At 35.2% G+C, this 653,973-nt stretch carries 566 protein-coding genes, 10 tRNA genes, 2 rRNA genes, 2 other RNA genes, 3 pseudogenes, 2 riboswitches and 5 other annotated features (2 of these 590 running past the window's edge); of the genes and pseudogenes, 343 read left to right on the top strand and 240 right to left on the bottom strand.

Annotation, left to right across the window (positions count from 1 at the left end; all coding sequences use genetic code 11):
• The 5 genes from DKL58_RS06435 to DKL58_RS09525 all read left to right on the top strand — a co-directional run.
• Positions 1–2,669: ribosomal RNA gene (locus DKL58_RS06435) — 23S ribosomal RNA — on the top strand (it extends 240 nt beyond the left edge of the window).
• Positions 2,670–2,745: 76 nt separating this feature from the next.
• Positions 2,746–2,862 (top strand): 5S ribosomal RNA (gene rrf, locus DKL58_RS06430).
• Between the two features lie 10 nt (positions 2,863–2,872).
• A tRNA-Asn gene (locus DKL58_RS06425) sits at positions 2,873–2,945 on the top strand.
• A gap of 8 nt (positions 2,946–2,953) precedes the next feature.
• Positions 2,954–3,043, top strand: a tRNA-Ser gene (locus tag DKL58_RS06420).
• Between the two features lie 1,088 nt (positions 3,044–4,131).
• Positions 4,132–4,287 carry a hypothetical protein gene (locus tag DKL58_RS09525; RefSeq protein WP_158595203.1) on the top strand — a complete coding sequence of 52 codons (156 nt, stop codon included), beginning with the start codon at positions 4,132–4,134 and terminating at the stop codon, positions 4,285–4,287.
• 483 nt (positions 4,288–4,770) lie between these two features.
• Here DKL58_RS09525 and DKL58_RS06415 read toward each other — a convergent pair whose 3' ends face one another.
• The gene (locus DKL58_RS06415) at positions 4,771–5,439 is read right to left on the bottom strand and encodes a hypothetical protein (RefSeq protein ID WP_109586523.1); all 669 of its coding nucleotides are present in this window, start codon (positions 5,437–5,439) and stop codon (positions 4,771–4,773) included.
• Positions 5,440–6,106: 667 nt separating this feature from the next.
• Between DKL58_RS06415 and DKL58_RS06410 the strand changes: the two genes are divergently transcribed.
• The 7 genes from DKL58_RS06410 (at position 6,107) to DKL58_RS06380 (ending at position 10,922) form a co-directional block, all read left to right on the top strand.
• A tRNA-Val gene (locus DKL58_RS06410) sits at positions 6,107–6,179 on the top strand.
• Positions 6,180–6,302: 123 nt separating this feature from the next.
• A tRNA-Glu gene (locus tag DKL58_RS06405) sits at positions 6,303–6,374 on the top strand.
• 4 nt (positions 6,375–6,378) lie between these two features.
• Positions 6,379–6,451 (top strand) — tRNA-Val (locus tag DKL58_RS06400).
• 79 nt (positions 6,452–6,530) lie between these two features.
• Positions 6,531–6,611, top strand: a riboswitch (SMK box riboswitch).
• The gene (gene metK, locus DKL58_RS06395; RefSeq protein WP_045928362.1) at positions 6,609–7,808 is read left to right on the top strand and encodes a methionine adenosyltransferase; all 1,200 of its coding nucleotides are present in this window, start codon (positions 6,609–6,611) and stop codon (positions 7,806–7,808) included. It overlaps the preceding riboswitch by 3 nt.
• Positions 7,809–7,837: 29 nt before the next feature.
• Positions 7,838–9,292 carry an MDR family MFS transporter gene (locus DKL58_RS06390; RefSeq protein WP_109586522.1) on the top strand — a complete coding sequence of 485 codons (1,455 nt, stop codon included), beginning with the start codon at positions 7,838–7,840 and terminating at the stop codon, positions 9,290–9,292.
• Between the two features lie 139 nt (positions 9,293–9,431).
• Positions 9,432–10,178, top strand: coding sequence for a tyrosine-protein phosphatase (locus DKL58_RS06385; RefSeq protein WP_109586521.1), 747 nt, complete (start codon positions 9,432–9,434; stop codon positions 10,176–10,178).
• 255 nt (positions 10,179–10,433) lie between these two features.
• Complete coding sequence (locus DKL58_RS06380) at positions 10,434–10,922, top strand: cupin domain-containing protein (protein WP_045928359.1); 489 nt, start codon at positions 10,434–10,436, stop codon at positions 10,920–10,922.
• Between the two features lie 70 nt (positions 10,923–10,992).
• On the opposite strand, the gene DKL58_RS06375 is transcribed toward DKL58_RS06380, so the two are convergent.
• Complete coding sequence (locus DKL58_RS06375) at positions 10,993–11,655, bottom strand: phosphatase PAP2 family protein (protein ID WP_109586520.1); 663 nt, start codon at positions 11,653–11,655, stop codon at positions 10,993–10,995.
• Positions 11,656–11,711: 56 nt separating this feature from the next.
• Positions 11,712–11,901 (top strand) — a binding site (T-box leader).
• A gap of 38 nt (positions 11,902–11,939) precedes the next feature.
• Here DKL58_RS06375 and leuS point away from each other — a divergent pair.
• Together leuS and DKL58_RS06365 are read left to right on the top strand one after the other, a co-directional pair.
• Complete coding sequence (gene leuS, locus DKL58_RS06370) at positions 11,940–14,354, top strand: leucine--tRNA ligase (protein WP_109586519.1); 2,415 nt, start codon at positions 11,940–11,942, stop codon at positions 14,352–14,354.
• A gap of 95 nt (positions 14,355–14,449) precedes the next feature.
• A complete protein-coding gene (locus DKL58_RS06365; protein ID WP_109586518.1) occupies positions 14,450–16,093 on the top strand; it encodes a putative polysaccharide biosynthesis protein in 1,644 nt (547 codons plus the stop codon).
• 225 nt (positions 16,094–16,318) lie between these two features.
• On the opposite strand, the gene DKL58_RS06360 is transcribed toward DKL58_RS06365, so the two are convergent.
• The 3 genes from DKL58_RS06360 to DKL58_RS06350 all read right to left on the bottom strand — a co-directional run bounded on the left by DKL58_RS06360 (position 16,319) and on the right by DKL58_RS06350 (position 18,314).
• Positions 16,319–17,422 (bottom strand): pyridoxal phosphate-dependent aminotransferase, encoded by a 1,104-nt coding sequence (locus DKL58_RS06360; RefSeq protein ID WP_109586517.1) that lies wholly within the window; start codon positions 17,420–17,422, stop codon positions 16,319–16,321.
• Between the two features lie 175 nt (positions 17,423–17,597).
• A complete protein-coding gene (locus tag DKL58_RS06355) occupies positions 17,598–17,822 on the bottom strand; it encodes a PspC domain-containing protein (protein WP_045928355.1) in 225 nt (74 codons plus the stop codon).
• A gap of 408 nt (positions 17,823–18,230) precedes the next feature.
• Positions 18,231–18,314: transfer RNA gene (locus DKL58_RS06350), tRNA-Leu, on the bottom strand.
• 101 nt (positions 18,315–18,415) lie between these two features.
• Here DKL58_RS06350 and DKL58_RS06345 point away from each other — a divergent pair.
• The 5 genes from DKL58_RS06345 to fba all read left to right on the top strand — a co-directional run bounded on the left by DKL58_RS06345 (position 18,416) and on the right by fba (position 24,182).
• A complete protein-coding gene (locus tag DKL58_RS06345; RefSeq protein ID WP_109586516.1) occupies positions 18,416–19,696 on the top strand; it encodes a serine hydrolase in 1,281 nt (426 codons plus the stop codon).
• Between the two features lies 1 nt (position 19,697).
• Positions 19,698–20,540: an NAD(P)H-hydrate dehydratase gene (locus DKL58_RS06340; protein WP_109586515.1), complete on the top strand. Its 843-nt coding sequence runs from the start codon at positions 19,698–19,700 to the stop codon at positions 20,538–20,540.
• 41 nt (positions 20,541–20,581) lie between these two features.
• Positions 20,582–21,229, top strand: coding sequence for a L,D-transpeptidase (locus DKL58_RS06335; protein ID WP_109586514.1), 648 nt, complete (start codon positions 20,582–20,584; stop codon positions 21,227–21,229).
• 255 nt (positions 21,230–21,484) lie between these two features.
• Positions 21,485–23,170, top strand: coding sequence for an arginine--tRNA ligase (argS, locus tag DKL58_RS06330; RefSeq protein WP_109586513.1), 1,686 nt, complete (start codon positions 21,485–21,487; stop codon positions 23,168–23,170).
• 97 nt (positions 23,171–23,267) lie between these two features.
• Positions 23,268–24,182: a class II fructose-1,6-bisphosphate aldolase gene (gene fba, locus DKL58_RS06325; RefSeq protein ID WP_109586512.1), complete on the top strand. Its 915-nt coding sequence runs from the start codon at positions 23,268–23,270 to the stop codon at positions 24,180–24,182.
• Between the two features lie 54 nt (positions 24,183–24,236).
• On the opposite strand, the gene DKL58_RS06320 is transcribed toward fba, so the two are convergent.
• A complete protein-coding gene (locus DKL58_RS06320) occupies positions 24,237–24,806 on the bottom strand; it encodes a histidine phosphatase family protein (RefSeq protein WP_109586511.1) in 570 nt (189 codons plus the stop codon).
• A 127-nt stretch (positions 24,807–24,933) separates the two neighbouring features.
• On the opposite strand from DKL58_RS06320, the gene DKL58_RS06315 reads away from it, so the two are divergent.
• From DKL58_RS06315 to DKL58_RS06280, 8 genes are all read left to right on the top strand, one after another.
• A complete protein-coding gene (locus DKL58_RS06315) occupies positions 24,934–25,797 on the top strand; it encodes an aldo/keto reductase (RefSeq protein ID WP_109586510.1) in 864 nt (287 codons plus the stop codon).
• A 328-nt stretch (positions 25,798–26,125) separates the two neighbouring features.
• Positions 26,126–27,616, top strand: coding sequence for a BglG family transcription antiterminator (locus DKL58_RS06310; protein ID WP_109586509.1), 1,491 nt, complete (start codon positions 26,126–26,128; stop codon positions 27,614–27,616).
• The gene (locus DKL58_RS06305; RefSeq protein ID WP_109586508.1) at positions 27,597–28,034 is read left to right on the top strand and encodes a PTS sugar transporter subunit IIA; all 438 of its coding nucleotides are present in this window, start codon (positions 27,597–27,599) and stop codon (positions 28,032–28,034) included. The genes DKL58_RS06310 and DKL58_RS06305 overlap by 20 nt, the downstream gene beginning before the upstream one ends.
• 13 nt (positions 28,035–28,047) lie before the next feature.
• Positions 28,048–28,524 (top strand): PTS sugar transporter subunit IIA, encoded by a 477-nt coding sequence (locus DKL58_RS06300; RefSeq protein WP_034980067.1) that lies wholly within the window; start codon positions 28,048–28,050, stop codon positions 28,522–28,524.
• 6 nt (positions 28,525–28,530) lie between these two features.
• Complete coding sequence (locus DKL58_RS06295) at positions 28,531–28,860, top strand: PTS fructose transporter subunit IIB (RefSeq protein WP_109586507.1); 330 nt, start codon at positions 28,531–28,533, stop codon at positions 28,858–28,860.
• 5 nt (positions 28,861–28,865) lie between these two features.
• Positions 28,866–29,975, top strand: a complete 1,110-nt coding sequence (locus DKL58_RS06290; RefSeq protein WP_109586506.1) for a PTS fructose transporter subunit IIC — start codon at positions 28,866–28,868, stop codon at positions 29,973–29,975.
• 84 nt (positions 29,976–30,059) lie between these two features.
• Positions 30,060–30,959, top strand: a complete 900-nt coding sequence (locus DKL58_RS06285; RefSeq protein WP_045928345.1) for a ketose-bisphosphate aldolase — start codon at positions 30,060–30,062, stop codon at positions 30,957–30,959.
• Between the two features lie 171 nt (positions 30,960–31,130).
• The gene (locus tag DKL58_RS06280) at positions 31,131–31,931 is read left to right on the top strand and encodes an alpha/beta hydrolase (protein ID WP_162542337.1); all 801 of its coding nucleotides are present in this window, start codon (positions 31,131–31,133) and stop codon (positions 31,929–31,931) included.
• A 59-nt stretch (positions 31,932–31,990) separates the two neighbouring features.
• Here DKL58_RS06280 and DKL58_RS06275 read toward each other — a convergent pair whose 3' ends face one another.
• On the bottom strand, positions 31,991–33,358 hold the full coding sequence (locus DKL58_RS06275; RefSeq protein ID WP_109586504.1) for a serine hydrolase domain-containing protein: 1,368 nt from the start codon (positions 33,356–33,358) through the stop codon (positions 31,991–31,993).
• Positions 33,359–33,541: 183 nt separating this feature from the next.
• On the opposite strand from DKL58_RS06275, the gene DKL58_RS06270 reads away from it, so the two are divergent.
• Together DKL58_RS06270 and DKL58_RS06265 are read left to right on the top strand one after the other, a co-directional pair.
• On the top strand, positions 33,542–35,308 hold the full coding sequence (locus DKL58_RS06270) for an oligopeptide ABC transporter substrate-binding protein (protein WP_109586503.1): 1,767 nt from the start codon (positions 33,542–33,544) through the stop codon (positions 35,306–35,308).
• A 19-nt stretch (positions 35,309–35,327) separates the two neighbouring features.
• Positions 35,328–36,242, top strand: a complete 915-nt coding sequence (locus DKL58_RS06265) for a proline-specific peptidase family protein (RefSeq protein ID WP_109586502.1) — start codon at positions 35,328–35,330, stop codon at positions 36,240–36,242.
• Positions 36,243–36,422: 180 nt separating this feature from the next.
• Here the strand turns inward: DKL58_RS06265 and DKL58_RS06260 are convergent, their stop codons facing one another.
• Positions 36,423–37,292 (bottom strand): RluA family pseudouridine synthase, encoded by an 870-nt coding sequence (locus tag DKL58_RS06260; RefSeq protein ID WP_109586501.1) that lies wholly within the window; start codon positions 37,290–37,292, stop codon positions 36,423–36,425.
• Positions 37,293–37,376: 84 nt separating this feature from the next.
• On the opposite strand from DKL58_RS06260, the gene DKL58_RS06255 reads away from it, so the two are divergent.
• From DKL58_RS06255 to DKL58_RS06230, 6 genes are all read left to right on the top strand, one after another.
• A complete protein-coding gene (locus DKL58_RS06255) occupies positions 37,377–39,434 on the top strand; it encodes a PBP1A family penicillin-binding protein (RefSeq protein WP_109586500.1) in 2,058 nt (685 codons plus the stop codon).
• Between the two features lie 14 nt (positions 39,435–39,448).
• A complete protein-coding gene (locus tag DKL58_RS06250; RefSeq protein WP_034980093.1) occupies positions 39,449–39,802 on the top strand; it encodes a YlbF family regulator in 354 nt (117 codons plus the stop codon).
• Between the two features lie 2 nt (positions 39,803–39,804).
• Positions 39,805–41,016, top strand: a complete 1,212-nt coding sequence (locus DKL58_RS06245; protein ID WP_109586499.1) for a metallophosphoesterase family protein — start codon at positions 39,805–39,807, stop codon at positions 41,014–41,016.
• Positions 41,000–43,501: an AAA family ATPase gene (locus tag DKL58_RS06240; RefSeq protein ID WP_109586498.1), complete on the top strand. Its 2,502-nt coding sequence runs from the start codon at positions 41,000–41,002 to the stop codon at positions 43,499–43,501. Before DKL58_RS06245 ends, DKL58_RS06240 begins: the two co-directional genes overlap by 17 nt.
• Complete coding sequence (locus DKL58_RS06235) at positions 43,494–44,471, top strand: 3'-5' exoribonuclease YhaM family protein (RefSeq protein ID WP_034980102.1); 978 nt, start codon at positions 43,494–43,496, stop codon at positions 44,469–44,471. Before DKL58_RS06240 ends, DKL58_RS06235 begins: the two co-directional genes overlap by 8 nt.
• Positions 44,472–44,532: 61 nt before the next feature.
• Entirely contained in the window at positions 44,533–45,927 is a 1,395-nt protein-coding gene (locus DKL58_RS06230; RefSeq protein ID WP_338034133.1) for an IS3 family transposase, read from the top strand.
• 64 nt (positions 45,928–45,991) lie between these two features.
• Here the strand turns inward: DKL58_RS06230 and DKL58_RS06225 are convergent, their stop codons facing one another.
• The 3 genes from DKL58_RS06225 to DKL58_RS06215 form a co-directional block, all read right to left on the bottom strand.
• On the bottom strand, positions 45,992–46,891 hold the full coding sequence (locus tag DKL58_RS06225) for a peptidylprolyl isomerase PrsA (protein WP_109586497.1): 900 nt from the start codon (positions 46,889–46,891) through the stop codon (positions 45,992–45,994).
• A gap of 114 nt (positions 46,892–47,005) precedes the next feature.
• The gene (locus DKL58_RS06220) at positions 47,006–47,350 is read right to left on the bottom strand and encodes a hypothetical protein (protein ID WP_162542336.1); all 345 of its coding nucleotides are present in this window, start codon (positions 47,348–47,350) and stop codon (positions 47,006–47,008) included.
• Between the two features lie 6 nt (positions 47,351–47,356).
• Complete coding sequence (locus tag DKL58_RS06215) at positions 47,357–47,788, bottom strand: HIT family protein (RefSeq protein WP_109586495.1); 432 nt, start codon at positions 47,786–47,788, stop codon at positions 47,357–47,359.
• Positions 47,789–47,878: 90 nt separating this feature from the next.
• On the opposite strand from DKL58_RS06215, the gene DKL58_RS06210 reads away from it, so the two are divergent.
• The 32 genes from DKL58_RS06210 to DKL58_RS06055 all read left to right on the top strand — a co-directional run bounded on the left by DKL58_RS06210 (position 47,879) and on the right by DKL58_RS06055 (position 77,579).
• The gene (locus DKL58_RS06210; RefSeq protein WP_109586494.1) at positions 47,879–48,619 is read left to right on the top strand and encodes an ABC transporter ATP-binding protein; all 741 of its coding nucleotides are present in this window, start codon (positions 47,879–47,881) and stop codon (positions 48,617–48,619) included.
• Positions 48,612–49,808 carry an ABC transporter permease gene (locus DKL58_RS06205; RefSeq protein WP_109586493.1) on the top strand — a complete coding sequence of 399 codons (1,197 nt, stop codon included), beginning with the start codon at positions 48,612–48,614 and terminating at the stop codon, positions 49,806–49,808. Before DKL58_RS06210 ends, DKL58_RS06205 begins: the two co-directional genes overlap by 8 nt.
• Before the next feature lie 8 nt (positions 49,809–49,816).
• A complete protein-coding gene (gene trmB, locus DKL58_RS06200; RefSeq protein WP_109586492.1) occupies positions 49,817–50,476 on the top strand; it encodes a tRNA (guanosine(46)-N7)-methyltransferase TrmB in 660 nt (219 codons plus the stop codon).
• Between the two features lie 35 nt (positions 50,477–50,511).
• Positions 50,512–50,832 (top strand): thioredoxin family protein, encoded by a 321-nt coding sequence (locus DKL58_RS06195; protein WP_109586491.1) that lies wholly within the window; start codon positions 50,512–50,514, stop codon positions 50,830–50,832.
• A 21-nt stretch (positions 50,833–50,853) separates the two neighbouring features.
• Positions 50,854–51,501, top strand: coding sequence for a YtpR family tRNA-binding protein (gene ytpR, locus DKL58_RS06190; protein ID WP_109586490.1), 648 nt, complete (start codon positions 50,854–50,856; stop codon positions 51,499–51,501).
• A gap of 175 nt (positions 51,502–51,676) precedes the next feature.
• Positions 51,677–52,987 carry a UDP-N-acetylmuramate--L-alanine ligase gene (gene murC, locus DKL58_RS06185; protein ID WP_109586489.1) on the top strand — a complete coding sequence of 437 codons (1,311 nt, stop codon included), beginning with the start codon at positions 51,677–51,679 and terminating at the stop codon, positions 52,985–52,987.
• 187 nt (positions 52,988–53,174) lie between these two features.
• Positions 53,175–54,104, top strand: a complete 930-nt coding sequence (locus DKL58_RS06180) for a sugar phosphate isomerase/epimerase family protein (protein WP_109587015.1) — start codon at positions 53,175–53,177, stop codon at positions 54,102–54,104.
• Between the two features lie 39 nt (positions 54,105–54,143).
• Positions 54,144–55,517 (top strand): PTS transporter subunit EIIC, encoded by a 1,374-nt coding sequence (locus DKL58_RS06175; protein WP_109586488.1) that lies wholly within the window; start codon positions 54,144–54,146, stop codon positions 55,515–55,517.
• A gap of 66 nt (positions 55,518–55,583) precedes the next feature.
• Positions 55,584–56,321 carry a DeoR/GlpR family DNA-binding transcription regulator gene (locus DKL58_RS06170; RefSeq protein ID WP_109586487.1) on the top strand — a complete coding sequence of 246 codons (738 nt, stop codon included), beginning with the start codon at positions 55,584–55,586 and terminating at the stop codon, positions 56,319–56,321.
• A gap of 244 nt (positions 56,322–56,565) precedes the next feature.
• Positions 56,566–59,244, top strand: coding sequence for a DNA polymerase I (gene polA / locus DKL58_RS06165; protein ID WP_109586486.1), 2,679 nt, complete (start codon positions 56,566–56,568; stop codon positions 59,242–59,244).
• Positions 59,245–59,256: 12 nt separating this feature from the next.
• Positions 59,257–60,087, top strand: coding sequence for a DNA-formamidopyrimidine glycosylase (gene mutM, locus DKL58_RS06160; RefSeq protein ID WP_109586485.1), 831 nt, complete (start codon positions 59,257–59,259; stop codon positions 60,085–60,087).
• Positions 60,084–60,701 (top strand): dephospho-CoA kinase, encoded by a 618-nt coding sequence (gene coaE / locus DKL58_RS06155; RefSeq protein ID WP_109586484.1) that lies wholly within the window; start codon positions 60,084–60,086, stop codon positions 60,699–60,701. Before mutM ends, coaE begins: the two co-directional genes overlap by 4 nt.
• Positions 60,688–61,155, top strand: a complete 468-nt coding sequence (gene nrdR / locus DKL58_RS06150) for a transcriptional regulator NrdR (RefSeq protein WP_045928320.1) — start codon at positions 60,688–60,690, stop codon at positions 61,153–61,155. Before coaE ends, nrdR begins: the two co-directional genes overlap by 14 nt.
• Before the next feature lie 2 nt (positions 61,156–61,157).
• On the top strand, positions 61,158–62,543 hold the full coding sequence (locus DKL58_RS06145) for a DnaD domain protein (RefSeq protein WP_109586483.1): 1,386 nt from the start codon (positions 61,158–61,160) through the stop codon (positions 62,541–62,543).
• A 10-nt stretch (positions 62,544–62,553) separates the two neighbouring features.
• Positions 62,554–63,447, top strand: a complete 894-nt coding sequence (dnaI, locus tag DKL58_RS06140; protein ID WP_109586482.1) for a primosomal protein DnaI — start codon at positions 62,554–62,556, stop codon at positions 63,445–63,447.
• Between the two features lie 304 nt (positions 63,448–63,751).
• The gene (gene thrS / locus DKL58_RS06135) at positions 63,752–65,686 is read left to right on the top strand and encodes a threonine--tRNA ligase (RefSeq protein ID WP_109586481.1); all 1,935 of its coding nucleotides are present in this window, start codon (positions 63,752–63,754) and stop codon (positions 65,684–65,686) included.
• Between the two features lie 204 nt (positions 65,687–65,890).
• Positions 65,891–66,628 carry an amino acid ABC transporter ATP-binding protein gene (locus tag DKL58_RS06130; protein WP_045928316.1) on the top strand — a complete coding sequence of 246 codons (738 nt, stop codon included), beginning with the start codon at positions 65,891–65,893 and terminating at the stop codon, positions 66,626–66,628.
• A gap of 14 nt (positions 66,629–66,642) precedes the next feature.
• On the top strand, positions 66,643–67,461 hold the full coding sequence (locus tag DKL58_RS06125) for a transporter substrate-binding domain-containing protein (protein WP_109586480.1): 819 nt from the start codon (positions 66,643–66,645) through the stop codon (positions 67,459–67,461).
• The gene (locus tag DKL58_RS06120) at positions 67,458–68,096 is read left to right on the top strand and encodes an amino acid ABC transporter permease (protein WP_109586479.1); all 639 of its coding nucleotides are present in this window, start codon (positions 67,458–67,460) and stop codon (positions 68,094–68,096) included. The genes DKL58_RS06125 and DKL58_RS06120 overlap by 4 nt, the downstream gene beginning before the upstream one ends.
• A gap of 13 nt (positions 68,097–68,109) precedes the next feature.
• Entirely contained in the window at positions 68,110–68,763 is a 654-nt protein-coding gene (locus DKL58_RS06115; RefSeq protein ID WP_109586478.1) for an amino acid ABC transporter permease, read from the top strand.
• 63 nt (positions 68,764–68,826) lie between these two features.
• Positions 68,827–68,938: a sequence feature (ribosomal protein L20 leader region), on the top strand.
• Between the two features lie 37 nt (positions 68,939–68,975).
• A complete protein-coding gene (infC, locus tag DKL58_RS06110) occupies positions 68,976–69,488 on the top strand; it encodes a translation initiation factor IF-3 (protein WP_045928312.1) in 513 nt (170 codons plus the stop codon).
• A gap of 22 nt (positions 69,489–69,510) precedes the next feature.
• Positions 69,511–69,711, top strand: a complete 201-nt coding sequence (rpmI, locus tag DKL58_RS06105; protein WP_034980158.1) for a 50S ribosomal protein L35 — start codon at positions 69,511–69,513, stop codon at positions 69,709–69,711.
• A gap of 36 nt (positions 69,712–69,747) precedes the next feature.
• Positions 69,748–70,104: a 50S ribosomal protein L20 gene (rplT, locus tag DKL58_RS06100; protein ID WP_034980161.1), complete on the top strand. Its 357-nt coding sequence runs from the start codon at positions 69,748–69,750 to the stop codon at positions 70,102–70,104.
• Between the two features lie 106 nt (positions 70,105–70,210).
• Positions 70,211–70,735 (top strand): YqeG family HAD IIIA-type phosphatase, encoded by a 525-nt coding sequence (locus tag DKL58_RS06095; RefSeq protein WP_045928311.1) that lies wholly within the window; start codon positions 70,211–70,213, stop codon positions 70,733–70,735.
• Positions 70,728–71,843, top strand: a complete 1,116-nt coding sequence (gene yqeH, locus DKL58_RS06090; protein ID WP_109586477.1) for a ribosome biogenesis GTPase YqeH — start codon at positions 70,728–70,730, stop codon at positions 71,841–71,843. Before DKL58_RS06095 ends, yqeH begins: the two co-directional genes overlap by 8 nt.
• A gap of 8 nt (positions 71,844–71,851) precedes the next feature.
• Positions 71,852–72,493, top strand: coding sequence for a nicotinate-nucleotide adenylyltransferase (locus DKL58_RS06085; RefSeq protein WP_109586476.1), 642 nt, complete (start codon positions 71,852–71,854; stop codon positions 72,491–72,493).
• A complete protein-coding gene (yqeK, locus tag DKL58_RS06080) occupies positions 72,486–73,082 on the top strand; it encodes a bis(5'-nucleosyl)-tetraphosphatase (symmetrical) YqeK (RefSeq protein WP_109586475.1) in 597 nt (198 codons plus the stop codon). The genes DKL58_RS06085 and yqeK overlap by 8 nt, the downstream gene beginning before the upstream one ends.
• Positions 73,083–73,091: 9 nt before the next feature.
• Entirely contained in the window at positions 73,092–73,439 is a 348-nt protein-coding gene (rsfS, locus tag DKL58_RS06075; protein ID WP_045928307.1) for a ribosome silencing factor, read from the top strand.
• A gap of 6 nt (positions 73,440–73,445) precedes the next feature.
• Positions 73,446–74,600: a nucleotidyltransferase gene (locus DKL58_RS06070; RefSeq protein ID WP_109586474.1), complete on the top strand. Its 1,155-nt coding sequence runs from the start codon at positions 73,446–73,448 to the stop codon at positions 74,598–74,600.
• Positions 74,601–75,155, top strand: coding sequence for a DUF177 domain-containing protein (locus DKL58_RS06065; protein WP_109586473.1), 555 nt, complete (start codon positions 74,601–74,603; stop codon positions 75,153–75,155).
• A gap of 152 nt (positions 75,156–75,307) precedes the next feature.
• Positions 75,308–76,021, top strand: a complete 714-nt coding sequence (locus DKL58_RS06060; RefSeq protein ID WP_109586472.1) for a response regulator transcription factor — start codon at positions 75,308–75,310, stop codon at positions 76,019–76,021.
• Positions 75,999–77,579: a HAMP domain-containing sensor histidine kinase gene (locus tag DKL58_RS06055; RefSeq protein ID WP_109586471.1), complete on the top strand. Its 1,581-nt coding sequence runs from the start codon at positions 75,999–76,001 to the stop codon at positions 77,577–77,579. Before DKL58_RS06060 ends, DKL58_RS06055 begins: the two co-directional genes overlap by 23 nt.
• Before the next feature lie 127 nt (positions 77,580–77,706).
• Here the strand turns inward: DKL58_RS06055 and yidC are convergent, their stop codons facing one another.
• Positions 77,707–78,672: a membrane protein insertase YidC gene (gene yidC / locus DKL58_RS06050; RefSeq protein ID WP_045928302.1), complete on the bottom strand. Its 966-nt coding sequence runs from the start codon at positions 78,670–78,672 to the stop codon at positions 77,707–77,709.
• Positions 78,673–78,705: 33 nt separating this feature from the next.
• Entirely contained in the window at positions 78,706–79,038 is a 333-nt protein-coding gene (locus DKL58_RS06045; RefSeq protein WP_109586470.1) for an acylphosphatase, read from the bottom strand.
• A gap of 92 nt (positions 79,039–79,130) precedes the next feature.
• Here DKL58_RS06045 and DKL58_RS06040 point away from each other — a divergent pair, with 92 nt between their 5' ends.
• The 5 genes from DKL58_RS06040 to greA all read left to right on the top strand — a co-directional run bounded on the left by DKL58_RS06040 (position 79,131) and on the right by greA (position 84,640).
• Entirely contained in the window at positions 79,131–79,901 is a 771-nt protein-coding gene (locus tag DKL58_RS06040; RefSeq protein WP_109586469.1) for a TrmH family RNA methyltransferase, read from the top strand.
• 78 nt (positions 79,902–79,979) lie between these two features.
• Entirely contained in the window at positions 79,980–80,330 is a 351-nt protein-coding gene (locus tag DKL58_RS06035; protein WP_045928299.1) for a winged helix-turn-helix transcriptional regulator, read from the top strand.
• 48 nt (positions 80,331–80,378) lie between these two features.
• Positions 80,379–80,581 (top strand) — a binding site (T-box leader).
• A 40-nt stretch (positions 80,582–80,621) separates the two neighbouring features.
• The gene (pheS, locus tag DKL58_RS06030) at positions 80,622–81,671 is read left to right on the top strand and encodes a phenylalanine--tRNA ligase subunit alpha (RefSeq protein ID WP_109586468.1); all 1,050 of its coding nucleotides are present in this window, start codon (positions 80,622–80,624) and stop codon (positions 81,669–81,671) included.
• A complete protein-coding gene (gene pheT / locus DKL58_RS06025) occupies positions 81,671–84,088 on the top strand; it encodes a phenylalanine--tRNA ligase subunit beta (RefSeq protein WP_109586467.1) in 2,418 nt (805 codons plus the stop codon). Before pheS ends, pheT begins: the two co-directional genes overlap by 1 nt.
• Positions 84,089–84,163: 75 nt before the next feature.
• Positions 84,164–84,640 carry a transcription elongation factor GreA gene (greA, locus tag DKL58_RS06020; RefSeq protein WP_034980198.1) on the top strand — a complete coding sequence of 159 codons (477 nt, stop codon included), beginning with the start codon at positions 84,164–84,166 and terminating at the stop codon, positions 84,638–84,640.
• 100 nt (positions 84,641–84,740) lie between these two features.
• Here the strand turns inward: greA and DKL58_RS06015 are convergent, their stop codons facing one another.
• The gene (locus DKL58_RS06015) at positions 84,741–85,655 is read right to left on the bottom strand and encodes an N-acetylglucosamine kinase (protein WP_109586466.1); all 915 of its coding nucleotides are present in this window, start codon (positions 85,653–85,655) and stop codon (positions 84,741–84,743) included.
• A gap of 283 nt (positions 85,656–85,938) precedes the next feature.
• Here DKL58_RS06015 and DKL58_RS06010 point away from each other — a divergent pair, with 283 nt between their 5' ends.
• From DKL58_RS06010 to DKL58_RS05965, 10 genes are all read left to right on the top strand, one after another.
• Positions 85,939–87,966 carry a peptidoglycan D,D-transpeptidase FtsI family protein gene (locus tag DKL58_RS06010; protein ID WP_420812278.1) on the top strand — a complete coding sequence of 676 codons (2,028 nt, stop codon included), beginning with the start codon at positions 85,939–85,941 and terminating at the stop codon, positions 87,964–87,966.
• Positions 87,967–88,048: 82 nt separating this feature from the next.
• On the top strand, positions 88,049–88,198 hold the full coding sequence (gene rpmG / locus DKL58_RS06005) for a 50S ribosomal protein L33 (RefSeq protein ID WP_081945351.1): 150 nt from the start codon (positions 88,049–88,051) through the stop codon (positions 88,196–88,198).
• 53 nt (positions 88,199–88,251) lie between these two features.
• Positions 88,252–88,830 (top strand): 5-formyltetrahydrofolate cyclo-ligase, encoded by a 579-nt coding sequence (locus DKL58_RS06000; RefSeq protein WP_109586464.1) that lies wholly within the window; start codon positions 88,252–88,254, stop codon positions 88,828–88,830.
• 11 nt (positions 88,831–88,841) lie between these two features.
• Complete coding sequence (locus DKL58_RS05995) at positions 88,842–89,522, top strand: rhomboid family intramembrane serine protease (RefSeq protein WP_109586463.1); 681 nt, start codon at positions 88,842–88,844, stop codon at positions 89,520–89,522.
• On the top strand, positions 89,522–89,740 hold the full coding sequence (locus DKL58_RS05990) for a YqgQ family protein (RefSeq protein WP_034980203.1): 219 nt from the start codon (positions 89,522–89,524) through the stop codon (positions 89,738–89,740). The genes DKL58_RS05995 and DKL58_RS05990 overlap by 1 nt, the downstream gene beginning before the upstream one ends.
• Before the next feature lie 55 nt (positions 89,741–89,795).
• The gene (locus tag DKL58_RS05985; protein WP_034980205.1) at positions 89,796–90,200 is read left to right on the top strand and encodes a rhodanese-like domain-containing protein; all 405 of its coding nucleotides are present in this window, start codon (positions 89,796–89,798) and stop codon (positions 90,198–90,200) included.
• 68 nt (positions 90,201–90,268) lie between these two features.
• Positions 90,269–91,189 (top strand): tRNA (adenosine(37)-N6)-dimethylallyltransferase MiaA, encoded by a 921-nt coding sequence (gene miaA / locus DKL58_RS05980; protein WP_045928292.1) that lies wholly within the window; start codon positions 90,269–90,271, stop codon positions 91,187–91,189.
• Positions 91,182–92,432 (top strand): methionine gamma-lyase family protein, encoded by a 1,251-nt coding sequence (locus DKL58_RS05975; protein ID WP_109586462.1) that lies wholly within the window; start codon positions 91,182–91,184, stop codon positions 92,430–92,432. The genes miaA and DKL58_RS05975 overlap by 8 nt, the downstream gene beginning before the upstream one ends.
• 171 nt (positions 92,433–92,603) lie before the next feature.
• On the top strand, positions 92,604–93,941 hold the full coding sequence (glnA, locus tag DKL58_RS05970; RefSeq protein WP_109586461.1) for a type I glutamate--ammonia ligase: 1,338 nt from the start codon (positions 92,604–92,606) through the stop codon (positions 93,939–93,941).
• A 1,726-nt stretch (positions 93,942–95,667) separates the two neighbouring features.
• On the top strand, positions 95,668–96,852 hold the full coding sequence (locus tag DKL58_RS05965; RefSeq protein WP_109586460.1) for an MFS transporter: 1,185 nt from the start codon (positions 95,668–95,670) through the stop codon (positions 96,850–96,852).
• 92 nt (positions 96,853–96,944) lie between these two features.
• On the opposite strand, the gene pyrE is transcribed toward DKL58_RS05965, so the two are convergent.
• On the bottom strand, positions 96,945–97,580 hold the full coding sequence (gene pyrE / locus DKL58_RS05960) for an orotate phosphoribosyltransferase (protein ID WP_045928288.1): 636 nt from the start codon (positions 97,578–97,580) through the stop codon (positions 96,945–96,947).
• Positions 97,558–98,289, bottom strand: a complete 732-nt coding sequence (gene pyrF, locus DKL58_RS05955; RefSeq protein ID WP_109586459.1) for an orotidine-5'-phosphate decarboxylase — start codon at positions 98,287–98,289, stop codon at positions 97,558–97,560. The genes pyrE and pyrF overlap by 23 nt, the downstream gene beginning before the upstream one ends.
• A gap of 242 nt (positions 98,290–98,531) precedes the next feature.
• Here pyrF and DKL58_RS05950 point away from each other — a divergent pair, with 242 nt between their 5' ends.
• From DKL58_RS05950 to carB, 6 genes are all read left to right on the top strand, one after another.
• The gene (locus DKL58_RS05950; protein ID WP_109586458.1) at positions 98,532–99,455 is read left to right on the top strand and encodes a dihydroorotate dehydrogenase; all 924 of its coding nucleotides are present in this window, start codon (positions 98,532–98,534) and stop codon (positions 99,453–99,455) included.
• A 195-nt stretch (positions 99,456–99,650) separates the two neighbouring features.
• Positions 99,651–100,193 carry a bifunctional pyr operon transcriptional regulator/uracil phosphoribosyltransferase PyrR gene (gene pyrR, locus DKL58_RS05945; RefSeq protein WP_109586457.1) on the top strand — a complete coding sequence of 181 codons (543 nt, stop codon included), beginning with the start codon at positions 99,651–99,653 and terminating at the stop codon, positions 100,191–100,193.
• 145 nt (positions 100,194–100,338) lie between these two features.
• A complete protein-coding gene (locus tag DKL58_RS05940) occupies positions 100,339–101,295 on the top strand; it encodes an aspartate carbamoyltransferase catalytic subunit (RefSeq protein ID WP_109586456.1) in 957 nt (318 codons plus the stop codon).
• Positions 101,295–102,572, top strand: coding sequence for a dihydroorotase (locus tag DKL58_RS05935; RefSeq protein WP_109586455.1), 1,278 nt, complete (start codon positions 101,295–101,297; stop codon positions 102,570–102,572). Before DKL58_RS05940 ends, DKL58_RS05935 begins: the two co-directional genes overlap by 1 nt.
• Positions 102,569–103,654 (top strand): carbamoyl phosphate synthase small subunit, encoded by a 1,086-nt coding sequence (locus tag DKL58_RS05930; RefSeq protein WP_109586454.1) that lies wholly within the window; start codon positions 102,569–102,571, stop codon positions 103,652–103,654. Before DKL58_RS05935 ends, DKL58_RS05930 begins: the two co-directional genes overlap by 4 nt.
• Positions 103,647–106,829 (top strand): carbamoyl-phosphate synthase large subunit, encoded by a 3,183-nt coding sequence (gene carB / locus DKL58_RS05925; RefSeq protein ID WP_109587014.1) that lies wholly within the window; start codon positions 103,647–103,649, stop codon positions 106,827–106,829. Before DKL58_RS05930 ends, carB begins: the two co-directional genes overlap by 8 nt.
• Before the next feature lie 89 nt (positions 106,830–106,918).
• Here the strand turns inward: carB and DKL58_RS05920 are convergent, their stop codons facing one another.
• The 3 genes from DKL58_RS05920 to DKL58_RS05910 form a co-directional block, all read right to left on the bottom strand.
• A complete protein-coding gene (locus DKL58_RS05920; RefSeq protein WP_109586453.1) occupies positions 106,919–109,318 on the bottom strand; it encodes a Xaa-Pro dipeptidyl-peptidase in 2,400 nt (799 codons plus the stop codon).
• A gap of 99 nt (positions 109,319–109,417) precedes the next feature.
• Complete coding sequence (locus DKL58_RS05915; protein ID WP_109586452.1) at positions 109,418–109,774, bottom strand: arsenate reductase family protein; 357 nt, start codon at positions 109,772–109,774, stop codon at positions 109,418–109,420.
• Positions 109,775–109,842: 68 nt separating this feature from the next.
• Entirely contained in the window at positions 109,843–110,880 is a 1,038-nt protein-coding gene (locus tag DKL58_RS05910) for a PTS sugar transporter subunit IIC (protein ID WP_109586451.1), read from the bottom strand.
• 555 nt (positions 110,881–111,435) lie between these two features.
• Here DKL58_RS05910 and DKL58_RS05905 point away from each other — a divergent pair.
• Positions 111,436–111,867, top strand: coding sequence for a hypothetical protein (locus DKL58_RS05905; RefSeq protein WP_052697083.1), 432 nt, complete (start codon positions 111,436–111,438; stop codon positions 111,865–111,867).
• An 833-nt stretch (positions 111,868–112,700) separates the two neighbouring features.
• A complete protein-coding gene (locus DKL58_RS05900) occupies positions 112,701–112,892 on the top strand; it encodes a hypothetical protein (RefSeq protein ID WP_109586450.1) in 192 nt (63 codons plus the stop codon).
• 193 nt (positions 112,893–113,085) lie between these two features.
• On the opposite strand, the gene DKL58_RS05895 is transcribed toward DKL58_RS05900, so the two are convergent.
• Positions 113,086–113,159 (bottom strand) — tRNA-Arg (locus tag DKL58_RS05895).
• A gap of 200 nt (positions 113,160–113,359) precedes the next feature.
• Between DKL58_RS05895 and DKL58_RS05890 the strand changes: the two genes are divergently transcribed.
• The 16 genes from DKL58_RS05890 (at position 113,360) to DKL58_RS05815 (ending at position 127,830) form a co-directional block, all read left to right on the top strand.
• On the top strand, positions 113,360–115,123 hold the full coding sequence (locus DKL58_RS05890) for a DUF2207 domain-containing protein (RefSeq protein WP_109586449.1): 1,764 nt from the start codon (positions 113,360–113,362) through the stop codon (positions 115,121–115,123).
• Between the two features lie 89 nt (positions 115,124–115,212).
• Entirely contained in the window at positions 115,213–116,544 is a 1,332-nt protein-coding gene (locus DKL58_RS05885; RefSeq protein ID WP_109586448.1) for a DUF2325 domain-containing protein, read from the top strand.
• A 156-nt stretch (positions 116,545–116,700) separates the two neighbouring features.
• A complete protein-coding gene (locus tag DKL58_RS05880) occupies positions 116,701–117,540 on the top strand; it encodes a YitT family protein (protein ID WP_109586447.1) in 840 nt (279 codons plus the stop codon).
• An 87-nt stretch (positions 117,541–117,627) separates the two neighbouring features.
• Positions 117,628–117,702: a sequence feature (ribosomal protein L21 leader region), on the top strand.
• Between the two features lie 13 nt (positions 117,703–117,715).
• On the top strand, positions 117,716–118,030 hold the full coding sequence (rplU, locus tag DKL58_RS05875; protein WP_034981345.1) for a 50S ribosomal protein L21: 315 nt from the start codon (positions 117,716–117,718) through the stop codon (positions 118,028–118,030).
• Positions 118,031–118,043: 13 nt separating this feature from the next.
• Positions 118,044–118,337 (top strand): 50S ribosomal protein L27, encoded by a 294-nt coding sequence (gene rpmA, locus DKL58_RS05870; RefSeq protein ID WP_034981396.1) that lies wholly within the window; start codon positions 118,044–118,046, stop codon positions 118,335–118,337.
• A gap of 138 nt (positions 118,338–118,475) precedes the next feature.
• Complete coding sequence (locus tag DKL58_RS05865) at positions 118,476–119,585, top strand: aminopeptidase P family protein (protein ID WP_109586446.1); 1,110 nt, start codon at positions 118,476–118,478, stop codon at positions 119,583–119,585.
• A 72-nt stretch (positions 119,586–119,657) separates the two neighbouring features.
• Complete coding sequence (gene efp, locus DKL58_RS05860; RefSeq protein WP_045928273.1) at positions 119,658–120,227, top strand: elongation factor P; 570 nt, start codon at positions 119,658–119,660, stop codon at positions 120,225–120,227.
• A 17-nt stretch (positions 120,228–120,244) separates the two neighbouring features.
• Positions 120,245–120,703, top strand: coding sequence for an Asp23/Gls24 family envelope stress response protein (locus DKL58_RS05855; protein WP_034981337.1), 459 nt, complete (start codon positions 120,245–120,247; stop codon positions 120,701–120,703).
• Positions 120,681–121,073 (top strand): transcription antitermination factor NusB, encoded by a 393-nt coding sequence (nusB, locus tag DKL58_RS05850; protein WP_034981334.1) that lies wholly within the window; start codon positions 120,681–120,683, stop codon positions 121,071–121,073. Before DKL58_RS05855 ends, nusB begins: the two co-directional genes overlap by 23 nt.
• A 54-nt stretch (positions 121,074–121,127) precedes the next feature.
• Positions 121,128–121,976, top strand: coding sequence for a tetrahydrofolate dehydrogenase/cyclohydrolase catalytic domain-containing protein (locus DKL58_RS05845; protein ID WP_109586445.1), 849 nt, complete (start codon positions 121,128–121,130; stop codon positions 121,974–121,976).
• Positions 121,966–123,333 (top strand): exodeoxyribonuclease VII large subunit, encoded by a 1,368-nt coding sequence (gene xseA / locus DKL58_RS05840; RefSeq protein ID WP_109586444.1) that lies wholly within the window; start codon positions 121,966–121,968, stop codon positions 123,331–123,333. Before DKL58_RS05845 ends, xseA begins: the two co-directional genes overlap by 11 nt.
• Entirely contained in the window at positions 123,314–123,556 is a 243-nt protein-coding gene (locus DKL58_RS05835; RefSeq protein ID WP_109586443.1) for an exodeoxyribonuclease VII small subunit, read from the top strand. The genes xseA and DKL58_RS05835 overlap by 20 nt, the downstream gene beginning before the upstream one ends.
• A gap of 12 nt (positions 123,557–123,568) precedes the next feature.
• Complete coding sequence (locus DKL58_RS05830) at positions 123,569–124,435, top strand: polyprenyl synthetase family protein (RefSeq protein WP_109586442.1); 867 nt, start codon at positions 123,569–123,571, stop codon at positions 124,433–124,435.
• Positions 124,436–125,248 (top strand): TlyA family RNA methyltransferase, encoded by an 813-nt coding sequence (locus tag DKL58_RS05825; protein ID WP_109586441.1) that lies wholly within the window; start codon positions 124,436–124,438, stop codon positions 125,246–125,248.
• Positions 125,249–125,257: 9 nt separating this feature from the next.
• On the top strand, positions 125,258–126,946 hold the full coding sequence (gene recN, locus DKL58_RS05820) for a DNA repair protein RecN (protein ID WP_109586440.1): 1,689 nt from the start codon (positions 125,258–125,260) through the stop codon (positions 126,944–126,946).
• The gene (locus DKL58_RS05815; RefSeq protein WP_109586439.1) at positions 126,943–127,830 is read left to right on the top strand and encodes a GNAT family N-acetyltransferase; all 888 of its coding nucleotides are present in this window, start codon (positions 126,943–126,945) and stop codon (positions 127,828–127,830) included. The genes recN and DKL58_RS05815 overlap by 4 nt, the downstream gene beginning before the upstream one ends.
• A gap of 28 nt (positions 127,831–127,858) precedes the next feature.
• Here the strand turns inward: DKL58_RS05815 and DKL58_RS05810 are convergent, their stop codons facing one another.
• A complete protein-coding gene (locus DKL58_RS05810; RefSeq protein ID WP_109586438.1) occupies positions 127,859–128,134 on the bottom strand; it encodes a hypothetical protein in 276 nt (91 codons plus the stop codon).
• 188 nt (positions 128,135–128,322) lie between these two features.
• Between DKL58_RS05810 and gmk the strand changes: the two genes are divergently transcribed.
• The 10 genes from gmk to DKL58_RS05760 all read left to right on the top strand — a co-directional run bounded on the left by gmk (position 128,323) and on the right by DKL58_RS05760 (position 138,856).
• A complete protein-coding gene (gene gmk / locus DKL58_RS05805; protein WP_109586437.1) occupies positions 128,323–128,937 on the top strand; it encodes a guanylate kinase in 615 nt (204 codons plus the stop codon).
• A gap of 1 nt (position 128,938) precedes the next feature.
• Positions 128,939–129,157, top strand: coding sequence for a DNA-directed RNA polymerase subunit omega (gene rpoZ / locus DKL58_RS05800; protein ID WP_034981312.1), 219 nt, complete (start codon positions 128,939–128,941; stop codon positions 129,155–129,157).
• A 62-nt stretch (positions 129,158–129,219) separates the two neighbouring features.
• Positions 129,220–131,619 (top strand): primosomal protein N', encoded by a 2,400-nt coding sequence (priA, locus tag DKL58_RS05795; RefSeq protein ID WP_109586436.1) that lies wholly within the window; start codon positions 129,220–129,222, stop codon positions 131,617–131,619.
• A gap of 14 nt (positions 131,620–131,633) precedes the next feature.
• The gene (fmt, locus tag DKL58_RS05790; RefSeq protein ID WP_109586435.1) at positions 131,634–132,578 is read left to right on the top strand and encodes a methionyl-tRNA formyltransferase; all 945 of its coding nucleotides are present in this window, start codon (positions 131,634–131,636) and stop codon (positions 132,576–132,578) included.
• Complete coding sequence (gene rsmB, locus DKL58_RS05785; RefSeq protein WP_109586434.1) at positions 132,565–133,890, top strand: 16S rRNA (cytosine(967)-C(5))-methyltransferase RsmB; 1,326 nt, start codon at positions 132,565–132,567, stop codon at positions 133,888–133,890. Before fmt ends, rsmB begins: the two co-directional genes overlap by 14 nt.
• A gap of 4 nt (positions 133,891–133,894) precedes the next feature.
• Positions 133,895–134,644: a Stp1/IreP family PP2C-type Ser/Thr phosphatase gene (locus tag DKL58_RS05780; RefSeq protein ID WP_045928960.1), complete on the top strand. Its 750-nt coding sequence runs from the start codon at positions 133,895–133,897 to the stop codon at positions 134,642–134,644.
• Complete coding sequence (pknB, locus tag DKL58_RS05775; RefSeq protein WP_045928258.1) at positions 134,641–136,626, top strand: Stk1 family PASTA domain-containing Ser/Thr kinase; 1,986 nt, start codon at positions 134,641–134,643, stop codon at positions 136,624–136,626. Before DKL58_RS05780 ends, pknB begins: the two co-directional genes overlap by 4 nt.
• On the top strand, positions 136,622–137,512 hold the full coding sequence (gene rsgA / locus DKL58_RS05770; protein WP_084600381.1) for a ribosome small subunit-dependent GTPase A: 891 nt from the start codon (positions 136,622–136,624) through the stop codon (positions 137,510–137,512). The genes pknB and rsgA overlap by 5 nt, the downstream gene beginning before the upstream one ends.
• 10 nt (positions 137,513–137,522) lie before the next feature.
• The gene (rpe, locus tag DKL58_RS05765) at positions 137,523–138,170 is read left to right on the top strand and encodes a ribulose-phosphate 3-epimerase (protein WP_109586433.1); all 648 of its coding nucleotides are present in this window, start codon (positions 137,523–137,525) and stop codon (positions 138,168–138,170) included.
• Positions 138,167–138,856, top strand: a complete 690-nt coding sequence (locus DKL58_RS05760; protein ID WP_109586432.1) for a thiamine diphosphokinase — start codon at positions 138,167–138,169, stop codon at positions 138,854–138,856. The genes rpe and DKL58_RS05760 overlap by 4 nt, the downstream gene beginning before the upstream one ends.
• Positions 138,857–139,392: 536 nt before the next feature.
• On the opposite strand, the gene rpmB is transcribed toward DKL58_RS05760, so the two are convergent.
• Entirely contained in the window at positions 139,393–139,578 is a 186-nt protein-coding gene (gene rpmB / locus DKL58_RS05755; RefSeq protein ID WP_034981532.1) for a 50S ribosomal protein L28, read from the bottom strand.
• Between the two features lie 163 nt (positions 139,579–139,741).
• Between rpmB and DKL58_RS05750 the strand changes: the two genes are divergently transcribed.
• From DKL58_RS05750 to DKL58_RS05700, 11 genes are all read left to right on the top strand, one after another.
• On the top strand, positions 139,742–140,104 hold the full coding sequence (locus DKL58_RS05750) for an Asp23/Gls24 family envelope stress response protein (protein ID WP_109586431.1): 363 nt from the start codon (positions 139,742–139,744) through the stop codon (positions 140,102–140,104).
• Between the two features lie 21 nt (positions 140,105–140,125).
• A complete protein-coding gene (locus tag DKL58_RS05745) occupies positions 140,126–141,784 on the top strand; it encodes a DAK2 domain-containing protein (RefSeq protein ID WP_109586430.1) in 1,659 nt (552 codons plus the stop codon).
• Positions 141,785–141,786: 2 nt separating this feature from the next.
• Complete coding sequence (gene recG / locus DKL58_RS05740; protein WP_109586429.1) at positions 141,787–143,823, top strand: ATP-dependent DNA helicase RecG; 2,037 nt, start codon at positions 141,787–141,789, stop codon at positions 143,821–143,823.
• Positions 143,824–143,840: 17 nt separating this feature from the next.
• On the top strand, positions 143,841–144,845 hold the full coding sequence (gene plsX, locus DKL58_RS05735; RefSeq protein WP_109586428.1) for a phosphate acyltransferase PlsX: 1,005 nt from the start codon (positions 143,841–143,843) through the stop codon (positions 144,843–144,845).
• A gap of 4 nt (positions 144,846–144,849) precedes the next feature.
• Positions 144,850–145,092, top strand: a complete 243-nt coding sequence (gene acpP, locus DKL58_RS05730; RefSeq protein WP_109586427.1) for an acyl carrier protein — start codon at positions 144,850–144,852, stop codon at positions 145,090–145,092.
• 119 nt (positions 145,093–145,211) lie between these two features.
• The gene (locus DKL58_RS05725) at positions 145,212–146,222 is read left to right on the top strand and encodes an ABC transporter ATP-binding protein (RefSeq protein ID WP_045928249.1); all 1,011 of its coding nucleotides are present in this window, start codon (positions 145,212–145,214) and stop codon (positions 146,220–146,222) included.
• A 3-nt stretch (positions 146,223–146,225) separates the two neighbouring features.
• The gene (locus tag DKL58_RS05720) at positions 146,226–147,203 is read left to right on the top strand and encodes an ATP-binding cassette domain-containing protein (protein WP_045928248.1); all 978 of its coding nucleotides are present in this window, start codon (positions 146,226–146,228) and stop codon (positions 147,201–147,203) included.
• A gap of 2 nt (positions 147,204–147,205) precedes the next feature.
• Positions 147,206–148,165: an oligopeptide ABC transporter permease gene (gene opp4B / locus DKL58_RS05715; protein ID WP_045928247.1), complete on the top strand. Its 960-nt coding sequence runs from the start codon at positions 147,206–147,208 to the stop codon at positions 148,163–148,165.
• A gap of 13 nt (positions 148,166–148,178) precedes the next feature.
• Positions 148,179–149,099 (top strand): ABC transporter permease, encoded by a 921-nt coding sequence (locus DKL58_RS05710; protein WP_109586426.1) that lies wholly within the window; start codon positions 148,179–148,181, stop codon positions 149,097–149,099.
• Positions 149,100–149,395: 296 nt separating this feature from the next.
• Entirely contained in the window at positions 149,396–151,159 is a 1,764-nt protein-coding gene (locus tag DKL58_RS05705; protein WP_109586425.1) for an oligopeptide ABC transporter substrate-binding protein, read from the top strand.
• A 244-nt stretch (positions 151,160–151,403) separates the two neighbouring features.
• Positions 151,404–153,173 carry an oligopeptide ABC transporter substrate-binding protein gene (locus DKL58_RS05700; RefSeq protein WP_109586424.1) on the top strand — a complete coding sequence of 590 codons (1,770 nt, stop codon included), beginning with the start codon at positions 151,404–151,406 and terminating at the stop codon, positions 153,171–153,173.
• 74 nt (positions 153,174–153,247) lie between these two features.
• Here the strand turns inward: DKL58_RS05700 and DKL58_RS05695 are convergent.
• Positions 153,248–153,469 (bottom strand): annotated as a pseudogene (locus tag DKL58_RS05695) (transposase); the annotation flags it as partial.
• Positions 153,470–153,831: 362 nt separating this feature from the next.
• Here DKL58_RS05695 and DKL58_RS05690 point away from each other — a divergent pair.
• The 5 genes from DKL58_RS05690 to DKL58_RS05670 all read left to right on the top strand — a co-directional run bounded on the left by DKL58_RS05690 (position 153,832) and on the right by DKL58_RS05670 (position 162,619).
• Entirely contained in the window at positions 153,832–155,604 is a 1,773-nt protein-coding gene (locus DKL58_RS05690) for an oligopeptide ABC transporter substrate-binding protein (RefSeq protein ID WP_109586422.1), read from the top strand.
• Between the two features lie 106 nt (positions 155,605–155,710).
• A complete protein-coding gene (gene rnc, locus DKL58_RS05685; RefSeq protein ID WP_045928242.1) occupies positions 155,711–156,397 on the top strand; it encodes a ribonuclease III in 687 nt (228 codons plus the stop codon).
• Between the two features lie 12 nt (positions 156,398–156,409).
• Positions 156,410–159,973, top strand: a complete 3,564-nt coding sequence (gene smc, locus DKL58_RS05680) for a chromosome segregation protein SMC (protein WP_109586421.1) — start codon at positions 156,410–156,412, stop codon at positions 159,971–159,973.
• Positions 159,974–159,975: 2 nt separating this feature from the next.
• Positions 159,976–161,160 (top strand): signal recognition particle-docking protein FtsY, encoded by a 1,185-nt coding sequence (ftsY, locus tag DKL58_RS05675; RefSeq protein WP_109586420.1) that lies wholly within the window; start codon positions 159,976–159,978, stop codon positions 161,158–161,160.
• Between the two features lie 34 nt (positions 161,161–161,194).
• Positions 161,195–162,619, top strand: coding sequence for a C69 family dipeptidase (locus tag DKL58_RS05670; RefSeq protein ID WP_045928240.1), 1,425 nt, complete (start codon positions 161,195–161,197; stop codon positions 162,617–162,619).
• 58 nt (positions 162,620–162,677) lie between these two features.
• Here the strand turns inward: DKL58_RS05670 and DKL58_RS05665 are convergent, their stop codons facing one another.
• A complete protein-coding gene (locus DKL58_RS05665; RefSeq protein WP_162542334.1) occupies positions 162,678–164,111 on the bottom strand; it encodes an APC family permease in 1,434 nt (477 codons plus the stop codon).
• Between the two features lie 408 nt (positions 164,112–164,519).
• On the opposite strand from DKL58_RS05665, the gene ylxM reads away from it, so the two are divergent.
• The 7 genes from ylxM to DKL58_RS05630 all read left to right on the top strand — a co-directional run bounded on the left by ylxM (position 164,520) and on the right by DKL58_RS05630 (position 169,276).
• Positions 164,520–164,861 (top strand): YlxM family DNA-binding protein, encoded by a 342-nt coding sequence (gene ylxM, locus DKL58_RS05660; RefSeq protein WP_034981574.1) that lies wholly within the window; start codon positions 164,520–164,522, stop codon positions 164,859–164,861.
• 4 nt (positions 164,862–164,865) lie between these two features.
• Positions 164,866–166,293, top strand: a complete 1,428-nt coding sequence (gene ffh, locus DKL58_RS05655; protein ID WP_109586419.1) for a signal recognition particle protein — start codon at positions 164,866–164,868, stop codon at positions 166,291–166,293.
• Between the two features lie 85 nt (positions 166,294–166,378).
• Entirely contained in the window at positions 166,379–166,651 is a 273-nt protein-coding gene (gene rpsP, locus DKL58_RS05650; RefSeq protein ID WP_045928236.1) for a 30S ribosomal protein S16, read from the top strand.
• A 64-nt stretch (positions 166,652–166,715) separates the two neighbouring features.
• A complete protein-coding gene (gene rimM, locus DKL58_RS05645; protein WP_109586418.1) occupies positions 166,716–167,231 on the top strand; it encodes a ribosome maturation factor RimM in 516 nt (171 codons plus the stop codon).
• Positions 167,221–167,946 (top strand): tRNA (guanosine(37)-N1)-methyltransferase TrmD, encoded by a 726-nt coding sequence (gene trmD, locus DKL58_RS05640; protein WP_109586417.1) that lies wholly within the window; start codon positions 167,221–167,223, stop codon positions 167,944–167,946. The genes rimM and trmD overlap by 11 nt, the downstream gene beginning before the upstream one ends.
• 117 nt (positions 167,947–168,063) lie before the next feature.
• Positions 168,064–168,411 (top strand): 50S ribosomal protein L19, encoded by a 348-nt coding sequence (rplS, locus tag DKL58_RS05635; RefSeq protein ID WP_034981588.1) that lies wholly within the window; start codon positions 168,064–168,066, stop codon positions 168,409–168,411.
• A gap of 97 nt (positions 168,412–168,508) precedes the next feature.
• The gene (locus DKL58_RS05630; RefSeq protein ID WP_109587012.1) at positions 168,509–169,276 is read left to right on the top strand and encodes a nucleoside phosphorylase; all 768 of its coding nucleotides are present in this window, start codon (positions 168,509–168,511) and stop codon (positions 169,274–169,276) included.
• 225 nt (positions 169,277–169,501) lie between these two features.
• Here the strand turns inward: DKL58_RS05630 and DKL58_RS05625 are convergent, their stop codons facing one another.
• Positions 169,502–169,801 (bottom strand): hypothetical protein, encoded by a 300-nt coding sequence (locus DKL58_RS05625; RefSeq protein WP_045928232.1) that lies wholly within the window; start codon positions 169,799–169,801, stop codon positions 169,502–169,504.
• Positions 169,802–169,861: 60 nt separating this feature from the next.
• Here DKL58_RS05625 and DKL58_RS05620 point away from each other — a divergent pair, with 60 nt between their 5' ends.
• Entirely contained in the window at positions 169,862–170,107 is a 246-nt protein-coding gene (locus tag DKL58_RS05620; RefSeq protein ID WP_109586416.1) for a MerR family transcriptional regulator, read from the top strand.
• A 172-nt stretch (positions 170,108–170,279) separates the two neighbouring features.
• On the opposite strand, the gene lexA is transcribed toward DKL58_RS05620, so the two are convergent.
• The gene (lexA, locus tag DKL58_RS05615) at positions 170,280–170,903 is read right to left on the bottom strand and encodes a transcriptional repressor LexA (RefSeq protein ID WP_045928230.1); all 624 of its coding nucleotides are present in this window, start codon (positions 170,901–170,903) and stop codon (positions 170,280–170,282) included.
• 141 nt (positions 170,904–171,044) lie between these two features.
• On the opposite strand from lexA, the gene DKL58_RS05610 reads away from it, so the two are divergent.
• The 5 genes from DKL58_RS05610 (at position 171,045) to DKL58_RS05590 (ending at position 176,721) form a co-directional block, all read left to right on the top strand.
• Entirely contained in the window at positions 171,045–171,293 is a 249-nt protein-coding gene (locus DKL58_RS05610) for a DUF896 domain-containing protein (protein ID WP_109586415.1), read from the top strand.
• Between the two features lie 69 nt (positions 171,294–171,362).
• Positions 171,363–171,578 carry a YneF family protein gene (locus DKL58_RS05605; protein WP_034981600.1) on the top strand — a complete coding sequence of 72 codons (216 nt, stop codon included), beginning with the start codon at positions 171,363–171,365 and terminating at the stop codon, positions 171,576–171,578.
• Between the two features lie 71 nt (positions 171,579–171,649).
• Positions 171,650–173,413, top strand: a complete 1,764-nt coding sequence (locus DKL58_RS05600) for an ABC transporter ATP-binding protein (RefSeq protein ID WP_109586414.1) — start codon at positions 171,650–171,652, stop codon at positions 173,411–173,413.
• The gene (locus DKL58_RS05595) at positions 173,406–175,196 is read left to right on the top strand and encodes an ABC transporter ATP-binding protein (RefSeq protein WP_109586413.1); all 1,791 of its coding nucleotides are present in this window, start codon (positions 173,406–173,408) and stop codon (positions 175,194–175,196) included. The genes DKL58_RS05600 and DKL58_RS05595 overlap by 8 nt, the downstream gene beginning before the upstream one ends.
• Before the next feature lie 124 nt (positions 175,197–175,320).
• Positions 175,321–176,721 carry an FAD-binding oxidoreductase gene (locus tag DKL58_RS05590; RefSeq protein WP_034981609.1) on the top strand — a complete coding sequence of 467 codons (1,401 nt, stop codon included), beginning with the start codon at positions 175,321–175,323 and terminating at the stop codon, positions 176,719–176,721.
• Between the two features lie 97 nt (positions 176,722–176,818).
• On the opposite strand, the gene DKL58_RS05585 is transcribed toward DKL58_RS05590, so the two are convergent.
• Complete coding sequence (locus DKL58_RS05585) at positions 176,819–177,994, bottom strand: SAM-dependent methyltransferase (protein ID WP_109586412.1); 1,176 nt, start codon at positions 177,992–177,994, stop codon at positions 176,819–176,821.
• 79 nt (positions 177,995–178,073) lie between these two features.
• Entirely contained in the window at positions 178,074–178,688 is a 615-nt protein-coding gene (locus DKL58_RS05580; RefSeq protein WP_109586411.1) for a lysophospholipid acyltransferase family protein, read from the bottom strand.
• Between the two features lie 58 nt (positions 178,689–178,746).
• Between DKL58_RS05580 and DKL58_RS05575 the strand changes: the two genes are divergently transcribed.
• From DKL58_RS05575 to DKL58_RS05550, 6 genes are all read left to right on the top strand, one after another.
• Positions 178,747–179,778 carry a GIY-YIG nuclease family protein gene (locus tag DKL58_RS05575; RefSeq protein ID WP_109586410.1) on the top strand — a complete coding sequence of 344 codons (1,032 nt, stop codon included), beginning with the start codon at positions 178,747–178,749 and terminating at the stop codon, positions 179,776–179,778.
• Positions 179,779–179,934: 156 nt separating this feature from the next.
• The gene (rpsB, locus tag DKL58_RS05570) at positions 179,935–180,738 is read left to right on the top strand and encodes a 30S ribosomal protein S2 (protein WP_109586409.1); all 804 of its coding nucleotides are present in this window, start codon (positions 179,935–179,937) and stop codon (positions 180,736–180,738) included.
• 39 nt (positions 180,739–180,777) lie between these two features.
• The gene (tsf, locus tag DKL58_RS05565; RefSeq protein WP_034981620.1) at positions 180,778–181,653 is read left to right on the top strand and encodes a translation elongation factor Ts; all 876 of its coding nucleotides are present in this window, start codon (positions 180,778–180,780) and stop codon (positions 181,651–181,653) included.
• A gap of 167 nt (positions 181,654–181,820) precedes the next feature.
• Entirely contained in the window at positions 181,821–183,077 is a 1,257-nt protein-coding gene (locus tag DKL58_RS05560) for a protein NO VEIN domain-containing protein (protein ID WP_109586408.1), read from the top strand.
• Positions 183,078–183,187: 110 nt separating this feature from the next.
• Positions 183,188–183,370: a hypothetical protein gene (locus DKL58_RS05555; RefSeq protein WP_109586407.1), complete on the top strand. Its 183-nt coding sequence runs from the start codon at positions 183,188–183,190 to the stop codon at positions 183,368–183,370.
• 102 nt (positions 183,371–183,472) lie between these two features.
• Positions 183,473–184,099 carry a hypothetical protein gene (locus DKL58_RS05550; protein ID WP_109586406.1) on the top strand — a complete coding sequence of 209 codons (627 nt, stop codon included), beginning with the start codon at positions 183,473–183,475 and terminating at the stop codon, positions 184,097–184,099.
• Positions 184,100–184,156: 57 nt separating this feature from the next.
• On the opposite strand, the gene DKL58_RS05545 is transcribed toward DKL58_RS05550, so the two are convergent.
• Positions 184,157–185,278, bottom strand: a complete 1,122-nt coding sequence (locus DKL58_RS05545) for an acyltransferase family protein (RefSeq protein ID WP_109586405.1) — start codon at positions 185,276–185,278, stop codon at positions 184,157–184,159.
• A gap of 355 nt (positions 185,279–185,633) precedes the next feature.
• Between DKL58_RS05545 and DKL58_RS05540 the strand changes: the two genes are divergently transcribed.
• The 24 genes from DKL58_RS05540 to DKL58_RS05425 all read left to right on the top strand — a co-directional run bounded on the left by DKL58_RS05540 (position 185,634) and on the right by DKL58_RS05425 (position 215,085).
• Positions 185,634–186,545: an ROK family protein gene (locus tag DKL58_RS05540; RefSeq protein WP_109586404.1), complete on the top strand. Its 912-nt coding sequence runs from the start codon at positions 185,634–185,636 to the stop codon at positions 186,543–186,545.
• 164 nt (positions 186,546–186,709) lie between these two features.
• Positions 186,710–187,441: a UMP kinase gene (gene pyrH, locus DKL58_RS05535; RefSeq protein WP_045928215.1), complete on the top strand. Its 732-nt coding sequence runs from the start codon at positions 186,710–186,712 to the stop codon at positions 187,439–187,441.
• Entirely contained in the window at positions 187,434–187,991 is a 558-nt protein-coding gene (gene frr, locus DKL58_RS05530; RefSeq protein WP_109586403.1) for a ribosome recycling factor, read from the top strand. Before pyrH ends, frr begins: the two co-directional genes overlap by 8 nt.
• Positions 187,992–187,995: 4 nt before the next feature.
• Positions 187,996–188,730 (top strand): isoprenyl transferase, encoded by a 735-nt coding sequence (locus DKL58_RS05525; RefSeq protein WP_109586402.1) that lies wholly within the window; start codon positions 187,996–187,998, stop codon positions 188,728–188,730.
• 8 nt (positions 188,731–188,738) lie between these two features.
• Positions 188,739–189,536 (top strand): phosphatidate cytidylyltransferase, encoded by a 798-nt coding sequence (locus tag DKL58_RS05520; RefSeq protein ID WP_109586401.1) that lies wholly within the window; start codon positions 188,739–188,741, stop codon positions 189,534–189,536.
• A gap of 10 nt (positions 189,537–189,546) precedes the next feature.
• Positions 189,547–190,803, top strand: coding sequence for an RIP metalloprotease RseP (rseP, locus tag DKL58_RS05515; protein ID WP_109586400.1), 1,257 nt, complete (start codon positions 189,547–189,549; stop codon positions 190,801–190,803).
• A 25-nt stretch (positions 190,804–190,828) separates the two neighbouring features.
• On the top strand, positions 190,829–192,529 hold the full coding sequence (locus DKL58_RS05510; RefSeq protein WP_109586399.1) for a proline--tRNA ligase: 1,701 nt from the start codon (positions 190,829–190,831) through the stop codon (positions 192,527–192,529).
• A 5-nt stretch (positions 192,530–192,534) separates the two neighbouring features.
• The gene (locus tag DKL58_RS05505) at positions 192,535–196,842 is read left to right on the top strand and encodes a PolC-type DNA polymerase III (protein ID WP_109586398.1); all 4,308 of its coding nucleotides are present in this window, start codon (positions 192,535–192,537) and stop codon (positions 196,840–196,842) included.
• Positions 196,843–196,947: 105 nt separating this feature from the next.
• Positions 196,948–197,421: a ribosome maturation factor RimP gene (rimP, locus tag DKL58_RS05500; RefSeq protein ID WP_109586397.1), complete on the top strand. Its 474-nt coding sequence runs from the start codon at positions 196,948–196,950 to the stop codon at positions 197,419–197,421.
• 18 nt (positions 197,422–197,439) lie between these two features.
• Entirely contained in the window at positions 197,440–198,693 is a 1,254-nt protein-coding gene (gene nusA / locus DKL58_RS05495; RefSeq protein WP_109586396.1) for a transcription termination factor NusA, read from the top strand.
• A 17-nt stretch (positions 198,694–198,710) separates the two neighbouring features.
• Positions 198,711–199,007, top strand: a complete 297-nt coding sequence (gene rnpM, locus DKL58_RS05490) for an RNase P modulator RnpM (protein ID WP_109586395.1) — start codon at positions 198,711–198,713, stop codon at positions 199,005–199,007.
• Between the two features lie 2 nt (positions 199,008–199,009).
• Entirely contained in the window at positions 199,010–199,321 is a 312-nt protein-coding gene (locus DKL58_RS05485) for a L7Ae/L30e/S12e/Gadd45 family ribosomal protein (RefSeq protein ID WP_109586394.1), read from the top strand.
• Positions 199,322–199,325: 4 nt separating this feature from the next.
• Positions 199,326–201,968, top strand: a complete 2,643-nt coding sequence (infB, locus tag DKL58_RS05480) for a translation initiation factor IF-2 (RefSeq protein ID WP_109586393.1) — start codon at positions 199,326–199,328, stop codon at positions 201,966–201,968.
• Between the two features lie 17 nt (positions 201,969–201,985).
• Positions 201,986–202,348, top strand: a complete 363-nt coding sequence (locus tag DKL58_RS05475) for a ribosome-binding factor A (RefSeq protein WP_045928204.1) — start codon at positions 201,986–201,988, stop codon at positions 202,346–202,348.
• Positions 202,349–202,392: 44 nt separating this feature from the next.
• The gene (gene truB / locus DKL58_RS05470; RefSeq protein ID WP_109586392.1) at positions 202,393–203,286 is read left to right on the top strand and encodes a tRNA pseudouridine(55) synthase TruB; all 894 of its coding nucleotides are present in this window, start codon (positions 202,393–202,395) and stop codon (positions 203,284–203,286) included.
• 18 nt (positions 203,287–203,304) lie between these two features.
• A complete protein-coding gene (gene ribF / locus DKL58_RS05465) occupies positions 203,305–204,237 on the top strand; it encodes a riboflavin biosynthesis protein RibF (RefSeq protein ID WP_109586391.1) in 933 nt (310 codons plus the stop codon).
• Positions 204,238–204,369: 132 nt separating this feature from the next.
• Positions 204,370–205,419 (top strand): heat-inducible transcriptional repressor HrcA, encoded by a 1,050-nt coding sequence (gene hrcA / locus DKL58_RS05460; RefSeq protein WP_109586390.1) that lies wholly within the window; start codon positions 204,370–204,372, stop codon positions 205,417–205,419.
• A gap of 12 nt (positions 205,420–205,431) precedes the next feature.
• The gene (gene grpE, locus DKL58_RS05455; RefSeq protein ID WP_045928200.1) at positions 205,432–206,019 is read left to right on the top strand and encodes a nucleotide exchange factor GrpE; all 588 of its coding nucleotides are present in this window, start codon (positions 205,432–205,434) and stop codon (positions 206,017–206,019) included.
• 18 nt (positions 206,020–206,037) lie between these two features.
• The gene (gene dnaK, locus DKL58_RS05450) at positions 206,038–207,900 is read left to right on the top strand and encodes a molecular chaperone DnaK (protein WP_109586389.1); all 1,863 of its coding nucleotides are present in this window, start codon (positions 206,038–206,040) and stop codon (positions 207,898–207,900) included.
• Between the two features lie 78 nt (positions 207,901–207,978).
• Positions 207,979–209,121 (top strand): molecular chaperone DnaJ, encoded by a 1,143-nt coding sequence (gene dnaJ / locus DKL58_RS05445; RefSeq protein ID WP_109586388.1) that lies wholly within the window; start codon positions 207,979–207,981, stop codon positions 209,119–209,121.
• Between the two features lie 370 nt (positions 209,122–209,491).
• Positions 209,492–211,330 carry a translation elongation factor 4 gene (gene lepA / locus DKL58_RS05440; protein WP_109586387.1) on the top strand — a complete coding sequence of 613 codons (1,839 nt, stop codon included), beginning with the start codon at positions 209,492–209,494 and terminating at the stop codon, positions 211,328–211,330.
• 34 nt (positions 211,331–211,364) lie between these two features.
• Positions 211,365–213,641 carry a single-stranded-DNA-specific exonuclease RecJ gene (gene recJ / locus DKL58_RS05435; protein WP_109587011.1) on the top strand — a complete coding sequence of 759 codons (2,277 nt, stop codon included), beginning with the start codon at positions 211,365–211,367 and terminating at the stop codon, positions 213,639–213,641.
• 100 nt (positions 213,642–213,741) lie between these two features.
• Positions 213,742–214,269 (top strand): adenine phosphoribosyltransferase, encoded by a 528-nt coding sequence (locus tag DKL58_RS05430; protein ID WP_034979564.1) that lies wholly within the window; start codon positions 213,742–213,744, stop codon positions 214,267–214,269.
• A 297-nt stretch (positions 214,270–214,566) separates the two neighbouring features.
• Positions 214,567–215,085, top strand: a complete 519-nt coding sequence (locus DKL58_RS05425; RefSeq protein ID WP_109586386.1) for a GNAT family N-acetyltransferase — start codon at positions 214,567–214,569, stop codon at positions 215,083–215,085.
• A 397-nt stretch (positions 215,086–215,482) separates the two neighbouring features.
• Here DKL58_RS05425 and DKL58_RS05420 read toward each other — a convergent pair whose 3' ends face one another.
• Complete coding sequence (locus tag DKL58_RS05420) at positions 215,483–217,756, bottom strand: HAD-IC family P-type ATPase (protein WP_109586385.1); 2,274 nt, start codon at positions 217,754–217,756, stop codon at positions 215,483–215,485.
• A gap of 224 nt (positions 217,757–217,980) precedes the next feature.
• Here DKL58_RS05420 and DKL58_RS05415 point away from each other — a divergent pair, with 224 nt between their 5' ends.
• Together DKL58_RS05415 and DKL58_RS05410 are read left to right on the top strand one after the other, a co-directional pair.
• Positions 217,981–218,310 carry a YxeA family protein gene (locus DKL58_RS05415; RefSeq protein ID WP_109586384.1) on the top strand — a complete coding sequence of 110 codons (330 nt, stop codon included), beginning with the start codon at positions 217,981–217,983 and terminating at the stop codon, positions 218,308–218,310.
• Between the two features lie 22 nt (positions 218,311–218,332).
• A complete protein-coding gene (locus tag DKL58_RS05410) occupies positions 218,333–218,668 on the top strand; it encodes a YxeA family protein (protein WP_109586383.1) in 336 nt (111 codons plus the stop codon).
• A gap of 56 nt (positions 218,669–218,724) precedes the next feature.
• Here the strand turns inward: DKL58_RS05410 and eno are convergent, their stop codons facing one another.
• Positions 218,725–220,011 carry a phosphopyruvate hydratase gene (gene eno, locus DKL58_RS05405; protein ID WP_109586382.1) on the bottom strand — a complete coding sequence of 429 codons (1,287 nt, stop codon included), beginning with the start codon at positions 220,009–220,011 and terminating at the stop codon, positions 218,725–218,727.
• A gap of 244 nt (positions 220,012–220,255) precedes the next feature.
• On the opposite strand from eno, the gene DKL58_RS05400 reads away from it, so the two are divergent.
• Together DKL58_RS05400 and DKL58_RS05395 are read left to right on the top strand one after the other, a co-directional pair.
• Positions 220,256–221,086 carry a DegV family protein gene (locus DKL58_RS05400; RefSeq protein WP_045928190.1) on the top strand — a complete coding sequence of 277 codons (831 nt, stop codon included), beginning with the start codon at positions 220,256–220,258 and terminating at the stop codon, positions 221,084–221,086.
• Between the two features lie 312 nt (positions 221,087–221,398).
• Positions 221,399–222,952 carry an L-lactate permease gene (locus DKL58_RS05395; protein ID WP_222711193.1) on the top strand — a complete coding sequence of 518 codons (1,554 nt, stop codon included), beginning with the start codon at positions 221,399–221,401 and terminating at the stop codon, positions 222,950–222,952.
• 65 nt (positions 222,953–223,017) lie between these two features.
• Here the strand turns inward: DKL58_RS05395 and DKL58_RS05390 are convergent, their stop codons facing one another.
• On the bottom strand, positions 223,018–223,593 hold the full coding sequence (locus tag DKL58_RS05390) for a phosphatase PAP2 family protein (RefSeq protein WP_370448902.1): 576 nt from the start codon (positions 223,591–223,593) through the stop codon (positions 223,018–223,020).
• Between the two features lie 254 nt (positions 223,594–223,847).
• Here DKL58_RS05390 and DKL58_RS05385 point away from each other — a divergent pair, with 254 nt between their 5' ends.
• Both DKL58_RS05385 and DKL58_RS05380 read left to right on the top strand, forming a co-directional pair.
• Entirely contained in the window at positions 223,848–224,768 is a 921-nt protein-coding gene (locus DKL58_RS05385) for a hypothetical protein (protein ID WP_109586381.1), read from the top strand.
• Positions 224,769–225,979: 1,211 nt separating this feature from the next.
• Positions 225,980–226,510, top strand: a complete 531-nt coding sequence (locus DKL58_RS05380) for a hypothetical protein (RefSeq protein ID WP_162542333.1) — start codon at positions 225,980–225,982, stop codon at positions 226,508–226,510.
• Positions 226,511–227,403: 893 nt separating this feature from the next.
• Here the strand turns inward: DKL58_RS05380 and DKL58_RS05375 are convergent.
• Positions 227,404–227,769: a hypothetical protein gene (locus tag DKL58_RS05375; RefSeq protein WP_109586379.1), complete on the bottom strand. Its 366-nt coding sequence runs from the start codon at positions 227,767–227,769 to the stop codon at positions 227,404–227,406.
• 718 nt (positions 227,770–228,487) lie between these two features.
• Here DKL58_RS05375 and DKL58_RS05370 point away from each other — a divergent pair.
• Positions 228,488–228,673 (top strand): hypothetical protein, encoded by a 186-nt coding sequence (locus tag DKL58_RS05370; RefSeq protein WP_045928186.1) that lies wholly within the window; start codon positions 228,488–228,490, stop codon positions 228,671–228,673.
• A gap of 4 nt (positions 228,674–228,677) precedes the next feature.
• Here the strand turns inward: DKL58_RS05370 and DKL58_RS05365 are convergent, their stop codons facing one another.
• Entirely contained in the window at positions 228,678–229,217 is a 540-nt protein-coding gene (locus tag DKL58_RS05365; protein ID WP_109586378.1) for a DUF4231 domain-containing protein, read from the bottom strand.
• A gap of 259 nt (positions 229,218–229,476) precedes the next feature.
• Here DKL58_RS05365 and DKL58_RS05360 point away from each other — a divergent pair, with 259 nt between their 5' ends.
• Together DKL58_RS05360 and DKL58_RS05355 are read left to right on the top strand one after the other, a co-directional pair.
• Complete coding sequence (locus DKL58_RS05360; protein WP_109586377.1) at positions 229,477–230,184, top strand: AzlC family ABC transporter permease; 708 nt, start codon at positions 229,477–229,479, stop codon at positions 230,182–230,184.
• Positions 230,171–230,494 (top strand): AzlD domain-containing protein, encoded by a 324-nt coding sequence (locus tag DKL58_RS05355; protein WP_109586376.1) that lies wholly within the window; start codon positions 230,171–230,173, stop codon positions 230,492–230,494. The genes DKL58_RS05360 and DKL58_RS05355 overlap by 14 nt, the downstream gene beginning before the upstream one ends.
• A 537-nt stretch (positions 230,495–231,031) precedes the next feature.
• Here DKL58_RS05355 and DKL58_RS05350 read toward each other — a convergent pair.
• On the bottom strand, positions 231,032–231,862 hold the full coding sequence (locus DKL58_RS05350; protein ID WP_109586375.1) for a hypothetical protein: 831 nt from the start codon (positions 231,860–231,862) through the stop codon (positions 231,032–231,034).
• A 634-nt stretch (positions 231,863–232,496) separates the two neighbouring features.
• Between DKL58_RS05350 and DKL58_RS05345 the strand changes: the two are divergent.
• From DKL58_RS05345 to DKL58_RS05330, 4 genes and pseudogenes are all read left to right on the top strand, one after another.
• Positions 232,497–233,740 (top strand): annotated as a pseudogene (locus tag DKL58_RS05345) (ISL3 family transposase).
• A gap of 223 nt (positions 233,741–233,963) precedes the next feature.
• The gene (locus tag DKL58_RS05340; protein ID WP_109586374.1) at positions 233,964–234,785 is read left to right on the top strand and encodes an LpxL/LpxP family acyltransferase; all 822 of its coding nucleotides are present in this window, start codon (positions 233,964–233,966) and stop codon (positions 234,783–234,785) included.
• A gap of 37 nt (positions 234,786–234,822) precedes the next feature.
• The gene (locus DKL58_RS05335) at positions 234,823–236,436 is read left to right on the top strand and encodes an ATP-binding cassette domain-containing protein (protein WP_109586373.1); all 1,614 of its coding nucleotides are present in this window, start codon (positions 234,823–234,825) and stop codon (positions 236,434–236,436) included.
• A 135-nt stretch (positions 236,437–236,571) separates the two neighbouring features.
• Positions 236,572–237,799 (top strand): annotated as a pseudogene (locus DKL58_RS05330) (ISL3 family transposase).
• Between the two features lie 355 nt (positions 237,800–238,154).
• Here DKL58_RS05330 and DKL58_RS05325 read toward each other — a convergent pair.
• The 3 genes from DKL58_RS05325 to DKL58_RS05315 all read right to left on the bottom strand — a co-directional run bounded on the left by DKL58_RS05325 (position 238,155) and on the right by DKL58_RS05315 (position 239,616).
• On the bottom strand, positions 238,155–238,892 hold the full coding sequence (locus DKL58_RS05325; RefSeq protein WP_109586372.1) for a hypothetical protein: 738 nt from the start codon (positions 238,890–238,892) through the stop codon (positions 238,155–238,157).
• Between the two features lie 121 nt (positions 238,893–239,013).
• Positions 239,014–239,103, bottom strand: a tRNA-Ser gene (locus DKL58_RS05320).
• Positions 239,104–239,247: 144 nt separating this feature from the next.
• A complete protein-coding gene (locus DKL58_RS05315; protein WP_109586371.1) occupies positions 239,248–239,616 on the bottom strand; it encodes a MerR family transcriptional regulator in 369 nt (122 codons plus the stop codon).
• A gap of 157 nt (positions 239,617–239,773) precedes the next feature.
• Between DKL58_RS05315 and DKL58_RS05310 the strand changes: the two genes are divergently transcribed.
• The 5 genes from DKL58_RS05310 (at position 239,774) to pnuC (ending at position 243,567) form a co-directional block, all read left to right on the top strand.
• Entirely contained in the window at positions 239,774–240,181 is a 408-nt protein-coding gene (locus tag DKL58_RS05310) for a carboxymuconolactone decarboxylase family protein (protein ID WP_045928178.1), read from the top strand.
• Between the two features lie 139 nt (positions 240,182–240,320).
• The gene (locus DKL58_RS05305; RefSeq protein WP_034979604.1) at positions 240,321–241,028 is read left to right on the top strand and encodes an AzlC family ABC transporter permease; all 708 of its coding nucleotides are present in this window, start codon (positions 240,321–240,323) and stop codon (positions 241,026–241,028) included.
• Positions 241,015–241,341, top strand: a complete 327-nt coding sequence (locus DKL58_RS05300) for an AzlD domain-containing protein (RefSeq protein WP_109586370.1) — start codon at positions 241,015–241,017, stop codon at positions 241,339–241,341. Before DKL58_RS05305 ends, DKL58_RS05300 begins: the two co-directional genes overlap by 14 nt.
• A 210-nt stretch (positions 241,342–241,551) precedes the next feature.
• Positions 241,552–242,715, top strand: coding sequence for a cation:proton antiporter (locus DKL58_RS05295; protein WP_109586369.1), 1,164 nt, complete (start codon positions 241,552–241,554; stop codon positions 242,713–242,715).
• A gap of 138 nt (positions 242,716–242,853) precedes the next feature.
• Positions 242,854–243,567 carry a nicotinamide riboside transporter PnuC gene (gene pnuC / locus DKL58_RS05290; protein WP_109586368.1) on the top strand — a complete coding sequence of 238 codons (714 nt, stop codon included), beginning with the start codon at positions 242,854–242,856 and terminating at the stop codon, positions 243,565–243,567.
• Positions 243,568–243,598: 31 nt separating this feature from the next.
• Here the strand turns inward: pnuC and DKL58_RS05285 are convergent, their stop codons facing one another.
• The gene (locus DKL58_RS05285) at positions 243,599–243,907 is read right to left on the bottom strand and encodes a TipAS antibiotic-recognition domain-containing protein (protein WP_109586367.1); all 309 of its coding nucleotides are present in this window, start codon (positions 243,905–243,907) and stop codon (positions 243,599–243,601) included.
• A gap of 182 nt (positions 243,908–244,089) precedes the next feature.
• On the opposite strand from DKL58_RS05285, the gene DKL58_RS05280 reads away from it, so the two are divergent.
• The 5 genes from DKL58_RS05280 to DKL58_RS05260 all read left to right on the top strand — a co-directional run bounded on the left by DKL58_RS05280 (position 244,090) and on the right by DKL58_RS05260 (position 247,771).
• On the top strand, positions 244,090–244,599 hold the full coding sequence (locus tag DKL58_RS05280; RefSeq protein WP_109586366.1) for a dihydrofolate reductase: 510 nt from the start codon (positions 244,090–244,092) through the stop codon (positions 244,597–244,599).
• Position 244,600: 1 nt separating this feature from the next.
• Positions 244,601–244,789: a hypothetical protein gene (locus DKL58_RS05275; RefSeq protein ID WP_109586365.1), complete on the top strand. Its 189-nt coding sequence runs from the start codon at positions 244,601–244,603 to the stop codon at positions 244,787–244,789.
• Between the two features lie 59 nt (positions 244,790–244,848).
• Positions 244,849–245,088 (top strand) — a binding site (T-box leader).
• Positions 245,089–245,133: 45 nt separating this feature from the next.
• Positions 245,134–245,985 (top strand): MetQ/NlpA family ABC transporter substrate-binding protein, encoded by an 852-nt coding sequence (locus DKL58_RS05270; RefSeq protein WP_109586364.1) that lies wholly within the window; start codon positions 245,134–245,136, stop codon positions 245,983–245,985.
• A gap of 27 nt (positions 245,986–246,012) precedes the next feature.
• Positions 246,013–247,077, top strand: coding sequence for a methionine ABC transporter ATP-binding protein (locus DKL58_RS05265; RefSeq protein WP_109586363.1), 1,065 nt, complete (start codon positions 246,013–246,015; stop codon positions 247,075–247,077).
• Complete coding sequence (locus DKL58_RS05260; RefSeq protein ID WP_109586362.1) at positions 247,070–247,771, top strand: methionine ABC transporter permease; 702 nt, start codon at positions 247,070–247,072, stop codon at positions 247,769–247,771. The genes DKL58_RS05265 and DKL58_RS05260 overlap by 8 nt, the downstream gene beginning before the upstream one ends.
• A 65-nt stretch (positions 247,772–247,836) precedes the next feature.
• Here DKL58_RS05260 and DKL58_RS05255 read toward each other — a convergent pair whose 3' ends face one another.
• Positions 247,837–248,118 carry an HU family DNA-binding protein gene (locus tag DKL58_RS05255; RefSeq protein WP_034979630.1) on the bottom strand — a complete coding sequence of 94 codons (282 nt, stop codon included), beginning with the start codon at positions 248,116–248,118 and terminating at the stop codon, positions 247,837–247,839.
• Between the two features lie 161 nt (positions 248,119–248,279).
• Positions 248,280–249,140 (bottom strand): glycosyltransferase family 8 protein, encoded by an 861-nt coding sequence (locus tag DKL58_RS05250; RefSeq protein WP_109586361.1) that lies wholly within the window; start codon positions 249,138–249,140, stop codon positions 248,280–248,282.
• 210 nt (positions 249,141–249,350) lie between these two features.
• On the opposite strand from DKL58_RS05250, the gene DKL58_RS05245 reads away from it, so the two are divergent.
• The 6 genes from DKL58_RS05245 to DKL58_RS05220 all read left to right on the top strand — a co-directional run bounded on the left by DKL58_RS05245 (position 249,351) and on the right by DKL58_RS05220 (position 253,713).
• Complete coding sequence (locus tag DKL58_RS05245; protein WP_109586360.1) at positions 249,351–250,076, top strand: SLAP domain-containing protein; 726 nt, start codon at positions 249,351–249,353, stop codon at positions 250,074–250,076.
• A 31-nt stretch (positions 250,077–250,107) separates the two neighbouring features.
• Positions 250,108–250,590 carry a nitroreductase family protein gene (locus DKL58_RS05240; RefSeq protein WP_109586359.1) on the top strand — a complete coding sequence of 161 codons (483 nt, stop codon included), beginning with the start codon at positions 250,108–250,110 and terminating at the stop codon, positions 250,588–250,590.
• 176 nt (positions 250,591–250,766) lie between these two features.
• The gene (gene dhaK / locus DKL58_RS05235) at positions 250,767–251,762 is read left to right on the top strand and encodes a dihydroxyacetone kinase subunit DhaK (RefSeq protein WP_109586358.1); all 996 of its coding nucleotides are present in this window, start codon (positions 250,767–250,769) and stop codon (positions 251,760–251,762) included.
• A 17-nt stretch (positions 251,763–251,779) separates the two neighbouring features.
• Positions 251,780–252,364: a dihydroxyacetone kinase subunit DhaL gene (gene dhaL, locus DKL58_RS05230; RefSeq protein ID WP_109586357.1), complete on the top strand. Its 585-nt coding sequence runs from the start codon at positions 251,780–251,782 to the stop codon at positions 252,362–252,364.
• Entirely contained in the window at positions 252,361–252,732 is a 372-nt protein-coding gene (gene dhaM / locus DKL58_RS05225) for a dihydroxyacetone kinase phosphoryl donor subunit DhaM (RefSeq protein WP_109586356.1), read from the top strand. The genes dhaL and dhaM overlap by 4 nt, the downstream gene beginning before the upstream one ends.
• Positions 252,733–252,993: 261 nt before the next feature.
• Positions 252,994–253,713, top strand: a complete 720-nt coding sequence (locus DKL58_RS05220) for an MIP/aquaporin family protein (protein WP_109586355.1) — start codon at positions 252,994–252,996, stop codon at positions 253,711–253,713.
• Positions 253,714–253,771: 58 nt separating this feature from the next.
• Here the strand turns inward: DKL58_RS05220 and DKL58_RS05215 are convergent, their stop codons facing one another.
• Positions 253,772–254,653: a LysR family transcriptional regulator gene (locus DKL58_RS05215; protein ID WP_109586354.1), complete on the bottom strand. Its 882-nt coding sequence runs from the start codon at positions 254,651–254,653 to the stop codon at positions 253,772–253,774.
• A gap of 205 nt (positions 254,654–254,858) precedes the next feature.
• Here DKL58_RS05215 and DKL58_RS05210 point away from each other — a divergent pair, with 205 nt between their 5' ends.
• The 4 genes from DKL58_RS05210 (at position 254,859) to DKL58_RS05195 (ending at position 260,008) form a co-directional block, all read left to right on the top strand.
• Positions 254,859–256,643, top strand: coding sequence for an FAD-binding protein (locus DKL58_RS05210; protein WP_109587009.1), 1,785 nt, complete (start codon positions 254,859–254,861; stop codon positions 256,641–256,643).
• Positions 256,644–256,838: 195 nt separating this feature from the next.
• Positions 256,839–258,254 carry a DASS family sodium-coupled anion symporter gene (locus DKL58_RS05205; RefSeq protein ID WP_109586353.1) on the top strand — a complete coding sequence of 472 codons (1,416 nt, stop codon included), beginning with the start codon at positions 256,839–256,841 and terminating at the stop codon, positions 258,252–258,254.
• A gap of 132 nt (positions 258,255–258,386) precedes the next feature.
• Entirely contained in the window at positions 258,387–259,343 is a 957-nt protein-coding gene (locus tag DKL58_RS05200; RefSeq protein WP_109586352.1) for a glycosylasparaginase, read from the top strand.
• Positions 259,344–259,369: 26 nt separating this feature from the next.
• Positions 259,370–260,008 carry a copper homeostasis protein CutC gene (locus tag DKL58_RS05195; RefSeq protein WP_109586351.1) on the top strand — a complete coding sequence of 213 codons (639 nt, stop codon included), beginning with the start codon at positions 259,370–259,372 and terminating at the stop codon, positions 260,006–260,008.
• Positions 260,009–260,057: 49 nt separating this feature from the next.
• On the opposite strand, the gene DKL58_RS05190 is transcribed toward DKL58_RS05195, so the two are convergent.
• Complete coding sequence (locus DKL58_RS05190) at positions 260,058–261,869, bottom strand: FAD-dependent oxidoreductase (protein ID WP_239386358.1); 1,812 nt, start codon at positions 261,867–261,869, stop codon at positions 260,058–260,060.
• Between the two features lie 244 nt (positions 261,870–262,113).
• On the opposite strand from DKL58_RS05190, the gene DKL58_RS05185 reads away from it, so the two are divergent.
• The 15 genes from DKL58_RS05185 to citX all read left to right on the top strand — a co-directional run bounded on the left by DKL58_RS05185 (position 262,114) and on the right by citX (position 279,014).
• Positions 262,114–262,896, top strand: coding sequence for a LysR family transcriptional regulator (locus DKL58_RS05185; RefSeq protein ID WP_109586350.1), 783 nt, complete (start codon positions 262,114–262,116; stop codon positions 262,894–262,896).
• A 57-nt stretch (positions 262,897–262,953) separates the two neighbouring features.
• On the top strand, positions 262,954–263,130 hold the full coding sequence (locus DKL58_RS09520) for a hypothetical protein (RefSeq protein ID WP_156962759.1): 177 nt from the start codon (positions 262,954–262,956) through the stop codon (positions 263,128–263,130).
• A 790-nt stretch (positions 263,131–263,920) separates the two neighbouring features.
• A complete protein-coding gene (brnQ, locus tag DKL58_RS05180; protein ID WP_109586349.1) occupies positions 263,921–265,294 on the top strand; it encodes a branched-chain amino acid transport system II carrier protein in 1,374 nt (457 codons plus the stop codon).
• 120 nt (positions 265,295–265,414) lie between these two features.
• Positions 265,415–267,448: a copper-translocating P-type ATPase gene (locus DKL58_RS05175; RefSeq protein ID WP_109587007.1), complete on the top strand. Its 2,034-nt coding sequence runs from the start codon at positions 265,415–265,417 to the stop codon at positions 267,446–267,448.
• 183 nt (positions 267,449–267,631) lie between these two features.
• A complete protein-coding gene (locus DKL58_RS05170) occupies positions 267,632–269,035 on the top strand; it encodes a class II fumarate hydratase (RefSeq protein ID WP_109586348.1) in 1,404 nt (467 codons plus the stop codon).
• Positions 269,036–269,066: 31 nt separating this feature from the next.
• Complete coding sequence (locus DKL58_RS05165) at positions 269,067–270,464, top strand: flavocytochrome c (RefSeq protein WP_109586347.1); 1,398 nt, start codon at positions 269,067–269,069, stop codon at positions 270,462–270,464.
• A gap of 182 nt (positions 270,465–270,646) precedes the next feature.
• Positions 270,647–271,576 (top strand): L-lactate dehydrogenase, encoded by a 930-nt coding sequence (locus tag DKL58_RS05160; RefSeq protein WP_034979673.1) that lies wholly within the window; start codon positions 270,647–270,649, stop codon positions 271,574–271,576.
• A gap of 19 nt (positions 271,577–271,595) precedes the next feature.
• A complete protein-coding gene (locus tag DKL58_RS05155) occupies positions 271,596–272,306 on the top strand; it encodes an RraA family protein (RefSeq protein ID WP_109586346.1) in 711 nt (236 codons plus the stop codon).
• Between the two features lie 5 nt (positions 272,307–272,311).
• A complete protein-coding gene (locus DKL58_RS05150) occupies positions 272,312–273,778 on the top strand; it encodes a DASS family sodium-coupled anion symporter (RefSeq protein ID WP_109586345.1) in 1,467 nt (488 codons plus the stop codon).
• Positions 273,779–274,573, top strand: coding sequence for an alpha/beta fold hydrolase (locus DKL58_RS05145; protein WP_109586344.1), 795 nt, complete (start codon positions 273,779–273,781; stop codon positions 274,571–274,573). It abuts the gene before it with no gap.
• Between the two features lie 21 nt (positions 274,574–274,594).
• Positions 274,595–275,650 (top strand): [citrate (pro-3S)-lyase] ligase, encoded by a 1,056-nt coding sequence (gene citC, locus DKL58_RS05140; protein WP_109586343.1) that lies wholly within the window; start codon positions 274,595–274,597, stop codon positions 275,648–275,650.
• Positions 275,640–275,936: a citrate lyase acyl carrier protein gene (citD, locus tag DKL58_RS05135; RefSeq protein WP_109586342.1), complete on the top strand. Its 297-nt coding sequence runs from the start codon at positions 275,640–275,642 to the stop codon at positions 275,934–275,936. Before citC ends, citD begins: the two co-directional genes overlap by 11 nt.
• Positions 275,937–276,851, top strand: a complete 915-nt coding sequence (locus tag DKL58_RS05130; protein WP_109586341.1) for an aldolase/citrate lyase family protein — start codon at positions 275,937–275,939, stop codon at positions 276,849–276,851.
• On the top strand, positions 276,841–278,379 hold the full coding sequence (citF, locus tag DKL58_RS05125) for a citrate lyase subunit alpha (RefSeq protein WP_109586340.1): 1,539 nt from the start codon (positions 276,841–276,843) through the stop codon (positions 278,377–278,379). Before DKL58_RS05130 ends, citF begins: the two co-directional genes overlap by 11 nt.
• 86 nt (positions 278,380–278,465) lie before the next feature.
• On the top strand, positions 278,466–279,014 hold the full coding sequence (gene citX / locus DKL58_RS05120; protein ID WP_109586339.1) for a citrate lyase holo-[acyl-carrier protein] synthase: 549 nt from the start codon (positions 278,466–278,468) through the stop codon (positions 279,012–279,014).
• Positions 279,015–279,016: 2 nt separating this feature from the next.
• Here citX and DKL58_RS05115 read toward each other — a convergent pair whose 3' ends face one another.
• Positions 279,017–279,961: a sugar-binding transcriptional regulator gene (locus DKL58_RS05115; protein ID WP_109586338.1), complete on the bottom strand. Its 945-nt coding sequence runs from the start codon at positions 279,959–279,961 to the stop codon at positions 279,017–279,019.
• Between the two features lie 125 nt (positions 279,962–280,086).
• The gene (gene ybaK / locus DKL58_RS05110; protein WP_109586337.1) at positions 280,087–280,587 is read right to left on the bottom strand and encodes a Cys-tRNA(Pro) deacylase; all 501 of its coding nucleotides are present in this window, start codon (positions 280,585–280,587) and stop codon (positions 280,087–280,089) included.
• A 62-nt stretch (positions 280,588–280,649) separates the two neighbouring features.
• Between ybaK and prmA the strand changes: the two genes are divergently transcribed.
• The 15 genes from prmA to DKL58_RS05030 all read left to right on the top strand — a co-directional run bounded on the left by prmA (position 280,650) and on the right by DKL58_RS05030 (position 296,880).
• Entirely contained in the window at positions 280,650–281,594 is a 945-nt protein-coding gene (gene prmA / locus DKL58_RS05105) for a 50S ribosomal protein L11 methyltransferase (RefSeq protein WP_109586336.1), read from the top strand.
• 418 nt (positions 281,595–282,012) lie between these two features.
• On the top strand, positions 282,013–284,253 hold the full coding sequence (locus DKL58_RS05095) for a RelA/SpoT family protein (protein ID WP_109586334.1): 2,241 nt from the start codon (positions 282,013–282,015) through the stop codon (positions 284,251–284,253).
• On the top strand, positions 284,253–284,690 hold the full coding sequence (gene dtd, locus DKL58_RS05090; protein ID WP_109586333.1) for a D-aminoacyl-tRNA deacylase: 438 nt from the start codon (positions 284,253–284,255) through the stop codon (positions 284,688–284,690). Before DKL58_RS05095 ends, dtd begins: the two co-directional genes overlap by 1 nt.
• A gap of 270 nt (positions 284,691–284,960) precedes the next feature.
• Positions 284,961–286,247, top strand: a complete 1,287-nt coding sequence (gene hisS / locus DKL58_RS05085; protein ID WP_109586332.1) for a histidine--tRNA ligase — start codon at positions 284,961–284,963, stop codon at positions 286,245–286,247.
• Positions 286,248–286,249: 2 nt separating this feature from the next.
• Complete coding sequence (gene aspS, locus DKL58_RS05080) at positions 286,250–288,100, top strand: aspartate--tRNA ligase (protein ID WP_162542332.1); 1,851 nt, start codon at positions 286,250–286,252, stop codon at positions 288,098–288,100.
• 163 nt (positions 288,101–288,263) lie between these two features.
• On the top strand, positions 288,264–289,748 hold the full coding sequence (locus tag DKL58_RS05075) for a BglG family transcription antiterminator (RefSeq protein ID WP_109586331.1): 1,485 nt from the start codon (positions 288,264–288,266) through the stop codon (positions 289,746–289,748).
• Complete coding sequence (locus DKL58_RS05070; RefSeq protein WP_162542331.1) at positions 289,708–290,172, top strand: PTS sugar transporter subunit IIA; 465 nt, start codon at positions 289,708–289,710, stop codon at positions 290,170–290,172. Before DKL58_RS05075 ends, DKL58_RS05070 begins: the two co-directional genes overlap by 41 nt.
• Before the next feature lie 78 nt (positions 290,173–290,250).
• The gene (locus tag DKL58_RS05065; protein WP_109586329.1) at positions 290,251–291,195 is read left to right on the top strand and encodes a ketose-bisphosphate aldolase; all 945 of its coding nucleotides are present in this window, start codon (positions 290,251–290,253) and stop codon (positions 291,193–291,195) included.
• Positions 291,196–291,213: 18 nt separating this feature from the next.
• Entirely contained in the window at positions 291,214–291,669 is a 456-nt protein-coding gene (locus DKL58_RS05060; protein WP_109586328.1) for a PTS sugar transporter subunit IIA, read from the top strand.
• A gap of 15 nt (positions 291,670–291,684) precedes the next feature.
• Positions 291,685–291,999: a PTS fructose transporter subunit IIB gene (locus DKL58_RS05055; RefSeq protein ID WP_045928133.1), complete on the top strand. Its 315-nt coding sequence runs from the start codon at positions 291,685–291,687 to the stop codon at positions 291,997–291,999.
• Between the two features lie 10 nt (positions 292,000–292,009).
• Positions 292,010–293,098: a PTS fructose transporter subunit IIC gene (locus DKL58_RS05050; protein ID WP_045928132.1), complete on the top strand. Its 1,089-nt coding sequence runs from the start codon at positions 292,010–292,012 to the stop codon at positions 293,096–293,098.
• Entirely contained in the window at positions 293,099–294,088 is a 990-nt protein-coding gene (locus DKL58_RS05045; RefSeq protein ID WP_109586327.1) for an aldose 1-epimerase family protein, read from the top strand.
• Positions 294,066–294,791: a D-lyxose/D-mannose family sugar isomerase gene (locus tag DKL58_RS05040; protein ID WP_109586326.1), complete on the top strand. Its 726-nt coding sequence runs from the start codon at positions 294,066–294,068 to the stop codon at positions 294,789–294,791. Before DKL58_RS05045 ends, DKL58_RS05040 begins: the two co-directional genes overlap by 23 nt.
• Positions 294,791–296,281 (top strand): xylulokinase, encoded by a 1,491-nt coding sequence (xylB, locus tag DKL58_RS05035; protein WP_109586325.1) that lies wholly within the window; start codon positions 294,791–294,793, stop codon positions 296,279–296,281. Before DKL58_RS05040 ends, xylB begins: the two co-directional genes overlap by 1 nt.
• A 98-nt stretch (positions 296,282–296,379) precedes the next feature.
• Entirely contained in the window at positions 296,380–296,880 is a 501-nt protein-coding gene (locus tag DKL58_RS05030; protein WP_109586324.1) for an NUDIX hydrolase, read from the top strand.
• Positions 296,881–296,930: 50 nt separating this feature from the next.
• Here the strand turns inward: DKL58_RS05030 and tpx are convergent, their stop codons facing one another.
• Both tpx and DKL58_RS05020 read right to left on the bottom strand, forming a co-directional pair.
• The gene (tpx, locus tag DKL58_RS05025) at positions 296,931–297,425 is read right to left on the bottom strand and encodes a thiol peroxidase (RefSeq protein WP_109586323.1); all 495 of its coding nucleotides are present in this window, start codon (positions 297,423–297,425) and stop codon (positions 296,931–296,933) included.
• 89 nt (positions 297,426–297,514) lie between these two features.
• On the bottom strand, positions 297,515–298,699 hold the full coding sequence (locus DKL58_RS05020) for a pyridoxal phosphate-dependent aminotransferase (RefSeq protein WP_109586322.1): 1,185 nt from the start codon (positions 298,697–298,699) through the stop codon (positions 297,515–297,517).
• A gap of 159 nt (positions 298,700–298,858) precedes the next feature.
• On the opposite strand from DKL58_RS05020, the gene msrB reads away from it, so the two are divergent.
• Positions 298,859–299,290 (top strand): peptide-methionine (R)-S-oxide reductase MsrB, encoded by a 432-nt coding sequence (gene msrB / locus DKL58_RS05015; protein ID WP_109586321.1) that lies wholly within the window; start codon positions 298,859–298,861, stop codon positions 299,288–299,290.
• Positions 299,291–299,348: 58 nt separating this feature from the next.
• Here msrB and DKL58_RS05010 read toward each other — a convergent pair whose 3' ends face one another.
• The 4 genes from DKL58_RS05010 to DKL58_RS04995 all read right to left on the bottom strand — a co-directional run bounded on the left by DKL58_RS05010 (position 299,349) and on the right by DKL58_RS04995 (position 303,555).
• The gene (locus tag DKL58_RS05010; protein ID WP_109586320.1) at positions 299,349–300,227 is read right to left on the bottom strand and encodes a YitT family protein; all 879 of its coding nucleotides are present in this window, start codon (positions 300,225–300,227) and stop codon (positions 299,349–299,351) included.
• 139 nt (positions 300,228–300,366) lie between these two features.
• Positions 300,367–300,903, bottom strand: a complete 537-nt coding sequence (gene msrA / locus DKL58_RS05005; RefSeq protein ID WP_109586319.1) for a peptide-methionine (S)-S-oxide reductase MsrA — start codon at positions 300,901–300,903, stop codon at positions 300,367–300,369.
• Positions 300,904–301,036: 133 nt separating this feature from the next.
• Entirely contained in the window at positions 301,037–302,632 is a 1,596-nt protein-coding gene (locus DKL58_RS05000; protein WP_109586318.1) for an ATP-binding cassette domain-containing protein, read from the bottom strand.
• 95 nt (positions 302,633–302,727) lie between these two features.
• On the bottom strand, positions 302,728–303,555 hold the full coding sequence (locus DKL58_RS04995) for a pyruvate, water dikinase regulatory protein (RefSeq protein ID WP_034979765.1): 828 nt from the start codon (positions 303,553–303,555) through the stop codon (positions 302,728–302,730).
• Positions 303,556–303,730: 175 nt separating this feature from the next.
• On the opposite strand from DKL58_RS04995, the gene rpsU reads away from it, so the two are divergent.
• The 10 genes from rpsU to rpoD all read left to right on the top strand — a co-directional run bounded on the left by rpsU (position 303,731) and on the right by rpoD (position 313,831).
• Entirely contained in the window at positions 303,731–303,907 is a 177-nt protein-coding gene (gene rpsU, locus DKL58_RS04990; RefSeq protein ID WP_009560161.1) for a 30S ribosomal protein S21, read from the top strand.
• A 138-nt stretch (positions 303,908–304,045) separates the two neighbouring features.
• Complete coding sequence (locus DKL58_RS04985) at positions 304,046–304,489, top strand: GatB/YqeY domain-containing protein (RefSeq protein ID WP_109586317.1); 444 nt, start codon at positions 304,046–304,048, stop codon at positions 304,487–304,489.
• A gap of 24 nt (positions 304,490–304,513) precedes the next feature.
• Positions 304,514–305,464 carry a PhoH family protein gene (locus DKL58_RS04980; protein ID WP_109586316.1) on the top strand — a complete coding sequence of 317 codons (951 nt, stop codon included), beginning with the start codon at positions 304,514–304,516 and terminating at the stop codon, positions 305,462–305,464.
• Positions 305,465–305,469: 5 nt separating this feature from the next.
• A complete protein-coding gene (ybeY, locus tag DKL58_RS04975; protein WP_109586315.1) occupies positions 305,470–305,991 on the top strand; it encodes an rRNA maturation RNase YbeY in 522 nt (173 codons plus the stop codon).
• Positions 305,991–306,899, top strand: coding sequence for a GTPase Era (era, locus tag DKL58_RS04970; protein ID WP_109586314.1), 909 nt, complete (start codon positions 305,991–305,993; stop codon positions 306,897–306,899). The genes ybeY and era overlap by 1 nt, the downstream gene beginning before the upstream one ends.
• A 1-nt stretch (position 306,900) precedes the next feature.
• The gene (gene recO, locus DKL58_RS04965) at positions 306,901–307,656 is read left to right on the top strand and encodes a DNA repair protein RecO (RefSeq protein ID WP_109586313.1); all 756 of its coding nucleotides are present in this window, start codon (positions 306,901–306,903) and stop codon (positions 307,654–307,656) included.
• A 243-nt stretch (positions 307,657–307,899) separates the two neighbouring features.
• Complete coding sequence (gene glyQ, locus DKL58_RS04960) at positions 307,900–308,817, top strand: glycine--tRNA ligase subunit alpha (protein WP_034979786.1); 918 nt, start codon at positions 307,900–307,902, stop codon at positions 308,815–308,817.
• A complete protein-coding gene (glyS, locus tag DKL58_RS04955) occupies positions 308,810–310,876 on the top strand; it encodes a glycine--tRNA ligase subunit beta (RefSeq protein WP_109587005.1) in 2,067 nt (688 codons plus the stop codon). Before glyQ ends, glyS begins: the two co-directional genes overlap by 8 nt.
• A gap of 14 nt (positions 310,877–310,890) precedes the next feature.
• Positions 310,891–312,696, top strand: coding sequence for a DNA primase (gene dnaG / locus DKL58_RS04950; protein ID WP_109586312.1), 1,806 nt, complete (start codon positions 310,891–310,893; stop codon positions 312,694–312,696).
• 13 nt (positions 312,697–312,709) lie between these two features.
• Positions 312,710–313,831 carry an RNA polymerase sigma factor RpoD gene (gene rpoD, locus DKL58_RS04945; protein WP_034979792.1) on the top strand — a complete coding sequence of 374 codons (1,122 nt, stop codon included), beginning with the start codon at positions 312,710–312,712 and terminating at the stop codon, positions 313,829–313,831.
• A 45-nt stretch (positions 313,832–313,876) separates the two neighbouring features.
• On the opposite strand, the gene DKL58_RS04940 is transcribed toward rpoD, so the two are convergent.
• Both DKL58_RS04940 and DKL58_RS04935 read right to left on the bottom strand, forming a co-directional pair.
• Positions 313,877–315,106 (bottom strand): CPBP family intramembrane glutamic endopeptidase, encoded by a 1,230-nt coding sequence (locus DKL58_RS04940; protein ID WP_109586311.1) that lies wholly within the window; start codon positions 315,104–315,106, stop codon positions 313,877–313,879.
• Between the two features lie 11 nt (positions 315,107–315,117).
• Positions 315,118–315,558, bottom strand: a complete 441-nt coding sequence (locus DKL58_RS04935) for an 8-oxo-dGTP diphosphatase (protein WP_109586310.1) — start codon at positions 315,556–315,558, stop codon at positions 315,118–315,120.
• A gap of 180 nt (positions 315,559–315,738) precedes the next feature.
• On the opposite strand from DKL58_RS04935, the gene DKL58_RS04930 reads away from it, so the two are divergent.
• From DKL58_RS04930 to DKL58_RS04825, 22 genes are all read left to right on the top strand, one after another.
• Positions 315,739–317,379 carry an ATP-binding cassette domain-containing protein gene (locus tag DKL58_RS04930; protein ID WP_109586309.1) on the top strand — a complete coding sequence of 547 codons (1,641 nt, stop codon included), beginning with the start codon at positions 315,739–315,741 and terminating at the stop codon, positions 317,377–317,379.
• A gap of 16 nt (positions 317,380–317,395) precedes the next feature.
• A complete protein-coding gene (locus DKL58_RS04925; RefSeq protein ID WP_109586308.1) occupies positions 317,396–318,079 on the top strand; it encodes a tRNA (adenine(22)-N(1))-methyltransferase in 684 nt (227 codons plus the stop codon).
• Positions 318,072–318,869 (top strand): Nif3-like dinuclear metal center hexameric protein, encoded by a 798-nt coding sequence (locus tag DKL58_RS04920; RefSeq protein ID WP_109586307.1) that lies wholly within the window; start codon positions 318,072–318,074, stop codon positions 318,867–318,869. Before DKL58_RS04925 ends, DKL58_RS04920 begins: the two co-directional genes overlap by 8 nt.
• A 13-nt stretch (positions 318,870–318,882) precedes the next feature.
• On the top strand, positions 318,883–320,124 hold the full coding sequence (gene pepT, locus DKL58_RS04915; protein ID WP_109586306.1) for a peptidase T: 1,242 nt from the start codon (positions 318,883–318,885) through the stop codon (positions 320,122–320,124).
• 330 nt (positions 320,125–320,454) lie between these two features.
• Entirely contained in the window at positions 320,455–321,342 is an 888-nt protein-coding gene (locus tag DKL58_RS04910; RefSeq protein WP_109586305.1) for an ABC transporter ATP-binding protein, read from the top strand.
• A 5-nt stretch (positions 321,343–321,347) separates the two neighbouring features.
• A complete protein-coding gene (locus tag DKL58_RS04905) occupies positions 321,348–322,103 on the top strand; it encodes an ABC transporter permease (RefSeq protein WP_109586304.1) in 756 nt (251 codons plus the stop codon).
• A gap of 18 nt (positions 322,104–322,121) precedes the next feature.
• Positions 322,122–322,886: an ABC transporter permease gene (locus tag DKL58_RS04900; protein WP_109586303.1), complete on the top strand. Its 765-nt coding sequence runs from the start codon at positions 322,122–322,124 to the stop codon at positions 322,884–322,886.
• 76 nt (positions 322,887–322,962) lie between these two features.
• On the top strand, positions 322,963–323,316 hold the full coding sequence (locus DKL58_RS04895) for a GntR family transcriptional regulator (protein ID WP_045928105.1): 354 nt from the start codon (positions 322,963–322,965) through the stop codon (positions 323,314–323,316).
• A gap of 11 nt (positions 323,317–323,327) precedes the next feature.
• Positions 323,328–324,032 (top strand): ABC transporter ATP-binding protein, encoded by a 705-nt coding sequence (locus DKL58_RS04890; protein WP_109586302.1) that lies wholly within the window; start codon positions 323,328–323,330, stop codon positions 324,030–324,032.
• Positions 324,033–324,037: 5 nt separating this feature from the next.
• Complete coding sequence (locus tag DKL58_RS04885) at positions 324,038–324,841, top strand: hypothetical protein (protein WP_162542330.1); 804 nt, start codon at positions 324,038–324,040, stop codon at positions 324,839–324,841.
• A 45-nt stretch (positions 324,842–324,886) separates the two neighbouring features.
• Positions 324,887–325,723 carry a hypothetical protein gene (locus tag DKL58_RS04880; protein ID WP_045928102.1) on the top strand — a complete coding sequence of 279 codons (837 nt, stop codon included), beginning with the start codon at positions 324,887–324,889 and terminating at the stop codon, positions 325,721–325,723.
• A gap of 51 nt (positions 325,724–325,774) precedes the next feature.
• On the top strand, positions 325,775–326,614 hold the full coding sequence (locus tag DKL58_RS04875; RefSeq protein ID WP_045928101.1) for a hypothetical protein: 840 nt from the start codon (positions 325,775–325,777) through the stop codon (positions 326,612–326,614).
• 150 nt (positions 326,615–326,764) lie between these two features.
• Positions 326,765–327,130, top strand: coding sequence for a GntR family transcriptional regulator (locus tag DKL58_RS04870; protein ID WP_109586300.1), 366 nt, complete (start codon positions 326,765–326,767; stop codon positions 327,128–327,130).
• A complete protein-coding gene (locus tag DKL58_RS04865; protein WP_109586299.1) occupies positions 327,130–327,837 on the top strand; it encodes an ABC transporter ATP-binding protein in 708 nt (235 codons plus the stop codon). Before DKL58_RS04870 ends, DKL58_RS04865 begins: the two co-directional genes overlap by 1 nt.
• Complete coding sequence (locus DKL58_RS04860; protein WP_109586298.1) at positions 327,837–328,676, top strand: hypothetical protein; 840 nt, start codon at positions 327,837–327,839, stop codon at positions 328,674–328,676. The genes DKL58_RS04865 and DKL58_RS04860 overlap by 1 nt, the downstream gene beginning before the upstream one ends.
• A gap of 259 nt (positions 328,677–328,935) precedes the next feature.
• The gene (locus DKL58_RS04855; RefSeq protein WP_109586297.1) at positions 328,936–330,990 is read left to right on the top strand and encodes a BglG family transcription antiterminator; all 2,055 of its coding nucleotides are present in this window, start codon (positions 328,936–328,938) and stop codon (positions 330,988–330,990) included.
• Positions 330,977–331,594 carry a bifunctional 4-hydroxy-2-oxoglutarate aldolase/2-dehydro-3-deoxy-phosphogluconate aldolase gene (locus tag DKL58_RS04850; protein WP_109586296.1) on the top strand — a complete coding sequence of 206 codons (618 nt, stop codon included), beginning with the start codon at positions 330,977–330,979 and terminating at the stop codon, positions 331,592–331,594. The genes DKL58_RS04855 and DKL58_RS04850 overlap by 14 nt, the downstream gene beginning before the upstream one ends.
• A gap of 13 nt (positions 331,595–331,607) precedes the next feature.
• Positions 331,608–332,066 carry a PTS sugar transporter subunit IIA gene (locus DKL58_RS04845; RefSeq protein ID WP_109586295.1) on the top strand — a complete coding sequence of 153 codons (459 nt, stop codon included), beginning with the start codon at positions 331,608–331,610 and terminating at the stop codon, positions 332,064–332,066.
• 1 nt (position 332,067) lies between these two features.
• Positions 332,068–332,367 carry a PTS sugar transporter subunit IIB gene (locus DKL58_RS04840; RefSeq protein WP_046332128.1) on the top strand — a complete coding sequence of 100 codons (300 nt, stop codon included), beginning with the start codon at positions 332,068–332,070 and terminating at the stop codon, positions 332,365–332,367.
• An 18-nt stretch (positions 332,368–332,385) separates the two neighbouring features.
• Positions 332,386–333,660, top strand: coding sequence for a PTS galactitol transporter subunit IIC (locus DKL58_RS04835; protein ID WP_109586294.1), 1,275 nt, complete (start codon positions 332,386–332,388; stop codon positions 333,658–333,660).
• A gap of 15 nt (positions 333,661–333,675) precedes the next feature.
• Positions 333,676–334,821, top strand: coding sequence for a galactonate dehydratase (gene dgoD / locus DKL58_RS04830; protein ID WP_109586293.1), 1,146 nt, complete (start codon positions 333,676–333,678; stop codon positions 334,819–334,821).
• A gap of 5 nt (positions 334,822–334,826) precedes the next feature.
• A complete protein-coding gene (locus tag DKL58_RS04825; protein ID WP_109587004.1) occupies positions 334,827–335,732 on the top strand; it encodes a phosphotriesterase family protein in 906 nt (301 codons plus the stop codon).
• Between the two features lie 333 nt (positions 335,733–336,065).
• Here DKL58_RS04825 and DKL58_RS04820 read toward each other — a convergent pair whose 3' ends face one another.
• Positions 336,066–336,257 (bottom strand): LBP_cg2779 family protein, encoded by a 192-nt coding sequence (locus DKL58_RS04820; RefSeq protein WP_034979071.1) that lies wholly within the window; start codon positions 336,255–336,257, stop codon positions 336,066–336,068.
• Positions 336,258–336,313: 56 nt separating this feature from the next.
• Positions 336,314–336,892: a signal peptidase I gene (gene lepB / locus DKL58_RS04815; protein ID WP_034979074.1), complete on the bottom strand. Its 579-nt coding sequence runs from the start codon at positions 336,890–336,892 to the stop codon at positions 336,314–336,316.
• Positions 336,893–336,977: 85 nt separating this feature from the next.
• Between lepB and DKL58_RS04810 the strand changes: the two genes are divergently transcribed.
• The 4 genes from DKL58_RS04810 to DKL58_RS04795 are packed head-to-tail and all read left to right on the top strand — an operon-like array spanning position 336,978 to position 340,860.
• Positions 336,978–337,730: an SAM-dependent methyltransferase gene (locus tag DKL58_RS04810; RefSeq protein ID WP_109586292.1), complete on the top strand. Its 753-nt coding sequence runs from the start codon at positions 336,978–336,980 to the stop codon at positions 337,728–337,730.
• The gene (locus DKL58_RS04805; protein ID WP_109586291.1) at positions 337,720–338,694 is read left to right on the top strand and encodes a hypothetical protein; all 975 of its coding nucleotides are present in this window, start codon (positions 337,720–337,722) and stop codon (positions 338,692–338,694) included. The genes DKL58_RS04810 and DKL58_RS04805 overlap by 11 nt, the downstream gene beginning before the upstream one ends.
• Positions 338,678–340,060 carry an RsmF rRNA methyltransferase first C-terminal domain-containing protein gene (locus tag DKL58_RS04800; protein WP_109586290.1) on the top strand — a complete coding sequence of 461 codons (1,383 nt, stop codon included), beginning with the start codon at positions 338,678–338,680 and terminating at the stop codon, positions 340,058–340,060. Before DKL58_RS04805 ends, DKL58_RS04800 begins: the two co-directional genes overlap by 17 nt.
• Positions 340,061–340,074: 14 nt before the next feature.
• Complete coding sequence (locus DKL58_RS04795) at positions 340,075–340,860, top strand: Cof-type HAD-IIB family hydrolase (protein ID WP_034979098.1); 786 nt, start codon at positions 340,075–340,077, stop codon at positions 340,858–340,860.
• A gap of 58 nt (positions 340,861–340,918) precedes the next feature.
• Here the strand turns inward: DKL58_RS04795 and fni are convergent, their stop codons facing one another.
• The 4 genes from fni to mvk are packed head-to-tail and all read right to left on the bottom strand — an operon-like array spanning position 340,919 to position 344,938.
• Positions 340,919–341,935, bottom strand: a complete 1,017-nt coding sequence (gene fni, locus DKL58_RS04790) for a type 2 isopentenyl-diphosphate Delta-isomerase (RefSeq protein ID WP_109586289.1) — start codon at positions 341,933–341,935, stop codon at positions 340,919–340,921.
• Positions 341,936–341,944: 9 nt separating this feature from the next.
• On the bottom strand, positions 341,945–343,027 hold the full coding sequence (locus tag DKL58_RS04785) for a phosphomevalonate kinase (RefSeq protein WP_109586288.1): 1,083 nt from the start codon (positions 343,025–343,027) through the stop codon (positions 341,945–341,947).
• 36 nt (positions 343,028–343,063) lie between these two features.
• Positions 343,064–344,023 carry a diphosphomevalonate decarboxylase gene (gene mvaD, locus DKL58_RS04780; protein WP_109586287.1) on the bottom strand — a complete coding sequence of 320 codons (960 nt, stop codon included), beginning with the start codon at positions 344,021–344,023 and terminating at the stop codon, positions 343,064–343,066.
• A 6-nt stretch (positions 344,024–344,029) separates the two neighbouring features.
• Positions 344,030–344,938, bottom strand: coding sequence for a mevalonate kinase (gene mvk, locus DKL58_RS04775; protein ID WP_109586286.1), 909 nt, complete (start codon positions 344,936–344,938; stop codon positions 344,030–344,032).
• Positions 344,939–345,013: 75 nt separating this feature from the next.
• On the opposite strand from mvk, the gene DKL58_RS04770 reads away from it, so the two are divergent.
• The 8 genes from DKL58_RS04770 to DKL58_RS04735 all read left to right on the top strand — a co-directional run bounded on the left by DKL58_RS04770 (position 345,014) and on the right by DKL58_RS04735 (position 358,400).
• Complete coding sequence (locus DKL58_RS04770) at positions 345,014–348,487, top strand: PD-(D/E)XK nuclease family protein (protein ID WP_109586285.1); 3,474 nt, start codon at positions 345,014–345,016, stop codon at positions 348,485–348,487.
• Positions 348,488–348,489: 2 nt separating this feature from the next.
• A complete protein-coding gene (gene addA / locus DKL58_RS04765) occupies positions 348,490–352,134 on the top strand; it encodes a helicase-exonuclease AddAB subunit AddA (protein ID WP_109586284.1) in 3,645 nt (1,214 codons plus the stop codon).
• Between the two features lie 22 nt (positions 352,135–352,156).
• Positions 352,157–354,946, top strand: coding sequence for a helicase C-terminal domain-containing protein (locus tag DKL58_RS04760; protein ID WP_109586283.1), 2,790 nt, complete (start codon positions 352,157–352,159; stop codon positions 354,944–354,946).
• Positions 354,933–355,415 carry a hypothetical protein gene (locus tag DKL58_RS04755; protein ID WP_109586282.1) on the top strand — a complete coding sequence of 161 codons (483 nt, stop codon included), beginning with the start codon at positions 354,933–354,935 and terminating at the stop codon, positions 355,413–355,415. Before DKL58_RS04760 ends, DKL58_RS04755 begins: the two co-directional genes overlap by 14 nt.
• Before the next feature lie 67 nt (positions 355,416–355,482).
• The gene (asnS, locus tag DKL58_RS04750; RefSeq protein ID WP_109586281.1) at positions 355,483–356,781 is read left to right on the top strand and encodes an asparagine--tRNA ligase; all 1,299 of its coding nucleotides are present in this window, start codon (positions 355,483–355,485) and stop codon (positions 356,779–356,781) included.
• Between the two features lie 74 nt (positions 356,782–356,855).
• Positions 356,856–357,497, top strand: coding sequence for a DnaD domain protein (locus DKL58_RS04745; protein ID WP_109586280.1), 642 nt, complete (start codon positions 356,856–356,858; stop codon positions 357,495–357,497).
• The gene (nth, locus tag DKL58_RS04740) at positions 357,498–358,127 is read left to right on the top strand and encodes an endonuclease III (protein ID WP_109586279.1); all 630 of its coding nucleotides are present in this window, start codon (positions 357,498–357,500) and stop codon (positions 358,125–358,127) included.
• A gap of 63 nt (positions 358,128–358,190) precedes the next feature.
• Positions 358,191–358,400: a DUF3923 family protein gene (locus DKL58_RS04735; protein WP_045928083.1), complete on the top strand. Its 210-nt coding sequence runs from the start codon at positions 358,191–358,193 to the stop codon at positions 358,398–358,400.
• Between the two features lie 33 nt (positions 358,401–358,433).
• Here the strand turns inward: DKL58_RS04735 and DKL58_RS04730 are convergent, their stop codons facing one another.
• Entirely contained in the window at positions 358,434–360,800 is a 2,367-nt protein-coding gene (locus DKL58_RS04730) for a transglycosylase domain-containing protein (RefSeq protein WP_109586278.1), read from the bottom strand.
• The gene (gene recU / locus DKL58_RS04725; RefSeq protein WP_109586277.1) at positions 360,790–361,422 is read right to left on the bottom strand and encodes a Holliday junction resolvase RecU; all 633 of its coding nucleotides are present in this window, start codon (positions 361,420–361,422) and stop codon (positions 360,790–360,792) included. Before recU ends, DKL58_RS04730 begins: the two co-directional genes overlap by 11 nt.
• A 69-nt stretch (positions 361,423–361,491) precedes the next feature.
• Here recU and DKL58_RS04720 point away from each other — a divergent pair, with 69 nt between their 5' ends.
• From DKL58_RS04720 to DKL58_RS04670, 11 genes are all read left to right on the top strand, one after another.
• Positions 361,492–362,058, top strand: a complete 567-nt coding sequence (locus DKL58_RS04720) for an SLOG family protein (RefSeq protein ID WP_109586276.1) — start codon at positions 361,492–361,494, stop codon at positions 362,056–362,058.
• A gap of 91 nt (positions 362,059–362,149) precedes the next feature.
• Entirely contained in the window at positions 362,150–362,590 is a 441-nt protein-coding gene (locus DKL58_RS04715; protein WP_045928079.1) for a DivIVA domain-containing protein, read from the top strand.
• Positions 362,591–362,616: 26 nt separating this feature from the next.
• Positions 362,617–362,986: RNase P RNA component class B (rnpB, locus tag DKL58_RS04710), an RNA gene on the top strand.
• A gap of 68 nt (positions 362,987–363,054) precedes the next feature.
• The gene (locus tag DKL58_RS04705) at positions 363,055–364,179 is read left to right on the top strand and encodes a THUMP domain-containing class I SAM-dependent RNA methyltransferase (RefSeq protein ID WP_109586275.1); all 1,125 of its coding nucleotides are present in this window, start codon (positions 363,055–363,057) and stop codon (positions 364,177–364,179) included.
• Positions 364,176–365,405, top strand: coding sequence for a metallophosphoesterase family protein (locus tag DKL58_RS04700; RefSeq protein ID WP_109587003.1), 1,230 nt, complete (start codon positions 364,176–364,178; stop codon positions 365,403–365,405). The genes DKL58_RS04705 and DKL58_RS04700 overlap by 4 nt, the downstream gene beginning before the upstream one ends.
• Before the next feature lie 12 nt (positions 365,406–365,417).
• On the top strand, positions 365,418–365,759 hold the full coding sequence (locus tag DKL58_RS04695; protein WP_045928077.1) for a hypothetical protein: 342 nt from the start codon (positions 365,418–365,420) through the stop codon (positions 365,757–365,759).
• Between the two features lie 252 nt (positions 365,760–366,011).
• Entirely contained in the window at positions 366,012–367,688 is a 1,677-nt protein-coding gene (locus tag DKL58_RS04690) for a formate--tetrahydrofolate ligase (protein WP_109586274.1), read from the top strand.
• A gap of 8 nt (positions 367,689–367,696) precedes the next feature.
• On the top strand, positions 367,697–368,161 hold the full coding sequence (gene lspA, locus DKL58_RS04685; RefSeq protein ID WP_109586273.1) for a signal peptidase II: 465 nt from the start codon (positions 367,697–367,699) through the stop codon (positions 368,159–368,161).
• The gene (locus DKL58_RS04680; protein ID WP_109586272.1) at positions 368,154–369,065 is read left to right on the top strand and encodes an RluA family pseudouridine synthase; all 912 of its coding nucleotides are present in this window, start codon (positions 368,154–368,156) and stop codon (positions 369,063–369,065) included. The genes lspA and DKL58_RS04680 overlap by 8 nt, the downstream gene beginning before the upstream one ends.
• Entirely contained in the window at positions 369,066–370,121 is a 1,056-nt protein-coding gene (locus DKL58_RS04675; RefSeq protein WP_109586271.1) for a carbamoyl phosphate synthase small subunit, read from the top strand.
• 3 nt (positions 370,122–370,124) lie between these two features.
• Complete coding sequence (locus tag DKL58_RS04670; RefSeq protein WP_109586270.1) at positions 370,125–373,301, top strand: carbamoyl phosphate synthase large subunit; 3,177 nt, start codon at positions 370,125–370,127, stop codon at positions 373,299–373,301.
• Between the two features lie 46 nt (positions 373,302–373,347).
• Here the strand turns inward: DKL58_RS04670 and DKL58_RS04665 are convergent, their stop codons facing one another.
• Positions 373,348–375,036, bottom strand: coding sequence for an Rqc2 family fibronectin-binding protein (locus tag DKL58_RS04665; protein ID WP_109586269.1), 1,689 nt, complete (start codon positions 375,034–375,036; stop codon positions 373,348–373,350).
• A gap of 356 nt (positions 375,037–375,392) precedes the next feature.
• On the opposite strand from DKL58_RS04665, the gene DKL58_RS04660 reads away from it, so the two are divergent.
• The 3 genes from DKL58_RS04660 to DKL58_RS04650 all read left to right on the top strand — a co-directional run bounded on the left by DKL58_RS04660 (position 375,393) and on the right by DKL58_RS04650 (position 377,451).
• Positions 375,393–375,806 carry a MarR family winged helix-turn-helix transcriptional regulator gene (locus DKL58_RS04660; protein WP_045928070.1) on the top strand — a complete coding sequence of 138 codons (414 nt, stop codon included), beginning with the start codon at positions 375,393–375,395 and terminating at the stop codon, positions 375,804–375,806.
• 75 nt (positions 375,807–375,881) lie between these two features.
• Positions 375,882–376,760 (top strand): DegV family protein, encoded by an 879-nt coding sequence (locus DKL58_RS04655; protein WP_045928069.1) that lies wholly within the window; start codon positions 375,882–375,884, stop codon positions 376,758–376,760.
• Between the two features lie 52 nt (positions 376,761–376,812).
• Positions 376,813–377,451, top strand: a complete 639-nt coding sequence (locus DKL58_RS04650) for an NUDIX hydrolase (protein ID WP_109586268.1) — start codon at positions 376,813–376,815, stop codon at positions 377,449–377,451.
• A 13-nt stretch (positions 377,452–377,464) separates the two neighbouring features.
• Here the strand turns inward: DKL58_RS04650 and xerS are convergent, their stop codons facing one another.
• A complete protein-coding gene (xerS, locus tag DKL58_RS04645) occupies positions 377,465–378,553 on the bottom strand; it encodes a tyrosine recombinase XerS (protein WP_109586267.1) in 1,089 nt (362 codons plus the stop codon).
• Positions 378,554–379,943: 1,390 nt separating this feature from the next.
• Here xerS and DKL58_RS04640 point away from each other — a divergent pair.
• On the top strand, positions 379,944–380,303 hold the full coding sequence (locus DKL58_RS04640; protein ID WP_034979176.1) for a helix-turn-helix domain-containing protein: 360 nt from the start codon (positions 379,944–379,946) through the stop codon (positions 380,301–380,303).
• Between the two features lie 41 nt (positions 380,304–380,344).
• On the opposite strand, the gene DKL58_RS04635 is transcribed toward DKL58_RS04640, so the two are convergent.
• The 4 genes from DKL58_RS04635 to parE form a co-directional block, all read right to left on the bottom strand.
• Positions 380,345–381,274 (bottom strand): manganese-dependent inorganic pyrophosphatase, encoded by a 930-nt coding sequence (locus DKL58_RS04635; RefSeq protein ID WP_109586266.1) that lies wholly within the window; start codon positions 381,272–381,274, stop codon positions 380,345–380,347.
• A 129-nt stretch (positions 381,275–381,403) separates the two neighbouring features.
• Positions 381,404–382,339, bottom strand: coding sequence for a LysR family transcriptional regulator (locus tag DKL58_RS04630; RefSeq protein WP_109586265.1), 936 nt, complete (start codon positions 382,337–382,339; stop codon positions 381,404–381,406).
• A gap of 140 nt (positions 382,340–382,479) precedes the next feature.
• Positions 382,480–384,933: a DNA topoisomerase IV subunit A gene (parC, locus tag DKL58_RS04625; RefSeq protein ID WP_109586264.1), complete on the bottom strand. Its 2,454-nt coding sequence runs from the start codon at positions 384,931–384,933 to the stop codon at positions 382,480–382,482.
• Positions 384,934–384,948: 15 nt separating this feature from the next.
• Complete coding sequence (gene parE, locus DKL58_RS04620; protein ID WP_109586263.1) at positions 384,949–386,907, bottom strand: DNA topoisomerase IV subunit B; 1,959 nt, start codon at positions 386,905–386,907, stop codon at positions 384,949–384,951.
• 96 nt (positions 386,908–387,003) lie between these two features.
• Here parE and plsY point away from each other — a divergent pair, with 96 nt between their 5' ends.
• Positions 387,004–387,639, top strand: coding sequence for a glycerol-3-phosphate 1-O-acyltransferase PlsY (gene plsY / locus DKL58_RS04615; protein ID WP_109586262.1), 636 nt, complete (start codon positions 387,004–387,006; stop codon positions 387,637–387,639).
• A gap of 160 nt (positions 387,640–387,799) precedes the next feature.
• Here plsY and DKL58_RS04610 read toward each other — a convergent pair whose 3' ends face one another.
• The 11 genes from DKL58_RS04610 to DKL58_RS04560 all read right to left on the bottom strand — a co-directional run bounded on the left by DKL58_RS04610 (position 387,800) and on the right by DKL58_RS04560 (position 398,800).
• Positions 387,800–388,690: an aldose 1-epimerase family protein gene (locus tag DKL58_RS04610; protein WP_109586261.1), complete on the bottom strand. Its 891-nt coding sequence runs from the start codon at positions 388,688–388,690 to the stop codon at positions 387,800–387,802.
• 18 nt (positions 388,691–388,708) lie between these two features.
• Entirely contained in the window at positions 388,709–390,118 is a 1,410-nt protein-coding gene (hslU, locus tag DKL58_RS04605; RefSeq protein WP_109586260.1) for an ATP-dependent protease ATPase subunit HslU, read from the bottom strand.
• 21 nt (positions 390,119–390,139) lie between these two features.
• Positions 390,140–390,664: an HslVU peptidase proteolytic subunit gene (gene hslV / locus DKL58_RS04600; protein ID WP_045928061.1), complete on the bottom strand. Its 525-nt coding sequence runs from the start codon at positions 390,662–390,664 to the stop codon at positions 390,140–390,142.
• Positions 390,661–391,590 carry a tyrosine recombinase XerC gene (gene xerC / locus DKL58_RS04595; protein ID WP_109586259.1) on the bottom strand — a complete coding sequence of 310 codons (930 nt, stop codon included), beginning with the start codon at positions 391,588–391,590 and terminating at the stop codon, positions 390,661–390,663. Before xerC ends, hslV begins: the two co-directional genes overlap by 4 nt.
• 1 nt (position 391,591) lies before the next feature.
• The gene (gene trmFO, locus DKL58_RS04590) at positions 391,592–392,908 is read right to left on the bottom strand and encodes a methylenetetrahydrofolate--tRNA-(uracil(54)-C(5))-methyltransferase (FADH(2)-oxidizing) TrmFO (RefSeq protein WP_109586258.1); all 1,317 of its coding nucleotides are present in this window, start codon (positions 392,906–392,908) and stop codon (positions 391,592–391,594) included.
• An 87-nt stretch (positions 392,909–392,995) separates the two neighbouring features.
• Complete coding sequence (gene topA, locus DKL58_RS04585; protein ID WP_045928058.1) at positions 392,996–395,107, bottom strand: type I DNA topoisomerase; 2,112 nt, start codon at positions 395,105–395,107, stop codon at positions 392,996–392,998.
• A 59-nt stretch (positions 395,108–395,166) separates the two neighbouring features.
• The gene (gene dprA, locus DKL58_RS04580; protein ID WP_109586257.1) at positions 395,167–396,018 is read right to left on the bottom strand and encodes a DNA-processing protein DprA; all 852 of its coding nucleotides are present in this window, start codon (positions 396,016–396,018) and stop codon (positions 395,167–395,169) included.
• Between the two features lie 44 nt (positions 396,019–396,062).
• Positions 396,063–396,818, bottom strand: coding sequence for a ribonuclease HII (locus DKL58_RS04575; protein ID WP_045928056.1), 756 nt, complete (start codon positions 396,816–396,818; stop codon positions 396,063–396,065).
• Entirely contained in the window at positions 396,815–397,654 is an 840-nt protein-coding gene (ylqF, locus tag DKL58_RS04570; protein WP_045928055.1) for a ribosome biogenesis GTPase YlqF, read from the bottom strand. The genes DKL58_RS04575 and ylqF overlap by 4 nt, the downstream gene beginning before the upstream one ends.
• 51 nt (positions 397,655–397,705) lie before the next feature.
• The gene (locus tag DKL58_RS04565; protein WP_034979215.1) at positions 397,706–397,936 is read right to left on the bottom strand and encodes a YozE family protein; all 231 of its coding nucleotides are present in this window, start codon (positions 397,934–397,936) and stop codon (positions 397,706–397,708) included.
• Between the two features lie 3 nt (positions 397,937–397,939).
• Complete coding sequence (locus DKL58_RS04560) at positions 397,940–398,800, bottom strand: DegV family protein (RefSeq protein ID WP_034979218.1); 861 nt, start codon at positions 398,798–398,800, stop codon at positions 397,940–397,942.
• Between the two features lie 120 nt (positions 398,801–398,920).
• On the opposite strand from DKL58_RS04560, the gene trhA reads away from it, so the two are divergent.
• Positions 398,921–399,586: a PAQR family membrane homeostasis protein TrhA gene (trhA, locus tag DKL58_RS04555; protein WP_109586256.1), complete on the top strand. Its 666-nt coding sequence runs from the start codon at positions 398,921–398,923 to the stop codon at positions 399,584–399,586.
• 1 nt (position 399,587) lies between these two features.
• Here the strand turns inward: trhA and DKL58_RS04550 are convergent, their stop codons facing one another.
• Positions 399,588–400,787, bottom strand: coding sequence for a CCA tRNA nucleotidyltransferase (locus DKL58_RS04550; RefSeq protein ID WP_109586255.1), 1,200 nt, complete (start codon positions 400,785–400,787; stop codon positions 399,588–399,590).
• An 87-nt stretch (positions 400,788–400,874) separates the two neighbouring features.
• On the opposite strand from DKL58_RS04550, the gene DKL58_RS04545 reads away from it, so the two are divergent.
• Positions 400,875–401,762, top strand: a complete 888-nt coding sequence (locus DKL58_RS04545; protein ID WP_109586254.1) for a YitT family protein — start codon at positions 400,875–400,877, stop codon at positions 401,760–401,762.
• Between the two features lie 147 nt (positions 401,763–401,909).
• Here DKL58_RS04545 and DKL58_RS04540 read toward each other — a convergent pair whose 3' ends face one another.
• The 16 genes from DKL58_RS04540 to DKL58_RS04465 form a co-directional block, all read right to left on the bottom strand.
• Entirely contained in the window at positions 401,910–403,163 is a 1,254-nt protein-coding gene (locus tag DKL58_RS04540) for a tetratricopeptide repeat protein (RefSeq protein ID WP_109586253.1), read from the bottom strand.
• A 112-nt stretch (positions 403,164–403,275) separates the two neighbouring features.
• Complete coding sequence (locus tag DKL58_RS04535; RefSeq protein ID WP_034979230.1) at positions 403,276–403,551, bottom strand: HU family DNA-binding protein; 276 nt, start codon at positions 403,549–403,551, stop codon at positions 403,276–403,278.
• Between the two features lie 184 nt (positions 403,552–403,735).
• On the bottom strand, positions 403,736–405,046 hold the full coding sequence (gene der, locus DKL58_RS04530) for a ribosome biogenesis GTPase Der (RefSeq protein WP_109586252.1): 1,311 nt from the start codon (positions 405,044–405,046) through the stop codon (positions 403,736–403,738).
• A gap of 59 nt (positions 405,047–405,105) precedes the next feature.
• Entirely contained in the window at positions 405,106–406,311 is a 1,206-nt protein-coding gene (rpsA, locus tag DKL58_RS04525; RefSeq protein WP_045928051.1) for a 30S ribosomal protein S1, read from the bottom strand.
• A 72-nt stretch (positions 406,312–406,383) separates the two neighbouring features.
• A complete protein-coding gene (cmk, locus tag DKL58_RS04520; protein ID WP_045928050.1) occupies positions 406,384–407,058 on the bottom strand; it encodes a (d)CMP kinase in 675 nt (224 codons plus the stop codon).
• A gap of 39 nt (positions 407,059–407,097) precedes the next feature.
• Complete coding sequence (locus DKL58_RS04515; RefSeq protein WP_162542329.1) at positions 407,098–407,589, bottom strand: LysM peptidoglycan-binding domain-containing protein; 492 nt, start codon at positions 407,587–407,589, stop codon at positions 407,098–407,100.
• A 104-nt stretch (positions 407,590–407,693) separates the two neighbouring features.
• Complete coding sequence (locus DKL58_RS04510; RefSeq protein WP_109587002.1) at positions 407,694–408,380, bottom strand: ECF transporter S component; 687 nt, start codon at positions 408,378–408,380, stop codon at positions 407,694–407,696.
• A gap of 82 nt (positions 408,381–408,462) precedes the next feature.
• A riboswitch (FMN riboswitch) is annotated at positions 408,463–408,577 on the bottom strand.
• A gap of 29 nt (positions 408,578–408,606) precedes the next feature.
• The gene (locus DKL58_RS04505; protein WP_109586250.1) at positions 408,607–409,326 is read right to left on the bottom strand and encodes a pseudouridine synthase; all 720 of its coding nucleotides are present in this window, start codon (positions 409,324–409,326) and stop codon (positions 408,607–408,609) included.
• A complete protein-coding gene (scpB, locus tag DKL58_RS04500; protein WP_045928047.1) occupies positions 409,326–409,934 on the bottom strand; it encodes an SMC-Scp complex subunit ScpB in 609 nt (202 codons plus the stop codon). The genes DKL58_RS04505 and scpB overlap by 1 nt, the downstream gene beginning before the upstream one ends.
• Positions 409,924–410,661 carry a segregation and condensation protein A gene (locus tag DKL58_RS04495; RefSeq protein ID WP_045928046.1) on the bottom strand — a complete coding sequence of 246 codons (738 nt, stop codon included), beginning with the start codon at positions 410,659–410,661 and terminating at the stop codon, positions 409,924–409,926. Before DKL58_RS04495 ends, scpB begins: the two co-directional genes overlap by 11 nt.
• Positions 410,658–411,017 (bottom strand): reductase, encoded by a 360-nt coding sequence (locus tag DKL58_RS04490; RefSeq protein WP_109586249.1) that lies wholly within the window; start codon positions 411,015–411,017, stop codon positions 410,658–410,660. Before DKL58_RS04490 ends, DKL58_RS04495 begins: the two co-directional genes overlap by 4 nt.
• 9 nt (positions 411,018–411,026) lie before the next feature.
• Positions 411,027–411,926, bottom strand: a complete 900-nt coding sequence (gene xerD, locus DKL58_RS04485; RefSeq protein ID WP_045928044.1) for a site-specific tyrosine recombinase XerD — start codon at positions 411,924–411,926, stop codon at positions 411,027–411,029.
• A complete protein-coding gene (locus DKL58_RS04480; RefSeq protein WP_109586248.1) occupies positions 411,919–412,806 on the bottom strand; it encodes a CvfB family protein in 888 nt (295 codons plus the stop codon). Before DKL58_RS04480 ends, xerD begins: the two co-directional genes overlap by 8 nt.
• Before the next feature lie 162 nt (positions 412,807–412,968).
• Positions 412,969–414,738 (bottom strand): pyruvate kinase, encoded by a 1,770-nt coding sequence (gene pyk, locus DKL58_RS04475; RefSeq protein WP_109586247.1) that lies wholly within the window; start codon positions 414,736–414,738, stop codon positions 412,969–412,971.
• Between the two features lie 29 nt (positions 414,739–414,767).
• Positions 414,768–415,727 (bottom strand): 6-phosphofructokinase, encoded by a 960-nt coding sequence (gene pfkA / locus DKL58_RS04470; protein WP_045928041.1) that lies wholly within the window; start codon positions 415,725–415,727, stop codon positions 414,768–414,770.
• A gap of 164 nt (positions 415,728–415,891) precedes the next feature.
• A complete protein-coding gene (locus DKL58_RS04465) occupies positions 415,892–419,032 on the bottom strand; it encodes a DNA polymerase III subunit alpha (protein ID WP_109586246.1) in 3,141 nt (1,046 codons plus the stop codon).
• Positions 419,033–419,138: 106 nt separating this feature from the next.
• On the opposite strand from DKL58_RS04465, the gene DKL58_RS04460 reads away from it, so the two are divergent.
• Positions 419,139–419,345: a YjzD family protein gene (locus tag DKL58_RS04460; protein ID WP_034979269.1), complete on the top strand. Its 207-nt coding sequence runs from the start codon at positions 419,139–419,141 to the stop codon at positions 419,343–419,345.
• Between the two features lie 39 nt (positions 419,346–419,384).
• Here the strand turns inward: DKL58_RS04460 and DKL58_RS04455 are convergent, their stop codons facing one another.
• From DKL58_RS04455 to uvrC, 8 genes are all read right to left on the bottom strand, one after another.
• Positions 419,385–420,932: a bifunctional metallophosphatase/5'-nucleotidase gene (locus DKL58_RS04455; protein WP_109586245.1), complete on the bottom strand. Its 1,548-nt coding sequence runs from the start codon at positions 420,930–420,932 to the stop codon at positions 419,385–419,387.
• A gap of 80 nt (positions 420,933–421,012) precedes the next feature.
• Entirely contained in the window at positions 421,013–421,204 is a 192-nt protein-coding gene (rpmF, locus tag DKL58_RS04450; RefSeq protein ID WP_034979275.1) for a 50S ribosomal protein L32, read from the bottom strand.
• A gap of 109 nt (positions 421,205–421,313) precedes the next feature.
• Positions 421,314–421,535 (bottom strand): lipopolysaccharide assembly protein LapA domain-containing protein, encoded by a 222-nt coding sequence (locus DKL58_RS04445; RefSeq protein WP_034979276.1) that lies wholly within the window; start codon positions 421,533–421,535, stop codon positions 421,314–421,316.
• An 8-nt stretch (positions 421,536–421,543) separates the two neighbouring features.
• Complete coding sequence (locus DKL58_RS04440) at positions 421,544–422,338, bottom strand: SDR family NAD(P)-dependent oxidoreductase (RefSeq protein WP_045928038.1); 795 nt, start codon at positions 422,336–422,338, stop codon at positions 421,544–421,546.
• On the bottom strand, positions 422,331–423,272 hold the full coding sequence (rnz, locus tag DKL58_RS04435) for a ribonuclease Z (RefSeq protein ID WP_109586244.1): 942 nt from the start codon (positions 423,270–423,272) through the stop codon (positions 422,331–422,333). The genes DKL58_RS04440 and rnz overlap by 8 nt, the downstream gene beginning before the upstream one ends.
• Positions 423,273–423,283: 11 nt before the next feature.
• Positions 423,284–425,203 (bottom strand): acyltransferase family protein, encoded by a 1,920-nt coding sequence (locus DKL58_RS04430; protein WP_109586243.1) that lies wholly within the window; start codon positions 425,201–425,203, stop codon positions 423,284–423,286.
• Positions 425,204–425,224: 21 nt separating this feature from the next.
• Positions 425,225–426,529 (bottom strand): GTPase ObgE, encoded by a 1,305-nt coding sequence (gene obgE, locus DKL58_RS04425; RefSeq protein WP_109586242.1) that lies wholly within the window; start codon positions 426,527–426,529, stop codon positions 425,225–425,227.
• A gap of 76 nt (positions 426,530–426,605) precedes the next feature.
• Positions 426,606–428,408, bottom strand: coding sequence for an excinuclease ABC subunit UvrC (gene uvrC, locus DKL58_RS04420; RefSeq protein ID WP_109586241.1), 1,803 nt, complete (start codon positions 428,406–428,408; stop codon positions 426,606–426,608).
• A 205-nt stretch (positions 428,409–428,613) separates the two neighbouring features.
• Here uvrC and DKL58_RS09675 point away from each other — a divergent pair, with 205 nt between their 5' ends.
• Positions 428,614–428,742 carry an SPJ_0845 family protein gene (locus tag DKL58_RS09675; RefSeq protein ID WP_255358038.1) on the top strand — a complete coding sequence of 43 codons (129 nt, stop codon included), beginning with the start codon at positions 428,614–428,616 and terminating at the stop codon, positions 428,740–428,742.
• A 39-nt stretch (positions 428,743–428,781) separates the two neighbouring features.
• Here DKL58_RS09675 and yihA read toward each other — a convergent pair whose 3' ends face one another.
• The 7 genes from yihA to rpsO all read right to left on the bottom strand — a co-directional run bounded on the left by yihA (position 428,782) and on the right by rpsO (position 436,647).
• Positions 428,782–429,366 (bottom strand): ribosome biogenesis GTP-binding protein YihA/YsxC, encoded by a 585-nt coding sequence (gene yihA / locus DKL58_RS04415; RefSeq protein WP_109586240.1) that lies wholly within the window; start codon positions 429,364–429,366, stop codon positions 428,782–428,784.
• Positions 429,356–430,633, bottom strand: a complete 1,278-nt coding sequence (gene clpX / locus DKL58_RS04410) for an ATP-dependent Clp protease ATP-binding subunit ClpX (protein WP_045928032.1) — start codon at positions 430,631–430,633, stop codon at positions 429,356–429,358. Before clpX ends, yihA begins: the two co-directional genes overlap by 11 nt.
• Before the next feature lie 122 nt (positions 430,634–430,755).
• Positions 430,756–432,081, bottom strand: coding sequence for a trigger factor (gene tig / locus DKL58_RS04405; RefSeq protein WP_109586239.1), 1,326 nt, complete (start codon positions 432,079–432,081; stop codon positions 430,756–430,758).
• Positions 432,082–432,224: 143 nt separating this feature from the next.
• Positions 432,225–433,415, bottom strand: coding sequence for an elongation factor Tu (gene tuf / locus DKL58_RS04400; RefSeq protein WP_045928030.1), 1,191 nt, complete (start codon positions 433,413–433,415; stop codon positions 432,225–432,227).
• A gap of 185 nt (positions 433,416–433,600) precedes the next feature.
• A complete protein-coding gene (locus DKL58_RS04395) occupies positions 433,601–434,434 on the bottom strand; it encodes a tetratricopeptide repeat protein (protein ID WP_109586238.1) in 834 nt (277 codons plus the stop codon).
• Positions 434,435–434,436: 2 nt separating this feature from the next.
• The gene (locus DKL58_RS04390; RefSeq protein WP_081945342.1) at positions 434,437–436,218 is read right to left on the bottom strand and encodes a ribonuclease J; all 1,782 of its coding nucleotides are present in this window, start codon (positions 436,216–436,218) and stop codon (positions 434,437–434,439) included.
• Positions 436,219–436,377: 159 nt separating this feature from the next.
• Positions 436,378–436,647: a 30S ribosomal protein S15 gene (rpsO, locus tag DKL58_RS04385; RefSeq protein WP_034979304.1), complete on the bottom strand. Its 270-nt coding sequence runs from the start codon at positions 436,645–436,647 to the stop codon at positions 436,378–436,380.
• A 200-nt stretch (positions 436,648–436,847) separates the two neighbouring features.
• Here rpsO and rpsT point away from each other — a divergent pair, with 200 nt between their 5' ends.
• Positions 436,848–437,099, top strand: a complete 252-nt coding sequence (gene rpsT / locus DKL58_RS04380) for a 30S ribosomal protein S20 (protein WP_034979307.1) — start codon at positions 436,848–436,850, stop codon at positions 437,097–437,099.
• Positions 437,100–437,169: 70 nt separating this feature from the next.
• Here the strand turns inward: rpsT and holA are convergent, their stop codons facing one another.
• From holA to typA, 9 genes are all read right to left on the bottom strand, one after another.
• Positions 437,170–438,156 carry a DNA polymerase III subunit delta gene (gene holA, locus DKL58_RS04375; RefSeq protein ID WP_109586237.1) on the bottom strand — a complete coding sequence of 329 codons (987 nt, stop codon included), beginning with the start codon at positions 438,154–438,156 and terminating at the stop codon, positions 437,170–437,172.
• Positions 438,153–440,444 (bottom strand): DNA internalization-related competence protein ComEC/Rec2, encoded by a 2,292-nt coding sequence (locus DKL58_RS04370; protein ID WP_109586236.1) that lies wholly within the window; start codon positions 440,442–440,444, stop codon positions 438,153–438,155. Before DKL58_RS04370 ends, holA begins: the two co-directional genes overlap by 4 nt.
• On the bottom strand, positions 440,413–441,138 hold the full coding sequence (locus DKL58_RS04365; protein ID WP_109586235.1) for a ComEA family DNA-binding protein: 726 nt from the start codon (positions 441,136–441,138) through the stop codon (positions 440,413–440,415). The genes DKL58_RS04370 and DKL58_RS04365 overlap by 32 nt, the downstream gene beginning before the upstream one ends.
• Before the next feature lie 66 nt (positions 441,139–441,204).
• Positions 441,205–442,251, bottom strand: a complete 1,047-nt coding sequence (locus DKL58_RS04360) for a SepM family pheromone-processing serine protease (protein ID WP_109586234.1) — start codon at positions 442,249–442,251, stop codon at positions 441,205–441,207.
• Complete coding sequence (coaD, locus tag DKL58_RS04355; RefSeq protein WP_045928024.1) at positions 442,244–442,738, bottom strand: pantetheine-phosphate adenylyltransferase; 495 nt, start codon at positions 442,736–442,738, stop codon at positions 442,244–442,246. Before coaD ends, DKL58_RS04360 begins: the two co-directional genes overlap by 8 nt.
• A complete protein-coding gene (gene rsmD, locus DKL58_RS04350) occupies positions 442,738–443,289 on the bottom strand; it encodes a 16S rRNA (guanine(966)-N(2))-methyltransferase RsmD (protein ID WP_109586233.1) in 552 nt (183 codons plus the stop codon). The genes coaD and rsmD overlap by 1 nt, the downstream gene beginning before the upstream one ends.
• On the bottom strand, positions 443,286–443,627 hold the full coding sequence (locus DKL58_RS04345; protein WP_045928022.1) for a DUF2129 domain-containing protein: 342 nt from the start codon (positions 443,625–443,627) through the stop codon (positions 443,286–443,288). The genes rsmD and DKL58_RS04345 overlap by 4 nt, the downstream gene beginning before the upstream one ends.
• Positions 443,617–444,804 carry an FtsW/RodA/SpoVE family cell cycle protein gene (locus DKL58_RS04340; protein WP_045928021.1) on the bottom strand — a complete coding sequence of 396 codons (1,188 nt, stop codon included), beginning with the start codon at positions 444,802–444,804 and terminating at the stop codon, positions 443,617–443,619. Before DKL58_RS04340 ends, DKL58_RS04345 begins: the two co-directional genes overlap by 11 nt.
• A gap of 101 nt (positions 444,805–444,905) precedes the next feature.
• The gene (typA, locus tag DKL58_RS04335; RefSeq protein WP_109586232.1) at positions 444,906–446,747 is read right to left on the bottom strand and encodes a translational GTPase TypA; all 1,842 of its coding nucleotides are present in this window, start codon (positions 446,745–446,747) and stop codon (positions 444,906–444,908) included.
• 254 nt (positions 446,748–447,001) lie between these two features.
• Between typA and def the strand changes: the two genes are divergently transcribed.
• The 5 genes from def to DKL58_RS04310 all read left to right on the top strand — a co-directional run bounded on the left by def (position 447,002) and on the right by DKL58_RS04310 (position 452,576).
• The gene (gene def, locus DKL58_RS04330; protein ID WP_109586231.1) at positions 447,002–447,556 is read left to right on the top strand and encodes a peptide deformylase; all 555 of its coding nucleotides are present in this window, start codon (positions 447,002–447,004) and stop codon (positions 447,554–447,556) included.
• A 177-nt stretch (positions 447,557–447,733) separates the two neighbouring features.
• Positions 447,734–447,958, top strand: coding sequence for a DNA-dependent RNA polymerase subunit epsilon (locus DKL58_RS04325; RefSeq protein ID WP_034979341.1), 225 nt, complete (start codon positions 447,734–447,736; stop codon positions 447,956–447,958).
• 5 nt (positions 447,959–447,963) lie between these two features.
• On the top strand, positions 447,964–449,643 hold the full coding sequence (gene rnjA, locus DKL58_RS04320; protein ID WP_045928018.1) for a ribonuclease J1: 1,680 nt from the start codon (positions 447,964–447,966) through the stop codon (positions 449,641–449,643).
• A gap of 46 nt (positions 449,644–449,689) precedes the next feature.
• The gene (locus tag DKL58_RS04315) at positions 449,690–450,640 is read left to right on the top strand and encodes a diacylglycerol/lipid kinase family protein (protein WP_109586230.1); all 951 of its coding nucleotides are present in this window, start codon (positions 449,690–449,692) and stop codon (positions 450,638–450,640) included.
• 166 nt (positions 450,641–450,806) lie between these two features.
• The gene (locus tag DKL58_RS04310) at positions 450,807–452,576 is read left to right on the top strand and encodes an oligopeptide ABC transporter substrate-binding protein (RefSeq protein WP_109586229.1); all 1,770 of its coding nucleotides are present in this window, start codon (positions 450,807–450,809) and stop codon (positions 452,574–452,576) included.
• A 122-nt stretch (positions 452,577–452,698) separates the two neighbouring features.
• Here the strand turns inward: DKL58_RS04310 and DKL58_RS04305 are convergent, their stop codons facing one another.
• The 30 genes from DKL58_RS04305 to DKL58_RS04160 form a co-directional block, all read right to left on the bottom strand.
• Positions 452,699–453,121, bottom strand: a complete 423-nt coding sequence (locus tag DKL58_RS04305; RefSeq protein WP_162542328.1) for a GNAT family N-acetyltransferase — start codon at positions 453,119–453,121, stop codon at positions 452,699–452,701.
• 134 nt (positions 453,122–453,255) lie between these two features.
• On the bottom strand, positions 453,256–454,047 hold the full coding sequence (locus DKL58_RS04300; protein ID WP_109586227.1) for a hypothetical protein: 792 nt from the start codon (positions 454,045–454,047) through the stop codon (positions 453,256–453,258).
• An 8-nt stretch (positions 454,048–454,055) separates the two neighbouring features.
• Complete coding sequence (locus DKL58_RS04295) at positions 454,056–454,769, bottom strand: ATP-binding cassette domain-containing protein (protein ID WP_109586226.1); 714 nt, start codon at positions 454,767–454,769, stop codon at positions 454,056–454,058.
• 92 nt (positions 454,770–454,861) lie between these two features.
• Positions 454,862–455,257, bottom strand: coding sequence for a DUF1828 domain-containing protein (locus tag DKL58_RS04290; protein ID WP_109586225.1), 396 nt, complete (start codon positions 455,255–455,257; stop codon positions 454,862–454,864).
• 15 nt (positions 455,258–455,272) lie between these two features.
• The gene (gene recD2 / locus DKL58_RS04285; protein ID WP_109587001.1) at positions 455,273–457,651 is read right to left on the bottom strand and encodes an SF1B family DNA helicase RecD2; all 2,379 of its coding nucleotides are present in this window, start codon (positions 457,649–457,651) and stop codon (positions 455,273–455,275) included.
• Positions 457,644–458,291: a tetratricopeptide repeat protein gene (locus DKL58_RS04280; protein ID WP_109586224.1), complete on the bottom strand. Its 648-nt coding sequence runs from the start codon at positions 458,289–458,291 to the stop codon at positions 457,644–457,646. The genes recD2 and DKL58_RS04280 overlap by 8 nt, the downstream gene beginning before the upstream one ends.
• On the bottom strand, positions 458,288–458,944 hold the full coding sequence (locus tag DKL58_RS04275; protein ID WP_109586223.1) for a histidine phosphatase family protein: 657 nt from the start codon (positions 458,942–458,944) through the stop codon (positions 458,288–458,290). The genes DKL58_RS04280 and DKL58_RS04275 overlap by 4 nt, the downstream gene beginning before the upstream one ends.
• 118 nt (positions 458,945–459,062) lie before the next feature.
• Positions 459,063–460,187 carry a tRNA 2-thiouridine(34) synthase MnmA gene (mnmA, locus tag DKL58_RS04270; RefSeq protein WP_109587000.1) on the bottom strand — a complete coding sequence of 375 codons (1,125 nt, stop codon included), beginning with the start codon at positions 460,185–460,187 and terminating at the stop codon, positions 459,063–459,065.
• Between the two features lie 5 nt (positions 460,188–460,192).
• A complete protein-coding gene (locus DKL58_RS04265; RefSeq protein WP_034979365.1) occupies positions 460,193–460,534 on the bottom strand; it encodes a DUF1831 domain-containing protein in 342 nt (113 codons plus the stop codon).
• 54 nt (positions 460,535–460,588) lie between these two features.
• Positions 460,589–461,740 (bottom strand): cysteine desulfurase family protein, encoded by a 1,152-nt coding sequence (locus DKL58_RS04260; protein WP_109586222.1) that lies wholly within the window; start codon positions 461,738–461,740, stop codon positions 460,589–460,591.
• Between the two features lie 3 nt (positions 461,741–461,743).
• Positions 461,744–462,439: a 5'-methylthioadenosine/adenosylhomocysteine nucleosidase gene (locus tag DKL58_RS04255; protein WP_109586221.1), complete on the bottom strand. Its 696-nt coding sequence runs from the start codon at positions 462,437–462,439 to the stop codon at positions 461,744–461,746.
• A gap of 19 nt (positions 462,440–462,458) precedes the next feature.
• Positions 462,459–462,797: a hypothetical protein gene (locus DKL58_RS04250; protein WP_045928005.1), complete on the bottom strand. Its 339-nt coding sequence runs from the start codon at positions 462,795–462,797 to the stop codon at positions 462,459–462,461.
• A 1-nt stretch (position 462,798) separates the two neighbouring features.
• Complete coding sequence (locus DKL58_RS04245; protein WP_045928004.1) at positions 462,799–463,362, bottom strand: NUDIX hydrolase; 564 nt, start codon at positions 463,360–463,362, stop codon at positions 462,799–462,801.
• A 14-nt stretch (positions 463,363–463,376) separates the two neighbouring features.
• A complete protein-coding gene (locus tag DKL58_RS04240) occupies positions 463,377–463,583 on the bottom strand; it encodes a cold-shock protein (protein WP_045928003.1) in 207 nt (68 codons plus the stop codon).
• Positions 463,583–466,372 carry an isoleucine--tRNA ligase gene (gene ileS / locus DKL58_RS04235; protein ID WP_109586220.1) on the bottom strand — a complete coding sequence of 930 codons (2,790 nt, stop codon included), beginning with the start codon at positions 466,370–466,372 and terminating at the stop codon, positions 463,583–463,585. The genes DKL58_RS04240 and ileS overlap by 1 nt, the downstream gene beginning before the upstream one ends.
• Before the next feature lie 223 nt (positions 466,373–466,595).
• A complete protein-coding gene (locus DKL58_RS04230; protein ID WP_045928001.1) occupies positions 466,596–467,396 on the bottom strand; it encodes a DivIVA domain-containing protein in 801 nt (266 codons plus the stop codon).
• Complete coding sequence (locus DKL58_RS04225) at positions 467,363–468,178, bottom strand: YlmH family RNA-binding protein (RefSeq protein ID WP_045928936.1); 816 nt, start codon at positions 468,176–468,178, stop codon at positions 467,363–467,365. Before DKL58_RS04225 ends, DKL58_RS04230 begins: the two co-directional genes overlap by 34 nt.
• A gap of 177 nt (positions 468,179–468,355) precedes the next feature.
• Positions 468,356–468,661: a YggT family protein gene (locus tag DKL58_RS04220; protein WP_109586219.1), complete on the bottom strand. Its 306-nt coding sequence runs from the start codon at positions 468,659–468,661 to the stop codon at positions 468,356–468,358.
• Positions 468,661–469,101 carry a cell division protein SepF gene (locus tag DKL58_RS04215; protein WP_045927999.1) on the bottom strand — a complete coding sequence of 147 codons (441 nt, stop codon included), beginning with the start codon at positions 469,099–469,101 and terminating at the stop codon, positions 468,661–468,663. The genes DKL58_RS04220 and DKL58_RS04215 overlap by 1 nt, the downstream gene beginning before the upstream one ends.
• A gap of 15 nt (positions 469,102–469,116) precedes the next feature.
• Positions 469,117–470,451: a cell division protein FtsZ gene (gene ftsZ / locus DKL58_RS04210; RefSeq protein WP_109586218.1), complete on the bottom strand. Its 1,335-nt coding sequence runs from the start codon at positions 470,449–470,451 to the stop codon at positions 469,117–469,119.
• Positions 470,452–470,465: 14 nt separating this feature from the next.
• Positions 470,466–471,824, bottom strand: a complete 1,359-nt coding sequence (gene ftsA, locus DKL58_RS04205) for a cell division protein FtsA (protein ID WP_109586217.1) — start codon at positions 471,822–471,824, stop codon at positions 470,466–470,468.
• A 61-nt stretch (positions 471,825–471,885) separates the two neighbouring features.
• A complete protein-coding gene (locus DKL58_RS04200) occupies positions 471,886–472,740 on the bottom strand; it encodes a cell division protein FtsQ/DivIB (protein ID WP_109586216.1) in 855 nt (284 codons plus the stop codon).
• A 16-nt stretch (positions 472,741–472,756) separates the two neighbouring features.
• A complete protein-coding gene (gene murG, locus DKL58_RS04195) occupies positions 472,757–473,863 on the bottom strand; it encodes an undecaprenyldiphospho-muramoylpentapeptide beta-N-acetylglucosaminyltransferase (RefSeq protein ID WP_109586215.1) in 1,107 nt (368 codons plus the stop codon).
• A gap of 1 nt (position 473,864) precedes the next feature.
• Positions 473,865–475,244: a UDP-N-acetylmuramoyl-L-alanine--D-glutamate ligase gene (gene murD, locus DKL58_RS04190; protein WP_109586214.1), complete on the bottom strand. Its 1,380-nt coding sequence runs from the start codon at positions 475,242–475,244 to the stop codon at positions 473,865–473,867.
• Between the two features lie 10 nt (positions 475,245–475,254).
• Positions 475,255–476,217: a phospho-N-acetylmuramoyl-pentapeptide-transferase gene (gene mraY / locus DKL58_RS04185; protein WP_370448893.1), complete on the bottom strand. Its 963-nt coding sequence runs from the start codon at positions 476,215–476,217 to the stop codon at positions 475,255–475,257.
• Between the two features lie 7 nt (positions 476,218–476,224).
• Positions 476,225–478,390: a penicillin-binding protein gene (locus DKL58_RS04180; protein WP_109586213.1), complete on the bottom strand. Its 2,166-nt coding sequence runs from the start codon at positions 478,388–478,390 to the stop codon at positions 476,225–476,227.
• Entirely contained in the window at positions 478,390–478,752 is a 363-nt protein-coding gene (gene ftsL, locus DKL58_RS04175) for a cell division protein FtsL (protein ID WP_109586212.1), read from the bottom strand. The genes DKL58_RS04180 and ftsL overlap by 1 nt, the downstream gene beginning before the upstream one ends.
• A 13-nt stretch (positions 478,753–478,765) precedes the next feature.
• Positions 478,766–479,713 (bottom strand): 16S rRNA (cytosine(1402)-N(4))-methyltransferase RsmH, encoded by a 948-nt coding sequence (rsmH, locus tag DKL58_RS04170; protein ID WP_045927990.1) that lies wholly within the window; start codon positions 479,711–479,713, stop codon positions 478,766–478,768.
• Positions 479,714–479,715: 2 nt separating this feature from the next.
• Entirely contained in the window at positions 479,716–480,147 is a 432-nt protein-coding gene (gene mraZ, locus DKL58_RS04165; protein WP_045927989.1) for a division/cell wall cluster transcriptional repressor MraZ, read from the bottom strand.
• A 166-nt stretch (positions 480,148–480,313) separates the two neighbouring features.
• Positions 480,314–480,640 carry a DUF3397 domain-containing protein gene (locus DKL58_RS04160; RefSeq protein WP_109586211.1) on the bottom strand — a complete coding sequence of 109 codons (327 nt, stop codon included), beginning with the start codon at positions 480,638–480,640 and terminating at the stop codon, positions 480,314–480,316.
• A gap of 100 nt (positions 480,641–480,740) precedes the next feature.
• Here DKL58_RS04160 and DKL58_RS04155 point away from each other — a divergent pair, with 100 nt between their 5' ends.
• Positions 480,741–480,881, top strand: a complete 141-nt coding sequence (locus DKL58_RS04155; RefSeq protein ID WP_109586210.1) for a DUF4044 domain-containing protein — start codon at positions 480,741–480,743, stop codon at positions 480,879–480,881.
• A 28-nt stretch (positions 480,882–480,909) separates the two neighbouring features.
• On the opposite strand, the gene mreD is transcribed toward DKL58_RS04155, so the two are convergent.
• From mreD to ezrA, 10 genes are all read right to left on the bottom strand, one after another.
• Positions 480,910–481,443: a rod shape-determining protein MreD gene (gene mreD, locus DKL58_RS04150; RefSeq protein WP_109586209.1), complete on the bottom strand. Its 534-nt coding sequence runs from the start codon at positions 481,441–481,443 to the stop codon at positions 480,910–480,912.
• The gene (gene mreC / locus DKL58_RS04145; RefSeq protein ID WP_045927986.1) at positions 481,443–482,294 is read right to left on the bottom strand and encodes a rod shape-determining protein MreC; all 852 of its coding nucleotides are present in this window, start codon (positions 482,292–482,294) and stop codon (positions 481,443–481,445) included. Before mreC ends, mreD begins: the two co-directional genes overlap by 1 nt.
• A gap of 50 nt (positions 482,295–482,344) precedes the next feature.
• Positions 482,345–483,349, bottom strand: coding sequence for a rod shape-determining protein (locus DKL58_RS04140; RefSeq protein WP_034979431.1), 1,005 nt, complete (start codon positions 483,347–483,349; stop codon positions 482,345–482,347).
• Positions 483,350–483,447: 98 nt separating this feature from the next.
• Complete coding sequence (locus tag DKL58_RS04135) at positions 483,448–484,071, bottom strand: JAB domain-containing protein (protein ID WP_045927985.1); 624 nt, start codon at positions 484,069–484,071, stop codon at positions 483,448–483,450.
• A 35-nt stretch (positions 484,072–484,106) separates the two neighbouring features.
• Positions 484,107–484,787 (bottom strand): HAD family hydrolase, encoded by a 681-nt coding sequence (locus tag DKL58_RS04130; RefSeq protein ID WP_109586208.1) that lies wholly within the window; start codon positions 484,785–484,787, stop codon positions 484,107–484,109.
• Positions 484,768–486,045 carry a bifunctional folylpolyglutamate synthase/dihydrofolate synthase gene (locus tag DKL58_RS04125; RefSeq protein ID WP_109586207.1) on the bottom strand — a complete coding sequence of 426 codons (1,278 nt, stop codon included), beginning with the start codon at positions 486,043–486,045 and terminating at the stop codon, positions 484,768–484,770. Before DKL58_RS04125 ends, DKL58_RS04130 begins: the two co-directional genes overlap by 20 nt.
• A gap of 1 nt (position 486,046) precedes the next feature.
• Entirely contained in the window at positions 486,047–488,686 is a 2,640-nt protein-coding gene (locus tag DKL58_RS04120; RefSeq protein ID WP_109586206.1) for a valine--tRNA ligase, read from the bottom strand.
• Between the two features lie 269 nt (positions 488,687–488,955).
• On the bottom strand, positions 488,956–490,173 hold the full coding sequence (gene thiI, locus DKL58_RS04115) for a tRNA uracil 4-sulfurtransferase ThiI (RefSeq protein ID WP_109586205.1): 1,218 nt from the start codon (positions 490,171–490,173) through the stop codon (positions 488,956–488,958).
• Positions 490,174–490,180: 7 nt separating this feature from the next.
• Positions 490,181–491,338 carry a cysteine desulfurase family protein gene (locus DKL58_RS04110; RefSeq protein ID WP_109586204.1) on the bottom strand — a complete coding sequence of 386 codons (1,158 nt, stop codon included), beginning with the start codon at positions 491,336–491,338 and terminating at the stop codon, positions 490,181–490,183.
• 161 nt (positions 491,339–491,499) lie between these two features.
• Positions 491,500–493,218: a septation ring formation regulator EzrA gene (gene ezrA / locus DKL58_RS04105; protein WP_109586203.1), complete on the bottom strand. Its 1,719-nt coding sequence runs from the start codon at positions 493,216–493,218 to the stop codon at positions 491,500–491,502.
• Between the two features lie 422 nt (positions 493,219–493,640).
• Here ezrA and rpsD point away from each other — a divergent pair, with 422 nt between their 5' ends.
• From rpsD to DKL58_RS04090, 3 genes are all read left to right on the top strand, one after another.
• Positions 493,641–494,252, top strand: a complete 612-nt coding sequence (rpsD, locus tag DKL58_RS04100) for a 30S ribosomal protein S4 (protein ID WP_109586202.1) — start codon at positions 493,641–493,643, stop codon at positions 494,250–494,252.
• 71 nt (positions 494,253–494,323) lie between these two features.
• Positions 494,324–494,791: a YueI family protein gene (locus DKL58_RS04095; protein ID WP_109586201.1), complete on the top strand. Its 468-nt coding sequence runs from the start codon at positions 494,324–494,326 to the stop codon at positions 494,789–494,791.
• Entirely contained in the window at positions 494,792–496,093 is a 1,302-nt protein-coding gene (locus DKL58_RS04090) for a replication-associated recombination protein A (RefSeq protein WP_034979454.1), read from the top strand. It abuts the gene before it with no gap.
• A gap of 68 nt (positions 496,094–496,161) precedes the next feature.
• On the opposite strand, the gene DKL58_RS04085 is transcribed toward DKL58_RS04090, so the two are convergent.
• The 5 genes from DKL58_RS04085 to DKL58_RS04065 form a co-directional block, all read right to left on the bottom strand.
• A complete protein-coding gene (locus tag DKL58_RS04085) occupies positions 496,162–500,412 on the bottom strand; it encodes an SLAP domain-containing protein (protein ID WP_109586200.1) in 4,251 nt (1,416 codons plus the stop codon).
• A 270-nt stretch (positions 500,413–500,682) separates the two neighbouring features.
• Positions 500,683–514,674 carry an SLAP domain-containing protein gene (locus DKL58_RS04080; RefSeq protein WP_109586199.1) on the bottom strand — a complete coding sequence of 4,664 codons (13,992 nt, stop codon included), beginning with the start codon at positions 514,672–514,674 and terminating at the stop codon, positions 500,683–500,685.
• A 695-nt stretch (positions 514,675–515,369) separates the two neighbouring features.
• Positions 515,370–525,551: an SLAP domain-containing protein gene (locus DKL58_RS04075; protein ID WP_109586198.1), complete on the bottom strand. Its 10,182-nt coding sequence runs from the start codon at positions 525,549–525,551 to the stop codon at positions 515,370–515,372.
• A gap of 551 nt (positions 525,552–526,102) precedes the next feature.
• Positions 526,103–536,278: an SLAP domain-containing protein gene (locus DKL58_RS04070; protein ID WP_109586197.1), complete on the bottom strand. Its 10,176-nt coding sequence runs from the start codon at positions 536,276–536,278 to the stop codon at positions 526,103–526,105.
• 499 nt (positions 536,279–536,777) lie between these two features.
• Positions 536,778–547,232, bottom strand: coding sequence for an SLAP domain-containing protein (locus DKL58_RS04065; RefSeq protein WP_109586196.1), 10,455 nt, complete (start codon positions 547,230–547,232; stop codon positions 536,778–536,780).
• Between the two features lie 907 nt (positions 547,233–548,139).
• On the opposite strand from DKL58_RS04065, the gene DKL58_RS04060 reads away from it, so the two are divergent.
• Complete coding sequence (locus DKL58_RS04060) at positions 548,140–548,421, top strand: hypothetical protein (protein ID WP_109586195.1); 282 nt, start codon at positions 548,140–548,142, stop codon at positions 548,419–548,421.
• Between the two features lie 44 nt (positions 548,422–548,465).
• Positions 548,466–548,921: a universal stress protein gene (locus DKL58_RS04055; RefSeq protein WP_109586194.1), complete on the top strand. Its 456-nt coding sequence runs from the start codon at positions 548,466–548,468 to the stop codon at positions 548,919–548,921.
• A gap of 48 nt (positions 548,922–548,969) precedes the next feature.
• On the opposite strand, the gene DKL58_RS04050 is transcribed toward DKL58_RS04055, so the two are convergent.
• From DKL58_RS04050 to DKL58_RS03965, 18 genes are all read right to left on the bottom strand, one after another.
• On the bottom strand, positions 548,970–550,163 hold the full coding sequence (locus tag DKL58_RS04050) for an FtsW/RodA/SpoVE family cell cycle protein (RefSeq protein ID WP_109586193.1): 1,194 nt from the start codon (positions 550,161–550,163) through the stop codon (positions 548,970–548,972).
• A gap of 16 nt (positions 550,164–550,179) precedes the next feature.
• Positions 550,180–550,407 (bottom strand): DUF2969 domain-containing protein, encoded by a 228-nt coding sequence (locus tag DKL58_RS04045; protein WP_034981177.1) that lies wholly within the window; start codon positions 550,405–550,407, stop codon positions 550,180–550,182.
• An 8-nt stretch (positions 550,408–550,415) separates the two neighbouring features.
• Positions 550,416–550,709, bottom strand: a complete 294-nt coding sequence (yidD, locus tag DKL58_RS04040) for a membrane protein insertion efficiency factor YidD (RefSeq protein WP_034981179.1) — start codon at positions 550,707–550,709, stop codon at positions 550,416–550,418.
• Positions 550,710–550,725: 16 nt separating this feature from the next.
• Positions 550,726–551,715 (bottom strand): rod shape-determining protein, encoded by a 990-nt coding sequence (gene mreB, locus DKL58_RS04035; protein ID WP_109586192.1) that lies wholly within the window; start codon positions 551,713–551,715, stop codon positions 550,726–550,728.
• A gap of 81 nt (positions 551,716–551,796) precedes the next feature.
• Positions 551,797–552,027 (bottom strand): DUF1146 family protein, encoded by a 231-nt coding sequence (locus DKL58_RS04030; protein ID WP_034981184.1) that lies wholly within the window; start codon positions 552,025–552,027, stop codon positions 551,797–551,799.
• 73 nt (positions 552,028–552,100) lie between these two features.
• A complete protein-coding gene (locus tag DKL58_RS04025; RefSeq protein ID WP_034981186.1) occupies positions 552,101–552,538 on the bottom strand; it encodes a F0F1 ATP synthase subunit epsilon in 438 nt (145 codons plus the stop codon).
• 11 nt (positions 552,539–552,549) lie between these two features.
• Positions 552,550–553,989, bottom strand: a complete 1,440-nt coding sequence (gene atpD, locus DKL58_RS04020; RefSeq protein WP_109586191.1) for a F0F1 ATP synthase subunit beta — start codon at positions 553,987–553,989, stop codon at positions 552,550–552,552.
• Positions 553,990–554,011: 22 nt separating this feature from the next.
• Positions 554,012–554,974, bottom strand: a complete 963-nt coding sequence (locus tag DKL58_RS04015) for a F0F1 ATP synthase subunit gamma (protein WP_034981191.1) — start codon at positions 554,972–554,974, stop codon at positions 554,012–554,014.
• Positions 554,975–554,985: 11 nt separating this feature from the next.
• Positions 554,986–556,497 (bottom strand): F0F1 ATP synthase subunit alpha, encoded by a 1,512-nt coding sequence (gene atpA, locus DKL58_RS04010; protein ID WP_109586190.1) that lies wholly within the window; start codon positions 556,495–556,497, stop codon positions 554,986–554,988.
• A 14-nt stretch (positions 556,498–556,511) separates the two neighbouring features.
• On the bottom strand, positions 556,512–557,060 hold the full coding sequence (atpH, locus tag DKL58_RS04005) for an ATP synthase F1 subunit delta (protein WP_109586189.1): 549 nt from the start codon (positions 557,058–557,060) through the stop codon (positions 556,512–556,514).
• Positions 557,060–557,572, bottom strand: a complete 513-nt coding sequence (atpF, locus tag DKL58_RS04000) for a F0F1 ATP synthase subunit B (RefSeq protein ID WP_034981197.1) — start codon at positions 557,570–557,572, stop codon at positions 557,060–557,062. Before atpF ends, atpH begins: the two co-directional genes overlap by 1 nt.
• Positions 557,573–557,614: 42 nt before the next feature.
• The gene (gene atpE, locus DKL58_RS03995) at positions 557,615–557,839 is read right to left on the bottom strand and encodes a F0F1 ATP synthase subunit C (RefSeq protein ID WP_034981200.1); all 225 of its coding nucleotides are present in this window, start codon (positions 557,837–557,839) and stop codon (positions 557,615–557,617) included.
• An 18-nt stretch (positions 557,840–557,857) separates the two neighbouring features.
• Positions 557,858–558,571, bottom strand: a complete 714-nt coding sequence (gene atpB, locus DKL58_RS03990) for a F0F1 ATP synthase subunit A (protein WP_034981202.1) — start codon at positions 558,569–558,571, stop codon at positions 557,858–557,860.
• Positions 558,572–558,688: 117 nt separating this feature from the next.
• Positions 558,689–559,318 (bottom strand): uracil phosphoribosyltransferase, encoded by a 630-nt coding sequence (gene upp / locus DKL58_RS03985; protein WP_109586188.1) that lies wholly within the window; start codon positions 559,316–559,318, stop codon positions 558,689–558,691.
• 84 nt (positions 559,319–559,402) lie between these two features.
• On the bottom strand, positions 559,403–560,407 hold the full coding sequence (locus tag DKL58_RS03980) for an L-threonylcarbamoyladenylate synthase (RefSeq protein WP_162542364.1): 1,005 nt from the start codon (positions 560,405–560,407) through the stop codon (positions 559,403–559,405).
• Positions 560,407–561,255 (bottom strand): peptide chain release factor N(5)-glutamine methyltransferase, encoded by an 849-nt coding sequence (prmC, locus tag DKL58_RS03975; protein WP_109586186.1) that lies wholly within the window; start codon positions 561,253–561,255, stop codon positions 560,407–560,409. The genes DKL58_RS03980 and prmC overlap by 1 nt, the downstream gene beginning before the upstream one ends.
• The gene (prfA, locus tag DKL58_RS03970) at positions 561,248–562,336 is read right to left on the bottom strand and encodes a peptide chain release factor 1 (RefSeq protein WP_109586185.1); all 1,089 of its coding nucleotides are present in this window, start codon (positions 562,334–562,336) and stop codon (positions 561,248–561,250) included. The genes prmC and prfA overlap by 8 nt, the downstream gene beginning before the upstream one ends.
• Positions 562,337–562,353: 17 nt before the next feature.
• On the bottom strand, positions 562,354–562,953 hold the full coding sequence (locus DKL58_RS03965) for a thymidine kinase (protein WP_109586184.1): 600 nt from the start codon (positions 562,951–562,953) through the stop codon (positions 562,354–562,356).
• Positions 562,954–563,096: 143 nt separating this feature from the next.
• Between DKL58_RS03965 and DKL58_RS03960 the strand changes: the two genes are divergently transcribed.
• Positions 563,097–564,449 (top strand): Mur ligase family protein, encoded by a 1,353-nt coding sequence (locus DKL58_RS03960; protein ID WP_109586183.1) that lies wholly within the window; start codon positions 563,097–563,099, stop codon positions 564,447–564,449.
• Positions 564,450–564,513: 64 nt separating this feature from the next.
• On the opposite strand, the gene DKL58_RS03955 is transcribed toward DKL58_RS03960, so the two are convergent.
• Positions 564,514–566,115, bottom strand: a complete 1,602-nt coding sequence (locus DKL58_RS03955) for an ATP-binding cassette domain-containing protein (protein ID WP_109586182.1) — start codon at positions 566,113–566,115, stop codon at positions 564,514–564,516.
• Between the two features lie 503 nt (positions 566,116–566,618).
• Between DKL58_RS03955 and DKL58_RS03950 the strand changes: the two genes are divergently transcribed.
• From DKL58_RS03950 to DKL58_RS03935, 4 genes are all read left to right on the top strand, one after another.
• Positions 566,619–566,798, top strand: coding sequence for a hypothetical protein (locus tag DKL58_RS03950; protein ID WP_109586181.1), 180 nt, complete (start codon positions 566,619–566,621; stop codon positions 566,796–566,798).
• A gap of 451 nt (positions 566,799–567,249) precedes the next feature.
• Positions 567,250–567,441 (top strand): DUF2628 domain-containing protein, encoded by a 192-nt coding sequence (locus DKL58_RS03945; protein WP_109586180.1) that lies wholly within the window; start codon positions 567,250–567,252, stop codon positions 567,439–567,441.
• 293 nt (positions 567,442–567,734) lie between these two features.
• Entirely contained in the window at positions 567,735–569,090 is a 1,356-nt protein-coding gene (locus tag DKL58_RS03940) for an SNIPE associated domain-containing protein (protein WP_239386433.1), read from the top strand.
• A gap of 240 nt (positions 569,091–569,330) precedes the next feature.
• The gene (locus DKL58_RS03935; RefSeq protein WP_109586179.1) at positions 569,331–569,696 is read left to right on the top strand and encodes a PTS sugar transporter subunit IIA; all 366 of its coding nucleotides are present in this window, start codon (positions 569,331–569,333) and stop codon (positions 569,694–569,696) included.
• Positions 569,697–569,760: 64 nt separating this feature from the next.
• Here DKL58_RS03935 and DKL58_RS03930 read toward each other — a convergent pair whose 3' ends face one another.
• Entirely contained in the window at positions 569,761–571,521 is a 1,761-nt protein-coding gene (locus DKL58_RS03930) for a BspA family leucine-rich repeat surface protein (RefSeq protein ID WP_109586178.1), read from the bottom strand.
• Positions 571,522–572,034: 513 nt separating this feature from the next.
• Between DKL58_RS03930 and DKL58_RS03925 the strand changes: the two genes are divergently transcribed.
• The 4 genes from DKL58_RS03925 (at position 572,035) to DKL58_RS09665 (ending at position 574,566) form a co-directional block, all read left to right on the top strand.
• Positions 572,035–572,454 (top strand): hypothetical protein, encoded by a 420-nt coding sequence (locus DKL58_RS03925; protein ID WP_109586177.1) that lies wholly within the window; start codon positions 572,035–572,037, stop codon positions 572,452–572,454.
• Between the two features lie 238 nt (positions 572,455–572,692).
• Positions 572,693–573,145, top strand: coding sequence for a DUF3862 domain-containing protein (locus DKL58_RS03915; protein ID WP_275425097.1), 453 nt, complete (start codon positions 572,693–572,695; stop codon positions 573,143–573,145).
• A gap of 432 nt (positions 573,146–573,577) precedes the next feature.
• Positions 573,578–573,985 carry an Abi family protein gene (locus tag DKL58_RS09670; RefSeq protein WP_109586174.1) on the top strand — a complete coding sequence of 136 codons (408 nt, stop codon included), beginning with the start codon at positions 573,578–573,580 and terminating at the stop codon, positions 573,983–573,985.
• A gap of 17 nt (positions 573,986–574,002) precedes the next feature.
• Positions 574,003–574,566: an Abi family protein gene (locus tag DKL58_RS09665; RefSeq protein WP_162542326.1), complete on the top strand. Its 564-nt coding sequence runs from the start codon at positions 574,003–574,005 to the stop codon at positions 574,564–574,566.
• Positions 574,567–575,041: 475 nt separating this feature from the next.
• Here DKL58_RS09665 and DKL58_RS03900 read toward each other — a convergent pair.
• From DKL58_RS03900 to DKL58_RS03880, 5 genes are all read right to left on the bottom strand, one after another.
• Positions 575,042–575,113 (bottom strand) — tRNA-Gln (locus tag DKL58_RS03900).
• A gap of 8 nt (positions 575,114–575,121) precedes the next feature.
• A tRNA-Glu gene (locus tag DKL58_RS03895) sits at positions 575,122–575,193 on the bottom strand.
• 158 nt (positions 575,194–575,351) lie between these two features.
• Complete coding sequence (locus DKL58_RS03890; RefSeq protein ID WP_109586172.1) at positions 575,352–576,203, bottom strand: PRD domain-containing protein; 852 nt, start codon at positions 576,201–576,203, stop codon at positions 575,352–575,354.
• Between the two features lie 29 nt (positions 576,204–576,232).
• Complete coding sequence (locus DKL58_RS03885; RefSeq protein ID WP_109586171.1) at positions 576,233–577,639, bottom strand: glycoside hydrolase family 1 protein; 1,407 nt, start codon at positions 577,637–577,639, stop codon at positions 576,233–576,235.
• Positions 577,640–577,676: 37 nt separating this feature from the next.
• Positions 577,677–579,602, bottom strand: coding sequence for a beta-glucoside-specific PTS transporter subunit IIABC (locus DKL58_RS03880; RefSeq protein ID WP_109586170.1), 1,926 nt, complete (start codon positions 579,600–579,602; stop codon positions 577,677–577,679).
• A gap of 299 nt (positions 579,603–579,901) precedes the next feature.
• Between DKL58_RS03880 and DKL58_RS03875 the strand changes: the two genes are divergently transcribed.
• The gene (locus tag DKL58_RS03875) at positions 579,902–580,912 is read left to right on the top strand and encodes a serine hydrolase domain-containing protein (RefSeq protein ID WP_109586169.1); all 1,011 of its coding nucleotides are present in this window, start codon (positions 579,902–579,904) and stop codon (positions 580,910–580,912) included.
• 137 nt (positions 580,913–581,049) lie between these two features.
• On the opposite strand, the gene DKL58_RS09565 is transcribed toward DKL58_RS03875, so the two are convergent.
• The 5 genes from DKL58_RS09565 to DKL58_RS03855 form a co-directional block, all read right to left on the bottom strand.
• Positions 581,050–581,226, bottom strand: a complete 177-nt coding sequence (locus DKL58_RS09565) for a hypothetical protein (protein WP_167594934.1) — start codon at positions 581,224–581,226, stop codon at positions 581,050–581,052.
• 283 nt (positions 581,227–581,509) lie between these two features.
• The gene (locus DKL58_RS03870) at positions 581,510–582,979 is read right to left on the bottom strand and encodes a GH39 family glycosyl hydrolase (protein ID WP_109586168.1); all 1,470 of its coding nucleotides are present in this window, start codon (positions 582,977–582,979) and stop codon (positions 581,510–581,512) included.
• A gap of 23 nt (positions 582,980–583,002) precedes the next feature.
• On the bottom strand, positions 583,003–584,418 hold the full coding sequence (locus tag DKL58_RS03865; protein ID WP_109586167.1) for a glycoside hydrolase family 1 protein: 1,416 nt from the start codon (positions 584,416–584,418) through the stop codon (positions 583,003–583,005).
• 2 nt (positions 584,419–584,420) lie between these two features.
• On the bottom strand, positions 584,421–585,695 hold the full coding sequence (locus DKL58_RS03860) for a PTS sugar transporter subunit IIC (RefSeq protein ID WP_109586166.1): 1,275 nt from the start codon (positions 585,693–585,695) through the stop codon (positions 584,421–584,423).
• Positions 585,696–585,836: 141 nt separating this feature from the next.
• Positions 585,837–586,847, bottom strand: coding sequence for an AraC family transcriptional regulator (locus DKL58_RS03855; RefSeq protein WP_109586165.1), 1,011 nt, complete (start codon positions 586,845–586,847; stop codon positions 585,837–585,839).
• A 135-nt stretch (positions 586,848–586,982) separates the two neighbouring features.
• Between DKL58_RS03855 and DKL58_RS03850 the strand changes: the two genes are divergently transcribed.
• The 3 genes from DKL58_RS03850 to pgmB are packed head-to-tail and all read left to right on the top strand — an operon-like array spanning position 586,983 to position 592,077.
• The gene (locus DKL58_RS03850) at positions 586,983–588,686 is read left to right on the top strand and encodes a glycoside hydrolase family 3 protein (RefSeq protein WP_109586164.1); all 1,704 of its coding nucleotides are present in this window, start codon (positions 586,983–586,985) and stop codon (positions 588,684–588,686) included.
• A 12-nt stretch (positions 588,687–588,698) separates the two neighbouring features.
• The gene (locus tag DKL58_RS03845; RefSeq protein WP_109586163.1) at positions 588,699–591,518 is read left to right on the top strand and encodes an alpha-L-rhamnosidase; all 2,820 of its coding nucleotides are present in this window, start codon (positions 588,699–588,701) and stop codon (positions 591,516–591,518) included.
• Complete coding sequence (gene pgmB / locus DKL58_RS03840; RefSeq protein ID WP_239386432.1) at positions 591,499–592,077, top strand: beta-phosphoglucomutase; 579 nt, start codon at positions 591,499–591,501, stop codon at positions 592,075–592,077. Before DKL58_RS03845 ends, pgmB begins: the two co-directional genes overlap by 20 nt.
• Before the next feature lie 200 nt (positions 592,078–592,277).
• Here the strand turns inward: pgmB and DKL58_RS03835 are convergent, their stop codons facing one another.
• From DKL58_RS03835 to DKL58_RS03765, 15 genes are all read right to left on the bottom strand, one after another.
• Entirely contained in the window at positions 592,278–593,366 is a 1,089-nt protein-coding gene (locus DKL58_RS03835) for a PTS sugar transporter subunit IIC (RefSeq protein ID WP_109586162.1), read from the bottom strand.
• 268 nt (positions 593,367–593,634) lie between these two features.
• The gene (locus tag DKL58_RS03830; protein ID WP_109586161.1) at positions 593,635–595,011 is read right to left on the bottom strand and encodes a family 43 glycosylhydrolase; all 1,377 of its coding nucleotides are present in this window, start codon (positions 595,009–595,011) and stop codon (positions 593,635–593,637) included.
• Positions 595,012–595,028: 17 nt separating this feature from the next.
• A complete protein-coding gene (locus DKL58_RS03825) occupies positions 595,029–595,859 on the bottom strand; it encodes a PTS system mannose/fructose/sorbose family transporter subunit IID (protein WP_109586160.1) in 831 nt (276 codons plus the stop codon).
• Entirely contained in the window at positions 595,852–596,670 is an 819-nt protein-coding gene (locus DKL58_RS03820) for a PTS mannose/fructose/sorbose/N-acetylgalactosamine transporter subunit IIC (RefSeq protein ID WP_109586159.1), read from the bottom strand. The genes DKL58_RS03825 and DKL58_RS03820 overlap by 8 nt, the downstream gene beginning before the upstream one ends.
• A gap of 15 nt (positions 596,671–596,685) precedes the next feature.
• Positions 596,686–597,171 (bottom strand): PTS sugar transporter subunit IIB, encoded by a 486-nt coding sequence (locus DKL58_RS03815; protein WP_045928933.1) that lies wholly within the window; start codon positions 597,169–597,171, stop codon positions 596,686–596,688.
• On the bottom strand, positions 597,164–597,577 hold the full coding sequence (locus DKL58_RS03810; RefSeq protein WP_046331951.1) for a PTS sugar transporter subunit IIA: 414 nt from the start codon (positions 597,575–597,577) through the stop codon (positions 597,164–597,166). Before DKL58_RS03810 ends, DKL58_RS03815 begins: the two co-directional genes overlap by 8 nt.
• 135 nt (positions 597,578–597,712) lie before the next feature.
• Positions 597,713–600,304 carry a sigma 54-interacting transcriptional regulator gene (locus DKL58_RS03805; RefSeq protein WP_109586158.1) on the bottom strand — a complete coding sequence of 864 codons (2,592 nt, stop codon included), beginning with the start codon at positions 600,302–600,304 and terminating at the stop codon, positions 597,713–597,715.
• 147 nt (positions 600,305–600,451) lie between these two features.
• The gene (locus tag DKL58_RS03800; protein ID WP_109586157.1) at positions 600,452–602,338 is read right to left on the bottom strand and encodes a BglG family transcription antiterminator; all 1,887 of its coding nucleotides are present in this window, start codon (positions 602,336–602,338) and stop codon (positions 600,452–600,454) included.
• A gap of 21 nt (positions 602,339–602,359) precedes the next feature.
• Positions 602,360–603,817, bottom strand: a complete 1,458-nt coding sequence (locus tag DKL58_RS03795) for a glycoside hydrolase family 1 protein (RefSeq protein WP_109586156.1) — start codon at positions 603,815–603,817, stop codon at positions 602,360–602,362.
• Positions 603,804–604,166 (bottom strand): PTS lactose/cellobiose transporter subunit IIA, encoded by a 363-nt coding sequence (locus DKL58_RS03790; protein ID WP_239386431.1) that lies wholly within the window; start codon positions 604,164–604,166, stop codon positions 603,804–603,806. The genes DKL58_RS03795 and DKL58_RS03790 overlap by 14 nt, the downstream gene beginning before the upstream one ends.
• Before the next feature lie 2 nt (positions 604,167–604,168).
• On the bottom strand, positions 604,169–605,407 hold the full coding sequence (locus DKL58_RS03785; protein ID WP_109586155.1) for a PTS sugar transporter subunit IIC: 1,239 nt from the start codon (positions 605,405–605,407) through the stop codon (positions 604,169–604,171).
• Positions 605,408–605,428: 21 nt separating this feature from the next.
• Complete coding sequence (locus tag DKL58_RS03780; RefSeq protein ID WP_109586997.1) at positions 605,429–605,737, bottom strand: PTS sugar transporter subunit IIB; 309 nt, start codon at positions 605,735–605,737, stop codon at positions 605,429–605,431.
• 249 nt (positions 605,738–605,986) lie between these two features.
• Entirely contained in the window at positions 605,987–607,375 is a 1,389-nt protein-coding gene (locus DKL58_RS03775; RefSeq protein WP_109586154.1) for an MFS transporter, read from the bottom strand.
• A 190-nt stretch (positions 607,376–607,565) separates the two neighbouring features.
• Entirely contained in the window at positions 607,566–608,915 is a 1,350-nt protein-coding gene (locus DKL58_RS03770; protein ID WP_109586153.1) for a glucose-6-phosphate isomerase, read from the bottom strand.
• Positions 608,916–608,994: 79 nt separating this feature from the next.
• The gene (locus DKL58_RS03765; RefSeq protein WP_046331943.1) at positions 608,995–609,621 is read right to left on the bottom strand and encodes a VanZ family protein; all 627 of its coding nucleotides are present in this window, start codon (positions 609,619–609,621) and stop codon (positions 608,995–608,997) included.
• 142 nt (positions 609,622–609,763) lie between these two features.
• On the opposite strand from DKL58_RS03765, the gene DKL58_RS03760 reads away from it, so the two are divergent.
• Both DKL58_RS03760 and DKL58_RS03755 read left to right on the top strand, forming a co-directional pair.
• Complete coding sequence (locus tag DKL58_RS03760; RefSeq protein WP_109586152.1) at positions 609,764–611,956, top strand: LTA synthase family protein; 2,193 nt, start codon at positions 609,764–609,766, stop codon at positions 611,954–611,956.
• 34 nt (positions 611,957–611,990) lie between these two features.
• On the top strand, positions 611,991–612,857 hold the full coding sequence (locus DKL58_RS03755) for an SPFH domain-containing protein (RefSeq protein WP_109586151.1): 867 nt from the start codon (positions 611,991–611,993) through the stop codon (positions 612,855–612,857).
• 45 nt (positions 612,858–612,902) lie between these two features.
• Here DKL58_RS03755 and DKL58_RS03750 read toward each other — a convergent pair whose 3' ends face one another.
• From DKL58_RS03750 to glpK, 6 genes are all read right to left on the bottom strand, one after another.
• Positions 612,903–614,354, bottom strand: a complete 1,452-nt coding sequence (locus tag DKL58_RS03750) for a sensor histidine kinase (RefSeq protein ID WP_109586150.1) — start codon at positions 614,352–614,354, stop codon at positions 612,903–612,905.
• A gap of 8 nt (positions 614,355–614,362) precedes the next feature.
• The gene (locus DKL58_RS03745; RefSeq protein ID WP_034977691.1) at positions 614,363–615,082 is read right to left on the bottom strand and encodes a response regulator transcription factor; all 720 of its coding nucleotides are present in this window, start codon (positions 615,080–615,082) and stop codon (positions 614,363–614,365) included.
• A complete protein-coding gene (locus DKL58_RS03740) occupies positions 615,079–615,474 on the bottom strand; it encodes an SdpI family protein (RefSeq protein WP_109586149.1) in 396 nt (131 codons plus the stop codon). Before DKL58_RS03740 ends, DKL58_RS03745 begins: the two co-directional genes overlap by 4 nt.
• A gap of 32 nt (positions 615,475–615,506) precedes the next feature.
• Complete coding sequence (gene manA, locus DKL58_RS03735) at positions 615,507–616,475, bottom strand: mannose-6-phosphate isomerase, class I (protein ID WP_109586148.1); 969 nt, start codon at positions 616,473–616,475, stop codon at positions 615,507–615,509.
• A 234-nt stretch (positions 616,476–616,709) separates the two neighbouring features.
• Positions 616,710–618,455: an FAD-dependent oxidoreductase gene (locus tag DKL58_RS03730; protein WP_109586147.1), complete on the bottom strand. Its 1,746-nt coding sequence runs from the start codon at positions 618,453–618,455 to the stop codon at positions 616,710–616,712.
• Positions 618,456–618,486: 31 nt separating this feature from the next.
• Positions 618,487–620,004, bottom strand: coding sequence for a glycerol kinase GlpK (gene glpK / locus DKL58_RS03725; RefSeq protein ID WP_109586146.1), 1,518 nt, complete (start codon positions 620,002–620,004; stop codon positions 618,487–618,489).
• Positions 620,005–620,149: 145 nt separating this feature from the next.
• On the opposite strand from glpK, the gene DKL58_RS03720 reads away from it, so the two are divergent.
• Positions 620,150–621,028, top strand: a complete 879-nt coding sequence (locus tag DKL58_RS03720) for a LysR family transcriptional regulator (RefSeq protein ID WP_109586145.1) — start codon at positions 620,150–620,152, stop codon at positions 621,026–621,028.
• A gap of 21 nt (positions 621,029–621,049) precedes the next feature.
• Here the strand turns inward: DKL58_RS03720 and DKL58_RS03715 are convergent, their stop codons facing one another.
• On the bottom strand, positions 621,050–622,252 hold the full coding sequence (locus DKL58_RS03715; protein WP_109586144.1) for an MFS transporter: 1,203 nt from the start codon (positions 622,250–622,252) through the stop codon (positions 621,050–621,052).
• A gap of 251 nt (positions 622,253–622,503) precedes the next feature.
• Here DKL58_RS03715 and DKL58_RS03710 point away from each other — a divergent pair, with 251 nt between their 5' ends.
• From DKL58_RS03710 to DKL58_RS03700, 3 genes are all read left to right on the top strand, one after another.
• On the top strand, positions 622,504–622,731 hold the full coding sequence (locus DKL58_RS03710) for a hypothetical protein (RefSeq protein ID WP_109586143.1): 228 nt from the start codon (positions 622,504–622,506) through the stop codon (positions 622,729–622,731).
• Between the two features lie 17 nt (positions 622,732–622,748).
• Positions 622,749–623,258, top strand: a complete 510-nt coding sequence (locus DKL58_RS03705) for an Abi-alpha family protein (RefSeq protein ID WP_109586142.1) — start codon at positions 622,749–622,751, stop codon at positions 623,256–623,258.
• Between the two features lie 790 nt (positions 623,259–624,048).
• Complete coding sequence (locus DKL58_RS03700) at positions 624,049–624,870, top strand: DUF6414 family protein (protein ID WP_109586141.1); 822 nt, start codon at positions 624,049–624,051, stop codon at positions 624,868–624,870.
• 470 nt (positions 624,871–625,340) lie between these two features.
• Here the strand turns inward: DKL58_RS03700 and ssrA are convergent.
• The 16 genes from ssrA to DKL58_RS03620 form a co-directional block, all read right to left on the bottom strand.
• Positions 625,341–625,706: a transfer-messenger RNA gene (ssrA, locus tag DKL58_RS03695) on the bottom strand.
• Between the two features lie 99 nt (positions 625,707–625,805).
• On the bottom strand, positions 625,806–626,174 hold the full coding sequence (locus DKL58_RS09685) for an HAD-IIB family hydrolase (protein ID WP_338034163.1): 369 nt from the start codon (positions 626,172–626,174) through the stop codon (positions 625,806–625,808).
• On the bottom strand, positions 626,171–626,581 hold the full coding sequence (locus DKL58_RS09680; protein WP_338034162.1) for an HAD-IIB family hydrolase: 411 nt from the start codon (positions 626,579–626,581) through the stop codon (positions 626,171–626,173). The genes DKL58_RS09685 and DKL58_RS09680 overlap by 4 nt, the downstream gene beginning before the upstream one ends.
• 261 nt (positions 626,582–626,842) lie before the next feature.
• Positions 626,843–628,027 carry an acetate/propionate family kinase gene (locus DKL58_RS03685; protein ID WP_109586140.1) on the bottom strand — a complete coding sequence of 395 codons (1,185 nt, stop codon included), beginning with the start codon at positions 628,025–628,027 and terminating at the stop codon, positions 626,843–626,845.
• 43 nt (positions 628,028–628,070) lie between these two features.
• The gene (locus tag DKL58_RS03680) at positions 628,071–629,072 is read right to left on the bottom strand and encodes a class I SAM-dependent methyltransferase (protein WP_109586139.1); all 1,002 of its coding nucleotides are present in this window, start codon (positions 629,070–629,072) and stop codon (positions 628,071–628,073) included.
• Between the two features lie 184 nt (positions 629,073–629,256).
• Positions 629,257–629,745 (bottom strand): ComGF family competence protein, encoded by a 489-nt coding sequence (locus tag DKL58_RS03675; protein ID WP_158595194.1) that lies wholly within the window; start codon positions 629,743–629,745, stop codon positions 629,257–629,259.
• 10 nt (positions 629,746–629,755) lie between these two features.
• Positions 629,756–630,001: a hypothetical protein gene (locus tag DKL58_RS03670; RefSeq protein WP_109586137.1), complete on the bottom strand. Its 246-nt coding sequence runs from the start codon at positions 629,999–630,001 to the stop codon at positions 629,756–629,758.
• 19 nt (positions 630,002–630,020) lie between these two features.
• Positions 630,021–630,443 carry a pilus assembly FimT family protein gene (locus DKL58_RS03665; RefSeq protein WP_162542325.1) on the bottom strand — a complete coding sequence of 141 codons (423 nt, stop codon included), beginning with the start codon at positions 630,441–630,443 and terminating at the stop codon, positions 630,021–630,023.
• Positions 630,433–630,771 (bottom strand): competence type IV pilus major pilin ComGC, encoded by a 339-nt coding sequence (comGC, locus tag DKL58_RS03660; protein ID WP_239386430.1) that lies wholly within the window; start codon positions 630,769–630,771, stop codon positions 630,433–630,435. The genes DKL58_RS03665 and comGC overlap by 11 nt, the downstream gene beginning before the upstream one ends.
• Positions 630,772–630,780: 9 nt before the next feature.
• Positions 630,781–631,785: a type II secretion system F family protein gene (locus DKL58_RS03655; protein ID WP_109586135.1), complete on the bottom strand. Its 1,005-nt coding sequence runs from the start codon at positions 631,783–631,785 to the stop codon at positions 630,781–630,783.
• Positions 631,751–632,725: a competence type IV pilus ATPase ComGA gene (gene comGA / locus DKL58_RS03650; RefSeq protein ID WP_045927861.1), complete on the bottom strand. Its 975-nt coding sequence runs from the start codon at positions 632,723–632,725 to the stop codon at positions 631,751–631,753. Before comGA ends, DKL58_RS03655 begins: the two co-directional genes overlap by 35 nt.
• Before the next feature lie 120 nt (positions 632,726–632,845).
• The gene (locus DKL58_RS03645) at positions 632,846–633,379 is read right to left on the bottom strand and encodes an NAD(P)H-dependent oxidoreductase (protein ID WP_109586134.1); all 534 of its coding nucleotides are present in this window, start codon (positions 633,377–633,379) and stop codon (positions 632,846–632,848) included.
• Between the two features lie 22 nt (positions 633,380–633,401).
• A complete protein-coding gene (locus DKL58_RS03640; protein ID WP_109586133.1) occupies positions 633,402–634,079 on the bottom strand; it encodes a flavodoxin in 678 nt (225 codons plus the stop codon).
• A gap of 286 nt (positions 634,080–634,365) precedes the next feature.
• Entirely contained in the window at positions 634,366–634,746 is a 381-nt protein-coding gene (locus DKL58_RS03635; RefSeq protein WP_109586132.1) for a VOC family protein, read from the bottom strand.
• A 260-nt stretch (positions 634,747–635,006) separates the two neighbouring features.
• Positions 635,007–635,297, bottom strand: coding sequence for an LPXTG cell wall anchor domain-containing protein (locus tag DKL58_RS03630; RefSeq protein ID WP_109586131.1), 291 nt, complete (start codon positions 635,295–635,297; stop codon positions 635,007–635,009).
• A 172-nt stretch (positions 635,298–635,469) separates the two neighbouring features.
• Positions 635,470–635,736, bottom strand: a complete 267-nt coding sequence (locus DKL58_RS03620) for a hypothetical protein (RefSeq protein WP_109586130.1) — start codon at positions 635,734–635,736, stop codon at positions 635,470–635,472.
• Between the two features lie 646 nt (positions 635,737–636,382).
• On the opposite strand from DKL58_RS03620, the gene DKL58_RS03615 reads away from it, so the two are divergent.
• The gene (locus DKL58_RS03615; protein ID WP_045927860.1) at positions 636,383–636,724 is read left to right on the top strand and encodes a helix-turn-helix domain-containing protein; all 342 of its coding nucleotides are present in this window, start codon (positions 636,383–636,385) and stop codon (positions 636,722–636,724) included.
• Positions 636,725–636,785: 61 nt separating this feature from the next.
• Here DKL58_RS03615 and DKL58_RS03610 read toward each other — a convergent pair whose 3' ends face one another.
• Positions 636,786–637,514 (bottom strand): YebC/PmpR family DNA-binding transcriptional regulator, encoded by a 729-nt coding sequence (locus DKL58_RS03610; RefSeq protein WP_034977621.1) that lies wholly within the window; start codon positions 637,512–637,514, stop codon positions 636,786–636,788.
• A 261-nt stretch (positions 637,515–637,775) separates the two neighbouring features.
• Between DKL58_RS03610 and DKL58_RS03605 the strand changes: the two genes are divergently transcribed.
• The 7 genes from DKL58_RS03605 (at position 637,776) to DKL58_RS03575 (ending at position 646,287) form a co-directional block, all read left to right on the top strand.
• Positions 637,776–639,380 (top strand): APC family permease, encoded by a 1,605-nt coding sequence (locus DKL58_RS03605; RefSeq protein ID WP_420812277.1) that lies wholly within the window; start codon positions 637,776–637,778, stop codon positions 639,378–639,380.
• A 129-nt stretch (positions 639,381–639,509) separates the two neighbouring features.
• Entirely contained in the window at positions 639,510–640,322 is an 813-nt protein-coding gene (locus tag DKL58_RS03600; protein WP_109586128.1) for a Cof-type HAD-IIB family hydrolase, read from the top strand.
• 47 nt (positions 640,323–640,369) lie between these two features.
• Positions 640,370–641,071, top strand: a complete 702-nt coding sequence (locus tag DKL58_RS03595) for an ABC transporter ATP-binding protein (protein WP_109586127.1) — start codon at positions 640,370–640,372, stop codon at positions 641,069–641,071.
• A 12-nt stretch (positions 641,072–641,083) separates the two neighbouring features.
• Positions 641,084–643,876 carry an ABC transporter permease gene (locus DKL58_RS03590; RefSeq protein ID WP_109586126.1) on the top strand — a complete coding sequence of 931 codons (2,793 nt, stop codon included), beginning with the start codon at positions 641,084–641,086 and terminating at the stop codon, positions 643,874–643,876.
• A 193-nt stretch (positions 643,877–644,069) separates the two neighbouring features.
• Positions 644,070–644,834 (top strand): ABC transporter ATP-binding protein, encoded by a 765-nt coding sequence (locus tag DKL58_RS03585; RefSeq protein ID WP_045927854.1) that lies wholly within the window; start codon positions 644,070–644,072, stop codon positions 644,832–644,834.
• A 2-nt stretch (positions 644,835–644,836) separates the two neighbouring features.
• The gene (locus DKL58_RS03580; RefSeq protein ID WP_109586125.1) at positions 644,837–645,568 is read left to right on the top strand and encodes a multidrug ABC transporter permease; all 732 of its coding nucleotides are present in this window, start codon (positions 644,837–644,839) and stop codon (positions 645,566–645,568) included.
• Positions 645,568–646,287 (top strand): antibiotic transporter permease, encoded by a 720-nt coding sequence (locus tag DKL58_RS03575; protein ID WP_109586124.1) that lies wholly within the window; start codon positions 645,568–645,570, stop codon positions 646,285–646,287. Before DKL58_RS03580 ends, DKL58_RS03575 begins: the two co-directional genes overlap by 1 nt.
• A gap of 53 nt (positions 646,288–646,340) precedes the next feature.
• Here DKL58_RS03575 and DKL58_RS03570 read toward each other — a convergent pair whose 3' ends face one another.
• The 7 genes from DKL58_RS03570 to add form a co-directional block, all read right to left on the bottom strand.
• The gene (locus DKL58_RS03570; RefSeq protein ID WP_109586123.1) at positions 646,341–648,248 is read right to left on the bottom strand and encodes a copper-translocating P-type ATPase; all 1,908 of its coding nucleotides are present in this window, start codon (positions 648,246–648,248) and stop codon (positions 646,341–646,343) included.
• Positions 648,249–648,261: 13 nt separating this feature from the next.
• Entirely contained in the window at positions 648,262–648,633 is a 372-nt protein-coding gene (locus DKL58_RS03565; protein ID WP_109586122.1) for a cupredoxin domain-containing protein, read from the bottom strand.
• A 135-nt stretch (positions 648,634–648,768) separates the two neighbouring features.
• The gene (locus DKL58_RS03560) at positions 648,769–648,972 is read right to left on the bottom strand and encodes a hypothetical protein (protein ID WP_109586121.1); all 204 of its coding nucleotides are present in this window, start codon (positions 648,970–648,972) and stop codon (positions 648,769–648,771) included.
• 99 nt (positions 648,973–649,071) lie between these two features.
• Positions 649,072–649,854: an ABC transporter permease gene (locus DKL58_RS03555; protein ID WP_109586120.1), complete on the bottom strand. Its 783-nt coding sequence runs from the start codon at positions 649,852–649,854 to the stop codon at positions 649,072–649,074.
• Positions 649,855–649,856: 2 nt separating this feature from the next.
• Positions 649,857–650,654: an ABC transporter permease gene (locus tag DKL58_RS03550; protein WP_235191477.1), complete on the bottom strand. Its 798-nt coding sequence runs from the start codon at positions 650,652–650,654 to the stop codon at positions 649,857–649,859.
• Positions 650,651–651,634 carry an ABC transporter ATP-binding protein gene (locus DKL58_RS03545; protein ID WP_162542324.1) on the bottom strand — a complete coding sequence of 328 codons (984 nt, stop codon included), beginning with the start codon at positions 651,632–651,634 and terminating at the stop codon, positions 650,651–650,653. The genes DKL58_RS03550 and DKL58_RS03545 overlap by 4 nt, the downstream gene beginning before the upstream one ends.
• A 242-nt stretch (positions 651,635–651,876) precedes the next feature.
• Positions 651,877–652,902: an adenosine deaminase gene (gene add, locus DKL58_RS03540; protein ID WP_109586118.1), complete on the bottom strand. Its 1,026-nt coding sequence runs from the start codon at positions 652,900–652,902 to the stop codon at positions 651,877–651,879.
• Positions 652,903–653,202: 300 nt separating this feature from the next.
• Here add and guaB point away from each other — a divergent pair, with 300 nt between their 5' ends.
• Positions 653,203–653,973, top strand: partial view of an IMP dehydrogenase gene (guaB, locus tag DKL58_RS03535; protein ID WP_109586117.1) — the 5' portion only. It continues 375 nt past the right edge of the window; only the first 771 of its 1,146 coding nucleotides appear in the window; it begins with the start codon at positions 653,203–653,205; its stop codon lies beyond the right edge, outside the window.

Below are 653,973 nucleotides of genomic sequence, written 5' to 3'. Positions count from 1 at the left end.
AGTAGCGGCGAGCGAAGAGGAAAGAGCCCAAACCAGATGATTTATCATTTGGGGTTGTAGGACTGCAATAAGGCAGCGCAAAGGATAGCAGAATTATCTGGGAAGGTAAGCCAGAGAGGGTGAGAGCCCCGTAAGCGAAATCCGGAGCGCGCCGAGCAGGATCCTGAGTAGGTCGGGACACGAGGAATCCCGATTGAAGCAGCGAGGACCATCTCGCAAGGCTAAATACTACATTGTGACCGATAGTGAACCAGTACCGTGAGGGAAAGGTGAAAAGAACCCCGGGAGGGGAGTGAAAGAGAACCTGAAACCGTGTGCCTACAAATAGTCAAAGCCCATTAAAGGGTGATGGCGTGCCTTTTGTAGAATGAACCGGCGAGTTACGTTAGCTAGCGAGGTTAAGTCAGAAAAGACGGAGCCGGAGCGAAAGCGAGTCTGAAGAGGGCGGAGCAGTTAGCTGACGTAGACCCGAAACCAAGTGACCTACCCATGACCAGGTTGAAGGTGCGGTAAAGCGCACTGGAGGACCGAACCCACGTAAGTTAAAAATTGCGGGGATGAGTTGTGGGTAGCGGTGAAATTCCAAACGAACTTGGAGATAGCTGGTTCTCTCCGAAATAGCTTTAGGGCTAGCCTGGTGCCAGGACGATCATGGAGGTAGAGCACTGTTTGGACGAAGGGCCCGTCAGGGGTTACTGAATTCAGATAAACTGCGAATTCCAGAGATCGAGGCACTGGAGTCAGACTGCGAGTGATAAGATCCGTAGTCGAAAGGGAAACAGCCCAGATCACCAGTTAAGGTCCCCAAATCTATGCTAAGTGGAAAAGGATGTGGAGTTGCGTAGACAACTAGGATGTTGGCTCAGAAGCAGCCATCATTAAAAGAGTGCGTAATAGCTCACTAGTCGAGTGACGCTGCGCCGAAAATTTACCGGGGCTAAGCATAGTACCGAAACTGTGGATGTGCAGGAATGCACGTGGTAGGAGAGCGTTCTAAATGCGGCGAAGCTTAACTGAGAAGATAAGTGGAGCGTTTAGAAGTGAGAATGCCGGTATGAGTAGCGCAAGACAGGTGAGAATCCTGTCCGCCGAAAGACTAAGGTTTCCTGGGGCAGGCTCGTCCGCCCAGGGTAAGTCGGGACCTAAGGCAAGGCCGAAAGGCGTAGTCGATGGACAACAGGTAGAAATTCCTGTACTGCGCAGCTTCGTTAACAGCGAAGGAGGGACGCAGGAGGCAAAGAACGCATGGCGCTGGAAGCCATGTTCAAGCGTTAAGTGTAGTAATGAGTCAAATGCTTGTTACTGTTAAGCACAAGGCGTGATGAGGAGCGAAATCAAAGTAGCGAAGGTTCAAGCGTCACACTGCCAAGAAAAGCTTCTAGCGAGAAGCTGCGTACCCGTACCGCAAACCGACACAGGTAGTCGAGTGGAGAACACTCAGGTGAGCGAGAGAACTCTCGTTAAGGAACTCGGCAAAATCGCCCCGTAACTTCGGGAGAAGGGGTGCTGGTATAAAAGCCAGCCGCAGTGAATAGGCCCAAACAACTGTTTATCAAAAACACAGGTCTCTGCCAAGTCGTAAGACGACGTATAGGGGCTGACACCTGCCCGGTGCTGGAAGGTTAAGGAGAGCTGTTAGCGCAAGCGAAGCAGCGAACTGAAGCCCCAGTAAACGGCGGCCGTAACTATAACGGTCCTAAGGTAGCGAAATTCCTTGTCGGGTAAGTTCCGACCTGCACGAAAGGTGTAATGATTTGGGCACTGTCTCAACGAGAGACTCGGTGAAATTATAATACCCGTGAAGATGCGGGTTACCCGCGACAGGACGGAAAGACCCCATGGAGCTTTACTGCAATTTGATATTGGGCAGCTGTTAAACATGTACAGGATAGGTAGGAGCCGGAGAAGATAGCACGCCAGTGTTATCAGAGGCAATGTTGGGATACTACCCTTGTTTGATGGCTGCTCTAACCAGGGCCTCTAAGCGAGGCATGGGACAGTGTCAGACGGGCAGTTTGACTGGGGCGGTCGCCTCCTAAAGCGTAACGGAGGCGCCCAAAGGTTCCCTCAGAATGGTTGGAAATCATTCACAGAGTGCAAAGGTATAAGGGAGCTTGACTGCGAGAGCGACAACTCGAGCAGGGACGAAAGTCGGGCTTAGTGATCTGGTGGCACCGCGTGGAAGGGCCATCACTCAACGGATAAAAGCTACCCTGGGGATAACAGGCTTATCTCCCCCAAGAGTTCACATCGACGGGGAGGTTTGGCACCTCGATGTCGGCTCGTCGCATCCTGGGGCTGAAGTCGGTCCCAAGGGTTGGGCTGTTCGCCCATTAAAGCGGCACGCGAGCTGGGTTCAGAACGTCGTGAGACAGTTCGGTCCCTATCCGTCGTGGGCGTAGGAAATTTGCGAGGAGCTGTCCTTAGTACGAGAGGACCGGGATGGACATACCGCTGGTGTACCAGTTGTCTTGCCAAAGGCATCGCTGGGTAGCTAAGTATGGCCGGGATAAGCGCTGAAAGCATCTAAGTGCGAAGCCCCCCTCAAGATGAGATTTCCCATACGCAAGTAGTAAGACACCTCAAAGACTAAGAGGTAGATAGGCTGGGAGTGGAAGAGCCGCGAGGCTTGGAGCGGACCAGTACTAATCAGTCGAGGACTTGACCAGAGCTTGAAGGCAATCAAGGTTTTTTTAAAGGATTATATTTAGTTTTGAGCGTAGAAGCTCAAAGAGAGAGAAAAAGTACGGTGGCAAGAGCAAGAAGGAAACACCTGTAACCATGCCGAACACAGCAGTTAAGCTTCTTCACGCCGAGAGTAGTTGGTGGGAGACTGCCTGCGAGGGTAGGACGCTGCCGTGCTTTTTAGCAATCCGGCTTAGCTCAGTTGGTAGAGCGCTTGACTGTTAATCAAGATGTCGTCAGTTCGAGTCTGACAGCCGGAGTTTAAATTGGAGTGTTGTCCGAGTGGCTTAAGGAGCATGATTGGAAATCATGTATATGGGTTAATCCTGTATCGAGAGTTCAAATCTCTCACACTCCGTTAATAGTAATAAGAAGCTTGTAATATCAACTGTTACAAGCTTTTATTATGCTTTCGCACGGCATAAAAGTATAAAAAAACGGCTCGACGTTCTGTTTTATTTCATCCGGTACTTTTGCAATTTCTTAGAATTTTGAATTAATTTATCTAGCATTCAGTCAACCCATGGCGCAATAGTGTGCTAATTTGTCGCTCTTAAATTATAGGAGAACCTCATGTGTAGAACTTAAACTTTCGAAATGAAATTCTTTTTCATTTATTCCAAAATTTTTAAAATTTTAGAGTAAAATTTTATTTACAACATTTGTGGAAGAGAAATAAATGTGAGGTTTAATGAAACTTGGTATGGTTCGTGAGATCTTGTTTCTTTTAAAATTATAATAAAACACAAATTTAGATAAATTGTGTTACAAACTTATGTGTCCTACATCAGATTACGAAGCCAAATTATCTTTTGTCGTGGCGGGAAAACCTTATTTTAAATCAAGCAACAAAATCAGCTATTCATTTTATGACGATGTAAAGAAGAAAACAGTTAGTTTCATTAGATGAAAATAGCGTTTATTCTAAGCTTCATGGATTTAAAGATTATTTTTATACTGATTTAAAGACCAAGACTAATTAGCTAAAATTTAATAACAAACGCATTCAAAAGACTAAAAATAGTGTTCAAAATTCCAAGCCTCAAGGTATTGTTAGTGCTAATAGTGTTGTTTCACCTAGAGTCAGTATAAACGTTTAAATGACTTCATATTAAGTGATCAAGTTAGTTTTTTCAAGTAGCTGCAAAATTAAGAAAAATAAACAAATATAACACCAACAAGTATATCTTTAAAATTGAAGATAGAGTAGGATTGCCTTGCAGTTAATTAAAGATGGCTGGCCAGCTAATGTTAAAGTGGTCAGAAGAAATATGAACGAACTGGGCTTAGGGTTTAAAAGCCAATAAATGAAATTGGTGTATGTGTTCTTGTTTTTGCCATATAGTTGGTAAGATTTCACTTAATTTAATTAAACTCAGCTGCTTTTACTTAAGACCAAATAAGAAATAGTACGCGGATATTACTGAATTTCATCTTAGGGGACAAATGATTTATTTGTCAACCATTTTGGATGGCTATGTTGGCGATATAGATTCCTACTCAATTTCAGGGCATCTTAATATGGAACTGGTAGTGTCAATGTTGGATAAAATTTTTCCTAAACATCAGGCTTTAAATGCTTGTGATTTCCATACAGTGTAATATCAAAAATTCGATTTATCAGAGTGTATTGAATTTACATGGCATTATTCAAAACGTGTAGCGCAAATGAAATACAATGCACGAGCGGATAGTGGAGAACTTCTTGGCTTGATTAAAACGAAAATGTTTTACATCCAGGAATATAAGTACCATAATCTGCAAGAACTAACTAAAGAAATTGCGTAATAACACTGAAAGAAATAAAGACAGACCAAAAAGCCTGACTCCGAATGAATATCGGACTCAAGCTTTAAAGAAATTATATAATTTTTATCAAAATTTTTGGACTCGAAACGTAATATAAATTTAAATTAGTCTTTTTTCATTAATAATAAGATCAATTGAATTGTCTTTTCTTTTTAAAATGTTTTTCATCAATCAGATTAATGGAATAAAACCCCTAAAGTTATGCTTTATAAACGAATTAAATGAATTAATAAAATTAAATAAGTTTGGCTTCTATAATGCTTGTAATTTTAGTAGTTAGTCTTCTACTAATTTTATTTTAGGAACATCAGAAGTTATTATTTCACCTTTATTTAATTCAACATGAATTTTTGATACCTGGCCGTAGTCCTTATCAGGGTGCTTTGCTAAAATTTCATTAATGTCATCTTCGCCATTGTCAGAGAATATGTTTCCAGTTCCTCGTACAGCTTTAATAGTATAATCGCCAGGTTTGATATCTTTACCTACTGTCCAACTACCAGGGGTCAGTATCTTTCTAAAAATACGCTTGTCTGGAGTTGGGATTAGTTTTGTTGATTCAATTCCATCAATCTTTATCTTTTCTCCTGCTTTTAAGTCAGTGGTGTACGAAGAAAGTTTCATCCATGTATCATCCTCAGTTGGCCCTAAAATGACATTTATATTACGATCATTAGGACTGTTTCGTGAAAATAGATTGCCACTACCTGAGACGGCCTTAATTACATAACGTCCGGGTTTAATTTCTTTACCGACTTTATGAGTACCAGCCGACAGTGTTACTGCTTTAGCAGTATTTTTCTCTATTTCTACTTCTTTACTTTGTCGATTATTACTTCCACCTTTATCACCTGATTTGTTCGTATCATCAGCTGAACATCCTATCAAAGAAAAGATGAATAAGCTTGTTATTAAAAATGATAAGGTTTTTTTTAGATTACCCATTACTTCCTCCCAAAGATTTACTACCATAGGTTTAATGTCGCTGGTGTTATGGACAAAATATGAACCTTAATTCTGTATTGACATTTAATAAAAATAAATATTTCTTTCTTAATATTTAAGATTTTTTTGTGTTACAAAAACTTTATATAATTAAATTAAAAAATTTCATGTGATGCTTTTATCTTTTTAATTCTAGTATAAATAATTATTATAGCAGATACAAGAATAGATTATTTTAAGTGACAATTTTTCAATATCAAAAATATATTGTACTTTTTAAAATAAAAGTTGAAGTAGGATAAAATCTAACAAGTGAATAAGAAAACTCTTTTATCAGAAAATAAAAATTTTTAATGGAATGTGAGAGATTTAAACTTTCGATATAAAATTTTCAATCATACTCCCCAAAATTCAGATGAAAAATACATAGAAATTAAACTCCGATTGTCATACTTGATCCGACAACTTCTTGAATAGTAGTCAAGCATTCTTCACCCGATCTAGTTATATCCTTAATCTTTAATATAAAAAAGAATTGAAAAAAGTTTAGTTAATTCATAGAAATTAATATTAATGAACAGAATCCTACAAAAATTTCAAAAAAATGTAGACATAAATAGAAACTTATGCTAAATTATTAAGAGTGGTCGAGAGATGACAACAAAATGGAGGATTAGCTCAGCTGGGAGAGCATCTGCCTTACAAGCAGGAGGTCACAGGTTCGAGCCCTGTATCCTCCATAATGATGGTGGTGTGAAGGGAAGTTCGCGCCGCCATTATTTATTGATTTAATTAATAAATGGAATCCTTGCATTTTCTCTCAGAATAGGTATACTATTGAATGTGCTTTGATTCAGAACAATGACCCGTTGGTCAAGTGGTTAAGACATCGCCCTTTCACGGCGGTAACATGGGTTCAAATCCCGTACGGGTCACTTTGGAGGATTAGCTCAGCTGGGAGAGCATCTGCCTTACAAGCAGGAGGTCACAGGTTCGAGCCCTGTATCCTCCATCGTTCTATGGCTACCGAACATGCGGTAGCTTTTTTTATTATCAATGTATATATAAGAACATAGAACGAAAATTTTAAAAATCGGTTCAAGTCCTGAGAGGATCCTTAAGTGGAGATGCCTTGTAACCGAATAGCTATTGTCTATAGGGGGACTAATATGGAAAAACGTTTGTTTACTTCAGAATCTGTTTCTGAAGGTCATCCAGACAAGATTGCTGATCAGATTTCTGATGCAATTTTGGATGCTATTATTGCCAAAGACCCTCAAGCTCATGTAGCTTGTGAGACCATCGTCAATACTGGTATTGTCTATGTCTTTGGTGAAATATCAACTAGTGCTTATGTTGATATTCAAGGAATTGTTCGCAAGACAGTTTTGAGAATTGGCTATGATAAACCAGAACTTGGCTTTGATGGCAATAATTGCGCTGTCTTAATTGATATTGATGAACAATCACCTGATATTGCTCAAGGCGTTGATCATTCTCTTGAAACGCGTGAAAATCAATCTGACGAAGATCAGCTTGATCAAATCGGGGCAGGGGATCAAGGCTTAATGTTTGGTTTTGCAATCAATGAAACGCCTGAATTAATGCCTCTGCCTATTTCGCTTGCTCATCGCTTGATGAGACAGGTTGCTAAGCTGCGCAAAGATGGTACTTTAACTTGGCTTAGACCTGATGCTAAGGCAGAAGTGACTGTTGAATACGATGAAAAACAAAAACCAATACGTGTAGATACCGTTGTTATTTCAACACAGACCGATGATAAGGTTTCAAACGAAGAGATTCGCCAAGCTATGATAGATTTGGCAATTAAAAAGGTAATACCTGCTAAATACCTTGATGAAAAGACCAAGTTTCTGATTAACCCATCAGGTCGCTTTGTTATTGGTGGACCTAAGGGTGATTCAGGACTGACTGGACGTAAAATTATTGTTGATACTTACGGTGGCTATGCTCGCCACGGTGGTGGCGCTTTTTCTGGAAAGGATCCGACAAAGGTTGACCGCAGTGCCAGTTATGCTGCCAGATATGTGGCTAAAAATATTGTTGCTTCAGGTTTGGCTGATCGCTGTGAAGTTCAATTAGCTTACGCAATTGGTGTTGCTCATCCCGTTTCAGTTATGGTTGATACAGCCGGAACCGGTAAAGTAAGTGATGACCTTTTAACAAAAGCAGTACGTAAGGTCTTTGACTTGCGCCCAGCTGGAATAATTAAAATGCTTAATTTAAGGCGGCCGATTTATGAGCAAACGGCAGCTTACGGACACTTTGGCAGAACAGATATTGATTTACCATGGGAGAAAACCGATAAAGTTCAAGACCTTTTAAATTTTGTTAACGAAAATAAGTAAAGCTTTTCATTAATAAGGGAGTTGTAATTTTGAAAAAGACAAATGTACGAGTAGTAATGATTGCAATTTTTATGACGACATTTATGACCGCCATTGAAGGTACAATCGTTTCTACTGCAATGCCGACAATTGTTTCCGATCTGAATGGATTAGAAATTATGAATTGGGTTGTTTCCATATTTTTGTTTATGACTGCTGTGTCAACTCCTTTATATGGCAAATTAGCAGACAGCTTTGGTCGTAAACCAATTTTTCTATTTGGAATAGCTCTTTTTGTGATTGGGTCTGCTCTTTGTGGTCAGGCTCAGAATATGGTTGAACTAATTTTATTCCGTGTTATTCAGGGACTGGGTTCTGGAGCTATTCAACCAGTTGCGATGACCATAATTGCAGATTTATATAGTCTGGAAAAAAGAACAAAAATGCTGGGTCTCAACTCTGGTTTTTGGGGCGTAGCTTCAGTCATTGCTCCATTACTTGGTGGCTTTATTGTGCAAAATCTTTCTTGGCACTGGGTTTTCTACATTAATGTGCCAATTGGTATCATTGCACTTTTATTAATTGTCTTTTTCTTAAATGAACCAAGGAATAAGCAAAAGACTAAACTTGACGTTAAAGGAACATTTTGGCTTGTTGTTTTGCTTTTAACCTTAATGTTTACATTACAAGATCTTGGCACCATTAAACCGCTTATTTTAGCTGCTTTGGTTGCTTTAATCATTGTTAGTGCAGTAATTTTCTATCATGAAGAAAAGCGCGCAGATGATCCGATAATGCCACTGTCAATGCTCAAGGGCAAAGAGTTCTTGGCTGTTAATATGATTACCCTGCTTGTTGCCGGAGTAGTTATTGGCTTTGAATTTTATATTCCAACCTGGATGCAGGGGATTAATGGTACTTCTGCTACTATTGCAGGTTTTGCCGTAACTCCAAGCTCTGTTATGTGGGTTGTGGGTTCATTTTTGATCGGTGGCATGTTGAGTCGCTGGGGTGTAAGAAAAACTTTCTTTGGATTGCTTACAATCCTGCTAATTGCTGACTGTATGTTATTGCTTGTTCCTATTCATACTCCGTTTTGGGTCTTTTGTGTCATAGCAACACTTAATGGCTTTTCCTTTGGTGGAGTTCTAACCGCTTCGCAAGTCAGGTCACAGGTTTTAGTTTCAAAAGAAAATATTGGTGTTGCTACTTCCTTTAACACATTAATGAGGTATTTAGGTCAAACAATGATGGTTTCCATTTTTGGTATTACCTTCAATACTGTCGTGGCACATCAACTTGCAAAACATCCGAATTTGACACAAGGCATGATGAACAAAATAGTTTCATCAGCTAAAGCCCAAGAACTATCTGCGAACTTAATTCCACAATTAAGGCAAGTACTTTTTAGTGCTTTAAAAGGGGTTTACTTCGTTTCGCTTGTTGCTATAGTAATATCTGTTATTTTTAATTGTATTTATAAAAGCAAAGAGAAAGCTAATTAGTCGTTAGATTTATAACAGACCTGCTGGTTTATTTACCAACAGGTTTTTTATTTTAAAATTTTTTCATTAGTAGAAATAATTTGCCTGAAAAATTATAATAAATAATATTAAACTTAATAAGTAATTGGAGTATTAAAAAATGGCAAGGGAAATTACTAATTGGCGTTCCTTAGTTGGTTACACTGGATTTGAAGGAAGAAAAGTAAAAGACGGGATACTTTTTAGATGTGGGCAATTGTATAACTTGACTCCTTATCAAAAAGAACAAGTACAAGATAAATATCAAATTAAGAGAGTTTTTGATTTTAGGGGCGAGGAAGAAAGAAAACAATTTCCGGATTATTTGTGGTCCGGATTAGATTATGTTGTAATTGATGTTTTAAAAGATGCTCAGGTTAATCAAGCCAGTGTTGATGAAATTGTTTCTGGTAATAATCAGGCTGAAGAAGATATGCTTACCACCTATGAAGAATTAGCTTTACAGAAATCTGCTCAAAATGGCTACCATCAATTTTTAATGACTCTCATAAATGATCCTGTTCCGACAGCATTTCATTGCTTTGCTGGCAAAGATCGCACAGGAGTAGCAGCTGCTTTAATTTTGAAAAGCTTGGGAGTAAGTGACGATCAAATCTTTGCCGATTATCTAAAAACTATCGCGGCGCGCAAGCAGGAAAATCAGGAAATTTTAGACTACCTAAGAGACCAATTAACAAGTTCACAATTAAAAGATGTTGCTGTAGCTTTAACGGTACAAAAGTCATATTTAGAACGGTATTTTTCTGCCATTAGGCAAAATTATGGGGATTTTGATAATTACCTGATTAAAGGACTGAATTTACCGAGTGATTTTAAGAGCAAAATGAGGCAAATATATTTAGTCTAAAATTTAATTGAAAATAAAAAAAGATATGTCTCTTAAATTTTGAAACCATACCATTTTTTAAGTTTTTGACTTGCTTCATAATTGATTTCAAATAATAGTACCTACCAATATAAAGTATTTACAATATTAGTTTTATTTTTAAACTATAGTAACTATTTACTTTATGAAATTAATTTTTAGATGACATTCTGACAAAAATAGGCTAGATTTGAAGAAAGTAGTTTTAATTATTCAAATTTTTACAAGGGAGAAAAAATGCAACGCAACGATTATATTAAAAGTTTAAAACTTGAACCCCATCAGGAAGGTGGCTGGTTCAGGCAAGTTTATACTAGTGACAAAGAATTTTATGATGAAGACAGCAATGGAAATCGATTTTATTACACTTCAATTTACTTTTTGCTTGATGATACCAGTTGTTCTCACTTTCACCGACTGAACCATGATGAAATGTGGTATTACCACGATGGAGAAGCGATTACTATTCATTGTATTTCTCCAGAAGGTAAATACACTGCTGTAAAGTTAGGCAAAAATGTTTCAGCTGGAGAATATATGCAGTTTAAAGTTCCCAAACACACCATTTTTGCATCTGAAGTTACTAAACCAAACAGTTTTTGTTTAGTAAGCTGTGTTGTTTCACCAGGATTTGATTATCATGACTTTGAGATGCTTAAAAAGTCAGATTTATTAAAACAGTGCCCTGGATATCAAGATGTCATTAATCGCTTAGCAATTGACTGAGCTAAAATTCTAAATTAAGGTAGCAAAAAAGAGTTCGAATTATCACTAATTGATAAGAACTCTTTTTTAGTTAATAAATAGTACTTTGTGCTCTTTGATTTTCTAAGTAATAATGGTAAAGGAAGGAATATCCGATTAAAAGAAATGCGATTCCTTCTAAAAACCCGCCAACTACGTCAGAAGGGTAGTGAACGTGGTTGAAAATCCTTGTATAACCAATTAATATTGGAAAACAGACCCAAATGATGCACAATACAGTTTTAGTGGCTTTATATTTTATTAATAAAATTGTTAAAACAATCAAAATTCCAAATAAAGTGGCACTGCCAACAGAGTGACCAGATGGGAAACTATATCCGTGAGCTGCCACAAGGTGGTGGGTAAGCGGTCTGTGACGAGCTATTGCGTGTTTGATGATCCAGTTGTAACCATTAGCCGCAATCATTGTTCCGGCGGAAAAAAACGCATAAGCAAATTTTCTGCAAAATGCTAAAACAATTACCAAGATGATTGTTTCAATCATAATTACATTGGTATTGCCTAAATTGGTAAATGTTGTAGCAAATTTGATTACTGCAGGATTGTTATTGCAGATAATACTAATAACTGTTTGATCAAATTCACGAATAAATTGATTTTCAGAAGCAACCAGTATTGCCCAGATAGCATATAAAATCAAAAATATTGTCGCAGGTATTATGGTGTCTTTCTTTGTTTGAATTGTTTTGTTCAAAAACTTTCTCCCCTTGTTTTTTTTTTCATTTGTGGTAAATTATAATCATTATTGATCAAAAAATAAAGATCAGGAACTAGTAGCATTTTTGTTTTTCTATAGAGAAGAGTCGGAAGGTGCAAGACTTGAAAAGCAAATTGTGAACTGAGCCTGGAAAAGTCTAACGTTTGCTTTCCGCGTTAAGGGGCATGAGTGTCGCGCTTTTAGCGCGGAACTTAGGTGGTACCGCGATTATTCGTCCTATGAAAAAATATTTCATAGGACTTTTTTTATGAGGTAAAAATATGTATAATCACAAAGTTGTAGAAAAGAAATGGCAGGATTACTGGGAAAAAAATCAAACATTTAAAACCGGTAATGACCCGAAAAAGAAAAATTATTATGTTTTAGATATGTTCCCTTTTCCATCTGGTAAGGGACTGCATGTAGGACACCCAGAAGGATACACAGCAACCGATATTGTCGCACGAATGAAACGTAGTCAAGGCTATAACGTCCTTCACCCAATGGGTTGGGATGCTTTCGGTCTTCCGACTGAACAGTATGCTCTCCAAACTGGACAAGATCCGGCCGTTGTTACTACTGAAAATATTGCCAATTTTAAAAGACAGTTGAATACTTTGGGCTTTTCTTACGATTGGAACAGGGAACTTGCAACTTGTGATCCAAAATATTACAAGTGGACCCAATGGACATTTGAACAAATGTATAAAAATGGTCTAGCCTATGAGGCTGAAGCCCCTGTTAACTGGTCGCCAGATTTGGGTACAGTTGTTGCCAACGAAGATATTGTTGATGGTAAGACTGAACGTGGTGGTTACCCAATCTATCGCCGTAACATGAAGCAATGGATGCTTAGAATTACTAAATATGCTGACCGTTTGCTTGCTGGTTTAGACAATCTTGATTGGCCAGAAAACATTAAGGAAATGCAACGTAACTGGATTGGTCGTTCAGTAGGTGCCCAAATTACTTTTAAGGTCAAAAATTCTAATGAAACATTTGATGTCTTTAGTACACGTCCGGACACTTTATTTGGTGCAACTTACGCTGTATTAGCTCCAGAAAATGAATTAGTTCAAAAAATTATGACTGATGGTCATAAAGATGAAGTCAATGCCTATATTAAACAAATTGAATCTAAGTCCGACCTTGAAAGAACAGATCTAAATAAAACCAAGACAGGTGTCTTTACAGGTGCTTATGCAATTAATCCTGTAAATAATGAAGAAATTCCTATCTGGATTGCTGACTACGTACTTGGCAGTTATGGTACTGGTGCAGTTATGGCAGTTCCTGCACACGATACACGTGATTATGAGTTCGCTCAGAAATTCAATTTGCCTATTAAGGCCGTTATCAAAGGTGGAGATATTGCACAAGAAGCCTATACTGGTGATGGTCCACACATAGATTCTGAGTTCCTAAACGGGCTCAACAATGCAGAAGCTAAAGAGAAAATTGTGGCCTGGCTCACTGAACACCATGCTGGAGAGAAAAAGGTTAATTACAAGTTACGTGACTGGGAATTTAGTCGTCAGCGTTATTGGGGCGAGCCAATTCCAGTAATTCACTGGGAAGATGGAGAAACAACGCTGGTTCCAGAAGATGAATTACCGCTCGTTTTACCTCATGCTACTGACATCAAGCCCTCAGGAACACCTGAGAGTCCATTAGTTAATCTTAAAGACTGGGTTAATGTAGTTGATAAAAACGGCCGCAAGGGTAAGCGTGAAACTAATACTATGCCTAATTGGGCTGGTTCATCGTGGTACTTCTTACGTTTTGTTGACCCACACAATGATAATAAATTAGCTGATTACGAATTGCTCAAGAAGTGGATGCCGGTTGACCTCTATATCGGTGGTGCAGAACATGCTGTACGACACCTGCTCTATGCAAGATTTTGGAACATGGTTTTATATGATCTGGGAGTTATTCCGAATGAAGAGCCGTTCCAAAAATTATTTAATCAAGGATTAATTCTTAAAGATCATGATAAAATGTCCAAGTCAAAAGGCAATGTTGTTAACCCAGATGACGTGATCGATGAGTACGGTGCAGACAGTCTGAGAATGTACGAAATGTTCATGGGCCCACTAGATGCTTCAATTGATTGGGATGATAATGGTCCTGCTTCTACCAAGAAGTTCTTGGACAGAGTTTGGCGTTTATTTGTTAACGATTTAGACCTTAAAGCTATTCCTCAAGAAAATATCGTGGAGGACAACGATGGCACCTTAGATAAAATATATAACGAAACTGTTAAGAAAGTTACCGAGGACTTCGATAATTTACATTTCAACACCGCAATTTCTCAATTAATGGTCTTCATTAACGCAGCACAAAAAGCTAAAACTATTCCAAGGAAATATGCGGAAGGCTTTATTACCCTCTTGGCGCCTATTGCTCCTCATATGATGGAAGAAATTTGGCAAATATTTGGTCATGATGTATCTGTGACGTTTGCAAAATGGCCAACCTATGACCCGGCTAAATTAGTTGAGTCAACGGTTGAGATTATGGTACAAGTTAATGGTAAACTGCGTGGGAATTTTACAGCTGCTGTTGGTTTGGATAAAGATGAAGTTCAGAAGCAGGCACTGGCTCTACCACATGTACAGAAGTTTTTACAAGGCAAAGACGTAAAAAAGGTCATTGTTGTACCGAATAAAATTGTCAATATTGTAGCTAAATAAAGTTAATTTTTCCTAAAATGCAAAGTATATTTGTTGTTAATTGACTTTTTTCATTCACAATAATATAGTTAGTAAACTAGATTTAGGGAATATTAATGAGAGAAAATAATTTATCTGAAAAAAATACACAAAATACCTTCATTAAGGGCAGTGCATGGATGACTTTTGGCTCTATTACGTCACGTATTTTAGGAGCACTCTATATTATTCCATGGTTTTATTGGATGTCACCTTACGGCAATATTGCCAATGCATTAACTGCTAGAAGTTATAATATCTATAGTATTTTTATTTTAATATCTACAGCAGGTATTCCTGGCGCCGTTGCGAAACAGGTGGCAAAATATAATGCGCTTAATGAGTACGGTGTCGGACGTAAGCTTTTTCATCGTGGTCTGATTTTAATGGTAATTTTGGGTATTATTTCTGCTACAATAATGTACTTTGCTTCGCCTTTTTTGGCTTCTAATGGTTCGCAGATTGATCCCAGACAAGTAAAAGTCATGCGTAGTCTGTCATATGCCATCTTGATAATCCCTGTTTTAAGCATTATGAGGGGATATTTTCAGGGCTATGAGGATATGATGCCATCAGCCATGTCTCAGTTTGTAGAGCAATTGGCACGAGTTATCTGGATGTTATTAACTGCCTATATAATTATGCAGGTGCAACGCGGTAACTTTGTTGACGCTGTTGTGCAATCAAATTTAGCTGCAGCAATCGGAGCAATTTTTGGAATTGCCGTACTATCTTGGTTTTTGCTTTCGCGGCGTAACAAGCTTAATGAATTAGTTGAAAATTCTAATAATGAAATCCAAGTTTCAACCTCTGCTCTTTTTGCAGAAATTATTGCTCAGGCAGTTCCGTTTATTATTATTGATGCAGGAATACAGCTTTTTTATCTGGTAGATCAGTATTCTTTTCATCCAATGATTGCCAGTTTAATCAATGCATCCAATAATACAATTGAGACTTGGTATGCGTTATTTGCTCTAAATGCTAATAAGCTGATTATGATTATTGTGTCTCTTGCCAGTGCAATGGCAGTGACAACAATTCCTTTGTTGTCTGCAGCACACACAAAGCATGACTTTCACGGAATTTCAAATCAAATAGGTAACACTTTAGATTTATTTCTATTTGTCATGATTCCGGCCTCTTTTGGTATGGCAGCAATTTCTACACCGGTTTATACAATTTTTTATGGTTATGACAAGTTAGGTTCAAATGTTTTATATCTTTCATCATTTACAGCAATAAGTTTAGGTTTATTCACTGTATTGATGGCAATTTTGCAAGGCCTGTCAGAAAATGGTCTTGCAATTAAATATTTAGTATTAGGACTAATTATTAAAATTTTAATGCAGTATCCAATGATCTATTTGTTTAAGGTTTTTGGTCCACTGATTGCCACTAACTTAGGGATGCTCGTTATTATCTTTATGGCCTTAAAACACCTTAAAGTTGGCTATAATTTCAACCAAGATCGAACAAGAAGGCGTTTTATAGGAATTACTGTATTTTCTGTAACCATGTTTTTAATTGTTTTGGCAGTAGAAAAGGGACTTGAATTGTTCTTGAACCCTGCAAGTAGTTTGCAGTCATTAATCATTGTAGTTATATCCATTTTAGTGGGCTGCGTATTTTACGGATTTGCGGCAATTAAGTCTGATTTGGCACAAAAAATTTTGGGAGATAAAATTATTCCTATATTAGAAAAATTGCATATTCATGCATAAGTGTGAAGCTAATATTAAAACTTGGTACCGTAATAAAAACGGCATCAAGTTTTTTGCTTTGAGCTAAATATATTTAGAACTACTTTGTTAATCGACTTATATTAGCTTTTTAAAGTTAAATGAAAAACTCTTTGCTAACTGAATTAAAACTCGGTAAGCAAAGAGTTTATTAATTTAAACCGAAATGTAATATTTATTTTATTGACCTACTTTTTAAGCATGCAATTATTTATAATTCAAAGTATAGTCTACACAGTCAATAATCTTCTGCATACCTTTAAACAAAGCATCTTTTTCGGTAGATAAAGAAATCCTAAAGTATCTGTCAGAATACTCGAAATCACTACCTTTGGCGACAATTACATGAAAGTGGTCTTCTAATTGTTTATAGTACAAATCAACATCTTTGATTTCGTCAGGAATTTTAATAAACATATATAGGCCTCCTAGATACTTTGAGGAAGCAAAATATTTACTTGTAGAAAGCAAATTAGTTAGTTTTTTACCTCTTTGTCCAATCTCTTCAATATGATGGGTATATTGATCTGGTTCTTCTAAAATTATTTCACCAATGAATTGACTAATAGTTGGGGCACTAAAAGTGATCCCCTCATTATAATAACCGTCCCGTTCAATAATACCGGCAGGAGCAATCACATAGCCTAGACGTATTCCTGGGATAGCAAAAGTCTTGGAAAAACTGCTGACTAATATTTGATGAGAAATGTCAGTTGAGACTGGTTGATACTTATAGGTGCTCGGATAGTCACTATAAACATGATCATCAACTATAAAAATATTGTTTTCCTCACAAAGTTTGTTCAAGAAGTTACGGTCTGTTTTTGAAATAGTTGCACCAGTAGGGTTATTAGGATAGTTAATGATAATAGCCTTGGTATTTCGATTTACTGCGTTTTTGATTTGGTCTTTTGGTAATGCAAAATCGGGAGCCTCTGATTCGACAATCACTGGCTTTGCTCCTACTCCTGCAATTAAATTTAAGTACGAAGGGAAAAAGGGAGCAATAACTATAATTTCATCACTTTGAGATTTGATGATTGACTTTAAGGATAAAAATGCACCATGTAAGCATGACACTGTGATTTGGATGTTATCTACATCAATATCTTTTATGCCATATTTTTCTTTGTAATATGTCACAATTTCTTTTCTGAGTTTTGGCAGACCCATACCTGGAGTGTATCCGTTGCCTTCTTTTTCAACTCGTTTCACAAGTTTGTCAATTATTCTTTTGTTTATTCCAGAACGAAAATCCCCAATAGATAAGTCAATGTAATCTGATGGGAGTATATTAACGTCTAAGCTCATAATATATTAACCTTTCTTTAAGTAAATTATTGTATAAATCATATTATTTAATTCGAAAAAGGTCAAATTGCACAAAAATAAATTCAGGTCTAATTTTTCATATAATCGAACTTGAATTAAACTTGAATTAAACTTGAATTTTTGAGTAAGACGAATAAATTTATTTTTTAAGAATTTAGTACTTATGAAATTCACCGTCAGGAGTGTCATTACCGTGATCCTTTTCAGGCATAACAATTGCAGCAATAATATATAAAAGCAATCCTGTAAAGAATGAAAACAATATTAATGCTCCGCCTCCAATCCTGGTCCATGCTTTATCCCAGCCAAAGTATTCTGCGACTCCGCCAAAGACACCGGAGACAATCTTATCCTCAGATTTTGTTAAACGTTTTTGCATGACAATACCTCCTTTTACTATAATTTTAATACAAAAAAATCATTTAAGTACAATTGAAAACATATTTTTAAAAATAAAAGTAGCCAAGTCTAAGTTTTTGAAAAATCACTTGCGAAATATTAAAGTGCCTAGCAGAAACTCCGCGAAATACCATTGATACTATTTACAGGTATAGCAATTTTTATACTAATATAAGCATTTATCTTTTGCTTATTTTTAGTTAAATCGTTGTTGCTTCAAGTAACTATTGTGACTGTCAATTAGCAAGTTCTGAATAATACGCTAGAAATAAGGAAAAATAGAAAACAAAAATCGTAAAATAATTGAACAAGAGGAATTAAATAAATATTTAGGAAAAAACAAAAGAGCTAGTTCCACAATGGACCAGCTCTTACTAGCTTAACGTGATGCCCCGAAAAAGATTCGAACTTTCACTTAGTTACCTAAACAGCGACCTGAACGCTGCGCGTCTGCCAATTCCGCCATCGGGGCTTATTATTTTTAGCACAGTAATAATCATACCAAAAATTTGGTAAAATGTAAGCATAAAACGTAAAATAATCCAAAAAATATCAGGGAAGGGAGAATCACACTTGAAAAAGAAAGCAAAAGCCATCATTCTATTTTTTATCAGCTTTTTATTACTGGCATTTCCAGTTGACGTGTATGCTGCTTCAAAATTGCCTGATAATTATGATCAAGATAAAGTAGCTATCGATGCTAAAGCAGCTATAGCAATTGACAGTATGACTGGACAATTATTGTATGGCAAAAATATTAATCAGCCATTGCCCATAGCTTCAATGACAAAACTGGTAACCGCATATTTAACCCTAAAGGCAATTGATCAGGAAAAAATCAATTGGAACACTAAGGTTACGCCTACTCGGCAAATTTTTGCCGTTGCCAGTAACAGAGAGTATTCAAACGTTCCCTTGCGTATGAAGCACACGTATACGATTAGACAATTGTATCAAGCAACCTTAATTGAATCCGCTAACGGAGCCGCAATGATGTTAGCAGAAGCAATTAGTGGTTCTCAGGTTGCGTTCGTTAAGCAAATGAGACAGCAGCTGCAAAAATGGGGCATTAAAGATGCTCGTATTTATACAACCTGCGGATTGCCCAACAAAAGCGTTGGTAATGATGCTTATCCTGGGGCAGGTAAAAATGATGAGAACATGTTGTCTGCCAAGGATATGGCTATTGTAGGTCAGAAATTAATACAGGATTATCCTGAAGTACTTAAGACTACTAAAATTGCTAAAATGGACTTTATTGACCAAAATATGGCAACGCCAATGAGCAATTTTAACTGGATGCTAAAAGGGATGCCGCAATATCATAAAAATCTAAAAATAGATGGTTTGAAAACAGGAACTACTGATGCTGCAGGTGCTTGTTTCATTGCGACTGCACCTCATCGTGGTGGGCGAATAATTACTGTAATAATGGGAGCAAAACATGTTACCAACACTGATCCTGCCCGTTTTATTCAAACAGCTAAACTGCTCAATTACGTTTATCAAAAATACGAGCCCTTGATTTTTCAGCGTAATGAAGTAATTATTGGTCACACGAATATGGCAGTTCACAATGGACAAGCCAGACAGATAAATATTGGTATCAAAAATAAAACACTGATCTGGATACCACAAAATGGCTCTAAATTTCAGGTGGGTTTAACAGCTAAAACTGTTGAAGCTCCTGTAGAAAAAGGGCAAAAAATTAACTCTTATTACTTTAAGAATGGCAAAAACAAAATTATTTCACTGCAAAGTCCTAATGGACTATTGTTGCCCGCCCATGCTTTAGAATCAACTAATAGAGTAAACATTTTTGTAAGGTTTTGGCGCTGGCTATTTGGAGGCTAATATGGCAGTAATTACAGAAGATATTTTGACCAAAGTAATAAAAAAAAGACCAAGTGACTCTCATAAGGGCAATTACGGTCGGATTTTATTAATAGGTGGCAGTGAAAACTATGGTGGTGCAATTATCATGGCCGCTGAGGCTGCACTTAATAGTGGTGCGGGACTCATTTCTGTGGCCACCCATGCGATGAATCTTGATGCACTGCATGCACGTAATCCTGAGGTCATGTTTATTGACTGGCGTGATCGGAATTTGGTAAATTTAATGAAAAAAATGGATGTTATTGTTTGTGGACCAGGTTTAGGATCCAACACTTTTACTCGGCAATTAATGTCAAAGATATGTCAAAATGTTTCTCAAAATCAAATATTGATTTTGGATGCGAGTGCTTTGGACATGATTGGCCAGGATCCAAAGTTAATTCCAACTCAAATCGGTTTAGTGGTCATAACACCACATCAGATGGAATGGCAAAGATTGAGTCAAATAAGAATCCCATATCAGACTGACAGTGCAAATTTAAATGCTTTGAAAAAGATTTTTCCTACCCAAAATGCTATTTTGGTTTTAAAATCAAATCACACTCACATTTATACCAAAGCCGATCAGATTTTTGTAAATCCATTAGGCAATCCTGGCATGGCTACAGGTGGAATGGGAGATACCTTAGCTGGTATAATAGGTGGCTTTACAGCTCAATTTGGCAATAGTTTGGATTCTATTCTGGCCGCAGTTTTTATTCACTCTTTGGCAGGCGATAAAATTGCTGAAAATAATTATGTAGTGCGACCGACCGAAATAAGCGCGATGTTGCCACAGCTAATGAATCAATATGCTAATTAGATATTTTACGTTGAAAATTTGGTTGGGAGAAAGGTTATAACATGAAGAAAAGTCTTTTAAAAGTTCTTACTGCTTTTTGTGTTCTATTAATATGTGCTATTAGTCTGGCACGAATTTCAATGCCATCTCAGCCAGAAAAGAAAAATTCAGCTATGGAAGCAAAGAAAACAACTGTTATTAAAACAGCATCATCATATCGTCCATACCGGGATCCAAAAGATTTACGTTCCCCCTTTAATTGGAAAAAGCCAAGTGAGATAAAGCCCTATCCTAAAATTAAGCATCTCGAAAATGACTTAACAATTAGAGTCTCCCTCAAGGGTAATCGAGTTTACATCTTGCGGGGTAATAAACGAGTGTACACCATGCTGGCAAGTGCTGGTTTGTTTAAAAAAGGCAAGTCATTGACACCAACAGGAAATTATAAAATTAAAAATGGTCGTGGAGACTCTTTTTATAATCCTGAATTAAATGAAGGTGCTAATAACTGGACTAGTTGGGACAAAGAAAATGTTTATCTTTTCCATTCCGTTCCTACGAAAGGCAACGGCAAATACAATATTAAAGAGGCTGAAAAGCTAGGTGTCAAGCCTGCCTCTCATGGCTGTATCAGATTAAGCGTTCCTGATTCACGCTGGTTGGCTGAAAATATTCCAGTAGGTACCAAAGTAATTATCAAAAATAACTAAAAAATTTGGCTCAGCTTTCATTTCCTGTTATAATCTTTTGGTGAAAGTGGTTAGGAGTAGTAGGCATTTTTTTAGAAAAGCGAGCTTGAGTTGGTGAAAGTCAAGCTGGAAGAATGACTGAAGGCGTGTCTAACTAATAATTTAGCAAATTTAATAAGCGGATACTTTGTATCAAATAGAGTGGTACCGCGGGTTATAACTCGTCTCTTCTTCAAATAATGAGGAAGAGACTTTTTTTGGCATTTAGGAGGAAAAATGGATTTTAAAGATAAGGTAGTTGACTTAATCGCTAGTCAGGTTGACCTTCCCAAAGATCAAATCAATTCATTAATTGAAAGACCAAAAAATGAAAAAATGGGTGACTATGCTTTTCCAGCCTTTGCATTGGCAAAAGTGCTGCATCAAAATCCGGTAGTTATTGCGCAAAATATTGCAGACAAACTAAAAAGCGGTGATTTTGCTTCAATTAAAGCTGTTGGACCCTACGTTAATTTTTCTATCAATCACAGCAAGTTGATTTCACAAACTCTCACAGAAATCTTGCAGCAAAAAGAACATTATGGTGACCAAAAATTGGGAAAGGGGAATGTTCCTATTGATATGTCTAGCCCCAACATTGCAAAACCAATGTCGATGGGGCACTTAAGGTCAACAGTAATTGGCAATTCAATTTCCAAGACCCTGCAAAAAGTTGGTTACACACCAATTAAAATCAACTATTTAGGTGATTACGGCACACAATTTGGTAAATTAATAGCGGCCTACAAGCACTGGGGTGTGGAAGAAGACGTTAAAAAAGACCCGATCATGAATTTATTTAAATATTACGTCAAGTTCCATAAAGAAGCTGAAAAGCACCCTGAGCTTGAAGATGAAGGTCGGGCGTGGTTTAAGAAACTAGAAGAGGGTGATCCAGAAGCAGTTAAATTATGGCAATGGTTCCGGGATGTTTCCTTAGCCGATTTCAACCGTATTTACAAAGAATTGGGAGTCACTTTTGATTCGTATAAAGGTGAGGCTTTCTTTAACGATAAAATGCAACCTGTGATTGATGAACTGAAAGAAAAAGGACTTTTGCATGAATCTCGTGGTGCACAAGTGGTTGACATGGGTAAAGATGAAAATCCAGCTTTGATTGTTAAATCAGATGGTACTAGCATCTACTTAACACGTGATCTGGCAGCTGCGATTTATCGTATGAAAAATTATCATTTTGTTAAAATGCTTTATGTGGTCGGCAACGAACAGGCTCAACATTTTGTAGAACTAAAATCTGTTTTGAAAAAAATGGGTTATGATTGGGCTGATGAAATTTACCATGTTCCTTTTGGCTTGATTACTCAAAATGGTAAAAAGTTATCTACTAGAAAAGGCAATGTGGTTTTTCTTGATCAAGTGTTACAAGACGCCGTTAAACTAGCTCAAAAACAAATTGAGCAGAAAAATCCTGATTTGACCAATAAAGATCAAGTAGCTCATGATGTTGGAGTTGGCGCAGTTATTTTTCATGATTTAAAGAATGAAAGAACTGAAAACTTTGACTTTGACCTTGATGAAGTTGTTCGTTTTGAAGGTGACACAGGTCCATATGTGCAGTATACAAATGCTCGTGCACAAAGTGTTTTGCGCAAGGCAGCCGTTCAAGGTCACGAACCGCAATTAACAGATATACAAATTGTTGATGACTGGTCTTTTGGAGTTGCTAAGTCCCTTGCTGATTTTCCTCGTATCATTGCTCGCAGCAGTGATAAGTTTGAGCCGTCAGTTATTGCTAAGTTTGCTCTTGATTTAGCTAAGAAATTTAACAAGTATTATGCAAATGTTAAAGTTTTAGTAGATGATGATCAAATTAGTGCTCGATTGGCACTAGTTCAGGCAACTTCAATTGTTTTAACTGAATCTTTGCGTCTATTAGGTGTGAATGCTCCTAAAGAAATGTAAAAGTTTAAAATAATAACGTTTACATCAAATAAAAGATTGTTCAACGATTAATTAATACGATACAATATGACTGTAAGTTTAATAGGAGGTATATTTAATGGCATATTTAGATAATGGTAATCAAATCTTTAAAGATGCTCGTAAAAACCATTATGCAGTAGGTGCTTATAACACTAACAACTTGGAATGGACACGTGCAATTTTACAGGCAGCTGAGGAAACAAGAACCCCAGTTTTAATTCAGGTGTCAATGGGTGCAGCTAAGTACATGGGTGGCTATAAAGTTGCTAAGGACTTAGTTGAAGACGAAATTGATGCAATGAATATTTCTGTTCCAGTTGTATTGAACTTAGATCACGGTAGCTTTGAAGCTGCTAAAGAATGTATTGCTCTTGGTTACTCATCAGTTATGTTTGATGGTCATGCATTACCAACTGAAGAGAACTTAGCTAAAACTAAAGAAATTGTTAAGTTGGCGCATGAACGTGGCATTTCAGTTGAGGCCGAAATCGGTAAAATTGGTGAGAATCAAGGTGCCGATGGTGGTGAACTTGCTTCTGTTGAAGACGCAAAAACTTTCGTAGCTGCAGGTGTTGACAAACTTGCTTGTGGTATTGGCAATATACATGGTGTTTATCCAGAAGGCTGGAAAGGTTTAAACTTTGATCGTTTGAAGGAAATTGCGGATGCAGTTTCTGTTCCATTGGTATTACATGGTGGTTCAGGTATTCCTGAAGACCAAGTTAAGAAAGCTATTTCTCTCGGAATTTCTAAAGTTAACATTAACACAGAATTCCAATTAGCTTTCCAAGCTGCTACACGTAAGTACTTTGAAGCACATAAGGATGAAGATAAGGACAACAAGGGTTACGATCCTCGTAAGCTTCTTCTTCCAGGTACAGAAGCAATTACAGCTTCAATGAAGGAAATGATCACATGGCTTGGTACTCCATCAATTGATGACAAGATTAAGTCAGCAGGTTTTGACAAGAGTTCATTGAACTTGGAATAATTTAATAATTATAATATATGAGAGATCAATCTGAATGATTGATCTCTCTTTGCTTTAACAGCTGGGGTTAAAAATCGACTGCAAACGGAAAACACCATTTTCATAGTCGTATTTTAAGACTGAACAGTTTTTAAAGTGATATTTGCGTTCAAAAGTATTATATTTTTCCCACTTTCTGTAAAAATTTGCTATAGCACCGGCGTGCGATACAATCAGAATATGTTGACAAGGAGATGATTCTGCAATACTGATAATCGCTTTATTGATTCTTGCGACTACCTGTTTTTGGGATTCACCACCAAATTGAACAAAAAAGTCGTTATAAGGTAGTGGCGGATTTAAGTGTTCACCTTCTCCTTCGTATGCGCCGAAATTCCACTCACGTAAATCTTTATGCGTTTCAAAAGGTAGATCGGTCACTATTTTTAAAGTATCTATTGCCCTTTCAGAAGTTGAACAATGCGCCTCTTCTAGATTGATTTTCTCATGTTCAAAATAATCTTTTTTCGTTGCTTTTGCTTGTTTAATTCCTAATGAAGTTAAAGGTGAATCACAAAATCCCTGGATCTTATGTTGGACATTAAACAAAGTTTGTCCGTGACGCATTAGATAAACATATTTCATATTTTTACCTTCTTTGATATATACATTTAATTGTAAACAAAAAGATCATAAAAATCTAAATGAAATATATTGACTTAAAGTCCAATTTAAGCGTTATACTCAAGAAAAGAAGTATGGAGGGATAAACATGATTTTTGAAGAAACATTTACACTTAATAATGGGGTAAAGATCCCTAAACTAGCATTAGGAACCTGGAAAATCCCAGATAACGAGGTAGCTTCGCCCGTGCAAACTGCCTTAAAAATGGGTTATCGGCATATTGATACTGCTCAGGCATATCATAACGAAAAAGGAGTTGGTCAGGGTATCAAAGATTCAGGTATTAGCCGTGATCAAATCTTTGTTAATTCTAAAGTAGAGGCTGAAATCAAAAATTATCAAGAAGCTAAAAAGTCAATTGATGAAACCCTTGATCGTATGAATCTTGACTATTTAGATATGATGATTATTCACAATCCTCAACCTTGGAAGGAAGTTAACCAGTCAGATGATCGTCATTTTGAAGGAAATATAGAGACTTGGCGAGCATTAACAGATGCTATGAAAGAAGGAAAATTACGCGCAATTGGCGTTTCCAGTTTTCAGCCGGAGGATTTGCAGAATTTAATTGACAACAGTGATGTTAAACCAATGGTAAATCAAATTTTGTGTCATATTGGAGCAACACCAAAAAAGTTGATTGATTTTTGTCAAGAACATGACATTGTTGTGGAGTCATTTTCGCCAGTTGCTCACGGTGAAGCTCTGACGAATACTACTATTAAGACTATGGCAGAAAAATATCAAGTTTCAGTTGCCCAGTTATGTATTCGATATGATTGGCAGCTCAATACAGTAGTTTTGCCAAAGTCTGTTAATCCAGAGCATATGAAGCAAAATGCAGAATTGAATTTTGACATAAGTGAAGATGACATGACTACTTTGGAAAAAATTAATAGTTTTAATTATGGTTCTTCTAGTCATTTTCCTGTATTTGGTGGAAAAAAATAAAAAAGAGTACTTCAAATCTTTTAAAGTGGTCTTGATTTTAAATCTTTCGAATAAGTTATCAGAATATAAAGTTAATTTATTGATTTAATTTGATAATAAAAGCAGTCAAATACTAACTTACCTTCTAAGCTGATTTCTCAGTTTAGAAGGTTTTTTGTTTAAAAAATTTAAATTAAGTCAATTTATAACTAATAAAGTAACTTCTTGATAAGCTTATTTTTACTTACAATTAATATAAATGTCCGTTGTAGAAACAAACAACGGACACTTTTTAATTATTTAAGCGTTTACATGAATGGCAAAATAAAAATATCAGGAGGTATGACCAGTGCATAAAGAAATTAGTCAAGAAATTATTGATTATCTCAAGCTTCACAATAAGTTCATTACTTCTGAGGAACTATCAAATGGTTTAAATGTTTCGAAAAAAACAATTGCTCGCCATATCAATAGTATCAATAAAAAATATTCTCAACCAATAATTGTTTCCCAAAGGGGGCGGGGCTATGAGCTAAACTATTCAAATTATCTAAATGTGGCAAATAACAATGTCCATAATGATTCATCAACACAACTAAGACAGGAGAACATGCTGGCAAAATTGCTTTTTGCATCCCCAAATGATGTTAAAATTTATGACTTAGTTAACAGTTTGTATATCAGCGAACCTGTCTTGAGAAATGATGAAAAGCAAATCAGTAAAAGAATAAGTAAGTGGAATTTAAAACTTGAAAGCAAACAAAGATCTGTAAAGATTACTGGCAATGAAAAAGACATCAGAAGTGCTTTGATGGAGGTAGTTCTTCACATTAATAAATCTACGGACATTGAAACTTTGCGAAAAAATACTTCTCAATTAGATCAAAAGGATTTTAATTTTGCTTTGAGCCAGGTCGAAATGGCACTGCGAGTTTTAAATGGCTCTTTACCTTATCCGTATAATATAAATTTTTTCGCGCATATTTATGTTCTTTTGATTAGGGCAAAAAAATTTAAGGCAATGGATAAGTCAATTTCTTTAGATACGAGTTTGCAAACAGAAATTAAAATGAATCCTGAAATTTTTAGCATTTGCAAAAGTATTGTATCAAACGTGAAAAAGTATCTGGGCTTTAAAGGAGAAGAATTAGATTCCGAAGTTTATTACTTGTTTAAGTATCTGCTAACTTCTCGTTTTAATTCATTTGATGGCATTGTTCTTGATGATCGCGATTTGGCAGATCAGGTTACCGACTTTTTTATTTCAAAAGTTTCCGCTTATTTGCATTGTAGCTTTTCACCTTCTATAAAAGATGAAATCAGAAATCATGTTTTGGCCATGATCAGCAGGTTAAAAATGAAGATATCTTTACCAAACGCTCTTTTAAAAGACATCAAACTAGAATATCCGCAAGTTTTCACCGCTACCAAAAAAGCTGCAACCTTAGCATGTCAAAAATTTAATTTACCGGTAATCTCGGATGATGAAACTGGATTTATCTGTTTGTACTTTGCTAAATATTATGAAGAAAATAATAAATCAAATAAGAAGATTAAGGCCTATGTTATTTGCACAACAGGTATTGGGACTTCCGGAATTATTTCTACCAAGATAAAAAACTCAATCCCTGAGATTGAAATTGTTGGGTTAGCTTCTAATTACAATATTGAAAATATTATCAAAAATAAGCCTGAAATTGAATTGCTAATTAGTACAGTTCCTATTAATTATCACGGAAAAATTCCTGTCGAATTAGTGAGTGCCTTTTTTACGAAAAAGGATGAGCAGAAAGTCAGAAATGTAGTAAGGAATATCATTAATGAACGAAGTTTTGCTTAAAAGCTGTGATATTGATGTAACAGATCAAAAAGCGGCTTTTCAAATTATAGTTGATATAGTCGCTTCAAAAATGGATGTGAGCAAAGTAACAGTTTTAAGAAGTTTGTCAACGAGAGAAAAAACTGCTAACACGGCTTTGGTAAAGGGAATTGCCATTCCTCACGTAATTTTAGAATCTGATTTTACGCCTTGGCTATTAATTCTAAAATCAAAAACTTTAATAGCTGATTGGGATTGTCTTGATGATTCCAAGGTTAATACGCTTATCTGTTTAGTAGTTCCAAAAATAATAAAAAAATCCAACAAAAGCTTTAAAAAAATAATTCAGATCATAGACAAGTTGGCTAACGACAATGTCATTGCAGAAATAAACAAAGCTGAAAGTGCAACTGAAATTGTTCAGATTTTAAAAAGATAGGAGGTCAAAAAATTTGGCTGATAAAGAAATTAATATTGCGAAAGTCATTAATTTAAACTTGATTGACCTTCATTTAAATGGAAAAACTAAAAAAGATGTAATTAAAGAGCTCAGTACTCTTTTGAAAGAGGATGACGATATTACAAATACCCAGGACTTCATTGATGACGTATTTCTACGTGAAGAAGAAGGGGAAACTGGAATTGGTCAAGGGGTGGCAATTCCACACGGCAAATCAAAAGCCGTCAAAAATACTATGATAGCGATTGGTCTAAGTGATCATCCTATACCTTGGGAAACTTTAGATGATAAACCAGTTACAGCCGTAATTTTATTTGCAGTCAGGGATCAAGATGCGGATACGTTGCACCTAAAGCTTTTACAAAGAGTGGCAATTTTACTGTCTGATGATGATTTCATTGATAAGCTACATGCCGCCAAAAATAAGAAAAATGTTATTGATCTTTTGTGTGGGAACAAAGGGAGATGATTAATTATGAAAATAGTTTGTGTTTGTGCTTGCACATCTGGTATTGCCCATACTTATCTAGCAAAGGCAAAGTTGGAAAAGGCAGCCAAAGAATTGGGGGATGAAATTCACGTTGAAACCCAAGGAACAATCGGTACTGAAAGTGCATTAACTCCTGAGCAAATCGCTGAGGCAGATGTAGCATTGCTGGCTGTTGATATTGCAACTACTGGCAATGAGCGTTTTAAAAATATTCCTACAGTAAAAGTAGGTACTTCTCTGGTTGTAAAGGCTCCCAAACAATTGCTGGAAAAAATTGAAGAAGAAGTGAAAGAAAGAAAGAGTCAAAAGGAGTGATTTAAATGAATACATTTGTCACAGGTGCTAAAAAAGCTGGATCAGCTGTCAAAAAGCATCTATTAACTTCCATTTCATACATGTTGCCATTAGTTGTGGCTTCGGGATTATTGATAGCCATAGGTAATCTGATGGGCGGTAAGCAGGTAACAAGCCTTGCACAAATGAACTTTCCCAATAGTATGACCACTTTAGGTGTTCTGGGAATGGGATTATTACCATCGTTCATTGCTGGCTATATTGGTTATTCAATAGCCGATAGACCGGGTATTGCGCCTGGATTTCTTGCAGGACAGATAGCTTCTTTTTTGGGAGCAGGTTTTCTTGGCGGTATCATTGGAGGATTTATTGCTGGTTATATTGCACTAGGTATTAGAAAAATTAAAGTCCCTCGTTGGGCTAACGGACTGATGCCTATGTTAATAGTACCAACTGTTACTGCAATTTTTACAGCTCTGATTATGTTTTTCCTATTAGGTCAACCATTAACAGCTGCCACGACCGCTCTTAATCACTTCATTACTAATTTGGATAGATCCCAAAGAGCTTTATATGGATTCTTAATTGGTTGGATTGGATGTCTGGATTATGGTGGAGCAATTAGTAAAATCCCAAATTTGATTTGTGATGGTTTATTGCTTGATGGTATTAAAGGGCCTGAAGGTATAAAGGTATTAGCTTCTATGGTTCCTCCATTTGGAGTTACAATGTCTTACTTTTTGGCTAAGTTGTTCCATAAAAATATTTATACCAGAAAAGAAATTGAAAATATTGAAGTAGCCTTTCCTATGGGATGCTGCATGATAACCGAAGGCGTCATTCCTATAGCTATGAATGATTTGTTTAGAACTTTACCTTGTACTTGGATTGGTTGTGGAGTAACAGGAATGATTAGCTACGCTTTGGGCAATGAGAGTCCTGTTCCATCAGGTGGAATTTTCGTTATTCCAGCTATGTCAAAACCAGTCATTGCAATAATTGCTTTACTGGTTGGATCGTTAATAACTGGTATTTTGCTGGCAATTATTAAAAAACCATTAACTGAAAAGCAGGTTGATAAAGTTCAAGAAGACGATGAGAAAAATATTGATTTATCTAATATCAACATACAATAAAAATACTTTCAAGGAAGTGATGCCTCGTTTATTAATAAAAAATTGCTGGAAATAAAAAATAGATTTAGACAAAAGGAGAAAAATATGACATTAGTAAATATGAATCAGTTGTTGGCAAAAACGAGAAAAAATAATTTTGCAGTAGGAGCATATAATGTTTCAAACCTTGAACTGGTAAGAACAGTGATTGAGCAATGTGAAGAGGACTACGCTCCAGCAATTATAATGATTCACCCAACTGAGCTTAGGTATTGTAAAGATGACTTTATTAGTTATGTTTTAACCAGAATTCGTGATAGTAAAATTCCAGTGGCACTGCATCTTGACCATGGTGATTCTGTGGATAGTGCAGCTAGAGCAATTCATGATGGCTTTAGTTCAGTAATGATTGATATGTCGGCTGAGGACTGGGAAACAAATGTTGCTCTAACTAGAGAAACAGTTATTATGGCTCACAGAGTTGGCGTTTCTGTTGAAGGTGAAGTAGGAACAATAGGTAAAACTGGGGTCCATATTGAGGGACACAAAAAAGAAGGTATTTATACCACACCAGAAGAAGCTCAAAAATTTGTAGAGGAAACGGGTGTAGATACTTTGGCTGTTGGTATTGGAACTAGTCATGGTATTTATCCACCTGATGTAACTCCTAAAATAAGAATTGACATTTTACAGAAAATAGTTCAAGCAGTTCCAGATACCCCTTTGGTTATGCACGGAGGCTCATCAAATCCGGATGAGCAAGTTGCAGATGCTGTTAAAAATGGAATAAGTAAGGTGAATTTAGCTTCAGATTACAAAAATGCATTTTTCCAAAAAGCTCGTGAAATATTGGCAAAAAACGATGGATGGGATCCAAATAATTTATTCCCTGAAGCCATTGAAGCAGGTAAAAAAGTAGTACATCATAAAAATAAGGTATTTAATTCAATTGGAAAAGCTAAATTATATGAAGGCATTGATCCTTGGAGATCAGATAAAATTTAAGTATTAATCATTATAGAAGGTCTACAACATTGGAATTTTGTTTCAAAAGTTTGTAGACCTTTTTTATGTGTAGTCGCAAAGCCATATATTATTTTGATATTTACCTGGAAAATAGCAGTATAATATATCTTATATTATTAAATTAAAAATATATTTAAGGAGATAATTGCAGTGCGCGAAGAACTAAGATTTTTGAGTTGCATCGACCATGAGGTGCCAATGCAAATTGATATTCCGGATGAAAGTAGTAAATTTCCTGCTGTATTGATGATCCATGGTTTCATGTCTTCCAGGAATAATGATAATCATATGTTAGCAAGAATTAGCAAAAAAATTGTAGAAGCCGGAATTGTTGCAGCAAGAATTGACTTGTGCAGCATGGGGGAGAACCTTTATTCAAGAGAAAATTATGGCATGAAAGTGATGACCGATGAGGTTAAAGCGAGTTTTAAATATTTGCAGTCTTTACCATATGTTGAAGAAAATAATGTTGGACTTTTAGGTCATAGCCTTGGTGGTCGCTTAGTATTTACTTGTTCGACGTTACCAGCAAAAATTATAGTTTCTCTAAATGGCGCTATCAATACTTCTGAGCCTCTTGAAATGGCATATGATAAATTTCAAATGGATAATTTAGGTTACTGCATTGTTCATACCAGTAGCGGTGGTGTTGAACTGGTATACCGCAGGTTCTTTGATGAGTTGAAGACAACTTTGAATGACAACATTAAAAATTTTAAAAATCCAATTTTAGTTGAAGTATGTATCAGCGATCCTACTTTGGATCCAAATATCAGTTTAAATTTTATTAAAAACTGTCACATGGATAACGTAGATTCCTTTACAGTTGAAAATGCGAACCATACTTACAATGTTGAAACTGGTGATTTTACCAAACTTAATGAAGTTATTGGTAAGGTCGTGCCTTGGATTAGTTCGCATATAAAATTAAAAAACCAGTCTTTTGTATGACTGGTCTGTTAAAAACAATTTTGAGCTAAACTTTAATTATTAAAGTTTAGCTTTTTTAATTATAACTTTGTGAAAGTAGTTGGTTCTTTAAGTGCGCGCTCTGTCCAAAGCAAAACTTGATTTTGATGAATTTCAATTGGTAAAAGCTCATGCTGATACAGTCTTTCTTCCACATACATTTTACCTTTTTCATTAACAATAACAGGATAATCCCACTTGCCAATTGTAACTGTTAAATTACCATCTTTTTCATTTAGAGTGATTAAACCGTAGCCTGGGTTTTCATAATCTCCTAAAAGATTATCTTTAGCCGCAAAATTTTTGGGTGATTTTCCTTTAAGAATGGCAATGTTTTCTTCACGCGTTGCTAATTTTTGATCAACAATCTGTTTAATTTTGCTAGTCCAATCCGTATCCGAAATACCTAAGGTATCATCTATTGTTTGATATGCCAATGCAAAAATTGCATCTGTTGAATCCATATTTGTGGTCGAAACAAAAGCTAAATCAAGATCAGGAACAAAGCCCATGAAAGAGCAGTAACCAATGTATGAACCACTGTGGTAGAAGTATTTGTGTCCGCGGTAATCTTCCATCATCATACCTAAACCGTAAGCACCAAAATTAGCACCACCGTAGGCACGGCTTGGAGCCATAATAGATTGAGGCAAAAAGTGTTCAGCTATTGCGTTGTTTTTGTTTTCTTTTTGCAATTTTAATTGATACTCAGCCCAGGTAAGCAAATCCGAAATAGATGAGAGCATACTGCTGGCACCACCAACTTTACCAGGTGCAATAAAAGGAACCTCTTCTGTAATTCCATTGTCTCTAATATATGGTTTAACTATATCTTCTCTTGGTGCTTCATGATGGTTAATATAAGTTCTAGTTAACTTAAGGGGTTCGAGTAAATGCTGGTGCTCATAGGTACCGTAATCTTCACCAATTACTTGTTCAAAAGCATGGGTGGCTAAAGCAAAGACCAGGTTGCTGTATTGCATTTTATAACGTAATTCATGGTTAGGCTTTAAATGACCAACGTGTTCAGCTTTTTCTTTTAAAGAAAGGTCATGCTTGTTCATATTAGTAAAACGCATCAGATCGTGAGCTGGTAAGCCACTTTGGTGACTAAGGGCGTCCCTCCATGTTAAATGATCTTCAGCATATTTATCTTCTAGCTTAAGCTCAGGCCAAGATTTTTTTAAAGGATCATCTAAATTTATCTTACCTTCATCAGCCAATTGACAAACTGCAGTAGCAAAAAATGTTTTGGAAATTGAAGCTAAAGGATAAAGATTGTCTTGCTCAGCTTGACCATATACATGACTAAAGCTTTCACCTTTGTGATAAACACCAATTCCTAAACTGGGTAAATTAAAAGTATTAATAGCTTTTTGAGCTAAATCGGCAATTTTTTGCTTGTTCATATTTACTTTCTAACTCTTTCTATATTTATTTTTTCCATATTAAAATTATACAGAAGCATTTGTTATTTTACACTAAATAAAAATCCTTTTAAATACTCCTTTAAAATATATGATTATACAATTTGACATAAATGAAAAATTTATTAATAATATTAGTAAAATATAATGAAATGAGTGATTTTTATGAAAAAAAGAAGTAAGCTTGCTTCTGCTGGCATTTTGAGTCTAGCTTCCATAACACTGGCAGCCTGTGCTAAAAGTGCTAACAATAGTGATGACACTAAGACAGTGAAAAAATTTCCTGTTGAAGCTCCTAAAAAGAATGTTAAAGATGGTGGAACTGTGAAAGTTGCAGTTGTTACAGATACACCTTTTTCAGGTATTTTTTCACAAGAACTTTCCTCTGAAGACCTAGACTCAATGGTTGCAGCTCCCGGTCAAGAAACTTTATTCGATAGTGATGATCAATATGGTGTCACTGATAAAGGTCCAGCTACACGTAAATTAGATCCTAAAAATAAGACGATCACAATCAATATTAAAAAGGGCGTTAAATGGTCTGACGGTAAGCAAGTAGTAGCCAAAGATTTCGAATATGCGTATGAGATTTTGGCTAACAAAGATACAGCTTGTCCGCGGTATAGCAGTCAGTTTGAAGTCTTAAAGGGCTTAAAAGAATATCACGAAGGCAAAGCTAAAACTATTTCTGGAATTGAAATGCCTGATGGAGAAAATGGCCGTAAAGTTGTTTTACACTGCTCAGCTTTAAATCCAAGTATGTCAAATGCAGGAAGTCGTTCGCTTTGGGAAGCAGTTGAACCTTATCATTATTTAAAAGATATTCCTTTTTCTAAATTAAAGTCTTCAGATAGGATCAGGAAGAATCCCTTATTTTTCGGACCGTTTAAGATTGAAAAACTAGTTAGAGGGCAATCTGCAACCTGGGTACCGAACAAATATTACTGGAGAGGGAAACCAAAATTAGATAAAGTTGTTATATCAGTGGTATCTCCTAATTCTGCTTCTCAAGCAATTAAAAGTCATAAATTTGATATTATTCCTGTAATTAATACCCAGTGGCCACAAGTTAAAAATACCAAAAACGTGAACTTCATTGCCCAAATCCCAATTGCTTATCATTATTTAGGCTTTAAAGTAGGAAAATGGGATGCTGAAAAGAGCAAGAATGTCATGAATCCTAAAGCCAAGATGAATAATAAGGCCTTAAGGCAGGCAATAGGTTATGCCATGAATGTTGATGCGGTTAATAAGCGTTATACATATGGTTTAACGTTTAGAGTAAAAACTTTGGTTCCAGAAAAATTTGGTGACTACTTTGATAAAACTGAGAAAGGATATAATTACGACTTAAAAAAGGCAAATCAGATTTTGGATAAAGCGGGTTACAAGAAGAAAGGAAAGTGGCGCGTTCAGCCAAATGGCAAGCCTTTGGTAATTCATTTTGCAGCTATGAGTGGGGATACTACTCAGGAGCCAATAGTTCAAAACTACTTGCAGCAGTGGCATAAAGTTGGACTGAATGTACAATTGTCCACGGGTCGTTTAATTGAACACAATTCTTTCTATGATAAATTACAACATGATAATAAAGGAGTCGACATGTATCTGGCTGGTTGGTCAACGCCTACTGAACCTTCGCCACATCCATATTATAGTGAATCAGCACCTTTTAACATGACCAGATTTGTAACTGCAAAAAACAATAAACTTTTGGATGAGATAAATTCTCAAAAGGCTTTTAATCATGATTATCGGGTTAAAAAATTTCATGAATGGCAAAGATATATGAATGATGAAGCCTATGTTATCCCAGTTGATAATTCCTATCAGATCTTTGCAGTTAATGACAAGATTTCCGGCTATTCGCTTAAGCCGTCAAAACAAAACAATAATCATCCTTTGTGGAATGAAGTAGGTTTTACTAAATAGAAAGAAGCTGTAAATTTCAATGAGAACTGGAACAAAAATTATAACTTTAGATAATGGCTATCATTTGTGGACAAGTACCCAAGGTGAAGGCGATATTCATTTATTAGCTCTTCACGGTGGACCAGGAGGAAATCATGAATATTGGGAAGACGCTGCTGACCAATTAGCAAAGCAGGGACTACATGTTCAAGTTACTATGTATGATCAGTTAGGCTCTCTTTATTCAGATCAACCGGATTATGATAATCCTGAAATTGCAGCCAAATACTTAACTTATGAATACTTCCTTGATGAAGTTGATGAAGTTCGTGCCAAACTTGGTCTTGATAATTGCTACTTGATTGGACAAAGTTGGGGTGGCCTGCTGGCACAAGAATATGCGGTGAAATATGGTCAACACTTAAAAGGGACGATTATTTCTTCCATGGTTGATGATACTGATGACTATATTGAGTCAATTAACCGTCGTAGACAAGAAATTTTCCCGCAATCAGAAATTGACTTTATGCGTGAATGTGAAGAAAACAATGACTATGACAATAAACGCTACCAAGAGGATATTCAAATATTAAATATTAACTTTCTTGATCGGCGACAGCCATGCAAGCTATATCATATTAAGCGTATCGGTGGTTTGACTGTTTACCATGCCTTTCAAGGTGATAATGAATTTGTAGTAACAGGTAAATTAAAAGATTGGCATTTTAGAAAGTACTTAAAGCAAATAAAAATGCCGACCCTTTTGACTTTTGGTGAAGAAGATACTATGCCTTTAGAGACTGCAAAGATTATGCAACGTGAAATTCCTAATTCACGCTTAGTTACTACACCGAATGCAGGACATCATCACATGGTTGATAATCCTGATGTTTACTATAAGCATGTAGCAGATTTTATCCGTGAAGTTGAGGATGGCACTTTTGTGGGTGATTAAATTATCAGAAATCTTAGCAAATAGATTTTGTTTAATTAGAATTTATTAAAAATTGTTGGATAAATAGTTAACAGTTTTATTATTTATTAGCAAAATTACTTGATTTGAATCTTTAAGTACTACATTATAGAAATTTTAATTAAATAAAGAAGACCGTAAGTCATTTGACAAACGGTCTTTTTAATTTTGCAGTAAAGGAATATTTTTATCTGGTAATTTTACTTTCAGTTTGTCTAATGTAAAAGGCTTTTGTAGTGCTATTTGGTAAGCAGTTAGGTGCAAAAATTGTTCATTTTTAAAGTTGGGGTTATACAGTGGATCTCCTACAATTGGGCAGTCAATCGCAGCCAAATGAACCCGAATTTGGTGCGTTCTTCCTGTTTCCAGTTCTAATTTAACTAAAGCAGTATTATTGTCTAAATGCTTTAAAATCTGATAATGTGTGATTGACTTTTGACCGTTACTTATTATCTTGCGTTTGCGCTGATCAAGTGGGTCATGGCCAATTGGCAAATAGATTGTTCCTCTGTTAGCTATCGGTTCATTAATATTAATCACAGCTAAATACTCGCGCTGAAAAAGTTTACTGGTTAATTCGCGATTCAAAATAGGAACAACAGCTGGGTTTTTGGCAACCAGTAGCAGACCACTGGTTAACATATCTAGCCGATGTACGATAAAAGGGGAAAATCCTAAATAGGTGGCACAATCATTCAAAGCTGTGTTAGTTTCATTTGAATTAGGATGCGTCTTTTGTCCCGCAGGTTTATTTATAATTAAGAGATTCTCATCTTCGTAAATAACCTCCGGAATTTTACCACTTGCTGGATAAATATGTTGCTTAGTTTCAACGTGATCGAGCCAGAGTTCAACTTTATCATTCGGGCTTACTTTTTGATTAAAATGATAATAACTACCATTAATCAGTACTTTTTGTTCAACTCGCAAAAAATGACGCCATTTTCTCGGAATGAGTAATTGACGTAATAAATCATTGACAGAACACGGATTGAGATTTTCAGGGAAGTTAAAGGTAAAATAATAGCTCATAAATATTTGTTAAATCTTTTTGAAAATAAAGGTAATTTCCTTTAATATGATACAATTTTAGTTGTTTCTAAAGGAGCAGATAAAATGGAAAACAATGAACCAAAGAAAAACGGGATAGGTGGCCTATGGCACCGTTTTGATAACCGTTTTTTCATCGGTCGCTGGATCATTTTGATTTTGCTTACCGTGATGTTATTGGTTTGTACTTATTATACCGTTAAAGTTAAGACTTCAAATATATCAAATTTAAAAGCATCATTATCAGCTACAACCGGTATTTACGATTATAGAAGCCAAAAATCTGGTTCACTATACTCACAAAAAGGCACGTATGTTGGCTATAATAAAATTTCCCCTAATGTAAAAAATGCAGTTATATCAACAGAAGATCGTACTTTCTGGAAGAACCCGGGCTTTAGTATCAAAGGCATGGGCAGAGCTGCTTTAGGCTTGGTTCTTAACCGTGGTCAAATATCTGGTGGTGGTTCAACTATCACACAACAATTGGCTAAAAATGCTTTATTGACGCAAAAGCAAACCTTCTCTCGTAAAGTTGAGGAACTTTTCTTTGCTGTCGAGATAAATCACGTTTATTCTAAAAAAGACATATTGACTATGTACCTTAATAAAGCTTATTTTGGCAATGGTGTATGGGGTGTTGAAGATGCCAGTCAAAAGTATTTTGGCAAGAATGCCAGTCAGTTGACAATCGGAGAAGGAGCAACTTTAGCCGGTATTTTACGTAATCCAAGTAAATATAACCCAATTGACCATATGTCCTATGCTTTGTCTCGGAGAAATCTGATTTTAAATCTAATGGTTGATAATAAAAAATTATCAAGTTCCAGGGCGAAAAGTGAGCAAAAAATTGGTTTAACTTTACATGATACTTATCATAATAAAGATGGATATCGTTACCCTTATTTCTTTGACGCAGTAGTTGATGAGGCAATTAATCGCTATGGCCTAAAAGAAGAAGACGTAATGAATAAGGGATTGAAGATATATACAACTCTTAATCAAAATTATCAAAGTCAGCTGCAGCAAAAATTTGAACAGGGTTATCTGTTCCCGCAAAATGCCACTGATGGTACTAAACCTCAAGGCGCATCAGTGGTAATGGATCCTGCAACGGGTGCAGTTCGAGCTGTAGTAGGTGGTCGAGGCAAACATGTTTTCCGTGGCTATAACCGTGCGACTCAAATGAAAAGACAGCCAGGCTCTTCAATTAAGCCGCTAGTTTCTTATGCTCCAGCACTTCAACAGGGTTATCACTATGATTCACAGCTTTCTAACAAACTGCAGCGTTTTGGTAAAAATGGTTATCAACCGCATAACGTTGACAATGGTTATTCTGATAAAATCCCGATGTACTCTGCCTTAGCACAGAGTAAGAATGTTCCCGCGGTTTGGCTATTAGATCGAATTGGGGTATCTAAGGGAGTTCAATCAGCCAATAATTTTGGTATCAAGGTACCAAAAGAAGATCAAAATCTTGCTTTAGCTCTAGGTGGACTATCAACAGGTGTTTCACCAATTCAAATGGCGCGTGCATATTCAGCTTTTGCCAATAAGGGAAATTTGCCTAATAATTCTTATTTCATCACTAAGATTACTGATGCTAGTGGGAATGTGATTGCTGAAAATCATGATACTGGCACGCACCGCATCATTTCAGAAAATACTGCTAAAGAAATGACTACTATGCTATTGGGAGTTTTTGCTGGAGGCACTGGAACATCCGCTCAACCAGCCGGTTATCGAGTTGCAGGTAAAACTGGGTCAACTGAAGTACCAAACTCTTATGGTTTTGGTACTAAGGACCAGTGGATCGTTGGTTATACGCCTGACGTTGTGGTAGCCACTTGGGTTGGCTTTGACCGTACTAATCAGCAGCACTTCATGCATGGCGTTTCGGAAACTGGTATTACCAGGTTATATAAAGCTGAAATGGAAAGTATTTTGCCATATACAGCTCAAAATCAATTTAAAGAACAGGCTCCAAAGCAAATTATTCAAAACAACGGTGCTGGTTCTGATTGGACAAAGGGCTTTGGTGATAAAATCGAAAAAGGCTTAGGTTCAGCAGGAGAAAAAATTAATGAATGGTATAATGACATTAAAGGACTTTTAGGTCATTAATTAGGAGGAAAAATATGATTAATATTTATGATTCAGCAAATCAAGTAGCAACTGATTTGCAAAAGCTTGACGAATTTAAAGCTTTAAGTGAGGCTGTTGCTGCTGTTAAAAGCAATGAGGAAAGTGCTGCTTTGTTCAAACAGATGGATGAGATGCAAACAAAAATTATTAATTCACAGTCTGAGGGAAGAGATTTTCCTAAGGATCTCGAAGAGGATTATAAAAAATTAAATGAAAAAGTGCAAAAAGATGCACAAATATTAAAACTCTTGCAGGCTGAACAAAGTATGTATAAAACAATTGACGACGTTCAAAAAGCAATTACTAAGCCAATTAATGACCTTTATGATGGTCTTAGGAATAAATAATAATGAAATTTATCCATTTTGCTGACGCACATTTAGATAGTCCATTTTTGGGGCTATCTTTTTTACCATCTGAGAGTTTTAAGCAGATTCAAAAAGCTCCAATGCAATCTTTAACTAAAATTGTAGATCTGGCTCTAAAAGAAAAGGTAGATTTAGTATTAATTGCTGGGGATACTTTTGATAGTTTCAAGCCAACTCCCAGTGTACAAATTTTTTTCGCCCATGAAATTGAGCGACTAGTCAATGCGCAGATTCAGGTAATTATGATTTTTGGTAATCATGATCATATGGCAAAGGAAGACTTATTGGTTGCTGAAAGTCCTTATTTCAAATTATTGGGTAATGGTGAAAAAGTAGAAACTGTCTCTTATAAAACAAAAAATGGTTTTGAGTATGACGTGAGCGGTTTTTCATATTTGGCCAATCATATTAATGATGATATGGCGGCGCAATTTCCTGCTAAAAGCAATCGTTATACTTTTGGCATCATGCACGCACAGGAAAGAGCTGGTACAAGTTCACAAAATGTTTATGCTCCTTTTAGTTTGAGTGAGTTACAAAATCTCAATTACAATTATTTTGCATTGGGTCATATTCATTTAAGACAAGTCTTGTCCGAAACTCCTTTAATTGTATACCCGGGAAACATCCAAGGGCGTCATATTAATGAAACCGGTCCAAAAGGTTGCTATTTAGGAACTATTGATGAGCAAACAAAACAAACTAAGATTAATTTTGTGCAGACTAATTCTATTACATGGAGTAAAAAAGAAATTGAATTAACACAACCAATGACAAAAACAGAACTGGAAAATATGATTATTAATTGTTTGTCCGCGATATCAACTACTTATTTTTGTCTGCAAATTAAGGGTGCTGATTTTTTGAATGAAAAAGAAAAAGAATTGGTTCAAGACAGTGATTTTTGTCAAATGATTTCCAGAAAACTGACTCACGACTCACAATTAGTAGATGTCCGTTTTATTAATGGGAGCAATTTAGAGATCGCCTTTAATGATCAAAAATACTTTAAACAGGCTGAAAAAGAAGTTTTTAGTCCTGATCAATTTGCTCAAATCAGTAAAAGCTGGGCTTTAAAAACTGATTATACTGATAGTTTGGCCCAAGACCCTGAATTTGCTCAGGAAGTAAAGCAACTCGCGGAAGTCAAGTTGAATAGTAAATTGAAAGGAGTTAATGGTGAAATTAATTAAACTTCAAATAGTTAATTTTGGTCAATTTTCAAACTTTACTTTTGATTTATCAAATTCAAATATTGATGTTTTTTACGGAGCTAATGAAGCGGGAAAGAGTACCATCGTTGCCTTTATTAAACAGATTTTATTTGGCTTTCACCTTGCTAACCAAAGTTCAGAGTTTTTTGAGGACTACACTCCTTTGGCACAAGTAAGTCCAATGGGCGGGTCTTTATTTTTTGAAAATGAAAATGGTCAGCATTATCAATTGGAAAGACTTTATGCAAAGGGTAAAGGTTCAAAAGCTGGCACTCTGACTGTTAAATGTGATAATCAGGTTATACCAGAAAATGTTTTTTTTGATCAAATTAAAAATATTGATGGTAAATTTTATACTGACAGTTTTATTTTTAATCAGGATATGCTGGCAAAAGTTGATCAGATTAAGCAGAAAGACTTAATGGAACGTATCTATTATTTGGGTGCGGCTAATAGCGACAGCCTAATAACTTTACGTGATGATTTTGCTAAAAGTGCTGATGCCTTGTTCAAAAAAACTGGTAAAAAGCCGCCTATTAACCAATTGTTGTTAGAAATTAAAGAACAAGAAAATGAAGTCAGTAATTCTGAAAATGAATTTTCGGTTTACCAAGAACTTAATGACAATTTTAAGAAGCAAAGAGGTTTGCAACATCAAGAAGAGCAAAAAGAACTTGAATTACAAAAAGAGTATGACAGTTTAGATAAGATTCAAAAACTTTTTCCGAGTTACGAAAAATTGCAAGATTTGCAAAATCAAGTTAGAACAATTAATTTTGATTCAAAGCAATTTCAGTCAGCTCAAACTCTAACCATACAAGCTGAATCTTTGCATAAAAAGCAACAAAAAATAACTGCAAAGTTAAATGAATATTCTGATGATCCGGAAGAAAATACAGCAGTTTCAAAGCTGTTACAAAAAAAGCCGGAAGTATTGCAATGGCAATCAGAATATCGCAACTGCTTACAAAAAGATGAACAAATAAAAGATGAGCAAAATCAACTTATTGCACTTGATTCAAATTTAAATAAAATTGTGAAAATGAATCAAGAGCAAATAATTAAGTTGCAAGAAGATTATCAAAAGTTGCCTCAAAAGGAATTGAAGATTGAGCAGAGTAAGAGTGATAATTCTAAGCAATTCCTTCTTTTTGGTGGCATTATTTTTGTTGTCGGTTTAATTTTATTGTTTATTGCACGAGTTTTTGGCTTTTTAGCTAGCGGTGTTGGACTGGCATTAATAGTATTTGGTTCTTATCGGCAAAAACAAACACAAAAAACAGTAGAAACTGCTGCAGAACAGAACGAAAAATTAAGGCAACAAAGGCAGTCTTTTGAAAAACGGTATGGTATTAATCCAATCAATTTAGATATAAATAATTTAATTAATGAGTGGAGACAATATAAAGTATTAATTCAAAACTTAAAAAGAAATAATCAGCGAAAAAATGAGTTAATAGGATTAGTCACACCGATAGCAGTCCAATTAGGTGATGAACTGAATCAAACTGTAAGTACTTTTGAAGATGTATTGAATGCACTAGACCAACTAACTGAGAAAATAAATTTAGAGAAATTACGCCGTGAAAAGCAAACTAGTTTAAAAAATAGTTTGGTTGAAAATAAAGATGAACTCAATGAAATTACCACTAAACTAAAAATAATCTTAGCAAAAGCGCAAGTTTCGAGTTTAGCTGAATATGAGCAAGTCCAAAAGCAAAAGTTAAAACAGGATAAGATACAAAACCAAATTGATGCTCTTAAGTCAAATTTGCAGAATGATTTAAGTGAGTTGAAAAGTTATGCAAAAAATAAAACCAAAAATCAAAATGATCTCGCAAATTTAAGGTTAAAGATCTCTTCTGTTCATGAAAATATTAATCATTTACAAGAAAAAACAGCTGAAATAAAAGTAAAAATGGAAAATTTAGCAAACTCCACAGCTGTTTTCGAAGAAAAACAAAAACTGGCTAATTTAAAGGCAAAATTAAAAAATTTGAGTATTGAATATCTGGCTAACTTATTTACAGCTAAATGGATTGGTCGAGCTCTTGATTTGGCATCGAATGAACGATTTCCTAAAATGTTGGTTACTGCTAAAGAATATTTGCGACTATTAACGAATAATCGGTATAATAATATTGAATTTGGTAAAAAAATAACGGTTACTCGTTTTGATAGTAAAAAGATAGAAGTGCAATATCTTTCTAGAGGAACTTCTGAACAATTATACTTTGCTTTAAAACTGGCTTTTGTTCAACAGATACAAGATGAAATAAACTTACCTATATTAATAGACGATTCTTTTGTTAACTTTGATGATCAGAGAGTTAATGAAATTGAAAAGTTGCTTCAAGCTATTGCTGGAAGCAATCAGGTATTAATTTTTACTGCACAAACAAGTCTAGTTGATAAATTGCAAATACAACCGCTAACTTTTAAGAGAGGAACTAAAAATGTATAAACGTTTGCTGGATTATAATGATGGCGAAGAACTAGAGTTGGTTGTACTGATTAAGAATTCTCAATTAAGACATACAAAAAAGGGTAAACTATATTTAGCAATGTCATTTAGTGACTCATCTGGTGAAATTCGTGGCAACTTTTGGGATGCAAATGATCAAGATGCTGCAACATTTAATGCAGGGACTATTGTTGAGCTTGATGGTAAGCGCGAAGAATATCAGGGACAGCCACAAATAAAGATTTACAGCTTGCGTGTTGTTGGTCCAGAGGAAGGTTATGACCTCAGGCAATTTATTAAATCAGCTCCCGAAAAAATTGCTGATATGAAAGAAGAGATAAACCAATATGTCTTTGAGATACTGAATCCTACTTGGAACAGAATTGTACGATTCTTATTAAAAAAATGGGATAAACGTTTTTTTGATTTTCCAGCGGGAAAGAGTAACCACCATGCAGTGCGTGGTGGTTTAGCATACCATACTGTATCAATGCTGCGTGATGCAAAAGGCCTTGCGGACAATTATTCTCAAGTTAACCGTTCTTTGTTATATGCCGGCTGTATTCTTCATGATATGGGTAAAGTGCTTGAATTAACCGGTCCAGCAGCGACCCAATATACTACTGAAGGTAATTTGATTGGACATCTGGTTTTAATTGATGAACAAATTATGCTGGCGGCTCAACAGCTTAAAATTGATTTAGAATCTGAAGACTTGTTGCTGCTAAGGCACATGGTTTTATCTCACCATGGTAAATTTGAGTATGGTTCACCTAAGTTACCTGCTTTGCTTGAAGCCGAGTTACTGCATCGTATTGATGATTTGGACGCATCTGTTTATGCTATTACTAATGCTTTACAGCACACTCGTCCAGGAGACTTTACAGATAATATAATGAGTCAAGGTGGTCGAAAATTTTATAGGCCCAAAATAGATGAATCATTAGGAAAAGCTCATAAATTAGAATAAAAAAAGAGTTCAAGCTTGTGATATGACCCCCAAATTTAGGACAAATTTGGGGGTCATTTTTATGTCCAAATTATCTAAACAAGATAAAGTTGAAATCTATCATCTTTGGCACGATTATCAAATCAGCCCTGCTGAGCTAAGTCAGCGTTATCGTGTTGGCAAGACTAATATTAATTACTTGTTAGCTTTAATTGGCCGTCACGGTCTAGCTATTTTAGATCAGCCTTTCACTGCTTATACAAGTAATTTTAAGGAGCAAGCTCTTAGGCGAATCATAGTTGAACATGAGCCTGCCCGTCGAGTATCTATTGACTTGGGCTTAAAAAGTAGTGGCATGTTGTCTAATTGGCTGCGCGAATATCGTAAAAATGGGTATAATATCGTTAACAAGCAGAGAGGACGACCGCCCCATGACCAAAAGAGAACAGCTGATCAAACAGGAAAATCATCGGCTCAAGCAAGAGAACGACCGCTTACGCCAGCAGAACTTAAAGCTGAAAATCGAGAACGAATTCGTAAAAAAATTGAGCGTCTTAGTCGACCAGCGGACCAAGAACCGCAAGCCGCGGAAATAGCCCAGGCAGTTACCCAACTAAGGCGCGAGCTTAAAGTCAGCGTAACTTTTATTCTTGATGCCATTAATGCCAATCCCAATCTGCCGCACTTATCCCGTAGTAATTACTACTACACTTTAAAGAAGAAGGACAAAGAGCGGGATAATCGAGAAATAATGGCAGAAATCAAAACTATCTATGAAGAACACAAGCACCGCTATGGCTATCGCCGCATTACTGCAGAACTTAGGCGTCGCGGTTTATTAGTCAACCATAAAAAGGTGCAGCGCTTAATGAACAAGCTGAAACTGTTTGGCATAGTCAGTAAACGCTGGCACAAATACAGCAGCTATCGCGGCACTCAGGGTCCGATTAAGCCTGACCTGATTAAACGCAGCTTCAGTGCGGTTTATCCCAATCACAAATGGTATTCAGATGTGACGGAGTTTAAGCTCAAGGGGCAAAAGACCTATTTATCACCGATCATTGATGGCTGCACTCAAGAGATTGTTTCCTATACCATTTCCCGCAGCCCTAATCTTAAGCAGACCATGGATATGTTAAGAAAGGCCTGGGACAAGCATCCGGCACTGAATGGCTTGATCTTTCACACTGATCAAGGCTGGCAATACCAAAACGGCCAGTTTCAAGCATGGCTCAAAAATCGTGGCATTAGCCAATCAATGTCACGCAAGGGCAATTCGCTTGATGATGGGTTAATGGAAGGCTTCTTCGGCATACTCAAACGAGAAATGTTTTATGGCTTTGAAAAACAGTTTAAAAATCTCACTGAACTGGAAGATGCGATTAGAGACTACATTGAGTATTACAATCAGAATAGAATCAAAATCAAACTAAAAGGACTAACTCCGCTTGAATATCGGAAGCTAGTCCTCAGTTAGCAGCTAATATAAAGTGTCCTAAATTTAGGGTTCACATCATTGATTGAACTCTTTTTAATATCTATTATTTTTTACTAGTTGAAGTAGAAACATAAGAAGCTAAAACATCTTTTAGATCTTTGTCTTTTATGTCAACTCCAGCTTTTTTAATAACCTTAGCTAGTACATCGTGCATAGTTTGTTGATCCTGTGACATTGTCTGATATATCTGGTCATCAATCTCTTTTTTGTGTGAAGCAAAGGATCCTTTAGCAGGGTGCTTAATCATTCTGATTACGTGATAACCTGATTGAGATTTAATTGGACTCTTTGTAGTTTCACCTGTCTTTAATTTAAAAGCGGCTTTCTTAAACGCAGGATCCAAACTTGAATCGGTAGAATCAAAAGTCGGCAGTTTTCCTTCATTATTCTTTGTTCCGGTATCTAAAGAATATTTCTTTACTAAACTCTTAAAGCTTTTACCATTCTTTAATTCATTAGTAATTTCTTCAGCTTTAGATTTTTTGGAAACTAAAATATGTTGCACTTTAACCTTAGGTTGATATGCTTTCCAAGCTTTTTCTTCTTGACTCTTTGAAATCTTCTTGATGTCTTTTAAGGCGACTTCAGTAAGCAAGTTTGTTTTCAAGTTTTGCTTGAAGCTTGAAGCAGTCATGCCATTTTGTTGCAAAACGGCATCAAATTGACTGCCGTACTGTTTTTTGTAGTTGTTATACTGTTTATCAACTTGCTTTTTTGAAACCTTGTTGCCATACTGTTGCTCTAAAACACGATTGATAATCATATTTGCCAATGCGGATTTACCTGACTGAGACTTTTTCATTTCATCATAGTATTCTTGTTGAGTAATCTTACCGCCTTTGTAAGAAGCAACGGTTTTACCACCATTGGAACAAGCTGCTGTCGATAAAGCCATACTTGCTACGGCAATGACAGCTGCTGCTTTTCTGATATATTTTTTCATAAAATAAATTCTCCACATCCTTAATAAATTAAGTCACCGACAACTAATATAACATAAACTGACAAATCTAGTTTTTATTTTTAAGTTTTTTGCCAAAAATTCGCAGTTTCTTTACTAATTTTTAGAACTATCTATTCCATTATCAATTTTACTATTAATTTTTGTGGTTTTGGCTTTTAGCTTGGCGATAATCCGATTAATGCCTATTTGATAATATTCTACTTCATTTTGTAATTCAGAAATTGTATTTTTAGCCTGTGGCAATGACTCTTTTAATTTTTGCTTGGCAATCTTTAAATTATTGCTAGATGCGGAAAGATCACTAAAGTCTTCTTTTACTGAATTAATTTGTTTTTGCGCTGATGGAAATAAACGATTACCGTTTTTATCTTTAAATAGTGAAAGAACAACGCCAAAACCAGCACCCACAGCTAGACCTAAACTAAAATGTTTCATCATATCACCTTAGAATTCAGCTCTAATTGCAGCAGCAATTTTTTGATAATCTTCTTCACTATATTTTTCAGCGTTATTGCGCGTTGCAATCTTTAATCCGTCTCCTTCAAAGCGTGGAACAAAATGAATATGTGAATGCATTACCACTTGGCTTGCACTTGCACCATTATTGCTACTGATATTCATACCAGTAATTCTAGGGTCAAACTTTTTAATTGCATTGGCAATTGTTGGAATATACTGCAAATATCTTTGAGCGTCTTCAGGTGTATAATCAAAAAAGTTAGTGATGTGTTTTTTAGGTACCATTAAAGTGTGACCTGGGTTGACTTGAGATAAGTCTAAAAAGGCTTTGACGTCATCATTTTCGAAAACAGTGTAGCTGTTTGCTTCACCTGTGATAATTTTACAAAATAAGCAATCTTTATCTAATTCTTCCATTTTAAAACCTCTTCATTTCAAAATTTAGTTTCTTTTAATATCATGCTATCATATTAAATGAGTAAATTCATTAAAAGAAAGATAGGAATTATGACTTTAAAAATTAAGCATCTGACCGGTGGCTACACGGGTGTACCGGTAATTAAAGATATTAATCTGGAGATCACTCCAGGCGAAGTTTTAGGGCTAATTGGACTAAATGGTGCAGGCAAATCGACAACAATTAAACATATCTTGGGATTGTTACGACCACAAAAAGGAAAAATTACTCTAAATGGCATTGATTTAGCGGCACAACCTACTAAATTTAAAAGACAAGTCGCATATATACCAGAGACACCAGTTTTATATTCAGAATTGACTTTGAAGGAACATCTGCAATTAACGATTCTCAGTTATCAGCTGAATGAAAAGCAGGCATGGGCAAAAGCCCATGAGTTGCTGCAGATGTTTAGGCTTGATGACAAGCTCGATTGGTTGCCAATTCACTTTTCTAAGGGTATGAAGCAAAAAGTGATGATCGTGACGGCTTTTTTAGCAAATACAGAACTGCTTGTAATTGACGAGCCTTTCACCGGACTAGATCCTTTGGCAGTGGCCAATCTAGTACAATTAATCAAAAGTGCTGCTGGTCAGGGCAAAATGGTATTGATGTCAACACATATTTTGGCTAACAGTGTTCAGGCAGTTTCACGTTATGCGGTCTTAAACAACGGTAAAATTGCTTCTACTGGCACTTTGGCTGAAATTCGAAAGCACTATGACTTAAAGGAAACAGATTCATTTGACCAAATCTATCAAATTTTAAGTCAGGAGCAACAAAATGCGTGACTTGGCTAAAAAAAGGCTGCAGGAAAATATACGCCAGTCTTTAAAATATCTAGTATTGGTTTTTAATGATTTCTTTATCTTGGCTCTGATTTTCCTTTTTGGAGCACTCATGTTCTGGTATGCACAGGCAATGAAGACCATGCCTGAAAGTCTGTGGTATTATCGTCCGCTAGTTGGTATTTTGTTGTGGCTGCCACTTTTAGTAGGAAAACTGGTAACATTGCTAAAACCAGCTGATTTACAATTTTTACTGCCTGAAGATGAAAATTTAGCATCATATTTGAAACCAATGTTAAATTACAGCTTAATTGTACCGACAATTTGCTTGGCTTTAATGGCAGGAATTATATTTCCTTTTGCAACGATTAAGGCAAAGATTGAACCGTTAAATTATATTTTTGCTGTTTTTGCTGTTTTTTTGACCAAAATATTGCAGCTTAAAGTTATGGAATGTAATTTATATTTTAACCGTAAATTTCCCATCTTAATTTTAAATATCATTTTCCTGCTTTTGTTTGGCTTGGGAATGTTTAAACCGCAAAGCATGATCTTAATTGCAATCTTGCTAGCGGCTGCTGTCTTTATTTTTGTTGTGAAGCCGCAACATGCTGCTCTTTTTGACTGGCAATATGCTGTGGAGCAAGAAGAAAAGCGCAAAAATGTTGTTTATAGCGCTTTTAGCATGTTCACAGACGTTAAAGAAAGACAAACTAATATTAAAAGACGAAAATATTTGGACTTTTTATTGCCTAAAAATTTATCGTCAGAAAATCCGCATAAATTTTTGTATCGTCGTTCAGTGCTTAGAAACCCAGAAAATATTAATTTAGTTTTCCGAATGACTGCTTTTGCAGTTTTAATCTCATGGTTAGTACAAAATTGGGTTTGGGCATTATGTTTATCATGTTTAGTAGTCTTTTTGACTATTTACCAGTTGGTACCGATGGTTGATGAATTCGATAACAATATCATGTATCGTGTTTATCCAATTGAGCGTACCGATCGGGGATTAGATTTAGTATCCGCATTAGCAGGAATATTATTAGCTCAATGGCTTATAATCAGTATTTCCTGGCTGATCACTTTACCAATTAATCTACACTTGTTTGCAGCAATGGGATGCTTAGTTGTTTTCAGTTGGGGCATGTTAAGGTTATACTTACCTGCAAAAGTAAAGAAAAGGAAGTAGCAGAAAAGATGAGATTACGTAACAAGCCGTGGGCTGTAAAGCTGGTTCAAGAGCATCCAGAAAGTGTGATTGATCGACCAGATCCAAGTCAAAGAATTGATTGGTCAAAACGGTTTGCTGATATTTCAAAACCATTAGAGATAGAAGTAGGGCCCGGCAAAGGAAAGTTTATTACTACGATGGCAGAAGAGCACCCCGAAAAGAATTTTGTTGCTCTGGAATTGCAAATGACCGCGGCAGGCATGATTTTGCGAACCAAACTTGCTAAAAAATTGTCTAACATCCAAATTCTTTGCGCAGATGCTGCTAATATCGCTTCTTTTTTTGATAGTCACAGTGCAAGTAAAATATATTTGAATTTTAGTGATCCCTGGCCAAAAACTAGGCATGAGAAAAGGCGGTTAACTTATAAGTCTTTTTTACAAAAATATCAAACCGTCTTGCAGGAAAATGGTCAAATAGAGTTTAAAACTGATAATGCAGGTCTTTTTGCCTATTCTGTGCAGAGCATGAATAATTTTGGGATGCATTTTGATTTTGTGTCAGTTGATCTTCATAATGAAAAAGATGAAATTGTAGCTGCCAATATTGAAACTGAATATGAACACAAATTTGCAGCTCAGGGCAATCCAATTTATGCTTTGCATGCTGATTTTGGGGTAAAATAATAAAATAAGAGTAAGGATTGAGAGGTTTTTTCAAAATGGAACAAATAAAAGAATTGAATAAAGATAAATTAGACTCGATTACCAAAAATGGACGAGTAGTTTTAGAATTTTCAGCAGGCTGGTGCCCAGACTGTCGCTTTTTAGACCCCTTCATGCCAGAAATCGAAAAAGATTTTGCCGATAGCAAATTTTATCAAATTGATCGTGATGGCTCAGTTGACCTAGCTAAGGAAATGAATATCATGGGTATTCCTTCCTTTGTGGTCTACCAAGATGGTCAAGAAATTGGTAGACTAGTTAATAAGGATCGTAAAACTAAAGATGAGGTTGAAAGCTTTTTACGGTCACTTGACTAAGTGAAAGAGGATTATTGATTCATGATTACTAGTATTAATAAAAGAAGTTATCCTAATACCTTGATTGTAATTTTAGGTCAAGACAAGGGTAAAAGTGCATATGACGAAAAAGGTGATGTTACACGCATTACTGATGAAAAGGGTAATGTTACCGGTTATAACTTTTTTAACGTTGATCAACTAATTGACTACGATAAGTTACCAGATGGACAAGTTAAGCTGTCAAATGATGATTTAACTGCTTTAAATGAAAAACTGGCAGAAGTTGGTTTTACTGATAAACTTGCCTATGGCAAGCCAACACTTGTTTATGGCTATGTCAAAAGCTGTGAGAAACATCCCGATTCTGATCATTTACATGTTACACAAGTTGATGTGGGCAATGGTGAAGAACATCAAATTGTTTGTGGTGCTCCTAATATTGCTCAAGGACAAAAAGTAGTTGTTGCTTTGCCAGGAACTTTGATGCCTAATGGTCAAGCGATTTGGCCAGGTCAACTGCGTCATGTGGACTCTTATGGCATGATTTGTTCAGCACGCGAATTGGGTCTAGCCCATGCACCGCAAAAGCGCGGAATTATGGTGGTTCCTAATGAATTTACTGTTGGAGAGGCTTTTGATCCCGAAAAGTGCGATGAACTTTTAGCAAGCGGTCAGATTACTTTATAAAAGCAAGGACTTTATCAAGCTTTGGTAAGGTCTTTTTTGTTACCAAAAATGTCAATTGCAGTAGTAGTTTTCTCATCATACTGCTAAAATTTGATTGCAGCTCTTTGATGATCCTGCTTTTTTGACACAGTAATGGTAAAATAAAATGCAATAATAAAATTTTGGAGTTCAGCAAATGTTAGATAAAAATAAGCAAATTTGGTTTATCGGAATTAAAGGAACTGGCATGGCCTCTTTAGCTTTAGTGCTAAATGATCTAGGCTTTAATGTAGCTGGCAGCGATATTAAAAAGTATACTTTTACCCAAGAACCGCTAAAAAAAGCAGGTATTGAAGTTAAAGAATTTAGTGCGAATAATATTAAAAATTCAGGACAAATTATCGTTAAAGGAAATGCGTTTAAAGATGACAACGTAGAAGTAAAAACTTGTGAAAATAAGAACATTACCTGGCAAAGCTATCCTGATACAGTAGAAGAAATTATTAAAATGCATACCAGCATTGGCGTTTCAGGAACCCATGGCAAAACTTCTACTACCGGTCTTTTAGCTCATGTATTAGGTGAAGCTGCACCCACGTCCTATTTAATAGGTGACGGAGAGGGCAACGGTGTTAAGGATTCTCGCTTCTTCGTCTATGAAGCAGATGAATACCGGCGTCACTTCTTAGCTTATCATCCAGATTATCAAATTATGACCAACATTGATTTTGATCATCCGGATTATTTTAAGGATCAGGCTGATTACACTTCGGCTTTTCAAACAGCAGCGGATCAGACTCGAAAGGGACTTTTTGTGTGGGGTGGAAATGAAAGACTAAGGAAATTGCATTCTGATATTCCTAAATATACTTATGGTTTTGAAGACAATGATGATTTTCAAGCTGTCAATATTAAGAGAACAATTAAAGGTTCAAGCTTCACGGTCGTAAATCATGGCAAAAAAGTTGGTGAGTTTGAAATACATCTTTTTGGTGATCACAATATTTTAAACACAACAGCTGTGATTGCTGTTGCATACACCGAAAAGATTCCTGTAGCAGATATTAAAAAAGGATTGCTTACATATCAAGGTGCAAAACGTCGTTTTTCTGAAAAAGATTTCGGTGATATTAACATTATTGATGATTATGCTCATCATCCAACTGAAATGAAAGCAACAATTCAGGCTGCACGACAAAAGTTCCCACAAAAGAAATTAGTTGTCGTCTTCCAACCACATACTTTTTCCAGAACGAAGAAATATGCGCAAGATTTTGAAAAAATATTGCGTGATGTAGACAAGGCTTATGTTACCCCGATTTATGCTTCAGCAAGAGAGGCCAATGGAGATATTTCGAGTAGTGATTTAGTTGGTAAAATTCCTGGTTCTGAAGTAATTGATCTTGATAACATTGCAGATCTTGCTCAAAATCGCAATAGTGTAATTGTCTTTATGGGCGCAGGCGACATTCAGAAATATGAAGATGCTTTAGAAAAGTTACTGTAATTTAACTTTATAGCTTTACTAGAACCCTAGTAAGGCTATTTTTTTGCGCAAAATTTATGATATTTTGTGAAAAATAATGAAATATAATTAAATTAAATGAAAAATAATGATTGATAAATGAAATCAAATGAAATATAATAAAAATGTAAACGATAACAAATGAAAAGAGGACGAATTGATGAAAGAAATAAAAACTGCAACAAGGTTAAATGCTTACTTGCCACATTATGACAATAAGATTGATAAGGTTTTTGGTGAACTGAAAAAAGTTGGAATTAATTATGTAGATATTAATTTCCCTCAACAGACTATTGGGATTCCGGCACGAGACATGAAGAAAATGTTAGACGAAAACGGTTTGCGTCCTAACGGAATGGAAATGAGATTTGAAGGTCATTACCTTAACGGTGATCTCGGGAATTTAAACGATAAGATCTATCAGGATGCTATTGAAATGTGTAAGCAGGCAGTGGATTATTGCCGAGAGATTGGCGGTTCAATGATTAATATCTGGAGTGCTCATGATGGTTTTGACTACAGCTTTCAAATTGATTATTTAAAAGTTTGGCATAGAATTGTCAAAGCTTGTCAAGAAATCGCAGATTATGCTCCTGATATTAAATTTAGTATTGAATATAAACCCTATGAGCCTCGTGCCTATGCTTTCGTAGACAGTATGGGAACCTTAGGAATGATTTTAAAAGATATCAACCGTAAAAACTTCGGTGTGCTTTTAGATTATTGTCATATGCTAATGAAACATGAAAATCCGGCCATGGGATCTGAAATTTTTGCTAGTCGTGGCGAGTTATTTGGGGTTCATATTAATGACGGCTATGGCGTCCATGATGACGGTTTAATGGTCGGCACTGTCACTCCATTTAAAACCTTAGAATTTCTTTATTATATGAAAAAATATCACTTTGATGGCATGTATTATTTTGATACAGCACCGGTAATAGAAGATCCTAGTCAAGAAACCCGTAAGAATATCGAGATGTTGAAATACCTTTTAAATCTCCTTGACCGAGTAGGCATGGAGAAAATAGACAAAGTGATTAATGAGAATGATGCAATTAAAGCAAGAGATCTATTGTTAGATTTTATAAAAAAATAACTACTTTAATTTAGAAATTGTTTTTTTGGAGGCAAAAAAATGGATTACAGAGAAACAGCACGAGGTATTTTGGATGCCGTTGGCGGACCAAGTAATATTTCTAATATGACACATTGTGCAACTAGGTTAAGATTAAATTTAAAAAATGAAAATATTGATGATGCCAAAGTGAAGGCAGTAGATGGCGTAATTAATGTTTCAAAGGGCGGTGGTCAATATCAGGTATTAATTGGACTTGAAGTACCGAAAGTTTTTGATGAATTTGAAAAGCTTGTCAATGGAAGTACTGATAATGAAGTTAGTACGCAAATCAAACCTCATGGGTTTAAAGGATATGTCAATGCCTTATTTGCGGCAATTGCTGGTATTTTTTCACCACTGCTTCCAGCCCTTGCAGGATCGGGAATTTTATATGGCTTACTTTTGTTTTGCAGTCAAATAGGATGGATCAGTCAGAAAAGTGGTACTTTTGTCATTTTAACTGCAGCCTCAAAAGCCGTATTTTATTTTTTGCCAATTCTGTTAGCTTTTTCGGCTGCGAGAAGATTTAAAGTCAGCCCTTACATTGCTGCACTAATCGCTGGCGCACTTTTATATCCAGATTTCATTCAATTAATGGGTACCCATGGAAATGGTGCAATGACTTCATTCTTGGGTATTCCAGTTGTTTTAATGAATTACAATTCAACAGTAGTTCCAATTCTAATTTCTATTTGGGCTTATTCATATTTGTATAAGTGGTTAGATAAACACGTCAGCAAAGATTTGGAGCTTGTGGTTGTGCCACTTGTTTGTCTTTTAGTTATGGTGCCACTGACTGTAATTGTTATTGGTCCACTCGGTGTATATGGTGGTCAATTTGTTGCAGATTTAGTTAATTGGTTAATTAAAAATGTACCACTGCTTGCTGGAGTAGTCGTTGGTGGTGGATGGAGTTTCCTTGTATCTTTTGGAATTCACTGGGCTGTAAATCCAATAATGATTAATAACATTGCTACACAAGGCTTTGATTTTATTTGTCCATTAACCTTTGCCTGCAATTTTGGTGTTATTGGAGCTGCTATAGGAGTTTGGCTTAAAACACGAAATAAAGAGCTAAAGAGTTTTTCTTTAACTGGAGTAATAACGATTTGGCTTTCCGCAATAATAGAACCAACATTATTTGGTTTACTGGTAAAGAACAGAAAAATATGGGCAGCACAAATGATTGCTGGTGCAGTTGGCGGAGCTTATTTAGGACTAACAAAGGTATTTACAAATGCATTCGTTTTTGGTTCAGTAACAACTTTTCCAGCTTTTGTAGCTAAAAATAGCAATAACTTCTTAAATGCGATGATAGGATTGGGGATTTCTGTAATTGTCGGAATCATTCTTGGTTTTATTGTCACCAAAAAAGATGAGCGTCTTGCTTAAAATAAAGTTAGATGGGGTATAATTAAGGAAGCAAAACACTTATGTATATAAGGAGAAGAGAATAAATTGCTTCCGATTGAAAGACAAAACCAAATCTTAAAAATTTTAGAAAACAAAAATTTAAGTAAACTGGATGAACTTCATAAACAAATACCCAATGTATCTATTTCTACATTAAGAAGAGATATCAAAACGTTAGAAGATGAAGGAAAAATTGAATATTTATTTGGCGGGGCAGTCAGGCTAAGTGACGGTTCCGGAGAAGTCGAATTCACTAAAAAGGAACATAAGTACCAAAAAGAAAAAAAACAAATTGCTGCTTTAGCTGCCCAAGAGATTCACGATAGCAATGCAATATATGTGGATTCAGGTACAACATGTACTCTGTTGCTTGATAAAATAAAAAATAAACGGATCACAATTTATACTACGAATACACAAGTATGCCATATTGTTGGTAATTTTAAAGCTGAAATAGTTTTAATTGGTGGCAATTATAACGGTGTCACTTCTTCACTTACTGGCGCATTGACTAACGATTTACTATCCAGGCTTCGTTTTGATAAAGCGTTTTTTGGAATGAATGGTGTTGACATTAATAATGGATACACAACACCACAATTTGATGAAGCAATAAAGAAGCAGTTGATTGCAAAAAGAACTTCACAATCTTTTATATTAGCTGATTCTAGCAAATTTGGCGTATCTTCAAATGTTCAGGCTCTAGAATTAAAAGATGCAATCCTAATTTCTAATGATAATAATTCGCAGATTGCTAAAGAAACAAAGATTATTTGTCCGTAACTAAAATATAAAAGTTATTTAATATAAAAACATCAAACTTAACAAGAGTTTGATGTTTTTGTTTAAAGAAAGTTCTAAAAATTCTATACATAAAGAGTAATAAGCAAAAACTAAATTATTAATCTAAAGTAGATAAATGATGTTTAACCTGTTTGTTATAAAAACAGTATTGTGCAAGATCCGTGCAAAAACTGTTAAAATGGTAGTTAAATAAAGAAACTTGGTTTAATTGTAAGGAGATCTAATGGCTGATAAAAAATTACTTTTAATTGATGGTAATTCAGTTGCTTTTCGTGCTTTTTATGCACTATATCGCCAACTTGAAAATTTCAGAAATCCTGAAGGATTGCATACTAATGCCATTTACACATTTAAAAATATGCTTGATGTCGTGCTAAATGATGTCGAACCCGATCATGTTTTGGTTGCTTTTGATGCAGGTAAAACTACCTTTAGAAATAAGATGTACGCAGACTACAAAGGTGGCAGACAAAAGACTCCCTCAGAATTATCAGAACAACTGCCATACATTCAGGAGCTCTTGCATGACTTGGGTTTGTCTACATATGAGCTCGATAACTATGAAGCCGATGACATCATAGGAACTTTCGTAACTATTGGTGAAAAAGAAGGCTTTAAAGTTACGGTAGTTACAGGTGATAAAGATTTGACTCAGCTGGCATCGCCGCAAACAACAGTTATGGTCACTAAATCAGGGGTACTAAACTTAGAAGCTTATACACCTGAACATATGAAAAAAGTTAATGGTGTTACTCCAACTGAATTTATTGATATGAAAGCCCTTATGGGAGATAATTCTGATAATTATCCTGGAGTAACTAAAATTGGGCCAAAAAAAGCTTCACAACTTATTCAGGAATATGGTACGGTTGAAAATCTTTATGATCATGTAGATGATATGAAGCCATCTAAAATGAAAGAAAACCTTATCAATGATAAGGATAAGGCTCTTTTAGGCAAAAAATTAGCTACTATTGATCGTCATGCTCCTTTAACCATTGGGATCGATGATGTTAAAAGACGTCCTATTGACTATCAGAAATTGCGCAGATTCTATGAAAAGATGAACTTTCGTAAATTTTTGAGTGAACTAAATCCGGATGGAGAAAGTCAACCACAAGATCAGTCTGAAAAGGCAAATGCTAAAGCAGTTGCTTTTACCGAACTTAAAGAAAATGATATCAATAATTTTGCTATTACTGATGGTCAAACTATTACTTTTTATCTGGGAATGCTTGGTGCTAACTATCATTTAGCCAAGTTTGTTGGCTTTGCTTTAAAAATTGATCAAAAAATATTTGTTAGCCGCAATGTCGATCTGTTAAAAGAAGCTAAACTTAAAAGTATGCTTGAAGATAAGCAAATTACTAAAAATGTGTTTGATCTAAAGCGAACAACAGTTGGGTTAAATCGTTTGGGTATTCACGCCCGTGGCATTGACTATGACATGCTTCTTGCTTCATATTTGATTAATAATGAAAACAATTCTGACGATATGGGTGAAATCTGTCGTATGTATGGCGATAATTCGGTTAAAAGCGATTATGATGTTTATGGCAAAGGTAAGAGCGTTCATATTCCGGAAGATGATCAAGTTTTGTTTAACCATTTAGCTGGTAAAATAGCAGCTATTGAAAATCTAAAAGAGACATTACTGGCAAAATTAAAAGAGCATGAGCAGGATGATCTTTATGCCAATATTGAAATACCAGTTGCAAGAGTTTTATCTGTCATGGAAATAAATGGTATTAAGGTCCAAGCTAATACTTTAACTGAGCTGCAAGATGAATTTGCGGTTGACCTCAAGAAAATGGAACAACAAATTTATCATGAAGCTGGTGAAGAATTTAATATTAATTCTCCTAAGCAATTGGGTCATATTTTGTTTGAAAAGATGGGCTTGAAGCCAATTAAAAAGACCAAAACTGGCTATTCAACTTCTGTTGATGTTTTAAACCAGTTAAAGGATGAGAATCCTATCATTGAACAAATTTTGACTTACAGACAAATAGCTAAAATTCAATCTACCTATGTTAATGGCTTGCTAGATGTTATCCAAAAAGACGGTCGGGTTCACACCAGATATTTACAAACCTTGACCGCTACTGGTCGCTTGTCCTCAGTTGACCCTAATTTACAAAATATTCCTACCAGAACGGAAGAAGGAAAGCAAATTAGAAAAGCTTTTGTGCCTAGTGAACCAGACGGTTATATTTTCTCATGTGATTATTCTCAAATTGAATTGCGAGTCTTGGCACAAGTTTCCGGTGATGAACAGATGCAGGAGGCTTTTAGAACGGGTTATGATATCCACGCTCATACGGCCATGCGCATTTTTCATCTCAAATCAACCGATGATGTGACTCCGCTAATGCGGCGTAGAGCTAAAGCAGTTAATTTCGGTATAGTTTATGGCATTTCTGATTATGGCTTGTCTAAGAATCTTAATATTGGCCGTAAAAAGGCTAAGGAGTTTATTGATAATTACTTTGAGCAGTATCCGCAAGTTAAAGAATATATGAATAAAGCTGTGCAAGTGGCACGTGAAAAAGGCTATGCGGAAACAATTATGCATAGAAGACGTTATTTACCAGATATTCATGCCAAAAATTACAATGTTCGTTCTTTTGCAGAAAGAACAGCCATCAATTCCCCTATTCAAGGTTCAGCTGCAGATATTATTAAAATAGCAATGATTAACATGCAGAAAAAATTGGATGACATGCATCTCAAGACAAAAATGGTAGTCCAGGTTCATGATGAATTGATTTTTGATGTACCAAAAGATGAATTAGAAACAATCAAAAAAATTGTGCCTGAAGTTATGCAATCCGCTGTAAGACTTGATATACCTCTTGTAGCTGACTCTGGATATGGCCACAACTGGTTTGATGCGAAGTAAGGAGTAATTTTAATGCCTGAAATGCCGGAAGTTGAAACTGTTAGGCGAACACTTCTTCCTCTTATCAAAGGAAAAACAATAAAAGAAGTAACTGTATGGTACCCCAAGATTATCACAGGAGATGCTAAAGAATTTGCAAAACAGCTAACTGGAAAAAAGATAGAAAATATAGATCGTTACGCTAAATATTTGCTTATTCGTCTCAGTGACAATTTAACAATAGTGTCTCATTTACGCATGGAAGGTAAATATCGTTTAGTCAAAATAAATACTAAAAAGGACAAACACGACCACGTGCAAATTGTTTTTAAAGATAATTCAGCATTGCGCTATAATGATGTGCGTAAGTTTGGCCGAATGCAGCTGATTAAGACGGGGACTGAAAGGGAAAAAACTGGTATTGGCAAATTAGGTGTTGAACCTAATTCAGCAGCTTTTACCGTTTCGTATCTACAAAATGGTTTAGCGCGTAAAAAGAAAAATATTAAAAACACACTCCTTGACCAATCTATTGTTGCAGGTTTGGGCAATATCTACGTTGACGAGGTTTTGTGGGAAACAAAAATTCACCCGTTAAGTCAAGCCAATGCCATTCCAGCAGAAAAGATAGCGCAATTGCACGACAATATTAATTCGTTAATAGAATTGGCAATTGCTGAAAGAGGTACTACAGTTCATACCTATCTGGATGCGAACGGGAAGACAGGAGGTTTTCAAAAAATGTTGCAAGTATATGGACATAAAGGCGAGCCTTGTGTGCGTTGTGGCACACCTCTTGAGAAAATTAAGGTAAATGGACGAGGAACTACTTTTTGCCCTAAGTGTCAGGTGATTTATAAATGACAAAGATTTTAGGCTTAACCGGTGGGATAGCAAGTGGTAAAAGTACTGCAGATGTTTTTTTTAGAGATAAACAAATACCGGTTATAGACTGCGATCAAATTGCTCACGATATTTTAAATAGGGACGAAAAGGGCTATGAACTGGTTTTAAAACATTTTGGTACAAGCATTCTTAAGTCAGATAGATCAATTAATCGTTCAGAGTTAGGACAGATTGTTTTTAACGATAAAAAACAACTTGAAACTTTAAATGGAATTACCCATCCATTGATTTTTCAAGAAATACAAGCTAAAATTGCGCTAAACAACATGAACAAAAATTCTTTGGTTGTTGTGGATGCACCGGTTTTGTTTGAATCAAATGGTCAAAAATATTGCGATTTTACCTTATTAATTGCAATACCGGAATCACTGCAAATGAAAAGGCTAATGTTAAGGGATCATTTGAGTGAGCGTGCTGCCTTGAAGCGTATTCGCAGTCAAATGCCTTTGTCCCAGAAAGAAAAATTGGCTGATTTTGTAATTAATAATACTGGTACAAAACAAGATTTGAAATCGAAATTAGAAAAATTGCTTCTTAACATAAAAGGGGAGGACTTATATGGAATGTCCTAATTGTCATAAAAATGCTTCAAAAGTCATTGATTCACGACCCAGTGATGAAAATCGCGCAATCAGACGTCGGCGTGAATGCGAAAACTGCGGCTTTCGTTTTACCACATTTGAACGAGTTGAAACTACTCCTTTACTAGTGATTAAGAATGATGGTACTCGCGAACCTTTTAATCGTAAAAAAATTTTACATGGTGTGATGGCGGCTGGTCAAAAACGGCCGATATCAAGTACACAATTTGAAGAACTAGTCGATCATGTAGAAAACAAAGTCAGACAACAGGGGGTTAGCGAGATTTCTTCGAAAAAAATTGGTCAACTAGTAATGGATGAGCTGGCAACAATTGATGATGTTGCTTATATTCGTTTTGCTTCTATTTATCGTGAATTTAAAGATATGTCTAGCTTCATGAAAACAATGGAAGATATGATTGCAAAAAGGGAAAAGGGTAATTAATTATGTTTGAGACAAATAATCCCAAACAGCCTTTTTTCATTACCAACAGGGTGGATATTTTTCCCAAAGATTTGCGCATATTAATTAAACTATATCAACCTCTTATTGGCTCTCTTCCTTTAGCACTCTATTTAAGTTTGAATGAAGATTATAATGCACAGGCAATGCTTTCTGATGCTAAGGGAATTTATACTCTTCAAGAACAGACAGATTGTGATATAAAAAAATTATTTGGTGCGTTGCATAAGCTTGAAGCTGTTGGTCTGATTCAAACGAGATTGCTTGACAACCAGATCATGGGTCATGTTTTGTGTTTCGAAATTAAAAATGTTCCAGCAAGCAGTGAATTTTTTTCAACTGCTCTTTTAGCTAGTTTATTAAAAGAAAAAGTTGGTATAACTGCTTTTAATAAATTAAGTCACGAGTTTGCAAGAGAGGCTAAACAAAACCGGAGCGAATTAAGTGGCATCAAGGGAGCACCCAATATTTCTGCTTCCTTTATGGATGTTTTCCATTTATCCGATCAAGAAGCAATAGATCCTTCAATTGAGGTTAAGGAAGCAGCTCGAGAGAATAATTATTCTGCAAGCGATTATGCTACTGTCAATGATCAAGATAATATTGACTGGGATTTTATGAAACAGCAATTTGAAATTTATCAAATTGCTGGTAGCGAAATTGATCAGAATAAAGAAGCTATTCGAGCTGTTATGCGTATATATGGGCTTTCAGAACAGGAATTTGTCGACGAGGCAATACCTTGTTTGCATGGTGACTATCAATTAAATATGAGAGAAATAAAGCAAACTATTGCAAACAGCATTCATGGAAGCGATACTCGCAGGCATTTGCAAGACAAGGCAAAAATACCTGAAAAATTTAATAAAAGTGATAGCCAATTAAATCAAAAAGAACAAAAATTATTGCAAAAAGCTCAGACTGATACTCCAGCGCAGTTTTTGTATCACTTAAAAACTGAACGAAATGATTATGTTGATGCAAGTGAGTATCAAGTGTTAGACAGTTTATATAATGATAAGGGAATATCAGCTGAATTGCTCAATGTTCTGACATATGCTTGTTTAAAAAGTAGCCCAAACATTTCTTTTCGATTAGCAAACAAAATTTTGCATGATTGGTTGCAACATGGAATCAAAACTGGTGCTCAGGCTTTAGATTACATGGAAAAGAGAAAAAGGACCCAAGAACAAAGGCGAGAGAACAGGTTAAATCAATTTAAGCAGCGATCTAGAAACAAAAAAAAGATCGAAAAAAATATTGATTGGGATAGTAGAAAATCAAAAGCTATTTCAAATGAATCTAATCTTTCTTCGAATGAATTGGAAAAATTTTTTAAAAAGTTAGAAGATAGGAATGGCATGAAGTAGGTGTAGTGATATGCAACCCATTAAAAAAATTATTGATAAAACCAAAAATGCGGAAGAAGAAAGTACCGACTCAATTAAAAAGAAGGTATTAGCTGATCCCAAGGTAAATCAATTTATTAAACAACATCAAGAACAACTTAATGACAGTATAATTGATAAAAGTCTGCCCAGCCTGTTCGAATTTTATCTCAGTCAATATAAAAAAGATCCAGTGACTAAGGGATATTATCCAGATTTGATAATGAATAAAAATGCCATTAGCCTTAAATTTGTTCCTGAAGATAGTAAACTGATTCATGACCAGGAAATTAATATCAAAAAGCACTTGCGTTTAATTAATTTACCTGAAAAATTGCATGATGTACGATTAAGTCGGATAGATATGACATCTGAAAGAGTTGAAGTAATGACAGCTATTCAGCAGTTTTTATATCAGTATTCGCGTGATATCCACCAAAAGGGCTTATATTTAGCTGGAAATTTTGGCGTTGGTAAGACATATATTTTGGCAGGACTGGCGAATCAAGTAGCTGCGATGGAAAAATATGTTGTTTTTCTGCATGTTCCTACATTCATTGCCAGTTTATCCAGTCATTTTAATGACAATAGTTTACAAACTGAAGTACAAAAGATTGCTAACGCTGATTTTTTAGTATTAGATGATATTGGTGCGGAAAATTTGAGCCAATGGTCGCGGGATGAAGTTTTAGCAGTAATTTTACAAGCAAGAATGGATAATGTTTTGCCAACCTTCTTTTCGTCCAATTTTGCTATGAATGACTTAGAAGATCATTTTAAGGAAACTAAAAATGCAATTGAACCTGTAAAGGCTGCTCGCTTGATGGAACGAATTCGTGCTTTAGCTAAAGAGGTAATTATTTCTGGGCCTAATAGGCGAACATAAATTTTTACTTTTCAAATTTAATGAAAATATGCTTGCATTAAAAAATTATTGGGTTATAATTAACACCAATGAATGAACATGTTGCAATGCAACTCAGAGAGAAAAGCGGTATTCTGGAAGCTTTCATCAGCGTTTGCAATCCAATCATTCATACCTAAATTTTGATAATGGGTTAGATTCCGTTAACAATCTATAACGAGATAGTTCATTTTCTTGAACTAAATTTTGGGTGGAACCACGTTAATTAACGTCCCAGTGCTTAATTGCACTGGGATTTTTTGTTATAAAAATTTTGGAGGAAATAATGAGTTTTTCGATTACTTTGCCTGACGGCTCAAAAAAAGATTTTACAGATGCTGTTTCGATATCTGATTTAGCACATGGTATTGGGACATCTTTAGGTAAAGCTGCTCTTGGTGCAAAAGTAGATGGTCAAATTGTTGCTTTAGACTATAAGTTGAACAAAAATGCGGAAGTTGCAATTATAACCGACAGAGATAAAGAGGGTCTAACAATTTTGCGTGATACCGTTGTATTTGTTCTTGAAGCCGTGGCCAAGAAAGCTTATCCTGAAATTCATTTTGGTGAACATGGATCTGACGATGAGGGCTTTTACGTTGATACTGATAAAGAAAATCAAATAAAAGTCAATGAATTACCAGACTTGGAAAAAGCAATCAAAAAAGCAATTAAAGCAGGAGAAAAGATTGAATCCAACTTAATGTCTAAAGACGAGCTTTCTGATCTTTTTAAGGATGATCCTTATAAGAGTGAAATGCTTAAAGCTGAAAAAAATGACCAAGTACAAGTTCATAAGTTAGGCAATTTTGTCGATTTTGGTTTTAACGCATTGTTACCAAACACCGGTAAAATTATGCAATTTAAATTGTTATCTGTTGCCGGTGCCTACTGGAAAGGGCAATCCTCTAATCCTATGCTTCAAAGAATTTCTGGTACAGCATTCTTTAAAAAGGCAGATTTGGATGCGGACATTAAACGGCGTGAAGAAATTAAAGAACGTGATCACAGAACAATTGGTCGTGATCTTGATTTATTCTTTGTTGATCCAAAAGTTGGTGCTGGATTGCCCTACTGGATGCCAAAAGGTGCCACAATTCGCCGCGTTGTTGAACGATACATTATCGACAAGGAAGTCGCTGACGGATACCAACACGTTTATACCCCAGTTTTAATGAACGTTGATGCTTATAAGACTTCTGGACATTGGGCACACTATCGTGACGACATGTTCCCACCAATGGATATGGGTGACGGTGAAATGCTTGAACTGCGACCAATGAATTGTCCTTCACATATTCAAATTTACAAGCATCACATTCGTTCATACCGTGAATTGCCAATTCGAATTGCCGAATTGGGCATGATGCACAGATATGAAAAATCTGGTGCTCTGTCAGGACTGCAACGTGTACGAGAAATGACTTTAAATGACGGTCATACATTTGTGACTTTAGATCAAGTTCAAAGTGAGTTCTCAAAAATCTTGACTCTAATTTTAGATGTTTACAAAGACTTTGACATCACTGATTACTACTTCAGACTTTCCTATCGTGATCCAAAGAATACTAAAAAGTATTTTGCAAATGATGAAATGTGGGAAAGAAGTCAGTCAATGCTGAAAAAGGCTATGGACGATATGGGACTTGACTATGTTGAAGCTGAAGGTGAAGCTGCATTTTACGGTCCAAAACTAGATATTCAAACTAAAACTGCTTTGGGTGCAGATGAAACAATGTCCACAATTCAACTAGATTTCATGCTTCCTGAGAGATTTAATTTAACTTACGTTGGTCAAGATGGTGAAGAGCATCGTCCAGTTATGATTCACCGCGGTATTGTTGGTACTATGGAGCGTTTCATTGCTTACCTGATTGAGATATACAAGGGCGCCTTTCCAACATGGCTAGCTCCAGTTCAAGTAGAAGTGATCCCGGTTAACCTTGATGCTCATTCTGATTATGCTAAGAAAGTTCGCGATGAACTTAATAAACGTGGTTTTCGAGCCGAAGCAGATCTGCGTAATGAAAAATTAGGTTACAAGATTCGTGAGTCACAAACACAAAAAGTACCATATACTCTTGTTTTAGGTGACAAGGAATTAAAGGACAATGGTGTTAATGTTCGTCGCTACGGCACTGAAGAAGAAGTAGCCATGAGCTTTGATGAATTTATTCGTGAAATTGAACAGGATGTTAAATCATATTCACGTGAAAAATAATCGAGTAAAAAATAGTAAAGATAAGTTTAATTTAATAGATTGCAGGAATAATTTGATAACTTAGACCTTAAATATAAAAACCGCTAAAATTTGCACGTCGAGTAACAAAATGTAGTGTTGACGGGATGCACTTTTGATTAATTAATCAATTGCTAAAAATTGAGTTGGATAGTTAAATTACGACTGCTAAAAAGGAGCAATATTATGTCAATGGTAGAATTTCATGACGTGCAGAAATTTTATGGCAAATTTCACGCGTTGCATAGTATTAATTTACAAATCGATAAAGGCGAAACTGTTGTTTTAATCGGACCTTCCGGTTCCGGTAAGAGTACGCTTATTAGAACAATAAACCGCTTAGAGTCAATCCAGGGTGGAAAGCTGATAGTTAATAACCAGGATTTGTCCAATCCAAAGACTGACTCAAATAGGTTGCGCCAGGATGTCGGTATGGTTTTCCAACACTTTAATCTTTATAAGAACAAAAATGTTTTGGAAAATGTGATGCTGGCACCACGAATTGTCAGTCATATGCCTGAAGCTGAAAATAAAAAGCAGGCAATGCATTTACTTGATATGGTTGGAGTGGCTGATAAAGCCCAAAATATGCCAGCCCAAATATCTGGTGGTCAAAAACAGCGAGTGGCGATTGCTCGATCTTTAGCGATGCATCCCAAATTACTGCTTTTTGATGAACCAACTTCAGCGCTTGATCCGGAGATGATTGATGAAGTTTTACAAGTAATTAAAAAGATTACTTCGTCTAGCGATATGACCTCTTTGATCGTGACCCACGAAATGGGCTTTGCTAAGGAAGTAGCTAACCGTGTCATCTTTATGGATCAGGGTCAAATTGTTGAAGATGATGACAGTTCTTCCTTCTTTAAACAGCCGAAAACAGAACGGGCGCAGCAATTTTTAAGCAAAATAATAGCGCATTAAGAGGGGGCAATATCATGAAAAAATTAATTTGCTCAATCTCGCTATTTTTGGGAATGTTCCTTTTATCTGGTTGTGGCAATAGTGTCACTGACCAGTCAGCTTTGAAAAATGTGCGCTCGTCCAATACCATTACTTGGGCAGTTGAAGGTGACAAAAAACTATTTAGTTTAATTGATATTAGAGATGATAGAGAAAAAGGCTTTGATATTGATATGGCTAAAGCCATTACCAGAGAAATTTTAGGTCCTAAAGGGCAGGCTCGCTTTACGCTTGCCACTTCACAGTCGAGAATACCTTTATTGAAAAATGGTAACGTTGATGCGGTAATTGCCACTCTGACAATTACTCCTGAAAGAGCACAAGTAATTAGTTTTTCCAAATCGTATTTTCAGGCTGGTAAATCATTTCTTGTCCCTAAAGGATCAAAAATTAAAAAGCCAAGTGATCTTAATGGCAAAACTGTAATTGGTATTGTTGGAGACAACTCTGTTGAGGCAGTAAAGAAAGTTGCGCCCAGAGCTAAAGTTGTCGCAATGCAGGACTATGGTCAGGCTGTATCAGCTTTGAAATCGCATCAAGGTGATGCTTTGACTAGTGATAATGGTATTTTATATGGTTTAGCCGCACAGAGTCCCGGGAGCCTTGAAGTAACTGGAGGAACTTATACTAAAGAACCTTATGGTATCGCAGTAAATAAAAATCAAGAACCTTTTCACAGAGCTATTAATCGAGCGATTGATAAAATTCAAAAGAGTGGAGAATACAATCGCTTAATTAAAAAGTGGTTCGGCCAAGTTCCTGGTTTTAACTATAAGGAGATGTATATAAAATGATTCGTATCTTCAATAATTTTAGTAGTCAACTATTTTCAGGATTTGGCTGGACTATTTTATCAAGCCTGTTAACGTTAGTATTTAGCCTGATTTTTGGAGTTTTATTAGCTCTTTTAGAGGTTATCCCAAATAAAGTGGCAAACAAAATCGGTAGGACTTACGTAGAGATTTTTCGTAATATACCATTATTAATTATCGTAATGTTCTTTTACTTAATAGTACCGAAATATTTTGTCAAAATAGACGGCTTTACTGCAGGTACAATTGGTTTGTTTTTGTATACTTCAGCTTTTATTGCTGAAATAATCCGTTCAGGCATTCAGTCTGTCTCCCAAGGCCAAATGGAAGGTGCCAGATCTACGGGGATGACTTATAAGCAAGCTATGCGTTATGTGATTTTGCCTCAGGCTTTTAAAATTGTTATTCCACCATTAGGCAATCAATTTGTCAATTTAATCAAAGATTCGTCAATTTTGGCTTTTGTGGCTGGTTTTGATTTAATGTATCAGGCTAATGCAATCGCCTCTGTGACTTTTGATACATTTAACAGCTATTTTGTAATCGGCGTGCTGTATTTAATAATTACTATGCCTTTAAGTTATTATATGCAACATCTAGAAAAGAAAATGGCATAGGGAGGCGACAAAAATGCAAACATGGATTAATGCCCTATCATGGTTAAACTTCGGTTTTCTATTAAAGGGGTTAGCAGTCACATTATTTATTTCAGTTTTTGCAATTGTACTAAGTTTCATTTTAGGATCGATATTGGGAATAATTCGCTATGCAAAAATTAGATTTATTTCAGCAATTGTCGGCTTCATTATTGACATTGTTAGAAACTTACCTTTATTATTAATTATCTTTTTTACTTATTTTGGCCTGCCCAATATTGGTTTGAGACCAGGAGCAATTTTGTCAGCTATTATTGCAATGACAATCTTTGAATCCAGCATGATTGCTGAGATTGTGCGCTCTGGTATTCAGTCGGTTGCTATAGGTCAAATTGAGGGAGCGAGATCTACAGGAATGACCTTTGTGCAGGCACTATGGCATGTAGTTTTACCGCAGGCGTATCGGCACATGATTCCTACCATCATTGGTCAGTTTGTGTCCTTAATAAAGGACACGTCTTTAGCTACTATCATTGTTGTACCTGAACTAATGCAACACGCACAGGTTATTTATGGTCAAAATGCAAACTATATTGTGCCAATGTTTGCGGCCTTAACGCTTTTGTACTTTATTGTTTGCTTTTCCCTATCCGTTATCGGTAATAGACTCAATAAACGTTTAGCATAAAGCAAAGTATGAAAACTTATCTTATTGACACATTCGCAAAAGACGAGTATAATTACGAAAGTTGAGAACAAGAAGAAGCTTCCCGCTTCTCGCCTAAGTTAAGTTGACCTCTAGGCTGATCGATATTTTCTGTTGATTAAGGGCGGGTAAAGTTTACCCGTCTTTTTCTTGTCCTCAGATTAACATGGAGGTGAAGAATTATTCCAAGGAATTTGATATTGAACGATCAAATTCGCGCTCGCGAAGTTCGTTTAATTAATGAAGATGGTGAACAAGTTGGTGTTGTTACTAAAACTGAGGCTTTACGCCAAGCAAATGTTGCAAATTTAGATTTAGTTCTAATTTCGCCTAATGCCAAGCCACCTGTTGCTCGTATCATGGACTATGGTAAATACCGTTTCCAGCAACAAAAGAAGGTTAAAGAATCCCGGAAAAAGTCTAAAACGGTTAGCGTAAAAGAAATCCGTTTAAGTCCAACGATTGAAGGTAACGATTTTAACACCAAGTTAAAACATGCGCGTAAGTTTATCACCAAGGAAGGTGCTAAAGTCCGCGTTTCGATCAGGTTCAGAGGTCGAGCAATCACTCATAAGGAACTAGGTCGTGAAGTATTGGAAAAAATGGCTGAAGCCACATCTGATATTGCTACTGTAATTAGCAAACCCAAGATGGAAGGCCGTTCAATGTTCTTAATGCTCGCTCCGAAGAGTGACAAAAATAATTAGTTAATTTGGAGGAATTAGAAAAATGCCAAAAATGAAAACCCACCGCGCTTCTGCTAAGCGTTTTAAGAGAACTGCTTCTGGTCAATTAAAGCGTCATCACGCTTTTACCGGCCACCGTTTCCACGGCAAGACTAAGAAACAACGTCGTCATTTGAGAAAGGCTGCAATGGTTTCACGCAGTGACTTGAAGCGCATCAAACAGATGCTCTCTCAAATGCGTTAATCAAATATATAAAACGATATTTAGGAGGAATTTTAGATGCCAAGAGTTAAGGGTGGAACAGTTACACGTAAACGTCGTAAAAAGATTATGAAGCTTGCCAAGGGTTACCGTGGCGCAAAGCATATGCAATTTAAGGCTGCAAGTACACAGTTGTTTGTATCTTACAGATATGCATTTCGTGACAGAAGAAGACGCAAGAGCGACTTCAGAAAGTTATGGATTGCCAGAATCAATGCTGCAGCAAGACAAAATGATATTTCATATTCTAAGTTAATGCACGGCTTGAAATTAGCTGGTGTTGATATTAACCGTAAGATGTTAGCTGATATTGCTTATAACGATTCAAAGACTTTTGCAAAATTAGCAGAAACTGCTAAAAAGGCTTTAAATTAACCAAAAATGGCGCTTATGGCGCCGTTTTTTTATGTCGAAATTTAGCACTTGCAGTAGATAATTTGGTATATTAAACTAGTGCAATGATAGATAAGAAGGAAATTGAATGTTATTCAGACCACACTATACAATTGACACGATTTATCATTTAGATATTAAAGTGCTAAAGCAAATAGGTATCAAAGCTGTTTTTTCAGATTTAGACAATACTCTTTTAGCTTGGAATGAGTTCGAAACTGCTGCAAAAATGAATAATCTCAATAAAAAATTAGCTCAAGCTAGTATTAAGTTAGTTGTGATTTCTAATAATAATGCTGAAAGAGTAGGCAAAGTTTTAAATCCTTATCACATTGACTTTGTAGCCAAGTCTAAAAAGCCGTTGCCCTTTGCCATAACTAAAAAAAGAAAGAGTATGGGGTTAAAAAAAGACCAGGTTATGATGGTTGGTGATCAGTTAATCACAGATATACAAGCAGGAAATTTGGCTGGTGTAGAATCCGTATTAGTAAAACCGCTTATTCAAACTGATAAGTGGAATACACGTATTAATCGCTTTTTTGAGAAAATTATTTTTTTCTTTTTAAATCTTTCACACCCAGTTACATTTAAGGAGACATTAAAAAATGGATGACCAAATTATTTGTATTGGTTGCGGAGCAGTTCTTCAAGCTGATAATGCAGAAGAAGCAGGCTATTTGCCTGCCTCGCGTTTAAAACAGGCGCAAGAAAGTGAAGCTGACGGCAACGATATTTATTGTCAGCGTTGTTTTCGGCTACGCCATTATAATGAAATTATGCCAGTCGAATTTGACAATGATGATTTTTTAAAATTATTAAATTCCTTGTCAGAGAAGAAAGCCTTAATTGTAAATGTTGTAGACCTATTTGATTTCACCAACTCCTTGCTTTCAGCAATTAAACGCTTTATTGGAAAGAATGATTTTATTCTTGTTGGCAATAAATTCGATCTTTTCCCGCAAAATTCGCGTCAAAGCAAAATAAAGGATTGGATGCGGCAAGAAGCCAATCGAATTGGGTTATATCCTAAGAAAATATTTCTGGTAAGTGCAAAAAGCAAGACTAATTTGCCAGAACTGATAGCGTATTTAGATCAAAATTCACATGATCAAGATGTTTATTTTGTAGGAACGACTAATGTAGGCAAATCCACCCTTCTTAATGCAGTTATTGACCAGATGGGTGATATCCAAAATTTAATCACCACTTCCCGCTTTCCGGGTACAACACTTGATAAGATTGAAATTCCTCTGGCAAATGGTCATTTTTTAGTTGACACACCGGGTATAATAACGGAAAATCAACTGGCTACGCGTTTGAATGCTCAGGAATTGAGCTTGATTTCACCGCAAAAGCAGCTTAAGCCTGTAACTTTTCAGCTTAATCCAGGTAACACTTTATTTTTAGCTGGATTGGGCAGAGTAGACTTTTTAAAAGGTGGGAAAGCAAGTTTTACGGTTTATGCGGCACGGGGATTATATATTCACAGGACTAAAACGGAAAATGCTGATAGTTTCTTTGCCAAACACCTTGGCGAATTACTTGCTCCACCATCACAAAGTGATGAGTTGCCGCCTTTAAAAGGACAGGAATATCATACTAAAGAAAAAAGTGATTTGCTCTTTGGTGGAATAGGTTTTGTTACCGTCCCGGCAAATTGCTTGGTTAGAATATACACACCAGATAAAATTGGTTTAGGTATTAGACGTGCATTAATTTAGAGGATATAATGATTGCTATTGCTAAAAATTATCAAAAAACGCCAACTGTTGAAGTAGCCGAAGAAAAAATAGGGCCTAAAAAAGGGCGTCAAATCGGTATTTTGGGTGGAACATTTAATCCAATTCATTTAGGTCATTTAATAGTAGCGGAGCAAGTATTGACTAAACTCCATCTTGATGAAATTTGGTTTATTCCGACCAATATTCCTCCATTAAAGGATCAGCCAGTCGTTTCTGCACAAGACCGTGCAAATATGCTTGAGTTGGGTACTCAAGATAATCCTCGGTTCCAAGTAAAATTATTTGAACTATATCGTGGTGGAGTTTCATATACTGTTGATACCTTAAGATATTTACGTGAATCTCAACCTGAAAATCATTATTACTTGATTATGGGCAGCGATCAAGTTAATAATTTAGGTGAATGGAAAGAGCCTACTAAATTGGCTCAACTGGCAACGCTTGTCGGAGTTCAAAGGGCCGGATACCCCCAAAAAGCTAAATTACCAATGATTTGGGTTGATGTTCCTGCCATCGCAATTAGTTCCAGCCTTGTTAGACAAACTATTGCGATTGGTGGATCAATCAGATACTTAGTACCTGACACAGTCAGAAATTATATTCAGAAAAAAGGCATATATCATGAATAATTTGTTTTTCAAAAAGACTTATTCGGTTCTATCTAGTGCTGAAATTGTGTCTAAAGAAAAAAGTAATATGACTGAAGATCGTTTTGAGCATTGTATTGGAGTTAGCAAAACAGCTAAAAAATTAGCAGAGTTAAACCAATATGATGAAGATAAAGCCGCATTAGCTGGATTTATACATGATTATGCAAAACAAGTTTCAGTTGAGGAATATCGTGAAGTTATTAAAACCAAGGGCTTTGATCAGGACCTGTTAAATTGGAATCGAAGCATTTGGCATGGTATTGTGGGTACATATTTTATTCAGAGAGATCTGAAAATTAATGATACAGAAATTTTAACGGCAGTACGCAGGCATACAACAGCTGACGTTGAAATGACAACTTTAGATAAAATTGTATTTATGGCTGATTATATTGAACCTGGCAGGTCGTTTCCAGGAGTTGAAGAAGCGCGTAAAATAACTTATGCTAATATTGACAGGGGAGTCGGCTATCAATTAGCACATACTCTTGAATTTTTAATTGAGAAAAGAAATAAAATTTATCCACGTACTTTAGACGCTTATAATGTTTGGGGTATTAAAGAATAAGGAGAAAAATTGACTAGTAAAGAAATATTGGCTTTTACTCTAAAGGCAATTAGTGATCGGCATGGAGAAGATACTGCAGCTTACGATATGCAAGGACATAGTATTTTAGCTGATTATTATGTTGTGACCAGTGCTGGTTCAAACAGACAATTACATGCTATAGCTAATGCTATCATTGATGAAGCTCATAAGGTTAATTATTATGATTATCGCGTTGAAGGCACGAGTGAATCAAATTGGCTTCTGCTCGATTTAGGCGACGTTGTTGTAAATGTTTTTACTGAAGATGCACGTGATTTTTACAATGTTGAAAAACTGTGGGTTAACGGCAAAAAATTAGAATTAAAGGAAGATTAGCTAACAATGAGTGTAGTAGGGATCATTGCGGAATACAATCCCTTCCATAGTGGGCATGAATTTTTAATGAATCAGGCTCGCTATATTGCAGGCAGTAAAGACCCGATCATTGTTGTCATGTCAGGCAATTATGTTCAGCGTGGAGAAATGGCAATTATGGATAAATGGTCTCGTGCGCAGGCAGCGCTTGAAAGTGGTGCTGATGTAGTACTTGAACTGCCATTTTCCACTTCGGTTGAACCAGCTGATTTGTTTGCACTTGGCAGTATTGACCAATTAGTCAAAGTCGGCGTCACTGACTTAATTTTTGGTGTTGAAGACGCTACACAAAATTATGCCTATTTAGGTAGTAAGATTGCTGAAATTCCACAAAGTCACATGGACTTTAATGATTACAGTCAAACTTATTCAACCCAATATAATCAAATGGTAGCAAGAGAAGTTGGTCATGAAGTTAGTGAGCCCAATGCGATTCTTGCTTTGGCGTATGCTGTTGCTAATCATAATTTGGGTACGCCCATAGTTTTGCATCCAGTTAATCGGATTGGTGCCGGTCATGATGATGTCTTGCAGAGCAATAAAGTTGTTCAAAGCGCCAGTGCAATTCGAAATATGATTCTCCATAATGAAACTAATTATACTTTAGAACAATGGCTGCCTAAAAAAGAGGTACAGCTTTTATTTCAGCAGAAAAATTATCCAAATTGGAATCTGTTGTTTCCATTCTTGAAGTATAAGTTGGAATCTTCTTCAGTTTCAGAATTGAGAAAAATATACCAAATGAGTGAAGGCCTTGAGTATAAAATGAAACATGAAATTCATGCAGCACAAACTTTTACGGAATTTTTGCGAAGAGTTAAGTCAAAGCGTTATACGTATTCTCGCTTGCGCCGTCTAAGCCTGTATACGCTTTTAAATGTAACTCAGGAAGACATGATTAACAGTTTTAACCATGAATCGCTTTTACTTCTAGGCTACAGCAGACTCGGGAGAAAATATCTTAAAGAAATCAGGAAAAAACCATTCGCAGACATCATATCGAAGGTTGATCAAAAAAATACTAAAAATGGTTCGATGAAATTACAATTACGTGTTGATCGCTTTTTTGAACAACTTATGGGAGTTGATCAAAACTTTGGACAACGTCCGCTGGAGGTCTAAATGTTAACTTTAAATTTTACTCAAATAAAAAATAGTAATGAACCTCTGACTCATATTGAATGCGAGCTTGAATTAACAGAGGAATTTATTAAGCGAAGTCACGGTTTAGTTTATCAAGTAAATAACGTGACCGTTTCAGGTGATGCGTTTTACAATCAACCATATGTTACCGGAGACTTTCAAGTGCAAGCCAGTTTGATTGTTCCTTCTAGTCGCAGCTTGAATCCCGTTGAATATACAGAAAATTTTCACTTTAGTGAAAATTATACTGATATAGATGTGGCTAAAGAAGAAATTGATGAAAGTGACATTCCGATCGTAAAAGTGAAAAATGAAGTTATTAACTTGCAAAAAGCAATTGAAGACAATATTTTACTACATATCCCAACTACAATTTTGACTGCAGAAGAAAGAGAACAAAATATTTATCCCGAAGGAAAAGGTTGGGCTGTGATCTCAGAAGATGAATTTGATAAGAAAGAAAAGGAACAAATAAACCCTGCCTTTGCTAAATTAAAAGATTTATTTAAAGAAAATAATGAGAACCACAATTAGTTAAATAAGAATAATTAAATATAATTAGAAATCAGTATTGTTGAAATGCTGGTTTTTAATCTTGTTTTAAAAGCATTTTTAAAGTATGCTTTACTTGTTGACAAGAATTAAATTAAATTAATCAAAATTAAGTTTTAAAAGGATGACGAAAAATGGCAAGAATATTAATTGTTGAAGATGAAAAAAATTTGGCGCGCTTTGTTGAATTGGAATTAAAACATGAAAAATATGATACTGTTGTCGAAAGTAATGGTCGCAAGGCCTTAGATTTAGCTTTGAAAGAAGATTTTGATGCTATTCTGCTAGATCTTATGCTTCCTGATCTTAATGGTTTAGAAATTGCCCGAAGAGTTCGTCAAGTTAAGAGTACACCGATCATTATGATGACTGCACGTGATTCTGTTATTGACCGCGTTTCTGGTCTTGATCATGGAGCTGATGATTATATTGTTAAGCCATTTGCAATTGAAGAGCTTTTGGCGCGCTTGCGTGCAGTTTTACGAAGAGTAAAAATTGAAAAAGACGCATCAGATGATTCTGTTGAAAAGAAAGTAGTAAAATTCAAGGATCTTATTATTGAGACAGCAAATAGAATTGTTCGCCGTGGAGATGGTAAAGCAGTTGACTTAACTAAACGTGAGTATAACCTGCTCATGACTTTGATTAAGAATAAAAACAACGTGGTTAGCCGTGATCAGTTGCTGGCAAAAATTTGGGGACCTGGTTCAAATATCGAAACAAACGTTGTCGAAGTCTATGTGCGTTATTTACGCAATAAAATTGACGTGCCTGGTAAACAATCATATATCAAAACGGTTCGTGGAACTGGCTACATGGTAAGAGATGAGGATGATGAAAAGAAGTAAAAAAAGATCCCAAAAAGAGACCAAACATTCATCGTTGGTATTGCGATGGGTTAGTATCGTTGCTCTGACGATTATGGTCTCTTTTATTGTATTTTCAGTAATAATATATTCGTTTGTAGGTCAGCAATCGATGGTCCAGCAAAAAGAAACATCGAATGAGATGGTAAGCAAGCTCAATAGTAGCCTGAAAAGAATACCCAAAGAATTAGAAATTGCAAATGTTGTTCCGGCTTTAACACCATCTGCTAGAGAAGTATTAAAAGGCAATGCCCCGATCAGCTCTGACCAACATAACAGTGCATTTAACGATGATTTATTGTCTTCGTTAACAAATCCAGATTTGAGTGTAGTTGTTTATAATCTTAGAAAAGAAGATGTTTTTGATAATGGTGGCAAAATTATTCCTTTTAAGAATATAAAAGGTGACTATGAGATGACTCGTATTTTTAAGAATCATAAACAAGAACTGATTACTTATCAAAAAGTTAGAGCTGCTCATTCAGAAAAAGTTACAGGTTATATAGTTGTTGCTAATAAAATGACATATTACAACGGTTTAATGAAAGACCTGTTAAAGTGGATGGTAAGAATTTCTTTAATAGCTATAGTACTTTTTACACTGGTAGCTTATATAATTGTTCGTGACATTGTAAAGCCTGTGAAAGAAATGTCACGAGTTGCTTTAGAAGTTAATGATGATCCAAATAGTACTGCAAGAATCAGGGATTTCCATCGTCATGATGAATTGCAAGAATTAGCAGTTTCTTTTAATCAAATGTTAGATCGAATGCAACGCTATATTGATCAGCAAAAGGAATTCGTGGGTGATGTTTCTCATGAACTTCGCACTCCTGTTGCGGTAATTGAAGGTCATTTAAACATGCTTAAACGCTGGGGCAAGGATGAGCCAGAGATTTTGGAAGAATCAATTGATGCTTCTTTACAAGAAGCTAAAAGAATGCAGCATTTAATTCAAGAAATGCTTGATTTAACGCGTGCGGAACAAATTAATGTACAGTACCCTAATGCTGTGACCAAAGTTTCTGAAGTTCTTAAACGGGTCGTTGGTGATATGTCACTCGTTCATAAGGATTTTGTTATCAGACTGGATATGGACGATTTACCTAGCGATACTGAAATTCAAATTTATCAAGGCCATTTGGAACAATTACTTGTTATTCTAATTGATAACGGTATTAAATATTCCACCGACCGCAAGGAAATGAATGTTTCAGCAGGATTGTCGCAATATGATGTGCATATTATAGTCCAGGATTTTGGTGAAGGTATTTCTGAAAAAGAACAAAGCAAAATTTTCAATAGGTTTTACAGAGTTGATAAAGCTAGAACTAGAGAAAAGGGTGGCAACGGTTTAGGTTTATCAATTGCTCAAAAGTTAGTTACCAGTTATCATGGGAAAATCGGTGTCGAATCTGTAGAAGGACAAGGAAGTCAGTTTATAATAGAATTCCCAGCACTTACAAAAGCTCAATCCCAAAAATTGCATAAACGTGAGGAAGCTGAAAAAGCAAAGAAAAATAAAAAAGAAACAAATTAAAAAGGACCCTAAGAAGCCTATTGATTATCTGTTTAATGTAATCAAATTTAGACTTAAAGGGTCTTTTTAATTATCAACTTGTATGTGAGCCAGAAAGTTGGACCACTTTTGGGACTTAATAAAACAACTAAGGTCGTCTTTGTTGCTTACCTTTGTTGCGATTACGTAAGTTTTCGTGCAACTGTTTTGTTTGTTGGGACTGAGCAGGAGAAGCCTTCTTAACGTTAAGAAGCTCATCTACTTTTTCCTTTGTTACAACTTCTGTAATAGGTTCACGTTTTAATTCTTCGTCTACTTCTTTTTTAACTTTAGGCATAATGATATATGTTACTATCAACTGTTGAATAACGGAGAAAAAGTTTCCGGCAGCCCAGTATAAAGCAACTGAACCAGATACAGAGAGGCAGATGAAGAGCGTCATAATGGGATTCATGAGCATCATAGATTGCATTTGCTTCTTTTGCTCTTTGGGAATTCCTACTAATGAAAGATAGCCTTGAGCAAAAGCAAAAATAGTGGCAAACACCGTTACTGATATAGACCTGCTGCTTAGTGAAATACCAAAAAATGACGAACTTGCCAAACTCTTTGAATACATTACAGCATCATAGATTCCGATCATAATCGGGAACTGGATGATTAACGGTAAGCAGCCCATTCCCCCAGTTAATGATAAATGATTTTTAGAATATAGTTCACGCTGCCAGCCGGCTAAAGTCATTTGCTGATCTTGATTTAGATCTTTGCGTTTCATAGTATCCTGAATTAGCTTCATCTGCGGTTGCAGACGTGCCATTTTTTCTTGCTGATTAGTTGATTTCTTTTGTTGATTAAGCATTAACGGCAAAAGAATCATTCTAACTACAAAAGTCATTATGATAATGGCCCAGCCAGCTCCATTAGCTCCACCTATGAGGTTAGAAAAATAGAGCATTATATTTTGCATGGGTTTACCGATAAATTTATAGATTGACCCGTATATAAAGCCTGTTGGCGGTTTATTAACCCCACCATTTTGTGCACAAGCAGTAACAAATAACATGACTGTTAAACAAACAGTAATTAATCCGATATATTTGCGAAATTTTTTCATTCAATTCACCCAATTATTATTTTTTGCCAATAACTAATATAATACATGAAAACCAGTCATTTTGCTTACTTTTGTTAGTTTTTCTTTTTTAATATTTGAAATGCGAGCAAATTGAGAAATATTTTTGGGTAATTCAGCACAAAATTGATTGACTCGGCTTAATTCTGCCTGTAAAGTAATTGTGACTGCCCCGTCACTGTTATTACGAACACTGCCAGTCATCCCCATTTTTTGAGCCAGGTTTAATACGCTCCAGCGAAAACCTACACCCTGGACAATGCCTGAAATGGTTAATTGCCAAGTTTCTCTTGAATTATCAGTTGGATCGCTTTTTCTTTCGCTCTTGTGTTTGTTAAAAAATCCCATAATAATCCTTCCTAGTCCTACTTTCTTGATTTTAACATTTTATCAGCTTGAAATTAAAAATAATATTGATAAATACGAAAGAAGATACCTTAATGTCTAAAAAAATAAGTTCATTAAAAAATAAATTGGTAAAAGAATTAAGTAAACTGAAGCAAAAAAGATATCGCCAAGAAAATGGATTATACGTAATCGAAGGCTTTCACCTAGTCACTGAAGCTCTCAATGCAAACGAAAAGTACAAGTATCTTTTAGGCACTGAAGAAGCTTTAGCTAAGATTCAAGATATTTTTCCTCACTTATTGACAAGTATGAATACTTTCGTAATTAACTCTACTGTTGCCCATCATCTTGCCAGCACTAAAAATTCACAAGATATATTTATGGTTTTAAAAATTACTCAACCGCAAAACTACCATTTTAATTTTGGTAAATGGGTTTTGTTAGACCATCTGGCAGATCCTGGGAATGTCGGTACAATTATTAGGACAGCAGATGCGGCGGGATTTGATGGTGTTGTTTTATCACCTGAAAGTGTTGATATCTATAATCCTAAGACTCAGCGCGCAATGCAAGGAAGTCAATTTCATATCAAGTTAGTTGTTCAAGATTTGATTGATGTAATAAAAGAAATGCAGGATAATGCAATACCAGTATATTCAAGCATGCTGGATCAAAATGCTAGGAAATTACAAGAGCTTGTAAAAGCGCCACAAGTAGGGATTGTTATTGGCAATGAAGCACATGGTGTTACTTCAGAAATAGAAAAAATATGTGATCAGAAACTATATATTCCTATAAAAGGCGAAGCTGAATCATTGAATGCTGCAGTAGCAGCTGGAATCATCATCTACTATTTCTCCTGACTATTAATACTTGTTTTTAGTAAGTATATTTAATATAATAAACACAAAGTAGACACTTTCTTGTGGGAGGACTGTATCATGGCTCAAGGTATTAAGGACAAAAACTGTGCGGGTTGTGGCGCTTCAAATTATGAATACTGCAAACATTTTATTAACGCATTTAAAATCATTGGTAAGAAGTGGAATGGTTTAATCATTAGTTCACTGTGTGCCGGTGATTATATGCGCTTTAAAGATCTGGCACAGTGTGTACTGCCTTGCTCTGACCGTGTTTTGGTCGAAAGATTGAAAGAATTAGAAAAAGAAAATATTGTCAATCGTTCAGTCGACAGCAGAACAAAAATCATTTCTTATAGCCTGACACAAAAAGGTGAGGAATTAAAACCTGTTTTTGACCAAATTCATGGCTGGGCAGATAAGTGGGTTTAAATTTATACATCCACTTGCAAGTTTTTTAAAAAAGATATATTCTATTAACTAATTACAAAGAGTAAGACTAGTAGCAGCATTCATTTAATCAGAGAGACTTTTTTATTGAGCTGAAAGAAAAGTCTAAACAGAACTGTGAATTTCATCTTACTAGTAGAATCTAATCCATTCCGGTATTCACCGTTATCGAAACATGAGTGTGGGCATTTGGTGTCCAAACTAGGGTGGTACCGCGAAGCTTCGTCCCTTTTGGGATGAAGCTTTTTTGTTTGATTTGAAAGGAAAAATTTTATGGACTTATTTGACAGGTTAAAAGAACTGCGTGAAAAAGGTCTTGATGAGATCGATAAGGCTAAAAATGAAGAAAAGTTAAATGATGTTCGTGTTAAATTAACTGGTCGTAAAAGCGAATTGACAACTATTCTTCATTCAATGAAAGATATTGATCCAAGTGATAGACGTGAAGTTGGGCAACGAGTAAATAAATTGCGGGATCTGTTCAATGCTAAGCTGGATGATGCTAAAAATGAAATAGTAGCAACTTTAGTTGAGGAACAACTGGCAAAAGAAAAAATCGATGTTACTTTACCTGGTCGCGAAATGCATCTTGGTACAAAGCATCCAATCAATATCATTTTGGATGATCTCGAAAAATATTTTATTGGCATGGGTTATAGAGTTGTGCAAGGACCAGAGATTGAAACTGATCATTATTGTTTTGAAATGATGAATTTGCCAAAAGACCACCCGGCAAGAGACATGCAAGAAACCTTTTATATAGATTCTGAAGACTTATTACGTTCTCAGACTTCTGGTGACCAGGCACGAGTATTAGAAAAACATGATTTTGCCAAGGGTCCTTTAAAGATGGTAGGACCAGGTAAAGTATATCGTCGTGATGATGATGATGCTACTCACTCACATCAGTTTATGCAAATGGAGGGTCTGGTAGTTGATAAAAACATTACGATGGGTGATTTAAAGGGAACCTTGGAATTAATGGCAAAGCATATTTTTGGTCAAGACCGCGAAACCCGTCTGCGTCCTAGTTACTTTCCTTTTACTGAACCTTCTGTTGAAATGGATGTTTCCTGCTTTAACTGCAATGGCAAGGGTTGCTCAATTTGTAAATATACTGGCTGGATCGAAGTTTTAGGTGCTGGAATGGTTCATCCTAATGTTCTTGAAAATGCTGGAGTTGATGCCAATGTTTATGGTGGTTTTGCCTTTGGCGTGGGATTAGACCGTTTTGCCATTCTTAAATATGGTATTGATGATATTCGTGATTTCTATACTAACGATGTTCGCTTCTTAGAGCAATTCAGTAAGGAGGAAAGATAATGCTGGTTTCATATAGTTGGTTGAAGGATTTTATTGATTTAGACCAAGATCCAAAGGAGTTAGCTGAAAAAATAACACGTACAGGTATCGAAGTAGCCGGTGTCAAGCATCCTGAAGAGGGTATGAAACAGATAGTTGTTGGTCATATTATTGACTGTGAACCAATTGCTGGCACACACCTGAATCTTACTCATGTTGATGTGGGAGAAGATGAATCTCATCAAATTGTCTGTGGTGCACCTAATGTTGCTGCTGGAGAAGATGTAGTGGTGGCTTTACCTGGTGCTCGGATTGCTGGTAATGTAAAAATTAAAAAAAGCAAATTACGTGGAAATGAATCAAATGGTATGATTTGTGGCTTACAAGAAATAGGATTTCCAGATAATTTGGTACCTGAAAAATATGCGAAGGGTATATATGTTTTTCCTAAAGATGCCGATATCAAACCAGGACAGTCCGCATTTGCTCCGTTAGGAATGGATGACTATATTTTTGACTTTGACATTACTCCGAATCGCGCTGATACCTTATCAATGGAAGGCTCAGCTTATGAAGTCGGTGCTATTACTGACACACCTGTCAGAGTTGAAGATATAACCCTTAAGGAAGACGGTCCAGATTGGACAAAAGACTTCACTTTAGATGTTGATCCTGAGCTTGCACCTAAGTTCTATTTACGCAAAATCAGTAATGTGAAAATAGGGGACAGCCCGCTTTGGCTTCAAAGGCGGCTTTGGAATGCCGGCATTAGACCCATTAATAATGTTGTTGACGTGACAAATTATATTATGCTTTTAACCGGCCAGCCAATGCACAGCTACGATGCTCGTGCTTTTAAAACAAATAAGTTAGTGGTTAGAAAAGCTAATAAGAACGAGAAATTGACACTTTTAAACAATAAAGAAGTTGATCTTGATCCTAATGACATTGTTATAACAAATGGTGAAGAAGTTGTGATGATGGCCGGAGTTATGGGCGGTCTTAATTCTGAAATTGAAGCTGATACTACTGATGTTTTGTTAGAGTCTGCTATTTTTGATCCAACCTTAATTAGAAAAGCTGCTCTGCGTCACGCTAATCGGACAGAAGCTTCTAGTCGTTATGAAAAAGGTGTTAATTGGGATGCAACAACCCGGGCATTAGATATGGCTGCTCTGTTACTGCGTAATGATGCTTCTGGAAAAATAAATGAAGGTGTGATTACGGGAAGTAGTGAAGAAAAGCAAGCAGTTCGAATTAAAACAACGATTTCTTACATAAATAAAGTTTTGGGTACTGATATTTCTTCATCAGAAATTGCTACAATTTTTTCCCGCTTGAATTTCAAGGCAGAAATTAATAATGATGAACTAATTGTTGATGTGCCAGCGCGGCGCTGGGATGTAGCTATTCCTGCTGATCTTGTTGAAGAAGTTGGACGTTTATATGGATATGATAATATCAAATCTACACAGCCAGTTTTAGCAGAAACACATGGTGGCTATTCTAAAAAAGAAGAAGCCATTAGACGTATTAAGAATATTGTTCAAGGTCAAGGTTTAATAGAAGCTATTTCTTATTCACTAACTTCACTTGAAAAAGCAATTGGCTTTTCCCAAGAACCTAAGAGGCCAGTTGAGGTCCAGATGCCATTGAATTCAAACCGTTCAACTCTGAGACAAAACCTTATGACAGGTCTTGTAGATGCTGCAGCCTATAATATGGCTCGCAAGCAAAATCAACTGGCAATTTTTGAGCAAGGACGTGTCTATGACTTCGAAAATAATACTTATAATGAACATGAACATTTAGCTGCACTATATAGTGGTAATGTTTATTTTGAAAATTGGCAAAACAATAATGAAAAAATTGATTTCTTTTATGTTAAAGGACAACTTACCAACTTGTTTTTAGCTTTGGGGATTGACACAGATAATGTTGAATACAAGGCTGAAGTAATTATGTATATGCATCCCACCAGAACTGCCGGTATATACATTAAGAACAAATATGTTGGCATGATTGGTATGTTAGACCGCACTGTCACACAATCTAATAAAGCTATGAAGGATAGCGAAATTTATGGTTACGAGTTAAATCTCGATGATATTATTCCACTAATTCTTAACCCACATACTACAGCACAAACTGCGCCGAAATTCCCTGCAGTTGAACGTGACCTTTCAATCTTAGTAGACCAGGAAATTACTAACCAAGCTGTTGAAGATGTCATCAAAGAAAATGGTGGCAAGTACCTCCATGATTTACGCATTATCGATGTATATCGTGGGTCTCACATTGCCGAAGATAAAAAGAGTTTTGCTTATCGTTTAACTTTCCTAAATGAAAATGATACTTTAACCGATGCAATTGTTAACGAAGCAATAAATTCTATTGACTCAAGTCTCGAAAAGCAGCTTAAAGCAGATATACGTTAATGGTTGACTTTAATCGTTAAAGTAATATCATAGATCTTTGCAAAAAGAAATTTAACTTTAAGGAGTGGAAATTTAATGCCTGAAAAATCTTATCCGATGACTGCTGAAGGAAAAGAAAAACTGGAAGCAGAATTAAAAAATCTAAAAGTCGTGAAGCGCCCTGAAGTGATTGAAAGAATTAAAGTTGCTCGTTCTTATGGTGACTTGTCCGAAAACTCTGAATATGACGCTGCCAAAGACGAACAGAGCCATTTAGAAGATCGTATTAGCGTTGTTGAAGAAATGCTTAAGTATGCTCATGTGGTTGACGCTAACTCTAGTGATCCAGATGAAGTTGCAGTGGGTAAAACAGTAACTTATACTGAAGTTGGTGAAGATGAACCAGAAACATATACCATCGTTGGTAGTGATGAATCTGATCCGATGAATGGTAAGATTTCTAACGATTCGCCAATAGCCCAAGCAATTCTAGGCAAAAAAAAGGGTGAAACAGTAACTATATCAACACCTGGTGGTAAATTTGATGTAGTGATCAATAAAGTAGAGGAATAGTTAGCAGTCTTTACAAAAGTGTTTTACTATTTTAGATAAAAAAAGACCAGAGCATATACGTTTTCTTAAATGAATATGTTCTGGCTTTTTTATGCTTTTTCTAGTGACTGGTAAAGTAGCGGTAATCTTTGCTTTTATCAAAGACCACACCTCGAGCATTCTCACCGTTAGAAATTGAAAATTGTGCGTCTGGATATTTTTCCCTGACTTTATCTTCAAGAAAATCTCGTAGCATGTGGTTATTAGCAAGCACAGAACCAGTTAATGCAATTTTCATTGGTTTAGGATCTTCGTAACGATTCATGCCAATAATAATATCACGTGCAAGAAGTTCTGCCTGTTCCTTGATTACTGCTAATGCAAAAGGATTACCTTTATCAGCTAGTTGTGCTACATTAACGGCCATTGACGCAAAGTCAGCGTTTGCTGTCTTATAAAATTTAGCTGTTGCATCATTTAGGTTGTCAACTTTGAACAATTTATTGAACATTGAAATTAGTTCATTTTCTTCTCGTTTGTCCCAACTAAGTAGGGCAGATTTTAAAGCTGACAAAGCAATCGCGTACCCGGAACCTTCATCACCTAAAATGGCGCCATATCCTCCGGTTGTGATAATTCTGCCATTCTGTAAACCATTATAAACTGAACCAGTACCGGCGATCACTAAGCCACCATCTTCACCTTCAAGACCATTATAAAGAGCTAAAAGTGAATCAGTAATTGCTCTGGTTGGTAAGTTATTAGCTTTAGCTGAAATCTCAGCTGCTACTTCAGGTGCATGGCCAACAACAGATAAGCCAGCTATTCCACATAAGATACGTTGGCAGTCACCATCGATTTCATCAATTAACTTGTTTATAGCATTTGTAATATTGGTTATTGCACTGGCGTAGTTAGTGTTTACCTGACCTGGCCCAGCTTGTGAACGTGCAAGTTCATGACCTTTTAAGTCATAAGCAATCGCCATAGTATGGGTTCCGCCTGCGTCAACTCCAATTTGAAATTTAAGTGTCATAGTTTGATCTTCTTTCTAAATTTTTTTATCCCATCAATATTTTATTACAAATAAATAATTTACAGAAGATTTTTTATGAAGTGTCTATAACTAGTTTATTACTTGTCATTTGCAACTTATCTATTAAAGTTTTTTCAAAACGTTAACATCTCAATAGATTTGTCATCTAGTTTTTGCTAAAATTACACTAGTTTAGTGAGGTTGAGTCTAATTGAATTTTTTTAAGAAAAAGCTAAAGACTAAAAATAATAATTCCAAAAAACAAGCTTCAACTCCAATTAGGATGAAAATAATTTTGGGGATTATTTTTGTCCTTTTTGCTACGTTAATTGGACAACTGGCATATTTGCAAATAGGCTATGGTTCTCGTTTTAAGGCTGAAGTGCAAAAATCTAATTCTGCTGTAGTTTCAAGTCAAGTTCCTCGTGGGGTTATGTATGACAGCAAAGGGCGCGTATTGGTAGGAAATAGAGCTAAGAATGCTATTACCTATACCAAAAGTGTTTCTACTACAAGTGAAGATATTTATTCAATTTCAAATTCTCTTAGCCAATATATTTCAATTAAAGACGAAAAACCGACACAGCAGCAAGTAATTGATTATTATTTGGCTAATAAAAATAATAGTGCTAAGGAAGCCGCTAAAGTTCCTAAATCAGTGAGAGCAACACAGGATGATAATTTAATTAATAAAAGAATCCAAGAGCAAGTTAATGCTGAACATGTTAAATTAAGTGCACGTGAAAAAACAGCGGCTTTAATTTACAATAAGATTTCAGGGGCGTACACTCTTTCTACCATTTATATTAAAAATAATCACTTAACAGATAAAGAAATTGCGGAAGTAGGCGAACATCTTTCTGATTTGCCCGGTGTAGGCATTGGTACTGATTGGCAACGTTCTTATCCTAATGGTTCATCGATTCGCAGCATTATTGGTTCTGTATCAACTGAAAAAGCCGGCTTGCCTAGTGATAATTTACAATATTATTTAACTAACGGCTATTCCAGGAATGATCGAGTTGGTACATCATATTTAGAAGAAAAATATGAGCCACTGCTTAAAGGAACGAAAGCCACAAGTAAAGTTTGGACTAAAAATTCAGGCGATATTGAACAATCGAAATCGGTTTATACTGGTCAAGCTGGTGCAAGTTTGGTTTTAACGCTTGATGCTAAATATCAAAAAGAGGTTCAAAGTTCATTAGAAAATATCTATGCGTCAGCTGTTGGTTCAGGAGCGGCTCGCTATTCAAATGGAGCTTATGCTGTTGCCATGAATCCCAAAACTGGTGCGATTTTGGCTATTGCTGGTATTAGTCGTGACCCAAAGAAGAATAAAACTACTAATAACGCATTAGGGGTAATTAATCAGTCTTTTGTAATGGGGTCAGCTGTTAAAGGCGCAATGGTAGGTGGAGGATTGATTAATAAGGTAATCACTCCCACAAATAATGTAATGCCTGATACACCGGTTTACTTGCCCAGTACTCCTGTTAAAAAGTCTGTTTATCCAATAGGTACTTTTGGAGCCCTTGATGCAGAAACGGCACTTGAAGTTTCAAGTAATATTTACATGATGCATTTAGCAATGAAATGGGTTAAAGCTTCATATGTTCCTAAAACAAAAATTTATATGCCACAAACGGCGTTTGAACCTTTACGACATAATTTTAATATGTTTGGATTAGGTCAAAAAACTGGCATTGACTTACCGGGAGAAATTTCCGGAATTCAGGGCAAATCATTTAATGATCAAGGATTGGTTCTTTCAGGTTCTGTGTTAGACCTGTCTTATGGTAACTATGATGCTTATACTTTAATTCAAATGGTTCAGTACGTTTCTACGATTGCAAATGGTGGCTATAGAATGCAGCCTTATGTGGTGCAGTCAATTGGACGAACTTCAAATAACGGCAAAAAAGTTTATGTAGATTATAATAAAAAACCAGAAGTTCAGTTACGTATACCCTGGACATCAGATGAGCTGAATATTGTCAAACAAGGTTTTTGGCGTGTTGTTCATGGTACAAATTCTTGGGGTACAGCGCATAAACTAAAAAATGTAAAGCCTTCTATTTCCGGCAAATCGGGAACTGCTCAAACATTTTATTACGATCCTGATAATCCTAACCAAAAAAATCCACCTGAGCTGGTTAATGCTACTTTTGTTGGCTATGCGCCATCCAATAATCCTGAAATAGCAACAGCGGTAATATTTCCAGGACTTGATCCTGAACATGAAGGTTCATATACACTACAAATGACTAAAGCAATGGTACAGGATTACTTTAAATTACATAAAAAATAGAATTTTGTGAATATTACTGGTAATAATAAAGGAAAAATGCTAAGATAATACAGTCAGAATAAAAGCGTAGGTGGTGAAAGAAATGGCAGATAACATCATTTTGGAATGCACCGAATGTGGCGATAGAAGTTACTTATCTAAGAAAAACAAGCGTAAGCATCCGGAACGTTTAAGTTTGAAGAAGTATTGCCCAGTCGAAAGACATACTACTCTTCATCGTGAAACTAAGTAATTAACCAATATGGCAGGAGCCTATGCTCCTGCTATTTTTTATATGGAAGAATCATGACAAAATCAAAAAAAGAAATTAGAAAACAACAAGTAGAAAAACTAAGCAATTTTGCGGAAACACCTCTAAAAAGCACTGAAGATCAGACTCTGCTTAAAAATATTATGAATTCTGATTTGCTTAGCAACTGCCAGAGCGTAGGGATAACATCTTCTCTAACTTATGAGGTTGATACTTCAGGACTAATTGCACAGTTATGGGATCTAGGAAAGGATGTTTATTTAGCTCGCGCTAACGATAACAGTGAACGTTCCCAAGATTTTATTTATTATAGTTACATGACTAAGTTAACTAAGTCGAAATTTGGTGTTGAAGAAGTAAGTGAACCGGATGCTCAGATTAATAATGATCTCGACTTAATTATTGTGCCCGGATTGGCTTTTGCTTTGGATTCACATCAACGTTTAGGATTTGGCGGTGGTTATTATGATCGCTTTTTGGCAAAACATCCTGGTTCAAAGACGGTAGCTTTGGTCAATTCAAAGATGATTTTTAAAACTGCAGCGTGGAAAATAGAAGCAACTGATGTTCCAATTCAAACAATTATCACTCCTGAATCAATTTTATCGAAATAACTGAGGCTATTATGAACCAGCGACAAAACCTGAAAAATTGTTATATAACTATCAGTATTCTAGTTATTCTTTTTTTAGTCTTTTTAATTGAAACTGCAATAGGCGGCTCCGAAAATATCTACGTTCTAATGAAATTGGGAGCTATGAAAAATGATGCTATTGTTATAGGTAACCAGTGGTGGCGTTTGTTTACCGCACAATTCCTTCATATTGGAATTATGCACTTAATATCAAATGCAGTGATGATCTATTATCTGGGAGTTTATATGGAAACAATAATAGGTCATTGGCGTTTTTTAGCTATTTATTTGCTTTCAGGCATTGGCGGAAATCTCTTAAGCTTGGCTTGGGGAAACGATAACGCTATTAGTGCTGGTGCTTCAACTGCTTTGTTTGGACTTTTTGGTGCAATGACTGCTGTTGCATTGCAAAATCGTGCTAATCCGATTCTTGTTTATTTAGGTAGGCAATCTTTTTGGCTGGCACTGATTAATATTGTGCTTGATCTTTTTGCTCCTAATATCGATATCCCAGGACATATTGGCGGTTTTATAACCGGATTTTTAATTGCTGTGATTTTGGGTGAAAGAAACTTAAGAAAGTATTCAATGAAAATGCGTGTTGTTGCAGTATGTGCTCTAATAATTTATTGTGTGGCAGCTGTCAGAATGGGTATGGTAATCAGTTTATAATGAAAACTTTGTATGATGTACAACAGCTTTTGGAAAAATACGGCATTTTTGTCCATGTAGGAAAAAGAATTTGGGACATTGAGCTAATGGCTCTTGAACTAGATAATATCAACCGTTCACATTTAATCGATAAGCATGATTATTTAGTTGCAAAAATAATACTGCGCCGTGAATATGAATATGAAGAACGCAGAAATAAAAATAAGCATGGCTCTTAAGCTACATTAAGAGTATATTGTTTTTAGAAACTTTTAAGTAGGAGAAATACAATTTATGTCAACTTTTTTAGTTATTCTAGATGCGGTTTTAATTATAATAATTTTAGCCTTTGTTGCAGTTTGGTTATGGAATAAAATACAGACTAAGCGCTTGGGCGGTGGAGACTTGTCCAATGATGAATTTAATAAGGGAATGCGTAAAGCACAGGTTGTAGATTTACGTGAAAAAGAACCTTTCAAAAGAAAACATATTGATGGTGCCAGAAACTTACCTTATACAATGCTTAAATATCAATATACTGAATTAAGGTCCGATCTTCCGGTTTACCTATACTCTGATTCTTTATCAGTTACCCTGCGAGCTGCCAGATTTCTACAGAAAAAGAACTTTTCATCTATTAAGTGGTTAAAAAATGGTTTTGATGAATGGAATGGTCGTACTAAGAAGTCCAAATATTAAATAGAAAACATGTTTGTTAATTTTTCAAACGTGTTTTTTCTATATTATTTATTGAATGAGGGAAAAAGATGCAGAAAGTTTTGGCAATAGTGGGACCAACGGCAATTGGAAAAACCTCTTTGGCAATTCAGCTTGCTCAAAAAGTAAATGCTGAAATAATTTCGGGTGATTCAATGCAGGTTTATAAAGAGGTGGCTATTGGAACAGCGAAAGCAACTCCAACAGAGCAAACCGCTATTCGGCATTATCTTGTTGATACTCAATCAGTTTTTGAGCCTTATTCTGTGATAGATTTTATTGAGCAGGCGGAAAAAGCTATTGAGAAAATCAGTGCCCAAAGTAAGCTGCCACTTTTAGTAGGTGGTACTGGTTTTTATGTTAATGCACTTTTAAACAAAATGAAATTAGGAGAACCGTCTCGCCAAGAATCAGTGACAACGAAAAAATGGGAAAACTTTTTGCAGGAACATGGTAAAAATGAATTGTGGGCAGAGTTAGACAAGCGAGATCCAGAAGCCGCTCAAAAAATTCCATCAAATAACTCTCGCCGTGTTTTACGGGCGCTGACAGTAATTGAACGTACAGGAAAAAAGTTTTCACAACAGCAGAAAAAAATAAAGGCAAGATATGATTACCTCATTATTGGTCTCAATTCAGATCGTGCTAAAATCTACCGTAGAATTGATTTGCGTGTTGATCAGATGATGGAACAAGGCTTGCTTGAAGAAGCAAAATTTGTTTATCAAAATCGTGCTCAAGAATATACAATCCTGCAGGCTATTGGTTATAAAGAGTTGTTTCCTTATTTTGCAAAACAAGATAACCTTGAAAATTGCGTTTCAAATTTAAAAACAGCTTCAAGAAGATATGCTAAGAGGCAGCTGACGTATTTTCGTCATCAATTACCTGTCACTTGGTTTGATCCGCTTAAAGATCCGAATTGTTTAAATAAAATTACACAGAAAGTTGAGGTTTGGTTAAATGAATAACTGGCCAAATGAATTAAATGAAATAGTAGCAGAAACTGACAAACAGATAGCGCCGCAATTAGCAAAAATTGATCAAAATATTCTATTTAATCAAAATAAAGTTTTACAAGCTTTTAAAGACAAAGCTGTTGCTGAATCTGATTTAATTGGCAGTACTGGGTACGGGTCAGATGACAGCGGGCGAGATAAGCTAGATCGTATTTACGCACAGATATTTAACACTGAGGATGCCTTAGTCCGTTCACAGTTTGTTTCTGGTACTCATACTTTGGCTACTGCAATGGCAGGAAATTTGCTGCCAGGTGATGAACTAATCTATTTAACTGGTATGCCTTATGATACATTGCAACAAGTTATTGGAATTGCCGGTAATGGTCGTGGTAGCTTGAAACAATATGGTGTTAAGTTTTCTCACGTTAATTTGTTATCTGATGGCAGTGTTGATTTTGCTTCTGCACGAAAGCTGTTAAAAGAACATCAACCTAAAATGGTTGTCATTCAGCGTTCACGAGGCTACAATACCAGACCAAGTTTTACAGTGGCAAAAATCAAGCTAATGATTAAAATGATCAGGGAAGTTTCGCCGAAAAGTATAGTTTTTGTTGATAACTGTTACGGAGAATTTTCTGAGCAACATGAACCTACTGAATATGGTGCTGATATAATGGCTGGCTCATTAATTAAGAATGCTGGTGGTGGACTGGCAAAAATAGGTGGTTATGTTGTTGGTAAGCACGAATTGATTGAAAACACTGCGGCAAGACTTACGGCCGGTGGTATTGGTCGCGAAGAAGGAGCCAGCTTAAATAATAATCTTGATTATTTTGAGGGCCTTTTTGTGTCACCGAGTGTTACCGGCAATGCTATTAAAGGTGCAATTTACTCATCAGCTTTATTAGAAAAGATGGGATTAGAGGTTTCACCTAAATGGAATGATGAAAGAACTGACTTAATTCAAACAGTGATTTTTCATGATAAAGACAAAATGATCAGATTTGCTAAAACTTTACAGGAAAACTCACCAATTAATTCATTTGTTGATCCTATTCCGAGTAATGATACTGGATATGAAGATCAAGTGATTATGGCTGATGGTTCATTTATTGAAGGTGCAAGTATTGAGTTTTCTGGAGATGGTCCAATTAGACCGCCTTATGCTCTATATATGCAAGGTGGATTAACCTATGCTCATGTGAAAATAGCGATCACAAATGCAGTTAATGAATTATTTTTTCAAAATTAATCAAGGATATTTATAAAAGTAAAGTAAAAGTTTGGTAAAGTTTTAATATTTTTTGTTAGACCACTTTACAAGTTTTTAAACATTTGCTAATCTAAAATCTAGTTTTAAACGAGAAACAAATTTCTAGTTTAGACTGTACCAATTATTGTGTGATTTTTTAGGTGGAGAAGCATGACAAAGAAAATTTCAGCAGATGACATAAGAAAAAGTGTCAAAGAAGAAGATGTCAGATTTATTAGATTGGCTTTCACAGATATCAATGGAACGCTAAAAGCAGTTGAAGTTCCAAATAGTCAGTTAGACAAGGTTTTAGAAAATGACGTACGCTTTGATGGTTCTTCAATTGATGGATTTGTTCGTTTGGAAGAAAGTGATATGATATTATATCCAGATTTTTCCACCTGGTCCGTTTTGCCTTGGAGTGACAGCACAGGTGGTAAAATTGGTTGCTTAACTTGTTCCGTTCATACTACTGATGGTGAGCCTTTCGCAGGTGATCCACGGAATAATCTTAAAAGAGTTATAGGTCAAATGAAAGAATTGGGCTTTACCGCTTTTGACATTGGTTTTGAAGCCGAGTTTCATTTACTTAAACTTGATGAAAATGGTAATTGGACTACTCAAGTTCCAGACCATGCATCATATTTTGATTTGACTTCAAACGATGAAAGTGCAAGTTGTCGCCGAGATATTGTTGAAACTTTGGAAAGCATTGGATTTGAAGTGGAAGCTGCTCACCATGAAGTAGGAGATGGCCAGCAGGAAATTGATTTCAGATTCGATGATGCGTTGACAACTGCTGATCGTGTGCAAACTTTTAAAATGATTGTGCGTGAGATAGCTAAAAGACATGGCTTATTTGCTACATTTATGGCTAAGCCCTTGCAAGGTCAAGCTGGCAACGGTATGCATACCAACATGTCTTTATTCAAAGGCAGTAAAAATGCATTTTATGATAAAAATAATAAATATCATTTATCCAAGACTGCCTTGTACTTTTTAAATGGCATTTTGGAGCATGCACGTGCCATTACAGCAGTTGGCAACCCGACTGTTAACTCATACAAGCGTTTAATTCCCGGTTTTGAAGCTCCAGTATATATTTCTTGGGCTTCAAAGAATCGTTCTCCTATGGTTAGAGTACCTTCTGCAGGGGAATTAAATACTCGTCTTGAAATGCGTTCCGCTGATCCTACAGCTAACCCGTACTTGCTTTTAGCCGCATGTTTAAGTGCAGGAATGGCTGGAATTAAGGAAGAAAAGATGCCTATGGATCCAGTAACCTGCAACTTATTTGATTTAAGTGAAGAACAACTTAATGAAATGGGAATCAAACCTCTTCCTTCTACATTGCACAATGCATTAAAAGCTTTTAAGAAAGATAAATTAATTCAAAATGCTTTAGGAAAACATTTAACTCAGAGCTTTATTGATTCTAAAGAGTTAGAATGGTCGCAATACACTCAAACTGTTTCTGATTGGGAAAGAAATCGTTATATGGGCTACTAAACCAATCTGGATGATAGTAGTATTTTTAAATCTGTATATTTTTGTTTTGAAGAAATAACTTTTAAGAAAATAAAAAACACGTTGATTACTTTCCTTTAAAAGTTTTTAATAGATTTTTAAAATAGTTTTGATGTCAAGCTGTAAATCGGCTTGACATTTTAATTTTAGAAACGTTTTTAACATAGCCCAATTCGTCTTTAGTTACTTTTAACTCAGATAAAAATAATTAATCTTCTCCTGAAACAAATCTAATAATATTTTTAAACGGATTACCAGAAAGTTGCTGGTAAAAAATTTCAACTTAATGCACAGACCTATTGGTAAATCTAATGTAAAGAAAGCTGTTACCGCTGCCAATGACCTAGGTACTGAAGGAGATATAGTCGTGATAAGGATATCTCTTTACAATACTAAAATAGTTACATTTTTGTAAAAATACATTAATTTAATCAAAAACTATCTTTTCTAATTGCATAGCAACTATAATATGTTGTATTTCTAGGTATTAGTGATATTGAAAGAAAAATTAAATTAAAATCTATCTGTTTTTAGTCCAAATGCCAAGCATATGAGTAAAAAGAAGCTTTGCTCTATTAATAAACTTAAGCAGTGTTTCAAGGTGGGCAGTTTTATGCCATATTTAAGAAAGATTAATTACAAATATTTTTGAATTTGATAATTTCAAGAGTTAATTTTTAAAATTTTAAAAGTGCTAACTAAATTCTGAATTAATAACAAATTATCAATTCTGGTAAACCATTGCTAAGTAATTATTTTCAAAATGTTATTTCTAAATTAATATAAATAAAATAAAAGTTAATAAGATATAAAGCCAGATGGCTACGCTTTCAAAAAAATAAATAATATTTAAATTTTTTTATTTAAATATAATATTATTACTGTTATTTGTAATAAAATACTTTTTTAATAATCATCATTAAAAAAGTATTTTTTATTTTATAGATGCTTCACAATCATTATGAACTGTGTTATTTAAATATTATACAGATACTTTTATACTGTTTTATAATAAAAACATATTTTTTAAAATTAAATAATTTATTGACAATTTTAACCACATTTATTAGGATTATATTATCTAATCATGTCAACTATATATTAGATAAATTTTTGGGAGAGGTAGTGTTATTTAAAATAAGTCAGGAAACTTGTTTGAAAAGATATTTTTTATCAATGCTTAAAGAAAGGAAATGTTAAGAAATAAAAAAGCAGCTTCAATATAATTATCAATTGAAGTTGCTTACAATATTGTTAAGGATGAATTTTAAAGTGTCTCACTATGCTAAAGATAAAATTAGCCCTTAACGTAGAAAATTAGAAGTGAGAGAAATTAATTAAGGTCAATTAAACTCACTACTAGATTTAATGATACCACAGAAAGAAGTTTATAGTTGTTTAAATTTATGTTTTAGATAAACTAAAAAAATAATTATAAGCAATTAGATTTAATTTTAAAATTTTCTATGGATAAATATCTTAAAATCACATATACACTAACTTAAAGGTTGTACGGAAATTTCATACAACCTTTTTTGGCCGAATTGTATAACTTTAAAAGGAATGTCTAGCATTATATATAGCTCTCAGTCAAATACTATCGCATGTTTGACAGCTAAAATTGTTTTTCAGTTCATTTTATTATTCTAATATGCCAACTTTTAAGTGATATGATAGATAAGTTAGGTTTTAAGTAAGTGAGGTAAAAATGACAAAAGAAAAAGCAATTTATACTAAAGATGTGATACTAGTTATGGCAGCTTCATTCTTTTTTATGTTTAGTACCATGTTTGTTAACCCTTTGATTAATGGCTACGCTAAAAGTTTGGGAGCTAGTAGTGGCTTTGCTGGCTTGATTGTTGGAATTATGAGTATAGCAGCAATGTTTTTGCGGCCAATTGCAGGTAATTTGACGGATAAATTTTCGAAATACCGTTTATCTTTTATCGGCGGAATTCTCATAGTGGTCGGTGTAACCGGCTACGTAATAGCACCGGCAAGCAATTGGCTGCTCCTTTTTCGTTTAATTAACGGTTCAGGTTATGTTCTTTGCACCGTTTGCATGACCACTTGGCTTGCCTTTTTGGTACCACGTGCTCACGTTGGTCAGGCAATGGGATTTTACGGTCTGATGAATGCACTGGCGATGGCTGTTGCTCCGGCACTGGCCATTAGTACTTATCAAAAAACAGGATACAGAACTGCCATCATTGCTTCTGCTGTTTCAGCCTTTTTAATGGTCATTATAATTCAATTTGTTGGCAATAAGGCAAAGCCAAAAGAAATTAGGTATAGCGAAAAGAAGAAATCATTTTTACATATCAAAATTATTCAGAAAAATGTATTGCCTATAGCAATGCTCACCACTTTATTTGCTTTTCCTTATTTTGCTACACAAGCCGATCTGGTTACTTACGTTGAAGAGCGTCATTTGAGTGTAAATGTAGGCTCCTATTTTTTGATTTATGCTGTTGTACTATTGCTTATTCGAATAGTTTTAAAAAATCTCTTTGATACTGTTAAATTTGGCACTTGGTTTTGGGTTAGTGTTGCTGCCACCCTTATTTACCTAATTTTGCTGGCAACAATGAAAAATAACTGGATAATGGCTCTCGCAGCTGCTTTTATGGCTATTGGCTATGGTTTAATGTATTCAGTTTTACAGTCAACTGCAATGCTATTGGCTCCCATAAGCGAACAAGGTTTAGCCAGTAGCACGTTTTACTTAGGACTTGACATTGGTATGGCGTTTGGTCCAATAATCATGGGATTTATAAATGACTTATTACCAGTCAAATACTTTTATTTAGTGCAGTTAATTTTAATACCTTTCATGATATTGATTTATTTCCATTATCGTGTTCGTCTGAATGGTGCAATTAGACATCATTAACCTTTTTTCAAATAAAAGAAAAACTGACTAATCTTGTTTTAGTGAAAGATTAGTCAGTTTTTAATAACTAATAAAATAATCGGCTTTGTTTTTTATTGGAATTTTTTACCCCATTCCCAAGGATCTTCGTGCCATGTCTTTAAAGCCTCATATTCTGTTGAAGTTATATATTTCATCTCTTTTTCTTTTTGCAGTAGTTCAGGATATGTTAACAAAGGACTGTAGTCAACTTTAGCTTGAGCAAAGTTAGCTTTAGTATCTTTTAAATAATAGGTAAATATTGAGCTCACGCCGATTACATTGCCGCCTTCTTTTTCAGTTGCTTTCACTGCATTAATAACTGAGCCACCAGTGGTAATTAAATCGTCGATTAGTACAATTTGATCGTTGTTATTAAAAAGACCTTCAATTTGTTTACCCTTACCATGATCTTTTGGCTTTGGGCGTACATAAATCATTGGCAAATTCAGTTTGTCAGCCACCCATGCTGCATGGGGAATACCCGCCGTAGCAACTCCCCCAATCACGCTTACATCTGGATACTTTTCTTTAATAAGACCTGCTAAATCTGAAGCAATCCAGTCACGCAAGTCTGGATAAGAAACAGTTAATCTTAAATCAGTATAAATGGGAGATAACATTCCACTTGCATAAGTGAATGGTTTGTCAGGGGATATTGTAATAATTTTTTTATCAACTAACTTATTAATAATTTGATCTTGATGCATTTTGCTCAAACTCCTTTTTAATTTCTCGATAAACTAGAGCGGGATCTTCAGCCTGCGTAATTGGTCGACCCACTACAAGCGCACTAGAACCAAATTTTTTTGCTTTTTGTGGCGTTGCAATACGTATCTGATCATCAGTAATACTGTCTACTAACCTAATTCCGGGTGTGACATATAAAAAATCAGATCCTACTTTTGCTTTAAGATTTTTCACTTCAAGTGGTGAGCATATCACACCATCTGCACCTGCTTTTTTTGCAGTTTGTGCCAGACTAACTACTTGCTCTGCCATTGATAATGAACAGTTTTGTTCATTTGCCAAAATTTTTTCTGAAATTGAGGTCAATTCTGTAACTGCTAGTAATTTGGGAGTATTGTTTCCAGTTGGTGTGCCATCTATCAAGCCTTTTTTTGCGGCGGAAATCATTTCACTGCCACCTAGAGCATGAATAGTCGTGCAAAAAATACCTAAATGAGCAATTTGCCTAGCAGCTCGATAAACTGTATTGGGAATATCGTGTAATTTAAGATCTAAAAAAATATGATAGCCTTGATTTACTAATTTTTCTACAAAATCGGATCCATAATGATAATAAAGTTCCATACCAATCTTTAAGTATGTTTCTTGGGGATGACCTAGTTTTGTTAGTAATTCAAGAACATCATTTTGGTTGTCAAAGTCCAAAGCTACAAATACTGCTTTTTCCATTAAAACCTCCACAAAAAAGCCTATTCTGGTACGAGAGTGCATCAAAATAGACCTTTTGTTTAATTTAAGTCTTGTTTTTAACTTGCGGTCTCTCTGTACCGTTTAAAGTTTATCATTAATGAGATTACCATTTTTGTTTATAAAATACAATAAAAATTTTGTTTTTAAAAAGTAAAGAAATTGTGTAAAATATATCCAAAAATAATTGTATTGACAGTGAGCTTACATTTTTGGAGGGTAAAATGACAAACATCAGTGTAAAATTGCCTGGATTTACTTTAAAAAACCCGGTGATGCCGGCTAGTGGTACTTTCGGCTTCGGGGATGTACCAGCAGCAAAAAAATTTGACTTGAATGAACTGGGAGCACTAGTTATTAAAACTACTACAGCTAAGCCAAGTTTAGGAAATCCGCAACCCCAAATTGCAGTTTTAGATAATGGCGTATTAAATTCAGTTGGGTTGACCAATCCAGGGGTTGATAAAGTTATTAGCGATAAGTTGCCTGCTATTAAAAAGCAATATCCAGCTCTACCAATAATTGCCAGTGTTGGTGGTGAAAGTGAAGATGGCTATCTTGAAGTTGCCCAAAAACTGTCAGATTCAAAAATGGTTACTGCTCTTGAAATTAATGTTTCTTGCCCCAATGTGGCTAAAGGTGGAATGTCATTTGGTGTTCACCCAAGAGTGGTGGAGAAGCTAACTGCTGCAATAAAAAATACAGTTGATTTGCCCGTTTTTGTAAAGTTGACACCTAATGTAACTGATATAGTTGCATTAGCGCAGGCTGCTGAAACAGGTGGTGCTGATGGCTTATCTTTAATAAATACTGTAACTGGTATGAGGATTAACATAAAGACTCGCAAACCTCTGCTTGGAAATAATTTTGGTGGATACTCTGGTTCTGCAGTGAAGCCCATTGCCTTATATCAGATTAATCAGGTAAGACGGGTTACTAATTTACCAATTATCGGTATGGGTGGAATTGCATCTGCTGAAGATGTGGTCGAATTTATGCTTGCTGGTGCTAACGCTGTTGCAGTAGGTAGTGCACATTTTAAAGATCCTTTAGCTTGCCTTCATATTGTCCATGACTTACCGCAGGTTTTGAATAATTTAGGAGTCAATGATATTAAAGATTTAGTTGGTCAAGTTGAATATAATTAAAAAGCTAACATCAGCAATATCCAACTTTACTATTGACAATTTGAATTTGAAACAGTATATTTAAACAGATGTCCTTTAAAATTAGTCCCGTGAGGCTAGCAAGGAAAGCTCAATTAAGTATTGACTTTTACAAAGCATTTAGTCTCAAATAGATTAAGTGCTTTTTTCATGGGCAATGTACTACAGGAGAAAAAAATGACTAAAGAAATTTGGGACGCTTCAGCAATGAAAAGAGCGTTGACAAGAATCACTTATGAAATTATTGAACGAAATAAGGGCACAGAGGACCTGGTTCTGATAGGAATAAAAACTCGTGGCGTCTATTTAGCTCAACGCATTCATGATCGGATTCAGAAGCTTGAAGGTGTTGATGTTCCACTTGGTCAGCTTGATATTACTTTATATCGTGATGATCGTCATGATGCATCATTAAAACTAGACCCCGTTGTTAATTCAAAAGATTTGGGTATTGAAATTAGCAATAAGCATGTGATTTTAGTTGATGATGTCATTTTTACTGGTCGGACAATCAGAGCGGCAATGGATGCTTTAATGGATAAAGGCAGACCAAGTTCAATTGCCGTTGCTGCTTTGGTTGATCGTGGTCATCGCGAACTACCAATTCGAGCAGATTTTGTTGGTAAAAATATCCCAACTTCATCACATGAAGAGATAGCTGTTCATGTAGAGGAAATTGATAATAAAGACAATGTGGAATTAAAACCATTGCCACAATAAAAAATTAATTCAACCGTTTAATTGGCTCCAGAGAGGGTCAGAAGGGTTTGAGTTCTTTTATTGAGTCTCTAACTATACTAAAAACCCTTTTGCTAAACCTGGAGCTGAAAAAGCTTTAGGTTTATTTTTTTGGAAAAGAGTAAAAATGAAAAATATTAATCTTGTTACCCTAAAATCATTTGTAAGTGTTGAAAACTTAAGACTTGAGCAAGTAATGGCACTTATTGAACGAGCAGAATACTTTAAAAATGGTGGAGCTCGTCCACATTTAACACAGCCGGTTTTTGTCACAAACATGTTTTTTGAAAATTCCAGCAGAACTCACACGAGTTTTGAAATGGCAGAAAGAAAATTGGGCTTAAGCGTAATACCATTTGACCCTGCACACAGTTCAACTAAAAAAGGGGAAACGCTTTATGACACTTCCCTTATTATGGCAGCTCTTGGGATTGATCTTGAAGTTATTAGACATTCTGAAAATGAATACTATAATCAATTGATACATCCCAAACTAAACCAACATCTTAATATTGGTGTCATCAATGCAGGAGACGGCAGTGGGCAGCACCCATCACAATGTATGCTTGATATGATGACAATTCACGAACATTTTGGACATTTTAAGGGTCTTAAAGTAGCTATTATAGGAGATATTACAAATTCTCGAGTTGCTAAAAGTAATATGGAACTTTTGACCAGACTAGGAGCTAAGGTTTATTTCTCTGGCCCTGAATATTGGTATGACAAACAATACGATAAGTATGGTGAATATAAACCAATTGATGATTTAATTAATCAAATGGATGTGATGATGCTATTACGTGTGCAACACGAAAGACACGCGGATGATCCTAACGAAGCAAAATTTGACGCCAAAAGCTACCATGAAAAATTTGGTATTAATCAAAAAAGGTATGAACAAATGAAAGATGATGCTATTATCATGCACCCGGGTCCGATTAACCATGATGTTGAACTTAGCGGTGATTTAGTTGAAGCTCCAAAGTGTCGGTTTGTAAGGCAAATGGAAAATGGTGTTTTTATGAGAATGGCAATGATTGAAGCAGTTATGCGTGGTCGCAAATTAGGGGGATTGTCTTGATGACAACTGTGATTAAAAACGGCTATATTTATGCTGATGGAGAAATAGTACATGGTGACCTTTTAATTAAAAATGGTGTAATTTCTGCAATTGGTATTGGTTTAAAAGCAGAAAATATAATTGATGCCAAAAATCAATTAGTAAGCCCAGGACTTGTTGATGTACATGTTCATTACAGAGATCCTGGACAAACTGATAAAGAAAATGTCAGAACCGGTTCGCTGGCAGCAGCACATGGTGGTTTCACTACTGTTTGTGCAATGCCGAATGTAGTACCGGTACCCAACACGCCAGAACTGTTGCGTAAAATGGTCAAAAACAATTGTGAAAATGGTGTAATTCATGTTTTGCAATATGCACCAATTACTGTTAATGAAGATACTAACGAAATTCCTGATTATGCAGCTCTAAAAAAAGCCGGCTGTGTTGCATTAAGCAATGATGGCAAAGGTGTGCAAAATGCTCGCACAATGTATCTAGCAATGCTAAAAGCTCAGGCTAATAATTTAATTATTGCCGAACATGCTCAAGATGATTCATTGTTCAATCATGGCGTTATAAATGGTGGCCAAAAAGCTAGTGAATTTAATTTAGCTCCAATTACTGAATTAGCTGAAACTACTCAAATTGCTCGAGATTTATTATTAGCGCAAAAGACTGGCGTTCATTACCATGTTTGCCATGTTTCTACTAAGAAAGGCGTTGAGTTGATCAGAATTGCTAAAAGTAAAGGCATTAATGTTACTTGTGAAGTTACTCCTCATCATCTTCTATTAGAAGAAGAAAATATTATCAGTGATAATGCTAATTTTAAAATGAATCCGCCTTTGAGAACCAAAGGAGATCAAGAAGCACTTATAGCTGGATTGCTTGATGGCACAATTGACATGATAGCTACTGATCATGCTCCTCATACTGCAAGTGATAAGCAAAATGGTTTTGCCACGGCTGCATTTGGTATTGTTGGCAGCGAAACGGCTTTTAGTGAGCTCTACACTAAATTTGTTAAAACTGGTATTTTTACTTTGGAGCAGTTATTAAATTGGCTCACTTTGGCTCCCGCTAAAACTTTTGGTTTGGAAAAAGCTGGAAAAATAGCTTTAGGTCAACCGGCAGATATTGCAATTTTCGATCTTCACAAAAAAGAAGCTATTAATGCAGCTAATTTTAAGTCTAAGGGAAGGAATACTCCTTTTAATAGTGATGCAGTTTATGGCCAAACTGTTTTAACAATGGTCGACGGCCAGATTGTTTTTCAAAGTGAGGAAAGTAAATGAGATATTTAATTTTAGAAGATGGCAGTATATTTGCAGGCGAAGGCTTTGGTGGAAGTCAAGAGACTAAAGGTGAAGTCGTGTTTACAACCGGAATGACAGGTTATCAAGAGGCAATTACCGATCAATCGTATGCTGATCAAATTTTAGTTTTTACTAATCCGTTAATTGGCAATTATGGGATCACGCTGGCAGATTATGAATCACTTGAGCCGGGCATAAAAGGAGTGATTTGCCATGAAGTGGCACGACACCCTGATAATTGGCGCATGCAAACTACTTTACCAGATTTTTTAAAGAGTCTAGATGTACCTGGTATTCAAGGAATAGATACCAGAAAATTGGTTAAAAAATTACGTGCCTACGGTACAATGAAGGGTCAAATTTGTGATTCTAAGGAGAATGCTGCTGCGATTGCAGAGCAATTAAAAGCAAGTCAACTTTCAAAGGACGTAGTTAAAAGAGTTGCGACTACAAAAGCTTATCCTGTGCCAGGCTCAAAGCGCAATATCGTTGTAGTAGATTTTGGACTAAAAAATAGTATTTTGCGTGAATTAAGCAAACGAGATTGCAACTGTATAGTTTTGCCTTATATTACTTCAGCTGAAAAAATATTATCTCTTCATCCGGATGGCGTTTTGCTGTCTAATGGACCTGGAGATCCTTTAGAAATGCGGGGTGCCGTCAAAATGGTTCAAGAAGTAGAAAAGCAGGTACCATTAATGGGAATCTGCATGGGTCACCAGGTTTTTGCTCTGGCTAATGGTGCAAAAACTTATAAAATGAAATTTGGTCATCGGGGATTTAATCATCCTGTACGTGAAATAGCTACTGGAAATATTGGCTTTACCTCACAGAATCATGGCTATGCTGTTAACCAAGATTCAATTGATCCTGATATTTTAATGGTTACTCATGTTGAAGTTAATGACGGTACTATCGAAGGTTTGCGGCACAAGAAATATCCTGCTTTTTCCGTCCAATTTCACCCTGATAGTACGCCTGGCCCTCACGATGAAGAAGGCATCTTTGATTACTTTATGCAAATGATTGACCAAAGAAAGGATGTTGAAAATCATGCCTAAAAGAACTGATATTAAAAAAATAATGGTAATTGGTTCAGGACCAATTATTATTGGTCAGGCTGCAGAATTTGATTATTCCGGTACACAAGCATGCCTTGCTTTGCGTGAAGAAGGTTATGAAGTGGTTCTGGTTAATTCTAATCCGGCCACAATTATGACCGATACTACAATAGCCGATAAAGTTTATATAGAACCATTAACTTTAGAATCAGTATCACGTATTATCCGCAAGGAGTTTCCTGATGCTATTTTACCGACTTTAGGTGGTCAAGTTGGTTTAAATATGGCTTTATCATTAGCAAAAAGTGGTATTTTAGATGAACTAAACATTGAATTATTGGGAACAAAGCTCAATTCAATTGAACAAGCCGAAGACAGAGAAAAATTTAAAGAATTGTGCCAAAAATTAGGAGAGCCAGTGCCACCTTCAACTAGTGTCAAGACAGTGCAAGAAGCATTAGATTTTGGAGACAAAATTGGTTATCCCATCATTGTTCGCCCGGCATTCACTATGGGTGGAACTGGTGGCGGTATTTGCAATGACAGGGATGAACTCGCTAAAATAGCCAAAAATGGCTTGGAATTATCTCCAGTTACAGAATGTTTAATTGAACGGTCAATTGCTGGGTATAAAGAGATTGAGTTTGAAGTAATGAGAGATCATGACGATAATGCCATGATTGTCTGCTGTATGGAGAACTTTGATCCTGTCGGTATCCATACGGGAGATTCAATTGTTTTTTCACCGTCTCAGACATTATCTGATAAAGAATATCAGATGTTGCGCGACTGTTCTTTAAAACTTATTCGGGCGTTAAAAATTGAAGGTGGCTGCAACGTTCAGTTAGCCCTAGATCCGAATAGTTTTAATTACGATGTCATTGAGGTTAATCCGCGTGTTTCCCGTTCTTCTGCCTTGGCTTCAAAGGCCACGGGTTACCCCATTGCTAAGATGGCTGCTAAAATCGCAGTGGGTCTTACTTTAGATGAAATAAAGAATCCAGTAACGGGTACTACTTTTGCAGAATTTGAACCAGCCCTGGATTATGTTGTTTGCAAAATACCGCGCTGGCCCTTTGATAAATTTGCCAAAGCGAATCGTGAACTTGGCACACAAATGAAAGCGACTGGAGAAGTCATGGCTATAGGCAGAACAGCTGAAGAAGCCTTTCAAAAAGCTGTTCGCTCTTTGGAAATTGACCAAAAAGACTTTTATTCAGCTGAAGCTCATGATGCAAGTGATGAAGAACTGGAAAATAAACTTGTTAAAGCTCAAGATGATCGTCTCTTTTATTTAGCGGAGGCTTTTCGCAGAGACTATGCAATGTCAGACTTACATGAATTAACCAAAATTAATTTCTATTTTCTTGATATTGTTAAGCATATTGTTGATTTAGAAAAAACTATTGCGGCTAATCCAGATGATCTGGCTGTGCTCAAAAATGCTAAGAAATACGGCTTTAGTGACCATACTATCGCCAATTTATGGCATGAGGATGAAGACCAAGTGCGAGATCTGCGCAAGCAGAACCATTTAGTGCCGGTTTATAAAATGGTAGATACTTGTGCTGGAGAATTTATCTCACAAACTCCTTATTTCTATTCTACTTACGATACCGAAAATGAGAGTCGGAAGAATAGTAAAAAATCAGTTTTAGTTGTTGGTTCAGGACCTATCAGGATTGGTCAGGGTGTAGAATTTGACTATGCCACTGTTCATTGTGTCAAAGCATTACAAAAAATGGGTTATGAAGCCATTGTAATTAATTCAAATCCAGAAACCGTTTCAACCGACTTTTCTGTTTCTGATAAATTATATTTTGAGCCACTCACTTTAGAAGATGTCTTAAATGTCTGTGATCTTGAGCAGCCTGAAGGTGTAATTATCCAGTTTGGTGGTCAAACTTCAATTAATTTGGCAGCTGGGCTAGAAAAGCATGGTGTTAAAATCTTGGGTACCAGTGTGGAAGACCTGAACAGAGCTGAAGATCGCGAATTATTTGATCAAGTAGTAAAAGAATTGGGCTTAAAGCAACCGCAAGGAATTACGACTACTACACATGATGGTGTTATCAAAGCAGCAGACAAGTTGGGGTATCCGGTTTTAGTCAGACCAAGTTATGTTTTGGGTGGAAAAGCAATGGAAATTGTTTATAATCAGCCAGAACTTGAAGACTATTTGCAAAATCATGTGGATATTGCAAGCAGTCATCCAATCTTAGTTGATGATTATCTTGATGGGCGCGAGTGTGATGTCGATGCAATTTGCGATGGCGAAAGGGTCCTTATTCCCGGAATAATGGAACATATTGAACATGCTGGAGTTCACTCCGGAGATTCCATGGCTGTTTATCCCGCTCAAGCATTTTCTCCCGCAATTAAACAAAAAATAGCGGACATTACTAAGAAGTTAGCGTTAAAGCTTAATTGTCGCGGAATAATGAATTTGCAGTTAATTGAGCGCAATGGTGAAATTTATATTATTGAGGTCAATCCTCGTGCTAGTCGTACTGTACCTTTTTTAAGTAAGATTACTTCTATTGAAATGGCGCAGGTGGCAACAAGAGTAATTATGGGTGAAAGCTTACAGGAGCAAGGTTATGATGATGGCCTGGCACCAGAAACCAAAATGATTAGTGTTAAAGCCCCAGTATTCTCATTTAGCAAGCTTTCTGATGTTGACAGCTACTTAGGACCGGAAATGAAGTCAACTGGTGAGGTCATGGGTAGTGATTTTAGTTTTCCTAAGGCACTTTACAAAGCCTTCTCAGGTGCAAACATGCATATTCCGGACAGTGGCAATATTTTATTAACAATCGAAGATCGTGATAAACAAGAAATTTTGCCTATTGCCAAAAGATTTGCCCAAATCGGTTACCGTATTTTTGCTACCAGTGGTACAGCAACATTTTTAAAACAAAATCATTTACATGTTGCTTTGGTAGATAAAATTCATGAAGACACTGACACAAATATCCTAAATGAATTGAAAAATGGCAAAATCGATTTGGTAATTAATACTATGGGCCATGATCTTGCTAAAACATCTGATGGCTTTGTCATTCGTCAGACTGCTATTCAGCAAAATATTCCGTTAATTACAAGCCTGGATACTGCACGTGCATTGCTAACTGCTTTAGAAAACAGGTCGTTTGCTACAATAAACATAAAATAGAATTTTGAAATTTAAAAAGCAGCTGTGTTTTTAACACAGCTGCTTTTTATGTTTAACTTTGAAAGGTACTGGCATAAATAAAATTTAATTTATTTAGTACTAAATTTAATGGCTGTTTCTGACAAATCGATTGTGTAGTCTGTATTTTCAAGAGGCCTTTTCGTCATTCCCTGGTCAGTTGAATAAATAATTAAACAAAGTTTGCTGCCTACCGGCAATGTGTAATAAGTTGGCTGTAATTTAAACTGCAAGTCATAAAACTCACCTGCTTTAATACTACGTGGCTTTTTCATATCTGCATAATTCTGCAGATTCATGTGAGCCTTGGTAATTAATTTAGCATGAGTTAACTTGTCAGGCATGAACTCTTGCAAAGAGTCAAGTTGAAAATGAAAACCCAATTCTTGACCACCTGACATTAAAATTTTCGGGGTAGCAGTCAACCGTTTGCGATCAGCAATTTCTACCAGAGCAACGGAAATTTGTCCTTTAGTAAGACTTGATGAAACACTCATTCTTATTTCTGGTCGACCAACTATGGTTACGGGATGAATAAATTCATCGGTGGTAAAACCTAAACTGGCTTTTGCCCATTTTTCTTCACCACAAATAAATTGGTATTGCCAGTCATTCTCAGAAATTTTTGCCTTCTTAAATTCAGTTCCGCCTGTATCAGTAAAGGAAAGTTTTTGCTTGCTGCTAGTATCTTTGGTTAACTCATTATCGGAATTAGGGAAATAAACAGTTTCGCTTCCAATGTCATTACTCCAATCCTTTTCTTTGTGCCACTGATCTGCTTTTAGGTTATCTTGAATAAGCACAGTTGGCCACTGATTATAGGCGTTATTTTCAATGCCCAAGAGTTCATGAACCAGCCATAAGTTCATTAGGTCAGTAAAATCAATTGAAACCAAATTATTCATATTATAATGGGGTCCCTGATGCAAGAAAAGGTGATGTGCAATAGGAAGGTCTTTGACCTTTTGCCAAACTTTATAGACGTTCTTAGGCTTAACGTTCCAATCATTTAAGCCATGGACGCTAATCCAGGAACATTTAATATTATCAGTATGGTGGCGATAATTGCGCTTTTCCCAGAAATCAGAATACTGACCAGTTTTGCGATCAGACTTTTCTAATAAAATCTTCTGCATTTCGTCAAACTTAGGTTTAATTTTTAAATAATCTCCAGCATCCCACAAGTTCGATTGACAAGTTTCTGCAAGCATATCCAAATCTTCACCTTGGCAATCTTCTGGTGCAATTACCAAGCCATGTTCACGGTAATAATCATACCAGGAAGAAATGGCAGCCTCAGAAATAACTGTTTTTAGGCCAGGTACACCCGTAGTAGCAATGGCTATTTGCAAAGTGCCTAAATATGAACGACCAGTCATCCCAATTTTTTTGTTACACCAAGTTGCTTTGGTTTCGTGTTGACGTGTTCTATCAGTATAAGCAATGCGATCACCATGTAACCATTCAATTATTTCCTTGGCACTTTCGGTTTCTTCCGGAGCACCAGTAATTCTGAGACCATCGCTGCCTCGTGTTCCGATAGCGCCAGCAAATACGCTGGCAAAGCCACGAGCCAGCATATATTCATTCAGACCGTATGAAGATTTGCCGACAGCTTGTTCTACCGGCTTGTAGGAGTTTTCACTATCCAATGGTTTTTTGGCTTTAACAAATGCAGAAGCCTGATATTGTGGATTAGTCCACTCAGTCGCATCACTCAAATTTTCATCTACGTTGTGGTTACGCTTTTCGTTATCAATGATACCGCCAAAATAGGGGCTAGCAGTGTAAAGAGCAGGAACCGGTAAAGTTTCACTTTCAATTGGACGAAAAATTGTTGTTTGTAAAAGGTCACTCTTCCCATCACCGTCTGTATCCAAATCACTTTCAACATAAACGACTTCTCGGATCACCTTGCTGGTATCAAAAACAGGCAAGCTTTTACCGTTAAAGAAGAGGAACTCATTGGATGCAATTTCTGTTTTTCTGTTGTAAAAATAGCCTTGACCAGCCATGACATCTATTAGCAGTTGTCCATTTTTGGCACGAGTGTTAAGCAAACGATAAAAAGCTTGAACAAGAGATTTCTTGTCGTTAATTTTCTCAATGTAAGGTAGTGCCTGCTTTTTCATAAAAGCCAAAGGGTCATTTAGTTGATAATCGTAGCCAACATGATAACCAAGAAGCTGCAATGCAACATTATAAAATTGGCTAGAAGTAATTTCTTCTGGATTGGTATCTAAAAAAGCACTAAGGGGTTGGACTTCTGAAACTGCAAACTCAGCTAATTTTGCTTTACGAGCACTTTCGTCGCGGGGGCTAATCACTGCCACTGCATTTGCGATCAGCTCTCCTAAAAGATTGGAAAAAGAGCGTTTTTCATAATCTATTGGCAAAAATTTAATTTGCAATAATTCTTTAACTTCTGTTTTGTAATCAGTTTCCACATAAGCGTATTGGTTATACTTCATAAAATTCTCCTTTTTGTATTATTTTACCTGTTAACAATGATATTAGAAAGCTGATTAATAAAAAAGAAGGTACTGTTTTCAATACCTCCTTTTTAAATTTTATAGCCAAATTTTTTCGTAAATTTTTTCATTAAAGCCACAGGTCAATTTTTTACCTTCAACAACCAGAGGCCTTTTTATTAGTTTTCCGTTTTTGGACATCATATCTGCAGCTTCTGCAATTGTCATATCTGCAATTTGATCTTTAATGTGTAATTTACGATAATCTTGACCATGAGTGTTAAAAAAATATTTTAAGCCGCGATCTTTATGTTGAGTAAGCCAGTTAATTAAATCAGATTTCTTAGGCGGTTCTTCGACCAAATCTTGAAAATCGAACTCAACATTGTGCTCCGTCAGCCATTTTTGAGCAGCCCTTGAAGTAGAGCAACGTTTGTAACCATAGAATTTTATCATCTTCATACTCTCCTTTACTTCAATTATAGCAATAAGACTGATAAACCAGAAGAGTAGAGTATTTTAAACTAACTGAAATCCAGTTCAAAGTCTTTACTAGTGAAAAGATGAACTTTGTTATTAAAAAGGTAATTCATTGCGATGCCTAATGCAATAGGTAACACGAAGAAAAGAACAGCAATTAATATAATATTAACCAAATTCGCTGGGCGATTTGCCATGGCGGCAATAGGGCCAATTAAGCCCGAAAAGCCAAATCCCGCACTCATTGGTGTACCTTGAATTTGAAATACTGCACCTAGAGCGCCCATGATACCTGCGTTAATTAAAAGTGGAATGAGTAATTTGGGATTAGTCATTAGGTTTGCCATTTGCATTTTAGGGGAACCCAAAAAGTGGGCAATTGATGTACCAAAACTATTTGCTTTCCAACCGAAAACAGCTAAGGAGAAAGCAACGGCTGTAATACCTAAATTGGCAGAGCCGGAAGCTATGCCAGAAATGCTTATCGCAGTAGCGATACCGACTGAAGAAATAGGGGAAACGATAAGTAACCCAAATACTATTCCCATCAGCATACCCATAATAATTGGTTGCAATGCCGTCAATTTTTCAACTCCGACACCGATCAAACTAGTTAATTGGCCAACAGGGATGCGGGTAAGACAGCCAATTCCTCCAGCTATAAGCAGAACAAGTGATGGAACTAATAGAATTGTGTATGCTTTCAATTTCTTACCAAAAAACAAAACTAAGCCGTAAGCTATCATAATAGTGATGGCAGTATTAATAACGTCACCACTGCCCATAACCGCAACCTTGCCTTTGTTCATCACAAAGTTACCAGCTCCAGCTGTTGCCGCTAAGGCAATAGACGAGGTTTGGATGGGTGTTAATTTACCAGTCATACCGACACAGACGGCACTGATTGCCGGCAACAATGCCGAAGCAAAGGTGGTCAAAGCTAAAATAAAGCTTAATTGCGGCATGCTTGGCAAGAGTGCTTTTACCAACTGATTAATTAAGGCTCCAGGAATTAAAGCTACAACTATACCTGTTGATAAGCCATTTAGTGTATCTAACGTAATCTTTTTTAAAGTATTCATTTTACTCTCCCAATAAAAAACTCACACAGATGACGACAACTGTGTGAGTCTTCAGAGAAGAAAGTACTTAAGTCTTTAAAACACACAATTGTCATGAAGATTGAACTGTGTGTCTAAGACAATGACAAACTAGGCACTCAGATCAAATAGCTGAAGTACCAGAAATAATATTTAACTTGCGGTTGATTAATTTTTTTAATTGCCGTCATAATCTTTACCTCTCATAAATATTTAAGGAATATCATAACTTATTAGTAAAAAAAAAGCAAGAGAATTTTAAAGAAAAAATTTCATTGGTATATCAAGCTTTAAGTATCTAATAGTCTTTTTGTTGAGAAAGAAAAAGTTAGTTAATTATTAAAAAAATATTTTTTCTTTTTCAATTAGCAAAATAGCTTGCAAAAATTTGAATAACTTTTTTGAATAACTGGTTGGTAACGACTAAAATAATGACAAGTAAAAATAATAATTCAGTTTTATAATAAAAAGATATAGAAAGAAGTGTTTATTATCTCACTGTTTATTAATTGCATCAGTTTCTTAGGAGATTGGTTGTTGTTTGCCTTCCCTCTTTATCAGGGATTAATGGAGCTTTATGATTATGAATGGTTTTTGAAGGAATTTAACCAATCAAGTAAAGCACAACCAAAAATTTCTCCTTTGTACTGGATTATACCTATTGTAAAAATTTATCTTGAAAAACGGCGTGCAGTCAAGATTTTAGGTAGTATTATCAAAAATGAATCTGATTTGCGTACAGCTATGAGTTTTATTGATAAGGCTACTGCCTGGTATTTTGTCTCTCTTGGTGGTTGGTTGAAGATGGTATCTTCTCTATATGAATTTATCGGAGAACTTCATGAAGACAGCATTTTATTGCTAATTCTCGGAACAGTTGTTTTAACCTTTTTGGGAATTTTCTCAGGCTATTACCGGTTAAATCCTAAACGGCAAAGGGTTCTGATATCAAAAATCAAGAAGAATTAATGGCAAGCTGGTTAAATTATAGAAGAGATTATGTTTTTGATTAAAATGGCTAATTATTTAAAAGAGTCTGGGAAAAAACTAGTTCTCAGACCACGAAAAAAGAACGATGATTTCATCGTTCTTTTTTATACTTTTAGCTTCTGCCTTGATATTATTAAATCGCCATAAAATAAGAACAAAAAGAAGGTGTAAAAACGCACAACTGGGTAACACATAATTTGGGGAATACAGACCACAGCGATCCTTACGACTATTTGTCGAGTTTTGCTGGCTACGGCAGCTTGGGCAGCTGTCTCCTCTTAGGTCTCTACAATAAAAATATCCAAAAGCTTGAAAAAGAAAAAATGAAATTTGATCATTATAATTATTTTTAATTTTTTAAATAAAAAAACTCCCAAATGGGAGCTGTAAAGAAAAAGAAGTTTGAAAGTAACTTCTAAATTAATATTAACTTTTTTAGAAAAAATTGCAAAACATTATTTGCGTTGTACCCTAAAGAATGTATTACATAATATGTAAGGAAGTAAGGAGATGAAGAAAAAAAGAGAAAATAAAAAGCTACGATCGAGCTTCACTTCAAAATAAATCTCGAGATAATAGCTTTTGAAATCATCTATAAAAGATAAAAAACAGGGAAAAGGTTTCTCTTCTTTGCTGTTTATAAAAACATTATATTATAGAAAAGTATCTGTTACAATGAATAAAATTTATAACTTTGAAACTAAAAAAGGAAATTTGACAATTAAAACAAAGATTGACTTAAGACTCAAAACATTCTGTAAAACAATATTAGTTACAGTTATGGTAATTGTTTTAATTTTAGAAGTGATCAAATGGCTAAACTAACTGAGGCTCAAAAGCGAGCAAATAAAAAGTGGAATGATGCGCATAAAAAAAGAATGAATTATATTAGGAGAAGATCAGATTCTAAAAATTTCATTCTTAAATATGCAGATGAAGAAGATTTAGACAAAACATTAGAATACATCAAGATAAGAAGAGAAGAGCTAAAACAAAATAATTGATCACTTTTTTAACATTTGGAGATCTTAAAAATGCCATAATATATTTATAAAATAAATAGAAAAATAGCTCTAGCTTAATTGCTAGGGCTATTTCTATGTTAGTCAACTTTAAACTTAACAATAACCAATAAAAATAAAATTGTTGATATAACGGGATTTATAATTAGTAAAAATCGATAAAAACCATTTAAAATGATCCGGGTGAGATTCGAACCCACGACCCACGGTTTAGAAGACCGTTGCTCTATCCAGCTGAGCTACCAGACCGACAGTTTTGCGTATTCCTGCGCAAGAACATTAACTATTATAGAGAAAAGTTTTTGTAATTGCAACCGGAAATTTCTTTTTTATCCAACTTATTTTTAAAGTCAAACAGATAATAAAGAAAGGAGTACAAATTGATTTGTTAATTGTATTTCATAATCTGTATAATAAAGAAAAGTGAAGAACGAAAGACAGGAAAATACATGAAACATAAAATTATAAAATTGATATCTCTACTGGGAGTTCTATTATTTTGTTTTGTTTCTGGACAAGAAGTAAAAGCCGAAGTTGATTATGATATTGCTAAAAACATCACTACAGCTAAAGTTAATTCAGACGGCTCGTTGTCGCTGAAAAGGGCAATTACGTATAAATTCAACAGTTCTGCACATGGAGTTTTTTATCGCCAAAATCTACAATCGAATCAGAAAATCGCTGATGCTTCAGTAAAAGTGGCAGATAACAACGACAAGGGTCGCAAAACAAATGATTATGATCTCAAAAGAAATAAAAAGGGATACCGTTTTAAAGTATTTCATAATATAAAGAGTAATAGTCGCTTTACTGTTACTTATTTTTATCGTATCACTAATGCCATTACCAATTACCGTGATGTAGCCGAACTTAATTTTAAAATTATTGGCGACGGTTGGGACACCGACTTAGACTATGTTAAAGCAAGCGTGATTTTTCCAGGACCTGTTAAAGGTTTAAAAGCATGGGCACACGGGCCACTCGATGGACATCTACAAGTTAATCCTCAAAAAGGGAAAATAATCATGACAGCTGAAAATCTTGCTGGCGATACCGGTATTGAAGTGCATACTATTTTTCCTCCTAAAATCACTGCCAATAATCAAAATGTCAAAAATAAGAATCACCGCCAAGCAGTGATAAAACAGGAGAAAAAATTAACACAGGATACTTTATTAAATCAACAAAAAAGGACAAAAAGAAGTCTTTTGCTAATTGCTTTGAGTTTAATTGCAGGACTTTTAGGTATCATAAAGGGTTTTAGGGCCAAAAAAATTGGTTTCATGCCCCGCAAGAGTCGTGAATTGGCTCATAACTATGAAATACCTGACGTGGATCCAATATTAGCTCAAATTTTGGATACTGCAAAGCAACCGGATAATCGGGCGTTTACTGCCTATTTGATGGAACTGGCAGCGCAGAAAAAAATTAAGATTGAAGATTATAAAGCCCATCTTAAAACTTATTATCGGATAACCGCGATAGACGAAAGCATAATTGACGAGAGCCGTTTAATGAAAACTCTTTTTAACAAAATTGGGGACGGAACTAGTTTTACCACTCAAGCCCTAAAAAAATATCATGGTAAGAAACTAGGAAGCGACTTTGATTTTTGGGCAGGAGATTATTTTGACAGCAAGGAAAAGCAAGTTTATTTACCTGATTCATTAATAAATCGAAAAAATAAAAATATTGCTATCATAATTTTAATGATGGTCATCAGTTTCGCAGCTTCTGTTGTAGCTCTAATGAGCTCACTTAAGTTTATTTTAGTGATAGTTTTTGGAGAAGCATTTATCCTAATTTTGAGTTTACTGGCGCTGATTTTCAGTATCAGGCAGACAGGTATTTATTCAGAAAAAGGAAAGATTGAAACCGAAAAGATACGTGGTTTCAAGAAAATGTTGAAAGATATCGGTAAGTTTAAGATGAAGGATGTTGGTGACATCATTTTATGGGAAGATATCATGCCTTATGCTGTTGCTTTTGGTCTAGCTAATAAAGTGATGAAACAGCTAAAAATTGAATTTAGTCAAGAAGAATTGGCAAAGAGTGATTACTTTTACTATGGTTTTGCCTCTAATACTGGCAAAGATAGCTTTTCTGCCAACTTTGATTCTTGCTTTAACGACAGTATATCTACCGGGTCAAGCAGCTTTTCCAGTGGTTCGTCCGGTGGCTTCGGTGGAGGTTCCGGTGGTGGAGCTTTCTAGTAAAAATTTTTGACTTTAAGCCTAGCACTACGCTGGGCTTTTTTGCATTTGCTATACTAAAGTAAATCACAAAAGAGATAGGTATAAACATGTTCGATTATCGTAATAATTTAAAAAGAATTCTTAATCAGACGGCTGGAGATGAAAAGAGCCTTAAGAATGGATTGGCTGCAATAAAACTGATCTTAGGTATGACTGACAGTGAAGAACAGACTAATTCAACCCTAAAAGATAAAAATATCATTGAAGTCGATTTACAGCAGCTTAATTTATTACTAACAGGTCTAATGCATCTAATTAAAGATCCGGCAAACATTTCTGCCAAAAATACAGCTCTCTCGGCTGTACAAAAATTAACGCTTGCTCAAGGCATCAATACAGAGTACCGTCAAAATTTAGTTGATTTAAAAGAAGCAATTAAATCTATTCAGGCTCCAAAAGATTTAATCGATAAAAAATTTTTTGAACAGGCACTTGAAACTCCAAAAGCTCCTAAGAGAGATTACCGTAAAGGAAAGCGGTATACAGTTGTTCGATTACTGTCAGGCTGTGATTTGATTAATGACAGTAATAGAACCGTTTATACGTTAAAAGAATCACAGATTCATTCCTTAAATTTGAAAAGCGGGGATATTGTTGAAGCTGTGCCAGAAGAAAAAAGTTCTCATTATGAGGCGACTATTTTAAGGATTGTTGGTTATCGTGATCTCCCTAGTATGGATGTTGATTCCATTTCAACTTTTAAGTATGCAGTGGTGCAAGGGAGAACAGGACATCTGGCTATTTCTCGTAATGCTCAAGGCAAGAAACTACGAGTTCATGGTAAAGCAGTTCTTTTACCAGTTGATTCAAGTAAATATTGGGACGAAAATATTAAGTTAGTTGATGGTTCAATAGTAGACTTAGCTTGGTATGATGGGGATGTGCGTCTGAAAAAGAATCCGGCTGAGGCAATTCAAATTCGCTGGGTTTATCAAATTGAACAGCCCCAGAAATCTATTGGCACAAAAAAGAAAAAAAGTACTGCTGAATCAAAGAAAGTTGATTTACCTAAATTAGCAATGAACCTGCACTATCAAAGAGTTGGAATTGCCATTGGTAATAATCAAAATGAGGCTATGCTTGAAGGAATAGTTAATCGTTATGGCGGCATTCCAATTCCTATTGATGCTTTTCAGGGCAAGAAAAAAGTAATTGAAAACCAAATCAAAGATCTGGATATCGTGATTTTGGTGACAGCTTATGCTGCCCATGACAGTACTTGGAATATAAGCGAATTTGCCAGCAAATACCACATCAAATTTGCTGTTAGTTCAAGTAAAGGCTATCAAGCGTTTGAGCGAGCATTGTACCGAGCTGAAAAAGGATTACCAGCATATGAGGGCAATCAAGCAGTTAGTTACGACATTGCCAAGGAGTAATATTTATAATTTCTTAATAATTTAAGATAACTTCATTTGAGTTGTAGTTTATGCGTTTTTAAGAGTGTTCGAACATATCAAAAACCCATATTCCTTGCATAATCTAGCTGCTTTCCTGTAAAATGTAAAATAACAATTTTATGGAAGGAAGATGAGATGGACTCACAAAAGCAAACCCATACCTGGCAATACTGGTTCTTTTTCTTGGCTGGTCTGGAAATAATCACAATATCAATTAACTTCTTTTATGCTCCAATAAATGTTGCTGCTGGTGGCTCAACTGGGATCTCAATATTGATTGATGCCGTTTGGGGGATTAATCGCTCAATTTCGGTATTTGTGGTTAATGGTTTAATGTTAATTTTAGCTGCCGTCTTTTTAGGCAAACAAACTTTAAAAAAAGTTGCATTGGGCAGTATTTTAGTACCTGTCTTAATGGCAATAACCCCGAGCTTTAAACTGACTTCAAATAATATGCTGGCGGTAATTTATGGCGGAGTTTTAATGGGCATTGGCGTTACGATGCTCTACCGAATTAACGCTTCATCTGGCGGTACCACAATTCCCCCACTAATTATTAAAAAATATTTTTATGTTGACCCAGCTATATCACTCATGGTTATTGATATGTCGGTCATTGTACTGAATATTTTTGTTGATGGAACTGAAGCATTTTTACTGGCAGCTTTTTCTCAGGTCATTACTACAATTACCATGCGTTATACTGAAACTGGTTTTGATAAAAAATATCAAGTGCGCATAATGAGTAACAATAAACTTGATAAAATTAGGCAAATGTTGCAACAGGATTATGACGGCCTGACTGTTTATAACGTTGTAGGTGGTTACAGTGACCAAGACAAGCAACAATTAGTTATAATTGTTGATACTAATGAGTATGGTCAATTAGTTGCCAAAGCCCGCGAAATTGACAGTGAAGCATTTATTGTCACAGAAAATATTGCTAAAGTTCACGGTGGCAAATGGCAGATTTAATGTCAATTTGTCCAATAAAAAGGGCATTTTTTATTGCCAACTAGACTTAAGAGTAGTATTATGTAGTAGTTGTATTTGTGGATTCCTCTACATCTGCAACCGCACATTTCGGGGTAATAAGTCTTTCACGGAGCACCTCGATTGGCGAGTCTAAGTAAATTTTGGAGGGTAGTAAATGTACGCAATTATTAAAACCGGTGGCAAGCAATATAAAGTTGCTGAAGGCGATAGTGTTTTTGTTGAAAAGCTTGATGCTGAAGAAGGCAAAGAAGTTACTTTTGATGAAGTAGTTCTTACTTCCGATGGCAAAGATGTTAAAGTTGGTACACCGTTAGTTAAAGGTGCTAAAGTTGTTGCTAAAGTTGAAAAGCAAGGCAAGGAAAAGAAAGTAGTTACTTTCAAGTACAAGCCTAAGAAGCACTCACATTCAAAATATGGTCACCGTCAACCTTATACTAAGGTTACAGTTGAAAAAATTGAATTAAACTAGAGGTGAAGTAATGATGAATATTTTAAATCTTAAATTATTAGCCCACCACAAGGGTGGAGGTTCTACTGCCAATGGCCGTAATTCAGCTGGTCGTCGTTTAGGTGCTAAAGCTGCAGATGGCCAAACCATTCATGCTGGTTCAATTATTTATCGTCAACGTGGTACAAAGATTCACCCTGGTAAAAACGTTGGTCAAGGTGGAGACGATACTTTATTTGCCTTAGTAAATGGAGTAGTTAAATTTGAGCGGAAAGATAAATACAGAAAACAAGTTTCTGTTATTCCGGTTGAAGAAGAAGCTAAGTAATTTAGTTCTTAAACAAGAAGACGAAAAGCATATGCTTCTCGTCTTTTTTCTGCTTTAATTTAGTAAAAATAAGTTAGTATTGTATCTCTTTTTAGGGTTAAAATTAAGTTAAAGATTGATATACAGGAGATTATGGGTATGACTGAGAAGGAAGAACTATTAACGCTGCTTAACAGGCGAATAAATAAGGTTACTGAACTAATTAAAAAACGTAATGCCGATGGACTGTTAATTTTTAACCAAGCAAATTATCGTTACCTGACTAATTTTACTGGTGAAGAAGCTCAATTGATTTTAACTTCAAAAGGAGATCGAATTTTACTTTCTGACTCACGGTTTGACGATCAGATTAAAGCCGAGGCTCCAGGCGAAATTAAGGTGGTAATGAAAAAAGAAGGTCAAGACCTTGAAATTTCTAAACAATTAAAAGAGGCAAATTTAAAAAAAGTTTTAATCGAAGGTGAATTCGTTTCTGCAGTTGAGTTTGCAAACTTGCAAAGATTAAACCCTGGTATCGATTTCGAAATATGCGAGGAATTAGTCGAACAAGTCCGTAATGTTAAAGACTCACTTGAATTAGAAACGTTGCGTAAAGCGATTAATATCTCAATGGATAGCTTTAATGAAATATTGCCTTTGATTAAGCCAGGTGCTGTTGAGCGAAAAATCGGAGCAAAATTAGATTACTACTTTAAAATTAATGGCGGTGATGGTCCTAGCTTTGATACTATTATTGCCTCAGGGGTGCGTTCTGCATGGGCTCATGGTGTTGCCAGCGATAAAATGATTGAAGATGGTGATATGGTTGTAATTGATTTTGGCGCGTTTTACCATGGTTATGCTGCTGATATTACCAGAACTGTTGCTGTTGGCAAAGTTGACCAGGAAATGCACAAAATTTATGAAATTGTGCATGAAGCACAAAGGCGTGGTATTGAAGCTGCTATTGCAGGCAATCATGGCAGTGATGTTGATCGAGCAGCCAGAAGTTACATTACAGAACAAGGATATGGAGAGTATTTTGGTCATGGGATTGGTCATGGCATCGGATTAGAAATACATGAATTATGTCAACCTGCCTTACCTTTTGGCAAACAAGAACTTGTTAATAAGATGGTTCATACAGTTGAGCCAGGAATTTATTTGCCAAATAAAGGCGGTGTCAGAATTGAAGATGACATTTTAATTCATAATCAAACCCCTGAGACACTTTCTACTTTACCTAAAGACAACTTAATTTCTTTGTAAAAGATAAATAATAATTATAGTAAAATCGCTTACTAATTGGTAAGATAATATTATGGAGATGAGGTACTCAATATGACAATGATTTCAGTAAATGAATTTAAAAATGGTTTGACTATCAAGTATAATAATGACTTATGGCGGATTGTTGAATTTCAACATGTTAAACCAGGTAAGGGTAGTGCATTTGTTCGCTCAAAGCTAAAGAGTTTGAACACAGGTGCTGTACAGGAATATACTTTCCGCTCTACTGCAAAAGTTGAAACTGCAGAAATAGAAACAAAATCTATGCAGTACCTATATAATGATGGCGCCAGTTACGTTTTTATGGACACTAACACTTATGACCAGTTGGCAATTCCTAATGAACAAGTAAAAGATGAAGCCAAGTTTTTAAAGGAAAATATGAATGTAAGTGTAATTATGCATGATGGCAAAACCTTAGGAATTCAATTACCGAATACTGTTGAATTGACGGTTGCCAAAACTGAGCCTAATATTAAAGGTGATACTTCATCAGGTGGTGGAAAGCCTGCAACTATGGAAACGGGTCTTGTAGTAAACGTACCTTTCTTTATTAATGAGGGAGACGTTTTAGTAATTAATACTGTCGATGGTACATACGTATCTCGCGCAAATAAATAAATTTTCGAGGTAAAAAAATGGCAGATAGTTCAAAAATTGTCTTAGATGATAAAAATAACGGCGAAGAAATTGAAATTGATCCTAGTGTTCTTGAAGTTATTATGGGCATCGCTGCCGAAAAAGTAGATGGAGTTGCCGAAATGCACGGTGACGTCAAGTCCGGAATTAACCGTGTTTTAGGAAGAGAAGATCGTGGCAGAGGCGTGTCTGTTAATATTGACGATGAGCATAACTTGATTGCAGATGTTTATGTCAGTATTGAAGCCGGTAAAAATGTGCCTGAAATAGCAATAGATTTGCAAAAGACTTTAAAGCAACAGGTTTTGCAGATGACCGATTTAACTCTTAGTGAAATTAATGTGCACGTTACAGGACTGGAATTTCCAGACGATGATAATGAGGATGGCAGCGGAACTTCTAAGTTATTTTCTGACATAGATGAAAAGGGTAAAAATGAATCAACACGAGAGTCGTAGAGTTGCAATGCAAGCTGTTTATTTGTCTAATCAGGACTTAAAATATACGGCTAATGAAGTTGAAGCTAAAACTGTCGCAATGCTTGATTTAAAAGTGCTTTCTGCCTATTCAAAGGAATTAATTGAAGGTGTAATAGATAAACGAGACGAATTAAAGGGTGAACTTGCCAGCTATCTGAAAAAGAACTGGCGAATTAATCGTATTAATCAAATTTCGTTGGCCATTTTGGAAGTTGCTTTGTATGAAATTAAATACAGTAAAGAAATTGAGCCAAAAGCTGCGGTAAATGAAGCTTTGAACTTATGTGATGAGTTTGCTGATCCTAAAGATAAGCCATTTATTAATGGTATGTTGGCAAATTTTATCTAAAAATAACTTATAGTCGGCTTTATGCCGACTATTTTTTTAGAAAAGGGTATAAAAATGGGTCAACTTTTAGACGGTAAGCAGTTAGCTAATATTCGCGCTGACGTTCTTCAAAAACAAGTTTTAAATTTGAAGAAGGCAGGCATACAACCTCAATTTTGCGTAATTAATATTGGTAATGATCCAAGTAGCAAAATCTACTTAAAAACTAAAAAAAGAAGAGCAGATCAAATTGGAATTAAGCAAAAATTATTTCAATTACCGTCTACTGTGACACAAAAAGATTTGTTAGAGTTAATTGATCGCCTAAATAATGAAAAGGATGTCAATGGTATTATGATTCAGTTGCCAGTACCGAAACAAATCATTTTAAATGAAGCTTTAGCTGCTATTGATCCAGATAAGGATGTTGATTGTCTTACTCCAGCAAATGTAGGTCGCTTGTGGCAAGGAGATCATTTTGTTGAACCCGCAACTGCACACGGTATTTTGGCTTTATTAGATTACTATCATATTAACTTAAAAGGAAAAAATGCAGTTATTATAGGAAGAAGCAGCATTGTTGGGAAACCTTTAGCTGCATTATTGCTTGAGAAAGATGCGACTGTTTCAATATTGCATTTAAAAACAAAGAATTTGACCGAGTATACCAAAAAAGCAGATATCTTGGTTTCAGCAACAGGAGAACATAATTTAGTAACTGCTGATATGATTAAGAAAAATGCAGTTATTATAGATGTAGGGATAAGTCGATTTAATGGCAAAACAGTTGGAGACGTTGATTTTGAGCATGTTGCTCCAATTGCGAGTTTCATAACTCCAGTTCCAGGTGGAATAGGTCCTCTTACGGTTGAGTCTCTTATGGAGCAAGTTGTTCAGTTGACGAGGAGAAATAATGGAAAGTAGTAAGTACCTAACAGTTTCGGATTTAAATTACTATATAACCCAAAAATTTAAAAACGATCCTTATTTACATAAAGTTTTTCTTCAAGGTGAATTGTCTAATTTTCGTTATCGACGTAATTCACATCAGTATTTTTCACTAAAAGATGAAAAATCGAAGATAAATGTTGTCATGTTTCGGTCATATTTTGATAAAGTGAAATTTAAGCCTGAAGAAGGCATGAAAGTATATGTAACTGGCTACGTTAGCGTATATGGGCCACAAGGCTCTTACCAATTTTATGCCGAATCTATGGAGCCTGCAGGATTAGGGGCATTATATGAACAATTACAGCAACTGCAAAAAAAGCTGGCTGGTGAGGGGCTTTTTGATCAGAGATTTAAAAAACCACTTCCCCATTATCCAGATTACATTGCTGTTGTAACAAGTGCTTCTGGTGCAGTAATCCATGATATTTTAGTAACTGTTAATAGGAGATTTCCTCATGCAGAAGTAGATTTGTTTCCTGCTCAAGTTCAGGGAGATTCTGCTGCTGATTCATTAATAGCGTCAATGAAGCAAATAGCTCAGTTTAAAGACAAATATGACGTTATGATCATTGGTAGAGGCGGTGGATCGCTTGAAGATTTATGGCCTTTTAATGAGGAAAGCGTAGTACGACAAGTATTTGATATGAAAATGCCGGTTATTTCCTCTGTCGGCCACGAAACTGACACTACACTATGTGATTTAGTTGCTGATGTAAGAGCAGCAACTCCAACTGCTGCAGCCGAATACGCCACTCCTAATTTACCCGATGAATTGATAAATATTCGCCAAATGCAAAACAGCCTTGTTTCAAGTATACAAAACATTATTAGGGTTCGTCGTGATGCTTTAAATCGCATTAATAATTCTGTTATCATGAGAGAACCCGCAAGACTATATGATGAGCAGGCACAAACTATAGATCTTTTACGAGACAGACTTCATAATAATATGGTTCGTCAGCTAGAACGCAAAAGGCAAAATTATCAGTTGGCAAAACAAAGCCTTGTTGCAGTCAGTCCTAATAAAAAAATTTTGTCATTTTTGCAGCAAACAGATTTTTATTATCAGAGATTAGTTGCTAATACAGAGCATTTTATACAAGCAAAACGTAATATTTTAGGTCAAACAGGACAACAGCTTAATGATTACAGTCCTCTTAAAACTTTAGATAGAGGGTATGCATATGTAAAAGACCAGAATAATAGAACTGTCAGTTCTGTAAGTCAAATTAAAGTAAAAGATGAAATTAGTATCCATTTTAAAGATGGTCTGACAAAAGCAATTATCAGTTCAATAAGGAGAGAAAAAAATGGTAACCAAGAAAAATAATTTTGAAGAGGAATTGACTGAATTACAAACAATTGTGAATAACTTGGAAAATGGAGATATTCCTTTGGAAGACGCTCTTGAACAATTTCAAGCTGGAGTCAAATTAAGTCGTAATTTAAATAAAAAATTAACTGAAGCTGAAGAAACAGTAGCTAAATTAATTGATAGTGACGGAACGGAACATAAGCTTGATCCTAATGATGCTGCTGCCCCAGAAAAGTAGAGAAGATTTGAAATGAATTTTAAAGAATTTAAAGAAAAATGGACTCCGGTAGTAGATAATTACTTAAAAGAGCATTTAACAAGCGAAGTTTCTGACAAGAAAATAAGTCAGATTATGTCTTATTCAGTAATGGCTGGAGGCAAAAGGCTACGTCCTTTACTTTTTTTGGCAACGCTTGACACACTAAAAGTAAAAATAAATGACGAAGAAGTCAGGATTGCAAGTGGAATTGAGCTGATTCACACTTATTCGTTAATTCATGATGACTTGCCGGCTATGGATAATGACGACTATCGGAGAGGAAAATTAACAAGTCACAAAAAATGGGGTGAAGCTGAAGCTATCCTTGCTGGAGATGCTTTATTACCAATGGGTATTGAATGGATTTCTGATGGCAGTGATTCAGTCAAATTAGTTAAAATAATTACCCAAGCTGTTGGCCCTAACGGCATGGTTGGTGGACAATATTTAGATATTGATTCTACTAATAATGACAGCGTTGCAAATAATTCCGCATTTATTAATAAAATGGAATGGTTAAAAACAGGTTGCTTAATTAAAGCCTGTGTCGCAATGGCAGTTGAATACGGTAATGCTGATTCTTCTCAAAAAAAGACACTAATTCAGTTTGCTGAAGATTTTGGACGATCATATCAAATTTATGATGATTTAGTAGATGTGGTTGAAACTTCTGCAGAGGCTGGGAAAAAAACCCATAAAGATTTAGAGAGCGGCAAAAATAATACTTTGACTTTGCTTGGTATTTCAAAAAGTCGTAAAGAGCTGACTGACTTAATGATTGATGCTCAAAAGTGCTTAAAATCTGTTGATGCGAATGTTTTAGCTGGATTTCTTGATTTATATAAAAAGGTATTGTAAATGGTCAAAGAAAGAGCGGATGTATTATTAGTCAGACGAGGCATGTTTCATTCTCGAACTCAAGCTCAACGGGCGATCATGGCAGGTTTAGTATCAGATCATAATCATCAGAGAATTGATAAAAGTGGTACTAACTTACCGGTTGATGAAAAGTTTTTTGTAAAAAAATCGGATAAGAAGTATGTATCAAGGGGTGGTTTTAAACTGGCAAAGGCCTTAAAATCTTTTCAAATTGATTTGACCAGTAAAATTTGTCTTGATATAGGTGCTTCTACTGGAGGCTTTACTGATGTTGCTTTACAAAACAAGGCTAAGATGGTGTATGCTCTTGATGTAGGCTACAATCAACTTGCCTGGCAATTGCGTGATGATCCTCGCGTTGTAGTAATGGAAAAACAAAATTTTCGTTATAGCAAACCTGAAGATTTTACTCATGGTCAACCTGATTTTGCAATGACTGATGTTTCCTTTATTTCTTTAGATTTAATTATGCCGCCAATGTTTCAGATTCTAAAAGATAAATGTGAAGCTGTTTGTCTGATAAAGCCTCAATTTGAAGCTGGTCCGGAACATGTCGGTAAACATGGTATAGTACATGATCATGATGTCCATTGTGCCGTTATCAGACATACCATTGATCAGGCAAGGGCTGATGGCTTTAACGTTCTAAACCTTGATTATTCACCAATAAAAGGTGGTAAAGGCAATATTGAGTTTTTGATACATTTACAGAAGGACGAAAAAGATGGTGGTAAATTAATATGGTCTGGGAACCAAGAAGATTTAGTTGCTCAGGCTGTTGCCAATCTTTAGGAGAAAGAAATGTTAGTTGAACTGGATATTAAAAATTTTGCAATTATTAAAGCATTGAAGGTTCGCTTTCAAGAAAATATGACTGTGCTAATAGGTGAAACTGGTGCGGGTAAATCAATTATTATCGATGCAGTTTCATTATTAATGGGAAGTCGCAGTCAAAAAGAAATGATCCGTAGCGGTGAGAAAAAGGCTGTCATTACAGGCTTATTTGATATTGATCATGAATCTAAAAAAATTGATGCAATTTGCGAAAAGTACGGTATACCTGATGCAGATAAGCAATTAATTATCAGCCGGGAAATAGCTGCTAAGGGAAGAAATATTGTTCGAATAAATGGACAATTAACTACAATTAATGTATTGAAAGAATTAGGTAATTTTCTGGTTGATATTCATGGTCAAAATGATCAACAAATATTGATGGATCAAGATCGACAAATCGATCTGGTCGATAATTATGCTCCTATAGAATTTAAAGAGGAACTTAATCTTTATCAGGATAATTTTAAAAAATGGCAAAAATTAACTTCTCAAATTAATCATTTGCATAAAGATGCCCAGGAATTAGCTCAAAAGCAAGATATATTATCTTTTCAGAATGATGAATTGTCTAAAGCAGATCTGCAAGATCCTCATGAAGATGATCAGCTAGAAGAAGAATATAACGAACTAACTAATTATCAAAAAATTGTCGATACAGCCAACTATTTAATGCAATTATATGACGATGAAGACCATGGCATTGAAACTTTATTGGGTAATGCCCAAAGTGCAGCAAATGAGTTAACAGAATATGGTGCTAAATTCAAAGATATTGCTAAAACTATAGATGATGGAGTTTTTGCATTAAGTGACGCCCGAAGCGAATTATCAAATGTACTCGATGAAATGGACTTCGATGAGGAAAGATTTCAGTACGTTTCAAACAGGTTAGATTTACTTAATTCATTAAAGAAAAAATATGGTCCTTCTTTAGAAGATGTTTTCACATTTTATGCCAAAATTCAAAAAGAATTGAGTCAGTATGAGACAGGCGGACTTGATGAAGAAAAATTGCAAAAGCAGCTTAAAGTTCTGGAAGATAAACTGAAGACTGAAGCACAAAATCTCCATGAGACAAGAAAAAAAGTAGCTGCAACACTTGAAAGTAAAATCAAGCAGGAACTATCAGATTTATACATGGCAAAAGCCCGTTTTAGTATTGATTTTTCGACTACGAAAACTTTTAGTAATAAAGGCACTGATAATATTGTCTTCTTAATAGCACCAAATCCCGGCGAAGAACTAATGCCTCTGGTCAAGATCGTATCTGGTGGTGAACAGTCACGGCTGATACTGGCATTGAAAGCAATTTTTAGCAAAGTTGAACCTGTAGGAACAATGATTTTTGATGAAATTGATACTGGCGTTTCCGGTCGCGTTTCTGCAGCAATAGGTCAAAAATTACATTCAATCGGTGAAAATAAACAAGTAATCGCTATAACACACTCACCACAGGTTGCTGCAGCCAGTGATCAAAAATACCTAGTTGCCAAAAAAGTTGAAGATGGTGCTACATACACACAAATAGGTCCATTAACTCAAGAAGAAACTGTAACTGCAATTGCCGAAATGATGGCAGGTAGTGATGTAACACAAGCAGCTAAACAAAATGCCAAGGATCTAATGAAAAGTTTTAAAAGGAAGAAGAAATGATAATCGTTGAAAAAGTAAACTTAAATGAAAAAGAACAAAGGCAGGCGAATGAATTAACAGAAAGAGTCAAAAAAGCTGATAAAACATATTCAGATTTTTATTTGAGCAATCAATTTAATTATTTTCAAGATATGCCAACTTTTATTTTGGCTTATGATGGAAATAAGTTAGTTGGATTAACTATGCTATACGCAGATGAGGAACCTGAAGAAGAAGTGGAAGTCAACTTAGAAGTTGATCCTGAATTTCGCAAACAAGGAATTGCTACAAGAATGTTTGAGCATGCAAAAAAAATCATGGTGCAGTATGGTTATTACAAATGGGAGTTTGTGTCAGAAAAAGTTTTTTTAGAAAAAAATCCAGGCTTTTTGAAAAAAGTAGGTTTAAAGATTGTTCCAGAAGATTCTGATTATTACATGCGAACTGCAGAACTAGCACTAATTGAAAAGACTGACAAATTAAACCAAGTTTTAGTAGTTAAGCCTCTATCAATGGACTATGTTGATCAAGTTGCTGCGGCACACAGTAATGCTTTTGGAGATGCCATTGCCACATCTACTAAATACATTAAAAATTCCCTGTTGGATAAAGATACCAAAAGCTTTATCTTATTAAAAGGTAATGAAGTTCTCGGCTATTGTGCTGTGGATCATGGTGAAAATGAGGATTATTTCTTCGGATTGTTTATTGACAAGCCATTTCGCGGAAAAGGCTTTGGTACTTTTTTCATCAAAAAGATGATGGTAATTTTGCAAAAAGAAGGTAGCAAAGCTTTTGCCCTGAATGCTGATGTATCAAATAGAGCAGCTATCAATGTTTATTTGGATGCTGGATTCAAGATCCTGAGTGAAACTGTTTATTTAAAAAACCAAGAATCAATTTGATTCTTGGTTATGATTTTTATGAGACTAATTAGGCAAAATCGACTCTAAAAATAGTATCAATATCAACTATTTTAATTAGTTTTTTATTTTCTAAACGCAAAATAAAACGACCTGCAGAAATACGTTTTATGATTTGTCCGATTTCACTCGTTCCATCCTGATAACTTATCAATACATAGGAGCGGTGAAGTAGGGCACTATTAAGATCAGTTAATATTTCATAGTAATATTGGCTGTAAATACTTAATTTATCTTCATCATAATCGAAGAAATAGTGATAAATTTTCTTAAGCGAGTTTTTCATCAAACCACCCCTTTAGAGCTGACCGAACATTTGTTTGACAAATAATATTATAAGAACATTTGTTCCAAAAAACAAGTATTTAATCAAAATTTTTTAGGAGAATTTTGATTTATTAAAAAGACATAACTTGAAAATATTTTCATTTTAGTGCAAACTAAATACAATAGCTTTTATTAAGGGAGTATGGCATGACAGAAAAAGGTTTGTTACTTGTCCTTTCTGGTCCCTCGGGAGTTGGTAAGGGAACCGTTAAAAGTGCAATAGTGAAAAATAAAGTTTTTCCGTTTGAATATTCAGTATCAATGACTACAAGAAAGCCCAGGCCAGGCGAAGTAAACGGCAAGGATTATTATTTTGTTAGTCAAGAGCGATTTAAACAGGCGATCAATCAAAATGAACTTTTGGAGTATAATCAATATGTAAATAATTTTTATGGCACTCCTATGGCTCCTGTTGAAAAGATGCTGGAAGCAGGTAAAGACGTCTTGCTGGAAATTGATGTCAATGGTGCTAAGAAAGTTAGAAAACAAATGCCTGATGGCGTCTTTATATTTTTAACGCCACCTGATTTACATACTTTGCATACCAGGCTGGAAAATCGGGGTACTGAATCCGAGGATGTAATTATGGGTCGAATAAAACAGGCTCGTCAAGAAATTCTGGTCATGCAGGATTATGATTATGCGGTGGTTAATGATACTGTAGCAAATGCAGTTGATCATATAAAAGCGATTGTTGAAGCTGAACACGTGAGTGTTAAACGTGTCATTAATACTTATCGCAAAATGGTTAAGGAGGATTAAATTGAGAGTTACATATCCATCTATTGATAAATTGTTGGCTCAGGTTGATTCTAGATATTCTTTATCGGTTCTTGCAGCGAAAAGAGCACATGAACTTGAAGACGGTGAACCTGAAGCTTTAAAAAGTTATAAATCACAAAAACCAGTGGGCAAAGCTTTAGAAGAAATTGAAGCTGGCAAAGTTACCGTTGATCCCAAACATCGTGAGGTTAATCAGTAATTAATAAAGTTTTATGGCCTCCATCCATAGAGAGATGGAGGTCATTTTTTAAAGGTGATTAAATGATTGCACAGGTTATTGTTGATGTTGCAGCCAAGCAAACGGATCGCATTTTTGAATATCATATTCCTGATGAATTGGGAGAAGTAGAAATTGGTTCTAGAGTTTTTGTGCCTTTTGGCCCACGCAAGTTACAAGGTTTCGTTGTTGGTTTAAGTAACCAAAGTCAATATCAGGGTAAATTAAAAGACTTGCTTTTGGTAGTTGATGAAATGCCACCTCTGACTTCGGAATTAATTAAATTATCAAAAAATTTGGCTGATCATGTTTATTCTTATCGAATCACTATTCTGAAAACTATGCTTCCTAGAGTCATGCGTGCTAATTATCGTAAAATTTTGGTACCAGAATCTTCAACAGCTAAAAAAATGAGCATTTTCCAAGGTGAACCGTTAGATTTAAATAAAATTACGGATAATAAACAAATTGCGGAAATTCGCAAATTATTACGAACAAATGTTGCCAAAATTGAATATGTTGTTGAAAATAGAGCTCGGATCAAAACTGAAAACGAATATTCATTATCGAATACTAAAAAAGGCTATATAAATATTTATGAAACTTTGAGAAAAAATGCTGTTAAACAAAAGCAGCTCATAATGTATATAATTGAAAATTACGATAAATTTCCCCAAATGCAAAAAGAAATTGAAAACAATGCGCATGTTAATACTGTTTCATTAACAAATGCTGTTAAAAGTGGCTGGCTTAAAAAAAGGGAGTCAGAAATTTATCGTAATCCACTCACAATATATGATAAAGAGAAAAAAGCAGATAAAAAAATCAAACTTAACCCTGAACAAAAGGAAGCATTAGCTGAAATAGAGCAAGCAATCATTGCAAAAAAGTCACGTACGTTTTTATTAGAAGGTGTTACTGGCAGTGGTAAGACAGAAGTTTACCTAAATGCTATAAGTACTACCTTAAAGGCTGGAAAAAATGCTTTAATGATGGTTCCAGAAATATCCTTAACTCCGCAAATGGTAGGCCAAGTAAAAAATCGTTTTGGCCAGCAAGTAGCTGTTTTACATAGTGGGCTTTCTGAAGGAGAAATGTATGACGAATGGCGTCGCATACGCCGTGGCGAAGTTCGCGTTGTTGTTGGCGCACGAAGCGCAGTCTTCGCACCTTTAAAAAATATTGGTTTAATAGTAATCGATGAAGAGCATGAAAGTTCTTATAAACAAGAAGATAATCCACGTTATCACGCAAGAGATGTCGCAATTTGGCGCAGCAACTATAATTCCTGCCCACTTGTGTTGGGCAGTGCAACACCTTCACTAGGGAGCAGAGCCAGAGCACAAAAAGGTGTATACCAGCTGTTACAATTACCACATCGTGCTAACCAGCAAAGTTTGCCAGAAGTTAATTTAATTGATTTAAAAAAAGCGCATTTTAGTGGTGGACAATTTGACCTTTCCATTCAACTCGTTGAGGCAATAAAAAAAAGAATTGCGAAAAAAGAGCAAGTTATTTTAATGTTAAATAGGAGAGGTTTTGCTAACTTTATGTTGTGTCGTGATTGCGGTTACGTCATGAAATGTCCAAATTGCGACCTCTCTTTGACAATGCATAAAGATACAAATAAAATGCAGTGTCATTATTGTGGCTTTTCTACTGCCATTCCTAAAAAATGTCCTAATTGTCAAAGCACAAAAATCCGCTTTTTAGGTACTGGTACACAAAAAGTTATGACAGAATTAGAAAAAATAATACCTGGTTGCCGTATTTTGCGTATGGATGTTGATACTACAAGAAGAAAAGGAGCATTTAAAAGAATTTTAGACAGCTTTGGCAATCATGAGGCAGATATCCTGCTTGGTACGCAAATGATTGCAAAAGGACTGGATTTTCCCAATGTGACTTTAGTAGGTGTTGTTAATGCTGACACGGGTCTGTGGTTACCAGATTATAACGCCTCTGAAAGAACGTTTGAGTTGTTAACACAGGTTGCAGGCCGGGCTGGACGGGCCCAAAAGAAAGGAGAAGTAATTATTCAAACTTTTAATCCTGATCATTATGCCATTAAGTTAGCTGAAACTCAGGATTATGAACAGTTTTATCAATATGAGATGCGTGTTCGACATACCGGTAATTATCCGCCTTATTTTTATACAGTGTTAATTTCTGTTGCGGCAAAAAAAGAACAAAATGCTGCTAGAGAAGCTTTTAAAATCAAAAAATGGTTACAACCAAAATTACACAAGTCAACAATAATTTTAGGTCCAACTCCTAGTGCAATTTCTCGTTTAAAAAATCAATATTATTATCAAATACTGGTAAAATATAAAAAAGAAGATAATTTAAACAAGTTATTACACCAAATTCAAGACTCAGCGCAAAAGATTAAAAAATATGGTTTATCTGTTTATATTGATAATGAACCAGAGCGCATAATGTAAAGGGGAAATGATTAATGACATCAATAATTTTTTTAGGAACGCCTAAATTTGCTGTACCAATCTTAGAGGCTCTTTCAGAGAATGATTATGAAATAAAAGCCGTGGTTACACAACCTGATAAAAAAGTTGGACGAAAACAAAAAGTCACTGAAACGCCGGTAAAACTATTAGCTAAAAAATTGAATTTACCCGTTTTTCAGCCTGAGCATTTGGGAAAGTCTGATGAATTGATTGATTTGATAAAAATGCATGCTGATTTAATTATTACTGCTGCGTATGGTCAGTTTTTACCAAGTAAGTTTCTGCAATCGGCAAAAATTGCTGCTGTTAACGTTCATGGTTCTCTATTACCAAAATATCGTGGCGGTGCTCCTATTCAATATGCTCTTATTAACGGTGATAAACAAACCGGAGTAACCATTATGGAAATGGTTAAGCAAATGGATGCAGGTGACATTTACTCTCAAAAAACAATAGATATTCAAAAAGAAGATAATGCGGGAACCTTATTTGAAAAACTATCTCTTTTAGGTCGTGACTTGTTACTCCAAACTTTACCTCAAATTATTGCTAATCCGCAAAAAAAGGTTTCCCAGGATGAAGATAAAGTTGTATTTTCACCGAATATTAACAAGGGGCAGGAACAAATAAAATTAAATATGACCGCGACTGAAGCCAATAATTTAATTCGAGGCCTTAATCCTGACCCAGGAGCTTATTTGCTCATTGATGGTAAAAGATTTAAAATATGGCAAGCTGAAGTTGCTGCCGACACGACTAGCTTTCCTGCTGGAGTTGTCGTTGATAATAAAAAACGATTTGCAATTAGTTTTACTAATCATACCGTTTTGAATTTACTTGAAGTTCAGCCTTCTGGAAAGAAAAAAATGGCAATTAAAAGTTTTTTGAACGGTCAGGGTAAAAACTTCAGTAAAGGTGATAAGATTGTCAGTTCATAAAAGTGCACGTTCTGTAGCACTTGCAACCTTGATTCGAGTATTTCGTGATGGCTCTTATTCAAATATTAGTTTTAGCAATAATTTGCAGGGAACGAAGCTGTCACAAGCTGACCAAAAGTTGGCAACAAGAATTGTATATGGCACTATTCAGGAAAAGATATATTTGGAGTATCAGTTTCGCGGTCTATTAAAGACTGAACTTAAAGAAGATTACCTTTTGCCATTGTTATTAATGTCCGCCTATCAAATTTTATTTATGAACAGTATTCCAGATCGAGCCGTTCTAAATGAAGCTAATAATCTGGCAAAAGAATTTGGTAGAAAACATTCAGCTGGATTTAAGATTGTTAATGGTATTTTACGTGCTTTCTTAAGAAGGGGACAGATTTTACCTGATGATAAAAATAAAGTGCTTTTTTTAAGAGTTAAAGAAAGTACTCCCCAGTGGCTAGTTCAGTACCTTATTAATAATTGGGGTGAAAGCAGAACAGCTTCTATCTTGTCAAGTATCAATAAACCAGCAAAAAATACTGTTAGAGTTTCAGGTTTAACTGATTATAATTTGATCAAAGAAGAATTAACAAAATTAGGATTTTTTCCTAATGAATCTCAAATTGCTGAAGATGAATTGGTTTTAACACATGGTGGAGTTTTTAAAACTTCTTTATTCAAAGAAGGGAAATTGACAATCCAGGACGAAGCTGCTAGTTTGGCAGTAAGTGCTTTCACTTTTACTGGCAATGAAGAAGTTCTTGATGCCTGTAGTGCACCAGGTGGAAAAACTGTTCAAATTGCTGAAAAGCTAAAACAAGGTCATGTTACTGCTCTTGATATTCACAAAAATAAATTGGGTTTGGTTAAGCAAAATGGTAAAAGAATGAATGTGGCATCAAGAATAAATGTTAAAACGATGGATGCCAGAAAAGCTGATCAAACATTTAAAAAAGGACAGTTTGACAAGATCTTGGTGGATGCTCCATGTTCTGGATTAGGTCTTATTAGAAGAAAACCGGAAATCCGCTATACTAAAACTTTACACGATTTAAGTAAATTACGAGAAATACAATTAGATATTTTAGACCATGTGAGTACCTTGTTAAGTCGGGATGGCGAATTGGTTTATTCTACTTGTACTATTACACGAGAAGAAGATGAAGACGTTGTTAAGGCTTTTTTAAAAAGTCATACTCAGTTTGAATTACAACCTTTCACTGCGGGTAAGCTTAAAGCAACAAAAGGGATGTTGAAAATTTTACCTGATAGTTATGGCAGTGACGGTTTTTTTATTGCTAAGTTTAAAATGCGAGGTTAAAGTTTTGATTAGAACAGCATTTGCATCTAGTATTGGACGAATACGCAAAAGTAATCAGGATTCTGTCCAGGTTTTCAAAAACAAAAAGAACGCTTTGTTGGCCATTGTTTGCGATGGCATGGGTGGACACCAAGGCGGCGATGTAGCTTCAACTATGGCTGTAAGTCATTTGGGTCATAATTTTGGGGTTACTGATTTTTATGATTCTGACAGTGCACGTAAGTGGCTAAACGTCCAGCTCAGTAATGAAAATGAAACTATACTAAGAACTGCAGATCGCTTTCCAGATCTAAATGGTATGGGTACTACTATTGTACTGGCTGCTATTTTTAACAACGAAGCTTTAATTGCACATCTGGGGGATTCAAGAGCATATGGTTATTCTGATGGCAAATTCATCCAGTTAGTTGAAGATCATTCCCTTGTTAATGAGTTAGTAAAATTAGGACAAATTACGAAGCAACAGGCTAGAAATCATCCTCAAAAAAATATTATTACTCAATCACTGGGGGTTTCAAGTACAATTGATCCAGAGTTTAAACAGGTCACTTTAAATGATAACGATATTATTTTGCTTTGTACTGATGGGTTAACAAACTCATTAAGTGACCCACAGATTCAGCAAATTCTTGCGACAAAAGATTTATCATTAAAGAGTCGGTGCCAAAAATTGATTGATGAAGCTAACCGTTTAGGTGGTGAGGACAACATTACTGCTTGCTTAATTCTAAACGAAGGCGGTGACGGTAAATGATAAATAAGGGCTATTTGTTAGGCGATCGTTACCGTATAATCGATACTTTGGGTGAAGGTGGCATGGCAAATGTTTATCTTGCTGAAGACATAATTTTACAACGAAAAGTTGCGGTTAAAATTTTGCGTCTTGATTTGCAAAAAGAACCGCAAACTTTGGCTCGTTTTCAAAGAGAAGCTCTGGCAACAAGCGAATTGAGCCATCCTAATATAGTAATGGTTCTTGATGTTGGCACTGATCATGGACTGCCATACATGGTAATGGAATATGTCGATGGACCGGATTTAAAAGATTATATTAGAGCAAATTCTCCTTTGCATTTAGGAGATATTATCCGCATTATGGATCAAATACTGAGTGCAATGTCCTTGGCTCATAAACATAATGTTATTCACAGAGATCTAAAACCGCAAAATATTTTAATGGATAAGCATGGAAATATAAAAATTGCCGATTTTGGCATTGCTGTGGCTCTTAATCAGAATTCAGTTACCCAAACTAACTCAGCGATTGGTTCTGTCCATTACATGTCTCCTGAGCAAACGAGGGGAGGACTCGTCACCAAGCAGTCTGATATTTACTCTTTAGGCATAATTCTATATGAATTAATTACTGGTCATGTTCCATTTAACGGAGACTCAGCTGTTTCAATTGCTTTAAAGCACGCACAAGAGCCAATTCCCTCAATACGAAAACAAGACCCAAACATTCCCCAATCTTTGGAAAATGTTGTTTTAAGAGCTACCGCTAAAGATCCACGTGACAGATATGATTCTGCCAAAGAAATGAAAGATGATCTCGACAGTAGTTTAGAGCCAGGTAGAGCTAATGAACCGGTTTTTAAGCCAACTCATGGCAATAATGATGACGAAACCATTATTTTACCTAATTTTAAATCTGATCCAAATAGCAATAGATTAACTGAAGAAAGCAGAATACAAAATGATGAGACAGGCGATAAGTCCAAAGTAAATCATTCCAGTTTTACACAGGCTTTGCGTAAACATAAATGGTGGTGGCTTTTTGTTGGAATTGCTGCGGTTTTAATCGTTGGATTAATGTTTTTTGTTTTAAACAGCAACAATCATAAAGATGTACGTATTCCAGACGTCACCAATATGAGTGAAAAAAAAGCAAGAAACAAACTGGAGAACGTAGGATTGAAAGTAGGTAAAATAAGACACAGAAGTTCTGACAGTATAGATCGTGGTAAAGTAATTGAAACTTCACCTACTGCAGGAGTAGAAATAAAACGAGGCAGATACATTGATCTTTATATATCAGATGGAGCAGGTATGGTAAGAGTACCTGATGTAACTGGAGACGAATATGAAATAGCAGTACACAAGCTAGAAAAATTGGGCTTTGAAATAATTCGCGAAAACCAATTTTCTTCTAACGTTCCACCTGATCATGTTATTTCTCAAAGTGTTGCAGCTGATGTGGAGGTAAAGCCAGACCAAACAACCATTACTTTAACTGTGTCAGAAGGAAAGAATCATCGTCCAAAAGATCATATGACTAAATTACCGGATCTAACTAATTATTCATTGAAGGAAGCACAAGAATTTGCACATAAGCATGGTTTAACTCTGCAAGTCAGTTCTGCGTATTCAAATAAAGTTAAAAAGGGTATGATTATTTCAATGAGTCCGGCAGTTGGTACCAGAGTACCAAGGGGAAGTACAATTTCAGTTAATGTTTCTGAAGGTGCAAAAAAAGAGCGTGATCTAACAGCTATAAAAAATTTCACAGTTAGTTATGAAGATAATGATGAAGATGATTCAGATGACAAGCGGGGGAATCATGTTCAAATTTATGTTTCAGATGATAAACATTCAATTGAAAATATTTATCGGGATCTATACATTAAAAAAGATATGAATTTTTCAATCCCATTTGAGCTTAAGGATGGCCCTGGTCAGTTGAAAGTAGTGCGCGACGGGCAGACAATTTTGAATGAGAAGGTCAAAAATGATTAAAGAAGATCAGGGAATTGTTACGGGTCTGATTGCTGGCTTTTATGATGTTCAGACGAGCACTGATACAATAAGAACCCGTGCCAGAGGGGTTTTTCGTAAAAATAATCTAAAGCCTGCTGTTGGTGATCACGTTAAGATTCAAATTGATGATCAGGGCACAAGTTATTTGGTTGCGGTGTTGCCTCGCCAAAACCTGATTGGTCGTCCTGCTGTAGCCAATGTGACTCAAATTTTACTCGTAATGTCTGCTGTACAACCAGATTTTTCATTACAACTGTTAGATCGCTTTCTGACTTATTTTTCTTGGAAAAACATTGCTGTAAGTATTTTTTTATCGAAAAGTGATTTAGTTGGTATATCGGATCTAGATAAAATTCAAGAAAATTTGAATTATTATCAAGAAGTAGGCTATAAGGTCTATTTTAGTAAAAAAGAAGTTGCCAGTAATTTGCCTAATGACATTGGTTCCCAGCAGATATGGACTTTAGCAGGTCAATCTGGTGCAGGCAAATCAACTTTAATTAACTCACTAAAAAGTGGCCTGCACCAAGAAACTGGGATTATTTCAAATTCCTTAAATCGTGGCAAGCACACAACAAGAACGGTAAATCTTTTCTCTTTAGGTAAGGGTTACCTTGCGGATACACCAGGGTTTTCAGCAATTGATTTAACTCCAATTAAAATAAATGAATTATGCAATTATTTTATTGAGTTTAGAAGAGCAAGTAAATTCTGTAAATTCCGTGGTTGCCAACATCTTAATGAACCCAAGTGCAGAGTAAAAGAACTAGTTGAAACAGGCGAAATAAAAAAAAGCCGCTATGATGATTACTTGTTATTGCGCAAAGAAATAGAAAATGGCAAATTACCAGAATATTTAAAGTAAGGAGAATACAGTGATAGCACCATCAATATTAAATATTAATAACTTAAATTTAGAAAAAGACATTCAAACAACTGTGAATGCAGGCATTAACCGATTTCACATTGATATCATGGATGGGCATTTCGTACCTAATTTATCTTTTGGTCCACAACTTGTTTCAGATTTCAAAAAAGCTTTTCCATCTATTGAGGCCGAGATTCACTTGATGAGTAACAATCCTGATGATTTGGTACCAGCTTTTACTAAGGCCGGTGCTCAAATAATGTTGCTTCATTATGAAGCAATGACTGAAGAGAAACTAAATTACTGGTTAGATTATTTAAATGAAAATCAAGTTAAAGCCGGTGTGGTTCTTAACCCTGATACTCCCGTATCTGTACTTTCCAAATTTATTTCAAAAATAGATCAAATTTTACTAATGACGGTTTTTCCTGGCTTTGGTGGACAAAAATTTATTCCAGATTCTGTTTCTAGAATTAAAGAAGCATCAAATTTAGTAAATGGAAAAGTTCCTATTGAAGTTGATGGAGGAATCAACGGACAAACTGCTAAAAAAGCTAAAGATGCAGGAGCAGAAATTTTTGTAGCTGGATCATACCTTTTTTGTCAAAATAGTGTTGAACAACAAATTGCTGAACTGAAAGGTATATTAGAATGAAAGCATGGGCGTTGCTAGGCGCTCCTAAACAGTTATGGCCTAATGATCTTAAAAAGCAGCTTTTAGCAGCCAAAAAAAACGGCGATTTAATAATCGGAGTTGATCGTGGGACTTATCTTTTAGAAGAAATGGGTATAAAGGCCGATTTAGCTGAAGGAGATTTTGATTCATTGCAAAAAAATGAATTAGCTGCAATTGAAAAAAATGTTAATGATATCAGGTATTCTCTTCCAGAAAAAGACTTGACGGATGCTGAAATGGTTATTAGATGTGCTTTTATAGATTATCATGCTTCTCATTTAAGCCTTTTTGGAGCAACTGGAGGGCGATTAGATCATTTTCTATCTAATTTATTTATGGTTCTTAAACCTGGATTTAACCAGTTTGCTGAAAGCATCGAACTTATTGACCAACAAAATTCAATCAGATTCTACAATAACGGACAACATTTGATAGAAAAATTACCAACTTATAAATATTTTGGAGTAATACCATTAACAGCTGTTCAAAATTTAAAAATTACGGGAGCTAAATATAATTTAACAGATTTTAGCGGGAATAATCCTGTCTCGTTTAGTTCGAATGAATTTTTACCTAATAAAGATCAATTTGAATTATCATTTAAAAAAGGAACTGTTGCAGTTATTCAATCTAGGGACATTGATCGCTTTCAAAATATCAAATAATAAAAACAGCAGATTCACTGCTGTTTTTTTATATCTCTTGGAACAAGTTGTTATAAGTTAATAAATATTTTTGGTATATCTCCTCAATTATCTTGCTGCTATGATTTCCACTAATAGTGGCAAGCTCCAAAACAAATTATATAATTAAAAAAATTGAAAGATTGGTATGATTTGTATCCTTTTTGATGAGTAAAAAAAGATTTACATTGGTGGAGATACTGCCTTTGTTATGCTTGATAAAACTTAAAATTACCAAATTTTATATAAGTAAATTGTTGCAATGAGAAGTGTATCGGCAACATCATCTTTTATTAATAGCAGAATATATAAAAAATTGAAATGAAAGATTTGCCAATGAGGTTAGCTAAAAACAATACCTTCAAGTAAAACTACAGACTATAACTTGTCTTTTTTGACTTGAAAATTAATTGAAAGAGCAATAAGAATATCTCTATTTAAACATAAACTTTTAAACAGATTTTGGGAAATAAAAAAGCAGAAGAAAACTTCTGCTTTAAAAACTTTTTTATTTTACGCTAGGCACGGGTAACTTTACCAGATTTTAATGTCTTAGTTGAAACCCATACACGCTTTGGCTTGCCATCGACAAGAATACGAACTTTTTGAAGGTTTGGCTTCCACGCACGACGTGATGAATTCAGTGCGTGTGAACGTGTATTACCAAAAGTGGTCTTTTTGCCAGTGATATAATCTTTTGCCATTTGCTAAACCTCCTTTATTGTGTTTTCATACTAAATTAAGATAGCATAAGTTTAAGAACATTGCAACTGCAAAAGTATTTTTTAAGAAGGGATTTTTGCATTTAAACTTGATTACTATGATAAAATAGATTCATAATATGAGAACAATGATTCGGAGGTAAACATGGCTGTAAAAATCAAAACAAAAAACGGTTTGATTGATGTTTCAAATGGAGTGATTGCAACTGTTGTTGGTAGCGCAGCTACATCTAACTACGGTGTTGTTGGCATGGCTTCAAAAAATGCTATCCGTGATGGTTTCGATGGAATATTGAATCGAGCAAATTATAAGCGCGGTGTTGTTGTTAAGTCTGAGGATAATAAGATTACGGTTGATGTTTATATAATAGTCGGCTATGGTTTAAAAATATCTGAAGTAAGTCGCAACGTACAAGATAGTGTTAAATTCAATTTGAAAAATCAACTTGGAATTGAAACTAAAGCTGTTAATGTCATCGTTCAAAGTGTTAAAGTGCTTGATGAATAACTCAAGCGGAGGGTAGAAATATTGGTTTTAAAGGAAATAGACAGTAAAAAATTTAGAGATATGGTTCGCGTCGCTACGCACAGACTTGGTCGCAACGCAGAGTTTATTAACTCTTTGAACGTTTTCCCTGTTCCTGATGGAGACACTGGAACAAATATGAATTTAACTATTGAAAGTGGTGCTAAAGCTGTTGCCCAAAATACTAGCAATAGTGTTGGCGATTTAACAGAAAGCCTTGCTAAAGGGATGTTGATGGGTGCTCGTGGTAATAGTGGGGTAATCTCTTCTCAGCTCTTTAGAGGAGTTTATAAGGCAACTCAAGGCATGAAAACTCTTAATGCACAAGAGTTGGCCAATGCTTTTTCAAATGGGGTTGCAACAGCTTATAAAGCCGTAATGAAGCCAGTTGAAGGAACTATTTTGACTGTTGCTCGGATTGGTGCACAAGAAGGTGCCAATAAGGCCAATGAAACCGATGATGTTGAAGAAGTTATGAAGGCGATTGTTGAAGGTGCTAAAAAAGCGTTAAAGACAACTCCTGACTTATTACCTGTTTTAAAGCAAGTTGGTGTAGTCGATTCAGGTGGACAAGGTTTACTCTTTATATATGAAGGATTTTTAGAAGGCCTTTTAGGTGAAGAATTTGCCGACCGGTACCAACCTGATGAAGGTGAAATGGATGAAATGATTAATGCCATGCATCACCAATCTGTACAATCACAACTTTCTACTCAGGATATTGCTAATGGCTACTGTACCGAAATCATGGTTGATTTAACTGCTGATGTTCCTAATAAGAAAACTTTTAATTTAGATGAATTTAGGGAGCATTTATCTCAGTTAGGTGATTCACTTTTGGCAGTTTCAGATGAAGAAGTGGCAAAAGTTCATGTTCATACTGAACACCCTGGAGCTATTTTTGCGTACGGCAGCCAATTTGGTCAATTGGGAAAAATTAAAATTGACAATATGCGGATTCAACACGAAACAATAGTAAATAACAGTGAAGAAAATCAGGAAAATGTTGATTTTGCCGTAATAGCTGTTGCTTCTGGTAACGGAATTCGCAAACTTTTTGAAAGTGAAGGTGTTAACCGCATTATTTCTGGCGGTCAAACTATGAATCCTTCAACGCAGGATATTATTGACTCAATCAAAAAATCAGGTGCTAAAAAAGCAATTGTGATGCCGAATAATGGCAACATTATTATGGCAGCGAAGCAAGCAGCTGAGGTGAGCGACATCCCAGTCGGCATTGTCCCTACTAAAACCATTTCACAAGGCTTGACAGCCATGCTTTCATTTGATCCGGACGATTCTCTTGATGACAATGTTGCAAACATGACTGACGCTCTTGATACTGTTGTTTCTGGTGAAGTTACCAAAGCAAATCGTGATACCAAAATTAATGAGGTTGAGATCCATCAAGACGATTATTTAGGGATTATTGATGGAGAAATTAAAGTGGCTGAAACTGACATAATTACTGCAGCTTCTTCAATGATTGAAAAAATGTTGGATGAAGATTCTGAAATCGTTACTGTAATGTTTGGAAGAGATTCTAACAAGAAAGAAGCTCAGAAACTGATAGATGCTGTTAAAGAGAAGCATGATGATCTTGAATTTGAACTTCATGATGGTGGACAACCTGTATATAATTTTCTGATTTCTGTTGAATAATTATGTACGCAAAAGAATTATTTGCACCTGTTACTGATTTAAAAGGAGTTGGAACCAAAACTGCTGCAGCACTTGGAAGCTTAGAAATATATAGCATTTATGATTTGTTATATTATTTTCCATTTCGCTATGATGAACTTCAAACGATTCCACTTGACCAGATCATGGATGGTCAAAAGGTAATGCTAAAGGGAGTTGTGGCCACTGAAGCCTTTGTAAGCAGATTTGGCTACAAAAAGAGCAGACTTAGTTTTAAATTGAGAATTGACCATGATGTAGTCATGGTCAATTTTTTTAATCAACCTTGGTTGAAAGAAAAAATTGAGGTAGGTAAAGAAGTTGCAGTTTATGGCAAATACAATATCTCAAGACAAAGTTTAGCGGGTTTTAAATTCATTGCAGCCAAAGAAAATGATAGTGGCATGGCTCCAATTTACTCCGTTAACCGGCATTTAAGGCAAAAAAAATTAATTGATTTCATTAATATTGCTTTAGATGAATATTTGCCGACTGTTGATGACGTTGTTCCAGTGGATATTCGACGAAAATATCGTTTGCTTCCTGAAAAAAATATTGTACAAAAAATGCATCACCCGCAAAATTTTAATGAGTCCCAGATTGCAAAAAGAAGTGCTATTTTTAGAGAATTCTTTATTTTTCAAACTGAACTAGCTCAGTTAACTGAAGTCAATCCACAAAACAAAGGGATTCCCAAGAAATATGACCTGAATGAAGTTGCTAAATTGACTAAATCTTTGCCGTTTGAATTATCCACGGATCAAAAGCAGGTTATCAACGAAATTTTTGCAGACCTGTTTTCATCCAGACAAATGCAGCGTCTTTTACAAGGCGATGTGGGTTCAGGAAAGACTATTGTTGCAGTATATGCAATTTTTGCGGCTGTAACTGCTGGCTTTCAAGCTGCACTGATGGTTCCTACAGAGATATTAGCGACTCAGCATTTTAAAAAGATTGATGAATTGCTAAGGCCTCTAGGTGTAAGATGTGCGCTGTTAACAGGTTCTACGAAAGCTTTGGAACGAAAAGAAATTTATACAGAATTGACCGATGGCACAATTAATGTTGTGATAGGTACGCATGCTTTAATTCAGTCAAACGTAATTTTTAAAAAATTAGGATTAGTAATTATCGATGAACAGCACCGGTTCGGTGTTAATCAGCGGCAATCTTTAATTAATAAAGGAAACTTGCCTGATGTTCTTTCTATGACTGCTACCCCGATTCCCAGAACTCTGGCATTAACGGTTTATGGCAACATGTCTATATCTGAAATACGACATCTCCCCGCAGGAAGAAAAAAAGTAATTTCTTCATGGAAAACGAGTACCCAAATGGATCAGGTTTATCAGCTAATGCGCGAGCAATTAAAGCAGGGATTTCAGGTATATGCTGTAACACCCTTGATCACAGAATCAGAAGCATTAGATTTAAAAAATGCAGAACAGCTTTATGATAAACTCAGTAAAGATTTCCCTGATGAAAAAGTAGTATTACTTCACGGTCAAATGCCTGGTAATAAAAAAGATGAAATTATGTCCGAATTTGCAGCTGGAGAAATTAATATTTTAGTTGCTACCAGTGTGATTGAAGTTGGTGTTGACGTGGCAAACGCTAATATGATGGTTATCTATAATGCTGATCGTTTTGGAATTAGTCAGCTTCACCAATTAAGAGGGCGAATAGGGAGAGGTAAAACCCAAAGTTATTGCATTTTTTTGGCTGATCCTAACACACAGGCAGGTAAAGCTCGTATGAAAATAGTGGCATCAACAACAGACGGATTTAAATTGGCTGAAGAAGATTTAAAGATGCGGGGAGAAGGAGATATTTTTGGTAAAGCTCAATCTGGTCTTCCTGAATTTCAAGTTGGTGATGTAGTTAATAACTACGATACTATGGTAGTAGCACAAAAAGAGGCTAGAAAATTAATTAAACTTGATCCTCTCTTGCAAAAATCAGAAAATAAAACTTTAAAACAAGTGATAGAATATAAACAATTACAGCAAAAGAGAACATAGTAAAGGTTGAGGATATAATGAGAACTATTGCTATTGACGCTATGGGCGGTGAAAATGCCCCTGAAGCAATTATAAAAGCAGTATTACGGGCCAAAAAGGACTTACCTGAAACAAAATTCATTTTTTTTGGCGATCAAAAAAAAATAAAAGAATTATTGGGAAGTGATAGCAGTCGCACACAAGTAGTCAATACTTCTGAAATTATTTTAGATGAAGATGAGCCAGTTAAGGCAATTAGATCAAAAAAAGATTCGTCACTTGTCGTGGCAGCACAATTTGTGAAGCAGGGCAAAGCTGATGCACTTTTTTCATTAGGTAATACCGGAGCTATTTTAGCTTGTGGCATATTTATAATAGGACGAATTAAAGGTGTGGCTCGACCGGGATTCATGCCAACATTGCCTGTAAAAAATTCCGATGATGGATTCAATATGATTGATGTGGGTGCCAATGCTAAAAGTAAACCAGAATACCTGCTAGCCTGGGCTAAAATGGCTTCGTATTATGCAGAAAAAGTGCGGGGAGTCAAAAATCCGCGTGTTGGTCTGCTTAATAATGGATCTGAAAGTGATAAAGGTGATGATGTTCATCAAAAAGCCTACCAGCTGTTATTGGAAAGCAAACTTAATTTTATAGGGAATATCGAAGGTAACGAGTTATTAGATGGCAAAGCTGATGTGATTGCAACAGATGGGTTTACTGGCAATGCGGTTCTAAAAAATATTGAAGGAACTTCAGGGGTTTTGATACATCTTTTGAAGGAAAGCTTGCTTGATAACGGACCTTTTGTTAAATTAGGTGCATTAATGATCAAAAAAGCATTAAAAGGGTTAGTTTCAAAATTTGATGTTGACAAATATGGTGGCGCAGTTTTACTCGGAGTCAATGCTCCAGTAGTCAAAACACATGGCCGCTCTGGTCAGCGTGCTGTTTATTTTACAATTAAACAAATTGATAAAATTTTACAGGAAAAAATAATTGATAATTTTAAAGCAGAATTTGCAGTTGAAAATAAGGAGTAAAAACATGGGTAAAGAAGAAATTTTTACTAAAATTCGAGATATATTAGCAGATAATTTTGAAGTTGAAAAAGAAAAGATAACTGATGAGACTAATTTCAAAAGTGATTTGGACGCTGATTCCATTGACTTAGTGGAATTCATTTTACAACTAGAAGATGAATTCGGCGCCGAGATTTCTGATGAAGATGCAGAAAAAATTAAAACAGTTGGTGATGCAGTTAATTATGTTGCAGATCACCAAAAATAACTAAAAAATATTCATTATTAATTTGCATACAAAATGTTTCACGGTTATAATTAGAAATTAAATAAATTTATTAAATATCTTTAATAAATTCATTGAAGATTTGAGAGGGGAAATGACCTTTGGAAAAACAAAGTGATCTCTTGCTAGATATCCAGCATTTGCATACTGCATATCGGTTAAATGGAAAGTTTTATGATGCTGCAGATGATATTAATTTAACGTTGAAGCGGAACGAAATTTTGTCCATCGTAGGTGAATCTGGTTGTGGTAAGAGTACAATTGCATCGAGTATTATCGGCTTGTACGACCATAAAAATACGAAAGTAACTGGGGATATTCTATATAATGAGTTAAATTTAGTTGGATTAAATGAAAACTTGTTTAACAAAATACGTGGAGACAAAATTGGCATGATCTTTCAGGATCCATTGGCTAGTTTAAATCCGCTGATGCGTGTTGGCGATCAGGTAGCTGAAACGCTTTATTATCATACAGATATGAATGAAAAAGAGCGTTATAATCGTGTGATTGAATTATTCAATCAAGTAGGTATGCCAAAACCAGAAGAAACTTTTCGAATGTATCCTTTTGAGCTATCAGGGGGATTAAGACAAAGGGTCGTGATTGCTATGGCAATTGCATGTAAGCCCGAAATTATCATTGCAGATGAGCCTACTACCGCTTTGGATGTTACTATTCAAGCTCAAATTTTGGATCTGCTTGAAGATATTCAAAAGCAATCCCAATCTGGTATTATTTTGATTACTCACGATTTAGGGGTAGTTGCTGAAACTGCTGATCAAGTTGCAGTTATGTATGGTGGGCAGATAGTAGAAAAAGCCGATGTAAAAACTGTCTTTGAGCATCCACTGCACCCATACACTCGCTCCTTGTTAAATTCAATGCCTCAATCTGAAGATGAGGAAGAAGATTTGCACGTTATTCAAGGAACGGTTCCATCATTGCAAAATATGCCTAGAAAAGGCGACAGATTTGCTGCTAGAATTCCATGGATTCCTGCCAGTGCTCATGAAGAGAACCCAGTAATGCATGAAGTTGAGCCTGGTCACTGGGTAAGATGTACTTGCTGGAAGACGTTCCACTTTCAAGATGAAGTAGGTGGGGAGTAGTTTATGGCTAAAGAAATCATACAAGTAAAAAACTTAAAAGTTCATTATCCCATACGAACAGGTTTTTGGAACCGGATTACTGACTATGTCAGAGCAGTTGACGATATTAGTATTACTATTAATGAAGGTGAAACCTATGGTTTAATTGGTGAATCTGGATCAGGCAAGTCAACTACTGGTAAGGCCATTGTTGGTGTTGAGCCTGTGACTAGTGGCAGCATTATTTATAAGGGTGTAGATATTACTAAGGCCAAAAATAGGCATAAACTCAACTACAATAAAGACGTTCAAATGATTTTTCAAGATTCAATGTCGAGTTTAAATCCGAGAAAAAGAATTGAAGATATTATTGCTGAACCAATTCGAAATTTTGAAAATTTAACTACAGATCAAGAACGTGATCGAGTTCAAGAGCTGCTGGATATTGTTGGTATGCCTAGCGATTCAATTTACAAATACCCTCATGAATTTTCTGGGGGACAGAGACAAAGAATTGGCGTAGCTCGTGCGGTTGCAACTAATCCTCGTTTAATTGTTGCTGATGAGCCTACTAGTGCTTTGGATTTGTCTGTGCAGGCACAAGTTTTAAACTTTATGAAGCATATTCAGCAACAATATAATATTGCCTATCTTTTCATTTCTCACGACCTTGGTGTGGTAAAACATATGTCGGAGAATCTTGCGATTATGCATCGTGGTCGCTTGGTTGAGATTGGTTCAAGGGAAGACATTTACAAGCATCCAATGCATATTTATACTAAAAGGCTGCTTTCCGCAATACCACAAGTTGATGTTGAACATCGCGATGAGCATAAGAAACACCGTCAAGAAGTTGAACAAGAGTTTCAAAATGATCAAGGCAAGTGGTATGACAAAGATGGTCGTGTGTTCCCTTTGCAACAAGTTTCTGGCAAACATTTAGTGGCTTTACCGAAAAATGAATTAAATGAAGAAAAGAAAAATGAAAAGGAGGGGGCATAACCATGTGGAAAACGGTCTTAAGACGAATTTTAATTATGATCCCGCAATTGATTATTTTAAGTATTTTGGTCTTTTTCTTAGCTAAAATGATGCCAGGTGATCCATTTTCAGGTCAAATTAACCCAAATACTGATCCTAAACAAATTGAGGCGTTAAAAAGAGCAGCTGGATTATATGACCCTGTACCTGTGCAGTATGCGCGTTGGGTTGGCAATCTTTTCAAAGGAGACTTGGGTACAAGCTATATTCAGCATGTACCTGTTACTTCATTAATTGCAGATCGGGCTGTGAATACTTTTTGGTTATCTTTATTTTCTACTATAATCAGTTATTCTATTGCCATCCCTATGGGTATTAGTGCTGGTCGTCACCAAGATGAGTGGCAAGATCAAGCTGTTCAAATTTTTAATTATATTACCTTGGCTGTTCCTCCTTTTGTTTTCTATATACTAGGAATATGGTTATTTGGTTTTACTTTGGGCTGGTTCCCAATCTCAGGTTCAATTTCACCAAATGCATCCGGTTTTTGGGGTACTTTGGGTAGTGAAATTTACCATATCATATTGCCGGGTACTCTAGTTGCACTAATTACTACAACATCTGTCGTGCAATATTTAAGGACGGGAATTGTAGATAACAAAGTTGAGGACTATGTTCGTACAGCACATAGTAAGGGCGTGCCAGAAAAAGTTGTTTTCAATAAACATATTTTACGTAACTCCCTTTTGCCAATTGCTTCTTCTTTTGGTACTGTGATAACTGGACTTCTCAGTGGATCTATGATCGTAGAATCGGTTTTCAGTTATCCTGGCATGGGTAAACTGTTCCTGGATTCAATTGGTCAACGTGATTACACCACTTTAACAGCTTTAATATTGATATTTGGCTTTTTAACGTTGCTTGGTAATTTATTGTCTGATATTATCATGAGCATCGTTGATCCAAGGATTAGAATAAAGTAAAGAGGAGAAACATATGACTGAGAATAAAAAAAGTACTTTAACTAAAAAAGTTAAAAAAGAGAAAGTTTCTTCTCCAACTTCAGGGTTCAGAGTGATTGTAAGAGAAGTTGTGAAGGATAAAATTGCGTTAACAGCTTTTATATTAATTGTTCTAATCTTATTATTGACTTTCGGCGGATCACTGTTTTTAAATGCCGATAAAGTTTCTGAAACAAATATAATTGATGCTTATTACAGTTGGGGAACAGCCGGTCATTTCCTTGGAACTGATGATGGTGGTCGTGATATAGTTAATCTTCTTATTATGGGTAGTCGTAATTCCATCCTTATTGGTTTAGGAGTTACTGCAATATGTGAATCGGTTGGACTTTTGGTCGGATTAATTTCTGGATATTACGGTGGTTATATTGATGCCGTCATAATGAGAATAGTAGACTTCATTCAAGTTTTACCTGCAATGCCTATTGAAATAGTTTTGGTTAGTGTTATACCTCATTACACCCCACTGAATTTAGTGCTAATAATTTCATTTTTTGGTTGGACAAGTACAGCAAGGTATTTCAGAGCATTTGTATTGTCTCAAAGAGAGCGTGATTATGTATTAGCATCAAAAACGTCAGGTTCGTCAGATTTAAAAATTATGTTTCGTGAAGTTTTACCTAACATTACTTCCATGGTAATTATTGATGTAGTTTTAATGATAGCAGGCAATATCGGAATCGAAACTACGCTTGAGTATATTGGCTACGGCTTGCCGCCGACTATTCCTTCTCTTGGTACGTTAATTGGATTTGCAAATGATCCGGTTAATGTTGTTAGTCGACCTTGGCTTTGGCTTCCTGCCACAATCTTGTTATTAGTGATTTCTCTAAGTATTAATTATGTCGGAAGGGCATTATCACGTGCTGGTGATGCTAGACAAAGAGAGAATTGATAAACTTTTAAAATAAAACTAATTATAAAAATCCTGAAATGAATTTATTCGTTTCGGGATTTTTTATACTTATTTTACTTGCAACTAGTATGTATTTAGGAAATATAAGCAATTCGAAAGATTTTGCTATTTTATGTGAGCTAAATTTTTTATTAAATAATGCTATTTATATATATGAATAAGATTAACATTAAATTAACTTTACTATTGATTTTCTAATTTAATATGTTAATATTAAATTATTAACTTGTTCTGAGAAAAGCCATTAAGTTGCTATGATAAAGGAGTTAAAGGCTATGAAAAGTAAGAAATTATTAGGCTCTGTGGGAGTCATAACTGCTGCTGCGTTATCGTTAGTTGCATGTGGTAAAAGTGCAGATAACGGCAACACAAATGAAGCAAAAAAAGCAAGTAAGTTTCCAATTGAAGTACCTAAAAAGGAAACTAAACAAGGTGGAACAGTTAAATTAGCTATAGAAAGTGATTCACCCTTCACCGGTATTTTCTCTGAAGAATTGTCCACTACTAAAACTGACTCTGATGTTGTCGCTCCAGGTGCCGAATCATTATTTGATGTAAATGATACTTATCAGATTAATGATAAGGGTCCTGCCACAATGAAAATTAATAAAAAGGACAAGACAGTGACTGTTACCATTAAAAAGGGTGTTAAATGGTCAGATGGTAAGCAGGTAACTGCTAAAGATTATGAGTATGCATACGAAATTATTGCCAATAAGGCTACTCAATCTGAAAGATATACCAGTCAACTGGCTTTTTTAAAGGGACTTGAAGAGTACCATGAAGGAAAATCTAAAACAATTTCTGGGTTTGAAATGCCTGACGGTGAGAATGGCAGAACGGCCGTTTTACACTTTAAGGAATTAAAGCCAGGAATGTATAACAGTGGTAACGGCTATTTTTGGGAGGCTGTAGCTCCTTACCACTATTTAAAGGATGTTCCTTTCAGCAAATTAAATTCATCTGATAAAATTAGAAAGAAGCCACTTTATTTTGGCCCTTATCAAGTTTCTAAGGTCGTAAGAGGTCAGTCAGTAACTTGGGTTCCTAATAAGTACTACTGGCGTGGCAAGCCAAAATTAGATAAAGTAGTTTCGCAAGTTGTTTCTTCGAACTCGACTTCTCAAGCAATCAAGAGCCATAAGTTTGATATAGCTGATGTTATTAACACACAATGGAAACAAGTTAAAGACACCAAAGGTGTAAATTTTGTCGCTAAAATTCCGCTACAATATAGTTATCTTGGCTTTAAAGTTGGTAAATGGGATGCAAAGCACAGCAAGAATGTCATGGATAAGAATGCTAAGATGAATAACAAGTCTCTTAGACAAGCTATTGGATATGCCATGAATATTTCTTCTGTATATAAGAAATATACTGGTGGCTTGACCTTCCATGTAACGACATTAATTCCACCACAGTTTGGTGATTATCATAATAGTGATATAAAGGGTTATACATACAATTTAAAGAAAGCAAATCAATTGCTTGACAAAGCTGGTTACAAGAAGAAAGGCAAATGGCGTGTACAACCTAATGGTAAGCCGCTTAAAATTCATCTTTTGGCTGCAGGAGGCGATGCCACTAGAGGTCCAATCATTCAAAACTACATTCAACAATGGCATAAAATTGGTTTGAATGTTTCCTTAGTTGGTGGTCGTTTGGCTGAGGCTAACTCTTTCTTCGATAAGATTAAAAATGACGATCCATCTGTCGACATGTTTATGGCTGGCTGGAGTATGTCATCAGAACCATCACCTGCTGATTTCTTTGCTGAAGGTTCACCATTCAATTATCAACGTTTTGTGACTCCAGAACAAACCAAATTATTGAATTCACTTGACTCTCAAAAGGCTTTCAATCATAAGTATCGTGTAGAGAAATTCCATGAATGGCAAAAATATATGTTTGATCAAGCATTCATTATTCCTACTAGGAATAGTTATGCTATCACAGCAGTTAATAACAAGTTAACTGGATATAGTCTTAAACCTACTCATGGTAATTCTCTTTGGTATGAAGTTGGCTACAAAAAATAGTTAATATTTAATTAGAAAAAAAACTAATTGCGAAAATAACGCAATTAGTTTTTTGTTTTGATTTTTAGTTAAATTTAATTATAAAATACTCTTTTGATAAAATAATTTATCTTTTAAAAATTATATGTATATATAGTGTTAGTGACCAATTTATCCTTGCAATTTTAATGATAAATGCTAACATTTATCTGTTAGCTTGATTCCAAAATACTATTAACTTTGTATCATGAAGGAGACATGTATTATGAGAACAAGAAAATTTTGGGGTGCTGTTGGCACTTTATCTGCAGCTGCATTAACTTTAGTAGCGTGCGGAAAAAGTAATACTACTAGCAATGAAGGTGCTAAAACTGCCAGCAAGTTTCCAGTTCAAACCCCAGTTAAGACTGCTAAAAAGGGTGGAACAATTAAAGTTGCAGAAGTAACTAATACACCATTTACTGGAGTCTTCAATGAAGAATTGCAAATGGATCAACCAAGCGCAGATGTTTCAAGTCCAGGTCAGGAATCATTGTTTGACACCGATAACCACTATAAAATAAACGATAAAGGTCCTGCTACTCTCAAACTTGATCGCAAAGCAAATACTGCTACTATTACTGTTAAAAAAGGTGTTAAATGGTCAGACGGTAAACAAGTTACTGCAAAAGATGTTGAGTTTGCATATGAAATTATTGCTAATAAAGCAACAAATTCGCAAAGATATGCAAGCCAGTTCAATATTATTAATGGTATGAAAGAGTATCATGAAGGTAAAGCAAAAACCATTTCGGGAATTGAAATGCCTGATGGTCCAGATGGACGAGTCGTAGTTTTACATTGCAAAGAACTTAAGCCTGGTATGTATTATAGTGGTAATGGCTACATTTGGGAATCAGCTGCTCCCTACCACTATTTAAAAGATATTCCTTTTGCAAAATTAGAATCATCTGATAAATTGAGAAAAAAGCCGTTGTTCTTTGGTCCTTATAAACTCGAAAAAATTGTTCGTGGTCAATCAGTTACTTGGGTACCGAATAAGTATTATTGGCGCGGTCAACCTAAATTAGACAAAATAGTTTACCAGGTGGTTTCACCAAATTCCGCTTCGCAAGCAATTAAGAATCATAAATTTGATATCACCAGAGTTACTAATAGTCAATGGAAAGAAGTTAAGGATACTAAAGATGTGACATTTGTCGCTAAGATTCCTTTATATTATAGTTATTTGGCATTTAAAGTTGGTAAGTGGGACAATAAAAAATCAAAGAATGTAATGAATCCTCATGCCAAAATGAATAATAAATCATTACGTCAAGCTATGGCTTATGCAATGAATACTGATGCTGTGTACAAGCATTATACAGACGGCTTAAGTTTCCAGATTCCGACTTTGATTCCAGCACAATTTGGTGACTATTTTAATAAAAACATTAAAGGGTATACTTACAACCTTAAGAAAGCAAATCAAATTCTAGATAAAGCTGGTTATAAGAAGAAAGGAAAATGGCGTGTACAACCTAATGGTAAACCGTTAACTATTCACTTCATGGCAATGTCTGGTACTTCTATTCAACAACCAATAATGCAAAATTATATTGAACAATGGAATAAGATTGGCTTGAATGTTAAATTAGTTGGTGGAAGACTGACTGAATTTAATTCATTTTATGATAAAGTGCAACACGATTCACCGGATGTTGATATGTTCATGGCAGCTTGGGGTCTTTCAACAGAGCCTTCCCAGGAACAAATGTATGGTGAAGGTACAATGTCCAATTATTCCCGTTTTGTAACACCTGAAAACACGAAGTTAATCAAGGAAATGGACTCTCAAAAGGCATTTAACCATGAATACCGTGTCAACAAATTCCACGAATGGCAAAAATATATGTTTGATCAAGCTTTTGTTGTTCCTGTATTTAACGCATACCAAATTGATGCAGTCAACAGTAAGCTTACTGGCTATTCACAAAATGCATCACAGCAAAACAACGGACACCCACTTTGGTATAAAGTTGCTTACACTAAATAAAAGATATTTACCAAAGTAGATTAGAAAACTGGCTTTTTGGTCAAATTCTGTTAACAAAGATTAAATGAGGAGAATCAAGCAGCAAATAAACTGCTTGGTTCTTTTTCTTTTACCTTGTTTTCTGCCAATCTAATCTTGGATAGCAGATTGGAAAAATTGGCGTAGCCAAAAGCTGTACACTCAATTTGTTTGACTTTGCGATTGAAGCCCTCTAAGCAGCCGTTGGAATAATTCAATGTTATCCCGTTAATTACTGCTCTTAGATTATGCTTAAAAGTGAGCAGTGTTTGGAACATTTGCCAGCAAATATCTTCTTTAGCATGAATGACTTTTTTGACTGCAGATCTTTGGTAGCTAAAGCTTCATAAAACATCTGAAGCATGTTGTAGACATTGGTGATTACGCACGCATGCGATGCGATGCTCTTCTTTTTAATACAACAGAAAACTAATTAACAGCTTACACATGGATAAGTCAGGATAAATTATAGAGCTAATCAAGTTTCTTAAACTTGATTTTTATTTTTGCTAAAAAATAATGTTATTTTGTATAAAATTTTAATTAATAATTAATAAATCCTTTGTTTTTGTACTCTTTTTTGTTATTATTTGATTTAGGTTTTAAATCGTGTTTGTACTTTTGTAAGGAGAGAAGAATGATGAAAGAAAAAAATTTTTTATGCTCCATCGGTATTCTAGCCACATGCGCCATGGCTCTGGTTGGTTGTAATAAAGGAAATAAAAGTAATAATGAGGACAGTTCGAAGGAAGCAAGTAAATTTCCAAATGCTTTGCCAAAAAAGGAAACAAAGCAAGGAGGAACTGTTAGAGTTGCCGTTGAAACAGATACGCCTTTTACAGGAATATTTACTGATGAATTAAGCGTAACTGCGACTGATGCAGATGTTGCTTCGCCAGGTGAAGAATCTTTGTTTTATACAGATGATAACTACAAAATAAATGATAAAGGCCCGGCAACAATGAGGCTGGATCAAAAAAACAAAACTATTACTATTACAATCAAAAAAGGTGTTAAGTGGTCAGATGGCAAACAAGTAGTTGCTAAGGATATGGCATATCCATATGAAATATTGGCTAATAAAAATACTAAAGCTCAAAGATATTCTACTAAAATGGAAGTTTTGAAAGGAATGAAAGAATATCATGAGGGCAAAGCTAAAAAAATTTCAGGAATTGAATTGCCGGACGGTGATAATGGTCGCAAAATGATATTGCATTTTTCCTATATGACACCAGGAATGGCCTTTAGTGGTAATGACTATTATTGGGAATCAGCTTCACCATATCACTATTTAAAGGATGTACCTTTTAGCAAGCTCGAATCCTCAGATAAAGTTAGAAAAAGACCAATGTATTTTGGACCTTATAAGTTAGATAAACTAGTTCGTGGACAGTCAGCTACATGGGTACCAAACAAATACTATTGGCAAGGCAAACCAAAACTGGATAAAATTATTTACCAAGTTGTTTCTCCTAATTCAACTTCTCAGGCAATTAAATCACATAAGTTTGATATTGCTCAAGTTATTAATGCTCAGTGGAAACAAGTAAAAGATACTAAAGATGTGAGATTTATTGCAGAAATTCCTTTATATTACTCATACCTAGGATTTAAGGTCGGCAAGTTTGACGCTAAAAAAGGTAAAAATGTTATGAATCCTCATAGTAAAATGAATAATAAAGCCTTAAGGCAAGCTATTGGGTATGCGATGAATGTAGAGGATGTCAATAAGCGGTATAATAATAATCTGAGTTTCAGGATTCCAACATTAATACCAAAGCAATATGGTGATGTATATAATAAAAATGTTAAAGGATTTTCTTATAACTTAAAAAAGGCTAATGAACTATTAGATAAGGCTGGTTATAAGAAAAAAGGCAAATGGCGCGTTCAGCCCAATGGTAAACCTCTAAAAATTAACTTTTTAGCCATGTCGGGTGATGCTACACAAGGACCAATTATACAAAATTACTTGCAGCAGTGGCATAAAATTGGGTTAAATGTAGGTCTTTTAAATGGTCGATTGACAGAACGTAACTCATTTTATGATAAAGTTCAAAACGATAATCCTCAAGTAGACATGTTTCTTGGAGCTTGGGGTCTTTCTACGGAACCATCACCTAATGGATTATATAGTGAAGGTGGCCCAGCAAACTATACCAGATTTGTTACTCCAGAAAATAACAAATTGATTAAAGAAATTGACTCTGCTAAAGCATTTAACCATAAATATCGTGTTGAAAAATTTCATGAATGGCAACAGTATATGTTTGACCAGGCTTATGTCATACCTGTTTTTAATGCATATAAAATTAAAGCGGTTAATAATAAATTAACTGGTTTATCACTAAAACCTTCTGAAACAAATAACGGTCACCCAATATGGTACAAAGTCGGTTATATTAAATAAAGTTATTTGATAATGTAAATTAGAAAACTATTGTCATTTGAGGACAATAGTTTTCTTTTTTAACGCTAAAAACTGGTATAATTTAGATTGTTAAGGAGTTGAAAAAATGGTCAGTACCAAATTCATTAAACGATTAGATACAAAATACAAAATTAGATTTAACAATCCTAAACTATTAGAAGAGGCTTTTACTCATTCTTCTTATGCTAATGAACACCCTGAAGATGGTGTTCGGGATTATGAAAAACTGGAATTCTTGGGGGATGCAGTTTTGGAATTAGCAATTTCTGATTATCTCTACCGTAATTTTAGAAATCTAAATGAAGGCGAATTAACTAGAATGCGATCAAATATCGTTGATACTGAAGGATTTGCAGAATTTGCTCAAAAATTTGGTTTCCCGGCTGAGATTAATCTAGGTCATGGTGAGGAAAAAGCAGGTGCACGTTCTCGAAAAACTCTTTTAGAAGATGTTTTTGAGGCTTTTAACGGTGCGCTTTTTCTTGATCAAGGCATGGAAGCAGTCGAGCATTTTTTAAGTTTAACAGTATATCCATTAATTGATGCTGGCAAATTCGATGCTTCAAGAGATTACAAAACAGACTTACAAGAATTGTTGCAACAAGATGGGCCTGTTAAGATTGAGTATGAAGTTTTAAAAGAAGAACAAATGCCTTCCAGTTTTACTGTCCAGCTAGTTGTTAATGGGAAAGTATTGTCTAAGGGACAAGGTCACAATAAAAAAGCCGCTGAACAAGAAGCTGCAAAAACAGCTCTAGGTAAGCTCAATTAGGGAGATGAGTGTGTGCCACTAACAGAACTGATAATTGACGGCTTTAAATCCTTTGCCGAAAAAACAAAAATTAAATTTGACACCGGTATTACTGGCATAGTTGGTCCCAATGGTAGTGGTAAAAGTAATATTACTGAAGCGATCAGATGGGTCATGGGCGAATCAAGTGCTAAATCATTGCGTGGTTCAAACATGAAAGATGTCATTTTTGCCGGAAGTGAATTCCGCCAGCCGGCAAATCATGCAGAAGTTTCTCTGATTTTTAACAATAAAAAACACGAACTAAATTTTAAGGAAGATCAAGTTGTTATAACTCGACGGATTTTAAGGTCAGGAGATAATGAGTATTTAATCAACAAAAAGAGTGTCAGACAACGTGATGTGCGTGCTCTGTTTTTGGATTCTGGAATTTCACAGGACAGTTTAGCAATTATTTCCCAAGGTCGGGTAGATCAAATACTAAATTCACGCCCGGAAGAAAGACGTTCATTATTTGAAGAAGCAGCTGGTGTACTTCATTTTAAAAGACAAAAAGAAGAAGCCAAAGTTCAGTTGGAACAGACTACTGATAATTTAGTGCGGATCAACGACCTTGTAAAAGAGTTAGAGCAGAGAATTGAACCGCTTCACGAACAAAGTTCTTTAGCTAAAGAATATCAGTTTCAGAAAAAAGGCCTGGATCGTGAACTAAAAACTTTATTAGCATTTGAAATTCAGGATTTAGATAGCCAAAAGGACGAAGAACAGGAGAAAGCTGACGAGAATCAGGCACTGTTATCAAAGCTTGATCGAGAAGTAAGAGATTCTCAAGCAGCTGTGGCAACTAAAAGAAAAGAATATCAAACTTTAAATAATCAAAGAGATAACATTCAAAATGATTTACTTTCTTTAACCAAAAAGCTTTCTGAAATTAATACCAATTTGCAAGTTGCGGAACAAAGTAAGCAATATAGCGCAGCTACTAAAAAAGAATACCAATCTGAATTGAATGACCTAAAAAAGCAATTATCGGCAATTGAAAATGATAGAATTGATCTGCTTGAAAAGGAAAAGAATTTAAAAAGTGAGCAAGAGAAGTTAAATGATAAAAGAACTGAACTCTGCGCTCAGCTAAAGGAAGATCCTGAACAGCTAAACCGAAAATTAGAGCAGCTTCGGTCAGATTATATTCAATTGTTGCAAGATCAAACTTCTAACAATAATGAAATAGTTTATTTGCATTCTGAACTGAAAAAACTTTCTGATAATAGCCAGTTTCAAACAGAAAATGTTGTTGAAGAACTAAGAACTGAAACTACTGAGCTTAAACGACTTAAATCTGAAGGTAAGTCACTTAAAGAAAACTGTCAGATTGAAGGACAAAAGATAGCAGATTTAACTAATGAGCAAAAATTAAGTCAAAAAAATTTGTCGTCGCTTCAAGAATCATTGTCGACCAAAAAACAACGTTTTAGTCAATTAAATGCGCGTTATGATGCTCTGGAAAATATACGCAAACGTCATGAAGGTTATTTTTATGGAGTTAAAAACGTTTTAAATAATTTATCTGCTTATCCTGGAGTAATTGGAGCAGTAGGAGAATTAGTTACCTTTCCTGTTAAATATGAAGCTGCAATGGCTACAGCATTAGGGAATGGGGTTCAGGATTTAGTCACTAAATCAAAACTGGATGCTCGGGATGCTATTAACAAATTAAAGGAAAATCATGCGGGGCGTGCTACTTTTCTTCCTCTTGACGGGTTAAGAGAATATACAATACCAACTTCAACTATCAATACAATTTCTTCTTTTCCCGGATTTCAAGGTATTGCTAGCGAAATAGTTAAAAGTTTACCTAATCAAGATATTGCTCCTGCAATTAATTATCTCCTTGGAAATACTATAATAGTTGACACGATAAGCAATGCTATGAAGATAAGACAGAGAATTTCTCGCTATCGTATTGTAACTCTTGACGGAGATGTTATTTCACCTGGTGGTTCAATGACAGGAGGAGTGCGCAATCAAAAAAGCAATTCTCCACTTCAAACAACTGCTGAACTGAGTCAATTAAGACAAAATATTAATGATTTAAAAGCAAAAATTAAGAATGAACAATCTCAGTTAGCTGATGCTGTAAGCAAGAATGAAATTTTAACTCAGCAGTTGAATGAAATGACATCGAAATTTCAAAATCTTAAACAAGAATTAGGTGAAGCGGCTCTTTCGTATCAAAACCAAGAAAAAGAAGTGAACAGGTTAAAGGCTGCGAATAGTTTGTTTGAACAACAAAAGCAAGAACGCAACCAGGAAATTGCTGAAACTAAGAACAAGATTAAGTCGGCTGCAAAAAAGAAGGAAGAACTGCAGGAGAAAATACTTCGGCAAAAACAGGATATTAGTGAATTGCAATTACGTATTAAGAACTTTTCAGAGTTGAATCAAGAGGTTCAGGAAAAGTTAAGCGAACTTGATCCGCAAATAGCGGTTTATGCTAATAAGTTGGAGAATGTTTCAAAGCAAAAATCCGATAAAAAGAATGAATCAAAGCAGCATCAAAATCAAATTAATACTTTGTCCCAAAAGTTGAAAGAACTTGATGAAAATGATGTGCTTGGTGACGAAAAGAAGATGAACTTTGAACGCGAAAATAAAGAGGGGATTGCAAAAAAGAAAAATTTGCAGCAACAACTTAATAATTTAAGTTCTAAATTAGGACAGTATGATGCTAAAATTAACCAGCTTGATCAGGTAGCGAGTCGTAATTATGAACTTCGTAAAGATGCTGCTGCTGAACAAAAAGATTTTTCTGTGAAAATAGCACAGTTGAATAGCCAAATAGATCAACGTCTAGATACTTTGAATACGGAATATTCACTAACATATGAGGCCGCATTGAATCAAGCCGAAATAGAAAATAACGAGACCAATAGGACACAACTTCAAAAGAATGTGAAATTGCATCGCATGTCTATTGCGGACATTGGTCCAGTTAATCTGAAGTCAATTGAAGAATATGAAAATGTCAAAAAACGTTACGACTTCCTTAATGCACAACAAAATGATTTGTTAAAGGGTCGAGACAATTTAGAAAAATCGATGTCAGAACTTGATCAAGAAGTATGTAGTCGCTTTAGTAAAACTTTTACAGAGGTAGCTCATAGTTTTACTGAATTATTTCCGGTGGTTTTTGGAGGTGGCAATGCCAAATTAGTTTTGACTAATCCTCAAGATTTATTGAACACAGGAGTTGAAATTATTGCTCAACCGCCGGGTAAAAAGTTGCAAAGACTCAGCTTATTATCAGGTGGAGAAAGGGCACTGACAGCAATTACATTGCTGTTTGCTATGCTCAAAGTCAAACCGGTACCATTTTGTGTACTGGATGAAGTGGAGGCAGCACTTGATGATGCAAACGTCACACGCTTTGCACATTTCTTAGAAGAATATGACATGCATACACAATTTATTGTAATAACACATAGAAGAGGAACAATGGAAAAAGCAGACCAACTTTATGGTGTTGTCATGCAAGAATCAGGCGTATCACAGGTATTGTCCGTATCATTAAAAGAATTAAAAAATGAGGTGAAATAACAGTGGGTTTATTCGATAAGATAAAAAAATCTTTATTTGGTGAAGATAATAGTAAAGCTGCTGATGACTTGCAGAATCAGTCAGAAAAAGAGCAACAAGAATCTTCTGAGGAGATAGAAAACAAGGAAGAGAAAACCTCTGAAGAAAAACAAGCTTCAAAAAAGAATGAATCAGAAAACGAAAATTCGACAGCTTTTCAGGAAGAAGAATCTTTAGAGCAAGAAACTGAGGATGAGCCTGATAACGAAAAGCAAAATGAAACTGAATTATATGAAAAAGGTTTAGAGAAAACTAATCAGGGCTTTGGGGCTCGATTAAATCGCTTTTTTGCCCAGTTCAGGACTGTTGACGAAGATTTCTTTGATGACTTGGAAGAGCTGCTAATTGAATCTGATGTCGGTTACGAGACTGCCGAAGAATTGACTGACCAACTGCGAGATGAAGCAAAATTGCAGAAAGCCAAGTCGCGAGATGATTTGAAAAAAGTTATTGTTGAAAAATTAGTTAATCTTTATGACCAAAGTGGTAATTCCGAAAATGAAAAATTAAAGTCTCATAACGATGGTAAGCCGAATATTTATCTTTTTGTAGGTGTAAATGGCGCGGGCAAAACCACAACAATTGGTAAATTGGCTAAAAGATTTAAAGATGAAGGGAAGTCAGTTCTTTTAGCAGCAGCAGATACTTTCAGAGCTGGTGCAGTTGAACAATTATCAGAATGGGGCGAAAGAGTCGGTGTTCCAGTAGTAACTGGAAAGGAACAAGCTGATCCTGCTTCAGTTGTTTATGATGCGACTGATAAAGCTCTTAAAGAAAATTATGATTATTTATTAGTGGATACTGCTGGTCGTTTACAAAATAAAAAGAATTTAATGAATGAGCTGGAAAAAATTGAACGGACAATTAAAAAGCAAGCGCCAGAAGAGCCAACAGAAACTCTATTAGTTTTAGATGGCTCAACTGGTCAAAATGCACTCCTTCAAGCTAAGGATTTTGATAAGACTACCAAATTAACTGGATTGGTATTGACAAAATTGGACGGCTCTTCAAAGGGCGGAGTCGTTTTAGCAATTAGAAATGAGATGAAATTGCCGGTGAAATTAGTTGGTTTGGGTGAAAAAGCTAGCGATTTGGCTGATTTTGATGCCGCAAACTATGCAGTCGGATTATTTCATGATTTAATTTAAGAATAGATTTTTTAAAGGGAGTTATTTATATTTAATGAAAGAATACAGTGCATGTACAACAATTTTAGTAGGTAAAAAGGCTTCAGTTGACGGTTCGACCATGATTGCTCGTAATGATGACACTTTTCGTCCAATTACACCGCAAAAATTTATTATCAGACCCGCTGCCAAAAATGAATCAGGTCGTAAAATTAAGTCATGGTTGAATAAGTTTGAATTAGACTTGCCTGAAAATGCTCAGGCCGTTCCTGCTGTACCCAATGTTGATTACAAAAACCGTGGTTATTACGATGAGAGCGGTATTAATCAAGAAAATGTAGCAATGTCTTGTACTGAATCAACTTATGGTAATGAGAGAGCACTCGCATATGATCCACTGGTAAAAGATGGTCTTGATGAAGATTGCATGCAGTCAGTTGTTTTACCTTATATTCACTCCGCTAGAAATGGAGTTGAATATTTAGGCAAACTGATAGCTAAATATGGTTCACCAGCAGGTAACTCAGTTCTGTTTGGTGACAAAAATGAGATCTGGTATATGGAAATTGTCACTGGCCACCACTGGGTAGCGCAACGTATTCCAGATGATGCCTACGCAATTGCCGCAAATAGGGTTTCTATTGAACAAGTAGATTTTGCTGACACAAAAAACTTTATGTGGAGCGAGGGAATTCAGGAGTTTGTTGCCGATCACAACTTAAATGTTGATCATCAGGGATGGAATTTCCGTCATATTTTTGGTACTTATAGTGAACAAGATAGGTTTTATAATACTAATCGTGTTTGGTACGGTCAAAAATATTTTAATCCCGAAATTGAACAAGATCCAACCGATGGTAATTTACCTTTTATTCAGCGTGCAGCTAAGAAAATAACCAGAGAAGATATTGAATTTGTGCTTGGCAGTCATTACCAAAACACTCCGTATGATCCTTTTGGCAAAGGCACGGAAGAAGAGAGGCATCGTTTCCGTCCAATTGGTTTAAATAGAACGCAAAATTCCCACATTTTACAGATTAGAAATGATGTTGACTCTGACAAAGCAGCAATAATGTGGCTTTGTATTGGTGGGCCAACTTTCACGCCTTTTGTACCATTCTTTGCTAATATGAATGATACTGATCCTTCTTACAATAACACATCAATGGAATATAATCTTAATGATGCTTGGTGGTACTACAAATCCTTGGCAGCACTTGTAGAAACGCATTACCCACAGTTTGTTCAACTCGATACTGATTATCTAAATGAACTTAATCAATACTATCGTCATCGTGTGCATAAGATTATCGAAATAGCTGGTGATAAATCAGGGACTGAATTAACTTCATATCTAACCAAAGCCAATCAAGAGACTGTTGCCTATACTAGAAAGCGTTCTGAAAAGCTTTGGGCTCAGATGATGATTGATTCAATCAATATGTCTAAATTAACCTTTAATATGGATGAAAATCTGTAAATCTAATTGTATTAAAAAAGTCTGGAAAATTTCCAGACTTTTTTATTTTTGAGATGTGCTATTTACGCATTTTCTTATTCATAGCAGAATGACGAATGCCATAAATTAAATAAATAAAGACACCAATTAGTGACCATATTAGCATGTACTTTTTTGCTTGTATATCTAATCCCCAAAAAACAACAAAAGATCCGAGAAATGCTAAAAATGGCAGAAAGGGATACCAAGGCATTTTAAAAGCTGGATCTACAATATCTTTTCCTTCGCGTGGCCTTAAGCGATAGATTCCCAGAGAAACAAACATAAAGGCAATCAGAGTTCCAGCTGAAACTAATTGTGACAGGAATGAGAAAGGAATAAATGCAGAAATAATAATTGCAATAACTGCAACTGTCCATAATGAGTTTGCTGGTCGATGTTCTTTATTCAATTTACCAAGTACTTTAGGAATCATACCATCGCGACCAAATGAATATACCAAACGAGAACTGGCCATACAAAGACCAATCAAAGCGGTAAACATTCCTAAAATAGCAACAGACTGAACGATAGTGGCAATATGTCCGAAACCTGTTTTTCTTAAAGCGTATCCAACTGGCTCAGCTGAATTTAAATATTGGTGATAAGGTACCATTCCAACTAAAACTAAACTGACGGCTACGAATAAAATAACTGCTATTAGCAACGAACCGATAATTCCCCGTGGCATAGTCTTTTGCGGGTTAATAGCTTCTGCAGAATTTGATGCAATGGTATCAAAGCCCAAGAATGAAATATAGATCATGGAAACTCCGGCGTAAATGCCTTGCCAACCTCCAAAAGGTCCATGAGCTGTTGCACGGTATGATGGTATAAATGGAATAAAATTAGCTTTTTTAATAACTGTCAAGCCAACGCCAACAAAAAGCAAAATTGCTAAAACTTTGACTACCACTAAAACATTTTCGACTCGGGAAGCTTTAGACACTCCAAAACTGACCAAAAATGCTGCCAGCAAAATAGCTAGTAATGCAACTAAATCAAACATTCCTCCATTTATGCCTAAAGGATTGGCTAAGGCAGCAGGTAATTTCCAGCCTAATGGTGCTATCAATGCACGAAGATTAGCAGACAAACCAGAGCTAATAAATGCCATTCCGATTAGGTATTCTGCTAAAAGAGCCCAACCAGAAAACCAGCCCCAAAATTCTCCAAATATAACATTGATCCAAGAATAAACTGATCCTGCAAAGGGCATTGCGGCTGCCATTTCTGCATAGGCAAAGGCAACAAGGCCAGCCACTATAGATGCAATAACACATGACAGGGCTACAGCGGGTCCTGTGTGCAGTGCTGCAACTTCTCCAGGTAATGTAAAGATCGAGGTTGAAACGATGGTTCCTACACCCAGAGCCAAAAAGTCACGAACTTTTAGTGTTCTGACTAAGTGACCATCTTTTTCCTGATAAATATCTGGATCTTCTTTTCGATTCATTAATTTCCATAAATTCACACTGAATTGCTCCTTAGCTTTGTTTAGCATTCTGTTTGAAAGAAATCTACCATTTAAAAAGTTCACACGGGTAACAACTTGAGTGCGAACTTACATTTTATATAGTAAAATTTGTTTTAAACAATATGTGTAGTGTAACGCTTTTAAATATTTTTTCAAAACAGTTTGATTACTCAAAGTAAAAAGACGATACAAAATTAATATTTATTCGTGTACCGTCTAATTAGATAACTTTCAAGAATGGTTATTCTATATCTATGATAGTAAAATCCCTAAAAGTTGATTAAATTTATGATACAGATTCTTATTGAGAAAAGCAATAAAACATTAGTATACCTTTAATTAAATTTTGGTTTTCAAGATCGTCAATTCCTGACATTTTTGCTATACTTGTTCAAGGTGAGTGTAATGGATGAACTCGAAAAAAATGAAATATTGGGTGATTTATATGCCTATTATGGTGGTCTTTTAACTAAGAGTCAGCAGAGTTATTTTGAAGATTATTATTATAACGACCTGTCCTTAGGAGAAATAGCTATCAATCATCATGTTTCACGTCAGGCAGTTTACGACAATTTACGTCGCTGTCGCAAATTGTTAAAAAATTACGAAGACAATTTACATATGCAGAGAGATTACAATATGATCGAAGACAAACTAGCAAAAGTTGTAGTCGCACTCAAAAAAAGCAAGTCAAGCCAGGCTTTACAAATAACTACTGATCTAATAAATCAACTGAGGGGAGAGTAATTCGATGGCATTTGAAAATTTAAGCGAAAGAATTCAAAAGGCCTTAAAGAATTTAACAGGTAAAGGGAAAATTTCAGAAGATGACATCAATAGTGCCAGTCGCGAAATTAGACTGGCATTACTGGAAGCTGATGTTAACTTTAAAGTTGTTAAAGATTTTATCAAGAAAATAAAGCAAGAAGCTCTCGGAAAAGAAGTTCAGGAAAGTCTTAATCCAGGCCAACAAGTCATCAAGATAGTTAATGATGAATTAACCAAGATGATGGGTGAAAGCGCGGTTTCCCTCAATAAATCTAAACATATTCCTACAATAATAATGATGGTAGGTTTACAAGGTACAGGTAAAACTACCACAGTTGGTAAGCTGGCAAACAGATTAATACAAAAAGAAAAAGCAAGACCATTGCTAATTGCTGGTGATATTTATCGTCCAGCTGCTGTTGATCAATTGCAGCAAATTGGTGACCAGCTAAAAGTTCCTGTTTATAGTGAAAAAGATCAAAAAGACGTAGCTCAAATAGTGCAAGACGGCTTACACCAAGCTGATAAAAATAAAAATGATTATGTCATTATTGATACCGCTGGACGTTTGGAAATTGATGAACCATTAATGGAGGAACTTGAACGTGTCAAAGAAGTTGCCCAACCAGATAATATTTTGCTGGTAGTAGATGCCATGACTGGTCAAGCTGCAACAGATGTAGCTAAAGGTTTTGATGAACGTTTAGACATCACTGGAGTTATTTTAACCAAACTAGATGGTGATACTCGTGGTGGTGCTGCATTATCCATTAGGGCAGTAACCGGCAAGCCAATTATTTATACCGGTCAAGGTGAAAAATTGACCGACCTGGAACAATTCTATCCTGATCGTATGGCTTCTAGAATTCTGGGCATGGGTGACATGCTGACTTTGATTGAAAAAGCTCAGCAGGATTATGATGCCAAAAAAGCTGAAGAAGTTGCTGAAAAAATGAAAGAAAATACTTTCGATTTCAACGACTTTGTTGATCAGATTGAGCAAGTTGAGAAAATGGGTCCACTTGACCAGCTGATGAAGATGATTCCGGGAATGGCAAATAATCACCAGCTTAAGAATGTCAACTTTGATAAAAAACAAATTGTTTATGTGAAAGCAATTATTTCATCGATGACAGAGGAAGAGCGAGAAAATCCAGAATTGCTTAATCCTAGTCGCAGAAGAAGAATAGCTGCTGGATCTGGTCGACCTGTTGTTGAAGTCAACAGAATGATTAAGCAATTTAAACAGGCGCGCGATATGATGAGCAAAATTACCAAGGGTAATTTTAAGGGAATGGATAATTTGCCAGGAATGAATTCTCCAATGGGCCGAATGGCTATGAGACATATGGGTAAGAAATTTAAGAAAAATAAGAAAAAACGGATGAAGGTCAAGAGATATCATTCATAAAAAATAACCTGTTAAGTAAAAACACTTTACACCTAAAAAAATAAGTGCTATATTATTTAACGTAACTTTTAGGAGGAATAAATTTATGTCAGTAAAAATTCGTATGCGCCGCATGGGTGCTAAGAGAAAGCCATTTTATAGAATCGTTGTAGCTGATTCCAGAATGCCACGCGATGGTCGTTTTATTGAAGAAGTCGGTTACTATAATCCAGTTTCAGTTCCTAAGGAATTGAAATTAGACGAAGATAAAATTTTTGAATGGTTGCAAAAGGGTGCTCAACCTTCAGATACTGTGCGTTCACTACTTTCTGGTGCAGGCTTAATGAAGAAACTGCATGATTCAAAATTTAATAAATAGTGAATCGTTAGTTAAAAGTTTGAAGTTAACTGCTTCAAGCTTTTTTCTTTGAGTAGGAGAAACTATGCAATTTTATGATGTTGCGCGAATATTATCTACCCATGGTCTTAAAGGAGAAGTAAAAGTTGCTTTAATTACGGATTTTCCGGAAGAACGCTTTGCTGCTAAGCAAGAGTTGGCCTTAAAAGCTAATCAACAAAAAAAGTTGACGGTTAAAAGCAGCAGGCCTTTTAAACAGTTTTGGCTGGTTCAATTTAATGAGATCACTGATATTAATAGTGCTAAGAAATTAGTCGGCGAAACTTTAGTTGTTAGCGAGCAAAATCAGCATGAACTTCCAGATGGCGCATATTATTATCGCGATATTCTAGGCTGTAAAGTGATAGATAATCATTCCGGAACTGAACTAGGTAAAATAACTGGTATCGAAACTCCAGGAGCAAATGATGTTTGGGAAATTACCGAAGAGAATGGTAACACATACTTAATTCCCTATATTGACGAAGTGGTCAAAAAAATAGACATTGCTCACAAGAAAGTTTTCGTAGAACTTTTGGAAGGGTTACGTAATGAAGATTAATGTATTAACGCTTTTTCCTGATATGTTTACACCATTGACGACCTCAATGCTTGGAAGAGGTCTTGAAGATGATAAATGGCAGCTAAATTTAGTAAATTTTCGCGACTTTACCACTGATGTACACCATCACGTTGATGATAGTCCTTATGGTGGTGGCGCTGGCATGGTTTTGCAAGTTATGCCGATCAAGAAAGCCCTTGATTCACTTAAAAATAAGGGCAAAGTAATCATTACTGCGCCACAGGGTAAAACTTTTAATCAAAAAATGGCCCAAAATTGGTCTCATGAAGAAAATCTCACCTTTATTTGTGGTCATTATGAAGGCTTTGATCAACGCATCTATGATTTAGCTGATGAAACTGTTTCAATTGGTGATTACGTGTTAACTGGTGGGGAATTACCCACAATGAGTATGATAGATGCTACTGTTAGACTGCTGCCAGGAATTTTGGGAAATGATGCCTCACCGTTGGAAGAAAGCTTTGCTCACGGTTTGCTGGAATATCCACAATATACCAGACCGGAAGATTTTGAAGGAAAGAAAGTACCACAAGTATTAACATCTGGAAATCACCAAAAGATTGATGAGTGGCGGCATAAGGAAGCTTTGCGGGCAACCTACTTGTACAGACCGGATTTACTTGAAAATTATAATTTAAGTAAAGAAGAAAAGAGAATGTTAACGGAAATAAAGCAGGAAAAAGATCAAACTTGATTTTAGCTGTTAATTTTGCTAGTATAACTGAGGTGTAAATTTATTTTGCACTAATAGTTAGGGGTGTTCCGCTGACGTGAATGACGTGAATGAATGCCGGAGAAGGAGAAAATAAAAATGGATCCATTAATTCAAGAATTAACCAAAGAACAATTACGTGACGATATTCCTGACTTCCGTGCAGGTGACACAGTTCGTGTACACGTGCGTGTTGTCGAAGGTTCACATGAACGTATTCAGATGTTTGAAGGCGTTGTTATTAAGCGTAAGGGCACTGGAATTGGTGCTAGCTATACTGTACGTAAGATGGCATCTGGTGTTGGTGTTGAACGTACTTTTCCAGTAAACGATCCACGTGTTGCCAAGGTTGAAGTATTGCGTCACGGTCGTGTACGTCGTGCTAAACTTTACTACTTACGTGATCGTCACGGCAAATCTGCTAGAATTGCAGAAAAGCGTCGTTAATTCACGCTTAAGTGAAAGAGAATCATTTCCAAAAGGTATGATTCTCTTTTTTGTTTATGTTAAAATCTTTAGCAATATATTTTTATTGAGGAGGAGAATTATGAAAGACCCATTTTTGTTAACTTTTGATCCTGATCCGAGGGCTGTTTTAGAGCCAGATCACGAACAAGAAATTAATAACTTTCATTTTCAGCCCAAGCTGCTGTTTGCATTCTTAACTCCTGCTGTAATCAGTGATTTTTTGGCTCGTTATCCTCATAAAAAGCTTGGATTCTTTGACTGCTTCGAAGGAGAAACTCCAATTTATGAGGTTGATTTAGACGGACAAAAAATTACTTTTTGTCAGGCAAAGATAGGTGCTGCAGCTGCTGTAGAGCTATTAGATTGGTTAATAAGCTATGGTGTTAAACAAATTTTAGCAATCGGATCAGCAGGCTGCTTAGTTGATTTACCAGAGAACTATTTTCTAGTGCCTACAAAAGCTATTAGAGACGAGGGCACATCCTTTCATTATATGAAACCAGGGACGTATATTGACTTAAAGTCAGAGTTTTTAACTAAGACCAAAAAATTGCTGAAAGAAGAAGGTCTTAAGGTTGAAGAAGTAACTACCTGGACAACTGATGGCTTCTTTAGGGAAACTGTCAAGAAAGTAAAGCAGGCTAAAGAGTTGGGAGCCTCTTGTGTAGAGATGGAATGTGCAGCAATGGCTGCGTGTGCACAATTCAGAGAGGCAGATTTTGCACAAATATTATTTACAGCCGATTCACTTAAAGATTTAGAAAATCATGATGACAGAGGCTGGGGTAGGGATGCTCATGAAGCAGCAATTAATTTAGCTGCCAATATCATTAGTAAAATTTAACCAAGTTTGTGAAAAATTACTGCTGTGGAACCTAAGTGAAACAGCGTTATTATTCACAAACAAATAACATAAAGGCTTTAGAAACAGCATTTTTAAGTATAATTTCAATATAAAGATTGTGAATTGATTTAAAGCATTAGTTGTGGAAAGTCAATTTCTTGCCATTATGACAGTATTTTGAGACGTTACGCTTGACTGCTAACAGGAATTTTGCTAGATAAATATCTAAAAATACTTAAAGTTCAAGCAAATCAAAATAATAGTCAAAATTAGTCTAATAAGCCAGTGAGACCAAGTGATCTGTCCGTAAAGAAAAATACCATTTGCTAGAGCGGTAAGTAAAACTGCTACTAGAAATATAGTAGTTAAAAGTGGTTTTTTTAGAAAACTTCCGGCAATAATGCCTAATGCGGACAAGACGTTGATCATGATTAGCCAAATTGGCAAACTAGTAAAAGATGAAAAGCTGGCGCTAATCATGAGAACACCATATATAATAGTTAAACAGATTGTTAGATATGACATTTTTATACCTCCTGCTAAAATTTAAGCATTTGGGGTCGACGCTATGTCAAGGAGATAATTATGTATTTGAAAGAATTTATTCAAAAGGAAAATACTACACCTGATACAGTTAGACATTATATCTATTTAAACTTATTAAATCCTGGTCGTAAGGGAAGAAACTATTGGTTTACTGAAAACGAAACTGATATTTTTGAAGCAATTAAAGAGTTCCAAGACTTAGGATTTTCGCTTCAAGAAATAAAGGACATAAAAAACTACACGATGAGTCGTGTAGTACTGAAAAGCAACGTACACAAAACTTAAAGTTAATTACGGATAAAATCGCCGTTATATCTGCAAAAATAAACAAATTAAAAATGCAGAAAAAAGTATTGGCAGAAGTAAAAGAAACTTTGCAGAAAAAAAGCATTATTGAAACTCGTAAAAAATAATTTTTGTTTATCCCAATAATGCTATAAAGCTCTTTTGTTAAATATTAAATAATAGTGTTGCGGTATAGCCCTACTACTTTACCTAAAATGTGGACGCTTGACAATATAATCGGTGCCATCGTATCATTTTCAGGCTGTAAACGATAGTGACCTTTTTCCTTGTAAAATCGTTTTACAGTTGCTTCATTTTCATCTGTCATTGCTACTACAATTTCACCGTTAATAGCTGAAGATTGTTTGCGGACAATTACATTATCTCCGTTTAAAATTCCAGCATTAATCATACTTTCTCCATGTACTCTTAACATAAAGAGATCGCCAGCATCATTTGCTAAATCAGGAGGCAAAGGGAAATAGTCTTCTATATCTTCAACAGCTAAAATAGGTTGACCAGCAGTCACGTCACCAACAACTGGAATTTCTTTTGGTTGGACACCAATTGCTTTTTTTCCTTCATCGGTTATTTCTAATGCTCTTGGTTTTGTAGCATCCTTTATTATTAAGCCCTTGTTTTCAAGCCTTGATAAATGACCGTGTACAGTAGAAGTGGAAGATAAATCTACAGCATGACATATTTCACGCACAGTTGGAGGAAAGCCCCTGTCTTCAACCGTTTCATATATATAGCGTAAAATTTGCAACTGCTTGTTGTTTTGTTTTGTAGTCATAGTTATCTCCAGTATTATAAACGTCTTTAATACTTTTAATTCTAGCAGATAATTTGGTATAGTACAAACAAGCGTTCTGAAAATTTTAAACTTTTTTTATTACAAATAATAATGTAGACTTTTTTAAGAGAGGTGCTAAAAATGAATGAAGATCTTGAGAAAAAACTAATAAATCGGATAAATGAACTTTATCATAAAAAGGAATCTGTTGGACTAACAGAAGACGAGGAAATAGAACGAAAGAAATTACATCTGGAATTTATTAAGAACTTCAGAGCAGGCTTTAAACAAGATGTAGAGAATTTAGTGATAATTGATAAAAATGGCAAAGAAATTACTTCTGAAATAGCGAAAAAAGCTCAAAGAAAAAAAGGTTTAAGAAAAGATTAACTTTGATCTTTAATTTTACTGTATTTTTAGGTAAGATATACCTATTGGACAAATTGAGGTGATTATTTTATGAACTTAGGATTAGCGATTTTTCTGATTGTTATAGCATTAATATTAGGACTTGTAGGAGGCTTTTATGGTGCCAGAGCATATATGAAAAAATATTTTAAGGATAATCCGCCAATCAGTGAAGATATGATTGTTGCCATGATGTCTCAAATGGGCCAAAAGCCTTCAGCTAAGAAGGTAAACCAAGTGATGAACATGATGAAGCACCAAAAATAAAAACTTACTAGATTGAAATAGTGTGGCGGAGAATAGACTCTCCGCTTTTTTACTGAATTTTTAGGTGAATAATGGGTATATTTTTTAAATTAGGCTGGTTTTTTAAAAAAGAAAAAAAGCGTTACCTAATTGGTATTACATTTTTGGCACTGACTTCAGTTGTGAACTTGGTGCCACCGAGAATCTTAGGTCTAATGGCTGATCAATTAGATGAAGGACATATTAGTTGGCAAGAATATGGTCTTCTAATTTTGGCAATTGTTTTAGCAGCCCTGTTGCTGTATGGCTTTCGCTATTTTTGGCGTAGTCAGATTTGGGGTGGTGCAGCAGAACTGGAACTACAGTTAAGATCGAAACTATTCCGTCAATTCATGGCTATGGATCGCACTTTTTACCAACGTCACAGAACAGGTGATTTGATGGCTCATGCTACAAATGATGTTTCAGCCGTTCAGGAAGTTGCCGGTGAAGGCGTGTTAACACTCGTAGACTCACTAATAATGAGTGTGTCTACTATGGTAGCCATGATTGCTTTTGTTGATTGGCGTTTAACACTTGTGGCTCTGCTGCCGTTACCATTTTTGGCTTGGGGAGCATGGAAATTAGGAGACAGGCTACATGATGCATTTGATAAGTCTCAAGCAGCTTTTTCCAGGTTAAATAATAAAACTCAGGAATCAGTTTCAGGTATTAAGGTTTTGAAGACATTTGGTCAAGGCAGGGAAGATACTGCTGCTTTTGACCAAATGATAGATGACACTATTAAAATCAATAAAAAAGTTTTTAAATGGGATTCTATGTTTGATCCATTAGGTACATTTCTAATTGGTTTGACATATACCATAACTATTATTTATGGTGGGATGCTCGTTTTTAACAAAGCACTCACTATTGGCCAGTTAGTTTCATTTATAGCATATATCGGCAATATGGTCTGGCCTATGTTTGCGATCGGATATCTTTTTAATATTTTAGAGCGTGGAAGCGCAAGTTACGACCGGATTGAAAAGCTGCTGGAAGAAAAGTCTGAAATCACGGATAAATATGCTGATCAAAAATTATCTGCCAAAGATATTGCTGGAGATCTTATTTATCATGTTAAATATTTTGCATATCCAGATGAACCGAAAGTTCAAGTGCTAAATAATATCGACTTTACGTTAAAAACAGGTCAAACTCTGGGTCTTGTGGGTAAAGTAGGAGCTGGTAAAACTACTATCATACAGCTTTTACTTAGGGAATTTGATAAGTATGATGGTCACATTACGTTAAATGGACATGATATCAGAGAGATCCCACTTAATGTTTTATTACGCCAAATATCTTATGTACCTCAAGACAATTACCTATTTTCAACCAGTATCCAAAAAAATATCGCTTTTTCAAAAGCAGACAGTAATGAAAGTGCTATTGTTTCTGCAGCAAAGAAAAGTGATTTGCACAATGATATTTTACAGATGCCAGGTGGCTACAATACTTTGGTGGGTGAAAATGGCGTTTCACTTTCCGGAGGACAAAAGCAACGTATGTCTATTGCCAGAGCGCTACTTAAACAAAGCCAAATCTTAGTTTTAGATGATGCTTTGTCAGCAGTAGATGCAAGGACTGAAATGGCTATTTTACGCTCTCTAAGAAAGGAACGTAAGGGAAAAACAACATTAATTGCTACGCATAGACTTACATCAGTAATGAATGCTGATTTAATTTTAGTACTAAAAAATGGTCGGATTGTTGAACGAGGGACCCATGACCAGTTGCTAAAATTAAATGGTTGGTATGCAGATATGTGGCAAAGACAAGAATTAGAAGACAAGGTAGGTGACTCCAATGGATGATGAAAATTCATTTCAATCAGTCTGGTCGCAAGAAATTCCAGTAAAAGAGCAACTTAGCATTTTTAAACGTTTATTGCGGTTTGTGATGCATTTTAAAAATGAAATGATTATTGCTGGTATAGGTGCCTTTTTAGTAAGTGTAATCAACGTTCTGCTGCCATATGGTTTACAGTATTTTTTAGATAATTTTTTGAGTAAAGCTGATGTTACAACACAAATAATTTTATTCGCTGGTTTTCTGTACGCATTTGGTTCCATTGTCAAAGGAATTTTGCAATTTACCTACGAGTACTTTTTTGCCTTAGGATCAGAAAAATCGCTTGAAGGCTTGCGTTCTGAACTTTATAAAAAGTTGCATACATTAGGAATGCGCTACTTTGATCAAACTCCAGCTGGTTCAATAGTCTCAAGAGTAACAAATGATACTATGACTTTGAGTAATTTTCTGACTGTATTATCAAGTGTAGTAATTTCATTTTTCTCAATTATTTCGGCTATGGTAGCGATGTTTTCTACCAATGTAGTGGCTGGATTTATAGTTCTTGCTTTTTTGCCTTTACTTTTAGTGATTATTTGGCAATATTCTAAAAGAAGTTCGAAACTTTACCGTAGTTATCGCGAGCGACTAAGTCGCATTAATACTAACTTAAATGAATCAATAGAAGGGGTTTCTTTAATCCAGCAATTTAAGCAGGAAGAGCGTATGACTAATCATTTTGAAAGTGAAAACTCTGCCTTAATGAAAACACGTTTCGATATGATTAATCTTAATTCCTTTTTGTTGTCACCTTTAACTAGTTTGCTATATTCACTTGCATTAGCATTAACTTTAATGTATTTTGGCTTTCCATTAAGGGAAACCTTTGTGCCAGCTGGTGTGGTTTATGCATTTTCACAATATATTTCACAGTTTTTTAATCCAATTGCCAATATGATGGATCAAATGACTTTTTTCCAAGATGGTATTGTAGCAGGCAAAAGAATTTTTCGGATTTTAGATAATACTGATTACGAACCACAACAAAAAGCTGAGGCAGGATTAACAATTACTCAAGGAAAGATTGAGTTTAAGCACGTAAGTTTTTCATATGATGGTAAAAACGAAATTTTACATGATATTTCATTCACAGTTAATCCCGGAGAAACTTTAGGCATAGTCGGACATACAGGCTCGGGTAAAAGTTCGATTATTAACGTAATGATGCGCTTTTACGAATTTTATAAAGGTGAAGTGTTAATTGATGGTGTTGACATCAAAAAATATCCTAAAGCAGAACTGCGCAAAAAACTTGGATTGGTATTGCAAGAGCCCTTTATGTTTTACGGAGATATTAATTCCAATATTCGCCTTTATAACAAGGACATAACTGATGAGCAAATAAAAAAGGCTGCCGAAACTGTTCAGGCAGATGACTTTATTGAGAATCTCCCTGGAAAGTACCATGCTAAAGTAGGTGAAGGCGGAAGTGAGTTTAGTCAAGGCCAAAGGCAACTAATATCTTTTGCTCGTACTTTGGTGACGGATCCTAGGATATTAGTTCTGGATGAGGCCACTGCAAATGTTGATACTGAAACTGAAACGCTGATTCAACAAGGATTGAAGAGATTGCGCAAGGGTCGCACAACTTTGGCTATAGCGCACAGGCTTTCAACTATTGTTGATGCAGATCAAATTATTGTATTGAATGATGGCAGAATTGTGGAAAGAGGCAATCACGAGAAACTTCTTTCACAAAAAGGTTATTATTATAATTTATATACCTTACAGAATAGCCAAAAGTGAAAAAAAGCACAAAGCTAAAAACTTTGTGCTTTTTTATATTTAGTATTGACAGCGTTTACATTAAAGAGTAAATTTATCATGTTAGCAGTAGCTAAATTATGATTTTAGTAAGAAGGGAATTATAATGGAATATCATAAAATTAATCAAACTGACTTGGATAACCTAAGCAAGTTCATTTCAGATCCAGAAAGGTTTATTACTAAACCAACTAAGCACTGGGATCATGACCAATTTGGTACAGTCAAAGCTATGCCAGATTTGGTAATTCAACCAACAAGCAATGAAGAGGTAATGAATGTTGTTAAATACGCTAGTGATCATTCAATACCTTTGGTTCCAAGGGGAAATTCAACTGGTTTAATGGGAGCTAACCTTGCTGTTGATGGCGGAATTTCACTTGACATGATCAAAATGAACAAGGTTTTGGAATATGATCCAGAAAGTTTGACTATGACTGTTCAAGCAGGATTAAGATTGAAAGACTTGGACGAATATTTAGCTGATAAGCCTTTCATGTATATGCCTGCTCCAGCCATGCACTGGGCAACTATTGGTGGTAATGTTTCCACAAATGCAGGTGGACTCAAAGCTATCAAATATGGCGTTACCAGAGAGCACATTCGTGAGATCAAAGTAGTTTTGACTAACGGAAAATTATATAAATTTGGCTCCAAAGCAGTTAAATCGTCTTCAGGCTATTCACTAAAAGATTTAATTATTGGATCAGAAGGAACTTTGGGTGTTGTAACTGAAGTTACAATTCGTTTATATCCAAGACCTCACAAATCTATCAATGCCATTATTCCATTTCCAACTTTGAATGACGCTATTAGATCAGTACCAGCTATTCTGAAATCTGGAGTTGTACCAACTACTGTTGAATTTATGGGACGTAAAGTTGTTAAACTCTGGGAAACATACGCTAAAGACGAATTTCCGATTAAGCATGGTGATGGTTTCATTATCATTGGAATTGACGCCTTTACGGAAGATGAATGGAAAGCAGAACTTGACGAAACTTTAGAAGTTGTTAAACCGTTTAAAGCGGAAAAGGCAATTGTATTGAGTGCTGATTCTGATGAAGCTAAGAAGATTTGGAAATGTCGTGAAGAGTTATTGCTTGCTATTCAAAACTCAACACCAAAGATGGATGAAATTGATGTCTGTGTTCCAATCAACCACATTCCTGTAGTTTTAGACCGAATTGAAGAGCTAGAGAAGGAATTGAACATTAGAATTCCAAACTTTGGTCATGCTGGAGACGGCAACCTGCATATTTACCTTTGCTCAGACGATATGACTGATGAAGAATATGCAAAAACAAGTGATAAAGTAATTTCTGAATTATACAAGACTGCTAAATCACTTGATGGAAATATGTCTGGTGAACATGGTATTGGTTACGCTAGAGCAAATTACTATGAAGACTTTTATGGTAAAGAATATACTGACTTACTACGCAAGGTTAAAAAGTTATTCGATCCTAATTATATTGTTAACCCAGGGAAGATTTTTGAACCTTAATTCGTATCCTAATTCATAGTGTATATGTGCGTTTAATAACAAAAAAAGCTGACAAAGTATATTTGTCAGCTTTTTTGTGTAGATTAAATTATTAATACTACTTATTTATCATGTACCTTCTAGTCATTGGTAAGTTTTTACCTGAAGGTCCTTTAGTAATCAGATATTGTACAACATCGATGTTGCCAGATTCAAAAGAAGCAGCGCAAGCTTGCAGGTATAAATCCCACATTCGAGTAAAACGCTCACCCATATTCTTTTGAATTTGATCCCGTTTAGCATTAAAATTTTTATCCCAAATTTCCAATGTTCTTTGGTAATGTCTTCTAAGCATTTCCAAATCCGTAATTTGCATGTTGTTTTCGACAATATGACTGATATTTTCACTTAACCCCGGTACATAACCACCTGGGAAAATGTACTTGTTAATCCAAGCGTTCTTGGCACCGCCTTGTTGACGTGTGATGCCATGAATGAGAGCTACGCCATCTTTCTTTAAATATTTTGAAACATCGGCAAAGTATTGACCTAAATTTTCTTTACCGACGTGTTCAAACATTCCTACAGAGGTAATGTAATCCCATTGTTCATTTCCCAACTCGCGGTAGTCTTCTAACTTAACTTCTGCAATATCTTGCAAGTTTTGGTCGTATATTTTCTTTTGCACAAGTTTATACTGCTCTTCACTCAGAGTTACACCAGTTACTTTTAAGCCATATTCTTTGGCAGCAACCAACATTAGAGTACCCCAGCCACATCCAATATCAAGTAATGTCTTTCCTTTTTCAGGATGTAATTTATTTAAAATATGATGGATTTTATTCAATTGTGCTGTTTCAAGGTCATCATTTTCATTTTCAAAATATGCACACGAATATGTTAAAGTAGGGTCAAGCCATAATTTATAAAAGTCGTTACCGAGATCATAGTGACTTTGAACATCTTTTTCGCTTTGTGCTTCAGTGTGTTTTTCTTTTGGTAAAAATTTACGAAATTTACTGGACCGCATGAAACTTCCGGCACTTTCATAAGCTCCGCAAATTAGTTTTTGCAAACTGCCCTTGATTTCGATTCTTTTATCCATATATGCTTCGCCTAAAGCAAGAGAAGCATTTTTTGAGATAGCACTAGTCGGAATTTTCTCGTTAAAAATTATCTCTATATTTGGAGTACCGTTTCCGTATACTTCACTTTTGCCATCCCAGTATGTTACTTTGACAGGGAAAGGAAAGGACTTGCTTAACATAGCTCTATAAAAACTTTTTTCTAACAATTTTGAAATCCTCCATCTAACTTTTTTACATTTTTATTTTAACACTTGTTCATTGAGCTAATGTTTAAAGAGTAATTTTTTATTTAGGTTGATAATGAAAATTGGGGTTTTGTTCGTAGTCAACTTTATCCCAGGCTTTTTTAAGCTTATTGTCTAACATAGCTTCGTTTTCGTGAGTGAGTTTTATTTTACGGTCAATCATAAATGGCTCCCCGAAACAAACTTCTAAGGGTTGGCGTTTTAATAAACCAGTGAAAGTTAGTGGACCCTGATAGACCACTGGTACTATAGGCTTGTTTGATAATTTGGCAATGGCAATTGTGCCGCCTTTCATTTCAGATGAATGCCTGGTACCTGAGGGAAAAATAATTAAGGAATAATTACCTTTTCTCAATCCATTAATGGGAGTTTTTAAGGCTGAAGGTCCAGGATGTTTACGATCTACAGGAAATGCATGAGCGTGTTTTAAGATGAACCGTAGTAATGGATTTTTAAACAATTCTATTTTAGCCATAAACATGAACTCTTTTGGACTTGCCGCTAAGGCAAATAAAATCGGTTCCCACCAAGTTCTATGTGGTGCTGCCAAGATATAGTTCCCTGCGGGAATTCTTTCCTTATGATTAACGTGTAAATGTCCGTTTAATAGCCAAACTATAAAGCGAGCTACCGGACGAATAAAATGATAAAACATAATTTCCTCCAATTGATGTAAAATATTATAACAAAGCTGCGAGAGAGGACAAATTTTTATGGAAAAATTATTGAAAAATGAACGCATTGATTATATGTACAATGATGATTTAAAAATAATCCAAAACAAATCATCTTTCAGCTTTTCATTAGATACTCTGCTTTTAGCAGCAACTGCAAAAGATTCAATTAAAGATAATTCCAAAGTGGCGGATTTATGTGCTGGCAATTGTGCAGCAACAATGTATATGGCTTATTTTAACCGTGCCAAATATGATGCGGTTGAAATACAGGAAGAAGTGGCTTCACAAGCTGAACGTTCTATTGCGTTAAATAATATGGAAAATCGTATCCAGGTTTTTCAAAAAAATGTCAAAGATGCTCCAGTTTTTTTACGAAAAGATTCCTATGATGTGATTGTCGTGAATCCACCTTACTTTAAAGTTGCACAAAATCATAAGGTAAATCCTGATCCAGCAAAGGCTATTGCCCGACATGAAATCTTAATTAATTTGGAAGAAATAATTTTTGTAGCCAGTGCATTGCTTAAAATGAAAGGCAAATTATTTATGGTTCATCGACCAGAGCGTTTAAATGAAATTGCCTATTTTTGTCTTAAACATGATTTGAGTATTAAGTTTGTACAGCCATATGTTTCTCATCGAGGAGAAAACTGCAATTTAATAATTATTGAAGCAGTTAAGCATACCGGTAGCGATGGTCTGGTATTAAGGGATGCCATTGAGGTACATGATAAAAACGGTAATTATCTTCCTCAAATTCAGCGTATAATCAGAGAAACGGAATCGGATAGAGCAAAAAGGCAAAAGAGTAGGAGATATTATTTTTATGTACTCTTATGCAAAGATAATAGCTTCTATGGTGGCTTTACTGATGATTTATCCAAACGACTAAAAGCACATAATAGCGGCAAAGGTGCCAAGTATACAAAGTCCCGCAGACCGGTTAAACTGCTTTACCACGAAGAGTTTAAAGATAAGAAGTTGGCGCTTAAAAGGGAATATTGGTTTAAGCACCATAACAGATTATGGAAGGAAAGATTTTTAAGAGAACATAAAGTTAACTTTTAACCTTGCATCTTAAACAATAATCTAGTATTATTTTAACGTATGCCTTTATGCATATGTATAAAAAACATCAAGAGCAATCAGTATTTCGGTGCCATACAAATGGTGAAATACTGAAATGACCGCTTGAGAGGATTAAAACCATAGGAGGAAGTTAATATGTCAGTAGTTTCTATGAAACAATTGCTTGAAGCCGGTGTCCACTTTGGTCACCAAACTAGAAGATGGGATCCAAAGATGGCTCCTTATATCTTTACACAAAGAAATGGTATTTATATCATTGATTTGCAAAAAACCATCAAAATGTTAGATGATGCTTATGCATTCGTAAGAGCTGTTGCTCAAAATGGTGGCGTTATTCTTTTTGTTGGTACTAAGAAACAAGCTCAAGATTCAATTGCTGAAGAAGCTACTCGTGCTGGTCAATACTACGTTAACCAACGTTGGTTAGGTGGTACATTGACTAACTGGAAGACTATCCAGAGCCGAGTACAAAGATTAAAAGATTTAAAGAAAATGTCAGAAGATGGCACATTTGATGTATTGCCAAAGAAGGAAGCTTCTCTTTTGACTAAAGAAAAGGATAAATTGGAAAGATTCTTAGGTGGTATTGAAGATATGCCTAGAATTCCAGATGTTTTATTCGTAGTCGATCCTAAAAAGGAAAAGATTGCTGTTCATGAAGCTAATATTTTAGGAATTCCTGTAGTAGCTATGGTCGACACTAACACTGATCCGGATCCAGTTGACGTAGTTATTCCTGCAAACGACGACGCTATTCGTGCTATTCGTTTGATTTCCGGCGCAATGGCTGATGCTGTTATTGAAGGTAAGCAAGGTCAAGATGATGACAATGCTGAAGCAGAGATGGCTAAGGGTGCAGAAGAAAAACAAGCAGATACTGAATCTGATGCAGAAAAAACAGTAGAAGCTGAAGAAACTTCTGACTCAGATGAAGACTAGTTTTAATTATTAATAAGTTTTTATTTGGAAGGAAAAATAATGGCAAACATTACTGCTAAACAAGTAAAAGAATTACGTGACCGTACTGGCGCCGGCATGATGGATTCCAAGAAGGCTTTGGTTAAAGCTGATGGTGATATTGAAAAGGCAATTGACATTTTAAGAGAAAATGGTGTTGCTAAAGCTGCTAAGAAGAGCGGCCGTATTGCTGCTGAAGGTTTGGCCGAATATGCTTTTGAAGGAAATAATGCTGTTGTAGTAGAGATTAACTCTGAAACAGATTTTGTTTCATCTAATGATAAATTTATCAAATTAGTTGATGATGTGACCAAGGCTATTTTAGCGGCTAAACCTGCTAACGTTGAAGAAGCATTAAAATCACCAATGGGTGATTCCACGATTGGCGAGGAAATTACTAATCTTACTGCTGTCATTGGTGAAAAAATCACTTTAAGACGATTTGATCTAATTACTAAGAATGATGATGAAGTCTTTGGTGCTTACAAGCACAATGGTGGTGCAATTGTTGCAGTTGTTACCTTAAAAGGCAACAGTGAGGAAGCAGCTAAGAACATTGCAATGCACGTTGCCGCAATTAATCCAGAATACTTGAACAAGGATTCAGTACCAAAGGCTGATTTTGATCGCCAAAAAGAAGTTTTCACTAAGGAAACTGAAAATGAAGGCAAGCCTGCTAAAATCATTCCTAAGATTGTTGAGGGCAGAGTAAACAAGTATCTCAGTGAAATTTGTTTAGTGGACCAACCTTATGTTAAAGATGGCGATATGACAGTAGCTGAATATGCTAAATCAGAAGGCTGCGAAGTTGTTGGCTACAAACGTTACGAAGTTGGCGAAGGTATTGAAAAGAAGCAAGAAGACTTTGCTGCTGAAGTAAAAGAACAAATGAAATAGATACCATATTTTTTATATATTCAGTTGAAAGCTCTTATCTGTATGGATGAGAGCTTTTTGTTTGCTAAAATTTGGCGAAATCATTGATAAGAAGTGATAACCTTAAAGTAAGAAACTTTCTGCATTTGATAAAGAGAATAATTTTAACAAGAAATGAGGCTTCAATAATGAGAAAACTAGCAGAATTTGACTACATGCTGGATTCATTTGACAGGGATTCTACAAATCTTAATCAGTTAAGATGCGATTTTGTTAATAAATATACCTTGAGCTACATTAAAAATCGAATGAAATTAGACGATTTTGTTGTTGGTAAGGGAAATAAATATAGCTTTTGCTATCAACTTGAATTTAATTTAGCTCAATTGGGCAGTATAAGAGGTTCAAATTCAAAAAAATTCGGTATTTATTATAGTCAAGAAGAGAAGAAGTACATTACAACAAAAGCCTGGGCAAGAAAAAATATAAATGAATCGTTCAGCGAATTAAAGAATGCCATTATTGAGATAATTAAATTAGGTAAAAAATACAGCAAAGACGCAATTGAAAGAATAGATTCAATTCCATTGACAAGTATTTTTAAATATAAAATTTTGTCTGTTTATTATCCAAACAATTATTTAAACATTTTTTCTAAGAATCAGCTTTCATACTTTCTTTTTCAATTTTATCCAGAATGTAATTTTCAAAAAAGCACGATATTCGAAATGCAAAAGAAGTTAATTGAGATTAAAAATACCAATAAGATTGTTAAGGACTGGACCAACATCGAATATGGTAATTATCTTTACTATTTATTTCCAAAAGTAAAAAAGTTAAACACATCCGACAAACCAAATCAACAAAAAAATAATAATTTCACTCTTGAAACCCCAGTCAATCCAGAAATTTATAGATATGAGTATAAAAAGTTATATGATAATCCAATAGTAATAGATGTTCAAACCACGAATTACTCTAAACCATCCAAAAAAACAAGATCAAAATACAATAAGGGCAAGACAAATTATTTAGTTAAAGAGCAAAAAAATACTAAATTAGGAAAGGTTGGAGAAAGAATTGTCTATAATTACGAGGTTAGGAATCTAAAAAAGTTAGGAAATTTAAAAGTAAAGTGGCAATCTGAAGTAGATGATTCATTAGGTTATGATATATTATCCTATGAAAAAGATGGAACTCCACGTTATATTGAAGTTAAAACCACAGAACAAAGAAAAAATAATGGTGAGCTTAGTTTTTTTATTTCGCAAAATGAACTGGAAAAAGCAAAAGCTTTGAAAAATTATTGGATTTATCAAGTTTATTTTACTGTTGATAAGCAACCAGTCATAAAACAGTTAAAAGATCCTTTTAAAGAAGACAAGAGCAAATTACAGCCGACTCTTTATTTAGCTCACGTAAAGATTAAAGATAAGAAAAATTAGTTAAATTTTACTATACTTTTAATTTTTTAAATCTAGTAAAGATTATTTTAGTTTATATTTATAATTAATATAAATAAACAATTACTAGATTGATTAAATTGGAGGTATTTATGGGTTTCTGGGTTATGATTTTGGTTTTGATATCTGGAGCAGTTCTAATCTATTTTAGTTTTGCTGGTCAGCTTTCAAAGTTAACAAAGAAAATTGCTTTTGTGGCAGGATTCCTACTGATAGTGGGTGCTATTTTCATAGCTACTCCAACTGGAGCCGAATTTGTGATGAAAATTACCTAATTTTAATGAAATCGCTTGCAAAAAAATAGCACACCGTGTATACTTTAAAACTGCACTGTTAATTTACAGGGCAGTTTTTTAGTTTTTAATGGAGGCGTGAAAATGGAATTTACTGAGCAAGATTATGAAAATCGTAAAAATTTTGTCAAAGGTTTGTTTTCTTTAGGCGGATTAAGTGAAAGCGGCAAATCAGCTGCTGGAATTTATTTTGACAGCATTGGTATCAAACGAATGAAGATTATTGCAGTAGAAAAAGAAATGATGATAGAACGCAATTATCAGTTCACTGGACATCCATCAGAACAAGATTTCACCAATCTTTATGCTAAAGACACTGAAAAGGTGTTTAAAGAGTTCTTATACCGTTTAATAGGTAAAATGCAAGATGAAAATATTCATTATGCATCAATTGAAAGCTTATACCGTTCAGAATTAGGTGTCTACCTTAAAAAAGAACTAGGTTCTAAAATGATGAACATTTACATTGAAGCGCCTCTTGAAGTTCGCTCTCAAAGAGAATACAAAAAGCAAACAATTGATAACGGTAAAAACTTTACTTTTGAACAAATAATTGAGCGAACCAAAAAGAAGGATCAGTTCAAAATCAAGCATGGAGCACTTAAAGTAAAGGATATAGCAGATATTATTGTTAACAATGACTCTTTTGTAGAAAATGAAAAGCAATATTTAAATATTATGGCAGGCATTGCTTCTATAGTAAAAAAGTAAAAAATAGAGCACTTTGTTTTAATTATTGTCAAAGTGCTTTTTATTTGAAAATATTTGTTATTTTAGACTAAGCATACTTAAGAACTTTTTCGCTTTTGACCACCAAATATGAAGATCGTATGCTGAAGTGAAAGAAAGTATCCACGTCAGGATCCATGTGCCAAAAAAAGTAAGGAATGGATGATAAATAGCATGATGATTCATGTTTAGTCCTTGCCAAATCAGTTGATTCCAAAATACATTTGATAAATATGCTCGATAGGCATAAGTTGCTAAAAAGTGAAAGACTTTCAAGCAAGTTTTAGAGTTGTGTCTAATATTAAATAAACATAATGCAGCTACTAAAGCTATAACGGCTAAACAGTAAAATGTCATAGACGGCTTATAATATGGGGCATTTGCAAAAAGAACCGGATGACCAAATCCGTGAAATTCGAAATTAGTCCATAAAAAGCATGCAACAAAACCAACTAAGATCAGCCACCAAAACTTATATAGAAACGTATTGACATAGTCCCTAAATTGCCAGGCCAATACACCATAGACACCATAAATAAAGAAAGAAATAAAAATACGATCTAGCAGATACCAGTTCTTTTCTTGTGGACCATGAAAAACGTAAAAGTCATAAAACCAGAGCCATGCAAAATATAAAACAAAAGTAATAGCGGCAACTAGTAAACCACGTTTAACATTGTTACCAACATAGCGGCTAATAGCCCAGAAAATAGGCATTAAAATTATAAATTGCAACATCATTGTGTTATACCACAGGTGAGGAGCAGCGTTACCATTGACAAATTGCCAGCAAAACGTACCAAAATTATTAAACTTTCTTATTTGCTGGAGCCAGGGCAATCCCAACAAGTAGATCAAAGTCCACCAGATTGTGGGAACAAACAAATTTGACCAGTTTGCTCGCAAGTGTTTTTGATATGAAAAATCCCCTGCTATATCGTTAGTACGAATTGTTGTATATAAAATGCCAAAAATAAAAGCAGGAGCTGTATATTTTACAAAATTATACATAATACCAAAAATATCTTGCGTATGAAAAGGTTGGCCCACTTCCATAATTAAAGCCATGATTGGTTGCGCCATTACAGCAGTGCAGGCGAATACTTTCAAATAATCTCCTACATCAGCAATTTTGAATGATACATATGAATACTTTTCCATTTCTGGTCTGAAAATTCCTTTTCTTTTAAGCTTAATTTTTTTAAAAGTTTCAATTTAGTGTAGAGTTAGTTTCTATTATAAAACTCAAAAAGATGATATCAAAATAGCCGATAATTATCCTTTCTTTTGTGATAAAAATTTGCTTAATTCAAAAAGTTTGAGTTGGTATACTTTTACTTGTTGGGCAAGATCTTTTTCATGTTTTTGTTTTATTTGATTGTCCAGAAACGAAATTAGCAATTAAACAAATAGGTGATTTTTTAATTTGCGTGTCAAATAGTTGTTTAAGGTGAATATTTGAGATAATGTATTTAGGTTGTTTGCAGTAATTATTGTGATTTTATGAAAGAGTGTAATGAAAAATTATTTAAGCATTGATATTGGCGGAACTGAAATTAAATTTGCAAAATTGGATTATGCTGGAAATATAATCGAAAAAGACAAAATTGCTACTGTTAAAAATAAAACTGAGTTTTTGAAAAAAATAGATCAAATTGTAAAATATTATATTTCAGATATTAAAGGTTTAGCATTTTGTTCTCCTGGAAAAATTGAAAACACTAAAATCAGATTTGGCGGTTCATTACCTTTTTTGGACGGAATTGATTTTGCCGAAATTTATGGTAAAAAGTATAGGATTCCGGTAGCGGTAATAAATGATGGCAAGGCCAGCGTTTTAGCAGAAAATTGGCTAGGCAGTTTAAAGGGTGAGTCGAATTGTGCTGCAATTACGCTTGGAACCGGCGTTGGCGGCGGTATTATAATTAACGGTCATTTATTACGAGGCTCACATTATCAAGCAGGTGAATTAAGTTTTATGATTAGTAATTTATCCCGCCCTAAAAATATGGCAGGTGCCGTTGGTAGTAATGGTTCAGGCGTGAATTTTGTTAAAGCAATTAATCGTAAAATTAATCATCAAAATGAAAATGACGGATTATATGCTTTTGATGCCATTAAGTCCGGTAAAAAAGAAGCCGTTAGAATTTTTAATGACTATTGTTTAAAAGTGGCAACTTTAATTCTTAATATTCAAACAGTAGTAGATTTAGATAAAATAGCTGTCGGTGGGGGCATAAGTGCACAACCAATTTTAATTAGCGGTATCAATAAAGCTTATGAAAAATTGGTTAATGATTATAATCCGATTATTGGTGATACTTTGACTAAACCGGCAATTATTTCTGCTCATTTTAGGAACGATTCAAATTTGTATGGATCTCTTTACAATTTATTACTTCAAATTAATAGAGAAAATAAATATTAATTATATTTTGAAAATCTCGAAGTAGATAACTTTGAGATTTTTTGTTTTCTCCCGTTACTTTTTAGCTCAAGGAATTTTTTTAAGAAATTCCACTCTTTTATTTCTAAGTCCACATTTGCCCTTTTTATATGGTAGAATAACTAAAGTTAATAGAGGAGGTTGTCATGACTAAAGTTAAGTATAAGCGAATAGTTTTGAAAATTTCTGGTGAAGCTTTGGCTGGTGATGAAGGAACCGGTATAAATCCTACAGTTATTAGTCATTTAGCAAAAGAGATTAAATCTGTTCACGATTTGGGAGTTGACATTGGTATCGTCTGTGGTGGCGGTAATATGTGGCGTGGAGAAACTGGCGCAAAACTAGGGATGGAACGCTCACAAGCTGATTATATGGGGATGCTTGCTACCATAATGAACGGTTTAGCTCTTCAAGATGGCTTGGAACATGTAGGCGTACCAACTAGATTGCAAACTTCAATTGAAATGCGGCAAATAGCAGAACCCTATATTAGGAGAAAAGCTATTCACCATATGGAAAAAGGACGCGTAGTTATTATGGGTGGTGGCACTGGTAATCCTTATTTCTCTACTGATACGACTGCTGCTTTAAGAGCTGCGGAAATAGGTGCTGACGTGATCCTAATGGCTAAAAATGGAGTTGACGGAGTTTACTCCGCTGATCCAAAAGTTGATCCGCATGCCAAAAAATACAGTGAACTTTCACAACTAGATATTATTTCTAAAAACTTAAAAGTCATGGACAGAACAGCAAGCTCACTTTCAATGGATACCAACATTCCTCTAATCGTATTCAATGTTAATACTGAAGGCAATATTAAAAAAGTGGTATTGGGTGAGAATATTGGAACAGTAATCGGAGGAAAAAACAATGAATAATGACGCAATCAAAAAAGCTCAAGATAATATGAAGAAATCAATTACTGTTTTTCAAAAAAACTTGAGCTCTATTCGTGCTGGTGTTGCTAATGCAGCTTTACTTGATGGGATAAAAGTGGACTATTATGGTGCCCCTACTCCGTTAACTCAAATGTCTAGTGTTACTATTCCTGAGCCACGCGTGTTATTAATTACACCTTATGATCAAAACAGTCTTGATGATATTGAACATGCACTCTTGGCGTCCAATTTGGGTTTGACTCCTGCAAATGATGGTAAGGTCATTCGTCTTGTTATTCCACAATTAACTGGTGAGAGACGTCAAGAAATTGCCAAAGAAGTCAATAAAATGGCTGAAGAAAGTAAAATTGCAATTAGAAATGTTCGTCGTGAAGCTATGAATAGTCTTAAAAAACAACAAAAAGACGATGAAATTACTGAAGATGAACAACGCAATTTGGAAAAGAAAGTGCAAAAAGTTACTGACGATGCTACCAAACAGATTGACCAAATTGCAGAAGAAAAACGTAAAGAGATTACCCAAGGCTAATTAAATGGCTGATAAAAAAAATCAATTAAACCATTTAGCTATTATTATGGATGGTAATGGTCGTTGGGCCACAAAACAGGGCAAACCACGAATTGCAGGTCATTACGAAGGTATGAATAATGTGGAAAGAATAACTTTAGCAGCCAACCAATTAGGCATCAAAGTTTTATCCTTATATGCGTTTTCTACTGAAAATTGGGGTAGACCAAAAGAAGAAGTAGCATATCTGATGAACTTACCTGTACGCTTTTTTGATAAGTTTATGCCAACCTTAATGAAAGAAAATGTCAAAGTGAACATTATGGGCTATTTAAACGAGTTACCCTCTAAGACCTATGATGTAGTGCAGAGAGCAATGGCTGAAACTTCTAATAACAGTGGTTTAATTTTAAACTTTGCTTTTAACTATGGCTCCCGAAGAGAAATTACTACAGCAGTAAAAGAAATTGCTACTCTTGTTGAAACAGGTAGTATTACTAGTGATGAAATTTCTGAAAAAATGATTTCTCAGAGATTAATGACTGCAAGTTTTGGTAAATACAGTGACCCAGACTTATTGATTAGAACATCTGGTGAGCAAAGAATATCTAATTTCATGTTATGGCAATTAGCATATTCAGAACTTGCTTTTAGTAAGAAAAACTGGCCTGATTTTACTAGAGAAGATCTAGAAAAATTTGTTATTGATTTTCAAAATCGTCATCGACGTTTCGGTAAAGTCGATGAATCGGATAGTTAGGTAAATATATGAAACAACGTGTAATCACAGCAGTTATTGCTTTAATTTTATTTATTCCTATCGTCATTGCTGGCGGGCTTTGGATGGATTGGCTCACCGTTTTGTTTGCGGCCGTTGGTATTAGTGAATTCTTTCTAATGAAAAAACAAATATTGGTTTCAGTAAACTTTCTGCTAGCTTTATTAGCCACCATTGTTTGGGCAGTTCCTGATAGTTTTCTTAGGTCAATGCCATTCCATTGGACAAAATATGGCATTTATTTTGCCTTGATAATGTTAATGCTAACTTGGACAGTTTTAACTAAAAATAAAACTACTTTTGATGATGTAGCGGTTTATACCTTAGGCTCATTATATGTTGGAACTGGCTTTCATTACATGGCAAGTATCAGAAATGCTGACAATGGACTTGCACTTCTTTGCTATGTTTTTGTTGTAGTTTGGTTAACAGATACCGGGGCCTACATGATAGGGCGTAAAATTGGTAAACATAAGTTGTGGCCTGTAATCAGTCCTAATAAGACATGGGAAGGTTCAATTGGTGGCACAATTTGTGCTGTAATTTGTGCCGCAATTTATGTTTACTTTGTTAACTTGAACCATTCACAAGTCGAAATGACTATTTTTGCCCTTGCATTATCAATTGTAGGACAAATGGGAGATTTGGTTGAATCAGCTTATAAGAGATACTATGGTGTTAAAGACTCAGGCAAGATATTGCCTGGTCATGGTGGAATCCTTGATCGTTTTGACAGCATGCTCTTTGTTTTACCTGTTTTTGCTGCTTTGATGGGAATCATACACTAGGGGGATTTTTGTGAAAGGTATACTTATCTTTTTAGTAGTATTTGGAATATTAGTTTTTGTCCATGAATTCGGGCACTTTATTGTTGCTAAAAAGTGCGGCATTTTAGTGCGTGAATTTTCTATAGGTATGGGACCAAAGCTTTTCCAAGTTAGACGCAATCCAACTACTTACACTATTAGGTGGCTTCCCTTAGGTGGATATGTCCGTTTAGCAAGTAAAGATGATGAAACTGATTTAGCAGCAGGGATGAGAGTAGTTTTGCAGCTTAATCAACAGAAAGAAGTTGTAAAAATTGATGCCTCTGAATCAGATTTACCGATTGAAGGAATACCATTACAAGTAACGGCATTTGATTTGGTAGATAAACTTTTTATTTCTGGATATGAAAATGGTGAAGAAGATCGATTAGTTACATACAAAGTCAATCATGATGCAACGGTTATTGATCGTTCAAAAACTGAGTTAATTATTGCACCACGTGATACACAGTTTCAAGAAGCCAATGTGTGGCAGAAACTAGCTACCAATATTGCTGGACCATTAATGAATATAATTCTAGGTTTTGTCGTTTTTTTAATTTGGACATTTACTGTTCCAGGGCCTGCAACTACAGAAATAGCTGAAGTAACACCTAATTCACCAGCTGCTGTTGCAAAAATTGAACCGGATTCAAAAATATTGGCTCTTAATGGTCACAAAATAACGTCCTTCGAACAAATTTCGGAAGAAATATCTCAGAATAAAAGTAAAAAAATTAATATTTCTGTTATCAAAAATAAGCAAAAAAAAGTGGTAAGCGTTCAACCGAAAGTTGTTAAAGTTCAAGGCCAAAAAGTATACCAAATCGGAATTAGAGCAAAAAGTGATGAGAGCCTCGGTGCTAAATTTAAACGTGGTTGGAATACAGCTGTTTCTACTACTGGAATGATTTTCAATGCAGTTGGTGGCTTATTCCGTCATTTTAGTTTAAATAAACTTTCCGGGCCTGTGGGCATTTATTCTCAGACATCACAGGTTTCGCAAATGGGTTTTACCTATATCTTGGCCTTTTTAGCCATGATTTCAATTAACTTGGGAATAGTGAATCTAATTCCTATACCTGGTCTTGATGGTGGTAAGTTTTTGCTTAACCTTATTGAAATAGTTCGTGGTAAACCAATTTCTGAAAATCATGAAGCCATGGTGGAATTGATAGGTTTCGGCTTACTGTTAGTGTTAATTATTGCTGTAACGGGAAACGATATTTACCGTTACTTTATTAAATAAAATATAAATTTGGGAGAGAGTTTAAATGCGACAATCTAAATTATTTATGCCGACTTTAAAGGAAGCACCAGCTGATGCTGTAGCTGAAAGTCATAAACTGATGCTGCGAGGCGGATATGTTCGTCAGGTTACGGCAGGCGTTTATGCATATTTGCCTTTAGGGTACCGTGTTCTAAGTAAAGCTGAACAGATAATGCGTGAAGAAATGGCAAAAATCAACGTGCCAGAAATGGCAATGCCGGATCTTTTACCAGCAACTTTATGGGAAGAATCAGGTAGATGGCAAAAATATGGTCCAGAAATGTTTAAACTTAAAGACAGACATGGTCGTCAAAGTTTGCTGGGGCCAACTCATGAAGAAACATTTACTGATATTGTCGCAAAAGATTTAAAAAGCTATAAGCAAATGCCGATCGCTCTTTTTCAAATTCAATCAAAGTTTAGAGATGAGAACAGACCTCGCTTTGGGTTACTGAGATCACGTGAATTTATCATGCTTGATGCATATAGCTTTGCGGCTACTAAAGAACAGCTTGATCAACAATTTGAGGATGAGAAAAAGGCTTTTACAGCTGCATATCACCGTTGTGGCTTAAAAGTTACTCCGGTTATTGCTGATTCAGGAACTATGGGTGGCAAAAATTCAACTGAATTTCAAGCTCCAGCTGCCATTGGTGAAGATACCATTGCTACGAATGAAACAGGAACATATTCAGCTAATCTAGAAATGGCTTGCAGTATTGATACGTTCAAGCAGGAAGAGGAACCGTTAAAACAAGTTAAAGAAGTAGCTACACCCGGTCAAGAGAGTATCTCAGACTTAGTTAAATTTTTAAATATTCCGGCAACTAGAATTATTAAGAGTGTGCTTTACGTTGCTAATGAAAAAGAAAATATCCTAGTCTTAATCCGTGGTGATAAAGAAGTCAATGAAGTAAAATTAAAACATTTACTTGATGTTGACTCACTAAGAATCGCTACTGATGAAGAATTGGCAAACATAACCGACGTTGGCAAAGGTAGCGTTGGTCCGATTAAAGCAAATTGGGCTGATAAAGTAGTAGCAGATAATACTGTTAAAAATCTTTATAATGTTGTTGTAGGTGCAAATAAATCTGGTTACCAAATTAAAAATGTGAATTTAAATCGTGATTTTACTCCAGACATATTCGGTGACATTCGTGTTGCTAATGAAGGTGAGCCAGATCCAATTGATCATTTGCCATTAAAATTCACAACTACTATTGAGGTAGGACACATTTTTAAACTGGGAACTTATTATACAAAAACTATGGGTGCAAATTTCCTCGATAAAAATGGTAAAGCTCAACCTGTTATAATGGGTTCATATGGTATTGGGGTTACAAGAGTTTTATCTGCTGTGATTGAACAGCATTTGACTAAAAATGGCGTGGCGTGGCCTAAAGAAATTGCACCATTTAGCCTGCACATTGTGCAAATGAAAATGAAAGATCAAGGTCAAACGAGTTTAGCTCAAAAACTTGAAGAAAAGTACAGTGCTAAGTATGATGTGTTGTATGATGATCGTAATGAACGGGTAGGAGTTAAGTTTGCTGATGCTGACCTGCTGGGAGCTCCAGTGCGAGTGACAGTTGGTAAAAAAGCCAGTGAAGGAGTAGTCGAAGTTAAACGGCCTACCGATGAAAAAGCAACTGAAATGACAGTGTCCGAGTTAGACGATTTTATTAATAAAGAGTTAGGATAATTTTCGTGACTGATAAAAATAAACTATTTTTAAGGTTATTGGAGAAAATCAAGTTTCCGCAAGAATTTGCAGATAATGATTTGTTGCAAAAGGGCGAAATTGAGAACGTGGATGTTTACGCTAAAGAACACAGGTGGGATATCCATGTTCTTTTTACTACACCCTTAAAATTTGAAACTTTTAATGCTTTAAATAAGGCTATAACTGCTAGTTTTTCCTCTTTCGTCAATATTCATTTGTATGTTCGCTCTAAGGATGGAGCAGATGATTATTTAACTGACTATTGGCAGTTCGCGGTGCAAAATTCTCAGGCTTTGCAACCAGTGGCACGAGAATTTATTTCTAGTCATAAGCCTAAAAAAGAAAATGGCCGCTGGATTATTCCGGTTGATAATTTAGTGGTTGATGGACTGCTCGAGCAAAAAATGCTTGATGAACTTGCGGAAGAAATGAGAAATTTTGGTTTCTTTAACTTGAAGTTTGTAACTGAAATTGATGATGAAAATTCCAAAAATAATTTAGCCAGTCTTCAGGAGTTGCAAGAGCAACATGAACAAAATATGCAGGAAGAATATGATTCGGGTCCAGCACAAGAAAAGCCAAAACCAGCAACCTATCCCACAAAAAAGACTCGTTATGGCAATCGCAAATTGGATGATAATTTACCTGTAACTCAAATTAAGGAAGTAATTGATGGAAGTAGAAATATTGTAATAGAAGGTAATATTTTTAATATTTCGAGTAGAGAATTAAAAAATGGTTCAATTATATTTACAGGTGAAATAACTGACTATACTGATTCAATTTCATTTAAAAAGTTTGTTTCCGATAAAGAGCAAATTGAAAATATGACAAAAATCAACCCGGGAACTTGGGCTAAAATGCAAGGATCAGTAGCTGAAGACCAGTGGAGTCATGACACTGTTTTTAATATTTCTTGTTTTGAAATTGTAGAGCATGTTGGCAGAACTGAAAAATATCAGGGTGATGCAAAAAGGGTCGAGCTACATTTACATACAAATATGAGTCAGCTGGATGCTACAAATACCGCAACTGACTTTGTCATGGCTGCTAAGAAATTTGGTCAAAAAGCAATAGCTATTACAGACCATGCTGATGTTCAAGCCTTCCCTGAAGCATATAACGCAGGTAAAAAGAATGGCGTCAAAATAATTTACGGTTTAGAAGCAAATATGATTGATGATCATGCTTTACTGGTTCTTAATCCAGCTTCAATGACATATAAGGATCGTGAATTTGTTATTTTTGACGTTGAAACGACAGGGTTATCATCCGTTTACGATACCATTATTGAAATCGGTGCTGTGAAGATGAAAAATGGGGAAGTTTTGGAGAGGTTTGATAAATTTATTAATCCCCATCATCCGTTAAGTGAACAGACAATTAATTTGACTTCAATTACTGATGAAATGGTAGGAGCAGCTGATGATGAGGCTGTGGTTATCAAGCAATTTCAGGATTTTTATGGTGACCGTCCCCTTTGTGGTCATAATGTTCAGTTTGATGTTGGTTTTGTCAACGCAGCATTGAGAAGAGCAAAATTAGATGAAATTACACAGCCGGTAGTTGATACGCTAGAAGTATCACGGTTGCTTCATCCAGAACAAACCAGACATACCTTAGATTCTCTGGCCAAAAAATATAATGTTGTCCTCGAGCATCACCATAGGGCTAACCAAGATGCTGAAGCAACAGGCTATTTAATGTTTAAGCTCTTGGATGCGTTTGCCAAAAAGTATCACGAAGATGATTTAGGTAAAATGAACGATTATGCTGCTCAAGGTCAAGTTTTTAAAAGAGCCCGGCCGCAACATATGACTATCTTAGCTAAAAATCAAGCTGGCCTTAAAAACATGTACAGACTGGTTTCCATTGCAAGTACCAAAGATTTTTATCGGATCCCACGTACTCCCAAATCAGATTTGGTTAAGAATCATGAAGGTTTGCTATATGGTTCTGGATGCTCTGAAGGCGATGTTTTTGTTGCAATGATGCAAAAAGGCTATGACGAAGCTCGTAAGAAGGCACGCTTTTATGATTACCTCGAAATTCAGCCACCAGCAAATTATTCAATTATGATTGAAGATCATTTGATTGCTGATGAAAAAGAACTTGAAGAAATTCTGACAAATATTTACAAATTGGGTAAGGAATTAAATAAACCAGTAGTTGCCACAGGAGATGCACATTATCTGGAAGAACATGATGCTATATATCGTACTATTTTGATTTCGGCCCAACGCAGCAATCCTGACAGGAACAAAAAACAGCCTGACATGCATTTTTACACTACTCAGGAAATGCTAGATGCCTTTAGTTTTTTAGGTGCAGATATTGCTAAAGAAATAGTAATTACAAATCCTAATAAAATTGCTGAATCAATTGAAGAAATTTCGCCTATTAAAGATGGACTTTATCCACCTCACATTGATAATGCTGATGAAGAAATGAAGCGTTTGACTTTTGACAAAGCACATGAGTTATATGGGGATCCACTGCCAAAGATTGTTCAAGATAGACTTGATATGGAACTCAATTCAATCATTTCCAACGGTTATGCGGTTATTTATTTGATTTCGCAAAGATTAGTGGCTAAGTCAAATAAGGACGGCTATTTAGTTGGTTCACGTGGTTCTGTTGGTTCAAGTCTGGTCGCTACAATGTCCGGTATAACCGAAGTCAATCCATTGGCACCTCATTATCGTTGTCCAAAATGTAAGTATTCAAAATTTTTCGAAAACGGTGAATATGGGTCTGGATATGACTTGCCAGATAAAAAATGTCCTAAATGCGGAGCTGAACTGGTTAAGGATGGGCAAGATATTCCTTTTGCAACGTTTTTGGGATTTCACGGTGACAAAGTTCCTGATATCGATTTGAATTTCTCGGGTGACTATCAGCCGGTAGCTCATAACTTTATTCGAGTAATGTTTGGTCCAGATAATTCTTATCGAGCAGGTACAATTGCCACTGTTGCTGATAAGACAGCTTACGGTTATGCTAAACACTATGATGAAGAAAAAGAATTGAATCTGCGTAGTGCTGAACTTGATCGTTTAGCAGCTGGTGTCAGTGGAGTTAAAAGGACTACCGGTCAGCATCCTGCAGGTATTGTTGTCGTTCCCGATGATATGGATATCTATGACTTCACACCCGTACAATATCCTGCAGATGATGTCAATGCTGCGTGGTTGACAACTCATTTTGATTTTCATTCCATTCATGATAATATCTTGAAATTTGATATTCTAGGTCACGATGATCCAACTATGATTAGAATGTTGCAAGACCTTTCTGGTGTTGATCCTTTAACAATTCCACCCGATGATCCAGGAGTAATGTCGCTTTTTTCAAGTCCTAAAATTTTAGGTGTAACACCCGAGCAAATTCAATCAGAAACTGGTACTTTAGGCGTACCCGAATTTGGTACAAAATTTGTACGAGGGATGTTAGAGGAAACAAAGCCGACTACATTCTCCGAGTTACTGCAAATTTCTGGCCTATCCCACGGTACTGATGTCTGGTTAGGAAACGCAGAAGAGCTTGTTAACAACGGCACTTGCAAACTGAAAGATGTTATTGGTTGTAGAGACAACATCATGATGGACTTGATTCACTGGGGAGTTAAACCCGAAGTAGCGTTTTCAACTATGGAATCAGTTCGTCATGGTCGGGGAATAAGTGATGATGATATGGCAGTTCTACAGAAAAATGATAAAATTCCTGACTGGTATATTCCGTCTTGTCTCAAAATCAAGTATATGTTTCCGAAAGCTCATGCGACGGCTTATATATTAATGGCTTTAAGAATTGCCTGGTTTAAAGTTTACTATCCTGAAATTTACTACACTGCCTATTTCTCAGTACGTGCTGATTTATTTGATTTAGTAGCTATGAGTCATGGTAAAAACACGGTAAAAAAGGCGATGGCTGATATTCAAAATCAAGGAAATGATGCGTCTGCCAAGGATAAGAGTCTTCTTACAGTCTTAGAAATTGCCAATGAGTGTTTGGAGCGTGGTATTAAAATAAAAATGGTTGATATTAATCAGTCTGAGGCCACTAATTTTAAAATTATTGATCAGCATACAATTTTAGCACCGTTTAATGCAGTTCCTGGTCTGGGAAATAATGCAGCCAAACAAATTGTTGCTGCAAGAACTGAGCAGAAATTTTTGTCAAAAGAAGACTTGGCAAACCGTGGAAAAGTATCCCAGTCAATTATGGATTATTTAGAGAATAATGAAGTTCTAAATGGAATGCCGGAGCAGAATCAACTTTCACTCTTTTAAACTTTTGCAGTATTAATATAAATGTGATATACTTTTTAAAGAAGTTCGAATAAATAATTCGGAGTGAGCGCTTGTGCTCACTCTTTTTATTACGGAGGAAAGTACTTGGCGAAAGTTAAAGATTCTGTTCTCAAAGAAATTAAACCAATTATTGCAGAACGCAAAGATGAGTTTATTGATATAGAATACGTTAAAGAAAAGGGTCAAAACTATTTAAGAATTTACGTTGATAGAGAAAATGGTATTGATATGGATGAAATTGCAGGGTTAAGTGAATTATTATCTGCAAAGCTTGATCAGATACAACCCGATCCGTTCCCTGACCCTTATATTTTAGAGGTTTCTTCTCCTGGTATCGAAAGGCCAATCAGAAATGAGACTGACTGGCAAAAAGCTTTAAATGAATATGTGCATGTGAAGTTATACCAGAAAGTTGAAGGTGGAAAAGAATATGAGGGAACTTTAAAATCTTATAATGATAGCGAAATCGAACTTGAAATAAAGGTAAAAACTAAAAAGAAAGTTTTATCACTTCCCCGTAAAACAATTGCAAGCATTCGTTTCGCAATTGAGTTTTAGAAAGGTTGATTAAAATTTATGTCTAAGGAAATGCTTGAAGCGTTCGCTACTCTCGAGAAAACAAAGGGTATAAAGCAAGACGTAATTGTTGAAGCGATAAAAGCAGCGCTGGTTGCAGCATATAAGAAAAATTATAATCAGGCAACGAATGTAATAGTTGAATTTGATGAACGTAAGGGTGACTTTAAGCTAATGACTGAAAAGACTGTCGTTGAAGAAGTTCATGATGAACGTTTGGAAATCAGTTTAAAGGATGCTCTGACAATTAATCGGGCTTATGAACTTGGTGACAAAATTCGTTTCGAAGTTGCACCTAAAAATTTTGGTCGGATTGCTGCACAAACTGCTAAACAAGTTATTATGCAACATTTACGTGAGGCAGAGAGAAATCATATTATTGATGAATACTCACAGTATGAAGATGAATTAATAACGGGCACTGTTGAAAGACGTGATAATCGTTTCGTTTATGTTAAAATTGGTAATGTTGAAGCAGTAATGCCACGTAACGATCAAATGCCTGGTGAAAGCTATAATCCCCAAGATCAGATCAGGGTTCTAGTTACTCATGTTGGTTCAGATTCAAAAGGTGCTCAAATTACGGTTTCACGTACCGCACCTGATATGGTAAAGAGATTATTTGAACAGGAAGTACCTGAAATTTATGATGGGACTGTTGAAGTGGTCTCAATTGCTCGTGAAGCAGGAGACAGAACCAAAATTGCAGTGAAGTCCAATGATCCTAATATTGATCCGGTAGGAACATGTGTTGGACAGCGAGGTGCTAGAGTTCAGAATGTGGTCAATGAACTTGACGGTGAAAATATAGATGTAGTTAAATACGAGGAAGATCCGTCAGATTACATTGCTAATGCCTTGAATCCTGCTGAAGTGATTGCTGTTCAATTTGGAGATGAGGACGAGGAAAAAAGTGCTTTGGTAATTGTTCCGGATTATCAATTGTCACTTGCCATTGGTAAAAAAGGACAGAATGTACGTTTAGCTGCTAGATTAACAGGTTATAAGATAGATATCAGACCAGAATCTGAAGTAGAATTTGTTGATGAAAGCAGTGATCAAGCTGAAAAAGAAAACGAAGAAGCTGAAACTAATAATTTAGCTGAAGATGGCTCAAATTCTTCACAAACAAACAGCGATTTTGCTGAAAGTGAAGAATCAGACAAAGAGCCAACTTCTGAAGATACTGACTCAGAAGATGAGCATCAAGAAAACGTTACTGACAGTAAAACGGTAGATTCTACTGAAAATTAAAGCAAGAGGTGAAACTTTTGAAAAAAAGAAAGATTCCAATGCGAAAAGATTTGTTAACTAATACTATGCAGCCCAAAAAAGAGTTGGTACGCATTGTAGTCGACAAAGAAAAGAATATTTCAGTTGATCCTACTGGTAAAAAACCTGGTAGGGGAGCATATGTTTCTCTTGATCCAAGTCAGATCAAAAGTGCTCAAGAGAAAGGCTTAATTGAGCGTAGTTTAGGAACTACAGTGCCTAAAGAGTTTTACCAAGAGCTTTACTCATATGTTGACCATCAAAAGGCAAGGAAAGAATTGTTTGGTGATAAATAAATTTGCAAAATAGACAAAAAGCACTAAATTTTTTGGGATTAAGTCAAAAAGCCGGAAAATTAGTTTCAGGCACTGAACTTGTTTCCATTGACGCAAAAGCCAAAAAGGTAAAACTAATTATTTTAGCCCAAGATAGTCATGCAGATACTACTGCAAAGATCTATAAAGTTGGGGAACAAAATAATATACTTGTTATTAACAAATTTACTAGTAATGAAATTTCTCAAGCGATCGGAAAAAAGCGAAAAGTTTTAGGAATTACTGACACTGGTTTCTGCAAAGCATTGTTACAAAAAATAGACGAAGGAGTGTGATTTGATGGCTAAAACAAGAATTTATGAATTGGCAAAAGAATTAGGCATCGATAATAAAACTGTGGTCAACAAGGCGAAGGACTTGGGACTTGATGTTAAAAATCATATGTCATCACTTGAGGATTCACAAGTAAATCAATTAAAAGATAGTTTCCGTAGCTCCGCTCCCGCGCAAAAGCAAGAGAAACCCGCAAAAAGGAGCAGTAAAATCAAAATTTCCGTTACCTCAATTCGTAAAAGCGAAAAAAAGCATGAGGAAAAAAATGGTAACAAGAACAACAAGAGAGGCAACAACTTTCACCGATCTAACAATAATAGATCAAGGCAGGCTCAAGATCGCTATAAGCAACGTACTAGCCCAAGTCAAAGGACTTCAAAGCCGGTAGCACAAGACTTATTAAAGCAATTGAAACAAAAACAGCGTGTTGATGAAAAGAAATTAAATCGTCAAAGTGAGATTGTCCAGAAGTCTTATGATGAAGACAAAACCACTGTCAAAAAATCTTCTGGAGAAGATAACAAGAATGTTTCAAAATCAGAAAATAAAGTTGTTAAAGTCGAGACTACAGCTCCTAAGGTAACTGGACCTAAAATAATTAAGCCTTCGCCAGCCAGAATGAAGAATACACAAAAGGCAAGTCCAGTTAATAAACCTAAAGCTTTAGATACAAATGCTGCACCTGAACCTGCAAAAGAAGAAAAGCGTCGTGGTAATGGTCACGGTCGCAATTCTGGTAAACCTGGCAGAAAAGGTAAAAATCAAACTTTTGGTACCAATGATTACTCAAAGCATCAAGAAAAGCGTAAACGCAAGAATAAGAAAAAGCAGTTCGAACAGGTACCAAAGAAACAGCCAACCCAGAGAAAAGAACGTCCGTTACCGGAAACACTGGTGTACGAAGTTGGTATGAATGCTCAAGATTTGGGCAAGTTGCTGCACCGTGAACCTGCTGAAATAGTTAAGAAACTATTTATGTTAGGTGTGATGACTAATCAAAATCAGTCACTTGATAAAGATGCAATAGAATTAGTTGCTGCTGAATATAATATCAATGCCAAAGAAAAAGTTCATGAAGATATATCTGATATTGATACTCTTTACGACAAGAGAATGGCAGCTTCTATGAAATCTAAGCATCAAATTAAGCGACCACCAGTTGTTACAATCATGGGTCACGTTGACCATGGTAAAACAACTTTGCTTGACCGATTGCGTCATACTCATGTTTCTGCTCATGAAGCTGGTGGTATTACACAGAAAATTGGTGCCTATCAGGTAAGAGTAGATAATAAGCCAATCACATTTTTAGATACGCCTGGACATGCGGCATTTTCTAACATGCGTGAACGTGGTGCTGAAATCACCGATATTGTTGTACTGGTTGTAGCTGCAGATGATGGAGTTATGCCACAAACTGTTGAAGCCATTGACCATGCTAAAAGTGCTAAGGTACCAATCATTGTCGCAATTAACAAAATGGATGTTCCTGGTGCAAACCCTGAGCATGTTACTGAACAGTTAATGAAATACAATTTGATTCCGGAAAATTATGGTGGTGACACTATTTTTGTAAACATTTCTGCCAAAACTGGTGAAAATGTTGATGAACTTTTACAAATGATTCTCTTACAAGCAGATGTCATGGAACTACAGGCGGATCCTACGCAAAAGGCAATTGGGACTGTTATTGAAGCTCGCCTTTCCCGTGGCCGTGGCCCAGTTGCTGACCTTTTGGTTCAACAAGGAACCCTAAAAGTAGGTGATCCTATTGTTGTCGGTAATCGCTTTGGTCGTGTCAGAGTGATGACTAATGATCGTGGACGCCAGGTAGAAAAAGCTACACCATCAATGCCAGTTGAAATTACTGGATTGAATGATGTGCCCGAGTCAGCCGATAAGATAGTTGTCTTTGATGATGAAAAGACTGCAAGAAGCGTTGGTGAACAAAGAGCACAACAGGCTTTACAACAATCTCGTGAAAATGTCCAACATGTTACTCTTGATAACTTGTTTGACACGATGAAAAAAGAAAACATGAAAGAAGTAGACGTTGTCTTAAAAGCAGATGTACAAGGTTCAGTAGAAGCTTTACAACAATCGCTTGAAAAGATAGAAGTCGAGGGCGTTCGTGTTAATATCATTCATGCGGGTGTAGGAGCAGTAAATGAATCGGATGTTACATTAGCCGGAGCTTCGAATGCCTTTATTATTGGCTTTAATGTCCGTCCAACCGCTACTGCTAAATCTCAAGCTGAAGCAGATGGAGTAGATATTCGACTATATAGTATTATTTACAAGGCAATTGATGATGTTAAAGCTGCTATGAAGGGTATGCTTGAACCAACTTATGAAGATAAAGTTGTTGGTAATCTGACTGTACGTGAAACTTGGAAAGTTTCTAAAGTTGGGACGATTGCTGGTGCATTTGTTGATTCCGGATACGTATCAAAAGATTCTGCAATCAATTTGATTCGTGATGGGGTTGTGATCTATACCGGAAAAGTTGCGTCACTCAAACGGTTTAAAGATGATGCTAAAATTGTTAAGCAAGGATTCGATTGCGGTTTAACCATTGAGGGCTATAATGACATCAAGATTGGTGACGAAATGGAAGCCGTAGAAAAACAGGAAGTTAAGCCTGAATAAATCAACTGGGAGAAAGCATGAAACACAGAATAGGTCGTGTTGAAGGAGAAATCCTCCGTGAATTAACGAAAATTTTACGAAAAAATATTCGTGATCCACGAGTTAATGATGTAACAATTACAGCGGTTGAATGTACAAATGACTTATCATATGCTACTGTTTATTACAGCATTCTTTCTGAAGATTCTAAAAAAGAAGAAGAAGCTGCTGCTGGTTTAAATAAAGCTAAGGGATTGATGAGGCATTTGTTGGGGCAAGTCCTAACTGTATATAAAGTACCAGAGTTGATTTTTAAACGAGATAATTCAGTTAAATATGGTAGTAAAATTGATCAGTTAATCGCTGAAGTAAAAAAGCAGGATGCAAATCGCAATAATTAAGAAAAGCGCTGTGAGGCGCTTTTTTCATGATTAGGTAATAAAAAATGTTAAATGGTATTTTAGTGATAGATAAGGATAAGGGCATGACAAGCGCAGACGTTGTCTATCATTTACGCAAAGCGCTGCATATTAAAAAAATAGGCCATGCTGGTACCCTAGATCCTGACGTTACGGGAGTGCTACCAATTGCAATTGGTCAGGCCACAAAATTGATTGAATTGATGCACGAGGAAAACAAAAAATATGTAGGTCAGGGAATTTTTGGCTTTGCCACTGATAGTTACGATATTAGTGGCAAAAAAACAGAATTTAAAAAAATAACTAGTAAAATTAAATACCATCAAATTCAAAAAGCTATGCAAGAGTTTGTGGGCAGTATAGAACAGGTACCACCTATTTATTCGGCCGTCCGAGTAAATGGCAAGCATTTATATGAATATGCGCGAGCAGGTATTAAAGTTGAAAGGCCAAAAAGACGGGTTGAAGTTTTTTCTTACGATCTTACAAATGAACCTGTTTTTGATAAAGAAAATGGTCAAGAAGTTTTTGATTTTAAAATTGAATGCAGCAAAGGAACCTATGTTCGCTCTTTAATAAATGATTTGGGAACAAACCTTGGTGTGCCAGCAGTAATGAAAAATTTGCGGCGCACTTCTAGTTCAGGCTTTGATATAGATCAAGCTGTTAAATTGAATGAAATTTCAGAAAATCCAGATATGGTAAATGAATTGCTTCAACCAATTGACTCTTTTTTTACTAATTATGCTCATGAGGATATTGATACAGATCTGTGGGCCAAAGTTAAAAATGGAGCAACGATTTCTCTGAAAACGAATGCAAAAAAAGTGGCATTAGGATACAATAATAGAGTTAAGGCAATTTATCAAAAAGATGGTACCATGTATCGCCCTTATTTAATGCTTTTACAAAATGAATAAGTGAATGAAGGTCTTATTATGGAAATTATCCATTTAACTTACCCGTTTAAGGAAAATATTATTCCACAAAAGATAATCCTTGCTTTAGGATTCTTTGACGGTGTTCATCGTGGTCATCAGGAATTAATCAAAATCGCAAAAGAAAAAGCAATTCAAAAGCATTTACCATTAGTAGTAATGACATTTGATCGACATCCTAAAGAAATTTATCAAAATAAAGAAGTCAGCTATATAGATACATTGTCTGAAAAAGCTTATAAGATGCAGGAACTAAAAGTTGATTTTTTGCTTGTGATGCATTTTAATGAGGCATTTAGCAAACTGACTGCACAGGAATTTGTAGATAAAATTATTGTTAAATTAAATGCTGATACAGTTGTAGCCGGCTTTGACTACACTTATGGTCCCAAAGAGATTGCCAATATGAAAAATTTCCCTAAGTTTGCTAAGGGAAGATTTGCTATTATTGATGTTCCAAAACAGTCTTATGATGGCCAAAAAATTGGCTCTACGGAAATAAAAAGGGCCATTACCAGTGGAAATATGGAATTGGCCACTAAATTATTAGGGTTTCCGTATGTCATGTCCGGTAAGGTCGGGCACGGTTTACGTAATGGCCATAAACTGGGTTTTCCTACAGCAAATCTAGTTTGGTCTCAAGACAAGGTGGTTCCTAAAATTGGAGTATACGCTACTAAAACCAAGATTAAAGGCAAGTGGTATGACTCAATGACAAGCGTGGGTTATAACGTAACTATTAATGAGGGTAAAAAGCTTTATATTGAATCGAATTTATTTGGATTTAATCAAGAAGCCTATGATGAAGAAATGGTAATTAAATGGTATAAGTATACTCGTGGCGAAATTAAATTTGATAACTTAAAAGAACTAAAAAAACAAATGAGTGGTGATGAGGCAGAAATCAAAGCTTATTTTGCCGGCATTGGTTAATTTCAATTTTAAAGGGGATAAGCGTTTTTTTGTAAAAAAGTTAGCACTCAACTTGACATTCTGCTAAAAGCTAGTATCATATTAATTGTTAGCACCTAATAAGTTTGAGTGCTAAAAGTGAGGGCGATATTTATGTTGACCGAACGTCAAGAATTAATTTTAAAAACAATTATCAATGATTTTACGCAGACACATGATCCTGTTGGGTCTAAAACAGTCATGAATCAGTTACCTATTAAAGTTTCAAGTGCAACTATTCGTAACGAAATGGCGGTTTTAGAAGAAAAAGGCTTGATTGAAAAAACTCATTTGTCAAGTGGTCGAGTACCTTCAACAGAAGGCTACCGTTACTATCTTGACAATTTAGTTGAGCCTTTACAGATTTCATCTTCTGTTTATAAAAGAATTATTAATCAGCTTGATCAGCCGTTTCATCAAGTTAACGACATCGTACAGGAAGCTGTTAAGATCTTATCTGACCTAACAAATTACACTGCATTTGCGGAGGGGCCTGAGAATAGTGATTTAACTATTACCGGATTTCGTATAGTACCTTTATTTGGCAGACAGATTATGGCTATTCTTGGTACCAGTGATGGCGATGTTCATGACCAGGTTTATAACTTACCATACAATATTCATGGTGATGACATTGAACGTGCCGTTCGTATGATTAACGATGAATTAGTAGGAAAGTCGCTAGATCAGGTTACACCTGAGTTTCTTAAGAAGACTTTAGGACAAAAGCTTAAAGCTGCTCATGTGTCTGAATTAATAGATTTAGTTGAAGATGTGATCAGTGATGCTGCCAGCGAGCAAATGTATGTCGATGGTCAGATTAATTTGCTCAATAATATTTCTTTGAGTGACGTTTCTAATTTGCGGTCATTATATGAAATGATTGAGCATAATGACTTAATTTCTAGTATTTTGGATAACAGGCAAAACTTAAAAAGTGACAGATATCCAGTTCGGGTAAGTCTAGGGTCTGAGTTATCAAATGATTTGTTAAAGGATTATAGTCTGCTTACGGCAGAGTACAGCGTTGGTCCTCACGGAAAGGGCATAATTGCTTTACTTGGCCCTGATAATATGCCGTATTCTCAAGTGATAGGATTGCTTGAATATTTCAGAAATGAGCTATCTAAAAAGTTGCTTGATTATTATGGTAGATTTAAATAAAGGAGGTTAGCCGTGAGTAAAGAAGAAATTAACAGTAAAAATTCAAAAAAAGAGCAAAAAGAATCAACTGAATCAAAAGAAGTTAAAAAGCATTCTCAAGCTAAGGCTAACGAAAAAAAGAAGTCCGAACCTTTGGAAAGCAAACTGCAACACAATTTGACCCAGTTGCAAAAAGAAAAAGATGATTTAGAAGATAAGTACTTGCGCAGTCAAGCTGAAATGCAAAATATGCAAAATCGCTACAATAATGAAAGAGCGCAACTTATTAAATATGAATCACAATCTTTAGCTAAAGATGTTTTGCCAGCAATGGATAATTTAGAAAGAGCTTTGGCAACAAAGGTTGATGATGAAGCATCAAAGCAGCTTAAAAAGGGAGTGCAAATGACACTTGATTCTCTGGTTAAAGCCATGAAAGATCATGGAATCAGTGAAATCACTGCTGAAGGTGTAAAGTTTGATCCTAATTTACACCAAGCTGTCCAAACAGTTGAAGCTGAAAATGAAGATCAAAAAGATCATGTTGTGCGGGTTTTGCAAAAAGGATACTTGTACAAAGATCGTACTTTAAGACCAGCGATGGTTGTTGTAGCACAATAATTGAAAGGAAGCATATCAATGTCAAAAGTTATCGGAATTGACCTCGGAACTACCAACTCGGCAGTTGCTGTTCTTGAAGGAAAAGAGCCAAAAATTATTACCAATCCAGAAGGAAACCGTACTACACCTTCAGTAGTTGCTTTCAAGGATGGAGAAATTCAAGTCGGTGAAGTCGCAAAGAGACAGGCTATTACTAATCCTAATACTATTTCTTCAATTAAGCGTCATATGGGTGAAGCTGATTATAAGGTCAAGATTGGTGATAAAGCATACACTCCTCAAGAAATTTCTGCCATGATTTTACAATATATCAAGAAATTCTCTGAAGATTATCTTGGTGAAAAGGTTACTGAAGCAGTCATTACAGTTCCTGCATACTTTAACGATGCTCAGCGTCAAGCTACTAAGGATGCCGGTAAAATTGCAGGCTTAGACGTTAAGAGAATAATTAACGAACCAACTGCATCTTCACTTGCATATGGTCTTGATAAAGATGCTGAAGATGAAAAAGTTCTGGTTTATGACCTTGGTGGTGGTACCTTTGATGTTTCTGTTTTGCAATTAGGTGACGGAGTCTTCCAAGTACTTTCAACTAACGGTGATACTCACCTTGGTGGCGATGACTTCGATAATAAAATTATTGATTGGTTGATCAAGAACTTTAAAGATGAAAATGGTGTTGACCTTTCTAAAGATAAAATGGCTTTACAAAGGTTAAAGGATGCCGCTGAAAAAGCTAAGAAAGATTTGTCTGGCGTGTCTTCAACTCATATTTCATTACCATTTATTTCTGCTGGTGAATCTGGACCATTACATTTGGAAGCTGATTTAACTAGAGCAAAATTTGACGAATTAACTGCTGATTTAGTTGATAAGACAAAGATTCCATTTGACAATGCATTGAAAGATGCTGAATTAACAGTTAATGACATTGATAAAGTTATTTTGAATGGTGGTTCAACCCGTATTCCTGCTGTTCAGGATGCAGTTAAGAAGTGGGCTGGTAAAGAGCCTGATCACTCAATTAACCCAGATGAAGCTGTTGCTTTAGGTGCAGCAATTCAAGGTGGAGTTATTTCTGGTGATGTTAAGGACGTAGTTTTACTTGATGTCACTCCTCTTTCTTTAGGTATTGAGACCATGGGTGGCGTATTTACTAAGTTAATTGAAAAGAATACGACAATTCCAACTTCAAAGAGTCAAATTTTCTCTACTGCTGCAGACAATCAACCGGCTGTTGATGTTCACGTTTTGCAAGGGGAGCGCCCAATGGCTGCTGACGATAAAACATTAGGTCGTTTTGAACTAACAGACATTCCTGCCGCTCCACGTGGTGTTCCTCAAATTCAAGTTACATTCGATATTGACAAAAACGGCATCGTTAATGTTTCTGCTAAAGATATGGGAACCGGTAAAGAACAAAAGATTACCATCAAGAGTTCATCCGGTTTATCTGACGAAGAAATCAAGAAGATGCAAAAAGAAGCTGAAGAACATGCTGAAGAGGATAAGAAGAAGAAAGAAGAAGTTGATCTTCGTAATGAAGTCGATCAATTAATCTTCTCAACTGAAAAGACTTTGAAGGATGTCAAAGGCAAGGTATCAGATGATGATACTAAGAAGGTTCAAGATGCACTTGATGCTTTGAAGAAGGCTCAAAAGGACAACAACTTGGATGAGATGAAGTCCAAGAAGGATGAATTGTCTAAAGTTGCCCAAGACTTAGCAGTCAAATTGTACCAAGCTAATGGTGGGGCTCAAGGTGCACAAGGACAGGCTGGACCTCAAGCAGGACCACAAAATCCTGGTTCCCAAGATGGCAATTCAGGTAGTGGTTCCGCAGGTGAAGGCGAGTTTCATAAGGTAGACCCAGATAAGTAAAGGGTTTATAATTGAATAAATTAGAAAAGAACTGCCAAAAAGTAGTTCTTTTCTTTTGTAAAGTTAAGGAGCTTATAGATGGCACAAGAAGATTACTATAGCGTTCTGGGTGTTGATCGCAATGCCAGTGATAAGGAAATTACCTCTGCTTATCGTAAACTTGCCAAAAAATACCACCCTGATTTAAATCATGAACCCGGTGCTGAAGAAAAGTATAAGAAGGTTAATGAAGCTTACGAAGTTTTGCATGACCAGCAAAAGAAAGCACAATATGACCAATTTGGTTCGGCCGGAGTCAATGGTCAGGGAGGCTTTGGCGGTGCAGGTCAAGGATATAGTGATTTTGGCGGCTTTGGTGATTTTGGTGATATTTTTAATGATTTCTTCGGTGGTGCAACAGGAGCAAATCAGCGTCGCGCCAACCCAACAGCACCAACTCGTGGTGAAGATCTAGACTATACTTTGTCAATTGATTTTATGGATGCAATCACGGGCAAGAAGACTCAGGTTTCATACACTCGGAGTGAAACATGTCCTACATGTAAAGGTAATGGTGCTGAAAAAGGAACGCATCCGATAACCTGTGATAAATGTAATGGTACTGGCTACATGACAATAACTCAAAAATCTATGTTGGGAGTTATTCGTCGTCAGACAGTTTGTGATAAATGTAACGGCAAAGGCGTAATTATCGAGCATCCTTGCCAAACTTGTCACGGCAAAGGCGTAATTGATGGCAAAAATACTATTGAAGTTAATATTCCTGCCGGAATAGATAATGGACAACAATTACGTTATGAAGGCCAGGGAGAAGCGGGTAAAAATGGTGGTCCTTATGGTGACCTTTATATCAGTTATCGTATTAAGCCATCAAAAGATTTCGAACGCAAAGGTACTACTATTTATACTACTGTTCCAATCTCCTTTGCCCAGGCAACTTTAGGCGATGAAATTAATGTTAAAACCGTGCATGGAGAAAAGAAATTAAAAATTCCTGCTGGTACACAGCCTAATAAAGAATTTACTTTGCGTGGCGAAGGTGTTCCATATTTGCGTGGCAATGGTAAAGGTGATCAAATAACCACTGTTCAAGTACAGATTCCAAAGTCAATCAATGAAAAGCAGAAACAGGCTTTGGTTGATTTTGTCAAAGCCGGTGGTGGGTCAATAACACCACAGGAAAAAGGATTCTTTGAGAGATTAAAAGAAAGATTGCAGTAAAAAATATGCTATTATTACTGTGAATGTTGGTCTGCAAAAATGGAGAATTATGATGTTGAGTTGCCCAAAAGGTTATAAATACTGGTGAAAGATTGATACTGACTTAATAATTAAATCCGATGATCCCTGCTGTGTAAAAAAGAAATCAAAAATTATTTGAGACTTTTCAATGAAAATGGAATGTCAGATAAAAATGGCATTATAAGATATTAGTAGTATTATTTGCAAATTGAACTAAAGGACTAATTCTTCAAGCTTGATGGGATTAGTCCTTTAATTTTGATAAAAAGTTTCTTTATCTTAATTAATTTTATAGGTGTTTGGGAATTTGTTATAATAATAAAGATAGAGTAAAGGGTGCAAATTATTTATGGACATAACAAAATTACAAGATTATCAGAAGCGTATTCGCAATTTTTCCATTGTAGCTCATATTGATCATGGTAAGTCTACGATTGCCGATCGAATTTTAGAGTTGACCGATACGGTATCTGAACGCCAATTAAAAAATCAGATGTTAGACGATATGCCGCTGGAACGCCAACGCGGCATCACCATCAAGATGAACTCAGTAGAAATTAAATATCATGCGCAAGATGGCGAAGACTACATTTTTCATTTAATTGATACCCCAGGACACGTGGATTTTTCTTATGAGGTTTCCCGTTCCTTAGCGGCTTGTGAAGGTGCATTGTTAGTTGTAGATGCTTCGCAAGGTGTGCAAGCACAAACTTTGGCAAATACATACTTAGCAATTGATGATGACTTAGAAATTTTGCCTGTTATAAATAAAATTGATCTGCCTTCAGCTAATCCGGAGCAGGCTAAAGAGGAAATCACAGAAATGTTGGGGTTAGATGCTTCCGACGCTGTTGAAGTTTCCGGTAAAACCGGGCAGGGAATTAAGGAGTTGCTTGAACGCATAGTTAAAGATATACCAGCTCCTAGTGGAGATCTCCAAGCACCGTTAAAAGCGTTGATTTTTGATTCAAAATATGATGACTATCGCGGTGTTGTTTTATCTGTGCGGATTGAAGAAGGTACCGTTAAACCCGGTGATAAAATAAAAATCATGAATACCGGTAAGGAATATGAAGTTACTGAAGTTGGAGTTTCCAGTCCACATCCGGTTAAAAAAGATATTCTAATTGCTGGGGATGTTGGTTACTTAACGGCTAACATCAAGTCCGTTCGTGAAACTCGTGTTGGTGATACTATCACTGCCGCAGAACATCCGACCGCGGAACCACTTCCCGGTTATCGTCAGATACCACCAATGGTTTATTCAGGTATGTATCCCGTAGACAATGGAAAATATGATGACCTTAAGGAAGCTTTACAAAAATTGCAGCTCAATGATGCTGCTTTAGAATTTGAACCTGAAACTTCAACTGCTTTAGGCTTTGGCTTTAGGTGCGGTTTTTTAGGTTTACTCCACATGGATGTGGTGCAGGAAAGACTTGAACAGGAATTTGACTTAGACTTGATTATGACTGCCCCTTCTGTTGATTATCATGCGATTATGAATGACGGCACAACCAAAGTGATTGATAATCCTTCTGATTTACCGTCTGCAGGTGAATATAAGGAAGTGCAGGAACCTTTTGTTAAAGCAGAAGTAATGGTTCCGAATGATTTTGTCGGTCCTGTGATGGAATTATGTCAACGTAAACGGGGCGAGTTTGTGACAATGGACTATCTAGACAAATATCGGGTTAACGTAATTTACAATATGCCGCTAGCCGAAATTATTTATGATTTTTTTGATGATTTGAAATCTTCCACTAAAGGTTATGCCTCACTTGATTATGAAATTACGGGTTATCGGGCAACTGATTTAGTTAAAATTGATATTCTGTTGAATAAACAAGTGGTTGATGCTCTTAGTTTCATTGCACATCGGGATGAAGCTCAAAATAGAGCAAGACAAATGACCTCAATGCTTAAGAAGTTAATTCCTAGGCAGAACTTTGAAGTTGATATTCAAGGGGCAATTGGAGCAAAAATTATTTCTCGTGCCACCGTAAAGCCTTATCGTAAAGACGTTACTTGGAAAATTCATACGGGTGATCCGGATAGAAGGGCAAAACTGCTGGAAAAGCAGAAGAGAGGTAAAAAACGCATGAAAGCTGTAGGTCATGTTGAAATTCCTCAAGATGCTTTTATGGCTGTTTTAAAAATGAATGATGATGACTTAAATTCAAAATAGAAAATAAATATAAAAAGGCTGAATTAAACATATGATTGAATGGCGTGAGCGTATAGGTGAAGAATTAGCTCCGGAATTGATTGAAAAGTATCAGCTTAGCCCGATTACGGCTAAGCTGCTTTCTTTGCGCGGGATAAATAGTGCGGAAAGAATAGATTATTGGTTTAATGCCACCGAAGATGACTTGGCTGATCCTTTTCTAATGCATGACATGAAAAAGGCAGTTAACAGAATTAATCAAGCAATTGATGCAGGAGAAAAAATAACGGTCTATGGAGATTACGATGCTGATGGTATTACTGCCACTACTATTATGGTGGAAACACTGGGCATTTTAGGTTCCGATGTTCATTTTTTCATTCCCGATCGTTTTAAAGATGGCTATGGACCAAATATTGAATCCTACAAGAAAATTGTAGCAGATGGGACTAAACTGATCATTACTGTAGATAACGGTATTACTGGAGTTGACGAGGTTGCTTTTGCCAAAAGTAAAGGTGTAGATACAATAATTACAGATCACCATAAATTTCAAGATAAAAATCCTGAAAGCTATGCGTTAGTGCATTGCAACTACCCTGGCCAAAAATATCCGTTTGATGATTATTGTGGTGCTGGAGTGGCCTATACTATTTGCCGAGCTTTAATGCAGGATTCAATGCCAGAATTATTGGAACTGGCAATGATTGGCACAATTGGAGATATGGTCAAGGTTTCCGGAGAAGGTCATATTATCGTTAAACGGGGTTTAAAAATGCTTAATGAGACTGAGCGGCCGGGACTAAGAGCTTTAATAAAAAAAGCAGGTTTACAATTAGGACATATTGATGAAACAGATGTTGGCTTTAACATTGCACCAAGATTGAATGCTGTAGGCAGACTGGATAATGCGAGTTTAGCCGTTGACTTACTATTATGTGAGACTGACGAAGAAGCTGAAAAAATAGCAGACAAGATTGAAGGTCTAAACGATGAACGTAAAAATTTAACAGCTGAAGTTTATCAATCTTGCGTTAATCAGATTAAAAATAATGGTTGGCAAAGAGATAAAACTTTAGTTTTATATAATCCCAAGTTTAATGAAGGGGTTTTGGGATTAGTTGCAAATAAATTAGTTGAGAAAACTCATAAGCCAACCATAGTCCTGACAAAGAATGAAGAGGGAATTATCAAAGGTTCGGGAAGGTCTGTAGATGGTTTTAATCTTTTTAACGCCTTAGAGCCTTTAAAGGATAGACTTTTTCTTAAATTCGGTGGTCACGATTTTGCGTGTGGCTTGTCTATGACTGAAAGCAAAATTTCCTCTTTACGCAAATCATTTAAAGATAGCTTTACAGGTACTTTTAATCAAAACATTCGCTATTATGATTGCGAACTACCTTTTTCTCATCTGGATTTGAAAATTATAGCTGATATCAAACAGGTTGGTCCTTTTGGAACTGATAATGTTAAACCCATTTTTAGTATTATTCATCCGAAAATTAACAGCTGTTTTTACATGGGTAAAGAGAAAAATCATATCAAATTAACAATTAGTAAAGACCATAATAAGGTTGATGTTGTAGGATTTAACAAGAAGTTCCTTACAAAAATTCTTTTGCCTTATGTAGATCAGTTGTTTATTGAGCTACAAGAAAATTGCTTTCGTAATCAGATAAAATTACAAGGCATTATAAAGGGAATCATTTTTGCTGCACCAAAATTAGCAGTTCCTGAGCCAGTGGTTGATTTGCGCAATGAAAAATATGTGATGGGTTTTGCAGACAGATATCTATTATTTGATAAAAGAAATAAGATCGCTGCTTCTAGTTTATTTGATATTGATCCCGCAAAAATTACATTGGTCAATGATTATGACAGTGAAGGTGAAGTAGCCGTCTTGCTTGATGTCCCTCGTAATCAAAAAGAACTGGATTTTGCGTTGAACAATAGTTACGAACAACTTTATTTACACTTTCTGATGGATCAACTGCCAGTCCAACATTTACCGCTAAAATCTGATTTTGAAATCTTGTTAAAATATGTATATTCTCACCCTGGTCTAACACTGCAAGATTACCGAAAGGTCGGTAAATTTATAAAATTAAATTACGACAATGTTCTCTTTATTTTACGTGTATTCTTTGAATTGAATTTTATTCAATTAGAAGATAATAAAATATTTGGTGTCAATAATCCTGTTAAAAATAAACTGACAAATTCGAAATATTATCAGGCTACAAAGTCACAGATTGCTTTTATAAATGAATTGCGACAAATGCCTAGTCAAAAATTACTAATGTACGTGAATGAGCAATTAAAGCAACATTAATTTTTCTCGCTTTTAATGCTTTTAAGCACAAAATTTGTTAGAATATAAAGGTCAAATAAGCTTTAGAAAGAAAGTTAAGTTTTTGGAGGTTTTTCTTCTTATGGCAAACGATTTTGAGAAACATATTGCAAGTGTAAAGGATTTTCCGAACAAAGGAATAATCTTTCGGGATATCACTCCTGTCCTACAAGATGGCAAATTGTTTCAGGCAGCTACACACAAGTTAGCTGAATATGTTAAAAGTAAAAATGCCGATATAATTGTTGGTCCCGAAGCGCGTGGGTTTATTGTTGGTTGTCCTGTGGCAACAGAATTAGGTATTGGTTTTGTGCCAGCTAGAAAACCACATAAATTGCCGAGGGAGGTTGAGCGTGCCTCTTATGACCTGGAATATGGTTCAAATAGTTTAGAAATTCATAAAGATGCTATTAAACCTGGCCAGCGTGTTGTAGTTTGTGATGACTTATTGGCTACAGCTGGAACTTTAAGGGCGTGCAAACAATTAATTGAAAACCTAGGTGGAGAGTTAGTTGGTTCTTGTTTTTATATTGAATTACCTGATTTAAAGGGAAAAGAAAAATTACCAGGACTTGACGTATTTTCTTTAGTTAAATACCATGGTGCTTAATATTTTTTAATTGGAACTTTAAGCCTCAAATTTTTAAAAGATAATAAATGTGCATGAAGTGCTCTTAATAGTTAGATTTTTGTAATCTGCTGCTAAGAGCATTTTTTCATGATTAAATATTACTTCATATATAAAAACAGCAAATGATTTAGATTTTAGCATAAAACTAAGATTCCAATAAAATAAAGCGCTTTCTGAAATATGAAAAAAACTTTGAATTTTGAGTTAAATTTTTTTACAAGATCATGGCAGATATATATAATGATACAGTATTTCAAAAAAGGAGAATAGAGTAATTTGCAATTAAGAAAAGCAACAATGGCCGATTTTGACCAAATTATCACTATTTTAAAAGATGGAGCTAATCAATTAGCTGAACATGGAGTCAATCAATGGCAAGGAGACTATCCCTCAAAAGGTCAGATTAAAGAAGACATTGCAAATGGCTGGGCCTTTTTAGCAGTTTCTGAGGATAAAGAAACTGTTGGTGCAATTGCTATAGTAGATGGACCTGACCATGTTTACGATCACTTAGACGGTACCTGGCTGTGCAATACAGATCGATATGTTGTTATTCATCGTGTGGCAATTCACTCTCAACATTCTGGTAAAGGTTATGCTACTAAACTTTTAAGAGCTGTAATTGATGAGATCAAAGCAAACCGTGACGATGTTGATTCAATCAGAATCGATACTCACGAAGATAATAAAGCAATGCAGCACTTGATTGCAAAAATGGGCTTTACAAAAGTTGGTCTTTTACATGGCGTTTATCGTCCCAATGAGATTTCATATGTGTATGAATTAAAAAAGTAAAAATAAAAGATTAAATGTTATTTAAATATACAGAAATACTGATTTGAAAGTAAAAAAATTAGACAAAATTGTTTACTTTGGTTATTTTAAGTATTAATATAAATATAACGAATGTAATTTAAAGCATTTGTTATAAACGTACAACCAGTGAAAGGGGGGATTCAAGGGTCAATTAGTAAAATGGTTATCTATCTTTACTATTGGCTCGCCTCTTATTAAATAATTAACTTTCCTGATTAATTTAACTATTTTTTCCTATTCTAAATTATTATACCAAATAGCATATACAAAACCTTTATACCGGTGTGATGGAAAAGTCAGGAACTCATCGGTAAACCTTAAAAAACCTGATTGCGGAAATTTCCGCAATCAGGTTTTTCTTTATTTAAATTTGAAATTAGCGATTCTTCATTATTGGTTGATAGAATAAATCAATAACAATTGCTGCTATCAATGCAATGGCAAAAGTAAGTAGTAGGTTCGTCCAGTTTATTTTTGTCATAGCTATACCAAATAATGCTAGAATCACAGTTAGTAGCACGTCTCCTAACTGTGTAAAACCAACGGCATTAGATGGGTAATCCTGCCAGAAGTATTTTTTTGTTCTGGTGATTAAAACAATAAACATAGCACTCAAAACCAGGTAAACATAAACCATCGTTGAGATAGTACCATGACTCCATCCGTGAGTATTAAGATAAGCAATAGCAGCAATACCAATAGCTGTCCAGCCGAAAGCTAATGAAAAAGCAATTTTAGCTAACTTAGCCATATTCCAGTTTTCTGGTTTATAAGTGATGTGAGTTCTATCAGTACCAATCATCATTGTCACCATGTTATTCATAATTGTGTAAATAACCATAGCGTTTAGCGCCATTGGAATATAATTGAAGAAAAGGTAGCCAAAAGTCAAAAGCATCGTTAATTGTGCAGTTCTTGCTAGCTTTGTTAAAGACCAGGTAGTCATTCTTTGATATACTCTATGTCCAGCATCAAGTATTTTTACTATCGAAGACAGACCGTCATTTAAAAGTACCATTTTACCAGATCGCTTGGCCACATCGGCAGCATTAGAGACCGCTATGCCAACCTCAGCTTGCTTTAGAGCAGGAGAATCATTTACGCCATCACCTGTCATACCTACAATATAACCTTTTTTCTGGAAGAATTTAACCATGCGCAATTTATCTTCTGGTAAAACATCCGCAATACCAGCCAATTTGCTGGTATCAGTCTGGTCAGTGAAATCACGAATAGAAATTACCTCACCTTGCAAGTCAACCTGCTTAGCGACTGCAATAGCAGTTTTCTGGTTATCACCAGTTAGCATAATCGGTTTTACTCCCCGTTTTCTGAGTTCTCCAAGAGCTTCTTTAGAGTCGGATCTTACCATATCTTGCAAAATGAAGACACCGGCTAACTTGTCGTCAATTAATAAAGCTACTGAACGTCCGGCACCAAAATCTATTTCTTTTGCCTTTTCGCTAGCGTCTTTATCAATTAGCGAAAGTTGTTTAAAGGAACCAAGTTTAATATTATGACCATCACAGTTTGCCATTGAATAGCCAGTGCTTGAAGTAAAAGGTGTGAAATCTGATGCAGACTTAATATTTAATCCCTGTTTTTTAACATATTCATCAATCGCAGTATCAATGAGTTTTTTGTTTCTTTGATCCGTAGCAGCTGATGCTAATGTTAAAACATCGTTATTATTCATTGAACTGAAATTAGTCCACTGACCCACCGCCGTTTTATTTTCCGTGATTGTTCCTGTTTTATCGAGCAAAATCAAATTAAGGTTTGCTGCATCTTGAATGCCGGTTAAATCAGAAGTTAATACTCCTTCTTTGCTTAAACGGGTTGCTTCAAACGAGTTAGAAAGAGCAAATGTAGAGGGCATTGCAACTGGTATTGAAGCAATAAACATCATTGCTAAAAATGGCAGCATGTTAATCAGATTATTTAGGTCACCACCCTTAAAGAAAGAAGCAATGACAATTACTAAGGTCAGAATTCCGTCAAGAATGCATAAATAGTAAATAATTTTAGTTAACAGTTGTTGCAGGTGACCTGGAGCTGCAGAATTATTAATTAAGTTGATTGTCTTACCGGAACGAGAATCAGCACCTGTAGCAGTGACGATTGCTAAACCATTGCCTTCTGTTACAGTCGTACCAGCATAAGCTGTATCTTGTGGATTTTTCCGCACTGTCCTTGCTTCACCTGTAATTGAACTCTCATCAGTTGAAATTTGTCCATCAATCAGTTTCACATCGGCGGCCAAAACATCACCAGCTTGCATACTGATTAAGTCACCAGGAACTAAATATTTTGAGTCGATATTCTGCCACTCCCCATCTCTTTGAACCGAAATAGTAGGAGTTAATTTGTGTGAAATATTATTCAGCACTCGCCTTGATTGCTTTTTCTTAGAAGCTCCATTCCAAGCAGCAAAAAGGAGCATTAAAAGCACAAATAACGATTGTATCCATTTTCCTAAGATACACTCTAAAAGTAGAGCAGCTTCAAGAATCCATGCTGATAAATTCCATAACTTTGATAAAAATTCTTTAAAAAAGTTGAATTGAGGTTCAGGAACCTCGTTTAATCCATTTTTCTGCAGAAGTTTATCTGCTTCTGCTTGACTTAAGCCAGTAATTTTTTCAGCCATAATTTTACTTCCTTAGTTATAAATACTTAATTTAAAGTAGCATAAAAATAAGACTTTTGCTAGCAAATTAAATATTATCATTTGCAAGTTTGTTTTAATTTTGTATTTAAAATAATTATAGAAAAGTGTAAAATAGGTATAGTAGTGTATTAGTACACCTGAATTTAAATATATCATTTTAAAAAATTCGAATTTATTCGCTTTTAATCTAGGAGGTGGAATTCATGTCAGTTAAAAGATTTATTGAGGCTTCACTATTAACGCTCACAGCTCTATTTTGTTTACCCTTTTTCGTTCACAATGAGATTATAGATTATTTTAACGTTGCGATTCCTGAAACATATAGTTATGCGCAGGTACCAAAAAATACGCAAAAGTATTTTAATGTTCAAGCCTATGATTCTAAAACCGGCAGAAAGCTTCCATACAAAATAAAAAAAGTAGGAGGCTATGATCCAAGCAGGAAATATATTAAGATTGTCCATAAGGGCCAGTATGTGAAAGAAATTAAATATGTTTCCAAAAAGGAATTTCAAAAGAAAGTTCATTCCTAAAAGTTAGATAAAAGGAGATACCATGTTCGAAAAATTTTTGGTTCCAGTTTATGTCTTTTTTCTGATTATAACTAACCAAATTCCATTAGATCATAATTCTTGGATTGATAGAGTTGATCCTGCTATTCCAGAAGTAATTAGTTATGCGCAGGTGCCAAAAAATACGCAAGATTATCTAAGCGTTCAGGCTTATAATCCTGATACTGGTAAGAAATTACCATATAAAATTGAAAGAGTAGGTGGTTTTGATCCAAGTAGACAATATATTAAGATCGACCACAAGGGACAGTACGTGAGAAAAATTGACTATATCTCCGAAAGTACTTACTTAAAAGCAATTAGTCAAAAAGACGACTAGCCATAAAAATAGCACAAAAAAAGCCTGCATTATTGCAGGCTTTTTGAGTTTAAAAACTAATCTTTGTCAACACTGTCTGGGAAAGTAGCTAGACGCTCGCCTTCACCAAGATCTTCTTCAATTTCGAGCAAACGGTTGTATTTTTCAACACGTTCAGAACGAGCAGGTGCACCAGTCTTAAGCTGACCACCGTTAACTGCAACTGCGAAGTCAGCGATAAATGTGTCACCAGTTTCACCTGAACGGTGAGAAATCATGGTGTTGTACCCGTTCTTACGTGAAAGACGGATAGTTTCCAAAGTTTCAGTAACAGTACCAATTTGGTTTAACTTAATCAATGAAGCGTTACCGGCACCTTCCTTAATAGCTTTAGTCAAAAGCTTAGGGTTAGTACAAATGAAGTCATCCAAAACAATTTGAATTCTGTCTTTGTGGCTTTGAGTAAACTTAATCATGCCGTCAACATCATTTTCATCGTATGGGTCTTCAATTGAAATTAATTCTGGGAATTCGTCAAGTAACTTGTCGTAATATTGAGCTAATTCTTCATCATTAAATACTTTGCCTTCAAAGTGGTACTTGCCGTCTTCTTTGTTGTAGAAGTAGGAAGCAGCACAGTCACAAGCAATGGCAATATCTTCACCAGGCTTGTAGCCAGCCTTAACGATAGCATCGTGTAAAGCTTGCAAAGCTTCTTCAGAGTTCTTCATATTAGGTGCGAAACCACCTTCATCACCAAGGCCAGTTTCGTAACCCATGTCTTCAAGAACTTTCTTCAAAGTATGGTAAGTGTTAACGATCTTTTCAAAACCATCGCGGAAAGAAGTCTTCTTAACTGGAGTGATCATGAATTCTTGCACGTCGATACCATTGTCAGCGTGCTCACCACCGTTAATAACGTTATGGAAAGTTTGTGGCATTTCAAGGTCAGTTCCGCCAAGGTATCTGTATAAAGGTTGGTGACTGTCTTTTGCTGCAGCAGCTGCAGTAGCCATTGATACGCCTAAAATAGCGTTAGCACCAAGCTCAGCCTTGTTAGGGGTGCCATCTAATTCGATCATTACACGGTCAATGTTTGCTTGATCATGTGGATCTAAACCCTTCAACGCTTTAGCAATTTTAGTATTTACGTTTTCAACGGCTTTGGAAACACCTTTACCGCCTACACGATTGCCACCATCACGTAATTCAACTGCTTCATTTTCACCAGTTGAAGCACCTGATGGAACTTCAGCTTTACCAACAACACCGTTTGATAAGGTTACAAAAGCCTCAACAGTTGGATTACCACGTGAATCATAGATTTCCAGTGCATGAACATTTTCAATGACTGATTTTAACATCTAAAAACCTCCTAAATAATAAATGCTGTACAAATTTTTATAAGTACATACATTAGTGGAGCACAAGCTCCATATCTACATCACAAATTTTAGCTTAAGTTTGTGATTATGTAAACATTTGTAACCGATTTCTAATGTTAAAAAATATTAAAAAAATTTTTATCGCTTTTTTCTGGTATTTGATTTATTATTTAGCTATATATTTTTTTGAATATATAGTTTATTTATATAAGGATACACAAATATGGATAAAGTAAAGTTAATAATAGACTCTGGCGCAAATGACAGAGCAAATGAAAATCTGACTGTTGTGCCATTAACTATGACAATTGCAGGAAAAGATTTTGTCGATGACGAAAATCTTGATATCAATGAATTCATTAGCAGCATGGAGAAAAATACGGAGGAGGGCAAAACTTCCTGTCCGAGCATTAATGAATGGCTTGAGGCCTTAAAAGGATCTGAATTTGCAATAATGATGACAATTACTAGTGGACTTAGTGGCAGCTTTTCATCTGCTTTTCAAGCTAAACAAATATATGAAAAAGATCATCCTGATAGCCATGTAATTGTGATTGATTCAAGGACTGCTGGCCCAGAGATTTCAGTTATTCTACAAGAAATTCGGAAATTGGTTAATAGCAAAACTCGTTTTGTAGATTTGGAACAAAAAATATCTGATTATAAGACACACACTCATTTGTTATTCGTATTAAAATCACTGCATAATTTAGCACTCAATGGGCGAGTTAATATGGCCGTGGCTAAAGTCGCTAAAGTTTTAAATATTGATGTAGTAGGTACTGCAAGTGAAGAGGGTAAGCTAGAGCCTTTAGCAAAAGTACGTGGAATAAAGCGTGCCTTTAAAGAAGTTCTGAAATTAATGAGTGAAATGAAATACAAGGGTGGTAATTTAATTATTGATCATTGTAAAAATGAAAAAGATGCTGAAAGTTTAAAAGCAAAAATTTTAGCACTTTATCCAGAAGCAGAGATCAAAATTCGCTCAATGAGGGGACTTTGCACGTTTTATGCCGAAGAAGGCAGTTTGATGGTTGGTTTTGACGATTTGTAATTTTGTGGCAAATAAAAAATTCCTTTTTTACACTTGTTCTCTATCTAACAGAATATAAAAAAAGGTGATTTAGCCCTAGCTTAATAAAGTTAGGACTATTTTTTTGTTGATTAATGAAAGCGCTTAAGTATAAAAGCTTGTGAAGTTAAATTCATCTTCAAAAGCGCATTACATAGTGCTATAATGAAATTAGATAGCGCTTACATCACAAACTCATATAGTGTTGTCTAATAAGTTTTATCAAGTTCTATGTTAGAAAGTGAGAGAAATTAATTTAGCACTTGTTAAATTGATTTCGTCGGAGGAATAAAAATGGATATACTTAAAACAGTTCTTGCGATCATCCCTATCGTTTGGCTGATACTTTCCTTGGGTGTTTTTCGCATTCGAGGAGATTTGTCGTGCTTAATCGGCTTTGCTTTATCAATAATTCTCAGTATTGTCGGTTTCCACTTTTCGTTTTCAAACAGTATTACTGCCGGAATTGATGGCATAATTATGGCTTTATGGCCAATAATTTATGTTATTATTTCCGCTCTGTTTATCTACAATATTAGTAGAAAATCAGGGGGAATGGATACAATAATGTCTATGTTAACTTCAATTACTAAGGATATGAGATTCTTAGTATTGATCTTAGCATGGGGATTAGGCGGATTTTTGGAAGCCATTGCCGGTTTCGGTACTGCGGTAGCGATCCCTGCAAGTATCCTAATTATGTTGGGTATGAGTCCTATTAAAGCAGCCGTGGTTTGTTTGGTAGCAAATACTGCTCCTACTGCTTTTGGTGCCGTTGGTTTGCCAGTAACAACTCTGGCTAAAGTAACAGGACTGGGAGTTACTGAATTAGGTTATTTAATTGCTATACAATTATTTGTTTTAATGATGATCGTTCCATTTGTTTTGGTCATGATGACTGAAGGTAAGGGACTTAAGTCATTTAAAGGAAAAGGTGTTTTAGTTTGCACCTTGGTAGCTGGTTTAACATTTGCAGTTCCGGAAATTTTCATTACTAAATATTTAGGCCCTGAACTACCATCAATTGTAGGTTCAATAGTTTGTCTGCTATGTTTAGTAATTATTATTAAGAAATACAGCAGCAAAGAAGAAGTTGCATCCGCTAGTGCTGAAAAGGACGATAAAGCTCCAATTTCAACTGCTGATAAAATTAAGGCTTGGGTACCATTTATTTTGGTATTTTGCTTTATCATTTTCACTTCATCAATGTTCCCAGCAATTCATAATGCATTGGCAAGTGTTAAAACCAGTTTCCACTTTTACAATGGTGCAAATGCCAAGCCAGTTGACATTGACTGGTTATCATCACCAGGTACTTTAATTCTACTGTCGAGTATCATTGGTGGTGCTATCCAAGGTTTGTCATTTAAGGAAATGTTTTCCGTTTTGACAAGTACGATCAAGCAATTGGTAAAAACAATTATCACTGTTTGTTCTATTGTGGGCCTATCCAAAGTAATGGGTTACAGCGGAATGATTGATGTCATTGCGGTTAGCCTCGTAACTTTAACTGGTGCCTTTTACCCAGTAATTTCACCAATCATTGGTGTTCTAGGTATCTTTATCACTGGTAGTGATACTTCAGCTAACGTTCTCTTTGGTGAATTGCAAGTACAAGCTGCCCACGCGCTGAAAGTAAGTCCATACTGGCTGGCGGCTGCTAACATGGTTGGTGCTACTGCTGGTAAGATGCTTTCACCACAGAACATCGCAATTGCTACAGGAGCTACTGGTCTTGAGGGTAAAGAAGGAGTTATTCTTAAGAAAGCTCTGCCCCATTGTGCATGGTACACTGCATTATTGTGTGTGATAGTGTTTGTGTTAGGAAAGATGCTTAGTTTCCTATAATTTAATTGTTAAAAAATTATCGATAAAGGAAAAAACAACCCTAAACCAAAAGTTTGGGGTTGTTTTTAAATAACCATTAAAAGTAATTGTTGAGATATACTAAAGCAAAAGACAGCTAGAGAAGTAGCCCCGATAATATCTGATGGAAAGTGGGCTTTAAGACTGATACGAGAAATGACGACCATTAGCCAAATTGCCAGCAAAATCCATAAAAGTCTATTACCTAATTGTCCTGCAAAAAGTCGCCAGATGATTAAAGCCATAACAGTACTTCCTAGGACATGACCACTTGGAAAACTATAGCCTTCTTCTAAATCTGAATGTAGGATTGGACGTTTTCTGCGCATCCATTTTTTTAAAAAGATACCAATCAGATCAGTAAAGCCTAAAGTAAATAATGCCCAAAAAGCAAGTAAATTTTCATTATTACTGATTAAAAAACTTGCCAGAAATACATCCAAAACAACTAAAAGTTTGGGATCGTTTATAAATGCAATAATCTGCCACCCGATTCCGTCGCGTCTTCTGATTAATTTATGATGAAGCCAGTGATCAAATAAATTGAAACGTCGTGAATTTCTGACATTAAAGATAAGTAGTATTAGTATTAGAGCAGACAATGTTGCTACCCAAAAGTTGATATTCAAATCGAATCCCTACCTATAATTACCTATAATTTATATTCGATTGTATTTTAACAGTAACAGGGCAAAGCATAGAAATTAAAATCTACTCTTGAGCAAAACTTAAGATTTGTAATTTAAAGGAAATTTAGAATTTGAGCTTTATTAAAATTAGTTTTAGCAAGGTAATTATTTTAAAAGAAAGCTTGACTTTAATTAAAACCAACTTAAAATTATTATTATCAAGTTAGGGCGTAATTTAGGGGGGAAAAATGAATAATAACCACACTTCTAAGCAAGAGACTGTGGGTGAAGCTGTACGTGATATTGCTCACCATGAACATAACTTTGCTTTAGCTGATAATTCTACTAACCATGTTGGTGATCTCGTTGTTTATGGCACCCTTTATCTTTTGACACTGTTACTTTCTGATATTTGGTTTGACTGGCTGTTTGTATTGTTAGCAGTTGTTGCAATCATTAGCGTAATACGTTATCAAAACTTCTTGCGACACAAGGTTGATTCTCAAAAAATGACTTCGTTTTTCGTAAATACTAGTATGATTTCAACTGGGGTGAGGTCTTTTGTAATCGGAAACGCACCATTACTAGCTCTTAGTATGCATACTCAGGGAAGATTTAACTTCTCTATTTCTTTGCTGGTTGGCTTAATTACTGCTTTGATTGGAACAACTTGTCAGTATCATTACCTAACTAATCATCAAGTCATCGACAGGCAAAAGGAATCAATAAGCAAGACCTGCAAAAAAGCTTTTGATTTTAGTATTAAAAGTTGCAAAAAAGGTTATGTCAACCAAGGCTTTTTCTTTGATATTGCGTGTGGTTTTGCGCTTTTGGCAAATCATTTTTCTTATAAAGAATTCATCTTAGTTAAATTTGAAGCTTGGCAATTTGTTTTAATTACTATTTTAATAGTATTGGGTACAGTTCTATTTCAAAGGTTTTTACACAATAAAGTTGTTACAAATAATATAAGTAAAGGCTTTAAGTGGGGTACTTTATTAATGACGGCTGCGCGCGGCTATCTGATAGCCATTGCACCATGGGTTGCAGTGTGTCTGTTCATGGATAATTCAATCAATTGGTTATCAGCAAACCTCTTAGGTATATTTGTTGCACTTATTGGAACTGGATTGCAATACAAATATTTACATAAATTCAGAGTCTCTTAAATGCAGAACTAAGTATGAATATATTTGACCATGAGGACACTGATACAAAGATAAGCCAGTAAAAGTAATTTCTTTTACTGGCTTTTTTAATATTGAGAGCAGATTTGCTTATAAAGTTCGATTCTATGAAGTTTTAGATAATTAGCTTAAAAAAGAGACGCCTTAGAAAATAAAATTAAATTTCCTTTAATGGACTAAACAATAAAAAAAGAAGAGACTGTAACTAAAATTTTTAATGATATTTTTCACAGTATCAATATTCAATACATGGGTTAAACTTGAATTTTTCTAAAAGCTGGTGTATTCTTACCGTTTTGTGCAACACTGTTCATCTATTTTAATAAAATAAACTTTGGAGAACCTAACTAGCATAATTGTTGCAATAATTATCCTAGTAACTTTAATGGTAGATGTTTTTATTTATCAATTTCTGTAAAAAAAGATTGTTACCAATAAATATTGTTTGACAGTAGAATGTACTAGTATTATTAATACGGACATCAGAGGAAATGTAATGATTATTTCCAAACTAATAAGACCTTTACTTTAGGCTCCGTTCATTTAGCTAAGACAACTAATTTCTAAGATATTAGGAAGATGGTAAAAGCCATTATTATATTGGAAGAAGTTTTCCAAAAAGAATGTTTAAAAGTGAAAATATATATATTGATCAAATCATCTTTACCTTGCTTTTACAACACAAGTACTCACAAAAGTGGAGAGTTGAAGAAACAGTAATCTCTTCGGAACTCTTAATAGTTTAGATAAATTTAATAACAACTATGACTTTTGGATTAATGGAGAAAAAGTCAAAGTAATTTTATAAAAGATATAAATAGCCACTCTGGAAATTAGTTCTCTAGAGTGGTTAAATTTTTGTATAATAAAGACTAAAGAAATGAATTAAAGTATAGAAAGAGCTAGTTTATATGATTTTTTTTCCTATTATAATCGAAATTTTTTTATTTATAATAATATTTTTATTTTTTATTTCATGTATTATTACTTTATATATAGATCCAATTCTAATAAATTACATTTTTAAAAAAATAATTATTACCACAAAAAATATCCTTACAAAAAATGCAGTTAATATAAAAAAAACAATTAATAAGTATGCTAAAAAATATAGTGATATCATTATACATTTTTCATGTGCATGTTACGTTATTTTAGGTATATACATTTTTTATATTATGACAACTATATATATGAAATTAGCAGTTCTTTTTCAAGTAATAATTTCAGCTATTATTTCTATAAATTTGTTTAAACAAAAAAACGAGGATGTATATTCAACTTATTTTTTAATTTTCAGTGCTATATATTCATTATTGATTACATTCCTTTATAATAATTTTGAGTCAGATCTAAATGAGTTTTTGAACTTTCCAGGTGATTTTAATCAAATAGGTTGGTTCTTTTTTTGGATATTTATTATGATGATTACTTTTTGGCGTTTCTACTATAAAACTGCCAAATCAGCAATAACAAAGTTTAAGACAATAAGTCTTGCAGAGCTGAAAATGGTTACCTATAAAAGTGCCCTACAATCCATAGTGGGCTTTATAGCAGTTACAGGTCTTGCATCAGTAGAAATAAGTGGTCCAGTTTTGCTGGTAATTATGTCGATTAATATTTATGCTTTGTTTATTTATCCATTTATCGATATAAATATTTTTGTTTTGCAAAAATTAAAAGATAAAAGATCGGAAACTGGGAAAAGAGCAAAAAGTAATTAAAAAAAAAGATTATAGGCAATAATATAAAATATTATTTATAACTCAAGCTGACAACTTTAAAGTAGCCCAACAATTTTTGAGAACTAGGAAAATGACTAAAACTATGGTCATCGAAGTTTAACACTATGAGCTATTTATTAAAACGAGTTATTCATTGGAACTCCAGAGTCAAATAAAAAAGTATCTAGAGCATACGATGTGATCTCAAAAATTACGGCAATTTATTACTTATTGACTGAGAAATGTTTTCGATATTCAATATGAAGTTAGTTCATTTAGTTTAATCTTAATCCTTTTCTGATTGTAATATTAAATAAAGTCTTTAATTGTTTCTTCCAATTCATTGAGATTTTTAAAACTTCTTTTCAAATCCATAAAACATTTTCCGTTTAAGTATAACAAGTTAAGGCCATCCAATGCTGGATACCTGAGCGAAGCCTGCCTTAACATGTCGATAGCAAATTTAAGAATTAAGCAACGAAATGGTATAGGAAATAATCTTATGGATGCAACCGTAAAGAATAGGCGTCAAGTAAGTCTTCTGTCCCTTGATATTGAACTCTATCACATCTGAATACCAAATATGATTGGGATAAAATGCACTGAAGTTTGTTTTAAGCAATATCAGATTGGCAAAAAACAAAGTAAAAGAAAAAGAATCAAACAGTTTATTAGCAGCTTGATTCTCTTTAATTTACTCCTTATCAACACGAACTGAAAAAGAGCTATTTTATAAAATAAAATATATGTAAAATTGTAAGAGGACTGTCCGAGGGCAACTGACTATTTGCCCAATTGTTTCTTATAATTACCTTTGGTTTGATAAGAATAATCATGCTTTATTTTGTTTCTTGTACAGACAGAGAAATATCCCATATTGTAATATGATTTCATTACACGTTTGCCATGAATTTTTCTTTTGGATAACCAAAAAAACCAACTTCTTGATAATGATAGTTAAACTTATTCAAGACATAATAGGGTCTGCCATTTTGCTTATAACGCGTGACATGTAATTTTTTATATCCTTTTTTATTCAAGCTACAAAGGACTTTACCATTTTGTATAAATGCATGTTTAGTAATCTTTATATGATTCCATTTGTTATGCCCTTTATATTCGTACCAAGTACCTCTTAGTTCTGTGGGAGTAGCATTATGCCCTACATATTTGGCCTCTACTTTTGAAGAAAAGACTAGTCCAGTGGCAACTAATATTAATATAGAAACTAATCTTACCAATGTTTTCTTTAATTTCATTTTATTCTCACCTTCCATTAAATTTTATCACTGAAATAAAAGGCCAGCAATTTATAATTTTATAACAATAAAGCCTGATTCAAGCGTCTTTTTATAAATTTATGAAACTTTATTCCCTGTCAAGCTAACGTTTTAGATTCTAAAAATATTTTAAGATACTTGATTTTCTTAGGTTTGAAAGGCAAATGTCCTGATTAGAAGGGATTAACAGCAAACTTAAAAAAATCATAAAATTAATTTTGTCTAGTAAACGCCCTTCGGAGAATTTAAGATAAAAAATATTTCGAATTTTTTGGTGCATTTCAAAGTTAAACAGATGTTTTACTGCTTAAATTGATGGCAGTTAATGATGAATAAAGTTGTTGATTTGACTGTTTTTTATAATAAGGCAATGGGACAAGTCATAAAACGAAAGTTTGGAATAAATGGTCAATTTAAGATTGATAGAAGTAGTAAGGGTTTTTTCAAAAAATACTAATTTGATTAATGGTGAAGATATCTAATTGTTTTTTAAATATATAAATAACCACTCTAAAGATTTGTTTTTTAGGGTGGCTATTTTATGGTCTTAAATATGAACTTTTTTATTTTTAAATAAATTTTAATCAAAATCGACTACAAAAATATAAGTGCTTTATTCAAAAATAATTTTCTTTGCTGTTGTTAAAATTGAATGTGATACAATTACTTAAATATTTCTATTAGGAGAGTTCTTACCATGAAATATATCAAAAAGCCAATACCTGTAGAAGCTTTTCAAACTAAAAAACCAGTCGATATAAAAACAAATGAAGGTATAATGCATGCCAATGTTGGTGACTGGATATTAACGGGCATTGATGGTGAAAAATGGCCGGTAAAAAAAGATATTTTTGAAAAAACATATGAAAAATATAAAGAGTGAATTTTTAATGTTGACGATGAAAAAAAGATTTCCTGTAAGTTTTTGAATATTTAACTTTCTCGTAATTGGGATCCTTTTTATTATGCTCATTTTTTGAACTCTGACTAGATTTGATTCTAGGTTTTTCATTGTCATTCATGTTTGTCCAATTAATATTTTCACTTGAAATTAATGACTCACATCTTTCTATCAGAGTTTTTAATTTATCTGTATCAGGGTCATCGTAAATACCAGCTGAATATAAATACATTTGTCTTTCTCTTTTTAGTGTTTCGCAAATGAAACGATATTGAATCCAATTGTCATGAAACTTTTTAAGTGACGATAAGCCTTCCAAAAAAGTTATTAATGCGCTAAAAACAGAAATAACAGTTAAAATATAATGAAATCTTAATACAAAGGAAGCTAAAACAGGTATAGAAGCAGAAAAAAGTAGTGCGAGCACTTTACATGCGCAGTAGTACTTTTTTTCTTTTTGGCTCTTTTTATCGTACCAATCTATCTGATTAGTCAGTCTTTCTTTATCATATGTGCTAAAATCCATGATATTCCTTTTCTAAATAAAATTTGTGTACAAATATTATACCAATAACATAATATTTATATTTTAAGGACTTTATACAATTATTTTATAGCTTACATAATTTACACGCAACATAAAATTTATTTCCATTTAAAATATAATGTTGTAAAAATTAAAAACAAATGTTAAGCTACGAGATAATTTAAATAAATTTAACTATATTACTCATGGTAGAACTAACCATATAATTTTATGATTTTTTACAAAAGAGGGTGAAAGAATGGATACTTACTTAACCAAAAAATCTGCAATTAAAGAAGCAATTCCAACAATTTTCGGGTATATTGGCATAAGTATGGCTTTTGGAATTATTGGCAAAGCCAGTGGCTTTTCTAATTTGGAAGTTTGCTTGATGTCTATTCTGATTTATGCCGGATCCGTTCAATTAACCACTCTGAATATGCTAGTTGCGGGCAGCCCGATTGCTTCAATTGTTTTAGCCGCTTTCCTGGTCAACTCTCGAGTAATTCTTATGAGCACGACTGTAGCAGGTTATTTGAAACAAGAAAATTTAAAAAGAAATATTTTGATAGGAACTTTTCTCACCGATGAAAGTTTTGCTCTAGGTATGAATAAAATTAATTATACAAATGACAAGTTAAATTTTACTTGGTTTAACACGGTAAATATAGTTTCTTACATAACTTGGCAAGTTGGAACACTTTTGGGAGCAGTATTGGGCAGTTTTATCGCTGATCCTAAAAAATTAGGGCTTGACTTTGCTATTGTAGCAATGTTTATTGGTTTGCTTTTTTTGCAGGTAATTGGGGACAAAAAACTAAATAAAGTACTCCAAATAATTGTGATACTGATTTCTTTTGCGCTGACATATTTACTGACAATTATTTTACCTGGCAATTTAGTGGTAATAGTTGTAACCTTAATTGGTTGTAGTTTAGGAATGGTAATAAAGCATGTCTTCTTCTGAATACATTTTAACGACAATCATTTTCTGTGGAATCACCACTTTGTTATCTAGAGTGATACCATTTGTCTTGTTGAAAAAATTCACCTTGCCGCCAAAATTAGTTGAATTTTTGTCTTTTGTGCCTATAGTGATAATGGCTGCTCTTTGGTTTAGTAACTTATTAATAGCAAACCCAGGTCATTTGCCTCAACTTAACATGCAGTACGCTTTGGCTTCACTGCCAACTTTTATTTCCGCAATTATTAGTAAGTCTCTCTTAATCATTGTGATAGTGGGTATGATTTCACTAGCAGTTCTTCGTTTAATTTAAAAAACGAATGGTACTGTGTAAATTAAATACTAAAGTCGATCACCTTGTGAACATTTTTTATATTTTATAAATAGTTTGTAGTTTATTTATAATGTACAGAGTAAGAAAAAGCATGTAAAAAAGCATTGTGCTATATTGCTCAATGCCTTTTTGTAAAACAAAAAATATATAAGATTATTTTCATAGTAATGATAAAAGAAGGGTGCAGTTTATTTTTATAAAAATAATAGAAAATGAAATTTAGTAATTAATAATTAATTTTAAAGTTGGCGAACATTTTTATATGCTATTGACGATTTTTTCAATATTATTATCTTGCTGTGCTTTAAATTGATCAAGCATATAGGCATAAGTTTTTGCAGTTATTGTCATGTATGAGTTTCCTAAACGTTTTGAAATAGCATATAAATCAATTCCTTTACTGCTATGATAGAGAATGCAAAAGGTCATAACAGTGTTGTATTTGCGTTACTTCTAAGAAATCTAAATTCGAACTGTGATCTCTTAGAGGTTTTTTGTTTTTTAAATATTTAAATCTTATTTTTTACTTAAGCCAATTAATTCTATAGTAGACAATATAACTTCTCCAGCAGTTAAATCAGCCGTTACTTTGCTGACTTGACCTTTTTCAGTATCTTTGCCTAATATTTCGTTTAAATTATCATCAGACCCATCTTCTGATATTAAGTTACCTCTGCCTTTTATTGGCCGTATGACATACCTTCCGGGTTTAATATCAAGTCCTACTAACCATATACCAGCACTTATTTTTGTTTTATATGTATATTTATCCGGTGTTGGCGTGAAGCTTGTAGACTCTATCCAGTCTAACTTGATTTTGTCATTTTTTACTAAGTTGGTAGTAAAAGAAGTTAACTGATCTCCTTTATCATCGTTTCCTAAAATAACGTTAATAGTGAAATCGCTGTTAGATAAATTACCACTGCCCTTAACAGCTTTAATAACGTATCTGCCCGGCTTGATATCTCTGCCGACCTTATACTTACCTGCGGCTAAAGTAACTGCTTTAGCTGTGTTCTTTACTGGTATAAATTTGGAAACCTTTTTGGAAGCATAGTCAGAAAGCTTTTTCCTCTTTTTTACAGGAGATGGTTTTATTGAATGAGGTGCGGTAGTTTTGTATGTTTCATCATGATTCTCGGCTTTATTTGAAGTTGATACAAAGAAACCATAAATTAAAACTAGTATTAGTCCCCATACCCACCAACGTTTTACTAATGGCTCATTTGATGGATTTTTACTTGGTGTTGGTGCTTCTTTATAATCTTTTCTATTTTTTGATTTTCTATCACTAATAATCATGTAAATAACAAATATTATTAGTGCAATTACCCATAAAAATTTCATTTCCCTTCTCCCATTATACTTGTATCAGTACATTTATAATTTACCATTTTTATAAATGTCTTAAAAGAATAAATTTACATATATTTTTTAGTGCTATTGAACAGCGTATTCTACATGGACAACTTTACTTAAAATTTTTCCCGGCTTATCTTTGTTTAAAACAATTGAATCATAATCATTATTTTCAGGCATTAGAAGCTGCATGGAATTACCTTTGCAATATAACATAAACAGCTTATTAGGAGGCACATGGTCAAAAGTTAGATTACGGTATCATTCAACATTTCTGATATCACTGTCCATTAAGTTACGTATAACACCAAAACACTAGAGAAGAAAATACAGACCGACATTGTCGGCTTGGTTAAAGGGTATGAGGGAGATAAGATTGTTTTTGAGTTAAACTAGATAATATCAATAATATTGACATACAATAACCTTTTAATTTAAGCAATGGTAGAAAAGAAGTAAAAGAGCAGTTAAAAAACTAGTTCTATAATTTATCCTGTTGATGATTTATCTATGTGGTAAGCTGTTAATAGGTTTTTTATAGCATAAAAAATGAGGACATATTCCTCTTGCTTCTTGTAATAAAATATTAACTTCTCCTAATATTTTATAGAAGGTTTGAATTATATCCTATTTTAATAATTATATTAAATTTGCTCTTGATATTAAAGATAAGAACATTGTTTTTGAAGATTATTTCTTCCGTTTGGTTAACGGTTATAAGCAGAAGGGTTACCAAGCTATCCCCAGCTGCTCCCTTCTTTGGCTCGAAAGAACTGCGGCACTATGGGCCGCCGGTTGAAAACCGAAATCCGCTATCCTGCTGCCAATGTAAGTCAGCCAGTCATTATTAGACTTTTTAAGCAGAGAGTCTGGTGTCGTACCTGTAATAAGCGCTTCAATCTGACCTGGTAGGCGAATACCGCTGTATTTCCCAGCCTGCAAAGCTTAAAATTCTCAGTGCTTTAACTGAAGATCGCTCAATGACGAGAATTGCCCGGGAAAACAATGTCTCTGTCAGTACCGTGCAAAGAGTGCAGGGTTCTTGCTCGCATCAGTTTAATAGCAGCTATGATTATTTGCCGGAGCATCTGGCCTTCGACGAGTTTAAAGGCGTTGACCGAACCTTGCATTTTATTTATCTTGATGCCCACAAACAAGAGGTAGGCCAAATTTTCCAAACGCGCTATAAAAAGCAATTATTGCCCATTTCAAAAAGTTTTCGCTAGTGGCTTTGTAAGGCATCAAAACAGTTTCTTTGGACCTGAATTTATACTATGAGGACATTGTGCGATCTGCTTTCCCAACGCTGAGCTTATGATTGATCGCTTTCACATGGTACAAATGCTTACGCGCTCCCTCAACTCTCTGCGCGTGCAGGTCATGAAGAAATTCAAAAATACCAGCAGAGAGTACAAACTGCTTAAAGCACTGTGGAAACTGTATCTTAAGATGTACCAGGAGCTTGACAAAATTCATCCGCATTACAATTGGCACTACAAAGACAGCCTGACGCAAGAGCAGGTAGTCAACGAAGTCATCGTCCGCAGCACAAAGCTCACTAATGCCTTCAACCTGCTGCAGTCATTTTATGATGCTTTAGCCGCTAAAGATCCGCAGGCAAGTAAAGAAGATGTTGCCTGACAAATGCATCAAACCCTGTTAACTTTTAAGCATAACCTGAAAGCAGTAATTAACGGGATAACATTGAATTATTCCAACGGCTGCTTAGAGGGCTTCAATCGCAAGATTAAACAAATTGAGCGCACAGCTTTTGGCTACGCCAACTTCCACAATCTGCTAACCAGGATTAGATTAGCAGAAAACAAGGTAAAAGAAAAAGAACCAAGCAGTTTTTTAGCTGCTTGATTCTATTCATTTAAGCTCTATCAACAGGATTTGACAAAGAGCCATAATAATGATAACTTGTTATTGATAAACTCTTTTAATGAGTTTGATATGAACTTGTATCAAATAAGAAAGACTATGATAAGAAAAGAGTCAACAGAATGATTTATGATTTTTCTATGTATTTGAGTGATCTAGATGATCAACGTCTTTTCCAAGTATTAAAAAAAGTAATCAACTTGATTTGATTTGGAAAGAAATTTCTTTAATTAGACAAATTGAAATAAACGAAAAAAAAGAAAATATTCAAGACCTTGTGACAATTGCAAGTAAAGCCATGAAGTTTACTAATTTAAAAAACCAAGAGTCACTGAGCAAAAAATGGGCTAACTATATTTTGTTTCAAGAAACTGATGCTATATTTGTTTATTTATTTTCTCAGACAAAGTGTTTTCTAAAAAATAATTTAATTATTATAAATGAAGAAAAATTAAATGATATTAAGAGAGGAAATACGATAATTTTTAGTCCACATTGGGGAGATTTTTATTCTATACCAATAATATTGGCGAGTTTAAAAATTCAAAATGTTCCATTAGCTAATGGTGATGAAGGGGAGCATATGCGGTCCATTTTAGATGTAATGTTATCGAGCTTAAAAAAGTACATAACAGAAGTTTTAGACACATCTAACCCAGTTAATGCTCTTTTTAAGTTGGATAATTTATTAAAAAATTCAAAAAATATACTTGAATTTCCAGAATATACATTAGGTCCTAAACCCAAGTATCGTACTAAGTATTTAGATAATTTCTTTCCCGTAGCGTACGGATTAGCAGCCTTAGCTAAACGAAATAATTCAAATATACAACCAGTTACTTTTACAAGAATAGATGATTTTCCTCATTATGAATTAAGATTTTATTCCAAGATAAATATAAAAGATATGACAGTAGGACAGATTAATAATAATATTCACAGACTGATAAACAGTATAATAGTTAAGACTCCTGAAAAGTGGTGGTATTGGTATTTGTTTTCCAAAAATAGAATATCAATCAATTAAGTATTATATATTAATTTAATATACAACGGTGATAAAAATGAAAATAAAAAACATAATTAGATGGTTACCTAATTGGCTCGTATTTTCAATAATAATAACAACAATTATTTCATCATTTGATGGAGTAGTTTTGGCACAGGTACTTTCTTCTATAGCAAATTTTAATCATAACTCAACATTTTTAGAAGTAATGTTTTATGCTGTCAAAAGCTTTTCAGCAATGGCTATTGTGTATTTTTCAATGACTTTAAGAAAAATGTTAATAAATTTAGCAATAAAAAAGCTTAATGTAAAGCTCAAAAGTAATTTTATTTATGGGCAAATTAATACTTCAACTTTTAGTAGTGATACTGCGGATAATGTCTCAAAAATATTTAATGATTTTAAATTGGTTGAAACAGATTACTTTAGTCTGATGTTTGAAGTATTTGCGTCTTTGTTAATGGCATTAATCTCTGGAATTTATATTTTAAGTTTAAGCATACCTATTGGAATTTTGTTTATTTTATTTTCTTTATTACCTATGATAACTCCAAAGATTTTTGGTAAAAAATTAACTGCCACTTCTTCAAAGTGGCAGGAAGATAGTAGTAGATTTTTAAGTAAGGTAACTGATTTATTTAATGGAGCCAATACTATCAAAACTTATTTAGCTGAAAAGTATATGTACAATGATACAGATAAGTATTTAAATGAATCCGAAAATTCTTATTTACTTATGAATAACTGGCAAGCTGTTACTTTTTTTGTCGCTTCAATTCTTTCAGTTGTTAGTTATATTTTACCTATTGGTATTGGCTTGCTTTTAGTTATTCAAAGAAAGATATCTTCTGCAGCTTTGATTGGTATTTTTATGGCTAGTGACAGAGTCGTAGGTCCATTAGGAACAGTTTCAGAGTATCTTAGTAAGATAAAAACTACTCAAGAAATTCGAAAATCTTATAGTGAACATATGATTGAATTTAAAGCTCCTAAAAAAATATCGAAAGATATTAAGCCAAAAATTTGTTTTGAAAATGTTTATTTTACGTACTCAAATGGTAAACAGATTATCAATAATTTGAATTTAAATATTACTTTTGGAGAAAAAATTTTGATTACAGGAGCTTCTGGTGTTGGTAAATCGACAATACTTAATTTGATTCAGGGTTCTATTAAACCAAGTAGCGGAAAAATTTATTTGAGGGAAAAGAATAGTAAAATAAACAATATTCTCGAATCTGGTAGGATTGCTTATATAAGACAAAATCCCAACTTATTTAATGATACTTTGCGTTTTAATCTAACTTTAGGCGAGGATTTCTCAACTAAAGATTGTTTATTTGTTCTTGAAAAAGTAGGATTGATTAATGAACTAGGTAACGATGCTTTAAATAGATATTATGGTGAAAGTGGGAAAAACTTATCTGGTGGACAACGGCAGCGAATCGAAATTGCTAGAGCTCTTCTTTTTAATAAAAAAATTATTTTAATTGATGAAGCAACTTCTAGTTTAGATCCAAAAATGTCGGACAAAATAAATAAAATTATTCAAAATTTAGATTGTACAGTGATTGAGGTTGCTCATTATTATGACGATATTGAATTTAAACATGCACATTTTACACACTATGTACTTGAAAATAAAACTTTAAGATTAAAGGCTCTATAATTTATCCTGTTGATGACTTATCCATGTGGTAAGCTGTTAATAGGTTTTTTATTGCATAAAAAAGGAGGACATCTTCCTCTTGCTTCTTGTAATAAAATATTAACTTCACCCAATATTTTATAGAAGGTTTGAATTATGTCCTCTTTTAATAATTATATTAAATTTGCTCTTGATATTAAAGATCAAAACATTGTTTTTGAAGATTATTTCTTCCGTTTGGCTAACGGCTATAAGCAGAAGGTTTACCAAGCTGTCTTATTGCAGCCCAAATGTCCCTTTTGTGGCTCACAGGATGCGGACACAATGGCCGTTTGAAAACCGAAATCCGCTATCCTGCTGCCAATGCCGGTCAGCCAGTCATTATTAGACTTTTTAAGCAGAGAGTCTGGTGTCGCACCTGCAATAAACGCTCAATGGCTCAATCTGACCTGGTAGGCAAATACTGCTGTATTTCCCAGCCTGCAAAGCTTAAAATTCTCAGTGCCTTAACAGAAGACCGTTCAATGACCAGCATTGCCCGGGAAAACAATGTCTCTGTCAATACGGTGCAAAGAGTGCTGGGCTCTTGCTCGCATCAGTTTAATAGCAGCTATGATTATTTGCCGGAGCATCTAGCCTTCGACGAGTTTAAAGGCGTTGACCGCACCCTGCATTTTATTTGTCTTGATGCCGACAAGCACGAGGTGGTGCAGATTCTCCGCACACGCTATAAAAAAGCAATTATAGCCTACTGCAAAAAGTTTTCGCCTGCGGCAAAACAGTTTCTCTGGACCTGAATTTTTACTATCAAGACATTGTACGAGCATGCTTTCCCAACGCTGAGCTTATGATTGATCGCTTTCACATGGTACAAATGCTTACGCGCTCCCTCAACTCTCTGCGCGTGCAGGTCATGAAGAAATTCAAAAATACCAGCAGAGAGTACAAACTGCTTAAAGCACTGTGGAAACTGTATCTTAAGATGTACCAGGAGCTTGACAAAATTCATCCGCATTACAATTGGCACTACAAAGACAGCCTGACGCAAGAGCAGGTAGTCAACGAAGTCATCGTCCGCAGCACAAAGCTCACTAATGCCTTCAACCTGCTGCAGTCATTTTATGATGCTTTAGCCGCTAAAGATCCGCAGGCAAGTAAAGAAGATGTTGCCTGACAAATGCATCAAACACTGTTAACTTTTAAGCATAATCTAAAAGCAGTAATCAACTGGATAACATCGAATTATTCCAACGGTTGCTTAGAAGGCTTCAATCGCAAGATTAAACAAATTGAAGGCACAGCTTTTGGCTACACCAATTTCCACAATCTGCTAACCAGGATTAGGTTGAAAGAAAAAGAACCAAGCAGTTTATTAGCTGCTTGATTCTACTCATTTAGTCTCTATCAACGGGATTTGACAAATAGCCTTTCTTTTACTGGCTTTTGTTTGGATAAAGCGAATCGATAGAGAGGCTATTTAGCTATCCTATACAATATTTTAATCACCATATTCATAAAAACTTTTTTATTAGTGCTAATTAAATGAATGTTTCGTGGTTGAAATTGCAATACCAATAAAAATAGATAAGCATTGTTACTATAGGTATGAGATAAACTGTAACTACTAATCTCAATATTAATTAAGTTACATTTATTGCATTTAAATAGCGAAATGTACTTCTTTTACCTAAATACATTACTTTTATCTAATTACTAACTAAAAAAATACTAAGTTTTATTTAATAGTTACTTGTTTTTAATTTATTTAAGTCCACATAAACATAAAGTTCAATTCCATTTTTTAGTTCTTCCATATAATGGTCAATAGTCCTCATATTTCTCCGTGAAGTTACTGAATCCATGTATTTAGAATTCTTGGAATCCTTTTTTTCAGAGTAAGACATAAGATTCATATAGATAAGATTAATTAAATCAATTAAAATTTTTTCTTTACCATTGTTATTATTTTTAATTTTTAAAATTTTTAATATCTCTTCATTCTTTTTTTCTGAGTTTAATTTCTTATTTTCTTTCTCTTTTACTTCCGAATAATTTTCACGGCTAGGATCAACATAAAATGGAATGTTAATTTCATCCGATATATCTAAATCTGATTTTTCTGAAAAATATCCCTTGTTTATAAACTCAAATTTCAAACTGTTTAATTTATATTGCAATTTTTTAAAATATAATGATAAATCGACAATAGAATCGGCAATAGAAATTTTATTTATATCTTTATTTGTATTATAATAATTATTTTCAAAATACAATACTCTCAGTTTGTATAGAGAGTAATCTATATTATTTACTAAATTAAGCAAATTTCTAAGCCATTGCCTTTGATCTTCTTTTGACCTTATTTTTGCTTCTAAATTATTTTCATACTTTTTTTCAAACCAGGAAGTTAAACTAGAAATTAACGCACCTATAATTACCGAGATAATGTTTAATAACCAATTTATATTATTAGTCATATGGTTCACCTCACATTACATAATTATTAACAAAGCAATAAATTATTATTCGTGAAATAAAAAAGAGAGTACAACGAATATATGAATAATAATTATTTTTTAAAATAAATTTATATCAATAAGGAGAGTACAGGATTTGAACCTGCGCGCCAAGGAAAAACTTGGTTCGCCGGATTTCGAGTCCGGTGCATTACCACTCTGCCAACTCTCCATAACGAATAACATTATACCTTAACTGAAATTTTTTTCAACTTGCCATTTTCTTCTAAATTGAACAAGTGCGTGTTTGTTATGTATTTGCTTGATGTAATATCGGAAAAAGCAATTAAATCAGTATACATACTATATAGCAATATTATTCTTTTAGATCACCGATTGTCTTGAGATAGGTTTTGATTTTTTGTTCTACAAACTTGATATTATCGTCAATTTTCTTTTCTTCTTCGTGTAAATTATCTAGCTGCTTAAACAGTAAAACAAGTCTATCAGGTATAGTTTGGTCACCCTCATAGCGTAATTTGGTGTATTTTTGCATTTCTTTAATACTCATACCAGTCTTTTTTAAGCGGGAAATGAAACTAATCCATGCTACATCTTTTTCAGTATAGATGCGACGATTATTTTCATCACGATTTGGGAAAAGTAATCTTTGCTTTTCATAATAACGCAGTGTGTCAATTGAAAAGCCACTAAGTTTCGAAAATTGACCAATTGAATATTTCATTGTAGTTCCTTTCTAAAAAATTCCAGCAAAGTAAATGATACATCGTCATATTTTACCACTACCAAAAAATTTTGAAATAGTGTTTGACATGGACTATACTCCAGCAACTATTCTATAAACCGTTAAAAAAGTTTACAAAACAAAAAGGAGAAAAACTATGAAAAATGATGAACGTTATCAAAAAGGTTTAGTAAATTTAGAAAAAGTTGATCAAGAGGGCGGCAAATCAGTTATTGATTCACTAGCTGGTTTATCTGAAGATGTAGGGCGCTACATTATTGAATTTGCATTTGGTGACGTATACGATCGTGGTGTCCTTGATCTGAAACAAAGAGAAATGATTACCATTACAACTTTGCTCACACAAGGAGACACTGAACCGCAACTGAATGTTCATATCAATGGCGCTTTAAATGTCGGCTTAACGCCAAAGGAAGTAATCGAGACATTTATTCAAACTATTCCTTACGTGGGATTTCCGAAAGTGCTAAACGCGATTAATGTTGCTAAAAAGGTATTCAAAGATCGTGGAATAGATTTCACGCAATCGAATAAAAGTGAATAAAGTCATGACTAAAACTAGTTACTGTTATAAGTAAACTAGTTTTTTTATCTGAAGCTGATATAGTTCGTATTTTTATGACTATAAAACAAGCATGCATGAATTTAATTGTAAGTTAATTTTTGAGTTAAAGAAGTGAAATATGGAAAGTTCATTATCTAAGCGTGCAGCTGTTATTGACACAATTCCAACAGTTTTTGGCTATTTAGGAATTGCGTCCGCTTTTGGTGTGATTGCTCGCTCAACTGGTTTTTCGACTATTACAGTAATCATGATGTCAATCATAATCTATGCTGGATCAGCACAATTTACCACTGTTAGTATGCTAGTAGCAGGTAGTCCGATTGCTTCAATTATTTTTACTACATTTATGGTCAATTCAAGGATGATTTTAATGAGTACAACGGTGGCACCGTACTTTAAGAAAGATAAACTGGGCAAAGGTATTTTAATTGGCACGCTTTTAACTGATGAAAGCTTTGCTCTGGCAATGAATAAACTTAATTTTACAAATGACAAAATGAATTTCAGTTGGTTCAATACTGAAAATATGATTTCATATAAAACTTGGGTATTTGCTACAGCGATTGGTGCCATACTTGGCAACTTTATTAAAGATCCAAAACAATTAGGTCTTGATTTTGCAAATGTGGCAATGTTTATTGGTTTGTTATATTTGCAAGTAAACAATGATAAGTCTTTAAATAAGCTGTTACAAGTAATAGTAATTTTACTGACAATGTTGTTGACCTATATTTTGACAATGATTTTGCCACCCAGTCTGGTTATTATTGTTGTAACTCTTATTGGATGTGCATTGGGGATGGTAATAAAACGTGTCTTCTTCTAACTATTTGTTTTTGACTATTATCGGATGTGGACTTGCAACTTGGCTATCGCGGATACTTCCCTTTGTTTTATTAAAAAAATTCACTTTACCTAAAGCAGTGGTTGAATTTCTATCTTTTGTACCGATAGTTATAATGTCTACTATGTGGTTTTGCAATTTATTCACCGCTCAACCAGGTCAATTGCCAAAAGCTAACCTTGAATATCTTGTTGCTTCAGTTCCAACTTTTATAGCAGCGGTTATTAGCAAGTCACTTTTAGTGATTGTGATAGTTGGAATTGTTTCATTAGCTTTATTAAGGTTAATTTTGTAAAGCTGCTAACTGATTTACATTTCTAAAAGTTTATCTTGAGAGAATTGTGAGTTATACTAATAAAAGTTGCTAATTTGTGCAAAAATCAAATCGGTTCTTAAATTAAATAAATATTTTGGTTGAAGTGAAAGACTTTCAAGAATTGTTCTCAGGTTTGGGTTGCCTGAGCAATTTTGAAGGTCTTTTTTGCTATAGAAAGCTGGAAGGTAAATGAAATTTTTAGGAATGCTAGTTGTTATATTAATAGCTACCCTAATTGGCGGACAATTTAGTGCAAGGTTAAGATTACCAGCTGTTGTCGGCGAATTACTAGCTGGGATAGTGATTGGACCGGGAATCTTTAATTTGGTACAACCGGGCGGAATCATTAAAGTGTTCTCCGACATCGGTGTGATTTTTTTGATGTTTTTGGCAGGTCTAGACAGTGATATTAAAACACTAAAAAAACTTTTTCGTCCTAGTGTGTTGGTAGCTGCCTTTGGTATGATAGTACCAATTATTATTGCTTATATAACAGGCATTCTCTTTAATTTTTCACAGGTTGAAAGTTTATTTTTAGGCTTAACTTTTTCAGCTACTTCGGTTTCAATTTCGGTAGCCGTTTTGCAAGAAATGGGACGCCTGGAAGGAAAGGAGGGCATGACAATTTTAGGTGCTGCAGTAGCAGATGATCTGCTCTCAATATTACTTTTGAGCATTGTTAGTGGACTGACAGGTGTTTCTGAGCAAGGTTCAAGTATGGAAAAAAACTTTATTATTAGCCTCCTTGTTCAGGTAGCCTTTCTTATATTATTAGTTCTTCTTAGCATTTATGTCATACCTCGGTTAATTAGCTTAAGTCAGCGTCTGACATTGCCTGTTCCAGAAACCTTGGTGGCAATGATTATTGTGGTATTAGCTTCTTGGGCTGCTGAAGAAGTAGGACTTAGTAACGTGATTGGCGCTTTTTTTGCCGGTTTGGCTCTCAATCGTACCTCAGCACAGAAAATTCTCAAAAAGAATTTTACCGTCATTGGTTACAGTAGTTTTATCCCCGTATTCTTTGTCAGTATTGGTTTGGACATGAGCATTAGAGGAATATTACACGATTTTATTTTATTTATCGTTTTGATTATTGGAGGTGTTTTATCAAAATTAGTTGGCGCAAGCTTGGGCGCAAAAATTGCTGGGTTTAGCAATTCCAGTTCCTTGTTAGTCGGGACCGGAATGGTTTCGCGCGGTGAAATGGCTCTCGTGGTTGCACAGATAGGTTTGACAAACCATCTACTTGCGCCAGCGGCATATTCAACTGTGATTGGTGCGATCATTATGACAACTGTGATTTCGCCCTTTCTGCTTAAATGGTCAATAATAAAAATGGATAAAGATAGATAAGGCAAAAACAGACAGTTAACATCGCACATATTCATCGATTTGAACTACTAGTTAAATTTCTTAAAGTGACTTAAAAGTTATGTTAGTATTAAAAACGTGTTTTTTAACTGAAATTCAAATAGAAGGTAGGAAGGTCGGATGAAAGTTCAGCTAAAAGCTGATATTTTTAAATTAAAATGGTACATTAACCAAATGCGTGGTTGGAGTTTTAAAACATATCTCTTATTAATGCTGGGGATCGGTATTATTATTGGGACTACTGTTGCGTCCCCAATTGATAAAATTTCATTGTTGACAATGATTGCCGCAGTTTTGGGTTTCACTTGTACTCTTGCTATTACTAACGCCAGACAAATTAACGGTATTTTGGGCTTGATGTCAGCTACAATTTACATCATTGTTTCCGTTTATGCCCAAAACTATGCTAATGTAATTTTACAGGGTGTATATATTGTTATTTTGGATTTACCAGTGTTGTTGTTGCCGTCTTGGTCTAAAGATACGGAAAAACATATTCATGGTTTGACACTGACAAAGTGGCTTCTTACCATTATCTTTTTTGCCGTAGTGCTAGTTTTACTTTATCTGCTAGATACAAAAATTTTCACTAGTCCTAGGCCCTTAATCGATGCAACAGCGGGAGCAATCGGAATTACTGGATCTCTTCTTTGCACATTACATTTTCGCGAGCAATACTATTTTTGGACTATTCAAGGAATACTTTCAATTATTTTATGGGGAGTTACAGCATTTCAGGGGGATGCTAATTTAACATTATTTTTAACATATATCATGTACCTAATTAATGATCTGTTGGCATTTACGGACAAACACACTCATTGGTTTCACTAACAAAAAAGAAGTCTTCTTCAAAAGACTCCTTTTATTTTGCTAAATGTTTTTTGACAATTCTGCTTAATATTTTGGTTGCACCTTTGCCAGCCTTATCATCATAATAGGATTGGTAGCGAGTATCTTTATCATAGGCATCGACTATTCCTAAATGGATTTTGCTGGAATAATTAGGCATAATAATTCGCAGCCAGTTTTGATGCTTTTTAAAGGCATCATCACCCAAGTCGGCTTCTTTAGAGGGATCTTTAACAATTGCTTGTAAATCTCGTACCAGATCCGCTTCAGTTTGCTTCATTTTATTATATTTCTCTTCAGAGAATTGGCTAGATTCAGACATAATTTCCTCCTGTAATTCGTTAAGATACTTAAATAACTATAGCAATAATGTTGCGAAAAATCATGTGTAAATAAATGTTCTATTTATTTAAATAAAAATATTGTTTTGCATAATTGGTAGAGTTAAGCAAATGCTAAGAAATCTGAAAAATAAAGCGTTATAATAAGGATAGAGGCGAATTGATGATCATTTTTGTTTGGGCAGAAGATAAAAAACACCAAATTGGTCTAGATGGACATTTACCTTGGAAACTGCCTGCTGACTTACACCATTTTAAAAAAATAACCTATGGACATCCCATTGTCATGGGTCGAAGAACTTTTATGAGCTTACCTCATATTTTACCTGGCCGTATGCACATTGTTTTGAGTACTAAAAAAGAGCTGAAAAATAAATTTCACGATAATCAAAGAGTTTTAATATTATCTTCAATCTCTGAATTACAAAGTTGGATTGGTAAACACAAAAATCTGGAAATTTGTGTAATTGGCGGTAATTCGGTTTTTAACGTATTGAAAAATCAGGTAGATTGCTTAGAAAAAACTGAAATCAAAGCCACTTTTACAGCTGATGTGACGATGGCAAAACTTAATTATAGCGATTTTAAGATAGTAAAAAGGGAATTTCATCAGCCTGACAATTTAAATTTTTATCCTTATGAATTTTTAACTTATATGAGAAAGGAGAAATAACATGAAACAAGTTATTGCTTCTACTGTCGTTTTGATAATTTGTATATTAACTTTGATTAGCAGCTTTTTACTTGCAGAAAACTTAAATCATAATTATTGGTGGCAGGTAATTGGAATGGCTATTGTAACTTTTGCCGTGGGACAATATTTTTTAAAAATAATAAAATCATACCAAGCAACTAAAAAATAATTTATTTTTTGGTTGACAGGAAAATTTTTAGATGTTAAATTAATAAACAATTAAATAATTAATACATCTTGAAAAGCAGAGTAGCTATTATTTTTACTAATAAAGAGAGCTGACGTTTGGTGAGAGTCAGTTAGTAAGGTGTAGTGAACATGGGCTTGAAATGATGACTGCTAGTGATATTTAGCTAGTGGCGGAGTTGCATCCGTTAAGATTGCAAGCTATTGTTAGATAGCTGTTGAGGTTTATTACGTGAGTAATAAACAAATTAAAGGTGGTAACACGAAGCACTCGTCCTTAGTTTAGGATGAGTGCTTTTTTTATTGAAAAATTAGGAGGTTTTTCTAATGACTAAAAAGAGTCGCAATATTATTATTGGAGTAATTGCAGCCATTGTAATTATTGCCATTGCCTGGTTTAGCTTTGGCAAAAAAGCAGATAGCAATCAAAAAAACCATGTTGTTACAGTAGGTATAGTTAGTGAGTCTAAACCGAAAGAGGTTATTTGGGATCACGCTGCAGCCTTAGCCAAGAAAAAGTATGGCATAACGATTAAGATCAAGAATTTCACTGATTACAATCAACCAAATAAGGCAGTAAAAAGTGGAGACATCGATCTGAATGCATTTCAACATTATGCTTTTCTTAAGGCCTGGAATAAAGCCAATCATGGTGGACTAGTAGCTATCGGACGTACAGATATCAATCCGATTAGGTTATATTCAAAGAAATATCATAAATTAAGTGAATTGCCAAAAGGTGCCACAATTGCTGTGCCAAATGATGCAAGTAATGAATCCCGTTCTTTACTTGTTTTGAAAAATGCTGGACTTATTACATTACGTAAGGGTAAAGCTCTTGTGACCGTTGCAGATATTGTAAAGAATCCTAAAAACATTAAAGTTAAAGAAATTAGTGCCGATCAATGTGGCCGGGTTATTAATTCAGTAGATGCAGCAGTTATTAATAATGACTTTGCTCGTCCTGCTGGTTTAGGTGAAAAACAAACAATCTTTGTTGAGCCGGTAAATAGAGATTCTTACCAATGGATAAATATCATTGTAGCTAAGAAAGACCAAGCAAAAAACAAGGATTACCAGGCTGTAGTCAAATGTTATCAAACTGCTGAGACTAAACGGATTCAAAAGAAATATTATGGCAACATGACTAGAAGTGCTTGGGACATTAAATTGAAGTAAAAATTCTAATGATCGGAGAAGATTGTAATGGGTATTATTGATTTAGAACACGTAAGTGTAGATTTCCCTGATAAAAAAGGCAAAATTGTACAAGCAGTTCATGATGTTAGTCTAACTGTAGAAAAGGGTGATATTTTCGGTGTTGTAGGCTTTTCCGGAGCTGGTAAGTCAACTTTAGTCAGAACAGTCAACCTTTTACAAAAACCGACAGCTGGTAATATTAAAGTTAACGGAACCGATTTTGTCAAAGATGGCAAACAGGTGATATCTAACAAAGATTTACAATTAGCTCGCAGAAAAATTGGCATGATTTTTCAAAATTTTAATTTATTAAACGAAATAAGCGTCGTTGACAACGTGTCCTTTGCCCTGAAACATTCTGGATTAAAAGAAAAAGAAATTAAGGAAAAATCATTAAAATTATTAGATTTAGTGGATTTAAGAGATAAAGCAAACTTTTATCCGGTGCAACTTTCTGGAGGTCAGCAACAAAGAGTTGCGATTGCCCGTGCACTTGCAAATGAACCGGACATTCTAATCTCTGATGAGGCTACCAGTGCGCTTGATCCCCAAAATACTCTTCAGATTCTGACACTGCTAAAAAAGCTCCAAAAAGATCTTAATTTAACTATTGTCTTGATAACCCATGAAATGGCAGCTATTAAGAAAGTTTGTAATAAAGTTGCCTTAATGCAATCTGGACAAATTGTTGAAAAAGGAAGTTTAAGGGATGTTGTGCTACATCCTAAAAATGATTTGACCAAGAGTTTCGTGGGTGGCTCTTTGGAAGTAATCAACACTTTGAAATCTCTTAATATTGATAAGCTTGACAACGATAATGAGGCCATTTATCAACTTGTATATAGCATGGCTAATGTCACCAAAACAATTGTTGTTGATTTATACCGTGAAGTAGGAGTTGAAGCCAGCATGTTATACGGCAATGTTGAATTGCTTGATGATGAGCCAATTGGTACTTTACTTGTTCAAGTCAAAGGAGACAAGACAAAACAGCAGGAGACAGTTGCTTATTTAAGAAAAGAAAAAGTTGCTGTCACTCGTTTAAACGAAAAGGGGGATCTATATGAGTAGTTGGTTTAGCAAAGTTTTTCCCAATGTTGTGCAATTAGGTTGGCTGGGAGACACAGGCTGGGGAACCAGCATTATTCAAACTCTGTATATGACTTTTTGGGCCGGAATTTTTGGTGGCATTCTAGGAATGGTTTTTGGTATTGTTTTAGTCCTAACCAAAAGTGACGGTATCAGGCCTAATAAATTTTGGTTTAACCTTTGTGATAAAATTGTTTCAATTTTTAGAGCAATTCCGTTTATTATTTTACTGGCATTCATCGCTCCAGTAACACAAAAAATTGTAGGTACCCAAATCGGTATTCAAGCAGCGTTAGTTCCTCTGACACTAGGTTGTTTCCCATTTTATGCACGTCAAGTTCAAGTAGCACTAGAAAGTGTGGATCACGGCAAAATTGAAGCAGCACAGAGTTTAGGCGCTACGATTTGGGACATCATATTTAGTGTTTATTTAAATGAAGCCAGATCCGAACTTGCTCGCGTCTCTACCGTGACAATTATCAGTTTAATTGGTTTAACCGCAATGGCAGGAGCTATAGGTGCCGGTGGACTAGGTAATACTGCAATTTCATACGGCTATAATCGTTTTAATAATGACGTAACTCTTATTGCGACTGTTTTAGTTATTATTTTAATATTTATTGTTCAAGTCATTGGTGACTTTTTTGCCAACAGATTGAATCATCAAAATCGCTAAAAATTTTAAAACAAAATAAAAACAACGAGTTAAAACTCGTTGTTTTTTCGTATTTAATTGTAGAATTATTTAACTGCGTCCTTCAATGCTTTACCAGGCTTGAATGCAGGTACTTTTGTTGCAGGAATGGTTAAAGTTTTACCAGTTTGTGGGTTTCTGCCTTTTCTAGCTGCACGATTACGTACTTCAAAAGAACCAAAACCTATGATTTGAACTTTTTCGCCTTTAGCCAAGTTATCCTTAATTGATTCGATTAAAGCATCGATAACTTTTTCTGCATCTTTTTGTTTAAGATCTGTCTTTGCTGAAACTTCTTTAGTAAGTTCAGACTTGTTAATTGAAGCCATAATTCTTCTCTTTTCTATAAAAAATATTACACATTCAATGCTATTAAATAGTTTGCATTTTTTCTATACTAATCCACCTAAAGCATTGTGTCGCTTGATATTCGGCAACTTTTATTATTTTAGCACACATATAGCAAGCTTCAACAGTAAAAAGCTAAATGTTACGTTAATTTTTGCTGTTTTAACAAGCGATTGACCATTTGCAGATAATTAAGGTAAAGGGGTTTAAACCGGGAATGTTTCTCCTTTTGCCACGGCTTAGGTTTACCGCAAAAGTGTAAAATTGAGGTGTTTTTCATGACCCATTCGGTGTTGATTTCACCTGTGCTTCTGGTTAAGTAAACTGAGAAAGCTCTGGCATCGTAGTTCCAGCGCGTTTCTGGAATTTTTAAAATATCTTCGCCATATAGATAATTGAGAATATCTTGATCTGGCAAAATTAAAGTATCATGATGCTCTTCAATTGCCTGAGTAATTTCTGTAATTTTAATTTTTGTACGCATTTGATCTAAATCCATCAGCATTATTCCAGAGTTAAAGTACCCAGTTGATGTACCCAGCCTGATATTATTAATTGAACTCATAATGTCCGTTAACCCTTCATGAACTGAAGCTGCAAACATTTTACCTTCAAGGTCTAACTCCCACAAGGGCACTATTGAGTTAATAACTAAAATGTCAGGATCAAGATAAATAATTCGATGTAGATCTGCTGGCAAAATTTTACTTGAAAGTAATCTGAAATACATTTCTTTAGGATAATCATGCAAGTTGAGCAATGAATCAGGAAATTTAATATTCTTATTCATAGTCAAAGTGGATACCTGAATTCCTATTTTTAGCCCAAATTTTTTTAATTTATTCAGAGCATTCTGGTTAATATTGTCGTAAATTAGCCAGACATGAAACTCTTCAGTCATATTGTTCAGCCTAAGGGAATACATCATAACTTCGAGTGGTTTGATATAGTTTTGGTCTATAGTGACCAGTATTTCGATTGATTCTTTTTGCGACTTTTTCATGAAGTTCTTCCTTTAATAACATTTTTTATGTTTTCACTATTTCTAAGTATAAAGCAAAAGTAGATTCTGTACCTCATAATATAAGTTGTAAAAAAAACTAAATGCCACAAGATTAGAAAGTAAAATAATTGTTTTGATATTGTAAAAGAAATTATTTATTCAAAGTAGTAGAATGTATATGAATAAGTTTTTCAATAATGAGGTGTCAAAATGAAGAAAAAACTTTTGTTAAGTATAGTTGGAGTTGCATCTTTGACTTTAGGATTGAGTGTAACTAAGCCAGTGTTGGCTGCAGATACTCCTGCAGCAACCACCAATCAAAGTCAGACTAATACTACAACATCTAATACTACGAACGGAGATTCAAACACGTCAAATACTACTGACCAAAGTAAAACCAATAATGGACAATCTAATACAACTAACAGTACAAATAATCCTGCTACTGCAGATACTGACAAAAAGCCTAAGAAAAATAATACTAATTCAAATAATGCGATAAAATATTTAGGCAAAACTGTCAAATTAAAGAGAAATGCCTATATATTTGACAGTAAGGGTAAAAGAATTAAAAACAAAAAACTGAAAAAAGGAACAATTCTTTCAATTACGGGTTTTACCACAGTTAAAAATAAGAGTTACTTGCAAATATCATTAAATGGCAAGAAAACTAAGAAGAAAGAATACGTAAAGCCAGGTAATGTAAAGCTTTTTAAAGTTGCCAGCTACAAGGTAAAACGCAACGCTAAAGTATACAATAGCAAAGGCAAGCTTCTGGTAAAAGGAAATAAATATTCATACGTTAAAAAAGGTACAACAGTTTTTGTCTATAGTACCAAGAAGATCAAAGGTAAAAAGTTAGTAGGAATATCTGAAACACAGTTTTTAAAATGGTCTGATTTAGTTCATAAGACTGGTAAAGCAGTCATTAAATAATTGTGTTTTGTTTTTCTTAGGAGTCATACAAATGACTGATCCTGTTTTAAAGAGAGTAGCTGTCAGAAAATATACGACTGAAAAAGTTGCTCAAGATGATATTGATAAGTTGATCAATGCTTTTCAAGCATCTCCTTGTGGCATGCACCAAACTGATGTAATGCAAATGACAGTGGTTGAAAATGAAAAATTATTATCACAAATAGAACAAGTTACAAGTAACGCTTGCTATAATGCTCCTTTATTATTTGTCATTAATGTCAAAAAGAACAATGAGTTTGGTGAAAGAGACGCATCTGTTGCTGCAGAAAACATAATGGTAGAGGCCGCAGAACTCAACTTGGGTTCGGTTTATCTAATGAATGCAGCAAGCGTGCTCAATTCTGCTAAAAACTTGGAAAAGGAGTTAGCTCTTCCGCAAAATTTTGAAACCTGTGTCATTGTTGCCTGCGGTCACGCTGCAGAACATCCCAATGCTGATAGATCTTCCAGGTATAAGGTTATAAGAAAGTAATATTGTTTTGTAGTTGTGTCTTAAACTTTAGCCACACTTTTATTGATGAATGTGTACTAAAGTTTTTTATTTTGAACAAAATATTTAATTTATTGCAACACAAATGGTTTATATAAATGTTACTTGGTATAATAGTTATGTAAGCGTTACATTTATTTAATTAAGGAGCTAATTACATGAAAAAAATTATTAATGATCCTGCAAATGTTGTACCTGAAATGGTCAAAGGTATGGTCAGATCATATCCACAATTTATTTCTCAAGTTAAAGATACCGAAGCTGTTATGAGAGCAGATAAGGATTCAATGACCGGGAAAGTAGGTATTGTCAGCGGGGGAGGTTCAGGACATGAACCTACTCACGCAGGTTTTGTAGGTAAAGGGATGTTGAGTGCAGCAGTTTGCGGTCAGGTTTTCACATCTCCAACTCCAGATCAAATTTACGCAGCAATCAAGGCAGTAGACCAGGGGCAAGGTGTTTTTCTAGTTATAAAAAATTATTCAGGGGATGTCATGAACTTTGATATGGCAAAAGATATGGCTGACATGGACAACATTAAAGTTAAATCAATTATAGTCGATGATGATATTGCTGTAGAAAACAGTACATTCACACAAGGAAGACGTGGAGTTGCCGGAACCTTGTTTATGCATAAGATTCTGGGAGCTATGGCTCAAAATGGTGCAAGTCTTGACGAAATTGATGCAGCAGCTAAAAAAGTTTTGCCTAATATTAAAACAATTGCTGTAGCTTTATCGGCTGCTACTAATCCCGAAACTGGTAAACCTGGTTTTGTATTAAAAGATGACGAGATTGAATTTGGAGTTGGCATTCATTCAGAGCCTGGCTATCGTTGTGAAAAAATCAAACCTGCTAAAGACTTAGTAACTGAATTAGTGGGCAAGTTAAATAATGAAATGCATTTAGAGCAAAATAAAAAGTATGCTGTTTTAGTTAATGGCATGGGTGCAACTCCTTTGATGGAACAATATATTTTTAGTAATGATTTGCTTGATAAATTGGCGGAATTTAATGTTAAACCTGCCTTTATCAAAATTGGTAATTACATGACATCGCTTGATATGGCTGGTATTTCACTCACATTTTTTGAAATAGCTGATGAAAAATGGCTCAAGTACCTTAATCAGCCCGTTGAAACCATTGCTTGGTAAAAGAAGGGAAGAATATTATGGGATTATCGGTTAAAAACGTAGTTGAATGGATCAATAAATTTTCCGTAAAAATTGAGCAGAATAAGCAATTTTTAAGCGATTTAGACACTGCAATTGGCGATGGGGATCACGGGTTTAATATGAGCCGAGGCATGAATGCCGTCAGTCAAAAACTGGATTTAGAGCCAAAAACTATTACTGATGCTTTTAAACAAATTGCAATGACTCTTATTTCTACTGTTGGTGGAGCTTCAGGCCCATTATATGGCACAGCTTTTTTAGAAATGGCCAAGAAGAGCGCTACTAGCGATGATATTGGTGAATTACTGGATGCTGCATTAGCTGGTATTAAAAAACGTGGCGGTGCTAAACCAGGTGACAAAACGATGGTTGATGTTTGGTCAGTGCTCGTACCTGAAGTGAAAGCGCATAATTTAACTCAAGAAAAAATTGATTCTGCTGTAGCTGCAACTAAAGATTTAGTAGCAAAAAAGGGTCGTGCTTCATATTTGGGAGAGAGATCAAAGGGTCATGTTGATCCCGGCTCACAATCTAGCGGCTATCTCTTTGAAGCTTTACTGGAAACTGAAGGTATACTATGAGTTTAGGCATTACGTTAGTATCACATGTTCCCGAAATACCTACCGGTTTGACTAAACTTTTAGATCAAGTTGCCAAAGATGTATCAATCACAAATGCTGGTGGAACAAATGAAGAAGATATAGGTACCAGTATGGACAAGGTTTTGCAAGCTTTTTCTGACAATAAAGCCGATGAAATTTTGGCTTTTTATGATCTTGGGAGTGCCAAAATGAATCTTGAACTGGCGATGGAAATGACTTCTAAAAAGATTCATTTGTATGATGTAGCTTTTATTGAAGGTGCATATACTGCTGCTACTTTGATTGAAGCGGGAGTTGATTTAACTGAAATAGAAAAACAACTTGAACCCTTAAAAATTAAAAAATAGGTTTAAAGCTTCAATTTAAAAGACTTTGCTAAAAATAACAGTTATAAAAATATAACGGAAATTTTTAAGAAATTAAATATAAATGCTATATAATCAAAGAAATTAAATAACAGTTTCTTAAACAATTTTTTAAAAATTATTTTATTTAAAGAAAGTGTTTACACAAGCAAAATTTTATAATATATTTTGTTAGGGAGTAATTTACTACTAAACATTATTTGAGGCTTATGCAGCCTAATAATAAAAGTAGGAGATTAAAAAATGAATAATAGTTTAACAATGCAATTAGTGGGAGAGTTCATTGGAACTATCATCTTAGTATTGCTCGGAGATGGCGTTTGTGCCGGTGTCAATTTGAACAAGTCGAAAGCAAAAGGCAGTGGCTGGATCGTTATTTCTTTTGGTTGGGGTTTTGCCGTAACTTTCGGAGTATTTTGTGTTAGTTGGCTTTGCCCAGGACATTTTAATCCGGCAGTGTCATTAGGAATGGCTATTGCAAACAAATTGCAATGGTCTTCAGTTTTACCATATATGCTAGCTCAAATTGCTGGGGGTTTTATCGGTGGCATTTTAGTTTGGCTAACCTATTTACCTCATTGGGAAGAAACCACTGATCAAGAAGGCATTTTAGGTTCGTTTGCCACAACGCCTGCCATTAGAAACTATACTTGGAATTTCTTTACTGAAATGATTGCTACGTTTGTTTTGGTATTTGGCTTGTTGGGATTAACCAATGCTAAATTGGCACCAGGATTAAACCCATTACTATCAGGATTTTTAATTACCGCAATCTGTTTGTCCTTAGGAGGACCAACTGGAATCGCGATTAATCCGGCCCGTGACCTGGGACCAAGACTTGCACATCAGTTTATGCCAATTGCCAACAAAGGTGGCTCCGACTGGGCTTATAGTTGGGTTCCAATTTTTGGACCACTTTTAGGTGGCGGAATTGCCGCATTTTTGTTTAATGTTATTGCTTAAACTTAAAAAAGTTCATGACTTTAAAAAGTCGTGAACTTTTTTTATTTGCAAAATTTTACTACGGTTTAAAATTGCGTAATATTTCAATTCCTTTCTGCTGATATTTATTAGGTATAAAAGTTTTTCTCATAGCAATTTGCATATATGCCCAAAGCCGCTGGCCAGGTTTTAAATGAATCACGTGAATGTCAGAAAAGTCTTTAAGACTGCTTTCCATTACTAAAGCTATACCAACATTACGCTTGACCAAATCAATTAAAAGTTTCATTGTAGTTGCAGTATAGGAAATTTGAGGGATAAAATCCCCTAGTTTCGCTTCTTGTTCCAAGCATTCCCTTGTCAAATAGCCTCGAGTGCGAGCGACAAATTTGCACTCACGCAAGTTGGCAGCACTAATTTCATGAATGTTATGCCATTTATCAGTGTTACTAGTAATTACCACCAGTTCAGTTTTTTGTAAGTTATGAATAAAATATTCAGGATCATTAATGGGAACCATCCATGAATAAATAGCAACATCGACATTGCCATTGGTTAAATCAGCAAATGCGTCTGCAGATCGCTCTATCTTTGATTCAATTAAATCTGTAATTCCAGCTTGATAAAATTGTTGAATAATGTCGGCAATATATAAACTACCGGCTTCGCCAGAAAAAGCGAGTCGGATTTTTTTATCGCTGGCGTGCATTACGTCGTAATTGATACTTGCCATATCTTGTAATAATATTTTTGCTTTACGATATAGTAGTTCTCCGGCATCAGTTAAAGTAATCTTGCTTTTGCGATTTTTTTGTAAAATCAATGGATCTGCGAATTTATCCGCCAGGCGTTTAATAGCCATTGAAATTGTCGGTTGAGTAACATCAAAAGTATTAGCAGTTAGCGTATAATTACCAGTTTCGACTAATTTACAAAAATATAATAGATCTTTTTCGTTCATTTGTACTTCCTAAATAAATTTTATTTATAAATGTATCTTTTTAAATTATATTAAAATTCACTTTAATGTACAAGAAGTACTTGCTACTATGCATTTTATCACAACTAAGAAAGCTAAATTATGAGAAAAATTTAATTAGATTTAAAAAGCACTTCAAGCTATATTTACCAAAAGAACGATTTATAAGAAAGTTAAGGTGAAAAATTTGATCTACGATTCAACTCTCGAATGGGATGCCGTTTATGACGTAATTGTAGTCGGATTCGGTGGCGCTGGCGCTGGTGCTGCTAGATTCGCAGCAGATAACAATGCCCATGTTCTACTGATAGATGCGGCTCCTGAGGGTCATGAAGGGGGTAATACCAGATACGCTGGTGGTGCATTCGCGTGGAGTGACAATTTTGAGGATCTACGTGAGTATTATAAACAAACTTATTATCCCTTCAAGTATGATCCTAAAGATCTAGACGCTTTTGTCAATAATGTTTTAAAAATGAAAGAATATTCACAAAACTATTTTGGCATTGAAGCTCAGTACACTGGTAGAAGACCTAAAGGTGAATATCCAGAATACAAACATGCGGAAACTATGCGCTCACAAAGCATGACTCCTGGTATGTATAATGGCGGATTCTGGAAATTATTACGTAAAAAAGTTTACGAGCGTTTAGACAAAATTGATGTTTGGTTTGAAAGTCCTGCACAACATTTAATTCAGGACCCCAACACTAAAACCATTTTAGGTGTGCAAATAAAACACAAAGGAATCAATAGAAATGTAGCTGCCAAAAACGGAGTTGTTTTAGCTTGTGGTGGCTTTGAAAATAACCAAGATATGGTTCAAAACTTTTTAGGTCAAGGTTCTTTAGCTCCAATTGGTACTTTATATAATCAAGGTAAAGGAATTGATTTAGCAGTTGAAGCTGGCGCTAGACTGTGGCATATGTCCAACTATGATTCACATGGTTTTTCTTTAAGAGAAGGCGTGCCAAGAGAAAAATTTGCCTATATGATCAACTGGAAGAACTTGTTTAATGGCAGTATTTTCGTTGCTGGCGATGACGGCACGCGGTATTACCGTGAAGACGAAGAGGACCGTCATGGTTACAAATACAACCACGGCAACTGGATTATGCCTCCTAACCAAAATCATCCACATATTATCATGGATCAAAGACAATTTGAGCAACTAGTTAATGACGATTCAGATAAGGCTGAACAAATTAAAAGCCTGATCACCTATGCAGTAAAAGCAGAAACTATTGCTGAATTGGCTGACAAGATTGCCGCACCAAAATTAGCTGAAGCTGTCAGTGATTTTAACTTTTTAGTCAATGAAAAAAAGCGCGATATGTTTTTAAATCGTAAAATTGAAACAATGCGTGCTTTTGGCGCAGGTCCATATTATGCTATCCCAATTTGCCACAACATTCTGCATACACATGGTGGCGCTCGTCGTAATGAAAATTGCGAAGTTTTGGACATGGAGAATAATGTTATTCCTCATTTATATGAAGCCGGTGAATTAGGAGACATTTTTGCTACCAAATATGTTGGTGCAAACAGTATTGCTGATTTGTTAATTTCTGGCAAAATTGCCGGAGAAAATGCAGCTTGGCCTAAAAGAAAAATGGCTGAAGTTGATGTATTTACAGGTGCTTCTGAAAATCCTGATCTAAAAACTGATGCTCATGCTTCTTCAACTGATTTTGAAGCTGGCCCAAATCAGGGTATTGGTATTAGCGAAAATGGCATTAATGATGTACCAATAGTTGTGCGGGTCACCATGTCAGGTGATAAAATTTCTCAAATTGAGACACTACAAGAAAAAGAAACTCCTTATTTGGGAGGAAAAGCAATCCCGGTTCTAACTAATGAAATGATTGAAAAGCAAACTACAGAGGTTGATGCTATCAGTGGCGCAAGTACAACTAGTGCTGCTTTTAAAGAAGCTGTCAACCAAGCGATTAAGAATGTTGAACGACAATAAATGAAAAGCTTTGTGATAGTTCTAAGTATTTAACAATTAACAAATAGATTTATAACTTGCTATTGACCGTATACCCCAAAATATCGCAAGGTTAGTGATTTTAAATAATTGATAACGAATACTTTGAACAAAAGCAATGCTTTAAAACTTATAAGCTTTGCATTTCATAGAAAAAGCACTGCAAAAGGAGAGAAAATGTTAGATAAAATTCAATGGAAAAAGTGGGTTTTACCACTAGCTATTGGCATTGGCTTATGGCTGTTAACTCCATTAAAACCAGCGGCAATTACCGTTCAAGCTTGGCACCTATTCGCTATATTTATTGCAACTATAATTGCCTGTGTAACTAAACCTTTACCAATGATGGCAACTACAATAATAGCGGTAGTGATTGCTACATTAACCGGTATTTTTAAGATGGAAGAAGTCACTGCCGGTTTTGGTAATTCCACGGCATGGATGGTCGCTATGTGTATGTTTATGGCGGCCGGCTTTATTAAATCAGGTCTTGGTAAAAGAATTGCCTACTTCTTTGTCAAAACTTTTGGCAAGAGAACTTTAGGTTTGGCTTATGCCTTATCCCTAGTGGAAACTGTTCTGGCAGTTGGTATCCCAAGTAACAACGCTCGTGTTAACGGTATTATGTACCCAATTATTGATAACTTATCAAGAGAAATGGGTTCAGATCCTAAAAAGGGAACTGAGCGTGACATGGGTTCATTCCTTGTCTTTACAGAATACGAAGTTAACATCGTTACTTCCACAATGTTTTTAACTGGTTTAGCCGGTAACATGGTGGCATTAGGAATAGCAAAGACGCAAAACGTTACCATTTCGTGGATGCAATGGTTTGTAGCTGCAATTGTACCGGGCATAATTTCCTTAATATTAGTACCTTTTATTCTATATAAAATATATCCGCCTAAGATCAAAGAAACACCTAATGCTCATGCTTGGGCAAACAAAAAGTTACAAGAATTAGGCAAAATGACGGCTGCAGAAAAAATCATGGGTGTGATTTTTGTCCTGTCGGTTGCATTATGGTTAGTAGGTTCTAGGTTTGGCATTGACGCTACTTTGGTGAGCTTTATTGCAGTTGCATTACTATTGGTATTTGGCGTAATTAATGTTAAGGATATTTTAGGTCAAAGTTTTGCTTGGAACATCTTGACTTGGCTTTCAATTATCATGTTGATGTCTCAAAAGTTAATGACTTTGGGCTTTTTCCCTTGGTTCTCAAAGACTTTAGGTAGTGCACTTCATGGTATGAACTGGGTTTTAGTACTGGTAATCTTATTCTTGGTTTACTTCTACCTTCACTATTTATTTCCAAGTGTTTCTACACAAATTTCTGCTCTTTACGCAGGATTTCTCTCAATTGCGATTGGTGCCGGAGTGCCACCTAAGATGGCAGCGTTAATGCTAGCTTTAGACGGTTCTTTATACTTGTCAACTTCAAGCTATTCGGCAGGTCCTGCTGCTTTGCTTTCTTCAACAGGCTATGTTTCTAACAAAGATTGGTGGAAACTAAGCGCCATAATTGGTGTTGTACTTAACATCATCTGGTTAGGCGGCGGTCTGATTTGGACTAAAGTTATCGGCATGTGGTAATTAAAAAGGCTTTGAATTTTTGGTTCAAAGCCTTTTATTTTTGATTCAAATTTGTCTTTTAAATTTGTAGCTTGTTAGTTTAAGGAGTCTAGTTTACTATTATTACTATACCGAATAAAAAGGAAGATCATAATGAAAAATTGGGCTGTAATATCAACTTGGAGTATGTCATACGATGGGTTGTTAAAAGCAAGCAGTATGTTGCAAAACGGTGAGAGTGCAGGGGATGCAGTTGAAAACTTAATAAAGAAAGTTGAATCTTATCCTCTTTATAAATCAGTAGGTTATGGCGGACTTCCTAATGAAGATGGAGTTGTTCAGATGGATGCTGCGTTCATGAATGGTGATACTTTAGCACAAGGTTCAGTCGCGGCCATTGAAAATGTGAAGCATGCTGTTTCTGTAGCCAGAAAATTAAGTTTAAATAAAACTAACAGCTTTTTAGTCGGAGAAGGCGCCACTAAATTTGCTATGCAAAATGGCTTTGAAATGACTAACATGCTGACAGAAAGAGCAAAAACAATATGGCAAAATAAGGTAAAAGAGCAGTTTAAAACTGGACTGCATCCCTATGATGGGCACGATACTGTTGGAGCAGTCACACTTGATCAAGCTGAATCGATGTCTGCAGCTACATCAACTTCAGGCTTATTTATGAAAAAAGATGGTAGAATTGGTGATTCACCGTTATCGGGTTCTGGATTTTATGCTGACAGTCATATTGGGGCAGCCACTGCAACAGGTTTGGGAGAAGATATTATGAAAGGTTGTCTTTCATATGAAATAGTTCGCAGAATGGCAAAAGGTCAGTCTCCTCAAGATGCTTGTGACACAGCACTTTACCCATTTTGTGAAGATTTAAAACAGCGCTATGGTCAAGTAGGGGAAATTTCTTTAATTGCTTTAAATCGAAAAGGTGAGTGGGGAGTAGCTACTAATGTGGAATTTCCTTTTTGTGTTGCTAATGAAAAACAAAAAGCTCAAATTTTAATGGCCAACCCTGGAAAAAATCAAAAGACTCAGATTGAGCCTATTTCACAGTCTTGGTTAGATGATTATCAAAAACAAATCAATGCTCCGGTCGAGTAACGTTTAACTAAAAGAAAGAGAATAAAATGCTAAAAGAAGCGTGTGTTGAAAATTTTTATAATATTCCTCATGTAATTAAGGCTGGCGCTGACAGATTAGAGCTGAATAATGATTTGGCGTTGGGTGGCACTACGCCTTCCTATGGCGTAATAAAGAAATCTGTCACTTATGCTGAGAATTTTAAAATACCGGTTGTCATAATGATTAGACCTAGAGGTGGAGATTTTGTTTATAACGAAAATGAAATCGGCATAATGGCTGATGACATTGAAGCGTCTGCCAAACTGGGTGCTCAAGGAGTGGCTTTTGGATGTTTGACCAACAATAATCAAATAAATAGAATTCAAATGAAACATCTAATTACACTAGCTCGTTCCTTAAACGTTGAAGTCGTTATGCACATGGCTTTTGATGACATATCAAATGATAAACAGAAAACAGAATTAAAATGGTTAGCAGATCAAGGAGTCAAACGAATTTTGACACATGGTGGAAAATTAGACAAACCTATCTTGGCAACAATACTCCATTTAAAAGAAATTATTAAATGGGCAGATGATCGCATAGAAATTTTGCCAGGTGGAGGGATCACAACCGAAAATGGAGATTTGGTTGGTGCAGAACTGAATGTTAATCAACTTCATGGCACAAAGATTGTAAAATAAAAAAGCTTCATCGGAAGCTTTTTTTGATATTACTTAAAAAATTAATTTATTAGAGGTTTTGAATATATTGTTTGGCATTTTTGGCTGCTTGCCGACCAGAATTAACATTATGAGCGCAAGCAGACCCACCTAGAGTAATCGTATATACATCACGATATTGCATAGTAGAATCCATTCCAGAAGCGTATAATCCAGGAATTTTTTCGAAATTATTACTAATAACTTCAAATTTTCTATTTGACCCTATTCCACCAACGCCAATTAAATTAGACGGATCTAAGCGAGCGATGTAGTATGGACCATCTTTCATTGAAACTAACATTTCTTTATCCTTATTGAATTCTAGATCTTTGCCATTGTCACAGTAAGAATTGTATAGTTTCATTGTCTTGGATAAAATTGCAACAGGAAGGTTTACTTTTTGTGCAAGTTCTGAAATTGAATTTGCTTTGAATAATGAATTTCCTTCGTTTTCTTTTAGAGCCTTAGCTAGTATTTCATCTGCGTTTTCAACGTTCTTGGTTAGTTTATCAAAAATTCTTTGTGTGAATATTTCATATGTGACTTTTGTAGCTTTAATTGCCATTCTTTGATATAACAAATTATACTTTTTGACATTTTCATTCACAAAACGTCTGCCATCTTGATTGACAAACACTACTGGGCCTCCAGATGGTAATGACATAAATCCATTAATAGGATCAAGATATAAATGTACACCTTCATGAGGAAAAGCCTGAATATAGTTCATCATAAATTCTGGAGATTCTTTTAGCATATCCATTGCGCCAACTGACATAGCCATTTGATAACCATCACCAGTATTACTTGGCATTGAACAATAGTGAATATTCTTTGTTGACCAGCCTTGTTGCTCTAACAGATCAGGGTTATGTCCAACGCCCCCTGTGGCTAAAAGCGTTGCTTTTGCATTAATTTTTATATATCCTTCTGGTGTTTTTGCATAAACTCCTTTAATAGTTCCGTTTTCTTCAATAATGCTTGTAGCTGAAGTTTCCAGCAGGAATTTTACGTTAAGCTCATCAGCCTTCTTTTTCATATAAGGTACATATCCGACAGAGGCAAAACCCCCTTTAAACCAGTGAAAAGTCGGAAACATACAAGTACCATGATAGTCGTCGACTTTAGTCAACTGAACACCAAGGTTTACCAACCAGTCAATGTTATCTGCAGAATTATTAATTAAATCAACCCAAAAAGATCCGTCAGCCCTATATTGTCCTAACTCAGCTTCCTTTGAAATTATATCTTCCTTTTCTGCATGTATACCGGCAGCTTTTTGCATTTTAGTGTTAATTCCAAAAATACCTTCAACACCGCTACCATTTCCGGCCACGAAACCGTTCTTGTCAATTACGATTGTATTTAAATCAAGTTGACGAGCTTGAACCGCTGCAGCCAGTCCTGATATCCCGGCACCTACAATTAAAAAGTCGGTATTATATTCCTTAACAATTTGTTCTGGTTTCGTACGCCAGGAAGAAAAGTCGTTAGAAAAATGCGCTGAAACATGTTTTTTATTCAGATTAATTTCTTTTTGCTCTTTCTTGTATTCTTGAGCGTTGCCTCCTGCTTGCTCAATGACTTTTTCTACTGCATTTAACAGACCATCAACAGAATGTGTTGCTCCAGAAATTGCATCTACGGATAAACTTTGATTCTTAATAATTTCATTTGGAACTTTAGTAAATACTGTTTCTTCTAAACTTCCAGGAATCATTTTCTTCTTTGTTTTAATTTTACAAATTTTGTCATTTTTAATTTCGACCTCTAATGGCATTTCTTCATTTTCGTATTCATGAGCTATAATGTCATAATTTCCAGATGTAAGTTTTTTCACTTTAAATTTCTCCTTTCATTTCAGTGATTACGCCAATGCTTACAAAAATAAATATAACATTGTTCAATTGTTTACAAATAATCTAGAATATGATTATTAATAAGATTTACTTATTAAGAAAGGAATAGAAATGAACTTTGAACATTTAAAAGTATTTGTAAATTTGGCAGAAACTTTAAATTTTTCCAGGACGGCTATAGAAATGAATTTATCACAATAAGCTGTTTCGCAAATTATTTCTTCAATGGAAAATGAGCTTAATTTTTTCTTATTTAAAAGGACTAGAAAAGAAGTGCATCTGACTGAAAGTGGAAGGGAATTTTATCATTCTATCAAGCCATTATTAAATGTTTATGATAAGTCGGTTCAAAAAGCAAAATCGGCTGCTATTAGAAAAAGGAATAATCTAACAATAGGTTATAGTGGAACGCCTTATGAAATTTCTATATTACCGAAATTAATTGAGGAATACAACAGAAACATAGGTAATGATTCACTTTATATTTTTTTAGAAAATTTTGCGCATAATGAATTAAAAGATAGATTGCTTAACGGGGACTGTGATATTATTTTTACGATGCCAGATATCATATCAAAAATGGAAAACGTAAAATATATTAATTTAGTGGAAGGTCATTATTGTGTAAATTTCTATAATTCCTCAGGGATTAAACATAATATTTTTAAAATTTCTGAGCTAAATAAATTTAGGTTAGTTTTCTCTGATAGTGAATGGTGTCCACCATCACAAAATATTTTGCAAAAATATATCGTGTCCGTGAATAAGGATGTTAATGTGGCTTATGCCAACAACATATTAAGTTCTAGTTTAATGGTAAAAGCTGGGCTTGGAGTAGGAATTTGGGCGGACTTTGTTAATGCATACCAGGATAAAACAATTACGAGTGTACCTTTAAATTATTCTATTAGGCCTAAATATGGGATTGCAATGTTAGACTATGGTGTAACAACAAGTACCAAACGTTTTGCAAACTGGTTAAGCAAAAATTATTTGAAATTCAAATAATGATGAAGTGCTCCATAATAGATAGACAATAATCTGACTATTAGGAGCATCTTTTTTATGACTAAATATTCGACTGCTTTGAAAATTGAAGTTGTTAGTAAGTATCTAGCACGCCAAATGGCTGGCTTAGGCAAAGAATATGGCATTGATTACACGGCTATCAGGAGCTGGGTGGAGCTAGTCCGCGAACATGGTTTAGTTGCTCTGAGGGTTAAACATGTTAAGCAAAAGTAGAATCATGCTGGCTAAAAATATAATAAAATTTCTTCATCACTAAATTCTATTATTGCATGGTTAACCCTAACGTCAATGTTCCTATATCGAACACAGAAGTACTAATCCTATTTAAAATCTTATTATTTTTAATAAAAACTTTTTGATTTTTTACGCAAATCCTAGCAAATATAAATTTGTATGTAGCGTTTCTGTCACTGGAAATTTTTCAGTAGTTTCATTTGAAAATGTAGGGCTAAAGTTTCTCTTATATTTTGATATTACTTTAAGCTTTATTATTCAAGAAATATTTAGGCTTGTAATTGTGCTAGTTGACCCTTTTTTAAAAGAAAACATACTTAAAAGGGTATAAGTCCAAAAATAATCAATTTTTTGCCAATTTCACTAATTTTTCAAAATTTTAGTTGACAGAAAATAAGACATTGATTAGAATATCATTAATATTGATAAAGCGAAGAAAAGATAAGTAAGCTTACAAGTAGCGTTTAAGAGAGTCCTGTTGCTGAGAACGGACCGTGACGGCAAGCTGAAAGTAACTTTGAGCTATATGGTGAATTTTAGTAGCTATTATTGGGTACACCCATTAACGTGTTAGCGTATCGCATTTTTGCCGTACGTGAAGTGACTATGCTATTTGTCATTTTTTGATTTATAGTGCAGTAATATAGGTGGTACCGTGCTAAAGCACCCTTGATTTAAAATCAAGGGTGCTTTTTTATTACCCAAAATAATCTAGCCAACCCTTTATCATTATTAAATTTATCTGTAATTCTGTTTAGGAGGAATTGTAATGGAAGAAATTGAGCAAGATGTTAATACAAAACCTTTAACATGGAAGCAATATTTGGTAGTAGCGTCATTGTTGTTTGGGCTGTTTTTTGGTGCAGGCAACTTGATTTTTCCGATTCATTTAGGTCAGCTTTCAGGAGCAAATTGGGGAATAGCTACTTTTGGCTTTTTGGTAACGGCAGTGCTTTTACCTTTACTAGCCGTTTTAGCTATTAGCGCAAGTCATGCCAAAGGAGTTTATGATATTGGCAGGCCACTGGGTAACATTTTTGCTCTAGTATTTATGGTTTTAATCCATTTGACTCTGGGGCCATTATTTGCCACCCCGCGTACGGCAAGCATTTCATTTTCAGTGGGTTTGCAACCAGTTTTGCCGAAATCTGCCGCAAAGCCAGCACTCCTGATATTCTCTGCAATATTTTTCATTTTGGCTTTTATTATTTCTTATAAACAGTCTACGATATTGACTAGTATAGGAAAAATCCTAAATCCATTATTTTTGCTGTTGCTATTTTCGATTTTTTTGTTGGCCGCCATTTCACCAATGGGTGCTGCTAAAAATCAAAGCGTAACAGCAGCTTATCAAAGCGCCCCTTTCTTCAATGGCTTTTTAGAAGGCTATAACACCATGGATGCTCTGGCCGGATTAGCTTTTGGTTATACAATTGTTTCGGCGGTAAGGCAGCTGGGGAAAACTTCTGCTAAAAGCAATGCGAAAGTTACAGCCAGAGCTGGTGTGATCGCCACAAGTGCAATTGGTATTATTTATATTGGGTTAATTTGGGTAGGTGCGACAACTTTAAACCATTTTAAAATTTCTGCTGAAGGTGGCACTGTTTTCAATCAAATAGTTACTTATTATTTGGGCAATTTTGGTCATGCTTTACTTGCTACACTGGTTACACTAACTTGTTTAACAACCGCTGTAGGTTTAATAGCCGCTTTTGCACAAGACTTTCACCGTAGCTTCAATAAAATCAGCTATCATGGTTGGTTGACAATTATGACTCTTGTTTCTTTCATCACGGCTAATTTTGGTTTGGATACAATTATTGCCTGGTCAACTCCAATGCTAATGTTTTTATATCCTATTGCAATGGTACTAATTATTCTGTCAATTTCTAGTTCACTGTTTGATCGCGATCCAATTGTTTACTTTTGGGGAATAGTTTTTACATTCATTCCAGCAATTTTAGATATGGTAGCTTCTTTTCCTGCCGTAATTAGTCAAAAACCTTGGGCATTGCAGTTAAGATCAATACAATCACGCTTTTTGCCATTCGCAGATATTGGTATGGATTGGGTAATTCCTGCTGTAATCGGATTAGCAATTGGATTTATTATTCATTTTTATAAAAAAGCAAAAATTAACTAGCTGTGTAAATATAATTCAAATAATTAAGCCGATATTTTGACATCACCTGTTTATAAAAGTAGATTAAAGAAAAGAACAATTTTGGTGATTTATAGAATGGGGCGGAATATTTTGAATAGTATGAATATGAACCATAGTGAAAATATGAATCATGCGATGAATAATCACTCATCAATGAAAATGGATGATCATGATATGATGATGCATGGTGGCCACATGATGCACATGGGGAACTTAAAGAAAAAATTCTGGGTTTCAGTTTTATTATCATTGCCAATTATCTTTTTGTCGCCTGCAATGGGCGTCCATTTACCTTTCCAATTTTCTTTCACTGGTTCTGACTGGGTAGTAGTTATTTTTGCAACGATCCTTTACTTTTATGGTGGGGAACCCTTCTTATCAGGCGCTTTTTACGAGATAAAAGACAAAAAGCCTGAAATGATGACTCTTATTTCTTTAGGAATTACTACTGCTTATATTTATAGTATTTATGCTTTTGTGAAAAATGATTTGTTAAACAGTAAAGTTCATGTAATGGACTTCTTCTGGGAACTGGCTACTTTAATTTTGATTATGCTTTTAGGTCACTGGATTGAGATGAATTCAGTGATGAATGCCAATAGTTCTGTGCATGATTTAGCTAAGCTTTTACCTGATAAGGTCCACGTACAACATGATGGTCAAACTATGGATATGGCAATAAATGATGTCCAAAAAGATGCAGTAATTTTAGTCAAAGCAGGAGAAAGTATTCCTCTTGATGGGGTTATTCTGAATGGTTCTAGTCAAGTAAACGAATCTTTGGTTACTGGTGAATCACGCGAAGTAACGCGGCAAAAAAACGATAAGGTTATTGGGGGATCAATTAACGGTTCTGGAACATTAACAATTAAGGTTGCTAATTCTGCTAATTCCGGCTTTTTAGCCAGTGTCAATAAACTAGTTCAGTCATCTCAGATGAATAAGTCCAAACTACAAAATTTGGCAGATCGGGTTTCCAGTTGGTTGTTTTATGCAGCGCTAACTTTTGGTATTATTGCTTTTTTGGTTTGGACCAGTCTTCGTGGCATATCTGGTGGTCTAGAACGAATGGTCACCGTCTTAGTTATTGCCTGCCCTCATGCTTTGGGGCTGGCCATTCCCTTAGTTAATGCAAGGAGTACCTCAATTGGCGCCAAAAATGGCTTATTAATTAGGAATCGCAATGTCATCAGCATCAGTTCAAAAATCAATTATTTACTTTTAGATAAAACTGGAACTTTAACTGAAGGAAAATTTCAAGTGCGAAAATTTGATAGTTTGGCTAAAAATTATAGTGCTGATGAAGTAATTAAGCTTATTGCTTCACTTGAGCAGGATTCAAATCACCCGATTGCTCAAAGCATTTTACAATTTGCTAAAGAAAAAAATATGAAACTTTATTCATTAGCAAATAGTAAGACTTTAGATGGTAAAGGGGTCTCTGGTACTTTAAATGGCAAGGAATTTCAGCTGGTGAACGAAAAAGCTGCTAGAAAGCTAGTTAACCATTTTCCCAAAATAGATGCTTTAAACTACACTTCAAGTTATTTAGTAGAAGGAAATGATCTTTTAGGATATGTTGCTGTTGGTGATGAAATTAAAAAGAACGCTGCTTCTTTAATTAAGCAAATTAAAGATCTTAATATCACGCCGGTAATGCTTACAGGAGACAATGAAAAAGTTGCGCAAAATATTGCGCAAAAACTCAACATTTCCGAAGTACATTCAGGTTTAATGCCGGCTGACAAACAGAAAATCGTTGCAGAGTTGCAAGAAAAAGGTAACAAAGTAATGATGGTCGGAGATGGCATAAATGATGCTCCTAGCTTAGCAAAAGCCGATATTGGAGTTGCAATCGGTGCGGGAACAGATGTTGCTGTAGATTCTGCCGATGTTATTTTGGTTAATAGTGAGCCACTTGACATTATTAGTTTTTTGAATCTCGCCCAGCATACTCAAAGAAAAACCGTTCAAAATTTGTGGTGGGGAGCCGGCTACAATATAATTGCATTGCCTTTAGCTGCTGGGGTATTAGCTCCTTGGGGAATTTTGTTATCTCCAGCTGTTGGAGCAATTCTGATGTCTTTATCAACGGTAATAGTAGCTATTAATGCAGAAACATTAAAAATATAACAATCAGAATTAAGCACTCTTTGGGAGTGCTTTTTGTATTTTTAAATAAATTTTTAATTTTTAAAATGATAGCCCTTTTATTTATAAATATTGAAAAAAGCTCAAAAAACCTGTATTATGAGTGAAAGAGTAAGATAAAATTTATTATCAGAAGAATGTCAGCATTAAATAAGGAGACTGAACATGAGCGAAAATGAATATCGTGTTGAGAGTGATACTATTGGTCCTGTCAAAATACCGAAAGAAGCTTTGTGGGGACCACAAACTGAACGCAGTCGCAATAACTTCCCCAGTGGTGAATTAATGCCTCTTGCAATTATTCGGGCATTTTTGCATTTAAAAAAAGCTGCTGCTGAATCAAATGTAGAAGTTGGAGATGAGCCTGAGGATAAAGGGCAAGCAATTGAGGACGCAGTTGATTACTTACTTAAATTAGATGACCATGAACTACGCAAGGACTTTCCATTACATGTATTGCAAACTGGGTCTGGAACTCAAAGCAATATGAATGTCAATGAAGTTGTCGCAAATCTAGCCAACAAGTTGCATCCACATTTGCATATTTTACCTAATGATGATGTTAATAGAGGACAATCGTCTAATGATACTTACCCTACAGCAATGAATATTGTGGCCGTTGAAGCCCTGGATAAACTCGAGCCGGCTGTGCAGCATTTAATTGATGAACTGATAGTAAAACAGAATAAGTATTGGAAAACCGTTAAAGTGGGTCGTACTCACCTGCAAGATGCTACACCAATTACTTTTGGTCAAGAAGTTTCAGGCTATATTTCTGCCTTAAAGCATGATTTGAATTATATTCAAGAACTTAAACCAACATTGTTTGAATTAGCAATAGGAGGGACCGCTGTTGGCACTGGACTTAACGCCGCGCCTGGAATGACTGAAAAAATTGCCGGTAAATTGTCCCAAGTTTACGGGCATGAATTTAAAGTTAATACCAATAAGTTTTGGGGCTTAGCTCATCATTCTGGAATTGATGTTGTTCATGGTGCATTGAAAACTTTAGCTGCTGATATGTTCAAAATAGCACAGGACATTAGATTTTTAGCTTCTGGCCCAAGAGCCGGCTACCACGAGCTCAACATTCCAGCCAATGAACCTGGATCATCAATTATGCCAGGTAAAGTTAATCCCACGCAAGCTGAAGCCGTGACCATGGCAGCTGCAAAAGTTTTTGGCAACGATACCACAATTACTTTTGCCTGTTCACAAGGAAATTTTGAAATGAACGTCTATAAAACAGTAATGATTACAGCTTTTCTTGATTCTTGTGACATTTTAACTGGTACTATTACAGGGTTTGCTGATAAAATGATAGCAGGCTTAACAGTTAATGCAGAAAAGATGGATGACTTGCTTGAAAGTTCTTTGATGACTGTTACAGCTCTGTCACCACACATTGGTTATCATGCAGCTGCGAAAATTGCCCAAACTGCAGATAAGGAAGGTACAACACTAAAGAAAGCAGCTTTAGATAGTGGCAAATTAACAGAGGAAGAATATGATAAGTGGATGGATTACATGGAGATGACCAATGTATCTCAAACTAATCCTGAGAAATAACTATTTTAATGTTTTTAGAGGAGAAAAATAAATGGGTAAATTTGTTTTTACGCCTAACGGCAGTGCAGAAATTAAAGACCGCTATGATGCTGTGATCGTTGGAGCCGGCGGAGCTGGTTTAACAGCAGCAATTCAGGCAAAAGAACTCGGACTCAATGTTGCTGTTTTTGAAAAAAATGCCGACCTTGGTGGAAATACCAATAGAGCATCGTCAGGAATGAATGCTTCTGAGAGCCTGGTTCAACTTAATGAAGGAATTATAGATAATAAGGAAGATTTTTATCAGGAGACTTTAAAAGGTGGAGGCAGACTAAATGATCGCGATCTTTTAAGGTATTTCGTTGACCATTCAGCAGTAGCAATTGACTGGTTAATGAATCATGGCATTGAGTTAACAAATTTGACGATAACGGGTGGTATGAGTAAAAAGAGGGCTCACCGGCCTGCCTCAATGGCACCTGTTGGCAGTTATTTAGTAACAGGAGCTTTGAAACAAATTAAAGAAAAAAGTATTCCTGTTTTTAATAATTCACGGGTAATTAGTTTATTACAAAATGAGCAGAAAAAAGTTGTAGGAATTGAAGTTGAAACTGATTCAGGAACAAGAAAAGTTCAAGCAACAGCAATTTTACTAGCTTCAGGCGGCTTTGGTTCTTCAAAAGATTTGATACAAAAATATCGTCCTGATCTCGCAAATTATAAAACAACTAATCAACCCGGAGCTACAGGTGATGGTCTAAAATTAGCAGCCAAAGTAGATGCTCAACTAGAGCAAATGGAATTTATTCAGGTACATCCTACAGCCCAAACAGATACTGATCACGTCTATTTAATAGGTGAAGGTTTACGTGGCGAAGGTGCAATTTTAGTTAACAAATCTGGTCAAAGATTTGTTAATGAACTCAACACACGGAAAATAGTTTCTGATGCAATTACTAAGTTAAATGAGGATGGAGCGTATCTTCTGTTTGATCAAACGATCCGTAATAATTTCACCGCTGTTGAATTTTATGATCATGTAGGATTAGTCAATCAAGGATCTTCCATTGAGGAATTAGCAGAAAACATTGGTGTTAACAGTAATAATCTAAAGAAAACAATTTCAAAATGGAATGAAGCTGTGAAGAACAAAAATGATAGTGAATATCAGCGAACTACTGGAATGGATCGCACTATTGAGCAAGGTCCTTTCTTTGCTATTCATATTAATCCGGCTATTCATTACACTATGGGTGGAATTCATATAACTCCAAAAACTGAAGTTTTGGATTCAGACGGAAATATTATTTCAGGACTCTATGCCGCAGGTGAAGTTTCAGGAGGTTTGCATGGCAATAATAGAATTGGAGGAAACTCAATCGCTGAAACTGTAATATTTGGCAGACAGGCCGGGATACAAATGTCAGAGTTTACTAGACAATATAAATAAATATTTAAAATGCTTAGAAATTCTAAGCATTTTTTATATTATTTAAAAGATGTAAATCATTTTATATTTTTAAAAAATTAAAATTTGAATTATTTATTTTAAATATTGAAAAAATTAAAAAGTAATTTTATAATTATAAATGTAAAGGATTACATTTTTAAAAATTGAAAGGAAATGACGTTATGAATAAAAAGGTTTTATTAGTTGGTGATGGAGCAGTAGGCTCAACTTTTGCCAACGATTTATTGCAACATACTAGAGTTGACGAGCTGGTTATTTGCGATGTGGTAAAAAAACGTCCACTGGGTGATTCAATGGATTTAGAAGATATATTGCCTTTTACAGGAGAATGTAATATTCATTCGGGAGAATACTCTGATGCAAAAGACGCTGATGTTGTTGTGATCACCGCTGGTGTTCCGCGCAAGCCGGGAGAAAGTCGTTTGGATCTAGTTAATAAAAACGTTAATATCTTAAAAAGCATAATTCAACCTGTAGTTGAATCAGGCTTTAATGGAATTTTCCTTGTTTCTGCTAATCCAGTTGATATTTTAACAACGCTGACCCAGAAATTATCCGGCTTCCCTAAAAATAAGGTTATTGGAACAGGTACTTCCCTTGATTCAGCACGTTTAAAGGTAGATTTAGCACGAAGATTACATGTTCCTGTTGCTGAAGTTAATTCTATGGTCTTAGGTGAGCATGGTGATACTTCTTTCGAAAACTTTGATGAGTCAACAGTTAGTGGCAAGCCACTTAAAGATTTTGACGGTATTGACAACTCTGTGCTGGATCAAGTAGAATCAGGTATTCGTAAAAAGGGAGGAAAAATAATTGAAAATAAAGGTGCTACTTTTTATGGCATTGCGATGATGTTAACTCAAATTGTTACCGCTATATTAAATAATCGGTCAATCGCTTTGCCTTTATCAGCACCAATTAATGGTGAATATGGAATTAAAAGTGAGCTTTATTTAGGAACTCCTACTGTAATAAATGGTGCCGGAATTAGTCAGGTGCTTGAGACTAAGCTTTCTGAAACTGAAAAAGCTAAGATGCTGAACTCAGCTTCAAAAATGCAGGAAGTACTAGATAATATTACTTTAGATTAACCAAAAGAAGGCATGACGAATGCAGGTTGGAAAAAGAATTTTTTTAAAAAGAAACCTTCCACAGAAAGAGGTAATAGATGCATACAAAAAATTGCCATCGTCAAATGTGGCTGATTGTATGAATAGAACAGGTGCAATGGCACCGAGAATTAAGCTTATGTCCAATCCTCATGAGGAAATGTGTGGGCCAGCTTTTACAGTTCATAATCGTCCAGGTGATAATCTGACCATTTATGCAGCTTTAAAATATTGTCATGAAGGCGATATCGTTGTCATTGACAATGAGAATGACAATACCAGGGCCGTTATTGGCGAAGTGATGATGACCTGGCTTCGCGACCAAAGACATGTTGCTGGAGTCGTAGTTGATGGGCCAATACGTGACATAGATAGTTTGCGTGATTGGGACTTGCCCATTTATGCGGTTAGCACAACACCAGATGGGCCATATAAAGAGGGCCCAGGAGAAATAAACGTTCCAATTTCTTGTGGGAACGTGAGTGTTAATCCTGGTGACGTAATTTTAGGTGATGCCGATGGTGTTATAAAAATTGCTTTAGAAGAAGCAAGTGAATTGCTTCCAGCCGTCCAGGATTTTCACAAAAAGGATGATGCCAAAGCGGCAAGTTTTCATGATGGCACAGGAAATATAAATTGGCTTGATGAAGAACTGAAGAATAAAAATTATGAAATTATTGACGATTTTTATCGCCCGGAAAATTACAGGTAATTAAAATGAAAACACTTGAAAAAGTTAATTACAAGGGATTTATCTTACCCCTAGCTGTTGGTGTTATACTTTGGTGCATCACGCCTTTGCGTCCTGCAGGTTTATCCGCTCCAGCTTGGGAAATGTTTGCTATTTTCGTAGCAACTATTGTTGGGTGTATCACTAAACCTTTGCCAATAGGCGGCACCACTTTAATCGGACTTATAGTAACGGTTTTAGTTGGTTTAGCCCCAATCAAGGACATTGCAGATCCTAAAACAGGCAAAGTAACAACTGGAATTCTCAGTGCCTTTAGCAATTCAGCTTCTTGGCTAATTGCTATGGCTTTCATCATGGCATATGGTATTAGTAAAACTGGATTGGGCAACCGTATAGCTTATTGGATGATTAAACGTTTCGGCAAGAAATCCATTGGCATCGGCTATGCCATTACTGGATTGGAATTAATTTTAGGAGCTTTGATTCCATCAAACAGTGCCAGAACTGGAGGAGTCGTTTGGCCCGTGACCGAATCAATATCTAAAGATTATGATTCTTACCCTAATGACCCTTCCAGAAAGAAAATTGGTGCCTATCTCAGTTTTATGGCTTTTCATGCCAATATTCTTTCAACTGCCCTTTTTATTACCGGCGCGGCACCAAATATGGTTGCTTCACAAATGGCAGAGCAGAAAAATTATAACATGACATGGATTAGTTGGTTTTCAGCCGCAGTAGTTCCTGTTCTTGTTGCAACTATTGTCATTCCACTTGTGATTTATAAAATTTTCCCACCTGAGATAAAAGAAACTCCTAATGCTGAAAAATGGGCCACTGATCATCTCAAGGAGATGGGACCAGTTACAAAACCTGAAAAGATTATGTCAATGGTATTTTTGCTTGCCATAATCTTATGGGTTTTATCTGGCGTTTTTGATATACCACAATTAGATTCAACTTTTGTTGCCTTTCTAGCAGTTGGCTTGTTGTTGCTAACTGGTGTTTTAACTATGAAAGATGCTTTAAACCAAACTGGAGCCTGGAATATTCTAATTTGGCTGTCAATTTTAGTTTTTATGGCAAGTAAACTTATTTCATTTGGCTTTATTGACTGGTTCTCAAAGACTATTCAAACAAGTCTTCACGGCATCAGCTGGCAAGTAGTATTAGTGGTTTTGGTAATATTAATGTTTTATACCCACTACTTCTTTGCTAGTGGAACCGCTCATATGACTGCCTTATATTTACCATTCTTGTCAGTGGCAGTAGCTACTGGTGCTCCTTTGGGACTTTCTGCAATGCTGCTTGCATTTACAGGAGCTTTCAACGCTTCAACTACTCACTATGCCAACGGCCCAGCTTCAATTTTAGCTACTACAGGTTACATTAAACAAGGTGAATGGTGGAAATACAACTTTATTTTGGGAATTATCTATTTGCTGATTTTTGGAGTGATTGGAACTTTATGGATGAAAGTTATCGGAATCTGGTAAATGCTTAATGAGAAGAGTTTTATCACTAATGATGGTATACGAATAGCGTATTATGATACAGATAAAAGTGCACAACCTATATTGGCAGTTCCTGGCATAGGAAGCACCGCAATATTATGGAAAAAAGTTGCTAAACTTTTTGCAGCTGATTATCGTTTTATCGTAATAGATCCGCGTAACCAGGGACGTTCACAAAGAACATTTAAGGGACAGCGTATCAGTCGTCATGCGGCTGATTTAAAGGAACTAATTACCAAGTTAAACTTGAAAAATATTATTGCTATTGGAAATTCAATGGGTGCAGCAAATATTTGGGCTTATGTTTCATTATTTGGCTATGAAAGGCTAAAGGCAATTATTGATTTGGATCAACCTCCCAAGATGATTCGAGATAGCTCTTGGGAGTATGGTTTTAAAGATTTAACTTGGCAGAATTATCCGGATTATCTAAAGGCAGATCTTGGCAATGGCATTTATGCTCATATCAATGATGAGATGTTTAAAGAGGCCAAAATAGAAGCCCAAAAACATCCATATAATGCTGAAGAGAATTATCTTTGTCGTATAGATCATGCTGAGCAAGATTGGCGAGATGTTTTAATTGATTTAAAAATTCCAATGCTCGTTTTAGCAGGACAGAATTCACTCTTTTTTGACTATCACTTTGCCTATGCCATGGAAAAGTTGAATAAAGCAATAACTGCGAAGATTATCAAAAATTGTGGACACCTAATTCAAGCTGAGCAGCCTCTGAGCATGTATAAAGAAGTTATGAACTTTTTAAAAGAAATTTAACTCAAAGTGAGAATGGGACAAATGGATAAAACCGTAGAACTTTTTTTAACCTTGCCGGAAACCAAAAAAAGGTGGCAAAAATTCCTGATTAGTCAAGGAATTAACAATTTTAGCTCTCGTGAAGTTGCTGTGATTGATCATACAGTTGGCCTAATTGATGAAGATGGTCAGTTGGTAGGCACGGGTAGCATTGCTGGAAATGTTCTCAAATATATAGCAGTTTCAAATGATGAATCTGTTCAAGGAGCAAGATTTAATCAAATAGTTTCAGCTTTACAAGAATACCTTTTTAGCCAAAATATTTATCATTCGTTTGTTTTTACTAAGGCAAAATATTCTGCCAGTTTTTCTCACTTAGGATTTAAGGAACTAGCTCATACTAATGAAGCAGCTTTTTTAGAGAGTGGCACGCCTAATATTCAGGATTTTTTGGCAAAAATTCCCAGAATAAAAGACCAAAATCATAAAAAAGTTGCAGCAATTGTCATGAACGCTAATCCATTTACTTTAGGTCATCAAGGGCTGGTAAAACTTGCTAGTAGCGAAAATGATCTGGTATATGTGTTTGTTGTTGCTACAGATGCTTCATTATTTAAGACGAGCGAAAGAATGGAACTGGTAAAACAAGGCACATCTGAGTACAAAAATGTATTAGTAGTTAGTGGTGGAGACTATTTAGTTTCTCAATCAACTTTTCCAGCATACTTTTTAAAATCACCTGATGAACTGATCGCTACGCAAACAGAAATTGATGCATTAATTTTTAAAAATACTATTGCACCGAAATTGGCAATAAAAAAGCGTTATTTGGGTACTGAACCATTTTCAAGAACAACTAATTTCTATAATCAAAGCTTAAAAAACACACTTGGTCCCAAAATTGACGTTGCAATTGTTAAGCGTTTTTGCAATAGCAATCAAATAATTACAGCTACTCGTGTTCGTCAATTGATCAAAAGTGATAATTTAAAAGACATTTCAAATTTAGTCCCGCCAACTACGTTTGATTTTATTAATAAAAACTATCAAATTTTACAAGAAAGAATAAAGAAAGGAATGAACATCAATGGAAATTAAGACTGTTGGAGTGGCAGGAACTTTAGAATCTTCAGATATTCAAATAATGGTATCCGCTGGTCAAAATGGTATTGAAATCGATTTGGAATCCGAAGTAGCCAAATCATACGGAGATCAGATTAAAAAAGTAATAACAGATACTCTTAAAAAATTCGGACTTGATAATGCGAAAGTTAAGGCTACTGATAAAGGGGCCCTTGACTGTGTGATTGCTGCACGTACATTAGCTGCGGCTCAAAGAGCAACCGAAACAACGGATAAACCAAGATTGGAGGTATTGCAATAAATGACTTACGTAAAAAATCGTTTGCGTCGAACAATGATGTTTGTACCGGGAAATAATCCAGCTATGGTTAAGGATGCCGGTATCTATGGTGCTGACTCTATTATGTTAGATTTGGAAGATGCAGTTTCTCTAACTGAAAAAGATGCAGCGAGAATGTTAGTGTTTAATGCCATTAAAACTGTTGATTTCGGTGGTGCAGAAGTAGTTGTCAGAATTAATGGTCAAGATACGCCTTTTTATGACGAAGATGTAAAAGCAATGGTGCGAGCAGGAGTCGATGTTATTCGTCTGCCAAAAACTGAATCAGCTGCAATGATTAAAAAATTAGTAGCAGATATGGAAAAGGCAGAAGAAGAATATGGCGTTGAAAAAGGCTCTATTGGCGTAATGGCTGCGATTGAAAGTGCTAAAGGCGTTCTTAATGCACCGGAAATTGCTACTGCAACGCCTTTGATGATGGGCTTGGCAGTTTCAGGTGAAGATTATACTGCTGATATGCACACCCATCGTTACCCTGACGGACGTGAACTTGAATTTGCTCGCAACATGGTTTTACAAGCTGCTAGAGCTGCAGACGTTTATGCCTTTGATACTGTTTTTTCTAATATGAACGACACCGAAGGGTTTTACCGCGAAACAAAATATATTTATGAACTTGGGTATGATGGTAAGTCTTTGGTCAATCCACGGCAAATTCCAATGGTTAATAAAGTATTCAATCCTACTAAAGACGAAATTGAAAATGCACTTGCTGTGCAAAATGCAATTCAGGAAGCAAAAGCAAAAGGTTCTGGAGTAATTTCGATGAACGGTAAGATGGTTGACAAACCTGTAGTTGAAAAAGCTGATCGCGTTATTGAAACAGCAAAAGCTTCGAATTTAATTGATGAGGAGGGTAATTACATTGGAGAATAAAGTAAAGCGCAATTTGCCGGATGATTTGATGACTGATATGAATCTTAAACCATTTGAGTCTGTTGTAGTTGGGAATCCTGAAGTAAAGAGAGTTGCACCCAAAGTGCAAGTTACTACTGGTGAATCAAAAGTGGTCGACTCTTTAGAGGAAGTTATCAAAAAGACACTAAAAGACGGTATGACCATTTCGTTTCACCATCACTTTAGAAATGGCGATTTTGCTTTTAACAAAGTAATGGATTTAATTATTAAAATGGGTTATCAAGATTTGACTTTAGCTCCTTCTTCTTTGACTGGTGTTATGAATGACAAAGTAATTGAAGCAATTAAAAAGGGTGTCATTACCAATATTACTTCTTCTGGAATGAGAGGCAGCTTAGGGGATTTTGTTTCCCACGGTGGGCTGGAGAATCCAGTGATTTTCCGTTCTCACGGCAATCGGGCTCGTTCAATTGAAGAAGGAGAAATCAAAATTGATGTTGCCTTTTTAGGTGTCCCTAATTCTGATCCTGCAGGAAACGCTAATGGTCAAGAAGGAGATGCCGTATTCGGTTCTTTAGGATACGCATTGATTGACTCTCAATATGCGAATAAAGTAGTTTTATTGACAGACAACATTGTTGATTATCCAAATACTCCTGCTTCTATTAAACAAACCCAGGTCGATTACGTTGTTAAGGTTGATCAAATCGGTGATGCAGATAAAATAGGTTCAGGAGCTACTCGCTTTACTAAAGATCCGAAAGAGTTAAAGATAGCTCAAACCGTTAATCAGGTAATTACCAATTCACCTTATTATAAACAAGGATTTTCTTTTCAGACAGGATCTGGTGGAGCTGCTCTTGCTGTGACTAGGTATTTAAGAGAATCCATGTTAAAAGATGGTATCACAGCATCGTTTGCTCTAGGTGGCATTACCAAGCCTACAACCGACTTACTTGAGGAAGGCCTAGTCAAAAAAATTATGGATGTGCAGGATTTTGATAAAGGTGCTGCGGCATCAATGGCTAAGAATAAAAATCAACAAGAAATTGATGCTTCTTGGTATGCCGATCCTCACAATAAAGGGGCAGTAGTTAATAATTTAGATGTTGCTATTCTTTCGGCTTTACAGATTGATACAGATTTTAACGTTAATGTAATGACCGGTTCTGATGGTGTTATCCGCGGCGCTATTGGTGGTCATCAAGATGCGGCTGCAGCTAAAATGACTATTATTACTGCTCCATTAGTACGTGGACGAAATGCGACTGTTGTTCCAGCAGTCGAAACAGTTGTAACTCCTGGTGATTCAATTGATGTTTTGGTAACTGAAAGAGGAATTGCAATTAATCCACGCCGTAAAGATCTCATAGATGCTTTTGCCAAGGTTCCAGAACTCAATGTGGTTGATATTAAGGAACTTCAAAAAATGGCTCAAGAGCAGGTTGGGGTACCAAAACCACTGGCATATACTGATCGCACTGTTGCTTTAATTCAGTATCGAGACGGCACAATTATTGATACTATTAAGCAGGTAAAAGACTAATTATTTATTTTTAAAAAAGTGTGAGAATGAGCTGGAACTTGTTCTCACATTTTTTAGTTATAATATAAAAAGAAGTGAATACCAGAATGATAAAATCAATTTTTGACAAGGGTCAGCCTCAGAGTATAGCTGAAGTACTGGAAAATAAAGATGAACGAGTCAAGCTTCAACAAGAAATTTTACAAAAGTTTCCAAAGATTACACTATTGGATGTTAAATTGAATATTCCTGGACCTATTAAAAACAATTGTTATTTAGAAAAAATATTTGCCGAAGGTATTTTTGATTTAGAAAAAATTTTTCAAAGCAGTGATTTGCCTTTTATTCTTTATGAACATTGGGAAAAAGTAACAGGTCCAGAAAATTTTTACCTTGTTAATAGTAACTACAGAGTTGTAAAAGAAAAAGCAGTTGAATTTGAAGATCACCAAAAACTAAATCGACTTTTTGATGCTGATGTGTTGATTAATAAGCAAAAACAGGCTATATCCCGCAAAGAATTGGGTATGCCTGTTCGCAGATGTTTTTTATGTTCAAGACCTGCAAAAGAATGTGCTCGTTCAAGAAGACATTCGGTCACAGATTTACAAAATTTTATCACTAATTTGTATAAGCAGGAGATATCCTCTGATTAAAACTAAAGAGTGTCATTCTTATGTAAAACTCTTTCGGCTATTCCACTAGTAGTAATCAAGTGAGTAATTACGCCTGTCCTTAACGCTCCCAAAAGAGCATCTTCTTTAAAACGATTTCTAACAATTACAAAGCGATCCGGAATTGCAAAAATATTAGAAAGGCTGATGCCAGATATATGTGGCTCAATAGGACTATAAAAACGTCCCTTAATATCATAAGGCCTGCCAAAAATAATTCCCGCTAATTGATTTTTCTCCAAACCTGCAAATAGTTTATCTGCATAATAATCCATAAAGAATTGGCCTGATTCTAACGACTGGAATGTTCCGATACTTGCAAATACTAGGTCGAGCTGTGAGAAGTATTTTTCTATATATTCATAATACGGTTCTTTATGAACCTTTTTTATTAAAGTGGGATCAATCGCATAAAGGGGAGCAGGAAAAGTTAGACATTTTGCGCTGAACTTATCTGCAGCATGTTGAATTAATGGCAGTTTACGCTTGCTTGCATTAACCACTTGACCTAACAACTGTACAAAAGTCAAATCATCACGCGTTTCTACTGAAAAATCATCAATGATGTCTCTTAAGAGAGTTCCCCAAGTTAAACCTATGACATGAGCGGAATTAATATAATTCTGTATTTGTTTAGCTGCAAAGTTAACAATCATTTCATTATCTTGATTTTTGGTTTCTTTATCTTCTAAGATATAAACTTCTTTTAAATCAAAGAGTCTTTGGAATTCACGCTCAAGTTTTTGTGCCCGTTTAGGACTTTGATAAATACTAATTTTCACAATTCCCTTATCTTCGGCTTCTTCTATTGCTTTAGCTATAAGATAGCGGGAGAGATTATACTTTTTCGAGATTTCTGCAATGTTTAGCTTGCTCAAAAAATAGTCGTGTGCGATGTTCGCAAGTTGTTCATCTGTTAACAATGTCATTTGTTTTTTCCTATTCTTTATACTTTTTATTTGTTTTAATTATATTAGAAAGAACGGTTTAATACTATAACTTAAGCAACTCTTTAGAAGAAAAATTTTCGGGATGCGAAATTTAAATTCTGCTTTTATTCCAGTAAATCACAAAATTTTGCATGTGTGATTTTTTGCAAATCTTGAGGATTTAAAAACACGCTCCGGCCAATTTTGCCACTGGAAACAGCAATTTCATTTTCTTTAATCATGCTATTATCAAGAAAAATAGGAAAATGATGTTTAAAATAGATGCCAATGGGAGTATTAGCCCCATGTACATAACCGGTAGTATTTTCTAAATCTTTCAGAGGCAACATTTCACATTTTTTATTACCGGAGTTTTTGGCAAGCTTTTTCATGCTCAAATGCTCGGTTACTGGTATTACCGCTACTAAAGTCGACGTCTTATTTCCACAGCACACCAAAGTTTTATAGACCAAATGTTCATTCTCGTTTAAAATGGATGTATCCATTTTTGCCACACCACCTGAGTCTTCACGTGTAGCAAACTCTGCTTGTCGATATAGTATTTTATTCCTATCTAATATTTTTTCGACGAGCGTCTTTTCAATCTTATTTTTCTTTTTTGACATAATGATCACCTTTTTAATGATAGCATTGATAAAAGGGAAAATAAAAGGGAGTTAAAAAAATAATGAAATTGTTAATTATTAAAATAGAAACTAGTCATGAAGTTGAAGATGCATTAAATATATATAGTCATGATGTACTAAAGTGTTTGGGCACTGAAACACGGAAACGTTCAGATTTTGAACAAGCTGGTTGGGAATCTGATTCAACAATTGTTAAACTTGACGAAATAAAAGACTTACCTGAAGATTTGGAATTTTTAGCATATTTTGATATGGTACAAGATCAGGCAGAATTAGTTAAAAAGTACCAAAAAAAACTGTCTGAATTAGAGGGTTACGGTTTGAAAATAGGTCAGGCTAAAGTGACTGCTTCTTATATCAAAGATGAAGACTGGAATACAGTGTGGCAAAAATTTTATCATCCAATTGATTTTTCCAGGCACTTGGCAATAGTACCTGAATGGGAAGAATATCAGCCAGCTTTTAAAGACCAAAACATAATCAAACTTGACCCAGGTTTGGCATTTGGAACTGGTTCACATAAGACTACTCAATTAGCACTGTTAGGACTGGAACAGATTTTAGTCAAACCAGAGACTGTTTGTGACGTTGGCACTGGCTCTGGAATTTTAGCTATTGCTTCATCTGTCTTAGGAGCAAGTTCAGTTTTAGCGACAGATATATCTGATGAGGCAATAACTGCTGCTAATGAAAATATATCTTTAAATAATTTAACTAATATAAAAGTGCAGAAGACGAACTTATTAAATCAAGTCAAAAGTAAATATGATATTATTGTAGCAAATATTTTAGCTGAAATTTTACTTGATTTGATTCCAGAATTGAATGAGCATTTAAACTCTAATGGAAAAGTGATTTTTTCTGGGATAGATTGTGACCAGATAGAAAAAATCAGGACAGCTTTAACTACCAATGGATTCCAAATTATATTATCAATGCAGCAGGGACGTTGGATTGGACTGATTATTGAAAGAAAAGATAACTAAAAAGAGTTATAATAGATAATTAAATTAGTAAGGAACTGACAAGTTGATTGATAAACTAAAAAATATTCCTTTTTTTAAAAAGTTAAATAGCTATAAGATAACACCAGTAATTTACTGGAGTATATTAGTCATGATTTTGCCGCTCTTATTTAGTCTGTTTTCAATAGGGACTATTTATCGTGTGGGTCTCTTATTTATAGTACTCAACAGCATAATCAGCTATCACATTGGCAAATTGATTAAAGCACTTAATTTAAGGCACTATTGGCTCTTGTTTATGCCAGGCTGTTTTTGCTTAATTGTTTTATTGAAATATGCTAATTATAACTTTTTGTTTGCGTTAATTTACCTGATTTTGGAAATATTTGGTCTAATGGATAATCAAATTTACGGATAGTGCTAGAAGGGGCGATATTCTATGTCAAAGTACATCGAAATGACACATGAACAGGTGATAGATACCTGTAAAAAATATATGAATGATGATCAAATTGCATTTGTTGAAAAAGCATATAAATTTGCTGCAAATGCCCATAAAGATCAAAAAAGAGCCTCCGGTCAGCCATATATCGTTCATCCTACCCAAGTTGCCGGTACTCTTGCAAAACTGAGTCTTGATCCGGATACAATTGCAGCAGGATTCCTACATGATACAGTAGAAGATACGCCAGTCACTAATGATGATATTAAGGAAAAATTTGGTAAAGATGTTGCTTTTATAGTTGATGGTGTCACTAAATTAAATAAATACCAGTATAAATCGCATCAAGAATTTTTGGCTGAAAATCACAGAAAAATGTTAATTGCAATGGCAAAAGATATTCGTGTGATTATGGTCAAATTAGCTGACAGACTGCATAATATGCATACTTTAGAGCATTTGCGCCCTGATAAGCAGCGCCGAATTGCATCTGAGACTATGGATATTTATGCTCCCTTAGCTGATCGTTTGGGTATCGGAACAATTAAATGGGAACTTGAAGATATGAGTTTTCATTATTTGAACCCCAAGGCATATTATCGCATTGTTAATCTAATGAGTCTTAAACGCAGCCAAAGGGAAAAATATATCCAAGATGCTATCAAGACACTTAAGGAAAGTTTGGATAGCCTGGGCATTAAGTACGAAATATATGGTCGGCCAAAGCATATTTATTCTATTTATAAAAAAATGGTCAACAAGCATAAAGATTTTAATGAAATTTATGACTTGTTGGCAGTACGCGTGATTGTTAAAACGGTTAAAGACTGTTATGCAGTTTTGGGAGCAGTTCATACTAAATGGAAACCAATGCCGGGCCGGTTCAAGGACTATATTGCTGTTCCCAAGGTCAATGGCTACCAGTCGCTTCATACCACTATTATTGGACCTGGTGGCAGACCTCTTGAAATACAAATCAGAACCGAACAAATGCATGAAATTGCTGAATACGGTGTGGCTGCTCACTGGGCATATAAGAGGGGAAATTTTAAAGGCGTAGAACAAACCAGTTCAAATGAAAAATTGGACATGGTCCGTGAAATTTTAGAATTAAAAGATGAAACTTCAGACGCTGATGAATTCATGAAAAGCGTTAAAAGCGAGATCTTCTCTGATCGCGTTTATGTTTTCACACCTAAAGGTGAGGTTTATGAACTGCCAAAAGGTTCAGTTACCTTAGATTTTGCTTATGAAATCCATACTCAAGTGGGTAGCCATGCAGTCGGAGCCAAAGTCAATGGTAAATTAGTACCTCTTGATTATAAACTGAAAAATGGTGATGTCATTGAAATAATGACGCAGTCGAATGCTACCCCTTCACGCGACTGGGTTGATTTAGTTAAGACCTCGCGCGCACGCAACAAAATTCGCCGGTACTTTAGAAATCTTGATCGTGACCATAGTATTGAACAGGGCGAGCAAATGGTTGCCGACAAACTGCGTGAGCAAGGACTTTCACCCAAAGTATTTATGTCTAAAGAACATATTGAACCACTATTAGAACAAATAAATTACCACACAGCAGATGAAATGTATGCTTCAATTGGTTTTGGTGATCTCTCTGCGATTGGCGTGGTGAATAGATTAACTGCGGATATACGGCACGAAAATGAAAAGAAAAAGCAACAGCAACTTGAAGAAGAAATTCTGAATTCAGGGCAAAAATCTGTTTCTGAAAATCCACCAAGTAAAAAAGATTCTAAGGCAATGAAGATCAAGCACAAAAATGGTGTCATGATACAAGGCATAAGTGACCTGATGCTTCATTTGGCCAAGTGCTGCAACCCAGTACCAGGAGACGAAATTGTCGGCTATGTTACTAAAGGTCGGGGCGTGACAATTCATCGAACAGATTGTCGCAACATTGTAAATAATGACGAAAGCAAGGGCAGACTGATCGAAGTTCAGTGGGAAAATGTTGAAGAAAACAGTGCTCAAGCATTTAATGCCAATATTGAAGTCTTCGGCTACAATCGTGGTAAATTACTTACAGATGTCATTACAAAATTGAACACACTAACCCCAAATATTAATAATATCTCAGGCAAAGTTAATGAAGATAATATTGCTCATATATATGCTACAGTGGCAGTCAAAAATTCAGCTCAATTAGATGGCATTTTGACCAAGTTAAGGGATATACCAGACGTATACCAGACGAGGAGGGCTGATAATTAATGCGAATTGTGATCCAAAGAGTAAACCGGGCTAGTGTTAAAATTGCGGGAAATACTGTAGGACAGATCCGTAAGGGTTTATTATTGCTCGTCGGGTTAAAAGAAGGCGATGAAGCTGAAGTCGTTAAAAAAGCCGCTGCTAAAATTGCCAAAATGCGTATTTTTGAAGATGAAAATGGTAAAACTAATTTAGCAATTAAAGATGTAGACGGACAGATTTTAAGTGTCAGTCAGTTTACATTGTTAGCAGATACCAAGAAAGGCAATCGACCAAGTTTTATTAAAGCTATGAGACCACCAAAATCAAAAAAGTTATGGGAACAGTTCAATAAAGAATTGGAGAAACTGGGTTTAACTGTAGAAACAGGTGAATTTGGTGCCGACATGCAGGTTGATTTAGAAAATGATGGACCTTTCACAATCGTGTTGGATCTGTAAATATCATGCGTAGTAGTACTACAGGTTGACTTTTAACTGTGAAAACTATATTCTAAAAAAGAATTATCAATGACAAAGACTGAAGTTTAGTATTTTTATTCAGAGACCGCCTGTTTTTGGTGAAAAGGTGGGAAAAAACTAACTGTGACCCCTTTACCAGATAATGATCGCCTCGCGAGCGTTATTCGCAGCAGGTAAAAGGTGGTACCGTGCTAAATCAGAGCGCCCTTGATTTATTCAAGGACGTTTTTTTATTAAAAGGATGATTAAATGAGAGTTCAAAGACCTAAAGGAACAGTTGACATTTTGCCAGATGAATCTGGATCATGGGAAAAGGTAGAACAAATTTTACGTGATTTTTTTAAACGAGCAAATTATCGCGAAATTCGGACACCCAGTTTTGAAAACTATAATGTTTTTTCGCGCTCGAGTGGTGAAACTTCTGATGTTGTTGAAAAAGAAATGTATGATTTTAATGATAAAGGTGGCAGACACATTGCCTTAAGACCTGAAGGGACAGCTGGAGTTGTGCGTGCTTACGTTGAAAATAAGCTTTATGCACCAGAAGTAGCGAAGCCTTTAAATGTTTATTATATTGAATCAACTTTTCGTTATGAAAGACCTCAAGCAGGTCGTCAACGTGAATTTCACCAAATTGGCATCGAGAGTTTTGGTTCTTCTAATCCATTAGCTGACGTAGAAACAATCGTCCTGGCTCATGATTTATTAGCCAAACTCGGTGTAAAAAATTATGAGTTACATATTAATACGCTGGGTAATGCACAAGTTCGTCAAGATTATCATGATGCGCTGGTCAATTATTTTAAGCCTGTCAGAGACCAGCTTTCTGATGACTCAAAAAGACGGTTAGAAAAGAATCCTTTGCGAATTTTAGATTCCAAAGATGAACAGGATAAGCAATTTTTGCCTAAAGCACCTAAAATAGTTGATTATTTGGATCAAAAATCAAAAGAAAATTTTGACCAAATTCTAAAGATACTGAACCAATTAAAAATTAATTATGTGATTGATAATGATTTGGTTCGCGGACTTGATTATTATACTGGTGTAATCTTTGAATTTATGGTAGAAGATAAAAGTATTTGGGAATCTGCATCTACAATTGTAGGTGGTGGTCGCTATGATAATTTAGTAGAGGAATTTGACGGACCAAGAACACCTGCAGTCGGTTTTGGTATAGGCGAAGAACGCTTGATGCTGGTTTTACAAAAACAAAATCCCGAACTTTTTAAAGATCAGGGTATTGATTTCTTTATTGCCAATATTGGTCAAGGAACCGAAGTAAAAACTGTCGAAATTGCTCGTTTGTTGCGTAAGCAAGGTTTAAAAGTTCAATATGATGTTGATCAAAAGAAGTTAAAAGCCCAATTTAAAAAAGCTGATAGAGCTAAAGCAAAATACGTTATTACTCTTGGCGATAAAGAATTAGCTGCCGAAGTTTTAAATGTTAAGAGACTTTCTGATGCTAAAACATTTAAGTTTAATTTCAACGATCTTGAAGATATGAATGCGGTAATGAAACAATTAAAGGAATAAAAATGGAAAAAATGGAAAAAAGAACTGACTATTGTGGTAATATCACATCAAAATTTATTAATCAGAGTGTAAATTTGTACGGCTGGGTACAACGTGTGCGAAATCTAGGTAATCTGGTGTTTATTGATTTACGCGATCGAGAAGGTCTTGTCCAAGTTGTAGTTAATCATGATTCAGGCCAAGAGTTAATGGCTATTGCAGATTCACTAGGAAATGAATATGTAATTCAGGTTAAAGGTAAAGTAGTTAAGCGTTCAAGTATTAATCCTGACATGAAAACGGGAGAAGTCGAAGTCGAGGCTAAAGAAATCAATGTGTTGAACAAAGCCAAGAATCCGCCGTTTGAAGTTAAAGATAATGTTGAAGTTGCCGAACAGACTCGGCTAAAGTATCGCTATTTGGATTTGCGTAGACCCAACTTGCAAAATGCTATCATTTTACGGTCAAAAATTTTACGAGCAACACATGAATTTTTTGATCAAAATGGTTTCATTGATATTGAAACACCAATTTTAGGAAAATCTTCACCCGAAGGTGCTCGTGATTATTTGGTACCGTCTAGAATTTATCCTGGCAGTTTTTACGCTCTGCCACAATCTCCCCAGCTTTTCAAGCAGCTATTGATGGGAGCAGGCTTTGATAAATATTATCAGTTAGCTAGATGCTTTAGAGACGAAGATTTGCGGGGTGACAGGCAACCTGAATTCACTCAGATTGATATGGAAACTTCTTTTACCGATGAGCAGCAGGTACAAGACTACACTGAAGGCTTGCTCAAGAAAATCATGAAAGACGTAATGGGAATTGATCTGAAAACTCCAATTGACCGCATTTCCTGGACAGATTCAATGAATAATTACGGAACAGATAAACCAGACACTCGTTTTGGCATGTTGATTCACGACTTAAGTCCAATCTTTAAGGATAGTGCTTTTAAAGTCTTCTCTGGTGCTATTGCCAATGGTGGCTTTGTTAAAGGGATTGCAGTTAAAGATGGTGCTCAAAAATTCTCTCGCAAACAAATTGAGAAAAAGCAGGACTATATTAAGCGCTACCATGCAAAAGGTTTGGCTTGGGTCAAATTTGAAGATGGTGAGTTCTCTGGTCCAATTTCTCGATTCTTAACTGATGAAAATAAAGCTTCTTTAATCAATGAATTTAACTTGCAAGGCGGCGAATTAGTCGTATTTATTGCGGATAAATGGAAAGTTTGCTGCGACTCGCTTGACCATTTGCGTCGTGAATTCGCTAAAGAAACAAATATTATTCCAAAACATGTATTTAACTTTGTCTGGGTGGTTGATTGGCCATTATTTGAATATGATGAAGGATTCGGTAGATGGATTGCAGCGCACCATCCATTCACTATGCCCGATAATGAAGGTATTAAATTATTGGATACTGAACCGCACAAGGCTCACGCTCGCAGCTATGATATTGTTATGAACGGTGATGAATTGGGTGGAGGTTCAATACGTATTCACAAGCGTTCAATTCAGGAAAAAATGTTTAAGGCACTCGGTTTTACCAAAAAACGTGCCTATGAACAATTTGGCTACCTTCTTGAAGCTTTGGATATGGGCTTTCCACCACATGCTGGACTTGCCATCGGGCTTGACCGTTTTGCAATGCTGCTTGCTGAAAAAGATAATATCCGTGATGTATTGGCATTCCCGAAAAATGCCAATGCTTCAGAACCAATGATGCATGCACCTGCTCCTGTATCTGAACAACAATTAACTGATTTGGGTATTGAGGTCGAAGATAAGTATCAAGACGATGTAGCCAAAATTGAAGCAAACTTGAAAGTACAAGCCGAAAAAGATGCTGCACAAAATACCAGTTGGGATTAGGAAAGTATAAAAGTATTTTTAACTAAAGCAAAAGAGCTGTGAAAATTATACACAGCTCTTTTGCTTTTTTATTTGTCCTCATTCAATTTTGATTGGGGACATTTTCTTATGATGTAGCGCTTACACAGACTTATATAATAAAAATGTCGGAAGGAGAAAAGAAATGGTTAAAGATTTGAATCAATCCATAATCAACTATTTAAAAGTAAATCATGGTTTCAATTCTTCGGCTAAAATTTCGCAAAAATTAAACGTCTCACGTAAAACGATAATTAGGAGGATCAATCAGTTAAATCAGAATTTTCCAGAAAAAATAATTATTTCTAAAAGAAGTAAGGGATTTGAATTAGTTTATCAAAATTATTTAAAGTACGAAAATAAAAAATCTGCTGCTTTTTCGGAAATCAATGAACGTCAAGAAAATATTTTAACCAGGCTCTTAATTGCATCTCCTAAAGCAGTTTCAATTACAGATATTATTAATAGTTTATATGTTAGTGAAGCAGTAATTCAAAATGATGAAAAAATGATTTCTGCAAAAATTAAAAGATGGAATCTGTCATTAATTCGCAAACAACGTTTTTTAAGCATCAAAGGAACAGAAAAAAATATTAGAAATGCCATGATTGAAGTAGTTTTACATGTTAACAATACAACAGAAATTAGTAGTTTGCGAAATAGTATTGGACAATATGATGACCAAGATTTTGACTTCGCCTTAGAACAATTAAAACTGGCAATGAAATCTCTAAATAACAATCTTCCTTATCCTTATAATATTAATTTTTTTACACATATTTATATTCTGTTAAGCAGAGCAAGAAAATTTAAATCAGTAAATTATTCAGTTGAGTCAAAGTCCAGCATAACAAGAAAATCAAAGGCAAATCCTGAAATTTTCAAGATTTGCCAGAAAATTATTAAAAATATTGAAAATTATTTAAATGTACAGCCATTATCTTTAGAAGTTGAAACTTACTACTTATTTGAATATCTAATTTCCTCTAGATTTAGTGAGAAAAAAAGTGAAATAACTTCTGATGATTATAAATTAGCAGAACGAGTTTCTCAAGAATACATTACATTGGTTTCACAATTTCTAAATACCGGTTTTAGCAAATATATACTGAATGATATTAAAAATCATATTTTTTCAATGATCATTCGATTAAAAATGCAAGTATCCTTACCAAATGCTTTATTAAATGATATTAAATTGGAATATGAGAAAGTTTTTGAAGCTTCTAAGTTAGCTTCAAAACAGGTGGAACGTGAATTTCACTTACCAGAAATTTCAGATAATGAAACAGGTTTTATATGCCTTTACTTCGTTAAATACATAGAAGCTCAACCACGTAGGAATAAAAGGGTACGTGTTTATATTATTTGTACAACAGGGATTGGTACTTCAGAAATAATTTCAACAAAAATAAGAAAATTAATGCCTGATTTAAAGGTCATAGGCTTAGGTTCCAACCTCGAGATAGAAGACATACTAAAAAAACATAAGAATATTGACTTGCTGATAAGCACAGTTCCATTATCGGTAAAAACCAATGTACCAGTTGAACTAGTTAGTGCTTTTTTAACAAAAGAAGATGAAAAAAATGTCAGACAAGCAGTCTACAGAATCCAAAAGCAGCGATGATTTTTTTATAAAAATAAATGTTGACCAAAAAATTACTAAAAAAGAACTTTTTTCTCTGATATCCAAAAGCGTTGCCAATCAAAAAAAATTATCACAAAAAGAAATTTTTAAAAGCTTGCAGGCCAGGGAACAGGTTAAAAACACTTCTTTTGGAAATGGTATTGCCTTTCCTCATATCATCTTAGAAGAAAATGTAATTCCTAATTTAATAATTTGTAAGTTAGCTCAGAAAATAGATGAATGGAAATGTCCAGATAGTACTGCTGTAGATACTTGTTTTATTTTATTGATTAGCCGTAAATCTCAAAAGAATAGTCCGAGAATCAAAAGATTGATCAAAATTTTCCGTAAATTTGCAGATAAAAACGTCATTTCCAAAATAAGTCAATGTCAAACAGCAGAAGAAATAGAAAAATACTTGTAAAGGAGGAAGATTATGAAAAGTGGACCATAAAAAGTTTGTTTTTCAGAAAATATAATTTATTAATTTTTGGAGGTAAAAATGGTTTTAGTAACAGGAAAAAGATTATTGGATGTAGCACATAAAAATCACTTTGCAATACCAGCTTACAACGCTGGATCTGGACAACTTTTTACAGCAACTCTGGAAAAGTGTATTGAAGATCAAACACCTTTTATAATGGCGATTCATCCCACCGAGCTGGCATTTTTGCGTGATAACTTTGTGGGGCAAGTTTTACAGGGCATTAATAAAACAGATTTGCCGATTGCTTTACATTTAGATCATGGTGCTAGTTATGAAGACTGCATTCATGCTATTCATCTTGGCTTTACCAGCGTTATGATTGATTGCTCTATGAAACCATATGATGAAAATATTGCCACCACTAAAAAGGTGGTTGAAGCAGCTCATGCTACTGGAATATCAGTTGAAGCTGAAATAGGAACAATAGCTGATACGGGTTATGATGTCAACGGCCATTTAACAAACGATGTACATTACACCACACCTGAAATGGCTAAGGACTTCGTTGAGAAAACAAATGTTGATTCTTTGGCAATTGCAATTGGTACTGCCCACGGTCTTTACCCTAAAGATGTACAGCCTAAATTGAAACCGGAAATTGCAAAACAAGTTTCAGAAGCTGTAGATGTACCATTAGTTTTGCACGGAGCTTCAAATAATCCTGACGATAAAATTCAAGAAGCAATTGACAATGGCATCAATAAAATAAACATTTCAAGTGATATCAAAATTGCGTTTGCAACTGGTTTGCGCCATTTGCTCGATAACAGTGATCCAAATGAAATGCGCGAGCCAAAATTAATGTTTCCAGAAGCAATGATTGAAGAACAAAAAGTTGTACATCATAAGAATGAACTCTGCAAGGCAACTAATAGAACCCATCTATATTTTGAACACGAAGAGCCAGTTGAAGTACCTTACAAAATCGAAAACTTCCAGACTGAAACATTTAAGGCATAAAAGTATTTGGTTTTACATATGGAAAATATTACTTCTGTTTTGGATCCTAAGGTTATAAAAATTGGGCTTAATGCTAAAAATAAATATGAAGTTATAGTGCAATTAGCAGAGTTGCTCAAAAATGCAAATTATATTGATAAAGTTGACCACTTTGTCCAAGATATTTATTTACGAGAAAAAGAAGGCTTAACCGGAATAGGTCAAGGAATAGCAATCCCTCATGGAAAAAGTGATGATGTCAAACGAATAGGTGTTGCTATTGGAATTTTGAAACATGGCATTGAATGGGAATCATTGGATAACGAGAAGATTAGAATAGTTATTTTGTTTGCTGTAAGCAATGATACCAATTCAGCAAAAAATCAATTAAAACTATTGTCAATATTTGCAGGGAGATTAGGACATAAGCAAGTTGTTGACAAATTGAAAAAAGCTGAAAGCATTCAGGAAGTGATTGATGCTTTTAAAGAATAAAGGAGATGTTTATGAATGAAAATTGTTGGCATAACAGCTTGTTCTGCGGGAATAGCTCACACTTATATTGCAAAAGAAAAATTGGAACAAGCTGCTAAAGATTGTGGAGACACAATTCATATTGAAACTCAGGGTACTATCGGTACTGAAGATGCACTGAAACCAGAAGATATTAAAGAAGCTGATGTTGTTTTACTAGCAGTTGATGTAAAAGTAACGGGAAGAGAAAGATTTAAGGGCAAAAAAATTGTCCAAATTTCAACAGATACTGCAATACAAAGTCCAAACAAATTAATGAAAAAATTGCATTCTGCATTAAATGTTAAATAGAGGTTTAAAAATGGCTGAAAATAAAATTATAGTCAAAATTAAAGAACCGGCTTTGACGGCAATCTCATATTTGATTCCCGTTGTTGTTGCGGGAGGATTGTTATTAGCAGTTGGAAATATCTTTGGCGGTAAAAACATTACCAACTTTACTGGTACTATTGGAATATGGGATGCTTTTAGTACAGCTGGGAGCTTAATTTTAGGACTTCTTCCTGTTGTTGTTTCAACCGGGGTTTCTTTTGCAATTGCTGACAAGCCAGGAATAGCTCCAGGATTTTTAGTTGGTCTTATTTCAAATATGATTAAAGCTGGGTTCCTGGGAGGTTTAATCGGAGGCTATGTTGCCGGTTGGTTTACAATTTTAATTGTAAAAACAATAAAAGTACCTAATTGGGCACAAGGTCTAATGCCGACTTTGATAATACCATTTTTATCATCAATTTTGTCGGCTGCCGTCATGTTTTACATATTAGGCGCGCCAATTGCCGAAGGGCAAAAAATGCTTACCAGATATCTAACTCAATTACCATCGAGTCAAAAATTTCTTTATGGTGCTATTATTGGCATTTTGGCATCAGTCGATTATGGTGGAGCCATTAACAAGACAGTCTTTGCTTTTGTATTAGCAATGCAGGCAGAAGGAGTCAATGAGCCAATCACTGTTCTAATTTTGGCTTCTATGGTAACGCCATTTGGTTTTACTTTTGCATATTTCCTTGAAAAACTATTTCATAAGAAGATTTACACACAAACGGAAGTAGACACACTAAAAACGGCTTTTCCCATGGGTATATGTGAAATCACCGAAGGAAGTTTACCTATTGTTTTAAACGATTTGTGGAGATCAATAGTTTCAACTGCTTGTGGTGGAGCAATAGGTGGCGGACTTTCAATGTTATGGGGTGCAGATTCAAAAATTCCTGCTTCTGGTTTATTTGCAGTTCCTACTATGTCAAAACCTGTCCAATTTTTAATTGCTCTTCTCATAGGTAGTTTAGTCACCGGTATCGTTTTCTTCATTTTAAAAAGACCTGTTAGCGCAGAGAACGAAAAGAAAGAAGAAAAAGATGTTGATTTAGGAGATATAAGTATAGGATAAATGAGAAACGAGAATTCAGAAATATATGTTGGCAATAAGGCTCAACTAAACTCTGTCAAATATATTCAATTTCTCGAGGGAAAAGCTACTGGATTAAAGGCTTTTGAAATAGCCACTGCCAGTGGCTTTTCACTTACAGTGGCATTAGACAGAGGCATGGATATAGTAGAATTAAAGTTGAATGGAAAAAACATATCGTTTTTATCGGCAACAGGTCTTGTAAACAGTACTTACTTTAATGAGGATGAAGATAAAGGCTTTATGCGCAATTTCAATGTTGGATTTTTAACAACAGGTGGATTGGCATATATGGGAAGCTCTGATAATAGGCGCGGTTTACACGGTACAGTTAGCAATACGCCTGCATATAATTTTAGTTATGAAATTTTAAAAAACAAAATTCAGGTTGAAGGTAACATTGCTGATTCAGTTATGTTTGGTCCAAACTTAATATTACACCGCAAAATCACTGTAAGTACTAATGAGACAAGTATACGTATAGATGACACTTTAGTAAATGCCGGAGATGACACTGTACCGTATATGCTTTTGTATCATAATAATTTTGGTTATCCGTTTTTAACACCCGACACTGAAATATTTTTCCAGCCAGAAAAAAGTTTCAACCGTAAATATCAGAGAATAAAAGGTAGTTATCCGTTTAAATTAAAGAAACCTAATATAGCTGAGCCTGAACAAGTATATTTTCATACTTTAAAAAAATCTGAATATAGTTTGATTAGTCCAAGAACAAACCTTTCGTTAAAAGTTAAATTTAGTAGTAAAACACTCCCGATTTTGAATGAATGGCGTTTGGAAAGAAACAAAAACTATGTTTTAGGATTAGAGCCCGGTACAAACGATGTAAATGGTTTTATCCAAGCTAATAAAAATAATAAATTAAAATATATCAAACCAGATGAAAGAATTGCATTTAACCTACAATTTGATTTTAGTGAGGTAAAAAATGAAAAGATCGCAAATAAATAAAATCCTTCAAAAAAATATTGATTTTGCAAAAAAGCACCAAGTTTATTTTCCTCAGTTCGCTAGTTGGAATATTAATGATTGGACTGGACTCAATGAACGTTATCGCGAAATTGTTGATAATATGTTGGGCTGGGATGTAACCGATTTTGGCAGTAAAAATTTTGCAAAATATGGCCTAGTGGCTTTTACGTTTAGGAATGGCAATTATGAGCATACTGAAATTTATCCAAAACCTTATTGTGAAAAAATATTATTCTTAGAAGAAGGACAAGAGTTGCCGTACCATTTTCATAAGCTAAAAGAAGAGGATACTGTTAATCGTGGTGGAGGAAATTTATTAATTAGAGTCTGGAATTCGACAAAAACTGGTGAAATTGATCATAAAAGTGAAGTTAAAATAGTTAAAGATGGAGAAAAACTAGTGGTTCCTGCTGGAACAACCATCAAGTTAGAACCAGGTGAAAGTTTAACTGCAACACCTGGAATTTACCATAAGTGGGATGTTGAGTCAGGAACTGGCAAAGTTATGGCTTGGGAGGTCTCAAAAACCAATAATGATAATTTAGATAATCATTTTTATAAACCAATTCCCCGGATTCCAGAAATAGAAGAGGACGAGCTTCCTTATCGGCTGCTATTCGGTGACTATCCAATTTGGTCAAAAAAACTAAATTTTCAGTTTAAACCATACGAGAATAAATGATGGAAAAATATGTATTAGGAATTGATTTAGGCACAAGTGCCGTAAAAGTCAGTTGTCTAGATCAATTAGGAAGAATAATAGATCAAGAAATAGAAGATTATCCAGTCTATAATCCGGCAGAAGGTTTTAGCGAGCAAAATCCAAATGACTGGGTTCATGCAACTTTAGCTGCGATAAAAAAAATTATGAGCAAGCTAAAAGACTTGGTTAAAATAGATGGGATATCATTTTCTGGTCAAATGCACAGCTTGGTAATTTTGGATAAAAATAAACAAATAATTCGACCATCAATATTATGGAACGACGGCAGAACAGCAAATGAGGCTGATTACATAAACAAAAATTTTGGAAAAGAAATAGTAGAAATTACCGGTAACAAAGCTACTGCAGGTTTTACCTTACCAAAATTGTTATGGTTACAGGAAAATGAACCTGATAATTTTGCAAAAATTAGATACTTTATGATGCCTAAAGACTATGTTAGATATAAAATGACCGGAAAAATAAATATGGATTATTCAGATGCTACCGGAACAATAATTTTAGACATTGCACAAAACCGCTGGAGTAATAAAATTTTGAATTTTTTTAATATTCCTAAGTATTGTTGTCCCACTCTTGTAAATTCCACAGACTTTGTTGGATTTCCCTTGCAAGAAGTTTGTGAGCAAACTGGTCTGAATAAAGATGCAAAGATTTTTGCTGGGGGAGGAGATAACGCCGTTGCAGCAATTGGATCCGGTATTTTAAATTCTCAAAATTTACTTTGTAGTATTGGTACATCAGGAGTTGTTTTAGCTGATGAGCAAAATCCTCACACACCATATGAGGGGACGTTGCAAATGGAACATCACGCGGTTGCTCATCATTTTTACTCTATGGGAGTAACATTAGCAGCAGGAGAATCTTTAAGCTGGTTTAAAGACACTTTCTTTCCCGAAAAATCTTTTAATGACTTGCTTTTAATGGCTCAGAATTCAAATTTAGGTGCAAATAAACTTTTTTTTACACCTTATATTAATGGTGAAAGGACTCCATACTCGGATTCTTATATCCGCGGAAGCTTCACAGGAATTAGTAAAATATTGACGAAAAATGATTTTTGCCGAGCAGTGATAGAAGGAATTACATACAGTTTGCGAGATTTAATATCGATTTACGAGCAAAATAATAAGACTATTGAAAAAATCGTTTGTATTGGTGGAGGTGCAAAAAGTAAATTTTGGCTGAAACTGCAAGCTGACGTATTCGGTAAAAAAATTATTTCATTAAAAAATGAACAAGGACCTGGAATTGGAGCCGCTATGATTGCAGCTATGGGATGCCAATGGTTTAAAAATTGGGAAAGCTGTATTAATTTATTTGTGAGATATAATGATATCATCGTACCCGATCAACATAATTTTGTACTTTATAATAAATATTATAATCTTTATCAAAAAATATATTCATCCACGGCACCTCTAGCCAGAGCAGCAGCAGAACTTTAAAATGCCTATTACTGAATAATTTAAAATTGCTTTGCTTTTAATATTAAATAGTGAGAAAATTATAATCCATTCTAATTTTGATATTAGGAGGAAATCATATGACTGACAAGTTTCATCGAGCTTTTGGTTGTTATGGCATTATTGGTGATCAGCAAAATCTAGTTGTAATCAAAAAAGAGGGTGGACCTTATATAAATCGCTATGACTTACCAGGAGGTAGTTTAGAAGACGGGGAATCATTAAGGCATGCAGTTAAGCGTGAAGTAAATGAAGAAACAGGCTTAATAGTTCAAGATTACAGGCAAATTGGTGTTACTTCGTTTAAATACCCTTGGGATTATGAACAATGGCATTTTAATCAACATATTTGCGTTTTTTATGAAATAAAGAAAACTATTGGTAAAGTTCAAGGAGAAGTTAAACAATTTGCCGGTCAAGACTCTTTAGGAGCAATCAACATACCATTAGCAAAGATAAGTATTGCAAATTCTTCGCCTTTAGTAGTTAAAGCCAAGCAATTTTTATTAAACCCGGATAATTTTGATTTAGCAGATCAAACTTTTGATAAGTGGATTGTACTTGATAAACCTGTTTTTTAAAGTAAAAAAAGCGGTTAAGGAAATCTTTTCCTTAACCGCTTTTAACTAGATTATTTTAAACTTTGTAAAAAATCTAAAGCCTTATCGTAATTAGGCTCGTTAGTTAATTCCTGAATGAGTTCTTGGTACAAAACTTTTTTATCTGCATCAACGATCCAAACACTTCTGGAATCCAATTTATTAGCTTCAATAAATAGACCCATACTTTTACCAAAATCAAAAGAATCATCTGACAAAAGCTTCATTTTAGAAACGCCTTCAGCTGCACACCAGTTTTTCTGCTCTTCTGGAGTATTGGTAGAAATAGTATAAAAATTGATACCGTTAAACTTATCAACTTCACCGTTAAACTTTTTAGTAGAAATACTGCAGACGCTGGTATTAATATTAGGTACAACACTAATTAAAGTTGGCTTGTCAACTAATTCTGTTACTGAAACAACAGAACCGTCTGCCTGTTTTACTTTAAAGTCTGGTAATTGTTCGCCCACTTTTGGTGGTTCACCATTGGTTGACAGAGGTTCATTCTTCATTGTTACTTGCATAATCTTAACCCTTTCTCTTGTTATAAATATAAACGACTACTCTTTAAATTTTAAACTACTAAAGTTGAAAACCCCAAGAAATTAGCTTTTTAGTTATTATTAGTGTAATCAGTTATGCGCTTAATAGCCTCTTTGAGCTTCTCTTCAGAAGATGCATATGAAAAGCGAACATACCCATGACCACCTGCACCAAAAAAGCTGCCAGGAGTTACCCCAACTTTGGCTTTTTCAGCCAAATCTTTAGCAAATGCGACATCATCGCAGCCGAATTTGCTTGGTATTTTAGCAAAAATATAAAAAGCTCCTTCTGGTGTAGCCATAGTATAGCCATTCTTCTTTAGACCATCTTCAAGAAGATGTAAACGCTTTTGGTACTTTTCTCTAGCATCAATATAGTCTTGCTCACCATGATCTAATGCCTCTGACGCCGCAATCTGAACATTATCAGTTACAGAAGAAATCATGAATGAATGTATTTTGATCATTGACTTCATTAACTCAGCAGGCCCCGCGATATAACCGATTCTCCAACCAGTCATTGCAACGCTTTTTGACAGCCCCGATAACAAAACAGTTCTTTCCGGAATAATCTGTGTCAGAGAATAATGCTTTTTTTTACCGTAAATTAATTCCGCATAAATTTCATCACTTACTGCAAATATATCATATTTAGTGATAACGTCTGCTAACTCTTGTAAGTTTTGCTTTGAGTATACTCGACCTGTTGGGTTAGAGGGGTCAGTAATGATAACAGCTTTTGCTCCTTTGCCTTCATTTTCAAGCGTCTCAGTCAGCTTTTTGGCTGTTAAAAGGAAATTATCAGCAGAAGTATCAACTTGTACAGGTATACCACCGGCCATTTTTATAATACCAAAATAAACTTCCCAAACCGGGGTAGGGACAATGATTTTTTCTCCCGGATTTAACAAAGCCATGGCGGCAATATTCAGTCCCTCTGAAACACCTACGATAGCACAAATTTCACTTTTAGGATCATAGCTTACACCCAAACTCTTTTTTAAATACTTGCTGACGGAACTTAAGTATTTTTCCTTTCCAGCTTCTGGAGCATAATGGGAGTCATCACTATTAATATCATTAATTGCCGCTCGTTTTATATGTTCAGGAGTATTTAAATCAGGTTCACCAATAGTTAATTTTATTATCCCAGGAATTTGAGAAATTTTTTGACTAAAAGATCTGATTTCAGAATTAGGCAAGTTCCTAATTCTAGAATTTATTTTTGCAGATAAGTTTTTTGCTAAATGTGGCATAACACAATAAGATCCTTCCTATTTTTCTTGAAACCATATTATAACCCAGCATGAACTTAAATAAAATTAAGAAAAAGTATTATTTTAGTGAGTTTATAGTTAGTGTATGCTATTTATTTTTGTTATATTGGGTATATACACGTAAGGAGTGTGTGATTTATGGATCAAAATGAGAAAAATAAGAGATTGAAGCAGATAACTCCCGATCAGTACCAAGTGACTCAGCAAGCTGCAACTGATTACCCATTCAAAGGCAAATACGATGATTTTTATCAAAAAGGAATTTATGTTGATATTGTATCAGGAGAGCCATTATTTTCGAGTGAAGACAAATATGATGCGGGATGCGGCTGGCCTAGTTTTACACGTCCGATTAAAAAATTAGTTTACCACCGTGATCAGTCCCATAATATGGAAAGAACTGAGGTCAAGAGTCCAGATGCAGATTCGCATTTAGGGCATGTATTTGATGATGGCCCGTCTGATAAAGGCGGACTTAGATATTGCATCAATTCTTCAGCTTTGGAGTTCATCCCTTATGAGAAATTAGAACAAAAAGGTTACGGAGAATATAAAAAGCTCTTTAAATAATAAAAATTATGTAAAAAAGAACATGGCTATTATTAGTCATGTTCTTTTTGAGTAACTACTAAACTATTTCTTGTTCCTTGAAGCTGCCGTAAACCCGCTCGACTTCGGTAACGCTCATGAAGGCATAGGGATCGCTTTTTTTAACAATATGTAAAACATCATACATATCATAGCGGTCAATAACAGTGATCAATACTTTTTTCTCATTATGACTGTATGCACCTTCAACATCATGGAAAATCGTAATGCCACGATGCATTTTTTCCTGAATGCCATCAATAATAGCATGAGGCTGTTCTGTAACGATGGTAACCTGCAGCTTCTGGTGCTGCGTATAGACGGCATCGATTACGCGTCCGTTAATAAAAATAGTTAAAGCTGAATATAATGCACGCGTCCAACCAAAAGCAAATCCAGCAGCAGCTATAATTATTAAATTAATTAAGATACTGATTTTACCGTAACTGGTTCCTGTTTTTCGCTGAATGACTATACCTATGATATCAAGTCCACCTGTTGATATACCGTTCTTAAGCGCAAAACCTGTACCCAGGCCATTGATCATACCACCAAAAATCGCACAGACAAGTGGATCAATGTGCATGTTAATCGGTTGTACTACTCGCATCATAATTGATCCAAGGATGACTGTAATGATTGTAAAAAACGTAAATTTATGTCCAATCTTTATCCAGGCAAGCAAAAGCAGAGGCAAGTTCAATACAAAATACAAAGCAGAAGTTGATAGAGTAACGGGTAAATACCGTTCGCTCATGGTATTAATTAATTGGGCAAAACCAGTTATTCCTGAGGAGTACATGTGTCCTGGTGTCCAAAAGAAATTTAGAGCCACAGCCACGGCTAGCGAATAGAAAAATGAGGCAGAAATTTTAGAGAGTAGATTATACCGCCGATTGAATGCGTCAAGCTGGTCCATTATTCAATTATCCCTTTTTGAAAAAATGCTAAATAAAAATAATAAATACTAGTTTCTATATAAAAATAAAAACTAGTATTTTTCTTAAGTATACTAACACATTTTCGTGAAATTTAAAGTGTTTTTAATCTATTTTTGATTAGTTTTGCCAATGTTTTTTGATGAATTCTTCTCTGCCACCAGATTCTTCAAGACTATAACGCAGTGGATTTTTTTTGTAAAAATCCTGATGATAATCTTCAGCAGGATAAAATGGCTTGGCTGGTTCAATTTTTGTAACTATTGGCGCATCAAACCTGCCACTATTTTGGAGAGCTCTTTTTGACATCTCCGCAGCTTCTTTTTGAGCAGAAGAATTATAAAAGATAACTGGACGATAGTTATCACCGCGATCCTGAAATTGTCCGGATGCGTCTGTTGGATCAGTTACTTGCCAATAATAGTCAAGCAACTTTTCATAAGGCATAACTTCAGGATTGTAAGTGATCTCTACTGCTTCAGTATGTCCCGTCATTCCTGTGCAGACCTGTTCATAGGTTGGATTAGGAACACTACCACCAGTGTAACCCGAAATTACTTTTTTAATTCCGGGTAAAGAGTCAAACGGTTTAACCATGCACCAAAAGCAACCACCGGCGAAAATAGCTGTATCTAATTTTTCTTTATTTTCATGCATAAATTCTCCACGCTTTCTATTGCTAGATCAGATTACTATTTTACTCCATTTTATTTTGCCCGGTAGTTTACTGCAATTGATGAGCTTAAAATTATTAAACTTAGTAAATAATTAACTTAAATCTGTTTCTGTATCATAAAGCATACTGATCAAGTTCTATTACTTTATCATATTTTTTAGCAAATGCAGGCTGAACATTGTGTTCAATATCAATCACTGTGCCAGGAAAATTGAGAATCAAGCCAAAAACTTGGCTGTAGCTTTCTTTATCTAAACCTGATAATGCTTCATCAACCAGTAATAACTTTTTATTGCGCAGTAACAGCCTGGCCAATTCTAACTTTCTCTTTTCTCCTCCAGATAAGGCGTTGGCACCTTCACCAAGCCTCATATTCAGTGCACTCTCACTAGCAAATTTGTTTAATCCGACTTCATTTAAAACTTGTAAAATTGTAGCAGTCGGATAATCTTGACCAAGACACAAGTTAAAAAGCAGGGTACCGGTAAAAATGGTTGTCTCTTGAGCTAAGACACCGATGTTATCATAAATCGGTTTAGCATATAACTCCTTGCTGTATTTAATTGAACCGCCCAACAATTTGAGTTCGTTCAACATTGTTTTTACAATAGTTGTTTTACCAATTCCTGATCTGCCAGAAATTAAAATTTTTTCACTATTGCTTGCACTAAAAGAAAGATTAGTGATAATGGCTTTATCATAACCAAATGAACCATCATCAATTTCTAGCACAGTATCATCTGTAAATTTTTGAGACACGATATTGTTAATTGGTTTTTCTTTGTTAGAAATAATATTTTTGCATGAAGCAATTAATGGGCGACTTGAAAGTAACTGATTAGTGAATTGAATAGAACTAATTATGGGACTTGTAACCCTGTCTGCTGCTAAATATAAGGACATTAACGCACCAGCGGTCAATTGACCAATGCTGACAAAGTAAACGCCCAAACCCAAAGAAAGAATGGTAGATAATGAATAGAGCAAGTTAGAAACAAAACGTGAATGTTCCTTGTCCGCATCCATTTGATAATATTTATTTTCCGAGTCATTTAAGAGATTGTTCAGCTTATCCTTAAAGATTAACAAGCTTTCAAATCTTTTGATGGTATAAAAGCCGTTAAAATATTCAGTGGTGTGCAGTGAATAACGCTGGTATGACTTGTTCCACCGATCAGTTGATTTGCTCAGCCATTTTTTAAAAACAAAGGGAACTACTGCTGGTATAAATCCTAATATTAAATAGGTCAGACCTAATATAGGATTAATCTTAATTACAAAGAATAAAGTGATTACTGCTTGCTCGATGCAGTAGATCAACATTATTACCGAATCAATGATCTGGTTCTCAAATTGTTTGATCGTGACATTGATAAAATTTAAAATTTTACTTGACTGTAGTTGCGGATGGTTATTGTAGCTGGCTACTGCCTGACTGCGCAACCATTTGTTAATAATTTTCCTGATATTCAGGCTCAATAAGCGCCAAATCCAAAAGGAAGCGTTAACTAAAACAAAGCACAGTAAAAACACCACTAATAAGATAAAAGAAGTGGAAAATTCTTTTTTACTGATGTTGTCCATTAATTTACCAATTAAAATTGGACTAATAATGCCATCTAAGGCAGTGATCCCGCCAAAAATAGCGATTAAGATCAGTCTTAGAACAACCACTTTTCTGATTGATTTATTAGCTTGTTTGTTTTTCATTATTTTGCCTCAATTGGCTTCAATAGTTTAATTTTTTAATATTAAATTAATTATATGGAAGTTAAATAATGAAAACAAGGCAAACAAAGAAAAAATTAGTTTTGAACTCCTAAGTGGTTCATGATAATTGCTGCAGTCTCTTCGATCGAACGGTGAGCAACATTTATTACAAAGCAACCAAGCTGATCATAAAGCTTTTGTGCTGAATCCAATTCTTTTTTTATGGCATCGATATTAGAATAGGAGGTATCGGGATTTAAACCATAGGAAATCATTCTTTCACGTCTGATTTCATTTAACACAGAAAGGTCATTTGTCAAACCAATAATTTTTTTAGGATCAATTTGATATATTTCTTTCGGGATATGGGTATCTGGAACTAATGGCAGATTTGCGACTTTGAGATTTTTATTAGCTAAAAACAATGATAAGGGAGTTTTCGACGTACGCGATACTCCCAAAAGTACGACATCAGCTTCTAAAAAGCCCTTAGGGTCTTTGCCATCATCATACATAACTGCAAACTCCATAGCTGAAATGCGATCAAAGTATTTTTGATTCATTTTATGCTGAGCACCTATTTTTTGTTGCGGTTTCAAACCAGTTAATTTTTGAATCGATTCGATAGCAGGAGATAAAATATCAACACTTTGAATATGGTGTTCTCTAACAAACCGAATAACTGGTATTTGCATTTCATCTTTTACCAGACTGTAAATAAGCAATAAATTTGGATATTGAACTATTTCTTCAAAGGTCTCTTCTAATTTCTCCTTATTAATTATAAACGGATATCTTCTATAATTAATTTGCGCATCAGGAAACTGGGCAGCTGCGGCAACAGCATTATTAAAAGCAGTATCCCCAGCAGAATCTGAAATTATTATTATGTTGACTTCTTTTTTTGTTGTTTCTTCAGCCATTATTTACTCCTTTTTTCTTCAATTATACAATTTAACAAAAATCATTAACAGGTTAAGTTTTTTCTATGAAAAATTTTAAAAATATTGTACGTTTGTATTGACCCACCGGTGATGTTTGATATAATTTAGTTAAATGTATGACGGTAACGTCAAGAAATGGAAGGAGGGATCACATATGGCAAAGACAGTCGTTCACGAAAACGAGTCTATTGATGATGCTCTTCGTCGTTTTAAACGTTCCGTTTCTAGAAGCGGTACACTACAAGAATACCGCAAGCGCGAGTTTTATGAGAAACCTAGCGTTCGTAGGAAGCTTAAATCTGAAGCTGCTCGGAAGCGCAGACATTATTAATTTATAAACGACTTTTATCAAACAGGTAGAAGTCGTTTTTTATTAACAATAATTAAAGTTTAATGTTTTATTTAATTTAAACTAGGGTGTAAATTTGTTATAATTTACCTAGATTTTGTGAAGAAAGAGGGAATTCATTTGAGTTTATCTGAGCAAATAATGTCAGACATGAAAGAAGCGATGAAAGCTCGCGACAAGGTTAGACTGAACACTGTTCGTATGATCAAGTCTGCTTTAATGAATGAAAAAATTAAAGCAGGTCATGATTTGACCGCTGAAGAAGAATTGACGGTCCTTAGCCGAGAAAAAAAGCAGCGTGAAGAATCAATTGATGAATTTACCAAGGCTAATCGTAAAGACTTGGCGGATGAAACCAAACAGGAATTGGCAATTGTTGAAAGCTATCTGCCTAAACAAATGACGGAAGAAGAGCTCAATCAAGCCGTTTCATCGGCAATTGCAGAAGTTAATGCTCAAGGTAAATCGGATTTTGGTAAAGTAATGAAAGTTTTAATGCCTAAAATTAAAGGTAAAGCTGATGGTAAAGCAGCTTCTAATGCGGTGCGCAAACAGTTGAAATAGGCACAAGAAAAGGAGCAGAGTTATTTGGCCCAAACCAATTTTATTCCTAAAAATCCTGAGAACATCCAAAAATTAGTTGGTATTAATGATAAGAATTTAGGTCTTTTATCAACTGGATATAATGCCAGTGTAGTTGATACTGGCAACAGTATAGCTATTCAAGGTGATGATAATGACATCAAAAAAGTTTTAGCTGTTCTGAAAGCTTTAGATAGCGTTGTTAGTGCCAATATTAATATTGGTCCTGCTGACGTTGTCAGCGCAATGAAAATGGCTGATAAGGGAACAACTGAATACTTTCCTGACCTATATAAAAAGATTTTAATTCGGGATGCTAAAGGCAAGCCGATTAGAGTTAAAAATATGGGACAGAAAAAATATGTCGAAGCCATTGAAAAAAATGATGTAGTATTTGGAATCGGTCCTGCTGGTACCGGTAAGACGTTTATCGCCGTGGTTTGTGCTGTTGCAGCTTTTAAAAAGGGTGAAGTTTCAAGGATTATTTTGACCAGACCTGCAGTTGAAGCTGGAGAGTCACTGGGATTTTTACCTGGTGATCTTAAAGAAAAAGTTGATCCATACCTGAGACCCATTTATGATTCGCTTTATGCTATTTTAGGGACAAATACTACTGATCATTTAATGGAACGAGGAGTTATTGAAGTGGCTCCATTAGCATATATGCGTGGACGTACGTTAGATGATGCATTTGTTATTCTTGATGAAGCTCAAAATACTACTGATGCGCAGATGAAAATGTTTTTAACCAGGTTAGGCTTTAATTCGAAAATGATCGTTAATGGTGATATGACGCAGGTTGATCTTCCCGGTAAACAACACAGTGGTTTAATAGATGCTGAACGGATTTTGAAGAAAATTGAACAGATTAAATTTATCTGGTTTTCAGCTAATGATGTTGTTCGTCATCCAGTTGTTGCTAAAATTATTAATGCCTACGAAAAGGAAGAAAAATAGATTTAATGGATTCAATAGATATTACTTTTAATGATGAAGTTGGTTTTCTTGAAAATGAAAAACGTGATTGGCAAAAGTGGGTTACCAATCTTCTTTTGCTTGCTAAAAAGGAAATAAATAAAAAGAACAATTTAGAAATGAGTATTAATTTCATTGATGAAAAACGCAGTAATGAAATTAATAAAAAATATCGCGGTAAAAACAGACCAACTGATGTGATTTCTTTTGCTATTGAAGATGGGGCAGATCAAATTGACTTTAGTGTGTTTGATGATCCTGAATTCATTGAAGATATTGGTGATTTATTTATGTGTCCAAGCGTTATTATGCGACACAGTAAGGAATATGGTACAGGTTGGGATCGTGAATTCGGTTATACTTTAGTTCACGGCTTTTTGCATCTTAACGGATATGATCATATTGCACCAGACGAGGCAAAAACCATGTTTAAAATACAAGGAAAAGTATTGGAAGATTATGGTTTGCCCTTGTATCCAGATCAGTTGGATGAAGGCAGAGGTAAATAATGGTTGAAAACAAGAAAATAAAATCTGGATTTGTTGCTTTGTTAGGAAGACCTAACGTTGGTAAATCTACTTTAATGAATTTTCTAGTAGGGCAAAAAGTAGCAATTACTTCCAGTAAGCCACAAACTACGCGTAATAAAATTTCTGGAATTTATACAACTGATGAAATGCAGGCAATTTTTATTGATACACCTGGAATATTTAAGCCACACCTTGATTTAGATAATTACATGGATAAAGCCAGCTTATCTAGCTTGAACGATGTTGACCTCATTTTGTTTATGGTAGAACCAGAAAAAATGGGCAAAGGTGATGCTTATATTGCGGAACTATTGCAAAAGACAACAGTTCCCATTGTGCTCCTTATTAATAAAGTAGATCAAGTTAATCCAAATGAGCTTTTACCAATAATTGATCAATATCATAAGCTAAATATTTTTAAAGAGTTTTTGCCGGTATCTGCAACTCAGGGAGTTGGAATTAGTGATCTAATTCAAGTTTTATATCAATATTTACCTGAAGGACCTAAGTATTATGGCACAGATCAAATAACAGATCGTCCTGAATATTTTATGGTTGCAGAACTGATTCGTGAACAAATTTTAAAGTTTACAGCTGAAGAAGTTCCTCATGCTGCTGCAGTTTGGGTAGAACAAATGAACAAGCATGAGAACAATAAGCTACAAATAGAGGCCACTATTTATGTAGAAAAAAGTGGTCAAAAAGGAATCATCATTGGTAAGGGCGGCAAGATGCTCAAGCAAATTGGTATCAATTCCAGACGACAAATTGAAGATTTATTAGGTGAAAAAGTTAATTTGCATCTTTGGGTAAAAGTGCAGCACAATTGGCGTTCTGATCCTCAGTTTTTAAGACAAATTGGTTATAACCTAAAGGATCTTGCCTGAAATGGCTCGTCAATTGAAAGAAGTACACGGGATAATTTTTAAAAGACAAAAGTATCATGAAGCAGATTTATTGGCTAAAATAATGACCGAAAAAAATGGCATAATTACACTTCTTGCCCGCGGTGCTCTAAAATCAAAATCTAAATTAGGTGCTTCATTACTGAATTTCTCGTATGGAACTTACGTCATTTATTCTTCTGGACACGGTTTGAGTACGTTAAGGACTTACAAGAATGTAAAACAATTTGATGGATTATATGATGATTTAATAAAAAATGCGTATGCTTCTTTTATTATTGACTTAATCGATCACGCATTTATTGAATATCAGGATCTAGGCAGGTATTACGATCTTGCAAAATTTGCTTTGCAAAAAATTAATTTTGGAACCGATCCCGAAATGATAACTCAAATAGTACAAATGCAATTACTAGCGGCTTATGGGGTTGAACCAGAGCTGAGAAGCTGTGTGATCTGTGGTGAAAAGCAGGGAGAGTTTGACTACTCAATCAAAAATGGCGGCATCTTGTGCAGTAAGCATTTTTATGCTGATCCAGGTCGTCTACATTTAAAACCGAGAGAAACAGCTGTTTTAAGAACTATCTTTTTACTTCCATTTAACAAGTTAGGTGATATTAAAATTAAATCTCCTACTAAAAAAGCTACACGCAGAGCAATTGACCGTATTTATCAGGAAACAATTGATCTCAACCTCAAAACTAAAAAGTTTTTGGACGAATTAAAATTAACTGACTAGCCCTTCAGATTATATGCTTTTTATGATAAAATAATAATATGTTTTGGCTATAATGAGGATAAAAAAAGTACCAGTTAAGCGAGTGCTGGGAGTGTGAGAGCATCTGGGAAAAGGCACCTCTAGCTAAGTTAATTAAGAGCAGGAATTTATTTCCTGAATTAGGGTGGAACCGCGACTAAATCTCGTCCCTATGCATGTTTTGCATAGGCTTTTTTTATGGTCTTATGCAGAAAGGAAATAAAAATGGCACAGAAAAAATTAAATATTCAAGATATGATTTTTAAACTAGAGAAGTTTTGGTCTTCGAAAGGATGCATGGTAATGCCTTCTTATGATGTTGAAAAGGGAGCAGGAACTATGAGTCCTTATACCTTTTTACGGGCTGTTGGTCCAGAACCATGGGCGGCTTGCTATGTAGAACCCTCAAGGCGTCCGGCTGATGGCAGGTATGGAGATAACCCTAATCGCTTGTTTCAGCATCATCAATTTCAAGTAGTAATTAAGCCGGCTCCAGAAAAGATCCAGCAATATTATCTGGATAGTTTGAAAGAATTAGGAATAAATCCATTGGAACATGATATTCGCTTTGTTGAAGACAACTGGGAAAATCCTTCAATGGGCTGCGCTGGAGTTGGCTGGGAAGTATGGCTTGACGGTATGGAAGTAAGTCAGTTTACTTACTTTCAAACTGTTGGTGAACTTGATGTTAAGCCAACAATGAGTGAAATTACCTATGGTGTTGAACGACTGGCTTCCTATATTCAAGATGTTAATTCTGTTTTCGATCTTGAATGGGGTGATGGCGTTTTATACAGTGACATTTTTAAAGAAGCTGAATATGAAAACTCTAAATATGCTTTTGATGAATCTAATCAAGAAGATCTATTAAAATTTTTTGATGTATACGAAAGAACAGCTCAAGAATTAATTGGGTTGAATTTAGTACAACCGGCTTATGACTATATTTTGAAATGTTCCCATACATTTAATTTGCTTGATGCTCGAGGAGCTGTGTCGGTTACTGAACGAGCAGGATATTTAGCTAGAATTAGGAAATTGGCTCATGAAGTAGCAGTATGCTTTGTAGAAGAGCGTGAAAAAAGAGGCTTTCCTTTATTGAAAAGTGCAGAAGATAAGAAGGCGGGACTTGAAAATGGCTAAAGATTATTTATTTGAAATTGGCACTGAAGAGATGCCAGCCCATGTCGTTGGGAAGAGCGTTAAGCAATTAGCTGAAAGAACCGAAAAATTTCTGAAAGAAAATAAACTTAAATTTAAGTGTATTAAAACCTTCTCTACGCCTCGGAGATTAACAGTTCTAGTAGAAGAGCTTTCTGAAAAGCAAGCTGATATTGATGAAATTAAAAAAGGACCTGCCAAAAAAATTGCTTTGGATCAGGATGAAAATTGGACTAAAGCTGCTCAAGGATTTGCCCGTGGTCAGGGAATGACTACTGATGATATTTACTTTGAAGAATTAAAAGGTACCGAATATGCTTATGTGCATGTCCGAAAAGAAGGAAAAAAAACAACTGATATTCTTTTAGGAATGAGCGACATCGTTAAAGCTATGACTTTTCCAACCAAGATGCGGTGGGACTCTCATGATTTTGAATTTGTTCGTCCTATTCATTGGCTGGTATCACTTTATGGTAACGAAGTAGTGCCTGTCAAAATCCTCGATATTACGGCGGGAAGAAAGACAGAAGGTCATCGTTTCCTGGGCGATAGTGTGGTTTTGGCTAATAGCAGCGACTACGAAGACGCCTTAAAAGATCAATTTGTAATTGCTGATGCAACAAAACGTCGCAAAATGATAGTTGACCAAATGAATAAGTTAGTAAAAAAGAATAATTGGCAAATTAAGCCTGATAAAAGTTTACTTGAAGAAGTAACAAATCTAGTTGAATATCCTACAGTTTTCACTGGTTCTTTTGACAAAAAGTATTTGGAAATGCCTAAAGAAGTATTAATAACTTCCATGAAAGATAATCAACGTTATTTTGAAGTTTATGATCAAAATGGCAACTTGATTAATCATTTCATAGCTGTACGTAATGGTAATAAAGATTACTTGGAAAATGTTGTTTCAGGAAATGAAAAAGTTCTAGTAGCACGTCTGGATGATGCACAATTCTTTTACGATGAGGACCGTAAATATCCTCTGAGCCATTTTGTTCAAAAACTTGATAACGTTTCGTTTCACGATAAAATTGGATCAATGTCTGAAAAAATGAAGCGTGTCCGTATTATAGGTGATTTTTTAGCTAACAAATGGCAACTTGATGAACAGGTTGTTAAAGACTTTGACCGTGCCAGCGAATTGTACAAGTTTGATTTAGTTACTCAAATGGTGGGAGAATTTGCTGAACTTCAAGGAGTAATAGGCAGACACTACGCAAAATTAGCAGGTGAAAAGGACGATGTTGCTGATGCTATTGAAGAGCATTATATGCCGACCACTTCTGAAGGTGAATTGCCTAAAACAACAGTGGGTTCATTATTATCTGTTGCTGATAAATTAGATACAATTATTACTTTCTTTGCTGTTGGCATGATTCCTAGTTCATCAAATGATCCATATGCTCTACGTCGTTATGCTTATGGCATTGTACGAATATTGTTAAACCAAAAATGGTCATTACCATTTAATGAAATGCTACCGGAAATTGTTTCAGCTCTTGAAAATAAGACACCAGCTAAACTGCCTAAAAAAGCTGAACAGGAAGAGGAAATTTCATCCTTTATTCGGGATCGTATTAAACAGTATTTACAGAAAAATAACTATAAATATGACATCATTGATGCAGTTCTAGCTTCAAGTCAACAAGATCCCATCCAAATTTTGGCTGCAGCAAAAGTTTTGCAATTACATCATGATGATGATAAATTCAAGCCAGTTGTTGAAAGTTTAATCAGAATAAACAATATTTTGCAAAAAGCTAAGTACAAGGGACAGAATGTTGTAAAACGAGAAATGTTTGAAAATAATACTGAAACTGAACTTGCTGATGGTGTAAAGAAATTAAGTAAAGTTGATAATCTCGCAGAACTATATGATAGTTTTGTGAAGCTACAACCTGTCATTGACGTTTACTTTGACACAAATATGATAATGGATAAGAATGAGGCTATTAAAAATAACCGCTTGGCGCAGCTTAACGAAGTAGCTCAACTTGCAAAGCGACTTGGCGATCTAAGCAAATTAGTTATTAAATAAGAGTAGGTGGAAAGATGGCTGGTCTTATACCTGAAGAAACAATTGCTAAAGTTCGTAATAATGTGAATATTGTCAATGTCATAAGTCAGTACGTTTCACTTGAAAAGAAAGGCAAAGACTATGTCGGTCTCTGTCCTTTTCATGAAGAAAAAACTCCTTCATTTACTGTTAGCGAAGGAAAACAGTTTTTCAAGTGCTTTGGTTGCGGAAAAGGTGGCAATGTTTTTTCGTTCCTCATGTATAAGGAAAATTTAACCTTTCCGGAAAGTGTTCAAAAAGTAGCAGATTTTGCTCATATTGACATTGGAGAATATTCCAGTCAAAAGCCTAAATTTTCGAATGTTCTCATCAAAATAAATGAAGAAGCAGCTGACTTTTATCATCGAGTATTGGTTTCTACTAATGCGGGAAAGCCCGGGTATAACTATGCAAAAAAGCGTGGTCTTAACCATGACATTATCAGTCACTTTCGAATTGGTTATGCTCCCAAACAAAACAATTTACTCTTGACTTATCTGAGAGAAAAAGATTTTAAAGATGAGGACTTGGTAAAAAGTGGTTTGTTTGTTCAATCTCAAAATGGAGAATTATTTGATCGCTTTAGGGAACGATTAATGTTTCCTCTTAGCAATGAAGGGGACTATGTGGTAGGGTTTTCTGGAAGAAGACTTTCTAATGATAAAACTGAAGCCAAATATATTAATAGTCCTGAGACCGAAGTATTTACTAAATCAAAGAATCTGTTCCATTTTGCTGAAGCAAAAAAGGCAGTCCGAAGTGAAAATCATTTGATTTTGTATGAAGGATACATGGATGTAATTGCAGCATATAAAGCCGGAATAAAGTCTGGCATTGCTTCAATGGGAACCAGTTTGACAGATCAACAAGTATATATGTTACGCAGGATTACTAAAAATATCATTATCAATTATGACGGCGATGATCCGGGAGTACATGCCGAAGAACGGGCAACAAGAATGTTCAACCAAATTGGAGGCTTTAACTTAGGAATTGTTGTTTTGCCTGAAAAACTTGACCCTGATGAATTTGTAAAAAAATATGGTATTGAAAAATACAAGGACGAAGTAAAAGGTGCTTTGACGCCAACAGATTTTTTCTTGAAAAGGTTAAAACAGAAATATAATCTCGCAAATGACAGGGAAAAATTAGCGTACTTAGATGATGCCATGAAAGAAATAGCTCAGTTGTCTAATCCAGTTGAACAAGATTTATATTTAAACAAAATTGCCAAGGAACAAGGAGTGGAACAAGATTCACTTAAAGTGAATTTGACAAAATACCGCAGGCAACAAAATAAAGCAAAAAGGCATCAAGGTTATCCTGCTCCAGAACAAAGTGAATCCTATAATTATTCAAATCCACTAGTTGATAAAGTTCAAAAGCAGGAAGCTAGCGATCCTATTCAAACTCGCTTATTATATTTATTTATTCATTCAAAACATGCTCGTGAATATCTATTATCCCATCAATTCCTGTTCCCAGACTCAGAATTTCAAAAATTAGCGGAATTATGGTTAAATTTTAGTGAAAATGAAGAAAATCCAACAGTTAATAGTTTCTTAGATTTTATTCCGAGGGAACTTCAAGGTATAATAGTTAATGCTGAAATGACAAACATGCCCCAGGATTTTTCAGACCGCGAAATTGATGAGCAAATAAACGCATTAAATATGCGCAAAATTAATATTGAACTGCAACATTTAATGAATGATTTACAAGATGCAAAACGAAAAACTGACACAGAGGAAATATTAGATATTACTCGTAAAATTTTACAGTTAAAAAGAATTCAGGGTTAAAGGGGGGCTTATTGTGGCAGATAAGGAAAAAGCAGCTAGCAACGAAAAATTATCTTTAGACAAGATGGTAAAAAAGGTTGTTAAAGATGTTAAAAAAGATAAATCTATTACGGAAAAAGAATTTGTTGCTCAATTGATTAAGCCCTATAAACTACAGGGAAAAGCAGTTGACCAATTAGTTCAAGAATTTGAGGATAACGGCATCAGTATTGTTGATGAAAAAGGGAATCCCTCGAGATTAGCCTTGAAAAAGCAAAAAGATGTTGAAAAAGCTGAATTAAAAGATATGTCAGCACCTTCAAGCGTTAGAATGAACGATCCGGTCAGAATGTATCTGAAAGAAATCGGTCGGGTACCCCTACTGAATGCAGATCAGGAAATTTCTTTAGCAAAAAGGATTGAAAAAGGTGATGAAGAAGCTAAGCAGGAGCTGGCAGAAGCCAACTTGCGTTTAGTTGTTTCTATTGCCAAACGTTATGTAGGCCGTGGGATGTCTTTTCTTGATCTCATTCAAGAAGGAAATATGGGGCTGATGAAAGCCGTTGATAAATTTGATTACAGCTTAGGTTTCAAGTTTTCAACCTATGCAACTTGGTGGATCAGGCAGGCAATAACTCGTGCGATTGCCGACCAGGCAAGAACCATTAGAATTCCAGTTCACATGGTAGAAACTATTAATAAGTTAATCAGGATCCAAAGACAATTACTGCAAGACTTAGGACGTGAACCAACTCCAGAAGAAATCGGGGCAGAAATGGACATGCCTACGTCTAAAGTTCGTGATATCTTAAAGATAGCTCAAGAGCCGGTATCCTTGGAAACTCCAATTGGTGAAGAAGATGATTCACATTTAGGAGATTTTATTAAGGATAAGGATGCAACTAGTCCAGAACAACATGCTTCTTATGAAATGCTGAAAGAGCAATTAGAAGAAGTGCTTGACACCTTAACAGACAGAGAAGAAAATGTTCTTCGCTTACGTTTTGGACTCGATGATGGTCGAACTAGAACACTTGAGGAAGTTGGCAAAGTGTTTGGAGTTACCCGTGAGCGGATTCGTCAAATTGAAGCTAAAGCTTTACGGAAATTAAGACATCCAAGTAGGTCAAATCAATTACGTGATTTTCTAGATTAAATAGCTAAACAAAAAGACAAGATTCCAAAAAATCTTGTCTTTTTATTATCTAAAAGTTAATTCGCTGGCACCATGATTATTTTCTAGTCCCCGTTGCTGCAAATTATATTCGATAACACTTTTTCGCTTACCTGATAATAAGAAGAAAGCAAAAGCCAAATAGATCAAAGTGGTAATAAAGAGATATTCCCAGTCAAAGATATGGGGTACTGTCATAACTGTTGAGCCAGTAGCTAGGAAGGCTAGTATGTCATAAACTGCATGATAGCCCAAATTAACCAAAAAAGAACCTGTATATAAATAAACTGCAGCAAAAACAATACCTGCGGCAAACGCATTAATCATTTGTAAAATTGTGGCAGAGAGTGGTTGCATCAGTGCGTTAGTAAGATGAATTGAACCGAAAAGCAAACCATCCAGTAATACTGCCAATAAAACTTGATTTTTAGAATTTTTAAATATTTTGAGTAATATACTTAAAACACAAAAACGCATTAACCATTCTTCAGCTACACCAGCTTCTATGCCCTGACAAATATACTGAGTTACGTGTTTTGTTGTTATATGAAAATCCCAGCGTGTTAGCAATTGTCCTAAATTATTTGCATCATTAAAAGCATTAATTAAACAGTCAGCAACAATAAAAATAAATATAAACGCAAGAACTGAATAATTTGCCCTTGAGCTTATTCTCAAACTCGGATTTTGATAGTGCCAGCTTTTCATTACAACAATTGATGAAATCACAAAACAAATGCTACCTGTGATTCCTGTGGTGTTGAGAACTTGAAGCCAAGAATGGCTATCCATAGTTAAAATTTCAGGCAGCGAAACAATCAAACTTGCAAACAACAATAAAGTTATGATCTGGCCAATCGGATTCTTTATTTTGCCCCATGCCAGTTCTCCCATCGGAACTAGCATAATGAGTTCATACAACGTAAAGAGAATTAATAAAAAGATCACATTCTTATTATTCAAAACTTTGATAAATGCTGCTCCCAAACTGAGTAGTGCAAAAAAGCACAATAATATATTGACGGACTGAAAATAATGATTAAATTGAACTAACTTTCTTTCAGGATGTTTTTCGCATAAAAGGGTTAGTTGCAATAGAACCAGTATGAATAAAACCGGCAGAATTACTACTGCTCCTAGTCTACTCTTGGTCAGGGGTTTGATTTTAAAAAATAGCACAAATGCCACAATGATCAGAATTTCTTGGACTATTATTTGTCCTAAATGCCAACGCTTAATTGCTTGTTCAGAAAGCATTTCGATACTCCTTAAAATAATTCATCCCGTTTACCGTCCAAGATATGCTCATCAATATCTTCGTTAAAGTATACCAGCAAGTCGCGGTCAAAATTATATGCTAATTTATGTTGGAAAAGCTCTTCTTTAGTCATCCAGGTTAATTTACCTTCTCTTGAGGCCTTGACTTTACCAGTGAATTTAGTGGCAATATAAAAAAAGACAAGATAGCGGTGGTCGTTTTCATCATAAAATTGTTTAATTCCACAAAGACGAGGATTTTTAATATCTAAATTCGTTTCCTCCTTAACCTCGCGCACTACTGAGTCATAAAAAGATTCGTGATTTTCCACATGACCACCCGGAAAAGTCAATCCTGGCCAATAAGGGTCATTACGATCCAAAACTAAGATATTATCGTTTTTTTTAATCATGCACATATTTGTCAAAGTAACAGGTTCAGTTCTATCCATTAAGTCAAAAATCTCTTTCTTTTAAATCTTATTATCAATTATAAAATAGCAATTTAGAAAGAAAAAGGAAATTTTTCTCACTTTTTTGCCGGCAAATTAAAATTAGACCAGAGATTTTGTGGCTTTTATTAATTTGTTCCATTATACTTGTAATACTGTTTTAAGTTTTAGGAGGATAACATGGCTATCAAATATGCAAAGAAATGGAAACTTTTTCTTTTTCTAATTATTTCAATTCTTGATTCATTTCAGTCAGTATTTTTAGCTTATCTATTAAAAGTATTCATTTCCTTTGCTCAAAAGCCTACGGGAAATTTGCTCGGATTAACTTTATTCGCCATTAGCGGATTAATTATTTTCAGTATAATTGGAATACTTTTTCAGTATTCCTTTTTAAATTTGATCCATGATATTAATATCAAAATCAAAGAGATAGCAACTGATCATATCGTTAATATTAATGATCAAGCTAAACTTGATACTTCATTTATGACAAACGACCTTAAACAAATTGAGACTAGTAAAGTTGTTGCCGAATTAAAAATTTTTAATTACATCTTAAAATTTTTGACTGCTATTATCACTGCAGTGATTACATCTTGGTTTATTTCTTTGGTCTTTTTTATTGCAGCAATAATTCCAGCCTTAGTTCAAAATTTTGCCGGTAAAAAAATTTCTGCTAATTCTAAAAAATGGGAAAGGGCAAATAGTAATTATACCGCTACCGTTACGGAAACGATTAACGGCACAACCATTTTTTCTTTATATAATTCAGAAAATTCTATTGCTAAGCGCTTAATAAAAAGCGCTCGCAAAATGGAGGACGCCTTACAATCAACGAATTTATCCAAGGGCATTGCAAACGAATTAACCTCTTTTGCTGCATATTGTTTTGGCATGATTATTCCATTTAGTGTTGGAGTTTATTTGATAACTATAGGAAATATTACCTTGAGTACTTTTATGATGATTGTGCAGCTATCGAATAATTTCGTGAATCCGATAGTTAATATTTTTATGTGCGTTAATGATATTAAAACGACCACTCCCATTTGGACTAAATTTATAAAAATACAAAAGTATAAAAGACCCGCAGGCGATATTAGTTCAATCCCTGTTTTCAATAATTTGAGTTTAATTAATGCCACAATCTATTTTGATAAACAAACTATTTTTCAAAAAGTAAATTTAGTAATCAAAAAGGGTGAAAAAATATTATTACAGGCTCCTTCAGGTTGGGGAAAATCAACTTTGCTCAAAGTCTTGATAGGAAAATATAAGCTGGATTTAGGCTCTTACCTGATAAATGGAGAAAAAGCTAGTGGCAATTGGAATAAAGATCATGAACTCTTTGCTTTGATCAATCAACAACCGTTTATTTTAAACGACACGATTGAATACAATATTACTTTAGGACAAAAGGTTACCAAACAAGAACTGAATAAGGTCGTTGCTAAAGCTGGCCTAGAAGAACTGGTAAGAAAAAAGGGATATCATTATCAAGTTGGCCTTGGAGGTAAAAATTTGTCAGGAGGACAAAATCAGCGCATAGAAATTGCCCGCGCACTGCTCAAGAAAAGACAAATTTTGTTAGCAGACGAAGCTACTTCCTCATTGGACACAAAATTATCTCGAAAAATTCACGCTACTTTTTTAAAAGAATTTTCCGGAACAGTGATCGAAGTTGCTCATCACATATCTACAGATGAAGCAAGCATGTTTGATCGTAAGATCGATTTAGAAGCTAATAAAAAAAAGTATTTAAAATCGTTATTTTATCTTTATCTAATAAAAATTCACTATGCTAAAATTTTATTATGAAGAAAGTAGGATATAAATGAACTTAAGATTGAACTCATTGGCACAAATGGTTGACCAGGGTGCACGCATTGCAGATATTGGTACTGATCATGCTTATTTACCGATTCAATTGGTGAAAGAAAATAAAATTCAGTTTGCTATTGCTAGTGATGTTGCAGCTGGACCATTGGAAAATGCGAAAAAAGACATAGCAGCTGCAGGTTTAGATGGGAATATTGAAACTAGGCTTGGGGCAGGACTTGATACTATTAATTCTGCTGATCAAATTGATACAGTAACTATTGCCGGAATGGGCGGCAAGTTAATAACGCAGATTTTAAATGATGCTTGGCTAAAAGATTCTATTTTCGAAACTTTAATCCTTGAGCCAAATATAGGTGAGCCCGGTGTCCGAAACTGGTTAATGAATCATAATTATCAAATAAAAAGAGAAAAAATTATTGCTGAAGCAGGACACACATACGAACTAATTAAGGCAGAAAAAACTAATAAAATTGTTAAATTGACAGAAAAAGAATTATTTTTTGGTCCAGAAATCTTAACAGAAAAAAATGAAGTTTTTTATCAAAAATGGCGAGGTCAACTTGCATATCACGAGAAATTACTGCTTAATTTAAATAAGGCTAAAGAAAAAGATTTGGTCTATATGCACAAAATTGAGTCAGAAATAAAAATGATCGAGGAAGAAATAAATGACTAAAGTAGAAGATATAATAGCTGTTTTACAGCAACATTTTCCAGAAGAAATAGCTAGTAAAGGTGATCCAGTTGGTCTTCAAATCGGCTCGATGAAGCAAAAAGTGACCAAGGTTTTAACTACCTTAGATGTCAGACCTCAGGTAGTTGACGAAGCAATACAAAAAGGGGCAAATTTAATCATTAGTCATCATCCGTTAATGTTTCGTCCAGCTCAAAATCTTGATTTTGCTAATCCCCAATATGCGATGTATGGCAAAATTATTGCTCATGGAATTACCGTCTATTCTATTCATACTAATTCTGATAAAGCAGAAGATGGGTCAAGCGACTGGCAAGCTGAAGAACTGGGATTAAAAGATGTTGAACCATTTTGTCCTGATGAAGATGGCATAGCTATAGGGCGTAAGGGTAGACTAGCCCAGCCTCTTTCTGCTAGAGAATTTGCTTATTATGTCAAAGACAAAATGCACGTAAAAATGGTAAGATTAATTACTGCTGATAATGAGCAACTGATTTCTTCTGTCTGCTTTATTTGTGGTGACGGCGGAAAATATTGGCATCAAGCAGTAGAAGAAAAAATAGATGCATTTATCACAGGCGATGTATATTACCATACGGGACATGATATGATTTCAGCAGGTTTGACAGTAGTTGATCCAGGGCACTATACTGAAAAAATATTTAAACAAAAAATTTTTCAAAAGTTGCTTAAATGGAACAAAGAAAATTCATGGGATGTTGATGTCACAGAATCACAAGTATCAACTAACCCATTTCAAGATTTATTTTAATTAAGGAGATAAGATGGAGTATCCAAATTTATTACCAAGATTTTTAAAATATGTAAAAGTTAATTCACGCTCTGATGAACATTCAGACAGGTTTCCTTCAACAAAGCGGCAAGAAGTATTTCAAAAAGAAGTAATTCTACCTGACCTAGAAAAATTAGGCTTATCTGAGGTGCATTATAATCAGAAATCAGGCTGTGTTATTGCCGAAATTCCAGCTAATGTAGATTATGATGTTCCAGTAATGGGACTTTTAGCTCATTGTGATACTGCTGATTTTAATGCTGAAAATGTCAGACCACAGGTTCACGAGAATTATGATGGGAAATCTAAAATTCAGTTGGGTGATTCACAGTTTTATTTAGATCCTGCCGAATTTCCAAATTTGAAAAAATATGTAGGACAAACTATTATTACAGCTTCAGGAGACACACTTCTTGGCGGCGATGATAAGTGTGGAGTAGCAGAGCTTGTTACTATAGCAGAATACTTATTAGACCATCCAGAAATAAAACACGGTAAAATTCGCTTTGGCTTTACTCCTGATGAAGAGATTGGAATGGGCGCACAGCATTTTGATATTGATGAATTTGGAGCGGATTTCGCTTTTACCGTTGATGGTGGTGCTCCGGGTAAGTTAGATTGGGGTACCTTTTCTGCTGCAACCTTTACCCTTGATATTCAAGGGGTAAATGTGCACCCTTCTGTAGCTAAAGATCAGATGATTAATGCTATCCAAGTTGGCATTAACTTCCAAAATCAGCTTCCGCAAAACGAAGTCCCTGAAAAGACTGCGGGCCGGGAAGGATTTTATCATCTAACCAATTTTACTGGCACGGTTGATAATGCTCAAATGGAATACATCGTTCGCGATTTTGAAAGGGATGGTCTGGAAGATCGTAAAAATAAAGTCAAGGCTATTGTTAATCAAATGAACAAAGAATTCGGGACTGAGAGAATTAAGCTTAACATGAGAGATCAATATTACAATATGGCCGATATTCTTAAAGACCATATGGAAATTGTTAACTTAGCTAGAAAAGCATATAAGGCTGAAGGACTTACGATCAACGAGGACCCTGTCAGAGGTGGCACTGATGGTTCACTTTTAACTTACAGAGGGTTGCCTTGTCCAGATCTTTTTTCCGGGCAAGAAAATATGCACGGACGCTTTGAATATACCGTGCTTGAATCTATGGCAAAAGCAGTAGATGTAATGATTAAAATGATAGAGTTGAATGCAAATAGCAACAAATAGTGAAACAAAAACGACTGTTTTTAATACTTCTTATTAAAATAATTAAAAGCTTAAATCTTATTCTGATGGACATAATTTAACTTCTAAAAAGTTAGTAAAATTATGCACAATTAATAGAAATTTAAATCTAGGTACATAGGATCATTATCAAAAATGGTTTTATGTGCCTTTTTTATTTTTAAAGTTTTATATTGACAATTTGTGGAACACTTAAATTTTTCTAAGACAAAAGGTAAAAGACAACTTGCAAAAGTTAATTATTTATTTTATCATACTAGTGTATTACTTATCTAGTTCACTATTATTATAAAAGAGAAAGGATGAGCGACTATGCAAAGTGCGATTGCACTACGAGTTGATAATGTTAGTACTTATGTGGGCAAGACAGTACTAGTTAATAATGCTACTTTTGATGTTAAAGCTGGTGAAATAATCGGTTTGATAGGCCCTAATGGTGCTGGGAAAACAACTATTATGAAAACCATTTTAGGCTTAATGAAATTTAAAGGAAAAATAGAGGTCAATGGCAAAAATGTGTCTGAAAATGACCATCATGCTTTAACAATGCTTGGAGCATTAATTGAACATCCGGCAATTTACCCATTTCTTACTGGAATGCAGAATTTGACCCTTTATGCTCATGATCAAAAAGATATGGCAAACCTAATTTCCGAATTACAAATGGATTCATATATTAATAATAAGGCTAAAGGATATTCACTGGGGATGAAGCAAAAATTAGGCATAGCAATCGCCTTATTAAATCAGCCCCAAATTGTAATTCTTGATGAACCAATGAACGGACTTGACATTGAATCAACGATTCGAGTAAGAAAATTAATCAAAAGATATTCTGATCAAGGAACAGCTTTTTTAATTTCAAGTCATATTTTAAGTGAATTACAAAAAGTAATGACGAGAGTTGTCTTAATCTCCGGAGGACAAATTATATTGAATAAAGAGGTCAAAGAATTTGAAAAAATTAGTCACCAAAAATACCATTTGACTACTGAAAATAATAAACTTGCAAAAAAGATTTTTGCTGCTTACCAGATCACATTTACAGAAAATGAAAATTATTTGATAGTAAGTCAAAACGACATATACAAAATAGAAGATCTGCTATTTAACGAAGGTGTTCACTTAAAAGAAATTTTGCCGCTTGAAGCCAACCTTGAACGAATTGTAGTTGATGTCTTGGAAAAGAAAAGGGGATAGACAGAATGCTTATAAGCTTTAAACAGGAAATCTATAAATTCAGGCATGAAAACATTGCTCTGTATGGTCTGATTATTCTCATTGTAACAATGATTTACAACTTTTTTACTAATCCTATTACGCGCCAATCCCTTGGCTACGGATTTGGTGCAAATGAGTGGATTCCTTTAATAGTTATTACCGTAGCATCTGCAATTTTTTCAATGGAATACAAGAATAACACGATTATCATGCTGGAGTATAAGACTTCGAGCAAGTTTCAAATTTACTTTTCCAAGTTTTTGGTTGTCTTAGTCTATAGTTTTCTCCTAACAGTGATTGCATTTTTACTTACCTTGATTTTAAGCATGTTCTTTAATAATGTCAGATATGATTGGTTAGTTAACAAAAATGGTAATAATCTTTTAAATGATCTGGTAACTAACCTGGCAGGAGCATTGATTTATTCTTTTTTTAGCATTGGCTTATCTTTTATGCTCATTATGCTGGTTAAAAATAACGCTGTAGTAGTTTGTTTTGGAATTGTACTAGCATTTTTTGGTGCCAGCTTTTCCAAAGGATTAATGCAAACCTTTCCCTATTTTATAAGTACTATTAAATGGAATTTTTTAAATATGATTTTTATTTCCCAGCAATTATCAAAGCCAAGCCTTAGCTTAAAATCGAATTTATCAAGTCTTGAACTAATTATAGCCAATATCGTTTACGGCATAGTTTTTATGGTTCTAGGGTATTATCTATTCAAACATCGACGAGTATAAAGAGAGGAGATTACTAAAATGATTTTTAGTATTAAGCAGGAATTATATAAATTAGTGCACCGCAAAATTACTTGGATTGCATCTATCATATTATTTTTTCTAATGCTTATTGCCGGTTTCGCTTTAGCAGATGAAAGTAAAAAGCTAATTTTAACATTAACTTTTGATTCTTCTGATTTTATCATGTTTATCCTAGTGATAGTAGGTGCCACCTGTTTTTCAATGGAATTTCAAAACAATACGATTTTAACACTCTTATATAAGTCTGCTAATAAAATATATGTTTATTTATCAAAATATATTGTTTTATTCTTATATAATGTTTTTCTGCATCTGCTAGCTCTTTTTTATACCATTTGTCTGCGTTATACCATATTTAATTATCGAGTTAATTGGTCAGAACTTTATCTATACCATCAGCCGGTATGGCTAAACATGGTAACTGCTTCTCTAATAGATTTAGTAACTACAATGTTAATTATTGCTATTGTTTTTTTACTCTCGTGCCTAATTAATAGTAGTGCAATTGTAATTGCAGCAAGCCTGTTAGTGACATTTATAGGTCAAAACATTTCTTCCGAATTAATGAACGGGGGCAAGCTTATAAGCATTATGAAATGGAACCCTTTTAATATGGTGGACTTAACCAGGCAATATGGTAATTATGGCATGTATGTTTTAACTACCCACCTGAATAACCAAGAGCTTTTAATGGGTAGTCTAGTCTATATTCTTATTTTTGTGATTACCGGCTATTTAATCTTTCGCAGAAAAAGATTTTAAGTAAGTAATTGCATAACTTTTAAGTTTATTGTAATATTATAGTGTATTATAAATGTAATACAGTTAGAAGAGAATTATGAATTTTAAAGACAGTTTGCCTATATATATACAAATAAAAGAATATCTATGTCGCCAAATAATCACCGGCAAGCTTGAGCCAAATCAGATGATACCTTCTGTACGTAATTTAGCAACGCAGTTAACAGTGAATGTTAATACTATTCAAAAAGCGCTTAGACAAATGATTAATTCCGGTCTTCTGGTTACTAAAAGGGGAGAGGGTAATTATGTTACTAGCGATAAAAAATTATTGGAAAAAATCAAAAGAGACATGATCGTTGCTGAACAACGTAAGTTTGTTCAGAACATGAAAAGCATAGGAATCACGCCAAAACAAACTCATCTTATTTTGGCTAATCATTTAAAGTAGGGAGTTAAAAAATGGATAATCTTTTAGAAATTAGAGATTTAACTTACAAGAAAAATCTGAAGACAATTTTAAATAATATCAACTTAAATTTACAACCGGGGAAAATAGTAGCACTTTTAGGCGAAAACGGTGCTGGTAAAACGACCTTAATGAGGGTAATTAGTGGGATGGCTAAAAACTATCGTGGAACCGTTAAACTTTCTGGTGAAAGTAAAGAGGCTCAACGAAAAGCCCGACTATCATTCACTGATAGTCTGACGGGCTTTAACAACTCAACAAAAATCAAAGATATTGTTAAATTTTATGAAATCATTTATCAAGATTTTGATGGCAAACAATTTGAGCAACTTCGTCAGTTTATGAAATTAGATTCTGAAATGCGATTATCTGAGATGTCAAAAGGAATGCGAGAAAAATTAATTATTGCACTTGCATTTTCGCGCAAAGTTGACCTTTACCTATTGGATGAACCCTTTTCTGGTATTGATGCTATGGCTCGTAAAAAAATTATTAACTCAATCATTTTATGGAAACCAGAAAAATCAACAATTCTCGTTTCAGATCACTTTGTGAATGAGATCGCTAGTATGCTGGACGAAATAGTCATTATCAAGGACAAAACCATTTATGCTCATAAATCAACTGAAGAGATACGAGAACATCATAAGAGTGTCGAAGACTACTATGAAGGCTTATACGATGCGGAGGATGAATAATGGTCATGTTTAACCATTTATTTGGCAAACTTTTTGAAAAAAAAGCCAAATATGTTCATCTTCTAGTTGTCCTGCAATTTATTAGTTCTCTGGCATCAGCTTTTTTTACTTATTTTAGTTTTTATTCTGGCAGGTTTCACTTAAATTTGAACAATAACCTTGAATTTTTTCCAGGATGGATGGCTCTATTTGCTTCTTTTACTTTCTTGTTTGGACCTATTTTATTTATTTTAACTGTCGTTCAGAATGAACGCTTAAATAGAAGTAAGACATGGCGCCTAGCACCAATCAGCGATGGCACGTTTTATATTGATAACATCTTAAGTTCATTTGTTTCTCTAATCTATTTTGTCTTTTTAGATTTTATCATTGCGCTTGGATTATTCTTTGTATCTATTTTTGCCTATCCCAAATTTGGCAAAAATTTGCGGTTTGAACTCAATTTAGATACTGACACATTTCTTACTTTTATTTGTATTATACTGTTGGTAATTCTAACTGCTCTTTTTATTTATTTTTTGGTTAGTTTCCTTAACTTTTCCAGTCAGGCAATTTTAAGTTTTTTACCACAAGCATCAAGTCATATTTTAATTTCTTTTATTCGTATATTCATCATTATCATATTAATGGGACTGATTGTTAAGCTATATAGAGTATTGATAAACTCTTTTGTAAATCTTTTTTTACTAAAAGCGACTGATCTTGCTGGATTAGAATATGTTGTAGGTATGATGTTTGTTGCTAATTTAATAATGCTTGGTATCGACGTATTCTTAATCAATCATTTCTTTGAAGCAGAAGAAAAGTAAATCCTAATATTTTTTACAATATTTTCATAGTAGGGAGGAAAGAGTATGACCTCATTTAAAAGTTTGTTTGGCAGATTTTTTGTAGAAAAAGCAAAAAATGTTTATTCATTTTTAATAATTCAAACAGTTGGTGCTCTTGCATTTTCTGTTTTTGGTCTGCTAATTGGGACAGGTAAGATAAGTGAATTTTTAAATTCTTATACTGAGCTTTTACCTGACTGGTTAATGGGCTTTTGTCTATTAGGTGTCTTTTTTGTCATTTTCTTTTTCATTTATATTATTGTTAAAAATGAAAAGATTAACCATAACCAAACATGGCGTTTAACTGCAATCAGTGACGAAAAATTTTACATCGCTAACAGCTTAAGCACATTTGCAACATTTGTTTATTTCATTATTCTTAACATTATTGTTGCTGGTATCTTGCTAACTGCTTCATTTTTTATGGACAAGGATTTTCGTAATTCGTGCGAAAGAATGTTTAAGCAATTTAGACCAAATTTTGAACCGAATACAATTCGTTTTATTTTTGATATCATGCTACTCTTACTTTTATGTTGCTTTTTCATTTCGTTATTGATCAGCTTTTTAAATTTTTCCAGTAAAGCCATCATGGATTATCTTCCTGTAGCTTCAAGTGGGTTAATTGTCAAACTATTACATATTTTTATTGTTATCGTAATAGCCCTACTTTTTACCAAAGCAGAAAAATTTTTTGTCGATCAAGTTTTAGGCAGCCTTTTGAATTTTTTAAACTTCAATCCGGCTTATAACAACGCTTTACCCTATGTTAATGTAATTGTTGTAGTTGTTAATTTAATAATGTACGTTATTAATATCTTTTTATTTAAGTATTTCTTTGAAGCAGAAGAAAAAAAGTAGCTAGTAAAACAATATTTGTCACCAGTTAGAAATGAAAATAAGGAGTCCAAAATGGCGGAGTTTAGCAGGTTATTTAACAGATTTTTTAAAATTAAAACAAGAAAATTACACATTATACTTTTTTTTCAATTAATCGCAGCATTAGCATGTGCCTTTTTTACTTATTATGAAGTTACAAATTGGCATATTCAAAAAAATCTAAAAAATAATGTCGGTCTGATACCAGAATGGACATTATATTTTGTCATCTTAGCCTTTCTTGTCATATTATTTGTATTCATTTTAACCCCTTTGCAAAGTGAAAAATTTAATCGAAGTCAAACCTGGCGGTCAGCTGGAATAAGTGACAGCCAGTTTTATCTTGATAATGTTTTAAGTACATTTGTATCTTTTATTTACATGCTTGCGCTTGAAGTAGTTGCTGCAGTTATGCTAGGTTTCTTATCTTTTTTGGTTGATAAAGATTTTCAACGAGGACTTCATGATTTCCTAATGGATCTGCATCCTAATTTTGATTACAATGTTTTCTGGACTGTAATTGGTACGATTGTCTTAGCCATTTTAAGTTGTTTCTTTTTATATTTTGTTATCAGTTTCTTTAACTTTGCTAGCCAGTCCATAATAGATTTTGTACCCGCCAACGTTAATGGAGCACTTGTAAAGATACTCCATTTATTCATAATTTTTGTACTGATCTGGTTCTTTTTTAAAATTCAACATATATTTGTCTACAAAATTCTTTTGTCAGTATTTAATCCAGCTAATTACGGTCTTGCTTATTCTAGTGATTTACCTTTTGCAATTTTGTCAACCACAATTTGCAATCTTATTTTGTTGGGCAGCAACGTTTTCTTATTTAATCATTTTTATGAAGCCAGTGAACGTAAGTAGGTAGGCAATTAAGAAAAAAATTACTTTTACAATTTTGTAATTTCTCACAAAAAAGCAAGTCATTACAACAATTAAAAGGTTTGCGGAAAAAATAAATCTGGTTTATGATAGTGTATTATAGGTGTAATACGGCCAAAGGATGGTGGACTTGTGGAATTTAAAGATAACATTCCCATTTACTTACAAATTAAGCAATACCTATATCGACAAATAATTACCGGCAAATTGAAGCCCGGTAAAAAAATTCCTTCCGTGCGTGAACTGGCAGTGCAACTCACTGTGAACGTCAATACGGTGCAACGTGCTTTACAACAAATGAACTTTGAAGGCATTTTGTATACCAAGAGGGGAGAAGGTAATTTTGTCACTGAAGATACTACTTTACTTGAAAAAACGAAAAGGGAATTAATTAACGCTGAACTAGACAAATTTGTTCAGAGTATGAACTCTTTAGGGGTTTCTGATGAACAAATTCTCAAATCTTTAACTGAATATCTTAAAGAGGAGCGTAAATAATGGGCAATCCCTTAGAAATAACAGACTTAGTTTACAAAAAGAACCAGAAAAAAATTATTTCTGATTTAAATTTAACCCTTAAACCAGGAATAATTGTTGCTCTTTTAGGTGAAAACGGAGCGGGCAAAACTACTTTAATGCGAATAATTAGTGGCGTAGCTAAAAACTATCGAGGCACTGTTAAAGTTGCAGGTTTTGCCAAAGAAGCTGACAGAAAGGCACATCTTTCTTTTACTGATGGCCTGACAGGATTTGCTAATTCAACTAAAATCAATGATATCGTCAAGTTTTACCAAATTTTATACCATGATTTTAGTCTAAAGCAATTTGAGCAGTTAAGAAAATTCATGAATTTAGATTCTGACATGCGCTTATCTGAAATGTCTAAAGGAATGAAAGAAAAGCTGGTAATTGCTCTAACTTTTTCCAGAAAAACAGATTTATATCTTTTGGATGAACCCTTTTCCGGCATTGATGCTATGGCTCGCAAAAAAATTATTAAATCGATAATTTTATGGAAGCAAGAAAAATCCACTATTTTAGTTTCAGATCATTTCGTCAATGAAATAGCTGCGGTTTTGGATGAAGTTGTTATTATTAAAAATAAAACTGTTTGTATGCAAAAGTCGACTGAAGCAATTAGGGCTGATAATCAAAGTGTAGAGGAATTTTATGAGAGTTTTTATCAAAGAGAAGAGGATGAATAATGGCTATTTTTAATCGCTATTTTACGGTGCTTTTCAGATTAAAAACCAAATGGATTTCTCTTCTGTTAATTATCCAGACCGTAGCTTCATTTGCGATGTCGTTTTTCAATTTTAATAACGGCCATGTATACATTAATAGAACTATTTTTTCTAATTTCTTCACCTTATGGCTGACCATTTTTGTGTTATCAGCGTGGCTTTTTACCGGAATATTTTATTTAACCACCTGTTTACAAAACGAACGTGTCAGTGGCAATCAAACTTGGCGTTTAGTACCAATTGATGATAAAAAACTGTATTTCGATAATGTTTTAAGTTCGTTTGGTGCAATGCTTTTCTTTGTGATACTCGAAATAATTTGCACATTAATTTTAGGCGTTGTTACTTTTACTTTTGATAGTCAGTTTCATACTGTCACAATCGAAATGTTTGCTGATATTGGACGGCATTTGCAACAAGTTGACCTGGAAATTATGTTTAACTTCTTTGGTGCGATCATGATGGCTATTCTTTGCGCATTTTTTGGTTACTTCATTATCAGTTTTTTAAATTACTCCAGTCGCGCCCTTTTGGATTTCCTTCCTCAAGCTCTCAGCAAAGCTTATTTTCGGGTAATTGCAGTGTTTGTGATTATTTTAGTTGCCTGGCTTGCAATCAAAGCCAGTAACATTGGCCTACAAATAATTTCATTTCCATTTAGATTTATGATGGGAGAAACCACAGGAACAAATGATGATTTGGCTTTAGCTCTAATTTTAATGCTTGTAATCAATTTACTTTTTTGGTTTTTGGATACAATCCTTTTCAGTAAATTTTTTGAAGCAAGAGAAGGAAAATAGTGATTATCTAATAAAAAAATATTTATAGAATAAAAACCTGAATTAAGATAATTTAATTCAGGTTTTTTTATGTTTAAAATATTTTAAAGAAGAAAACAAAAACACGGAATTTGTTATACGATTAAAAGGTTTCATTTGCAAATATCATCTTAAAGTAAATGTATAACAAAGGCATACACTTGTACAAGTTTAGAAACGAAAGCGCATACAAAAAGTTAAATTGGCAGATTATAATTAGAGTTGAAAGGGGGATTTGAAAATGAATGAGCGTATTCAAAAAATAATTTCCCTTTTACTAAAAGAACCTAACATAACAATATCGGAGATGATGCAAAAATTATCGCTTAGCAGAAGACAAATTAATTATGCTGTTAAATTAATAAATAATACTTTGAGGGCAAAACATTTTCCAGAAATAACTAGACATAAAAATGGAACTTTCGAATATGATACTTCCATTAGACTGCTAATTCAGGCAGGTAAGGAAGATCAGTTTGGTGAATTATCAGATCATGATCGTAAAGTTTTAATCATTACTTACTTAATTTTAAAAACAAGTTATGTTTCTTTGAACCATCTGACATCTTTTCTCAAATATTCGAAGACCACAGTTATTAGTGATATTAAGGAAGCGCAAAAATTTGTTAAGAGAAATAATTTAGAAATTATTTATAATCGGGTTGAAGGATATTCTCTAAAAGGGGAAAAAGATGATATTTATAAATTAGCAACTAAATTATTTTTAAATAATCCAAATCTAATTACAAGTGATCTAATTATATCCATTACAAAAAATAGAACAATCGCAAAAAAAGCGACTGTTCTAATACTAGATATTGAAGAAAAATTCAAAGCTACTTTTTCGGACATATATTTTAAAGCTTTGAATAATTTGTTTCAAACAATCTTGTATAGAAGTCAAAATTCCAATTGTAAATCTAACTGTCCTTCAGATCCTTTTATCACCGAAACAAATGAATATAAATTTTTAAAAACCTATTCGGGTTTAGAAAATTTGGATAATGTAGATTTGAAATGGTTAGTTTTAGAAATTTTAGCTTCTAACGTATATGATAAAACAAATTTACAATACGGATCAGATGAAGTAAAAATTTTACATTTTATTCATCAAATAGTAGAGGGTTTTAAACAAAAAACGTTAGTTCAGATTGATGATCAAAAGCAGTTTGAAAAAAGATTAATGAATCATTTAAGACCTGCTTGCTATCGTGTTAAGTACGAATTGCCAAATATTGAAAAGTTAGAGTTGAATAATAGCGAAAACCACCAAATTTTATTTCAAATAATAAAAAATTTAATAAGGCCTCTTGAAGACTGGATTGGCAAGACTTTTCCTAAAGGAGAAGTGCAATTATTAACGTATTATTTTGGTTACTTACTTGCTAGTACTCCTGAAAATCGTGATATCAACAAACCGATCTATAAAGCTATTGTAGTTTGTTCAAACGGTATAATTATGTCAAACATTTTGATAAAAATTTTAAAAGAAATTTTACCAGAATTAAATTTCATCTGTACTATGTCAATTAGAGAATTCAACAATTCAAAAGAAAGATTTGACATTGTTTTTACTACATTGCCATTAAATACCAACAAAATACAGTTCGTTGTTAAGCCAAATATGAACTATTCAGAAAAAATTGGTTTACGGTATAGAGTTTTAAACCAGCTAAAGATAGAAAAAACGGATAAAGAAATAAATAAGCTTCTCGAGCTTATTTCAAGGTATGCCAATTTAACCGATAACCAAATACTAAAAGCTGACATAAATCGAATGCTTTTAAAGCAAAACTTCGATAATTCAGATAATAAAAAATCTCATAATTTACTTTCTTATCTTCATCCTAACTATATCGTTTTAAATAAAGATACAAATATCGAATGGAAAGTTGCCTTGCATAAAGCAATTAAGCCTTTATTGAAAGACAAAAAAATTGAAAAGCGATATGAATTTGAATTACAAAGACAGATTAATAATCCAGATAATTATAGTTTTTTGGGAACTAGTATCTCTATTCCACATTCCTTACCTAAAACTGGAATTTTGGATAGTGGAATTGGTTTTTTAGTATCAAAAACTCCAATCGAAATGCCTTACAACAAAACAGTCAACATTATTGCTCCGGTAGCATTTTCTCATACAGATAATAAATTAAAGGCAATTAATCAATTTACTTCTCTTGCGATGAACAAAAATATTATTAATAAAATTTTAAGCTGTAAAACGTCATTTGAAGTCTATCAAATAATCTTGAAATTTGTAGAAGAGGAGGAAAAAAATGGGGATAAATAATTTTCCCAAATATACAATCATAATACGAAACTATACTTTCGATGAAGCCCACGCTATTGCAAAGGCAATCGAAGGTTTAGAACAAAATTTTGCGATGGAAATAACAATGAATACACGGTCTGCTTCAGAATACATCAAAAACCTAAATAAAGAATTTGGCCAAAAAATCTTAATAGGTGCTGGAACAGTACTAAACCTTAAAGATGAAATTGCTGCGGTGGATGCTAATGCAAAATTTTTATTAAGTTCATGTTTGTTTAGCAAAAATATGATCGATTATGCTAAACAAAAAAACGTAATAACAATACCGGGTGCATATACGCCTACTGAGGTATTACAAATGCTTAATTATAAAGCAGATATAATTAAAATTTTTCCTGCAATTACAGCAGGACCGGAATATTTTAAAAATCTTCAAGGACCCTTAGGAAAGATACCACTAATGGCAGTTGGCGGAATTTCAAGTGAAAATGTCGGGATCTTTTTAAAAAATGGTGCTCAATTTATTGGAATTGGTTCAGGTGCTTTTTTGAAAGAAGACATTATTAATAAAGATGTTCCAAAATTACGCCAGTCTCTAATTGATATAATTGAAAAGTCATAAAGTAGGTGGTTATATGGACAAATCTTTATTGTCAGAAGATGATATTTTTATCAATCAGGTATTTGAAAGTTGTAATTCTTATTATGAAAGAATTTGTGATCACCTATTAAGAGAAGAAAAAGTTGATATAAATTATCTCCATAGTATTAAGGAACGCGAAAAAAAATTCCCAACAGGATTAAATACAGGAAAAATTTGTGTAGCAATTCCACACACAGATTTTCAACATTGTAAAACTAATCAATTGGTAATTACAACCTTAAAACGGCCAGTTTTTTTTAAACAAATGGATGATCCAACTAAACTATGCGGAGTAAATATTATTATACAAATTTTATTTTACACTCCCGATAAACAAGTTGAACTTTTAAAGCAATTAATGAATTTAATTCAAAACCAAAATTTTTTACAAGACGTATTAGATGCTAACAATAAGAAAACAATCTTAGATTTATTCGAGAAAGGTAATTAAAATGAATAAAAAAACTATTATTATATGTTGTGCATCCTCGATGATCACTTCAACATTAGCTTCTGAGAAAGTTAAAAGTATAGCCTCTGAGAATGGACTTCCTATGCCAAATATAATTCAATGTAAGTTTTCAGAAGTTCAGGGAAATCTAAAAACCAATAAAGTTGACTTTATTGTTCCAACTGGAAAATTGGACAAAAATGTCACAGAAAATATTCCTGTAATCCAGGCTACTTCTTTTGTAACTGGAGTAGGCGAAGAAAAAACTAGCGCCGAAATACTAAAGGCTTTAAAAGAATAAGGGAGAAAGTGTGAGAGTATGAATTGGGTAATTGCAGGCTTAAACTGGATTAGCGGCTTAGGGCCTATGGTAATGATGCCTATTGTGATCTTCATTTTGGGTATTATTTTTAAAGTAAAAATGGGCACACTAATTAAATCTTCACTAACAATTGGTGTTGGTTTTGCCGGCGTTAATATTGTAATTAATTGGTTTGTACAACAGGTTGGACCATCTGTCCATTTGATGGTCAAGCATTGGGGAATCCAAACAAGTATTATGGATGTAGGATGGCCAGCTAGAGCTGCCGCAACATGGGCATTTCCTTTGGCTGCGATTGTTGTATTTATTGTTCTTGCTTTAAATATATTAATGATAATTACTAAGACAACCAATACAGTTATGGTTGATTTTTGGTCATATAATCACTACATTTTTACTGGTGCTTTAGTTTGGTATTTAACCAAAAGTGCTCTTGCAGCATTAGTTGCCTCGGCTGTTGATGCTGCTATCAGTTTTAAACTAGCCGATTGGACAGCTCCTTTAGCACAAAAATATTTTGGTTTAGAAGGAATTTCATTTCCAACTGCAAATTCAGTTGGATGGGCTCCGGTGGCTTGGGCATTAAATAAACTATGGAGCATTATTCCTGGAATTAATAAGATTGATGGCAGACCGGAAAAGATACAAAAAAAGTTTGGCTTTGTTGGTGAACCATTGTTTATGGGTTTTATCATAGGAATCATTATTGGCGCACTAGCAGGTGAAGATATAGGTAAAATTTTAATTGTAGGAATGAGCACGTCAGCTACTATGGTTTTGACTCCCAAAATGATGCAAATTTTAATGCAGGGATTGATACCTTTTGCTAATTCTATTAAAGAACTACTTAATAAAAAGTTTCCAGGAAATAAGTTTACCATTGGAATAGATGCTGCTTTGACAGTAGCTAATTCATCAGCAATTGCTTGCGGAATTATTATGGTACCGATTACATTAATATTATCAGCTATTTTACCTGGAAATCGTCTGTTGCCGATTTCTGATATTGCTTACCAAGCTATGTGGCTGTCAGCTTGGCCTGTAGCATTTAGCAAAGGTAATGTTTTTAGAGGGATACTGTCAACTATTGTTATTACTTGCTTTGTTCTTTGGATTGGAACCGCTTTAGCTCCAATACATACACAACTTGCTATTGCTGGTGGTTTCCACTTAGCAAATGGAGTTAAATATATATCTACTGAGGATGCAGGTACACACATTGTAGGATTTATTATTTATAAAATAGTTGAATTATTTAAGATGATTTTTTAAAACTTGAGGAAAAATATGAAAATTTCAGATTTTATTATTTACAAAGTAAAACCTAGATGGATATTTATAAAGATAAATACTGACGAAGGCATTTCTGGTTGGGGAGAGTTAGTTTCAGGGACGAAAACAGAAACAGTTGTTGCTGGAGCAAAAGAGATGTGCAGTAAGCTGATTGGAAAAAATCCACTTGAAATTGAAAGGATATGGCAACGCCTTCATAGATCTTTCTTTCGTGGAGGACCAATTAATGGAACCATAATATCAGGAATAGAAATGGCTTTATGGGACATCAAAGGTAAAGCCTTAAATTTGCCAGTTTATGAACTATTAGGTGGAGCCGTTAGGGATAAGATAAAAGTTTATTCATGGATTGGAGGAGATCGTCCATCAGATGTTGTGGCAATGGCCCAAGAACGTTGGGATAAGGGTTTTAGAGCAGTTAAAATGAATGCTACTTCTGAAATGCATTATGTTGATTCTTTAGAAAAAGTGAATGCGGCTGTCAAAAGAGTTGCCTCTATTCGTGAAAAATTTGGCAATGCTATGTCTATTGGCATTGATTTTCATGGACGTGTACACAAACCAATGGCGAAAGTCTTAGCCAAAGCTTTAGAAGAATACCATCCTATGTTCATTGAAGAACCGGTCTTACCTGAAAATGAAGAGTATTTTGCTCAAATCTCAAATGAAGTTTCAACCCCAATTGCAACAGGAGAAAGATTATACACCAGATGGGGTTTCAAAAATATTTTTAAACAGGGAGCAGTTGATATAGTTCAACCTGATATTTCTCTTTGTGGCGGCCTACTGGAAGAGCGTAAAATAGCAGCAATGGCAGAGGCATACGATATGGCTGTTGCTCCACATGCTCCGTACGGCCCAGTAGCATTAGCTGCAACTTTTCAAGTTGATGCATGTACTCCAAATGTTTTTATTCAAGAACAAAGTCTAGGAATTCACTATAATCAAGGTTTTGACCTACTTGATTTTGTAAAAAACAAAGAAATCTTTCAGTATAAAGATAGTTTCGTTGACATTCCTAAAGGTCCAGGTCTTGGCATTGAAATGGATGAAGACAAAATTAAAGATGTCGCACAAGAGGGATTAGTGTGGAATAATCCGGCTTGGGTCAATGATGATGGCACTATTGCCGAATGGTAATAACTATGATTAATACTGTTAAAGGAACCATATCTTCAAATGATTTGGGCATTACTTATATACATGATCATCTCTTTGTAAATCCAAATCCCTTACCTAAATATAAAGACTATGTTTTTGATGACTTAGATAAAAGCATTGCTGAGGCTATAGACTTTAAAAATAATGGTGGTAGTACGATCATAGATCTAACTCCGATAAACTATGGCAGAAATCCTATTGCTTTACAAAAAATTTCTGAAGGAGCAAACATTAATATAGGTTTTGTTACAGGATTCCACAAAGAAGAATTTATGCCAAAGTGGATTGATAAAATGTCGGATAAACAGATATTTGATTTTTTAGTTAATGAAATTGAAAATGGAGTAAGTTCACATCATCTGTTACCAGTTGCCATGAAAGCAGGAACAAGTTTTAAGCAAATAACAAAGAGCGAAAAAAGGATCCTACAAATTGAGGGCAAGGTTCAAAGGGCTACCCATATTCCTATGATTACTCATTGTGATAAAGGAACGATGGCTATGGAACAGGTTGAAATTTTAAGAGATCAAGGGGCAGACTTAAAGCATATTTGCTTAAGCCATGTAGATATTCCCAAAAATATAGACTATATTGAAAGAATATGTGATACTGGAGTAAATATAAGTTTTGACCATATTGGCCGTGAGTTAAGCACTAATGATAGAGATCGTATACAAATACTTTGTAAATTAGTTGAGGATGGCTATGTAGATCATATTTGTTTATCAGGTGATATGGGAAGGAAATCATATTTTTTATCATACAAAGGTAAACCAGGATTGCGATATATTATTACAACATTAAAGCATTCGTTGGTGCCACTAGTAGGTAATGATAATTTTGCTAAAATGGTTATTGATAATCCTAAAAGAGTACTAGAGAGCAAATGATTCAACTAGGTAACCAAAAAGTATAACAGGGTTATTAGAATAATTACCTGGACATTTAAAGGGCGTTAAGCTTTTGCTTAACGTCCTTTTTAACAGCCAGATTATATTTATAATGTGAAACAAAGAAATATAAAATCCAAAATTAGATAGGCAATCGCCCAGAATATGCCAGCCAGTTTTTACAAACGGAATTTGGCATACGAAAAACAAGAATATTTCTATGACTGGAGTACAATTTATTATCATAAGTAATTACCATTCGCTTTTAAAATCTTATATTTAAAAAGCCCGCAAAAAATAGTCTCTTGCGGGTTTTGATATTTAGCTAATATTTTAATGATTTGCAGCAAGGTAATCGTACAACTGATTAATTTCTTCAGGAGTGAATTCGCCATCGCCAGTTTTCATTGAGTGAATTTTTTCAACTGATAAGTGACTTGCGAAAGCCAAATCCGTATCAGTAACATGATGTTTTACTTGAAAATCGATAATTGCATCGGATAATTCTTCTAACTGCTGATTCATAATAAATTCTCCTTTACAATTTATTTTAGCGGAAAAATATTAAAATTCAAAGGAAATTAAAAACCCTGAATTTTATTAAATGGCCAGTATCTGAATTTGACTTTACCAATTAAATTTTGTCGTTTTACAGGACCAAAAATATGTGAATCCTTAGAAATATCACGGTGATCGCCCATTACCCAATAATAACCTTTTGGAACCTTATATGTGAAATTTGTTGTATACGTCTGCCCTTGAGCATTATTATCCTTTTTGAAATGATTTTCAAGATATGGCTCAGGTAAAAGCTTTCCGTTAACATACATTTTATCATTTTTTGAAACAAGCTTATCACCAGGAAGACCAATTATTCGCTTGATGTAGTATGCTCCTGGGACATCATTTGCTGCCTTGGGTGCGAGCAAAACAACAACATCATTACGCTTAGGAGTAAAATTACGCACAGCAATCAAACGATCATTATCTTCAAAAGTCGGTTGCATAGACGGTCCAGAAACTCTATCATTAGAAAGTACAAAATGGAATAAAACATAGAACACACCTAAAATAACTGCCATCATTATGACAACATCAAGAATAAATTTACCTAAGCTTTCTTCCTCTTCGTCTTGCTTTTTTGTTACTTTTTTCGCCATAAAATTTTTCTCCTTTATTATGTTACCTTTTATTATAACTGAAATCCTTCAGTTTGAATGTTAAAATCATTATAGGTATTTGATAATGACAAATTTTTTAAGTAAAATTAACCAGTTAGATCAAGAGCTTAATATTGACCCCATACATCATCAAGTAAAGGAAATTAGCGATATTGTTTCTGTTGTGAGCCAAAAGCAAGTTTTAAGGAAAGCTCCAGAGAGACTGGGCTTTTTGCCAGATAAATCTGAAGAAATATGTGCTGGTCTTTCGCAAACTGATATTAAGAAATTTAAGTCTGCTAATCAGTTATTCAACAATTTAAGACAATTTTTGGCAATTAATTTTGGTGTTTGGTCACTTCCTAATTTGCAGACAGCTAATGCAATTAAAGAAAGTTTAAATATTAAAACCGGTTTGGAAATTATGGCAGGCAATGCATATTGGAGCAAAGCTCTCTCTGATGTAGGCGTTGAAATGACAGTCACAGATAACTTAGATTGGTCAAAAACTTCAAGCACTGGCTCAAGGCAATTTATGACAGTCAGAAATTTTGAAGCTGCTAAGGCCGTTAAGATATTTGACAATGTTGATCTAATAATATGTTCCTGGGCTCCCAATTTTGGCAATAGCGACACAAATGTTGTTTCAACATGGCAAAAAATGAATACAACAAGCCGTCTGCTCTTCATAGGAGAAAAAGTCGGAGCGACCAATTCAGCAGCTTTTTGGCAAAAAGGGTTAATACATCATTCCCCAGAATTAAAACAAATTAATCAAACTTTTCACAGTTTTGATTTTATTAATGAACACATTTTTGAGATAACACATGAAATTTAAAAAAATCATTTTAATTATTATTATATTTTTATCTTTTTTAGGTATAGGCAGTATGTTGTCAAATGTTCAGTCTCGTGAAGCGAACCAACTGCTTGAGGCATATGGTTTAAGCAACAATACTCGCTATATTGAAGTCAAAAACAATCAAGAAGTTAGAACTTTCTTGACCTATTTGAAAAAAAGATATCCTCATAATAAAATTCAAGTTCATATGACATCCAAAGCCAAGAAAAATCAAACTCTCGTATGGTCAAATCATAATGTGCTAAAACTACCGACTGAATCAGGAAGGTACTTCACAAAAGATGACTTTAAAGGTCAAGTTTCTTTTGCTGTACTTGGTTTAAACGCAAAAGTTCCGACTTTAAAGGCGCAAGGAAACGAGTATGTTTACATAAACCAAAAATATTATACGGTTATAGGAACTTTAAAGCATTATCGTCAAATGAAGCAAAACGGCTATTATTTGACTGCTAGTCCGAAACAACCAACTGGCAAATTTAAACTGCGTGATTATCAGATCATAATCGACAGTTCAAATAAAGTAATTCAACAAATCGCTAAGCATTATGGAGTAAAAGCAAAAACACCAGTTTTTGTCAAAAATCATCAAATACATCAGTTTTCAATTATTCGTGAAATTTTATTTATCTTAATTTTTTTGTTAATTGCTTCAGCAAGTAATATAATTTTGGCATTTATGGATTGGAAAACAGTTCAGCAGACAAATTTGAAGGGCAGTCTACTACACAATTGGTTAATCAATCATGGGATTAGAATTTTGCTTGTAGAACTTGTAGTTACTTTTGGTGCATATTTCTTTTTGATCTCGCGAAAATTCGTTTCCAAGCCACAACACTTAATTTGGCTTTTAATGACAAGTTGGGTAATAATTTCTATTTTTTACGCCTTAAGCATTCTGCACTTATTACGAAAGGAAAAAAATAATGCCAAAACTGCCTGAAGATTTCATCAAAAAATATACAAAGCTATTAGGTAAGAGTAAAGCTGACCATCTTTTTAAAGCAATAAATGAAAATTCTAAAAATGCTTATCGAATCAATTCATTAAAAGAAAATCAAACCCTTTCTTATGATCATAATGAAAAAATTCCGCTAATACCAAATGCCTATTATGGCAAAATAAGTGGAAAAGATCCTGAATGGGTGAGTGGGACAGTGTATTCACAAGAACCTGCTGCAATGTTTCCTGCTTTTTTTCTTGAAGCCCAGCCTGGGGAAAAGATTTTAGACTTATGTGCTGCCCCTGGTGGGAAAAGCACTGCGATTGGCGTACAACTAAAAGGCCAAGGATTCTTGCTTGCAAATGAAATTTCGCTTAGTCGAGCAAAAATTTTACGTGAAAATCTTGAACGTTGGGGAATAACAAATGCACTAGTCACAAGTGAAAAACCAGAAAAATTAACAAAATATTTTTCACAGTATTTTGATAAAATATTGGTTGATGCTCCATGCAGTGGTGAAGGTATGTTTCGCAAAGACCCTAAAGCTATTGAATATTGGTCACAGGATTACGTGCTTTTTTGTCAGCAACGGCAAAAAGAAATTCTGTCTTTTGCAGTTCAAATGCTTAAACCAGGTGGGAAACTAATTTATTCAACTTGTACTTTTTCTCCAGAAGAAAATGAACAAATAGTTTCTTGGCTAACTAAAACTTTTGGTTTTACAATATTGCCACTAAAAATAGATGAACAATATATTGACCATGGTCATCCAGAATGGTCAGATAATAATATTGAGTTGGCTAAAACTGCACGATTTTGGCCTACTGCCAATATTGGAGAGGGACAGTATGTAGCAAAGTTAAGGTTAGAAGGAAAAAAGAATGCTCAATCTTCTGGTTCGACAAGTAAGAAGTCAGATCATAAGAAGCAACTTAAAAGTGCTTTAACCAAATCTGATATGCATTTGATTTCAAGCGTGCTAGATAGATTTAATTTACCATCTGCAATTGAGAACTGGCAGTTTAAATGTCAAGTTCATAATAATCACGTTTTTATTCCCGCACTAAGCACTAATTCTGCTTCCCATCTTAAAATTTTATCCAATGGTATTGAGTTGGGTATTCTAAAGAAAAAACGCTTTGAACCTGGACATCAACTGGCTATGGTCTTAGCAGCACAAGAGCAAAATAGGGTAATTGACTTAGGTAGCAGTAATTATTTCAAATATTTGCATGGAGAAGCTATCAGAACTGATTCAGATGAAACTGGATTTATTCTTGTCAGCTTTAAACATTTTATTTTAGGCTTTGGCAAAGTAAGCAATCATATTATTAAAAACTATTATCCCAAAGGATTACGAATTTAGAGAAAGAAAAAAGAATGATTAAATTAATCGCTACTGATATGGACGGAACTTGGCTAACTGACCAAAAAACTTATGATCGAGAGTTATTTTTGCAAGAATTCCAAATAATGCAAAAAAGAGGAATAAAATTTGTAGTTGCAAGTGGAAACCAATTTGAAAATTTGTACTCCCGATTTCCCCAAGTGGCTAATCAGCTTTATTACATTGCTGATAATGGGGCACTCGTAGCTCAAGGCAGGCAAGTAATTCATGTTGAGTGCCTTTCTGAAGAAGACTGGCTCACGATTTTACAAATCATCCAAGAATATGATGAAAAAGTAACGGTTTCTGGTCTTGCAAGTGCATATATTTTAAAAAGTGATGGTCCTGAATATGCAGAAGATTTGAAAAAATATTATGAAAAGCTGACAGTTGTTGAGAATTTTAATCATCTGGATGATCAAGTTTTTAAGGTCACTTTTGACGTTCCAGAAAATAGAATGGTTAAACTTTTAGAAGAACTTAAGCGGAAATATCCGCAAATTGGTTTTGTTTCCGGTTCAGCGACATCAATAGATATGTCGACAAAAGGCATGAATAAAGCACGAGGTTTGCAATATTTGGGCAGCAAATACAAGATTAGTCCAAAGGAAATGGTTTCTTTTGGCGACAGCGGCAATGATGTGGGAATGTTAAAATATGCTGGTAGCAGTTATGCTACTGGAACAGCCCTTCCGAGTGCCAAAAAAGCTGCCAACCACATTATAGGTTCCAGTAATGATAGTGCTGTTCAAAAGGAAATATGGCGTTTATTAAAGTAAATTATTGTCAAATAAAAATGAGTACCAAGATTTTTAAAATTTCCGTACTCATTTTTATTTATAATAACTGATCGATAATAGTTTTTAGTGAAAAGTCATAATATTTATCAATCTTGGTTAGACCAAAAAGATCGTTTTGACCGTAAATTGCAAGAAGACAGGCAAGTTCATATTGCCACTCTTCAATAAGATTTTGCAGGTAATCTGCATCATGCTTAATTAATGCCTGTAAAAACACATTAGAAATGCCGACAAATTTTCCACCTAAGCAAAGCCCCTTAAAAACATCTAACGGGCTACGTACACCACCAGAGACGGTGAATTCAACTTGCTCTTTGGCTGCCATTAAACTCGAAACAACAGTAGATAAGCCAATATTATTTAAATAAGAAACATTATTAGTATTACGGGCATTTTCTATCTGAGCGAAATTGGTTCCGCCACTTCCTGCAACGTCATAAAATCCAAAGCCTTCTTTTTTTAAGGAACGAATTGTGTCTCTGTCTAGTCCAAAACCAACTTCTTTTATAATAATTGGAACTGTTACTTTCTGTCGCAACTCTTTTAAGTTATCAAGCCAATAAAAATCTCGATCTCCTTCAGGCATTGCTATTTCCTGTACCACATTTAGGTGTATTTGCAATGCATCAGCTTTTAGCTCTGTCACAATCTTTTCAGCTTGTTCGGCTGAAGTCTTTGCATTAACATTTGCTATTAAAGCGCCATCAGGATCTTGCTGTCTTGCAATCAAAAAGCTATCTAGTAAATCAGGTTCTTTAGTTAAAATACTGGCAGAACCTAATGCTAAAGCAATATTTGTTTTTTTGGCTATTCGACCTAATTCTTTATTAATCAGATATGATCTGCGAGATCCACCAGTCATAGCATTAATGAAAAAGGGGGCCGCAATCATTTTACCAAACATTGTAGTTTGTATGGTTCGGAGATCAACTTTAGTTTCTGGTAATGCAGGGCGTACTAAGTGCATTTTATCAAAACTATTTGGTTTTTCATTTTGATAAAATTTTTGTGCCAAATCCAAATGCTCTTCTTTACGATTAGATCTAATTGACATAATTTTCCCCTAATCAACAACCCGAATTTGGTGTACACGAAAGTCCAAAGGCATTATACCGTTTTGCCGCCATTTATCTTCAAGAAAAGCAGTATCTGTATTCCTGTCTGCAATTACTATGCCACAATCTCCGTTGCCAGCACCTGAAGTTTTAGCTGCACCACCAAATGATTCTGCAATGCTAATTAGTTTAGAAAGACGCGGTATCTCAATAGCAATTTGATTTATTTGCGCAAAATGCTGCAGAAGCTTACGGTTAACGCGAATTTGTTTTTTGATTAACTGAATATCATTATGCTCAAATCCGGCAATCATTTTGAGAACACATTTACGCGAAAGCCTGATAAATTCCTGGTATTGACCATTTAAAGCGGCTTTATTGGCATTAGTTTCATCAACTAGTCTTGAGGTGGATGCAGGTTTTTGACTCCAACCAATCATTAATTTAAGACCAGCAGGAGGGGTCAAAAGCTGAATTTTCAATCCAGGCCAAGCCTCATTCAGTACTTCAGATAAAGATTTGTGTGCTAATTCATCAGCAAGCCATTGCTTATCAAAAGTTTGAAAAGCAATCCAGCCACCATAAACACTGGCAGCAATATCACCCGCTGAGCCATTACCTTGCACAGAATAATGCGAAATGGCTGACAGTTTATAAACTAATTCATTACTGAAAGGCACATTATAAAAACGCAGTATTGCTTTAACTGTGGCTACAGTTACAGCAGCACTTGAACCTAAACCATACTTTTTGCCATCAGAAGAATCTAGATCAGAATTAACATATAAATCATATACTTTCATCTTGACTTTTTGCTCTAAACAAAAACGTTCCGTGTAAGAAATGGCGGCCAAAATATATTCAAAAGGATTATCACGGTTGTCGATTACCATTTTGGCTCCCCGTCTGACCCAGTGAATCGAACTTTGAGAATATTGTTTAGAATGGATTAATCCAGTTCCTGATTTTGACTTAATAATTGAAACACGGATAAACTGGTTAACTGCGACTAAGATAGCGGGACAATCCTGTTCCAGTACCGCGTATTCGCCAGCAATGTATAATTTTCCGGGTGCTTGTTCTGTTATCAAAAGAATTTAATCTCCTAATCAATTAATTTATATTAATTAGTTCAGACATGAAATACCTGGACCAAAACTTGCATTTATTATGTTAACATTATCAAATTCGGATACAAACCTATTAGTAATATCTTTTACATTTTTTAATTGACTTAAGATTTTTATATTAGGTCCGGCATCTATTGTGAAGTAACATTCTATACCCTGGCTACGCAAATCAGCTATAAGTTTGATTGCTTTAATAGTTGCAGGTTCAAAATATGTAAAATCTGGTTGAGCAGTTAAATTGACTGCATGCATCTCACAAGCATTCAATTCTGCCAAACTGCCAATAGTTGAAAAATCATTTGCTTTAATAGCGCTAATCATTTGTTTTAATTCTGTTTGATTACGCGCAATCCAAGGCATAAAAAAGGGCGAAGTTTGCGCCTGTTTCATCCCTTGAGTGGAAGACAAATCTTTTTGCTGGTTATTCAATTCAACCACAAGCAATCGCAAATCTATGTCAGGCTTTTCATCTAAAGCATAAGCATAAGATGATTCATCATCGTGTCCTTTTCGCCAAATAGCAAAACCACCATAAATTGACCTGCTGGCTGATCCTGAACCTAAACGAGCCAAACGGGAAAGTTCAACAGAGGACAAATTAAAACCATAATGTAGGCAAAAAGCTCCTGCTAAAGCCGCAAAAGCTGAACTAGAAGAAGCTAATCCTGCAGCTGTTGGAACATGATTATATGATTCAACTTTTAATTTGCCCGTCACAGCAAATTTTTTTTGCAGTAATTTTAAAAAAGAAAAAACACGGCTGCTGCTTTGTCCATTTTGTTTGACACCATTTAACCAAAATTGATTTTCTAAACTATCTGAAATCTTGGTGTCAGTATAAAATTTATCAAGTGTCATTGACAAGCTAGACATCAAAGGTAAACGTAAATCTGAATCTGCTTTGCCCCAATATTTGATCAACGCAATATTTGTATGGGCACGAACTGTTTTTTCCATAAAAAATTATATTTCCTCAATCCAACTATTCGTAGCTATTTTTTGACATTTATCTGCTATTTTGACAGCATCTTCATGATTTTGACACAAGGCAATTACAATTCCACCGAGTCCGCTACCAGATAATTTAAAACCTAATGCACCATTTGCAAGAGCAATTTTTTGCAAATGATCAATTTTTGCGGTTGAAAGGCTAAATGAATGGAGTATCTCTTGTGCCCGATTAAAATATGAACCTACCTTTTCAGCGTCTTTTTTTAACCATGCTGATTTAGTTTCATCAGCCAGTTTGCCTAATTCCTTGATATTTTCTTTTACAACGGGAACATTTACTATCAAATCCTGAACTTGACTAACTGCTTTTTTAGTACTTCCTAATTCACCAGTATCCATTATAAGCAAAGTTGCGTCTAGTTTAACTTTTAGCGACTTCGGGCCATCTTTTTGATTAAAAAAAACCAGATAATCTGAATTAACAGTTGCAGCATCAAGACCTGATGCTTTACCGTGATTAATCATTTCAGCATGGTTAGTAATTTCCATTATTTCTTTTTCAGTTAATTTAAGTTTGAAGTAAGCATTCATTGCTCTGGTTGTAGAAAGAGCAACTGTTGCGCTTGAACCTAAACCACGTTCTATTGGAATCTCTCCTGTATAAGTTATTTTCAGAGTTTCATTACTGGCAGCTTTTGTCAGCATAGTTTTAACAACATATTTTAGTCCATCATATTCAGATGGAGACATAAAAAAAGGCCCTTGATAATGAGCCGTATCCATCCACATTTGCTCTGCCGGTTCAACAGTCGTTTTAATATGCAATGATTTGATTGGCAATGCTAACGCATCATAGCCATAAACTACTGAATGTTCACCGATAAGAATAACTTTTCCGTGTGCTAAAAAACTTGATTTCATTTTATTTAAGATCCTTATTGTTTGTAAAAAAATTTGGTTCCTATGCTAAAATAATGACAAAGGAGAAGAGAACAGATGATCAAAATTCTAGTCGGTCGGCAAACCGATCCCATGCAGGAAAAAATTTTACAGGAAGCAGTACAAAATTATCAGCACTTTCCTGATCATAAAACCTTTGTCATTGTTCCCAATCACATTAAGTTTACCACAGAAGTCAGAGCAATAAATAGCTTGGCTACCAGTCAAAACCATATCGAGCAATCTGTCAAAAACCTGCAAGTTTTATCATTTTCACGTTTGGCCTGGTTTTTCTTAAAAGATGCAAAAAAGGGCTTGCCAACTGAACTTGATAATGCAGCTGCAGCAATGCTTCTTGCAAAAATTGTTGATCAAAAGAAAGATCAGCTGCACCTTTTTCAGACTACTAACTTGAATCCGGGTTTAATAAAGCAATTATATGATACAATTCTGCAAATCCGCGAAGGCAATTTGAATCTTGATGCTATCGATCAAGATGCTCTTGAGCTTGAAACCAAAAATAAGATCTCTGATCTTAAAATTATTTATTCAGCATTCATTAAAGCCATCACAGGTAAATTTTCTACCTCAAACGAGATACAGCTGCAGTTAAATGAATATTTAGCTACACAAAAAAATTTAGATCAAGCAGACTTTTACTTTAGCGATTTTTCTCATTTTTCTCTTCAGGAATGTCTAACCGTCAAATTATTGATGACCAAAGCCCATAGCGTCACATTGGCTTTTAAAACGCAACTGGGTGAGATTAATCCAAAAGCTGAACCAGGAGATTACGATTATGTCATTCAAACTACTATCAATAAACTATTACAATATATTAAATCTCATAATTTGCCACATCAAATATTAACTACAAACATTAATCCCAGACCAACTAAAAGAGAGTTGCTCAATGAATTTTGGACTGGAGACGTAAGCAACATTGGTGATCTTAATCAAGTCCAACTCGTGCGTGCAGATAACAGATATGCAGAGGCATATTACGTAGCTCACACCATTTACCAGCAGGTTGCATTAAGACACTACCGCTACCGCGATTTCTTAGTTCTGGCACCGAATCTGCATGAATACGAGACATATTTAACCCCAATTTTAAGACAGAATCAAATTCCTTTCTTTAATGATTTACAACAAGAAATGAAGTACCATCCTTTAGTGGTCTTAATTGAAAACATCGCTCAGTTATTGTCAAGGCCTTTTCAGACCCAAAATTTGCTGGCCATAATGAAAACCCGTTTAATAATACCCGACTGGTATCAAGACGAAACTGCTTATGTATATGATGTTGACCAATTGGAAAATTTTGTTCTCGCTCATGGCATAAACCATAATTTATGGCAGAGAAACTTTGCGGATTATATGGCAGCCGAAGTCATAGGATTAGACAAAATTCCCGAAGAAGTAAATAAAATAGAAAAATTAAAAGAATATTTTATCAAACAAATTACGCAGCTTTTTAACAGTTTAAAAGAAGAAAAGGATAGCCAAAAAGCTATTACAATATTTTTTGATTTTTTAACTATCAATGGAGTCAATGAAGTATTAGAAAAATGGCGTGCTGATGCCCAAGCAGATGGTGCTTTACAAGAAGCCCGGCAGTCAGAACAAGTTTGGGATCTTTTAATTAATCTGCTACATGATTATTTGTTAATTAACCCTGATAATTTTGATCCAGCAGGCTTTTTTGCGGTACTGATTAACGGTTTTAAGGAAGCTACTTTTTCTCAGATCCCAGCCACTTTGGATGCTGTAAATTTATCCGAAATGGGTATTGTTCAAGTCAGTGGCTACAAGCAGGTTTTTATTATGGGGGCAACGGTTAACGGCTTACCACAAATACAGAATACTCCCGGCTTTTTAAGTACAGAAAATCTTGCTGAATTAAAAAAAGATTTTGGCGAAGACTCTTATATTGAAGATAGGCAGCAGCTAAGTAACTGGGATCAAAACTACCAATTTGGTAATTGTTTGGCTTTAGCACAGGACAAAGTTTATTTGTCGTATTGTTTAGCGACTGATGAGGGTAGTACAGTACAGCCTTCAATTTATTATGAAAGGTTTAAAACTGCGGGTGCACCAGAATTTTCGCAACACAATTTACCTGAAGAACTTAGTCAGTTATTATCTTTTATAACCAATCCACAGGCAAGTTTAGGATATCTAAGCTATCTTAATCGGGCGGAAAATAATATTGATGTTAAAAAATTGCTAAAGCTAACGGCTGAACTTTTACCGCAAAAAACAGCTAAAGTTATAGCTGGAAGCAATTTTATAAACGAACCACAAAATATCGGTCCAGACCTGGCACAAAAATTATACGGTTCAAACCTCAATTCTTCTGTTTCTCAGCTGGAAACTTTTTATGAAAATTCATACGAATATTTTTTGACATATGGTTTACACCTTCATAAAAGATTTGAAAATGAATTGGATGCTATACAAGCTGGCAATTATTTCCACGAAACTTTTGATCGCTTAGTTAAGGAGCTAAATGACCGCTCACTCGATTTAAAAGAAATTGATGACGAAACACTTAATCAGTTACTTACAATTGCACGTACAAAAATGAAAAATGAGGCCAGATATCAGCAATTATTAAATGACCCATTTAATGAGTTTTTATTTAAGTGTCTTGATAAAACTACCAGTAAAGTAGCAAGTAACTGGCATCATGCAGTTGCAAAAACTCCATTGCGTGCTAAATATTCAGAGTTAAGTTTTGGAAAGGGTGAACAGGTGCAAGGACTTAACTTTAAAGTGCCAGGCATAGAAGGTAATCATTACGTTAATTTAAGGGGAAAAATAGATCGGGTTGATTTGGCTCAGGTTCCTGATCAAAACGGATTTATTGCTCAAGTAATCGATTATAAGTCCTCCGCTAAAAAATTTGATCTAGGGTTATTTTACCAGGGTATTTCTTTACAAATGGTTTCATATCTAGATGTGTTGATGCAAAACCACAAATTCTTTGCTGGTTCTGACCCACTCTCACTTTTAGGTGCTTTTTACCAAACGGTTACCAGACAAACTGAAAGGCTAAATAGCAATAAGTTGTATGACAGTAATTTGCAGATCAGAGATGCCAACTTAGACGGTCAAATTAAACTTAAATATACTGGTTTAATTAATGATGACCAGCTATTAATGCTCGCGGCTGAGCCTGACTTAAATAAACCACGCAGTACTTCTTCCATTTATGCCGGAGTCAGTTCTACAAAAGATGGAACTTTAAAGTTTGGTGGCAGTTATTTCAATAGTGATGAACTTGAATTATTGCTGAAATATGACGAAGAGCTTATTAAAGATGCCTCCAGTCAAATTTTAGCAGGAAAAATAAAGCTGAATCCCTATAAATATGGGAATGGAAATAATGCATTAACTTATTCAGACTTTCGTGATATTTTCTTTTTTGACGCCATGTTGAGAGAAAATAAATATCATCAAGTAGGAAGTCTGAAAAGGGATGAACTACTGGAAAAGATTAAAAAACGGCTAAAGGAAGGAAATTAAAAATGGTTCAAGAAAAAGGAAAAACCTCATTTACAGCCGTTCAAGAAAAAGCTATTAATGATCATGGCCGCGACATACTAGTATCGGCTTCCGCAGGTAGTGGCAAAACCACCGTTCTTGTACAGCGCTTAATGAAAGAAATTCTTTCTGGTGTCAGTGTTGATCAACTGTTAGTAGTTACATTTACAAAAGCAGCTGCAGCTGAAATGAAAAAACGGATCAAAGAAGTATTATCAAATGAAATGCAGAAGTATTCAAAAAAATCATATCTGAGACAACAGTTAAATTTAATTGATTCTGCTAATATTTCTACGATTGATGCCTTTTGTTTGGATGTAATCCATCGTTTTTATTATGTAATCGACATTGATCCCAGTTTCAGTATACTAACTGACGATTCTCAAGCGGAATTAATGCGTGAAAGAGCATTAAAAGAAGTTGAAGGAGAATTCCTAGAGAAAAAAGACAGGGACTTTATAGCTTTTTATGATAATTTTGCAGGTGACAGGGATGCTGCATCACCGCAAAATTTATTGTTAGACTTATATAATTACGCAATGGCTAAGCCTGATTATCGAGAATGGCTGCAAGGGCTAGCCCAAAAATATCAAATGGAAGAAGTAATCAAATCTTCTTTGTGGCAGAAAGAAATTAAACCTTATTTAGTCAATCTTTTCCAAAATCTTGCTGATAAGTTAGAGCATTTTTGTCAAAGTGCGGTAATGGAAACTAAGGATCTGCACAAAGTAAAAGAAACTTTTGACCTGTTTGAAAAGTGTCTTAGCAGCTATTTGCATGATCTGGAAAATGATAGCCCATATGATGAGCAACGAGAAAAATTGCGTGCCTGTGTTTTCAAAAGCGGTATGCGCAGATCAAAAAATTGGGACGAAGATATTGTTGCTTTTTATGATGAGTGCTGTGATTTTAAAAAAGAAGCAAAGGAACAGATTTTAACTACTTTTGTTTCTTTTTATGCTACTGACGAAAAAGAGCAATTGTCTATGATGCAAAAAGGTCAGCAAATAATGGCTGCAATTGTGAAAGCAGAACTGGCACTGATTGACCGTTTTAATCAGTTAAAAAGAGCAGAAAACCTGCTTGATTTTAGTGACATGGAGCAATTAGCATACCAAATTCTCAGTCAAGACACTTCTGCATCCCAAATGGCACGAACCTTTTATCAAAACAAATATAATGAGATTTTGGTCGACGAGTATCAGGACATCAACCCGCTACAAGAAAATATTTTGCAATTAATTAAAAAAGATGGTCAAAACAATCTTTTTATGGTTGGTGACGTTAAACAATCAATTTATGGCTTTAGGCAAGCTGAACCAAGTTTATTTTTGCACAAATATCAAGAAGCAGCCCTTAAAGAAAATCAAGCAAAAGAAGAAAGAATTTTATTGTCGGACAATTTCCGTTCTTCTAAGCCAGTTATTTCTATTGTTAATCAAGTGTTTAAAAATATTTTGACGGATGATTTTGGAGGTATTGATTATAACAATGAGAGTCAGCTGACTTATGGTGCCAAATATTATCCTTCAAACCTTCCTGATGCGACTGAAATACTAATTCATGAAAAAAATAGTGACCAAACTAACCGTCAAGAAGATGATCCTGACGATATTGACTCAGCTGAAATTGCTATGGTTATTAACCGTATTAAAAAATTCGCAGAGGAAAATTTGTTAATTTATGACAAAAATTCGCAAAATAGCAGTCATTTGAGACCTTTTAAGTACAGTGATATTGTTATTTTAACCAGAAGTCGCAGCAATAATCTTGAAATTATGCAAGAGTTTGCCAAAAGTCATATTCCGATAATGGTTACCGATGCGAAAAATTATTTTCAAACTTTAGAATTAACTATAATCATGAACTACTTGAGGATCATTGACAATCCAGATCAGGACATTCCTCTTGTAGCTGTATTAAGGTCACCTCTTTTTAATTTTACAGAACCTGAACTCAGTACGATTAGAATTCATACGCAGAATGCCAGTTTTTACAACGCTTTAACTTCTTATGTTGCCGTGGGTGACGAACTTAGTCAAAAAGTAAAAGATTTTTTGAATCAGCTCGAAGAATTGCGTAAATTTGCTGCAACACATAGAATTTCAGAATTGATATGGAGCATCTATGAAAAAACCAGCCTGCTTGAAATTATGACTTCACTACCTAATGGCAAGCAGCGAAGGGTCAACTTGGAGGCTTTATATGAAAGAGCTGCTTCCTATGAAAGCGCTGGTTTTAAGGGTCTGTATCAATTTATTAATTTTATCGAGCGAATGAGACGTAGCCAAAAGGACCTGGCACAGCCACTTTTAACTAAAGAAGCCGGTAACTCCGTACGCTTAATGACTGTTCATAGTTCCAAGGGCCTGGAATTTCCAGTTGTTTTTTACTTAGGCTTGCAACACCAATTTCAAAAGCGGGATTTAAGCGGCAATTATATTATAAATTCTTGTTCTGTAGGTTTAACTATCAAACTAAAACATTATCGTGCTGATACACTTGTTAAGGCTATTGCAAATATATCCAAGAAGAGACAACTCTTAGAAGAAGAAGCGCGCATTTTATATGTGGGGATGACCCGAGCAAAGCAAAAGTTAATTTTGGTAGCTGATTTAAAGAAATTGCCTGAGACAATTAAAAATTGGCAAAATGAGGCCGATCAAAATGGACGTCTTTCTCTAAACAGCAAGCTTAACGCTTCAAATCCGATGAGTTTGATTGGTCCATCAATCAAATGGGACAAGCTTTTAAGCCAAAAAATTAATGATATAAATTCAGCGTTGGAAACAAGTCAGGAATTGCTTTATATCCAATATCAAGGCGAAAAAGTTCATCTTCAAGAATATACTAGTCCAGAGGAGAACAAAACTGAGGAAATTTCATCACTAGAAGGATATACAGAAAAACTGTTTAATTTTAGTTATCCTTTTCAAGATGCCAGTCAGACAACCGCTTATCAATCAGTATCTGAAATTAAAAAAGCGTTTAACGATCCTCTTGATACCGAACTGGAAAATGCGCACCTAATTTCTTCAACTAATCGTTACTTGCAGCCTATAGATACTAAACCTGATTTTCTGTTTAAAACACGGTTTACAGGAGCGGAGATTGGTACTGCAATGCACCTGATCCTGCAATACTATGATTATCATGGCTCAGGCAAAGCAGACCAAGTTAAAGAAGAAGTGCAGGAACTAGTTGAGCAAAATAAACTTAATAACAATATTGTTTCCAGTTTAGATTTAGAAAAAATAAATTGGTTTGTTCATAGTGATTTTGTAAAGAAATTTTGGCAAAAACCAGAAAACTTGCACCGTGAAATTGAATTTTCGAGTCTGTTGCCAGCCGATAGTCTATTTGATAATTTCAGTGATGCAGACGCAAAAATTTTAATTCATGGTACAATAGACGGTTATTTTACTGAAAAAGATGGCATAATATTATTTGATTATAAAACTGATCATATTGATCAAACTCATTTGGAATTAGCTATCAAAAACATAAAGCAAAAATATTTAGGTCAGCTGCGCCTTTATGAAAGAGCTCTTAATTCTTTTGCTGACAAAAAAGTTAAAGCTAAATACTTGGTTTTGTTAGATGCATGCAAAATAGTTGAATTAAATTAACAGAAAGGAGGGTAATTGCAAAATGAAATCATTCGAGCATACCGTTTTTGCTGTAGTGGATTTAGAAACTACGGGAACACAACGGGAAGAAAATAATCATATCATTCAGTTTGGCTGCGCTATTATTAAGAATATGAAAGTTGTCAAGACTTACTCTTTTATGATTAATCCTCACCGCGAAATTCCGATAGCGGTGCAAAATTTAACCCATATACACAACAAAGATGTGGCTCAAGAAAAAGATTTTGCTTATTATGCACCCAAGATTGTCAAAATCTTGAAAAATACTGTCTTTGTAGCTCATAATGTTAATTTTGACTTGCCATTTTTAAATTTTGAATTAGTGCAGCACGGCTATGAACCACTAACTAATCGTGCAATAGATACGGTAGAGCTGGCAAAAATTGCATTTCCTACTGAACCGTCATACAAGTTAAGCGATTTGACAACTCGCCTGCAAATAAGACATTTAAACCCTCATAAAGCAGATTCTGATGCTTATGGCACTGCTGTTTTATTAATAAAAATAATTGAACGACTTGAAAATCTTCCTCAAGCTACTTTAAATACGCTAAGCTCTTTGGCTCACGGTTTAATACGTGACACTTCCTGGATTTTCACTACAATTGCTGATAACGCACGCAAGGAAAAAAGGCCGTTATCTTCACAATATCAGCAAGTACGACAAATAATTTTACGAAAACAAGAAAAACTTAATAATGTTGAACATCAACAGTCAAATGTTTTTCCAAAAAGTGACACGGACAAAAAGAAATTATTTAAAAATAAAATTAATTATCGCCAGCCTCAGGTAGACCTCATCAATCGAATTGAACAGTTTTTGAGTAACCCTAAACAGAAAACATTATTGATTGAAGCACCTAATGGTACTGGTAAAACCTTTTCTTACTTGTTTTCATATTCCTATCAATTATACACAAACAGAAAATTGGTAATTGCCACTCCCACCAAAGTATTACAAAAGCAGATAATAGATCAGGAAATTCCCCAATTACTGAATGTAACCAAGTTGGATTTGAAAGCTGAAGAAGTAAAAGCCAGTAGCCATTACCTCGATTTGGATGGTTTTTACCAAAGTTTGTATCAGGGAACTCCAAATAAACTAACTTTGGTGTTACAGATGCGCATTTTGGTTTGGTTAACTGAAACTCAGACAGGTGATCTAGATGAATTGCAGCTGACCAATTATCGTGCCCCCTTATTTGCCCAAATTGCTCACCCTGGAGATGCCCGTGTCGGTAGCATTTTTGCTGAAGTTGATTTCTGGAATTTGGCCAGACAAAGGCAAGAGCAGGCTGACATTTTAGTCACAAATCATGCCTATTTGGCTAATCATTATAATGATACAATTTGGGGGCAGAATCCCTACCTCGTTATTGATGAAGCTCATCGTTTTGTTGACAATGTGATTACTTCCAGGAATGACTCGTTTCAATTTGAATCATTATGGGGCCTTCTTAATCATCTGCGCAATTTGCTTTATTATGCTGATGACAGTGTATTTAATCAATATGGCAATGATGTACAGTTTAATTTTCTCTTAGAAAAGTTAGATCCAGCAATACTTGATCTGATCAAAGTTATTAATCATTTGCAGCGTTTGCTTTGTTCTAAGAAGAAGAAAGCAGTCAGTCAAAATACTTTAGCCAATGGCAACTTGCTTCTCAGTTTCAGGGGCAAAGACCTTTTTCCAAAGAATAGTCAATTTTTAACTAAACTAGCAGAATTGCAACGAAAATTAGAAGGAATCAGGCAAAATACAAATCAAATTTTATTTAAGCTTTACAATGAAACTGACAGTTCGAATATTGATAGGGATGCTATTTTAAGTGAAGTTTCTGATCAAATCGATCAACTCGATGACTATATTACCAAAAGCTACCAATTATCGGATTTACTTCACAAGAAAGCCTATGTGGATTCGGAAGGGTTTATCATTACCTTGACTAATCCGCAAGATCCTTTAAGTGCCAACTTAAGTTGGTTAATGCTTGACGCAACGCCTGAACTTCATAAAATATATGATCGCTTTGACCATATATCATTTGTTAGTGCTACTTTAACCAGTGGAAAAGGGTTTGATTTTATCATTAAACTTCTTGGCCTAACTGATTTAGCACCGCAAAAGTATATCGGAACCAGTACATTCAAGCTGGCAAAGCATCTTGAAGTTCTGTCTGTGACTGATTTTCCCGACATCAGTGATCCAAAATATGATAAAAGTCTAACCCAGATTTTGGAGAAAGATATGATAAATAAAAAGCATGTTTTAGTTCTAATGACAAATCTCGAACAAATAAAAAATGTTTTTAGTGCTATTATAAATTCTCCTAGTTTACGTGATTATGAAATTTTGGCACAAGGTGTCTCTGGTTCAAATAACCGGATTATTAAAAGATTTGCAATTGCCAAACAAGCACTTATTTTAGGAGCAGATAGTTTTTGGGAAGGGATTGATTTTCATGAATGTGGCGTTGACTTGGTAATAGCAACTAAATTGCCTTTCGAATCACCGGATTTGCCGGAAGTTAAGTTGCGCCAAAGACAACTTGTTGACAGAGGTATAGATGTTTTCCACGCTGATACAATGCCGCGGGCAATTATTCGCTTTAAGCAGGGGATGGGCAGGCTAATTCGCGGAGAACAGGACAGGGGGCAGTTCCTAATACTGGATTCAAGAATCTGGTCAAAAGATTACGGTTCTGTTTTTCTGGCTGCCGTTCCAGTTAAAGTCAAAAAAACATCTTTAAGTAATATACAGGAAATACTAACAAACTATGATACAAGATGATACAAAGCAAACATTTAAATTTTTAGCATGGGTATTTATAATTTTGATTTTTTTATACTTTGCTTTCATTGTTATTTTTTATAAGGCAGGTAATCCGGAACGGTCAGAAATCCGTGAGCTTAATAGAATAGCTGTCGAAAAAACACCTATCAAATATACGGAAAAAAATTATCATTTAAATCGTGGTGTTAATAGCTATGCACTTAAAGGCTTAACTAAGAACCATAGGACTTACTATTTTATCTATTTACCAGGTTCTAAAAAAGCATATCTTTATTCAGCCAGCAAAGGCGTAAATGAAGGGCTTATTCGAAATAAATATAGTGCAAAAGAACCTAACGAAAAAATTACGGAAGTGAATCTGGGCTGGTATAAAAATAAACCCGTGTGGGAAGTAAGCTCTAAAAATATAGTCGGTGAATATCATTATCAACTCTATAATTTTAAAGATGGAAAATTAGTAGGTTAAGTCGCTAAATTGATCAAACTTTGGTATCATTAATTTGATTACGATAAGGAAAGTGGAATAAAAGTTTATGACAGAATTAATTTCAATAGAAGATTGTCGCCAGCATGTTGACCAGGAAGTACGGATGCACGTTTGGTTGACTGACAAACGTTCAAGTGGCAAAATAGTGTTTTTACAATTACGTGATGGTACAGCCTTTTTTCAAGGTGTAGTTCGTAAAAATGCGGTTTCTGATGAAGTGTTTGAAATAGCAAAATCTCTGCATCAAGAAGCCAGTTTTTATATTAAGGGAACTGTTCACCAAGACGAGCGTTCTCATTTTGGTTATGAAATTCAAATTTCCGATTTAAAGCTGATTACAAACAATGAAGGCTATCCCATCGGCAACAAGGAACACGGGATTGAATTTTTGCTTGATCACAGACACTTATGGCTTAGAAGCAAACGTCCTTTTGCAATTATGCGTATTAGAAATACCATTTTCAAAGCTACGGTTGACTTTTTTGAAAATGAAGGCTTTGTGAAATTTGATGCTCCTATCTTTATGCATTCTGCTCCTGAAGGAACTACCGAGCTGTTTCACACTGAATACTTTGGTGGGGATGCCTACCTATCACAGTCTGGGCAATTATACGGTGAAGTAGGTGCTGAAGCATTCGGTAAAATTTTTACGTTCGGTCCAACCTTTAGAGCTGAAGAATCCAAAACTCGTCGTCATTTAACTGAATTTTGGATGATGGAGCCGGAAATGGCCTGGATGCATCAAGATGAATCTCTTGATTTGCAAGAACGCTTTTTGTCATATGTGACCGGACAGGTTCTTAAACATTGTCAATATGAATTAGAAATTTTAGGCCGTGATCCCAAAAAATTAGAGCCTGCGGCTCAAGGTAACTACACACGCTTGTCATACGATGATGCAGTAAAAATTTTGCAAGACGATGGCCGTGATTTCAAATGGGGCGATGATTTTGGTGCTCCTGACGAAGCTTTCATTTCTGAAAAATTTGATCGGCCATTTTTCATTGTTAATTACCCGACAACAATTAAACCATTTTACATGAAGAAAAATCCTGATAATCCTAAGGAATACCTATGTGCAGATGTTTTAGCACCAGAAGGTTATGGCGAAATCATGGGTGGTTCTGAACGTGAAAGTGATTATGAAACTTTGCTCAAGCAAATCCATGAGGCTGGTTTAAATGAGAATGATTACAGCTGGTATTTAGATTTACGCAGATACGGCAGCGTACCGCATTCTGGTTTTGGTATGGGATTTGAGCGTGTTATTGCTTGGATTTGCAAATTAGATCACGTCCGTGAAGCTATTCCATTCCCGAGAATGATTAATCGTCTAGAACCTTAAATTAAAGTTAATAGTATAGTTAAAAGTTGAACTAAAAAATATTTAGTTCAACTTTTTTAAAGGGAGAGATTAATATGCGCTATAATGATTACCGCTTCGTGGGTTTCACTACTTTATCAAACGGGTTACTTGCTTATTATCCACAACTTAATATTGACGATGCAGAAATGATGGTCATTATCCAATTGGAAATGTTTGCCCAAAAAAACAATTTTTTTCCTACCAATGAACAGATTGCGGCTAATACTAATTTTTCTGTTACAGAAATCACTGCTTTAATTCAAAAATTAATTGAAAAAAATTTAATTGTAATTGACCAGATAACTGACAAGAGCGGCATGATTGGAAACAAATATAATCTTAATGAGTTATATGATAAACTGGACCAACTGTTGGAAAATAAAATTTCTTCTGCCAATAAAAAAATGCCTGCTAAAAAGGCAGAAACTGCTGTTGATAACACCCCGTTAAATCAATTAGTAAGGCAGTTTGAAATTGAATTTGGTCGTTATTTAAGTCCAATAGAACGAGAAGAAATTTCTGCCTGGCTCAATGTAGATCACTACGATCCAGCTATTATTAAGTTAGCTTTGCGCGAAGCTGTCTTATCTCAAGCATATAGCCTAAAATACGTTGACCGTATTTTGCTGAATTGGCAAAGACATAACTTAAAAACAAGTAGTGAAGTTCAAAAGTTTTTGAGGAGGAATCGCTAAATGAAAGCAGAAAAATTACTTAGTAAAAATGAAGCCAGAAAAGTGTTAGAGTGTATCAACCGCATGTATCCTGATGCCAAAAGTGAATTAGTTTGGGACAATAACTTTCATTTGTTATGTGCTGTCTTAATGAGTGCTCAAACAACAGACAAGATGGTAAATCGAGTAATGCCAAAATTTATGAAAGATTATCCTGAACCTAAGAATTTGGCCGTGGCAACAATTCCAGAAATAGAAAATCATATTTCCCAAATTGGGCTTTACCATTCAAAAGCTAAGCACTTAAAAGAAACAGCGGAAATTCTAGTTTCAAAATATGATGGTAAAATTCCAAAAGATAAAAATAAATTAATCTCTTTGCCGGGAGTCGGTGAAAAAACTGCTAATGTTGTTTTAGCAGAGGGATTTGGAATTCCTGCGATAGCAGTCGACACACATGTATCGCGAATTTCTAAACGATTTCATATAGTGCCTCAAAATGCCAAACCTCTTGAAGTAGAAAAAAGGTTAGAAGAAATCTTACCAAAAGACGAATGGATTCATACACATCACGCAATGATTTTATTTGGTCGCTATTCCATGACAGCGCGTGATAAAAATGATCCCTACAGTTATTTAAAAGAAAAATAGTGCTTAAAAAATAAATGTTTAGTATAATTCCTTTATCAAAATAATATTAAAGGAGACTATACTATGAGTGGTTGGCAAACGACTAATTTTATTTTAGCAATTTTATTTGTAGGTTTTGCTTTATTCTTATGGCTTCGTCCCTATGATGGAACTGGCATTTCTAATACTATGTATGTAAAATTGACTTCCTTAGCTGTTTTAGCAATATTTTTTGCCGTCATTTTTTCAATAGAATTCATTTTTTACCTTATACTGAAAAACAATAGAAAATAAAAACGTCGAAAGATTTTTCGACGCTTTTATTAGTTAATGTTCATTATTTTCATTATTGGTTGAATTGTTGTTTTCTCCTCCTGGTTTGTTAGGTCTTTGTTCTTGATCAGAACTGCTACCTGAATCAGAATGGCCAGATTCATTATTTTGACCTGAATTTTGTGAATTACTTTCACTACTATTGTTTTGATTTTTGTCTTTTGCATTTTTCGCTTTTCTTTGATTTTTATCAGGTTGCCTAGTTGAGCCATTTTGATTGTGATGAACAGAATATCTTCCCTGAGTATTGGTTGAAGATGAATCATTAGTGTTAGTTTTTTCATCATCTTCATCATAATCGCTGCTGTCATCAACAATACCTAAAGGAGAATGACCACGGACAAACAACTGCCATTCACCTGTGGATGATACCTCAGGTGGATTTGAGTTTCTAGCAATTTTAGCACGAATCACAGAGTCAGGTTTTTGCCAATCAACATTTTCTTTATTTCTCATTAAATAAGTCATCATGTTCTTATAAAAAAGCTGTGCAGATTGTTGACCAACACCAGAAATAGTCCCATCTTTCAGATTATCATAGCCCGTCCAAACACCAATTGAATAGCTGGGAGTGTAACCTACAAACCAGGAGTCTTTAGGCGTTGTAGCGTATGCTGGGTATCGTGCCAAATCCTGTTCGGAATATTTAACAGAACCAGTTTTCCCCGCATGATATAAACCTCTAATCTGTGCGTTGGTTCCAGAGCCGTGTTTAATTACTCCCTTCAGCATGTCTGTAATCATATAGGCAGTAGCCTTGCTCATCACTCGAATGCCTTCAGAGTCATAATTTCTGGTAAGTCCATCAGGAGTTTCGATTTTAGAAACAAATTGCGGTTTATGATAGATTCCCATCGTAGCAAATGCACTAAAAGCACCGGCCATCTGCAGGCTTGACGCATTTGCACCAATTGCCACTGACAAGCCTGAGTCCTTAGGAACATTGATATCCATTTTCCCAGCAAATTTTGCTGCTCGTTTAACACCAACTTCTCTCAAAGTTTTGACTGCAGGAACATTACGTGACTGTTCCAAGGCATGTCTCATTGTCATCATGCCATCATATTTATTATCCCAGTCATAGAGTTGCACATTCGTTCCTGGATATACATACTTGCTGTCATCTAGCATTTTTGCTGTTGACCAATTTAGATATTCAATTGCCGGACCATAATCTAAGACCGGTTTTATTGAAGAACCAGTAGATCTAGTGGTTTGTACTGCACGATCTAAACCCAATTGAACTGAAGAGGGCAGGTGCCTGCCACCAAGTATAGCTACTACGTGACCGTTACTTGGATCGACTACGGAAGCCCCAATCTGCATCTTGTCATTTGTGAAAGGGACCTGACCATTATTAGCCAGTTGATAAAGTTTCTTTTGAGCTTTTTGATCCATATTAATGGTAATCTTTAAATTGTCCCGAAAAGGATCAAAGCCTTTAGCTCTGACTTCGGCAATTGCTTCCTTTACATAGGGATCATTAATTTTGCGTAAGTTAGATTGCTTACGCTGATTATGAAGTTTTAAACCCTTTTTTATACTTTCTTTCCTAGCTTCATCATACTGTTCCTGAGATATTTTTTTATTGTTTAACATTGCCTTTAAAACTATATTACGCCTATATTTTGCATATTCTGGGTAGGTATAAGGATTATATACTGTTGGTCTATTAGGCATTCCTGCAAGCATGGCTGTTTGCGCTAAGTCCAGGTCTCCAATCTTTTTGCCATAGTAATAGTTAGCAGCAGTGCCAATTCCGGTATTACCATAATTCATATATACTTTATTGATATAAAATTCTAAAATTTCATCATGACTGTATTCTCTTTGGACTCTCATAGCCAGCCATGCTTCCTGAGCCTTTCTGCGTAAAGTTCTTTGGGAAACAGCAGTTGAAAATTTTGTCAGTTTAACTAATTGCTGGGTTATTGTAGAACCACCTGCAGAAATGCTTTTGCTTTTAGCATTAGTTAACATTGAACCCGCAATTCGAATAGGATCAATTCCCAGTTTGTCTCTGTAGAAGCGCTTGTCTTCAACTGATACAATAGCATCTTTTAGCAGTTGCAAATCTTTACTGTCTTTAACATACAACCTTTTTTCAGTACCAAGGGACATGATAAATTTGCCATTTGTATTGTATAATCCTGACGAACCACCACTTTCAAGATCAGCTCGACTAATGTTTGGAGCATCTTTAGCATAATAGGCAAACAAACCTACGCCAGCTACCAAAATTAAAAAAACACCTAAAAATGTCCACTTAAGTATTCGACGCCACAATGGTTTAGGCAAACTTTGCCGGTAATTCTTACGTGATTCACGTCCATTATTTGAGTTTGAATTTTTATTTGTCATCGTGTATTTTCCTATCCGAGATAAAAGAATCTATAGCTTTCAGGTATGGCAGAGTAGGTTGAAAGCCACTCTTAATCTCTATTGACCAATCCTCGACTTCTTTTAAGGTTAATGAACTTTTATCTTTAGTCCACCAAGCTTTTATTATTGCGCTTGCCGGAGTTACAAAATAGCGCTTTAAGCTTGTAAATCCTATTATTGTAAAGCATATTCCTTTTTGCTTCAAGCATTCTGCCAAGTGAATTATTTGATGCTCGTGAAAATTTTTTAAAGGAAAATTAGTTTTATTTTTGGTCTCTTTTGCTTCAAAGTCCAAGTAATAACCTTTATAAACCCCATTATAATCCGTAGTAGATTCTTGGCGAAAATAGGCCTCCTTTATTACTGCACGTGACCTTTTAGGGTAGTCTACCTTAACGATTTGAACTGGCGTTGGCTTTTTATGCACCACTGCGATTTCTTTTGTACGATAATATTTATTAGATTCATTAATCATCTGCTCAAGGTTCATCCCTCGGTCAGAAAAATTAATATTTTTGTGTCTTCTTTTTTGGTGCTTGGCTTGAGAAGTATAATTTGATTTGCGAAAAGCGGCAGAACTGCCTGTTGGATATTTGACCATAAATATCACTCCTGCTAGCATTATAGCAATAAAGAAAAAGTTTTTGAACAAGGAGCTATCTGTTTCATTATGCAAAGATTGTGGGTAACTGGATATCGCAACTACGAACTTAATACGTTTGGAGACAAAGATCCTAAAATAAAAATTATTAAGTTGGTTTTAAAGAAACATATGGTTAACCTATTGGACAATAACCAACTCGACTGGGTAATAACTGGAGCTAACCTTGGGGTTGAGCAGTGGGCAAGTGAGGTCGCAATCGACTTGCGACAAAAATATTCTTTAAGAGTATCTATCATTGTTCCTTATGAGGAATTTGCCAGTAGATGGAATGAAAATAATCAAGAAAAGTTTCTCTCTTTAAAACAGCAAGTTGATTTTTTTGCTTCCACTTCTAAAGAAACTTATCAAAATCCTGTGCAACTGCGTAATTATCAAAACTTCATGCTTATGCATACTGATAGGGCTTTAATGATCTACGACCCAGAAAATCCAGGAAAGCCCAAGTTTGATTATAATTTAATCAAAAAATACCAAGAAACTACAGAATATCCGTTAGAATTAATTGATTTTTACGATCTGCAGGATGAAGCAGAAGAATTTCAAGAAAATCAAGATGACGAATTCCGAGAATAAGATAACTTTGTTTTAAAATTAACATTTTAGTTTTAAGCAAGTCCAGTTTTTGCTAGAATAAAAGTGATATAAAAAGGAGTTGTATATTATCATGGCAGATTTAAATGATATTCAACTATCCACTAAGGATATTTTAAAAAAACAATTTAGAACTAAGGTTAAAGGCTTGGATCCAGACGAGGTCGACGCCTTTTTAGACAAAGTAATTGCTGATTACGATACGTTTGAACAAATTATTGAAGACCTTTATGGTCAAATTGGCAAGCTGCAGGGAGAGTTGATGGACGATCAACATAAAGAAGAATCTATTCAAGCGCAGAAGACTAAAAGAGTAAGTCCAGTAGCTACAGAGGAAACGGTGCGGACATATACACCGACTCAAGAACGTTCTACTCAAAGTTTTAGTCCAACAAATGAAGCAGATTCGCAAAAAGAAAATTCTACTAATATGGCTATCATTCAACGCATTTCGACTCTTGAACGGAAGGTATATAATTTGGAACAGCGAGTTTATGGGTTACAAAAAGAGTAAGCTTTGATATAATTTTTAATGGTGCAAATTTTGAGCAGTCGCGGTTTGATCTTGAAAAGGTCAGGCTGAGGAAAGTCCACGCACGCACGAGCTGCGATGCTTGTAGTGTTCGTATTTAGCCCAATAAGCTAAAGAATTTACAATTACGGCGAAAAAAGTGCTAAATCACTATTATGACATGCATGAATATTCTGAAAAGTGCCACAGTGACGAAGCAGAGGCGGAAACGCTTCTGGTGGAACGAGGTAAACCCTGCGAGCGTGCAACCCAAACTTGGTGGGGGCGTTTCAATCTAAGGAAATGAACTAAAGATTGGATTGCTGATATTTAGCAAAGATAGATGGCTGCTGAAGGTATTTATGCCACAAATACCTGAACAGAACGTGGCTTACAGAAATTTGCATTGGCAGCGTTGAGCTTTTCAAAGGGCTCAACGCTTTTTTTAAAGAAAAGAAAGAATAAAGATGGAAAAATATCAATTATATACAACTATGGGCGTTGGGTTTGAAAGTGTTGTTGCCAAAGAACTGCAGGCAATGGGCTATAAAACGCACACTGAAAACGGGAGAGTCTTTTTTACCGGTAATGAAACTGATATTGTCAAAACCAATCTCTGGTTAAGAACAGCAGACCGCGTTAAAATTTTACTAAAGGAATTTAAAGCCACGGATTTTGATACTCTTTTTAACCAAGTATATGAAATTGATTGGGCAGAATTACTACCTGTTGACGCTAAATTTCCTGTGAAAGGCAGATCAGTCAGGTCTAAATTACATTCTGAGCCAGGCATTCAATCAATCGTAAAAAAAGCGATTGTTAACAAAATGTCCGATCAGTATCATCGTCGCGGCTTCTTGCCGGAAAACGGTAATGAATATCCTCTTGACATTCATATAAACAAAGATATTGCAAGGCTTTCGTTAGATACAACTGGAGCCAGTTTGTTTAAAAGGGGTTACCGCATTGAACATGGGGGAGCTCCTCTGAAAGAAAACTTTGCGGCAGGATTATTAAAACTAACTCCATATGATGGCAGTCATCCCTTAATAGATCCAATGACTGGTTCTGGTACTTTTGCTATTGAAGCAGCCTTAATAGGAAAAAATATTGCTCCAGGAATTTGGCGCCAATTCGCCTTTGATGGCTTTGATTGGTTTGACAGCACTATTCATAATGAACTGGTAGCAGAAGCAAAGAATAAAATCAAACCACTTGAACAACCTATTTGGGCGTGTGACATTGATCAGTCTATTCTTGAAATTGCAAAATTAAATGCCAATAATGCTGGTGTATTGCAAGATATTTATTTTAAACAGGTTGCGGTAAAAGATTTTGCTACGGATTTACAAAATGGAGTTATAATCGCAAATCCACCATATGGTAAAAGGCTGAAAGATCGAGAATCTGCAGAAAATCTTTATAAACAGATGGGCGACTCACTTCTAAAATATGATAGTTTCAGTCAGTATTATTTAGTCGGAGATCCTGCTTTTGAAAAATTTTTTGGAAAAAAAGCTACAAAAAAGCGAAAACTATTTAATGGCAATTTAAGAGTAGATTTTTACCAATATTGGGCAAGAAAAAAATGATTACTGAAAAATCAAATACAGAGTTTTGGGTTATTACAGACACTCACCTAATTGCTGATAGCTTGCATGATAATGGCCATGCATTTCAACTTATTCAAAATACTAGTCAAGGTAAAGATCTGGCTTATCAAGAAATAGCTCTTCGAGCTTTTACTGATTTTGCTAATCAAAAGAAGCCAGCCGCTATCATCGTTACTGGAGACGTAACTTTTAACGGAGAACTTATTTCTGCACAAAAATTTGCGGAAATATTTAGTCGTTTAAAAGCAACAAAACTATTGGTTTTACCTGGGAATCATGATATATATGATGGTTGGGCGCGTGCTTTTAAAGGTCCAAATCAACTTTATGCTCACCAAATAAGCCCAAGGGACTGGCAGGAAATATTTAAAAGCTCATATGACTGCGCACTGAGCATTGATCCTGATTCATTAGCATACAGTGTTCAATTAAATCAGCGTTACCTTTTATTGCTACTAGATTCCAATATTTATGGTAAACATGAGGCAAATGGTGCCCCTGCTACTGAAGGACAAATAAATGAGGAACAAATTATCTGGCTAGAAAAACAGTTGGAAAATGCTAAAAGAAATCATCTGAGACCCCTTCTATTTATGCATCATAATCTATATGCTCATAATCCGGCAGTAAATCGTGGCTTTGTCCTAAATAATGCTCAACTTTTACGTCGCCTGTGTGAAGATTTCAACATTAAAGTTGCCTTTTCTGGTCATATACATGCTCAAAATATAGTTGGACCATTAGAAAGAACACCTACGATAGAAGTGGTCACCTCAAGTTTTTGTTCATATGACCAGGAATATGGGGTAATCAAGGTAAGACCAGATAATATTAAATATCAGCGTCATACATTTAACATGAAACCATTTTTGAATAAAAAAGAGCTGGAAGATCAGAATTTAGCCCATTTTCACCATTATTTGAAGGAAATTCAAATAAAAAATTTAAAAGGAAATTCAAATAAGAAAGATAATTCTCATGATGAACAATCTGAGCTTTTGCAAAAGGTAAATCATTTGTTTATAGAAATGAATTATCAGTATTTCACTGGTCACAATCACATCGAAAAGAAGCAATTAAAAAAATTATATTCTTCTCCGGAATTTAAAATTTTAGTCAATCAAAGACCTCGTTTTAGCAATTACATGAAAACTTTATTCGATACGACTGATCATAGCAATCTTGAAACCGAAATTTGGTATTGAAAAGGAGCCTTTATGAGAAAAAAACATTTCATTATTTTAGGTCGCAGTGGATTAATTTATTTTAGCTGGGTATTAATAGTTCTTTTTTTATGTCTTATTTTCTTATATGAAAGTACAAAAGTTTTCAACTGGCCGGCTTTAATTTGCGCCTTGCTTTTCTTGATATTATTAGTTCATACTTACTTTAATTCATATTGGACCAACGAAATATTTAAGTTGCCATTTCGTGCCAAGGCAAAATTGACATCTGAACCAACAATTATTTTGGACTGGCAGCTGCTAAAAATTTATAAAATCAAAATTGCTGAATTTGGTCAGTATTACTTATTAAGATTTGAAAAGAAAAGCAGGTAGTTCTTGAAGTGACCCCCGAATTTGTCCTATTTTAGGGTTCACATCATCTCTGCCTGTTTTTTATGTCAGTTAAAAAATAAATTTAGCGTAATTCTTAATTTGTGACTGGTAATGCATAAAAATTGCTTAATGTTTGTTATAATGACAATTGATTAAACAAAAGGTGGGACCTAAATTCTAATATGAAAAGGATATTATTTAAAATGAAGAGTTAGATTTATGAATTTACATTTATAGAAAGAGGCATGCGCAATGAAATCAGATATTCAAATTGCACAAGAAGCTCACGCATTACCTATTAATGAAATAGCCGCAAAAGTTGGCTTAAGCGATACTGACATTGAACCTTATGGTAACGACAAGGCTAAAATTAACTGGCAGGCAATAAAACGTACCATGGCAAACCAACACCTTGGTAAACTTATTTTGGTTACCTCTATTTCACCTACTCCTGCTGGTGAAGGCAAGTCAACTATGACGATTGGCTTAGGAGATGCCATAAACAATCAGTTACATCAAAAGACCATGATTGCTTTAAGAGAACCGTCAATGGGGCCAGTTTTTGGCTTAAAGGGCGGAGCAACTGGAGGAGGTCAGGCACAAGTAATTCCAATGGAAGATATTAATCTCCATTTTACCGGAGATATGCACGCTTTAACCGCCGCTATTGATACTTTGGCAGCACTAGTAGACAATTATATCTATCAGGGAAATGAACTTAAGCTAGATCCTGAGAGAATCCTTTTAAAGCGCGGAATTGATGTGAATGATCGCAGTTTAAGAAATATTACTGTCGGACAGGGTTCAAAGTTTAATGGTGTTGAGCATAAATCCAGTTTTGCAATCACAGTTGCCAACGAATTAATGGCGATTCTGTGTTTGTCGACTGACATCAATGATTTAAAAAAGAGAATTGGATTAATGCTCGTTGGTTATACCATTGATGATCAACCTGTTTTCGTTAAGGATCTTGGGTTTGAAGGTGCAATTGCCGCTCTTCTTTCCAATGCTTTAAAGCCCAACCTTGTACAAACTATTGAGCATACTCCTGCTTTAGTGCATGGTGGCCCATTTGCCAATATTGCTCATGGTGCAAACACAGTCATGGCAACGAATTTAGCCTTACACCTAAGCGACTACGTATTGACTGAAGCGGGATTTGGTAGTGATCTGGGTGGTCAGAAATTCATGGACTTTGTTTCTGAACATCTCGATAAAAAACCAGATGCCAGTGTAGTTGTAGCTACTGTCCGTGCCTTGAAATATCAAGCTGAAGGGACTACTGAGAACTTAAGTAAAGAAAATCTGTCTGCTTTACGCGACGGTTTTGAAAATCTTAAGAGACATATGAATAATATGCGTAATTATGGTATTCCAGTTATTGTTTTGATTAATCACTTCACTACAGACTCTGAAAATGAACTTAATCTTTTACAGAAACTGATTAAAGAACAAGGAATTGACTCTGTTGTGGTAGATTATCATGAACAGGGATCAAAAGGTGGCATAGAAGCAGCAAAAGCAGTCCTTGATTTGGCAAATTCTCAAAGTGGTCATCTTATTCCGACTTACCAAAAAGATGATGACGTTAAAACTAAAATTGCAAAAGTTGCGCAAAAAATATACCATGCCACACGAGTAGAATATAGTGAAAAAGCGGAAAAAGATATTCAAGAACTGGAAAAAATGGGGAAAGATAAGTTGCCTGTAATTATTGCCAAGACACAATATTCATTCACTGATAATCAAAAATTGTTAGGTGCTCCAAATGATTTTACCTTGCATGTTAAAGGTGCCAGTTTGAAAAATGGAGCAGGCTTCATTGTCATAACCACCGGGCATGTTTTAGACATGCCTGGGTTACCTAAGCATCCTGCTGCATTAGATATTGATGTTGATAACAACGGCAAAATTAGTGGCTTATTTTAAAAGTAGCAATGCAATTTTTATATTTAATTATTTCGTTATTAATAGTGATCTCCGATCAGACTTTAAAGTCTTTTATTGCTGGTAACTATAAACTGGGGGAATCACACCAGGTTCTTCCTCATATTTTTTCATTTACCTACGTGCAAAACGAAGGTGCTGCTTGGAACATTCTTCCGGGTCAAATGGGACTTTTTTATCTAATTAGCCTTATAGCCATCATAGTATGTTTATATTATCTGTTTATTAAAAAATTCCATAGCAAGCTTTTCAGTACTGGAGTTGCATTGGTTCTTGGGGGAATAATAGGTAATTTAATTGACAGGATTCATCTAAAGTACGTCATAGACATGATCCAAGTCGATTTTATTCAGTTCAATATTTTTAACATTGCCGATTCTGCAATAACAGTAGGGATAATATTAGTTTTTATTTATCTTCTGTTTTTTGATGAAAGCGAAAAAAATAATGCCTGATAAATATCAATTCGTAATTCAGGAGGAAAAAGGTAGAATCGATAAAGTGCTTGCAACTAAAATTCCATCCTTATCGCGCTCAAGGATCCAAGAATTAGTGCAAGATAAAAATATTTTAGTCAATAGCAGAGCAGTTAAAACTTCTTATAAGGTACAAAAAAATGATTTAATTTCAGTTAATGTACCGAAATTAAAACCTTTGGCAGTAGTTCCAGAAGATATACCGCTTGATATTATATATGAAGATCAAGATGTAATAGTTGTTAACAAACCTCAAGGTATGGTAGTTCATCCGGCTGCTGGACATCCAGATCACACTCTTGTCAATGCTTTGCTGTTTCATACAAAAAATTTAGCCGAAAGTCCTGAAGGCTTTCGGCCGGGAATTGTGCATCGAATTGATAAAGACACATCTGGTTTATTGATGGTGGCCAAAAACGCTTTTGCGCGTGAAAGCTTAGAGACACAATTAGCACAAAAAACAAATAAAAGACTTTATTTAGCAATAGTCCACGGGAATTTTTCTGAAAAATCTGGAACAATAGAAGCTCCGATTGGTCGAGATCATTATAATCGTAAAAAAATGGCTGTAGTCGAAAACGGTAAAGATGCAGTCACTCATTTTACTGTTCTAGAACAGTTCCCAAAATATAGTTTAATAAAATGTCAGCTTGAAACAGGGCGTACACATCAAATTAGGGTGCACCTAGCGTATATTGGACATCCGGTTGCAGGGGATCCATTGTACGGGCCACATCATACCTTAAATGGTAATGGTCAGTTTTTGCATGCTCAGGTTTTGGGATTTGAACAACCACATTCAGGCAAATGGCTGGAATTTGAAGTGCAACCTCCACAAATTTTCCTGCAACAATTGGCTGACTTAAGAGAAAAAAGTGATTAAATGAAACGATATTTAATTCTGGAAAATGGTCAATCATTTCCGGGAGAGGGATTGGGAGCTTCAATAATTTCTACAGGTGAATTAGCTATTCAAACTGGTAATTTTGGTTATCAGGAAGCTTTAACTGATCCAACAAACACAGGTAAAATTTTAGTTTTTACTGCTCCTATGATCGGTGGCAATGGCATTAACGCAATAGATTATGAAAGTATTAATCCAACTGTAAAAGGAATTATTGCCAATGATGTAGCTCAAAATATTTCAGATAGTGAAAACTTTCAAGATTTAGCTTCTTTTTTAAAGGAAAAAAACATACCGGCTATTTATAACGTTGACACCAGGGCTCTAGTTCATCTTTTAAATAAAGAGAAAACCATAAAAGCCTCAATCATGGACACAAACGACGAACATGCTTTTGATCAAATCAAAGCTTTAGTTTTGCCTAAAAACAAGTCTGCCACTGTTTCAACTAAAAATGCATATGCGGTACCTAACGTCGGTAAAACTGTGGCTATTATCGATCTGGGATTAAAGCATTCTATGCTTAGAGAATTATCTTTACGAAAAGTAAACGCTACTGTTTTACCTTATAACGTGTCAGTACCTGATATTAAAAATTTGCGACCGCAAGGAATTATTATTTCTGGTGGTCCAGGAAAAGTAGACGAACTCAAAGAGAATCTTAATCCTATTCTGGCAGCTTTTTATAGAAAAATTCCTCTTTGGGGAATTGGTCTGGGCTTTTTAGCCTTAAGTGAATTTCTTAATTTTGAATTAGTTGCTTTACCTCAATCATATAATGGCATTAATTATCCAATTATTGACCAAAATACGAATGTGATTTGGCAAGTGGCGATGAATATAGATCAATTAGTGTTGCCAAACAGCGTTCAATTTGAAATGGAAAAAGAATTATATGATCTCCACAGTGAGTTATTAGCTGGTTACAGTAATAAAGCCAATAAGGTAATTGGTACAGCTTTTAATGCTGAGGGTGCTCCTGGAAGTCTTGATGCTCTTCCTATTTTTGATAGTTTTGTAAAGATGATGGTGTAAAAAATGCCTTTAGAGAATGACTTAGATAAAGTTTTAATCATTGGATCTGGCCCAACCTTGGTTGGTAAAGTATCTGAAACTGATTTACTAGTTGAAGATGCAATTCAAGCACTTTCTGAAGAAGATATTCAAGTTGTTTTAGTTAATCCCAATCCTGCAACTATTTCTACTGACAAAAAATCTGGGCTAACTGTTTATCTTGAACCAATGACACTTGAATTTCTAAAAAGAATAATTCGCATGGAAGAACCAAGTGCTATTATTTCTGCTTATGGCTCAACTACAGGCTTAAAAGTTACACGAGAACTAGTTCAGGATGGTATATTGCAAAAAATGGGAGTTAGATTGCTGACCTTGAACAAGCAAACTCTCACAATGGATAATCATCAAAAAATGAATACTTTTTTGGCTGAAAATCAAATTGAGGCTAATAAATATTGGAATTTAACTGATTTTAGTGCTGTTGATATTCAGAAACAGCTATCTGAAAAAGTTCAGTTTCCAGTAATGCTTATTAAAGAAAATACTTCAGCCAAAAATACACAAATTATTTTCGACAACGTTTCTGATTTGAACGAGTATCTAACAAAAGAAAGACAATCAGAAAGTTTTTCCTTTGGCAATTATCATTTGTCTGAAGATCTTTCCTCTTGGGAAGAAGTCATTGCAAACATAATTCGTGACAGCTCTGGAAATGTACTCTTTACCAATTTAGCTGATACTGTTGAGTCCGTTGCTATTAATGCAGGAGATTCTGCTACAGTAATGCCAGCTTTAACTCTAAACAACGACCAGGTACAGAAAATTCGTGCAACTGCTAAAGTAATTGCCAACAAATTAAAAATCGTTGGAATATTAAATATTCATTTTGCTGTCAAACATGAGGGAACAAAATTTTCTGTAAAAATTTTATCAATAAAACCCAGGTTAACACGCAGTGCAATTTGGTCAAAAAGAGTGGGATTGTACAGCTTAGGTTATATTGTATGTAAAGTAGCCATCGGCTACCGTTTGGATGAAATAACAGATCCCTTATCAGGTCTCAATGCTGCTGTTGAGCCAACCTTAGATAAAGTTGCAGTTAGAATGCCTTTCTGGTCATTAACACAGTCCGGCAGCAACCATTATTTATTAGGTGCCAAAATGCAAGCCAGTGGTGAAGCTATCGGAATAGGAACGAATTTTGAATCTGCTTTTTTAAAAGGTCTTGCATCAACAGTTAACCTAAAAATGTCACTCAAGATTTTTAAAACTGAAAAAGGGAAAGAAAAAAGCGAAATAGCAAATGATCTAGAGCATCCCGATGAGTCACATCTAATTAAGCTTTTAGCCGCAATATCTAAGGGTTTCAGTTATCATAAGCTGCAAAGAATTGTTCATATTCATCCAGTTTATTTTCAAAAACTGGCACATATTGTGGAAATAGGACAAAAATTAGCAGCTGGAAATCTAACAGATGAATTATTGATTGAAGCGAAAAAGAGGGGATTTCGCAACGCGTTAATTTCTGATCTTTCTGATACTGATATTAATGCGATCGAAAAGAAGCTTATAAAATTACATTTGAAGCCGGCTTATCAGCAAATAGATGGATCAGCGGGAACAATTAAGCCGTTGGTTAAGGCATACTATGGCTCATATGGAGTTCATGATGAAAGTCAAGCGTTATCTGCAGCTAAAAAAGTGCTAGTAATCGGTATGTTACCTTCACAAGTTTCAGTTACAAGCGAATTTGACTACATGATTAGTCATGCAATAGATACTTTACATAATAATAATTATGCCACTGTTTTATTATCAAATAATGATGAATCTGTAGCAATTAGCTATAAAAGGGCAGATAAGGTTTATTTAGAACCTATAACTCTTGAAAGTATCTTACATATTGCTAAAAAAGAGCAAATAAAAGATGTTTTAGTTCAGTTCTCTGGCAAAGAAATTAATGCTTTATGTAAAAAACTAATAGAAAATGGCTTAAATATATTAGGTAGTAAAAACATTAATCCGAAAGATCGGATTGAGCAGGTTTTAACTAAACCATTAAAAAGTTTAGGTCAAAATAAACTTTTAACAACAGTTGATAAAACAGAGGCAAAAAATTTTATCAATGAACATGGATTTCCAATTCTCATTGGCGGATTTAATAATATGGGCGTTAAGCAAAAATCTGCTGTTGTCTATGATTTGCCAGCTTTAAAGAAATATTTAAAGGAAAATCAATTATCCAAGGTCAGTTTATCTCATTTTATTGAAGGAAATAAATACGAAATTACTGCCATTTCAGATGGTAAAAATGTCACAATTCCCGGTATTATTGAGCATTTGGAGCAAACAGGTTCTCACGCGTCAGATTCAATAGCTGTTTTTAAGCCGCAAAATTTAACAAAAACGGGCAAGAAGTTACTTACTGAATATGCTATTGAGTTAGTTAAACGCATAAATATGCGTGGGATTTTTACCTTACATTTTTTGATTGTTGCAAAGAAAATCTTTTTACTACAAATTAAGCCATATGCTGGTCACAATATTGCTTTTCTCTCTAAGGCAATTGGAAAAGATATTGCCAAATGCGCAACGGAAGTGCTTATCGGCAAAAACTTACCTGACTTAGGTTGTAAAAATGGTTTATGGCATTCAAATAATTTTATTTTTGTCAAAATGCCAGTTTTCTCATATATTGATTACCAAAGTGAAAATACGTTTGATTCAAAAATGAAGTCATCTGGATCCGTCATGGGTCGAGATACTGAGCTTGCAAAAGCTTTATACAAAGGCTATGAAGCTAGTGGCCTAAAAATACCTAACTTTGGTACAATTTTTATTTCTGTTCGTGATGAAGACAAAGAAAAAGTTACGTCATTGGCTCAACGTTTTTATCGTTTGGGTTTCAAAATAATTGCTACTGAAGGTACAGCTAATGGCTTAGCAGAAGCTGGAATAACCACAGGAATTGTTTCCAAGATTAGTCGTGGTTCTCACAGTCTGTTAGATAAAATACGACAACACAAAATTGATATGGTGATTAACATTACTAACTTATCCGATTCTGCTAGTGACGATGCTACCAGAATACGTGATGAAGCTTTGAATCAGAATATACCTGTTTTTTCAAGTATCGAAACCACAGAACTTATTTTGGGTGTTCTAGAATCGCTGGCGTTAACTACACAGCCAATTTGACAATAAAGCGAAAATGAAACGAGGATGAACAAATCATCCTCGTTTTTTAGTTTATTCTTTTGCTTAATACTCTTTCTTTTTCAGGGGTTACTTCAATTGAATTTTGTCCAGTATAAATTACAAAACCAGGTTTCGCGCCATTAGGTTTCTTTACTCTTTTATCCTGCACATAATCAACCTGCACATGAGCTGAATTTTTAGCTTTAGAAAAATAGGCCGCAATTTCCGCAGTTTCTAAAATATCTTTTTCTGTTGGTTGATCAGATTGCAAGATAACATGCGAACCAGGAATATTTTTAACATGGAACCAAATATCAGTTTTATTAGCTTTTTTTAAGGTGAGCCAATCATTTTGTAAATTATTTTTACCAACTAAAACAGTTTTACCAGATGAAATGCGAAATTTATTGAGGTTTTTCTCAGTGATTTTCTTTTTACGTTTAGGTTTCTGGGGTTTTTTAATGTAGCCTTGATTCATTAATTCTTCGTTAATTTGATCGATATCTTGTGGTTCAGCATTATCGATCGCGGTTTGAATAGTATCAAAATAATTTAAATTGTCTTGAGCTATTTTTATTTGTTCTTTAACATGTTTAATTGAATCGCGCAGCTTTTTATACTTGGTGAAATATTTTTGACCATTTCGTGCAGGAGAGAGTGCCGCATCAAGCTTAATTTTTAGTGGTTGATTGTTATCATAATAATTAGGCAGGTCAATTTCAGTCATTCCCGGTTTAACTTGGGACAAATTTGCATTAAGAATTTCACCTCTAATTCTATACCCTTCAGAATTTTCAGCTTGGTCCAATTGCTTTTGAAGCTTAACTATTTTTTTGGTTAATTTTTTATGCTCGTTTTTTACAACACGTTCAATTTGACTTGACTTTTGTCTGACCCAATCCTGATTTGATTGATATTGATAAAATTTATCTAATGCATGATTAATCTCTGGATCAGAACTTTCTTTAGTCAGGTTAAGATGGTAAGGCAAATAAGGGAAAATTTTTCGTTTATTATTTGGCGTTTTCAGAATAAAAGCACCTTTTTTATTAAATTGACCCATAAAAGTTTTAAAAGATGAATAAGAAAAATCGTCTTCCAAATAACCTGCAAGTTCTTGACGATCGTCTCGATCAAGTCCCCCAATCTGACTGGCGAATTTTTCAGGATCAGAATTCAAAGTTTTTTTATTAAACTCTGTTTCCGTCATCTTGAAACCATCAATACCAGATATAAGGGGAGGTAACTCATATTTAGCTTTGGGTAAGAGCAACCGCACTCTATTTTCATCAGGATTAATTCTTTTGAGCAAATCAATTATTCGTCCATTTTTCTGGTCATAAAGAATAACATTGCTATGTCTTCCCATTAGCTCCAATGATAAGACTAACTGAACTTGATCTCCAAGTTCGTTACGATTACTAAAATAAAAATTGACGATACGGTCAACTCCTAGCTGGTCAATTGATTGTAGAATTGAACCTTCTAAATATTTACGTAACACCATAACAAAAGTTGGTGCCTTATCAGGATTAGCAATAGTTTGCTCAGTAATATAAAAACGCGGATACTGAGCATTGGCAGATAATAGCAATTGTATATTTTTTCTGTCTTTTCTAAAAGTTAGCACTAGATCTTGTTCAAATGGTTGATAAATTTTGGAAAGCCTGCCACTTTCTATTTTTGGTTTAACATTATTTAGCAGGCTATGTATAAACAAACCATCAAAAGCCATAATATCACCTCAAAACACGCTTTCTATTATACCAAGTATTAGGCAATAAGTGCTTGTTTAAAATATTTTTTATTTATAATCTTAAAATAGAGTACTACTAATTATATAGTAATCATTTTTGGATTAACTAAAGAAATCATTGCAAAAAACTGATATACTGGTAATATAGATTTAAAGTTATCAATATAAATATTTATAAGCTAAAAATAATAGTAACAAATATTACTATACAATTAAGCATGAGTGTTTCACAACTTTTCGTTTGGCTTTTTATGCATTTTCATGCTTTTAATATTGCTTAAATTTAAGTTTATAAAATATTTTTATGTTTTGTTTTAATCAGAAAAGGTAGTTAAATGGACGTTTTATCTTTTAGCACAATTGCTGGAAATATTAAAAACGAAATAAATAAAAAGTGTGGGTTAAATCTTTCGCAAACCAGAATTTTGCTTTATTTTTACCATAATGGTAATACTGCTTTAAAAATGGGAGATTTAGCTGAAAAATTAAAAATATCACTTTCAACATTAAGCAGACAATTGCAGCAAAAGAAAACCATGAGTTTTGTAACAATTAGAAGGTCAGAAAGCGACTCAAGCAAAACAGTTCTGTTAAATGATCTGGGGTTGAAAAAAATTTCTGAACTGAGAAATGTTTTAAAAGAGATAGAAGCATCACTTTTACATGGTTTAACAGAGCAAGAAATAAGAGCATTTGACCAAACTTTTACTAAACTGGTACAGAAAGCTGAGAGAACAAGTTCTCTATAGTTGATAGTCGAAACACTTATTTTTTTATGCTATAATTCTTGTATGTTGTACAGACAAAAGCGAAAGGTAAGTTAGATGAAGATTGCTTTAGTTACTGATAGTACTAGCGCCATTACAAAACAAGAGGCAGAAAAAAATAACATTATTGTTGTTTCAATTCCAATTATTATAGGTAAAAAAGAGTATTTAGAAAATGTTGATATTACTTCTGATCAACTTTTCAAAATGCAGAGAGAGGGAGCAGATTTTCCCAAAACTTCTCAGCCAAGCACAGGCGATTTGATACGCCTTTTTGATCGCCTAAATAATGAAGGCTATGAAGCTATTATTGCTATTACACTTTCCAGCGGGATTTCTGGTTTTTATCAAACATTATGTAATATTGCAGAAAATCATCCGAAATATAATTTACATGCTATTGACACAAGAATGACTGTTCGCTTACAAGGTAATTTGGTTTTGGCAGCAGCTAAAATGATAAAAAATGGTCTTGATCTGGATACAATTTTAGCTCGACTTGAAAAAATCCGCTCAACTATTGATGAAATATTTGTGGTTAATGATTTAAATAATTTAAGTAGAGGAGGGCGCTTAAGCAATGCCAGTGCTTTTATCGGCTCAATGCTAAATATCAAGCCGCTGCTTACTTTCAAAGACGGCAATATAGTAGCTTTTGACAAAATTCGTTCTATGAAACGAGCTTTTATCAAAATTAAAAAATTAACGGTAAAAAAAATAGATCAATTGCCTTATAAAGATAAAATCAAGCTCTTTATTATTGATTCCAATGATAGCAGTCAGGTAGACGAAGCTAAAGCATTTTTAACAGAAAAATTTCCAGAGCAAAACATTTCCGTTACGAAATTTAGCCCTGTTATTGCCACGCATCTAGGAGAAAAGTCTTTTGCAATTGGTTGGATGATTGACATTGATAAAATAGATTTGACTAAATAAAAGCAACTTTTTGTAAGATTGCTTTTTTTGTTACAGAAATGTGAAGATACGTATGAAAAAGCAAATGGATCAAATAACAAAATGGGCTGTAGAGTTACAGAGTATTGCTCAAAACGGTATAGAATATGGTTATGATCGTTTTGATAGGGAGCGATACGAACAAGTAAGAAAAATTGCCACCGAAATGATGGCAGCAAAAACTGGACTATCAATAAATGTTGTTAAAGGCTTGTTTAGTAATGATGATGGGTACCAGACACCTAAAGTTTCTACTAGAGCTGCAATTTTCAATAAACAAAAAATCTTACTGGTTAAAGAAACTACAGATAATTTATGGTCAATGCCTGGTGGTTGGTGTGAACCTAACATAACCGTTAAAGAAAACTGTATAAAAGAAGCCGAAGAAGAATCCGGGCATAAAATTGAAGTTAAACAAATTATTGCAGTGAACAATCATTCAACTAATATTTATGATAAAGAGCGAATTGAAAGACCTATCAATGTTTGTAACGTCATCTTTTTGTGTAAAGACTTGGGTGGAAAGTTTTCAAAGAATACCGAAACTGATAAATGTTCATTTTTCGAACTTGATAATTTACCACCTTTATCATTGCCACGAAATTCTTTAGCAGAGATAAAAATGTGTTTTGAAGCGAATCAAAGTCCTAACTGGCAAACAAAATTTGAATAAAAAAGGCTTTGTATTAAGCCCCTTTGTGATCACTATTCTTTTTATCTGTTTTTGAAATCTCATTTAAAGCAGCACGCTGCTTTTTTTGATCAACATGAGTATATAAATCGGTTGCTGAGGTTCCTTTTTGGCCCAGTTGCTGAGCTACCAGCACTTGGTCTTTGGTTACCCCATATAGTTCAGAGGCCACTGTGTGACGTAATTTATGAGGAGTGAGCGGGTGTCCAAAAGCAGCTGAATATTTATTAACCATTTTCTCGATAGCGCTCGTGGTGATCCGACGTGTTTTATTATGCCAGCGAGTCAGGAAAAATGCTGAATCGCTTTTGACTGCCAAATAGCGTTGTTTTCTTATTTTCTTATACTCTCTAATGTAAATCAACGTCCATTCAGCAATTGGTACGCTGTCTCGCTGGCCACCTTTGCGGGTTACGTCCAACGTAGCCTTTTTAAAATTAATGTCTGGCAGATCTATTCCTGCGCACTCAGAAACTCTGATTCCAGTTCCTAAAATTAAAGCAATAATTGCCATATCGCGTTCTTTATTTGCTTTAAAAGCTGGTAACGCATGCTTATTGCATTTAAATTCATAATTATTTTCAATAAAATCCAAAAACTGGTATTTTAATTTTCCTGTGTACATGTGCGATTCAAGAACATGGGCCCGATAGTTTAAAGTTTTTGTGTTATTAAGAGAATCAATTTTGAGCATAACATTGCGTTCAAAGTACGGTTTGCCATTTATATTGTCAGCAGTAATGGTTAAAAACTTGAAAAGAGATCTCAAGGCATTAATAGACCGATTTATTGTTGTAGGCGAATTCAAGTTGCCTTGCTTATTTTTAGTATGACCTAAATAATTAATGTAAAGCATGATGTCATTGCGTTGCAGGTGAGCTAAAGTTTGAGTTTCAATACTTTTGTTATTTTCAGCCTTTGAAATGCCTTCATGACGGAGCCAGTCAAAAAATCTTCTTATTTCTGTTAGATACTGATAGGATGTAGCTAAAGAGTGACTTGTGCCAAAATTGTATTCTTTAACAAAATCAGGCATTTTATTTAATTCTTCATCAATTAGATCTAAATATTTCTTTGTTTCCACGTAATAAATTTCTCCTAGCTTAATTTAATAAGTTACATGCTTTATTATAAAACAAAACTAGAATGTATGTTTGTGTCGTGTATACTTATTATGGGATAGAGGAGAGGGAAAGGCGAAAATTACATTTAATGAAACAAAATACTGCTTTGATATTTTAGGATAAATCTTTTAAAAAGTTTGAAATAGAAATTTCGACTTTAATTGAAACTTATCTAAAAAGATGATATTCAGTTTTGCTAAAAATCAACCAACTAATACAAAAAAGTTGAACTTGTTTCTTAATTTAATACCTTTCATTAAAATTATAGTTTTAATGAAAGCAACTAAAAAATTGTTTAATATCAAACACATATTTTAAACTAAAAAATTATGCGAGCAGACTTTTTATACTTAAAATTGAAATTTTGACCATTATTACTCAACTATTATCAAAACTATTCGTATATGACTTCATAAAAAAATATTAGTGTGACTTTTTAGCTTTCAGTATTATTAACAAAACAACTCAAACTTTGATCAATAAAAAGTTCAAGTCGTTTCAAAGGAGGCTTAATGACAATTCAATGTACAACTGATCAAATTATGCATTGATTTTGATTTTAACGAGCTCTCAATTGACCTGTAACAATCTCAAAACAAAATTGTTTTTGTGTATGGCAAATCTAGTCTCAATCTCATAAGCTCTCTTTTAATTTTTTAATTTACTTTACATAATATATATTATACGAAGTTATATCAATAAAAGCAGCTACATTTGACTCCACTCTATCTTCACCAAAGTATATCTAATTTATTGAATTAAATTAGTAATTGGAGAACTAACTTTTTATTTTTGTTGTCATTAAATTTGCTTTTGAATAAATTTTTTATTGTATAAAAAATCCATAATTTTAGAAAGAAAAGTTTTATTTTACTTTATACAAAATAAAACTTATTGTTTGTGAAATTTGTAAATTAAATAATTACTAAACCCTTTTTATCATATCCAATATTAATTGATTTATTTAAAGTTTTTATGTTATAAGTGTAAAAATATAAATAAAAGCGCTTTCTACAATTGATAAATATATAAAAACAATTGGATTTTGTTTTTTCACTTAAGCGCTTTTCTACTTGCCCCTCTAGCAAGCGAATGCACGCTTTGATATAATATTTGCCACTCTTTCCTTTTTCACTTTAAGTTTAATTAATTGGTGCTTTTTTATTTTATTTTTCCAAAAAATAGCTTACAATACTATGTGGGGTATAGTTTAAAACATTTAGTTTGAGTATAATTTTGCCAAAAGCAAGTGTTTTATTCATTATTATTTTTGTTTTATTGTTCAATTCTATAATTAATCTGTTATTATAGAATATGGAATTATTTTTTTGAAAGGGTTGAATTTATTCCATGAGTATAAATTTAGGAAAAGAAATATGCCGTAGGCGGCGCGAACAAAAGTTGACCCAGGAGGATCTTGCTGAATTAAGTGACTTATCGGTTAACTTTATTTCTCGTTTGGAAAGAACAAAGAATCAAAACATCAGTATTCAAAAGCTTGACTCAATTGCCAGAGCTTTAAATACAACTACACCAGATATTATCATGAATGCTTACCGCTTTAAAGAAGTTAAGGTAGAAAATCACCAAGATAATACTCCTGTATTTATTAAGAAGGTTCTTAATGAACTTAGAAAAATGTCACCTGACAAAGCTGAAAGAGTATGTAAATCATTCATTATTTTGGCTAAGGAAATTAACAAAGATTAAAAAAAGCACGAAATAGATTTAACTATTTCGTGCTTTTTAAATTACTTAAATGCTTCAGTTAATGGTGGAACAACCTGTTTCTTCCTTGAAACAACACCTGGTAAACTGATTTCTGAATCTTTAACTTCTCCAAATGCCTTTTCAAATGAAGCCAAAGCTTCGTCTGAACCTATAACTAATGCAGTTGAGTCTGAATCAAGTACATTAGTTATAAGTAGCATAAACAAATCATAGCCCTTTGAATTTGCTGAATCTTTCATAGTTTTCAGGAAGGCTTCTTTGCGCTCTAATGCTTCTGGCAAGTCAACCACATTAATTTGAGCTACTCGTACATTTTTGCCATTTAATTCAAATGATTTGGCATCTAAATCGATTAGTTCTTCTTCTGATTTACTTGCTATATTAGTTCCGGCTTTTAATTCTTCCAAGCCATATTTTTCGTAACCTACACCAGCAATTTCGGCAAGTTCTTTAACGGCTTTTTTATCTCTGTCGGTAGTTGTTGGTGATTTTAGCAATAATGTGTCAGAAATAATGGCGGAAAGCATAATACCGGCGATATTCTTGGGAATTTCCACTTTAAAATGCTTATAGAGACCAAACATAATTGTACTAGTACAACCTACCGGTTCAGCAAGATAAAATAAAGGCATACTAGTGTTGAAATTCATAATTCTGTGGTGATCAACAACATGAGTTACAGTAACCTGATCAATGTCTGATACACTTTGCTGTGGTTCATTATGATCAACAAGCATTACTTCTTTAACTTCATTTGCTGCTGTTTTGATCACTCTTGGCGCTTTAAAACCAAACTTCTTTAATGCAAAAGCTGTTTCATCATTAGGTTCGCCTAAAGCAACCGCCTCTGTGTTGTAACCCAGCTTATTCTGCAAATATGAATAAGCTATCGCTGTCCCAATTGCATCTGTGTCAGGATTTTGGTGACCAAAGACCAATTCTTTTTCCATTAGATTTCCTCTTTTTCTTTTTAAAATTTTACTTATATAATTAGTTTACCTAATAAAGGCTATTCTTGACAGAACAAATTATAAATTTTTGTCTGACAGCAAAAGAACTTACAAGATTATGTGGCAACATCAGTCTTCCAAAAACTTTTTAAATTCTTTCAAAAAGTTTTGTATACGTGGAACTTCTTTTTTACCCTTTCGATAAATAAGTGAAATTGTGAACTTTTTAATGCCTTTTAAAAATACAGGTACCAAATTAATTTCACTTTGATTTAGGCGGTAATAAGAGTCGCTTACAATTGTATCATAGCCAGTATCCTGCGCTGTCTCAACCATCTCCTTGGTAGAAGTAAAAGTTAAAGGAACGTTCAGACCATTTCTTGCATTCATCTTACTGCCTAGCTTGCCTTTAAGTATCTGAGTTAAATAAAAGCTATCTGGATAAAGAACCCATTTTTTTCCTAAAAACTTAGAAACTGGATAGGACTTCCCTGCTTCAACATTTCTATCGTGAGTTAGGATAATTAATTTGTCTTGAGTAACTTTCATTAATTCGTATTGATTTTGTAAATTCGCCTGACTCCTTTTAGTAGTTTCGGGAAGATAAAGCATTGCTAAATCAACCAAATTATTATCAAGATTATACCAAAGATCTTTACGATTGAAATAAGAAACACTGATAATTATATTGGGATACTTTTTATTAAATTCAACCAAAAATTTTCTAAGAAGATCAGAATTGACGCTTTCTAAAACACCAATTGCAATATTGCCTTTGTCAGCCTGAGTAAACTCTTGTATATCGCTAACAACAGAGTTAATAGTCCCGAGTAGCTTAATTGCCCCCGTTTGCAACTGCTTACCAGCTTCAGTCAAATAAAGCTTTTTTCCCATTTGTCCAAACAGCGGTGTTCCGATTGCATGTTCAATTTTCTTTATCTGCTGAGTTAAAGCCGGTTGAGTAATACCAAGGATTTGAGCAGCTTGAGTGTAGTTCATGGTATCAATTAATTGCAAAAAATAATGTAGGGATTTGGTTGAGAGTATTGTATCTGTTTTAGGCATAAGATTATTCCTTCTATCTTAACAATAATATAGCTCTGTTTATATGCTATTATCAATCAAAAACCCTTTTGTGTCAAAGTAATATTTAAATCTGTTGAAGCCCTTCCATAAATTATTAGTATCATTAAATAAATAAAAATTTATTCTGTACTTAAAGGCCTCCCCAGTTTTATATTAACTGGATGACCGTCACTTGTCGTATCTAATACAAAAGAACCATTAGAATATCTGTCACCCAAAGGATAATCACAAGTCGAAATCTTTATATGCCGTTTGCTTGTTGTTGTTATCAGCAGGTTATGGTCTTGGCCATACGAAGCAACAGCAGCAACACGGTGCGGCTTAGTTTTAAGTTCCCTTAAAACTAATACTCCTCGTTTGGCACGGGATACCTTATTGACTAACCCAGCCTTAAACTGCTTAAAAGCTCCTCTTTGAGTAATAATGCCTATCCGAATTAAGTCAAGATAATCAGGATTTATGACTATATACGAAACTACATAGTCTTCATCTTTTAAATTCACAGATTTAACTCCGAATGATTTGGCACCAGATGCAGGAATTTCGCTCAAATCATAGCGGACAGCATAAGCCTTACGCGTAAATAAAATAATCTCTTTATTACTTTCAGGTTTTACTAAATCAACACGAACAACCTTACTGTCTGTTTTTTTCATTTTCATTGCAGTAATTGCGCGTGAACGGTAAGTTCTAGTAGGCTGGAGATTACATAGTTCCAACTGTTTTATATAACCATCATTAGTTGCAATTAAAAAGTTTAGTTTTTGGTTTAATTGTTCAAAATCAAAGACCCGAATGATATTCTCATTCTCGTTTAAGCCAATTTCCTGAGACAAATGCTGACCGGTTTCTTTCCACTTCGTTTCGACTAATTCATTAACTGGTCTATAAATGACATTACCACGGTCAGTGAATAAATATAAATTAGTTAACGTTGACAGAGTCTTTTCGAATACAACGTCATCCCCACTCGGCAAACCATTATCTTCATCTTCACTAGATTGCCAGGAACGAATAGATGACCTCTTTAAGTAACCATCACGACTGATTAAAACACGTACTTGTTCATCCGCTACTAGTGCTTTTTCATCAATTTGAATCTTGGCGGTTTCGGAAGAAATCTCAGTACGTCGAGGATTACCAAATTCCTTTTTGACGGTCGTTAGTTCCTTAATTATTTCTTTATCTAAGATTTTTTTATTAGACAAAAGTTCTTTAAAACGAGCTATTTTTTCATTTAGTTCGCTTTGCTCTTTAACCAAAGCATCAACATCAGTGTTAGTTAACCTATACAGCTGTAAAGACACAATTGCTTCTGCTTGCCGGGCAGTAAACTTGAACTTATCTGATATATTTTTCTTTGCCTCTGCTTTATTTTTAGATGCTCGAATTACCTTAATTACATTGTCCAAAATATCCATGGCGTGAATTAAACCCTGAATAATTTCAAGACGCTCTTCAGCTTTATTTAAATCAAATTTGGTTCTCTTGATTACTACATCTTTTTCATGTTCTAAGTACGAAGACAATATATGCTTTAAACCAACTTGCATGGGAGTCATATGATCAATGGCAACCATATTAAAGTTATAGGAAACTTGCAATTCAGTATTCTTGAATAAATAATTCAGAATATTTTGTGCATCAGCACCCTTTTTTAACTCTACTACGATTGATAAACCATGACGGTCAGTTTCATCACGCACTTCCGCTATGCCATCAATCTCCCTGTTAAGACGAATTTCATCCATCTTTTTAACTAACAAAGCTTTATTAACAGCAAAAGGTATCTCCGTGATGACAATTTCTTCGCGGTGCCCTCTTATTTCCTGAATTGAACTTTTTGCTCTTACCTGAATGCGTCCTCGACCCGTTTCATAGGCTTCACGTAATCCTTTTTGTCCTAAAACAATGGCACCTGTAGGAAAATCAGGACCTTTAACAAAATGCATTAAATCATCAAGACTTGCATCAGGATTCTTTAACAAATAAATAGTAGCATCAATTACTTCTGCTAAGTTATGCGGTGGAATCTCGGTAGCGTAACCAGCCGAAATACCTGTAGAACCATTAACTAATAAATTAGGAAACCGAACTGGTAAAACCGTTGGCTCATACTCAGTATCATCGAAGTTCAAGACCATATTGACTGTATCTTTATCAATATCTTGTAACAACATATTGGAAATCTTGCTTAGACGTGATTCGGTATAACGCATTGCAGCGGGACCATCGCCATCCATTGAACCATTGTTACCGTGCATTTCAATTAGTGGTTCGCGCATTTTCCAGTCTTGAGAAAGGTGAACCAGGGCACCATAAATGGAACTGTCACCGTGGGGATGAAAATTACCCATGATATTACCCACCGCTTTAGCCGCCTTTTTGAATGGTTTGTCATATGTATTATTATCTTGAAACATAGCGTAAAGGATTCTTCTTTGCACTGGTTTCAAACCATCACGAATATCTGGCAAGGCACGCTCTTGGATAATATATTTGGAATATCTGCCAAATCGCTCACCCATGACTTGCTCAAGGGGCATTTCACGAATTCGTTCTTTTGTAGCCATTAATTAAAAACCTCTTTATTCATTTTCTTCTTCCAGGATTGAAACATTATCCCCTAATCTGAACTTAACGTTTTCTTCAATCCACTTTCGCCTTGCACCTGCTTTGTCACCCATTAATGTGGTCACACGACGCTCAGCCAAGGCAGCATCGTCAATTTTTACCCGAATAAGCAGCCTTGTTTCTGGATCCATTGTTGTTCGCCACAACTGTTCAGCATTCATCTCTCCCAGACCTTTGAACCGTTGTAAAGCATAACCACGACCCATTTTCTTTTCATCGGCAGCAAGTTCTTCATCAGTCCAGGAGTACTTTACCTGAGCCTTTTTGCCGCGACCTTTTTGCAAGCGATAAAGAGGAGGTAAAGCGATATAAACTTTACCATGTTCAATCATTGGCCTCATATAACGATAGAAAAAGGTTAATAACAAAATCTGAATATGGGCACCATCATCATCGGCATCCGTCATGATGATTACTTTATCGTAATTTGAATCTTCTACTTTAAATTCAGCACCTACGCCGGCACCAATAGTGTAAATCATGGTGTTGATTTCTTCATTCTTAAATATGTCCTGGAGTTTTGCTTTTTGGGTGTTTAAAACTTTTCCCCGTAAAGGCAATATTGCCTGGAACTTACGATCTCGTCCCTGCTTTGCGGAACCTCCGGCCGAGTCCCCCTCAACTAAAAATAATTCATTTTTCTTAGGGTTGCGTGATTGCGCTGGTGTTAATTTGCCGGAAAGAACCTCTTTTTTGCGCCTTTTTTTGCCATTTCTACTCTCGTTACGAGCCTTTTTCGCAGCTTCACGAGCATCCCTTGCTCTTTGTGCTTTTTTCACCAGCTCTTGTGCCAGTTCACCTTTTTCCATTAGGTAATATGACATTTTTTCATAAACAATTGCATCAACAACTGATCTAGCTTGAGGAGTTCCTAGTTTGCCCTTGGTCTGGCCTTCAAACTCTAATAACTCTTCTGGAATTTTAACGGATAAAACAGCGCTTAAACCTTCACGGTAATCAGAGCCATCAATATTTTTGTCTTTCTTACCTAACAGTCCTTGTTTTTTGGCATAATCATTAAAAGCACGAGTAAAGCCACTTCGTGCACCTACTTCATGACTGCCACCATCTGATGTACGCACATTATTTACAAAAGAAACCAAGTTTTCGGAATAACTGTCACTATATTGTCCGCTAAACTCAACCTCAATTTCGTCCTGTTTACCGGAAAAATAAAAAATATCGCTTAAAGTATCTTTACCTTCATTCAGATAGGATACAAAAGCTTTAATACCATCATCATATTTAAAATCATCATGATGTTGGGGATCACGCTCATCTACTAAGACAAAGCGCACACCTTTAAGCAAAAAAGCCGACTCACGTATGCGTTCCTGAATAGTTTCATATTTATATTTAATAGTCGAAAAAATTTTTTCATCTGGTTTAAAAGTAATGGTGGTACCAGTAGGTTCCTTAGTTTTACCTAAGCGCTTCAATGTACCAACGGGATGACCACCATCTTTAAACTCTTCTTCGTATGCAATTCCATCCCGTATAACTTTAACATCCATATAACTGGAAAGAGCATTAACGACAGAGGAACCTACTCCATGAAGTCCTCCAGAAGTCTTATAATTTTGTTCGGTAAATTTACCACCAGCATGCAAGACAGTCAAGATAACTTCAATTGTAGGCTTACCAGATTTATGCATGCCTGTAGGCATCCCACGACCAAAATCACGTACCGTCACACTGTTATCTTTATGAATCGTTACGTCAATTTCTTTACCAAATCCGGCCATTGCCTCATCTACTGAATTATCTACAATTTCATAGACTAGCTGATTAAGACCATGAACATCAGTTGATCCAATATACATACCCGGCCTTTTCCGCACAGCTTCCAGGCCATGAAGAATCTGAATTGATGAGTCATCATAAGAATTTGTTTTTTTACTTGTTTTAGTCAAATAGACTCCTCCAGTTAAAAATCATTTATTATTTTAATCCTCATACTTTGTAAACTCTGATAAAATAGCATTAGACTTTAAGAGAGCAGGATATACATGATAAATTTAAATTTAATTCTGATATTTATTCTAGCATATTTAATAGGTTCGTTTCCTACTGGCGTGATCGTCGGCAAGGTGTTTTTTGCAGAAGATATTAGAAATTATGGCTCTGGCAATATCGGAACTACTAACTCTTTTCGCGTTTTTGGACCATTTGCAGGCAGTGTGGTTCTCATTGTTGATGTCCTCAAGGGAACGTTAGCCACAAATTTGCCTAGAATTTTTCATATCAGTGTCCCTAAATACTTTTTGTTAATTTCGGGGGGACTAGCCATCCTAGGACACACATGTTCCATCTTTCTAAAATTTAAAGGTGGTAAAGCTGTAGCAACCAGTGCGGGACTTTTCTTAGGTTATAACCTAAAATTTTTTGGCGTCTGTGCTCTCATTTTCCTGCCTTTGGTTTTTATCACGTCTTATGTCAGTCTGTCCAGTTTAATTGCAGTTGTCTTAATATTCATCGTAACTTTCTTCTTTCACGATATTTATCTTGAAATTATCGTGGGCTGCATCATGATTATCTTATTTATTCGTCACAGAAGCAATATTAAACGATTATTGCACCATCAAGAGAATATCATTCCCTTTGGTTTATGGTACTGGTATAAGAAAAGACATCATAAATTATGATTGTTTATCAGATAAGTATGGCTAGCGAGTTTAGCTAGCTATTTTATTATAGACATAAGAACATTAGTTCGCAAGAAGGCTTTTGCTTGAGTTAATAGGGAACTGTAAAAAAAGAAAGCCTTGAGGCTTTCTTTTCAACCTAAATAATTTATTTTTATACTCATTCATCTTGATCATGAAAAGCCATACTAAAACCAGCTGTAAAAGTGCCACCAGCTTCAAGGTGATTCATGCCGTATTTTTCTTCTAATTTTTGATTAGTGTCACTGCGGTCAGCTATGCCCCACCAGGGTTCAATACAGACATAATCTGCAGACTTAGGATATTGGGACCACACGCCTACAAAGGGAGCATCCCTTAACCAAACATTTACATGAAAATTATTGGCATCTGTTCTTAAAGATACTCGGTTGTCGTGTCCACGCATTTGAAAAATCAAAGCATCATCTTTAAACAGATGATCACTTAGGGTAATCAAACTATTAGTTGAGGCCAGAGATCGATTAGGCCAGTCTAAAAATGCTCCTTTAAGAGGAATACGAACGCGCGCACGAGAAGGCTTAGTACTGAAGTAAAAATCTTCCTTAGACAAAGTCTTGCTTGTGGGAATGTTAAAGCCGGGATGTCCACCAATGCCAAAAATCATTTCACCATCTGACTTATTAATGACAGAAAAATTCTCTTCCAGCAGATTATTAAGCAAGTTATAGTTCACACGCAATTCAAATTTGAATGGATAAACTTTCCTAGTTTCTGCAGAATCCGTCAGTAAAAAAGTGATGCTTTCCTCTGTATGTCGTTCAACTTTAAACTCTAAATCACGTGCAAAGCCATGTTGGGTCAAATGGTATGTTTTGCCCTGATAAGTATATTCATCATCTTTAAGTTTCCCCACAATAGGAAAGAGTACAGGAGCATGTCTCTTCCAAACTTCAGGATCAGCTTGCCAAATATATTCATAACCGCTATGTAAACTTTTCACACTTTGAACTTCAGCACCTTTACTGGCAATTTTGACCTGTAATATGCTATTTTTGATAGTGTAATCCATGCATAATCATCACCTTTGTTAAAGAATGAACTTAGTTAAATCTTTATTTGTTATTATATCACTAAGTTTTTCGTTAACGTACGCTTCAGTCACCGTAATTTCACCCATAGACATATCTGGACCTTCATACAAAACATCCTCCAGCAGCTTCTCAAGAATTGTTGACAATCTTCTGGCACCAATGTTATCAGTTCCCTGGTTTACGTCATATGCAATTTGAGCAATTCGATCAACTGCTTCTTGCGTAAAGACTAATTTGATTCCGTCAGCTTTCATCAAGGCTACATATTGTTCTAAAAGTGAATCTTCAGGATCCTTGAGAATCTTAACAAAATCGTCTTTTGTTAAAGCATTGAGTTCGACCCTAATTGGAAAACGACCTTGCAATTCAGGAATTAAATCACTCGGCTTGGATTCAGAAAATGCTCCAGCGGCAATAAAGAGAATGTGGTCAGTTGCTACAGGACCATATTTAGTTTGAACAGTAGAACCCTCTACAATTGGTAAAATATCTCTTTGCACACCTTCACGTGATACTTCACCAGAAGTTTTCTTATTGCCAGCAGTAATTTTATCAATTTCATCAATAAAAATAATACCGTTGTTTGCCGTACGCTCAATAGCTTTTTGATAAAGGGAGTCATAATCAATCATCTTGCGGGATTCTTGTTGAATTAAAACTTCCCGGGCATCTTTTACTGCCAATGTACGCTTAATTTTCTTTTTAGGAACCAAATCGTTAAGCATTGAACTCATATCGATTCCCATTTGTCCCATCATATCACCCATGGGATTGACTTTAGGAGCTTGTTCAACCTCGATCGTGACCTCTCTATTTTCAAGTAAACCCTTGTTTAGCTGCTCAGACACAGTAAGACGCTGATTACGAACGTCATCGGTTATTTCTTCCTGGTCTGCGTCAGAAGACTGATTATTATTCTGACCTCCTGACATGAGTATTGACATCATATCTTGCCATTCCTGCATCTGATTTTTTCTTTTGTCCTGCTTGATTCCGGGAACAAGCAAACGTACTAAAATTTTATTGGCTTCTTTAGTTGCTTGAGTGCGAACACGGTCGAATTGATCTTTTTCTTCCATGCGCACTGCTTCATTTACCAAATCGCGCACCATTGATTCAACGTCACGACCAACATAACCAACTTCAGTAAATTTTGTAGCTTCGACTTTTACAAATGGCGCATTAACAATCGCTGCTAATCTTCTGGCAATTTCGGTTTTACCGACACCTGTGGGGCCTGCCATTAACAGGTTTTTAGGTGTGATATCTTCCTGCATTTTTTTTGGCAGCTGCATTCTGCGATAACGATTATAAAGAGCAACAGCAACTGCTTTTTTAGCTTCATCTTGACCTATAATGTATTCATTAAGTAAATTAACAATTTGCTTTGGTGTTTTTGTTTCCATACTATTTATCTGCCTCGTTTTTTACAATTCGTCAGTGATAATCTGATTATCAGTAAAAATATCAATTCCGGAAGCTATTTCAACAGCTTCATGAGCAATTTCGCTGGCACTCATATTGGACGAATGTCTGGTCATTGCAATGGCTGCAGCCTGCGCAAAGTTCCCACCAGAACCAATTGCAACTACATTTTCATCTGGTTCAAGCACTTCACCATTGCCAGAAATTAATAAAAGATCTTTTTCATTAAAAGCAATAAGCATTGCCTCCAGTTTTTGCAGGGTGGCATCTTTGCGCCAGGCTTGAGCCATTTCCACAGCAGCTCTGCGCAAATCACCCCCAAAAGCTTCCAATTTACCTTCAAGCATATCTTGCAAACTGACTGCATCGGCTACGCCTCCAGCAAAACCAATTACTACCTGATCATGATAAATTCGTCTAATCTTTTTAGCGGTAGATTTTGCAATTACTTTTTCACCCAGGGTTACCTGTCCATCTCCTGCAATTGCAGTTTTACCATTAAATTTCACTGAACATATTGTTGTCATTTTTTTGCCTCATCTTTCTTATCATTGCGAGTGAAGTATTTTTCATAATTTGCCTGTAAGTTGCTCATAGTCACGTGAGTGTATATTTGTGTGGTAGATAAATTGTCATGACCCAAAAGTTCCTGTACACTGCGTAAATCTGCGCCGTTATTCAACATTGCCGTAGCAAATGAATGTCGCAATTCGTGCGGGTGTACCTTACCATTAATGCCAGCCTTATTAAAAACCCTTTGCATAATATACTCGATGCCACGATCCGTTAATGGTTTGCCTTTATTATTTAAAAAGACATAATCTGAACTGTCATCACCTTTTACAAGTTGATCGCGACCGTTTTCCAAATAATTAACTAACGCGGCTTTAGTTTTATCATCAAACGCAACGTATCTGTCTTTATTACCTTTACCGTGTACCAGAATTATCTTTAAATCTAAATCTAATTGCTTTCTTGTTAAGTTGCTTACTTCGCTAACCCTCATCCCAGTAGTATAAAACAATTCAATTAATGCTAAATTACGTAAAGTCAAGGGTTCATTTCCACTTAAAGAGTCAAATACCTGCTTCATTTCTGGTGCATAAAAAAACTGGGGTAACTTTCGTTCTTTAGTGCGCAAAACAATTGTTTGCGTTGGATCTATTTTAACAATTTTTCGTCTAGTTAAAAAGTGATAAAACGACCTGAGGCTAGACATTTTACGCGACTGCGTCGAACGCGCTAATTTGCGTTCTGTTAAGTTTTGTAAAAAAATTTCAACATCACGTCTATTTATTTTTGACCAACCATTAAAGCCGCCATTTTCCTGCCAAAATTTTTTTGCTTCCAGTAAATCCGTTTGATAAGACATTATTGTTTTGGGACTATATTGACGTTCAATACGCAAATATGAGGTAAACAGCTTTATCAGTTTGTCTTTTCCAGCATCCATCTTAATGCAGCACTTCCTGTTGAAATTCCTTAAGACATTCTAGACCACGCTGGCTGATTTTTAAGTGGCGCTCTTTCTTGTTGCGCACTTTTGAACCTTCAAGTCCCGGAATTAATGCAAAACTGGCATTCATAGGTTGAAAATGCTTGATGTCAGCAGTAGTTACGTAATTAGCCATAGATCCTAAAGCTGTTAGTTTAGGAAAAGCAACCGGTTCTTGTCCACTTGCTCTTCTAGCAGCGTTAATCCCTGAAACCAGACCACTGCCAGCACTTTCAACATATCCTTCGACTCCAGTCACTTGTCCTGCAAAGAATAGACCTGGCTGCTTTTTTGCTTCATATGAGGCAGATAATACAGCTGGAGAAGCCATATACGTGTTGCGATGCATTTTTCCATATCTGATAAAACGGGCATGAGCCAAGCCAGGAATCATAGAAAAAACCCGTTTTTGTTCACCATACTTTAGGTGAGTCTGAAAGCCAACAATGTTATACATTGAGGCTACGGCATTATCTTGTCTAAGCTGAACAACTGCATAAGGAGTTTTTCCAGTAGCTGGATTTTCTAATCCTACAGGTTTAAGTGGACCAAAAAGCATAGTTTTCATACCTCTTTGAGCCATAACTTCAATCGGCATACAGCCCTCAAAAACGTCACTGTTTTCAAAGCTGTGAACTTCTGCAGTCTCCGCACTAACCAATTCCCGAGCAAATCTTTCATATTCTTCCTTTGTCATAGGACAATTTAGATATGCAGCTTCACCTTTGTCATAACGAGATTTTTTATAGACGATATCCATATCAATCGAATCAGCAGCAATTATAGGTGCCGCAGCATCAAAAAAATGCAGGCTTTCATTGCCTGAAAATTTTTGTATCTCTTCGGCCAGTTTATCACTAGTCAAGGGACCAGTAGCAATAATTGCAATACAATCTTGCGGAATCTGGGTAATCTCTTCATTATGAAAATTAATATTTGACATTGCATTAAGCTTACTGGTCACATAATCACTGAACTGCTCTCTGTCAACTGCTAATGCTCCACCAGCAGGTACCTGGGAATGATCAGCAGCTGCCATAATAAGCGAATCAAGCTGACGCATTTCTTCTTTTAATAAACCTACAGCATTAGATAACTGATTTGAGCGCATTGAGTTTGTGCACACCAATTCAGCTAGCTTGTCTGTTTTATGCGCCGGGGTCATTTTTTTAGGACGCATTTCGTAAAAATCGACAGCAATTCCACGCTTTGCTAGTTGCCAGGCTGCCTCACTTCCGGCCAGACCGCCTCCAATTACAGTTACTTTTTCTGGCATATGATCATATTCCTTTACTAAAATTATTTTACTTTATATACAAGAATATCATCAAATCATGACTGATCTGATGATATTAACATAAATTTAACTTTCTACAGTATCTTTTTCAGCACTTGTTTCTTCTTTATAATCGCCATTTGGACAAAGAACAACAGGTCCTTTTTTATTTCTTTTTTCAACTAGAAAATGACCACAGTTAGGACAATTGCGGTTAATAGGCTTGTCCCAAGAAACAAAGTCACAATCAGGGTAACGTGAACAGCCATAAAACTTGCGGTTACGCTTTGATTTTTTCTCAATCACGTCACCTTTGCCGCATTTCGGACAAATAACGCCAACCTTTTTTACAATTGCCTTTGTATTGCGACAATCTGGGAAACGTGAGCAGGCGTAAAATTTACCATAGCGTCCCATTTTAATAACCATCGGCGCACCACAGATATCACAATTGAAACCGGCAGGCTCATCTTTTATTTGCACCTTTTTGATATCAGCGTCAGCTTTATCCAGCTCTTTTTTAAAGGGATGATAATAATCATCAATTACTTTGACCCAATTTTTCTTGCCCTCTTCAATTCCGTCAAGATCATTTTCCAGTTGCGCTGTAAAGTCGATGTTGACAATATCAGGGAAAAATTTTTCAATCAAATTATCGACAATCTCGCCTAGCTCTGTGGGAACGATAGATTTACCATCTAATTTAACGTAGTAGCGTCGCTGGATAGTATCAATTGTCGGTGCATAGGTTGAAGGACGACCAACACCATTTTCTTCTAATGAATGAACTAAGCTGGCCTCTGTGTATCTGGCAGGTGGCATAGTGAAATGCTGCTTATTATCAGACTTGGCTAACTTAACTTTATCTCCCTCGTTTAATTCAGGTAATTCAACATTTTTTTCCTGTTGATTATCATAAACTTTGGTAAAGCCAGCAAATTTCATTTTCGAGCCCGTAGTTCTGAATATTACCCCATTTTGCGTAATATCAGCTCTTACTGTGTCATAAACAGCTGGAGTCATCTCACTGGCTAAAAATCTGGACCAAATCAATTTATACAAACGATATTGTTCAGTAGTTAAAACAGATTTGAGAGACTCTGGAGTTCGATAAACACTGGTTGGCCTGATAGCTTCATGGGCATCTTGAGCATCCTCTTGGTTTTTGAAATGGCGTGCTCCTTTAGCGGCATATTCTTTGCCATAATTTTCATTTAAAAACTTAGAGGCTTCCGCCTGTGCAATTGGGGATGTCCGTTTAGAATCAGTTCTCATATAGGTAATCAAACCGACTGTACCCTGTTTACCCAGGCTAATGCCTTCATAAAGCTGCTGGGCAATGCTCATCGTTCTTCTCGTACGATAATTCAGACGTTTGTTTGCTTCCTGCTGCATTGTCGAAGTTGTAAAGGGAGCGGCAGGCTGACGTCGACGCTCACGTTTAACAACATTTGCGACTTGAAAGTTTTTCTTTTTATCAATTTTAGCCAAAACTTTTTTGACAGAATCATTATCAGGTAAATCAGTTTTTTTGCCGTTAATACCCCAAAACTGACCATTAAAAGTCTTTCTTAATTTTTTGAATTCTGCATCAATAGTCCAATATTCCTGTGGCTTAAAGTTCTTGATTTCCTTTTCACGATCAATTACCAGCTTTAATGCGACTGACTGAACACGTCCAGCACTCAATCCCTTTTTGACTTTTTCCCACAAAATAGGAGATAGTGAATAGCCAACAATTCTGTCCAGAATACGGCGAGCTTGTTGAGCATTGACAGTGTCCATATCAATTGTTCTCGGATTTTTAAAGCTATTTTTGACAGCGTCCTTGGTTACCTCATTAAATGTGACCCGATTTTTGTCTTTTTGATCCAAGTCAAGTACATGAGCAACATGCCACGCAATTGCTTCACCTTCACGGTCAGGGTCAGACGCTAAATATACATTCTTGGCTTTTTTAGCTTCAGACTTTAGTTCCTTAATAGTATCGCCCTTACCTCTAATAGAAATATATTTTGGCTTATAGTTATTGTCAAAATCGATTCCCATTTGTGACTTGGGCAAGTCACGAATATGACCTTTTGAAGCAATTACACGGTAATTACGTCCTAAATATTTTTCAATTGTTTTAGCCTTAGCCGGAGACTCAACTATTACTAGTGTCTTCTTACGTTTCTTTGGCTTAGATTTAGTAGGCATCAAAAGCCTCCTCATTAAATTCTTTTTTAAATACTCATTGAGAATAGAATATTTAACTACTAATTGTCAAATCTTTCAAGTCGCAAATCAAAATCAGTGATTGGATATGCACCTGCTTGAATAAGTTCATTGGGTCCTTGAGACAGCTCACTGGTAATTGGACCAGGTAAAGCGTAAATATCACGATTCTCTTGTAAAGCCAAGTTTGCTGTAATCAGAGAACCTGACTTCTGCTTTGCCTCAGTAACAATTACACTTTCAGCTATCCCAGCCAAAATTCTGTTTCGTTGGGGAAATCTATAGGGTCTTGGTGGAGTGTCAGGTAGATATTCACTCACTAGCAAACCTTTTTGAGCAATTTCTTCCTGCACCTGCTGATTTATCGAAGGATAAAAATAATTTAAACCATTACCCACCACTGCAATTGTTTGTCCATTAAATTTCAGTGCTGCGTTATGTGCCATAACATCGACACCCGTAGCCAATCCACTGGCAATAATAAAGTCATCTTTTATTAAATTGGGCACAATTTTATTCAAAACTAAGCCACTGTAACCAGTGGCTTGACGTGAACCAACAATTGTAACAATTCTTTTCTGAAGTAAATTCAAATTTCCTTGTAAAAATAAAATTAAAGGTGGCTGATATATTTGACGTAGTTTTTCGGGATATTCTTTATCAAAAAAACTGATAACCTGACATTGTTTTTCTATTCTTCTGATCATTTTATCCGCATAAATATCATTATAAGCATTTAGACAGACTTTTATCAAATTACTTGTCAAATTTAAGTTTTTAACAGTCTGAATGTCAACATCAGCAACTTTTAACTGGCTCGCAACACGTAACATCTTAACATATCCGATGCCTTTTTGTAATTTCAAGCGCAAGAGAAAATTGGTAGTCTTCATAAAAAACCTCCTAAATACAAATACGTAAAAAGGAGGCATATTTTTTATTTATAAAAAGAATTCACTGGTGCAAAAGTTTTACGATGAATTGGCGTTGGACCAAATTTTTCAAGTGCTTGAAGATGAGCCTGAGTGCCATAGCCAGCATTTTCATCAAAATGATATTCAGGGTAAATTTTGGCGTAGTCAGCCATCAATTTATCCCTGAATACTTTGGCAACAATGGAAGCAGCAGCAATAGAATTGGATTTTGAGTCGCCCTTTATTAACCGAACCTGCGGCAATTTAACCGGTACTTGCATAGCATCAACCAGCAAAGCATCAGGTTTGACGTCTAAATTCATTACAGCTTCAGCCATTGCTAAACGGTCTGCTTCATAAATATTTATTTCATCAATCACTTGCGAGCTTTTTATGCCAACTGCCACACTAACAGCTTCCTTTAAAATTAAAGGGTATAATTCCAAGCGGCGACTGGCACTTAATTTCTTAGAGTCATTAACATCTGTCAAATCAAAATTGTCATCAATAATTACAGCAGCTGTCACAACAGGACCAGCTAATGGTCCTCTGCCAACTTCATCTACCCCTGCAACGATCTCCTGTTTGGCCCAAAAAGTTTTCTCATAGGCAAACCTTTTTGTGAATGCAGCCTTTTTCTTGGCTAATTTTTGCTGGCGATTATGATAACTAAGTAAGAGCTTTTGAACGCCTACACGAGTATCGTTTTCTAAAATACTCAAATCTTCCGGGTTGACCGGGCCTTTTGAAAGAAATTTTTTTATTTCACCAATTGTCATATCCGATCCAAAGTAACCCTTCCTATTTTTCCTTTACGTAAACGCTGCAGTAGGTACATAGAGAAACGATCATAATCGTCACGCATGCCATATTCTTCCGTTAGTGCCAGTAACAGATCAGTATCATTAATGTTTTGAATTTCTTCTTTGGAAGTTCTAGCAAATTTGATTAAATCATTCAAATAGTGCTTGCGTAACTTTGCTAATAAAAATAAAGCAACATCATCAGCGCTAAAAACAGTATCCTTAATCGCCCCAAGCGCAGCAAGCTTTAATCCAACTGTTTGATCCTCAAATTTAGGCCACAAAATGCCAGGTGTATCTAAAATTTGAATATTATCCGCAGTTTTGAGCCAATTTTGCCCCTTGGTTACTCCCGGTTTATTACCAACCTGAGTGACATTGCGACCAACAAGACGATTAATAATTGTGGACTTGCCGCAATTGGGGATACCAGCAATTGCAACTCTGATAACAGGGCTTGATGCACCTTTTTGTTGTAATTTTTCAATTTTCGCTGCAGCAGCTTTTTTGATCATCTTCACGAGCACTTGCATATTGGTATTATGAAGAGAATCCAGAGCCATCACAAACTTTCCTTTAGTGGTAAACTTTTTCTGCCACCTTTTAGTCATCACTGGATCTGCCAAATCAGCTTTATTTAGAATAATCAAATGTGGTTTACTGCCTACAAGTTTTTCGATCATTGGGTTACGTGATGATTGAGGAATTCGTGCATCTAAAACTTCTACAATGACATCAATTAAATTCATTTTATCTTCAAGTTGATTCCGAGCTTTATTCATATGCCCTGGATACCACTGAATATTAACCATTTTTTGCCTTTCTTACGCGAAAAGGGCTCCATAGCAATTAGGAGCCCTAATTTAATACGTCATCTTTTCACGATACATTTGATATGCTTTGTCAAAAATGCTCATGCTTGGTAAATAACCACCATTAAGCTCAAGATAATCAGATAATTTTTCATAATTTTGCTCTTGCTTGGGAAAAGTCTGATCATTTTGTGCATTATTTGCAAACTGCGCAACTTCATCATTTGAATCAGCATTACGCTGTGTCATTAAATAGCGATAAAAGCTTTCTCTATATGCCAATTTTTACTCCGTGTAATACAAAACTGCGTATGCTCCCATCCCTGCATGCGTTGCAATAATAGGACTGGTTTCTCGCACTAAAACATCAATTTTAGAATTAATATCTTTAATTTTTTGGGCAAAATCGAGTAGCTTTTGCGGTGTGCTTCCCGTTGCAACATATGAGATGCCGACTTCCTTGATTTTTTCTTTGTTGGCCTCAATTTCATCTAAAATGCGTTTATCAAAAGCTAAAGAAAACTTCTTGCCTCTTCCTTTTTTTGCAATTTTCAAATGACCATTCGGCATTTGCAATTCAATGTGTATATTAAGCATGTTGACAATTTTACCAGCTAAAGGACCTAACCGTCCACCTTTAACCACATTTTCTAAATTGACAATAAGTAAATGCAAACGCTGAGTTTTTTTAATTTTTTCAATATGAGCCAAAATTTCAGGAATACTTTTGCCAGCGGCAATATCTCGCGCAGCTGCCAAAACCTGAAATCCTTCAGAACGATCAGTTAATTCAGAGTCGACTATATGTACCAGATCTGATTTACCAGTTAGCTTAACTGCCTGACGAGCTGCATCAATTGTGCCGCTTAATACCTTCGCCAAAAATATGCCAATGACTTCGCTACCATCTTTAGTTAATTCATTAATCGTATCAACCATGGTTCCGATAGGTGGTTGGCTCGTAGTTGGCAACTTTTTAGATTCACTCATTTTTTGGACAAATTGCTGTCTGGTTATTTCCACTCCGTCAAGATAAGTATCACCATCGATTGTGACCGATAAAGGCACAACGGTTATATGATATTTTTTAATTTCCTCCGGCGTTAACTGCGCGGAAGAATCAGTCAAAATTTTTATTTCTGACAACGTACTCGCCCTCAATTCTGATTTGATGTTCTCATTTATGATAGAATGTGAACTGTATTAATTATAATTATTATAGCAAAAAAACTAGCAAAAAAAAGAAAGCGAACAAACTGTTTCATTATGAAATTGCAAAAAATCTGGCAAGAACCTGAACAAAGATCCAAAACTTATTACATAGTAGATAATATCCTCAGTGCTGTCACGCATGGAATTGGTTTTTGCCTGGCAGTTGCCGGATTAGTACTTTTAATTATCAAAGCCGTTTCAACACATAGTCTATTAAGAATAGTTACTTTCACTATTTATGGCTCTTGTTTGCTTCTGCTTTATCTTTTCTCTACACTTTTCCATAGTCTCATCTTCACTCGGGCTCGCAATGTTTTTCAAATTTTTGATCATTCATCAATTTTTCTGCTAATTGCAGGATCATATACTCCCTTTTCCCTTGTAGCAATAGGTGGCAAATGGGGCATAATGTTATTTACTCTGGTTTGGATAATTGCGATATTTGGCATCATCTACTACATTTTTAATCGTGGCAAACACGTTATATTAGACACTGTTTTATACGTTGCTATGGGCTGGCTGGTAATTTTAGCAGGTAATCATTTGTATGTACGACTCAGCCCCGTTGGGTTCTGGCTACTAGTTAGCGGAGGTGTAGCTTATACTGTTGGTGCACTATTATACACAATGAAAAGGATTCCCTTTATTCATGTGATTTGGCACCTGTTTGTCATTTTAGGATCAACTTTAATGTTTTTTTCTGTTCTTCTTTACGTCTAGGTTAATTTATTTGCTGCAAATATTCCTGGATTTCATCTTCAGAATTATCTAACTCTCCTGCAATAACTTTTTGTTTAATTTGATTAAGAATTTGACCCAATTTTGGTCCAGGCTTTATGCCGTTTGCAATCAAGAATTGACCGTCAATAGCCAATTCTGACATTGACTTAATTGGCAAAGCTGTATAGCGATCAACCAATGCTTCGGAATTGACCGGCTGTCCTAAAATATGCGCCACATCTATTGTGTTAAGCAAAATATCTTTACCGGCATTAAACAGCTCAAGATCAGAAGGCGATTTTTCAGAAATCAAATCAAACAGAGCCACAATTTTTCTGACTTTTTCTGTCATAGCATTTGAATTTTTCCAATCACGCATAAAGCGGGCTATTTGGTTATCTGAAATTTTTAACAAAATAATAATTATAGACCAAAGACTGGTTTCCAAACTGGGGTTAAATTTTAACTTAGGATAAATTGCCAGTAAATCACTTTTACCAGCAAAATCAGGCACGCTTTCACTTAACTTCGTTTGTAAAAAGATTTTGAAAGCAGCTCGCGAATTTGTTCCAGTGCCCATCTTGACAAATTCATCACGGATTCTTTCGACAGAAATTTTGGACAGTAATTGATGTAAATCACTTACTGCTTCTTTAGTTTGAGATTCAAGGTCAAAATTAAGCTGGCTCATGAAGCGTACCGCTCTCATCATACGCAAAGCATCTTCATGAAATCTTTTCATGGGATCTCCTACGGCTTTAATAAGATGTTTTTGCAAATCCCCCAAGCCATTGAAAAGATCAATTATTTCCCCTGTTCTGTTCATTGCCAATGCATTGATGGTAAAATCACGTCTTTTTAAATCTTCAGCTAGATTTTGTACAAAAGTGACATGATCCGGTCGGCGAAAGTCTTGATAACCCGATTCTGTTCTAAATGTGGTAATTTCATAACTAGCGCCATCATTTAAAACAGTAACAGTACCATGTTTAATTCCTGTATCAATAGTTTTTGGAAAAATTCTTTTTACTTCTGCGGGATATGCACTGGTAGCAATATCTATGTCGTGAATCGGTCTTTTTAAAATCAAATCGCGAATCGATCCTCCTACAAAATATGCTTCATAACCAGCTTGCTCTAACTGCTTGAGCACGGGAAAAGCGGCTGTAAAAATTGGTGGTAAATTGTTTATTTTTATCATTATTATCTCAACTCATTTATCTGTGTTTTTATTTTTAATTTATGGTAATTTTAAAGTATCAATTTATATAAAGAAAGTTTTATTATCATGAAAAAGATTAACAAAAGAAATATTTTTGAACTTATAATGATCATGATTGGCTGTGGAATTTATGGCTTCAGCCTTGACGTGGTCTCTGCACCAAATAGGCTTACAGATGGTGGCATTAGTGGCATTACTTTGCTTTTGAGACACTTCTGGGGCATTAACATGGGTTTGTCGTCTTTGCTATTAAATATTCCTTTGATAATTCTAGGATATCGTTTTATGGGTAAAAGACTTTTAGCCTATACTATCTGGGGAACGCTTTGGCTGTCATTTTTCTTGTGGTTCTGGCGCTTAACCCCTATTATATATCAATTGAACTTAGAACACGACCTCTTCTTATCTGCCATACTTGCTGGAACCCTTTCTGGTATTGGCCTGGGTTTAGTTTTTCGGTATAATGGCACTTCTGGTGGCACAGATATTATTGCCCGCGTTATGCAAATGAAGTATGGCATGTCTTCTGGCAAAGTTTTATTGTTCTGCGACACGATTATTTTATTATCATCCTTATCATATTTAGACCTCAAGCATATTATGTATACTTTAGTAGCAGCATTTATTCTTTCTAAAGTTATGGATGCCGTCCAGCAAGGAGCCTATTCTGCACGTGGTCTGCTTATTATCTCTGATAATTATCAACAAATTGCTAAAATGATAGATTTGAAATTAGATCGTGGTTTTACTTATCTTGAAGCTCGCGGTGGTTATAAAAAAACCAAACGACCTGTAATCTATCTTGTTGTTTCACCAAGAGAAATTCCATTAGTAAAAGAACTGATTGCTGCAGAAGATCCTCATGCTTTTGTTAGCGTCATTGAAGTCCATGAAGTCTTAGGAGAGGGTTTTACTTATAAACAAAAAAGCCATCACCTTCTGATTAGAAAATGATTCTTCACATCAAACTAATTTGGTGGGAACTGATAAAAACAACGGGCTAATAAATCATTTTAGATTTATTAGCCCGTTAAACTTATAAATAATAAAAATGAAGCATAAAAACTTTCTTTTTCATCAAAGTACATATTGTTTTAATCATTATAACAATTCATCATTTAATTCCTGCATCTCAGTATCCTCAGGTTCGAGTTTCAAATAAGAGTTTAATAATTCTTTGACGATATCTTTTGAGTTTGGCTCAGTATTGAAGAAACGAATCATTTGTTTTAAAAAAGCACTGTTATTTTTAAATTCAGGATAAGCCAGTAAAAATTCACTTTTGGCTTTTGCGCTCTGATCTAAATTTTGGTAAGAAAGAGCTAAATTCCAATGAGCTTGAGCTTCCAGATCTTCATCGTCAACTTTGGCAAAAAGTGCAATATTTTCATCATTTTTATTTTCCTTAACATAAAGATTAGACAATTGTATGCGTAAATCTAAACTTTCAGGAATATTTTTAATACCTTTTTTTAGCAAGTTTTCAGCAGTATCCAATTCGTTCAATTTAACTGCTGCCTGCGCACCCTTTTTGTACAAAACAGGATCTAACTCATTGTATGCAATACCTGCCTGAGCAGAACGTAATTCCTGCTCATTATTGTTCTTGTGCTCGTATGCTGTAGTTAGCAAGCGGTACGCATTTACATAATCGGGACTCTGATCAATTACCTCATTTAAGTATTTAATTGCCTGATCGTCTTTGTTCAATGCTAACATGACTAATGCAGCCTGATATTTACTATCAATGTCAAGAATATCATTGCCATTTTTGGCAATAACTTCGCCGGCCTCTTCATACCGTCCTAATTTTGCAAGGGTTTGAAAAAGACGATCGTTTAAATTTACTTCACTAAAAGTTTTATGTCGTTTTATCAAATCTTGATATCTGTTAAGAGCCTGTTCGTAGTTACCACTGAGATAATCGAGTTCAGCCAAACCGAACTTTACAACATCCTCATCTGGGGCAATTTTTTCTGCCTCTAGCAGTTTTTTATAGGCTGTTTCAATCAAACCATTTGTTTGATAATAATCAGCTTGAACTAATAAGCTGTCAAGATAAGAGGAAGAATCAGGAGCAATATTATAAAGCAAAGTAAGACCATCTTCATCTTTACCGTCATTTAATAAAATCTCTGCTAAATATATTTTGAAAATGTCCTCTCGGGGAAAACGAGCAATTAAACTGCGATATATTTCTTTTGCCAGATCTGAAAAACCCAATCCTACTAAATTTTCTGCCAATGAGGCTAAGATTTCAGGTTTATCCTTTTCTAAAGCTTTTTCTAATAATATTTTTTCTTGAGAAAAATCCTGCTGCTCAATTGCATCAAGAAGCTTTTCAGAGTAGCTCATTCTCATTCCTCCATTACTAACTATCTATATTACCCAACTTAATCAGTTTAAATGATAACACACAAAAAGATGATGGCGAATTAGCCACCATCTTTTAGATAAAACTATTAAGCTATTTAACAGCTTCTTTAAGAGCCTTACCGGGTCTAAATGCTGGTACAACACTTGCTGGAATTTGAATTTCTTTGCCAGTTTGTGGATTACGTCCTTTACGGGCTGCACGCTTACGCACTTCAAAAGTTCCAAAACCAATTAATTGTACTTTCTTACCTTTAGAAAGGTCATCTTGGATAGAACTAAAAATTGCATCAACTGCTGCAGCTGCATCTTTTTTAGTTAATTTTGTCTTTGATGCAACTTCAGTGACTAATTCTGCCTTATTTGCCATTGGGAAATCACCTCCTGATACTTGAATCTTATTTTAAGATTCCTAATTAATTCCTCAATTGAGAAACAAGGAATAAATGATTATTTAAATCACTATTTCCTTGATTTCAAAATAGCACAAAACCCCTGATACAACAAGCAATTTAAACTAAAAATGTGATTTTTATGCATTTGGTAGATACAAACTATTTTCTTTTTCGTGCAATTATCTTAATGGGGGTTCCATCAAAATCAAAATTTTCACGTAGCTGATTGATCAAGAAGCGTTGATAAGAAAAGTGCATTAATTCAGGATCATTTACGAAAACTACAAATGTCGGCGGATTAGTAGATACTTGGGTCATATAATAAACTCGTAATCTCTTTCCTTTAATCATTGGTGTTGGAACCAATTTGCTTGCTTCTAATAATAAATCGTTTAATACACTGGACTTAATTCTTTGTTGTTGATTTCGAAAAACTTTTTGTACTAGCTTCGGAATCTTTTCTATATTTTGACCAGTTTTAGCAGAAACAAATAATATTGGAGCATAGTCAAGATACTGAAATTCAGTTCGTATAGTTTGTTCAAAGTCCTTGCCGCTATTACTGGTTTTCCTTGGTAAATCCCATTTATTGACTAAAATAATGATGCCTCGTCCAGCATCATGAGCATATCCTGCAACATGTTTATCCTGTTCCCTAATGCCTGTACTTGCATCAAGTACCAAACATACAACATTAGAATGCTCAATGGCACCCATTGCTCTCATTACAGAATATTTTTCAGTTTTTTCGTAAACTTTTCCTCTACGCCTTATGCCAGCAGTATCTACAATTCTGAATTTTGTGCCATCCTGCGTTTTAAATGGAGTATCGACTGCATCTCGGGTAGTTCCTTCCTCGTTATTAACGATCACTCTTTTTTCGCCTACTAGACGATTGACAATTGAGGATTTACCTACATTTGGTCGACCAATAACACTAAATGATATTTGCTCATTATTATTCAAGCTTATGTCTTTGGGCAAGCTGGCCACTATTTGATCCAGCAAATCTCCAATACCTGTACCATGCACACTCGAAATCGGAATCGGATCACCAAAACCTAAACTATAAAAGTCATAAATGTCCATACGCTGTTCAGGATTATCTGCTTTGTTAACCGCTAAAATCACCGGTTTTTTTGTTTGATAAAGCATCTGAGCTATCCGTTCATCTAGATTAGTAACATGATTTGTAACATTAGTTAAAAATACGATGACGTCGGCTTCTTCAATTGCTATTTCTGCCTGTGCTCTGATTTCTTCTTCAATATTACTATCTTCCCAGGTAATTCCACCAGTATCTATTAAATCAAATTTATGACCTAACCACTCAGCTGGAGCATAATTACGATCTCTGGTAACACCGGGTTTATCTTCCACTATTGCTAAACGTTGATTAATAATACGGTTGAAAAGCGTTGATTTACCAACATTAGGCTGTCCTACAATTGCAACTACAGGTAAAACCATTTTTCAGCCTCCTTTTACAAATAAAAAAACCGACTCTAAAGTCGGCTTTTTTATTAAATTTAATGACGATCCTTTAATTGATCACCAATGATGTCACCTAAAGCAAAGCCACTGTCATCATTATTCATATACTTCTTGTTAACTGAATTGTGATTGTAAGAATTATGTGAGCGATTTCCTTCACCATCAGAGTTCTTAGGTTCAGCAGCTTTCATAGAAAGTGAAATGCGACGTTCATTAGGGTCAATATTTAAAACTTTTACTTTAACTTTTTGACCAACTTTTAAAACATCACTAGGCTTGTCTACGTGTTTATATGATATTTCTGAAACATGAACTAAACCTTGAATACCATCAGCAACTTCAACAAAAGCTCCGAAGTTAGTTAAAGACTTAACTTCACCTTCAAATACATCGCCTTCGTGTAAGTCAGCTGTAGCTTGTTCGAATGGAGAAGGTTCAGTTTGCTTAATGGAAAGGGAGATGCGATGTCTATCATCATCAATACCAATTACTTTAACTTTTACATCTTGACCTGCCTTTAAAACATCACTTGGCTTGTCAACATGCTTATATGAAATCTCGGAGATATGAACTAATCCGTCCACACCACCTACATCAACAAAAGCACCAAAGTTAGTCAGACGAGAAACCTTACCTTCAACAACGTCACCCACAACTAATTGTGATGCAACATTATCAAAAGCTTCTTCACGTTCTTCTTCAATTAAGTCTTTGTGAGAAAGGATTAAACGGTTCTTACTTGGATCAATCTCTGTAATCTTGAGTTTCATCGTTTTACCAATAAATGGCTTAAGGTCTGAAACATAACGATTTGAAATCAATGAAGCAGGTAGAAATCCTCTTGTACCCACATCAACTAATAAACCGCCACGAACTGAAGAAGTGACTGTACCTTCAATTGTCTTGCCTTCTTCAAAGTCTTTTTGCAATTCATCGTAAGCTTCTCTTTCCTTTAAGCGGGTAACTGAGAAGAAGAATTCTCCGTTTTCTTTGTCACCACCAGCTTTTCTCAAAACCAAAGCTTTGAGCTTATCTCCAGGCTTAACTGCTTCACGTAGGTCAACGTTGCGATCCGAAGTGTATTCACGACGAGGAATTACACCTTCAATACCGGCATTTTCAACACCAACATCGATTTGACCTTCTTCAACGTCTAATACTTCAACATCTACAATATCTCCGACCTCAACTCCTTGCATTTGCTTTAATGCATCTAAAAATTGATTACTGTTTTCTGACATTATTTACCTCCCAATATCATACTCTAATTTTAAATGAAAGTTTGATATTTTTCTACTGTTTTATACCCTTTTTTATAGTTTTTTTTGACTTTTTTTAATTTCTGATAAAATTGCATTTACCACTTGATCAACACTCATAGAAGTAGTGTCTATTTCAATAGCATCTTGTGCCTTTTTTAATGGTGAAATTTTTCGGTGTGAGTCCTTATAATCTCTTTCTGAAATATCGTGCTCAATTTCTTCAAGAGACTGATTAGTTTTAATCCCTCTTTCTTTAAAATCTAGCATTCTTCTTTCAGCGCGAGAATGAACAGAAGCAACCAAAAATATCTTTACTGCAGCGTTGGGCAAAACCGTAGTTCCAATATCACGTCCATCCATCACAACGTCCATTTTGCCGGCCATTTGCCTTTGCAGACTGACCATTTTTTCCCTGATTCCGGCTAATGCCGAAACTTGAGAAACATTGGCAGAAATATCAGGAGTACGTATTGCCTGAGTAATATCTTTATTACCAGCATATATTTTTTGCTGACCATTTTTAAATTTAAATTCAATTTTTTCATGATCAATGGCAGTTAAAATACCTTTTTCATTGCCGTAATCAATGTTATTTTCTCGTGCAATCCAAGTCGAAGCCCGATACATTGCCCCCGTATCAATATATGTAAAATTAAGCTTATGGGCGATAATTTTTGCTACAGTACTTTTTCCAGCTGAAGCTGGACCATCAATTGCTATTTGCATTCCAATAAAAAAGGGACTTAAGTCCCTGTCCTTTCTAAATTATCTAATTCGTAAAGTTTGTCCTGTATCCACCTGGCTATTGGGATCAAGTTGATTCAACTCTGCCAATTGGTCAACTGAAATGTTAAAATGGCGGGCAATACTAGTCAAGGAATCCCCTTCTTGTACGACATATTGTTTAATCACAACATGTTTCTTTTTAGGCTTTTTTGGAGTTTTTTTAGATGATTTTGTCTTTGTTTTAGCCTTGGCTTTGGTTTCTTTACTTTTTACAGGCTGAACCGTAGCCTTTTTATTAGTATCTTTTTTCTTAGTATTTTCTTTTCTGGCAGCTTTACGTACTTCAACTGCTTTTTCGTTTGAACCATTGTTTGATGCTAAATTATGAACCACAGGAACAAGACCGATAAGAATAACTACAATCAGAATTATCAAAGCAATCCAGCCTTTTGATACGGAAGAATAAGTTTCTACTCTCGACTTTTTTGGACGCTTATAATGCTGATATGGTTCTTTTGAGTTATTATTCATCTGAAAAACCTCCTTACCTAACCTGTTTAATTTTAGCATATTTAACATTTAAGTGGACAAAAAAATCGGTCATTTACTAGACCGATTTACAATATTTTTAAGATTTAATTTCTAAGATTAAAATTTTTCCTTACAAAAGGTTTGAAAGTTCTCAGAACAGTTTCAAATAATAAATAAACTACAACACCGTTGATTGTTCCTTTTAACAAGTTAAATGGAACTATAATGCCAAAAATATATGCACTCATTGATGGAATGTGTAGCAGCTTACCCAAGTAAACCTTTTCAGTAAAAGAAAGCAAACCAGAATATCCATGTATTGCCGGCAGGTTTGGTACAGTAGTTACTGCATAAAATGGTGTCAAAACTAATGCATTTAGTACAGATAGTACGAAAGCCATTGCTAGAATGCCGAGAACAATACCTAAAATTGGTTTTAAATATTTTTTAGAAAAATTCTTTTCGTCTTTGCTAATATTTTTTGTTAAATAATAAAATGGCAAAGCAAAAGATATTGATGCCAGAAAAGCCGCAGACTGACCCACTAAACTTGGCAAAGCAAAGCCTTTGTATATTAAATTGATCAGCATTCTGACAAAAGCGATAAAGATACCAGGTCCGGGCCCGAATAAAAATGTCCCAATTGTAATTACTACATCCGAGAAGTCAAATTTTAGAAAACTAGTTATTGGCAACGGTATTTCCAAAAGCATTAATACATAGGCAATTGTACCAATTAAAGTATAAGCCAAAATATTAACTAAATTGTTTCTGCTTTTCTTTTGCAAAATTCTTACCTCCAAAAAAACTCGGTCTGTTGCTCCTAGCAACAGACCGAGTAAAAGTAAGCTTAAGATCTTGGCTTTTAGTTTAGTCTGTCTTCTTTCATCTAGACTCTAACTATCGGTATCTCAATAGATTCCACCACTTTCGTGGGTCGTGGACTTACACCACCGGTCGGGACTTTCACCCTGCCATGAAGACAACAAACTTATTTATCAAATTTCACATACTATACTAATCTACGTTTTTTAATCTGTCAACTTCTTCATGAGACAATTCTCGGTACGTTCCTGAAATGAGAGAATCAAGTGTAAGAAAAGCGTATTTCTCGCGTGCTAATTTTTTCACCTGGTGGTGAACTGCCTTGAACATTCTTTTTACTTGATGATATTGACCTTCATGAATTGTCAATTGCACTATTTGATTATCCTTTTTACGATCAGTCCTAATAACCTTAACTTTTGCAGGAGCACAGCGATGACGATCAATTTTGACTCCATGCTTTAGCTGACTGATTTCATCAGGCGTCAAAATGCCAGAAATCTTGGCAACATAAACCTTGGCTACATTGTTTCGCGGATGCATCAATAAATTGGCCAGTTCACCATCATTAGTCATTAAAAGTAATCCAGAAGTATCATAGTCTAGTCTGCCGATTGGATATAGTCGATAAGGCAAATCCTTAAAATAATCGACAACTGTTTTTCTCCCCTTATCATCATTTGCAGTTGAGACCACTCCTCTAGGCTTGTAAAAGAGATAAGTATGCAAACTTTCTCTTTCAATGGGCTCACCATCAACCGTAATATTACTAAAAGTATCCACTTTAGTACCCAGTTTAGTTACTACATTGCCATCAACAGTGACTCGACCTTCAGAAATCATTTTTTCAGCCTTGCGCCTGGAAGCAATTCCTGCCTCAGCAATTACCTTTTGCAACCGTTCTAAAACCATTATTTTGCTCCTTTTTGAGTTTTTGCAATATTTTTATCAGCTTGTCCTTTAGCTGCAAACAAATCTATTTCACCTTCACTATTAATGCTATCATCTTCGAAATCTTCTATTAATGGTAAATCAGCCAAACTTTGGTACCCAAAGTATTGCAAAAAATACTCACTTGTTACATATAAATTAGGATGACCCGGCGCATCTTTTTTTCCATTAATTTTAACTAATCCACGCCAGATTAAAGTTTGCAGAGCCCCAGATGAATTTACGCCTCTGATGTCATCTATCTCTACACGTGTAATTGGTTGCCGATAAGCAATAATAGATAGTATTTCCAATGCCGATTGACTTAAGCTCTTTGATAAATCTTTTTGAAAAAAATTTTCGATTGTTTTACTAACTTCTGGTCTAGTTGTCAATTTGTAAACATCATTAAGATGTTGTATTTGTAATCCTGAATCAGGATTTTTTTGTAATTTTTCTCGTAAATTTTTGCTTATTTCTCGCAATGCAGGTTTGCCAACCTGCAAAAGTTCGCATAAGTTGCTGCTTTCAATGCCATTATCGCCGGCAACATATAATAACGCTTCTAACTGCGCCATTTTACTTATCATTACTACCAACTCTTTCCAAGTTCAGGTCACCAAACATCCTCTTTTGTTTTACCCGAATTTCCTGTTTTTTACAAAGTTCAAGCAGTGCAAGGAACAAACCAATAACATCAGATAAAGTTTTCATTTTTTGACAACAGGCAAAAAAACTTAACCGCTTGTTTCGTGCCAATTCCTCTTGCAAGAAAGTACTCATTTCTTTGACGGAAGTTTCCTTTACTTCAACTGAAACAATATCAGGCTGTCTGATTTTCAGTCTTTGTAAAATAATAATAAAAGTATTAGCTAATTCAGTAGAAGTAATTTGTCCTTTTGGCAAAGGCTGAATTTTTTTGCTTTCTGGAGCACTTTCCTCTTTAGCAGCAGTAATTGGGACTTCCTCATTGCGCTTTTTGAAGTATGCTGAAACTTTTTTAAAAACCGAGTAAGTAATAAGCTGCTGTACTAATTCATCTCTTGGATCCTCTTGTTCATCATTTTCTTCAGTAAAATCATTTTGCGGAAGAAGAGATTGAGACTTAATTCGCAAAAGCATCGATGACATAACAAAATATTCTCCTGCAATTTTCAAATTAAGTTTTTGCATTTGGTGCAAATAAGCTAGATATTGGCTTGTAATCTGAGCTATTGGAATGTCATAAATATCAATTTTTTGCACTTTTATTAAATGCAATAGCAGATCCAAAGGGCCTTCAAAGTTAGGCAGTTCAAGGGTAAGGTTATCACTCATTTTTCTGTATCCTTTTTTAGATACTTAATTAAATAAATATATTCAGGAACAGCCGTAATAACTTTGCTGGGATTATTTTGTGCCAACTCTTGAACGGCTCTAGCTTCGTACTTAACTTTACGATAATCAGGAGCAAAAGAAATATAACGAATGATTACAAAATGTTTACTTGATTGTGTACCTACCACCCCTATAAAATTAGGAGCCTTTGAACGATAGAGATATAAGCAAAACTCGGCACTACTTTTATTTAATTGAATTTCATCCTTGAGATTAGCCAGATTTTTAAAATCAGATAGATAAGATAATAAGCCCATAGCTACCTTTTCTTTATCATTTTTACATTCAATTAGCATTTAACCACCTTATGTTCGAGGATGCGTTTTTTCGTAAACTTGTAAAATATGTTTTTGGGACAAATTTGTATAAATTTGAGTTGTACTAATATCTGAATGTCCCAAAATTTCTTGGACAACACGTAAATCTGCCCCATTTTCCAATAAATGTGTTGCAAAAGTATGTCTTAAAGTATGTGGAGTAACATTTTTTTGAATACCAGCCATTTTACAATAATGCTTAATAATTTGCCAAACGGCTTGTCTTGTTAAAGAGCCTCCCCTGCTATTAAGAAAAATAAAATCAGTGTTTTTGCCAATTTTTAATATTAATGGATCGCGAACTTTTTCCTTATAGCTGTCTATCCAACTTAAAGCTACTTCGCTAATTGGAATTAATCGCTCTTTTGATCCCTTGCCAAAAACTTTGACCAGTTTCAGTTCTTCATGCAAATCAGTAAACTTGAGATTAATTAATTCGCTTACTCTAATCCCAGTTGCATACAAAGTTTCAAGTAAGGCTCTATCACGTAAACCTAATTTCTTTTTTGTATCAGGTTGCTCAAGCAAATTATTAACTTCATTAACTGTCAAAGCAACTGGCAAAGTACGACGCTTTTTAGGTGAATCTATTTCAAGCATTGGATTGAGTTTTTGAATATTCTGTCTTACTAGCCACTGGTAGAACTTACGCAAACTGGTAATTAAGCGGCTAATAGAACTTGTGGCCTTTTTTTGATCGCGTTGTTCTGCCAAAAAAGCATCGATGTCAACAGCTTGAGTAGGCCAGGAAGTTAAATTTTCCTTTTGGAGAAAACATACAAATGAAGTTAGATCCTGCCTGTATGCTGTAATTGTGTTATTACTCAGGCCACGTTCAACCTGACTATATCTTAAATAATCTTCAACTTGTTCTGATAAATTAGTCATTTTGGGCATCTTCTGGATCTTTTAATAATGAGATGGAACCAGCATCTTTGTCTTCTTTTATGTATTTAGCTTTAAGTAAGTGTCCTAAAGCTCTCTTAAAGGCCGATTTGGAGATACCAAAATAATTTTTAATCTCCTGTGCGTCAGATTTATCGTAAAAAGGCAAAGTCTTATCTTTCTTCCTGCGCAAACTCATTAAAATCATTTGTGCATCATCATCAATTTCTTCAAAAGCTCGTGGCAGAGTACTCAAATTCAAGCGCCCATATTGGCTGATACCAATCACCCTGCCTCTGAATTGCTCCCCCAAACGCAAGGGACGTGCCATTTGTGATAGATGAACGAAACCTAAATAATACTCTTTGGTGATTATAAATGCACCTACTTCACGGGCAGAATATACAGTACCAAAAATATCTTTATTCTTCATATCATTAGGAAAATGAGCTGCCAACTGTTCAAAAATATTCTCATCCGCCAGTTTTGCCCAAATACGATTTTTTTCATCTGTTTCAAGGTGAACCAAAAGCTGATCTTCAGGTTGGGGCCAACGCTCTTTGTCATAAGGCAAGTCGTCCATTGAAATTACAACATCTTTATCTGGCAAGCCAATATCGACAAAAACACCTAAATTATATTTTACTTCGGTAACTTTGCTCCAGCCATATTGGTCTTTTTGAGCAAAAGGTAAAAACTGCGTCATTTCACGATTATGCTGCTTATCATCGTATAAAAATCCCTTGATTTGATCTCCGAGCTGTGGCTTTTCTTCCTGTGTTATTTCTTTTCTTTTAAGTTCATAAGTAATGCCGTCGATTTGAACAAAAAAAGATTCTTCGTTTTGGTCTATTATTTTTCCAGTTGCAATTGTGCCAAGCATGATTTTTCTCCTACATCTAGAATGGGATCTGATAACAAGTATATCATTTTAAAGGAACAAATTGACATTAGTCAATCTAAATTTACCATTCGTTTGCCTAAATTTTAAAACAAACAAAAATAGCCAGTAACAATCACTGGCTATTTTGATTCTTGCTTTTAATTAAAGATTTGAAACTTCGCCTTGATAAATAGCACCACGACGAGCATCAACAGTAATAGTAATACCGCTGCCAATCTTTTCTGTTGCATCAGTAACTCCAACTACAACCGGAATTCCTAATGACAAACCAACAACAGCAGCGTGTGAAGTCAAACCTGATGCTTCCACAACTAAGCCTGAAGCCTTCTTAATTGCAGGCATGTAATCAGGATCAGTGGTTCTGGCAACCATGATATCTCCCTCTTTAACCTTGCTAATAGCTTCTTCAGCACTGTTAACAACAACTGTTTTACCAACAACAGAGCCATTACCAACGCCAAGTCCCTGAGCTAGCTTGCTGCCGATAATCTGTAGTTTCATCAAATTGGTTGTACCTGAGTCACCAACAGGAACACCAGCAACAATGATTACTAAATCACCATCTTGAACATAACCTTGTTCTTTAGCAACTTTAGCTGCTACTTCGAACATGTCATCAGTAGAAGCAGGTTTTTCAGTAAGCAAAGGTTGAACACCCCAAGAAATGCCAAGTGAGTGTTGGATCTTCTCGTCAAAAGTTAAAGCTAAAATGTTAGCATTTGGACGGTACTTGGAAATCATTCTTGCAGTATAACCGGAATTAGTTGCAGTAATAATGGTTTTAACACCTAATTCTTGTGCAGTCCGCACAACTGATTCACCAATAGCTTCAGTAACGTTTGAACCCTTGTATTCTTCAAATCTTTGCAGAGCTAGAGTGTTACGTTTAAGAAGTTCTTGTTCAGTTCTTTCATCAATTTCAGCCATTGCTGAAACAGCTTTAACTGGGTACAAACCATTAGCTGATTCACCAGAAAGCATAGTCGCATCAGTACCATCGAGAACGGCATTAGCAACATCGGAAACCTCAGCACGAGTTGGACGAGGATTTTCTTGCATTGAGTCAAGCATTTGAGTAGCAGTAATGACAGGCTTACCAAGTGCGTTTGCCCTCTTGATTAAATCTTTTTGAACAAATGGCACATCAATAAACGGAATTTCAACACCCATGTCACCACGGGCAACCATTAAACCATCTGAAACTTGTAAGATTTCATCTGCATTATCAATACCTTCTTGTGATTCAATCTTAGGATAAATCTTAACATAATCACAGCCAGCATCTTCACAAAGCTTACGAATATCAAGAATGTCTTGCGCCTTACGTGCAAACGAAGCAAAGATAAAGTTAATGCCATGAGCTAAACCAAACTTGATGTCATCAGTGTCTTTTTCAGTAATTCCTGGGAGGCGAATTTCGACGCCAGGTGCATTAACACCCTTCTTAGAACCGATAACACCCGTATTTTGAGCTTCACAAACTAATTCTTTCTTTTCTTCGTCTTTTTCTTTAATTAATAAGTCAACTAAACCATCATCAATTAAAACGTGACCACCAACGTGAGTATCACCATAAAGACCTTCGTAAGTAACGTGAATCATGTCCTTGTTACCAGGCTTAGAATCATCCATCGACACACGAATTTGGTCTCCAGTATTAATGGTAAACTTGCCACCTTCTTGATCAGTGGTTCTAATCTCAGCACCTTTGGTATCCAATGCAATACCAAGTACTAAGCCAGTTTCTTTTTCAACTTGACGAACCATTTTCATTCGTGAAAGATGCTCAGCATGGTCACCATGTGAAAAGTTGAAACGAAATACATTTACGCCTGACTTAGCCAAAGCTGTAATAGTTTCAATATCATTTGAAGCTGGCCCTAAGGTACTAACAATTTTAGTTTTCTTCATTATTTAAAAATCTCCCCAAAATCGACTAATTATTTAGTCATTTCTTCATTAATATCAATTAACGATTCTTCACTTGCATGCTTTTCATCAAAAAGATCAAGAATATCATGGGTTTCTAATTGTCCATTCTCCATGCCGACAGCTAAACCGCCTTTACCATCAAGAAGTAACTTAACCGCATAATTTCCCATCTTTGTAGCATTAATTCTATCGGTAACCGTTGGTGCACCACCGCGCTGCATATGACCAATTACATTAGCCCTGCAATCGAATTCGCCATATTTTAGAAGTTCTGTTCTAAAATCAGCGGCATCCATGACACCTTCAGCCAATATGATAATACCATTATCTTTGCCATCTTTAAAACCGCGCTTTAATCTTTCAGCAATTGCTTTAATGTCATAACTTCTTTCTGGAACAACAATTGCATCAGCACCACTTGCCAAACCAACACGCATAGCAATGTCGCCACAATTGCGTCCCATAACATTAACGACAAAAACACGATGATGACTGCTGGCAGTATCACGAATTCTATCAATGGCTTGCATTGCCGTATTGCAGGCAGTATCAAGTCCAATAGTATACTCAGTGTATGGAATATCATTATCAATTGTTCCTGGCAAACCAATAGAATTAATCCCTAAACGAGTCAATGCCAGTGCACCATGATAAGAACCATCACCACCGATAACAATTACAGTATCAATATCATGCTTCTTTAATTGTTCAACCCCTTTTTCTTGCACTTCTTTTTGTGCAAACTCAGGGTAACGGGCACTATAAAGAAAAGTACCGCCCATGTTGATCATATGATCAACATTTTCAGCAGTCAAAGTAACAAAGTCACCTGCTACAAGCCCGGCATAACCATAACGAATACCAACAACGCCAAGTCCGTGATGAATAGCAGTTTTGGTAACAGCCCTAACAGCTGCATTCATGCCAGGAGCATCGCCACCGCTCGTTAAAATTCCAATTCGCTTCATGAATTCACCTCATCAAGATTTATTGTGTAATTTCTCACATCCACTAAATTTTAACATTCTTTCACGAAAAAATCTCACAAAAAATGATTAAAGTTCTTGATTTGACAGTCTTTTTCGATGTTAGCGTTAACATCAGCTGTTTGTTCACGCTTACTCAAAAAACTCTACTCTTTTAAATTTACAACTTTTAAATTAGTTAAAATATATTGTTTTTTACTTGAGTCGAAACGATCATTTTGAACTTTAACGCCTAATAAATAAATATTACCCTCCTTTAAATTCGATTGAATTTTATCATAAACATTAGGGAAAATTACAATATCCTGCTTACTGGTGGTGTCAGCAAAACTGCCAAAAGCCATTGTTTGACCCTTTTTGGTCCTCACAAGTTTTAATGACATAAGTTTGCCGACAGCTATTCCACCTTCATGAATTTGAAACTCATTTAATGATTTAGCATTAAACTTCTGAGCATATTTTTGAACGGTAATTAATGGAGAAGTGAGTGTAGAAAAGCCTAAAGTTTTTTCTTCCATCAAAGCCATTTCTTGTTTGCTAGGTTCTTTAGCGGGCTTAATGGGAACACCACCTAGCCCTTCTGATAAAGCGAGATTTTCCCCTGTCAATTTAACATTTTCAATTATTTCAGGACAATTCTGTAATAATTCGTTCCGATTTTTGTTAAGCTGGTCAAAACATCCCGATTTGATTAAAGATTCAACCACATTCGTAATGCTATTAGCTTTAATAAATTTGACATCAATCTGACGTAAAAAATTGCTAAGAGAATCAAAAGATTTCGCTTGACGCTTTGCAATTATTTCTTTAAGAAAATCTATTCTAACCCCTTTAATTGCACGTAATCCAACTAAAATACGCCCATCAATTACCTGATAAGCTAAAGCACTTTTGTTAATGTCAGGTGGCAAAATTTTTACGCCATCCTCTTGAGCGCGCATTATATATTCATTCGCCTTATTTTGATTGCCAATATTAGAATTAAGCATAGAGGCATAAAATTCAGCTGGATAATGAACTTGTAAGTATGCGAGCCAAAATGCGATCATCGTATAAGCAACAGCATGTGAACGGTTGAAACCATAATTGGCGAATTGCTCAATATAGTCATATACACGGGTCGCAACCTGAACAGTCTTACCGTTTTTTACTGCACCGTTGATAAATTTAGATTTTTCCTGTTCAATAACCTTTTGATCTTTTTTTGACATTGCTCTGCGTAAAATGTCGGCTTCTCCTAAAGAAAAGCCAGCCAGAACTCGGGCAGTTTGCATGACTTGTTCTTGGTAAACCAAAACACCATATGTTGAAGACAAAATTGGTTTTAAGCTGGGATCAGGGTATGTGACTTTCTGGGTGCCTTTTTTGCGTGCAATAAAAGTTTTGATATTCTGCATTGGACCTGGGCGATAAAGTGCGTTGACTGCTACCAAATCTTCAAAATTATCTGGATGCAATTCACGCAGAACATTGCGAATTCCACCTGATTCAAATTGAAAGACGAGTTCTGTCTCACCCTTTTGAAAAATACTTAAAGTAGCCGGATCATCTAGGGGGATCTGATTAACATCGATCTTTTTTCCTTGCTCGCGGATCATTTTCTCCGTATCACCAAGAATAGTTAAATTTCTTAAGCCTAAAAAATCTATTTTTAATAATCCCAGTGATTCTACATATTTTTTCGTTTGCTGAGTTATCGGTATTCCTAATTGTCCTGATTGCAAGCCGGCAATGGCGGCAATAGAATTATCGCTAAGAACTAAACCGGCAGCATGGATTGAATAGTGGCGTGGCAGGCCTTCTAATCCACTTGCCGTTTCATAAAGCAACTTGTTCATGTCATTTGCATTCACCAGCATTTGCATTTTTTTGGATTCTTTATAAGCCTGAGCCAGACTTATTTTGCCTTTTGCGAAAGGTACGCTTTTAGACCACTCACTTAATTGCATTTCTTGAAGACCAAATACTCTGCCAGTATCTCGCAAAACCTGCTTAGCTGCCAAAGTCCCAAACGTGAGAATCTGAGCAGCATGATCCATGCCGTATTTATTAAACATATATTTTATGACATCATCACGACGATTATCTGGTATATCCAAATCAATATCTGGCATTTCGTGTCTGGCAGGATTTAAAAAACGCTCAAATAGCAAGTTATATTTAATTGGATCAACCTCAGTGATATTTAAAGAATAGGAAACTAACGAGCCACAAGCTGATCCTCTGCCTGGACCCATCGCAATTCCAACTCGATGGCAGTAGTTTACAACATCCCAAACAATCAAAAAGTAATCGTTAAAGCCCATTTGATCTATTACTTGTAATTCATAATTTAGCTGTTTTTGATAATCAGCGGGAACTTTACGTTGACCAAAACGATTTTGTAAACCCTTTTTAGCCAAAAATTGCAGAAAATCCTTGGAAGTTGAATATTGATCCTGTTTATATTTCGGCAAAACTGGAGTTTGAAATATAATTTTAGCATTGCAGACAGAGGCGATTTTTTCTGTGTTTTCTAAAGCTTCATCTAAACCTAATTTATGATAACGTTCGCTCAATTCCTCAATAGCAGGCAAATAATGTGAGCCAGATTGTTTAGCTAAATCTGTGATATCTTGCAAAACTTCACCTTTTTTTATAGCTTGTAAAGTTTTACGTAAAAACTGATCGCGAGGTTTTAAATAACAGGTATCCTCAACGCTAACTAGTGGTAAATCAAACTGTTTTGATAGCGCTCTGACATATTGTATGTAATTTTTTTGTCTTTCACTGCCATAAACTCCGATATATAAGGAACTAGATTTAGGTATTATGCTAATTAAATGACGCAAAAAATCTGTTCCTAAACTTTCATTCTGCATCTGCAAGTTTAATAACTCACTATGCAAATTTGCCGGTATAATAAATATCAAATCATTTAAATCCTTGGTCAAATCCGCAATAGTTAAAATTTTTTGCTTATTACTGTTGTCTGTCAAAAGGTTAATTCTACTTGATAAACGCAAGATATTTCGATAACCCTCATCAGTCTTTGCTAAAGCGATAAGATCATATTGGTGAGCACTGTCAATTAATCCACTTAGCCTTAATTGCATCCCTAAAAGTGGTTTAATCCCAACTTTTTGGGCCACTTCAAAAAAATTAACTAATCCATAGGTTACGTTAATATCAGTTAAGCTTACAGCTTCATATCCTAATTCCTTTGCAGTAGTCAGCAAATCTTTAATTTTTATCGGACTATCTAAAAGGGTAAAAGAGCTAAGGTTTTGCAATGCAGCGTATTTCATATTCAGTTCACCTTCCATATAAATAAGTATACCAAAAAGCCGTCTTTTGGATTGAAAACGCGCATAATATTTGTTAAAATTCAAAGGTATGAAAGAAGGAAACGCTATGGGTCGTTATATCGTAACTATTTGCTGGAGCGTTGTTTACATGTTAATTGTAGGTTTTATTGCCGCTCCTCTAACCCAACATGTTTTTAATCTAAGTGAAGCTGCTATTGTTGGTTTGATTTTTGGTCTGTTATTCGCAGCTATTATCCCCACAATCACGGCACATTCTCATAAAGACAAAAGTAAGTATTCTAAACTTAAGTAAATAAAAAAGTCATTAGTTCTCACCTAATGACTTTTTTATTTACTTAAAACTATAATTGTGTGACAAATTAATCTTTGGATGATTTTTAGTCAAAAATTCTTTGAACATTTCCACATAATCTTTCTCCAGAATTTTTTCAATCTTATTAATATTGTAATCAGGGTAGAAGCCACCGCCCATAGCACGATAATTATTAACGGCCAAACGATACTTTTTTTGCTCTAAAATTGGTTGCCCGTTTAATTCAAACTTAGTTAAGCGACTCCCAACAGGTCTCAGAACATCCGCTTCATAATTAAGCGGGTAAAAAACATCAAAATTAAAAAGCTGATTGCGATACTGAGGGTCAAACATAATTTTGCCCCTTTTATCCTTAATTAAAAATTTTAGTGAATATTCGACAATATTGCGTAGCTCTTTCCCGGTTACTTTAACTATACATAATTGATTAGCAAAAGGATAATTTAGCAAAATATCACGCATTGAAACATTTTTATTAAATCCTTGAGCTGTTTCACTCATCAAAGCTGTTGCTGAGACATCAGCCTTTGTAAAGTACAGTTGCATATCCTGCAATAAATTAATAAACGGTGAACCCTTAATTCTAGCTTCATCTGCATTTAAAATAAGAGCAGGTTCATCTAAATAAGCAATTGGTTGGTCAAGCCATTTTTGTGCCTTCTGTTCCAGTGACAAACTGGAAGCATTAATTTCACAATCAGATTCATAGTTTTGAGCGTCAATCAATTCAGTAGATATTGCTTTTATTTCCTTGCTTCGCTGGTCGATATCCAACACTATTTTACCAATAGATTCTCCGCGATAACCTGGTTGTACAATGGCAGTTTCATGGTCTACGATATTTAGTCTTCGATGCTGATGCCCTGTCAGCATTACATCAATATCAGGAATTTCCTGTAAAATACGATATCCTTCATTTTCTCCTGTTTGTGGCTCCTTGCGTGTTCCTGTGTGAAGATCTGCTTCAAAACCGCCATGATAAAGCACAGCCAAGACATCGACTTTAGGCCTTAAAAAAGCTGCTATTTGCTTAACCTGCTCAAAAGCAGATTTAAATTTTAATCCCGCAACGTGGTCTGCTGGCTCCCAAAACGGTACCCGTTGTGTAGTAATACCAATAATTCCCACCTTTATACCGTTTTTATTGATAATGATATAATCTTGTCCAAAGGCCGGCAAATCATTTTTTTCAGCCAATAAATTGCTATTTAAAAAAGTAGCTTTACTATAAGCTAAATATTTTTTTAAATAGCTTAATCCAAAATTAAAGTCATGATTGCCTAAACATCTGACATCATACTCGATGAGATTATAGAAATCTGCAAATGCTTTTAAATTGGCATCACTATTCGACTCATGTACATAAGCCGCTAAAGGCGAGCCTTGAAGACAGTCACCTGAATCGGTCACAATTACATTTTCAGCACCATATTTATCTCGCTGCTGTTTTATTATGCTACTCAGTCTGCTTAATCCAAAAGGAGCAGCATAACTATTTTTTTCTTGATAGTCCGTGGGAAAAATAAAGCCATGAATATCACTTGAATGCAAGAATACGAGTTTCATTTCACCTTTTCCTCTTCCTAGACGGGGAATTGCCTAATTTTTAGAATAAAAAAAGACACCCGTTTTTTGGTGTCTTTTAATTATTGATTGTCATTTGAGTTAGTTTGACTAACAACTTGACGACCCTTGTAATATCCTTTAGGTGAAACGCGGTGGCTTAAGCGATATTCACCAGTGGTTGCATCATAATGCATTGCTGGTACAGTTAACTTAATATGACCACGACGTGAACGTTTCTTTTGCTTAGAAGTATGTCTTTTAGGAACTGCCATTTAACTGATCTCCTTTTTTGTAGAATTACGATTTTAGGTTACTTAAAAGTACCCAAAATACTTCACGTTTGTTAATGATACTATTGTATCCCAAATAAATCAAGCTATATTAGTTATTCTTGTCTTGATTATGACCATAAGAACCCCAAAAATAACCAATTAGAACTCCGATAATGATCATTAATACTAAAATAATGATCAAAGGCAATTTGAATTGAAATAAGCCAAAATTAATGGCAACATTATTCGTATTTAAAACAACGAAGATTACAGCTAGTAAGGTTAATATCAATGTAAAGATGAGCTTAATCTGTTTTGTTTTACTTTTCATACTCTGCACTACTTTCTTGAGGCAAACTTCAGCGATAATTCATCGCCTATCGTTGGAAACAGGTTATATAATTTAGCCAAAATTGCCAAACTAACTGGTAAATTGAGCTCACGTTTATTACTACCGAAGAAATGAACCACTTGCCAGGCAACATCATCCGGATCCAGCACAAATTTTTGTACGCTTTCAGCATAATGCCCACTCTTATCAGCAATATTAAAGAAATTTGTATAAACCGGCCCGGGATTAACCGTCATGACTTTAACTCCAAATGGTTTTAATTCCAAACGCAAAACATTCGAAAATTGAATAACGGCTGCTTTTGATGCACTGTAAGCGGCGGATTTTACAGTAGGAACTTTACCTGCAATTGAACCAATATTAATAATTTGCCCAGATTTTTGTTCCATCATTAATCGACCAACTAAGCGGCTAAAATACATCAATCCTAAAACATTAACTTGAAACATGGCTGTAACTTCACGACGGTTTGACTCTACAAAGTTTTCAAATTTGCCAAAGCCTGCGCAATTAACTAAATAGTCAACATGCTTAGTTAAATTAATAATTTTAGTAAAAGCAGCATCTATCTGATCACTTTGACTCATATCAGCCACTATTATGTAAGAGTTGGCCCCTGAAAGTTCGTGCGCCTCAGACGCTACCTTTTCTAACTTTGCTCTATTTCTGGCTATCAAAATAACTGTTGCTCCCCTGCCAGCACTTTCCAGTGCGATAGAATGGCCTATCCCACTTGAAGCACCTGTTATTACGACAACTTTATTTCTAAGGGAATCACTCATCTTTTTCTCCTTTCATAGGAATTACAATTCGATCGAAATCATTAGCTAATCTAGTATTCGCAAATATTTTCTGTGCCTGGTTTTCTAATTTTTTGGCTTTAGCACCTAAATATCTAGCAGAAATATGATTTAAATATAAACGCTTAACATTATTATCACGCGCAATCTTTGCTGCTTCAACTGCTGTAGAATGATAATATGAATGAGCTAAATCTGCCTCATTACCGGCAAAAGTAGATTCATGTACCAAAACATCCGCGTTCTGTGCTAATTGTGCTATTGCAGGAGTTGCACGCGTATCATAAATAATAGTAATAATTCTGCCTTTTTTGTTAGAACCCAAAAAGTCATTACCATCTAATATAGTACCATTATCTAGAACAATTTTTTCACCATTTTTAAGTTTACCAAGTAATGGCCCATTAGGTACACTATATTGCGCTAATTTGTCCATTAAAAGTTCTCCCGGTCGGTCATCCTCGACTACTCGATAACCAAAACTAGGTACCCTATGAGCTAATTTTTCTGCGTATACCTTAAAACCATTCCCATTAAAAATTAATCCACCATCTTCTAAGACAACGAATTTAATAGGATAGCTAATTTTTGTTCGTGAAATTTTTAAAGCTGTCCTAACAAACTGCTCTAAGCCAGCCGGTCCATATATAGTAATCGGACCCACATCTCCTTGAAATGATCGTGTTGCCAGTAATCCTGGCAAGCCAAAAATATGATCACCATGATTGTGAGAAATAAATATTTTTGTGACTTTACGCAATCTAATATTTGTTCGTAAAATTTGATGCTGTGTAGCTTCTCCAACATCAAACAACCAAATTTCATTGATTTCATCAAGCATTTTTAAAGCGATGCTTGACACATTACGTTTCTTTGAAGGTTGTCCTGCTCCAGTTCCTAAAAATTGTAACTCCATACTCTACCTATCTAATACTTCGCATTTTCAACTATTTTTTTAACAATTAAAGCACTGTAGTGCTTTGATCCTATTGGTGTCGGATGAGTTTTATCTTCATAAAACCAATTTGGATGATTCTTCGCATATGAGTACCAATTAATCACCATAAAATTATGATATTTTTTCGCTGCCTCATTTAATAAATTATTAACGTCATTTTGCCATGGCTTCGCCGGTACATATGTGTTTATCCAAAATACCTGTCTTTTATGTCCTAACTGCTTCATTAAATCATCTATATCAGACATTTTAAATGGACCATTAGTACCCAAACCTATTAATACATTTTTTCCTAAAACATTCTCATTCTGATAATGTTTTAATAAATCGAAGGAAACATTCAGTTGACGTGAAATAGCCGCATCAATCACAGCTTTAGGCATCAAATCTTTTAAATCATTGCTAGAACCGGCCATAACTGAATCGCCAATAGCCGTTAAATCAATTTTACGTGCCAATTGAATCTCAATTTGTGAAATACCAAATTGCTCAAAAGATTTTTTTATTGGATGTTGCTTGGCTGCTTGTTTAGCTTCCTTTATTAGTTTAGCCTTTTTTTGCTCTCTCGGACTAATTTTGTGGTATTCCTTAATTAACTTATTATTATCTTTTCTTTGTTGCTTACGATTTGCTCTGATTCTGCGCGCCAGTTGACTTTGATTGAAATTTTGGGCCTGTGCAGCAGGAGAAATTAAAATTGCAATGCTACCAGTTAAAAAAATCAAGCCTATAAGAATAGCCTTCACTTTTTGAAAATAATTTTTTGAATTCTTATCGCGAAGTTGCTGCAAATAATTTTTTGTTTTTTGTAAAGTTATTTTGCCCAATGGTTTTTCTACAGCTTTGTATGCAATCTCACTTAAAATGACTATCAAAATTAGTTCAATAAAGCGATAAAGCAAAACATGATCTGCCATATTGGAAACTTTATCTTCAAAAAAAATCATTACTGGAAACTGGTAAAGATAAATTTCATAACTTCTTGAGCCAATCCAATTAAAAACAGGATTAGTTAACCATTTATTCCAGTGGCTCCCTGGGTGAGCAATCACACCGACTAATATCGCTGTACACAATGTGAACAAAAACATACCACCCGAATAAGTAAATGCACTCTCTGCATTCATTATTGGAGAAAGAAATAAAAATATTATTTCACAAAAAGAAATCAGACCAATAATATCTAATAGAATGGAATCATTGCGTTTGATATTGCTTTTCAATTTATTCAATGGCCAAATGACAGCCAGTGCAGCCCCTAAGCCTAAAGAAAAAAATCTAGTATCCGTACCATAATAAATACGATTAATATCAACACCAGTGGTAAACATTATTGCCATTTCAATTGCTGAAAGTATTGATAAAATTAGTAAAATACTAAAAATATTTTTTCTCTTTTTGCCATATTTTACTAGTAAGAAAATAACTAATGGCCATAGTATATAAAATTGACCGTTAATTGACATTGTCCATAAATGGACAAATGGAGATTCGTTAGCGGCAAAACGTTCAAAATAGCTTTGACCATTTAAAATCTGCCAGAAATTATAAACATTAAGCAAGTTTGCCACAACTATTTGACTTAGTTTGGCAAGTAAATTCCGCTGAAATAAAACTATATACGCTGCAGAAACCCACAATACCGCAATTAATGGCGGATATATTTTTTTAATTCTACTCCAATAAAACTTTTTTGTATTATAAAACCCATTTTCATCATACGCCTTGAGTATTTGGCATGTAACCAGGTAACCTGACAAAACAAAAAAAATCGGTACGCCAAGATATCCGCCAACAAAAGTATTAGGATCGAAGTGATAAAGAATCACTCCAATTACTGCCAAAGCTCTAAGTCCAGAATATCCTGTGATATATCGATTTTTTGTCATGTTTCAAAACTTTTCTATTTATTATTGGACAAATTCAAAGTTGAATGAGCCAATTATTACATCATCGCCGTCAACGGCTCCTTTTTTACGTAGAGCATCATCCACTCCCAGATTCTTAAGCTTCCGAGCTAATCTCATAACACCATCCTGATAGTCAAGATTGGTTCGCTCCACTAATCTCTCCAGGTTTTCACCTTTAATCTCAAAAACATGATCTTCTAGTTTGGTGATAGTAAAATCATTCTTTTGACTTGCCTGATATTTATACTCTTTTACTTCTTGAACAGGTTCAGGCTTCTGCAATGCTCGTTCTTTTTCTACTTGCTCTACTACGGTTGCAGTATGCTGCATCAATTGTTCAATTCCTTTATGTGTCACACTTGAAATAGCATAAACAGGCGCTTGGATTTTTTCCGTTTTCAAATCTTTCTTGAATTGTTTTAATTTTTCACTTGCACCGGAAATATCCATTTGAGTTGCGACAATTATCTCTTTTCTATCTTTTAGATTTTTATCATAAGTTAACAGTTCTTGACGAATTGTCTGGTAATCTCGGAGCGCATCCCGGCCATTAGCAGGATCCATCGCCACCAAATGCAAAATCACCTTTGTTCTTTCAATATGACGTAAAAATTGTATACCAAGACCTACGCCATGACTTGCTCCCTCAATCAAACCAGGCAAATCAGCCATTGAAAAGTCACGACCATCGGGTAAAATAACCAAACCCAAATTTGGCGTTAAAGTCGTAAAAGAATAAGCAGCTATCTTGGGCTTCGCTTTCGTGACAACTGATAACAATGTTGACTTACCAACAGAAGGAAAACCTACCAGGCCAACATCTGCCAAAACCTTTAGTTCTAGTCGTAATACTCGGTCTTCACCAGGTTCACCATTTTCAGCAATTTCAGGTGCGTTATTAACACTCGTTGCAAAGTGAATATTGCCTCGTCCACCTTTACCACCATGTGCTACAACCAGTTCTTGTTTATTTTCAGTTAGATCACCAATTTCTTCATTGGTATCAAAGTCATATACAGTCGTCCCTATTGGAACTTTAAGATATAAATCCTTAGCTCCTCGACCATATTGAGATTTTATGCGACCATCTTCACCATTTTCTGCCTTGAATTTACGGCGATACCGAAAGTCCATTAATGTTCTCAAGCCGCTATCAGCAACAAATATAATACTGCCGCCACGACCACCATCGCCACCAGCGGGGCCACCATTAGGGACATATTTTTCATGGCGGAAAGCGACCATGCCGTCTCCGCCTTTACCAGCTTGGACTTCAATCTTAGTTTGATCGACAAATGTGGGCATATAAATTCTCCTTCCGTCTTTCTTAACTATATTACTATACCACAAAAGTTTGGACTATTATGGCAAAAATCAATATTTACAAGGTCAACTTAACTGTCTGAGCCTGAGGCAAGGTCAATCCTGCAGAACGTAATTCATCGATTGAGGCTTCTTTAATTTTTTTCAAAGAGCCAAATTTTCGTAAAAGCTTATTTCTGCTTTTCGGTCCGATCCCTTTAATTGAATCTAGCTTGCTCGATAAAGCATTTTTAGCATGAGTCCTTCTATGGAAGGTAATTGCAAAGCGGTGTACTTCATCTTGAATTCTCGTCATTAAATAGAAACCTTGAGATTTCGGATTCAACGGTATTAGTTTCAATGGCACACCATTAATTGGATCTCCATATAAAAGGTGGTTGGTTCTGTGTTTGTTATCCTTGACCATACCAGCTACTGGAATATTAAGGTTCAGCTCATTGCGTAAAATATCTTCACAAGCATCTACCTGAATTTGACCACCATCCATCAAAATTAGATCTGGCATTGGTTTATGTTCCTTAAGTAGTCTGCTATATCTTCTACGAACAACTTCACGAGTATTACGAACCTCATCGCCACCATTCTGATGCTCAACTTCACCCTTTAGTTTATACTTACGATAAGAGTTTTTATCTGGTTCACCATCTTTAAAAACGACCAAAGCTGAAACCGGATCAGCTCCTTGAATATGAGAATGGTCAAAACTTTCAATAACATGACCATAAGGCAAACCTAAGGAATCAAAAATTTCTTTCTGTGCACCCTTTGTTTTTCTATTTCCTAATTCTAATAACCGAAACTTCTCATCAAGTTTGAGCTTTGCATTGTCTTTTGCCATATTTAATAAAGAGCGTTTTTGACCTCTTTTTGGCGTTCTCACAGGCACATGCAAGACTTCACTCAGAGCCTCATTGTCAATTTTGGCAGGTATTAAAACTTCTTTTGGCAGTATTCTATTCTTTTGCCCATAAAATTGAACAATAAAGGACGCAAACGTATCTTCTGGATCGTTAGTGTCTGTCAGTGGATACATTCTAGTCTCACTTCTAAGCAGCTTTGCTTGCCGTAAAAAGAAAATTTGAATAGCTATCCATGATTTATCAACATAAAAATTAAAAATGTCACGCTGAGTATTGTCATTCGAAATAATTTTTTGCTTTTCGACAGTTTCTTCAATGTAATTAAGCTGATCACGAATTTCAGCTGCTCGCTCAAATTCAAGATTTTCAGATGCAGCTGTCATTTTTTCGTTAAGATTTTTCTTTACCCAGCCTATATCACCATTTAAAAAACTCTTAATCTTTTTTATTTGAGCTTCATAAACTGACTTAGGGACCGTTTTAAAACATGCTCCTAAGCATTGTCCCATATGATAATACAAACAAGGTCTGCCCTGCTTGCCATGGCAGTGCCTCAGAGGAAAAACTTTTTGAATAAACTTAAGGGTAGCCTGTGCAGCATAAACATTAGGATAAGGTCCAAAATAATAACCACCATCTTTTCTAATGATACTGGTTAATTTGGTTTGTGGATCACGTTCATTAGTAATTTCAATATATGGATAACCCGTTCCTTGTTTTAACTGCACATTGTAATAAGGCTGATATTTCTTAATAAGTGTAACTTCAAGCAAAAATGCTTCTTTATCAGTTGAAACGGTGATGATATCATAATCTCGAATATCTTCAACTAATTCCGCTCTTCTGCCAACTTGGGTACTTTTGAAATAGGAACGTACTCGACTCCTGAGATTTTTCGACTTGCCAACATAAATAACCTTGCCATTTACATCTTTCATTAAGTAACAGCCAGGCTTAGCTGGTAAAAGTTTTAATTTATTTTCAATCAGCTGAGTTGCCAAAAAATCACTCCCCCAAATTCGCTATCATATTTTAACATACAATTCATAGTTTTAAATTTGCTTTTGCTTAGTTATCACTTGATTATTAGAAAGTTAAAAATATCAGCTTTACATAATTATATTTATTTAAAGCTAGCAAATTATTGTATTCTCTGGCTTGAAGTCTTATTTTTTATTATAATAAAATCAGAAAGGAAAAATTATTATGGGGTTAACTTTTAAAAAACAAGATGAATTAGAAAAACTATTTGATAAATTTGCTACTGTGCCTGATGACAAAAAGAAAAAATTTGCTAAAACCAAGGATAAAGTAGTTAAAGATAAAGACAATTAAAAATGGTTCTCATTTGAGAACCATTTTTTCTTGCAAATTTTACAGGTTTTGTTCAATCCATTGCCATACTTCTTGAACATGCAACTTTTGGACAGAACTAAAAGTAACAACATCAACGTTATCATGATTTAAATCAAGTTTTTGCTTCAATATAGCAAGCACTTGGTTTTGCTGACTTTTCTTAACTTTATCAATTTTAGTACAAACTACCAAAATAGGTATATTAAGATATAATGCATAATTATACATAGCTACATCATTTTTAGTAGGCTCATGTCTACCATCCACTAGGATAATTAATCCTTGTAAGTTTGCCCTGGTTTCAAGATAATCTTGAATCATAATACCAAACTGTTCACGTTTTTTTTGTGAAACTTTGGCGTAGCCATACCCTGGTACATCGACTAAATAAAAGGCATGATTTACTAAATAGAAATTAAGAGTTTGCGTTTTTCCTGGTTGTGCAGAGGTACGCGCCAAGTTTTTGCGATTCAATAACGTATTTATTAAACTCGACTTGCCCACATTAGAGCGACCAGAAAGTGCAACTTCAGGCAAATTATCAGTTGGATATTGATCCTCGCGTACAGCACTGATTGCATACGAACTATCTTTAATGATCATTAGCTGCCTTTATTTCTTCATTATTTTCCTGATCATCCTCTTTACGTCTTGTTACGTTTGGTTCGGCATTTTTTTCAATGACATCTTTAGTAACTTTAACGTTTTCAATATCGGGCTCACTAGGAGTTTTATACATAATGCCCATCATCGCATTTTCAATTATTGTCCGCAAGCCACGTGCTCCCATATTTCTTTCGATGGCTAAATCTGCAATAGCTTTTAAAGCATCTGGCGTAAATTCTAAGTTAACCTGATCAAGCGACATCAATTTTTTATATTGCTTTACCAGCGCGTTCTTAGGTTCAGTTAAAATTCTAACTAAATCATTTCTATCTAATTTATCTAAGGTAGCAATAATAGGAATACGCCCAATAAACTCTGGAATCAGTCCAAACTTGACCAAATCTCCTGTCGTTAAATGCTTAGTCCAAGAATCATCTTGCACTTTATTAAGCTCGTTTTCAGCACTAAAACCAATTACTTTTTTACCCAAACGGCTTTTGACAATTTGTTCGATACCATCGAAAGCTCCACCAACTATAAACAAAATGTTGGTGGTATCTATCTGTATTAATTCTTGCTGAGGGTGTTTACGACCACCTTGCGGTGGTACGGAAGCAATAGTACCTTCCAAAATTTTTAATAATGATTGCTGAACGCCTTCTCCAGAAACATCCCTGGTAATTGAAACATTTTCAGACTTTTTAGATATTTTATCTATTTCATCAATGTAAATGATTCCTCGCTCTGCGCGTTCTATGTCGTAATCTGCATTTTGTAATAATTTAAGTAAAATGTTTTCAACATCTTCTCCAACATACCCTGCCTCAGTTAAGGTAGTTGCATCAGCTATCGCAAATGGCACATCTAAAATGCGGGCCAAAGTTTGAGCCAAGTATGTTTTACCTGAACCTGTTGGTCCAATCAGAGCAATATTTGATTTTTGCAACTCAGTTGAAGAATCTACATCCATTTGCGTAACACGCTTATAATGATTATAAACTGCAACTGACAAAATCTTCTTTGCTCGCTCTTGACCAATAACATACTGATCAAGTTGCTTTTTGATTTCCATTGGCTTTGGCAAATCCTGTGCCTTTTTTAAAGAATCAGATTTTAACTCATCGTCAATAATTCTTTTTGAAAGATCTACACACTCATTACAAATATAAACCCCGTTGCCAGCAATCATCTTTTTAACTTGATCTTGTGTTTTATCACAAAAGGAACATTTAATTACCTCTTGATCAGTAAATTGTGAAGCCATTCTATTCCTCCTTGTATTTACAAGTCTAAGATTAGCATAAAATACGGGTGGTATATGAATTATATGCTTGTAAAAAATAAAAAGGCAGTACAACACCACCTTTTTACTCAGAATTTAAAACTCTACTTTTTATCAGACTTTTTTTCGTCTTTTTTAGTTTTAGATTTAGAAACTTGTTTTGCGTTGTCAGCGACAATATTAATAGCCTTACGTACATTGATATCATGTGAAAGCATGTCATCAGTCAGAGTGTTACGGACAGTTTTTTCATCCATATTATATTCACTAGCTAAGTCTTTTATCTCTTTGTCAATTTCTTCTTTAGTAGCTTTAATGCCTTCTTTTTTGACAATTGCTTCAAGTACCAGGTTAGTTTTAACTCTCTCTTCAGCATCCTTAGCAAATTGTGAGCGTAATTGATCTTCTGTAGTATTAGTTATCTTGTAATATGTTTCAGGACTGATTCCTTGACGTTGCATATTACCTAGATATTGATTCATTTGCGTGTTAATGTCTTCCTGAATCATAGCATTCGGAATTTCATCAATAGTAGCATTGGCAACAGCACTTTCAATTGCGGATTGCTCAATTTCGTCTTGTGCAGCTTCTTCTTTCTTCGCCTTAAGATCCTTCTTGATCTTTTCTTTTAAATCATCAAGAGTATCAACAGAATCATCAACATCTTTAGCAAATTCATCATCTAATTTAGGTAACTGCTTCGATTTAACTTCATGAATTTTGGTAGCAAAATGAGCTTCCTTACCTGCTAAATCTTTTGCACCATAATCTTCCGGAAAAGTTACGACTACGTCTACATCGTCTCCTGCCTTGTGACCTATTAATTGGTCTTCAAAACCAGGAATAAATGTATTGGAACCTAATTCAAGTGAATAATCATCTGCTGAACCACCATCAAAGGCCTTCCCATCTACTGTTCCTTTATAATCAATGGTAACTGTATCACCTTTAGCTGCAGCACTCTTCTTCAGTACTAACTCAGCGTTCTTTTCACGCTCTTCTTTTAATTTGGCGTCAACATCTTTGGCATATACTCGAGTGTTTTGTTTAGGAACTTCAACTCCCTTATATTCGCCAAGTTTTACCTCAGGTTGAACAGTGACTGTGGCTTTCATTTGCCAGTCTTTACCTTTTTCCATTGAAACCGGTAAAATTTGTGGTTGACCTACAGCCGCAATATCAGCTTCCTTAATCGCTGCTTCATAGGCATCTGGTAGAACAATATTCAAAGCATTTTCATATAATGATTCTTCACCATAATATTGATCAAAAATCACACGAGAAACATGTCCTTTTCTAAAGCCAGGAACACGTAAGCTGTTCTTTACCCTTCTGAATGCTTGATCTAGCCCACGCTTTACATCAGCTTGGGGAATATCAAAAGTAAGTTCACCGGTAGTTTTATCGGTTTTATTCCATTTTACAGACATTAATTAAATACCTCCAATGTCAAGTTAAATTGCATCTTTACATACTAAATTATCTTACATTAAACGGTCGCAAAAAACAAACTTGGGCAAAAAAAGATGTACTTCTATGAAGAAGTACATCTTTTTAAACTGTTTTTAACGAACTAATCAAGAATTTCAGTAACTTGACCAGCACCAACAGTACGACCACCTTCACGGATAGTGAACTTAGTACCCTTTTCAATGGCTGCTGGTTTAATTAATTTAACAGTAAACTCTGTGTTATCGCCAGGCATAACCATCTCAGTACCTTCTGGTAATTCAATTTCACCAGTGATATCAGTAGTGTGGAAATAGAATTGTGGACGGTAGTCTGAGAAGAATGGGGTGTGACGTCCGCCTTCCTCTTTCTTCAAAACGTAAACTTGTCCTTTAAATTCGTGGTGAGTCTGAATTGAGCCAGGTGCAGCTAAAACTTGTCCACGAACGACTTGATCACGGTCAATACCACGAAGTAATACACCAACGTTATCTCCGGCTTCACCTAAATCCAAAGTCTTGTGGAACATTTCCAAACCAGTAACAACTGATTTAAGAACTTTATCTACCAAGCCGACAATTTCAACTTCATCACCAATCTTAACTGTACCACGATCAATACGACCTGAAGCAACGGTACCACGACCTGTGATTGTGAAGACATCTTCAACTGGCATCAAGAATGGCTTATCAGTTTGACGTTCAGGAGTTGGAATGTATTCATCAACTGTGTCCATCAACTTCATGATAACTTCTTCTTGTTCCTTGTCTCCTTGTAAAGCTTTCAAAGCTGAACCACGAATAACTGGAATATCATCACCGGGGTAATCGTATTCAGTTAACAAGTCACGAACTTCCATCTCTACTAAGTCAATCAATTCTGGGTCGTCAACTAAATCAGTCTTGTTCAAGAAAACAACGATGTAGTTAACACCAACTTGACGAGCAAGTAAAATGTGTTCACGAGTTTGTGGCATAGGACCATCAGTTGCGGCAACAACCAAGATAGCTCCATCCATTTGAGCAGCACCGGTAATCATGTTCTTAATGTAGTCGGCGTGACCTGGAGCGTCCATGTGAGCGTAGTGACGATTTTCAGTTTCGTACTCTACGTGAGCGGTATTAATAGTAATACCACGTTCCTTTTCTTCTGGGGCTGCATCGATCTCTGAGTAATCCTCTGCTTTAGCCAAGCCCTTTTCTGATAAAACTTTAGTAATAGCCGCCGTTAAAGTGGTCTTACCATGGTCAACGTGACCGATAGTACCAATGTTTACGTGTGGCTTTGTTCTTACGTAATGTTCTTTTTCTGCCATTAAAATGACCCTCCTGTAAATTTGCAAGAAGTCCGTTGAGTAAGTAACGGATAGTTCTCTGTTGAATATTGTACTACTTTCATTGGCAAATGCCTAGTATTTTAATGCATAGAGCCATGCCTAATGAAAACGTCCTTTGCTATTATACTAAATACTTTGAAAAAGTAAAGGCATTTTATCCAATTTTATTCGGATATATTATTATCGATTTTCTCAAACAGCTTTTGATTGCTTCTGCCATCATGATTATCAATATAAGAAGCAATATCACTGGCAAAACTGTCAGGATCATCAACATACTTATTTAGTTTAGGATAAAGGCTTCCTAAAATCAAATTAACTTCGCTTAATACAGCTGGAATTTGACTAGGCCTATGGTAGTATCGTGAACCAATGCCTGAAACAACTTCACGATACACCGGATCCTTTTCAAGCAAATTGATGTTCTTGGGAATAAATTCTTCTTCCTGCCCTAATACCAGAATTTTAAATTTATTTCTTAGACCAAGTCTGAATAAATCCTCACATAAAACCAGTCGAACTGCGAAATTTAAACTCGGATCAATCAATAAACTTTGTGCAAAATTTTTAAAATTCGATAAATCAAGTTTAAACAGCTTATCATAGTCGTATTTTGTCGGCTTGGATTTTTTCCTAAAAGCAACCATTATTTTTTGTTGCAATTCTAAACTAACAGGTTCTACCGAACATGGCAATTCATAGTCAGTAATATTTTTAACTTCTAAAGCTTCAATAAAAAAATTATTTTTTCTAAGAATTTTGCTATATTCAGCAAAAATTTTAGAATTAGTGAAAAGATCCTTTTCTTCTTTAATTAATTCATAAGCAGAATAACTCTGCTTGTTCTTAATATATAGCTCACATAAATTAAGAACAACCTCGTCGCTGTGACCGTCCCTTAAAGCTTCTTCTAAATTTTGAATAGCCTGAGCCAAATCACCATTTACTTCATTTCTTTTTGCCAGATTAATTAGATTTTTTTGACTAAGTGAAGTCATAGTTAATCTTTCTTGATAATTCTTTGACCGGTCTTATTAACGTCAACTGGGTGATGAGTTTCCTTTTTTGGCATATCATTTTTGCTATTTCTTTTTTGCATTGCTCGATGTCTGTTTTGGTTAACTTCCATTACGACTGGCAAAACTACTGGCCGTCTATTGGTCTTGCGGTAAAGAAATTTTTCCAAATCATTACGCACATCCTGTTTAATTTCAGTCCAGTCAAATTTTTTGTGTTCGAAATTATTAGTTATTGTCTTTTTAATAAGCTCTATGCTGTCACGCATCAACTGTTGATTTGCCTTAATATATACAAACCCTCTGCTGGTAACCTGCGGTTGAGCAACAATTTTTTTCTTGCGACGATCAATAGTAACTACTGCAATAAAGATGCCATCATCGGACAAAACTTCGCGATCGCGTAAAACAATATTGCCAACATCACCAATTCCAGAACCATCAATCATTGTGTCTTCTCCGGGAACAGGATCCGTCAAATAAAGTCGTTTTTGATTAAAGTCATAGCTTAAGCAGTCACCATTTTTTGTAATAAAAATATCATCTTTTTTGAGTCCTGCCCTAATTGCCAAATCTTTGTGAATTTCCAGTAATCGATATTCACCTATAACCGGAATTAAAAATTGTGGCTTTATAATGTCAATAAGCAGTTGTAAATCACGACCCGTCGCATGTCCACTGGTATGTTTTGCTTTACCTAGTTGAATTACAGTACCACCTGCACGATAAACCATATCGCTAGTTTGAGCCACAATAGTCTCTACTGAATGAGAAGGCGTCGTAGCAATAAAAACCAGATCTCCCTTATGAATCGTAATCATACTGTGACGCTTTTTTGCCATTTTTTGTAAAGAGTTTAAAGGCTCACCCATTTGACCGGTTTCAAGAATAACCGTTTTTTCATCAGGAGTTTCTTTTAAATCTTTAACACGCATCAACAAGCCTTTAGGAACATTCAAATAACCAAGATTCATGGCAGTACGGACTATTTTAGCCAAGTCTCTGCCCGTCAGCAAAACGCGTCTGCCAGTTTTATGAGCGGCATTTAAGACTTCCTGAATTCTAATCAGATTAGATGCTTTGGCAGCGACGATTACTCTGCCCTTGGCATTCCGAAAAACATTTGTTACATAGTCCCCAATCTCCTGCTCGGCAACATTGGGCAAAGATGCCTCAGCATTTGAAGAGTCACTTAAAAGTGCTAAAACTTTCTTTTGTCCAATTTCTGCTAAGCGGTCTAAATCCGTACGGTACTTAGGTGCTGCAGAAGGATCAAACTTAAAATCTCCTGTATAAACAACTTCTCCTGCAGGGGTATGCACATCTATTCCCAGCGAATCTGGAATAGAATGAGTAGTCGGGAAAAATGATATATTAGCATTTTTAAAATCAATCTCTGTTTCAGCATCAATAACATGAAAAAGAGTGTTTTTACAGCGCTTATTTTCCCGTTTAACTGTTATTTTAGCCAGTTCGATTGTGAGCTGTGACCCAAAAACTGGTATGTCATATTTTCTTAAAATATACGGCAAAGCTCCTATAGAGTCTGCATGTCCATGTGTTAAAAAGATGCCGACCACCTGATCAGCATATTGCTCAAAAAAGTCTAAATCTGGAATAACCAGATCAATTCCAAACAATGTGCTGTCAGGATATTTAAGACCAGCATCAAGAACAAAAATTTCATCATTAACTTGAACAGCGAACATGTCTTTTCCTTGTTCACGAACGCCGCTCAAAATCATAATTTTAACTTGATCAGTCATTATATTTCCTTTTCCTTAATTTGCTATTCAGTTGTTATTTATGGATCATATGATCACAACGTAAAAAGTATCTTTTTTTATTCTAGCATAAAATGGTATTTTGACAAAAATAAAAAAGCCGATTCCTAATTGAACCAGCTTTTCTGACATTTCAACTAATTAACGACGCAAACCTAACTTCTTGATTAATTCACGATAACGATTAATATCCTTATTTTGTAAATAACGAAGTAAGTTACGACGGTGACCTATTTTCTTCAACAAGCCAACATATGAATGATGGTCATGTGAATGATTCCGCATATGTTCAGTCAGGTTGTTAATATCTGTAGTCAAGATAGCTACCTGAACCTCAGTTGAACCTGTATCACCCTCGTGAGTCGCAAATTTTTGAATTATTTCATCTTTTTCTGCTTTTGAAATTGCCATATTATTTTCACCTTTCACTAGAATAATTGCCGTTAACAACGTTAACCGTCAGGTGTGAGCGCGCAAACAGCGTTAACGGTTCACAACAATAGTATAATACAGACAAATTTTTTAAAAAGCAAGTATTATTTATCTTGCATCTGCATTTATCTTTCAGTATAATCTATAAAGTAGAATTACGATCAATGGAGGTGAAATTTATGCCACAAATCAAATCAGCTATTAAGCGTGTTAAGACTCAAGATGCTACAAGAAAGCGTAATGCTGCTCAAATGAATCAGTTAAGGACTGCAGTTAAAAAGTTCAAGACTGCTCAAGCTGCTGGTGCTGAGAATGCCTCCGAATTACACGTAGCTGCTGCTCGTGCATTAGATAAAGCTGCTTCTAAAGGTCTTATTCATAAGAATAAAGCTAACCGTGATAAAAGCCGTTTAGCAAAACTTGCAAAATAACGATCTTGCTTAATTAATAAATAAAAAGACAGAAATGAAATCATTTCTGTCTTTTTGTTTCTATCAAAATTCATACACTGAGAATAAAAAGTTTTAAGAAATCGTCTTCTCGGTATTGACCACTCTTATAATTAAAATCCAACTTAATTGCCTGCTTTAGTAATCTTGCTATCTTATCTGACGATACTCTATTTTTTAGAGCTAATTTAACGCGGTAGGGATGAACACCCAGAGTTTTTACAATTTCAGGTTCACTGCGACCTCTCTCTTTAAGAACCTTAACAATCAAACTCATTTCTAACTGATTTTCAAATACGGCAAGAATCTGTATTGGATTGTTGCCGTTGTGCAGTTGATTACTTAGCCTTGCCAAAGCTTCCTGGTAATTGTTATTTAACGCTGAATTTAATATGGCAAAAATATTTTGTGCTAATGACAAATCAACATTTTTTTCGACTAATTCAGTTGTGATTTTTCTGTTATCTGTAATCATTTTCAGCTTATTATAATTACTCAAAACAGTATCTACCACTTGATCGCTGCGTTCTAATAAAAGATTTAAAGCAGGGCTTGTAATTTGATACCCCTCCATAGAAATCAAATTTCTGATAAATTTACTCAATTCATAAGGTCGAATTTTAGTTTCAACAACATTAAAATGATTTGTAATAAGCTTTGTTATTTTCTTTCGTCGATCAATTTTTTCATATGAAGAAACAATTACTAAAATATCATCTAGTTGCGTAATGTTCTCAAAAATATTTTGCAGTTTTGAAATTTGCTTTTGAAATTTCTTAGGGACTTTTGCTGTTAGAAAAAATGGATTTTTAATTGTTATTACCTTTTTCTGGCTGAAAAGACTCGATTCAGTGAGATCAGCAATTAATTCATCTAATCCTTCTGAATCGCAATCAACAGAAATTTTTTCATATTCTGACATTTTTTTCTCATGAATATATGAATCAGCAATATATTCGTTTAAGAAAGCATCATCGCCATTAATCAGAGTATGAGCAGTTTTCTTATTAGAATCTTTAAATAGTGAAAGTAATGTCATTTCTTAATCACCGGTAAAAATCTTTTGAATTTAGGCTTTACAAAAGCACCATAAGTCCAAGTAATCATACCACAGTCTTGGGTCGATGCCCACGGAATATGTTGACTTTGCAAAGTTTCCATGGTTTCAGGATGGGGATGACCAAAGCGATTTCTGCGACCAGCAGAAATAAAAACTCTTTCTGGATGTAAAGCTTTTAGGAATTCTTTATTTGAAGCAGTACGACTACCATGATGACCTAGCTTGAAGTAATTAACATGCAAATGATATTGATTCATGATCTCCAACTCTCCTTCTTGGCCTAAATCGCCAGTAAAAAGCCATCTTTTGCCGGCCAGTTTAAATGTTAAAGAAAGAGAATCTTCATTTTTTCCTAAGCCTGGCTTAAAAGGATAAACAGTCTGAAAAGATAGTTGAGAGTCATTAACTTCATTCCCTGCTAACAATTGTATAATTTGGTCTTTCTTGATTTTTCCAGTGATTCTTTTTTGAAAAGAAGGATTTTGAATTAATCCTCGCGCCACATATAAATTTTCTACTTTAATTTGATTCAAAAGTGGCTTCAAATCACCTACATGATCTGCATCTTGGTGTGTAATAAATATCCCATTAATTTTGCTTATACCTTGAGCTTTCAAAAATGGGAGAGTAATTTTGTTAACCTGCGGATTTATTTTTTTGCCGTTGAAATTAAGTTTTCCACCGACATCTATTAAATAAACTTTTCTAAAAAACGGAGTGGAAATAAAAATGCTGTCTCCTTGGCCAACGTCAATGAAAGTTACTTGACCTTGAAGTGGAAAATGAATGGTCAAAAAAAACAATCCATATATAAATAAAAGACATACTATAAATCTTTTTATTATTTTTTTACAGTTTGGTTTTTCATTTGTCCAAATCAATATAATAGACGTCAGAATTAATAGAAAAAGACATTGCCACCAGTTTATTTTGCCAAATGTTAAAAGGCCAATTTTACTGTTAGAAATTTGTGCAATTTGTTTTTCTCCAAGTTCAAGTATTCTTTCAAATAAAAAACTGCATTTTGGATTAATTTTAAAGATCAGCAAGTTCAAAAAAGTTAAAGGCATCACGACCCAGTTGAAATATGGCACAATTAACAGATTAAAAAAAACAGTTAATATATTAAATTGAAAAAAGTAAAATAAAAGCAATGGCAGTAAGAGATTATTTAAAGAAAATGACTGCTTAAATTTAGTCATGTGATTAGTCATTTCCAGACCCAGGGCTAAAATATAGCTTAAAACTGCGCCAGTGCTCATCATTAAACGAGGATTGATTATTAGGTGCAAAATTGCAGTTAGTCCAAGTAAATCACTTTTGTTAATTTGTAATTTATTTTTTATAGAAAATAGTTGACCCAAAATATAGGTCAAACTTGCTCTGATAAAACCAACTTGACTATTACTGAGAAAAATCCCTACCAGTAAAATAAGCAAACAAAAAACAAAGGTCTCGCCTTCTGTTAATTTTAAAAAATAACAAAATTTACTGATCAGTAAGGTATAAATACCAACATGCAGACCAGAAATACTCAAGATGTGTATTACGCCAAGGTCACGATAATTATTCAGAATTGTTTGAAATCTCCGACTTGGATTTTCACCTAGGATCAGTTCACTACTAAAAAAAGATAAAATTGGTGGCATTTGCTGAAAAAATTTTTTTAAATGGAATCGCAAAAAATGCAAATAGTTCCAAATGCCACTCTTGTCAATTTTAATTCTATAGCTTGTTAGTTTGACTTCTTGAGAAATGTTTTTATATCGATAAAATTTTTGAAAGTCAAATTGTCCATAGTTAGAAGCCGGTTCAATCGGATTTACATCACCAGATAAACAATAAAGTTTAACTCTGTACCCTGATTTTATTTGTTGTATCTGTCTTGAGTTTATTCTCCCAGAGACTTTAACTTTGCTTTTTTCTACTTGACCCTCAACTGTGAACCAATCGTCAAAAATATCAACTTGATCAGGGTAAAAAACTATTTGAGAGCTTGGTCTGATTACAAAGTCAGTTTGCTTTTTATCGAAGCAAGTTGCAAAAAATGCTATAAAAAGTATTACAAGAGAAAACCATCTTAAAGAATTAAACTTATAAAAAAGCAAATATGAAAGATAAGCAGCTATTAAAAAAGAACATGACTTTTGTATTAAGGTATCGCATTGATAGTATAAAAAACTCAAATCAATCAGTAATAATGCTAATACAAGAAGGAACCCTGGTTTTAAAACATCAAACTTCCAATTGGTCTTTAAGCGCCACAAATGTTTTTTCTCCAATTCCAGACACCTGTTTCAGTTCTTCTATGGATTTAAATTGGCCACTCTTTTGACGATAAGCAATAATTTGCTGTGCTTTTTTCTCTCCAATACCATTAAGCTGCTGTAGTTGTTGTAGATTTGCAGTATTGATGTTTACTTTATTGCCTGCAGTCGTTTGACCACTATTTTTGTCATTAAATTCACTAGAAACCGGATCAGATGAATTAGATGAAACCGATTCTACCACTTGCTCTGCCTTTATTTTTTCTCCTATATAAGGAATATGAATCTTATCCTGATCTTTCAATATCAAAGCTCGGTTAACCCTTTTCAACTGAGCGTTGCTTTTAATACCTCCTGCTGCAGCGATCAGCTCATTCAATCGTGCTCCATTTTTTAGTGTATATACTCCTTGATGATTAACCGCACCTGAAATGTCACACGTTACATTTTTAGGCTTATCTGCAGCAATTTCTTCTGTTTTTATTTCCTTTGAGTTCGTTATACCAGTCAAGTTGTCAGTGTTGTCTTTTTTACTTTGCAAAAATTCAGTGTTTTCATCATCGAAATCACTTAAATTTTCGTTGGATCCTGACTTTTTAAGCTCAATAAAAAAAACGGCCATTAGGCATGCCAATCCAATGAAAAAATACTTTTTGTGCTCGTCAATAAAAGTTTTTATTTTTTCCCAATCCATTTTCTCAACTCCTATTTTTAAGTACGCAAAAAAGCCCAAAAACTTTTGGACTTTTATTAATTTCTATTAGTATTTTTCATGTAAATAATGAAGTGCGTCATCAAATGTGCGTACAGGAACAATTTTCATTTTTGTTCCTATTTGCTTGGCTGTCTTTTTAGCAAGTAGATAATTACTTGCACTTTTCTTCATCCCCGCTGTATCAACAGGTGCAAAAAAGACCTCAGCACCAGCACGATCAGCAGCCACAACTTTTTTATCAACACCGCCAATCATACCTACTTTTCCTGACGGACTAATTGTCCCAGTTCCGGCAATTTTATGACCTTCAGCTAAGTGCTTGCCGGAAAAAACTTCATAACTTGTTAAAGTGAACATTAACCCGGCAGATGGTCCTCCTATTGCACCAGCATTAATTGTAACTTTTGGCTTTGTTTCAACCTGTACATGCTCCACTAGCTGAATTCCGATGCCAGGTTTGCCTGTACCTTTGACCTGGACAATCTTTCCTTTAAAATTGATTTTTTTCTGTTCTCGCACAACATTAATTACAGTTTTAGAACCTAACTGCTTTTTTTGAAAATAACTGATCATTTCTTCTGTTGAATGAAATTTATGACCATCAGCACCTAAAACTGTATCCCCGATTTGCAATTTGCCTTTAAAGCTTGAGCCTTTTAGTACCTGCATAACGTAAACACCCTTATAGTGGAGTTTAGGTTTTAGTCCAGCCTTTTTGGCCGCATAATATATAGCATTTTGTTGACTAGTTTGCATATACCAATTTTGTAATTCTTGGTATTGACTACTGCTTGAACCACCCAACAACTCAGTTTTTGGAATACGACTAGCATGTTTTTGGGAAAAACTAAAAAGGTATTCCCATACTGTTGCCGGCTGACTTGTTTCACTGACTGTCACTAAATAAAAATTACTTGGCGGCTTAACGTTGCTTTTTACAAATTGACCAATTGAAACAGCACTGCCTGGCATTTCAATATAGTAATTGGTTGGCCAGTTTAAGCCAATAAAAACCAGAAAAAATGCCAAAATAATAAATAGCCATTTTCGAGCTTTTGAAAACTTCTTGAGTGGTTTCTTTTCATTATTCATGTTTGTTATAACCTATTTTTTCTTTTAAAGCCTGTGCTGCTTTAGTCGGCAAAAAGCTAGCAAAATCACCATTAAACTGCGCAATTTCTTTTATAATACTGGACGCAACAAAGCTATTTTCTGGCTCAGTAAAAAGCAAAACGGTACTTATGTCACTTGCCATTTTTTTATTCATTTCTGCAATCTGCTGTTCAAATAAAAAATCTGTGGTATTTCTTACGCCACGCACAATTGTATTTGCGCCCAAATCGCGTGCAACGTTAACAGTAAGCTGGTTAGGCTTTAGCAACACTTGAACATTTTTCAGATCTTTAACAGCATCATTAATCAAGTCTTCTCTTTCTTCATTTGTGAAAAGATATTTTTTAGCCGTATTGACCATCACCACTACGTAAACTTTATCAAATATCGCAGCAGCCTGATTAATTATATCAACGTGCCCTTTAGTAATAGGGTCAAAACTTCCTGGAAATATTGCGACACTCATTAATATTCCTTTCGATAAAAACGAACAATAGTTTTACCTAAATGTTTTTCCTTAATTAGCTGAAAGCTACTACTTGTTTTTAAATTTGTTTGATCATTAGTTTCAGCCACCACTATTGCATCACTGTTTAACAGTTCTAGGTCAACCATTTTTGCCATATCGTCCGTAATTCTTTGTTTAGCATAAGGTGGATCTAAGAAAACAAGATCAAATTTTTGTTTTTCTTCGGCAAATTTACTTAAAGCTGCTTTGCTAGACATTTTATATACTGAAAAAAGTTCAGGCTCTTTTGTCAAAGCAACGTTTTTATGAATGATGTTAACGGCCTGATAATTTATATCTACTATTGTTGCGTGAGAGCATCCTCGAGAAACGGCCTCAATTGCCAGTGCGCCACTTCCCCCGTATAAATCCAAAACTTCTCCACCATTAAAAAATTGACCTAATGAATTAAACAGAGATTCTTTAACCTTATCACTAGTTGGTCTTGTTTTCTGGCTTTTCAACGTAAATAAATTGCGTTTGGCGTATTTTCCGGAAATAATTCTCATAATATTTGTTCTGTATCTTCCTGACGTTCCTGCAATGTTTTTTCGGCTTTTTTGGCTAAATCTCTAATTTGATTTTCAATATGATCACTGGACAGATCAATTTGATTCCAATTTGATTTTTCTACTTTTTCGACAAAATCAAGTGAATTCAAGTCGTGGCAAACTTGTTCAATTTCTTTTTTATTTACATACATAATACAATAAGCAAATTTCTTTGAAAAATAAACAATATCGCCATATCGTCTCAATTTGTACTGATCACTAATTGAATTTAAAAAAACAATAAGACTCTGTCTTTGAATAATATTTTTATTTGCTAAATCCTGTTCAATGCTCATTTGCAAACCTTTCTTCATTTTTAATTCGTTCATTTGCTGAAATATTCAAAACGATGCCAATAGCTGCCGACAAAATTATTAAAGACGATCCACCATAAGAAATAAACGGTAAAGTGACCCCTGTTATAGGCAACAATCCAAGCACAGCACCCACATTAAAAACTGTCTGCGTAAAAATAATGGTAGCCACTCCAAAACATACTAAGGCATTAAATTGTGAACTGGCATGAATACCAACTTCCATAATACTCCATATTAAATAAAAAATTAGGCCTGTCACAACTAGAGCACCAATAACCCCTATTTCTTCTGCAATTACTGCTAAAATGAAGTCTGTATAAGGCTCAGGCAAATATCCTCTTTTTTGCATGCTGTTACCCAGACCTACACCAAACAAGCCACCATTATGAATAGCATAATATGAATTAACCAGTTGTGCTCCGCCTTTTTGCTCCAGTTCAAATGGGTGAAGAAAAGAAAGAAAACGACGGTACTGGTACTTATTTTGCAGAAATTCAGGATTCCATTTAATAATCAGGAAAACGAGCAGGTATACTCCAACTGCAATTCCAATAAGACATAAAACTGCGTTTTTTGCAGGCACACCAGAAACCGAGAACATGACAATGACGATCATTGCCAAGACAGCGGTACCTCCAAAATCAGGTTCGAGAATTACCAAAAACATCATAAAAGCAGCTAAAATTGCTGGTCTGGATAAATTTTGAATAATTTGCCCTTTCTTAAAAGACCCATCATGTCGATCTAAAAAATAAGCTAAATAGATTATTAGGGATAATTTGGCAATTTCTAAAGGCTGAATTTTTATTATTTTTAAATCAATCCAACCTACAGAACCATTGACGGCAGCATCAGAACCTTTGAAAATTTTCAAGCAAATCAAATAAAAAAGTAATAAAATGCTGATCCCAAGAAACCAAACGACAAACTTCCGACTTTTGAAAATATAGAGTTTTAAAAAAAAGCAGAGAGCACAGAAAATAAAAACCGCAAAAAAAGCGTACACGGCTTGGCGAATACCGTAAACTGCCGGATTAAACCCATTTACAAGCAAGATATCCGAGCTAGCAGAATAGACCATCACTATTCCAAAGACCACTAACAAGATATAGGGCAAAAAAATATTGTAATTTAAATGGTGAAGTTTTTGCCGCACAAGCCGACCTCTCCTTCTGTAATAAATTAACCTTTATTATAAGCATTATAAAACAAAAAGAGCACCACTTCATCAGTGAGTGCCCTTCTTAAAAAAATTATTTATTTTTTATTGCGTCTTTTATCTGCTTTTTGTCTCTCAGAAGTATTTAAAATTTTCTTTCTTAATCTGATTGAATCAGGAGTTACTTCACAATATTCATCATCATTTAAGAATTCAATAGCTTCTTCAAGAGTTAAAGTCTTAGGAGTTCTAATTGCAGCAGCGTGATCTTTCCCAGCAGCACGAGTATTGGTTAAATTTTTACCTTTGATAACATTAACAGCAATATCACGATCTCTTGATGACTGGCCTACAATCATTCCCTCATAAACTTCAACACCTGCACCAATAAACAATTCACCTCGTTGTTCAACTGTTTGCAAAGAATACGTGGTTGATTTGCCCTGACTAATGGAAACTAAAGCACCATTTTGACGACCCGGTTCCCAATTCTTAACAACGGGTTTATACGAATCAAAACTATGGTTCATAATGCCGTATCCACCGGTTTGGGACATAAATTCATTGTTATAACCAATAAGCCCACGTGAAGGAACTAAAAAGTCAAGCCGAGTTTGATTGTTACCTGTGGACGCCATGTTTTTCATTTCTCCTTTTCTTTGAGAAAGTGAATCAATGACAGAACCAACATACTCGTCAGGAGTATCCACTTGAACAGCTTCAAATGGTTCACACATTTTACCATCAATTTCACGGTAAATAACCTTTGGTCTCGATAATTGCAATTCAAAACCTTCACGACGCATTTCTTCAACCAAAATTGAAAGGTGAAGCTCACCACGACCTGAAACAGTCCAAGCATTTAACTGATCTGTAGGCTCAACTTTTAAGGATACATCAGTTCGGGTTTGCTTAATTAAACGATCTTCCAACTTCTTTGGCGTTACTTTGTCACCTTCACGACCGGAAAATGGTGAATCATTAGCAACAAAATCCATTTGCAGTGTAGGTGGATCAATCTTAAGAAGAGGTAAAGCCTCTGGATTTTCAGCCGAAGCAATAGTTTCACCAACAAAAATATCGTTAATTCCGCTAATGGCAATAATATCGCCTGCTTTAGCTTCTGTGATTTCATTACGCTTCAACCCAAAGAAACCGAACAGTTTGGTAACCCTAAAGTTCTGAGTAGAACCATCACGTTTCATAACAGTGATATTATCGCCAACTTTAACTCGTCCACGATAAATCCGACCAACACCTATACGACCAACATAGTCATCCCAGTCAAGCATTGTAATTTGAAATTGCAAAGGATCATCAGAATTATCGATTGGTGCAGGAATAGATTTAATAATAGTGTCAAAAATAGGATTCATGGTTTCTTCCTGTTTTGACGGATCAGGATCATAAGAAGAAGTACCATTTAAAGCAGAAGCATAAACAACTGGGAAGTCAAGCTGCTCATCGTTTGCTCCTAATTCAATAAATAATTCAAGAACTTCGTCAAGAACCTCTTTAGGACGTGCGCCAGGACGATCAATTTTATTGATGACTACAATTGGCTTTACTCCTGCTTCTAATGCCTTCTTAAGTACGAAACGAGTTTGTGGCATAGTGCCTTCATAAGCATCAACCAATAATAAAGCACCGTCTACCATATGCATGATTCTCTCAACTTCGCCACCGAAATCGGCATGTCCCGGAGTATCCAAAATATTAATAGTAGTATCACCATATTTAACCGCAGTGTTTTTAGATAAAATAGTTATACCACGTTCACGTTCAATATCATTTGAATCCATTGCACGATCTTCCAAAGCCATGTGTTCAGGGAGAGTGTCGGATTGTTTCAACAATTGGTTAACCAAAGTAGTTTTACCATGGTCAACGTGCGCTATGATAGCTATATTCCTAATATCGTTTCTTCTTTTTTCTGACAAAAGTATTCCTCCTCCACTCCTCAATAAAAAAACTGTGACGTGGTCACAGTTTCGGCGGCACGTCAAAAACATGCTGATCGAAGTGTTTCATATCTGTATATTTACGCTCATTGATTTTACCACCTAACTGTTTAAGGGTCAACGTTTATCCCTCTTTTTCAAATTAAAAATTTAGTATAGAATAAAAAGCAGACAAATTAGTTTATTTTATGTTACAAATATAGCTATAAACTTTTATGAAAGAGTGAATGTAATTGATTTTAATGAAAGATATTACCCGTGACGGTAACCCAGTATTGCGCAAAGTAGCTAAACCACTAACTTTTCCGTTAAACGAACACTATCAAAATTTGGCTAAAGAAATGATGGAATATCTAGTTAATTCGCAAGATCCAAAAATCGCAGAAAAACATCAATTGCGTGCCGGCGTAGGTTTAGCTGCCCCACAAGTTGGTGAAAGCGTTCAAATGGCTTCCTTACTGGTACCAAATGACAAGGGCGATATTGTTTTTAAGGAAACTTTTGTCAATCCTGAAATTTTATCCGAATCCGTTAGACAAGCTTGCTTAAGTGAAGGTGAAGGATGCCTGAGTGTAGACAAGGTAATCGATGGTTATGTGCCTCGTCCTGATAAATTAAAAATTCATTATTATACTGTAGCTGGTGAAGAAAAAACTATTCGCTTAAAAGACTACCCAGCAATTGTTGCATCTCATGAAATCGAACATTTACGGGGACATCTTTTTTATGACCGAATCAATAAGCAAGATCCATTTAAATTGGCTGAAGATACTATAGTCATTTATTAATTTAATTAAAAAGATTTTTGGCCGTCATTTTATTGCTTTGACGGTTTTTTTAATAAAGCCGGCAAAACTTGATTCTATACTTGTTTTTGCATGTATGGTAGAATTTTACTAGCTATTGGATACTTTATGTTATCCAAAATTAGAACGTTTTATTAACTGAATAAGGAGAATACAAATATGATCTACAAAGTTTTGTATCAAAAAGACAAGGTTGTCAATCCTAGACGGGAAACAACCCAAACTCTTTATCTTGAGGCCGACAACATGGTGGCCGCAAGAACAATGGTTGAGGAAAATACCCCCTATAATATTGAACTCATCCAAGAATTGGCTGGCAATTCGTTAACTTACGAAAAAGAGCACGCCGATTTTAAATTAACCACTTTTGAGAGTAAGAAGTAGTCTCTGTGCGTATTAAAAATAATGAAGTTGCTGTAGTTGCAATCGGGGGGTTGCACGAAATTGGCAAAAATATGTACTGTGTACAATATCAAGACGAAATCATTATCATGGATTGTGGTATTAAGTTTCCTGAGGATGACCTTCTTGGTATTAATTATGTGATTTCTGATTATTCTTATTTGATAAAAAATCGCAAAAAAATTAAAGCTCTAGTTGTCAGTCACGGACATGAAGACCACATTGGCGGGATCCCCTTCTTACTTGAAAAGATTCCGGAAATTCCGGTATATGCCACACCTTTCGCGCTTGCTTTAATCAAAGGAAAACTTGAAGAACACGGCATTCTGAGGACTACAGAATTACATGAAGAACACGAAGACACTGTTCTTAAATTCAAGAAGTTGACGGTTACTTTCTTCAGAACAACTCACTCGATTCCTGACACTTTAGGTATAGCCGTACATACCCCACTTGGTGCAGTCGTATTTACAGGAGATTTTAAATTTGATTTAACGCCTGTAATGAACCAACCTGCTCCAGATTTTCAAAAAATGGCTCAATTAGGCAATGAAGGAGTTTTGGCACTACTATCAGATTCGACTAATGCTGAAGTCAGCCAATTTACTAAGTCTGAACGTTTTGTTGCTAAATCCTTACATGACATTATTACTGGGATACATGGAAGAATAATTTTTGCAACTTTCGCATCTAACCTCTATCGTGTTTCAACTGCTATCCAAGCGGCCAAAGATACAGGTCGCAAAGTCGCAATTTTCGGGCGTAGTATGGAAAACGGAGTGCAAAATGGAATTGATCTAGGCTATTTAAATGTACCTGACGGCTTAATTGTTGATGCTAACGAAATAAACCATACTCCTGCAGAAGAAGTTATGATTTTATGTACCGGATCTCAAGGTGAACCTTTAGCTGCTCTTTCAAGAATAGCTAATGGCACGCACCGACAAATTAGTTTACAGCCTGGTGATACGGTTATATTTTCATCAAACCCAATTCCTGGAAATACTTTGAGCGTTAACCATTTAATTAATAAATTAATGGAAGGCGGAGCTAGTGTTGTTCACGGCCGAATTAATAATGTTCATACTTCAGGTCATGGTGGTCAAGAAGAACTAAAAATGATGGTTCGCTTAACTAAACCCAAATATATGATTCCTGTTCACGGCGAATACCGCATGCAAGTCATCCACACTGAACTGGCTCAAGCAGCTGGGGTCCCTGCTGATAATACTTTCGTTTTAGAAAATGGTGAAGTTGTCTGTTTTGGACCAGAGGGTTCAAGAATAGCTGGTCATATCCCAGCAGGTGACGTATACGTTGATACTTCAGGCACAGCTGATGTTGGTAATGTAGTTGTTCATGATCGGCAAGTTTTATCTGAAGATGGACTTGTTGTCGTTGTCGCTACAGTCGATTACAAGCACAAGCGCGTCTTAGCAGGGCCTGATGTCTTAAGCCGGGGATTTGTCTATATGCGCGAATCTACTGAACTAATCAATCAGGCTCAGAAACATATTTACCATATTATTAAATCAGAAATGGACAAAATGGATCATCCTAAAGACAGCGTAATTCGTAATGCAATTATTGCTAATCTTTCTGATTTCCTGTATTCTAAAACTAAAAGACGGCCGATGATTTTACCAATGTTAGTTGAGAAAAAATAAGCAAAAGCCCATTCTACAGGGCTTTTTTATATAATGAATAGTATATATGAATAACAAATTAAAAATACATCTTTTGGTTAATGAAGTAGCTGGCAATGGTCACGCTAAAAAAGTTCTTGAGCAAACAAAATCTATACTAATTAATGAAAATATAAATTTTGACCTTAAAAAAAGCAATTATGCTGGAGAAGCAATTCGTATAGCGCAGGATTATGGTAATCAAAGACATTTGCCAAATGAAGTTCTTTTAGTTATTGGCGGTGACGGATCGCTCAATGAGGTTCTTAACGGAATTAAGTGGTCAAGCAATCCGAATACACCTATTGCTTACTTACCGGCTGGAACTGGCAATGATTTCGCCCGTGCAGCTAGTTTAACTGATGATCCCCAAATTCTTTTAGAGCATTTCAAAAAAGGCTTTAAACCAGATTTAATTGATTGTGGTTCTTTTATTTTTCCAGATATCACTATTGATAAAAAATATTATTTTGCAAACAGCTTTGGTATCGGTTTTGATGCATTTGTAAACCACAATAGTAATATATCTAAACTTAAAAAACTATTAAACCGACTTAACGAAGGAAAACTAATTTACGGTTATAATGTTCTAGCCACTGTTACGAAACAGGACACATTTGGTGTTGAAATTGAACGAGAAGGTCACAAAATTTATTTTGATGACGCTTTTATGGTTACCACTACTAATCATCCGTACCTGGGTGGCGGCCTTCCTCTTTTACCCAGTGCTAAAATTGACAATCATAAAATTGATACCGTTGTAGTAGAAAAATTTAGCCTGGCAAAACTGGTAAAATTATTTATTAATCTTCTTAAAGACGGCTCACACGTTAATGATCCACAGTTTCACTATTTTGAAGCCGAAAAGATTAAAGTCACTACTACAAAAAAAGAATTCGCTCAAGTTGATGGCGAAGAAATAAAAAGAAATTCTTTTAATATTGAGTTTTCTGTTTCAAGTTTTAACTTATTGCGTTAAAAAAATATAAATTAAAGGAGCTATGCCTTAACTGCTTAGCTCCTTTTTCATCGAAATTATATTAAAAAATTAATTTTTATTTATTATATTTAAAATGTATCTTTAATGTGGTATCATTTGATGTGTTAAATCATCATAAGCTAGTACTCATAAGGGATGAAGAATCATGAAAAAAAGCAATGTTTTAAGCTCTATTGGTATTTTGGCGGCTACAGCTCTAGCCCTCACGGCCTGCGGTAAAAGCGGCAATAATCAAGAAAATAGCGCAAAAGAAGCAAGCAAATTTCCTGCAAAAATGCCTTCAAAACCAACGAAACAAGGCGGTACTGTGAGAGTAGCATTACAGACTGATACACCATTCACAGGTATCTTTTCTGATCAATTACAAGTAACTGCTACAGATGCTGACCTCTCCTCTCCTGGTTCGGAATCCTTATTCGATACAGATGATAATTACCGTTTCACTAATAAAGGGCCTGCAACCCTAAAGATTAATAATAAAAATAAGACAATTACAATTGTAGTTAAAAAAGGAGTTAGATGGTCAGATGGTCGACAGGTCACGGCCAAGGATGTGGAATACCCGTATGAAATATTATCCAATAAAGGTACTGATTCACAAAGGTATTCCAGCCAGTTTGAACTTATTAAAGGCTTAAAAGAATACCATGAAGGAAAAGCTAAGTCTATTTCAGGCATTGAAATGCCTGATGGTGAAAATGGCAGAAAAGTCATTTTGCACTTTAAACAATTAAAACCAGGTATGTACAATAGTGGAAATGGATATTTTTCAGAATATACAGCTCCTTATCATTACTTAAAAGATGTCCCTTTTAACAAATTACAGTCATCTAATAAGATTAGGAAAAAGCCTTTGTATTTCGGTGCCTATAAGTTAGAAAAATTAGTTCGTGGACAATCAGCTGTTTGGGTGCCAAACAAATATTATTGGCGTGGTAAACCCAAACTGGATAAAATTATTTATCAGGTGATTTCTCCTAACTCATCATCGCAATCAATAAAGAGTCATAAATTCGATGTCATTAATGTTGTAAATTCCCAATGGGATGAAGTAAAGCATACTAAAAAAGTTAAGTTCATAGCAGAAGTCCCTCTTTCATATTGGTTCATTGGCTTTAAATTAGGTAAATGGGATGCCAAACACAATAAGAGCATTATGAATCACAATAGCAAAATGAACAATACGTCTTTACGCAGAGCAATTGGTTATGCGATGAATGTTGATGAGGTCACTAAACATTATACTCATGGACTAACTTTTCATATAACCACCCTAATTCCACCCCAATTTGGAGACTATTTCAATAAAAATATTAAGGGTTATGATTATAATTTAAAAAAGGCCAACGCTATTCTTGATAAAGCCGGATATAAGAAAAAAGGTAAATGGCGTGTACAACCTAATGGCAAACCTTTAAAGATTACATTTATGGCCAAAGCTGGTGATCCAACGCAAGGTCCAATTATACAAAATTATATCCAGCAATGGCATAAAATAGGACTAAATGTTAATTTATTGAATGGTCGATTGACGGAAACAAATTCATTTTACGACAAACTTAACAAAGATGACCCTCAGGTTGATATGTTTGAAACCGGTTGGTATATGTCTACTGAACCATCACAGGATGGAATGTATGGTGACAGCACCGCAGCAAACTATGATCGTTTCGTGACACCAGAAAATACTAAACTGCTTAAGGAAATGGATTCACAAAAAGCTTTTGATCATAAATACCGTGTTAAAGTCTTTCATGACTGGCAACAGTATATTTTTGATAAAGCTTATATGATTCCAACAGTTAACTCATACAAAATTAGAGCAATCAACGACCACATTTCAGGTTATTCCCTTAAACCATCTGAAAATAATAATGGGCATGTCCTATGGTATAAAGTCGGATACATTAAATAAATTTAAAAAGGATAATCAATAACTCAAGTTATTGATTATCCTTTTAATTTTTAAAATATTAACAAGCTAAGGTATACAGAAAAATAAACGTATAATTTTGGTCAAAATAACTATTTGTTTAATTATCTGGAAACAATTTTAAACTTATAGCAATTGAAACTCATTCGCTCCAGTAATTTACTTAAATTGCTTTTTTTAAAGCTTCCATCAGAACTTAGTATCGAGTAATGTCCACCCTCATCGACCAAATTACTTTTAGTTAGTCTAAAGCCATTGCGCTTGTAAAATGATAACCGGTTAAGTCTTTGAGAATAATTCTTTGCTGTTTTAATAACTGGCTCAATATCTAAAACTATTTCTTTTTCAGAATAACGTTGTTTCATCGAATTTAGAATTTGACTGCCGTAGCCCTTTCCACGCCAAACTGGGTCAACAGCCAAATAACCAATATAAATAATCTTTTCGGCATATGTCCAAAAAATTAGCCCAATAAAATTATCATGGTCATAGACTGCTTGCAAATTAACTCTTTTTTGCAAAGCCATCGCCAGCAACCCGACAAATGGAAATCGTTCATTTTTGGGAAATGCGCCTAAATATAATTTTCTTACTTTAAAATAATTTTTTGTCCCCCATTTAACATTTTTGAACGTTAAAATAAATATCACCTTTCTTAAAATTAAAAAGCATCAAATGAGCCATCTTTGCGCTCTTTCTTAATACAATAATTGAATACTAAAATACCAACTAAGAACCAAACAACATTTACCACTATAAATATTATCAGTTTTGGCAATGAAACTCCATGACCCAGAAATATTTGCCGAACTATTTCGATGCCACCAACATAGGGAATGACCTCCTGAAAGACATTATATACTGGTAAATAAACATTTGACAACATCAATAATAAAGCCTGCGTTATAGTTGCCCACTGACCCATTCTCTTAAATCTAATAGAACCAGAGGCAAAAATCATCCCGATGCCAAACATTCCAAAATTGGAAATTAAAGAAAATACAAATGTTAATAATAAAGCTTCTAATAATTCAGCTACCGTGAAAATTGAAAAAAACGAAGCAATAAAGCCTATGATTAAAAGATAAATCCATACAAACAAATTATTTGCCAAAGTTTCAATAAAATATAGGGTCCATAAAGGAAAAACAGACTGAGTTTCACTTTCAAGCAAACCAGTTTGCTCATCAGTTTCTACTCCGTTACTACATTGACCCATTGAGGCAATACCAATACTCCAAAACAAAAAACCAACAATGGTAAATAAAACCCCTTGTTTTGTGCCATAAGCCTGACCGAGTTGAGCAGGATCAGTGAAAAAGACAACAATCAAGAAAGCTCCGGCATATAAAACCAGCGAACTAATAGTAGAATTAACATAACGAAATTGCAGTTTTAGCTGTAAATATAATTGTACCCAAAAAATATCAAATAGCTTTTTAATTTTTTTCATTTTTAATCCTACTTTCGCTGATAAATTTCACGGTATTCAGAAATCAGACCATTTTCAGTCATTTTATGTCCAATATTTTCCTCTATTTGGCCATCTCTTAAAAACAGATAATGATCAACAACACCAGAAAGCATTTGTGTGTCATGCGATGAAATAAAAATAGTATTACCGTATTTATTTTTCAAATCCAGAATAAAGGACGCTAAATCTTCTTGAGCAGCTATGTCAAGTCCGTTTGATGGCTCGTCCAAAAGTAAAACTTCTGTTTCCATTGCAGCTCCCACAAGGATAGCAGCCTTTTTCTTCAAACCAGTAGATAAATTTTGAAAATAAGTGTTAAGTTCATTTGAAAAATTGAAATCCTGCGCCATTTTTCGAATATTGTTTTCTGTTTTTTTAATACTAATTCCTTTAAGTGAAGAAAAATACATCCCATTTTCAAGAGTATTTAGCCTGTACATAAGACCTCTTTCACCTGAAGCAACGAAAATAGTATGCAAGCTGGCCCACTTAACATATGGTTCATTAGCCTGGTCATTTTTGATCAATCCTTCGGTTGGTTCCAATACCCCCGCAAGCAGCCTTAACATGGTTGACTTGCCTACACCGTTAGGTCCGACCAAACCAATTACTGTTGGTTTTAAAGGAATTTTAAAATTTAGGTTATAAAATACAGGCTTCTTACCGTAGTTTTTCTTTACCTTATCAAAAATAATTGCCATAGGCTTTTCTTCCTTTTGCTTAAAATGATACCAATAATTTAATCATTATTTTTTAAAATTGGCAATAAAAAATAGTATTTAGTGATAGCTTTTTAATTAAGATATGAAACGTTTACTTCTAATTGTCCTAATTGCATAATGTTTTCAGCCAAAGTTTGTTCATTACATTCACAGCTGATCACTCCATTTTCAACATTAAAAGAAAAGCCACTGGCTGTGATTAAATCTTCGCTGGCAGCTATCAAATCTTCGTCACTTGCGCTGGGATCTAACTTAAAAAGTGTACGACCATCATCTGTAACTTTATATTTATCAAACTCAATTTTCTCGACAAAGCAATACACTGATTCGCCAAATGAATCTTTAAAAATAGTTTCAATTTCAAATGTGTCTGGATCAAAATTTAAAATATGAGTGTTAGTGGCAACCCACTCTGCAAGTTCTTTCTGCAAGTTTATACTAACTTGTTCATTTTTTATCTTTGCCATTGTTTTAAAAGTCCCTTATTTTGTTTTGGCATCTAATTTAATGTCCTGCATCCCAATCATAGGATCAATTCGACCCGAATAAATCAATTCCGGTGTTAATATATGATCCTGAGTTAGATCTTCAAGCACATCAGAATTTGCTTCTTCTTGTTCATTTTTATTTTTACCTGAATCTTTTTCTTGAACAGTTTTATCTTGCACATTTAATATTTTTTGCAGTTTAACAGTTAATCCTGTCTGACGGTCATTACCAGAAGTATTAAAAGCCATTTCATAAGCGCGAGGATCACCAATTAAAACCAAATTTTTCTCTGCACGAGTAACAGCAGTGTACAACAAGTTACGTTTAAGCATGACATAGTTTTGCATAGTCAAACTCAAAATAACTAACGGGAATTCAGAGCCTTGAGCTTTGTGAATGGTAATTGCGTATGCTCTGGTTAAATCAAACAGATCTTTTTTACTAAAGGTTATTTCTCTGTCATCAAAATCAGCCACCATGCATTTTTGAGAATTATCATTATCAATTGCGAGGATTTTACCGATTTGGCCATTATAAATGTCTTTTTCCGGATTATTTTGTAATTGCAAAATGCGGTCACCAATGCGAAAAATTTCATCGTGTACTTCCAGTGTTTTACTGTTTTTCTTTGAAGGATTAATAATTTCTTGAATAACATTATTCAAATTGTTAACCCCGCCATCACCTTGGTACATTGCTCCTAGTACCTGAACGTCATCAGGATCAAAACCCTTTGCTAAAGCACGTTGGACGATTTGACTAACAACATGCGAAACTTCATGCGGTGGACATGAAATAAATGAGTAGTTTTTGGTCTTTTTAAATAATTCCTGGGGGTTCTTTCCTTCATTAATGTCATGAGCCAACGTAATAATGCTGGAATCATCTCCTTGACGGTGAATTTGCTTAAGAACGGTTGTAGGAAAGGCCTGTGATTTGATTAAATCAGCAAAAACGTTTCCTGCACCAACTGATGGCAGTTGATCCTTATCACCAACAAAAACAATGTGCTTAGTTTCGTTAATGCTGGAAACCAGTTGCCTAAACAAAAACATATCTACCATCGACATTTCATCAATAATTAAAATTTCACCATTTAATTCATTCAGATCAGTTGCATCATTTTCACCAATCCCTAAACCTAGTAAACGATGGATAGTTTTAGCTGTAATCCCAGTAATTTCTTTCATTCTCTTGGCTGCACGACCAGTGGGTGCAGCAAGTAAAAATGGCGGGTCTGTACTATAAAGAGACGATGATGGTATTTCTGCCAGCTCTTTCAATGCTAATAAAATACCGTTTATGATAGTAGTTTTACCAGTTCCGGGACCACCAGTTAAAATTGAAATTGGATTAGTTAGTGCGTTTTTAATCGCTGCCTTTTGAGTATTATCATAGTGAATTTTCAGCTTAGTTTCAGCGTTAGCTATTGCTAGGTTTAAATCTTTTTCACCGTAACTTGAACTCTTTTGCTTTTTTTCAACTAGATTTTTCATTGCGTTGGCAATATCAGTTTCAGTTTCATAAATTTCCTGTAATGCAGCGTTTTCTCCCATTACTACAACTTTACCTTGATGTTGGAGATTATTAACACAAGTTGCTATGGTGTCATACTCATTAATTTGAAGTAGTTTACCCGCTTCTTGCAAGAGCTGCTCAAGTTTAACGTATGTATTGCCTTCTTTAGCAACTTCATCAAGTAAAATTTGAAAAACAGCACCATTGACTCTTTTGGGATCATTTGAACTAATTCCTAATTTACTGCCAATTCGATCGGCACTCTTAAATGCATAACCCGTAACTTCAGCAATAGAGGCATAAGGATCTTCTTCAAGTTTAGCTAAGGTTTCGCCATGATAAAGTTGGTATAGTCTGCTCGCTACCTTCTTATTCAAACCAAATTGAGCCAGTTTTAATACAGTTTCAGAGTATGAATCCATTGTACTGACACCATTTAACAAACTCTCTTTTTGCTTTTTCGAAATTGACAAAGTTCGAACCTTTTCAGGTTTCTCCTTTAAAACTGTCAGTGCATCCATTCCCAAGTCTGAAATTATTGTATCAGCTGCTTTTTTACCAATCCCAGGAAATTTACTGGAACTTAAATAATTAATCAAACTACCTTTTTCATGAGGCAAGGCCAATTTATAATTATCACAACGAAATTGCAGACCAAATTTATTATGTACAATCAATCTTCCGGAAAAAGTATAAGTTGCACCAACTTGAACGTCTCCAAAACTGCCGGTTACTTTAATTTCTTCTCGATCATATTTTTCTAATTTTCCGATTATGGCAACATCAAGTATCTTATACAAGTCTTGATCGTTTTCAAAAACTATTCGATTAATTTTTCCAGTAAATTCAGTCATTGTTTTTTCTCGCATCATTCACTAATTTTAGTAACAAAGAATATTTTTTTTGCTCTTGTTCAAAAACTTTAGGATCTTGCTTTTTTGACTTTGTTAAGTATTTTTCAGCCTCTTGTCGATTTCTAGCTAAAACTGTGATTCCCAGCATGAAATTGATTTTGGCCGATCTTTTTTCGGTATCTATTTTTTTATAAGCTGACTCTGCTTCCTGAGTTTTACCGAGGCTTAGCCAAATATCCCCTATTAATTCCAACACTTTTGCATCAACATTCTTAATTGTTAGAGCGTATGCCAGTGCTTTTTGGATTTGACCAACTTTGAAAAAAACGAGTGCTTTTTGATATAAAACTAAATCATCATTAGGAATTTGATTAAGGATTTTTAGTGCCAGATCAAATTTACCTTGTAGATAGTAACAAACGGCCAAATCATAATCCAAATCTTGAGGATGAGTAACTAACTTTTTGGCTTTTTCTAAAAGTTCAGTTGCTTGGTCATTACTGCCCTGTTCTATTAAATAAGTTGCCAAATTTAAATAGTTTTCACTATTTTGCGGTTGTTTATCAATTTTCGTTATTAGTTTGTGTACCTTTTTGGAAACCCCATTTGAATTATCAGCTATTTTTCTTTTTTGTCTCATAATGAATCCGAATCTACCATTTTCCTGTCCAAAAATTTCGTCTCATTCCATACCAGAGCTTTAAAGGTTTTGCCCCTATCTTTTGTTTCCAAAATAGTAAGGCTAGTATTGCTTAAACCACCATTCTGGCGGATATCCGGTAGCGAATAACCCAATAATCCACCCATAATCGCTCCTAGAGCTGCTCCATGGCTCACTGCCAGTATTTTATCATCTTGTTTAAATTGTAGTCCAACGTCTCTGCCAAAGCTTTTACCACGTGCAATTACCTCAGGATAATTTTCTCCTCCAATGCTGTGACCATCATATTTCTCAGGTTCGTCCCAAATATCAGTGACTTGCTTCGGATACTTGGCTTTAGCCTCAGTAAACGTAAGTCCTTCCATTTCCCCCAAATCAAATTCTCGCAAACGATCATCTATCTTGACAGAAAAGGGATTACCTAGATTCTTAGTAAGTTTTTCTGCAGTAGTTCTGGCTCTTTTCAGAGGGCTTGAATAGATTGCTGCGAATTTTGTTTCACCTAAAAAATCGCTTAATTTTTGAATATCAATTAAACTTTGAGGTAAAAGTGGTGAATCACCATGAGCCCCTTGAAAACGTTTCTGTAAGTTCCACTCTGTTTTACCATGTCTGACGAAATAAATCTGCATTCATTAATTACTCTTTTCTGTAACTGTTATTTTCTAGTTTATCATTTAATAGTTTAAAAGAAAAAACGAACACAAATAAAAAGGAAAATGTATATAAACATTTTCCTTTCAAGTGGCATTAAACTAATTGAAGCTGAAGATCATTTTGATAGGCACAATCAATATTGCCACCACCAAGACATTCCTCACCCTGATAAAGAACAAGAGCTTGTCCGGGTGTAACTGCCCGGGCTGGCTCATCAAAGTATACTTTCGCCTTGTTTTTCGCCGCATCATAGGATACTGTTACCCCAACATCAGGTTGGCGATAACGAAACTTGGCACTACAATGAATTTTGAAATCGTGATCAGGCTGTCCGGTAAAGAATGACATATCGCTAGCTTCCAATTCAGTTGCGTAAAGCAATTTGCTGTCATATCCTTGCTCGACGATCAGTTGATTTTTTTGTAAATCCTTACCGACCACAAACCACGGAGCAGTTGATTCTTTTGTTGAGCCCAGTCCTAATCCTGATCTTTGACCAATTGTATAATACATTAGACCCGCATGATGGCCAACTACTTTTCCAACTGGTGTGATCATCTCTCCAGATTGAGCAGGCAAAAATTCACTCAAAAATTTGCGAAAATTTCTCTCGCCAATAAAACAAATACCAGTTGAATCCTTCTTTTTTGCTGTAGCTAAACCATTTTTGATTGCAATTTCGCGCACCTGTGGTTTAGTTAAATTAGCTAACGGAAAAATAACGCGACTAATCTGATTTTGGTTTAACTGACTTAAAAAGTATGTTTGGTCCTTGTTGCCATCTTTTGGGCGCATCATATGAGTAATACCATTTTTATCAGTTATGGTTTTTGCATAATGACCCATTGCAATGTAATCTGCATCAAGATTAAGTGCAAATTCTAAAAATGATTTAAACTTAATCTGACTATTGCACATAACATCCGGATTCGGCGTACGACCTTTTTTATATTCATTTAAGAAATACTCAAAAACTCGGTGCCAATATTCTTTTTCAAAATTGATTGAATAATAAGGAATCCCGATTTGATCGGCAACTCTTTTTACATCTTCGTAATCATCAGTAGCAGTGCAAACCCCGGAATCATCAGTGTCATCCCAATTTTTCATAAAGACACCAATTACATCGTATCCCTGCTCTTTTAAAAGAAGTGCCGAAACGGAAGAATCGACTCCCCCACTCATACCGACAACAACTCTGGTTTTTTTCTTTACCAAATTAATCAATCCTTCACAGCAACAATAATATTGCGCTCCTCTAAATCTTTCAATATATAATCCAAAAGTTCAACAGTGGGAGCCAATTTTTCATTTTTAAAAATGTTGACCTTTTGTAAACCATTTTTGTCTGTGACAACCATGGTCAGATGAGTCATTTCTTTATTTATGGTCATCTTCAGTTTAGTTGGAGCATTATACGGCGAATCATTATAAAGTGGATGCTCATAATTAAAATTACCCTTAACTGTTTTAACAAAACCTGCATCAATCAGAGCGTATAGTTTTAGTTCTGGACTAAGGGTAAACTTGCGTTTATCCCCATTAATAATAACTGTATTTGCCATAATTCTACCTCACTTACTAATAATAAGCATATTTAACTAAAAAAGCAATTAAATTTATTTATTCTGGATTTTGCTCACAATTTTAGCTAGTTCCTTTGCGAAGACTCTAACTTCTTCTTCAGTGGTGTAACGGCCAAATGAAATGCGTATTGACTCATTGATTCTCGGAGAGTTTTTACCAAAACAAGCCACTAAAACATGGGATGGTTCAATTGAACCTGCAGTACAAGCAGAACCCCCAGAAACTGCAAAACCTGCCAAATCTAAATTTGTCTGCAAAACAGTCGTTGAAACACCATTAAAATGCAAGTTCAACACGTGATGAGAATCAAACTTTGCAGTTCCGCCGTTAACTTGATATTTCACTTTAGTTAGGTTAAGTTCATCCAAAATAATATTTTGCAAGTTCTGATATTTAGTTTGCAAATTTTCTTTATCTATTGCTGCAATTTCACTGATAGCTTCACCAAAACCAGCAATTCCTGGTACATTTTCTGTTCCCGCTCTGCGCTTAGTTTCTTGTTCTCCACCATAAATAAGAGGGGGCAAATTGAGCGAGTTTTTTTCATATAAAAAGCCAAGGAATTTCGGACCATTTATTTTATGAGCAGAAGTTGATAACAAGTCGATATTCATCTTAACAACATCAAGATCTATATTGCCCAGTCCTTGTACAGCATCAACATGAAAATATGCATTGCTTTTCTTTACTATATTGCCAATTTCAATAAGTGGATTAATTGTACCCATTTCATTATTGACAGCCATAATTGAAACCAAGGTAGTTTGTGGAGTTAGTGCATCTTTTAAATCGGCAAGTGAAATACAACCATTATCATCGACATCAAGATATATGACTTCATAACCCTCATTTTCTAATCGTTGCATTGGCTTTAAAACGGACGGATGTTCAATCTTAGTTGTGATTATGCGTTTACCAATATTTTGGCGACTATGAGCAGTCCCGAAAATAGCAGTATTATTGCTTTCTGAACCACCGGATGTAAAAATTATTTCATTTTCCTTTGCGTTAATAATTCTGGCAGCTTCACCTCTTGCCAGATCAATGGCATGACGAGCTTTACGGCCCAGGTCATAAGTACTTGAGGCATTACCATAATTGTTTTTCATCTCACCAGTTATTACGTCGATTACTTGGGGCGACATTGGTGTTGTAGCGGCATTATCCAGATAAATTTCTGTCATCTGTTAATTCATCTTTTCTATATAAGTACAAATAATTTTAGCAGCTTTAGCTCCCACTTTTTGAGCAAAATGATCAAAATCCTCGTTTGCGTCTTGATTACCGTTGTCAGAAATAGCTCGTACGGCTACCAAAGGCTTTTTAAAATGATAAGCAACCTGAGCAAAAGCGGCTCCTTCCATTTCAACACCTAATGCGTGAGCAAAATTCTGCTTAATCTCATCTTTTTGCTTCTCAGAGCCAATGAAGGAATCACCTGTAACAATTAATCCTTCTTTAAATTTAATGTTGTTTTCTTGCAAAAACTGTGCAAATTCTTTTCTCTCAGAGGAATTTAACTCAAATTGGGCTGGTTCCCCAGGTATTTGTCCTTCAACATAATCGCCAGCCAAAGTATTATGAGCATCGTGATATGCAAATGAATCAGCTAAAATCAAATCTTCTTTATGAACTTGCTTTTGTAATGATCCTGCCGTACCAGTCATGAAAATCAAATCAATATCAACATTACTTAGTAAACTGGCTAAATTCATGGCAGCCTGCACTTTGCCAATCCCACTCAAACCTATGTACAAATCATTGTGGTTAACGCAAAAATGCTCGAATATAGTAGATCCGAACATTTCTTTGTGACCAGAGTGAAAATACTTATGATAATATTCAGCCTCAATTTCCATTGGGACAATAATCGCTATCTTCATTTTTACCCTCGTTTTATTTTTATAAGTGAAATAACGCTAATAAAACCAAAATAATTAAAACAGCAACAATCAAAATTGCACGATTAAGTTTACCTTTCAGCTTTAATGCTTTTTCTTGACTCGTAGTTAACTGAGACTGAGATTTGTTCTCTTCTCTTCTTGGAGCCTGCTCTTGATCTTTTACCCTGTCATTTGCAAAATCATTTGATTCTACAACTTCATTTTCATCACGGGTAAAATCAGGATTAACATCAACTTCATCATCACTATCATCAAAAGCAGATTTAATTGTATTTAAAAAGTTTTTGCTTTTTTTATGTTTTAATTTTTTACGGTAATCAGATCGTTTTTCAGTCATTTTATTCCTTTGCGTCAGCACCGGTGAGCAGCATGTTTTCCCAAACACTCATTGCATATAATGTCTTGGCATCAACGATTTTACCCTGTGCCGAAAGTCTTTTCAACTCTTCCAAACTAAACCAATGACTAGTTAAAAACTCATCAGGATCAAGATCCTTTTTATCAGTCAATTTAGTTAATGTGTCGCAATAAAATAAGTAGAGCTTCTCATTAGTAAAACCGGGAGATGAATAAAACTCAGTTATTTTTTCCCAGTAATCAGCACGATAACCGCCCTCTTCATTTAACTCTCTTTTCATTGCATCAAGTGGACTAGCATCAGTTTCGTCTATTAAACCTGCTGGAATTTCTAAAGTCAACTCTTTGATAGGCTCACGCCATTGTTCAACTAACAGCATTTCCTGCTTATCATTCACAGCTATAGCAGCTGATGCAGGTTGATGTTTTACTACTTCCCTTGTAGCAGTATCACCATTAGGCAATTTGATCGTTCTCACTGAAAGATCAACTATACGACCTGTAAAAATTTGTTTTGAAGAGATTTCAGTTTCTGTTAAATCCATTATTCACTTTCCTGCTAATCAGCTAAATATACATTAACACATTGCAATCCATTTTTTCCTTGAGCGAGCTGATATTTAACTTTTTGTCCGACACGCAAGCGACGATATCCTTCTTCTTTAATAGCAGTATAAAAGACAAAGTACGCCTTCTGATTTTCATCGTCAGTGATGAAACCAAAACTACTGTTTTGATCAAACTGCTTTACCTTACCGTAACGCATTATTCTTCTAAACCTTCTTGTACAGCTTCAGGATAATCTTCTTCAACAATTTTAGCACATCTGCCGCAAAGCATTGGTACTTCGCTATCAGCTCCAACATCGGTTCTGATCATACGACACCGAGGACAAACATCGCCATCAGCGTGTTCAACGACAAATGCACCATTTGGTAATTTTTCGGCATTTTCAGGTGCTTCACCGTCAGCAATAGTTAACTTAGAAACTATTAAAATTTGCCTAAAGTTTGCATCCAGATTGGCTAAAACTGCTCTCATCTCATCAGTTGGATAAACTGTAACTGCTGCTTCAAAAGATTTACCGATTAACTTTTGATCACGCGCTTCTTCTAAGACTTTTAAAACATCATCGCGGAAATTCATAAATTTCTTCCAGTTGTCAAGGAGCTCATCATGATTTGCATAATGCTCAATTTCAGGCATTTCGGCAAGTTGGACGTAATCTTCCTTTTCCTTTAAGAAAGACCAAACTTCCTCCATAGTATGTGGCAAGACAGGGGTCAAAACCTTAGCCAACTTAACTGCCGCATCATAAATTACTGTTTGCATTGACCTTCTTGCATGACTGTTTTTACTTTCAATGTAAAGAACATCTTTGGCAAAGTCCAGATAAAATGCTGAAAGATCATTAGAAATGAATGCAAAACTCTTTTTATAAACATTATTAAAATCGTAACGCTCATAACTGTCAAGACAAATTTTAACCAAATCGTTGAGTTTAACTTCCATATATTGGTCAATGGAGTTTAGATCTTCATAAGCGACTCTATTTGTTTGCGGGTCAAAATCAGAAGTATTAGCCAACATATAGCGGAAAGTATTTCTTATTTTACGATAACTCTCAGAAGTTTGGCGCAAAATATTTTGTGAAACAGCAACATCAGAAGTAGTGTCTACGGAAACTACCCACAAGCGAATAATTTCTGCTCCCATTTGTTTGATGACATCGTTAGGTGAAATTACATTACCTAACGACTTAGACATTTTATGTCCTTTTTCATCTAAAACAAAGCCCTGAGACAAAATACCGCGATAAGGTGCTTTACCCGTGGCAGCTACAGCTGTAATCAGACTTGAATTGAACCAGCCACGGTACTGATCACTGCCCTCAAGATATAGATCACACGGGAAATTCAAATCTGGTCTTTTAGCCATAACAGCTTGATGAGATGATCCGGAATCAAACCAAACATCTAAAATATCTTTTTCTTTTGTAAATTTACCATTTGGTGAATGCTCAGAAGTAAATCCGTCTGGCAACAATTCCTTAGCACTTCTTCTATACCAGGCATTTGACCCCTCTTTGGCAAAAATCTGTGCAATATGTTCAATAGTTTCTGGTGTGACAATCGCAGTACCATCTTCTGCATAAAAGATTGGCAATGGAACTCCCCAAGCACGTTGTCTTGAGATTACCCAATCACCACGATCCTTAATCATATTGTGCAAGCGCAATTGACCCCAGGATGGCGTGAATTTAACCTTATCAATTTGATCAAGAATCTGTTGGCGGAACTTTTCAACTGAAGCAAACCATTGTGTAGTTGCTCGATAAATCACAGGTTTCTTTGTACGCCAATCATGAGGATAAGAGTGAGTAAAGAAGCTAAGCTTAAGTAAATTGCCTGATTTCTTTAATTTTTCACTGACGACTTTATTGGCATCATCATAAAACAGCCCTACTAAATCTGGATCGTTAATATCTTCAGTGAAACAACCTTTGTCGTCCATTGGGCTGTACACAGGAATACCATATTTTTGAGCAACATTATAGTCATCTTCACCAAAACCAGAAGCCGTATGAACTAGTCCAGTACCATCACTAGCAGTAACGTGCATTGCATTCATCAAAATAGAATCACGATCGTATAAAGGATGTTTGGCAACCATATGGTCCATTTCAGTACCCTTAAGATGTTGAACTACTTCATAGTCCTTCCAACCTAATTCTTCAGCAACAGCTTCTAAACGTTCAGTTCCAACAACGTAACGCTTATCACCGACCTGAGCTACAGAGTAATCAAACCCTGGATTTACTGTAATACCCTGATTAGTAGGGATGGTCCAAGGTGTAGTCGTCCAAATTAAGAAATATGTATTTTTCGGATCTAAAATGCCCTTACCGTCTTTTACAGGAAATGAAACATAAATCGAAGGTGACTTAATATCATGATATTCAACCTCAGCTTCTGCCAATGTTGATTCACTTGAAGGTGACCAATAAACAGGTTTCTTACCTTTATAGATATAACCCTTTTCATACATTTTACCAAAGACACGAATTTCTTCAGCTTCATATTCAGGTTGATAAGTAATATATGGGTGGTCCCAGTCTCCCATTACTCCCAAACGCTTAAAGTCAGTCATTTGCTTTTTAACTTCTTTACTAGCAAAATCTTGACAAAGCTGACGGTAATCCGCAAGATTCATCTTTTTGCGATCAACGCCTTGTTTGGTTAATTGCTGTTCAATTGGTAAACCATGAGTATCCCAACCAGGAACATAGGGAGCATAATAGCCGTTCATATTTTTAAAACGAACAATTATGTCTTTTGAAACTTTGTTCATAGCGTGGCCAATGTGAATATTACCGTTTGCAAAAGGAGGACCATCATGTAAATCAAATCTCGGCTTTCCTTTATTCAGTTTTAATCTTTGTTCATATAATTTGTTTTCTTCCCACTCTTTTTGCCATTGCGCTTCGCGAACTGGCAAATTGCCCCGCATCTTAAATTTGGTTTTACCCATATTAAGTGTATTTTTCACTCTCATTTTTTAATCCTCCCTATAAAAAAATCCTCGTCCTAAGATTAGGGCGAGGTTAATATCGTGGTACCACCTAAATTGAGTTGTTAAACTCCACTTAACGATTGCGTATCGTGCAACTAACGTAACAAACCAATCCTAACAGCTGATCAACCATTAAGCTCTTATATTAGTCTCACACCACCGCTAATTCGCTGAATTGCTCTCAAGTTTTACTGTCAGTTTGTTATTAATGATTTTTATAGTCATCTGGGAAAATAACAGTAGTACCAGAGCCATTATTAGAACTAGTATCTTCGTTATTAACAGTTTCAACACTAGGACTGTCACCAGTCATTGGTTTAGGACTATTATTATCTTCTTCAGTGTCTTGTTCAAAGTTTACTTCATCATCAATGCCATTGTCAACCTCTACTTCTTCATCTTCGTCGATATCTTCATCATCATCGTCTTCATCGACATCTTCGTCTTCATCAGTTAACATTATTGGTTCAGCACCATCTGGGGGATAAAATCGTTCAGTATCGAAATATTTATCGAGTGCTTTTTGCCAATTTTCATCATTAAGATTTTCAATTGCTTTTTGTAAAAGATCTTGAATATAAGAGCGATAACCTGAAGCTTCCTTTTTCACACGTTCATAGTCAGATTTAATAGTTTCAAGTTGCTGACGTTGATAATCAGTATCAATTTTTGCCTGTTCAGTAGTATTATTGGCTTGAACTGTAGCATCATTGATAATTCTTTCTGCCTGAATTTTAGCGTTACCTACAGCTTCTTTCGTAGCATCTTCATTCTGTTTGTACTGTTTAACTTGTTTTTGTAAATCTGAAACCTGTTCTTGCAAATGCACAATTTCATTCTTCAAGTCAACCGTTTGATCTAACGCGTCACCATAATCATTGATTATTTGGTCGAGAAAACTGTCTACTTCGCGCCTATCATAGCCACTTAAACCTCTCTTTTTGAATTCTTTATTATGAATTTCAAGCGGAGTCAATTTCTGCGATTCCTTTTTTTCGTCTGCCATAGCTTATACACCACCTTATACTTGCCTTTTCGTGTCCTTGATATATCTTTAATTTCACATCTGCCAAAATGTCTTAAACTTAGGACATCGTTTTCATTAACCATTATATTAAAATCTTTGACACTATGCCAATTTAATTTAACTAAATTATCTGATATACATGTTTTTACTTTCTGCCTGCTATCATTTGTGATTGAAGCTAAAACTGCATCCAGCCTCAGTGAAGAAACAATTGCACTTAACAGTTCACTTTCATCATCAACTGCTATTACTTTCTGATTTAGACTAGGTCTTATTCTTACCTTTGTCCTACCTATATAGGTGATTTCATGTTGAAAAAAATCTGTTAGTTCGCTCTTAGCAAAAAATTGCCACTTGCCATTGCCATCGGTAATAATGTCGCCAAATGTTGAGGTTTCTATACCTGCATTAGCTAGGCTTCCTAATATTGCACTATGTGACAAAGAAGTAAATTTCTGAGGATACTCAATATTAAAAACAGTAACCTGATATGCAAGAGGCGCAATATTATCCCAGTCTTCAGTTATAAAAACTCTTTTCTTTTCAGCATTTAAATGCCCACCAAAGCTCTGCAAACAAACTTCAGCACCAGCTATTTTTTTAAGAATATCCCTTTCTCCAGGATTCAGAAAATCTGTTAAAACTTCTTCATGCTTGTCAAGAGCGTTATTTATGAGTCCAGTCATCTTATCTACTATTTTCCGATCAGATAAATCACCTTTAAATAAAACATTCTTAGCATAAGCACTTCGTTTTGCTATGTTTTTTGTGTTCACACAATGCCCCCTGTTAATGAAGGTAAAAAGACACATTGGTCTTTTCTAAAATTATTATAGCATGAACTTTAAAAGACATTCATTTAACAAAGAAAACTATTTGCATTATTCAAAAAAATAAAAGGCTGACAAATCATGAAATTCATCAGCTCTTTATAAAAATTAAACAAACAATCTAAATAAAATGTTTGCGATCCATCTTAAGACATAATTTTGCACAAAATAAAGTAAAAGTAAGCCAATTAGAAATGAAATATCCAACCCGGTGGCATTAGAGAGTCTTAAAATCGGTCCCTTACGGAAAAGGTTTAAATAAGGATCAATTATCAGATTAATTATACGACCGAGACTTGAATCACGTAAAAAAGGAATCCAACTTAAAATTGCATCGATTACCATAATGATACTATAGATCCATATTATATAATCAAGAATATTAATACCGTAATATATGATATTTGCTGCCATTAACTTAAAGTATCTTTCTTATCAACTAAGTCACTAATTTTGCCATTAGTAACGAATTTAGGAGGTGTTGCCAGAAATATTTTATCGCCGATACGTTGAATTTCACCATTCAGGGCATAAACTGTCCCCGTGATAAAATCAACAACTCTCCTAGCAGAAGCATCTTCCATCCTGCTAAAATTAATAATCACTGCTTTGTTATTCAACAAGTTTTGTGCAACATCCTTGGCATCAGAATAAACACGTGGCTCGTAAAGAACAATTTTGCTCTTAGCCGCATTCATACCGGATTTTATCGAAACTACATTGTCACGATCAACAGCACTAGCAGAATAATTGTCCTCATTATTTAATTGTTGGTCTTCTGCATATTCATCATCCAGCATTTCATCGTCATCATTTGCAACACCGAAAAATTTACCTATTTTACTAAAAGCCATTTTTCTTGCCTCCTATTAGTTTTCACCACGATGCCTGAAAAATGGAATATCATCAGTATCATCGTCATCAAAAGCGTTGGTTTCGATTTGTGAAATACTGCTTTGATCGTCGTCATCAAACGAGCTCGATCTTTCCTCCTGATTTGTGGCAGATGGTGTTGAGCGACGATTTCCTTCATCATCGTTATCCAAACCCCATACACTTGTTGGATCGACCATAGGTTTATGTTTTGGAGCAGTCTGAACAGTTTGCGAGCCATCATCAGTTGAAGGTCTGGGCTCAACAGGTCTCTCAACCGAATTTGTATTTTGCCCAGAGGAATTGGTTTGACTAGGTTGTGACTTTATCTGGTGACTGTGACCAGGAAGCTGTTTAGATGCTTCCTCTTCTGCTTGTGAATTTATTCCTGTAGCTATAACAGTGACAACAACCTCATCTCCTAAATTAGGATTAATGGACGTACCAAAAATGATATTAACATCATCGCCTGCAGCCTTTGAAACAATTTCAGAAGCATCTTGTGCTTCAAATAAAGTCAAATCAGGTCCACCGGTGATATTCAGGAGAACCTGTTTAGCGCCATCAATTGAAACCTCAAGCAACGGTGAAGAAATTGCCAGTTTAGTTGCTTCAACAGTCCGGTTCTCCCCACTTGCACGACCAATTCCCATTAAAGCAGCACCTTGGTTTGCCATAACAGTTTTAACATCAGCAAAATCCAAGTTAACATAGTCGGTTGAAGTGATTAAATCAGAAATACCTTGAACACCCTGTTTTAAAACATTATCTGCTTCTTTAAAGGCATCCATCATAGGAGTCTTTTTATCGACCATTTCCAGCAACCGGTTATTAGCAATGATAACAAGCGTATCAACATACTGTTTTAACTGAGAAATGCCTTCAGCTGCATTTTTAGACCTTTTGGGTCCTTCAAATGTAAAAGGACGAGTAACAACGCCAACTGTTAATGCACCAGTTTCTCGTGCAATTTTGGCTACAATTGGCGCAGCACCAGTTCCCGTACCGCCACCCATGCCAGCGGTAATGAAAATCATATCTGCACCCTTTAGCGCATCTTCAATTGTCTGCTCACTTTCTTCAGCAGCTTTTTGACCTACCTCGGGATGAGAGCCAGCTCCAAGTCCTCTTGTCAACTTTGGCCCCAGCTGAATTTTATTTTCAGCTTTATTACTATTTAATGCTTGTACATCTGTGTTAGCAGCTACAAAAGATACTCCTTGTACGCCATCATCGATCATTCGATTAACAGCATTACCACCAGCACCGCCGACACCAATAACTTTGATGACAGCATTTTTATTGTCGTCAGAATCGAACGTAAAATCCATCTAATTAACCACCTTTAATCAAAGAACTTTTTGAAGAAGTTCTTAAAGCCTTTATCTTTATTTTGCGTATTATTTTTCGTTTTACTTTGCGAAGATTTTTCTCGTTTCAGTAACTCACGTCTATTATATTCTTCTTTTCTTTTACTTTCATTAACAGTAGCTGTTCTTTTCGAAGTTTTTGTTTTTTCTTGAACAGTCACTTCTTCTTGACCAAGTGCATCCTTGCCGTATATTGCGTTAATTACTAAAAAGTCAATATCAGACATTTTATATGCATAGTTAACGACTCCATATGCAGCTGAATAAATTGGATTGCGCATTCCAATTTGGTCAGGTTGATAGATTCTGGCTTTGACATTTAAAGTATTGGCTATTATGCCATCAAAACCTTGTAACAGACTGCTTCCACCAGTGATAATGACACCACCAGGCAAACTTAAAGCATCATGTTTAACCAAACCTTTTTCAATTCTGTCAATGGTCTGCATAACTCTAGCATTAATAATTTCACTTAAGTAGCTCTCGTCAACCATCTGTTGACCATTTGAACCTACGCTATTAACAGCAAATTTATTTTTTTCAGAAGCTAGATTTGGATCGGCATAGCCATAATCAAGTTTTATTTGTTCTGCATCCCTTTTTGATGTACTAAGAACAACAGAGATGTCATTGCTAATATCGCTTCCTCCTTCAAAGTCAATATTAGCATATTTAATCTGATTATTGTGAATGACCGTGGCAGTAGTCACGCCACCACCTAAATCAAGGATTATTGAGCCAAACTGTCGCTCACTTTCATTTAAAGCAACACTGGCAATAGCAAGCGGGGTTGGAACAAAAAAGTTATTAGAATAACCTGCTCGCTCTATAGCCTTTTTAATATTATGCAAAGGACTTGCCAGAGCCGTAAGCATGATGCCCTGCACTGACAGAGAATGAGCAATCATTTTTCGGGGATCATCGACTTCCGTTTTACCATCAATTAAAAAGCGGCTTGGCAAAAAAGCAATAGGTTCACGTTCGTTTTTTACTGCAGACCTGATAGCAGCACGTACTACACGTCTGACATCATGGTTGCCAACTTCCTGACCATTATCGCTTACATTAACCAAATCGCTTGCAGTTTCAAGTTGAAGCATACCAACCGGTATGCCTGTTACAACTCGATAAATCTTTGCGTTTGTCTTTTTAGCTATTTCTTTTAACGCTCTACTAATAGCAGCAGCTGTCTCATCAATATCAACTATATTGCCGTGGCGCATTCCCCTATTGGGAACAGCTACAGCTCCGATAACTTTACCTGTATCTGCTACAACCGCTTTCACACTTGTGGTACCAATATCTAAGCCCACTAATAAATTTGTATTGTCCAAAATTTACCCCCTGTCAGTGCTCTTTACAAAAATTTTACCATAAAAGTAGCTCAAATTCAGCCTAAGTTAAACCATAAGCTTTCTTTTCACTTGGTGTAAGCGGCCTGCTAAACGCACCTACTTCCAAATCAATTAAAGTATTTTTTCCCACTTTAGTTTTTATTTTATTATAGTACTTTAATTTACTTTTGAGGGTAGAAACGTTACCAATTACTACATTTCCATTTTTCATTAGAAAAATTACCTGTGATTTTCTCCTAGTGTTGCCGCTTAACAATTTTATCTGATTTTGAAAATCTGAAGGCAGACTATTAAACAAGTGAAGAGTTTCTTTCAATGATATTTCATGGTTATATCCCACAAAAACTGGCTTATCCGGACTCACCTTTGACCACGGAATTATCTGGGAACCCAATTTGCCTTGTGTAAGTATTTTCCGGTATCCTTTGGCATTTTTAATGTAACCAATCGTATGGTATTCGTCAATATTAAGAATCAAATGGTTAAAATTTTTAACATGAACATTTATGGTTTTTATTTCAGAGTATCTTGATGACAGTTTATGGTCTATACTGTCCTTATTAAACAGATGGTCAATTATTTTATCACTGGCTTTAATATCAGTAGTTTTTACAACTTCTTTTATTGGTAAATCATTTTCACCTTTTATTTGAATGCTTTTCACATTTGCTAAAGGGGAAATATAATAACCTAGTCCCAAAATGGACACTACTGAGATTCCCACAACAAGTCCCAAACGTTTAAATAATGCAGTTTTACGTTCATTATGTAACTTTGACAAAGAGGCAGAGACTTTTGTTTTAGCTTTAAACTTTTTCTTCTGATTAGATTCGTGATCTAAATAAGGTGATAATTTTTCTTTGGGATCAATTTTTGTTACTCGCTTCTTAGTCAACTGCCTCACCTTCTTCTTACTTAGATATATCTTGCATTACTTTAATTACTTCGTCAGAAGCATCTGGAACGCCCAATTTCTTTGAAGCTTTACTCATTTCTGTATAATATTTACGATCTAAAACGATATGATCAATTGAGGAAATAAAATTATTGATATTAAGGTCGCTTTCAGCAATTACTGTCGCAGCGCCTGCTTTTTCCAGATCAAGTGCGTTTTTCATTTGATGGTTATGAGTAACGTTCGGGCTGGGAATTAATATGGCGGGAACACCTAAAGCTGTAAATTCCGCAATGCTGGTTGCTCCGGATCGTGAAACTACACAAATCATTTTAGGCAAAAGTGCAGGCATATCTTTAACATATGGTAAAATTTTAATACTTTTACCATAGTCTATATTAGCCAGTTTTTCTTGGATTTCTTTAAAATAATATGTTCCGGTTACCCAAATTATCTGATATGGCTTTTTTTGCAAACGAGTTAGTGACTTAAGCATAATTCTGTTGATGGCTAAAGCTCCACGAGATCCTCCAAAAACTAATACTGTAGGTATTATTGGATTCAGATTCCATTTACTTTGCATATCAACTTTTGTCGATGATAAGTTCAGTACTTGCTGAGAACGAGGATTCCCAGTTTTTACCAATTTTTTCTTCTCAGAAAACTGTTTAGCTGCGTCATCAAACGTATAACAAATCTTATTTACATAGTGACCTAAAAACTTATTAGCAACTCCAACAACCGAATTCGATTCATGAATCAAGGTTGGTATTTTCATTTTAGCTGCTTCATAAACTACAGCACCACTCACATAGCCACCAGTTCCCATTACAATATCAGGCTTAAACTCATTAATAATTTTTTGTGCCTTTTTAGTAGCTTTAAGAAACAATTTAATTGTAGCAAAATTACTCATTATATGTTTACGAGAAAACCCACGCATTTCGATTGTCTTGAAATTCACTCCAGCCCCTGGAACAATTTTTGCTTCAAGGCCATTTTTAGTGCCGACAAACAGAATTTCATCAGTTGTAGCTAAATTGCGCTCTTTTAACCGTTCAATGATAGCCATAATAGGGTAAATATGACCACCGGTTCCTCCACCAGTAAATATTATTCTCATTTTATTTCGTCTTCAATTCCTTTACAAAATTAACAAAATAGTCCCCACGTTCTTCAAATGTTCTAAATTGATCCCATGACGCACAAGCCGGTGAAAACAACAATACGTCACCAGGTTTTGTTAATTCATATGCGCTAGGAACTGCTTCCTGTAAAGTGTTTTTAATTACAATTTGTTTAATACCCGCTTTTCTAGCAGCATCCGCTAATAAATAACGACTTTCACCATATAAAACGGCCGCTTTAACGTGTTTTTTTAAAAAAGGTACTAAAGAATCAAAAGTAAATCCTCGATCTAAGCCGCCAGCGATCCAGACTTCTGGATCTTCAAAAGAAGGAATTGCAACAGAAGCTGCTTCAATATTTGTAGATTTAGAATCGTTGTATATTTTGCGACCTTCTAATGTCATCACGTATTGCAAGCGGTGCTTTGCACCAGCAAAAGTTGTTAAAACGGCTTTAATATCATTGGTATCTGCACCCATTATTTGTGCAATTGCACTAGCAACTAAGGCGTTCTGCTGGTTATGAATTCCAGGTAATTTCATGTCAGATGTCTTCATTATTTTCTCGTGCTGATTTTGTAAATACCCATCGGCAATAAAATAATCGGCATCTTGACTATTTTCAGAAAAAGTTACGAATTTTGCTCTTGTAACTTTCCTTTCTTGTTTCAAAATATCTTTTTGATCGAAATTGGCCAAAAAATAATGATCTGAACTCTGCGTACGAGTAACATTCAGTTTGGCATTAACATAATTTTCAAAAGTTTTATGATAATCCAAGTGAACATTATGGTATATGTCAATGATCGCTGCCACATTAGGATCAATATCTGTAACACCAAGTAACTGAAAACTGGAAGTTTCGCAGACTAGAATATCATCCTTGGACGCTTTTTCAACCACTTCAGATATAGGTACGCCAATGTTCCCTACTGCGTATGCATGATGTCCATTTTTAGACAAATGATGATCAAGAATTTTCTGGGTCAGCATTACTGTGGTGGTTTTCCCATTCGAACCTGTAACGCAAATATAAGGGGCATCACTAACACTCAATGCAATTTCTGGCTCGGTTATAATAGGCAAGTTTAGTTTTTGAGCCTCTTGTACCATTGGATTTTCATAAGGGATGCCAGGATTCTTTACTAAATAATCAAAACTTTCTTGACTTAATAATTCAATTGGATGCCTGCCGTCAATCACGCGGACACCCTGTTTTTTCAATTCCTGTGCATTTTTATTTTTACTCAAATCAGCCTGATCATTTAAAGTCAGCTTTGCACCAAGTTTAAGCAGCAATTTACTAACTGCAAAACCGCTTTTGCCCAGACCTAAAACCAAAATGTTTTTGTTCTGATAAGTCTTAATCTGCTTCATTTGCCTAATTTTATCCCCATATTATTAAATACAAAAAACTACCAATCAATCCAACTATCCAGAAAATAATATCTACTTTCCATTCAGAATACCCCAGCATTTCGAAATGATGGTGAATTGGTGTCATTTTAAAAATCCTTTTACCCGTAGTTTGAAAAGAGATTACTTGTAGAATTACACTTGCAGTTTCACAAACAAACACGATTCCAATTAATAAAAGAGACCATGGCCTGTTTAAAAAGATGCTGACAGCAGCCAATCCACCTCCTAATGCCAAGGATCCGGCATCACCCATAAAAATTTTAGCAGGTTTATGATTAAAAATAAAAAATGAAATCAAACCACCTATAACACTCATACAAAAAATTAAAATAGCAAAGTTCTTTTGTTTAAGTGCAATATAAGAATAAGTAGCATAAGCAATAATTGAAAGTCCCGTTGCCAGACCATCTAATCCATCTGAGAGATTAACAGCATTGGAAAAGCCAACCAGCCAAAAAATTACAAAAATGGTAAATAAAATCGCACTGTTCACAATACCAAAAAATGGTATAAAAAGTTTAAATTGAAAATTATCTGTAGCTGCAATAAAGACAATCACAATAGCAACCAATATTTGTAAGGAAAATTTTTGCCAGGCGTGCAAACCTAAATTGCGCTTGTAAAACAGTTTAATACCATCATCTAAAAAGCCGATTATTCCGTAGCCAAGCAAACTGATTAGTAAAATCCAAATTAGTTTAGACGTTTCCTGTTGCCAAATACTAACCCAAATGGTAGATACTGTAGCTGCCAAAACAAAGACTACCCCACCCATTGTGGGTGTTCCTGATTTCTTTTCATGCCATTTAGGACCTTCATCACGAATTTCTTGTCCTTCGTGATGTGTCCTCATGAAAATAATCATCCAAGGCAGAATGATCCCAGTCAACGCTAGTGAACTTACTAATGCAATAATGCTAATAATCAGCATAAAAATGCTACTCCTTTAATTGTATTTTTATTTTTGTACCCGGTTTAACAGGCTCACCTGTAGCCAGACCTTGCTTAAAAACTATTCCTGTGCCTTTGATCCGTAATTTAACTCCTGTTAAAGCTGCAAATTGGTGTAACTCATCAATAGACCAGCCCTTCATGTCTGGACATTCTATACTTCCAGCAGTACGAACAAGCATTAATTTTCCTGACTGTTGTTTTTGACCTGCCGAGTAGGATTGTTCAGTTATTTTATCACCCGTACCAATCTTAGCAAGTCTTAAACCGACACGCTGTGCTACCTTTTCGGCCTTTTTGTAGTTTAAACCTTTTAGGTTAGGTGTTTTAACAGCCATCGAACTGCTTAGACCATTTTTAGACATGAGAATTACTCTATTCATCATTGGTTTAAAAATTGATGAAAGTATTACTTCAGCTGGTTTACTCATTTTACGTGGCTGCTTGACAGTAATATAAATGCAGTATCGTGGATGTTTAGCAGGCGTGACTCCAACCACGGAAAAGATGTAATTATTGTTACCTTTGAGATAACCTCCGCCTTTAAGGTTAGCAATCTGAGCAGTACCCGTTTTAACGGCAATACTCTGACCTTTCATTTGGTATGCGGAACCTGTTCCAATGCGTTTATTTAAAACTCGACGCATATTTTCAAGTACGGTAGATGCAGTTTCTTTAGTGTAAACTGGTTGACCTACATTTTTAATTTGATAACCGGTGATAGTATGATTATCAGCATCCGTAATTTTTTCAACGAATTGCGGTTTTACCATTTGCCCATCATTTGCCAGACTGCTAAATGCCTGCATCATTTGCATAACATTGACATCAACGCCTTGACCAAAACTGGTTACAGCTTGATCAATCGGAGAATTGAATGCTATGGTTCCCGGTTGTTCACCGGGCAAGGTTACTCCAGTTTTTTCGCCAATATGAAATTTTTTCAAATATTTTTTCCAAGTCTTGGCACCCATTTGCTGCTCAATATGAACAAAGCCAGTATTGCTCGAGCGAGGAAAAGCTTGTGAAAATGGTATACTTCCCCAGCCGTGAGGCTGCCAATCGTGAATTACAGATCCATTAACAGAAACAGATCCTGAATTATAATATTGATTAGGATGGTAATTTCCACTATTTACAGATGATGACAGCGTTAGAACTTTAAAAACAGAGCCCGGTTCATAAGTATCTTGTACTAAAATGTTGCGATATGAGTTTTTCAGACCCTTTTTCGTTTGCGGATTAAAAGTTGGTCTTTGAGAAGCAGCTAAAACTTTACCCGTTTTAATATCTTCAACGACAGCTGTCATGGAAACCGGATTAAACGTATTTTGAACATAGGAGAGCCTACTTTCAAGGTATTCCTGCAATTGTGAATCAATGGTTAGATAAATATTATTACCGTCGACTGGTGCCTTATAGTTATGCGCGCTATTTGGCGTCTGAAAATTAGAAGCATCTACTGCGGAAACCTGATAACCGTTTTTTCCAGTAAGCACGTCATCATACCATGCTTCAAGTCCCATGGTACCTTCAAGATTCTGCTGCTTGGTTTTTTTATCATATACCGGGGTAGCCATTCCTATTACATGTGAAGCAAAATTACCATTAGGATAAAGCCGAGACTGGGTTTCAAAGAATTTAATACCAGGCAAATTCATCTTTTCAATTTTATCTTTTTGCTGTTTTGATAAATTGGAACCTGCAGTACCAAATTGTACCTGAAAAACAGGGCGTGCAGGATTAAGATATTTTAAAATTTCGTCAGTTTTAAGAGGTAAGACTTGGGCTAATTTGTTAGCAGTCTTATTTTTATCAACAACATATTCAGGCTTATTTTTATAATTGATAGAAGATTTATCTAAAATAGCATAAATAGTATATAAATGAGAATCTTGAGCAACTGCCAAGCCATTACGGTCATATATCGTACCGCGATTAGCCTTTAATACCTGATTACGCATATATAATTGCTCAGTTTTAGCAGGTAAATTTTGTCCATTAACAGTCTTTGAAATGCCAATATATAAAAATCTTCCTATAAATACGAGAAAAACCAAAGCAACAGCTACCTCGAGAAATCTCCCGACTGTAAAACGGTATCCGTGAGCTTTGGAATTAGAGTTACTTATCTTACTATTATGCTTTTTCATCAGCGTATAGTCCTAATATTTTTCTCATTCAAAGCTAACCCCTTGCTACGTGCAATTTTACTCATACGAGAGCTTGAGGTTAACTCACCTAATTCTTGATGCAAATCTCCAACCTGACTTTGCCCTTTTGCAACAGACCGTTGCACATTGGTAAGTTCATGTTGAGCTGAAGTAGCAGAAATACTGGAAGAAACTAGCATTGTCATTAAGCCAATGGTTATCATCGTTCCCAATACGAGCAAGGACTTTTCAAAGCCGGTCCAAGCAACGTTGTGATGATTGAGAACTTGACGTTGTCTCTTCTTTAGATCTCTTTGCTCATTAGGATTAAACTCTACTTTTCTTGCTAAATTATCAGCCATTGTTTTTTCCTCTTTACAATTTTTCTGCGACTCGCAACTTTGCACTGTGTGAGCGATTATTATTCTTTAGCTCTTCGGGTGAGGCAACAATGGGTTTGCGGTTAACTAAACGAAGCATTGGCTTCAAGTTGTCAGGAATAACTGGCATTCCCCTAGGTACATCAACTTCAGAGTATTTTTTAAAAATATTTTTTACAATTTTGTCTTCATCAGACTGAAAGGTAATCACACTAATTCGGCCACCTGGTTTTAACAAGTGAACCGCCTCTTCAAGTGATTCAGTTAAAACATCAAGCTCGTGATTCACAGCAACACGCAAAGCCTGAAAGGTCTTTTTTGCTGGGTGCCCACCAGTCCTTCTTGCAAACGCAGGAATTGCTTCCTTAATTATATCAACCAGTTCAAATGTTGTCTCAATTGGCTTTTTTTGTCTCTTAAGGACAATTTTATGGGCGATCTGGCGAGAATATTTTTCTCCACCAAATTTATACAAAATATTCGCCAATTCTTTTTGGCTTGAGTTATTAACCAATTGATAAGCATCAAGACTTTGCTCTTGATCCATTCTCATATCCAATCTAGCATCGAAGCGATAAGAAAAACCCCTTTGTGCCTGATCAAATTGTGGCGAGGAAACTCCCAAATCATAGTAAATCCCATCTATACCATTTTGATAACCCAGCTCAACCAGATTCTCTTTTAAATGGCTAAAATTATCATGTACCAATTGTAATTTAGGATCGGCATTTTGAACAAGTAAATCAGCAAAGTTTAACTTAGCCGAATTTATTGCATATTCGTCTTGATCAAAACCAATTAAGGTACCACTAGCAAGTTTGCTCAATAAATATTTTGCATGACCGCCACCGCCAAAAGTTGCGTCTACATAAAGACCACCATTTTTTAGTTTTAAATTATCTATTGTTTGGTGTAAGAGTACACTGGTGTGTTTGAATTCCATAATTATAGTTCAATTTCATCCAAATTTTCTGCGATATCATCATAGTTTTCATTGGCTTCATCACTAAAGCTTTCCCAACGTTCCTTAGACCAAATTTCAATTCGATCAGAAACTCCTACAATGACACATTCTTTGACAAGGGAAGCATGTTTCTTCAGCGTTGTGGTCAGATTCACACGACCTTGTTTGTCAAATTCGCATTCCATCGCACCAGAGTAGAACAAACGCGTAAAGCTACGCGCATTTCTCTTAGTCAATGGAAGTTGCGCTAATTTAGCTTCAATTTTTTGCCACGCCTCAGTAGTATAGCCAAAAATGCAGCCTTCCATTCCGCGAGTAAATATCATTTTGTCACCTATTTGGCTACGCAAACGGGCAGGTATAATTAAACGCCCTTTGCTGTCAAGATTGTGATGATATTCACCCATGAACATGGCTTAGCCCCCTTCCACTAAATAATTTACCACAATTCACCACTTCCTACCACTTTTTAGTCAAAAAAGTTAAATATTTATTTTTTAATGACACAAAAAGAAAAAATCGCAAACCAATTCAGGTTTGCGACTAGTTTTTTTAAAATTTTTTTATTAAAAAGTTTGACTATATCATCAAAAATAATAGACCCAGATACCAAAAAATAGTATTTACAGTTAAGTAATCCCAGATTTTACGCAGAGTTTGACTTAAAGAGAGATTTTTATTTTTAACAGCATCAGATATTGCTATAACTATAACTAAGAAGAAAAAAACGAAGAAACCATAAGGCAAAAACTCAGGTCTTTTTTGGTACATGGTAATTAAGTGACATGCATATATAAAAAAGAAAGGCAATAAATCATATCCCCTAAATTGAGCTTTAGGAAACATTTTATTGACAATATAAGCTAAAGCAAGACCTATAACTGGTATCAATATAATTAAAAACATTGGCTACATCCTCTATCATTTAACATCTATTTTATCTTACTCCGCGATTGAAAAAAACTATTAAGTAGCATAAAATATTGTTCAAGTAGGAGGTCAATCAATGACGCGAAGACATAAGAAAAAGAGATCTAAATTTCAAAAATTAACAATTGCTATGGCTTGGCTAATGGCATTAATTACTCTAGCGGCAGTTGTAATGCAGGCTGTCGGTGCATTATCAAGCTTTGGCTTTTTCGAATAAAAAACGTGAGACTTGTATCTCACGTTTTTTATTGCCGGTAATTTTCCAAATTAACCATAAAAGGATAGTTAAGAGACAGATTCCACCATAATTTATAGGTGGCACAAATAAATATAAATACCCAGCACAGAGTTGGCAAAATACTTTGCACCAGCTTAGAAATACCAATACTTGACAAACCTGTCATATTCAAAATCAGCCACGTGAAGCCTTGAGTTAGAACAGAAGCAATTAAAACTGCCAGAACTCTGGCCCAAAATACCTCAGGCAAAAATCGTGCAGATTTTTGCAATAGCCATGAAACTATTGGCAAGATAATTGCGTAAATACCTATAATGCCAAAAAAATAAATGTCACTGACTATACCTGCACCTAAAGCCAACCAAATTTCTTTATTATTAGTGTCATCAAATAGCGCGATTAGCATCATACTAACAGGTACTAATAAGTTAGAAGCTTTGCCAAATGAGAAAAACTGATGCAGGTAAAAGGACAAGCTGCCACTAATAGCTAAAGCAACATATAATGCTAAGACAAGAGTAAATTTTCGCAGTGTCTTCATTAGTCGTTCACTTTCCTTTTGATAACAGTGACAACTGAAGGATCGTTTAATTCGCCAGCTGGATTTATTTTGATTAAATCAGATAAGCCAAATGAGTCATGTGTTGTAGCAGAAATAGTTCCTACTAATAATCCTTTAGGAGAATTACCACCCATTCCACTAGTGTAAATTTTCGTACCACGCTTAAGTTTTTTACTATCCATTGCTTGAGTAAAGGCTAAAGTTTTGTTACCTATCACTGTAATTATGCCATGAACCTTTTTTCCATTTGTGGCTTGAGCTTGAACTGCAAAACGGTTTGCCGACTTGTCACTAGTGGTAATTAATTCCACCTTGGCAGAAGCAGCATTTACCTCTATTATACGACCAATAACTCCACCGCCCGACATCACGGCCATGTTTTTACGTAAGCCAGAAGTAGTTCCCTTGTTAATAACCAAAAGGTCTGTCCAGCTGTCTGGTGAACGCGAAATTACCGAGGCTTGAACCATATTATAGTCAGTTAAAGTTTCTTTTAACTTTAAAGCGGACTTAAGTTGTTTATTTTCAGCTTCAAGACTTGAGTTACGAGCCTTTGTTTGTTCCAAATCGGTTATTTGGCTCTTAAGATAGTTATTTTCATCTTGAGTATTCAGCAAATCATGCACATTATTTAAACTGCCAGACACAAAACTAAGAGGAAAATCAATAATCCTTGACCCTACAGCGACTATATCATTACCAAAGCTTTGAATAATTAATGGAGTGTTGCGCTTATTACGCAAGCTAACACTACCACCTAAAACTATAAATACTACAATAACTGCAAGACATGCTGACAACAGTTTTTTATTCTGTAAAAATTTCTTCATTTGGAAACAGTCCCTAAAGAAAAATCGGCAATAATAGCCGACTTTTTGTATTATCTGCGACTTCTACGCATTACTTCAATATTTTTCAGAGACTCACCTGTACCAACTGCAACACAATCTAATGGGTCTTGTGCTATAAATACTGGAACTTTAGTAGCTTCTGAAATAACATCTGGCAAATTCTTAAGTAAAGCACCGCCACCAGTTAGCACAATACCATGATCAATTACATCCGCTGCAATTTCAGGAGAGGTTTGTTCTAGAGTTTCTTTAATAGCAACAATAATATCTTGAACAACATCTTGAATTGCTTTTGAAACATCAACTGCTTTAACATCAACTGATTTTGGCAATCCGGTAACTAAATCACGTCCACGAATATTGACAGATTCAATTCCTTCTGCCTTTTCAACTGAAGCGGAGCCAATTTGGATTTTTATGTCTTCAGCGGTTCTTTCACCGATCAAAAGATTAAAATTTGAATGTACATAATTTACAATTGCAGTATTAAACTTATCACCAGCTTGACGAATTGATGTAGATGAAACAATTCCACCAAGAGAAATCGTTGCTACATCAGTAGTCCCACCACCAATATCCACGACCATTGAACCAGTAGGATCCATTACTGGCAATCCAGCTCCAATGGCGGCTGCAAACGGTTCTTCTATTACAAAGGCTTCACGCGCACCAGCTACACGAGCGGCATCAATAACTGCCCGTTTTTCAACTTCAGTTACTCCCGAAGGTACACAAATCATAGCTGAAGGTTTGGAGTTGCCTACAGTCTTTTCTATAAAATACTTAAGCATAGAGGCAGTTGTATCATAATCAGCAATTACACCATCTTTCATTGGCCTGATAGCCACTATGCTTTCCGGTGTCCTTCCGATCATTTCTCTTGCTTCTGACCCTACCGCAATTACTTTTCCAGTATGGGTATTTTTAGCCACAACAGAAGGCTCCCTTAAAACAATTCCTTTGCCTTCCATATAAACAAGAGTATTGGCCGTCCCTAAATCGATGCCAATATTTTTTGCTCCTAATCCAAACACGTAAATCTCTCCTTAATTATTGCAGTCTCTAAATCTTGAATAATTATAGCATAAAGTGCAACTTAAAAAAGAAAATGAAATGTAACTTTAAGATGAATTTAAAATAATTGCCGTTCACGCAAACTCACATATTGTCCCTTCCCCACAATAAAATGATCAAGAAAGTCAATATGAAATAATTCAGAAGCTGCAAAAAGCATTTTTGTTAGCTCTATATCGCTTTTTGATGGAATTAAATTGCCACTTGGATGATTATGAACCACAAAAAAGCCGGCACAGGCATAAATTACTGCCCAACGGAAAATTTCCCGTGGGTGAGCAATTGACTTATCTAAAGTTCCTTGAAATAATCTTTTTTCAGCAACAATATGATTACTGTTATCAATATAAACTGCCCAAAGCTCTTCTTGTTTACGACCAGCCAACTTATCCAATAAATAGGTACCTACTTCATCACTGGATGTCATAATAAGTTCACGATCTGGAACCGCCGACCTCAGTCTTTCAAGCAGTCCCTCACAAAGAACAGCTAAATTTTTATCGCATTGACTGCCAGAAATATATTTGAGCAAATCATCGAAATTCATGATTTTTAGCTCTGTCAGTTTTATAAAAAGTTCATCGAACTTCTCTATTCCACGTTCTTTCAACTCAGCAAAAAGGCTGTTTAACATTTCCCAGTCAGTTTTCAATAAATAGTGATTAGATTTTATCAATTCCATAAAACCATTCCTTTCACTATTAAATACGTTGAAAATTAACAAACCTTTTTCAGAAATTCATAAAAATCTTTACAGACAAATGCAGCATTTTGATAGTCGTTTTTACTTGCCGGAATTAAATCAGGCACCATTACGCACTTTAAACCTGCATTAACGGCCGCAAGCAATCCGGGAGAAGAATCTTCAAAGGCTAGAATTTTATTTTGAGGAACATGTAATTTTTGAGCAGCCAAAAGATAAATATCCGGAGCAGGCTTTGGCTGAACATTATTTTTTCTAACATCATCATAATTTAAATGAAACTGAAAATAATTGCGGCTACCTGTTGCCCACAAATTATGCTCTACCACATCTTCGGTGTTACTGGTAACCACTGCCATAGGTAAACCAGCTTTTTGAAAAAGATCAAGAGCTTCTTGGACTCCAGGGCGTAATTTTAGTTTACCTTCCTCGGTCCACTGCCACACCAACTCATCCGTACGCTTAATAAATTGGTCCCGCTGCTTCTTATTTTTAAAGTATTTACGATAAAAATCGTCCATATCAGTGGTTGTTGAGCCAACTAATTTAAGATAGATATCGTCTGGGGTACCTAGATTTGCTTCTTTAGCAGCCTGTATGTTAGCTTCCCAATACAAATTTTCAGAATTGACCAGCAATCCGTCCATATCGAATAATATTCCCTTAATTTCATCATCAAGACCTTGAACCTGCATTTTTTGTCTCCATTTGTAAAATATTTCCGACTAAATAAAACGATCCCGTCACTAGCAGTATATCATTTGTTTGACTCTTCTGCTTTAAACTCCTAAAAGATGTTTCCCAGTCAGCTTGGTATTGGTATTTTTCTTGAATCCAAGTCGGGAAATCTTTTTTCTTGGCTGCACGAGGATAATCAATTGTTGTAATGTATACTTCATCTTCTGGTTTAAACAATTTAAATACTTGCTCAATATCCTTATCTTTCATCATCATAATCAAAACTTTAACTTTGCCCTGTTTTTTCTTCTGTTCAAAATGAGCAAAATTAAGCAGGTTTTGCATGGCTTGAATATTATGTGCGCCATCAAGAATAACTAATGGGTTATTTTGCACTATTTGATAACGACCAGGAATTTTGGTTTGATTTATTGCCTCTTTAATTTCAGCTGCAGAAAGTTTCACTCCCAAAAGGCTAACAGCAGAAATAGCGATACCTACATCATAACCTTCTACTAAAGGTCTGGGTAAAAAGGAAATTTTCTTATTTTGATCTTGATAAGTTAAATTTTCTTGCAAGGAAATTTTAAAATCTTTTCCTAATAGTTTTATTGTCGCATGTTCTTTTTGTGCTTTTTGCTGAATTATGGGCAACACCTCTTTAGAAATATTACCCAAAACTACAGGACGATTCCTTTTAATTATTCCACTTTTTTCACGCGCAATATCCTGAAGTGTGGGTCCTATAATTTGTTCATGATCTAAACCAATCGTGGTAATTATGCTGACTTCAGGTGTAATCACGTTTGTCTTGTCATGTTCACCGCCTATACCGACTTCTATGACAGCATAATCACATTTTTTTCTTGCAAAATAGAAAAAGGCCATTACCACTTCATACTCAAAAGTTACTAAAGAAAAATTGTTGTTTGTTTTACGAATTTTTGTCAAAGCTGATTCTACGGCATTAGCTGTCTTTACTAAATCTGCGTCACTAATATTTTGCCCATTTAATTGAATACGTTCGTTAAATTCGAACACATATGGCGAAACAAAAAGGCCAGTCTTCTGACCGGCCTTTTGCAGCAAGCTGCTCAAATAGTAGGAAGTAGACCCTTTACCATTAGTGCCCGTGACGTGAACTGTTTTAACTTTATCTTGCGGATTATCCAAAAAAGTCAGCACTTTTTTTATGTAAGATAAATCTGCTTTTTCATGTAATTTAGGAAGTGAATATAAATAATTAATCACATCTTGAGCTTTAGTAAAAGTCACATTATTCACTCTTCTTTAATTCTTGAATTCTTTCCTGAACGCTTTGAAGTTGATTTTCGTAATCAGCTTTTTTAGCTTTTTCCTTATTAATTACTGCTTCTGGTGCGTGAGCTACAAAGCCTTGATTATTCAGTTTTTTGGTTGAGCGTTCAACTTCAGCTTGGAGATCTTTCTCCTCTTTTGTCATGCGCTTGATTTCGTCATCAATATTAACTAAATCGGCTAGTGGAACAAAAATTTGAGCTCCTGCAATCACAGCAGTTTTAGCTAATTTTGGAGCAGTTATATTGGCAGCAATAGTCAGGTTCTTCGGGTGCAAGAAATTCTTGACGTAATCTTCGTTTTCAGTCAAAATCCGTTCATTATTGCTGTCTTCTAATTGAATCATAATATCAATCGGTGAAGAAAGTGGTGCATTAACTTCCATTCGAATATTACGTACAGCTTTAATAATTTCGATCAAGAAAGCCATATCGCGCCTTGCTTGATCATTAACAAATTCATCATGAGGTGTAGGGTACTTCGCAACCATGATTGATTTGCCTTCATGAGGCATTGATAGCCACAGCTTTTCAGTCACAAATGGCATAATTGGATGAAGCAAACGTAAAATTTGATCAAGAATCCAAATTAAATTCTCTTGTTTTCTAGTCTTCAGTTCTTCATCTGAACCATTAAGAGCAACTTTGGCCATTTCGATATACCAGTCGCAGAAATCATTCCAGATAAAGTTATAAAGTTCGCGCCCAGCTTCACCAAATTGATAATCATCAAATAAACGAATTACTTCACTTACAGTGTGATTTAAGCGGTCAAAAATCCAGCTGTCTGACAGATCAAACTTGCTGGTATCAGGCATATGAGCTGCTTTTGCATCTTCTGGTAAATTCATAATCACAAATCTGGCAGCATTCCAAATCTTATTAATGAAGTTCCATGCAGATGCCAATTGCTTAGGATTATAACGTGTATCCTGTCCAGGAGCTGTACCATTGAGCAAGAACCAGCGTAAAGCATCTGCACCATATTGATCAATAACGTCCATTGGATCAACACCGTTACCCAGAGATTTACTCATCTTGCGACCTTGTTCATCACGAATCAAGCCGTGAAGAACAACATCATTAAATGGTCTCTTGTGGGTAAAATGCAGACTCTGGAAAATCATCCGTGAAACCCAGAAAAAGATAATATCATAACCGGTAACTAAAGCATTGGTTGGGAAATAGCGCTTGAAATCAGCAGAATCTTCATCAGGCCAGCCTAATGTTGAAAATGGCCATAAAGCGCTTGAAAACCAGGTGTCTAGAACATCTGGGTCCTGTTTCCAGTTTTCAATGTCTTTTGGTGCTTCTTCGCCAACATACATTTCACCAGTCTTTTTGTTATACCAAGCTGGAATCCTGTGTCCCCACCATAATTGACGTGAAATTACCCAGTCATGAACATCTTCCATCCAATGATTTAAAGTTTGTTCAAACCTCTTTGGTACAAAATTGACTTTGCCCGCAGTTTTTTGATTTTCTAAAACTTTATCTGCCAGAGGTTTCATCTTAACAAACCATTGAGTTGACAGACGTGGTTCAACTTGAACTCCAGAACGTTCTGAGTGTCCAACTGAGTGTACAATTGGCTTAACTTTAATTAAGTAGCCTTGCTCCTTTAAATCTTTAACCAATGCTTCACGGCATTCAAAACGGTCCATACCTTCATACTTACCGGCATTTTCGTTCATAGTACCGTCGTCATTCATTACATTAATCCGTTTTAAGTTATGACGATTGCCCACTAAGAAGTCGTTAGGATCATGAGCTGGAGTAATTTTTACCAAACCAGTACCAAATTCTGGATCAACGTGTTGATCCTCAATAATTGGAATATGACGTCCTACTATTGGCAAAATCAGTTCCTTGCCCACTATATCCTTGTAGCGTTCATCTCCAGGTGCCACAGCAACGGCAGTATCACCGAACATTGTCTCAGGACGAGTAGTAGCAATCTCAACAAAACCGGAACCATCAGCAAACGGATATTTAATATGGTAAAAAGCACCTTTATCGTCTTGGTGAATAACTTCAATGTCACTTAAAGCTGTTTGCAGCTCCGGATCCCAATTAATAATATATTCACCACGGTAAATTAGACCCTCATTATACAGTTGCACAAAAACGCGACGAACTGCCTTGGATAAGCCTTTATCCAAAGTGAATCTCTCTCTGGAATAGTCGAGAGACAGGCCTAATTTTGCCCACTGACTCTTGATAATAGCAGCGTATTCATCTTTCCAGTCCCAAACTTGCTTAACAAAAGCTTCACGACCCATTTCATGTCGGTCTTTGCCTTGTTTGCGTAATTTGGCTTCAACTTTAGCTTGAGTTGCAATTCCGGCATGATCCATCCCTGGAAGATACAAAGTATCATAACCCTGCATCCTTTTGAGTCGAATTAATGTATCTTGAATTGCAGTATCCCAGGCATGTCCTAAGTGAAGTTTGCCAGTAACATTTGGTGGCGGAATAACAATAGAATATGGGTGTGCTTTTTTATCCCCGGATGGCTTGAACAAGTCTTGATCAAGCCACTTTTGGTATCTGCCTTGTTCGACTTCTTTCGGATCGTATTTTGGTGCTAAATCTGTCATAATTCTCCTCCCAATAAAAAAGTCCTAGACAAAATGTCTAGGACGATATAATTAACCGCGGTACCACCTAAGGTTAAGCAGAATAAATTCTGCTTCTCTTAAAAATGATAACGGCACATTTGCCGGATTAGCTTACTTTCAGTTCAGCCAACCAGTCCAATCGAGCTACCAATTAACCTTCATTCGGCTTTTCACCATCAACGAGCCTTTCTCTATCTATAAGGTTAATACCTCTCAATTATTGCTTTGGGCGTATTATAACATACTTTTTAAAGTAGTGAAGCATCTTCTTTTGCTTTATCTGCTAAAAACTTATCATTTGGATAAATCGAAGTCACTTGTATGCCCGCCAGTGCACGTTCAATTAAGCCATCTACATCAAGGCGATTTTCAAATTCACGTGCTTTTTCAATTTTTGGTTTTGTTTTTGGACGAGGAGGTGCAAAAATGGTGCAGCAATCTTCGAATGGCTGAATAGATAAATCAAATGTTCCAATTTCTTCTGCTAATTTAATGATTTCGGTTTTATCCATTGTAGCAACTGGTCTGACGACCGGTGTAGTGGTTACATCGTTAATTGCTGCCATTGACTCTAAAGTTTGTGAAGCGACTTGCCCAACAGACTCACCATTAAAAATAGCCAATCCTCTTCTTTTAGCTCTAATTTTATCAGCTAGCTGTAACATGAATCTTCTTTGCACAGTCATCAAGTAGCCCTCAGGAATTTTTTCCTTAATGGTTTCTTGAATTTCTGCAAACGGTACTGCAATAAAATTGATTTTACCAGCATAATTAGCCAAAATACCGGTTAATTCTTTAGCTTTATTCAAAGCTTTTTCGGTGGTATATGGTGGGCTGTAAAAATGCACCATATCAATATCAACACCACGTTTTAGGGCAAGATAGGAAGCCACTGGCGAATCAATGCCTCCAGATAGCATCATGATGGCTCGACCACCAGTACCAACTGGCATTCCCCCAGCGCCATGAAGCAGCTGGTTAGAAATGTAAACTGCATCTTTACGCACTTCAATTCTGAGCACAATGTCAGGATGTTTCATTTCTACCTTTAAATCATCCATGTGTGAAAAAAGGTAGTCACCAACCATTTTATTCAATTCATTAGTATCATATAAAAACTGATGGTCACTGCGCTTAGTGTTAACCTTGAAAGTCATTCCTTTTTTAAAAGTTTCTTTCATTAAAACAAGTGCAGTTTTTTCAATTTCCGCCAGCGTTTTTTCTACTTTAATTGTTGGTGAATAAGTTTGTATGCCAAAAACTTTTTTTAAACGTTGGTCAACCTCTTCAAAAGGAGCATCGTTTAAAACAATATGCATCCGATCATGGCGTGGGTGAATTTCAACCTGTGGAAATTCACGCAGCACTTTAGTAACGTTACCGGCTAAGCGACCGATAAAATCTTTCCGGTTCTTTCCTTTTGTTGAAAGCTCACCGTAACGCACCATTATTTCAGTATATTTCATAAAAAATCTATTCTCCTAAATGATTAATTGGGGCAAAATGACGGTAAATTTTGTCAAAAACTCTTATAAACTCATCCGCTTCATCAAGCGTATTGGATTCATCAAAACTGAGACGAATTGCACTGGTGGCAATTTTATCATCAACATGCATTGCTACTAATGTACTGGCTTGGTCAACCTTAGTCGAGGAGCATGCGGAAGTAGTGGAAGTATAAATGTCATATTCTTCAAGTGTATGGACTAAAGTTTCTCCCCTGATGCCTTCAAGTGCAAAACATAAAATATGTGGCGCAAAATTGTCATTGACAGGGGAAAATATAGTTATTCCAGGCTTGCCCTGCAAATAATTTACTATTTTTTCCTTAATAGCAGCCTCTCTTGCAGCTTTTTCCTGCTCATTTTCTAAAAGCAAGCGTACAGCCTTAGCCATTCCTGCTATCGCTGGCAAATTTTCTGTGCCAGATCTCAGACCTTTTTCCTGTCCCCCACCATCATGCAAAGGATCCAGCATCTTGCCTTCTTTTTTATAAAGGACACCAGTACCTCTGGGTGCGTGAAATTTATGGGCGGAAAGGCTGGAGAAATCAACACGCGGAGTAAAAACTCGTGACCAAATATTTTTACCCAATGCCTGAACATTATCAACGTGAAAGTTCACAGTCGGATAGTTAGACAATAAATCACCGATCTCATCAATTGGCTGGATTGAACCAATCTCATTATTGACACCCATTATTGAAACTAATGTGGTGTCAGAATCAAGAGCATTGCGCAAATCATTGACATTGACACGCCCTTGTTTATCAACTGGCAAGTGAGTTACGCGAAAACCGATGTATTCCAGCGCATTAAAAGCATTAGCGACAGAAGCATGTTCAACACTCGATGTAATGAGATGCTTGCCAAATTGACGTTTTTGAAATGCTGTGCCCTTTATAGCCCAATTGTTTGATTCTGTACCACCGGAAGTAAAGAAAATTTCATCCTGCTTTGTACCCAAAAGATTAGCAATCTGTTTACGCGAGCTTTCCAAAAGTTGGTAAGCACGGTCTCCCAGTTTATGTAAACTAGATGGATTACCCCAAATAGTTTGTGCTACTTTATCATAAGTCGCTAAAACAGCAGGATCAATTTTGGTCGTGGCGCTGTTGTCAAAGTAAATCACGGAATTTCTCCTCCAATACACTACAAGGTCAGCTATTAACTTATAAATTGTAACTTAAAATAATCTAAGCTTCAATTATTTATTCATTAGCAATAAAAAAGCCTTAAAATCCTTTACAAATTTTAAAGCTGAGATTTTTGTTTGACAAAAGTTTATAAAATTTAGTCATTATTTTTCTTATCCGAATAATATAAATTTTCTAAACGCTGGTATGAACCCGGTTCCACTTTTTCAATAGCAGTTGCAATGGTATCAAGAGCATCCTTATAATTATAATCCTGTTCATAAAGATCCATTGCCTTTTTCTGAGCACTTTGTATTGAACCATTGTCAGAATATTTGTTTGAATACTGCAAAGTCAGTTGGACTAAATCCGCAGAATTAATAATGTCATCAGCTTCTCTTTTTAGTCTTTCAACGTCATCAGAGATTTGGATTAATTCCTGAGAAATTTTTTCCATATTTAAACGAACTTGACTCAATTCTTTTGCTACATGACCGATTTCATTAACAACTAGTGTATACATTTGAACAAAAGAATCCGGGTTACCTGGCAAATTTTTACGTTCTAACCGCCGATAAACTAAAGACACTTCTTGTTTAAAACGATTGATTGAATCATTAGCGACATTCTCCGAATCATAAAGGCCATCGACGTCTTGGGACATTGTCTTTTGCTGATTGCTAATTTCACGTAGACGGTCAAGCATGTTTAACCACGATGACTTGATTTGTGAATAAACTCCTTTGCCATCAGCAACATTTTGCGTGTCAACTGTATATTGCCGTTCCATGTCATTGACTTCCTGCTCTAGTTGCCTGCTGGTAGCAAGCTCATTATGCGTAAGCTCGTAACTCTCATCGATGTGACGCAATTTGGCCACCAAGTTTTTGGACTCAACCTGTTCATGAGCAAGAAGTCTCTGGATTTTGTCCTGATTTTCTTCTACAAAAGGTCTTGCCTTATATTCATTAGCCAAAGTATCGTATAAAGCAGCAATTTCCTTTTTGATTTTTGCAATACTTGTGTTTAAATCAGATATTTTTAATTCTGTCAGTAATCTTGCTGCATCAGCCACTTGACCGCGAATTTTTTTAATTTCGGCTAAAACGTCAACTTGAGTAATGTAGTATTTTGAAGACATCATTTTCTTATAACTATCAGATAGCTCATCCAGTTGGTCTTTAAAAACTGTATCAATTTGGTGACACGAATTTTTAACTTCTGGAAGAACGGAACTGATATTTGTCAAAGCTACTTTAATCTTTGATAAAATACGCTTTGCCTCAACCTGGTCTCCTTGAGCAGTCAAACTCTTGGCTTCTGAAAAGTCAGTTTCCATATTGGTCAAATCAGTTTCAATTTTATCAAGTGCAGTACCATATTCGTATGAATTTGCCAAAACCCCCTTACGCAATTCTTTAAATTGATTGAATAAGTCATTATATTGCTTTTGGTTTTCACGGTTTGATTCAAGTAATTCGGTAAAAACTTCTTTTGTGTTTTTAGCGTCTTTATAAGTTGAACCCATGATTTCCTGAGCCTGTTTAATATTTTTGTGAGCCTTGAATATTTGATAATGAGCGTTTTGGTCAGCAGCTTGTTCAAGAAAGCTCTGTGCAGCAGGAATTTTTTTAGTTGATCCCTGCTCATAGCTTTTGCGCCAAGTAGTCAGTGTGGTCAGACTCTCACCTGCTAAATCCATTTTATCCAGATTAATAATGTCTGTTTCTAAATGCATTTTGGCAATTTTAGTGATCAAATCGTCCAATTCAAGAATCTGCCTTAATTGGCGTCGATTGACTATGATCATAAGTGCTATAATTATAATAATGATTAAAATTGCAATGATTACAACTATGGATTGAGTCGATGACATATTCTTCCTCCAAAACTAACCCAATTATACCAAACTTCTACATTATTGTGGGCAAGAGTTTTTTTAAACTAGTACATTTCATTATGCTATAAAAATTGATATGCAGTATTGATAAAAACTACATTACTTTTAAACAAAATATTGATTTTTATATGTCTTTATAAACCAAATTTCCTTTTTCTTCCTGTAATATTAAAGCAGTCAATGTTTTCCTTGCTTTAATAAGTCAATACAACTATAATATAGAACGTGTAAAATATTTGCAGCTATAAGTGGCAAGAACGTCAACATCTTAATACGTTTTAGTGAACGAGTAACCGACGCTGCAATAGGCGAAAATGAAAATTAAGATGCACGAATGTTAAACTTATACGTAATTATTTTACTCCAAAAACTGTTATCAGATTTTATTGGAGGATTTTATGTCAAGATATACAGGTCCAAGTTGGAAACGTTCCAGAAGATTAGGAATTTCACTTTCAGGTACTGGTAAGGAGCTTAGCCGTCGTAACTACGCTCCTGGTCAACACGGTCCTAATTCACGTGGTCGTTTATCAGAATACGGCGAGCAATTGCACGAAAAGCAAAAGTTGCGTTGGATGTATGGTTTAAACGAGCGTCAATTTAGAACTTTGTTCAAACGTGCTGGTAAGATTCGTGAAGGTGAACACGGTACTAACTTCATGGCTTTGCTTGAATGCCGTTTAGACAGCATTGTTTACCGTTTAGGTTTTGCTACTACAAGAGAGCAAGCAAGACAATTGGTTAACCACGGTCACATTACTGTTAACGGCAAGCGTGTTGATATTCCTTCATACGAAGTCAAGGTTGGTGAAACCATTGGTCTCAAGGAAAAGTCAAAGAACTTGCAACAAGTTAAGGATGCACTGGAAGCAGTTGTATCCCGTCCATCCTTTGTTTCATTCGATGATAACAAAGTAGAAGGTTCACTTGTTCGTCTTCCAGAACGTGATGAAATGGAACCAGAAATTAACGAAGCTCTAGTTGTTGAATACTACAACAAGTTACTTTAATTTCTACATTTTCACAAAACCCCTTTCCTACTTGGAGAGGGGTTTTTGCTACCCGAAAGGAAATCTCATCAATGACTGAAGATTTAAATACCAGAGTTTCAAATGCTGCACAAGGCATCACGCCACAGACAAAACCGGATGAACGCAGAAGATTTTTAGGGTCTCTGCGTGAACGCGTTTTGGTTAGAATGACTAATGCTGAAGTGCAGGATCCCAAATTAACCAGCCTTTTTTTACAACATTTCAAAGATTATGCCGGTTACAATATACTGATAAACGGTAATTTACATGATAATTTTGTTAATCAAGTAGAAACTTATTGCAGCAAATACGAAACTTCTTTTACCATTGTTAATAACGAGACAGCTAAAACGGGGCCTGATGATTCAGCAATTTTAGTGGTAGCTTCCAGTGCCATTAACAAAATGCGCATTGAAATAAGTCAAGTTTATCCACCGGAAATGCCTAAAGCTCAGCTTGCTGATATAAATCAAAAAAAAGCTGGCTTTTGGCATAGGCTTTTCCACGGAGACAATTAAATGAAGCCATTAGCTTATAGAATGAGACCGCAAAATTTGAATGAAGTTGTTGGTCAACAACATTTAATTGGTCCAGGAAAAATTATTCGGAGAATGGTCGAAGCCAAAATGCTATCTTCAATGATTCTCTATGGTCCCCCTGGAATCGGCAAAACAAGTATTGCCAGTGCTATTGCCGGCTCCACTAAATATGCCTTTCGCCAGCTTAACGCTGCTACTGATAGCAAAAAGCAGTTAGAACAAGTAGCAGCTGAAGGAAAATTAAGTGGAACTGTCATACTGTTACTAGACGAAATTCATCGTTTAGATAAAACGAAACAGGATTTTCTCCTGCCACTTTTAGAGTCAGGACAAATTATTTTAATTGGTGCGACAACTGAAAACCCCTATATTGCTATCTCCCCCGCTATTCGTTCTCGCTGTCAGATTTTTGAACTAAAACCACTGGCAAAAGAAGACGTAAATAAGGCAATTGACCGTGCGCTTATAGATGATAAAAATGGTTTAGGAAAATACCATGTAAAATTAACTAATGATGCCAGAGAATTATTGGTGCAAAAAGGCAACGGTGATTTACGCGCCACATTAAATGGACTGGAACTGGCAGTGCGATCAACCAAGCAGGAAATGATTGCAGCTGGTCAAAATGATGAAGATGAAATAACTATAAATCAAGATGAAATGGCTAATTCTATTCAGTTACGCAGTCAAAACTTTGACGCCAAAGGTGACGGTCATTATGACTTGGTATCAGCTTTCCAAAAATCAATTCGTGGTTCTGATACGGATGCATCTTTGCATTATTTGGCCAGATTAATTGAATCAGGAGATTTAGTCGCAATTTGTCGACGATTAAGTGTGATTGCTTATGAAGATATCGGTTTGGCAAATCCAGCTGCTGTGCAGCACACACAAATTGCCATTCAAGCAGCAAAGAATCTGGGATTTCCAGAAGCCCGCATCCCCTTAGCTAACGCAGTAATAGAATTAGCACTATCGCCAAAGAGCAATAGCGCTATTAGTGCCATTGATTCAGCCTTGCAAGATGTAAAAAATAAAGATTATGGCGGAATACCGGCGGACTTAAAAGATACTCATTACTCTGGTGCCACAAAATTAGGGCATGGCAAAGGTTATATTTACCCTCACTCTTTTGCAAGCGATTGGGTGCCACAACAGTATCTACCAGATAAACTGGTTGGGAAAAAATATTTTCAACCTAAAGGTAATTCTAAAATTGAAAAAGGATTAAAAAAACAATACGAAACTTTGCATGAAATGCAGAAAAATGGTTTAAAATAATAAAAGAATTAAAAAAGTGCCACAATTTTTTACAATTGTGACACTTTTCCTATTATCAGGTAGTTAAACTATCCTTTAACATTTGCTTTCTTTACAAATTTACTGGTAGTAACAGTGTAATACTTTTTACCTTTAATTCTGACTGGTGTTCCGTAAGTATTTAAAGACTTATACTTTTTCAAGACTTTTTTACCTAGGCGATTACCATATTTACTGTATACATAGGCATTATGCTTCAATTTCAGTTTCTTGGCATCGATATTTCCTGCAGCTATATACAAGCCATTTCCAAGTGCATAATATGCTCTCTTGTTGATAACTTTTTGAGTTGAAACATCAACCGTGGAACTGGCATTTATTACCAAGCCGTTTGCACGAACACCGTTTTCATCATAAAGATAGGCATTGTGCATTACCTTTTTGTTGATAATTACCTGAGATTGGTCGGCAGCACCAACTGCAGCAATCTCTTTTGCTTTCTTTAAAGTTGTTTTTACATTATGGCTGGTGAAATTTGCTGCCTTGACGAAACGGTTTTTGGCAACAATATAGTATTTCTTGCCCCGAATCTTAACAGAGCTGCCATAAGTCCTAACTGCCTTACCGGCTTTAAGCTTACCATATTTTCTGACACGTTTGCCGTATTGATTATAAATGTAAGCATTATGATGCAATTGTTTAGCGGTACCTTTGACATTGCCAGCCGCAACATAGTATTTCTTATTTTTTGCTCCCTGGTCCACTAAAACATAATATTGTCTATTATTGATTGTCTCAGTACCAATCGTTTCAAGTATCGAACCAATCCCTAAGATAATTCCATTGGCACGATGAGCGCTATTATCATACAGATAGGCATTGTGATTTAAAACAACTCTTACTATCTTAGCTGTTTCTTTGCTGTTTTCTGGCGTATTAGGAGTCTGGTTGTTTTGATTGTTATCAGGATTAGTATTAGTTATATTTGTGATCTGATTGCTACCGCCACCCGAATTAATAATGTTGGTAACATTCACGTTTGTATCAGTTGCATCACGATATAGTTGATCTATACCATCATTACGCTTTTGGGTAATGAGTTCGCTTACTGCTGGACTTTCTTTTATGCGATTAGTTGCTTCATCAAAATCTTTTTGAATTTGTTGCTTTATCTTATCCTTAACTGTAGAGCTGTAATCAGTATTACTGTCTACAATATTGTCAGCAGCTGTCTTTGCATCAGATAAGGCTCCATTAGCAATTAATTTTTCACCAGCGAGTTCAGTTGCTAAATCCGTCGGATTAGAACTAAGAGCCTTTTTGGCATCTTCATAATTCTTATCGGTCTGATCATGATTAATGTTTGGACCAAATTTTTGTAATTTGTCAACTGCAGCCTTATGGGCTTTAGCAAGGCGCTCAAGCAATACATCCGGATCATGCTGCAAAACTTTTTCTCCCTCTTGACTATCAGCAATCGCTTCACTGATAATCTTGTTAACAGCTTCATTACGGACAGTATCTATACCTTCTGTATCCGAAGGTTTATCTAATGTACCCGACTGATCTTTAGATCCGTTTGCTTCAAGCACATCTTTTTGAATCTGTTTCTTTAAAGCTTTCTTTTCATTATCGGTATATACAGTACCATCCTTATGTTTTAGATTATCAACTCTTGCTTCTGCGTTTGTAGCGGTATCACGAACCTCGCCTTTAGCCAATTCTCTCTCGGCTGCTATTTCTTTTGAGTTAATCTCTGCAACCGTACTACCAGTAATTCCTTTATATTTGTTAAATACATTATCAACTTCAGTGGTCTTAGCGCTATCACTAAATTCCTTCTTTAGTCTGGCAATAGCTTCTTTGTATTTTTTCTCAAACTCATCATTTGCATACTTAATAGCATTTTCTAAGTCTGTCTTTTCACTATCCTGAAGTGCTTTTATCTTATTAATTGCAGCTTCAGTAATTTTTTCAATTTTTGCAACAGTCTCTGCGTCTTCAATGTCACTATTAGCTTGAGTTACAATTTCTGTAACGGCAGCTTGTCCCTTAGGACTTAAGACTTTATTTGCCTCTGCAGCAGCATCTTGAATCTTATCTTTACCTGCCAGTTTTGCAAAAGAGACCTCGGCATTAGTAGCAATTGTATTGAAATTTTGTTTTGCGTTACTTACTGCAGCAATAATAGCATCTACATTTGTAGCATTATCAATTTTATCTTCTGCAGCAGTCCTGGCATCATTTATAGCTTTAATAGCAGTATCGTACTCATTTTTTTTAGCAGATCTTTCAGCTTCGGTTAATTTTTCATAAGCTTTTTTGACACGATCAAGCGCTGCACTTGCATCTACATTGACTGTATCTTTGCTGCTGCTTTTAGCGTTAGACAAGTCATTATTTTCTTTATTGTCAGCTGTATTTTTAATTTGTTTAATTTGGTCGATAGCAGCGTCCCGAAACTTGGTCACTTCGTGAATGTTTCTGGCTTGGTCAAGGTTTTCTACAGCATCCTTATTAATTTTATCAACAGCATTCTGATTATTCGGGTCCTTTAAATTCGGTTTGACAATATCAATTATCTGTTGAATAGTTTCTTTTGCTGACTCTTTGGCAAATTCTAGTGAAGTATCATCTGTTACACCATTAATTTTATCAATACCAGTTTTAGATATGGTGCTTACATCATTTTTATCTGTAGCACTTGAAATTGCTGCTTCAGCATCATTTTTAGCTTTTTCAATAGCTTCTAATGCTTTTTCAAGTTTGCCTTTTTCTTTATCTTTACCATCTTGACCCAGGTTATTATATTCATCTTGAACTTTTTTCTTGGCATTCTCGGCTGCATTTTCAACTCTTATTTTTTCAATAAGTTTAGCCCTTTCAAGATCAGTTAAATAAGCTGCTTTTTCAATCGCATCAATAATAGCTTTTCCAGCTTTTTCAGCCACATCTGCCCTCTCAACAGTAGGTTGCTGTCCAACTATATTTTTGGCATCATCACAAGCCTGACTGATTGCCTTTTTTGCTTTTTCTTTGTCAGCTTCTGATAAATTGGAATTATTAATATTTTCAGTTACTTTTTGTGCATATTCATCAAGATTCTTTTGATCTAATCCAATTTGTTGATTTAAATTCGAAGCTTCTGAATATACCGTATTTATTTTAATAATGCCATTACTTTTTTCCGTATCAGCTAAGCCTAAATCACCAGCTTTTTCTATATTGTTGATAGTAGTCTGATAGTATAGGTTAACTTTATCTTTTAGAGAACTCTTTCTTTCAGCACTAATGTTTGGTAAATTGTCAATCAGCTCATTAACCAAGGTTTGAGTGTCAGTTACATCTTCAATTAGTTCTTCAATTTCATCTGGTTCAAGTACATTATACTTGTTCAACTCCGCTTGGTCAGCATCTGATTTGACAGCAAAAATATTTTTTATTGCTTTATCTGTTATTAAATATATTTTTTGAATGGAGTCAGCAGTGGAAAAATCTGTATCAGTTTGCTTTTTCTCTTCATCAACAAGATTCTCATAAATTTTATCGTTGGCCTTAATAACACTTTTTTTAGCATTATTAGCTTGTTCGTCAACGTTTGCTTTACTTGTAATAGCATTAGTAGCTTTCTTTTGGGCAAAATGCAGTTCTGCAGCTGATGCAATATTTAAAAGGTCCCTTATAGCAGTTTCTGCTGTTGAATTTATTTCTTCAACACTTTTACCTGCATTGAGTTTAGCTAAAGCTTCATTATCAATTTTATCAATCTGAGCCAAATAATCATTTTTAGTGTTCAAGTCGTCTTGATCTTTTGAGGAAGAACTATATGCATTATTTACTCTAATTTGCACAGTTTGAATTGTAGATGTTATATCAAATTTTCTATTATTTCGTACTGATTCAATATCACCTTGATCGTATCCATCTTTTTTCAAGTGTTCTTTAGTAAGACCGTTTTTTGCAACTTGATCAGTATCAGCTTTTTTAGCAATGTCTGTTTGAACACCTGAAACAGTATTATCAGGTGCAGACTTTTGGACAGAGGAAGTGCTTGCGGCATTTTTCTTGTCACCATCAGTCCCAGTATTTTTACCAGAACCAAGTTTGATAGCATTATCATTGACATGAGGTTTTTCAGAAACTGATTCTGTTTTATCATCGGCCTGCTGTGCTATCGATTCAGTATCAGCTTTAACTGTTTGACTGCCAGCTCCGAAAAAAGCGTATCCCAATAAAACAGAAGCTACTCCAATTGTTAATTTGCGAATTGAAAAATGATCCTGCCTTGCTTGCAATTCCCTTTTTCTTAATTTCTCATTATAGTTATTTTTACTTAGCATTATTAGTCCTTCCTTGTTATTTAGACGCACCTAAATTGTATAACATTTGTTATTTATTATCAATATAATGAATATTATTTTGTATTAAATTATAAATAATATTTATTTTAATTTTTAAAGTTTTTTAAACTGATTTTAGTGTTAAAAACTAACTGAAATAGTTGGTTATAGTTTTAATGTGTTATATATTGATAAGTCAAAAAATATTTAGAAAAAAAGAGCCACATTTTTTTACAATTGTGGCTCTTCTCTCGTTATCAGCTAGTTAAACTACCCTTTAACATTAGCTTTTTTAACAAATTTACTTGTTGTTATAGTGTAGTACTTTTTGCCTTTAATCTTTACTGGATTACCGTAAGTCTTAATTGATTTACGTTTCTTTAGTACTTTCTTACCCAGGCGATTACCATATTTACTGTATACATAAGCATTATGCTTCAATTTCAGTTTCTTGGCATCGATATTTCCTGCAGCTATATACAACCCGTCTTCAAGAACATAATATAACTTCTTGTTGACAACTTTTTGCGATACTACGTCAATGTTTGAACCGGCACTTATTACTAAGCCATTTGCACGAATACCATTTTGATCATAAAGATATGCATTGTGCATTATCTTTTTATTAACAATGATATGAGATTGGTCTCCTGCTTCAACAGCAGCAGTTTGTTTAGCCGTTGTCGTCTTTAAAGGTACATTTTGGCTTGCAATATTTGCCGCTTTGACATAACGATTCTTGGCAATGATGAAGTACTTCTTACCGCGAATCTTAACGCTACTGCCGTAAGTATTAATAACTTTGCCTGACTTCAGTTTACCTGATTTCTTAACCCGCTTGCCGTATTGGTTGTAAATGTATGCATTATGTTTCAGCTTTTGAGCTGTTTTCTTAACATTGCCAATTGCAACATAGTACTTCTTATTATCGGCACCTTTGTCAACTAAAACATAATATTGTTCACCGTTAATTGTTTCAATACCGTAAGTATCAAGAATTGATCCGGCTCCCAAAGTAATGCCATTTGCACGTTTACCTTTACTATTGTACAGGTAGGCATTATGCATTAAGATTACTCTTTCAGAGTCTTCATTCTTCTTATCAGTTTCCTTATCTTTATCATCAGTCTTATCAGGTTGAGCAGGTGCTATCGGTTGAACTTGCTGTCCGCTACCACCGTTTTCTATAATATTGGTTACATTAACATTAGACTCCGTGGCATCGCGTTTTAATTGATCAATACCAAGGTTACGTTGCGCAGAGATTACCTCACTGACTGTTGAACATGCATTAATACTGTTCAAAAATTCATTGTAATCCTTCACAATATGCTCTTTGATTTGCTTTTTAGCATCAGAATCATAATCAGAATTACCATCAACAAGCTTATTGGCAGCCTTTTGTGCATCTGCTAATGCACCCTGGGCAATTAGCTTTTCTCCTTCAAGTTCAGTTGCTAAGTTGGTTGGCTTTGCGTTAAGTTTTGCTAGCGCTTCTTCATATCTTTGCTGAATGGTACTATCATCAGTGTCAGGAGTAAACTTATCTTTCAAATATTTTGAAGCAGCTGTGCGAGCTGCGGCTAGTCTTTGACTGAGAACGTCTTTATCTTGATTTATGATGTTGTTAACTTCTTGACTGTCAGGAACTGTTTCACCAATTATCTTGTCGATTGCATCTTTACGAGCTTTATCCACACCCACTGAATCGCTTGCTTGATCAATAGTACCATTCTTATCAATAGCTTCATGAATATCTTTATCAATTTGGTTCTTGATAGCATCTTTTTCAGCCTGAGTATAGTCAGTACCATCCTTGTGCTTTAAATCGTCAATTTTCTTCTTAGCATTTGTACCAGTGTCTTGAACTTCGCCTTTAGCCAATTCCCTTTCGGCTGCCAATTCGTGCTCTTTAACTTCATCAACCGATGTACCAGTGATGTCCTTATTAGTGTTAAATGCCTTATCTACTTCAGTAGTATCTGCATCTTTGCCAAACTTATCTTTTAGTCTTGCTACTGCATCATCATGCTTTTTACTCAATTCTGCTTTGGCATCTGAGATAGCTTCGGCTAAGTCTTTTTCATCATTACCTTTTAAGGCATTAATTTTATCAATAGCGGTTTGCTTAATTCTATCAACATTAGCAACAGTTTCAGCTGAATCAATATCAACACTTGCCTGTTTTGCTATCTCATCTACCCGATCCTGATTATCTTTACTCAAGCTTGGTTTAGCTGTAGAAGCTGCTTTATTGACTTCATCTTTTGCAGCCACTCTGCTAAAGGCCAATTCAGCTGTTGTCGCTGCAGAATCAAATTGTCTTGAAGCATTGTCAACTGCTGCTGCAACCGCGTCTGCATTAGTAGCACTGTCTATCTTAGCTTCAGCTGCTTTCTTAGCATCCTCAATAGCGGTTAAAGCACTGTCATAATCAGCTTTAGTAGTTGCTTTTTGAGTGTCATCAAGCTTGTTATAAGCTTCATCAACACGGTTCTTAGCTTTAGTTGCTGCCTGGTCAACATTTGTTTTATTAGTTGACTTGATAGCAGCTAAGTTATCTTTATCTGATTGATCTGCAGAATTCTTAATACGCTTAATTGCAGTAATTGCCTTGTCACGAGTGCTATTTACAGAATCAATTGTAGTTGCAGCGTCAATATCTTTATTAGCTTGAGCAACAAGAGAGTCAACCTTGTCTTTGTCGTCTTGTTTATTTAAGCCACTCTTGATATCATCAGCAACTGCTTTAATTGCGTCCTTAGCTGCAGCTTGACTAAAGGCTAATTCGGCATCGTTCTTGGCTTTGTCAATGTCAGTCTTAGCTTTATCAGAAGCATTGTTGACATCTTGCTTGGAAGTTGCTGAATCTATTGCTTTTTCGGCATCAGCTTTAGCCTGATCAATATCTGCTTTAGCTTTGTCATACTTATCTTTAACTTCCTTCTGCTCATCAAGAGTCAGTTTATTATAATCATCATCAAGTTGTTTCTTAGCATTGTCTGCCGCAGCCTCGACTTTGGTCTTTTCGGTAAGTTTAGTATTTCCTAAATCTGTATCTGTAGCCGTTTTTTCAGCTGTATCAATTGCACTCTCTCCAGCTTTTGCGGCTGCGTCCGCCTTTTCAACAGTTGGCTGTGAAGCAACAGTCTCTTTAGCATCATCTCGAGCTTTATTGATTGATTCAATAGCCTTTTCTTTGTCAGCGTCAGATAAATCAGACTTATTAATCTTGTCAATTGCTGCAGAAGCATGATCATCTAATTTCTTTTGATCATTTGCAATAGCTGTGTCTAAGGACTTTGCATCCTCAAGAACTTTGCCCATGTTATCTATGCCTTCTTGTTTAGCACTGTTAACTTGGTCAGAAGTAGTTGTACCTGCGTCTTTGATCTTATTAACTGCATCTTGGTAATAGCGATCTACTTTATCTTTTAGAGCAGCCTTGTTTTCATCACTTATGTTTTTCAAGGAGTCGATGCCATTTTTAACTTCAGTTTGTTTGTTAGTTAAAGCATCAATTGCAGCTTTCTTGTCATTATCAAGCTTAGTAGCAGCAGTTTGATCTGCAGTAGTCTTAACAGTATCAATGTCCCTGATGGCTTGATCTCTAATATCATTGACCTTTTGCACTGTATCAGCTGTATTTAACTGCGTATTAGCTTCGCTGACAATGCCTTCAACTTTAGTCCTATCACTGTCAAGGCTCAAGTCATTTTTGATCTTATCTGCTTCATTCCTAATATCTTCTTTAGCTACTACCCTTGCAAAAGCTACTTCAGCCTGAGTGGCCGCCTGATCAAAGGCTGTATTTGCAGTTGAAACAGCTCCAGCCACTGCACTCTTATCTTTTGCTTGCGCAATAGCTTCATTTGCTGCTTTTTGTGCATTTTTAATTGCAGTAATAGCTACATCATGATCTCCATTAGTCTTGGTTTGTTGCTGCGAATTAAGCTTAGCATATGCATCTTCAACCCGCTTTGTAGCGGCTGCAGCAGCTTCATCAACACTTGCCTGACTATTGTCTTTAGCTTCTTCTAACTTAGCTTGTTCAGCGGTATCAACAGTATTCTTCACCTTATCAATATCATTGATGGCTTGATCTCTGATGTCATTGACCTTTTGCACTGTATCAATTGAAGCATTGTCAATATTTGCCACTGCATCGTCAGCAATTTTCTGAACTGCTTCCTGATCTTTTTTGTCTTTTAGCTTCTTAATCACATTTGCAGCTTCAGCTTGAACCGCATCTTTAGCAGCTGTTTTTGCAAAAGCTACTTCTGCAGTGGTTGCTGCTGCGTTAATCTTGTTAACCCCATCATTAGCTGCTGAAGTAATAGCATCTTTGCTTGTTGCTGCATTGACTGCATCAATTGCTGCAATTTGGGCATTTTCAATTGCGGTAAGCGCATTATCATGGTCCTGTTTTGCTGCTGCCTTTTGACTTGAACTTAGTTTTTCATAAGCATCATCAACTTGCTTCTTAGCTGCTTCTGCGGCATTAGTGATATTCTGAGTGCTGTCTTTGCGAGCTTGATCTAGCAAAGCCTTGTCTACTGCTGATGCTGTATTTTTAACAGCATTAATGGCGCTAATGGCGTTCTCTTTGATGCTGTTTACTTTGTCAACCGTATCTGTTGCAGCAGTATCAAAAGCGGTATCTGCTTGATCAGAAATGTTTTGAACCTTTTGTTTATCAGCGGTGTTCTTTAATTGACTTTGGGCATCGGCGGCTTCTTTGTGAACTGCATCTTTAGCTGCTACTTTTGCGAACGCTACCTCTGCTTTTGTTGCCTCCTGATCAAATTTTTGGTCTGCTGTTGCTGCTATGGCAACCACAGCATCTTTAGTTTCAGCATTTTGAATATCGGCAATTGCTTTTTGAAGTGTATTATCAATGGCAGCAATAGCATCATCATGAGCCTGCTTAGTTTTTTGTTGTTGATCTTTTTCTAGATCCCCATAAGCTTTTTCTACTCGAGCCTTAGCTGCATCTGCCGCACTGTTCACATTACTCTTTTGATTATTCTTAGTTTCTTCTAAGCTTGCTTGCTCATTACCATTAGCTGCGTCTTTAACAGCATCAATATCATCAATTGCTTTATCTCTAATGCTGTTTACCTCTTGCACGGTGTCCGTATTGCTATCGTTAAACTGGATATTAGCTTGGGTAACAATACCATCAACCTTGTTTTTATCAGCTTGAGACTTCAGATCATTCTTAATCTTTGTTGCTTCCTTTTGAACAGCAGCTTTAGCTATAACTTTAGCAAAGGCCACTTCAGCTTTGGTTGCAATATCATTAAACTTGGTCTTAGCATTATCTACTAACCCATTAACTTCGTCAGCAGTTTGGGCTTGACCAATTTGGATATTTGCTGCATCTGCAGCGTTGTCAATTGCAGTAAGAGCATTTTGATATGCTTGATAATTATCATTCTTTTGGTCAGAATTAAGATTATTATAAGCATTTTCCACACGTTTTTTAGCATCTGCAGCAGCACCGTTAACATTGGACTTGCCATTAATCTTAGCTTGATCCACGGTTGCCTGGTCAACAGCAATGGCAGTCGCTTTAACAGCATCGATGTCGCTAATTGCTTTATCTCTTAATTTATTAACAGTTGTTATATCGGCAGCAGCATCAATAGCTGTGTCAGCTTGATCTGAAATTGCATCTACTTTTTTCTTATCAGTATCTTTACTTAAACTATCCTTAACAGTATTTGCCTCATTTTGAACCGCCTCTTTAGCAGCTGCTTTAGCAAATGCTAATTTAGCGTCTGTTTCGGCCTGTGTGAAAGCCTGATCGGCATCTCCTGCAGCCTTACTTACGGCATCCTTATCCGTTGCTTTTTCTATAGCATCTTTAGCTGCAGCCTGAGCATTAGTAATAGCTTGAATTGCCTTGTCATAATCCGTCTTGGTTGCTGACTGTCCATTTGCACTAAGACTATTATATGCATCATTAATTCTTTGCTTTGCAGCTGCGGCAGCTTGATCAATACTCTGCTTAGTATCATCCTTAACTTTAGCAAAATCCTTTTGCTCATTTTCTTCAGCAGTATCTTTAACGGCATCAATGTCTTTAATAGCTTGAGCTGCAATAGTATTTACATTATCTACGCTTACAGCTGCAGCAAGATCATTTTCTGCTCGTAACACTATGTTATCGACTTTTGTTTGGTCAACTTCCTGCTTCAAACCTTTTTTGACTTTATCAGCCTCAGCTTGGATTGCAGTCTTAGCTGTCACTCTGGCAAATGCTACTTCAGCTGTTGTAGCAGCCGTATCAAAGGCAGCAGATGCAGTACTTACCGCTTTAACAATTGCATTCGCATTTGCAGCCGCACTAATCGCATCATTTGCTGTTGCTTGGGCTTGAGTGATGGCATCCATGGCTTTACTGTAATCACTTGCAGCTAAAACTTTTTCGTCTTTTCCAAGATTGTCATAAGCATCTTGAACACGTTTTTTAGCAGCTTTAACTAAATCATCAACACTACTCTTATTATTTTCCTTTGTTTTCTCCAGTTCTTTCTGTTCATTGTCATCCGCAGTTGCTTTTACATTACTTATATCGCTGATTGCTTTATCTCTGATGCTGTTTACTTTATCTACAGTATCCGTTGCAACTGCGTCAATATCTTTATCTGCTTGATCAGAAATTGCTTGTACTTGCTTCTTATCATCAGTTTTATTCAACTGATCTATGATTGATTTGGCTTTTTCATGAACTGCATCTTTAGCTGCTACCTTGGCGAAGGCCACTTCTGCTTCAGTTGCAGCAGCATTAATCTTATTAATACCCTCAGTTGCTGCCTGAGTAATTTCTGTTTTTGAATTTGATGAAGAAATTGCATCGTTAGCAGCTTTTTGGGCACTTGCAATTGTGTTAAGGGCGTCATCATGAGCCTGTTTGGCAACTGCTTGTTCGGTTTCCGTCAGCTTACTATATGCTGCTTCGACTCTCTTCTTAGCTGTTTCAGCTGCTTCATTAATATTCTCAGAGCTGTCTTTGCGAGCTTCGTCAACAATAGCTTTATCTACTGCATTTGCTGTATTTTTAACAGCCTTAATAGCACTAATTGCGCTGTCTTTAATGCTGTTTACTTTGGCAACAGTATCTGTTGAATTTTGGTCAATTTCTGTAATAGCATTGTTAGCGATATTTTGCACAGAAGTCTTATCGTCTTGACCTTTCAGATCGGCAATAGCACTCTTTTCTTCAGCCTGAATCGCATCTTTAGCAGCTGTTTTGGCAAAGGCTACCTCTGCTTTTGTTGCTTCTTGATCAAGTTCCTGCTCAGCTGTTGCTGCTATGTCGCTTACCGCATCCTTAGTTTCAGCACTGGCAATATCGTTATTTGCTTTAAGACGCGTATTCTCAATAGCAGCAAGAGCATCAGTATAGGCCTGCTTTGTTGCATCTTGTTCAGCAGGTGTCAGCTGAGCGTATGCCGTATCAACCCGGGTTTTAGCGTTTGTTGCTGCTTTGTTAACATCACTAGTCCGATTATTCTTAGTTTCTTCCAGACTGGCTTGTTCACCACCATTAGCTTCAGCTCTAACAGCGTCAATATCTTTAATAGCCTGATCCCTAATACTGGTTACTTTAGCTACAGTATCAGTATTAGTGCTATTAATACTGGTAGTAGCAGTGGTAGCAATATTGTCAACCCGATTCTTATCAGAATCAGCCTTTAGGTCTTGTTTAACCTTATTAGCTTCATTCGAAATATCTGCAACAGCTGTTACCTTAGCAAAAGCTACTTCAGCTTTTGTGGCTGCATTATCAAACTGAGCTTTAGCAGTGTTAACTATCTCCGATATCTGATCACTTGACTGTGCCAGTGCAATTTGGTTATTCGCACTAGTTGCAGCATTGTCAATCGCATCATGGGCGTTTTGGTAAGTCTGATGATTGGCATTCTTTTGAGAATCATTTAATTTGTTATAAGCATCATCGACACGTTTTCTAGCAGCGTCAGCAGCTTCATTAACATTAGCGGTGTTGTTTTTCTTGTTTTCATTTAGCTGTGCTTCTTTAACAGCGTCTGCCACAGCTTTGACACCATTAATATCATTGATAGCCTGGTCCCTAAATCTAACCACGTCAGTTATAGTAGTAGCATTGTCAATGTTAGAATTTGCTGTAGTTACTATCTCTTGTACCTTTTGCTTGTTTTCATTATCAAGACCGTTAGTGACAGCATCTGCTGCTGCTTTAACTGCAACTTTAGCTCCCAATTTTGCAAATGATAGTTCAGCTTTGCTAGCAATATCATTAACTGCAGAAATTCCTGTTGTAGCGGCACTGGTAGCATCATCTACTGTCTTTGCAGCTTGAATTGCCGCATCCGCAGTATTCTTTGCGTCATTAATATCGCTGAGAGCTTTATTATATTCTGACTTAGCCTGCTCTTTTTCAGGTGCACTTAACTGGTTATAAGCATTCTGAACGCGTTGAGTTGCATCAGCTGCAGCTTTATCAATATTAGCTTTATTAACTGTTTGGGAATTGTCAATTGCTGCATCAGCTGTAGCTTTAACATTATCAATGTCTTTAATTGCCTGGTCTCTAATGAAGTCAACTTTGGTAACACTATCGGCATTGTTCAAATCAGTTTGAGCTCGGCCTACTATACTGTCTACTTTATTAAGATCAGCTGTTTGCTTTAAGCCTTGCTTGACATTGTCCGCTTCACCTTGAACTGCATCTATCGCAGCCACCTTGGCAAAGGCCAGTTCGGCGTCAGAAGCTACTTGTGTAAAGGCTTTATTAGCATTATCAACAGCTGTCGTAATTTCTGAATTAGATTGTGCAGCAGCTATTGCACTCTCTGCTACAGTCTTAGCTTTATCAATGGCATTATTAGCTGCGTTATAAGCAGTTTGGACTGCCGTTGTCTTTTGCTCATCAGCTGTAAGCTTATCATAAGCATCTTTGACCCGCTTCTTAGCGGCATCTGCTTGGGCATCAACACTTGCCTTGCTTAATTCCTGTGCTTTTTGAATTGTTTGCTCTGCATTACTTTTGACGTTGTCAATTGCCTTGATTGCATTCTCTTTTATTCTATTTACGTTATCAACGTTCTCAGCAGCACCAATGTCATCTTTTGCTTGACTAACAATTTCATCTACTTTATTTTGATCGGCTGTTTCTTTGAGATTAGGTTTTACTTTTGCCGCTTCAGCTTGTACTGAGTCGTTAGCAGTAATCTTTACAAAGGTTAATTCAGCTGCATCTGCCAGCTTATTAATGTTTGTTGTACCTTCACTTGCTGCGGCAGCAACTTCAGTTTCAGTAGTTGCGGCTGCAATCTTTGCTTCAGCTGCAGTTTGGGCATTCTTAATATCTGCAACAGCTTGGTCATGTGTGCCCTTATTGGCTGCCTTTTCAGCAGTTGTTAAGTTGTTGTAAGCAGCATCCACCCGTGCAATCGCTGCTTGAGCTGCTCCATCAATACTAGTCTTATTCAGCTCTTTTGCTTTATCAACTTTTTCCTTTGCACTTGAATCGGCTGTCGTTTTAACCTGGTCTATATCTTGGATTGCCTGATTTTTGATATTATTAATTGTTGACACATCAGTAGCAGCGTCTATCTTGCCATTAGCTGCAGTAACAATGCCATCAACCGTTTGTTGATCAGCTGTGCTTAAGCCAGGCTTAACCTTAGCAGCTTCATTTGCAATTGCTTCTTTTGCATCGGCTTGAGCAAAAGTAACTTCTGCTTTTGTTTCAATAGCAGCGATTGCCTGTGTGCCTGTTCCAGCTGCAGCTATAATATCTTCCACATTTTGTGCGTTCTGAATATTATTCTTAGCAGTTTTTGCAGCTTGGTCAATATCATCTACAGCTTTCTGTAACGATTCTTGGTAACTAGTTTGGTTAGCCTGTGACAACTTATTGTAAGCATCACTTACACGCTTTTTAGCTGCTGTGGCTGCCGCATCAATATTAGCTGTCTGAGTATCCTTGTTAGCCTTAATTTCGGCTTCCTTAACTACATCAGCAGTAGTTTTAACATTATCAATATCTTTAATTGCCTGATCTTTGATGCTGTTGACCTTGTCGACTGTAGTGGCTTTTTGGAAATCGCTATTAGCTGTTGCAACTATACTATCAACTTTCTGTTGATCAGCTGCACTTAAATTCGGCTTGACGCTGTCAGCTTCTTTCTTGACAGCATCAACAGCTGCTATTTTGGCAAAAGCAACTTCAGCTGTGGTTGCCGAGTTGTCAAACTTGTCTTTAGCAGTATTAAAGGCATTAATGATTGCATCTTTGCTTGTAGCAGAGTTAATTGTTTCAGTGGCTACGGCTTTAGCCTGATTTATAGCTGTAATTGCAGCCGCTTTATAGGCATCAGCTCTTTGCTGCTGACCAGCTTCCGTCAAACTATTATAAGCTTTATTCACACGATCAATGGCGCTATCAGCAGCAGCGTTAAGATTAGCAGTGTTAGAAGTTTTAATGGCTTCAATGTTGGCTGCATTAGCGGCGTCTTCAGCTGCTTTTATCGCTTTTTCGCCATCATCTGTGGCCTTATCTGCATCTTCAGCCGTTAATTTTTTGCCCACATTTAACTTGGCATCATCACGAGCTTTGTTGATGTCGGCAACCGCTTTTTGCTTGTCTTCATCAGACAGGTCAGTTTTATTAATTCGATCCGTTGCAGCTTGGGCGTAATCATCAAGTTTCTTCTGATCAAAAGCAATTTCCTTATCCAGTGCTGTTGCTTTGTTCCAAACACTGTCAATGTTTCTAATCCCGGTGTTCTTCTCAATGTCTACCTGTTCAAGGCTTGCTGGCGTCGGGTTGTTAACTTTGTCAACTGCGTTTTTATAGTAAGTTTCAACTTCTTTATTTAATGCAGTTTTAGCATCATCACTGATATTCTTTAAATTAGCAATGTTATCTTCAACAGTTGCTTTTTCAGCTGCTAATTCTTTCAAGGCATTGTCTTTAGCGGTTTTTAGATCACTTGCAGCCTTATCAATAACTTGTTGTGCCTTAGCATCTGTTAAAGCTTGATCAATGTCTGCTACACCCTTACCTTGTGCTTTAGTGATTTCATCAAAACTTTCACAGTCATCAATAGCTTTCTTTGCAGCGTCGTATGCCTTTTGAGCTTGATCTTGATATATCTTAACGTTGTCCTGAGTTAAACCACTATTTGCTAAATCAGCGATTTGGTTAACTACACCCGGCATTCCGGAAGTACCGTTACCATTGAGCTCATTATCAAGTGCCTGTTTAGCAGCTTCTTTTGCTGCAGCCAATTTATTTTGTTCATCTGACTCTTCATTAGCAATTTGCAAGGCTTTTTTTACAAGGTCAAGAGCCGTTTCTTTACGTCTATTGACTTCGGCAATGGTATCTGCACCATAAACTGTTGTGTCTTTATTAGTTTCAGTGACTGAATCTGCCATTGCCAATGCTTTAGCCAGTTCTTCTTCAAAAGTCTTTGATTGACTTTCTTTTAAATTAGTTGGCTTCTTGCTTTCGGCATCTTTTACCGCATTTCTAATCGTAGTGGCAGCATCGTCTTGGGCTTCTGACAAAGTAAGAATATCTAAACTCTTTTGCACTGGACGAGCACCTGCATCAATAAGGGTTGGACTGTACTCAACAAAGTTGGCGTCTGGGATTATTTCAACTTTATCGCCCTTATTCATGTTTAAGGTAACATCAGCAGGTATTGTCACTGCAAAGGTCCCATCTGGATTGATCTCAGAGGAGAATACATTGGGCAATTTGCTAATATTATCCTCAATACTTCCACGATAGGTATCGGTAGTATTTACATACGGTTTCAAATTTTCATTTTGGAGAATTTGTTTATCATAATTTGGATTACTACTAATATATTTAACAATGACATACCCCTTAGTACCTTTCGGGAAATACTTATAAAAGGCATTGTCATTACTTGGGCCATCTACCTCTTCACTGTAATTTGATACCTTTCCTGTGATAGTTCTAGAGCCATCTTCATTTTTGATAACTTGCAAGCCATCTTCATCGATATCCAGGAAGCCGCTTGGGTTAGCGGGAACAAAAGCTATATTATTGTAGCTACTAGTATCTTTACTACTCAAAGCACTCTCTAAGGCATTTTTAACAATATTATCTAATGTATTAGTTCCTGGATTTTTAACGGCAGCTTCAGCTACTGTTAAGAACGAAACAAAACTCTTGTCATTGACAATGTTTTTGATTTCGGGGTCATTTTTAATCTCATCTAACTGCTCTTGGGATAATGTTTTGTTACCATCCAGCATTTCAATCGTGTTTACATTAATACCAGTATTAGTTTTCTGCATTTGCAAAACATGGAATGGTGGTAACGTAAAAGCTTTACCCGTACTGCTTTGTAGTTGTTGTCGCACATTTGTAATCGTTATTTTATTATTACCGATAACGCTTGTATTGGGATTTATGTTATTGTGGGCATCCAAAACAAATGATGTCGGGTTATTAACTTTGAAAGTGCCACCAGAGACATCAAGTAAAGTAATGCTTCCAGAACCAGCAATGTCTCCCAGGCGAATATTGAAGCTGCCGTTTTCAACGTCGGCTGTCCCCGTGACATAAACCAAGGTACCTGAATAATCACCCATGTTATTTCCCAGGATGTTCATTTCACCATTGGGATTAATAGTCAAATTACCGTTGTCAAAAAATAAATTGTTGGAACCTTTATCAGCAATATTACCATTAGTTTGTATGTTAACTTGACCATTTTGCATAACGTTAAAAGTTGAACTAGCATCATTCAAATATACCGCTCTTGATCTAGCACCATTTCTCGTGCCTTTATAAGGCATGACTGTATTATCACCAATGTTAATATTTAAGACGCCAGCAACCTGTACAGTTCCTGCGCCTTCCATATAGATGGCACTATAAGGGAAACCATATTCACCATCGTCATCATTGCCATCATAGGTTTGAACAGGAATAAGATTTACTGTGGCGCCTCTATGAATTTTAAGAGTGTTGCCATTACTTTTCATCTCAATTATAGTTCCGCCATATGTTGAACCTGTAAATTCGCCATCCAAAAAGTCAATACTATTATTTTTTGTGTTTCTAAATTCAAACAGCTGTTGCTGATTATTAAGTATGTTTGACGTCTTAATATTCCGACAATCATTATTACCCGTGAAATAAATATGGGTATTATCACCTGAATATATTAATTGTGTACCTCTAAAAGTACAATTATTAAAAATTATATTAGTATGAAAAGAACCGCCTACATATAGTGTATCCCAAACACCATAATAGTCGTTACTCTTGATATTTATATTTTGAAAAGTAACATTTGCGTTTGTTCCAGCTGTTTGTATAGGCGCATTTCCAGCAAAATCCAGAGTATACTTGTTATTAGCGTCGGACCTAATTAATAAATCACGTCCAGGAACGCTAAATGTAGTGTTCCAAATACCTGAAGGTGCAATAACGTCATTCATTAAAACAATTTCAGTAATTTTTTGATTATTTAGTGCGTTTTTGAAATCTTGCCAGCTACTTACTTGATATGATATTCCATCACCAGCATCTTTTAATATTGGAATTTTATCATTTGCTGCAGTTGTTTCATCTATATCACCATTTCGTTCGTTATTAGAATTACCATCATTTTCTGGTTTAATCACATTTGCCTGTGAATCTTCTGGCAATTTACTATCATTTGCAGAATTCTCTCCTGAAGTAATATCAGTGTTAGTGTCTTTACCAGTTGCATCAGTTTTTCCCGGTGTGACTGCGTTTGCGTCATTTGCACCAGTTTCCGGCTGCTTAACAGCAGTGGATTGATCAGACTCTTTACTATCCTTTTTTGTCTGCTTTTTTGTCTGCTCTTTTGTAGTTCCAGCCTTGCTTACAGACTTCGAGTCTTCATCACTACTTTTAAAAAATGAAGATAAGCCTGAAAAGGTAGATAATTTTGGCTCTTTTTCGGTCTTTTGGGTTTGTCTATCATTTTGAGTTGATTGAGAATCAGCTTTCTTATTTTCTGACGCAGCTTTACTCAAATCAGACTCGGATGATTTGGTTTCAGTTTTACTATCGACTTGTTGAGTTGATGGCGCAGTATCGGCTTTAACCGTTTGACTGCCTAAACCCAGAAAAGTGAATCCTAACAAAACAGAAGCAGCACCGATTGTCAATTTGCGAATTGAAAAGCGGTCTTGCTTTTGTTGCATTTCCATTTTTCTTAAGCGTTCTTTAAAGTTATTTTTGCCTAACATAAGTTGTCCTTCCTTGAATTTAAAAATACACTTTGAATTTTATAACTAGCGTTATACATTGTCAATATAGTATTTAGCAATATATGTTAAGCTATAAATAACTGTTATTTTTAAAAACATTAATTATTATTAATAATAACTTTATTATTTTTATAAATTGCATTTATTAAGCTATTTAAGCCAATTAAATAAAAATAACTAAAAAATATAAAATGAAAAAATATTTTTAAATGTACTTAAAAATGTTTTTTTATTACATTTGTGATACAAATTTATCTGGTATGTTTTTGTATATTAAATAACTATAATAAAGTTTAAGCAAATTAATTATAATAATGTTATAAGTTTTAATTTGTTATTTAAAATAATAAAAATGTTAAATACAAAAATTACCCCTAACTTAGAACAATTTAGGAGTAATTTATTTTAAATAAAAATTTTTTAGAAAGTTAATTTTACAGCTTTACTATTAGTGCAACATGATGATTAAACTTATTGCTAAACACGAAATTTTTCCTGTAATCTTTTGATTTGATATATTCAATTTTAAAGCTTAATACCTGAATTTCTTAGAAACCAACCGACATAATTGTCTAAATCAAAAACTTCATACACAAAAACACCTCAAATTTAAAACAAATTTGAGGTGTTTTATGGTTTAACAATTAGTTAGCCTGTATTAAAAGATTAACTGTTTAAAAGTTTGCCTTCTTTATATATTTACCATTTGCTATTACATAGAATTTCTTATGACCAATTTTAATAGGATTGCCATAAGTCTTAACAGCCTTATGTTTTCGCAAAACTTTTTTACCTAAACGATGACCATACCTATTATATATATAAGCATTATGTTTCAGCTTTAATCTCTTAGCGTCAATGTTGCCACTATCCACAAACAAACCATCTGCTAAAGCATAGTAGATTTTGCTGCCAATAGTCTTCTTAGCAACTGTTTCTAGTTCTGAACCCAAGTTAATAATTAACTTGTTAGCACGCTTGCCATTTTCATCATATAGATAAGCATTATGCATTAGTTTCTTAGTCGTAGTCTCAACAGGTTGAACTGCAGTATTAATAGTTTCTGCAGTAACTTCTTCACCCACTGATCCCGTAGCAGTTACTAATTTTACATTTCCTGCTTTGACATAGCGGTTCTTCGCGATAGTGAAGTATCTTTTACCGCGAATCTTTACCACTCCACCGAATGTATTAAGCAGTTGACCTCTCTTGTAAACTCCTGTCTTCTTAACTCGCTTGCCAAGCTGGTTATAAACATACGCATTGTGAGTCAATTTTTGCTTAGTGGCCTGACCATTTGTTGCAGCAACATAATACTTCTTATTATTATCATGTGTGTCAACTAGTACATAGTATTCGCGACCTGCAATAGTAACTGTACCGTAAGTTGAAAGAATTGAGCCGGCACCAAGTGTAACTTTGTTAGCCCGTTTTCCAGAATCATCATATAGATAGGCATTATGCATTAAAGTCACATTAGTGCTTTCACCTAAATCATTTGGAGTTCCATTTGTTCCATTTTCTTTATCAGTAGTTGGTTGCTTAGCTGGGTCAGCAGGGTTAGTAGGAATAGATGAAGCACTGCCATTACCATTGGAATTAGAATTGTCTCCACCACCATTGGAATTATCATTATTGCCATTATTATTGCTGTTGGCACTATCTTTAATAATTTTATCAATGACAGTTGAATCTGACGAGGCCTTATTAATCGCATCAATGCCATCGTCACGCTTGCCGTCAATATCAGATAGATTATCATTTTGATTAATCTTCGTTTGAGCATCAGCTAAAATACGATCAATTTCAGTCTTAATTGCAGCTTTTTCATCATCAGTATAGTTATCACCGTTTTCATGTTTGACCCTGTTATTATCAATTTTCTTCTTAGCATTAGTAGCAGCATCAGAAACAGCAGCCTTGGCAATTTCCCGTATTCCAGTTAGTCTATTATTCGAAACTTCATCGTAAGAATTACCAGAGATATATTTATATTTGTCATGCTCACTGTTAGTTGCATAAATCCATGCAGAATCACCAAAATATTTTTGATTCTGAGCAACTGCACCTTTGTACTCAGCCTCAATATCCCTATTGGCAGAACTCTTAACTGTGTACAATGCTTGCTGCATTAACTGATCAATTGCTTGTCTTGTCATGTCAATATCATGGTTCATCTGATTGGCAATATTTTCATAAGATGCATCAGCTTGAGCATCCTGAGTAAGCACAGTATTGATACTTCCGTGTATGCCATCAAGTCTATTTTTGAAATGATCCCTATCCTGAGGAAGTAGACTATCTATATCGTTAAGCGTGTCCTTTGCTTTATTAAACATATCATTAACTTGTTCTTTGGCCATTAGCTCATTATAAGCATTGATTCCTTTGCTATACGATTGGGTTGTAGAGCCAATATTTGTTGAATGCTTAATTGCATCAATTGCATCCTGGATAGCTTGAATATTCCTTTGATAATCAGGATTTGCTTTTTGTTCTTCAGTTAAGCCATTGTATCCAGCTTCCAGGCCTGTTATTTCATTTCCAGCACCCTTTAAGGCATTAGCTTGGTTATAATCAAACCATTCAGAAGTATTTTGATAAGTATCAGTTAGCTTAGTACCAATTTGATTTTCATCAGTCGGAATTTTATTGATATCAGTTTGCTGCTCTATGCTTGCTTTTTCAGTTGCATATAAATCATCAACTATCTTGTTTAATGTTTTCTTTTGAGCAGCAGTTAGTTGAGATGAGCCAATAATATTGTGAGTTGTTGAATATTTTCTTTGTAAAATATCCTCTGTCTTTGCTTTGGCAGCAGCAAGATCAGTATCTTTTTCAACATCAGTAAATCCAGGAACGTGACTGCCAGAATCGCTATCAGAATATCCTTGGGTTGCATTGTTGACAATTTGATCAACGTCCTTTTTGATGTCATCAGTAGAACGATCATTTCCATTCTTATCTGTTGTTGGAACTGCGTTAATCTTTGCCTTGCTTTGATCGTAAATATCTTGAATCTTCTGCTTTTGCTTTTGTAAATCGGAGTTTACTAAACCAGAATCTTCAAGCTTTTTGTCAGCTTCTGCTTTTTGCTCAAGAAGATTATTAATAGCATTTTGCTTAATTTGATATATTTTCTCTTTATCTTTGGCAGTCTGGTATAGCTGGTCAATTCCAGTTTCACCTAAATTGATTGAGTGTCCCTCGCTATCGAGCCCCTTTTCAATGTTTTGCAATTTTTGTTTAGCATTTTCGAGATCTGTTGTTGTCGGACTGCTTGGTAAAGCAAGTTTACTAATTTCATCCTTGGTCTTTTGAACTAACTGATTAAGCTGATCTTGCAAGTCAGCCTTTTGCTGATCAGTTAAATCGCTGGCAACTTGGCTAATACTGCCCTTATCTTTGACATACTTATCAATAGCCGCAATTTGCTTATTCTTTTCACTTAGTAAATTGGCTGGAATACCTGCTTGATCTATAGCGGCCTCACCAGCTTTTTCAACTTGACCTAAGTCTGCATTATCATCGGCACCATATAAGTCGCTAACAGCTTTTTGCATTGCATCACTTATTGCAGCTTCATTTTGGCTTATTTCGTTTGGATCAAGTCCTGAACTTGGCAATTTTGCCTTAGCAGCTTCAGCATATTCTTTCAGAGTATTAATTTGCTTGTTCTTTTCTTCGAATCGCTGAGTTAAGCCAGTAATTGCATCATTACCAGCTTGCGCTGCTTGATTCATTGCACTATTTGCATCAGTCGAATTGTTTTGAGCAGCTTGAACATTTTGGGCAGCTTTATCACGTTCTGACTTAATACGCTCTCTCATCTGATCCGCCAGATTAGGATTATCCTTGGCAATCTTATCTGCAGCTTCATTTGCCTTGTTAACTGCATCTTGCAATTTAGTTAAGGCATTATTAACAGATTCTGCCTTGACAATTTCATTATTAACTTTATCCAAATCAGCATTATTCTGACCTTTAACATCAGATAATTGATCCTGAGTGGTAGCAGAATTAATTCTGGTTTCACCAGACTGCCGAATTTGATCAATTTTATTCTTCAAATCATTATATTGGTCTTGACCTAATTTCTTATCAGCTAAGTCTTGATCAATTTGCTGTTGTAATTTATTAGTTGAATTATCAAAATCATTTTTAGCAGAAGTCTTAGCATTAGTGATTTTTTCATCATTTGCTGTATCAACAATTGCATTAATCGCGTTATTACCCTCATTTTGAGCTTTTTGCACATCATCTTGATTTTGAGCTTTATCAATATTCTCTTTGGCCTTATCCCGCTCGCTCTCAATTGTAGATTTATCTTTAGCATCACCATCAATTGAAGTTTGGGCTTTATCATCTAAAGCAGATTTTGCCTTATTTTTAGCTGCCTGCAGTTTAGCATCAGCCAAAGCCTGGTAAATATTGCTTAGACCGGTATTCTTTTCTGTATCAATATTTTCAGATAGAGCGCCACTGACGTTTGCAACAGCATGATTATAAGCATCTTGTGCTTGTTGTTTAAACTTACCCAGCTGATCAGAGGTTAAATCACTTAAACCATTTATTTCTGGTAGAACACCGGTATCAGTTGAGCCTTTCCCAAGAGCTTTATCAAGTTCTTTAATTGCTTGATCTCTTTGGTTACGGATATCGTCAGCATCACTCTTACTTGCATTAGTAACTACGTTACTAATTCCCTGTAAGGTATTATTTTTGATTTTCTCAACTGTAGCGCTATCATTAGCCGCGCCAATATCTTTAATGCCTAAATCAGCCACTGCAAAAACTGCATTTTGGTCTCGTGAATCATTTAGTTTAGCTCGAGCCGCGTATGCTGTATTTTTAATCAAATCGGTGGCAACAACTTTATCACTAGCTAACTTGGCAGCAGATTCAATGTTATTAATTTTATTTAATGCATCTTGATAAATTCCAGTTAGTTGTTCTTTATTTGTGGCTGCGTCAATTTTACTATTTGCATCCGTTGGGATTGACTCAAGCTGACTAATTGCATCATTAAATTGTTTCTTTACTTCATTTCTTTGGTCTTCAGACAATTTGCTATAAATGTCATTTAAGCGATTCTTGGCACTGGTAGCAGCATTGGCAATACTATTTTTTGTATCAGTTTTAGATGTATTAAAACCATTACCTGCAGCTTCTGCAGCGTCAATAGCAGATTCACCATTTTTCTCAGCTGTATTAGCATCAGAAACTGCAGCTGTAGAATCAACTACGGATTTTGCATTATCACGTGCAGAAGTAATATTATTAATAGCTGTTGTCTTGGCATCGTTAGTGATATCTGACGAATTATTGATTCGGTCAATCGCTTTTTGAGCATAATCATCAAGCTTTTGTTTATTAAGGATCTTATTAACATTTATGTCACTAATCACATTGTCAATTAATGACTTACCATTCTGGACGATAGCATTAAGTTGCTCATTAGTAGTTGTGTTTTTATTATTGATACCAGTAACGCCAATATCATAAGTAGCATCTACTTTGGCACGCAAGTCAGCTTTGTTGGCACTTGTAATCTGGTCCATATTGCCAATTTGTTCTTTTACTTTATTGCGCTCATCCATTAGGGCTGCTAAAGCTTGGTCTTTTGCAGATTGCAAGTTTGCTGCAGTTTGAATGCTGGCTAAATCGTTTTTGCCTTTAGTTAATGCTGCATCTATATCATCTTTACCTGCACCTTGAATAGCAGTTTGAGCTTGATTGAAGGCATTTGTAATCTGGTTATAGTAGTCGTTCTTTTCTGTTACGCCCAAATTAGGATCATTAGTAATCTGACTATTTACAGAATCGCGCGCATCTCTTAATTTTTCGATTGCAGCTTGACGCTGTTTCGTTAAAGCCTGAGCCTCGAGATCAGGCGAAAGAGAATTAATAACAGAATTAATAGCATCAATTCCCTTCTGCGCATCAGTGTTAATATCGGTTACTGTATGGTCATTATTAATAGCTTGGATTGCTTGATCATAACCGTCATCGATTTGATCTCGTTTAGCTTGTACTGTTGCCGGATCAAGCTGTTCATTCTTTTGCGCATTTGCAAGAACATCTTTAGCATTAGCTTTGGCCTGTTGCAATTTATTAATTGCTTGCGCTTTAGTAGCTGTAATTTGGGCAGCGCCTAAATCTTTAAGAATATTGTTTTGACCCTCTTGTTTGGCTGAAGTAATATCAGAAACATTTTGAGCCGAAGCAATTTTTGCCTTTGCAGCCTGGGCATCTTGATCAATTTGGTCTTCATAATACTTTTTATTTGAAGGACTGAGTTGATTATCAGCAATGCTTTCAATTTTAGCCTTTGCATCATTAACAGCTGTATCTACATCTTGAGTTGCATTGGTTCTAGCTTCTTCTACCTCCTTATTTGCCGTACCTTTGGCATCGCTAACAATATTATCTATACTGTTTTTAGCGTTAGTTACAGTTTCAGCGATTTTAGAACTATCGACCTTGTTTAAAGTATCTATACTGTCAGTAACTACCTTGCTGATTTGATCATGATATGCTTTCTTTTGTTCAGCAGTCAGATTGCTTGTCTGGTCAATTTGTTTATCAGCATTAGTTTGCTCTTGTCTAATCTGCTTGATAGAATCAGCCAAGGAATTATTACGCTCACCTTTAGCTTTAGCTGCAACCAGTAAGTTGTTCAAGGCAGCAATACCATCATTACGCGCTGAATCAATTGCAGTTAAACTATCTGCTTGGTCAATGCGCTGGTTATAACCAAGAGGAGTTGTTGAATTATTGAGCAGTTTCTGTGCAGCCGCCACGCTATCGTCAATATCATTTGCAGACAAGCCAGGCAAGCTACGCAGTTGGGTTTCGATATCGCTTTCAGCTTTAGCAAGTTTAATCTTAGAAACCTGTCTTAAAATTGATCGCTTAGTTGACTCCTCGGTTGTTGAAACAGCAGCAGAATCGCTGGCTTGATCAATATTGGTCAAACCATCAGCTACTGTTTTCTCGATATCAGAGTTTGAAGGGATGCCTAGCGAATTTTCATTAGCATTTGCATATCCCATAATTTCAGCTTTTGCTGCATTTTGATCAAAAATAGTTTGTGCTGCTGTTTCTCTTTGTTGGATCGCAGTGTTATCAGAAGTGCCATAAATTGACTTTTGCTCATCATACTTAGCACTTCCTGGTTTAGCTGTTGCAACTTCTGCTGCTTGATCAATTGCATCTAATAAAGGAGTCTGTTGATCTAAGCTAATGCCTGAATCTTGTACTCGCTTTTTGGCAGCAGCTGCTGCTGCACTAATTTTACTTGCTTCTTGGTCAGCATTTATATCCTTAATAGACTCCTTACCCTTGGAACCATCGGGATCATCACCAGTGATAATATTGTGAACTGCTTTATTATAAGAATCCCTTATTTCTGCAGTCTTATCGGCATGGTTGTTAATTTCATCTTGAGCGACAGCCTGTAAGTCTTTCAATGCCTGAATTGTTTTGTTAACTTGATCAATTATACCTTGAGCTTCTTTTTGGTGCCCATCTACTGATACTTGGTCAAGGTCTCTTTCAATATCACCTTCCGGTTGAGCGATAGCCTGAGCGCGAGCCAGACGTTTAGGTAAATTAACTACTTCGTCCTTTTCTTCTTTACTCAAGTTAGGATCGCTTGAAAGCTTGTAAGCATCGACATAGACTTGATCAATTTTTTGTTTAAGATCAGTTTCAATACTCTCCTTATAGCCATAAGCTGCTTGATCAATCGCATTAATACCATTCTTCTCTGCTTCTGAAATACCTTTATCAGTTTGAAAAGCTTTCACAGTATTTATAGCTTTATCACGTGCAGCATTAATTGCATCTACCATTGTAGGGAATCTCTTTGACTGCAATGTGGCTTCATTATTTAAATTCGTTATTGCGCTATCGCGAGACGACTCGATAGTTGAAGAATTTTGCGCCTGACTTACGATATTCTTAATTGCATCAAGGGCAGCATTCTTACGATTGTTAACCTCGGTTAAAGTGTTTGCACTTGAAGCATAAACCGAAGTTTTTTCATTATCGGCATTAATTGTTTTGGATGCAGCAGACGCAACTTTATCTAACTGTTCATTAAAGTCTTTAACTTGAGCTTCAGATAGATTATTAGGCCTGTTAATTTTGGCATCACTTATTGCATCAGTAATTGCCTTTGCAGCTTGCTCTTGAGCATCTGCTAAAGTTAGAACATCCAAATTTTTAATTATTGGGCGACGTCCCATAGCTACACTAGATGGATCATAGCTAACAAAGTTAGCATTTGGAGTTAATTCTATAGAGTAGCCTTTATCAAACCTGATCGTTTGATCGGCTGGAATAGTAAAACTAAACGAACCGTCATCATTTACAATTGCTGCAAATTGTGTTGGTAAAGGATTTAAAGAACTGTTGCTTGAATCTCTGGTGGTGTCTTTTGTTTGTGCGTATGGATTGTCGATTATATTTTTACCATTTTGATCCTTAGGTGTCCATGCAGTTTTTACACCCATACTATCAATTAAGTTGGCTATAATATATGCTTTAGTGGCAACTGGCAAAATCAAACTAAACGGATTTTTCAAATTTTGTGGATCTGAATCCGGACCATCAACAGTAGAATTGTAATTAATTACACTGCCTGGCTCACCGGAAATTGTTTGTGAGCCATCATCATTTCTAGTGATTTTGACCTTACCAGGATCAATATCCAAAAAGCCGCTTGGATTGGCCGGAATAAAACTAATGTTGTTATAGCCAAAATTACTGCTATTATTGAATGCTTTTTGAATAATATCCGAAAAGATTTGATCGTAAGTCCAACCGTTCTTAATACCATCAGCTAACGAATTTTGGACATCAGCTGGCAATTTGTCAAGTGAAATATGAGCTTTAGCTGCCTGTGCTTTAATTTCTGCTAATTTATCTGCAGTTAGCTTTTCTTGCCCGTTAAGCAACTCAATATTATCAACTGCAATTGTATTGTCAGTTTTCCTAACAGTTAAAACGTGAAATGGTGGCAATGTTACTTTACCAACCCCAGTTTGTGTTGAGCTCAAATCAAACTGCTGCCGCACATTTGTTAAGGTAATCGGCATTGTGCCGATAATACTCGTAGCAGGATTGGTATTGCCCTGGACATTCAAAATTAATGAGGTAGGATTATTAACAAATAACTTCCCGCCTTGCACATCTACCAAAAGTATTTGGCCATTACCGCCATCTACGTATCTACCATTTGGACCTGGAGTTCCTAGAATGATGTTAAAACCACCGTTTTCAATATTGGCCGTACCCCTAATTAGGACTAAAGTACCAGAATAGTCGCCCATATTTGAGCCATTAATGTTTAACGATCCTCCTGATAAAATGTTAAAATTACCACCATCATAAATCAGGTTTCTATTGCCCCAGTTATTAGCTATATCACCGTTAGTAGTAATATTGACTTTCGCATCACTATTAATATTAAAAACAGAGTTGCCATCATTAATCAGGATTGCACTGGATTGATCGTTGTCATTTGTACCATTATAGTGATCGCTACCAGTTATAATATTTAACTCACCATCAACATTGACGGCTTCATTATTACCTAACATGGCGATAGCTAAAGGTAGCCCAGTATGTTCAGCAGCATTGGAACCTAAATTATTATTAGGAATATAGATCCGCGGTGAAAGGGACACCTTAGCGTTCTTTTCAATGTTAACAACATTGTTGCTCCCAGCCATTTCTATCACGTTACCGCCAACGGTTTTACCCGTAAAAGTCCCGCTAAAATCGATTGAGTTGTTTGAACCTGTAAATTCAAATAGTTGTTGAACATCACCACTTGATATTGTAATTCCTGGATACGGTGTATGAGTCACTTCACCATAGTTAGTTCCCGTAAAGTAAATTTTAGTATTGTTACCACAGTGAACCATTTGCGAACCATGGAAATTAACATTATTAAACTTTATTTTTGAAAAATGCCCGTCCTTGTTGTAATCATCAGTCATGATGACGCCCCAGATATCGGCACTCCATAAATCAAGGTTATCGTAAATTATATCTAAATCCTGCGTACTTCCACTATTTAATTGGAGGTGGTTACCTTTCAAATCCACCTTGAATCTGGTATTACCATTGCCGGCGGATTTAATCAGCATTTTCCTGCCATAGAAGTAGTATGCTTGTGATCCATTCTCTGGTCCGTCAGTAATATCGTTCATGACGTCAATTTCTGATATAGATTCATTCTGAAATGCAGCTATAAGTTCATTAAAGGTATGGACCTGTGCTACACCAGCATCCCTAGTATTTATTTCTGTGTTTTCAGCAGCATTTGAATCTTCATCTACTACAGCAGTTGAATCAACAGGCTTTGTTGTATCTTTTTTAGGAGATGAAACATCATTGGCTGGTTGATCCTGACTAGACTGTTGTTCCGAGCTATTTGTTGGCTCAGAGGTTGTCTTTTCTGATTTTTTCTGACCAGTTGATAAACTGTGACTAGCTTTTGAGTCACTGCCACTATCTCTTAAAAACGAACTTAAGCCAGAAAAAGTGCTTAAATCGTGCTTTGTATTATCTTGACTTGACTGCTTTTCTGTAGTTGCAGTTTTTGCAGTATCCCCAGTTTGTTCTGTTTTAGTTGTTTCATTCTCATTTTTTTGAGAATTTACTTCTTCATTTGCCGGATCAACTGTATCTGCTTTCACTGTTTGATTGTTTAAGCCAAAAAATGTAAAACCGAGCAAGACAGAAGCAGCACCAATTGTCAATTTACGAATTGAAAAGTGGTCTTGCTTTGCCTGCATTTCCATTTTACGTATTCTTTCCTTATTGTTATTTTTACCTAGCATAATAATCCTTCCTCAAAATTATGATTACATATTAATTGTAAATCCTGTTATTTTTACTGTCAATTTAGTAACATTATTATGCACTTAAATATGTAATAAAATTTAAAACTTATGTTTATTAAATAACTATACTTTAGGATAAAATACTGTTTTATAGACATATTTATGATTAAAATAACAATAATTCAATTTATTAATACACACTTTATATATTATCTATAAATTCAACTTAATTTTAAAAAAATATTTATATATAATATACAATCTAGTGTTTTGCTGTGTATACATGAATATGTTTGTGATTTATTTAACACGATTAATTAGGTAAACTTCATTTCTCCGACTTGTTTATATCATTTTTATCTGTTTAAATTTATACGCTTTTTAATTTGATTTGCAGAAAAAGAAGAAAACACGTCCCCTTTAAAAATAACTAATTGTAATAGTTATTAAAACTTTTATTATCTTTGATCCGAAAATACAAAAGAAGTGCCACAATTGTGACACTTCTTTCATGATATTTAAGCTGTATGTTTTAAAGCTCAAGTTATTTAAAAGTTTGCTTTTTTAACAAAACGTCCTTTTGTAGTAATGAAATATCTCTTACCATTTATTTTGACTGAATTACCATAAGTTTTAACGGACTTACGCTTCTTCAGCACTGTCTTGCCTACGCGATGACCATACTTGTTGTATGTGTACGCATTATGCTTCAGCTTTAATTTCTTCGCATCAATATTGCCACTGGCTATATAGAGTCCATCAGGTAAGGCATAGTATGTCCGACCATTGATCTTCTTCTTGCCTGTAGTTTCAACTACCGAGCCTGCATTAAAGATCAGCTTATTCGCACGTTTGCCGCTTTCATTATAGAGGTAGGCATTATGCTTCAAGTTCTTAGCAACAGTTACAACAGGTTTCTCAATAGTATTGACATTTGTTGGTACAACTTCTTCATTTGCTGATTTTGAAGCAGTTATCAATTTAACGTTTGCTGCTTTCACAAAGCGGTTCTTACCAATAGTAAAGTATTTCTTACCGCGGATCTTAACGGCATCGCCATAAGTATTCAGCGTCTGCCCCTTCTTGTAAATGCCTGACTTCTTAACCCGCTTGCCAAGCTGGTTATAGATATACGCATTGTGAGTCAACTTTTGCTTAGTAGCCTGTGCATTACCCACAGCAACATAGTACTTCTTATTCTTGGCACCTTGATCAACTAAGATGTAGTATTCTTTACCATTTATCGTCTTAGTACCATAGATAGTAAGGATTGAACCAACACCTAAAGTAATCTGGTTAGCCCGTTTGCCAGTTTCGTCGTACAGGTACGCATTATGCAGCAATTCGACTGCAGAAGAGTTGGTTAAATCAACATCCGAATCTTTATCCTTGCCATCGTCTTTATTGCTGTTAGCATTGTCGTCAGGCTTCTTATTTGGATCAGTTACAGGAGTTACTGCAGAACCGCCTCCAGCACCTGAACCACCACCGTTATTATTTCCGCTTTGAATAACCTTGTCGATTGTTGACGGATCAGAACTGTCTTGATGAATAGTATCTATCCCTTCATCACGATGCTTGTCTATATCATCACTGCTATTTGATTGATCAATTTTATCTTTGGCATTATCTTTTTGACGGTCAATCTCATCCTTAACTTTTTGTTTTTCACCGTCAGTTAAGTCAGTGCCATCTTGGTGTTTGCCCTTATTATTGTCAACATCCTTTTTAGCGTTCTTAGCAGCATCATCAACGGCACCTTTGGCAATTTCCTTTTCAGCTTCAAGTTTATTCTTTTGAATCTCATCATAAGAATTGCCTTCAGTGTGTTTGTTTTTGTCAAAAGCATTTTGGATTGAAGAAGTATCAGCATCTTCACCAAATTCTTTATGAATCTTGTTGATAGCCTCTTTTGCTTTATCAGCAATCTCCTCATCAGCCTTGTCTTTGCTGATTTTATTTGCCTTATTAATCTCAACTTGGATATCGTCTTTAGCCGTGTCAACTACCTTATCAATATTAGTCTTCTTACCAGTAGGATCATCACTAGGTGCATTAACTTGATCAACTGCTTTATTACTATCTGTAACGTGCTGATCAACATTATTAATAAGTTCTTGCTTAGTTTTATCGTCTAAATCTTTATTATTGTTAATCTCAGTTTTGGCCTTGTCAGCAGCATTTTTAATTTCTTCCTTAGCTTTAAGTTTATTCAAAGCTGTAATGCCTTTATCGTAGGCAGAACTGATATCCGGAATATTGTCAGCCTTATTGATGCTGGCTAGAGCATCAGTTATATCTTTAATATGATCCTTATACTTTGGATTAGCTCTCTGGTCACTAGTTAATTTGTCATATTCACTTTGTAAACCATTAGTGCCATTTACAGCATCATGCTTATCTTTAACAACCCATTCAGAAGAATTTTGCCAAATCTGATCAATGCTAGTTCCAACGTGATCTTTATCTTTTGGAACATTGTCAACATCTTTGATAGCTTCAATTTTTGCTTTTTCAGCATCATAAGCATCATCAATAGCCTTAATAGCTTCCTTCTTTTCAGAATCAGTTAACTGCGACTTATTAATAATATCATGAGCCTGATTCTGCTTGTCTTTCAAATGGCCTTCTGCCTGGGTTTTGGCTCCGGCAAGATCTGCTTGATCAGTAATATTTGAAATACCAGGAACATCTTTTCCAGTTGAAGGATCTTTGTAGCCGTTCTTGGCCTTATCAATTATAGCTTGAGCATCGTTTTTGACTTCATCAGCAGTTCTATCGGTAGTACCATCCTCTCCTTTGACAGGAATATCATTTATTTCTGTCTTACTCTTGTCAAAGATATCCTGTACTTTTTGCTTTTCCGTATCTTGATCAGCTGCCGATAAACCAGAATCTTCAATCTTTTTATCAGCTTCATCCTTAATATCTTGCAGCTCTTTGATAGCATCTTGCTTAGCTTCGTAAATATCCTGTTTATTCTTAGCTATATCGTAGATCTTATCTACACCGGCTTGGCCGAAGTTAATTGGCTCATTATTTTCTGGAACACCTTTTTCGATATTAGACAGCTTATTCTTTGCTGCCTCCAAGTCAGATGCAGTTGCATTCTCAGGTAAGGTAACTTTGCTAATTTTGTCTTTGGTACTTTGCACAACTTCATCAAGTTGCTTTTGCAAATCAGCCTTTTGCTCATCACTTAAACTAGAGGCAACTGAACTGATATCATCTTTTCCTTTGACATAATCATCAATAGCAGCAATCTGCTTGTTCTTTTCAGCTAGCAAATCACTTGGCAACTTAGCCTGATCGATAGCATTTTCTCCAGCCTGCTCAATATCAGCTAAATTGTCACTGTCTTTGGCGCCATATATGTTGCTGATAGCGCCTTGCAGAGCGTTATTGATATCTTTTTCGCCTTGGCTAATTTCATTAGCATCAAGATGATCACTCTGCAAGCCGTTCTTTGCAGTTTGAGCATGCTGCTTCAACTTGTTAATAGCTTCATTCTTAGCTGCAAAGCGATCAGTTAAACCAGTAATTGCTGAAACCCCATCTTGTGCGGCCTGATTCATAGCGTTGTTAGGATCGTTTACATCATTTTTAGCACTTTGAATGTTTTGCGCAGCTTTATCGCGTTCAGCTTTGATCTGGTCTCTCATTTGATCAGCCAGATTTGGATCATCCTTAGCGATCTCGTCTGCTATAGCAGAAGCCTTATTGACGGCATCTTGCAACTGAGTTAACGCATTTGTCAGTGATTCTTCTTTACCAATTTCAGCGCCGATTTGACTTAGATCATTTTTGTTCTGGTTCTGGGCATTAGACAAACTACCTCTATCGGTGGCCGAGTTTATCCTAGTTTCACCATCTGAACGAGCCTGATCAATTTTGTCTTTTAGCTTATCATATTGGTCTTGACCCAGTTTCTTATCGGCTAAATCCTGATCAATCCGTTGTTGCAGCTTGTCTGCAGCACTTTTTAGATCATTTTTAGCTGCAGCTTTATCATTTGCAAGTTGAGCATCCTTACCTGTCTGCTCTATACCCGTAATAGCACTTTGACCTTCTTCTTTAGCTTTATTAACTTTGTCAATAGTATCTGATTGATCTATTTTGTCTTTAGCCTTATCACGTTCGTTGTTAATAGCATCTTTGTCAGTTGGATCATTTTTACCAGCTTCAATTGCTGCTTGGTCCAAGTCAGACTTAGCCTTGTTTTTAGCTGCTTGCAATTTAGCATCAGATAGTGCCTTGTTAATGTCCACTAATCCAGTATTCTTTTCCGTATCTATCTGGTCAGCAGTGGCACCATCAACCTTGGCTACAGCGCGATCATGCGCTTCTTGAGCCTGGTTCTTAAACTTATCCTTTTCGTCAGTACTTAGATCAGTTAAGCTATCAATTTGATTAGTGACTCCAACATAATTTCCGCCGCCATTGAGCGCTTGGTCAAGTTCATCAATTGCTTGATTACGTTGATCTCTTATTTCATCTGCATTAGAAGCAGAAGCAATATCAAGGATATTTTGGATGCTTTGGATAGTGTTGCCCTTAATCTTATTAACTGTTGCAATATCACTTGCTGCGTTTATATCTTTCTCACCAAGATCGGTAACAGCTTTGACTGCATCCTTATCTTTTTGGTTTGTGAGTTGGGTATTTGCTTTAGCACCCGTTTCTTTAATTGCAGTTATTGCGGTAGCTTTGGCAGCAGCCAAGTCAGCACTTGTTTCTGCCTTGTTAATAGCAGCTATTGCATCTTTAGTAGTTTTTTCTACCTGGTCTTTATTAGTTGCGTTCCTAATACTATCAATTGCATCGCTTGAACTTTGCTGAATAGTATTAATAGCGTTATCAAATGCGTCCTTAGCAGCTGTTTGTTCACTTTCACTAAGACCATTATAAATTTCAGTCAAACGGGAAGTAGCGTCATCTGCAGCAGTAGAAATTTGATCAATGGCACTTTCCTTATAGCTGTCAAGACCGTTACCTTTTGCTTCTGCCGCATCAATTGCCAGTTCACCATTTTGTTCTGCAAGATTAGAAGCTGGGATATCTTCTTGCTTATCGACCTTATCGACATTAGCCTTCGCCTCATCACGAGCAGCTTTGATTCCGGCAATAGTGGAGTCCTTCACTGTCTGAGCAATATCTGTTGCATTGCTAATGCGATCAATAGCTTTTTGAGCATACTCATCAAGTTTTTGCTTGTTAATAACTTTATTAATGTTCAGATCGCTGATGACATCATCAATAGCTGCTTTGCCTTGTTGAGCTGCTTGAGTAACTTGTTGAATAGAAGATGTACTTGCAGAATTAATGTTCTTGACTGCTTGATTGTATTGTTCTTCAACTTTATTACGTAACTGATTCTTATTATCACTCGTAACTTGATCCATATTGCCAATTTGCTCTCTAATTTTGCTTCTCTCAGTAAGCAAGTCATTTAGAGCTTGATCTTTGGCAGACTGCAAGTTTGCAGCTTCCTGAATCTCAGTCAGTTTCCTCGTACCATTTGTAAGAGCGTCATCGATATCGTCTTCTTTACCTGCTGACTGAATAGCCGATTGAGCATTATTGAAGGCATTTGAGATTTGGTTATAATAATCGTTCTTTTCGGTAACACTTAAATTAGGATCTGTGGTTATTTGTGTATTAGCATTATCGCGAGCCTGTCTTAATTTCTTAATAGCTTCATCACGCTTTGCTACCAAATCTTTTGTTGCTTCGTCATCCGAGATACTGTCAACAATGCTTTGAATATTCTTTTTGCCTTTATCAGCATCATCATTAATATCTGAAACATTAAGGTCACCTGTTACTGCTTGAACAGCTTGGTCATAGGCATTGTCAATCTGGTTTAATTTGTCTTCCCAGTCCTTGTCTTTAAGTGAACCCTTATCATGTGCTGCAGAAATGGTCTCTCTGGCTTTATTCTTGGCAGTTTGCAAATCAGAAATTGCTTTAGCACGTGCCGCAGAAACCTGTGCATCGTTTAAGTCCCTGGTAATATTGTTTGCACCATCTTGAGTAGCTGATTTAACAGTGTCTTCATCTTGAGCAGCAGCAATCTTATCTTTGGCAGCTTGTGCATCTTGATCGATCAAATCTTCATAGTGTTTCTTGTTTGATTGACTAAGTTGACTGTCAGGTATGCTTTCAATCTTTTGCTTGGCAGCCTTTGCCGCCTCGTCAATTGCTTGAGTAGCTTCTTGACGAGCCTTTTTGATTACACTATCGCCCTTATTCTGAGCATCAGCAACTATACTGTCAATTTTACCTTTGGCTGTTGTCACAGCATCATCTATCTTTGCAGTGTCAATATTACTTAAACCGTTAATACTGTCGTCAGCAACCTTCTTAATTTGATCATGGTATGTCTTTTTATCTTCGTCACTTAAGCCTGTTATATCATTAATAGCTTTTTCAGCATCTTGTTGCTTTTTCCTAATTTGTGCAACAGCGTCACTTACCTGATTGTTACGCTTACCTAACTCTTGCTGCTTAGTCAACAGATTGTTCAGAGCAGTGATACCGTCATTTCTGGCTCCGTCAATTGTTGTAAGCGAGTCAGCTTGATCAACCCTTTGAGTATATCCTAGTGGATTGGTATTATTGCTTAAAATCTTCTGGGCCTGCTTCTTGGCATCGTCAATATTTTGAGCGGTCAAGCCGGAAATGTTGCTGATTTGATTTTCAACATCAGCTTCAACATCAGCTAATTTCTGTTTAGAAATTGCTTTAAGCACATTCTTTTTGGCAGTATCTTCTGCAGTTGCTACTGCGCTAGAGTCCGCTGCCTTATCAATATTTGCCAACCCATCACTAATTGCTTTTGCAATATCGCTATTTGAGTTAACTGATAAATCATTTTGGTTAGTAACAGCAAAACCTTCAACTTCAGCCTTTGCTGCAGCTTTATCAAAAGCTGTCTGTGCTATAGCTTCTCTTTGCTTTATAGCCGCAGCATCTGAAGTACCGTAAATAGATTTGCTTGCATCATAGCTTGGGTCGCCAGGTTTAGCAGTCGCAATTTTAGCAGCATTATCGATTGCATTTAAGTACTCTGCTTGATCTGCTGCTGCAAGTCCTGATTTCTGCACTCTCTTTTTGGCTGCTTCAGCTGCTTTATTAATATTGGCAGCTTCCTGATCTGCATATACCTGTTTGATCGCTTCAAGACCTTCTGAGCCGTCAGGGTCATCGCCATTGATGACTTTATGTACAGCATCATTTAAAGAATTTTGAATATCAGTCGTTTTGTCGCTGTGCTTAGAAATTTCATCTTTAGCGGCATCTTGCAACTTTTTAATTGCACTGATAGTGTTCTTAAGAGCATCAATCGTATCTTGAGCTTCTTTTTGGTGACCTTTAACTGAATTTTCATCAGAATCCTTATCAATGTCACCTTGATCTGCAGCAATTGCTTCTGGACGTTTAAGTCTATCAGTTAAACCGTTAATCTCTGCTTTTTCAGTGTCGCTTAAGTTAGAATCTTTTGCAGTTTCTGCTATATCAGTTTTTACCTGTTCAATCTGCTTATTAAGATCAGATTTGATAGAAGCCTTATAGTCAAGAGCAACTTTATCTATTGCCTTTATTCCCTCGTCTCTAGCACTAGCAACATCATCGTTATTTTGTGCAGCCTTAACCTGGTCAATTGCCTTATCTCGCGCTTGATTAATTGCCTGAGTTTGTGAAGGATAATATCCAGATTGTTTACTTGCCTCATTATTCAAATCATTAATGGCATTAGTTTTATTAGTTTCAATTTGAGCTGAACCATTAGCAGCTTTAATTGCATCATCAATAATCTTTAAAGCAGCATCCCGACGCGTGTTTACAATCGAAATCGTATTTGCATCAGAGGAGTAAACAGATGTGTCCTTGTTAGCACTATTGATGGTCTTTGAAGCTGCTGCAGCAGCTTGAGTCATCGCGTCATTAAATGCTTTATTTTGCTCATCTGTCAAATTATTAGGCTTATTATTTTTAGCAGTGTTAATTGCATCATTAATAGCCTGGGCTGCTTGATCGCGAGCTTCACTCAATGTCAGAATATCCAAAGTTATTTTGACAGGCTTACTGGTATCAGTCGGATCATATCCAATGAAGTTAGCACTCGGAGACAACTCAATACTATAATTTTTATTAAATTTAATGGTTCTATCTGCCGGAATATTAATGGTAAATGAACCATCGTCATTGACAACAGCAGCGTACTGGGTTGGTAGAGGATTTAGTGAGCTATTCTTAGAGTCTCTATACGTATCATCAGTTCCAGCATAAGGATTGGGAACTCCATGATTCTTATCATCCTTATCTGGCCATGGAATTTTTTTGCCCTTATCGTCAATAATATTGGCGGCAATGTAAGCTTTAGTAGCTACCGGCATAACCAAACTAAACGGATTCTTGAGATTCTTCAAATCTTCATCCGGTCCATCTATTTTAGGGTCATAACCTATTACGCTTCCTGCAGCACCTGAAATAGTATTTGAACCATCGTCATTTCTCTTGACAGCCACCTTGCTAGTGTCAATATCCAGAAAACCACTTGGGTTGGCAGGAATAAAGGCAATATTATTATAGCCAAAGTTATCGCTATTGTTGAATGCTCTTTGAATAATATCAATAAAAAGATCGTCAAAAGTTTTATTGCTGCCTGCAGTTTCTTCTAAAGATTCTTTCACATCTGTTGGTAATTTTTCATAATCAATACCAGCAGCTGTTATCTTGGCTTTTAATTCATTTAATTTATCAACATTTAGCTGCGTTTTCCCATTCAATAGCTCAAGTTTGTCTACGAGAATGGTGCCTCCCCGTTTTTTTCTAACATTTAAAACGTGGAATGGCGGTAAAGTAAGTTTGCCAAGTCCAATGTTTAAATTAGTAAGATCGAATTGTTGCCGTACGTTTGTTATAGTAATATTATTTTCACCAACGATACTGGTATCTGAATTCTTGTTAGCCTGCGCATTCAAAATTAGAGAGGTGGGGTTATTGACAATTAAGGTACCACCCTGAACGTCTACTAACGTAATAGGTTTTTTACCGTCTCCGGCACCGGTCCCGTTACCAATGTCGGTGGAACCATCGAGAACAATATTAAAAGCACCGTTTTCAACATCAGCTTTGCCTTTAACCAAGACTAAAGTTCCACCATAGTCACCCATGTCCTGACCTTTGACATTTAAGGTGCCCTTAGGCTTAATGTTAAAATTACCACCATCATAAATAAGGTAGCCGCCACCATTTGCGTCACTGATGTTACCGTTAGTAGTAATATTTACTGTACCATTGGTTTCAATATTGAAACTAGAGTTAGAATTCCGTAGATATATCGCTCTACATTTGCTGTTATTGCGAGTTCCCTTATATGGATATACCTTTGAGTTATCAGTCATATTAATATTCAGTTCGCCGGCAACGTTTACGGTGCCTTTACCAGTAATAGCAATAACAGTAAAGGGTCTATTCCATTCACCTCTTGAACCATGAGAACCGTCATACTCTAATAACGGCGTCAAATTAACAACGGCACCTTGATCAACCGTAACAACGTCATTATCGCTTTCCATTTCAATCACGCTGCCGCCAAAAGTAGAGCCTGTGAATGTACCGTCTACAAATTCAACACTACAATTTGGACCAGTGAACTGAAATAACTGCTGGTTGTCACCGTCAGAATTTCCTTTAACCGTTCTTATTACGTTATCACCACGAAAGAAGATGTGAGTGTTCCGACCAGAATAAATTAACTGAGAACCTTCAAATGTTGTATTTATAAAGGTAATGTTGGCATATTGATTATTATTTAGCCCACCAGTATCAAATACGCCATAATAATCTGTGCTTGTCATTGCAACATTTTCAAAAGTTACGTCAAAGGAATTACGCTGAATAATTTCAGGGTGGTTTCGTTTAAAATCAATTAAATGTCGCGTATTCCCATCAGATATGATGCGCAACGTTCTTCCGGGAACTCTACCAATGGACTTCCATCCACCACCATCTGGGGCAGCAATATCATTCATGATACGAATTTCGCTCACATTTGCATTAAGTAAAGCAGCACTAAATTCGTCCCAATCTGTGACCTGCTTAACTTCGCTAGCAGTAGCATCCTTTTTTGCATCTTTATCAACTAATTCAGGATCCTGAGAATCAGTTTTTTCAGGATCATTCGTTTCTGAAGTATCCTGATTTGTGTCATCATCAGTTTTAGCTGGATCCTTAGCATTACTTTGATCCTGATCAGGGGTTTTGGAACTGTCGTCAACAGTATTATCCTTATCCTTGTCCTTGTCCTTATCTTTTGAATCATCAGTCTTGGAATCCTCAGTTTTGTCTGTAGAATCTTTTCCTGCAGTAGTTGGTTTCTCAGTATCGGTACTCTTTAAAAAAGAACTCAGACCAGAAAATGTAGTTAAGTCTGCATCCTTTTTCGTTGAGTTACTTTGCTTGTTTTCACTTGGAGTTTGGGCTTTATCTGCTGTTTGATCAAGCTCAGTCTGAGACTCATTAGTTTTAGTATTAATTTCTTCCTTTGCAGGATCAACAGTATCAGCCTTAGCGGTCTGACTATTCAAGCCAAAAAAAGTAAAACCGAGCAAGACAGAAGCAGCACCAATTGTCAATTTACGAATTGAGAAGTGGTCTTGCTTTGCCTGCATTTCCATTTTACGTATTCTTTCTCTATTATTATTTTTACCTAGCATAAAATAATCCTTTCTCAAAAATACTATTTATAGCAATATTTTAATGCTAGGTGTATTTTGTGTCAATATAGTATTCATTATAAACTAGTCTTAAATAACATATAGATAAAAAATAAAAATTTAGTTTTTTTAAATAACTTTAAAATATCTTAATTTATCTATAAATATAAGGTTTATTCTGATATAAAATAACATTAATAATTTATAAAAAAACGGAAATTTGTAATATTTTTATGTATATAAGAAATATTTTCATTACTTTATATCTTCATATATTTATATATACTATACGTGATTTTAAATGCTATTTACTATATTCAACTATTTATGCAAACCCTTTAATAGCTTAATTTTTTAAAATTAAATCTATCGTTTTAATAAATAATATATAAAATTATATTTATATAGTATTTATTTATAAAAATTAAAAAAATGCAAAAAAAGTGCCACGAATTGTTGTTTTTAACAATTCGCGACACTTTATTTAAACTATTTCAATTTAAAAGTTAGCTTTTTTAACAAAACGTCCTTTTGAAATAATGAAATATCTCTTGCCGTTTATCTTGACTGAATTACCATAAGTCTTAACTGACTTACGTTTCTTCAGCACTTTCTTGTTTGCACGATGACCGTATTGGTTGTATACATAGGCATTGTGCTTTAACTTCAACCTCTTGGCATCGATATTGCCGGCTGCAATAAACATACCATCTGGAAGTTCGTAGCAAACCTTACCGTTGACTTTCTTCTTACCAACAGTTCCAACTTGAGAACCTGCTTGGAAGATCAACTTGTTAGCACGAGTACCATTTTGATCATACAGGTAAGCATTATGCATTAAAGTCTTTTCAACAACAGTTTTTGGTTTTTCAGCAACCGCACTTGTTGGAACTACTTCAACTTTGGCTGTGCTTACAGTAACAACTCCTTTAGCAAAGTTGGCAGCTTTAACGAAGCGGTTCTTGTCAATGATGAAGTACTTCTTGCCACGAATCTTGACAGCATTACCGAAGGTCTTAACTAGCTTGCCCTTCTTGAATACACCAGTATTCTTTACCCGTTTGCCAAATTGATTGTAAATATATGCGTTATGCTTCAATTTACGAGTAGCCGCAACAATGTTACCAGCAGCAACATAGTATTTCTTGTTGTTAGCACCCTTGTCTACAAGAACGTAGTAGTCCTTGCCGTTGATAGTCTTAGTGCCATGAGTCGTCAAGACTGAGCCAACCCCAAGAGTAATCTTGTTAGCACGTTTGCCAGTTTCATCATAGAGGTATGCGTTGTGCATCAAAGTTACATCTACTGGGTTGTCAATATCATTGGTTCCATTAGGTTTATCCTTGTCAGAAGTGTTAGTGGTAGTCGGCTTCTTAGCAGGATTTGCTGGTTGAATAGGAGCAACAACTCCGCCACCACCGTTATTGTCATTGCTGTTATTACCATGCAAAATATTATCAATTGTAGCTGGGTCAGAGCAATCTTGATGGATTTGGTGGATACCGTTATTACGAATATTATCAATATCAGTTACTTTGTCAGCTTTATCGATCTTATCCTTGGCATCTTTAGCATCTTTATCAATCTGCTCATTAATCTTATTCTTATCTGCATCAGTGTAATCGGTACCGTCTTCATGTTTCAGATGGTTGACTTTATCTTTAGCAATATCAGCTGCATCGTCAATTGCGCCTTTAGAAATTTCCTTATCAGCATTGGTCTTATCAGAGTTGATACCTTCATCAGTTGTACTATGAACATGTTTGTTCTTTTCATACGCATCATCTGTCTTAGGCGTCTTGCTGTCATCACCAAATTCATTGTGAATGGTATCAATCGCATCACTATGGTTCTTGGAAATTTCATCGTTGGCATTAACAACATCATTAGACTGGTCTTCAATACCGAAGTCGTCTTTAATGGTGCTAATATCGCTTTGAGCATCATGGGTAATCTGATCAATCTTGTCCTTGTTAGTTGACGCGTTACCGATAGAAGAATCGATCTGGTTAAGCTTGTCCTTGGTGTCTTCAACAACTTTCTCAACGTCACCTTTTAGACGATCTTTAGCTGTATCATTTAAATCACTCTTATCAATATCACCTTTAGCCTTATCAGCATCTGCCTTAACTTGTTCAAGAGCCTTCAACTTGTTAAGTGAAGTCATACCCTTGTCGTAAGCTGAACTTGCGTCCTTAATGTTCTTAGCATCTTTAATTGCTGTAATAGCATTAGTAATATCGTCGATGTAGTCTTTGTAATCAGCCTTCTGCTTGTCGGTTAATTTATCAAGACCAGCTTCAGTTTCTAAACCAGCTACACCATCTGTACCTGACAAAGCATTATTTTCTTCGTCATTGAACCATTCATTCTTTTCATCAGAAGAAGTAGGTTTGTTCCAGATAGCATCGATTGCTTGACCAATCTGATCTTCATCTTTTGGAACATCATTTATGTTTGTCTTAGCATCAATATCAGACTTTTCGGTATTAAAGGCATCGTCGATAGCTTTATTAGCTTTTTGCTTTTGATCTGCAGTTAATTGTGACCCGTTAATAATGTCATGCGCTTGAGCACGCTTATTATTAAGAGTTTTTTCAGCTGTTGTCTTAGCACCTTCAAGTTGAGCATTGTTAATAATATCGCTAATTCCAGGTACTTTATTATTGTCATCCGGATCTTTGAAACCATCAACAGTATTGTTAATAATTGTATCAGCTTCATCTTTTACCTGCTCAGGAGTCTTAACATTACCCTTATCATCTGTGTCAGAGATATTAATTATCTGATCCTTAGCTTTATCAACGAGCTTTTGTACTTGATCCTTCAAAGGTCCTTGATCAGCAGGAGACATGCCAGAGTTTTCGATATCGTTATTGGCATCTTTTTGTTTCTGCTCAAGTTCAGCAATTTTGTCATTCTTAGCCTTAACAACATCGGCTTTTTGCTTGGCAAGCGTCTTAACTTTGTCAATTCCAGCTTCACCAAAGTCAACTGTTTCATTATTTTCAGCAACACCTTTTTCGGCATTTTGAACATTAGTTTTGGCTTCGTCAAATTTGGCCTGACTTGCACCTTTTGCTAAAGTAACATCATTGATTTTAGAAATAGCCTTATTCTTGGCCGCTTCAACTTGTTTCTTAAGTGTCGTGATAGTATCAGCTGGTAGACCATCCTTATTCTGATCGGATTGAGCAAAACCATCAATTGTCTTGTCAGCATCAGCAGCATACTGGTTGATAGCAGCAATCTGTTTGTTCTTTTCTGCAAGAAGTTCAGTTGGTAATTTAGCTAACCCAACCGCGTCTTCAGCTTTTTGTTCCGCTGTTTTTGCATCATCTACAGAAGATGCTTGGTAAATATCGCTGATTCCAGTTTGCACAGCGTCGTCAATATCAGCTTCACCTTGTGCAACATCGCTTGCAGTAAGTACAGGGTTGCTATTTTCATCTGTCTTAAGATTGTTAAGATCGTCCTTAGCTGCATCGGCTTTTTGTTTCAGAGTCTTAATCTGGTCAACCTTATCGGTGTAATCATTAGTCAGACCTGTAATGGAATCAACACCTTTTTGGCCAGCAGTCTTAATGGCATTTAATGGATCATCTGCTGCATTTTGAGCATCTTTAATGTTCTTAGCTGCTTTAGCACGCTGTTTTTCAATAGCATCCTTCATTTGTTTGGCAAGTTTTTTCTGCTCTTTCTCAGTCTTGCCTACTTCTTTAGCAACCGCATCAGCTGCATCATTAGCTTTGTTAACCGCATCAGATAATTTGCCTAAAGCGGTATTAACTGCTTCGACTTTATCTATATCGGTATTAATTCCGCTTAAGGCACTTTCACCATCACTTTCAGCACCATTAATGTTTGATGTACCATCAGCATTTGAAATAGCTCCGTTTGCTGCATCAACAGCATTATCTACCTTGTCTTTCAGGTCTTGATATTGATTATAATCTAGCTTTCCACTATTCCTGTCATTCTTCAGACGGTCATAAATTTTATCAGCGGCAGCAGCAAGCTTATCTTTAGCAGTCTGTTTCTCTTTAGCTGATGAGGTACCATTATCAACGTGACCCTTGATTTCTCCTTCACCATCGTTTTTAGCATTATTAACTTTATCAGGTGTGTCGGCATTATCAATGTCTTCTTTAGTCTTGTCGCGGTCTTTGTTGATATTATCGATGATATTTTGTTTATCATCTTTATTAATAGTATCGTCCTTATTAACTTTATCAATGGCATCATCAGCGGTCTTGTCAACATCTGCTTTAGCAACATTCTTAACAGCTTGCAGTTTAGCATCTGTTAGTGCTTTATCAATATTATCAATGCCAATGCCCTTTTCTGACTGAATGTCTGTTTCAGCAGCACCTTCAATTCTGATATGTGCTCTATCGTGAGCAGCCTGAGCCTGAGCTTTAAATTGCTTCTTTTGATCAGAAGTTAGATCAGTCAGCTTGTCAATAGCAGCGGTAGTATCGGCTAATTCTTGAGCAAGTTCAGCATTAGCCTTATTCTTCTTATCCCAGAGAGCATTATCTTTATCTGTATCACCAGTACCAGAATCTTTAATGTTCTTAATACTGTTAAGGGCATTATCTTTGATGTCAAGTACTGTCGAACTGGTAGTTGCCGCATTAATATCAGCAATTCCTAAGTTAGCAACATCATCAACGCCGGCTTTGTCTCTTGGGTTAGTCAATTTATCCTTAGCGGCTTGTGCAGCATCCTTAACAGCTTGAACAGCGACAACCTTAGTCATTGCTACGTTGGCTGTGTCACCAGTTGAGTTAATTGAATTGATGGTATCGTTAGTTAAGTCACTAATAGCACCTTTGTCAAAGGCATTATCAATTGCGGCCTCAGCTTGTTCAGCAAGTGCTGGAATATCTTTGACAGCCTTATTGTATGCAGCCTGAGCTTGCTTCTTTTCATCGTCAGTTAGAGTATCATATACATCCTTTAAGTTCTGTAAAGCTTTGTCTCTAGCACCATCAATTCTAGCTTTGGCTGTATCCTTGGCCTTGTTCAAATCTGTCTGATTAGCATTAGCTTCAGCTTTTTGGATGCTGGTTTCACCATCTTTTTCGGCCTGATTAGCATCTTCAACGGTAAGTTTGTTGCCAACTTCTCCTTGAGCATCATCACGGGCATTTTGAATATCCTTAATGGCTTTTCCTTTATCAGCGTCTGACATAGTTGAACTGTTAATCCGGTCAATTGCTTTTTGAGCATAGTCTTCCAGCTTTTGCTGATCATCAGCTATTGTCTGGTCTAAGCCCTTGGCCTTACCCAGAATATTCTCCATATTGGTAATGCCAGCATCACTTGCCGAATTAATCAAAGCAATAGTATTAGAAGCTGGATCTTTAACCTTGTTGACGGCTTCATTATACGCATTTTGCAGGTCCGTCTTAATACCAGTTTTACCAGCAGTGCTAATATTGGTTAAGCCGTCAATAGCTGCATTATCAGTATTGAATTCGTTTTGTAAATCAGTTAGAGCCTTGTCTCTAGCAGATTGCAAGTCAGCGTTATTTCTAATGTTATTTAATTCTTCAATACCTGCATTGTGTGCTGAATTAACAGTGTTCTTATCAGCTGCGCTAACAGCTTGTTCTGCATTATTCAAAGCAGAAGCAACCTGGTCAAGGTAATCGTTCTTTTCAGTGTTAGATAAATTAGGGTCTGCTTGAATATGGTCATGCAGTTCTTGAGCTTGATCTTTCAGATCTGCAATCGCTTTATTCTTAGTTTTTGCTAATTCAGCCTGTTCTGCATTTCCAGAAACGCTGTCAACAACTGTCTGCATAGCATTGATACCAGTGTTCTTGTCAGTAACAATATCGGCTGGAGTATGGTCATTAGATACAGCAGTTATCGCAGTGGTATAGGCATTGTCAATAGCATCAAGAGCTTTCTCCCAGTCATCGTCAGAAAGTGTACCGTTCTTATGAACATCATTAATAGCTTTCTTGTCATCACTCTTTGCCTTATTCAGTTCCGCAATTGCTTGTGATTTAGCAGCAGCAACTTGGGCTGAAACAAGATCACTATTTATGTTACTTTCACCGTCTTTTTCAGCAGTATCAATATCATCTTTGTTACTTGCTGAGTTGATGGCGTTAGTTGCGGAAGCAGCATGCTTATCAATCAAATCTTTGTAGTACTGCTTGTCACTTGGGCTAAGATACTTGTTATCAATCTGGTCAATAGTTTCCTTAGCTTTTGCAGCTGCATCTTGTAAAGCTGCTGTTTGTGATTTTTGCTCATTCTTAAGATCTGCCAAATCTTTGCTTGAAGCTGTGGCCGTGACACTATTAATTTTGTCTATTGCCGCCTGTTTATCAGCTGTGATCTTAGCAGGATCAGTATCTTTGTTGACATTGTCAACACCTTCAGTAGCATCATCTTTAATAGTGTTAATTAATGAATTTCTATCTTCATCAGATAAGTTAGGATATTTAGTTTTATCATTAATATCATTAATAGCTTTGTCTCTTGCTTGATTAATAGCATCGATTGCATCGTTCTTGTTACCAAGAGAGGACTTGTCCGTCAATAATTTGTTTAGAGCAGCAATACCATCCTTAGTGGCAGTATTAACATCTTCAAAAGTTTCAGCAGCATCAACTTTGTCCTTGTAACCAGTCTTCTCGTTATTAGTTAGCAGACCTTTAGCTACTTTCTTAGCTTTTTCAATATCATCAGCAGTCAAGCCCTTGACGTTTTCAAGTTTGCTTTCAATATCCTTTTCAGCTTGATCAAGTTGCTTCTTTGCAGAGTCTTTGTAGGCAGCTAAAATAGCATTCTTACCGTTAGTAATATCAGTACCAATGGCACTTGCTGCGGTGTCACCATCTATAGCATCTTCAGCCGTCTTAGCAGCAGCATCAATACCAGTATCTGTGTCAACACCGAGGTTGCTCTTAGCTTCATCGGCATAATCTTGAACTTGCTTCTTAGCAGAGTCCTTGAACTTGTCCGCAATATTGGACTTAGCACTGTTTAAATCTTCAGTAACTAATTCAACCGAGCTAGCCTGACCAATTAAAGTATTGGCGTTATCAACAGCTTGGTCAATATTAGAGTCAGATTCTACACCAAGTGCCTTTTTATCGGACTTAGCAACTTCAGCAAGCTGATTCTTAGCAGCGTCCTTATATTTGCTTAAGACGTTGTTCTGACCATTAGTCATATCTTTCTTGATTTCATTAAAATCAGTGTGATCATCAATAGCTTTTGCAGCTTCACTAACGGCCTGATCAATCTTGGTGTCGGATTTAACTCCAAGACCTTCTTTGGCAGCTTCAGCATCATTTTTAACTTTAGCTTTAGCGGCATCCTTTAGTTTGCCTAAAATGTTTAATTTGGCATCATTTTCAGCCGTAGCTATGTCAGTAGCATTGTCAATAGCCTTAAGTTGTTCAGACAATGCATTATCAATTTTATCTGAAGAAACACCTAAAGTTTTCTTGCCGTTTTCAGTATAACCAGCAACTTCGGCTTTTGCTGCTTCTTTATTAACTTTGTTTTCAAATGCATTTTGGATGTTTGTAATATCGCTTGGCTTATTCGCAGGATTGTAAATTGAATTCTTGTTAGTCGAAGGGTTTTCCAGAGCGACCTTTTCAGCGCTATTAATGGCGTCAATGTATTGTGCTTTTTCCGCATCAGTTAAGGTTGATTGCTGATTTACACGCGAAATCGCGTTATTAGCTGCATCAGTGATAGCTTTTTGTGCCTTGTCTTTAGCCTCTTTAGCGTCATGAATTTGTTTAACCACTTTCTGGGCTGCATCCATAGCTGTTTGTAAATCTTTTAATGCATTTTCTTCACGCTGAGATACTTCATTTACATTTCCCGCACCATATACAGATTTCCCAGACTCGTAACCAGGATCCAGTGCAGTTTTTGCAACTTCTGCTGCATTATTAATTGCAGTTTCAAGAGCAACTTGTTCTTTCGATTTAGGATCTGACTTAGGGAATTGACCATCTAAATCATTAGCTGCGTTTACTTTTGATTTGATATTTTTAGCAGCAGTATCTTGTGCTATTTTTAAGATGCTTACAATTACTGGACGTTCTTTACTGTCTTTATCCAGTGGATTGTAGTCAATAAAGTTAGCAGTAGGTGTTAGTTTGATTTTAGTATTGGAATTAATCTTGCCCACAACATCAGCAGGTACATTCACCTTAAATATATAATTACCATTTTCAGATTTGGTAACTTCACCAGCAAACGCAGTTGGCAAATCGTTATCACCATTATTTGTATATTGATATGGAGGATCTTCGATATTATTATTTAAGCTTAAAGGTTTAGTACCTTTTCCATAATCTATCTCTGCCATGATATATGCTTTAGTGCCAAGAGGTAACTTCAAAAACTCTCTAAATGGGTTTTTGAGATCTGAATCAGGTCCATCTTTATCACTCTTATAACCATCTACAATTCCAGAAATTGTCCAGGAACCATCTTTTTTACCTGAAGCATCAACATTTGCTGTGGCAGTGACATTTTCAGGCTTAATATCTAAAAATCCAGAACTATTAGCCGGACCAAAGGCAATGTCATTATATCCAATGTTCTTTGGATCAGAGAAAGCAGCATCAATAATTTTTGAGAAAATTGTATCATAGTTTATTGGGTTGCCTTCTGCAGCCAATTCATCTAATAAAGTCTTAATGTTCTTTAATGCTGGAATTTTAAAGTAAGGTAATTCACTAACTTTCGCCCACAACTCAGGTGTAAACATATATTCGCCATTCTTACCACCTTGTCCATTAAGTAGTACAAGTTTATCAACTACAATATTTTTAGTTTTGCTATCTTTGCTAACTTGTAAAGTATGGAATGGTGGCAAAGTTAGACTATTACCTAAAAAGTTTAATTTCTGGCGGACATTGGTAATCGTGACAGCACTACTATCACCAATAATACTTGTGCCTGTTGCTGTGTTTAAATGTGAATCAAGTACAAGTGACTGTGGGTTGTTCACAATTAATTCACTATCACTACCAGTAACGTCTACTAACACAATTGGGTTAGTTCCTGCACCAAAGATTTGAGCATCTTTATTTTGAGCACTGGTTGGATCGCTTTTATCATAAGGATGGTTCGGGTCTTCTTCAAGTCTGATTTCGAATGTACCATTTTGGACATTAGCTATTCCAGCAATTTGAACCAAAGTACCCTTATAATCACCCATGTGTTTACCGGTAATACTTAATTTTCCATCAGGCTTGACAGTAAAATTACCACCATCATAAATCAGGTTGTTACCACTGTTATAGTCTGAAATATCGCCGTTTGTTGTAACATTAACGGAACCACCACTTTCAACAGTAAACTGAGATGCCTTGTCATTTAATCTGATGGCTGTAGCTCTATTTGCATCAAGTTTGCCTTGGTATGCGTTATCTCCAGAATTAATTCCGACGTTAATATTTAATTCACCTTTAACGTCAACTTTTCCAGTACCTGAGATATAGATTGCGTGGACTGCATGAGTAGTTTCTGCTGGATTATTTCCTAACGTTTTCCCGTCAGAATTAAGTCTTGGATTTAAGGTTACTGTTACGCCTTTTTCGACTGTGACGTAGCAGTTACTGCCCCCCATTTCGATAACGTTACCACCAAATGTGGCACCGGTAAAGTCGCCTTTAAAGTCGATACTATTATCACTTCCACCAAATTCAAATAATTGTTGGTGATTGGCACTGCTTGCTCCCCCATCTTTATAAGGAGTATAGATTGTTTCAGCGGTATTTGTCCCTGTAAATGTAATATGAGTGTCCGAAGCAGAGTGAACCATTTGAGAACCATGGAAGTCAATATTATTAAATGTTAGATTGGAGACACCTATTTTTTCTCCCTTACCATCATGAGGCTTACTTGAACTATTATTACGGTCAGTCATGATAATGCCCCAATAATCGGCACACCAAAGTTCAAGGTTACTATACGTTAAGTTAGTAACTTCAGAGCTGTTTCCTCTAATTCTAGGGTGGTAACCGTTAAAGTCTATTTTGTATTTATTCGTACGACCATCGGCATCATAAGATTTTATCAATAAAGTTCTACCATATACGTCTAACCCATTTTGACCACCTTTATTATCCGCTGTGATATTATTCATAATATCTATTTCAGAAATACGTTTAGTCTCATCAGGGTTTTGTTTATCTTTATCAAAACACTCTTCATTATGAAGAGCATAAACAAGCTGATTCCAATTATAAACATGTGCTACCCCATTTATGACAGTTGGTGTGTCACCAGTTTTATCATCATTAGCTAAATCATTAGCTAATTTCTTAGCTTCATTAGCTTTTGAATCTTGAGTAGTATCAGTATCCTTATCTGAATTAGTAGTATCGCCAGTTACGTCAGTTGGCAACTTACTACTATCAGAATTTTGATCATCTGAATCAGTTATGTCAGTTGGAGTTTTATCAGTAGTGGTATCTTGATTGCCTTCATCTGAGCCGGTTGCAGGAGTAGTTGCACTATTATTTGAATCAGCTGTAGTGGCTTCCTGCTTATCCTTATCAGTTTTATCTTTAGCAGTAGTATCAGTCTTGTCCTTAGAACTGGTATCTTTTACTTCATCAGTCTTTGAGCTTTTTAAGAATGAACTCAAACCTGAAAAAGTTGACAAGTCCGTTTCATTCTTCTTTTTAGACGCAGCAGCGTCTGACTTGGTTTTATCCTTAGTACCTGTTTGCTTAGTTTCAGTATTAGAGTTATCCCTGTTCGACTCCTCTGTGATATTTTGTGATGGATCTATAGTATCAGCTTTTACGCTTTGGCTATTCAAACCAAAGAAAGTAAAACCCAGCAAAACAGAAGCAGCACCAATACTCAATTTACGAATTGAGAAGTGGTCCTGCTTGTCCTGCATCTCCATCTTCCTTAATCTTTCATTATAATTATTTTTTCCTAGCATATTTATCCTTCCTAAAAAAGTATGTATGTTTAGTATGTTCGAATACTATTCTAGAATAGCCAAATATTAATGTCAATATAATATCTATAACTAATGTGGTATTTATAAATAACTACACATTTTAAATTGATAAATTTTAAATACTAAGAAATGCTGTAAATGGTAAATTTTTTATTAATTTACTCTATTATTTACAAAAAATAACATTATAACTGACAAAAAAATTGACTTTCGTATGTTTTTTTGAAGCAAATAATTATTATAAATAAAATTGTGAAATTAAAAACTATGTTTTTTTAAATTTGCAACAAGACTATAAGTCACCTTTTAGTGATGTTCGTTTTGTTATTCAAATGGGATTTGTTAGATAATAAAATATTTATTGCTTTTAAATTTAAATAAAATATTAAAATCACATGAATACAATTTAATCATAGAAGTTTTATAACAAATTTATCTTTTTATTCGTAAAAGTTTGTAATAAAAAACTTATTTTTTGTAATATATTTGTACAACTTTTTAGACTATAAAAAATAAATAGCAATAAAATAGCATTAAATATATAGCACTGATTTTGGACAAATAAAATATTTTATTTTTGCTGGAACAGATATTTAGTTTTCTATCTTGACAAAAGTTATGATGCTTAGTAGTATAATAATTGATCTGAGTCGATCGAATAGCTTAATTGTATAAGGTTGACCGGTCAAACATAAGACATGCGAGATAGTAAATAACTTTCGAATCGGAAAACTATCTTTTGCGATAGGATCCACATTCGTTGCGATACGTCTCATTTTTTGAACACTGCGGGTTCAACAAGCATTGTTTTGCTATGTTTCGATGACTCGGATTTCTTGAGAATATTAGGAAACGGTCTGTGGACCGTTTTTTGTTTGGAGATTTTATGGCTATAAAAGTTGTTATCATAATATATCTAGCAATACTACTTTTGACTGCCTTTTATTTATGGCATAACCGTCACAGTCATTTTTTGATTTATAATAGTAAGAACATTTCTAATTTCAGCTCTATCATGTCATGGACTGCAGTCATCTTGCTTTTAGAAACTTTGCTAGGTTTGATTTTAGTATTTCAGGCGAATAAGTATCTGAATTTAATTACCTTAGCTCTTAGCAGCATCACTATTTTAATTTTTAGTCTTATACTTAATCAAAAGGATGATTAATTGCCCAGAAATTTGGTAAAATAGTGGTAAGAGAGGTGTTTTAAATGATGAAACAATATCACCGTATTCAAGTCGCAGTTGATGGCTCCAAGGAAGCCAACTTAGCTTTTAAAAAAGCTATCGCTGCTGCTAAACGGAACGATGCTGCATTGGAAATTCTGCATGTCATTGATACCAGATCTTTCCAAAATGTCTCCAGCTTTGATTCAGAGATGGTTGAGCAAGTATCAAATGACGCTAAGGAAAAATTGCAGAATTACTACAAGCAAGCTACGGAAGCTGGCGTAAAGGAGGTTCACTATTCTATTGAATTTGGAGCTCCCAAGGCAATTATTGCCCACCAGTTTCCTAAAAAGCACCAAATTGATTTAATCATATTAGGAGCTACAGGCCTGAACGCTGTTGAGCGCATATTAATCGGCAGCGTGACAGAATATGTTACCAGAACTGCTGATTGTGACGTCTTAGTCTGTCGCTCAAACGAAAACTTAACCAAGTAAAAAAAAGCATTTCAGAAATGAAATGCTTTTTTTGTGTCTATTAAATTTTTAGAAATCGCCCGCTTGGCTGAACATGTAGTCTTTATTATGAAACTTCATGGACAAAATCATCCCAATACCAATCATATTTCCAATCAGGGCTGAACCACCCTGGGAAATAAAAGGCAATGGAATACCTGTAAGTGGCAAAAGATCAATACTCATGCCTATGTTTTCAAACACATGGAAAAGTATCATCATAATTACACCGGTTGAGACATAAGAATAAAATGCGTTCTTAGTATCAAATGTAATGCGTACCATCTGCACGATCAAGTATAAGTAAAGCAAAATGACGGCTACACTACCAACAAAGCCAAATGATTCACCAATTACTGAATAAACCATGTCAGAGCCCCGCACTGGTACGTAAACACTCAGTTTGCCAAAGCCATTGCCAAAAATTTGGCCAGACCCAATTGACTGCATACTTTGCCACAATTGATAGGCAGCTTTAGAAGTATCAGTAGATGGATTCAGCCATGACATAATACGTCTGAACTGATATGGCTGGAAAAAGTGACTTAAAATTGATTGTCCTCCGGGCGTGGTAACCATGTAAATGACCACGACTCCCAAGACAAAAACTGCCGCAAACATCGGTGCAATAATTTTCCAAGAAATACCGGAAACTAATACAACGCCCCCTACGATTGCAATAAAGACCAGCATCGTACCGAAGTCATTTTGCAATTTTAACAGAATGGCAATCGGTAAAAGCCAAGCCAGCATTTTGCCAATTAAAACCCAATCATTTTTGATAGTATGGGCAAACTTGTCATTATGCTCGCGCACGACCCGCGCCAGCATCAGTATAAAAGCGGGTTTCATGACCTCTGATGGCTGAAAAGAAATTGGCCCCAGCTTAAACCAGCTTTTGGCGCCGGCATCTGCTGCAATGCTGCGATTGTAAAAGAACAAAACCGCAATCAAGAGCAAGATGCCCAGCCCATAAACATATGGCGCAATCCTGTATAGTTGCTCAGCATCAAACTGAATTACAAAAACAACGATGGCCACTGAAATAATATACCAAAGTCCCTGCATTGCCACAGCTCTTACCGGGCTGCCCATGTGACTGGGATCATCAATTGCCGCAAAATAAATGGAATAAAGACCCACTGCTGCCAGCAATAGCACAGGGACAACAATATTCCAGGCAATTCGATCAAAAAGATTGGTTTTATTTTGTACTTTGACCATTAATTATCACAACCTATTATTTTTCATGTAAAGCAAAGTATGAAAGCAAATCATTAATGCTGCTTTCTAAGCTTTTTGCATACAAGATGCTATTGGTTTTGCCAGTTGTAGCCCGATAACGACCTGCAATTTTTTCAATTACACCAATAGATTTTTTCTGAGGAATTACAACTTCCCAGGTAGGGTTTTCTTTACCCTTGATTTCATTGATTTCAACGTTAATATTTTCTGGTTTTTTTGACATAAATTCTCCTACTTTATATTTGGATGAAACTTTTTCGCTATAATTTCATCTTCATATCGTTCTGGATGAGGATTTCGAAAAATAGTAAATTTATCTGGTACAGGATCAACTCCACCGCGCACAAAAGGATTGCAACGCAATATCCGGCAAATCCCCATTATTAGTCCTAAAAATGGCCCAAATTTGGTTAATGCATCAACCATATAAGTTGAGCAAGTCGGATAATAACGGCAAGATTTTGGTAAAGCCGGAGAAATGAATCTCTGGTAAATTTTAACTAAATAAATCAGTATTTTTCGCAAATCGAGCCTCCAAAAATTAGTGGCGCTGATGCTTTTCAATATTCTTGAGCAAAATTCCAGTACCAAGTGCTACCGCTTCAAGTGGATGATCAGCTGTAAGTACCGGCACTTTAAGGTAATATGAAATCAGCTTGTCAATATTTTTCAAAAGCGCCCCACCACCAGTCAGCATGATGCCGCGATCAATAATATCCGCGGAAAGCTCAGGCGGTGTTTTTTCTAAAACTTCTTTAGTAGCCGCAATAATCGTCATCAAGCCATCGTGAAGTGCTTCCTGAATTTCGGGTGCAGTCACAGTAGCCTGTTTTGGCAAACCATCAACGACATCACGTCCGCGAACAGTGATTGTTTCATCCTTATCTGGTTCAAAAGCACTACCAATTTCAATTTTAATTTGTTCAGCGGTACGAGAACCAATCAGCAAGTTATGCTTATTTTTGATATAAGAAACAACAGCCTGGTTCATATGATCACCGGCATAGCGCAGTGATTGACTGGTAACAATTTCACCCATTGACAAAACAGCAATATCAGTAGTACCACCGCCAATATCGATTACGATGTTGCCTTGAGGTTTAAAAATATCAAGACCAGCACCAACAGCAGCAACTTTAGGCTCAAAATCAAGGTAGACTTTCCCACCACCAGATTTTTCAGCAGCCTGAATAATCGCTTTCTGTTCAATTGATGTTACTCCAGTAGGAGCACAAATCAAAATATTTGGCTTGGACATAAAGCCCTTGACGTTCAGCTTTTCAATAAAGTAAGAAAGCATTGCTTCGGTAATATCAAAATCAGCAATAACACCATTTTTTAAAGGACGAATTACGCGGATATTGCCCGGAGTTCTCCCTACCATCTTGTATGCTTCTGTTCCGACAGCTACCACTTTATTTGTACTTGTATTAACGGCAACAACTGATGGCTCATTTAAGACAATTCCCTTGCCGGAAACATTAATGAGCACATTTGCTGTCCCTAAATCTATTCCTATATCTCTTGCCACGATAATCCTCCATCATATTCAATGTATATTTTACCATAAAGATTTCAAGTTTGTTTGCGACTTTCTCCGCTTTACCAAGTCTTAAAAGAAATTACTTAATTGCAAAGAAGTATCAATTAATGTGATGAAAAAATTACCAACAAGAAAACCTAGAGCAATCGCAGCAAAAATCAGCAGCAGCTGTGCTTCGAAGATCCTGTTTTTACGTATTATTTTTTCAATACGGACGCTTTTCATAATTTGAAAAGACAAACCGATTGTAATTAAATAAATTACTATACTAATTAGGGCGTGAACGCCAAGTTGAAACATATTCTTTCTCGCTTTTCTTAAGTCACAATAAAAGCGGACGCACAAAGCAGTGCATCCGCTTAAAACTTTAGTTCTATTTGTCTGAATTGTAAACACTTATTCGATTGACGGCTCTTCTTAGTGCAACCTGTGCCCTCTCAAGTGATCGCTGATCGTGAGCAGCTTGAGCTTTTTTCAGTGCATTTTGTGCACGTTCTCTAGCTGCTTTAGCCCGAGATACATCAATATTGCCTGCTCGTTCAGCACTGTCAGCAATAATCGTAGCTACATTATTAGAAAATTCAAAGTAGCCACCGCTAACAGCAATGTGATTGACAATATTGTTCATTTCGCGGCTTCTTTTGACCTTAATCTCACCAATTGCCAAAGGGGTCAATATCGGCAAGTGATTGTACATCACTGAACGTTGACCGTCAATTGCCCGCATTTCCACAATACTGGAGTGGTGAGAAAAAATCAGTCCATCTGGAGTTACAACATTTACCATAAAAAGTTTTTCTGGATCTGCCATTTGACATCACCTTACTTTTCTAATAATGCTTTAGCTTCTGGATCACTAGGAGTTACACCCATTTGCTCAGCCTTCTTTAAAACATCTTCAATTCGGCCTACACTACGGAATGCATCTTCAGGAAGATCATCTAAGTGACCATCCAAAATCATCTTAAAGCCTTTAATTGTTTCCTTAATCGGAACATAAGAACCAGGCACACCTGTAAATTGCTCTGCCACAAAGAAGTTTTGTGATAAGAAAAACTGTACTTTACGAGCACGGCTAACAATGACCTTTTCCTCGTCAGACAACTCATCCATTCCCAAAACGGAAATGATATCTTGCAATTCGTGGTAACGTTGCAAAATGTGCTGTACACCTGTTGCCACTTCATAATGTTCTTGACCGACAATTTCTGGGTCCAAAGCACTCGAAGTTGACTGCAACGGGTCAACAGCCGGGTAAATACCTTGCTCAACTAAGCTACGTTCCAAGTTGGTAGTAGCGTCAAGGTGAGCAAAAGTAGTAGCTGGAGCCGGGTCAGTATAGTCATCGGCCGGCACATAAACCGCCTGAATCGAAGTAATAGATCCCTTCTTAGTTGAAGTAATTCTTTCCTGCAGCTGCCCCATTTCAGTAGCTAAAGTTGGCTGATAACCAACGGCACTAGGCATACGTCCTAACAGAGCGGAAACTTCGGAACCAGCCTGAGTAAACCGGAAAATGTTATCAATAAAGAGCAACACGTCCTGGCCTTCAACGTCTCTGAAGTATTCAGCTAAAGTAAGTCCAGTCAATGCTACTCGCATTCTGGCACCAGGCGGCTCATTCATTTGACCAAAGACCATGGCTGTTTTGCTTAAAACGCCAGATGCTTTCATTTCAAAGTAAAGGTCATTACCTTCACGTGTTCTTTCACCGACACCGGTAAAGACAGAAATACCACCATGTTCTTGGGCAATGTTGTGGATTAATTCCTGAATGATCGTGGTCTTGCCAACACCGGCACCACCGAACAATCCAACTTTTCCGCCTCGAACATAAGGTTCAAGCAAATCAATAACTTTAATACCAGTTTCAAGAATTTCTTGACTTGTAGTCAACTCATCATATTTAGGAGCATTCTTATGAATGCTGTCACGAGCATGATCTTTGTCAAATTTAGGACCATTATCAATAGGCTGACCTAAAACATTGAAGACGCGACCTAAAGTATCATTACCAACAGGTACAGAAATAGGTCCACCTGTGTCTTCAACTTTCATGCCCCGTCTAAGACCATTGGTAGATTCCATGGCAATTGTTCTTAAAACGCCATCGCCAAGTTCCAAGGTAACTTCAAGAACAACAGATTCATCGTCCGACTTAACGACGCGCAAAGCATTGTCAATATCAGGCAGATTTTTGTCAAGCGGAAATCTGACATCGACAACTGGGCCGATTACTTGAACAACTTCACCTTCACTCAAAACATCTACCTCCTTTTCTTAATTATTTCAAAGCATTAGCACCACTGACAATTTCAGTAATTTCAGTAGTGATTTCTGCTTGTCTTGCACGGTTTAATTTAGTAGTTAAACTCGAAACCAAATCATCAACGTTGTCCGTAGCACTCTGCATTGCAGTCATTGAACTGGCATGTTCTGCAGTTTTTGCATCCAGAATAGCTCCGTATATTGTAGAACGGGCATATTGAGGAATTAGTGTCGTTAAAACGGCATTAACATCAGGTTCGATATCGTATTCTAAGTCTTTATGAGCTTCAGCTTCTTTGACACCAATATCAATGTCAACGATCGGCAGCATTTTTTCAACCCGAAATGCAGATGATAACGAGTTAATGTGGTGGGTGTAACAAACATACAGCTCATCATAAACTCCGTTTAAATACATTTTGATCGCAGTTGAAACAATAGGCAAAACTTCATCGAATGTTGGTACATCGCTAATGCTATCATTTTCATACACGACATTGAGATTGTTTTTCTTGAAAAAGTCTGCACCAACCGAACCAACGGCTAAGACTTTAACGTCTTTATGTTCAACTTTTGAATCCTCAAACAGACCCATCATGTTTTTAATGACGGCACTGTTATATGATCCGACTAGACCACGATCACCGGTAATAACCAAATAACCGGTAGAATTGATCTTTTTACGTGCCTGAACCATATCAGAAACAATCCCTAAACCAAAGACATTTTCATAATCAATCTTGCCAATGCTGTCTTCGTCGATTGCTACATGCTCTTTACGCAAGTGATTGACTACCTCAGCACTCATCAAACGTGATAAAGTTTGCCGCACATGATCATTGTAAATCGTGTAACCTTTATCCCGTTTTTCTGTTTGGTTTAATTTCGATGCCGAAACCATTCTCATGGCTTCTGTAATTTTACCAGTTTGCTTAACTGAAGCTATTTTTTTCTTCAACGCAAGTAAAGATGCAGGCATATAACTACCTCCTATTTATTACTTGGTGAAAAACTATCCGCAAATTTAGAAATTGCTTCCTGCAATTTCTTTTCATCTGGCAGGTCACCAGTCTTACGAATATGTTCTAGTAAATCTGCGTGATTAGTATCGAAGTTGTCGTATAACTCTTTTTCAAACTTGGCTATATCATCAACTGGAACAGAATCAAGATAGCCATGAGTTAAAGCGTAAAGAATGACAACTTGCTTTTCAACCGCAATTGGCGTATGTAAAGGCTGTTTCAAAACTTCAACGACTCTTCGACCACGATTCAGTTTGGCTTGAGTTGCCTGATCCAAATCACTGCCAAATTGAGCAAAGCTTTCAAGTTCATGATAAGCTGCCAAGTCCGTACGAAGCGTACCAGCAACTTTCTTCATAGCCTTAATCTGAGCACTACCACCAACACGAGAAACTGAATTACCAGCATCAATAGCCGGACGAGTACCAGCGAAGAACAAATCACTTTGCAGGAAAATTTGTCCGTCAGTAATTGAAATTACGTTAGTTGGAATATATGCCGAAATATCTCCCGCTTCAGTTTGAATAAACGGAATAGCAGTCATTGAGCCGCCACCAAGTTTATCACTCAATTTTGCACTACGTTCTAGTAAACGAGAGTGCAGATAGAAGACATCACCAGGATAAGCTTCACGACCAGGCGGACGACGGAGAAGCAAAGAAAGTTCACGGTAAGCAACGGCTTGTTTGGACAGGTCATCAAAGACCACCAAGACATCCTTGCCATTGTACATGAATTCTTCGCCCATAGCTGTTCCGGCATATGGTGCTATATACAGCATAGGTGCCGGCTCACTTGGTCCGGCTTCGACAACAATTGTATAATCCATTGCGCCAAAGCGTTTTAATGTTTCTACTTGAGATCTGACAGTTGATTCCTTTTGACCAATAAAGACATAAATACAAATAACGTCTTGTCCTTTTTGACTCAAAATTGTATCAATTGCCAAACTTGTTTTACCAGTTTTACGGTCGCCAATAATTAACTCACGTTGACCGCGACCGATTGGCACCAAAGCATCAATGGCTTTGATACCCGTTTGCAGCGGCTGATTAACTGACTGGCGTTCCATAACACCCGGTGCCGAAGCCTCGATTGGACGAGTCTTTGACGTTTTTATTTCGCCAAGTCCATCAACCGGCTGACCTAGTGGGTTAACAACGCGACCAATTAGTGCATCTCCAACCGGCACACGCATAATTTCACCGGTTCTTTTGACTTGGTCACCTTCACGAATATCATCAAAATTGCCCAAAATAATGATACCAACATCATTTGATTCAAGGTTTTGTGCAATACCATAAGAACCATTGTCAAATTCCAATAGCTCGTTGGCCAAAACATTGTTCAATCCGTGAGCCCGGGCGATACCATCACCTATGTAAGTAACAACTCCGACTTCATTAATGTCGAGCTTATCATCATAGTGTTCAAGCTGCTGTTTGATTAAAGAGCTAATCTCTTCTGCTTTTATGCTCAATGGTTTCACCTCTTTTAATTTTTATTAATTAACTGCGCACGAATCTTTTGCAGTTTATTTTTGACTGACCCATCGATTACGCAATCGCCAACTTTTAAAATTACGCCGCCAATAATATTTTGGTCAACCACATTAGTGAGAATGACTTTTTGCAAATTATATTTTTGGGCGTAACCAGCACCTAATTTTTGCAATTGTTCTTGATCTAGCGGCACTGCTGAAACAGCAACACCAGTTTCGATCTTTTGACTTTGGTTATATAAGTCATTGAAACATTTTATTATTTCCGGCAATTCCAAAAAATGGTCATAGTCTAGCAGTAAATTCAAAAAATTTTGAACTTCTTTAGTCAGACCTTGCTCAATCGCAGAAAGCGATTTCGCTTTTTCAGCACTGTTAAAAATTGGATCGCTAAAAGCTTGCAAAATCTGCGGATAATCCGAGATAGCTTCTGCCAGCTCCTGCAAATCAGTATGAACTGACTCCAAGGCATCCATATCCTCTGCATAATCAAATAGTGCAGTACCATAGCGTGCAGCAATTTCTGCTTTACTTAAGGCCATTATTTATTCAGCCCCTTAATAAATTGATCGACCAAATCTTTTTGGTCATCAGCAGATAAATTCTTAGAAATCACTTTTTCCGCAATCGTTACAGAAATATCTGCAACTTGTGCACGAGCTTCATCTAAGGCATCAGCTTTTGCCTGAGCAGCATCAGCTTTTGCTTTTTCATGAATAGAAGCCGCATTATCATTTGCTTCTGCCACAATTTGCGTACTGGTTTTCTCAGCACTTGCCTTTGCGTCAGTCAGAATTTGCGTTGCTTCTTGTCTTGAGTTCTTCAAGGCAGCTTCACGCTCATTAGCCAAAACCTCGGCCTTTTTGCGATTGTCTGCAGCTGAATCAAGATCACTAATTACCTTTTGGCGTCTTTTTTCCATCATGTCGGAAACAGGTCCCCAGGCATAATGTTTAACCAAAATAAGCAAAATTGCGAAAACAATTAAATACCAAAGAGTATTTCCAAGGTAAATGTGACCTGCTGAGGCTGCAAATAAAATTTGAAATGTCATTTACTGCCCTTCTCTCTTTTACCTAAATTATTTTAAATAAAATTAAACGAAGAGAATCAGGAAAGCAACAACAATCGCCAAAATAGGAACGGCTTCAATCAGACCAACACCAATGAACATTGTTGATCTTAAGTTACCAGCGCTTTCTGGTTGACGAGCCATGCTCTCAACTGTCTTAGTAATAACTTTACCGTTACCCCAAGAAGCTGCTAAAGCAGCGATACCAGCTACGATAGCTGCTGAGATATATTTAAAAGCTTGTGACATGTTTAAACCTCCAAAAAATTATTCTTTTGTAACCTTTTTTCCGACATAGACCATGGATAAAGTTACGAAAACATATGCCTGGATAGAGCCAATGAAGACAGAGAATCCTTGCCAGATCATAGCTAACGGTGCTGCTAAAACCAAAGTGATAACACCAAAGCTAGGAGCAAAGCTATTACCTATTAAAGTTAATAACACTTCACCTGCGTAGATATTACCATATAAACGCAAAGATAATGTCAAGAAGTTAGTGACCTCTTCAATCATATTAATGGGGAACAGGAAACTAACAGGTTCGGCATAATTACGCCAGTAGCCACCAGTACCGAATTTTTGCATTCCGAATGTAAATGAAAGAAGCAAGGTCATCATTGCAAATGACATTGTCGTCACCGGATCTGCTGTGGGAGATTTAACAAAAATATTGTCCCCCGCTTTAACCTCTAAGAAGAGGCCCAACTGGTTCATGAACCAAATGTAGATGAACAGAACAAAAGCATAAAGCGAAAGGTGCTTTCGCGCATCAACATCACTGACATTGTCTTTAACAATACCATCAGTGAAGTCTATCAAATATTCCATGATATTTTGCTTTTTATTCGGTTTCATCTCAACTTTTCGTGATAACCAAATGCAGACAAACAGTACTACAGCTGCCATTAAAGTTGAGCCGATGATCCCAGAAAGATCAAATGTCAAACCCAGAAATTTAAAAACAAATGATTGCTCCAATTCTTCGTGACCTCCCTTCTCGTGCCCAAATTATCGAACACTCATACAATATTAACACCATTCAATAATTTTGTGAAAAATGTAAGCGTATTTTGCAATTAATTTACCTAAAAACAGTTATTTAGTACCAAATAATCTGTCGCCTGCATCTCCCAAACCTGGCGTAATATAGCCGTTTGGCAGCAATTTTTCGTCTTCTGCGGCAGCATAGATATCAACGTCCGGATTTTCTTTTTGAATAGCCTTGACACCTTCAGGAGCAGCTACCAGTACAGCCAGTTTGATAACTTTGACGCCACGCTTTTTAAGCGCACCAATCGCCATATTAGCTGAACCACCAGTAGCAAGCATTGGATCAACTACCAAACATTCGCGTTCGGCAACATCTTTTGGCATTTTACAGAAGTATTCATGTGGCGTAAGGGTTTCTTCATCCCGGTACATGCCAATTACTCCAACTTTAGCCGAAGGAATCATTTCCATAACACCATTAAGCATACCAATACCGGCACGTAAAATTGGCACAATAGTCAATTTTTTGCCGGCAATTTCTTTTTGTGTGGTCTTGCCAATCGGTGTTTCAATTTCAACATCTTTTAGCGGCAAATCTCTGGTAATTTCATAAGTCATCAGTCCTCCGATTTCACCGACTATCCGCCGAAACTCGTTGGAACTTGTCTCCTTACGCCTAATAATTGTTAACTTGTGTTGAATTAACGGATGATTCAAAACCGTAAATTTGCCCATCTTTTTCCTCCTATAAACATAATTACGTTTACGAGTATTTTAATAAAAAAAACAAAGGGTTTAAAGTCCTTTGCTAGTAAATTTTTATTTTGCCATATAATGATGACCTGCAGCAGCCTTATTAAGCCGATTCATGTAGGCTAAAGTATCTTCGCTGCCGTTAAATCCCTGCACAAAAATTTGTTTAATTTCGGGCTTATCATCGAAGTAACGCAAACCCCCGAACAAGTTATGATCGGCATCTGCTAAATTTTTGCCTAGATTAAATTTATTAACTGCCGGTAAATTGATTTTGTTAAGCACATCGTTTAAAGCCATTACGCCTGTTGCACTCGTCAATTCTATATTTGCAAAATCCTGCGGATCATCGACAACGACTACAGGAGCGCTAGGAGCATAATGGCGATATTTCATCCCCGGAGCTTTTGGAACATCCTTATCGGAAACTTTGCCGCTGTTAATTAAAACTTTTTCTCCCAAGGCATTGCTCAACTCTTCCGGTGTTATTGCACCAGGACGTAAAACGACTGGAGTTGCAACGGAAAGGTCAATAATGGTCGATTCTAATCCCACCTCAGTTGGTCCGCCGTCAATAATTCCCGCAATTTTACCCTTTAAATCATGATAAACATGCTGGGCTGTAGTCGGACTAGGCTTAGTTGATGTGTTTGCAGAAGGACCTACAATAGGATAGCCTAATTTACTGATTAATTCATGAGTCAGAGCATCATGAGGGCAACGAAAAGCCACGGTGTCAAGACCACCAGTGACAGCTTTAGGCAAACTGTTTGGCTTAACATAAAGTAAAAGAGTCAGCGGACCTGGCCAAAATTTTTTAATTAATTTTTGAGCACGTTCTGGAACTTCTTTGGCATATTTAGACATCATTTGAGCATCAGTGACTGTCACAATTAAGGGATTGTCACTAGGACGACCTTTAGCTGCGTATACATTTTTAACGGCTTGCTCATTTGTAGCAATCGCACCTAAGCCATAGACTGTTTCTGTCGGAAAAGCAACTAGCTCCCCTTCAGCAAGCAATTTTACTGCATCATCTATTTGATCTTGTGAAAAAATTTTTGTTTCCATCATTTATTCCACTTTCCCTTAACCATACGCGGTTTCCCGGCTAAATCTTTTTTAAATTCAATGGTAAAATCAGGCAATTCTTGAGCAAATAAATCAGCCAGCTGGTCTTTTTCGCTAAAGCCAAACTCTAGGAAAAATTCTCCGCCACTATTTAAGTGATCGCGCACCTGTTTAACAAATTTTTGATAAAATTCAATGCCGTTTTTACCACCAAAAAGCGCTTCTTTTGGTTCATTTTGCAGAACATTCTGATCCATTACGTCTTTTTCTGTTTCCTTAATATAGGGTGGATTAGAAATTATTTTATCGAATTTTTCCAGTCCGATTAAGATATTGGCTTTGCGGACTGTTACATCCACTTTATGAATCAAAAAGTTTTCTTCGCTTGTTCTTAAGGCGGCATCGGTAACATCGGAAGCGTATAAATCAAGATTCGTAATTTGCTTTTTCGCAGCTTCTTTAGCTAGGGCTACAGTAATGCACCCAGAACCTGTACCTAAATCAAGCACTTTGTCACCATTAGCTAGATCCTGCAGAGTCCATTCAACCAATTCTTCTGTTTCAAAGCGGGGTATTAAGACGCCGCGTTTTACTAAAATCTTGTAGCCAAAAAACCAGGAATAACCCAAAATATACTGAGGTGATATTCCTTTAGCCAGCTTGCGGACATCATTTTGTGCCTGTTTAACCTGCTGAGGAGTTAGTTCCATATCTTGTTTTAATTGAAACTCACTTGGACTGAGTTGCAATCTTTCAGCCAGCAAAAAAGCGATGTCTTCCGGCCTTTCTTCTGGTGCCGTTTCCGCAGCCCAGATTCTCAGACTTTTTAAAGTGTCAATCTTAGACATTTTGTTCAGCCAGCTCCTCTAGTTGCTTAGTTTGATTATACAAAATCAAAGCATCAATGATTTCATCAAGTTCACCATTCATTACCCGGTCAAGTTTATTAAGCGTCAAGCCGATACGATGATCAGTCACACGGTTTTGCGGGTAGTTATAAGTTCTGATGCGCTCTGACCTGTCACCAGTCCCGACAGCATTTTTGCGTTTAGCATCATATTGATTCCGATTTTGACTTTCATAATAATCATAGACACGAGATTTTAAAATCTGCATCGCTTTTTCCCGGTTTTGCTGCTGACTACGTTGATCCTGCATTGCGACAACGATTCCTGTCGGCAAGTGAGTCATACGCACAGCACTCGATGTTTTGTTAATATGCTGACCGCCGGCACCACTGGAACGGTAGACATCAACTCTAATATCTTTGGGATCTAAATCAAGGTCAACCTGCTCATATTCAGGCATTACGGCAACAGTTGCCGTTGAAGTATGAACACGACCTTGAGATTCAGTTACAGGAACGCGTTGCACGCGGTGCGCTCCGTTTTCATATTTAAGTTTTGAATAAACCTTGTTGCCAGTAATCATAATTGCAACCCGTTTGTAACCGCCAACTTCGGTTGGTTCACTGTCGACAATAGAAACCTGCCAGTTTTGTCTTTCTGCATATTTTTCATACATTCTGAGCAAATCACCGGCAAATAAGGAAGCTTCATCCCCACCAGCTGCTCCTCTGATTTCCATAATAATATCCTTGTCATCATTAGGATCTTTTGGCAGCATTAAAATCTTGATTTCATCTTCCAGTTTGTCAATATCCTGCTCTAAATCTTCATTTTCGTCTTTGGCCATTTCTACCAAATCAGAATCATTTTCATTAGCAATAATATCCTTGTTATCAGAAATCTCTTTTTTATCAGCCTTATATTTGCGGTATTTTTCAACTACATCTCGCAAATCTGCTTCTTCTTTAGAAACCTCCATGTACCTTTTAGTATCATTGATAACTTCTGGGTCAGCCATCATTTCTTGTAATTCATCATAATGAGCAACAAGACTTTCAAGCTGTGCCATAATCTTATCCATGTTGTTCTAATCCCTTCCTATCTTTCTTGCTCCGGGTGAAAATAATGAAACCGACAAACCGGGTAATAACTTTCATCCCCGCCAATTTGAACCTGTTCGCCTTCATAAACCGGTTTACCATTGTGTATCCGCTGATTCATTGTAGCCTTTCTACCGCAGTAGTGGCAAATCGTTTTGATCTCTTTTATTTTATCAGCAAAAATCAATAAATTCTTGGTTCCTTCAAATAAATTATTTTGAAAGTCGTTTTTTAAGCCAAATGTCATTACCGGAATGCCTAAATCATCGACTATTTTGGCACATTCCACTACATGATGACGCTCCAAAAACTGGGCTTCATCAACAAACACGCAGGCAATCGCGCCATCTCCACGTGCTTTTTCCTGCTCATTCAACTTTTTTATATAAGCAAAAATATCAAAATCATGGTCAATCGGAACTGCATTTCTGTGAAGTCCAATTCTTGAGGCCACAGTTCCAACTCCGCTACGATCATCAATCTTACTGGTTAACAAAGCGATTTTACGACCTTGAGCTTCATAGTTATGAGCATCCTTTAGTATCTCTAAAGTTTTGCCACTGCTCATCGTGCCATACTCAAAAAATAATTGTGCCATTTTTGCTCCTTTGTTTCATTTAAATTCACTTAACTAATTTAGTATAATGTAAAAATAAAATATGTGTAGTTAAATGGTTAAAAACTCGTTTTCAATTTGTGGCTATGCTATAGTTGATAGTGATTTTAAAGCGAGGGAAGAATATGAGTTTTAAGTCTGTAATAGCAAAAAGCGCGGGTAAATCAAGTTACTGGTTTTTACATAATGTTTTAAAAGGCGGTACAAGTTTTCCCGGCAAGTTGGCAATGGACCTGGATCCTGAAATTTTAAAAACACTGGCTGAAGGATATGAAACTGTAGTTGTTACCGGTACAAATGGCAAGACCATGACTACAGCTTTGATCGTGGCTGCACTAAGAGAAAAATACGGCGATGTTTTGACCAATCCATCGGGTTCCAACATGCAACAAGGAATTGTGACGGCCTTTTTAGCACACAAAAAGAAAAAATCTTCAAGACCAATTGCAGTGTTAGAAGTTGACGAAGCAAATGTCAAAATGGTGACGGAACTGCTTCATCCCAGCCTTTTTGTTTTAACCAATATTTTTCGCGACCAAATGGATCGCTACGGTGAAATCTACACTACCTACGATAAAATTGTTGAAGGAATCAAACTGGCACCCAACGCTACTATTATTGCCAATGGTGATGCCAGTATCTTTTCTTCAGTTGACTTACCTAATCCTAAAATTTTTTATGGCTTTAAACTGCCTAGCGATGAGCCGCAAAATGACAGCAAGGCTCCTGTCAACACGGACGGCATCTTATGCCCTAAGTGCGATCATATCTTGCATTATCATGAACGAATTTATGCCAACTTGGGAGATTTTTTCTGTCCTAACTGCAACTATCACAGACCCGAATTAACATATTCTGTTAACAAAATTATTGAGCAGTCACCTAATAAACTCAAATTTCAAATGGGCAAAAAGGAATACGCAATCAACATTGGCGGCACTTACAATATTTATAATGCTCTAGCTGCCTATTCTGTGGCACGTTATTTTGACCTGAGTGAAGAAGAAATTGCTCAGGCTTTTGGAAAAAACAAGCGGATTTTTGGCAGACAAGAATTAATTAAATATGAAGGAAAAGAGATTGACCTGATCTTAGTTAAAAATCCGGTTGGTCTAGATGAGGTGCTACACATGCTTAACACTGAAAAAGATAATTATTCATTAGTAGCCTTGCTTAATGCCAACCACGCTGACGGAATTGACACTTCCTGGATTTGGGATGGTCAGTTTGAAGATCTCAACCATAAGCAAATTAAAAAAATTTTGGTTGGTGGAGAGCGCTGGCACGACATGGGTTTTCGTCTGGAAGTTGCCGGTTTTGACCCGGGTAAAATGGTTACCTGCACCGACAATGAGGAAGTAATTGCCAATATTGCTAACTTACCAACGAAAAAGGTTTACATTTTGTCTACCTATACTGCTATGCTCTCTTTACGCAAGACTATGGCTGAGAAAAAGATGATTAAGGCTGGGATGTAAAAAGTAGCAATAATATAAATTAAAAACCCGCAAAGTGTGCAATGAAACATTTTGCGGGTTATTTTTATTTTGTATTTTGTGCTAAGTTAAAGATCTTGACGTTGTTTTCTTGTGCTATTTTTTTGTTAAAGTTGTGAGCCACTTCAATAACAATTGAAGGCAGTTGGTAAATTAAGCGGTGTACTTCATCAGCATTTTGATGATCAAGGCTAGAAGTAATTTCATCTAGTAAAAAGATCTTTTTATGACGCAGAAGTCCTCTGGCAACAGCCAGTCTCTGTGCTTGTCCACCTGAAAGATTGCTGCCTTGTTCCTTAATTTCAAAATCCAGTGCTTTGCTGCCTAATTCTTTGTATAAACCTACCTTTTTCAGAGAAGCAACTAATTCTTCGTCTGTGAAATTTTGCAAAAGAGAAAGATTTTCCCGGATCGTTCCTGCAAATAACCAAATATTCTGTGAAATAAACACAAAATCTGAATATTTCAATTTGTGCCCGCCAAATTTCACATCACCCATTTCAATTGGAATGTATCCTGCTATTGCATTTAGCAAAGTCGATTTGCCAACACCCGAGGGTCCAGTAATAATCATTTTGTCGTTTTCATTTAGGCTTAAAGACAGGTTTTTAAAAATTTCTCGGTCACCACGTTTAACCGACAGGTTTTCAACAACCAGTTTATTGTCAGCGACTGGCTGAGCAATTTTTTGATCTGTTTTTGTTTCAGTCCAAGAAATCTTTCTAATTCCTTCTGTACTTTGAATTTGAGTTTCAAAATTAGTTAGCTGCCGAAAGCCACCAACCACGTGATCCGCAGTAAGAGTCAAGGTAAGAATCGTACTTACTGTGACCCCTAAGATGTTGTTTTTGGCCATCCAAAGTCCTATGAAAATCGGAGTTAAAGTTATTAATATGGCAAATAACCAGGAAATAAATTGCAGAACATATTGGAAAGCATTCAATTGGTAATATCTTTGTTCCTCATCGTGCAAAGAATGATCAAATTTCTGCATAAATAGTTTTTTAACGCCAAAATTCGTAATTTCAAAACGCCCTGCAAATAAGTCACGCGTAATCGCTAAAAAATTGGAATTAGAATGGCTCCACATGTCTGTCTTAATTTTCATCTTTTCTTTACCCATATAACTGGGAAGAAGCGACATGAAGGAAAGAGCCAAATAAATCAGACCTAAAACCGGATTAGTCATTAATACTACAACTGTAGAAGATATGACTGTCATGAGACTTTGAAAAAGCAATAAAAGCGGTTCAAAGTACTTTTCTTCTATCTGTTTGGAAATACTAGTCATGTTGTTCAAAACTTCAGATGAATCCAAATTAGGATTGTTAAATGAACTGGCAAAATTTGCCCTAAAATAAATGCCTTTTATCTTTTCATTTAAAGTCTGAATTGCTTTTTGCATTAACAGGCTAAATAAGAAAAGAGAAACATAAACGGTTAAATATGATAAAACTGCGGCTATGTAAAATGCGATCAAACTGTTTCCGTCTTTGACGTTAAGTCTGGGAATATAACCTAATATATAACCATTTAGTACTCCTTCAAAAGAACTGGTAACGCCAAAGATAAATAAACAAAGTATCATCCATGGATTAAGATTTTTCAAAACCCATTTTAGTGTGACATTTACCTCTTTTTTGTTCATGCTTTTACCCCATCTTAGCTTAAGTTATTTAGTTTGTAATTATAGCAAGATTAAAAACAAATGACTATCAGATGTGAGTAAGAGGTTAATTTTTTCAACTAAGAGGCTAATAATTGTTGTATGTGAAAAATTAAAATTTTTAAATCAAAATTAGTTAATAAATTTTTTCATTCCTCAAAATTTACTAGTGCAGTTTTTAATTGTATAGTTAAATGTCCTCTGATTGATATATGGTAAAACTACTAAGCCATAAACCGTGTAATTTTATTGAACCAACTTAATCTATATGTCACTCTATGCTTTTTCTTTCGAACAAGCTAAAGTTTGTTCAATTGTCATACTCTTAATTCCTTACCCTGCTAAAATTGTAAATAATTTTTCAGCAAATCACTTAAAATGCTTTGACTCATATTAGTAAATATACTAATATGCAGTCATAGTAATAAGAGATTGGATGGGTTTGTTTACTAAAAACATAAGTAATTCAATTTGGAAACATTACTATGACAATGTTAGAAAGAATTAAAGAATATACTAAAAAGAGACATTTTACTCTTACCAAGATTAACGAAATGATCGAAATTGGAACAAATTCCATATATGCGTTGAAAATAAGTATACCTAGTGTAAACAAGTTAAAAAAGTTGCTAATGTTCTACATACTTCCACTGGCTACTTATTAGGAAATACTGATTAATCGACATCTGCTTCTAAGGATAAGGATCATGGTTTGAAAGACGTAAACCATGACCAAGTATCCTCTTACCGAAGTTGCATTTTCTAAGAATAGAAATTCTCAGTCAATTATGACATAAAGATTTCTAGTGAATCTAAATTTTTCTTGGCAAGAAATTTGCCATATAATGAATGGTGAATACAATAGTAAAGTTGCTCAATATTGTAGCGATCTACTGACTTCAAAAGAACGTAAAATGGATTTATATTCTCTTGAACTGGTTTACGACTAAGCAAGCCATCAATTAGGTATTTTAAAAAGTGGGGGTTTTATGGAACAATACGGCATCCCTTACTAGATGTTTGATATTACTGTGAAGATGTATGAGAGAAGATCAATATCTTCTTTTTTAATATCAATGTAATCGTTATTTTAATTTGAAAAATAAGGAGTATTTTATGAATCATTCAGTCAATTTTAAAAACCCTAACACAGGAGAAATCAAAAAAATAGGTCGAGGATCTAATTGGGCGGCTTTATTATTTAACATTTTTTACTTAATTTATAAAAAAGACTGGAAATGGTTTGTGATTTTTTTTCTTATCGATTCATTAATAATTTTCACGCCATGGAATAGTGCGTTTTTTTAACTAATGTAATACTCTGCGTTTTTTACAATAAAATCAAGTATAAAGAACTTAAAGCTCAAGGATGGATCATAGTCGAGAACGAATCTAAAAAAGAGGTAGCATCTAGTCAGCAAAAAGAAGTTACAAAATCTCTATCTAAAAAAATAGTTGAGAAACCCAACAACAATCCTTCTCATAAAGAAAAGAAGTCTAATTACAAAAACCCGCTCTCAAAAAGTATTTCATTTTTTGATTTTTTTCATATTAAAGAATTAAAAAATGATTTAGAAGTCGCAAAAGCAGAAAATTTTAGTTTGAAAAAAGATTTAGATGTCGCAGAAACGGAAGATTCTAGTTTAAAAAAAGATTTAGAAGAATTAAAAATAAAGAATAATAGTTTAAAAAAGAAAGCTGATTTAAAATTAAGCATCAGCCAAATGAAACCTAAAGAACTAGACAATCTTATTGAAAAAAAGACATGTGAAATAAATAATCTTGATAAAATACTACTAAACAAGAAAAATGAAAAAAATGATCTTACAACCAAGATAGGTTCACTAAATGACAAAATTACTGAACTAAATAGCCAAATTGTAGATCTATCAGATGAAATACTTTATGAAAATTATGGACTTTATAAACCTCGCTATGAATTTTCAAACTCAAGTACGTATAAGGGCAAGCTATCTGAAGTTCGTTCTGATCAAAAAGATATGATTCGAAATAATATAGCTGGTGAAATTTTTAGGCCCATGACCTTGGATGGTTCTATAGCTAAAGGTAGATCTTTGCAAAAGAAAAATATTAAACAGCTGGTTAGGTCATTTAATGGGGAATCCGAAGCTGCAATTAATAAAGTGACTAAAGCAAATATTGAAACTATAGAAAAGAAAATAAACACTTCATTTACCCAATTAAACAAATTAAATGAACCTAACGGAGTTCGGTTAACTACAAATTATCTTGATAGCAAATTAGATGAAGCACACATTGCAATTGAATATGAATTAAAGAAAGAAGAAGAAAAAGAAAAATTACGTGAGCAAAGAGAAAGAGAAAGAGAGGAAAGAAAACTGCAAAGAGAAATTGCATCTGAACGTGCTAAATATGAGAAAGATGAAACTCATTATTCTCAAGCAAAAGAACGTGTAGTCGATAAACTAAGGAATACTAAAGAGACAGCTGAAATTTTAGCTCTCAAACGTGAATTGAAGGAATTGCAAGAAAAGCTTAATGACGTTCGCGAGCGAAAAGAAAAATTAAACGATAGAGCATCAAATCCTACAGCTGGATATGTTTATATAATTTCTAACATTGGTTCCTTTGGTAAAGATATTTATAAGATTGGCGTGACTCGAAGATTAGATCCTATGGAAAGAATTAAAGAACTTGGAAGTGCTTCGGTACCTTTTAATTTTGATGTTAATGCAATAGTATTTAGCGATAACGCATTTAAATTAGAAGCTGAGTTACACAAGCGATTTGATGCTGAACGAGTAAATAGAGTTAACAAGCGAAAAGAATATTTTAAAATTTCAATGGATAAAATTAAGGAAATGCTTGCTGAACATAAGGAACTGACCTTTAATTTTAACGAATATCCTGATGCTTATGAGTACCGTGACACTCTATATATTGAGAGGCATGAAAAAATTAAACAAGATAAATAGATTTATGCCCGCATAGTCACATGCTTAGGAGGTAAAAATGAATTAACGGTCCTTTGTCAAGAGCTGCGCACTTAATTCTTTTAATTTGCGATTAAAGCTCTATAAGCATCTGATAGAGTACTCCTATGTTATCTCGTTAATTACCGCTTTAAGATTATTCCTCAAAGTTTGCGTGTTTAATACATTTGACTCCTAACATTTTCTTTAACATAAATGACTTTTTTGATTTCCTGAGGATCTTTGGGTTCAGGAGTTGGAATTATTCCAATCAGTGATTTGATCGTTTCACCAGTAAACGGAAAGATCACAGTCGCATATAAAACAGGTCATGCCATTGGAATTACCACCCCTCTTGGTAATGAATATCTAATTCACATCGGCATAAATACTGTTAACCTTAAAGGAAAGCACTTCAAAGTTCTTACTAAAGAGGGACAAGAAGTCAAAAAAGGTGATCCTCTAGTTCAAGTTGATTTTGAAGCTATCAAAAAAGAGGGCTATGATCCAACAGTAATGGTCATTGCTTTAGACAAAAAGAATGACCAATTAACCTTCTTTTCTAAAGATAATGTCACAATTGACAATGAAATTTTCAAAATCAATTAAAATGTAATTTAACGAACACAGAAAAAGCATAATTCTTAGAAGTGAATTATGCTTTTTGATTATCTTAAAAGTTTGCTTTCTTAACAAATCTATTTTTATCTACAATGTAATATTTTTTATTTTTAATTTTGATGGGATCACCATATGTTTTTGCTGTTGAACCTTTTTTCAAAACTTTCTTATTTTGGCGATCACCATATTGATTATAAATGTAGGCATTATGTTTTATTTTACGGACTACAGAATCAACATTACCGGCAGCAATGTAATATTTTATGTTGCTATTGCCCTTATCATTTAGAACATAAAAATTGCGTCCGTTGATAGTCGTTTTACCACAGGTCTTTAGTTTCGAACCAATTTTTAAAATAATTTGGTTTGCACGAGTACCAGTATTGTCATAAAGATAAGCATTGTGCATCAACACTACAATTTTTTCACTGCTTGAACCGTTATTATTTTTTTCGTCTTTGTCCTTATTTTCATCATTATTTTCCACTGGATTTGTCGACTCAACCAGAACGGGATTAGGAGCAGGATAATTATTGTCGGTATCATCTGGTGGTGTTACTAGTTTTTTCCAAGTATAAGCACCCGGCTTAAGAGATCCATCTTGACTTTTTTGAATTAATTCAGCAGTAGTTAGTTGAGGTTCGTTATTATTGGTCAATCGCCATTTGTTGATAAAGTTCTCTTTATTCGGTGTTTTTTCAGGATTTGGTTGCCCCAAAGCCACATCGGTACTTAATTTTGTTTTTGAGCCTAAAACTAAAGTAGTTATACCTGGTGCGTATTGGTATACTACCTTGCCGTTCACAATAGCCCCCACTGGTAGAGTCAAATCATTTGCCAGCATATTTTTCATATTGGGACTTTGGGTAGTATCAAACGAACTCAAATCCAAGTAGTTGAGGCTGATCAAATAACTAAGCATATCTGCCATGTCAGTCACTTTTTCAGTATTGAAATGACTTAAATCAAGTTCAGCTAAATTATAATCACCATGAAACATATTTTTCATTGAAGTTACAGAACTGGTATTAAGATTTTTGACTCCGTCAATTTTAGCAAGATTTGCACAGCCATTAAACATAAAAGTCATATCTTTGACATTTTTTGCATTGGAAGCAAAATTACCGCCAATATTTAATGATCCGTCATCACCATCTATGAACATATCCGTAAACATGTAACTCATATCAGTAACTGCAGAAGTGTCCCAGCTTGATAAATCAAGAGACTTAATTTTACTGGCATAAAACATCCCTTTCATGCTTGTTACTTCTGAAGTATCAATGTTACTTAGACCATTAATCTCCGTGAGATTTATTAAACGCTCATCCTTTACAAATCGAAACCAATAGCCAAAGTCGCCTACTAGTTTTAAACGCTGGTCAAATTGGATTTTCTTTACGTTTTTTAATATATCTAGGTTCGCAAATGCGCCCGCGCCATTATCTGCACCCTTAATTGTACCGACACCCACTTTTAATGTGTTATTTGAAGGATCATAACTCCATTCAGGACCGTCAGCACCCCATTTGCCAGACTTGACAACAGTTGATTCATCTTGAGTTTGTACAGAATTTTTTTGTATCTGAGAATCATCATCTACTCTTGTATCCAGTTCTTGATAACTAATTTTAGTAGATCCAAATGTGCTTTTACTGCCCGCTGATTGCATTTTAATTGCAAGACTTTGGTTTGCCTTTCCCGCTAAATCATTAGCTTTGACAACATTTTTGTTAGCATAAAGAAAAATACTTAAGCCTGCAAAAGCCATACTGCAACTGATAAAAATTTTCTTGTATTTGTTTGTAATCATATTTATATTCCTTTAATTTAATAGTTTAAAAACTATTATTTTATATTCATTTTTAAATATATCACAAGACCTATAAAAAGCACTGAATCTGCTTAGTTATGCATTTAACCAAACAACATATAAATATTCACAATATTATATAACTTTAAAAACTATAAAAAAATAGCCACTATAAACTTAAATATTAACTGTAGTTATAAGAGCAGTATTGTTTTTTTATTTAATCTTTATATTTGCTTATTCATGAGTTAAGTTTTTAGAAACATATCATTTCTATGATGGCTAAAATACTATAGCAACTGGAACTTAAACATTAAAACATCTTCAATTTAGCTTTAAATAATATTAGTAAATATTATTTACGGCATAAAAAAGGTACGATAAAATTAAAGTATACTTGATTAGAAATTAATTATAAATTTAAAAACTGTCACTAATTTTTTGCGATCAGGTATTTCTGTCCACCACGCCAATGACAACAAACCTACGGCAATATCGTTTGAGGAGGAAGTAATGATTAAATTTAAGAAGGCCTTTTCGATTGGCGCCACAATTTTAGCGGCACTGACAATTGCAGGTTGTTCTAACAATAAGACTACTAGTAAAGTTAGTGCTAACAAACCTGTTAAAACCACTCACCAGCAAAAGAAACCTAAGCCAAAAGTCGCAGACTATCCCAATATTAAAGACGCGGAAGCTGACCTCAGTAAAGGTAAAAATTTAAAAGGCAAGACGGTACAATTCAAAATTAAAAAATTTGAGCCTCAAAGTTCCTTTGGTTACAACATGGAAACCGGCAAACATCTTAATTTTGTTAGTCCAGAAAACCCCAACGCTAAAAAAGGAGATACTGTTTTCCTAAAAATCAAAAAAGTAAAATCGGTACTTGGCTCCTTTGTCATCACCTATTCTGATCTATCTAAAGTCAATTAATGATTACAATCTCGAAAGCTTCGTAATATTTTTAAAGACCTGAAAAATACAGGAGGAAGTATTAAAAAAGCGTAAGAATGTTTTGTCAATAGCTGCTATTTGCTTAGCAGCCTTATCCCTAGTTTGTTGCTCTAACAATAGCAAAGGTAATAAGTCTGACAACAATAAGCCGAAAAGCAGCCAAAAAGTAAAGAAAACAAGCACTCAAAAAACTTCTTTTAGGTAATCTTTTGACAAAATTCAAGTCGGTAACGTCATGCAGCAAGGTAATGGCGGGAGCACTCTTAAAGATGTGAAAAACATTTTAGGTCAGCCAAATTCGATTTCTTCCACTGAGGTTAAAGGCTTTAAGGTAAAATCATATTCATGGATTAAATATGGAACTACAATAATGGTTCAATTTAGTCATAAAAAGACTATCACCAAAACAGTCTCGGGCTTTAAATGGAACCGCAGCAGCACTAAGCTAACGCTTAAAGCATTTAACTCAATAAAAACAGGTAGTTCTTACAGTACACTTGTCAACACTTATGGTGAACCTGACGGGTTGAACGAAAATGTCGCTTTAGAAAAGAAAAATGTAACTGCGATTTACTTCACTGGAATTAAAGCAAAAACTGCAGGAGCAAATGCCAGTTTCACATTTGCCGATGATAAACTAGTGTCTAAAACTGAAACTAATTTAAAATAAAGCAGCCTTCCCAGAAGTTGTCTAATTTTTAGGGCTCAGTACATATGATTGTATGGACCATAGTAAAGAGTTTGAAAATAATAGTAAATGAAATGTCAAATGTCCATCACAATAGCGATACTTGACCTACAGCAAATTTATAAACATATTAAATTTGAGTAAAAATGCTTCAAGATATATCACTTTTTTCATTTATAGCTAATATGTAAAAAAAATACAAGATGTTGTGTAGTCTTCTCTATTTTTAGTGATTTTTGAAGAAAAACTACCAAATATTGTATATTTACTATAAAAATAAATTTGCTATAATACGAATATGGATCAAGTTCGAAGGGCCCGAGGAGTAGGTGTCGAACTAACAATGCCTCATGTTCTGTATTATTACAGATATGGGGCTTTTTGTTTTACCAAAATAATTTTTAAGGAATACAAATGTCAGTAAATGATTTTATTAATAAAAAACCGTTTAAAAGTCATAATCAACAAATGAAAATTCTTCGCGAAAGAGGTCTTACGGTAAAGTCTAGTGATAAACGTGCATTAGAAGAACATGGTTACTATTCAATAGTTAATGGATACAAGCAATTATTCTTACAGAGGGATTCCAATGGCACTCCTGTATCACCAGAAAAATATTTAAAGAATGCTAGTTTTAAAGAAATAAAGAGCTTATACGATTTTGATAAGAACTTGCGCAGAATTCTTTATACACCATTAATGGAATATGAAAGCAATTTAGGCTCCGAAATATCTTATAGGTTTTCTGAAGAATACAAAGAACCCCATTCCTATCTAGCAATAGACAATTATTCAAGTGATAAGGAAAAATTGTTTCTATAGTAAAAACTATAAGCAATTTGTCTAATGAAATTAAAAGAAACGCCAATAAGAAGAATGCCATCAGTCATTATGTCAATGAACACAAGCATGTACCTCTTTGGGTTCTTGTAAATTATTTAACTTTTGGAGAATTAAATTATTTTTACAGCGTTTGTACAGATAAAATCAAAAGAGTAATAGCTAGCGACTTTTCACTAAAATATAAGCGTAACTATAAAACTGAAATTAAAATTCAACCTCAATCTATTGAAACTTTAAACATCTTAGTAAATTATTTTAGAAATTCTGTAGCCCATGATGAAATTACCTATAACAAACTAATTTTAAAAACTAAAAAATTCAGATTGATAAAGCAGGATTTAAAACTCAATGATTTTATTGTTAACAGCCAAAGTGGTGTTTTCGAATTAATAGTTGCCCTAAAATTAGTTCTAAGTAAAAAAGAATACTACGATTTTGTCAAACAACTTTATAAATTATTTGACAAATATGAGCCATGTTTTCAATCTGTAAGTTTTGCTGCAATCTTACACGATATGCATTTTCCAAAAAACTATCGTGCAATCCTGAAAGTAAAGTGAACAATACAGTAAGCGTTTAAGAATTCCCTTGGAACCACATCTAAAATTTAATTATGATAAGCAATAGCGAAATAGTTAATTCACCCTATTTTAGCTAGAAATCAAAGGCAAAATAAATATGTTAGCAAAAATCATGATCTGCCAGAATTAACTGTCTAGACGCTAATGGTCGGCTCCACCAAATAGAAAAAGATGCTCTAATATTATGATTGAATTTGAACAATATTCTGTTGAGCAAAAATACTAACATACCCAAAGACTAGATATTGAGATAAACCCAATTTTTGCCGATTACTTCTATGAATAGTGAACCACCTTTAAAAATAGGTATCTGATATAAAACACCAAAGCACTATGAGATAAGCAAAAACGCTAGATGAGCATTTCATCTAGCGTTTTGTAACAACTCTGATGGGCAAATGATGGACAAATTTGTTTTTCAACTCTCATAAACCCTGTTGCTAAGCCATTCTTATTGGGATATCCGGGCTCGAACCGAAACATGCAGGAACCAGAAACCTGTGCCTTACCATTTGGCTATATCCCAGTGTTAAATCACCCGCACGAGAATTGAACTCGTAACTCCACCTTGAGAGGGTGGCGTCTTAACCATTTGACCAGCGGGCAAAATCAACAGTAATTATTATGCTTGAAGAGACAGTTATTGTCAAGTACTTTCAGTTCAAAAACTAAATTTAACTAATGAGTATTTTTAACACAAAGAAAAACTTCCGAAAAGCTTTTCAATTCGGAAGTTTTTTATTATCGCTCATATTTTTTACCAACTACACTTTTTTGCAGTTTTCTTCAACTACTTTGTGCAAATGAACAATTAAGTATATTTTCTCCTGTTTAGTAATCCTCAATCTGATTTTTTTCCTAATAAACTCATCGAAAGCATTAATAATTTCAACTTCCTTGGGCATTTTTGCAGCCAGGTCTTTGTAAAGTCCTTCCTGATCTTCATCTGAAAACAATTTGTTTTCATAAACCCTTTCACAAAAATAATTTAGATGAGTCAAAAAACGTGAATAAGTGAAAGTATTTTGGTCAATCTTGCCTCCGATAATCCTTTGAGCTATTTTTTCGAGACTACTTACCAAATCAGCTATTTCCCTGTTTTTCTGTTGGTCATCAACATCAACTTCCGCATCCACAAAATGTAAACCAATGCCTGTTGCTTCGCTATTTGGTAACGAAACCTGCATTTTTTTATTAATCAAATTAACTGCAAATAATCCTATCTGATATCCATTTCTATAGTGAAGTAAGACGTCAGGATAGTTGAAATTTTCACCAATATTTCCCTCTTTAACTCGCTTTACCACAAAAGAAATATGATCAGCCAGGGATAAATAAAGGTAATCTTTTACTTTGATTTGATATTTTCTGGAGGCAAAATCTATTATTTCCTTAACCATATTTAGATAAGTTTCGTCTATCGTACTGGCTAGCTGAATAAAGTTTTTTAGCATTTTATTATCGGTTAAGACAAAAATCTTTTGAATTTCAGCTTTTTTAACAGGATAACCAATTGCTTTATGATAGCCTAGACCCTTGCCCATTAGGATACACTCTGCACCTGATTCATCTAATGCTAAAACAAGCGAATTATTCAAAACTTTTAGCACTTTCATCAGCTCACCACCTAGTTGCATACTATTGTTTAGTTGACCAATCCATTGTTTGTAATAACCTTTTGGTACCAGTAAAAACTATCCTTGGGAATTCGACGTAGATCTTTTAAATCATTATCAGTTCTATTGACGTAAATAAAGCCATAACGCTTTTTAAATCCTTGATGCGAACTTAACAGATCCATAACTGACCAAGGACAATAACCGATTAGTTTTACCCCATCCTGAATTGCATCATAACAAGCCTTGATATGATCAGCAAGATAGTTTATGCGGTATTGATCATGAATCTTGCCATCCTTTGCCATAATGTCTGGAGTACCTAAACCATTTTCGGTAATAATCATTGGCAAACGAAACTGACGATAATATTCATTCAGTACAATTCTCAAGCCCATAGGATCGATTTGAGCACCATATTCCGTTGCGGACAAGTTAGTATTTTTTTCGATCTTAAAATAGCCATACAGATCAAAATCCACATCATTTTTCCTTGTACCAAATGGGTGATTGGCATCACTCGGTAAGTAACTGGCAACGAGAGTACGATAATAATTGACTGCTATGAAGTCAGGCTGAGCATCCCGTAATACTTGCTCATCTTGATCTTGCATTGATGGTAAAATGTCGGCTTTTTTAAGGTAATTGCTATAGTACCCAGGATATTGACCATGACAATACATTTCTAGAGCATAATTGGTTTTAAAATTGTCATTCATTTTAGCAGCCCAAACATTAAGTGGCTTAGTAGATGCCGGATAAGTCATGGTGGATGATATTGCTGGTCCTATTTTACCGTTTGGCACCATCTTATGACAATCTTGCATAACGTAGGCACTTGCTACAAACATATTGTAATCCATTTGTGCTCTGACACGTTCTTTATTCTTAGCTTCAACATGATACATGTTTAAGCGCTCGTCTACACGAACCATCAGGTTTTGCTCATTGATCACCTGCCAGTTCTTGACTCTGTCACCAAATTCTTTAAAACATATTTGGGCGTATCTTCTAAAAGCCGAAATGCAAGACCTGTTTTCCCAGCCGTTATATTTTTCTACCAAGGCCAGAGGCAAATCAAAATGATATAAGGTAACAAACGGCTCAATCCCATTTTCAATCAGGCAATCAATCACTTTATTGTAAAAGTCGATCCCCTTTTGGTTAACCTGACCATCACCGTCAGGAATAATTCTCGACCAGGCAATGGAGAAACGGTATACTTTAAGACCTAATTCTTTCATTAAAGAAATATCTTCTTGATAATGATGATAAAAATCACTGGCCACTTTTGTATCAGCTTGCTGGAGACCAGCATAAAGAAAAGAATTATAATCTGCTACTGATTCTCCCTTACCATCTTCGTTCCAGCCGCCTTCAATTTGAAAGGCTGATGAAGATGCACCCCATAAAAAGTCTGGGTTAAATTTTTCCATATTTACTCCTCTAATAATCATATCTTAGATTTCGATATTATGATTTCGATAACAGGTATAACAACTGGTCGTTATCAGTGACGTTATCCTTGTTCGTCGAACCAATGGCTGCATAGTTTTTCGAATTAGTCACTACAACGGTCGTGGTTAAGTCATAACCTGCCTGCTCAATCTTTTGAATGTCAAATGAAACTAGCAGTTGCCCCTTCTTGACATGATCTCCATCTTGAACGTGTTTTTCAAAATACTGTCCATTTAGTTTAACAGTGTCGATGCCAATATGGATCATCATTTCAATTCCACTGTCTAATATTAAACCAACTGCATGTAAAGTCGGATATATCATGCTAACTGTGGCATCAGCAGGAGCTAAAATTTTTCCTGAAGTAGGTTGAACTGCAACGCCTTTACCCAAAACTCCGGATGCAAAAACTTCATCTGAAACCTGAGCTAGAGGTATCGTCTTACCTTCAACAGGAGAATTTACAGATAAGTCGCAATCATCTGCAACTAAATCTTCATCAATCGTTTTAGCAGGATTTTCTTCCTGAGTATCCTCAATTTGATCCGTTTTTGAACTATTTTTTTCTACAAGATCATCACTAGGTAAATCATTAAAACCTAATATAACTGTTAAAGTGCAAGCTCCACCAAAGGCAATTAAACAACCCAAAATGTAACAAATGAAAGCCTTAGTTCCGGCAGAAGCATATACGGGAATAGTCAAGACACCTTGATTTGCAAAAGCATTTCCGTAAGAACCTCCCCAGCCCATTAAGGCACCGCCTAAAGCACCACTAATTACTGCATAAACCATAGGCTTTTTCAGACGCAAGTTAGCACCATAAATAGCCGGCTCGGTAATACCAAACAATGCTGTCACTGTAGCTGAAGCTGCCACAGTTTTCAGATTTTTATTTTTAGTTTTGAAGAAAACTCCCAAAGCTGCACCAGCTTGTGAAAAGTTTGCTGCACCAGCAAAGGCAAGCAGGTTTTGCCGTCCCGTTTTAGCAACATCGTTTATACCAATCGGAATAATTGCTCTGTGAGCACCAAAAATAACAAGTACACACCAAATACCACCAACAAAGGCACCCAACAAAATTGGACTTAAATTCATGATATAGTGATATGCCCAGTTAACTGCGTTACCAATATAAATACCAATTGGGCCGAAAATCATTAAGGTTGCAGGTACCATAATAAGTAAAGACAAAGTTGGTACCATAATAATTTTGAGCACATCCGGCATTATTTTTTTAACAAATTTTTCAACGTATGCCAGTACAAAAACCGCTATGATGATGGGAACAACCGAGGAAACATAATTTGCCTTGGTAATTCCAATCCCAAACAGCGTTACTGCTTTGTTTCCCGTCATCAACTCTACCAAAGTGGGATAACATAGCGTTGCTCCCAGAGTCATAGCTATGTATTCATTTGTTTTAAAAACTTTAGCAGCCGATCGAGCCAAAATCACTGGCATAAAATAAAATAGAGCATCTGACGCAGCATTCAAAATAATATAAGTATTAAATGTCTTTATATCAACGTGATAGACATTTAAGCCAATTAATGCTGCAACAGCCAAAATACCCTTTAACATTCCCGAAGCGGCAATGGCCGGAATAGTTGGTGTAAAAATAGCAGTTACAACATTTAAAATCTTTGTACCAATACCAACTTTTTTGTCTTGCTCACCATCTTCCGTATCAGGATTTTCAAGCAGCGGCATGATTTCATCATAAATTGCTTCCACTTTATTACCTAAAACGACTTGAAACTGACCACTGGCCTCTACAACCTGAATCACTCCTTCTATACTGGAAACTTTGTCTTTGCTTGCTTTACTTTCATCCTTTAAAACAAATCTCAATCTGGTAAAACAATGCGTTAAACCAGAGACATTTTCTTTTCCACCTACACCATCTAAGATTTGTAGCGCGATTTTATGATTATCCATAATTTTCCTTCTTTTATTTCAATAAAAAAGACCAAACATACGTAAATAAAACCGTTAATCTCGGTTCTTAATTACATACATTTGATCTTGCCTGCATTACCAGTAACACGTCAAATAAAAGTTCTTTTATTTTACAAACTTAAATCTAACATTAGAATTCCATTTATGCAAGCGATTACATCAAATTTACCATTAAATCTGTTTTTTAACATTTAAAATTTCATTCACACTTATTTGCAAAAATAAATCAATGAATTGTATATAATAGAGTAAGAAACTTTGAACAAAGGATAGTTTATATGATTGACTACTCAAACACCCAAAATTTAATTGAATCAATGGTTACGGAACGCATTGTACCGGGCGTTAACTATGCTTTTATAAAAAATGAACAAGTTTTCACTTCAACCGTCGGCTTTGCAAGTACCTATCCGACAGTTACTCAACTTAGCCCTTTTGCTATTTATGATTTAGCCAGTCTGACCAAAGTAATTATTACTGAAAATATTTTTCTCAAATTATATCAAGACGGACAGCTCAATTTTACTGAACCACTGCACGACTTTATTCCTGAATTTAAAGATGAACGTGTCCGCCTTTTTCATCTGCTTACTCATACCAGCGGAATACGTGGCTGGATTGAAAAGCGCGATCAGTTATCTCGCGACGAATTAATCAATGCCATCATTCATTTACCCGTCACAGACGAGTTTGAACATCAAATGCGCTATGCCGATACGAATTTTATCTTGTTGGGGTTGGTTGTTAAAAAAATATTTGGGCAACCAGTTCAAGAAGTTGGTCAAGAATTAATAATTGAGCCTTCTGGTTTGGAAAATACGACATTCAATCCCCCTAAGGAATTATGTGTCCCAACTGCTGTTTACCAAGGAAAAGTTTTGCAAGGAGAACCGCACGATCCTAAAGCACGCCAGCTTGGTAGTGATTGCGGTTCAGCAGGACTCTTCTCCACAATGAATGACTTGGTTAAATTAAGTAAAGGTTACTTGGGCTTGGATAAACACATTCTACCCTTCAGTCAAGAACTTGTCGCAATGTTATTCGATAATAAAAATCCGGCGGGCGTCAAGCCACGCTCATGGGGCTGGGACTTGCGCTTTGACCCTCAGTTGCATTACCCGCTGATTCTGCATACCGGCTTCACTGGTGTTCTTATGCTTCTTGACCGCGTAAAAAAGTCTGGCTTAATTCTTTTGACCAATCGTATTCACCCTACTGGTCATAATCAGGTCTTTCTAACTATGAGAGAAAGAATTATTCAGAGTTTTTTAAAAGAAAACGATCAGTAAAAATAGTCTAGGAAAAAAAGTGCTCTTTGAAGTTAAATCAAAGAATTTTACAATATGAAAAGACCGGCAAATCAACGTTTTATTAACGTGATTTGTCAGCCTTTTCAGTTAGGTTAGATTTTTTTCTCAGACTCTTTCTAACACTTTTTACGATTTGGCCAAAAATGATAGACGAGGTCAACTACTGCTTGAGCCAGCATACCGCCTGCCATCCAGTACATCGCCATCATCATGTTGCCGGTAAAGGTAAAATAAGCGGTAATAGCGTAAACAACTACCCACAAAATTTTGAAAAACAAATTATCACACATCATTTGTAAAAAAACTCCCTTCAATTCATTTCAAATTATACCTTGTTTTAGACAAAAATTGGGGCTTTTTTTAGTTATTTAATCACTTGAAAGTCGTTTTGCTAAAATTATTTACAATAATTGTTATTGTTGCAAAATGTTTACATCCGTAGGCATTAGTAAACTTTTTTGAGAATTATTTTTTGATGAAAGCATTTTGATGTTTTTTGTTAGTTATGTAATTTAATTACTTTTGCAACCATAAAAAAGAACTTTAAGTACAGTAGTTTAAAGTTCTTTTATTGTTTTAAAAATAATTAGAAACGGTAATCAATGCGCATGATTGTGGTATTAGTTCAAAGCTAATCTTACCATCCTTTATTTTTAGGCTATCCGCTTTTAGCTGTGAAGCAGCACGCAATTTCTTAACTTGATCCTTGTTAACATAGGTTGGTTCACCCATCTCTTGCCACAATTTCTTTGGATTAGCATGATTTTTATCAATTCTTTTTATTTCGCAGGTACCACTAATTGTTTTATCTAGATTTATTTCCAACTGCTCTGTTTTAATTGGCTTTTTTGGTACATTATGATTATATGCTACGATCTGAAGGTCATTACCTTTTTGGATAGCTAAAATTTCTGCAGTTGCATTATTATTATCTTCAACCTTAATTCTTTGGTAGCCTAAATTATGGAATATTTCAAATAATCTATAAACAGGCTTTTCTATGCCATCAACTGTTTGCATTCCAAAACCACCGTGAAAAATACTGGGCTTTTGCGACTGTTCTTCAAAAATATCAGAAAATGTCCAGTAAGAATAGCCATCAACTAGTCCATCATTATCTGCTAAAGTTTTGGCTACCATTGCTGCCCCGTAAGGTGTATCATGAGCGGAATCACCAACCATTGCTGAAACACTCCATTCTGTATAAAATAGTGGATAGTTTTGAGCTTCTTCTCTTGTTTTGGTAGTCATAGATTTTAATATCCCTCGAGAGTAATCTTGTGGAACCCCGTTAGTTTTCTTGAAGAATTCATCGATATCCATGCCACTTTCCCACAACGGATCATCTGTCGGATAATGATGTGTTGAAATGAAGTCTAAAGGCAACTTGTTTTCCTGACAAAAATCAATCATATCTGGTACCCATGAATTGTAAGATGTTGCAGGACCACCAAAGCGCAATTTCTCATCAATCTTCTTGGCAGCTTTTACTGTTATTTCATACAAGTGGAAATAATCTTCTTTGGTACCTGAGAAAAACATTGGCAAATTAGGTTCATTCCAAACCTCAAAATACCATGATTCCACTTCCTCTTTACCATAGCGTTTAATAATATGCTTAATAAACTTGTTTATTAAATCCGTCCACGCCTTATCAGATTTTGGCATAGAGTTATTGCCACCATAAGGAAAGATTTGATTCTTTTTTGAAGCCAAGCAGGTTGGCATAAAACTTAATTCTACAAAAGGTTTCGTACCAATTTTGAGTAAGAAGTCATAAATTTTATCGATATTAACAAAATTATAGGTGATGCCATGTGACTTACCAGCAAAATCCAAATTTTCAATACAGACACTCATTTCATCGTCAAACAAACCATGAAAACGAACATATTTAAAACCGAGTTCTTGATGAACCTTGGTTAGTTGCTCTTGATAATCAGCTCTCAATGCAGTATATGCATGACTGCTACCGACACACATTTCCCAATAATGCGGAAATGGTGTTTTTGAGTTTGAATTTATTTTAAAATTCAGTCGTTTCATAAAATAACTCTCTTGATAATTTACTAGTTAATTTCTAATTTAGATACATTTTTTCCATTTGTGGCTATTACTTTTTGATAAAAATAAAAACTATCTTTAGGATATCTCTTCATATCAAGCATTGACTGATTATTCCTGTTGACATAAACCAAACCGTAACGCTTGTCCATACCATCATTAACACTTAACAAATCTAAAAATGACCACGGATTAAAAGAAATTACATTGACTCCATCTTTAATAGATTCACGTAGTTCAAAAATGTGCCCATTGAGATACTTGATCCGTTTTGGGTCATGCACCTGACCGTTTTCAAGTTGATCACGTTCAGGCCATCCACATTCGGTAATAACAATGGGAATATTGGGATAACGATCATTGACTTTTTGCAGAGCAAAACGCAGACCAACAGGGTCATAAGAAAAGCCCCATTCTGAATTCATCAGACGCTCATCTTTCACTTTTTCGACATTGGAAATGACGCCGGCAAGCATTTTTGGATTTTCGTTATCGCTAAGTTTAAAAATAGAAGTAGTATACCAGTTTAATCCTAAAAAATCAGCTCGACCATTTTTTAGAATATCTGCATCCCCTTCATGGTAGTCAAGGGTTATGTTGTTGTCCTTCAAGAACCGTAAATAGTAACTAGGTAGTTCTCCCCTTAAAGCAACGTCCATATCAATAAATGAGATTAAATCTTCCATGTTTTTACTTTTGAGTGCATTTTTAGAAGTATGATCATAAGGAAAATTAGTCATATAGGATACTGCTGGACCAATCATTGAATTAGGAAACATATTATGACAAAGCCGATATACTTTTGCCTGAGCTAAAAACATATTGTAATTAGAATTTTCACCCTTTTCCCTTAAATGGCGCAAATCCTTATCTTTAATGCCATTCATTTCAGGGACATTAGCTAGCAAAGATTGTTCATTAATCGTTAGCCAATATTTAACTCTATCTCCAAATTCATTAAAGAGCGTTTTAGCATAGTTATAAAAATCATTAATGGCTTTACGATTAGCCCAACCACCATACTGCTTTACCAAAGAAACGGGGCAATCAAAGTGAAACATTGTCACAATGGGTTCAATTTTATTTTTAATTAATAAATTAATCAGTTTATTATAAAAAGCAATACCTTTTTGATTCGGTTCTTTATCATTGCCATGAGGAAATATTCGTGACCAAGAAATTGAAAAACGATAGCTCTTCAATCCCAATTTTGCCATTAAAGCAACATCTTCTTCAATATGATGATAATGATCAACAGAAACTGAAGTATCTAAAAATTTGCTTTTTTTAGATCTTAAATCAGCAATTGACATTCCCTTTCCATCTTCATTTGCTGCTCCCTCAACTTGAAAGGCTGAAGTACTGGCACCCCAGAGAAAATTTTCGGGAAAATCATCTTTAAGTTTAAATTGACTATTCATTTTCACTTATTCTCCTCTTCAAAAGCCTGTTTATCGGCAATTCTAAAAAATGGAAGATAAACTAGAAACATCAGCAAAAAGTTTATTAACCAGACAACTGCACCTTGCCAACCCATAATCATTGTATCAGCAATTATTTTAGGCATTGTCCAGGGCATTCCCATTCCTAAACTAGGATTATAATTTGTTATAAAACCTATTTTAACTGCTAGTAATGCTACGCTACTCGAAACAAAGGATGATAAAGCAAACGGAATAAACATTATTGGATTCAAAACAATTGGCATACCAAAGATAATAGGTTCATTTATATTAAATAGATTGGGCAAAGCAGAAACTTTGAAAAATTCTTTATATCTCTTGGATTTACTCAAAAATAAACCCATTATAACTAAACTAAGAGTGGAACCTGCTGCGTCATTATTTGAAAATGCAAAAACTACCAGATTACTTAAGTATGGAATGGTCTTGCCAGCTTGAAAAGCGGGTGTACTGCCAACCATCATTGAGATAACTAATGGTATAACCACAGATTCGATAGCAGCTGGATGAATTCCAAATGTAAATAAAACATTGGACAGAGCAAAAACTAAAATTAATGTTAAAGGTGACCCACCTACGTGTAAAAGCGGAGTAGTTATTAGTTTATTAACAAAATCGAAAACATTCTTGAATTGAGAAAAATCAAAAATTGCTCTAACGATAAAAACTGTAATAAATATAATTATACCAATTATCAGTGGCTCAATTGACGAACTGACCATACTAGGGACTGAATCTGGCAATTTAATAGTCAGTTTCTTATTTTTGCTTAATTTAACGTAAAATACACCGATTAAGATTGACAGAATAATTGCCACAATTATGCCTTCGCTACCCATATAGGTCATTTGAAAGGCATTAACTGGCTTTTTACTTGGAACACTTTGCGGCATTAACACAAAAAAACTAGCTAAACTAAATAATCCAGCAACAACGCCGTTTTCTTTGCAACTTTTTGCATAATTATAAGCAATAGTAAAAGCGATGAAAACAGCTAAAATATTCATAGTACCATTAACAATAGCGGACATTGATGGGGTTATTCCCACCTTGGCAAACCAATCTGCAACAGGTTTAATTGGAAAGCTCGCAAATATCGAGAATACTGATGCACCTATTGTGACTGGCAGAGTCATTACCATGCCGGAAGAAATACTTTGCAAGACCTTATTTTGTCCTAATTTATTTGAAAACGGGACCAGATATTTTTCCAGCCACTTTTGAAAATTCTTCATTTTTTACACTCCTATCCTATTAATTCGCTTTCATTGATTAAAGTATATGTGCATTAAAATGGGTGAACAATATTCAAAAGCTAGACAATCTATGTTGATTTCACAGATTTTAACGAAAAAAGAAAACACGAAAAAATGCCCTTATCTCGTGTTAGAACGGTATTTTGCTGGAGAAATGCCAAAGTAATGTCTGAAAATTTTATAAAAATAGGACGCATTTTCATATCCTACTCTGGTAGCAATCTTTTCGATTGGTGCCTTAGTGTAAGTCAAATATTCTGCAGCTATATTTACTCTTTGCAACTGAACTAATTTAATAAACGACAATCCAGTTTCATTCTTTAAGTAATCTGATAAATAATTTGGATTAAAGCCAAAGTGCTGTGCCATTTGCTCCAATGTGATATCAGAATAATTTTTCTCAATATAAAGTAACAAAGAGAGCAAATTATTATTTTTCTTTTTTGAATCAGTTACTTGAGCCTCACGATAATAAGTTTTTCTGATCAACAAGGAAAACATAGTCAACATTTCTAATTTAATGATCTGATCGGACTGAATTTTATTATCATAATATTCGTCAATGATATCGTAAATAATAGCAGTAATTTTGGCGTCATGGTCAATCTCGAACAGACTATATCGTCCTTCACCATGATCTTCGTCTGATAATAAAGAAAAAAGTAAGTTAGAAATTGAAATACCTTTGCCCTTTGATTGCAAAAAATTAAGTTCATTTAAAGAAAAAGCAGATGTACGCAATTCAATATTTAAAACTACACCATTTTTACCAATTGGTTCTACTTTGTGAGGAGTTTTGATACCGATAAAAATCATGTTATCCTGATTAACTTTTATACGCTCATGCTCAGTTACTACGACACAATTACCTACCAAAGGAATGTTGATTTCTACATAATCATGTATATGAAATGGAATATATGATTTTACGGGTTGAACAGAAATCGTGATAGAACTACTGTTTAAGACAAAGTTATCAGAATAAGTATTGAAGAACTCATAAACAGGCTCACTATTGATATGACCAGCAACTTTCAATTTAAACTCACCTATTTTAAAATCTTGCAACATCGTGTTCCAATCGCGAAACCCATTATTCTGACGTAACATTTGGATTGTTTTTTCGTGCATTTTGATACCTTTTAATTAGTGACTTAAATTCTGTGAAATAGACAGTTTTATCATGTAATTTAACAATAGTTTACTTTTTTACATTAAGTTAAAATGAAGAACAAAGCAAGACTTTTCTAAATTTGGGAGGAAAATATGACTGATTTAACTCAAAGTCCGTACAACTTATCAGCTGAAGAGATCGCTTTTGTCAAAAATAAAGTAACTAACATGTCTCTTGCTGCTAAAATCGGACAGCTTTTCTTTGTTATTGGTAAAGATGAAGATAAAAAAGATTTAACTAAATTTATTCAGAAATATCAGCCTGGTGGTATTATGTATCGTCCTGATAAAGCTCAAAAATTGCAGCGTGAAATAGCTGTTTCGCAGAAAGCAAGTCAAACGCCCCTGTTCATTGCTGCCAATCTAGAAGCTGGCGGGAATGGATTATTAAGTGAAGGAACCTGGTTCGGCAGACCCTTACAGGTTGCATCTACTAACGACGAACAGAATGCATATAATTTAGGGGATGTATCCGGCTATGAGGCTAAACAAGTTGGTGGCAACATGGCTTTTGCACCAATTGTAGATCTTGATTTAAACTTTCGTAATCCCATAATGAATGTGCGCACATTCGGCAGCAATAAAGAGCGTGTGATTAGAATGTCAGATGCACAAATCAAAGGTTTTAATGCTAATCATATTATTCCAGTAGCAAAACACTTCCCCGGTGACGGCGTTGATGAGCGAGACCAACATCTTTTGAGTTCAATTAACTCGTTATCTACTGACAAATGGATGGAATCATACGGGCAAATTTATCGTCACTTAATTCAAAATGGTTTGCCTGCTGTCATGATTGCCCACATTATGCAACCGGCTTGGGAACGCCGTTTACAACCAGGTATTGAAAATAAGGATTTACGGCCTGCCTCTACTTCCAAACTATTAACTGATGGGCTTTTACGGACTGTTTTGCATTTTAACGGTCTCACAATTACTGATGCCACGCCAATGATAGGGTACAATGCAATTTTGCCACGTTCAGAAGCATTACCAGCCACCATTAACGCAGGAATCGACATGATCTTATTCAACAAGGATATCGATGAAGACTATCAGTTCGTGACTGACGCAGTCAAAAGCGGCAGGATTTCAACGATGCGACTCGAAGAAGCTGTTACCAGAATAATTGCAACTAAAGTTGCACAAGGCGTAATGGATACAGAAAATAATCTTTGTGAACCTGCATCGCCAGATATTGATTTGAAATTATCTGCACATAAAAAGATGGCAAAAAAAGTAGCACAAGAATCGGTTACCTTAGTTAAAGATCGCGATAAGCTTTTGCCTATTACTCCCGAAAAATATCCTCGAGTTCGTTTAGTTGTTTTAGGCGATACAGACGATGGCGGCTTTAAAGAGGGCGGAAAAGTAACCACAAAGTTTAAGGAAAAACTTGAAGGAAAAGGATTTAAAGTTACAGTTTTTGATCGTAAAAATCTTGATTTTAAAGAAGTTTTCGAAGGTGGAGTGCAATACGAAAAGGATCAATTTGACCTGGCATTTTATGTAGCTAACGTTGAAACGGCAAGTAATCAAACCACAACCAGACTTGATTGGATTCATCTAATGGCAGCTGATGCTCCCTGGTTCATGAAGAGCATCCCTACAGTTTTTGTTTCTACTTGCAATCCCTATCACCTCTTTGATATTCCAATGGTTTCAACTTATATTAATGCTTATACAGGCAATGATGTCACAATTGATGCTCTTCTAGAAAAAATGATGGGACATGACAAGTTTACCGGGCAAAGTCCTGTAGATCCATTCTGTGGCCAATTTGAAACTCATTTATAAAGAGGAAAATCAATGTTAAAAATCAAAGATATTTTAGTCAACCATTATACCAAACCTCTTGGTTACGATTTAGACAATCATTTAAGAATTGAATTCAGTGCTGAAACTAATCAAAAGGCAAATGATATACAAAAGCGTTTAACAATAAGTGCCCATAAACCCGTTTATGATAGTCAGTGGCAACAATACGACAATAATTATTTTGACTTCGAATTGGAACTAAAGCCCCGAACCCGTTATGAAATAACAATTTTTCTAAAAGATAATAATACTCAAACAAGTAAAAACAGTTTCTTTGAAACTGGTAAAATGAATGAACCTTTCACTGCAGAATGGATTGGTAATCAAAATAAAGACATTCAAAATACTCTATTAAAGAAAAGCATTAATATCACTAAAAAAGTAGTAAATGCCCGCCTCTATATCAGCGGTTTAGGTGTTTACGAAGCTTTTTTAAATAAGAAAAAAATTGGTAATGAGTTCCTTGCACCAGGTGTCACAGCCTATGACAAACTGGCACAGATTCAAACTTATGACGTAACTGAGATGCTGAATGAAAAATCACAACAGGAACTTTTAATTTCCCTTGGGGATGGTTGGTATAAAGGCAACTTCGGTTTCGATGGCGGTAAAGATTGCATTTATGGCGACCAACAAATGGCTATTGCTGAGTTGCATATCGCATATGATGATGGCAGCAGTCAGATAATAAATACCGACGCCTCATGGCAAACTTCTGCTGGCAAAATAACCAAATCAGCCATTTATTATGGTGAAGACTTTGACGCTACCAAGAAAATAATTGATTGGCAACCGGTAATTATATTGCATCATTCTAAAGATATATTGCATGATCGTCTAAGCCTGCCATTAAAAGTAAAAGAATATTTGCCTGTTAAGGAAATTATTCACACTCCTAAAGGTGAAACCGTTCTTGATTTCGGTCAAAACCAAGCTGGCTGGCCAGAATTTTACAACCACGAATCAGCTGGTAAGGAAATCAAGCTGCAAATGGGAGAAATCCTTCAAGACGGCAATTTTTACCGGGATAATCTGCGCGAGGCTCGTGCTGCTTTTCATTATATTTCAAACGGTAAACAAAAATGGATCCGACCACATTTTACCTACTACGGTTACCGCTATGTCAAAGTCTCCGGCAATTCCCACCCCTTAAGAAAAGATGATTTCAGTGCAGCGGTAATTTATTCCGATCTTGAAATTACTGGTAATATAAAAACCACTAATGCCAAAGTTAATCGCCTGCTTCAAAACGTTTTATGGAGTCAAAAAAGCAACTTCTTTGATGTTCCAACAGACTGTCCGCAACGAGACGAGCGCCTGGGCTGGTCAGGAGATGCCGACATTTTTGCCAGCACTGCCATTTTAAATATGAATGCATACCCTTTTTTCAAAAAGTATGCTAAAGACATGAAAATTGAGCAGGCTGCACATAACGGCATGTTAACGATGTACGCGCCAGCTATGGGAAATGATAATGGTGGTGCAGCAATTTGGGGAGATGCCGCAACTGTTATTCCATGGACAGCATATCAGGCTACTGCCGATCCGGCTATCTTAAGACAAAATTATTCTAGTATGAAAGCCTGGGTAGATTGGATTGGTCAAGCAACCACGACCAAGAATCTTTGGACAGGATGCTTTCAATTCGGTGACTGGCTGTCTTTAGACGGTGAGAACCCGGCTGTACCTAGTGGAAAAACTGACGAAGACTATATTGCCTCAATTTATTATGCTTATTCCAGCTGGATTGTTGCTCAAGCAGCTCGCATTTTAGGTAATACTGCTGATGCTCAAGAATATGACCGACAAGCTCAAGCTATTAAAAAAGCTATCAGAGATGAATTTATTACTAAAAATGGCCGTCTAGCAATTGATACACAAACAGCTTATGCTTTAGCTCTTCATTTTGATTTAGTACCAGAAAAACAGAAAAAACGCGTTGTTAACGATCTTGTTCAGAGGCTAAAAAAAGACCACAATCATTTACAAACTGGTTTTATTGGAACGCCCTTTATTTGTCAGGTTCTGTCAGAAAATGGAGAACACAAATTAGCAACGCAAATTTTTCTCAAGGAAGATTTTCCAAGCTGGCTCTATGAAGTTAATTTGGGTGCTACTACTATTTGGGAACGCTGGAATTCAGTCTTGCCTGATGGCTCAATGAATCCTGAAGGAATGAACTCTTTGAACCACTATTCAATCGGTGCAATTATGCAGTGGGTTTATCAACAAGTTTTGGGCTTAAGGAAACAGAACAATGGCTATCAAAACGTGCTTTTTGCGCCCCAATTTGATTATCGGTTTAAAAAGATTTCAGGACACTATCACAGTTCTTATGGCGATCTTAAAATGGCTTACCAACTGGAAACTGATGCCAAACACACTATCAAGGTCAACCTTAGTATTCCTTTTGGTCAAAGAGTAACCGTAAAATTACCTAGAGTGAAGGATAAAGTAGAAATTAATGGTCAGCCAGCATCGATGCCATTGGAATTAACTAATGGTGACTTTACAATCTCTTATGTGCCTGAAAACAGTTATATTGAATACTACAATATCAACATGCCAGTCAAACTAATAATGGGTGATTCGGAACTGGTTAAACAGCTAAGACCAATCAATACTGTTTTTGACTTTTTGCAAGATCCCGATAATCTCAAAAAATTTGGTGAAAATTCTATGGTAGAATTGAATAGTCTGTTGCCATTTATTAATATTTCAGACGAAGATTTTAACCAAATTAAGAAAATACTTGATACTACGCCAGTAACAAGTGAAAGGAAGTTTTTAAATGAAAGGCGTTCTCTTTGATCTAGATGGAGTCATTGCAGATACATCCGTATACCATTTCCAAGCTTGGAGAAAATTAATCAAAAATCATTTTAACCGCGAATTGCCGGATGAACTTGAAAAGCAAACAAAAGGTGTAAGTCGAACAGATTCTTTAAAGGCAATCTTAAAATTTTTAAATATCTCCGTGTCACAAGAACAATTTAATGAAATGACCACTGAAAAAAATAATATTTTCCGCAATTTGTTGGCCAGTTTAACTCCTGCAAATATCTTACCTGGAATTAGTGAATTAATTTCATCCCTTCAGAAAAATAACGTTAAACTATCTTTGGCTTCTGCTAGCTTAAATGGTCCATTCATACTAGAAAAATTACAATTGACAGATGCATTTGATGCTATTGCAGATCCAAGTAAAGTTGCTGCTGGTAAGCCAGCACCAGACATTTTTATTGCTGCAGCTGAAGCAATTAATCTTAAACCACAAGATTGCGTAGGTATTGAAGATTCAATTGCAGGTATCACTGCTATCAACAAGTCAGGTGCTTTATCAGTCTATAACGGATCTAAAAGATGCTAATTTACTTTTTCCTAAGACAGCAGCATTAAATTATGATCAAATCGAAACTGCATGGGAAAAATTTAATTTAAATTAGTAACCTGTTTACAAATAAAAACTCGTGAATAAAACAAAATTTGTTTTTCACGAGTTTTTTGATGCTTAAAATAAATTGGTGTAAATAAGGATTGTTTTTTTATGACAGATTTAAGTAATTACAATTATTCACCTAGATAGGCAAAGGCTACCTTTTCATCATAAACATGAAAGACCTTTTCAAAGAGGAAACGGCATACCATTGCTACTACAACTGGGAATACTATCCAGACAATTAGCGCCATTACAATATTAATACTTGCTTTGCCAGCATCTAGGGAAGCAAGAGGCCCTACCAAGCCAACAAGACCGAAGCCTGCAGAAGCTGGCGTGCCACTAACGTGAAATAAAGCTACTGGAATAGCGGAAAGCGCTGCTGTAATTAATGTTGGTAAAACGATAATTGGATGCCTGAAAAGATTGGGCATCATCATTTTCATTGCTCCTAATGCAATTGCAATAGTAACTCCTGATTTATTAGTTCGCCAAGAATGAACGACCAATACCAGTGTCGTTGCCGCGACTCCCATTGCTGCTGCACCTGCAGAGATACCATTTAATTGGATAGCCATTCCAATTGCCACAGTTGATATTGGTGAAATGATTAGAATTGCAAACATACAGGAAATTAAAATACACATTAATATTGGCTGTAAATTAGTAAAGGAATTAATTACCGACCCGAGCCATGTAGTAATTTTGCTTACATACGGCAAAATCAGCATGCCGATCCAACCTGCTCCTCCACCAACAACAATCGGAGCTGCAACAATTTTGACAGAGCCAAAACGTTGACCCACTAATAACAAAAGCCCCACAGCCAAGCCAGCTGTAATCATAGTATTAATAAGATCGCCTGTTCCTGCCGAAACAAAGACACCTTGAGCTTTAGTAGCAGGGTTCACAATTTGTGGTACGAATTTTGTAACACCAGAGCCAACATAAGCGGCGGCTCCTACAATGGCAACGTCCAGTGGCACCATTTTAAATTGAATGGCAATTAAGGCACCAATTAGCAAAGGTGTAGCACACTGAAAAATCAATAATGCTTGATTAATAGATGCCGTCACCGGATTTTGACCAAATAACTTTAAAATCGCACTGACAACTGCATTTGGAATCAAGCCTACGATAATTCCAGTTGCAGTTCCTGCTAAAATGTTGTTAAGAAAAGTTTTTACTGTTAGTTTGTTAGTATTGGTTGTATCAGCCATATTTGTACTCCTTTAATATAATAGTGCTTAGGTATACATTGTCGGCAAAATGATTTGTGACAAAATCGAAATATGCTGATTGCTAATTCGACTCATTGCTTTTTCCTCCTTAAAATTAATTATTAAGTATTTTATCATCTTATTTAAAAAAGTACACAAAAAAGTTAAAAATAATTTAATTTTTTATTTAAATATCATTTAAAACTCGCACTTATCACCGCATAAAAAGTCTAATCTCAATATTGTGAGATTAGACTTTTTTAACTATTTAAACTGATTTAATTTGAACTATACCATCAACTACCGCAAAAGATATGCCGTAACATGTATTTTTCTGGACTCGACAGCTCAATACAACACCAGCAATTTCTATAACAGCAATAGTATCGTCAATCAATAAAGAAATATCATATTCTTTATTAGGAACCAAGTTAACTTGCCTGGACAAACCAATATTTAACATTTGGTACCATCTTAAATTTGGTGTTCTTCTAACACTTAGTTGCTGTTTATTGAGATCAATATTGAATTCATAGCCCTCTTTGGTATCAGAATTTTCAAAGAATATCAAGGAGAAACTTTTGGTGCCAGGTTCATACACAATTTTATTTTTCAGTAAATAATGTTTTTTAGGCTGATTACCTTGAAGTTGAGTTTCTGTCCTTTTATATTTTGATTTTATTTTTTGAGATTCAAAACTATATCTTTCTGAAACAGTATTAATTAAAGTGTCTGGAATTGACGTTTTTAATGATCCATCATTATTCTGAGTAATTTTCAAAGGTAAAAAGGTACCACCCCATAAATAATTATTTTCGTCCTTTCCAGCTTCTTTAGAAGGTACCCAACCAAAAAGATATCTATTTTTTTCATCACTAGCAGTCCTTGCGGCATAATAAGCCCTACCATTAAAGGTATCCTGTTTAGGAAATAGCCAAGGCCCCATAATATTTTTACTCATTGCATAATGAGTAGTCTTATTAAGATCGTATTCAGAATAGACCAAGTACCACCAATCTTTTATTTTAAAAATTTGTGGCATCTCAATCATGGTATATAAATTTGGTGCCCAAAAATCTCCTTTAAAAGTCCAGTCCTGACTATTTTTTGATGTGTAATAAACCAATCTTCCTGTTTTTGCTTTTAAATCAGAAACCAAACGTGTGCCTAATATTAAAATGTATTCTTGATTATCAGGGTTCCAGACAATACTAGGATCTCGCCAATTATCTGAATCATAACCAGTTTGTGGCGAAAGTTCTTTAGCAAGTCCCTCTTTGCACCAATGTATTCCATCTTTGCTTGCAGCTTTCATTAAAACTTGTGATGAACAATTTTTATTTACAAAATTACGATTGTACCCGGTATAAAAAGCTCTTATATTGTTGTTTTGTTCAAACACACTGCCAGCATAAACAAACTGGTCATGATCTTCTTCGGAGCCTTTTTTTAAAACTTCACCATATTCTTTATAATGAACAAAATCGCTCGTTGTAACTAATTCCCATCCAAAAGGTTCACCAAAGGGCACGGGATTTCTAGTATCTTTTTGAAAGTATAAATAAAATAAGTTGTCATGCCTGTTATAAAATGGCATACAATCACCAAAAAAGCAGTTTTTAGGTCTATATAAATATTTTTCCATGTCAGTCCTTTCAAAAATTAAAGAATTTTCAAAGCACTTAGTGCAAATGACAAAATAACCATTAGTACAATTATCTTATTTGCACTTACCTTTTTTCTAATCAACCAAAAAGTAATTAAAGTAACCGTTAAAGGTATGATTCCAAGCATAATTTGATCTAAAATTTTCTGAAGATCAAAACTCATGCTACCCATTTTAAACTTTAAAATAGTTTTCAGAGTAACAGTGCTAAAAGTCATTGCACCAACCATTATCATACCTAAAATACCAGCCGCTTTAGTAATGATTTTCATATAACCATTTTTATATGCTTTTTGTATAAAATCTCCGCCTAATTCATAACCGTACTTTAAGCCATAATATCTTGCAATGAAATTTGGAATGTTATAGATAACTAAAAATAAAATAGGTCCAAGAACATTCCCTGCTTTTGCTAAACTAATACCAATTCCGGCAGCGATTACTCTAATTGTTCCCCAAAATAGAGAATCACCAATTCCGGAAAGTGGTCCCATCAGACTTGCCTTCACGGCATTAATTGAACTAGGATCAAAATCGGCTATATTTTTGTTCTGCTCTTCCATACTTGAAGCAATTCCCATAGGGAAGGGTGCTAAAGCAGGTGTAATATTAAAATATGCTAATCCCCTTTTTAAGGCTGAAATTCTTGCAGGCTTGTCTTCAGGCTTAGGATATAGTTTTCTTATAAATGGCAAAATCATATATAAGGCTCCGACACCAGCACCGTTAATATAGTTCCATGTGCCCTGGAGTAGAAAAGAACGCCAAAATATTTTTCTAAAAGTTGTTTTATCCATTATTTCAGTTTTAGTTGTTTTATCAGTCATTGAAAAAATCCTCCTCAAGTGAATTATTTGTGCTATCTTCTGATACTGTTTTTGCCTTCGGAGATTTCATATTTTTGACTTCTAAAATATTCTTATCTATTGATGCAAGAATAAACGCTAATATGATTCCTATTAAGGCAACTGCTATGATAGGTAACTTTAAATAGCTTGAAAGTACAAATCCTAGAAGTAAATACAACATATTTCCCTTTTCATAAATCATATTTAACAGTAACGCGATACCTAATGCTGGAAGCATCTGCCCCAAAACTGTAAGCCCATTCATAACTACAGGAGGAATAGCTTTTACTAAAGCCGATATTGAACCCGAACCTAAATAAATTCCTAAAAAGCCAATAAGTGCATAAACAAGTGGTCCTCCAAATATGCTTAGGTAATGTAACCTTTCAATTGATTTACTCTTATCCTCCTCAGCATACTTTTCAAAAGTACTGAGTAAAAGACCACGTATAAAAATAACTAGTTGATTGACAAAAACGGCTAAGAGACTAATTGGAACTGCAAGAGATAGTGCAACAGCAACTCCTTGATGATTTAAAATTGCAAAGGCTGTCCCAAATATAGAACCAGTCATAGAATCAGAAGGCATTGCACCACCAATTCCATTGATCCCAAGAAAAATCACTTCTAGTGAGGCTCCCATAATAATTCCCGTTTTTAAATCACCTAAAGCAAGTCCAACAAGCATTGACATAACAAGTGGACGTCTAATCATTGGATCGGACATGCCACAATCGGAAAAATTTCCCACAAACATTATTAACGCTACCCATAAAGCTGGTACTAACATTTTTTTACCTCCTTTTTATAACAAACTTGATAATTGCACATCTGGATCTGTAGGTACTGGTTGAACGTTAATCTTTATATTTGTCTCTAGAAGCTTTTTCAAATCTTTTTCATCATCAGGAGTAATGAAAATATTTTTACTTAACTGCTTTTTGCCCTTCATATCTTCTGATCCGACTCTACCGTAATTACCCAAATTAATCAGTGGAATATTGGAAACTTTTTTGGCAATTTTTAACGCGTCCTTTGGTTTATTGACAACTACCATAATCTTCAATTTATCGGATTTGGGATTATTTAATAATTGAATTGCCTTGTCTAAACTAACAAAAAACGGCTTAATTCCTTCTGGTACAGACATTTTTAATGCCATAATCTGTACTTTATTATCCAAAATTTCATCATTGGCAACAACAATGCGGTTCACGTTCAAATATCGACTCCAAACAACTGCCACTTGCCCATGAATTAATCTATCATCAACTCTTAATAAACTAATCAAAAAAATCATCCTCCTCATTTTCTTCTTCTAATTCAATTCTCTTTATAGTGTTTTTTCCTGCATTAATTGCGTTCTTAAGGCATGAATCAATAGGCTCTTTACTCAAAAGAAGATTCAATACCAACATTGAATTCATTCCTGAAACCAGATAAATATTATTTTGAGTCAAAAAACTCATTAACAATGTATTTACGCTGCCACCAGGAAAATCTGAAACCAACACGATCTCATCTTTTTTGTTACTATCAAATATAATCTCTTCAATTCTTTCTTTTAAAACCGCTGGACTCTCCCCTTCTTTCATGCAAAACGCATACAAGTTATTCTGCTTTCCGCTAATCATTTCCACTGAATTTTTAATTCCTTCTGCCAAACTACCATGACTAGCTAAAACGAATTTTCTCATTCTTTCACCTCCAAGTTGTCACTAATTACTAAGCAAATATCATGCCAACTTATAATAAACACAGCTATAACCAGGTTTTTTAAAATTAAAACGAAAAAGGAAGAGCATTTTTGAGCACTTCCTTAAGCAGATTTTTTATTCACTGTTTGTTTTAAATAATTCATAAATAAGAGATAATTCATAATCGTTTATTTTTATGTTATACTTTTGTTCAATATTGTGAAAAATCTTATCTGCAACATGGTAAAAATCTTTCTCTTCCTTACTTTTTTCTTGAGTATCTTTGCTTTCTTGGTCACTAGTTTGATCAAGCATTAAACGTTCTAGCATCAAAGCTAGATGCATGCATAAACTCAATTTAAACTTATTCGTCAAGGCTACATGATAATAGTTTTCAAATTTTGCTACAATTTCTTGAATTTCAGGTATAACTACGTCAGGATTAAGAAAGCGTAGTCTTCCTTTAATACCACCAATAGTGAAAAATTTAAGCAGTTCGCTGGTTAATTTATCAACATTTTTTTTAGTTTCTCCCATCTCTTTTAACAATTGCCGAAGTCTTTTATCCCCATCTTCGTCCATTATGTCATATAAGTTAAGTACATCTAATTCTTTTTGATGATCAACGTTATTTGTAGTCAATATAAAATTAGTATTCTTAAAATATGACAAATCATGTCTTTGAAGTGTTGTCTTTAGCTCATGATAATCCATAGTAATAATTTCAACGTCTGTCTGCAAAACTTTTTGCAAAATCCTTTTTATTTCCTCAGCAAGTCCTTCACCGGACATACAAGAAACAATAATATTTGCTTTTTGTGAAATTCCTTCAAAATATTTCACACTCATTGTGCTCGGGTAACTTTCAGCTTTTTCTGCGATTTTTTTGAAACTTTTATTTTGCTGGATTTGCAAACCTAAATCAAGAGCAATTTCCGTAGTTAAATTATTGATTACCAGTAAATCATTATTTAATAACACCTTTACTTCTTTATATAAATTACTTAAGGATCCCATATCAAACAATAAAATTGTCCCATCATATTTTCGTCCTTGTTTTCTAATGTAAAGCTCAATTTTTTGGGCAATTTCGTGATTAGAAACATTAAGTGGCATATCAAATGCTTCAAATATATAGTTGCCACACAATTCATTTACGATTGCACATATGTCAGACGCAACATTGCCACCATGGCAAACCATAATTGCCAAAAGGTTTTGAGATTCAATTTTCCCAGCAATTTCGTCAAAAACTGCATATAAAAAAATGGGTATAAACCAGTCATTATTGATATCTACTTTGAAACAGCTTCTGATTTGTTTACACAAATAAACTGTTCGTGGATAATGTTTACTTACTAAAGTTAATAAATTAGATATATCAGGCAGATCAGGACATTCCTGGATTACAGATAAAACTTTAACCGCTTCACATAATTTTTGGCTATTAAGGTATTTGAGTATTCCATATTTTTTGCCAATTTTTTCAGTAGCAGTTGCTAACTGCTGCATGAGAAACTTTTCGAAATTTTGGTCATATATTAATAAGACGGAATTCCTTTTAATGTCATGTACAAACTGGTTTAAAACAAGATTTTGCTCAGAAATTTCTTGATTTTTATTTTCATTGTCATACAAAGTGCTTAACAATGTGCTTAAATATTTTTTTGAGTTTTCCTTTGCTAAATTTACTAATAAGTCTTGAGAATTTGGCTTAAAAACAAGCCAATCAACATTAGGTCCACTTATATTTTTATTATTAGGAATCTCAATAGCCTTCTTATCAGAAGAATTAAAATTTTCAGCACATAACAATTTAATTTTGTTTGCTAATGAACCTATGTTGCCCTCCTGCTTTTGATTAACTAAAACTTGGATAGTATTAAACGAAATTTTTATTGTACGATTTATTCTATTTGCTTCATGTTTCAAAAAGAATTCAATTAGCTGATATTTTTCAATAAGTGGTCTTTCAGAAAATCCAGGTAAAGCAATTTTTAGGGGAACTCTTCTTAAAAATGTATTCAACAGTTTATCTTCTATTTTTTCTGTTGTTGCAAAAATAAAACGAACATTAACTTGCTTAAAATGCTTATTTTCGCCTAACGGATAAAACTTACCAGAATCTAGTAAAACAAATAACTTTTCCTGACTTTCCCGAGGCAACCGATGTACCTCATCTAAAAACAAATAGCCATTATCTGCTTGATCAACCAATCCGGTTTTATCAGCGTCCGCTCCTGTAAAAGTGCCTTTCTTATAGCCAAAAAGGACAGATGATAAAAGTTCTGGATTATTAGCATAATCCGCACAATTCAAAACAACAAAATGTGCGCCTTTGTTAATAACTCCTTCTTGTTGCGCATATTTAAAAATTAATGATGCTAAATAGCTTTTTCCAGAACCAGATGGTCCAGTAATAATTAAAGGAAAACCACTAGGAGGATAGTTAACAGAAGCTTTACATTGACTAACAATGTTCTTCAAGCTACCATTTGCTCCAATCAATTGCGCAAAAGCGTCTTGACTATTAGATATCAGCTGCCAATAAACAGGTTTGGTACCCTTTTTAAGCAGTAGTCCTTCATGATATAATTGTGCCAAATATGAACTAGTTACACCTCGAGAAAGGTTCATTGCTTTTGCAACTTCTTTTGTGGTTACCGCAGATTTATCATCTAATAGTTGTCTCAACTTTTCAAATACGCGATACTTTGCTTTTTTCAAAAAATCATTTCTTTCTTGTGTAAGCCATTACTTTATCTGTATTTAAACACTTTTTCGCTTTTTGACCAATAAAATTTAATAAAGAAAAAATGCGGTAGAGCTTGAAATTAAAGATTCTCAGGCTTTTCCGCACTTATCTTATTTTTTCTATAACATTTCTACCAGGTTAATGATAAATTCACCATAATTTTGAGAATTTATCAGTTTAATCACATTATCAATATTAGTAATAATATCAGACAGTTCATCAAACACGCTACGAAATAATTGCTTATTATTGGGATCAATTGCTAAAGCTATTACTAAATACACCCTATTATCATCACTCCACTTAATTCCTTTCGGATTAATAATAATAAAACCACGACTTTTTCTAGCAGTCATATTCAATGAATGCGGTATTGCTACTTTGTCAAAAGCTGTAGACGACAAGTTTTCACGTTGTTTAAGCAACTTTTTAAAGTCTTTTTCAACTACCCCTTGTTCAAAGAATTTCTCATTTACAATTTCAAAAACTTGATCTATATTTGTTACTTTTTTGCTTTTAATAAAGTTATCACTACTAAAAAATTTTAGCAGTTCCTCTTGAAAATGATCCCTCTTGATTTGGCGTCTTCTCGATGTGATTGCAACTTGCAGAGTTTGGATATCATTAGATAATAAAAACTGTGAAATATTGACCGTACTAATTTTAGAATCAATATAATTTGAACCAACAGAAATCAATAAATCTATCGCATTAGGAGTACTTCTAATATTTGCGGGATCGTGAATTATTTTCTTAATATCAATCTCAGCCGAGAACTTTTTCTGTAATCTTTTTAATAATACAAGAGAATTGTCATAATATTCAGGTATTATTATCACAACTGAAATTTTTTGCTTATCGGTTATTTGTTCAGCCATTGCATTGCCAATGTGCATAGCTATATAGCCAATTTCACTGTCGGTAATCGTGATTTTAGCTTTTTCAGATATTCTATTAGCCATAATAACTGCACACTCATAAATCGTTGGTGAAGAATATTTTATATTAGTGGCAAGAGGATTGTGTTCAATATTTTGTGTTCTTGAACGCATAATTAATCTGTCTAAATGAAGAGCAAACCTCTTTTTAAAGGAATAAGTATCAAGATTAATTTCGTAATTTTGCCAAACATAAGAAATTAAATCAGTAACTAATTTTTTTGTTTCTTCTGAAACTATATTTTTAGTTGTTTTTTCATTACCTAAATCAGTTTCAATTACAAGAGCAAGTTCTTGGCAATCAGCATTTGTCAACACCAACTGTAAATCACCAACAATGCTGTTAACCAAATCCATACCAAACCCCTGCTTTTTCACTGAACTTGAAGAATTATTATTTTTTATTCTATGACCATTACTGCAACGATCAATTGCAATAGCAAAATGAAGTATCAAATTATTTAATTCAAACGTGTTTAAATAAATGTTTTGCTTATGAAAAATTTTCAATATAGATTTTTCTAATTGATGAATATTTATTTGAGGAAAATTCTCTTGAATAATATTTCTATTCATAAATACTCCAGAAGTTTCCTCATAAATGAGCGAGCTAAGCAAACTTCTTTTTTGTCGTTCATTCCCCTCTAAACTCCAAAAATCACCTTTTCTAATTAGTTTAATTCCAAAACTTTTTACCTCACGATCAGCTTGTTTTAAATTCTGTAAAATTGTTGATTCACTGACAAAAAGATTATTTGCTAAATCATACACATTTATTGACGAAGAACTATTAACTAGCACGTTTATAATATAATTTACCCTTTCTTCATTATTATCGGGTAGTTTATGAACTTTAAATTTAGTATTATCTTGTTTTTTATCTAAACTAGATTGTTCAAGGCGGTAACCTTTAACACTTGATGATATCAAAATTCCTTGATCTCTAAACTGTTGAACATAGTTTTTGATAGTTCTTTTTGATAGTTCTAACTGAATGGCTAATTCTTGAGAAGTATGCCATCCAGGAAAGTTTTGTAAATATGACAATAATTTATTTTTCTTAGACATGTCGTATTTGCTTTTTCATTTTTATATATACTTACCATTCGAGCTAATTACTTGTTTATACCAAAAGTAACTATCCTTTAAGTAGCGCTTTTTACTTCCCTTACCATTGTCATCAATATCTACATAAACAAAGCCATAACGTTTTGACATTTGCTGAGAAGAACACGAAACGATATCAATCGGTCCCCAAGCGCAATAAGCTATTACTTCTGCCCCATCATGTATTGCCCTTCCTACTTGTTCAATATGCATACTCAGATATTCTGAACGATAAGGATCATGTACTTTTTTGTCATTTTCCAATTTGTCATAAGCACCTAAGCCATTTTCAGCAATAATAATTGGTTTTTGATAGCGATCATAATATTGAGATAAAGTATTGTATAGTCCTTGAGGATCAATAGCCCAGCCCCAACTACTTTGTTTCAAATTCGGATTTTGTAAATTATCTGCTGGCTGCATCTTATTCTTCGTTGAGTCAACCATACGAGAATAGTAATAAGAAATAGCTAAAAAATCCATACGATTTTCGTTAATTAATTTCAATTCATTTTGCGTAATATCAAGTTCAATATTCTTATCATTAAAATAATTTAGGGCGAATTGGGGATATTTTCCTCTAAATTGAACATCTGTCACAAAATATTGCATACGATTTTGCTGCATTGCAAGGATAACATCGTCCGGCTTACTACTTGCAGGATAAACAGTACCATCAGCAACCATTGTTCCTATGTGTATATTAGGATTGTTCAAAGAACGTGCATAATTTTTTATTTCGGCTGCTGCCACAATCTGATTATGCATAGCTTGATAAAGGGCTTGTTCTTGATTCGAATATTGGTCACTAGCTACACCAACGGAAAGCCAAGGCTCCAATTGAACCATATTAATTTGATTAACTACAATCCAATATTTTACACGATCACCGAACCAATCCAATAGTACTTTGCCAAATTTTACAAAAAGCGGAATAACTTCCTTATTTGGCCAGCCTCCATATTTAAGTGTAATATTTACAGGTGTTTCATAATGATTCATTGTGATAATGGGTTTGATTCCTAAATGCAACATACAATCAATCATGTCTGAGTAATGCCTTAGTGCCTTTTCATTAGGTTTTTCATCGTCTCCATTAGGAAAAATTCTTGACCAATCTAGAGAAGTTCTAAAAGTTGAAAAACCTGCATCAGCTAAAAGCTGTAAATCTTCTTTATAAGTATGATAAAAATCAATGCCAAAGCGTTTAGGAAAATAATTTTTATTATCTTGACTATATTTTTTAACGTCCTTAAGTGTCATCCCTTTTGACTCTATACTCTGTAACTCGTCGTTAGTTAAACCTTGAAGATATGGCTGTATGTCTGAGGAATTTAATCCTTTACCATCTTCTTTAAACGCACCATCTGCTTGACTTGCAGCTTGAGCACCTCCCCACAAGAAGTTATTGGGGAAAAATGGAAAATTATTTTTTCTCATTTTGAACACCTCCACATTTACAATTGCGCTTTTCAAATAAATTTATTAAATGCTTTACCAAATTATATTCACTATTAATTGTCATCAATGTATCTTGAGCATGGGTAAATAATACAGAATATTCTATAGGTTTACCTTCAGCTTCTTCCTGAATTTTCTTGGTTTGCAGACGATGAGCTATTATTAATTTTTCATTTGCTTTCTTCATATTCATTTTTGCATTGTCATAATTATAATCTGCGACATCATCAAGGGCTTTACTAATGAAATCGCGCGCATCGCCAGCGTTTAGAATAATGTTCATTGTGTTTTTGATATTTTCTTCTCTCAACTGTTCACTATCTTCCACTTCTATGCCTCACTTCCAGTTTCTTGTTTAACCAAATTCCTGTCGTAAACTTTAAAAAATGGATAATATATTAATCCACCAACGACAAAGAGAAGTAATAATAAAATTATTGAACTGATTGCTGGACTAACAATCCAAGTGACAAAAGGAAATGGGATATACCACATCTGCATTAACGAGTGGGGTATTGGAGAAAGTCCTGCTTTAAACCAAAACGCAGTAATTAAAGGCAAAACAATGCCATTGATCCATAATGGAATCATTAAGTAAGGATTCCAAACTATTGTGCCAAATACAACTGGTTCATTAATATTAAAAACAGTTGGTAAAACGCTGGCTTTGCCAAGAGCTTTTAGACGATTTGATTTTGCTAAAAATAACATCATTAATACTAGCGGCATAGTACAACCAACCCCTCCAATCCAAGGAAAACTATAAATAAGTTCACTGGTAAAGATATGTGTAACTGCATGTCCAGAACTAAATGCTTTAGCATTAGCTGCTATACCAGCAAACATAACAGGCTGATCAATTGCAGCTAACACCCATCCAGATATACCCATTGAATAGATAAAGCATTCGAAAAAAAGAAATATGGAGAAACCCCACCAGGTATCTAATGAAGTAGTTAGAGGGGCAAAAATATTCACTATCAATCGATAAAAATTAAAATGCAAAATATTTGTTAGTATCCATCCTGTCGCAATCACGACCGTGATTGGCAGCATAGAATCAAACCATGCGGTCACAAAGTCTGGCATCGAGGTATCATCACTAAAAAAACTAAATTTACCAAACAGTTCCATAATTAAAGAAACGTAAATTCCTTCAATTAAAGCTACAAACATGCCTCCTGCACCTAGTTCTGAAAATTGATATGATATTATACTGCCTGTTTTATCCCAAGACGGGTTAGCTAACATCAAAAAAAGTGCAACTGAAGATAAGCCCGCAATTATTCTTTGCTTATTAATCTTTTTAAATTCCATAAAATTAAACGGTACTAAAAAAGCAACAAAGATTGAAGTTAAGCCAAAAGTAAAACTACTGATTGGAGACAAGTCTGGCCACCATTTCCAAAAATTTGTTGGAATATTTAATAGAGTTATCAGTGAACCAACAAAAATAAATGGCAGCACTTCCAATATTGAGTTTTTAATTGTCACAATCCACTGATTATTTGCAATTTTTTGCGCTCTGGGAGCGAATTTATTATTTAAAAAATTCATGAAGCTATTCATTTTTAAAACTCCTTTCTTATCCTACTGTTCTAGTTCTTTTTCCAAATGCTCTATTGCACCCTTACCATCTAGGATTGAATAGTAATCTGGCTTCATCAAAATAACTTTTACATTCTCAGGTACCCTACTTTTTATTGCATTAAATTCAGATTTTAAGTGAGGTCCTACCATTAATGCATCAATATCGTTAGCATAATCAGATAATTCTGCTTCACTTCTAGCTTGAATTTTGATGTCTAAACCTGCTTTTTTTGCGGCTTTACGCATATTTGCAGCCATAAAACCAGAAGATGCACCTGAACCACAAATTAATAAAATTTTCTTACTCATAAAATTTTCCTTTCTAAAAAACATTTTCTACACCTCTATCATGACAAATTTTTGAAAATGCTTAAATTAAAGATTTGCACTAGAGAGGTGAAAAAAAGAGTCTAGGAAAACAGTGCTCTTTGAAGTTAAATTAAAAAATTTAACAATTTAAAAAGGCTGACAAATCACGTCAATAAAACGTTGATTTGTCAGCCTTTTTAGTTAGGTTAGAGTTTTTTTCCCAGACTCTTTCGATATTTATTTTTGATTTTATTTCAATTTTTTCTCAAGTCTGAATAAGTTTAAATAACTGAACAAAATTATCACACTGACAAATGTCAAAAATAAAAATGCTTCCTGACTGCCTTGTGCCGTAAGTGCTGCATAATTACCAGGTCTTTTTTGCCAAGATGAAATAATAGCGGCCATTACGGTTGTTCCCATTGATCCTGCATATTGCTGGCCAGTTTGAAAGACTGCAGTTGCATCAGTATGCAATTCTTCTGGTTGTAATTTCGATGCTTCAGCCATTGTATTATTAAAAGCCATCTGGCGACCAATAATCATAATGCCATAAAAAACGCCAACCATCACTGTACTGATTTTCAAACTAAACAAAGAAAAAAGCAAACAAGCAGTTAAGCAGAATACTGTTCCAGTAAGTAGTGGCAATGGCGCACCCTTTTTATCATAAATATGACCAAACCAGGGGTTTAAAATACCACTGATAATACAACCGGGAAGCAAAACTAATCCTCCGATTAAAGAACTGGCATGATTAACAATTTGCACATAATTAGGCACAGCGAAACTGGTACCAATATTGATAAACTGCAATAATAGATAAGATATCATGGCAAAAATAAAGGGTTTATTTTTAAAAATATTCAAGTTTATCAGTTTCTTTTTGCTGGAGCGTGACAATTTTATAAATGTGTATACCAAAATTGCCACGACAATCATGCTAAGCCAAAAACCAATATCTGTAAAACCATTACTAATTCTATTGAAACCTAAGTTAAAAATTACCATTGCACTAGCAATAACAATATAACTTAGCCAGTCAAAACTCGGATGCTTTTTCTCATGGTATTGTTCTATTACGAATAAACCCAAAATCATAATAAACACAGCAATTACCGCTACAATTTCAAAAATTAGTGGCCAGCCAAAATAGTAAACAACTGTGCCACCAAATGTGGGACCTAGAGACGGCGCAAGAATAATGACTAAACCAGTCAAACCCATATAGAAGCCCCATTTTTCTTGCGGCATTAATTCCACTACCATATTAAACATTAACGGTATTGACAATCCTGCTCCAACCGAAGAAATCAAGCGACCTGCGAGTAAAACCCAGAAATTTGTTGCAAAACCAGCGACAATTGAACCAGCGATGAATGCAATTGCGGCAGTTAAAAACAATTGTCTTGCTGAAAAGCGGTCATTTAGATATGAACTTGCAACCATTATTACAGAGATCGTCAATAAATATCCCGTCGTAGTCCACTGAACTAATCCCAAACCAATGTGAAATTGTTTCATCAATGTAGGAAAAGTAACATTTAAACTTGTTTCTGTCAAAATGGAAACAAAAGCCATTAAAGCACAACTGATAATTGCCAAAACCCTTTTGGGTGTTTCTTTCTTTTCTTCCATATAAATAAATCTCCCTAATAAAAAAAGGTTAAAAGTCAAAAACTTTTACCCTTTCCATAATGGTTAACATGAATAGATACAATGTACAGGATGATATATATTTTATATTTAATTTATATCAATATAGCTTGTATAAAGTAAGCATATAATTATAATAAGCTTATTTTAAAAAAGTTTTAATAATTAAAAATTATTTTTCTTCCTTGAATCTAGCTGTCAAATCATCGTGTAATTCTTCATAACCTGGTTTATTAAGCAATCCAAACATGTTCCGTTTATATTCTTCAACACCAGGTTGGTTGAATGGATTAATGCCATTAACGTAGCCAGAAACAGCAATTGCCAGTTCAAAGAAGTAAATTAAGTAACCTAAAGTGTGTTCTGTTTGATCAGGAATATTAACTGTCATAACAGGAACACCACCATCAGTGTGAGCAAGAACAACTCCTTCATAGGCACGTTCATTTACAAAGTTTAAACTTTTACCAGATAAGAAATTTAACTGGTCTAAATTACGATCATCAGAAGGGATTTTCACATCATTTGCTGGATTTTCGACTCTAATAACTGTTTCGAAAAGATTTCTTCTGCCTTCTTGAATATATTGACCCAATGAGTGCAAATCAGTCGTAAAGTTGGCACTGGCCGGCCAAATGCCCTTATTATCCTTTCCTTCTGATTCTCCCATTAATTGCTTGCACCATTCACTGAACATTCTTAAAGTTGGTTCATAGTTTTCAACAATTTCAGTGGTGTAGCCTTTGCGATAAAGAATATTACGCAAAGCAGCATATTGATAAGGAATCGCGTTGCTTAAATCCGTATTAGTAAACTCTGCTCTTGCATCAGCAGCGCCTTTCATTAATTGGTCAATATCAGCTCCCGAAACTGCAATCGGCAACAAACCAACAGCTGACAGTACGCTGTAGCGTCCACCAATATCATCCGGCACAACAAATTCTTCATAACCTTCAGCATCTGCTTCAGTTTTTAAAGCTCCTTTAGCACGATCTGTTGTAGCAAAGATTCTATTCTTAGCCTCATCTGCGCCATACTTTTCAATTAATTTATCTTTAAAAATGCGAAAAGCAACAGCTGGTTCAGTAGTAGTACCAGATTTAGAAATGACATTAACACTAAAGTCCTTGTCACCAAGCCATTCAATCAGATCATGTAAATACGAGCCTGATAAGGAGTTGCCGCAGAATACAACAGTAGGATATTTTTCTTTACCCTTGCCATAAAATGCACCATTTAAAAACTCAATAGCTGCTTGAGCGCCTAAATATGAACCACCAATACCGATACAAACTAAAACTTCAGAGTCACCTTGAATCTTTTGGGCTGCTTTTTTGATTCTGGCAAATTCCTCTTTGTCATAATTAACTGGCAAATCGACCCAACCTAGAAAATCATTGCCAGCACCTGAACCATCTCTAAGTTCTTTATCGGCAACGTTAACTAAAGCTTGCATCTCGCCTAGTTCATTATCGTGAACAAATGGTGTCAGTTTTGTACTATCAAATTTAATTAAACTCATAAACACGCTCTCCTTACTGAATTAAATATGTATTTCACAAGAACATTTTAGCAATCTTATTTTACAAATACCAGTGCTTTTAGTTAGTTTTACGCGTCTTTCTCCTGATTATCATTACAAGCCAATAGCAGAAATAACCAATTACCGTTCCACAACTGTTAAAGAACACATCGTCAATATCAGTCACGCCGGTTTCCAGTAAAAACTGCATTCCTTCAATAAATACCGAAAAAATGACACCGGCCAAAACAACACGCCAGAAGGTTTGTTTTTTTGAAAAAACAAAGGGTGACAAAAAGCCAAATGGGATAAAGCACAGGATATTACCTAAAGAATTATATACAAAGTCTAGCCTGCTAGGGGCATGATACATTTTCCAGGTTTCCCTCAAAAAGACAAAATTTATTTCGTTTAAAGGCCTGTGCAGATTAAGCGTCAGGTTCCAGGGAAAATAAGTGTTACGAAAAGTAGTCAACATCAGTACTAAAATTAAATAAAAAGCAAATAACCATACTGACGCCTCAGACTTAATTGTACGCCGACTTCTAATAGTCATTAGCCAGATTAAGCGTATTACCATAAAAAACAGAAAATAAAAGATAGTTTTATCCAGTGCCAGTACAATCAACTTAATCAAAGCAAAATGATTTATTTTAGTAGCGTAAAGTTGCGAAAGCAGGTTATACAGTGGTCCTAAAAATATCATTCTGATTCAATTCCTAAAATATAGTTCATTTAAATTATACTCAAGTTTCCGCAATTAATTATTAAAAAAGGTCTAACAAAACAGAAAAGATTGTCTAAAAGTACAGAAACTTTTAAAATAGTCTGATAAGGGAGAGTTCATTTTGAATAAAAAAAATCTGACTAACTTCATTCAGACTCGTATAGGCTTTTTCTGCCTTCTGGTTGTTTTATTTGCGCTCAAATACATTTTTGCAGCCTACCATGATTTCAATTTGGGTATTTCAGATCCTTACCAACATATTATCATGTGGTTAAGTCCTGTTGGTAGTGCAATTTTATTAATAAGTATCGGTTTATATTTTTCTAAGCCTGTTATTTCATATTGCGCAATGGTCCTGCTTGATGTGGCAAATTCTGGTCTGTTATTTGCTAATGTTCTTTACTATCGTCAGTTTTCCGATTTTATTACGGTGAAGACCATTACTAATGCTGGTAAAGTTGCACCTGGCCTCGGAAAAAGCGCAGTCGCATTGCTTCAACCTTCTGACTTATTATTGTGGCTTGACCTTATCATCATAATCATATTACTGCTTGCTCATAAAATCAGAATCGATCAAAAATCCTTTGGCCTTCTTACACCATTTGCTGTTACATCAGTTGGCGCTCTGATTTTAGTGCTGAATGTCTTTTTGGCTGAATCTTCTAGACCACGATTGTTAGGTACCACTTTTGATCGTTCATACATTGTTAAATATCTTGGTATTGATACCTACACAGTTTATGACGCCGTAAAAAATGAACAAACCGAGCAGGTAAATAAGAATGCCAATACAGCTGATTTAAATAAAATTTTAGCTTATACCAAAAAAAATAAATTACCAGTAAATACAGAATATTTTGGTAAAGAAAAAGGCAAAAATGTAATAATAATCCATTTGGAAAGCTTTCAGCAGTTTTTAATTGATTTAAAAATTAATGGTAAGGAAGTTACGCCCTATCTCAATTCACTTTATCACAATAAACATACATTAAGTTTTGCCAATTTTTACCACCAAGTAGGCATTGGCCGCACCAGTGATGCAGAAAACATGCTGGAAACCAGCACTTATGGTATTTCTGACGGGTCTTTGTTCACTGCCATGGGCAGCTCAAATACTTTTCAGGCTGCACCGCAAATTTTGCGTCAACATGGCAACTACACTTCTGCCGTATTCCATGGTAATGTCGGTACATTTTGGAACCGTGATGATGTTTATAAAAACATGGGCTATAACTATTTCTTTGATCAAAATTATTTTAGTCATGATAAAAATGACCATATTGGCTATGGCATCAAAGATAAAATTATGTTTGCTGAAAGCATCAAATATTTAGAAAGGATGCAGCAGCCTTTTTATACTAAATTTATTACCGTCACAAACCATACTCCCTTTGACATGGATGAAGAAGATTTGGATCCGAGTTTTAAAACCAGTGATACTTCAGACAATTCAATTAATAACTACTTTGAAACAGCCCATTATTTGGATCAATCTATCCGCGAATTTTTCAATTACCTGAAGAAATCAGGTTTGATTAAAAATACTATGGTTGTAATTTATGGAGATCATTACGGATTAACAAATTCTGAAAATGAAACTTTGGCACCAATCGTAGGTGAAAGTTCTGACACTTGGAATACTTATAATAATGTTCAAATGCAACGTGTACCTTTTATGATACATGCTACGAATTTAAAGGGAAAAATCAAACAGGAAGTTGCAGGTGAAATAGATGTATTGCCGACTTTGCTCCATCTTCTGGGAATTTCAAATCGCAATTATATACAGTTTGGCAGTGATCTGCTAGCTCCAAAATATCGCCCGTGGCTTACTTTTAGGAACGGAACTATTGTTAGTCAGAAATACGTTATTACTGGAAGTAAGGGCTTAAAGGGCATTGTTTACGACCGCAAAAGCGGTAAGCAGATCATTAATTTTACAGAACAAGAAAAATATGAAATTACAAAGTTGGCAAAAGAAGGCAAAAAGTCGCTGAAATACTCTGATTTATTAAATAATCATAATTTATTGCGTTTTTACACTCCTAGTGGTTTTAAACCCGTTGACCCCACACAGTTTGACTATTTAACCAATTATATGCAGATGGAAGACCTCCGACAGCAATTAAAAAATAAATCCACTGCACTTATAAGCAAACAGCGCAAATCTACTACCAGGTTATACAAAACGGATGCTACAGAACTTAAAGGTCGTGAAGAAGAAATCACAACAATTCCAGAATCTGTTTCTGGCAATCATTTAACTGAAAAGCAGACTAAACCTAGAAAAAATCATAAAAAGTCATATAATTAAGAAATAATCATAATTTTTTAATTTGGAGGTTAAAATGAAATTTATCATAATTGTCGTGCTGATTTTGCTTTTATTATGCTCTATGTGCCGTGTTGTCCCGCAAAACAATGAAGGTTTAATAGAAACATTAGGCAAATATTCCAGAACCGTAAAAGCTGGTTTAGTACTAATCATTCCGGTAATACAGAGATTGCGCAAAGTTTCCCTGGCAATGTTTCCGGCAGAAATTTCGAAATATTCAATTATTACTAAAGACAATGCAGAAATTACTACCAGCTTAACCTTAAATTACTTAGTAACTGATTCATATAAGTATTTTTACAATAATACAGATTCAGTTAAATCAATGGTTGAACTCATCCGTGGCCATTTAAGGGACATTATTGGACGGATGGATCTAAATGATGCTTTAGGTTCAACAAGTAGTATTAACAGTCAGCTCTCAGATGCTATTGGTGATTTAACGGACATTTATGGCATTCGTGTAGTCAGAGTCAACATTGATGAACTTTTACCTAGCACCGAAATTCAAAAGGCCATGGACAAACAGCTAACTGCCGATCGTGAAAAAATAGCTGCTATTGAAAAAGCTGAAGGTGAAGCTAAAAATATTGAACTGACTACAAAGGCTAAAAATGATGCTTTAATTGCAACGGCTAAGGCTAAAGCTGAAGCTGTCAAAACAGAAGCTGAAGCTGAAGCATATCGGATAGATCAATTGCAAGCCAGTCTGGCTAAAGCAAGTGACGGCTACTTTAAAAATCAGAGTTTGGACAGTTTCAATAATTTAGCTAAGGGACCTAACAATCTAATTGTAGTTAATAAAGACGACCTTACGAATTTGGGAAGCATTCCTGCGACTGCAAAGATCTGGCATGAGGCAACAAAAGATAACGAATAAACTCTGAAAACCAAAAAATCATTTCCGAACTTGGAAATGATTTTTTTAATTTTCAAGGTATTGTTCATATCCACGATCAAATAAAATAATTGTAAATTCAGCCCCCTGATTTATTTCTGACTGCACACTTATTTTGCCACCATGTTGTTTGATCAAAGAAGAAACTATTGACAAGCCTAAGCCATACTCTCCTTTGCCAGAGCGGCTACGAGAAGGATCAGCTTTAAAATATCTTTCAAAAACATATTTAATTTGTTGTTGATTCATCCCAATACCATTATCCTCAACAACAATAGTTGTTGCATGAGCAACGCGGTAGCCACTTATTTGAATTTCGCCATCAGAAGTAAACTGAATTGCATTCTGAACCAAATTAACCATTATTTGAGTAAAACGATCTTTATCAGCATAGATAGGCAAATCTCTTGGTGCATTGACAATTATTGTGTCATTAACCTTGGCAGCATTTTGTTTAAGCTGCATTGTCACATCATCGAGTGTTTTTCTAGCATTAAAAGTGGTTTTAACTAGGTTTATTTGATTATTACGAATTTTTTCATAATCCAAATTTTCGTTAACTAACCTGATCAGACGCTTAGTTTCCCTATTCATTAAGGCAATAGATTTAGGCTTTGCTTTATCAGGAATGGCATCATATTGCAAGCCCTCTAAAATACCATTAATAGTAGTCAGAGGGGTTCGCATTTCATGAGCCGCATCAGCCATAAATTGATCACGCCTTTTTTCTTGCTCCTTAAGCTCTTGATTTGATTTTTTTAAAGCGCGAACCATTTGATTGAAGTTATCAGCAAGCTGAGTTATCTCATCATTTCCGCTATAGTTTGTTTGGACATCAAAATCACCAGCAGCAACTTTTTTAGTGGCAAGTGATAGCTTTTTTATTCTGTCAGTTGCATAAAAAGAAAGAATAAAGCTAAGCATCAAGCCCACAATTATTGCCGAGACAAGAGCACTAAACAAATTTTGCTTGGCTATTGTCACCGGTCTTTCAACCTTGGCCACCCGGACTCCTAACCAAATTGCCCCAATAAATTTGCCTTTGTCTTTCCACGGTAAAAGAACGCCAGTACAGGCATTCTTTTTATGCCCCAAGCTGGAAAGTGCTTCATTATTATTTTTGATGTGAAGCTTCTTTCCCTGCTTTAATTGCAGAACCCTCTTTGAAGTTAGGTGGATGTCGTCATTTTTCTTAGGATAAATCTGAGCACCTTGCTTATCAAAAACACTAAGATACACCCTATCACTATGGAGGACGAATTCTAATTTATGCAAAAATTTGGGGTTTAACATGGCCGAGCCCTTTTTTTCATCGCTTACGGCTAGTGTGCCTAAAGCTGAAGCAAAATCTTCCATTCTCTGATAATTATATTCATATGATTGTTTAGTTGCATTATTTATTTCAGAAAAACCGATTATTGATACCGTAGTAAGAATGATTAGTAAAAAACTAAGCATATGCTGATAAATTAACTTCATGTTAAAACCTACGAATCATCAAACTTATAGCCGACGCCCCAAACGGTTTGGATAACATTTGCACCTACTTTTTCCAATTTTTGGCGCAATTTTTTAATATGTGCATCCACGGTGCGATCTTCACCATAATAATCATAACCCCAGACAGACTCTAACAATTGTTCACGAGAAAATACTTGTTTGGGCTTCTGTGCCATGGTATAGAGTAAATCAAACTCTTTAGGTGTAATATTTTCAACATATTGACCATCATAAAGCACCTCACGCCGGCTTTTAGAAATTTTTATGTGATCAGTTTCGACATCAAATTTTTCAGTATTCTCTGCTGATTTTGTTTGTTCCTGCTTATCCTCAATTCTAATTCTTCTTTGCAAAGCCTTGATGCGAGCTATTAAAGCCAGAGGACTGAATGGTTTGGATACATAGTCGTCAGCACCAGCATTAAATCCTTGAATCTGTTCTTCTTCACTACTACGAGCAGTCAGCATGATAATTGGTATGGATGGTGAAATTGCACAAACTTCTTTAGCAACTTCTATGCCATCTTTTTTCGGCAAGTTAAGATCTAATGTTATTAAATCATATTGATCTGGATTTTTTGCAAACATTTTAACGGCTTGTTCTCCATCAGTCGCAATTTCAGTGGTCCATCCTTCTTTTTCAAAGAACATTTCCATCATTTCTGCAACCGACTGATCATCCTCGACCATTAAAATTTTCAATTTCATTTTCGGTCCCTAAATCCTTTTGTTCTCTCCTTTTTTACTTTGTCAGGGTCTACGTAATCTGCTGGCAATTCATGGCGTTTTTGCAAAAAGCTTTTTAAACTTTTTTCCGTAGCCATGATTGGAAAGATAATGAAAAGATAAAATGTCAGCAGCCAAAGTAAAAAATATCGATCCCATTTAAGCAAATGGATTCCAATCCCTAATACTAATTGGATTAAACCAAATATAATAAAATAGTAACTTGCCTTGTGCTGAGCAAATTTGAAACTAGCTTTATTAACTTGGGCCAAGTACGAATAATAACTATAAAATGGACGTGGTCTTTTGGGAGGCGATATCAGCCATAACAGTCCAACTACCATAATAATCGAACCGCACGCAATATAAATCATTCTCTTTTCCTTTCCATCTTAAGACTTAAGAATTAATCCTGATTGCCAGGAGTAGAAATAACCATTTTCATATTACCTAAAAATTTAAATTCCTTAATATTATTCGGAATTATCATATTTGTACCAATAGATAAATTAAAAGTCTTGTTTTCACACTCAATTGTACCTGAACCATTAATAATTGTTACTAATAAGAAAGGATGCCCATTTAAGCCAGTATTCCACTGACCATTTAAATCTATTTGCCACAGGTAAAAATGAGGAGACAGTGGTGGCTGCACCAAGGTCTTAATGATGGTATCTTGCTTTTTGCTAGTTGTTATTTTAAGTTTAGGGTCAACATGAGGTACCTGAGTTACGTCAATAGACTTCTGGGTATGCAGCTCTCTTTTTTTACCAGTTTTCTGATCTACACGATCATAATCATATAAACGGTATGTAACATCACTTGATTGCTGCGTTTCAATGACTAGGATTCCTTTAGTCAGTGCGTGAATCGTTCCTGAAGGAACATAGAAAAAGTCACCAGCTTTAACAGGAACCTTGCGCAATAATTTGTCCCACTCGCCCTTGTGAATCATTTCAGCAAGTTCTGAACGTGTTTTAGCAGTATGACCATATATTAGATATGATCCTGGATCTGCTTGTAAAACATACCAGCTTTCTGTTTTTCCACTGTCATTTTCTACTTTGCGAGCATATTCATCATTTGGATGAACTTGTACAGATAAATTATCATTGGCATCCAAAAACTTAACGAGGAGCGGAAACTCCTTACTCTTGGGGTTACCAAATAGTTCCGGATTTTCATAATATACTTTACGTAAACTCTGTCCTTTAAAGTCACCGTTTGTAATAGTTGAAGCGTCATCCTTATATCCGGAAATAACCCAAGCTTCACCAACTTTACCGTCAGGTATATCGTAATTAAAAATAGTTTTTAATTTTCGTCCACCCCAAATTTTAGGTCTAAAATATGGGGTAAGAAAAAATGGCTCCATTATGATCACCTCACTATTAGTTTAATCTTTTAAACTATAAATTTAAAACTATTTTTTCAAATATGAAAACAAATGTTATTATTTTAAAAGCTGATTCCATAATAAAATATTTATAATAAATAATTTCGTTTATTTTAATATAACGTTTCAAAAATACCAAAGAAAAAACCTGTCATATTGTTTTGACAGGTTTTTAAATGGGGAATAATTTACTACTATTTTTATTGTTTTCTTCTACTGTCTTTTGCTTTTTAATCCCTCCAGTCTTGATTCCGCAATCTCATGTTTCAACTCGTTTTCATATTGTTCTCTTTGGGCTTTATCCCAGCCATAATAATCAGACATGTGTTTAATCACGCCATTCTTTACCTGGTCTAATGTATCGCTCTTGAATAAAATATGATAAGTACGTCTTAATAGGTAGTCAACTGGTGTTAATGTCATTTCCTCTGCAAGAGAGTAATCAAGAGCTGCAGTTTCACCAATACTCAATCCTTTTTCTGGTTTGATTGTTTGCGCATAATCATAAATTTGCTCCGCCTGAGAACCAAATAAGTTTGCAATCTCTTTTGCATCATCAGCTGCAAGACCGGCAGCCACACCATCTTTAGCAATGCGAGCAAGTTCTGCTTCTGCATTGTCAGAATCGAAATCGCCACCAGCAACTTTAATTTCAGCTGAATCTTGCAAGGTAAAGTTTTTAGAAAACTCGTCATGAAATTTTTGCTGGATTTTCTTCATTGCACCATTAGCCATGATCCGGTAATCTGTCAACTTACCGCCGGCCAAAGTGATCAACCCATCTTCTGCTTCAGTTAACGAACTACCACGTGATACGGCAGATGGCGCTGAAGTACTGTCAGAAACGCTGGCACCAGTTGCTGCATCTGCAGCTTCGTTACCTTCAACTTCTACTTCGATTAAAGGACGTACACCAGCCCAGCTAGCTTCGATATCATTAATTGTTAAATGAGCAGCAGGATACTTTTTATTGATAATATTTAACAAGTAATCTACATCGCTTTGTTCAACAGTAGGATGAGCATAATCACCGGTAAAGTCAGTATCCGTTGTGCCGAAATAGGTTTTACCTTCCCGAGGGATAGTGAAAATCATTCGGCCATCAGCCGTACCCGAACCAAAATATGTTGGCTGTGGCACAGTCAAGCGGGATTGGTCAACTACCAAGTGGACACCTTTTGTAGGACGCAAACGCGGTTTTTTGTAAACTTCTTTATCTTCTTGTCTTACCAAATCTGACCAAGGCCCAGAAGTGTTAATAACAACATCAGCATGAATATCAAATTCTTCGCCTGTTAAATTGTCATGAACGCGAACACCATTAACTTGTTTTTGATCATTATGTAAAATTTCGATGCTCTTCAGGCGACTAACAGCTAGACACCCTAATTCATGAGCCTTTTTAACATTTTCTACTACCAAGCGGGAATCGTTATTTTGATAATCCAAGTAAACACCTGCACCCTGCAGATTCTCACTATTTAATTGTGGTTCTCGTTTTAAGGTTTCTTCCTTATCCATCATGTAGTTGGCATATTTAATTAAAGGTGAATCTCCTTCGATACCTGCTAAATGATCATAAAGATCCATTGCTACTTTTACCGAGAACATAGTAAACGTTGTCCCTGGTTCGTCATAAATTGGCAAAATCATAGGATCGGGTTGGGTCATATGTGGAGCGATATGCTGGATAACAGCACGTTCCTTGACTGTATCAGAAACGACTTGGACATCAAAAGTCTTCAGATAGCGAATACCACCATGTACAAGTCTGGTAGACCTTGATGAAGTGCCTCCACCAAAGTCTTGCATATCAATCAAGCCTGTCTTCATTTTGGCTGCACTGGCCTGAAGAGCAACGCCTGCTCCGGTAATGCCGCCTCCGATAACCAGCAAATCTAATTTTTCATTTTTTAAACGTTCAATTTCTTCTTTTCTGGTTTCAATTGAAAACGCCATGATTTGGCCTCTTTCTTTTTAATAAAAATTTCTAATTGTTTTTCTGGTATGGCTTATATGAAAAGCTCTGAGCAGCTTTAACAGCTGATTTCCAGCCTTCATAAAGGTGATCTCTTTCTGCACTGCTCATTTGCGGTTTAAAGGTTTTACCTACTTTTTGAATTTTCTTGATTTCATCAAAATCCTTCCAAAAGCCAATAGCTAAACCAGCAAGAAAAGCTGCACCTAATGCCGTTGTCTCGAGGTTGGCAGCACGCTCAATTTCGATACCCAAGATATCAGCTTGGAACTGCATTAAATAGTCATTATTAGCAGCACCACCATCAACCTTTAATTTTGGAATTTGAATTTTGGTATCTTCGTGCATCGTGTCAATAACGTCCCGACTTTCATAAGCTAGAGACTGTAGTGTGGCTTTTGTAAAGTCATCACTGGTTGTTCCCCGAGTCAGACCAAAAACAGCTCCTCGGACATTAGAATCCCAGTACGGAGCACCTAGACCGGTAAAAGCAGGAACAACGAAAACTTCATTATTATCTTTTGAGCGCTTGGCAGCTTCTTCTGATTGAGGAGCGTCATCAATAATGCCCAGTTGATCACGCAGCCACTGAATAGCTGAACCAGCTACGTAAATACTACCTTCCAAAGCATAATTTACTTTGCCATTTATGCCATAAGCCACAGTAGTTAACAAATTATTAGCTGAAAATTTAGGTTTTTCGCCAGTATTCATAACGGTGAATGCACCGGTGCCATAGGTGTTTTTAACCATTCCCGGCTCAAATGCTAACTGCCCAAACAAAGCTGACTGCTGGTCACCTGCCATGCCGGCAATTGGTACTTGACTACCATAAAAGTGAAATTCAGCCGTAGTACCGTATATTTCGGAGTTAGAACGAATTTCCGGCAAAATTTTTCTTGGAATGTTCAATAACTTGAGAATTTCATCATCCCAATCCAGTTTGGTAATGTTAAATAACATTGTCCGGCTGGCATTAGTGTAATCAGTGACATGGACTTTGCCACCAGTTAACTTCCAAACTAACCATGAATCAATAGTACCAAATAATAATTCACCGTTTTCTGCGCGTTCCTGCGCACCAGGAACATGATCAAGAATCCAGCGAATTTTGGTTGCTGAAAAGTAGGCATCAGGAATTAAGCCAGTTTTTTCATGAATCATGTCTGAATAGCCATCAGCAATAATTTTATCGGCAATATCCGAAGTCTGACGCGATTGCCAGACAATAGCATGGTAAATCGGCAAGCCGGTCTTCTTATCCCAGATAACGGTCGTTTCACGCTGATTTGTGATACCGATAGCTGCAATCTGGTTGGGTTTTATCCCTGAGTTAATAAATGAATTGGCAATTGTAGATAAAACTGAATTCCAAATTTCATTGGCATCATGTTCTACCCAGCCAGGCTTAGGAAAATATTGGTTAAACTCTTTCCGTGAGTCAATTACTTTTTTACCAGAATGGTCCAAAATAATTGCCCTTGTACTAGTAGTACCTTCATCAATCGCTAAAATATATTTTTCAGCCATTATACTTTCTCCTTTTTAGTATTAAAACTAATTTTGTAAAGGTAACTGTCGTTACAATTCAATTTTACCCTCGCTTTTTGGAAAGCGCTAACATATAATGATAATAACTTATTAGTTAAAGTTATAAGTAAAAGGACAAAGTGTGATGAAATATAGTTTATTAACATATAAGTACTTTATTGACGTCGTTGAAACTCAAGGATTTACCCCTGCTGCCAAAAGAAATTTTGTCTCCCAAACAGCAATTAGCAATGCAATAAAAAATTTAGAGAAAGACCTGGGTGTTCAACTTATTGATAGGTCAACTTCTCATTTTAAAGTTACTTTAGCCGGAATTAATTTGTACCATTGTGCAGTGCCTGTACTAAACAAATATTATGAGTTTAGCGAAAAAATCAGCCAATTAAACAATTCCTTTCAAACAATAAGAATTCATTATTTGCACGCCTTCAATTATTGGGCAGTTCAATTGGCTCAGTCTCTTGCTAAAAACAATCCAGGTTTACTATTACAGCTTGACACTGAAAACTTTGCCACCAGCATACCTAAACTCGATGCAGGAGATTATGACGTATTGATCGGGTTTTCCACTGCCGTTAGTAAAATTAAAAATATCCATGTTAGAAAAATCGGAACAGCCAATTTTGGCATTTTATTGAATCAAAAGGCTATTGATCAAAAAGGAAGACTCAAAAAGGAAGTTATAAAAAAGCAGCCCCTTTTCTTACAAAAATGGACTGCTACTGATAATAATGATGTACAAACAAAAATTAAAAATATTCTGGAAAAAATGAATATTAGTTATGAACAAATTAATTATTTAGATAGCTTTGACGCTGCTTTATCAAACGTTGTTTTAAATTATGGAATGGCTATATATCCGGAAGAGCTGCCACTGCCGAAAATATATGATAATCATGTTACTTTTTTGCCAAACTTGCCTAAATTAAAATACGACGTTGTTGCGATATATAAAAATCCGGCTATTTTTAATATATTAGATCGTTCCCTGGCTAAAAAATAGATATTAAACTGCTTTCTATAATTAGTCCAGTTTTTCCAGTTTTCCCAATTTACCTAAACCAGTAACTACAGTTATAAGCATTGAAAAAAACATACAGATAGCGGCAACAATAAATATTGAATGGACTTCTGCTTTGATTAGAAAACCACTAATTAATGACATAATTGGCCCTATAATCCTGGTTAACGAAGTTGAAATCGAAGTTATTGTTCCTTTAAATTTAGATGGAGTTTCTGCTTGAATAACAGTAAAGAAGTTGGCTTGCGACCAGACGCTACCAAACGAAACCATTGCGTAACCAAAAGTGACCCAAATAAATGACTGGACATCAAGCATAATTAGGAAACCTACCATTATTAACAAGGCAATCAGAATCATTTGCGTACCAAGTCTCATGTTTTTATTAATACGTAAATAACTAAAATTGCCTAGAATACTTGCAATCGCTGCTACCGTGAAAAAGATACTGACCAAATTAACAGAAACATTCATTTCTTGTTTTAACAAAAAAGTAAGCATGGGAACAACTGCTTGAAAGCCAATGTTTGCCACAAAAAAACTTACGATCAGCCATTTAATATCATGATGTGCAAATAAAAATGTGATTCCCTCTTTTGCGCTTTTATTAAAAGACTTTTCTTCTTTCACTGACTTATTTTCTTTATACAACGGTTCATAATCTTTAATGACATAGGTTAAGTAGCCAAAACTTAAGGCATCTAGCAAAAAACCACCTACGTAATCAATTAAATTAATAATGACAGCTGCAATACCTGGACCAAAAGTTTTTTGAATCGATGAAATTAATCCCATTTGTCCTGAAACAGTTGAAAGTTCTTCTTTTTTAACCGACTCGGCTATGAAAATTTGATATCCGGTCCAAGTAATTAAATCAAATGTACCAAGTATAAAGACTACCAATAAAAGCCAATATAATAAAATATTTTTAATAACCAAAAATGGTGCAATTATAATTAGCACCATTTGCATTATTAAAGAAAAGAGCATGATTTTCTTACGAGAATATATATCAAAAATGGGTCCAATTGTTAGTCCAAACAATGCTGTCGGCAGATATTCAACTGCGGTTAAAAGTCCCATTATGACTGATGAATGAGTTCTAGACAGCATCAGCAGTGGAATTGCAAAAGTGTAAAATTGATCACCCAGTCCTGAAATGGCATAGCCTAAAAGTAGTTTATTTTTTTGTGTTAAATTTTTCATTGTCAATTCTTTTTCTATATCCACTAATACCTAATAAAATTTATTATACCGCAGATAAGTTGGCGAAATATAAACTAATACTAAGTTGCATCAGTACTATATACAAATTTTTACTCAAAACTCTAAAACTCAATAGGATATCTCCTTGATTCTGTAGTTATTTTTTTAGTATTTCAATATTTTGTATATCTATGCTAAAATATGCTACTATACTGAATATATATAGTATTTGCTTTATTTTGGAGAATTACATGGATCTAAATTATATTTATAATAAAATACTTCAAAGCACAAAAGAAAACTTGCTGTATCCCACAGCCAAAAATATTGGAGATACTATAGGCGGTCTTACAGAATTAATATTAGCCGCAATAAACATCGGAACAACTTCGACCAATGGATACATAAGAAAATCTAGGCAATCAATTATCAACAATATAAATAAAATACCAGAAAAAATAAGGATTCTTCTAAATTAAATTTAGCTCTACAAGCTATTTATGACTCAAAATATCAAATAAGTGATACTAATCTAAGAGATATGTTTGCAAAATTAATTGCATCTTCTATAGACAATAGGCATAACAAAAATCAATCACCAAGATTTTCTTCAATTTTACGTCAGTTAAGTCCATCAGATGCAATTTTATTGAAAAAATTATCTTTTAATACTGAACTACCAATACCTACCTTTATTTATACGATAAATACAGGAGCGAAAAATGAATATCCTATATTTGACCATTACATAGGTATTAATTACTCTAAAAAAGATGTAATTATTAATGAAGCCGGGCTCGATACTTTAAAGGCGTTAGGAATAATAGAATTAAAGGATAACTTTGAAATTCCAGAAGAGCATCTTCAAAAATTTTATAAAGAAATAAAATGTTCAGATTACCCTTTAAAATCAGAAAATAGAAATATAGAAAAAGATATTAGTATTGTAAATGGTATTATTAAATTGACAAACTTTGGTAGAAATTTTATTAAAGCAATCATTTAATTTGTTATAAATCAAATCCAGCTTATGTGTCTCCTGCGTGAAATTCTTTATATTCATAGTATATAGGTAATTGACTTATTCATCACCTTTTATTAGTCTTTGTGTAAATCTGCTTTTTTGATACTAAAACTAAGGATTTTATTTTCGTCTTTGGATTTAGAATGTCGAAACAATCGTAATAATAAATAATATTGGTATTAGAAAATTTCTTTAATGATTTGTAATTTTTCAAAGAGGATTTAACCATTTGGAAAACTTCCATATTCTTTTATACTGTTTTTAAAAAACAATATAATTCCTAAGTAGCTTACATTAATTCCAACTGAAATTTTTAAACTGTGTTTGAACAATAACAAGTACAAGCAGGTGAAAAGAATACCATTCACAAAAATAGAAATACTGTAAGACAATGCTAGATAGGTAAGATCGCTACAGTACATAAAAAGATACATAAGTTGTCCAAAATGTTGGTTAATTAACGTTTAAGTGATAAAATAACAGTTTATATCAGTTACTTTAGCAACATTAAAAGAAATCAGAGTAACTCTTGTGAAATTTGAGATTAAGAGAACTAAAGGTGAATAAATTCTGTTTATATTCCCTCGTAAATTTAAATATAAGTAAAACATAATTAATGTAAAAACTATAAAATACAGATCATAAAAGTTGCATACATTATTTGTAGTAAACATAATTTTAGCAATTAACATAACAATATGGTTTAGTGGTTTTTATTTGTATAATACTCAAATGACCTTACCCTAAGGTGCTTTTTCAGGAGGAATAAAAAGTGAGCAAAAAACACATTAGAGAATACGTCTATATTGATAATATAGAATTAAATTCAGTATTAGCACAATTAAAGGATGGTATTCCAACAGTTATAAAGAAAGTGAATCAAACTACTTCGGAGTCTAAAAATACGATTGGAAAGGAAAATAATTATCGTGCTGAAGGTGGCGCAAAATTTTTTCTTGAAGGACAAGCAGGATATGAACATGGTAACTCTTTACAAAAACTAAGTGGAAAAAGCGAAATGAGCCAAAGTGCTGTTGATGTTGTATACAGTGATTATGCAGTTGATGTTGTTGAAAAAGGATTACAGAGTGAAAATTTGTTAAAAAATCATGCTAAACAAGAAGAGGGAACATTTGTAAAATTAACACAAGACTTCACATTACTAGATTTGGAATTAATGAACGAGTTTTGGGCTAATAAGGCTCTTCCTAAACTAATGAACAAGTCTGGGGATGCAGAAGACATATATACTCTGAGGGACTCTTTATCAGCTTTAAGAGATTTATATCCAAATACTATATTTTTAAAATTGAAAAGTTCTCTGGTTATTGGTGACGAAAGTAACTTTAGATATAATAAAACACAATTGCAAATTATGTCTTTATCTTCTCGAAAATTAACTGTTTTAGGTCGAGTAGAATCAATTGGTACTAAAAACCTAGAAAACGATGATTTTATCCCTGATTTTAATTCAAACGATTTAACTCAAATATCCCAACTTATGCCACAAATGCAAACATATTTTTTAAAACTAATTACTGGGATTAAAAAAGACGACCGATTTATTAAACCACTCGCCCTATTCTTTGAATAAATATTATGAAAGATACTTTGAAATATTGCTCTTAACTTGTTTCAAATGAATATTATTATTCTGTTTAAATTTCTCATATTAGATTTTTATATTCATTTGCGCTTTCTGGTAAGATTTTTCATAAACTTTTTTTTTAGCTAGTTAAATGAAGAATTTTTAAATAACTTCATAATCCAACATTGTCTCTTAAAGAAAACTATATGAGCAAAATATATCAACCACATCAAAACTAAAGAAGTTTAATAAATGAGTAAAGTAAAAATTAACATTACCTATAGACATAGTTTACTAATCGATTGTTTTAAAATAACTAGGTGACTTAGCTAAAACTGATAACCGCATTGAAGAAATACTTGATACGCTATAAATAAAAAATGGACTAAACAATGCTAATGATAAGCACCGTTTAGTCCATTTTTAATCCATCATTATGCTTAAATGCGGTAAAGTCAGCATTTACAACATAGATTATATGGAGGTGAGGGGAATTGAACCCCTGTCCAAACGCATTCCGTCACTGACATCTACGATCATAGTTATATTATTTGAACTTCACTAGTCCAAAACGCCATATAACAGGGCTAGTATGGACTAGCTAACCTGGAATGACTCTTTTTAACTATTCAGATGAGGTAGTTAAACGTAACTCACTAAGTTGATACTTGAATTCAGACGTGAGTGATCCGAAAACAAGCAACACATGCGCCTAAATTAGGCAGCTAATGCGTAAGAATTTTCTTTATTTGCAGTTATAAAACTGTGACGTTTTTACGTAGACGTGACCTACGAACCGCAGTCAATGCGAATCTACGCCTGTCGAATCCCAAAACACCCCCGCTTTGGGTAGAAATAATTATAGCATAATATAGCAAACTTGCCTAATATTATAAAATCATTTCTTATTTATCAAAAAACAAATTTTTCAAAATCCAAGGCTATACCATCTTGATCATTCGATGCAGTTTCAAAGTCAGCTTGTTTTTTGCTTCTGCAGAACCATTATCCATGACTACTGAAGTTCCAGCTACTTGAAACATTGGTATATCATTTCGTTCATCCCCAATTGCCATTATTTCTTCCGTTTTGTAATTTAACTTTTGTGCTAAGTACTGTAATGCAATACCTTTATTAACATTGGCATGCATTACTTCTAAAAAATTAACGGCTGCTCTGACAACATAATTATCTTGACCAAAAACATGCTTAACTTCAGCTTCAATTTTATCTAGTTTTTCTTTTTCATCGCCAAAAACGGCTTTGATAACAGTTTCATTACTTGATAAATCTTGTGGTTTCCTAATCAATAATCCGGCATTTTTTCCCATGCCTGCGTTACTGTTATTCTACCCACATTCAAATTGCTGGTAATAATTTGACTGTCAGCATTCACAATATTATAAAAAACTTTGTTTTTCTGACTAAATTTGTCAATTACTTCATAAGTTTTTGCAGACAAACATTTCTCAAGTAATTTTACGTGCAACCCTGTTTCAATTACGGCACCATTAAAAGTTATTACATATTGATTATTGTTATTCAACGCCAATTCATCAATGAATTTTTTAACTCCAGCATAGGGCCTTCCTGAACATAAGACTACTTTAACATTTTTGCTAATTGCTTTTGTAATTGCTTCTCGAGAAGATTCTAGAATCTTACCTTGACTATTTAATAAAGTATCATCAACATCAACAGCTACTAATTTAATCATTTATGTTTCTTTCCAATAGTTAGTTATTGTATAGCCTGGCCTCCAAGCTTACTTTTCATTATACAGAAATTTTCAAAATAAAAAATTGTATATCTAAAGGGTTTTAAACATTTATTTATGTTAACTGTTAATTCAAAATATGTAAATTCTATAACTAAGTCACTTCTAACATCAGCAAATCAACCTCATATTAGCTCATTTTCAAAGTAAAAGAAAACCGTTAAGAAAGTTTCTTAACGGTTCATAATTTTTTTGTTTTTATTAATTCAAATGTGCTAATCGAACAACATCACGTTCAATCATTAATTCTTCATCAGTCGGAATAATTAGAGCTTTGATCTTTGAATCTGGTTTAGTAATAAATTTCTCGCCATTGGATTTATTAGCTTCTAAATCTGGCTTTAAGCCAATGAATTCAAAAGATTTCATTACGTTCTCACGAATACCTGAATCATGCTCCCCTACACCAGCGGTGAAAATAATTGCATCTGCGCCCTTCATTTCCACCATATAGGAGCCAATATATTGGATAACACGATTTACAAAAATAGCTCTAGCGAGATCAGCTTTTTTATCAGAATTATTCTCTAGATCACGCATATCAGAAGAAATTTCAGAAATTCCCAACAGGCCAGATTTATCATTCAAAATATCAATCATTTCATTGATATCAATATGGTCTTTATTCATGATATATTGCAAGACAGATGGGTCAACATCACCTGAACGTGTACCCATAGTGATACCAGCCAATGGGGTAAAGCCCATAGATGTATCAAAAGACTTACCATCTTTAACTGCAGTAATTGAAGCTCCTGAGCCAAGGTGACAAACAATCAATCTTAAATCTTTGGCTTCTTTACCAAGCATTTGAGCAGCACGACCAACAATGTAACGAACCGATGTCCCATGTGCACCATATTTACGAACACCATATTTTTCATAATACTGATAAGGAATTGAGTACATATAGTGAACTGGGTCTAAAGTTTGATGGAATGAAGTATCAAAAACACCTACTTCTGGAACACCAGGCAGCAATTTCATAAAGGCTTCAATTCCTTTACCTTCAGCTGGATTATGAAGTGGTGCATATTCCTTTAAATCATAAATTTTTTGTAGATTTTTCTTATCAATCAGAGCAGAATCTTTAAAGTCTTCTCCCCCTGCAACTATTCTATGTCCAACACCTACAATTTCACTCAAATCGCTAATCACATGGTATTCTTTTAAAGCCTTAAGCAGCAAATTAACAGCAGTTTCCTGATCTGCAATTGCTACATCCTCAGCGTGTTTTTCACCATTAGCCAATTCAATTTCAAAGGAAGAGCCATCAATACCAACTCTGTCAGCAAGTCCGCTTGCTAAAACCTTTTCTTCAGGTAAAGCAAACAACTTATATTTAAATGAAGAACTGCCTGAGTTGATTGCTAAAACTTTTTTCATAAATCTAATTCCTCCATAAACATGACTTTATAAATTTCACAAATCAATCAATGTTTTTAGTATACCACTCATTTAGTTTAACATTAAGCTTTATTAGGTCCTGCTCACTTTTAAATGAGTCTAACTTTGTGAGAAAAACTTCACTATTTCTGATATCTTTTCCATGATTTTGAAAGGCTATAATTGATTTTTGATTAAATTTATTTTGAAAGGCACTGTCCGGTAACTCAATTATTGCACGCAGAAAAACCTTATCAGTTAGCCATGGCATAAAGTCACTACCACCCTTGCCAGACAAAATATTTTGAGGCACAATTAGGAAAGCATAACCACCGGCTTTAAGATTTTTAATGATCTGTTCAATAAATAAAAGATGAGCAAGCGAATGTCCATTCTCAGATTTGGTAGCAAAATTTTTAGCGTTTTTATCAATTGGATAATAACCAACTGGTAAGTCACTTACAACAACATCAGGGCTTTTAAACATCCAGGGAGTTAGAGCATCCTGACAAAACATTTCAATATCAATATCACTCAAATGAGCTTCAATATCAGCAAAGCTCAACATTTCTTCATCATTATCAATACCATAGAGTTCAAAATCAGACTTTGAGTGATTAGCACTTTTCAACTGATTGACTACAGAAAACAATAAATTTCCAGTTCCAATAGCAGGATCGGCAATTATCAACCTTTCCTTTGGTAAAAGTTTTAACATAAACATTGCAATTACTGTTGAAATCGCAGGAGGCGTCGGCATCTGATTAACATCCAACCCGTCTTCATTAATTGCTTTTAAAGTTAAATAAGTAAAAATTTGCAGCTTTAGCTTATTAGAAAGTCCGCTATAATCTAATTTTTCATATTTTTGACTCAATTCTTGAACCTTTTTTTTGTCGGGAGCTCCCAGTTCAACCTTAATTTGACTATTTTCGAGATTATCAAAAGTTTCTGTCAGAGCTTCACCAAATGAGACATTTAGTGCCTCTTGCAAGCATTTAACACAGTCCAAGAAATTATTAAACAGTTTTTCAATATTATCCATTGCTTATTCCCCTTATCTCTTAAATATTTTAATAGAAGAAAGGTAATTAGAGCAAGAGAATCAATCATTAATTAAGTACTCAATTAATAAAAAATCATTTTCCATGCTTTCTTGATAAACATCTAGATAAAATTGAATAAAAACTAAGCAGGTGATTAATACCAAAATACTGCTAAGAAAAGCATTAGCTTTTAATCTTAGTCTTTTGTTTTCGATCATTTAATACCTTCTCTTTCTCATTTTTTGTCGGTCTTGAGTTAAATTTAAAATATAATTCTGATTTTCTGCCGTCTGTTTCTGTAACTTCTATTTTCAGCATTCTATCATTGGTTGTAAAGCTAGACCTTTTTACATCTAACAATAGTGGCATATGTCCGCCTTCGGGAGTGGTCACGCGCAACATATTTTTATATTGAGTCAAACGATATATTGTATCTTTTCCTTGCGCATCAATTTTCTTAAAAACAGCCTTTTCAGAATTAGATCTCTCTGGTAAGGTAAATGCTTTTACATTCTGTTTCTCTTTAATAAATCGGTTTAGCTGCACGTAAGAAAATACAATGTCGTCAGTGCGATGTTGAACTTTATTTGCTAGAGTAAGACTTTTTAATAAATTCTGTAGAATCAGTACTACGATCAATGTTATAAAGACCGCAAACACAGCTTCTGCCAAAATAAAGCCTTTAGTTTTTAATTTTGTATATCTTTTCTTCTGTTTTATCATAAATGCTATTTTTACCACTAAGCTCATAAATATGATCGTGGATTAATATTCTTTTTAATCCATGCTTTTTCAAAACACTCCAAGCATATGTGCGATCAGTTTTTTGCTCTACTTTACGCTCAATTATTCTACTTTCTCTGACTGTTAAAGCTAACATTATGACACCGACTGTTGCGATCATCAAACCAATCATGCTTTCTGCCATTAAGAACCCGCTCTTTTTCCTATTTATCATCAATTGCTCGTCCCCAAGTCATTTGCAACTTCACTCTTCGTGTATAGTGATGGTTAGTAACAGTAATTGTGTGAGGTGGTAACGAACCACTAATTGAAATTTTTAATAATCTTAAGTTACTTATACTTATTTGTGGTTTTATTTTTATTATCTGCGGCTTTTTTCCACCAATAATTATCAATTTTTTTGACGGAGGATAATATCTGACTATACTTGTGCGGTTTTGTATAGCTGATCTTCTTGCTGCATGTTCAATAGAGCTTTTAATCTCTTTGACCGTGTTTTCCAATATCAGCTTTTCCCTATATTCATTTATTTTTATAGTGCCTAGACCCACTAATCCAAGCATAATAGTGAGGGTAACAACCATTTCAACTAGAGTAAAACCCTGCAACTTGAACTTATTTAGCATTTTTTTCAACTACACCATCATTTACAGTATAGTTTTTAGACTTTGAGAATTGCTTCTTCGTTAAGTAGCCATCATCAAACATATTTTGAAAGTTAATTTCTTTACCATTACGGTCTTTATCATCCTCATAAAGTGTAGCTTGAGTTTGCAAGGTTGTTTTAAAAGCATCATTAGTCCTTTCATTAGCAGTATTTTTTTGTTTTGTTAAATTTGGTGCAATGATTATAAGCAACATTACTATGATTGCAACCACTACTACCATCTCAATTAAAGTAAAACCTTTTAATTTGTGCTTCTGAGATTTAATTTTTGTCAAAATGTTTTTCACTTTTTTCTCCTATATTTCCTGCATCATTGCATACATTGGCAATAAAAGCTTCAAATATAATCCAATAATGCATAAACCGATTAAAATAAAACAAACAGGTTGAACATTTACTATTAATTTTTCAATTTTTTGTGCTAAGTCATTAAAAAGAGATCGTCCTAATAATAAAAATCTCTTACTCAAGTCTTCCCTTTTTGATCCAGCTTTTAACAGCAACAGAATTTCATTGGGTAAAAATTGTTCATTTTTAATGATCTCTTCCGGACTCATTCCTTTAGCAAGCTGTTTACCAACTTTTGTGCCCACATATTGCTGTAAAGATCCCTTAACTTGCATTGCTGAATAGTCACAAATCTTTTGCAAGGAAAAGCCACTAGCAAGTAGTAGTCCTGTATCATAGATCAAAATATATTTCACATAAATTTTGATCAATGGCCCAACAACTGGAAAGTGACTAAGTCTACTCAAAGAGTGATAGTCTTGTTTTCTTAGTAACAGAAGTATTCTGCTCATAAAATAAACTAAGCCTAAACTCAAAATTAATAAAAGTAATAACAGGCAGTCTCCAGTATGTTCACCAGATTCAGCAAACTGATTAGATACAAAAGTCTGCATAAACAATAAAAGAAAAATCATCATTAACACTAATATAAAAGGGTATGTCATTTCAGATTTTAACTTTTTTATTTGTTCATGTTTCAAACGAGTTAGAGTCGCAATTTGGGTAAGACATTCAATTAGGTTTCCCTGTACCATTGACAGCTCAATCTGAGTAGCAATAGTCTTGGAAAAGCCCAAATTAAGCATTTCGAAACTTAGTTTTTTTCCTGACTGAACGCTTTTACTTAATCTATTAAACAAGTTCTTTCTTTTAGGCCATATTATTGGCATCATTTCTAAACTGGTATTTAACGAAAAGCCATTTGATAAACTATTTTGTAAATATTCTAGAAATTCAATCCGTTCTTTATTTGTTAGCTTATCCTGCCTGAAATTGTTCAAAGACCTGTTCACTAATTCTTTTCCTTTCCTTTAGTCTGACCAAATTTTGGTGCCAATTAACATAATCACATCGTTTATGCTTGCTTATGTCTGCCTGTAATTGATGCCCACTGTCAATATCCATTAAGCAGGCAAAACCCGTATTAGTTGGCAGTAAGCGTTGATAACTAACAGCGGTCAAACAGTTATAAAGATCAGCCGTATTAATATTTAGACTTTCCAATCTCGAAATAGTCTGCAAAGTACTTTTGGCATGAACAGTTGCAAAAACAAGATGGCCACTTAGAGCAGCATCTATTGCCAGCCTCGCAGTTATTGCATTTCTAATTTCACCGATTATTAGAATATCTGGTCTATGACGTAAAGCTGCTTCAAGCAACTTGGAATATGTGATTTCCGCAGTCATGTTAACCTGCGTTTGTAAAAAACTTATTTCATGTATTTCTACAGGATCTTCAATTGTCATAACCATCTGATTTTGACCTATCATTTTTGCCAAGTTATACATAGTTGTAGTTTTGCCCGATCCTGTAGGGCCACTAGTAACTATTAAGCCTCTTCTTTGAGCCAAAGTTTTCAGATTCTCAATTTGTTCATCAAAAAAATATTTACCCGTACTTATCTGATAAATAATTCTAATTACCAACGATTCATGATCATTGAAATCTCCAATACTTGATAACCGCAGGTAATATATTTGTCCCTTAAAATCATATTCGAATGCTCCTACTTGTGGTCTGCGATGTTCGGCTATATCCATTTGAGCAGCAAATTTTAAAAAATTGATCATTTCTTTGCCTTCTTTTATTGAATATTCAGCCTGCTTTTCTATACCAATAATTGTGCGAAATCTAACAACTAGGTTAACTCCCCGCATTAAAAAGAAAATGTCACTTGAATGCTTATTTATTGCATCTTCAATTAAAGAATTAACAGCTTCTTTGATTTTCATAAAAACCTCCTCATCTTGCTACCATTATTAATTACGCAAAAAAAAGAATTTTTCTCATATAACAAAAAAAGCTCACACAATTGTGTGAGCTTAACTAAAAATAACTAATGAGAAAGAAAGCTATTTGTTGCTTAAAATATAGTCAACATATCTCTCAGATTCCTTTTTTAACTGTTCATCTGTTAGATTTTGCATTACTCCTTGGAGGATAAAAGGTTTCAGAAATTTTGTTCCTATTAAGTTACTTGTAGCTTTAAAAGGAATAAGCATTTCATCAATGGTATAATGAAAATCACCATAAATATGATAATTTTTAGCTGGAGCACCAGTAGAAACAGCAATCACCATTTCTTTGCCTTTAAGAGCATTTCCTGTACTTCCATAAGCCCAGCCATGTAGAAGAACTTGGTCTTCCCATTTTTTTAATAAGCTGGGGCAACTATACCAATACATTGGAAATTGTAAAACTATTCTACCGGCTTTTTCTAACAGACTTTGCTCTAATTCAACATCTATTTTCTCATCTGGATATTTTTCGTATTCATCCCTTACTATCACCTCCTTTGAAGTATTTTTTAGAACTTCTTGTTTCAAAGCTTTATTTACTCGTGAATTATTTATATGCGGATGAAAAATCAAAACTAAAGTTTTCAATATAGTTTCCTTTCTTTTATGTTTAGTATCCTAAATCATGAAGCCATGAATCTACTTTGGCTTTGGCAGAGGCAGCATTTTCTCCTTTAATCTCAAAACCTTTTTTCAATTTTGCTTTAGGAAAAACACTATGAATAGTATTTAGTGACTTGCCCCAACCCGAACTCGCATTTGTAGAAAAGGGTATTATTGTTTTATTATTAAGGTCGACCTGATCCATAAAGGTTCTGACAATCATTGGAATATCATCCCACCAAATTGGATAACCCAAAAAGATGGTGTCATATTTAGAAACTTTAGGTAGCTTACCCTTTATTTTTGGTCCAGCATTATTTTTTTGCTCCCTTTCAGCTTGACTTACTGTTTGATCATAAGATTTTGGATAAGCCACTCTGGGTTTAATCTCAAAAATTTGGGCACCAGTAACTTTTTTAATTTCATCAGCAATACGTGCAGTATTTCCCCGCGTTAAATTAACTCCAGGATAATTTTGACCAGATCTTGAAAAATAAACGATTAAAATGTGACTTCTGTTCACACTTTTTACTTTTTTAGTTGAAACCTGTTCATTTCTTTTGTCATCCGCTTTTTCCTGAGCCTGATTTTTATTTATAAACCAGTACAGGCCTAAACTTAGAATTACTAGTATTAAAAGTAAGACCATAATAATTGTAGTTTTCTGCTTTGAAAATTTTTTCATTGATATTCTCCCAAAGTTTATTTATGAACTTAACGACTGAATCGTTTACCAAATTATTGAGGTTAAAAATATAAGTTAGTATTTCTCATATACGAAATTTTGTGGTTTGCCTAACATTATTGCCATTCACCACCTTTTACAATAAAAGTTTAAAGTCACATTTAATAATTGTCTAATACTAAAAAGGTATGTTAAATCATACTTTTTATGTTATATATCCCTATAAAAAACAAAAATCATACAATAATTGTATGATTTTTGTTTTGCTATTTAATTTTGTATAACTTTAGATATAATTCGAAATTTCAATTAAATTTTTATCTGGATCACGCACATATATTGAGCGAATTTTTCCATTTGCACCAGTTCGTAACACTGGTCCTAAAATTATTTTTAAATGTTCATTTTTAAAGTGCACTATTAAATCATCAATTGGAGTATCACTTATCAAACAAATATCACCTGCTCCAGGCGTTGGGAAAGCAGCTTTAGGATCAATTTCGTGTCCGATTTCATGTAAATTGATCTTTTGCTTTCCAATTTTTAGGGCTGTTCTGCCATTTTGAAAATTAATTGTTTCTATACCAAAATATTTATGATAAAAATCAGTAGTTGTTTTAATATTCTTAACTGTTAGCACTAAATGGTCAAGTCCAATTATAGCCATATTTACCCCACCTCTTTTGCAATTATTATATAATGCCTTAGAGAAAAACGTTTGGATTTGGTTCTGAGTGTTTTTTTCAAACCAAAAAGCAACACTTGCGTGTTGCTTTTATCCATTAAATACTTATTCTTGCTGCGACTTTAAAAACATACTTATTTAGATAGAAAAATTTTTTATTAATATGAATAAACACTAAGAATAATAAAAATCATTTAATCGCAGTTTGCCGGATTAGTATTTAAGGCTCATTCCAAATAGCCTCACTCTCCTTTCTTTTTACGGAAATCTAAGACACCTAATAGAGAACCGAAAAGAGCAATAATGCCGCTGATTAGCAAAGCTAACTGACTTTTCTTTTCGGTACCAGTTTGCGGTAATTTGGCTTTATCAGCTGCTTCTGTTTTTTGTTGGCTAGCTTCATTACTTGCTGTTTGTGCTTTATTTTTATTTTCTTGTGTCAAAGCAGACTTGTTTTTACCTGATGTTTGTGCATCGTTTGTTTGCTTTGGCTTTTTATTGTTATCAGGCTTTTTTGCTTTGTCATTTGGCAAAGGCTTATTAGTTGAATTGTTGTCAGTACTTTGTTCCGGTTTCGTCGTCGGAGCTTTTTTATGGTAAACATAAGTTACGATCTGCGGCAGATTAGTAAAGTAGCCTATCCGGTTGCCATTAACTGAATCATAAACATAATCGTCAATATCAAGTGGTGAACTGATGTAGCCATCACCAACGTTGCCGGACAGAATTTGAACTGGTTCTCACTAGTTTATTAGTCTGCGATTCAGCGCCTTTTCTATCATCTTGGTTAATAGAAGCAGCATTTACGTTAGAAGCGGTTTGTGAATTTTGCTCGTTTCTTGACAATGTATTCTGAGTTTCTGGGATAGTCTCATCGGCTTTAACCCTGTTCGTCTGCAAAGCTAAACTAAGTAAACAAATTGGCACTGACATAGCGGTTGCTAATAATTTATTTTTGTATTTTTTATACACTCTTTTTCTCCTCCCATATTAATTTTTAACAGTCAAAATAGGTTCAATAACTAACAATTACTTTTTTAGTAAAACAACAATATTTTTCTAAAAAAATATTGATTAGCAATCTAAGCAATAGATTAATATTAGATTTCTATTACTTAAACCAATTAATTACAGTTATACATTCATTTTGTATTTTCAAGGATTTTATATGTTAGGTTTTTTTAGAATGTAACAAATGCAATTAATTGTGATTGCTAACCAATATATTGCAATAAAAATTGCTTTTTATTGCTGTTTTACTTCTTTGTATATATCATTAACATAAGAAGTAAAACCTTGGTAAACAAGTTTTCTTCTTTACCTAAATAACATTGATATATGACTTTTCTAAAAAACTAAATGTTAAATTTTAAGAGATTACCCCTCTACTGTCTTCTTTTGCGCAAATCACAAAGTTGCTTTTTACACTACCACAAGTGATACTATTCAGGTAAACTAAAAAAGTAGTCAGATTTCGTACCACGGCTACTTAATTATCTAACACAATAATGAGAATTTTGTGCTGTCCACTCAGTGGATGATTTTATTATATTACCATTTATGATAGCGGTCAAGTACAAATACAATCATTTGTGATACTTTTTAAGGAAGAATTTGAATGAATGTATATTCGCGTATTTTTGATACCGCTAAAAAACATGGCATGTCTATTAAAGAACTTGCTAGAAAAGCCAAAATTGGTGAAAATAGTATTTATAGGTGGAAAACTATTAAACCTTCCACGGAATCTTTGACTAAAGTAGCTCGAGAACTGAACGTTTCTACTGATTATTTATTAGGTCAAGAAAAAGGTAGTAATAAAAAAGACTGCCTGGATATAGCTAATAAAAATGTTCAGTTATTATATGAAGGTCAACATGTACCTGAAAAATATGTCAACATGCTCCGTTTTATTATGGAAGAAGATCGCGCAGAAAAAACTAAAGCTTCCGAAAATTAAGTAAAAAAATTCTCCAGAATTGACTAATCAATTCTGGAGAAACAATCAAATAAGATTTTTCTTATTCTTCGTCAGCTGCAGCTGTATAGACATTCTGAACGTCATCGTCATCTTCTAGAGCATCAACTAAATGGTCAAATTGCTCTTTTTTGTCATCTGGCACAGGCGTGGTATTTTCAGGTATCATTGTCAACTCTGCATTGGCTAATTTATAACCATCTTTTTCAAGTGCATCCCGAACTTGTGCAAATTGTTTCGGATCTGTATAAATTTCATAAGCATCATCGCTAGTTTGCAAGTCATCTCCACCAGCATCCATAACGTCAAGTAACATCTGATCTTCATCAGCATCAGTGGTTGTGCGATCAATGACAATATAACCTTTACGATTGAACATATAAGCAACAGAACCAGTTGCTCCTAAAGAACCACCATTACGAGTAAACGCTACTCTGACAGCAGAAGCAGTCCGATTTTTATTATCAGTTAAAGCTTCGACAAAGATAGCCACACCACCTGGTGCATAACCCTCATAAGTAATTTCATCATAATGTTCTTCTGAATTGCCTTCTGCCTTTTTAATAGCACGGTCAATATTTGACTTAGGCATATTGTTAGCATGGGCCTTGTCCATTACCATGCGCAAGTTAGGATTTCCGGAAGGGTCAGGACCACCATTCTTTGCAGCCATGTAAATTTCACGAGATAATTTTTGGAAAATCTTACCCCTCTTTGCGTCTTGTGCATTCTTGCGGCCTTGAATATTGTGCCATTTTGAGTGTCCTGACATTTAAGAATCCTTCTTTCTTTTCTTATCATTAACGTTATTATCTTACCGCAGAGGACCATAAATTTCAATACAAGCAACTATTTCTCCCGCTTTTTTAATTAAATATGAATGTGCTTTCATTAAAATAAGTTTATCTAGCCTCTGGTCATCCTTTTATTTAATTAGTAAAATAAAAACATTAGTTGTTTTTCAAAGGAGAGAACTTTAGTGGAAGAAATAAATTCAAACAAAAAATATATTTCTTGGCCCGTTTTAACCTTGATGGCTTTTTGTACCGTTATTGGGTTAGACGATATAATGTACAACTTCCAAAACCAAGGAATGCCAGTTGTTACTTCATGGATTATCATGTGTTTATTCTATGTTATTCCTTATTCTTTAATGGTTGGGCAACTGGGATCTGTTTTCAACAGTGAAGGTGGCGGTTTATCTTCTTGGGTTCGTGGAACTAATGGCGAATTTCTGGGATATTTTACAGCCTGGACTTACTGGGCTGCTTCCATTCCCTATGCGGTTGATTCTGCTAATGAAATTATAGTTGACATTGGTTGGGCACTGACAGGTTCGGAAAAGTTTCAAAGCCAAATTTCTAACACAAAATTTGCGTTAATGACATTTGCCATGTTTATTATTTTCATTATTGTTGAACATTACTTTTCGCACTCAATGGAAGTTTTATCTACTATTGGCGGTGGCCTCATGCTTATTATGACCTTGATGTTTGTTTTCCTGGCATTTCTAGGACTGGCAAAATCAGGAGGTCATATGGCTACCCAACCATTTACCTGGCGGACATTAATTCCCAAATTTGACATGCATTATTGGACAACTATCGCAATGCTCATTTATGCCTTAAATGGCTGTGAACTGGTTGCTCCTTATGTGACCAAAATGAAAAAGCCTAAGTCTGACTTTCCAAAAGCAATGATTGCACTTGCTTTAATGACTATTTTTTTAACAGTTTTTGGTTCATTTGCACTGGGAATATATTTTAACAGTTATCATATTCCCAACGATTTAAAAATGAACGGAGCTTATTACGTATTTGACATGGTCGGACACCAATACGGCTTAGGCAAAACTTTGCTTTATGTCTGGGCTTGGACTTCTGTTTTCTACAACGCTGCTTTATTAGCAGTACTGCTTGACGCGATGACCAGAATGCTTATTTCTGATACTGGTGATAAGTACATGCCTAAATTTTTACAGAAAAAAGATAAAAATGGTCTGCCGATCAATGGTTACGTATTAACCGTTTCTTTATCGGCATTTATCATGCTCTTAGGTATCTTTTTACCAGACATGAACGACATTTTCAATTGGCTGCTAAACCTGAATGGCATTATCTCACCAGGAGTAACTTGCTGGATATTTTTCTCCTTCATGCAAATTAGGAAAAACTCTAAAAAGTTTACTTCAGACTATGTCTTTATTAAAAACGATAAATTAGGATATCTGGCGGGACTATTTTTACTAATAGTTACTGCTGCAGCTACAATTTTAGGCATTGCACCACAAGATATTAAAAAATTCAGCGGTTATTGGTGGTATGAACTAATTATTAACATCGTTGCCATTATTGTCTTAATTGGCTTAGGAGTCATATTACCAAGCATCAGACGTCGTGAAGAAGAGTATGGCATTGCATTTAACCGCAAACAGTGGATCACTATGTTCATCTTAATCATTGGTTCAATTATCTTTGACCTTTATTTAGGTGAAAAAAATGCTTTATTTAATAATGCAGTTATTAATTTTGGTCAGGTAAAAATTGGTATAAATATCTTCCTGATTATTATCGAAACAGTATTCGCAATTTTAATCTGCTGGCTAGTTGGTAAAAGAAAACCCATTACAACTAAATAAATATAGACAAAAGCAGAAACGTTGCCAGTAACATTTCTGCTTTTCCTTTTAAATTAATGAATATCTAGAGTTAAACCTAACGCTAATTACTATATAATATAACTAGTAACACTAATTATGGAGATTAAAATGATACATATTCCCTTTAAAGCGGTAGCAGTCGACATGGACGGTACTTTTGAAAATGATGACAAACAATATGATCATCAACGCTTTGAAAAAATTTTAACCAAGTTGAAACAACACCACGTTCATTTTATTGTTTCCAGTGGCAGACCATTATCACGTTTGCGCCAAGATTTCTTTGATTTCTTGGACAGAATTGATATTGTAGCTGATAATGGTTCAATTCTCACTCAAGACAATAAAATAATTGTTCGTCACGTTTTTACCTATAAAACGGGTATTAAACTGATCAGTTTTATTGAAAATAATTATCCACAAGTACATATTGCTGCTAGTGGGTTAGATCATTCTTATATTAACAAAAAAGCCCCGACTCAATTCAAAAATATGATGCATTTCTTTTACCCCAATGTAGTCGAGATTGCAAAATTAGTTGATATCCCTACAAGCGATAGCTTAACAAAGCTAACTCTAAACTGTTCTTCCAAGCTCGCTGATGAACTAGAAAAAAAGTTCAATCAAACAAACCCTGAACATATTCACTGTACTACCAGTGGTTTCGATAATATTGACGTTATGCCCAACAATGTTAATAAAGGGCAAGGCATTAAATATTTTTTGAGGTATTTTAATGTTAAGCCAGAAGAACTCATAGCGTTTGGAGATGGCATGAATGACCGTGAAATGATTGAATTGGCTGGGTACAGTTATGCGATGAAAAACGGTCATGAAAAACTTAAAAAGATTGCCAAATATGAAGCACCGTCAAATAATGAAATGGGCGTTTTACAAGTATTAGAAAGTTTTCTAGATTAAAATAAGTTTATATCAATGATTTTAAAAATCAGTAAGGACAGATTTTCATGAGTTATATTGACGTAAGACACAATTATAAACGCTATCAAACTGGGGATACTGAAATATTGGCTAATAATGATGTCAGTTTTACCGTGGAGAAAGGTGAATTGGCTATTATTTTAGGCGCATCAGGAGCAGGTAAATCCACGATTTTAAATATTTTGGGCGGAATGGATACTAATAGTTCCGGGGATGTTATTATTGATGGCAAAAATATTGCCAAATACAATAAAAGACAATTAACCAGTTACCGTCGTACTGACATCGGTTTTGTTTTCCAATTTTATAATTTAATTCAAAACCTAACAGCAAGAGAAAACGTAGAATTGGCGTCGGAAATAGTGCCTGATGCACTTGATCCGGTCAAGACCTTGATAGATGTTGGTCTTAAAAATCGCATTAATAACTTTCCTGCAGAACTTTCAGGTGGTGAACAACAAAGAGTTGCAATTGCTCGGGCAATTGCCAAAAACCCTAAAATATTACTTTGCGATGAACCAACTGGTGCACTTGATTATCAAACTGGAAAAAGTGTTTTGCAAACCATTATCAACATGAGTCGTGACAATGGCACTACAGTAGTCATAGTTACTCATAATAGTGCTTTAGCTCCTCTTGCAAACCGTGTGATTCACTTCCATGACGGCAAGGTTACTCAAATTGAAGAAAATACACAGCCAGCAGATGTTGCCAGCGTTAAATGGTAGAAAAGGCAAATCATGAATAAAGTTATTCTGAAAGATTTTTGGCGATCAATTAAACATACCAAAGGACAATTTGTTTCTATCATGGGGTTGATGATGATTGGTGCATTTGCCTTAGTTGGTTTAATGGTTACAGGACCTGATATGCGTGATACCGGCAATCACTATGCGCAAAAGCTCAATACGGCTGACCTGACTGTTATCTGTAATTATGGTTTAGATCAAAAAGATACCAAAAAAATTAAACAAACTAAAGGTTTGCAGTCCGTAGAATTTGGCTACATGACAGATACGGTTATTAAAAATAGCCGGGAAAGTTTTCGTATTTTTTCAAAACCAAAATCAGTGGGCAAATATGAACTACGTAAAGGTCATTTACCGGTAAAAACAAACGAAATTGCTCTGGCAGACTACTATTCAGATAAATATAAAATTGGTCAAAATATCAGTTTTACAGAAAAGAAAAATGTTTTAGGAAGCACTCTGCTAAAACGAAAAAATTTCAAAGTTACAGGTTTCGTTCGGTCCAGTCAAATTTTATCAAATGTAAACTTAGGGCAAAGCAACAGTGGTACTGGAGAACTTAAAGGTTATGCAGTAGTCAGCCCTAATGCTTTTAATCATACGGTTTATACAGTGGCTAACCTAAGATACAAAGACTTGCGTGGCCTCGACTCTTACGGCAAAGTCTATACTAGTAAAGTTAAGCACCATAAAAAAGTTTTACAAGATAACTTAAAAAACACCGCACATCAAAGGCAAAAAAGAATATTATCTGTTGCTAACAAAAAAATTGCACCGCAAGAAAAGAAAATTCAACAAGCAGAGCAGAAATTACAGGCTGCAAGTGAGCAAATTAGTTCCGCAGAAAAACAACTAATCCTCCAAAAAAGTAAATTAAATGCGCAAATATCTCAAGCTGAAACTGCTGGAGCTAATTTACCACAAGCAGCAAGATTGCAACTACAACAGGCTCAGCAAGAAATTGCTGCAGGCGAGCAAAAATTAAAGCAAGAAAAAAAGATCTTTGCTCGTAAATCTGCGAGAGCCAATAATAAAATTAAAAGTGGCAAAGAAGAAATTAGAAAAGCTAAAAAGCAATTGCGGAAATTGGCTCTGCCAAGCTATAGCGTATACAATAGGCGCGAGCTACCAGGCGGTGAAGGCAATTTAGTTTACACAACAGTTGCGCAAGTAGTGGAAGATTTAGCTAAAGTATTCCCTATTTTTCTATACTTCGTAGCAGCACTAGTTACCTTTACTACAATGAACCGCTTCATTGATGAGGAAAGAATCAATTCCGGTACAATGAAAGCCTTAGGCTATAATGATCAGGTCATAATTAATAAATTCATCGCTTATGGCTTTATTTCTGGTACAATCGGCACTATTTTGGGAGTTTATTTGGGACACACTTTGATGCCCCAGATTGTTTATCATGCCTATTACAAATCTATCACGATTCCGCCAATCGAATTACACTTTCATTGGCAAATTAGTTTGATCGCTCTCATACTATCCTGGATCAGTTCCGTTTTGCCTGCATACTTAACCGCTAAAAATGAATTTAGAGAAAAACCGGCCGCATTACTACTACCTAAGCCTCCTGCAGCAGGTTCTAAAATCTTACTGGAAAAAATTCCTTTTATTTGGAACCATCTCAGCTTTACTCATAAAGTTACTGCCCGTAATATTTTTCGTTATAAAAAGCGCATGCTGATGACTATTTTTGGTGTTTGTGGTGCTGCTACTATGCTCTTTGCCGGTTTTGCTGTAAAAAATTCGATTACTAATATGAATAACCGGCAATTTAATGATCTCATTCACTACAACATGATCGTTGCCCAGAAGCCTGGTATTTCAAGCAATCAGCACAAAGCTTTAAATAGCAAATTAAAAGAAGACAGTATTAAGTCAGAAACACCAATTTACTATGAGTCAATGTCTAAAACTGCTGGTAAAACTGGTGATACACAAGATATTACCTTAATTGCTCCTTCTTCTAGCAAGGTACTGAAGAACTATGTTCATTTAAATAATCGTAAAACCAAGCAGACATTGCACTTATCAAACAACGGGGTTATTATTTCAGAAAGATTGTCAACATTGCTCAAAGTGAACAAAGGTGACTATATATCTCTAACGGATAAGAATAATAAATCTAGGAAAATGAAGGTAACTGGCATCACTGAAATGTACATGGGACATTTCATCTTCATGAACAAAACGCAATATCAGAAAATTTTTAACAAACGCTTCACGTCAAATGCATACCTTGTTAACTTAAAAAATTCCACTCGCAAAAACACGAGAAAAATCGCTGCGCAGTTTATGGCTCTCAATGGTGTAGCAGGAGTAGTGCAAAACACTGCAATTAGTCAAGAGCTGGACGTGGTAGTAAAGTCTCTGAACTTGATTATGGTCGTTTTGATAGTAGTTGCCGGACTTCTAGCAATTGTTATTCAATATAATTTGACTAATATCAATATTGCTGAAAGAATTCGCGAACTCTCAACCATCAAAGTTTTAGGTTTCTACGATAATGAAGTCACGATGTATATTTATCGCGAAACTATTCTTTTAACAGGTATTGGCATTTTAGTCGGCTATCTAACAGGAGATTTGCTTTACCGCTATATTCTTTACGTGGTGCCACCTGACAATGTCATGTTTAATCCGGCATTATCTGTCTCAAGTTTTCTGTGGCCGTTAGGAGTTATCGGTATCATTACAATAGTGCTTGGATTTATTGTTAACAAAAAATTAAAAGACCTTGATATGCTTGAAGCTTTAAAATCAGTTGATTAAATAAATGGAACTGCTCTAACAAAAGCAGTTCTATTTATTTCTGCAAAAATTAAAAACTAAATAAAAATATGTTATACTTTATTCATTAGATTTAATGCTCACAACAAGATCTTCAAATTAACGTGTATAAAGAACTTGATCATCCTTCCTTTTTAATTGATGAAGTTCCAACAAATTAATTTTGGAGATAAAATTGAATAATATTTTACAAGTTAAACATTTAATAGAAACATATAAAGATAAAAACCAAAAGTTTCAAGCTTTAGACGATGTTTCTTTTACAATTGATCAAGGAGAAATATTAGCTCTATTAGGACCTAATGGTGCGGGGAAAACTACCACTGTCTCAATTATAGGTGGCTATTTGCTCCCTACTTCTGGTCAAGTAATTTTAAACGGACAGGATATTACTACTGCTCGTAAAAGACCTAACATAGGCGTTTCTTTTGGTGGAGATCTAGGGTTTTACCGTAACGCCACAGCAAAGCAAAATTTACAATTTTTTGCGGATCTGGCCAAAGTACCCTTTCGTAAGCAAAAAAAAGAAATACAGCGAGTTCTGTCTATTGTTGAGCTGGATAATGTCGCAAATAAAAAGGTAGGAAAATTTTCTAAAGGAATGACGCAGAGACTGCATATCGCCCGTTCCTTGTTAAATAGTCCCAGTTTATTACTTTTAGATGAACCTACTAGTGGTTTAGATGTTGAAATAGCGCAAAGCGTTCAGAAGACTATTAAAAAATTAGCAGATTCCGGCATTAGTATTTTATTAACAAGTCACACAATGTCAGAAGTTGAAAAGCTAGCTAAAAATGTAGTTATTCTGGGTGCAGGAAAAGTTTTTTTCACTGGCACCGTTTCTGCTGTTTTGGGTTTGGCCGCAAAAGAAATTAATCAAAAACCCAAAAATTTAGAAGAAGCTTATTTGGCAATAGCGCCTAAATTAAGGAGGAATTAGATATGCGTTTTATTCGTCTTTTCCTCTTTCATGTAAAAGATTATCTTTCTGATCAGTACTTTGTCTGGTTAACAATCACCAGTACTGTTTCCATTTTTTTGATGCAATATATTATGGCCTATGCTTCTCACAGCCTGAATAACCCACAATTGTGGCTGCAAAGTGGTATTTTTGGCATGTGGACTTCTTGTACAACTGTTGCCGGTTGCATCGGTTTTGAACGTTACAAAGGAACGTTGCCATATTTGTTAAACAGTCAATATGACGAGCGTGCTTCTTTAATTACTTTACTTTTACCTGCTTCGAGCTATGGTTTATTTTCATTTCCTATTGCTTATATTCTTGCAAAAATTTTAGGAGTAGCTACTGGTAAAATTTCTCAGTACCAGATTTTGCTAATTTTTCTACTGTGGATCGGATGCTCAGTAATGGGAATTTTAATTTCTTCATTTCTTACTCTTTCACCTAATGCAATGGTTTATGAGGGCTTAATTGGCACCCCTATTTTGTTATTAGCAGGATTATTTGGCAATGAGACCATTTTGAATCCCTTAACCAAGTTTTCTCAGTGGTTTATTCCTATAACTGGACCAATTGCTTCTTTGTCCCATAATAAAAGTCTCAACTGGACTGCTTATTTTTGCAGTTTACTTCTTTGGCTTTTGTTAATTGTGATTATTGTGAGAAAAATTAATGACCTTGTCAGAAAGAAAGGAGCTCTGAAAATTATCTAATGTTTGCTACACAATTCTCTGGCCTTTCTTTTCTCAATAATTGGCGTACAAAACTAACTTATTTCTTTATCACACCAATGATAAATCTGGCCCTGTTAGTATTAATCAATATGCAGTATTCTAATCAATTTAACTGGGATGTTGCGATCAGTTCAATTGCAATAGATGCTGCGGTACTTGCTCTTGAAACATTTTGTTCTGCTGTGATTAATGATGCAGATTTAAAAATTGACTTTGAATTAATTGCCAAAAGACCTTTCAGTATCATGTATTGGCTTTCTAAATGCATTGTTGCCATTATTATAGGTTGCATTTTAGCATTAATTAACCTGTTTCTATTGTACTTAGTCGGTGCTCCCATAGTCATTATTGAACGAGCTTTACTCATGCTACCGCTTTTATGTATTTATGGCTGCGTTTTAGGTTTTGTATCTTGGGCCATCTCATGGCAAATGAATGATCCCTACTTTTTGGAGAATATTTTTAGCAGTTTAGCCCAATTAGTATCAGGAGTACTAGTTGTAATTTCAGCTTATCCTGAATGGTTAAAAGCAATTGCTTTATTATTCCCTTTTGCAGAACCTGTTACTTACATCAAAACTGGTAGCGCCAACTTAATGTACAGTGCATTAATTACATTTATTTGGTTCATTATTGGAATTTTAGCTTATATTAGCCAAATCAAGCCAGTTCTGGCTAAAGGTAAACACCATTATTAAAGCTTACACAGTAAAATAGCAGTCGCAAGATTTGCGACTGCTATTTTTTATATCTATATTTTTGTTTTTCCTAATAAAACTGAACTGATTACAACCGATAATGAACTAAAGGCCATTGCTAATCCTGCTATTTCCGGACTAAGTGTGAGACCCACACCCGCAAAAACGCCAGCGGCAACTGGAATACCCAGTACATTATAAATGAAAGCCCAAAACAGATTTAGCTTTATCCTATTAAAAGTCTTGCGACTAAGTTTCAAAGCGCGAACAACATCTTCCAAGTCATTTTTGATAAGCACGATACCGCCTGCATCGATGGCAACATCCGTACCCGAACCCATGGCAATTCCAACATTTGCTTGGGTTAGAGCTGGCGCATCGTTGATCCCATCACCAACAAAGGCGACATGGTGCTTCTCTTGCAATTTTTTAATAACTGCTGCTTTATCAACCGGCAAAACCTCAGCAATTACCTGATCGATATCCACCTGTTCTGCAATAGCGTGGGCTACTTGTTGATTATCTCCAGTTAACATGACAGTTTTCAAGCCTAAACGATGTAAGTCGTTTATTGCATTTTTGGCATTCACTTTAGGAGCATCCTGAATTGCAATTAGACCCAGCACTTGATTATCTTGAACAACAGACACTACTGTTTTTGCCTCATTTTGCAATGCCACTATTTGCTCTTCTAAATCTGGAGCAATTTTAATTTCTTTTTGCTTTTTGGGGCTGCCGACTGCAACATTTGCATCAGAAATTTTACCAGTGACACCCCATCCCTCAATTACGGTAAAATTTTCTACCGTTTTTAACTGCAACTTTGCCTTTTTAGCTGCAGCTAATATAGCTGGAGCGAGAGGATGTTCAGATAATTTCTCTAAACTGGCAGCATATTGTAGAACTTTTTCTTTATCTCCCACAATATCTGTTACTTGTGGTTGACCTTTGGTAATCGTTCCCGTTTTATCAAAAACTATAGTATCAATGCTGTTTGCAGCCTCTAAAATTTCTCCATTTTTAATTAGGATTCCCATTTTGGCACCACGACCAGTTCCAACCATTAATGCAGTGGGTGTTGCCAGCCCTAAAGCACAAGGACAGGCAATAACCATAACCGCAACGGCAAAAACTAATGCAGTTGCTATGCTTTTACCAAGGAAAATATACCAAACTAAAAATGTTACAATTGCAATAATCAAAACTGTGGGAACAAAAATATTTGCAACCTTATCAGTTAATTTTTGAATCGGTGCATGACTGTTCTGTGCCTTTTTAACAATCTCAATAATTTGCGCCAGCATCGTTTCATTACCAACTTTTTGGGCTTGCATCACAAATGATCCCGTTTGATTGATTGTAGCTCCTATTACCTGATCGCCTGCCACTTTTTTAACTGGCATACTTTCGCCAGTTACCATAGATTCATCAATGCTTGAATTGCCAGAAACAATTTTGCCATCAACTGGTACTTTTTGCCCAGGCATTACTTGTATGTAGTCGCCCTTCACAACTTCAGTGATAGGAATACTGACAAATTGATCATCGCGCTTTACTAAGGCATTTTTTGCACCTAAATTAAGCAATTTCCCCATAGCGTCAGAAGCAGTTGCCCGCATTTTTTCTTCTAAAACCTGCCCTAATAAGACGAAAGTAATAACAAAAGCAGCACTTTCGAAGAAAACAGGTCTTTTAGTAAACATCGCATAAATACTGTAAATATAAGTTATCGATGTTCCTAAAGCAACGAGGGTATCCATATTTGAATGGTGCTTCTTAAAGGCAGACCAGGCACTAGTAATAAATGGACCTGCTGAAATCAACATAATTATTGTTGTAAAAATAAGCATGGTCCATTCGCCACCTGGCAACATCCATCCAGTAAAAGGATGAATAATCATTTCCAGAAGCATTGGCAGTGATAATATTAGCGACGTCCAAAAACGTGTTGTAATTTTCATTGTTTTTCCTTAGCTATTTGACAATTACCTTACCATGAAACATGTTCATACTGCATTCCCATTGATATTCACCTGGTTTTGAAGTATCAATTTTAACCCTTTCTACTTTGCCTTCAGGTAATTTCTGATTTATGCCAAAATCTGAAAATACAACATGATCTAAACAATTGGAGGAGTCTGTTCTCTTAAAATTTAAAGTAGCGGGTACACCCCTTTTAAGAACGACTCTTTCTGGTGAATAACCACCTTTAACTTCAATATCAACACTCTGTTTGTTTGACTTCATAGTGGCTTTCTCCTCTTCTACTTGATGGCTACCAAAGAACCACCATGCAATAAAAGCTATTAGTGCAAGACCCAAAGCTAAGATAATAATTTTATTCATGATAATTCCTCCCAGTTGAAGCTTATTATTAATGTCTACATTTGTAAACTAAGTTTAGTATAAGTTATGCATCTACAAATGTAAACCTAAATGCTCAAAAAAAACTTACTGATTTTTTCAGTAAGTTTTACCTTATTAATCTGCATCTAATCGCTTTAACCATTGAGTCAGATCATTTTTGTCCACCATTATTTGCTTAAGTTCGGCCTTATTATCAGCGGCCAAAAACAGCATTAACTGCAGATACTTTGCCACAGAAAGTCCATAATTTTCCAGGTTAGCTTTAGCTGCTTTTACTACTGTATCATCTAAACTAATTGTAAGAAGTTCGTCTTTCAAAGTCTATCCCATTTCCTATATTCTAAATAAAACTAACAGGATTATTTTAGAAAAGCCTCTATAGCTATGCAAGTATTTAATTCAAATTCATAATTCTTTTTATCTACCTGCTCCATTATATTTCTTCAAGCCTAAATTCCATACCCAATGGTCTAAAAATAAAAATACTAAGGCTATCAAAAGTTGCAATAACATTATTTGCCATTGCCGTGGCCTTATTAAAATAATTGTAGCAGGACAAGCAATTAATCCAAAAGGCAGGATGAAATTAAAAATAATATTACCCAGTCCCCGATAAATACTTGCAGGGTAGCGACTCATTTGTATCATACTTAAAAACAAATCATTTCTGCCAAAATTTGTTGGAAACCAAAATGCCGAAATTGTCCATAAATACCAAAGAGAATAGTATAAAATGCAGCCAAAAACGCAAGAAAGCAAAAAGAACAACACCTGGCCTATATTAACACTTATACCTTGACATGCATAAATAATTACAAATAGTCCCAGCACCGAATTAATTAATTGTGTAAATTCAATTGCACTAAAAAAGTAATATACCTTAGCGTTAATTGGTTTTAATAAAATTGAATCTAAGGTTCCTTCTCTAATGTCTTTTTCCATTTTAGGCATTGATTTGACCAAAAAAGCCATTAAGAAGCCGTCAAGCATAGTATAAACGCCAACCAACAACAGACATTCTTTGTAAGTCCAACCACCGATAGTATCAACATTTAGATAAATTACCTTAAAAAAAGCTATAGGAATGCCTAACCACAATATAGAAGAGATTATCCCAAACAATGTGTCTAACCTGAAACTAATAGTTTGCAATAAGGCAATTTTAATTAACGATTTGACTACTTTAAGTTTACTTTTCATAATCAACCCATTACATCAGAGTATCTCTGAAGCCCTTCTTTATTAACTATTTTTACTATTAAATAAAAAACTATCATCCATACAATTTCAATGATTGTGTTTTTAAGCCATATATTTAATGGTAATGCTTTAACAAGCGTATCAATTGGAAAAGAGCTGAAATATTGAAATGGCAGTAGTTTAATTATTTTTACCAAAAAAGGCGGCAAAATTTCTAAAGGAAAGTAAAAACCTGCCAGCAGATTGACTACAACTTCTTTTACCAGTAAAACAAAGAAAAGATTGTCAAACCAGTACGCTACACTACCAATAATATAAGAAAAAAGAAACCATAATATGGCTGCCATAATTAAACTAAATGCAAATTCAAGTAGCACGAGTAAAGAAATATGAATTAAATTACGCGCAACTATATAGACAAATCCAATGATTAAAATCGGAGCAAGCAAAATTAAATTTGCCAGTCTATCGCCCAGCATTTTAGCAAAATAATATTTTTCAATTGTAATTGGTCTATGGATGATATTAGACAATTCTCCTGAATGGATATCATCATTCAATTCCCAGTCAACTGCATACCATACAAAAGAATTAATAAAATTAACCCCAATATAATAAATTACCATTTGATTTTTGCTAAAACCACCAATAGTTTGACCATGATTCAATATTAATGACCATAAATAAAACATCACTAAACTTGGTACCAGTGCCTGCAAAAGCAAAATTATGACGCTGCTCTTATTGGCTAATATAGACTTCAATGAGATCTTGCTTACTGAAAAATAGGTTTTTATCATTTTTCTTTCTCCTCAGCAAATAGCTCTAAGATAATATCTTCAAGCTTCAGGTCATTTATTTGATAGTCAGAGCCTTGATTATCCCGTGCCAACTGAGCGATCTGGTCATCTACCTTTTCTACAGGAACTTTAATTGTCACGGACAAATCATCCTGATCAATAATCTTGGTGCCCAGTTTACTTTCGATGAAGTTCTCCGATTTAATAAAAGTAATATATTTATTCTGATTAAACCTCTCTAATAAATCTGTTTTTGGTCCATCCCACATTATCTGACCGCTATTTACAATGATCAGGTGATCACAGATAGTTGCAATATCTTCCATATCATGAGAGGTAAGAAAGACAGTCAATTTTTCTTCCTTGTTCAGCCTTAACAAAAACTTGCGTATATCCCTTTTTGCCAAAACGTCCAAACCAATAGTTGGTTCATCTAAAAAGAGTATTTTTGGTCTAGTTGCTACGCCGGCCAGAAATTCTACTTTCATTCGTTCTCCCAGTGATAATTTGCGGGTTTGTACATCTAATTTTGAAGTTACATTTAGTATCTGAGCCAGGTCATTGACCGTTTTTTGAAAAATTTCTTCCGGTATATCGTACATTGACTGCAATAATTTCAAATAATCTCTAGGGGTTAAATCAGGAAAAAGTTGCGATCTATTTCCCATAACGACTGAGATTGACTTTTTGAAATCATTTATCCTTTTTGTAGGATCATAGCCATTTACCCTGCAAGTTCCAGCTGATGGAAACAAGGTTCCAGTCAGCATCTTAATGGTCGTGGTCTTACCTGCCCCATTTTTGCCAATAAAGCCAACTTTTTCACCGTTCTTGATAGTAAAATTGAGCGCTTTTACTGCTTGCACTGCCGTCTTTTCAGGCTTATAAATATTTTTAACAACTGCGCGCCAGTTTTCACCCCTGCTGCTAATAAAATAATCCTTAGAAAGATTATGAACTTCAATCGCATTTTCGTTCATTTTTGACCTCATTTAGTTATCTAGCCAGCACAAAAAAGCAATTTTCAAAAGGACAATCCTTTTTACAAAATTGCTTTAAGTTTTGAACACCTATCATCATACATTTAGAAACTGTCATTGGTTTAACCTTATTACTTATAGATTTTAAATCAGCAACAATTAGATAAATTCTACCACATTTTTAACAGTTTTTAAATATAATTTAATTTTTGGCACAAAATATATTTTCTATCTAGAAAATATCACCTTTTATTTGAGATGTATTCATCTATTTGTGCAAGATAGCTTTCTTTTTCCTGCTGACTGATCCAAGAGGTTTTAAATGAATTTTGTGCTATTCGGATCAATTCTTTTTCATTCCAATCACTCTTTTGGGCAAATTTATAGTAAACATCATTAATATAATTACTACCCTTATAAGCTGGATCATCGGAATTAAAACTAATCAGCGCACCGTTATTAAAAAGCTTATTAATGGCCTTTTGTTCCATAACTTTGCGGGTATAAAAATAAGCCATGGGGCATGCTGTAATACCAATTTTTTGGTCTATTAAAAATGTCATCAAATCCGCATTTTCAACTATATTTAAGCCGTGATCCAAACGATCGACCGTAATAATTTCTAAAGCTTGTTTGATATGATCAACTGTATCAACTTGGTGCAGATCACAATGCATTGTTAAATAATAACCTTGATCTCGAGCCTTAGCAAAAACCAGCATAAACTTCAGCGGTGGATTATGATGCTCATCTGAATCAAGACCAACACCTAATATCCAACCTTTTTTATGATATGGTTCAGCTTCTTTTAAAGTTTGCATTGCCGATTCTTGTGAATATTCTCTTAAAAAGCACATTATTAACTGGACATCAATGTCTAACGATGCTGCATCAACAATCGCTTCATGAATGCCTTCAATTACTGTAGCAAAAGGAATACCCCTACTAGTATGCGCTTGAGGGTCAAAAAATAATTCAAGGTGCTTAACATTGCTGTCAGCTTCTTTGCGCAAAAAAGCTGCAGTTAAATCATAGAAATCTTGTTTAGTCCGCAAGACCTGCATCCCTTTATAGTACGCCTTTAAAAATTCCGGCAATCCTACTCCATAATTCCTGTCAATATCCGCTGGAGTCTTAGCACCAATATCAATCTGATTTCTCTTAGCAATGGCAAATTCCATTTCAGCTTCGAGTGTTCCCTCTATATGAACATGCAGTTCAGCCTTAGGCAATCCGTCAACAAACTTACGAGATAATTTTTGGATCATCTTTGTCTCCTTAACAAAATAATTATAAATACGAACATTTTAATATAAGTCTAATTATCCTCTTGATCATTTAAGTTTTTATATAGCTATAAATCAATATTAAAAATCATAACATTTTTATTCATCACTTACAATATCTATTGATATTGTGATTTTGTTCGATTTTTACATTGAAATACTTCGGTAGTAATATTATAATTTTAACAATACGATCTATAATTTTATCTTGACCAAGATTAAAATCACTAGTAAAGTGTAATCAATTTAACTTTAATATTTTTGAAAAGGAGAGTGCATTAAATGTCAAATTGGACAACAAAATTTGTTAAAGAGGGCTTAACGTTTGACGATGTGTTATTGATTCCAGCGGAAAGCCATGTATTGCCAAATGAAGTGGATCTTCATACTCAATTAGCGCCTAATCTGAAACTCAATATTCCTATTATTAGTGCTGGAATGGATACCGTAACTGAAGGCGCAATGGCAATAGCAATTGCTTTGCAAGGTGGTTTAGGCGTAATCCATAAAAATATGTCCATCACTGCCCAAGCTGGCGAAGTTGCAAACGTCAAAAATGTTGTTGTTCCATCTAACATTACCAAAGCAGCTGTCGATGACAACAATCACCTGCTTGTTGCTGCTGCTATTGGAGTCACCAGTGATACATTTGAACGTGCTGAAGCACTTATCGAAAAGGGTGCTGATGCAATTGTCATTGATACTGCTCACGGTCATTCAGCTGGTGTTTTGCGTAAAATCAAAGAAATTAGGGATCATTTTCCTCATGTTACGTTAATAGCCGGAAACATTGCAACTGGAGATGCTGCTAGAGCTCTTTTCGATTCTGGAGTTGACATTGTTAAAGTAGGTATTGGTCCTGGCTCCATTTGTACTACCCGTGTAGTTGCTGGTGTCGGAGTTCCGCAAATTACTGCAATTTATGATGCTGCTACTGCTGCCAGAGAATACCACAAACCAATAATTGCAGATGGTGGAATGAAGTACTCAGGAGATATAGTTAAGGCACTGGCTGCGGGCGGAAATGCAGTCATGCTTGGAAGTATGTTGTCA

It is taken from the genome of Lactobacillus kullabergensis (assembly GCF_003151025.1).
Taxonomy (GTDB): Bacteria; Bacillota; Bacilli; order Lactobacillales; family Lactobacillaceae; genus Lactobacillus; species Lactobacillus kullabergensis.
This window is presented reverse-complemented; position numbering and strand designations above follow the sequence as displayed.

Excerpts from the sequence above, each read along its gene's own strand:
- DKL58_RS04610 (WP_109586261.1), bottom strand. The coding sequence starts at position 388,690 with ATGGATTACACTATCAAAAATAGCATATTACAGGTCAAAATTGCCAGT.
- DKL58_RS03785 (WP_109586155.1), bottom strand. The coding sequence starts at position 605,407 with ATGAATAGCTTCATGAATTTTTTAAATAATAAATTCGCTCCCAGAGCG.
- DKL58_RS05220 (WP_109586355.1), top strand. The coding sequence starts at position 252,994 with ATGAATAATAGTTTAACAATGCAATTAGTGGGAGAGTTCATTGGAACT.
- topA (WP_045928058.1), bottom strand. The coding sequence starts at position 395,107 with ATGCCTACTAAATCTAAGCCAAAGAAACGTAAGAAGACACTAGTAATA.
- DKL58_RS03670 (WP_109586137.1), bottom strand. The coding sequence starts at position 630,001 with ATGGCAGAAAGCATGATTGGTTTGATGATCGCAACAGTCGGTGTCATA.
- DKL58_RS03945 (WP_109586180.1), top strand. The coding sequence starts at position 567,250 with ATGAATCATTCAGTCAATTTTAAAAACCCTAACACAGGAGAAATCAAA.
- DKL58_RS03550 (WP_235191477.1), bottom strand. The coding sequence starts at position 650,654 with ATGATAAAAACCTATTTTTCAGTAAGCAAGATCTCATTGAAGTCTATA.
- DKL58_RS04820 (WP_034979071.1), bottom strand. The coding sequence starts at position 336,257 with ATGAATCAGCAGTTAGAAGAATTATCCGATGCAATTATCGATTTTCAA.
- DKL58_RS05935 (WP_109586455.1), top strand. The coding sequence starts at position 101,295 with ATGACAACTGTGATTAAAAACGGCTATATTTATGCTGATGGAGAAATA.
- pheT (WP_109586467.1), top strand. The coding sequence starts at position 81,671 with ATGCTGGTTTCATATAGTTGGTTGAAGGATTTTATTGATTTAGACCAA.
- DKL58_RS06240 (WP_109586498.1), top strand. The coding sequence starts at position 41,000 with ATGGTGAAATTAATTAAACTTCAAATAGTTAATTTTGGTCAATTTTCA.
- DKL58_RS06285 (WP_045928345.1), top strand. The coding sequence starts at position 30,060 with ATGACATTAGTAAATATGAATCAGTTGTTGGCAAAAACGAGAAAAAAT.
- DKL58_RS04215 (WP_045927999.1), bottom strand. The coding sequence starts at position 469,101 with ATGGCTTTTAGTAAAATAGGTAAATTTTTCGGTGTTGCAAATGATGAC.
- DKL58_RS04440 (WP_045928038.1), bottom strand. The coding sequence starts at position 422,338 with ATGAGTGATTCCCTTAGAAATAAAGTTGTCGTAATAACAGGTGCTTCA.
- DKL58_RS05165 (WP_109586347.1), top strand. The coding sequence starts at position 269,067 with ATGGGTAAATTTGTTTTTACGCCTAACGGCAGTGCAGAAATTAAAGAC.
- rsmH (WP_045927990.1), bottom strand. The coding sequence starts at position 479,713 with ATGGAATTCAAACACACCAGTGTACTCTTACACCAAACAATAGATAAT.
- atpE (WP_034981200.1), bottom strand. The coding sequence starts at position 557,839 with ATGTCACAAGCTTTTAAATATATCTCAGCAGCTATCGTAGCTGGTATC.
- DKL58_RS03745 (WP_034977691.1), bottom strand. The coding sequence starts at position 615,082 with ATGAAATTGAAAATTTTAATGGTCGAGGATGATCAGTCGGTTGCAGAA.
- pyk (WP_109586247.1), bottom strand. The coding sequence starts at position 414,738 with ATGAAGAAAACTAAAATTGTTAGTACCTTAGGGCCAGCTTCAAATGAT.
- DKL58_RS03845 (WP_109586163.1), top strand. The coding sequence starts at position 588,699 with ATGTTAAAAATCAAAGATATTTTAGTCAACCATTATACCAAACCTCTT.
- DKL58_RS03880 (WP_109586170.1), bottom strand. The coding sequence starts at position 579,602 with ATGGATAATCATAAAATCGCGCTACAAATCTTAGATGGTGTAGGTGGA.
- addA (WP_109586284.1), top strand. The coding sequence starts at position 348,490 with ATGGTTCAAGAAAAAGGAAAAACCTCATTTACAGCCGTTCAAGAAAAA.
- DKL58_RS03955 (WP_109586182.1), bottom strand. The coding sequence starts at position 566,115 with ATGAACAAAAAAGAGGTAAATGTCACACTAAAATGGGTTTTGAAAAAT.
- DKL58_RS05415 (WP_109586384.1), top strand. The coding sequence starts at position 217,981 with ATGTCAGTTAAAAGATTTATTGAGGCTTCACTATTAACGCTCACAGCT.
- DKL58_RS04060 (WP_109586195.1), top strand. The coding sequence starts at position 548,140 with ATGGCTATAAAAGTTGTTATCATAATATATCTAGCAATACTACTTTTG.
- DKL58_RS03795 (WP_109586156.1), bottom strand. The coding sequence starts at position 603,817 with ATGAGAAAAAATAATTTTCCATTTTTCCCCAATAACTTCTTGTGGGGA.
- DKL58_RS05865 (WP_109586446.1), top strand. The coding sequence starts at position 118,476 with ATGACTGAGAAGGAAGAACTATTAACGCTGCTTAACAGGCGAATAAAT.
- DKL58_RS05420 (WP_109586385.1), bottom strand. The coding sequence starts at position 217,756 with ATGGCTGAAAAAATTACTGGCTTAAGTCAAGCAGAAGCAGATAAACTT.
- DKL58_RS04095 (WP_109586201.1), top strand. The coding sequence starts at position 494,324 with ATGACTGAAGATTTAAATACCAGAGTTTCAAATGCTGCACAAGGCATC.
- plsY (WP_109586262.1), top strand. The coding sequence starts at position 387,004 with ATGATAAATTTAAATTTAATTCTGATATTTATTCTAGCATATTTAATA.
- DKL58_RS04760 (WP_109586283.1), top strand. The coding sequence starts at position 352,157 with ATGAAATCATTCGAGCATACCGTTTTTGCTGTAGTGGATTTAGAAACT.
- DKL58_RS09675 (WP_255358038.1), top strand. The coding sequence starts at position 428,614 with ATGGGGTTAACTTTTAAAAAACAAGATGAATTAGAAAAACTATTTGAT.
- DKL58_RS05475 (WP_045928204.1), top strand. The coding sequence starts at position 201,986 with ATGAAACACAGAATAGGTCGTGTTGAAGGAGAAATCCTCCGTGAATTA.
- DKL58_RS03635 (WP_109586132.1), bottom strand. The coding sequence starts at position 634,746 with ATGGCTATAATTGGACTTGACCATTTAGTGCTAACAGTTAAGAATATT.
- DKL58_RS05995 (WP_109586463.1), top strand. The coding sequence starts at position 88,842 with ATGAACCAGCGACAAAACCTGAAAAATTGTTATATAACTATCAGTATT.
- DKL58_RS05620 (WP_109586416.1), top strand. The coding sequence starts at position 169,862 with ATGTATTTGAAAGAATTTATTCAAAAGGAAAATACTACACCTGATACA.
- hslV (WP_045928061.1), bottom strand. The coding sequence starts at position 390,664 with ATGACAACAATATGTTCAGTGAAATTTAATGGTAAAACTGCAATTGCA.
- DKL58_RS04865 (WP_109586299.1), top strand. The coding sequence starts at position 327,130 with ATGGGCAATCCCTTAGAAATAACAGACTTAGTTTACAAAAAGAACCAG.
- DKL58_RS04810 (WP_109586292.1), top strand. The coding sequence starts at position 336,978 with ATGACAAATTTTTTAAGTAAAATTAACCAGTTAGATCAAGAGCTTAAT.
- DKL58_RS04180 (WP_109586213.1), bottom strand. The coding sequence starts at position 478,390 with ATGAAAAAGCATAATAGTAAGATAAGTAACTCTAATTCCAAAGCTCAC.
- rpsD (WP_109586202.1), top strand. The coding sequence starts at position 493,641 with ATGTCAAGATATACAGGTCCAAGTTGGAAACGTTCCAGAAGATTAGGA.
- DKL58_RS06380 (WP_045928359.1), top strand. The coding sequence starts at position 10,434 with ATGCAACGCAACGATTATATTAAAAGTTTAAAACTTGAACCCCATCAG.
- DKL58_RS04455 (WP_109586245.1), bottom strand. The coding sequence starts at position 420,932 with ATGAAACTCGTATTCTTGCATTCAAGTGATATTCATGGCTTTATTTTT.
- yidC (WP_045928302.1), bottom strand. The coding sequence starts at position 78,672 with ATGAAAAAATTTCGCAAATATATCGGATTAATTACTGTTTGTTTAACA.
- rpsU (WP_009560161.1), top strand. The coding sequence starts at position 303,731 with ATGGCAAAGACAGTCGTTCACGAAAACGAGTCTATTGATGATGCTCTT.
- DKL58_RS04910 (WP_109586305.1), top strand. The coding sequence starts at position 320,455 with ATGCAAAGTGCGATTGCACTACGAGTTGATAATGTTAGTACTTATGTG.
- acpP (WP_109586427.1), top strand. The coding sequence starts at position 144,850 with ATGGGTAAAGAAGAAATTTTTACTAAAATTCGAGATATATTAGCAGAT.
- DKL58_RS05985 (WP_034980205.1), top strand. The coding sequence starts at position 89,796 with ATGTCAACTTTTTTAGTTATTCTAGATGCGGTTTTAATTATAATAATT.
- scpB (WP_045928047.1), bottom strand. The coding sequence starts at position 409,934 with ATGATAAGTAAAATGGCGCAGTTAGAAGCGTTATTATATGTTGCCGGC.
- DKL58_RS06175 (WP_109586488.1), top strand. The coding sequence starts at position 54,144 with ATGGATTACAGAGAAACAGCACGAGGTATTTTGGATGCCGTTGGCGGA.
- DKL58_RS04075 (WP_109586198.1), bottom strand. The coding sequence starts at position 525,551 with ATGCTAGGTAAAAATAACAATAAGGAAAGAATACGTAAAATGGAAATG.
- pknB (WP_045928258.1), top strand. The coding sequence starts at position 134,641 with ATGATAAATAAGGGCTATTTGTTAGGCGATCGTTACCGTATAATCGAT.
- DKL58_RS06235 (WP_034980102.1), top strand. The coding sequence starts at position 43,494 with ATGTATAAACGTTTGCTGGATTATAATGATGGCGAAGAACTAGAGTTG.
- DKL58_RS04935 (WP_109586310.1), bottom strand. The coding sequence starts at position 315,558 with ATGGATAGAACTGAACCTGTTACTTTGACAAATATGTGCATGATTAAA.
- DKL58_RS04575 (WP_045928056.1), bottom strand. The coding sequence starts at position 396,818 with ATGACAATTGGTGAAATAAAAAAATTTCTTTCAAAAGGCCCGGTCAAC.
- lspA (WP_109586273.1), top strand. The coding sequence starts at position 367,697 with ATGCAATTTTTATATTTAATTATTTCGTTATTAATAGTGATCTCCGAT.
- DKL58_RS09565 (WP_167594934.1), bottom strand. The coding sequence starts at position 581,226 with ATGATGTGTGATAATTTGTTTTTCAAAATTTTGTGGGTAGTTGTTTAC.
- DKL58_RS04265 (WP_034979365.1), bottom strand. The coding sequence starts at position 460,534 with ATGGCAAATACAGTTATTATTAATGGGGATAAACGCAAGTTTACCCTT.
- coaD (WP_045928024.1), bottom strand. The coding sequence starts at position 442,738 with ATGAGTGTCGCAATATTTCCAGGAAGTTTTGACCCTATTACTAAAGGG.
- DKL58_RS05400 (WP_045928190.1), top strand. The coding sequence starts at position 220,256 with ATGGATAAAGTAAAGTTAATAATAGACTCTGGCGCAAATGACAGAGCA.
- comGA (WP_045927861.1), bottom strand. The coding sequence starts at position 632,725 with ATGAAAATCAAAGAAGCTGTTAATTCTTTAATTGAAGATGCAATAAAT.
- gmk (WP_109586437.1), top strand. The coding sequence starts at position 128,323 with ATGACAGAAAAAGGTTTGTTACTTGTCCTTTCTGGTCCCTCGGGAGTT.
- miaA (WP_045928292.1), top strand. The coding sequence starts at position 90,269 with ATGCAGAAAGTTTTGGCAATAGTGGGACCAACGGCAATTGGAAAAACC.
- xseA (WP_109586444.1), top strand. The coding sequence starts at position 121,966 with ATGGAAAGTAGTAAGTACCTAACAGTTTCGGATTTAAATTACTATATA.
- DKL58_RS05130 (WP_109586341.1), top strand. The coding sequence starts at position 275,937 with ATGACTTACGTAAAAAATCGTTTGCGTCGAACAATGATGTTTGTACCG.
- DKL58_RS06385 (WP_109586521.1), top strand. The coding sequence starts at position 9,432 with ATGGCAAGGGAAATTACTAATTGGCGTTCCTTAGTTGGTTACACTGGA.
- DKL58_RS03685 (WP_109586140.1), bottom strand. The coding sequence starts at position 628,027 with ATGAAAAAAGTTTTAGCAATCAACTCAGGCAGTTCTTCATTTAAATAT.
- atpH (WP_109586189.1), bottom strand. The coding sequence starts at position 557,060 with ATGGCCTTAAGTAAAGCAGAAATTGCTGCACGCTATGGTACTGCACTA.
- DKL58_RS06055 (WP_109586471.1), top strand. The coding sequence starts at position 75,999 with ATGAGGATGATGAAAAGAAGTAAAAAAAGATCCCAAAAAGAGACCAAA.
- DKL58_RS09520 (WP_156962759.1), top strand. The coding sequence starts at position 262,954 with ATGACTAAATATTCGACTGCTTTGAAAATTGAAGTTGTTAGTAAGTAT.
- DKL58_RS06085 (WP_109586476.1), top strand. The coding sequence starts at position 71,852 with ATGATTGCTATTGCTAAAAATTATCAAAAAACGCCAACTGTTGAAGTA.
- DKL58_RS06335 (WP_109586514.1), top strand. The coding sequence starts at position 20,582 with ATGAAGAAAAGTCTTTTAAAAGTTCTTACTGCTTTTTGTGTTCTATTA.
- ftsL (WP_109586212.1), bottom strand. The coding sequence starts at position 478,752 with ATGGCTGATAATTTAGCAAGAAAAGTAGAGTTTAATCCTAATGAGCAA.
- DKL58_RS05395 (WP_222711193.1), top strand. The coding sequence starts at position 221,399 with ATGGATATACTTAAAACAGTTCTTGCGATCATCCCTATCGTTTGGCTG.
- DKL58_RS05520 (WP_109586401.1), top strand. The coding sequence starts at position 188,739 with ATGAAACAACGTGTAATCACAGCAGTTATTGCTTTAATTTTATTTATT.
- DKL58_RS04345 (WP_045928022.1), bottom strand. The coding sequence starts at position 443,627 with ATGAGCATTGAACAGGATTTAGCAAATAAAAATATTATTCAAAGACAG.
- DKL58_RS06250 (WP_034980093.1), top strand. The coding sequence starts at position 39,449 with ATGATTAATATTTATGATTCAGCAAATCAAGTAGCAACTGATTTGCAA.
- truB (WP_109586392.1), top strand. The coding sequence starts at position 202,393 with ATGTTAAATGGTATTTTAGTGATAGATAAGGATAAGGGCATGACAAGC.
- recO (WP_109586313.1), top strand. The coding sequence starts at position 306,901 with ATGGCTCGTCAATTGAAAGAAGTACACGGGATAATTTTTAAAAGACAA.
- DKL58_RS03810 (WP_046331951.1), bottom strand. The coding sequence starts at position 597,577 with ATGAGAAAATTCGTTTTAGCTAGTCATGGTAGTTTGGCAGAAGGAATT.
- DKL58_RS04995 (WP_034979765.1), bottom strand. The coding sequence starts at position 303,555 with ATGGCTGAAGAAACAACAAAAAAAGAAGTCAACATAATAATAATTTCA.
- DKL58_RS04030 (WP_034981184.1), bottom strand. The coding sequence starts at position 552,027 with ATGTTTCAACTTGGCGTTCACGCCCTAATTAGTATAGTAATTTATTTA.
- DKL58_RS06065 (WP_109586473.1), top strand. The coding sequence starts at position 74,601 with ATGTTAACTTTAAATTTTACTCAAATAAAAAATAGTAATGAACCTCTG.
- DKL58_RS05890 (WP_109586449.1), top strand. The coding sequence starts at position 113,360 with ATGAAACATAAAATTATAAAATTGATATCTCTACTGGGAGTTCTATTA.
- DKL58_RS04275 (WP_109586223.1), bottom strand. The coding sequence starts at position 458,944 with ATGCAGATTTATTTCGTCAGACATGGTAAAACAGAGTGGAACTTACAG.
- DKL58_RS04310 (WP_109586229.1), top strand. The coding sequence starts at position 450,807 with ATGAAAAAAAGCAATGTTTTAAGCTCTATTGGTATTTTGGCGGCTACA.
- DKL58_RS03870 (WP_109586168.1), bottom strand. The coding sequence starts at position 582,979 with ATGAAACGACTGAATTTTAAAATAAATTCAAACTCAAAAACACCATTT.
- xerD (WP_045928044.1), bottom strand. The coding sequence starts at position 411,926 with ATGACTAATTTATCAGAACAAGTTGAAGATTATTTAAGATATAGTCAG.
- eno (WP_109586382.1), bottom strand. The coding sequence starts at position 220,011 with ATGTTAAAATCAGTCATTGAAAATGTTCATGCACTGGAAATCTATGAT.
- mraZ (WP_045927989.1), bottom strand. The coding sequence starts at position 480,147 with ATGTTCATGGGTGAATATCATCACAATCTTGACAGCAAAGGGCGTTTA.
- ftsZ (WP_109586218.1), bottom strand. The coding sequence starts at position 470,451 with ATGGATTTTACGTTCGATTCTGACGACAATAAAAATGCTGTCATCAAA.
- citD (WP_109586342.1), top strand. The coding sequence starts at position 275,640 with ATGGAAATTAAGACTGTTGGAGTGGCAGGAACTTTAGAATCTTCAGAT.
- polA (WP_109586486.1), top strand. The coding sequence starts at position 56,566 with ATGGCTGATAAAAAATTACTTTTAATTGATGGTAATTCAGTTGCTTTT.
- DKL58_RS03980 (WP_162542364.1), bottom strand. The coding sequence starts at position 560,407 with ATGGAAACAAAAATTTTTTCACAAGATCAAATAGATGATGCAGTAAAA.
- DKL58_RS06295 (WP_109586507.1), top strand. The coding sequence starts at position 28,531 with ATGAAAATAGTTTGTGTTTGTGCTTGCACATCTGGTATTGCCCATACT.
- DKL58_RS03580 (WP_109586125.1), top strand. The coding sequence starts at position 644,837 with ATGCGTTTTATTCGTCTTTTCCTCTTTCATGTAAAAGATTATCTTTCT.
- cmk (WP_045928050.1), bottom strand. The coding sequence starts at position 407,058 with ATGCAAATAGCAATTGATGGTCCAGCTTCAGCTGGAAAAAGTACTGTA.
- DKL58_RS04855 (WP_109586297.1), top strand. The coding sequence starts at position 328,936 with ATGAATGAGCGTATTCAAAAAATAATTTCCCTTTTACTAAAAGAACCT.
- DKL58_RS06060 (WP_109586472.1), top strand. The coding sequence starts at position 75,308 with ATGGCAAGAATATTAATTGTTGAAGATGAAAAAAATTTGGCGCGCTTT.
- ybeY (WP_109586315.1), top strand. The coding sequence starts at position 305,470 with ATGGATTCAATAGATATTACTTTTAATGATGAAGTTGGTTTTCTTGAA.
- DKL58_RS05815 (WP_109586439.1), top strand. The coding sequence starts at position 126,943 with ATGATAATCGTTGAAAAAGTAAACTTAAATGAAAAAGAACAAAGGCAG.
- DKL58_RS05700 (WP_109586424.1), top strand. The coding sequence starts at position 151,404 with ATGAGAACAAGAAAATTTTGGGGTGCTGTTGGCACTTTATCTGCAGCT.
- DKL58_RS03720 (WP_109586145.1), top strand. The coding sequence starts at position 620,150 with ATGAAATATAGTTTATTAACATATAAGTACTTTATTGACGTCGTTGAA.
- DKL58_RS05075 (WP_109586331.1), top strand. The coding sequence starts at position 288,264 with ATGGTTAAAGATTTGAATCAATCCATAATCAACTATTTAAAAGTAAAT.
- DKL58_RS05760 (WP_109586432.1), top strand. The coding sequence starts at position 138,167 with ATGAAAGCATGGGCGTTGCTAGGCGCTCCTAAACAGTTATGGCCTAAT.
- DKL58_RS06320 (WP_109586511.1), bottom strand. The coding sequence starts at position 24,806 with ATGAAATATGTTTATCTAATGCGTCACGGACAAACTTTGTTTAATGTC.
- DKL58_RS05920 (WP_109586453.1), bottom strand. The coding sequence starts at position 109,318 with ATGAAGTATAACCAATACGCTTATGTGGAAACTGATTACAAAACAGAA.
- rpsA (WP_045928051.1), bottom strand. The coding sequence starts at position 406,311 with ATGTCAGAAAACAGTAATCAATTTTTAGATGCATTAAAGCAAATGCAA.
- DKL58_RS05525 (WP_109586402.1), top strand. The coding sequence starts at position 187,996 with ATGGCTGATAAAAAAAATCAATTAAACCATTTAGCTATTATTATGGAT.
- DKL58_RS06265 (WP_109586502.1), top strand. The coding sequence starts at position 35,328 with ATGAGAACTGGAACAAAAATTATAACTTTAGATAATGGCTATCATTTG.
- DKL58_RS05750 (WP_109586431.1), top strand. The coding sequence starts at position 139,742 with ATGGCTGTAAAAATCAAAACAAAAAACGGTTTGATTGATGTTTCAAAT.
- msrA (WP_109586319.1), bottom strand. The coding sequence starts at position 300,903 with ATGCATGAAAATAAAGAAAAATTAGATACAGCTATTTTCGCCGGTGGT.
- DKL58_RS04840 (WP_046332128.1), top strand. The coding sequence starts at position 332,068 with ATGAATAAAAAAACTATTATTATATGTTGTGCATCCTCGATGATCACT.
- pyrE (WP_045928288.1), bottom strand. The coding sequence starts at position 97,580 with ATGCATCAAGATCAAATTATTAATAAGTTAGTTGATAAAAAAATTATT.
- tuf (WP_045928030.1), bottom strand. The coding sequence starts at position 433,415 with ATGGCAGAAAAAGAACATTACGTAAGAACAAAGCCACACGTAAACATT.
- DKL58_RS04325 (WP_034979341.1), top strand. The coding sequence starts at position 447,734 with ATGATCTACAAAGTTTTGTATCAAAAAGACAAGGTTGTCAATCCTAGA.
- atpF (WP_034981197.1), bottom strand. The coding sequence starts at position 557,572 with ATGACATTTCAAATTTTATTTGCAGCCTCAGCAGGTCACATTTACCTT.
- glpK (WP_109586146.1), bottom strand. The coding sequence starts at position 620,004 with ATGGCTGAAAAATATATTTTAGCGATTGATGAAGGTACTACTAGTACA.
- DKL58_RS05070 (WP_162542331.1), top strand. The coding sequence starts at position 289,708 with ATGTCAGACAAGCAGTCTACAGAATCCAAAAGCAGCGATGATTTTTTT.
- rnc (WP_045928242.1), top strand. The coding sequence starts at position 155,711 with ATGGTCAGTACCAAATTCATTAAACGATTAGATACAAAATACAAAATT.
- ileS (WP_109586220.1), bottom strand. The coding sequence starts at position 466,372 with ATGAGAGTGAAAAATACACTTAATATGGGTAAAACCAAATTTAAGATG.
- rpmI (WP_034980158.1), top strand. The coding sequence starts at position 69,511 with ATGCCAAAAATGAAAACCCACCGCGCTTCTGCTAAGCGTTTTAAGAGA.
- DKL58_RS05280 (WP_109586366.1), top strand. The coding sequence starts at position 244,090 with ATGATCATTTTTGTTTGGGCAGAAGATAAAAAACACCAAATTGGTCTA.
- prmA (WP_109586336.1), top strand. The coding sequence starts at position 280,650 with ATGAAATTGTTAATTATTAAAATAGAAACTAGTCATGAAGTTGAAGAT.
- DKL58_RS03825 (WP_109586160.1), bottom strand. The coding sequence starts at position 595,859 with ATGACTGATAAAACAACTAAAACTGAAATAATGGATAAAACAACTTTT.
- DKL58_RS05885 (WP_109586448.1), top strand. The coding sequence starts at position 115,213 with ATGTTCGATTATCGTAATAATTTAAAAAGAATTCTTAATCAGACGGCT.
- DKL58_RS03780 (WP_109586997.1), bottom strand. The coding sequence starts at position 605,737 with ATGAGTAAGAAAATTTTATTAATTTGTGGTTCAGGTGCATCTTCTGGT.
- DKL58_RS03930 (WP_109586178.1), bottom strand. The coding sequence starts at position 571,521 with ATGATTACAAACAAATACAAGAAAATTTTTATCAGTTGCAGTATGGCT.
- DKL58_RS04505 (WP_109586250.1), bottom strand. The coding sequence starts at position 409,326 with ATGGTTTTAGAACGGTTGCAAAAGGTAATTGCTGAGGCAGGAATTGCT.
- DKL58_RS05550 (WP_109586406.1), top strand. The coding sequence starts at position 183,473 with ATGGAATTTACTGAGCAAGATTATGAAAATCGTAAAAATTTTGTCAAA.
- upp (WP_109586188.1), bottom strand. The coding sequence starts at position 559,318 with ATGGGCAAATTTACGGTTTTGAATCATCCGTTAATTCAACACAAGTTA.
- xylB (WP_109586325.1), top strand. The coding sequence starts at position 294,791 with ATGGAAAAATATGTATTAGGAATTGATTTAGGCACAAGTGCCGTAAAA.
- DKL58_RS05050 (WP_045928132.1), top strand. The coding sequence starts at position 292,010 with ATGGCTGAAAATAAAATTATAGTCAAAATTAAAGAACCGGCTTTGACG.
- DKL58_RS06270 (WP_109586503.1), top strand. The coding sequence starts at position 33,542 with ATGAAAAAAAGAAGTAAGCTTGCTTCTGCTGGCATTTTGAGTCTAGCT.
- dprA (WP_109586257.1), bottom strand. The coding sequence starts at position 396,018 with ATGAAGACTACCAATTTTCTCTTGCGCTTGAAATTACAAAAAGGCATC.
- DKL58_RS05810 (WP_109586438.1), bottom strand. The coding sequence starts at position 128,134 with ATGAAAAACTCGCTTAAGAAAATTTATCACTATTTCTTCGATTATGAT.
- dnaG (WP_109586312.1), top strand. The coding sequence starts at position 310,891 with ATGGCTGGTCTTATACCTGAAGAAACAATTGCTAAAGTTCGTAATAAT.
- DKL58_RS04230 (WP_045928001.1), bottom strand. The coding sequence starts at position 467,396 with ATGGCAGACGAAAAAAAGGAATCGCAGAAATTGACTCCGCTTGAAATT.
- DKL58_RS04905 (WP_109586304.1), top strand. The coding sequence starts at position 321,348 with ATGCTTATAAGCTTTAAACAGGAAATCTATAAATTCAGGCATGAAAAC.
- DKL58_RS05265 (WP_109586363.1), top strand. The coding sequence starts at position 246,013 with ATGGGTATTATTGATTTAGAACACGTAAGTGTAGATTTCCCTGATAAA.
- hrcA (WP_109586390.1), top strand. The coding sequence starts at position 204,370 with ATGTTGACCGAACGTCAAGAATTAATTTTAAAAACAATTATCAATGAT.
- nusA (WP_109586396.1), top strand. The coding sequence starts at position 197,440 with ATGTCTAAGGAAATGCTTGAAGCGTTCGCTACTCTCGAGAAAACAAAG.
- DKL58_RS04900 (WP_109586303.1), top strand. The coding sequence starts at position 322,122 with ATGATTTTTAGTATTAAGCAGGAATTATATAAATTAGTGCACCGCAAA.
- msrB (WP_109586321.1), top strand. The coding sequence starts at position 298,859 with ATGGATCAAAATGAGAAAAATAAGAGATTGAAGCAGATAACTCCCGAT.
- DKL58_RS04835 (WP_109586294.1), top strand. The coding sequence starts at position 332,386 with ATGAATTGGGTAATTGCAGGCTTAAACTGGATTAGCGGCTTAGGGCCT.
- DKL58_RS04490 (WP_109586249.1), bottom strand. The coding sequence starts at position 411,017 with ATGCTAATTGAATGTAAAAATGATAAAGAAAAGGTAGCTATGGGCTTA.
- DKL58_RS04315 (WP_109586230.1), top strand. The coding sequence starts at position 449,690 with ATGAATAACAAATTAAAAATACATCTTTTGGTTAATGAAGTAGCTGGC.
- DKL58_RS04940 (WP_109586311.1), bottom strand. The coding sequence starts at position 315,106 with ATGCTTTCTGAACAAGCAATTAAGCGTTGGCATTTAGGACAAATAATA.
- DKL58_RS05335 (WP_109586373.1), top strand. The coding sequence starts at position 234,823 with ATGAAAATAAAAAACATAATTAGATGGTTACCTAATTGGCTCGTATTT.
- DKL58_RS04300 (WP_109586227.1), bottom strand. The coding sequence starts at position 454,047 with ATGAAAAAAATTAAAAAGCTATTTGATATTTTTTGGGTACAATTATAT.
- era (WP_109586314.1), top strand. The coding sequence starts at position 305,991 with ATGGTTGAAAACAAGAAAATAAAATCTGGATTTGTTGCTTTGTTAGGA.
- plsX (WP_109586428.1), top strand. The coding sequence starts at position 143,841 with ATGAGAACTATTGCTATTGACGCTATGGGCGGTGAAAATGCCCCTGAA.
- mraY (WP_370448893.1), bottom strand. The coding sequence starts at position 476,217 with ATGCTGATTATTAGCATTATTGCATTAGTAAGTTCACTAGCGTTGACT.
- DKL58_RS04480 (WP_109586248.1), bottom strand. The coding sequence starts at position 412,806 with ATGCTTGGCACAATTGCAACTGGAAAAATAATAGACCAAAACGAAGAA.
- DKL58_RS04635 (WP_109586266.1), bottom strand. The coding sequence starts at position 381,274 with ATGGAAAAAGAATTGGTCTTTGGTCACCAAAATCCTGACACAGATGCA.
- DKL58_RS04730 (WP_109586278.1), bottom strand. The coding sequence starts at position 360,800 with ATGACAAATAAAAATTCAAACTCAAATAATGGACGTGAATCACGTAAG.
- mvaD (WP_109586287.1), bottom strand. The coding sequence starts at position 344,023 with ATGGAAAAAACAGTTCGTGCCCATACAAATATTGCGTTGATCAAATAT.
- DKL58_RS06225 (WP_109586497.1), bottom strand. The coding sequence starts at position 46,891 with ATGAAAAAATATATCAGAAAAGCAGCAGCTGTCATTGCCGTAGCAAGT.
- DKL58_RS05175 (WP_109587007.1), top strand. The coding sequence starts at position 265,415 with ATGAATATGAACCATAGTGAAAATATGAATCATGCGATGAATAATCAC.
- DKL58_RS05430 (WP_034979564.1), top strand. The coding sequence starts at position 213,742 with ATGGCAAACGATTTTGAGAAACATATTGCAAGTGTAAAGGATTTTCCG.
- DKL58_RS06245 (WP_109586499.1), top strand. The coding sequence starts at position 39,805 with ATGAAATTTATCCATTTTGCTGACGCACATTTAGATAGTCCATTTTTG.
- DKL58_RS06230 (WP_338034133.1), top strand. The coding sequence starts at position 44,533 with ATGTCCAAATTATCTAAACAAGATAAAGTTGAAATCTATCATCTTTGG.
- pyrF (WP_109586459.1), bottom strand. The coding sequence starts at position 98,289 with ATGGAAAAAGCAGTATTTGTAGCTTTGGACTTTGACAACCAAAATGAT.
- DKL58_RS06040 (WP_109586469.1), top strand. The coding sequence starts at position 79,131 with ATGTCTAAAAAAATAAGTTCATTAAAAAATAAATTGGTAAAAGAATTA.
- DKL58_RS05690 (WP_109586422.1), top strand. The coding sequence starts at position 153,832 with ATGAAAGAAAAAAATTTTTTATGCTCCATCGGTATTCTAGCCACATGC.
- DKL58_RS06215 (WP_109586495.1), bottom strand. The coding sequence starts at position 47,788 with ATGGAAGAATTAGATAAAGATTGCTTATTTTGTAAAATTATCACAGGT.
- DKL58_RS05560 (WP_109586408.1), top strand. The coding sequence starts at position 181,821 with ATGAGAAAACTAGCAGAATTTGACTACATGCTGGATTCATTTGACAGG.
- DKL58_RS04640 (WP_034979176.1), top strand. The coding sequence starts at position 379,944 with ATGAGTATAAATTTAGGAAAAGAAATATGCCGTAGGCGGCGCGAACAA.
- obgE (WP_109586242.1), bottom strand. The coding sequence starts at position 426,529 with ATGCCCACATTTGTCGATCAAACTAAGATTGAAGTCCAAGCTGGTAAA.
- infB (WP_109586393.1), top strand. The coding sequence starts at position 199,326 with ATGGCTAAAACAAGAATTTATGAATTGGCAAAAGAATTAGGCATCGAT.
- dhaL (WP_109586357.1), top strand. The coding sequence starts at position 251,780 with ATGGGATTATCGGTTAAAAACGTAGTTGAATGGATCAATAAATTTTCC.
- DKL58_RS03755 (WP_109586151.1), top strand. The coding sequence starts at position 611,991 with ATGAAATTTATCATAATTGTCGTGCTGATTTTGCTTTTATTATGCTCT.
- tig (WP_109586239.1), bottom strand. The coding sequence starts at position 432,081 with ATGTCTGTAAAATGGAATAAAACCGATAAAACTACCGGTGAACTTACT.
- DKL58_RS05555 (WP_109586407.1), top strand. The coding sequence starts at position 183,188 with ATGGGTTTCTGGGTTATGATTTTGGTTTTGATATCTGGAGCAGTTCTA.
- DKL58_RS06275 (WP_109586504.1), bottom strand. The coding sequence starts at position 33,358 with ATGAACAAGCAAAAAATTGCCGATTTAGCTCAAAAAGCTATTAATACT.
- mvk (WP_109586286.1), bottom strand. The coding sequence starts at position 344,938 with ATGAAATCAAGTTTTTTAGCACACGGAAAAGTTATTCTTATCGGTGAA.
- DKL58_RS05835 (WP_109586443.1), top strand. The coding sequence starts at position 123,314 with ATGGTAACCAAGAAAAATAATTTTGAAGAGGAATTGACTGAATTACAA.
- DKL58_RS09680 (WP_338034162.1), bottom strand. The coding sequence starts at position 626,581 with ATGATTAAATTAGTAGCTGTTGATGTTGATGATACTTTATTAAATAGT.
- DKL58_RS04155 (WP_109586210.1), top strand. The coding sequence starts at position 480,741 with ATGACGCGAAGACATAAGAAAAAGAGATCTAAATTTCAAAAATTAACA.
- DKL58_RS05150 (WP_109586345.1), top strand. The coding sequence starts at position 272,312 with ATGAAAACACTTGAAAAAGTTAATTACAAGGGATTTATCTTACCCCTA.
- DKL58_RS05355 (WP_109586376.1), top strand. The coding sequence starts at position 230,171 with ATGTCTTCTTCTGAATACATTTTAACGACAATCATTTTCTGTGGAATC.
- DKL58_RS04025 (WP_034981186.1), bottom strand. The coding sequence starts at position 552,538 with ATGGCAGATCCAGAAAAACTTTTTATGGTAAATGTTGTAACTCCAGAT.
- recN (WP_109586440.1), top strand. The coding sequence starts at position 125,258 with ATGTTAGTTGAACTGGATATTAAAAATTTTGCAATTATTAAAGCATTG.
- DKL58_RS03610 (WP_034977621.1), bottom strand. The coding sequence starts at position 637,514 with ATGTCAGGACACTCAAAATGGCACAATATTCAAGGCCGCAAGAATGCA.
- DKL58_RS05205 (WP_109586353.1), top strand. The coding sequence starts at position 256,839 with ATGTTAGATAAAATTCAATGGAAAAAGTGGGTTTTACCACTAGCTATT.
- tsf (WP_034981620.1), top strand. The coding sequence starts at position 180,778 with ATGGCAAACATTACTGCTAAACAAGTAAAAGAATTACGTGACCGTACT.
- DKL58_RS04295 (WP_109586226.1), bottom strand. The coding sequence starts at position 454,769 with ATGGCAATTATTTTTGATAAGGTAAAGAAAAACTACGGTAAGAAGCCT.
- DKL58_RS04885 (WP_162542330.1), top strand. The coding sequence starts at position 324,038 with ATGTTTAACCATTTATTTGGCAAACTTTTTGAAAAAAAAGCCAAATAT.
- DKL58_RS05350 (WP_109586375.1), bottom strand. The coding sequence starts at position 231,862 with ATGAAATTTTTATGGGTAATTGCACTAATAATATTTGTTATTTACATG.
- DKL58_RS04755 (WP_109586282.1), top strand. The coding sequence starts at position 354,933 with ATGATACAAGATGATACAAAGCAAACATTTAAATTTTTAGCATGGGTA.
- dnaJ (WP_109586388.1), top strand. The coding sequence starts at position 207,979 with ATGGCACAAGAAGATTACTATAGCGTTCTGGGTGTTGATCGCAATGCC.
- DKL58_RS04055 (WP_109586194.1), top strand. The coding sequence starts at position 548,466 with ATGATGAAACAATATCACCGTATTCAAGTCGCAGTTGATGGCTCCAAG.
- DKL58_RS06260 (WP_109586501.1), bottom strand. The coding sequence starts at position 37,292 with ATGAGCTATTATTTTACCTTTAACTTCCCTGAAAATCTCAATCCGTGT.
- DKL58_RS04795 (WP_034979098.1), top strand. The coding sequence starts at position 340,075 with ATGATTAAATTAATCGCTACTGATATGGACGGAACTTGGCTAACTGAC.
- DKL58_RS05825 (WP_109586441.1), top strand. The coding sequence starts at position 124,436 with ATGGTCAAAGAAAGAGCGGATGTATTATTAGTCAGACGAGGCATGTTT.
- DKL58_RS03555 (WP_109586120.1), bottom strand. The coding sequence starts at position 649,854 with ATGAAAAGTAAACTTAAAGTAGTCAAATCGTTAATTAAAATTGCCTTA.
- DKL58_RS04360 (WP_109586234.1), bottom strand. The coding sequence starts at position 442,251 with ATGAATAATGAAAAGAAACCACTCAAGAAGTTTTCAAAAGCTCGAAAA.
- DKL58_RS04695 (WP_045928077.1), top strand. The coding sequence starts at position 365,418 with ATGAGAAAAAAACATTTCATTATTTTAGGTCGCAGTGGATTAATTTAT.
- manA (WP_109586148.1), bottom strand. The coding sequence starts at position 616,475 with ATGGAGCCATTTTTTCTTACCCCATATTTTAGACCTAAAATTTGGGGT.
- DKL58_RS06355 (WP_045928355.1), bottom strand. The coding sequence starts at position 17,822 with ATGCAAAAACGTTTAACAAAATCTGAGGATAAGATTGTCTCCGGTGTC.
- DKL58_RS03965 (WP_109586184.1), bottom strand. The coding sequence starts at position 562,953 with ATGGCACAATTATTTTTTGAGTATGGCACGATGAGCAGTGGCAAAACT.
- DKL58_RS04365 (WP_109586235.1), bottom strand. The coding sequence starts at position 441,138 with ATGGATTGGGAAAAAATAAAAACTTTTATTGACGAGCACAAAAAGTAT.
- DKL58_RS05600 (WP_109586414.1), top strand. The coding sequence starts at position 171,650 with ATGGGTATATTTTTTAAATTAGGCTGGTTTTTTAAAAAAGAAAAAAAG.
- DKL58_RS05900 (WP_109586450.1), top strand. The coding sequence starts at position 112,701 with ATGGCTAAACTAACTGAGGCTCAAAAGCGAGCAAATAAAAAGTGGAAT.
- DKL58_RS03830 (WP_109586161.1), bottom strand. The coding sequence starts at position 595,011 with ATGGAAAAATATTTATATAGACCTAAAAACTGCTTTTTTGGTGATTGT.
- DKL58_RS05910 (WP_109586451.1), bottom strand. The coding sequence starts at position 110,880 with ATGAATACTTTAAAAAAGATTACGTTAGATACACTAAATGGCTTATCA.
- DKL58_RS06305 (WP_109586508.1), top strand. The coding sequence starts at position 27,597 with ATGAACGAAGTTTTGCTTAAAAGCTGTGATATTGATGTAACAGATCAA.
- DKL58_RS03850 (WP_109586164.1), top strand. The coding sequence starts at position 586,983 with ATGACTGATTTAACTCAAAGTCCGTACAACTTATCAGCTGAAGAGATC.
- DKL58_RS04690 (WP_109586274.1), top strand. The coding sequence starts at position 366,012 with ATGAAATCAGATATTCAAATTGCACAAGAAGCTCACGCATTACCTATT.
- DKL58_RS05200 (WP_109586352.1), top strand. The coding sequence starts at position 258,387 with ATGAAAAATTGGGCTGTAATATCAACTTGGAGTATGTCATACGATGGG.
- DKL58_RS03595 (WP_109586127.1), top strand. The coding sequence starts at position 640,370 with ATGAGTTATATTGACGTAAGACACAATTATAAACGCTATCAAACTGGG.
- ylxM (WP_034981574.1), top strand. The coding sequence starts at position 164,520 with ATGGATGAACTCGAAAAAAATGAAATATTGGGTGATTTATATGCCTAT.
- DKL58_RS03615 (WP_045927860.1), top strand. The coding sequence starts at position 636,383 with ATGAATGTATATTCGCGTATTTTTGATACCGCTAAAAAACATGGCATG.
- DKL58_RS04545 (WP_109586254.1), top strand. The coding sequence starts at position 400,875 with ATGAAAAAGATTAACAAAAGAAATATTTTTGAACTTATAATGATCATG.
- DKL58_RS04050 (WP_109586193.1), bottom strand. The coding sequence starts at position 550,163 with ATGGTCAAAGTACAAAATAAAACCAATCTTTTTGATCGAATTGCCTGG.
- DKL58_RS06010 (WP_420812278.1), top strand. The coding sequence starts at position 85,939 with ATGAAAATAATTTTGGGGATTATTTTTGTCCTTTTTGCTACGTTAATT.
- DKL58_RS05385 (WP_109586381.1), top strand. The coding sequence starts at position 223,848 with ATGAATAATAACCACACTTCTAAGCAAGAGACTGTGGGTGAAGCTGTA.
- DKL58_RS05545 (WP_109586405.1), bottom strand. The coding sequence starts at position 185,278 with ATGGAAAAGTATTCATATGTATCATTCAAAATTGCTGATGTAGGAGAT.
- DKL58_RS05880 (WP_109586447.1), top strand. The coding sequence starts at position 116,701 with ATGGACTCACAAAAGCAAACCCATACCTGGCAATACTGGTTCTTTTTC.
- DKL58_RS05045 (WP_109586327.1), top strand. The coding sequence starts at position 293,099 with ATGAGAAACGAGAATTCAGAAATATATGTTGGCAATAAGGCTCAACTA.
- dnaK (WP_109586389.1), top strand. The coding sequence starts at position 206,038 with ATGTCAAAAGTTATCGGAATTGACCTCGGAACTACCAACTCGGCAGTT.
- DKL58_RS06070 (WP_109586474.1), top strand. The coding sequence starts at position 73,446 with ATGAGTGTAGTAGGGATCATTGCGGAATACAATCCCTTCCATAGTGGG.
- DKL58_RS03860 (WP_109586166.1), bottom strand. The coding sequence starts at position 585,695 with ATGAAGAATTTTCAAAAGTGGCTGGAAAAATATCTGGTCCCGTTTTCA.
- DKL58_RS04085 (WP_109586200.1), bottom strand. The coding sequence starts at position 500,412 with ATGCTAAGTAAAAATAACTATAATGAGAAATTAAGAAAAAGGGAATTG.
- DKL58_RS04015 (WP_034981191.1), bottom strand. The coding sequence starts at position 554,974 with ATGCCTGCATCTTTACTTGCGTTGAAGAAAAAAATAGCTTCAGTTAAG.
- opp4B (WP_045928247.1), top strand. The coding sequence starts at position 147,206 with ATGTGGAAAACGGTCTTAAGACGAATTTTAATTATGATCCCGCAATTG.
- hslU (WP_109586260.1), bottom strand. The coding sequence starts at position 390,118 with ATGGAAACAAAAACACCAAAGCAAATTGTTAATTTACTTAATGAATAC.
- rplS (WP_034981588.1), top strand. The coding sequence starts at position 168,064 with ATGGATCCATTAATTCAAGAATTAACCAAAGAACAATTACGTGACGAT.
- DKL58_RS04875 (WP_045928101.1), top strand. The coding sequence starts at position 325,775 with ATGGCGGAGTTTAGCAGGTTATTTAACAGATTTTTTAAAATTAAAACA.
- DKL58_RS04460 (WP_034979269.1), top strand. The coding sequence starts at position 419,139 with ATGGGTCGTTATATCGTAACTATTTGCTGGAGCGTTGTTTACATGTTA.
- glnA (WP_109586461.1), top strand. The coding sequence starts at position 92,604 with ATGACAAAGAAAATTTCAGCAGATGACATAAGAAAAAGTGTCAAAGAA.
- murC (WP_109586489.1), top strand. The coding sequence starts at position 51,677 with ATGTTAGATAAAAATAAGCAAATTTGGTTTATCGGAATTAAAGGAACT.
- DKL58_RS03800 (WP_109586157.1), bottom strand. The coding sequence starts at position 602,338 with ATGTCTAAGAAAAATAAATTATTGTCATATTTACAAAACTTTCCTGGA.
- DKL58_RS04700 (WP_109587003.1), top strand. The coding sequence starts at position 364,176 with ATGATTACTGAAAAATCAAATACAGAGTTTTGGGTTATTACAGACACT.
- ytpR (WP_109586490.1), top strand. The coding sequence starts at position 50,854 with ATGATTACTAGTATTAATAAAAGAAGTTATCCTAATACCTTGATTGTA.
- DKL58_RS09670 (WP_109586174.1), top strand. The coding sequence starts at position 573,578 with ATGTCAGTAAATGATTTTATTAATAAAAAACCGTTTAAAAGTCATAAT.
- priA (WP_109586436.1), top strand. The coding sequence starts at position 129,220 with ATGATTGCACAGGTTATTGTTGATGTTGCAGCCAAGCAAACGGATCGC.
- rpmF (WP_034979275.1), bottom strand. The coding sequence starts at position 421,204 with ATGGCAGTTCCTAAAAGACATACTTCTAAGCAAAAGAAACGTTCACGT.
- mreC (WP_045927986.1), bottom strand. The coding sequence starts at position 482,294 with ATGAAGAAATTTTTACAGAATAAAAAACTGTTGTCAGCATGTCTTGCA.
- DKL58_RS04680 (WP_109586272.1), top strand. The coding sequence starts at position 368,154 with ATGCCTGATAAATATCAATTCGTAATTCAGGAGGAAAAAGGTAGAATC.
- DKL58_RS06315 (WP_109586510.1), top strand. The coding sequence starts at position 24,934 with ATGATTTTTGAAGAAACATTTACACTTAATAATGGGGTAAAGATCCCT.
- DKL58_RS03715 (WP_109586144.1), bottom strand. The coding sequence starts at position 622,252 with ATGAAAAATTTAACACAAAAAAATAAACTACTTTTAGGCTATGCCATT.
- rnz (WP_109586244.1), bottom strand. The coding sequence starts at position 423,272 with ATGGAGTTACAATTTTTAGGAACTGGAGCAGGACAACCTTCAAAGAAA.
- DKL58_RS04770 (WP_109586285.1), top strand. The coding sequence starts at position 345,014 with ATGATCAAAATTCTAGTCGGTCGGCAAACCGATCCCATGCAGGAAAAA.
- trmFO (WP_109586258.1), bottom strand. The coding sequence starts at position 392,908 with ATGCCAGAAAAAGTAACTGTAATTGGAGGCGGTCTGGCCGGAAGTGAG.
- DKL58_RS05255 (WP_034979630.1), bottom strand. The coding sequence starts at position 248,118 with ATGGCTTCAATTAACAAGTCTGAACTTACTAAAGAAGTTTCAGCAAAG.
- DKL58_RS05595 (WP_109586413.1), top strand. The coding sequence starts at position 173,406 with ATGGATGATGAAAATTCATTTCAATCAGTCTGGTCGCAAGAAATTCCA.
- DKL58_RS04065 (WP_109586196.1), bottom strand. The coding sequence starts at position 547,232 with ATGCTAGGAAAAAATAATTATAATGAAAGATTAAGGAAGATGGAGATG.
- ribF (WP_109586391.1), top strand. The coding sequence starts at position 203,305 with ATGGAAATTATCCATTTAACTTACCCGTTTAAGGAAAATATTATTCCA.
- dtd (WP_109586333.1), top strand. The coding sequence starts at position 284,253 with ATGCGAATTGTGATCCAAAGAGTAAACCGGGCTAGTGTTAAAATTGCG.
- DKL58_RS04495 (WP_045928046.1), bottom strand. The coding sequence starts at position 410,661 with ATGAGTGATAACCTTACCCTTGAACTGCCTAACTTTGAAGGCCCTTTG.
- DKL58_RS06130 (WP_045928316.1), top strand. The coding sequence starts at position 65,891 with ATGTCAATGGTAGAATTTCATGACGTGCAGAAATTTTATGGCAAATTT.
- glyQ (WP_034979786.1), top strand. The coding sequence starts at position 307,900 with ATGGCACAGAAAAAATTAAATATTCAAGATATGATTTTTAAACTAGAG.
- DKL58_RS04245 (WP_045928004.1), bottom strand. The coding sequence starts at position 463,362 with ATGGATTTAACAGAAACTGAAATCTCTTCAAAACAAATTTTTACAGGT.
- DKL58_RS04850 (WP_109586296.1), top strand. The coding sequence starts at position 330,977 with ATGGGGATAAATAATTTTCCCAAATATACAATCATAATACGAAACTAT.
- DKL58_RS03545 (WP_162542324.1), bottom strand. The coding sequence starts at position 651,634 with ATGAACGAAAATGCGATTGAAGTTCATAATCTTTCTAAGGATTATTTT.
- DKL58_RS04080 (WP_109586199.1), bottom strand. The coding sequence starts at position 514,674 with ATGTTAGGCAAAAATAACTTTAAAGAACGCTTAAGAAAAATGGAAATG.
- DKL58_RS04825 (WP_109587004.1), top strand. The coding sequence starts at position 334,827 with ATGATTAATACTGTTAAAGGAACCATATCTTCAAATGATTTGGGCATT.
- DKL58_RS04395 (WP_109586238.1), bottom strand. The coding sequence starts at position 434,434 with ATGACTTCACTTAGTCAAAAAAATCTAATTAATCTGGCAAAAAGAAAT.
- DKL58_RS04895 (WP_045928105.1), top strand. The coding sequence starts at position 322,963 with ATGAATTTTAAAGACAGTTTGCCTATATATATACAAATAAAAGAATAT.
- DKL58_RS04705 (WP_109586275.1), top strand. The coding sequence starts at position 363,055 with ATGGAAAAATATCAATTATATACAACTATGGGCGTTGGGTTTGAAAGT.
- DKL58_RS05275 (WP_109586365.1), top strand. The coding sequence starts at position 244,601 with ATGAAACAAGTTATTGCTTCTACTGTCGTTTTGATAATTTGTATATTA.
- rplT (WP_034980161.1), top strand. The coding sequence starts at position 69,748 with ATGCCAAGAGTTAAGGGTGGAACAGTTACACGTAAACGTCGTAAAAAG.
- DKL58_RS05720 (WP_045928248.1), top strand. The coding sequence starts at position 146,226 with ATGGCTAAAGAAATCATACAAGTAAAAAACTTAAAAGTTCATTATCCC.
- DKL58_RS05020 (WP_109586322.1), bottom strand. The coding sequence starts at position 298,699 with ATGCCACATTTAGCAAAAAACTTATCTGCAAAAATAAATTCTAGAATT.
- carB (WP_109587014.1), top strand. The coding sequence starts at position 103,647 with ATGCCTAAAAGAACTGATATTAAAAAAATAATGGTAATTGGTTCAGGA.
- leuS (WP_109586519.1), top strand. The coding sequence starts at position 11,940 with ATGTATAATCACAAAGTTGTAGAAAAGAAATGGCAGGATTACTGGGAA.
- DKL58_RS05670 (WP_045928240.1), top strand. The coding sequence starts at position 161,195 with ATGAAAGAATACAGTGCATGTACAACAATTTTAGTAGGTAAAAAGGCT.
- DKL58_RS04430 (WP_109586243.1), bottom strand. The coding sequence starts at position 425,203 with ATGACAAAAAATCGATATATCACAGGATATTCTGGACTTAGAGCTTTG.
- DKL58_RS05170 (WP_109586348.1), top strand. The coding sequence starts at position 267,632 with ATGAGCGAAAATGAATATCGTGTTGAGAGTGATACTATTGGTCCTGTC.
- DKL58_RS05295 (WP_109586369.1), top strand. The coding sequence starts at position 241,552 with ATGAAATTTTTAGGAATGCTAGTTGTTATATTAATAGCTACCCTAATT.
- DKL58_RS03575 (WP_109586124.1), top strand. The coding sequence starts at position 645,568 with ATGTTTGCTACACAATTCTCTGGCCTTTCTTTTCTCAATAATTGGCGT.
- fni (WP_109586289.1), bottom strand. The coding sequence starts at position 341,935 with ATGTCAATTAGATCTAATCGTAAAGAAGAGCATTTGGATTTGGCACAA.
- DKL58_RS04550 (WP_109586255.1), bottom strand. The coding sequence starts at position 400,787 with ATGATAAAAATAAACAATTTACCACCAATTTTTACAGCCGCTTTTCCC.
- yqeH (WP_109586477.1), top strand. The coding sequence starts at position 70,728 with ATGGATGACCAAATTATTTGTATTGGTTGCGGAGCAGTTCTTCAAGCT.
- efp (WP_045928273.1), top strand. The coding sequence starts at position 119,658 with ATGACAATGATTTCAGTAAATGAATTTAAAAATGGTTTGACTATCAAG.
- DKL58_RS05510 (WP_109586399.1), top strand. The coding sequence starts at position 190,829 with ATGCGACAATCTAAATTATTTATGCCGACTTTAAAGGAAGCACCAGCT.
- rpsT (WP_034979307.1), top strand. The coding sequence starts at position 436,848 with ATGCCACAAATCAAATCAGCTATTAAGCGTGTTAAGACTCAAGATGCT.
- DKL58_RS03740 (WP_109586149.1), bottom strand. The coding sequence starts at position 615,474 with ATGATTTATATTGCGTGCGGTTCGATTATTATGGTAGTTGGACTGTTA.
- DKL58_RS06210 (WP_109586494.1), top strand. The coding sequence starts at position 47,879 with ATGACTTTAAAAATTAAGCATCTGACCGGTGGCTACACGGGTGTACCG.
- DKL58_RS05855 (WP_034981337.1), top strand. The coding sequence starts at position 120,245 with ATGGCAGATAGTTCAAAAATTGTCTTAGATGATAAAAATAACGGCGAA.
- rimM (WP_109586418.1), top strand. The coding sequence starts at position 166,716 with ATGCAATTTTATGATGTTGCGCGAATATTATCTACCCATGGTCTTAAA.
- ybaK (WP_109586337.1), bottom strand. The coding sequence starts at position 280,587 with ATGTCAAAAAAGAAAAATAAGATTGAAAAGACGCTCGTCGAAAAAATA.
- DKL58_RS05950 (WP_109586458.1), top strand. The coding sequence starts at position 98,532 with ATGACAAACATCAGTGTAAAATTGCCTGGATTTACTTTAAAAAACCCG.
- DKL58_RS03960 (WP_109586183.1), top strand. The coding sequence starts at position 563,097 with ATGAGTTTTAAGTCTGTAATAGCAAAAAGCGCGGGTAAATCAAGTTAC.
- DKL58_RS03875 (WP_109586169.1), top strand. The coding sequence starts at position 579,902 with ATGATTGACTACTCAAACACCCAAAATTTAATTGAATCAATGGTTACG.
- ezrA (WP_109586203.1), bottom strand. The coding sequence starts at position 493,218 with ATGTCATCGACTCAATCCATAGTTGTAATCATTGCAATTTTAATCATT.
- DKL58_RS03885 (WP_109586171.1), bottom strand. The coding sequence starts at position 577,639 with ATGGAAAAATTTAACCCAGACTTTTTATGGGGTGCATCTTCATCAGCC.
- murG (WP_109586215.1), bottom strand. The coding sequence starts at position 473,863 with ATGAGAATAATATTTACTGGTGGAGGAACCGGTGGTCATATTTACCCT.
- DKL58_RS03820 (WP_109586159.1), bottom strand. The coding sequence starts at position 596,670 with ATGTTAGTACCAGCTTTATGGGTAGCGTTAATAATGTTTGTGGGAAAT.
- DKL58_RS05575 (WP_109586410.1), top strand. The coding sequence starts at position 178,747 with ATGGAAAAATTATTGAAAAATGAACGCATTGATTATATGTACAATGAT.
- DKL58_RS03770 (WP_109586153.1), bottom strand. The coding sequence starts at position 608,915 with ATGAGTTTAATTAAATTTGATAGTACAAAACTGACACCATTTGTTCAC.
- nrdR (WP_045928320.1), top strand. The coding sequence starts at position 60,688 with ATGGAATGTCCTAATTGTCATAAAAATGCTTCAAAAGTCATTGATTCA.
- DKL58_RS05605 (WP_034981600.1), top strand. The coding sequence starts at position 171,363 with ATGAACTTAGGATTAGCGATTTTTCTGATTGTTATAGCATTAATATTA.
- DKL58_RS09525 (WP_158595203.1), top strand. The coding sequence starts at position 4,132 with ATGATTTATTTGTCAACCATTTTGGATGGCTATGTTGGCGATATAGAT.
- DKL58_RS04280 (WP_109586224.1), bottom strand. The coding sequence starts at position 458,291 with ATGAGACAAAAAAGAAAAATAGCTGATAATTCAAATGGGGTTTCCAAA.
- lepA (WP_109586387.1), top strand. The coding sequence starts at position 209,492 with ATGGACATAACAAAATTACAAGATTATCAGAAGCGTATTCGCAATTTT.
- DKL58_RS04845 (WP_109586295.1), top strand. The coding sequence starts at position 331,608 with ATGGACAAATCTTTATTGTCAGAAGATGATATTTTTATCAATCAGGTA.
- pfkA (WP_045928041.1), bottom strand. The coding sequence starts at position 415,727 with ATGAAGCGAATTGGAATTTTAACGAGCGGTGGCGATGCTCCTGGCATG.
- DKL58_RS05940 (WP_109586456.1), top strand. The coding sequence starts at position 100,339 with ATGAAAAATATTAATCTTGTTACCCTAAAATCATTTGTAAGTGTTGAA.
- DKL58_RS06195 (WP_109586491.1), top strand. The coding sequence starts at position 50,512 with ATGGAACAAATAAAAGAATTGAATAAAGATAAATTAGACTCGATTACC.
- DKL58_RS05365 (WP_109586378.1), bottom strand. The coding sequence starts at position 229,217 with ATGGATTTTAGCACATATGATAAAGAAAGACTGACTAATCAGATAGAT.
- DKL58_RS03775 (WP_109586154.1), bottom strand. The coding sequence starts at position 607,375 with ATGGAAGAAAAGAAAGAAACACCCAAAAGGGTTTTGGCAATTATCAGT.
- asnS (WP_109586281.1), top strand. The coding sequence starts at position 355,483 with ATGACAGAATTAATTTCAATAGAAGATTGTCGCCAGCATGTTGACCAG.
- DKL58_RS04090 (WP_034979454.1), top strand. The coding sequence starts at position 494,792 with ATGAAGCCATTAGCTTATAGAATGAGACCGCAAAATTTGAATGAAGTT.
- DKL58_RS06045 (WP_109586470.1), bottom strand. The coding sequence starts at position 79,038 with ATGGGATTTTTTAACAAACACAAGAGCGAAAGAAAAAGCGATCCAACT.
- DKL58_RS04805 (WP_109586291.1), top strand. The coding sequence starts at position 337,720 with ATGAAATTTAAAAAAATCATTTTAATTATTATTATATTTTTATCTTTT.
- DKL58_RS05975 (WP_109586462.1), top strand. The coding sequence starts at position 91,182 with ATGAATAACTGGCCAAATGAATTAAATGAAATAGTAGCAGAAACTGAC.
- rpmG (WP_081945351.1), top strand. The coding sequence starts at position 88,049 with ATGGCAGATAACATCATTTTGGAATGCACCGAATGTGGCGATAGAAGT.
- rpsB (WP_109586409.1), top strand. The coding sequence starts at position 179,935 with ATGTCAGTAGTTTCTATGAAACAATTGCTTGAAGCCGGTGTCCACTTT.
- metK (WP_045928362.1), top strand. The coding sequence starts at position 6,609 with ATGGAAAAACGTTTGTTTACTTCAGAATCTGTTTCTGAAGGTCATCCA.
- DKL58_RS05160 (WP_034979673.1), top strand. The coding sequence starts at position 270,647 with ATGAATAAAAAGGTTTTATTAGTTGGTGATGGAGCAGTAGGCTCAACT.
- DKL58_RS05540 (WP_109586404.1), top strand. The coding sequence starts at position 185,634 with ATGAAAAATTATTTAAGCATTGATATTGGCGGAACTGAAATTAAATTT.
- DKL58_RS05930 (WP_109586454.1), top strand. The coding sequence starts at position 102,569 with ATGAGATATTTAATTTTAGAAGATGGCAGTATATTTGCAGGCGAAGGC.
- DKL58_RS03680 (WP_109586139.1), bottom strand. The coding sequence starts at position 629,072 with ATGGATAATATTGAAAAACTGTTTAATAATTTCTTGGACTGTGTTAAA.
- DKL58_RS04240 (WP_045928003.1), bottom strand. The coding sequence starts at position 463,583 with ATGCGTTACGGTAAGGTAAAGCAGTTTGATCAAAACAGTAGTTTTGGT.
- yqeK (WP_109586475.1), top strand. The coding sequence starts at position 72,486 with ATGAATAATTTGTTTTTCAAAAAGACTTATTCGGTTCTATCTAGTGCT.
- DKL58_RS05315 (WP_109586371.1), bottom strand. The coding sequence starts at position 239,616 with ATGAAATATTCAATTGGTCAATTTTCGAAACTTAGTGGCTTTTCAATT.
- DKL58_RS05215 (WP_109586354.1), bottom strand. The coding sequence starts at position 254,653 with ATGAACGAAAAAGATCTATTATATTTTTGTAAATTAGTCGAAACTGGT.
- citC (WP_109586343.1), top strand. The coding sequence starts at position 274,595 with ATGGATAAAACCGTAGAACTTTTTTTAACCTTGCCGGAAACCAAAAAA.
- DKL58_RS05000 (WP_109586318.1), bottom strand. The coding sequence starts at position 302,632 with ATGAAAAACAAACAAGCTAATAAATCAATCAGAAAAGTGGTTGTTCTA.
- recD2 (WP_109587001.1), bottom strand. The coding sequence starts at position 457,651 with ATGACTGAATTTACTGGAAAAATTAATCGAATAGTTTTTGAAAACGAT.
- DKL58_RS04665 (WP_109586269.1), bottom strand. The coding sequence starts at position 375,036 with ATGGCTTTTGATGGTTTGTTTATACATAGCCTGCTAAATAATGTTAAA.
- pheS (WP_109586468.1), top strand. The coding sequence starts at position 80,622 with ATGGACTTATTTGACAGGTTAAAAGAACTGCGTGAAAAAGGTCTTGAT.
- fmt (WP_109586435.1), top strand. The coding sequence starts at position 131,634 with ATGACATCAATAATTTTTTTAGGAACGCCTAAATTTGCTGTACCAATC.
- DKL58_RS03600 (WP_109586128.1), top strand. The coding sequence starts at position 639,510 with ATGATACATATTCCCTTTAAAGCGGTAGCAGTCGACATGGACGGTACT.
- DKL58_RS05305 (WP_034979604.1), top strand. The coding sequence starts at position 240,321 with ATGGAAAGTTCATTATCTAAGCGTGCAGCTGTTATTGACACAATTCCA.
- DKL58_RS05625 (WP_045928232.1), bottom strand. The coding sequence starts at position 169,801 with ATGTCATATCTAACAATCTGTTTAACTATTATATATGGTGTTCTCATG.
- DKL58_RS05410 (WP_109586383.1), top strand. The coding sequence starts at position 218,333 with ATGTTCGAAAAATTTTTGGTTCCAGTTTATGTCTTTTTTCTGATTATA.
- pepT (WP_109586306.1), top strand. The coding sequence starts at position 318,883 with ATGGAGTATCCAAATTTATTACCAAGATTTTTAAAATATGTAAAAGTT.
- DKL58_RS03765 (WP_046331943.1), bottom strand. The coding sequence starts at position 609,621 with ATGATATTTTTAGGACCACTGTATAACCTGCTTTCGCAACTTTACGCT.
- murD (WP_109586214.1), bottom strand. The coding sequence starts at position 475,244 with ATGAAGCAGATTAAGACTTATCAGAACAAAAACATTTTGGTTTTAGGT.
- DKL58_RS06360 (WP_109586517.1), bottom strand. The coding sequence starts at position 17,422 with ATGAGCTTAGACGTTAATATACTCCCATCAGATTACATTGACTTATCT.
- DKL58_RS05245 (WP_109586360.1), top strand. The coding sequence starts at position 249,351 with ATGAAGAAAAAACTTTTGTTAAGTATAGTTGGAGTTGCATCTTTGACT.
- DKL58_RS03865 (WP_109586167.1), bottom strand. The coding sequence starts at position 584,418 with ATGAATAGTCAATTTAAACTTAAAGATGATTTTCCCGAAAATTTTCTC.
- xerC (WP_109586259.1), bottom strand. The coding sequence starts at position 391,590 with ATGGATGCTGGAAAAGACAAACTGATAAAGCTGTTTACCTCATATTTG.
- DKL58_RS05360 (WP_109586377.1), top strand. The coding sequence starts at position 229,477 with ATGGATACTTACTTAACCAAAAAATCTGCAATTAAAGAAGCAATTCCA.
- DKL58_RS04445 (WP_034979276.1), bottom strand. The coding sequence starts at position 421,535 with ATGAAAAGTAAAACAAAACAGATTAAGCTCATCTTTACATTGATATTA.
- frr (WP_109586403.1), top strand. The coding sequence starts at position 187,434 with ATGAATAATGACGCAATCAAAAAAGCTCAAGATAATATGAAGAAATCA.
- DKL58_RS06220 (WP_162542336.1), bottom strand. The coding sequence starts at position 47,350 with ATGATGAAACATTTTAGTTTAGGTCTAGCTGTGGGTGCTGGTTTTGGC.
- DKL58_RS05155 (WP_109586346.1), top strand. The coding sequence starts at position 271,596 with ATGCAGGTTGGAAAAAGAATTTTTTTAAAAAGAAACCTTCCACAGAAA.
- pnuC (WP_109586368.1), top strand. The coding sequence starts at position 242,854 with ATGAAAGTTCAGCTAAAAGCTGATATTTTTAAATTAAAATGGTACATT.
- DKL58_RS05250 (WP_109586361.1), bottom strand. The coding sequence starts at position 249,140 with ATGAAAAAGTCGCAAAAAGAATCAATCGAAATACTGGTCACTATAGAC.
- trhA (WP_109586256.1), top strand. The coding sequence starts at position 398,921 with ATGAAATTGCAAAAAATCTGGCAAGAACCTGAACAAAGATCCAAAACT.
- DKL58_RS04250 (WP_045928005.1), bottom strand. The coding sequence starts at position 462,797 with ATGACTGAAAAACGATCTGATTACCGTAAAAAATTAAAACATAAAAAA.
- lepB (WP_034979074.1), bottom strand. The coding sequence starts at position 336,892 with ATGGCGAAAAAAGTAACAAAAAAGCAAGACGAAGAGGAAGAAAGCTTA.
- recG (WP_109586429.1), top strand. The coding sequence starts at position 141,787 with ATGTACGCAAAAGAATTATTTGCACCTGTTACTGATTTAAAAGGAGTT.
- DKL58_RS04800 (WP_109586290.1), top strand. The coding sequence starts at position 338,678 with ATGCCAAAACTGCCTGAAGATTTCATCAAAAAATATACAAAGCTATTA.
- DKL58_RS04675 (WP_109586271.1), top strand. The coding sequence starts at position 369,066 with ATGAAACGATATTTAATTCTGGAAAATGGTCAATCATTTCCGGGAGAG.
- DKL58_RS06035 (WP_045928299.1), top strand. The coding sequence starts at position 79,980 with ATGGCTCAAGGTATTAAGGACAAAAACTGTGCGGGTTGTGGCGCTTCA.
- lexA (WP_045928230.1), bottom strand. The coding sequence starts at position 170,903 with ATGACTACAAAACAAAACAACAAGCAGTTGCAAATTTTACGCTATATA.
- prmC (WP_109586186.1), bottom strand. The coding sequence starts at position 561,255 with ATGTCTAAGATTGACACTTTAAAAAGTCTGAGAATCTGGGCTGCGGAA.
- parC (WP_109586264.1), bottom strand. The coding sequence starts at position 384,933 with ATGGCTACAAAAGAACGAATTCGTGAAATGCCCCTTGAGCAAGTCATG.
- DKL58_RS06415 (WP_109586523.1), bottom strand. The coding sequence starts at position 5,439 with ATGGGTAATCTAAAAAAAACCTTATCATTTTTAATAACAAGCTTATTC.
- nth (WP_109586279.1), top strand. The coding sequence starts at position 357,498 with ATGAAAGCAGAAAAATTACTTAGTAAAAATGAAGCCAGAAAAGTGTTA.
- fba (WP_109586512.1), top strand. The coding sequence starts at position 23,268 with ATGGCATATTTAGATAATGGTAATCAAATCTTTAAAGATGCTCGTAAA.
- yihA (WP_109586240.1), bottom strand. The coding sequence starts at position 429,366 with ATGATCATTAAAGATAGTTCGTATGCAATCAGTGCTGTACGCGAGGAT.
- prfA (WP_109586185.1), bottom strand. The coding sequence starts at position 562,336 with ATGGATAAGATTATGGCACAGCTTGAAAGTCTTGTTGCTCATTATGAT.
- DKL58_RS06095 (WP_045928311.1), top strand. The coding sequence starts at position 70,211 with ATGTTATTCAGACCACACTATACAATTGACACGATTTATCATTTAGAT.
- DKL58_RS05270 (WP_109586364.1), top strand. The coding sequence starts at position 245,134 with ATGACTAAAAAGAGTCGCAATATTATTATTGGAGTAATTGCAGCCATT.
- dhaM (WP_109586356.1), top strand. The coding sequence starts at position 252,361 with ATGAGTTTAGGCATTACGTTAGTATCACATGTTCCCGAAATACCTACC.
- rplU (WP_034981345.1), top strand. The coding sequence starts at position 117,716 with ATGTACGCAATTATTAAAACCGGTGGCAAGCAATATAAAGTTGCTGAA.
- DKL58_RS05965 (WP_109586460.1), top strand. The coding sequence starts at position 95,668 with ATGACAAAAGAAAAAGCAATTTATACTAAAGATGTGATACTAGTTATG.
- greA (WP_034980198.1), top strand. The coding sequence starts at position 84,164 with ATGCCTGAAAAATCTTATCCGATGACTGCTGAAGGAAAAGAAAAACTG.
- DKL58_RS04070 (WP_109586197.1), bottom strand. The coding sequence starts at position 536,278 with ATGCTAGGTAAAAATAATAATAGAGAAAGAATACGTAAAATGGAAATG.
- DKL58_RS05325 (WP_109586372.1), bottom strand. The coding sequence starts at position 238,892 with ATGACTAATAATATAAATTGGTTATTAAACATTATCTCGGTAATTATA.
- DKL58_RS05195 (WP_109586351.1), top strand. The coding sequence starts at position 259,370 with ATGCTAAAAGAAGCGTGTGTTGAAAATTTTTATAATATTCCTCATGTA.
- DKL58_RS03835 (WP_109586162.1), bottom strand. The coding sequence starts at position 593,366 with ATGGCTGATACAACCAATACTAACAAACTAACAGTAAAAACTTTTCTT.
- tpx (WP_109586323.1), bottom strand. The coding sequence starts at position 297,425 with ATGCAAGTAACAATGAAGAATGAACCTCTGTCAACCAATGGTGAACCA.
- DKL58_RS06000 (WP_109586464.1), top strand. The coding sequence starts at position 88,252 with ATGACAAAATCAAAAAAAGAAATTAGAAAACAACAAGTAGAAAAACTA.
- DKL58_RS03890 (WP_109586172.1), bottom strand. The coding sequence starts at position 576,203 with ATGAAAGTGCTAAAAGTTTTGAATAATTCGCTTGTTTTAGCATTAGAT.
- DKL58_RS04160 (WP_109586211.1), bottom strand. The coding sequence starts at position 480,640 with ATGTTTTTAATTATATTGATACCAGTTATAGGTCTTGCTTTAGCTTAT.
- clpX (WP_045928032.1), bottom strand. The coding sequence starts at position 430,633 with ATGGCTTCACAATTTACTGATCAAGAGGTAATTAAATGTTCCTTTTGT.
- DKL58_RS05590 (WP_034981609.1), top strand. The coding sequence starts at position 175,321 with ATGGAATATCATAAAATTAATCAAACTGACTTGGATAACCTAAGCAAG.
- DKL58_RS03590 (WP_109586126.1), top strand. The coding sequence starts at position 641,084 with ATGAATAAAGTTATTCTGAAAGATTTTTGGCGATCAATTAAACATACC.
- DKL58_RS04130 (WP_109586208.1), bottom strand. The coding sequence starts at position 484,787 with ATGCAGGTTCAAGGTCTTGATGATGAAATTAAGGGAATATTATTCGAT.
- DKL58_RS04390 (WP_081945342.1), bottom strand. The coding sequence starts at position 436,218 with ATGACTGATCAAGTTAAAATTATGATTTTGAGCGGCGTTCGTGAACAA.
- DKL58_RS06205 (WP_109586493.1), top strand. The coding sequence starts at position 48,612 with ATGCGTGACTTGGCTAAAAAAAGGCTGCAGGAAAATATACGCCAGTCT.
- brnQ (WP_109586349.1), top strand. The coding sequence starts at position 263,921 with ATGGAAGAAATTGAGCAAGATGTTAATACAAAACCTTTAACATGGAAG.
- hisS (WP_109586332.1), top strand. The coding sequence starts at position 284,961 with ATGAGAGTTCAAAGACCTAAAGGAACAGTTGACATTTTGCCAGATGAA.
- DKL58_RS05380 (WP_162542333.1), top strand. The coding sequence starts at position 225,980 with ATGAAATTAGCAGTTCTTTTTCAAGTAATAATTTCAGCTATTATTTCT.
- DKL58_RS05115 (WP_109586338.1), bottom strand. The coding sequence starts at position 279,961 with ATGACATTGTTAACAGATGAACAACTTGCGAACATCGCACACGACTAT.
- DKL58_RS05285 (WP_109586367.1), bottom strand. The coding sequence starts at position 243,907 with ATGTCTGAATCTAGCCAATTCTCTGAAGAGAAATATAATAAAATGAAG.
- DKL58_RS05065 (WP_109586329.1), top strand. The coding sequence starts at position 290,251 with ATGGTTTTAGTAACAGGAAAAAGATTATTGGATGTAGCACATAAAAAT.
- DKL58_RS04630 (WP_109586265.1), bottom strand. The coding sequence starts at position 382,339 with ATGCCTAAAACAGATACAATACTCTCAACCAAATCCCTACATTATTTT.
- DKL58_RS03730 (WP_109586147.1), bottom strand. The coding sequence starts at position 618,455 with ATGGCGTTTTCAATTGAAACCAGAAAAGAAGAAATTGAACGTTTAAAA.
- dnaI (WP_109586482.1), top strand. The coding sequence starts at position 62,554 with ATGCAACCCATTAAAAAAATTATTGATAAAACCAAAAATGCGGAAGAA.
- DKL58_RS04715 (WP_045928079.1), top strand. The coding sequence starts at position 362,150 with ATGGCAGATTTAAATGATATTCAACTATCCACTAAGGATATTTTAAAA.
- DKL58_RS05710 (WP_109586426.1), top strand. The coding sequence starts at position 148,179 with ATGACTGAGAATAAAAAAAGTACTTTAACTAAAAAAGTTAAAAAAGAG.
- DKL58_RS04045 (WP_034981177.1), bottom strand. The coding sequence starts at position 550,407 with ATGTCAAAAAAACCAGAAAATATTAACGTTGAAATCAATGAAATCAAG.
- DKL58_RS04515 (WP_162542329.1), bottom strand. The coding sequence starts at position 407,589 with ATGAATAATAACTCAAAAGAACCATATCAGCATTATAAGCGTCCAAAA.
- rpmA (WP_034981396.1), top strand. The coding sequence starts at position 118,044 with ATGAATATTTTAAATCTTAAATTATTAGCCCACCACAAGGGTGGAGGT.
- DKL58_RS05240 (WP_109586359.1), top strand. The coding sequence starts at position 250,108 with ATGACTGATCCTGTTTTAAAGAGAGTAGCTGTCAGAAAATATACGACT.
- nusB (WP_034981334.1), top strand. The coding sequence starts at position 120,681 with ATGAATCAACACGAGAGTCGTAGAGTTGCAATGCAAGCTGTTTATTTG.
- mutM (WP_109586485.1), top strand. The coding sequence starts at position 59,257 with ATGCCTGAAATGCCGGAAGTTGAAACTGTTAGGCGAACACTTCTTCCT.
- DKL58_RS03750 (WP_109586150.1), bottom strand. The coding sequence starts at position 614,354 with ATGAAGTTAATTTATCAGCATATGCTTAGTTTTTTACTAATCATTCTT.
- DKL58_RS05705 (WP_109586425.1), top strand. The coding sequence starts at position 149,396 with ATGAAAAGTAAGAAATTATTAGGCTCTGTGGGAGTCATAACTGCTGCT.
- DKL58_RS04120 (WP_109586206.1), bottom strand. The coding sequence starts at position 488,686 with ATGACAGATTTAGCACCAAAATACGATCCGAAAGAAGTCGAACAAGGC.
- DKL58_RS04290 (WP_109586225.1), bottom strand. The coding sequence starts at position 455,257 with ATGGCAAAGATAAAAAATGAACAAGTTAGTATAAACTTGCAGAAAGAA.
- DKL58_RS03570 (WP_109586123.1), bottom strand. The coding sequence starts at position 648,248 with ATGAAAATTACAACACGTTTTTGGACGTCGCTAATATTATCACTGCCA.
- DKL58_RS05830 (WP_109586442.1), top strand. The coding sequence starts at position 123,569 with ATGAATTTTAAAGAATTTAAAGAAAAATGGACTCCGGTAGTAGATAAT.
- DKL58_RS04745 (WP_109586280.1), top strand. The coding sequence starts at position 356,856 with ATGCGCTATAATGATTACCGCTTCGTGGGTTTCACTACTTTATCAAAC.
- thrS (WP_109586481.1), top strand. The coding sequence starts at position 63,752 with ATGAGTTTTTCGATTACTTTGCCTGACGGCTCAAAAAAAGATTTTACA.
- DKL58_RS05095 (WP_109586334.1), top strand. The coding sequence starts at position 282,013 with ATGTCAAAGTACATCGAAATGACACATGAACAGGTGATAGATACCTGT.
- DKL58_RS03855 (WP_109586165.1), bottom strand. The coding sequence starts at position 586,847 with ATGCACGAAAAAACAATCCAAATGTTACGTCAGAATAATGGGTTTCGC.
- trmB (WP_109586492.1), top strand. The coding sequence starts at position 49,817 with ATGAGATTACGTAACAAGCCGTGGGCTGTAAAGCTGGTTCAAGAGCAT.
- rsmD (WP_109586233.1), bottom strand. The coding sequence starts at position 443,289 with ATGAGAATTATTTCCGGAAAATACGCCAAACGCAATTTATTTACGTTG.
- DKL58_RS04655 (WP_045928069.1), top strand. The coding sequence starts at position 375,882 with ATGAAGATTGCTTTAGTTACTGATAGTACTAGCGCCATTACAAAACAA.
- DKL58_RS03565 (WP_109586122.1), bottom strand. The coding sequence starts at position 648,633 with ATGAATAAAATTATTATCTTAGCTTTGGGTCTTGCACTAATAGCTTTT.
- DKL58_RS05845 (WP_109586445.1), top strand. The coding sequence starts at position 121,128 with ATGGGTCAACTTTTAGACGGTAAGCAGTTAGCTAATATTCGCGCTGAC.
- pyrR (WP_109586457.1), top strand. The coding sequence starts at position 99,651 with ATGACTAAAGAAATTTGGGACGCTTCAGCAATGAAAAGAGCGTTGACA.
- DKL58_RS05055 (WP_045928133.1), top strand. The coding sequence starts at position 291,685 with ATGAAAATTGTTGGCATAACAGCTTGTTCTGCGGGAATAGCTCACACT.
- rpsO (WP_034979304.1), bottom strand. The coding sequence starts at position 436,647 with ATGGCAATTTCAAAAGCAGAAAAAGATGAAATAATTCAAAAATTTGCG.
- DKL58_RS04670 (WP_109586270.1), top strand. The coding sequence starts at position 370,125 with ATGCCTTTAGAGAATGACTTAGATAAAGTTTTAATCATTGGATCTGGC.
- DKL58_RS05375 (WP_109586379.1), bottom strand. The coding sequence starts at position 227,769 with ATGAAATTAAAGAAAACATTGGTAAGATTAGTTTCTATATTAATATTA.
- DKL58_RS05310 (WP_045928178.1), top strand. The coding sequence starts at position 239,774 with ATGAAAAATGATGAACGTTATCAAAAAGGTTTAGTAAATTTAGAAAAA.
- coaE (WP_109586484.1), top strand. The coding sequence starts at position 60,084 with ATGACAAAGATTTTAGGCTTAACCGGTGGGATAGCAAGTGGTAAAAGT.
- recU (WP_109586277.1), bottom strand. The coding sequence starts at position 361,422 with ATGGTCAAATATCCAACAGGCAGTTCTGCCGCTTTTCGCAAATCAAAT.
- DKL58_RS04920 (WP_109586307.1), top strand. The coding sequence starts at position 318,072 with ATGACTAAAGTAGAAGATATAATAGCTGTTTTACAGCAACATTTTCCA.
- DKL58_RS04260 (WP_109586222.1), bottom strand. The coding sequence starts at position 461,740 with ATGACAGAAATTTATCTGGATAATGCCGCTACAACACCAATGTCGCCC.
- DKL58_RS05370 (WP_045928186.1), top strand. The coding sequence starts at position 228,488 with ATGAAATATATCAAAAAGCCAATACCTGTAGAAGCTTTTCAAACTAAA.
- DKL58_RS05010 (WP_109586320.1), bottom strand. The coding sequence starts at position 300,227 with ATGGACCAGCTTGACGCATTCAATCGGCGGTATAATCTACTCTCTAAA.
- mreD (WP_109586209.1), bottom strand. The coding sequence starts at position 481,443 with ATGAAGACACTGCGAAAATTTACTCTTGTCTTAGCATTATATGTTGCT.
- DKL58_RS05145 (WP_109586344.1), top strand. The coding sequence starts at position 273,779 with ATGCTTAATGAGAAGAGTTTTATCACTAATGATGGTATACGAATAGCG.
- DKL58_RS05185 (WP_109586350.1), top strand. The coding sequence starts at position 262,114 with ATGGAAAATGAGCTTAATTTTTTCTTATTTAAAAGGACTAGAAAAGAA.
- DKL58_RS04135 (WP_045927985.1), bottom strand. The coding sequence starts at position 484,071 with ATGGAATTGATAAAATCTAATCACTATTTATTGAAAACTGACTGGGAA.
- DKL58_RS06340 (WP_109586515.1), top strand. The coding sequence starts at position 19,698 with ATGGCAGTAATTACAGAAGATATTTTGACCAAAGTAATAAAAAAAAGA.
- DKL58_RS03665 (WP_162542325.1), bottom strand. The coding sequence starts at position 630,443 with ATGCTAAATAAGTTCAAGTTGCAGGGTTTTACTCTAGTTGAAATGGTT.
- DKL58_RS03950 (WP_109586181.1), top strand. The coding sequence starts at position 566,619 with ATGACAATGTTAGAAAGAATTAAAGAATATACTAAAAAGAGACATTTT.
- der (WP_109586252.1), bottom strand. The coding sequence starts at position 405,046 with ATGGTTTTACCTGTAGTTGCAATTGTAGGACAGCCTAATGTTGGTAAA.
- DKL58_RS05060 (WP_109586328.1), top strand. The coding sequence starts at position 291,214 with ATGGAAAATATTACTTCTGTTTTGGATCCTAAGGTTATAAAAATTGGG.
- DKL58_RS03710 (WP_109586143.1), top strand. The coding sequence starts at position 622,504 with ATGGATCTAAATTATATTTATAATAAAATACTTCAAAGCACAAAAGAA.
- pyrH (WP_045928215.1), top strand. The coding sequence starts at position 186,710 with ATGACTAAAGTTAAGTATAAGCGAATAGTTTTGAAAATTTCTGGTGAA.
- rpsP (WP_045928236.1), top strand. The coding sequence starts at position 166,379 with ATGTCAGTAAAAATTCGTATGCGCCGCATGGGTGCTAAGAGAAAGCCA.
- DKL58_RS06115 (WP_109586478.1), top strand. The coding sequence starts at position 68,110 with ATGCAAACATGGATTAATGCCCTATCATGGTTAAACTTCGGTTTTCTA.
- DKL58_RS04890 (WP_109586302.1), top strand. The coding sequence starts at position 323,328 with ATGGATAATCTTTTAGAAATTAGAGATTTAACTTACAAGAAAAATCTG.
- DKL58_RS04720 (WP_109586276.1), top strand. The coding sequence starts at position 361,492 with ATGCAAAGATTGTGGGTAACTGGATATCGCAACTACGAACTTAATACG.
- rpmB (WP_034981532.1), bottom strand. The coding sequence starts at position 139,578 with ATGGCAAAAGATTATATCACTGGCAAAAAGACCACTTTTGGTAATACA.
- DKL58_RS05610 (WP_109586415.1), top strand. The coding sequence starts at position 171,045 with ATGAATGAAGATCTTGAGAAAAAACTAATAAATCGGATAAATGAACTT.
- DKL58_RS04860 (WP_109586298.1), top strand. The coding sequence starts at position 327,837 with ATGGCTATTTTTAATCGCTATTTTACGGTGCTTTTCAGATTAAAAACC.
- DKL58_RS04660 (WP_045928070.1), top strand. The coding sequence starts at position 375,393 with ATGGACGTTTTATCTTTTAGCACAATTGCTGGAAATATTAAAAACGAA.
- thiI (WP_109586205.1), bottom strand. The coding sequence starts at position 490,173 with ATGAAATATACTGAAATAATGGTGCGTTACGGTGAGCTTTCAACAAAA.
- DKL58_RS04735 (WP_045928083.1), top strand. The coding sequence starts at position 358,191 with ATGAGTGGTTGGCAAACGACTAATTTTATTTTAGCAATTTTATTTGTA.
- DKL58_RS04540 (WP_109586253.1), bottom strand. The coding sequence starts at position 403,163 with ATGAGCTACTCTGAAAAGCTTCTTGATGCAATTGAGCAGCAGGATTTT.
- dhaK (WP_109586358.1), top strand. The coding sequence starts at position 250,767 with ATGAAAAAAATTATTAATGATCCTGCAAATGTTGTACCTGAAATGGTC.
- DKL58_RS04930 (WP_109586309.1), top strand. The coding sequence starts at position 315,739 with ATGGCTATCAAATATGCAAAGAAATGGAAACTTTTTCTTTTTCTAATT.
- DKL58_RS06120 (WP_109586479.1), top strand. The coding sequence starts at position 67,458 with ATGATTCGTATCTTCAATAATTTTAGTAGTCAACTATTTTCAGGATTT.
- DKL58_RS05990 (WP_034980203.1), top strand. The coding sequence starts at position 89,522 with ATGAAAACTTTGTATGATGTACAACAGCTTTTGGAAAAATACGGCATT.
- DKL58_RS03605 (WP_420812277.1), top strand. The coding sequence starts at position 637,776 with ATGGCTTTTTGTACCGTTATTGGGTTAGACGATATAATGTACAACTTC.
- glyS (WP_109587005.1), top strand. The coding sequence starts at position 308,810 with ATGGCTAAAGATTATTTATTTGAAATTGGCACTGAAGAGATGCCAGCC.
- DKL58_RS06125 (WP_109586480.1), top strand. The coding sequence starts at position 66,643 with ATGAAAAAATTAATTTGCTCAATCTCGCTATTTTTGGGAATGTTCCTT.
- DKL58_RS06145 (WP_109586483.1), top strand. The coding sequence starts at position 61,158 with ATGTTTGAGACAAATAATCCCAAACAGCCTTTTTTCATTACCAACAGG.
- trmD (WP_109586417.1), top strand. The coding sequence starts at position 167,221 with ATGAAGATTAATGTATTAACGCTTTTTCCTGATATGTTTACACCATTG.
- DKL58_RS04535 (WP_034979230.1), bottom strand. The coding sequence starts at position 403,551 with ATGGCAAATAAGGCAGAATTAGTCACTGAAGTTGCATCAAAGACAAAA.
- DKL58_RS04880 (WP_045928102.1), top strand. The coding sequence starts at position 324,887 with ATGACCTCATTTAAAAGTTTGTTTGGCAGATTTTTTGTAGAAAAAGCA.
- dgoD (WP_109586293.1), top strand. The coding sequence starts at position 333,676 with ATGAAAATTTCAGATTTTATTATTTACAAAGTAAAACCTAGATGGATA.
- holA (WP_109586237.1), bottom strand. The coding sequence starts at position 438,156 with ATGACATTACTTTCACTATTTAAAGATTCTAATAAGAAAACTGCTCAT.
- DKL58_RS03640 (WP_109586133.1), bottom strand. The coding sequence starts at position 634,079 with ATGAAAAAATTTTCAAAGCAGAAAACTACAATTATTATGGTCTTACTT.
- add (WP_109586118.1), bottom strand. The coding sequence starts at position 652,902 with ATGATCCAAAAATTATCTCGTAAGTTTGTTGACGGATTGCCTAAGGCT.
- DKL58_RS04650 (WP_109586268.1), top strand. The coding sequence starts at position 376,813 with ATGAAAAAGCAAATGGATCAAATAACAAAATGGGCTGTAGAGTTACAG.
- ffh (WP_109586419.1), top strand. The coding sequence starts at position 164,866 with ATGGCATTTGAAAATTTAAGCGAAAGAATTCAAAAGGCCTTAAAGAAT.
- DKL58_RS06365 (WP_109586518.1), top strand. The coding sequence starts at position 14,450 with ATGAGAGAAAATAATTTATCTGAAAAAAATACACAAAATACCTTCATT.
- ylqF (WP_045928055.1), bottom strand. The coding sequence starts at position 397,654 with ATGGTTAATATTCAGTGGTATCCAGGGCATATGAATAAAGCTCGGAAT.
- argS (WP_109586513.1), top strand. The coding sequence starts at position 21,485 with ATGGATTTTAAAGATAAGGTAGTTGACTTAATCGCTAGTCAGGTTGAC.
- DKL58_RS06290 (WP_109586506.1), top strand. The coding sequence starts at position 28,866 with ATGAATACATTTGTCACAGGTGCTAAAAAAGCTGGATCAGCTGTCAAA.
- DKL58_RS05580 (WP_109586411.1), bottom strand. The coding sequence starts at position 178,688 with ATGTTTTATCATTTTATTCGTCCGGTAGCTCGCTTTATAGTTTGGCTA.
- DKL58_RS05030 (WP_109586324.1), top strand. The coding sequence starts at position 296,380 with ATGACTGACAAGTTTCATCGAGCTTTTGGTTGTTATGGCATTATTGGT.
- DKL58_RS06255 (WP_109586500.1), top strand. The coding sequence starts at position 37,377 with ATGGAAAACAATGAACCAAAGAAAAACGGGATAGGTGGCCTATGGCAC.
- DKL58_RS05260 (WP_109586362.1), top strand. The coding sequence starts at position 247,070 with ATGAGTAGTTGGTTTAGCAAAGTTTTTCCCAATGTTGTGCAATTAGGT.
- DKL58_RS05915 (WP_109586452.1), bottom strand. The coding sequence starts at position 109,774 with ATGATAAAATTCTATGGTTACAAACGTTGCTCTACTTCAAGGGCTGCT.
- DKL58_RS04465 (WP_109586246.1), bottom strand. The coding sequence starts at position 419,032 with ATGAAATACGCTGCATTGCAAAACCTTAGCTCTTTTACCCTTTTAGAT.
- aspS (WP_162542332.1), top strand. The coding sequence starts at position 286,250 with ATGGAAAAAATGGAAAAAAGAACTGACTATTGTGGTAATATCACATCA.
- DKL58_RS03925 (WP_109586177.1), top strand. The coding sequence starts at position 572,035 with ATGATTAAATTTAAGAAGGCCTTTTCGATTGGCGCCACAATTTTAGCG.
- DKL58_RS04305 (WP_162542328.1), bottom strand. The coding sequence starts at position 453,121 with ATGGCTTTGCAAAAAAGAGTTAATTTGCAAGCAGTCTATGACCATGAT.
- DKL58_RS06015 (WP_109586466.1), bottom strand. The coding sequence starts at position 85,655 with ATGACACTTAAATTTCAAATTGGAGTTGACGCAGGCGGAACCCATACT.
- DKL58_RS04255 (WP_109586221.1), bottom strand. The coding sequence starts at position 462,439 with ATGAAGATAGCGATTATTGTCCCAATGGAAATTGAGGCTGAATATTAT.
- DKL58_RS05040 (WP_109586326.1), top strand. The coding sequence starts at position 294,066 with ATGAAAAGATCGCAAATAAATAAAATCCTTCAAAAAAATATTGATTTT.
- citX (WP_109586339.1), top strand. The coding sequence starts at position 278,466 with ATGATAAAATCAATTTTTGACAAGGGTCAGCCTCAGAGTATAGCTGAA.
- pgmB (WP_239386432.1), top strand. The coding sequence starts at position 591,499 with ATGAAAGGCGTTCTCTTTGATCTAGATGGAGTCATTGCAGATACATCC.
- DKL58_RS04925 (WP_109586308.1), top strand. The coding sequence starts at position 317,396 with ATGAACTTAAGATTGAACTCATTGGCACAAATGGTTGACCAGGGTGCA.
- DKL58_RS04220 (WP_109586219.1), bottom strand. The coding sequence starts at position 468,661 with ATGGCAGCAAATATCATATATTACGGTATTAATATTCTTGATTATATA.